The organism is Bradyrhizobium sp. 930_D9_N1_4 (genome assembly GCF_052076015.1).
GTDB lineage: Bacteria > Pseudomonadota > Alphaproteobacteria > Rhizobiales > Xanthobacteraceae > Bradyrhizobium.
In genome coordinates, this window is sequence record NZ_CP197236.1 from 2,296,014 (window position 1) to 3,212,293 (window position 916,280).

The following is a 916,280-nucleotide window of genomic DNA, read 5'->3' on the forward strand; positions in this document are numbered from 1 at the left end:
TGCTGGTGACGGATCTGAAGAACAGGACCATGGCCGTGATTTAGTAGGCAGCTTCTGCTGCTTCTTCGGGCTTTACCGCATCCATCAATCACTTCATTCGATCAGCCGAAATTCCGTAACAGAGGACTTTGCCATGACGATCTCTCGCCGCGACGTGCTGCTTGGTGCCACCGCCACTGCCGCGCTGGTGCCGCTCGCTGCACGCGCCCAGACCTCGGAAGTCGTGATCGGCGTCATCTATCCGTTCTCAGGCGGCAGTGCCCAGCAGGGCGTCGACGCGCAGAAGGCCTACGAGACCGCGCTCGAGGTCATCAACAAGGACACCGATTTCGATCTGCCGCTGGCCAAGGGCGAGGGCCTGCCGGGCCTCGGCGGCGCCAAGGTGCGTCTCGTGTTCGCCGACCACCAGGCCGACCCGCAGAAGGGGCGCGCCGAAGCCGAGCGCCTGATCACGCAGGAGAAGGTCTCCGCCGTCATCGGCACCTACCAGAGCGCGGTCGCGGTCACCGTCAGCCAGATCTGCGAACGCTACCAGATCCCGTTCGTGTCCGCCGACAACTCCTCGCCGAGCCTGCATCGCCGCGGCCTCAAATATTATTTCCGCGCCGCCCCGCACGACGAAATGTACTCGGCCGCGATGTTCGACTTCTTCGACGCGATGAAGAAGAAGGGCACCAAGATCGAGACGCTGTCGCTGTTCCACGAAGACACCATTTTCGGCACCGACTCCGGCAACGCCCAGGCCAAGATCGCCGGCGAGCGCGGCTACAAGATCGTCACCGACATCAAGTACCGCGCCAACTCGCCCTCGCTCTCGGCCGAAGTGCAGCAGCTCAAGAGCGCCAATGCCGACGTGCTGATGCCCTCGAGCTACACCACCGACGGCATTCTGCTGGTCAAGACCATGGCCGAGCTCGGCTACAAGCCGAACGCGATCGTGGCGCAGGACGCCGGCTTCTCCGAGAAGGCGCTCTATGACGCCGTCGGCGACAAGCTCGAAGGCGTGATCTCGCGCGGCACCTTCTCGCTCGACCTCGCGCAGAAGCGCCCGATGGTCGGCAAGATCAACGACATGTTCAAGGCACGCTCGGGCAAGGACTTCAACGATCTCACCTCGCGCCAGTTCATGGGCCTGATCATCCTTGCGGACGCCATCAACCGCGCCAAGTCGGCCGACGGCGAGAAGATTCGCGACGCGCTGGCCGCGACCGACATCCCGGGCGAGCAGACCATCATGCCCTGGAAGCGCGTCAAGTTCGACGAGATGGGCCAGAACAACGACGCCGACCCGGTTCTGCTGCAATATATCGGCGGCAAGTTCGTCACCATTTTCCCGCCCCAGGCCGCGATCGCGGAAGCGACCTGGCCGATGAAGTAGGCGCTGCGGGGGCAGCGGAGCAAATCGAGATCGTCGCGCGAGCCTCGTCATTGCGAGGAGCGAAGCGACGAAGCAATCCAGACTATTGCCGCGGAGGCATTCTGGATTGCTTCGCTTCGCTCGCAATGACGGAGCAAATGATGACGTTTCGAACGGGGGACTAGAGTTGACAGCCCAAGCCATTATCCAGAGTCTCGCGAGCGGCCTGCTCATGGGCCTGCTCTACGGACTGATCGCCGTCGGCCTCGCGCTGATCTTCGGCCTGATGGACGTCACGAACTTCGCCCATGGCGAGTTCCTGATGATCGCGATGTACCTGTCCTTCTTCCTGTTCGCCTTCTTCGCGATCGACCCCTTGCTGTCGGCGCCATTGGTCGCCGCGGCGCTGTTCGTGTTCGGAGCGGTCATCTATCTCTTGATTGTGCGCTTCGCCATGCGGGCCAAGGCCAATGCCGGCATGGTGCAGATCTTCTCCACCTTCGGCCTGGCCATCGTGATGCGCGGCCTCGCGCAGTACTTCTTCACGCCTGATTATCGCAGCATTCCGCAATCCTGGCTCGGTGGCAAAACCATCTCGATTGCCGGCATCTTCCTGCCGGAGCCGCAACTGGTCGGCGCGCTGGTCTCGATTCTCGCCTTTGCCGGCCTCTATTTCTTCATCCACCGCACCGACTTTGGCCGCGCGCTGGAAGCCACCCGTGAAGATCCCGGGGCGGTTGCACTCGTCGGCATCGACAAGAACCGCGTGTTCGCGTTCGGCTGGGGCCTCGGCGCCGCGCTGGTCGGTCTTGCCGGTGCGATCATGGCGAGCTTCTTCTACATCTATCCTGATGTCGGCGCGTCGTTTGCGCTGATCGCCTATGTCACCGTGGCCCTCGGCGGCTTCGGCAGCGTGTTCGGGGCGTTCGCCGGCGGCATCATCGTCGGTCTCGTCGAAGCCACCACCGCGCTGGTGTTGCCGCCGTCGCTGAAATCGGTCGGTATCTACGCGGTCTATCTGCTCGTCGTCTTCATCCGGCCGCGCGGCCTGTTCGGATCGATCTGATGGACAAGGATTTTGTAGCGCGGCGCCGCCGCGACCTCATCATCGCCGCGGTGCTCACGGTGATTGCCGCGCTTACGCCGTTGTTCGTGAAGGACGTCGTCGTCCAGAACATCCTCATCCTGACGCTGATGTATGCGGGGCTGTCACAGAGCTGGAACATCCTGTCCGGCTATTGCGGGCAGATCTCACTCGGGCACGCGCTGTATTTCGGCCTGGGTGCCTACACCACCGAGCTGCTGTTCATGAAGTTCGGCGTGCTGCCCTGGTTCGGCATGCTGGCGGGTGGCGTGGTGTCCGCGCTGATCGCCATGGGACTCGGCTATCCCTTCTTCCGCCTGCGCGGCCATTACTTCGTGATCGCAACCATCGTCATCGCCGAAATCGGCCTGCTTCTGTTCCATAACTGGGAGTGGGCCGGCGCCGCGATGGGCATCACCATTCCGGTCCGCGGCGACAGCTGGCTGAAATTTCAGTTCCTCCGTACCAAACTGCCGTACTTCTATTTCGCGCTGGCGCTCTGCTGCCTCGCCTGGTTCGTCACCTGGTGGCTGGAAAACTCCAAATGGGGCTTCTGGTGGCGCGCGGTGAAGGACAATCCGGAAGCGGCCGAAAGCCTCGGCGTCGTCGTGTTCAATTCCAAGATGGGCGCAGCCGCCGTCTCAGCCTTCCTGGTCGCGGTGGGCGGCAGCTTCTACGCCCAGTTCGTCTCCTACATCGATCCCGAAAGCGTCATGGGCTTCCAGTTTTCGCTGTTGATGGCACTGCCGGCCGTGCTCGGCGGCATCGGCACCCTTTGGGGGCCGGTGCTCGGCGCCGCCATTCTGATCCCGCTGACCGAGCTGACGCGCTTCAAGTTCGGCGGCTCGGGACGCGGCGTCGATCTCATCGTCTACGGCACGCTCATCGTCCTGATCTCACTGGCCCTGCCGCGCGGGTTGTTGAGCCTGTTTTCACGCCCGAAGAAGACGGGAGCCGCACGATGACCGCGCTCCTTGAAACCCGCGGCGTCTGGCAGCGGTTCGGCGGCCTCGTCGCCAACAGCGACGTCTCGATCTCGGTCGGCCGCGGCGAGATCGTCGGCCTGATCGGCCCCAACGGCGCCGGCAAGTCGACGCTGTTCAACCTCATCGCCGGCGTGCTGCCGCCGACGCAGGGATCGATCTGGTTCGACGGCGAGGATGTCACCCATCTGCCGGCAGCGGTGCGCTGCCAGCGCGGCGTCGGTCGCACCTTCCAGGTGGTCAAGAGTTTCGAGACCATGACCGTCATCGACAATGTCATCGTCGGCGCCCTCGTGCGCAACACCGTGATGCGGGAAGCCCGCCGCAAGGCGCATGAGGTGCTGGAATTCACCGGCCTTGCCCCGCGTGCCAACGTGCTCGCGAGCGATCTCGTGCCGGCCGAGAAGCGCCGTCTCGAAGTCGCACGTGCGCTCGCGACCGAACCCAAGCTGCTGCTGCTCGACGAAGTCCTCACCGGCCTGACGCCGACCGAGGCGCAGACGGGTGTCGCGCTCGTACGCAAGGTACGTGACGCCGGCATCACCGTGCTGATGGTCGAGCATGTCATGGAGATCGTGATGCCGCTGGTCGACCGCGCCATCGTGCTCGACCTCGGCAAGGTCCTGGTCGAGGGCAAGCCCTCCGACGTCGTCCGCGATCCCAAGGTGATCAAGGCATATCTGGGAGATCGTCATGCTGTCGGTGCATGAAGTCACGACCGCCTATCAGGGCCTGGTTGCGATCTCCGCGGTCTCGATCGAGGTCCAGAAGGGCGAGATCGTCTGCGTCGCCGGCGCCAACGGTGCGGGCAAGTCGACGCTGCTGAAATCCATCGCCGGTGCCGAGCGTCCGCGGTCGGGCACCGTGACGTTCGACGGCAAGCGCCTCGACGGCATGGCGCAACATCACATCACGGCCACCGGCATCGCCTATGTGCCGGAGAATCGCCGACTGTTCCCGCGCCTGTCGGTGCGCGACAATCTCCGCCTCGGCAGCTATCTCTATCGCGGCGAGGCGAACCGCGAAGAACCGCTCGATCTCGTCTTCAAGCTGTTCCCGCGCCTGTCCGAACGCCTCGATCAGCGCGCCGAGACGCTCTCCGGCGGCGAACAGCAGATGCTCGCCATCGGCCGCGCGCTGATGACGCGCCCGCGTCTCCTGATGCTGGACGAGCCCTCGCAGGGCATCATGCCGAAACTGGTCGACGAGATTTTTCAGGCGGTGAAGCTCATCCGAGACTCCGGCATGACCGTCTTGATCGTCGAGCAGCGCATGGCCGAGTGCCTCGAGATCGCCGACCGTGCCTACATCCTGCAAACCGGCCGCGTGCTGATGCAGGGCCCGGCGGCCGAGATCAGGGGCAATCCGGACGTCCGCAAGGCGTATCTGGGGCTGTAGTTACTACACGATCGGTGTCATCGCCCGCGAAGGCGGGCGATCCAGTATTCCAGAGACATCAGTTGGCTACGGAGAAGCCGCGGCGTACTGGATTCCCCGCCTTCGCGGGGAATGACAGCGGTGGGTGAGGCGGCGTTAATCCGTCCATGACAGTACGGGCACTAATGCTCGTGCCCATGCTCCGGCAGTGTCACCCCGAACACCTTCACCAGATCCGTCACCTGTTCCGGCGAAAGATAGCGCGGGTTCATCCCGCGCAGCAGCAGGTACAGCTTCGCCGTCTCCTCCAGCTCCTCGGTCGCGAATACCGCCGCTTCCAGCGTATCGCCGGCAACCACCGGGCCGTGATTGGCGAGCAGCACGGATGAGTATTTCCCCGCCAGTCCCTTGATCGCATCGGCGACCGCGGGATCGCCGGGGCGGTAATAGGGCACGAGCGCGGTGGCGCCGCATTTCATCAGATAATAGGCCGTCATCGGCGGCAGCGCGGCGCGCGGGTCGATCTCGGGCAGCATCGAGAGCGCGACCGAATGGGTGGAGTGCAGATGCACGATCGCGCGCGCGCTTCCGCGCGTGTCGTAGAGCGCGGTGTGCAGCGGAACCTCCTTGGTCGGCGCATCGCCCGACACCAGCCGGCCCTGATCGTCCAGCCGCGACAGCTTTGCGGGATCGAGGAAACCGAGCGAGGCGTTGGTCGGCGTCACCAGCCAGCCACCGCCATCCAGCCGGACGCTGATATTGCCGGAGGAGCCCGGCGTCAGCCCGCGCTCGAACAGGGACCGTCCGAACCGGCAGATATCCTCGCGCAGCCGGGTCTCGTTGCGCGTTTCAGTTCTCATGGCCGTCATGTCCGCTTGTCTCACGCTTTGGCAGCGCGGCCAAGCCGTGTTATTCGGTTCAGCGAGCCGCCGCAAAGGCGGCCCCTCGGGAAACGTTTGCAAGGTTAGTTGAAGGGTTAGTGCATGGCCGCCTCCAATTCACAACATCAGCGCATCGCCGTCATTGGACTCGGCTCGATGGGATACGGCATGGCGACCTCGCTGAAGCGCGCCGGCCATTCTGTCACCGGTTGCGACGTTTCGGCCGATGCGGTGGCGCGCTTTGTGAAGGACGGCGGCGCGGGCGCCAAGACGCCGTCTGAGGCGGCCAAGGGCGCGGATATCGTCGTCAGCGTCGTCGTCAATGCGGCCCAGACCGAGACCATCCTGTTCGGCAAGGACGGCGTCGCCGAGACCTTGCCGAAGGATAGCGTCTTTCTGTCGTCGGCCACGATGGACCCCGACGTGGCGCGGCGCCTCGCCAAGCAATTGGAGGCGACCGGCCGGCATTATCTGGATGCGCCGATCTCCGGCGGCGCGCAGCGCGCAGCCCAGGGTGAGCTGACGATCCTTGCCTCCGGCAGTCCGGCTGCGTTTGCAAAAGCGCGCCCGGCACTCGATGCCATGGCGGCAAAGCTCTACGAGCTCGGCGATGCCGCAGGGCAGGGCGCCGCCTTCAAGATGATCAACCAGTTGCTGGCCGGCGTGCATATCGCCGCGGCCAGCGAAGCGATCGCGTTCGCGGCCAAGCAGGGCCTCGACATCCGCAAGGTCTACGAGGTTATCACGGCCTCCGCCGGCAATTCCTGGATGTTCGAGAACCGCATGCCGCACGTGCTCGACGGCGACTACACGCCGCGCAGTGCGGTCGAGATCTTCGTCAAGGATCTCGGCATCATCCAGGACATGGCGCGCAGCGCCAGATTCCCGGTGCCGGTCTCGGCCGCAGCGCTGCAGATGTTTTTGATGACATCAGCCGCCGGCATGGGCCGCGACGACGACGCCTCGGTGGCGCGCATGTATGCGCAGGTCACCGGCGTCAAACTTCCCGGCGACAAGTAGAGCTCAGAGGATTTCCAATGCCCCGTTTCGCCGCCAACCTCTCGATGATGTTCACCGAGGTGCCGTTCCTCGACCGCTTCGATGCCGCCGCGCAAGCGGGCTTCACCGCCGTCGAGTTCCTGTTTCCCTATGAGCATCCGGCCGAGGCGATCGGCGAGCGGCTCAAGCGCAACGGCCTGACGCAAGCGCTGTTCAACCTGCCGCCGGGCGATTGGAATGCCGGCGAGAAAGGCTTTGCGGCGCTCCCCTCGCGCTTCAATGAGCTCAAGACGAGCCTGGAGACGGCGCTGCCTTACGCCAAGGCGACCGGCGTCAAGCGCCTGCACCTGATGGCCGGCATCGCCAATCGCGGCGAGCGCGTCGCGATCGAGGCGTTCTACAAATCGGTGGCATGGGCCGCGGAGTTCTTCGCGCCGCACGGCATCGACATCGTGCTCGAGCCGATCAACGCGCGCAACGTGCCCGGCTACTTCCTCAACGATTTCGGCTTCGCGCGCGACCTGATCCAGGAGCTGAGGCTTGCGAACCTGAAGCTTCAATTCGACATTTATCACTGCGGAATCATCCACGGCGACGTCACCATGCGCCTGCGCGAGATGATGCCGATCGTCGGCCACATCCAGATCGCCAGCATTCCCTCGCGCAACGAGCCCGACGGCGAGGAGCTGAACTATCCGTTCCTGTTCGAAGAGCTCGACCGGCTCGGCTATGCCGGCTTCGTGGGCTGCGAATACAATCCGCGCGGCAAGACCACCGATGGCCTTGCCTGGTTCAGGCCTTATGCCGGAGTGAAGCCGTGACGCTCGCGCTGGGTTGCATCGCCGACGACTACACCGGCGCCTCGGATCTTGCCAACACGCTGACCCGCGCGGGCCTGCGCACCGTGCAGACCATCGGCATACCTGCCGATGATCTGGCGTTGCCCGAGGTCGATGCCGTCGTGGTGTCGCTGAAGAGCCGTTCGATCGAGGCGGGGCTCGCGGTATCGCGCTCGCGTGCGGCGGAGAAATGGCTCCGCAGTCGCGGTGCGGGCCATGTGTTGTTCAAGATCTGCTCGACCTTCGATTCCACCGATGCCGGCAACATCGGCCCGGTGATGGACGCACTGCGCGTCGATGGCAGCGACGGTGCCGTTTTGGTGACGCCTGCTTTCCCGGAGACCGGCCGCACCGTCTACCAGGGCAACCTCTTCGTCGGCGCGGTGCCGCTGAACGAGAGCCCGCTGAAGGACCATCCGCTCAATCCGATGCGCGATTCCAACCTCGTGCGGGTGCTGGCGCGCCAGAGCAAGACGCAGGTGGGCCTCGTGGATCTCGCGACCGTCACCCGCGGCGCGGAGGCCGTACGGGCTCGGCTGGCCGATCTCGCGGGCAAGGGCATCGGCGCCGCCATCATCGACGCCGTGTTCGACCGCGATCTCGAGACCATCGGCCTCGTCGCCGCTCAGCATCGGCTGTCGGTCGGTGCCTCCGGCATCGGCCTCGGGCTGGCGCGGGCGCTGGTCTCGACCGGCAAGGTCAAGTCGGCCGCCGGCACCGGCGGGTGGGATTCCGCCGTCGGCGGACCGGCGGCTTGCCTCGCCGGAAGTTGCTCACAGGCAACCCTTCAGCAGATCGCCAATGCCGAACGCGTCATGCCGGTGCTCCATCTCGATCAGGACCGTATTCTTACGGGAGCGGACGAGGTGCAGCGCGCGATCGCCTGGGCGAAGCCGAGACTTGCTGACGGTCCGGTCCTGATTGCGTCGAGCGCGACGCCGGATCAGGTGGCCGCCTTGCAGGCGCGTCACGGCCGCGATGCGGCCGGTCACGCGATCGAGCAGGCGATGGCCGACATTGCGGAAAACCTAGTGAAATCAGGTGTTCGGCGGCTGGTCGTGGCCGGCGGCGAGACCTCCGGCGCGGTCGTCGACCGCCTCGGGATTCCCGGTTTTCTCGTGGGTGCGGAGATCGCTGCCGGCGTCCCGGTGCTGCGCGCGGTGGGCGCTGAAGCCGGCGACATGCTGCTCGCGCTGAAGTCCGGCAACTTCGGTGGCCCCGCGTTTTTTGCCGATGCGCTTGGGCTCATGCGCTGAGCGCAGGGCGTTTTTAGTCCCTCATTCACTTCTTTAAGGTTCCGTACTCGTACGGAGTCGTAGTTAACATTCGCACAGGTGCTCTCGTGTTGGATGTCGGTGCTGCTCCCTTTGGTTGATTCGTAAAACTTCAGGCGGCGCCGCCGCGCCAGCACAAAGAGACACGATTATGCTCGCCACCGTTTCCATCCGCGCCAAAATCATCAGTGTCGTGGCGTTCCTGCTGGTCGCAATGACCGGCATGGGCCTGCTCGCCGTCATGAAGATGCGGTCGATGAACGCCAACACCTCCGAGATCACCACAAGCTGGCTGCCCAGTGTGCGGGTGCTTGGCGAACTCCGGGCCAGCGTCATCACCTATCGCAACGTGGTGCGCCAGCACATGCTCTCCGAGACCGTCGAGGAGAAGCTCGCCAACGAGAAGACTGCCGGCACCGTGCTGGAGGCGCTTGCCAAGTCCCGCAAGGCCTACGAGCCGATGATCACCTCGCCCGAGGAGCGAAAGCTTTACAACGATTGGTCCAAGCTCTGGGACGATTACAAGAAGGGCACCGAAGAGGTTTTCGCCCTGTCGCGCAAGGAGGCCGGAAAGGTCCCGCATGACGCCCAGGAGCTGAACAGCAAGACGGTCAACAAGATCGGCCTTGCGGCGGACGAGGTCCTGACCAAGGACATCGAGCTCAACACCAAGGGTGGCGACCAGGCTGCCGCGGACGCCGCCGACAGCTACTACTACGCCTTCATGCTGGTCTCGATCATCCTCGGCGCTGCCGTCATCATCGGCATCGGCGTCAGCTTCTATCTGGTCCAGGACGTCTCCGCCGGCATCAACTCGATCATCCAGCCGATGCAGGCGCTGGGCAAGGGCGACCTCTCCGCCGAGGTCCCGCATCGCGGCGAGAAGACCGAGATCGGCGCCATGGCCGACGTGCTCCAGATCTTCAAGGAAGCGCTGATCGCCAAGAAGGCCGCTGACGAAGCTGCCGCGGCCGATGCCGAAGCCAAGATCGAGCGCGGCCGCCGCGTCGACGGCATCACCCGCGATTTCGAAACCATGATCGGCGAGATCGTCCAGACCGTGTCCTCGGCCTCGACCCAGCTCGAAGCCTCCGCCTCGACGTTGACCTCGACAGCCGACCGCTCCCAGCGGCTGGCGACCACCGTTGCCGGTGCTTCGGAGGAAGCCTCGACCAACGTGCAGTCGGTGGCCTCGGCGACCGAGGAGATGGCCTCGTCGGTGGGCGAGATCAGCCGTCAGGTGCAGGAATCGGCCCGTATGGCAGGCGATGCCGTCGGCCAGGCCCGTGCCACCACCGAGCGCGTCAGCGAGCTCTCCAAGGCGGCATCCCGCATCGGCGATGTCGTCGAGCTGATCAACACGATTGCCGGCCAGACCAACCTGCTGGCGCTGAACGCCACCATCGAGGCGGCGCGTGCCGGTGAAGCCGGCCGCGGCTTCGCGGTGGTCGCCTCCGAGGTGAAGGCGCTCGCCGAGCAGACCGCGAAAGCGACCGGCGAGATTGGCCAGCAGATCTCCGGCATCCAGGCGGCGACCAACGATTCGGTCGGCGCCATCAAGGAGATCTCTTCGACCATCGAGCGTCTGTCGGAAATTTCCTCCGCCATTGCTGCGGCGGTGGAAGAGCAGGGCGCAGCGACCCAGGAAATCGCCCGCAACGTGCAGCAGGCCGCCCAGGGTACCCAGCAGGTGTCCTCCAATATCACCGACGTGCAGCGTGGCGCGACCGAGACCGGCACGGCCTCCTCGCAGGTGCTGTCGGCAGCGCAGATGCTGTCGAACGACTCCAACCGTCTTCAGACCGAGGTCAGCAAGTTCCTGACCAACGTTCGCGCGGCCTGAGCGGGAAGCGCCAGCGGTTTTGAAAGCGGCGCCCCCGGGCGCCGCTTTTTACATGCGCCGAGCCGCCTCCCGTAACCTTGCGGGTAAAAGCTGCATATCTGGAATGCGATTCCGCGGTGCGATAGCAGGGAAGTGACCGCGGCGGCCGGCGCTGTCGTTGGCCATTTCAGCGGTGTTCGGGTAAATCAGCCTAGGGAAACCGTGGGGGCGCGTTCCCTGACCCCCGATTTGGAATTGCCTGACGAATGATTGCTCTGGTCCGTATTGCCCTGAGCCGGCCCTACACGTTTGTCGTGCTCGCGCTCCTGCTTCTGATCATCGGACCGCTGGCCGCGCTGCGGACGCCGACCGACATCTTCCCGGACATCCGCATCCCGGTGATCGGCGTGGTCTGGCAGTACACCGGCCTGCCGCCGGACCAGATGTCCGGCCGCATCACCACCCCGTTCCAGCGCGCGCTGACGACGACCGTCAACGACATCGAGCACATCACCGCCAACTCCTATAACGGCTTTGGCATCATCAAGATCTTCTTCCAGCCGAACGTCGACATCCGCACCGCCAACGCCCAGGTCACCGCGATCTCGCAGACGCTGATCAAGCAGATGCCGCCGGGCGCGACGCCGCCCTTGATCCTGAACTACTCGGCCTCGACCGTGCCGATCATCCAGGTGGCATTGTCGGGCGATGGCCTGACCGAGCAGAACCTCGCCGATATCGGCATCAACAATCTGCGCACGCCGCTGGTGACGGTGCCGGGCGCGGCGATCCCGTACCCGTTCGGCGGCAAGCAGCGCCAGGTCCAGATCGACCTCGATCCGACCGCGCTCCAGGCCCGCGGCCTGTCGGGCCAGGACGTCGCCAACGCGCTCGCCGCGCAAAACCTGATCACGCCGGTCGGTACCCAGAAGATCGGCCAGTTCGAATACAGCATCCAGCTCAACAACTCGCCGCTCAAGATCGACGAGCTCGGCAGTCTGCCGATCAAGACCGTCAACGGCGCGATGGTCTATGTGCGCGACGTCGCCACCGTGCGCGACGGCAACCCGCCGCAGACCAACATCGTCCATGTCGACGGCAACCGCTCGGTGCTGATGATGGTGCTGAAGGCGGGGGCGACCTCGACGCTCGATATCATCGCCGGCATCAAGCAGAAGGTGATCGACGTCAAGGACCAGCTGCCCGATGCGCTGAAGATCGGCTTCATCGGCGACCAGTCGGTGTTCGTGCGCGGCGCGATCGAGGGCGTTGCCTTCGAAGGCGTGATCGCGGCGCTGCTGACCAGCGTCATGATCCTGCTGTTCCTCGGCAGCTGGCGCTCGACCGTGATCATCGCGGTCTCGATCCCGCTCTCGGTGCTCGGTGCCATCATCATGCTGTCGGCGATCGGCGAGACGCTGAACATCATGACGCTCGGCGGTCTCGCGCTCGCGGTCGGCATCCTCGTCGACGACGCCACCGTGACCATCGAGAACATCAACTACCATCTGGAGCAGGGCAAGCCGGTCGAGCAGTCGATCCTCGACGGCGCCAACCAGATCGTGACGCCGGCCTTCGTGTCGCTGCTGTGTATCTGCATCGTGTTCGTGCCGATGTTCTTCCTCACCGGCGTCGCGCGCTTCCTGTTCGTGCCGATGGCGGAAGCCGTGATGTTCGCGATGATCTGGTCGTTCCTCCTGTCGCGCACGCTGGTGCCGACCATGGCGAATTACCTGCTGAAGCCGCACGTCCATCACGAGGGTGAGCCGCCGAAGTCGCGCAATCCGCTGGTCTGGTTCCAGCGCGGTTTCGAGAAGCGGTTCGAGCGCATTCGCGGCGGCTACCATGACTTTCTCGGGCTCGCACTCGCGCATCGCGCGGTATTCGTGATCGGATTCCTCTGCGTGGTCGGCGCGTCCTTCGCGCTGGTGCCGTTCCTGGGCCGCAACTTCTTTCCCGCGGTCGATGCCGGCAACATCCTGATGCATGTCCGCACCCAGGTGGGCACCCGCGTCGAGGAGACTGCCAACCAGCTTGCCGACGTGCAGAAGGCGGTCCGCAAGCTGATCCCGGGCGAGATCGAGACCATGACCGACAACATCGGCATGCCGATCTCCGGCATCAACATGACCTACAACAACACCGGTGTGATCGGTCCGCAGGACGGCGACATCCAGATCAAGCTGAAGGAAGGCCACAAGCCCACGGAAGAGCACGTGAAGGTGCTGCGCGAGCAATTGCCGCGTCTGTTCCCCGGCGTCAGCTTCGCCTTCCTGCCGGCCGACATCGTCAGCCAGATCCTGAATTTCGGTGCGCCGGCGCCGATCGATCTCCAGATCCGCGGTGCCAATCTCGGCGCGAACTTCGTCTATGCCAACAGCCTGCTGGCAAAGGTCCGCAAGATTCCGGGTGTTGCCGATGCGCGCATCCAGCAATCGCCGAACCTGCCGACATTCAACATCGATGTCGACCGTACCCGCGCGCAATATGTCGGCCTGACCGAGCGCGACGTCACCAACAGCCTTGTCGTCAATCTCGCCGGCTCCTCGCAAGTCGCGCCGACCTACTATCTCAACCCTGACAACGGCGTGTCCTACTCGATCGTGATGCAGACGCCGCAATACCAGATCGACTCGCTCAGCGCGCTGCAGACGCTGCCGATCACGGCCACCGGCAATGCGCAGTCGCCGATCCTCGGCGGCATTGCCGACATCAAGCGCTCGACCTCGAGCGCGGTAGTCTCGCAATACGACATCCAGAACCTTGTGCAGATATTCGCCACGACCTCGGGCCGGGATCTCGGCGCGGTCGCGACCGACATCCGCCAGATCATCGCCGACACTGCTGGCGAAGTCCCGAAAGGCTCCTCCGTCGTCCTGCTCGGCCAGGTGCAGACCATGAACAGCGCCTTCACCGGCCTGCTGTTCGGCCTGCTCGGCGCGGTGGTGCTGATCTACTTCCTGATCGTGGTGAACTTCCAGTCCTGGTCGGATCCGTTCGTGATCATTACGGCGCTGCCGGCCGCGCTCGCCGGCATCGTCTGGATGCTGTTCATGACGGAGACGACGCTGTCGGTGCCGGCGCTCACCGGCGCCATCATGTGCATGGGTGTCGCCACCGCCAACAGCGTGCTCGTGATCTCCTTCGCCCGCGAGCGCTACGAGGAACTGGGCGATCCCATCGCAGCCGCGCTCGAAGCCGGCTTCGTCCGGTTCCGCCCGGTGCTGATGACGGCGCTCGCCATGATCATCGGCATGGCGCCGATGGCTCTGGGACTGGGCGAGGGCGGCGAGCAGAATGCGCCGCTCGGCCGCGCCGTGATCGGCGGCCTGATCTTTGCAACTTTCGCCACGCTGATGTTTGTTCCCGTGGTGTTCAGTATGGTACACAAGAAACAAGGCGCCAAAGCCGCCGCCCCCTTGGAGACTCCGCATGTCGCCCACTGAACCCCGCTCCCCGGTGTCGCACCGGAAACTGGGCATCTTCGGCGTGGTGGCGCTGATTGCGGCAGGCCTCGTCGTCGGCACCGGCATTCGTGCCCGCGAGGAGCAGGGCTCCAAGCTGAAGGAATGGACTGATGATCAGGCCGTTCCGAGCGTCGCGGTGACCTTGCCCAACGCCAAGGCTCTCAATTCGACCATCGACCTGCCGGGCCGCCTCGAAGCCTATTATCGCGCGCCGATCTTTGCCCGCGTCCCCGGCTATCTCAAGAACTGGAGCGCCGACATCGGTGCGCGCGTCAAGGCCGGTCAGGTGATCGCCGAGATCGAGGCGCCCGACCTCGACCAGCAACTGCTCCAGGCGCGCGCCGACCTCGCCAGCCAGCAGTCCAGCGCAAGGCTGTCGGAAGCGACCCTCAATCGCCGCAAGACGCTGGTCGCCTCCAATTTCGTCTCCGCGCAGGAAATCGACGAGCGCACCGCCGATCTCTCCAACAAGAACGCAGCGGTTCGCTCGGGCCAGGCCAATGTCGAGCGGCTGGAAGCGCTGGCCGGTTACAAGAAGATCACCGCGCCGTTCGACGGTGTCGTCACGGCGCGCGACACCGACGTCGGTGCGCTGATCAATTCCGGCGGCGGCTCGGGCCCGGCGATGTTCGTGGTCTCCGACATCACCAAGCTGCGCGTCTACATCAACGTGCCCCAGAACTACGTTCCCGCGATCAAGATGGGCGCCAAGGCGACCATCGCGTTGCCGGAATATCCGAACCGGACCTTCCAGGCGACGGTGGAGGCCTCATCGCAGGCCGTCGACGTCGCCTCGGGCACCACGCGCATGCAGCTTGGTCTGGACAATTCCGCGGGCGAGCTGATGCCCGGCGGCTATGCCAGCGTGAAGTTGAACCTCCAGCGCGACTCCGCGCCGCTCAGCATTCCCGCCAGCGCGCTGATCTTCAACAGCAATGGACTGCGCATTGCGACGGTCGGTCCAGACGACAAGGTGCTGTTCAAGCCGGTGACGATCGCTCGCGATCTTGGCAAGGAGATCGAACTCGCCTCCGGGATTGCCGCGGATGACCGCGTCATCACAGCCCCGCCGGATGGTCTTTCCGACGGCGATGCGGTGCGCGTCGTCGGCGCCAAGGGCAAGCCGGCCACGGCATCCGAGAAGCAGTCGCCGAAAAGCTAGGCTCGGTCTCGTAGGGTAGGCAAAGCGAAGCGTGCCCACCACCTCATGCGATCTCGAAGATGGTGGGCACGGCGCAAGAGCGCCTTTGCCCGCCCTACGAGATCTACGCCGCCCGCCACTCCGGCACGCTGTCCGCGGCCATCTTGATCTCGCCCAGTGACCCCACCGGGGTGCGGTTCATATTCAACAGATGCGCCAGCGTCGCGCTATCGCTCGCCGGGATCCGCGCCAGCGTGCGCCGGTCGTCTTCCGTGCGCAGCATCACCACGCCGTGCTCGACATCGCCGCCACGGCCGTAGAGCACAGTAAAGCTCTCGACCTTGGCCTTGCCTGAGACCTCCGTGACGAAGTCCGGCACCGCGCGCTTGTTGCGGTCGGCCTCGGCTTGCACGCTGGTTTCCTGGGCCAGCGCTTCACGCGGCGGCGCCTTTGCCACGACCAGCGCGTGGTGCTTGGTGACGAAGCCGCCCTGGCCGTAGAGCAGGCCGAGTTTCGCGCCATCGCGCACCCGGCGCACCATCGCGCAGGCGGCGTGGGTCATGTAGGTGTTGAGCGGCGCGCCGAAGAAGGTGAGGCCGCCGGTCACGGTCGGCTGCACGTCGGCACCGAGGCCGAGCGTCCGCCGCGCCATCTTGGGCACGCAGGGGAAGCAGCTGTAGAGCTCGATCGCGTCGAACTTCTTGCCGTCGCCGCCGGCGAGATCCATCACCGCTTTCAGCACCGCATTCTGCGGATGGCTCTCGTAGAACTGGTCACGCAACAGATAGTCGCGCGGCTCTTCCGCCGAGGCACCGCCAAGTGGGTAAACCAGCTTGTCCTCGGCAATGCCGAGCGCGCGCGCCTTGGCAAGGCTCGTCAGCAGCAGCGCGCCGCCCATGTTGACGCTGGGATTGGCGACCATGAGCTTGTTGTAGGGCCATGCGATCAGCCGGTTGTCCGCGGTCGGGGTCGTGATCTCGTCCGGCGCATAGCGCCGCTTCAGCCAGGCGTTGGGATTTTGCGCGGCGGCTTCCGAATATCGCGACCAGAGCGTGCCTGATTCCGCCATCGCTTCGCGCGGCGTCTGGCCCCAATGGGCGGAGGTGGCGGCTTCGTAGAAGGGATAGACGGTGACGGGGCGGAACACACCGAGCGTCACGGCCAGCGGCTTCTGAAAGGCCGCGCCGCGCTTGGGTTCCTCGACGTCATGCGCGAACGGCGTCCATGGCAGTTTGGCGCCGGCGCGCTCTGCTTTGGTCGCGGTCGACTGGGCCTCCGCGCCGCAGACCGCGGCCACGGTGCACTCGCCACGTGCGATACGCTTGGCGGCTTCGTGGATGAAGCGAATCGGGCTCTCGCCCCCGACCGGGCCGTAATGGCTATGCGCGGGCGTAACGCCGAGCCGTTGCGCCAAAAGCTTCTCGGGATCGCGATAGCGCCAGCTCAGGAAGTTGACGACGTCGAGCGACTGCACCTCGCCAAGCAGCTTTGCGCCGGCATCCGCCTCGGCGCGCCGCAGTGCCTGCTCCAGCAGGTCGAGCGGCTCGAGGCCCGCGGTGATGTCCTTGGGGCGATCGACGATCTCGCCGACGCCGACGATGACGGGGATGCGGTCTTCGGGGATGTTGGTCTTGGTCATTTCTTCTTGCTTCACGTTTCAGATTCTCGGCACGCCGTCGCCCTTCGAGGGCCGCTGAAGAAGCGGCCACCTCAGGGTGACGGCTACGGGGACAGCGTCATCCCTGCACAATGGCGAAGCCATTGTCGCTGGAGGTGCGAGCTGAGCGGCGCATCGCGCCGCTGGGCGAGCCTCGAAGGATGGGCCGCGCGCACCATCACTCCGCCACCAGTGCATTCATGTGCTCGACGGCTTCGGCGAACTCTTCCTTGAACTCCTGGACCACGGCGCCCGCCGACTTCACGCTGTCGATCAACCCGACGCCCTGGCCGACGAAATAGCTGACGAGGTCGCGCGCCTTGGCGTTGCCGCTCGCGGCGGCGCGATCGATCGAGTTGAAGGCGTCGCGGCTGATGATGCTTTGCAGCGGCATCGGCAGCGCGCCCGGGCTTTCCGGCGCGCGGTCCCAGGCATCGGTCCAGACCGAGCGGAGCTGACGGGCCGGCTTGCCGGTGCGCCCCTTGGAGCGGATCGCGTCGCGGGACGACGCGGCGATCATCTTCTCGCGAAATATCTCCGAGGTTTCGGCCTCGACGGTGGCGAGCCACACCGAGCCGGTCCAGGCACCGGCGGCGCCCATCGCCATGCAGGCCGCCATCTGCCGTCCCGTCATGATGCCGCCGGCCGCCAGCACCGGCACGTCGCGGATCGGCTTGATCGCCTTGATCACCTCCGGCACCAGCACCATGGTCGAGACCTCGCCGCAATGGCCTCCGGCCTCGGTGCCTTGCACGACGAGAATATCCACGCCGGCCGCAACCTGGCGCAACGCATGCTCCTTGGCGCCGACGAGGGCCGCGACGGGCACGCCGTGCGTCTTGCCCATCTCGATCATCCCTTTCGGCGGTACGCCGAGCGCATTGGCGATCAACCGGATCGGATGATTGAAGGAGACTTCGAGCAGCTCCAGCGCGGTCTTCGCGTCGAAGGGCTGCGGCTGGTTGTCGGCCACGCTGGTTGTGGTCAGTTCGATGTCGTATTTCTTCAGGAGGTCGCGCGTGTAGGCGCGGTGCTCCGGCGGCACGCGCGCTTCCAGGCTCTTCCAGGTGACGTCCTTCTCGCCTGAAGTCGAGATGTTTTCGGGGATCAGCACGTCGATGCCGTAGGGCTTGCCGTCGACGTGGTCGTCGATCCATGTCAGCTCGCGTTCGAGCGTGTCAGGTGTATGTGCGGTCGCGCCGAGCACGCCAAAGCCGCCGGCGCGGCTGACGGCGGCAACGACGTCGCGGCAATGGCTGAAGGCGAGCAGCGGGAACTCGATGCCCAGCATGTCGCAGATCGGCGATTTCATGGCTCTCTCCCGGCGGCCGTTGCGACGACGCTAGCCCATTGCGATTTGCGATGCCATGCCGGATTCGGCCGTGCATCTTGCGTGCAGACGCCACGCCGCGGAGGAGCCATTCCGCTGCACAAAATAACCAAATCAGAGCCCGCCGATTTGCCTCTTGCGCTTTCGTTGATGCGAGAGAATGCTGGCTCACAACAAGAATTAACAATCAGGGAGCGCCAACCGATGTCGCCAGCGCAAGCGAGTCCGGCTCAGGGTGCGGAAGCCTACGACGTGGTCGTCGTCGGCGCGGGCTTCGCCGGCATGTATATGCTGCATCGCCTGCGCGGGCTCGGCTTCTCGGTACGGGTCTACGAGCAGGGCGATGGTGTCGGCGGCACCTGGTACTGGAATCGCTATCCCGGTGCGCGCTGTGACGTCGAGAGCATGCAGTATTCCTATTCGTTCTCGGAAGAGCTCCAGCAGGAATGGGACTGGAGCGAGCGCTACGCGCCGCAGCCGGAGATCCTGAAATACGCCAACCACGTTGCGGATCGATTTGATCTGCGCCGTGACATCCAGTTCGACACCCGCGTCGAACGCGCGGTCTTCGACGAGCGTGCCAAGCGCTGGTCGGTGACGATCTCCGGCGGCAAGACGGTTCAGGCGCAGTTCGTCGTGCTTGCGACCGGCTGCCTTTCGAACGCGCGCAGGCCCGATATCAAGGGCCTCGATAACTTCAAGGGCGCCGTCTATCACACCGGCAACTGGCCGCACGACGACGTCGACTTCACCGGCTTGCGCGTGGGGTTGATCGGTACGGGATCGTCAGGCATCCAGTCGGCGCCGGTGATTGCCCAGCAAGCAAAACATCTCACGGTGTTTCAGCGCACCGCGAATTTCTCCATTCCCGCCCGCAATGCCGCGCTGACCGACGAGGAGCGCGATATTTTCCGCAAGAAATATCCCGAGATCCGCCAGTTCGCGCGCGAGGTCGCGCGCAACGGCATCTATGCCGAACAGCCGGATCGCGGCGCGCTCGACGACAGCGATGAAACCAGAAACGGCAAGTATGCGGCGCGCTGGGAGCGCGGCGGGCTGACGTTCATGTATGTCTACAACAATCTCGGCCTCGAGCGTTCTGCGAACGATACCGCGGCGAACTTCGTGCGCGGCAAGATCGCCGAGATCGTGAAGGACCCGGAGACCGCGAAGTTGCTCCAGCCGGACAGCCATCCGATCGGCACCAAGCGCATCTGCATCGACACGGATTATTTCGCGGCCTTCAATCGGCCGAACGTCTCGCTGGTCGACATCAAGGCCAATCCGATCGAGGAGATCACGGCGGATGCCGTTCGCGTTGCGGGCAAGGACCACGAGGTCGATGCGCTGGTGATGGCGACAGGCTTCGATGCGATGACCGGGTCCGTTGTGAAGATCGACATTAGCGGCCGGGACGGCGAGCGGCTGAACCGAAAATGGGAGGAGGGGCCGAAGACCTATCTCGGACTGATGAGTGCGGGCTTTCCGAACCTCTTCATCATCACTGGTCCGGGCAGTCCCTCGGTGCTCTCCAACATGATCGTGTCGATCGAGCAGCATGTCGACTGGATCGCCGACTGTCTCGTCCACATGCGCAAAGGCGGCCTTGCCACGATGGAGGCGGGCAGGGAGGCCGAAGAGAAATGGGTGGCGCACGTCAATGAGGTCGCCCACGGCACGCTCTATCCGCAGGCCAATTCCTGGTACATGGGCGCGAACATCCCCGGCAAGCCGCGCATCTTCATGCCCTATATCGGCGGCGTCGGCGTCTACCGCCGGATCTGCGACGAGGTCGCCGCGAAGGGGTATGAGGGGTTTGTGATGGAGGCCGAGGCGCGGCCGCGCAGCCTGATCGCAGGCCAGGTTGCATGACGCCGGCCTGAGGCCCGCGCCCGACGCAGGGCCGGCGGGGCTTGCCATCGGCCGTTCGCGGGCTAATTAATGCAGGCGCATCTTTCCGCCGGAGCCCCCCGCATGACCGACGTCCCCGCCTACGTGCCGCCCAAAGTCTGGACCTGGAACAAGGAGAATGGCGGCCAGTTCGCCAGCATCAACCGTCCCATTGCCGGCGCGACCCACGACAAGGAGCTGCCGGTCGGCAAGCATCCGCTTCAGCTCTATTCGCTGGCGACGCCGAACGGCGTGAAGGTCACGGTGATGCTGGAAGAGCTTCTGGCGCTCGGCCACAAGGGCGCCGAATACGACGCCTGGCTCATCAAGATCGGCAATGGTGACCAGTTCGGCAGTGGCTTTGTCGACATCAACCCGAATTCCAAGATTCCGGCGCTGATGGATCGTTCAGGTCCGGAGCCGATCCGGGTGTTCGAATCCGCCTCGATCCTGTTCTATCTCGCCGAAAAGTTCGGCGGTGCCTTCCTGCCGAAGGAGATCAAGGCCCGCACCGACACCATGTCCTGGTTGTTCTGGCAGATGGGCAGCGCGCCCTATCTCGGCGGCGGCTTCGGCCATTTCTACGCTTACGCGCCGTTCAAGATCGAGTACGCCATCGATCGCTTCGCGATGGAGGTCAAGCGCCAGCTCGATGTGCTCGACCGGCGTCTTGCCGACAACGAGTATCTCGCCGGCAAGGAGTACACGATCGCCGACATGGCGGTGTGGCCGTGGTACGGCGCGCTCGCCAAGGGCCTGGTCTACGGCGCCGGTGAATTCCTGTCGGTGCAGGACTACAAGAACGTGCAGCGCTGGACCGACCAGATCGCGCAGCGCCCCGCCGTGAAGCGCGGCCGCATGGTCAACCGCGTCTCCGGCGATCCCTCAAGCCAGCTCCACGAGCGCCACGACGCCGGCGATTTCGAGACGAAGACGCAGGACAAAGTCGAGGCCGCGAAGACTGCGTAAGTCACAGATATCGTAGGGTGGGCAAAGCGAAGCGTGCCCACGCACTTTTCGCAACAGACAGAGATGGTGGGCACGGCGCTTCGCGCCTTTGCCCACCCTACGGCACCGCGCCCTACGGCTTCTTCGCCCCCTCCGCCGCCGGAAACACCACGCGGTCATCCGTGCGGCAGTAGCGGTCGGCGAACATGCGGCCGATCGGGTGATAGCGGTCCATGTGCACCCGCATCGCCTCGTGGTCCCACAGCTCGTCGCGGATATGGAAGTGGATGCCTTCGCCCATGATCAGGCGGCGATCGTCGTTGACGTCGATCATCTTCCAGAGCTTGCACTCCATCGCCCAGGGCGTGTCGGCAAGCCGTGGCACCGCGATCTTGCTTGAGGGCGCGAGCTTCAAGCCGAGATAGTCGGGCTCGCCGATCTCAGGCGGAAAGTCGCCGCTGCTCTCGTGCATCGCTTTCGCCAGCGGCTCGTCGGCGAGGTTGACGACGAACTCGCCGGTGCGCTGGATGTTGAGGAAGGTGTCCTTGTCCTGTCCATCAGGCTTGCGGTTGGCCGCGAACATGCAGAGCGGCGGGTCCTCGCAGAAGGCGTTGAAGAAGCTGAAGGGCGCGGCATTGACCACGCCTGATGGACCGACCGTGGTCACCCACGCGATCGGCCGCGGCAGGATGAATGACGTCAGCACCTTGTAGCGCTCGCGTGGCGTCAGGTCGCTGGCGGCGTAGTCCATGGGAAGTCACCTGGAAATGATTCTCGTAGGGTGGGCAAAGCGAAGCGTGCCCACCACGCCCTGATGGTGGGCACGGCACGCGAAGTGCGTGCCTTTGCCCACCCTACAGCATTCTCCGAGCGGGGAGAGGCAAAGCCTCACGCCATGCTCAGCTCATGCCGTCCCACCACCATCCAGTGCACCTCGTCCGGACCATCCGCAAAGCGCAGATGGCGCACGTCCTGGTACATTTCCGCGAGCGGGGTCCAGTGCGAGATGCCGGTGGCGCCGTGCATCTGGATCGACTGGTCGATGATCTTGCAGGCGCGCTCCGGCACCATGGCCTTGACCATGGAGACCCAGACGCGGGCCTCCTTGTTGCCGAGCACGTCCATGGCCTTGGCCGCCTTCAGCACCATCAGCCGCATCGCCTCGATCTCGCAACGCGCCTGCGCGATGATCTGCATGTTGCCGCCGAGATGGGCGATCTTCTTGCCGAAGGCTTCGCGGGTCAGGCCACGCTGCACCATCAGGTCGAGCGCCTTCTCGGCCTTGCCGATGGTGCGCATGCAATGATGGATGCGGCCGGGACCGAGGCGGAGCTGCGAGATCTCGAAACCGCGGCCTTCGCCGAGCAGCATGTTTTCCTTCGGCACGCGCACATTGTTGAAGCGCATGTGCATGTGGCCGCGCGGCGCGTGGTCCTGGCCGAACACGTACATGGGGCCGAGCACCTCGACGCCGGGCGTGTCGCGCGGCACCAGGATCTGCGACTGCTGCTTGCTGGGCGCCGCATCCGGATTGGTCTTCACCATCACGATGAGGATCTTGCAGCGGGGATCGCCGACGCCCGAGATGTAATATTTCTCGCCGTTGATGACCCATTCGTCGCCGACGAGCTTGGCGCTTGTCGAGATGTTCTTCGCGTCGGAGGAGGCGACGTTCGGCTCGGTCATGACATAGGCCGAGCGGATCTCGCCGTTCATCAGCGGCTTCAGCCACTTCTCCTTCTGCTCCTTGGTGCCGACGCGCTCCAGCACTTCCATGTTGCCGGTGTCGGGCGCCGAGCAGTTCATGCTCTCGGACGCCAGCGGGCTCTTGCCGAGCTCGGAGGCGATATAGGCGTAGTCGAGATTCTTGAGGCCCTGGCCGGTCTCGTCATCGGGCAGGAAGAAATTCCAGAGGCCCTCCTTCTTGGCCTTGTTCTTGGCGACCTCAAGCACTTCGAGCTGCTTCGGCGTAAAGCTCCAGCGGTCCTGCTTGCCTTCGCCGGCCTTGGCGAACTCGATCGACATCGGCTCGACGGTTTCGCGGATGAACTTCCTGACGTGATCGTAGAGCGGCCGGACCTGGTCCGACATCCTGAGGTCGTTGAGCTCGTCGCCGGGATTGAGGGTGTAATTGGTGGTGCGGGGTATGTAGGTATGTTTTGTCATTGTTCCTCCCGGAGTTGCTGAGATCGCGTTGAGCCGGAGAATAGTCGCAGCGCGATCAAAGCGCGAGCGCGTATTTTCTCACGCGAGCCATGCCATGCGATGGAATTTCGCAAAGGCGTTTGAAATGTTGTTTGAACCTGAGTGCGGGGGCGGTAGGTGCGCGCCCCACTCTCCGCTGGTCATCGCCCGACTTGATCGGGCGATCCAGTATTCCGTGACGGCAGCGATTGAGTGGAGAGGCCACGGCGTACTGGATTCCCCGCTTTCGCGGGGAATGACAGCATCCTGAGCAATCAGTTCGGCAGCCGGTGCATCGCGCAGATCTTGTTGCCGTCGAGGTCGCGCAGGTAAGCAAGGTAGAGCTTGCCGCCCGGGCCCTGGCGCACGCCGGGCGGGTCCTCGATTGACGCGCCGCCGGCTGCGAGGCCGGCCGCGTGCCATGCATCGACCTGCTCCGGCGAATTGCAGGCAAAGCCGATGGTGCCGCCATTCGCACAGGTTGCTGCCTCGCCGTTGATCGGCTTCGACACCGAGAACACGCCGGTCTTGGTGAAGTAGAAAATGCGGTGGCCGTCGACCTTGGCCGGCCGCACTTCGAGCGTGTTCAGCAGATTGTCGTAGAACGACTTGGCCTTGTCGAGGTCGTTGGTGCCAATCATAATGTGTGAGAACATTTGCCCATTCCCTCAGAGTGTGTAGCCCGGATGAAGCGCAGCGCAATCCGGATCTGTTTGCTTTTTGGTCGTCCCGGATTGCGCTACGCTCCATCCGGGTTAAGAACTTGAAAATCAAAACGCCGTATAGCCGCCGTCGATCACGAACGTATCCGCCGTGTGATATGACGACGCCTTGCTCATCAGATACACCGCGATGCCGCCGAAATCGGATGCCTCGCCGAACCGCCGCACCGGAATGCGCGGCATCACGTTGGCGACGAATTTTTCGTTGCCCATGATGCCGGCGGTCATGTCGCTCCTGATCCAGCCGGGCAGGATCGCGTTCGCCGTGACGCCGTGACGCGCCAGTTCGACGCCGAGTGCGCGCACCAGCGCGTTGATCGCGGCCTTGGTCGCCGCATAATGCTCGTTGCGTGCGGTGCCGAAGATCGAGGCGAGGCTCGAGGTCGCGACCAGCCGGCCGAAGGGGTCGCCGGCATTGGCGCGGTCGGTCATGTGTTTTGCGGCGGCCTGGAAGGCGTGGAACACGCCGTCGAGATTGGTCGCAAACATTGTGCGCCATTCCTCTTCGGTGCGCTCGATGAAGGAGCGCCGGCCGCCGCCGCCGATGCCGGCATTGGCAAAGCAGCCGTCGACCCGGCCGAAGGTGTCGAGCGTCGCCTTCATCGCGGCATTGACCGAGGCCGGATCGGTGACGTCGCAGACGCGGGCATCGACCTTGCCGGAGAGGCCCGCCATGCTCGCGGCAGCAGCCTTGTTCTTGTCGGCATTGCGGCCCCAGATCGAGACGTTGCAGCCCTGGGCGGCGAGCGCCTGCGCGATGCCGAGCCCGATACCGCCATTGCCGCCGGTGATCACCGCGACGCGGCCGGTGAGGTCGAAAATGGACATGGCGCGTTTCCTGCTTTTTTGGCACCGCCGCGCGCCAGCCTGTGCGCGCAAGATTGTGCGATATGACGACAAGGTATGTTCGCAGCACCATGGACAAGGCCGCGACAAAAATCAAATATGCGCCCGGCAAAACGAATTCCGGTCTGCGAAACATCGCTGGCTGCAACTGACGAGGAAACCATGCAGTTCAAACACGTCACGCTCGATTTCGATGGTTCGGTCGCGATCCTCCGGCTCGACCATCAGGAGGTGATGAACGCGGTCTCCATGGACATGCTCGGCGGCCTCTCCGAGGCGCTCGACGCGATCGAGGAAAAGAAGGACGAGGTACGCTGCGTGGTGCTGACCGGCGCGGGGCGGGCGTTTTGTACCGGCGCGAATCTTCAGGGCCGCAACAACCAGGCGAAGAAGACCAAGGCCGGCATGACGCTGGAGACCGGCTTTCATCCCTTCCTGCGCCGCATCCGCAATCTGCACTGTCCCATCATCACCGCGGTCAACGGCCCGGCCGCCGGCGCCGGCATGAGCTTCGCGCTGCTCGGCGATATGGTCCTGTGCGCGCGTTCCTCCTACTTCCTTCAAGCTTTCCGCCGCATCGGCCTCGTGCCGGATTGCGGCTCGACCTGGCTGCTGCCGCGCCTGATCGGCAAGGCGCGCTCGGTCGAATTGTCGCTGATGGGCGAGCGCCTGCCGGCCGAGAAGGCGCTGGAATGGGGTCTCATCAACCGCGTCTACGATGACGGCGTGCTGATGGAGGAGGCGATGAAGCTCGCGCGCGACCTCGCGAGCGGCCCGACGGTGGCGCTGTCGCTGATCCGCAAGCTCTATTGGGACAGCCCGGAAAATTCCTTCGAGGACCAGCTCAATCTCGAATTTCAGTGCCAGCTCCGCGCCGGCGACACCGATGATTTCCGCGAAGGCGTCGGCGCCTTCCTGGAGAAGCGCCCTGCCAAATTCAACGGCAAATGATCAAAGGCAAATGATCGAGGCGGAACTCTCCCGTAGCGCGCAGCGCTGGTGTCCCGGGGCGACCGGCGTCACCGGCGCGGCGAAGTTGTCGGGTGGTGCCAGTCAGGAAACCTGGCGCTTCGACATCGTGCATCCCGACGGGCCGATCGGTGCGATCCTGCGTCGCTCGCCCAAGGGCTATGGCGCGGCGCCGACGCGCGCTGCGGGCCTTGCGGCTGAGGCGCAGCTGATGCAGCTCGCCTATGAGGCCGGCGTGCCGTCGCCGCGCGTGATGCATGTGCTGACGCCGGACGAGGATCTTGGCACCGGCTTCATCATGCAGCGGGTCGAGGGCGAGACCATCGCGCGCAAGATTCTGCGCGATGACGCGTACGCGGCCGCGCGGCCGCAGCTGGCACGGCAGATCGGCGGCGTGCTCGCCGGCCTGCACAGGCTGCCGCAGGACAAATTGCCGGAGCTGCGCAGCCGGAGCGCAACCGAGGAGATCGGTGAGTTCGATCGCGATTATCGCAGCCTGAACTGGCCAAAACCGGTGTTCGAGCTGGCGCTGCGCTGGTTGCGTGACCACGATCCCGGTCCGTCGGCCGAGACGACGCTGGTGCATGGCGATTTCCGCAACGGCAATCTCATCATCGGCGCCGACGGATTGCGCGCGGTGCTCGACTGGGAGCTCGCCCATCTCGGCGATCCCATGGAGGACCTCGGCTGGGTCTGCGTCAATTCGTGGCGCTTTGGCGAGATCGACAAGCCTGTCGGCGGCTTCGGCTCACGCGAGGAACTGTTCGCGGGCTATGAGGCGGCAGGCCGCAAGGTCGACCCGGCGCGTGTGAAATTCTGGGAAGTGATGGGCACGCTGCGCTGGGGCATCATGTGCGGCGGGATGATGCAGCGGTTCCGCGAGGGGCCGGATCATTCGATGGAGCGCGCCATGATCGGGCGCCGCGCGTCCGAGACCGAGATCGATCTGTTGCGGCTGCTGGCGCCGCGCGGGAGCTGATAGATGCAGGACGAACCAACCCCGATCGAGCTGACCAAATCGGTCGCCGATTTCCTTCGCAACGACATCGCGCCGTTGATCTCCGGCCACCAGGCCTTCAAGCTGCGCGTCGCCATCAACATCCTCGATCTCGTCACGCGGCAGCTGACGCAGGAGGAGGGGAGCGATGCTGCGGAGGTGGCGCGCTTGCGGGCGCTGCTCGGCATCGATGGCTCGGTGAGCGATCTCAACGGCGCGCTCGCGGATCGCATCGCAAAGGGCGAGGTCGATCTTGCGACGCCCGGGCTCGCCGAGCATCTCTGGGCGACCACGATGGACAAGCTCGCCGTCGATCAGCCGAACTACGCGTCCTACAAGCGGGAACAGGGGCGGGCCTAGGCGACGCTCCATCAGCCGTCATTGCGAGCGCAGCGAAGCAATCCAGAGTCTTTCCACGGAGGCAGTCTGGATTGCTTCGTCGCAAGGGCTCATCGCAATGACGAGCGGAGGGACCGCCTTATTTCCCCACCCAATTCGGTGGCCGCTTCTCCGAAAACGCCTTCGGGCCCTCGACATAATCCTGCGAGGCCACCATCGCCTTCACCGCCGGATATTCGCGCTGCTCCTCGATCGCCTGCTCCAGCGAGACGCCAAGGCCCTTCTGGATGGTCTGCTTCGAGGCGCGGATCGACATCGGCGAGTTCTTGGTGATCATCTCGGCCCAGCGCAGCGCGCCCGTGAGCGCTTCGCCCTGCGGCACCACCTCGTTGACGAAGCCGATCTCAAAACCTTCCCTGGCGCCGACATGGCGAGCGGTGAGGATCATGCCCATGGCGCGCTTCAGGCCGATCTGGCGCGGCAGCCGGTGCAGGCCGCCGGCGAGTGCGGCCAGCCCAACGCGCGGCTCGGGCAGGGCGAAGGTCGCGTTCTCCGACGCGATGATCAGATCACAGGCGAGTGCGATCTCGAAGCCGCCGCCCATGGCAACGCCGTTCACCGCGGCGATGATCGGCTTGTCGCAGTCGAAGCGCGCAGTAAGGCCGGCAAAGCCGCCCCTGTCCCAGCCGCGTTTTCCGCCCGCGGCCTGCCACTTCAGATCATTGCCGGCACAGAACGCCTTGTCGCCCGCGCCCGTGACGATCGCGACCCACTGTTCGGGATCAGCGGAGAAATCGTCGAACACCTTTTGCAGCTCGAAATGCGCATCGGTGTGCAGCGCGTTGTAGACCTCGGGCCGCGACAGCGTCACGATCGTGATCGGCCCCTTGCGTTCCACCTTTGAGAATTTCAGCTCCATCGCGCGCTCCCGCATTTTCTCGTGAAGGACTATTGGCGTCATACTACCGCGCGTCAGCGCCGGAGCACCATCGAATTGCGCGGGCGCGCCTTGCGCATCTGTCACGCCTCGCATTGCTTGACTTGCGCGCGCGCTTCTCGGCTTAATCACGCCAAGCAAAAACGCGACTAGCGCCTTAACACAAAACGATAAAATCATCCGGGAGAGAACCGTGGATTTCTCATTGCCTGCCGATCTCGTCGCCTATCTCGGAGAGCTCGACCGCTTCATCGAACGCGAGATCAAGCCGCTGGAAGCGGCCGACGACAACATCCGCTTCTTCGACCATCGCCGCGAATGGGCGCGCACCGATTTCGAGAATGGCGGTCTGCCACGCCACGAGTGGGAGGCGCTGCTGCGCAAGGCAAAGGATCTCGCCGACGCCGCCGGCCATCTGCGCTTTCCGGTGTCGAAGCAATATGGCGGCAAGGACGGATCGAATCTCTGGATGGCCGTGATCCGCGAGCATTTCGCCGCAAAGGGCCTCGGCCTGCACAACGATCTCCAGAACGAGCATTCCATCGTCGGCAATTTCCCCGTCGCGACGATGCTCGATCGCTACGGCCGCGACGACCAGAAGGCGATGATCGACGGCTCGATCAAGGGCAAATACCGCATTACGTTCGGGCTCACCGAGCCCAATCACGGCTCGGACGCGACCCACATGGAGACGCGTGCGGTGCCGGCGACCCGCGACAACGTCAAGGGCTGGATCATCAACGGCGAGAAGATGTGGACCACCGGCATGCACGTCGCCACGCATTGCGCGCTGTTCGCACGCACCAGCGGCAATGACGGCGATGCGCGTGGCATCACCTGCTTCCTGGTGCCGGCCAAGAGCCACGGCGTGAAGATTGAAGAGTACATGTGGACCTTCAACATGCCGACCGACCATCCCCGCGTCAGTTTTACGGATGTGTTCGTGCCTGATGATGCGCTGTTCGGCGAGGTCGGCCGTGGCCTGTCGCTGGCGCAATGTTTTGTCCATCAGAACCGCATCCGTCAGGCGGCAAGTTCGCTCGGTGCGGCCGTCTACTGCATCAACGAGAGCGTGAAATACGCGCGCGAGCGAAAGCCGTTCGGCAAGGCGCTCGCGGAGAACCAGGCGATCCAGTTCCCGCTGGTCGAGCTTGCCACGCAGGCCGAGATGCTGCGCCTCTTGATCCGCAAGACCGCTTGGGAGATGGACCAGCTCAACGAGGAGCAGATCGAGCGCACGCTCTCCGACCGCGTCTCGATGTGCAACTATTGGGCTAACCGCCTCTGCTGCGAATCCGCCGACCGCGCCATGCAGGTCCACGGCGGCATGGGCTATTCACGCCACAAGCCGTTCGAGCACATCTACCGGCACCACCGCCGTTATCGGATCACCGAGGGCAGCGAGGAAATCCAGATGCGCAAGGTCGCGGGTTTCCTGTTCGGGTATATGGGGCCGGGGAAGCACTAATCGTCGTTGCGAGCGTAGCGAAGCAATCCAGGGTCTTTCCGCGGAGGCAGCCTGGATTGCTTCGTCGCAAGGGCTCTTCGCAATGACGGCGAAGAGAGGCGCGCTTCTGCCTCCACACCGTCATTGCGAGCGCAGCGAAGCAATCCAGAAATGTCGCCGGGGCGGGATTCTGGATTAGCTAGTTCACCCGTCGATCCTTCCCCGCCCAATACGGCTCCCGCAACTGTCGCCGTAAAATCTTGCCCGACGGGTTCCTCGGCAGCGCCGGCAAAAATTCCACACTCTTCGGCGTCTTGAACCCCGCGATGCGTTCGCGGGTGAAGTTGATGATGTCGGTGGCGGTCGCCTGCTTGCCCGGCTTCATCACCACGACGGCCTTTACCGCTTCGCCCCATTTGTCGTCGGGGATGCCGATCACGGCGGCCTCGGCGACGTCGGGGTGATCGCACAGTGCGCTCTCGACCTCGGCAGGATAAATGTTCTCGCCGCCGGAGATGATCATGTCCTTGATGCGGTCGTGGATGTAGAGGTAGCCGTCCTCGTCCATGTAGCCGGCGTCACCGGTGCGCAGCCAACCGTCACCGCGCAGCGTCGAGGCGGTCGCCTCGGGCAAATTCCAGTAGCCGGCCATGTTGGAGCCCGAGCGCGTCGCGATCTCGCCGACTTCGCGCGGTGGCAGCGGTTGGCCGTCGGCGTCGAGGATGGCGATCTCGACGCCCGGCAGTGCCTTGCCGGCCGAGCGCATTCGCTCCAGCCCCTCGACGTGGTCCTCCGGCGGCAACGCGACGATGGTGCCGGTGGTCTCGGTCATGCCGTACATCTGCACGAAGCCGCATTTGAAGATCTCGATGCACTCTTTCAGCAGCGCCGCCGGAATCGGCGAGGCGCCGTAGAGCATGTATTTCAATCGCGAGAAATCGACCGTCTTCGCGCGCGGCTGCCGCACCACGAACTGCATCGCCGCCGGCACCATGAACAGTTTTGTGATGCCCGACTGCTCGAAGAAATCCAGCACCTTGGTCGGATCGAACTCCCGCGCGATCACGCCACGGGCGCCGTGATAGAGCCCCATCACGCCCCAGCCGGAGCCGCCGATGTGGAAGATCGGCATCGCCACCAGCGAGACGTCGTCGGTCGACCATCGGTTCCACTCCGGCTTGTCAGCGGCGTTGCCGGTCTGCACGAGATTGAGGAAGTTCGCGTGGCTCAGCATCGCCCCTTTCGGCTTGCCCGTGGTGCCGGACGTATAGAGCTGGATCGCGATGTCTTTTGTGTCGATCGCGACCTTCGGATCATCGCCGCTCTGTGCATCGCGCCAGGCGTTAAAATCCTGCCATTCCGGCGCGCCGCCTTCGGTGGTGATGACGGTGCGCACGCCCGGCAGCTGCTCCTTGATCTGGCGAACCTGCGTGATGAACTCCGGCCCGACGAACAGCACAGGGGCCTTGCAATCGGAGACGATGAACGCGACCTCGGGCCCGGCCAGCCGCCAGTTCACCGGCGCCATCACGATTCCGGCCTTCATTGCGCCCATCAGCAGCTCGAAATAGAGGTCGCTGTTCTTGCCGAGATAGGCGATGCGCTCGCCCTTGTTGACGCCCATCGCGATCAGGGCATTGGCGACCTTGTTGGTCTTGACGTCGAACTCGGCGAAGCTGGTGGCGCGGCCCTCGAACTCGTAGGCAATGGCATTGCCGCGGCTCGTCGCGCGCTCGCGCACCATGTCGGCGAGATCAGTCAATGGCTGTATGGTGGACATGTCTCTCCCGTGGCGTTTTGTTTTTATGCCGGGGAGTGTGGCGTCATCCGCGGGCGAAGACAAGATGGGAAGCCCGGCTGTCGTCCCGGACAAGCGCAGCGCAGATCCGGGACCCATAGCCACAGGGAGAAGTTTTGCGAAGACTCGGAGTTACCAGCCTCGCGCCAAATTTCTCCCTGTGGTTATGGGTCCCCGCGTTCGCGGGGACGACAATTGAGGGCGGGGTGAAAGTGTCAGCCCCTTACACGTCTTCCCTCGCAGCACGAGATCACCCCCGCTTGGCCCGGTCCTTCTCGTTCTGCGCCATGATGCTTTCGCGCGCGGTCTTCCAGTCGTCGTCGCCCCAGTCGCGGAGCTGGTAGAAATTGCCGCCCATGGCGAGCGCCTGCGCGCCGTCCATGGCAATGGTCTCGCCGGTGATCCAGTCGCAGCCGCCGGAGATCAGGAACACCGCGACGTTCTGCAATTCCTCCATGGTGCCGACGCGGCCCATCGGGTTCATCGCCTTGGTGCGTGCGCCGGCCTCATCGCCGGGCTTGATGCGCTTGCTCATGCCTTCGGTCGGAATTTCGCCCGGTGCGATGGTGTTGAGGCGGATGCCGTAGCGCCCCCATTCGGTCGCGAGTGACATCGTCATGGCGTGGATCGCCGACTTGCTCATCGCCGACGGCACCACATAGGGCGAGCCGTTGCGCACCCAGGTCGTGGTGATCGAGACGACATTGCCTGGCTGCTTCAAGGCGATCCAGCGCTTGCCGACGGCTTGCGTCACGTAGAACGTGCCGTGCATGACGATGTTGGCGACCGCGTCGAAGCCGCGCGGCGACAGTTCTTCCGAACGCGAGATGAAATTCCCGGCCGCGTTGTTGATGAGGTCGGTGAGCGGCGCATCGCGGAAGATGTTCTCGATCATCTCTTCGACCGCGAGCGCATTGCGGATATCGACGCCATGGCTGGTGACGCGGCCGCCATATTCGGCCATCAGCTCGGTCGCGGTCTCGTCGCAGACGATCTTGCGCCGGCCGCAGATGTGCACCTCCGCGCCGAGCTGGAGGAAGCGCGCCGCCATCGACTTGCCGAGCCCAGTCCCGCCGCCGGTCACGAGAATGCTGCGCCCAGCCAGAAGATTTTCCTTGAACATGGCTGTTTCTCCCGTACGGATTGTCAGTTAATTGGTCGATTGACTAAATCCGGCCATCGGCTTTCTGTAAAGCGGCACCGAACAAGAACAGGCAAGAAGCAGGGGAGAATTCATCCATGGAAGAGCGCGTCTCGATCTCGATCTCGGAAGGCGTCGCCGACGTGCGGCTGGTGCGTGCGGACAAGATGAATGCGCTCGATCAGGCGATGTTCGAGGCCCTTGTCGCGGCGACGGAACGGCTTTCGAAGGACAAAAGTGTGCGCGTCGTCGTGCTGTCGGGCGAAGGCCGCGCCTTCTGCGCCGGGCTCGATATGGGGCGTTTTGCCGCCATGAAGGAAGGCGGCGGCAACGGAATTCCGGGTGGCGAAAATCGCGATCTCACCAAGCGGACGCATGGCTTGGCCAATTTTCCGCAACAGGCGGTGTGGGGCTGGCGCCAGCTTCCGGTTCCGGTGATCGCCGCGATCCAGGGCGTGGCTTTCGGCGGCGGCTTCCAGCTTGCGCTCGGTGCCGACATGCGTTTCCTCACGCCCGATGCGCGGATGTCGGTGATGGAAATCAAATGGGGTCTCGTCCCCGACATGGCGGGCACGCCGATCCTCGCCTCGCTGGTGCGCGACGACATCCTGCGCGATCTCACCTATACGGGGCGCATCTTCTCCGCGCAGGAGGCGATGACCTACGGCCTCGCGACGCGCATCTGCGACGACCCGCGCGCGGCGGCCCTCGAAGTCGCACGCGAGATCGCCGGCAAGAGTCCCGATGCGATCCGCGCGGCGAAGCGTCTGCTCAACAATCTCTCGGTCGATCCGGGGCCGGCATTGCTCGCGGAGTCCGTCGAGCAGCAGAAGCTGATTGGCAGTGCGAACCAGACCGAAGCTGTGCGCTCGAATCTGGAGAAGCGTGCGGCGAGGTATGCGGATTGATGATCGCCGTCATGGCCGGGCTTGTCCCGGCCATCCACGTTCTTGGCTCTATGCGACGAAGCAAGAACCTGGATCACCGGGACAAGCCCGGTGATGACGACTAGCTGAGACCGTCGCTAACAACAAAGAAAAAAAATGAGCGAAACGTCCCCATTCCTCGGCATCGTCTCCGGCGATCGCTCTCGCACCCATGCCGAGGTCGCAACCCGCGCCGATCGCATCGCCTCGGGCCTCGCCAAGATCGGCGTCAAGCAGGGCGATTGCGTCTGCATGCTGATGCGCAACGACATCGCCTTTCTCGAAGCCGCCTACGCTGCGATGCGGCTGGGCGCCTATGGCGTGCCCATCAACTGGCATTTCAAGCCGGAGGAGATCAACTACATCCTCGGCGACACCGGCACCTCCGTGCTGATCGGCCATGCCGACATGCTGCACGCCTTGCGCGATGCGATTCCCAAAGGCGTCACCGTGCTCAGCGTGCCGACGCCGCCGGAGATCCTATCCAGCTACAAGATCGATCCCGATCATCTGAAGACGCCGGATTTCGCGATCGATTTCGAGCCATGGCTCGCCCAGCACCAGCCCTATGACGGCCCGGTCGTGCCGCAGCCGATGAATATGATCTATACGTCGGGCACGACAGGCCATCCAAAGGGCGTGCGCCGTCATGCGCCGTCGCCGGATCAGCAGGCTGCCGGCGAACGCATGCGCGCGATGATCTATGGGCTGAAGCCCGGCGCCCGCGCGATCCTGCCGGGGCCGCTCTATCACTCCGCGCCGAACTCGTTCGGGATCCGCGCGGGGAAGCTCGGCGGCGCGCTGGTGCTGATGCCGCGCTTCGAGGCCGAAGAGTTTCTTGAACTCATCGAGCGATACAAGATCGACACCATCTTCATGGTGCCGACCATGTTTATCCGCCTGATGAAGCTGCCGGAGGCGGTGCGCAAGAAGTACGACGTCTCTTCGCTCCGCCACATCATCCATGCCGCAGCGCCGTGCCCGGCCGACGTCAAGCGCGCCATGATCGAGTGGTGGGGGCCGGTGATCTATGAATTCTACGGCTCGACGGAATCCAGCGCCGTGACTTTCGCAACCTCCGAGGACGCGCTGAAGAAGCCCGGCACCGTCGGCAAGATTTCGCCCGGCGCCGAGCTGCGTTTCATCGGCGACGACGGTCGCGTGCTTGATGTCGGTGAGATCGGCGAGATCTATTCGCGCATGGCCGAGATGGCCGACTTCACCTATCATAACAAGCCGGAGAAGCGCGCCGAGATCGACCGCGACGGTTTCATCACCTCCGGCGATGTCGGTTATATCGACGCGGACGGTTATGTCTTCATCTGCGACCGCAAGCGCGACATGGTCATCTCCGGCGGCGTCAACATCTATCCGGCGGAAATCGAGTCGGTGCTGCACGCTGTGCCCGGCGTGCATGATTGCGCGGTGTTCGGCATCCCCGACGCCGAGTTCGGCGAGGCACTGATGGCCGTGGTCGAGCCGCAAGCGGGCGTCACGCTCAATGCCTCCGATGTCCGTGCAAGGCTGAAGACCTCGCTCGCGGACTACAAGGTGCCGAAGCATGTCGAGATCCGCTTGGGCCTGCCGCGCGAAGACTCCGGAAAAATCTTCAAGCGCCGCCTGCGCGATCCCTATTGGGAGCAGGCGGGGCGGAAGATCTGACAACTCGACGAGGACCTGTAGGGTGGGCAAAGCGACTTGTCCGCCGTAGCTCGAAGAGCGAAGGCGGAAGCGTGCCCACGAGAACGGTCACAAGGTATAGATGGTGGGCACCGCGCAAACGCGCCTTTGCCCACCCTACGAGATCAGGGACCAGGAAACATTTTCATGACCGACGCCGCCAACGAAGTCCTCTACGAGGTCGCCGACCATATCGCGACCATCACGCTGAACGCGCCGGAGCGCATGAACACCATCTCCGGCCCGATGCTGAACGATCTCGCGAGCTTCCTCACCGAAGCCAATGAGGACAGGAACGTTCGCGTCGTGATCCTGACCGGCAAGGGCCGGGCGTTCTGTGCCGGCCTCGATCTGCGTAGGGAGCGCGACGGCAACGGCCTCAGCGCTGCGTCATCGCCGACCACGATCAATCTTCGTAACACACCGCCGACGGTCTTGCAGGCGATGGACAAGCCCTCCATCTGCGCCGTCAATGGCGGCGCTGCCGGCTACGGCATGGACACTGCGCTCGGTTGCGACATCCGCATCATGGCGGAATCCTCGAAGCTTGCCGCCGCCTTCGTCAAGCGCGGCGTGGTGCCGGAATCCGGCGGCACCTGGCTGTTGCCGCGCATGCTCGGCTGGGCCAAGGCCTCCGAGCTGATCTTTACCGGCCGCACGCTGAGCGCGCGCGAGTGCCTGGACTGGGGCCTCGCCAACGAGGTCGTGCCGGATGCCGAACTGATGACCCGGGCCACCGCGATCGCCCGCGAGATCGCCGCCAACGCGCCGCTCGCGGTGCAGGCCTCCAAGCGCATGATGCGGATGGGCATGAACGAAAACTTCCACGACCACGTCCACCACGTCTATCTCCAGCTCCTGCCGCTGTTCAAGACCCAGGACATGGCCGAGGGCATGAAGGCGTTCATGGAGAAGCGTGAGCCGAAGTTCGAGGGGAGGTAGCTGACCCCTACGCCAGCTCTCCGCCGACGAACAGCTGGAACGACCGGCCCGGCACCTTGTAGATGTCGTCGAACTCGAACCGGGCGCCGGATGCGCCATCGCTGGCATTCGTGTCGAGCAGCAGCGACCAGCATGGACCCGCCGTCGTCGGCGGTAGCTTGAAATCGACCTCGCCTTCGTAGCTGTTGAGGATGATCAGCACGCTGTCGTCCTCGCCATGGCGTGCGATTGCGGTCTTGCGTGCGCGGCCGTCGAGCACGACGCCAAAGCACTTCAACCAGCCGCTTTCCCAGTCGGCGCTCGACATCTCGCTGCCATTGGCATTGACCCAAACGACGTCGCGGATGTCGAGTTTGGTGTCGTGCGCGCCGGTGAGGAAGCGGCTGCGGCGCAGGATCGGATAATCGCGCCGGAGCTGGATCACGCGTTTGGTGAAGGCGAGCAGCTTTTGCGAATCCTCGCCCATGTCCCAGTCGAACCAGGAAATATCGCTATCCTGGCAATAGGCGTTGTTGTTGCCTTGCTGGGTGCGGCCGAATTCGTCGCCGCCGAGCAGCATCGGCGTGCCCTGCGAGAGCAGCAGCGTCGCCAGCATGTTGCGCTTCTGCCGCTCGCGCAAGCCGCGGATGTCCTCGTCCTCGGTCGGACCTTCGGCGCCGCAATTCCAGGACCGATTGCTGGAGCTGCCGTCGCGGTTGCCTTCGCCATTGGCCTCGTTGTGCTTGTCGTTGTAGCTCGCCCAGTCGTTCAGCGTGAAACCGTCATGGGCCGTGACGAAGTTGACACTGGCCCATGAGCGGCGGCCGCCCCAGCCGCCGAAGATGTCAGCCGAGCCAAGCAGCCGCGTTGCAAGCGCGGACGGTGGGGCCTCGCCGCGCCAATAGTCGCGCACGGTGTCGCGATATTTGTCGTTCCACTCGGCCCAGCCGGGCGGGAAGCCGCCGACCTGGTAGCCGCCGGGGCCGCAATCCCAGGGCTCTGCGATCAGCTTGATGGTCGACAGCAGCGGGTCCTGGTCCATCGCCTTGAGGAATCCGCTCTGCTCGTCGAAGCCGTAGACCTCACGTGCGAGGATGGTGCCGAGATCGAAGCGGAAGCCGTCGATATGCATGTCGTCGGCCCAATAACGCAGGCTGTCCATCACCATCTGGATCACGCGCGGATGGGACAGGTTGACGGTGTTTCCGGTGCCGGTGTCGTTGATGTAATAGCGCCGCCGGTCGGGCAGCAGGCGGTAATAGCTGGCGTTGTCGATACCCTTGAAGGACAGCGTCGGGCCGAGATGGTTGCCTTCGGCGGTGTGGTTGTAGACGACGTCGAGGATCACCTCGAGGCCGGCGCCGTGCACCTTTGAGACCATCTCCTTGAATTCGCGCAGGCTGTTCGGCACGTCGGATGCGTAGCGCGGGTCGGGCGCGAAGAAGCCGATGGTGTTATAGCCCCAGTAGTTGACGAGGTTTTTCCCGAGAAGATGGTCGTCATTGATGAACGAGTGGATCGGCAGCAGCTCGATCGAGGTCACGCCGAGCGACGCGAGATAGTCGATCAGCTTCGGGGTGGCGAAGCCGGCATAGGTGCCGCGCAGGTTTTCCGGTACATCGGGGTGCTTCTTGGTGAAGCCTTTGACGTGGGTCTCGTAGACGATGGTCTCGTCCCAATGAACATCATCCCGCGCGATCTCTTCATGCCAGTCGAAATCGGGGTCGACGACGACGCATTTGGGTACGAAAGGCGCGCTGTCGCGGTCGTCGAAGGTGAGGTCGTCACCTGTCTCCATCTTGTAGCCGAACACGGCCGGATTCCATGTCAGGGCCCCGGCGTGGGCACGGGCATAGGGATCGAGCAGGAGCTTGTTGGGATTGAACCTGTGACCGGCGTCGGGATTGTAGGGGCCGTAGACACGGTAACCGTAGAAGGTGCCGGGGCCGATGCCGGAGATGTAACCGTGGAAGACCTCGTTGGTATATTCCGGCAGCTCGAAACGGTGCGTCTCCCGGTCACCGTCGAACAGGCAGACCTCCACCTTGGTGGCATTGGCTGAAAAGATCGCAAAATTTGTGCCGTTGCCGCTCCAATGCGCACCCAGCGGATACGGCAGACCTTCCTCGATGATGAAATCGGACATTTGAACCCCCAGGCCCCATCGGCCGCGACGGCAACGCGATCACGTTCCGAATGTTTCAAACATGCGAGATATTCTGGGCGCGGCGTGCATCAATTCAATGAAGCGAAAGCAGGTGGCGCCATTTGAGGCAATCGCACCGGCGAGCCTCGATGGCTGTCTTCGCAGGGACGATTTTCGCACCTATATAGGTGGGGTCATTGACCACGGAAAAAGCCATGTCCCCCGTTTCCATTCTGCTCAACCTGCTCTGGATCTTCATCGGCGGCGCCTGGATGGCGGTCGGCTGGCTGATCGCCGCGGTGATCATGGCCGTCACCATCATTGGCCTGCCCTGGGCACGGGCGGCATTCAACATCGCCGTCTATACGCTGCTACCGTTCGGCTCGCGGGCGGTCAACCGCTACGACGTCACCGGCATGAGCGATATCGGCACCGGCCCGCTCGGGGTGATCGGCAACATCATCTGGTTCGTGCTCGCGGGCTGGTGGCTGGCGCTCGGACATCTCCTGACCGCGCTCGTCCTCGCCGTCACCATCATCGGCATCCCCTTCGCCTGGGCGCATCTGAAGCTCGCGGGAATAGCGCTGTGGCCGATCGGCAAGGTGATCGTGCCGGCGTAGCTGGTCGCTGGTAGGATGGGTAGAGCGAAGCGAAACCCATCATTCGTCCGCCGATGACGAAGCATGATGGGTTTCGCAAGGGCTCTACCCATCCTACGCGCTGCGCGGGCTTTTGACCCGAAACGGCCACAACGATGCACAAAAATCTCCCTGATGAGCCATGTTTGAACGCCTTGGGAGCAAGTCCATTGAGAGCAGCTATTTTGATCTCGCTTCTGGCATTGTCGTCACCGGCGTCGTTCGCGCAGACTCACAATGAAGAGCCAACCGTTTCCCGCTTCCGTGCTTGTGTCCGTATGCACGCACATGATGCGCAGGCAGCTGGGGTTCGGACGCTCGATGACGCTGCAAGCTACGCGATGAGAGCGTGCCTGCCATTGTTCGGGATTTTCCTGGACCCCAGCGCCTCCTCGAAGGGGGAGGTCGCGGAGGAAGCGCTGCCACCCGGAATCTTCCGCGCGGTCCTCAGGGAGGAGTGGGGCAATTTTATTGAGCAGAAAGACCGCCCATAGCGCGCTCCGGCCGATCGGCCAGGTGATCGTGCCGGCCTGCCCCCCGTTTGCCGGGCCGTAGTTCGGAGGGAGCGCAGCGAAATCCGGGAAGGTCGCGCAACGATGCAGCGGCCCCGGATTGCGCTGCGCTCCATCTGGGCTACCCAGTCGGCGTGTGCACCGCCCCCAACTTCACCTTGCGCTGCGGCAAAAAACTTGCACACTCAGTCGGCCGGGGAGCCAAGCGAGCTCGAACCAGGGAGCGAGCCGATGTCCCTCCAGACCGTACCGTCCGACGCCACAGATCTTCGCTCCAACCGGCCTGAAGACGTCCAGGCCCTGGAAGCCGACACGCGGCTGCGGGACGACATTCGCCTGCTCGGGCGCATTCTGGGCGACACCGTGCGCGACCAGGAGGGGGCGGACGTTTTCGACCTGGTCGAGCGCATCCGCCAGACCTCGATCCGGTTCCACCGTGACGAGGACCGGATCGCCCGCCGCGAGCTCGAGCAGATCCTCGACGGCATGTCGACCTCGGAGACGGTGCGGATCGTCCGCGCTTTCAGCTATTTCTCCCACCTCGCCAACATCGCCGAGGATCAGAATAACATTCGCCAGATGCGTGCCCGCAGCGCCGCCAACGGCTCCGGCGTCCTTGCGGAAACGCTGGCCCATGCCAGGAGTGCCGGGATCAGCTCCGATGCGCTGCGCAACTTCTTCAAGACTGCGCAGGTCAGCCCGGTCCTGACCGCGCACCCGACCGAAGTCCGCCGCAAGAGCACGATGGACCGCGAGATGGAGGTGGCAAGCCTGCTTGACCGCCGCGAGCGCGTCGCGCTGACCGCTGATGAGGCCGACGCCAGCGACGAGCAGCTTCGCCGCGAGGTGCTGACGCTGTGGCAGACCAATCTCTTGCGCCGGACCAAGCTCACCGTGCTCGACGAGGTCGCCAACGGCCTGTCGTTCTACGACTACACCTTCCTGCGCGAGGTGCCGCGGCTGGTCAACGTGCTGGAAGACCGGCTGGAGGAGGGCGGCGAGCAGGCCGCCAGCGAGCTCGCCTCGTTCCTGCGCATGGGCAGCTGGATCGGCGGCGACCGCGACGGCAACCCCTTCGTCACCGCCGACGTCATGCGCGGCACGCTGCGGCTGCAGTCGAGCCGTGTCATGCAGTTCTATCTCAACGAGCTGCACGTGCTCGGCTCCGAGCTGTCGATCGCAGCGCATCTCGCCGACGTCTCCGAGGAGCTGCGGACGCTCGCGGAACGCTCGCCGGATACCTCGCCACACCGGAGCGGCGAGCCTTATCGTCTGGCGGTCTCCGGCATCTATGCGCGCCTGACCGCGACGGCCGAAGCGCTTGAGGTCGAGATCACGCGCCGGCCGGTCGGCAAGGGCAGGCCGTACGAGAGCGTCAAGGAGTTGCAGGCCGACCTCGACGTGCTGCACCGCTCGCTGATCTCCAACAACGCCCGCGTCATCGCCCGCGGCCGGCTGCGGCTGCTGCGCCGCGCGGTGGACTGCTTCGGCTTCCACCTGGCGCGGCTCGACATCCGGCAGAATTCAGCCGTGCACGAGCGCACCATCGCGGAGCTGATGGACGCCGCCAATCCCGGCATGTCCTACCTCGCGCTCGGCGAGGACGCCCGCATCTCGCTGCTCACCAACGAGCTGCGCTCGACGCGCTCGCTGGTCTCGCCGTTCGTCAAATACAGCGACGAGACCATGGGCGAGCTCAACGTCTTCCACGCCGCCGCGGAGGCGCATGCGAAGTTCGGCTCGGACGCCATTCCCCAGTGCATCATCTCGATGTGCAAGGGCATGTCGGACATGCTCGAGGTCGCGGTGCTGCTCAAGGAGGTCGGCCTCGTTCATCCGTCGGGGCGGAGCGCGATCAACATCGTGCCGCTGTTCGAGACCATCGAGGATTTGCAGGCCTCCAGCAGCATCATGGACCGGATGCTGTCGCTGCACGATTACCGCCGCCTCGTCGACAGCCGCGGCAGCGTGCAGGAGGTCATGCTCGGCTATTCCGACTCGAACAAGGATGGCGGCTTCGTCACCTCGGGCTGGGAGCTCTACAAGGCCGAGATCGGCCTCGTCGACGTGTTCGAGCGGCACGGCGTGCGCCTGCGCCTGTTCCACGGCCGCGGCGGCTCGGTCGGCCGCGGCGGTGGTCCGAGCTATGATGCCATCATTGCGCAGCCCGGCGGCGCCGTGAACGGACAGATCCGCATCACCGAGCAGGGCGAGATCATCTCGTCGAAATATTCCAACGCCGAAGTCGGCCGCAACAATCTGGAGATCCTGGCCGCGGCGACGCTCGAAGCAAGTCTGCTGCATCCGCGCCAGAGCGCGCCGCGCCGCGAATACCTCACCACGATGGACGAGCTGTCGAGCCTTGCCTTCAAGGCCTATCGCGGCCTCGTCTACGAGACCGAGGGGTTTGTCGATTACTTCTGGGCGTCCACCGTCATCAACGAGATCGCGACGCTCAACATCGGCAGCCGTCCGGCCTCGCGCAAGAAGACCCGCGCGATCGAGGATCTGCGCGCCATCCCCTGGGTGTTCTCCTGGGCGCAATGCCGCCTGATGCTGCCCGGCTGGTACGGCTTCGGCAGCGCGGTCGAGCAATGGATCGCCGAGCATCCCGACAAGGGCATGCCTTTCCTCAAAGAGCTCTACAAGGAATGGCCGTTCTTCCGCATGCTGCTGTCGAACATGGACATGGTGCTCGCCAAAAGCTCGATCGCGATCGCCTCGCGCTACGCCGAGCTGGTGCCGGATGAGGCGCTCCGCGAAAAGATTTTCGGCCGCATCCGCCGCGAATGGCATTCCTGCATCGAGACGCTGCTCGACATCATGAGCCAGGACCGCTTGCTGCAAGGCAACCCGCTGCTCGAACGCTCGGTGCGCCACCGCTTCCCCTATCTCGATCCGCTCAATCATGTGCAGGTCGAGCTACTGAAGGAGCACCGCGCGCAGAACCCGGACGAGCAGGTGCTGCGCGGGATTCAATTGACGATCAACGGGATTTCGGCGGGGTTGAGGAATACGGGGTAGGGCAACCCGGTCGCCCCACATTCAGCCGTCACGGCCGGGACAAGCCCGGCCATGATGCGTGGAGAGAGTGAGGGCTCTCAGCAGAAATGCGCCCCCTGCGTCTCCACATAGACCGCATACAGCGACTGGCTCGCGGTCATGAACAGGCGGTTGCGCTTCTTGCCCCCGAAGCAGACGTTGGCGCAGGTCTCCGGCAACAGGATTTGCCCGATCCGCGCGCCGTCGGCGCCTGAAAACACCTGCACGCCGTCATAGCCCGGACCGACCCAGCCGGCGCCGACCCAGATGTTGCCCTCGGTGTCGACGCGCAAGCCGTCGGGGAAGCCTGACTTGCCGTCGAGCGTCATGTCGATCAGCTTCTTCGGATTCGACAGTTTTGGCCCGTCGATGTCGTAGGACCACACCACGTTCTTGGCGTCAGGATAATGCGTGATGCCGGTGTCGCAGACATAGAGCTTCTTGTAGTCGTGCGAGAAGGCGATGCCGTTCGGCTTGAACGGCTCGTCGGCGACCTTTGAAACCTGCCCTGTCTGCGTGTCGAGGCGATACACCGCTTCCTTCTGATAGGGCTGCAGCGAGCCGGTGTTGGCGAGCTTGCCCTCGTAGATGCTGATCGCGCCATAGCCGGGATCGGTGAACCAGATCGCCTTGTCGTTGGGATGCACGACCATGTCGTTCGGTCCGTTGAGCGGCTTACCATTGGCCTGCTCGGCCAGCGTCGTCACCGAACCGTCGTGCTCGTAGCGGACGAGACGTGTTCGTTCGGCGGAGAGCTGGCGTCCCTCGGTGTCGAACGAATTGCCGTTGGCCTCGTTGGACGGCTTGTGGAACTGCTCGGAGATGTGGCCGTCATCGTCGAGATAGCGAAGCTGCCGGTTGGCGGGGATATCGCTCCAGACCAGATATTGTCCCTGCGCATTCCACGCTGGTCCCTCCGCCCACAGGCAGCCGGTGTAGAGCCGCTTGATCGCGGTGTTGCCGACCTTGGCCTTGAAGCGCTTGGGGTCGATGGCGATGATGTCGGGGTCGGGGTAGCGCTGCGGCTCGGCATTGGCGCCAAAATCGCGGGCGTCAGCGCGCGAGGCGAGCAGGGCAGATGTGGCGATGGTCGCCGCGCCCTTGAGCAGCGTGCGGCGGCCGAGGCCGCCGGTTGCAGTCGTGTCGTCGGAGTTGGTCAGTGTTCTTGTCATGGTTTCCTCCCAAAGTTTTGTTGGGAGGACACCATCTGCCCGCAATCAGGCTTAAAGCGGGGCGATCTCTGGACAAGACAACCAGAGATCGCAGCGCAGGGATGCCAAAAATATGGCTGGACGGATCCTTAGACCGGATCCCACGGGAAGATGTCGGCGGAGCGGTCGAGCTTGTAGAACGAGCCCTTCAGTGCGGGCATGCCGTGTTCCGCGATCGTTTGCGGCGTCCAGCCCTCGCTCCGGTGCACCGAGCGCAGCGGGCGGTTCTGGCTGAACAGGAACAGCTCGTTCATGCGGGCGCCAAAGATCTGTCCGGAGACTTCCTTGGCGGCATCGGAGAGCAGATAGGCGCAGATCGGTGCGATCTTCTCCGGGCCCATCTGCTTGATCTTCTCGACGCGCGCCTTCTCGGCTTCGGTCTCGGTCGGGATGGTGCCGATCATGCGGGTCCACGCGAACGGCGAGACGCAGTTGGAGCGGACGTTGAAGCGGCCCATGTCGAGCGCGATGGATTTGGAGAGCCCGATGATGCCGAGCTTGGCGGCGGCGTAGTTGGCCTGACCGAAATTGCCGATCAGGCCCGAGGTCGAGGTGAAGTGCACGAACGAGCCCGACTCCTGCTCGCGGAAGATCCGCGCTGCGGCGTGGCTGACATAGAACGAGCCCATCAGATGGACCTTGATGACGGCCTCGAACGCTTCCACGCTCATCTTGTGGAAGATCATGTCGCGCAGGATGCCGGCATTGTTGACGACGCCGTCGAGCCGGCCGAAATGATCGGTCGCGGTCTTCACGATCTTGCTCGCGGGAACGGCTTCCGCCACCGATTCGAAGTTGGGGACCGCGATGCCGCCGCGCTTCTTGATCTCGTCGACCACTTCCTCAGCGGGGGATGCGCTCGAACCGGCGCCGTCGGCGGCACTCCCGGGATCGTTGACAACGACCTTGGCGCCTTCGGCCGCGCAGAGCAGCGCAATCTCGCGCCCGATGCCGCGGCCTGCGCCGGTGACGATGATGACCTTGTCTTGCAGTGATTTGCTCATGTGGGTTCTCCTGTTGTCTTACCTCGCCCCGCTTGCGGGGAGAGGTCGGATCGCATCGAAGATGCGATCCGGGTGAGGGGGACTCTCCGCGAGTCCGAGTGTGTGGAAGCAGCCCCTCACCCCAACCCTCTCCCCGTAAGAACGGGGAGAGGGAGAGGCGAGCAGCTCGTTACCTCTCGTTCGTAAACACGATCGTGCCTGACGCTGCGAACATGCCGCCGACGCCATGGCACACCGAAATCTTCGCGTTCGGCACCTGCGCCGGCGCGATGCCGCGCATCTGCCGCACGCTCTCCTGGAGCGCGTACATGCCGTACATGCCGGAGTGCATGTAGCTCAATCCGCCGCCATTGGTGTTGAGCGGCAGTTTTCCGCCGGGCCGCGTGTTGCCGTCCGCGATAAACTTTCCGGTTTCCTCGTGCGGCATGAAGCCGAGGTCGCCGAGGCCGAACAGCGGCAGATGCGCGAAGGCGTCGTAGATCATCAAATGATCGACGTCCTTGTGCGCGATACCGGCTTCCTTGAAGGCCAGCGGTCCCGCGGTCGTGAACGCGCGCGAGGAGTTGAACGTCTCCATCTGGCTGACCATCGGCGTTTCCACGCTCTCGCCGGTGCCCATGATGTAGACCGGCTTCCTCGGAAAATCCTTCGCACGATCGGCCGAGGTCAGGATCAGCGCGCCGCCGCCGTCGGTGACGAGGCAGCACTGCAGCAGGCGGAACGGATAGGCGATCATGCGCGAGTTGAGGACGTCGGCGACCGTGATCGGGTCCTTCATCATCGCGCGCGGATTCTTCGCCGCCCATTCGCGCTGCACCACCGCAACCGAAGCGAGCTGCTCGTGCGTGATGCCATAGGTCTTCATGAAGCGCAGCACGGGGATCGGGAACATGCTCGGCGGTCCATACACGCCGAACGGCGCCTCGAACTGGCCTTGCAAACTGTCGGCGGGGATCGAGCGCGGCGCCTTGCCGATCATCGACTTGCCGCTCTCGGCATGCGTGATCAGCACGGTCTTGCACAGACCTGCCTCGATCGCCGCCGCGGCATGGCGGACGTGGAGCATGAACGAGCAGCCGCCGACCGAGGTGCCGTCCACCCAGGTTGGCCTAATGCCGAGATAGTGGCAGACCTGCTGCGGCGTTTCGACCGCGGTGGCAAAGCCGTCGATGTCGGAGAGTTTCAGCCCGGCATCCGCGATCGCATTGAGCGCCGCATCCGCGTGCAGCTGGAGCTGCGACATGTTGGGGATGACCCCGAGCTCGGTGGTCTCGGCCGCGCCGACGACGGCAACCTGATTGCTGCGCATGGCTTACCCCTTCGCCGGACGGAACACGGGGAGGGTGATCTTGTCGTCGAGCGCCTCGAAGGCGACCTCGAGCTTCATGTCGAGCTCGAGCGCTTCCGGCGTCTGCGGGCAGTCGATGATGTTGCTCATCATCCGCGGCCCTTCGGCGAGCTCGACCACGGCGATCGCGTAAGGCGGCGTGAAGCCCGGCGCGGCGGGACGGTGATTGATCACGTAGCTGTAGAGGAAACCCTTGCCGCTCGCCTTGAAGGTGCTGACCTTGCGCGAGGCGCAGGACGGGCAGAATGGCCGCGGCGGGAAGTAGACACGCGCGCAGGCGTCGCAGCGTTGCAGCCGCAATTCGCCCGCTTTGGTGCCGTCCCAGAAATGCTGGGTTTCCGGCGTCGGTTTCGGTCGCGCGCGCTGCGGTTCGGCCATCTGGCTGGTCCTCCCGAGGACAGGCTTTAAGCCCGCCTGTTTCGATCTTGATGCGACAATCGGCTATCATGCGTCAACGGTCCAGCAATGCGCATGCATGCCATCATGCGCACAATGCTTGTGTCGAACTGAGCCGGCGCTATAGATTGCGCGCGCAATATTCCGTGAGACAGACATGCCCGATTTTCCGACACTGGCGAAGCTCGCCGAAGACCTCGAAAGTGGCCGCACCACCTCCCGCAAGCTGGTCGAGGCGTGCATCGCCAAGATCGCCGATCCCACCGGCGAGGGCCAGCGCACCTTCGTCCATGTCGACAAGGACGCCGCGCTCGCAACCGCGGACGCGATGGACGGCTTGCGCAAGGCCAAGGCCGCGCCGTCGCGCTATGCCGGTATCCCGGTCTCGATCAAGGATCTGTTCGACATCAAGGGCCAGGTGACGCGCGCCGGCTCCCGCGCGCTCGACGATTCCCCGCCTGCCGAGCAGGATGCGCCGACGGTGGCGCGGCTGCGCAAGGCCGGCTTCGTGGTCATCGGCCGCACCAACATGACCGAGTTCGCCTATTCCGGCATCGGCATCAATCCGCATTATGGCACGCCGAAGGGCGCCTGGAACCGGGCCGAGGGCCATGTGCCCGGGGGCTCGTCCTCGGGCGCGGCGGTCTCCGTGCTCGACGGCATGGCGCATGGCGCGCTGGGGACCGACACCGGCGGCTCCTGCCGCATTCCCGCCGCCTATAACGGCATCGTCGGCTACAAGCCGACGCAGCGCCGCGTGCCGCTCGACGGTGCCGTGCCGTTGTCGTTCTCGCTCGACAGCATCGGGCCGCTGGCGCGATCGGTCAGCTGCTGTGCCATTCTCGACGCCGTGCTCGCGAACGAGCCGATCACGACGCTGAGGCCGCGTCCCGTGAAAGGCATGCGGCTCGCGGTGCCGACCACGATCGCGCTCGATGATCTCGATGCGGACGTGGCCGATACGTTCGAACGTGCGCTCAAGAGCCTCGCCGATCACGGCGCCATCATCGAGCGCATCGAGATGACCGAATTCCACGACATCGGCCCGATGAACGCCAAGGGCGGCTTTGCCGCGTCCGAGAGCTACGCCTGGCATCGCTATCTCATCAATTCCAAGGGGGAGGTCTACGACCCACGGGTCTCCATCCGGATCATGCGCGGCGAGGCGCAGAGCGCGGCCGACTACATCGATCTGCTCAACGAGCGCCGCTCGCTAATCGCCCGCGTCAATGCGCGCATCGCGCCCTATGACGCGCTGGTGCTGCCGACCACCGCCAACACGCCGCCGAAGATTTCAGATTTGGCTGACGACAAGGCGTTCACCAGGGAAAACCTGCGCGCGCTGCGCAACTGCACCCTGATCAACATGATCGACGGCTGCGCCATCTCGCTGCCTGCGCACCGCGAGGGCGACATTCCCGTCGGCCTGATGCTGGCAGGGGCGGGCGGATCTGACCGCCGTATCTTTGAACTTGCTGCCGGCATGGAGGCCGTAATTCGTGTTTGACCTGACTTTCACCGTCGACGCCCAGGACACCACCACGCCGCTGACATTGGCGATCGACCAGATGGTCATTGCCGGCTGGACCGGCCGTGATCCCGTCGCGCGCGACAAGCACATCGCCGAATTGCAGGAGATGGGCATCGCTCCGCCGGCCTCGACGCCGATCTATTATCGCGGCGCGGCGCGGCGGCTGACGCAGGAGGACCGCATCGAATGCACCGGCGGCGATTCCTCCGGCGAGGTCGAGTTCGTGCTGATCGGCTGGCAGGGCCGCATCTTCGTCGGCTGCGGCTCCGACCACACCGACCGCAAGGTCGAGGCCTACAGCGTCACGGTCTCCAAGCAGATGTGCGACAAGCCGATCGCCTCGACGCTGTGGGAGCTCGAGGACGTCATCGGCCACTGGGACAAGATGATCCTGCGCTCCTGGGCCACGATCAAGGGCGAGCGCGTGCTCTACCAGGAGGGCACGCTGGATGCGATGCTGCCGGTCGCCGACCTCATCGCGCGCGGCTTCGACGGCAAGAAATTTCCCGACGGCTGCGCGATGTTCGGCGGCACCTTTGCGGCCAAGGGCGGCATCCGCTCGGCGGAGCGCTTCGATTTCGAGCTTGAGGATCCCGTGCTGAAGCGCACGATCAAGCACGGCTACGATGTGGTGACGCTGCCGGTGCGGGGCTGAGGCACGCGGTCATGGATTGACTGGATTGGCCTCAGCGCCCGGCGTGTCGTTGAGCGGCAGCGGCCGGTTCTTTGCCGTTGCCGCCTGCGTCTCACTGATCAGTCCTGCCGTCTGCATGCGATCGATGACGCGATCGCGGGACCGCGCGTCGAAGGATCGGCTCGGGTAAGGCTGTCGCGCGCGAATCATGAGAAACGCAATTTCGTCGACATCGAGATCCGGGAGCGGTTTTCCAAAGTAGGTCTCTGCGCCGGCCGCCATGCCATATGCACCGCGACCCAGATACCTCTCATTGAGATAGATCTCGAGTATCCGGTCCCGGGACAAGCTGCGGATGACACGCTGCATGAACAAAATCCCCGCGATGGGATCGATCTGACGACGGGTCTCCGGGGAGAGCGATAGCAGGCAGTGCGCAACAGGCTGCGTGATGCCGCCTGCCAGGGGTCTGCGGCCGGCGCCCATGGCAGACGCAATCTCGACGATCGGGTTCAGCGACCAGGCTTGGTAGTAGTCAGGTTGCTCATAAGCGATCACGGCGTCCCGCAGCAGGTGCGGGATATCGGCGAGAGGTACGACGGCGCGTTTGGCGTCGGTCCCGCATGCCGGACCCGTCTGCGAAATCGCCGCGAGCTGGGCTTCGGTTGGAAGTCCGATGCCGTACTCATAATGCCAGACCAGCCAACCGGAAAAGGCGAGCAGGCCTACGCCGCCGAGCGAGAGCACGGCCAGCACGGTCTCGGCGGCAACGACGAAAAATTTGCGCATCTGCTGCAGGCTTAAGAAGCGGGCGGGACAAATTCGCGATGGAACCGGACGGAATTGGGGCGGTTGGGCCTCACGGAAATCGGGTGGTCCGCCAATGCGGGGTCTGCAAGACTATCGGCCATGAAAACAGTCGCAAAACTCGCCATGCCCAATCCCGACGCGACCTTCGGCGTCGATGCGCTCCCATGGCCTGAGATCACCGCCGAGCTCGACACTCAGGGCTGCGCCATCCTCAAGGGCCTGCTGACGCCGGACCAGTGCCGCGCCATCGCGGCACTCTATCCTGATGATACAGGCTTCCGCAGCCGCATCGTCATGGGCCGCCACGGCTTCGGCCGCGGCGAGTACAAGTACTTTTCCTATCCGCTGCCCGATCTGATCGCGGAGTTGCGGCCGGCGCTCTACGCGCATCTCCAGACCGTCGCCAATCGCTGGAACGAGGCGATGGGCATCGACATCCGCTATCCGCAGGAGCATGCGGCCTTCCTGAAGCGCTGCCACGAGGCCGGACAAAATCGGCCGACGCCGCTGCTGCTGCAATATGAGGCGGGTGATTTCAACTGCCTGCACCAGGACCTCTACGGCGAGCACGTGTTCCCGCTTCAGGTCGCGATCCTGCTGTCCGAGCCGGGGCGCGATTTCACCGGCGGCGAGTTCGTGCTGACCGAGCAGCGCCCGCGCATGCAGTCGCGCGCCGAGGTGGTGCCGCTGGCGCAGGGCGACGCGGTCGCCTTCGCTGTGCATCACCGTCCGGTGCAGGGGACACGCGGCACCTATCGCGTTAATCTCCGCCATGGCGTAAGCCGGATTCGCTCCGGCCACCGCCATACGCTGGGTGTGATCTTTCATGACGCGAAGTAAACGCTGCCGCTGATGGCGGATTTGTTCGACACGGTTGCCGAAGCCCAGCCGTCGCGCGAAGAGATCGCCGACGGTGCCGTGCTGCTGCGCGGCTTCGTCAAGCCGATCGAGGGCGAGCTGATCGAAGCCGTGCGCGCCATCGTGGCGCAGTCGCCCTTCCGCCGAATGACCACGCCGGGCGGCCATCTGATGTCGGTGGCGATGACCAATTGCGGCGAGCGCGGCTGGATCACCGATCACACCGGCTATCGCTACGATCCCATCGATCCGCGCACCGGCGCGCCATGGCCCGCGATGCCGCCCGTGCTTCGCGATCTCGCCCGTGGCGCCGCGGAGCAGGGCGGTTTTACAGATTTCGCGCCCGATGCCTGCCTCGTCAATCGCTACGAGCCCGGCACCCGGCTGTCGCTGCATCAGGACAAGGACGAACTGGATTATTCGGCGCCGATCGTCTCGGTCTCGCTCGGCCTGCCCGCGACGTTCCTGTTCGGCGGCCTCGCGCGCAGCGACAAGCCGCGGCGTTTCCGGCTGGTCCATGGCGACGTCGTGGTCTGGGGCGGGCCGTCGAGGCTCGCCTATCACGGCGTCGCGCCGCTTGCGGAAGGCGAGCATGCGCTGCTCGGACGCAAGCGGATCAATCTGACGTTCCGCCGGACGCGGTGATCTTCCTGTCATTCCGGGGCGCGCGAAGCGCGAGCCCGGAATCCATAACCACGATCGGGAGTATGGATTCTCAGATGCGCAATTGCGCATCATAGCCTGCGCCTTACGGCGCATCCCGGAATGACGATAACTACGGCTTCGGCGGGTGAATGAACGCCCACGGGCTGACTTCCGAATCCCGGGTCACCTCGACCGAGATCAGATACGGCCCGCCATGCGCGAGCGCCTTCTCCATCGCCGCCTTGAACTGGTCCGGCGCTGTCACACGCGCAGCAGCCACGCCAAACGACTCAGCCAGCTTGACGAAATCCGGATTGACCAGATCGGACGCCACCACCCGGCCGTCAAAGCGTTCGCGCTGGTCGCGGCGGACATTGCCATAGGCGTTGTTGTTGAACACCACCGTCACTACGCCGATGTTGAACTGCACGGCGGTGGCAAGCTCCTGCACGCCGAACATGAAGCCGCCGTCGCCGGTGATCGCCACCACCGGCCTATCAGGATTGGCGACTTTCGCGCCGAGCGCGGTCGGGAAGCCCGAGCCGAGCGTGCCCTGATAGCCCGAGGTGATGAAGGTGCGCGGCTCGTAGATCGGGAAGCCGTACCAGGAGGCGAAGCCGAACTGCGACAATTCATCTGTCACGATCGCGTTCGCCGGCAGCACCTCGCGCAGGATGTTCAGATACGCCATCTGCGGCTGGATGCGCTGGATCTCCGCTTGCGCGGTCGCCGTCGCCTCGCGGATCGCGGCGCGGCGGCCGGCGGTCTTGCTGTAGCCGGCCTTGCTGACGGCCGCCGTGAGATCGGCCGTCGCGGTCCTGGCATCGGCAACGATGGCGGTGTCGGAGATGAAGCGCCGCATCTCGACGGGATCGATGTCGATGCGGATGCTCTTCAAGCCGTCGGGACGATACGGCCAGCGCGACATGGTCGGCAGCTCCAGCCGCGAGCCGATGCCGATCATCAGATCGGTCTTGGCCCAAAGCTTGTACGCGGCGGCCATGGTCAGCCCAAGCTCATGCGCATTGGAGACGATGCCGCGGCCGCTGCGGAAGGCAACAACGGGCGCGTCGATCATCTCGGCGAGCTCGAGAATCTCCGCGCTCGCTTCGATCGCACCGCTGCCGACGAAGATCATCGGCGCCTTGCTGCCCTTGATCAACGCGGCCGCCTGCTTGATCAAATCAGGGTCAGGCAGCGGGGCAGGCAGCGGCTCCAGCACCTGCGCGGCGGCGGTATCCGCGCGCTGGGTAAAGATATCCCAGGGCATTTCGACCGAAGCCGGACCGCGCCGCCCGGAGGTCATCTCCTGGAACGCGCGCGCCACGGTCGTCGGCGCATTGCCGGGATGCTCGATGCGGTCGGCCCATTTCACATAGGTGCGCAGGGTCGCGAGTTGGTCCGGCATCTCGTGCAGATGGCCGCGGCCCTTGCCGAGGAATTGTGTCGGCACCTGGCCTGTGACGCAGAGCACCGGTTCGTTGCAGCCGAAGGCGGTGAGCAGCGCCGCGCTGGCGTTGAGCACGCCGGGGCCAGGCACCACGCTGAACACGCCGGGCCTGCCGCTGGAGCGTGCATAGCCGAACGCCATGTAGCCGCAGGCCTGCTCGTGCCGCGCGCCGATCACCTTGAGCTGGGCCTGATGGAAAGCGTCGAACAGGCCGTAGACCTGCGCGCCGGGCAGGCCGAACACGGTGTCGACGCCGTGGGCGACAAGCCCGCTTACGATTGCTTCGCCGCCGGTGAGGGTGGTCATTGCTTCATTCCACTTCAATTCTTGTTCAAGCTTCGTCGATGACACCGTTGCGCAATGTGCCGATGCCCTCGGCCTCGACCTCGATGACATCGCCCGGCTTCAGATAGCGCGGCGGATCGAACCGCGCACCGGCGCCGGTCGGCGTGCCCGTCACGATGATGTCACCGGGAATGAGCGTTGCGAAGGTCGAGATATAGCTGATGAGATAGCGGAACGGAAACATCAGCCGGCTGGTCCGGTCGTCCTGCCTCAGCTCGCCGTTGACATGCGTGGTGAGCCTGATGTCTGCGATCTGCGCTTCCCTCGTGTAGGGCACCAGCCACGGGCCGAGGCTGCCGCTGGAATCAAAATTCTTACCCTGCGTCACGTTGAACTTGGCGTGGCGCAGCCAGTCGCGCACCGAGCCTTCGTTGCAGAGCGTCAGCGCGGCGATGTGGTCGAGCGCCGCGCTCTCCGAAATGTGCCGGCCCGGCTTGCCGATCACCAGCACGATCTCGCCCTCGTAGTCGAGTTGCGCCGACGCGCGCGGGCGCACCAGCGGCGTGTCGTGGCCGACGAACGATCTTGGCGAGCGCATGAACATGCTCGGATATTTCGGCGCGTCCTGGCCGTCCTTGTACTCGGCGTTACGATCAGGATAGTTGACGCCGATGCAGATGATCTTCTCCGGCGCGGGCACCGGCGGCAGCCAGGTGATGTCACCGAGCGCATGATCTGGTTTACGGCTGGCAGCTTCCTCGGCGAAGGCCGCGAGCTTGCCGGCTGCGATCACCTCGCGCAGCGTTGGATAGTCTTTGGCGTAGCGCGCGGAGAGATCGACGATGCCGCCCTCCAGGACGGCGCCGTAGCTGACATCACCCTTGACGGAATAGGTGGCGAGGCGAGGGAGCTTCATTGGCAATCTCTCTTGTCGTCCCTGCGAACGCAGGGACCCATACCGCGTGATCTATCGATAGGGTGCGACGGCAATCCCGAACGGCCAACCTTCGCCAAACTCCTCCCTGTGGTTATGGGTCCCTGCGTTCGCAGGGACGACAGGGGAGAAACTTGGCCGGCCACCCGCATCAATCCGCCACCAGCACATCGGCGACAAATTTCGGCTCACGCACGGCCTGCCCTGAGAACGGTGAGCCCTGCTCGAACCAGGAGCGCGGGGCCGGTGCACCCCACAGCGTCTGGCGGCGCGGATCGCGCAGCGACCAGCGCAGCGGCTCGTGGTCGTGATCGCCGGTGAAGTAGTCGCTGGTATAGAGCTCGAGGCGATGACCGTCGGGGTCGCGCACATAGAGGAAGAACGCATTCGAGATGCCGTGACGTCCGGGGCCACGCTCGATGTTTTTCACGAAACCTTGCGAGGCCATGACGTCGCAGAGATGGATGATGTTCATCGCTGTCGGCGTCCAGTAGGCGAAGTGATGCAGCCGCGGGCCTTTGCCGTTGGTGATGGCGAAATCGTGGACGTTACCCTTGCGATGCATCCAGGCCGCGGCGATGCGCCCGTTCGGGCCGTCCTCCTCGGCATATTCGGTGAGACGGAAGCCGAGCCGCGCATAGAAGTCGACGGTGTCCTGCACCTCGGCGGCAAAGACGTTGAAATGATCGAGCCGCTGCGGGTGACAGCCCCTGTAAAGGTCATAGCGGCGGAGCAGATGCGGCCGGCGGTCCATCGACGCGTAGAGCTCGATCTGGAAGCCGAAGGGGTCGGTGAACTGGAGCGTCCGGCCCTGGAACGGCTGGTCGACGAAGGCGTAGCCAAGGCCGTTCTCGGACAGGAATTTTGCGGCATTGTCGAGATCGCCGTCATTGCCGACCTTGAAGCCAAGCCTGTTGCAGGCCGGCGCTGACGCCTTGCGCAGCACCAGCGAGTGATGCTGATGCTCTTCGGCTGCGCGCAGGTATACGACGTCGTCATCGGCATCCTCGACATGAAGGCCGATTGTGGTCTCGTAGAATTCGCGGCTCAGCTTCAGATCGGTCACGTCGAGCACGACGTGGCTGGAGCGGATGATGTTGAACGGCGGCTCGAAGATGTGTTGCGGTGCGGGCATTTGCGTTTCCCCGGGGAATGACGAGCGTCAGAGTCCAAGTTTCTGGATCTTGTGCGTGCCCCGCGCCAGCGAGACATGCTTGGTTTCCATGTAGAAGTCGAACGAGTAATCGCCGCCGTCGCGGCCGATGCCTGAGGCCTTCATGCCGCCGAACGGGGTCGGCAGATGGCGGACATTCTCCGAGTTCAGCCAGATCATGCCGGCCTCCAGCGCGTCGGCGACGCGCAACGCGCGCCCCATCTCGTTGGTCCAGACATAGCCGGTCAAGCCATAGCGGATGTCGTTGGCGATCGCGATCGCATCAGCCTCGTCCTTGAAAGGGAGCACGGTGAGGAAGGGACCAAACACCTCCTCCTGTGCCACTCGCATCTTGCCGTTCGCACCTGTGACCAGCGTCGGCTCCACATAATGTCCGCCGCCGGGGCCGTCATAGGCCTTGCCGCCGACGGCGATTACAGCGCCGTCCTGGCGTGCGACGTCGAAATAGGAGCAGACTTTTGCGAGGTGACGTTCGTGGATCAGCGGCCCGATCTCGGTGGCGGGATCGAGGGGGTGGCCGACCTTCAGCGCCTTCACGCGCGCGGTCAGCTTCTCCACGAATTTGTCCGCGATGCTCTGCTGGATCAGCAGGCGGCTCGACGACGTGCAGCGCTCGCCGTTGAGAGAGTAGATCATGAACACGACGGCATCGAGCGCGCGGTCGAGATCGGCGTCGTCGAACACGATCACCGGGTTCTTGCCGCCGAGTTCGAAATGCACGCGCTTCAGGGTCGGCGCGCCCTGAACCATGATCGCCGAGCCCGTCGCGCTTTCGCCGACGAAACCGATCGCCTTGATGGCCGGGTGTTCGGTCAGCGCCTTGCCGGCCTCCTCGCCAAGACCGTGCACCGTGTTGAGCACGCCGTCGGGAACGCCGGCTTCCTTCACAAGCCTCGACAAGATGCTCGCCGTCACCGGCGACCATTCGGCCGGCTTGTGCACGACGGTGCAGCCGGCGGCCAGCGCAGGGGCGATCTTCCAGGTCGAGAGCATGAATGGCGTGTTCCACGGCGTGATCACGCCGACCGGGCCGATCGGCACGCGCGTCGAGACGTTCCAGTGCTCGTCACTCGGCGTGTTCTGGCCATCGCGGGCTTCCGCGCATTTGTCTGCGAAGAAGCGAAAATTCTCGGCGGCGCGGATCGCGGCCTTGGCCATGAAGCGATAGGCCTGGCCGGTGTCGATGCATTCGAGCACGGCGATGTCGTCGGCATTGTCCTCGATCGCGTCGGCGACGCGATGCAGCAGTTTCTTCCGCGTCGCCGGCCCCATGTCGCGCCAGGATCTGAAGGCGAGCGCAGAGGAGGTGGCGGCGGCGTCGACATCTTCGGCCTTGCCGCGTGCGACGTTTGCGAGCGTCGCACCATCGACCGGCGATTTCGTCTCGAATGTCTCGCCGGAGATCGCAGGCACGGTCTTGCCGTCGATAAAATGGCCGATGCCGTCCGCCTTCAGCTTCTTCAGCAGCGGCGCGACACGATCGCGGTTGGCCTGGTAGACGTCGGCTTTCGGCGTGGGCTTATCCATTTGCGGCCTCCACTTTCAGGGCGTCGTGGATGTTGTTGCGCTTCCAGCTGGTATCCTTGTCGTTGATCTGCATGTCGAACGACAAGGCGAACTTGCTGGCGGCGAAGACGGGATCGAGATGTTTTGACAGTGCCTGGAAGACATGCTCTCCGGCTTTCTGGCGCGTGGGCAGATCGCGGCCCTCGCCGATGCGCAGCACCATGTCGAGGAAGCCATAGTCGTTCCGCGCGTCTGCAATCGCATAATGCTCGCATTTGACGGCGCGAACGCGGATGCCGCCGAGCGGGAAGATGCCGGTCTCGACCGCGGCCTTGCGCACGACCTCGCACACCAGCGTCATGTCGAGTCGGCCGTCGAGATTGGCTGAATATTCGATCGTGAAATGCGGCATCGCGGTTTCACTCCCTGCGTTTTTATCGTTCAGGCGAAGTAGCAGCTCACCGAGCCATAGGCGCCATAATCGGCTTGAATTGTGTCGCCCTTGCGGGTCTCGATCGGACGGATGAAGGAGCCCGCGAGCACGACCTGACCCGGCTCCAGAGCTAGGCCGAGCGGCGCGATCTTGTTGGCGAGCCATGCGACAGCGGTCGCGGGATGATTTAGCACGCCGGCGGCAAGGCCGGTTTCCTCGAGCTGGCCGTTCCTGAAGCACAGCGCGCCGATCCAGCGTAAATCCGCGTCGAGCGGACGGATCGGCCGTCCCCCGAGCACGATGCCGGCGTTTGCCGCATTATCGGCGATGGTGTCGAAAATCTTTCGCGTTGCTTTTGTTTTGGGGTCGACGCGCTCGATGCGCGTGTCCAAAATCTCCAGCGCCGGCACGACGAAGTCGGTGGCATTGAGCACGTCGAACATCGTGCAATCTGGTCCCGAGAGCCGCTTGCTCATGACGAAAGCGAGCTCGGCCTCGACGCGCGTGGCGATGAAGCGCTCGGTCGGGACGAGGCCGCCGTCGGCGAAGAACATGTCGTCGAGCAGCACGCCGGAGTCGGGCTCGTTGATGTCGAGTGCGCTCTGCATCGCCTTCGAGGTCAGGCCGATCTTGTGGCCTTTGACGATGTGTCCCTCGGCGATCTTGACGTCGACCCAGGCTTTCTGAATCGCGTAGGCGTCAGCGATCGTGATGCCGGGAAATTCCTGCGAGAACTGCCGGATCTGGACGCGGGTCTTCTCCGCCTGGTGCAGACGGCGCGCGCAAGCCTGGATATCGTCGTTGGAAAGCGCCATGGGTGATCTGCCAAAATCGTGGAGCGCGAAAATACTTAACATGTTAAGTGAATGCGTCAAACACAAATTGGGCTTGCTGCACTGCAAACATTTTGCGGTCTGAACGGACGACTTGAAAGGGCGATATGTCGAAGAGACCGGCTGATCCCGCGAACGGCGAGCCCGCCGCACGGCAGGTACCGATGCGCGACTTCTCGCGCTCGCTGCCGATGTCGCTGCTGCGCGCGCGCGAAGCCGTGATGCGGCAGTTTCGCCCCAAGCTGCGCGAGCACGGCTTGACCGAGCAGCAATGGCGCATTCTTCGCGCACTTGCCGCGATCGACGCTGCGGAAGTCACGGAACTCGCGCGCACGGCGTTTCTCCTTGGGCCGAGCCTGTCGCGCATCCTGCGCGATCTCGAGGCGCGCAATCTGATCGAGCGCAAGACCGCGAAGGCCGATCAGCGCCGCAGCATGGTCTCGATCTCGAAGGAGGGCGTGAAGCTGATGGCTTCCGTCGCGCCGTCCTCGGAAGCGATCTACGCGGAGATCACGCAGCGCTTCGGTGCGCGCAAGCTCGTCGAGTTGCAGGAGATGCTCGGGCAGTTGGAGTTATGCCTTGCTTCCTCCGATGCGCGTGACGATGTCACTGACGAGATGTGACGGCAAATTTGCATGATGACTTGTCAGTTACGCATGACTGTCGTCATTGCATAGTGCGTGGGCGTCGTGATCGCGCATCAAATGCGAGAAATCCTGCAGAAAACAGCTGAGAATAGATCGTCGCCGCAGGTGTTAGTCATCTTCGAGCGCAAGTTCTCCGCACTTAGTCGATGACATCTCAATATCAATTTACTCATGCCGACAGAATCCGTAAGTAGCATCCGGCTCTGTATTCAGTGACAAAGCCAAAACAAGAAGGGCCGACAAGGACGCCCGGCCCCAGGGAGGAATGAATGAGACTGACGAGACGCGATTTCGCGGCCGGAGTTGCTGCCGGCATTGCAGCGCCCTACCTCATCAAGAGCGCGCATGCGCAAGGCGCCACCATCAAGATCGGCATGTGCGCGCCTGTCACCGGTCCCGCCGCTGAATCCGGCGGTTACGCCATCAAGGGCGCCAGGCTCGCGCTCGAAGCCGTGAACAAGGCCGGCGGTATCCTGGGAAAGCAGGGCGAGCTGATCGTCGAGGACGACCAGACCACCAATCCGGGCATCGTGCTCGCATTCTCCAAGCTCGCCGCGCAGTCCGACATCGTCGGGTTCCTCGGCTCGATCCGTTCGACCCAGGTGCACGCGATGGCGCCCGACGTGATCAAGCTCGGCAAGCCCGTGATGATCGGCGGTACCGATCCGAACCTCACCCACATGGGCAATCAATGGCTGTTCCGCTGCCGTCCCAATGACAGCTATTCCGGCCGCGTCATCGCCGAATACGGCGTCACCACGCTGGCGAAGAAGAAATGGGCCGTGCTGCACTCGACCGATGCGTTCGGCACCGCAGGCGGCAAGGCGCTGACCGAAGCGCTGGGCAAGCTGGGTGCGCCGCCTGTGCTCGACCAGGGCTACGCCAACCAGAGCCAGGACTTCACCCCGGTCGTGCTCGCGATCAAGCAATCTGGCGCGGACATTCTCGGCTCCTACTTCACCTTCGAGAATGACCTCGGCATCTTCGCGCGCCAGCTCCGTCAGCTCGGCGTGAACATTCCCTGGGTCGGCTCGCCCTCGATCGTCAACATCACCGCGCTCAAGCTTGCCGGTCCCGCGCTTTACAACACCTACGGCGTTGCCGACTATGCCGAGGACTCCAGCGAAGGCTCGAAGGCGTTCGGCAAGATCTACCGCGATGCGGTCAAGGTCGCGCCCGACAACCAGAGTTCCTGGACCTTCGATGCCATCAACGTGATGGCGCAGGCCATCAACAAGGCCGGCACGACCGAACCGGCCAAGGTTCGCGAAGCCATTCTCGCGATCAAGAAGTTCCCGGGTGCCGAGGGCGAATACAATTTCGACCAGAACGGCGACGGTCTCCACGGCTACAACATCGTGAAGAACGAAAAGGGCACCATCAAGTTCGACAAGCACATCGAGTTCAACGACTGACTTGAAATGACCTCCCCGATGCCGGTCGGGGAGGTCGTTACGTCGTTTGTCGAACGTATCCGATCTCCAACAGAAGCTTGTCATGGATCTCGCCCTACAACTGCTCTTTACCGGCATCGGTATCGGGGCCGTCTACGCGCTCGTTGCGCTCGGCTTCGTGCTGATCTTCCGTGCCACCAATGTGGTGAACTTCGCCCAAGGTGAATTCTCCATGGTCGCGGCCTATCTCATGGTCGTCGCCATCGAAGCGGGGCTGCCCTATTGGGCGGCCTTCATCGTCGCGCTGCTCGGCATGGCGCTGCTCGGTGTCGTCTTCAATCTCGGTGTCTACTATCCCTTGCGCCACCGCACTTATTTGCCCGTGATCATCGCCACCATCGGCGCCTCGATCCTGCTGGCGAACTCCGTGCTTGCGATCTACGGCCCGCAGCCCCAGGTGCTGGAAGGTTGGTTCGAAACACCGGGCATCCAGGTCGGCCCGGTCTATCTCGATAGCCAGTATCTCCTGATTATCTGCGTCACCATCTGCCTCGTGATCTTCAATTTCTGGTTCTTCGAGAAGACGCTGCTCGGCAAGAAGCTGCAGGCGACTTCGCAGGACAAGGAGATGGCCTCGCTGCTCGGGATCTCGGTCTCCACCATGATCATGATCACCTTCATCTATTCGGCCGTGCTCGGTGGTCTCGCCGGCATCCTGGTCGCGCCGGTGCTGTTCGTCTCGATCCAGATGGGCTCGACGATCGCGCTGAAGGCGTTCGCGGCCACTATCATCGGCGGCTTCGGCGACGTTACCGGCGCCATCATCGGCGGGATTTCGCTCGGCGTGATCGAAACCTTCGGTGCGGCCTACATCTCGGTGCCCTACAAGGACGGTTTTGCGTTCCTGGTGCTGATCGCCTTCCTGATTTTCCGGCCGCAGGGCATCTTCGGCGAACGCGTGGCGGAAAAAGCATGAGCGCACCCAGCGACAACATGCCGATCCCGGCGCCCGCCATCCATTCGAGGCCGCTGCTGGTCCGGCACCTGCCGTACTTCATCGGCGCGGCGATTCTGGTCGCGCTCGCCGCGACCATGCGCTTCGACGGATACGTCCACAACATCCTGCTCCAGGCCACCACGTTCTCGATCGCGGTGTTCGGCCTCTCTGTCGTGCTCGGCCTGTGCGGCCAGATCAATCTGGCGCAGGCCGCGTTCTTCGGGCTCGGCGCTTATGCGGTCGGCATGGGGACGACGGATCTGCAGCTCAGCTTCTGGCTGTGCCTTGTCGGTGGCTGCGTGATCTCGCTGCTGGCGGGCGCCTTCCTCGGCATGTCGACCTTGCGGCTCGGCGGCCACTATCTTGCGATGGTGACGATCTCGTTCCAGCAGATCGTCACGCTGGTCATGATCAACGCGATCTGGCTGACGCGCGGCCCCGACGGCGTTCCCAACATCAAGCGTCCGGAGCTGTTCCAGTCCTCGCAGAGCTATCTCGCCTTTTGCGTCGCGATGCTGGCGATCGTCGGCTATCTGGTCTGGCATCTCGCCGACACAAAACTCGGCCGCGCCATGCGCGCGGTACGCGACAACGAGCTTGCGGCCGGCGTCAACGGCATCGACGTGTTCCGCACCAAGATCTACGCCTTTGCACTTTGCGCGCTGCTCGGCGGACTTGCGGGCGGCCTGTTCGCGGGCGGCTTCGCCTATGTCAGCCCCGATCAGTTTTCGTTCGCGGAATCGATCGTGTTCCTGACCATGTCGCTGCTCGGCGGCGTGGCGTCGCCGATCGGCTCCGCGATCGGCACGGGTCTCCTGATCCTGATCCCGGAATGGCTGCGCTTCCTCAAGAGCGTGCCGGGCCTGTACCTCGCGATCTACGGCCTGTCGGTGATCCTGATCATTCGCTTCATGCCCGACGGCATCTGGGGCTTTGTCGCGGACGCCTTCACGCGCTGGCGCGCCAAGATCAAGGCGACGCCGGCGGCGGCTGCCTTGCAATTAAAGCCGGCGACGATCGGCGGCGAGACCGTGCTGGAAGTCACCGGCTTGTCGAAGCATTTCGGCGGGCTCAAGGCCGTCGACGGCGTCGACATCGCGGTGAAGCGCGGCGGCGTGCATGCGTTGATCGGGCCGAACGGCTCGGGCAAGACCACGACGCTCAACGTGCTTTCAGGGCTGTATGTGGCCACCGCAGGCAAGATCGTGCTCGACGGCACGGACATCACCCATTTGGCACCGCATCAGCGCACGGCTGCGGGCCTCGGCCGCACTTTCCAGAACATCCGCCTGTTCCGTTCGATGACGGCGCTGGAGAATGTCGAGATCGGCGCCGAGCGGCCCGGCAACACCATGGTCGGAAAGGGCGATGACGCGCTGACCGAACGTGCGATGGAGGCGTTGACCTTCGTCGGCCTCGGCAGCCGCGCCAACGAGCTGATCTCGAGCTTCTCCTACGGCCATCAGCGGCTGATAGAGATCGCGCGAGCGCTGGCGTCGAACCCGACGCTGCTGCTGCTCGACGAGCCCGCGGCCGGCCTGAACTCGACCGAGAAGCTGGAGCTGCACGAACTGCTCAAGCGCATCGCCGCGCAAGGGCTGACCATCCTGATCATCGATCACGACATGACGCTGGTGTCGGAAGCGGCCCAGCACATCACCGTGCTCAACTTCGGACGCCGCATCGCGGACGGCGAATCCATGGCCGTGCTGCGTCATCCCGACGTCGTCTCCGCCTATCTCGGGAGCGAATGATGCCGTTGCTCGAAATCCGCAATCTGGTCGTGCGCTACGGCGAGATCGAAGCGCTGCGCGGCGTCACCTGCGCCGTTGAGGAGGGGCAGGTCGTGACGCTGCTTGGCGCCAACGGTGCCGGCAAGTCGACGACTTTGCGCGCCATCTCCGGTCTCGCCAAGCCGACCTCCGGCGACATCCTGTACGACGGTAAGTCGATCGCGGGCCTCGGCCCCGAAGCCATCGTCCGCATGGGGATCAGCCACGTGCCGGAAGGGCGTCGGGTGTTTCCGGGCCTTACCGTGAAAGAGAACATCATGCTCGGCGCGTCCAATCGCCGGGCCGCGACCTCGGAGATCTCTCGCGAGGCGGATGCGATGTTCGACCTGTTCCCGGATATCCGCAAGTTCACCAACGCGCTCGGTTGGACATTGTCCGGCGGCCAGTTGCAGATGGTGGCGGTCGCGCGTGGGCTGATGGCCAAGCCGCGGCTGCTACTGCTGGACGAGCCATCGCTCGGCCTCGCGCCCGTGATCGTGCAGGCCGTGTTCAAGATCATCTCTGAGATCCGGCGCAACACGACGGTCTTGCTCGTCGAGCAGAATGCGCGCATGGGGCTGTCGGTGGCCGATTACGGCTATGTGCTGGAGACCGGCCGCATCGTGCTCGGCGGCAAGCCCGACGAGCTCTGGGGCAATGAGGCGATCCGCGCCGCCTATCTCGGCGGCCATGCCAAGGCGAGTGCATAACCGGGAGAGGATTTCCATGGTCACGATCCAGGTTCAGAACCTCATCGATTTCGTCGGCGAGGTGTTCAGCCACGCAGAATCCTCTCCGGAGGAGGCTAACCGGATTGCGACTTACCTCACCACGGCGAACCTCACCGGCCACGACAGCCACGGCGTGATCCGCGTCCCCGTCTATATCCGCTGGCAGAAGACGGGCTTTGTGGTCCCGAACCAGAATGCCGAGATCGTGCTCGATACGCCGTCGCTCGCGGTGGTCGATGGCAAGTTCGGCTATGGCCAGACCGTGACGCCGCAGGCGGTCAGGATCGGCGTCGAGAAATGCAAAAAGGCGGGGCTTGCCGCCGTCGCATTGCGCAACGCAGGCCATATCGGCCGCGTCGGCGACTGGGCCGAGATGGCTGCCGCCGAAGGCCTGATCTCGGTGCATTTCGTCAATGCCGCGGGGTCGCTGCTGGTGGCGCCGTTCGGCGGTGTCGAGAAGCGGCTCTCCACCGCGCCTTATTGCGTCGGCATCCCGCGCGAAGGCCAGGACCCGATCGTGCTGGACTTCGCCACCTCGGTCGTGGCCGAGGGCAAGGTGCTGGTCGCGAGCCGCGGCGGCAAGAAGCTGCCGAAGGGCGCGCTGGTCGATGCCGACGGCAGCCTGAGCGAGGATCCGACCGTTCTTTACGGCCCGTTCACGCCGGACGGGCCGCGCGATCACACCAGCGGCACCGGCGCGATCCGCGCCTTCGGCGAGCACAAGGGATCTGGCCTTGCCTTCATGTGCGAGCTGCTCGGCGGCGCGCTGACCGGAACCGGGGCCACCTCGGGCGGCCGCCGCTTCGCCAACGGCATGCTGGCGTTCTATATCGATCCGAAGGTGGTCGATACCTCCCATGTGTTCGACGCAGAGGTGTCGCGCTATGCCGACTTCATCCGCGCCACCAGGCCGGTGGCAGGGGTCGATCAGGTGCTGATTCCCGGCGATCCCGAGCGGAAAACCCGCTCCGAACGCAGCAAAAACGGCATCCCCTTGCCGGATGACACCTGGGCGGCGATAGTGAACACAGCCCGCGAGGTCGGCGTCAGCGAGATCAGCATCCAGAGGGCGACCGCATAGGTCTTGCGTCATTGCGAACGTAGCGCCGTGCCCCGGTTCGCGGTAACAGCGACGTCGTGCCGTCGCGGCGCTCGTCGTGGTGACGAAGGTCCAAATAACACGGTCTAAACAACGAAGAAGGAAGGCAACGTGGCGAACAAGGTCAAGGAAATCTGGAAGTCGGGCAAGGCCGTGGTCAACGCGTGGCTCGCTATACCCTCCGGCTTCTCGGCCGAGATGGTCGCGCAGTGCGGCTTCGACAGCGTCACCGTCGACATGCAGCATGGCGTGCAGGACTATCTCTCGATGGTGCAGTGCTTCCAGGCGATGGACAAGCACCCCGTCACCCCGATGGTCCGCGTGCCCTGGAACGAACCCGGCATCATCGGCAAGGTGCTCGACGGCGGCGCCTATGGCGTGATCTGCCCGATGGTCAACACGGCGCAGGAAGCGAAGAACCTCGTCTCCTATTCCAAATATCCGCCGCAGGGCGTCCGCTCCAACGGCCCGATCCGCGCCGGTATGTACGGCACTGCGGGCTCCTACCAGAAGACCGCGAACGACGACATCGTCCTGCTGCCGATGATGGAGACCAAGACCGCGGTCGAGAACATGGAAGCGATCCTCGACGTCGAAGGTCTCAACGGCGTCTATATCGGCCCGTCCGACCTCGGCTTCTCCTACGGCCTCGAGCCCAAGCTCGATCGCAGCGAGCCCGAGATCCTGGCGATCTACGACAAGATCATCAAGGAGTGCGACAAGCGTGGGCTCTTCCCGGGCATCCATTGCAGCGGCGCCGAGGGTGCCGCGCGCGCCATCAACATGGGCTTCAAGCTGGTGACGCTCTCGAACGAAGTCGGCCTGATGACGACCTACGCCAAGATGCAGGTCAACGCGACCCGCAAGGATTCGGCCGGCAAGGCGTAAGCTCTCGTGTCCCGGACGCGGCGCAGCACGAAGTGATGCGCCGCAGACCCGGGACCAAGAAGCTTGCGAACGATACGATAGATGGGCCCCGGCTCAGCAGCGCACCGTTTCACGCTGCGCTGAGTCCGGGGCACGATACTTTTGATACAGGAGACTCCCATGACCATCAGCCCCGTCATCCGCCTGCATCCCGATGATGGCGTGCTGATCGCGCGCGCGAGCCTGCCGCCGGGGACGGTGGTCGCCGACGGCGTCACCACGCTCGAGCGTATTCCCTCCGGCCACAAGGTCGCGATCAAGCCGATCGCACTGGGCGAGCCTGTCATCCGCTACGGCCAGATCATCGGTTTTGCGACCGTGCCGATCGCGCCGGGCCAGCACGTGCACGTGCAGAATTGCGGCATGGGCGATTTCTCCAAGGACTACGCCTATTGCGTCGACGTCAAGCCGACGCCGAATTTCGACCTGCCGGCAACTTTCGAAGGCATCCGCCGTCCGGACGGCCGCGTTGCCACCCGCAACTATATCGGCATCCTCACCTCGGTGAATTGCAGCGCGCATGTCGCAAGCCTCGTCGCCGACGTCTTCAAGAAGAATCCCTTCACCGGCGACAATCCGCTGGCCGAATTCCCCAATGTCGACGGCGTGGTCGCGCTGACCCACAAGACCGGCTGCGGCATGACGCAGAACGAGCCCTTGGCGCTGCTCCGCCGCACGCTCGGCGGCTATGCGCGGCACGTGAACTTCTCTCATGTCATCGTGCTTGGACTGGGCTGCGAGGTGAACCAGATCGGCGGATTGATGGAAGAGCAGAAGCTCGCCGGCCGCCTCCGCGCGATGGACATCCAGGAGGTCGGCGGCACCCGCAAGACGGTCGAGGCGGGCATCGCCTTCGTGCGCGAAGCGCTCGCCGACTCCAACAAGGTCAAGCGCGAGTCGGTGCCGGTGAGCGAACTCACCGTGGCGCTGCAATGCGGCGGCTCCGACGGCTATTCCGGCGTATCCGCCAATCCCGCACTCGGTGCGGCGAGTGATCTCATCGTGCGTCACGGCGGCACCGTGATCCTGTCGGAAACGCCCGAGACCTACGGCGCCGAGCACCTGCTGACGCGCCGCGCGGTCAGCCGCGAGGTCGGCGAGAAGCTCGTCGATCTCATGCGCTGGTGGGATGAATACACGGAGCGCGAAGGCGCCGAGATGAACGCCAATCCGAGCCCCGGCAACAAGGCCGGCGGCCTCACCACCATTCTGGAAAAATCGCTCGGCGCGATGGCGAAGGCCGGCACCACCAATCTCGTCGAGGTGCTGCGTTACGCCGAGCCGATCACCAAGAAGGGTTTCGTGTTCATGGACACGCCCGGCTACGATCCGGTCGCTGCGACCGGGCAGGTCGCCGGCGGCGCCAATCTGGTCTGCTTCACCACCGGCCGCGGCAGCGTGTTCGGCTGCAAGCCCGCACCCTCGATCAAGCTCGCCACCAACACGCCGATGTACAAGCGCATGGAAGAGGACATGGACGTCAATTGCGGCACCATCCTCGAAGGCGAGGAGAGCGTGCAGGAGTGCGGCCAGCGCATCTTCGAACTCATCCTCAAGACGGCCTCGGGCCAGCCGACCAAGAGCGAAAGCTTCGATTTCGGCGGCGCCGAGTTCGCGCCCTGGGTGCTGGGTGCGACGATGTAGTCTTTCGGCGCTTGGCACAGCGGGCGTCCTACGCCGCGGGCTCTCGTTCATGCGATAACGTCGTTCGTTACGTTCTCGCGAGAGCACGAGTCCAGTGAGGTGGTATCAGTGGCGAAGACGACCTACTGCTGGCGGTGCCGGATGGATGTGCCCATGCTTGATGAGCAGGAATGGGAGCAAGTCTTGCCCCATCTTCGGGCGGGCATTGAAGCAATCCCGAAAATTCGCCACTCCAATGGAGTGAGCCTCCATGAGGCTAAGACGCGGGTTTACGGCGAAGGCGCTTTGCAACGCTACTATGAGATAACGGGCTTTCGGGAAACGAATATCAATGCCCTCTGGCATCACCGGCTGAGCCAGTATGGACCACCTTGCTCCTCGTGCGGCAAACTGTTGCGAACGCCACGCGCCAAATTCTGCGCCGCATGTGGGACGGAAGTCGAAGGAGGGAGAGAGCGGACTAGCCATTCGCCCGTGCCGTAGGCACCCTCTGCCCGTTGTTAGTGCTTGATCGAGGTCACATCAGGTGTTCTGCTCAAAAAAGCTGCTGGAGCACCGTACCCCGTGTCGATCTACGTCGCATTACACCACGTCACGCACTATAAATACGACCGCCCGATCGATCTGGGACCGCAGACCATCCGGCTGCGGCCGGCGCCGCACACGCGCACGCCGATCCTGAGCTATTCGCTCAAGGTCACTCCGGCCAATCATTTCGTGAACTGGCAGCAGGATCCGCAGGGGAACTGGCTCGCGCGCTATGTTTTTCCGGAGAAGACGACCGAGCTGAAATTCGAGGTCGATTTCACGGCGCAGATGACCGTGGTCAACCCGTTCGACTTCTTCGTCGAGCCCTACGCCGACAGCTTTCCGTTCGAGTATTCGAAGGATTTGAAGACCGAGCTCGCGCCGTATCTCGAGACCATCAAGCCCGATCGCCTGTTCGCGAAATTTCTCGACGCGATCCCGCCTGAAGCCCCGAACACCGTCAACTTCCTGGTCGATCTCAATCGTGAGCTTCAGAAGCACGTCCGTTATATCATCCGCATGGAGCCCGGCGTGCAGACGCCGGAGGAGACGCTGTCTTCCGGCGCCGGATCGTGCCGCGATTCCGCCTGGCTCCTGATTCAGACCTTCCGTCATCTCGGTCTCGCGGCCCGTTTCGTCTCCGGTTATCTCATCCAGATCCGTCCCGACATCGATCCGATCGAGGGACCACCGGAGGTGGAGAGCGATTTCACCGATCTGCACGCCTGGGCCGAGGTCTATCTGCCGGGCGCGGGCTGGATCGGCTTCGATGCGACCTCCGGCATGCTCGCGGGCGAAGGCCACATCCCGGTTGCCGCCACGCCGCACTACCGCTCGGCGGCGCCGATCTCCGGCGGCGCCGGCTTTGCCGAAGTCGAATTCGAGTTCGACATGAGCGTGAAGCGCATCCGCGAGGCGCCGCGCATCACAAAACCGTTCTCCGATGACTCCTGGACGCGGCTCAACGATCTCGGCGAGCAGGTCGACGGCGATCTCGCCGCACAGGACGTGCGGCTCACCATGGGCGGAGAGCCGACCTTCGTCTCGGTCGACGATCTCGAAGCGGCGGAATGGAACACGGAGGCTGTCGGCCCCACCAAACGCGGACTCGCCGACGATCTGATCCGCCGCCTGCGCACGCGCTTCGCACCGGGCGGCCTGCTGCATTACGGCCAGGGCAAATGGTATCCCGGCGAAAGCCTGCCGCGCTGGGCCTTCGGTCTCTACTGGCGCAAGGACGGCGTGCCGATCTGGAAGAATGCCGATCTCATCGCCAAGATCGAAAATCCCCGGCGCGCCGAGACTGGGGATGCCGAGGCCTTCATGGAGGGCACGGTGGCACGGCTCGGGCTCGATCCCGGCTACATCATCCCGGCTTACGAGGACACGGCCTATTGGCTCCAGAAGGAAGCCGAGCTTCCCGTCAACGTCGACCCGTCCGACTCGAAATTATCCGATCCGGAAGAGCGCGCGCGCATGGCGCGGGTGTTCGATCACGGGCTCAACACGCCGCGCGGCTTCGTGCTGCCGGTGCAGCGCTGGAACGCGCCGCCGCGCTGGCGCAGCGAGCGCTGGGCTCTCCGGCGCAACCATCTGTTCTTGATGCCGGGCGATTCACCTCTCGGCCTGCGCTTGCCGCTCGGCTCGCTCGGCTACGTCCCGCCCAACCAATACCCCTACATCGTCGAACAGGACCCGATGGAGGCGCGGGGCAAATTGCCGGTGTTCACCCTCCCGGCGCGCCCTGAATCGCCGCCGCGGCTCGAGCCCGGGCATCTCAACACGTCCGTTCCGGTGCGCACTGCGCTGTCGATCGAGGCCCGCGACGGCGTGCTCTGCGCCTTCATGCCACCGGTCGAGCGCATCGAGGATTATCTCGAGATGATCGCTGCGCTCGAAGCGACCGCCGAGGAAATGCAGATTCAGGTTCATGTCGAGGGCTATCCACCGCCCTTTGATCCGCGCATCGAGACGATCAAGGTGACGCCCGACCCTGGTGTCATCGAGGTCAACATCCAGCCGGCGAAGAGCTGGCGCGAGGCGGTCGACATCACCGTCGGGCTCTATGAGGATGCCGGCAAGACACGCCTCGGCGCCAACCGCTTCCTGGTCGACGGCCGCCATACCGGCACGGGTGGCGGCAACCACGTCGTTGTCGGCGGCTCGAGTCCGCAGGACTCGCCGTTCCTGCGCCGGCCCGATCTGTTGAAGAGCCTCGTGCTGTACTGGCAGCGGCATCCCTCGCTGTCCTATTTCTTCTCCGGCCTGTTCATCGGCCCGACCAGCCAGGCGCCGCGCATCGACGAAGCGCGCCACGACAGCATCTACGAGCTCGAGATCGCGCTCTCGCACGTGCCGCCGCCGGGCTACCAGGCGCCGCTATGGCTGGTGGACAGGCTGTTCCGGCATCTGCTCGTCGACATCACCGGCAATACCCATCGCGCCGAAATCTGTATCGACAAGCTCTATTCACCCGACGGGACCACCGGGCGGCTCGGTCTCGTCGAATTCCGCGCGCTCGAAATGCCGCCCGACCCGCGCATGTCGCTGGCGCAGCAACTCCTGATCCGCGCGTTGATTGCAAAGTTCTGGCGCGAGCCGCAACAGGGCAAGTTCGTGCGCTGGGGCACGGCGCTGCACGACCGCTACATGCTGCCGCATTTCATCTGGGACGATTTCCAGGACGTGCTCTCCGAGCTCAAGAGCGCGGGCTATGCGTTCGATCCGGAATGGTATCTGGCCCAGCTCGAATTCCGCTTCCCTGCCTTCGGCCGGATCCATCATGGCGGCGTGACGCTGGAGCTGCGGCAGGCGCTGGAGCCCTGGCATGTGCTTGGCGAGGAGGGCTCGGCCGGCGGCACGGTGCGCTATGTCGACAGCTCGGTCGAACGGCTTCAGGTGAAAGCCGAAGGCTTCGTCGAGGGCCGGCACATCGTCACTTGCAATGGCCGCCGCCTGCCGATGACCTCGACCGGCCGCTCGGGCGAAGCCGTGGCCGCCGTCCGCTTCAAGGCCTGGCAGCCGGCCTCCGGCCTGCACCCGACCATCCCGGTCCACGCGCCCCTGACCTTCGATCTGATCGACACCTGGAACGGCCGCTCGCTCGGCGGCTGCGTCTACCACGTCGCCCATCCCGGCGGCCGCAGCTACGAGACCAAGCCGGTCAACACCTATGAGGCCGAGGCTCGGCGGCTGGCGCGTTTCCAGGATCACGGCCATACCCCGGGTCCAATGCAGCCGCCACCCGAGGAACGCACAAATGAGTTTCCGCTGACCCTCGACTTGCGGACCCCGCTCCTGCAATGAGTATGATGGCGGGGCAGGGAGAGGCGCATGGGCGAGGGCGCAGCCGAACAGGACGACAAGGCGGGTAAGGCGCCAGCACAGCGTGAGGGCCAGCGCCGCCTCGCGCAATGGGTCCGCGACTATCGCCGGTTGCCCGGCATTCCCGACGAATTCCTGGGGGCTGACGGCGCCCCCCGTGCGGTCTGGAGCCGGTTCTTCGACGCCTTCGGCGCGCTTGCTCCCGACGAGGTCGAGCGGCGCTTCGGCATGGCCGACCGCCATCTGCGCGAGGCCGGCGTCACCTACCGTGCGCCCGGCGACAGCGCCGACCGGCCATGGTCGATCAGCCATCTGCCGCTGCTGATCGACGAGGCCGACTGGAAGCAGCTGTCCGCCGGCATCACCCAGCGCGCCGAGCTGCTCGAGCTCGTGCTGCGCGACATCTATGGCGAAGGCAAGCTCGTCGCCGAGGGCGCGCTTCCGGCCGCGGCGATCGCGGGCAGCCCCGAATATCTCCGTCCGGTCTGCGGCGTCGAGCCGCCGGGCGGACGCTACCTCTCGCTTTATGCCGCCGACGTCGGCCGCGGGCCTGACGGCCGCTGGTGGGTGCTCGGCGACCGCACGCAGGCGCCCTCGGGCGCGGGCTATGCGCTGGAGAACCGCCTGGTGCTCTCGCGCGCCTTTTCCGATCTCTACAAGTCCATGAACGTGCCGCGCGTCGCGCCGTTCTTCGAGGCGTTCCGCGACTCATTGCGCGCGCGCGCCGATCGTGACGAGCCGCGGATCGGCGTGCTTTCCCCCGGCAGCTTCAGCGAGACCTATTTCGAGCACGCGACGCTGGCGCGCTATCTCGGCTTCCTCTTGGTCGAGGGCGACGATCTCGCCGTCAGCGACAACCGCATCCACATTCGCACCGTCGCCGGGCTGAAGCGGCTCGACGTGTTGTTGCGGCGGGTCGATTCCAATTCGCTCGATCCGCTCGAGCTCGATGCCTCATCGCGGCTGGGCGTGCCGGGCCTGATCGACGTGCTGCGCAAGGACGGCGTCGTCGTCGCCAACATGCCGGGCTCCGGCGTGTTGGAGGCGCGGGCGCTGCTCGGCTTCCTGCCGGCGCTCAGCCGTCGCCTGCTCGGCGAAGAGCTGAAGATGCCGCACATCGCGACCTGGTGGTGCGGTCAGAAATCGGCACGCGACGAGGTGCTGTCGCGGCTCGACGAGGTCGCGATCGAAGGTGCCTACCGGCGCGGCGTTCCCGGCTTCGACTCGAGCGGCCCGGTGCTCGCGAGTGAGCTCGACGCAAGCGGGCGTCAGCGCCTGATCGATTCCATCGCCGCGCGCGGCATGGACTATGTCGGCCAGGAGGTGGTGCGGCTCTCGACCATGCCGGTGTGGGAGCAGGGGCAACTGACGCCGCGTCCCTTCGTGCTGCGCGTGTTCGCAGCCGCGACGCCGGACGGCTGGGCCATCATGCCCGGCGGCTTCTGCCGGATCGCCGAGAAGACGGATGCGCGCGCAGTGTCGATGGGCGATGGCGCGCGTGCCGCCGACGTCTGGGTGGTCTCGGAGAAGAAGGTCGCGTCCGCGACATTGTTGCCGACGACCGACAAGGTCCGCATTCGCCGCATCGCCGGTGTGTTGCCGAGCCGCGCCGCCGACAATCTGTTCTGGCTCGGCCGCTATCTCGAACGCGCCGAAGCGACGCTGCGGCTGGTGCGCGCATTGGGCTCGCCGAGCGGGCCCAACAAGGGCACCGCGGCCTCGCTGCAATCGTCGGAGCGGATCCAGCGGCTGCTGGTGACGTGGGGCGCGATCTCGCAAGCCTCGCGTGCGGCTCCCGCGCGCATCGTCGCCGAAGCCTTGCAGAGCCCGGAGCGTTTCGGTTCGGCCCTGTCGCTGGTGCGCGCGGCGCAGCGCACGGCGACCTCCTTGCGGGAGCGGCTGTCGCCCGATGCCTGGCAAGTGATTACCGAGATGGCCGATCGGCTGGCCTGGGAAGTCGAAGGCGACGACAGCGTGGTGAGCGCGGCCGAGCTCACCTTGCAGGAGCTTGCGAGCTTTGCCGGTCTGGCGCAGGAGAACATGAACCGGGCCGCCGGCTGGCGCTTCCTCGACATCGGCCGCCGCACCGAGCGCGCCATCAACACCGCGCGTTTCGCGCGTCAGTTCGCCTATGACGAGGCCGGCGACGAGGACCTCGACATCCTGCTCACGCTGGTGGATTCCCAGATCACCTATCGTTCGCGCTATCTGCTGGCGCCGATCCTGGCGCCGGTGCGCGATCTCGCCGTGCTCGATCCCTACAATCCGCGCTCGGTGGCGTTCCAGGTGACGACGCTGAACGAGCACATCGCGGCCTTGCCCAGCCTGAAGGAGCATGGCCTGATCGAGCAGCCGCAGCGTCTTGCGGTGGCGGTGCAGTCGATGCTCGCCACCGCGGAGGCCGAGAAGCTGGAGGTCAAGACGCTGTTTTCGCTGGAGCAGGATCTGCTCAGCCTCGCCGAAGCGGTCAGCCTGCACTACTTCCCGCACGGCCCCAATGCCAGCCGGCCGGAAAAGTTGACGGGGCTGGCGTGATCTACGACATAAGGCACGTCACCACCTACGAATACGAGAGCCCTGTCAGCTTCGCGCGCTGCACGCTGCGGCTGGAGCCGAAGGATGGCAATGGCCAGGAACTGATCTCGCACAAGGTCGAGATCCGTCCGCGTCCGTCCGAGCGCAACGTCCGCCGCGATTTCTTCGGCACGCTGACCGAGAGCGTCGTGATCGAGGCAGCGCATCGCAATCTGCGCATCGATTCACGCTCGCGTGTCTCCGTCGAGCGGAAGCCGCCGGCGCGCGACGCCGGGAGCCCCGCCTGGGAGAGCATCCGCGATATCGCGTTCGAGGCAACGAGCCTCGGGCCGTCCTCGCCGGTCGGTTATGTCTTTGCGAGCCCGCTGGTCCCGGTGCTGCGTCCGGTGAGCGCCTATGCAGCCGAGAGCTTTGCGCCCGGCGCCGGCATCCTCGCGGGCGCCGTCGATCTCATGCATCGCATCCGCACCGAATTCCGCTACGATCCGAAGGCGACGGTGATCTCGACGCCGCTCAACGAGGTCTTCGACAAGCGCCATGGCGTCTGTCAGGACTTTGCCCATGTCATGATCGCAGGGCTGCGCGGGCTAGGTCTGCCAGCGGCCTATGTCAGCGGCTATCTCCGCACTATTCCGCCCGCCGGCCAGCCGCGCTTGCAAGGCGCCGACGCCACCCATGCCTGGGTGTCGTTGTGGTGCGGGGAGGAGCTCGGCTGGGTCGATTTCGATCCCACCAACGATCTGCTCGTCGCCAACGACCATATCGTGCTCGCGGTGGCGCGCGACTTCTCCGACGTCTCGCCGGTCGACGGCATCATCGTCGGTTCGCCGAAGCAGAAGCTCGGCGTCGCCGTAGACGTGGTGCTGGTGGAATAAAAGTGCTGTTTCCGCCCGTGCGCCCCAGGATGTGTCGCGCCCCGGCCGCAACCGTGATGTCGCAGAGCACAACGGTAACATATTTCCGGAATCGGGTTCCCGGGGGTTTGGCCACTCGACCCAAGATGGGCTATGCTGGCGTTTGCGTCGAGGACAAGAATGAGACTTCGGGAGCTGACGTGGGACATCACCGACAAGCGGGGCTGCATCCATGATGACGTTGCCGAGACTTGCGGCTGAATCCCTGGAGAAGCTGCTGGGTACGTTCATGCGGCGTCGGTACGGCGAGACCGCTGCAAGCATGGTCGAGAGCGCCACCCGCACCGCGATGGAATGCATCGGCAACAGCGACGCCCTTTACCATAACATCGAGCATACGATGCTGGTGACGCTGGCGGGCCATTCCATCCTCAGTGGCCGGAATCTGCATACCCATCTGACGGCCGAGGATTACGTCCACGTTCTGATTGCCTGCCTCGCCCACGATATCGGCTATGTCCGCGGCCTGTTCGAGGAAGACGACATCGACGGCTTCGTGATCGACGCCGCCGACACCAAGGTCTCGCTGCCGCGCGGTGCGTCGGACGCCAGCTTGATGATGTATCACGTCGACCGTTCGAAGCTCTATGTCTCGCGGCGGCTGAAGCATATTCCAGGTCTCGATCCCGAACGCATCGCCCGCGCCATCGAGGGAACGCGTTTTCCGGCCCGGCAAGGCCAGGAGTATGACGTCGACGCCTCGATCCTGCGGGCCGCGGACTTCATCGGACAGCTCGGCGATCCCAACTATCTGCGCAAGGCCAACGCGCTCTATTACGAGTTCGAGGAGGTCGGCATGAACCGGCAGCTCGGCTATGATTCCCCCGCCGACATCGTGAATCGCTATCCACAGTTCTACTGGAACAGCGTCGCACCGCACATCCAGACCGAGATCGGCTATCTCAACAAGACCGAGATCGGCCGGCAGTGGATCGCCAACCTCTACAGCAACGTCTTCCGCGCCGAGCGCGAGATATCGCTGTCAGGGCCGCAGAAATAGCGGCGGCCTCGTAGCCCGGATTACGCTACGCTCCATCCGGGCGACCGCCTCCGCATCCGTGAGCAAATCATGCAACAAAAAACCATCGCCACGGACATCCTCGACATCGCCTATCGCGACTACGGCGCGCCGGATGGCTGGCCCTGCATCCTGGGCCACGGCTTCCCCTACGACGTGAACGCTTATGCCGAAGCCGCGCCGATCCTCGCAGAGGCCGGCGCGCGGGTGCTGGTGCCGTGGCTGCGCGGTTACGGACCGACGCGTTTTCGCTCCGCGAAGACGCTGCGCTCCGGCGAGCAGGCCGCACTCGGCGCCGATCTGCTCGCCTTCATGGACGCGCTTCACATCGAACGTGCGGTCGTCGGCGGCTACGATTGGGGCGGACGTGCAGCCTGCGTCGTCTCGGTGCTGCATCCCGAGCGCGTGATCGGCCTCGTCACCGGCAACTCCTACAACATCCAGAACATCGCGCGCGCGATGGAGCCGGCCTCGCCGCCGGAGGAAGCCGCGCTCTGGTATCAATATCTCTTCCACAACGAGCGTGGCCGCCGCGCGCTGGAACGCAACCGGGCCGGCTTTGCGCGTCAGCTCTGGGCGATGTGGTCGCCGACATGGAAATTCGACGACGCGACGTTCGAGACAAGCGCCGTGTCGTTCGACAATCCTGACTTCGTCGACGTGGTGATCCACTCCTATCGCCACCGCTACGCGCTGGTCGAAGGCGATCCCGCCTATGCCGGCATCGAGGCAAAACTTGCCGCGCAACCGCCGGTCCGCGTTCCCACGATCGCGATCGACGGCGACAGCGACGGCGTCAATCCCGGCACCGCGCACCACGCGCGCAAGTTCGAGGGTGTCTTCGAGCGTCGCGTGTTCGCGGGCGCGGGCCACAATCTGCCGCAGGAACGTCCCGCCGAATGGGCGCAGGCGGTGCTCGACGTGCGAAAGGCTGCGGCGCGCGCCTGACGCATTGCGCCGTATTCGACCTTGATTTGTGTCAAGGTTGTTGCCGGCCAGCGCTGCTCTGCTGGCTGTCGCCCCGGTCCGGCGCGTGCTATCCTGAATTGTGCCTCCGGGCTTCGCATGCAGGAGTGGCGTCATGACAAGTGCCTCGGATATTTCCCATCCTTCCAGTCTCGGCTCGGGCATCGCGGCGCTGCATGCCAAATGGGGCTGGATCGTCGCGCTCGGTGTCGTCTACCTCATCGCCGGCTTCGTCGCGCTCGGCAGCGTGATGATGGCGACGGTGGCGAGCGTGATCGTGGTCGGCGCCATGATGATCGTCGCGGGCGCGGCCGAGATCATCGGCGCATTCCAGATGAAGAACTGGGGCAAGTTCCTGATCTGGGCCTTGCTCGGCGTGCTCTATGTCGTCGCGGGCTTCCTGACCTTCGAGAACCCGTTGTTCGCGGCAGTGCTGCTGACGCTGTTCCTGGGCGCATCGCTGATCGCCTCGGGCGCGGTCCGGCTGTTCCTCGCCTTCAGCATGAAGCGCGAAAGCCCGTGGGTGTGGGTGGCGCTGTCGGGCGCGATCACGCTGCTGCTCGGCTTGCTGATCGTGGCGCGCTGGCCGGTGAACAGCGTCTACATTCTCGGCCTGTTCCTCGGCATCGACCTGATCATGGCAGGCACGGGCTGGATCAGCCTCGGCTTCGCCCTGAAGCGGCGCGGTTAGCTACCAGCAACTCGACGCAAGACCATCCGGCGGAACTCCGCTGATCTGACGCGCTGGCAAAAAGTCGGCACGCCGCGCGCACGCCTCGTGCGGACGATGATCACCGGGGAGAAACCATGAAAGCCGCTTTGGCCCTCGCCGCAGCGTTGGCTGCCGCCTGCCTGTCCACATCAGTCTCCGCGCAGAAATCCTACGGTCCCGGTGTCAGCGACACCGAGATCAAGATCGGCAACACCATGCCCTATAGCGGCCCCGCTTCGCCGCTCGGCATCACCGGCCGCGTGATCTCCGCCTATTTCGACGAGGTCAACGAGAAGGGCGGCGTCAACGGCCGCAAGCTCAACCTGTTGTCGCTCGACGATGCCTTCTCGCCGCCGAAGACCATGGAGGCCGCGCGCCGTCTGGTCGAGGGCGACGGCGTCGCCTTCATCTTCGCGACCATGGGCACCGCGCCGAGTTCGGCGATCGCAAAATACCTCAACAGCAACAAGGTGCCGCAGCTGTTTCTGATCAGCTCGGCCTCGAAGTGGAACGATCCCGCCAACATGCCGTGGTCGATGGCGCTGCCCTGGGCGCCGAACTACACCAGCGAAGCCGCGATCGACGTCGCCTATGCCCGCGCCAAGAATCCGAATGCGCGCTTCGCGGTGCTCTACCAGAACGACGACGCCGGCAAGGAATATCTGCGCGGCGTCAAGGAAGCGCTTGGCGCCGATGCCGACAAGGCGATCGCGCTGGCCTCGAGCTTCGAGGTCACCGACCCCACCGTCGATTCCCAGGTGCTGACGCTCGCCAACACCAAGGCCGACGTGTTCATGATCTATTCGGTGACGCCGCGCGCCTGCGCACAGGCGATCCGCAAAGCCCATGAAGCCGGCTGGCAGCCGACGCGCTTCCTCGCCAGCGGCTGCGCCAACAAAGCGACCGTGATGGTGCCGGCCGGGCTCGAGGCCGGCAAGGGCGTGCTGTCGCTCGGCTCGCTCAAGCCGTTCGTCGAGGCGCCCAAGGACGATCCGGCGATGACGGCCTATATCGAGTTCATGAAGAAGCGCCTGCCCAACGCCGACATCAACAACGTCGCCGGGCTCTACGGCTACACCGTCGCCGAGGCGCTGGTGGTGCTGCTCAAGCAGTGCAAGGACAATCTCACGCGCGAAAACATCATGGCGCAGGCGTCCAACCTGAAGAGCGTGCCGCTGTCGCTGCTGATGCCCGGCATCACCCTTAACACCACGCCGCAGGATTTCCGCCCGATCAAGGACGGCTACATGCTCCAGTTCGACGGCAACGACTGGGTCGTTGCGAGCGAGCTGCTGCGGGGGACGTGAGGGGCGGGGCCCGGGCGTGTAGATTCTCTCCACTCGCTCGGAATCGTAGGGTGGGCAAAGGCGCCCTTGCGCCGTGCCCACCACCTCTCCATCACTGAAACAGATGCGTGGGCACGCTCCGCTTTGCCCACCCTACGAGACCGACGCGAGCTCGGCGAATCGGAGGATCAAAATGGACTTTCGACACTCCGCCCGTTCGCTGGAGCTGCAGGAGCGCGTCCGCCAGTTCATGCGCACCCATGTCGAGCCGGTCGAGGAGCTCTATTACGAACAGGTCAAGCCGGAGGCCTCGCGTTACAAGACGCCGCAAGTGCTGCAAGACCTGAAGCGGCTGGCGCGCGAGCAGGGGCTCTGGAACCTGTTTCTCTCCGGTGAACATGGCCCCGGCCTGACCAATCTCGAATACGCACCCGTGAAGGAGATCATGGGACGCATTCTCTGGGCGCCCGAGGTCTTCAACTGCTCGGCGCCCGATGTCGGCAACATGGAGGTGCTGGCGAACTACGGCACGCCGGCACAACAGGAGCGCTGGCTGAAGCCGCTGCTGGAGGGGCGCATTCGCTCCGGCTTCTCGATGACCGAGCCGCAGGTCGCCTCCAGCGATGCCACCAATATTCAGTGCCAGATCAGGCGCGACGGGAACGACTACGTCATCAACGGGCGAAAGTGGTTCACCTCAGGCGCGATGAACGAGGATTGCGAGATCCTGATCGTGATGGGCAAGACCGCCCCTGACGATCCCGACCGCCATCGCCAGCAATCCATGATCCTGGTGCCGAGAAATACGCCAGGTGTCCGCATCGTCCGAGACATGCTCACCTACGGTTATGACGACGCGCCGGTTGGCCACCCCGAGATCGTCTACGAGAATGTCCGCGTGCCCGCCGAGAACATGCTGCTGGGCGAAGGCCGCGGTTTCGAGATCGCGCAAGGCAGGCTCGGTCCCGGCCGCATCCACCATTGCATGCGGCTGATCGGCTGCGCCCAGCGCGCGCTGGAATTGATGTGCCAGCGCTCGGTCTCTCGTGTCGCCTTTGGCAAGCCGCTGGCCGAGCAGGGCTCGGTGCGCGAAGACATCGCGCATTCGTTCTGCGAGATCGCGCAGGCGCGTCTGCTGACGCTGCAAGCCGCTGACAAGATGGACCGCGAGGGCAACAAGGCCGCGCGCGACCTGATCGCGGCGGCCAAGATCGTGGTGCCGAGCATGGCCGCCCGCGTCATTGACCGCGCCATCCAGATCCACGGCGCCGCCGGCGTCTCGCAGGATACGTTCCTCGCGCGCGCCTATGTCTACGCCCGCTTCATCCGCATCGGCGACGGGCCGGACCAGGTGCACCTGGCCGCCGTCGGCAAGGAGCTGATCAAGCGCGGCGGGGTGATGGGGTAGGCGTCAGGTCTTGGGGCGCCCGCCAGGCCGTGGGCAGTCCGGACCGCCGCCTCGGCCTCCAGGGCAGGAAGCGGTATGGTTAATGGTGTTGTTTCGATCGATGACGGGATCGTTTCAGATCATTGTAGCGCAATAGTAACGACTCCCGATTGAGAGTGGCGCCTGGAGAGAGGGCCTTTGCCGGGCCTCGCAAGAGGCGATTGCGCCGTGGACCTGCCGGGAAACACTGTCAGCATGAGCCAGCGCTGGATGATCGTGGCCGCGATCCTCCTGACGGCCTTGCTCGTTCAGATTCCCGTCGTCCTCAACGCGGATCTGGGTTGCCTGCTCACGGAAGGCGAAAAGGTTCTGGACGGCGGCAAGCTCGGCGTCGATGTCTTCGAGCTGAATCCGCCGCTGTCGGTCTATCTGTACATGCCGGCAACGATGCTTGCGCGCGTCACCGGTCTTTCGCCCGAGATCATCGTGATCATCCTGGTGATGCTCGAGATATCAGGCGCGCTCCTCGTGATCGATCGCGCCGCTGCGGTGGCGGGGCTCGGCGCGCGCGAGCGACGCATGTCGACGAGCGTGCTCGCCTTCCTGTTTGCCATTCTTCCTGCTGCCGTGTTCGGACAGCGCGAGCACATCGCCGTCGTGGCCATGACTCCGTTCATTGCCATCACCGCGATCCGCTGGCGCGGCCTTCCGCCCGGGCGCGTTGCGATCCTGGCTGGATTGGGGGCGGGGCTCGCCATGAGCATCAAGCCCCAGCTTGCGCTCGTCGTCGGCCTTCCGATCATCCTTGCCGCCTTCCGCCAGCGCTCTCTCAGGCCGTTGTTCACCTCCGAGGTCTGGGCGGCCGCTGCCGTCGTCATCGGCTACGGAGCGGTTCTCGCCGCCGTCTTTCCGGACTATCTCTTCACCTATGCCCCGATGGTCACGGCCGTCTATGTGCCATTGCGGATGGATCTCGCCGGCCTGCTTCCTTTCCCGCTTGTCGTGCTGATGGCCTCGGTTGCGTTTCTGCGCCTGGTGGCTCCGCAAGAGCTGAAAATGGGAGGGCACGCCACCCCGTGGCTGGCCGCAGCGGTCGGCGGCGCCGTGAGTTTCGTTCTTCAAGGCAAGGGCTGGACGTACACCGCGCTTGCGCTTTGCATGTTCGCGGTCGCTGCACCGATGCTGCATGCCCGCGCCAGGACGTTGCGGGTGCCGGTCATGCTCGGCGGCTTTGCGGCCGTGGCCTTCATCGCGTTCTGCCTGTCGCTACCGGTCAACGCGTTTCCGCCACTGGAGGGACGCATCCTGGCGCTGGCAAAGCACCCGCGGCTGATCACGATCGGCGATCACGTCGCGCTCGGGCATCCGCTCGTCCGTCAGATCAACGGGACTTGGACGGGCAATACCTGCGTGCAATTGCTGGCGGCCGGCGCGATGGTGCGCCAGAACAGCGCGAAACTGGCCGAGGGCGAGCAGGCCAAGCTGGACAACATCATCAATTTCGAGCGGCGGCAGTTGCTGGCGGATGTGCGCAGCGGCCGGCCTAACGTGATTCTCGTCGACAGCCTTCTGCTGAGCGCGGTCCCGTTCGACTGGCTGGCCTGGGCCAATTCCGATCCCGAGCTCAAGGAAGAGCTGAGCCGCTATCGCGAAGTCGCGGAGATTGGCCGTGTCCGGATCTTCTTCGATCCATCCAGTGCGGAATGACTCCTCTTCACAATTGTTCGCGCGAGCCCCGTCATCATCTGCTCAAAGCCCGTCACTGATTGTCCGCTCGACGATTGGTTCGCCGGATGTACGTGGGCTGTATGCGTGCGGGCCGTTCAACTTGCGGGGATTTCGTCGAGCGGCCAGATGGGACGGCGGACTTTCCGGTAGGACAGCCTGGTGTGATCGTTGGTGGCAAGGCCGCCGCTATCGGCGAGGATCACATCCTTGGCCATCGGCCCGAAGGCAGCCCGGAAGTGGTGCGCGGACTTGACTGCGACGATCCGGAATTGAGCCGGTTCTGCTCCGAGAATTCGGAACATCTCCTGATCGTATGTCTGCAGCGTGTTGGTCGAAATCGCGATGGAGATGCCGTTGACCTCGAGCAACGCGGTGGGCCCGAGCGTCATCGGCTGACCGGCATTCATCGGCCCCTCGCAGACGAAGGCGCCGTCCGACAGGCCAGTCACCCGCCCGGTCAGCGTGAGCGGAGGTCCGTAGCTGGCAAGATGGCGCTTGGCACCGACAACGACCTCCAGGCTGGCCCCAAGGCCCGCTTCATGGCAACGCGCCGCGGCTTCGGGGTCGCCGAGGACGCCGAAGAGCACGCCGTGGATTTCGGCCTGCAACAGCGCCTCCAGCAGGCGTACACCATCGCCATAGGCGCCCGAACCCGGGTTGTCGCTGAAGTCGGCGATCACGAGGGGACGGGGATCCTCGACATCGGCTACGGCTGCGGCGGCAAGCTTTGTCGCGGTCGGCAAGTCGAGCGGCGTGACGGTGACTTCGGCGCGCCGGCGGACCATCTCGTCCTGGAGCGCGGCCGCGGCCTGCCGTGCGGCTGCTTCGGCGGCGTTGTGCGAGGCATCGTAGGTGACCTGAACGCTGGGTCCGACCTCGGCAATGTCCGAGCGGCTGAAGCCCGCGCAGACATCGACGGACAAAAGGCCGGGCGTTTGCGCCTGCATGTCCGCAGCGCGCGCCAGCAGGTCGCTCATCACGCCGCCCTGGGTCCGTCCGTGATTGCATCCGTCGAGCAGGGCTCCCTGCATGCGGAATACCCTCGGGCGGATCGTGCCGTCCATCGCCGACTGCAGCAGTTCGGCGGCGCGGAACGCCGTCTCATACTGGTCGATGTGCGGATAGGTGCGGTAGGGGAGCATGATGCTGGCCAGCCGACCCATGCGTTCGGTGACGTTGGCATGCAGATCGAGCGTCACCGCAATCGGGATCGTGTCGCCGAGATGCTTACGCAATCCTTCGAGCAGCGCCCCTTCGGCGTCGTCGTCGGTCTCGGTCACCATCGCGCCGTGCAAGGCGAGGATGACGCCGTCGAACGGCCCCGTTTCGCAGGCCGCGTAAACCAGGCGCTGCAATTCGGCCCAGCACGCGGCCGTCACCTTCCCGGAGGGGGTGGCCGCGGCGGCGACCGGCTGCACCAGGGTCCAGCCGTAATTTTTGGCTGCGGCCAGATGCGCGGCGATCTCCATCCGGGTCGCGGCCAGCGCCGCGGCGATCTCGCCGTCACGCAGAAATAGCCGCTTGCGATAGTCCTCGAGCGTCGTCGGAACGATCGAGAACGTGTTGGTCTCGTGGGCGACTTGGGCCGAGAGAACGCGCCGCGGCTGGCTCATGGGATTCCTTCTTGGTCTTGCTTGATACAATCTGACGAGCGGTCATATGCAATAGGCTTGCCGCTATCGGGAGCGGCTTTGCAGGCTCCGGACCAGGAGCCCGACGCGTTGGTCGATCTTATTGTTTTTGCTCATCAGGCAGCGGTTCCGTGATCGATCTCAGGTCGGCTCGCCTTGCGCGGTCATCGCATCTGCGAGCTTGCGCATCAGGCGTACCAGGTCTTCGATATCGTGATCGTCCCAACTTGCAAACATGCTGCTGACGATCCGTTCGCGCGCCCGGTCGACCGCATCCGTCATGGTCTTGCCATCGGGCGTGATGGTGGCTTCGCTGACGCGGCGGTCCGCTTCGCTGGCGTGGCGCTTGACCAGGCCCAGGCTTTCCAGTTTCGCGACCTGCCGGCTGACCGTCGTGTAGTCCCGGCCCATGCGGTCGGCGAGGTCGACGACGCCGATCGGGCCACGCCGCTCGATGCCGACCAGTAACGGAAACAGCGCGCGATCGAGCGTGATGCCGGCCTCGCGGATCATCATCTCGTCGCCCTGCCGGCGGTTGAGTACGCTGACGATGTCGATCAACGCTTCGTGAAGCGATCGCACCTGTTTTTTAATATGTGTATTTTGCACACGTCTTGACATCCCGCCGTCCTCTGCCTTATGTGTGCATAATACACATATTGAGGATCCGATGACAAACCAAATCATGACAAACCAATTCACGGCGGATGTCCTGATCTGCGGCGCCGGTGCGGCCGGCCTCACGCTCGCCATCGACCTCGCGCGGCGCGGCGTGTCCTTTCGGCTGATCGAGAAGATGGACCATCCGTTCCACGGCTCACGCGGCAAGGGCATCCAGCCGCGCACCCAGGAGATTTTCGAGGATCTCGGCATCATCGACCGCATCGTCGCGGCCGGCGGCCTCTACCCGCCGCAGCGCGTCTATCGCGCCGATGGCAGCTTCACGGCGTCGGAGATCGCCGAGCACATCGCTCCGACACCGGCCGAGCCCTACCATATGGCGCTGATGATCCCGCAATTCCTGACCGAGAACATCATGCGCGAGCGTCTGCGCGAGTTCGGCCATCGCGTGGAATTCGGCTGCGAGCTGGTCGGCTTCGAGCACGATCGGGACGGCGTGACGGCGCGTCTTTCCGGCGCGGCCGGCGAGGAGACGATGCGCGTGCGTTACCTCGTCGGTGCCGATGGCGGCCGCAGCTTCGTGCGTCACGCGCTCGATATCGGCTTTCCAGGCAAGACGCTCGGTGTGCGTGCGGTGGTGGCTGACCTTGTCCTGACGGGGCTCGACCGCGCGGCGTGGCACCGCTTCAACGATGGCGCGATGGACCGCCAGCTCGCGCTGTGCCCGCTCGCGGGAACGGAGTTTTTTCAGTTGCAGGCGCCGGTCGCGCTCGAAGGTGAGGTCGATCTGTCCGCCGAAGCGCTTTCGGCGATGATCGCGGATCGCACCGGGCGCAGCGACATCAGCGTTCAGGCCGTGCACTGGGCATCGGCCTATCAGATGAACGCGCGCCTCGCCGATCGTTACCGGGACGGCCGCGTGTTTCTGGTCGGAGATGCCGCGCACATTCATCCGCCGACGGGTGGACAAGGCCTCAATACCAGCGTGCAGGATGCCTACAATCTGGGCTGGAAGCTCGCGGCGGTGATCGGCGGCGCGTCCGCTGGCTTGCTCGACAGCTACGAGAGCGAACGCCGCCCGGTCGCTGCGAGCGTGCTCGGCCTTGCCGCCGGATTGCTGGAAGCCGCCAAACGCGGCGATATCAGGCGCGGCCGCGAAGTCCAGCAGCTCGATATCGGTTATCCCGGCTCGCCGCTGGCGCTGGAAAATTCCGGGCGGGTCGTGGGCGTCCTCGCGGGTGACCGGGCACCGGATGCGCCGCTCCGCGGTGCCGCCGGACAGCCCATGCGCCTGTTCGAGCTGCTCAAGGGTCTTCATTGGACGCTGCTCGGCTATCAGGCCGAACGCGGCGCCATGCCGGCGCGCACCGGACTGCACATCCACTGCATTGGTCCGGGTAGCGAGCTCGTCGACGACAACGGACACTTCCTCGGTGCGTACAGCGTGTCGTCAGGAGATTGGGTGCTGGTGCGTCCGGACGGCTATATCGGCGCCGTCGTGGACTCCCGGCAGACCGGCACGCTGACGCGTTTCATGGCGGCACAAGGGCTGGTGTGATGTGATACGGCGCTCAAGCTCATCATGGGATCGAAAGGTCGCAGGTCGGCTTGTGACCGCGCCCATCCATCCTCGACCAAAGCTGAATAGCGTTGTGAAATCGACGCTCCTAGATTGAATGACGGAAAGGCAGGTTGTGGCCCGGGCAGGCGTGCGCGATGTCGCGTGCCGTTGCTCTGATGGCTTTCACCCTGCTTTTTCCGATGGTTTCCTGTTGTCTGCATGTTCGCCCCTATCGTTGTCGTCGCGAGCGCCACTGGACCGGCGCGCGATGGCGCAACCAAGGAGAATGGTGATGAGCGGCTTCCCTTGGCGCCTGTGGCAGCGGCGCAAGCACAAATCTCCGGATAGTGCGCCGCCGCGTGTGGACAACGCGGAGCCTTTGTCCGAACGATCGGAAGGCAGCGATCGCAGACACCTGCTCCAGGCGCTCACCGCCCTGGCCGCCGGTAGTGCGTTGGGTGAGATCTCGCACCCCGCTCAAGCAAAGGATTCGAGTGATTTGCCGCCACCGAAGCGCGCTTTGACCGGCCGGGATGAAGCCGGCAAGTCGGTGTTCAAGTCTTTCGACGTGACGTCAAAGGTAGTGGAGATCGATGCCAATCCGGGGCTGACCTTCTACGAATTGTATATGACCGAGGGCGTGCCGGGCCTCACCGGCCTGGAGCCGGATCCGATGTTGAAGGGAACGAAGGCCTTTCCGGGTCCTGCGGGGACGATGTTCCGGTTGATCTCATATCCGCCGAAGCGCCCCGAAGGCTGGAAGCCGCCCGCCGGAGTGACGTTCGAGAGTGGACTGAAAGAAATGTCGGACAAGGTCCCCGGCATGGGAGACCATTTCGAGCGCGGCGCTCCGGGGATGCACACGTCGGACACGATCGACTACGGCGTCGTGGTTCGCGGCGAGATGACGCTGGAGCTGGACGACGGGCAGAAGATCCATCTGCGCCAGGGCGATTGCATCGTGCAAAACGGAACCCGCCATCGCTGGCGCAACCCATTGCCCGAACCCTGCCTCATGGCGTTTGTCTCGATCGGCGGGAAGCGCGGCTGACATTCAGAGAGCGGCAGGATAAGTGTCTGCGCTTTGCTCGCGGAGTGATCAGCACGTGTAGCAACCATTAGATCGCCCGATCGCCGTTGAGACTGACGCCGTGCTCGCAGCCGTCAAGGCGTGGCCTGTCGTGAGCGGAGGATGGGGTGACATTTGAGCGACGGCCATCCCTGACGGCCGCTGTGCGCGGCGTCCTTGGGATGGCAGGTCGGGACGAAGAAACGGCGCCCCGATCGAACAAAGAAACGCGTCAGGCCGCAGGAGCCGCGGGCAGCGCATCAGCTTGCCAAGGAGTGCCTCGGGCCACCACGGCGTTGATGAACACGAGCAACTTCCTGGCGCAGGCGATCAGCGCACGCTTGTGGCCTTTGCCGGCGGCGATCAATCGTTGGTAAAGGTCCATGAGCTGCGGATTCCAGCGGAAAGACGCCGCCAGCGCCGCAGCATAGAGCGCGTGGCGCAAGCGTTTGCGTCCACCATCGATGTGACGAGCGCCGATGTGTGCGCCGCTGTCGTCGTCATAAGGCGCAAGGCCCGCAAGGGCGGCGGCTTGCTCGCGAGTGAGCTGGCCGATCTCGGGCATCCGTACCAGGACGGCGACCGCAGTCGGCAGCCCGCTGCCGCCGACGCTGTAGATCAGATCGAGCCGGGCCGCGAGATCGCAATGCTCGCGGATCGCTGCCACCAGAGCCTTGAACTCGACGCGTTGGCGTTTGGCCAGGCTGGCGATCTCTTCCTTCCAGAGCCTTTGGATCCGTGCATCACGGCAACTCTCGAGCCGGTTCTTGAGACGCGCGATATCCTCTCCGATCTGATCGATCAGCGTCAGATGCTCGGCAAATGGCGATAATCTCGGATCGGGTGCAGGATGGATCTTTTCGGCCGCAGCGGTGCAAGCGGCGATCAGGGCGGCATCGATGCGGTCGTTCTTGGCGCGCTGCCCGCGGTATTTGGCATAGGCACGCACCTGCGCCGGCTGGAACACCACGACGACAAACCGCTTGCGCCGCAGCTCGGCGACGATCGGCTGCTCATAGCCGCCGCTCGCCTCAATCCCAACCCGCTTGACCTTGTGTTGTCTAAGCCATTCCGACAGCGTCTTATGACCTTCCGTCGTGTTCTCCACCTGCAGCTGCTCCGAGCCGCCGTCGAGAGCCACGTCGAGCTTCCGTTTGCCGGTATCGATCCCGGCACAGATTGTGGTACGCTTGGCCATCTTCCTCGACCCTCCCTTGTGATGCGAACCTAAAGTTCGTTCAACCATGCGGGTCCCGATGAAGTGCCGACCGCGATCCTGCTACGACGACAGCCCTCAAGGCTTCGATGGGTATCGATCCGATCGATCGGCGGCCCAGCTCGGGTGGCCGCCCGAGCTGGGCCATTCCTCACGGAACGGGGCCAGTCTAACCCAGCGCGCTAATACAAGGATGGGTAGAGCGAAGCGAAACCCATCATTCCGATCGTTGCGGCATTGCAAGGAGCGCGATGGGTTTCGCTTCGCTCTACCCATCCTACGAGCTCGAATTGAATGGATCAGTTCAACGCAACCGACCGCAGGTCAGCACATCGCCTATCGGCCCATAACTGACTTGCGCTACCCGCCGAGCGTCAGCTCTTGGCTCCAGGCGGACCCGGACGACCGATCCTGTTTCGTCTGCTTGTGACCCCACATCGGACTTTGACTTCCGGCAATTTTAACTCTTATCGGCCATCCATTTATCCTGGACGTTGAACTTGAGTGAACTCTCGCGCGACTATGCTGACGCGAGAAGCTCTGTTGGGAGACCGTTGATGGCTCAGGAAAGCTCGAGGCCGCGCATCGGCGAGGGACGCATCGGTAGTTCTCTCTGCGCCGCGATCGGCCTGCTCAGTGTCGCTGCGGTGCTATGCCTGCGCTACCCCGCCTTCCTCACGACGCCTGAGCTGCGCGTCCATTACGACGTCGAGCTGCTCCGCCTCACCCTCGCGATCGCCATGGTTGTCTGTGCCTGGCTCGGCGTCCTCGGGATCGTGCTTGGCGGCCCGCGGATGCTCGCTGCGGTCGGCCTCAGCGCGCTGTTCCTCGCCACGCTGCTTGGCGGGCCCTACGTGCCGACACCGGATTTTCTCCAGCCGCGCTTCTATCTCGGCCTCGACTGGCTGGTGCTCGATCTATTCTTCACCGGCGCAGCATTCGTGCTGCTCGAGTGGGTCTTCCCACGGGTGCGGCCGGAGCAAGGGCCGCTCAGCCCCGGCTGGAGGCTCGATCTCGCCTATTTCGGCGTCAACCACCTGCTGATCGGCATCTTCCTGGTGGTCTCGACACATTTTGCCCATGACTATTTCGCCTGGGCGATCAGCCCGTGGCTGCAGGCGCATGTCGTGGCCCTGCCGGCAATCGTCCGTTTCGTGCTGATGATCCTGGCGGCCGATGCCGTCGAATACGTCTCCCACCGCGCCTATCACGAGGTGCCGTGGTTGTGGCGAATCCATGCGGTCCATCATTCGCCCGAACACATGGATTGGCTATCGGGATCGCGCCTCCATTTCTTCGAGCCATTGGCAACGCGCGCCCTGGTGCTGGTGCCGATCGTCCTGCTCGGCTTCCCGCAGGACACGATCTTCGCCTATCTCATTTTCATCTCCGTGCAGTCGGTGCTGATCCATTCAAACATCAAGATGGATGTCGGCTGGCTGCGTTACCTGATCGTCACGCCGCAATTCCATCACTGGCACCACGCGTCGGACGCCGAGGCCATCGACAAGAACTACGCGGCACACACGCCGCTGTTCGATATGCTGGGCGGAACCTGGCACCTGCCCAAAGACCGCTGGCCGGTCAACTACGGTACGGTGAAGCCGATCCCCGGCGGCATGCTCGGCCAGTTCGTGCACCCCTTCGTCGGGCCGGTGAAGGAATTCCTCGAACATCGGGACACATGAAGCACGAGTCGAAGCACGTTTAGGATGGATAGGTCGAAGCGACGCCCATCGTTCCGATCGTTACTGCATTGCGAGGAGTGCGATGGGTTTCGCTTCGCTTTACCCATTCCTACGAGCTTTGAGTGTTGAAGGCACCACAGTGACGGTTTCCGCGATCCGGCTTGCAATTGCTGTAGCCGCTGCATCTCTATTGTTTGACGCGACAGCCGTTGTTGCGGCTCCCTTTTCCCTTTCTGATCATCCGTCGCAGGACGGCCGTTGCATTGGCGACAACGGCGTCGGCGATATTGATCGGTCGGAGAAGGCTTGTCTCGATCAGGTTGGTGAGCTGGCCCGGCGCGTCGGCGCGGGTCTCCAGTTGAACTTCAGGAACGGGAAGACGAGAATCTATCTCAACGAGGAAGCGAAGTGTCAGTCCGACCACGCCGACGGCTGCATCAAGTACCAGTTGACGGGATATTTTCCCGAACACGACCTCATTTTGATGGAGGTCGATTATTGGAAGGGTGTGAGTTGGCTCCTGGTAAGGGCCGACGCGGGTGACGACATGGAAATCGTTGCGCCCCCACACTATTCGCCGGACAGGCGCTGGCTCGTATCCGTCGCTTCGTCTGTAGGTCCTGCTGGACCTGACGACGGAATAGACATCGTTCCCACCATGCGCAGTCCTTCTTTCAAGGAGTGGCACTATCGCACTCCCGACGATGGCCAATGGCTTTATGAATTTGCTGGCTGGGAAGGAAACCGCCGCGTCAAACTTCTTGCGTCATCGCTGAGCGCGCCCGAACGCAAGTCTCCGGATCAATCGAGCGGCAGGACGGCGAATGGCGCCTGAAAGAGCCACGATGAGGAGCGGCGCCACTTCCGCTCCCGGCCCCCTGACCAGATCGTAATTTCCGTCGACCGGGGTTGAGTGTGCTTTCGCTGGTTCATCGGGTTTGCAAGGCCGCTCGTCGCGGCGGCGTCTTGCTGGGCAGGCCAAAAAAACACCGGCGGCAGCATGTCACCATACCCCTGTTTTGCCCGACGAGTCAAAGTGATTTCGTAAAATCAGCAATCGGCTTGGCCCGGTCAGTCAAGCCATTGATAGCGCTGGCCCCGGCTACTGTGCATGGGGTTGTTTTCGCATTTTTGTTTGGGCATGCCCACCGTCGGCTTTGCGGGCGATGGTCCCGCCGTCATCCCGCCTTGGCGATGCGGCTGTCGGAGCGCAGGTTCTGGAAGAACTTCTCCAATTCGCGCGACAGCGTGTCTGCCGTTGCGGTCAGGCTGCTCGCCGCCGTCAGCACCGAGGACGCCGCGGTATCGGTCTCGCCGATGGCATCGCGCAGCGAGGTGATGTTGGCGACCAGCGTCTCGTTGCCTTGCGCGGCGCTTTGCGCGTTCGACGAGATCTCGCGCGTGGCCTGGTCCTGCTGGCCGATGGCGCCGGCGATCGCCGAGGTGACCTCGTTGATCTCGCGCACCGCGCCGCCGATCTCGCGGACGGCATCGACCGCGTTGCGGGTGGACGCCTGGATCTGGCTGACGTTCTCGCCGATCTCGGCGGTCGCCTTTGCGGTCTGCCCCGCCAGCGCCTTCACCTCGTGCGCGACGACGGCAAAGCCGCGGCCGGCTTCGCCCGCGCGGGCGGCCTCGATGGTGGCGTTCAGCGCGAGCAGATTGGTCTGCTCGGCAATTGTCTGAATGAGGGTCAGCACGCCGTCGATGCGCTGCGTCGCGGCGGCGAGGCTCTCGATCTCGGAGATCGATTTCTCGGTGCGCTGGCCGGTCTGCTCGACGGCGCTGGCGCTCTGCCGCACCTGGCGGCCGATCTCTTCGACGGAGGCCGACAGCTCTTCGGCAGCACCGGCGACGGCTGTGACGTTGTGCGAGGCCTGCTCGGTGGCGTTGGCCGCCGTGCCGGCGCGGCTGTTCGCATCCGCGGTGACGCGGGTGATGGTCTGCGCGGTCTCGCGCATGACACTGGCGTTGTCGCTGAGGCCGCGCATGATCGCGCCGATCGCTTCGCGAAATTGATCGACGGATTGCTCGATATGGCGGGCGCGCTGTTCGCGCGCGGCGGAGTCCTGCGAGACCTGCGAGGCGAGGTTGCGGTTGCGGCCCATCGCGTCCTGGAAGATCTGGATGGCGCGGGCGAGCGCACCGATCTCGTCGGCGCGGTCGGAGTGCGGCACCACGACGTCTTCAGTGCCGTCGGCGACCTGCTTGATGGTCGCGGTGATGGCGGAGAGGGGCCGTGCGATCGAGCGGGCGATGATGACGATGCCGATCACGACCAGGACCAGCGCGATGCCGCCCAGACAAGTCAGCACCAGCGACAGGATGCGGTTGGTCTCGGTCTGCTGCGCGATCTGTTTGCCGCGCTCGGCGTAGACCTTGGACAGTGCCTCGAGGTCCTTGTTGAGCGCGGAGCGGACGGTGCGGTTGGCGTCGTTGTCGCCCCATTCGCGGCCGGCGGCGGCATTGATCTCGATGCCGCGACGCACCAGTTCCTTGCGGAAGTCGACGAACTGCTCGATGCGCTTCTTGAAGGTCGCGAACTGCTCGGCATCGTCGGCCTTGACGATGGTCTCCCAGCGCTTCACGACATCGAGGATCTGCGCGTTGAACTTGAGCAGGCCCTCGCCGTATTTCTTCACCACGGCGGGCTCGGTCGACATGTAGACGCCGCGCGATTCCATCACGACGGCATAGACCAGCGAGTTGACGCGCTCGACGTTGAGCGCGGCGGCGTTGGCCGTCTCGATCGCGCTGGTCAGGTCGGCGCTGCGGCGGCTGTTGGTGTCCGACAGCATCGCGATCGCCGCCGTGAGCAGGGCGAACAGCGCGAAGATCGCGTAGAGCTTGGTCGCAAGCGAGAAACGGCCTGCCAGGCTGGCGGCATTCCCAGATCGGTCAATTGTCATGGTTTTCAGGAGCCCGAATGGCCGGGAGCGGCCGGTGCGCGCAGTCGTCCAGAATTGATGCAAAACTATGCAGAATGAAGATGGACGCCGTCTTAACGCCGGGGTTCGGCTCCTTCGTCCGTGGTCGAAAGAAAGGTCAGCTATTTCAGCGCCTTGGTTCCATGGTATCGGTTTTCGGCGGACCGCCCGGGGACTCGCCCGGAATGCCCCAAAACATCGGCGTGCACGCCGGCCGCCAGGCGCGTATTCGATTTCGAGTCGGTCACTGGCCGACGAACCCCGGAGAGGCCCTTGGTCTACCGCCACACCATCGACGCCACGACCTACACATTCCCCGATTTGCGCGACCTGCTCGCCAAGGCGACGCCGCCGCGGTCCGGCGACCGGCTGGCCGGGATCGCCGCCGCCAGCGCCGAGCAGATGATCGCGGCGCGGATGGCGCTGGCCGACGTCCCGCTCACCCAGTTCCTGCAGGAAGCCGTCATCCCCTATGAGGCCGACGAGGTCACCCGTCTCATCATCGACAGCCACGATGCCAGTGCATTCGCGCAGGTCGGCTCCCTGACGGTCGGCGGCTTCCGTGACTGGCTGCTGTCGGACGCCGCGACATCGGAGGCTTTGCGCAAGCTCGCGCCCGGCATCACCCCGGAAATGGCGGCCGCGGTGTCGAAGCTGATGCGCAACCAGGACCTGATCCTGGCGGCGCGGAAATGCGAGGTCACCACCGCCTTCCGCAACACCATCGGCCTGAAGGGCCGGATGAGCACGCGGCTCCAGCCCAACCATCCCTTCGACGACGCCAGGGGCATCACCGCCTCGATCCTCGACGGCATCTTGCTCGGGGCCGGCGATGCCTGCATCGGCATCAATCCGGCCAGCGACGATCACGCCGTGATCGGACAATTGCTGCGGCTGCTCGACGAGATCATCGCGCGGCTGAAAATCCCGACGCAGGCCTGCGTGCTGACCCATGTCACGACGACGCTGTCGCTGATCGGGCAGGGCGTGCCGGTCGATCTCGTCTTCCAGTCGGTCGCCGGCACCGAGGCTGCCAACCGCAGCTTCGGCATCGACCTTGCGCTGTTGAAGGAAGGGCAGGAGGCCGGGCTGTCGCAGAAGCGCGGCACGGCCGGCCAGAACGTGATGTATTTCGAGACCGGGCAGGGCTCGGCGCTGTCGGCCAATGCCCATCACGGCGTCGACCAGCAGACCTGCGAGGCCCGCGCCTATGCGGTTGCCCGCGCCTATGCGCCGCTGTTGGTCAACAGCGTGGTCGGCTTCATTGGCCCGGAATATCTCTACGACGGCAAGGAGATCATCCGGGCCGGGCTGGAGGATCACTTTTGCGGCAAGCTGCTCGGCCTGCCGCTCGGCATCGACATCTGCTACACCAACCATGCCGAAGCGGACCAGGACGACATGGACAACCTGCTGACGCTGCTGGCGGCTGCCGGCGTTACCTTCATCATGGGGGTGCCGGGCGCCGACGACGTCATGCTGAACTATCAGTCGACGTCTTTTCACGACGCGCTCTATGTCCGCGACGTCTTCGGTCTGCGCCGCGCGCCGGAATTCGACGATTGGCTGGTGCAGGCAGGGATCGCGGGCACCGATTTCCGGCTTGCCGGCGATGCAGGCCTGCTCCCCGATTTTGCCTCCCGGCTGATTGCGTAAGGGCGCAAGGTCCCCTTGAGGAAACTATCGGTCACTCTCGGAATTATGCTCATGCCACAATATTGAGAAATTCCGGCGACAGCATTACGCTATGTGTCTGGCTGGCAATTTCCGCAGCTAAGTCGAGCGTGGCGGGGGACCTTTGATGCGAGCTGAAAGTAACGGTACGGCCCGGCGGATTCTCTGCGTGTTTCCGCGGTACACTTCCTCGTTCGGGACGTTCGAGCACTCCTACCCATTGACCGACGGCGTTCGCGCCTTCATGCCGCCACAAGGGCTCTTGCTGCTCGCGGCCTATCTGCCCGAGGACTGGGAGGTCAAATTCGTCGACGAGAACCTTCGCCGCGCGACCAGGGAAGAGTTCGCCTGGGCGGAAGCCGTGTTCGTCAGCGGCATGCACATCCAGCGCCAGCAGATGAACGACATCTGCCGCCGAGCCCATGAGCTCGATCTGCCGGTCGCGCTCGGCGGTCCCTCCGTCAGCGCCTGCCCTGATTACTATCCCTCGTTCGACTATCTCCATGTCGGCGAGCTCGGAGACGCCACCAATCAGCTGTTCGAGATTCTGTCGCGCGACGTTTCGCGCCCGGAGCGGCAGGTGGTTCTGACCACCAAGGACCGTGTGCCGATGACGGAGTTTCCGATCCCGGCCTACGAGCTCGCCGACGTGAAGAAATACTTCCTCGGCAGCATCCAGTATTCCAGCGGCTGCCCCTATCAGTGCGAGTTCTGCGACATCCCCGGCCTCTACGGTCGCAATCCGCGCATCAAGTCGCCGGAGCAGATCATCGCCGAGCTCGATCGCCTGCGCGAATGCGGCATGACCGACACGGTCTATTTCGTCGACGACAATTTCATCGGCAACCGCAAGGCGGCGATGGATCTGCTGCCGCATCTGATCGAATGGCAGAAGAAGACCGGCTACGTGGTGCGGCTCGCCTGCGAGGCGACGCTCAACATCGCCAAGCGGCCCGAGATCCTCGAGAAGATGCGCGAGGCCTATTTCATCACCATCTTCTGCGGCATCGAGACGCCCGATCCCGATGCGCTGAAGGCGATGCACAAGGACCACAACATGATGGTCCCGATCCTGGAGGGTGTGCAGACCATCAACTCCTACGGCATGGAGGTGGTATCAGGCATCATCATGGGGCTAGACACCGACAAGCCGAACACGTCGGAAGCACTGCTCTCTTTCGTCGAGGACTCCCGGATTCCGCTGCTCACGATCAATTTGCTCCAGGCGCTGCCGAAGACGCCGCTGTGGGACCGTCTGGAGCGGGAAGGGCGTCTGATCGACGACGAGGGGCGCGATTCCAACGTCGACTTCCTGCTGCCCTACGACGACGTCGTCGCTTCCTGGAAGCATGCCATGGGTGTCGCCTACGAACCCGAGAAGGTCTATGCGCGTTTCCAGTATCAGTGCGACAACGTCTATGTGCACCGTCTGAAGATGCCGACGCCGGACGAGATGAAGACCTGGCCCAATATCAGGCGCGGTCTTGTCATGCTGCGCAATATCTTCTGGAAGGTCGGCGTGCTCGGCGACTACAAGCGCGTGTTCTGGAAGTTCGCGCTCGGACGCATCAAGCGCGGCGATCTCGAAGGGCTGATCGGCTGCACCCTGATCGCGCACCATCTCATCACCTTTGCGCGCGCGGCCTCCAGCGGCAGGCAGAATGCCTCGAATTATTCGATTCGGCTGCGCGAGGCCTCCGTTCCCGCCGAATGACGCAACATGTCTGATCCGGCCGTCCCGCGCCGCCCGACCCTCGATCTCAGGTCGCTTACGCCTGCGCGCGTCGCGCTCGGGCGCAGCGGCGCGAGCGTGCCGACGAGGGCACTGCTCGATTTCACGCTCGATCATGCCCGTGCGCGGGATGCCGTGCATGCGGCGTTCGATGCGCCGCGTCTCGCCTCCGATCTCCGCACGCTTGGCCTTGCCGTAACGGAGGCGAAGAGCCAGGCGGTCGATCGCCGCGACTATCTGCGGCGTCCGGATCTGGGACGACAGCTCGATCCCAAGTCGACTGAGGCCCTGGCACGAAGTGCCTCGGCCCCATGTCAGCTCGCCATCGTGATCGGCGACGGCCTGTCGGCGGCGGCAGTCCATGCCCATGCGGTGGCGCTGGTGTCTCATCTGTTGCCGCTGCTCGCAGAAGGGAGCGATGTCGTGATCGGCCACACCGTCGTCGCCTCAGGCGCGCGCGTCGCGCTCGGCGACGAGATCGGTGCGATTCTCGGTGTGCGCATGGTCGTGACGCTGATCGGCGAGCGGCCCGGCCTCTCGGCGCCCGACAGTCTCGGCGCCTATCTGACCTTCGCGCCGAAGCCCGGCCGCACCGATGCCGAGCGCAATTGTGTCTCGAACATCCACAAGGCCGGGTTGAGCTATGACGAGGCGGCCTTCAAGATCGCCTGGCTGGTCCGCGAGGGGCTGGCGCGGGAGGCCACCGGTGTGGCGCTCAAGGACGAGAGCGCGGGCCGCGCGGCGCGTCGAATCGGCACGGCGCCGCCCGAATGATGGGCATTCCGGCAAATCGCCGCATCTTGATCGCTTCGGCCACCCTTCGCCTGCTTGCGAAAAGGCCTTTTGACCTGCTAAACCCCTCGCGGCGATTTTCCGCGCATTTTCAAAGGGCAAGCCTCCCATTGGTATGGCATTTTCGAGCCGTTCACGGGACGCCATAAGCTCACGGCTTGAGCCGATTTAGGAACTGGACAAGGCATGCTCGAAAAGCACCGCGAGAATGAGGTTCATGTCGACAAGGTCGAGCAGGGGCCTACGTCCTCGATCGCCTTCGGGCTTGAGCGCATCGGCCTGATCGCCGTCCGGGCGCCGATCGTCTCCTGCATTGTCCTGTTCTTCCTGATCGTCGGTGCCGTGTTCGGCATCCACCGGATCAAGATCGACGATTCGCTGTCGCAGCTGTTCCGCTCCGACACCCGCGAATTCAAGCAGTATGAAGAGGTGACCAAGAAGTTTCCGGCGGAGGAATTCGACGTCCTCGTCGTGGTCGAGGGCAAGACCCTTCTGGCGCGGAATAACCTCGAGAAGCTGCGCGATTTCGTCACCGACATGCAGCTGGTCGAAGGCACGCGCGGCCTCGTCTCGCTGTTCTCGGCGCGCCAGGCGCCGGCGCCGGGCAAGCTGCCGGCGGCGCTGTTCCCGGCCGAACTGCCCGAGGGCGACGCGTACAACAAGTTCATCGAAACCGTCAAAAACAACGAGATCATCCGCGGCAAACTCCTGTCGGAAGACGGCACGCTCGCGCTGATCGTGTTGTCGCTCGATCCTGAAGTGGTTGGCTCCAACAAGCTGACCAAGACGGTCGCCGACATCCGCGCGCTGATGAAGGAAGACCTCGGCGATACCGGGCTCAACGTGCAGCTTTCCGGCGTGCCGGTGATGCAGCTCGAGATCCGCAACGCGGTCGAGCGCGACGGCTTGACCTACAACATTCTCGGCATTCTCGCCGGCTGCATCATCGCCATCATCTTCTTCCGCAAGATCTCGTTCATGGTGGCCGCCGCATTCCCGCCGATGATCGCGATCCTGCTGGCGCTCGGCGCGCTCGGCTGGGCCAATTTCAACCTCAACATGTTCCTGAACGTGATGACGCCGCTCATCATGGTGATCAGCTTCTCGGACTCGATGCAGCTGACCTTCGCGGCGCGCGACCGGCTGATCGCAGGCCAGGACAAGTTCACTGCGTTCAAGAACGCCGTGCTGGTGGTGGGGCCGGCCTGCGTGCTGACGCACGGCACGGCCGGCATTTCCTTCATCGCGCTCCAGTTCTCCGACTCCGACCTGATCCGCAAGTTCGGGGAGGCGGGTCTCGCCGCCACCATCATCGCGCTGGTCGCGGTGCTGTCGCTGGTGCCGGTGTTCGGCGTGCTGCTGGTGCGCAACGAGAAGCTGTTCGCGGTCAAGTTCCAGAGCGCGGATGCCGGCGTCCAGGCGCTGCGCAATTTCTGCTACTGGATCGCGGTGCGCATGGTGGGCCGTCCCGGCCTGTTCAGCCTGATCGCCTTGTTGTTCGTCGGCGGCCTCGGCGTCATCTACGCCAATCTGGAGCCGCGCTACCGGCTTGCGGACCAGGTCCCGGACAAGCGCCAGGCCGTTGCCGCGAGCGACCGGCTCGATGCCAAGCTCACCGGCGCCAACCCGGTCAACGTGCTGATCCAGTTCCCCAAGGGTGAAACGCTCTATTCGCCGGAGACGCTCCAGACGATCGCGGACGTGCATGCGACCGTGGAGAAGGCGGCCGGTGTCGGCAATGTCTGGTCGGTCGAGACCCTGCGCCGCTGGCTCGCGGAAAAGGCCGGCAGCGCCGACGTCGCGACGCTGAAGGAATATGTCAGCGTCATTCCCGAGCATCTGGTGCGACGCTTCATCGACGCCCAGCAGGACGCCGTGCTGGTCGCTGGCCGCGTGCCCGACAAGGATTCCAGCCAGCTCCTGCCGATCGTCGACAAGCTCGACGCCGAGCTCGACGCCGTCCGCAAGAAGCATCCGGGCTACGAGGTTGCGGTGACGGGCCTCGCCGCCATCGCCGCGCGCAACTCGGCCAGCATGATCGAGAAGCTGAACCACGGGCTCACCATCGAGTTCGCGCTGGTCGCGATCTTCATCGGTCTCGCCTTCCGCTCCTGGGTGGTGATGTTCGCCTGCATCCTGCCGGGCATCTTCCCGGTGGTGATGTCGGGAACGGTGTTGTGGGCGATGGGTGAGGGGCTGCAATTTGCAAGCGTCGTCGCGCTCACGGTTTCGTTCGGCCTCGGCTTGAGCGCGACCATCCACTTCCTCAACCGCCTCAGGCTCGAGAGCAAGCCGGGTGTCGGCTCGGCGCTCGCGGTGGAACGGGCAACCGTGCTGGTTGGCCCTGCGCTGATCCTGACCACCGTGGTGCTGGCCTGCGGCCTCGTCGTCACCGTGTTCTCCGACCTGCCGTCGCTGCGGCTGTTCGGCTGGCTCGGTGCCTTCTCGATGATCATGGCCCTCGTCGCCGACCTCTTCATCCTGCGGCCGACGGCGATGTGGCTGATCAATTTGCACGGCAAATTGCAGGGCCCGGACAAGCCCGCGATCTGAGAGTTTGCGACCTCGCAGGGTCGGCAACGGAAAACCCCCGGTTCGCAAGAACCGGGGGGTTTTGTTTTGACGAGCGTATATGAAGGACGACGGAGCTTCAGCCCTTCGTCAGCGTGATGTTGACGCCGCGGATCTCGCCCTTGGAAGAGATCTGCACCGTCTGCTTGGTGCCGTTGGTGCGCAGCGACAGATTGGCGGCGAAGCCGTTGGCCTCGACGAACACCTCGATCTGGCCGCCGCCGGCGGTGCCTTGCAGATTGCCGAAGATGTTGCGGTTGGTCTCGCTCCAGTTGCCGGAGATGCGCTCGCCCTGGCTGGTCACGTCGCTGGTGAGGTCGAACTTGTAGCTGTCGGACGCGCAGTGCAGCGCCTGCTTGAGATTGAGACCGGTGCCGGCGACCTTGTAGTCGGCCTTGCAGCGGATGCGCTCGGTCGAGCCGTCGGACAGCGACACCGTGCCGGTGCCGGTCCACGCGCCGTCGAAACCTGCGAACGGTCCGGACGACTGAGCGTGGCTTGCCGAGACTGAGAAGAGCAGCGCCGCCCCGATGCCGGCCGCCTTGATTGCCTGTCCAGATCGCCCAAAGAATTGCATTTTGAATATCCCGTTTTCGAACGACGTCTGCTTCCAATGAAGAACGTCTCGCCACATCGAAAGTTTAGTGTTCCGAGCCAGTGTCAGGTTCAAAGCCCGGCTGCCAGGGGTGGCCGGTCACGACGATCTCGCGCGATGTTCGTTCCCGCGATTCCCCCTGTTTCGGTGTGTTTCTGACAGGAAAAGCAGGACTGAGAGATGCAGCTCTGCAACAGGTGCGCATCAAAACGCCGCGTGCTCGAATTATGACGTAGTATCAATCCCTTACATTTGCCAATGAAGAGCGAGGGAAGACCTGATTTGGTGGGTGTGGCGCCAATTTGGCCGCATTTGCCAGTGCTTGTGCCTTCTCCAAGGCCGCGCCTTCCGCGGCGACTTGCCATCAGAACAAGCCGTTCCCGTGGTCCGCCCTGTGCAGTCCGGAACCGGTGCGATTCTGCCGTCAGAACGAAGGAATACAATGCGTAAGCTTCTCGTCGCTCTCACCCTGTTGTCGACATCCCTTTCGACGGCGGCATTCGCCCAGGCAGGGCGCGGCACGGACTCCGAGCAGAAGGCCTGCACACGCGATGTGCAGAAGTTCTGCCGTCCGGTCATCGACCAGGGCGATTTCACGATCCTCGCCTGCCTCAAGGAGAACCGGGCCAAGATCTCGCAGGCCTGCGACCAGGTCCTGAAGAACCACAACCAGTAAGCTCGGCCACTGGCCTACAAGGGCGGCCCCGAGGCCGCCTTTTCAGGCCGGATCCGGAAGGGCAGCCATCGAGAGACAGGATTGGTTTTGCGGCCGTATTCCCCTATATGGGGGCCGCGGCGGCATCGCCGGCATGAGCCCGTGCGAGCGAAAAAGCCCTTCCTGTCCAAACGATTGTAGACCAGCCCTCGATGACCTCTGCGAGCGAATTGCGATCCGGCAAAGGTGACCGCGACGAGAATTTTCCCGTCGCGTCCTGGATCATTCATCCGCGCCATCGCGCGCTGATCCTGGCGTATTACAATTTCGTCCGCACGGCCGACGACATCGCCGATCACGCAACCCTGCCGCCCGACGAGAAGCTACGCTTGCTCGACCTGTTCGAGGCGGAGCTGCTCGGCAACGGCGACACCCAGGCCGAAGCCGTCACGCTGCGCCGTGCGCTGGCCGAGCGCGGCATGGCGCCGCGCCATGCGCTCGACGTGCTGATTGCGTTCCGCATGGACGTGACCAAGCTGCGTTACGAGAACTGGGACGAGGTCATCCATTATTGCCGCTACTCGGCGATGCCGGTCGGCCGCTTCATGCTCGACGTTCATGGCGAGAGCACCTCGACCTGGGCTGCATCGGATGCGCTCTGCGCAGCGCTTCAGATCAACAACCATCTCCAGGATTGCGGCAAGGATTTCCGTGAGCTCAACCGCGTCTATCTGCCGCGCGATGCGCTGGCGGCGAGCGGCGCTTCCGTCGAGCAGCTTGGGCTGGCGCAATCGCCGCTGGCGATGCTCGCCTGTCTCCAGGGGCTTGCCGTGCGCAACGAAGCGCTGCTCGACGAGGGCAGGTCGCTGAGCGCCGAGATCCGGGATGTCCGCCTCGGCGTCGACGTTGCAGTGATCCAGGCCTATGCCGACCGCATCGTGCGCCTGTTGAAGGTGCGCGATCCCTTGCGCGAGCGGGTGCACCTGAACAAGTTCGAGCTTCTCACTTTCAGCCTCGCCGGCATGATCGGCGAAGTCGGCCGCCGCGCGTTCGGACGCAAGGCCATTTCCAGACCGGGGACTGCACATGACGCTTGAGGCGACCTCGCCCAGCGCCAATTACGGCTCGACCGCATCGAACAGCTCCTTCTACGCTGCGATGCGGATCCTGCCGCACGACCAGCGCGAAGCCATGTTCCAGATCTACAGCTTCTGCCGTCAGGTCGACGATATCGCCGATTCCGACGGGCCGCGCGACGAGCGGCTTGCCGCGCTTCAGGAGTGGCGCAGCGACATCGACGCGCTCTACCAGGGCAATCCGCCGCCGCGGCTTGCCGACTACGTCGGCTCCGTGAAGACCTTCGGCCTGAAGCGGGAGGATTTCCTCGCGATCGTCGACGGCATGGAGATGGACGTGCCGCAGGACATCCGCGCGCCCGACATGGCGACGCTGGATCTCTATTGCGATCGCGTCGCCAGCGCCGTGGGACGATTGTCGGTGCGGGTGTTCGGCCTGCCTGAGGAAGACGGCATCGAGCTCGCCTACCATCTCGGCCGCGCGCTGCAGCTCACCAACATCCTGCGCGACATCGACGAGGATGCTGGCCTCGGCCGGCTTTATCTGCCGCGCGAGGCGCTGCTGCATGCCGGCATCACTTCCAACGATCCGAACCGTGTGATCACCGAGCGCGCACTGCCCAAGGTCTGCCTGCCGCTGACGCAGCGTGCGAAGGCGCATTTCGAGAAGTCGGACGAGATCATGAACCGCAACCGGCGCCGCGCTGTGCGCGCGCCGCGGATCATGTCGAAATATTACCATTCCATTCTGGACCTCCTGATCGCGCGCGGCTTCAACGCGCCGCGCGAGCCCGTGCGTGTGCCGAAGGTCACGCGTATCCTGATCCTGCTCCGTTACGCTTTCATCTGATGCAAAACACAGCTCACATTATCGGCGCCGGAATTTCCGGCCTTTCTGCCGCCGTGCGGCTCGCCAATGCCGGCTTCAAGATCGCCGTGCACGAGGCGACGCACCAGGCCGGCGGCCGCTGCCGTTCCTATTTCGACGGCGCCACCAATCTCACCATCGACAACGGCAATCATCTGCTGCTGTCGGGCAACAGCCATGCGCGCGCCTATGCGCGCTCGATCGGCACCGAGGCCGGCCTCGTCGGTCCCGAAAGCGCGCAGTTTCCGTTCGTCGACATCAAGACCGGGCAGCGCTGGCAGATCGATCTCGGCGCCGGCCGGATGCCGACCTGGGTGCTCGACGAGAGCCGCCGTGTTCCCGACACCGGGCTGACCGATTATCTCAAGCTGGCGCCGCTGATCTGGGCGTCGGAAGCGACGCTGGTCGGCAAGTCCATTCCCTGCGAAGGCGTGCTCTACCAGCGCCTGGTGCAGCCGCTGTTGCTTGCCGCGCTCAACGTCGATCCGCCCGAGGGCTCGGCCGGGCTTGCCGGTGCGATCGTGCGCGAGACGCTGCTCGCCGGCGGACAGGCCTGCCGCCCGCTGATCGCGCGCGACGGCCTCAGCGCCGTGCTGATCGAACCCGCGGTGAAATTCCTTCAGGAGCGCGGCCACACCGTGCAGCTCGGCCACGAGCTGCGCTCGTTTGTGACTGATGCCGGCAAGGCCAGCGCGCTGAATTTCGGCGGCGAGGATTTGATCCAGCTCGGCGACGGCGATGTCGTCGTGATGGCGGTGCCGCCGCGCTCGGCATCGAGCCTGCTGCCGGGCCTGAAGACTCCGACCGAGTTCCGCGCCATCGTGAATGCGCATTTCCGTATCGAGCCGCCGCCGGGTTCGGCGCCGATCCTCGGCGTGATCGGCGGCGTCGTGGAATGGCTGTTCGCGTTCCCGAACCGGCTCTCCGTGACCATCAGCAACGGCGATCGTCTGGTCGACATGCCGCGCGAGGAACTCGCGCAGGCGATCTGGAACGACGTCTGCAAGGCAGGCGGGGTTTTCGGCGAATTGCCGCCGTGGCAGATCGTGCGCGAGCGCCGTGCCACATTTGCGGCCACACCTGCCCAGAATGCCCTGCGTCCGGGGCCGGTCACTGCGCTGAAAAACCTGTTCCTCGCCGGCGACTGGACTGCTACGGGATTGCCTGCAACCATCGAGGGATCGGTTCGATCGGGTGATCGTGCCGCCGATCTGGTTCTGGCCGCCAAGACATCTTGAAAAGCGGCCCTGACGGGGAAACGCCCCGTCCAATTTCAATCGACTATCGGAGCAATCGAGCGACATGGATTCCGTGAACGCGACCAGCCGCGAAGCTTTGGAATCGAAGGTACTTGAATCGAGCATTGCGTCCGCGACGCAAGGCGTCATCGGCTTGCAGCAAGCCGATGGCCATTGGGTGTTCGAGCTCGAGGCCGACTGCACGATCCCGGCCGAATACGTGCTGCTGCGCCATTATCTCGCCGAGCCGGTCGACACCGTGCTCGAGGCCAAGATCGCCAACTATCTCCGCCGCATTCAGGGCGCCCATGGCGGCTGGCCGCTGGTGCATGACGGCGAGTTCGACATGAGCGCCAGCGTGAAGGCCTATTTCGCGCTGAAGATGATCGGCGATTCCGTGGACGCCCCGCACATGGTGCGTGCGCGCGAGGCGATCCATGCCCGCGGCGGCGCCGTCAACAGCAACGTTTTCACGCGCTTCCTGCTGGCGATGTACGGCGTGGTGACCTGGCGCGCGGTGCCGGTGCTGCCGATCGAGATCGTGCTGCTGCCGTTCTGGTCGCCATTTCATCTCAACAAGATTTCATACTGGGCGCGCACCACCATGGTGCCGCTGATGGTGCTCGCCGCGCTGAAGCCGCTGGCGAAGAATCCGAAGGGCGTCGGCATCGACGAGCTGTTCCTGCAGGATCCGCGCTCGCTCGGCATGACCGCGAAGGCGCCGCACCAGAGCATGGCCTGGTTCGTGCTGTTCCGCGCGCTCGACGGCATCCTGCGCGTGGTCGAGCCGATGTTCCCGAAGAGCCTGCGCAAGCGCGCAATCGATGCCGCGCTTGCCTTCACCGAGGAGCGGCTCAACGGCGAGGACGGCATGGGCGCGATCTATCCGCCGATGGCCAACATCGTCATGATGTACGACGCGCTCGGCAAGGGCGAGAGCTTCCCGCCGCGCGCGATCACGCGCCGGGGCATCGACAAGCTGCTCGTGATTCACGAGGACGAGGCTTATTGCCAGCCCTGCGTCTCGCCGGTGTGGGACACGACGCTGACCGCGCATGCGCTGCTGGAAGCCGGCGGCGACAAGGCGGTGCCGGCGGCCAAGCAGGGCCTGGACTGGCTGATCCCGAAACAGGAGCTCGAGGTGAAGGGCGACTGGGCGGTGAAGCGACCCGACGTGCGTCCGGGCGGCTGGGCCTTCCAGTACAACAACGCGCATTACCCCGATCTCGACGACACCGCCGTAGTGGTGATGTCGATGGACCGCATGCGCCGTGAGCACGGTGCGACCGGCTATGATGCCGCGATCGATCGCGGCCGGGAGTGGATCGAGGGCATGCAGAGCGACGATGGCGGCTGGGCCGCCTTCGACGTCAACAACCTCGAATATTACCTCAACAACATCCCGTTCTCGGACCATGGCGCGCTGCTCGATCCGCCGACCGAGGATGTCACCGCACGCTGCATCTCGATGCTGGCCCAGCTCGGCGAGACCGCGAAGACCAGCAAGCACGTCGCCGACGGCATTGCCTACCTCCGCAAGACCCAGCACCCTGAAGGATCCTGGTACGGCCGCTGGGGCATGAATTTCATCTATGGAACCTGGTCGGTGCTGTGTTCCCTGAACATGGCGGGCGTCAGCCACCGCGACCCCATGATGCGCAAGGCGGCGGACTGGCTGGCCTCGATCCAGAACAAGGACGGCGGCTGGGGCGAGGACGCCGTCAGCTACCGGCTGGACTACAAGGGCTGGGAAGCCGCCCCCTCGACCGCCTCGCAAACGGCATGGGCCTTGCTTGCCCTGATGGCTGCTGGCGAGGTTGATCACCCGGCCGTCGCCCGCGGGGTGGAGTACCTGATTGCAACACAGAACAAAAAAGGACTGTGGGATGAGCAGCGCTACACCGCCACAGGCTTTCCTCGTGTATTCTATCTCCGATATCATGGTTACCCGAAGTTCTTTCCGCTGTGGGCACTGGCCCGGTATCGGAACTTGCGGAACACCAACAGCAGGGTGGTAGGGGTCGGGATGTGACTTTGGGGACGGGGGACTATTTGACCGCGGGTACCGCCATCGACCCGCGGCCGATCTTGATCGTGACCGGACTGGTCCAGGAGGCCCGCATCGCGGCTGGGCCCGGAATGGCGGTCATTTGCTCGTCGAGCAGCCCCACCCAGTTGCGGGCGCTCCTGACGGTGGTCGATCCCGATACGATTCGCGGCGTCATCTCGTTCGGTGTGGCCGGCGGGCTCGACCCGACGCTGCGCTCCGGCGACGTCGTGCTGGCGACCGAAGTGCTCTCCGGCGACACCCGCTGGGCCGCCGGCCTGTCGCTGGGCGACGACCTGATCGACCGCCTGACCTCGGGCCGCCGCCGCGTGGTGCGCGGTAGCCTCGCCGGTGCCGAGGAAGTGGTCACGGGCCGCTCCTGCAAGGCGGCGCTGCATTCGGAGACCGGCGCTTCCGCCGTCGACATGGAAAGCCACATCGCAGCCGCCTACGCCGCCGAAGCCGGCTTGCCGTTCGCCGCGGTCCGCGTCATCAGCGATCCCGCCCATCGTGCACTGCCGGCGCTTGCGCGTGCCGCCATCAAGCCGAACGGCCAGATCGACGTCGCCGCCGTGCTGCGCGGCATCGTGCGCAATCCGACCACGCTCCATGCGCTGGTCTCGACCGGCATCGACTTCAACCGCGCGCTGCGCAGCTTGCGCGGCTGCCGGGATTATCTGATCGGGACGGAGCTGATCGAGAGCGAGACGCTGGTGTCGAAGGCGGCGTGAGCGGCTTCGTCGATCCGAGAAAAGAAAAGGCCCGGGTGCTGTTGGCGTCCGGGCCTTTTTTGTTGTGACCCGCATGGAGCAACTCGTCCGCCGCATTTCGTAGAGCGAAGGCGGACGCGCAGCCAAGGGCCGGGTCGATGTTGCCACCCAATGGCTTGAACGTGGGCCCATCCAAGTCTATCTTACATTTGTCTTACATTGGAAGGTCAGCCATGGCCGGCGCGGAAAAGCTCACCACCATCGTTTCCACCAAGGGACAAGTCATCCTGCCCAGCGCCATTCGCCAGCGGCGGGAATGGGGAGCCGGAACGCGGCTCACGGTCGAGGACACCCCAGAGGGGGTGTTGTTGAAGCCGGCGCCGGCCTTTGCCGAAACCCGGCCGGAGGATGTGTTCGGCGTCCTGGCCTACAAGGGCAAGCCGAAGACGGTGGAAGAGATGGACGCAAGCGTGCTTGCCGAAGCCAGGCGGCGACATGCTCGCGATTGATACCAACCTGATCGTTCGGTACCTCACCGGGGACCACGTCAAGCAGTCCGCACGTGCCCGCGCGCTGATTGACGGTGAGAAGGTCTTTGCCGCCGTCACGGTACTGCTCGAAGTGGAATGGGTGCTGCGAAGCGCCTACGCGTACCCGGCTGCGGACGTCGTGCGCGCGCTTCGCGGCTTCGCCGGACTTCCGACGGTCACGGTCGAGGATGGCGCGATGGTTGCGGCGGCACTCGACCTTGCCGCGACGGGAATGGATTTCGCGGATGCTCTGCATCTGACGAGATCCGGACATTGCGAGGCTTTTGTCACCTTCGATCGCAAGCTCGTCAGGGCGGCGAAAGCGGCAGGCCATGAGGGAGTGCGCGAAGCCCGGTAAGCGCGATGCTCTCTCGTCCTCGACGCTGAGTTGAAAAAGAAAAAGGCCCGGTCGCGATGGCGACCGGGCCTTTTCGTTCGTATCGATGCGCCGCTTACGCGGCGGTCGAAGCCTTCCGCGCCGCCTTCTCCTGCGCAGCCGCGGCCTCGTCCTTGCGGATCTCCGACAGGCGCTTCTGCACTTCCGCCGAGAAGATGTACTGCGCCGGGCGCTGCTTGGTCATGTCGATCTCGGGCGCCATCGGGCCCGTGGTCCTGATGCCGCGCAGCGACACCCACATCGCCTTCAGCGGGTTGTTGATCGCTGCGGTCGCGGCCGTCGGCTCGTAGCCGCAATGGGCCATACAGTCGGCGCACTTCTCGTACTTGCCGGTGCCGTAGGTCTCCCAGTCGGTGGTGTCCATCAGCTCCTTGAAGGTCTTGGCGTAGCCTTCACCGAGCAGATAGCAGGGCTTCTGCCAGCCGAAGATGTTGCGCGCGGGCATGCCCCACGGCGTGCACTCGTATTCCTGGTTGCCGGCAAGGAAGTCCAGGAACAGGCCGGAATGCATGAAATTCCACTTCTTGCCCTTGCCCATCGCAAAGACATCGCGGAACAGCTTCTTGGTCTTGGTGCGGTTGAGGAAGTGCTCCTGGTCCGGCGCGCGCTCATAGGCGTAGCCCGGCGACATCGAGACGCCGACGCCAAGCTCGACGGTGAGGTCGAGGAACTTTGCGATCTCCTCGGCCGGGTGGCCGTCGAAGATGGTCGCGTTGACGTTGACGGTGAAGCCGCGCGCTTTGGCCGCCTTGATCGCGGAGACGGCGCGGTCGAACACGCCCTTCTGCGACACGGCCTTGTCGTGATGGTCCTTCAGGCCGTCGAGATGCACCGAGAAGAACAGGTAGGGCGAGGGCGTGAACAGGTCGAGCTTCTTCTCGAGCAGCAGCGCGTTGGTGCAGAGCGAGACGAACTTCTTGCGCTCGACGAGGCCGCGCACGATCTCGCCGATCTCCTTGTGGATCAGCGGCTCGCCGCCGGGAATCGCCACCATCGGCGCGCCGCACTCGTCGGCCGCGTCCCAGCACTCCTGTGCGGTCATGCGGCGGTTGAGGATCGCATCCGGATAATCAATCTTGCCGCAGCCGACGCAGGCGAGGTTGCAGCGAAACAGCGGCTCCAGCATCAGAACCAGCGGATAGCGTTTGCGGCCAAGCAGCTTCTGCTTGATCAAATAGCCGCCGATACGCATTTCCTTGAAGAAGGGGATAGCCATTACAAAGTTTCTTTCTGGGCTTGGAATTCGGGTGGGTCAGCTCGCAGCCAATTGGGCCGGAAGCCTGAATTCGATGTTTTCCTCGCGGCCCGGCAGCACCGGGACCTTGACCGGTCCGATCCGCCGCATCGCTTCGATCACGTCATCCACGAGTACCTCAGGCGCCGAAGCGCCGGCCGTGACGCCGACGGTCTTGGCATCTTTCAACCACGCCGGATTGAGCTTGCTGCCGTCGGCAATCAAATAACTCGCGACGCCGGCCTCAGTGCCGATTTCGCGGAGCCGGTTCGAATTCGAGCTATTGGCAGCGCCCACCACCAAGATCACGTCGACCAGCTTGCTCAAGTCCCTTACCGCAGATTGGCGGTTCTGTGTCGCATAGCAGATATCCCGGATATCCGGACCTTGAATATCTGTAAAGCGTGCCTGTAGGGCCGAAATGATATCCTTTGTGTCGTCCACCGAAAGGGTGGTCTGGGTGATGTAGGCCACTGGCGTATCTGCCGGCAGGGGCAGGGCATTAGCCTCTTCAACGCTTTGGACCAGCAGCACGGGGGCGGGAACCTGGCCCATCGCGCCATTGACCTCGGGGTGACCGGCATGGCCGATCAGGATCAGGGTACGGCCCTTGGTGATGGTTCGCTTCCCCTGATTGTGAACCTTTGTGATCTGATGGCGCACGTCAGCGGACGGGCCGTACGTCTCCAGCGCCCGTTCCACGATCTCGATTGCACGCACCACGCCCGCGCCAAAGCCGCGCGGCTGCGCTGGATAAACTTCCATAGGACGCCCATCACGCAAGTTGCACCAATCCGCTTCTGAAGTCCCCGGCGGCACCTCAATACTGCCCCATGAGCTGCAATAACCGCACCATTGGCTGCGCTCACGCGGTAACCGCCCACCCCAACTGGGATCCGGTGCATGGAGGTACAGCACTTTGTGTCAAAAAATCGGCAAAAAGGAAAGGTCCGGCGAAGCCCAGTTCCCGAGCGATGAACTTAGAGGTATCACGATACATCGATTGCTGTGAACAAAATGGCGACATTTCTGCTCACCTCTTCGTCACTTTCCCGCCTCATCTCCCCGGCTATACCGACCGCCTCGCAATGATTTTTTCAGGGCCGCCCGCCGTTTACCTCGAACCTTGTTCCGGCGAGTGCCACTCAAAACAGCAATAGGTTTCGCCCGGGAACTCCGTTAAACAGCGGGCGTTTTCGGCAGGCTGCTCACACAGAAAGAAAAGAAGTGCTGCAAAGCGTCGTCGTTGCCATCGTCAGGGCCTGCACCCGGTTTGCCACCCTCGTCGTCGTTCTCGGGCTCCTGTTGTCGGTGGGGGCGGGCTATTACACGTCTCAGCACTTCGCCATCAACACCGACATCAATTCGCTGATTGCCCAGAACCTGGACTGGCGCCAGCGCGACCAGCAGTTCGATCGCGCCTTCGATCGTGACGCGACGATCACGGCGGTGGTCGAGGCGAAGACGCCGGAGATGGCGACCGCGGCTTCCGACGCGCTGTTTGCGAAGCTCAAGGACGACAAGACGAACTTCATGTCGATGCAGCAGCTCGGCACCGGCGAGTTCTTCGAGAAGAACGGCCTGCTGTTCCTGCCGACCGAGGAAGTCGCCAAGATCACCAGCCAGTTCGAATCCGCAGCGCCCCTGATCGAGATCCTGGCGGGCGATCCGTCGATCCGCGGCCTCACCGGCGCGCTGGAGACGGGACTTGCCGGCGTCAAGCGGGGCCAGGTGAAGCTGGACAACACCGCGCGGCCGTTCAACCAGATCGCGCAGACCGTCGAGACCGTGCTCAACAAGGGCAATGCGAGCTTCTCCTGGCGCGAGCTCGTCAGCGACGAGCCGCTGACGGATTCCGACAAGCGCGCCTTCATCGAGTTCAAGCCGATCCTCGACTACAACGCGCTGGAGCCCGGCAAGGGCGCCACCGACGCGATCCGCAAGGCCGCGGTCGATCTGGATTTCGCGACCAAGTACCAGGCGCGGGTGCGGTTGACCGGCCCGGTGCCGATCGCCAACGAGGAATACGCCACCGTGCAGGAAGGCGCCGTCGTCAACGGCGTCGGCACTGTGCTGGTCGTGCTGCTGATCCTGTGGCTGGCGCTGCACTCGTCGAAGATCATTTTCGCCGTCTTCATCAATCTCTTCGTCGGCCTTGCGCTGACGACAGCCGCCGGCCTGATGATGGTCGGCTCGTTCAATCTGCTGTCGATCGCATTCGCCGTGCTGTTCGTCGGCCTCGGCGTCGATTTCGGCATCCAGTACAGCGTCCGCTACCGCTCGGAGCGCTACAAGCACAACGATCTCTCCGGCGCGCTGGTGCTTGCCGCCAAGCGCTCCGCGGTGCCGCTGTCGCTGGCGGCCATGGCGACCGCCGCCGGCTTCCTCTGTTTCCTGCCGACCGATTACAAGGGCATCTCCGAGCTCGGCCAGATCGCCGGCGTCGGCATGCTGGTGGCGTTCCTCTCCAGCATCACCATACTGCCCGCGATGCTGAAGCTGTTGAACCCGCCCGGTGAGCAGGAGCCCGTCGGCTATGCCTTCCTGGCGCCGCTCGATCACTTCCTGGAGAAGCACCGCGTGCTGGTCGTGGGCGGCACGTTGCTGCTGGCTGTCGCCGGCCTGCCGCTGCTCTACTTCCTGAAGTTCGACTTCAACCCGATGAATCTGCGCAACCCCAAGGCCGAGTCGATCGCGACCTTCCTCGATTTGCGCAAGGATCCCAACACCGGCGCCAATGCCATCAACGTGATGGTGACCTCGGAGGAGCAGGCAAAACAGGTCGAGGCCAAATTCGAAAAGGTCCCGGAAGTGCTGCGGGTGATGTCGCTCAACAGCTTCGTGCCGGAAGACCAGCCGCCGAAGCTGAAGCTGCTCGCGCAGGGCGCCAAGGTGCTGAACCCCGCGCTCAACCCCGATCAGATCGACCCGGCGCCGACGGACAAGGAGAACGTCGATTCGCTGAAATCCTCGGTCGACAATCTGCGCCGGACCGCGGGCGATGCGAAGGGCACCGGCGCCGACGCCTCGCGCCGTCTGGCGACCGCGCTCGAGAAGCTCGCCAATGGCGACGAGGCCACGCGGAACAAGGCGCAGGACGTGTTCGTCACGCCGCTGAAGATCGCGTTCGAGCAGCTCAGGAGCGCGATGCAGGCTGAGCCGGTCACCCTGAAGTCACTGCCGCCAGACCTCGTCAACGCCTGGAAGAGCAAGGATGGCATCATCCGCGTCGAGGCGCTGCCGAAGGGCGATCCCAACGACAACGACACGCTGCGCAAATTTGCGGCGGCGGTGCTTCTTGCCGAGCCGATGGCGATCGGCGGGCCGGTCTCGATCCTGAAATCCGGCGACACCGTGGTGAAGGCCTTCATCCACGCCGGCATCTATGCGCTGCTGGTGATCGGCCTGCTGCTGTGGATCACGCTGCGGCGGTTCGTCGACGTGCTGATGACGCTGGTGCCATTGCTGGTGGCCGGTGCGGTGACGCTCGAGATCTGCGTGTTGATCGGCCTGCCGCTCAACTTCGCCAACATCGTCGCCTTCCCGCTGCTGCTCGGCGTCGGCGTCGCCTTCAAGATTTATTACGTCGTGGCATGGCGCTCGGGCAGGACAAACCTGCTCCAGACCAGCCTGACGCGTGCGATCTTTTTCAGCGCGCTGACGACGGCGACCGCGTTCGGCAGCCTGTGGCTGTCGAGCCATCCCGGAACGTCCAGCATGGGCAAGCTGCTCGCACTCTCGCTGGTAACGACGCTTGCCGCAGTGCTGTTGTTCCAGCCCGCCCTAATGGGCAAACCCCGCAATCTCAGGGAGTAGGCAGATGTCGCCGACGGGGTCGGCGGCACTCTTCTGACCAGGCTTGGCTGCGCCGGCGACTTTCGGGGCCGCGGGTGCAGGCGCGGTAGCGCCCGTGGTGGCTTGAGGAGGCGCAGCCTGAGCCTTCGGCGCCGCGCCAGCGGATTTCGGCGCGCCCTTGGCCATGGCATTGGCGGTGCTCAAGGGAATCGGTGGGCCAACGCGGGTCCAGGTCTCGCCACCGCAGAGGAAACCCATCACGCAGCCCTTGATTTCAAGCTGGTCGGTGCCCGCCGGCGTGATCGTCGCGCTGTAGAGCTGGCCATCCTTGGCGTTATAGACTTGGCCTTCCCACTGATCGACGCCGGGCTTTTTCTTCATGTCGATCAGGGTCGCCATGCCCAGCGTCGGCCTGGTCTTTTTCGAGGCGTCCGGATTGTATTCATCGCGGCCGCCGGGCTGTTTTTCCCAGGAAACCGCGCCCCACATGCTGCCATTGCACTGGGCGACACGGATATTGGCGACGCCGTCGGCGACCCGCCAGTCGCCGGTGGGATCGGCGGCGAGTGCGGGTGTCAGGCCGGCGTAACCGCCAGCCAGTATTAGTCCGGTGTAAAGGGCTAAACGCATGAGTGTTCCTTGGCGGTGCAACATGGTCTAAAGCTGTGCTTGCGAAGATGGTCCGAAAAAGGGCAAAAGGCCGCACAGACCGTTTTCAGCAACGGTCCGTTTTCAGTTGACGAAACGGCCCTCAACCGAAGTATGTAGCGGATGCACAGCCCAAATCCAGACATGTCTCAGCTTTTCGCGGACCGTCAGGCCCAGCGCAGCGCCCTGCATAACCGGCATATGAACGAGCAGTTCGTTCGTGTCCTCAAGACCATCGGCTACGATGTCGGCTTCCAGAAGGGGGAGGGGCAGTACCTCTACGACCGCGATGGCGCGCGCTATCTCGACCTGCTGTCCGGCTTCGGCGTGTTTGCGATCGGGCGCAATCATCCGGTCATGCGCGACGCGCTCAAGAGCGTGCTCGATGCCGATTTGCCCAACCTCGTCCAGTTCGACGTCTCGGTGCTCGCCGGCGTGCTCGCCGAGCGGCTCCTGAAATACGTCCCCTATCTCGACAAGGCCTTCTTCGCCAATTCCGGCGCGGAATGCGTCGAGGCCGCGATCAAGTTCGCGCGCGGCGCGACGGGGCGTCCCGGCATCGTCTACTGCGCCCACGGCTATCACGGCCTGACCTATGGCGCGCTGTCGCTGACGGGTGATTCGAACTTCCGCACCGGCTTCGAGCCGCTGCTGCCGGGCTGCACCTCGATCCCGTTCAACGACCTGGCCGCGCTCGAAAAGGCGCTCGTCTCGCGCGAGGTCGCAGCCTTCGTCGTCGAGCCGATCCAGGGCAAGGGCGTCAACATGCCCACCGACGAGTTCCTGCCCGGTGCTGCAGCGCTCTGCAAAAAATACGGCACGCTGTTCGTCGCCGACGAGATCCAGACGGGCATGGGCCGCACCGGCCGCTTCCTCGCGGTCGAGCACTGGAACGTCGAGCCCGACATGGTGCTGCTGTCGAAGTCGCTGTCCGGCGGCCACGTGCCTGTCGGCGCCGTGCTGACGCGCAAGGCCATCTTCGACAAGATCTTCAACCAGATGGACCGCGCGGTGGTGCACGGCTCCACCTTCTCCAAGAACGACCTCGCCATGGCTGCGGGCATCGCCACGCTCGACGTCATGGAGTCCGAGAAGCTGATCGAGTCCGCCGCCAAGCGCGGCGCCGAGCTGCGCCTCGCGCTGACGCGCATGGTGCCCGGCTACGAGCTGCTGAAGGAAGTGCGCGGCAAGGGCCTGATGATCGGCGTCGAGTTCGGCCCGCCGAAGTCGCTGCGGCTGCGTGCCTCCTGGAACGTGCTGGAGGCCGCCAACAAGGGCCTGTTCTGCCAGCTCATCACCGTGCCGCTGTTCAAGGATCACAAGATCCTCACGCAAGTGGCCGGTCACGGCAGCCACACCATCAAGCTGCTGCCGCCGCTCACGATCACCGAGGAAGACTGCACCTGGATCGAGAAGGCGTTCGACGACGTCATCGCCGGCAGCCATAAGGTTCCCGGCGCGATCTGGTCGCTCGGCAAGACGCTGGTGGACAACGCGGTGCGAAGGTCGGCCTAAGGCCTCCGCCGCGGCCTGATGTCGCGACGTGCGACTTGCTGAAGCAGGTCGCCTCCTGAAATTCCAGATCGGCACTTACTTTCCCGGTGTTGACCTGATCGGGAGAGGGGTGTGCGATGCCTGTGACTGGCGGCTGTCATTGCGGTGCGATCCGCTATGAAGTGAATGGCGACATGATGGTGCACGCGCTCTGCCATTGCGTGGATTGCCGTCGCCACTCCGGAGCACCGATGGTCGGCTGGGCGATGTATTCGCTCGAAGCGGTCAAGGTGGTGCGCGGCCAGCCTAAGATCTATCAATCCTCCGAGCATGGACGGCGGCACTTCTGCGCCGATTGCGGCACGGGATTGTTCTACGTCAACGAAAACCTGATGCCCGGGATCATCGACATCCAGAGCGGGACCTATGACCACCCCGATGCCGTTCCGGCGACGATGCACATTCAGGTCGCCGAGCGGATTGGCTGGATGGAGCGGGCCCACGAACTGCCGGAGTTCGAGCGGTTTCCCCTGCTTGAATGATGGCGTGGGCGGTACCGCACGATGTATCAGGCAGCCCTCGGTTTGTTCACGGTCTCGATGCGATCAAGAGCTTTGCCGAGATCGCGTTTGGCGATCTGGATGTCGTAATCATTCTGAAGATTGAGCCAAAGCTCGGCGGTCGTGCCAAGCGCTTTGCCCAGCCGAAGTGCGGTGTCGGCGGTGATCCCGGTCTGCTCGCTCGCGATCCGCTCGATACGAGTGCGCGGCAGGCCGCACGTCTTGGCAAGGGCGCCGGCGGACATGTTCAGCGAGATCAGAAATTCTTCCCGCAGAACCTCACCAGGATGCATGGGCTTGAGTTTCTTGGCCATCGTCGCGTTCTCCTAGTGATAGTCCACGATCTCGACCTCATCTGGACCATCTGTCGTCCAGACGAAGCATATCCGGAACTGATCGTTGATCCTGATCGAATGCTGCCCCTTGCGATCGGCCGTGAGGGCCTCGAGGCGGTTGCCCGGTGGGGCCCTTAAGTCGCCGAGCATGGCTGCAGCGTGCAGATAGCGCAATTTCCGGCGCGCAACCTTCACCAAGTCGGACGGAAAGCCCTTGGGAGCTTCGCCGTTAAAGACCGCCTCAGTTGTCTTGTCACGAAACGTCCTGATCACCCACCCAATGTATCAAGGTTTGATACATATGCAAGATGTCTGTATCATTGTATGATACATTTTGGGGGCCTACCCCTCTACATTCGCCTTCATCGCCGCCTCGAACTTGTCGACGAACTCGGCGAGCTCGTCGGCGCCGATGTCGCTGACGGCCCAGAAGTTCAGGCCGCGATTGCCCCAGCGGCGACAGTTGAAGCCCTGCATGGTCTCGGTCTTCGGCGCGCGATATTCCGCGTTCGATGTCTGCGATACGAACAGATTGATCACGTGCTGCCGGCGCTTGTAGACGACCGCGCCGATGGCACGTGCATCGATATAATCGAGCCGGCCGCCGACCAGCGTGAAGCCTTGCGCAGTGAGATCGATCACAGGCGGGGCGACGTCGAGCTTGCCGTTGAACCACGGCTTCACGGTGTGCTGGTCGGTCGAGACCACGTCGATGAGGTGGCCGGCCTGGAGCGAGCGCAGATGCGCGGAGACAACCTCCGACAGGATGCGCTGCTGGTCGTCCTGGCGCAGCACCAAGGCGACGACGCCGGAGGCGGCGAGTGCTGAGACCGCCGAACCCATGGCGAAGCCGCGCAGCACCGAGCGGCGGGTCGGTTGCTGGCGCTGCGGTTGCGGCAGCGAGGCTTCGATCCGGCTGCGCAGGCTTGCCGGCGCGGTGTAGCGAAGATTGGTGTCAGCGAGCACACGCTGTATCTCGCGTTGTGCAGTGAACTCGGCGGCGCAATTCGGGCAGCCGGCGATATGGGCCTCGACCTCGCGCGCGTGACCGGCATCGAGCTCGTTGTCGAGCAGCGCGTGAAGCAGGATCCTTGCTTCGTCGCAATTCATCTGGCTTGCTCCTCCTCCGCCGTCCAGGCCGCGCGCAGCATGGCGCGGGCGCGGGCGAGGCGGGACATCACGGTGCCGACGGGTGCGCCCACGGCCTCGGCGATTTCACGATAGGACAGGTTGTTGATCTCGCGCAGCACGAATGTCTCCCTGAACGGCTCGGCGAGCGCGTCGATCAGCTTGCGGATCGCGCCGGCATCGCGGCTGCGCAGAACCTCGGTTTCGGGGCTTACCTCGGTCTCCTGCCAGATCGGCGTCTGCTCGGCGGCGCCGGGCGTGTCCTCGAACGCGCTGTGCCGCCTGTGCGCACGCCGCGCATATTCTGCGTTGCAGACGTTGCGCAGGATCGCGAACAGCCAGGGCTTCATCGCCGGCCCGCGATAGCTGTCGAAATGCTTGAGCGCGCGCAGATAGCATTCCTGCACCGCGTCCTCGGCGTCGGAGGCGTCGCGCAGCAGATAGCGCGCGAGCGTGTAGACGTCGTCGAGATAGGGCAGCGCCGCCTCGCGGAAGCGTTGCGCCTTCTGCAATTCGTCGTTGGCGGGCATCGCTCCTCGCTTTGCCTCTTGTTCTCGCGGCTTCGTTTCGTCGCCGTCCGTTTGGTCGGCGTGTGTGACGGAAGGCACACGAGCCCGGCCGGCGTGGGACCACCGGCCGGGCAAGACGTTGATGCCTTGGTTCGAGCTATGACTCAACCTTGATCATCCCCGTCATGTGCGGATGCAACGAACAAAAATATTTGTAGTCGCCCGCATTGGTGAAGGTGAACGAGAACTTGTCGTCAGTGTCCAAGGTCTTGGATCTGAACTTGCCGGCCGACACCACGGTATGGGGGATGTCGTCGCGATTGGTCCAGGTCACGGTGGTGCCGGCCTTGATCTTGAGCTCGGCCGGCTGGAAAACGAAATTGTCGATATGGACTTCCATGTCGTCGGCACGGGCGCTTGTTGCGGGCAAGAGGATGGCCGCGGCAAGAGCGAGACCGAGGTCGACGCTGAAGTCGCGGCGAGTGAGTGTCTTCATTGTCAGCTTCCTGGATCAACCCTGCAGCGGCGTGTCGATGATCGCGAGCCGCTGCTCGTTCTGCTTGAAGTTGATACTGGCGACGCCAAGCATGGAGCGCAGCCTGGCATCCTCGACCTTCATCGGTCCGGGTGAGGGAGCCGCGCCCGGCGCGGGCTGCGGGAAGGCGGTCGAGCGCGCGGTGTGGAAGGTGACGTTGCCCTCGACCTTCTGCATCACCTGGTGGATGTGGCCGTTCAGCACGGTGACCGAGCCGAAGCCCTTGACGTATTCGAGCGCGCGGCCGCCGTCCTCGGTGCCCCAGCCCCATTCGGGATAGACGGTCCAGAGCGGAATGTGTGCAAAGAGCACAATGGGCGTCGATTTTGACTTGCCGCGCAAATCGTCCTCGAGCCAGGCGAGCTGCTCGGCGCCGAGATTGCCGAGGCCGCCGGCCTTGAGGTCGACGACGTTGACGAGGCCGACGAAGTGCACGCCGCCGGCGTCGAACGAATACCAGCCTGCGCCCTTGGTGCCGCGGCCATAGCGCTCGCGATAGAACTTCACCTCCTCGTCGAGGAAATCATGCTCGCCGGGCACATAGTGAACATCGAGCTTGCTCTGCGAGATGATGCGATCGGCATTGTCGAACTCGGCGGCCTTCGATAGATGGGTGATGTCGCCGGTATGGATCATGAAGGACGGCTTGGCCGGCATTGCGTTGATCTTGTTGATCGCTTCTTCCAGCGTGCCGAGCGCATTGGGATTGGCCGGCTTGTCGAAGCCGACATGGCTGTCGCTGATCTGCAGGAAGGTCATGCCCGGTGTGGCCGCAGTCGCGGCTTGCGCGGAATCGATGATGCCGAGCGAGCGCGGCACACCGCCGGTGATGGTCCAGAGCACCCCGGTGCCGGCCCACGTCATGCATTCCAGCACCTTGCGGCGACTGACGCCGTCGTCCCCGTGATCGTGTCCGCTCATCGCAAATCTCCGCTCGCCCGGAATTGGGCTTCGGGGAGGTGATTGGGGGAGGGAGGGGGTTATTCCTGGATACGATGACGATTTCGTGAGGAGGATAATCTCGTGTCCCGGACGCGGTACAGCGTGCAACGCTGCTCCGCAGAGCCGGGACCTAGAGGGCCGCGCGGCACGCGGTGAGATGGGCCCCGGCTCAGCAGCGCACCACTTCGTGCTGCGCCGCGTCCGGGGCACGAGACCTATTCTGCGAACTCCCGCACGGCCTCCACCACGCGCTCCGGCACTTCCTGCGCCACGCAATGCCCGGCGTCCTCGAACACCATCGTGCTGACACGCGGAATCAACGACACGGCGCGTCGCGACATTTCCTTGTAGATCGGTGCCGACTTCGCGGCGGTCGTGACGCGCACCGGACAGTTGATCTCGGCGAGCCCGCCAAACGGATTGCCGCGGGCGTCGCCGACATAGACTTGCTCCATCGCTTCGTAGATCGGACGCAGGATCGTGGACTCGATCTCTGGCGTGCAGCAGAGCCGCACCCGGCCATCGTCGAGCTGCACAAAGCCGTGGCTCACATACGCCCGAAGCGAGGTCTCGGTCCAATCCGCAAACGCCGGCGCGACGCGGTAGCGCGCGAAGACGGCGTCGGCACTGTCGAATTCGGCACGTCGGCGCAGCGTGCTCTGCAGGCGGGAGACGGAGTCTTCACTCAATTCCCCGGAGCGGGCCGTGCGCGGATCCATTGCGGTTGGCTCCATCACGAACAGGCGCGTGAACCGTCCGGGCAGCAATTTCGCCGCGAGCAGAAGATCGGTCGCACCGGCACTGTGGCCGATGCCGTAGACGTCGTGCAGATCGAGCGCGTCGATCACCCGGCAGATGTCGTCAGCGTAATCCAGAAAATGATGGGAGCCGGGCTTGTAGCTGGCGCCATGGCCGCGGCGATCGAGCGCGTAGACGGTGCAGGTCGATGCAAGCTCGCGCGCGACCTCGTTCCAGACGTCGGCAACGAAACCGGTGCCGTGTACGAGGAGTGCGGGCGGTTTTCCGCGCGCGCCCCATTGCAGCATGGCGATCTCGGTGTCGGCTGGGCCGATGGAAAAACGACGGGGATCGGTCATGCGGATGACGGGAGGCCGAGTTGCATCACTTGGGCCATTTGCGACGCCACTTGCCAAAGTCTGCCGCTGTTACGGGCGGCCAATCTGTTACCCAGGGAGCCACAATCGCGGGCTTGTCGGTATCCTTCAGCGCAATCATCAGCTTTTGCGATCCAATATCGACGGCAATCAAGACAGACGTGTCGTCGCAGGAATGTGCCTGGCACGCGTCTGCAATCGCGACATTGCCGTCGTACCTAATGCTGCCCGGACCGTTCAGCAGTCGCGGCAGGCTGGCGTAAGCGGCGGGGCCCAGCAGTTTGCGAAGCTGACTGGTGAACTCGGTGTGTTTGAGCAGATCGGCGGGGTGATTGATCGACCTGTTCCGCAGCATGTTCCAGCCGGTGCCGGTGGTTGTGGTGAACTTCAGGATCTCGGCCGGTCCGAAGCCATTCACGGTCCAGGTCCAGCGGGCTCCATTTATGCCGGGGCTCGCGGGGCTCTCGGCGACGATACGGTCCTTGTCGATCTTGTAGGTGACCGGGCCGCAGGTATCGAGCGGTCCGTCGATGCGGACAGGTTCTTTTTCAGGGAAACTCAGGATGAACAGCGAGCCATCGCAGGCGTTGCCTCCGGGGCTTGTGGTGCCGATCGCAAATCCGGCGGCGCCGATGGTGCCGACCTCGTTGATGTCGACGTACTGGCTCGTGACAAACTTTTTTCCGTCGACCGAGAGGGCGTCTTCATCCTCCTTGTTTTTGATGATTTCCAGCTTGTGCCCGAACGCGATCATGTTCAGCCTTTCGGCAAAAGCCAGTTGTGGCATCAGGCAGAGCAGCAGCGTTAACAGGCGTATGCCGGTCATGGACGGGCATCCTCCAAGATCATCGTCGCGCCCTTCTCGGCGATCATCGCGGTCGGCGTGTTGGTGTTGCCCGAGGTGATGGTCGGCATGATCGAGGCGTCGACGATGCGCAAGCCCGAGAGGCCGTAGAAGCGCAGCCGCTCGTCGACCACCGCCATGGGATCGCTCACCGCGCCCATCTTCGCCGTGCCGACGGGATGGAAGATGGTGGTGCCGATGTCGCCGGCGGCCTTCGCGAGCGAGGCATCGTCGTCGCCGACGGTAGGGCCGGGCAAATATTCGCTCGGGCGATATTTGGCGAGCGCCTTCTGCTGCATCAAACGCCGCGTGGTGCGGATGGCGTCGGCGCCGACCTGGCGGTCGTCGTCGGTCGAGAGGTAATTCGGCGCGATGATCGGCTTCTCATCAGGCGTCGCCGAGCGCAGCCGCACGGTGCCGCGCGAGGTCGGCTGGAGATTGCAGGCGCTGACCGTGATCGCGGGGAAGCGGTGCAGGGGATCACCGAACTTGTCGAGCGACAGCGGCTGCACGTGGAACTGGATGTTGGCACGTGCGCGCGTCGCATCGGAACGCGTGAAGATGCCGAGCTGTGACGGCGCCATGGTCAGCGGACCACGGCGGCGGAAGGCGTAATCGAGCCCCATCAGTCCGCGGCGGAACAGGTTGTAGTACGTCTCGTTCAGCGTGCGCACGCCCTCGACCTTGTAGATCGCGCGCTGCTGGAGATGGTCCTGGAGGTTGCGGCCAACGCCGGGCTTGTCCATGACGATGTCGATGCCGAGCGGCGACAGCCAGTCGGCGGGACCGATGCCGGAGCGATGCAGCACCTGCACCGAACCAATCGCACCGGCCGAGAGGATGACCTCGCGCTTCGCGCGCGCTTCGATGATCTCGCCGTTCTGCGTGAAGCGCACGCCGACGGCGCGGCCTTGCTCGATGATGAGACGGTCGACCAGCACGTGCTTCTCGAGCCGCAGGTTCGCCCGGTTCAATGCAGGCTTGAGGAAACCGCGTGCCGACGACCAGCGCCGGCCGCGCTTCTGGTTGACGTGGAAATAGCTCGTGCCTTCGTTGTCGCCGGTGTTGAAATCCGGGATGCGCTTGATGCCCATTTCTTCGGCGGCATCGCCAACGGCATCGAGCACATCCCACGACAGCCGCGGCGCCTCGATGCGCCAGCCGCCGCCGGCGCCGTGATGCTCGCCCGCGCCGAGGAAGTGATCCTCGAGCTGCTTGAACTTTGGCAACACATCGTCATAGCCCCAGCCGGTCATGCCGAGCTGGCGCCAATGATCGTAATCGGCGGCCTGTCCGCGCATCGAGATCATGGCATTGATCGCCGAGGAGCCGCCGATTACCTTGCCGCGGGGATAGGACAGCGAACGGCCGTTCAAGCCCGGCTCTGCCTCGGTCTTGAACATCCAGTCCGAGCGCGGATTGCCGATCGCGAAGAGATAGCCGACCGGAATGTGGAACCAGATCCAGTTGTCGTCGCCGCCGGCCTCGAGGATAAGGACGCGGTTCCCTGGTACGGCCGAGAGCCGGTTGGCGAGGATGCAGCCGGCCGTGCCGGCTCCCACGACAATGTAGTCAAACTCACCTTCGAGCCGCCTTGGCATTCTGCTTCCACCCGGATGGTCACTTCACGTTCCGCCCTAATAGGCAGACGCGGCCGACCGGGACAAGTCCGGCCATGCCAGGCGGGCAGGGCTAGGCCCCGATGTCTGGCAGTTGGGTGGACTGCCGCTTGCATGGTAGACAGTCCTGTATTCTCAACAAAGCTCGAGACCCTCCATGCCCATCGTGAACCGCGTCGCCGACCTTCAACCCGATATTCAGGCCTGGCGCCGGGACATCCATGAGCATCCGGAGCTGCTGTACGACGTCCACCGCACCGCAGCATTCGTGGCGGACCGGCTGCGCGAGTTCGGCTGCGATCAGGTCGTGACCGGCCTCGGCCAAACCGGTGTGGTCGGCGTGATCAAGGGCAACAAGCCGGCCGGCGAGGGGCTTAAGGTGATCGGCATGCGGGCCGACATGGATGCGCTGCCCGTCGAAGAGCAGACCAATCTGCCTTACGCTTCCAAGACTCCGGGCAAGATGCACGCCTGCGGCCATGACGGCCACACCGCGATGCTGCTCGGTGCCGCGCGCTATCTCGCCGAGACCCGCAACTTCGCCGGCGATGCCGTGGTGATCTTCCAGCCCGCTGAAGAAGGCGGCGCCGGCGGCGCAGCCATGGTCAAGGACGGCCTGATGGAGCGTTTCGGCATCGAGCAGGTCTACGGCATGCACAACGGCCCGGGCATTCCGGTGGGCTCCTTCGCGATCCGGCCGGGTCCGATCATGGCAGCGACCGACGAGGTCGACATCATGATCGAGGGCCTCGGCGGGCACGCCGCGCGTCCGCACAAATGCATCGATTCCGTGCTGGTCGGCGCGCAGGTGATCACCGCCTTGCAGTCGATCGTCGCGCGCAGCATCGATCCGCTGGAATCGGCCGTGATCTCGATCTGCGAATTCCACGCCGGCAACGCCCGCAACGTCATTCCGCAGACCGCGACGCTGAAGGGCACCATCCGCACGCTGTCGCCGGAGGTGCGCAAGCTGGTCGAGAAGCGCGTGCACGAAGTGGTGGCGGGTGTGGCGCAGATCACCGGCGCCAAGATCGACCTGCGCTACCAGCGCAACTATCCCGTCGTGAACAACCATGCCGCGGAGACCGAGGTGGCCCGGCGCATCGCAAAGCAAGTCGCGGGCGATGCCAATGTGCACGAGATGCCGCCGCTGATGGGCGGCGAGGATTTCGCCTACATGCTGGAAGCGCGTCCCGGCGCCTTCATCTTCTGCGGCAACGGCGACAGCGCGGGCCTGCACCATCCCGCCTACAATTTCGACGACGAGGCGATCGTCTACGGCACGTCCTACTGGGTCAAGCTGATCGAGGAATCGCTCGCGGCGTCGTAACGCCGAGTTCGGAGCAAATGAAAAGGGCCCGTGCATCGCACGGGCCCTTTGTTTTTGCGGGATCTGATCGGCTCAGAAGATGCGCGAGAAGATCACGTAGAGTGTGGCCGACAGCGCGATCGCGCAGGGCAGCGTCAGCACCCAGGCCATCAGCAAATTGCGGATGGTCGCCATTTGCAGGCCCGAACCGTTCGCGGCCATGGTGCCGGCGACACCTGACGACAGCACGTGGGTGGTCGAGACCGGCAGGCCGAACACGTCGGCGGCGCCGATCGTGGCGGCGGCGACCAGCTCGGCGGACGCGCCTTGCGCATAGGTCAGATGGGTCTTGCCGATCTTCTCACCGACCGTGATGACGATGCGCTTCCAGCCGATCATGGTGCCGAGGCCGAGCGCGATGGCGACCGCGATCTTCACCCAGTTCGGGATGAACTTCGTGGCGCTATCGAGCCCGCCCTTGTAGGCGTTCAAGGTCGCGACCTCTTCCTTGTTGAGGTCATTTTCCTTGTCCTTCATCAGGAAGCGGATCGCTTCCGACGTCAGGTACATGTCGTTACGGGTGTTGCCGACCACTTCCGCCGGCACCTTGTTGAGCGAGCCGTACTTCGCGACCTGGTCGCCGACATCCTTCACCAGCACCGACAGCGAGGGGTAGGTGCCTTCGCTGATGTGGTGCGAGGTGATGTACTGCGTCACCGCAGGACGGGGATCGCCGATGATCGAGTGACCGGCGCCCTTGGCGGCGATCACCTTGGAGGCGGCTTCCGAGACCTTCTGGAACTGGGCGACCTGGCTCTCCGGCAGCGCGCGATTCAGCGCGTAAGCGGTCGGCACGGTACCGATCAGGATCAGCATGATCAGGCCCATGCCCTTCTGGCCGTCGTTGGAGCCGTGGGCGAAGCTGACGCCGGTGCAGGTCGCGATCAGCAGGCCGCGGATCCAGAGCGGCGGTGCCTTGTTGCCTTCGGGCGCCGCGTACAGGGCCGGGTTGCGCACGACGAACTTGAGCAGCAGCAACAGCACGGCGGCGCAGATGAAGCCGAACAGCGGCGAGAGCAGCAGTGCGTAACCGATCTCGGTGGCCTTGGTCCAGTCCACGCCCGAGGTGCCATCGCGGCCGCGCATGACGGCGTTGGCGATGCCGACGCCGATGATCGAGCCGATCAGCGTGTGCGAGGAAGAGGCGGGCAGGCCGAAATACCAGGTGCCGAGATTCCACAGGATCGCGGCGATCAGCAGCGCGAACACCATCGCGAAGCCGGCGCTGGAGCCGACCTGGAGGATCAGCTCGACCGGCAGCAGCGAGACGATGCCGAAGGCGACAGCGCCGGAGGACATGAGCACGCCGAGGAAGTTGAAGAAGCCCGACCACATCACCGCGAATTCGGCCGGCAGCGAGTGGGTGTAGATCACGGTCGCCACCGCATTGGCGGTGTCGTGGAAGCCGTTGACGAACTCGAAGCCGAGCGCGATCAGCAGCGCAACGAACAGCAGGATGTAGGGCAGGAAGCTCGTGACCCGCGTGCCGGTCGCGTCGATGTCGGCATAGATGCTGTAGGCGACGAACAGCAGGCCCGCGGCGAGGATGCCGAAGAACAGGATCATCGTCAGCGGGTTGAAGCCCTTGTCGAGATTTGGCCGTGAGGCCGGCTGGATGGGCGTCGGATCGCCTACCGCACGGTCGAATGCAACATCGGTCATTTTTGGACGCCCCTTAACTGATTGGAAGGGCTATTGTCCGCGATGGATTTGAAGGCTGGATGACAGCTGCGGCGTAAAGTCGCTTTCCCACCGGTATTTAGGCGGCGCGCGGGGCCTTCTTCTGGAGACCAGCGGCGATCCTCAAATCTTCGACAAAGCGCTGATATTCCAGTGCCTTGGCTTCCGGATCTGGCAGTCGCAGCAGATAGGACGGGTGCACCGTCACCAGCGCCTTGCGCCCGTCGGGGAGGTCTATGAGCCGGCCGCGGGTCTTGCCGATGGGAGTGATCTTGCCGAACACGCTTTGCGCGGCGGTGGCGCCCATGGCGACGATGAGCTCGGGCTGGATTGCCGAAACTTCCCGCTCGTACCATGGCCGGCACGCCTTGATCTCCGGCGTCGCCGGTTTCTGGTGCAGGCGGATCTTTCCGCGCGGCACGAATTTGAAGTGCTTCACCGCGTTGGTGACGTAGACCTTCTGGCGGTCGACGCCGGCTTCCGCCAGCGCGCGGTCGAGCATCTGGCCGGCCGGGCCGACGAAGGGATGGCCGGCGAGGTCTTCCTTGTCGCCGGGCTGCTCGCCGACCAGCATGATGGTGGCGTCCCTCGGGCCTTCGCCGAACACGCTCTGCGTCGCGTCCTTGTAGAGCGGGCAGGCGCGGCAATGCGCGGCTTCCTCGCGAAGTGCTTCGAGATCGTCGGTAGCTAGCTTGCGTGTCATCGGAGCCTCCGGCCGCTTCTGAGGCTTGTGCGGATCGGTTGCGGCATTGGCGATCATGGCGCCGGTCATGCGCTCGGCATCCTCGATCAAGGGTTTAATGATCGAAGCCTCGGGCAGGTTCCTCCAGTATTTCTTCGGCATCTCCGTCTGCATCGCCTTCACCTTCAGCCGCGCCGGATTGAAGATGCTGGCGTAATAACGCCGCCAGGTTTCCTCGAGCCGGTCTTCACCCGGCGCCTCGTTCTTGCTGACGCCCGGCGTGAACGAGAGCGCGTGGCCGTCCCAATGCGCGCAGAGGTCCGGCGTCAGGATCGACCACGGCATATCGGCAAAACGTTTGGCGAAGAACGGCGCGGCGAGCTCGACGATGTGATGCTCCGGCTCGAACCAGGCGACGTAATGCGCTGCGCGCTCGCGGCCGATCTCGCGGAAGCGCACGAAGGCATGCATCTTGTGCTCGTCGCGATGAACCGCTCTGGCCATGGCCGTGATCTGCGCGACGTCAGGATCGGTCGCGACCTCGATGAGATCGTGATTGTCCTTCAGTCGAAACAGCAGGCGATAGAGGATCGCAAAGCGCTCGCGGTCGCGATGCAGGATCGCAGCCTTGGCGAGGTCGACGAATTTCGCCGAGACGCTGAAGGTGCCATCGTTCACTTCAAGTATCGGAGACGGCGCGGATGGCGCGAACAAATCGGCGTCGCCGCCCTGCACGGCCCATGTGACATCGGTGGGCTGCACATGATGCAGCACGAGGCTGCGCGCGGCTTTGCGCCAGCCGTCGAAATCGGTCTCGGTGTCGAGAGTGATGTACTGCATCAGAAGCCAAATCCTAGTTGCGTTGCCTTCGGCTTGAACCGCTCGATCAGCCCGGCTGCATCGAGGCGATGCGGGGTGGGACGGTGATCGCTGAGGACGATGAACGGCAGCGCCTTGTTGCGGGGCACGTGCAGCCGCGCCAGATCCGCCACGCGGATGGTGGTGGTGCGCCGCGTCGCGATGATGCGTTCAACCGCCTTGGTGCCGAAGCCCGGCACGCGCAACAGCTCCTCGCGGCTGGCGCGGTTGACGTCGAGCGGGAAGCGGTCGCGATGGCGCAGCGCCCAGGCGAGCTTTGGATCGATGTCGAGCGGCAGCATCGCGCTGTCGTCGACGATCTCACCGACGTCGAAACCGTAGAACCGCATCAGCCAGTCGGCCTGGTAGAGCCGGTGTTCGCGCAGAAGCGGCGGCTGCACCAGAGGCAAAGCGCGGCTGGCATCGGGAATCGGGCTGAAGGCGGAGTAATAGACGCGCCGCAGTTTGTACGAGCCGTAAAGATTGGAGCTGGTGTGGAGGATGGTGTGGTCGGAGGCGCTATCTGCGCCGACGATCATCTGCGTGCTTTGCCCGGCGGGCGCGAAGCGCTGCGGCTTTGCTTTCGTCTTCGCGGCGCGGCCTTCCTCGGCCTCGTCGAGCTTCAGCCGCAGCCGGCCCATGGTGCGGCGGATCGCGCGCACGTCCTTCTCCGGCGCGAATTGTTGCAGGCTCGTCTCGTCCGGCATCTCGATGTTGATGGAGAGACGGTCGGCATATTTGCCAGCCTCCGTAATCAGCGCATCGTCTGCCTCCGGAATGGTTTTCAGGTGGATGTAGCCGCGGAAGTGATGTTCCTCGCGCAGCTTGCGCGCGACGCTGACCACCTGCTCCATGGTGTAATCAGGGTTGCGGATGATGCCGGAGGAGAGGAACAGACCTTCGATGTAATTGCGCCGGTAGAAGTCGAGCGTCAGCTTGACGATCTCGTCGACGGTGAAACGGGCGCGCGGCACGTTGGACGAGGCGCGGTTGACGCAATAGAGGCAATCGTAATTGCAGGCGTTGGTCAGCAGCACCTTGAGCAGCGAGATGCAGCGTCCGTCCGGTGCGTAGGAATGGCATATGCCCATGCCCGGCGCGGTCGAGCCCATGCCCTTGCCGTCGCTGGAATCCCGCTTCTCGGTGCCGCTGGAGGCGCACGACGCGTCGTATTTGGCGGCGTCCGCGAGAATTTCCAGCTTGCGTTGCACGTCCATTGTTGAATCCCTTTGATTACGCTCATGAATCCGAAAGTCCGCCAATTCGATTGACTCACGGGTCGCCGTTAGCTTTATATTAGAACATATCATGAACAAATGAGCCAGCCGTTGGTTCTCTTTTTGAGAGCCACCGGCAATCACCCCTGAAGGAGCGGCGAGCATGAGCGGCGCACGAGCCAGCGCGCTTGCGACCTTGCGCGGCCAGATCGAGCGCATCGAGACGGCAGAGATCGTGCATCAGCAGGGTCGCGTCGCGCTCGGCCACCCCGAGGTGGACTGTGCCCTGAAGGGCGGGCTCGCCCGCGCGGTGATCCACGAGGTGTTTTGCGAAGGGCGTCAGGGCGCGGCCGCGACGGGTTTTGTCATGGGCCTCGCGGGACGCATCTCGGTGCAGCGGCCGCTATTGTGGGTGCGACAGGATTTTTCGGAAATTGAAACCGGCGCGCTGTCGATGAGCGGGCTTGCCGAGATCGGCCTCGATCCGCGCCGCGTGGTGATGGTGCGTGCGGCCGACGTCGAGAGCGCGCTGCGCAGCTCGGCCGACGCGCTCGCCTGCGATGCGCTCGGTGCCGTCGTGCTCGAGCTCTGGGGCGATGTCAGGCAGTTCGATCTCGTCGCGAGCCGCAAGCTGACGCTGGCCGCGCAATCGTCCGGCGTCACCGGCCTGATGCTGCGGATGGCCGCGCAACCTTTGCCCTCGACCGCGGAGACGCGATGGATGCTGCGCGCCGCGCATTCGCCGCCGGGCTCAGCATGGAGTGCCTGGGGCGCGCCGCGCTTCGATGCCGAGCTGTTGCGCAATCGTCATGGCCCGTGCGGCCGGTGGATCATGGAATGGAAATGTGATGAGTGCCAGTTCTCTGAACCGACGGCGTATCCTCAGCCTGTGGCTGCCGCGCCTGCCCATCGACCGGATCCAGCGTTTCTTCAACAGCGCCGGGCTGGGTAAGAATCATAATGATCCCTGCATTGTCGTCATCAAGGACACCAATGCGCTGGTGATCCATGCGCTCGACGAAACCGCCGAACGTTTAGGTCTGCATATCGGTCAGCCGCTCGCCAATGCCCGGGCGATGTGTCCGGACTTGAAGGTGTTCGACGCCGATGTCGTGGCCGATGCGAAGACGCTCAGCGACATCGCCGACTGGTGCGACCGCTTCACGCCGCTGGTGGCACTCGATGCGCCGCACGGGCTGTTTCTCGACATCACCGGCTGCGCGCATCTGTTTGGCGGCGAAGCCGCGCTGTTGCAGACGCTGGTCCGTGCGCTGGCCCGGCAAGGCTTTGCCGTCAGTGCGGCGATCGCGGGAACCTCGGTCTGCGCGCGGACGCTGACGCGGCAGACATCAGGCATCATCGTCGCCGATGGCGGAGAGGCGGCGGCCATCGACCGGTTTCCGGTGTCCGCGCTCGGTGCGGGGGAGGCCATCACCACTGGCCTCCGCCGCGCCGGGCTGAAGACCATCGGCGATGTTGCCTCGCGCGCGCCGAGCGAAATTACGGCGCGGTTCGGTGCGCGGTTCTCCACGCTGCTTGCGCATGCGCTGGGGCAGGGCGATGCGCCGATCAACCCGCGGAAACCGCTGCCGGACTACATCGTGGAGAAACGTTTCGCCGAGCCGATCGCGACCGACACCATGATCGCGATGACGCTGTCGCGGCTGGCCGATACGTTGATCGTCTCGATGGAGAAGCAGGGCAAGGGCGCGCGGCGGCTGGAGGCCGCTTTCTTCCGCACCGACGGCGCGGTGCGCGCGATCATGGTCGAGACCGGACGTCCGGTGACGCGCAGCGCCGTGATCGACCGTCTGTTCCGCGAGCGGCTCGATGCGCTCGCCGATCCCCTCGACCCCGGTTTCGGCTTCGACATGGTGCGGCTGTCGGCAAGCCGGACCGAGATCGTGGTGCAGGAGCAGCGCGACCTTGACGCCCATGTCCATGACAATGACGAGCTTTCTTTACTGATCGACCGCATTGCCGCGCGCATCGGGGGAAAGCGCGTCGTCGTGCACCTGCCTGAGGATACCCACATCCCCGAATGTGCAGTGCTGGCGGCGCCCGCGCAGCATCATCTCGCCGCCGCCATGCAGGCCGAATGGCCCGCGCGCGCCGAGAGCGAGCCGCCGCTGCGTCCCTTAAGGCTGTTCGACAAGCCGGAGCCGGTCACCGTGCCGTTTGCGACCGTACCCGACGGTCCGCCGCATCAATTCACCTGGCGCCGCGCAAAACATGCCGTGGTGCGCGTGGAAGGGCCCGAGCGCATCGCGATGGAATGGTGGCGGCAGGACGGCAAGCAATTGACGCGGGACTATTTCCGCATCGAGGATGCCGAGGGCCTGCGCTTCTGGATCTTTCGCGACGGTCTCTACGAGGGCGAGGTGTTCGACGGCGATGGCAAGCCCGCGTCTCCCGGCTGGTACGTGCACGGTCTCTTCGCATGAGCACGCCCGCTTATGCCGAGATTGGCATCACCACGAATTTCTCCTTCCTGCGCGGCGGCTCGGATCCGCGCGCTTACGTGCATCAGGCCAGCAAGCTAGGCATTCCCGTGATCGGCATCGCCGATCACAACACACTGGCCGGTGTGGTGCGGGCCTGGAATGAACTCGACAACAAGGAGGTGCTGAACAAGCCGAAACTGCTGATCGGCGCGCGCATCGTCTTCATCGACGGCACGCCCGACATTCTCGTTTATCCGCGCGACCGCGCCGCCTACGGCCGACTGTGCCAGCTTTTGACCAGAGGCAAGCGTGGCGACGACATCACGCGGATCGAGAAGGGCGAGTGCAAGCTCACTTTCGCGGACCTTCTGGAGTTTGCGGAAGGCCAGCTCCTGGTCCTGACGCTGCCGCATCGCTTCGAGCCTACGCAGGCGCTGGATATTCTGGCAAAGCTGAAAGCGAGCCGCGCGGAGGGCGTATGGCTGGCGGCGAGCCTGGTCTATCGCGGCGACGACCGCCGCCGTCTGGCGCGGCTCGACGATCTCGCCGCAACAGCCAAAGTGCCGCTGCTCGCCACCAACGAGGTGCTCTATCACGATCCCGGCCGCCGTCCGCTTCAGGACGTGCTCACCTGTATCCGGGAAAAGACCACGATCGAAGCGGTCGGACGCAAGCTGGAAGCCAATGCCGAGCGTTTCCTGAAGACGCCCCGCGAGATGTCGCGGCTGTTCCGCGATTTCCCCGAGGCGATCGCGGAGACGATGCGCTTTGTGGACAAGATTGTCTTCTCGCTCGATCAGCTCAAATACCAGTATCCAGACGAGCCGGTGCCGCCAGGCAAGACCGCGCAAGGGCATCTGGAAGATCTGACCTGGGCAGGCGTCGACAAATATTTCGGCGGCCAGATCGACGACAAGCTCCGCGCTACCCTGAAGAAGGAGCTCGCGCTGATCGCAGAGCTTAAATACGCGCACTACTTCCTCACCGTGCACGACATCGTCCACTACGCGCGCAGCCAGAACATCCTGTGCCAGGGCCGCGGTTCGGCGGCGAATTCGGCGGTCTGCTACGTGCTCGGCATCACCTCGGTCGATCCGACCCAGGTCGATCTGTTGTTCGAGCGCTTCATCTCCAAGGAACGGCTGGAGCCGCCCGACATCGACGTCGATTTCGAGCACTCGCGGCGCGAGGAGGTGATGCAATATGTCTATCGCCGCTACGGCCGCCACCGCGCCGCGATCATCGCCACCATTATTCATTATCGCCCGCGCAGCGCCATCCGCGACGTCGGCAAGGCGCTGGGTCTGACCGAGGACGTCACCGCCGCGCTCGCCGACACGGTGTGGGGCAGCTGGGGCAAGGGCCTCAACGACATGCAGGTCAGGCAGGCCGGACTCGATCCCAGCAATCCGATGATCGGCCTTGCGGTCGAGCTCGCGACAGAGCTGATCGAATTTCCGCGCCATCTTTCGCAACATGTCGGCGGCTATGTGCTGACCCAGGACCGGCTCGACACCTATGTCCCCATCGGCAATGCCGCGATGGACGACCGCACTTTTATTGAATGGGACAAGGACGACGTCGACGCGCTCAACATGATGAAGGTCGACGTGCTCGCGCTGGGCATGCTGACCTGCATCAGGAAGTGTTTTGATCTGATCGATCAGCACAAGGGTAAACGTTATGTGCTGGCGAGCGTGCCGCAGGACGATCCCAAGGTTTACGACATGCTGTGTGATGGCGAGTCGCTCGGCGTGTTCCAGGTTGAAAGCCGCGCCCAGATGAACATGCTGCCGCGGTTGAAACCGCGGACGTTCTACGATCTCGTCATTGAAGTCGCGATCGTACGCCCCGGGCCGATCCAGGGCGATATGGTTCACCCATACCTGAGGCGACGGAACGGTCTGGAGAAAGTGACCTATCCTTCGCCATCGCCCGAGCATGGTCCCGCGGACGAACTCTACAAAGTGCTGCACAAGACGAAAGGCGTGCCGCTGTTCCAGGAGCAGGCCATGCGCATCGCGATCGAGGCGGCGAAATTTACCTCTGAGGAAGCCAACGGTCTGCGCCGCTCGATGGCGACCTTCCGCAATGTCGGCACCATCGGCCAATACGAGGAGAAGCTGATCGGCAACATGGTCGCGCGCGGCTACGATCCCAATTTTGCTCGAAGCTGCTTTGACCAGATCAAGGGCTTTGGCTCCTACGGTTTCCCGGAGAGCCATGCCGCAAGCTTCGCGCAGCTCGTCTACATCTCGTCATGGCTGAAGTACCATCACCCCGATGCGTTCTGCTGCGGCCTTTTGAACTCGCAGCCGATGGGCTTTTATGCGCCTGCGCAAATCGTCAGTGATGCCCGCAAGAATGGCGTCGAGGTGCGCGACATCGACGTCTCCTACAGTGCTGCGCAGAACACGCTGGAGAATGCCGACAGCAAATACTGCGCCGTGCGTCTGGGCTTCCGCCAGATCGACGGCTTCCATTGGCTTGATCCGGATGAGGAGAATCTCAAGAAGCAGCAGACAGAGAGGCGAGGTGAAGAATATGTCAGTCCAAAAGACTGGGCCGATCGCATCATCGACGCCCGCAATCTCCGCCCTTTCACCTCGCTCGAAGACTTCGCCCGCGACACCGGCCTGCCCAAGCGCGCACTGATCCTGCTCGCCGATGCCGATGCGTTCCGCTCGCTGGGGCTCGATCGCCGCGAGGCGCTGTGGCAGGTGCGGCGGTTGCCCGACGATGTCGCACTGCCGCTGTTCGAAGCGGCGACCGCGCGCGAGCAGCCGGACGAGCACGCAAAGCCGCTGCCGTTGATGCCGCGCTCCGAGCAGGTGGTCGCGGACTACCAGACCATCCGGCTATCGCTCAAAGGCCATCCGATGGAATTCCTGCGCGAAATGTTTTCGCGCGAGCGCGTCGTGGCCTGCAAGGACATCAGCCACGAGAACGAGCGGCGCCGCGTCCGCTGCGCCGGCGTGGTGCTGGTGCGTCAGCGGCCGGGCAGCGCCAGCGGCGTCGTGTTCATGACGCTGGAGGACGAAACCGGCATCGCCAATGTCGTGGTGTGGCCCAAGGTCATGGAGCAGTACCGGAAAGAGGTGATGGGCGCGCGCCTCATCGAGGTCCAGGGCTATATCCAGAGCAGCCCCGAAAAAGTGACGCATCTCATCGCGCAGCGCATGATCGACCGCTCGCACGATCTGGTCGGCCTCGCCAACGACGCCCTGAGCCGCAAGCATCCCTTGCCGGCCGGCGCCACGGTCGTCGAGCCGCTCAACGAAGACGCCCGCGCTCTCACGGACATGCCCGCGCAGAAAATCCGCCACCCCCGCAACGCCCGCATCCTGCCGCCGTCGCGGGATTTTCATTAGGCTTGGTCAATGCGCAACTCTATCACCGTCACCCTGAGGTGGCCGCTCCTTCAGCGGCCCTCGAAGGGCGACGGCCCGGCTGCAGCAGCGGGGCCGTGCATCCTTCGAGGCTCCCCATGGGACGCCTTGCGTCCCATGCCTCGCACCTCAGGATGACGGGATTCGCAGGCGCGAGCCCCCCTCAAAAATTCACCCGATTCGAGATCGCGCCGTCCACGATGAGATTCGACCCCGTCGTGAACCCCGACACCGGGCTTGCCAGAAACACCGCCGCGCTTGCGATTTCCTGCGGCGTTGCCATGCGGCCGGTCGGATTGCGCTTCATCGCGTCGTTGTAACGCTCGGGCATGTTCTGCTCGACCATGTTCCAGACGCCTCCTTTGAAATAGACGGTGCCGGGCGAGACGACATTCACGCGGATTTTCTTCCTGGCGTATTGCCGCGCCAGACCCTTGGCCATGTGGATCAGCGCTGCCTTGATCGGACCGTAGGAGCTGGCGAGATCGGCCTGCGCCGCCGAGATCGAGGAGATGATGACGAAGGCGGCATCGCCGCTCTTTTCGCCGCCGGCCTCGAGGAACGGCCGTGCGGCGTCGAACGCGTGCACCGCGCCGAGCACGTCGAGCCGGAAGTTCTGCTCCCACGATGCTGGATCGTGGCCTTGCGACATCGCGCCGGCATTGGAGAACAGCAGATCGACGCCGCCGAGATCTTTTGCAGCGCTCTCGATCCAGGATTTCAGCGCCGCGCCGTCGGTGACGTCGACCGAACCGCCGGTGGCGTTGATGCCGCCGGCCTTCAACTCGGCAACGGTGGCCGCAACCTGATCAGCGTTGCGCGCGCACACCGCGACATTGGCGCCTTCACCGGCCAGCGTTGCCGCAATCGCCCGCCCGATGCCGCGCGTGCCGCCGAGGACGATGGCATTTTTTCCTTTGAGACCGAGATCCATTGTTGGTTTTCCTTTTTGTTGGTGACAGGGAGTGTAGCCGCTTCAAGGGAGACGCAGAAGCCTCCACATCGTCATTGCGAGCGCAGCGAAGCAATCCAGAAATGCACCCGCGGAAGCAGTCTGGATTGCTTCGTCGCAAGGGCTCCTCGCAATGACGCGGAGAGAGGCGTGCCGCCTCACTCGGGCGCAGCCCCCACCGGCGGGCCGCCGGGCGGGCGGTGCAGGAAGGTCAGCGACGCATAGGCGCCGGCCCATGAGCCGATTGCCGCGAACGCGACATAGAAGGCGTTTTCGGTATAGCTGATCACCGCGTAGGAGGAGAGCATGTACCAGACCGCGCTCCAGTTCGCCGCCGGCACGCGTTTTCGCGCGATCACGGCCGAGGTAAACATGACATAGACCGCGTCGGTGGCCGCCGTTGCGATGAACACGGCGCCTGCGGTGAGGGGATCGATGGCAGCCATTGCATTCCTTTATGTGCTAGAAGACGACCGCAGAAAAGTAAGGGAGAGAAGCGGCCATGCAAAGCCCCGCGGACATTCTCAAAGACATCTGGACCTCCGCCGGCGGCGACAAGGCCGCGCTCGAACGCGTGCGGCTGACCGGGGAGGAGCCGCAAATCCCGTCCTCGTTTCGCGTTGCGGTTGCCGGCCAAACCACGATCGCTGCCGCAGGCCTCGCCGCCGCGGAGATCTGGCGGCTGCGCAGCGGCGAGATACAGGATGTCTCCGTCGACATGCGCCACGCCGTCGCCGAATGCCGCTCCGAGCGTTATCTGCGCCTCGACGACAAGCCGCCGCCGCCAGCATGGGACGCCATCGCGGGCGTCTACAGGACCGGCGACAACCGCTTCGTCCGCTGCCACACCAACTTTCCGCATCATCGCGATGCCGTCTGCAAGGTGCTCGGCTGCGAGGCGGAGCGCGAGAAAGTCCAGGCTGCACTGACGCAATGGAAGGGCGAAGACTTCGAGACCGCGGCTTATGCAGCGGGCGGCGTCGTTGCCCTGATGCGATCCTACGACGAATGGTCCGCGTTGCCGCAGGCGCGCGGGCTCGCCGAACTCCCGCTGATCTCGATCGAGAAGATCGGCGACGCCGCGCCAAAGCCGTGGCCAAGGGGCGATCGACCGCTCGCGGGCCTGCGCGTGCTCGATCTGTCCCGCGTCATCGCAGGCCCCGTTGCCGGCCGCACGCTCGCCGCGCATGGTGCCGATGTGCTGCTGGTCTCGGGGCCCGAACTGCCGGCGATCCCATGGCTCACCATCGACACCGGCCGCGGCAAGCTCACCACCCTCATCGAGCTGAAGAGCGAGGCAGGCAAGGCGCAGATGCGCGAACTGCTGAAAGACGCCGACATCTTCTCGCAAGGCTATCGTCCGCGCGCGCTCGCCGCTCTCGGCTTTCCGCCGGAAAATGCTGCGGAGATCAATCCCGGCATCGTCTATGTCACGCTGTCGGCCTATGGCCATTCCGGTCCCTGGGCCGAACGGCGCGGTTTCGACTCGCTGGTGCAGACAACAACGGGTTTCAATCACGCCGAAGGACAGGCCGCCGGCATCGAGGGTCCCAAGGAATTGCCGGCACAGATGCTCGATCACGCCACCGGCTATCTGATGGCGTTCGGCGCGATGATGGCCAAGGCGCGCCAGGCGAGCGAAGGCGGCAGCTGGCACGTGCGCGTGTCGCTGGCTCAGACCGGGCGCTGGCTTTGGAATCTCGGCCGGCTCGACGGCGGCTTGAACACCCCGGATCTCACAGGTGAGGCCGTACATGCTGCGTTTATCGAGAGCGTGCCATCAGGCTTTGGTACGTTGAAGGCGGTGCAGCATTCTGCACTGCTGTCGTCAACGCCGGCGCAATGGAGCCGTCCGGCGATGCCCCTTGGCAGTCATCCGGCACAGTGGCCGCAGCGAAGCTGACGTGAACCTGACGCATCGCAAAATTTTAACGCAGTTCGAAAGGTGCGAAGCGTTTTTTAGGTTGTTTGAAATCCCAATTCAGCACTATTAGCGCGACCGATCAGGCAGCCACCTGCCGAGATCGTCGCAGACACGACCGGGCCCCATGGTAGTTGAAAATACCAAGCGATTGCAGGCTGTTACAAAACGACGGGTGATCGCGTCCGTAGTTTTACTAGCTCTTGCGGGTGCCGGGGCCTACGGCTTCCTCTATGCGGGCGGCAAAGAGAAGAAGCACTCCGAGATTTCCAGCCAGTCGCGCCGGAATGCGCAGAACTTCACGCCGACGGCGTCCGAATGGGCGACGCTGACGATCGAGCCGGTGAAGGCCAAGACCTTCCGGGCCGAGTATGTCACCGAGGGCAAGGTCGCAGTCGACGAGGATCGTTCGACGCCGGTGTTCTCGCCCTATGCGGGCCGCGTCACCAAGCTGCTCGCCAAGCCGGGCGAGATGCTGACCCAGGGTCAACCGCTGTTCACAATCGAGGCCGCCGACACCGTGCAGGCCCAGAACGATTTCATCGCGGCGATGACTGCGCAGAACAAGGCGAAGTCGGCGATCGATCTCGCCGACATCCAGTTCAAGCGCGCCAAGGACCTCTATGAAGGCCACGCCATTCCGCTGAAGGATTATCAGCAGGCGGAAGCGACCCAGGTCCAGGCGCAGAACGACATGCGCTCCTCGGTGACGGCGCTGGAGGCTGCGCGCAACAAGCTGCGCATCCTCGGCTTCACCGACGAGACCATCAAGGCGTTCCAGGACAAGGGCGTCATCAACCGGGAGATCACGATCAACTCGCCGATCTCCGGAACGGTCGTGCAGCGCAAGATCGGGCCCGGCCAGTTTGTCAGCGCCGGCGCCAGCGATCCGGTGTTCGTGGTCGGCGACCTCTCCACGGTCTGGCTCACCGCCTTCGTGCGCGAGAGCGACGCCGCCGCGGTCTGCATCGGGCAGGACATCACCGTCAACGTGATGGCGCTGCCGGGCCGTCCGCTCACCGCCAAGATCAACTACGTCGCCGCCGCGATCGATCCGGCCACCCGCCGTCTGCTGGTCCGCGCCACCATCGACAACAAGGACGGGCTGCTCAAGCCCGAGATGTTCGCCAACGTCACGATCTATTCGGCCGGCGACCGTGCGGCGCCCGCTGTGCCGAAGCAGTCGCTGATCTATGAAGGCGACCAGGTCCGCATCTGGGTCGCGCGCGAGGACAAGTCGGTCGAGTTGCGCCAGATCAAGATCGGCCTCATCAACGGCAATCTCGTCGAGGTCACCAGCAATTTGAAGCCCGGCGAGCAGATCGTGGTGAAGGGCAGCCTCTTCATCGACCGCGCGGCATCCGGCAGCTGATCGACGACACAAGAAACTGAAGATCTGAACTGAAGACCTGAATGGATCGCCTCGTCGCACTTGCCGTCAACCGGCGCTTCCTGATGGTCGGCATGTTCGTCGCCGTGCTCATCGGCGGCCTCATCGCGTTCAACCAGCTCAACATCGAAGCCTATCCCGATCCGACCCCGCCGATGGTCGACATCGTGACGCAAAGCCCGGGCCTGTCGGCGGAAGAGATCGAACGGTACATTACGATCCCGATCGAGACCCAGGTCGCAGGTCTGAAGAACATCACGACCATCCGCACCATCTCGCTCTATGGTCTCTCCGACGTCAAAATCCAGTTCTCCTTCGCTTACACCTATGACGAAGCGCAGCAGCAGGTCTTGAACCGCCTGGCGCAGCTCGCGCCGCTGCCGGGCAACGTGCAGCCGCAGATCTCGCCGCTGAGCCCGATCGGCGAAATCTTCCGCTATCGCCTGGTCGGCCCGCCGAACTACAGCGTGCTCGATCTCAAGACCATCCAGGACTGGATTCTCCAGCGCCGCTTCCGCGCCGTGCCTGGCGTGATCGACGTCACCGGCTGGGGCGGCAAAAGCAAGACCTACGAGCTCCAGGTCGACTTCAACAAGCTCGTCGCCAACGGCCTGACGCTGCCGCAACTGCTCCAGGCGGTCGGCAATGCGAACGTCAATGTCGGCGGCAACACGGTCAATATCGGTCAGCAATCGGCCGTGGTGCGCGGCGTCGGCCTGATCCGCTCGATCGACGATCTCGCCAACACCATGATCTCGCAGACCAACGGCAATCCGGTGCTGGTCAAGGACGTCGCCAACGTCACCGTCGGCCAGAGGCCGCGTCTCGGCATTGCCGGCCTCGACGATTCCGACGACATTGTACAGGGCATCGTCCTGATGCGCCGCGGCGAGCAGAGTTCGCCGACCATCAAGCGTGTCCACCAGCTCGTTCAGACCATCAACAATTCCAGCATCCTGCCGCCCGGCGTGCGCATCGAGCGTATCTACGACCGCGGCGACCTGATCGAGCTCACCACCCACACCGTGCTGCACAACATGGTGGTCGGCATCCTGCTGATCGTGATGTTGCAATGGATGTTCCTCGGCGATCTGCGCAGCGCGCTGATCGTCGGCGCCACGATTCCGTTCGCGCTGTTCTTCGCCGTGATCATCCTCGTGCTGCGCGGGGAATCCGCGAATTTGCTGTCGGTCGGCGCCATCGATTTCGGCCTGATCGTCGATGCCACCGTCATCATGGTGGAGGCGATCTTCCGCCGCCTGACCCAGACGACGCCGATGTCGGAATCCGAGCAGATGTCGCCGGAGACGCTGTTCGGCATGAAGAGCCATGCCATCCTCAGCGCCGCGGCCGACGTTTCGCGCTCGATCTTCTTTGCCGCGGCGATCATCATCGCAGCCTTCCTGCCGCTGTTCACGCTGTCGGGCGTCGAGGGCAACATCTTCGGGCCGATGGCGCGCACCTATGCCTACGCCCTGGCCGGCGGCCTCCTTGCGACCTTCACGGTGACGCCGGCGCTATCGGCGATCATCCTGCCTGCGCATGTCAAGGAGACCGAAACCAGGGTGATGCTGATCCTGCACCGGATCTACATGCCTGTGCTGAATTGGGCCGTCGCCAACCGCGGCATCGTGCTGGGCGCCGCGGTCGGTCTCGTGCTGACGACGGTCGCGCTCGCCCGGCTGCTCGGTCTCGAATTCCTGCCGAAGCTGGAAGAGGGCAATCTCTGGATTCGCGCCACGCTGCCGCCGACCATCTCGCTCCAGGAGGGCAACTCCTACGTCAACGAGATGCGCAAGCTGATCCGGGCCCGGCCCGAGGTGGAATCCGTGGTGTCGCAGCACGGCCGCCCCGACGACGGCACCGATGCTGCCGGCTTCTTCAATGCCGAGTTTTTCGCGCCGCTCAAGCCCGCCAGCCAATGGCCCGGCACGCGCGACAAGGAAGAGTTGACCGCGCAACTGCTCAAGCAGCTCGACGATCGCTTCCCCGGCGTCGAGTTCAACTTCTCGCAATATCTCCAGGACAACGTCTCCGAAGCCGTCTCCGGCGTGAAAGGCGAGAACTCCATCAAGCTGTTCGGCAGCGATCTCCAGGCGCTCACCGACACCGCCAACAAGATCAAGCAAGTGCTGTCGACCGTGCAGGGCGTGACCGATCTGGCGGTGTTTACCTCGCTCGGCCAGCCCACCGTTCAGATCGACATCAACCGCGCCAAGGCCGCCCGCTATGGGCTCGCGCCCGGCGACATCAACGCCACCATCAAGGTCGCGATCGGCGGCGACACCGCGGGCGATCTCTACGAGCCGGGCTCCGACCGCCACTTCCCGATCATCGTGCGCCTCGCACCGGAATATCGGCGCAGCGCCGAGGCGATCCAGAATTTGCGGATCGGCGCACCCGGCCCGAACGGCACCGTGACGCAGATCCCGCTGAGCGAGGTCGCCACCATCAGCCTCGTCTCGGGTGCCGCCTATATCTATCGCGAGCAGCAGGAACGCTATCTGCCGATCAAGTTCTCGGTGCGCGAGCGCGATCTCGGCAGCGCGATCCGCGAGGCGCAGCAGAAGATCGCCGACCAGGTGCAATTGCCGCCCGGCTCGCACATGGAATGGGTCGGCGAGTTCGGAAATCTCCAGGACGCGATCCGGCGGCTGTCGATCGTGGTGCCGATCTCGCTGGCGCTGATCGGCGTCCTGCTCTGGTTCAATTTCGGCACGATGACCGACACGCTGCTTGCGATGAGCGTGATCCCGATGGCGATCTTCGGCGGTGTGCTGGGTCTTCTGATCACCGGCACGGCGTTCAGTGTCTCGGCGGCGATCGGCTTCATCGCGCTGTTCGGCATCGCCGTGATGGACGGCATCATCATCCTGTCGCAGTTCAACCAGCTGATCGAAGAGGGCATGGATCGCATGAGTGCGGTGATACGCACCGGCGAGTTGCAGCTGCGACCCGTGCTGATGACCTGCGTCGTCGCAGGCGTCGGCCTGCTGCCGGCAGCGCTGTCGGAAGGCATCGGCTCGCAGGTGCAGAAGCCGCTCGCGGTCGTCGTCGTCACCGGCATGATGCTAGCGCCGATCGTGATTCTGGTGACCCTGCCGGTGCTGATCTCGTTCTTCTCGCGCCGCGCGCGCTGAAGCGCAGCTAGCTCAGCGCCTGTTGCGCGATCCGCACCAGCATCATGGTGCCGAGTCCAAGTAAGATCAGGCTGGCGAAGCGGCTGCTCAGTGACAGCATCCGCGGCGTCAGCCGTGACCGCGCGGTTGCAACGACCGTGCTGAGCACCATCCACCAGATCGCAGAGCCCAGGAAAACGCCCGCGATCAGCGGTGCGGCGGCGGCCTGCGTGGAGAATGCATGCAGCGCTGCCAGAAACAGGATGACCGTCAGCGGATTGGTCAATCCGAGCGCGATGGCGCTGAGATAGGCGCGCGCCAGACGCACGCTGTCGATCGTGCCGGCCTCCTGCAGCACGAGGGAGCACCGATGCGTGCGGAGCGCGAACCACAGCAGGGTGAACGCTGAGACGATGCCGAAGACCGCGGCATTCGCCTCGACCCATGGCTGCGCGAGCGAGCCTAGTCCCAGAACCGCAAGGGCGCTGTAGGTGAGATGCACGGTCGCCGCGCCGAATCCGGTTGCGAGCCCTGTGGCCACGCCCGACGCCAATGTGCGCTGGATGCACAGCATGCCCATGGGCCCGATGGGGGCGGCGACGGTGAAACCAATTCCGACGCCGGAGACAAGCGCGGCGAGATAATGCGACAAAGACATGTGACCGCACGAACAAATGAAATCTGTGCGTGCGTACCGGCGAAATTGAATCGTCGCCTCAACCGTACGGCTGAAAATCGAACGCGGATATCAACACGTTCGTGTGAATCGAGTGTGCCTGTGCTCTCGCGACAACGGTTCCATTGCGGTGTGCAACCGCGCAATGTTCCGTTGAACCTGTTTGGATTTGGCGCGACTCAGAACCCGTAAAGTTTCGCCGGGTTGTCGACCAGGATCTTCTTGCGCACGGCGGCATCCGGCGCCCACACCGGAAGCTGATTGAGCAGACGCCCGTCGTCGATCTGGTAGAGCGGTGCGACGTCGGTGGCCTTGCGTCCCTCGACGCGGCTCGAATCCGGATGCGGCCAGTCGGTGCCCCAGACGATGCGGTCCGCGTTCGCCGCGATCAGCGCCTGCGCGAACGGCACCATGTCCTGATAATCGGGTGCAAGCTTCGACGAGCGGTAGGCACCCGAAATCTTGACATAGGCCTTGCCGGACTTCACCAGCGCGACGAGATCGGAGAAGCCGGGTTGCTCCAGGCCCTTCGAGGCTTCAAGGCCGCCGAAATGGTCGAACACGACGGGCACCGGCGCGGTCTCGACCAGGTCCTTGATCGCCGTGATCATCGCAAGCGTGGTGTACAGTTGCACGTGCCAGCCGCGCGCCTTCATGCGCTCGACTGCGGCGGTGAAGCGCGGCCGGCCGACATTGGGATCGTTGACGCCGCCGGTCGCGAGATTGAGGCGGACGCCGCGGAAACCGTCCTGCTGCATCGTATCGAGCTGCGCCTCCGTCGTCTTGTCGTCGATCACGGCAACGCCGCGTGCATTCGCGCCGCGCGCTTTCATGCCGAACAAGGACGACGAATTGTCGGTGCCGTAGACGCTCGGGGTGACGATCACCACGCGTTCCATATGCAGCGCTTTGTGCAGCGCGGCCATTTCCTCCGGCGAGGCCAGCTCGGGCGTGTAGACGCGCCCGGCGAAGAACGGAAATTTCTCGGGATCGCCGTGGATATGGGTGTGGCAGTCGCAGGCGTGCGCCGGGACGTCGAAATTGACCGGCGTCGCGGGCTGCGCAGCGCGGGCGTGGGCTTTGTTGGTCATGGCTACTCCGGCGGCAAGGGAGGCCAGCAGGACACTGCGTCGGTTGAGCACGGTTTCTCTCCCTGATTGTCGTTTTCCGGGAGGATAGCATCTTCTGCCGGCCGCCAGTCAATCGATGGGGACGCGGACCGGTCGCCGGCGGGGACCGTCACCCGGTACCCGGCTGGCGGGAATTCATTGATGACGGTTGTATCATATGGTAGATACAATCGATCTATACAACTTTAAGAATTTCCTCCGCAAGGGAGCGTGGTCCTATGAAGAGAGTATTGCTCGCGCTTTTCATCCTGCTTGGACTTCAATCAGCCGCATCTGCTCAGGCATTGCCGTCATGGTCGCTTTGGCAGAACCAGCGGGGGTCGACCCTCGAAGTATATTACGCCGATCCATCGGGTCCGTTCACCGGCACGTTCACGAACAGGGCGCCAGGTTATCAGTGCCAGGGGATACCGTACCCCGCACAAGGAATCGCCAGAGGGGCGGCGGTCACCTTTGCGGTGACGTTCACCCAATGCAGCTCGCACACGACGTGGTTCGGCGCGGTCAGCGGCACCACGATGAGAACGAACTGGATCATGATCTACACGCCGCCCAGTGGGCCGCCGCAGAAATCCACGGGTACCGACATATTCAAGCGTGTTCGCTAGAGCGTTTGCGCTGAAGGGGCGGTTGACGGCGCGTCACTGCCCTGACGGCGTGCGCAGACCGTGCCAGGCATCGCGGACCTGCTGGTAATGCACCTCCGGCAGATAGTCCGGCGTGTTCAGGCTCAAGGTCTTGACGTCGAGATGGCCGACGGCGCTGAGCAGCGTGTAGGAGGCGATCACGCGGTCGCGCAGCGCGCCGATCAGGCGGGCCTTGGCCTGGATCAGATCGGCCTGCGAGTTCAGCACGTCCACCGTCGTGCGTTGTCCGCCGGCGGCCTCGCGCTGCACGCCTCCAAGCGCGACAGTCGCGGCCTTCACCTCGGACTCCGAGGCCGAGACCGCGATCTTGGCGCCTTCATTGGCGACCCAGGCGCTGGTCGCCGCCGTGCGCGCCTGGTTGCGGATCTGGTCGAGCACGAGCCGGCTCTGGGCCGTGATCTCCTTGGCCTGCCGGGTCTGCGCCGCGGCCTGGCCGCCGTCGTAGATCGGCACGGTGACATTGGCGACGATCGAGGCTTGGTCCTCGGCGAAGGTGCCGAGCGTCGGGTCGTTGTTGCGGCTTTTGCTGGCGCTGCCCTGGAGGCCGGCGCTCGGCAGCAGCGTGCCCTCGGCGATGCGGATGTTGGTCGAGGCGACGTCGACGTCGAAGCCCGCCGCCATCACCGCCGGATGCTGGCGGATCGCCATCGAGAGCGCGTCCTCGCGGCTCTTCGGCAGATAGCGGTCGACGACCTCGGCGGCGCGAAGCTGCGACGGAGCGTTGCCGATCACCTGCGCGTAGACCGCCTGGCTGACGGCGAGTGCGACTTCCGCGGCATTGAGATCGGAAAGACCGCGGTTGAGCCGTGCCTCGGCCTGGGCGCTGTCGGTCGGCGTGACGTCGCCGGCATTGAGGCGGCGCTGGGTGACGGACAGCGTCTCGCGCAGGAACGCGACGTTGGAGCGTTGTGCCTCGACCAGCGACTGGTTGGCCAGCACGTTGGTGTAGGCGGTGACCGCGTCGAGCAGAACACCCTGGCCGACATTGCGCAGCGCCTCGCGGCCGGACTGTACCTGCAGTTCAGCAGCGCGCACGCTGTTGGCGGTGCGGAACCCGTTGAACAGGGTCTGCGTCACGGTGACGCCGATGACCCACGGTTTCAGATTGGCGGTCTGGACGGTGTTGTCGGGTAGCAGATTGCGCACCGATTGCAGGCCGGCGCTGAGGCTCGCCACGATCTGCGGCCGGTAGCCCGCGAGCGCCTGCGGCACGTTCTCATCCGTGGCGCGTTGCCGCGCACGCTCGGCGTTGAGCTGCGGATTGGTCTGGTAGGCTTTTGCGAGCGCCTCCGGGAGGGCTTCGGCCCATGCGGCGGAGGGCAGGGCGCACGAGAGCATCAGCGCAGCCCATGCGACAGAAACAGGGCCCGCGCCCGATCGACGCCGCTTCCTTACGCGGCAAGTATTGGCGGTAAGCCCGTTCATGTGATCCCGTAAAATCCCGGCTGTCCGCCCCCGCCGACGACGGCCTGTTACCTGTTTAACCAGCCGTGGTCTCGCAGGCAAACTGCCGCGGATGAAACCCCCATGTATTCCGTGCTTGTTGCAGGTGCGTCACACACCAATTCGCTCCGGGATGCGGTATAGGACGCATGGCGGCTCCCGATCCGTCAGGTGCCTGTAATGTGGTCCGGACCCCACGGATGATGCCGAAATTCTTCGCCGATCCCGATGCGCTTGCGGAGGAGATCATTCGCGATGTCGGAACCGATCTGGTGGTTGGTCTGCCGCTAGGTCTCGGCAAGGCCAATCACGTGGTCAACGCGCTCTATGCGCGAGCCTGCACCGATCCTGACATCAAGCTGACGCTGCTGTCCGCCCTGACGCTGGAGAAGCCGAGGCCGAAAGGCCTGATCGAGCATCGCTTCATCGCGCCGGTGATCGATCGCCTGTTCGGCTTCTATCCCGATCTTGCCTATGCCGACGCGCTGCGCGAGGGCCGGCTGCCGCCCAATATCCGCGTTGTTGAATTCTTCTTTCTGGCAGGCCGCTGGCTGCACGTGCCGGCCGCGCAGCAGAATTACATCTCGGCCAACTATACCCATGCCGCGAGCTATTTGCTGGCGCGCGGACTCAATGTGGTGACGCAACTGGTGGCCAAGCGCGTCGTCGACGGCGTGCCGCGCTACAGCCTGTCCTGCAACACCGACACGACGCTGGACGTGCTGCGTGAACGCCGCGCCGGGCGCGCGTCGTTCAAGCTGATCGCGCAGGTGAACTCCGAACTGCCGTTCATGCCGGGCGCGGGCGATCTGGCCGCCGATGAGTTCAGCGCCGTGCTGGACAGCCCTGCAACCGATTTTCCGCTGTTCGCGCCTCCGTCGGAGCCGATCTCCGACACGAAATACGCGATCGGGTTGAATGCGGCGTCACTGGTGCGCGATGGCGGCACGCTTCAGATCGGCATCGGGCAGATCGGCGATGCACTGGCGCAGGGGCTGATCCTGCGCCATCGCGACAATGCGGCTTTTCATGACGTCATAGCCAAGCTGTCGCCCGTGCGACCAGCCGTTGCGCGGGAAGCGGGTGCTTTCGATGCGGGCCTCTATGGTGTCAGCGAAATGCTGACCGAAGCCTTCATTGGCTTGATCGATGCCGGCATCCTCAAGCGCGCCGTTGACGGCGTGGTGCTGCACGGCGCCTTCTTCCTCGGACCGAAATCCTTCTATCGCGCGCTGCGCGAGATGCCGCCCGAGGCGATCGCGCGCATCCAGATGATGCCGGTGTCGTTCACCAACGAGCTCTATGGCGAAGAGGAGCAGAAGCGCCGGGCGCGCGTCGATGCGCGCTTCATCAACAACACGATGATGGCGACGCTGCTGGGCGCGGCTGTCTCCGACGGCCTCGACGACGGCCAGGTGGTGAGCGGTGTCGGCGGACAGTACAATTTCGTGGCGCAGGCTTTTGCGCTGGAGGGAGCGCGGTCGGTGCTGACGCTCGAGGCGACGCGCCAGGCCGGGCGTTCGCCCAAATCCAACATTCTCTGGCGCTACGGGCACGAGACCATCCCGCGGCATCTGCGCGATGTCTTCGTCACCGAATACGGCATTGCCGACCTCAGGGGAAAGTCGGATGCCGATGTCATCGCGGGCATGCTGGCGATCGCGGATTCACGCTTCCAGGACGAACTGGCGCGGGTTGCGAAGGACGCCGGCAAATTGCCGCGCAGCTACGAGATCCCGGCGGCCCACCGCGAGAACCATCCCGAGCGGATCGCGCGCGCGCTCAAGCCCGCGCGTGAAGCCGGGTTGCTGCCGTCGTTTCCGTTCGGCTGCGATTTCACCGAGGTGGAGCAACGCCTCATCCCGGCACTGGAGATCCTGCAAGGCGCGCAACGTTCGCCGCGAGCGCTGGCGGGCCTGCTGTGGCAAGGGTTGACGCGGACGCCCGACGAGGCCGACGAGGCGTGCCTTGCACGCCTCGGTCTCGATCGTCCCAAAACCTGGGCGGAGCGCTTCTATCGCGCGCTGGTCAACGCGGCCCTGGCGAGGAGCCGCGCGACGTAGCCGCTTACCGGTTCTTGTTCACCGGCTTGCGCTTCTCGATGAACGCCGCCATGCCCTCGGAGCGGTCTTCCAGCGCGAAGGTCGCGTGGAACAGATTGCGCTCGACGCTCATGCCCTCGGCGAGCGTGGTCTCGAAGGCGCGGTTCACCGCCTCCTTGGCCATGGCAACGGCGGGCCGCGACATCGACGCGATCTTCTCCGCCGCGGCCATGACTTCGTCCATGAGCTTATCGGCGGGCACGATGCGGCTGACGAGGCCGGAGCGCTCGGCCTCGGCCGCATCCATCATGCGCCCGGTGAGGCAGAGGTCCATCGCCTTCGATTTGCCGATGGCGCGGGTCAGGCGCTGGGTGCCGCCGATGCCGGGGATGGTGCCGAGCGTGATCTCGGGCTGGCCGAACTTGGCGGTATCGGCGGCGATGATGAAGTCGCACATCATGGCGAGCTCGCAGCCACCGCCGAGCGCATAGCCCGCGACCGCGGCAATGGTCGGCTTGCGGCAGCGCGTGAGGCGGTCGCCGCCGATCGCGGCAAAATCCTCGGAGAACATGTCGATGAAGCCCTTCGGCTGCATCTCCTTGATGTCGGCGCCGGCGGCAAAGGCCTTCTCGCTGCCGGTCACGACGATGCAGCCGATGGCGTCATCGCCTTCGAGATCGTCGACGGCCGCGGCGATCTCGCGGAAGACGCCAAAGGAGAGCGCGTTGAGCATCTTCGGCCGGTTCAGCTTGATGATGCCGACCGCGCCTTTGCTGTCGACGATGATGTGTTCGAACGTGCTCATGCTTCACCCGGGCTTTTGATTGGGTGGGCAATGTGCCCGCTGGCGCGGATGCCTTCAAGGGGGCCAAAAGCCGCCGGAACGCGCTTGCCTGTGCGCGTTCCGGACGAGGTCCCTCGAGCCATCGATCAGGCCGGAAATCAGGCCGGAAATCAGGCCATGAACATGCGTGCGGCTGAGGCCAGCGTCAGCAGCGTGCCGACGCCGATGAAGATCTTGCCGATCAGCGAGCTCTGGTCCCAGGCCGAGCTCTGGCTGCTCGCCATGACCGGCGCCGGCCGTGGCTGCGCGTCGGTCGCGGCAATCACGGCCTTCTGCGGCGGGTTGTCCGGTTGAGCGGCGCGGTCGATGTCGTTGAGCTGGTCGGGCTCGACCACCTGGGTCTCGGCATTGGGGGCGGCATTATTGTCGGCGGCCGCCTGCAAATTGTCATTGGCGCGGCCCGTCAGCGCGGAGGCTGCCGCGGCCGCCGGCGTGTCGGCGGCAGCAAGCTGCGCATTGGCGTTGGCGACTTCCGGCGGCATCTGGCTGGAGGCGGGCACGTCGCTTTCGGCCTTGGCGTTTTCAGCCTTGGCGTTTTCGGCTTTGGCCTCGTCGGCCTTTGCCGCGGCGGTCTTGTCGTCGGATTTCTGCGCCGTCTTGGTGCTGTCCTTGCTGCTGTCACGGTTGCGCGAGGCGTGGCGCCGCTGCTTGCCCGGCTTGGCCGTGTCGGCCTGCTTGCCTGCGCTGTCCGATTTGCTGGCTGAGCTCGGCGCCGCCTGTAGGGGGCCTCCGAACAGCAGGAAAAGCCCGGCAAGAAGGATCAATGCCGCGTGTCCGCTGGCTTTCATCATGTTGACGATCTCCCCAATTCCACCCGTCCCGGAACGAACTTGAGACCCTGGCGCGTGACGACAGCGGGGCAAAAAATGGGAATCTTCGGGCCCTACCGGGCAAAAGCGGGGCAAACCGTTTCCCGCTAGCCGGTCGCCGGGTGCGAACGGGACCGATCGGTGTTATGAGCCGCCTGCGGGGTTTGCGGCCGCAACGAAGCGCGGGGCTTTAGCGTTTATCACGAATTCGTGATCACGCTGGCGCTGACGTAACAAATTGAAAGAGCGGCCGAAATGCATGGTGAGGGCGCGCGTGCGCGGACGTGAGGACGAGTGGACCGGCCTGATGCGGTCGGCCATGGCAGGCGATGATGCGGCGTATCATCGCCTGTTGAGGGCGGTCACGCCCGTGCTGCGCGCTGCCGCGAGGCGGGGTCTGGCGCGGGCCGGGCAGCCTCCCGATCAGGCCGAGGATATCGTGCAGGAGATTCTGTTGGCGGTGCATCTGAAGCGGCACACCTGGGACAGCGAAGCTCCCTTCGCCCCGTGGCTGTTCGCGATCGCCCGCAACAAGCTGATCGACACGCTGCGGCGGCGGGGCAGGCGGGTGTTCGTCAACATCGACGATTTCTCCGAGACGCTGCCGGGCGAGGTCCCGGAGGAGACGGCTTCGGCGGCCGAGGTCGCAACGCAGCTCAATACGCTGCCGCAGCGGCAGCGCGACGTGTTGCGGTCGATCGCGGTCGAGGCCGCCTCGATCAAGGACACGGCGTCGAGATATTCGATGAGCGAAGGTGCAGTGCGGGTCGCGTTGCATCGCGGACTTGCGGCACTGACTGCCAAACTGCGGGACCACTAGTCATGGATACCGATCAACTCATTCGTACGCTCGCGGCCGACAACGCCCATCGCGCGCCACGCGTCGGCGCCGTGCTGACGATGGCGCTGCTGGTGGCCGCGCCACTGTCGATCCTGATCTTCGCGACGTTCCTCGGCGTGCGCGGCGACGTGATGACGGCGATGCACAACCCGTTCTTCGACATGAAGTTCGCAGTGACGCTGTCGCTCGCGATCCCCGCGATCATCGTCAGCCTGCATCTGTCGCGGCCCGAAGCCCTGATGCGCGGCTGGGCCTGGCTGCTGCTGCTGCCCGTCGGCCTGCTCGCGGTCGCGATCGGCGGCGAGGCGATGATGGCGCCGGCGATGCCGATGACGATGCGGATGATGGGCAAGAACTCCAGGGTGTGCCTGCTCGCGATCCCCGCGATGTCGCTGCCGCTGCTTGCCGGCGCGCTGTTCGGCTTGCGTCACGGCGCGCCGTCGCATCCTGCGCTCGCCGGTGCGCTCGCCGGGCTGGTGTCGGCCGGGCTCGCGGCGACGCTTTACGCCTCGCATTGCACCGACGACTCGCCGCTGTTCGTCGCGACCTGGTACACGCTTGCGACGGCGCTCGTGACCGCGATCGGCGCCGCGGTCGGCGCGAAGGTCCTGCGCTACTGACGGCAGGTCGTGCAAATTGGCAGACGTCGCGCATCCGCGATGTCTGGTTTCGATGCCCCTCGCGCCTGTATTCATGAGTGACGCTAATAGGTTCATGCGTTCGTGAACGGCTAATCCCGGGCGCGTCGAGAAACTAACTTCGGTTGGACGACTTCTAACCAGAGCGTCGATGGACGCTGCTGTAGCGAGGAATATGCCCAACCATGCGAAAACCCAGCGCATTCGAACTGTCGCGCCGGAACCTTCTGATTGGAACCGCCACGACCGTTGCGATCGGAGCCGGCGCGCGAGCGGCCGGCGCCCAGAATTCATCCGCCGGACTTCCGCTGCCCGCCAAGGACGCCCCTGCCTTGGAAGCCCCAGCCATGGCGACGGTCTCCTTCAGCGTCAACGGCGAAGCGAGGGCATTGAAGCTGGACACCAGAACCACGCTCCTCGACGCCCTGCGCGAGCATCTTCACCTCACCGGCACGAAGAAGGGCTGCGATCACGGCCAGTGCGGCGCCTGCACCGTGATCGTCGGCGGGCAGCGCATCAATTCATGTCTGACACTGGCGGTGATGCATGAGGGCGACAGCGTCACGACCATCGAGGGCCTTGGCACGCCGGAGCAGATGCATCCGATGCAGGCGGCCTTCGTCAAGCACGACGGCTTTCAGTGCGGCTATTGCACGCCGGGACAGATCTGCTCGGCGGTGTCCGTGATCCAGGAGATCAAGGCCGGCATTCCCAGCCACGTCACCGGCGATCTCAATGCGGCGCCGCAATTGACCAACGCCGAGCTGCGCGAGCGCATGAGCGGCAACATCTGCCGCTGCGGCGCCTATTCCAACATTGCCGAGGCGATCACCGAGGTTGCCGGGAGGCCCGCATGAAGACTTTCAGCTATGAGAAGGCGAATTCGCCAGCGGCCGCGGCGTCTGCGGCGGCCGGCAACAGCAATGCCAAATTCATCGCCGGCGGTACCAATCTGCTTGATCTGATGAAGCTCGAGATCGAGACGCCGTCGCATCTGATCGACGTCAACGGCCTGGGATTCGACAAGATCGAGCCGACGCCCGATGGCCGCCTTCGCGTCGGTGCGCTGGTGCGCAACACGGCGCTGGCAGCCGATGCGCGGATCCGGCGCGACTATGCCCTGCTGTCGCGCGCGCTGCTGGCCGGCGCCTCCGGGCAATTGCGCAACAAGGCGACGACTGCCGGCAATCTGCTGCAGCGGACGCGTTGCCCTTATTTCTACGACACCAACCAGCCCTGCAACAAGCGCAGTCCCGGCAGCGGCTGTGCCGCCATCGGCGGTGTGACCCGCCAGCATGCGGTGATCGGCGCGAGCGAGGCCTGCATCGCGACGCATCCGAGCGACATGGCGATCGCCATGCGTGCGCTCGATGCGACCGTGCAGACGGTTCGTCCGGACGGCTCTGTCCGGGATATCCCGATCGCCGACCTCCACCGTCTGCCGGGCGACACCCCGCATATCGAGACGACGCTGACATCAGGCGAACTGATTACATCGGTGACGCTGCCGAAGCCTATCGGCGGAACGCACATCTATCGCAAGGTCCGCGATCGCGCCTCCTATGCGTTCGCGCTGGTCTCGGTCGGAGCCATCGTCCAGCGCGACGGCACAGGCCGCGTCGCCGTCGGCGGCGTTGCTCACAAGCCGTGGCGGGTCGAGGCGGCCGACGCCGACATGCCGCATGGCGCGAAGGCCGTCGCCGCGCGCCTGCTCGAAGGCGCGAGGCCCACGAAAGAGAACGCATTCAAGCTTTCGCTGGTGGAGCGAACCCTTGGCGCAGTCCTGACCGAAGCGAAAGGTTGAGCCATGAAGTTCGACACGCCTGCGACCACCAATCCGATCGACCAGCTCAAGATCATCGGCCATGCCACCAGCCGGATCGACGGCCCGCTGAAGACCACCGGGCGCGCCACCTACGCCTATGAGTGGCATGACGGCGCCGTGAAGCCCGCCTACGGCTACGTCGTCGGCGCGGCCATCGCCAAAGGCCGGATCGCAGCGATGGATCTGTCGCGCGCCAACGCCGCACCCGGCGTCCTCGCGATCGTCACGGCCGAGAATGCCGGCAAGCTCGGCAAGGGCACTTACAATACGGCGAAGCTGCTCGGCGGCCCCGACATCGACCATTATCACCAGGCCGTCGCGGTCGTCGTCGCCGAGACGTTCGAACAGGCCCGCGCCGCGGCTCAGCTCGTCAAGGTCGATTACACCACCGCGAAGGGATCTTACGATCTGGCGGCCGGAAGGGATGGCGCCGCCAAGCCTTCCAGTCGCGGCGAGGCTCCGCCCGACACGGCGGTCGGTGACTTCTCCGGCGCCTTCGCCTCCGCGCCTGTGCAGCTCGATGCGACCTACACCACACCGGACCAGGCTCATGCCATGATGGAGCCGCATGCGTCGATGGCGGTCTGGGACGGCGACAAGCTCACGCTGTGGACTTCCAACCAGATGATCGCCTGGACCACCGGCGACGTCGCCAAGACGCTCGGTTTGCCCAAGGAAAACGTTCGGCTGATCTCGCCGTTCATCGGCGGCGGCTTCGGCGGAAAGCTGTTCCTGCGATCGGACGCGGTTCTCGCGGCGCTCGGCGCGCGTGCGGCCAATCGCCCGGTCAAGGTGGCATTGCAGCGCCCGCTGATGTTCAACAACACGACGCATCGTCCGGCCACAATCCAGCGCGTTCGCATCGGCGCGAACAGGGATGGCAACATCACCGCGATCGGACACGAGAGCTGGTCGGGCAATTTGCCGGACGGCAGGCCGGAGACGGCGGTTCAGCAGACCCGTCTGCTCTATGCCGGCGAGAACCGGATGACGGCGATGCGGCTCGCCATGCTGGATTTGCCCGAAGGCAACGCGATGCGTGCCCCCGGCGAGGCCCCGGGCATGATGGCGCTTGAGATCGCCATGGACGAGATGGCGGAACGGTTGGGGCTTGACCCGGTCGAATTCCGCGCGCGCAACGACACCCAGGTGGATCCCGAGCATCCGAACCGCCCGTTCTCGCAGCGGCAGCTCGTCGCATGCATGCGGATCGGCGCGGAGCGTTTCGGCTGGAACAAGAGACATTCCCAGCCCGGCAAGCAGCGCGACGGTCGCTGGCTGGTCGGCACGGGCATGGCCGCCGCGTTCCGCAACAATCTTCTCATGAAGTCCGGGGCGCGCGTTCGCCTCGACGGGCAGGGTCGTGTCACGGTCGAGACCGACATGACCGATATCGGGACCGGCAGCTATACGATCATCGCCCAGACCGCAGCGGAGATGATGGGCGTGCAGCTGGACAAAGTCGTCGTGCGTCTCGGCGACTCCAGCTTCCCGGTCTCCGCCGGTTCCGGCGGGCAGTTCGGCGCCAACAATTCGACCTCGGGCGTCTATGCCGCGTGCGTCAAGCTGCGCGAAGCCGTGGCGCAGAAGCTCGGATTCAACTCTGCGGACGTTGCTTTCGCGGATGGCCAGGTGACGTCGGGCAACCGCAGCGTTCCATTGGGGCAGGCGGCGTCCGACGGCGAACTCAAGGCCGAGGATTTCATCGAGTACGGCGATCTCGCCAAGACGCATCAGCAATCGACGTTCGGCGCGCATTTCGTCGAGCTCGGCGTCGACATAGCGACGGCGGAAATCCGCGTGCGCCGCATGCTCGCTGTCTGCGCCGCGGGCCGCATCCTCAATCCCAAGACGGCGCGCAGCCAGGTCATTGGCGCCATGACCATGGGCGTTGGTGCCGCGCTCATGGAAGAACTCGTGGTGGACAAGCGCGCCGGCTTCTTCCTCAATCACGATCTTGCCGGCTACGAGGTGCCGGTCCATGCCGACATTCCGCACCAGGACACGATCTTTCTCGACGAGACCGACCCGATGTCGTCGCCGATGAAGGCAAAGGGTATCGCCGAGCTCGGGATATGCGGTGTGGCCGCAGCGCTCGCCAACGCCATCTACAACGCCACCGGCATCCGGGTCCGGGACTATCCGATCACGCTGGACAAGCTGCTGGAGCACATGCCTGACGCTTGACGCCGCCTGCGGCGGCTTCAGGCCGCCGGCGTCGTGCTCTGCATGCGGTGGAAGCGCAGCACCTGCTGCGCGGTCGATGAGCGCAGGGCTTCATAGGTATCGCGCAGCGTCAGCATGTCGGTCTGCGAGCCGCCCGAGAGCTTTTCGCGCAGGGCGATGATCGCGCGCACGCTCGACCATTGCATGCCCGCGACCTTGGCGAGGATCATCACCCCCTCGGTCCGCTTCTCGATCATCATGTTCTCGGCAGTCTCGACCGCGACGCCCGCGAGCGCCGCGAGCCCCGCATTGGTCTCGTCGAACTTGCCTTGCTCGGCGAAGGTCGTGACCTGGAACTCGTTGAGACGGCCGTCGTCATGCAGCGACCTCACCAGCGCGCGGGCCATCTCGGTCTGCCTGGTCATGGCCGCGGCGCGGACCCGCTGGGCCGCTTCCTGGACCACGCTCGACACGTCGTCCGCGAGCTCGGGATGGGCGGCCTCCAGCTTCCGGCGCACGCTCAGGGAGGCCTTTGCAACCAGCTTCAGATAGTGGTGGCGCGGCAGGTCGGGCCGCACGCCGATGCAGGCGGCGAGGTCGTCGTCGCGTTCGGCGCGGGTGACGAGGTCGGTGAGACTTCCCTCGGACAGCTGCGCGCCCGGATTGCTGACGGTCGATTGCACCACGTCTTCGTCGCCGCGCGTCACCAGCACATCGGTCAGCGCCTCCGACAGCACCCGCCGCAGCGAGATCGCCTTCAGATGCGCCTGGCCGCGCGTGCGCGCGATTTCGAGCAGGGTCGTTTCGTCCAGCCGCTCCGATTTCGACAGCACGGGACCGGCGACCTCGATCACCTCGTCGAGCGCCAGCGTGCGGATGATCTTTGGCGGCGCGGCAGCGATCGGTGCGAGGCGGTCGGCGAGCAGCGCCCGGGCCGAGGTCTCGATCTGCTCGATCAGGCACTGGAACACGTCGTCGAACACGTGGATGTGCTCGTCGGAATAATCCACCGCGTTGCCAAGGAACAGATCGGTGACGCGGCGCAGCGCCTCGACCCGACGCGCGACGGTGCCGTGGGAGAGCGCGGCCTGCAATTCTTCCAGCAGGTTCTCGGATGGTCTGGCGGATTTGGATCTCATTGCCCTGTCCTGGAGCGTTCGGCCCGGCGGCGGATTCTCACGCGCCGGGTGGAAATGGATTGGTCAGCTCGTTGCAATTCGGTTGCGCCCTTGCCCCTTGGCGGAATAGAGCGCGCTGTCGGCGCGTGCGAGAAATGTGTCGGCAGTATCGTTGTCGCGCAGCGTCACGACGCCGGCGGAAATCGTCACCCGCATGCCGGGAGAAAATGCGCTCCAGTCGAGATCGGCGACGATGCCGCGCAGCCGGTCGAGCATGTGCGCGGCCGCGCTGCCGTCGGTGCCCGGGAGCAGCAGCAGGAATTCCTCGCCGCCGTAGCGGCCGAAACAATCGGCCGGGCGGATATTCGCAAAGATGGTGATGGCAAAGGTCCGCAACACCTCGTCGCCGACGGGGTGGCCGTGGGCATCGTTGATGCGCTTGAACCAGTCGAGATCGATCAGCGCGATCGCGCAAGGTGCGGACGCCTGCCGCGCCCTTTCGATCTCTGCGTCGAGAAGCCGCATGATGCAGCGGCGGTTGTAGGAGCCGGTGAGCTCGTCGAGCTCGGCGAGTTCCTCGATGCGCCGATAGGCATCCTTCAATTCGATGCTGCGGCGGTACAGGACCTTGCGCAGGGTGGCGCCGAACAGGCCGAGGAAGGCGCACTGGCCGATCACCAGCGCGAAGCAGAGCATCGAGGCGATCCGCTGCAGCTTGGTGGCGACGGGCATGCCGATCGGCAGGTCGGAGGCGAGGAAGACGGCAGCGAGACAGGTTGTCGCGATCGCCCAGGTGAGCATCGCCTGGGTCGAGGTCATGCGCAGCGTGCCGAAAGCGAAGATCAGGAACAGCACGCTGATGAAGGCGATCCCGATGGTCGGCACCGACACCAGGAACACGAACTGGAGCGCCATATGCGCCGAGATCTGGAAGACGGTGAGATAGTGGTCGGTATGCCTGTCACCGACGCCGGCCTCCGACATCACGACGAAGATGCCGATGATCGAGAGACCGCCGATCCAGAACAGCGACGGAACGTGCATCGCAACGGCGCCGTCAAAGCCGTAGAGCAACAGGACGAAGGCGCCGAGGGAGTAGCTTGCGACCTGGCCGACATACATCTGCCGGCGCTGCCGGGCCCGGCGCGCGCGCACTTCGGGCGCAGCCGCGTCAGGCATGAGAACGAGATCCGCGACCTCAGCGGCATTCCTCTCCGGTAAGGACGTCGCGGCCGTGCTCATTGTCCCGCCAATGGTGGAGTTCAGCCCAAAAATCTACGTGGCAAGCCTTTAGGTTTGGTATCCTTTGAAACCGAATCCAGACGGTGCAGCGCAGAACAGGGTGCTATCGGCCGGCGGGCGGAATTTGCCGGCAATTGGCTATCGTTGGCGATGCGGTAAAGCCAAAGCCGGCCCAGGTGAGACATATGTCGTGCGGGACTGCTATGGTTCCATGAAAGTCGGGCCGTCTGCGCCGGACGGCATTGCCCAGGAAAGTGCTTCATTACTATGTTACCGTTCTTGAGCGAGGCGGCCAACCGCCACGGGTGGCAAAAGGAAAATTCGCGTATGTGGGGTAGATCACACAAGCCCCCGTATGACTGCGGTAGGTTGAAGAATTTCGTCCCTCCCGTCGAACCCTCCGCCGTATCGACCCGACCAACTTTGCGAGACGGGCATTGAGCGTGACACAGGCGGCTACGGACGAGGTCCTCATCGCCAGGATCGCTCAGGGTGACCGGCTCGCCATGCAGGTGCTGTACGGGCGGCACCATGTCAGGGTGTATCGGTTCGGGCTGAGGCTCGTGCGGGACGAGCAGGCGGCGGAAGACCTCATCAGTGAGGTGTTTCTCGACGTCTGGCGTCAAGCCGGCAAATTCGAGGGCCGATCCGCCGTTTCCACCTGGCTGCTGGCAATCACCCGATTCAAGGCCCTGTCTGCGCTCCGGCGCAGGAAGGATTTTGAGTTGGACGAAGACGCCGCGAACGCGATTGAGGATACGTCCGACAATCCGGAAACGGTGGTGCAGAAGAAGGATACCAGTGAAGCGTTGCGGGAGTGTCTGACGGGCCTCTCGCCGGACCATCGGGAAATCGTCGATCTCGTCTACTACCACGAGAAGTCCGTGGAAGAAGTGGCCGAAATCGTCGGCATTCCGGAGAACACCGTGAAGACGCGCCTCTTCTATGCGCGCAAGAAACTGGCCGAACTGCTGAAGGCAGCCGGCGTTGAGCGAGGCTGGCCATGATGGCATTGAGCAAGAAGATGCTGGAGCAAGAGCCCAGTGAAATTGAACTGCTGCTGCCCTGGCACGCCGCCGGCACGCTGAACGCGCGCGACGCACGCCGCGTCGAGGAAGCGCTGGCGAATGATCCCGCGCTGGCCAGGCAGTACGCTGCGATCCGCGGCGAGTACGAAGAGACCATTCACCTGAACGAGAGCCTGGGTGCTCCGTCGGCGCGCGCAATGCAGAAGCTGTTCGCCGCGATCGACGCAGAGCCTGCGCGGGCAACCAGTTCGCTGCCGCTGTCGGCGCGCATCGCGACCTTCTTCTCGACGCTGTCGCCGCGCACGCTGGCCTGGTCGGCGAGCCTCGGTGCCATCGCGTTGCTGCTCCAGGCCGGCATCATCGGCGCCGTGCTGATGAAGAGCCAGACCGCGACCTTCCAGACGGCTTCGCTGTCGGTCGGCGCCCCGATCACACGCGAGCTCGGCGCGGCTGCACCGTCGCGGGCGCTGGTGCGCTTCACACCTGAGGCGCGGGTTGCCGACATCACCGCGCTGCTCGACAGCTACCAGGCGTCGATCATCGGCGATGCCAAGGGCGGCATGTTCCGTCTCCAGTTCGACAAGGCGATGAGCCAGGACGAACTCACCTCGCTGCTCGGCAGGATGCAGCGCGAGAAGTTCGTCAACCTCGCCGTCGCGGCGCCGTAAACGCGCCGCTGCACCGATGACGCGCAAGTCCGACAGTAGGTTGCGAGCCGGGGCTTACGCTTCGTCGGTCGGAGCTGTGTTCCTGCTCGCCGCCGGGCTCGGCGTCGAGGTCGCGCAAGCGCAGGCGATCATGCGCACGCCGACGATCAGCGTCCCCACGCGCACCCCGACCATCTCGCCCAGCATCGCCGCGCGGGCCGTCGGCGTTGCCCCTGGCCCGCGCGCCATCCCCGCGATCCCGCGTACGATTACGGCGCGGAGGGTGCCGACGCCGGTGCTGCCCTATGCGCGCTACTCGCCGAACCTCTATCCGGCCTGCACGGCGCCCTATCGCGACGGCGACGGTGAATGCCTGGCGCAGCCGAACGCCGGCGGCGACGGGGCCGGCAAATCTGGCAAGAAGAGCGCTGGCAAGGGGCGGGGCAACAGCACGCCTGTTGCCGTGGATCTGCGCACCATCGCAGGCGAATTCGTCGCCGAGATCGACGGCTCCTTGTCGGCGACCGAGGCCGATGCGCTTGCGCGCCGCCATGGCCTGACGCGCGTCGCCTCCGAGAATTTCCCGCTGATCGGAGCTACGTTCGGCCTGTTCCGCATCACCGACGGCCGGCCTGCCGAAACGGTGCGTCGCGAGTTCGTATCCGACGGCAGCGTGCGTTCGGTCCAGCCGAACTTCCGCTACGTGCTGCAGGATCAGAAATCCTCGGTGCCGAGCGAAGGCGACCCCGCCCAATATGCGCTGGCCAAGCTCCGCCTGCCACAGGCGCATACGCTGGCGCATGGCGCCAACGTGACGGTGGCCGTGATCGATTCCGGCATCGACGCCAATCACCCCGAGCTGGCCCATTCCGTCGCCGACAATTTCGACGCGCTGGGCAGCACCGAGGGGCCGCATATCCACGGCACCGGCATTGCCGGCGCCATCGTGGCCCACGCCAAGCTGATGGGCAGCGCGCCCGAGGCGCGCATCATCGCCATCCGCGCCTTCGGCGGCACCACGGGCGGGGCCCAGAGCTCGTCCTACATCATCCTGCGCTCGCTGAATTACGCCGCCGAGCACGGCGCGCAGATCGTCAATATGAGCTTTGCCGGTCCGAAGGACGCGGTGATCGAGCGTGCCATCGCGGCGACCGCCGCGCGCGGGCTGGTGCTGATCGCGGCCGCCGGCAATGCCGGTGCGAAATCGCCGCCGCTCTATCCGGCCGCCAACCCCAACGTGATCGCGGTCAGCGCGACCGACCAGCGGGACCAGTTGTTCTCGGCGTCCAACCGCGGCAATTACATCGCCCTGGCGGCGCCCGGTGTCGACATCTTCGTGCCGGCGCCTGACGGCAAATATCAGATGACGTCGGGAACCTCGTTCTCGGCCGCCTATGTCTCCGGCGTCGCGGCACTGCTGCTCGAGCGCAACCACACACTGAAGCCGGAAGCGCTGCGGATGACGCTGGCGAAGACTGCGCGCGACCTCGGTTCACCCGGCCGTGATGATCTCTTCGGCGACGGCCAGGCCGACGCATTTGCCGCGGTGACGTCTGTTCCCGCCGACAGCGCGACGCCGGTGGCAGCGGTGTCCGGTACAACAAAACGTGAAGATACGCAGCCGCCGCGCAACGAGCCCGGCCTCCGCGCCATCGAACAGCATTCGTTGTCGGGCGCCGGCGATAAATCCACGGTTTCTCAGGCGGATAGACCGGCGACCCGATAGCCGCTGCGACAACTTTGCGCGTGGGCCAACGGTCAAAAAATCGAACGGCGCATTGAACGTTCAGCTCCCTGCCACGACCAAATTATGTGGGAGCGGTTATCCCTCCCCATCAGTCATATCAGGCGCGAGCGCCCATCCACCCCAAGCGCCCATATGGCTCGACCCGTCCGGTTGTCCCCCCGGACGGGTCTTTTCTTTTCGGGCATCCGATTTCTTGAAGCCGCATACGAGATCAGCTTCCGGTTGAAGGAGCGCGACCGCGTCCGTCCTGATCCCGCGGCCGGTGCTGCACACGCCGGCTATGCTTGCGTAAAGCTTGACTCCGAAACACCTTGAAACTCCGCACGACTACGGAGTTTTGTGACGAAGTCCGTGTCGTTGCTGGACAAGTCAAAACTTTTCCACAAAATATTCATGTCGCTTCTAAATTGATTCGTGTGCGTTGCGTCGCGTCCGTATTTTTCTCCCGACGGGCTGGTTCATGACACATCGCCAAGAGTCTGTTCGTGCCGTGGCCGCTGGCCGCGAGGTTGCCGCGCGCTGGTGCGCTCTCGCCGAGCAGCGGTTGGAGCATCTCTCCGAAATGTTCGAGACCGGACGTTGGCGGCGCTATCACTCCGAGATCGCATTCCTCGAAAACATCCAGGAAGCTAAGCGCGCCGTCCAGACCTGGCGCGCGCTGGCAACCGGTGGCGATGTCGCCGAAGCGGCCGCGAGCGTCTCGCCCGTATTCGGTTGGTCGCCGGCGACCATGCCCCGCGTGGCGCGTCAGGAGCAGCCGGCGCAAACCATGCAGCCGAAGGCCGTCCATATCACCCCCGAGACCGCCGTGCCGGTCAGGCTCGATCCCAAACCGGACGTTCTCGCCGAGATCACCGAAGCTCCGCTCGCGCCGCTGGCCGCGCCCGCGCCGCTGGCCGCGCCCGCGCCGCTGGCCGCGGTGGCATCGTTCACCGCGCCCGACGCGATGCCCGCGCTGAGGGCTCCCGCTGCCAAGGCGTCAGTTTCCGAGGCTCTCGCTCCGAAGGTTTTCGCTCCCAAGGCTCTCGCTCACAAGGCTCTCGCTCCCAACGCACCGCTGACCGCACCGGCCGTGAGGTCACCGCTCGCCGTGCCCGCCGCAATGGCACCGCTTGCTGCGCCTATGGTGAGGCCGCCGGTCGCCGCCCCCGCCGCAATGGCAACGCTCCTGCCGCAATTTGCTCCGCCAGCCGCCGAGATCGTCGCCGCCCCCGAGCGCGTCGTCGAATTCACTTTCAGCCTCGACGGCCTGGAAGCGAAGTACCCGCTGCTGCGGAACGCGTTCTAAGACGAACGATCAGAAGGGCTGCCGCGCCCTCTCTACAGCCCCGTCATCCTGAGGTGCGAGGCATGGGACGCAACGCGTCCCATGGGGAGCCTCGAGGGGTGCACGGCCAACTGCCAGCCGCGCAGCTACCGCCGCACCGCATTTCCGCCGATCACCACCTGGGCGAACTTCTGGGCGCCATCCGCCGACAGGTCCGACGTCACCGCGCGCGCGTGATCCAGGCCGACCACGGCGCCGCGCGGGGTTTCCGAGATCATGTTGTTGTTGACGAGCGCGGTGCCGGCACCCGGCACCACGGACACGCCGACACCGGCCAGCGCCTTGCGGATGACGTTGCCCGTGATCGCGACGTCGCGCAGATATTTGCCCCAGCCGGCGACGATGCCATAGGACGGCGCGTTCTCGACCACGTTGCCGGTCACTGATGAATCCGCCTCGATGTAGATGCCGACGCCGGCATCGTCGTCGGGCGCGGTGCCGATCGGCCGCTTCGGGATCAGATTGCGGATGATATTGCCTTGAACGACCGCAATACGTCCGCCCTCGTTGAAATTGCAGACGGAGACGCCGACCGCGGCGCCGTCCACGGTATTGTTGGCGATCACGGCGGCCTCGAACGCAAACTCGGAATACAGTGCGACCTCGCGGACGTCGCTGACGCTGTTGCCTGATATGTGGATGTTGGAGGCCGAGTTGCCGCGCACGGCCGAGTAATCGCAGTTCCTGATGCGGTTGCCGCGCACGATCACGTTGCCGGCGCGAAAGGCATTGATGGCATTGCCGTACTGGCCGGAGCCGCCAGGGCCGGCCTTGATGTCCTCGATGCGGTTGTCGGTAACAAGCGTACCGTCGTCGCCGATCGCGGTGCGCAGGATCTCGATGCCGTTGTCGTTGGTGCCGATGATGGTGTTGCGGGACACGCTGAGCCCCCTGGCGTCGAACGAGACCACCGCAGTGACAGCGATATTCGTGAAGATGTTGCCGGAGATGTCGCCGGCGACCTGCTCGAGCCAGATGCCGCTGCCGCCGGAACCGGTGATCTCGCAATCGGTGATGCGGACGTCGCGCCCGCCGAGGACATGGACCAGTCCGCGCCGCACCGGCAGCGGGATGCCGCCGCCGTCGAAGGTGATGCCGGTCAGGCCGATCGAGTTCGAGCCGTCGCTCTGGACCATCGCGGCGCCACCGGTGAAAACGAATTTCGTCGCGCCGCGCACCCCGATCAGTTGCGAACCGTTCGGCAACCGCAGCAGTCCGGTGCGATAGACACCCGGCGGCAGCGCCAGCGGCATTTGCATCCGCGCCGTCTCGTCGATGGCGCGCTGGAGCGCACGCGTCTGATCCTCGCTGCTGCCGGGCCGCACACCGTATTGCGTGGCATCGCGGCCGAGCAGCGTCGTCAGCGGCGCCGCGCGCGCGGCATCAGCCGGCATGGCGAGTGCGCCCGCGAGGCCTGCGGTGGAAGCTCCGATGAGATGTCGGCGATTGAGGTCCATGACGCGTCCTCCGGCGGACGCGGGGGTCCGCGGGCGTTAGGTAGCGCAGGGCGGCGGAGACCGTGGGGATTGTTCGCGGTAGGGTTAAATGTTTACCGCAAAGACGGTGCCGTAGGGTGGGTTAGCGACTTGTCCGCCGTAGCTCGAAGAGCGAAGGCGGAAGCGTGCCCACGATTTGACAGCAAATGGAACGAGATCGTGGGCACGGCGCTACGCGCCTTTGCCCACCCTACGAGACCGGTGTGTTCCGCCGCTTCCTCCCCAACCCCGCCATCTCCATCAGCATCGCTTCCCCCGCATCCACAAGTTCCTCCAGCGTGATCCGCGGCGCGCCCTTGCGTCGCACCGCGCCGCTGCGCGCGAGCAGCGGGATGTGGATGAATGCCGCCAGTTGCGGTCCGCCCGCCCTGACGTTCTCGATCGCGCGAAAGCTCAGATAGTTGCAGAGATAGGCGCCGGCGTCGCGCGAGGATCGCGCGTCGATGCCGGTGAGGCGTGCGGCGCGCAGCAGTCTTGCGGTATGCGGACCGAACATCATCGCGTCCGCGTTGCCGTCGATGCCGCGCTTGCTGGAGCGGGTGTTGGCGGCATCGGGCCAGAGCATGGTGACGGCGTTGCGCGCGCGGGTCTCGATGCGCAAATAGGAGGTGCGGGACGCGAGGCCGAACATCAGCAGCGCGTCCGGCTTCACCTTTGCCAGCACCTCCGGCAATTGCCGGTCGACTGCGGCATAGGTGACCGGGAAGATGTGGCTCGACAGCGCGACATCGTCGAGTGCGGGGCGGCGCAATTGCGCCAGTCGCGCCACCAGCCCCTGCGTCGGATTATGGGGTGCGCCGGGAAACGGCCCGAAGCCGGTGAGGAGAATGCGGAGCTTTTCGCTCATTGCAGCAACTCCAGAATCTTCTCGGCGGCAAGCGCCGGTGTGAGATGGCCGTCGGCCACGTCGGCTTCGATCTTCTTGACCTTGCTGCGCACCGACGCCTCGCTGCGCAGCCGCGCAAGCATCCGCTGCTCCAGCATCGACCACATCCACTTGACCTGCTGCTCGCGTCGCCGCGCGGCGAAATCGCCGGACGCGTTCATGGCCTTGCGGTGATCGAGCACCTTCTGCCACAGCTCGGCGATGCCGGTGCCGGCCAGTGCCGAATAGGTGACGACAGGCGGATGCCAGTGTTCGGATCGGGGCGTCAGGATATGCAGCGCGCCGCGATAGTCGGCGGCGGTGATGTTGGCGCGCTTGAGGTTGTCGCCGTCGGCCTTGTTGATGGCGATCATGTCGGCGAGCTCGACCAGGCCCTTCTTGATGCCCTGCAGCTCGTCGCCGCCGCCCGGCAGCATCAGCGCGAGGAAAAAATCGGTCATGTCGCAGACCGCCGTCTCGGACTGGCCGATGCCGACCGTCTCGACCAGCACGACGTCGAAGCCGGCCGCCTCGCATAGCAGCATCGCCTCGCGCGTTTTTGCAGCGACGCCGCCGAGCGTGCCGGAGGACGGCGAGGGGCGGATGAAGGCACCGTCGGATGCGGACAGCTGCGCCATCCGCGTCTTGTCGCCGAGGATCGAGCCGCCGCTGCGCGCCGAGGACGGGTCGACCGCGAGCACCGCGACCTTGTGGCCCTGTTCGATCAGATAGCTGCCGAGCACGTCGATGGTGGTGGATTTGCCGACGCCGGGCGAACCCGTGATGCCGACGCGAAACGCCTTGCCCGTATCAGGCAGCAGCATCTGCACCAGCTCGCGTGCCAGCGACTGGTGATCGCCGCGCCGGCTCTCCACCAGCGTGATCGCCCGGGCGAGAGCCGCGCGGCTGCCGGCGCGGAGCTCCCTGGCGAGGTTCTTGATGTCGAGCGAGGCCTTCTTCTCAGTCATGCCCTGCTTTACAACGCCCCGGCGGGGCAGGCGAGGGCCGCCCGCCGGATATCACCGGCCCGTTGCCACCGCCGTCTGCACAGGTTTCACCTTGCGCCAGACCCACACCATCACCGGCCACAGCAGCGCGCCGATCGCCATGGCGGCGAGGATGGCGGCGACGGGCCGCTCGAAGAACGGCAAAATGCTGCCGTCGGACTTGATCAGCGACGTCACGAAGGCCTGCTCGACCATGGTGCCCATGACGATGCCGAGCACCATCGCAGCGACGGGATAGCCGTTCGCCTCCATCACATAGCCGATGATGCCGAAGGCGGCGACGGTGACGACGCCGAACATGTTGTTGCCGATCGCGAACGAGCCGACCGCGCAGCACAGCATGATGATCGGCATGATCGCCGAGCGCGGCGCCAGCAGGATGTAGGCGGCAACCCGGATCATGGCGATGCCGAGCGGGATCATCATGATGTTCGCGATGATGAACATCAGATAGATCGCGTACATGCTCGACGCTTTCTCGGTGAACAGCGTCGGACCCGGGTTGAGGCCCTTCATGTAGAGCACGCCAATCGCGATCGCGGCGATGGTGTCGCCGGGAATGCCGAACAGCAGCGAGGGCACCCAGCCCGAGGCGATGCTGGCATTGTTGCTGGCGCCGGCCTCGACCAGGCCCTCGACATGGCCGGTGCCGAACTTCTCCGGCTCCTTGGAGAAGCGTTTCGACATCGCGTAGGAGACCCACGCGGCCATGTCGGCGCCGGCGCCGGGCAGCACGCCGATGATGATGCCGACGATGTTCCCGCGCGTCATCTGCCAGTGATACAGTTTTGTCAGCCGCCACTGGCCGGCCATGATGCTTCCGAATTTGCGCCGTGGCAGCGGTGGCGGCTCGGGCGTCAGCATCGCGCGCATCACCTGCGCCACGGCGAACACGCCGACCAGCGCCGGGATCGGCTCGATGCCGCCGAACAGGTCGGTGATCCCGAAGGTGAAGCGCGGCACGCCGCCGGGATTCTCGATGCCGATGCAGGAGACCAGCAGGCCGAGGAACATGCCGGCGATCGCCTTCACCGGCGAAGAGCGCGCCACCAAAGTGGCGCACATCAGGCCGAGCAGCGCCAGCCAGAAATATTCGTAAGTCGAGAACGACAGCGCGATCTCGGCGAGCGGCGGCGCCAGGATCATCAGCGACAGCACACCGGCGATGCCGCCGACGGCGGAGAACCAGACGCCGGCACCGAGTGCGAGCTCGGCCTGGCCCTTGCGCGTCATGGCATAGGCCTCGTCCGCATAGGCGGCCGACGCGGGCGTGCCGGGAATGCGCAGCAGCGCGCCGGGGATGTCGCCGGAGAAAATTGCCATCGAGGATGCCGCGACGATGGTCGCGATCGCCGCGATCGGCGAGAGGTAGAAGGTGACGGGCACCAGCAGCGCGGTCGCCATCGTCGCCGACAGGCCCGGCAGCGAGCCGATCACCAGCCCGTATACGGAGGCCGCGAACATCGCGATGATGACCTCCCATGTGGAGATCAGGGCAAACGCTTCAATGAGAGTCTTGAGCATGAATCACCAGGGCGTCGGCAAGAGGCCGGCGGGAAGCGGCACGCGCAGCAGCTTGCCGAAGATGAGGTGGATGGCGAAGGGCGAGAGTGCCGCGAGCGGCAGCGCCAGCTTCCACTTCGCCCCGAGCGCGGTCGAGGTGACGTAGACCATGATCGCGGCGGTGATGATGAAGCCGAGCCGGTCGGCGGCGGCCACGTAGAACAGCAGCAGCGCCGGCGGCAGCAAAGCACGCAGGCCGTAGAGCTTGCCATCGAGCTTGCCTTGCGGCGGCGGTGCGACGGCCGCCTGGCCGTCTTCGAGCGGGACCAGCTCTTCCGCCTCCTCGAAGGAATGGCCGATGCCGAACACGATCGCAAGCCCGCACAGCGCCAGCCCGACGCCGATCACGAGCGGAAACACGTTGGGGCCGACCGGCTGTCCCGGCACCGGCGGCAGGATGTAACCGCCATAGGCGGCGGCCGCGCCGAGAACGACGAGAAACGATCCCGTGACGGAGTCGGGAAGACGCATGACGAGGGGTCCTGTCAGAATTCCGGGAGGTGCGCTCCCTCGCCCCGCGTACGGGGAGAGTGTGGGGTGAGGGAGGCTCTCCGCGAGGACGGTGAAAGTTGCATTCGCGGAGACTCCCCCTCACCCGGATCGCATCTGCGATGCGATCCGACCTCTCCCCGCAGGCGGGGAGAGGTGAACAATCACGCCTTGCTCAGGCCCGCTGCCTTCATTGCGGTGCCCATCTGGGCGTCGCCCTTGTCCATGAAGCCAGCGAATTCGCCGGCATCGCCCCACACCGTGCCGAAGCCGCGATTGCTCATGAAGTCCTTGAACTCGGCGGAGTCGTAGACCTTCTTCAGCGCCGCGGTGAGCTTCGTGGCGACCTCCGGCGGCAGGTTCTTCGGCGCGCCGATGCCGCGCCAGGCGCCGGTCGCATAGTCGATGCCCATCGCCTCCTTCAGCGTCGGCACGTCCTTGAAGATCGGGTTGCGTGCGGGTGCCATGATGGCGAGGCTCCTGGCCTTGCCGGCCTCGATGATGGCGCGTGCCTCCGGCACCGAGCACGTCGTGAGATCGAGGCCGCCGGCGGCGAGGTCCTGCATCGCAGGCGCCGCGCCGTTCGACGGCACCCAGGCGACCTGGTTGGCGGGCAGGCCCATCGCCTGCATCCAGCCCACCAGCGCGAGGTGCCAGATGCCGCCCTGGCCGGTGCCCGAAGCCTTGAACTTGCCGGGAGGCGCCGCCTTGATGGCATCGGCGAGCTCCTTCACCGTCTTGTAGGGCGAGGACGATGAGACCTGGATGCCCGGCGGATCCTCGTTCATCAGCGCCAGCGGCGTGTAGCTCTTCGGCGTCAGCTCGGTGAGGCCCTGCCAGTGCATCATCGAGATTTCGACCGTGAGCATGCCGATGGTGTAGCCGTCCGGCTGCGCGGTCGCGATCGCGCTATGGCCGACCACGCCGGAGCCGCCGGTGCGGTTGACCACGTTGAACGGCTGGCCGAGATCTTTTTCCAGAAGGGCTGCGACAATGCGCGCAGTCGCGTCAGTGCCGCCACCCGCGCCCCAGGGCACGATCACGGTGACGGGGCGGGCCGGATAGGCCTGCGCGCGTGCAGGCGTGAGGCCGAATGCGGCGGATGCTGCAACGGCAGCGGACGAAGCCGCAAAGCTGCGGCGCGTAATCTTGGACATCAATGCCTCCCAGCGGCGCCCGTGACACCGGGCGCTCTTGTCAATGAAGGCATTCTAGTCGGCTTTTCGGCGCGGCCGCAAGGTAGCGCTACCAGCGCACTGTGAGCACGTTGCGCTGCTCAAGCGTTGATCACGGCTCTTCCGCGTAGCCCTTCGGCCGTGCGCCGCCGAAAATGCGCAAGCCTTCCGCCGTGAGATACGGCTTCAGTGTCTCCCACGGGACGTATGCGACATATTCGCCCTCGGCGTAGGGGCCGACGGCGTAAGGCGGGTAGTGGAAGGTAAGGCCGGAGCTCTTGCCTGCCTCGGTTGAGGGCGCGAGCGTCACCGCGCCGACCTTGAGCAGGTTCGGTGCGAGCTCCTTGAACCATTCGTCCGTCGCGGTCTCGCTGGTGCCGCGCTTCTTCTTTTCGGCCTTGAGCGAGACGATCACGGCCTTCACCATCGCCTTCATGGTCAAGCCGCCATCGGCGGTCTCGGTGAAGAACGGGCGGATCGAGATGCGCTTGCCGTCAGTCTTGTCCCAAAGGATCGTGTTCACGTCCGAATTGGGATGCGCACCGTGGGTGTCCATGTAGTCGTTGCGGAGCACGCTGACATAACGATCGGCAACGACGGAGCGGATCGCATATTTGCGCTCAAAGTCCCAGCCGCCGTCCCGGAAGAACTGTGGGTCCGCCTTGCGCGAGGCGGCAGCTTCCGCTGCGTTCTTGTCCAGCCACCTCTTGCCTTCGGCCAGGCAGTCCGCCGCCAGCGCCGCATCGGCCTTGATCTTGTCGTCGAGGAAGATTCGGGCGTCGATGTTCTTGTTCTTGACGGCGGCGTCGGGCTTGGGATCGGCTGGAGGCGTTGCTGCGGCTTTCGTGTTCGCGGCAAGTTCGCGCATCTCGGGTCGCAGCAGCGGCGCGACGTCCTCGGCGCCGAGCGACCATTTGTAGAGTTGAAAGTGGGTGCCTGCCTCTCGCCGCCGCGAGATATAGAGATCGAGCGATCGCACCTTGCCGTCGCCGTCCGTGCTGAAACCGAGGTAGGTGCTGCCTGCAAAAGACTTGATGTTGGAGCCGGGTCCGTCGCCGAAATCGTAGCTGGCGAGAACATCAGACACGGGCAGGCAGTCCTCTGAATCTCGCGTTTGAGCACAGTTGATGGCACGAGGCCCGATCGCGATATTCTGATCCCTGTCCGCCAGCCTCGCAAGCCAGGGACCTCTGCCGGTCAGATCGAGAACGTCGTTGGGCTTGAGCAGCTTGCGGTCCGCCAAACGATAGAGCGAGATCACCTCATTCGAAGAGCAGTTGAACACGCACTGCGCACCGCTCTCGAGGACAGCTGCGTAGCGGCCGGTGTCTCCGAGCAGCTCCAATTTCTCCTCGAAGTCGGAACGAGGAGATGACGTCGTATTCTCCTTGCGTGCCTCTTCGATTGTGTCCCTGGCCCACTCGTCCGAAGATCGCACCTCATTTTGCGCGTTATCGAGCCTCGTCTTTAGCAGAGGCGCAAATCGCGCATCGCCGGCGATCCTGGAATCAACGAAGAGCCGATGCTCTGAATATTGTCCCTTTACGGATTGCCACAGCGGCACCTCGGCGAGGGTGGGCGACGGCAGGAAAGCGAGCGCTGCGATGGCGGCGATGCGGAGCACGATGCTCACTCCGCGGCCTCGCTATGCCCCAATCGGGCATTCAGCTTGCGAATCAGCTCCTCGGCCGCTTCCGCGATCACGGTGCCGGGCGGGAAGATCGCCTCCGCGCCGGCAGCATAGAGCGCGTCGTAATCCTGCGGCGGCACCACGCCGCCGATGATGATCATGATGTCGTCGCGGCCTTGCTTTTTCAGCGCGGCTTTTAGCTCCGGCACCGCGGTGAGATGGGCGGCGGCGAGCGAGGAGACGCCGAGGATGTGCACGTCGTTCTCGACGGCTTGGCGGGCGGCTTCATCGGCCGTCGCAAACAGCGGCCCGATGTCGACGTCGAAGCCGATATCGGCGAACGCAGACGCGATCACCTTCTGGCCGCGGTCGTGGCCGTCCTGGCCGATCTTGGCGACCAGGATACGCGGGCGGCGGCCTTCCGCTTCCTCGAAGGCGTCGATCAGCGCCTGCACCTTCTCGACCTGGTTGCCCATGCTGGACGCCTCCCGCTTGTAGACGCCGGTGATGGATTTGATCTCGGCGCGGTGGCGGCCGAACACCTTCTCCATCGCGTCCGAAATTTCGCCGACGGTCGCCTTTGCGCGCGCAGCATCAATGGCGAGCGCGAGCAGATTGCCGTTGCCTTCACCGGCCGAGCGCGTCAGCGCGGCGAGCGCGGCTTCGACGTCCTTCTGGCTGCGCTCGGATTTCAGCCGCGTCAGCTTGTCGATCTGCAAGCGCCGGACATTGGAGTTGTCGACCTTGAGGATGTCGATCGCGGCCTCGTCGGTTGGCTTGTACTTGTTGACGCCGATCACGGCCTGCCTGCCGGCATCAATGCGCGCCTGCGTCTTGGCCGAAGCCTCCTCGATGCGCAGCTTGGGCACGCCGGCCTCGATCGCCTTGGCCATGCCGCCGAGCTCCTCGACCTCCTGGATATGGCTCCAGGCTTTCGCGGCGAGGTCGCGCGTGAGTCGTTCGACGTAATACGAACCGCCCCAGGGATCGATGATGCGGGTGGTGCCGCTTTCCTGCTGCAGGAACAGCTGGGTGTTGCGGGCGATGCGCGCCGAGAAATCGGTCGGCAGCGCCAGCGCCTCGTCGAGCGCGTTGGTGTGCAGCGATTGGGTGTGGCCTTGCGTCGCCGCCATCGCCTCGACCGTCGTGCGCATCACGTTGTTGAAGACGTCCTGTGCGGTCAGCGACCAGCCGGAGGTCTGGGAATGCGTGCGCAGCGACAGGGAGCGCGGGTCCTTCGGGTTGAAGGGTTTCAGCAGCTTCGCCCAGAGCAGGCGCGCGGCGCGCAGCTTGGCGACCTCCATGAAGAAGTTCATGCCGATCGCCCAGAAGAACGACAGGCGCGGCGCGAAGCGGTCGACGTCGAGGCCTGCGGCAAGGCCGGCACGCAGATATTCGACGCCGTCGGCGAGCGTATAGGCGAGCTCGAGATCCTGCGTCGCGCCGGCCTCCTGCATGTGGTAGCCGGAGATCGAGATCGAGTTGTATTTCGGCATCTTCGTGGAGGTGTAGGCAAAGATGTCCGAGATGATCCGCATCGAGGGCGCCGGCGGATAGATGTAGGTGTTGCGCACCATGAACTCTTTCAGAATGTCGTTCTGAATGGTGCCCGACAGCTTCTCCGGCGCAACGCCCTGTTCGCCGGCAGCCGCAACATAGAGCGCGAGGATCGGCAGCACCGCGCCGTTCATGGTCATGGACACGCTCATCTGATCGAGCGGGATGCCTGCAAACAGCGTGCGCATGTCGTAGATGGAATCGATGGCCACGCCGGCCATGCCGACATCGCCGCCGACGCGCGGATGGTCTGAGTCATAGCCGCGATGGGTGGCGAGATCGAAGGCGACCGACAGGCCCTTCTGTCCTGCGGCGAGGTTGCGGCGATAGAACGCGTTGGAATCCTCCGCCGTGGAGAAGCCGGCATATTGCCGGACGGTCCAGGGCTGGTTGACATACATGGTCGGGTAGGGGCCGCGCACGAACGGCGCGATACCCGGATAGGTCTCGAGGAAATCGAGCCCGGCGAGATCGGCCTCGCCATAAGCGGGCTTCACCAGAATGCCCTCGGGCGTCAGCCACGGCTCGGCGCTGCCTGACGGCGCGGTGGTGGCAGCGCGTGCGAAGGCGATATTTGCGAAGTCAGGTATGCGGCTCATGCGTGTAATCCTCGCCCGAAGAACGCTCCGGCGACCAGTCCAGATATCATGCCGACAGCAGAAAAGACCTGCCAGGAATGCTGTGCATTGGGCAATACGCCCAGTGCAATCCAGGCACATATGATCAGGCCGCCCCCGACAAGGCCGATCAACGGAAATGCGAGCTGAGCCAGCATCGGTCGGCTGCGCACGAACGGGTAAGCCAGAAGGAACAGCCCAAACGTAACAGGTGCGGCCAGCATCGCCGCCAGCACGAGGGCGATCAACAGGATCGGGAAGATGATGATGGCGATCAGCGAAAACGGAAAGCTCACGATGACGCCGAAAAGCGTCCCGGTCAGCGCGGCGATGATCGTCGCCATCGCGCATAGGCCCATCATCCCGTAAGTCTCTGTCGCGCCCATGCGCTCCGCAATCTCGACATCGTCGAGCTTGGCAAGGTCACCGCGCAGATTGATGCCGAGCCGCATGGACCTACCTCAATCATGATCCGGATGCTGATGGCTGACGATGGTTGCCATCTTCTCCGGTCCGTAATTCTGCTGCGTGGTTTGGCTCGGCAGGTTGGAGATGCCGACCACCCAACCGAGGCGCGACTCCGTTCCGTATTGCCGGGTCGGCACCAGCCGGTCCGGCCGGTCAAAGGAGCCGGTCATGATCTCGATCCGCTCGCCGTCGATGCGGCCGAAACTGAGCGGCGTGCCGCAGGCGGCGCAGTAGCCGCGGTCGGCGATCGAGGAGGAGCGGAACAACGCCGGCTCGCCTTTGGTCCAGGCAAAATCGGTCCGGTTGATGTCGGCAAACGAAGCGAACGGCGCGCCGCTGGCCTTCTGGCACATCCGGCAGTGGCAGATCGAAACCCGGTTCGGCGCGGCGGAGAGCGCAAAGCGCACCGCGCCGCATTGGCAGCCGCCGGTGAGAACGGGTTTGCTGGTCTCGGTCATGCCTGCTCCATCCGAAGGTATGCGTCTTGCAGAATGGCAAGCGCATCGCCGCCGGCGAAAACAAAACCCGTGACGCCGGCTGCACGGAGGGCCGCCTCGGCCTCGGCCGGGCGTCCCGCCAGATAGATATGTCGCGCGCCCGCGCTTTGCAGGGCCTTCGCCGAAGCTTCGGCGTGTTCCGCATAGACCTTGTCACTGGAACAGACGCAAGCCAACTCCGCGCCGGAGGCTTTGAACGCGGCAGCCAGCTTGGCCGGATCGGCAAAGCCCTCGCTGTCGATTGCCTCGATGCCGCCGGCCTCGAAGAAGCTCTTCGCGAAGGTCGCGCGCGCCGTGAAATCGGCCGGCGTGCCGAGATTGGCCAGAAACACTTTTGGCCGCGCGCCGCGCGCCTTCAGCGCCGCATCGGATTTGTCGCGGAGTGCCTCGAACGGCGCTGCCAGCCGGATCGGCGGCAGCGCGTCGAACTTGTACTTCTGCTCGCCATAGGGCGCGAGCGCGACCGGCGTTGCCTTCAGGACCGCCGTCTCGCGTTCATGCAGGTTCGGAAACTCGCTGGCGCCGGTCAGCACGTCGCGGCGCTTTGCGATATTGGCGTCGCGCGCCTTTCGCGCCGTCGCGACCTTGCTCTGGAACACATCCTGCTGAAGCGCGGCGAAGGCGCCGCCGGCTTTTTCGCTTTCCTGGAACAAGACCCAGGCCGCGTCGCAGAGTTGCGCTGTCAGCGTCTCGATGCCACCTGCGCCTGCGGCGGGATCGCTGACCTTGGCGAGGTTGCTTTCTTCCAGCAACAGGGTTTGCGTGTTGCGCGCCACGCGCCGCGCGAACGGATCGGGCAGGCCGAGCGCCAGCGTATGCGGCAGCACGGTGATCGCATTGGCGCCGGCAAGCCCCGCCGCGAAAGTCGCGATGGTTGCGCGCAGCATGTTCACGTAAGGGTCGCGCTGCGTCAGCATGCGCCACGCCGTATCGGCTGCGATGAAGAGGGGCTTTGGCGTTAGCCCGCATGCTGTTTCGATGCGCGCCCATAGCAGCCGCAGCGCGCGAAATTTGGCCATGGTCAGGAACTGGTCGGCATCGGCGGAAAGCCGCGCATAGATCATGCCCTGTGCCTGCTCCAGCGGAACGCCGGCACTTTCGATCGCACGCAGATAGGCCACGCCGCAGGCGAGCACGAAGGCAAGCTCCTGCACCTCCGAGCCGCCGGCATCGTGGATCACGCGTCCGTCGGCGGACGCGAACGGTCCCTTGAAGCCGAGTGCGGCGAGACCCTTGATCGCGCCGGTGACGGCTGGGACGATCTCCTCCCAGGTATAAGGGCTGTGACCCCACACGGCGCCAGCTGCGAGCGGATCGAGGCCGAAGCGGACGTTGCAGGCGGCGGGATCGAGGCCGTTGCTCTTCACATATTCCGCGACATGGATCGCGGCCATCCGCGATTGCGGTCCGATCTCGAGCTCGATGCCGATGCCGGCGTCGAGATGAATGTCCTTCAACAGCTTTGCGACGGCATCGGCCGAAGGTTCCAGGCCGAAACCGTGCGCGCCGTTGGCGCCGGCAAACACCAGCGCGAGCCCCGTTGCGCCGTTCTCCAGATCGGTCAGTGCCTGCGCATTCGCCATGGCCGCATCGGGATGGTCGATCCGCTGCATGATCTGCCACGGCGCGGCGGCCGGCCGTCCGACCACGGCCGCAACGCCGCTGGCGCGCGGATAGAGCGGGTCGATTTTGATGCCGTCATAGGTCTTGCCGACCAGCTTCTCGAACGGCGCGCCCTTCAGCACGCCGTCGACCAGCTTGCGCCAGTCGTCGACGGTCGCCTTGGGAAAATCGGCCGCCAGCTTCAGGTCGTCAGTCACGGAGGTCATACGGCCAAGGGCTCCCAAACGGCTTGTTGTTCGCAGGCGAAATTGCCACGGCGGACCGCCCCTGCAAACGGTTGTTTTTGGTTAACCGGTATCCGGAAGCCGCTCAATGCCTTGCGTCGAGACGCTGGCAAGCCCGTCGCGCACACGAATGCCTGAGATCACGCGGTCGGGCGCGATCTCGGTGAGCGGCACCAGCACGAAAGCGCGCTCGAACAGGCGCGGATGCGGCAGGGTCAGATCCGGCTTCTGAAAGCTGACATCGTCATAGGCGATCATGTCGAGATCGAGCGTGCGCGGGCCCCATTGCCGGTCCTTGTCCCGCGTGCGGCCGAATTTCTGCTCGACCTTCTGCATCACAAACAGCAGCGCGTGCGGATCGAGGTCGGTCTCGATCTCGACGCAGGCATTGATGAAAGGACTTTGGTCTTCGTCGCCCCAGGGCGGAGTGCTGTAGTCCGAGGAGCGCGCGATCACGGCGGCTTGCGCCATGCCGCAGATGTGGGCGATCGCCTTGCGGAATGTCGTTCGGACATCGCCGACATTGCCGCCGAGTGCGATCAGGACGCTCGCCATGTCAAGGGTGCCGTGAGCGCGTCAGCATGATGCCGACGTCGTCGAAGATCGCGGCGATCGGCGCATGCGGCTTGTGCACGGTGATTTTTACCGCACGGATGCGCGGGAAATGCGACAGGATGGCGTCCGCAACCGCGCCCGCCGCGCGCTCCAGCAGCTTGTAATTGGTGTTCTTGAACGCCGCCGTCGTGGTCGCCACGACGTCGGCATAGGACACCGTATCGGACAACCGGTCGCTGCGCGAAGGCTCCGACAAATCGGTATAGAGTTCGAGGTCGATGACGAAGCGCTGGCCGACTTCGGTCTCGTGCTCCATCACGCCGTGGCGGGCGTGGATCGACAGGCCGGTGACGAAGATCGTATCGGTCATGGCTTGCTCTCTGGCTTGCTCTCGATTGCGTTCGCGACCCGCAGGGCCTGCAAGGTCTCGGCGACGTCATGGGTGCGGATGATCCTGGCGCCGCGCTGCGCGGCGATCAGATGCGCGGCGATCGAGCCGGCGAGCCGCTCTTTCGGCTCCGACGGCGACACCGAGGCGATGAAGCGTTTTCGCGAGGCACCCACGAGGATCGGCAGACCGAACATGTCGAGCTCGCGCAGCCGCGCCAGTGCGATCATGCTCTGCTCGGCCGTCTTGCCGAACCCGATACCGGGATCGAGCACGATTTTTTCGCGCGCGATGCCGGCTTTGGCGGCGATATCCAGCGAGCGCAGGAAGAACGCCTTCATGTCGGCGACGATGTCGATGGCAGGGTCGACGCTGTCGCGGTTGTGCATGACGATGACGGGGACGCCTTTCGCGGCCACCATCGGCGCCATGGCTGTGTCGCGTTGCAAACCCCAGACGTCGTTGGCGATGGCCGCGCCCTGGTCGAGCGCGAAAGCCACGACGTCGGCCTTCATGCTGTCGATCGAGACGGGAACGCCGAGCGCGACGACGCCTGCCAGCACCGGTTTCAGCCGCGCCAGTTCGTCCGCCGCCGTGACCGCCTTGGCGCCGGTGTAGGGGCGGGTGGATTCGGCGCCGATATCGATGATGTCGACGCCATCAGCGATCATCGCCCGCGCCCGTTCGAGCGCCAGCCCGGGCGAGATGAACTCGCCGCCGTCCGAGAACGAGTCCGGGGTGACGTTGAGCACGCCCATCACCGCCGGGAGAGGACGTTCCAGCAGCGTCCGCAGCGCATCTGGCCCGGCCGAGCCGGCCGGCGGGACGGATGGAGAGGGCGAGGCATTCATGCGGCTCGCTTTAGCGGTCGGGGAGGGGGGATTCAAGGCCAACACTCTCGCTGTCATTGCCCGCCTTGTGCGCACTTGCGCACTGGAGCGGGGTATGACGACGGAGTTTGGGGATGCGCTGCTCTCTCACCGTCACCCTGAGGTGGCCGCTTCTTCGGCGGCCCTCGAAGGGCGACGGCCCGGCTCTTTCCGCGCGGATGTAGCGATGGCCGCTCATCCTTCGAGGCTCGCCACGGGACGCGTTGCGTCCCGTGCCTCGCACCTCAGGATGACGGGGTGAGAGCAACCATCAATACGTGATCTTCGGCGCGAGCTTCTTCGCCTTGGCGATGATGTCGCCGACCGACTTTTCCGACGGCAGGATGCGGAGCAGCTTCTTCTTCTCGTTGGCTTCCCGCATGCTCTGGGCCAGCCTTGCCGGATTCCGATAGGACAGCTCGCGCACGGTGGTGACGCCGGCGGCGCGGACGAGGCCGACCTTGGCGCGGCCCATGCCGGGGATGCGCATGTAGTCCGAGACGTTGGCCCATTCGAGCAATTGCTGCTCGCTGATGCCGGTCCTGGCGGAAAGCGCCTTGCGGCCCTTCACGGTCGAGGCCGCCTCGAGCAGCGCGTCGGTCGTGCGGATTCCTTGCGCCTTCAACTTGTTGGCGGCAAAGGCCGGCAGGCCCTCAATCTCGGAGATCGGATATGTCATGATACTCGATATGAAATACGTCGCTCAGGCGAACTGGCTGAGGCCCGGAGTGCCGGCGATGATCTTGCCCATCTGATCCGCTCCGATTTTGTCTCGGCCGTAGCGGAAAAGTTCACGCGCAATATTCTGAATCTCGGACATGCCAAGTCCCAGGCCCATCAGGCGCGTGCCGACCGCCATCAAGCCGCCGCCCATCAGCCGCGACAGTCCGCCGCCGCTCTTGGACGCCTCGATCGCGGCTTCCGCGCCGGGGATCTGGTCGATCAGGGCTTCGACGTTCTCGGGAGGACCTTCGCTACGGAGGAAGCCCAGGATAATGCCGACGGTCTTTTCGGCGACAGCATTATCTATGCTGGCGTTTGTCGCCAGCCGCCCGATCAGCTCGTCCATAAGGCCCGCCCCTCAACCGGTTCGCATCCCGGAGTATTTCTTCGAAAATGATCTTGAGCCGGTGTGATGTGAAATACAAGCGATGAACGCAGGCAACGTTCCGATTCATTCTCGAAGGCGCGAAAAGTGTTGCAGCGATGCAAGAGCGGAGATGGAATCAGCGAGAAATTGCCGCGGTGCGAACGCAACGTTCCTACTTTCGGCTGATGTCGTCCCGCATGTTTCCGACAATGTCGCATGCTCGGGGCGCGTTGAACGGTTTTAATTGGCACGCGAGATGCGTTAAACTACGGGGCCGGTGCGTTTGAATTTCAATACGCGAAACATGGCAGAGAGATCAGAGAGAACAATGACGGCACAGGACAGCAAGCTCGGCGACACCGACGACAAGATCTTCGTCGGCAAGGGAAGCGAGCAGGCATGGCTGACGCTGGCGCTTGCCAATCGCCATGGTCTCGTCACCGGTGCAACCGGAACCGGCAAGACGGTAACGCTGCAGGTGATGGCGGAAGGATTTGCGCGCGCCGGTGTTCCGGTCTTCGCCTCCGATATCAAGGGCGACCTCTCCGGCATCTCCGAGGTCGGCGAAGCCAAGGACTTCATCCTCAAGCGCGCCACCGAGATGGGGCTGAACTTTCAGCCCGACCAGTTTTCGACGGTATTTTGGGACGTTTTCGGCGAGCAGGGCCATCCGGTGCGGGCGACCGTCACGGAGATGGGACCGCTTCTGCTCGCACGCATGCTCGATCTGAACGATGTGCAGGAAGGGGTGCTCAACGTCGCCTTCCGCGTCGCCGACGACGCCGGCCTGACTCTCATCGACATGAAGGATCTGCGCGCGCTGCTCGATGCCATCGTGCCCGATGCCGGCAAGAAGGCGGCGGACGCCGAAGAAGGTCCGCTCGCCGACATCAAGAAGGCGGCGCAAGGATTCGGCAACGTCACCAAGGCCACTGTCGGCACCATCCAGCGCCAGCTTCTGGTGCTGGAGAACCAGGGCGCCACCAAATTCTTCGGCGAGCCGGCGCTGACGCTGAAGGATTTCATGAAGACCGACCGCGACGGCCGCGGCATGGTCAACATCCTCGTTGCCGACAAGCTGATGCAGAGCCCACGGCTTTACGCGACATTCCTGCTGTGGATGCTGTCGGAGTTGTTCGAGGAGCTGCCCGAGGCCGGCGATCTTCCCAAGCCGAAGCTGGTGTTCTTCTTCGACGAGGCGCATCTGTTGTTCAACGACGCGCCGAAGGCGTTGATGGACAAGATCGAGCAGGTGGTCCGCCTGATCCGCTCCAAGGGCGTCGGCGTCTATTTCGTGACGCAAAACCCGATCGACGTGCCCGACCGTGTGCTCGGGCAGCTCGGCAACCGGGTGCAGCACGCGCTGCGCGCCTTCACGCCCCGCGACCAGAAGGCGGTCGCCGCCGCGGCGCAGACCTTCCGGCCCAACCCGAAGCTCGACACCGCCAAGGTGATCATGGAGCTCGGCAAGGGCGAGGCGCTGGTGTCCTTCCTCGAAGGCAATGGCACGCCTGCGATGGTCGAGCGCGTCATGATCCGGCCGCCATCGGCCCGCATCGGACCGATCACGCCGGAAGAGCGCAAGGCGATCATGGATGCGAGCCCGGTGAAGGGCAAATACGACACCGCCGTGGACGACGAGTCCGCTTATGAGATGATCCAGAAGCGCATCGCCGGCACGGCTGCGACGGCCGATGCCGGCGCGGCCGGCGGAGGTGGCGGCGGCATCCTCGGCCAGATCGGCTCGATCGTCGGCACCATCTTCGGCACCAATGTCAAGCGCGGCCGTCTGTCGACCGGGCAAGTCATCGCGCGCGACATGACGCGATCGGTCACCAACCAGGTGATCGGCGGCATGGCGGCCAATATCGGCAAATCGGTCGCAGGCCAGCTCGGCGGCTCGATCGGCCGCACCCTGGTTCGCGGTGCGCTCGGTGGGCTGCTGCGCAGGTAGGCAGGCGGCAACTCGCTTGACTTGGGCCTGCATGGTTCGAGACGCCCGCTGCGCGGGCTCCTCACCATGAGGGTCTAAAATCTAGCCGGGAAACCAGACCTCATCCTGAGGAGCCCGCCAAAGGCGGGCGTCTCGAAGGATGGCCACAGGAAAACTGCTTGCCACTACACCACAATTTCGAGTGATAGGGGGTCTCCAAGCTCGCGCCGGTCTGCTACGTGCTAGATGTTGCCGACTGGACATAATGTGACCCCGACCGAATCCTTGCCCAAGCCTGACGCGCCGAGACGCCTGTCGCTGCGCGCGCCCCTCGACCTGCTCTTCCTGCTTTGCTGCGCCGTCCTGACCGCCGACGTCCTCGGTCCCGAGATCTTCGGTCACGGCAAGACCAAGGATTACGCGCTGTGGTACTGGGCCGGGCAGCAGGTGCTGCATGGCGGGGCGCTCTATCCCAGCGACGTCCACGCCTATTTCGAGTTCATCTACCCGCCCCTGCCGGCGATCCTGCTCGCGATCCCGAGCTGGTTCGGCAAGCTCGCGCTCTACACCGTGCTGTCGGTCCTGAATGTGTTGGCCTGGTGGTACACGGGGATGTTCTCCAACGTCATGACCGGCTCGGACCGCAAGCCCGGTCCATGGCTGGAAGCGCTGCCGGCCCTCGTCACCGTGACCTTCGTGTTCGATCAGTTCGACCTCGGCCAGCCGAACCTCGTCCTGTTGGCGATGATGCTGTGGGGCTTCTGGCTGTTGCAGCGTCAGCGCGGCTGGCTCGCCGGCTTCCTGTTCGCGCTGGCCACCGCCATCAAGGTGTTTCCGATCGCGGTGCTGCCTTATCTCGTCTGGCGGCGGAAATGGGCGGCTGCCATCGCCACGGTCGCCTTCACCGGCATCCTTCTTTATGTTGTGCCGGCGCCGATCCGCGGCTTCGAACGCAACGCCGCCGAGCTGAAGACCTGGTACCAGGGCATGGTCGGCACGAGCTCGGAAAAGGGCTTCGGCCAGCGCGACGAGCAGAACTGGTCGTGGGTCAACCAGTCCGTCATTGCCGTGACGCACCGCCTGGTCCGGCCGATCAACTACAATCAGGAAGACCCCAACAAGCCGCCGCGCACGATGAATATCGTCGACGTCGACTACAAGACGGCGAACTGGATCGTTCTGGCGGTCTCGGCGCTGCTCGGGCTCGGCTTCCTCGCGGTGATGCCGCCGCAACGATTGCGGACGGCGCGCTCGGATGCCGAGGAGCTCGGCATCCTGTTCTGCCTGATGACGGTGGCCTCGCCATTGGCGCGGCAATATTACTTCATGTGGCTGTTCTTCCCGATGACGGTGCTGATGCATCGTGCCGCCTTCGATGCGCGATGGAATGTTCGGCTCGGAACCTGGCTGGCGCTGGGCGCTGCCGGCGTCCTCATGCTGCTGTCGCTGCCGTGGTTTCCCAATGTCATCCAGGCTTGGGGAAATAACCTGGTTGCGACCGCAATCCTCGCAGGGTGTCTCGCATGGCACATCCGGCATCCGACGGTTACGGCTGGCTCTGGCGACGCGGCGGCGCTAAAACCGCAACCATCTTGAGACTCAGACGTCAGGGAATCCGACCATGGCCAATGCGCAGCTTCAATCCGTGCTCGACCACATCGACAAGGATTTCGACAACAGCCTGGATCGCCTGTTCTCGCTGTTGCGGATCAAATCGATCTCCGCGGATCCGGCCTTTGCCGATGACTGCAAGGCGGCGGCAGAGCATCTCGCCAGGGACATCGCGAGCCTCGGTGTCGCCACCGAAGTGCGGCCGACCGCCGGCCATCCCGCTATCGTCGGCAAGACCGGTGCAGGCGGACGGCCGCATGTGATCTTCTACGGCCATTACGACGTGCAGCCGGTCGATCCGGAAAATCTCTGGCACCGTCCGCCGTTCGAGCCCGTCGTCACCGACCATGCCGACGGCCGCAAGATCATCGTCGCGCGCGGCGCCGAGGACGACAAGGGCCAGGTCATGACCTTCGTCGAGGCCTGCCGCGCCTGGAAGAAGGTGACGGGCTCGCTGCCGATCGACGTCACCTTCCTGATCGAAGGCGAAGAGGAGGTCGGCTCGAAGAATTTCGTGCCATTCATCGAGGCCAACAAGAACGAGTTCAAGGCCGATTACGTGCTGGTGTGCGACACCGGCATGTGGGACCGCAACACGCCGGCGATCACGACGTCGCTGCGCGGCCTGCTCTATGAAGAGCTGAAGATCACCGCGGCGAACCGCGATTTGCACTCCGGCGTGTTCGGCGGCAGCGCGATGAACCCGATCCGGGTGCTGACGAAAATTCTCGGCGGCCTGTTCGACGACGACAACCGCATCACCATCCCCGGCTTCTATGACGGCGTGAAAGATCTGCCGCCCGACATTTTGGAGCAGTGGAAGAAGCTCAACCTCACGCCGGAGATGTTCCTGAAGCCGATCGGGCTGTCGATCCCGGCCGGCGAGAAGGGCCGGCTGCTGATCGAGCAAGCCTCCTCGCGTCCGACCTGCGACGTCAACGGCATCTGGGGCGGCTATATCGGCGAGGGCTCCAAGACGGTGATCCCGTCGCACGCCTCAGCCAAGGTCTCGTTCCGTCTGGTCGAGGGGCAGGACCCGCAGAAGATCCGCAAGGCGTTTCGCGACTATGTGACCGCGCGGCTGCCGGGCGACTGCAAGGTCGAGTTTGGCGACCACTCCGCCGCGCCCGCCGTCGCGCTCGACTGGAACATGAAGCCGCTCGCTGCCGCCAGCAAGGCGCTGACGGAAGAATGGGGCAAGGAGACGGTGCTGATGGGCTCCGGTGCCTCGATCCCGATCGTCGCCGACTTCAAGCGCACGCTTGGGCTGGACTCGCTGCTGGTCGGCTTCGGCCTCGACGACGACAACATCCACTCGCCGAACGAGAAGTACGACCTGAGGAGCTTCCAGAAGGGCATCCGCTCGTGGGCAAGGATCCTCGCGGCCTTGGCGGAAGTGAAGTAGGCACGCTGCCGTAGGGTGGGCAAAGGCGCAAAGCGCCGTGCCCACCATCTCAATGATTGCGAAAGGACGTGGGCACGCTTCGCTTTGCCCACCCTACGAGACTGGCAACAACCGCACTGCGTCTCCCGTCATCCTGAGGTGCGAGTGGCGCGATGCAAAGCATCGCGCCGGGAGCCTCGAAGGATGCGCGGCCCCCGATGCAGCCGGGCCGTCGCCCTTCGAGGCTCGCCGAAGAGGCGAGCACCTCAGGGTGACGGTGATAGCGACCACCCCCAAACAAAAACGCCGCCCGGAATTGGGCGGCGTTTCATTCCGAAACGTGTAGAGGGTGTTGGCGACGACCCTACACGAAATCTCGAAAATCTCAAGACCGGTAGCCCGGCAGCTCGCGGTCGAGCTTGCGCAGCAGCGGCGGCCACACCAAATTGGTGGCGCGCAGCTCGGCGCGGTCGCGGTTGGCGAGCAGCTCGGTGTTCTTCTCGATCGCGATCTCCTCGACCGGATAGACCGGCGTGCCCAGCGCGCGCGTGCGCACCTGCATCGAGCAGGCGCGCTCGAGATGGTACATGCGCTCGAAGGCGGAGGCGACCGAGCGGCCGACAGTCAGCGTGCCGTGATTGCGCAGCAGCATGTGGTTGTGGTCGCCGAGGTCCTTCTGGAGCCGGGGCCGCTCGTCATGATCGAGCGCGATGCCCTCATAGTCGTGATAGGCGAGGTCGTGGGTGACGAGCTGCGCGGTCTGGTTCAGCGGCAGCAGGCCCTCGGCGCTGCTCGACACTGCGGTGCCGTCGAGGGTGTGGAGATGCAGCACGCAGGCCGCGTCCTCGCGCGCCTCGTGGATCGCCGAATGGATGGTGAAGCCGGCGGGGTTGATGCTGTATTCGCTCTCGCTGAGCTGGTTGCCGTGCAAGTCGACCTTGACCAGGCTCGAGGCCGTGATCTCGTCGAACATCAGCCCGTAGGGGTTGATCAGGAAGTGATGCTCGGGGCCGGGCACGCGCGCGGAGATATGGGTGTCGACCAGATCGTCCCAGCCGTACAGCGAGACCAGGCGATAGCAGGCGGCGAGATTGACCCGTTGCTGCCACTCGGCCTCCGTCATGTTCGACGGCACTTCCTTCAGGCGGGCTTCCGCTGGCGACATGGCTGGTCTCTCCGAAACATCGTTGTTGCGGGGCGGGAGCCTAGTCTTGGTCGGGGTTCACAGCAAGGCGGTCAAATCGCAGCAGCCCAGCGTAGCCCGCATGGAGCGCAGCGCAATGCGGGGCCGCTGTCCCCGGATACGCTTCGCGCCATCCGGGCGACAGGAGAGAAGATTATTACGGCGCCGGGATCGAGAGCAGGCTGGAAATGCCGCGGCCGCGGATGTCGTAGACGCGGGCGAACACCACGTCGTCGCGCTTGATCTCGACCATCACGGGCGCGGTGAGGCCCTTGCAGTAGAACTCGCCGAGCGTCATGGCGAAATCGGCCGCGTTGGAATCCCAGCCGATGGTGAAGTCGGGCCCGAGCGCGACCTGCGCCGGACGCTGCGGACCGCACACCGCGACCTTCCATTTGCGGGTTGCCGGCGGCACTTCCTGGCGCTCGACCAGCTGCTCGCGCAAATCGTCGGAGGCCTGCTTCAGCGCGAGGCCCCAATAGTCCAGCATGAAGCGGTCGTCGGCGCCGCGCACGGTGCCGGCGATGTGGTTGAAGTGCGTATATTGATACGGATGCAGCCGGATCATCTCGGCCAGCGAAAGCGCGAGGCCGAAGCAGAAGGTGGCGAGCACGACCGGCTGCCAGGTGCGGTGATTGGCGCGCAGGCGCTCCATCGCCCAGGCGAAGGCGACGCCGCCGAGCACTGCCATCGGCGGGATCACGAACACGAAGTGACGGATGCCGTTGTAGAGCGCGGGCCGCTTCACCATCGCGATCGCAAGCGGCAGGGTCGCCGCCAGCGTCAGCATCAGCATGATGGTCTTGCGGCGCGCCGGAACCTCGTTTCGAGGCAGCATGGCGAAGGTGGAGACCACGGCGCCGCCCATCAGCACCAGCATCACCTCGGGCAGCTGGAGCGCGAACAGCGTCGGCAGATAGGACCATGGCATGTCCGGCACCGACACGATCGCGCCGTCGAACATCTCCTTCCACGGCTTCTCGAAGAAATGCGAGAAGTAGGTCAGCGCCTCGAAGGGATTGCCGGGCTCCATGATCGACCACGGCCAGATCAGGCCCATCACGAGATAGCCGAACACGAGGCCGGGCAGCAGCACGTAGACGACATGGGCGAAGCGCCGGGCCGCTTCGCGCAGACCTTCGTTGCGCAGCTCCTCCAGCAGCAGCGGCAGGAAACCGACCAGGGCATAGACCAGCGCAAGTCCGCCGAGCACGCGGCAGCCGAGCGACAGGCCCGCACCGAGGCCGACGATCAGGATCGTGCGCGGCGACGGCTTTGGATATTCCTCGGCGAGCCTGACGAGGCCGAGCATCAGGATGATCATGGCGACCGCGAAGGGCGCGTCCTTCGGGTTCATGAACATGTGGCCGTAGAAGATCGGGCACAGTGCGAGCAGCAGGAGCGAGGCAAGGCCGGCAAGCGGGCCGCCGATGCGGCGGCCGAGGCGCCATGTCACGGCAAGGCCGACCACGCCGACGATCGCGCCGAGCAGGCGTCGCGTCTCGAACAGCTCGAGCGGAATGACCTTGTGCAGGAGGGCGGCGACCATGTCGAAGCCGCCGCCATACATGTAGAGATTCGCAAAGGAGAGCGCTGCGGTGTCCTTGAAGCCGGAACCGAACATGCGCAGCAGCAGGTCGGCATATTCAGCGTGGGTGTAATCGTCCCAGCCGAGGCCGTAGTCGCGGAAGGTCAAGCCTGCGATGACGGCGACCGCAGCCAGCACCAGCATGGCGAGATCGTCGCAAGTCCGTTCAACCGAGCGCCGCAGCGGCGTGTCGATCGCCGACGTCGTGATGGATGTCATGGCTATTGGTGACCCGGAATCCCCTCTTGGCCCTGCCGGTGCGCGCGGGCCACTTCCCCGGAATCCCTATAGCGCAGTTCCATTACCAAGTAATTGGGCATTATGGCTAAATTCCTGATGCGACGCAGCAAATCCGAACAGTTGAGAGCAGCATAGAAGTACCGATCCGTAGCTGAAGGGAATGTGAATAAGTCCCTGATTTCCTTCCCATTAGGAACACCGCCCACAATTGGCCGTTGGCGAGGAACACAGTATGACGGTATCGTGGCGTAACGGGTGTCGCGGATGGATCCGCGGCCGGGGGTGAGTTCGATGACGTTGGCATTGTTGATTGCGGGGATTTTCGCCGTCGTGGCGGGCCTCCTTGCGATCCTGTTTGGCTTCACCGTCAGGGAATTCAGTCTCGGCAGCACCCTCATAATCGCCGGCACTATTGGCGTCTGCTCCGGAATGTTACTGGCCGGTCTCTACGTCGTGGTCGTGGAACTGAAGGGCATCGCCCGCAGGCTGGCCGGATCCGCCGCGCCCTCCGATGTTCGCGTCAGGCCCGTGCTGCCAGGTCTCGCGACGCCTGGCGCGCCCGAGCCTTCACCTGCTCCGGCCGCGAGGATCGAGCCGACTTCACCTCCGCCGCCGCCTGCCGCTGGCCCGCCGCCGTGGCAGAACGATGCTGTCGCGCGCGAACGTCCGCGCGTTGAAGCGCCGCTCCCGCCGCCGGAACCTGAAGCCCCCCCGCCGCCAGCGGCTCCGGACACGCCGCGCCGTCGCAACCTGATGTTCGCCTCGACCTCCCGCAAGGAGCGTGAGCGTGCTGAGGCGAAGTCGACCGACGGCGTGTCGCCTCATGATGAGCCCGCGGAGCCGGCCGCTCCGGATAGTCAGCCTGCAAGCTTCGACGACGCCTGGCCGAAGCCCGACCGCATGCGGCCACCGGAGCCGCCGGTCGCCGCGCGCCGGCCGCCGCCGCCGCGCCCGCCCTTTGCGGAAACCGCTCCGCCCCCACCGCCTGCACCCGAGCCGGCGCCGGCCATCGAGCAGGCGTCCGTGACCGTGCTGAAATCCGGTGTCGTCGACGGCATGGCCTATTCGCTCTATTCGGACGGCTCGATCGAGGCGCAGATGCCGGAGGGCATGATGCGCTTTGCCTCGATCGACGAGCTGCGCGCCCATCTCGATCAGCGGGGCGGCTGAAGCTCGCCCGGCTCAAGTCAAGCGCCGTCGTTCGCGTCGCCCCGTCAGTAACCAGTCGATATTGGTCAGTCGTCTTATTTCAGCCGAACGTATTGTTGACACGGAATACTTTGGCGTCGTCAATCCCGCGAGACGCAAGGTGAGGAAAGGTCGGGCCCATGTCGGATGCCGGGGCTAAGAATTTCATTGAGCTGACGGCGAGCATCGTCTCGGCCTATGTTGGCAACAACCCGACGCCGGCCGCCGAGATTCCGAGCCTGATCAGCCAGGTGCATGGCGCGCTCGTGCGCGTTTCCTCGGGCCGGGTTGACGCCGTGCCGCTCGAACCGGCAAAGCCCGCGGTGTCGCTGAAGAAGTCGATCGCGCCGGATTATCTGGTGTGCCTCGAAGACGGCAAGCGCTTCAAGTCGCTGAAGCGCCATCTGCGCACCCAGTACAACATGACGCCGGAGCAATATCGCGAGAAATGGGGCCTGCCGGCCGACTATCCCATGGTCGCACCGAACTACGCAGTGGCGCGCTCGCAACTGGCGAAGCAGATGGGCTTGGGACAGCAGCAGCGGAAACGGAAGTAGCGCGGGGCGAGATCCCGTAGGGTGGGCAAAGGCGCGAAGCGCCGTGCCCACGTAGTCTATCAATCACACGCAAATGGTGGCACGCTTCCACTTTGCCCATCCTACGACGCGTCCGCGAGCGCCTCTTTCGCGTCGGTCTTGATCCGCTCGACCATCGAGCGCAAGCCGTTGGAGCGCTGCGGCGAGAGATGATCGCGAAAGCCGAACTCGTTGAACACCGCGATCGCGTCGGTATCGAGGATCTGCTGCGGCGTGCGGCCCGAGTAGAGCGAGAGCACGATCGCGACCAGTCCGCGCACGATATGCGCGTCGCTGTCGCCGCGATATTTCAGGATCGGCGCGCCGCCGTCGCGGTCGACCAGTTTCTGGAGCCAGACCTGGCTGACGCAGCCATTCACCTTGTTCTCGGCGGAGTGCTCGGCCTCCGGCATCGGTTCAAGGGTCCGGCCGAGCTCGATGACGTACCGGTAGCGGTCGTCCCACTCGTCCAAAAGCTCGAAATTGTCCCTGATTTCGTCGATCGTCGTCATGTCGGCCCAAACTTCCTGTTCGGGCCAATATAGGGACGGAAAGCCGTGAAATCGATAGGTTTTGAGGGCTAATTCGCGAGGCCCGGGCCGCGCCATTCCAGCGCGAGGTCGTCCTGGCTCAATGTGTCGCGCGGCGCCTCGCTCGATGCGGCATCGCCTTCGCCGGCCAGTGCGATGGAGCCGGTGTGGTCGGGCGCTTTCTTGTCGGTCTTGTCGCTCTTCTCGAGCTGCTCTTTCTTGTCGTTGATGATCTGGTAGAGCTTCTTCGCGCCGTCCTGGGCGCGCTGGCCGATGATGGTCGCGGCCTGTCCGCCGACCTCGCAGGCCGCCGGCTGGCGCTTGCAGAACTGGGTCACGTCGGAGACGGCCGCGGTCGCAGCCTGCACCGCGTCGGCGGCACCGATCTGCGGCAGCTTCTCCGATTCGGGTGTCTTGTCCCGCGGCAGGAGCACCAGCACCAGCCCGAGCCAGAATGTGATGCGGAGCAGAAAGCGCATCTTGTCGACCTGTACGTTAGATCCCGCCGCGGCGATATCCGCAGAGCGCGTCGGACCTAGCAACTGTCGATAAATCGCAAGTGATTGCCTTCCGCTTAATTCGCGGAAAATTTACGGAAAAATCTTTGCAAAGCCCGGTCTCGTAAATTTTCGATTGACGGCAAGGGCCGTAATTCTGCCGCCATCGCAAATCCACCAATTCGAAACCATGCCGGAAATGGTGAAACCCTGTGTTCACCATCCCCGACGATGACATCGCCAAATCGCTTAAAAATCTCCGCGATGACACGGTGTCCGGCGGCCGGCGGCATCGCCTTAGCACTCGTTTAAGGTCGCTCTGACACGGTGGCTCAACGATAAGGAGGCGTTTCCGGCGCGTCTTCTAAGACGAGTGAGCCGAAGCGCGAGACCCGTGACAGTTTTGAGTATCATCCGCGATTGTCTCGATGCGCTGCTGCATCCTTCCGCGCGTTACGACGCGCTGACGCGAGCACGCCATCGTGCCTTCATGGCGCCGCGGCTGCTGGGCAGCCTGGCAGCCTTTGCCGCATTCCCGGTCTATCTCGCCATGCGTGGCGCGCCGAGCGCGATCGAGGTCGCGGCTTTCGCCTGGCTGATCGCGCCCATTCTCCTGTCCTGGTTCCTGTCGCGCACCGGCCGTTATGAAGGCGCGCATGTCCTGTCGTCGCTGGCGCTCGCCGGCCTGATCATGGCGATTGCGGGCACCACCGGCGGCATCGAATCCTTTGCCGCGATCTGGCTGGTCGTGGTTCCCCTCGAAGCCGCATTGTCGGCCTCGCGCCGTGTCGCGGCCTTTGCGTCGCTGCTCGCATTGTCCTGCGTCGGGATCCTGATCATTCTCGGCCAGCTCGGCTGGGGCTGGATGCCGGCTGGCGACGCCAGCGCAACCGAGCGCGGCGTGTTGATGGCGTTCGGCGTCGCGTCTGCGACACTCTATGCTGCGGGTCTTGCGTTCGGTGCCGAGTCGCTCGCACGCACCAGCGTGACGCTGCTGTCGCGCGAGGAAGAGCGTTATCGCCTGCTCGCGCGCAACATGAGCGACGTCATTTCGCGGCATCAGCGCAACGGTGCGGTGCAGTTCATCTCGCCGGCGGCCGAAGCCATGCTCGGAATGCCCGTCGCGCAATTGCATGGTCACGGCTTGTTCGACCGCGTCCATGTCGCCGATCGCCCGGCCTATCTCACCGCTTTGTCGGATGCCGCGCGCGGCGACGTGCGCAGCGTCGAGTTCCGGCTGCGGCGGGAGCCCGTCGGTTCCGAGCGCAGTCAGGTCGATTTCATCTGGGTCGAGATGCGCTGCCGCCCGCTCGACCAGGATATCGGCCGTGATCCCATGCGCGAGGCCGAGGTCGTCGGCGTGATGCGCGACATCACCGACCGCAAGCTGTCCGAGCAGGTGCTCGATCAGGCGCGCAGTGCCGCGGAAGCGGCCGACGCCGCCAAGACGCGTTTCCTCGCCACCATGAGCCACGAGCTTCGCACGCCGCTCAATGCCATCATCGGCTTCTCCGAGATGATCGCGCAGGAGCAGACCCTGATGCTGGGCGCGGCCCAGCGCAGGGAATACGCCCAGCTCATCAACGATTCCGGCCAGCATCTGCTCTCGGTCGTCAACGGCATCCTCGACATGTCGAAGATGGAATCGGGTAATTTCGAGATCGCGTCGGAGCCGTTCGCGCCGCGCGCCTCGCTGATGCATTGCTGCAATCTGCTCGCGCTGAAGGCGCGGGAGAACGGCATCGACCTCATCACCGACGCACCTCAGGACCTGCCGGTCATGACCGGCGATCCGCGCGCGTTCAAGCAGATCGTGCTCAACCTCGTCGCCAACGCGATCAAGTTCACCGAGCGCGGCGGCCAGGTCTCGGTGACGGCCGCGGTGACGGGCTCGCAGCTCACGTTGCGGATCGCAGATACCGGCGTCGGCATCGCGCCCGACGATCTCAAGCGCATCGGCGCGCCGTTCTTCCAGGCCGGCAAGACTTATCAACGCCGCCACGAAGGAACAGGCCTCGGACTGTCGATCGTGAAAAGTCTGGTGGCGTTGCATCTCGGCGAATTGACGGTACAAAGCAGACTGGGCGAGGGCACCGCCGTCACCGTCAAGCTGCCGCTCGTCTACACGCCGCCGCAGGCCAAACCTGCCGATAGAATGCCGGCGGAGAGCAAGATCGCGACCTTGACGCCGGTGCTGCGTCAGGAATCTCCCGTCGAACATCACGACCAACCTGCTCTGGTGAAGAAAAGTGCCTAAGAAGTCTGCCAAGGACCAAGCCGCTCCGCGCCGCCGTGGCGCCAAGGCCGCGGTCATCGATGTCGAGACCGAGCGCAACCTCGTGATGCGCGTGCTGCTGCACAGCCCGAAGGATACGCTGGCCGGCCTCGTTGCGGTTGCCGCCGTCAGTGCGATCGTTGCCAACGCGCTGTTCCTTCAGACCGGCCGTCATCCGGCGCCGATGTTCGGCACCGTGATCAATCTTCCCGCACCGTCGTCCGTGCCACTGGCCAATCCCTTGCCGCGTCCGCGCCCGGTCGGTGCCGATACCTCGCCGCTCGAGCCGAAGGCGACCGAGTTTCGCGTCGAGCCCAGGCCGGCCGAGAAGGCGCCGGAGAAGCCCGCGGAGACCACGGCGTCAACTTTGCGCTCGGGCGATCCGATGACCAATCTGGTCAAGCAAACGACGTCCACGCCGCCATCGGTTGCGGTTGCGCGTCCGCCGGCGCCGATTCCGGTCCAGCAGAGCCCGGCCGCGAAGCGCATCGCCGGCGTGCAGCGCGCGCTGTCCGAATACGGCTACGGCAATTTGAAGGTCACGGGTGCGATGGGCGCCGAGACCCAGTCCGCGATCCAGAAATTCGAGCGCGAGCACAAGATGCAGGTGACAGGGCAGGTGTCCGACCGTCTGCTCCGCGAGCTCGGCGCCGCGATCGGCCATCCGGTCGAGTAGGCGTCATCGTTTCATCAAGCCTGAAACCTGAAGGCTGGTGCTGATTGCGGCACTGGCCTATCGTATGCTCATGCGTTTGAAATCAAACATCTGGGTTTCTGCCTATCTGCGCCGGTGCCAGACCGAGGGCGTGTTCGGCGCGGTGCGCCGTCGCGGCGCCGAGGAGGCGGGGGCGGTGTTCGTGAAGGTGTCGCTGCTCGACGGCAATGCGATGCTCTACGTGCCGGCGCCGCAGACATCTTATGACGACGGCCGGCCGGTCGACCGCTTCTTCGTGCCGCTGGCGCCGCAGCCGATGCCGGAGCCTGCGGTCGAGGAGCGTCTGACCAAGGAACTCCGCTTCGATCCCGACGCCTGGATCGTCGAGACCGAGGACCGCGCCGGGCGGCATTTCCTCGAACTGGCGAAAACCTAGCCCCAACCGTCATTGCGAGCGCAGCGAAGCAATCCAGAATCTTTCCGTGGAGGGACTCTGGATTGCTTCGCTGCGCTCGCAATGACGAGTTTGGGGCGTGCTGCGTGCCAACACGCAGCGTCGCGGTCTCCGGAAGCAAGCAGATCAGTGCTCCGACGATCCGTCGGTGCCCGTCCGCACCGCGGGCGCGGAGCCGGGCTGTACGCTTGGCCGGGACTGGCTCGACGTGCTGCGCGCGCGCTGGCGTTCGCCGTCATGCAGCGACGACTGATACTTTGCGCGCGTGACCGCGAGCGTCGAGCCGCGCCAGGCCGCCAGCATGACCAGCGCGGAGCGGTCATCGAGGCGATCGTAGAGCCGCGACAGCCGGTACACCGTGTCGACCGAATTGCCGATCTCCGGCTTGAAGAACAGCAGGATGCGCTGGAAGTTCGGGCTCGGCATGTCGAGCGCGCGCGCGGCGATCGCGAGCGCTTCGCCGCCGGCATCGTCGACAATCTGGGCTGCGACGCGCGACGGCAGGATCAGGCTGTCGCCGAGCTCGTAGGTGAAGTTCTCGACATCGTTCGCGATCGCCGCCATCTCCAGGATCTGGATCGCGCGCCTGGCGCGCACGGTCGGAATTCGCGGCGCGGCCTTCAGCGGCGTCTGTGCCAGATTGTGCAGGATCAACGCGCGCTGGCTCGCATCGGCGCGGAAGAACATGTCGTGGATTTCGGCCGCTTCCTTCGGCTGCATCGCCATGTTGGCGGCCATGCGCTGCTCGGCCTCGGTCGGCTCGGGGGCCGGGGAGGACGCTTGCGGGGCGCTGCGAATTTCGCGCGCGAGCGGAACCCTGCGGCCTTCCTGGGCCGCGACCAGTCCGAGTTTCTGGAGCACCGGAACAGGCGTCTGCGGATAGATCGCAAGCTTCGCCTTGACGGAGGAACGCGTGGCATCGTCGACCTGGTCGATCAGCCGCGTGGCCAGCGCGATGAACTGGCGCTGCTCGTCGTCGCTGTGGGTGGGCGACTGGACATAGAGGTCCGTCAGCACGCGCAGCAGCGTCGGGCGAACATCGACGCCTTCGCGACGGGAGAGGCTCATCAGCCCGTCGAATCCGGGAAACAGCGACTTGGTCATGGAGAAATACGCGACCTGGAAGAGATACTCGGCCCGAGCCTAGCGCAGCTTCCTTTAAAGGCTCGTTAAGGAAAACGAGCCGTGAAGTTCCCCCTGCAATTTGAGGCGTTGTCGTGCCGCAACGGGACGCCGCATTCCGCCCGTGCGGTTACGGTCCCGAACGGGCGTTTACACCCCGTTAACCATGAACTGATCTTAATGAATGCATGTTGCACGAGCGCGCCGGGTCGCGCGGCAATTGATAGAGAGCTGATATGGGGACCATTATCGAATTTCCGGCCGGTCGCCGGGCAGGCTCGTCGGGGGACGTCACACCGCGCGCGGACATGGGAACGATTCTGATCCTCCCCGTCATCCGCATCGAGCGCGAGAGCGACGAAACCAGCGGCGATCGACCGCCGGAGCAGGGCACCGCGCCGGGACGCCGTCGTCGCCGTCGCTGACATCCGGCCTTTGCAATGCCGGAAGCCATCTGCCAGATTCGCAACCTCGTCACGGCCATCCTGCTCGCAGCCATGGGCGCGAGCCTAGGCGCCTGTAGCGGCGGCGATTTCGGCCGCACCCGCGCCGACATGCGCAGCGACGACATGCATAGCTGGCTGGGCAGGGAGGCCACCGGCAGCCTCGGCCTGAAGGCCTCGCAATTCCAGCTCACCGACGCCGAGCGCCAGCTTCGCGATCTCGCTTATCCCATGATCGAGCCGCCGCTGTCGCGGCCCGCGTGGAAGAGCGTGTTCGGCGACTACAAGACGATACCCTCGCCCTGGCACCAGAAGATCGTGTTCGACCGCACCATGTACGGCCGCACGCTGATCGACGAGCCGCACCGCTCGCATTCCTCGCGCTATGCGCAGCTGATCGAGGACGTGCGCAACGACATCACCCGTTTCGAGCCGTTCTTCGGTTCCGCGATCCGCGTCATCGATCTCGACAGGAAGCGCAATGCCAGCATGGCGCGGGTCTCCGAGCTCTCTGCGAAGGAGAGGGATGATGCGGTCGCGCGCATGCAGGAGAACTCTTTGATCGTGCAGTGGGTGCAGCAAAGCCTCGAACAGCGCGTCTCGTCCTATCGCTGGGCGCTGGAGCGTCTGGTGATCCAGGCGCCCGATCCCATGGCCGCCGATGCCGACCGCCTGATCGGCGAGCTCGCGGCACAAACCGCCAATCCGCCGGTTGCGGCACAGCCGCCCTACGGCCGCGCGGTCGTCGTCAAGGGCTGAGCGGCCGCTAGTCGCACAAGGGCGATATCGTCGCCTGCGCCGGCGCTGTGGTCTCGCCTGCCGACGCACGTCCCCAGATCACAACGGCGACGACGTGAACGACGAGGAATGCGGCGGCGACGGCGAGAAGCCAGCGCATTTCACTGCGCTCCGGCGACCGGGCCGGCAATCTTGCTTGAGCGGTCCTGTTCGCAACGATCATTTGTCTGCTCCGAAATCTTGTTCGCGTTCGTTTGTGAGCAGGTGCTCGCATTGGCGCATGATGCGGCTTGCCTGACGTCGCCGTGAGGCGTGCAGCGCCGACATGATGAAGGCGAAGATGCCCGGCGTTTCCGGTTCGGAGGTTTCAGAGGCCGTTGCGGACATGGTCGAGATGATGCTCATCCGTGGCTCCAGATTGTATGACTAGAAAAATCCGGCGCTGAGATCCAACCCGCGGGTCAGCGACAGCAGCCACACGAACAGAACGGCCGCGCAGCACAGCGCGAATTGCCTGAGAACGGCCGGGCTGAATGCGCGGGCAAAGAGTTCTGCGATGGCAGCAGCAGCGAGGGTCCGCATGATGATCTCCGGAAGTTCGACGCAAGCGATGCGCGCACGGTCAGTGTCGATGATCAGGGAATGTTGACCGCAGGCAACGGACCAGTGGGATGGATCGATATCTCGGCGGGCTGTGTCTGCGCGTACGCGGCCAGCACGATCAGTCCGACCAGAAAGCCGTAAGGCGCGAGGCGCCAGGCCCCGGACTGGTTTGAGTCACCTGACGTCGCGAGGCGGTGCGTTCCACTGGCTGCGGACATCGCAGATCTCCTGATGTCTCGATCTTCGGCCCGAAAGGTCGGCGCGGATACGAGTCGTTGCTCTGTTGAGCGCGGAAGTAATCAGTGATCCCGCATCGCCGCATCATCGGAACCGATGATGCGCGGATGCCGTTGCGCGAAATGTTTGTGTCTTTCTGCTTTCCGGGCGAGTTCCACGCGGCCGAACGCCGGGCGCTGGCGAGGAGTCAGGCGAGGGCTGGCGGATGAATCAGCTGACTGCCTGCTGCGCGGGCAGCAGCGGCGGCGACGAGCTTTGCAGCAGGCGAAGCAGATCGGCCTGCCGCGTCGTGTTCGTCTTGGCGAAGATGCGCTGCAAATGAGAGCGCACGGTCGGCTCGCCGATGCCGAGCATGTCGGCTGCCTCTTTCGCGCCCAGACCCTGTGCAAGCGACATCAGCACGCGGAGTTCGCCGCCGGTCAGCTTGTAAAGCCGGGCAAAGGCCTCGCCCGGCATCATCGGGACTTCGGCGGGATCCTTCATGAACACGGCAACGGACGCGGCGAACGGGGCGAGAATGCCGCTGCGCTGGCCGCGATCGACCGGAAGCAGCGTTGCTATATAGCCGGCGCCGTCGACATCGGGAATCGCGAGCGAGTGCCCGCTCATGTCGACATCCTCGCGCGAGGCCTGGTCGATGGCCGCGGACAGCGCGGCGCGCGCAGCCACGTCGGTCGGAAAAATTCTGTTGCCGACGACGCTGACGGCGTTGCCGGTCTTGATCTGGCGCTCGGCCGTTTCATTCATGTAGACGACCCGGCCGTCGCGCGCCGTCAGGAAAACGCCGACGGCAAGCATGTCGAATGTCCGCTCCAGCATCTCCGACCGCAAGGTCCTGAGGTCGAGCGCATCGGAGATGGTGAGAGCGCGGCAGACGTGAGGAGACAGCAGCTTGAACAGATCGATGTCGATCTGCTGATAGCGCTGCACCTTCTCCGTCCGGGAGGCGTGCATGGAAGCCATGCGGCCGCCGGTTCGCAGAGCCGGAAACCAGATGATGTCCTGCAATCCGTGAGGCTGGAGAATGTCCCGGTAGAACCGGCTTTCGAGCAGCTCGTCGAGATCATTCATCGAGAGCGCGCTGACATGACCGACCTCGGCGACGATGTCCGCGGCCGCCATCGGTGTCCTGGCGTAGTTCTCGCCGAGCTTCTCCAGGAATGTCTGCTCGTACCCGAACACGAACAGCTGGTCATTCTGGACATGCCGCATGTCGTGAACGCAGATGCCGCCCGCGGTGCTCTCGCAGAGATCGGCGATCCTGCGGCAGGTGGTCGCCCAAAGCTGCGGATTCAGTGCGCAGTCGTAGATGGCACCGATGACGTCGGACAATGCCTGGGCCGAGACTCCATCCAGACCGATCATGGCACCCTCATTCCGAGGGTGCGACCAAGTGCATGCTTGTGCGATCGCTCCCTCAATCGAAGGATAGAGCGGCGTGCGTCATTGGTGACGTTAGTCCAGCGTTACTGGCGCGTTATTTCTTGCCGAAAATCGATAATCTCGGCGTGCCGTAGCCAGAACTCCATTCCCATCCCCCGGTACATCATGGTCGCGGCGGCAAACTGCTCGCGCGCCTGATCCGGCCTGTCCGTCCGCTGGAAGATCGTCGAAAGCCCGAGGCGGGTGTGCGCAATCACGGGATTCATCGCCAGCGTCTCGGCCAGCGCGAGCGCTTCGCGGAAATGCGCTTCGCCCTTGTCGGCATCGAACCGGTCCGGGTGGATCGCGACCTCGCCGAGCAGGAGCTGCGCATGCGCCGCAAATCCAGGCTGGCGCAGTGAGGCGCCGAGCGCCCGCCGGCCCAGGCGATCGGCATCATCGACGCGTCCGAGCACCAACGCGGCCCGGCCAAGCCGCATGTACAGCCAGCCGAGAAGGCCGACATATCCGGTCTCCGCATGGTGCTGGAGCAGCAGCTCACCCTCCTGAAGCAAGCCGAGCGCCTGGCGGGTCTCTCCGAGCTGCGCCAGCACCCAGGTCAGGCAGGCGGCGAGCGAAGGATAGAGCACGCCGACATTGCCCTTCTTGCTGACCGCGGTGGAACGTTCCAGGAAGGGACGGGCCTTCGCCCATTCGCCCCTCAGGGAGTGAGCGGTGCCGATGCTGATATCGGCCCAGCCGATCGGATGCGCGCGCTCGGTTGCCGTCGCGACACGGATCGCCTCTTGCGCTGGCGCAGCCGCTTCGTCGAACCGGCCGAGCTCGGCGAGGCTCATCATCAGCCAGCCGCGGTCGTAGACGGCGGGCGGCGTCTCGATGCCGAAGGATTCGAGGGCCCATTCGTCCGGCAGCGCCGCGAGATTTCCGGTCGCGAGCGTCACCACCTCGCGGTAGTCGCCCCTGAAGTAATTGACCTGTTCCAGATAGGTCGCAGCGACGATCTGGAGACGTAAATCGCCGAGGCGATCGGCGGCCGCGCGCGCGCGCTTCCCTGATGCCAGGGCCTCGTCCAGCTCGCAGAGCAGTGTGTGAGCGTTGGTCATCAGCGCGTAGATGCGCGCGCGCCGGCGATCATCGTTCAACCGCTCAGTCAGCGCTTCGGCCTCGCGCAGACAATCGAGCGCCCGCCGCGGCTCGGCAAGCTGCGCCAGGATGGATCGCAGTTCGAGGCGGACATCGATGGCCAGCGCCAGCGTCTCGTCGCTTTCCGGCAGCTGAACCATGAGGCGCAAGGCCCGCTCGAAAAACGCGACGGCCTCGCGATTGGCCCAGTGGGCCCGCGCCAGCCGCGCCGCCTCGGTCCAGCGGTCGATCGCCTCGCGCGCAAGTCCGGCCTCGTCGAAATGATGCGCGACGATCTCGGGCTGGCTTTCCGACAGTGCCGGGAAACGTTCGAGCAGGGTGCCGGCGATGGCGGCATGCAGTTGCTGCCGCCGTTTCCTGAGCATGGTGGTGTACGCGGCGTCCTGCACCAGCGCATGCTTGAACGTGTAGCTGGAGTCAGGCGCTGTTCCGCGCCGCGAGATGAGTCCGGAGCTCAACAGCCGCTCGAGCGCTGCATCGAGTTCGCCGGCCGGCCAGCCCGACACCGCGGCCACGAGCTTGTGGGAGAACTCCCGTCCGATCGCCGAGCCGATCAAGGCGAGGTCCCGCGCTGTGCCCAGTCGATCGAGCCGCGAGGCCAGCGAGGCCTGCAGCGTCATCGGGATCGCAAGTGGTGGCAGCGGCTCGTCGCGCAGATAGCCGTCCGGCGTCTCCTGCAACTGGCCGCTTTCCAGAAGCGCGCTGGTGAGTTCCTCGATGAACAGCGGCACGCCGTCGGTACGGGAGACGACCTGGTCTACGATGCTGGCCGGCAAATGTTTTTGCTGCGCGATATTGCTGACGATGCCGGCGCTGTCGGCGCGGCCGAGGCGGCTGAGGGGCAGCATCGTGACGTGCGGCTGGCCGATCCAGGCCGGCTGAAACTCAGTCCGGAACGTCACGATCAGCATCACCGGAAGAGCGGCGATGCGCGCGACGATCCGGTCGAGCAGGTCGAGCGAGGTCGGATCGATCCAGTGAACGTCCTCGAACAGGATCGCGAGGGGGCACTGCGCGGCTGCGTGCTCGAGCTGGTGCAGCAGCACGCTGAAAATCATCTCGCGCTTTTGTTCGGGCGTGAGGTCCGGCGCCGGATCATCTGCGTCTGTTGCGACACCCAGCAGCTCCGCGACAAGCGCCACATCGCGAGCCACATGCTCGGTGAAGGGATTGAGAAGGCCGGCGAGCCGCTCCAGTTTCGCAGCGGTATCGCTGCCGGGCTCGAACCGTGCAACCTGCCTGAGCTGTTCGATGAACGGATGCAGCGGACTATGCGCATGGTGTGGCGCGCAGGCGTAGCGCGCAGGCGTATGGGGCTCGCTTGCGGTCCGGTCGAGATGACTTTCGGCAATGCGGGATTTTCCGATGCCGGGTTCGCCCGACAGAAGCACGACGCGTCCCTCGCCGTGCTTCGCCTGATCCCACCGCCGTTGCAGCAGCCCCATTTCGTCCTGTCGCCCGACAAGTGGCGATGTCACGGCTCCTCGTCGTGCCTGGAAGCGGCCGGCGGAAGCCGCTTCGCCGTCGACCTTCCACCCGGTCAGCGGCGGCAGTCCGTTGCCTTCGACGGCACCGAAGGCGCGGCATTTGAAAATGGGGCCGACCAGACGCTGCGTGCCGTCTGCGATCACGACCTCGCCGCAGGCCGCCACCGCCTGCAAGCGCGCCGCGAGGTTCGGCGCATCGCCGATGGCGATATGCTGCCTGATATCACCGGCCGTGGTCTTCTCGCCGACAATGACAAGTCCCGAAGCGATCCCGACGCTGGCCTGAAGCGTCACGCTGGGCGAGACATCCTGCGTGGCGACGGCGTCGAGGATGGCGCGTCCGGCGCGCACGGCCTGCTCGGCGTCGTGTTCGTGCGCCGCCGGATAACCAAAATACACCAGCACGCCGTTGCCCTGGTAATGCGCGACGAATCCCCCGAACTGCCTCGCCAGCTCGGCAGCTGTGCTGTGAAAGGCGGCGATGAGATCGTGGACGTCCTCCATGCCGAACCGGTCCGACAGCGAGCCGACCAGCTTGCAGACGAGGATGGTCAGGTGGCGCTGCTCGAGGCCGCCCGTATCCGGTGCCGCGGTCTGCGAAATCCGCAAGGCCGCCGGGGATGCAGCGTGCTCGGGTTGAATTGCTTCGGAATGTTGTCGCGTGCTGCGGATCTGCGCAGCGAGCAGTTTTGTGGCGGCGTCGGGCTCGGTGTTGAGCTCGCGCTTCAGCAGTGCTGTGATGTCCTGGTAGAATTTCAGCGCCTCGGCCTTGCGTCCCGTCGCGGACAGCGCCTGCACGATGAGCCGATGCGCATCTTCGCGAAAATTGTTGAGGGTATGGGCGCGCTGGCCGGCCTTCAGGGACTGCTCGATATGCCCTGCCGCAAACTCCGCCTTGCCGAGTTCGACCATGGCATTCAGGGCAAGCTCGTGAAGCCGCGTGCGCTCCGCTTCCAGCCACTCGCCCCAGCCGTCTTCCCTGATGCTGACGTCGTCGAGGAAGCGTCCCCGGTAAAGATCGGCCGCAGCGCCCAGCGCTTCGCGGTCTCCCTCGCGCATCAGGGCCTCGAATTCCGCAACGTCGCATGCGAATGTCGCGGAATTCAGCGATACGAGTTCACCCTGGCTCAGAAGCGCCTCGTGGCCCAAGAGCTGGCGGAGCTTGAACAGCGCCTGCCGCAGATTTTGCTTGGCCTGCGCATCGAAATGCGATCCCCACAGCAACGTCGCGAGCTTTTCGCGCGACTGGGGCGCCGGCGCCGAGCATGCGAGATAGGCCAGCAGGGCCGAGAGCTTCTTGTTGGGCAGGTCGACGGCACCATCCGGCCCGGTCAGCGCGAAACGCCCTAGAAGCGAGAGCGCAAAGCTTGGCCGCAACGCAAATTCCATTAACCTGTCCAAATCTTGGGCAAATACACCCGTCGGATATGCACTCTACACGTTCTGGTGGCTCTGCGAGCATTATTGATGTGGCGATAACGCTGCGCTAACGCCCGCCGGTTTTGCGAGGCTTGCGCGGCGCCCTGGTCCGGTCCGGCTTGCGTCGCTGCTTCTGAAGCTTGCCGACAAAGTCCTTCAACGCATCCGCCAGCGGCACCGAGGCGCGGTAGGCAAGGCCGACCTCGCGCTTCACCTTGACCTCGAGCTCGCGCACGGCGACGTCGGGATTGCCGCGTGCCACACCCTCGGGGACGATGGCGATGCCGATTCCGGCGGCGACCAATGCCATGGCCCAGTCCTCCGACTGCGCGATCGCCGCGGTCTGCCTTCGCTGCGCATTACGTCCGAAGAACTCGCTTTGCTCGCAATGGCAGCGGTCGATCAAGGGGACGCCGGCGAGATCGGCGGCGCGGAGCTTTTCCTTGAGCGCCAGTGGATGCGACGGCGGCAGCGCCGCGACATAGCGTTCGCTCCACAGCGCGACGAAATGCTCGTCCGCGCGCAGCATGCTCTTCGAGATGATCCGCGCATCGGCGCGCTCGTCGTGGCCGACGAGGCGCAGCGCGATGTCGCTGCGCGCGGTCAGCGGCTTGAGCAGCGCGATCGTCCGGGGCAGGTCGAGGGTGCGCATCAGGCCGAGCGTCACATTGGTCCGGGTCGCAGGTTTCTTGAACAGGCTGCGCGCGGCATCGGTCTCGTCGATGATGCGGCGGGCCAGCGCATGAAACTGTTCGGCCGAGGCCGTCGGCGCGACGCCCTTCTTGTGCCGGATGAACAGCGTGGTGCCGAGCTCGGCCTCCAGATGGGTGATCGCGGTCGAGATCGACGGCTGCGACACGAAGCAGGCGCGCGCCGCGGCGGTCAGATTGCGTTCGCGGTAGACGGCGGCGAAGTAGCGAAGCTCGCGAATGTCCATAGGATATGCCTAGAGATACTATTGATATCTAATGTTTTACCTATGGATTGCGTAATGGCAAGAACGCGTCCGTCACAACAGCAGGGACGCGCGATGAAGATTCACCATCTCAACACCGGCACGATGTGCCCGATGGGCCGCCGTCTCGTGAACGGCACCGGCGGCCTGTTCCAGCGCGCCCGGCTGGTCTGTCATTGCCTGCTGGTCGAGACCAGTGACGGACTTGCCCTGGTCGACACAGGCATCGGCCTTGGCGATATCGCCACGCCCGGCCGGCTCGGGCGCCGATGGGTGCGTCAGACTGCGCCAAGGCTCGATCCCGCGGAGACCGCGGTCGAGCAGGTGAGGGCGCTCGGCTATTCACCCCAAGACGTCCGCCATGTGCTGCTGACGCATCTCGACCGCGATCACGCCGGCGGCGTACCTGATTTTCCGCATGCGGCGATCCACGTCCACCGCGCCGAATACGACATGGCGGTGCTGCGCAAGCCCGCGCCGCCCGTGGGGCGCTATGTCACGGCGCAGTGGAGCCATGGGCCGGGCTGGTCATTCTATGGCGAGGCCGGCGAGGACTGGTTCGGCTTCAAGGGCGTGCGCGCGCTCGGCGACAAGCAAGCCGACATCCTGATGATCCCGCTCGCCGGCCATACGCTCGGCCATTGCGGCATCGCGGTGCGATCAGGTGACGGATGGCTGCTGCATGCCGGAGACAGCTATTTCCACCACGGCCAGCTCGACGCATCGCCGCGCATGCCGCTGATGCTCGGCTATTTCCAGCGCAAGGGCGACATGGACCAGAGCATGCGGATCGCCAACCAGGCGCGGCTGCGCGCGCTCAAGCTGAACCATGGCGACCGCGTGAGGATCGTCAACAGCCACGATCCCGTGGACTACGAGAGCTGCCGCTGCGGGACGCATTGAGTGCGCGCCACATTGTCAGCGCTGCCCGTCATGTACGGAAATCTCGGACGCCTTGAGGCCCCCAATGCGTGCGTGAGGGCGGCCGCCGGTCGCCATCACCAGGCCGAACGCGATCTCGTCCCGCCTTGGCGCATCCCACAGCGTCATCTCCGCGGTGCCGAAATGGCTGCGGACATAGGCGGCGTGGATATGGCCGAGCGGCACCATCAGCCGCGTCCCGGCCCCGCCGATGGTCTTCGCCGCCGGAACGATCGCTTTGGGGTTTCCGAGCACCTCGCGCATGCCGTGGCCGCCAGCCTCGTGCCAGACGGCGCCATGCTCGAGCTCGCCGTCCTCGCCCACGATGATGCCCTTGCCATAGGCCTCGATCTGCGACGCGCCGCCAAGCTGCGCGATCAGCGCGTTCGCCAGCTCGCGTCCAAGCTCGCGCAAGGACGCCTGGAACGGCATCAGATCAGGCTCATAGCGGCCCGCGAAGGGATTGCGGATCACCGCAACGGCGGTTCCGATCAGCAGTGGCTTGTCCAGCCGGGGACCGCGCTCGTGCCAGATCGTCTCGACGCTGAGCGTGGTCTTGCGGATGTCGTGGGACATGCGCGGACCTAGGCCTCGGCCACGACGGGATTACGGAGCACGCCGATATTCTCGATCTCGACCTCGACCACGTCGCCGGGCTTGAGGAAGACCGGCGGCTTGCGGGTGAAGCCAACGCCGGCCGGCGTGCCGGTGGCGATGACGTCGCCGGGGACGAGGTCGAAGATGGTCGATGAATATTCGATCAGCCGCGGGATCGAGAAGATCAGCATCGAGGTGTCGGAGGACTGCTCCACCACGCCGTTGACGCGCGTCTCGAGCTTCAGCTTGGTGGGATCGCCGATCTCGTCCGGCGTCACCAACCACGGTCCGAACGGGCCGGTGCCGACAAAATTCTTGCCGGAGGCGATCTGCTGGGCATGACGCTGCCAGTCGCGCACGCTGACGTCGTTGTAGATCGAGTAACCGGCGACGTGGCTCCAGGCATCGGCCTGGCTGATGTGGCGGCCGCCCTTGCCGATGACGACGGCGAGTTCGCCTTCCCAGTCGAAATTGTCCGAGACCTTGGGCCGGATCACCGGCGCGTTGTGCGCGACCTGGGAGCGCCAGACCCGCAGGAAGATCGGCGGAAACTCCGTGATCTCGCGCTTCATGCCGAACGCCACGGCTTCGTTGTGGTGGTCGAGATAATTGCGCACGGCGCAGACGATCTTTTCCGGCCGCGGGATCACCGGCAGATATTTGATGTCGCCGAGCGCCAGTGTGGGCTTTTGCCCGGCGACGATGGCCGTGCGGCGCGCGAAGTCGTCGCTGCCGAGGAAGTCCGCAAGCGTCGGATACTGGGGCAGGGCGCGGGCCAGATCCACCACACCGTTTTCGACAACGGCTCCCCAGCTTTCCCGGTTTCCGTCCAAGAACGACAGCAGCTTCATGGTTTCGCCCCTAGGGTCATCATTTTCGATAAACGTATTATTTTCGAAAATTTGACCGGGCGCAAGCCCCCGCAGAAAAATGCCGGCGTGGCCTATGCGGCGTCGAGCAGATGGCCGGCGTATTTGGCGACGTTGTCGGAGGTCGATCGGATATGCGTCTCGATCAGCTGCACGGCGAGATCGGCGTTGCGCGAGATCGCGGCCTGCATGATCGCCTGGTGCTCGCCGGCCTTGTCGCGCGGCCGCGGCCGGAAATTGGCCGAGAGGTGCCGGTAGCGCTCGGCGCGGTCGAACAGCTCGGCGCGAATGGAAAGCAGCGTCGCGGAGCCGCAGGCGGACACCAGTGCCTGATGGAACTGGCGATGGGCGATCTTCCATTCGGGATCGCGCAAGGGGTGCTCGGGATCGCGTTGCTCGATTCGCTTCAATCTATGCAGTGTGGAGATGACGGCGATTTCCCAGTCGTCATTGCCCTTTTCGATCGAGCGGCGGATCAATTCGACCTCGATCAGCACGCGGGCGTCGGTGATCTCCACGAGATCCTGGCGGCTGACCGGCGCGACGCGAAACCCGCGCTGCTCCTGGGCATCGACCAGCCCTTCGGCGGTGAGCGCGGTCAGCGCCTCGCGCAGCGTCGTGAAGCTCGCGCCGAACCGTTCGCGCAGGACGTCGAACCGCAGCGGCTCGCCCGGCGCCAGGCCGCAGGCGATGATCTCCTCGCGCAGTCGATGCGTGATGTCGGCGGCGATGGTCTTGCCGAATTCCTTGCGGGGGCGAATGGCGCTGTCAGGCATCGTCTCTGCCGTTGAATCGATGCCTCAACATGCCGCGCCAAGGACCATCTTGCAATAATTTTCGTAATCGGTATGATTTTCGAAAATATGGTCTGGGGAGCAGGTTAAGTCATGAGGGCAGTGCTGGTGCGTCAGCCGGGAGGGCCGGATGCACTCGAATTGGTCGAGTTTCCGGTGCCCGCGCCGGGCGCCGGGCAGGTGCAGATCCGGGCCGAGGCGTTCGGGGTGGGACAGCCCGACGTGCTGATCCGGCGCGGCGTCTACAAATGGATGCCGCCATTGCCGGCCAATCCGGGCAACGATGTTGCCGGCCGCATCTCGGCGCTCGGGCCGGGCGTCGAAGGCTTTGCCGTCGGGCAGAAGGTGCTGCTGAGCGCGCGTGATCTGTCCCAGCGCGGCGGCTGTTACGCGGATTATGTGGTCGCGCCCGCGGATGCCATCCACGTGCTGCCCGACCACGTCGATCTTCAGGCGGCCGTATGTCTCTCGAACTACCAGGTGGCCCAGGCGCTGCTGCAGGAGTGCGGCCATCCGCGCGCGCCGAAAAGCGTGCTGGTGATCGGCGCTGCCGGCGGCGTCGGCACCGCGCTGGTGCAACTGGCAAAGCTCGCCGGGATGACCGTGATCGGAACGGTCTCGACCGACGAGAAGGCCGCGTTCGCAAAGGCCAACGGCGCCGATCACACCATCTTCTACCGAAGCGAGGACGTGGTGGCGCGGACGCGCGAGCTCACGAAGGGCGAGGGCGTCGGCCTCGTGCTCGATCACGTCTGCGGGCCCGAGTTCACCGGCTATCTCGGCGCGCTCGGCAAATGGGGCACGCTGCTGTCCTACAATGCCTTCGCCGGCTTGCCGGAAGAGAATCTGATGGCGGCGATGCGCGACCATCTCGACATCTGTCCGGCGATCCGCTGCTTCTCCTTCCACATCTACGACCACGATCGCGACGGCCGCCGTGCCCTGATGCGCAGCGTGATCGATGCGCTGGGCCGCAATGCGATCAAGCCGGCGATCTCGGCGGTGCTGAAGCTCGACGAGGTCAGGAAAGCCCACACGCTGCTCGAGCAGGGCTCCGCGCTCGGCAAGATCATCATGATTCCATGAGGGGATGGACTGCACGATGACGACACAGGCACCCATCGCACGCTTCACCCGGCTGCGGCACGCGACCTTCGCCTCGCCCGATCCGGAGCGGCTGCTCGACTATTATCGCGGCGTGATCGGACTTGGTCTCATTGCCCGCGATGGAGAGCGCATCTTTCTCGCCAGTGATTGCGAGCAGCTCTCACTCGTGATCGAGCGAGGGGCTGCGGCGCTGAAGAGCATCGCCTTCGAGATATCCCCCGACGTCCAGATCGAAGCGCTGGGCGCTGCGCTCAAGCAGGCCGATTTGCGCCCCGAGCTTCAGAGCGATCCTCTGCCCGGCGTTTCGAGACTGCTCTCGTTCACCGATCCCGACGGCACGCGCTTCGAGCTGATCCAGGGCTGGACGCCGACACCCGCGCAGGAGCGGATCGGAGGGCTCGCCGTCAGCAAGCTCGGCCATGTCGCGCTTCGCACGCCCGACCCGCAGGCGGCCTCGGAGTTCTACGCCAACGTCATGGGTCTGCGGGTCTCCGACTGGATCGAGGACCGCTTCGTCTTCATGCGCAGCGGCTTCGAGCATCACACGCTGAACTTCGCCCGCGCGCTCGATCGCGGCCTGCATCATCTCGCGTTCGAGCTGCGCGGCCCCGCCCACATGCACCAGGCCTGCGACCATCTCGCGCGGCACAAGCTGCCCGTGCTCTGGGGACCGGTGCGTCACGGCCCCGGGCACAACACCGCGATCTACCATCGCAATCCCGACGGACATCTGGTCGAGCTGTTTTGCGATCTCGACCGCATGAGCGATGAGGAGCTCGGCTATTTCGAGCCCCGTCCCTGGCATCGCGATCGTCCGCAGCGGCCCAAAATCTGGGTCGGCCTGCCGCGCGACGTCTGGGGCATGGCCCCATCGCCTGAATGCACGGAGTTCGCGCGCTAGGTAGTTCGGATACGACTTGAAGAACGCCGCTCCGTTGCGGCCAAGGACATAACAAACAAAAGGGAGAAGCATCCATGCTTGGGATGAAGCGGCTTGCTGCGGCCATTTTTCTGCTTGGTGGTTGTCTCGCGACCGGCCCGGCATCGGCCGACACTTACCCGTCGCGCCCGATCCGCCTGCTGCACGGATTCGCGGCCGGCGGCGCGGCCGACACGCTGTCGCGCATCATCGCCGACGGGCTCTCGAAGAAGCTCGGGCAGCCGATCATCGTCGAGGCCAAGCCCGGTGCCGGCGGCAACATCGCCGCGGATGCCGTCGCGAAAGCCGCGCCCGACGGTTACACGCTCGGGCTCGTCACCGGGGCGCATGCGATTTCCGCGGCGACCTACAAGAGCCTTGCCTACCAGCCGGCCGAGAGCTTCGAGATGATCTCGACGCTGGTCTATTACGCGCTCGTCATCGCCGTGCGCAACGACTCTCCGGCAAAATCGCTGGCCGATCTCATCGCCATGGCCAAAGAGAAGCCCGGCGCGCTCAGCTTCGGATCGGTTGGTTTCGGCAGCACACATCACCTCGCCGGCGAACTGCTGAACGCGACCGCCGGAATCGAGATCGTGCACGTGCCGTATCGCGGCGATTCCCAATCCGTCACCGCGCTGCTCGGCGGCGAGGTGCCGGTCATCGTCGGCACGCCCGTGCTGCTCGCCCCGCAGATCCAGGCCGGAGCGATCCGCGGTCTCGCGGTGACCTCGCCGGCGCGCACCGCCCTGCTGCCGAACGTCCCCACGGTTCAGGAGGCCGGCATCCAGGGCTATGACGTGCGGACCTGGGCCGGCCTCCTGGCGCCCAAGGGCACGCCGCCCGCCATCATGGCCACGCTCAATGCAGCGACGCTCGAGGTGCTGAAGGACCCCGACATCAAGCAGCGCCTGGAAACCGCCGTTGGCGGCGAAGTCCGCGGCAGCTCGCCCGCGGAGATGAAGGCGCTGATCGAGACCGAGATCGCCAAATGGACCGGCGTGGTGGAACGGGCGAAGATTCCGAAGATCTGAGTGACGGAGGCCGCAGCGCTGACGGTGCGGCCCCCGTGAATGCGTTCCTGTTCTGCTATCCGAGCGAACCGGCGACGTGGCTCTGCAAGAGGCGTTGCCGCACCGTTCGTGCGATGGCCGCCGGTGCGTCCTCGGGGATGGCAAAACACGAACTCGCATTGATCTCGCACAACACGTAGGTGTCGGCGCCGGCCGCATCCCGCGGCCCGTACAGGAAGTCCGCGTCCCAGATCGCCGGCAGCGAGGTGTCATCGATACCGAGCGTGTCCATCATCTGCGGCGTCCATTCGTCCTCCATCGATCTCCGGAGCGTCTGGAATTGCGGGGCATCGGGTCCGTGCATGATCCGCGGGCCGGGTTGCGCTTCAGGCGTATCAGGCCCCTCCGGCGGCGGCGGAATCAACGCCTTGATCTTCTGCTGCCCAAAGCCTGCGACGTTGGCGCCGCTCATGTAGCAGCGGATCATGCCGTCGGGCAGGCGGGGTTGAAATGCCTGGTCGATGATGCAGCCGCCCCAGCCGAAATAAGGTTCGCATCGCGCGATGAAGGCTTCGAGCAGCATGTCCTCGGGCACGCTGCCGCGCTGTGCGTGGAGCACGCGAACCATGGCGTTGGGAAGCGCCTCCACCTTCCAGACGCCTTGGCCTCCATTGCCGCGATTTTGCTTCAGCACGCGCGGGCCGTTCGTCCGAAGGCGCGCGGGAAACTCGGCGCGGAGGCTGGCGTTGGTGTCATAGCGATGCGTGTCGGCGCCCCAGCCCAGATGACGCGTGCGATAGAGCACCTCCTTGACGCCCATCTTCAGGATGACATCGGGATGCGCGCTCACCCATGGTCCCTGCGCTGCCACGTCACGCAGCAGCGGATCGAGCGCCTCGCGCGTCTTTCCCTGATGGATCGGATCGACCCAGACCAGCACGCCGTCGACGGCGAGCAGTTGATCGCGGACGGTGCCGGCAAAAATTTCGTCGTAGATCACCGGCCGGGCGTCGATGCCGAGAGCCGCGAGTGCTTCGAAGACGCGGACGAAACGGCTGTTCTGCGCTGTCGCGTCCGCCCGTGCGGCAGCGTCGCCGCGTGAGAGGATAGCAATCGTCTTTGGAAGAGAGGAGTGTCGTTCGGTGGTCATGCGCAAGCTCCACGAGTGGCGTGCTGCGCAGAGCTTGGACCGGGGTCTCACGGGGAGTCTGCTTCGTCCCCACGATGTCATTCTGCCAGTGGTTTGCCCGACCTGTCAAAGCTTCCCGGTCCTGGGTCGTCGGTGCTTCGAGAGGGAATCTGCATTGTCAGTTGTCCACACCCACGACACGCAGTATCGAATTGTGGATCCGACCTACTAGCCATCGATTATTTGCCAGCGCCGTCCAGCACGGCTTTGATGGCGGCCATGGGGACGAAATCACGCGAGGTCATCTGGAGCGGCCGGATCATGGGGGCGGAGATTTCCGCCAAGCACGCCCGCGAAGAGGCGAAGAAGGCCGTTCGTGAAGCCGATCGCGCCGAGGCCGAAGCCTGGTCGGTCCGCATGGAAGGCTACGGCGGTCCCTCGCAGCCGTCGCCGACGATCGGGCAATGCATCAACGGCGGCATGGGCTGGCTCGAGGTCGAGTGCAACAGGTGCAAGACGCGCGCAAGCCTGCCGCTCGATGCGATCCGTCGTCCCCGCGATACGCCGATCTGGAAGCTGGAAGCGTCGCTGAAGTGCCGGTCATGCCGGAAGGGACGTTATGCTCCGCCTGTCCACATGATCAAGCTGACGGCCGTGCGAAGCATCACGCCGTATAAATGGGTGCATCCGACCGAGGAACGCTAGTACATGACAAACGATGCTGACTTCAGCTGGTCAATCGACAGCTGCTTCCGGAATGTCAGCTTGGCTTTCACCGCTGCTGGATTGTCTGGCTGTTCGGTACCGTCCAGGCGATAGGCCGTGATATCGATGGAACAGCTTGGAAAACGCCGCTGCTGTCTCGTAGCCCACGCGGCTGGCAATCCGTGCAATGGGTTCGTCGCTGGTTTCCAGCAGGAACGCCGCTTCGGCCATCCGGCGCTCGATCACATAGCGGTGCATCGACTGGCCGACGAGCTTGGTAAAGCGCGCCGAAAACACCGAGCGGCCGAGCCCGACGCTTTGGCCGAGATCGCTCAGGGTCCAGGGCCGCTCCGGGTTTTCGTGGATCAGCTTGAGCGCCGGTCCGATATGCGGGTCAGATATGGCCCCGAGCCAGCCGCCCTGTCCGGGACGGAGAGACGCGATCCAGTTTCGGAGCACCTCGACAAAGAGCACTTCGGTCAGCCGTGACAGCGCGACGCGTTGGCCGGGGCGCTCCAGCGCGGACTCGCTGACCATGCGGCGCAGGATTGCTTCGAGCCAGCCGCCGTCAATCGTCGGCTTCAGCAGGAGCACAGGCGGAAGCAGCTCCAGCACACCACCAAACATCGGCCGTGACACAGTGAAATTGCCGCAGATCATGGTCGAGAGCGGCTCTGCACCTTTGCCGTGACGAACGACGCCGAGAAGCGGCGACGATCGGTCGATATCTATGATCCGCAAAGGCTTGGCCCGGCGATCCGAATAAAACACATGGGGCGCGCCGTGCGTGACGACGACAAAATCGCCCTCGGTCATCTGGATGGCCTGTCCCTGTTCGACGACCAGGGTCGCGGAGCCTTTGCTCAGATAGTGAAACAGGGCGTAGGGGCGTGCCGGCAACTCGAGGTGCCAGGGATGGCCCAGCTCGAAGTGGAAGAGCAGCGTCCCGCCGAGGCGAACCCGATCGAGGACCTGAGCGAGAATATCCATGCCGCCGAGCTTAGACCGGTGGACGATTGGACACAACATCCGGACGATTGATCTCTATCGTCCGGAGGGGCTGCGGAATAGGTCATGGCGCGGCGGGCCGACGTCATGAGCGGCGACCATTCGCCAACGGCAGATGGAAGAACCGCGGCTTTATTGGAAACGCCTGTCCATTCCCCCGGACCGTATTCGTCCGACACGCCAACAGGATCGATTAATGCGAAATCTCCTCTTCTCAGCCGCCACCGTTCTTCTCGCCGGATCGACATTGGCCGCCTCCGCCAATTCCGCCGAACTGCCCAAGGGCGCCGCCCACAATATCGTGCTCGTGCACGGCGCGTTCGTGGACCAGACGAGCTGGCAGCCGGTTGCCGATATTCTCACGAAGAAGGGCTACAACGTCACGCTGGTCGAAAATCCGCTCACCTCGCTTGCCGCTGACGTCGATGCCACGAAACAGGCGCTGGCGAAGCAGAACGGCAAGACCGTCCTCGTCGGCCATTCCTGGGGTGGCGTGGTGATCACGCAGGCCGGCAACGATCCCAAGGTCTCGGCGCTGGTCTACGTCTCCGCTTTCGCACCCGACGTCGGACAATCTCTGGCGACGCTCGCCAAGAGCGGTCCGGCGACCGAAGGCACCGCTGCGATTCATCCCGACGCCAAGGGCAACCTCTACATCGATCCCAAGGTGTTTCCGTCCGCGGTTGCGGCCGACCTTCCCCCTGAGATCGCGGAATCGCTGGCAAACCACCAGCTTCCGCTGAACCACATGGCGTTCGAGGCACCGGTCGATACGGCCGCCTGGCACGACAAGCCGACATTCTACGTGATCAGCACCAAGGACAAGGTGATCGCACCCGAGGTCCAGAAGCTTTTCGCCGCCGGTATGAAGGCGCAGACGACCGAAGTCGCCGGCAGCCATGCTTCGCTCGTCGTTCATGCCAAGGACGTCGCCGCGGTGATTGAAAAGGCCGCCCTCGCGAAGTGACGGTGTTGCTCCCGGCGCTTTCGCGCCGGGAGCACGCGCGCTCCACGCATGCAGAACGCATCGGCCGCGATGACCCAAACCAGCGACGTTGGCGCCCAGCGACATCCTGGAAGAAGCATCGCGGTCAATGCCCCCCATTGTGCCAAGCATCCGGAGAACGACATGACTCTACTCGACACAGCGAGCCGGGACGCAGCAACGCTCGAAACGACACCCACGCGCTACATCGAAGGTCGCGCAGCCCGCTTCGCCTATCGCCGCCTCGGACCTTCGACCGGAACGCCGCTGGTGCTGCTACAGCACTTCTCGGGCAACATCGATGCCTGGGATCCCGCGGTCGTCAATGCCCTTGCCGCCGATCGCCCGGTGATCGCCTTCGACAATGCCGGGGTCGGTCGCTCGACGGGCCAAACGCCCGACAACGTCGAGGCGATGGCGCGGGACGCGGTCGACTTCATCAACTCGCTCGGCCTGTCCAAAGTGGATCTGTTGGGCTTTTCCCTCGGCGGCTGCGTCGCCCAGCAGATTGCCTCCGAGCACGGAGCGCTGGTGCGCAAGCTCATTCTCGTCGGCACCGCGCCGAAAGGCGGAGAGGAGCACCTGTTGATGGTTCTGCAACAGGCGTTTTCCCAAACCGATGCCCCGGACCCGCGTTTGCCGCTGTTCTTCACCACGTCCGACCCAAGCCGGTCGTCCGGCCTGGCCTTCCTGAAGCGGACGAAGGTGCGCAAGGACGATCGGGACACGGATAACGGCAATGCCGTCACCGATCCGCAAGCCAAAGCGCTGATCACCTGGTGCGCAACGCCTGATCCCGATCATGAGATTCTGCGCGCCATCCGTCAGCCCGTTCTTGTGGTCAGCGGCAGCCACGACACCATGCTGCCCGCGGACAATGCCTACGTGATGTTCAAGCATCTGAGCAACGCGCAGTTGGCGCTTTATCCCGATTCAGGGCATGGCGCCCTGTTTCAGCATCACGAGATGTTCGTCAGTCACGTCAGGACCTTCCTGGACGCAGAGGCCATCGCTGCGTGATCCCGGCGCGTTCCGATGCGGTCGGGCGCACATGTCCATGAGAGTGTTACGGAGGATGCAATGACGATCGCGAAAGTCGAAGTCGAACGCTTCAGCGTCACAAGCTCAAAATCGTTCGAGGCTGTCGTCGCTTCGCTGAAGTCGGCGGTCGGGCAGCCGGACATGAGCGAATTTTTCAAGGCGACCCGGGCGACAAACGACTTCCGGGATTTGGAGCGCATCGTGCGAAGCGGCCTCGGCCGCACCGGCCTGATGCTCTTCGCGGAATACGATTTGGGCGACATCCTGCGTCGCGAAACCGGGGCCAGTACACCCAAAGTAATGCGATTTGTCATCGGCAATCCGCTCATCATGAAAGAGATGGTCAAGCATGTGCCCGATGCCGGATCTTACGCTCCGGTCACGGTCTTGATCGATGAACGTCCCGATGGCGTACATCTCTCTTACGACCAGATGGAGAGTTATCTGCTGCGTTATGGCAACTCGCAGGCCCTTGCCGTCGCCCGGGATCTGGACGCGAAGGTAACGACCTTGCTGCGCGAATGCGCCGGTCTGAAACATTCAGATGACGCTCTCGACGATTGAATGCGTATCTCTTGCCATGCGCGCAGGGCGGCGAGATGCGCCGCCACACCAACAGTTCGAAAGCCCGAAGGGAATTCTGCGTGAATAGGTTATTTCTTGCTATTCTCATGGCATCGGCTCTCTCCTCCGGCGCTGTAGCCGCGTCGCCCGAGATCGCGCAGGAGCCGCTGGACTCTGCTACGCTGAGCACGATCAAGTCAAAATTCGGCACGCTCATGGAATTGGCCAACAGGCATGATTTCCAGGCTCTGCATGATATGTTCTGGCAATCGCCCTCGACGCTGTTGGTCGCGAAGAGCGCGATCCCATCCGAGGGAAACTGGGCCGGCTTTTGGGGCAACGAGGCGGTTGACCGGAAGCTGCATGATATCGGCAGTTCCGGTCCGGTCGTGCTCGAGCCGGACTATTCGAAACTCCGGGTTGTCGGCCTGACACGTGACGTCGCGGAGTCCTATGTGCCGATGAACATCACGGTCTCTTATGCGGGGCAAGATGGAACGGCCAGGCCGTTTCTCATGATCATCAACTGGCTTCGCGTCGGGGAGGACTGGAAGATCGCTTCCGAAATCATTCTACCGGTGCCGCCCCGACCCGCCACGAAAGGCTAGGCGCTGGGACTCTCTATCAGGTCGAGCTCTATCGCGCTTCGACCACTTCGCCGTCCTCCTTGACGAAGCGGCCGAGGGGCCTGTCGAGGAGATCGATGACGGCTTCGGAGGGGCGGCACAGCCGGGTGCCCTTCGCAGTCACAACGATCGGCCGGTTGATCAGGATGGGATGCGCGAGCATCTGGTCAATCAGCTCGTCATCGGACCATTTGGGGTCGTCGAGACCGAGGTCCTTGTAGGGCGTACCCTTCTCGCGCAGCAATGCGCGAGCGGAAATTCCCATGGCTGCGATCAGTTCTTTCAGCGTTTCGCGTGATGGCGGAAACTTGACGTATTCGATGACGACAGGCTCGACGCCGCTCTGCCGGATCATCGCCAGCGTGTTGCGCGAGGTGCCGCAGGCGGGATTGTGGTAGATCGTGACGCTCATCGCGGGGTCTCCGTAACAGCAACAGGGTGGCGGGCCTTCGGGTTTCCGAGCAGCCAATTCATCAGCAGTAACCCGGCGAATGCTCCGCAAAGCTCGGCCAGGATGAAGCCGGGCAGGTCGGTGGGACGAATGCCGGAGAACGTGTTCGTCAGTGACCGCGCAATGGCGACCGCTGGATTGGCGAATGAGGTGGACGCAGTGAACCAATACGCCGCCGTGATGTAGAGGCCGACCAGCCAGGGGATCGCTGTCCGCTGAAAGCGGATGCCGGCCAGGATCGTTGCGATCAACCCGAAAGCGGCGACCGCTTCGGCCAACCATTGCGGCCCTCCCGTTCGAACCTTGGTCGAGAGGTCGAGCAGGGGGAGTCCGAACATCAGGTGCGCAGCCATTGTCCCCGCGATGCCGCCGGCGATTTGCGCGACCACGTAAAGCACAGCCTCGTTCACCGGCAGCTCGCGTTTGCCGGTGAAGACGAGAGTGACTGCGGGGTTGAAGTGCGCGCCGGAGATCGGACCGAGCACCGTGATCAGCACAACCAGTATGGCTCCCGTTGGCAGTGTGTTGCACAGAAGCGCGAGTGCAACGTCCCTGGTCAGCGTTTCCGCCATGATGCCGGAGCCGACGACGGTGGCGACGAGAATGCCGGTGCCGAGGGCTTCGGCTGCGAGGCGTCGCGAGAGATCGAAATTGTCCATCAGCGTGCCCGCTCTTTCCGTTTTGGCGAGCAGCAGGCTTGCAGGGTCGCGACGACCGGCTCACAAACCTCAGGCCGCCCGCCGCAGCAATCCCGAAGCAGGAAGACCGCGATGTCCCGGAATTCGGCGAGGTTGGCGCGGTAGACGATCGAGCGGCTGTGCCGTTCCGACGAAACGAGACGCGCGCGGCTCAGGATCGACAGATGCGCCGAGAGCGTGTTCTGGGGCACCTCCAGCAGGCGGGCAAGGTCGCCGGCAGCAAGGCCGTCGGGCTCGTGCCTGACCAAGGTCCGGAAGGCCTCCAGACGGGTTGGTTGGGAGAGGGCGGCAAGCGCCAGGACGGCTTCTTCAGTTTCCATATATCCGGATTTATGGAATTATAGTGGGCGTGTCAATCAGGAGTTGCTCGGCGTTATTTCGAATATTCTAGAAATATAGTTGACAGCCCCCGCGAAGGGGCGCACCGTTGCTGTCATGAAGATCGCTGACGCCGCTGCACGTTTGGAAGCGCTGGGCAATCAAACCCGGCTTCAGATTTATCGGGCTTTGGTTCGGGCAGGGCACTCGGGAATGCCTGTGGGCCGTCTGCAGGAAAAGCTGAAAATCCCGGCGTCGACGCTGTCGCATCACATCAAGGCCTTGGTTGCCGTCGGCCTCGTCAATCAGGTTCGGGAATCCACAACCCTGGTTTGCCACGCGAACTTCGATGCGATGCAGGGGCTGGTCGATTTTCTCGCGGCGGAGTGCTGTGCGGACGAAGTCGGATGCAAGGGCGCGCAGACGGCGGCGTGATCTTTTCGACTTCGTTTATTCGATGATTCTAGAAGAATGGGAGAATTCGAATGCGTGAGAAGACGGTGGCCATCATCGGGGCAGGGCCGGTCGGTCTGGCAGCCGCCGCCCATGTGCTCGAACGCGGCATGTCTCCGATCGTTATCGAGGCCGGCCCCGAAGCCGCACACGCTGTCCGTCAGTGGCAGCACGTCCAGCTTTTCTCGCCGTGGGAATACAATATCGATAAAGCATCGGCGCGCCTGCTTGCGCCGACGGGCTGGAATTCACCCGACCCCCAGTCCTATCCGACCGGAGGCGAACTGATCGATCGATATCTCGTGCCGCTCGCAACACGCACACCGCTTCGCGAGGCGATCCGGACCTCAAGCCGCGTCACCGCCATCAGCCGAGCCGGGTTCGACAAGGCCAAGACAAAAGGACGCGAGCTGGCGCCTTTCGAGATCCGCTATCAGAACGGCAGGGGACCCGAGGTGCTGCGCGCGGACGCCGTCATCGATACGTCGGGCACATGGTTCTCCCCCAATCCCGCTGGCGGCAATGGCTTGCCGGCGATCGGCGAGCGTGAATGCGCTGAGCACATCGCCTACGGCATGCCGGACGTCCGGGGGGCCGGTCGTTCAAGATATGCCGGGAAGACCGTTGCGGTGCTCGGCGCCGGCCACTCCGCGGTGGGCACGCTGATCGATCTCGTCCGTCTCGCCGACGAGATGCCCGGCACGCAACCCGTCTGGCTCTTGCGCGGGGCCGATCCCGCCAAGGCTTTCGGCGGTGGCCGCAACGATAAACTCGCCGCACGTGGCGAACTCGGCAGCGCCTTCGCCGCGCTCGTTGCCTCCGGCAGGATCAGGGTCGAGACCGGGTTCGGCGTCACGCACCTCTCTGAATCCGAAGGTCGCCTCAAGATCGCGGCCGGCTCCTGTTGTGGAGCGCGAAGCGTGATCGCCGACGAACTGATCGTCTCGACGGGTTTCCGTCCCGACTTTTCGTTCCTCTCCGAGCTGCGTCTGCGACTCGATCCCGCCATCGAGGCGCCGGTCGCTCTCGCGCCGCTGATCGATCCCAACGAACATAGCTGCGGGACCGTGCGCCCGCACGGCGCCCGCGAGCTCGCGCATGACGAGCCGGGATTCTATATGGCCGGCATGAAGTCGTATGGCCGCGCGCCGACTTTCCTCATGATGACGGGCTATGAGCAGGTTCGCTCGATCGCGGCGGAGCTCGCCGGCGACAAGGAGGCGGCTGCGCGAGTCGAACTCGTACTGCCGGAGACCGGCGTTTGCACGCGCGGCGGTGTCGAATCGGCTGAAGCCGCACCGGGATGTTGCGGTGGACCGGCGAAGGAGGAATTGTCGGCTTGCTGCGCCGCCGACGAGACGGCGAAGCAGGCCGGTGCTTCGGGGTGTGGTTGTTCATGAGGCAGGTTCTTGCGGGCCAGGCTGGAGGCCCGCTCGCCGTCGTGCTCGCGCTCGGCACGGCGCAAACCATCGCGTGGGCGTCGAGTTATTATCTCCCCGCCATCCTCGCCGCGCCGATCGCGCGGGAGCTCGATCTCTCGCCGACTTACGTGTTCGGTGCGCTCTCGGGTGCGCTCATCATCTCGGGGCTCCTTGGGCCCCGCGTCGGGCACGCCATTGACAGGTTTGGCGGGCGCGGTCTGCTTGCGATCTCGAATTTTGTCTTCGCGGTCGGCTTGCTCATGCTGTCTGCGGCTCACAATGTCGCCGTGCTGGTCGCTGCGTGGGTGCTGCTCGGTATCGGCATGGGCATGGGTCTCTATGAGGCGGCATTCGCCACGCTTGCGCGCATCTATGGCACCGGTGCGCGGAAGTCCATCACGGGAATCACATTGATCGCGGGCTTCGCCAGCACGATCGGCTGGCCGCTCTCGACCTTGCTGTACGATGAGTTCGGCTGGCGGGCCACGTGCCAGATCTGGGCTCTCATCCACATCGCGATGGCGCTTCCGCTCAATTTGTTTCTGCCCCGCGTGGTGCCGTCAGGGTTGGAGGTGCCGCCCGCCGCGCAAGCGGAGGGGGTCTCCCGTCGCAGCGAAACGTTCGCGATGGTCGTGTTGGCCTACATGTTTGCCGCTGTCGGCTTTGTCAGTTCCGGTCTTTCGGCAATCCTGCCGACGATGCTGGTGTCCCTCGGTGCGACGCCGGCCGCTGCGCTGTTTGCCGCGGCGCTGGTTGGTCCCGCCCAGGTCGGTGCGCGTCTGCTGGAAGCGGGATGGCTCGCACGCTATCATCCGCTGGTCTCGGCGCGACTTGCCACCCTCATGAACCCGATTGGCGTCATCACATTGATCCTGGGCGGTCCTGTTTTCGCGCCGGTTTTCGCGATCTTCTATGGCGCGGGAAACGGCATCGTCACTATCGCTCGCGGGACCTTGCCGCTCGCGTTGTTTGGTCCTGCCGGATTTGGCAAACGCGTTGGTGTCATATCGCTTCCCGCGCGCGCCACTGGCGCGTTCGCGCCGCTCGTGATGGGGCTGATGGTGGAGCACGTGGGGAGCCAGGCGTTGTGGATCACGGTCCTTGCCTCGACCTCTGCCTTTGTTGCGCTATCGCTCTTGCCCAAGCCTCGCAACGGAGGCGCACATTCGTAACCTCAGCGGTCGGTCTCTGATTGCCGTCATGTGCCTCGGCCAGGTCGGCAATCTGCTGCCGCATGTGACCTTGTCCGCAAATCTGGCGCAGCATCTGATGCCGGCATGGGGCCTCTCCGCCGCCGAGGGCGGCTTGATGGCGAGCGGCTATGCGTTCGGATACATGCTTGCCGTGCCCGTGCTGACGACGCTGACCGACCGGATCGACGCACGGATCGTCCTTCTTTGCGGCTCAATACTGAGCGGGCTGGCGACAGCAGCGTTCGGCATCTTCGCACAAGGGTTCTGGTCGGCGACCGCGATCTGGTCTCTTGCCGGGCTTGGATTTGCCGGCGCCTACATGCCGGGATTGAAGGCGCTGACGGACCGGCTTCCCGCCGGCGACACCTCACGGGCCGTCACGCTGTACACGTCGAGCTTCTCGGTCGGCGTCGGCCTTTCATTTCTGGTGGCCCAAATCATCGCTGACAAATGGGGTTGGCGAAGCGCGTTCGTCGTCACCGGCTTTGGTCCCATCGCCATGGTCATCGCGTGCCTCCTGATGCAGGCGCAGCGGCCCGCACCGAAGGCGGGGCGCCTGTTGAACTTCGCGCCCGTTTTCGCCAACCGCGAGGCGCTTGGATATATTCTCGGCTACGGCGCCCACTGCTTCGAGCTCTACGGCATCCGCACCTGGCTGGTCGGATTCTGGACCTTCGTGATCGCGCATCAGGGCGCGCCGTCGTGGCTCAGCCCCGTCGTGCTGAGCTTCTGCTTCGCGGTGATCTCGATGCCCGCAAGCATCCTCGGCAACGAAGCCGCGCTGAAGTTCGGCCGCCATCGGGCGATCACGATGGTGATGATCGCGTCAGCTTGCGTTGCACTAGTCATCGGGCTCAACGCGACCGCTCCGGCATGGGTGCTCGCGCTGCTGCTGCTCGCCTACGGCCTGACCGTCCCGGCTGATTCAGGCGCGTTGACCGCCGGCATGTCGGCGGCCGCCGTCTCCGAACATCGTGGTGCAACTCTGGCTTTGCATTCGACCGTCGGCTTCGGTCTGTCAGCGCTCGGGGCCTGGGGAACCGGCGCAGCACTCGACGCGGCTGGCGGCCCGCAGAGCGCGAACGGCTGGCTGCTGGCGTTCGTCGTGCTCGCAGCCGGAATTGCGGTAGGTCCTTTCGCGCTGTCGTGGGCGCGGTTGGCGCAGCCGGAAAAGCAGCGAGCGTGAGCATGCTTGCTCCCAAATGCAAACACCCGCGACGGATGGCTCCGCGCGGGTGTGTGACGAACTCTCGACGATCCCAGTATGCCCCTGTTTTGCCCGACGAGTCAAACTGCTCGCTCCGCCGTCATTGCGAGGAGCCCTTGCGACGAAGCAATCCAGCGTCTTGCTCGAAGGAAAACTGGATTGCTTCGCTGCGCTCGCAATGACAGCGGAAGAGCCCAATGATTCCAGCACCATCGCTACTGTGCATGGGGTTGTTTTCGTACTTTTTGTTTTGCGCGTGCTGAAACGTTCGCGTGTCAGCGCCGTCCGCGCGGCGCTTCGGCCTTGGCGGGCGCATCCGTCTGCGGGCCGCAGGTCGCGGCTGTCAGCGTCGCCTGCGCCTGCTGCATCAGACCGGGCTCGGCGGCGAGCGCCTTCATCACGATCAGGCCGGTCGTGCTCGGGGAATCGATGATCAGGCGGTCGGCTGCGGTGATTTCTTCGTCCTCGGGCAGCTCGTTGTGCTGCGGCTCGGTCATGAGGTCGAGCTCGATCACCTTCTTGCCGGCGGAGCGATCGTTGATGGCGTAATAGGCGATCTCGTTGCGGGTGTAGAACGACACCGAGGTGTAGGCTTGGCTCACCGGCACCGTCAGCTTGATCGGCCCGTTCGTGAGGTCATAGCGGCAGATCGCCAGCGCAAAGGCCGGGTCCATGAACGGCATCGGCGATGTGTTGGGATCGGCGAGCGGCAGCTGGGTGACGCCGTTGAGCTTGGTCATCGGCGTCAGCCGCGAATAGGCGTCCTGCGTCGCGATCCGCGGCAGCGCCAGCACGCTGACGAGATGAACCACGAGGCCCAGCACCACACCCGCGACGATCGTGAACAGCAGGCGGATCATGAGCAGCCCACCGTCTTGATCGTGGGCATCGGCGCATCGCGCTGGGTGCGGGTGGCGACGCCGACCGGGGTGTCGTAGAGGCGCAGCATCAGCGCGTAGCGCTCGATGCCGCCGGTCGGCAGCCAGTTGCCGGCGCGCGAGCGCGAGGCGATGCGGATCTCGAAGGTGCCGTCGGACTGCCGCACGATCTCCTGGCTGGTGAAGCCGTAGCGCTGGAGCGAGTTGGCGACGAGGTGGCCCTTGCGGTCGTACAGCGTCAGCGTCCAGAACCGCGCCGGTGGCGTCACGCCGGAGACCACGACGTCGCAGCGGCCGTCCAGCGCCTTCTTCTTGTCGTCGGCGGTCGCGGTGAAGGCGACGCCGTCACCGGTGCCGATCGGCAGCTCGCCGTTGCGCACGATGGTGGCGCGCGAATAGGGATCGACATCGGCGGTGCCGGTGCGGGGGCGGGCGGTCCACGGGCCGATGGTCAGCGCGCCGATCTCGGTGCCGCGCGTCGTCGTCATCCAGGTCGCGCCGACGCCCACCACGCTCGCGAGCAGAAGGGCCGTCAATGTGATCAGGATCAGCCGCACGGGATCTTGTCAGTTCTTGCGCGGGGTGGATGAGTTCGCATTGTCTTCCGCCGCATAGTTCTGCGGGAAGGCGAGCGCGCTGGTGGCCGAGGCTGGCCTCGCGTTCTTGCCGTCGTCGGCCGCCGCCTTGGTCGCGGTCCTGGCGGCGTCATCGAGCAGCTTCTCGACGCGCACCAGAACGTCGGCGCCGCGCTTGGTCAGCACGGGCGGCGGGCCGGGCTTGGTCTCCAGCACTTTGGGTGCCGCATTCGCCTGCGCGGCCAGCGGCTCGCGCGGCAGCTTCTGGCCCATGCCGATGCCGGGAATTTCCCGGACCTCGATGCCCTGATGCGCAGCCAGCATGATGTCGTGCCAGGTCTGCGCCGGCAGCGAGCCGCCGGTCATGCGGTTGGTCGGCGAATAATCGTCGTTGCCGTACCAGACCGCGCAGCTGAAATTGCCGGTGTAGCCGACGAACCAGGCGTCGCGATACGCATTGGTCGTGCCGGTTTTGCCCGCGGTCGGAATGCCGTCGAGCGCCGCGCGGCGCGCGGTGCCTTCGCTGACGACGTGGCTCATCATGCCCGCCATGTCGGCGGCCACGGAGGCGGGGATGGCCTGCTTCGGCTTCGGACCGTCGCGATCCCAGCGCCAGACCGGATCGCCGGCGCCGGTGCGCACTTCCAGCACCGAATGCGGCGTGACGGACTTGCCCCTGTTCGGGAAGGTCACGTAGGCCACCGCATGCTCGAGCACGGTGACTTCGTCCGAGCCGATCGGCATCGACGGCGTGTCGGGCAGCGGCGCCTTGAGGCCGAAGCGGCGCGCGACCTCGACGATCTTGGCGCGGCCGACCTTGGCCGGGTTCTGCGCCTTGGGCTCGTTCTTCTGGCCGATCGCGATCGACAGCTTCACCGGCACGACGTTGATCGAGCGCGTGATCGCCTGCGTCAGCGTCACCGCGCCGGAATAGGAATGGCCATAGTTCTGCGGACACCAATTGCCGATGCAGACCGGGCCGTCGACCACGATCGAGTTCGGCGTGAAGCCGTTCAGGAGCGCCGTGGTGTAGACGTAAGGCTTGAACGACGAGCCGGGCTGGCGGTAGGCGTCGGAGGCGCGGTTGAACTGGCTCGCGCCGTAGTCGCGGCCGCCGACCATGGCGCGGATGCCGCCGTCGAGATCGGAGACGACGGTTGCGGCCTGTGTCGCGTGATAGTCGCGGCCGAACTGGCGCAGCTGGTTCTCGATCGCGTCTTCCGCGGCCTTCTGCACGTTGGTGTCGATCGCGAGCCGCACCACGAAGACGCGCTCGGTGTAGGATTTCGGGAAGGTGTCGACCAGCTTGCGCATCTCGTCGAAGGCATAGTCGAGATAGTAGTTCGGCGACGCCTCGTAGCGGCGGTCGACCGCGAAGGCCGGGTTGCGGCGGGCGCCGAACACCTGGCCCTCGGTCATGAAGCCGGCATCGACGAGGTTGTCGAGCACGACGTTGGCGCGGGCGCGGGCGGCGGGCAGGTTGATGTGGGGCGCGTATTTGGTCGGCGCCTTGAACAGGCCGGCGAGCATCGCCGCTTCCGACAGCGTCACGTCGCGCGCCGACTTGTTGAAATAGAAGTGGGCTGCGCCGTCGACGCCGAAGGTGCCGCCGCCCATATAGGCGCGGTCGAGATAAAGCTTGAGGATCTCGTTCTTGGTCAGGCGCCATTCCAGCCAGACCGCGAGGAAAGCCTCGTTGACCTTGCGCTCGATGGTGCGCTCGTTGCTCAGGAACAGGTTCTTGGCGAGCTGCTGCGTGATCGAGGAGCCGCCCTGGCGGACGCCGCCGGCTTGCGCGTTGGTGACGAGCGCGCGCGCGGTGCCGGCGATGTCGATGCCGAAATGCTCATAGAAGCGGCGGTCTTCGGTCGCCAGCGTCGCCTTGATCAGGACGTCCGGAAAATCTTCCAGCGGGATCGAGTCGTTGTGCTTGATGCCGCGGCTGCCGATCGGATTGCCGTAGCGGTCGAGGAAGGACACCGCCAGATCCGACTTCTTCAGCCAGTCCTCGTCCGCGGTCTCGCGGAAGGCGGGAATGGCGAGCGTCAGCATCACGACCAGGCCGCCGAGGCCCAGCGTCGCGGCTTCCGACAGCGGCTCGATGAACACCCAGCGCTTCCAGCGGCCGACATAGAACCGGTCCATGAAGGTCGAATAGCGCTCGTAGAGCTCGCGGATGCCCTTGGCCGAGGAGAACAGCGAGGAATCAATGCGCGCGTCGAGGTCCAGAAAGAAATTCCGGACACGGCTCTTCCAGTTGGATGGTGTGTTCTGGACCACCTGGAACCCTTGAGGCTCGGTTCAGCGTTCAAGCACCCGCCGGGGCGGCACCGAGACGTCTTGCGGGAATGTTACGGCAAACCCAAGGCGCCGGTTTCGCGTCCGTGGGGACTTGCTGTTTCTTCTAGCCGAGCAGGGCCTATAAACCAATGGCCAGGCTTGGGATTTTGAACAACAGGCCTAATTGACCCCGGTTCATTACGGGGCTCACAAGGGCGTTGCTTGCGGCGCCATGGCTCCGCGCCCTAGATGGCACTTTCGAACCTTTGTTGAGGCGCATGACCGCAGCTCCCAAACGACCTTCAGGCCAGGAAGGATTCTTCTGGAAAACCAAGACGTTGGAAGAGCTGTCGGCGGCCGAATGGGAAAGCCTGTGCGACGGCTGCGGTCGCTGCTGCCTGAACAAGCTCGAGGAGGAGGATACCGGCGAGATCTATTTCACCCATGTCGGCTGCAAGCTGCTCGATGCCGGGACCTGCGGCTGCAAGGACTACCCGAATCGGTCCGCCAAGGTTCCCGACTGCGTCCGCCTGACCCCTGCCAATGTCCGCACCCTGAACTGGCTGCCGCCGAGCTGTGGCTACAAGCTCGTGGCCGAGGGCCGCGACCTCTATTGGTGGCATCCGCTAGTCTCCGGCGATCCCGACACCGTTCATGACGCCGGCGTCTCCGTGCGCGGCCGGGTCGAGGGCAGCGAGGAGGAGATCCCGGACGACGAGCTTGAGGACCACATCGTGCAATGGCCGGCATTGCTGCCGAAACGGGCACGCCTGAAGCGACGTCCGAAGGACTGAGCTGCCGATTCCGATCACGTCTGCGGGATGACCCGGCGATGGGATGCACCCATGCGTCGCGGTGCCTGCCTGAGAAGAACTTTCCTCTCTACATTGCCTGCATAGAACGAATCCTTCGCGGCGTTGTGCCGCCTCACGGCTTCCGATCGAGATGAACAAGTTCGACCGGCAGAGCAGTTCTGCCGACACCCAAGTGTTGCCTGACGATATCGCCGAAGAGCTGTCCCGCCTTCCCAGCGAGGTCTTGAGCGTCGATGACGCGCCCTCGCTCGCACCGCCGGCGCCGCTCTCTCAGGATGAAGTCCGCACCATCGTCATCAGCCTGATGCTGACGATGTTCCTGGCGGCCCTCGACCAGACCATCGTCGCCACCGCGCTGCCGACCATCGGACGCCAGTTCAACGACGTCTCCAATCTCTCCTGGGTCATCACCGCCTATCTGCTCGCTTCGACCGCGGTTGCGCCGGTGTTCGGCACGCTCAGCGACATCTACGGCCGCAAGGCCATGATCATCACTTCGCTCAGCCTGTTCGTCGCGGGCTCGATCCTGTGCGCGATCGCGCCGAACATGCCGATGCTGATCCTGGCGCGCGGCCTTCAGGGTCTCGGCGGCGGCGGCATCATGCCTGTCGTGCAGACCGTGATCTCCGACGTCGTCTCGCCGCGCGAGCGCGGCCAGTACCAAGCCTATTTCTCCAGCGTCTGGATGGTCGGCGGCATCTTGGGGCCCGTCATCGGCGGCGTGTTCGCCGAGCATCTGCACTGGTCGATGATCTTCTGGATCAATCTGCCGCTCGCGGCCGCGGCCATCGTGATGCTGCTGCCGAAGATGAAGAAGATCCCGGTGTTCCACCGCAAGCGCAAGGTGGACTGGTTCGGCGGCGTGCTGCTGATGGCCTCCGCCGTGGTGTTCATGCTGGTGCTGACCTGGGGCGGCACGCGCTTCCCGTGGCTCTCGCCGACCGTGCTGTCGATGGTGGGCGGCGCCGTCGCGCTCGCGGTCACCTTCGTCTGGCACGCACGCCGCGCCGACGAGCCGTTCCTGCCGTTGAAGATGCTGACGGGAAAGGTTGCGCCGTTCGCGATGACGGCCGGTGGCTGCGGCTTAGGTGCGATCACCGGCCTCACCGTCCAGCTCCCGCTTTATTACGAGTCCGTCTATCATCTCAGCGCCAGCGAGGCCGGCCTTGCGCTGATCCCGCTCGCGGCGGTCTCGACCGTCGGCGCGGCCGTGGCCGGCCGCACCATGGCGCGGGCCAAGCACTACAAGCGCGTCGCGATCATCGGCACGTCCTGGGCTGCGTTCTGCGGCCTCGGCCTGACGCTGACGACGTTGCCGCTGTGGGGCCTGCTGACCTTGATGGCCGCGTTCGCGCTGGGTCTCGGCACGACCTTCCCGGTCTGCGTGGTCTCGCTGCAGAATTCGGTGGCGCGTCCGCAGGTCGGTACGATTACCGGCGCGATGAACTTCTTTCGCTCGCTGATGTCCTCGTTCACGGTCGCGGCCTTCGCGGCGATCCTGCTGATCGCGCTCGGCACCGACGTTCCGCTCGCCGGCGAGCATCACGTCGCGGGCGCCATCGCAATTCCCGCCGACGACATGCGGCACGCCTTCCGTTACGTCTTCGGCGCTGCGACTGCGCTGATGACCACCGCCGCACTCTGCCTGATCATGATGGAGGAGCGGCCGCTAGCCGGTCCCACCGTCACGCAGCAGGTGGAGATGGCGGAGTAGGGTTAGCCGCCGCGATCGGGATCGTCATCGGCATGATCTACGCTCGTCTGTCGCGCTTTCGCCGCAAGCTGTTCCTTGAGCTTCGCTATCGCGTCCGCGGACCAGTCACGGACATCAGTGACCGCGACCCAGGCATCGACGTAATGCTCGGGCGCGTAGACATGGCCATAACCCATCGGTGTGTTGGTCGCGACCGCCATGTCGAGGGCGAGCTGGAGCATGGTCACGACGGGATACCAGCGCAGCTCCGGTGACACATCGGGCCCGCGCGGCGCATTCATCCACGCCGGTGCCTGATAGGCGTCGCGGTAGGCGAAGAACGTGATCGCGTCGCTGGAATATTGCAGATAGACGACGCGCATCGGACCCCATGGCGCATCCGCCGGCACTGTCGGTCCATTCTGGTTCATGAAGCGCACGAAGCGGCCGTCTCGGAATTCCGGCAGCCACTCGGGTGTGCCTGGATTGCGGTTCGCGGTGATCGAACGCCAGATGCGGCTCTCGAACGGGGCTCCGCTCCAAAGCGCGCCTGCAATGGGATCACCGATCGTCTCGAACAGCTCTGCGGATTTCTCCGAGTTCATCGCGCCGAGGCTGAGCCCGTGCAGATAAAGCTTCGGCCGCTTGTCTTTCGGCAGCGTCGTCCAATAGCCGTAGATTTCCGCGAACAGCGCACGCGATGCCTCGGCACCGTATTCCGGCTGAAACAGCAGCGACAGCGGGCTGTTGAGATACGAATACTGCATCGCGATGCTCGCGACGTCGCCGTGGTGAAGATATTCGACCGTGTCCATTGCCGACGGATCGATCCAGCCGGTGCCGGTCGGCGTGATCACGACGAGAATCCTCCGCTCGAACCCGTGCTGCCGCTTGAGCTCCTCGAGCGCGAGCCTGGCGCGCGCCTGTGCCGTGTCGCGACTACCGAGGCCCACATAGACCCGCACGGGATTTTGCGCAGGCTTTCCCGTAACGGCGCTGATCTCCGTCGCGGTGGGACCGGAGGCAACGAACCGGCGCCCCATGCGTCCGAGCTCTTTCCACTTCACCAGCGATGCAGAGCTTCCTGTCCGCTCAGCGCCGGCCGGTTGCGGCCGCTCGGGCTCTTGCAAGGCGTCGAGTTCGCGGAAGGAGGAGTCGAGCGCGTTGAACGCGGTGTTGATCAGGACGTTGCTGGCGATCGACCAGAACAGCAATGCCGCAACGAGCACGCCGAGGACATTCGCGAGCTTTCGCGGAATGATGCGCCCTTTGCGCCCGGCGAGGAAACGCGAGACGAGGACAAACAGTCGTCCCAGCACTAGCAGCACTACGAATGTAAGCAGGGCAATGGCACAGACCTTGAGCGGATGCGCGGTCTCGACCGGCGCCATCTTCATCACGGTGCGGATCGAGTTCTGCCATTCGGCAGTCCGCCCGAGAGCGATGATGACGACGAGCAGGCAGCCGGCTGCCGCCAGCGCATTCGCCATCGATCTCGCTCGCGGCGACGGCTCCGGAAGTTCGAGATAGTGCCACAGCCGGCGCCACAGAACGCCCGTGAGGTAGCCGATCGCGAAGCAACCGCCGGCAAGCGCGCCCTGGGTGAGATAGCTGCGCGGGATCAGGGTCGGGGTCAGGGCTGCTGCGAAGAACAGCGCGCCCAGCATGAGGCCAATGCCGGACAGTGAGAGGAGTTGTCGCCGAATGAACCACGCGAGTCTCTTCAAGGCATCCTCCGTCCGACGCTATCCCTTGCCGCTCTCCACAAAGCTGCTCTTCCGTGGCAACAGGATCGTGAATTCCGTGAACGTGCCCGGCCCGGTCGTGACGTCGATCGTGCCGCCGTGCTGCTTCACCACGATGTCGTGGCTCATCGACAATCCCAGGCCGGTGCCTTCGCCGGCCGGCTTGGTGGTGAAGAACGGATTGAACATTTTTGCCTTCACGTCATCGGGAATGCCGGTGCCGTTGTCGCGGATGCGGATCTCGATGGTGTCGCCGCGGTCGCGGGTCGTGGCGGTCACCACCGGCTCGTAACCGGGCTCCGGCTTGCGTTTGCCGACCGCGTAAAACCCGTTCGAGATCAGGTTCAAGAGCACCCGCGTGATCTCCTGCGGAAACAATTCGGCGGAACCTGCGGCCGGATCGAATTCGCGCTTCAGCGTCACGTCGAACAGCGGCTTCTCGGCGCGGGCGCCGTGATAGGCGAGGTTGAGGCTTTCCTCGACCAGCGCGTTGATGTCGCTCGCCCGATGCTCGCCGCCGCCCTCGCGCGAATGCAGCAGCATGTTCTTGACGATGGAGTCGGCGCGCTTGCCGTGCTGCACGACCTTTTCAAGATTGTCTTTCAGAAGTCCCGTCAGCTCGTCGACCTCCGTGCGTAGATCGTCGGCGAGCGCAACAGGCGCGAGAACCTCGTTCAGCTCGTCCGTCAGTTCGGCGGAGAGCGCGGCAAAATTATTGACGAAGTTGAGCGGGTTCTTGATCTCATGCGCGATGCCGGCGGTGAGCTGGCCGAGCGAGGCCAGCTTCTCGGTCTGGATCAGCCGGTCCTGCGCCGCGCGCAAATCGTCGAGCGATTTGGCGAGCTCCCTGGTGCGGTCCTGCACTTCGTTGAACAGGCGCGTGTTCTCGATCGCAATCACGGCCTGGTCGGCGAAGGTCTTGAGCAGGCTGATCGCCTTCTCAGGGAAGGGGCCCGCCTCCGGGCGCGTCACGCCGATGGTGCCGATCGCGACGCCGTCGCGCAGCATCGGGATCACGAGGATGCTGCGGTAGCCGCGGGTCCGCGCCAGCTCCCGCATGGCCTCGGTCAGGTCAGGCTCGTTCTGCATGTCGCTGCGGAAAGCGAATGCGCCGCTGTTCGCCACCCGGCTGTGAATGCCGGATGCCGCGAGCGGTGCGGGAAACGAGCTCAGCAGCTCCGCATTGCCTGCTTCGTTGTCGGTGGTGAAGGCCGCCAGATGCAGCATGCCGTCGATGACGCGGGTCACGGTGGAGGAGTGCCCGCCGACAAGGGCCTTGGCACTGTCGGAGATCGCCTGGAACACCGGCGTGACATCCGCGGGCGAGGCCGCTATCACCTTGAGGATGTCGGCGGTCGCGGTCTGCCGCTCCAGCGCTTCCCTGGTGGCGTTGAACAGGCTGACATTCTTGATCGCGATCACGGCCTGGTCTGCGAAAGTCTGCAGCAGCCGCACATGATGTTCGCCGAAATTGCCGGTCGCGCGTCGCGTGGCGATGATGACGCCGATGGCTTCGCCTTCGCTCATCAAGGGCGTAAACAGCATGCTGCGAAAGCCGCGGGCGCGCGCGATGTCGCGTGCGGCCGGCTCGAGCTCGGTGTCGGGCAGCTGCGCCGCTGCGCCATTGGCCACGAGCTGATAGGCCGGGAATTGCGCGAACGGCACGGGGAAGGAATCCTGCAGCACGCGATCGCCGGCGGGATCTCCCGGCGTGAAGGCGGCAAGATGCGCCGCGCCGTCGATATAGCGCAGCACCGCGGTGGAGAAGCCGCCGATCAGCCGGTTGGCGTTGGCGGCGATGGCGTCGAACACGGGTTGCACGTCGGAGGGGGAGGCCGCCATCACCTTCAGGATGTCGGCCGTCGCGGTCTGCCGCTCCAGCGTCTCCCTGGTCTCGTTGAACAGCCGCGCGTTCTCGATCGCGATCACGGCCTGGTCTGCGAAGGTCTGGAGCAGCTCCACGAGATCGGGCGCGAACGCGCCGGGCTCGGCGCGCGTGACGCTGATCATGCCAACCGCGGCGCCCCGGTTCATCAGCGGCATGAACAGCACGCTGCGGAAGCCGCGCAGCCGCGCCAGGTTCCGGTTCAGCTCGGGGACACCGGCGGCTTCGCTGTCGGGAAACTGGATCGTCTCGCCGCCGCGAACCAGCGCAAAGGTCGGAAAGTCCTCGATCCGCCGCGGGAACGAGGACTTGAGCCCTTCGTCGGCTTCCGGGCTCGTCGGCGTGAACGCCACGAGATGCAATTCGTCGCCGATGAACTGGAGCACGGTCGCGGAGAAGCCGCCGAGCAGGCGTTTTGAGCTTGACGCGATCGCAGCGAACACCGGCCGGGTATCGGACGGGGATGCCGCGATGTTGCGCAAAATCTCGGCGCTGGCGTTTTGCCGGTCGCGCAGCCGCGCGTTCTCGGCTGCGGCCGACTGCAATTGCCGCTTGAGCTCCTCGATGTCGTTGGAAGGGGTGGTCATTCGCAATCCGGCTTGATGCCGCGTGCGCGGCACCGCGCCGGATTATCACATCTCCTGCGGCCGGAGCCAGCGCCCACGCCTCGTGGCGACCTCAGGTGCCCGGCCGCGACACCTCGGTTTCCTTGCTGGTGATGAACTCAAGCAGCACCGGAATGCCTTCCTGCGTCTTCTGGATGCCGCGCCTGATCGCGGGGATGATGTCATCGGGCCTGGTCACCCGCTCGCCATAGCCGCCGAAGGCGCGCGCCATCGCGGCATAGTCGCCGGAGATGTCGGTCGAGCGATATTTCTCGGTCGAGATCGGCATCACCTTCAATTCGATCGCCATCGAGAAATTGTTCAGCAGGATCGACATGATCGGAATGCGCTCGCGCACCGCGGTCTCGAAATCCATGCCGGTGAAACCAATCGCCGCATCGCCCCAGACATTGATGCAGAGCTTGTCGGGTTTTGCGAGCTTGGCACCCATCGCAAGACCCAGACCGTAGCCAAGCTGCGTCGTCTTGCCCCAGCCGAGATAGGTGAGGGGCTCGACCGATTTCCAGAACGGCGAGAGCTGGTCGCGCGGGCTGCCGGCATCGTGCGTGATGATGGTGTTGCGGATGTCGACGGTATGCTGCAAATCCCACAGCACGCGATAGGGGCTGAGCGGCGCATCGTTGCTGGTGAGCTTCGGCATCCATTTCGCCAGCCACTCCTTGTGCGAGGCCGCGATCTCGGCAGCGACGCTGGCGGCGTCGCGATCCTTCGTGACCGTCTTGCCGATCTCCTCCAGCAGCGCATCGAGCACGAGGCCGGCATCGCCGACGAGGCCGATCTTCGCCTCGACGTCCTTGTTGAGATGGTTCGGGTCGAGCGTCGAATGGATGATCGTCTTGCCCTTCGGCATCGCAATGCCGAAATTGGTCTCCGTGAAGGAGCAGCCGATGCCGAAGATGACGTCGGCTTCGGCGAGGAACTTTGGCACCGCGCGCGGCACCGCGAGGCCGCCGGAGCCGAGCGAGAGCGGATGCGTCTCCGGGAACGACGATTTGCCCCCTAAGCTGGTGGTGACGGGAATGGCGAGCCGTTCGGCCAGCCGCTTCAGCTGCGGCCAGGCCTGCGCGTAATGCACGCCCTGGCCGGCATAGATCACCGGCCGTTTTGCATTCACGAGCAGGGCGGCGGCCTCCTTCACATGCACGGGGTCGGCGCCGTAGCGCGTGCGCAGCACCGGCGTGTAGTTCAGCGGCTCCGGCACCTCCTCGTTCCACATGTCGGCGGGGATCTCGACGATCACAGGGCCGCCGCGGCCGTTCTTCAATTTCGTGAAGGCCCGGCGGAAGATGTTGGTGACTTCAGCCGCCAGAATGATCGGCTCGGACGATTTCGAGAACGGTTTCATCGCCTCGCTGGAATTGAAGTTCGGTTCGATATGCGCAAGCCTGCGCTGATAGCCCATGGGCAAGACCAGCACGGGAACGGATTCGCCGTAGCATTGCGCGACACCGCCCATCGCGTTCTCCGCGCCGGGCCCATGCTGCATGCAGAACGCGCCGATCGTGCGCCCCGACGTCACCCGCGAGATCGCATCCGCCATGTGCACGCCGACGCGCTCCTGCCGCACCATCACGGGCCGGATCTCGGCCTTCGCCGCGTGCTCGATCAGATGGTTGACGGGATAACCGCAGAGGATCTCGATCCCCTCGCGCTTCATGATTTCCGCGATGGCGGTGCCGAGCTTCATGGCGTCTCTCTCCCAGGGCAGGCCGGTTGGTCCGGCGTTGGGGAGAGAGGATCAGGAAATCGGGAGACGGTAAAGCGCGCGCGGACGACAGTCAGCTATGCAGCGAGCCGCCGTAGCCCGGATTTCGCTGCGCTCCATCTGGGCTACTAAATTTCCTATTTGCAGTTCTTGCAGATCGTCAGCTTCCGTTTCAACGCCTCGTCTTCCTGATCGAGGCCATTGGTATCCGGATTGGACCTCGAGCCACCTGCTGCGCGCGATCTCGCGGGCGGCGTTGCCTGACTTGGGGAGGGGCTGTCGTCGACGGCGCTGAAGCCATCATAGTCGGCAGCCGGATTTGGTGCCTGCGGAAGCCCGCCGATCACGGGTGGCGAAATCTCTCTGCTTGGCGCAGCCGGTGGCGTTCTGGAATTTTTGGCACTCGCGCGGGACGGTGAGGCATCAGGCGGCGCAAGCGAAACCGGCGGCGTGGCCGAAGTCTGTCCTCTCGCGCTGTCATGCGACCAGACGCCGGCCATCACGAGGCAGAGTGCCAGGCGCGTCACGCGTCTCATCCGCATCCTTCAGACAGCCGGTTCATCAGTTGACGGTATGGCTCATCGACCACGGCATGCTGAAGACTATCAGGACTGACGGGGTCGTCAAAGTTAACCTGAACGGGAAACGCGGAAGCCCGAAGCAATCCAGAGTCCCTCTGCGGAGGGATTCTGGATTGCTTCGGCTCGCTCGTAATTTCGGGGAGAGAGCATGGCCACGAGGCGGCTCGAAGCCACGCCGTCGTCAGCGTGTCTCGGACGTCGCCTCGAGCCAGGACGGATCGTTACTTCAGCGACGAGCTGATCGAGTTGAACTTGGTGTTGAGGAGCTGGCTGCCGGTGTTGTTCACGACGGTCACGATGGCCAGTGCGATGCCGGCGGCGATCAGGCCGTATTCGATGGCGGTGGCGCCGGTCTCATCGGCAAGGAAAGACTTAAGCAAACGCATTGCCAACTCCTGTTCATCCGATCCAATGTATGGCGTGTCGTTTTCGGACTCGTAAATCGATCGAATCAATTTTTCCGCGCGACAGAAGAAAGAAGCCCGTGCGGTCGCGCCTTCGTCACATACGATGGCATTCATTAAATTAAGGTTCCATCGATCTGTCCAACTGGATTCAAATCGAACGGCTCTCGCAAGGAGATGCGATTGCGCGGTGTTCTCGTCAGGGCGTGATGGTCGGACCCTGCGTGCCGGGGAGGCGGCGCTTCAGCACGGCTGCGAGGCGGCCGAACAGGTCCTTCATCGTGCCCGGCTGCGGCTGCGGCGCCGTGTCCGCCGCCTGCTCGTTCTCAGGCGCGTCGTTCACGATGCTGATGTAGTTCTTTCTGACGTCCTGCTGCACGGGGGCACGTGAACCTTGGCTCAATCGGAGCCGGGACCATGCTTCGCGCAGGGGGAACCAACGGTTAATTTTGTCTCCCGTAGGAATACCCTGTGGCACCGCAAACGAGCGTGCCGCTTAACGGTTTGTTGAGCCTGTTCGCGAGGGAGCGCCGACCATGTCGCTCATCCGCCGCGGCTGTCCGCATTTAGCGCCCGCAACATCGCGATGCGGGCGAACATCACCCAGCCGCCGCCTGTCTCGGCTGCGTTGATCAAGGTCTCGATCGCAGTCTGCCAGTGCGCGTCGTGCTGCGCGTCCTCGGGCAGCTGCATGATGTAGTCGGCCGCCTGCTGAAGCGTGAGCAGCTTGCGCTTGCCGTCCACGCGCACGGGATCGTCGAACGAATTCGACCAGGGCATGTCAGGCCGGCCGTGAGGCGAGGGGGGACATCACGGTGCGATGGCAGTGTTGCTGCGTCTATCCGGCCTTCTTCGTCCGCGCAGTCGCGCGAACCGGCTTGTCGGCCGCCTTCTTCGGAGCGGGCACAGCCTTCGCCGCTGCGCCGCCCTTGCCTGATATGGGCAACAGCATCTCGCGCTGGCCCTCGACGCGCTTCTTCGGCTTCTTGCCCTTGGCAGTCTGCTTGACGTCTTCCCGGGCGACCTTCGCCGCGGGGGCGTCCTTCTCGCCGGCGAGGCTCTTCTTCAGCGCGTCCATCAGGTTGATGACGTTGCCGCCGGTCTTCGGCGTCGCCTTGGCTGCGATCGGCGCACCCGAGCGCTTCTTGTTGATGAGATCGATCAGCGCGGTCTCGTAATGATCCTCGAACAGCTCGGGCTCGAACGCGCCGGACTTCTTTTCGACGATGTGCCTGGCGAGGTCGAGCATGTCCTTCGTCAGCTTCACGTCCTGGATATCGTCGAAATATTCCTTCTCGCCGCGGACCTCGTAGGGATAGCGCAGTAGCGTGCCCATCAGCCCGCTCTCGAGCGGCTCCAGCGCGATGATGTGCTCGCGGTTGGTCAGCACCACGCGGCCGATCGCGACCTTGTCCATGCTGCGGATGGTCTCGCGGATCACCGCAAAGGCGTCGTGGCCGACCTTGCCGTCCGGCACGAGGTAATAGGGGCGGATCAGATAGCGGCTGTCGATATCGGTCTTCGGCACGAACTCGTCGATCTCGATCGTGTGCGTGGAGTCGAGCGCGATGTCGTCGAGCTCGTCCTTGGTGACCTCGATGTAGGTGTCGGTGTCGACCTTGTAGCCCTTGACGATGTCCTCGGAGGTGACCTCGTCACCGGTCTCGGCATCGACCTTGAGATATTTGATGCGGTGGCCGGTCTTGCGGTTGATCTGGTTGAACGAGACCTTCTCGGCATCCGACGTGGCCGGATACAGCGCGACCGGGCAGGTCACGAGCGACAGACGCAGAAAACCCTTCCAATTGGCGCGGGGGGCCATGGGCTACTCCAAACGCAACGGGGACAGACTTATGAGGATACCATCGGGGAACACCGAATCATACTCGGCGGGTTGCGGAATCTTGCAACTGCGTTAACCGGCCGCCGTGCCCGTGGTTGCCACAGGCCACCGGCAAAAAGTCGGAACATCGTATCTGATCACGCGTTGCCACGGGACATCACGCCGCGAGGAGGTCTCGGCCATCCGACGCGACATCCAGAGATTGAGGTCACCATGGCAACCACGCGAGACCAACATCAGATCGTCGAGACTGCGACCGAGGCGCGCCAGGGCGAACCCGGGCCTTCGGTGCTGGCGCTGCTTGCCATCTCGACCGGACTTGCGATCCTGATCCTGGCCGTCATCTGGTTTGTGTTCTTCCGGACCTGACCGGCCGAATTGACGGGAAGGGCGGACCTTCCGATTAGCCGCGTTAAGCGGCACATTGCGCCCGCTACGCCACCGGCTCGTCCGGTGGCTTGGCGGGCGCAGTCGCGTTGGTTGCGAACCCGCCGTATAAGACCAAACCGTATATGACCAAAAAGTAACGCAGGCAGTTCCCCGCGTTCATACTCAGTTCACGCCGGAATTGCTCATCTGGCGCGGTGTTCATGCGGCCTATGTCTGGAGAGAAGCGTGCGCCTGCTCGTTGTTGAGGACGACCCCGATCTCAATCGCCAGCTCACCAAGGCATTGACCGACGCCGGTTACGTCGTCGATCGCGCCTTCGACGGCGAGGAGGGACACTATCTCGGCGACAACGAGCCGTACGATGCCGTCGTGCTCGACATCGGCCTGCCGAAGAAGGACGGCATCTCGGTGCTGGAGGCCTGGCGCCGCAACGGCCGGACCATGCCGGTCCTGATCCTCACCGCGCGCGACCGCTGGAGCGACAAGGTCCAGGGCTTCGATGCCGGCGCCGACGATTATGTCCCGAAGCCGTTCCATCTGGAGGAGGTGCTGGCGCGTATTCGCGCCCTGCTGCGCCGCTCCACCGGCCACGCCCAGAGCGAGCTCTCCTGTGGCCCGGTCACGCTCGACACAAGGACCGGCCGGGTCAGCGTCTCCGGCAATCCGGTCAAGATGACCTCGCACGAATATCGGCTTCTGGCCTACCTGATGCACCATTCGGGGCGCGTCGTGTCCCGCACCGAGCTGGTCGAGCATCTCTACGACCAGGACTTCGACCGCGACTCCAACACGATCGAGGTTTTCGTCGGCCGCATCCGCAAGAAGCTCGACGTGGACATCATCCAGACCGTCCGCGGGCTCGGCTACCTCCTGACCCCGCCGCCCGCACCGGGCGCTTGAGGCCGCAGGTCTCCGATCTTGGCTTGACGGGCGGCCGAACAGGGGCCTTGGTCCGGTGATGACGTCCGACGCCCTGCCACCCCGCGCCTCCGGGATCATTCCGATGCCCGCCAGCTCGCTTGCCAACCGCCTGTTCCTGTCGGCGACGGCGTGGCTCGTGGTGATCCTGGCCATCACCGGCGTGGTGCTGTCATCGGTCTACAAGAACGCCACCGAGCGCGCCTTTGACCGCCGGCTCAATCTCTATCTGCGCACCCTCATCGCCGAGGTCGCGACCCCCGACGAGCCGCCGGACCGCCAGTTCCAGTCGCTGGGCGAGCCGCTGTTCGATCTGCCGCTGTCGGGCTGGTACTGGCAGATCACCCGCACCGACACCGAGAAGCCGGAGGTGCGCTCCTCGCGCTCGCTCTGGGACAAGAAGCTGCCGAAACTGGAGGAGCAGGGCACCGAGCTTACCGCCGCCGGCATTCGCCTCGCCTATGTCGACGGGCCCGAGGGCCAGAATTTGCGCATGGTCGAGCGCCCGGTCGATCTCGGTGCGGACGGCAAATACCTCGTCAGCGTCGCCGGTGACGACACCGAAATCTTCGACGAGACGCGCAGCTTCGACTATTACCTCGGCGGCACCTTCACGGCGCTGGGCATCGTGCTGCTGCTGACCACGGTGTTCCAGGTCCGCTTCGGCCTCGCGCCGCTCAAGCGCATCTCGGAATCCATCGCCGACATCCGCTCCGGGCGGGCGGAGCGGCTCGAGGGCGAATTCCCGGTCGAGATCGCGCCGCTGGCGCGCGAGACCAACGCGCTGATCGATGCCAACCGCGAGATCGTCGAGCGCGCGCGCACCCATGTCGGCAATCTTGCGCACGCGATCAAGACGCCGCTCTCGGTGATCGTGAACGAGGCCGGCAGCCACGCCACCGAGCCGTTCGCCGCCAAGGTGATGGAGCAGGCGGACGTGATGCGCGACCAGCTCGCCCATCATCTGGAGCGCGCGCGCATCGCGGCGCGGGTCTCGATCGTCGCGACCGTCACGGAGGTTGCGCCCGTCATCGAGGCGCTGCGGCGGACCATGGAGAAGATCCACCGCGACCGCGGCATCGTGGTCGAGGCGGTGGCCGACCCGTCGGCGAAATTTCGCGGCGAGCGGCAGGATCTGGAGGAGATGGTCGGCAATCTCGTCGACAATGCCTGCAAATGGGCGGCCTCGAAGGTCTTCATCGAGGTTTTGGCGGAGGCACCGGCCCAGGCTGGCGCCGGTCCGCGGCTGCGGATCATCGTCGATGACGACGGCCGCGGCCTGTCGGAGGCCGAGCGTGCCCAGGTCTCGCGGCGTGGTCAACGGCTCGACGAGTCCAAGCCGGGCTCGGGGCTCGGCCTGTCCATCGTCACCGACCTCGCCGCGCTCTATGGCGGCAGCCTTTCGCTCAGCGGCGCGCCGACCGGGGGACTGCGGACCGAGCTGGTCCTCCCCGGAATATAATCCTTTGTTCCGACGCGGTTATTTCGCCCGCGTGGCGCCGACCGGTGCGAAACCGGAGGTATTTCCGGGCAACTTCCTAAACGGCTTCTTAAGTGGGGCCCACCTATGATCGGCAAGGACGGATCCCACGTCCGCCATTTTACCGTGCATTACCCGGGCGCATGAGCCAGACATCGATCGAGCGGCTGAGGGAATATCTCGCGCAGCTCCCGCCGCAGTCGCAGGCACTGCTGATGCGGGAGTTCGAGCGCGCGCTCGATCGTGGCCAGGACACGGCTGTGGCGACCCTCGTGCTCGAACAGCTCCGCAAGATCGTCCGCAAGAGCGAAGCCGACGAAGCCCCGCCGCCGCGTACGGACGATCTGTCGCGGCTGCTGTTCCAGGCTCTGGAACCATTCCTGGTCGAGGCCGGCGCCCCGCTCCGGGTCGGCCAGATCCGCCGCTCCTCGCTGCACCCGATCTGGCAATGGCTGGGTCGCGACGGCGCCCCGGACAAGGTGAACGAATTCGAGGCGGCGCTGGCACGGATGCCCATTGCCGACAGTGCAGGGCAGGTCGAGGCTCTCGCCTCGAAGCTTCAGGGGGTCGCAGCGGACGCGATCTTGACCCTGACGGGCCCCGGCGGCGGCGACAAGTCGCGCGCGCTCGCCCGCGTCGGTCCGCCCAACGTGATCGAGGATCTCTATTCGATCGGAGCCGTGCTCCAGGTCCGCGAAGCCATCGCGACGCTGAACGAGAAGCTGCCGCGCTTCCTGCGCGCCTTCGGCGATGCCCAGATCGCGTCCGTGATGGCCTCGCTCAACATTCCCGTCCTCCAGACGCCGCAGATGCTGCCCTTCGCGCTGTCGCTCGTGGTGCAGCGGATGACCGCGCGGTGGCAGATCATCCGCCTCGCCATCAAGATCGCCGCGTCCGACGACGAGCTCCGCGTCGCGGCCACGCCCTATGGCGTCGCCGTCACGATCGTGCTGCATGATCTGTCCTGCGTCGCCGCGGCGCTGCGCATGGACATCAAGCGCGGCCATTTCGAAACCGTTGCCGACAATCTCAAGGCGCTGCATGACGGGGTGCGCGGTCTGCGCACGGAACTCGACCTGCGCAACGATTCCGCCTGGGGCAAGCAGCTGACCTCGATCCGCGCCGATATCTCCAATGCGCTGCAATCGGAGATCGACAGCGTTCCCGGCCGCGTCCGCCGCATCCTGCGCCAGCGCCCCGAGAAGGACATTCCGCCGGGGGCGCGGATCGACAGCACCGAGGTCGAGGAAACCGTGGCGCTGATCGACTTCGTCGCAACCTGCCGCAACTATGCGAGCGAGCTTGCGATCAACGAGGTGACGCTGCGCACCTATTCCGACCTCCAGCAATATGTCGAGCGGTCGACCGAGCAGCTGGTGCAGTCGCTGCGCGCCGCCGATCACAAGGTCCGCACCTACCGGCAGCAGCAGGTGCAGGCCGCGATCCGGTTCTGCCAGGTGCTGTTCGGCGACGACTACGCCTCGCTGATGAGCCGCGCCGCGGAGAACGCGGCCACGGGCGAGCGCAAATCGTCGCGCGCAAGCTGATCAGGCGCATATTTTTCCACTCACAATTTTAAGTTGACGCTGCCGGTGGCGGGCCCTACGGTCGCCGTGCAAGTTCTGGAATTTCTATCTGTGGGCGCATGAAACCCATTATCAGCTCCATCGAAATTGAAAACCGCGTCATTGTTGCCAAATATCAAAGGCTGATGGTCGGCGCGAAGGTGGTGCTGGTCGCGAAGGCAAGCGGTCGGCAGCTGCCTGAAACGGTCACCAGGGTCGCATCCCCCGTTCCCGTGGGGGCGTTGCGGATCAGATTGCCTGAGGCCATCGAGCCGGGAACATACTTCCTGAGGGCCTTCAACGGGCACGGCGAGGACGCCGCTCAAAGCGCGGACTTCGAGATCGGCTAAGCCGTTGGATTTTCACCGTTTCGGGACTGTGTGCGGTCGCGCCGAATTGACAATTGTCAATTGCCGCATTGTCCGGCCGTGGTGTAAAGCCACCTACAGGCGCGGTTCGCGCGCTGCCGGAAGCTTGCCAGATGATGCTGTGGTTCGTGTTCGCGCTGATGACGGTTGCGGCGATTTTCGCCGTGCTTCTGCCGCTCGGCCGTAGCGGACGCGCGCAAAGCCAGGACAGCCAGAATCAGGGCAGCGAGGTCGCGGTCTACAAGGACCAGCTCGCCGAGATCGAACGTGATCTCGCCGCAGGGCTGATCGCCGCACCGGAAGCCGAGGCCGCGCGTGTCGAGATCAGCCGCAGGCTGCTGGCGGCGGCCGGCAATGAGACCGTGTCGGAGCCGAAATCGAGCCTCACATGGCGACGTGCGGCCGCCGTGCTGGCGCTGATCGGCCTGCCGCTGGTCGCGATCGGCGTCTACGTGCCGCTGGGTTCGCCCTTGCTCCGCGACTTTCCGCTGGCGCAGCGGGAGCGCGGGGCTGGTTCGGGCATGGCGCGGTCGCTCGAGACCCTCGTCGTGCAGGTGGAGCAACACCTGGAAAAGAATCCGACCGACGGGCGCGGCTGGAACGTGCTCGCGCCGGTGCTGGAGCGGCTCGGCCGCTTCGACGATGCGGTGCGCGCCTATCGCAACGCGCTGACCTATAATGGCGAGAGCCCGGAACGCCGATCCGATCTCGGCGAGGCGATCGCGGCCGCCGCCAACGGCGTGGTCACCGCCGAAGCCAAGACCGAATTCGACCGCGCGCGCGCGCTCGACGCCGACGATCCCAAGGCGAACTATTTCCTCGGGCTTGCCGCCGAGCAGGACGGCCGCAAGGACGAGGCCGCCAACATCTGGCGCACGCTGCTGACGAAGGCGCCCGCTGATGCGCCGTGGCGTCCGCTGGTGCAGTCTTCGCTGGCGCGGGTCGGCGGCGGCACGATGCCGGCGCTGTCGGACGAGACCATCGCAGCATCCAAGGACATGAACGAGGGCGATCGCAATGCGATGGTCCGGGGCATGGTCGAGCGCCTCGCCACGCGCCTCAAGCAGAATGGCGACGACGTCGAGGGTTGGCTTCGCCTCGTGCGCGCCTATCTCGTGATGGGCGATCGTGACAAGGCGGTGGGGGCATCGACGGATGCCCGCCAGGCGGTTGCCAACGATGCGGCGCGGCTGCGCCAGCTCAATGAGGGCCTCAAGACGCTCGGGCTGGACGGATGATGATGTTGCGACGGGACGAGCAGGGAACGGATACGCCATGACGCGCAAGCAGCGACGTATGACCATCATTGGCGGCTCGCTCGCCGTGCTCGCGCTGGCGGCGGCGCTGGTGCTCAACGCGTTGCGCGACTCCATCGTGTTCTTCTCGACCCCGACCATGGTTGCCGAGAAGCACGTCGAGCCCGGCAAGCGGTTTCGTCTCGGCGGCCTGGTGCAGCCAGGCTCGCTCCAGCGCGGTGACAATCTCGCCGTGACTTTCGAGGTCGCCGACGGCGGCGCAAAGCTGCCCGTCGCCTTCAAGGGCATTCTGCCGGATTTGTTCCGTGAAGGGCAGGGCGTCGTCGCCGAAGGCGCGCTCGATGCCAATGGCGTGTTCAAGGCCGACACCGTGCTCGCCAAGCACGACGAGACCTACATGCCCAAGGACGTCGCCGATGCCCTGAAGAAGCAGGGGCACTGGAAGGACGATTACGACAAGGCTTCGGGTGGCGCCAAGCCTTCTGATGCAAAGCCTGCGGCCACGACGGCCCAGGGCAATCCGCAAGGAGCTGTGCGGTGATCGCGGAGTCAGGACATTACGCGCTGGTGCTGGCGCTCGCCTTGGCGCTGATCCAGTCGATCGTGCCGCTGATCGGCGCGCGCTTGCGCGATGCCGCGCTGATGAACGTGGCGCGTTCCACCGCGCTCGCACAGCTGCTGTTCGTCGGCGCGTCGTTCGTCGCGCTGGTGATGCTGCACGTGGACTCGGATTTCTCCGTCGCCAACGTCTACGAGAATTCCCACTCGATGAAACCGCTGCTCTACAAGATCACCGGCGTGTGGGGAAACCATGAAGGCTCGATGCTGCTGTGGGTGTCGATCCTGGCGCTGTTCGGCGGCCTGGTCGCGGCCTTCGGCAACAATCTGCCGCTGTCGCTGCGCGCGCATGTGCTGGCCGTGCAGGCCTGGATTGCCAGCGCCTTCTATCTGTTCATCCTGATGACCTCGAACCCGTTCCTACGCATCGTCAACCCGCCGATCGAGGGACGCGATCTCAACCCGGTGCTTCAGGACATCGGCCTCGCCGTGCATCCGCCGATGCTCTATCTCGGCTATGTCGGCTTTTCGATCTCGTTCTCCTTCGCCATCGCGGCGCTGATGGAAGGGCGGATCGATGCGGCCTGGGCGCGCTGGGTGCGGCCGTGGACGCTGGTCGCCTGGATATTCCTGACGCTCGGCATCGCCATGGGCTCCTACTGGGCCTATTACGAGCTCGGCTGGGGCGGCTGGTGGTTCTGGGATCCGGTCGAGAACGCCTCGTTGATGCCGTGGCTCGCGGGCACGGCGCTGCTGCATTCGGCGCTGGTGATGGAGAAGCGCAATGCGCTGAAGGTCTGGACCATCCTCCTGTCGATCCTGACCTTCTCGCTGTCGCTGCTCGGCACCTTCCTGGTGCGCTCGGGCGTCATCACCTCCGTGCACGCCTTCGCCACCGATCCGACCCGCGGCGTGTTCATCCTGCTGATCCTCTGCCTGTTCATCGGCGGCAGCCTGTCGCTGTTCGCGGTCCGCGCGACCTCGCTGAAGCAGGGCGGCCTGTTCGCGCCGATCTCGCGCGAGGGCGCGCTGGTGCTGAACAATTTGCTGCTCAGCGTGGCCTGCGCGGTCGTGCTGTTCGGTACGCTCTATCCGCTGGTGACGGAAGCGTTCGACTTCAAGATCTCGGTCGGCGCGCCCTTCTACAATCTGACCTTCGTCCCGCTATTCGCGTTGCTGCTGCTCGCCGTGCCGCTGGGGCCGATGCTGGCGTGGAAGCGCGGTGACCTGCTCGCTGTCACCCAGCGCCTGCTCGCGGCGGGCGTGGCCAGCCTCGTGGCCGTCGCCATCGTCTGGGGCTGGGCGAGTGGCGGCAGCACGCTGGCGCCGCTTGCGATCGGGCTCGGCATCTTCGTCATCGCCGGCGCCGTCACTGATATCGTCGAACGGACCGGTCTTGTGCGGCTTCCGTTCGCGACAGCGCTGCACCGGGCCCGCGGCCTGCCGCGCTCGGCCTGGGGCTCGGTATTTGCGCATGCCGGTCTCGGCGTCGCGCTGATCGGGATCGTCTGCGAGACCACCTGGAACAGCGAATACATCGCGACCATGAAGCAGAACGACGTCGCCCATGTCGCCGGCTATGATCTCAAGCTCGATGGCCTGTTGTCGCGTCAGGGGCCGAACTTCCGCGAGATGATCGCCGAATTCAACGTGAGCCGCGACGGCGAGACCATCAGCGTCATGACGCCGTCCAAGCGCAACTTCACCACACGCGGCTCCTCGACGACCGAGGCCGCGTTGCTGACGCGCGGCGCAAGCCAGCTCTACGTTTCGCTTGGTGATGCCACCGCGGAGGGCGCCATTGCGGTCCGCATCTATCACAAGCCGCTAGTGCTTATGATCTGGTGGGGACCGGTGCTGATGGCGTTCGGCGGCATGCTGTCGCTGTCCGACCGGCGCCTGCGGGTCGGCGCGCCGAAGCCGGCGCGGGCCAAGCAGCGCCTCCAGCCGGCGGAATGATCCGATGCGGCGGATGATGGGCACGATCCTCGCGCTGATGCTGCTGGCCTTGCCGGCGGCGTACGCCGTGCAGCCCGACGAGATCATGTCCGATCCCGTGAAGGAGTCGCGCGCGCGCGACCTCTCGCGCGAGCTGCGCTGCATGGTCTGCCAGAACCAGTCGATCGACGATTCCGATGCGCCGCTGGCGCGTGATTTGCGGCTGCTGGTGCGCGAGCGCATCGCAGCCGGCGACAGCAACTCGCAGGTGCTCGACTTTCTCGTTGCGCGCTATGGCGAGTTCGTGCTGCTCAGGCCGCGCTTCGAGCGTCAGACGATGTTGTTGTGGCTGCTCGCGCCGGTGCTGCTGATTGGCGGTGGCCTGGCGTTGTGGCTGCAAATCCGCCGGCGTGCGCGAAGCGGTGCAGACCTACCGGCTCCGCTCACGCCCGAGGAAAAGGCGCGGCTCGCCGCGTTGATGTCGGACGAGCCAAAATCATCCTGACCTAAGTAATGATACTGAGGCTGCTCGTCACGACGCATTTCATGCTCTGTTGATCTTTGTCTGGAACCTTGTCGCAAGTTTCGATTCCAGACGTTGAGTCCCCAGCGATGTTCACGAACAGCAATCTGACGATCCGCTTCCTTGTCGGCGCCGTGGTCGCTGCATTATTGTTCCTGCTGGGCATCGGCGGCGGCACCGGCTTCGTCGCGGTGCTCTATCTCGACAACGAGATCACCAGCCTGTCGTCGGACTTCGTCGCGCTCAGCGGCCCAGCGCGCGACCATGCGATGCTGATCTACCAGCAGGCGCAGACGGCGTTCTCCTGGTTCCTGATCGCGTGCGGCGTCATTGCGGTCATCGCCGTCGCGATCTGCCTCACCACCTGGTTCGCCGTGCGCAACGGCATCCTCAATCCCCTGGCTGCGATCGTGCATGCCATGCGCGAGGTCGCCGACCAGAAGTTCGAGACGTCCGTTCCGGGGCTCGGCAGCACCAACGAAATCGGCCTGCTCGCCGGCGCGCTGGAAGTCTTCAAGACCAACGGCCTCGAGCGGCGGCGGCTCACTGAACAGCAACTCCACGAAGCGCAGCACCAGGCCGAGCGATCGACATTTCTGGACGCGCGGGTCAAGCGCTTCAACGATCTCGTTGCGAGCGTCGTCGACAGCGTGGCCTCGTCGGCCATGCATCTGAAGAGCAACGCCGAGAAATTGTCGCGGACGGCCAACGACACCAGCACCAAGGCCCACGCGGTCGCGAGCGCCGCGAGCCAGGCCAGCGCGAGCGTCCAAACGGTCGCGGGCTCGGCGGAGGAGATGACGAATTCGATCGGCTCTATCAGCCGCCGCGTCACCGACGCCACCCAGCGCGCCGAGGGCGCAGCGTCCCAGGCCGAGAAGAGCCGCGACACCATCCACACGCTGTCGCACGCCGCCGACAAAATCGGCGAGGTCGTGCAACTCGTGCAGGCCATCGCCTCGCAGACCAACCTGCTGGCGCTCAACGCCACCATCGAGGCGGCGCGGGCAGGAGAGGCGGGCAAAGGATTCGCGGTGGTTGCTTCCGAGGTGAAGAGCCTCGCCCACCAGACCAGCAAGGCGACCGAGGAGATCACTTCACACGTCGCCAGCATCCAGGGCATCACCGCGGAGACGCGCGGCGCGATCGACGCCATCTCGAAGACGTTGTCCGACATCTCGTCGATCATGTCGGGCATCGAGGTCGACACCGCCCAGCAGCGCAACGCCACGCAGGAGATCACCAGCAGCGCCCAGAATGCCGCCCGCGGTACGCTCGACGTCAGCGATCACATCGTCCAGATCACCTCGACGTCGGCGGAGACCGGGCGCATGGCGGCCGAGGCCCGCGATTCTGCCGTCGATTTGTCGCAGCAGGCCGCGACGCTGAAGCGCGAAGTCGATGAATTCATCGCCAGTGTCCGGGCAAGCTAAGAGGCGCAGAAATGCGTCCCGCTGACGATCACGGGAACCTGATTAAGTTCCTGCCAGGCCACGATTTTCTCTCTGCGTTAAACCGCCGCATCCGGCAGTCCCTCCATTACAAAAGTTTAACCCCGCCGCCAGCGCACGGTAAGGCGCGAGCCCCCATCTTCAGGTCCGTAAGGTGCTGCCATCCGGCACCCAAAGAAATTCAAGGCCCTGGAGATTCCCTGCATGTCCGACCGTATCGACCTCACCAACCTTTCGTCCTACCGGCAGCCCCGCCGGTCGGTCTTCTCCGCGCGCAAGATCGCGCTGATGGCGTCGGTCATCGCCGGCCTCGGCCTTGCCGTCCACGGCTTCAGCCCGTCGACCTCGCCGGCCGATCTGTTCTCCAGCCCGGCGCACGCGCAGGTCAACAACGAGGTCCGCAAGGTCGAGCGTCCGATCGGCTTCGCCGACATCGTCGAGCGCGTGAAGCCGTCGGTGATCTCGGTGAAGGTCAACATCAAGGAAAAGACCGCAAGCAACGATGATGGCGATGACGCGCAGTCGCCGTTCCAGCCGGGCTCGCCGATGGAGCGCTTCTTCCGCCGCTTCGGCGGTCCGGACGGCGTCCCGGGCCTGAAGGGTGGTGGCGGTCGTGGCCGCGTCGTTCAGGGCCAGGGCTCCGGCTTCTTCATCTCGGCTGACGGCTTTGCCGTGACCAACAACCACGTGGTCGATGGCGCCGACAAGGTCGAGGTGACCCTCGACGACGGCAAGACCTACACCGCCAAGGTGATCGGTACCGACCAGCGCACCGACCTCGCCTTGATCAAGGTCGAGGGCAGCTCGAATTTCCCGTTCGCCAAGCTCGCCGACGGCAAGCCGCGGATCGGCGACTGGGTGCTCGCGGTCGGCAATCCCTTTGGTCTTGGCGGCACCGTGACCGCCGGCATCGTCTCGGCCAGCGGCCGCGACATCGGCAACGGCCCCTATGACGATTTCATCCAGATCGACGCCCCCGTGAACAAGGGCAATTCCGGCGGTCCGGCGTTCGACACCAACGGTGAGGTGATGGGCGTCAACACCGCGATCTACTCGCCCTCCGGCGGCAGCGTCGGTATCGCGTTCTCGATCCCCGCCAGCACCGTGAAGAGCGTGGTGGCGCAGCTCAAGGACAAGGGTTCGGTCAGCCGCGGCTGGATCGGCGTTCAGATTCAGCCCGTCACCTCCGACATCGCCGACAGCCTCGGCATGAAGAAGGCCGAAGGCGCGCTGGTGGCGGAGCCGCAGGCGAACGGTCCGGCGGCCAAGGCCGGCATCGAGTCCGGCGACGTGATCACGTCGGTCAACGGCGAATCCGTCAAGGACGCCCGCGAACTCGCCCGCACCATCGGCGGCCTGTCGCCCGGTGCGACCGTGAAGCTGAACGTGCTGCACAAGGGCCAGGACAAGGTCGTGAACCTCACCCTCGGCCAGCTGCCGAACACGGTCGAGGCCAAGGCCGACACCGACAAGGACAGCGGCAAGGGTGCGAGCAAGGGCACCGACGTGCCGAAGCTCGGCATGACCGTCGCGCCTGCGAATTCCGTCGCCGGCGCCGGCAAGGACGGCGTCGTCGTCACTGAAGTCGATCCGAAGAGTGCTGCGGCCGAACGCGGCTTCAAGGAAGGCGACGTGATTCTCGAAGTCGGCGGCCAGAGCGTCAGCACCGCCGGCGAAGTCCGCGACGCCATCAACACGGCGCGGACCGACAACAAGAACAGCGTCCTGATGCGCGTGAAGAGCGGCGGCCAGTCGCGCTTCGTCGCCGTGCCCATCGCCAAGGGCTAACCAAGGGCTGAGCCTTCAGGAGGCTTACGAGATGAGGGGTGTCGGTGGCATCAGTCGCCCCCGCCGCCGGCGCCCTTCGGGGGAGCAGCGTAATGTTCGCTTCCCCAGTCTACCTTCCGGTGGAATTACGCCCCCCTCCGTCGGAAGGCCTAGGGCGGTGAGGTCCCCCCAGCTTCACCGCCCGCCTTTTTGCCGACCCTGGTTTTCGCCCAGGTTTTCGACCAAGTCCCGTTCGCTTGGCTTGCATGCGATTGCCGCCCGCGCCATGTTCAGAGAAGGTTGCCCCCCTTGACCGCCGCCGAACGCACGATGCGCCTCCTCATCATTGAAGACGACCGCGAATCCGCCGACTACCTCGTGAAGGCATTTCGCGAAGTCGGACACGTTGCCGACCACGCCGCCGACGGCGAGGAAGGCCTAGCCATGGCCGAGAGCGGCGACTACGACGTGCTGGTGGTCGATCGCATGCTGCCCAAGCGCGACGGCCTGTCGGTGATCGGCGCGCTCCGCGACAAGGACGATACGACGCCGGTGCTGATTCTCTCCGCGCTCGGCCAAGTGGACGACCGCATCAAGGGCCTGCGCGCCGGCGGCGACGACTATCTGCCAAAACCCTATTCCTTCGCCGAGCTGCTGGCCCGCGTCGAGGTGCTGTCACGCCGCCGCGGCGGACCCGCCGAGGATACGCTCTACCGCGTCGGTGATCTCGAGCTCGATCGGCTCTCCCATCGCGTCGCCCGCGGCAAGGATGAGCTGACCCTCCAGCCGCGCGAATTCCGCCTGCTTGAGTATTTGATGAAACATGCCGGCCAGGTGGTGACGCGCACCATGCTGCTGGAGAACGTCTGGGACTATCATTTCGATCCGCAGACCAACGTGATCGACGTGCACATTTCGCGGCTGCGCTCCAAGATCGACAAGGGCTTCGAGCGGCCGCTGCTGCATACGATCCGCGGCGCCGGGTACATGATCCGTGACGGCATTCGGTAAACTCGTCCGCACCACGGCATTCCGGCTGACGCTGGTCTATCTGCTGCTGTTCGCGATGTTTGCGGCGTCGCTGCTGGCCTATTTCGCCTGGAATACGCGGCGGCTGATCAACGAAGAGATCACGCAGACGGTCAACGCCGAGACCTCGGAGATCAACGAGATCTACGGCCGCCGCGGCTTGCGCGGCCTCGTGCTCGCGATCGAGTACCGCGCTCTGCGGCCGGGGGCCAACCTCTACCTCGTGACCACGCCGACCGGGCAGGCGATCGCCGGCAATGTCGGCTCGCTGGCGCCGGGCGTGATGGCGACGCGCGGATGGTCGGAGACGGCCTACAAGCGGATCGAGGATGCGGACGAACGCAACCATCGCGCGCTGGTGCGCGTCACCGAGCTCGAAAACGGTTTCCGGCTCTTGATCGGCCGTGATCTCGACGAGCGGCGTCGCCTGTTCGGCATCGTCGCCAAGGCGGCGCAATGGTCGATCCTGATCGTCGTGGTGCTGGGCCTGGGCGGCGGCATTTTCGTCGCGCGCCGCGTGCTCACGCGCATCGATGCCATGAGCGGCACCGCGCATCGCATCATGACGGGCGATCTCAGCGAAAGATTGCCGGTCGGGCGCAGCGGCGACGAGCTCGATCGCCTCGCCGAGAACCTCAATGCCATGCTGGAGCGGATCGAGGCGCTGATGGCGGGGCTGAAGGAGGTCTCCGACAACATCGCCCACGACCTCAAGACGCCGCTGACGCGCTTGCGCAACCGCGCCGAAGAGGCCTTGGCGAAATCGGGCAGCGAGGTCGATTACCGCGCCGCGCTGGAACGCACCATCGAGGAATCCGACGGCCTGATCCGTACCTTCAATGCGCTCTTGATGATCGCACGTGCCGAGTCCGGGCAGGCGCGCGGCAACATGGATGATTTCGACGCGGCCGATGTCGCGGGCGGCATTCACGAGCTCTACGAGCCGCTCGCCGAAGACGACGGCATGACCTTGAAGGTCAGGCGTGAGCCCACGCCGGTTCATGCCAACCGCGAGCTGATCAGCCAGGCGCTCGCCAATCTCGTCGAGAACGCGATCAAGTACGGCAAGCCGGTCGCGCAGACGGGCGGAACCGTGGTCAGCATGGATTCCAGGCAGATCACGATCGAGGCGAAGCGCGAGGGCGATCAGGTGCTGCTCAGCGTCACGGATCGCGGCCCCGGTATCCCCGAAGCCGACCGCAAGCATGTCGTCGAGCGATTCGTGCGGCTGGAAGCGAGCCGCACGCTGCCGGGCTCCGGCCTCGGCCTCAGCCTCGCCTCCGCAGTTGCCACATTGCATGGCGGAGAATTGCGGCTGGGTGATGCCCAGCCCGGGCTCGTCGCCACGATGGTGCTGCCGGCGCGCACAGGGGCCGGCGACAGGGTTGCTCCTCCAATACCGGATGTGCCACAGAAGGTGGCATGAACCACTCCGCGCCGGGAAACGCGGACAAGCATGGTGAGAGGCTCGCCGCACGTTTCGCGGAGGCTCCCCATATTGCCGCTTCCACACAAGACGAACGCCGCTTTGAGAATTGGCTGGCCGAGCTCGAGCCGGCGCAATTGGCCCGTCTGGAAGCGCTGCTGGCTCATCCCTTCGCGCGGGATATTTTCGCAGGCATCGCGGAATTCTCGCCCTATTTGTTCGATCTGGCGCGCGCCGATGCACTGCGGCTGATCCGCTTGCTCGAATGCGATCCGGACGCGCATCTCGTGACGTTGATCGCGGAGGCCAGGGACGCGGTGCTGGCTGCGGCGGACGAGGCCGAGGTGATGCGGCTGCTTCGCCGCATGAAGGCGGAGGCCGCGCTCCTGACCGCGCTGTGCGATATCGGCGGGGTCTGGCCGGTGATGCGGGTGACGGCGGCGCTGACCGATGTCGCGGTGTCCTCGGTGCAGGCGGCGCTCGCGTACCAGCTGCGGCAGGAAGCCGCACGTGGCAAGATCCTGCCGCCCAATCCCGACGCGCCCGAGGAGGGCTGCGGCCTGATCGTGCTCGCGATGGGCAAGATGGGTGCGGGCGAGCTGAACTACTCCAGCGATATCGATCTCATCGTGTTCTTCGACCCTGACAACACGACGCTGGCGCCCGACATCGAGCCGCAGCCGTTCTTCGTCCGGGTGACGCAGGGCATGGCGCGCATTCTCCAGCAGCGCACCTATGACGGTTATGTCTTCCGCGTCGACCTGCGCTTGCGCCCCGATCCGTCCTCGACGCAGGTGGCGATCTCGCGCGACGCTGCGCTGAACTATTACGAGCGGGAAGGGCGCACCTGGGAGCGCGCCGCGATGATCAAGGCGCGCGCCTGCGCCGGCGATCCCAAGGCGGGCGAGGCGATGCTCGCGGAAATCGCGCCCTTTGTCTGGCGCAAGCATCTCGACTTCGCCGCGCTCGCGGACGTCCACGACATGAAGCGGCAGATGCAAACCTATCGCGGCCAGAGCGAGGTCGCGGTCGAAGGCCACAATGTCAAGGTCGGCCGCGGCGGCATCCGCGAGATCGAGTTTTTCGCGCAGACGCAGCAGTTGATTGCGGGCGGCCGTCATCCCGAGCTGCGGGTGCGGCCGACGCTGGCCGCGCTGAACATTCTCACGGCAAGCAACTGGATCACCTCCGTCGCACGCGACGAGCTGACCGTGGCATACGAGTTCCTGCGCCGGGTCGAGCATCGTCTTCAGATGATCGCGGACGAGCAGACCCATGCGCTGCCCGACGACAAGGAGGCGGTCGAGCGCTTTGCGCGCTTCTTCGGCTATCCCGATCGCGAAGCCTTTGCGCGCGACCTGCTGCGGCAGCTCGGGATCGTCCAGGGGCACTATGAAAAGCTGTTCGAGGGTGATGATCCGACCGGCACGGCCAAGCTGCCGGCGCTCGACTACGGCGCGGGCCCCGACGATCCCCGCCTGATGCAATATCTGACGACGCTCGGCTTCAAGAAGCCCGCCGCCGTCGCGCAGACCGTGCGCGACTGGATCACCGGCGACTATCGCGTATTCCGCATTGAGGCGACCCGAAGCGCTTTCGTCGATTTCGTGCCAGCCCTGATCGACGGCCTCGCGCATGCCGAGGAGCCGGATCGTGCCGTGGTGTCGTTCGATCATTTCCTCCAGGCGCTTCAGCGTGGCGGGCGGTTGATCACGCTGCTTGGTCAGAACCGCGATCTCGTCGCGCTGGTGGCGCTGGTGCTGGGTGCGGCACCGCGGCTCGGTGAGATGCTGGCGCGCAAGCCGCAGCTCATGGACGGCCTGATCGATCCGCGCTTCTTCGGTGCGATGCCGGACAAGCAGGAATTGTCGGCGCGATTGGCCGCGACCGTGCGCGACGCCGATTCCTACGAGGAGTTCCTCGATCGCCTGCGCCTGTTCGGACAGGAGAGCCTGTTCCTGATCGGCACGCGCATCCTCTCGGGCACGGTCTCGGCACAGCAGGCGAGCACGGCTTTCGCCGACGTCGCGGAAGGCACCGTCCACACCGTGCACGACCTCGTCGCCGAACGCTTCGCCGCCCAGCATGGCCGTATCAGCGATCAGGAGACCGCGATCATCGCGATGGGCCGGCTCGGCAGCCGCGAGATGACCGCATCGTCCGATCTCGACCTGATCCTGCTGTACGATTTCGACAGCGAGAACCCGGACTCCGACGGGCCAAAATCACTTCAGGGGGCCCATTACTTCGCGCGCTTCACCCAGCGCCTGATCAGCGCCTTCACCACGCGCACCAATTACGGCGTGCTCTACGATATCGACATGCGTCTGCGCCCGTCGGGTCGCGCCGGTCCGGTCGCGTCCAGCCTCGTCTCGTTCGCGGACTATCAGGCCAATGAGGCCTGGACCTGGGAGCACATGGCCCTGACCCGGGCGCGCGTTGTGTCCGCTTCGCCGGAATTCCAGGCGCGCATCGAGCGCATCATCCGCGAGGTCCTGACCCGCCGCCGCGACCGGGCGATCATCGCCAACGACGTCGCCGACATGCGGCGCGCGATCGCGCAGGAGAAGGGCGAGAGCGACCATTGGGATCTCAAATATGCCGCCGGCGGCATGGTCGATATCGACTTCATCGCGCAATATCTCCAGCTGGTGCATGCGCACGACAAGCCGGAGATCCTGGACGTCGGCACGCTTCAGGTTCTGGACAACGCCGCCAGGCTCGGTGTGCTGTCGCAATCGGAGGCGGAGATTCTTCGCGCAGCGGCGCGGCTCTATCACGATCTGACGCAGATCCTGCGGCTGTGCGTCAGCGACGGCTTCAAGCCCGACACTGCCGGCACCGACCTTCAGCGCGTGATGGCGCGCGCCGGCGATGCGCCGGACTTCTCGTCGCTGGAGGCACGCGTGAAGGAAACGCAGAGCGAGGTGCGGCGCGTGTTTACGGTGTTGCTGGAAGGGACGTCGTCTGCTTCAGCGAGGTGAGAGCCTCGCGCACGTTCGGCTCCAGCCCCGCGCCACCCGCGTCGAGATGAGCGAAGATCGCGCGCTTCATCCTGGGATCCCAGAACTTCTTGATGTGGTCGGCAATGCCCGGCACGGCCTTGTCGTGGCCCTGGCTCTTGAAGAACGTGCCGATCTGGTTGGCCATGTAGACGAGGCGGTCAGGCGACGACATTGATGATCTCCTGGGCACGATGAGCCGACACGCGGCCCTGGTGCGTGAACACTTCAAACCCGTCGCTGCGGGCAATCGCAATCAGCGTGATTCCGGCGGCTTCCGCGGTGCGAACCGCGAGCGCGGTGGGGGCGGAGACCGCGACCATCACCGGCGCGCCGATGGCGGCCGTCTTTTGCACCATCTCGACCGAGACGCGGCTCGTCAGCAGCACGATGCCGCCGCTCGCGTCGGTGCGGCTGCGCGCCAGCGAACCCGCGAGCTTGTCGAGCGCGTTATGACGGCCGACGTCCTCGCGCAGGGCAACGATGCCACCCGACGGCGACCAGAAGGCGGCGGCATGGACCGCGCGGGTCTGCATGTTGATGGATTGCAGGGGCGCGATCGCCTGCATTGCGGCCATGATTTGCTGCGGCGTGAAGCTGGTCCCTTGCGGCACGATGGCGGCAGGCCTTATGGCCTCCGCGATGGAGTCGATGCCGCAGATGCCGCAGCCGGTCGGGCCGGCAATATGCCGGCGCCGCTCGCTGATGCGCGCAGCGTTCTCCGACTCCAGCCACATGCGCAGCTCGATGCCGTCGTCGAGGCGGACCACTTCGAGCGACTTGATGTCGTCGACCGATGTGATGATGCCTTCGTCCAGACTGAAGCCGACCGCAAAATCTTCCAGGTTCTGCGGCGTTCCCATCATGACGGCATAGGTGCCGCCATTGTAGGTCAGCGCCAGCGGCGTCTCCTCCGGGATCAGCCGAGCGCCCTCCGACGCGACACCGTCGCGCCAGATTTCGCGGTCGATGGCCTGGACCGGCACGTGCATGCCGTTACTCCGCGGCCTCGGCGGGTGCGATGCGGCGGGAATGCCGCGCCTGCTCGTCGTAGGACTTCTGCCAGTCGGACGGGCCGTTCGACGGCGAGATCTGCACCGCCGTGACCTTGTATTCGGGGCAGTTGGTCGCCCAGTCCGAAAAGTCGGTCGTGATCACGTTGGCCTGCGTGTCCGGATGGTGGAAGGTGGTGTAGACGACACCCGGCGACACGCGGTCGGTGATCTCCGCACGCAGCGTGGTCTCGCCGGCGCGGCTCTGCAGCCGCACCCAGTCGCCGTCGCGCACGCCGCGCTGCTCGGCATCGTGCGGATGGATCTCGAGCCGGTCCTCGGCGTGCCAGACCACGTTCTCGGTGCGCCGTGTCTGCGCACCGACATTGTACTGGCTGAGGATGCGGCCCGTGGTGAGCAGCAGCGGGAAGCGGGGGCCGGTGCGCTCGTCGGTGGCGACATATTCGGTGACGATGAACTTGCCCTTGCCGCGAACGAAGCCGCCGATGTGCATGACCGGCGTGCCCTCGGGCGCCTTCTCGTTGCAGGGCCACTGCACCGAGCCGAGCTCGTCGAGCTTGGCATAGGAAACGCCCGCAAACGTCGGCGTCAGCGCCGCGATCTCGTCCATGATCTCGGACGGATGGCTGTAGTTCATCTCGAGGCCCATCGCCTTGGCGAGCGCAATGGTGACCTCCCAGTCGGCCATGCCGTTCTTGGGCGACATCACCTTGCGAACGCGCTGGATGCGGCGCTCGGCGTTGGTGAAGGTGCCGTCCTTCTCGAGGAAGCTCGAGCCGGGCAGGAAGACGTGGGCGTAGTTCGCGGTTTCGTTCAGGAAGAGGTCGTGGACGATGACGCACTCCATCGCCGAAAGTGCTGCGACCACATGCTTGGTGTTCGGATCGGACTGGAGAATGTCCTCGCCCTGCACGTAGATGCCCATGAACGAGCCTTCGATCGCGGCGTCGAACATGTTGGGAATGCGCAGGCCCGGCTCCGGGTTGAGCTTGACGTTCCATAGCGCCTCGAACTGGTCGCGCACGGCATCGCCGGAGATGTGGCGATAGCCCGGCAGCTCGTGCGGGAACGAGCCCATGTCGCAGGAGCCCTGCACGTTGTTCTGGCCGCGCAGCGGGTTCACGCCGACGCCAGGACGGCCGATATTGCCGGTCGCCATCGCGAGGTTGGCGATCGCGATCACCGTGGTCGAACCCTGGCTGTGCTCGGTGACGCCGAGGCCGTAATAGATCGCGCCGTTGCCGCCGGTCGCGTAGATGCGAGCCGCTTCGCGCAGATCCTTCGGATCGACGCCGGTCAGGATGGCGGTGGCTTCCGGGCTGTGCTTGGGCTGCGCGACGAAGGCCGCCCATTCCTCGAACTCGCTCCAGTCGCAGCGCTCGCGCACGAAGGCTTCGTCGGCGAGGCCTTCGGTGACGATCACGTGCGCCAGCGCGGTGACGACGGCGACGTTGGTGCCGGGCATCAGCGGCAGGTGCAGCGCCTTCACATGCGGCGATTCCACCATCTCGGTCCGGCGCGGGTCGATCACGATCAGCTTGGCGCCCTGGCGCAGCCGCTTCTTCAGGCGCGAGGCGAACACGGGGTGAGCCGAGGCCGGGTTGGCACCGATGATCACGGCAACGTCGGTGTCTTCCACCGAGTCGAAATCCTGCGTGCCGGCCGACGTGCCGAAGGTCTGCGACAGGCCATAGCCGGTCGGGGAGTGGCAGACGCGGGCGCAGGTGTCGACATTGTTGTTGCCGAAGCCGGCGCGGATCAGCTTCTGCACCAGATAGGTTTCTTCGTTGGTGCAGCGGGAGGAGGTGATGCCGCCGATGGCGTCGCGGCCGTACTTCTTCTGGATGCCGCGCATCTTGGTGGCGGCAAACGAGAACGCCTCATCCCATGACACTTCGCGCCAGGGATCCTCGATCCGCTCGCGGATCATCGGATTGAGAATGCGTTCCTTGTGATTGGTGTAACCCCAGGCGAAGCGGCCCTTGACGCAGGAATGGCCGCGATTGGCCTTGCCGTCCTTGTACGGCACCATGCGCACGACTTCCTCGCCGCGCATCTCGGCCTTGAAGGTGCAGCCGACGCCGCAATAGGCGCAGGTGGTGACGACCGAATGCTCGGGCTGGCCGATCTCGATCACCGACTTCTCGGTCAGCGTCGCGGTCGGGCAGGCCTGCACGCAGGCGCCGCAGGAGACGCATTCGGAGCCCAGAAAACTCTCGCTCATGCCCGGCGAGACGCGGCTGTCGAAGCCGCGGCCGGAGATCGTCAGCGCGAAGGTGCCTTGCACCTCTTCGCAGGCGCGGACGCAGCGCGAGCAGACGATGCACTTGGAGGGATCGTAGGTGAAGTACGGATTGGACTCGTCCTTCGGCATCCAGGCGGCGTTGATCTCGCCATGGGATTTTGCGAAGACGTGGTTCTCGCCCTCATAGCCGTAGCGGACGTCGCGTAGGCCGACGGCGCCGGCCATGTCCTGCAGCTCGCAATCGCCGTTGGCGCCGCAGGTGAGGCAGTCGAGCGGGTGGTCGGAGATGTAGAGCTCCATCACGCCCTTGCGCAGCTTCTTCAGCCGTTCGCTCTGGGTGTGCACGACGAGGCCGTTCATGGCCGGCGTGGTGCAGGAGGCAGGCGTGCCGGCGCGGCCCTCGATCTCGACGACACAGAGGCGGCAGGAGCCGAACGCGTCGACCATGTCGGTTGCGCAGAGCTTCGGGATCTGATGACCCGCGTCCATCGCCGCCCGCATGATCGAGGTGCCCTCGGGCACCGTGACCTGATTGCCGTCGATGGTCAGCGTCACCATCGTTTCCGATTTGGAGCGCGGCGTGCCGTAGTCGATTTCTTCGATCAGAGACATCGTTGTTCTCCTATTCCGCGGCCTGAAGCGTGGTCGGTACGGGCGCAAAATCTTCCCGGAAGTGCTTCAATGCGCTGAGCACGGGGTAGGGCGTGAAGCCGCCGAGTGCGCAGAGCGAGCCGAATTTCATGGTGTTGCAGAGGTCTTCGACGAGCGCGAGATTTTCGGCGACCCGCTCGCCCCGAATGATCTTCTCGATGGTCTCGACGCCGCGGGTCGAGCCGATGCGGCAGGGCGTGCACTTGCCGCAGGATTCGACGGCGCAGAACTCCATGGCGAAGCGGGCTTGCCTGCGCATGTCGACGCTGTCGTCGAACACGACGATGCCGCCATGGCCGATCAGGCCGTCTCGCGCCGCGAACGCCTCGTAGTCGAACGGTGTGTCGAACAGCGCGCGCGGGAAGTAGGCGCCCAGCGGGCCACCGACCTGCACCGCGCGAACCGGGCGGCCGGTGAACGTGCCGCCGCCGATGTCGTCGACGAGCTCGCCGAGCGTGACGCCGAACGCGGTCTCGAACAGCCCGCCATGGCGGATGTTGCCGGCGAGCTGGATCGGCATCGTGCCGCGCGAGCGGCCCATGCCGAAATCGGCATAGGCCTTGGCACCTTCGGCGAGGATGAAGGGAATGGCTGCGAACGACAGCACGTTGTTGATGACGGTCGGCTTGCCGAACAGGCCGTGATGGGCGGGCAGTGGCGGCTTGGCGCGCACCAGGCCACGGCGGCCTTCGAGGCTCTCCAGCAGCGAGGTCTCCTCGCCGCAGACATAAGCGCCGGCGCCGACGCGCACTTCCATGTCGAAGCTATAGGTCGAGCCGCCGATCTTGTCGCCGAGATAGCCGCCGCGCCTCGCAGCCTTGATCGCGGCGTTCATCGCCTCGACCGCGTGCGGATATTCGCTGCGGATGTAGATGTAGCCCTTGGTGGCGCCGACCGTGATGCCTGATGTCGTCATGCCCTCGATGACGAGAAAGGGATCGCCTTCCATGATCATGCGGTCGGCAAAGGTGCCACTGTCGCCTTCGTCGGCGTTGCAGACGATGAATTTGCGATCGGCCTTGGCCTGACTGACGGTCTTCCACTTGATGCCGGTCGGGAAACCCGCACCGCCACGGCCGCGCAGGCCCGATGCCGTCACTTCATTGAGGATCGCATCCGAGCCGAGCCACAGTGCGCGCTCGAGGCCCTTGTAGCCGCCATGGGCGCGATAGTCGTCGAGCGAGCGCGGATCGATCACGCCGCAGCGGGCGAAGGTGAGGCGGGTCTGGCGCTTCAGCCAGGGAATCTCGTCGGTCGCGCCCAGTCGCAGCAGATGCGGCGTGTTGCCGGCGAGCGCGTCGAGCAGGGAGGGCACATCGGCCTCGGTCACGGGGCCGAAGGCGATCCGGCCCTGCGGCGTCGCCACTTCGACCAGCGGCTCCAGCCAGTACAGGCCGCGCGAGCCGGTCCGGATAATCTCGACAGCCACGCCACGCTTGGCCGCGGCCTGCTCCAGCGCCAGCGCAACCTCATCGGCGCCTACGGCCACCGCACCCGCGTCGCGTGAGACGAATAGACGCATGCTCATCGTTGTGCCTCCGCAACCAGTGCATCGAGGCGCTTCTCGTCGAGCCGGCCAATCAGCCGGCCGTCGAGCATCGCGGACGGTGCCGTCGCGCACAGGCCGAGACAGTAGATCGGCTCCAGCGTGACGCGATCATCCGCTGTCGTCTTGCCGAGCGGCACGCCGAGCTTTGCCTCCGCGCGCGCAGCCAATGCGTCGCCACCCGCAGCCTGACAGGCCTCGGCGCGGCACAGCTTCAGCACATGGCGGCCGGCCGGCTTGTGCCTGAAATCATGGTAGAAGGTGAAGACGCCATGCACCTCGGCGCGCGACAGATTCAACGCCTGTGCCACCATCGGAATGACCGGCTCGGGCACGTAGCCGAATGCTTCCTGAAGCGCGTGGAGGATGACGAGAGTCGCGCCTTCCTGCTTGGCATGTTCGGCGATGATCTCGGCGCCGCGCGCCTCGTTCCAAGGCTCGTAAGCAGACTCGTAAACCGCTGTCATTCTTCGTTCTCAGATTGAGCGTCCCTGGAGCGCAAACTATTTGGAATCGTTCGAAGATCAATAAAGCTGTCTCATGCTGCGATTGCGAATTCGGATCGATTTGCGAACGCAATCGACCGATACGGAAACGCGATTAAGCGCGTTCCGCTTGCCGGTTTTTCCGTGTTGGTAACGGCCTGCCGTGCTAGCTTGCATGCCACGACAAAATTCGAGGGGACGTCCGGTTGATCGACAAGCTTGAACTGCTGCTGGCGCTGGCGAAGGAGCGGCATTTTGGTCGCGCGGCAGAGGTTTGCGGCGTGACGCAACCGACCATGTCGACCGGGCTGAAGCAGCTCGAGGAGATTCTCGGCGTGATGCTGGTGCAGCGCGGATCGCGGTTCCAGGGCTTCACTCCCGAAGGCGAGCGGGCGCTGGATTGGGCGCGGCGGATCGTGGGCGACGCCCGCGCCATGCGCGACGAGATCAACGGGCTGAAGCATCAGCTCTCCGGCGAAATCCGCATCGCGGCGATCCCGACCGTGCTCGGCATGGTCGCGCAACTGACGACGCCATTCCGCGCCAAGCATCCCGAGGTGCGCTTCCGCATCCAGTCCACGACTTCATCGGAGGTGCTGGGGCTGCTCGAAAATCTCGAGGTCGATGCGGGGCTGACCTATATCGAGAACGAGCCGATCGGCAAGGTGCGCACCATTCCGCTCTACAACGAGAGCTATCGCCTGCTGACCGCGCCGGACGGAATGTTCGGCGATCGCGAGACGGTGACGTGGAAGGAAGTTGGGCAGGTGCCGCTGTGCCTCCTGACGCCCGACATGCAGAACCGCCGCATCATCGATCGCGCGCTGCGCTCGGTCGGCGCCGAGGCGACGCCGACGCTGACCTCGAACTCGCTGCTCGTGCTGTTCACGCATGTGAAGACGGGGCGCTGGGCGAGCGTGATGCCGGCCAAGCTTGCCGAGACGCTCGGCCTTTCCGACACGGTCCGCTCGATCCCGATCACCGATCCCGATGTCAATTACAGCATCGGCATGGTGATCCCGCAGCGTGATCCGATGACCCCGCTGATCGCGGCGCTGGTCAACGTCGCGCGCGAGGTTGCGCCGTCGCTGCAGCTGTAGGGTCGAGCAAGCGCCTCGTCCTTCGCGACGGCGCTACCGCGCCTCCTCAGAGCCTGACCGGAAAAGAAAATTGAGTGATTTCAGCCCGTTGTGATTCTCTCGTGTTTGCGAAGACTCGAGGGAGCACAACATGTGTTGGACCGAAATCACCCGCGAACAATATCGGCGCGATGGACTTCGTTACGCAAGTGACATGACGGATGCGGAGTGGAGTTTGCTTGAGCCGTTGATGCCTGTCTGCTGTCGGCTCGGCCGTCCGCGAAAGATCAGTCTCCGCGTGATCATGAATGCAATTCTCTACATTGGCGCTAGCGGCTGCCAGTGGCGAGCACTGCCCAAGGACTTCCCGGCGTGCTCGACGGTTCAGTATTATTTTTACAAGTGGCGCGGGTCTGGCTTGTGGCGCACGATCAATGACACGCTGGTCCAACGCGTTCGGCAACGGCAAGGACGCGAACCTACGCCAACGGCTGGGATTATCGACAGCCAGAGTGTGAAGACCACGGAAAGTGGCGGTCCAAGCGGGTTTGACATGGCCAAGCGCGTCAAAGGACGCAAGCGTCATATCGTCACCGATACCGAGGGCTCCTTGCTAGCTGTGCAGGTGCATCCCGCCAATCTTCAAGACAATCACGGCGCAGTTCCGCTGCTGCGAATCATCGGCCGCCTGTTCCCCGGCCTGCGCCACATCTTCGCCGATCGCGTCTATCGTGGTCCAAAGCTGCTCGATGCCATCGCTGACCTGGGCAAATGGACCATTGAAATCGTCACCCGCTCGCAAAGCGTTGGAACGTTCAAAGCCGAACCCCGACGATGGGTCGTTGAGCGTACGTTCGCCTGGTTCGGTCGCAATCGACGGCTTGCCAAGGACTTCGAGGCAACCATCGCCAGCGCGGAGGCATGGGTCCTCATCGCAAGCATCCGTCTGCTCTCTCGTCGACTGGCCAGAGCTTGATATCTCAATGACTTATTTTGAGTCAGGCTCTCAGGATGAGGCTCAGTTGTATCGATGTTCGTTGAAGCGGCCGCCACATACTCCGCCCTCATCCTGAGGGCCCGCCGGAGGCGGGCGTCTCGAAGGATGGCCGCAGGCGAGCTTCCCGCCAGGCTTAAGCCGCAGCCGAGATTCCGGACGCCGCCTTGACCGCGTCGCGCGGCAGGGTCACGCGGACGACGGTGCCGACTTCAAGTTTCGAGCGCAGCCGCATCGAGCCGCCGTGGAGCTGCGCCAGCGAGCGCGCGATGGCGAGCCCCAGTCCCGAGCCGTGATAGGTCTTGGTGAGCTGGCTCTCGACCTGCTCGAACGGGCGGCCGAGCCGCGCCAGCGAGTGCGGCGCGATGCCGATGCCGGTGTCGGCGATCATCAGCACGATCCTGTCCTCGAGCTGGCGGCTGCGCACCACGATGCGTCCGCCGTCGGGCGTGAACTTCACCGCGTTGGACAGCAGATTGACGATGATCTGCTTGGTGGCGCGGCGGTCGGCGACGACGGAGATCGATTTCTCGATCTCGGCATCGAGCGTCAGGTTCTTGTCCTGCGCCCGGCCGGTGACGACACGAAGCGACTCCGCGAGCGTCTGTCCGAGGTCGAGCTCTTCCATGTCGAGCTTCATGCGGCCGGCCTCGATCTTGGACATGTCGAGGATGTCGTTGATGACTTCGAGCAGATAATGGCCGCTGGTCAGGATGTCCTGGCAGTATTCCTGGTACTTCTCGGAGCCGAGCTCGCCGAACATGCCCGAGCCCATGATCTCGGAGAAGCCGATGATGGCGTTGAGCGGCGTGCGCAGCTCGTGGCTCATGTTGGCGAGGAATTTCGACTTGGTCTGGTTGGCTTCCTCGGCGCGGGTCTTCTCGCGCTGGTATTTCTCGGCGAGATCGGCGAGCTCGTTGGTCTGGCGCTCCAGCGCGGCCTGCGAGCGCTTGAGGTCGATGACGGTGGCGCGCAGGCGCAAATCGTTGTCGACCAGCTTCTGCTCGTGCTCCTTGATGCGGGTGATGTCGGTGCCGACCGAGACGTAGCCGCCGTCCTTGGTCCGGCGCTCGCTGATGTGCAGCCAGCTGCCGTCGTCGAGCTGCGCCTCGAAAGTGCGCGCGCCCGGACCCTGGATGCCGGTCTCGTTGTGGCGGGTGCGAACCTCCGGCATGCGGCCGACCTCGAGCACGGTCTCGTAGGAAGTGCCGGGGATGACGGCCGTGTCAGGCAGCTTGTGCAGGCGCTGGAAGTGCGAGTTGCAGAGCACGAGGCGGTCGCTCGCGTCCCACAGCACGAAGGCCTCCGGAATGGTCTCGATGGCGTCGCGCAGGCGAAGGTCGGCTTCGACGGTGCGCTCGGCAAGGCTCTTCTGCTCGGTGATGTCGACGGCGATGCCGATCAGATGCACGCTGGAATCCGTCGCCCCGCGCGTCTTCTCGCAGCGGACGCGCAGCCAGATCCAATGGCCGTCGACATGCTGCATGCGGAAGGTCTGGTCGATGTGGTCGATCTTCTCGGAGATCAGCTGGTCGGCGATCTCGAACAGGTCGATGTCGTCGGACTTCACCAGTGCGTTGACCTCGCCGAAGGTGAGGAGCTCGTTGCGGCCGTCGAGGCCGAGCATCGAGAACATCGACTGCGACCAGAAGATTCGGCCGCGCGACAGGTCCCAGTCCCACAGCCCGCAACGGCCGCGGTTGAGCGCGGTATCGATGCGGCCGCGCACGGCGTCGTTGATGAGGTCGCCTTCGCGGGCGCGGGTCGATTGCCAGTGGAAGGCGAAGCCGAGGATCAGGACGACGAAGCCCGTCGTCGCCGACAGCGTCACCGAGAGCGCGGCATCCGAACCCCAGATCGGCTCGTTGCGCTCTTGGATCACGGTGACGAAGCCCGGCAGCGATTTGATCTGCCGCGAGGTCGCCATCGCGGCGTTGCCGTTCGGCAGCGTCATGTCGGAGATGTTGCCGTCGCGCGGCGGCGCCGCGAGCAACTGCGCCGTCGTGATCGCATCGAGCAGGCGGTCGTTGCCGGCAGGGTCGCTGTCGATGGGAATGCGGGCGAGGATGCGGCGGTCGATGCCGGCCGAGGTGACGACGACGTGGCGACCGTTGGCCGTGCCCCAGGACGGGATCAGGTCGGGCAGCAGCGTCGGCAAATTCTCGATGTTCTTGAGCCGCTCCTGCCGCGTGGACATGAGGCGATCGATACGCTCGGCGAGCAAATCGGCCAGCGCCGAGATGTCGTGGCGGATCACCAGCCGCTTCTGACGCGTCTGATCGACGACCTGCACGAACGCGCCGAGGCAGATCGTGATCAGGAACGCGATGATGAGCGTCGGCACGGCGCGGCGCAGCGCCGGCTCCGCGATCAGGAGCCGATGATAGGCAGGTTTCGCGATCGATTGCGCCAATCCTTTGATCGAATCGGATTGGACGCATGCGTTCGCGGCGTCTGCACGCGGCATGCCTTCGGCCCCCTGGAAACCTGCTTGCGACGATGTTCGAAAGCAGCCCCACATCGCTTTCGAATCACAGCGATTTGAATCCACTTTGCGCAGGCTGTCGAGAGTCAATGAATCGTTAACGCCGAATAATTCTTATCCAACGAAGAGTTCTTGGCTCTCGCATCCGTAAATCGACGTGCGCGATGAGTCCGAAACGAGAACGTGTGATCGCTCGCACATTCTCTATCACGCGCGCGGCGGCTCGGCGTGACTGATGACGCGCTTCACGCTCGGGAACGCGCGGCGCAGCCGGCGCTCGATCGCGTCGACATGCTCGTGCACCTTGATCACGCTCATCGACGGCGCGGCGCGGCAGTGGAAGTTGACGATCTCGCCGGCGTCGGTGTTGCGGACGCGGACATTATGGATGTCGTGGATCTCCCCGCCGGCGGCATATTCGGTGAGCGCGGCGGCAATCGTCTGCACCCGTTCCGGCGCGGCATCGACCCCGAAGGGCAGCTCCGGTTCCAGCGGCTCGATATGGACGTCGACCTCGACGTCCTCGCCGAATTCCACCTGGATGTTCCGCTCCAGCGTGTTGGCGACGTCATGGGCGGCCTCGAGCTGCATGCCCGCATCGACCTCGAGGTCGATGCTGACGATCAGCTTGCCGCCGAGATCGTGCACCGTGACGTGGTGGATGGCTAGGCCGGAATTATGCGCGATCACCATGATGCGGTCGCGCACGGTCTCGTTGTCGCGGGCGACGGGGACCGGGGTGAAGGTGAGGTCGGCATCGCCGAACGCCTTGTCGACGGCTGCCTGCGCCTTGTGCTTGATCTCTTCGACGCGGTCGATCGGATAGGTCCGCGGCACATTGACGATGGTGTCGATGAAGGTGGTCGCGCCCACCATGCGCACCCGCAGCCGTTCGACGTCGATGACGCCTGGCACACCGCGGATCGCGGCCGTCGCCTTCTCATGCGCCCCCTCGGGCGCACGGTCGACCAGCGTCTGCACGGTCGAGCCGGCCATGCGCAGGCCGAGGAGCGCGATCATCACGGCGACGGCGGCGGCGGCGGCGGCATCGCCCCACCAGAAACCGAGGGCGGCGAGGATCAGGCCGATGATCACCGCGAACGAGCCCATCACGTCGGAGGCGAAATGCAGCGCGTCGGCCGCCAGCGCCTGGCTGCGTGTCTCCCGCGCGGCGCGGTGCAGGGCCCGGGCGCGCCAGAGATTGACGACGATGTCGATCACCAGCACGACGAACGGCACGGCCGAGATGGTCGGCGGCGCGGTGCCCTCGCGCAGGCGGCTATAGGACTCGACCAGGATACCGCCGGCGAGCACGTAGAGCAGGGCCGTGACGCCGAGCGCGGAGATGCTCTCCAGCTTGCCATGGCCGTAATGGTGCTCGTCGTCCGCCGGCTTGTCGGAGACCCGCACCACCGCCCAGGTGATGATGGTCGCGACCAGGTCGATCGCGGAATGCAGCGCTTCCGAGATCAGCGCGAGCGAGCCGATCGCGATCCCGACCGCGAACTTGGCGGCCGCCATGCCGCCGCTGGCGAAGATCGAGATGGCCGCGACCGAGGTCTTGTTGTGCTGGGAGGTCATGGCGGGGATTTAGCAGCCCACGGGTGAACATCAAGCGATGATCCACAGCTCTAGTCGCAAGTGAGTTGCAGGAGCGAAGCTATTGCGAATGCTTCCGAATTGAAGGCACGCTCTTTGCCACCGACTCGGTCCGGTAGGGTGGGCAAAGGCGCGATAGCGCCGTGCCCACCATTCCTTCGTGATGAATACAAATCGTGGGCACGCTGCGCTTTGCCCACCCTACGAGACCTCCGCCGCCGCTACAACGTCACCACGATCTTCCCGAGATGCTTGTTCGCCTCCATGTGCTCGAACGCCTTGTCGATGTCGTCGAACCCATAGACCTTGTCGATCGGCAACTGCAGCTTGCGCGATTCCACCGCGCCCCAGATGTCCTGCTTGACGCCCTCGAAGATCTCGCGGACCTCCTCGACGGTGCGGGTGCGGAAGGTGACGCCGACATAGTCGATGCGGCGGGCGGCATGGAGGTCGAAATTGAAGTCGCCATGGGTGCCGCCGAGCCGGCCGACATTGACGATGCGGCCCTTGACCCGCGTGGCCTTCAAATTCTGGTTCGCAACCGAACCCGAGACCTGGTCGACGATGAGGTCGACGCCTTCACCGTTGGTCGCGTTCAGGACCTCGTCGACCCATTTGGGGTCGGAGGAGTCGACCGCGAGGTCGGCGCCATATTCGGTCAGCCGGCCGCGGCGATAGGCATCGGTCGACGAGCCGATCACGAGCTTTGCGCCCTTGAGTTTTGCAATTTGCATCGCCATCAGGCCGACGCCGGAGCTGGCGCCCTGGATCAGCACGCTCTGACCGGGCTGCACGCCGCCGACCATGACGACGGCGTTGTACATGGTCGCGAGCGCGACGGGCAGGGTGGCGGCTTCCTCGAAGTTCATGTTCGAGGGCGCGCGAAACAGCCGGCCGTGATCGGCGAGCGTATACTCCGCGAACGCCGCGCCGCCCGACCCCATGATGCGGTCGCCGACCTTGACGCCCTTCGCGTCCGGTCCGAGCTCGACGACCTCGCCGGCCCATTCCATGCCGAGCACGGTGCCGACGCCGCCGGCCGCGCCATGCGCGTGGCCCTTGCGCATGCCGGTGTCGGCGCGATTGAGGCCGCAGGCGCGGACGCGCACCAGCACTTGCGTGCCTTTGGGTTTTGGTTGAGCGACGTCGGAAATCCGAGCGCCCTCAGGGCCGTAGACGTAAGCTTTCATGAATTGCTCTCGCTTCTTGCAGTGATTATTCCGCGGCTTGCGCGGTCGGATGAGCGATCATGCCTTCGAGCCGGCTGCGAATGATCGCCTCGGCTTCACGCACGATGCGCGAGATCAGCTCGGCGCAGGTCGGGATGTCCTGGATCAGGCCCTGCACCTGGCCGGCCGACCAGATGCCTTCGTCCGAATTGCCTGATGCATAGACCATCTTGCCGCGCGCGCCGGCGACAAGCTCGCGGATGTCCTCGAACTTGGCGCCTTCCTTCTCCATGGCGACGACCTTGGTCGAGATTTCGTTCTTGGCGACGCGCGAGGTGTTGCGCATGGTGCGGAAGATCAGCTCGGTCTCGCGCTCGTCATTGGCGACGATCTTCTCCTTGATGAGCTGGTGGATCGGGCTCTCTTTGGTGGCCATGAAGCGGGTGCCCATGTTGATGCCCTCGGCGCCGAGCGCCAGCGCTGCCACGAGGCCGCGGGCATCGGCGAAGCCGCCCGAGGCGATCATCGGGATCTTGATCTTGTTGGCGGCGGCCGGGATCAGGATCAGGCCGGGGGTGTCGTCCTCGCCGGGATGGCCGGCGCATTCGAACCCGTCGATCGAGATGGCGTCGACGCCCATCCGTTCGGCCGACAGGGCATGACGGACGCTGGTGCATTTGTGCACGACCTTTACGCCGTTCTTCTTGAACTCGTCGACATGCTCCTGCGGCTTGTTGCCGGCGGTCTCGACCACGGTGATGCCGCTCTCGATGATGGCGGCGCGGTATTCGGCGTAAGGCGGCGGCTTGATCGCGGGCAGGATGGTGAGGTTGACGCCGAACGGCTTGTCGGTGAGGTCGCGGCAGCGCGCGATCTCCTTCCTCAAATCCTCCGGCGTCGGCTGGGTCAGCGCCGTGATGAAGCCGAGCGCGCCGGCATTGGCGACGGCGGCCACCAGCTCGGCCCGGCCGACCCATTGCATGCCGCCCTGGACGATTGGGTGCTCGACGCCGACCAGTTTTGTAAACCGTGTTTGCAGCATGATCTGTTTCCCCCCGGGCGGCCCGCAGGCTCTGTTATCGGTTGATGGCGGGAGGATGCCGCCGGGGGTGGGAAAAGTCTATCAGCGGGGCGTGCGGTGGAGGCGGGGCGATCATGCGGGGAGTGAGGGGATTCCGCAGGGCGGATAATCAGGGTGCGCCGTTGCCCCATAGGGCAAGCTCATTCCGCACATTCCGCCGTCATACCCCGCGAAGGCGGGGTATCCAGTACGCCGCAGCTTCTCTATTCTAGCCTTGCTGTCTCTGGAATACTGGATTGCCCGCCTTCGCGGGCAATGACACCCAGTATGGAGCGAGCGACTACTCCGCCGACAGCCGCACCATCTGCCGCCCGCCGTTCATTTCCTTGAGGCGGTTGACGAAGTTTTCCGGGCGTTGCCAGCGATAGGGCACCTGCAGGCCCATGAACTCGGCGATGTCGCCGATGAAGCCGGTGCAGTTGGTGGTCTCGGCATTCCAGACCGGCGAGCTCGCCTGCAATTTCTTGATATAGGCGAACACGCGCTTGGCGTCGGCTTCGTTCAGATAGACACGATAGTTCGCGGTCAGATAGTCCGGATCGAGATCGCCGTAGCTGGCGCCGGTCTCGGCCGGCACCCAGGTGAGGTGACCGAGCACATAGGCCCAGGTGTCGCCGGCGGGCGTCAGGCCTGCGACCTCGACGGCGCGCTCGCTGGTCTTGCCGTACCAGACGAAGGCGTGGCCCCAGCTCGCGGCTGTGCGGGCACGGAAGTCGACGTAATAGGGACCTTTCTCCGCACGCGCGATCGCGCGCCGCGTCGATTGCGGCGCCGGTCTTGCGGTGTCGGTCGTGGCAAGCGCGTTTGCGTCGGCAACGCGCTTGTTCGCTTCGTGGGCCGAGGCCGAGGCCATCGTGCACGCGATCAGAGTCGCAAGCGCCAGCCCCGCGAGAATGCAGGATCGATCAGGTTTGTTCGTCACGCTGTGCCCCCTCGACTATCGGCCGCTTACGCAGAGACTGCGTATCAGTAGCGAGCTGCGACCGGGCCGGGCGCCTTGCCGATCGGGGACTTTCCAATCGGGCTCTTGCCAATCGGCATCTTGCCGATCGGAGCCTGCTCGGAATAAACAGGCACGGGCTGGCGGCGCGGCAGATCCGCGGCGTTCGCAACCGTCACCAGAGCAAGCGTAGCACCCAGTACAAATACAATCTTCTTCACGTTCATACCCCTAGCAGGTTTGGTCCAAACACGGCACCGCCGTGCCCCCAGACACGCCTCACAGAAGGGCGGCCGAATGCGACCAAGTTGCGGCGCGCACGGGACATGTTGGCGGCATCTCTCGGGCGTACGCAGATGTGATGTGTCCGGATGTTTCCGTGTGCGGCGACAGTCTCACCCGATCCGGTTCAGACTATTCCGGATCGTCGAGAAGATGCCGCCGATGTCCTTGCGCAGGGCATCGAGCGAATTGAAATTGTCGAAGATGCGGGCGAGGCGGTCTTCGACTTCGCGCTTGCTCTTGGTCAACGCGTCGACGCGCGAGGCGAGGGTGACATCGCCGTTGGCCTCGATCTCGCCGACGGTTTTCGCAAGCAGATCGCGGGTGGTACCGACCTCTGTGATCAGGGCCTCGATGCCGAACACCGGCGCCTTCAGCGGGACGAGGTCGGCCTGCGACTTCGACAGCTCGGTCTTGAAGGCGTTGAGCGTTGCCAGTGTCTCCTGCAACGCGCCGAGGCGCTGGCGCGACTGAAGGACGAAATCGTTCAGCGCGTTCTGGCGTTCCGTGAGGCTCTTGCCGTCGGGATCGATTTCGACATCGGCGATCGAGCGTTCGAGCTGCGCCTGGCGCTGGCCGAGCTCCTCGAAATCGAGCCGGATTGTCTTGAGGATGTTGAAGCTGTCGTCGATGCGGGCAAGGCGCTGCTCGATCTCGATCTTGTTCTTCGACAGCGTCTCGACGCGCGTGCCGAGCGGGGCCTCGCCGGCGGTCTCGAGCTCTTCGATGCTCTTGGCGAGGCGCTGATGGCTGAGGCCGAGCTCGTCGATCAGAGCATTGATGCCCGCATCCGCCGAGCGCAGCGGCACCAGCTCGGCGTGGGATTTCGCCAGATCTTCCTTGTACTGGTTGAGGGTCGCAAACGTGTCCTGGACCGTGTTCACCCGTGACAGCAACGCCGCGACGTCGCGCGCGATGTCCCGCTGCCGGTCGGCGAGATTGTTCTTGCGGTCGTCGGTCTCGAGGTCGTGCAGCGAACGCTCGAGCTGGTTCTGGCGATCGCGGATCTCGGTGAAGACGGGCTCGACCGCGCGGCGCTGATCGGCGACCTTGCCCACCGTCTCGCGCAGCGCCTGCTGACGGCGGCGGATTTCGGCGAGCTGGTCGTGCATGTCGGTGGATTCGTTGCGGCCCTGCTGGAGCAGCGCACGCTGCTCGGTCTCGCCCAGCTTGTCGTGGAGGGCGGAGACGGCCTCCCGCGGGTCGCTCTCGATCAGGTGCTGGACGGTGGCGTCGAGGTGGTTTTGCAGGGCGTGGGCGACGACCACGTCCTCCCGGGTCTTCTTGAGACGGTCGCGCAGGGTGTCGAGGCGCCGGTCCTGGCGCGACAGCCGCCAGGCGGAGGCGCCGATCAGCGCCAGTCCGCCCGCCAGGATCGCGCCGATCGCGATGCGCTGCGGCATGGGCAGGCCCCCGAACAGGGCGGGGAGATGGGCGACGTCATGACCAAACGCCTGCGGGGCGAGAAACGCGATGGCGGCTAGCAGGACAACCCAGGCAACCAGGAAAAACAGCCACATCGTGACGTCCTCACGCCGGCACACACTTTCGCCATGATTGCTATTGGAGAGCGGAACCGAGCGCAAGGGGCGCGCGGCCGTGTGGGATGCGTCCGGTAGCGCGATCCACGACTGGTTGCGTCGGCCGATCGGTGGAGGGCGGTGCGGGGTGCCGGGTTTTCCCGAGGAGAGGTGGGCAGCCATGCCCAGCTGTCATTCCGGGGCGGCGCAAGGCGCCGAGCCCGGAATCCATAGCCACAGACATTAGTCGTAAAGCGAGATCAGCGCGGCGGGATGTCGTGACCAAATCGGCCGTCGTGGTTATGGATTCCGGGCTCGCGCCGCGCGCGCCCCGGAATGACGGAGAGAGAGCTACAGCCGAAACTCGTTCGTCAGCTCCCCGATGCCATCGATCGCGACGGTCACTTTGTTCACCGGATCCTTCATCACGCCGACGCCAACCGAGGTGCCCACCGCGATGAGGTCGCCGGGGAGCAGGGTCATGTCATGGGAGATCTTGCTGACCAATTCCTGCGCGGTGAAGATCATGTCCGAGATCGGATAGTTCTGCCGCTCGGCACCGTTGAGGATGGTGCGGACGGTGAGCCTGGCCGGATCAAGTCCCGTCGCGATCACAGGGCCGAACGGGCCGTAATCGTCGATGCCCTTGGCGCGCGCCCATTGCGGAAAGGTGGGGTCGCTGGTCAAAATGTCGTTGGCGGTGATGTCGTTGACGCAGGTGTAGCCGAAGATGAAGCCGTCGGCTTCATCAGGCGAGACCCGGGCGCAGGTCTTGCCGATGACGATGCCGAGTTCGCCCTCATACGTGGTCTTGCCATCGTAATAAGAGGGCCGCCGGATCACGGCGCCCGGGGTCGTGATGCTGGTGGTGGCCTTCAGCAGATAAAGCGGCTCCGGCGGCTCGGGCTGGTTCAGCTTGGCCGCGAGCGCGTGAAAATTATTCCAGAGCGCGACGATCTTGCTGGGCGCGCAGGGGGCGAGCAGCTCGACCTCCGACAGCGCCAGCGTTTTGCCGGTCACGGCGTTACGGCCGAACATCTCGCCCTCATGCACGTTGATGCCTGATGGCGTCAGCGTGCCGAAGCCGGTCACGCCGGCATGGCGGAAGCGCAACCACTGTTTCATCTCGGTTGCCATCACGCCACCGCCATTGCGCGGGGATCGGCCGGTGCGGAAACGCCGTCATAGAGTCCGGCGATGCGGGCGCGTTGGGTCACCATCGCCAGCACCGAGTCCAGTGCGGGCGTGGCGATGCCTGTGAGGCGGCCCATCTCCTGCACCACGGTGACGAGCGGGTCGATCTCCATCGGGCGGCCGCGCTCGAGATCCTGGAGCATCGAGGTCTTGTGCGCGCCGACCTTGCGGGCGCCCTCGATGCGGCGCTCGACATCGACGCGGAATTTGACGCCGAACGTCTCGGCAATGCCTTGCGTCTCCATCATGATGGCGCGCGACAGCGCGCGCGTGGAGGGATCGGTGCAGATCACATCGAGCGTTGCGTGGGTCAGCGCGCTGATCGGGTTGAAGCAGACGTTGCCCCACAGCTTGAGCCAGATCTCGTCGCGGATGCGGTCGAGCACCGGCGCCTTCAACCCGGCCGCGACGAAGAGATCGGCAAGGCGCTGCACGTCGGAGGTGACCTCGCCGGAGGGTTCGCCGAGCGGGAAATTGTTGCCGTAGACGTGGCGGATCACGCCGGGCGCCTCGATCTCGGTGGCCGGATAGACGATGCAGCCGATGGCGCGCTCGGCACCGATCTCGCGCCATTGCCGGCCGCCGGGATCGATGCTCTCCAGCGTCGAATTCTCGTGCTGGCCGCCGTGCTTGTAGAAGTACCAATAGGGGATGCCGTTGACGGCGGTGACGATGCGGGTGTGCGGCCCCAGCAGCGGCTGCATCTTCTCGATCACGCCGGTGATCGAATGCGCCTTCAGCGTGATGATGATGAAGTCCTGCACGCCGAGCTCGGCGGGATCGTCGGTGCAGCGCGGATGTACGGTGTGCTTCTCCTCGCCTGCGATCAGCGTAAGGCCGCGCTCGCGCATCGCGGCGAGGTGGGCGCCGCGTGCGATCAGGCTGACGTCGGCGCCGGCGCGCGCGAGCTGAACCCCGAGATATCCGCCGATAGCGCCGGCGCCGTAGATGCAGATCTTCATGAAATCCTCGCGGGAAGCCGGAATTTTGGGACGAAAGATCCGGTCCGGCTCGGAGGGATCCGAGCCGGAGCCGGTAGTCGCAGGGGAAGTGTGTGTCGCTTTAGGCTGCCGCTTGCGGCGTGCCGTTGATGGCCTCGTCCATGGCAGCGGCGATGTCGCGCATGCTGATGACGGAGACGAGGCTGTAATCGTCGATCACGGGCAGGTGCCGGATGTGATTGCGGTTCATCAGGTGCCGGACGTGCTCGATCGTGTCAGTGGAGGTGCAGGACACCAGCTGCTGCACCGAGACGAGCTGCGAGACCTTCACGTTGACGGCGTTCGCGCCGTGCTCGGCGACCGCGCGCACCACGTCGCGCTCGGTGAACATGCCGACGGCGGTGTTGCCTTCCGAGCGGACCACGTCCTTCACCACCAGCGCGCTGATGTTGTTGGCCCGCATCAGCTTGGCGGCGATACCCACTGTTTCGTTCATTCGCACCGTAACAACGCGCGGCGTCTTCTTGCGCAGAATGTCTCCGACCAGCATTGCAACCTCCCTAGGTGAATGACAGGGGAAGTGTGGTATACATAATGCCAATCGTCAAGCATTCGATTTGGCTGATCCGAAAAATCTTGCGGCAGGAATGCTGACGTTTGTCGTCGAGACAAAAGGAAAGGGGCGCATTGCTGCGCCCCTTCCAGATCATGCGATCGAGTGTGTTCGCTACGCTGTTTCGGTCTTGGCGTTGGCCGTCGCGGTGTTCGCGCTCTCGGCTTCCTTGCCCAGGATGAAGGAACGGCGCAGCGGCTTGATCACGAACAGCGCCATCAGCGCCGCGGTCGCGTTCAGCGCCACCGCCACCACGAACACCGCCTTCCAGCCATAGGCCGTCGAGATCACGCTCGCGAGCGGGACCAGCAGGGACGCCGTGCCCTTCGCGGTGTAGAGCATGCCGTTGTTGGTGGTCGCGAATTTCGAGCCGAAAGTGTCGCCGCAAGTGGCGGGGAATAGCGAGTAGATCTCGCCGAACACGCCGAAATACACCGCGGTCGCGAGCACGAACACGATCGGAATTTGGCCGTAGGCCGACAGCGTCAGGAGCATCAGCGCGGCGGTGCCGAACGCGATGAACATGGTGTGCTCGCGGCCGATCGTGTCGGAGACGAAGCCGAAGAACGGGCGTCCGAAGCCGTCGAAGATGCGATCGAGCGAGATCGCGAACGTCAAGGCCGCCATCTGGAAGCCGGCGAGCGTGACCGGCGTGTCGGCGATCTTGAAGTCGTGCGCGATCGGCGCGATCTGCGCCGCGGTCATCAGGCCGCCGGAGGCGACCATGACGAAGACGAGATACATCACCCAGAAAATAGGGGCCCGCAGCACCTGCGGCGGGGTGAAGTCGATCTTGGTCTGCGGCAGATTGAGCTGCTTCTTCTTCGGCGGAATCGAGATCCGCGGCGGTTGGATGAAGAAGGCAAGCACGAACACGATGACGCCCTGGCCGATGCCGAAGGTGAGGAACGCGTGCTGGTAGCCGCTCGTTGCGATCATGGTCGCGATCGGCACGACGGTGAGGGCCGCGCCCGCGCCGAAGCCCGCGGCGGTCGCGCCGGCGGCGAGGCCGCGGCGATCGGGAAACCACTTCAGTGCGTTGCCGACGCAGGTGCCGTACACCGCGCCTGCGCCCATGCCGCCGATGACGGCCGCCGTGTAGAGCAGGAAAAGGCTATCGGCGTAGGAGTTGAGAATCCAGGACAGCGCGATCATGACGCCGCCGAACATGATGACGATGCGCGGGCCGTATTTGTCGACGAACCAGGCTTCGATCGGCACCAGCCAGGTCTCGGTGACCACGAAGATGGTGAAGGCGAGCTGGATCGCGGCGCGTCCCCAATGGTGCTCGTGATCGATCGGATCGACGAACAGCGTCCAGCCGTATTGCAGATTGGCGATCATCGCCATGCAGACGATGCCCATGCCGAGCTGGAGCCAACGGAAACCGGTGCGAAGCGGCGCGGCCGTGACGGCGCCATCCGGGCTGGAAATCATCTAGAATCTCCCAACGCGCCTGATTAGATGCGGCCTGGGATTACAAGATGACCCGGTGTCGCAATTGTTGTGGCTTATCGTCGCAAGCGCGGCCGGAGATTGGTATACCATATTCCAGAAGGCAAGCCCTATCTCTCGCCGCGACGCAGCAAAATGAGCGGTTCCGTTCGGATTTGCCGCAGTCGGAAAATCTTCGGGCAAACGAAAACGCCCGGCCGCAAGGCCGGGCGTCGTTATTGAAGTTGCGCTTCGTGAAACGCGTCAGATCATCGATTTGGCGACCACGATCTTGCGCCAGGGTTTCAGCACCGCGATCGCCAGCAGGGAGGCGAGGATATTGGCGCCGGCCGCAATGATGAACACGCTGTCCCAGGTGCCCGACGATTGCTGCATGTAGTTGGCGATCGGGACCAGCAGCGCGGCGGTGCCCTTTGCGGTGTAGAGCAGGCCCGCATTGGTGGTCGCGAACTTCGAGCCGAAGGTGTCGGTGCAGGTCGAGGGGAACAGCGAGTAGATCTCACCCCAGGCGAAGAACACGAAGCCCGAGAGCAGCACGAACCAGATGGGATCGTGACCCCAGAGGTAGAGCATCCAGATGCCGAACCCTTCCATGCCGAAGGCGATGAACATCGTGTTCTCGCGGCCGATCATGTCGGAGATCCAGCCGAAGAACGGACGCGTCAGGCCGTTGAGCACGCGGTCGATCGTGGCCGCGAACGTCACTGCCGTCATCGTCACCGCCATCAGCGTCACCGGAACGCTGTCGACCTTCCAGTCGACCGCGATCGGCTTCAAATTGGCTGTCACCATCAGGCCGCCGGCGCCGACGATCACGAACATGAAGTACATCAGCCAGAAGATCGGCTGACGCAGGACTTCGGTCGGCTGGTAGTTGCGGCGCGTCTGCACCAGTGCGGCATTCGCCACCACGGCCGGGACCTGGCCTGCTTTCGGCGCCAGAAGGAAGAAGGCGAGGATGCAGATGACGATGCCTTGCCCGAGGCCGAAATAGAGGAAGGTGGTCTGGAAACCACTGTCCTTGATCATGGCCTGGATCGGCGCGACCGTCAGTGCGGAGCCCGCACCGAAGCCCGCGGCCGTGATGCCCGCGGCAAGACCGCGCTTGTCCGGAAACCACTTCAGCGCGTTGCCGACGCAGGTGCCGTAGACGCCGCCGGCGCCGATGCCTGCGATGATCATGCCGAGATAGAAGCCGTTGAGCGTGGTGGCCTGGGCGTTGATCGCCCAGCCGACGGCACAGAGCACGCCGCCGACCAGCACGACGATGCGCGGACCGTATTTGTCGACGAACCATCCTTCGATCGGCACCAGCCAGGTTTCGAACAGGACGAAGAGCGTAAAGGCCCACTGGATCGACGCGCGATCCCATCCGAACTTTTTCTGGATGTCGGGGACGAAGAACGTCCAGCCGTATTGATAGTTGGCGATCATCACCATTGCGGCGACGCCCACCGCCAACTGCGTCCAGCGATAAGCATCGCTGACGCGCGCGGCACTCGGGGCCGCTGTTGACTGCACCATGTCCGTCATAAAATCCCTCCCGAAGGCGCCGATCATTTTTATGCGTGCGCTGTCCCGCATCTTGGTATTCATTATGCCAAGATTCAACTGAGGGACTGGAGGGTGCGGCGAAATATCGCGGATCAGTCCACATGCGCCTTGAGCCCTGAATTGTAAAGCCCAAATCGCTGCCCGCGCGGTGCCTTGGACGGCGATCGCGTGAACTTAACGCATTGATTTTGTGAGAGGTCTTCGGTGCCGCGAGCAGCTGCCGGCAGCCGGCGCGTCGGTCGATTTTCAGCTTTCGATCGAGCCGCGAACGGCCTGCGCACGTCGACGTGCGCTCGCCCGCTGGGTGCGCAATTCGTGGAATTCTTTATTCCAGAAGTCCGGGGTGCGGCGGATCTGACGCGACTCGCGCGGCAGCCTGACGCAGGCCGCGCGTCACGCCATCGACATGCGCAGCCGGCTGTAGCCTTCCTGGATCGCGGACCAGAACAGGGCGACGAGGCCGAGCGCCATGATCGTGCTGACGAGGCCGTTGGAGAAGAACACGCCGAGCGATCCCTGCGATCCCAGCAGCGACTGGCGGAAGGCTTCCTCCGCCTTGTCGCCGAGCACGATGGCGAGCACCAGCGGCGCGAGCGGGTAGTTGCACTTCTTCAGGAGGTAGCCGAGCACGCCGAACACCAGCATCAACATCACGTCGAAGGTGCTGTTGTGCACCGAATAGGCGCCGATCGCGCAGAGCACCAGGATCAGCGGCGCGATGATGCCGAAGGGCACGCGCAGGATCGCGGCGAAGAGCGGCACGCAGGTGAGTACGACGATGAGGCCGGCGAGATTGCCGAGATACATCGAGGCGATCAGGCCCCAGACGAATTCCTTCTGCTCGACGAACAGCATGGGACCGGGCTGCAGGCCCCAGATCAACAATCCGCCGAGCAGCACGGCAGCGGTCGGCGAGCCGGGCACGCCGAGCGACAGCATCGGCAGCAGTGCCGCGGTGCCGGCGGCATGTGCGGCCGTCTCCGGCGCGATCACGCCTTCGATCTCGCCCTTGCCGAAATTGTTGCCGCGTCGGGCCAGCCGTTTGGCGATGCCGTAGCTCATGAAGGAGGCCGGTGTTGCGCCGGCGGGCGTGACGCCCATCCAGCATCCGATCAGGCAGGAGCGCAGCGAGGTCATCCAGTAGGAGGGGAGCTCCCGCCAGGTCTGGAGCACGACACGCAGGTTGATGCTCGCATTGCCGCCGCGGAAGGCGAGGCCTTCCTCCATGGTCAGCAGGATCTCGCCGATCCCGAACAGGCCGATCACGGCGATCAGGAAGTCGAAGCCGTTGAGCATTTCGGTGATGCCGAAGGTCAGCCGCAACTGGCCCGTGATCGAATCGAGGCCAACCGCCGCGAGTGCAAAGCCCATCATCATCGCCGCGATGGTCTTGAACGGCGGCTCCTTGCTTAATCCCACGAAGCTGCAGAAGGCAAGGAAGTACACCGCGAACTTCTCCGCCGGACCAAATCTCAGCGCGAAGCCCGCGACCAGCGGCGCGACCAGCGTGATCATGATGACGGCGAACAGCGCTCCGACGAAAGAGGAGGTGAAGGCAGCCGTCAGCGCTTCGCCGGGCTTGCCCTGCTGCGCCATCGGGTAGCCGTCGAAGGTGGTCGCCACCGACCATGGTTCGCCGGGGATGTTGAACAGGATCGAGGTGATGGCGCCGCCGAACAGCGCACCCCAATAGATGCAGGACAGCATGATGATCGCCGATGTCGGCGGCATGCTGAAGGTCAGGGGAAGCAGGATGGCAACGCCGTTGGCACCGCCGAGGCCCGGCAGCACGCCGATGATGACCCCGAGCGTGATGCCGATGATCATCAGCATGATGTTGTAGGGCTGCAGGGCGACCGCGAAGCCGTGAAACAGATTGGCCAACTCTTCCATATCGAAACGTCCTGCAACAGCAATTGAATAAATGCGCGGCGCTTGGAGGCCCAAGCCTTTTACAGGCCGAGCCACTCCTCGAGCGGGCCCTTGGGAAGCGGGACCAGGAACCAGCGTTCGAAAACGAAATAGGTCACGACCGGCATGCCGACCGCGATGGCTGCGACCGTCAGCCAGCGATAGCCGCCGAGCCAGCGCATGAACCAGGCGATGAACACCATCGAGGCGACGTAGAGGCCGATGAACGGCATCGCGCCGACATAGATCGCGGTGGGCACGACGACGCTCATGACCTGGCGAAGCTGTCCCCATTCCGCGAACAGCCGGCCGTCGTCGTCGCGTTGCGCGCTCCAGAGGTTGATGGCGCTGGCGCCGACGATGGCGGCGCCGACATAGAAGGGGAAAAAGCCGGCGCGTGGCCCCTCCGCGCCCCAGTTGATGCCGGCCTTGATGCTGCCGAAGATCACGACCAGGCCGAAGACGCCGATCAGCAGCGCCATGCCGATTTCCAGCGTCTTGTGTGTCGGGCCGGATGCGGATCCGGATTGTTCAGTCATGAGACCTCCAGGAGAACTTCAGGCGGAATCGCAAAGCTTGTGCGGTCGCGGCCGACCGGAGGACGACCAGCGTCCCCGGCCTCGTCGATGTCGCGGCTCAATTCACGGACCAGTTCGCAGATCAGTTTCCTGGCGCGAGGAAGCCGGCTTCCTTCATCAGCCCCTCGTGGCGCTTCTCCTCCGCCTCGATCCATTTGGCGTAGTCGGCCCCGGCCAGGAAGGTCGTGTTGAAGGCGCCGCTCTTCATGAAGTCCTGCCATTCCGGCGTGGCACGGACCTTCTTGAACAGCTCGACGTAGTATTCGATCTGGTCCTTCGTCGCCTTGGGCGACATGAAGATGCCGCGCAGCATGAGATATTCCATCGCGAGGCCCTGCGACTTGCAGGTCGGAATATCCTTCCAGGCCTTGCCGTCGGCGATCGGTTCGTCATAGGCCATCGGCTGGGCGTCGAAGACGCAGAGCGGACGGAGCTTGCCGCCGCGCCATTGCGCAACCGCCTCGATCGGATTGTTGACGGTCGAATCGACGTGATTGCCGACGAGCTGGACCGCGACTTCGCCGCCGCCCTTGTAGGGAATGTAGGTGAACTTCGCGTCGATCGCCTTCTCGATGCCGACCGTGATGATCTGGTCTTCCTGCTTCGAGCCGGTGCCGCCCATCTTGAACGAGCCGCCCGGGGCCTTCTTCGCGGCGTCGACATATTCCTTGACGCTGGTGTACGGCTTCTCCGCGTTGACCCAGAGCACGAACTCGTCGAGCGCCAGCATCGCGACCGGGGTCAAATCCTTCCAGTTGAAGGGGATTCCCGTCGCCAGCGGTGTCGTGAACAGGTTCGACAGCGTGATGATGATCTTGTGCGGGTTGTTCGTCGACGTCTTCACGTCGAGGAAGCCTTCGCCACCCGCGCCGCCGGCCTTGTTGATGACGACCAGCGGCTGCTTCATCAGATTGTGCTTGGTGACGATGCCCTGGATGGTGCGCGCCATCTGATCGGCGCCGCCGCCGGTGCCCGCGGGCACGATGAATTCGACCGGACGAACCGGCTCCCAGGCAGCAAGGCTTGCAGTGCTGCTCGCGCACGAGATCGCGATTGCCGCCGCAGCGACATTCAGAACGAATGGCTTCATCTTGTTTCTCTCCCTGTCGAACCTCGAACGCAGCCGCTCTTTGCCGGCTTGCGTCAGCCCATCTTGATTCTGATGCGCGGGGTCACCTTGTGCGGTTGATCTCCCTGCGCAGTCCCAGACGAAACTCTATGAGCGGGGACAAGGCGAGGCATCCGCTCCTTTCGGCTAACAAGAGGATCACGGCACGTGTTCCTCGTCGTCGAACGTTCCTGTCCCCGTCATGCATCTTCGCGCGTGCAAGCGTCCTCGTTGGCGAGATGGTATGCGAGATACCAGTAGACAAACAATTGGATCGGCGCGTCATGCCGGCGGACCAATCGTCGCAGTTGTGTTCGCGCGCTTGGCGAGGCGTCAAAACGAAAATGGCCCCGCGATGCGGGGCCATTTGATCAAACGTCTGCGGGACTTCCGAATTGACGCGCCGTTTCGGCTGCGTGCGGAAACCCTTACAGGCCGAAGCGCGGCAGGTCGCCGTTGTGGTTCGAAATCTCGGCACTCGCCATCAGGAAGCGATCGACCGCGGCCATGAAGCGGGAGAACAGCGAGGCGGAGGGGGCGAGGGCGGCGGAAGCGGTCTTGGACATCGGAATTCCTTTTCCTGAGACGGTCAGTACTGCTGTCTCATTTCGAAGGGCAATCTATGTATACCAGATGCCACTGTCTACGCAGTTGTTTGCATGGCAGCATGCCTCCTCTCGCATTGCAGCATAATGACGGGTTAATGGGGCCGGCTCGACCTTAACAGCCGCAATGGTCGTGGAATCCCATCTTTTCGCGACCTCTGGACGCTGAATCGACGAGTTTCTCTGCTTGGGCGTCCGCCACACACCCAGTCCATGGGGTGAAGAACGGGTGGCAACCCAACGGCTCCGGGGTTGGCACCGCAGTGCAAAGCCGTTAGTGGTTCGCCCCCTTTTCCAGTCAACCGTCAGAGTGGTTCATGTCGAGCGCCTCGCCCGCCGTCTCGATCGGCATCGATTTTGGGACCAGCAACACGGTCGTCGCCATCGCGGCGGACGACCGCCGGGTCGAGGCCATCCGCTTCGACCATGGCGGCAAGCGCCATAGCGTTTACGTCTCGGCCCTGTGCTTCTGGGAAGACCGGCCGGGGGCGGGCGCCCAGGCCGAAGGCGGCCCATGGGCGATCGAGACGTTCCTCGAAGGCCGCCACATCTACCGCTTCCTCCAGTCGTTCAAGACGTTTGCGGCAAGCTCCAGCTTCAACACCACCCAGGTGTTCCGGCAGCGCTTCAAGTTCGAGGACATCCTGGCGGCGTTCCTGCGCACGCTGGCGCGCCATGGCGGCGACAAATTCGGGTTCGAGACGTCCACCATCACGGTCGGCCGTCCCGTGCGCTTCGCCGGCGGCAATCCCGACGAGGCGCTGGCGATGGAGCGCTACCGGGCGGCATTCGAGCGCCTGGGTGCCGGCCACGCACGCTATGTCTACGAGCCCGTCGGCGCCGCGTTCTCCTTTGCCCGCCGGCTGGAGCGCGACGCCACCGTGCTGGTCGCTGATTTCGGCGGCGGCACCAGCGATTTCTCGGTGATGCGCTTCTCGCGTGCGGGCGGCGTCTTGCGCGCCGAGCCGCTGGGGCACGCCGGCATCGGCATTGCCGGCGACACGTTCGATTACCGCATCGTCGACCACGTCGTCTCGCCACGCCTCGGCAAGGGCAGTAGCTTCCGCTCGTTCGACAAGGTGCTGCCGGTCCCCAGCGGCCACTACACCAACCTCGCGCGCTGGCATCAGCTGGCGATGATGAAGAGCAACGGCGATCTGCGCGAGCTCCGCGAGCTTGCGCGCACCGCGGTCAAGCCGAAGCTGCTCGAGGACTTCATCACCATCGTCGATCTCGACCTCGGCTTTTCGCTGTATCGCGCCGTGTCGGATGCCAAGGTCGCGCTGTCGGCGCAGGACGAGGTGGACTTCCGCTTCAAGGGCGGCGGCGTCGACATCGGCTCGACCATCACGCGGAAGAATTTTGACTCCTGGATTGCCGACGACATCGCCCGGCTGGGTGCCACGGTCGACAAGGTGCTGGGCGAAGCCGGCATCACCGCGCGGGACGTCGAGAAGGTGTTCCTGACCGGTGGCACCTCGTTCGTGCCCGCTGTGCGAAAACTGTTCGCCGACCGGTTCGGCAACGAACGGCTGATGTCGGGCGACCAGTTCGAGTCGATCGCCTACGGCCTCGCGCTGATCGGGCACAGTCCCGATCCGGATCGCTGGGCTGCCGACGGCGGGATCGCGCCAAAGGCGGGCGCGTAACGATCATTCTCCGTCATTGCGAGGAGCGAAGCGACGAAGCAATCCAGAGTCTATCCGCGGAGGGCTTCTGGATTGCTTCGCTGCGCTCGCAATGACGATTTGGGGCGATCCGCGCATCGAGTCGAACAGTGCCGTAGGGTGGGCAAAGGCGCACAGCGCCGTGCCCACGATCTTTCCCGATTGAGAGAATGGTGGGCACGCTGCGCTTTGCCCACCCTACGATACTGACGTCGTCGCTACTGATTGATCTCGGGCTCGACGAGCTTTGCAAGATTGCGCAGCGATTCCTGCCAGCCCAGATAACACGCCTCCGGCGGGATGACGTCGGGGATGCCGGCCTGCGTGATGTCGACCTCGGTGCCGACCGAGACCTTCTTCAGGATCACGGTCACCTGGATCTCGCCGGGCAGGTTGGGGTCGTCGAACTTGTCGGTGTAGCGCAGCCGCTCGCCGGGCACGAGCTCGAGATATTCGCCGCCGAACGAATGGCTGTTGCCCGTCGTGAAATTCCGGAACGACATCTTGAACGTGCCGCCGACCTTCGGCTCGAAATGATGCACGGTGCAGGTGAAGCCGTTCGGCGGCAGCCATTTCGCCAGCGCATCCGCCTCCAGGAAGGCGCGATAGACTTTCTCCGGGCTGGTGGCCAGGACGCGGTGCAGGCGGATGGTGCTCGGCATGTTCGTCTTCCTCATGAAAGGGCGGGCACGACATTGGCGTCTAATGCCCATTCATGTCCAGAGGACGACCGAGGTCGCGCCGATCCGACAGGACGTCTCAGATTTTCTTGCGACCGACCCTCTGCTCGGCCTTGTCGGCGCCGTACCAGGGCAGGAGGCGGCGCACGCCGAGCTCGAACAGGAAGTCGGCGACCACACCCATCGCGCCGAGCGTGATCAAACCGACGAACATATGGTCGACGCGAAAGACCTGCTGCGACATCTGGATGAGATAACCGACCCCGAACGCGGCCCCGGCGAGCTCCGCCGCGACGAGAACGACCAGCGCGACCGACAGGCTGATCCGCAGGCCTGCGATGATGAACGGCAACGCACCGGGAATGATGACGAAGACGAAGCTGCGCCAGCCGCGCGCGCCGAGGCTCGCCGCCGCCCGCCCGAGCAGCGGGCTGGCATCGCGCACCCCGATATAGGTGTTCACCCACACCGGGAAGAACACACCCCAGGCGATGAGGAATATCTTCGACGTCTCGCCGATCCCGAACCAGAAGATCGCCAGCGGAACGAAGGCGAGCGACGGCACGGCACGGAACATCTGGACCAGCGGATTGAGCGTCCCGTGCAGCAGCGGCAATCGCGCCATCGCGACGCCCAAGGCAATGCCGAGCAACGATCCGGTCGTGAACCCGACGGCGGCGCGCAACAGGCTGGCCGCCAAATGCCGCGGCAATTCGCCGTCAAGGATCAGCGTCCAGCCGGACTGCACGATGGTGCTCGGCGCCGGCAGCATTACGTCGTTGACGAGACCGCTGCGGCTGAGTGCCTCCCATGCGCCGAAGAAGGCGATTGTGCCGGCGAGGCCGGCGAGGGTGTGATGGCCGTTGCGGGATCCCATGCGGTTACTCGGCCGTCTCCAGCCCGATGGATTTGGCCACGTGCTCGTACAATTCGTTGAAGCGGGGCGTGGTGCGCTGGCGCGGGCGCGGCAGGTCGATCTTGATGTCCTCGACGATCCGTCCCGGATTGGGCGACATCACGATCAGGCGGGTCGCCAGCACCAGCGCCTCCGCGATGTTGTGAGTGACGAACAGGATGGTCGGCTGCTCCTGCCGGTGGATCTCGATCAGCTTGGCCTGAAGCGAGCTGCGGGTCATTGCGTCCAAGGCTGCGAAGGGTTCATCCATCAGCAGCAGGGACGGACGCGTCGCCAGCGCCCGCGCGATCGCAATGCGCTGCTTCATCCCGCCCGACAGCTCGAAGGGATATTTCGCGCCGGCGTCGGGAAGACCGACCATTGCGAGCAATTGCCGCGCAATTCCGCTTCGTTCCGCCGCGGCCATGCCGGCCATGCGGAGGCCAAACTCGACGTTGGCTTGCGCGGTCAGCCAGGGAAACAGGGAATAGTCCTGAAACACCACGCCGCGTTCCGAGCTTGGTCCGTCGATCGCGTGGCCGTCGACACGGACGTCGCCATGCGCAGGCGTGACGAAGCCCGCGAGAATGTTCAGCAGCGTGCTCTTGCCGCATCCGCTCGGCCCGAGAACGCAGACGAACTCGCCGCGTTCGATGGTCAGCGAGATGCTGCCGAGCGCGGTGGTCTGGCCGCGCCCGGAATCGTAGACGTGACCGAGGTCGACGCAATTGATCAGCGGCAGGCTGGTTGCGGCCTGCGGCTTGATCTCCACGCGTGCGTTCATGGCCTTCGGACCTATTCGCTGCGTGCCCGGTCGTACAGCGATGTCACGACCACATTGTTGAAGTCGGGAAGCTTGGCGTCCGGACGCACCAGTTTGTTGTCCACGGCCCATTTCGCCTGCTCCTCCATCGCGGAGACGAGGGACGGCTTGTCGAGCGCGAGCTTGAAATTGGTCCGTTTCCAGAACGACTTTGCAATGGTGGGGTCGAGCTTGATCCGCTCCGCGGTCAGCGTGGCCGCGGCGTCGGGATCCTTCTTGATGGTATCGTCCGCCTCGATCAACGCCTTCAGTGCCTTGACCAGCAGGTCCGGCTTGCTGTCGATGGTCGATTGCAGCGTGATGATCGATGAGTAGGTGCTGTAGAGCCCTTCCGAACGAATGACGTGGAACTTGCCTGCGCCTTGCGCGATGGCTTGCGACAGATGCGGCTCGGTCCAGATGAAGCCGTCGATCGCGCCGCCCGCGAGGCTGCTGACGAAGTCGCCGGGATTGAGGCTGACGGCGGTGATGTCAGACCAGGCGAGGCCGTCCTGCTTGAGCAGCTTCGACAGATAGAGATGCGCGTTGGTGCCTTGCGAATAGCCGATACGTCGGCCCTTGATGTCCTTCGTGGTCTTGATGTCCTTGATGGCGACGAGATCGAACGGCTCGTGCCGGTTCAGGGTGCCGATGATGCGCACCGGCAGGCCGTTCAGCGTCGCGAACACGACGGGCGTTTCCGCCGCGGTGCCGATCACCACGCCGCCGCCGACCAGCGCGTCCAGCACCAGGCGTCCGCTGGCGAAGGTCGAGACCTTCGGCGTCAGACCCTGCTTCTGCCAGGTCTTGTCGTGATCGGCGACGAAGAACTGGCCCCAGCCGAGCGCAATGCCTTCGCCGATCGTGATGTCCTGGGCGTGCGACGGCGCGGCGGCAAGCGATAGAATGGCCGCGAGTGCGGCTGCTGCGAGCCTGCCCGGTCGGAGCAATGAAGCGGCAATGGACATCACGATACGGTCTCCTTGTGTCGGTGAATGGGGTCTGGATTTGCGGCTGGCCGCACGCCACTTGCGCCGGGCCACTGCCCAACGGCCTCCCGGAAGCGTTGCGCCTGCGCGCTCACGACGGATCCTGCGGCCGCGCAAACGGCTTGGCCTGCTCGAAGGCGTGCGCGGCGCGCAGCACGGTGGTGTCGGCGAATTTCGCGCCGATGATCTGCAAGCCCACCGGCAGGCCTTCCGCGGTCAATCCCGCCGGAATCGAAGCCGCCGGCTGCTGCGTCAGGTTGAACGGGTAGGTGAAGGGCGAGCGGATCGGCCGTACCGCGAGATCGGCCTGCGATGCGCCGATGGCCGAGGCGGGATGCGCCGTCGTCGGTGTGAGCAGCAGATCCCAATCCTGATGGAAACGGTTGAAGTGCCGCCCGAGCGCTTCGCGCCGGTCCACGGCCTGGAGATAGCTGACGACATCGATCTTGCCGCCCTTCTCGGCGACGTCCTGCAAGCCCGGCTCGACCAACGCGCGGCGCGCGGGATCGAACGAGGCCAGCAGTTTCGCAGCACCGGCGAACCAGAAGGTCTGAAAGATGTCGAAGGGATCCTCGATGCCGGGATCGACCTGTTCGACGGTTGCGCCGAGCTCGGCGAAGGTCTTGGCCGCCGCCGCAATGATCGTTGCGACCTCCGGGGCAGTTTGTGCGTAACCGAGCCCCGGGCTGAATGCGATGCGCAAGCCTTTCACGCCGCGATCGAGGTCCGTTCGCCAGGAAATCGCCTGCGGCGGCAGCGCGGTCCAGTCGCGCCCGTCCGGCCGTGCGATCGCGTCCAGCAACAGCGCGGTGTCATCAACCCGCCGGGTCATCGGCGTGACGTGGAACAGCGTGCCGTTCTGCGACGTCGGATAGACGGGAACGCGGCCGAAGGTCGGCTTGAAGCCGAACACGCCGCTATGCGCCGCCGGCAGCCGGGTCGAGCCGCCGCCGTCGGTCGCGACATGCAGGGGCCCGAAGTTCAGCGCCGTCGCGGCCGCCGAACCGCCGCTGCTGCCGCCCGGCGTGTAAGCGAGATTCCAGGGATTGCGCGTGATCCCGGTGAGCAGGCTGTCGCCGAGGCCTTTCCAGCCGAATTCCGACGTCGTGGTCTTGCCCAGCAGCACCGCGCCTTGCTCGCGCAGGCGAGCCGTCGCCGGCGAGTCCTCGGTCCAATCCTGCGCGGGATCAACGGCCCGGCTGCCGCGCAGGGTCGGCCAGCCCCTGGCCAGAATGAGATCCTTGAGCGCGACAGGCACGCCGTCGACCGGACCGAGCGGCTCGCCGCGCTGCCAGCGCGCTTCCGACTGACGGGCCGATGCGATGGCGCTGGCGGCATCCAGCAATGCGAACGCATTGACGTGGCGATCGAGGCGCTCGATGCGATCGAGCACAGCCTGCGTCACCTGGACCGGCGACAGCGCCTTGGTCCGATAATGATCCACGAGCTCGGTCGCGGAGAGGAGGGCGATGTCGTCGGCGCTGGTTTGCCGCGATACCGGCTTGGTTGACAGAGCGTTCTGCGCAGACATGAGCACCACCTCGTTCTTCCCGGCGCATGGGTTCGCCGGGACGGAAATGGCTAAGCGCTTGTGCACGCAGGTAGCAGCAATTAATTGCGCGCCCATGCGGGGTCGCTCAAGAACGCAAGATCTGAAGCGCCCGTGACGGCCGCGCCGGAACGAAAATCTCTGCGGCCCAAACGTTGCAGCAGAGTTCGGCTAGGCAGGCTTGCTCATCAACGTCAGCTTTCGAGGGGTAAGCGGAAGCCGCCCGCTCGATCGGCATCGACTGCTTTTGACCCATTGCGGTCTTCAAGCCGTCTCCGTATTTAGGCCGTTTTCTGTAACTTCAATCGAGCAGGGCTGGTGCTGATGGGGGCTTAGTTGCGAACTGCGATCATGCTGTTGCTTGCATCCGTGCCTTGGTGGGCATCGGCACAAACGGGCAGTGACGAGAAGTTAAGCGAAGTTATCGCCAAGCTCAGGGCTTGCGTTCGGACACATGCATCTGCCGCTCGTTCCGCTGAGACGCAAAAATCAGGCAGCGCCGTCAATTTCTTGATTGAGGCATGCTCTCCCATGCTGAGAGCAAGTGATTTGGTCGATGTCGACGCCGTCCCTCCCGGCTTGTTTCGACACGTCGTAAGTGAGGAGTGGGCTAGCCTCTTTCACAAAATGCCACGGTGATCTGAGCCCTTCCAATCCCGCGTCCGCTTCTGACGATTGGAGACGTACTTGTGTCCATTTGGAGCTATGACAAGACCGATTTTGATCCAAAGCGGACACTGGATTGGCACACAAAGTTCATCCTAGGCTGCACGCTCATCTTTGCGAATTGATCGCCTCGTCAGGCCTCAAACATTGCGTTATCGATGATCACTTGAATGAGCTGCCGGCGATATCTCCCCTGCAAAGGAATTGCGCAATCCGAGAACGGATGGCGCTTTGGCGTCATTTCCTCAGCGGCCGAAACGCCGCTACGACCGCGTCCATGACTGCAGTGAGCGCTGATCCTGCGGGCCCCGGGGCGCGCAGCATCCACACAGCCCAGGGAGGCGGCGCGTGGGCGTCGAGCACCGTCACAAGTTCGCCGGAAGCGAGGAGCGAGGCTGTGCTCTCTGAGCCTGCCTGCGCGATCCCGGTCCCGAGCTCAGCAGCTGCGCGCATGGCGTCCGACCCGTCCACGACGAGTGCGAAATCGGGCTGAAGGCGCCGCGTGCCGCCGGGGGCACGATACAGCCAGGGCATCATGCGCCCCGTCGCCGGAAGACGCACGCCGATCAGCCGATGCCGTACGAGGTCATCGGGAGCCTGGGGCACGCCGTGTTTAGCAAGATAAGTGGGAGAGGCGAATGTGATGAGCGGCAATGGAGCAAGCCGCCGGGCGAGGATGCTGGCGTCGGCGATACGCGGTGCGATCCGAACCGCAAGATCCCACCGGCCTCCACCGAGGTCGGCGAAGTGGTCGTCGAGGGCAAGCTCCACGCGTAGCGCCGGATGACGTTCCAGAAGCGATGCAAGGGCGTGTAGCAGAGTCGGAGCAAGCGAGGCGGCGGCGGTCACGCGCACGGTGCCTGCGACTCCGACCGGGGCACCGAGCCGGCTGGCGGCCGCCGCAAGCGCGAGGGCCGGGCCGCGGACCTCGGCGAGGAAGCGCTCACCGTCGGGGGTGAGTGAGAGGGCCCTGGTCGAGCGGCGGAACAGCCGGGCACCATGCGCCTCCTCGAAGCGGCCGACGAGACGGGCGACGGCGGCCGGCGTTACGCCGAGCAGGCGCGCGGCTGCTGCGAAAGAACCGGCTTCGGCAACTCTGAGAACCACGACGGCGGCGCGCAACGTATCCATGCGGCATTCGATACATAATGTAGGCTCAGCTGCAACACCATTTGTACTACCCCCGCGCGATCCGGCGCCTCACTATTGGGGCATCGGAAATGGGAGAGCGACGATGCGCATTGGGATCGTGGGCGTTGGACCGGTGGGGCAGACCCTAGGGACGTCGTGGGCGCGCGCGGGTCACGCGGTTGCCTTCGGCTCGCGCGATCCGGCTCGCGCGGCGGAGGCGGCGACAGGCCTCGCCGATGCGCGCGCGGCATCGCAGGAAGAAGCTGCAGCATTCGGTGAGGTGGTGCTATGGACGCCCCGCGATGTGATGCCGACCGACCCCGACATTCTTGCAGGCAAGATCGTGCTCGACCCGAACAACCGCGGCCCCGGTCCTGATGGCAGCTATGCTTCGCCTCGTCCCGAAGGCCCAAGTCTCGCCGAACGTCTCCAGGCGGCAACGCCGCGCGCGCGCGTGGTGAAAGCGTTCAATACGGTAGTGATGCGGTTGCTCAAGGAAGATTCCGAGCGACTGAGGTCGTCCGGGGCACAAATATTCCTCGCTGGCGACGACGCCGAGGCAAAGACCGTGGCTGCTACCCTGGCGGCGGACGTCGGGCTCGGTGCAGTGGATCTCGGCGGGCTGGAATCGGCATGGCTGGCGGAGGCGATGGCCGACGCGTTTCGCCAAGCCATGAGAACGAGTCCGGCAGGCTGGCGTCAGGCCCTGCTGTTCGCTGACCTCGCAGGAATGAAAGGACACAAGTGATGAGTAATCTCGCATACGAACAGGCACGTTCGCCGGCACCGTCATTCGACCTCACTGGCAAGCGCGTCGTCGTTGTCGGAGGTAAACGGGCGATCGGCCTCGGGGTGGCTCAGGCCGCCCACGACATGGGCGCGGCTGTCACCGTTGCCAGCCGTCGCCGCATATCCGCGGAGGAGCGGCCGGACCTGGCTTCGTTCGACCAGATCGTTTTGGACATTCGCGACGAGGCGGCCGTGAAAGCCGCGTTCGATTCCATCGGTTTCTTTGACCATCTCGTCGTCACGGCTGGACCGGAGCTGGGATCCTGGGGATCGTTCATGGATCCCGACATGCGTGGCGTGCGCAGCTATCTGGAAGGCAAATTCCTCGGTACCTGGGCCTGCGCCCGCCACGCCGCCCCATACCTGCAGGCTGGCGGCTCGATGATTTTTCTTACGGGCGGCGCCGGGGCCCGGGCAAAATTCGGCTTGGCCGCGGTCACGCCGACCTTTGCAGCCGTCGAATCTCTATCGCGATCGCTCGCTCTGGAACTGGCCCCGATACGTGTCAACACTATCCGGCCCGGATTCGTCGACACCGACTTTTGGGATGTTCTGCCCGCGGAGACCGTGGAGGAGATCAGGGCCAAAGTCCGCGCCAACTTTCCGGCCAAGCGGATCGGAACACCCGCAGACGTCGGGCATGCGGCTGTCTTCCTCATGACCAACTCGTACGTCACTGGCACGGTGCTGGAGGTCTCCGGAGGTGAGCTGTTGGTCGATTGGATTTTCTGAACTTGGTTTTGCGAAAACGATGCGGTGTCCATCGCCGGCCATGGCAGCCAGGGATTTTCAAATCCGCCGTAGTTTTGTCTTTGTCGGCGAAGTACGTCCGCAATTGGCCCATAGCCGGCCTCGAAAGGGTCCGCCGGGAAGTACCGCTTTTGACCCGAGGTGGACATCTCGGCACTCAAGCAAACCAGAATCGCCATGCATAGGCTGCGGTCATCACGGTTCCCAAAGCGACGATCGCAGCTCTCACAGTTGCTGCCGGAAGCACACCAACCAGCTTTCCCCCCGTAAACCCGCCGACAAGAGCCCCAACGAGCATGACAAGGGTCGAGGGCCAATCGATTACGCCAGAAAGGGCAAACAGCACCACGCCCGCAAGAGCGGCGACTGTCGCGTATAAGTTTTTCAAGGCGTTGAGAGTGCGCAAAGACTCTTTGCCTGTCAGTGTAAGAAGCGCCAGGAGCATCACTCCCAAGCCTGCTCCGAAGTAACCTCCATAGATCGAGACCGGCAACAGCCAAGCGCTACGGGCTTTCGTAACATGCGTGCGCGAAGCAGTGGCTTGTTGAATGCGCGGCCCCGCCGCAAACAAGGCCGTAGCGATGGCGATCAGAGCAGGAACTAGAAGAGTAAAAAGCGCTCGGAAGTTGCCAGCAGCAGCAGGGCGCCCAAAAGACCTCCGATCGCCGCCAGGATCAGTCCGATGATGGTCGACCTTTCGCGCGGCACCATCGCTCGATCAGCGATGACCGCCATGGTGTGGCCGGGAGTGACTGCAAGGGCATTCGACGCGGTGGCAACGACGGGCGGCAGACCGGTCAAGAGCATTGCTGGGAATGTCAATAACGTCGCGCCGCCTGCGAGGGCGTTCATTATGCCGCCTAGGAAGCCCGCACCTACCAATATCGATACGTTGACGAAGTTCACTGATACCCCTGCTTCTAATCAGGATAGACATGTCATAAGCGAGAGCCCTAGCACGGATTGGAGCGGAAATTGAACGCCGCAAGCCGCCCCAGGCGAGCTTGCCCTTGGCCGACCTGAAGCCATAATTCCGCTTTCCTTCCTCGTTCACATTCTGCGCGACATTTGGGGGACTTCCGTTGCGCAGGACGCTTTGGGCTTTCGCCATACTCTGCTGTCTTGGTTCGCCTGCGGAAGCTGCGGGCATCCAGCTTCTCGATTCCGGTCCGGCGCTGTCAGGCGCGATCTGGTATCCCTGCGCGGCGGAGCCGACGCATGTGGCGCTCGGCAGTCTTTCGGTCGGTGCGGATTTCGACCTGAAAGGCGTCAAGGATTGTCCCGTCACGGGGACAAAGCTGCCGCTCGTGATCTTTTCGCACGGCCGTGGCGGGTGGTTCGGCGCGAACCACGACACCGAGGAGGCACTCGCCGACGCCGGCTTCGTCGTCGCTTCCATCAATCATGCCGGTGACACGTTCAGCGATTCCTCCCAGCGGGACAGCTTGTCGGTCTGGGCATCACGCCCGGCGGACATCGTTCGTCTGCTCGATTTCATGCTCGACAATTGGAAGGACAGGGCGGTGATCGATCCCGCCAAGGTCGGCTTCTTCGGCTTCTCGCTCGGCGGCGCGACCGGCTTCGTGCTGATGGGGACCAGGCCGGATTTCGCGAGGGTCGCCAGCTTCTGCAAGGAGACGACCGGCGCTTGCGCAGAGCTTCACAATGGCGCGGCGCCGCCCGAGCCGATCCACGATGCGCGTATCCGCACCGCCGTCATCGTCGATCCCGCGCCGGGCACCCTGACGCGAGAGAACCTCGCCGTGGTCAAGGTGCCGTTCCAGTTCTGGCGCTCGCAGTTCGGCGGTCCCGGCGTCGGCGATGGCTCCGGCACGGCGCGCGTTGCGGAGGGGTTGCCGGGCAAGCCCGACATTCACGTCGTGCCGGCCGGGCATTTTGCCTTTCTCGCACCTTGCTCGGCAGAGCTTGCGGTGGCTGTCCCGCGTATCTGCACCGATGTGCCGGCAGGGTTCGACAGGGTGGCCTTTCACCGCGAGTTCAACGCGGCGGTGGTGAAGTATTTTCGCGAACAGCTTGGGGAGCGCTGAGCGCCGTGATCGGAGGCGTTGAACCTTGAGGCCAGGCTGCGACTGCCTCTTCGGATGATGGCACCATACCCCTGTTTTGCCCGACGGGTCAAATTGATTTCGTAAAATACGAAATTCCCGTGCGGCCAATGGGTTGGCTACTGTGCATGGGGTTGTTTTTCATTTTTTTGTTTGGACCTGCACTCCCGGCGGCATGCTCATGCAAAAAGGGCCGCCCTGGAGGGCGGCCCTTTCGTCTTGGTGTTGCCGTGTCGCTTACTCGGCGGCCTGCTTCTGCGGCGGGTCGAGGGCGCCGGACTTGTGGATCTCGGCGACCTGGTGGTCGCTGAAGCCGAGCACGGCGCGCAGGATCTCGTCGGTGTGCTCGCCGAGCAGCGGCGAGCGGGTGACGTCGCTGGCGCTGTCCGACAGCTTGATCGGGTTGCCGACCGAGATGTACTTGCCGCGGGTGGGGTGATCGACCTCGACCACGGTGCCGGTGGCGCGCAGCGACTGGTCCTCGGCGATCTCCTTCATCGACAGGATCGGGCCGCAGGGGATGTCGTCCTTGTTGAGGATTTCCATCGCCTCGAACTTCGTCTTCGTCATCGTCCATTGTTCGATGCGGCCGAAGATCTCGTTCAGGCGCGGCAGGCGGACGGCCGGCTTGGCGTAGTTCGGATCCGTCTTCCAGGTCGGCTCGCCGATCACGTCGCAGATCTTCTCCCAGACCGGAGCCTGGGTGATGAAGTAGATGTAGGCGTTGGGATCGGTCTCCCAGCCCTTGCACTTGAGGATGCGGCCGGGCTGGCCGCCGCCGGAATCGTTGCCGGCGCGCGGCACGGCGTCGCCGAACGGAATGCCTTCGCCGAACTGGCTGTACTCCTTGAGCGGACCATGGGCGAGGCGCTGCTGGTCGCGCAGCTTGACGCGAAACCCCAGGTCATTATGGCCCGCTTGACAATCAACCACAAGATGTTTCAGCATTGGGTTCTATTGTGAGAAGCGTCGGCTATTCTTTAAGTGGATTGGTAGCGAGTAGCTCTCCATCGTCGTTAGGCAGCCACAGATTCCTACGACGATGGATTGATCCGGGCAGTTGGGGTTCGAACGGCTTAGCCCGATGGAAGTAGGCTATTGCGAAATTAAGTCGTTGCCGCAGCCGGCGTAGTTTGGCGGGGAAAGTAATTTGATAATGTTGTCACGTCGGGCATTCAGTAGTGTCGCATCTGTTACGCTAGCAAGCTTGGCTTTCGGTTGCTCGGCGCGAAGCGACAGACTCTCCCTACAATCTCCTTGGATAAACGACGCGGAGTTCTTGGGTTACTTCGTCGCGATCCATCTTGGATTATATCAGAAACATGGAGTGGATTTCGAATATCTGCCCGGCGGTCCCGATAAAATCGCAGATCAGGTTCTGCTCGCTGGCAAAGCGGATATTGCTTTGACGAATCCCGAGACCACCGTGGCATTGATCGTCAATGAGAGAGCGCCGTTTAAGATCATCGGGACACAGTACCAAAAGAGTCCCTTGGGCATCGTTTCCCTCGCGGAGAGCAATATTCGAAAACCTATAGATCTCATAGGAAAGAAGCTCGCCGTTCCAGCGGCCAATAGGATTACTGTCGCAGCCTTCTTAAAGGTCAATAATATTCCGATAGATGCGCTTCAGATCGTGCCGTACGCGTACGACCCGAGCATACTCATTGATGGACGATGCGATGCAACGGTAGATTTTGTTACGAATATTCCATTCGTGATAAAAACGGCAGGGAGGGACCCGAACTGGTTCCTATTCTACGATTATGGCCTCAGGTTGTTTATGGACACGGTCGTAGTTAGAGCTGAGCTGTTGGAAAAACGGCGAGATCAAATTATCGGCTTCCTCCGTGCTTCAAGAGAGGGCTGGCAGGCCGCAATCAGAGAGCCAAGAAAGTACATTGAAGAATTCGACAAAACGTTTTTCAAGGGAACCGGTCGAACCATTGAAAATGAGTTGGCCTTTCAAAGAGAGCAGACTCCCCACATCGAAGCAGCTGACGGAATATTTGGAATGAGCGAGGTAAAGATTAGAGATTGCATCGATTCGCTGAATGCCATCGGTCTCAAAGCTGATCGCGATATGTTCGATACAAGCGTACTTGCCGCAATCAAGTGAGGAGAGCGAATGCTGAGCATCGCAATTTCGATCCAGGGCCTAAAAAAGGACTTCGGGCCGAATCGAGTTATCGGCGGTGTCGATCTGTCAGTTCGCAGGGGAGAGGTTGTTGCATTTGTTGGGCCGTCGGGCTGTGGCAAGTCTACTTTCTTAAGAATTATCGCAGGACTCGAAGCGGAGTATAGCGGCTCGGTCTTCGTGGAAGGAAAGAGGCCAGATGATCTGTCGGGAGCTCGATCTGTGGGCTTCCTATCGCAAGAAGGATCGCTCCTGCCTTGGCGCAGTGCAGTAGAAAATGTCTTGTTGCCGATTGACTTGGTTCGTCGTCGGTCCGCTAACGATATCGAAGCTGCAAAAGAGATTTTGCGGCAGCTTGGCCTGCATGAATACTTGGGATTTCGTCCGAGAATGTTGTCAGGGGGCATGAGGCAGCGGGTTGCACTAGCTCAGCTGCTCGTCATGAATTTTGATCTCATACTACTTGATGAGCCGTTCACTAAGCTTGATGAGCCTCTTCGCTGGCAGCTAACGACGCTCGTTGGTTGCTATCTCCGCGGGCGCACCGCGCTTTGGGTTACTCATTCCGTTGATGAGGCGCTCGCCATCGCGGACAGAGTGTTCATTTGGTTTCGTAAATCACTGGATGCTGGCTTCTCGCTCTTAGAGGTTGAAGGCCTTCGCAACCAAGCGTTTCAGCTGGATCAGTATGGGCTGCCAAATTTGAGTCAACTGCAATCCAGATCGAGGGAGATCCTGGCGAAGCAGATTGAGTTAAATCGAAGCTCAAATGATTTTTTACCAACGCTAGCTGCAAGGCCTGAGTAGCAAGTCTGGTACGGATAGCACCCCAATCGAAAGTCAATATTAGTTAGAATAGTAGTCAATCATGACCTGCATCGCCGGCTTGTCCAATTTAAACGTGGTGGACCTCGTGCGGCAGCTCTCACTCGCTGCCGCTACTGCAATCGCAGTAGTCCTAGTTGCGGCTGCTGCGTCAGTTGTAGTTTCACCCCTCTTCGCGGCAAACAAGGCCGTATCGCGAGTTACGTCTGCAGTTATTTCTCAATTTGCGACGATCCCGATGCTCGTAACGGCCCTCGTTACGTTGTTTCTTTCGCCTCGCGGCGCACTGCCATTTGTTTTGCCTATAGTCCTAACTCTCGGTCCGATGTTCATATGCGCAATGCAGGGGGCAATAAGTGGTCGGCAGGTAGCTGCAACTGTCAACTTAGGGGCGAGGCGATCCCCCGTCAGAGAAGTGCGGTTTCTTTGGGCCCCATTTGCCGCTCTCAGCGTGGTGGAGGGTGTCGCTGTTGTCTCGCCGATTGCACTGCTAGGTGTTCTACTTGGTCAGATGATAGACGGAACATATGGATCGCTTGGGCAGCGTCTGGTTGATACATCTGTATCCGGGAGCTGTTCAAAGATTCTCTCCTCGGTCATACCGATATTTATCCTGGCGCTAGCAATGACGGCCGCCGTGCATTGCCTTCGTAACGCTCTGTTGAGAAGATTCGATATGGGCGAGATCGAGTTGCAATCGAACCAAATCTCCTCGGTGAGATCGTGGGAGCTCTTGGTAGCTGCATCACTTCCAATCGTCGTACTGCTGGCGATTTGGTATGTTGTGGCGTTTGTAGCAAACGTGAGTTTGTTTAAACTGCCTCACTTGGTATTTTGGCAGCTCCTTCAAGACCATTCACTGTTTGCAACCGTTGCCGACACAATTCGATTGACATTTGGTCGTGTCTTCATGGCGCTCTTTGTGGTTGTTGGTTTAAGTTACGTGGTCGCTATCGCTGTTCAGCAAAGTCGCCTGGTGTCATTCTCGACTTATATTGTCCTCATCTTTGTTCAGTCAGTGCCCGCCATTCTGTTTCTTCCGCTATTTTCTGTGGCGACAAATTCGCCCGAGTTTAGCACGCTGATCGTTTCGACTATATCTGGGCTATACAGCATTCTTGTAGTCCTTACGGCGAAACGTCGAGTGTGGATCAACATTCCAATAAACGCGATGTTCAGATCGCGCGCGCGCTGGTATCGCATTGAATGGCACGTTCTTCTGCCCTGGTCGTTCGAAGTTATTATTCGTGCTATGCGACTCTCTCTGCCTCAAGTTGTGTCTGCTGTTCTTATTTGCGAATACTATCTGTTAGGAAGCGGTATCGGAGACCAGCTTAAGTTCTTTGAGAGTACTGCTAGATTCTATCCGTTTTGGGCGCTTGTTCTTGGAACAGTAGGCGCGACGTCACTGTTCTTGGTGGTGTTCGCCGTGTTGGAATTTGGATTCGCTCGTCGTTATCGGACCTGACATGGCTAGCAATGGCATTAGGAGGCGGATTGTTGCGATCCTCTCTGCTCGGTATTGGCCCAACGAAGGGCATGTACCGGCCGAGAACTTGTTTGCCGACTTTTTTGCAGTGGTAACGTCGCAATATACAATTTGGACGGTGACTACTCCGTGGTTGGATATAGAATACTACCCGCGCGCAAGTCTTGCCATCGCTGCGCTAACGTTGACGCTTTACGGAATTATGTGGTCGGTAATCGTTAAGTCGCCAACTTACAAAGCGCTCAGCCCTGCTCGAAAATTCATCGAAGCGATTATTCGTCTCATAGCGATTGCGAGCATTACATTGGGATTCTTCTTCTTGAACAGAGGAAGCACCGTCATATTTGTGTTTGCCTTCGCGATCAGTTTTGCATCGGTTCTTTTGTGGAATGTCGTAGTTCCGAGCCAGTTGCGGCGAGAGCGGGGCTTGGTGTTTCATGATTGCTGCTTGTTTATCTCTGGGATTTTCTTTTGCTACTCGACTTGGACGCTTTATTCTGAGACGACAAAGATGAATCAAAGTCTTCACGCCGCTGCTGCGCAACTTGTTCAGGCAGATCAAATCAACTTCAAAAATGGAGTGATAGTCTCTCAGATGGGTTGGATCATCTTTGTCGCATGTTCAACCACCGCTGTTCTCATTGCGCTGTTGGCTGCTCTGTTTTCTCGATCCGATGATTACGGCGGCGGCCGGACGTAGAAAGTCATCAAATGACGATTGCTCCAGCGGTGAGTGTGTTCGACCCAGAGGGGCCTTTGGCCCTGCTATCTAATTACTCCGACAGTCCGTTTCTCGCGGACGGCGAGTTGTGGCGCACGGTCGAGCACTTCTTCCAAGCTAGTAAGTTCGTCTCTCCACAGAGGCGTGCGCAGATTCAGGCTGCTTCAACGCCGCAGGATGCAAAATCTATAGCCTGGGATAGCTTTGACGTTGAGAGCTTGCCGGATTGGTCAAAGCGACGAATTAAGGTGATGACGTCTGCGTTGCACGCGAAAGCGGCTTGTAACTCGATTTTCTCGCGGATGCTGTGGGAGAGTTGGCCTTGGCCGATTATCGAAGATTCGGCTACAGATCAGATTTGGGGCATCGGCGCGGCGGGTAATGGCTCTAATCTTTTGGGTGAAGCGCTTATGGCGGTGAGGCGCGAAATAGTTGGAGTGCCCGAGATCATTCAAGGATCACTTTTCGGTCGCCCTGCTCATCTAAGCCTTTCGACCTACCGGCTTTTGAGGTGGAGTTCGTATCACGTCAAGGCGAGCCATCATGGCACTGTAGGAGATTTAAAGGCGGGAAAGCTGGCATCGGTCTCGGTCGATCGAGTGATGGAGTCTAAGCTTGTCGGTGTTGGCTGTGTCGTTGGAAATACTTTTAGCCGTCGACAGATTTCGCTGAGTGATACAATAAGAGAGTTGACTCCACTGAATCCAGACTGGGAAACTCGCACTCTCGCTCATGCGGTTTACAGCGCGAGGAGCGCGGCGTTTACCGAGAAGTATGCCACCTACAGTTGGGGTGAAGATATTCGATCCGCATTCCCCGACTGGGGGGATCGGTTCCTGTCGATATTTGGGGAGAGGTTGCGTGGTGATGGAAGAGTAGCAGTGCTAGGAGGCGGAGTCGGGGACGAAGCAGCTCATCTCTGGTGCAAACTGGACGAGCGAGTGACATTTATCGATGTTAGTAGAGAGTTGGTTGACCTAGCGGTGCTGCAATCCCCGAAAGCGCAGGGTGTAGTGGGCGATGCAGAGACGTTAGCCTCCGTTCCCGACGAAAGTTTCGCGGGGTACGTCAGTCTGCGGGCATACCAGTCGTACCTTTTCGATGTCAGGTCTGCTTTGTTGACGGCGCGTCGCGTATTGAAGCCTGGAGGAGTTTTGATCCTATCCGTAGCTGACGGCTACTTGGATAGGGATGATCGTCCCGTTCGTGGAAGGATCACTCATAGCGGAGGTGTCGATCTAAGTGCTGCTGCCCTTGATTTGCTTCGCATCATATGTGCGCTTGAAGAGTATGATTTCTCAATTGATGACACGGTAAACCTTGGTGGTGAGTTGTTAATCGGTGCCTCCAAGCGTGCAAGGTAATTGATGGATCCATCTTGGGCTGGGAGATTCTTTCGGTCCAGACCATGCATCCCGTCAAGCGACGGAATGGGCGCTGAGACGGAGGGAATACCACTGCGTCGCTGCTGGGGAGAACATTCGTTTTTCATGATGGCACCATACCCCTGTTTTGCCCGACGGGTCAAATTGATTTCGTAAAATACGAAATTCCCGTGCGGCCAATGGGTTGGCTACTGTGCATGGGGTTGTTTTTCATTTTTTTTGTTTGGACCTGCACTCCCGGCGGCATGCTCATGCAAAAAGGGCCGCCCTGGAGGGCGGCCCTTTCGTCTTGGTGTTGCCGTGTCGCTTACTCGGCGGCCTGCTTCTGCGGCGGGTCGAGGGCGCCGGACTTGTGGATCTCGGCGACCTGGTGGTCGCTGAAGCCGAGCACGGCGCGCAGGATCTCGTCGGTGTGCTCGCCGAGCAGCGGCGAGCGGGTGACGTCGCTGGCGCTGTCCGACAGCTTGATCGGGTTGCCGACCGAGATGTACTTGCCGCGGGTGGGGTGATCGACCTCGACCACGGTGCCGGTGGCGCGCAGCGACTGGTCCTCGGCGATCTCCTTCATCGACAGGATCGGGCCGCAGGGGATGTCGTCCTTGTTGAGGATTTCCATCGCCTCGAACTTCGTCTTCGTCATCGTCCATTGTTCGATGCGGCCGAAGATCTCGTTCAGGCGCGGCAGGCGGACGGCCGGCTTGGAATAGTTCGGATCGGTCTTCCAGGTCGGCTCGCCGATCACGTCGCAGATCTTCTCCCAGACCGGGGCCTGGGTGATGAAGTAGATGTAGGCGTTGGGATCGGTCTCCCAGCCCTTGCACTTCAGGATGCGGCCGGGCTGGCCACCGCCGGAATCGTTGCCGGCGCGCGGCACGGCATCGCCGAACGGAATGCCTTCGCCGAACTGGCTGTATTCCTTGAGGGGACCGTGGGCGAGGCGCTGCTGGTCGCGCAGCTTGACGCGGGCAAGATTGAGCACGCCGTCCTGCATCGCGGCGGTGACCTTCTGGCCCTTGCCCGAATGCGTGCGCTGATAGAGCGCGGTGACGATGCCGAGCGCCAGATGCAGGCCGGTGCCGCTGTCGCCGATCTGCGCGCCGGTGACGAGCGGCAGGCCGTCGCGGAAGCCGGTGGTGGAGGCGGCGCCGCCGGTGCACTGCGCGACGTTCTCATAGACCTTGCAGTCCTCGTACGGCCCGGGGCCAAAGCCCTTGATCGAGGCGACGATCATCTTCGGGTTGATCGACTGGATCTTCTCCCAGGGGAAGCCCATGCGGTCGAGCACGCCGGGGCCGAAATTCTCGACCAGCACGTCGCACTTCTTGATCAGCTCGGTGAGGACTTCCTTGCCCTTGGGGTTCTTGGTGTCGAGCGTAATCGAGCGCTTGTTGTGGTTGAGCATAGTGAAATACAGGCTGTCCACATTCGGGATGTCCTGCAGCTGGCCGCGGGTGATGTCACCCACGCCCGGACGTTCCACCTTGATCACGTCGGCGCCGAACCAGGCCAGCAGCTGCGTGCAGGTCGGTCCGGACTGGACGTGGGTGAAGTCGAGAATGCGAACGCCCTCGAGCGCTTTGGTCATGGTGTTGCTCCGTACTCTGTCTGCCCCTGCGAACCACAGGGAATAAGGGTTGGGGGGTGGACTTACTTTTTCTTCTGCAGAACGCTCTGCGGATTGAGGTTGCCGATGCGGCCGCTCTCCGAGCCCGCGGCCGGGTCGATCACCGCGTTGATGAGTGTCGGCTTGCCCGAGGCCATGGCCTCGTTGACGGCGCGCTTGAGCTCGTCGGGCGAGGTGGCGTTCACGCCGACGCCGCCGAAGGCTTCCATCATCTTGTCGTAGCGCGCGCCCTTGACGAACACCGTCGTCGCGGGATCCGCATTGACGCTGTTGACGTCGGTGCCGCGATAGATGCCGTCATTGTTGAAGATGACGACGCAGATCGGAAGGTTGTAGCGGCAGATGGTCTCGATCTCCATGCCGGAGAAGCCGAACGCGCTGTCGCCTTCCACCGCGAGCACGGGGTGACCGGTCTCGAGCGCGGCCGCGATCGCCTGGCCCATGCCGATGCCCATCACGCCCCAGGTGCCCACGTCGAGACGCTTGCGCGGGCGGTACATGTCGATCACGCCGCGGGCGAGGTCGAGCGTGTTGGCGCCTTCGTTGACGAGGATCGCCTCGGGATGCTCCTTGATCACGTTCTTCAGCACGCCGAGTGCGCCGTGATAATCCATCGGCGACTTGTTGTTCATGAGCTTCGGCGCCATCTTGGCGACGTTGTCGTCGCGCTTGGTCACGATGGCCTTGGTCCATTCGGCCGGCGGGGCGGTCCAGCCCGAAGCGATCGCCTGGTTGAAGGCCGAGACGACCGAGCCGATGTCGCCGACGACGGGCGCGACGATCTCGATGTTGGAGTCCATCTCCTTCGGCTCGATATCGACCTGAATGAACTTCTTCGGCGTTTCGCCCCAGCTCTTGCCCTTGCCGTGCGAGAGCAGCCAGTTCAGCCGCGCGCCGATCAGCATGACGACGTCGGAGTCCTTCAGCACCGTCGAGCGGGCAGCGCCGGCGCATTGCGGATGCGTGTCGGGGAGGAGGCCCTTGGCCATGCTCATCGGGAGGAACGGCACGCCGCTCTTCTCGACGAAGGTTTTGATCTCTTCGTCGGCCTGCGCATAGGCCGCGCCCTTGCCGAGGATGATGAGCGGACGTTTTGCGCTCTTGAGCACGTCGAGCGCACGCTTGATCGAAGCGGGCGAGGGGATCTGCGCAGGTGCTGCGTCGATCACCTTGACCAGCGACTTCTGGCCGGCATCGGCGTTCATCACCTGGCCGAACAGCTTTGCCGGCAGGTCGAGATAGACGCCGCCCGGACGGCCTGAGACCGCGGCGCGGATGGCGCGGGCAAAGGCGATGCCGATGTCCTGGGCGTGCAGCACGCGATAGGCCGCCTTGCACAGCGGCTTTGCAATCGCGAGCTGGTCCATTTCCTCGTAGTCGCCCTGCTGAAGGTCGACGATCTCGCGCTCCGAGGAGCCCGAGATCAGGATCATCGGGTAGCAGTTGGTGGTGGCATGCGCGAGCGCGGTGAGACCATTGAGGAAGCCGGGCGCGGACACCGTGAGGCAGACGCCGGGCTTCTTGGTGAGGTAGCCGGCGATGCCTGCCGCGTAACCGGCGTTCTGCTCGTGGCGGAACGAGATCACGCGAATGCCTTCGGCTTGCGCCATGCGGCCCAAATCCGTGATCGGGATGCCCGGCACATTATAGATGGTGTTGATGCCGTTCAGCTTGAGCGCGTCGATGACGAGATGGAAGCCATCCGTCAGTTCCTGCTCGGTGCCCGGTGCTTCGGACTTGGTCGCGGTGTTCAGCATGGGCCTTGTCTCCCTGGTCTCAAGATGCGGGGCGAATTTTTCGCCCTTCTGGTGAAAATTGCTGGTTAGAAGAGTTCCTGGCCGTGCGCTTCGACGTAAGCGGCAAGGCCGAGCGTGTGGTCGCGGGCGCGCTTCTCGGCGAGCTCGGTGTCGCGTGCTTCCAGCGCTTCGATCATGCCGAGATGCTCGGGCAGCGAGGTCGCGGTGCGGTCCTTGCGTCCGATCGTGAGCTGGCGATAGCCGCGCACGTGCAGCAGCAGGTCGTTGGTGAGATCGACCAGCACCGGCGATTCCGACAGCGAGATCAGCGCCTGGTGGAAGGCGATGTTGGCGCGCGAATATTCCTCGACGTGATCCTCAGGCAAGCGGTCCTTGCTGAAGTCCTTGAAATAGTCGCGCAGCGCCGTGATGTCTTTCTTGCGCGCGGTGGTGGTGATGAGGCGCGCGGCCATGCTCTCCAGCGCCGCCCAGGCACGGATCATGTCGACGATCTCGCTCTTGGTCCTGCGCACCACCATGATGCCGCGGCGCGGAACGGTCTTCACGAAACCGTCCTGCTCGAGCATCGCGATCGCTTCGCGGATCGGTGTGCGGCTGACACCCAGACGTTCGGACAGCGCGCGCTCGTCGAGCATCACCGGCTCGGGCGTGGAGTAGATGTCCATCTTGAGGATGGCTTCCTTCAAGGCGTCATACGCCTTGTTCTTGAAGCTCGACTCCGGGGCAATACGAACGATTGAGATGTCCGCCTCGGCCATGTTCGGCAACGCCTTGGTTGGTTTCCGCAGTGACACGACGATTCTCCTCCAGTGGGAGTCGTCTTTTACAGGAATATTAACTGGAAAGTTTTTGGCATACCAAATGCCAGAATGTCAAGCTGCCTATTTTTTGCAGCGTTCTAAGCTGCGCTGCAGCTTGACAAGTTGGCTTCTGGCATACCAAATGCCATCGCCAGCCATTTTTGATCCAAAGCGGCGGAGTAATGTTGGCTTTATGCCACTCCATTCCGCGACATGGAACAGACCGCGGCGAATGGCAAGAATTACGGGCGGCCGCAACGCGCGCGCGCTTTGAGAACGCAAGAACTAAGGTCAAGGGAGAAGCCACATGTCCAATTCCAAAGATGCCGTCCGCAAGGTGCTTGACCAGGTCAAGGCGGACAACCGCACCAGCCTGACGGCGCCGGAAGGCAAGCTGGTCTGCGACGCCTATGGCATTCCGGTGCCGAAGGAGGGCGTGGCGAAGTCGGCGGGCGAGGCCGGCAAGATGGCGTCCTCGATGGGCTTCCCTGTCGTGATGAAGATCGTCTCGCCGGACATTCTCCACAAGACCGAAGCCGGCGGCGTCATCGTCGGCCTCAAGAATGCTGAAGACGCCGAGAAGGCCTACGAGACCATTCTCGGCAATGCCAAGAAGTATAAGTCCGATGCCAAGATCGAGGGCGTCCAGGTGCAGCAGATGCTGGCCGGCGGCACCGAAGTCATCGTCGGCTCGATCACCGACGGCTCGTTCGGCAAGCTGGTCGCCTTCGGCCTCGGCGGCGTGCTGGTCGAAGTGCTGAAGGACATCACCTTCCGCCTCGCGCCCGCGACCAAGGAAGACGCGCTCTCGATGCTCGACGGCATCCAGGCGCATGAGATTCTGAAGGGCGTTCGCGGCGGTGAGCCGGTGAACCGCACGGCTCTGGCCGAAATCATCGTCAAGGTCTCGCAGCTCGTCACCGATTTCCCTGAAATCGTCGAGCTCGACCTCAACCCGGTGTTCGCGACGGCAAAGAGCGCGATCGCCGCCGACGTCCGCATCGTCGTCGACTTCGCCTATGTGCCCAAGCCCAAGCCGCGTCCGACCGAAGAGATCGTCGCGGCCATGAACCGCATCATGCAGCCGAAGGCGGTTGCCGTGGTCGGTGCCTCCGCCGAAGACGGCAAGATCGGCAACTCCGTGATGAAGAACCTCATCAACGGCGGTTACAAGGGCGACATCTATCCGATCCACCCGAAGGCCGCCGAGATTCTCGGCTACAAGGCCTATAAGAGCGTCAAGGACGTGCCGGGCGTGATCGACACGGCCGTGTTCGCGATCCCCGCGAAGTTCGTGGCTGCCGCGCTCACCGAATGCGGTGAGAAGAAAATTCCCGGTGCGGTGCTGATCCCGTCGGGCTTTGCGGAGGCCGGCGCGCCGGAGCTGCAGGCCGAGATCGTCGAGGTTGGCAAGAAGTACGACATCCGTCTGATGGGGCCGAACATCTACGGCTTCTATTATACGCCCGCCAATCTCTGCGCGACCTTCTGCACCGCTTACGACGTCAAGGGCTCGGCGGCGCTGTCGTCGCAGTCCGGCGGCATCGGCATGGCCATCATCGGCTTCTCGCGCTCGGCGAAAATGGGCGTGTCGGCGATCGTTGGCCTCGGCAACAAGTCCGACATCGACGAGGACGATCTGCTCGCTTTCTTCGAGCAGGATCCGAACACGACGATCATCGCGCAGCATTGCGAAGACCTGAAGGACGGCCGCGCCTTCGCGGAAGCCGCCAAGCGCGTCTCCAAGAAGAAGCCGGTCGTCGTGCTCAAGGCCGGCCGCACCTCGGCCGGCGCAAAGGCGGCCTCGTCGCATACCGGCGCGCTCGCCGGTAACGACAAGATCTACGAGGACGTCCTGGCGCAGTCCGGCGTGATCCGCGCCCGCTCGCTGCGACAGCTGCTCGAATTCGCCCGTGGCGTGCCGGTGCTGCCGACGCCGAAGGGCGAGAACGTGCTGATCATCACCGGTGCGGGCGGCTCGGGCGTGCTGCTGTCGGACTCCTGCGTCGACAACGGCCTGTCGCTGATGTCGATGCCGCCGGATCTCGACGCGGCCTTCCGCAAGTTCATCCCGCCGTTCGGTGCTGCCGGAAATCCTGTGGATATCACCGGTGGCGAGCCGCCGATCACCTACGTCAACACGGTGAAGCTCGGCCTGACGGACGAGCGCATCCACTCGCTGATCCTCGGCTACTGGCACACCATCGTCACGCCGCCGATGGTGTTCGCCCGCAACATGGTCGAGGTGAAGAAGGAGATGGAGGCCAAGGGCTTCGTGAAGCCGATCGTGGCTTCGCTCGCCGGTGACGTCGAAGTCGAGGAAGCCGCCGAATATCTCTACCAGAACGGCATCCCGGCCTATGCCTACTCGACCGAGCTTCCGGTCGAGGTCTTGGGCGCCAAGTACAAGTGGGCGCGCGGGGCAGGGCTGCTCTAAGACGGTGACGTCCATTCACCTCTCCTTGTTCGCAGGGAGAGGTGAGAACGGTCAGGTCGCGATGAGCAAGAACGTGATCCGGCGCAAATCGCTCGAGCCCCGATCGCCATCGGAGGCCGACCACGATACGCGCGACGGCGGCGTGCAGTCCGTCGACCGCGCGTTGTCGATCCTCGAAACGCTGTCCGAGGACGACGAAGGCTATCGCCTCAGCGATCTCGCTGTCCGCACCGGCCTGTCGGCCTCCACCGTGCACCGCCTGCTGGCGACGCTGGAGAGCCGCCGCTTCGTGCAGTTCGACCGGGCCCAGTCCAAATGGCATGTCGGCGTGCGCAGTTTCACGGTCGGTGCGAGCTTTGCGCGGCGGCGCAATTTCTCCGCGCAGGCCATTCCTTACCTCCGCAAGCTGCGCGACCTCACCCGCGAGACCGCTAACCTTGCCGTGGTTGACGACGAACACATCATCGTGCTGACCCGCATGGAAAGCCGCGAGATCATGCGCTCGCTGACCCAGGTCGGCGGCCGCGTCGCCATGGTGACGTCGGGCGTCGGCAAGGCGGTGCTTGCCACCTATTCCGACGAGGACGTCGGTGCCGTCATCCGCCATCACGGCATGCCCCGCCTGACCGAGAAATCGATCGTGCGGCCGGGCGACCTGTTCAAGGAGCTCGAACGGATCCGCAAGCAGGGTTTTGCGCTCGACGATGAAGAGGCCTGCATGGGCCTGCGCTGTATTGCCGCAGTGGTCTACAACGACTGCGCCGAGCCGCTCGCCGCAATCTCCGTCTCGGGCATGACCAGCCGCCTGACCGACGACAGACTGCCGGAAATCGGCCAGATCGTACGCGAAGTCGCAGGCGAGCTGACCGTCGCGCTTGGCGGGGTCATGCCAGCGCCCCGCTAACCGGGGGAACCGGGCACTGTCGCTGGACAGCATCGGCCGTTTTGGCTGATATGCGACCAAACGACACAATGCGGCAAACGATCAACGTCCGCATGAGCCTGGAGAATGCCCCGATGTTTCGATTTTCCGCGCGCCTCGCCGGCGCAGCCGTCGCGCTGACCCTTGCGGCAGCGACGCCAACCTTCGCCCAGCAGCTCGAGCTCAAGCTGATGGCGCCAGCGGCCCCGGGCGGGGGCTGGGACCAGACCGCACGCTCAATGCAGCAGGCCCTGGTAGCTTCAGGCGTCGCGCGCAGCGTGCAGGTCACCAACGTTCCCGGCGCCGGCGGCAGCGTCGGCATCGCCCAATTCGTCAACGGCTCGAAGGGGGACGGTCACCAGTTGATGGTCAACGGCTTCGTCATGGTGGGTGCGCTCGCCATGAACAAGTCGCCCGTGACGCTCGAGCAGGTGACGCCGATCGCGCGCCTCACCGAGGAAATCCAGGTGATCGTGGTGCCCGCGAATTCGCCGATCAAGAGCGCGCAGGATCTGGCTGCAGCGGTGAAGGCCGATATCGCCAAGGTCACCTTCGCAGGCGGCTCGGCCGGCGGCGTGGACCATGTCATGGCGGCATTGTTCGCCGGTGCCGTCGGTGCCGATGCGAAGAAGATCAACTACATCCCGTTCTCCGGCGGCGGCGAGTCGCTGGCCGCTATCCTCGGCGGCAAGGTCACCGCGGGCATTTCGGGGCTGAGCGAATATGACGGGCAGATCAAGTCCGGCAAGCTGCGCGCGATCGGCGTGACCTCGGAAAAGCGCATCCCCGGCAGCGACATCCCGACCTTCAAGGAGCAAGGCATCGACCTCGTGATCGCCAACTGGCGCTCGGTTGTCGCGCCTCCCGGCATCACGCCGGAGCAGCGCAAGACGCTCAGCGATGCGGTCGAGAAGATGGTGAAGTCGGATGCCTGGAAAGACATTCTCAAGCAGAAGGGCTGGGAAGACGCCTATCTCGGCGGCGACGCTTTCGCCGACTTCCTGAAGAAGGAAACGGTACGCGTCACTGACGTGCTCAGGTCAGTCGGCCTGGTCAAGTCATGACCCAAGATCACGCGTCCGGCGCTCCCGTCCAGCCGGCGCGGCGCGTCGACCGCGCCGGCATCGTCATCGCTGCATTGCTCGCGGCCACCGCCGCGGTGCTGGTCTGGGACGCGCGCGGCCTGCAATCGACCGCGATGTACGGGATGGGGCCGGAGGCGATGCCGGTCGTGATCGCCTGTGGCCTAGCGCTGCTCGCGATCGGCAATTTCATCGACGCGCTGCGCGGCAATCTGCCGGCGCGCGAGAGCGCCGATCCCGTGCCGGTGGTCTTGATCCTCGTTGGCCTTGCGCTGCTGATCGCCATCATCGGCTTCGGCGGCGGCTTCATCCTGGCGACGTCGGCGCTGTTCGTGACGACGTCCGCGGCATTCGGGCGCCGCGCCATCCTTGCTGACAGCATCATCGCCCTCGTGATGTCCACCCTGATCTATCTCGCGTTCGACCGCCTGTTGACGCTGAGCCTTCCGACCGGACCGCTGGAGCGACTGCTGTGATGGACACATTTGCGGCGTTGGCCCACGGCATGGCCGTCGCCGTTCAGCCGATGAACCTGCTCTATGCGCTGATCGGCGTGTTCCTTGGCACGGCCGTGGGCGTGCTGCCGGGTATCGGCCCGGCGTTGACGGTGGCGCTGCTGCTGCCGGTCACCTACAAGCTCGACCCCGGCGGCTCACTGATCATGTTCGCCGGCATCTATTACGGCGGCATGTATGGCGGCTCCACCACCGCGATTCTCATCAACACGCCCGGCGAGAGCGCCTCGATGGCGACCGCGCTCGAAGGCAACAAGATGGCCAAGGCCGGCCGCGGCGGGCCGGCGCTTGCGACCTCCGCGATCGGCTCCTTCGTCGCCGGCACCATTGCCACCATCGGGCTCGCGTTCCTTGCGCCGTGGCTGGTCGATTTCGCCGTGCGCTTCGGGCCTGAGGATTACTTCGCGCTGATGTGCGTCGCCTTCGTCACGGTGTCGGCGACCTTCGGAGATTCTCCGATCCGCGGTCTGACCAGCCTGTTCATTGGCCTGACGCTCGGCCTCGTCGGCATCGACAAGCTGACCGGACAGGCGCGGCTTGCGTTCGGCGTTCCCGAGCTGCTCGACGGCGTCGAGGTGACGACGCTGGCGGTCGGCCTGTTCGCGGTGGGCGAGGCGCTCTACGTCGCATCGCGTCGCCACCACACCGAGGAAAAGCTCGAGCCGGTGCGCGGCTCGCTGTGGATGACCAAGGAAGACTGGAAGCGCTCGTGGAAGCCCTGGCTCCGCGGCACCATGTTCGGCTTCCCGATCGGTGCGTTGCCCGCGGGTGGCGCAGAGATCCCGACCTTCCTGTCCTATTCGACCGAGAAGCGGCTGACGAAACACCCCGAGGAATTCGGCAAGGGTGCGATCGAAGGCGTCGCCGGACCGGAAGCGGCCAACAACGCCTCCGCCGCTGGCACGCTGGTGCCGCTGCTGACGCTTGGACTGCCGACTTCGGCAACCGCCGCGATGATGCTGGCGGGTTTCCAGCAATATGGCCTCAACCCGGGGCCGCTGCTGTTCGCCGAGCGGCCCGATCTGGTGTGGGGCCTGATCGCGAGCCTCTTCATCGCCAATTGCATGCTGCTGGTGCTCAACCTGCCGCTGGTCGGCCTATGGGTGCGGCTGCTCGCGATCCCGCAGCCGTGGCTCTATGCCGGCATCCTTGTGTTCGCGACCATGGGCACCATCGCGGCAAAACCGTCGGTGGTCGAGCTGTCGATGCTGGCCGGCTTCGGCGTGCTCGGCTTCCTGATGCGCCGGTTCGATTTTCCGATCGCGCCCGTCGTCGTCGGCCTGATCCTCGGCCCGATCGCCGAAGCCCAGTTGCGCCGCGCGCTCGCGATCAGCCTCGGCGATCCCATGACGCTGCTCCAGAGCCCGATCTCGGCCACGCTGCTCGCGCTGGCGCTGATCGCGCTGCTGGCCCCGTTCGTGCTGAAGGGGATGGGGCGCTTCAAGGCGAACGAGGATTAGCCGTTCCCACGCGCGCATGGTCTAATGCTGTCTCCATCTCGTGGGGAAACGCCATGCCGTCGGAACTTCGCTCGCCCCGTCTCGCCGTCCTGATCGACGCCGACAATGCCTCCGCGAAGATTGCGGATGGACTGTTCGAGGAGATCGCCAAGATCGGCGAGGCCAGCGTTCGCCGCATCTACGGCGACTTCTCCAACGCGCGATCCAGGGGCTGGGCCGACATTCTGTCGAAGCACGCCATCATCCCGCAGCAGCAGTTCGCCTATACAACAGGAAAGAACGCGTCCGACATAACCCTGGTCATCGACGCGATGGACCTGCTTCACAGCGGCCGGTTCGATGGCTTTTGTCTGGTGTCATCCGATAGCGATTTCACTCGTCTCGCCGCCCGCATTCGCGAGCAGGGCGTCGATGTTTTTGGCTTCGGCGAGCAGAAGACGCCGGAAAGCTTCCGGCAGGCCTGCCGAAGGTTCGTCTACACCGAGAACCTGCTTGCCGGTACCGCGAGCAATCCGGATACAGCCTCGAGGTCGCCGCTGCTTCAACCCCCTGACGCAGCCATCCCCATGATCAAGAAGGTCATAGCCCAGATGGAAAGCGAAGATGGATGGGTTTCTCTGGGGGAAGTCGGAAAAGGGCTTACCAACCTCGCCCCTGATTTCGATTCGAGAACCTACGGCTCCCGCAAGCTGAGCGATCTCGTGCGGAAGACGAATGCGTTCGAGATCGATGAATCGAACGGCCGGTCGATCCGGATACGGGTCAAGCCCGTTGCCGCAGTACCTCCGAAGCGGCGGAACCCGCGCAGACCTGCCAGGTCGGGGGCGGCAGGCGGCTCGGCGCCTAAGGCGTAAGCAGGGCCTGCCGTTATATTTGCGCTTGCCCGGTCTGGCGCAGGGCGTAACCATCGTGCGGCCGTAACGCCACGCGAGGGTCCGATGACCAAACTTACCCGCTTCGCCGTCGCACCGCTGCATGCGATGACACGGCGTCTGGCCGATGTTGCCTCCGCGCGCGTCGAGCCTGATCTCGTCGTCACGGGCGCGCGGATGCTCTCAACCTATTCGGAGCGTATCCACGCGAACCGCGAGGTCTGGATCACCGGCGGTCGCATCGCGGCGGTGAAGCCGGCTGGTGCGGCCAAGAAGGTCTGGAACGGTGTCGCGATTTATGACGCCGCCGGCGGCATCATCGCGCCGGGGCTGGTCGATCCGCACATCCATATCGAATCCTCGATGGTGACGGCCTGCGCCTATGCCGAGGCAGCGCTGCTCAACGGCACCACCACGATCTTCTGCGACAGTCACGAGATCGGCAACGTCATGGACGTCGCCGGTGTCGAGGCGATGCTGGAGGACGCGCGCGAGGCGCCGCTCTCGATCTTCCTGACGGTGCCGTCGACTGTACCGGCCACTTCGGCCGCGCTGGAGACTGCGGGCGGGGATCTCACGCCGGACAAGATCGCCGGCCTGTTCGATCGCTGGCCGGAGGCAGTCGGGCTCGGCGAGAAGATGGATTTCGTGCCTGTCACCACGGGCGACGAGCGAAGCCATGCCATCCTGGCCTCGGCATTGAAACGTGGGCGGCCGGTATCCGGCCATGTCTACGGCCGCGAATTCGTCGCGGCCTATGCGGCCTCGGGCGTCACCGATACCCATGAGGCGATCGACCGCGACATCGCCGATGATCTGCTCGATGCCGGCGTCTGGGTTTTCCTGCGCGGCGGTCCGCCGACCACGCCCTGGCATTCGCTGCCGCAGGCGATCCGGACGATCACCGAGCTCGGGGCCTCGCACAAGCGCACCGCCGTCTGCACCGACGATCGCGACGCCGACGATTTGCTTCTGTTCGGTCTCGACTGGGTGGTGCGCGAAGCCGTGAAGGCGGGAATGTCGCCCGAGCAGGCGTGGTCGATGGGCTCGCTGCACGGCGCGACGCGCTTCGGCATGGATGGCGATATCGGTGGACTCGGCGGCGGCCGCCGCGCCGATCTCGTGCTGATGGACGATCAGCTCAAGCCGCAATGCACCTGGTATGGCGGAGAACTCGTGGTCGAGCACGGCAAGATCACGCCGCGGCTCGATCAGGCGCTGTCGCAACGCTATCAATATCCGAAGGCGGCTTATGCGACCGTCAAGCTTCCGGAGAAGGTCAAGCTGACGCCGGAGCTGCCAACGAAGGCCTGCACCGTCAATGCGATCAAGACCGCGCTGCCGGGCATCACGCTCATCCATGAGAAGGTCGCGATCGAGCCGGCCAAGGATTGGCCGTCGCTGTTCGCGCGCTATGGCCTCTGCTTCGTCACCGTTGTCGAGCGCCACGGCAAATCGGCTGGCAACGTCGCTCATGGCCTGCTGAAGGACTTCGGGCTGAAGCGCGGCGCGGTCGCCTCGAGTGTCGGGCACGACAGCCACAACATCATCGTCGCGGGCACGAACGAGGACGACATGCAGGTGGCGATCGCCGCGATCAAGGAGAAGCAGGGCGGGGTCTGTGTCGTCGCCGACGGCAAGGTGAGGGCGCTGGTCCCGCTGCCGATTGCGGGGCTCCTGTCCGACAAGCGCGTCACGGACGTGGCCGAAGAGGTCAAGGTGTTGAAGACGGAATGGGCGGAGGCCGGCTGCACCATCCCCTACATGGGCTTTAATCTGATTCCTCTATCGGTCATTCCGGAAATTCGCATCACCGACAAAGGCCTCGTGCTGGTGCCGCAGATGGAGCTGGCACCGCTGTTCGAGTGATCCGCTTTCACGGATTTCTTGGCCTAACCGATTGAGACAACCACGATTTTTCTACGGTTGCCGTATCGTGGAAAATAAAACCGATCTCGTTGAGATCGCATCTCGCACGCCTGATGATCTCGCTCGCTAACGCAATTTGAGCGAGGTCCGAAATGGCGAAGATGCGAGCTATCGATGCGGCCGTGCGAATTCTGGAGAAGGAAGGCATCTCGACCGCCTTCGGTGTTCCCGGGGCCGCGATCAACCCGCTCTACTCGGCGCTGAAGAAGCGCGGGTCGATCCGCCACATCCTGGCGCGCCATGTCGAGGGCGCTTCCCACATGGCCGAGGGGTATACGCGCGCCAAGGCCGGCAATATCGGCGTCTGTATCGGTACGTCCGGGCCGGCCGGCACCGACATGATCACCGGGCTCTATTCGGCGATCGCCGATTCCATTCCGATCCTCTGCATCACCGGGCAGGCGCCGCGCGCGCGGCTCTACAAGGAAGATTTTCAGGCCGTCGATATCGAGTCGATCGCCAAGCCCGTGACCAAATGGGCGGTGACCGTGCGCGAGCCGGCACTGGTGCCGCGCGTGTTCAGCCAGGCCTTTCATGTGATGCGCTCCGGCCGGCCGGGGCCGGTGCTGATCGACCTGCCGCTCGACGTTCAGCTCGCCGAGATCGAGTTCGACGACGAGACCTACGAACCGCTGCCGGTCTACAAGCCCACTGCGACCCGCAAGCAGGTCGAGAAGGCCCTGGAGATGCTCAACGCGGCCGAACGGCCGCTGATCGTGGCGGGCGGCGGCATCATCAACGCCGATGCATCCGATCTCCTGGTCGAATTCGCCGAGATCGCCAACGTGCCTGTTGTTCCGACACTGATGGGGTGGGGCGCGATCCCCGACGATCACGTGTTGATGGCCGGCATGGTCGGCCTCCAGACCAGCCACCGCTACGGTAACGCCACCATGCTCGAATCCGACTTCGTGCTCGGCATCGGCAACCGCTGGGCCAACCGGCACACGGGTTCAGTCGAGACCTACACCAAGGGCCGCACCTTCGTGCATGTCGACATCGAGCCGACCCAGATCGGGCGCGTGTTCAATCCCGATCTCGGCATCGTTTCCGACGCAAGGGCCGCGCTCGAACTCTTCGTTGCCGTCGCCAGGGAGTGGCGCCGGTCAGGCAGGCTTCGCGAGCGCCAGGCGTGGCCCGCGGCCTGCCGCGATCGCAAGAAGACGATGCTGCGCAAGAGCCATTTTGACAATGTTCCGATCAAGCCGCAGCGTGTCTATGAGGAGATGAACAAGGCCTTCGGCCACGACACCACCTACGTCACCGTGATCGGTCTGTCGCAGATCGCCGGCGCGCAGTTTTTGGGCGTCTACAAGCCGCGCAACTGGATCAATGCCGGTCAGGCGGGCCCGCTCGGCTGGACTTTGCCCGCTGCGCTCGGCGTGCGGGCGGCATGTCCGGATCGCGAGATCGTTGCGCTGTCGGGCGACTACGACTTCCAGTTCCTGATCGAGGAACTTGCGGTCGGCGCGCAGTTCAATCTGCCCTACATCCATGTCGTCGTGAACAATTCCTATCTCGGCCTGATCCGCCAGGCCCAGCGCGGCTTCGACATGGACTATCACGTCCAGCTCTCGTTCGAGAACGTCAACGCGCCGGAGCTCAATGGCTATGGCGTCGACCATGTCGCGGTCGCCGAAGGCCTCGGCTGCAAGGCGATCCGCGTGACCGATCCGAAGGATACGCAGGCCGCGTTCGCCACGGCGCGCGAGTTGATGGCGAAGCACCGCGTGCCCGTGGTGGTCGAGTTCATCCTGGAACGCGTCACCAACATCGCCATGGGCACCGAGATCGACAACATCGTCGAATTTGAGGAGGTGCTGGACCTCCCGCTCGACGAGGTCGGAACCAAGCGGCCCGGCGTGCTGCAGCCGGCGGAATAGGGAGCGCATCATGCCGAAATTCGCCGCCAACCTCACCATGCTCTTCAACGAGATGCCGTTCCTCGACCGCTTTGCCGCGGCGAAGGCGGCAGGCTTTGCCGGGGTCGAATATCTCTTTCCCTATGATTTCGACAAAGCGCAGCTCCGCGAGCAGCTCGACGTCCACGGCCTGACACAGGTGCTGCACAATCTGCCCGCGGGCAACTGGGCGGGGGGCGAGCGCGGCATCGCGATCCTGCCCGATCGCAGCGCCGAATTCCGCGACGGCGTATTCCGCGCCATCGACTATGCCAAGGCGCTGGATTGCGAGCAGCTCAACTGCCTCGTCGGCATCGCGCCCGCCGATGCCGACCCGCGCGAGCTTCAGGAGACTTTGGTCGGCAATCTGCGTTTCGCGGCCTCGACGCTGGCGCGTGAAAACATCAAGCTTTTGGTCGAGCCGATCAACACGCTCGACATTCCCGGCTTCTATCTCAACGGCACCGAGCAGGCGGTGCAGCTGATCGCCGAGGTGCGGTCGAACAATCTGTTCATCCAATACGACATCTATCACATGCAGATCATGGAGGGCGATCTCGCCCGCACCATGCAGGAATATCTGCCGCAGATCGCGCACATCCAGCTCGCCGACAATCCCGGCCGGCACGAGCCCGGCACCGGCGAGATCAACTATCCCTTCCTGTTCCGCCATCTCGACGCGATCGGCTATCGCGGCTGGATCGGCTGCGAATACAAGCCGCGCACCACGACGCTGGAAGGCCTGTCCTGGCACGCCGCGCAAACCTTCGAGACCTGAGACGGTGCGCTCCCTCTCCCGCTTGCGGGAGAGGGCTGGGGAGAGGGTGTCTCCGCGATGGGGTTCGCGGAAAAATTCCCCCAGTGGAGAGAACCCTCACCCGGCACTGCGTGCCGACCTCTCCCGCAAGCGGGAGAGGTGCACCGAACGCGTGGATCGACTTAGCCTAAATCTAGAGGAATGAGACATGATCGACATCGGCTTTATCGGACTTGGCACCATGGGACGGCCGATGGCCGGCCATCTTCTGGCCGCGGGCCATCGCGTTCTCCTGCACGACGTCGCGCCGGTCGCGCCGGAGCTGATCGCGGCCGGCGGCGTCGCCTGCAAGTCGGCCAGGGAAGTGGCGGAGGAGGCGGATGCGGTCATCATCATGGTGCCGGACACGCCGCATGTGGAGGCTGTACTGTTCGGCAAGGACGCTGTTGCGAGCGGCATCTCCAAAGGCAAGATCGTCGTCGACATGAGCTCGATCTCGCCGCTGGCGACCAAGGAGTTCGCAAAGAAGATCGAGGCGCTGGGGGCGGACTATCTCGATGCGCCGGTGTCGGGCGGGGAAGTCGGCGCCAAGGCGGCAAGCCTCACCATCATGGTCGGCGGTCCCGAGCGGGCCTTCAACACCATGAAGGGCGTGTTCGACAAGATGGGCAAGAACGTCACCCGCGTCGGCGCCAATGGCGACGGCCAGACGACGAAGGTTGCGAACCAGATCATCGTCGCGCTGACGATCGGCGCAGTGAGCGAAGCGTTGCTGTTTGCCTCGAAAGCAGGGGCCGATCCGGCGCTGGTACGGCAGGCGCTGATGGGCGGCTTTGCGTCCTCACGCATTCTCGAGGTGCATGGCGAGCGCATGGTGAAGCGCAATTTCGATCCCGGTTTCCGCATCGAGCTGCACCAGAAGGATCTCAACCTCGCGCTCGAAGGTGCTCGCGCGCTCGGCCTGTCGCTGCCGAACACGGCGGTGGCGCAGCAATTGTTCTCGTCCTGCACCGCGCATGGCGGCAAGGCCTGGGATCACTCCGCAATGGTGCGGGCGCTGGAACTGATGGCTGGCCACGAGATCGCCACCGCCTGAACTGTTACGCGGTAACACTTTGCGGATTTGAGGTGGGTTTCATCACAAGGGAACTGGAACAATGGTCCGGTCCCGCGGTTGAAGGCGCATCAATAAACACTGGAGAGTGTGGACATGAAGACCCGTCTTGCGATTTCGTTGGTTGCCGCGTCGCTGCTGGCGTCAAGCGCAGCCTTTGCCCAGTCGACAACCGAACAGGGCGCCAGGGATGGCGCGCGTGCGGGTGGCGACATCGGCGGACCGATCGGCGCGATGGTCGGCGGCACCGTCGGTGCGGCCGTCGGCGCGGGCCTCGAAATTCCGAATGCGGTGCTGGGCGGAATCCCGCGCAGTGAATCCGTGATCGTCGAGGAGCGTGTCGTCGTCGGTGAGCCGCTGCCCCCGGCCGTCGTGCTGCGCCCGGTGCCGAACTACACCGAGTATCGCTATGCGGTCGTGAACGATCGTCGCGTGATCGTCGAGCCGCGGACGCGCCGCGTCGTCAAGATCATCGACTGATCAGAGCGCAGGCTTTGAAGAGCTGGGCCCTGCGGAGCATCGCTCCGCGGGGCCTTAGTTTGTGAGGGCCGAATTAGCGCGGACGCGCGTCATGACCCAATCGGCGGCGGCCGCGAGCGCGAAGCCGATGCAGGCCGTGCCGGCATCGACCAGAAAATCTTCCAGCCGCGCATGCCGTCCCGGCGCCCAGAACTGCATCAGCTCGAGCACGCCGATCAGGGCCACTGCGATGGCAGCGACGGCCCAGCGGCGATCGCGGTAGGCGAGACCGAACGCCAGTCCCACCAGGATGAAGGCGAGAGCATGCTCGCCGTCCTGGCCGAGATCGGAATGGGGCCGCAGGCCGGGGGGACCGAGGGTCGCGAACGTGACGGCGGCTGCCAGCAGCCAGGCAAGAGAGCGGGTCAAAATGGACATCCGGTGCGGTTAGCACGAATTTCCAATGGCCTGTTACGGGCCCGGGATCAGATCGTCGTGTAGTTAATGACGAAACGTTAAAGTGGCTCCCGCACGCCGAGGCCGTGCATGAAGCGTTCCCGGATCTGCACGGGATCCCTGCGGGTGGCGCCGACGCCCGGTTTGTCGTCGATGCGGAGGGCGATCAGGCTCGGCTCGGACGCCGACATGGCCACGTCGACCAGCCGTTCGAAGTCCTCCTCGTCCGCGGCCCACGCACTGTTGGCGAGCCCAGAGGCCACGGCGATGCCGACGATGTCGGCCACGCTTGCCGCGGGTGTCGGCTGCGAGCCGGTGATCTGATAGATGCCGTTGTCCATCACGATCATGATCAGGTTCTTTGGCTTCAGCGCCGCAATGGTCGAGAGTGCGCCGAGCTGCATCAACAGCGAGCCGTCACCTTCGAGCGCGAAGACACGGCGATCGGGTTGCGCCAGCGCCACGCCGAGCGCAATCGGGAAGGCGAGGCCCATGCTGCCGAGCATGTAGAAATTCTGCGGACGGTGGCCCGCGGCCCAGAGGTCGAAATTGGTGTTGCCGATACCGCCGACGACAGCTTCCTCGTGCTTGAGCCTTGCGATCAGGCGCGAGGTCATATCGAACCGGTTCATCACCTTGGTGTTGCGGGTGTTCATCACTGACCTCACTTGTCGAACGTCTTGCCGCCGGTGAGCAGCGGGTTGAGGATCAGCGCGACCGGCGCCTGCGTCGTCACGGCCTGCTTGATCGAGCGGTCGGCGATGAATTCCAGCTCGTCGAGCCGGGTGATGGTGTGGTGCTCCAGTGCCAGCGAATCCAGCACCGGGCGCATGGTGCGGCAGACCAGCGACTGGCCGTAGTTGAACTCGCCGAGCGTACCGCGCTCGGAGACGAACATGATCAGCGGGATCTGGTAGGGCACCGCCAGCGAGGCCAGCACGTTGGCGAGCGTGGCAAAGCCGGACGTCTGCATCAGCACCGCAGCCTTCCGCCCCCCCATCCAGGCGCCGGAAACGATGCCGACAGCCTCTTCCTCGCGGGCGGTGGCGAAGGTGGTGAAGAAGGGATCGGCGTGGAGGTTCTTGATCAGCGGCGTCAGCACGCGATCCGGCACGTAAGGAATGAGGCTGATCTCGTTCCGCTTCAGGGTTTGCAGGACGATACTGTGCCAGCTTCTTTCGCTGGATGCCTGTCCGGCCTGAGTCTGCTGCTCCGCAATCGCCATTGCGTTCTCCCCTAGGCCGCGCATGCTTCTTGGTCTTGGCTATCGCGGCGGTCTGCCGAACTTGACGCAGGCGGCGGGATTGTCAACATGTCCGGCCGGCACCGTGATCTGCGCCAGACGGCCTGCCGCGGCCGGCACCGCCATGTCATAAGCGGCAACAACGAGAAAACGGGAGGGACGCATGGACGGAGCGCGCTTGGCGCTAACCTTGCGGGTCTCCATGAGAGAGCCGGAAGGGTCCTGATGTCCGTCAACAGCAAGCGCGTCTTCTACGTCAAATATCTGGCCAATCCGATCTATATCGACATCCTAAAGGCGCGGCCCGACGTCCGGCTCGATCGCATCGAGAACGAGAGCCCCGAAGATTTCTACGCACCGATCCTGAGCGCGGCACATGTCTACCAGATTGGTGCTGCCCGCGACGAGCTCGCCCCGCATTTCCATGTCGACGCCGCTTTGCTGAAACGCGCGCCGAACCTGCTACTCGTATCGAGTAACGGTGCCGGCTTCGATCCGGTCGATGTCGAAGCGTGCACGGATGCGGGCGTGCTGGTCGTCAACCAATCCGGCGGCAACGCCCATTCGGTCGCCGAGCACGCGCTCGCGATGATGTTGACGCTGTCGAAACGCATCATTCAGTCCGACCGTAAGCTCCGCAGGGAGTCCAACGTCAACCGCAACGAGCTCGTCGGCAACGAGGTCGAGCATAAAACCGTCGGCGTCATCGGCCTCGGCAATGTCGGCCGCCGCATCGCGGCACTCTGCAAAGGCCTGTTCGGGATGAAGGTGCTGGCCTACGATCCGAACCTCACGGCCGACGTGATGGCCGAGCGGGGCGGGGAGAAGGTCGAACTCGACGAGCTTTTGCGCCGCGCTGATTTCGTCTCGATCTCCTGTCCGCTCGACAAGCGCAGCCGCAACATGATCAGCGTGCGTGAGTTTGGCCTGATGCAGCCGCATGCGTATTTCATCACCACGGCGCGCGGCTTCATTCATGACGAGGACGCGCTGCTCCAGGCGCTGCGCGACAAGCGCATCGCCGGCGCGGGGCTCGACGTCTGGTCCAAGGAGCCGCCGCCGCCGGAGCATCCGCTGCTCCAGTTCGACAACGTGCTGGCGAGCCCGCACACCGCAGGCGTCACCATCGAGGCGCGGCAGAACATGGGCCGCATCGCGGCCGAGCAGGTGCTGGAGACGCTCGATGGCAAGCGTCCGCCGCGCATCATCAATCCCGAAGTCTGGCCGCGCTACGCGGAGCGTTTCAAGCAGGCTTTTGGCGTGACGCCGGGATAGCGGCGCGCGAAGCCTGATCGCGGCTCCGATCGTTGGTTACGAGGATGAAAACGGAAAGCCGCGGATTTTACCGATGGCGTGAGTGAACGCGTATGACTTGTCCTGTAGATCAGGGGACATGAGCATATTTTCGATTGCGACATCCGGACTGTCTGCGGCGAGCCTGCGCGTGAACGTGGCCGCGAGCAACATCGCCAACGTCAACACGACAGGTCCGCTGCCCGCGTCGGGCGGATCGGGCACACCGGCCGGTTCGGGCATTGCTCCGACGTTTCCCGCAGCTTATGTGCCGTTGCGCGTCGATCAGGTCTCCCAATCAGGCGGCTCGACGCCGGGCGGTACGGTCGCGACCGTGTCGACGGTTTCGCCGAGCTTTACCGCGCAATCCGACCCGAGCGCTCCTTTCGCCAACCAGGACGGCCTGGTCGCAGCGCCGAATGTCGATCTCGCCAACGAATTCGCTCAGCTGGCGACCGCGAAGTACAGCTTCATTGCCAATGCGAAGGTCATTCAGGCCTACGCCGAGACGCAAGACGCGCTCCTCGACATCAAGACGTAACGGCTACGCCGGGGTAGGGCGTCTACCCCAGCTTCGCGCCGAGCTGCTGGAACACAGCCTCGCAGGTCATGAGGTCGAGATGGCCTCCGCCGGCGTTCTTGAAGAACGTAATGTCGGACGCTGACATTCGTCCCTGCACGCGGCCACCGGCGAGATCGTAGAGGTCGCCGAGGACATCGGTTTCGCTGATCGCACCGTTCGCGATCGGTTGCAGGATGTCGCCGACGCCGTGAAAGGCGGATTCCCGCCGATCCACGAAGACACGCGACAGCTTTGCAGCCTCGTCGTCAGCCTCGCGCGTTTGCGGCGTGTAGCCGCCGACGAGGTCGAGATGCGTACCCGGTCGCAAGTTTCGGCCCTTGATCAGCGGTTGATGCGCGCGGGTGCAGGTGGTGATGATGTCAGCCTCACGCGTGGCGGCGTCGAGATCTGTGATCGTTTCCGTCTGGACGCCATCCGCTATCAGCCGTTTGGCAAGCCCATCGGCCCGGTCCGCGCTGCGATTCCAGACCAGCACGCGTTGCAGCGACGGTCGCACGGTGCGGTGTCCTCGGATCAGCCATTCGGACATTTCGCCGGCACCGACGCAAAGCAGCGTCTCGGGATTGGGCGGGGCGAGCAATTTCGTGCCCAAGGCGGAGTCGGCCGCGGTACGCCAATGTGTGATCTCGGTTCCGTCCATTGCTGCCAGCGGCTTCCCGTTGGTGCCGTCAAACAGCACGCACACAGCCTGTACCGCCGGCATCTTCCCCTCGGCCAGATTGGCCGGAAAGCTGGTGAACATCTTGCTGACCATGTACCGGCCGGGATCGACCGCACTGCGGATGACGTATTGCGCGCCTTCTCCGCCAAGGAAGGCGTCCAGGACTTCCATCTTCGGCCGGCGATGCGCCTCTTCCAGAGCGGCAATGAGGATCGGAAAGGTCAGAACCTTCGTGACGTCGGTGTCGGAGACAAACTGCAAGGCAAGATCCTCATCAGTGAAGGCGGCATCTCCGCTTAGCTCCAGGCGGCGGGTTCCGCAATGGATTGTCTGTGCGGCCGCGTCGACTTTGATCCGCGTCAAAATCCCCCTCCCGCATTCCGGCTAAATGGGATTAGAGTGCCGCCGGGGCAGCAGGGAGGTCCCATGTCAACTTATGTCGTCAGGTTCATGAAGGACGTGCTTGGCCAGTACGGCCGGCAGATCGAGGTGTGCCAGGGCACGCTTGAGATCGACGCCACCGACGAGGACGAGGCCAAGGAGCGGGCGAAGGCAAAGTTTTGCAAGGACCAGGCGTTGCATCACTGGTCGCTGCATGCCGACCGCATCCAGGTCAGACCGGCTGACTTTCCCTCGTAAGGCCTAACGTCCGGGTGCCGTAGGCGAAGGTGGCGCGGTGACGCCGGCGCCGAGCGAGCGCTGCACCATCACGGTGTCGGACCAGCGGCCGTGGCGATAAGCGACGCCATAGAGAAGGCCGGCGCGCGCGAAGCCGAACTTCTCGTGCAGCGCCAGCGAGGGCGCGTTGTCCGCATCGATATAGCCGATCATCTGGCGGAAGCCGGCTGCGGCGCAAGCGTCGATCATTCCCTGGAGCAGGAGCCGACCAACGCCGCGGCCGAGATGCTCGTGGTGCACGTAGATCGAGTGCTTGGCCGTGTAGCGATAAGCCGGGCGCTTGCGGAACAGCACCGCATAGGCATAGCCGACCACCTCGCCGCGCCAGGTCGCGACCAGATGCGGCAGGCGGGTCTGCTTCAAATTCTTGCGCCGGTCGCGCAAATCGTCCGGCTCTGGCGCGCCGGTTCCCTCGATGTCGCGCGGCACGCCATTGCGGACATGATGGCGGTAGATCGCCAGCATCGCCTCGACATCGCTCTCGCGTGACGGCCGCACCAGGACCGGTTCGTCGTCTGTCCGCGCGACTGCTGTTTCGTTCATCGGCACCTACTCGGCAACGACGTAAGTATAGAGGCCGATGCGGCCGTTCGCATCGATCTCCTTGTAGACCCCCTGGATTTCCACGTCGAAACCCGGGAACGTGTTGAAGCAGGTTTCAAACATCTTGAGGTAATCCACCATGGGCTTGGCGCGTTCCGTCAACCGCTCGCCCGGGACGATGGTGGCGATGCCAGGCGGATAGACCACGAAGGGCGTGGTGGCGATGCGGCCGGCGATCGCCTCGATCGGCAAATAGTCGACGTCGTTCTTGAACAGATAGCGCGCGGCATCGCGCGGGGACATCGCGATCTCCGGCATGTGCTCGGGCATGAACTGCCGGGCCTGGAGTCCGCTGACATCGGCGGTGCGGAAGAAGCGGTGCATCTCGCCACAGAGATCACGCAGCCGCACGCCGGCATAGCGCGCCTGTCGCCGCTGGTAGAACTCGGGGATGACGTCCGCCAGCAACGCATTGTCGTCGTGCAGCCGTTTGAACGCGACCAGGCCGGAGATCAGCGTGCCGGCCTTGCTCGCCTCGACGCCGGGGGTGAGCAGGAAGAGCAGCGAGTTGAGGTCGTTCTTCTCGGGGACGATGCGGTTTTCGCGCAGATATTGCGCCACGACCGGCGCGGGGATGCCGTGCTCGACATAGGCGCCGGTGGTGCGGTCGAAGCCGGGCGTGAGCAGTGTCAGCTTGTTCGGATCGGTCATGGCAAAGCCTTCGGTGAGGCCGGGGAAGCCATGCCAGTTGGTATCCGGAGAGAGTTGCCACAAGGCGGGATTGGTCGCCAGCTCGTCGGTGGATAGCGTCTCCCAGGCGACGTTGTGCGCAGCGCCCGGACGGCTGACGTCGGGAATGGCGACGCGATCGGGCACGAAGGGTTCGAAGAACCAGCGGCGATCCGGATTCTGCTCCTTCTCCTCGAACTCCCGGCGCATTGCGCGAATCTTCTTGCGCAGCTCGATGCCGAGCCGGATCGTGTCGTCCCACAGCACTTCGCCGGAGCGGCCCTTCATCATCTGCGCTCCGACGTCGAGCGAGGCGAACAGCGGATAGAACGGCGACGTCGAGGCGTGCTGCATGAAGCTTTCGTTGAAGCGTCGATGTTCGACGCGGCGCTTCTGGCCGCGGATGTGACGGTCCTTGATGTGGATTTGCGAGGCCTGTGAGAAGCTCGCGAGTTGCTTGTGGGTGGATTGCGTCGCGATGATGCCCGGCGCCTCGGGGGGAAGGTTCGCCAATCCCATGGCGAAGCGGCCGGCATAGAGCGGGTGAAATTTCATGAAGCCGGCCCAGGCCTCGTCGAACAGGATGTACTCGCAGAGATGGCCGATGCGCTTCAGGATCATCTCGGCGCTGTGGATCGTGCCGTCATAGGTGCACTGCTCGACCACGGCGACGCGGAACGGCCGCTCCTTGCGCCAGGCGTCCTTGTCCGCGACCAGCGGATGGTTGCGGATCGCTTCGCGCAGCGCTTGCTCGTCGAGCACGTCCCAGCGCATCGGACCGATCAGGCCCCAGGCGTTGCGGATGGTCGGCACATAGACCGGAACTCCGCCATTGATCATCAGCGCGCCGTGATGGGCGGCCTTGTGGTTGTTGCGATCGAACAGCACGAGGTCGCCGTCGGTGACAAGCGCACCGAGCGCAACCTTGTTCGAGGTCGAGGTGCCGTTGAGCACGAAATAGGTCTTTTCCGCGCCGAAGATTTGCGCGGCTTCCTTCTGCGCCCTCAGAGCAGGGCCTTCATGGGTGAGGAGGTCGCCGAGGTCGAGCACGGAATTGTCGAGGTCGTCGCGGAACACGGACTCGCCAAGATGTTCGACGAAGACCCGGCCGATCGGGCTGCGGTTGTAGAACACGCCGCCGTTGTGGCCGGGACAGGTCCAGAGCTGGTTGCCTTCCTCGGCATAGTCGACCAGCGCGCCGAAGAACGGCGTCTTCAGCGTCTCGGCATATTGCTTGAGCCGGCTGATCAAATTCTTGGCAATGAAGGTCGGCGTCTCCTCGGACAGGAAGACATAGCCGTCGATGAAGTCGAGCACTTCGACCGGGAGGTCCTCGAAGCGCTTGCGCCGGATCAGAAGGATGATCGGGAAATCGAGGCCCCGGCGACGCATCAAATTGATCAGCGCGGAGGTCTTGCCTTCAAGCCCTTTCTTGCCCCAATCCACCACCATGCAGCCGATGGCGGCATCGGTCTGCACCGCGATCTCGGCGTCTTCCAGCTTGCGGGCCCTGACGACCTCGAAACCGGAACGCTGGATCTCCTCGACGATCTGGTTGAAGCGGATGCCCTCAAGGTCGTCGGCGTCGAACACGGGTGCGGCGAAGAGGAAGTTAAAGCGCTTGAAATAATCCATGGCGGGTCCCGTAAGTGCAGAGACTGACACGTCTCTGCACTTTTGATGACAGTTCTATGACGGTGGCGCGGGCGGCCTTCCGGTGCGTTCGCCGGGCGAGGGAACTGCTAGCGCTTCACCTCGCCGAACACCACCGTCGGCACCGCGCGGTTGACCACCTCGCGCAGTGCGAAGCTCGATTGCACGCGCGCGACGCGGGGCAGGCGCGACAGCTCGGTGCGGTGGATTCGCTCGAAATCCTGGATGTCGCGGGCGAGCACGATCAGGATGTAATCGTCTGTGCCGGACATCAGGAAGCAGCGCACGACGGAGGGGCATTTCACCACGGCCGCCTCGAATGCTTTCAGCGCCTCATCGCTCTGGCTCTCCAGCGCGATGCGGACCAGCACGGTCGTGGTGAGCCCGAATTGGGCGAGATCAAGTGCCGCTTGGTAAGCCTGGATGTAGCCTTCGTCCTCCAGCGCCTTCTGCCGCCGTGCCAGTGCGGTGCTGGAGAGGCCGACCTTGTTGGCGAGCTCGGTGTGGCTGGCCCGCGCATTGGTGGTGAGTTCCGCGAGGATGGCGAGATCTTTCCGGTCGAGGGCCAAGGTTTCGTTTCCAGCGTGAAAGGGCATTTTCGCGCCGGAAACCGGCGCGCCAGTGTCGAAGCTAGCGGATATTTGCACGAAACCAAACTGGCCGCGTCGCTACGATCAGCAGGTGAATCAGAAGGAGACCAGGATGCGCGTCGGTGTGCCCAGGGAGATCAAGGTGCAGGAATATCGCGTCGGGCTCACCCCGGGCGCGGTTCGCGAATATGTCGCGGCCGGACACGAGGTGACGGTCGAAACCGGCGCCGGCAGCGGCATCGGCGCCTCCGACGAGGTGTACCAGCGGGCAGGGGCGACCATTGCCGAGAGCGCCCGCGACATCTTCGCCAGGTCCGACATGATCGTGAAGGTCAAGGAGCCGCAGAAAAGCGAATGGGCTCAGCTCCGCGAAGGCCAGATCCTGTTCACCTACCTCCATCTCGCGCCGGATCCCGAACAGGCCAAAGGCCTGCTTGCCTCCGGCTGCACTGCGATCGCCTATGAAACCGTCACCGACGCGGCCGGTCACCTCCCCCTGCTTGCGCCGATGAGCGAAGTCGCCGGCCGCCTCGCCATCGAGGCCGCCGGCGCCGCGCTCAAGCGATCGGCCGGCGGTCGCGGGCTGCTGCTCGGCGGTGTGCCCGGTGTGCAGCCGGCGCGGGTCGTCGTGCTCGGCGGCGGTGTGGTGGGAACGCAGGCCGCGCGGATGGCGGCGGGCCTCGGTGCGGAAGTCACCGTGATCGACCGCTCAATTCCACGCTTGCGCGACCTCGACGATCTCTTTGCCGGACGCGTGCGCACCCGTTTCTCGACGATCGAGTCGGTCGAGGAGGAGGTGTTCGCGGCCGATGTCGTGATCGGTGCGGTGCTGGTGCCGGGCGCCAGTGCGCCAAAGCTCGTGACGCGGGCGATGCTGCCATCGATGCGTCCGGGTGCGGTGCTGGTCGACGTCGCGATCGATCAGGGCGGCTGCTTCGAGACCTCGCATCCGACCACGCATAGCGACCCGACCTATGAGGTCGACGGTGTCGTGCATTACTGCGTCGCCAACATGCCGGGCGCGGTGCCGGTGACGTCCAGCCAGGCCCTGAACAACGCGACGCTGCCGTTCGGCCTGATGCTCGCGAACAAGGGCTTTGCCGCCGTGCTGGAAAACCCGCATCTGCGCAACGGGCTGAACGTGCATCGCGGCCGCGTCACCAACAAGGCGGTGGCCGAGAGTCTGGGGATGGACTTCGCTCCGGTGGAGAGCGGGCTGGCGGCGTAGACGCTATGCCGGCTTGCGGTGACGGCTGCCGAGCGCAGCCGCGACCGTCTCGGGCCTCTCGATGCGTTCGATCAGCATGTCGATGCGGTCGCCGCCCCAGAACAGTTCGCCGTTGAACACCATGGTCGGCACGCCGAACACGCCGAGCGCCTCCGCCTCGTCGATGATGCGGTCGTGCTCGGCGCGGGCAGGGCCGTTGACGTAGGCTTCGAACGCGCTCCCCGAGCCGCCGCACGAGGTGATGACATCGATGATGGCGGCGAGTTCGTCGATCTCCAGCTCATGGCCCCAGAATTTCCGGAACACCGTGTCGTGGTAGCTGCGGAAGAAGCCGTGCCGTTGGGCGAACAGCATGCCGACACTGGAATAAAAGGCGTCGTAGATCCTCCGCGGCCCCTTCATGACAAGCCCCTGCGCATTGGCGTAGCGCCGCGCATCCATATAGGCGTAGCGCACCTTACGCCAGAAATGCGGTGTGCGCGTTTCCACCGTCCCCATGAATTCCGCGACGCGCAGCGTGTACGGCAGCCATTCCAGTTCGACGCCGCACGTCTCTTCAAGCTCGAACAGACGCTTGTTCGCCACGAACGCGTAGGGGCTTTTGTAGTCAGTGTAGACGCGGACGATTGGCCTGGTCATTGGTGTTTCCCTTCATGCGCGCGGCGCTGCGCTACCTGTGAGGGGGCGAGCGGCTGCCGCAAACTCCGTCATTGCGAGCGAAGCGAAGCAATCCAGAGTGCCTCCGCGGAAAGATTCTGGATTGCTTCGCTGCGCTCGCAATGACGACGAGGCGAGAGTGCAGCGCCAACGCTACAGCTGGTCCGCGGCGGCAGCAATTACCCCTTCGTCAGCCGATACTGCCCAAGATCCGGATCATGCGTCATGCGCCAATAGTCCACGAAACGCCAGGGCATGGCCGAAAACACGCGACCGCTGCTGTTGCGGTAGTACGTGCTCATGCCCGGGTGGGTCCAGATCATGCCCTCGTGTTCGGCATCGACCTTTTGGACGTAGTCGTCGAGGACGTCCTTGCGGACATCGATGGCGGCGACATTCTGCTCAATCATGCCGGCAAGGCAGGCAGAGATATAGCGGCTCTGGCATTCGGACTGGAATATGACACTGCCGCCATGGGCAGGGCCGGAATTGGGGCCGAGCATGCAGAAGAAATTTGGAAAGTCCGGCACGGTCATGCCGAGGAATGCGGTCGGATTGTCGTGGGCCCAGGCCTCGCGCAGATCCTTGCCGTCACGGCCGCTGATGTTCAGGCGCGCGGCCATTTCCGTCACCTTGAAGCCGGTGGCGACCACGATGACGTCCGCCAACCGGTGCTCGCCGTCGGCGGTGACGATGCCGTTCTGGTCGAAATGGTCGATTGCGTCGGTGACGAGTTCGACATTGTCCCGTCTCAAGGTCTTGAACCAGTTGTTGTCGAGCAGGATACGCTTGCCGTAGGGCGGATAGCTTGGCACGCATTTTTCGATCAGGTCGGGACGGTCCTTCAGTTCCGACAGGATGAAGTCCGTCAACTCCTGGCGATGCCGGTCATTGCCCTTGTTGACGGCGCGCTCCGGATGCGGCCAGGCGGGGTCCCTGCGCAGGAACGGCAGCAGGCCGTCGCCGTAGCGCCAGAACATGTTGAAACGGTACCATTGCACATAGAATGGCAGATGCGCGAGCAGCCACCGTGCGCCTTCGCTGATCGGATCGGAATAGCCCTTCACCGGCCGCGCCCATTGCGCGCTGCGCTGATAGACCGTGACTGACGCGACACGGCCGGCGATCGTCGGCACCAGTTGCATTGACGTAGCGCCGGTGCCAATGACGGCAACATGCTTGCCGTCGAGATCGATGTCGCCGGACCACAGCGCCGAGTGGAGGATCGTGCCCTTGAAATTCTCCTCACCCTTGAAATGGGCGCGTGAGGGATCGTTGAGCTGGCCGATGGCCGAAACCAGAGCAGTGGATTCGAAGATCTCTTCGCCTTTTTCGGTCTTGAGCGTCGAGATCCAGCGCCGCTTGCCTTCGTCCCAGCGCGAAGAGGTCAGTTCGGTGTTGACGCGCAGATGCTTGCGGATGCCGTATTCCTCCGCGACCTTCTGGAGATAGCCGAGCAACTCCTCGCGCTGGCAGAAATAGCGGGCCCATGCATTGCCCGTGCCGAACGAGTAGGAATAGGAATGGTTCGGCGTGTCGACGCCGCAGCCGGGATAGCGGTTGATCCACCAGGTGCCGCCGAGTTCGTCGTTCTTCTCGACGATGGTGTAGGGGATGCCGAGATGACCGAGTGCTACGCCGAGAGCGATGGCGCAGACGCCGGCGCCGACGATCAGGACGTGCTGGTCGGCGAGCTTCTCGGCGGCGGGAGGCTTGGTCCATTGCGGCTCGCGCGCCACAAATCCCATCTCCTCGCGCATCAGGGGCGCGTATTCCGGCGCGACGTTCTCACCGAGGCAGGCGCGCATCATCCTGAGCAACAGCTCGTCGCCGGGATCGGTGATGACGGGCTTTGGCGTGCCGTCGGCAAAGAGCCTGACGACCGCTGCGCGGATCTCGTCCTGGACCTCCTTTGGCACCCCGGCCTCGGGATCGGGAATGAGGCGGATGTCGCGCTTGGGCAGGTAGGGCGGCGCGAGCCAGCGCTCGTCGCCGGTCATGTGCACCAGCACCATCAGCAGGCAGCGGATGTCGGCTTCGGCGATCGCCGAGGCAAGGTCGAGCGGTGCTTGTGGAGATGCGATGTTCATGGCGTGTCCTGATCTCCGGATGCACTGAAAAGTCCGCGCGTCATCAGCTTGCGATAGGCGGAGATGACGTGATCGGGCACGGCGGTGACGCCGCCTTTCGAATACGAGTAGCGGCGGCTGAGATAGCCGCGCGAGCCCATCAACATGTGGACGATCGCCTCGAATTCCTCGTCGCTGTAATCCTGAATCGCGCCTGCTCGTCGTGCGCGACGCAAGACGCGGACATAGGCAACCGAGATGTTGTCGAGATGCTTCAGGTAGCCGATGGGCGCGAAGAACTCGGCTTCGTTGAGGATGCGCAAGAATTCCGGGACCTCGCGGATGAAGTCGAAGAAGGCGGAGAAGCGCGCGATCTCCTGCCGCGCCGCATCCGCCGTGCCGGTGCGGGCGCGGATGAACTCGACCATGTCGAGGCCGATCTTCGGCAGCAGCTGGTCGAGCAGCTCCTGACGGTTCTCGAAATGATTGTAGAAGGTGCCTTGCGCGACGCCGGCTTCTTCGGTGATGCGGGCGACGGAGGCTTCGGCATAACCATGCTTGCCGACGATTTTGGTCGCGGCCTCGAAGATCTTCTGCTTGGTCCAGGCGTTGCGCTCGACGCGATTGAGCTTTGTGACCTTGGCGTTGGCTTGCGTCATTGCGACGTCTCCAGCTCGGCGCGCAGCACGCGCTTGAGAATCTTTCCGGACGGGTTGCGCGGCAGGTTGTCGCGAATGATCAGCTGTTTCGGCACCTTGAAGCTCGCCAGCCGCGCGCGGCAATGCTCCGCGAGGGCAGGGAGCTCGAGGCTCGCGCCTTCGGCCAGTACGATAATGGCGACGGGCCGCTCGCCCCAGCGCGCATCGCGCAGTCCAATGACCGCGACTTCGCGCACCTCGGGCAGATCGTAGATGACACGCTCGACCTCGGAGGAGGCGATGTTCTCGCCGCCGGAGATGATCATGTCCTTCTTGCGGTCGGTCAGATAAAGAAAGCCTTCCTCGTCGAGATAACCGACATCGCCGCTGCGGAACCAGTCGCCGAAGAAGGCTGACGCCGTCTTCTCCGGATCCTTCCAATAACCGCGCGTGATTTTGGGGCCGCGCAGGCAGATCTCACCGTTGACGTTCGGCGGCAGCGTCGTGCCGTCCTCGTCGCGGATTTCGATCTCGACATGGGCGATGGCGCGTCCTGTCGAGCCGATCTTCTCGATCTCGCGGCCAGCGTCCATGAAAGTGTCGCCGCCTACGGTCTCGGTGAGGCCATAAGCGTCGATGTAGCGCGCATTGCGGAAGAATTCCGAGAAGGCGCGGATGCGTAGCTCAGGCGTCTTCTCGCCGCCGCCGATCGCCCATTGCAGGCTTGAGACATCGTAGCGGTCGCGGGTGGGGCAGGTGAGCATCGCGGTGGTCATGACAGGCGCGAACCAGGCGGCGTTGAGTTCGTCCTCCGCGATTGCCGCAAGCGCCATCTCCGGCTCGAAATTGCGCTCGATGCGCATGAAGCCGCCATGCCAGAGTGCGGCGATGCCGGGCAGGTCGAGTGCGCCGACGTGATAGAGCGGGCCGACGACGAGGAGGCGCGTGTCGGCACCGAGGCCCAGTGCGATGGTCTGGTCGGCCGACTTCCAGTAGAAATTATCGTAGGTGAGCATCACGCCCTTGGGGCGGTCGGTCGTGCCTGAAGTGTACATCAGCCGCATCAGGTCGGATGGCTGGCGAACGTGCATCGGCGCGGGCGCAGCATCACCCGCGAGACGAGTGACGCTTTGCTGCGCGGCTTCGTTCAGTACGACGATCTTCGCGCCCACTGCATTCGCGGCGAGCTCTTCATCGACGATCAACAAGCGCGCGCCGGCATTGCCCGCGATATAGCCAACCTCTTCGCGGGACAGGCGGAAATTGATCGGCAGGAATACCGCACCGAGATGGCTGGTCGCGAAGACCAGCTCCAGGAATGCCGCGCTGTTCTTCATCAGTACGGCCACGACATCGCCGGCGCTGATGCCATTCAATGCGAGCCAGCCGGCGACCTGTTGGACGCGCGCGTCGAATGCCGCGTAGCAGACCTGCTCGCCGCGGTATTTCAGCGCGGGCCGCTCCGGAGACCGCCGGGCATGAAAGCCAATGAAGCTCGAAAGGTTGATCATTCTGCGGTTTCGGGCCGATTGCCGGCCTCGCTTCCTCCCGTAGTGAATGATGACTCATAATTCATATTTGTCTTGACGTCACCCCCTGCCTCTGAAATTGTTGGGAACACGGAGACGAGATGATCTCCGGCAGGGATTTGGAAACGCCGACCCGAAAGAGGGAGGGGAAAATGACGAGAACCCGCACGCCGGGCATCAGCCGCCGTTCAACACTGGCGCTGATGGGTGCCGGTGCGATGAGTGTTGCCGCGCCGTGGGTGGCGCGCGCCCAAGCCAAGACTGTCAAGATCGGCATGCCGACGATTCTGTCGGGCCGCGTCGCGCAGCTCGGCACGTCGTCGCGCAATGCGGTGATGCTCGAGGTCGACAAGGTCAACGCCGCCGGTGGTCTTGCCGGCCGCCAGATCGAAATGGTGGTCCGCGACTCCAAGGGCCAGCCGCAGGAAGCCGCCCGCGTCGCACGCGAGCTCGTCAATACCGACGGTTGCGAGCTGCTGCTCGATGGGGAAGCGTCGTCCGGATCCTTCGCGGTGCACGAGGTCGCCCGCGATCTCGGCGTGCTTTGCATCCATACCTGCTCGGAAGCCTCTTCGCTCACCGCCGATCCGAAGCAGCACATCCCGAACGCGTTCCGCTGCGTCCGCCAGGGCATCCACGATTCCATCGTCGGCGGCAGCTACGCGGCAGCGATCTCCAAGGCCAAGGGCCTGAAGAAATGGGCGACGTGCTCGCCCGACTACGCCTATGGCCGCGACACCACCGGCGAGTTCACGCTGTACCTGAAGCGCTTTGCGCCCGACGTCGAGATCATCAGCGAGTCCTGGCCAAAGCTGTTTCAGCCCGACTACACCGAGGTCGTGACGAAGATTTTGCAGGCCAAGCCGCAGGCGCTGTACTCCTGCCTCTGGGGCGGCGATCTCACCTCCTATATCGACCAGGCCAACATCTATGCGATGTTCACCCAGATGGAGGTGTTCGCGGTCAACATGGCCGACTACACCGCGCTCACCGTGGTGAAGAACCTGCCCAAGGGCATCCACTCCGGCAACCGCTACATCAAGACATTCCCGACCACGCCCGAGAACGCCGCCTGGGGCGATGCCTACAAGGCCAAATACAACGAGTATCCGACCAACTGGTCGTGGCAGAACGCGACCGCGGTGATGTTCCTCGCCGAAGCCGCCAAGAAAGCGAACTCGACCGACGGCAAGAAGATCGCGGAAGTGCTGAAGGGCCTCACCATCAAGTGCCCGTTCGGCGCCGACGGCACCGTGACGATGCGCGGCGACGACCACACGCTGGTCGGCTACGCCATCGGCTGGGGCACCACGATCCCGCAGGAGCCGTACGTGCCCGAGGTCAAGGTCGGCGACTGGAAGACCATCTTCGAGCTCGAGGCCGAGTGGAAGAAGAGCAAGGGCTACACCTGATCTGACTTGCGGCGGAGACGGGTGACTGTCTCCGCCGTTTGATTTGGTTCTCCGCGCGCTATCAGGCGCGCTGCAATGAAAGTGCTTTCCGTGGATCTCGACGCGCTCGTCGGCTGCCTCTCCAGCTCCGCCTGCCTGGTGACGCAAACCACCAGCGGCCTCATCATCGGCATGCTGCTGTTCCTGGTCGCGGTCGGTCTGACGCTGATCTTCGGCGTGTTGAAGGTCGTTAATTTCAGCCATGGCGCCTTCTATATGTTCGGCGCCTATTTCGCGATGACGGCCTATCAGCTCACCGGCAGCTTTGCGCTTGCGATGCTCGCGGGCGCAGCGGGGACTGCCCTTCTCGGCCTGATCTTCGAACGCGTCTTCATGAGCAGGGTCTATGGCGCCGACGTGCTGATGCAATTGCTCGTCTGCTACGCCTTCGTGCTGATCTTCGACGACGTGGTGCGACTGATCTGGGGACCTGAATTCAAGTCGATGGGCATGCCCGCCGCGTTCCAGGTGATGCCGCTGTTCATCGCCGGCGGCGTGGTGCCGCCTTATTATCTGCTGCTGATCGGCGTCGCGCTCGTCGCAGCGATCGTGCTCGGCATCGGATTGTCGCGCAGCCGCATCGGCAAGGTGATCCGGGCGGCGGCACATAATCCCGGCATGGTCTCGGCGCTCGGCATCAACACCGGCCTGATCTATGGCGGCGTGTTCGCGCTCGGCGGCATGCTGGCGGGACTGGCCGGCGCGCTCGCTGCGCCCGTACGGTCGCTGACGCCCGGCATGGGATTCTCGGTGCTGATCGAATCCTTCATCGTCACCGTGATCGGCGGCATGGGCTCGATTGTCGGCGCGCTGGTTGGCGCGCTGCTGCTCGGCCTGATCCGTTCGTTCGGTTCGCTCGGTTTTCCCCTGTTCACGGAAGGCCTGATGTATCTGTTTATGGTGATCGTGCTGGTCTCCAAGCCCACCGGCCTGTTCGGCAAGGAGGCGGCATGACCGAGCTGGAGGCCGGACGCGCGCAGGCGCTGGTGCCGGTGCGCGGCGGTGCGGCGCTGCAACGCTATCGTGACGTCCTGATCGCGCTGATCGCCTTTGCGGTGCTCGCGAGCCTGCCGATGTTCACGGACAGCAAGGCGCTGCTCGATTTCGTCATCCGCTGCTCGGCTTACGGCCTGTTCGCGACCTCGCTCAATCTGCTGGTCGGCTACACCGGTCTGACCTCGTTCGGCCACGGCATGTTCTTTGGCCTGGGTGCCTACAGCTTTGGCCTGATCATGCAGAAGCTCGGCGTGCCCATTCCGGTCGCCTTCGTCGCGACGCTGGCGATCACGGCAGTGATTGCGGCCGTCATCGGTGCGATCTGCGTGCGGCTGAAGGAGATCTATTTCGCCTTCGTCACGCTCGCGTTCCAAATGCTGATCCACTCGACCATTTTGTCGTGGGCGTCCTTCACCGGCGGCGACCAGGGCTTGCGCGGCGGCATTCCGCGCCCAGCGTTCTTCGGCATCAATCTCGCCAACCATGTCCATCTCTACGTCGCGAGTTGCGCGCTGCTGATCATCGGCTTGCTCGCCATGCGCCAGATCGCGCAGTCGCCGTTCGGCTATACGCTTCGCATGATCCGCGACAACGCGGCGCGCGCGAGCTTCCTCGGCATCGACGTCTGGCGCGCAAAACTCACAGTGTTCGTGCTGGCGGCGCTGTTTGCATCGATGGGCGGCATGGTGATGGCGCTGTTCGTCTCCGGCGCCTATCCGGAATTCGCGTATTGGACGATATCGGGCGAAGCCATCTTCATCAACATGCTCGGCGGCGTCTCGACCTTCCTGGGACCGATGGTCGGCACCGTGCTGCTGCTACTGCTCAACGATACCGTCACGCGGTTCACCGAATACCACGGCATCGTGCTCGGCGTGGTCATCCTATTCTTTGCGTTGGGTCTGCGTAAGGGTTTGCTCGATTTCGTCGCCGATTGGTTCTCGCACCGGCGCGATACAGGCGAGGAGCGCTAGCCATGCTCGAGATCCGCAACCTCGCAAAATCCTTCGGTGGCGTGAAGGCGACCAACGACGTCTCGCTCGACTTCCCCGACGGCTCGCTCACCGCGGTGATCGGCCCGAACGGCGCCGGCAAGAGCACCTTCTTCAACCTGATCACGGGCGCGTTGAAACCGGATGCCGGCCAGGTGCTGCTCGACGGCGTCGATCTCGCCGGCCGCTCGCCGCCGGAGATCGTGCGTCACGGCATCGGCCGGGCCTTTCAGGTCGCGAGCATCTTCAAATCACTGACCGTGCAGGAAACCATGCTCGCCGCCGTCAGCGCCGACCAGCGCTCCTCCGCGGTATTGCACAAGCGCTTTCCCTTGCCGGAGACGCGCGACCGCGCCGAGCATGTGATGGAGCTGCTCGGCCTTGCTGGCAAGCGCAACCGTACCGCGGCGACGCTCTCGCACGGCGACCAGAAACTCCTCGATATCGCGCTCGCGCTCGTGCTCGAACCAAAGGTGCTGCTGCTGGACGAGCCGACCGCCGGCATGGGGCCGGAAGAGCGCTGGCGCATGATCGACAAGGTGCGCGAGCTCTGGGAGACGCAAAAAATCACTGTCGTCTTCATCGAGCACGACATGGACATCGTGTTCAAGATCGCCCCAAAAATCGTCGTGCTCTGCTACGGCCGCATTCTTGCGACCGGCACGCCTGACGAAATCCGCAACAACAGCGCTGTCATCGACGCCTATCTCGGCACCGAGCATGCAGGAGCGGCCGCGTGAGTGCCGTCGTCATCGAAGTCGCCGATCTCGACGTCTATTACGGCACGAGCCAGATCCTGTTCGGCGTCAGCCTCTCGGTGCGGCAGGGCGAGACCATGGCGCTGCTCGGCCGCAACGGCGCCGGCAAATCGACGACCATGAAGGCGATTATGGGCTTGGCGCCGCCGCGGCGGGGCAGGGTCAGCCTGCGCGGCGCAGTGATCTCCGGCCAGAAGCCGCATACCATCGCGCGTGCCGGCCTCGGCTTCGTGCCGGAGGATCGCCAGATCTTTCCGGAGCACACGGTCGAGGACAATCTCGTCATCGGAAAGAAGAAGGGCCCGGATGGACAAGACGAATGGTCCGTCGCGCGCATTTATGAGGTTTTCCCGCTGCTAGAGCCTTTGCGGAGTCGCATTGCCGGGCGCCTCTCTGGCGGCGAGCAGCAGATGCTCGCGATCGCGCGCACGCTGATGGGCAACCCGGCGCTGCTGCTGCTCGACGAGCCGAGCGAGGGCCTCGCGCCCATCATCGTGCAGCGGATCGGCGAGCTGCTGCGGCAGCTTCGTCAACTCGGCTCGACCGTGCTGATTGCCGAGCAGAACATGCACTTCTGCCTGGGGCTGGCGAGCCACGCCACGGTCATCGACAAGGGCCAGATCGTCTATGCCGCCGGAATCGACGAGCTGAAGGCTAATGATGCGATCCGGCGGCGCTATCTGGCCCTGTAGCCGGGTTCCGGACGTCTAGACCTGTCAAAAGAACAAAACTATTGCTTCTTGGGCGCCCGACGGAAGGAGTTTCCCCTTCGGGAGGCAAATACGCTAATCGCTTCCATTGCCGTTTGGGGCCGAAACGACGACATTCCATTCAGAATTTGATGGATTGACGGCCATGGAACGCACTGGATTTGAGCCCTTCGGCGAGCAGCTGGTGTCCGCAACGGACACGCAGCCCCGGTCGGGTGCGTCAAAGATGCTGCTGCGGGTCGGCACCGGCCTGTTCTGGTCGCTGGTTGCGGGTATCGTTCTCGCGCGTGCGGCCTTCTTCGAGCCGGGCATCTATGACGGCTTCAGCCGCGTCGCCTCGCTGGCCAAGAGCCTGATCTTCTAAGGCCCATTATTCCGGATCGAGGACAGAAGTTCTCTCGGCACTGATATGCCGAAAGCTTATTCCCCAACGGAGGCGTCGTGCGTATAAATCTTTCTCTTCCGGGAGAGATTTGTGTCGCAGAATCAAGCATCCAGCCCCACCGACGCCAAACCGACCACCGCCATCAGCCGCGTCGTCGCACTGATTCCCGGCATCCTCCTCTGTATCGCCGTCGCCGGCGTCTCGGCGCTGCTCGAGCACCTGGAGCTGGGCGTCTTCGAACATCCCTATGTCGAGGCGCTGGTGATGGCGATCCTGCTCGGGATGGCGCTCCGCAGCTTCTGGAAGCCCGCGCCGCGCTGGCAGGCCGGCATCGCCTTCAGCGCCAAACAGCTGCTCGAAGTCGCGGTCATGCTATTGGGCGCCTCGATCAGCTTTGCCGCCATCGCCGCCTCGGGTATCGCGCTTCTGGCATCGATCGCCGCGGTCGTCGTGATCGCGCTCACCGCCAGCTTCGGCCTCAGCCGCCTGCTCGGTCTCTCGACGCGGTTGTCGATTCTGATCGCCTGCGGCAACTCGATCTGCGGCAATTCCGCGATCGCCGCCGTGGCGCCGATCATCGGCGCCAACAATGACGAGATCGCATCCTCGATTTCCTTCACCGCGATCCTCGGCGTGATGATGGTGCTGGGCCTGCCGCTCCTGATTCCGCTCCTGCAATTGTCGGCCACGCAATACGGTATCCTCGCGGGTCTCACCGTTTACGCGGTGCCGCAGGTGCTCGCCGCGACGGTGCCGGCCGGGCTCATCTCGACGCAGATCGGCACGCTGGTGAAGCTGATGCGCGTACTGATGCTGGGGCCCGTGGTCGTCGGCCTGTCGCTCGTCGCATCACGGTGGCAGACCGATACCAAGAAGACCAATGTCGGATTCTTCCGCCTGGTCCCCTGGTTCATCCTCGGCTTCCTCGCGCTGGCGACGCTACGCTCGCTGGAGATCGTGCCGGGCACGGTGGTGGCGCCGATCACCAAGATCACAGGCTTTCTGACCGTGGTGTCGATGGCCGCTCTCGGCCTCGGCGTCGATGTGAAGGTGCTCGCCAATGTTGGGGGCAGGGTGACGGCCGCCGTAACGCTGTCGCTGATGCTGCTGCTCGGCATCAGCATCGCGCTGGTGCACTGGTTCAAGTGATCAGGGCAAAGCTGCCGTAGGGTGGGCAAAGGCGCGAAAGCGCTGTGCCCACCATTTCTCGACATTTGCTGAAAATTTGGTGGGCACGCTGACGCTTTGCCCACCCTACGTGACCGTCATTGGGGCGAGGTTAGATCAAATCACATCCGCGAGCGAATGTCCGTGCAGCTCGATGTTCAGTCCCTGCATGCCCATGTCGTTGAGCTCGCCGCCCATCGCCTTCAGGCTTTCTTCGCGGATCAGCGACATCAGCCCGCGGCGCAGCGCCAGGAATTCCGACGACATCATCATCGATTGCTGCCGCGGCCGTTCCAGCGGAATCGGGATCTCCGCCTTGATCGAGCCGGGACGCGCGGTCATGCAGTAGACGCGGTCGGACAGGAAAATCGCTTCGTCGATGTCATGGGTGACGAACAGGACCGAGATCTTCAGCCGCTGCCACATGTTGGTGAGGATCTGCTGCATGATGACCCGGGTCTGCGCGTCGAGCGCGCCGAACGGCTCGTCCAGCAGCAGCACTTTCGGTCCCGTCGCGAGCGCCCGGACGATGCCGACGCGCTGCTTCATGCCGCCGGAAAGCTTTTCCGGATAATGTTTCTCGAACGCCTCGAGCCCTGCGAGCCCGAGCAGGGTGCGGGCGGCGCGTTCGCGCTGGGAGCGGGGCATGCCGCGCATCTTCAGGCCGAACTCGACGTTCTCCCGCACGGTCTTCCAGGGAAACAGCGAATATTGCTGGAACACCATGCCGCGCTCGGCGCTCGGGCCGTTCACGCGTTCGCCGTCGACGGTGACTATTCCAGTGGTCGGCTTGAGGAAGCCCGCGACAGCATTGAGTAGCGTGGACTTACCACAACCGGAGGGGCCGACGATGGAGACGAACTCGCCGGGCTTCACGTGAATCTGGGTATCGGTGACGGCCTGAACCGGTCCTTCGATGCTGTCGTAGCTGAGAGAGAAATTCTTGACCTCGATATGACCCTGCGGTGCCTTGATCGCAATCTCCGTCATTTCAGTCTCCACGGCATCACCAATTGTCCAACTCCCCGGATCAACATGCTCGATCCCAGGCCGAGCACGCCGATCGCGATCATGCCGAGCGCGATGTCGGCATACTGGACCAGCGAATAGGCTTCCCAGGTGAAGTAGCCGATGCCGTATTGGCCCGAGATCATTTCAGCGGCGATCAGCGACACCCATGCGACACCCATGCCGACGGTGAGGCCGGTGAAGATGTGCGGCAGCGAGGCCGGAAAATAGACTTCGCGGAAGATCGAGCGCTCGCGCGCACCAAGACATTGCGACGCGCGCACCAGCACGGGATCGACCAGCGTCATGCCGTGCAGCGTATTGACCAGGATCGGGAAGAACGAGCCGAGGAAGGTGATGAAGACGATGCTCTGTTCGTTGGTCGGCCACAGCATGATCGCCATCGGCACCCAGGCGATCGCCGGGATCGGCCGCAGGACTTCGGCGACGGGGAAGATGATCTCATGAATCAGCTTGAAGCGACCCATGATCAGGCCGAGGGGGACGCCGATGATGGCCGCAAGCGAGAAGCCGATGATGATGCGCCGGCAACTCAGTACGATGTGCAACAGGAATTTAGGGTCGTGGATCGCCTTGGTGAAGCTCGCATAGACGGCGAGCGGCGAGGGCACGTTGGTGAAGCGCACGAAAAACACAACGCGATAGGTCGTGAGCAGGTGCCAGACCAGCAGGAAGGCAAGCAGCGAAATGATGCCGATCGCTATCGCGCGCAGGCCGCCTCGGTTCAGCCGATACCAGCGCAGCGCAACGGTGCCGAAAGAGGGCGGCGTCGCGGGCGGGGTGACGGCGGGCGCGGGGCCCGCCTCTGCAATGGCCGGCATGCTGTCCTCGGGATGTCTGACGAGGGCGGGGCTGCTCACGTCTTGCCTCCGCCGACGGCGGCCTTCACTGCCTCGTCGAAACCGAGCACCTTGCCGCTGATCCTGGCCGCGTGGGCTTCCGCGTCCTTCTTCAGCAGGAACGGCGCGACCTCGCCATTGCCGACTGCGAAGAAGGCCTGGTCGGCGAACAGCTTGATGCCGCGGGTCGTATCGAAGACGTAGGCGACGTTGATCTTCTTGCCCTTTGCCTTGAAGTCGGCGTAGGCCCCTAACGTACAACTGGCCGACGAGAACGGCAGGATGCCGGCATCGTCGACCCAGACCTCGCCAGCCTTGCGCGGATCGGCAATCGGCTTCTTGCAGAAGGAATCTTCGCCGGAGATCTCGTAGTTTTTGGTGCTCGCAAGCTGTGCGTCATAGTCGAGCTTCATCTCGGCATAGGCCTTGCGGATGTAACTGTCATCGACCCATTTCCTGGGATCGAACTCCTTCATCCGGCCAAGGTTCTGCAGCACCTTGACATCCGTCGCGGCGGCGTCGATCAGCGCCGGCTTCACCGTGGGATCGGTGGTCATGTTGCCGCTGGGACCGAGGAAGATGTAGACGACTTCCTTGTTGATGCCGGTCCATTCCTGGATCTTTTCAGCCGCGAGCTTGGGATCGTCGCGCAGCCACTGATTGGCCGCGATCAGCGCCTTGAAATAGGCCACGACGACCTCCGGGTACTTCTCCGCAAAATCAGTGCGGACGACGATGCCGTGGAACGTCGGCAGATTGGTCTCGACGCCGTCAAAGATCTTTCGCGCAAAGCCGCGGAACGGCAGCAGTTCGGCGAAGGGGACGAAGTCGGCATGCGCGTCGATCTTCTTCTCCTGGAGGTTGGTCGAGCCGACTTCCGGGCTCTGGCTGACGAGCTGGAAGAAATCAGCCGCGTAGCCGCGATCCTGCATCGCCTTCAGCACCATGCCATGGGCGGCGGAGCCGAAGGGCACGCTGACGAGCTTGCCCTTGAGGTCGGCGAGATCGTAATAGGGCGAGTCCTTGTGGACGACGAGGCCGTTGCCGGAGCCGGACAGGCTGTAGGCGGCGATACCGATCAGGCGGCTCTTGCTCTCGGGGTTGCTGTCGAACGTGAAGCCGTTCACGATCAGCGGATAGTCGCCCATCATGCCGATCTGAAGCTTGTTCGCCATCATCGCATTGGTGACGGGCGGGCCGGACGTAAAATTCTGCCACTCCATCTCGAACTTGATGTTGGAATATTTGCCGTCCTTCGGCAGATATTTTTCGAGGAGATGGAGCTGGCGGATGACGACGCCTGATGTCACCGTGTTGGTCGTGGTGTCCTGCGTTCCGATGCCGAGGGTGACGGTTTCCGCCGAGACCGGCTGCGCGAGGAAAAGCGCGAGCGACGTCACCGACAACGTGATCGAGAGCGTGGGAAGATGGCGGACCATTCTCATCCTCATTCGGTTGGATGTGCTGTGGTTGCCATGATTGGGTGAGGGCACCGGCAGGGCAAATCCGGAATGTCCGCCGCAGTCGATTAGTTGCCGGGAAAAGCTGATTGCATACTCCTTGGGCAGTCCTGCACTATAAAGCCGCTTGCCTGTGCACCGACGCTAGTCGCCGCCTTGGCCGCGCATCTCCTCCAGCACGTCGGGCCGGCAGACCACGATCTGCGACCGCCTGCTGACGACGATTCCCTTTTCCTGCATGCGCTTGAGGCTGATCGTGACCCATTGCCGGGTCGCACCGACCATGTGGGCGATGTCGGCATGGGTGAACGCGGCGGCGATCACCCGGCCGTCGGCATCCTCGACGCCGTAGAGCTCGACGAGATGCAGCAGGAGATGCGCGAGGCGCTGCGTGATCGAGCGCGTTCCCAGCATCTGGGCCAGCGCCGAGTAGCATTTGCCCTTGAAGGTCAGGCCCTCAATGAGACCAATCGCGAGGTTCGGGATCTCCAAGGCAAGCGATCGCAGTTCCTTTCCGGGCAGATGAACCACGCTGCAATTGCTGGATGCGACGCCGGACCATTGGTGCACGGTCCCTTCGAAGACTTCTGGCCCGCCGACGAAATTGCCGACATGCCAATAGGCCAGCGTGATCTCGCGTCCGAGCGGGGACGTGTAGAAGACGCGGATGCGGCCGCTTTCGATCAGCCAGATGCCGTCATGCTTGCCGCCCTGGCTGAACAGCGTCTGGCCGCGGTTGAGCACCTTTCGCCGGCCCTGCCTCAGCACCAGCTCGCGCTCGCGTGGCGTCAGCTTGTCCATCAACGGCGGCGGCCCGCCGATCCATTGCTGGTTCTCGGTGAGCAGCAGCGAGGAACTTCCCGAAGGCCGGATTGCCGGGGGAATAGCCCCGCGACCCGCATTCGCCGCCTGCAACATGAGCCGCCTCCGGAACGTTGAAATCGTTCTAAAGAGGAGCAATGTCCGTGCCAGATTCACTCTGCTGTCGTCGCCCGCCTTGTGCGCACTTGCGCACTGGGGCGGGCGATCCAGTATTCCAGAGACGTCAATGGGATGCGGAGGGGCTGCGGCGTACTGGATTCCCCGCTTTCGCGGGGAATGACGGCGGAGTGTGTGGGGCGATCTAGCCCTTAACGTCCGCCAAGCTCAGCAGATACGTCGTCGGATAAATCCCTCTGTTGTGCCCATCCGAAAACGAGATGTTCAGCCCATAGCCGAGATCGCCGATGTCGGTGATCGCGATGCCCGGAAATCGCTCCGGGAAGCGGCCGTCGAAGCGGGCGCGGGTGCAGTGGGCGCATTTGCAGGAGAGGCGGAGTGTTTCGGCAGGCACGCTGAGCGCATCACCCTCGGTGGTGCGCACGAGGAGCGTCGCAAGATCGGCGCTTGTCTCATAGTCGGTCACGGTCGGCGCCACCAGGGTCAAGGTCATGACGAACCTCCGACGCCTTTCTACGTCGACGCCCGCGCCCGCGAATAGCAACTAATTGCCGGCACAAGCTTGGCACGCCTGCCTGCTCTTCGATCACCGCCGGCCAAATTTGAAACTAATCAACCAGGAATTTCACTTCCGAATTGCCGGACTCTCTTCTCTCCGAGACGTTGCGAGCCAACGATGGGAAAGGAGAGACCATGAGCGCATTCCAGAAGGAAACGGTTTTGTCGGTCAGGCACTGGACCGACAGCCTGTTCAGCTTCACCGCGACGCGCGATCCCGGCTTTCGCTTCCAGAACGGCCAGTTCGCCATGATCGGCCTCGAGGTCAACGGCAAGCCGTTGATGCGGGCCTACAGCATGGCCAGTGCCAATCACGAGGAGGCGCTCGAATTCTTCTCGATCAAGGTGCAAGACGGCCCGCTGACCTCGCAGCTCCAGAAGATCAGGGAAGGCGACATCATCCTGGTCGGCCGCAAGGCGACGGGCACGCTGATCACCGGCAATCTCATTCCGGGCAAGCGCCTGCTGCTGCTCTCGACCGGCACGGGTCTCGCGCCGTTCGCCAGCCTGATCAAGGACCCTGATGTTTACGAGAATTACGAGACCATCGTGCTTGCTCACGGATGCCGCCAGGTTTCGGAGCTGGCCTATGGCGAGCACGTCGTCGGCGGCCTGCGCAATCATGAATTCTTTGGACCGCTGATCCGCGAGAAGCTCGTCTATTATCCGACCGTCACCCGCGAGCCCTTCAGGAATCGCGGCCGCATTACCGACCTGATCGCCTCCAACCAGCTGTTCGACGACATCGGGCTGTCAGGCCTCGATATCGAGACCGACCGCATCATGCTGTGTGGCAGCCCAGCCATGCTAGAGGAACTCCCTGCCATGTTCTCTGCGCGCGGTTTTGTCGAAGGCAACCACAGCCGGCCCGGCCATTTCGTGATCGAAAAGGCCTTTGTCGAGCGTTGAGGCGCAAATCGGCCCGCGGCGACAACTAATTGCTATCGCCGGAAAGCCCCCTGAACAAATCTGATGCAAAGGCGCCGGCTATCGGCGGACCAGGAGCAAGCGATGGCACTAGATGAGATCGTCGACGGACTTTCGGAGGTTTCCTGCGATGTGCTGGTGATCGGCGGTGGCACGGCCGGCCCGATGGCAGCGCTGAAGGCGAAGCTGAAGAATCCGAAGGCCAATGTCGTCCTGCTCGAAAAGGCCAACGTCAAGCGCTCCGGTGCGATCTCGATGGGCATGGACGGACTGAACAACGCCGTCATCCCCGGCTATGCGACGCCGGAGCAGTACACCAAGGAAATCACCATCGCCAATGACGGCATCGTCGACCAGAAGGCGGTCTATAAATACGCGCAGAACTGCTACAAGATCGTCGAGGAGCTCGACAGTTTCGGCATTCGCTTCCTGAAGAACGAGAACGGTGACTACGCCGTCAAGAAGGTGCACCACATCGGCAGTTACGTTCTGCCGATGCCGAACGGCGAGACCGTGAAGAAGGCACTCTACCGCCAGCTTCGCCGTGCCCGCATCCTGATCTCCAACCGCTACATGGCGACGCGGCTGCTGAAATCCGCCGATGGCCGCATTGCCGGCGCGATCAGCGTCAACACCCGCACGGCCGAAATCCTGGTGATCAAGGCCAAGGCCGTGATCCTGTGCATGGGGGCCGCCGGCCGCCTGGGCCTGCCGACCTCGGGCTACATGTTCGGGACCTATGAGAACGCTGCCAATTCCGGCGACGGCTATGCGATGGCCTATCACGCCGGCGCCGCGCTCGCGAACCTCGAATGCTATCAGATCAATCCGCTGATCAAGGACTATAACGGGCCGGCTTGCGCCTATGTCGCCGGTCCCTTCGGCGCCTTTACCGCGAACAACGAGGGCTCGCGCTTCATCGAATGCGACTACTGGTCGGGCCAGATGATGCTGGAGTTCTACAACGAGCTGCTCTCCGGCAAGGGGCCGGTGTTCCTCCAGCTCAAGCATCTCCATCCGAACACGATCGAAGAAATCGAAACGACGCTGCACAAGGTGGAGCGGCCGACCCGCGGCCTGTTCCAGCAAGGTCGTGGCGTCGACTACCGGAAAGAGTCGATCGAGATGCATATCTCCGAGATCGGCTTCTGTTCGGGCCACAGCGCCTCAGGCGTGTTCGTGGACGACAATGCGCGCACCACCGTGCCCGGCCTCTATGCCGCCGGCGACATGGCGAGCGTGCCGCACAATTACATGCTGGGCGCCTTCACCAACGGCGCGGTTGCCGGGGTCGACGCGATGGAATTTGCCGACAATCACGACTTTGCGGAGTTCGATGCGGCCGATGTCGCGGTGGAGCGCGACCGCGTGATGGCGCCGACCAAACGCGAGGACGGCATTCCGCCAAACCAGGTCGAGTACAAGACCCGCCGCCTCGTCAACGACTATCTCCAGCCGCCGAAGGTCACGCGCAAATACGAGCTCGGCATGCGCCGCCTCGCCGAAACGCGGCAGGACATGCAGGAACACATGATCGCGCGCAACGCGCACGAGCTGCTCCGCGCCCTCGAAGTGCAGTCGATCATGGACTGCGCCGACATGGCGGCGCACGCCTCGCTCTACCGGGAGGAGAGCCGCTGGGGGCTCTATCACTGGCGCACGGATTTCCCGGAAAAGGACAACGAGAACTGGTTCTGCCACACGCTGCTGAGCAAGCAGGACGGAAAGATGACCAGCGAGAAGCGTGCCGTCGAGCCCTATGTCGTCCCGATCGCGGATGACGAGAAGGATCTCTACGACAAGCAGCGCATCCGCGCGACCGCCTGATCCACCGTACCATAACAGGAGACATCAAATGCCTCTCGCGTCCCATCAGACATCGGTTCCGGTGGTCGTCGACGACGCCAAATGCATCGCGGACAAGGGCTGCACCGTCTGCGTCGACGTCTGCCCGCTCGACGTGCTTCGCATCAGCGACATGACCAACAAGGCCTACATGGCCTATGACGAGTGCTGGTACTGCATGCCTTGCGAAGCCGATTGCCCGACCGGCGCCGTCACCGTCAACATTCCCTATCTGTTGAGGTGATCATGTCGAGCCCGTTCGAATCCTACGACGATCTTGAAGACGCCGACGAGCGGCTCCAGGCCGCCGATCCCGCCGAGCGTCGCGTCGCCATCATCGCGCTCGGGCATTCCGGCGATCCCGCAGCCGTCGGCCATCTCGCCAACATGGTGGCCGATCCCGACGCCGGCGTGCGCCAGCAGGTTGCGATGGCGCTCGGCGAGTTCGACGGGCCGGAGGCCGCGAGCGCGCTCGTGAAGCTGCTGGTCGATCCCGAAAGGATCGTTGCTTCGGCCGCGGCCGACAGCATGGCCGAGTTCAAGGATCCCGCCTGCGCCGGAATCATCCTGCCGCTGGTCAAGCACGCCCACGCCTTCGTCCGCATGGGTGCGCTGCGCGCGCTGAAGGAATTGCGCTGCAAGGACACGCTGAAGCCGGCGCTGGAAGCGCTTCAGGACTCCGATGCCGCCGTGCGCGTGCAGGCGATCGGCGTGATCGGCTTTCTCAAGCTCGAAGAGTCCATTCCCGCGCTGACGGCGCTGATCAACGATCCCGACGCGCATGTGCGTCGCGCTGCCGTGAGCGCGTTGGCCTTCTCGCACCTGAAGCCGGCGGCCGAAACGATCACGCGCGCGCTGAAGGACTCCGACTGGATGGTCCGCGAAATGGCGGCGGAAACGCTCGGCCTCAACGTCAACGGTTCGCTTGCCGCCGATCAGCTGGTTGGCTCGCTCGCCGACGAGTTCTGGCAGGTGCGGCTGAAGGCGATCCGCAGCCTCGGCAAGATGAAGATCGAGCGCGCGGTGCGCCCGATCGGCAACTGCGTCAATCATGATCAGGCCAATCTGCGGAAGGAAGCGGCGGCCGCGCTCGGCGAGATCGCCCATCCCGACGGCGAGGCGTTCCTGGCCGTCATCGCCGACGATGGCGATCCAGACGTCCGCAAGAACGCACGCTGGGCGTTGCAGCAGATCGCGGCCCGCAAGGCGCGGGCAGGCGCATAGCAGGGGCATAGCGGCTCTTCGCTGCCGGTCTGGACTTCCCTCGCCAGACGTTTATTGGTCTTCGCCAATGGGATCGGCCGCCGTGTGAACGGGGCCGGTTCGAAAAACAGCGAGGACGCCGGCCATGACGACACTGTCCGTTAAAGACCTTCTCCCCGAGGATGGAACGAAGGGGACGCTGGTCGGCCGCGTCTGGCTGCCGCAGGCGAATGGTCCGGCCGTGGTTGCCATCCGCGCCGACGGGGTCTTCGACGTCACCGCGAAATTTCCGACGGTCAGCGCACTCTGCGAAGAGGACGATCCGGCCAGGGCGATTGCCGCGGTCAAGGGCGAGCGCATCGGCGATCTCGAAGCCATCGTTGCCAACACGGCGCCCGACAAGCGCGACTCGAAAAAGCCGTGGCTGCTTGCGCCCGTCGATCTTCAGACGCTGAAGGCGGCCGGCGTCACCTTCGCGATCTCGATGCTGGAACGCGTCATCGAGGAGCGAGCCAAGGGCAATCCGGCCTCGGCCGAAGCGATCCGCAAGGAAGTGACGCGGCTGATCGGCGACGATCTGTCGAAGCTCAAGCCGGGCTCCGATCAGGCCATGCACCTGAAGCAGGTGCTGATCGACCAGAACGCCTGGAGCCAGTATCTCGAAGTCGGCATCGGCCCCGATGCGGAGGTCTTCACCAAGGCGCCGACCCTGTCCTCGGTCGGCACCGGCATGGATGCCGGCCTGCATCCGAAGTCAACCTGGAACAATCCCGAGCCCGAGCTCGTGCTGTTCGTGTCCAGCCGCGGCAAGATCGTCGGTGGCGCGCTCGGCAACGACGTGAATCTGCGCGACTTCGAGGGCCGCTCGGCGCTGCTGCTGTCGAAGGCCAAGGACAACAACGCTTCCTGCTCGATCGGCCCGCTGCTGCGCCTGTTCGACGATACTTTCACGCTCGACGATGCGCGCAAGCTGGATATCAGCCTGAACGTGAAGGGGGCCGACGGTTTCGTCCTCGACGGCCATTCCTCGATCAGCATGATCAGCCGCGACCCGACCGACCTCGTCGAGCAGACGATCGGCAAGGTGCATCAATACCCTGATGGATTCGTGCTGTTCCTCGGCACCATGTTCGCGCCGGTCAAGGATCGCGATGCGCCGGGGCAGGGGTTCACCCACAAGCGCGACGACATCGTCACGATCTCCGCGCCCCAGCTCGGCAAGCTCGTCAACCGCATGCGTACCAGCGACGAATGCGAGCCCTGGACGTTCGGCATCGGCGCGCTGATGAAGAGCCTGGCGCAGCGGAAGTTGATCTAGCGGTCGGCGCTTTCACCTCGCTTTCGTCATGGCCGGGCTTGTCCCGGCCATCCACGTCTTCAGGCGCTGTGCAAGGATCGCGGATGCCCGGGACGAGCCCGGGCATGACGCGTTGCTGGGCGAGCTATCGCCAAAAAAACTCTTTCATCTCCGCGTTGCATCTGTGGAACAAAGTCGCGCTTGGCGTGTCATCTGCGCGCGCCCCCTGCACATCTGTATCTGTGTCCAAATAGTCAGATAATATGACTATACGGAGCCGTTCTTCCGTGAAATAGTCCCTCCCGCCGCCGCAAAAGGCTGGCCTGCGGGTGCCATTCTACCAACCGGTGCCGAGATAATCACTTGGGAGACACGCCTGATGACCCTCAAAGCCCTCTTTGCGGCCAGCGCCACGTCCGCGCTGCTGCTCGCGCTGCCGGCGAATGCCGCCGAGCTCACCATCGGCTTCTCGCAGATCGGATCGGAATCCGGCTGGCGCGCGGCCGAGACGTCGGTCTCCAAGCAGGAAGCCGCCAAGCGGAAGGTCAATTTCAAGATCGCCGATGCCCAGCAGAAGCAGGAGAACCAGATCAAGGCAATCCGCTCCTTCATCGCGCAGAATGTCGATGCGATCTTCCTCGCCCCCGTCGTCTCGACCGGCTGGGATTCGGTGCTGAAGGAAGCCAAGGAGGCCAAGATCCCGGTCGTGCTGCTCGACCGCGACATCGATCCCTCCGGCAAGGAGCTCTATCTCACTGCCGTGACGTCCGACAGCGTGCATGAAGGCGCGGTCGCCGGCGACTGGCTGGCGAAGACGGTCGGGGCCAAGGCCTGCAACATCGTCGAATTGCAGGGCACGGTCGGCGCGAGCGTCGCCGCCAACCGCAAGAAAGGCTTTGACACCGCGATTGCCAAGCACGCCAACCTGAAGGTGGTGCGCAGCCAGACCGGCGACTTCACCCGCGCCAAGGGCAAGGAAGTCATGGAAAGCTTCATCAAGGCCGAAGGCGGCGGCAAAAACATCTGCGCGGTCTACGCGCACAATGACGACATGATGGTCGGCGCGATCCAGGCGATGAAGGAAGCCGGCCTCAAGCCGGGCAAGGACATCCTCACCGTCTCCATCGATGCGGTCCCCGACATCTTCAAGGCGATGGTTGCGGGCGAAGCCAATGCGACGGTCGAGCTGACGCCGAACATGGCGGGTCCGGCCTTCGACGTCGTCGCGGCGTTCAAGGAAAAGGGCACCGTCCCGCCGAAATGGATCCAGACCGAATCCAGGCTGCTCACCGCCGCCGACAATCCGCAGAAGGAATACGACAGCAAGAAGGGCCTCGGTTACTGAGGCGGCCACCTCGCCGGACCGCATCTTGTGGTCCGGCACCCCCCCTTCGAATTTGCTGTGCGAACGAATAGGCTGGGTGTCCGCCTTGGAGGCGGGCACCGGTGGGAGTGAATTTGCCATGGAGAACGGCCTTGATCCTGCTCCGCCGTTGCTGGAGGTGCGCGGGATCAGTAAGAGCTTCAGTGCAGTGCGTGCGTTGCAGGAAGTCGACTTCACGCTTCGCGCCGGCGAGATCCATGCGCTGCTCGGCGAGAACGGCGCCGGCAAATCCACGCTGATCAAGGTCGTCACCGGCGTGTTTCCGCGCGATGCGGGCATCGTCAGGCTCGGTGGCGAAGAGGTCGCGCCGCGCTCGGCCAAGGCCGCGGTTTCTGCCGGCATTGCGACCGTCTACCAGGAGGTCAATCTGCTGCCGAACCTCTCCGTGGCGCAGAACCTGTTCCTGGACCGCCAGCCGATGCGTTTCGGCATCGTGCGGGAGAGCGAGATGCGGCGCCGCGCTGGAGCGCTGCTTGCCGATTTCGGCCTCAACATCGACGTTGCCGCGCCGCTCGGCAATTATTCGGTGGCGATCCAGCACGTCACCGCGATTGCCCGCGCGGTGGATCTCTCCGCGCGCGTGGTGATCCTGGACGAGCCGACCGCGAGCCTCGACCGTCACGAGGTCGAGGTTCTCTTCGGCATCATGCGCAAGCTCGCAAAGCGCGGCATCGGCATCGTCTTCGTCAGCCATTTCCTCGACCAGGTCTACGAGATCTCCGATCGCATCACCGTCTTGCGCAACGGCCGACTGGTCGGCGAACGCGAGACGGCCTCGCTGCCGCGGCTCGAGCTGATCCGGATGATGCTGGGCCGCGAGTTGGCGAAAACCACCAGCGCCCGTGCCGCTGCCGGCGAACATCAGTCGCGCGAGGTCTGCGCCAGTTTCGAAAATTACGGCAAGGCCGGCTATGTCGCCCCGTTCAATCTCGAACTGCGCCACGGCGAGGTCGTCGGCCTTGCCGGCCTGCTTGGCTCCGGCCGCACCGAGACGGCGCGGCTGGTGTTCGGCGCCGAGCGTGCCGATGGCGGGCAGGCGAGGGTCGAAGGCACGCCTGTGCGGCTCCAGTCACCGCGCGACGGTGTACGCCACGGCTTCGGCTATTGCCCGGAGGAGCGCAAGACCGACGGCATCGTCGCCGAACTCACCGTGCGCGAGAACATCGTGCTCGCGCTCCAGGCCAAGCGCGGCTTGCATCGGCCGCTGTCCCGGCGTGAGCAGGACGAGATCGCGAGCCGTTACGTCAAAATGCTCGACATCCGTCCGCCCGATCCGGAGCGTCCGGTCGGGCTGTTGTCCGGCGGCAATCAGCAGAAGGTCTTGCTCGCGCGCTGGCTCGCGACCTCGCCGCGGCTCCTTGTGCTGGATGAACCCACGCGCGGTATCGACGTCGGCGCGCATGCCGAGATCATCCGCCTGATCCGGGAGCTCTGCGACGATGGCCTCGCGTTGCTGGTGATCTCCTCCGAGCTGGATGAAATCGTGACGTATTCCGACCGCGTCGTGGTGCTGCGCGACCGCGCCCATGTCGAGGAGCTCGCAGGCGAAGCGATCGACGTCGGCAACATTCTTGCCGCCATTGCCGCCGATAGCGTCACTGTTGCGCTTGAGGCTCACACATGACAGCGCTGCTGCCGCGCCGCGGCCTTGCCCAGATCCTGGCGCTGATCGTCATCCTTGCGGTCGACCGCGTGGTGTCGCCGCAATTCTTCGACCTTCGCCTCCAGGATGGCCGTCTCTTCGGCAGCCTGATCGACGTGCTCAATCGCGGCACGCCGGTCGCGCTGCTTTCGCTCGGCATGGTGCTGGTGATCGCCACGCGCGGCATCGATCTCTCGGTCGGCGCGATCATGGCGATCTCGGGCGCGATCGCGGCGAGCCTCGCCGATAGTCACGGCTTGCCAGTGGTGCTGGCTGCCGCGCTCGGTGCGGGCCTCGTCTGCGGATTGTGGAACGGATTTCTCGTCGCCGTACTCGGCATGCAGCCGATCGTGGCGACCCTGATCCTGATGGTGGCGGGGCGCGGCATCGCCCAGCTCATCACCGAAGGGCGGATCGTGACGTTCTCCTCGCCGGATCTGGTCTGGATGGGCAACGGCGCCATTCTCGGCCTGCCCGTGCCGGTCGCGATTGCGCTTGGCATGTTGATTTTGACCGGCGCGGTCGTGCGCGGCTCGGCGCTCGGGCTGCTGATCGAGGCAACCGGCGGCAATGCGCGGGCGAGCGAGCTTGCCGGCGTCGGCACGCGCGCGATGATCCTTTCGGTCTATGTCTGGTGCGGCATCTGCGCGGCGCTTGCCGGCGTGATCGCAGCGGCTGACATCATGGGTGCAGACGCCAATAATGCCGGCCTCTGGCTCGAGCTCGACGCGATCCTGGCGGTGGTGATCGGCGGCACCTCGCTGTTCGGCGGCCGTTTCAGTCTCGTCCTTGCGGTGCTCGGTGCACTGATCATTCAGACCATGAACACCGGAATCCTGTTATCGGGCTATCCGCCGGAGTTCAACCTGCTGGTCAAGGCGGTGGTGGTGCTCGCGGTTCTGCTGCTGCAATCGCCAAAATTCTCAGGGATTGCCGGCGTCGCCGCGCGGCTGCGGAGGACGAAACCATGAAAGGCCTGCCGCCCGTCCTCATCACGGCCATCGTGCTCGTCGCGGGCTTCGCAGCCTGCGCCATCCAATTTCCCAACATCGCCTCGACCCGTGTGGTCGGCAATCTCCTCACTGACAACGCCTTTCTCGGCATCGTCGCGACCGGAATGACCTTCGTCATCATCTCCGGCGGCATCGATCTCTCGGTCGGCTCGGTGATCGGCTTCACCACCGTGTTCATAGCGCTCGCGATCGAGCGCTGGGGCGTGCCGCCGCTGGTCGCCTTCGTCGCCATCCTCGCGCTTTCGGCGGCTTTTGGCGCGGCGATGGGTGCGGTCATCCATGTCTTCGATCTGCCGCCGTTCATCGTGACGCTCGCCGGCATGTTCCTGGCCCGTGGCGCAAGCTTCCTGCTCTCGACGGAATCGGTGCCGATCACCGCACCGGTCTATTCGACCGTGTCGGACTTTGCGTTGCGTATGCCCGGCGGCGGACGATTGACTGCGATCGCGATGATCATGCTCGTGATCGTGATCGGCGGAGCGTTGCTGCTGCGTCTCACCCGGTTCGGCGCCAATGTCTATGCGCTCGGCGGCAGCCGGGCGACGGCGAGCCTGATGGGTGTTGCCGTCGGCAAGATGACGGTGAAGATCTACATGCTGTCGAGCCTGCTGGCAGGCATCGCCGGCATCGTCTTCTCCTTCTACACCAGCGCCGGTTATTCGCTCTCCGCCGTCGGCGTCGAGCTTGACACGATCGCGGCCGTCGTGATCGGTGGCACGCTGCTCACGGGCGGGCAAGGCTCGGTGATCGGCACCTTCCTGGGTGTGTTGATTCAAGGCATGATCCAGACCTACATCAATTTCGACGGTACGCTGTCGAGCTGGTGGACGAAGATTGCGACCGGGGTTTTGCTGTTCGCCTTCATCGCCTTGCAGCAGGGGCTGGTCGCGCTGGCGCGACGACCGGTGGCGAAGCGCGCGGGAGCAGCCTCATGACTTCGCGCATCGTCGTCATCCCGACGCGACGGGCCCATTCCAACCATGCGGAAGTCGCCCGCTCGATCGGCGTCGACATCATCGCAGGCCGCTATGCCGAGGGGACGCGGCTGCCGGGTGATGCCGAGATGATCGCGATGTTCGGCGTGTCGCGGCCAGTGCTGCGCGAGAGCGTGAAGACGCTGGTCGCCAAGGGCCTGCTCACCACCAAGGCGCGGGTCGGCACCGTCGTGCGCGAGCGCGCCGCGTGGAACATGTTCGACGCCGACGTGCTGGCCTGGCACCTCGATGCCGGCATCGACAAGCGCTTCCTCAACGATCTCGCCGAGATTCGCCTTGCGGTCGAGCCTCGCGCCGCCGTGCTGGCGGCGACGCATTGCTCCGAGGACGATCTCGTCGAGCTTCGTCGCTGTATGGACCGCATGCGGCTTGAGGCTTCCGATTCCGTTGGCTTTGCCGACGCCGATCTCGCGCTCCACGTCGCGGTGGCGCACGCCTCCGGAAATCTGTTCATGCGCTCGATCGGCCACGTGATCGAGGCTGCATTACGTGCGTCGTTCCTGCTCAGCGCTCCGGTCGAGGCGGAAGATCGCGACACCGTATTGCTCTGGCACCAGAAGATCGTCGATGCCATCGCGGCCGGCGATGCCGAGGGTGCGTCAGAGGCAATGGTCTATGTCATTCACAACGGTATGAGCCGCCACGAGGGCACGGTGATCGAGATTGCACCGCCGGCCCCGGTGCCATCCGCGGATACTGGAGAGTAAGCGTGACCGAACTTCGCATCGCCATCGTCGGATTCGGCAAGATCGCGCGGGACCAGCATGTCGGCGCGATTGCCGCGGTACCCGGTGCAACGCTTGCGGCTGTCGCGAGCCGCAATGCCTCGCTGCCGGACCTGCCGCATTTTTCGACCATCGAGGAATTGCTGGAGAAGGGACCGCCGATCGATGCGGTCTCGCTCTGCACGCCACCCCAGGTCCGCCGCGCACAGGCGGCCGCGGCGCTTGCCGCCGGCAAGCATGTCATGCTGGAAAAGCCGCCCGGCACGGGTGTTGCCGAGCTCGATCCGCTCATTGCGATGGCGGCCACAGCAAAACGCACGCTGTTTGCGACCTGGCATTCGCGCTACGCACCGGCGGTCGAGCCGGCGCGCGCGTGGCTCGCTGCGCGCCGGATCAGGTCCGTGCACATCAACTGGAAGGAAGACGTCCGCGTCTGGCATCCCGGGCAGGCCTGGATCTGGGAGCCCGGCGGGCTCGGCGTGTTCGATCCCGGCATCAACGCGCTCTCGATCCTGACCCGCATCCTGCCGTCTCAGGTGTTTGTCACCGCGGCCGAGCTGGCTTTTCCGGCCAATTGCCAGGCGCCGATCGCCGCGAACCTGTCGCTGACCGACATCGGCGGCCTGCCGATTACGGCCGAATTCGATTTCCGCCGGACCGGGCCGCAGAGCTGGGATATCGTCGCGGAAACCGACGAGGGGCGGATGGCGTTGTCCCGCGGCGGCCGGATCATGGCGATTGACGGCAAAGCCGTTGCCGAAGCGCCCGATCAGGAATATCGCGAACTGTACCAGCGCTTCGTCAAGCTGGCGGCGTCAGGCGAGAGCGATGTCGATCTGACGCCGCTTCGTCTCGTCGCCGACGCCTTCCTGCTCGGCAAGCGCACAATCGTCGAACCGTTTGTGGATTGAACATGGCTGACTCGAAGAAACTGGAAAAAGACGTTTTTGGAACGCTGCCTGACGGTCGCAAGGTCGAGCGCATCGTGCTGCGCGGGGAGGGCGGGTTCGAGGCGCGCATCATCACCCATGGTGCGGTGATCCAGGCGTTGATCGCGCCTGACGCCAAGGGAAACTATGACGACGTCGCGCTCGGCCATGATGCCTTCGCCGGCTATCTGGCCGAACGAAAGTTTTTCGGCGCCACCGTCGGCCGCTACGCCAACCGCATCGCCAACGGGCAGTTCTCGCTCGACGGTGAGACCTTCCAGCTTCCCGTCAACAATGGCCCGAATGCGCTGCATGGCGGTCTTGATGGTTTCGACCGCAAGCTCTGGGAGATCGCCGAGATCGACGACGGCACCGAGCCGGCGGTCACGCTGACCTATACGAGCCCGCACGGCGAAGAAAACTATCCCGGCAAGCTCGACGTTCGCCTGACCTATCTTGTCACCGGCCCGGCGGAGCTGTCGCTGATCATGGAGGCGCGGACCGATCGGCCGACCATCGTCAACCTGACCAATCACAGCTTCTTCAATCTGGAGGGCGCGACCTCGGGTACGTCCATTCTCGATCACCGCCTGTCGGTCGCCGCCGACCATTTCCTCGCGATCGATCCCACCGCGATCCCGCTGCCGGAGCCACCGCGCAGCGTTGCCGGCACGCCGTTCGACTTTCGCGACGCGCAGGCTGTCGGTGCGCGCATCCGCGAGAGCCACGAGCAATTGCGTAACGGCAAGGGCTACGACCACACCTATTGTCTCGGGCGCGACGGCAAGCTTGCCCTCGCTGCGCGGCTGGAGGCGCCGCGCTCGGGGCGGATCATGGAGCTCTTCACCGATCAGCCCGGCCTTCAGGTCTATTCCGGCAACTATCTCGACGGCACGATCTCGGGCAAGGGCGGCAAGCTGATCCGGCAGTCGGATGCCATGTGCCTGGAGCCGCATATGTGGCCCAATTCGCCAAATCGGCCGGACTTTCCAAGCCCGCGCCTCGACCCCGGCGGGATCTATCGCCATCACACCGTCTATCGCTTTGCGGTGAGGTCGCCATGATGGAAGAGGTGCCGACGACTGTCCTTTCGGACCATCCCTGCCATCTCGGCGAGGGGCCGACCTACGATGCGGCCGCCGACACCGCCTGGTGGTTCGACATCCGCGAAGGGCGGCTGTTCGAGGCGCATCTCGGAACCGGCAGCATTCGCGTCCACGCGCTTGGGCGGACGGCGAGCGCGCTCGGCCGCATCGATGCCGAACGGCAGTTGATTGTCGCGGAGGACGGTCTCTACATTCGCGACGTTGCCGACGGCGCGATGACGCTGCTCTGTCCGCTTGAAGCGGACAATCAAGCGACGCGTTCCAACGATTGCCGCGTGCACCAGTCCGGCACGTTCTGGATCGGCACCATGGGGCGCAAGGCGGAAGTAGGGGCAGGCGCGATCTATGCGTTCCATCGCGGCAAGATCTCGACGCTGTTTCCGGGCATCAGCATTCCCAATTCGATCTGCTTCTCACCTGACGGCGCCACCGGCTATTTCACCGACACGGCGCGCGCGGTGCTCTATTCGGTGCCGCTCAATCCCGCGACGGGCCTGCCGCGCGGCGAGCCGGAGGTGCTGCTGCGCCACACCGGCGTCGGCGGCCTCGACGGCTCGGTGTGCGACGCCGACGGGCAGATCTGGAACGCCTGCTGGGGCGCCAGCCGTGTTGACGTCTATTCGCCGCAAGGCGAGCGCCTGCGCTCTCTCAGCGTGCCGGCCAAGCAGTCGAGCTGTCCCGCCTTCGTTGGCCCTGGTCTGTCGCGCCTGCTCGTCACTTCGGCCTGGCAAGACATGGACGCGACGGCGCGCAAGGCCGATCCGCAGGCCGGCTGCACGTTCTTGTTGGAGGCTTCCGCGCGCGGTCGCGCAGAGCCCGACGTCAAGCTCTCATAGGAGACCAACACCACCCACCCAAGTTCTCGACCACACCAAGAAACTGTCTGACACCCAAGGGAGTGAAACATGCTGAAACTGAAGACCACATTTTTGGCGCTGGCGCTGGCCGGCGCTGCGATGATGGCCGCAGGCGTTACCGCCTCCGCCCAGGACAAGGCGACGGTTGGCATCGCCATGCCGACCAAGTCGTCAGCGCGCTGGATCGACGATGGCAACAACATGGTCAAGGTGCTGAAGGAGCGCGGCTACAACACCGACCTGCAATATGCCGAGGACGACATCCCGAACCAGCTCTCGCAGGTCGAGAACATGGTGACCAAGGGCGCCAAGGCGCTGGTGATCGCGGCGATCGATGGCACCACGCTGTCAGACGTGCTCAAGCAGGCAAAAGCAAAAGGCATCACCATCATCGCCTATGACCGCCTGATCCGCGGCACGCCGAATGTCGATTATTACGCGACCTTCGACAATTTTCAGGTCGGCGTTTTGCAGGCGCAATCGATCGAGCAGGGCCTCGGATTGAAGGAGGGCAAAGGTCCCTTCAATATCGAGCTGTTCGGCGGATCGCCCGACGACAACAATGCCTACTTTTTCTACAACGGCGCGATGAGCGTGCTGAAGCCCTACATCGACAGCGGCAAGCTCGTCGTCGCCTCCGGCCAGATGGGCATGGACAAAGTGGCCACCCTGCGCTGGGACGGCGCCACCGCGCAGTCCCGCATGGACAATCTGCTCAGCGCCTACTACGGCAACAAGAAGGTCAACGCCGTGCTCTCGCCCTATGACGGCCTTTCGATCGGCATCATCTCCTCGCTGAAGGGCGTCGGTTACGGCAGCGCCGGTCAGCCCATGCCGATCATTTCCGGTCAGGATGCCGAGGTGCCCTCGATCAAGGCGATGCTGCGTGGCGATCAATACTCGACCATCTTCAAGGACACCCGCGATCTCGCCAAGGTGACCGCCGACATGGTCGACGCGGCGCTCGCGGGCAAGCAGGTCACGGTCAACGACAGCAAGACCTACGAGAACGGCGTCAAGACCATACCGTCCTATCTGCTCAAGCCGGTGGTGGTGTACAAGGATAATTGGGAGAAGCTTCTGGTCGACAGCGGCTACTACAAGAAGTCGCAGTTCCAGTAGGCATCTCTCTTCTCCCTCTCCCCGCTTGCGGGGAGAGGGAGGGGTGAGGCTCTCTCTGCACACGGGTGGTGGTTGCCATGTACTCCGTCATTGCGAGCGCAGCGAAGCAATCCAGTCCGCCGCCGCGGAAAGATTCTGGATTGCTTCGCTGCGCTCGCAATGACGACGTGGATGCCGCGATACCATCCGACCAATTTGAGGATTCGACGCCATGACCGCCATGCTGGAGATGCGCAACGTCAGCAAGAGCTTTTCAGGCGTGCAGGCGCTGCGTGACGTCAACTTCTCGGTCGAGACCGGGCAGATTCACGCGCTTGTCGGCGAGAACGGTGCCGGTAAGTCCACGCTGATGAAGGTGCTCAGCGGTGTCTACCCGGCAGGCAGCTACGAGGGCACCATCGTCTTCGAAGGCGAGGAGCGGCGTTTCCGCGACATCAACGATTCCGAGGCGCTCGGCATTATCATCATCCATCAGGAGCTGGCGCTGATTCCCCTGATGTCGATCGCCGAGAACATTTTCCTGTCGCATCCGCCGTCAAAGCTCGGCGTGATCGATCGCGACGAGGTCTACCGGCGCACGCGGGATCTGCTGGCACAGGTCGGCCTGAAGGAATCGCCGGATACGTTGATCACCGATCTCGGCGTCGGCAAGCAGCAGTTGGTCGAAATCGCCAAGGCACTCTCCAAGCGCGTGCGGATGCTGATCCTGGACGAACCGACCGCGAGCCTCAACGAGGCCGACAGCGCCGCGCTGCTCGAACGCCTGATGGCGTTCCGCGAGCAGGGCATCGGCTCGATCCTGATCTCGCACAAGCTTAACGAGGTCGCCAAGGTCGCCGACCACATCACCGTGCTGCGCGACGGCCGTACCGTCGACAGCATCGATTGCCTTGCCGAGCCGATCCAGGAAGACCGCATCATCCGCAGCATGGTCAACCGCGATCTTGCTCACCGCTTTCCAGAACGTAGCGCGAAGATCGGCGAGCCTGTGCTCGAGGTCGCGAACTGGTCGGTCTTTCACCCCATTCATCCCGAGCGGCAGGTCATCAAGACCATCGATTTCAGCGTCAAGCGCGGCGAGGTCGTGGGCATTGCCGGTTTGATGGGGGCAGGGCGCACCGAGTTCGCCATGAGCCTGTTCGGCCGATCCTGGGGCACCAATATCAGCGGGCGAATCGGGCTTGAGGGCCATGAGATCGCGCTGCCGAGCGTCGCGGCTGCGATCGACGCCGGCCTTGCCTATGTCACCGAGGACCGCAAGCAGCTCGGCTTGATCCTCGCCGACGACGTCCGCAAGAACATCACGCTCGCCAGCCTTCATCAGGTTGCGCCGGGCCGGGTGATCGACGACATCGCCGAGCTGAAGGTCGCCAGCGACTACCGTAACCGCATGCGCATCCGCTGCTCCGACGTCTACCAGGAGGCCGGCCAGCTCTCCGGTGGCAACCAACAGAAGGTCGTGCTGTCGAAATGGCTGATGACCGACCCCAAGGTGCTGATCCTGGACGAGCCGACAAGGGGCATCGACGTCGGTGCCAAATACGAGATTTACTGTATCATCAACGAGCTCGCGGAAGCCGGCCGCGGCGTCGTGGTCATCTCCTCCGAGATGCCCGAGCTGCTCGGCATCTGCGACCGCATCTGCGTCATGAACGACGGCGCCTTCGTCGGTGAGTTCAAAGGCCCGGACGCGACGCAGGAAAAGATCATGCGCGCCATCATGCGCAACGAAAGAAGCAACGGAAACGGCGTGCCTGAGGCCGCGGAGATGGGAGGGTCGCAGCCATGACCGACAAGACGGTTTCGCTGCCTGAGGAGCGCCGCCACGGCAGCTTCATCAAGAATAATCTGCGCAATTACGGCATGCTGCTGTCGCTGATCGCGATCATGCTGTTCTTCCAGGTCATGACCGGCGGCACGCTGCTGCAGCCGCTCAACCTCACCAATCTGGTTCTTCAAAACAGCTACATCGTCATCATGGCGCTGGGCATGCTGCTGGTGATCGTGACCGGGCATATCGACCTCTCGGTCGGCTCGGTCGCAGGCTTCGTTGGGGCCGTCGCGGCTGTTCTCATGGTGACCTACAAGGTCGACTACACGCTCGCTTTCATTATCTGTCTCGTGGTCGGTGCGGCGATCGGTGCGGCGCAGGGCTATTGGGTGGCCTATTTCAATATCCCGTCATTCATCGTGACCTTGGCCGGCATGCTCGTGTTCAAGGGCCTGGCCCTGGCGGTGTTGCAGGGACAGTCGCTCGGACCGTTCCCGCCGACCTTCCAGAAGCTGTCGTCGGGCTTCATTCCGGAATTGCTGCCCGAAGCCGGCACGCTGCATCCGACGTCGATGCTGATCGGCGCGGTGCTGGCGCTCGGCCTCGTCTATGCCAGCGCGAGGAACCGCACGCGGGAGCTGTCGCACGGCATCGAGGTCGAGCCCTACGCGTTCTTCCTCGGCAAGAGCGTCGTGCTGGCCTGTGCGGTGCTGTACTTCACCTACCTGATCGCGACCTATCGCGGCCTGCCCAACGTGCTGGTGATCATGGGCGCCTTGATCGCGCTCTATGGCTTCCTCACCCGCCGCACCGTGATAGGCCGCCAGATCTATGCGGTCGGCGGCAATGCCAAGGCGGCAGGCCTGTCGGGCATCAAGACCGAGCGGTTGACCTTCCTCACCTTCGTCAACATGGGTGTGCTCGCAGCTCTTGCCGGCCTCGTCTTCGCCGCGCGCCTCAACACCGCGACGCCCAAGGCAGGTTTGGGCTTCGAGCTCGACGTCATCGCGGCGTGCTTCATCGGCGGCGCCTCGGCCTATGGCGGGGTGGGGCGCGTCGGCGGCGCCGTGGTCGGTGCCATGATCATGGGCGTGATGAACAACGGCATGTCCATCCTCGGCATCGGCATCGACTATCAGCAGGTCATCAAGGGCCTGGTGCTGCTGGGCGCGGTATGCATCGACGTGTATAATCAGAGGCGTTGAGCAGCGAGCAGTTTCGACGCTATTGCCGGAATTCGATCACGGCATTGGCATTGCGGCCGGGCAGCAATGCCTCGGCTTCACCATGATTGAGGGTCCTAGATCGCGTCGCATCGAACAAAGCCGGGCAGGGCGGTGCCGATGGCAGTTCAGTACCGAGAGATGACGGAGCAGGAGTACGCGGACCGGCTTCGCGCCCTTGTCCGCATCGTTTCCGTCTCGACCCTGGGGCTTTGCTCCTTTGCCGTAGGCCTGCTGATCGGGGCATTTTTTCTGTTTTGAACAAGACCACGCCATGGCCCGGTGGGCCGTTGACGTGCACGCGCTACCGGGACAGTTGAGAGCGGGTGGAAGGCTCTTTGCGTCGAGCTATTGCTCAGGCTATGAGTATATGATCGAATGTTCGGATGGACCCGGGCCGGCCAGAACTGATCATCTTCGATTGTGACGGCGTGCTCGTCGACAGCGAGCTGCTCAGCTGTCGCTGTCTGTCCGAAGTGCTGGCGGAGTTCGGCTTTCACCTCGGTGTGGAGCAGGCGCTCGCACTCTTCCTTGGACGCAGCACGAAGGCGATCGATCATCACTACCGCGATCTGGGGCAGGTTCTGCCTGTCGAATTCCTTCCACGCCTCAAGGCGCGCGTGCTCGAGACGTTTGCCGGGGCACTCCAGCCGATCCGCGGCATCGGCACCGTGCTGTCCGAATTGAAGGTGCCGTGCTGTGTCGCCTCGTCGAGCGACCTCGACCGCGTCTCGCTGTCGCTTGATGTCACTGGCCTCGCGCCGCTCCTCGGCGACCGCATCTACACCGCACAAATGGTCAGGCACGGCAAGCCGGCGCCGGATCTCTTTCTCCACGCGGCGGAGAAGATGGGTGCGCAACCTGGACGCACGCTGGTGATCGAGGACAGCGTCAGCGGTGTGCAGGCGGGGAAAGCCGCCGGCATGACGGTCTGGGGATTTGTCGGCGGCAGCCATTATCGCGGGCGCGACGGGCAGGCTATATTGTCCGAAGCGGGAGCCGATCGGGTCTTCGCGCAGATGGCCAATTTCTGGAAGGACGCCTGACACCCTCATGGCCGCCGAGAACGAAAAATCGAGGCTTGACGATGCCGCGCGCGCCGGCTGGCTCTATTTCATTGCCGGCCACACCCAGGACGAGATCGCAAAGATGCTCCAGGTCTCGCGCGCCTCCGCTCAGCGGCTGGTCTCGCTGTGCCTCGCCGAGCGCCTCATCACGTTCCGGCTCGAGCATCCCATCGCGGCCTGCATGGAGCTGGCCGCGCGCCTGAAGGAGCGGTTCGACCTCAGCCATTGTGAGGTCGTGCCGGCCGATCCTGCGGCGCCGCAGGCCACCGCAGGCATTGCCGAGCGTTGCGCCAATTTGCTCGACGCGACGTTGCGTTCGGAGACGCCCGTGATCGTCGCGCTCGGTACGGGGCGGGCAGTGCGCGCCGCGGTTGAGCGCGTCACGCCGATCGACCGGCCAAATCATCAAATCGTCTCGCTGGTCGGCAACATCTCCGCCGACGGTTCGGCGAGCTTCTACGACACCGTCGGCCGGCTCGCCGACCGCACAGGTGCGCGGCATTATCCGATGCCCCTGCCGTTCCTGATGTCCTCCGAGGACGAACGCAACAAGATGGTGCGGATCGAGCCGATCGCGAAGGTCAAGGCGGTCGCGGCCAAGGCCGATCTGCGCCTCGTCGGCATCGGCCAGATGGACCAGAAGGCGCAGGTCCATGTCGACGGCTTCGTCACCCGCGACGAATTGTTCGAGATGATGCGGCAGGGCGCCATCGGCGAGATCACCGGCTGGGCCTATGATTCCAAGGGCCGCCTGCTCAAGGCCGGCACCAACAAGCGCCTCACCAGCATCCCGCCGGAAGTGCCGGTCAAGACGGCAACGATCGCCGCCGCGGTCGGCGCAGCGAAGGTGCAGGCGATTACGGCTGCGCTGAACGGGCGCCTGATCAACGGCCTGATCACGGACGAGGCCACCGCGCAGGCTATTCTGGAGCGGTAGGGGCTGGCGGTCTTCCCGCACACACCGCCGTCATCGCCCGCCTTGTGCGCATGCGCACTGGGGCGGGCGATCCAGTACGCCGCGGCCTCTCTTGAGGCAAACCAACTGATTGCACGGATTACTGGATGCCCCGCTTTCGCGGGGCATGACACCGACGTTTGGGGCACGACTTCCCGCACCGCAGCACTCATAAGTTGCGCGAACGCCTGCACGCCTGCTTGACAACCGTCCCGCCGACGTCGAACATACGCTCAACGCGTGGGCATATACTCAAAAGCGCGAATCCTAGGGAGGTCACCGTGAAACGATTCCTCGGCGCCATCTGCGGCGCGTCTGTCCTGCTGGCCGTCCCGGCTATGGCCGAAACGACCCTGACGATCGCCACCGTCAACAACGGCGACATGATCCGCATGCAGGGTCTGACCAGCGAATTCACCAAGAAGAACCCGGACATTTCAGTGAAATGGGTGACGCTGGAGGAGAACGTGCTGCGCCAGCGCGTCACCACCGACATCGCCACCAAGGGCGGTCAGTTCGACGTGCTGACCATCGGCACCTATGAGGTGCCGATCTGGGCCAAGAAGGGCTGGCTGGTGCCGCTCACCAATCTCGGCGCGGATTACGACGTCGCCGACCTGCTGCCCAAGATCAAGGACGCCGTCTCCGCCGACGGCAAGCTCTATGCCGCGCCGTTCTATGGCGAGAGCTCGATGGTGATGTACCGCACCGATCTGTTCGAGAAGGCCGGCCTGAAGATGCCGGAGAAGCCGACCTGGGATTTCGTCATCGACGCCGCCAAAAAGCTGACCGACAAGAGTGCCGGCACCTACGGCATCTGCCTGCGCGGCAAGGCCGGCTGGGGCGAGAACATGGCGTTTCTCTCCGCGATGGCAAACTCCTACGGCGCGCGCTGGTTCGACGAGAAGTGGGAGCCGCAATTCAACACGCCGGAATGGAAGGCGACGCTCACGACATATGTGAACCTCATGAAAGACGCTGGCCCTCCCGGCGCAAGCTCCAACGGCTTCAACGAGAACCTCGCCCTGTTCAACGCCGGCAAGTGCGGGATGTGGATCGATGCCACGGTGGCGGCATCCTTCGTCACCAATCCGAAGGATTCAAAGGTCGCCGACAAGGTCGGCTTTGCGCTGGCGCCCAACACCGGGCTCGGCAAGAACGCCAACTGGCTGTGGGCGTGGAATCTCGCGGTCCCCGCCGGCTCCAAGAAGACCGAGGCGGCCGAGAAGTTCATCGCCTGGGCGACGAGCAAGGACTACACCAAGCTCGTGGCCTCGAAGGAGGGCTGGGCCAATGTGCCTCCGGGCACCCGGACCTCGCTCTACCAGAACGACGAATACCTGAAGGTCGCGCCCTTCGCCAAGCTGACGCTGGCCTCGATCGACGCGGCCGATCCAAACAAACCGACGGTGAAGCCGGTGCCCTATGTCGGCGTGCAATATGCCGCGATTCCCGAATTCCAGGGCATCGGCACACAGGTCGGCCAGCAGTTCTCGGCCGCTCTTGCCGGGTCGATGACGGTCGATGCCGCGCTCACCGCGGCGCAATCGGTGACCGAGCGCGAGATGAAGCGCGCCGGCTACATCAAGTGAACCCGAGCTCTCCCTCCTGAGCTCAAACTTGCGGCCATCCACTTCTCCCTGAATGGATGGCCGCCTTCTTCCCGCAAGCGGAGAAGTGAGGAATGGCAACCCGGCAGACGCAGCTTCTCGCGCGGTCGCTTCTGACGCCTGCGGTCGGACTGCTCTTCATCTGGATGATCGTCCCGCTCGCACTGACGATCTATTTCTCGACCCTGCATTACAGCCTGCTCGATCCCGGCTCGGAATCGTTCGTGGGGCTTGAAAACTTCCGCTACTTCCTGACCGATCCCGCCTTTCTCGCCTCGCTCCAGAACACGCTGGTGCTGGTCGGCTCCGTACTGGCGCTGACGATCCTGCTCGGCATTCCGCTGGCGCTGCTGATGGACCAGCCGGTGATCGGGCGCAATTTCGTGCGGCTGATGGTGATCGCGCCGTTCTTCGTGATGCCGACGGTGAGCGCGCTGGTCTGGAAGAACCTGTTGATGCATCCGGTGTCCGGCCTGTTCGCCTGGCTCGCCTCGCTGTTCCATCTGACGCCGATCGACTGGTTCAACGACATGCCGCTGTTTGCGGTGATCCTGATCGTGACGTGGCAATGGCTGCCGTTCGCGACGCTGATCCTGCTGACCGCGTTGCAATCCCTCGACGAGGAGCAGAAGGAGGCCGCCGAGATGGACGGCGCCAGTGCGGTCTCGACCTTCATCTACATCACGCTTCCGCATCTGGCGCGCCCCATCACCGTGGTGATCCTGATCGAGACGATCTTCCTGCTCACCGTCTTTGCGGAAATTTACGTCACCACGGGCGGCGGGCCCGGACTGTCCACCACCAACATCGCCTTCCTGATCTATTCGCAGGCACTGATCCAGTACGATGTCGGCACCGCCTCGGCGGGCGGCCTGGTCGCTGTCGTGATCGCCAACATCGTCGCCTTCTTCCTTGTCCGCATCGTCGGCCGCAATCTGGAAGCCTGAATCATGGCGCGCAAGACAACGACGCAGCACGTGGTGATCTCGACGATCGGAGCATGGTTCTTCGGCTTCCTGATCTTCTTCCCGATCCTCTGGATGGTGCTGGCGAGCTTCAAGACCGAGCTCGAAGCCTTCGCGATCCCTCCGTCATTCCTGTTCTTTCACTGGACCACGGAAAACTACGCGACGGTGCAGGAACGCAGCGACTATTTCCACCACGCGCTGAACTCGATCATCATCGCCGGCGGCTCGACCTTGATTGCACTGCTGATCGCAATCCCCGCTGCGTGGTCGATGGCGTTCTCACCGACCAAGCGCACCAAGGACATCCTGCTCTGGATGCTTTCGACCAAGATGATGCCGCCGGTCGGCGTGCTGGTGCCGATCTACCTGATCTACAAGACCTTTGGCCTGCTCGATTCCCGCATCGGCCTCGTCTTCATCCTGTGCCTCGGCAATCTGCCGATCGTGATCTGGATGCTGTTCACCTACTTCAAGGAGATCCCGCGCGACATCCTTGAAGCCGCGCGCATGGACGGCGCCACCATCGGCCGCGAGCTCGTCTACGTGCTGACTCCCATGGCGATCCCGGGTCTGGCTTCGACCATGCTGCTCAATTTGATCCTCGCCTGGAACGAGGCGTTCTGGACGCTCAATCTGTCGACCGCGAACGCCGCGCCGCTCACGACGTTCATCGCCTCCTATTCGAGCCCGGAAGGGCTGTTCTGGGCAAAACTGTCGGCGGCCTCGACGCTGGCGATCGCGCCCATTCTCGTCCTCGGTTGGTTCAGCCAGAAGCAGCTCGTGCGCGGGCTCACCTTTGGCGCAGTGAAGTAGAGGGGCTGCCGGATCATGGGTCAGATCACACTTCAGGATGTACAGAAATCCTTCGGCCCCGTGCACATCATCAAGGGCGCCGATCTCGAGATTGCCGACGGCTCCTTCGTGGTGTTCGTCGGCCCCTCAGGCTGCGGCAAGACCACGCTGCTGCGGTTGATCGCAGGCCTCGAGGATGTCAGCGGCGGCAAGATCCTGATCGACGGCAAGAACGTGGTCGACACGCCGCCTGCCAAGCGCGGGCTCTCCATGGTGTTTCAGTCCTACGCGCTCTATCCGCATATGAGCGTGCGCGGCAATATCGGCTTCGGCCTGAAGATGGCGGGGCTCTCCAGGGACGAGACCAATCGCAAGGTCGAAGCGGCCGCTGCGACGCTCAACCTCACGCCGTATCTTGATCGCAAGCCGCGCGAGCTGTCCGGCGGCCAGCGTCAGCGCGTCGCGATCGGCCGCGCCATCGTCCGCGAGCCCAAGGCGTTCCTGTTCGACGAGCCGCTGTCGAATCTCGACGCGGCGCTGCGCGTGCAGATGCGGATCGAGGTGACGCGGCTTCAGAAGCAGCTCGGCACCACCGCGATCTACGTGACGCATGACCAGGTCGAGGCCATGACCATGGCCGACAAGATCGTCGTGCTCAACGGCGGCAAGATCGAGCAATACGGCTCGCCGCTGGAGCTCTACGAGCGGCCCGCTAATCTCTTCGTCGCCGGCTTCATCGGCTCGCCGAAAATGAACTTCGTGACCGGTGAACTCGCCCTGCAGCGGGGCGCGGCCACGATCGGTGTGCGGCCGGAGCATCTCAAGATCGAGCAGGGCGGCGGAAACGGCTGGCAGGGCACGATCGCGGTAGCCGAGCATCTGGGCAGCGATACTTTCCTTTATGTCGATGCCGGTCCGCTCGGCATGCTGACGGCACGCTACATCGGCGAGTTGAGCCTGCATGCCGGAGACCGTGTGTCGCTGGTGCCGGACCCCGCGCGCATCCACCGCTTCGACCAGAGCGGCAACGCACTTCGCGCCTAACAAGAAACGGAAGACCATCATGTACCTGGAAAAATTCAAGCTGAACGGCAAGACCGCGTTCATCACCGGCGGGGGACAGGGCATTGGCCTTGGTTGTGCCGAAGCGCTGGCCGAAGCCGGTGCAAGGGTCATCATCGGCGACCGCGACAGCAAGGTTGCCGATAGCGCAAAGACCGAGTTGAGAGCGAAAGGCTACGACATCGAAACCGCGATCATGGACGTCACCGACACGAAGCGCGTAGCGGAGGTTGCCAACGACCTCGTCGCCCGTTACGGCAAGGTCGACATCCTCGTCAACAATGCCGGCATCGCGCGCAGCGAGACCCCGGCCGAGACCGTGACCGACGAGCACTGGCTCAACGTCATTGACGTCAATCTCAACGGCACCTTCTGGTGCTGCCGCGAGTTTGGCAAGCACATGCTGAAGGCCAAGAGCGGCGCCATCGTCAATGTCGGCTCGATGTCCGGCTTCATCGTCAACAAGCCGCAAGAGCAGTGTTTCTACAACGCGTCCAAGGCGGGTGTGCACCATCTGACCAAATCGCTCGCCGCTGAATGGGGCGCGCGCGGCATCCGCGTCAATGCGGTGGCGCCGACCTATATCGAGACGCCGCTCAATGCCTTCGTGAAGAGCAATGCCGAGATGTACGACGCCTGGATCGGTGGAACTCCGATGGCGCGGATGGGGCAGGTGGAAGAGATCGCCTCCGTCGTGCTGTTCCTGTCCTCTGAGGCTGCGAGCCTGATGACCGGCAGCATCGTGCTGGTGGATGGCGGCTACACTTGCTGGTAGGCTTGCGTCAAAACTGACGAGAGCTTCCGGGAGCGACAATGCCGCGAGCGTATATCGGCGTCGATGTAGGGACCACGAGCACGCGGGCGGGGGTGTTTGACGAGGCGGGCATGTTGCTCGCGACCGCCAAGCATCCGATCCGGATCTGGCACGAGGCCGGCGACATCGTCGAGCAGTCGTCCCAGGACATATGGGACGCCTGTGTCAAATCCGTGCGGAGCGCGATGACGGAGGCTGCCATCGCGCCCGATAGCGTCGGCGGCATCGGTTTCGACGCCACATGTTCCCTGGTCGTCCTCGACAAGCAAGGTGAGCCGGTCACCGTCAGCAGCTGTGGCGACAAGCAGCGCAATGTGATCGTTTGGATGGATCACCGTGCTACAGCCGAGGCGCGGCTGATCAACGAGACCAACGATCCCGTGCTGCGCTATGTCGGCGGCTCGATCTCGCCCGAGATGGAGATGCCGAAACTCTTGTGGTTGAAGCGGCACATGCGTGCGAGCTTCGATGCTGCCGGTCATTTTTTCGATCTGGCAGATTATCTGACCTGGCGCGCGACCGGCTCGCTCCAGCGCTCGACCTGCACCGTTACCTGCAAATGGAACTATCTCGCGCATGACCGCGGTGGCTGGAGTGCGCCGTTCTTCCAGCGCATCGGCCTGTCCGACTTTGTCAGCGAGAACTACGCCCGCATCGGCACTGACATCGTCGCGCCCGGGACACGGCTCGGCGAAGGCCTATCCCGAGCTGCTGCGGCCGATCTCGGCCTCTCGCCCGGCACGCCAGTCGGCGCGTCACTGATCGATGCGCATGCCGGTGGCATCGGTGCAATCGGCGGCCGCGACGGCCCGGGCGGTGCAACCGATGTCAGCGACCGTCTCGCCTACATCATGGGAACGTCGGCCTGCATCATGGCGACAACGAAGGAGCCGTGCTTCGTGCCGGGCGTGTGGGGTCCTTATTACTCCGGCATGGTGCCGGATTTCTGGCTCAACGAGGGCGGGCAGTCCGCCGCCGGCGCGGCGATCGATCATCTCCTCAAGTCGCATCCGGGGCACGCCGAGGCGAACGCGGCGGCACGCAATGAGGGCGTCGATCTCATTGAATTCCTCGAGCGCCGCATCATTGCGCGCGCCGGGGACGCCAGCCGCGCCGCGCTGCTCGCCCGCGACGTGCATGTGCTTCCCGAATTCATCGGCAACCGTTCGCCCTACGCCGATCCCGACACCCGCGCGGTGATCGCGGGCCTCGATCTCGATACCGACGTTGACTCGATGGAGCGCCTGTTCGTCGCCGGTCTCTGCGGTCTCGCCTACGGGCTCGCCGAGGTGATCGCAGCCTTTGCCGCGCATGGCGTTCATTCCAGCATCATGATCATGGGCGGCGGCGCCAGCCGCAGCCCGCTGGTGCGGCAGATCATGGCCGACACCACCGGCCTCACGGTCGCGCTGCCGCAGACGAAGGAGCCGGTGCTGCTGGGCGCTGCGATGCTGGGCGCGGTTGCCGGCGGCGCCTATGCTTCGATCGGCGAAACCATGGCAAAGATGTCGGCGCTGGGACGCAAGAGCGAGCCGACCGCGCCGGATATGGCCGCGTTTCATTCCCGCAAGCGAGACGTGTACAAGCTGCTGCGCGAGGTCGATCGCGGCAGCCGGGCCGCGATGCGCGATGTTCCCGAGGACTGAAACCGATGCTGATTTCCTGCGGCGATGCGCTGATCGATTTCGTGCCGACGCGAAACGCCGACGGGCGCGAGGCGGTGATGCCCGCGGTCGGCGGCTCCTGTCTCAACGTCGCGATCGGCATGGCGCGGTTGGGTGCTCCGACCGGCTTTGTCGGCGGCATCTCGACCGACCTGTTCGGGCGCATGATCGCGGATCACGCCGCGGCGTCGAACGTCGCGCTTGATCTGGCTACCCGTAGCGATCACCAGACCACGCTCGCCTTCGTCCGCATTGTGGCGGGCGAGTCGCATTACGCATTCTACGATGCGCAGACCGCCACGCGGAGCTGGACTTACCGGCGCGGGACAATTCCCTTCGACAAGGTCGAGGCTGTTCACGTCGGCTCGACGACGCTGGTCAGCGATCAAGGCGCGGCCGAGACGACAGCGCTGGTCGCGGATGCGCAGGCGTCGTCGACGATCTCCTTCGATCCGAACTGCCGGCCCAATCTGGTCAAGGACAAGCCGGCTTATCTTGCGCGCATGGCCGAGTTCGCCCGCCGTGCCGATCTCATCAAGATGTCTGACGTCGACTTCGGCTATCTCTTCGGCGATGAGCCTTGGCAGCAGCGCGCAAGCGCACTTCTGAGACAGGGCACGAGCCTCGTCGTTATCACCCGCGGCAACAACGGCGCCACCGCATGGCACGTGGGAGCCGGGCAAATCGAAGTACAGGCGCCAAGGATCGAGGTCGCCGACACCATCGGTGCCGGCGACAGTTTCCAGGCGGCGCTGCTATTCGCCCTGCACAAGCAGGGGCGGCTCGCGCGCGAGGCGCTCAAGGAGATCGGCACAGACGAGCTCCGCCGCGCGCTGTCCTTTGCCGCCAAATGTGCCGGCCTGACCTGCACCCGTCCGGGCGCCGATCCGCCCTGGAGCCACGAGGTGACCTGGAGCTTGTAGCGCTCACAGCTTCGCGACGGCCCTCTCGGCACATTTGAGGAAGGTTCCGATCAGCGGACTTCGGGAGTCCCGCCGCCAGCAGACGGCGATGTCGATGGAATCGGTGGCGTCGCGCAGCGGTCTGAACACGATGCCGCGTGGCGCGCCGAGCTTCGCGCAGGCCGGCAGAATGGCGAGGCCTTCGCCCGCCAGAACGAGGCTCATCGCCGAATGCGCCGTCTCCACCCGGCTCGCGATCGGCATCACCACTTGCTGCCGGCGCAGCATGGCCGCGACCGCGGAGGAGGCGGGGTCTCGCTCCGGGGGCGGCAGCGCGATCAGGGGGCGGCCGTGGAGGCGCGCTATCGGCACCGCGCTCATGCGCGCGAGAGGCGAGCGGTTCGGCATCGCCAGCATGAATGGTTGCGCGCCGATCCGGGCCACCTGGATCTCGGGATGGTTGATCGCCGGCATGCACAGCGCGACCGTGACGCTGCGGTCGAGCAGCCGGGCCTCGCGCGTCGATGCGCTGAGCTCGGCGAAGTCGAGGTCGATGCCGGCAATCGCGCGGCGCAACTCGGGAATGAGCCGCGGCAGCATCGCATTCGCCAGCACGAACATGTAGCCGACCGACAGCCGCCCGCGGCGACCGGATGCGACCGCGCGCGCGGCTTCGGCGCCGTCGGCCGCCAGCGCCAGCGCTTCGCCGGCGCGCGCCAGCAGCGCCTGGCCGGCTTCGGTCAGGTCCATGCCGCGGGTGCCGCGGTGGAACAGCGGCGCGCCGATCTCGGCCTCGAGCTTGCGTATCTGGACCGAGAGCGGCGGCTGGGCCATCCGCAATCGCTCGGCGGCCTTGCCGAGGCTGCGCGCCTCGGCGACGGCAACGAAATAGCGGAGCCGGCGAAGATCCATTGGCATACCGAGAACGTATGGGTTGACCATCAAAATGGTATTGGACGGCGAGTTAACAAAACTGTCATTCTCGCTGTCAATGTCTTTGGGCCAACGGCGGCCCGCTTCGGAGCGTAATGTGACGATGAACGGCGATCCCTGTCTCTTGTCCGCGACCGAGCTGCGCAGCCTCGTCGCCGCAAGGAAGATTTCTCCCGTCGAGATCGTCAGCGCCGTGCTCGCCCGTGCCGAGGCGCGCCAAGGCGAATTGAACTGCTTCATCACCCTGTGCGGCGACGAGGCGATGGCGGAGGCCCGCGCCGCCGAGCGCAAGGTCATGGCCGGCGAGCCGCTCGGCCTGCTGCACGGCATCCCCGTCACCGTCAAGGACATCGTCAACACGAAGGGTGTCAAGACCACCTTCGGCGCCGTTCCCTACAAGGACAACGTCCCGAATGAGGATGCCGTGGCAGTCGCGCGGCTGCGCAGTGAAGGCGCAATCCTGATCGGCAAGACCACGACGCCGGAATTCGGCAGCAAGTGCCTGACCGACTCGCCGCTGTTCGGCCGCACCCGCAATGCGTGGAGCGCGGAGCGTTCCTCCGGCGGCTCCAGCGGCGGGGCGGCCGTCGCGGTTGCCAGCGGGATTGCGCCGCTTGCCATCGCGACCGACGGCGGCGGCTCGACCCGGATCCCCGCCACCTGCAATGGCGTGGTGGGCTTGAAGCAGAGCAACGGCGTGGTTCCGCACAGCCAGGCGCTGGATGTGTTCGGCAACCAGACCTACGTCACGCCGATGACGCGCACCGTCGCCGACACCGCGCTGATGATGCAGGCGATGGCCGGCGAGGACCCTGTCGATCCCTGGTCGATCGGCGTTCCCGTGGCCGATTTCATCGACGCGGCCGTACCGCGCGGCGATCTGCGCGGACAGCGGATCCTGTACTGCCTGACGCCGCCGGGCCGCCCCGTGTCCGCCGAAGTCGCCGCCAGCTTCGGGTCGAGCCTCGACCTTCTGGCCGGGCTCGGCGCCGAGCTCGAGGAATTCTCCGGCGAGGGTTTTGACATCGAGCCGATCTGGCGCGCTATCAACCACACGGTCTGGCGCACGCGCTTTGCCAAGCTCGCGGCCGAACACGGCGACGAGCTGAGCGAGGCCTTCCTCAAGCAGCTTGCGCTTGCGACCGAGGTCAGCGGCATCGATTATCAGGAGGCAATGTTCGCGCGCACCGCGCTGTTCCGTCGTGTGCAATCCCTGCTTGCGCGCGGCCATTTCCTGGCGATGCCGACCCTCACGCGCACCGCGCTGCCGATCGAGCAGGATCTGTTCGGCACCATCGAGATCGACGGCCGGCATTTCGACAGCGTCCGGCCGCACTGGTTCCCCTGGACCATGCCGTTCAACATGACCGGGCATCCGGCGGTCAGCCTGCCATCCGGCTTCGGCCGCGACGGCCTGCCGATCGGGCTTCAGCTCGTCGGCCGCTTCCGTCAAGACGCAGAATTGTTGCGCGTGAGCGCGCTGTTCGAGGCCTCGAGCGACCTCCTGTCCCGCTGGCCGGAATGACGACAATGGGTGTGCAGCAAAGCCCTTGCCTCCGGCGTCCGGACATGGTGATCGTGCCGCGGATGTGCCCCGAACCTGAACGCGCATGAGCGTATTTGTCCTCCGACGTCTGCTGACCTTGCTGGCGACCCTGGTCGGCGCATCCGTGATCATTTTCCTGGTGCTGGACGCGCTGCCGGGCAATGCCGCGCAGATGCTGATGGGCGCCGACGCCTCGACCGACGCGGTGCGCGCGCTCACCGTCAAGCTCGGGCTCGACCAGCCGCTGGCGGTTCGCTATCTGCAATGGATCAAGGGCCTGCTCGTCGGCGATCTCGGCAACTCCTATGTCTACGGCACGCCGGTCGCCGCCCTGATCGCGGAGCGGCTGGTGCTGACCATTCCGCTCGCGATCATGGCCATGACGATCACGGTGACGCTGGCGCTGTCGGCAGGGATTTACACCGCCGCCAATCACAACAAGATCGGCGATGTCGGCGTGATGTCGCTGACGCAAGTGGGCATCGCGTTGCCGAACTTCTGGTTCGCCATCCTGCTGGTGCTCTTGTTCTCGGTCAGGCTGCAATGGCTCTCCGCCGGCGGGTTCGCCGGGTGGGAGGATGGCGTCTGGCTCGGCATCAAGTCGCTGCTGCTGCCCGCGATCTCGCTCGCGGTGGTGCAGGCCGCGATCCTCGCCCGGGTCACGCGCTCGGCCGTGCTGGAAGTGTTGCGCGAGGATTTCGTCCGCACCGCGCGTGCAAAAGGGCTCGGCAAGCGCGAGGTGCTGTGGAGCCACGTGCTGCGCAACGCCATGATCCCCGTGATGACGGTGATGGGGCTGCAATTCGCCAATCTGCTCGCCGGCACCATCGTGATCGAGAACGTGTTCTACCTGCCGGGCCTCGGCCGCCTCATCTTCCAGTCAATTGCCAATCGAGATCTGATCGTGGTGCGCAATTGCGTGATGCTGCTCGCAGCGATGGTCGTCATCGTCAATTTCGTGGTCGACGTGCTCTATGCCTTCATCGATCCCCGTATCAAGGTCCACGATTTGTGAGCGCGCCCCTGACCACTTCGGTTGAGGCACCGGTTGTTACGCGCCGTCTGCCCGCCAAAACCTTCTGGGGCCGCGCGCTCCGGCATCGCAGTTTTGTGCTGGGCGGCTTGCTCAGCATCATCGTGCTCGCCTCTGCGCTGCTGTCGCTGGTGTGGACGCCCTGGTCGCCCTACGAGATCGACATCGCCTCGAAACTCCGCCCGCCCTCAACCGCGCATTGGCTCGGCACCGATTCCTTCGGCCGCGATATCGTCTCGCTGTTGCTGGCGGGCGCGCGTTCCACGATCGCGGTCGGCATCATCGCCGTGAGCATCGGTCTCACCTTCGGCGTCTGCCTCGGCCTGATCGCGTCGGCGAAGCGCGGCTGGACCGAAGAGATCATCATGCGCTTCTCCGATTTCACCTTTGCTTTTCCGGCGGTGCTGTCCGCGATCATGCTCGCCGCCGTCGTGGGGCCGGGCATGGTGACCTCGATCGTCGCGATCGGCATTTTCCAGATCCCGACACTGACGCGGCTGACGCGCGGCTCGGCCAACGCGATCTGGGCGCGCGAATTCGTGCTGGCGGCGCGCGCCTCGGGCAAGGGCAAATTTCGCATCACCATCGAGCACGTGCTGCCCAACATCCTGTCGATCCTGATCGTGCAGGTCACGATCCAGTTCGCGCTCGCGATTCTCGCCGAAGCAGCGCTCTCCTATCTCGGCCTCGGCACGCAGCCGCCGCAGCCGTCGTGGGGCCGGATGCTGAACGATGCGCAGACGCTGCTGTTCCAGTCACCGATGCTCGCGGTCTATCCGGGCGCGGCGATCGCGATTGCCGTGCTCGGCCTCAATCTGCTCGGCGATGGACTGCGCGATCTGTTCGATCCCAGACTGGCGCGGGAGCGATGAGGATGGGCGAGCGTTCCAGCATGCCGCTGATCGAGGTCGAAAATCTCGGCGTGCGCCTCAACACCAGCCGCGGACCCGCACAGGCCGTGCGCGGCGTCAGCTTTGCGCTGAAACGCGGCGAGACGCTCGGGCTCGTCGGTGAATCCGGCTGCGGCAAGTCAGTCACCGCGTTGTCGCTGATGGGGCTGCTGCCGGACAGCGCGCTCATCACCGGCAGTATCAAGCTGGACGGCAGCGAGCTCGCGGGGCTCGCGGATGCAGATTATTGTCGCCTGCGCGGCAACCGCATCAGCATGATCTTCCAGGAGCCGATGACCGCGCTCAACCCGATGCACACGATCGGCAACCAGGTTGCCGAGCCGCTGCGGCGTCACAAGAAATACTCCGCTGCACAGGCGCGGCGCGAGGCGATCGCCTTGCTCGACCGCGTCGGATTGCCTGATCCGGCAAAACGCATCGATGCCTATCCGCACCAGTTCTCCGGCGGCCAGCGCCAGCGCGTCACCATCGCGATGGCGCTCGCCTGCGAGCCGGACCTTCTGATCGCGGACGAGCCGACCACCGCGCTCGACGTCACCATCCAGGGCCAGATCCTCGATCTCATTGCCGACCTCGTCGAGGAGCGCGGCATGTCGATGATCCTGATCTCGCACGATCTCGGCGTCATCGCCGAGAACGTGCAGCGCATGTTGGTGATGTATGGCGGCACCGTCGTCGAGAGCGGGCCGACCGATGATGTCTTCCGCCGCATGGGGCATCCCTACACGCAGGGCCTGTTTCGCGCCCGCCCGAAGCTCGGCGCGCGCAAGGGCACGCGGCTGACGACGATTGCGGGCACGGTCCCCGAGCTTGCGGACCTGCCGGCCGGCTGCACGTTCGGCGACCGCTGCCCGCTGGTCGAAGACAAATGTCGCGCTGCGCTGCCGCCGATGGTCGATGTCGGTCCCGGTCACGGTGTTCGCTGCGTGCGCGCCGATGTCTCCATGGCCGCGCATGTCGGAGCGCTGTCCGCATGAGCACCGCGCCGCTTCTCGACGTCAGGGATCTCGAGCAGCGCTACACGCTGCCGCGCGAAAGCCTGTTTCGTCCGCCGGGCCAGGTGCGCGCGCTCAACGGCGTCAGCGTGCAGGTCAACGCCGGCAAGAGCCTCGGCATCGTCGGTGAGTCCGGATCGGGCAAATCCACCTTTGCGCGGGTGGTGATGGCACTGGAGCGGCCGACCTCGGGGCAGGTCGCGTTACTCGGGCGCGACCTCAACCAAATCTCCGCCGACGAACTGCGCCGCGCGCGGCGCGATTTCCAGATTGTGTTCCAGGACCCTTACGGATCGCTCGATCCGCGCCAGACCATCGCGCGCATCGTCGCCGAGCCGCTCACCGTGCTGGAAGACGCCGACCGCACCACCTTTCGCGCCCGGGTCGCCGCGGTGCTCAAGCAGGTCGGCTTGCGCGAAGCGGACATGGATAAATATCCGCACGAGTTCTCCGGCGGCCAGCGCCAGCGCATCGCGATCGCGCGCGCGCTGATCACGCAGCCGAAACTGATCGTCGCGGACGAGCCGGTCTCGGCGCTCGACGTCTCCGTGCAGGCGCAGGTGCTGAACCTGATGCAGGACCTCCAGGAGCAATTCGGTCTCAGCTACATCCTGATCAGCCACGACCTCGCCGTCGTCGACTATCTCTGCGACGAGGTCGCGGTGATGTATCTCGGCCGGATCGTCGAGCAGGGCCGGCCGGAGGATCTGTTCGAGCACTGCGCCCATCCCTATACGCGGGCTCTGCTGGATGCCGTGCCGCGGGCGCGCGCCGGCGGGGGCCGGCGGCGGCGCGGGGCCCAGGCGATCGCCTCGCAATCGGTGACTGCAACGGGGTGTCCCTATGTCGCGCGCTGCCCGCTCGCCGACCAGCATTGCCGCGACGCCTTGCCTGAGCTACGCAAGGTGGGCGAGGGCCATCTCGCCGCCTGTCACAAGGCGGAAGCGGTGATGGCGTTGCCGCAGGCGGCCATGGAAGGTTAGTGTCCGCAACCGAATTGGCTTAGGCTGGGAAGCAGAGAAGGCCGGGGAGTTACGCATGTTCAGAAAACTATCGATCGTCGCATTTGCCGCTGCGCTTGCCGCCGCACCGTTGCCGGTGCTGGCACAGAGCAAGAAGGACAGCGTCGTTATGGCGATGGCGCTGGAGCCGCCGGGGCTCGATCCCACCATCGCGGCTGCTGCTGCGATCGCGGAAGTCACGCTCTACAACATCTACGAGACGCTGACCAAGATCAACGAGGACGGTTCGGTCTCGCCGCTGCTCGCCGAGAGCTGGACGGCATCGCCCGACCTCAAGACCTATACGTTCAAGCTGCGCAAGGGCGTCAAATTCCAGAACGGCGAGGCGTTCGATTCGGCGGCGGTGAAGTTCTCGTTCGAGCGCAACGCGATTCCGACCAGCACCAACAAGGACAAGAGCCTGTTCCAGGCTTTCGAGAAGGTCGACGCGCCCGATGCCGACACCGTCGTGATCTCGGTGAAGTATTCCGAGCCGAATTTGCCGTTCCTGCTGGGACAGGCGAGCGGCTCGATCGTCGAGCCGAAGAGCGCTGCCACCAACGGCACGCAGCCGATCGGCACCGGGCCCTATCAGCTCGGTGCCTGGGCCAAGGGCTCCTCGATCACGCTGAACAAATGGGCCGACTATCGCAACGCTGCCGCGATCAAGCTGTCGAAGGTCACGATCCGCTTCATCTCCGATCCCGCCGCGCAGACCGCAGCACTGCTCTCGGGTGACGTCGATGCGTTCCCGCGCGTTGCGGCGGCACGGGCCATCGGACAGTTCAAGGCCGATCCGCGCTTCAACGTGATGATCGGCGGCTCCCGCGCCAAGACCATCGTCGCGATCAACCACCGCAAGAAGCCGCTGGACGACGTCCGTGTCCGCCGTGCCATCCTCGCCGCGATCGACCGCAAGGCGATGATCGACGGCGCGGCTGACGGCTTCGGCACACCGATCGGCAGCTTCTACGTGCCGGGCGCGCTCGGCTATGTCGACACCACAGGCGTCAATCCGTTTGATCCCGAGAAGGCGAAGAAGCTCCTGGCGGAAGCCGGCGTCACCACGCCGCTCGAGCTGTCGCTCAAGCTGCCGCCGCCGTCCTATGCGCGGCAGGGCGGCGAGATCGTCGCGGCGCAGCTCGCCAAGGTCGGCATCATCGCCAAGATCGAGAACGTCGAATGGGCGCAATGGCTGTCGCAGGTGTTCGCCGGCAACGGTCCGCACAATTTCGATCTCACCATCGTCAGCCATGTCGAGCCGTTCGATCTCGTCAAGATCACCGAGCCGGACTACTACCTCGGCTACAACAACGAGACCTTCAACGCGCTCTACAAGCAGATCGTGTCGACGCCGGACGAAGCTCCCCGCGCAAAGCTGCTCGGCGATGCCCAGCGCATGCTCGCCACCGACGCCGTCTCCGCCTACATGTATCAGCCGCAGCTGATCACCATCACAGCGAAGAAGCTGAAGGGCGTCTGGAAGGACGTGCCGCAATACGAGAACGATTTTTCGACGTGGTCCTGGGAGTAGGGACCGTTTGATCGCGTTGAGCCTGCCGCTTCAACAATGGCCTTTCTCCCTCAGAGAGAGGCCATTTTTTGTGGGTCCAAAAATAAAATCTGAAAACAACCCCATGCACAGTAGACGGGGTTAGTCATTTCAACGGCTTGCGTGGGCGGCTCTTTGGCTTGCGCAGGTCCACGGCGCCATTGACCCGTCGGGCAAAACACTGGCATGATGTCATCGTCGGTAAATCCGAAATCGACAATGGGTGGCCTTCCGATCCCGGTGAAGGACACATCGCGCCTTCACGACTGACGCCGAGATAATTCAGAAAACGGCGGAACACCGATGACTGGGAGGTGTTGGTTCCGCGGCGACAGAATCTTCGTGAGCAGCGGGACAGTCACCATCGCGGCCGAGGCGGCGTAACGCCCGCCTGGTCGCGATCTGGTCCCTCCTTTCATGGCGAAGGAACGGGTTGGCCGCGGGGCCTGGCGATCTGCGATTCCGTGTACAATCATCGCGTTCGGATACCAGCACGTGGAGGCCACCATTCGCGCTGGGCAAGCACGCGAAAGTCGGTCGAGAATAATCTCGCTAGTTGGTGAGAAGGCTGTTACACAGCCGGCATCACCGCGCGCTTGATGGCTGTTATCGGTGACTGAGAGCATCGCGCTCCCGCCTTGGCCCGAGAGGAAGGCGGTTAGATGTCAGATCCTGTCAAATTCGACATTCGTGGGTGGCTCGTACCACCGCTATTGGCGCCGTTCTTCGTTCTACTGCTGATCGCGATCGTGGCCGTCCTATAGAGGTAGGTCCGCTCGATGACGATACGCCGAAATGCAGGCTGGGCGCTCGAAGCCGAGACCCAAGCCCAGACCGGAGTTGGCTATGGCAAACACTGTCATCATCAGGGATGCGTACGGGGTTCCCGCAATTTTTGTTGGTTCGAAAACCGGCCGGGACGATGCGCCCTTTGTTTTCGTGAGGGTCGGAGATGAGGAGCGCCGGATGCGTTGGTCCGAGTGGGATGCTCTGCCGGCCTGGACCGGTGAGCGTCCGTCTTGGGCCACCAAAGGAAAATAGCGATGGGATCTTTCAGCAAGAAGATGGCTGACCAGGCACATGTTTCTCCAATTCAGAGGTCAAATGACGAAAGAGGATACCAAAGGTCGACGGGCGGTCCGCCAACGACGGCGAGCCCATCGTTTGGCCGGCGCGGCATTGGACGACAGGGCAGACAGCGCGGCGAGTTCCAGGGAGCACCAGATCCGAAAGGTGCATCTGCTCGACGGGCCTGCGGAGTTTAGAGCGGTCCGCGTCGATCGTTCAAAGAAGGCGCTGGGCGATGCTGAGTGATCAGGGTTTGTCGCTGCATACGCGTTGATTCGACACAGAGTTAACGGCGCAGGAACTGAGACAAAGCGCTCGCTATTCTGCAGATAAGAGCGCAGTGTTGCACCACCACCGAGCGGCTCTTGGCATCTATCGGTGGTGTGAACGCAAGTTGCGCTCCCGCTTGACCATGCAGCGGAGCGTCAAACATGTCGGCTCAACGATCCCCGAGACAATCACTGACATTCGAATACCGTCTCGCGGAAGAGGCGGACAATCTCCGTCTCCAAGCCAAGGGGATGCCCCTCGGCGTCCGCCGCACGGAGCTTTTGCGAAAAGCCGGTCAGATCGATGTTGCCGGAGAGCTCAACAGATGGTTGACGTCGCCGGGACTACAGCCACCATTCTAAATTTGGGCCTCGACCTGCCGACGTGATGAACTTCGGCACGCGACGTCGAGACCTACATGTATCGGGATTTTACTCTCACCCTCCCGGGGCTGGAAATCCGCCGCCCGCGCTTTATTTAAGCGGGCGGCGTTTTTTATTTGCGATGAAGCCCTTCGGCGAAACCGCACCTGCGATTAGGGGCCGCGCCTTCAGTTCGAGACTGCAAGTCGAACCTTGTCACGTCAACAATGGCCTCCGCCTTGGAGCGTGGCCATTTTTTTGTGATCCAAAATTAAAATCTGAAAATCCCGGGCACAGTAGACGGGGGTTAGTCATTTCAATGGCTTGCGCGATCTGCTCAACGGCTTGCGCGAGCGCGCGATGTCGTTGACCCCTCGGGCAAAACACTGGCAGGATAACATCATCGCGGCTGTCATGGTTCGAGACGCGCCGTCAGGCGAAGCACGCCATGAAGAAGCCATCCCGCCGCGCCGCTGGCCGCGTTACGACTGCTGCCGAAGCAGCGATCACCCTGAAGCTCGAAGACGCGGCGCTGAGCCAGATTGCTCACGCCCTCGCCAATGGGCAGGTCACGGCCACGGCACTGACCGAGGCTTACCTCGCACGCATCGAGGCCTATGACCGCAATGGGCCCGCTCTCAACTCCGTGCGCGCGCTCAATCCCGACGCGCTCGCGATTGCGGGCAAGCTCGACGGCACAAAACCGTCGACAAGGCGTCCGCTGGCCGGCATTCCGATCCTGCTGAAGGACAACATCGCGACGGGTGACAAGCAGCCGACGACGGCGGGCTCGCTGGCGCTGGAGGGGGCGCGTTCGAAGCGCGACGCGACCGTCGTCAAGCTGCTGCGCAAGGCCGGCGCGGTGATCCTGGGGAAGGCGAACCTGACGGAGTTCGCCAACATGCTCGCGGTCGACATGCCCGCGGGCTATTCCTCGCTCGGTGGTCAGGTGAAGAACCCTTACGCGCCGGCGCTGACAGACGATCGCGGCATCCCCATCGTGCTGCCGGGCGGATCGAGCGCAGGGTCGGCAGTCGCCGTGGCGGCCGGCCTGTGCGCGGCCTCGATCGGCACCGAAACCTCGGGCTCGCTACTGTTTCCCGCCAGCCAGAATGGTCTCGTCACCGTCAAGCCGACCGTCGGGCTGGTCAGTCGTGCAGGCATCGTGCCGATCGCGCACAGCCAGGACACCGCAGGTCCGATGACGCGCACGGTGCGCGACGCGGCGATGCTGCTGAACGTGCTGGCCGCCAAGGACCCGCTTGATCCGGCGACGCAACGGCAGAAGCGGCCGGCCGATTACACCGCCGACCTCGCAGGCGATGCGGTGAAGGGTGCCCGCATCGGCGTGCCGAGCGACCCCTCCGATCCGCTGAACGATTGCTATTACGGCAAGCTGCCGCCCGCATGGGTGAACGTGATGAGTGAGGCGATCAAGGTGCTGGAGGATCTAGGTGCCGTGATCGTACGCGCCAACATGCCGACGCCTGGCTGGATCGGCGGGCCGGGCACGACCATGGCCGTGCTCAATCGCAATCCGCTGAGCCGCCACGCGGGTTCTGTGGCAAGGCCGCCGGTCGTCTTCCTCTACGAACTCAAGCACGATCTCAATCGCTACCTGAAGGATTGGGCGACCAACACTGACATCAAGACCATTGCCGACATCGTAGCCTTCAACGAGGCACATGCCGAGAAGGCGCTGCGTTTCGGCCAGGACCACTTCCTCGCCGCCGACGATACCAGGGGCGATCTCAGCGAGCGCGAGTACAAATCGGCGCGGGCCATGGACCTGCTCTCCGCCAAGACGCGCGGCATGGACGCCTACATGAACCAGTACAGGCTCGATGCGGTGCTGTTTCCCGGCAGCGGAGGTTGTGTGATCGCGGCGAAGGCCGGCTATCCCAGCGTCATGGTGCCGGGCGGATTCATCTCGGGCGCCGACGACAAGGACACGCCGGATTATCCGCTCGGCATCACCTTCGCGGGCCGCGCTTGGAGCGAGCACAAGCTGCTGCGTCTCGCCTACGCCTATGAGCAGGCTTCGAACATGCGCAAATCGGCGCCTGGCTTGTCCGCGCTCTAGACTCCCTGGCAATGAACGTTTGGAACCCTGAAGCGTTACCCGGATATCCTGGCGTTGGATAAGCGATCCGGCGTGCCGGGATCATGACGGAGTTCAGTCGTTGCTCAAACTGCACAGGTGGCCGTCCGACGATTGGCAAGGCATCGGCGCGGAAATGCCTTCGGAGATCATCTGGGCCGATCTCCTGAATGCCACTGACGAGGAAAAGCAGTTCGTCGAACGGTTGCTGAAGATACGCATTCCGTCCGCGGAGTCCCTCAGCGAGATCGAGGCGTCGAGCCGCCTGATCTTCGATCATGGCACGCTTTATCTCGGCTCGCCCGCGGTCCGGCTCAGCGAGGACAACGAGGCCGAGATCACGCCGGTGGGTTTCATCATCGGCCCGCATGTACTGGTGACCGTGCGCTTTGCGGAGCTGCCGATCTTCGACCAAATCAGCAAACGTGTGGGCTCCGACGACAGCCTCGAGAACGGCATGTGCGTGTTCACCAGCCTGCTCGAAGCGATGATCGATCGCGGTGCCGATGCTTTGGAGCATCTTGCCGCGAGGGTCGACACCCTCTCCAGGGGCGTCTTCAAGGGTGGACTCGTGCGCAGCAAGCGGCCGGTCCGGTCCAGCCGCAGGATGCGTGAGGCGCTGGAGAACGTCGGCGAATTAGCCGATCGCCTCGCCAAGTCGCGAGACGTTCTGCTGGGGGTCGGGCGCATCGCGTCGTTTGCAGGCGATGTCGGCAGCGAGTGGATCACGGAGGCGTCGAAAAAACGTCTCCACGCCGTATCGAAGGACGTCGTCTCGCTTAGCGATTACGAGACGCGATTGTCCGACAAGATCCAGCTCCTGCTCGATGCGGTGCTCGGCTTCATCAACATCCAGCAGAACGAGCTGTTCAAGGTTCTGACGATCGTGTCCGTCGTCGGCGTGCCGCCCACCATCCTGGTCGGTGTCTGGGGCATGAACTTCAAGAACATGCCGGAGCTGAGCTGGACCTTCGGTTATCCCCTGGCGCTGCTTGCGATCATCGCCAGCGGGGTGTTGCCGTTGATCTGGTTCAGGCGCCGCGGCTGGTTCGAGTGAAATAGCGGCGCATCGTCTGGACACGACGCGCCGCTTGTTGGTTCATGCTGCCTTCGCGTCGACGTTGCCGATCCAACTCCGGGCCAGGGTCACGTCGGCTTGCGACAATTGATGGCCTGCGGGCAACACCTTGTGGTCGACTTGCGCGCCCGCTTGCGACAACAGCGCTGCAAGCTGCGCCGAATTGCTCGGCGGGATGATCGGATCAGCTTGCCCTGACAGCAACAGGATCGGCTTGCCGCCGAGCTCCGGCTTTGGCGGATCCGACAGCGGCACCATGGCGCGCAGCAGGATCGCGCCCGCCAGCACGTCCGGCTTCAGCAGCAACAGCGCGGCTGCGATGTTGGCGCCGTTGGAGAAGCCGACCGCAACCGGGGCGGCGATGCCGTATTGCGTCCGCGCCTCCGCGACGAAGTCGCCGAGTTCCAGCGCGCGCCGGCGCACATCGTCCTCGTCGAACACGCCCTCGGCGAGGCGGCGGAAGAAGCGCGGCATGCCGTGCTCGAGCACACGGCCACGCGGCGAGAGCAGGGCGGAGCCGGGCGAGATCATCTTGCCGAGGCCGAGCAGGTCGTTCTCGTCACCGCCGGTGCCGTGCAGCAGCAGGAGCGGAGGGGAGCCCGCGCTGGTCGCGGGCTCATAACGATGGATGAATGCAGTCTCGGTCATCACACTCTCTCTTCCAGGTTCGGCAACACGCCCTCGATCTGCTTGCGCTGCGCTTCGAGGAAGCTCGGCAGCTTCAGGTCACGTCCCAGCGTCGCGACGGGCTCGTCGACGGCGAAGCCGGGGATATCGGTCGCGATCTCGAACAGCACGCCGCCGGGCTCGCGGAAGTAGATCGAGCGGAAGTAGTTGCGGTCGCGCTGCTCGGTCGGATGCAGGCCGTGATTGCTCACTAGCTTTTGCACCATCTGGCCCTGCTCGGCATCGTCTGCCGCGCGGAAGGCGATGTGGTGCACGGAGCCGCCGCCCTGATGTCCGCGCAAAAAGCCCTTGGCCTCGTAGATGTCGACGACGCTGCCCTGGACATCGCCCGGTGCCTTGAAGCGGATCACCGAGCCTTCGCGGCCCGCCTCCTTGAAGCCGAACACGTCGGTGAGCACGGCAGCCGTCTTGGCCGCGCTGTCGAGCAGCAAGGTCACGCCATGGAAGCCACGGATCGCGTGCTCGGCCGGGACGTCGCCATTGCTCCAGCCGGACTCGTTCTCTGCGCCGGGAATGCCGACCAGCGCGAGCGCCATGCCGTCAGGGTCGGTGAACGGCAGCACGGATTCGCCGAAGCGCTTCTCCAACGCCTCGTAGGCGATGCCCTTCTCTGTGAAGCGCTGCGTCCAGTAGCCAAGCGAGCGCTGCGGCACGCGGAAGGCGGTCTGATGGGTCTCGCCGACGCCGCGGCGACCGGGACCCACGCCGGCCCAGGGGAAGAAGGTCAGGATGGTGCCGGGGCGGCCGGTCTCGTCGCCATAATAGAAATGGTAGGTGCCGGGATCGTCGAAATTGACCGTCTTCTTGACGAAGCGCAGGCCGAGATCCCTGGTGTAAAAGCCGAAATTGCGGATGGGGTCGCCGGCGATCGCGGTGACATGGTGCAGTCCAGACATTGTCGTCCTCCAGAATTCGGGGAGCGGTCTTGCTCTCTGGGGTGAAATATCGTTCCGCTTTGGATTGGAGACAATCCATGCAAATATGACGTCTATGTCTACGATTTGGAAACAATCGCCCGAGGTAGCCCTTGGATAAGGTGTCCAGCCTCCGGGCCTTCGTGAAGGTGGTCGAAAGCGGCAGTTTTGCGGAAGCCGGCCGGCAATTGCGGCTGTCGCGTTCGGCGATCAGCAAATACATCGCCGATCTCGAGGAGAGCTTGGGCGTCCAGCTGCTGAACCGCACCACCCGCCACGCCAGTCCGACCGAGAACGGCCAGCGCTATTTCGAGCGCGCGGTCGTGATCCTCTCGGAGATCGAGGCGGCCGATCAGGCGGTGACGCAGGCCCAGTCCGCGCCGCGCGGCCTGTTGCGCGTCAACGCGCCGATGTCGTTCGGCACGATGCGGCTCGGGCCTGTGCTCGCCGACTTCATGGTGCGGTACCCGGAGCTTCAGCTCCAGATCGTCCTCAGTGACGATCTGCTCGATCCCGTCCAGGACAGCTTCGACGTGACGCTGCGGATCGCGGAATTGGAATCATCGAGCCTGATCGCGCGAAAAATCATGCCGGTGGCGCGGATGATCTGCGCTTCGCCCGACTATTTCGCGCGTCATGGCACGCCCGGGCATCCGCAGGAACTGCGCGAGCACGCCGCGCTGACCTACGGCTTTCTGCTCACCGGCAATCAGTGGAAGCTCACCGGCCACGACGGCGACCACTGGATTCAGCCGGCCTGGTCGCTCTGCGTCAACAATGCCGAAGTGCTGCGCGACGTCGCGATCAAGGGTAGGGGGCTCGCACTGCTGCCGGAGTTCATCGCGGCTGATGCTTTGCGGAAGGGTGAGCTCCGAACGGTGCTGGATGGCTATTCCGCACCGCCACTCGCGCTCTACGCGGTCTATCCGCCAACGCGGCATCTGTCGGTGAAGGTGCGGCTGTTCATTGATTTTCTGGTGGAGCGGTTCGGGCGGGAGGAGGCGGTGGGCGTGCGAGCCCGAGCCCACCGCTGATTTGTCGAAATGACCCATTGTTGCCCTTGACGGAAAGGGCCATGCTTCGCGCCGATCACCGCAATGGAAGGTCTTCAATTCCGTGAACAATTCGATCCCCGCGATTCTTCCGCGCGGCAATGGTCACCAATTTGTCCTGTACGGCGACTCCTGTTCAGGCGTGCCGGGTGCATTGCACGAAAAGACCTTCGCCGCGGTCAACGCAGTCGTTCAACGGCTCAGGCCGCAGCCCGAATTCATTCTCTTTCCAGGCGATGAAATCATTGGCCTGACGCCGGGTGTGGACGCTCTGCGCGCGCAGTGGCGACATTGGTTCGACACGGAAATGGCGTGGCTCGACCGTGCGGCCATCCCGATCTGGCACACAACCGGCAATCATACGACCTACGACTTGCCAAGCGAGGCGGTGTTCCGCAGCGTGCTCGACTTGCCGAACAACGGACCGCCGGGGCAAGCGGGTCTCTCCTACTTCGTGCGGCGCGGCGACCTTCTGATGGTGTTCGCCAACACGCTCTGGAGCGGCCTCGGAGGTGAGGGCCATGTCGAGATCGACTGGCTGGAAGCAACGCTGAGAGCTCATGGCGACGCTCGACACAAGCTCGTCCTTGGCCATCATCCGGTATTTCCCGTCAACGGCTTCACCGGCACTTATCAGCGCGAGATCGGTCACGAATACGCTCGTCCGTTCTGGGATGTTCTCGTGAACGAGAACGTCCTTGCCTACCTCTGCAGCCACATCCTTGCCTTCGATGTGCAGGCGCACCGCGGTGTCCTGCAAATCTGCACCGCAGGCGCGGGAACGGCTCATAGAATGCCGGAAGGCGTCGAATATCTGCATTGCGTCCAGGCTGCGCTCGACGAGCATGGCCTGCGTTATCAGGTCCTCGATGTCGATGGTGCCTTAAGGGAGCGGATGGAATGGCCGCTGCCCAGTCCCGATCCCGCCTCGTGGAGGCAGTTGCCATCCGGAGAAGTGGAGGCCATGTTCAGCGGGCATCTGCCGAGCGGACGCAGGATTGAGCTCAGACTGTCGGGACAGAGCGCCACGACCGATGTAGCCTCGGCGCAGACGATCTTTACGGCTTTCTCGCCCGGCTCGATCGCGCCGTTCTGGCTGGGACTTCGGGGGCCGAAGCAGACCCTGACAGCCATCGTCGGTCGTGACCCCGGGCGCAGTCCATCCTATTGGTTCGGACCTGATCTTCCAGCAGGCGAGAGTTTTGATATCCACGTCCTTCTCTATCCGGATATGGGTCCCGGCGGTCTACTCTATCGCCACCACGACACTCCGTATTGGTCGTCCTTCAACTCTGCGACCGCGCGAGGATTGGAGCAGCTCCCCTGGCCTCGGCATTGGGCTATCGGCCATGGTCAGGGTGGTGGTGAAGACCGCCCGTTCAGAGGTGCCGCGCTGGATTTTCAGATCGCGCAAACAGGGGTTTGATGCTCGCGTACTGCATCCTGGATTGACTGCGCTGGTCACAAGCGGAAGCCATGTTCGGGAGATCTAGCTGACCGAACGCTGCTCTTCAGGCCGGAGCAATTCATCCAGCGTGCTCATCGACGCCTTCTGAAGTGCGGCGAGCTCGCGCGCGGCGCTCTCGCATTCGAGCGGCGACATCGAGGGCGCCCCAAGCTCAACCTCGCGGCAGCGCTCAAACAGGCGCATGAGCCCGAGTGCGCCGGCGGCGCTGCCAAGCTGATGCGTGAACCGCGAAAGCTGCTTGCGATCGCTGATCGCCGCGGCCCTGGCGATGTCATCGATCAGCCTGTCGCTAGTCTCTTGCAGCAGATGATGCAGCTTTGCGATCTGCGCCGGGCCCAACAGCTCTTTCTGGTCGTCGAGGAAGTGCCGGTCGATCAATGCACCTGCGGCGGGCTGCGCTGCGGCCGGCTCGTCCGGGGTGTCCTCGATCGCCTCGCGCAACGCATTGATCAGGATCGGCTTGCTGACGATCCTGGTGATGCCGGCGCCGGCGAGCCGCTCGCGCGCGCTGGTGGAGACGTCGGCGGTCACGGCGATGATCCGCGGCATTTTTAGCAGATCGAGCTTGCCGATCAGCGAGGCCGCCTCGACGCCGTCCATGTCGGGCATGTGCAAATCCATCAGGATGATGTCGAAGGCCTGGTCGCGGGCGAGTGCCACGGCCGAGGCGCCGTTGCCGGCGAGGGTGGGGCGATGGCCGAGCCGGTTCAGGATGGCTTCGCCGACTTCGCGATTGACGGGATCGTCGTCGACCAGCAACACGCTGAGCTGCCGCGACGGCGGCGGAAGCGCCCCTTGCGCGATGCTGGTCGCCGCGCGGCCAAGCGGCACTTCGAGCACGAAGGTGCTGCCCTTGCCGGGCGTGCTTTCGACCGTCAGCTCGCCGCGCATCAGGCGCGTCAGGCGCCGCGCGATCGCAAGACCAAGGCCGGTGCCGCCGAACCGCCGCGCGATGCTGTCGTCGGCCTGGACGAAATCCTCGAAGATGCGTTCATGCATGTCGGGCGCGATGCCGATGCCGGTGTCGCGCACGGTGATGTGCAGCAGGATGTGATCGTCGCGCTCTTCCGCGGCCGCCTTCAGGCTGATCCCGCCGCGCGGGGTGAACTTGATCGCATTGCCGATCAGATTGAGCAGGATGCGGTTGAGCCTGACAGGGTCGCCGTGCACCGAAATGCCGACCGTGGCATCGCAGACGAGGTCGAAGGTCAGGCCCTTGCCGAAGGCCTGCGGACGCATCAGGTCGGTGGCGGTCTCGATCAGCCGGTCGAGGCGGAAGTCGCGCGTCTCCAGCGCTTCGGTGCTGGCCTCCAGGCGCGCATATTCCAGGATGGCGTCCACCAGTGCGATCAGCGTTTCGCCTGATGCAGCGGCAGTGGCGAGGTGGCGGCGCTGCGCTTCGCCGAGGCTGCCGTCGTCGAGCAGCTGCAGCACGCCCATGACGCCGTTCAGCGGCGTGCGCAATTCGTGGCTGACGACGGCGAGGAAGCGCGACTTGGTCTCGTTGGCCTGCACGGCCACGCTGCGCGCGCGCTCGGCGGCGTCGTGCTCGGCAAGCGCATGGTCGCGTGTCTTCTCGAGCTCCGAGGTTCGTTCGACGACCTTGCGTTCCAGCGTCGCATAGGAGTCGCGCAAATGCGCGGCCATCCGGTTGAACTGGTCGCCGAGGGCTTCCAGCTCGTCGCCGGTCCTGATCGCAAGCCGCAGGCCGAGATCGCCGCTGCCGATCCGCCGCGCGCCCTGCGTCAGGATCTGGATCGGGACGGTCATGCGCCGGCTGAGCCAGAGCGACACCAGGACCGCAATCGCGAGCAGGATGACCAGCAGAAACGTCGAGCGTCCGATCGATGCATAGATCGGTGCGTAGGCTTCCGTGAGCGGAAGCTCGACGAACACCAGCCAGCCGAGCGAGGGGACCGTCGCGTAGGTCGACAGCACGCGCTGGCCCGACAGGTCCTCCTTGACCAGGCCGCTGGAGGGCGGCCCGACGCCGTCGAGCGCGGCGCGCACGTCCGCATGCGAGGTGAGATCGCTGCGGCGCAGCGCCGGCCACTGATCGGGATGCGCGATCAGGAGGCCCATGCGGTCGACGACATAGGCCTTGCCGGTGTTGCCGACCCTGATGCCGGCGACGAGGTCCCAGATGAAGCGCAGATTGACCTCGGCGATGACAACATTGGGCGCCGGGCCGGTCCCGCGCGTGGCGAGCGTCATGAACGGCTCGGTGTCGCCGAAGAAATAGACAGGGCCGTAATAGGCACGGCTGTCATTGGCGCCGCGGAAGGCGGGCGAGGCCGAGAGGTCGGCCTTGCTGCCGACCCTGTCCGCGATGCGGCGCGACACCCGCACCTGCTCGCGGCCCTGCGCGTCGAGCTCGGTGATCTCCGCGATGGCGGGCGACAGGCGCAGCAGGCGGATCGCGTTCAGCCGGTCGTCCTCGTTGGTCGACAGCTCCGGCGGCAGGCGCGCGAGCCATCTGATCTGGTTCTCGATCTGGCCGACGAACTGGCCGATCTGGATCGCAGCACTTGCCGCCTGCTCGCGCTGGGTCGCCGCGAGCAGCTGCTTCTGCTCGCGATAGGAGAACCAGACGTCGAAGCCGGTGTTGATGGCGAGCGCGGCAAAGGCGAGCGCGACGATCGAGTAGAGATATTTGCGGAACAGCCGGCCCGGGGGCGTTCGCAGATGTCCCTGGTCGACCTGTTCGTTCACTCGCGAATCTCGTCGGCGCGGGCGAGCAGCGTGAAGGGAATGGTCAATCCGAGCGAGCGGGCGACCGTGCGGTTGATCAGGAGCTCGTATTTCCGTGGCGACTGCACCGGCAGATCGCCGGCCTTGGTGCCGCGCAGGATGAGGTCGACATAGTCGGCCGAGCGCACTTCGAGCGTCGGTCCGTAGCTCATCAATCCGCCCGCATCCAGAAAATAGTGGAACGGATAGATCATGGGGACGCGATACTTCGCCGTCGCCGCAATGATTGCCTGGCGGTTCACCACCAGGAAGCTGTCGACCAGCGAGATCATCGCGGCCTTGGGCGGTTCGGAAAAGCGGCTGATCGCCCCCTCGATCTCCGCCGGCTTGCCGACGGGGGCGAGGACGACCTCCACCCCGCGTGTCGCGGCTTCCTGCTCGAGGGAGTCGAGATAGTAGCGCCCGGCGCGAGGCGTTGTCGCCGGATTGAACAGCACGCCGACACGCGCGATATCAGGCACGGCCTCCTTGATGAGCTGAAGCCACTTGCCGCCCATCTCGGGGGTGCTGCTGGTGAAGCCCGTGACGTTGCCGCCGGGATGGGCGAGGCTCTCGACGAAGCCGTTGCCGACGGGATCGTTGGAGGTCGCGAACACGATCGGGATCGTCCTGGTGGCCGCCAGGACGGCCGCGGTTTCCCCTGTCGAGCCGGTCAGGATGACGTCCGGCTTGAGATCGATGATCTCCTGCACGGCGATCTTCAACTTGTCGGGGCCGCCGAAGGTCGAGCGGAGTTCGAGGCGAAAGTTGACGCCTTCGACCCAGCCTCGTTGCCTCAAGCCTGCGATGAGACCGCCAAGTCGCGTGGTCGCAGCTTCGGTCAGGCTCCGTCTGGTCAGTTCGTCGTCGAGCGACAAAGCCGTCAGCGAGCCGATGATGCGGATGCGATCCGACGGCGTCGCGCCGAGCGCAAAAAATCCCGCGGTGGTTGTGCCGGCAAGGCGAAGGAAATCACGGCGGGCAAGCGCCGGCACAGTGTGGGCAGGAGCAGGCCGCTTGATCATGAAATGTTTCGCAAAACTAATTCCCGAGCGCCTGCATAACGCGAAAGGCTAATGGCCACAATTGATGAAAAAGAACGCATATGAATGTTCATTCGCAGCATTCAGCAGTCCGATACCGTATTCCTACCTGACCAAAGAGTCGCTGTTTCGGGCTTTGTCTGCTTCGTGACGATCTGTAACGCTTTGTGGCGTTGCAACATTTCCGTCTCGTTTGCGACGACGGCGCGGAGAAGTCGATTTCGTAGCTGCTGATTTTTGAAGTTTGTTTTCTGCTTTGTTTCGAAGGTTTTCGATGCGCAAAATCTATCTCGTACCGGCTCTCGTCGGTCTCCTCACATCTGTTGCAGCCGGGCCGCTCGCCGCTCAAGGCGCGGTGCCAAAGCAGAAGACCACACCCAGGGCCGCTGCGGCGGGGGCTGCGCCTGCCGCCGCCGGGGCGCCGGCCGGTGCAACGTCGACGGCCGCCGCCGAGACGCCAGCCGCCGCCGGTGAGGACAAGGCCATCAAGGCGATCGACGGCTTCCGCTCCGCCAGGTTCGGCATGAACGAGGCCGACGTGCGTGCGGCGATGACGAAGGACTTCAGCGCCAAGCCCGACACCATCAAGATCCAGGACAACGCCTCCGAGCTGACGCGCAGCCTGCTGCTCACCGCTCCGGAGTTGCTGCCGAACGGCGGTACCGCCGAGCTCTCCTACGTGTTCGGCTACAAGTCCAAGTCGCTGATCCAGGTCGGAGCGGTGTGGTCGAAGGGGACCGACACGGCGATGACGGCGGAGAAGCTGTTCTCCAACGCCAACATCCTGCGCGCCCATTTCATGGGCGAAGGCTTCAAACCCGACTCGATTGCGGTCAACATGCCGGTCGCGGGCGGCATCGTGATGTTCCGCGGCAGCGATGCCAAGGACCGCTCGGTGATCCTGCTGCTCCAGGGCACGTTCGAGAACAAGGAGAACAACCAGCGTGTGCTGACCCCCACCAGCCTGCTGCTGTTCTACGTGGCCGACGCCAAGAGCCCCGACATCTTCAAGCTGCCGCCCGGCCAATTCTGATGCCGGGCGACGTCACGACATTCTCCCACGCGGTTGTGGATCGGCGCCAATGCCGATGACGAGGATCTGAAATGCGCGGACCATCTGCGACGCGAGACGATGACGAGCCGATGACGTTGCGGGGGCTGGCGCGCTTCCGTTCGATGTCGCTGCTCTGCGCGATGCAGATGGTCTTCCTGCCGGCGTACAGCGTCCGCGTTCAGGCGCAGACGGCGAACGTGATCACGCCGGATGGGCGCACCGGGACGTCCTTGCAGACCTCAGGCGGCGTCACCAACGTCACGACGTCGACGATCTCGGGCAATAATGCCTTCAACTCGTTCTCGCAATTCAGCGTCGGGCAGGGCAACACCGTCAACCTGCAACTGCCGAACGGGACCCAGAACCTCGTCAACATCGTTCGCGACGCGCCTGTCTACGTCAACGGCACGCTCAATTCGTACATGAACGGTGCGATCGGCGGTAACGTCTATTTCGCCGATCCCAAGGGATTTGTGGTCGGCCGCAGCGGCGTCGTGAATGTCGGCAGCCTCAACGTCTCGACGCCGACGCGCGAGTTCACCGACAGCCTGGTCGGCGCGGGCGGGCAGATCAACCAGTCGGCGGTCGGCAACCTGATGGCCGGCTCCTTCCCGGTCTCGCCCGACGGCAACATCCGCATCTACGGCCGGGTCAATGCCATCGACGGCGTGCGCCTGACCGGACAGAACGTCTATGTCGGCGGCGCCACCCAGCGCGACATCGCCAATCTCGATCACGCCGCGAAGTTCGCGGCCTCGGTCAATTCCAAGGGCCTGCGCAGCGCCAGCGCGATCACCGTCAGCAACGGCTCGATCCATATCGGCGCGGTCAACAACGCCAGGGTCAACGGACGCCTGACCGCGCAGAGCAAGACCACAGCGCCGAGCAACATCACCGTTCAGGCCGGCAACAACATCGATATCGGCAAGAACGCGAAGCTGAATATCGCCAGCACCACCGGCGATACCGGCGAGATCCGCCTGAAGGCGACGCAAAATCTCACGGTGGCGGGCGGCGCCAAGTTCGACGCCAGCGCGAAGACCGGCAATGCGGGCCTGGTCGATTTCAGCGCCAACGGCGTGTTCGACATCGGCAGCGGCATCTCCATCAATCTCGGCGCGCCGAACGGCAAGGCAGGCACGCTGCTGATCGACCCGACCGACATCGTCATCGGGGATGCGAGCCAGGGCGACACCGGCGTGACGCTGTCGAATACCGCGATCGCAAACACCATCGCGGGCATCACCGGTGGCTCCAGTGCCACCTATTTGATCCAGGCAGACAACTCGGTCACGCTGGCGGCCCATGCGGTGGTCGATACCCGCCACCTCGACGGCAATGGTTTTTCGACGGGCAATGCCAACCACATCCAGATCCAGGCGCGGACGATCGACATCCAGAACGGCGCGCAAATTCTCGCGCAGGCCGTCAACTCGGCCAGCACGCATTACACCAGCGGCAATGTGACGCTCGCAGCGACCGCGAGCGACAGCAAGCTGTCGGGCCAAGCTACTGCGACCTCGGGAATTACGGTCGACGGCCGGATCACCGGCGGCGACATCACGATCGCCTCGGTCTCGACAGCGACGTCGAGCTTCACGAGCTCGGTCCCCGGCCTCTTCACGCTGGTGGGCACCACGCTTGCGGCCTCGATGCTCGGCATCAACGGCGGCTACGTGGCCGCGAGCGCCACCGCCACGGTCAATATCAACGGCAACGCCAACATCAACGGCACCGGCAACGTCTCCATCGCCGCGCACGCCTCGGAGACGGCGCAGGATCCTGCCATTGCAAGCACCTTGCTCGGTGGCTCGCCGATCGGCGCTTCGGCTGTCGTTGGCAAGATCGACGGCAACGTCACCACCAATGTCGCCTCCGGCGCCACGATCAGCGCGGGCGGCAACCTCGGCATCCACGCCATCAACGACGGTACGCTGAATGTCTCAGCGGTCGCGGCCACCTCCAGCGCGCAATTCGTCGAGACGGTTGCCTATTCCACCGGTTCGGTCTCGACCACGGCCAATGTCGCGACCGGCGCGCACCTTTCCGTCGGCAATGTGACCGCATCCGGCAACACGCTGACGGTGCGTGCGATCAACAACAATTCGTTTGCGACCAGTGCCACTTCGGTGGTGCTGAGCACACCGAATGCGAGCGGCGGCGTCGGCGGGGCGCTCGCCATCAGCGACGTCACTACGTCCGCAACCGCGAAGCTCGGTTCGTCGTTGGGCACCAACGCGTCGTCACGGATGAACGGCTCCGTCCTGGTCGAGGCGACCTCGAACACCACGAGCAACTCGACCATGGCCTCGACCATCGTCGGTACGCCGGCCATCGTCGGCGCGATCCAGGAGTTCCTGGTCTCCAGCCCCAGCATCTCGGGGATGATGGCTCAGCAGATGGTCTCGCTGATGCCGGTGAGCTTCAATTTCAAGGCCGCGGGGGCGCTGTCGCTCGCCAACAGCACCGAAAACGCGACCGCATCGATCGGCCAGAATCCGAGCGGCGGCGCGCCCAGCCTCTATGTCAGCGGCAATGTCGCGGTCGTCAGCACCCTGATCGATCGGGGCGTGCGCAGCAATGCGACGGCTTCCGCGATCACCAAGGACGCTTCGAGCGGCGAGGGGGTCGCGGTCAGCGCCGCGGTCGCCTGGGGCAATTTCAATCACAATTCGAACGCCTATATCGGCGGCGGCACCACGATCAATGCGGCCAACATCGCCGTTGACGCCAGCACCTGGATGCCGATCACCAATACCTGGCTGAAGTGGGACGGATTGAGCGAGGTTCTGAGCCACCTCAACGGCAATCTCGGTGTCGGCGGCAACATCCTGACCAGCTATGCCAACGCGACGGCGGATGCGGGCGATACGATCGCCGTCGCCGGCTCGATGAACCATTTCGTCGTGAACAACAACACGACGGCCTGGGTGGCCGGCAGTGCCAGCCTGACGGCGACATGCACGACGTCTTGCGGCAGCAGCGCGACGGTGAACAACGGCGACGTCCACACCTACGACGCCAGCATCCAGATCGCGGCGACGACGACGACGGCCTCGATCGATGCCGCCGGCAATGTCGGTACCCTCGGCTTCCTGCCCGGCAACACCTCCGGCGGTTCCTCGGTGGGCGGCTCGCTCAATTTCGTCCAGTTCAACACCAGCACGATCGCCGGCGTTTCGGACGGTGCGACGCTGCGGGCGGCGGACGATATCGCCGTCAACGCGATCACCTCGGACCAGTTCGTCGCGGTGGCGCCGTCATCCGGAAAGGCCGGCGGCGCGCTGGCGCTGAACGGCATCACCTCGCTCGGCTTCCTCAACAACACGACGCACGCCTCGATCTCCAGCCAAGCCAGCGCCTATGCTCCGACCATCAACATCCTGGCGCAGCAGGATCTGTCGGTCGTGACGATCGCGGGTGCGGTCAATGCCGGCGGCGGCTCGGCGGTCGGGTTGTCCGTTGCCTATCTCGGCGCGAACATGGATACGTCCGCCTATATCGGCGACAACCATTCCGACATCCGGCCCGGCCCGTTCAGCAGCAATGATCCGTTTGCCGGCAACAGTGGCGGAAGCGGCTTGGTCAACGTCGACAACCTCACGATCAGCGCCACCACCTCGGGGCGGATCACGTCAGCGGCCGTCGCGGCGGCGATTTCCTCGCCGCAACTGTCCAGCTTCGCCGACAAGGCGAACGCCGCCGGTACCGCCGCGACGGGCGGACCGGCCGGGATCGCGTTGGCTGCGAGCAAGATCACCTCGAGCTCGGGATCGGGCACGCAGGGCTTTACGATGGACCTGGCGGGCAGCTCGTCGGTGAGCGACGTCTCGCTCGGGACCAGCGCCTACATCAACAATGCGTCGGTCAACAAGTTCACTCCGACCAGCGCGGTGACGACGAACACGATCGTGCAGGCGCTCAACGACACGATCCTCAGCAACGGCTCCGGCTCCGCCGCGGCCAACATGTCGGGGGGGTCGTCTCAGGGCGCTGCCATCGGCGCCGCCATCGCGGCGGCGATCTCGAACAATGCCACGCTCGCCTACATCTACGGCACCACAATGCAGAACCAGAGCAATGTGACGGTGCAGGCGCTCAACGGCGGGTCGGAAACCGTCGTCGCCATCGGCGTGGCCGGCGGAACATCAGCCAATGCGGCCGCTCTGTCGGGGTCGGTCGGCATCATGACGGACAGCGCCAACGCCTATGTCGAGAGCTCGACCATCACGGGCCAGGCGACGGGGGTCAATCGCGCGATAGAGGTCGATGCCTACCAGACCACGAACATCGCGATTGGCGGTGGCTCACTTTATATGTCCGGCGGCAAGGCCGGCGTCGGTATCGGCCTGACCTATGCCTCGATCGGCGATCCCACGGGCGGCAAGGCCACCGACGCGCATGTCCGCAGCAGCTCGATCTCGAATTACGACACGCTGCTGGTGCTGGCCGACAGCGCCAGCGTGATTGCGGCCGGTGCCGCCTCCGGCGGCGGAGGCGCCAACGCCAACGGGCTTGCCGGCGCGGTCGTCGTCAGCGAGATCACGCCGACCACGACGGCCTATATCGACAGCGGCGCGACCGTGAACATCAATGTCGGGCGCGTGACGGTGCTGGCCGACAGCGGCGCCGTGTCGGACCTCGATACGGCGCTCGGAAACCTCGTCAAGAAGTCGAACAACAACCGGCTCGCAGCGGACACGTGCACGGCCGCCGGCGGCACAGGTACGCAGAACTGCATCGATTTCAGCGCGGCGGCGCTCAACGACGGCGCGGGTAACGGTCCGGGCGCCAGCATCATCTCCGTTGCCGGCACCATCCAGGCCGGCAAGAACAATGTCGGCGCCTCTCTGATATACAATACCATCGCGACGACGCATTCGGCCTATATCGCCAACGTGCTGCTGACGGCGCCCGGTGCCAACAGCAGTGTCCGCGTGAGCGCGGTCGATTCCACGAAGATCCAGTCGGTCACGATCGGATTTGGTCTCGCGACCGGTCAGTTTTCCGGCGTCGGCGGCATGACGATTAGCTCGATCGCCAATACCGTTTCGGCGTCTATCGGCAACAACTTGTCCAGCGCGACGCAATCGGCCGTCACGGCCAACAATATTACCGTCAACGCGAGCGACAATTCCAGCATCACCGGAGCAGCCGCCGTCGCGGGTGCCTCGACGCAGGGAAGCGCCGCGGGCCTGGCGCTCGTCTACAGCAGCATCGCCAACAATGTCAGCGCGGGCGTCACCGGCTCGAAGTTGAGGGCCTCGGGCAACGTCGCCGTCAATGCGAACTCGAACGCCAGCATCTCGACTGTCGCCGTCGGTATCGCGATGTCGTCGCAGATCGGGCTGGCCGGTTCGGTCGCCACCAATCTGCTGGGGACCAACGTCACATCCAGCATCACTGCTGCCGGGACCAACGGTATCAACGGCGCCGACGTGATCGCCGCAAACAACGTCGGCGTGATCGCCGGCAACAACGACAAGGCGGCGGTGTTCGCAGGCGCTGTCTCCATCAGCAAGGGCGCGGCCGGCGGCGCCGGCTCGCTCGTCACCAACAAGATCACCGGGACGACTGCGGCCTACATCAGCGGGGTGAACACCCAGGTCGATGCGCGCGGAACCAGCACCACCGATACGCTGTCGGTCAACAACGGCACGCTCGTCCATGCCTTCGATCTCGGCGCTGCCCATGCGCCGAGCGACACCACGCCCGATCTCTCCGAGAACCAGGACACCGTGCGCGGCCTTGCCGTCGTCGCAAGCTCGCACCAGGCGGTCGTGGCCAATGTCGCCTCGCTCTCCGCGAGCAGCGGCATCGCCATCATGATCAACCCGATCACCAATGTGATGAGCGGAGCGACCCGGGCCTATATCGACAGCGCAGCCATCGACACGCGCCTGACGTCTTCGACGCTGGCGCCGCAGATCGAGGTGGCCGCATCGAGCTTCTCCTATTCCGGCACGCTCGGCGCCGGCATCATCCCGCCCACCGGCAACGGCGGCGGCGGTGCCACCATCATCAGCACGACGATGTCGCGCGACACTCTGGCCTACATCACCAATGCCACCGTCGGCGGCGTCCAGTCGTCGAGCCCGACGGTCGGCGCCGTCACCGTGAAGGCCAATGCCGAGCAGGATGCGTCCTCGATCGCAATCGGCTTCAACACCGGTTCGGTCGGCCTGAACGTCTTCCAGGCGACGACGGAAGCCTATTTCGACGGCGGCTCGCTGACGGCTGCGTCACTCACGGTGAACGCCACCAACAACACCGGCATCTTCTCCGCGAACGGCTCGGGCGCCTATGGCAGCCAGGCCGCGATCGGCGCGGCGTTCCTGGTCCAGGTCTCCGCGAACCGGACCGAGGCCTATGTCGGTGACGAGTTCCACTATCAGGGCAATGGCGCCGCACACACGACCGCGCTCAATTTGAGCGGTGCGCTCGACGTCGAGGCCACCACAAAGAATCGCTTCGAGGCCTATGCGGTCGGCGGCGCGCTCTCGACCGGGACGGCGGCGATCGCCGGCATGGCGAATATCGAGATCGCCAACAACACCACCATCGCCGGCGTCTACGACACCACGCTGCAGTCGCAGACGGGCGGGGCGGCCGGTGCGGTTACCATCCTCGCCACCGAGGACGTGGCGATCAAGGAGATCGCCGGCGCGCTCGCGATCGGTGCAAGTGGCGGAGGCGTCGGTGTCGGCGCGGCGGCCAACGTCATCACGTTCAAGAGCCAGACCATTGCGGAGAGCCGCAACAGCGATCTGAACTCGTCCGGCGCGATCAACGTCAATGCGCTCAGCACCAAGGAAGTGCTGTCGTACGCAGTGACCGCGGGCATCGGCGGCAGTGTCGGCATCGGCGCGACCGTCGGCGTCATCATCATCGGTACCAACACCGCCGATCCGGATACGCAGGGCGAGCAGACCGGCCAGCTCAATCAGGGCGGCAACGGCACCATCGCGTCGGTGAATGCCGGGACGAATTCCTCTCATGGCAGCAACGCAGTCGCCAGCGGCACCTCCGGCAATCCGAACAATGCCAACGTGACCTCGACCTACAACGTCAGCAGCGTGCTGACCGGCGGCAATGACGGCGTCACCGCGCAGATCGCGGGCGGCAATGTCACGGGTTCGCAGGTCACCGTCGCCGCCACCAGCGCCAACGCGGCCAAGATGTATCTGCTCGGCGCAGGTTTTGCGAAGAATGTCGGCATCGGTGCCGGCATCGGTTACACCAGCGTCAACAGCAGCGTGCTCGCAAATCTGAGCGCGATCGTCTCGGCGCCTTCGGTCGCCGTTGCGGCGGTCGTCAAGGACGCCACCACCGGTCCCTACGCCGGCAAGACCATCGACACCGAGGCGATCGCCGGTGGCGCTGCGCTTTACTTCGGCGCGCAGGCCGCCGTAGCGGTCGGCAATGTCACGAATACGGTCACGGCGCAGATCGGCGGCCAGATCACCGGCACGGGCGGTACCGGCGTCGCCGTCATGGCGCAGGATTCTTCGACGCAGGTCGTCTTCACGGGCGGCGTCACCGGTGGCGCCGCAGCCGTCGGCGCTTCGGTCGCCACGGCAGGACGATCGAGCTCGGTCGCGGCCAAGGTTCTGGATGGCGCCACCGTCGATAGCTCGACGCTGGCGGTTGGCGCATCCGGTGCCGGCAGGTTGACGACGACGGCCACCGCACTCGGCGGCGGTATCCTCGCAGGCGTCGGTGCGGATGCCGAGGCGACCGAGAACTCGACCGTCCTGGCCGAGATCGGCACCGGTTCCTCGATCACCACGTCGGCGACCGGTATCGGGACGCTGGTGTCGGCGTCGATTACGCCCAATCTGTCGAGTACCGCGATCGGCATTTCGGTCGGCGGTGGCGCGGTCGGCGTCGCCATTGCCAAGTCGATGGTCGGAGCCCAGGTCACGGCCGATGTCGGCGACAACACGAGCTTCTCGGGCGGTGCACTCGCGGTGACCGCCATGGCGCTGGTCCCGACCGGCGGCACGACGACCTACGCCTATGCGCTCGCGGGCGGCGGCGGTTCGCTGATCGGCGCGCAGGGCAGCTACGCCAGGGCCTCCCAGAACGCGACTGTCAGCGCGTATGGAGGAACGGGGATTACGCTCCCCAACGCCGACGTGGCGATCGCGGCCGAGAACGACAGCGCCCAATACGCCGAGGCGACCGGCCTTTCGACCGGGTTCCTGGCACTGGGTGCGACCGTCGCGCAGACGTCATCGAACGCGCACACCTATGCCTATCTCGGCGCGCCCGCGGATATGGACGCGACCCATCTCAATCACACCGGTTACACGGGCATCCTTCAGATCACGGCGACCGGCACGGATGCCAACGTCTCCAACGCGACGGTCGGCGCGGGCGGCACCTATGCCGGCGCGGCCGCGGTCGCCACGACCAGCTCGACCGCCGTGACCAACGCGCGGTTCGACGGCGGCGCGACGGACGACACGCTCTATTTCGGCGGCCTCAGCGTCAAGGCCACGCACACCACCAATTATGCCGCCAGCGGCGATGCCTATCAGGCATCCACGGCCGGCGTCTCGGCGGGCAACGCGCAGAATGACGTCACCTCGATCACCACGGCCGAGATCGGAACGCATCTGATCATTAACACGGACGGCGGCAACATCGTCGTCATCTCCAACGACATCGTCAACCAGGCCGGCGGCGGTGCGCGGTCGGGCTCGGGCGGTTCGTTCTCGGGGGCTGCCGCGCTGAGCGAATCCAACGTCACCCAGAACGTCACCACCAATATCGGCACGGGCACAGTCCTGAGCCTCAACGGCGATCCGCGGGTGGCGGCGGGCGTGATCGACATCGAGGCCTACAACACGCTGAACACCCGGGACACGGCGAGCCTGGCCACGGCCAGCTTCTTCGCCGGCGGCGGCGCCGCGTCCAACATGACGGCGAACGCGACGCTCGCGGTCAACATCAATGCCCGCGAGCTGTTCAGCGTCGGCAAGATCTATATCGGCTCGGCCGCGAAGATGGCGGCCTCCAACAATGCCAACGCCAGCCTCTACGGCGCGATCGCCGGCGTCGGCGCCAGCACCAACACCTGGGTCCACGCCAACCAGGCCGTCAATGTCGGCAGCAGCACGACGATCGAAGCCTGGCGCGATATCAATATCTATGCGGGCATCTCCGGCGACGGCATCACCTTCAGCAGCGTGCAGGCGACGGCGACGACGGTCGTCTACAACAACACCGCCATTCCGATCTCCACCCTCTATCGCGGCACGGCCAACGCCGGCAACGACACCAGCCTGACGCTGGCCGACAGCTCGCGGGTCTTCGGGGTACGGGACATCTACCTGGGCGCAACGCAAGGCCAGGTCACCGCGGCCGGCAACGGCAGCAATTACAACCCGTATCTGGACATCTTCAGCGCCAAGAACAGCGACAACCACAGCCATACCAGCGGAAGCGGCGATGTCGCGCTCAACGGCATGGTGGTGGCGGGCATCAACAACGACGTGACGATCACGATCGATCTCGGTGCAAGCGCGCCGGTCTTGAGCACGTCGAGCCCGCACTCGTCGCTATCAACCACGCTCGAATACGTCGCCGACGTCGACCATTTCAGCCCGGTGAAGAGCTGGAACCACCAGACGGTCCAGTACACCATCGTCGGCGGCTTCAATCCCTACCAGAACATGGTCAACCAGCTCGTCACGTTGACCGGCCTGACCGACACGCAGATCCGGACCCAGCTCTCGACGTCGACGTCGGCACATCCCGCCACGATGGCGCCGTCCGGCGCCGATCCGACCGGCGACATCCAGCGTCAGATCAATGCGCTGATCCAGCAGGCGCCCTATACTTCCGACGCCCCCGGCAACGCCTTCGCGTTCGGCGACATCCTGGTGTCCGCCGGCAATGTCTCGATCCTGGCGCAGAAGCTGAGCGGAAACGGCGCCGCTGGTCACACGGCGCCCTCCGTCACCGCGCTGAGCTCGCCGAAGATCAAGGTCGAGAACCGCGGCCTCGACTTCATGGACTTTGCGAACCTCACGGTCACCAATGTGACCGGCGGCAATATCACCTACCGGCAGATCGACCATGTCGATCCGGATTCGCACTCCAACGTGACCTTCACCGCCACGCCGAGCGCCACGCCGATCATCGACATCTCGGCGACCTACAACCGCGTCGATCCCAGCACCGGGCTCGGCGTCGACGACAACGGCAACCAGCTGACCCGCAAGCCCGACATCTATTTCGACGGCATCGTCACCAACGAGAACGGTCTGCTCAAGATCACCAGCCAGCTCGGCAGCGTCGTGGCGTCGCAGTCGCTCAATGCCGCGACCATCCAGATGGTGGCGCCCAACGGCTCGTTCATCTTCCTCGGCGGGCTCGGCAGCTTCTACAACTCCAACCACGATGTCACTTCGCAATGGGCCGGCGTCCAGTACAAGCCGGCCGACAACGACACGCTGACGGCGGTGATGGCGGCGGCGACTTATCTCGGCGCCTATGGCGACTACGCGACCAGCCCGCATATCGGCGACGGCGGCAACCACCCGTATTTTTATTACTGCTGCGTCGACGGCCATAGCGGCGTTCAGCAGACGGCCGCCAACAGCACGATCTTCACCGCGCGCATGCTGATGACCTTTTACGACGGCGTGTCGCTCTATTCGGCGATCTTCCTGCCGATGGGATCCGGTGCGCCGGGTAACGGCAACCCCAATGCCGGCAGCGTGGGCAGCACCGCCACGCTCGCGATCATGGAAGGGCCGACGGTTCAGTCGATCAGCACCGCGCCGTGGGAGAAAACGACGTACGACGGCCAGGGCGTTTACACCGACAGCGGTCCGTACAAGACGCCGTTCAACTGCTCGGGCTGCTCGGCCTATTTCCAGGTCGTCAATATCCAGAACGACGTGATCACGCCCAGGACCGCGTCCTCGAACGCGAGCACCAACTGGAGCTCGACCACGCCATCCGGATACCAGAACCCGGCGAACGCGCCCTTCATCCTCGGTCAGGCAATCATCATCTCGGCGGGGGTCATCAACGTCAACGGCCTCATCCAGAGCGGCACGAGCAGCAATTACTCGGTCGACATCGGCGGCGGAGCGCTGACCGCCATCAACAACCTGAAGAACGACAGCGCGGCCTTTGCCCAGGCTCAGACCAACGCGCGGAACGGCAGCTATTACGACATCACGGCGGCTGCGACGCCGCTGGTCTCCAGCGATATCAAGATCGGGGTGAAGTACAACGCGCTCACTGACCAGATCCTCGTCAACGGCGTGGTGCAGGGCTCGGGCGGCTACGTCTACCTGAACGGCAAGATCATCTCGACCTCGACCGACGGCACCGCCCAGGGCACGATCGCGGTCAAAGGTGGCGCCGGCACGATCACGGTCAACAATTCGACCGGGCTGGGGCTCGTCACCAACACCATCAACACCGGCGTCAGCGCGCCGAGCGTGATCCAGATCGTCGATCAGCTCCAGCAGCAGACGACGTGGTACGTCTACAATCCGTCCGCATCGGGCGGCCAGCAGGTGTCGACGTACCGGACCAACAGCGTCAATGCGAGCGCGTACAACCCTGCGATGCTGACCGGCCTCAGCGGCACGGCCGGCATCCAGTACGCCGTGAAGCCCAACATGTACTACCAGTGGGTCGACACGGCGACGCTCGATCGTCCGACGACCAGCACGCAGTTCGACTATGGCTGGCACTACACGCCGAATTCGTCCGGAGACAACTGGACCCGCACCGTCAGCCTGGTCGAGAACGTGATGCAGGCCACGGGAGGGGGCGGCAACACCGGCCAATTGCAGACCGCCAACTTCCAGGAAGTCATCACCGCGACCGGTGGCTATCACGGTGGCGGCGGCAACACTCACCCCGAGAAGTGCTGCGGTGCGGACGCCCAGTACAACTGGTACCAGCAGATCTACGATCACCTGACCCTGACGCTGACCAACACGGTCAAGGCGTCGAACCCGATCAACATCCAGTTCAGCGGCGGTGGCGTCAGCACCGTTGCCGTAACCTCGAACTCCGGCATCGTCATCAACGGCCCGATCAACAACCTCTCGGGCGATACGACGGTCAGGGCTCTCGGCACCAATTCGGCCATCACCGCCGGGGCGAACGCCAACAACCCGATGATCTCGGGCAAGAACGTGACGCTGCAGGGCGATGGCGGCATCGGCTCGCTCGGCACGAACGGTGTTCCCGTTCAGGTGCAGGTCTATGGCGGCAGCCTCACCGCCACGTCGATCGATCGCGACATCGCGATCGCGGCGGTCGGCTCGCTTTCGATCAACCAGGTCGCGGTCAATTCGGGTGTGTCCGGCCGCGCGCCGCAGGGTAGCGTCTTCATCTCGGCGACCGGCGACATCAACTCGGCGGCTGCTTATGACGTCGCCACTCCCGTCGTGATCGGCAAGAACATCGAGATCAATTCCTCCGGCGGCGCGATCGGCGCGACCAGCAGCGTCGTCAATGGTGCGACGACGCTCACCAACATCAAGCCGCTGGTGATTCAAGCGACGGGTACGACGCAGTCCGACGGCACCGTCGATGGCGGCGTTCTCGAAAGCGCCTCGGCCACCGGCACCTACATCGTCCAGTCCAAGGGCGATCTGCGGATCGGCACGATCCAGTCGTCCGGCGGCCCAGTCTTCCTGGCGGCGGCCGGTTCCGACGGCAACCAGGCCAGCATCCTGAACGGCCGCGCGACGGTTGGTATCTCCGCGGCGGAGACCGCGCATCTCCAGGACGTCTGGAATAATCTCAATTTGCTCAACGGCAATCCGGCCACCGCCGCCGTCAACAGCTACCAGTCGATGGTGACGGCGGCCTACAACGACTACTTCCAGCTCAAGAACATCGCCTTCGCCAACGGCACTTATAATCCGACCTCGGTGGGCCAGACCGTGCTGCGGGCGCAGGTGGCGGCCAAGCTCGGCATCGACCCCGCCAACGTCACGACGACGCAGATGAAGGTCGAGGCCACGACGCGGTTCCTGAAGGATCAGTTCCTGCTCGGCAAGATCTCGACGGCTGAGCTCCAGAGCGGGCTGACGACATTGCTCGGAAGCGCACCCGCGGATGCGCTGGGGACGGTGTTCGGCAGCACGCTCTCGTCGGGTCTGTTCACGAGCCTGTTCCAGGGCGTGGCTTCTGCCGATCAGCGCCTGCCGACCAACGCCGCGCTGCAGACGGCGCTGAACAACTACAGTGCGAGCTACACCTACACGCTCGCAACGACCGAACGGGTCTACGGCATCATCACCGCGGGTTCGAACTGGACGCAGGACCAGCTCTCCTACGTGGTGTCCTCGTCCGCCGTCGGCGCGGCGCCGCCGCCGATCGACGACAACGTCATGGCCAATATCAGCGCCAGCCAGATCATGCTCTACGCGCCGCGCGGCTCGATCGGCAATTCGGCGGCGCCCCAGACGTTCACCTTCACCAGCGTCGATTCCTCGGCGCTGTCGGCGGCGCAGAAGGCATTGCTCTCGTCGGCCGGCCCCGGCCAGCTCACGGTCGGCGCGGTCACGGACCCGACGACCCACATCACGACCTATACGGTCAGCCTGTCGCAGCAGAACCTCGTGGTCGTCGACAACCCGATCGCGATCTCGGCCAAGGCGCTGACCAATATCTATCTTGGCAGCAAGAACAGCCTCACGCTCGGCGGCGTCACCGCGAGCTACGGCCCGATCACGGCGGCGCAGGCCAACGGCATCGAGGTGACCGGCCGCGGCGACGTCAAGCTCGATGCCGTGAACAGCATCACCGCCGGCATGACCGGCGTGCCCGTGATTTCGGGCGATATCGGCAACCTGACCCTGATCGCCGAGCACGGCAATATCGGCGCCGCAGGCGCCGCCGGAAGCAATCCAGCGACCAACCCGAACGCGATCCAGATCGCCTTTGCCGATCCGGCCAATGACCAGCTCGACCAGGTCTCGTCGGGGCAGGGCATCTATGTGAGGCAGACCACCGGCGATCTGGTCCTCGGCAACATCTCCGCCGGCAATGCGATCCAGCTCGCCGCGACCGGCAGCATCTATGCCGAAGCCGGCTTCACGGACCGCACCGCGATCCATATTCTGGGCACCGACCTCGATCTGCGCGCCGGCGGCAGCATCGGTTTCAACGGCGCGACGTTCCAGCCGCTGCAGGTGAATATCTCGGGCGCGGTGACCGGCTCTGCGGTCGGTGACCTCAGCATCCTCGCGGTCACCGGCGATCTCGCGGTCGGCACGAGCGGCACCTATGGGGCCTTGACGGCCGGCGGCGCACTCACGCTGAACGTGGCGCGCGGCGCACTCACCATCAATACCAGCATCACCAGCGTCGGTCTGATGCAGTTGCTCGCCAACCGCGCCATCACCATCCCGGCCGGCACCAGCGCCGCGCCGGTGGTTGCGACCAGCAGCTCGAATGGTGTGACGCTGGTGGCCGCGACACTGTCGATGGGCGCCTATTCGGCCATCAACGCGGCCGGGCTGATCTCGGTGACCACCACGGGCGATGCGACGATCGGCCAGCTGAATTCGTCGCTCACCTACGCGGCGGCCTCGAACGCGCCCTCGATCATCGTCACGGCCGGCGGCGTCGCCTCGCTCGGCGCGATCATCGACAATGGCGACGGTCAGACCAAGTTCGTCGCAGCCGGCACCGGCGCTGAAGTGTCGCTGAGCGCATCGAACGGCATCGGCAATGCAACGAGCCGGTTCACCGTCAACGCCGCGCGGCTGTCGGCGAGCGCGAGTGCCGGCAGCATCTACGTCAAGGTTCTCACCGACACCGAGGCAAGCCTGCTGTCCGCGGTGAATGGCAGCGTGGACATCATCGGCATTGGCGGGCTGACGCTCGACCAGGTGCTGGCGGGAACGGCCACCGGCGCGAGCGGCAGCTTCAGTGCCGTCGCGAACAACGGCAGCATCGTCATCGGCACTGCTGCCAGCAGCGGTTCGCAGACGGTCCACGCCACCCAGGACGTGACGTTCAACGCGCTCACGACCACCGGCAACACCGCCGACGTCGGCAACATCAACGTCACCGCAGACAACGGCTTCATTCTGGCGCAGACGGTGACGTCCGGCGGCGTGACCACGCTGGGCTCGGTCTCGGCCCATGGCTCGGCGACGCTACTGGCGGCCACGACCATCACCGGCAACACGCTCGCCGCCACGACCGGCGCGGGCCGGCTCACCGCCAGCGGCCCGATCAACTGGAACGCGCTCAATGTCGGAACGACGCTGGGTGCGACCGCGAGCCAGGGCAGCATTACCTTCCAGACCGCGCAGAGCGGCGGCACGCAGACCATCCACGCCCGTGACAACGTGACGTTCAACGCGCTGACGGCGACGGGCATCAGTGGCGACGTCGGCAACATCAACGTCAACGCGGACAACGGCTTCATCCTCGCGCAGACGGTGACGTCGGGCGGCGTGACGAGCCAGGGCTCGGTCTCGGCCAACGGCTCGGCGAGCCTCGTTGCGGCCACGACCATCACCGGCAACACGCTCGCCGCCACGACCGGCTCGGGCCTGCTGACCGCCAGCGGCCCGATCAACTGGAATGTCCTCAACGTCGGGACGACGCTGGGTGCGACCGCGAGCCGGGGCAGCATCACCTTCCAGACCGCGCAAAGCGGCGGCACGCAGACCATCCATGCCCGTGACAACGTGACATTCAACGCGCTGACGGCGACGGGCATCGGCGGCGATGCCGGCAACATCAACGTCAACGCGGATAACGGCTTCATCCTCGCGCAGACGGTGATGTCAGGCGGCGCGCCGACGCAGGGTTCGGTCTCGGCCCACGGCTCGGCCAGGCTGATCGCCGCGGGCACCAACACCGGTCATAACCTCACGGCCGCGACCGGCAACGCGGTCCTGAGTGGCACCGTCGTTCATTGGGATAATCTCAACGTGGGTGGCACGCTCGACGTCACCGCGACGGCCGGCGGGATCACCCTTGGCACCGCCATGAGCGGCGGCACGCAGACCCTGCATGCCGTCAACGACATCGTCTTCAGCCAGCTCACCACGACGGGCATTCCGGGCGATGCCGGCGACCTCAACATCAAGTCCGACACCGGCTCGCTCCGCGGCGGATCGATCTCCGCTCACGGCGGTACGAATTTCGAGGTGGCCGGTTCGGTCTCGCTCGATCGGATCAGCGGCGACGTCGTCAGGATGACCTCGTCGGGTGACCTGACGATCAACTGGGTCAGCGTCGTCAGGGAGCTCGACCTCGCGGCCGACACGATCAACGTCAGGGGCGAGCAGGTCCGCTCGAACCCGTCGGTCCCGCTGGTCATGAACATCACCGGCCATAACGGTGGCGTCGCCAAATACGCCAACATCTGGATCGATCCGGACAGCATCATCGTCAACCAGTTCAGGGTGGTGGATGCGAATTTCTGGACCGACGCGCCCGCCGTCACGATCCTGAACGGCTACGTCCCGGGCCAGCTGCTGCTGACGACGGCCACCCAGCAGGTTGCGCTCAACAACCGCACGCCGGCGCCGTCCAACTGGCCGACGCTCCAGCTCTACCAGCCGGGCGGCGTGTTCACGATGGCTCAAATCGGCAACGCCAATGTCAGCAATGCCTATGTGGTGTTCTACACCGGCGACATTTCGGCGAGCGTCACCAACTACGGCGCGGGCCACACCTGCTGCTACGGCTTCACCGGCGCCAGCATGGTGCGCAACATCCCGGTCGACGGCGACGGCCGTGAGAGCATCGAAACCTGGCTCGCGAAGAAGGACGGCGGAACGTTCTACCTGCTCGGTCTCTCCGGTCAGGCGCGGCTCGACGCACTGCTGACGCCGCGGCCGGTCGAGACCATCGGCTCCGGTCCCGCGGTCAACATCGAGGGACTGAGCGACCTGCGCAAGCTCCGCCGTAACGGGCAGCGCGCGGGTCGTCCGGGCTGGAAGGACGCTTCTGTCGAGATGGCGAAGCCGGCCGTTGGCCGTCTCGCACAGGCATGGTAACGGGATTCGGGATGCGAATCTGGGGAGCAGCGTTGGGTGTCGGGCTTGCAGCTTGCTGCATCGCGTCCGCGCGCGCCCAGTCGATCAATCCCGGCGTGATCCAGAACGACATCGACCGGCAGCGCCGCCAGCTCGAGCAGCAGAGCGCGCCGCCCAAGCTCACCGGGCCCGCGGTGATCGGCGGTGAGCGGGAGAAATCCCAGTTGCTGAAGCCGGGCGGGCCGAAATTCCGCCTGCGCAGGGTCGAGTTCGACCAGTCCAAGTTCATCACGCCGGCCGAGCTCGACGAGATCGCGAAGAAATATGTCGGCAAGAACGTCGACATCGCCTCGCTGTTGCAGCTCGTCGCCGACATCAACGCCATCTACACCGAGCGCGGCATCGTCACGGGCATCGCGACGCTGCCGGACCAGGATGCCAAGGGCGGCGTGGTCAAGATCAAGCTGACCGAAGGCCGGCTCCAGAAGACGACCATCGAGGGCAACAAGCAGACCCGCACCGACTACATCCTTCAGCGCGTGAAGGAGCCGGAAGGCGAGGTCCTCGACGTTCCAAAACTCAATCGCGACGTGACCTGGTTCAACCGCACCAACGACGTGCAGATCAAGGCGCTGCTCCAGCCCGGCACGAGCTTCGGCCTCACAGACCTCCAGTTCGCGGTGATCGAACCGCCGATCGACACCTTGCAGCTCTTCACCGACAACCAGGGCGTCGAGAACACCGGGCGCTGGGAGGGCGGTGCCTTCTACAAGCGCCACGGCCTGTTCGGCGTCGACGACCGCCTGACCTTCTACGGCATCCGCTCCGACGGCAATCTCAACGGCAACGTCGCCTACAGCATCCCGGTCAATCCCTGGGGTGGCCGCGTCGGCGTCAGCTATACCGAAGGCAAGATCAAGATCATCCAGGGACCGTTCGTCGCGCTCGACGTCACCGGACGCTCCAGCCAGGCCGCGGTCAATTTCAGCCAGCCGGTCTGGGTCACGCAGAACTGGCTGGTGCTGCTCAACGCCGCGGAGATCGAGGGCAAGACGGTCAGCCGCTTTGCCACTGTTGACGTCACCAACGACCACTACAACAAGGCGACGGCCGGCGTTTCGGTGACGAATTCCGGGAATGCCTATTCGATCACGGTTTCGCCGGCGATGAACTACATCACCTGGCACGATTATGTGCTCGGCAACAACCGCGCGTTCAACACCTTCACCGGCTCGTTGATTGCGACCAGTGCGGCGGGGCCGGCGAATTTCAGCACCAATGTGCTGGCGAGCTGGCAGTACACGCAGGAAAAATTGCTGCCGGGCGACCAGATCTTCTCGATCGGCGGCCCGACCACCGTGCGCGGCTACCCCTCCAACTCGGCGTCCGGCGACAGCGGCTACTACTTCAACGCCGAGCTGCACTACAACTGGTCGCAATGGCTCAGGGGCTTCGACACATATATCTTCGCCGACTGGGGCGGCGTGTATTCGACATTCCCCGGCGTCACGGAACTCGCCTCGGTCGGCATCGGCTTCTCCTGGACCTACGCGTCGTTCATGACGTTCGAGGCAAACTACGCGACGCCGCTGAAGATGGCGGTCTCGACCCAGAACCATTACGAGGCCTATGGCCGCGTCATCTTCCGGCCGCTGCTGATGTTCCAGAAGCCGGAGCCACCCGCGCCCGTGGCGGCAATGGCCGGCAGGAGCAAGTCGTAGCGGAGGGTTGCTTCTCTCTCCTCGTCATTGCGAGCGCAGCGAAGCAATCTAGAATCCCTCCGCGGCGGCAGTCTGGATTGCTTCGCTGCGCTCGCAATGACGGGATGGTGCGACTGCCTACCGCCTTAACGTAAACTCGTCCGCGCCGCGCCGATGCTCCCATTTCGCCTGTTCCAATTCCGGCTGGTCGCATTCGACCTCGGGATAGCCGATGCAGAGATAGGCGATGAATTTCCAGGTATCGGGCAGGTCGAGAACGGTGTGGATGCGGTCCGGGCTCAGGATCGACACCCAGCCAAGGCCAATGCCCTCGGCGCGCGCGGCGAGCCACATCGCGGTGATCGCTGCGACCACCGAATATTCAGTCGTCTCCGGCATGGTGGCGCGGCCGAGGCCGTGGCCGATGTCGCTGGCCTTGTCGGCGAATACGGCGAGATGGCCGGGAGCCTGTTCGAGGCCCGACAGTTTTAGCGACGCATAGCGCGCGGCACGGTCGCCGGAATAGCAGTTCAGCGCATCGGCATTGCAGGCCTTGAAGTCATCGATCACGGCGCGGCGGCGAGCGGCATCGTCGATGATGACGAAGCGCCACGGTTGGCTCAAACCGACCGAGGGCGACAGGCAGGCCGTCTCGATCAGGCGATCGATGGCGCCGTCCGGCAGCGGATCGCTGCGAAAGCGGCGCACGTCGCGGCGCCACACGAACAGCTCGCGCAATTGCCGGCGGAAGGCGTCGTCGAACTCGACCATGCGCTCAGCGTCCCCCCAGGAAGGCTGCGGCAACCAGCAGGATCAGGATCTCGCCGGTTTGCTCGAACGCACCGAGGATGTCGCCGGTCTGCCCGCCGATCTGGCGGATCGCAAGCCGTGCCAGCAACAGGCCAGCCAGCGACAGCAGGATCAGGCCGATCAGCGCCTTGCCCGGCCCGAGCGCGAGGGCGAGCACCAGCGTTCCGAGCGCAAACGCAATCGCGACGCTGCGGCCCGGCGGCGCTCCGGCGCTCGCCGACAATCCATCCGGCCGCGCCGGCGGGACCAGCGACATGAAGGCCGGGACCCCCGCGCGTGACGCCGCATGCGCCGCGCACAGCGCAAGCGTGACGGCCCAGGGACTGGCGATCGCCGCGAGCGCGCTCCAGCGCAGGCCGAACGACAGGATCAGCGCACAGACACCGTAGGTCCCGATCCGGCTGTCGCGCATGATTTCGAGCTTGCGCTCGCGCGTGCGGCCGCCGCCGAGCCCGTCGGCGGTGTCGGCAAGGCCGTCCTCGTGCAGTGCGCCGGTGATAAGGGCGGTCGCGGCCAGTGCGAGCAGGGCGGCAAGGTTCGGTGTCAAACCGAACCGGCTGGCGACCTTGTAGACGAAAGCGCCGGCAAGGGCGACCAGCAGTCCGGCGAGAGGCAGCGCCCAGGTCGCGCGCGCGACGGCGCCGTCGCCCGCGGGCTTCGACGATGCGACGGGCAGGATCGTCACGAACGATGCCGCCATCCTGAGATCGGCGACGACGTCTTTGAAAAGCTCGGCGCGCGGCATCATTTCAGTTATTTAAGTTTCATGGGCAGGCCGGCGACCACGAACTCGACCTCATCAGCGACATCAGCGATGACCTGGTTCATGATCCCGGCGGCGTCGCGATAGAGGCGCGCCAGCGCGTTGTCGGGCACGATGCCGAGGCCGACCTCGTTGGTGACGAGGATAACGGAGCTCCTGAGACGTGGTAGGGCAGCCGCGAGCTCGCTCACCTCGCGTTCCCAGTCGCGCTCCGCGTGGAGCAGGTTGGAGAGCCACAACGTCAGACAGTCGACCAACCGCGCGCCGCCGCCATCGCTTGCGGCCAAAACTGACACGAGATCGAGCGGCACCTCGTGCTCGACCCAACCGGTTCCGCGTCGCGCGCGATGCCGGGCAATGCGTGCTTCCATCTCGGCATCGAGCGCCTCGGCCGTCGCGATGTAGATCGGCGGCTGGTCCGGAAAGCTGCGCGCAAGCGCTTCCGCGCGGGCGCTTTTGCCCGATCGCGCTCCGCCCGTGATCAAGATGATGGCCATAAAGGTCTCCCAAGGGCCTGACTAATCACCAAACGCGGGCAAAGACAAAGCCGAAATCAGGCGGGCGAGGGGCTTGCGCTCGCCCCCCGCTTTGCGCAACAGGGGCGGGACAGGAGGCAGGTTTGGGCTTTGCGGGCGCGATGGTGGTGGCGATGGCAGTGGATGCCCTCACGGGCTGGCCGTCATGGCTGTTCGCACGGATCGGCCATCCCGTCACCTGGCTGGGTTGGCTGATCGGTAGCATCGATTCCGCCTGGAATCGCGCGTCCGACCCGCCGGCGCTGCGCCGTGCTGCCGGCGTCGCGGGAGCGCTCGTGGTGATCGCGCTCTCCGTCGCACTCGGCTGGCTGCTTCAATCCATACTCCCATGGGGCTGGGCGCAGATCGTGCTGGTGGGCATCCTTGCCTGGCCGCTGGTCGCTTTGCGCTCGCTGCATGATCATGTCGCTGCCGTCGCAAACCCGTTGCTGGCCGGCGATATCGCCGCCGCACGCGACGCAGTCTCGCGCATCGTCGGTCGCGATCCCGCCGCGCTCGACGAGGCCGGCATCGCGCGTGCAACGATCGAGAGTCTTGCGGAGAACGCGTCCGACGGCATCATCGCGCCGGTGTTCTGGGGCGCGCTGTTCGGCTTGCCCGGTATCCTCGGCTACAAGGCGATCAACACGCTGGACTCAATGATCGGCCATCGCAATGAACGACACGAAGCGTTCGGCTGGGCGGCGGCGCGGATCGACGATGTCGCCAACTTCATTCCCGCGCGCCTGACCGGCTTTCTGTTCGTGCTGCTGGCGCCGCGACGATCCGAGGCGCTGTCGTGCATGACGCGGGACGCACGCCATCACCGTTCGCCCAACGCTGGCTGGCCGGAGGCGGCAATGGCAGGCGCGCTTGGCGTGCGGCTCAGCGGCCCCCGCATCTATCATGGCCGCGTCACCGACGAGCCATGGCTCAACGAAGGCGCGCGCGATCCGCTCGCCGTCGACATCAGTGAGGGACTGACGGTGTACCGCCGCGCCATGCTGCTGCTCGCGGGCCTGCTTGCGATCCTGGCCTTCGCGTGAAAGAACGAGACATGCGCGAGCACGGTGGAAATCTTGATCTGGCCCAGCAGCGTTTTGGCGGGCGCGCGGACGACTGGATCGACCTGTCGACCGGGATCAACCGGCTGCCTTATCCCGTGGGCGAGGTGGGCGCGCGGGCGTGGAGCGCGCTGCCGTCGCGCGCTGAGATTGCGACGCTGCATCAGGCGGCCCGACACGCCTATCGCACCAGTGCGCCGATCGTCGCCACGGGCGGTGCGCAGGCCGCCATTCAATTGCTGCCGCAACTCGCTAACCCCGGTCGCGCGCGCATTCTCGCGCCGACCTATAACGAATATGCCGGGGTGCTGTCGGCCGCGGGTTGGGACGTCGAGGAGGTCGGGGAGCTCGACGCCCTCGCAGGCGCGGACCTCGCCATCGTCGTCAATCCCAACAATCCCGACGGCAGACCTCATACGCCACAGGATTTGCTCGCGCTGCTGCCGCGCGTCGGCCGTCTCGTCATCGACGAGAGCTTTGCCGATGCCGTTCCGCAGTTGTCGCTCGCGCCCGAAGCGGATCGGCCGGGGCTGCTGATCTTGCGCTCGTTCGGAAAGTTTTATGGTCTTGCGGGCCTGCGGCTTGGCTTTGCGATCGGCAATGCCGCGGATATCGGCAAGCTGGCGGCGGTGTCGGGTCCGTGGCCGGTCTCAGGCGCGGCAATCGTAATCGGCGGCCGCGCATTGCGTGACGATGCCTGGGCCGAGGTGACGTCAGCGCGACTTGCGCGCGACTGTGATCGCCTCGATGAGATGGTGCGGTCGCAAGGCTGGCGACTTGTCGGCGGTGCATCTTTGTTTCGCCTTTACAAAATGCCTGATGCGCTGGCCGCACAGGAGAAGCTCGCGCGCGGGCAGATCTGGTCGCGCGTCTTCGCGCAGAACCCGGCATGGTTGCGGCTCGGGCTTCCCGGCGGCGAATCCGAGTGGATGCGCCTTGCCGAAATCCTAGCGCGCTAGCGTGAGCAAACCCTCGACGTCGAGATGCTTTTCAATGTGATCGGCGAGCGCATCAAGCGCGCTCTCGACCCGCGCGTGATAGGGCTCTTCGCCGGCAGGAATATCCAGCCTTGCCAGATACGCCCTGCGGAAATCATCCGACGTGAACAGGCCGTGCAAATAGCTGCCTTGCACACGGCCATCCCTCGAGATCGCGCCTTCCGGCTCGCCACCCAGCTTCGCGAACGGCCGGCCACGATCGGGCCCGTCGGTGCGGCCGATGTGGATCTCGTAGGCCTCGATCGGCTGGTCCGTGGCGGCATGCACGGCCGCGACACGCGTGAGCGTCTTTTGCGGGGTCATCATCGTCTCGACATCCAGAAGCCCGAGGCCCGGCGTGTCGCCGGCGGGGCCTTCGATGCCATCGGGATCGGCGACGCTGTGTCCGAGCATCTGATAGCCGCCGCAGAGGCCGAGCACATGGCCGCCCCGGCGATGATGCGCCAGCAGGTCGATGTCCCAGCCCTGCGCGCGCAGGAAGGCGAGATCGCCTCGCGTCGATTTCGAGCCGGGGATGATGACGAGCCTGACATCGCCGGGGATCGCTTCGCCCGGACGCACCATGACGAGATCAACCGAAGGCTCGAGCTTGAGCGGGTCGAGATCGTCGAAATTGGCGATGCGCGACAGTGCGAGGCAGGCGACCTTGTGCTGGCCGGGCTTGCGCGCATCGCTCAGGCCCAGCGCGTCCTCGGCCGGCAGTTCGCCGGCGCGCGCGAACCAGGGCAGCACGCCGAGGCCGCGCCACGCGGTTTTCTCCGCGATCAGCCTGTAGCCGTCGTCGAACAGCGTGGGATCGCCACGAAACTTGTTGATGACAAAACCCTGGATCATCGCTGCATCGTCGGGGTCGATCACCGTCTTGATGCCGACGAGCTGGGCGATCACCCCGCCACGGTCGATGTCACCGACCAGCACGACGGGGACGTCGGCCTTGCGGGCAAAGCCCATATTGGCGATGTCGGCCTTGCGCAAATTCACCTCGGCCGGACTGCCGGCGCCCTCGACCAGCACCAGATCGGCGCGCGCCTTCAGCCGCTCAAAACTCTCCAGCACCGCGCCCATCAGAGATGGCTTCATCGCCGCATATTCGCGCGCACGCGCGGTCGCGATGCGTTTTCCCTGCACGATCACCTGCGCGCCGATGTCGGTCTCAGGTTTCAGCAGCACCGGGTTCATGTCGGTGTGCGGCTCGACGCCTGCCGCCAGAGCTTGCAATGCCTGCGCGCGACCGATCTCGCCGCCATCGACGGTGACGGCGGCATTGTTCGACATGTTCTGCGGCTTGAAGGGGAGCACGCGCAGGCCGCGCCGCCTGAAGGCGCGCGCGAGGCCGGCGACGATGAGCGATTTGCCCACGTCCGAGCCGGCCCCCTGGATCATCAACGCGCGCGCCATCGTGTCTCTAGAACTCGACGCCGGCCTGGGCCTTGATGCCGGAGCGGAAGGGATGCTTGACCAGCGTCATCTCGGTGACGAGATCGGCGATCTCGATCAGCTCGTCCTTGGCGTTGCGGCCGGTGAGCACGACATGCGTCATTTCCGGCTTGTGCGTCCTCAGGAAGTCGACCACCTCCGCGATGTCGAGATAGTCGTAGCGCAGCGCGATGTTGATCTCGTCGAGCACGACCATGCGCAGGTTCGAATCGAGAATCAGCTCCTTGGCTTTCTCCCAGCCGGCGCGCGCGGCGGCGATGTCGCGGGCGCGGTCCTGTGTCTCCCAGGTGAAGCCTTCGCCCATGGCGTGGAACTGGCAGAGCTCGCCGAAATGGCCGGTGAGCAGGCGCCGCTCGCCGGTATCCCAGGCGCCCTTGATGAACTGCACGACCGCGCAAGGAAAGCCGTGGGCGACGCAGCGGACGATCATGCCGAAGGCCGAGGAGGACTTGCCCTTGCCGGCGCCGGTGTGGACGATGATGAGGCCTTTTTCGCCGCTCTTGGTCGCCATGATCTTGTCGCGGGCGACCTTGATCTTCGCCATTTTCGCGGCGTGTTTGGCGTCGGTCTTGGCGTCGGTTTCTTGGGCCGTTTGGGTCTCCGGTTCAGGCGTCATCTGACAGGGTCCTTCGGCTTGACAAGAGGCGACCGGGGGCAAATGGTGGCCCGGCGTTGGTTCCTGTCCTATGACAGGCGAAGAGGGAATGCGATAGGGTCCGAATCGGCAAGATTTGGATCCAAACTGCAGCCGCCCCCGCGACCGTGACCGGAGAGATGCCCGAGGCCACTGACCCCTGACGGGATCGGGAAGGCGGGGATCGAAGGGCAAAAGCCCTGCTCCACAAGCCGGGAGACCTGCCAGCGCGGACGAGTTTTGGACCGGCGGACGGGGTGTTCTGCGACGGGGAAGCGGCCTCTCAAGTCAGGGTCCGCGCGCCTCATCGCCTCCCGCTGTTTATTCTGGAAGAGGCGATGACCGTCACACTTCACGTCTGCATCACCTGCCGCGCCGGCGAGACGCCCGGCGACGGCGAAGCGACGCCCGGCAAGCGCCTGCATGGCGCGATCCTCGAGGCCGGCGTCCCCGAGGGCGTCAGCGTGGTTCCCGTCGAATGCCTGTCTGCATGCAGCCAGGGCTGCTCGGTGGCGCTCAGCGCGCCCGGCCGCTGGTCCTATGTCTATGGCCGCCTGACGTATGCAAATGCGCAGGATGTCATTGCGGGCGCTGCGGCCTATGCGGCCGCGCCCGACGGCCTCGTGCCCTGGCGCAGCCGCCCTGAAATTTTCCGCAAGCAATCGCTTGCCCGCATTCCCCCCATGATTTCGACAACGGCCGTCGTGCCGGAGGCCGCTGAATGAACTCGCTCGCAAAAGTCCCGGTTACGGTGGTCACCGGTTTTCTCGGCTCCGGCAAGACGACGCTGATCCAGCATCTGCTCGCAAACCCCAACGGCAAGAAGCTCGCCGTGCTCGTCAACGAGTTCGGCAGTGAGGGCGTCGACGGTGAGATCCTGAAGTCCTGCGCTGACGCGAACTGTCCGGAAGAGAACATCATTGAGCTCGCCAATGGCTGCATCTGCTGCACCGTCGCCGACGACTTCATCCCGACCATGGAGAAGTTGCTGGCGCGTCCGGTGCGGCCCGATCACATCCTGATCGAGACCTCGGGCCTGGCGCTGCCGAAGCCGCTGCTGAAGGCGTTCGACTGGCCGGAGATCCGCTCGCGCATCACGGTCGACGGCGTGATCGCGCTGGCCGATGCCGAAGCCGTCGCCGCGGGTCGCTTTGCGCCGGATCCGGCTGCTGTCGAAGCGCAGCGCGCGGCGGACGAAAATCTCGATCACGAGACGCCGCTGTCGGAAGTGTTCGAGGACCAGATCGCCTGCGCCGACATCGTGCTGCTGACCAAGGCCGACCTCGCGGGGGCTGCGGGCATTGAAGCGGCCAAGGCGGTGATCACTGCCGAGATGCCGCGTCGCGTGCCGATGCTGCCCGTGACTGACGGCGCGATCGATGCACGCCTCATTCTCGGCCTCGGCGCCGCCGCCGAGAACGATCTCGCCGCGCGTCCCTCGCATCACGATGGTGAGGAGGAGCACGAGCATGATGATTTCAATTCTGTCGTGATCGATCTTCCCGAGGTGACTGACGTCGATGCGCTGGTCGCATCAGTGCAACGTCTGGCGCGCGAGCAGAACGTGCTGCGCGCCAAGGGCTATATCGCGGTCGCGGGCAAGCCGATGCGACTGTTGCTTCAGGCGGTCGGCGAGCGCGTCCGCCACCAGTTCGACAAGCCCTGGGGCGCGGGTCACAGGCAATCCAGGCTCGTCGTGATCGGCGAGCACGGCGATATCGACGAGGCCGCGATCAAGGCGGGGCTCGGTATTTAAGGACCTGAGATCTGATGCACGTCGTCTTCCGCGAGAGCCGCGGTCTGGAGGAGACCGCGACGCCAAGAGACATCGGCCAGGACCCGGCCGATCTCGTGGTGCTCTCGTATTCGGATTCCGATCTCGCCGCGTTCGCGGCCGGCTGGCGGCGCGGCCGCAACAGCCTGCCGTCGCTGCGGCTCGCCAATCTTGCGGAATTGCGTCATCCGCTGTCGGTTGACACCTATGTCGAACGCACCTTGTCGCAGGCGCGCGGCATTCTGGTGCGTCTGATCGGCGGTGAGTCCTATTGGCCATATGGCCTCGCGGCCCTGCAGCAGCTCGCCAAGGACCGCAACATCGTGCTGGCCGTCCTGCCGGCCGATGGCTGTGACGACACGCGGCTGGATGCGTACTCGACCTTGCCGGTCTCGACATTGCGCCGGCTCAAGGTGCTGTGCGACACCGGCGGTCCGGTCGCAGCGCAAGCGGCGATTGCGCAGCTCGCGCTGGCCTCGGGTCTTTATGCAGGGCCGGTTGCCGGCGAGATGACCGTGCCCGAGATGGGCTTTTACGATCCTGCGCGCGGCGTGATCGCGGCGCCGACAGCGGGCGAGGGGAAGCCGCGCGCGCTGGTGACGTTCTATCGCTCCTACCTGACTGCCGCGGACACCGGCCCGGTCGATGCCCTGATTGCCGCGCTGCGCGAGAAGGGGTTTGACGCGTATGGCGTGTTCGTCACTTCGCTGAAAGCTGGGGGTGTCGCGGATTGTCTGCGCGCACATCTTGCGCAAAATCCTCCGGCGGCGATTGTCAATGCGACGGCATTCTCGGCCCTGGGTGAGGACGGCACGACGCCGTTCGATGCTGCGTCATGTCCGGTCTTCCAGGTCGCGCTCTCGTCGGCACGGCGCGAGGACTGGGCGGAGTCGCTGCGCGGCCTGTCGCCGGGCGATCTCGCAATGCATGTGGTACTGCCGGAGGTCGATGGCCGCCTGTTCGCGGGCGTCGTGAGCTTCAAGGCGGCCGCCGAACGGGATCCAGATTTGCAGTTTTCGCACCTGGCGCACAGGCCGGATGAGGAGCGCGTGAAGGCCGTTGCCGCGCGCGTTGCGGCCTGGCGCGCCCTCGCGGAGAAGCCAGCCGCCGAGAAGCGGGCGGCGATTGTGCTCTCGAACTATCCGGGCCGGCCGCACCAGATCGCGCACGCGGTCGGTCTCGATGCGCTGGCTTCGGTCGAAGCATTGGTATCCGATCTCGCGGAGGCCGGCTTCGATGTCGCGCCGGTCGGTGCGCTCGGCGAGACGCTGCTCAAGCAGAGTTTGACCTGGAGCCTTGCCGATTATCGTGCCGCACTCGCGCGTCTCCCGCAATCGCTGCAGGACGATCTCGCGCTGGCCTGGGGTAAGCCGGAGAATGATCCGGGCTGTCGCGACGGCGCGTTTCAGTTCGCAGCGATCGCTTGTGGCCAATCGATCATCGCAGTTCAGCCCGAGCGCGGCGATGCGACCACGCGCGATGCGGACTATCACGATCTCGCCCGCACGCCGTGCCACGCCTATGTCGCGTTCTATCTCTGGCTCCGCGAGCAGGCGATTGATGCCGTCGTTCACATGGGCGCGCATGGCACGCTGGAATGGCTGCCGGGAAAATCTGTGGCGCTCTCGTCTGCGTGCTGGCCCGAAGCCCTGATCGGCGATCTCCCCATCATCTATCCCTTCATCGTCAACGATCCCGGCGAAGCGGCGCAAGCGAAACGGCGCATCGGTGCCGTCACCATTGGCCATCTGCCGCCGCCGCTGGAAGCATCCGCGGTGCCGGAGGGGCTACGCCGGCTCGAACGTCTGCTCGACGAATATTCGACCGCCGATGGCCTCGATCCCGCGCGCCGCCAGCGCCTGATCGCCGCGATCCGCGACGAGGCACGCGCCGCAGGTCTCGAAGACGATCTCGGTCTCGATGCTTCGGCAGCACCAGCGGAAGCCATCCCCCGGATCGACCGCTTCGTCTGCGATCTCAAGGAAAGCCAGTTCGGCGACGGACTGCACGTGTTCGGCCGCGGCGCCTGTGGCGAGGCGGAGCGGGATGCGCTGCGTGCCGCGCTTGCGGGCCAGCGTGTCGCGCCGGGGCCGTCGGGCTCGCCGTATCGCGGGCGCCAGGACGTGCTGCCGACCGGGCGCAATCTCTTTGCCGTCGATCCGCGCGCCGTGCCGACACCATCGGCGCATGCGCAGGGGATCAAGCTCGCGGAAGAGCTGCTGCGCCGCCATTTGCAGGATCACGGCGACTGGCCGAAAGGGCTCGTCGTCGATCTCTGGGGTTCGGCAACGATGCGCACCGCGGGCGAGGAGTTTGCGATGGCGCTGCATCTCGCCGGCCTCGCGCCGCGTTGGGACCACGCCTCCGGCCGCGTCACCGGCTACGACATCATCGCGCCGGCCGAGCTCGGGCGCCCCCGCATCGACGTCACGCTTCGCGTGTCGGGCCTGTTCCGCGATGTCTTCGCCGGTCTCGCGCAATTGTTCGAAGCCGCTGCGGAAGCGCTTGCAGAGCGCGAGGAAGAGGGCGATGAGAATCCGTATCGTCTCCGCACCTCGCGCGTGTTCGCACCGCGCCCCGGACAATATGGCGTTGGCCTGTCCGCGATCCCCGATGCCTTCACGCCCGAGACGCGCGATGCCGCCGGCGAAGCCTGGCTGTCGGCCTCGTCATGGGCGTTCTCCGCCGATGGCGAGATCAAGCCCGATCGCGCCGGCATCGAGCAGCGGCTCGCGTCGGCTGATGCGTTCGTCCACGTCCAGGATCTGCCCGAGACCGATCTCTTGCTCGCGGCCGACTATGCGGCGCATGAGGCCGGCGTCGCGGCGGCCGCCGCGCATCTCGGCACGACAGGACCTTCGCTCTATCATCTCGATACGACCCGGCCTGAGCAGCCCCACGCACGCACGCTGACGGAAGAGATTTCCCGCGTGGTCCGCGCGCGCGCGGCCAATCCGGCCTGGATCGCCGGCATGATGCGCCACGGCTTTCGCGGCGCGGCCGAGATCACCGCCACGCTGGAGCACATGGCCGCGTTCGCGCATCTGGCGAACGCCGTGCCGCCGCATCTGTTCGATCTCTATTACGATGCGACGCTCGGAAATGACGACGTTCGCGCCTTCATGGGACGCGATAACCCGGCGGCTCTCGCCGCGATGGAGACGTGCTTCACACGCCTGCACGAGGCCTCGCTCTGGCGAACGCGTCGCAATTCGATCGCGGCTGCGCTGCGGGAGGAGTCATGAGCGCATCTCTGGTCAAGGGCTGGTGTCCCGGTGCGCTGCGCCCGATGCAATCGGGCGACGGGCTCGTGGTTCGCGTCCGCCCGTTCGGCGGCCGTCTTGATGCCGCACAGGTCGCCGGCCTTGCCGAACTCGCCGAACGCTACGGCAACGGTCTGATCGATGTGACCAGCCGCGCCAACCTCCAGATCAGGGGCGTGAGCGAACAGGGCCATCGCCGGCTGCTCGATGGACTTGCGTTGCTGCGGCTGCTCGACCCCGACTCCGATATCGAAGCCCGACGCAACATTCTGGTGACGCCGTTCTGGAATCCCAATGACGAGACGCAAGCGCTTGCGGCGGAGCTTGAGGAAGCACTAGCCGACAGCGCGCTCGATCTCCCCACCAAATTCGGCTTTGCCATCGACGACGGCAAGTCGCGTGTGCTCGCCGGCGATTCCGCCGATGTCCGCATTGAGCGAGATCGCGGCGGCCGGCTCCTGGTGCGGGCCGACGGCGCAAGGCTCGGTCGCTCCGTTGCGCGCGGAGAGGTCGTGAGCACCGCGCTCGCACTCGCAGACTGGTTCATGGCATCTGGCGGCGCCAAGGATGGGCGGGGGCGCATGGCGGCCCATATCACAGCCGGTGCCGCATTGCCCGACGGATTGCGCGACGAGACCGAGCCTGCGCCCGTGATGGCGGCGTCGCGGCCCGGGCATTATCCGCATGGCGCCCTGGTCGGCGTCGCGTTCGGCCAGATGCTGCATACGACGCTGCATCAATTCTCCGGCTGCGGTCATGCGCTGCGCATGACGCCATGGCGGATGGTGCTCAGCGAGGGCAAACGCGAGATGCCGACTGGAGCGGGGCTCATCACCGAGCCCTACGATCCGGCGCTGCGCGTCATTGCCTGCAGCGGCGCGCCGCGCTGCCGCGAGGCGCATGCCGACACCCGCGCGCTGGCGGCAGCGCTCGCGCCGCGCATCGCCCTCGACACGCGGCTTCATGTGTCCGGTTGCGCCAAAGGCTGCGCCCGGTCTGGTGCATCCTCCGTGACACTGGTTGCGACCAGCATGGGCTTCGACCTCGTCCGCGGCGGCTCGACCCGCGACGAGCCGGCCCTGCGCGGACTGAACGGTGCCGACATCGTCAGCGATCCCTCCATCCTGGTCGGAGGACACTGATGCCGCACGCTTACGAGACCGATGGCGCTGCGATCTACCGGCAGTCCTTTGCGACCATCCGGGCCGAGGCTGATCTTGTGCGCTTTTCGCCGGACGAGGAGCAGGTGGTGGTGCGGATGATCCACGCCGCCGGCATGGTGGGGCTGGAGGCGCATATCCGTTTCACTGAGGGCATGGTGACCGCCGCGCGCGCAGCGTTGCAGAAGGGCGCGCCGATCCTGTGCGATGCCCGCATGGTCTCCGAAGGCATTACGCGCGCGAGATTGCCTGCGGCCAACGCCGTGATCTGCACGCTCGGCGACGAAACGGTTCCCGCGCTGGCGCAATCCATGCGCAACACGCGCTCGGCGGCCGCGCTGGAGCTGTGGCGGCCGCATCTCGATGGTGCGATCGTCGCGATCGGCAATGCGCCGACCGCGCTGTTTCACCTCCTCAACATGCTGGAGGACCAAAGCTGTCCCCGGCCAGCGGCGATCATCGGCTGTCCCGTCGGTTTCGTCGGCGCTGCCGAATCCAAGGCCGCGTTGATGGCCGATGCGCCGGTGCCGGCGTTGACGGTCGAGGGCCGCCTCGGCGGCTCCGCGATTACGGTCGCCGCCGTGAACGCGCTGGCGAGCCGGAGCGAGTAGCCATGGGACGCATCATCTGCTGCGGTCTCGGCCCCGGCGATCCCGATCTCATGAGCGTGCGCGCGGATCGCACGGTCCGCGGCGCGAAGCACGTGGCTTTTTTCCGCAAGAAGGGCCGGCCCGGCCAGGCGCGGCGCATCGTCGAGGGCATGCTGGCCGCCGACGTCACCGAATACGCCATGGAATATCCCGTGACGACGGAGATTGCCTTCGACAGCGCCGAGTACGTGCAGCTGCTCGCCGGCTTTCATGACGAGTGGGCCGAGCGGCTGGCGCGGCTGGCGCGTGCGGTCGACGTCGTCGTGCTCTGCGAGGGCGATCCCTATTTCTACGGCTCGTTCATGCATCTGCACACGCGCCTGCAAGGCCGCGTCGAGATCGAGGTGATCGCGGGCATTCCCGGCATGGTCGGCTGCTGGAACGGGGTCGGCCAGCCGATCGCACTCGGCGACGACGTGACGACGGTGCTGATGGGCACGCTTCCCGAAGCCGAGCTCGAACGGCACATGCGCGATTCCGATGCGCTCGTGATCATGAAGACCGGCCGCAACCTCGCAAAGGTGCGCCGCGCGCTCGCCTCTGCCGGCCGGCTTGACGACGCCTGGCTGGTCGAGCGCGGCACGATGCCGGGCGAGCGCGTAGCGCGGCTGGCCGAGATCGATGGCGCCGATTGTCCTTACTTTGCGATCGTGCTCGTACACGGCAAGGGACGGCTTCCGGACGCCGCCGAATGACGGGCACGCTGACCATCGCGGGCCTCGGGCCCGGCAACGATGCGCTGGTGACGCCCGAGGTCTCCGCTGCGCTTGCGTCCGCGACCGATATTTTGGGTTATGCGCCCTATGTCGCGCGCGTGCCGCCGCGCGCCGGGCTCACGCTGCATCCGTCGGACAATCGCGAAGAGTTGCAGCGCGCGAGCCAGGCCTTGCGGCTTGCGGCGGAGGGCGGGCAGGTCGTCGTCGTTTCGTCCGGAGATCCCGGCGTGTTCGCGATGGCCTCGGCCGTGTTCGAGGCGCTCGAACAGGCGCCGCAATATCAGGAGCTGCCGATCCGCGTGCTGCCGGGCATCACCGCGATGCTGGCGGCGGCTGCGCGCGCAGGCGCACCGCTCGGCCATGACTTCTGCGCGATCAATCTCTCGGACAATCTCAAGCCCTGGGCCGTGATCGAAAAGCGCCTGCGTCTCGCCGCCGAGGCCGACTTTTCGATTGCGATGTACAATCCCCGTTCGGCAAGCCGGCCGGAAGGGTTTGGCCGCACACTTGCCGTGTTGAAAGAGGCCGGCTGCGGCGAGCGGCTCGTGATCTTCGCGCGCGCGGTCAGTGCCGATGACGAGACAATCGAGACCGTCACGCTGAACGAGGCGACTCCCGAGATGGCTGACATGCGCACGCTTGTCATCGTCGGCAATTCGCAGACGCGCCGCGTTGGCCGCTGGGTCTATGCGCCGAGGCGGGTCGAATGACCGAGCCACTGCATGATCTCGGCCATACTCTCGACCCGCAACCGTTCGGGCAGTTGCGGTCGCGAGATCATGATGACGGGCAGGCCGAGCATGCGTGCGGCGTCGATCTTGGCGCGCGCGCCGTCGCCGCCGGAGTTGCGCGCGACGATGCAGGTGATGCCGCGCCCGCGCAGCATTTCCAGCTCGCCCTCGATCGTGAACGGCCCGCGCGACACGATCATGTCGGCGGTGAAGGGCAGGGGCGCCTCCGGCGGATCGACGAAACGCAGCGTGTAGGCATGCTCAGGCCTGGTCGCGAATGGCGCGATGTGCTGGCGGCCGATCGCGAGAAAAATGTTCGTCGGCGGCTCGGGGAGCACGGCAGCCGCCGCGTTGACATCAGCGACTTTGATCCAGTTGTCTCCGGGCACTCTGGTCCATGGCAAGCGTTCGAGCGCAATGAGCGGCGTACCGGTCTCCGCGCACGCTTCGACCGCGTTGCCGCTCATCTCGGCCGCGAAAGGATGCGTCGCGTCGATCACATGCGTGATGTTTTCACGTCGGATGTAGTCGGCAAGCCCGCGCACGCCACCAAAGCCGCCGATACGGATCGGCAGCGGCTGATCGGCGGGCGTACGGGTGCGGCCGCCATAGGAATAGACAGCGTCGATGCGTGCGCGCGCGATCTCCGCCGCAAGCTGGCTCGCATCGGCAATTCCGCCCAGAATAAGGGCGCGCATTATGGCTGATCCCTGGCTGACCATCATCGGTATCGGCGAAGATGGCCTTGCCGGGCTGTCGGAAGCAAGCCGAAAGGCGCTCGACGCCGCCGAAACCGTCTTTGGCGGTGAACGGCATCTCGCGCTCGCCGGCGTGACTGGGCGTGGCCGTCCGTGGCCGGTGCCGTTCGACGCAGAGGTCGTGCTGAGCCGCCGCGGCCGGCTGACGGCAGTGCTCGCCTCCGGCGATCCGTTCTGGCACGGAGCCGGCGCTGGCCTCGCCGAGAAGCTCGACGCGGGCGAGTGGATCGCGCATTCGGCGCCGTCGACATTTTCGCTTGCTGCCGCGCGGTTGGGCTGGCGCCTGGAAAATGTTGCTTGTCTCGGCCTGCACGCCGCGCCGTTCGAGCGTCTCGTGCCGCATCTGGCAAATGGTGCACGCATCATTTGCCTCGTGCGCGACGCGAAGGCGGCCGGTGATCTCGCGGCATGGCTGAGCGGGCGCGGGTGGGGCGCGTCGGCGTTCCGGACTCTCGCCGCGCTAGGCGGGCCGCGGGAAAGTATCGCGGAGCATCGCGCAGACAATTTTGCGGGCGATCGCGCTGGAAACCTGATCGCCATCGCGATCGAGGCGAAGGGTGGGCAGGGTATCTCCCGCAGCTCCGGCCTGTCGGACGATCTCTTCATCCACGACGGCCAGATCACCAAGCGGCCGGTGCGGGCGCTTGCGCTCTCGGCGCTGGCGCCGCGGGCCGGCGAGCGGCTTTGGGATATCGGCTCCGGCTCCGGCTCGATCTCGGTCGAGTGGGCACTGTGCGGTGGGTCCGCAATCGCTGTCGAGGCGCGTGAGGATCGCGCCGCGAACATTCGCAACAACGCCGCGGCGTTTGGATTGGCGCATCGGATTATCGCTGTTACAGGGCAGGCGCCGGAATCGCTCACCGGGCTGGACGCGCCGGATGCCGTCTTCATCGGCGGTGGTCTCGACAGCGCAATGTTCGATGCGATCTGGTCGCGGTTGGTGCCGGGTGCGCGGCTGGTTGCGCATTCGGTAACGCTGGAGACAGAGGCGCTGCTCGGCGAGCTGCATCAGCGCCATGGCGGCGACCTGATGCGGGTCGAGATCGCACATGCCGCCCCGCTTGGCCGCTACAGGTCATGGGAGGCCGCGCGGCCGGTTGTGCAATGGAGTGCGGTCCGATGAAGGTCGCCGGGCTCGGATTCAAGAAGGATGTCACACTAGCTTCGCTGCGCGAGGCGCTATTGGCGGTCGGCGGCCCCGCGGGCCTTGCAGCGGTGGCGACCGTCAGCGACAAGGCTGATGCAGAAGTGCTGAAGCAACTCGCGCGAGAATGCGGTGTGCCGATCAAGGCTGTTTCCGCCGACATCCTGGCCGGCATCGATACGCCGACGCAATCAGAGCGCGTCGCGGAGAAATTCGGCACCGGATCAGTCGCCGAAGCTGCTGCGCTCGCTGCCGCTGGTCCCCACGCACGATTGATCGCGACGCGCGCGGTCTCGCAGGATCGCACCGCGACCGCCGCGATCGCGGAGGGAGACGGCGCATGACGGTGCATTTCATCGGTGCCGGACCGGGCGCACCCGATTTGCTGACGTTGCGCGGGCGCGACCTGATCGCGACCTGTCCGGTCTGCCTCTATGCCGGTTCGCTTGTTCCTGCGGGCGTGCTGGCGCATTGCCCGCCCGGCGCGCGCATCGTCAACACGGCGCCGCTGTCGCTCGACGAGATCGTCGCGGAGATCGTCGCTGCGCATGCAGACGGCAAGGATGTCGCGCGGCTGCATTCCGGCGACCTCGCGATCTGGTCGGCGATGGGCGAGCAGCTCCGCCGCCTGCGGGCGCTCGGCATTCCCACCACGGTCACGCCGGGCGTTCCCTCTTTCTCGGCGGCTGCGGCCGCGCTGGAAGCCGAACTCACATTGCCCGGCCTTGCCCAGTCCGTGGTGCTGACACGCACGCCGGGCCGCGCCAGTGCGATGCCCGAAGGCGAGACGCTCGCCGCTTTCGCAGCCACCGGCGCGGTGCTCGCGATCCATCTCTCGATCCATCTGCTCGACAAGGTCGTCGCCGAGCTGACGCCGCATTATGGCGAAAGCTGCCCGGTCGCCATCGTCTGGCGCGCGAGCTGGCCGGATCAGCGCATCGTCCGTGCTACACTCGCAACGCTCGATGCGGCCGTGGGTGTCGAGATGGAGCGCACCGCAATCATCCTGGTCGGCAAGACGCTGGGGACAGCGGATTTCGACGAGAGCCGCCTCTACGCTGCCGACTACGACCGCCGCTATCGGCCCGTCGGCGCCGAGCCGCGCTTTCCGGAGGCGTCTTGATGGCGGCAGGCCTCGTCATCTCCGCACCTGCTTCGGGCGTCGGCAAGACCACGCTGACGCTGGCGCTGGCGCGCGCCTGGCGCAATCGCGGATTGAACGTGCAGTGCTTCAAGAGCGGGCCCGACTATATCGATCCTGCGTTCCATGCCGCTGCCACGGGGCGCGCGTCCGTCAATCTCGAAAGCTGGGCGATGGACCGCGAGGCGATCGCTCATCTCGTCAGCCGCGGTGCGGATGCCGATGTCGTGCTCGCGGAAGGGTCGATGGGCCTGTTCGACGGTGTCGCCGCGCGCGGTGTCTCCGGCACCGGCGCGACCGCTGACATCGCGGAGATGCTGGGCTGGCCGGTGGTGCTGGTGATCGACCCGTCCGGACAGGCGCAGACGGCAGCCGCAATCGCCGCAGGCCTTCGCGACTATCGTCCCGGCGTGCGCCTTGCGGGCGTCGTGCTCAACCGCGTCGCCAGTCCCCGCCATGAAGATCTCGTGCGCCGTGCCCTCAACGATGCCGGCATCGCGGTGTTCGGCGCGCTGCCGCGCCATGCCGAGATCAGCCTGCCGAAGCGGCATCTTGGCCTCGTGCAGGCCGAGGAGCAGGCGGAGATCGGAAAACTGATCGACGAGGCTGCGCGCTTCGTCGCCGAGCATGTCGACCTCGATGCGGTGCTGCGATCGGCCGCCAACTGGTCGCCGCAACCCGCCGCGAACGGCCTCAACGTGACGCCGCCCGGGCAGCGCATTGCACTCGCGCGCGATGCGGCTTTCTCCTTCGTCTATCCTCATATGCTGGAAGCCTGGCGCGCCGCGGGCGCCGAAATCTCGACGTTTTCGCCGCTCGCCGATGAAAGCCCCGATACCGGCGCCGATGTATGCTGGTTGCCCGGCGGCTATCCCGAGCTTCATGCCGGGACGATCGCGGCCAATGCGCGCTTTCGCAACGCTTTGCGGGCCTTCGCCGAGACGCGGCCGGTGCACGGCGAATGCGGAGGCTATATGGTGCTGGGAACTGCTTTGACTGATGCCGACGGCGTCAGCCACGAGATGACGGGCCTGCTCGGCCTGGAGACCAGCTTTGCCAAGCGCCGCATGCATCTGGGCTATCGTCTTGCCACGCTCGCCGCCCCCATGCCGGGCCATCGGGCGGGCGCGCGCCTGCGTGGCCACGAATTCCACTACTCGACCATCCTTGCCCAGCCGGACACGCCGCTGGCGGTCGTGCACGATGCAACGGGCGCGGTCATTGCCGAAACCGGCTCGCGCCGCGGCCACGCCACCGGCACGTTCTTCCATCTGATTGCGGAGGACCGGTGAGCGGTCTTGTCACCTTTATCTCGGCCGGCCCCGGCGACCCCGAGCTTCTCACGCTCAAGGGCGCCGCGCGGCTGCGCGAGGCCGACGTCGTGCTTTATGACGATCTCGCCTCCGGCGCGATCCTCGACCTCGCCCGGCCCGGCGCCAATCTCGTCGCGGTGGGGAAGCGGGCAGGTCGGGCCTCGACCAAGCAGCACCATGTCAACCGCCTGCTGGTCGACTATGCCGCAACAGGCGTGCGCGTGGTGCGTTTGAAGTCCGGTGATGCCGGAATCTTCGGCCGGCTCGAGGAGGAACTCGAGACGCTGCGTGAAGCCGGCATCGGCTACGAGATCATTCCCGGCGTCACCTCGGCCTGCGTCGCCGCCGCGCAAGCCGGCATTCCCCTGACCCGGCGCCATACCTCGCGCCGGGTGCAGTTCGTGACCGGGGCCGACGTCACCGGCGAGCTGCCGCAGAATCTGAACTGGGCGGCGCTGGCCGATCCGGAAGCGACGACCGTGGTCTATATGGGCCGGCGCACCTTTCCGGCGCTTGTCGCAAAATTGATCGAGCATGGTCTCGCGCCAACGACCCCAGCGCTGTTCGCGGAATCCCTTGGGCGCGACGACGAGCGCCTGCTCCGCACCACGATTGCCGAATTGGCCGAGCAGCTTGCACGGGGCGGGGCGGCCTCGACCGCTGCCGTGATCCTGTTCGGCGCGCTGGCAGGGGATTATCCGTCATGACGGTCCCGCCCGCCTTTCGGCCCTTGACGCCCGGCTGGCGAAAGGGGCACACAGGAGAGGCATGGTGCTTGAGGCGGCTTAAAACCGCTGGAGCATAATCGGGAATGGGGGTGGGCGGACCTGCGCCGCCCAAAACCCCAGCCGCCCCCGCGACTGTAAGCGGTGAGGGACTTCGATCAGCCACTGGGCCGCAAGGCCCGGGAAGGCCGGAGAACCCAGTGAACCGCGAGCCAGGAGACCGGCCCTGCACGTTTTGAGGCCAAGGCCGTCGGTGGGACGGCAGGAAGGATCTGAGCCATGCATATCGAACCCGGACTCGTGTCGGACGCCAAGCTCGTCTTGAGTTACGCAACAGGCATCGCCGTGGGCGGCGTTGCGCTGAAGCTTGCGGTCGAGACCGTGCGCGAGCAGGGCATCACGTCGTTTGCGGCGCGCACGCTCGCCACCACGGGCCTCGTCTTCATCTTCTTCGAGATCCTGCCGCACTTCCCGGTCGGCGTGTCGGAGGTTCACTTCATCCTCGGCTCGACGCTGTTCCTGCTGTTCGGCGCGGCACCGGCCGCTTTCGGTCTGGCATTCGGGCTGCTGTTCCAGGGCATCTTCTTCGAGCCGCCCGATCTGCCGCAATTCGGCATGAACGTCACCACGCTGCTGGTGCCGCTGTTTGCGATTCAGGCGATCTCCACGCGGATCATTCCGCGCGCCACCGCCTACGTTGATTTGCAGTACCGCCAGGCGCTGGCGCTTTCGACCACGTATCAGGCCGGTGTCATCGCCTGGGTGGCGTTCTGGGCGATCTACGGCGCCGGCTTTGGCGCGACGAATCTCGTCAATATCGCGACCTTCGCGGCCTCCTATGCGCTGGTCATCGTGATCGAGCCGTTGGCCGATCTCGCCGTGCTGGCGCTGGCGAAGTCGCTGCGTGGTGTTACCGCGCCCGGCCTCGTCACGCCGCGCCTGCACAACGCGGCCTGAAGAGACAAGGGGCGGCCGTCATGGTCGCCCCGCACACACGATGCTCACGCTCTCCCTGATAGGCATCGGTTGCGGCGATCCCGGGCAGCTCACGCGCGCCGCCATTCAAGCCATCAACGCGGCCGATCTCGTCCTGATCCCGCGCAAGGGCACGGCAAAATCCGATCTCGCCGATCTCAGGCGGACGATTTGCGCGGACGTCCTCGCCAACGACAAGACACGCATTGCCGAATTCGATCTGCCCGTGCGCGACGCCGGCGAGACGGATTACCGCAAGGGCGTGGACGATTGGCACGATGCCGTGGCAGCAAGCTGGTCGCGGACGATCGCAGATCATCTCGCAAATCATTTCGAAGGTGACGGCAAGGTCGCGCTGCTGATCTGGGGCGATCCTTCGCTCTATGATTCCTCGCTGCGCATTGCGCGGCGGCTCAATCCCCTGCCTGACATCGAAGTCATTCCCGGCATCACCTCGATCCAGGCGCTGTGTGCGGCGCATGCGTTGCCGCTCAACGACATCGGCGAGCCCTTTTTGGTCACAACGGGACGCCGCCTGCGTGAGGGCGGCTGGCCGGCCGGCGTCGATACCGTTGTAGTGATGCTCGACGGCGGCACGGCGTTTCAGTCGCTCGATCCGGAGGGCTTGCAGATCTGGTGGGGCGCCTATCTCGGTATGCCCGATCAGATCATCCTATCCGGCGCGCTGGCCGAAACCGGTCCGCGCATCGTGGCTACGCGGCAAGAAGCGCGCGAGCGGCATGGCTGGATCATGGACAGCTACATTCTCAAGCGCAGGCCGTAAGCGAGGCAGCATGCTCCCCGAATGGGTCACCCAGAAATGTCCCGACATTTCCGCGCATCATCGCGACGCCGCCGTCGCGCGGCAGACGCAACTGACAAAACCGGCCGGCGCGCTCGGGCGGCTCGAGCAGCTCGCGATCGAACTCGCGGGCCTGCAAGCAACCGAGCAGCCACGTGCCGCGCGCGTGCCCATCATCGTCTTTGCCGGCGATCACGGCATCGTCGCGCAGGGCGTCTCGGCCTATCCGCAAGCCGTGACCATCGCGATGATGGCGAATTTCGCCTCGGGCGGTGCTGCGATCTCGGTGCTGGCGCGCGAGCTCGGTTCGAGTCTGGAAGTCGTCGACGCCGGTACGCTGGCGTCGGAGGCGATGACAGGCGTCGTCACCGACAAGCCGCGCGGCGGGACGCGCGATTTCAGCGTCGAAGCGGCGCTCACGCCGGCGGAACTGGCATTTGCGTTCGAATCCGGCCAGCGCGCGGTTGTGCGCGCCGAAGCTGGCAAGCCTGATCTGCTGATCTTCGGCGAGATGGGCATCGGCAACACCACGACGTCGGCGGCCGTTGCGGCAAGCCTGCTTGGCCTCAGCGCCGAGGAGATCGCGGGCAGCGGCACCGGTGTCGATGCGGCCGGCCGCGCGCACAAGGCGCGCGTGATCGATGCCGCGATTGCGCGGCATGGCGTTGCGGGCGCTGCGCCCGAAAACATCCTGTGCGCCGTCGGCGGTCTCGAGATTGCGGCGATCTGCGGCGCCATCATTGCGGCCGCGCAGCGCCGCATTCCGGTATTGATCGACGGCTTCATCGTGTCGGTGGCGGCACTTGCGGCCGCGCGGCTCAATCCGTCGTGCCAGCCGTTCCTGTTGCCGTCGCATCAATCGGCGGAGCAGGGGCATCGCCTGGTGCTGCGTGCTTTGAACGTGCAGCCGCTGATCAGCCTCGATCTCAGGCTTGGCGAGGGATCCGGCGCCGCCATCGCGCTGCCGCTGGTGAGGCTCGCGTGCAGCCTTCACAACGGCATGGCGACCTTTGCGCAGGCCAACGTGCCCGACAGAGCTAGCTGATCCGCTGATTGACCGAGACGACGCGCCAGCCGTTCGCGAGCCGGTCGACCCGGGTCAGCGACAATGGATCGATCACGAAGCGCAGGGCGGCTTGCGGCGTGAGATCCAGCGCGATGCAGAGCGCGGCGCGGATGGTGCCGGAATGCACGACCAGCGTTGCGGAGCCGGCGCCGATCCGCGACAGACCCATCCGCACGCGGGCAACCTGGTCCTCAAAGCTCTCGCCGCCCGGCGGCCGCCCGTGTGCCGGATCACTCCAGAATCGCGCATAGGCCTCGCCACCGGTCGCGGCGAGCTCGTCATGCTTCCGGCCGGTCCAGTCGCCGAAGTTTTGCTCGCTGAATTCGGGCACCAATTCGGGTTCGAGCCCCAGCGCTCGCGCCGTCTCGAACGTGCGCCGCGACGGGCTGGCATAACTCGCAGCCTCTCGCGGCACGCGCTTGCGCAATGCCTCCAGATGCACGCGATCGCCGAGATCGGCCGGCGCGTCGGCGGCGTGGATGGTCCCTTTGACGCCGTCGACGGGCGCATGCCGTACCAGCCAGAGGAAGGTCTCGCCTTCCATGCTCATCTCCAAGGAAGTTGGTTGTTGTGGCCATAACGCCGCAGCTTGCACATTGACTCTGTCCTGATCGTAATCCTAGATGGTTTGGACGGTTTCCTCGCGAGGGGATGAAAAGGGAATGCGGTGCGAGGACGTTGTCCCCAATGCCGCGGCTGCCCCCGCAACTGTAAGCGGCGAATCTTGCGTCACGAGCCACTGGGTATCTCGGTCCCGGGAAGGCGACGCAAGGTCACGACCCGCGAGCCAGGAGACCTGCCGTCAGCCGTGGTCACACGCGAAGATGTCGGTCGGGGAGTACAGACATTTGGTGTCATCGGAGGCGCGATAAGCCGAAGATGGGACCTTGGTTCGCTGTGACGTGCCACTGACGTCATACCGAGGTCCAAGACCGTGTCTTCCATTCGTATTGTACGACCGCGAAAATTCCTGCTCGCGTCCGCCGCACTCACGTCATTTGTTGCGGCCGACATGCCTGCTGCCTTCGCGCAGCAGGCCCGCGATGCCCTGCCGCCTGTCGAAGTGTCACCCGCCCAGTCCCGCAAGCAGGCGAAGCCAGCCGGCCGGGAGGCGCAGAACGCCCGCCGTGCGTCATCGCGCAGGTCCGCGACTGCGGTGGCAGCGCCGAAGCCTGCCGTGCCCGGCACCTCAGTGCAGACGCAAGCGGCGACGCCGCTGAACAGCAATGCGGTTGCCGAAAGCGCCTCGCGCCTCGGCCTGACCGTGCGGGAGACACCCGCGACAGTCGAGGTGATCTCGGCCGAGACCATGCGCGAGCAGGGCTATCGCACCGTGTCCGAGGTTGCGGCCGGCGCGGTCGGCGTCACCTCCGGCGACAATCCGGCCGAGCCCGCGACGTTCTCGATGCGCGGCTTCACCAACAGCCAGATCAACACGCTGTATAACGGCATCAAGATCGGACCGCAGAACATGACCTCGCGGATCACGGACACCGCCAATCTCGAAGCCGTTGAGTTTCTGAAGGGTCCGGCTTCGCTGATGTCGGGCGAGGGTGCTGCCGGCGGCGCGATCAATTTCGTCACCAAGGCGCCGCATACCGGAGCCATCAGGAACGAGGCCGATTTTTCCTGGGACTCGCTGAATTCGTTCCGCGCCCATTACGGCTCGGGCGGCAGCACCAATGTGCAGGGGCTCGATTACCGCTTCGACATCAGCCGGTCCTCGCTGAACGGCTTTGCCGACGACACCAATACCAAGACGCTGGATGTCTCCGGCCAGCTCAACTACCGCATCTCCGACAGTCTCAAGATCTGGGGCGCGATCGAGTACCGCGAAGACCGCTCCAAGGCTTATTGGGGCGCGCCGCTGGTGCCGGTCGCCTTCAGCGGCTCGCATGCGACCACGGGCATCGTCTCCGGCAATTACGTCTCGAACTACAACGGAACCAATCTCGGTGCCGTCACCATCGACGACCGCACCTTCAACACCAACTACAACGTCCTCGACAATCGCAACGTTGCCCAGGAAGTGTGGCTGCGCGGCGGCTTCGAGCTGAAGCTGGCGCCTGACCTGACGCTGAAGAGCCAGGCCTATGGCTATGGCGCCGAGCGCACCTGGTTCAACAACGAAGTCGAGGCGTTCAATTCCGGTACGAACCTGGTGGATCGCGAGCGCTTCTATGTTGCGCACAGCCAGCGCCTCGTCGGCAACATCACCGATTTGATCTGGGACGCGAACATCGCCGGCTTCGACAATCGCCTGGTCACCACGCTGTCGTCGAGCTATCTCGACTTCGTCAGGCCCGGTGCTGCGAACTTCCCCGGTGACTCCGTTTCGCTGGTCGATCCCAATCGCGGATTCTACGGCCTGCTCACGACGCAGCAGCAGACTGCGCGCATCGACAACGAGGCGCTGTCGTTCGAGGACCGGTTGAGGCTGACGCGCAGCTTTTCGCTGATCGGTGGTTTGCGCGTCGAGCATATCGGCCTCGATCGCAATTCGACCGATAAGAATGGACTGGAAAAGGCCGGCTTTCCGTACACCAAGGACTGGGCACCGGTGACGGGCCGCATCGGCTACACCTGGGAAGCCGTGCCCGGCCTGACCTTCTTCAGCCAGTATGCGACCGGTGCGGACGTCGCGGCCAACAACATCTTCCTGCTTGGTCCGACCCAGAACCTGGACCTGACCACCGCGCGCACCTACGAGACCGGCGTCAAGCATCTGTTCTGGGGCAATCGGGCGGAGTGGTCGTTCTCGGCCTACGACATCGTGCGCAAGAACGTCTATGCGGCAGCCGGCGGCCAGACGCTCAACATTGCAGGGCGGCAGGAGTCCAAGGGCGTCGAGCTTGCCGCGTCGGTCCGCCCGATCGAGCCGCTGCGGCTGTGGGGCAACATCGCCTATGTCGATGCGCGCTATGCCGATTACAATTTCGCCGGCGGCTCGTTCTCCGGCAACACGCCGCCGAACGTACCGCGCATCGTCGCCAATGCCGGTGCGTCCTACCGGTTCTTCACGCCCTGGCCGGTGGAGCTCGGCATCACCGGCCGCCATGTCGGCGACCGCTACAACACCGACGCCAATGTCGTGACGATGAAGGCCTACACCGTCGCCGACGTCTATGCCTTCGTCGATATCCCCAGGACGGTATTCAATGCGGTCGACCAAGCCCGCCTGACCTTCCGGGTGCGCAACATCGCCGACAAGCGCTATGCCATCTGGGGCGATCCGTTTTATCCCGATCAGATCCTGCTCGGCGCGCCCCGCACCTACGAGCTATCGGCCGCGTTCAAATGGTAGGAAGCTGACGATATGATGGGCGCGATCGTCCTGCTGCACCGCTGGCTCGGGATCGCGTTCTGCCTGCTGTTCGCGATGTGGTTCGCGACCGGGATCGTGATGCACTTCGTTCCGTTTCCGTCATTGACGGAAGCTGAGCGTTTTGCGGGGCTTTCCCCGGTCTCTCTTGCCGAGGCGAAGATCACGGTTGCTGACGCCGTGCGGGCGAGCGGGATCGCGGACGCAACGCGCGTTCGTCTGGTCCAGCGCGGTGACGGACTGGTCTATACCGTGTCAGGGCCATCGCGGGTCGGCGCGGTCCGCGCCTTCGACGGACAGGACACGTCGGTGACGTCTGCCGACGTCGCACTCGCGATCGCGCGGGAGCACAGCCGTCAGCGCGGCCTCGACGCTGCGCGAGCCGCGATCATCGCGCGTTCGGATTATGACCAATGGAGCGTGCCGAACGGGTTTGATCGCCATCGCCCCTTGTTTCGCGTCGCGCTTGGCGATGCGGCCGGGACGGAGGTTTATGTCTCGTCACGCACCGGTGAGGTCGTTCTGGATACCACGCGAAGCGAACGCGGCTGGAACCTCGCCGGCAGCGTCTTGCACTGGATCTATCCGACGGTTCTGAGGAGCAATTGGGCACTGTGGGATCGCGTCGTCTGGACGCTGTCGCTGCTGGCCTCGATTGCCGCCTTGCTGGGGGCGACGCTTGGGATCTTGCGGATCAAAATGCGAGGGCGTGGGGTGGCAACGCCCTATCGCGGCTGGCATGCGCTGCATCACGTCATCGGTCTTGTCGCAACCGTCTTCGTGCTGACCTGGATTTTCAGCGGCTGGCTGTCGATGGATCACGGCCGGCTGTTTTCGCGCGGGCAGTTGACCGCCGCCGAGGCCGGCGTGGTGAATGCGGCGCCGGATTGGGCGACGGCCCCATGGCGTGATCGCCAATCGATATCGCCATCGGCCCGGGAGATCGAGTGGTTCGCCTTCGACGGCAATGTCTACCGACGCGATCGGGTCGCTCTCGGTTCCCAGACATTGATCACGGCAGGGGATGCGTCCCGCGACGGGCCAGCGGGATTTTTGGGCACGCGCGATGTTCAGAACCTGACGGCGCGCCTTGCCACGGACTGCGGCCGACCATCCGCTCTCGCCGATCATGACGACTATCCCGCGCGGTCCACCGTGTTGGGTGCGCCCGTCTACCGCTCCCGCTGCGGCGACCTCTGGTTCGACCTCGACGGCGCCGACGGCAGCGTGTTGCAAAGGCTCGATGCCTCGCGGCGGGCCTATCGATGGTTCTACAGCGCGCTGCACACGCTGGACTTTCCAATCCTCATGGACCATCCGACACTACGCGATAGCCTCGTCGTCGGACTCTGCACGCTCGGGCTGGTGTTCTCCGTCACGGGAATTGTCATCGGGTGGCGACGGCTTCGCCTGTCTCTCTGACGGTCCGTGCGATTGAGCCGGGGCGGGGACGCCGAAACGCATATCGGGGAGGCTTGCGGAGAGAGGCAAATTTTCCAAACATGGGTGGTCAAGCATGGAGACCCCTGTGACGCAGCTCGATCTCGCCATTCGCGGCGGCACCATCGTGACGGCCAGTGACCAGTTTCGCGCCGATATCGGCATTCGCGACGGCCGCATCGTCAGCATTGCCGATCGCATCGAGGGCGCGGCGCGCGAGATCGACGCGACGGGGCTGCTGGCGCTGCCGGGCGGGATTGACAGCCACGTCCATATCTCGCAGGCCTCCGGCCCCGACGTGGTGATGGCAGATGATTTTGCCTCGGCGACGCGCTCGGCCGCGGCCGGCGGCAACACCATGGTGCTGCCCTTCGCGCTCCAGGAGAAGGGCACCTCGCTGCGCACCTGCGTCGAGAACTACCGCAAGCTCGCGGAGGGCGAGTGCTACATCGACACCGCCTTCCACCTCATCATCTCCGACCCGACCGCGGTCGTGCTCGGACAGGAGTTGCCGGCCCTCGTCAAGGACGGCTACACCTCGTTCAAGGTGTTCATGACCTATGACGACCTCGTGCTCAGCGACAAGCAACTGCTCGAAGTATTCGACGTCGCACGCCGCGAGGAAGCGCTGGTGATGGTTCATTGCGAGGGCTATGACGCCATCCGCTTCCTCACCACCAAGCTCGAGCGCGAAGGCCACATCGCGCCCTATTATCACGGCGTCTCGCGGCCGCAGGCGGTCGAGCGCGAGGCAACGCATCGCGCCATCAGCCATGCCGAGGTGATCGGCGTTCCCATCATGATCGTGCACGTCTCCGGGCGCGAGGCGATGGAGCAGGTGCGCTGGGCGCAGCAGCGCGGCTTGCCGGTGCACGCCGAGACCTGCCCGCAATATATCACGCTGACTGCCGACGACATGAAGGGCCTGAACATGGACATCACGGGCGCGAAATATGTCTGCTCGCCGCCGCCGCGCGATGCCGAGAGCCAGCAGGCGATCTGGGAGGGCATCACGACAGGCGTGTTCCAGACCTTCTCGTCCGACCACTGTCCGTTCCGTTACGACGATCCCAAAGGCAAGCTGACGCCGAACTCCCGTACCTCGTTCCGCTGGGTGCCGAACGGCATCCCCGGCGTCGAGACGCGGCTGCCGATCCTGTTCTCGGAAGGCGTCTCGAAAGGACGCATCAGCTTGCAGAAATTCGTCGAGCTGACCGCCACCAACCATGCGCGCATCTACGGCCTCTATCCGCGCAAGGGCTCGATCGGAATCGGCTTCGACGCAGATATCGCGCTGTGGGATCCGAAGCTGAGCAGGACGATTCAGCAGGCCGATCTGCATCACGGCGCGGATTATACGCCGTGGGAGGGCTTTGACGTCACGGGCTGGCCGGTCACCACCATCGCGCGGGGGCGGGTGGTGTACGAGCAGGGCAAGATCGTCGGCGACAAGGGCGCGGGCGAAGTGCTGAGCCGCGGCAAGTCGAGCCTGGTGTGATCGCTTGCAGATGTGAGCGCGACACCTTGTCCTGACGAGGCTTAATCGAGTCCGGTCTTGCCCGGCGCCCAATACGCTTTTGCCTTGATCCGCGATGACGCAACGCCGGCAGCTTTCAACGCGCGGCTGATACGCTGGATCGAGGATGCTTTGCCTGTCAGAACAAGCCGCGCTCCGTTTGCAGCAAGGCGCAGCAATTCCGCTTCGATGGTCGCGAGATGGGCATCGTTGGCGCTGCGCGCCATCAATCGCACCTGTCCGAGGTTGACGGCATTCAGCGCGTGCTGTGACTCCTCGACATCGGTGGCTTCGTACACGTGGAGGGCACCACCGGCCTGCAAATTGCCGCGGAGAGCTGCAGCAAGGCCGAACGAGGTCTCGTCGCCGAACACGACGACAGGCGCCTCGAAGCCCGCGAGATCGAGGGATCGGCGTGGACCGAAGAACTGGCAGGTGTCGCCTTCGCGCAAACCCCTCACCCAGCGGCTGCCGGGGCCGTCGCCATGCGAGAAGGCGAGCAGTCGCGTGCTGCCTTTGCGCGTGTCCCACGACATCGGCGTGTAGGTGCGTGCACTCAGGCCCGCGCCCATCGCGACCTGAATCTTCTGGCCGGCGGTCCACGCAACGTCCTTGAGGGCATCGCCTTCAAGCTCGATGAGCCGAAGGTGCGGCGAGAGTGTCTCGACGGCGGCGACACGCGCAGGGCGCATCAGCCATCGCAGCAACATTCGTGTGACTTTGCCTTGCGGAGCATGCGTTGGTTCGGACGTTTGCAGGGCTTGGCCGGACTCGTTCAAGGCGTTGCTCCCAGATGATCAAGACTTGGTCGTGAGTTCGTTGCCATGGCCGGGATCAACATGCGCTCCCGAGGCCGTGCTTTCGAGCCTGCTTACGAAATCGCTTCTCCGTCCGCATTCCGCGGACGCGACAATCGATTGCGATTTCCGGTCACTGTGCGGCGATGCGGCGCTCGGCGAGATATCGCGCCGGCGGCTTGCCCAGCGCCTTGCGGAACATGGTGACGAAGGCGCTCGCGCCCTCATAACCGAGATCGAGCGCGACGGCTTGCACGGAAGAGCCCTGATCGAGGCGCTGTAGCGCGATCAGGATGTGGAGCTGCTGGCGCCAGCGGCCGAAGCTCATGCCGGTCTCGCGTTGCAGGATGCGGGTGAGGGTGCGCGGCGCAACGGCGATGCGACGGCCCCAATCGTCGATGGTCGCGCGATCGGAGGGATTTTCCATCATCGCACTTGCGATCCTGCGCAGCCGGACATCGGCCGGCATGGGAAAGCGCAGATCCTCGACGGGTGCGACCGAGAGCTGGTCGAGCAATACCGTCGCGATCCTGCCGTCGGCGCCGTCGATATCGTACATCACGGGCATGTGGGTGGCGTGCAACAGGAGGCTGGCCAGCAGGGGCGAGATCGACATCGCGCAGCATTGCCGCGGCAGCGTCTGGGCCGCGCCCGGTTCGACGAACAGGCAACACATCTCGACATCGCCGGCGACGCTCACGCTGTGCGGGACATGGCCGGGAATCCACACCGCACAGCGTGGCGGTACGATCCAGACGCCGTGTCCGGCCTCCAGCCTGACGATGCCGCGCAGGGTCAGGACCAACTCGTCCTTGCGATGCGTGTGCATCGCCAGCTCCATGCCCTTCGTGACCATGTGGCCGCCGAACGCGGCGAGGGCGCGCGGCACGGTCTCGGGGTCGAAGTCCCCGAGATCGTCAGGGAGAACATGGTCGTCGTTGAGTCGGAAGAAGGGCATGGTGATCGATGATCGGTCCGGATGCGATGGGCTGAGTGCAGGTCATATCTGGCCTGCGATTGCGAGTTTCAACGCAAACGGCCCCAATCTCGATCGGTTCTAACAAACGCGCTTCCGCGGTTTTCCGCGCAGCCTGTCGGACGACGCGTTTGTGCCGCCGGAGGAGGACTCCACGAACTCTTTCGCAGCGACGGCTGCTTGAGCCAGATCGTTCGACTGCTCGCGAGGATTGTCATTGATCTCACGCTCAATGTAGAGGCGACCATGCGAAGGCTGCCGACGGCCAATACCAACATCCCCGTGATCGTGGCGGCCGGAAGATCAGCGGTGCACTGCTGCGGCATCATTGATCCCTTTTCGGCGACCGCCTTTCGGTGTAGCTCTGCGCCCACTTATGAGGCGGCGGGCGGCAGTCCTGCCCGTGACGAAATCATGTGAGGAGACACCAGGGATGTACCCGAAAGTTCAAATGTTCATTGCCGGCGAGTGGACCGACGGCACGTCCGGCAAGTCGGAGGACATCCTCAATCCCGCCACCGGCCAGCCGATCGGCAAGACCCCGCACGCCGCGCGCGCGGACCTCGACCGTGCGCTGGAGGCCGCCAAGGCCGGTTTTGAGGTCTGGCGCAAGACCTCGCCGTTCGACCGCTACAAGCTGATGCGCAAGGCCGCCGACATCATCCGCTCGCGCGCCGCCGAGATCGCGCCGGTGATGACCATGGAGCAGGGCAAGCCGGTGGTGGAAGCGCAGGGCGAGACCATGCTGGCCGGCGATCTGATCGACTGGTTCGCCGAGGAAGCCCGCCGCGCCTATGGCCGCATCGTGCCGCCCAGGATGGGTAACGTGACCCAGCTCGTGATCAAGGAGCCGGTCGGCCCGGTCGCGGCGTTCACACCCTGGAATTTCCCGATCAACCAGGCCGTGCGCAAGATCTCGGCCGCGCTTGCCGCCGGCTGCTCGATCATCGTCAAGGGTCCGGAAGAAACGCCTGCGAGCTGCATGGAGCTGGTGCGTGCCTATGCTGACGCGGGCATTCCGGCCGGCGTCGTCCAACTGGTGTTCGGCGTGCCGTCGGACGTGTCGGAATATCTCATTCCGCACCCGATCATCCGCAAGATCAGCTTCACGGGCTCGACTGCGGTCGGCAAGCATCTGGCCGCGCTCGCGGGCCTGCACATGAAGCGCGTCACCATGGAGCTCGGCGGCCATGCGCCGGCGATCGTGTTCGCGGATGCTGACCTCGACAACGCCGCCAAGATTTTGTCGACCAACAAGTTCCGCAACGCCGGTCAGGTCTGCGTGTCGCCGACGCGTTTCCTGGTGCATGAAAGCGTCTACCAGCCGTTCGTCGAGAAGTTCGTCGCGGCGGCCAAGAGCCTCAAGGTCGGCAGCGGTCTCGACAAGGACACCCGCATGGGTCCGCTGGCGAACCCACGCCGCGTCGACGCCATGGAAGGTCTGGTCTCCGACGCCGTGCAGCGCGGCGCCAAGGTGCAGGCCGGCGGCAAGCGCATCGGCAATGAAGGCTTCTTCTTCGAGCCGACCGTGATCACCGACGTGCCGCGCGACGCCCGCATCATGAACGAGGAGCCGTTCGGACCGCTGGCGCCGATCACGTCGTTCCGCAGCTATGACGAGGTGGTGGCCGAGGCCAACCGTCTGCCTTATGGGCTTGCGGCCTACGCCTACACCACCTCGACCAAGACGATGCAGGCGATCGGGGCCGACATCGAGAGCGGCATGGTCTCGATCAACCATCACGGCCTCGCGTTGCCGGAAGTGCCGTTCGGCGGCACCAAGGATTCCGGCTACGGCTCCGAAGGCGGCCTCGAGGCCATCGAAGGGTATCTCAACACGAAGTTCGTGACCCAGGCGAGCTCGTAACGTCGCCTTGTAGGGTGGGTTAGCCGCACGGCGTAACCCACCATCTCTCTTCTTGCGCGGAGAGCAAAGAGGTGGGCTACGCCTTCGGCTAACCCTACGAACTTGTACGTTGGCCTGACGGGCGAGACATGGACAACAGCCGTCACCCGCACCAGCGCGTGTCCCTGGCCGGGATGCATATCGACCGGACTTCGGCCGTGCCACTGCATCTGCAGATCGCGGCCCACATCCGCGACGGCATTCTGCGCGGCGTCTTCTTGGCCGGGACGCAATTCCTGGGCTCGCGGGAGATCGCGCGCGAGCTGGGATGCTCGCGCACGGTGGTGCTGACCGCCTGGGATCTGCTCTACGCCGAAGGCTATCTCGAATCGACGCCGCGCGGCAGCGTCATGGTGGCGTCCGTGACGGCCCCGCATGTGGAGCCTCCGTCGGCCAATTCGCCTGCGGCAAGGCCCGGCCACATGTCGGAGCGCTGGCGATCGCTGCTCGCCTCCGACTACGAGACCAACTGGCCGTCGGAGTTCGCGCCGGGTGCGCCCGACATCTCGACGTTTCCGTTCAAGGAGTGGTCGCGCCTGCTGCGGCAGAGCTGGCAAAATCCGCGCGAGCAGGAGTGCCTCGATCTTCCGCCCGAGGGACATCCGCGATTACGCAGCGAGATCGCGAATTTCCTCGGCTCGGTGCGGGGGCTCGTCTGCTCGCCGGAAGAGGTCGTCGTCACATCAGGCACATCGGGCGCGCTGGATTTCTGCAGCCGGATGATCCTCGATCCCGGCGACGAGGTCTGGGTCGAGGAGCCCGGCTTCGTCGAGGCACGGTGGGCGCTCACCGCGGCCGGCGCGAAGCTCGTTCCAATTCCGGTCGATGACAAGGGCCTCGTCGTTTCCGAAGGTATCCGGCGCGCGCCGCGTGCGAAGCTGATCGTGGTGACGCCGTCGCATCAATATCCGCTCGGGGTGAGCATGGGACTGGAGCGACGGCTCGAACTGCTGGACTGGGCCAACAGGAACGACGTCTGGGTGATCGAGGACGACTACAACTCCGAGTTCAGGCATCAGGCCAGCATGATCGCGTCCTTGCGCTCGCTCGACCGCGAGGGGCGGGTGATCTATTTCGGCACCTTCTCGAAGATCATGATGCCGAATTTGCGGCTCGGCTACATGGTCGCCAACAGGCGTTTCATCGACGGTTTCTCGAAGGGCCGCGCGCGCATCGAGGTGCACACATCAGGCATCGGCCAGCTCGCGCTCGCCGAGTTCATGCGGGAAGGGCATCTGCTGCGGCATCTGCGCGGGATGCGACGGCTGTACGCGGAGCGACGCAAGGCGCTGATCGATGCAATCACGGCGCTGATGCCCGAGGATCTCACCGTATCGTCCGCCGTCACGGGCCTGCATCTGGTGGCGCTGTTCACCGACGCGATGCAGGCGCGGATGAGCGATCGCGAAGCGGCAGCATTGCTGAAGCAGACGGGTCTCCACGTGCAGCCGCTGTCGCAGAATTTCCTGGAGCAGCCGACGCGGCAGGGCCTGGTGTTCGGCTATGGACGGCTGCGTGCGGAGGATGCCGCACCGCGGCTTGCGAGAATCGCGGCTTGCCTCGGCAGTGGCTCCCGCAACGCATCATCCTGACCGCCACTTTCCTCTCGTACTGTTCGTACAATAAAGAGAGGCTGAGCCGACCGCCGTGCATAGCTCCTGAGCAGCCAACTCTCCCGCAACGCCGTTCAACCGCCTGCAAATTAGACAGACGATTTGGGACGATGGAATTGCAGTGCAGCTAGTGTCGCGATTCATACGGAAAATTCCGTGGTGCACCGCACATGCTTCGCGCGGACAATATGCACTCCGCGCAGGCAGCGCTGCACCAAAACGTGCAGCAGGTGGCGCCCCGCGCAACTCGGTCGTCCGCTGGTCTAGTGGATTGCGACAACTCTGGCCCTATCCCGAGCCCGTCGCTCTGTCGCACGCTCGAAGTCGATGGCATGACAGGGGATGATGATGATTGCTCTCGGCTCGGCATTGGACGTTGCGATGCACGGCAACGACCGGGCGTCCGGTCCGGACGTCAACCGTAACTGACCCCACACATGAGTTCTTCCGAACATCACTGGGAAGTCGGCACCGATATCGGTGGCACCTTCACCGACATCATCGCCATCAGGCGCGACTCCGCGGAGGCGCGGATCGCAAAAGTGCCGTCGCGCCCCGACGCGCCGGTGCAGGCGATGCTGGAGGCGATCGAAGCGGTGGGCCTGCGCAAGAGCGAGGTCAAGCGCTTCGTCCACGGCACCACGCGCGTCACCAACGCCATCGTCGAGAACCGGCTGCCGAAGGTGGCGCTGGTCGCGACGGAAGGATTTGCCGATGTGCTGGAGATCGCGCGCTATCGCCGTAGGGATCTCTACCGTCTCGACATTCCGCCGAAATCGGCGCCGCTGGTGCCGCCGGAGCGATGCTTTGGACTCGCTGAGCGCCTCGACCACGAAGGGCGGGTGCTGAAGGCGCTGGATGAAGCCGAGATCGACCGTCTCGTGGCTTGGCTCAAGCAGACCGGCGTGCAGAGCGTCGCGGTCGCGCTGCTTCACGCCTATGCCAATCCCATCCATGAAAAGATGCTCGGCGAGCGCCTAAAGGACGTCGTCGCCCACGTTTCACTGTCGCACGAGGTCAATCCCGAGGCGCGCGAATACGAGCGCACCTCGGCAACCGTGTTCAACGCGGCCGCGATGCCGATTGCGGTGGAATATCTCAGCGAGCTGGAGCAGCGGCTGCCGATCGGCCCGGGCCTGCAGGTGTTTCATTCCGCCGGCGCGATGATCCCGATCTCGGCCGTGAAGCGGCGGCCGCTGGTGATGGCAATGTCGGGCCCGGCGGCCGGCGTCTCGGCCTCCGTCAGCATCGCGCGCCAGCTCGGCACGTCGCGCATGCTGACCTTCGACATGGGCGGCACCACGACCGACGTCTGCCTGATCGTCGATGGCCAGGCCGAAATGGCCGACGGCCGTATGCTAGGCGACAAGCCGCTGCGCCAGCCGATGCTCGCGGTTCATTCGATCGGTGCGGGCGGCGGATCGATCGTGCGCAACGGTCCCGGCGGCCTGACGGTCGGGCCCCAGAGCGCCGGTTCCGAGCCGGGACCATCTTGCTACGGCCGCGGCGGCATCGAGCCGACCATCACCGACGCCAATGCGGTGCTCGGCTATCTCAATCCCGAAACCAAGCTCGGTGACCGCATCGGGATCGACATCGAAAGCGCGAAGCGCGTGATCGAACCGATTGCCCAGTCGCTGGGCCTGAGCCTGACCGAGACCGCACTCGGCATCATCAAGGTCGCCAACGCGACCATGGCCCGCGCGCTTCGCCGCGTCACGGTCGAGCGCGGCATCGACGGGCGTGACTGCACGCTGCTCGCTTTCGGCGGCGGTGGCCCGATGCATGCCGCGGGCCTCGCCGATCTCTACGGGATTGCGGCGGTGGTCGTGCCCAGCGCGTCGAGCGCGTTCTCGGCGCTGGGCTGTTTGACGGCCGATTTCAGTTTCCTCCAGCAGCAGACTCTGCGCGCTGCCCTCGACGGCATTGATATCGCCCGCGTCTCGGAGCGGATCGCGACGCTGATCGAGGATGCCTCGGCGCCGTTGATTGCCAACGGCGTCGCGAAGGCCGAGATCCAGGTCGAGCTGGTCGCGCTGATGCGTTATGCCGCGCAGAACGACGCCATTCCGGTGTCCTTCACGCTTCCGCTGGATGCCGCCAGGCTCAAGACGGACTTCCTGGCGCGGCACCACGAGCTGTTCGGCTATGCGACCGGCGAGCCCTGCGTGATCGAGTCCGTGCGTGTCCAGGCACGGCGGCCGTCGACGATTGTGGTGAGCCGGCCGGCAACGGCGGTGAGGGCGGTGTCGTCAGGCAAGCGCGTCTGCTCGTTCGATGGCCTGCATGAAACCGAGACGGCGATCATCGATCGCGCCTCACTGACCGACATCGTCAGCGGCCCCGCCATCATCGAAGACGCGTGGTCCACCGTGGTCGTGCCGCCCGGCTGGCAAGCAAGACCTGACGTCACAGGCAATCTATTCCTGACGCGGAGGGCGGCATGAAGCTCGATCCGTTCGTCGTCGAGGTCATCAGGCACGGGCTTTCGGCTGCGGCCGAGGAGATGAGTCTGGTGATGACGCGCTCGGCGCGCTCGCCGCTGCTGCGCGAGGCCGGCGATCTGTCGTCCGCGATCACCGATGGGCATGGCGGTCTGGTTGGGCAGGGCCGGGACATCCCGATCCATCTCGGCGCGATGGCCTACACCATCCCCGAGCTATTGAAGGTGATGCCGCGCGAGAACCTGAACGACGGCGACGTGGTGATCTACAATGTCGGCGCGCTCGGCGGCAATCACCTCAACGACGTCAAGGTCGTGCGGCCCGTGTTCGTCGACGGCGAGATCGTGGCGTTCGCAGTCAGCCTCGCGCACTGGCCCGACATCGGCGGCACCTGGCCCGGCAGCTATTTTGCAAAAGCCATCGACACCTTCCAGGAGGCGATGCGGATTCCGCCGGTGCTGATCGCAACCTCGGCCGGCGTCAACATGCCGATCGTGCAGCTGCTCAAGGCCAACATCCGTGATCCCGAGTCCGGCGAGGGCGATCTGCTCGCCCAGATCGCAGCGACCAAGGCCGGCGAGAAGCGTATCGTCGAACTCTGCCGCGAGCACGGCAAGGCGATCTTCACGGCGACACAGTCGCGTCTGCACGACCTCTCCGAAATCGAGATGCGCGAGGCGATCCGAGCCTTGCCGGACGGCGTCTATGAGGGCGAGGATCATCTCGACGACGGCAGCGTCAACAATGCGCCCGCGCGCATCCACGTCAAGATCACCATTCGCGGCGACGAAGCCACCTTCGACCTCTCCGGAAGCTGCGACCGCGTCTCGAATTTCTGCAACACCACGCCGTTCATGGCGCGCTCGGCTGTCGCCTATGCCGCGCGCATCATGAGCGGGCGCGACATGCATCAGAACGCGGGTGCGCTACGGCCTTTGACCATCATCACGCGCCCGGGATCGATCCTCGAGCCGGGCTGGAACGCATCTGTTGCTGCGGGCAATCACGAGACCTCCATGCGCATCGTCGATGCGATTTTTCGCGCGATGCAGCACACCATTCCCGAGCGCTTGTCGGCCGGCGGCGCCACCACCGCGGGTGTGCTGTTCTTTGCCGAGCCGCGGCCAAACGGCTCCTGGAAGATGCTCTACGAGGTTCACGGTGGCGGCGAAGGCGCGCGGCATGATCGCCCCGGCATGTCGGCGACGCGCGTGCATCTGTCCAACACGTCGAACACGCCGGTCGAGGTGATTGAGGCGAGCTACGCGATCCGGCTCGAGCAGCAGGCCATCCGCTGGAATTCCGGCGGCGCGGGGGCGCACCGTGGTGGTGACGGCTCCGTTCGTACCTACCGCATCCTCGCGCCCTCGATGCATCTGACCACCTGCATCGAGCGCATGGTGATTGCGCCGTTCGGCATGCAGGGCGGCGAAGACGGCAAGGCGTGCCGAATCTCGCTGATCCGGCAGGGCGAGAACGTCGCGATCGACGGCAAATCGAACCTGGTGTTGCAGCAGGACGATCTCGTCACGATCGAGATGTGCGGCGGCGGCGGTTACGGCGCCGCGGCGGCAGGGTGAGGGAATTGCGATGAGCAGATTGTTGCGAACCGGATTGAATGCGGGCGAGGCCGCGCCGATGGCCGTGGTCGGCGGCGAGGGCGTCTATTTTCACCTGTCGGACGGCCGCCGCCTCATCGACGGCAGCAACACCGGCGGCGGCCTCGGCCATCGGCATCCTGCGATGGTGGAAGCGATCCGCCGCGCGGCCGATACGCCGGTCGTGAACGAAGGCTGGACCTGGGTCGGCCGCGAGCAGGCCGCCGACGATCTGATGGCGACCGCGTTTAGGGGCGAAGACGATTGGGTCGGCGCGGTGCGCTTCTGCATCAGCGGCAGCGAAGCCAACGACATGGCGCTGTCGCTCTGCCAGGCGCTGACGCAACGCCCGGCACTGGCAACGCGCGAGCGCGCCTATCATGGCATCACCGGTCTGTCGCGCAGCATGACGGTGCAGCCGCAATGGCACGGCGGTCTCGCCGTGCACGCTGGCGGCTCAAAACTGCCGGCGCCGATGACGCCCGTGCGGATTTTGCCGGCGCCCGATGGTGCGATCTATGGCGCGCCGGCCAACAATACGCCGCCGAGCGAATATCTGGCCGACGCCACACGATTGCTGTCGGACACGGCCGCAACGATCATCGATTATACCCAGGGCGGCATCTATTACGACGGCGCCTATCAGGACGAAGTCGCGAAGTGCGCGCGGCAGGCCGGTTCGTACTGGATCGCGGACGAGGTGGTCACCGGCGCGGGCCGTGCTGGACGCTGGTTCGCGTTCCAGGGCGCGACGAGCCGGCCCGACATCGTGACGCTCGGAAAATCGCTCGGCGGCGGCGCGGCGGCGGTCGCTGCGGTCGTGGTGTCGAAGGACATTGTTGAGCGGCTCAAGGGCTCGAGCTGGCAGAATTACGGCACGCTGCGCGGCCATCCGATCAGCATGGCGGCCGTCAGCGCCTATCTGAAGGTCGTCTCCGAAGAGAAGATCCTCGAGCACGTGAAGAGCCTCGAAAAGCTGTTCACGCGCCGCCTGCTTTCGATCGCGCAAAAGCATCCGAGCGTGCAGCGGGTGGCGGGGCAGGGGCTGCACTGGACGGTGGAGCTGCACGGCCCGGATTGGCGCAACTGGCACGCCGACACGACGGAGGTGCCGATCGCTTCGCGCGTCGCGGAGCGGGCGCTGGAGGCGGGTGCGGTGATCGGGACCAGCGGCGAGCAGACCTCGCTGTTCCTCGCGCCGCCGCTGGTGATCTCCGAGCACGAGGCGGAGTGGCTGCTCGATGCACTCGACCACGGGCTCGATATTGCCGACGCGGAGCACGGGTGAGCGTAGACCACGCCACGCCTCAGCGATCGCCGGCCTGGCCGGTGGACGAACCCTGGCATCTCGCGATGCCGGAGGGGACACTTTATGACGCGCTGGCGCGTGCGGCACGTGATCGCCCCTCGCATCCGGCAACGGTGTTTTACGGCGCAAGCCTGAGCTACGCAGAACTGCGTGCACGGGTCGATGCCCTGGCCGGCTTCCTGCAGAACGCTTGCCGCGTGAAGCGCGGCGACCGCGTCATGATCGCGCTTCAGAACTCGCCGCAATATGTCATCGCCTATTACGCGGTGATGCGGGCGGACGCGGTGATCGTGCCGGTCAATCCCATGAACAAGACCGCGGAGATCGCGTATCTCGTGGAAGACAGCGGCGCCAGGGTCGCCATCATCGGCAGCGAACTGAGCGATGTCTTTGCACCGCTGGTGGGCGGGCCCTTCGCCCATGCGATCGTTGCGCAATATCGCGACGAGGTCCCCGCCGCCACGCCCTATACGTTGCCGTCATGCGTGACTGAGGCGCCGGCAAACGTGCCGTCGTCGCAGGGCTGGCATTCGTGGTCGTCTGCGATCTCACAGGGCTTGCAGCCAAATGCGATGAGCGCAGGCCCGGACGATCTCATGATCCTGCCCTACACGTCGGGGACAACAGGAAAACCCAAGGCCTGCATGCATACGCATCGCAGCGCGTTGTTCACCGCCGTCCTGCAGGCGCGCTGGTATGGCATGGGCGCCGACGACGTGATGACCGGCTTCATGCCGTTGTTCCACGTGGCGGGCATGCAGGGCTCGATGAATGCGGCGATGGTGGCGGGTGCGACGCTGCTGCTGATGGCGCGCTGGGACAAAGACCTGCTGCCGGATCTGTTCGAAACCTACGGCGTGTCATTCTGGAACGCGGCGCCGACCATGATTGTCGACGTCCTCGCCAGCGCCCGGTTCCGCGATCGCTGTTTTGCCAGGCTGAAAGTGCTGACCGGCGGCGGCGCGGCGATGCCGACCGCGGTGGCCGAGCGCCTGAAAGGCCGCTTCGGCCTCGATTTCGTCGAGGGCTACGGCATGACCGAGACGATGTCGCCGACGCACATCAATCCGATGGCGGGGCCGAAGCGGCAGTGCCTCGGCATTGCCGTACACGAGACCGATGCGCGGGTCGTCGATCCCGAGAGCCTGACCGAACTCGGCGACAATGTCACAGGCGAGATCGTCGTGCACGGGCCGCAAGTGCTGCATGGCTATTGGAACAGGCCACAGGCCAACGCGGAATCCTTCATCGAACTCTCGGGAAAGCGGTTCCTGCGCACCGGCGATCTCGGCTATCGCGATGCCGAGGGCTATTTCTTTGCGGTGGACCGCCTGAAGCGGATGATCAATGTCAGCGGCTTCAAGGTGTGGCCGGCCGAGGTCGAGGCCGCGATGTACCAGAACCGCGCCATCCGGGAATGCTGCATCGTCTCTGCGCCGGATACTTACCGCGGCGAAACTGTCAAGGCGCTGGTGGTGCTGGACGACGCCGCGCGTGCAAACACCTCGACGGACGACATCGTGAGTTGGGCGCGCGAGGCGATGGCCAGCTACAAGGCGCCCCGGGCCGTCGTCTTCGTCGATGAGCTGCCGCGGACCGCGAGCAACAAGATCAACTGGCGGCTTTTGCAGGATGCCGAATGGGGGCGGACGGCATGAAAGCTGCTTGGGTGGAAAAACCAGGCAGGGCTGCGCTATGCTGCGCATGCCGACACGCCTTTGAAGCTGCAACCCCCAGCCTCGCCCATCAATCAGGAATTTGCTGATGCGTATCGTCACTGTTGCCGCCGCCCAGATGGGCCCGATCCAGAAGGCCGACAGCCGCGAGGCCGTGGTCAAGCGCATGATCGCGCTGATGGACGAAGCCAAGGCCAAAGGTGCCGACCTGATCGTCTATCCGGAGCTGGCGCTGACGACGTTCTTCCCGCGCTGGTATGCGGAGGACCGGGCCGAATTCGACAACTGGTTCGAGCGCGAGATGCCGAACGCCGCAACGAAGCCGCTGTTCGAGCGTGCGGCGCAGCACCAGATGGCGATGAATTTCGGCTATGCCGAGCTGACGCCCGACGGCCATCACTTCAACACCGCCATCCTCACCGACAAGTCCGGCAAGATCGTCGGCAAATATCGCAAGGTCCATCTGCCGGGCCATGTGGAATACGACACCAAGCGCTCGCACCAGCATCTGGAGAAGCGCTATTTCGAGCCGGGCGATCTCGGCTTCAACGTCTGGCGTGAGCTCGGCGGCATCGTCGGCATGGCCATCTGCAATGATCGCCGCTGGCCCGAGACCTATCGTGTCATGGGACTGCAGGGCGTGGAGATGGTGCTGATCGGCTACAACACGCCATCGGTGAATGCCGAGAAGGGTGAGGAGGGCGTCGAGAAGCGCCTGTTCCACAACCGCCTCTCCGTGCAGGCCGGCGCCTACCAGAATGCGACCTGGGTGGTTGCAGTGGCCAAGGCCGGCAATGAGGACGGCCATCCGCTGTTCGGCGGCAGCCTGATCGTCGATCCCAACGGCGAGATCGTCGCCGAGGCCAAGACCGAGGATGACGAGGTTCTTGTCCACGCTTGCGACCTCGACGCCACCATTTTCGGCAAGACCACGATCTTCGATTTCGCCCGGCATCGCCGCATCGAGCATTACGGCCTGATCACCAGCCAGACCGGCGCGGTGCCGCCGCCGGAGAAGTGACGCCGATGGCGGACAAAGGCATATCCCTAAGGGAGCTCGATCCGCGCGATCGCTACAAGCTGCTCTGCGGCGTGGTGGTGCCGCGGCCGATCGCACTGGTGACGACGCTGGACGAGAACGGCGCGGTCAATGCCGCGCCGTTCAGCTTCTTCAACGTGTTCTCCGAAAGTCCCGCGCTGATCGTGCTGGGGCTCCAGCACAAGCCGGATCACTCGCCGAAGGACACCACCCGCAACATCCATCGCGACGGTGAGTTCGTGGTGCACATGGTGGACGAGGCGCTGTCGGGCGCAATGAACGACTGCGCGGTCGATTTTCCGTCCGGAGACAGCGAGGTCGCGGCGACGGGGCTTGCGACGCTTCCCTCTGTCGACGTGAAGGTGCCGCGCCTTGCCGCGGCACCTTTCGCGCTCGAATGCCGCCGCCAGATCGTGCTGAATTTTTCGCCCGATCGCGAATTGCTGGTTGGTGAGGTGCTCAGGGTTCACGCCCGCGAGGGCCTGGTCGACGAGGCCAACATGTATGTCGATCTCGATGCCTACCGGCCGATCGGCCGCATGTTCGGCAATCTCTACACGACGCAGCGGGACACGTTTGCCCTGTCGCGCGAGAGCCATGCGCAATGGCGCGCGCGGCAGGATACCCAAGAGCTGAAGGACGCCTAGTGAGCCGAGAACTGCACCGTACCCAGCGCCATGGTGACGGCCGCCTGTGTCGGGTCGATCACGGCAATTCCGAGCGCGTCTTCGAGCGGACGGCGATGCCGCGCCATGCCGGCGCAGCCCATGACGATGGCGCGCGCGCCGTCCTCGTCGCGCAGTGCGCGGCCGATCTCGATCATCTTCGCCAGCGTGCCTTCGCCGGACGCGGTTTCCGCAACGCTCATGTTGAGGGGACGCTCGCCGGCAAGGCGGTCGGTCAGTCCCATCTGCCTGAGATAGCGCATGTGACGCGGGATCGAGCGTTGCGCGATCGCGATGACGCCGAAGGTCTCGGCGCGTGCGAGCGCGGTCAGCACGCCGCACTCGGCAATGCCGAACACGGGACGGTCGGTGCCTTCGCGACATACCTGAAGCCCGGGATCGCTGTAGCAGGCGATCACGAAGGCGGCCGAGCTGTTGTCGCCTTCGACCAGTTTTCGCAGCGGTATCGCGACGCCGTCGACATCGGCCTGGCTTTCAATGCCGAACGGACCCTCGGCGAGCGACTGGCAGACCAGTTCCGGGCCGCCCTCGAAGCCGAGCGGCTTCAGAGCTTCCTCCAGCCCCTGCGTGACCGCGGGGTTGGAGTTCGGATTGATGACGAGAATGCGCGGCCGGGACATGATGGTCTTCCTGCAAAAGGGCGATCGTTGAGCTCAGGCATATCATGGAGTGCCTCATGACTGAACCAGTTTACGACTTGATCATTCGCGGCGGTCGCGTCGCTACCACCACTGATGTGTTCGAGGCCGATGTCGCGATCTCCGGCGAGACCATCGCGGCCATCGGCCGCGGCCTTCCGCCGGCCAAACGCGAGATCGATGCGCGCGGCAAGCTGGTGCTGCCCGGCGGCGTCGACAGCCACGCCCATATCGAGCAGTTGTCCGCTGCCGGCATCATGAACGCCGACACTTTTGAAAGCGCGACGGTCTCTGCCGCTTTCGGCGGCACCACCACCGTGATCCCGTTCGCGGCCCAGCATGTCGGCATGAAGCTGCCGCAGGTGGTTGAGGATTATCACGCGCTGGCGAAGAAGGGCGCGGTGATCGACTACGCCTTTCACATGATCATCGCGGATGCGACCAAGGAGACGGTCGAGGAGCATATTCCCGCGCTGGTGAAGCAAGGGCATGGCTCGATCAAGATCTTCATGACCTACGACCGGCTCAAGGTCGACGACGAGCCGCTGCTCGATATCCTGCTCGCCGCGCGCCAGTCGGGCGCGATGCTGTGCGCCCATGCCGAAAATCACGGCATCATCGCCTGGATGGTGAAGCGCCTGCTCGCGCGCGGCTACACGATGCCGAAGTACCATGCCGTCAGTCACGCCCGGGTTTCCGAAGCGGAGGCCTTCACGCGGCTGATCGGCATGGCGGCGCTGATCGACCAGCCGATCATGATCTTCCATGTCTCGACCGCCGAAGGCGCAAAAGTCATCCGCGACGCGCGCGGACAGGGGCTGAAGGTTTTTGCCGAGACCTGCCCGCAATATCTGTTCCTCACGGCTGATGATCTCGACAAGCCGGGCGCGGAAGGCGCGAAGTGGATGTGCAGCCCGCCGCCGCGGACGCATTCCGATCAGGAGGCGCTGTGGCAGGCGCTGTCGCTCGGCGATCTCCAGACCATCTCGTCGGACCACGCGCCGTATCGCTACGACGAGACCGGCAAGCTGCGCGCCGGTCCCAATCCGAATTTCAAGCAGGTCGCGAATGGCCTGCCGGGACTGGAGCTGCGGCTGCCGCTGCTGTTCGATGCGATGGTGTCGAAGGGGCGGCTGGGCCTGGAAAAATTCGTCGAGCTGACGTCGACGGCGCCGGCAAAGATCTACAATCTGCATCCGCGCAAGGGATCGATCGCGGTCGGTGCCGACGCCGATATCGCGATCTGGGATCCTGACCGCGAGACCGTGATCGCCGACGAGATGATGCACGACCTCGCCGGCTACACGCCGTTTGCCGGCCGTAAACTGAAGGGCTGGCCGGTGTCGGTGCTGTCGCGCGGCCGCGTCATCATCGACGGCGACAAGTGTCTCGCGAGCGCCGGCAGCGGAAAATTCCTCGCGCGCGGCGGCGGCGAGGCGGCAAAGCCCACCGGCCGGCTCGTTGCCGACATGGATCCGGAACGGAATTTCGGAGCGAAGCTACTGTGACGTTGGATCGCGCGCGATGAAGATCGTCATCTTCGGCGGCACCGGCTTTGTCGGCCTCAACGTTGCGGAGGTGCTGCTGGCGCGCGGGCACGAGGTGACGCTGTATGACCGCGCCGAGTTGCCGTCATCCGCGCGGCGATCTCTGGCCGACTACGGCGCACGGCTCAAAGCCGTGCAGGGTGACATCACCGACGAAGACACCATCGACGCGCTCATCGCCAGTGGCTGCGATGCGATCGTGCTCGGCGCGGCCGTCACCGCAGGCGAGGAACTCGAACGGGCCTCGACCGCGCGCGTTCTCGAAATCAACGTGATGGCGCAGATCCCGATCCTGCTCGCGGCGATCCGGCATGGTGTTCGGCGCGTCGTCAATCTGTCGTCGGCCTCGGCCTACGGCGCGTCCGGTGGGCGGGTCGACATTCTGGACGAGGACACGCCTTGCGATCCCGTCTCGTTCTACGCCATCAGCAAGTTCACCTCGGAGCGCTCGGTCGCGCGTCACGCCGAGCTCTTTAGCGGCGATTTCCTGAGCGTGCGGTTGACTGCGGTGTTCGGGCCGTGGGAGCGCCCCGGTTCAGTGCGCGATACGCCGAGCCTCCAGTACCAGATCCTGGCCGCATTCGCGCGCGGTGAGCCGGCGATCATGCCGGAGCCGGGGATGCGAGACTGGACTTACGCGCCAGACGCGGCCGAAGCTGTCGCTATTCTGGTCGAAGCCGAGCGTCCACGTCACCGGCTGTACAACATTTCCAACGGCGCGGCATGGCCCGCCTTGCAGTGGGGTGAGGCGTTTGCGGCGTTGCGTCCCGGCCTGGAGTGTCGGCTCGCGGCGCCCGGAGAGAAGACCGCCATCAAGCTGCACGGGCCCTATCGCGCGCCGTTGTCGGTGGCGCGGATGGCCGACGAATTCGGCTGGCGTGCGCGATTCGGCTGCGCCGAGTCTGCCGCCGCGATGAGCGCTTGGCTGACGCAGCACAAGGATTGGATCTGAGATGCGGCTACAGGGACGGACGGCCGTCATCACGGGAGCGGGCTCCGGCATCGGCCGCGCCAGTGCAAAGCTGTTTGCGGAGGAGGGGGCGCGTCTTGCGCTGGTCGATCGCGACGCTGCCGGTCTTCAGGAAACGCTGAGTCTTGTGGGTGAAGCCACGACGCATGTCGGTGACGTCGGTGATGCTGATTTCGCTGAAACCGTTGTCGGCGATATCGTATCGAGATACGGCCAACTCAATATCCTCATGACTGCCGCTGGCTTCTCCGTCGGCGGCACGGTGCTGACGACGAGCCTGGACGATTGGGACGCGGTGTTCCGCGCCAATGTCGGCGGCACCTGGCTGTGGGCGCGCGCGGCGGTGCCGCAGATGCAGCGGCAGAAGGGCGGTTCGATCATCACGCTGGCCTCGCAGCTTGCGCTTGCCGGCGGCAAGGGCAACAGCGCCTATATCGCCGCCAAGGGCGCGATCGTCAGCTTGACGCGAACGATGGCGGTTGATTTCGCGACCGACGGCATCCGCGTCAACGCGATCGCACCCGGCGCAATCGACACCCCGATGCTTCGCCGCAGCTTTGCCCGTCACGCCAATTCGCAAGAGGTTCGCGAAGCCTCCCGCAATCGCCACGCCATGAAGCGATTCGGCGAGGCCGTGGAGATCGCGCAGGCCGCGCTGCATCTCGCCAGCGATGCGTCGTCCTTCACGACGGGCACGGTGATGGTCGTCGACGGAGGCTGGCTCGCGGCATGAGTGACGCGCTGACACAGCTCGATGCCGACGTTCGCGCTGATCTCGCCATGATCGCGCATCCCCATGCCGCGTGGCTCGAACCGAAGATGGGACCGGACGGCAAGCCCGCGCTCGACGTGCTGATCATCGGCGCAGGCCAGTCGGGCATCGCCATCGGCTTCGGCCTGATGCGCTCCCGCGTCAGCAATATCCTGCTGCTCGACAAGGCCGAGGAGGGGAAGGAAGGGCCGTGGCTCACCTACGCCCGCATGCCGACGCTGCGCAGCCCGAAGGATTACACTGGCCCCGACCTCGACATTCCGAGCCTGACCTATCAGTCCTGGCACGAAGCCCGTTTCGGCAAGGAGAGCTGGCCGACGCTGAACCTGATCCTGCGGGAGCATTGGGCGGAGTATCTGCTCTGGCTCCGCCGCACGATCAGCTTGCCCGTGCGTAACGGCTGCGAGCTTCTGGAGATTTCGCAAGCTCCTGATGGCCTGCTTGCTGCGCGGGTGAAGCGCGCCGATGCCGTCGAGACGCTCTATGCCCGCAAGATCGTGCTGGCGACGGGGCAGGAGGGCATGGGCGACTGGATGATCCCGGAGCAGCTCGGCGATCTGCCGGCGAGCACGGTCGCAACCGTTGCCGACGATATCGATTTCGCGAGCCTGCGCGGCAAGCGCGTCGCCGTGATCGGCGCGGGCGCCTCTGCCTTCGACAACGCGGCAACGGCGCTCGAAGCAGGCGCGGCCGAAGTGCATCTGCTGTGCCGCCGTGCGCAGATCCAGGTGATCCAGCCCTATCGCTGGCTGACCTTTCGCGGTTTCCTGCGTCATCTCAGCGATCTCGACGATGCCTGGCGCTGGCGCTTCATGCGCACCATCCTCGAGATGCGCGAGGGTTTTCCGCAGCCGACATATGACCGCTGCGCGCGTCATGCCAATTTCACCTTGCATGAGGGCGCGCCGCTCGAAGCCGCGCGTCAGACAGCCAGCGGCCTCGAATTGCAGACACCGCGCGGCGCGATACCTGCGGATTTCGTGATCTGCGGCACCGGCATCGACATGAGCTTTGCCGGCCGCGGCGAGCTCGCAAAATTCGCCGGCAATATCGCGACCTGGGCCGACCGCTACGAGCCGCCTGCGAGCGAGCGCAACGCGCGGCTCGGCCGCTTTCCCTATCTCGCCGACGATTACGCCTTCACCGAGCGCGAGCCGGGGAAGACGCCGTGGATCTCGGATATCCACCTTTTCGCCATCGCCTCCACCATGAGCTTTGGCGCGTCGGGCTCGTCGATCAACGCGATGACGACCGCCGTGCCGAAATTGGTGAACGGCCTGACGCGCGGCCTGTTTCGCGCGGATGTCGCGCGGCACTGGGCCTCGCTCAGCGCCTATGACGTGCCGCAGGCCGTGGTTGCGCGGGAAGCGGGAAAAACAGGGGAACAACGATGATCATCCATGCGCCGCCGCGACGAAGCGCCTCTGCGAGACTGGCGCGCAACTTGCTTCTTTCTTGACCTGTCTTTGTCAGTGTTTCCAGTCGAAATCTTGGGGAAAACGAATGCGTTTTGTGTCTTTCAGGTGCGCGACCTCAGTGCTCGCCACCACTGCGCTATTGCTGATCGCCACCGCGCCGTCGCACGCGCAATCAAGGGCGGAGACGTTGCGCTATGTGACGGGTTCGTCGGTCAACACGCTCGATCCCAACATTCCGGGCTCGACGCGCGAATCCTTCGCGCTGAGCATGAGCACCTATGACCGGCTGGTGGCGTTCGGCCGCAAGCAGCTCAACGGCAAATGGGTGTTCGACCTCGACACCATCACCGGCGAGCTCGCCGAAAGCTACGATGTCAGCCCCGACGGTCTGAAGCTCACTTTCCGCCTGCGCAAGGACGCGAAGTTCCAGGACGGCTCGCCCGTCACGGCCGAGGACGTGAAGTGGTCGCTCGATCGCTGCGTCACCGCGCCGATCCTCGGCAAGGCGCAGCTGCTGACAGGCTCTTTGACGTCAGCCGATCAGTTCAAGGTGATCGATCCGCTCACAATCGAGGTGACACTGCCGAAGCCCGACAAACTCGCGCTGCCGAACCTTGCCACCGTCTATCCCATGATCATCAATTCGAAAGTGGCAAAAGAGCACGCGACCCCGGATGATCCCTGGGCGACCGCATGGCTGAAGGAGCACACCGCAGGCAGTGGCGCTTACATTGTCGAGACCTTCAAGCCCGGCGAGCAGGTCATCCTCAAGCGCGACGAGAGCTGGAACCGCGGCACGGCCAACAAACCGGCGTTCTTCAAGCGCGTGATCGTGCAGTCGGTGCCTGAGCCGGCCACCCGCGCCAATCTGGTCGAGCGCGGCGATGCCGACCTCGTCGTCGATCTCCAAGCCAGCGACGTGCAGTCGCTCGAAGCCAAGGGCAAGCTCAAGGTGATCTCGACCCCGCAATACAATGCGATCACCTTCGTCTCGATGAACAACCAGATGCCGCCGTTCGACAACGCCAATGTGCGCCGCGCCATCGCCTACGCGCTGCCCTATGACGACATGTTCAAGGCGGCCCTGTTCGGCCGCGGTTCGCCGCTGTTCGGCGCGAGCTGGCCGGACGGCAGGCCGCTCAACGGCATCTATCCATTCCAGCAGCCGGTGAAGCTCGATCTCGACAAGGCCAGGGAATATCTCAAGGCTGCGGGGCTGCCCGAGGGCTTCTCGACCACCTTCAGCTTCAATGTCGGCCAGGCCTCGACCGCGGAGCCGATGGCGGCGCTGGTGAAGGAATCGCTCGGCAAGATCGGGATCAAGGTCGACATCCAGAAGCTGCCGGATGCGCAGATGTCGACGCAGATCAACGAGAAGAAGCTGCCGTTCTACACCGAGGGCATCGTCGCCTGGCTGCCCTCGACCGATTATTTCTACCGCAACTTCTACACCGGCAATCAGCGCTGGAACTACAGCTCGATCAACAATCCGGATCTGTCCGAGATCGCGCAGGGCGCCCGTTTCGAGCCGGACAAGGCCAAATACGAGGAAGCCGGCCGCAAGCTCAACGCGATGCATTTCGACCTGATGCCGCAGATCATGCTGTGGCAACCGAACCAGGATGCGGTGATGGCGGCGTCGGTCGAGGGCTATACCTATGAGTTCCACCGTCAGATCGACTATCGTGACGTCAGCCGCAAGTGATAGCGTCGAACGCGGGGAGCTATGAATGGTGAAGACCGGTCTTGGTGCAACGATGGCGCGGGCGGGCAGGCGGCTGTTGTCGTCGCTGCCGGCGCTGTTCGGTGTGCTTGTCTTCACCTTTCTCCTGATGCGCGTCCTGCCTGGCGACCCCGCGGTGTTCTTCGCCTCGGGGCCCAACGCCGGCAAGGAAGAGATCGAGCAGATCCGCAAGCAGATGGGGCTCGACAAGTCGGTGCCGGAACAGCTCGTGTTCTATCTCTCCGACATCGGCCGCGGCAATCTCGGCCGTTCGATGATGACGGGACAGCCGGTGCTGAAGGACCTGCGCGAGCGGCTGCCGGCCTCGCTCGAGCTGACCTTCACCGCGCTCCTGATCGCGCTGATCTTTGCGGTGCCGCTCGGCGTCGTCGCGGCGTTGCGGCCGGGATCGGCGGTCGATCACGGCGTGCGGCTGTTTTGCGCACTCGGCGTCTGCGTGCCGACCTTCGTCTCGGGATTGCTGTTGATCTACGTGTTCTACTATCTGCTCGGGCTCGCGCCGGATCCCACCGGACGGATCGACGTCTTCACCTCGCTGCCGCCGTCGCGCACCGGCTTCCTCTCGATCGATTTCCTGCTCGCCGGCGATGTCGAGGGCTGGTGGGCGGCCTGCAAGCAACTGATCCTGCCGGCGGTCAGCATGGCGTTGTTCGTGATTGCGCCGCTGGCGCGGATCACGCGCGCCTCGATGCTGGTGTCGCTCGGCAGCGATTTCGTGCGCACCGCGCGCTCGGTCGGATTGTCCTGGCACAAGGTGGTCGTCACCTATGCGCTCCGGAACGCGATCCTGCCCGTCATCACCATCGCCGGCATCGTATTCTCGACCATGCTGGGCGCCAATGTGCTGGTGGAGAAGGTGTTCTCCTGGCCGGGCGTCGCCTCCTACGCGCTCGATGCGCTGCTGTCCTCCGACTATGCGCCGGTGCAGGGTTTCGTGCTGCTGATGGCCAGCCTGTTCGTGCTGGTCAATCTCGTGGTCGATATCTGCTACGGCATCGCCGATCCCAGGGTATCCATCGGATGACCAGCGCAACCCTCCGTCATTCGGTCTGGATCCTGCGCGGCAATCCGCTCACCGCCGTCGCCGCGGCCGGCGTGGCGCTGTTCGTCCTGATCGCGATCTTCGGGCCGTGGATCGTGCCTTACGATCCCGTCGTCTCCAACGTCTCGGAGGCGCTTTTGCCGCCGAGTGCGGCGCATCTCGCCGGCACCGACCAGCTCGGCCGCGACGTCTTCAGCCGGCTCGTCATCGCAGCGCGGCTCGATCTCGCCATCGCGGTTTCCGCGGTCGGCATCTCCTTCGTGATCGGCGCCGTCGTCGGCGCGTTCTGCGGCTATGCCGGCGGCAGGCTCGATCGCGGCGTCGGCCGCTTCGTCGACGTCATGATGGCGTTTCCGCTGTTCGTGCTGGCGATGGCGATGGTCGCGGCGCTCGGCAACCGGATCGAAAACATCGTGATCGCGACCGCGATCATCAATCTGCCGTTCTACATCCGCTTCGCGCGCGCCGAGGTGAACGTCCGCCGCAACGTCGGCTGGGTCGAAGCCGCGCGCGCCTGCGGCGAGAGCCATTTTTCGGTGGTGCTGCGCTTCCTGCTGCCGAACATCCTGCCGGCGATGGCGGTGCAGATCTCGCTCAATCTCGGCTGGGCTATCCTCAATGCGGCGGGTCTCTCCTTCATCGGTCTTGGCGTCGAGCCGCCGACGCCGGAATGGGGCATCATGGTCGCGGAGGGCGCGCGCTTCATCTCGACCGGGCGGTGGTGGCTGGTCGCCTTTCCCGGCCTTGCGCTGATGATGGCCGTGCTGTGCTTCAATCTCCTCGGTGACGGGATGCGGGACATTCTCGATCCGCGGATGCGCACATGAGCGAGGAACTGCTTGGGATCAACGACCTCCATGTCGCGTTCTCGACGCGGCGCGGCATGGTCGAGGCCGTGCGCGGGGTAAATCTCTCGGTCAAAGAGGGCGAGATGCTCGGTCTCGTCGGCGAGAGCGGCTCGGGCAAGTCGGTCACCGGCTTTGCAACGACGCGTCTGCTCGATGCCGCTGGCCGCGTCACCGGCGGCAAGATCCTGTTTCGCGGGCAGGACGTGACGAAGCTCCGGGGAGATGACCTTCGTCAGCTCCAGGGCGCGGCGATGTCGATGATCTTCCAGAACCCGCGGGCGGCGCTGAACCCGATCCGCGCGATCGGCCTCCAGATCGCGGATGCGATCCTCACCCACAAGAAGATATCGAAGGGTGCCGCGCGCGCGGAAGCGCTGGAGCTGCTGCGCGCGGTCCAGATCCGCGACCCCGAAACGCGGATGAACGCCTATCCGCACGAGCTTTCGGGCGGCATGTGCCAGCGCGTCATGATCGCGATCGCGATCTCCTGCAATCCCGCGCTCCTGATCGCGGACGAGCCGACCACCGGCCTCGACGTCACCACCCAGAAGGTGGTGATGGATTTGCTCGCGGACATCGCCGCCGCGCGCGGCATGGCGACGATTTTGATCACGCACGATCTCGGGCTCGCCGCGCGCTATTGTCGCCGCATCGCGGTGATGGAGCGCGGTCGCATCGTCGAGGAAGCGAGCCCTAAAACGCTCTTTACCGCACCACAGCACGCTTACACAAAGCGCCTGGTTGCGGCATCGCCGACCGCGACCTCCCGGATCGAGGACCTCGTGACGGAGGAGGAGCGTGAGCGCCATGCCGCCGTCGTCAGCATGCCGAGGCCGGAACTTCCGCACGGCACGCCGCCGCTGCTCGAGGTGCGCAAGCTCGCCAAGCGTTTTGATGAAAGCTCCGCCGCAGTCGCCGACTTCTCCATGACGATGGCCGGCGGCGAGAGCGTCGGTCTCGTCGGCGAATCCGGCTCCGGCAAGAGCACGACGTCGCGGATGATCTGCCGGCTGATCGACCCGAGCGAAGGCGACATCGTGTTCGACGGCCAATCGATCGGCCATGTCGCGTCGCGCGATTTTCATCGCTCTCGCTATCGCAAAGACATCCAGATGGTCTTTCAGGACCCGAACGAGAGCCTCAACCCGCGCTTCACGGCCTTCGACTGCATCGCCCATCCGCTGATGCGGCTCGACAACATGCGTGCGGGTGATGCGCTGCGCAAGCGGGTGGAGGAGTGCGCGGAGCGGGTGGGGCTGCCGCTCGATCTGCTGCCGCGCTTTCCGCATCAGCTCTCCGGGGGCCAGAAGGCCCGCGTCGGCATCGCCCGCGCCATCGCCTGCCGGCCGCGGCTCCTGGTGCTGGACGAGCCGACCGCCGCGCTCGACGTCTCCGTGCAGGCGGTGGTGCTGCAACTGCTCGATCGCCTCAGGCGCGAGAACGACATCGCGCTGCTGTTCGTCAGCCACGACCTCAACGTCGTGCGCATGCTCTGCGACCGCACCATCGTGCTGCGCAACGGCGGCATCGTGGAGCAGGGCGAAAGCCGGGCATTGTTCGATAATCCGAAGACCGACTACACCCGCAAGCTGGTCGAGGCGATCCCCCACATCGAGACCGGCCCGGCCTTGGCGGTCGCGCTTTGAGGACCGACCCGGTCGGAAAACCATCCAGATCGCGCTGGCGAAGGCCCTATTAGTGGCATACCATTTGCACGCCAACGGGTTCTGGTTTCACCTGCCTTTGGCCAACGATGGCCGGCATCACGGCATTACTGGGAGGATTTCATGGATCGCAGGACCGTATTAAAGGGACTGGCCGGCGCGGGCGGTCTTGCATTGACGGGCATCTCGGCCCCGGCGATCTCGCAAGGCGCATCGGCGCGCACCCTGCGCTTCGTGCCGCAGGCCAATCTGGCCAATTTCGATCCGATCTGGGGCACGCAATATGTCGTGCGCAATGCGGCAGCCCTGGTCTGGGACACGCTCTACGGCATCGATTCATCGCTGCAACCGCAGCGCCAGATGGTCGAGTCCGAGGAGACTTCCGACGACGGCAAGACCTGGACCTTCAAGCTGCGTCCGGGCCTCAAATTCCATGACGGCGAGCCGGTGCTGAGCAAGGACGTCGTCGCGAGCCTGTCGCGCTGGGCCGCACGCGATCCGATGGGCCTGATGATCCTTGCGATCCAGCAGGAATTGACGCCCGTCGACGACCGCACCTTCAAATGGGTTTTGAAGCAGCCCTTCCCGAAAATGCTCTACGCGCTGGCCAAGAACAATGCGCCGTGCTCCTTCATCATGCCCGAGCGCATCGCGAAGACCGACCCGTTCAAGCAGATCACCGAATATGTCGGTTCGGGACCGATGAAGTTCGCCAAGAGCGAATGGGTGCCCGGCGCCAAGTCGGTGTTCGAGAAGTTCACCGATTACGTGCCGCGGCAGGAGAAGGCGTCGTGGCTGGCCGGCGGCAAGCAGATCATGGTCGATCGCGTGGAATGGATCGTGATGCCGGACCCCGCGACCGCGGCGGCTGCGCTGCAGAACGGCGAGGTCGACTGGTGGGAGAACCCGATCGCCGACCTCGTGCCCGTGCTGAAGAAGAACAAGAACATCAGCGTCGATATCGGCGATCCCCTCGGCAATATCGGCTCGTTCCGCATGAACCATATGTTCGCGCCGTTCAACGACGTGCGGGCAAGGCGCGCGGTGCTGATGGCGCTCAGCCAGGAAGACTACATGCGCGCGATCGTCGGTGACGACGACGCGTTGTGGAAGTCGCTACCGGGCTTCTTCACGCCGGATACGCCACTCTACAGCGAGCTGGGTGGCGAAATCCTCAAGGGCAAGCGCGATCTCGACGCGGCCAAGAAGCTGCTCGCCGAGAGCGGCTATTCCGGCCAGCCGGTGACGTGCCTCGTCGCCCAGGACCAGCCGATCACCAAGGCGCAAGGCGATGTCACCGCCGACCTCCTCAAGAAGCTCGGCATGAATGTCGACTTCGTCGCCACCGATTGGGGCACGGTCGGCTCGCGCCGCGCGGCGAAGACGCCGCCGGGTCAGGGCGGCTGGAACATGTTCCACAGCTGGCATGCCGGCGCCGACTGCATCACGCCGGCAGCGTATACCGCCATTCGCGCCAACGGTGAGAAGGCCTGGTTCGGCTGGCCCAACAGCCCGACCACCGAAAATGAGATCGTGACCTGGTTCGACGCCAAGAGTCTCGATGAAGAGAAGGCGGCGATCGGGCGGGTCAACAAGGCTGCGCTCGAGGACGTCGTCTACGCCCCGACCGGCTTCTTCCTGACCTACACGGCATGGCGCAAGAACGTCTCGGGCATCACCAAGGGGCCGTTGCCGTTCTTCTGGGGCGTGACGAAGTCCGCATGATCGTGCGTTGAGGCCAGATGCTCTCCTACATCCTCCGTCGCATCGCCGCGACCCTGCCAGTGATGGCAATCGTCGCCTTGTTCGTGTTCAGCCTGCTTTACATCGCGCCGGGTGATCCCGCCGTGGTGATCGCGGGTGACCAGGCAAGCCCGGAGGATGTGGAGCGCATCCGCCAGAGCCTCGGCCTCGACCGGCCCTTCCTGATCCAGTTCGGAAGCTGGGTCTGGCGCATCCTGCACGGCGATCTCGGTACCTCGATCTTCACCAATCTGCCGGTTTCGACCATGATCGCGCAACGTCTGGGGCCGACGCTGTCGCTGATGATCATCACGCTGCTGCTCACGATCGTGGTCGCGGTGCCGCTCGGCGTCGTGGCCGCGTGGAAAGCCGGCAGCCTGATCGACCGGGCCATCATGGCGTTTGCCGTGTTCGGCTTTTCGCTGCCGGTGTTCGTGGTCGGTTACATGCTCGCCTATATCTTCGCGCTCGAGCTCGATTGGCTCCCGGTGCAGGGCTACACGCCGCTTGCGCAGGGCTTCTGGCCGTGGCTGCAAAACCTGATCCTGCCGGCGATCGCGCTCGGCTGCGTCTATATTGCGCTGGTCGCGCGCATCACGCGTGCCACCATGCTCGAAGTCTTGCAGCAGGACTATATCCGCACGGCGCGCGCCAAGGGCATGGGGCAGGGCGGCATCCTGTTCATCCACGCGCTCAAGAACGCGGCGGTGCCGATCGTGACCGTGATCGGGATCGGCATCGCGCTCCTGATCGGCGGTGCGGTCGTCACCGAGAGCGTGTTTGCGATCCCCGGTCTCGGCCGGCTCACGATCGACGCGATCCTGCGCCGCGACTATCCCGTCATCCAGGGCATCGTGCTGCTGTTCAGCTTCGTCTACGTCCTCGTCAACCTGATGATCGACGTCACCTATACGCTCGTTGACCCGAGGATCCGCTATTGACCGACATGACCGTCAATCCGCAGGCGCTGCCGGCCGGCTTCGTCCTCGCGCCGCAACTGCCCGACATCCAGCGCCCGGTCAGGATCCGGCGCGGCTTCATCGGCCTTTTGCGCAGCCATCCCACCGTCACGATCGGCGGCGGGCTGCTGCTGGCGCTGGTTCTGATCGCGATCTTTGCGCCATATCTCTGGACCGTCGATCCGACCGCGCTCGCGCCCGCCAAGCGCACGCGGGCGCCCTCGGCGCTCTACTGGTTCGGCACCGACGTGCTCGGCCGCGATATCTACTCGCGCGTGATGTTCGGGGCGCGGGTCTCGCTCACGGTCGGGCTCTCGGTCGCGATCTTCGCGTCCGTGGCGGGCCTGGCCATCGGCATCGTCTCCGGCTTCGTCCGCTGGGCCGACGGCATTCTGATGCGCTTCATGGACGGGTTGATGTCGATCCCGCCGATCCTGCTTGCCATCGCGCTGATGGCGCTGACGCGCGGCAGTGTCGGCAACGTCATTCTCGCCATTACCGTCGCCGAGATCCCGCGCGTCTCGCGGCTCGTCCGCAGCGTCGTGCTGTCGCTGCGCGAGCAGCCCTATGTGGACGCGGCGGTCGCCTGCGGCACGCGCACGCCGATGATCATCCTGCGCCACATCCTGCCCAACACGCTGGCGCCGATGCTGGTGCAGGCGACCTATATCTGCGCCAGCGCCATGATCACGGAGGCGATCCTGTCCTTCATCGGCGCCGGCACGCCGCCCACCATTCCGTCCTGGGGCAACATCATGGCCGAGGGCCGCGCGCTGTGGCAGGTCAAGCCCTACATCGTGTTCTTTCCGGCGGCGTTCCTCTCCGTCACCGTGCTCGCGGTGAACCTGCTCGGCGACGGCCTTCGCGATGCGCTCGATCCGCGCATGGCCAAAAGTCTGTGATGGCGAGAGGCTGATCGCGATGGCTTTGCTCGAAGTCGAGAACCTCCAAACCCACTTCCGTACCCCAAGCGGCATCAACCGCGCGGTCGACGGGGTGTCCTTCCATGTCAACGAGGGCGAGACGCTTGCCATCGTCGGCGAGTCCGGCTGCGGCAAGTCGGTGACCTCAATGTCGCTGATGCGCTTGATCCCGGAGCCGCCAGGCAAGATCGCGGGCGCGATCCGCTTCGCGGGCAAGGATCTGTTGCAATTGTCTGACCGCGAGATGCGCGCCATCCGCGGGAACGACATTTCGATGATCTTTCAGGAGCCGATGACGAGCCTGAATCCGGTGCTGACCGTCGGCCGTCAGATCCGCGAGACGCTGATGATCCATCAGGGCCTCGACAAGGCGGCGGCCGAGGCGCATGCGATCGAGATGCTGACCCTGGTCGGCATTCCCGAGCCGAAGCGGCGGGTGCGCGAATATCCGCATCAGCTCTCCGGCGGCATGCGTCAGCGCGTGATGATCGCGATTGCGCTGGCCTGCAATCCAAAGCTCCTGATCGCGGACGAACCGACCACGGCGCTCGACGTGACCATTCAGGCGCAGATCCTGAAGCTGATGCTGGGCCTGAAGCAGCGGGTCGGGGCCGCCATCATCCTGATCACCCACGATCTCGGCGTGGTCGCCGAGATCGCCGAGCGCGTCATGGTCATGTATGCCGGCCGCAAGGTCGAGGAGGCGCCGGTGGCCGAGCTATTCCGCTCGCCGCGTCATCCCTATACGCAAGGCCTGCTCGGCGCCGTGCCGCGGCTCGGTTCTTCGCTGACCGGCACCGCGAGGCGTCTGGCCGAAATCCCGGGGCAGGTGCCCGATCTGCGCAAGCCGATCATCGGTTGCGTCTTCGCCGGCCGCTGCGCGCTCGCGACCGATCTGTGCCGGCAATATGCGCCGGGGTTGGAGGAGAAGGCGCCTCGCCACGTTGCCGCCTGCCACTATTCCGCCAAGGGGGCCATCGCGGCATGAGTCCTCCGCTGCTCCAGGTCAACGACCTCAAGAAGCACTTCCCGGTCAACAAGGGCTTCTTCGGGCGACAAACCGAATGGGTCTATGCCGTCGACGGCGTCTCCTTCGAGATCGCGAAGGGCGAGACGCTGTCGCTGGTCGGCGAATCCGGCTGCGGCAAGTCGACGGTCGGCCGCGCAATTCTGCGCCTGTTCGATATCACCGCGGGGCAGGTAATCCTCGACGGCCAGCGCATCGACGACGCGCATCCGAGCACGATGCGGCAAATGCGCCGCCGCGTGCAGGTCGTGTTCCAGGATCCGTTCTCGAGCCTCAACCCGCGCATGCGCGTGCGCGACATCCTGGCCGAACCGATCCGCAATTTCGGCCTCGCCAAATCCGCAGCCGATCTCGAAACCCGCGTGACGGCGCTGATGGACACCGTCCGCCTGCCGCGGGAAGCGCTCAATCGCCGGCCGCACGAATTCTCCGGCGGCCAGCGCCAGCGCATCGGCATTGCGCGCGCGCTCGCAGCCGAACCCGAGCTGATCGTCTGCGACGAGGCGGTCTCCGCGCTCGACGTCTCGGTCAAGGCGCAGATCGTCAATCTCTTGCAGGATCTCCAGCGCGAGTTCGGCCTCGCGCTGCTGTTCATCAGCCATGATCTCGCGATCGTCGAACATATGACGCATCGCGTGGCGGTGATGTATCTCGGCAAGATCGTCGAAGTGGCGCCGCGTCGCGAGATCTTTGCCGCGCCCAAGCATCCGTACACCAAGGCGCTGCTCTCGGCGGTGCCGCTGCCCGAGCCCGGCGCCCAGCGTAATCCGATCATCCTCGGCGGCGACGTGCCGAGCCCGATCAATCCGCCGAAGGGCTGCCGCTTCCACACCCGCTGCCCGCTGGTGTTCGATCGCTGCCGGATCGAGGAACCGACGCTGCGCGCAGTCGGACCCGAGCAGTGGGTGGCGTGTCACCTCGAGGACGGTGCGGCGGCGATGGCGGGGTAGCCGTTGGGTGGCTTCTGCGTCTCCGCCGGGCGGGCAGAGAGGCGCAGGAGTACCAGCAGGGCGATGATGCCACTCTGCTCCTGTTTTGCCCGACGAGTCAAAACCGGTGACGGCGAAAATTCGTAAGCAAAAACAACCTCATTCTACTGTGCATGGGGTTGTTTTCGAAGTTTTTGTTTTGGTCGCGCTCAGCCCTGGCGGCGCAGGAAGCCCGTGATCGTGACTTTCTCCCAGATGCCGGCCGCCGCAAACGGATCGGCGCGGTTGAAGGCTTCGACCTCGCTGCGGCCCGGCGCCTCGATCAGGAACAGACTGCCGATCATGCTCTCGCCATCGTCGGAGACGAGTGGTCCCGACATCACGATCTTGACGCCGAAGCGCGAGGTGTCGCTCAGAAACGCTTTGTGGGCGTCGTAATTGGCCAGCCGGGTCGGCGGCGCGCCGGTGCGGTCGAGGGCGTGAATGGCGAACAGCATGATGGTCTCCGAGTCCTTTCAGTTCTTGGGACGGACGCGAGGGGCGGCCGTCCGTGTTTGTCGTGAATACGCTTACTTGCCGCCGAGCTTGCTGGCTTCCTCGAAGGTCGGGCACGCCCGCTGCTCCAGCGGCACGTCGAACGGCTGGTAATTGTCCTTGGTGATGACGGTCGGCTTCAGCACGATCTCGGCGATCACGGGCTGGTTGCGCAAGCTGCGGATCGCCATCATGGTGCCAAGGCAGCCCTGCGCAAATCCGTTGTAGTCGCCGCTCGCCAGCAGCTTGCCGGACTTGATCGCGTCGATCGCCTCCTTGGTGCCGTTGATGCCGATCACCTGGGCCTTGCGGTTGGCGCCGTCGAGCGCCTCGATCGCACCGACTGCCATGGCGTCGTTGGCGGCGAGAACGCCGTCGATCTGCGGGTTCGACTGCATCAGGTTTTCCATGACCTGGAGCGCCTGGAGCCGCTGGTAGTTGCCGGGCTGAGAGGCTAGCAGCTTGGCGCCCGCGGTTTCCTTGAGCGCGTCGTTGAAGCCGCGGACGCGATCGACATTGGTCAGCGAGCCCTTGACGCCCTCGATGATGACGATGTTGCCCTTGCCGCCCAGCGTCTTGAGCAGGAAGCGCGCGGTCTCCAGGCCGAGGCTATAATCGTCGGCGCCGACGAAGGAGAGGAACTTGCCGCCGGCCGAGCGGTCGGTGATGTTGACGACCGGGATCTTGGCGTCGTTGATCTTCTCGACGCCCGGCACCATCGCCTTGTAGTCGACCGGCGTGAACACGATCGCGCTGGGCTTCTTCACCACGACGTCCTCGATCTGGCTGAGCTGCTCGGGGATCGAATCCGGCTTGGTCGGGATGTACTGAAGCGTCTTCGCGTTCAGCACCTTCGCCATGTTATCGGCGCCGACCCGCACTGTCTGGAAGAACGGGTTGGTCTGGTTCTTGGTGAAGACGGCGATGGTCTCGCCGTCGGCCCGCGCTTGTGTGGTGAACGCGGCCGCGATCAGCAGCGGTAGTGTCAGGTAACCCAGTGTCTGTTTCATGTTGCCTCCATCCCTCGTTTTGCTTGTTGAACTTCTTGAGAACTCATTGCGCGCGGCGGCGGGTCTTCATGTCGAGCCAGACCGCGAGAATGACGATGATGCCTGTCACCAGCGGCTGCCAGTTGGCGCTGACCGAGAGCAAATTCATGCCGTTCAGCACCAGCGTTAGGATCAGCGCGCCGATGAAAGTGCCGAACACGGTGCCGACGCCGCCGAACAGCGAGGTGCCGCCGATCAGCACGGCCGCAATCGCGGGCAGCGTCAGGCTCTCCCCGATGTCGGCCTCGGCCGAATTGAGCCGCGACAGGAAGATGATCGAGGCAAGCCCCGCCATCGTGCCTGAGACCGCGTAGACCAGCAGCAGGCGCCGCGCGACCGGGATGCCGGAGAGGCGGGCCGCGACCGGATTGGCGCCGATCGCATAGATCTCCTGGCCCCAGATCGTGCGCTGCGCGAACAGCGTTCCGATCCCGAGGAACACCAGCAGCAGATAGACCGGAATGGGCAGGCCGAACAGATAGCCGCTGCCGATCTGGCGAAAGCCGGCCGGGAAGCCGTGCAGCGTCTCGCCCGCCATGTACCAATAGGTGAGGCCGTTCAGCACCCAGAGCATGCCGTAGGTGGCGATGAAGGAGGGAATGCGAAGGGCCGTGACCATGATGCCGTTGAGGAGACCGACAAGGCCGCCGCAGGCAAGGCCGGTGAGGATGCCGAGCGCCGGCGAGCCGGTCGTGTGGATCACGGTGCCGGCGATGCAGGCCGACAGCGCGACATTGGCGCCGACGGAGAGATCGAGGCCTGCGGTGAGCACCACCAGCGTCAGGCCGGACGCGATGAAGAAGGTCAGGCTCGCCTGCCGGAGCACGTTGAGGATGTTGCCGAGGCTCAGGAAGGAATCGCTGAGCACGGCGAGCACCGCACAGATCAAGAGCGCAGCGAGCAGGCGGTAGAACACCTGGATCGCATCCTGCGACAGGAATGAGCGGGGCGGCATCATCGTCTCTTTGCTGATGTCGGTCATGCGCGGCTCCTGAGGCCATCGAGGAACAGGGCGACGATGACGAGGACGCCGACGCTTGCGACCTGCACCGAGGACGGCAGCGAGATCAGGTTCAGCCCGTTACGCAGTACGCCGACCGAGAGGACGCCGAGCAGGGTGCCGAGCAGCCAGCCATTGCCGCGCTCGAACGAGGTGCCGCCGACGGCGACCGCCGCGATGGCATCGAATTCGAGGCCGAGGCCTGCAGTCGGATGGCCGGAATTCATCCGCGCGGTCATCAGCAGGCCCGCAATGCCGGCCATGGCGCCGCCGATCGCGTAGACCGCGATCAGCAGCTTGTTCGGCGAGAGACCGGCATAGCGCAGTGCCTCGCGATTTCCCCCGAGCGCGAAGATGTAGGTGCCGAAGCGGGTGTGATAGAGCAGGCCGTGGAAGGCTGCGTAGGTCACCAGCGCCATCACGATCGGCACAGGAATTCCGAGCAGCGTCGCTGAGTAGATGTCGCGCACACTGTGGGGGATGCCGACCACGCTCTGGCCGTCGCTGACGATCAGCGACAGACCCTGCGCCATGCCGAGTGTGCCCAGCGTGGCGACGAAGGGTGGAATGCCCAGGATCGCAACCAGCCAGCCATTGGCGATGCCGAAGGCGACGCCGACGAGGAGCCCGGCGCCGAGGCCCAGCAACATCGAGTGGGTTGCGAGCGAGACGATGGCGACGCAGAGCGATGTCAACGTCAGCACCGCGCCCATCGACAGGTCCAGCCCCTCGGTCATGATGATCAAGGTCATCGGCAGCGCGAGCATCGTCAGGATGGTCGACTGCACCAGCACGTTGGAGAGGTTGGCGACCGACAGGAAGCCGGGCGCGATCGCGCTGAACAGCGTGATCAGCAACACCAGCACGATGGCAACGCCGGGAATGCGCTGCAATGGGTTAGGTTGCGAGACGACCGCGGCTTCACGCATGATGCATCCCCAGTCGCACGATGTTCTCCTCGGTCAGTTCGTTGCGTGTCAGGTGTCCGGCGATGCGGCCCTCGCGCATCACATAGGCGCGGTCGCAGACATGGCAGATCTCGACTTGTTCGGACGAGATCATCAGCGCCGCTGCGCCTTCGGCGACGAGGCGGTCGATCAGGGCAAAGATCTCGGACTTGGCGCCGATGTCGATGCCCCGCGTCGGCTCGTCGAAAATGAAGAGCTTCGAGCCGGCGGCGAGCCATTTGCCGATCACGACCTTCTGCTGATTGCCGCCCGAGAGCAGGCCGACGGTCTGTCGCGCGCTTGGCGTGGCGATGCGCAACTGCCGAATGAGGGCATCGGAGGTGCGCTGCGCGCCGCGCTGATCGAACAGGCCGCTCGGGAACAGCTTTCGCAGCGCCGAGACCACGAGGTTGTCGCTGACCGATCGCAACAAGGCGAGGCCCTCGCTCTTGCGGCTCTCCGGGATCAGCGCGATGCCGCGGCGGGCGGCGAGGTCAGGCTCGCCGGACATGGACTTGCCGTCGAAAATGATCTCGCCGGCGCTTGTGGGATCGGCGCCGAAAATGGCGCGCGCGACCTCGCTGCGGCCGGAGCCGACCAGGCCGCACAGACCGACGATCTCGCCGCGACGCACTTCGATATTGATGTCGGAGATTCCACTCGACGCGCTCAGGCCCTTGACCTCGAGCAGCAGCTCGCCGGGCTTGTCGGCAAAGTTGCGCGGATAGGTCATGTCGACGTTGCGGCCGACCATCATGCGGACGAGCTGGTCCGGTGTGACGTCGGCCGGTTTGACGCCGTCGATGCGGCGGCCATCGCGCAGCACGGTGATGCGGTCGCCGAGCGCGAACACCTCCGCCATGCGGTGCGAGATGTAGACGATCGAGACGCCGTCGGCCTTCAGCCGCGCGATCAGCGCGAACAGCAGCTCGGTTTCGCGGTCGGACAGCGCCGCAGTCGGTTCGTCCATCACGAGGATGCGGGCGTTCTGGCTGATCGCTTTCGCAATCTCGACCATCTGCTGTTGCGCGACACCGAGCTTGTCGACGGTGGTGGAGGGATCGATGTCGAAGCCGATCGTGCCGAGCACGCGCTTCGCGTCGGCCAGGATCCGGCGGCGGTCGATGGTGCCCGGGATGCGACCCGTCGGCTCGCGGCCGAGGAAGATGTTCTGGGCGATGTCGAGATAGGGGACCAGCGAGAATTCCTGGAAGATCACGGCAATGCCGAGCTTCTGCGCATCCGCGGTCGAGGAGATCGCAACCTTCTCGCCCTTGTAATGGAACTCGCCGGCGTCGGCGCGGTAGGCGCCGCAGAGCACCTTCATCAGGCTCGACTTGCCGGCGCCGTTCTCGCCCAACAGCATGTGGACTTCGCCGGGGTAGACGGCAAAGGACACGTCATCCAGCGCCTTGACGCCGGGAAACTCCTTGCTGATGCCGCGCAGCTCCAGCAGCGGCACGGGTGAGGTGACCTCGATCGGGAGCGCGTCGCTCATGCTTTGGCTCCGCTCGCAAAGATTTTTCCAGGGTTCATCAATCCGTTTGGGTCAAGCGCGGTCTTGATCGACCGCATCACGTCGACGGCCTCGCCGAGCTCATCGGCGAGATAGTCGATCTTGCCGAGGCCGATGCCGTGCTCGCCGGTGCAGGTGCCATCCATGGCGATGGCGCGGGCGACCATGCGGGCCTGGAGCGCCTTGGCGGCTTCGGCCTCTTCCGGCTTGGCAGGGTCGATCAGGATCAGCATGTGAAAGTTGCCGTCGCCAACATGGCCGACGATCGGTGCCGTAAAGCCGTGCTCGTCGGCATCGCGCCGCGTCTCGGTGAGGCATTCCGCCAGCCGCGAGATCGGCACGCAGACATCGGTGATCACGGCGCGCGCGCCGGGACGCAGGCCCAGGCCGGCATAGAGCGTGTTGTCGCGGGCGTGCCAGAGCTTGCTGCGGTCCTCGGGCGCCTTCGCCCAGGCAAAGCCATGGCCGCCATGATCGGCGGCGATCGCCTGCGCGGCCTCGGCCTGTTCCGCGACGGAGCTTTCGGAGCCGTGGAATTCGAAGAACAGGGTGGGCGCCTCGCGATAGCCGAGTTTTGCGTAGGCATTGATGCCGCGCATCATGACGTCGTCGAGCAGCTCGATGCGCGCCACGGGGATCGCGGACTGGATCACGGAGATCGCGGTGTCGACGGCATCGTGCAGGGTGTCGAAGCTGCAAACCGCCGCCGAGATTGCCTGCGGCACGGGATGCACCTTCAGCGTGATCTCGGTGATGATTCCAAGCGTACCTTCCGCGCCGACGAACATGCGTGTGAGGTCGTAGCCGGCAGCCGATTTGCGGGCGCGCCTGGCGGTGCGGATCACGCGACCGTCGGCCAGTACCACCTCGAGCGCCATGACATTGTCCTTCATGGTGCCGTAGCGTACCGCCATGGTGCCGGAAGCGCGCGTGGAGGTCATACCGCCGATCGAGGCGTCCGCGCCCGGATCGATCGGGAAGAAAAGTCCGGTATTGCGCAGCTCCGCATTGAGCTGCTTGCGGGTGAGGCCGGGCTGCACCACGACGTCCATGTCGCTATCGTGCACTGCCAGCACCTTGTTCATGCGCGCGAAGTCGAAGCAGACGCCGCCGGCGACCGCGGCGGCATTGCCTTCGAGCGAGGTGCCGGCGCCGAACGGAACGATCGGCATGCCTGCGCTTGCGCACAGCTTGACGATCTCGGCGACCTCCTGCGTGGTTTCCGGGAAGACGACGATGTCGGGCGGCAAGCTCCGATAATGCGATTCGCTCTGCCCGTGCTGGTCGAGCACGCCGCGCGCAACGCTCGCGCGCGGGCCGATCATGCCGTTGAGGCGTTCGGCCAATATGCTTGTGCTGACCCGCGGTCCCATCCCTGGCTCCCGTTTGCTCCCTGTCGTCGGACTCTTGTCGGTCCGCCGCCGCCTGACCTTAGGCGGCCTTTGCGCTGCTCGCGACCTGCTTCAGGCCGAAATCGTAATTGAGGTGAAAATACTCGCTCTCCACCATGCGACCATCCGGCGCACGGCCGGCGGGATGGTGAGCGAATTCGCGGATCAGGCTGTCTTTGACGCCGAACACCACATCACTGTCGAGATATTTGTCGCCGGCGACGAACACATGCGTCACCAACTGCTCGAAGCCGGGCGCCGAGATCATGAAGTGCACATGGGCGGGACGCCAGGGATGGCGGCCCTGCACCTCCAGCATGTCGCCGACTGGGCCGTCATGCGGGATCGGGTATGCCGCAGGCTTGATCGACCAGAAATTGAAGCGGCCGTTCTGGTCGGTGTGGAAGCGCGCGCGCATCGCGAGATCACCGATCTTGTCGAGCTGCTGCACGTCGTAATAGCCGTCATCGTCGGAATGCCAGACATCGACGATCGCGCCCGCGATCGGCTGTCCATCGACGGCCGAGACCGAGCCGGTCACCAGCATCGGGTCGCCCTCCATCGGACCGGAGATGTCGTCGCCGTTCTCTTTCTCGGGGGACGCCTGAACGAAAAACGGGCCGAGCACGGTCGTCTCGGTCGCGCCTTCCGGCACCGGATGGTTGATGGCATCGACCAACATGGAGACGCCGAGCGTATCCGACAGCAGGATGAACTCCTGGCGCTTGTCGTCGCACATGTGGCCGGTCCGGGTCAGGAAGTCGATGGCGTATTCCCATTCCTTCTGGGTCGGGCGGATCTCGCGGACGAAAGCATGGAGATGGCGCACCAGCGCTTCGCTGACCTGCTTGATGCGCGGATCGGTGGCGCCTGCGATCCGCTCCAGCACCGCATCGGTAATCGTATTCTCGTTGAAGTTACGCATCTTAAGCCTCCGCGATCAGAGTTTGGGCTCGCCAAGCCCGGACAGCCGTTCCAGGTGCTTGACGGTCGCGATGAAGTCAGCCTCGCCGTCGCCCTGCGCGACCAGCGAGCCATAGGTCTCGCGCACTTGCGCGGCGAGCTGCAGCGGCACGCCGACGGCGTGGCCGGCGCCAAGGATGAGATCGAGGTCCTTGGCCATCTGCTTGCAGGAGAAGGTGGACTCGAAGTCGCGGCTGCGCAGCGGGGCTGTCTTGTACTTCACCATCGGCGAAGCCACCGCGCTCTCGTCGAGCACCTTCAGGATGTCCTGCCAGGCAATGCCGCCCTTGCGCGCCAGCGCCAGGCTCTCCGCCATCATCGCGGCCGACACCGCGATCATCAGGTTGACCGAGAGTTTTGCGTAACGCGCTTCCTCGGCGGGGCCGAGATAGGTCTGGGCGCGGGTGAAGGCGGCAAACAGCGGCTTTGCGTTTTCGAAGGCGTCCTGCGGCCCCGAGACGAAGCAGCTCAGAGCGCCGGTATGGACGATGCTGGCATTGCCGGAGACCGGCGAACGCAGATAGGCGATGCCGCGCGCTTGTGCTGCGGCCGCAACTTCGGTGGAGGCCTCGACGCTCACGGTGCTGGTTTCGATCAGGACAGTGCCGGGCGCCATCGCGGCGATGAGGCCGGCGGGACCGAGCAACGCGCCGCGCAAGGCGGCGTCATCGGGCAGGGACGTGATAACCGCGGCCTTGCCGCCCACAGCCTCGGCCGGCGAGGCGGCAATTGCAATGCCTTGTTCGCGCGCCTCGTCAATCCGTGCCGCGCTCTGGTCGAATGCGGTGACGGAATAACCGGCCCTGGCGACGAGCACCGACATCGGCAGGCCCATCTTGCCGATCCCGATGAAAGCAACATTCTTCGAAGCGTCTGTCATTGATCTTGTCCCTGGGGCGCCTAGGCGGCGCGTCCCTGTCGTTCGATGTCCTGCACAAGTCGCCGGCCGGATTGCGCCAGCAGCTCTTTCTTCGTCTCAAGCCCCTCGACCAGCAGCCGGCCGTTCCGTTTCTTCCAGGCGCCGCCGATCATGACAGCCTCGATATTGGCAAGGCTCGTCTGCATCACGACGGTGGCGACGGGATCGTGCACCGGGACGAGGTTGAGATCCGATGCGTTGATGACGACGAGGTCGGCGAGCTTGCCTGGCGTCAGTGAACCGATCTGGCTCTCGCGCCCGAGCATGCGGGCGCCTTCCGTCGTGATCCAGCGCAGCGCCTCGCGCACGGGGATCGTGGTCGTCGCGGGAATGGTGCCATTCGTATTGCGCGACTCCGCATTATCGAGTGCCCGTTGCATCGACAATGCTATGCGCGCGACGGAAAGGAGATCGCCCGCCAGTACGGATTCGAGATCAATGCCGATGGTCGGCCGAACGCCGCGCTTGAGCAGACGTCCCGTGATCGGAAAACCGTGGCCCTGGATCATCTCGTTCTCGGGCGTCACCGAGAACGACACGCCGAGATCGACCATCCGATCGAGCAGATCATCCGACAGATCGTTGCCGTGAACAATGTTGATGCCGGCGCCGACGAGCCCGGCATCGATCAGCTTCTCCCAGCCGCCGGGCGTCTTGGCCGGACCGCCGCCCTGATGCATCGATGCGATCAGCTTCAACTCCCGCGCCAGGCGGAAGTCGTGCATGGCAACGTCGAGCGTCGAATAATGCGGACCCAAGATCGCAAGCCCGAGCGTCACGAGCCCGTCGCGGTCGGCGAGGGGCCCTGCCAGCAGCCGCTCGACCTCGCGGCGGGGATGCGGGATCTCCGAGAAATGCGGCTCGCCTGGCTTCGGCTCGGGTTTGGGCGAGCCGTGGAAGAAGGCGGCGCGGATGCCGCTCTCGATCAGACCGCGTACGGCAGCGTCGGTGTGATCGGGCGTCGGATTGTTGTGGCACCAGTCGACCAGCGTGGTGGTGCCGCAATTGATCTGGTTCAACGCGCCGACGAGGGTCGCGATGTGGATGTCCTCGGGCCGGAACACAGTGGCGAGCCCGGCATGCATGCGGCGGAAATATTCCAGCAGCGTCCAGTTCGCGGCATAGCCACGCAGGCCCGTTTGCCAGGTGTGCATATGCGCGTTGATCAGGCCTGGGATGACGATGCGGCCTTGGCCGTCAATGATCTCGGTTTCCGCTGCGCCGCTGCCGAGATCGATCCATGGGCGCACGTCGGCGATGCGGCTGCCCTCGACCAGCACATCGCCGGTGCTGAAATCGCCGATCGCATCGTCCATGCTGACGATTGTCGCGGATTTGATCAGCGTGCGCCGCATCGCTTCAAGCCGCCGCTTTGATGGTAACAGGCGGCTCGCCGGCCCAGGCGCGCGCAATGAGGTCGCGGATGGCATTGCGTTCGAGCGGGCGCGGGTTCCAGTAGGCATTGGTGACGGCGAGATCGGCGGCCCTGTCGATGCCGCTTTCGGGCATGCCGACATCGCGCAGCGCTGTCTTCGCACCCAGCCGTTTGGCGAGGTCGAAAAGTCCCTGCGAGGCATCGGCAGCGCCAATCGCACGCGAGATTCGAGCCATCGCATCGGGTACCGCCGGCGCGTTGTAGGCCAGTGCATGCGGCAGCACGATGGTGTGGGTCTCGGCGTGCGGCAGATCGAACGTTCCGCCGAGTGTGTGGCAGAGCTTGTGATGCAGCGCCATGCCGACGGTGCCAAGGCAAACGCCGCACAGCCAGGCGCCGTAGAGCGCCTCGGTGCGGGCCTCGCGATCGTCGCTCTTGGCTGCGATGGCGGGCAGGGCGTGGGCCAGCGCCCGGATGCCTTCTTCCGCCATCAGCGATGTCACGGGATTGGTGTCGCGCGCATAAAGCGCCTCGACCGCATGCGCAATCGCGTTGATGCCCGAGGTCGCGGCCAGCGAAACAGGCAGCGTCAAAGTCAGATCGACGTCGTAGATCACGGTCTCCGGCAATATTGCCGCATCGCGCACCGTGGTCTTCAGGCCGTTCTCGGTCTGGCCGACGATCGGCGTCATCTCCGAGCCGGCATAGGTGGTGGGAATGCAGAGCTGGTTAATTCCGGTGCGCAAGGCGAGCGCCTTGCCGAGGCCTGTGGTCGAGCCGCCGCCGAGCGAGACGACGCAGTCGGCCTCGCACGCCTTCATCGCGGCAAGGGCGCGCTCGGTGACGTCGACCGGCGTATGCATGGTGGCGCCGGGAAAAATGCCGGCATAGAGCGTGCCGAGCGCAGCGCCAAGACTCTTGCCCTGCGCCTCTTGCTGCGGCGTGGTCAGCACCAGCGCGCGCTTGCCGCCCAGCCGCTCGACCTCGGCTCTGGCGGTATCAAGCGTTCCGCTGCCGAACACGACGCGGCAGGGCAGGTTTTCAAAGGTGAACGAACCGATCATGCGCCGGTCTCTTTGATGGGATAATCGACCTGGAAGCGCCCGATCCGCAAGTCGCCCAGCGCCTCGCGGACGCGCAAATGTTCGGGGTGGGTGGCATAGGCCGCCAGCGCAGCCTGATTGGTGAATTCGGAGAACAGGACCACGTCGCAGGCGTAGTCGACCTCGCTGACATCGACGCCGACCTCGATATGGGTGAGGCCGTCGATCCGGCCGCGCAGGCCCTCGAACAGGGTTTTGACCTTGACCCGGGCGGCGGAGCGCTCCTCGGCGGTCTCCCCGCGCAGCCGCCACATCACGATGTGCCTGATCGCGCCCGACATTTCCTGATTTCCTCGCCTGCCATTCTGCTTTGTTGGCCCCATTTTGCCTTGCAGAAATCGGAAATAAAGGCCAAAATTTGTAAGTCTCTTTTCCGATTTATGCAAAAATGGACCGGCTGCTCCAACTCGAAGTTTTCTCCAAGACCGCCGAGCTCGGCAGCCTGTCCAAGGCTGCCGAGCTCCTGCGGATGTCGAACGCGGCCGCCAGCCGTCATCTCAGCGCGTTGGAGGAGCGGCTCGCGGTCCGGCTGATCGAGCGCAACACGCGCCGGCAATGGCTGACCGAGGCGGGGCAGGAACTGCTGCAGCGTTGCAGCGTGCTTCTGAATGAATTGGCCGAAGCCGAGGACGCCGTCTCCGATCGCGCGCTGTCGCCGAAAGGCATGCTGCGCGTGACGAGTTCGCTGTCCTTCGCGATGATCTATCTCGCGCCGATGCTGCCGGCCTTCCGCGCGCTCTATCCCGATCTCAGCGTGCAGATCATCAGCGCCAACCGCTATCTGGACTTCATCGAAGCCGGCATCGACGTGGCGATCCGCACGCGCGAGCAGGAGCCGGATTCCAACATCATCGTCCGCCGCATCGGCCAGATGCATCGCGTGCTCGCGGCGGCTCCGTCCTATCTGGAGAAGCACGGGCACCCGGAGCACCCCGCCGATCTCGCCCGCCACAACATGCTGATCTACAATCTCGCCAACGATCCCTACTCGCTGCGGTTGAGCAACGATAACACGACGCAGACTGTCCGGATCGCACCGACGCTCGACAGCAATGACGGCCAGATCATCTGCGGCGCCGCACGCGCAGGGCTCGGCATTCTGATCCAGCCGCTTTACATCGTGCAAAATGATATCGCGGCCGGCCGGCTGGTGCCCGTGCTGACGGACTGGGAGCTGCCGCTGCTCACCATGAACATCGCCTATCAGAACCGGGTCCGGCTGCCGGCCAAGATCAGGGTCTTCTCCGACTTCCTCTTTGCTCACATCCGCGAGCATTCGGTGCCTGGGATCTGGATCGACGCGACGAAGTGAGCGACATTTGCGAACTCAGGCGGCATCACAGAAGGCGCATCCATTGAAAGCCAGGACATCCGGAACCGCATGGCGGCATGCCAATATCGGTCGCCTGCTCAACAACGCCGTGCGGCGCTTCGAGGGTCGTGTGCTCGAATTGATGACCGAGAAGGGCCATGACGAAACGCGGATCGCGCATGTCGGCCTCACCCGCAATCTCGATGTGGAGGGGACCAGACTCACCGAGCTCGCCCGCCGCGCGTCCATGAGCAAGCAGGCGATGGGCGAACTGGTCGATCAATGCACCGAGTTGGGTCTCGTCGATCGCATCGCCGATCCGACCGACCGGCGCGCGCGTATCGTCATGTTCACGCCGGCCGGGCGCAAATGGCTCGATGCGTTCCGCGATGCGGTCGACATCGCCGAGCAGGAGATGCGGGCCGAACTCGGCAAGACCACGATGGACGCGATCCTGAAGGGACTGGCGCTCTACGGCGCGACGTTCGACACGCTCGATGATCCGATTTAGTCAGGCTACTTGACGATATAGTCAGGCTACCTTACCATGCGGGATAATGCTGGTAGGGAGAAGCGTCTTGGAAACACGTCTGACGGCCTCGGTGCTCATCGTGGGCGGGGGCCCCTGCGGACTGATGCTGGCCAACGAGCTCGGCCGCCGCGGCGTGTCCGCGATCCTGGTCGACGAAAAGCCGGGCACGGCATTCAATCCGCAAGCCAATGCGACGCAGGCGCGCTCGATGGAGCACTATCGGCGGCTCGGTTTTGCCGACGAGATCCGGCGCGAAGGTCTGCCGGCCGATTATCCAACCGATGTCGCGTATTTTACGCGTTACACCGGCTACGAGCTGGCTCGGTTTCAACTGCCGTCTTCGTCACGCGCGGGCGAACTGATCAAGGGCATGTCGGGCTCCTGGAGCGCCGCCGAGCTGCCGCATCGGGTCTCGCAGAAATATGTCGAAGCGGTGCTGCGTCGCCACGCCGAACAACTCCCTGGCATCCATCTCAACTACGGCCACCGGCTGATCAGCTACGTCGAAAACGAGGGCGGCATCGTCGGCGAGATCGAACGTCTCGACGATGGCAGCCGCTTTCGGGTCCGCGCGGACTTCCTGGTCGGAGCGGACGGGCCGCGTTCGCAGGTCCGTCAGTCGCTCGGGATCGTCTACGGCGGGGAGACCGGGACGCAGCGTGATTTCATGGGTGGCCGCATGCTGGCCGTCTATCTCCGTTCGCCGGAGTTCTACGCGAGCATCCCGCACGCCAAGGCGTGGATGTACAATTGCTTCAACGGCGACCGCCGCGCTTTCATGGCATCGGTGAACGGCCGCGACGAATTCGCCTTTCATACGCAGATTCGGCCGGACGAAGACGAGGGCGCGATCACGATCAACGAAGCCAAGGCCGCGTTTCAGCGCGCTTGTGGCGCGCCGATCGAATGCGAGGTTCTGTCCTTCCTGACCTGGACCGCCGGTCATGCGCTGGTCGCGAACGGGATGCAGCGGGGCAGGGTGTTCCTCGGCGGCGACGCGGCACATCTGTTCACGCCGACCGGCGGGCTCGGCTACAACACGGCGATCGAGGATGCGGTCAATCTCGGCTGGAAGCTCGCAAGCGTCGTCAAGGGGGTAAGCCCCGCAGCGCTGCTCGAGAGCTACGAGGTCGAGCGGCGCCCGGTGGCGCTCCGTAACACCGACTATGCGCGGCGCTTTGCCGATTCTCTCGGTCTCTTCGCGCCGGCGCCGGAGATCGAGCACGCCACGGACGAGGGTAGCCAGGCGCGGCGGGCGGCCGGCGTCTATCTCGAACAGCACGCGCGAGCCGAATTCAACATTCCCGGTATCACTTTCGGCGGGCGCTACGACGGTTCGCCGATCATCGTCTCCGATGGCAGCGAGCCGCCGCCGGACGCCGCGAACGTCTACGTTCCCAGCGCTTGTCCGGGCGGTCGCGCACCGCATGCGTGGTTGGAAGACGGCGTGTCCCTCTACGATTTGTTCGGGTTCGAATGGACGCTGCTCCGGTTCGGCGAGACCGCGTCAGCTCACGCTGCGGTCACCGACGCCGTCCGCACGCTTGGGATCGACGTGAAGCTCGTCACGCTGCCGGAATCCCTGCGCGATCTCTACGGCGCGGACCTGGCCCTGATACGTCCCGACCAGATCGTGGCATGGCGGGGCAGCGCATCGCAGGCCGGTACGATCGGGCGCGTCCTTGCCCGCGCACTCGGGCACGGCGCGAGCGACGGCGCGCGGCTGGCAAGCTGATCGATTCCCGTCGCCGCATCCAAAATGCGGCAGCACGGCAATAACAACAAAACGACAATGACACCGGAGGAGGACGGCATGACCACAAGAGCATTCGAGGATTACGACGATCGTGCTGCTGCCGGCGGTGCCGGGCAGACCGCGAGCAGCCGCCGGCGTATTCTGATCGCCGGCACCATCGGTACCGCGATCGAATGGTACGATTTCTTCATCTACGGCCTGATCGCGCCGCTGGTATTCGACCAGCTGTTCTTTCCGAAGTTCGACCAGCTCACGGCGACGATTGCAGTGTTCGCGACGTTTTCCGTCGGATTCCTGGCGCGTCCGCTCGGCGGATTGGTGTTCGGTCATTTCGGCGATCGGTTCGGCCGCAAATCCGTCCTGCTGTGCACGCTGCTCATGATGGGACTTGCAACGATGTCGATCGGGTTGCTGCCGACCTACGCCAGCGCCGGTGCGGTCGCGACCGTCGCACTCGTCGTGCTGCGCTTCGTTCAGGGCTTTGCCCTCGGCGGCGAGTCGACCGCGGCAATGCTCATGGCCATCGAGACGGCGCCCGGTCACCGGCGTGGATTCTCGGCGGCCGTGATCCAGGCCGCGGGACCCGTCGGCGTCGTGCTCGCCTCGTTTGCGGCGCTCGCGATCTCGCGGCTGGCGGAAGCGGATCTGCTGTCATGGGGCTGGCGCGTTCCGTTCCTGATCAGCGCGGTGCTGGTCGCGCTCGGCGTCTATATGCGCCTGCGTATCGAGGAGAGCGCGACGTTCCGCGAGGCGGAGGAGACTGACGCAGTGCCGGCCGTCGAAGCGATCAAGGGACACTGGCGGCCGATCCTCATCGTGTTCTTCGCCGAGATGGCACAGACGTCCTATTTCTACCTGACCGCCATCTTCACCATCTCCTTCGCGACGCGCCAGCTCGGTGTCCAGAAGGATGTGATCACGCAGGCGGTGCTGTTCGCCAATCTCGTCGGCCTCGTTGCCATGCCGCTGATCGGTGCCTGGTCCGACCGGATCGGACGCAAACGCCTGTTCCTGGCCGGCGTTATGCTGGCGGCAGCCTCGATGTTCGCATTCTACGGCGTGGTCGCAAGCCGCGACCCGCTGCTGATAACGGGCGCCGTGATCCTCGCTGCGGGCGTGATTCATCCCCTGATGTTCGGCACTGAAGGAAGTTATTTCCCGGAGCTGTTTCCGACCCGCATCCGCTTCACCGGCGTGTCGATCGGCAAGCAGTTCGGGACGGTGTTCGGCGGCGGCATCGCGCCGCTTGTCGCCACCAGCCTGTTTGCGCAGACGGGCTCCACCTACGCGATCACCGGATACTACGTCGCGCTCGCACTCGCGGCGATGATCGCGCTCGGCTTCGCGCACGAAACCAACAAATCGCGGCTGCTCGGCTGAGCCCAGCACCGCCGCCAACATCAGGGAGGTTCTCATGGACGCCAGTCTTCTCATCAACGGCCAGGATCAGGCTGCTTCGACCGGCAAGGTGTTCGAGCGGCGCAATCCGCTGTCGCAAGAGGTCGCGAGCCGTGCCGCTGCCGCGACCATTTCGGACGCCGATGCCGCTGTGGCGGCGGCCTCCGCCGCGTTGCCCGCCTGGGCGGCACTCGGCCCGAACGCAAGGCGCGGCATGCTGCTGAAGGCCGCCGATGCGCTGGATGCCAAGCGCGACGCCTTCATCAAGATCATGATGGCCGAGATCGGCACGACGGAGGTCTGGTCGGCATTCAACGTCAAGCTTGCAGCCGGCATGCTGCGCGAGGCAGCTTCGCTGACCACGCAGATCGCAGGCGAGGTCATCCCGTCCGACAAGCCCGGATGCATTGCCATGTCCGTGCGCCAGCCGGCCGGCGTATGCCTCGGCATAGCGCCGTGGAACGCGCCGATCATTCTTGGCGTCCGGGCCGTGGCGACGCCGCTCGCCTGCGGCAACACGGTCGTGCTGAAGGCGTCGGAGATCTGCTCGGGAACGCACCGGCTTATCGGGGACGTGTTCAGGGACGCAGGCTTTCCGTCAGGCGTCGTGAACGTGCTGACCAATGCGCCCGCTGATGCGCCCGCCTTGGTCGAACGTCTCATCGCCAATCCGGCCGTGCGGCGGATCAACTTCACCGGCTCGACCCGCGTCGGCCGCGTCATCGCCGAGCTCGCCGGGCGCCACCTCAAGCCGGTGCTGCTCGAGCTCGGCGGCAAGGCGCCCCTGGTCGTGCTCGACGATGCCGACCTCGATGCCGCCGTCGCGGCCGTGGCGTTCGGCGCGTTCATCAATCAGGGCCAGGTCTGCATGTCGACCGAGCGGGTGATCGTCGACGAGGCGGTGGCCGCGTCCTTTGTCGAAAAGCTCGCGAAGAAGGCAAGCTCGCTTCCTGCCGGTGATCCGCGCTCCGGTCCGGTCGTCATCGGCTCGATGATCGACGAGGGGCCGGCCAGGCACGTGGTTGCACTCATCGACGATGCGATCGGCAAAGGGGCCGCCAAGCTCGCGGGCGGAGATCGTGCCGGCACTGTGGTGCCGGCAACCGTGCTCGACCATGTCGTGCCCGGCATGCGCATCTACACCGAAGAGAGCTTCGGTCCGGTCGTCTCTGTGATCCGCGCGCGCGGCGTAGATGACGCGGTACGGCTCGCCAACGACACCGAGTACGGCCTGTCGGCCGCCGTGTTCGGCCGCGACGTCGCACGCGCGCTGACGGTGGCGCAGCGCATCGAAAGCGGCATCTGTCATGTCAACGGCCCGACCGTGCATGACGAGGCGCAGATGCCGTTCGGCGGCGTCAAGGGCTCGGGCTACGGCCGCTTCGGCGGCCAGGCCGGGATCGCCGAGTTCACCGATCTGCGCTGGATCACCATCGAGACACAGCCTCAGCATTATCCGTTCTGATTGCGCCGAAACGCGAAGCACCCAAGGACATCTGCCTATGAACGCCAAAATCCTGACGGTTCGGGAAGCAACCCTCGGCGTGCTTCGCTCCTTCGGCGTCGATCGCGTGTTCGGCAATCCCGGTTCGACCGAGCTTGCCTTCCTGGGCGACTGGCCTGACGACATCGACTATGTCCTCGGCTTGCAGGAAGGCTGCGTCGTCGGCATGGCCGATGGCTATGCCCAGGCCACGGGGCGGCCGGCCTTCGTCAATTTGCACTCGGCAGCCGGGCTTGGGCATGCGCTCGGCAATCTCTTCACGGCGTTTCGCAACAAGACGCCGCTGGTCGTGACGGCGGGGCAGCAGGCGCGCAGCCTGCTGCGGATGCGGCCTTATCTTTTTGCCGAGGACGCAGAGCAGTTTCCGAAGCCCTATGTGAAATGGAGTGCGGAACCCGCGCGTGCCGAGGATGTCCCTGCGGCCATTGCGCAGGCTTTCCTGACCGCCATGCAGCATCCGCGCGGCCCGACATTCGTGTCCGTGCCGTCGGATGACTGGGCGCAGCCGGCAGTCGCTCCCCCGGTTCGCCACATCGCGACGGAATTTGCGCCCGACCCGGCGGCGATCGTGCGGATCGGCGCGGCCATCGCAGCGGCCAGGAGGCCTGCCTTCGTTGTCGGTCCCGAAATCGATCGCAACGGCTGTGTTGACGCGATGGTCGCGGTCGCCGAGCAGGCGAGGGCGGTGGTGTGGGCAAGCCCGATGTCGAGCCGCGCGAGCTTTCCGGAATTGCATCCGCAGTTTGCAGGCTTTCTTCCGGCGGCACCGGCAGGGCTCGCCCGTGCCTTGCGCGGCTTCGATCTGATCATCGTGGTCGGCGCGCCGGTATTCACTTTCCACGTCGAGGGACAATGCGAATTGCTCGATGATGGAACCCCCGTCTGGCAGATCACGGATGATCCGACCGAAGCCGCGTCCGCGGCCGTTGGTGACACCATCATCAGCACGCTCCCCAAGGCGCTCGTCGCGCTTCAGTCGGTGCTGCCCGACATCGCGGAGCGTGAGGTGCCGGCCGCGCGGGCGCGCCCGGCCGCTCCTGCCGCGCACGATCCAATTCCTCCGGCGTATGCGCTGAGCCGGTTGTCGGCGCTGATGCCGCGCGATGCGATCGTGGTCGAGGAGGCGCCGTCCCATCGCCCCGCCATACAGCAATTCCTGCCGCGGCCGGGTGCGGACAGTTTCTATACGATGGCGAGCGGCGGGCTTGGTTACAGCCTGCCGGCCTCGGTCGGAGTGGCGCTGGCGCGACCCGGCCGCCGCATCGTCGCCCTGATCGGCGACGGGTCGGCGATGTACTGCGTCCAGGCGATCTGGACCGCGGTGCAACGCCGGTTGCCGATCACCTTCGTGATCATGAACAATTCAGGCTATGGCGCGATGCGCGCTTTCAGCCGGCTCATGCAGGCGCATCGCCCACCCGGAATCGATTTGCCCGGGCTCGACTTCGTCGCGCTTGCCAAGGGAATGGGTTGTCCGGGCGGGCGTGTGACCGCGGCCGATGATCTCGACCGTAGGCTGAGCGAAGCCCTGGCGTCACCGGGGCCCGCGCTGATCGATCTTGCGGTCGACGACGCCACGACGGACCTTTTCAGCCATCCCCGGTAATTCACTGCGGCCGCAGTTGCGCTGCCGGGCCTGCCGCCTGGTCCGGCTCGCGAACGGGGACGAGCGTTGCGCCGCACTGCACAGTTTTGCTACAGGCCGGCACGATTTGCGGCAATTTCCGCTGCAACAACGCGCTTGACATAATATCCGATCTCAACGACCGTATTGAACAAGCGTAGGGCAGAACGGCCCATCAACGCGATGAGTTCAATCATTTCCAACGCCACGCGCTTCTCGCGTGTTCGGTTGGCGGCGAGGACGCCCTCGGCTTTGCAGCCGGTGGGCGTTTTTTGTTTTGGGATCGAGTGATGGCGCGGAAGCAGTATCGGATCGGCGTGATGTTCTCGACGACGGGCTCCTACAGCGTCGTCGCGCGCTCGATCCTCAATGGTGCGCTGCTCGCGTTTCAGGAAGTCAATGCGAGCAGCCCCGACGTCGAGCTCGAGCCGGTCGTGGTCAATCCGTCCGGCGACCTCGAGCGCTATCGTTCGCTCAGTCTCGAGCTGCTCGGCTCCGGCATCCGCCAGGTGGTCGGCTGCTACACCTCGTCGAGCCGCAAGGAGGTGATCCCGTGCTTCGAAAAGTTCGACGGGCTTTTATGGTACCCCTCGCACTACGAAGGTTTTGAGAGCTCCGACAACGTCATCTATACCGGCGCTGCGCCGAACCAGCACGTGTTGCCGCTGGTCGATTATCTGGCGTCCCGTGTCGGCTCGCGCGCCTTTTGCATCGGCTCCAATTACATCTGGGCCTGGGAGAACAACCGCATCTTCCGCGAGGCGCTGATTGCGCGCGGCGGCAGCGTGCTCGCCGAGCGCTATCTCCCGGTCGGCGATACCGAGGTCGACCAGGTCATCGCGGCGATCATCGACCAGCGGCCGGACTTCGTCTTCAACAATCTGATCGGCACCAGCGCATACGCCTTCTTCCGCGCGTTCCGCGCTGCCTGCCGGGCGCGCGGCATCGATCAGGCCGCGGAAATTCCGGTTGCGAGCTGCACGCTGTCGGAACCGGAATTGCCGGAGATCGGCTCCGACGCCGTCGACGGGCATCTGTCGTCGAGCGTCTACTTCTCGTCGCTGACTTCGCCGGAGAATGCCGCCTTCATCGACGCCTATTCGCGATCCTTTCCTGACGGACCAGTCTCGTCGGCCGATGCAGAGTCTTCCTACATCGCGGTCAAGCTGCTTGCGGCGGCGTTGTCGCAGGCCGGGACCGACGATGCGCGCAAAGTGCGCGCCGCCGTGGCGGATCAGCGGCTGCGCGCGCCGCAAGGAGAGGTCCGGATCGACCGGCAGACGTTTCATGCCTGGCTCACGCCACGGATCGGCCGCTCTTCCGCCAACGGGCAGTTCGAAGTGTTGCTGGAATCCCGCGAGCCGATCGCGCCGGATCCCTATCTCGTCCAGTCGTCGCCGCGCTTTGCCAGCGCAATGCGCTCTCCGCTGTTGAAAGTGGTGCAATCATGAGCTCTCGACTGCTTCAGAACTTCAAGGGCGGCCGCGCCATCGTCGTCACCAAGCGAGGCGGATGGGAGAGCACGCTCGAAACGACGCTCGCCAAGCTCGGCGTCTCCACCGAATATCCGGAGATCATCGACGGCCGGGCGCAGATCGACGTCGCGAGCCTCCAGGCCGACCGCGACATCCTTTTCATCGATGGCGATCTCGAAGGCGCTATCGCGATCGAGCTCAACCCGGCCTCGCACCTGCCGCCGGTGCCGGTGATCGGTCTCGTCGGCGTCGAGGCGCCGAGCCGGCTGAAGGCGCTCGTCAATCTCGGTGCGACCTCGTTCCTGCGCAAGCCGGTGCATGGCGGCGCGGTCTACACGTCTCTCTTCATGGGCATCAATCAGTTCCTGCTGCGCGCCGAGATGAGCGAGCGCTTGCAGGACCTCGAGGAGCGCCGTCGCGGCCGTCGCGCGGTGATCCGGGCCGTCATCCTGTTGATGCAGCAGGGCGGCCTCGACGAGGAAGGTGCCTATTCCCAGCTCCGTCGCGAAAGCATGCGCGCGCGGCAGAACATGGAACTCTACTGCGAGGAGTTTCTGAGCAAGCGGGCGAAGCCGCCCGATACGTCCGGCCGCACGACCGGCATCACGCTGCAAGGCGGCAACAAGCAAGCCATCTAGGAGAAGCAAAATGAGTAAGTCTGTATTGCGGGGGCTGCGTGCCGCAGCCCTCACGGGGACGCTTGTCCTCGGATCATCTCTGGCACTGGCGGCGGAAAACCCGATCAAGATGGGCGTGCTGGAGGATCAGTCCGGCGATTTCGCCGCCGCCACGATCGGCAAGGTCCACGCCATCCAGCTCGCCGCCGAGGAGATCAACAAAGCCGGCGGCATTATGGGCCGGCCGCTGGAGCTCGTCCCTTACGACACGCAGTCCGACAACACCCGCTACCAGGAGTTCATGCGCCGCGTGCTCCAGCGCGACAAGGTCGACGTGGTGTTCGCGGGCTTCTCTTCGGCCTCGCGCGAGGCCTACCGTCCGATCGTCGACCAGTTCAACGGCTTTGCCTTCTATAACAACCAGTACGAAGGCGGCGTCTGCGACGGCCACATGATCGTGACGGGCGCAGTGCCGGAGCAGCAGTTCTCCACGCTCATTCCCTACATGATGGAGAAGTACGGCAAGAACGTCTACACGCTCGCCGCCGACTACAATTTCGGCCAGATCTCGGCGGAGTGGGTGCGCAAGATCGTCAAGGAGAACGGCGGCAAGATGGCCGGCGAGGAGTTCATCCCGCTCGGCGTATCGCAGTTCTCGCAGAGCATCCAGAACATCCAGAAGGCCAAGCCGGACTTCGTGGTCACGCTGCTGGTCGGCACCGCGCAGGCTTCCTATTACGAGCAGGCGGCGTCCGCCAACGTCAACCTGCCGATGGCTTCCTCCGTCAATGTCGGCCAGGGCTACGAGCACAAGCGCTTCAAGCCGCCGAGCCTGAAGGACATGTACGTCACCACCAACTACATCGAGGAGATCGACTCGCCGAAGAGCAAGGAATTCTACGCCAAGTTCAAGGCGAAGTTCCCGAGCGAGCCCTATGTGAACCAGGAGGCGGAAAACTCCTATCTCGCCGTCTATCTCTACAAGCAGATGGTGGAGCGGGCGAAGTCGACCAAACGCGAGGACATCCGCAAGGTGATTGCGATGGGCGACGTCTGCATGGACGCGCCGGAGGGCAAGGTCTGCATCGACCCGAAGAGCCAGCACATGTCGCACACGATCTATCTCGCCAAGGTCGGCGCCGACCATTCGATCTCCTTCCCGAAGACCTGGGAGGACATCAAGCCGTACTGGCTGGGTGAAGCCGGCTGCGATCTCACCAAGAAAGATCCGATGGCGCAGTACACGCCGTCGAATCCTCCGCCGAAACCCTGACCCGGCGGCTGATCGTCCCGGCGCTCGCGGCGCGCCGGGACGGTCACGGACTTTTCTGCACTTTCTCACATATCGGTTGGTTCATGGACATCGCGACCCACGTCTTTTCGGCGCTCTATCAATTCGGCGACGCCTTCGCGTTTCTGGTGCTATCGGCCTGCGGGCTCGCGGTGATCTTCGGCATGATGGGCGTGATCAATCTCGCCCATGGCGAGTTCATCATGTGCGGTGCCTATGTCACCGCGGCGACCGTGCATGCCGGCCTGCCGTTGCCGCTGGGCATTCTGGCAGGCACGATCGTGTCGGCGCTGGTCGGCGTCCTGGTGGAGCTCGCGGTCATCCGCCATCTCTATGACCGGCCGCTCGACACCATCGTCGCCACCTGGGGCCTTAGCCTGATCGCCACGCAGGGCACGCTGATCATGGTCGGCTCGACCATGGCGGGCGTCGGCACGCCGTTCGGCAGCTTTCAGGTCGGTGACTACTCCTATTCGATCTATCGCATCGTGCTGTTCTGTTCGGCGCTCGGCGTGCTCGCCGCGCTCTATGCGCTGTTCAACTGGACGCGCTTCGGCGTGCTGGCGCGTGCCACCATCCAGGTGCCGCATATGGCGGCCGCGCTCGGTGTCGATACGCGCCTGATCTACAGCCTCACCTTCGCGTGCGGCGCGGGGCTCGCCGGGCTTGCCGGCGGGCTGTACGCGCCGACCATGACGCTGGTGCCGACCATGGGCGCGACCTTCATCATGGAGGCCTTTGTTACCGTGGTGATCGGCGGCGCCGACGTCTTCCTCGGCACGGCGCCGGCGGGTGCGGTGCTTGCGGTGGTGAAATCGGTGATGACGTCGTGGCAGGGGCAGCTGTTCGGCCAGATCGGCCTGCTGGTCGCCGTCATCATCGTGGTCCGGGTTCTGCCGAAAGGCATCTCCGGCTTCGTGCTGCGTGAGCGGACTTGACGGAGTGATGGCGTCGTGACCGGTTTCCTCTCGCTGTTTCGCCGCCTCGAAGGCCCGCAGACCGTCGGTCGCGGCCGGACCTTCTGGGGCCTGTTTGCAATCGTGCTCGCGGTCGCGATCGCGTACCCGCTGTTCAGCGACGGCTACACCGTCGGCAACACGGTCTACTTCTTCGTCTGGGTCTTCATCGCGCTCAGCCTGTGCGTGATCTGGGGCTATGGCGGCTCGCTGTCGTTCGGGCAGACCGCGTTCTTCGGGATCGCGGGCTATGGCTACGGCGTTCTCACCATCAATTTCGGCTCGGCCTACGGCTTCACGCTGGTGGCGCTGGTGATTGCGGTGGCGATCGCCGCCCTGTTCGCGGTCCTGCTCGGCTATTTCATGTTCTTCGGCCGCATCGCCGGCGTCTTCCTCGGCATCGTCACGCTTGCCGTGACCCTGATGCTGGAACGCTTCATGGCGCAGACGGCGGGACCGGAATGGCACATCGGCAGCGCGCGGCTCAACGGCTTCAACGGCATGAGCGCGATGCCGCCGCTGACCATTCCGTGGCCGGGCGAGCCGATCGTGCTGTTCGCCGATGTCGGGCTCTACTATTTCGTGCTCGGCCTTCTGGTTGTCGTCTATCTGGCCTTGCGCATCCTGATGAACTCGTCGTTCGGCAACGTCATCGTCGCGATCCGCGAAAATCCGGAAAGGGCGGAGATGCTGGGCTACGACATCCGCAAGTATCAGCTCATCACCTTCGTCATCGGTGCCGCGCTCGCGGGGCTCTCCGGCGTGCTCTACACGGTGTGGGGGCAGTACATCACGCCGTCGAGCATGGGCATGACGGCGGCGGCCCTGCCGCTGATCTGGGTCGCGGTCGGCGGCCGCAGCGACCTGACCTCGACCGTGATCGGCACGCTGGTGGTGCTCGCCGCGTTCCAGGCGCTGACGATCTACGGCAGCCAGTATGCGCTCATCTTCATGGGCGTGTTGCTCGTGCTCACGGTCCTGATCGCGCCGAACGGCCTCGTGCTCGGCGTCATGAACTGGCTCGGCCGCCTCGCGGCCCGCTTCACGCAGAGGGCCGGCTGATGTCGCTGCTCGAACTGCGCGAGCTGAACAAGCATTTTGGCGGCCTGCACGTCACCAACGCCGTGAACCTCACGCTCCAGCCCGGCGAGATCCATTGCTTGATCGGCCCGAACGGTGCCGGCAAGAGCACATTGTTTCGCCTGATCCTGGGTGAGCATCATCCCGGCAGCGGCGACATCCTCTTCGCCGGCGAGAACATCACGGCGCTGAAGTCCTTTGCGCGGATTCACCGCGGCCTGTCGGTCAAGTTCCAGGTGCCCGGCGTTTTCAAGGGCCTGTCCGTGCGCCAGAACCTCGAGATCGCCTTGCAAAGCCGGCATCGCGGCGCCGAGCTCGAAGCCGAGATCGGCCGGCTGCTCGGCTTCCTTGGCCTGGAGGCCGAGCAGGCGCAGACTGCGGGAAATCTCAGCCACGGCCAGAAGCAATGGCTGGAGATCGGCATGGCGATCAGCCTGAAGCCGCGCCTGCTGCTGCTGGACGAGCCGACCGCGGGCATGTCTCCGGAGGAAACCCACATGACCGGCGAGATGGTGCAGCGGCTCAATGCCGACGGCATGACCGTGCTCGCGATCGAGCACGACATGGCGTTCGTGCGCCAGGTCGCCCAGCGCGTCACCGTGCTGCATCTCGGCCAAGTGTTTGCGCAGGGCTCGATCGACCAGATCGTGGCGGACGAGCGGGTGGCGGCGATCTATCTGGGGCAAGCCCATGCTTGATATCGCACGCAAGGAAGTCATCCTCTCGACGCTGGGCTTGCGGGCCGGCTATGGCGGCAAGCCGGTGCTTCAAGGTCTCGAGATCGAGGTGCGGGAAGGCGAGATCGTCGCCGTGATCGGGCGCAACGGCGTCGGCAAATCGACGCTGATGAAGAGTCTGATCGGGCTCGTGCCGGCGATGAGCGGTTCGATCGTATATCGCGGCGAAGCGGTGGATGCCCTGCCGGCGCACAAGCGGGCGCGCCTCGGCATGGGTTATGTGCCGCAGGGGCGCGACGTGTTTCCGCGCTTGACCGTCGGCGAGAACGTGGCGGTCGGCGCGGCAATCAAGGGCGGCGGCATTCCCGCAGCGGGGCGGCGCAGGATCGTCGAGGCCTTTCCGATCCTTGAAGAGCGCTGGCATCAGCGCGCCGGCACGTTGTCCGGTGGCCAGCAGCAGCAGCTCGCGATCGGACGCGTGCTGATCGCCGATCCCCATCTGATCCTGCTCGATGAGCCCTCGGAAGGCATCCAGCCCAACATCGTCCAGGACATCGCTCGCAACATGGTCGAGCTCAACCGCAGGACCGGCGTGAGCATTATCCTGGTCGAGCAGAATCTCGACATGATCCGCGCCATGGCGCAGCGCTGCTACGTCATGGACAAGGGGCGCATCGTTGCAAGTCTCGACCGTTCCGCGCTCGACGACGAAGCGGAGATGCGCCGCCATCTGGCAGTCTAGAAAAAACGACGCCCAACCAAGGAGAACAGTAAATGGCCTGGCAAAACGATTCCATCATGGCACGCAAAGGCGTCGCCAAGGGCGAGCGTGGCAAGCAGTACACGATCACGGAGGCCGAGCAGGGCAAGTACCATTATGTCTACGGTCCTTACGTGGGACCGGTGCTGACGGTCGATCCCGGCGCTGTCGTCGCCGCCGAGACGCATGATGCGTTCGAAGGCGCGATCAAGCACGAGACCGACAGCCCGTCGAAGATCCTCAACTTCCCGTTCCTCAATCCGCAGAACGGCCCGATCCACGTCAACGGCGCGGAGAAGGGCGACGTGCTTGCGGTCTATATCGAGAGCATCGTGCCGCGCGGCCCGCAGCCGTGCGGTACCACCGTGGTCATGCCTGACTTTGGCGGCCTGGTCTCGACCGGCCAGACCGCGCTACTCAATCCGGCACTGCCGGAGCGCGTCAAGAAGCTCGTGATCGACCCCAAGACCGGCACGAAGTGGAACGACAAGATCACGCTCCCCTATGAGCCCTTCATCGGCACCATCGGCACCTCGCCGGAGATCGAGGCGATTTCTTCGCTCGTCCCCGATTATTATGGCGGCAACATGGACCTGCCGGATGTCGGCGTCGGCGCAGTCGTCTACCTGCCCGTCAACACCAAGGGTGGGCTGCTCTATCTCGGTGATTGCCATGCCGCGCAGGGTGACGGCGAGCTCTGTGGCGTCGCCATCGAGCACCCGACCGTGACCACGGTGCAGATCGACCTCATCAAGAACTGGACCATCGCCTGGCCGCGGCTCGAGACCAAGGACTTCATCATGACCATCGGCTCGGCGCGGCCGATGGAGGATGCGGCCCGCATCGCCTATCGCGAGCTGTGCCGCTGGATGGCGGCGGATTACGGCTTCGAGGAGATCGACGCCTACATGTTGCTGACCCAGGCTGGCCGTGTCCGCCTCGGCAACATGGTCGATCCCAAATACACGCTCGGCGCCTCCATCAAGAAATCCTATCTCGTCTGAGGCCAGCAGGATCATGTCCACCAAGCACAAGGTCGCCGCCGTCCAGTTCGAGCCTGCCATGTTCGAGAAGGAGCGCAACATCGCGCGGCTGCTCGAACTTTGCGAGCAGGCGGCGGTGGCCGGTGCAAGGCTGATCGTCACGCCGGAAATGGGAACGACGGGCTATTGCTGGTTCGACCGCGCCGAGGTCGCGCCTTTCGTCGAGACGATCCCGGGGCCGACCACGAACCGCTTTGCGGCACTGGCGGCTGCGCACGATTGCTACATCGTGGTCGGCATGCCGGAGGTCGATGAGGACGGCATCTATTTCAACTCGGCTGTCCTGATCGGGCCCGACGGTATCGTCGGCCGCCACCGCAAGACGCATCCCTACATCTCCGAGCCGAAATGGGCGGCGGCAGGCGATCTGCACAATCAGGTGTTCGAGACACCGATCGGGCGGATCGCGCTGCTGATCTGCATGGACATCCATTTCGTCGAAACCGCGCGGTTGATGGCGCTGGGCGGCGCGGATGTCATCTGCCACATCTCGAACTGGCTGGCCGAGCGCACGCCGGCGCCATACTGGATCAGCCGCGCCTTCGAGAACGGTTGCTATGTCATCGAGAGCAATCGCTGGGGGCTGGAGCGCACGGTGCAGTTCAGCGGCGGCAGCTGCGTGATCGCGCCGGACGGGCAGGTGACGGCCGTGCTCGACAAGGGCGATGGCGTGCTCATGTCCGAGATCGATCTCGATGCCGCGCGCGCGCGCCGCGTGCTCGGCGAGACCGTGTTCGCGCAGCGGCGGCCGGAGCTCTATCCGGAACTGCTCACCGACACCTTCAGCTGGAATCCGCGCGACTTTTTCAGCCTCTATGGCCACGCGCCATGGCCGGTCGGAAAGACATCGCGGATCAGCGTCGCGCAATTTGCGCCCGGCAATCAGGTCAGTCAAAATCTCGGAGAGATCGCCGCACTCGCCGGCAAGGCCAAGGCCGAAGGCGCTGAGCTCGTCGTCTTTCCGGAGCTTGCGCTGACGGGACTTGCGGATCCCGCGACATCCGCGCAACCGATACCGGGTGCCGCGACGGACAGCCTTGCCATGCTGGCAAGGGAGCTCGATCTCCACCTGGTCTGTGGCCTCGCCGAGCGCGACGGCGATCTGGTCTACAACAGCGCCTGCCTCGTCGCACCCGACGGAACCATCTCGGTCTATCGCAAGACGCATTTGACGGCCGACGAGCGCGGCTGGGCCACGGCCGGGGACGCATGGACTGTCGTCGACACGCCGATCGGTCGCATCGGGCTGTTGATCGGTCACGATGCGTCGTTTCCGGAGGCAGGTCGCGTTTTGGCGCTGCGGGGCTGCGATCTCATCGTCTGTCCCGCCGCGATCAAGCAGCGCTTCAGTTCGTCGCATGCCGGCACGGAGATCGGGCAACCGACGCCGATTCCGACTGGCCCGGATCCGCATCACTGGCATCATTTCCGCGTTCGTGCGGGCGAAAACAATCTGTTCTTCGCCTTCGCCAATGTGGTCGATCCCGAGCGCGGTTATTCCGGGCTGAGCGGCGTGTTCGGGCCTGATACGTTCGAGTTCCCGCGCCGGGAGGCGATCGCGGCCGGCGGCCCGGGCCTTGCGACCGCGCTGGTCGACACCACCAATCTCGACAGCGTCTATCCGACCAACGTCGTGCGGCGTAAGGATCTGGTGTCGATGCGCATGCCGCACAGCTATCGTGGATTGGTCAGGGCGGCGGCCAACAATTACTGAACCAGGAAAGGAGACCGGCCATGGATTTGGGGCTCAAGGGCGCAAAAGTTCTCGTCACGGGAAGCACCAAGGGAATCGGTCGCGCGATCGCCGAGACGTTTGCGACTGAAGGCGCCGATGTCGGCGTCTGCTCGCGCAACCTGGCCGAGGTCGAGAGCACGGTCACGGCACTCAAGGCCAAGGGCGTTGCGGCCTATGGCGGTGCAGTCGACGTCGCCGATGCGGCCGTGTTGAAAGCCTGGGTCGGCGACATGGCGGCGAAGCTCGGCGGCATCGACGTCGTCGTCGCCAATGTCAGCGCACTTGCGATCGGGCAGGACGACGAGAGCTGGGAGAAGGAGTTTGCGACCGACATGATGGGCACGGTCCGGCTGGTGAACGCGGCCATGCCCTATCTGGAGAAGAGCTCTGCCGGCGCGATCGTCACCATAGCGAGCGTCTCGGGGCGCGAGGTCGATTTCGCGGCCGGCCCCTACGGCACGTTCAAGGCGGCGATCATCCACTACACGCAGGGGCTGGCCAACCAGCTCGCGGCGAAAAACATCCGCGCCAACTCGGTGTCGCCGGGCAACACCTATTTCGACGGCGGGGTCTGGAACATGATCAAGGACAACAATCCCGAACTCTACAAGACCGCGTTGGCGCTCAATCCGACCGGGCGAATGGGTACTCCGCAGGAAATGGCCAATGCCGCCGTCTTCCTCGCCAGTCGCGCCGCGAGCTTCATCACCGGGACGAACCTTGTCGTCGACGGGGCCCTGACGCGCGGGGTGCAGTTCTAGGTCGTCAGGCCGCTACGACACCGTGGTGCCATCGGTCGCTGCGGTGGTTGCCCGCTGCGAGGTGCTTCCGGCCGGCCGGGCAAATCGCAGGTAGAGTGTCAGCGCCAGCAGCGAGGTGGCGGCCATGACGTCCGCCATCGAGAGCGCGGTTCGTCCATCGAACAGCAGCGCGACCACGCCGCTGGCGATGGCGCCTGACGTCAATTGAACGGTGCCGGCCACCGCGCTGACGGCACCGGCGATGTCGGGCAATGGCTGCATCGTTGCATTCATGAGGTTCGGCATGCTGAGCCCGAAAGCCAGCGCCACCACCATCAGGAGCGCGGCGACGAGGGCGGGCGGGCTCCAGCCGGCCAGGGTCGTCACGAGCATCGCACTTGAGGCGGCGAACAGGAGCACCAGTCCCACCGTCAGCACCTCCGTAGGCGCGACGCCGCGCCTGCCGAGCTGGCCGTCGAGGAATGCGCCGCACATCACAGCCGCTGAGCAGGCGCTGAAGATCAAGCCGTACTGCTTCGGTTGCAAGCCGGCGACGCTGATGAAATAGAGCGAAGAGCCCGTGACATAAGCGAACACCGCGGAGCCGGCGACGGCGCCGACCAGGATGAACGCCATCGACACCGGGTGCGTGACGATGCGCAGATAGTCCTTGACGACGCTCGATGACGCAATACGGCTGGCAGCTTCGAGCTTGGCACTCTCGGCCAATCCCCACAGCACCGTCGGTATCAGTATGAGTGCGGCCAGGGCCTGGACCGCGTAGATCAATCGCCAGTCGCCGATCGCGAGCAGTGCGGCACCGGCGCTCGGCGCAATCACCGTCACGACATTGATGGCGATCATGACACTGCCGATCTTGGCGCGCCCGGACTCTTCGTCGAACAGGTCGCGGATGATCGCAAAGGTCGTCGCCGTGCTGGCCGCGCCCACGCCCTGGACCGCGCGGCAGATCAGCAGCATCGGCAATGAGTTTGCCATCGCGCAGGCAATGCTCGCGATCACGAACAGCGCCAGGCCAAACAGGATGACGGGCTTACGGCCGATCCGGTCGGAGACCGGTCCGTAGACGAGGGGAGCGACCGCTAGGCTCAGCATGAAAGCGCTCATCGTGAGCCCGACATGCGAGGGGCTTGCGCCCAGCGCGGCGCCGGTCGCCGCCAGTGCGGGAAGGTTGATGTCGATGCCGGAGTAGGGCACGGCCGCGAGGAACCCAAGCAGAACCGTAAAGGCGACGGATGCAGGCTGGACCTTCATGGCGGAGCCATTCATTGCAATTGAGGTTGGGAAGGAGGGGAAGGGACGGTCCCCTCCTTCCCGAGGCGGGGTCGGATCGCGTCAGCTCAGGTCAGATCGTTCATCAGCTCACCTGGCGATGCGCCGACCTCCGGCCCGTCTCCGTCGCGCCGGTTTGCCGCGACCCGTCCTCGCCGACCAGGCGCTTGATGATCCGGAGGACCGCCGACCGGGTGCCGATGCTGGCGAACTCGTCGGCCATTCGCGAGGCGCGCATGCGGTAGGCCGGACGATCCAGCACGGTGCGCACCGCTTCGCGCAGCGCTTCGGGCGTCGGCTCGTTGGTCGCCAGATTGACGCCGACGCCGGACCACGCCACCCGCGCATTGACGTCGGCCTTGTCCTCCGTCATGCCCGCCGTGACCAGCGGAATGCCGAAGCTCATCGCCTGGTTGACGCTGCCATAACCGCCATTGGTGACGAGCACGTCGACGCGCGGCAGCAGCCATTCGAACGGAAGATAGCTGGCGATCCGCGCATTGGACGGGATCGGGCCGGGCACCGCGTCAACCGGGCGACCGCCGGCCGTCGCGACCACCAGCACGTCGGTCTCGTTGGCGAGCGCCTTGAGCGTCGGTTCGACCAGCAGACCGAAATTGTGATTGGCCACGGTGCCTTGCGTCACCAGCACCACCTTGCGCGAACCGTCGAGCTCGTCCGCCCATGGCGGCAGCGGGACCTGGTCACGAATGATCGGCGGCGTGCCGACGAAATGGACCGTAGACGGAAACCGCCGCGGAAATTCGAAGCTCGGCACCGAGAGCTGCAGATAGGCATCGGCCAATTCGATGACGGAATGGAAGAGCGGGATCGTCACGGGCCGGACGCCGAACGACTTCAGCACCTTGTTCAGGCTGCGTAGCACGGGCTGGTCGACATTCGCGTCGTACTCGTCCGCGATGACGGCGTATTGCTGGCGTTGCTCCTCCGTGGCCGCCGGCGGCAGGCCGACGAAGTTCGGCGCGCCGTCGTCGCGCGCCCAATGCAGGAACGACGTCCCGCACAGTACGACCGGCGGCCGTGCCTCGCGCGGGCCGAGCAGCATCGGCAGGATGCCGAAGATCATGTCGTCACCGACAACGATGTCGGCCTGGAAGTGCTCGAGCGCTTCGTGCAGTCCCTGGTTCTGCGCCGGGATGGCATCGACGAAAATGCGTTCGCAGGCCACGCGCAGCCATTCCGGTCCTGGCGCGATGGTCTTCAGCTCCGGGACCACCGAGAGAATATCCCGGAGGTCGAAATCCGCGCCCTTGGGAAGCGGGAAAAATCGCGCGCCGCTGGCCTCGACGCGGCCGCGAAACACCGTCCCTGTCAGGAAGGCGATCTCATGGCCGTCGGCAATGAGGATGTTGGCGATTGCCAGCATCGGATTGAGATGGCCGGTCGCGGGCGTCGAAGCGAAGAGAACTTTCATGGAGTCGATCCTCTGTTGTCGATCGGCGGTCTGATGCCGGCCGATGAGCAGAGGAGAAATGTCGGAACGGCGTTACGGGAGAACTTCGTCGCGGCTGCGAAACGGTTACGGCGGCAATGCATCGTGGCTTTGTCGAGACGCCGCCAGCTCGGCTCTCGCGCAATGTTACAATTGTAGTCCCCGCTTGATACGTTTTGGGAATCGGGAAATTCATGCAAGCGGGACTCACGATCCGATAGGCGTGCGATCTGAAAAGCCTGTGTCGAGCCTTTGAGGCGTCACTTCCTCTAAAGTAGTAAGTTGACAGGATCACAAGTCATCACGTCTAGGAGAGTCCGCGGAATACGACGGGAAAATGACCCAGTTTGCGGCTACACCCCGCGAACGTGTTTGTTCGTCGCTGGTACATATCAAGATGCGTCGTCGGCAAGAGGTCGTTCGTTTTGGACGGCCGGTATCGCCGCCGGCGGATATAGTGCCTGATTTTCCGCTTCAGCCGGAGCAAGCAGTTCATTGCCTGTCCAAATCACGACATTGCGCGGCAAGCTCGATTGGCTTGGGGCAAGTTTGAGAGATCAAATATGTTGGCAGACGTCGGCCATATCATCGTCGTCGATGACGACTCCACCCTACGGCAGATGGTGATCAAATATCTGGAAGAACACAACGTACCGAGCAAGGCCGCATCCAATCGGGCCGAACTGCATCGACATCTGGAAGGAGCGCAGCCCAGCCTGATCATTCTCGATCTGCGCCTCGGTCAGGACGATGGGCTCGATATGCTCAGGGAGATCCGGGCGCAGTCCGATGTGCCCGTCATCATCACGACCGGGCACAGGCCCGATGAAATCGACCGCATCGTCGGTCTCGAGCTCGGCGCCGACGACTACATCATCAAGCCCTTCAGCCTGAGGGAGCTCCTGGCGCGCGTTCGCGCCGTGCTGCGGCGTCAGGAGATGGGACGCGCCGCGCGTGCGCGTGATCCCGAACGCGGCGGCTACCGCTTCAACGGCTGGAAACTCGAACGCCGCGGCCGCAGGCTGCTCGACGCAAACAATGCGCAGGTCCCCTTGAGCAAGGGTGAATATGCGCTGTTGCTGGCCTTTCTCGAGGCACCGCAACGCCCGCTGACCCGCGAGCATCTGCTTCAGGCGACCCGCGTGCATGAAGACATCTTCGACCGGAGCATCGATGTTCAGGTGCTGCGGCTGCGGCGCAAGCTGGAGACCGATCCGAGCGCGCCGCGCATCATCCAGACCGAGCGCGGCGTTGGTTACGTCTTCACGCTTCCGGTAGAACCGTTCTAGAGGCACCTGCGATGGTGAAAAATTGGCGGCGCCAAGCTGCGGTTGTAACCCTTTCCGGTGCGACGGTGATGGTCACGTAACAGGGGAGCTTCAGGATCACTCCTGCAAACATGGTGCAGGAGAATCTTGCGATGCTGGAACAGCAGCTCCCTTCAAACGTGAACCCGATGGTCCGGCCGTCCTTTGCGCGGATCGCCGGTATCGCGCGCGGTCTCGATTCGTCGACCGATCGCGGCGGCACACGTGCCCCTGCCGCGTTTCCGGAGAGACCGGCGTATACGGTGTTGCCGGTGACCGACATGGATCAGCCGGCCACCGGCTGGTGGTGGACGGCGCTCGCGTTCTTCACGGAGGGCTTTGCGCTCTATGGCGCATCGATGTATCCGAACGCGGTCTTCTCTCTCGATGAAGCCTCGCTCCCTGCAAATGCGCACCAGGCGAGCCTTGCAGACAGCCGGCAGCCTGCGATGGCGCACGGGCAGCGAGGCGCTCGAAGCCTGGACGGCTCGAACGTCATCGCACCCGGTCTCGCTGCGTGGACAGGCCAACCCGCGCGTGACGGCGGAGACTGGCTGGCCGGTTTCGGTGAGAAAGTCGGAGCGTTTTGGACGCATTGGCGGAGAGAACAGGAGATCAGAAAGGCCGTCAGGGCCCTTGCCGAATACGACGACCGGACTTTGCGCGATCTCGGCATCCAGGGCCGGGCGGATATCGAGCGGATGGTGAGGTACTGCCGTGATTGCTGACACCATCTTCTTTGCAATCGCCGGATTCGACTTCTATCACGCCGTCGCCCGCATCCTCATCTCGCGCGGCCTCGGGGCCGGACGGATCGCGTATGGCTGGACGAGACGATCGATCGATGCGGCGGTGAGACGCCGCCGCATCGATCAAGAAGACTTGAAGGTCCCGGGCGATTTAGGCCGGGGCGATATATTGCTGAAATGTGCGATGACGCCTAGCTGATGAGCAGTGTCCGGATTTGCGCTGACCCGTTACTTGCGTAGATTGTTGCGTCGACGACCTTTCGTCGCGATCAGTGTTTTGGTGCTGAGCGGCCTTCAGCCCTCCGAGGCGCCGCCGCAATTGGCGCCCCCGGTCTCGTCAGCCTCGAGCGGTATCGACGAGCCGATCACGCCCATGCCGCCCGCGCCCGCGCTTGATCCGCGAAAGGTCAAGCTTGGCGAGCGGCTGTTCGGCGACACCCGCCTGTCGCGCGACAATGCGAGAAGCTGCACCTCGTGCCACGACATCCGCACGAACGGCGCCAGTACGAAGCGGCGCGACGTCGACCTGAACGGCGCGGAGCTGCCGCTCAACACGCTGACCGTCTTCAACGCGACACATAATTTTCGTTTCAGCTGGGAAGGAAAATATCGCAACGTGAACGCAGACGTCACGGCGTCGCTCATCAATCCGAGGATCATGGGCAGCGATCTGGACACGATCGCGCAGAAGCTCAACCGCGATCCCGCCATGCGCGGTGGCTTCTTCGCCGCCTATGGCCGCGGCGCGGATGCCGAGAATGTCGTCGACGCCATTGTCAATTTTGAAAAGACGCTGGTGACGCCGGGCAGCAGGTTCGACCGCTGGCTCGCGGGAGAGGCCAAAGCGCTGAGCCCCGAGGAATTGGAAGGATATCGCCAGTTCAAATCCCTGGGCTGCGTCTCGTGCCATCAGGGCGTGAATATCGGCGGAAATCTGTTTCAGCGTCACGGCATATTTCATCCTCTCGCCTCGCCGGATCCGGCCATTCTGCGTGTGCCGAGCCTGCGCAATGTCGCGGCGACCCCTCCTTATTTTCATGACGGCAGCGCGCCGACACTCGACGACGCGGTGCGCAAGATGGGGCAGGCACAATTGAACACGACGCTGACCGATCCTCAGGTGAAGGCCATCGTTGCCTTCCTCCACAGCCTGACCGGACAGTATCGAGGATCTCAAGTCGGAGGTGAGCCATGAAGATCGCCCCCGCGACGGTCGGCGTGGCATTCCTGCTCGCGCTGTTGACCTGGCTCGCGCTGAACGGACTGAATCTGAATTCGGACCGCTACGATCGTCAAACGCAGGCGCTGTCGGACTTCACCCGCTACGAGCGCGGCATGAGTCGCGAGGTGTTGACGTCACGCGCCGGCCTGTCACGGAACTACGACGCTCTCGTCGCGATGGTGGACGCCTACGATGCGGCGCTGGAACGGCTTCGCGAGGCCGCCGGCACGGACCGGGAGCAGATTGCCGCGATCCAGGTGCTGGCCACGCGTGCCGCCCGTCAGGAGGAACTGGTCGAACAGTTCAAGAGCAAGAACGCGCTGCTGCGCAACTCTTTCACCTATTTCAGCCTGTTCAGTGCTCGTCTGTCTTCCTCGGACGACCGGCCGCTGGTGGCTGACGTCTCGGCGCTGGCGGCCGCCATGCTGCAGCTGACGCTCGATACGTCGGATACGACGGCCGGCGAGTTGCAGTCCCGGCTCGACAATCTCGCGCGGCTCCAGATCACGTCGGAGGACAATGACCTGCTGCATGCGGCCGTTGCCCACGGCCAGCTGCTGCATGATCTGCTGCCTGACGTCGATGTCATTCTGAAGGCGCTGGTCGCCGAGGCCAGCAACCGCGAGCAGGATGCAGTCCATGCGCTGATCGTCAAGCGCCAGCTCGCCGCCCGCGTGGCGGCGCGCAAGAACCGCCTGCTGCAATATCTGACGTCGCTGCTGTTGCTCGGTGCTCTCGTGTATTTCGGCCTGCTGCTGCGCGCGCGGGCCAAGGCGCTGCGCCGCCGCGCCGCCTTCGAGCATGTGATTGCCAATATCTCGATGCGCTTCATCGAGTCGCATCGCGACGGCCTTCGCGGCCATGTCGAGAGCGCGCTCGCGGAGCTTGCCGGCTTTATCGGCGCCGACAGGGCGTATTTCGCGTGGTCCGCAGCCCCGGCGGACAACGTCTACCGGTGGGCCCGCGAAGGCGTACGCTTTGACCAGACCTGGCCGAACCGGGCGCTCGATCTGGCTCAACGGTTCGACGATGGCGAGGATGCCATCGTCTACATTCCCAAGGTCCGGCCGTCGCATCCCGAGGATCTGGCGCACCTGCTGGACGAAGCCGGTGTTCGCGGCTGGCTGTGCATCAAGGCTCTGTCCGGACATGGACGCGCGGCGATTCTCGGCTTCGACGCGGTCGAGGCCAATGCGTTGAGCAAATGGGCCGAGTTTGCGCTGTTCCGGACGGCGTTCGATGCGATCCGCAATGCCGTGGGACGCGTGGTTCTCGAACAGGAAAAGGAGAGGCTGCAGGCGAGCCTGCAACAGGCGCGGAGGATGGAGACGATCGGCACGTTCGCCAGTGGTATCGCCCACAACTTCAACAATATCGTCGGCGCGATCCTCGGCTATGTCGAGATCGCTGATACCGGGTTGAAGTCGGGGAGCCGGTCGGCGACGAGTCTCGCGGAGATTCGTCGTGCCGGCGAGCGGGCGCGTGAGCTCGTCGGTCAGATCTTGACCTTCGGCCGCCGCAGCCAGGGCGCGCAGGAACGCATCTGCATCAGGACGCTCATCGAGGAAACCAAGGCGCTGCTCGCCGCATCCTTGCCCTCGCATGTGAAGCTCATGGTCAGCCAGCGTGCCGAAACCATCACTGTGTCCGGCGAGCCGGCGCAATTGCAGCAGGTCATTCTCAATCTCTGCAACAACGCCGCGCAGGCGATGGAAGATCCCGGCTTCATCGATCTCCAGATCACCGAACGGGACGTCATCCATCCATTGTCGATCGGACGAACCGAGCTGCGGCGCGGCCGCTTCGCCGTCATCTCGGTCTCCGACCCGGGACCGGGCATGGACGACGCAACGCTGGAGCAGGTCTTCGAACCGTTCTTCACGACGCGCTCGGAAGGCAATGGTCTCGGGCTCGCGACGGTGCGGGAGATCGTCGAGCAGCATGGCGGCGCCGTAACGGTTCGCAGCAAGCCTGGTGCCGGAACACGGTTCGACATCTGGCTGCCGTGCGGATTGGCCGACGAGCCGATCTCGGTGGACCACGCGCCGTCGCTCGCGCTTCGCGGCACGGGGGAAACCGTTTTGGTGTTGGAGGCGGATCGCAAGCGACTGTTGCGTTACGAGGAAATCCTCGCTGCCCTCGGTTACGAACCGGTCGGATTCTCGGTGCTGGCTGAAGCCGAGGCCGCCTGCCGTGCCGCACGAACGCGCTTCGACGTGGCGCTGGTGTGTCACGTGCCGGGAGGCTCGTCGCTCGATCTCGCGTATTTGCTGCACGATGCTGCGCCGTGTCTGCCGATCATTCTGGCAAGTCCCTCGGTGCATCAGTTCGCCGCGCCCTTGCTCGCGACGGCGGGCGTGACCGAGCTCGTCCATCATCCGCTGTTGTCGGCCGAACTCGCCGCGGCACTGTCGCGGTGTCTTGCGGTGGTGGCGGCCGGGAAACGGATCAAGCGGATTGCAGCCGCAGGGTAGGGACATTGCCGAATAGGTCTCGCCCGTTTCACCGGTAACGCAATATCGCGTGCGCGAAGCCGTCGTGTAGTTCGTCCGTTCTATCCATTGCGTCGGGTTGCTCGCCCAAGGGCGACCCAAACTGAGCGCGATAGGAGAAGGATGATGCTCAACCGATCTGGTCTAGCCGTCGTCGCTGCCGTGATTCTGTGCTGCGCCCTCCCAAACGGAACCATGGCGGGCACTGGTGGCCGCAGGACCGCTTCCACCATCGACATCGCATCGGCCGAACGGTCTCTGGCACCTATCGGTCACCGGCAGCCGCGTCAAATCGACTTGTCGCCGACTGCGCCAACGTCGCCGGTCGATTTTGAGCTACGGCGCATGGATGCGGAGGTCGACAAGAAACTGATCATCTGCCGCGGCTGCTGATCTGTTTGGACCGTCGCCGGCAAACAGCCGGCGACGGTTCAGCAGGCGGTCGATGGACTGGTCCGTGAAGGCAAAATGGGAGATGCAAACTGACTGGCGAACGCGCGGGTCTTGGGTTGAACGCGCGATCCGTCAATCACTTCAAGCCGGCCGTAGCGGTTCAGCGTGTGCAATTTCCTGCCGGGCCACGCCGGTCCGGGCTTGAGTCGGTGGCGGATGGTCTGTTTGAACGTCGTCGGCGACAGCTCGACGATCTCCGCCAGTGCGAGCGCAGCGCCATATCCATCGGCGCAATCCTGCACCGGTCGCCACAATTTGCCGTCGAGGGTGACGAAATTCCCCGCCGGTCGTGTGGTCGCCCGATCGATCAGGACCGGATTGCTGGCATGGGGCAGCCAGGGGCCGAGCAGGTGCTCGGAATAATAGATCGCCAGCGAATCCGAATAGCCGCCGGTGCCGTCGCGCCAGGCGCCGAACAGATAGTTCAACCCGTTGTGCTGCGTGATCGTGGCATCGGCGATTTCAAGGCCCGATAGCAGCGTCGCATGCCTTTCCCATCTGTCCGGAAAGCGCACGCATTTGTAGAGCGCGACGTCGCCGTTCAGCGAGCTCTCCGGGATCATCCAGAGCTCGCTGTCGTGCTCAATCAGGAAGGGATAGGAGAGATGCCAGGGCTCCTCCAGCACCGGCACGACATCGCCGACCGGCCCGGTGTCACCGAACTCGATCGCCGAGATGATGCCCTTTCCGACGCGGTGGTCGAGGTCTTCGAAGAAGACGAATGTTCGCCCCTGCCAAATGATCGGGAAAGGATCGGCGTAAAAATGGTTTCCGGGATCGCCCAGAATATTCCATTTGGCTCCGGAGAGATCTCCGGTCTGCCAGACACCCGCGCCGTCGTTGAAGCGCCATCCGACGTGCCAATGCGGCGCGTAGCAGCACAGGCGATAGATCTCCTTGGCGATCGATACGGCAAGGCCGCGCATGACATAGGCCGCAGGATGTTTGCCGTTGCCGACAAGGGCAGGGCGCGCCAGCTCCGGCACGAGGCGCGGCCGTTCCGACAGGATGGCCGCCAGCATGGTCAGGGTTCGCGCCATGACCGTTTCGAGCCCACCGCTCAAACCGGCGGCGATTTCCGCCGAGGGATGGCCGCGATCGAGCACCGTGCCGTCGACCTCGTTGACGATCTCGATGACGGGCAGGTCGCCGGCGAGAACGGCGGCGAGCACGGCGTTCTCGCCTTTGGATCCATTGAACAGCGGGCGGAGATACAGCCGTGCAGCATCGTTCGGGTCGCGCGCTGCGCCGGTGAAATCGACGACCACGTCGGCGGTCCCGGTGTGCGTCTGTTCCGGGATGGCGTTCAGCCTGTCGGCGCCGGTTGACTTGCCCTTGTGCAACACCAGGCGCTCCAGGGAGAACAGGGCGTCGAGACCTGCGGGCCGCGGCTCCGCCGTCGCACGCCACGCGATCTGCACCGGGACGTCCCGGTCGTCGATCGACAGCGTCTGACGGTGCATCCACCGTCGCGCATAGTCAGCTTCGCAGCGAAACTCGATGATCATGTCGAGCCAACCTATTCCGGCGCATCGGGTCAGATGAGCTGGCCGAGGATCTTGACGTATTCCTCAACCATCGCATCGACCGAATAGCGCAACCTCAGGCCTCGGGCATTTTGTTGTAGTTCGTCGCTCAGTGCTTGGTCGGTCAGGAGTTGGGAGACGGCCGCCGACAGCTTCGCGTGATCTGAAGCGTCGACAAAGAGCGCCGTGGGCTTGCCCTCGAAGGAGAGCACCTCGCGCAGCACGGGAAGATCCGTGACGACGGAGGGAACGCCGGCATTGGCGGCCTCGACCGCGGCAAGGCCGAAAGTTTCGGCCTGGGTCGGAAATACGAAGATGTCGAGGCAGGCGAGAAAATCCGCGATCTGCCGCGGAGCGATTTCGCCGAGCAGATGCAATCGGTCCGACACCTGCAACTCGCCCGCGAGCTGCCGCAATCGCGCTTCGTCGGCGCCCTGGCCGGCGAGCGCAAGGTGCCAGGACGGCTCATCCGGCAGCAGGCGGATCGCCGCATCGAGCCGCTTGTGCGGATGCAGCCGCGCCGCGCAGCCGAGCAGGATGCGGTCCGCCGGCAGGTTGAATTTCTGTCGCGCGGCGTCCTTCGGCAGGATGAGCGCCTTGTCCTCGAAACCGTGCGGGACGTGGACCATGCGCGACCGGTAGGCCTGCGGGTAGCGCGAATACTCGCGCTCCATGTCCTTCGAGTTCAGCGTGATGCGGTCGAAGAAGCCGGTGCTGCCCATGAGAATGTCGGCGGTGCGCACGGGCCAGCTCATCGACAGTGCGGATGAAACCTGGTTGGCGACGACAGGCGCGCGGCTGACGAGGCGTGTCACGCCCGCGCCGATCACGTTGCCGAAGTGCTGGAACGTCAGCACGGCGTCAGGCCGTATGGTCCTGATGTGACCGCCGAGCGTCCACAGCATCCGCAGCAGCGCAACCGGATTGCCGGGCCGGCGCGAGGCGCAATAGAACGTCTCGGGCGGCTCTTCGAACGAATCGGACTTGCGGAAGAAGAACAGGTTGGAGACGCGATGACCGCGCGCGGAGAGGCCGGCGCCGAGCAGCCGGGAGATCTCCTGCGCGCCCGCGTTCTCGGCCTGGGTCTGGACGAGAAGCACGTGCAGCTTTCGCTCGCTGCCGTCCAGCGTCGCAAGCGCCGTCTCGCCCAATTCCCTGTTCGGCTGGTAGTGGAGCACGGATCCCGACCCGTTAAAAAGAAACGAATTCTTCACCTTCTTAACCCCGTACCTATCATGCAGGCGCCGGGCAGACACCGACTAGAAACAAACGGAGTTAATGCGCGGCCCGGCGACAACCTCGTTCAAGCAGGAATTCTGCTGGTTCCGGACGGTCGGTGGCGCACGCGTTAACCAATGGGGATTCGCGCAGGGCGCGGATGGACCAAGAGGACAACGCGATGGACGCCTATTCGGCGGGATCGGCGTTGCGAACCGCAAGGCGGCCGCGCTTCCACGCAGAGAGGCGCAGGAGCACGAGAATCGAGGGGTCGACCCCGGTTCGCCGGCGACACAAAATATTGAGCGCGATGGTCGTGAGGGCCAGCGAAATGGTGGCCGCAATCGCCGCGCCGAGCACGCCGAGCCAGGGGATCAGAACAAGGAAGCCGACCAGCCGCAGCGCGACGTTCGCGGCAACGACGGGCACGTAGATGCGCTCGTGGCCGGTGAGCTGGAGGATCGCTGCTGAAGGACCGCCCGCGGCCTGGATGGCCGTTCCGATCGCGAGCACGATCAGCACCGAATGCTGCGCGGTGAAATGCGGCCCGAACAGGTTGAGGAGATAGGGGCCGCCGATCCAGATCAAGGCGAGCCCGGCGACCACGCAAAGCGCGGTCACCTCGGCCATGAGCCGCAACGTCCGCTCGAACTCCTCGTGGTTCTTGCTGAAATACAGCGAGGGAAGCCGGCGCGCGCCGAACGTGTACAGCGCGGCGGACAGCATCGCGAAGATGTTGGCGAGGCGCGAGGCGGCAAAGTAGATGCCGGCCGTCGTCGGATCCATCATCCAGTAAACCAGAATGACGTCGAAATACTGGTTCGCGACTTCGAGGATCGATGCGAGCCAGAAATGCAGCGCGCTCGATCGCCAACGCGATACCTCGGAATTCGCAGCCGTCGCGCGCAGATCCGGCAGTGCCCGCGCAATCGAAATGATCTGTGCGACGAGGCCCACAGACATCGCAATCGTCATCGCAGCGATCAACTCGGCGGGATCGAGCTGCCGGTGGCCGAACAGCATGGCGAGCAGGAACACGACGACGAAAACGCGCCAGAAGAATTCGCGGTTTCCTTCGCCCATGAGAATGCTGACCAGCGAGCGCGCGATCTGGCTGCCGAGCATCAGTCCGGCGCTGACAGCCGTGTAGGCCGACACCGAGAGGATCAGCAGCCACCAGTCGCCCCGCAGATGCGCGACCGCCGCGACCGCGGCGATCGCGATCAGCATCGCGACGGAGGAAATCTTGAGGCTGGAGAGCAGCACACCTTTGGTGAGATCAGGCCGGTCCTCGACCTGATACTCGTTCAGGAACCGCACCAGCAGCGATTCCTGTCCGACCAGTCCGACCACCGCTGCGATCTGGGCGATCGAAAGCCAGGTCGCGAAGATTCCGAATCCATCGGGCGACATCGTTCGTGCCGCCAGCGAGAACACCGCAAACGCCAGCGCGCCGCTGCCAACCTTGAGAAGGATGGTCCCGACCACACCGCGCGTGACGTCACGCCGCAGAAACTGAACAATGGAATCGATCATCAACCGTACGGGGCGTCCCCCGAAGATACGCGTTACAAATGCGGCGCGAGCCTAGCATGCCGGAAAATGGCGAGTGTTAATGCGCGCTCGATTGATCCCACCGTCCGTGGTCGACGAAGGTCGTACACCGCTGCGTCATCGTGGAACAATTGCGTTCCCGATGTGCCAGATCGGGCAGACATTGGTTCAATCGAACGCCGGCGCGATGCCGCGCCGGCAGCCAGCTGGTGGCGGCTGGTCGAGCACCGGCTGGCCCCTCAGGAGTGAGTTCGAACGTCGATCTGCCGAGAGAGCGGTATTTTGAGGCTGTTCTGAGCAAGGCGCGTGCCGGGACGGATGCGCAGCCGGGTTCATTAACCTCAATCCCCGGAAATGATCGCGTTTGGCCGGTTGATGCGACATCAGGCGAGGGAATTGCTCTTCTGGAACTGTACTTGGAACCACCGTTAACCGTGGGAGCTCGAAACCATGACGACGGATAAAACCGTGACTGCGCCGATCGCTGTGGACATTGCGATCGTCGGCGGCGGCCTTGCGGGATCGCTCGCTGCCGCCGTGCTGGCGCGGGCAGGGCATCGCGTCGCGCTCGTCGACAAGCGGGCGGTCCATCCCGACGAATTCCGGGTCGAGAAGCTCGGCGGCCAGCAGCTCGAGATGTTCCGCAAGCTGGGCTTTCTGCACGCACTCGAGAACGTCGCCTGCCGGTATGACCGGGTGCTCAATATCAGGGAAAGCAAGGTCGTCGATGTCAGCGTCGGCCAGGCTTACGGGTTTTCCTATGCCAATCTCGTCGCGATGGCGCGCAGCCAATTGCCCGATCCCTCCCATCTGATCGTCGACGACGTCATCGCAATCGGCACCAGTGACGATATCCAGCATCTCGAGCTTGCCTCCGGACGGCGCCTCGACGCGCGTCTCGTCGTTCTGGCCACAGGCATGGCCGGGGCTCTCGGCTACAAGCTCGGCATCAAGCGGCGCGTTCTGGCGGAGCGCCATTCGGTATCGTTCGGCTTCACGATCGCCCGCAAGGACAGTGCGCCCTTCGATTTCGAGGCGCTGACTTGCTATGGCGAACGCACGGCTGACGGCATCGATTATCTCAGCCTGTTTCCCGCGCCCGCGGGCATGCGGGCCAATCTCTTCATGTTCCGCGACCCGGCCGATCCGATCATGCGCGAGCTGCGCCGTGAGCCGGAAGCGACCGTCCTGCGCCTATTACCGGGTTTGCGGTCCTATCTCGGCGACTTCCACGTGACCGACAAGGTGCAGAACTGGGTGATGGACCTGACCGTGGTGGAGGGACACCTTCAGCCCGGACTGGTCCTCATCGGCGATGCGTTTCAGACCAACTGTCCCGCGGCCGGCACGGGCGTCGCCCGTCTGCTGGTGGACGTCGATCGTCTCTGCACCGAATATGCGCCGCGCTGGCTCGCAACGCCGGGCATGAGCGCGGAGAAGATCGCGCAGTTCTATTCCGATCCCGACAAGCTCGCGGCCGACCAGCGTTCGCTGAAAATGGCGCACTTCCGCCAGGCCCTGACGTCGCGCGACGATCTCGGATGGGATGTACGGCGCCGCCTGCATTTCCTGCGGCGCAGCCTCACGCACCGCGTCGATCAGATGCACCCGGGCTGGCTCGGGCGCGTTCGCGGCGCGCTGCGGGCCTGAATTCGGCGCCTTCTCTGACGCTCCGGTCAGCCCGTCGGCGTCGGCGTGCGCGCCGGCAGCAGCCTGAAATCCGAAAGACGCTTGGCTGCCAGCTTGAGCCAGGGCGCCTGCCTCAGCGCGAGCAGACTGACAGCGCCTGCGGTGCTGCCGGCCTGCGACACCATCCACATCGGTGAAGGCTGGCCACCGAACAATTTCTTGTAGGGCTCGTCGCCAATGGTGAAGTCGAGCATCTGGTCGCCGCGCTCGATGCAATCGCGCGCGACCTGCTCGAACATCAGCGAGCCCAGCGACTGGCTCTTGTACCCGGCAATGTCGAAGGCGCTCATGATGACGAGGAAGCTGCCGCGATGGCACAGCCCGAGTACGGCGGCGATCACGTTGCCATCCATCTTCATGGCATAGAGCCGGACGAACGCGCCGAGACCGCGGGCCGCGATGTCGGAATAGAAGCCGTAATATTCGGGGCGCTGGAGCAGATCTCCGTCGCCCTGGGCCTGAAACCGCGGGCCCCGATATTGCTTCATCGCGTCCATCGCCTCGGCGATCGAAGCGCTGTCGTCGCAGGCATAGAAGCTCAGCGCTCCCTTCTTCTGGAGCTGGCGCGATTTCTTGGCGAGCTCCTTCTGATAGGAGCGATCCAGCGCGCTGGTGCGCCATTGCTCGAACGGGGCGACGAGAACGGTCGCGTAGGCGTTCGTCTCCATCGATACCCGGCGCGGGGCGCCCAGCAGGCTTTCGATCGGAAGCCGCCCGTCGGGCAGCTTGGTCATGCGAAGCAGGTCGAACGGGCGAACGAGGCGCCGGATCTCCGCGCAGGCCGCTTCGTCCTCCAACAGGCTGGCGAACACCTCGGGACTGCAGACCGGCGCCAGATAGTCGGACACGCGCAGATCGGCGAACTCGATGGTGCGAAGGGGACCGCGCCGGATCCGCAGCAGGGGGAGCACCATCGCCAGCGCGCCGCTCGCGCGCCGGCGCACCACGACGACCAGCGGCGTTGCGCCTGCGTGGGAGGCAAGCTTGGCATAGAGGCTGTCGAGCCAGAGCGGGTGCTGAAACGCAGTCGCGGCGGAGCTGTTGAACAGCGCCGCGTAGTCCGGAGACAGGAAGTCGAAAGCCTCCTCGACGGTGATATCGAATGTACTGCTGGGCTTATTCATGCGTGACCACGGAAACCGGATAGTCCGGAAAAGTCGATCGTGCCGGATCTCGCGCTCTTATAGCAGGGGTGCGACAAGCGAGACACCGGCGGGTTGCAAACTGCATTAACGCGAATGAAGCAGATTTGTATCGTTACCGAAGTGTTAAATGCCGCGAATGCCCGGTCGTGGCGCGCCAGGCCGGTCTTTGCAATGATTAACGGACGCTGCGGCCGATCGGGCCCGGAGGCGATAACGCAGGCTTGATCTGGATCAAGCACGCGGTGCGAGGCCGGTCGTTAGGCTGTGCGGGCATGCCTGGAGATTGGGGCAACAGGCCGTGAAGACACTTCGCCAGCTGCTGTCCACCGACGACGTCGTCCAGCTCGTGATCCGGCTTGGACTGCTTGCGCTGCTGATCATTTGGACCTTCCTGATCATCAAGCCGTTCGTGCCGATCCTGACCTGGAGCGCGGTGCTGGCGGTGGCGTTCTACCCGGCCTTCAGCTGGTTGGCCAAATGCCTCGGCGGTCGCCCGCGGACCGCGGCCACCATCCTGACCCTGATCACGCTCGGAATCGTCATTGGACCGGCGGCCTGGCTCGGCGTCAGCGCCGTCGAGGGCATCCGGGATCTCGCGGGCCAGATCGGCACCGGCGATCTCGTGCTGCAGGCCGCGCCCGAGCAGATCAAGAGCTGGCCGCTGGTCGGCCCGCAGCTCCACGATCTCTGGAATCTGGCCTACACCAACATTCGTGCGGTTTTGCGCGAGATCACGCCGTATCTGAAACCGGTGGCCGGGATCATGCTGTCACTCGTCGGCAGCGCGGGCGTCGGCACGCTCCAGTTCCTGCTGTCGCTGCTCGTCGCCGGCTTCCTGTTTCCATACGGGCCGCAGCTCGTCGGCGCGGTCCGCGGCTTCCTGCTCCGCGTCGTGCCGGAGCAGGGCGAGCATTTTCTCGAACTTGCGGGGGCGACCATACGTGCTGTGTCGCAGGGTGTGATCGGGGTTGCGATCATCCAGGCCTTGCTGGCCGGCATCGGATTCAAGCTCGCCGCCATTCCGAGCGCGGGTCTGCTCGCGGTCGTCGTCCTGCTGCTGTCGATCGTACAGCTCGGCGGCGGCATCGTGCTCTTTCCCGTCGTCATCTGGATCTGGATGGACAAGGACGTGACGATTGCACTGCTGTTCACGATGTTCTTCGTCGTCGTCGGTCTGCTCGACAACATCCTGAAGCCGCTGGTGATGGGGCGCGGGCTGACCACGCCGACGCTTGTGATCCTTGTCGGTGTGATCGGTGGAACGCTGGCACACGGGATCATCGGTCTCTTCATCGGGCCGATCATCCTCGCGGTCGCCTGGGAACTCGCGGCCGCCTGGATCCGCACCGAACGCGCGACGGACGTGCGTCACCCCGTGATTTGAAGCCTTGTTGTCAAACGGGAGCCCTCCGAGGGGAGGGTTCGCTCCAAAAGGCAGAAAGAAGCTGGTCGGTCCTTATGCTGCTTCAGTTCCTCGTCGGCACGTTGGTCAGCGTGATCAATATCGGCATTCATGCGCTGGTGACGGTCGTCGCCGTCTGGATCGCGCGGAGCGCCGGGCTGCGAAAGACCGAGTGGCCAAGGTCTCACCTGATGGGCGTGATGATGGCGACGGCGACGGCCTTGATGGTCGCGCACTTGCTGGAGCTCTTCGTGTGGGCCTGGATGTATCATATCGTCCAGGTCGCCGCTGCCGGCAGCGATCTGCTCTATTTTGCTTTCGTCAATTACACCACGCTCGGCTATGGCGACATCACGCCGGTGCAGCAGTGGCGGCTGATCGGTCCGCTCACGGCGATGAACGGTGTGCTGTTGTTCGGCTGGTCGGCGGCCGTACTGTTCGAGGTTCTGCGCAAGACACTCGACCATCTCGCCGGGTCCAAAGCTGCCGGATTCACATGGCAATAGGTCGAAGAGGGGAGCGGGCGCAGCATGCGTGATATCGCCTCATCGGGGCTTGTTGCCGATTTCCTGTTCGGCTTCGGTGCGCTGTTCGCGATCATCAATCCCTATGGCCTCGCCTTCATCTACCTGGACAAGACGCGAGGGCTGTCCGAAGAGGAGCGCGCGAGCCTTGCGCTGCGGGTTGCCGGTTACGCCTTCATTGTCCTGCTGGTGTCGCTGTTTCTCGGCAGCCAGATCCTCAATTTCTTCGGTGTGACCATCCCGGCGCTGCGGATTGCCGGCGGCCTCGTCGTCGCGGCGACCGGCTGGTCCATGCTGCATGCACCGGCGGGTCCCGCCGGACCTCACGAAACCTCATCGTCCAATCTCGCAACCATGAAGCGGATGGCGTTCTTTCCACTCACAATTCCGCTGACGACCGGACCCGGCACGATCGCGACGGCCATTGCGATCGGGATCAGCCGGACCAGCAGCCTCGACGCGATGTTCGAATCCTCGATCGTGTCGCTTGTGGTGGCCTTCGCCGTGACTGCGGCAATCTACCACGCCTATCGGAAATCGAGCGCAATGGCGCGTCTGTTCGGCGAGGAGGGCACCAGCGTGGTGACGAAACTGTCAGCATTCCTGCTGCTGTGCATCGGCGTGCAGATCATCCTCACCGGCGTAAGCGAGGTCGCGCGATCGATATTGGACGGCGTGCCGCGCGCGGTCCAATAGCTGCCGGTCAGGATCGCCGGCTAATGTTGCAAGTCGAGGCCGGCGAGCTTCGGCCGGTCGAGCAGCACGATCTGCCGCTGGGTGTTGCCGATGAAGCCGAGGACGCCGAGCTCGTGCAGCCGCGACAAGGCGCGCGATACGGTCTCCAACGTCAGGCCGAGATAATCGGCGATATCGCGCCGCGACATCGGCAGCGCCATGACGCCTGCCGCGGTCAGCCGCTTGTCCATCTCGAGCAGGAACGCCGCAACCCGCTCCAGCGAGGTCTTGCGCCCCAGCAGCAGCATGTGGTCTTCGGCGTGCTGGAGATTGGTCGTGGTCATGCTGAGCAGGTTCCTGGCGACCATGGCGTCGCTCTCGGCCACCGTTTCCAGGCTCTGTCGCCTGACCAGACGCACGGTGGTATCGACGATCGCTTCCGTCGTGAACCGGTGCTCGTTGCCGTTTTCCAGGCCGAAGATGTCGCCGCCAAGGTGAAAGGCGCCGATCTGCCGGCGGCCGTCCGACAGCAGCTTGTAGCTTCGCACTGCACCGGATTTGACCTGGTACACGTACTCGGCGGGCTCTTTCTCGCCGTAGATCTCGGTGCCTTTTCTGTAGGAAAACTCGCTTAAACTGACGAGCGCAGTTGAAGCGCTGGTCATGCCGAGGTCTCGGAGGGAATTGGGGCGCAGCGCGGCATCCCCTGTGGTGCGAGCAAACATAGGCCAACTCCTCGGGCTCATCGCCGAATTGGTCTGTCAGACACAAAGACTTCACTGCGGGAAATGCGCCGCGCTATCCCACTCCCGCCGAAGTTGATTTTCGACCAAGGCCGTATTTCATTCCATTGTCCAAAGGGTCAATGTACCAAAGGGCGACAGGGGGCGTTCGTTGCGCCGAATGAGAAGTGTCAAATGCGAGGCGAATGCTTTGATTTCCACACCGTTTGACGACATCCTCCGGGATGAGGAAACTTTGATCTTCCTGACTTGGCTCTGACGAGAGGCAAAGGGTGCCCGGACTGGTTCATGTGGTCGATGACGACAATTCTTTCCGCACGGCGATCGAACGCCGGCTGAAGCTTGCCGGCTATGACGTTGCGACCTACGCCTCCGCGCTCGACCTGCTCGATGCCTCGCCGAATGACGATCAGCCGGGATGCATCCTGCTCGACGTGCGCATTCCGGGGCTGAGCGGGCCGGACCTGCAAACGCGTCTGATCGCGCAAGGCTCGACATTGCCGATCATCTTCCTGACGGGGCACGCGGATACGCCGACCACGGTGCGCGCGATCAAGGCCGGTGCGGAAGACTTCCTGACCAAGCCGATATCGTCCGAGCAGCTCATCGACGCGATCGAGCGCGCGATGGCGCGCCAGTACGCGGCGCGCGCGCTGCGCAGCAGGCTCGACGTGTTCCGCGCGCATCTTGCCACCCTAACGCAACGCGAGCGGCAGGTGTTCGACCTCATCGTCCGCGGCCGGATCAACAAGCAGATCGCGTATCAGCTCGGCACCACCGAGCGCACCGTGAAGGCCCATCGCCACCAGGTGATGGAGAAGATGCAGGTTCATTCGCTTGCCGAGCTCGTTTCGATCGCCGAGCGGCTCGGCATGATCGATATGAACGGCGACTAATTGGCTTGTTGTCAGATCGCACGGTTCCCTAAGTGTGACTTCCCGAAGGGACAATAGGAAATTTGCCGGCGTGGTGCTGCCGTGCAAGCGCGACGGACGTGGTGTTTGCCCGACGCGCGAGTGCAAGCCGGGGCATATGGAGTTCAGTCGCGCAGCAGCATCACCGTCGATGCCGCAGGAAAGGTCGACGCCGTGCCGATGCGCCAGTCCGTTTTCATCGTCGATGACGACCCGTCCGTCCGGACGAGCCTGTACCGGCTGCTGCGCGCGCACGGTTTCGTGGCCACGCTGTTCGAATCGGCCGGTGCCCTGTGCGATCATGGCAATTTCGACAAGGCGATCTGCATCGTGCTCGACATCAATCTCGATGGAAAATCCGGCATCGATTTGCGCCGGGAACTGGCGGCGAAGGGCGTCACCGCGCCGGTGATCTACATCACCGGCAACGACTGCGCCGCGAACCGCTCCGCCGCGATTGCATCGGGCTGCGTGGCTTACCTGACCAAGCCATTTTCCGCGCAATCCCTGATCGAGTCGGTGACGCGCGCGGCTGCTGCCTAATTCGTTCTATTCCTCGACATCCTGCACCAGCGTCTTTGTCGGTGCGCCCTTGTGGACGGTCGTGAACTGCGCCAGCGGCACCGAGGTCGTCAGCGCAAGGAGGTTCGAGTCGACGAGCTCGAGCGTCAGCGTCTTGCCGGACGACATCTCCTTGATGGTCTTCAGCGGCGCCACATCGGCGGCGATACAGAGATTGGTGACGCACCAGGCATAGGGCACCCGGAACGGGGTGCCCTGATCGACGGTCAGCTTGGGGGCCTGTTGCAGATACATGCCGACAGGCACGAACAATTGCAGCCGGGCCGTCGGAGCGTCCTCACGTTCGATCAGGTCGACGCGCACCGCGGTCTGTCCGGTCGGGAATTTGCCCGTGATCGAGGTCCGGCACAGCATGGGCGCGCCGCCGGCTTTGAAGCAAAGCTTCTGCCAGTCGCCGTAGCTGATGTCTCTGGCGTCGCGCTGGCCCCGTGTTGCGGCCTCGGCGGGCTGGTCGGCCGGCGCGGCCTTCGGCGCGGTGAAGCCCGGAGATGTTGCCGCGCCGGTGATCGTGATGACCAGGAGACCTGAGAGACAATCAAGAGGGCGAGGCATGGTCGCGTCTCCGAAAATCGAGGCTACTTTTGCGCGTCGAGGAATTTCGTCACCAGCGGCGACCAGAGCGGGATCGCGTCCGGCGAGCCGATGAAGAAATGCCCCTCGTTGCCGAACGGCGGCATCAGATGATAGTCGGCCCGGCCGCCGGCGGCGGTGAAGGCGGCATGCATGCGCTTCGACAGATCGGGGCCGAAGAACGTGTCGTTCTCGATGTAGATCCACAGCATCGGCACGCGCGAGGTGCGGCCGAAATCCGCAGTCGCCTCGACCAGCTTGTCGGGTGCGCAATTGTTGTTGGGCTTGCCGCCGACGCGGCCGCCGCGGCCGGCGGCGAAGGTGATGATCGCCTTCACCGGCGGCGGATTGACGCTCGACAGGGCGATCGAGGCCCAGCCGCCGGCGGATTGCCCGACCACGATCACGTCCTTCGGGATGATACGCTTCTCGGCCGCCATGTAGTCGATGATCCAGAGATCGACCTGCGCAACCGCGCGGCCCGCATCATGGAAGTTGGGGTTGGTGCACTTGCCGACCTTGGAGAAGAACGGGCCGAACAGCGCGCGCTCGGGAGCGTCGATCGCCTGCGCGCCATAGCCGCTGCCGACCGGGGCCACCACGAGATAGCCGCGTTTGGCGAACCATTTGGCGGCATCGCGAAATTCCACCAGCGGAAAGAAACCGCGATCCCTCGGGTTGAGCGAGACGCCGTGATTCATGATGACGAGCGGGAAGGGGCCGTCGCCCACCGGACGCACCAAATAGGCGAACATCGGCAGCGGAAGCGGCAGGGCCCAGATCTCCTCCTGGATGCGGACGTCGTCCTCGGCGCGTGCGGGCGCGGCGAGAGTGAGAAGAACGAGGAGCGCGAAAGACCGGAGAATCCAGCGATCCATGGCCACCTCCATCAACCCGAATATGTTGCGGCCACCACGATCGGACCGAGCACCGTCAGCACGACGTTGCCGACGGCGTAGGGCACGGCGACGCCGAGCACCGGCGTCTTGCTCTCGGCGACGTCGCACGCGCCGGTGACTGCAGCATCGACGGTCATGGCGCCGGCCAGCGCGCCGCATGTCACGACGGGATTCATGCGCAGCAAATAATAGGCGACTAGGGTTCCGACGACGAGCGGGACCAGCGTGACGACGATGCCCATGCCGACCAGCAGCAGGCCATGAGCCTGGACCGCCGACCAGGCCGCGAGGCCGTTGCCGAGTCCGATCGCCGCGATGAAGCCGCCGAGCCCGAGGTCGCTCAGGGTCTGCTGTGCCGCCGGCGGCAGCGCGCCCAGATTGGGGTTGCGCGAACGCAGCCAGCCGCAGACGAGGCCCGCGATCAGCGCGCCGCCGCCGCCGCCGAGCGTCAGCGCGACCGTGCCGACCTTGAAGCTTGCGAGACCAGCCAGGAGACCTGCGGCAATGCCGGCGGCGAGGAAGGCGATATCGGTCCGGTCGCCCGCGTTCAGGGCGTAGCCGATCCGCGGCGTCGCGCGCGCGATATTGCCGGTGCTGCCGACCAGCGTCATGACATCGCCCATATAGACGCGCGTCTCGGGGCCGAGCGGCACCTCCCGGCCCATCCGTGTCAGGGCGCGGAGGAAGACGCCGCGGGCATCGGTGCCGACGATCTCGGCTACGTCCCTGATCGAGCGGCCGTGCAGCTTGCGGTTCTCCACGATGATCTCGGTCACGTTGCCGGGCAGGCTGCGCAGCAACTCGTCGGCGTCGACTTCCACGCCAATGACGGGCTCTGCGGCGACGATGGCGGCGGTCGGGCCGGTCAGGACGATATCGTCGCCATCCTCGAGCACGGCGTCGCGATCGGGCGCAACGTCGGTGCCGCGGCGAACGATCCGCTCCACGACGGTGCGCTGGCCGATTTCGACTTCAACGGCCTCGACCGTTCGGCCTGCCGCGGCCGAAACGCGGTAGGCGCGCGCCTGGAATTTGCGGTAGGACAAATTGTCCGTCTTTGCGGGGACACCGCCCGCGAGCTCGGCCTCGAGCTTTTTGGCTTCCGCCCTCAGGTCGACCCCCATCAAACGCGGCGCGACGAACGGCACGAACAGCAGTGTCAGGATGTAACCGAGCACATAGGTCACGGCATAGCCGGCGGCGATATTGGCTTCCTGCTGCTTCAACACGTCGGCAGGCAGGCCGAGTTGCGCCAGCGCACCCGATGCGGTGCCGATCACGGAGGACTGCGTCAGCGCGCCGGCCGTGAGGCCCGCCGCCGTTCCGGTGTCGAGCTTGAACAGTTGGGCGAAGATCAGCACGAGAACGAGGCCGCTGGCGCCGATCACCAGCGCCAGCACGACCTGAGCCAGTGTTCGCACGCTGAGCGAGGCGAAGAACTCCGGGCCCGAGCGATAGCCGATCGTGAACACGAACAGGCTGAACAGGATGGCCCGCAGGATCGGCGGAAAGGCGAAGCTGCCAAGCTGTCCGATCAGCACCGCGACGATCAGGATGCAGGCCGTGGTGCCGATCGAGAAGCCGCGAACCTTGATCCGCCCGAGGATGGTGCCGATCGCGATCGCCAGCAGCAGGAAGATTTCCGGTGCGGTGGTGATCATCCACCTGACGGTATCCATGGTCGCAATTCCCCCGGCGCTTTGCCACGATTTGATTGGTGGCGACGGCAGATTGCTTGATCCAGATCAAGCGTCGGCATGGAGGAGCCGAGGCCTATGACGCCATGATGAGTTCGCGATCCGCATCGCCGACATGAGTACCCTGGACGTCGCAGCCGGCGCGATCCGCCGCGATGAAACCGTCGAGATCGTCCTGCTGCTCGCCTTCGCGGGCGGCTTCATCGACGCCTATACCTGGATCATCCATGGCGTGCTCGCGAACGCCCAGACCGCCAATGTGATCTTCCTCTGGGTCCATGCGATGGCCGGAAACTGGACAAAGGCATTGCACTTCGTGCCCCCGATCCTGGCCTTCACCGTTGGCATCGTGATCGCCGCCTGGTTGCGCCGTAGCGCCGGGGAGCGCGCCGGGACGCTCAGCATTTTGGTCGAGATCGTGCTTCTGATCGCGATCGGCATCTTGCACAACCGCTTGCCGGATATCGCCGGTACCCTCGGTATTTCGCTCGTCGCGGCGATGCAGACCGCGATCTTCACCAAGGTCGAGGGCGTTCTTTGCAGCACCGTGATGGTCACCGGCAACATGCGCCAGATGGTCGAGAACATCTTTGCGGTCGTCTACGGAGGCGCGCCGCTCGGGACGCTGCGCAAATCGGGCATCTTCTTCGCGCTGTGTGCGGTGTTCGGCTGCGGTGCGGCCGCCGGTGCCTACGCCACCAAGGCCATTCCCGACCTCGCGCTCGGCGTGCCCGTGATCGCGCTGCTGATTGTCCTGCTGCGCTGCGAAACGAATCCACGTGAGATGACCAGATGAATTCGCCGCCCGAAGCGACCTGGATGCGCTTCTTTCCGCCGTTCGGCTGGCTCGCGGCCTATCGGCGCGAATGGCTGCCGTCCGACGCTGTCGCCGGCATCACGCTCGCCGCCTATGCCATTCCGGTCTCGCTCGCCTATGCCGCGCTCGCAGGCCTGCCGCCGCAGATCGGCGTTTACGGCTACATGCTCGGTGGCCTCGGCTATGCCCTGCTGGGAGCGTCGCGCCAGCTCGCGATCGGCCCGACCTCGGCGATCTCGCTGATGATCGCGGCGACCGTCGGCGCGCTGGCGGGCGGCGATGCGGTGCGCTATGCGCAGATCGCAAGCCTTGCGGCGTTCGCGGTGGCGGTGCTGTGCTTCATCGCCTGGCTGTTCAAGCTCAGCGTGCTCGTCCGCCTCGTCAGCGACAGCATTCTGGTCGGCTTCAAGGCCGGCGCCGGCCTCACCATCATCATGAGCCAGTTGCCGAGCCTGCTCGGGGTTGCCGGCGGCGGCCATAATTTCTTCGACCGCGCCATCAAGCTGGCCGGACAGCTCAGTGCCATCGATCCGCTGGTGCTTGCCATCGGCGCCGTCGCGCTGCTGCTGCTCCTGCTCGGCGAACGGCTGCTGCCGGGCAGACCGGTCGGCATCACCATCGTCGCGCTTGCGATCCTGATGGCGACGGTGCTCGGCCTCCCGTCGCTCGGTGTGCCCGTTACCGGGAAGATACCGGAGGGGCTGCCGGCGCTGGAGATGCCGACTTTCGGCCTGCTGGAGTTCGACGATCTGTTTCCGCTCGCCGCCGGCTGCGTGCTGCTGGCCTATATCGAAGGCGTCTCGGCCGCCCGCAGCTTTGCCGCCAAGCACGGCTATCCGCTCGACGTCCGGCAGGAGTTTCTGGGGCTGGGTGCGGCGAACCTCGCCGCCGCGCTCGGCCATGGTTATCCCGTCGCCGGCGGGCTGTCGCAATCGGCGGTCAATGACAGTGCGGGCGCACGCACGCCGCTGGCGCTGGTGATCTGCTCGGTGGCGCTCGGACTGTGTCTCTTGTTCTTCACGGGGCTGCTCACCAATCTGCCCAAGGCTGTGCTCGCGGCCATCGTCTTCGCCGCCGTCTACAAGCTGGTCGATATCCGCGCGCTCGTGCGGATGTGGCAGGTCAGCCGGATCGATTTCTACGCGGCGTCGATCGCCCTGGTCTCCGTGCTGCTGCTCGGCATCCTCCAGGGCGTTCTGCTGGCCTCGATCGCATCGATTGTCCTGCTGCTGGCGCGGGCGTCGCGGCCGAACGTCGCGTTCCTCGGCCGATTGCCGGGCAGCGGCCGCTATTCCGACAGCGCGAGGCATGCGGACGTCGAGCCGCTGGTCGGAATCATCGCCTTCCGGCCCGAGGCCTCGCTGCTCTACATCAACGCCGAGACGATTCTGGACACGGTCCTGACCGCGCTCAGGCGATCGCCTGACATCCACCTCGTCGCCTGCGACCTTTCGGCCTCGCCCTATATCGATCTCGCCGGCGCACGCATGCTGCACGATCTCCATGACGAGCTTGCGGCACGCCGGGTCACCCTCTGCATCGTTGGCGCGCATGCGCAGCTGCGCGATCTCCTGCGCGCCGAAGGGCTTGCCGAGAAGACCGACAGCGGCCAGTGGCTGCGCTCGCTCGACAGCGTTCTTGGTTCCGAGAATGCACCCGACCGTTGACTTGGATCAATGGAGCGACCGGCGCCGAAAGCACGATCCCGCATCACCTTCGACTTCAGGGATCGGGAGAGACTCATGGCCAAGGACACCAAAGCCGCGCAAAAGCGCATCGACCAGTTCTTTTCCGGCCCCGGTGCGCGGGCGGACGACTGGCGCGATCTGGTGGAGGCCGCGAAAGTCTGGGCGCGCGGCGGCGATCGCGCGACATACGATGCGGCGCTGGCAGAGCTTTCGATCACCGAGGAATTTCACGGCTATCCCGGCCTGCAATTGATGGCGGCGCTGCGGGAAGCGGCCTCGGCCGGGGATGCGCCCGGGTCGCTTTCGCTCGCGACCCGTATCACCCAGGCCCTGGCCACGCGATCGTTCCGCCAGTACGCCGGCGACTGGAGCGCGAAGGACGATGTTAATGACGATGTTCCCGAACTGGTGTCGTCCACCTTTGGCGGGCAGAAGGCGCGCCGGCCCTATTTCGAGACTCTGATCGTCACGGGGATATCACCCGGCCAATGGCCGGCACTCGCCGCCGAATGGCGCAAGCTGCGCCGGCCGGAAGATGGCTTCATCTATGAGCCCGTCATCGTCGGCAGCCTTGAGGATGCCTTCTGCGCCACGATGCTCAACCCGAATATCGGCGCGGTCATCATCAACGAGGGTTTTGGCCTGCGCTCACGCCATGATGCGCCCGCGCTGCGCGCGTTCACTGTTGCCGTCGGACTCAACGATGAAGCCGACGCCTCGGCCCTGCGGCTCGCCCACATTATCAAGCGAGTCCGCCCCGAGCTGGATATCTACATGATCTCGAACCGCGATGTCGAGGAACTGGCCGGAAACCCTGAAGCCGACGTCGTCCGCCGCATCTTCTATTCGGTGGAAGAGCTCCTGGAGCTGCATCTGTCGATCCTCGAAGGCATCCAGGACCGCTACGACACGCCGTTCTTCGACAATCTGAAGAAATACGCGCAGCGCCCGATCGGCACCTTCCACGCGCTGCCGATCGCCCGCGGCAAGTCGATCTTCAAGTCCGACTGGATCCGCGACATGGGCGAGTTCTACGGCCCCAACCTGTTCCTGGCCGAGAGCAGCGCCACCACCGGGGGCCTCGACAGCATGCTGGAGCCGACCGGCACCATCAAGAAGGCGCAGGAGAAGGCGGCGAGGGCGCTCGGCGCCGACCGCGTCTTCTTCGTCACCAACGGCACCTCGACCTCCAACAAGATGGCCGTGCAGGCGCTGCTTGCGCCCGGCGACATCGCGATCGTCGACCGCAACTGCCACAAGTCGCACCATTACGGCATGGTGCTCGCCGGTGCGCAGCCGCTCTATGTCGAAGCCTTCCCGATGACGGAATATTCGATGTACGGCGCGGTGCCGCTGAAGACGATCAAGCAGGCGCTGCTCAGCGCCAAGGCCGATGGCCGGCTCGACCGCGTCAAGCTGATCGATCTCACCAACTGCACTTTCGACGGCCACATCTACAACACCCGCCGGGTGATGGAAGAATGCCTTGCCATCAAGCCGGACCTGATCTTCCTCTGGGACGAGGCCTGGTTCGGCTTCGCACGCTTCTCGCCGTTCCTGCGCCGCCGCACGGGCCTCGGCGCCGCCAACGAGATCGAGGCGTGGATGCGCGATCCGAAGTCGGTCGAGGCCTATGAGAAGCAACAGGCTCAGCTCGGCAAGGAGCCGTCGGACGAGACGCTGCTCAACACGCGGCTGGTTCCTGATCCCAGGCAGATTCGCCTCCGCGTCTACCAGACCAATTCGACCCACAAATCGATGTCGGCAATCCGTCAGGGCTCGATGCTGTCGGTCAAGGACGTTGAATTCCACACGGTCGAGCAGCAATTCAAGGAAGCCGTGTTCACGCACGCCTCGACCAGTCCGAACCAGCAGCTCATCGCCAGCCTCGATATCTCGCGGCGGCAGATGGAACTGGAAGGCTATGGCCTCGTCGCCAACGCGATCGAGATCGCGTTCGCCATCCGTCAGGCGGTGAACAACAACCCGCTGCTCTCGAAATACTTCCGCATTCTCGGTGCCGACGCCATGGTGCCGGCGCAATACCGCCAGAGCGGTTTCACCGACTATCTTTCGGACGGCGTCAACTGGGTGAATACGCTCAAGAGTCTCGACGAGGACGAGTTCTGCCTCGATCCGACCCGCATGACACTGGTGTGCGGCACGGCCGGTTTCGACGGCACCCAGTTCAAGGGCATCCTGGCCAACGAGTACAACATCCAGGTCAACAAGACCTCGCGCAACTCTGTGCTGGTCCAGTCCAACATCAACAATACCCGCAGCGACGTCGCGCATCTCATCCGCGTCCTCGCCGAGATCGCGGGCGAGGTTGATCGCGGGCTGGCGCAGGGCGGCGAAAATGCGAGGAAGACGTTCGACGCACGGGTCAAGAGCCTGATGACCGACGTGCCTGATCTGCCGAACTTCTCGCATTTCCATCCGAGCTTCCGCGGCGATGCCGGCGCCAAGACCAACGAAGGCGATATCCGCACCGGCTTCTACGCGGCGTATGACGCTTCAGGCTGCGAGCATCTCCGCCTTGGCGATCCCGAGATCGACCGGCGGCTCAAGGCCGGTCCCGAACTCGTCTCGGCGAATTTCGTGATCCCGTATCCGCCGGGCTTCCCGATCATGGTGCCGGGCCAGGTCATCACCCAGGAGACGATCGACTTCATGCGCAAGCTCGATGTGAAGGAGATCCACGGCTACGACGCCAAGGAAGGGTTGAAGCTCGTGCGTACCGAAGCCTTGGCGAAGCTCGGCCGGCCAAAGCCGGGCGCTCCGTCGAAGCTCAAGGCCGCGTCATAACAGGGGACGAACATGCAGGGCTTTTTCACGTTCTTGCAGCAGAATCCGTATCTGCTGCTGTTCTTCGTCGTCGGGCTGGCCGTCTGGATTGGCCGGGCCAGCATCAAGGGCTATGGCCTCGGCATGGTCGCCGGCGCCATCGTGGTCGGCGCGGGGCTCGCGGTCTGGTCTTCGAGCTACGGCGTGAAGCTCGAGCTGAACAATTTCGCCAAGAGTCTGTTCTACTACCTATTCATGTATGGTGTCGGCTTGCGGGTCGGGCCGTCCTTCGTCAACAGTTTGAAGGGCGATGGCATCAAGTTCGTGTTCCTCGCGGTGGTGTCGAGCATTCTCGGCCTTGCTCTGGTCGTCATCTTCGCGAAGCTTTTCGATCTTCCGACCGGGGCCGCCGGCGGCATGTTGGCGGGCTCACAGACCATGTCGGCTGCGATCGGCTCGGCTGAACAGGCCATCACCTCGGGTGTCGTCAAGCTGCCGGAGGGCATGAAAGCCGAGGATGCGACCGGCATGATCGCGCTGTCCTACGGCATCACCTATATCTGGGGCACCGTCGGGATTATCCTGATCTGCAAATACCTGCCACGCTGGTGGGGCATCGACGCCAAGGCGGCGGCGAAAAAGTACGAGAAGGACTTTGGCGTTAAGGACCTCGAGGGCGGCGGCCTGACCGGCTATCGGCAGTTTGGCCTGCGCGCCTATCGGCTGGAAAATCCGGCGCAGGTCGGCATGAGCATCACCAAATTCCGCTCGATGCATCCGGAGTACCGCATCGTCAATGTGGCGCGCGGCGGCGAGCCGCAGGGAGCTGATCCCGATCTCGTGCTGCAAAAGGGAGACGTGGTCGCGCTCGGCGGCTCGACGGAGCATCTCACCGACAAGATGGGTTTGATCGGGCCTGAGGTTGCCGACGCCACGGCGCTGGGCATTCCCATGGATCAGGCGGATATTCTCGTCACCAATAAGGAGATGGTCGGGCGCACATTTGAGTCCTTCCGCGACACGGCGATCGCCGGCCAGTTGCAGATTACCAAGGTGGAGCGTGGTGGTGTGCCTCTCGCTGCCGGTCTTAAGACCCAGTTACAGCGGATGGACATCGTCTCGGTGGTCGGCCTCAAATCGGCTGTCAACGAGCTCGGCGAGATGTGGGGGCGCATTGCGCGGACCAATACGTCGACCGATCTGCTGACACTGGCCGCGGGCATGATCCTCGGTTTCCTGATCGGCCGGATCGAGTTCCCGGCGTTCGGCGCCAAGATAGGTCTCGGCAATGCCGGCGGCTTGTTGCTGTCCGGCGTGATCGTGTCTTCGATCGTGTCGCGACTGCGCTTCTTCGGCAATACGCCGAACGCGGCGCGCAATGTGCTGGAAGATCTCGGTCTCGTCGTCTTCGTCTCCATCGTCGGCATCAACGCCGGCGCTGGCTTGCTGGCCCAGCTCACGGGTGCCGTCGCCCTGAAGATCTTCGTCGCCGGCTTCATCGCCTGCACCATCCCGCCGTTCATCGTCTGGGCGATCGGATTCCATGTCTTCAAGATCAACCCTGCCGTGCTGATGGGCGGCGTTGCCGGTGCTAGGTCGCATTCCGGACCTTGTCGTGAAGCTGCGGTGGAAATCCAGAGCACCGTGCCTTGGATAGGATTTCCGGTCGCCTATGCGGTGTCGGGTATCCTGCTGACCGTGTTCGGCTACTTCGCGATGCTGTTGGCTCAATAGGGGGAAGAGACGTCATGAGAAAGTCGACTATCGCTGCGGTCCTGACAGCTTCGCTTGCAACAATTGCCGGTTTTAGCACGCCGTTGCGTGCCGAGACCGGCGACGTCGCCGTCGTCTTCACCAAGGGCGGCTTCATCATCGGTGTTGGGGGCGGCGAGGGGGTTCTGGTCCTTAGAGGCAAGAGATATCCCTTCACCGTCTCCGGGATGAGCGTCGGCTTCACGATCGGCGCCTCGACCAGCAAGTTCGTCGGCAAGGCGATCAACCTGAGGGGGCCCGCGTCGATCGAAGGCTCCTACGCTGTGGGCGGCGCCGGCGGTGCCATCGCCGCGGGTGCCGGCGCCGTGCAGTTGCAAAACGGCAATGGCGTGATCCTTCAGCTCACCGGTCCTCGTGTCGGCGCGGAAGTGTCGGCTGCGGTCGGTGGCGTCACCATTCGCCTGAAATAGATCCGGGAGCGGGGCTCAAGACAAACGGGCTGCGTCACCGCAGCCCGTTTTCGCTGTTCGGATGTTGTGGGTTTCAGTATCGCTCTTCGACGAATTTCAGTCCGCGCAGGCTCGCCTGGTCGTTGTAGCGGCCCTTGTGCGACCGCGGCGGCAGCTTGACCTTGTCCCGCTTGACCTTCTTGTAGGGGATCGTCCGGAGAATGTGCGAGATCACGTTGAGCCGCGCGCGCCGCTTGTCGTCCGACCTGATCAGGCGCCACGGCGCATGTTTCGTGTCGGTCGCCTCGAACATCATGTCGCGGGCGCGCGAGTAATCGTACCAGCGCCCGAACGATTCCGTGTCCATCGGGCTGAGCTTCCACTGCCGCAGCGGATCCTCGATCCGCGCCTTGAAGCGCAGCTCCTGCTCCTCCATCCCGACCTCGAGCCACAGCTTGATCAGGATGATGCCCGCGTCCACGGCGAATTTCTCGACCAGTGGACACAGTTCCAGGAAGCGTTTGTGCTCGGTCGGCGAGCAGAAGCCCATGACATATTCGACGCCGGCGCGGTTGTACCAGCTGCGGTCGAAGATCACGATCTCGCCGCCGGCCGGAAACTGCTCGATATAGCGTTGCAGGAACAGCTGGGACTTTTGCCGGTCGGACGGTGCGGGCAGGGCGCAGACGCGAAAGACGCGGGGGCTCACCTTTTCGGTCAGGGCCTTGATGGTGCCGCCCTTGCCGGCGGCATCGCGCCCCTCGAAGATGACGATCACCTTCAGCTTCTCGGCCCTGACCCATTCCTGGAGATGACACAGCTCGACCTGGAGCTTTTCGAGCTCCTTCTCATAGTCCTTCCGCTTCATCTTCTCCGCGGGCGTGTCCTTGGCCATGCCTGTCCCTTCGCTGCTGCGCTTGCTCAATCGTCCCAGGAAATGGTCACGCCGATATCCCCGGGCACGCCGCCCGGAAAATCGATGATCTGATAGGCGATGCGATAGCCGCGCGGTTTCAGATAATCGGTCCAGAGCTGGAAAATCTCCTTGGGGATGCCGGTCAACGTGTTTTCCCAGCCCTTTTCCATCTGGTTGATGGCGCGTCCCTTGTCGGTGCAGAGCGTGTTGGGGAAACGATAGACCAGAACTTCCGTCAGGCCGTTGCGCACAGCGCGCTGGATGATGGTCGAGGCGAGCTTGATCTTGTCTTCCTCGCTCTTTCCGGAGGGCTTGCTCAAGCGTTCGATCAGCGCGCGCTTCTCGGCCTCGGCGGCGGCGGCGAGGCGGACATATTCCTCGGCCTTCTCGGCCTCCTTGAGAGCAGCCTCTTTTCGAATTTGAGCGGCGTTGGGGATGAGATCGTCGAGGCCGGGCATGGCTGCGGCTCCATTTGATGGTGCAATCGGCTCTTCGGGAACGCTAGGTCCGGTGGAGGGCATTCCCTTGATTCAAATCAAGCAAAGCGGAGGCCCGCCTGAACACAGTGCCGCGCACGCCTGTTTGACCGGGAGAGACGTTTGAGCGACCAGCTTCATCCGATGGCCCCACATCACCTGCCGTTCTATCTTGCACCGGGGAGCGGGACCGATACGCTGATGGTGGTGATGGGAATCTTCCTCGTCGGTATCGTTCTCTGGGTCGGTACGCTCTATTGGAAGCTACACAGCCTGCCCGAGCGGATGGCGCACAAGTCGCAAAAGCTGCAGTTCGAGCTTGTCGCAGTGCTCGGGCTGATCTCCTTGTTCACGCATATGCACATCTTCTGGATCGCAGGCCTGCTGCTTGCGATGATCGATCTGCCCGATTTCGGCACGCCGCTGCGCAGCATTGCCGGGTCCGTCGAGAAGATCGCCGATGCGACGCCGGCTGCTGACGGCGGAGACGTCCGGACCGGTACTGTACCGCCGCCAACGGATACATCGGGACCCGCCAAGGAAAAGGAGCACAGCCATGTTTGAGCTGCTGTTCTGCTCGCTGCTGACGATCCTGCCCGACTATCTCTACCGCCGCTATGCCCAGGGCAAGCGCTTCGGCAAGGAGATCACGTTCTTCTCGGTCTGGTACGAGCTGCGCTGGGGCATCACCGGCTGCCTGATGCTGACGGTGGCGCTGATCACGATGATCTTCTACTTCCATCCGTCGACATCGAGCGCCGCGCTTTATTTTCGCACGGTGCCGATCCTGCCCGAGGGCTCAGGCCGCGTGGACGAGGTCAAGGTCGGCTTCACCCAGGCGGTGAAGAAGGGTGAGGTGTTGTTCACGCTCGATGCCTCGAGGCAGCGAGCGGCAGTCGAGACGGCGAAGCTAAAGGCCGCCGAGGTCGATGCCGCGATGCTGGGAGCGCAGGCCGACGTGGTCAAAGCCGAAGCGCAGGTCGGCGAGGCCAAGGCCAACTACCAGCAGGCCAAGGACGAGCTCGAGGTCAAGAGCGAGCTCCAGCGCCGCAATCCGGGCATCGTCCCGCAGCGCGACATCGACAAGCTCCAGGTCCTGGTTGATCAGCGCCAGTCCGGCATCGATGCCGCAAATGCCGCGAAGCAGTCGGCATTCTTGCAAGTTTCGACCTTGTTGCCGGCGCAGAAGGCCAGCGCAATGGCCGCGCTCGACCAGGCCCAGGTCGATCTTGACAAGACCGTTATCCGCGCCGGCGTCGACGGCCGCGTCGAGCAATTCCTGCTTCGTCCCGGCGACCTCGTCGCCCAGATCATGCGCCCGGCCGGCATCCTGATTCCAGCGGAAGCTGGCCGATCGGGGCTTCAGGCCGGCTTCGGCCAGATCGAGGCCCAGGTGATGAAAACAGGCATGGTGGCGGAAGCGACCTGCATCTCCAAGCCGTGGGTCATCATTCCGATGGTGATCACGACGGTGCAGGATTACATCGCCGCCGGTCAGTTCCAGGTCGGACAGCAGCTGGTCGAGGCCCAGAATGTGGTGAAGCCGGGCACGATCCTTGTATTCCTCGAGCCGCTCTACAAGGGCGGGCTCGAAGGCGTGACGCCGGGCTCGAGCTGCATCGTCAACGCCTATACCAGCAACCACGAGGAGATTTCCGCGAAGGAAACTTCCACCAGCCGCAAGATCGCGCTGCACGTCGTCGACGGCGTGGGCCTCGTCCACGCCCTGCTGCTGCGGATTCAGGCGCTGCTGCTGCCGATCCAGACCCTGGTGCTGAGCGGCCATTGAGTGATCGCCTCGCCAAGGCCTGTTGAAGCGGCGCAATTCCCGCTAGAGTTGCCGCCAATGGCCGGAAAGGCCGTCGGCGGAGGCGGATGAGTGGGCGCATGACCATCGTGTCGGTCAGGCCGTGGCCGGTTGCGGCCGCGTGGTTCTCTCTGTGCCTTTTTCTCGGCCTTCTGCTCGCCATATGGATCCCGTCGCGGCCAGCCGGCGCCGTCCAGCTTGGCGAATCCCGTTATCGTGAGCTCAAGCGCGTGCTGGTGCTGCATTCCTTCGGGCGGGAATTCCGGCCCTGGAGCGAGTATGCGCGGAGCATCAAGGCCGAACTGGAGCGGCAATCGCCGTGGCCGCTCGACGTCCAGGAGCACACGCTGCTCACCGCACGCTTCAATAATCCGGGGCCGGAAGCGCCCTTCGTCGAGTATCTCGGCTCGCTCTACCAGGGCGCACTGCCGGATATCGTCATCAGCATCGGTGCGCCGGCGGCGCGTTTCGTGCAGCGATATCGGCAAAAACTGTTTCCGGACACGCCGATGATCCTGACCGTCGTCGAGCAGCGGCTGGTCAATCGTTTCGAGCTCACCGACAACGACGTGGTGGTGGCAGTCCGCAACGATTTCACAGCCGCGTTCGAGAACATTCTCGAGGTGATGCCGGACACGAAGAACGTCGCGGTCGTCATCGGCGCCTCGCCGCTCGAAAAATTCTGGATGGACGAGGTCAGGCGCGATCTGAAACCGCTGGAAAGCCGGCTCGCTTTCAGCTGGTATTCGGACCTCTCGTTCGATGAGATCCTGAAGCGGGGCGCGAGTCTGCCGCCGCACACGGCGCTGTTCTGGGGATTGATGTCGGTCGATGCTGCCGGGATCGTCCACGAAGGCGACATCGCCTTGCGCAGCCTGCATGCGGTCGCGAATGCACCGATCTTCTCCTATCAGGAGCCATTCTTCGGCGGCAGCACCGTCGGCGGCCCGATGCACTCGGTCGCCGAGACCAGTGCCCGGACCGTCGGTGCCGCCATCCGCATCCTCGGCGGTGAGAAGCCATCAAGTATCAAATACGATCCGATCGGATTTGCCCCGCCGAAATATGACTGGCGGGAATTGCAGCGCTGGGGGATCAGCGTGAGCCGCTTGCCGCCGGGCAGTGAAATCCTGTTTCGCGAGCCTAGCATCTGGGAACGTTTCCGTTGGCAGATGGTGATGATTTCAGCCGTGTTCCTGGTTCAAGCCGGCCTGATCAGCGGGCTGCTTCACGAGCGCCGCCGCCGCCGGGTCGCCGAGGTCGAGTCGCGCCAGCGCTTTACCGAACTCGCGCACGTCACTCGCTATTCGGCCGTCGGCGAAATGACGACGTCGATTGCCCACGAGCTGAACCAGCCGCTCGGCTCGATCCTGACCAACACGGAAACGGCGGAGCTCATGCTCAAGGGTCCCTCGCCGGATCTGGGCGAAGTCAGGCAGATTCTCGCCGATATCAGGCGTGACGACCACCGCGCGAGCGAGGTCATCCGCAGGCTGCGCAGCGTCTTGAAGAAGACGCCGTTCGAGATCGAGGACATCGAGCTCAACGACACCGTACGGGAGGCGATTGGCTTGGTGAGGGCGGTTGCCGATGGGCGCCGGATCGCGCTGACCTACATGCCTGCTTTGGCCGATCTGCACGTCAAGGGCGACCCGGTCCAGCTTCAGCAGGTCGTTCTCAACCTGATCATCAACGCGATGGATGCGATCTCCGACGCGGACATCGGCAAACGCGAGGTCCGGGTCTCGACCACGCGCGCCGACAACCGGGCCGAGGTGAGGGTGACCGATACCGGCCCGGGAATAGCAGCATCCGATCTCGCCAACGTCTTCAATCCGTTCTTCACGACCAAGCCGCATGGCATGGGGATGGGGCTTGCGATCGCGAGGACGATTATCGAAGCCCACCACGGATCGATTGCCGCGAGCAGCCAGACGGGAGGCGGCGCGCTGTTCACGATTCGCCTGCCGCTGATCCGCTGGTAGCGGCGTGTTGATCTCGATCAAACCTCCCGGCCTGGCAAGGCCGTTTCCTTTCGCGGTTGCGTCAACACCGGGACGGGTGCGGACAGGCTTTGGGAGTGATGGGTGGCCATGAGACGCCGTGAGTTCATGTCGCTGGTCGGCGCAGCGGCTGCGTGTCCGGTCCTGACCCCGCTGCTGGCGAAGGCGCAGGACAGAATGCCGTCCGTGGGCGTGTTGACCGGGAATGTCGTGGGCGATCCCGGCGCGCAGATGCGGGTTGATGCGTTGCGGCAGGGGCTCGCCGATCGCGGCTGGATCGCCAACCAGAATTTCAAGCTCGATGTGCGCTGGCCGGGGCCCAGCCCGGCGCAACAGGAGGTCCAGGCGCGCGAGCTCGTGGCCGGCGCGCCTGACGTGCTGTTCTCGACCAGCACGTCGACGACGCGGGCGCTGCGCGATGCGACGCAGAGCATCCCGATCATCTTCGTCGGGCTGTCCGATCCGGTCGGAACGGGCCTCGTCGTCAATCTGGCGCGGCCCAACGGCAATCTCACCGGCTTCTCGCTCTATGAGCATTCGATGAGCGGCAAGTGGCTAAGCCTCCTGAAGGACATGGCACCCGGCATGGGCAGTGCCGCGCTGCTGTTCAATCCGGAGTCCGCCCCCTATGCGCCGTTCTACCTTCAGGCCGCGCATCAGATGGAAAACCGTCTCGGCCTCAAGGTCACTGGCGCCGGCGTTCGCACGGGCACCGAGATCGCGGCCGTGATCGAGGCGGCGGCACGCGACGGCAGCGGTCTCGTCGTGCTGCCGGACGGCGGCTTCTTCGGGACCCAGAGCCAGATGACGATCGCCTTGCTGGCGCAGCGCCGCGTGCCCGCGATCTTCGCCGTCCGCTTCTACGCGGTGAATGGCGGGCTGATGTCCTACGGCGCCGATCTCACCCAGCAGTTTCGTGACGGTGCGGTCTATGTCGACCGCGTGCTGCGCGGGGCCGAGATCAGAACCCTGCCGGTGCAGTTTGCCACGCGGTTCGAGCTCGTCATCAACACGAAGACGGCCCATGCGCTCGGGCTGACGGTGCCGAACCGGCTGCTGCTGGACGCCGAACTGATCGAATGACGCGCCGCCGCAACGGCGCGAGGGCGCCGTTTCGTTGATCTCGATCAACAAACCTCCATGCCTCGGCCCGATGGTCGCGGGCGGACGTTTTTGGGAGAATTGCGATGTTCCGTTGCGGCAAGACCCTGATGGCACTTGCGCTGGTGGTGGCGGTTCCTGCCGCCGCGATGGCGCAGTCCACCACACCGGCGGCTCCGGCTGCGCCTGCGGCTCCGAGCCCGCAGGCACAGCCTTCAGCTCCGGCGGCGCCGGCCGCCGAGGTTCTCAAGCCCGAGCAATTGGAGGCGCTGGTCGCGCCGATCGCGCTCTATCCCGACGAACTGCTGGCCAACGTGTTGGCCGCCTCGACCTATCCGCTCGAAGTGGTGCAGGCCGACCGCTGGCTGAAGGAGCACAAGAGCCTGAAGGGCGATGCGCTGAAGACCGAGGTCGACAAGCAGGGTTGGGACGACAGCGTTAAAGCGCTCAGCAGCACCGGCTCCGTCCTCACCATGATGAACGATCAGCTCGAATGGACCCAGAAACTCGGCGATGCCTTTCTCGCGCAGCAGCCCGACGTGATGGATGCGATCCAGCGCCTGCGCAACAAGGCCTATGACAACAAGAAGCTGGTCACCACCAAGCAGCAGAAGGTCAGCGTCCAGTCGCAGGAAGGCAAGCAGGCCATCGTGATCCAGCAGGCGAACCCTGCGGAGATGTACGTGCCTTATTACGATCCGGCGACGGTCTATGGCGGCTGGCCCTATGCGGAATATCCGCCGTATTACTGGGGCTATCCGTCCTATATCGGCGCCGGCGTGGTCGCGGCGGGCCTCGCCTTCGGTACGGCCTGGGCGATCGGACGCTGGGGCAATTATTGGGGCGGCGGCTGCAACTGGGGCAACCGCAACGTCTACGTCAATCATCGCACCACCAACATCAACAACGGCTGGCAGCACAATCCGGCCCATCGCGGCGGCGTGCGCTACAACAACACCAACGTTCAGAACCGCTTTGGCAACACCAACATCAAGGCCGGCGCGTCCGACCGGATGGATTTCCGCGGCCGTGACGGCAACCAGGTGCTGAAGCCGAGCCAGGGTGGCCCGGGAGATCGTGCAGGCGACCGTGCCGGTGATCGTGGTGATCGCGCAGGTGACCGTGGCGACCGTGCTGGCGATCGCGCGGGCAACCGCGGCGACCGGCCCGGCGGCGGCGATCGTGCCGGTGCATCGGACCGCGCCAAGGGCGGCGGTGACCGTGCCAAGAACGCGAACAAGGGTGGCGGCGATCGCGCCAAGGCTGCGAACCGTGCCGGCGGCGGCGCTGCCGCCAACCGCGGCGGTGGCGGCAATCGCGGCGGCGCAATGAATGTGTCCTCTGGCCGGTCGGCGGCGGCGGCATCCGCACGCGGACGCTCCAGCATGGCGAGCATGCCGCGCAGCGGCGGCGGACCGAGCATGGCTGGCCGCGGCGGCGGTGGTGGCATGTCGATGGGCGGTGGCGGCGGCTTCCGGGGGGGCGGCGGCGGAGGTGGTCGTGGGGGCGGCGGTGGCCGGCGCTCCGACATCGCGCTGAAGCACGACATCGTCCTGCTCGGCCATCTCTCCAACGGCCTCGGCTATTATCGCTTCAGCTATATCGGCAGCGAGAAGGCCTATGTCGGCGTGATGGCGCAGGAGGTCGAGCAGGTGATGCCCGACGCCGTGACCCGCGGCAGCGACGGCTATCTGCGCGTCACCTACGACAAGCTCGGACTGACATTCCGCACCTACCGCGACTGGATCGCCGGCGGCGCGAAGATCCCCGCGGAGGTCACGCCATGACTGCCCTGAAATCGCTCCGGCGCGCCATGTTGCCGGGCCTCGTGGCGCTGGCGCTGCTCGGCACCGCGTCGCAGGCGCAGCAATCCTACAAGACGCCGGAGGACGCGGCCGCCGCGCTCGCAGCCGCCGTCAAGAGCGGGCCCGACGACATCCTGAAAGTGCTGGGACGTGCCGCCGAGGACATCGTCGCCTCCGGCGACGAAGTCGCTGACAAGGACATCCGCGCACGCTTCACCTCGATGTATGACGTCAAGCACGGCATCAAGGCCGAAGGCAACAAGACCGCGACCCTGACGCTGGGGCCGGATGATTTTCCGTTCCCGATTCCGATGGTCAACACCAAGACCGGTTGGGAGTTCGACACCGACGAGGGCCGCGTCGAGGTGCTGCGCCGTCGCATCGGCCGCAACGAGCTCGACGCGATCCAGACCATGCTCGCCTACGCCGACGCGCAGAACGAATATGCCGACAAGGATCGCGGCCAGGGCGTCGGCGTCTACGCGCAGCGCATCGTCTCATCGCCCGGCAAGAAAGACGGCCTGTTCTGGCGCGACGACAAGGATCCGAGCCCGCTCGGTGAGCTGGCGGCCGAAGCCTCGAAGGAAGGCTATCGCGCCGGCGACGTCGGGCCTGCGCCCTATCACGGTTACTACTTCCACATCCTCAAGGGACAAGGCCGGGATGCGCGCGGGGGTGCGCTCAACTATGTCGTCAAGGACAAGATGATCGGCGGCTACGCGATGATCGGCTGGCCCGCGGAATACGGCAATTCCGGCATCATGACCTTCCTGGTCAATCATGACGGCACCGTCTACCAGAAGGATCTCGGCAAGCGCACGGCATTCGTTGCCGAGCGCACCACGCTGTTCGATCCGGACGAGACCTGGAAGAAGGTCGATGCCGCAAAACCCTGACCGGCGCGCGCGCATCTTGCGCCTGATGGCCATGCTGCTGCTGGCGCTCGGACTCGCGCTGCCTGCAACACCATCCCTGGCGCAAGCCGCCGGTCACGTCCGCGTCAAGATCGTCAAGGCCGGCCTGCTGGTCGGCGGCGGTGCCGGCAACGGAACGCTGGTCTATCGCGGCAAGACCTATCCGTTCAGGGTCAGCGGCCTGAGCTTCGGCATTACGATCGGCGTCACCGTCGGCCGTCTCGACGGCTGGGCCTCAGGCATCCGCGAGATCGGTGACTTCGCCGGCACCTACAGCTCCGTCGGCGGCGGCTTTGCGCTGGTCGGCGGCGTCAACGGCGTCCACCTCCGCAACGAGAAGGGCGTGACCATCGTGCTGCAGGGACCGAAGGCGGGACTGGAGCTGGCGGCGAATATCAGCCAGATCACCATTACCTTGAAGTGACGGCTAGCCGCCCTCGCGTGCCCGGCAGAACAGATCGACACCGCCGACCTGTCCACCCTTGAGCGCGATCTCGATGTTCGCATGCGCGCGATCCGAGGATGTGCGGCACAGCGGTGCGCCTTCGGTCAGCGGGGCGATCGCCGTCAGCGCGTAGATGCCCATTGCCTGCAGCGCATGGCCGGATGTGTCGCCGCCCGCGACCACGACGCGCGGGAGCCGCGCGGTCTCCAGAATGGAGTCCAGCGCCTGGCCGAGACCCGTACCGATGCGCTCGTTCACGGCGCCCGCCGTTGCACCGCTCGCTTCGATCGCCGCGTTGAGTGCACCGATGGCGGGGTCGTCGGGACCGCCTGCGGTGACCAGCAGCGCATCGCGCCCCGACGCGAGCGCGGCAAGCGCGTGCGCGACGGCGCGGCCGATTTCCTTCCGCCATTCCTCCGCGTCAACCGCGCGCGTCGCATCGAGCCGCTCGACTTCAAAACCGTTGTTTGCGGCATGGGCGATCTGCGCGGCGGTGACGGGTGAGCAGGAGCCGGAGACGCAGGCGATGCGTTTGACGCCTGTCAGGCGCAGATCGGGTTTGCTGTCGGGAATCAACCCCGCCGAGCGCCAATAGGCGACCAGCGCCTGCTCGACGCCTTGCGAGCCGGCGACAAAGAGCCGCTCGCCGCGATATTCCCAGATCAGACGCCCGGCCTCAGTCAGCGACGCCTGGTCGAGCACGTCGAGCGAGATGATCTCGGTGCCGGCGCCCCGCGCGCGCATCAGCGCCAGATCCGCGCCGCCATTGGCCATGGTGACGAAGTCGATCAGCCCGATCGATCGCGCGGTCTGCCTGGCGAGATGCCGGCCAAGATCGCTTTCGTCCATCGGCGTCACCGGATGACGCGACATGGTCGGGTGGCGGTCGAGGCGGTGGCCGACGCCGTTCACGGCCGCGAACAGATGTCCGAACATCTGATAGCGGCCCATCGCCGGTGTGCCGACGAGGAGTGGATGCCAGCTGCCTCCGAGCCTGGGCACTGCGAGATCGATCGCACGTCCGATCGAGCCGATCTGCGGCGAGGAATCGAAGGTCGAGCACACCTTGTAATGCGCGATCGGTGCGCCGATGCCGGCGAGCACGTCGAAAACCGGCGGAAGATTCTGCGCCATCCACGCCGGGTCCTTCGCCCGCGCCGTGCCGGCAATGCCGACGCCGCGGAACTGGCTGGCGGCAGCGAGACGCTCGGGCGTCGGCGTCTCCAGGAACAGGATGGTCGGCAGGCCCGCGAAGGTGAGGGCCTCCATCGCCGCGGACGAGCCGGTGTAGTCATCACCGTAGAAGGCAACGAGCGGGCCGTCCGGCAGGGCGGGCGCACTGCTCATGGCGTGCCTGCGATCGCTGCGTCGCCTCCGATCGCTGCGTCGCTTGCGATCGCCGCGTCCCACGCCGCGCGCAGATCAGCGACACCTGCGGCGGGCCCGTCGGGATGGGCGAGAATGCCGCCGCCGGCGGCGAAGATCAGATCGGTCGAGGCGAGCGCGCGCCAGGTCGGCAAGGCCTGCGCCGGCGTCTGGCCCGAGGAGAACACCGGCATCGCGATGCACGGCTTGTGCGCGAACATCGGCGTCAGCGCGGCCTTGGCGGAGGTGACCACGCTGTCATCGGTTTCGCTGAACTTGTTGCCGATGCCGTTGACATGCATGTGGTCGGCGCCGGCCAGCCGCCAGATCTTGTGCCACGCCGTATAGTCCCAGCCGAGTGCGGGATGACGGTTCAGCGCGCCCCAACCGTTGCGATGGGCATGAATGGGGAGCTGCGTGTGGCGGCCGAGCTCGACCATGCCGGTGAGCCCGACCGAGTTGATGCTCGCCATCACGCAGGTGCCGCCTTCGGCCAGCACCAGATCGTGGCGGCGGCGCATTTGATCGATCTCGCCGGTCAGGTTGAAGGCGATCATGACCTTCTTGCCGGTCCGATCAGCGTGGTCGTTGACGACGCGCATCACGGCGCGCACGCGTTCGTCAAACGGACAATAGGCGCCGTCCGATTGCAGCTCGTCGTCCTTGATGAAGTCGGTGCCGGCCTCGCACAGCTCGGAGACCAGAGTGGCCGTCTCGGCCGGGCTGAGCCCGATGCTCGGCTTGATGATGGTGCCGATCAGCGGACGGCCGCTGACGCCGGTGAGCTCGCGTGTGCCGGCGACGCCGAATTTCGGTCCGGGATAGGCGGCGGCGAAAGCGAGCGGCAGTCGCAGGTCGAGCAGCCGCAGGCCGGTGAGCTGGCGCAATTCCCAGAGATTGCCGGCGATCGCCGTGACGAGGTTGGGCAGCGACGCGCCGATATTGTCGAGTGGCCACGACAGGGTCACGCGCGCGCGTTGCCAGGGGCCGTCGGCATTGATCGGACGGGCGACCGGAAGCGACGGTGCGGAGACGGGATCAAGCAATTCGAGGCTCTCGACGCGGGCTGCCGCACGTGCCTTCAGCTCCGGCGTCTCGCCGGGCACCGCGACGAACGTTCCGCTCGACTGCTCGCCGGCCATGGTTTCCGCGGCAAGCTGGGGATCGCCTGATGTCTCGATCAGATAGTCGGCTTCGATGCGTATGGGATTTGTCGTCACGGGATCAAAGCTTGGTCAGATCGGGGAACGGTCGCACCGGGTCGCGTCCGTCCCAGTCTTTGGCGGCGGCGCGGATCAGGTCGAACATCTTGCCCTTGGGGCCTGCGACCTCGGACAATTCGATCACCGTTCCCGGATGATATTCCGTGTCGAAATAGACGAAGCGCCCGCGCGCGCCGACTTCGCCGCTCATGACCGGCTTGAAGCCCTCGGCCTCGAGGCGCGCCAGATCGGCATCGTAATCTTCGGTCCAGTAGGCGACGTGCTGCAAGCCTTTATTCCCTGCCTTCAGGAAATCGGCATACATCGACGGCGCATCGTTGCGGATCTGGATCAACTCCATCTGCAATGGCCCCGAATTGGCCAGCGCCACCGAATTATGCGGCTCATAGGCCTTGCCGCGATAATGGTAGTTCACGATCGGAACGCGCGGATTGTAGAACCACGGCCCGATGCCGAGCTCGCGGCTCCAATAGTCCATGGCCTTCTCGATGTCGTCGACGACGTAGCCGGCTTGCCGGATCTCGCCAAAAAAACGGCTCATTGCTTCATTCCCATTGTGTTCAGAATTTGAGGAAGCCGATCGACAGCCACGGCACGGCAGCGACGACGACGAGACCGATGAACAGCGCGGCGACATAGCCCCAGATGTGCTTGAGGCCTTCGTCCGGCGATATCTTGCTGATGGCGCAGGCGCCGTAATAGCCGACGCCGAAAGGCGGCGCGAACAGGCCGATGCCCATCGCGAGGATCACGACCATCGCATAATGCACTTCATGCACGCCGGCCTGCTTGGCGATCGGAAACAGCAAGGGGCCGAACAGCACGATGGCCGGAATGCCTTCGAGCACGCTGCCGAGCACGACGAAGGCCAGGATCGAGATGGCGAGGAAGCCATAGGCGCCGCCCGGGATCGCGGCCATTGCTTTCGCCAGTTGCTGCGAGAAGCCGGATTGCGTCAGGCCCCAGGCCATCGCCGTGGCGCAGCCGATGATGAAGATGATCGCGCCGGTCAGCGAGGCCGTCTCGATCAGCATGGGTTTCAGCCGCCGCCAGGGAAACTGCCGGTAGACCAGAAGGCCCATCAGCACGGCGTAGGCGATGCCGATGGTCGAGACCTCGGTGGCGGTGGCGACGCCTTCGACCACCGCGGTGCGGATCACGAAGGGCAGCAGGATCGCGGGCAGGGCGACCAGCGTGAGCTTTGCGATCTCGCGCTTCGAGGCGCGCCGCACATGGCTGAGATCCTCATGCCGGTAGCGCCGCCACACCACCACGCAGAGCGCGGTGCCCACGACCAGGGCCGGCAGCAGCCCGCCCGTGAACAGCGCGGCGATCGAAACGCCGGTCACCGAACCGATGGTGATCAGCACGATGCTCGGCGGAATGGTTTCGGTCTGCGCACCGGTGGCCGACAGCAGCGCGACAAGATCGCCGGGCTTGGCACCGCGCCGCTGCATTTCCGGCAGCAGCACCGGTGCGATCGCGGCCATGTCGGCAATCTTCGAACCGGAGATGCCGGAGACCAGGTACATGGCGCCGATCAGCACATAGGACAGTCCGCCCCTGACATGACCGAGCAGGCTCGCCAGGAACTGGATCATGGCCCGTGCCATGCCGGTCATCTCGATCAGCGCGCCGAGGAAAATGAACAGCGGCACCGCGAGCAGGATCAGGTGCGACATGCCCTCATCGAGACGGCCGACCATCACCATCATCGGCGTGCTCGTCGTCAGTGCCAGATAGCCGAAGGTCGCGAGCGCAAAGGAGAAGGCGATCGGCACACCGGCGAACACGTTGGCCGCGACCACGCCGACGAAGAAGATGATGAGGTTATAGCGCCCGAGCGGAGCGAGCAGCGGTCCCGCAAGCCAGAATGCCGCGATCAGGATCGTGGTGGTGATGAAGGCGGCGACGATCAGGGCGGGCCGGTGATGCGTCGCAAGCCGGATCGCGGCGACGATCGTCATCAGCGTCATCCCGACGGGGATTGCGGCCGCGCGCCAGGCATTGCTGATCTCCAGCGCGGGGGTGACGATGATCTGTTCCTCGCTCGCATAGTCGAAGGCGGGGTGGAGGATCAGCGCCAGCAGGGCGAGCGGGGCCACCGCCGCGATCGTGTCGAGAAAGGCGCGCGCGCCTGGGCCGACATGGCTGACGAGCCCCGTCATGCGCATGTGCTCGCCCCGGCGCAGCGCGATCACCGCGCCCAGCATCGAGAGCCAGAGAAACAGGATCGAGGCCAGCTCGTCCGACCAGATCAGCGGGCTGTGGAAGACGTAGCGCATGATGACGCCGGCGAGCATGATGCCGATCTCGGCCAGTACGAGGCCGGCGGCGGCCGTCTCGACCACTGAACCGAGCCAGCGGTCGACCGTGCCGAACGCACGCGCGGACGTGCGCGCGTTCGCATGGGAGGCGGGGTGAGATTCCGCCTCCAGATAGTCCGTCATCCGATGCTCTGCGATGGTCATCGCGCTCAGGCCAGCTTGCCGACGGCGCCTTCGAGCAGCGCCCAGGTCTCGTCGCCGAAGCGGCCCTTCCACTCGCCGTAGAAACCGCCATCGCGCAGCTTGGCGCGGAACGTATCGGGCGCGGGCCTGGTGAAGTTCATGCCCTTGCTTTGAAGATCGGTCTGTACGGTCGCATTGAACGCCCTGATGTCTTCGCGCTGCTTCAGCCCGGCGTCGTTGATGGCGTTGCTGACGATGGTCCTGAGGTCGGCGGGAAGGGCGTTGAAGGCGCGGGCGTTGGCGATGAACCAGAATCCGTCCCAGATGTGGTTGCTGATGGCGCAGTATTTCTGCACCTCGTAGAGCTTCGCCACCTGGATGATCGGCAGGGGATTTTCCTGCGCATCGACGATGCGGGTCTGGAGCGACGAATAGACCTCGCTGAATTGCAGGCTGGTCGGCGAGGAAGAGAGCGCCTTGAACATGGAGATGCTGAGCGGAGACACGGGCACGCGGATCTTGAGCCCGTCCATGTCCTTGGCGCTTTCGATCGGCTTGGCGCCGCTGGTGATCTGGCGGAAGCCGTTGTCCCACATCTTCTCGAACGTATGCAGGCCGACCTTGGCCATGGCGGCACGGACATGCGCGCCGAGCGGCCCGTCCATCGCTTTCCAGACCTGATCGTAATCGGCAAAGGCAAAGCCGACGGCGTTGATCGCGGCGACCGGCACCAGGGTCGCGACCACGAGCGCGGAGGGCGTGAAGAAGTTCAGCGCACCGCTTCGCACCTGGGCGAGCATGTCGGTGTCGCCGCCGAGCTGATTGTTCGGGAAGATGGCAATCTCGACCCGACCATTGCTTTCCTTGGCGACGCGGTCGGCGGCTTCCTGGGCGCGGATGTTGAGCGGGTGCGTCAGCGGCAGGTTGTTGCCGTATTTCAGCGAGAACTCGGCTGCCCGGGCCGGGCGCGCGAGGCCGCCGATCAGGCCCGCCGCGGGCAGGGCGGACAGGGCTTGCAGGGCACGCCGACGGGTCAGGGACATGGGCTTCTCCTCCAACGGATATTTGATGTTATTTGATGTTTCTGAGACAATATTGATGCTTAAATTGCGACATAGCGCTACGGTGTCAAATGATAAAGATGATGGTTTCTGATGTATTTGACGTTTGAGCCCTGAGATGGACGAACCGGCAGCCCCCTCGCTGAGCCGCATCGTCGATGTGGCGCGGCGCGCCGGCGTCTCGACGGCGACCGTCGACCGCGTGCTCAATCGCAGGCCGGGTGTCCGGGCGATGACGCAGCAGCGCGTGCTCGCCGCCGCGTCCGAGCTCGACTACATGCCGGCCGAGAATCTGGTCGCAGCGATGCGGCCGAAGCCGATGCGGCTGTTGTTCCTGCTGCCGTCGGGCACCAACCGTTTCTTGTCCACCCTTGGGCAGTTGATCGCGCATTCCGACGGCCGGCTCGCACCCTTCAACGTCCATTGCCAGGTCGACACCATCAAGAGCTTCAATCCGGACCTGCTGGCACGCCAGCTCTGGCGGTCCCGTGACAAGGCCGACGGCGTCGCCTTCATGGCGCTCGAGCATCCCGTCGTGAGGGAGGCTGTCGACAGACTGGCGGAGCACGGCGTGCCGACGGTGACGCTGATCTCGGATATCCTGAACGCGCGCCGCGCCGCCTATATCGGACTGGACAATCGCTCGATCGGGCGCACCGTGGGCTATCTGATCGCGCGCTTCCTGGGCGAGCGGACGGCCAAGGTGGCGATGATCGCGGGCAGCCGCAGCTACCGCGCGCATGAAGAACGCGAAATGGGATTTCTGCACGTCTTCGAGGAACTATTCCCTTCCATCAAGGTCGTGGGCCTGCGCGAAGGCCTCGACGATGCCGACCGCAATTATCGCCAGACGCGGATGCTGCTCAACCAGCATCCGGATTTGGCCGGAATTTACAACATCGGTGGCGCCGCCGATGGCGTCGCCCGCGCGCTGAAGGAAACCAACCGGGAGCGCGACGTGGTCTTCATCGGTCATGGCCTGACCTCGGATACACGGGGCTTCCTGCTTGACGGCACCATGGACGCCGTGATCACCCAAAATCAGCTCAACACGATGATGAGCTGCGTCGGCATCTTCGACAATCTACGCGCCGGCCGTAGCGCCATGCACGGCATCGAGGCGCCGCGCAGCGAGATCATTTTTCGAGAGAACATTCCGGCGCTGGGGAGTTAGCAGGGCGCGATCCAATCGTCGGGGCTTTGACCCGTCGGGCAAAACACCCTTCACCCCGTCAACCCCTCTCGATAAAAATATTCCGCTTTACCGAAATTCGGAAACGGCGTATGTGTCGCGCATCCCGGCTCCTCCTTGAGGGGCGATCTCGAGTCGTCTTGTTCGCGAGCCGGGCTTGCGGTGGACGCGGCAGCGTCGGCACGAAATGGTACGGGCAGTGCGGGTAGTCCCTGTGAGCTCGAAACCGCGTGCGGACGAACGGCGCTGTCAGGCTTCGTCTCGTTTGTAAGTTTCCGGCTCCGTCGACAGGGCTGGAAATACTGCGGCGAAAAGGCGGGCCGTGCGTACGGCAAAACCGTGTGGTCCTGGCCGTCGTTGCTACGGTCAAGCCTTTCGCGGAGATGTGCGCGAGCCCAACCGGGCAGACGGCATCGTCAATTCGCGGGGCGAGGGAGGCCAGAGGGAAAGTTCGGCTCCCGGGAGAGCACGGCATAAGCCGTCCGACCATCGCGCAGGGAAGGCCGAGTGACGGCTCCACCTGTATGCTGCTGTGCGGTTCTTCTGCGTGTGCCTATTGCGCAGCAGACCGCGGGTGCTAGCTGGCACCCGGCCTTCCCTGCGCCCTCTTGGTTATGAGGGCGAAACGACCAATCAAAGCTCGGGCGAAACGCGCCGCGAGGATGAATATGCATGTCTGCAACCCAACACTCGCTGTCATCGTCCAGCTTGACCGGGCGATCCAGTACTCCGAGACGGGAGTGATCGAATCGATACGCCGCGGCGTACTGGATTCCCCGCCTTCGCGGGGAATGACAGTGGTGCTTGGAGAATCAGGATGTCGCCTCACACTCCGTCATTGCGAGCGCAGCGAAGCAATCCAGAATCCCTCCGCGGAAAGACTCTGGATTGCTTCGCTGCGCTCGCAATGACGAGGAGAGAGCCCTGGATCTTACGCGCCGGCCGCGACACCGAGGCGACCGATGCCGGGCAGCTTGAGCGCGGGCCTTCGGATGTCGACGCCAAGCACGGCGCCGAGAAAATTGATCTCGATCCCCTCGACCCAGCCGACCGTCATGCCGAGATAGCCCGACAGCGAAGCATAGAGGCCGGTGCCGGACGCCGTGATGCCGGCCCAGCGTCCGCTATAGGGATCATCCTTGCCGACGGCGGTCGGGGGCAGGACCGCACGAAGCTCGGGAACGGCGTCCAGCGCCGCCTGCACGAAGGTGTTCGAATTCGGTCCCGGCCAGGCGCTGTAATCGCCATAGGCGCGGAACTTGTAGGTCTCGACGACGTGGCGGATTTTGGGGATCAGCTCCTCGGCCCGTACGCCGTCGACCGCCACGACGGTTTCGGGCATGGCGCCGAACCAGCGGCCATCGGGCGCAAAGCCGTTGCTGCGGATCGGGTCGCCCCAGGCCGTGTAGTCGTATCGGCTGTAGGTCGCCGCGCCCTTTTCCTTGACGACGATCCAGGTGTGGACGGCAAAGATACTGCGCCACCGCACGGTACGTGCCGCAAAGACCCGGATCAGCGCCTCCGGATTGGCCGAGGCCGGCGGCAGCAGGCCCGCACTGGAGCGATCCGCCGTCTGCCAATTGCCGCGGCCATCGCCGAACAGATAGTAGCGCCCGGCCGATAGGGTGATCGGCACGACAATCAGCAGCAGGAACAGGATCAAGAATTTCCTCAAGGGCGGGCGCGGCCAGTCGGGTTGATACGATGAATATAGTTCGCCCGGCTGGCTGCGCCAGCGCGCTTCCGCTCTTGCATTTAGGGCGTGTACCCCCATGTTCCCTTCTATGATGAAACTGTCCCTCATCGAAGACCAGGCCATCCAGGCGCGAATCGCGTTCATCGCGGGCGCCGAGACGTTTGATCGCATTTTTGCCGGTATTCGATTCGACGAAGTCGACGGCAACCTGCTGTTTGCGATTGCCAGGGACGAAGACTGCGCGTCCGAGATCGAGGACGAGTTCTCGCATCATCTCGCATTGGTTGCAACGCAGGTCCTGGGGCAGAGCGTCGACGTGGTCGTGGTGCTGCCGAAGGTCCTGCAATAGGCCTTATTTTGCCGTGCAGACTTCCCGCCGGGCCTGCTTCCGTGCTTTCCAACGCAATCGCGAAATTGTAATGACGTCACCGGGCGCCTAGGCCCGATTTGTGTGATCGACGGAGCTCTGCGGAAGGGCTCGCCGTCGCACGCCTCTGTTTACGAAACAAAGTTGGATACACATTGGCGCCCACCAGGAAAGCCCGGGCCACGACCGGCGCGAAAAAGGCAAAGAGCAAAAGCTCGAAGAGCGTAAGCTCGAAGACCAAGAGCTCGAAGACCAAGAGCTCCAAGAGCAAGGGTTCAAAGAGCAAGGACTCGAAGAGCAAGAGCTCATCGCGTTCCACGGTCTCCTCCTCTTCGCCGCTCGGCATGCTGGCGCTGCATCTGCGCGAGCAGTGGGAGAGGTCTGGCCGCGACGGTCTCGTGTTTCTCTGCGACGACGAGAGCCGGGCGGAACGGCTGGGCGGTGTGATCCATGCGCTCGATCCGTCGGTCGATGTGCTGGTGTTCCCGCGGCTGAACAATCTGCCGTTCGACGGTCTGGAGCCGTCACGCGAGATCGCCGGGCGACGCAGCGCGGTGCTCCGGCGCCTTGCAAGGACCAAGAAGCCCGTGTTCCTCGTGTCCACGGCGGAAGCGATCATGGAACGGCTGCCGCTGCCGGCGAGCTGGTCGAAGACCAGCCTCAGCCTGAAGGTCGGCGGCGCCTTTTCGGAAGCCGAGCTGGAGCCCCGCCTGGAAGCACTCGGTTACGATCTCGACGAAGAGGCGGAATATCCGGGCGGCGTCCTGTTCCATGGCAAGACGTTCGAGGTATTTCCCGCCGGCGCGCTCGGTCCGTTCAGGATCGAGCATTCCGACAATGTCTTGCGCAAAATCGTCGCCGTCGATCCGATCGAGCATGAGGTCCTCTATGAGACCAAGGAATTGCTGATCGATCCGATGTCCGAACAGATCGCGTTCGGGGGCAAGCGTGGAGCGCGGGCGACGCTGCCGGATTATTGCGATCGCGCGCGCTGGATCGTGGATGCCGGCGTGCCGGGCCATGCCGACAGCTGGATGGGCACGATCGAGGAGGCGGCCGGACGCAGGGATGCCGAGCGCGAATATCTCGGACGCGACGAGTGGAAGCGGCTGAAGAAGCGCATGAGCGTGCTGCCGCAAAAGTCGCCCTTTACGCCGACACCGGATTTCTCCAAGGCCGCCTCGCCGCGAAAGATCCTCCGCGGCTTCATCGCGGATATGCAGAGCGCGGGCTCTCAGCTGTTGTTCGTCGCAGCGGTCGAGGATGACCTTCGCGCGATGGAGCGGATGAGCGGCATCAAGGCGGAGCGCTGCGCCGATTGGAACGAGGCGACCAAGGACGGCGATCGCGATACGGCGCTGCTCGCCGACTTCGATGCCGGTTTCGTCGGAACGGGACGCAAGCCGCTGGTCGTCGTGACGGCGTCCGACGTGCTCGGCAGCAGGGCGCATCATCCGCAGCCGATGGCGCGGACGTGGACGGCTGCCTTCGAACATCCGGACGTGCCGGAGCGCGGCGCGGCGGTGGTCCATTTGCAACGCGGCCTTGCTTTGCTCGACGGCTTGCAGACCTTCGACATGGGGAAGGGATCGCGGCGCGAGATGGTCCGGCTTGCGTTCGCGCAGGACAACGCGGTGCTCGTGCCGCCGGCCGATCTTGCCCAGATCTGGCCGTATGCGGCCGAGCCGGGGAAGCTGGCGCGGGACAAGGCCGACGGCAGCACATGGTGGGCGCGTCGAACCGAGGCCGAAGCTGAAATTCAGGTCGCCGCCAAGGCGCTCGCAAAACACATCAGCCAGCGCCAGCGCCGCCGCGCGCCGAAACTGGTTGCGCCAGGGCCGCTCTATGAGAGGTTCGTCGCGCGCTTTCCGTATTTCACGACGGTGGACCAGGCGAAGGCCATTCAGGACGTGCTCGATGATCTCGCGGCAGGCCATCCCATGGACAGGGTGGTCTGTGGCGACGTCGGGTTTGGCAAGACCGAGGTGGCGCTGCGCGCGGCCGCTGCCGTGGCGCTGTCGGGGAAACAGGTTGCGATCGCGGTGCCGACGACCGTGCTGGCGCGGCAGCACGTCGAAACCTTCCGCAAGCGCTTCGGTCCGCTCGGCATCGAGGTCGGCAGCCTGTCGCGAGCGACCTCGGGGCCGGAGACGCGAGAGACCAAAGAGGGCTTGCGAAGCGGCCGGCTGAAGATCGTGGTCGGCACGCAGGCGCTGTCTGGAAAAGATGTGAAGTTCGCCGCTCTCGGACTCGTCATCATCGACGAAGAGCAGCATTTCGGGGCGGCGGAGAAGGCCAAGCTTTCAGGCATCGCGAAGAACGCGCATACGCTCTGGATGAGCGCGACGCCGATCCCGCGTACGCTCGCTGCGGGCCTTGCAGGCTTCCGCGATCTCAGCGTGATCGCGACGCCGCCCGTTCACCGGCTTCCGATCGTGACCAAGATCGCGCCGCTGTCGGATGCGGCCATTGCCGGAGCACTGCTGCGCGAGCGGCGGCGGCACGGACAGAGTTTCCTGATCTGCCCGCGCATCCAGGATCTTGAGCCGATGCTGACGCGTGTGCAAGCGCTGGCTCCCGACCTCCGCATCGTCTGTCTTCATGGCAAGATGCCTGTCGACGAGCTCGACGACCGCATGATGAGTTTCGTCGATGGCGAAGCGGATGTGCTTCTGGCGACCAATATCGTCGAAAGCGGTCTCGATATTCCGCGCGCAAACACCATCGTGGTGTGCTGGCCCGAAAAATTCGGTCTCGCGCAGCTCCATCAGCTTCGAGGACGAGTGGGGCGCGGCGGCACGCGCGCCTTCGCCTATCTCTTGACGGAATCGGCATCGGGGCAATCCGAGAAACGTCTGGCCGTGCTGGAAGAGTTCAGCAAGCCCGGCGCGGGCTTCGCCATCAGCGAGCGCGACCTCGACCTCAGAGGGGCGGGCGATCTGTTCTCGGAGCAGCAGTCCGGGCACGTGCAGGTGTTCGGACCGGTACTGTACAGTCATCTGCTGAAGCTCGCCGCGGAAAGAATCAACGACTCAGGCGCCTTCCTGTGGGTGCCCGATCTCAATCTGCCCGTCGGCGACATGTTGCCTGAAGGTTATGTGCAATCGGCCGCGATGCGGCTCGAGATCTACGGCCGCGCCGCCAGATGTCGAAGCGACGACGATCTGGAGGATCTGGAGGAGGAGATTTCGCGGCGTTTCGGCCGGCTCCCACCGGAGGCGCGCGACTTCTTTGCAGCGGCCAGACTCAGGATCGATTGCAAGCGGCGCGGCATCGTCAGGCTCGATCTCGGGCCCGAGGCCGTTGCCGCGACGTTCCTCCCGGGGCGGTTGCGAAAGAGCAAGGCGAAATCGCTCCAGCGCGATGGAGATCGCGTCGTCTATGCCGGAAACGGGCACGAGGATGCCTTCGACCGGGTCGAGGAGCTCTTCGAGCTTCTCGACGAGTGAACGCAACTCAGAACCGCTTGGCCATGCCGGCGAGACGGCGGTGCGCGGTGTCGCGGGCGGTACGGATCGGTTCGGCCGGGCCTGCGGTCGGGCCGATCGGCACGAAGCGCACGTCGCTGACGCCGATGAAGCGGAGCGCCTCGCGCAAATAGGGCGTCGCCATGTCGATGCGGCCGCGGTTCATGCCGGTGGCAAAGTCGCTGCCGGAAGCGAGGATGACAATGGTCGGACGGTCCTTCAGCAGCGGAAGATAGCCCTGGTTCGGATCGAAACGGAACGTCAGACCGGGCTGGATGACGATGTCGAACCAGTGCTTCAGCTTGTAGGGGATGCCGAAATTCCACATCGGCGTCGAAATCAGGACACGATCGGCCAGCGAGAACCGAAGCGCCATCCGTTCGGCTTCGGCAAAGCTGTTGCGCTGCGCGTCGTCGAAGGCCTGCGCTTTCATGCGCGCATATTTGGCGTCGACGATGGGACCGGCGAACTCCGGCAACCGCTCCTGCCAGAGATCGACGACGTCGATATCCCAGTCCGGTCGCGCCTGACGAAAGCCATCAAGGAATACGCCCGCGCCGGCGCTCGATTCGGAGTCGGTGCGCGGCGAGCAGGAGAGGTGCAGAAGCTTTGACACCGTTCATCCCAGCGCTCTGATCACGGCGTCCGCTCGCGTGACGATTGCGACATTCTGCATGGCAAAGTTGATCGAGGCCGAGTGCCAGTCGGCGTTCATGGTCGAGCAGCAATCCTCCGGCACGATCATGAAATAGCCCTTGTCGGCACCGGTGCGTGCGGTGTGCTCGACCGACATGTTGGTCCAGGCGCCGGTGTTGATGATCATGTCGCGGCCGGTGGCTTTCAGGATTGTTTCCAGGCGAGTGCCTTCCCAGGCGCTCATCCGCATCTTCTCGACGACGAAATCGCCGGGGCGGGGCTCGAGGCCGGACACGGGCGCCGCGCCCCAGCTGCCACGCACCATCGCCTTGCTGTCGACGAGGCCCTCGAACAGTGGTGCGTTCAGCGTCACGCCGGGCGCGCCGGGCTCGACCACGAACCAGACATGGATGATGGCAACGCCGCGGGTCCGCGCGGCTTCCGCCAAGCGCCGGACGTTCTCGACGACTTGCTGCTGCTTTGCGTGTCCGGGCGCTCCCGATTCGGCGAAGGCACCGCCATCCATGATGACGTCGTTCTGGAGATCCTGGATGATCATGGCGCAGCGGTTTGGATCGAGCCGCATCTCACCGTCGGTGAGGATCGGCGTCGCAGCCACAGGACTCGCGCTCGCGGTCCCGCCGCTGCCGGGCCTGCCACTCATATAGGGCTCGTGGCGCGGCCCTGTCTTGGTCGGGATGGCGTAGACCGAACGCGTCGAAGTCAGGTACAGCGTACGAAAATCCGGTCCGCCCCAGGTGAGGTTTGCGACCATCTCGGGCACGCGCACTTTTCCGAGCAGCTCCCCGCGTGGCGAATAGACCCAGACGCCGCCGGGCGCGGTGACCCAGACATTGCCGTGATGGTCGCACTTCATGCCGTCGGGCAGGCCGGGCTCCAGTTCCGAGCGGATGCCGCTCGCGAACACGCGTGCGTTCGACAGCGTGCCGTCGGAGTGGACGTCGAACACGCGGATCAGCGCCTGCACGGTATCGTTGACATAGAGCAGCTTTTCGTCAGGCGAAAAGCACAGCCCGTTCGGCTGGTCGAACAAATTGCGGTCCACGACGAGCTTCGGCTCACCGCCGGGGACCAAGCGATAAACGCCCTGGAAGCCGAGCTGGCGCGGCCGCTCGACGCCATAGACCGGCATGCGGCCATACCAGGGATCCGAGAAGTAGATCGTGCCGGACGAGTGCACGCAGACATCGTTGGGGCTGTTGAGCTCCCGTCCGCCAAAATGCGAGGCCAGTACCTCGCGCCGTCCGTCCGGCCGTTCACGGACCAGCGACGAGGTCGCATGCTCGCAGACGATCAGATTGAGCTCGGCATCGTAGGTCATGCCGTTGCATTGGTTCGACGGACGCTTGACCTCGGCGACGCCGCGCCGTGCATCCCAGCGCCGGCGGACGTCGCCCGGCATGTCCGAAAACAGCAGATAGTGATCGACCGGATGCCAGATCGGCCCTTCCGTGAAGTCAAAGCCCGTCCCGACCTGCGCGACCGGCGCGTAGGGGTCGATCAGCGTCTCGAATTCGGAGCGCAAGGTGACGTGGGTCATCGGTCGATATCCTCAGGTCACGTCACGCCGGGAACCAGTTGCGTGCGGGCAGGGACTGCACGATGGGTCCGGGGACCTGGTCGTGCAGCCGCCCCACGACGTTGCCGCCCTCGATCTTGGCCGGACGGTCGTGCACCGGCAGCAGATAGCGCGAATTGCTCAGCAGCTTCTTGATCGAGGCCTTCTCCGCGCGCTTGCTGGTGCCGTGGTTACCGGTGGTGCGCGGCTCCCAGTCATGGATCTCGTTGAAGGGCGTGACGATCTGGTCGTTGAAGTCGTAGATCACGTCGCCGCAGATGGTGGCGATGCCGTCGGCGGTCTCGACGATGACGTTCATCGATCCCTCGGTGTGGGCGTTGGCGGCATCGCAATAGACGCCGGGCATCAGCTCGATCGGGCCTGTGATCTCCAGGTCAAGGAGGCGCAACGCGCTCTTGGTATGCAGGCGGTCGATCAGATGCTTGATGTCGGGCGCAGGATATTGCGGATGCATCAGGCCGGAGACGGAATATTCGAGCTCCTTGCGGTTGACGACCACGGTCGTGTTCATCGGGAATAAATCGTCCTTGCCGGCGTGGTCGATGTGCAGGTGGGTGTGGCAGACGAAGCGGACGTCACCCATGCGGACGCCATGGCGCGCGAGCTGGTTCTCGATCATGTGCTCGTGGTACTGCAGGCCGCGCATGCCCAGCGTCTCCATGATCTGGTTGGAGCGATAGCCGGTGTCGACCACGACCGGGTACTTGCCGCCGAGGATCAAAAAGCCGAGCGTGAGGACGCGGCGGGTGCGGCCGCAATCACGGCCGAGAACCAGAAAGCTCGATTCCAGCTCGATATCGCCGTAGTCCAGAATCTTGATCTCCAGCGCCATTCTTTGCCCTCCCTGTTGTTTCTTGTCTGTCAAAGCCGGTAGACGCGCGTTGCCGTCATCCTGAAGATCGCGTCCTGTTGCTCTGGACTGAGCGGCGCGGCCGCCGCGCGGAACGCGGCGACGAGCTCGCGGTAGCTGGTCCATAATTTCTCGATCGGAAAGTTGGAGCCGAACAGGCAGCGATCGGCACCGAAGATTGCGACGGTGTCCATGACCAATGCGGCGATATGCGCGGGATCGTTGCGGTGAATGAAGGTGCCGAGCCCCGAGAGCTTCGAGACTACATTCGGGCACGTCGCGAGCCGGGCCATCCCGGCACGCCAGGCTGCACGTCCCGCCGATGAGAGATCCTCGAGCATGCCGGCGTGCTGAAGGATGAAGGTCACCTTCGGGCAGGACTCCGCGAGCTGCGCGGCGTCCGGCATTTGCGGCGTGAAGACCTGAAGGTCAAAACTCCAGCCGTAGTTGGCGAGATGCGCAATGTTGCGGCGGATCACGGGATCGACGCTGAGGTCGGGCCGGGCCGCGAAGCGATAGAGCGGATTCTCGTGCCAGTGCAGTTGCATCCGCACGCCGCGGACCAGCGGATAGCGCTTCAGCCGGTCGAGTTGCGGGCGCACGTCGTCCACGCCGAAATTGGCGTAGGCGACGATGGCGTGCGGCCAGCCGTGTTCGTCGGCGGTCTGCTGGACCCAGGCCGTCTCGTCCTCGAAACGGTCGTTGGCCCAGTTGGTCTGGACGTAGACCGAGCGGTTGACGCCGGTGCCCTTGAGGTCGCTGAGATATTCCTCGATCGGATAGTCGCGCCGGATCGGCTCGTAGGGTCCGAAGATGCGGGGTTGCATGGGACCGGTCAGCCAGGGCAGGTCGGCCTGCCGCCAGATATGGTGATGCCCGTCGACAATCTCGGTCACGCAACTCTCCTTCGTCCCAGTGCCAGTATATGCGTGACGATCGACGCGCTCGATCCGCCATCGACGAGATCGTCGACATGGCGCGCGATCGCCATGAGCGCTTCGGTCTGAGGACGGAAATCCGACCCGGTCGCGAGCGGCGTCAGCCAGCTCACGCGCCAGGCCCGTCGCGACAGCTTTGCCACTGCGTCGCGCAGGGCGTCAGGCTCGCCGCGCTCCAACCCGTCCGAGACGACGACCACGGCTGCCCCGCGTGCATAGCCGCCGAAGCGGGGTACCGCGAGGAAGGCTTGCAGCGCATCGCCAATGCGGGTGCCGCCGTCCCAGTCACTGACGAGATGCGCGACCGCATTCAGGGCCTGCTCGCGGCGTTTCAACCGCAGCGCGCGGGTGATGCGGGTCAGCCGCGTGCCGAAGGTGAAGACCTCGACACTGGGTGCGGCCTGCACCAGCGCATGGGCAAGTTTCATGTTCTCTTCGCTGCGGCTCTTCATCGAGCCGGAGACGTCGATCAGCAGGAGGAATTTTCGCGGGCGCTGGCGCCGCTTCATCCGCCCGATCCGCAGGATCTCGCCGTCGCTGCGGACGCTGTCGCGCAAGGTACGGCGTAGGTCCGCAAAGGGACCATTGCGGGCGCGCATGCGGCGGTGGCCACGCCGTCGCGGCAAGCGCCTTGGGGCCTCGCGCGCCAGGCGGCGCAGCGTGTCGGTCGTGGAGAGCTGCGCGAAGCGGCGCTCGACCAATGCCTCGGTGCGCGTTGCGGTGAGGCCGGACTCGTTCGCATCGTCGGAAAGCAGCGGCTCCTCGTCGCCGCGGCCTTCTTCCTGAAGCCGGATGGTCTCGTCGTCTTCGCCGTCGTCGGCATGTTCGAGCGCTTCGCTGCCGCGGAAGTGGAGATCGAACAGGCGGTCGAAAGTGGCACGGCGCTGGGGCGGTGGGGCGAGGGTCGCGAGTGCTGCCTGCCTGATATCCCCGAGGTCGCGCGGGCCTAGCAACTGGATCGCCGTAAGGAACGCGGTGGTCTGCTCCGGCGCGACGGCAAAGCTGTTGGCACGCAGCAATGCAACGAACGACACAAAGACGCGCGCGGCGCGCGGGAGCTGGGGATCAGTGCTCATGCGGTTGCCTCTGCGAGCATCGCGTCGAGCCGGGGCGAGATGAAGTGCAGATCCTCCTCGTCCTTCAACGCCGTGCCGATGGACCGCCTGAAGGCGTCGGGCCAGCGCGCACCGCCCTTGTTGAGGAGCGTTGCTGCTTCGGCCCAGTCGACGGCCTCGGCAATGCCGGGCGCCTTGCTGAGCGGCTCGCGCCGGAGCTTGCCGACGGCTGCGACGACGGCACGGGCGGTAGCTTCGGCAACGCTGGAGGCCCGCAGCATCACGATGCGCGCTTCGCGCTCTTCGGTGGGATAGTCGATCCAGTGATAGACGCAGCGGCGACGCAAAGCTTCATGCAGATCGCGTGTCCGGTTCGAGGTCAGCACAACGACGGGGCGCTCAGCGGCGCGCACCGTGCCGCGCTCGGGGATCGAGATCTGGAAGTCGGACAGGAATTCGAGCAGGAAGGCCTCGAACTCCTGATCGGCGCGGTCGATTTCGTCGATCAGGAGCACGGTGGAATCAGGCGCGCGCAGCGTCGCCAGCATGGGGCGTTCGATCAGGAACGTCTCGCCGTAGATGTCGATGCTCTCGTCGCCGGCCTGGCGGATCGCGAGCATCTGGCGCGGGTAGTTCCACTCATAGAGTGCCGCGGAGGCGTCAATGCCCTCGTAGCATTGCAGCCGGATCAAGCGCCGGCCGAGCACGGCGGCGATGGCCTTTGCCGCTTCGGTCTTGCCGACGCCCGGGGCGCCCTCGAGCAACAGCGGCTTCCCAAGCGCCAGCCCAAGATAGGCGGCCGTCGCAAGGCCCTCGTCGGCAAGGTAATAGGCTGCGCGGAGCGCCTTCTCCAGCGCCTCCGGGCTGTCGATGCCGACGATGTTGCTGCGGACCGCCATAAAAGACCTCTAGCGCCGCGCCTGGGGCCGCGCGCCGCCCTGGGCCTTTATCGCGCGCAACACCTTTTCAGGCGTGATCGGCAGATCGTCGATGCGTACGCCGACCGCGTTGAAGATCGCGTTCGCCACCGCCGGCAGCACCGGGTTCGCGCACATCTCGCCAGGACCTTTGGCACCGAACGGGCCGTCAGGAGCTGGACGCTCGAGCACCGCGATGTCATGTGGGCAGATGTCGCCCGGGCCGGGCATCAGGTATTCGACGAAGTCGCGTGGGCCGTGGATGGGCTCCGGATAATAGGGCTCCGGTGTCTCGTAAAGCGCATGGCTGACGCCCATCCAGGCACCGCCGACGAGCTGCTGTTCGACCAGACGCGGGTTGAGCGCGCGCCCGAGCTCATAGGCGGAATCCATTCGCACCATCGCGACCTCGCCGGTCTCGTCGTCGACATCGACCTCGGCCACGAGGCAGGCATGCGCATAGCAGGTCGCGGGCGACATCTCGCCGGTTTCCGGATCGACATTCGAGAGCGGCACCAGAAAGATGCCGCGGCCGGAGATGGTCTTGCCCTGCTTGAACTGTGCGGCGATCGCGACATCCTTGGTCGAGATCGAGCGGTGCGGCGCGCCCTTGACGTGGATGTTGCCGCGCCCGTCGGTATCGAGATCGGTGGCGTTGACCTCGAGTTCCTCGGCGGCGGCCTCCATCATCACGCCGCGGGCCTCGCGCGCCGCCGCCATCACGGCGTTGCCGACGCGGTGGGTGCCCCTCGAGGCGAACGAACCCATGCAATGCGGGCCGGTGTCGGAATCCGCGGTGTCGACATAGACATCCTCGACCGGCACGCCGAGCGTCTCCGCGCAAATCTGCCGCGTCACTGACTTCATGCCCTGTCCCAGGTCGATCGACGACAGTGCCACCGTGAACTTTCCGCTCGGGTTGGAGTGCACCAGCGCCTGGCTGGGGTCGCCGCCGAGATTCATGCCGATGGGATAGTTGATCGACGCGATGCCGCGTCCGCGATGCCGGGCCATCTAGCGCCTCCTGGTGCCGAAGACGGAGGAGAAACGGGTCGCGCCATGCGAGGGCGCGGTGGGACGTGGCGCAGGCGGCGGCGGAGCCGGTGGTGGGGGCTCACGCGGCGGTTCGCGGGTGACGGTCGGCGGAAGCCGGTCATAGCTGGTGCGCTGCTGCGCCGGAGCAACTGGTCGCGCGCGCCCATCAGTCGGTGTCGGCGGAATCACGGCGCGGCTGCCGCCGCCGTCCTTGCGCGAGGATGCCCGCTTGAACTCCTCGCGGAGCGGCCATTTTGCCTTTTCGGCCGCGACCTGGACGCATTCGATCAGCGCGGTGTTCTTCGCCTCGCGCCGGTGCGCCTTCATGTCGCCGTCGCGATAGGCGTTGAGGATGCGGAACTCCATCGGGTCCATGTTGACGAGATGCGCCAGCTTGTCCATCTGGCACTCGATGGCAAAATCCATCGCGGTGACGCCGAAGCCGCGCATGGCGGTGGCGGGTGTGCGGTTGGTGAAGACGCAGTAGACGTCGCCATAGACGTTCGGGATGGTGTAGGGCCCCGGCAGATGCGCGGCGCATTTCACGGCGGCGTAGCTGGACAGCCGCGTATAGGCGCCGCTGTCGAAATAGGCGCGAATCTTGCGCGCGACGACGCGGCCGTCGCGCATCACGCCGTCCTTGATGTAGATTCGCTCGGCGCCGCGCGGCGGGCCGTATTGCATCTCCTCCTCGCGACCGAACACGTAGCGCACGGGACGCCCGGTCAGCATCGCGCCGAGAATGGCGAGCGGTTCGGTCAGGGTATCCACCTTGCCGCCGAAGCCACCGCCGACGGTGCCGCCGATGAAATGGAAGGTGTTGGAGGGGACGTCCAGGATCTTGGCGCAGGTGTCGACCGAGAAGAACAGCGCCTGTGTCGAGGTGTACACGACATAGCGGCCATTGGTGTCGGGCGCCGCGATCGCGCCGTTGGTCTCGGTCGGCGCGTGCTCGATCGGCGACATCTGGTAGCGCTGCTCGAGCACATGATCGGCCGTCGCAAGCGCCGCGTCGGCATCGCCGAAGCGCAGCTTCTGGTGGTCGTAGGTCTCGTGATAGGTGAAGGTGTTCTTGGGATAGGTCTCGTTGACCACGGGCGCGCCGGGTTTCAACGCGTCCTCGACGTCGAACACGGCTGGCAGCGGCTCATAGTCGACCTTGACCTTGGCGACCGCCTCGAAGGCCTCGTGCTCGCTGTCGGCGACGATGGCGACGATCGGCTCGCCCTTGTATCGGACCTTGTCCACGGCCAGCGACGGCTCGTCGTCCTTGCCGAAATTGATCAGGCTGAGAAGTGTGTTGAGATTGACCGGCACGTCAGCGCCGCGAATGATCCGGCGCACGCCGGCCGAACGCTCGGCCTCTGATGTGTCGATGCGGCGAATCCGTGCATGCGCCTGCGTCGATCGCACGACCTTCAGATGCAGCATGCCTTGCAGTTTATGATCGTTAAAGTAGCTCGACGTGCCCGTGACATGGCCGAGCATGTCCTGGCGCTGGGTGCCCTTGCCGATTTCCTTCAGATTATCGTCGCGCTCGTCGGCGAAGATGTCCTTGCGCAGTTCCAGCATGGTCGCGATCCCTTACGCGCTGACCCTACCGCCGGCGGCGGCGAGGATGGCATTGATAATCGGCTCGTAGCCGGTGCAGCGGCAGATGTTGCCGGAAATGGCTTCGACCACGTCGTCACGGCTGGGCGATGGATTGCGGTCGAGCAGGGCCTTTGCGGCCATCAGCATGCCGGGCGTGCAGTAGCCGCACTGAGCCGCAAAATTGTCGGCGAAGGCGCGCTGGAGCGGATGCAGGTTTGGACCCTGCTTCATGCCGTCGAGTGTCTCGATGGAGCGGCCGGCAACAGTTTCCGCCAGTGTCAGGCAGGAGAGATGAAGCTCGCCGTCGATCAGCACGCTGCAGGTGCCGCAGCCGCCCTGGCCGCAGCCGAATTTGGGCGTCATGTCGCCGATCAGTTCGCGCAGCGCGACCAGCAGATTGGTGCCGCCGTCGACGAAGATCGCGACGTCGCGGCCGTTGTGACGAAATTGAAGTGGGATTTTCGACATGGGGCTCTATTCCTGTCCCGAGAGCAGGCGACGCAGATGGACACCGACGATCTCGCGGCGATACCACGCGCTGCCAAGCGCATTGTCGGAGGGCGTTGTTCCCTCAGGCGCGGCGGATGCGGCCGCTGCAATGGTCGCGGCATCCAGCGAGCGGCCCTCCAGCGCGCGTTCGGCGGCGCGGGCGCGGATCTGCGTCGGCGCCATCGAACCCAGTGCGATCCGCGCGCCTGCGATCCGGCCGCCGCTGATCGGAAGATGCGCAGCGAGCGTGATGACCGAGCCGCCCTTCGGCTTGATGCGGGCGATTTTGCGATAGCGGAAGGCTTCGCTGCTCGCCGGGCGGGTGCAGGACACCGACAGGACCAGCGTCCCCGACTGCCGCTCGCGAGCCTGCAGGAATTCCTCGATCGGGATATCGCGCGCGCCGAACCCGCCTGCGACGGCCACGGTGGCATCGAGCGCCAATAGTGCGACTGTGAAATCACCATAGGGATTTGGCGCAAAGAGATTGCCGCCGACTGTCCCCATGTTGCGCACGGCGGGGCCGCCGATCGAGCGGGCAGGGGCGTGCAGGAAGCCGAGGTCGCGCTCGGCGAGGACGCGCGCAAAGGTGACGCCGGCCCCCAGCGTGACCCGCGGGCCGGAGGCATCGATGCGGGTCAGCGCCTGGTCCTGCGCGCGGACGACGGTCGAGATCGCAACGTCGCCCTCATTCAGCGCGCGCATCACCAGCGTGCCGCCGCCGAGATAGCGCGCGCTGCGGTCCGAGGACAGGGCCCCGGCTGCCTCGCTGGCGCTGGTGAACGTCTTCACAGTGATGGCCATCTAGGCGGCCTCCTTCAGATGGCGGCGGATCGCGTCGAACCCGGCCTGGTAAATGTCTTCGGCGACCATATGGGTGATACGGGCGGTGTCGTCGGGCTTGGTCGTGAAGCGCGATTCCCAGTGCCAGAAGGTGCGATCGCCATCGGTCACCGGCAGCAGGCGGACATGGGCGACGTAGTTGAACATCGGGATCGGGGTATCGAGCAGACAATAGCTGAAGCTCTGTTCCAGGTCGGACAGCGCCAGCAATTGCTCGCGCAGCTCCGCGCCGTCCTTGAGCTTGAATCGCCTGATACAGCCGATCTTGTCAGAAGAATGCGCGCGCTCGATCGCGGAGGTCGCGACCGCCGGGTGCCAGCGATCGTGCCCGTTGAAATCGCGCAGCACCGCCCACGCCGCATCGGTCGGCGCGTCCAGGATGGTGCTTTTGACGATATGCGGCACGAGACTCAGCCTCCGAACACACGCTTGAGGGCATCGAACCCGCCCTGAAACACGCCGCCGCCGATATTGCCGACGAGCTCGGTCTCCCGCTCCGGTGCGCAGTCGAACTCGGCGGTCCATTCCACAAAGGTCTGGTCGCCGTCGGTGACGGGCGTGAGCCGCAAGGTCGCGACGTAATTCTCGACGCCCATCGGGGATTCCAGGATCGAATAGGTGCAAAACATGTCGTAGTCGGAGAGCCCCAGAAGCTTCTCGCGGATGCGGTCGCCGTTGCGCAGGCGAAAGTCGCGCACGCAGCCGATCTTGTCCGAGGGCTCGCCGCCCTCGATGCGGCTTTCGGCGATCGCGGGGTGCCAGTTCGGCAAACCGTTGAAATCGCGCACGCGTGCCCAGACGCGGTCGTTGCGTGCATTGACGACGGTGGAAACGTAGACGCGGGGCATAGGTCAGACCTCAGCTCTTTTTCCGCGGACCGCGTTCGGCCGGCGGTTCGCCGCCACCTTCGGTCGGAGGCGGGGAGGCAGCCGGCTTGTCGCCGCCACCACCGCCCTTGCGTGCGGACTCCTTGATGCCCTGCATGTCGCGGGCCTCGCGGATCAGGCCCGGCATTTTCGAGAGACTGCCGCCCTCGACGCCGATGTCGGCCAGGATGGAGTCGATCAGTGGCGCCTGCACGCGGTAGCGCAGCGCCGAGTCGATCACTTCGTCGGTGGCGCTGCGACCGCCATTGCTCCCGCCGCCGTTGCCATTGAGGCCGTCCACCTGAAGGATGCGGATGCCCTCGATCTTCTCCATCGGCTTGACGCTCTCGCGCACGATGCCCTCGATCCGGTCAAGCAGCTTCCGGCGGAACAGCGAGTAGCGGGCCTGGTCAGTGAGCACGTTCTCGGCCTCGTTGAGCATGCGCTGTGCCTCGGCCTCGACTGTGGCGCGGACGCGCTCGGCGTCGGCGGCAATCCGGGTTTCCTCGGCCTGCTTCTCGGCGATCAAAATCTCCACCGTCTTGCGGCGCTTGGCGATCTCGCTCTCGCGCGCGGTGATGACGCGCTCGGTGGCTTCTGTTGCATGCTTCCGCGCTTCCTCGGCCATGGCCTTGGCGGCGGACTCTTCCAGCGATTTCTGGTGAATGGCGATCGCCTTCTCCATCAGGACCGTCTCGACCTCCTTCTCGCGGTTGACCTCGAGCTTGCGCAGCTCGCGCTCGCGGCCGACACGGGCTTCGTCCAGCCCGCGGTCGGAGGCGATGCGCGCGCGCTCGACCTCCTCGCGGGAGGCGATCTCTGCCTCCTGGAGCGACTGGACGCGGGCGACCTCGAGTTGCTCGATCGCGCGGCGGCGTTCGAGCCGGGCGGCTTCCAGCGCCTGCTCGCGCGAAACATCCGTGGTCTCGATTTCCTTGCGGGCGACGATCTCGGCCTGCCGGACCTGGCGATCGGCGTCGATCCGCTCGGACTTTTTCGCGGAGAGGGCGATGACGCGATCCTCGTCGGCGATCTCGATCGCCTTCTTCTGCTCGATATTGAGCACCTCGCGCTTTTTGGACGAGGTGATCCGCTCGGCCTCCAGCGCGAGATCGACGACGATGCGCTGGCGCTCGATGGCATCGCGTCGTTTCAGCTCGGCCGCCTCCAGCACGCCGGTGCGTTCGATTTCGAGGGAGCGGGTATCGCGCTCGGCCTGGATGCGCTCGGCTGCAACCGCCTTCTCCTGCGCGATCCGGGCCGCCTCGATCGCCTCGCGGGAGGCGATATCGGCTTCCTCTACGGCGCGGTTGCGGGCGATCTCTAGCGACCGGACGCGCTCTTCCTGGGCGATGCGCGAGGCCTCGGTGGTCTCGCGCGCGGCGATGCCGGCGACCTCCAGCGTCTGGTTGCGCTCGATCTCCAGCTGTCGCGTGTTCTGCTCGGCAGCGATGCGCTCGGCGGCGAGCGTGCGCTCGCGGGTGATCCGAGCGGCTTCGACCGCGCGCTGCGCCTCGATCTCGGCCTCCTGGATGGTGCGGACCTGCTTGATCTCCAGCGCGCGGGTACGCTCATCGGAGGAGATGCGCTCGACATTGACGATCAGCGTCTGGGCGATGCGGGCCTTTTCGGTGGCTTCGCGCGCGGCGATTTCGGCCTCGTCGACGGCGCGGGTGCGCTCGATCTCGCGGCGGCGCGTCTCCTCTTCGTTGGCGATGCGCGCATCGGTGACGACGCGGTCCTGCTGGATCCGTGCCTTCTCGATAGCCTCGCGGGCGGCAATCTCGGCTTCCTCGATCGTGCGCATCCGCTCGATCTCGCGCTGACGGACTTCGCGTTCGCTGGCAATGCGCGTCGTGTCGATCGAGCGCTGGTTGGCGATGCGGGTCTTCTCGATCTCCTCGCGTGCCAGCAGCTCCTTCTCCTCGATGGTCCGAGTGCGCTCGATCTCCTTCTGGCGGGTCTCGCGCTCGGAGGCGATGCGGGCCTCGGCAATCGCCTGCTCATTGGCGATCCGGGAGCGTTCGATCGCCTCGCGCGCGGAAATCTGCGCCTGCTCGGCCTCGGTCTCGCGCAGCGCGCGTTCGCGGGCAACTTCGGTGCGCTGGAGCGCGCGGCGCATCTCGATGTCACGCTCCTGCTCCAGCCGCGCGGTTTCGCTCTCGCGCTCGATTTCGAGCGCCTGCCGCTCGGCTTCGAGATTGCGGGTGCGGATCTTGATCATCGAGTCCTGCTCGATGTCGTTGCGCAGCTTGCGCCGGGCCTCGATCTCCTGCATCAGCTGGGTCAGGCCCTCGGCGTCGAAGCGGTTCGAGGGGTTGAAGAATTCGAGATCGGTCTGGTCGAGATCGGTGATCGCGACGGATTCCAGCTCCAGACCGTTCTGGGCGAGGGCTTCGGCCGCATTGGTCTTGACGCGCACGACATAGTCACCGCGCCGTTCGTGCATCTCCTCCATGGTCATCTCGGAGGCGACGGAACGGATCGCGGAGATGAACTTGCCGGCCAGCAATGCGTGCAGCTGCTCCGGCTCCATCGTCCGGCGGCCGAGTGTGGCAGCCGCAATCGAGACAGCTTCCCGCGTCGCCTGCACGCGGACATAGAAGTCGGCCTCGACGTCGACGCGCATGCGGTCGCGGGTGATCACGGCATCCTGCCGCGAGCGCACGATACCCATCGGCAGCACGTTCATGTTGACCGGCGTGTAGGCGTGGATGAAGGGCAGCACGAAGGCGCCGCCGTTGATCACCACGCGTTCACCGAGGAAGCCGGTCCGGACGAACGACACCTCCTTGGAGGAGCGGTGATAGAGCCAGTTGACGATGTAGACGCCGACCACGATCACGATGATCGCGACGATCAGCCAGAGGATGAGCTCGCCGACCAGGATCCCTGACATGTTTCCCTCCCTCAATCTTGCAGGCGTTAGCGCGCGCCGATCGCCTTGAATTTGCGGACCTGATCCGTCAGTGCCCGCTCGACCGGCAGCCGCTCCATCGAGGAGGCGCCGTAGAAGCCGTGGCAGTAACGGGTGTTCTTCATGATGAACTCGGCGTCAGCCGGATCCGCGATCGGGCCGCCATGGGCGAGCACCAGAATGTCGGGATTGACGCTCAGCGCAGCCGAGGCCCAGGTGTCGATGCGCGCCGGGCAGTCCTTCAGCTTGGGCGCGGTCTGCGCCCCGATCGTGCCGCCGGTGGTGAGCCCGAGATGGCAGACGATGATGTCGGCGCCGGCGATCGCCATCGCGGCAGCTTCCTTCTCGCTGAAGACATAGGGCGTCGTCAGCAGATCCTTTTCGCGGGCCTTGGCGATCATGTCGATCTCCAGCGCGTAGGACATGCCGGTCTCTTCGAGATTGGCGCGGAACACGCCATCGATCAGGCCGACGGTCGGAAAGTTCTGCACGCCGGAAAATCCGAGCGCCTTGAGTTGATCGAGGAATACGTCCATGTCGCGGAACGGATCGGTGCCGTTGACGCCGGCTAGCACTGGGGTCTTGTTGACCACGGGGAGCACTTCGCCGGCCATCTCCAGCACGATGGCATTGGCATCGCCGTAAGCCATCAGTCCCGCGAGCGAGCCGCGGCCGGCCATGCGGTAGCGGCCGGAATTGTAGATCACGATAAGATCGACGCCGCCGGCTTCCTCGCACTTGGCCGACAGGCCCGTGCCGGCGCCACCGCCGACGATCGGCTCGCCGCGCTTCGCCATCTCGCGAAATCGCTTCAGGAGTGTTGCGCGTTCAAACCGGGCCATCGGTCACCTCGCTAGTCTCCGGCGCGCCCCGGCGCGGCCGAACAGTGTTCGGAACGCGCTTGCGATGGTGGAGGCGAACTCGGGATCGTTGATGTGTTGCTTGACGCGGATGAGCTTGCGGTTGCCAGTCTGCCGCACCGTGCGCTCCAGCGCGCGGAACAGGGCGGTATCAGCCTCAGGGTCCCAGAATGGCTGGCCGCGGGCATCGAGTGCAGAGACGCCGCCCTCGGGCAGGAAGAAACGCACCGGTCCATCCATCTGGTTGAGCCGCTCGCCGATCCAGCGGCCCATCTGCTCGTTCTCCTCCGCAGTCGTGCGCATCAGCGTCACCTGCGGATTGTGGACGTGGAATTTGCGGTCGCGGTAACGCTCGGGGATGGTGTCTGGCGCGCCGAAATTGACCATGTCGAGCGCGCCGACCGAGCCGATATAGGGCAGGCGGCTGCGAATGACCGCGCCGAAGCGATCGTCGGTCGCCGGAAACACCCCGCCCATCAGGAGGTCGCAGATCTCGGTGGTGGTGAGATCGATGACGCCGGCGAGCTGGCCGGAGTCGACCAGCTTCTCCATCGAGCGGCCGCCAACCCCGGTGGCGTGGAACACAAGGCATTCGAAGTCATCGCTCAGATCGGCCGCGATCTTCTGCACCGCTGGCGTGGTGACGCCGAACATGGTGATGCCAACCGACGGCAGGCTGGTGCTGGCAGCGCGTTCCCTGGCCTCGCGCTGATCGAGCCGAGCCTTGACCATTCCGGCGACGGCGTTGGCACCGTTCGACAGCACTGCGCGCGAGATCGAATTGAGGCCCTGCACGTCGGTGACCGAATACATCATGGTGATGTCGGCGGGGCCCACATAGGGCGCGACGTCGCCGGAGGCGACCGAGGAAATGATCAGCTTCGGGACGCCGACGGGGAGGGTGCGCATGGCGGGCGCAACCAGCGAGGCCGCGCCCGAGCCGCCCGCCGAGATCACGCCGGCGGTATTGCCCTGGCGCTTGATCCAATTGGCAAACGCATCCGCCATCGCTGTCACCGCAGCGCCACGATCCGGGCCGAACACGGCGGAGCCGCCGCGGCCGTGGTTCAGCGCGATCTCCTGTGCCGAGACATCGCAAGTCGCGTGCTTGCCGCTGGTGGAGACGTCGACCAGCCGCGTGCGCAGGCCGCTTTCGGCGATGATGTCGCGGATGAAGCGGAGTTCCGTGCCCTTGGTGTCGAGCGTGCCGACGACCAGCACGACCGGCGGCCCGGAGGTCTGTGCAGTCACCGGCTCGCGCTTGCGCCGCGCGGTCTCGTCGAGGCGTGCGACCTGGGTCGACTGCGTGCGGGCAGCTGCTTCGATCCGCCCGATCGGCACTGGCTGGGACCAGCGCGTCGGTGGGGTCGGGTTGGAGATGTAGATGCGGATCGGGCCGCTCGCGCGCGCGGGTTGAGGGGCCGGCCTGGCGTCGGCACCGGCCGCGGGCGCATCGCTGTCCGGCTCCAGCTCGGCGTGAAGGCCGACGCCGAGCAGGCGCTGCTGGAGCTCGCGGTCGGCGGCGAGCCGCACGGAGTCGATGATGCGGTTGATACGGCCGTTGACCATGATCGCGACATTGCGCGAGATCGCGGTCGCCACGCCGATGTTCTGCTCGATCACGAGCACGGCCATGTTGCCATCTTCGCCCAGCTGCTGCAGCATCTCCTCGACCTGGGCGACGATGACGGGCGCGAGCCCTTCAGTCGGCTCGTCCATGATCAGCAGCTGCGGATTGGTGAGCAGTGCGCGCGAGATCGCGAGCATCTGCTGCTCACCACCGGAGAGCTGGCCGCCGCCATGGTCCTTGCGCTCGGCGAGCCGCGGGAAGGTGTCGTAGATGCGCTCGACGGTCCAGGCGCCGGAGCGCATGCCGCCGGCAAGCCGCAAGTGCTCGTCGACGGTCAGCGAGCGCCAGAGCCGGCGGCCCTGCGGCACGTAGCCGACGCCGAGCCGCGCGATGTGAGCGGGCGGCCGCCGCGTGATGTCCTCACCGCGAAAGCGGATCGAGCCGCCGCTCACGGGCACCAGGCCCATGATGGCCTTGCACAGCGTGGTCTTGCCCATGCCGTTGCGGCCGACCACGGAGAACACGCCGGCGTCGAGGGAGAGGTCGACGCCCTGCAACGCATGGGAATGGCCGTAATAGACGTCGAGGCCCCGGACCTCGAGCGCAGCGGGCGCGCGGCGGACCTCACTCATGGCCGCCTCCGAGATAAAGCTCCTGCACCTCGGGGTCGGACTGGATTTCCTCTGGCGGGCCCTCCTTGAAGATGCGGCCGTTGTGCATCATCGTCACGCTCTCGACAACGCGCAGCGCCACGTCCATGTCGTGCTCGATGATGATGTAGCCGATATGCGCCGGCAGCGAGGTCAGGATCTCGACGAGCTCGGCCCGCTCTGTCGGCGAGAGTCCGGCGGCGGGCTCGTCGAACAGCACGAAGCGCGGCGCGCCGGCGAGCGCCAGCGCGATCTCGAGCTGGCGCTGCTGGCCATGCGCGAGCTCGGCGACGCGTTGGTCCTTGACCGCAGTCAGATGCACCGCCTGCACCAGATTATCGGCCGCGTGCATCAGCGCGTCGTTCTGACCGGGACGCAGGAACGAGAACCGGCCGCGCGAGACGCCGCGGCAGGCGAGATAGACATTGTCCTGCACGGTGAGACCGGGAAACAGCGCGGAGATCTGATAGGTCCGCCGCAGGCCGCGGCGAATTCGCTCATAGGGCGGGAAGTGCGTAACGTCCTCGCCGAAGAAGCGGATGGTTCCGGAGGAGGGCGGGAAATCGCCCGTGATGCAGTTGAACAGCGTGGTCTTGCCGGCGCCGTTGGAGCCGAGCACGGCGCGGCGCTCGCCGGGCCGCACGGTGATGGTGACGTCGGTCAGCGCAGCCAGCGCGCCGAACAGCCGCGTTACGCCGCGCAACTCTAGCGCGGCACCGGCGCCGACGGCCGAGAGCCGCTGGGCGACGCTATCCATGGCCGCGCCCTCCGCCTGGGCGATCCGTCTGGGGACGATGGCTCTTGCGCCACCGCTGCCACAGGCCGATGACGCCGTCCGACGACCAGAACACGATGGCAAGGAAGCCGAGCCCGATCAGCAGGCGGAAACGATTGCCGTCGAGCCCGATCTTGACGAGGAAATCCAGTGCGAAGGTGCGCAGCAGGACGAACACCAGCGCGCCGATATAGGGGCCGACCGGCCGGGTGATGCCGCCGACGATGGCGATGATGAGGACGTCGATGCAGGCACCGACACTAACCGTGCCCGGTGAGATCTGCCGATAGTTCCAGACCTGGAGGACGCCGGCCAGGCCCGCGATGAAGGACGCGACCGCATAGGCGGCGACGCGGTGTGCATTGACGTTGAAGCCGAGCGCGGCCATGCGGCGCGGATTGTCGCGCACGCCCTGGAGTGCCAGGCCGAACGGCGCACGGGCGATGTAGTCGACGGCGAAATAGCAGAGCGCGGCGACCGCGAGCACGATGTAATAGAAGGGAATGTCCGCGCGCCAGTTGACGCCCCAGAAATGCGGCGTCGAGACGTTGTTGATGCCGGTGTGGCCGTTGAAGATCGCCCAGTTCTGATTGGTGAAATAGTAGAACGCCGCGCCGATCGCGAGCGTAATCATGATGGTGTAGATGCCCTCGGTGCGCACCGCGAGCGCGCCGCCGAGCGTGCCGAAGATGGTCGCGAGCGTCAGTGCCATCGGCACCGCCAGCCACCACGGCCAGCCCAAGCTGATATTGGCGTTGCCGCTGGCGCCGAACACCGCGACCATGTAAGCGCAAAAGCCCGCGATGGTGAGCTGCATCAGGCTGACCATGCCGCCATAACCGGCCAGGAACATCAGGCTGAGCGCGATGGTGCCGAGGATCAGGGTGCTCGCAAAAATCTCGATCAGGAAGAAGCCGTTGGCGATCAGCGGCATGATCAGGAGGATCGCTGCCACGATCCAGGCCGCGGGATTGTTGATGTCTGGCCATCCACGCACGGCCGGACGCTGTGCCGTCGAACCGGGCTTGTGAACCTCAACGCGGGCATCGTGGGTGACGGACATATCAGCGTCTCGCCAGCAGGCCCTGCGGCCGCACGGCCAGCACCAGCACCATGATCAGGAAGGTCACGACGATGGCGTAGGTCGGGATGTAGACCGAGCCAAGCTGCTCGGCGAGGCCGATGATCAGCGCGCCGAGCGCGGCACCAGGGATCGAGCCCATGCCGCCGACGATCACGACCACGAGGGATGCAAGCAGAAAGCGGATGTCCTCGCCGGGGGAGAGCGACTGGAAGGTGCCGCCGACCACGCCGGCGACGCCGGCAAGGCCCGCGCCAAGCGCAAAGACGAGCACGAAGACGATCTGGATGCGCACGCCGGTCGCAGCAAGAATATCGCGATCGTCGACGCCGGCGCGGATGATCATGCCGATCCGGGTGCGGTTGAGCGCGAGCCACATCGCGACGCCGATGATGACGGACGCCAGGAAGATCACGAGCCGGACCATCGGATAGCGCAAATAGACCGGCTCGCCCGAGGATTTGATCGCCGTGAGCAGCGGCAGCTCGATCGGACCGATCAACCAATTCGGAGTCTGGATCTGGTAGAAATCGCCGCCGCAGGCCCACAGCATCAGATCGGCGAACACGATCGAGAGCCCGATCGTCACCATGGTCTGGCGCAGATCCTGCCCCTCCATGCGGCGGAAGACGAGGACCTGGAGCAGGACACCGACCAGCGCCGTCAGGATGAAGGCGACGATGAACGACAGAACCCAGGACCCGGTCGAGGCGCTGATGGCGTAGCCGACATAGCCGCCGAACAGATAGAGCGACCCGTGCGCGAGATTGACGTTGCGCATCAGGCCGAAGATCAGCGTGAAGCCGCTGGCGACCAGGAAATAAAGACCGCCGAGCGTGATGCCGTTGAAGAGTGCATTGAGGAAGACCCGCTTGCGGCCAATGGCCTCTTCAAGCCCTGCCGGCCACACCGCGAAGATCAACCAGAGCATCACCGCGATCGCGATGATGACGATCAGGGCCCAGGCGGGATGGCGCTCGACAAAGCGGGTCATGGCTTCACCGCGTCCCGCTTGCGGGGCGAGGTCGCACGCAGACCGTTGCCGGCCGCAAGCCATGCCATGAGATGCGCTCCCTATCGGCCGCGATCCTCTTTTCGGGATCGCGTTCCGCACATCCTAACGGGACCGACGGGGGCGCATTTGATCGTGAGTATCTTTTCGCACGCCGGTCAGGCGCGCAAAACCTTGGCCGCGCGGCGATAATCGGTCGGTGCCATCCCGACGTTGGCGGCGAAGAAACGGGTGAAGCCGCTCTGCGAGGAGAAGCCGAGATCGAAGCCGATATCGGCGATCGGCGCCTCGCTTGCCACCAGCGCCTCCAGCGCCTGCTCCATCATCAACGTGTTGAGATAGAGGTGCGGGGTGACGCCGGTCTGGGTGCGAAACAACCGGTAGAAATGCGGCCGCGACAGCCCGGATTCGCGCGCGATGGTGTCGAGCTCGATCTCGGCGCCGGGGCTCTCCGACATCATCTTGATGCATTTTCGCACGCGAAAATCGGTGACGGAGCCGTTCGCACGCGGATCGCGCGCCGCCTGGGCCTGCTGCCAGCTTTCGTCGTAGCAGACGTCGATCAGCCGTCTCAGTTCGCCATCCAGGCTGTTAAGGGAAGGCGCGCCGCACACAAGAGCCGCCGCGTGCCTGATCTGCCTGTCGAGTGCAGCTGAGCGCGTGAACTGGGTGCGGCCGAAGCGCAGGCGGTCGGCGCCGGGCGCATCGGGTGCGAACCACTCGGCGTTGACATAGAGCACGAAGAACACGGCGCCGCCGTCGAGGTCTGACGGCAGGAAATTGTGCGGCTCCCACGGGTTGACCGCAACCACGGAACCTTCGGTGAGCTCGTAGCGTCCATCGTTGACGTCGATGCATGCGGAACGCCCCCCGACATGGAAGATCAAATGACCTTCGCGATGTGCGTGGATATTGAAAGGGCGGTTCAACTGATAGACCGTCGCCCGGCCGAAGCGGCCGTGGAAGACGGCGAGCGCCCGGCTCATGCCTTCTCTCCCAGAAGCTCTTGTCCTTTTTTGATAGCGTTCAACAACCGGGGAGAGAATGCAAGGGCGCACGTGTCGCGCTCTTTGCAAATCTCTCCCCGGTCAGTCATGGCGTCGCTGATGCGACTACGTCAGTACTTCTTACATTCAGGTACTGTACGGCTTGGCAGACCGATCTTGGCGAACACCGCGGGGTCGTAGCCCAGCGTCTGGTTGACGTTCGGGATCACCTTCACGACCTTCGAGAACAACGCGCCCTTGCCGTCGTCGACGACTTCGGTGACGAAGTTGGTGCCGATCGCCTGACGGTTGGAGTCGAGCTTGATCTTGCCGTTCGGCGCATCGAGCTCGATCTTGGCGAGGGCTTCCTTGTACTTGGTCTGGTTGTTGGAGAGATCGCCATTGACCTGACGCAGTGCCAGGATCAGCGCCATCGTCGCGCCGTAATAGTTGGTGGCGAGCAGCGACGGGCTCGGGAAGCGCTTGTTCGGCGGGAATGCGTCCTGATAATCCTTCACGAACTTCTGCCAGCCCGGATTTTCCCAGGTGTCGGCCTGGCCGCTCGCGGCGAGCGTGCCGACCAGCGCGTTCTTGGCGTTGCCCTTGGATGACAGGATGGTCTGGTCGATCATGATCGAGCCGCCCATCAGATGCGCCTTGCCGCCAGCCTGCTGATACTGGTTGAGGAAGTTGACGGCGTCGGCACCGCCGAGGCCGAGATAGATCGCGTCGACGTCGTCGGGCAGGGCGGCGATGACCGAGGCAAAGTCCTTGGTGCCGAGCGGCACCCATTGCCGGTTGGTGACCTGTCCGCCGGCGCCGCAGAACTCGAGCACGAGGCCGAACACCTGGGTGTAGATGAAGGAATAGTCCTCGCCGACGGTCGCGATCTTGCGATACTTCTTCTCTTCATAGGCATATTTGCCGAGGCCGACCTGCCACTGCGCGCCGTCCATGTTGTAGCGGAAGAAGTTCGGCGCGGGATCGACATAGGTCGTTTCCTGGGCGCCGGAGGCGGCGTTGATGAAGGTCAGCTCCGGATGGGTCTTGGCGAAATTCTTGACCGCGATGCCCTCGTCGCCGGATAGCGGCGACAGCAGGATCTGCACCTTGTCCTGCTCGATCAATTTTCGTACGGCCCGGACTGCGGAGTCCGGCGTCGCGTCGGTCGAGGCGATGACGAATTCGAGCTCCTTGTCGCCGATCTTCTTGCCAAGCACGTTGAGGGCCGTCTGAAAGCCGCGGATGCCGTCCTCGCCGAGGACGGTGTAGGTGCCTTCGAGCGTCGCGGTGACGCCGACCTTGATCTTCTCTTGCGCGAAGGCCGTGCCCGACAACAACAGGCTGCTCAACGCGATCAGTCCTAGACTGCCTTTCAACATTGGTCTCCTCCCTGGGGCGTTCTTGTCGCTGTTTTTCACCGCACCCTCGCGTGTTCACCGCACGGTGCGGCGTTTTGGCAAGGCGAGCGGTTCGTCAACGGTTCTTGGGAGGGAAGCTATCCGAACTCGGATGCAGCGCACGCGTCAGAACCACGCGCGGCTTAACGGGCAGTCTCATTTTGAATGGTGCGTCGCAAATCGTTCTGCGGTGCAATAGGCGTCGGTGGATGTAACTCTCGGGGAAGTGGCGTCCTTGGTTTGTCGAGCCCCCATTGAGTTGGGCAGGAAGTTGTGGGTGCGCGTCAAGCTCGTACAGATAGAACTCAAGGCAACGACGCCGGCCGTGAATTCGGGGTGCGTCGATGGACTCGATATTGGCGATGCCACCGGGCCGTGCTTGCGAAGTCCGCAACTGGCGGAGCCTCGATGCCGTGGAGGGCTCGGCAGCAACCGGTGTGGCGGGCCCAAAGCCTCCGACAACAGCCTTGACAACCTGTGTCCCGGCAAAATATTTTATACTTAAAGTAATTTGCGGCTCGGCATTCCCAGGGGTTTGCAGGCTCGGCACACGGCGCGTCGCGCGAAAGCGAGGGATCATGCGCATAGTCTGTATCGGCGGCGGCCCGGCCGGTCTTTATCTGGGCTTGCTGATGAAGCGCCGGCATCCGGAGCACATCATTACCGTCGTCGAGCGCAACAAGCCTTATGACACGTTCGGCTGGGGCGTCGTGTTCTCCGACGCCATGATGCAGGCAATGCGCATTGCCGATCCCGAGAGTGCAGCGGAGATCGAGGACGCGTTCAACCATTGGGACGATATCGAGCTCGTCTTCAAGGGGACGCGCCAGCGCACGACCGGCCATGGTTTCATCGGCATCGGACGCAAGCACCTGCTCAACATCCTGCAACGTCGCTGCGAGGCGCTGGGTGTCGAGCTCGTCTTCGAGCGCGACGTGGAATCCGACCTCGAGTTTCCCGACGCCGACCTGATCGTCGCCTGCGATGGCGTCAATTCGAGAATCCGAGCCCGCTACGCCGAGCAGTTCCAGCCTGACATGGTGATCCGTCCCAACCGCTTCATCTGGCTCGGGACCAAAAGGGCGTTCGACGCCTTCACGTTCGATTTTCAGAAGACCGAGCATGGCTGGTTCCAGGCGCATATCTACAAGTTCGACGCCGAGACCTCGACCTTCATCGTCGAGACCACGGAAGAGGCCTACAACGCCCATGGCCTCGGCGAACTCGATCAGCAAGGGTCGATCGAGTTCTGCGAAAAGATCTTTGCCGAGACGCTCGACGGCGCAAAACTCCTGACCAATGCCCGCCATCTGCGCGGCTCGGCCTGGCTCAATTTCAGCCGTTTGATTTGCGGGAAATGGAGCGTGTTCAACGGACGCTCTCATGTCGTCCTGATGGGCGATGCCGCACACACCGCGCATTTTGCCATCGGCTCGGGCACCAAGCTCGCACTCGACGATGCCATCGAGCTCGCCAACCAGTTCGACCGTCATGGTCACGAGCGCGACGGCATCGAGACCGTGCTGGAGGCCTACGAGGAAGTGCGCCGCGTCGATGTCGCGCGCATCCAGAACGCTGCACGCAACGCGATGGAATGGTTCGAGGTGGTTGGCCACCGGTATGCCGACACGCTGGAACCGCCGCAATTCTTCTATTCGATGCTGACGCGCTCGCAGCGCATCAGCCACGAAAATCTGCGCCTGCGCGATCGCACCTGGCTGGAAGGTTTTGAGCGCTGGTTCGCCGCGCGCGCGGGGGTTTCCGTGAAGGACGGCGAGCGCGTGCCGCCGCCGATGCTGACGCCGCACCGCGTGCGGGGCCTCAGCCTGGCGAACCGGATCATGGTCTCACCGATGGCGATGTATTCGGCGCAGGAGGGGCTCATCGACGACTTCCATATCGCCCATCTCGGCGCGCGCGCCATGGGTGGCGCCGCGCTGATCTTCGCCGAAATGACCTGCGTCTCGCCGGATGCGCGGATCACGCCGGGATGCCTCGGCCTCTGGAACGACGCTCAAGCAGCGCAGTGGCGTCGGCTCGTCGAGCTGATCCACAGCCTTGGGCACGCCAAGGTCGGCATTCAGCTCGGCCATGCCGGGCGAAAGGGATCGACCAGGCTGGCATGGGAAGGCATCGATCAGCCGCTTGAGACGGGCAATTGGCCGCTGATCTCGGCCTCGGCGCTGCCCTATCTGCCGCACAGTCAGGTGCCGCGGGCGATGGACCGCAGCGATATGGACCGCGTGCGCGACGATTTCGTTGCGGCAACGCGCCGTTCGGCCGAGGCCGGTGTCGAGTGGCTCGAGCTCCATTGCGCGCACGGCTACCTGCTGTCGAGCTTCCTGTCGCCGCTGACCAACCGGCGGACCGACGAATACGGCGGCAGTCACGAGAACCGTGCGCGCTTTCCGCTGGAAGTGTTCAGGGCGGTACGCGCAGCGTGGCCGCCGGATCGGCCGATTTCGGTGCGACTGTCCTGCCACGACTGGACCGAGGGCGGCAACACGCCGGCCGATGCAGCGATCTTCGCTGCGATGTTCAAGCAGGCTGGCGCGGACGTGATCGACTGCTCCTCCGGCCAGGTCTGGAAGGAAGAGCGGCCGATCTATGGTCGCCTGTTCCAGACGCCGTTCGCCGATCGCATCCGCAACGAGGTCGGCATCGAGACCATCGCGGTCGGCGCGATCTCGGAGGCCGATCACGCCAACTCGATCCTCGCCGCCGGCCGCGCCGACCTCTGCGCCATTGCGAGGCCGCACCTTGCCGATCCCGCCTGGACGCTGCACGAGGCCGCACGCATCGGTATCACCGCGGTCAGCTGGCCGAAGCAATATCTGTCCGCCAAGGGACAGTATGAAGCCAATCTGGCGCGCGCCGCAGCGGCGACCTCCGCCCAGTGAACGGAGGAGGGGCCATATGATCGCCGGCGCGATCGCGATCTGACGAGTGGACTGAGAATCCGAAGACGCGATTTCCGCTTCTCATTCATGCCCATCCAGCCCTGGAAAGAGCCGGGCAGCGGAAGCCTCATCAATCCGATGTCCCGATCGGTCCAATCACATTAAGCCAATCGCGGTCGGAATATCTCAGTAAAATTAATAGCTTATATCTTGATGTGCCGCCGCCCCATGATGGATTGGAGCGAGCGTTCAAGTTTTTCATCGACTGAGTGCGACCTTTGCACCGGGAGATCAATAGAGGGCGTGCGCAGTCGCATGGAAGCGAACTCGTGGCGGCCCAAGATTCCTGTTGTTCATCGACTCCGGCGCTTCTAGCATCCAGTCAAAGCAAGCGTCGAAAAGGGCTGCACCGGGAGGAGATAATGCGCTTCATTCGTGCATTGCTGGCAGGTGCGTGCGTGCTCGGCTCGCTGCTCCTGCTGCAGACGCCGGGCGTCGCGCAGGGCATTCCGCAAAATATTCCGAGAAAGGATCTGCTGATCCTGGAAAATCCGGAAGGAACCGTCAAGAACGCCGGCTGGTTCAACATCTGGACGATCAATGCCGGGTCGCAGTCGAACGGCTTGCAGCAAGTCGCGCTCGATACGCTCTGGTACATCGATCCCGAGAGCGGCCTCGACGGTGTCTGGGACAATTCGCTGGCGTCCGACAAGCCGCAATACAACGCCAACTTCACCGAAATGACGGTCAGGCTGCGCAGCGGCATCTTCTGGAGTGACGGAGTCGAATTCACCGCCGACGATGTTGTCGCAACCGTGGTGACCCAGATCCGGAATCCGGCCATGCGCTTCAGTGCAGTGCTGGCGAGCAACGTGGCTTCCGTCGATGCGACGGATGCCCACACCGTCGTGTTCAAGCTCAAGAAGCCAAATTCACGCTTCCACACCAACTTCACGGTGCGCTGGGGCGCAGTGTGGATCCTGCCCAAGCATGTCTTCGACAAGGTCGAAGACCCCGTCAAATTCGATTTCAACAAGCCGGTCTCGCTCGGCGCCTACGTGCTGCACAGCTACGATCCCGACGGAAAATGGTACATCTGGCGGCTTCGCGACGACTGGCAGCGAACCACGCTGGCGCGCTTCGGCAAGCCGGGTCCAGAATATCTCGCTTATGTCGATCCCGGACCACCGGACAAGCGGGTCATTGCGCAGCTCAACCACGAGCTCGACGTGATCCATGACATCGCGCCGGAAGGGATGTTTGCTCTCGCCAGGCAGAGCAAGACGACGCGAGCCTGGTTCAAGGGTTTTCCCTACGGTCATCCGGATCCGACGCTTCCTGCGGTGATTTTCAACACCCAGAATGAGACCTTCAAGAACCCGGACGTGCGATGGGCGCTGGCGCTGTTGATCGACATCAAGGCTGTTTCGATGGCGGCCTATCGCGGCGCTGCCACCATCTCGGCGATCGGCGTGCCGCCCACTGGAACCCATCCGGCGACCTACCATGAGCCGATGGAAGACTGGCTCAGGGCCTTCGAGATCGATACCGGCAAGCGCAAGATCAAGCCGTATGAGGCGACGATCGGCAAGCAGATTGCCGACATGCTGCGGCCGTCCATGGGCGAACAGATACCGACCGATCCGGCGGAGATCGCCAAGGCGTTCGGCAGGGGCTGGTGGAAGACGGATCCGCAAGCTGCGCAGGAGCTTCTGGAGAAGGCGGGTTTCAGCAAGCGAGGCGGCGCCTGGATCACGCCAGACGGAAAACCCTTCAGCGTCCGCGTCATGGTCGAGGGCGATTTGCGTCCGGTGATGACAAGGGCCGGCACGATGATCGTGCAGTTGTGGAAGCAGGCTGGCATCGATGCCAAGATCGACGTCGCGCAAGGGACGTTGCCGACACGGCGGGCGGCGGGCGATTTCGACACCTTCATCGGCTGGAGCGTCGAGACCTGGGGCGGCCACCAGGACTTGTCCTACTTCCTCGACAGCTGGCATTCCCAATTCGTCGCCGAACCAGGCAAGCCGCAGCCGCTGCGCAACTGGCAACGCTGGTCCAATCCCGCGCTCGACAAGATCATCGAGGAGATACGCACCGTCGGTTTCGATGATCCCAGATCGATCGAGCTCGGCAAGGACTATGTCAAGCTCGCGGTGAAGGAGATGCCGACCATCCCTCTGATGGCCTACAACGTGTTCACCGCCATGGATCAAACCTACTGGACGGGTTTTCCGACCGCGGAGATTCCCTACACCAACCCGGTGCCGAACTGGGGCAATTCGCGCTACATGTTCGTCAGGCTGAAGCCGGCAAGTTAGCAAGCGATGATCCCGGAGCGCCCGCATCTGTCGCAACAACATTGTCGAGCATCTCTGGTGCTGCCATGAGCGGGTACGTCGGCTATGTCGGCCGCCGCCTTGGGCAGTTCCTGCTCGTCGTCTTCATCGGCATCAACATTGCCTATGTCGTTACGCATGCTTCGCCGATCGATCCCATCGAGCAATCGATTTCGGCGGTGACCTCCTTTGGCAATACCGCGCCGGGCGCGATCGAACAGATGCGCAACTCCCTGCGCGACCTCTATGGTCTCAGCGGCACGCCCGTCGAACAATATCTGTCGTTCTGGAAGCGAATCCTGAGCGCCGATTTCGGTCCCTCGATGTCGGCATTTCCGACGCCGGTCGGCACCCTGATTGCACGTGCGCTACCCTGGACGGCAGGACTCCTCACTGTCTCGACCCTTGTCGCCTGGGTGCTCGGAAATTTGTTGGGTGGACTTGCCGGCTATTACCGGCAGAGCCGCGGGCTGAAGCTGATGGGGGTGATTGCCATGGGCCTTCATCCGATTCCTTACTACATCCTGGCAATGCTGTTGCTGATCGTGTTCGGCTTTCTTTGGCCGGTGCTTCCGATCACCGGCGGGGCGGCGATGAATCTGCCGCAGTCCCTGACGCTTGAGTTTGTCTGGAGCGTGCTTCAGCACGCGATTTTGCCGGCGCTCTCCCTGATCCTGATCGGCGTGGGGAGCTGGTTTCTCGGCATGCGCTCGCTGGTCTCCAACGTTCTGGCCGAGGACTACGTCGTCTATGCCGAGCTTGCCGGCGTGAAGTCCCGGCGCATCCTGACATCCTATGTCATGCGCAACGCGCTGGTGCCGCAGGTGACCGGGCTTGCGATGTCGCTCGGAGGAATCTTCAACGGTGCCGTGATTACTGAAAAAGTGTTCGGCTATCCCGGCCTAGGCTCGCTCCTTGTCGATGCCGTCTACGCGGGTGATTACGGTTTGGTCCTCGGCGTCACCACCATCTCGATCCTCGGCGTATCGGTTGGCGTGCTGGCGATCGATCTTCTGTACCCGCTGCTCGATCCGAGAATAAAGGTCAGCTGATGGCCGTCTTTCTCCGCGACCTCTTGCGCTCAAGGGCCGAGTTCCGGATTGGGGCCGTGCTGGTTGCTTTCGTTCTGCTGCTGTCCGTGCTGGCGAGCTTCTCCCCATATCCGCCGGAGAGCGTCTATGTGGTGCCGCCCGACCTGCCGCCGTCGCCGACTTACTGGTTTGGCACGACATCGCGCGGCCAGGACGTGTTCTGGCAACTGTGCTTCGCCATCCGCAATACGTTGCTGTTTGGAGGCACGGTGGCCCTGGCCAGCCGCGTGGTCGCGCTCGCGGTCGGGCTGATCAGTGGCTACAAGGGGGGCTGGATCGACCGTGTCCTGATGTCCGTGAATGATACATTCATCGTGATCCCGCTGCTGCCGATCCTGGTGCTGTTCTATTTCGTGATGCGCGACCGGATCTCATGGCTGATGCTGGCTCTGATCATGGCCTGTTTCGGCTGGGCTTATGATGCACGGCTGATCCGTTCGGTGGTCATCAGTTTGAGGCAGCGCGAGTTCACCCAGACCAGCCTGTTCTCCGGAATGAGCACGCGGCAGATTCTGACTGAAGAGCATCTACCCTATGTCATGCCGATCCTGTTCTCCACGACCATGAACAACATGGTGTGGTCGATCGGGCTCGAGGTGACGCTTGCGGTGCTCGGCTTTACCGACATCAACACGCCAACGATCGGCGGCATGATCTATTGGGCCAACCAGCATACGGCAATGGTCGCGGGCATCTGGTGGTGGATTGCTTTTCCGACCATCACGGTGGTCATCGCGTTCATCGGGCTCTTCCTGCTCGCGGTCTCGGTGAACGCCCATATGGATCCGAGAAGCCGCCTCTGGAGCACGGGAGGCGCGTCGTGATGGCTGCCAACACCGAGCAGCCGCACGGGGATCAAGATGCCCAGCCGCTTCTCAGCGTTCGCGACCTGCAAGCCTGTTATCGGACCAGCCATGCCGGCGTCAGGCGCGGCGTCCGGGCGGTTGACGGTGTCAGCTTCGCTGTTCGGCGGGGCGAGATCTACGGTCTCGCCGGCGAATCGAGTTCGGGCAAGACTACGCTGATTAAGAGCATCGCAGGCGCGATCAGGCCTCCGCTCGAGATCACGAGTGGCAGCATGGAGTTTGCGTTTCTGCCAGGCTATAGCGGATTGCACCGTGCGCCGCGGGCTGAAGTGGAGCGGATTCGCTGGCGGCACCTGTCCTGTATCATGCAGGGATCAATGAATGTCCTGAACCCGGTGCGTCGGGTCCGATCCTCATTCGTCGATTTCGCTTACCCGCATATCGGCGGTGGCCGAAAGCAGTTCGAGCAGCAGGTAGTTGCTCATCTGGCGCGGGTGAGACTTGATCCTTCAGTGCTCGCCGCCTTTCCACACGAACTCTCCGGGGGAATGCGTCAACGCGCCGCGCTCGCGCTCGCGACGATTTGCCGTCCCGAATTCATCGTTGCCGACGAGCCGACCACCGCGCTCGACGTGGTGGTGCAGAAAGAGGTACTCGGCATGATCCGCGGCATTCAGCGCGAGACCGGCTCGTCGGTCCTGTTCGTCACGCACGACATGGGCGTGCACGCGCATATCACAGACCGACTTGCCATCATGTATGCCGGGCGTCTCGTAGAGGAGGCCGCGACCGCGGAGATTTTCCATCGTCCGCTGCATCCCTACACCAAGCACCTGATATCAAGTCTTCCCCGCATCGGCGATGACGCGCCGCGCCAGAGTCTTGGCGGCGCCCCGCCAAATCTGGCCGATCCCCCGCCAGGTTGCCGTTTCCATCCGCGGTGTCCGCTCGCAAGCGAGATTTGCCGCCTGGAGGTTCCGGTCATGCGTGAAGGCCCCGCCGGGCATCGGGTTGCATGCTTCGCTGTCAACCCGGACAACAGGGCATGAATGATCTGCTGCTCGACGTCATGGAGGTCAGCAGATCCTTCGTCCGCGGAAGGCTGTTGTCGAGGGAGACGATCGTTGCGGTAAACAAGGTGAGCTTCCAGCTTGCCTCCCGGCGACCGGAGATTTTGGCAATCATCGGCGAATCCGGCAGCGGCAAGACGACCCTTGCCCGGATGATCCTGAACATGGAGACGCCGACCGGCGGCAGAGTACGGCTCGATGGTGTCGACCTCGCGGCCATTCGCGGCAGTGCCAGCCGGATGGCGTTCATGCACAAGGTACAGCCGATCTTTCAGAATCCGTTTGAATCCTTCAATCCGCTAAAGCGAGTTGAGCGGTATCTGCTTATGACGCGACGTCGGTTTTCCGGCACGACAGGGGAGGGCACGGTTGCTGCGGCCGTTGATGCGGCGCTGCACAAGGTAGGGCTGTCGCTCAGGGAGGTGAGCGACCGATACCCGCACGAGCTTTCTGGTGGGCAGCTTCAGCGGGTCGCGATTGCCCGTGCGCTGCTGGCCGAGCCAAAATTGATCGTGGCGGACGAGCCGGTGTCCATGATCGATGCGTCCTTGCGGATGTCCATCGTCAATCTGTTCAAGACGCTGCGGGACGATCTTGGGATATCGATCATCTACGTTACGCATGATCTGGCTACCGCTTACTACATCAGCGATCGCATCATGATCATGCAGAAGGGCAGCGTCGTCGAAAGCGGCGATGCGAGAACGGTGTTAAACGCGCCGCGGCATCCCTATACGCACCAATTGCGTGAAGCCGTGCTATTGCCCGAGGTAGCCGGAGCCATGCAGAATGTAGCTCCCAGCTTGGACGGTCTCATCAGCCCCGGGAAACCCGAGAGAAGAGCATGAGAAAAGCCAGAGTTCTGATCGACCGCGACTTCGCCATCGGTCACACCGACCCTCGCTTGTTCGGTGCGTTTGTCGAGCATCTGGGGCGATGCGTCTACGGCGGTATCTACGAGCCCGGCCATTCGACCGCGGACGAGCGGGGCTTTCGGAAGGACGTGCTCGCGCTGGTGAAGGAGCTCGGGCCGACGCTCATTCGCTATCCCGGCGGCAATTTCGTCTCGGGCTATAATTGGGAGGACGGCGTCGGGCCGCAGGGGGCGAGGCCGGTGCGGCTCGATCTTGCCTGGTTCAGCACCGAGACGAACAGTTTTGGTACCAATGAATTCATGGACTGGTGCAAGGCCGCCGACGTCGCGCCGATGATGGCGGTCAATCTCGGCACCCGCGGCGGCGATGCGGCGCGTAATCTGGTCGAATATTGCAACCATCCGGGCGGAACGGCGTGGTCGGACCTGCGCCGTGCTCACGGCTGGGACAAGCCGCACGATATCAAGCTGTGGTGCCTCGGCAATGAGGTCGACGGGCCCTGGCAAATGGAGCACAAGAGCGCCGCCGATTATGGTGCGCTCGCGCGCGAAGCCGCCAAAATGATGCGCTGGGTGGATCCGACCATCGAATTGGCGGCATGCGGGTCGTCGGGGCGCAACATGCCGACCTTCGGCCAGTGGGAGGACACGGTCCTTGAGCATACGTTCGATCATGTCGACTACATTTCCCTTCATACCTATCTCAACAATTACAAGCAGGACACGGCATCGTTTCTCGCCAGCCCCGACCTGATGGACAGCTTCATCGACGAGGTCGTTGCGATTGCCGATGCGGTTGCGGCCAAGCGACGTTCCAACAAGCGCTTGATGCTGAGCTTCGATGAATGGAACGTCTGGTATCGAACGCGCCGTAATCGCGCCGACCGGGTCAAGGAAGGCTGGCCGGTGGCACCGCCGATCCTCGAGGAAATCTATACGATGGAGGATGCACTCGCCTTCGGCGGCGCCTGCATCTCCCTGCTCAATCACGCTGATCGGGTGAGGGTTGCCTGCCTCGCACAGCTCGTCAACGTCATCGCGCCGATCATGACCGAGACGGGGGGCGCTGCCTGGCGCCAGACTATCTTCTTTCCGTTCGCGCACATGAGCCACTTCGGCCGCGGCACGGTTTTGCGCGCGCAGACGGAGTCAGAGACCTACGATACGTCCTATTACGATCCTCGCGGTCCGCAAGATCAGGCGTTTCCGGTGCCCGGCGTACCATATCTCAAGATGGCGGCGGTTGCGGATGAAAACGGCGGCCTGTCGCTGTTTCTGCTCAATCGGGATCTGAACCAGGAGATGGAGGTGAGCGTCGAGGCCAGAAGCTTCGGCCGGCTGACGGTGAGTGAGCGGCTTGAACTCCGGCATGACGATCTCGAGGCGACGAATACCAAACATGCGCCGGGCAAGGTCAAGCCGGCGGCGTTGGAGAGTATATCCTTCGACGGCGGGCGATTGCAGGCGACGCTCAAGCCGGCGTCCTGGAATGTGATCCATCTGTCGGCAAACTGAGGATGGCAAGCGATACGGCGCGGATGCAGGCGGGGGAATGGCCGACCTTTGGTGCGTTCAATGCACGGCGCCCGGACGTTCCCGCGCGTTGAGGACCTGACGAATTGCGTGTGCCAGATCCGCCGGCCGGTATGGCTTGCTCAGCAGCGTGATGTCAGGGTCCAGCCGACCGTCATGCATCATGGCTGCTTCCGGATAGCCCGACATATAGAGCACGGGCAGGCCGGGGCGCCGTTGGAGTACGGCATCGGCGAGTTCGCGGCCGTTCATTCCGCCGGGCATGACGACGTCCGTGAAAAGCAGATCGAAGGCTATGCCCTGGTCGACGAGAGCCAGGGCCTCGGGACCATTGGCGGCCACTATCGTGCGATAGCCGAAGCTCTTGAGCTGCGCCTCTACATAATTGCGAACCAGCTCGTCGTCCTCGACCAGGAGGATGGTTTCGCTGCCGCGTTGCAGCTCTCCCTTCGCCGCCAGGTTCGAAGTTGCAGCGGCCTGGGTCGAGCGCGGCAGGTACAGGTTGAAGGTCGTTCCCAGCCCTTCCTCGCTATCGATTTTGATGTGACCACCGGATTGCTTGATGAAGCCATATACCATGCTCAATCCGAGGCCCGTTCCCTTGCCGAGCTCCTTGGTCGTGAAGAAGGGCTCGAATATCTTGTCGCGGATTCGGAGCGGAATGCCTGAGCCGGTGTCGCTCACCGTGACCAGGACGAAGTCGCCGAGAATTTCGTCCGGGCCCGAATTGTCGGAGCCATAGCTGACATTCGTGGTGCCGAAGGAGATCTTGCCTCCGCCGGCCATCGCGTCGCGCGCATTCACAGCCAGATTGATCAGGGCGGTCGAGAGCTGGCCCGGATCGATCAGTGCATGCCAGCAATCGGCCTGCAGAACGGAGCCGATCTGGACATGTTCGCCGAGCGTTGGTCGCAGGAGCTTGGCGGTATCGTCAACGAGATTGTTGACGTCGACGTTACGGGGTTGCAGCGGTTGCTTGCGCGCGAATGCGAGGAGCTGCATCGTCAGATCGGCACCGCGCGTGGCGGCATCGTCGATCATCTGCGCTATGGTGACCAGCTCGGGTTGATCCGAAAGGCCGTCGATCAGGATCTGTATGGTTCCGGTGATCACCGTCAGGATGTTGTTGAAGTCATGGGCGACACCGCCGGTGAGCTGGCCGACCGCATCCATCTTCTGCGCCTGGCGCAATTGCTGCTCGAGGCGCAGACGTTGGCTGATGTCGCGGCCGATCACGATGACCAGTTCCTGGCCGCCTGTCGAGACGTGAGCGGCCGAGAGCTCGACATCGAGGCCGTTTCCGTCGGGGCCATCCAGGCGAATCTGTAACAGACCCGCCGAGTCCGGCGCCAGCAAGGTGTCGATTTCGGTCGCGTCGGCAGGAACGAGGATGGAGCGGAACGGGAGGCCGATGATCTGCTCCCGAGGCGGTCCCAGCATGACCCCGGCCGTGCGGTTTGCTTCGATCACCAGGCCCCTTGGATCAAGAACCAGGATCGCGTCATGCGCCTGCTCCATGAGCAGGCGGTACTTCTCTTCCGCCTGCTTTCGCGCGGTGAGATCGAGGACGAACGAAATGCATTGATCGGACGATCCGGCCAGTAAGGCGGAACCGATGAGAACAGGAACGCGGCTGCCGTCCTTCCTGATGAACTCCTTCTCTCGCGAGGCGGTTTGTCCCGATGCTCTGAGTTGTTCGATCCGCTGCGTGTCTTCGTCGCGGTATTCCGCCGGGGTCATGTCCTTCCAGCGGACGGCGTTCGAGATCAGTTCCTGCCTGGAATATCCGGTCATGCTCAGGAAGGCGTCGTTGGCGTAGCTGATATCGCCGCTGCCGTCCCAGAACAGAATGCCGATAATGTTGGACTCGACGAGCCGGCGGATGCGAGCTTCGCGCTCCTGAAGATCGCGATAGAGCAGCGTGTTCTCCAGCGAGATCGCGGCTTGGGCCGCCAGCAGGTCCAGCACCGCCACGCGATCGGGCGTGAAGGCGTGCGTCGTCAACGTGTTCTCAAGGTAGAGCAATCCGATAAGCTTGGCTTGCTTCAGGAGCGGCAGGCAAAGGATGGATCTTGGGCGTCGGCGGCGCACATAGTCATCGCCGTAAAGCGGATCAGGCCGCGTCGCATCGTCGACGATGAGAGGTTTTTGCGAGCGAATGACGTAACGCAGCAGGGCTTCCGGACAATTCGGTGTTGAGAGGGAGGCTTGATGCATGGCGACCGTGAACTCGTCGCCCTTGGATTGACCCTCAGCCTCGATACGGAAGTCGTCATGCCGTGACAAGATCAGCAGGCCGCGATCGGCGCCGGCGTTCTGCAGCGCGATTTTCATCAACGTCTCGACCAGCTTCGGCAGCTCGATTTCACTCGAGACGGCCTGAGACGCCTTCACCACGGCGGTGACGTCCATCTGCTGGACGGTCAGTCTGCTTCCGGAACTGGTGTCTTCGGCGACGTGGAGCCGGGGATAGAGGCGTTCGAGCTGCCTGACCTTGGGCTCGGCTCCCCAGCGAAGAAATCCATAATGGGCATCGCGCAGATAGGCATAGGCAATCTTCTCGAACCCGCTCGTCGCGTAGAAACGCCCGGCAAGCTCGTTGGCGATTGCTTCGTTTTGAGGGAAGCCGTTCGCGTGCGCCGAGGCGATGGCCCGGTCGTAGAAGCGCATCGCATCGAGCTCGCGACCGTCGATGCGCGCGATTTCCGCTGAGACGAGAGCGGCGCGGTCGGCGAAATCTTCCGGGCTGACCTCCGCCAATTGCTGGAGCTGGCGATGGTGGACGGTCAGATTGTCGAGATGCGGTGCTCGTTCGCCTGGCGCGGCGGCCTCACAGGATGCGGCCTCGGCCAGGGCAGCATAGAAGTGAAACTCGACCCGATCGAACAGGGCTTTCGAGGTCCAGAGGAGCTTGTTGGCCTTAGCCGCGGCTGCGGTGGCGGCGGAGTCATTGGCAAGGACGCGTGCCTGGAGCTTGCGGGTCCAGTACCAAAATCCGGCCTGCTCCAGATGCGGCTCCGTCTCGAGACGACGCTCAAACTGCACCTCGCTGAATCCGGCGTCATCGAAGCAACCAAACTTCGCGGTGAGTCCGCGCAGCGACCGGACGAGCTGCAACTGTCCGGCAATCCGATCGGCCGCAAGGTCAATGCGCGCTTGGCGTGCGAAATCGATGCCGGCCTCCGCTTCGCTCTGCACCTCGGCGAGCGGATCGCCGCAGGCGAGAAGATGCGTCAGGAGGTGATGGCGGGTGAAGCTTGCATAGTTCACGTCGCCGACCTGTTGTGCTGCGTCGAAGGCCCGCTTCAGCCAGGGGCGACCCGTCCTCACATGTTGAGTCCAGCTTCCGAAGCCGAGATAGACGCGGGCCTTGAACCGGTCAAGTCCTCGGGTTTCGACCAGATCGAGGCCGAGCCGGGCGAAACGGTAGCCGGCAGCGTAGTCGCCAAAGTCGGGGCCAAGCACGGTGCCGAGCACGATGTATGCGAGGCACGATGCGTCGGAGTTACCGTATTGCAGACTGAGATTGGCCATGCGCCCAATGATGAGACGGCGCAAGCCCTCGTCGATATACCAGGCGGGCGAGACCAGGACTGTGAGAACGTCCATGGTTCCACGCGCGACCGGATCTGCCATCTGCGGCAGATCGAGCAGCGCCTCGATCGGTCGGTCGCCGATCTGTTGCCACATCCGCTCATATTCGCGCTGGACTTCATCCGGCGTCGGATGTGCCGACCAGTCGATATCGACGCGCCGCAGATAGTCGAGTGCAGTCTCGACGTCGCGATCGCTTGGCTCCATTCGCAATCGGGTCACTGCCGCGAGGTCGGGCAGGGTTGTTGCGCGCTTTGCCAGTTCGGCAAGGCGCGTGTTCGCGGTGGCGCCTTCGCCGGCCAGGAATTCGCACTCGGCCCGCTGCAGCGCCAGCGTGAAGCTGAGCGCGTAATGTTGCTCCCAGCGATCCCGGGGCAGCACGGCCTCGCCGATCGCGAAATGGGTGTGCGCCATGGCGAACGCCGTCGCGGCCTTGGCGCGGCGACCGGCCAACAGGTTGAGCTCCGCCAGCCTGACGCGCTCCTCGGGCGCAGCGATCAGGGGTATGCCGCGGTTGAGTTGGCTGACGATTTCGAAGACGTTCTCCTCGATGGCGCCCGGTGCGGTTCGTGTTGCGAACAATCGGCCAATGCGCAGATGGGCCGCAGCCCGTTCTTCTTCCGGAATCAGCGCGTAGGCCGCCTCCTGGAACCGGTCATGGACGAACCGGTAGGTGTCGCCTTGGGGCTCTACGAACTCCCGGCGAACGGCAGGCCACAAGTCAGCATCGACCCGCTCATCCGAGGTACCGAGCACGATCGAAAGCACCGCAACCTCGGCGATATTTCCGAGACAGGCCATCTGCTGGAGGGCCGTGCGCGTAGCCACGGGGAGCCGGGTGAGCTTCCCCAGCATGAGCTCGATGACGTTGTCGGTGTATCGCTTGGCGTGAATGCGATCGAGGTCCCAGGACCAGCGGCCTGAATCGTGGTCGAAGGCAAGCAGGCCTTCTTCAACCAGCGAGAACATGAATTGAATGGCGAAGAACGGATTGCCCGCGGTTTTCTCGTGGACGAGTTGGATGAGCGGCGCTGCGTCTCTGGGCTCGCAGCGAAGCGTGTCCGCAAGCAACTGGCCGAGATGCCTGCGGCCAAGCGGCACGAGCGTGAACTCCACCACCCGTCGCCCCCGCACCTTGATGGCCTCACGCATGCGCATGATGGGATGAGCGGAATCCACCTCGTTGTCGCGGTAAGCGCCGATCAGCAACAGGTGCTTCAGCTCTGACCGGCTCAAGATATCCTCGATCAGCTCGAACGTCGCCATATCGAGCCATTGCAAGTCATCGAGGAACAGCACCAGCGGGTGTTCAGCCCGCGCAAACACGCCGATGAACCGCTCGAATACGCCGTGAAAGCGGCTTTGCGCGTGCTGCAGCGGCAACTCCGGAACAGGCGGTTGTTCGCCGATGATGGCCTTCAGCTCCGGGATCAGGTCCACGACGAGCTGCCCGTTTTGACCAAGCGCGCTGAGCAGGGCCTGTCGCCACTCGCTCAGCTCGACCTCCCGTTTACCGAGAAGGGGACGGACCAGGCCCTGGAATGCCTTGGCGAGAGTGGCGTAGGGAATGTCGCGCTTGTGCTGATCGAATTTGCCGGATGCAAACAACCCATGCGAGGGCACCAGCACTTTGTGCAGCTCGTTGACAACGGAGGACTTTCCGATGCCGGAATATCCGGCGACCAGCGCCAGTTCCGGCGCGCCGCTTTTGACGATCCGTTCGAACGAGGCAAACAACATCTCGCGCTCGGATGTCCTTCCGTACAATTTCTCGGGAACGAGCAGCCGGTCGGGCGTGTCGTGCTGGCCCAGCGGGAATTCATCGATGCGGCGCCGAAGCTCCCATTCCGCAAGACAACGTTGCAGATCCCTCTCGGCGCCGCCTGCTGTCTGGTAGCGCTCCTCGGCCATCTTGGAGAGCAGCTTCATGATCAAACTGGAAACTGCGGCGGGCACGTTGGCGGTGCGCTTGGCCGGGGCCTCCGGCTCTCTTGCGACATGACAGTGAACCCATTCCATCGGATCGGACGCGGTGAATGGAAGCGAGCCCGTGACCATCTGGTAGAGGGTGATGCCGAGTGAGTACAGATCGCTTCGGGAGTCGATCGAGCGGTTCATGCGCCCCGTCTGCTCGGGGGACATGTAAGCGAATGTGCCCGCGATCGACTCGTGGGTGGCCGCCGACAGCCGTTCGCGCGGGCGACGTGTTGCAATGCCGAAGCCAGTGAGATGTACGCTGCTTTTGCCGCGGCTCACCAGGATATTTGCCGGCTTGATATCTTTGTGCACCAGACCGTGTTGATGGACCTTGCCCAGCGTGACGGCGATCTGGATTGCGAGGCGTAAAAAACTGCCCGTCTCCATGGGAGCGTCTGTCAGCCAGGTCAACGGTTCGCCGCCGCGATCCTCCAGGACGAGGATCGTGCGGCCGTGATCCTGCACGAGTTCGAGCGGCTTCGCCGCCCAAGCACTGTCCAGTTCGTCCCTCAATGCAAATTCGTGCGCCAGGCGGTCCAGGCTCTGCGGGCTTGGGTGCTCGGCTGCCGGAACAACGGCCAGCACCACTTGTCGCTCACCGTCGATGCGCTCGCGGGAGGTTCGGCACAGGAGCATCCCTTCCTCGTCGCAGAGGACCTGTGGACCGTGGGCCCAGCCGGCGCCCAGAAACGATGAAAGGTTCATGTCGGTAGACCATGCCCCAGCTGAATCCCGGTCCCAGCCGAAGCGGGCTCGCCCGGTACTCCGCTTCATCCCCCATAAATCCGCCCCCATTCGTTGAGGCGCGCAGTTACCGATTCACTGTTTCCGCGTGCGGGATGCATGAAAAGCAGGGCGCACGTGCGGCTCTTGACGCGATGGGGCTGGCCCCTCACGCGTTCATTCCAGCGCCTGGTTCAATTCGCCAGGCCAAGCCCATCCAAATCGTACCATTTGCCGCAATCTCGTCAACGTACGGCCTTGGCTAGGCAAGGCGAAGCCTATTCGAACGAATGCGCAGATTGCCGCATGCCGGGGTGCACCGCGGCAGCTCGAACGAGAAATCAAACGCAGGGATTGCAGGCCGAGCGCCTTGCGCGGTTCGGTAGGTTCGCCGCTTGTTAGCTCTTATTCCGCCGCCACCACCGGGATCGGCAGCGCCGTGATCGATTTGATCTTCTCCATCGCGAAGCGCGAGGTGACGTTCTCGAGCGGAACGGCGTGGATCAGTTTCCTGTAGAACACGCTGTTTCCTTCTAGAGCGGTTTGCCGGACCAGCCGCATCTTTCGCTGACGTTTACTGCGGTTCGATTCCAGCGGCTTTGATAATTCGTCCCCATTTGCCAATCTCGGACTTCAAGAAGGCCTCGAGGGCATCTGGCGTGGCACGCTCTTGCTCGACTGGGGTCATGCTGAGTTCGGCAAAGCGGCTGATGAGGGCCGGATCTTTCAAAGCCGTCTGGAGCGAACTCACCAGACGATCGACGACGGGCTTCGGCGTGCCGCGCGGCGCGTAGAGGCCGTACCAGGTGGTGACATTGAATTCGGGGACGCCCGCCTCGGCCGAGGTCGGCACGTCCGGCAGCGTCGCGACACGATTCTTGCTGGTGATGGCGTAGCCCTTGATCGTCTTCGACTGAATGTAAGGCGTCGGCCCCGTCGCGGGATCGCAATAGACGTCGATATGCCCGGCGATGACGTCATTCAGCGCGGGTCCGCCGCCCTTGTAGTAGATCTGCGAAAGCTTTGTATCAGTCGTGCTCATGAACATCAGGCCGCAGAGCTGCGAGGCCGAGCCGAGGCCGACATTGCCGAAGGTCATCTTGTCACCCTCGCTGCGGATCCGCGCGATCATCTCGCTTAAATCCTTGGCCGGGAAATTCGGCCGCGCCACTAGGATCATCGGCACGTCGGTGACGAGGCCGATCATGGCGAAGTCGCCGACTGGATCGAATGGCAGTTTCGCGTAGAGGGAGGGCGCGGTGGCCTGGCCGACATGCATCAGCAGCACGGTGTAGCCATCGGGCGGCGCCTTGGCGACACGATTGGTGCCGAGCGTGCCGCCGGCGCCGACGACGTTCTCGATGACGATGGACTGCTTCAGCGTCGCGCTCATGGTATTGCCGAGGATGCGCGCGATGACGTCGCCGGGGCCGCCGGCAGAGAAGGGCACGATCATCGTGACCGGACGATTGGGAAAGTCGTCGGCGATTGCCCGGCCGCAGGGACAGAGCAGAAGAAACAGGATCAGCGATCGTACAACAGACTTCATCGAGCACTCCCTGGCGGCATTTTCTTAGTCGTCGGAAGGCGCCGCCTCCTTGGCCGCCGACGATTTTTCAATCATGTCGAGCGCGGCCACGGCGGCCGCGTTGATGTGGTCGACGCAGCAGCGCTCGGCGAGGTCCGCATCGCCGCTCTGGATCGCGCGCCAGATCGCGGTGACCTCGCGCAGGCTCTTGTTGATCCGTTTCGGCTGCGACATCGACGTGATCCGCAACAGCTGGATGCGGTCGTGGAGCGGCTTGAGCATGCGCTCGATGAAGGCATTACGGCAGCCGCCGATCAGCGCGCCGTAAAAGTCGGTCTTGGCTTCGAGGCAGCCGACCAGGTCCTGCTTGGCGGCGGCGGCTTTCAGCCGCGTCAGGGCATCGCCGATCCGGCGGGCGACCTCGGGGTCGTTAATTCGGGCGCATTCGCGGCCGGCAAATCCTTCGAGGACCGCGCGGGCCGTGTAGAGCTGCCGCGCCTCCTCCAGGCTGATCGTGGAGACCACGGGGCCGCGGTGAGGAACGGTGTTGACCAGCCCATCGGCCTCCAACGCCCGCAGTGCCTCGCGGATCGAGGGGCGGCTGACGCCCATCATCTCGCAGAGCTCGCGCTCGACCAGCCGCTGCCCCGGTTTCAGCGTCCCGGACATGATCGCCTCGCGCAGCTTTTGCGCGACCATCGCCCGGACGGTCGGGACGTCCTCGATGCGGAGCGTCGACTGCAATTCGCTACGTCTTTCCATGTCCGGGTCCTGTTCGGGAAAACTCAGTACCGGTTTACAGGCAGAATCATCATTTCGGCAATTTGAACGTGGGCGGGCTGGTCGAGGGCGAAGACGATCGAGCGGGCAATATCGGCCGGTTCGAGCGCCATCCTGAACTGGTCGAAATAGTCCTTTTCCTTCTGCGTATCGCCGCGATAACGGGTCAGGATGATGTTGGTCCGGGTCAGGCCGGGCTGGAGCTCCGTGACCCGGATCGCGGTTTCCGCCAACTCACCCCGGAGCGTCTCGGTGAACATGTGCACGCCCGCCTTGCTGGTGCTGTAGGCGGCCATATCAGGGACGATACGGACGGCGTTGATCGAGCTGATATTGACGACATGGCCGGTGTTGCGCTGGACCATGCCGGGGAGGATCGCGCGGGTGACGCGCATCAGGCCGATCAGATTGGTCTGGATGATGTTGGACCAGTCGTCTGCGGAACCGATGTCGAAGCGGGTCCGTCCGCCGATGTCGTGGCCGGCGTTATTGATGAGGACATCGATTGGCTTGAAATGGCCGGGAATGGCGTCGGGCAGGCCATCCACGGCCTTGGCGTCGCTGATGTCGAGCTGGATCGGAAATACGGCATCGCCGGCTGAAGCCGCCAGTTCCTGAAGGGCCTTGGCATCGCGGTCGACCAGCACGACGCGGCGGCCGCTCTCCAGCAGCGCCTTGGTGATGGCGCGTCCCATGCCGCCGGCGGCGCCCGTCAGCACGACGGTCTGGCCCGATTGTTCAGTCATTGCAGCACTCCCATTCCAATGTCCTCATGCGACCGACCAGCCGCCATCGATGGGCAGGCTGGCGCCGGTGATGTCGTTTGCGGCGGGTCCACAGAGAAAGACGACCATGGCGGCGACGGCATCCATCTCGACGAACCGCTGCGTCGGCTGGCGCTCGCCGAGATAGTCGCGGGTGACGTCCTCGACAGGGCGGCCGTTGTTCGCGGCGATGCCGGCGATCTTGTTCAGAATCGCGGGCGTCGGTAGCGTACCGGGGCAAATCGTGTTGCAGGTGATGCCGCTGCGTGCCGTCTCGATGGCGACGGCGCGGGTGATGCCCAGGATGGCCGTCTTGGTGGTGACGTAGTCGATGCGGTCTTCGACCGCGCGGCTCGAATAGATCGAGCCCAGATTGATGATGCGGCCCCAGCCGCGCTGCTTCATTGCCGGCAACGCCAGGCGGATCAGATGGAACGGCGCCGAGAGGTTGACGGCGAGCGCCTGTTCCCACTTCTCCGGCGGAAACTGTTCGACCGCGGAGAAATGCCTGACAACGGCATTGTTGACGAGAATGTCGATGGCGCCGCAGCGATCGAGCAGATCGGCCATCATGGTCTCGATTGCCTCTCGTTGGGATAGATCAGCACCGGCCGCGATGACCTCCACGCCCAAGCGGGCGCGCAGGTGATCTGCGGCCTGCTTAGGTGCGACGAGATCGTGAAGGACGATGTTGGCGCCCGCACCGGCCAGGCCTTCCGCGATGGCTAAGCCGAGGCCCGCCGTCGCGCCGGTTACCAGTGCCCATTTGTCCTTCATCGCAGCCGGGCTCCGTTACTTTTTGTCGAGCTCGGCGAAGACTTCCTTCGCGTTGCGGAACGCATCCACGCCCGCCGGCACGCCGCAATAGATCGCGACCTGCATGAAGACCTCGCGGATCTCCTCCTTGGTGGCGCCGTTGGCGAGCGCACCGCGGACATGGGTCTTCAGCTCATGCGGGCGGTTGAGTGCACAGAGCATCGCCAGATTGAGGAAACTGCGCGTCTTGCGCGTGAGGCCTTCGCGGCCCCAGACGTAGCCCCAGCAATACTCCGTGGTCAGATCCTGCATCGGGCGATTGAACTCGTCCGCCGATGCGATCGCCTTGTCGACGAACTCGTTGCCCAGCACGCTCTTGCGGATTTCGAGGCCGCGGTCGTAAGTCGCCTTGTCCATGTTGCTCTCCGTTTCTTATTTGAGCGTTGTCAGTTCTTGGGCCAGAACGGCTTTGCCAGCGCGAGCTCCGGCGGGAACACCGTCACCGGCACGCCGGCCTGCCATTGCACGATGGTCATGCCGGCGCCGACGCGGCGGCCCTTCTCGTCGAACTTGATCTCGCCGAGCGGGTAATATTTAGAGGGACCGGCATCCATGGTGCGCAGCGCTTCGCCGACGGCAACGCGATCGGCTTTGCCGGCCTTCTCCAGCGCGTCCTTGATCACCCACATGTCGCCATAGGTGGAGATCGCGTTCTGCGTCATCCACGGCTCCTTGTAGCGGGTCTTCAGTTCGGCGATCAGCGCCTCGTGGCCCTTGGCACCCCAGCTTGCGACGCAGGTCAGCACGCCCTGAAGCAATTCGGGGCTGACGGTTTGCAGCATGTCCGGCTCGGCGATCGCGATGCCGAACGAGATGGTCGGTATCTTGCCCTGGCCGAGGCCGAACTCGTTCATCTTCTCGAGCAGCAGCTTTGCGTCCGAGATCACCGTCGGCAGGAAGAACAGCAAATCGGGTTTCGCCGAGCGGATCTTCTGTACCAGCGAGGTTGCATCCGCGAGCGGCGGCGTAAACGTCTCGTCGACGATCAACTGCAACTGGTTCTCGGCCAGCAGGCCTTCGCGCATCGCCTTTGCGGAGGCGATCGAGGCGCCGGTGTTGTCGGTCAGGATCGCGACCGTCTTCGGCCGCTTGCCGGACGCCGTCTCCGCCAGCTTGATGAGCTGGGGCAGTGCCTGCCGTGCCTGCGAACCTGCGGTGGCCGCGGTCTGAAATACGTATTTGAAGCCGCGGTCGGTGATGAGGTCGGAGTAGGAGAGGGTGAGGACGGGCAGGTTGGCGCGTTCGGTGACCTCGGTCACCGCGAGCGTGAACGAGGACAGGTACGCGCCGCTGGCCGCGACCAGATCGGTCTCCTGTGCGACCATGCGCTGGGCCGCGTTCTTGGCCTTCTCGGTGGTGTCGCCGGAATCGAGCACGACGAGCTTCAGCTTGGCGCCGCCGAGCGCCTTGACGCCGCCTTGCGCATTGATGTGATCGACCGCCATCTCGGCGCCTTCGCGCATCACGGTACCAGGGCGGGCATAGAGCCCGGAGATCGGCACCAGCAGGCCGACCTTGACTTCGGAAGGTTGCTGCGCCCAGCCGGCGCGGGATGCGATCAGCGTGCCGGAAGCGCCGGCAAGCAATGTTCGCCGCGAGATCGTGAACTTGTTCTTTGCAGTCATGACAATTCTCCTCCCTGAAAAAAGCGCGCGGCGCTTAAGGCTTCTTCGGCCAGAACGGCTCTGCCTGCGCGAGCTCGGGCGGGTAGACGGTGACAGGCACGCCCGACTGCCATTGCACGATGACGACGCCGGCGCCGACGCGGCGGCCCTTCTCGTCGAATTTGAGCTGACCGCCCGGATAATATTTGGAATCGCCGGCATCCAGCGTGCGCAAGGCCTGCGCGACCGCATTGCGGTCGGCCTTGCCGGCCTTCTCCAGCGCTTCCTTCATCACCCACATGTCGCCATAGGTCGAGATGACGTTCTGCGTCGCCCAGGGCTCCTTGTACTTGGCCTTGAGTTCGGCGATCAGGGCTTCGTGCCCCTTCGCGCCCCAGCTCGCGACGATGGTCATGATGCCCTGCACGATCTCGGGGCTCACGCTCTGGAGCATGTCGGGCTCGGCAATGGTGATGCTGAAAGACACGGTCGGGATCTTGCCCTGGCCGAGGCCAAACTCGCTGATCTTCTCCAGCCCGAGCTTCGCGTCCGAGATCGCGTTCGGCATGAACAGCAGCAGGTCGGGCTTGGCCGAGCGGACCTTTTGGATCAGCGGCGTCGCATCCGACAGCGGCGGGGTCCAGACTTCCTCGACGACGAGCTGGAGGCCCTCCTGCGCGAACAGTTTTTCCTTCAAAGCTTTGGCGGTAGCGACCGAGGTTGCGGTGTTGTCCATCAGCATCGCGACGGTCTTTGGCCGCTTGCCTGATGCCTTCTCGGCGAGCTTCATCAGGGTCGGCAGGCCGAGCTCGGACTGGCGGCTCGCGGTTGCGGCAGTCTGGAAGATATACTTGAAGCCGCGGTCGGTGAGCAGGTCTGAATAGGACAGCGTCAGCATCGGCAATTCGGCGCGCTCGGTCACCTCAGTGACGGCGAGTGTAAAGGACGAGAGATAAGAGCCGGTGGCCGCGACCAGATCCGGCTCCTGCGCGACCATGCGCTGCGCCGCGTTCTTGGCTTTCTCGGTGGTGTCGCCGCAGTCGATCACGACCAGCTTCAGCTTGGCGCCGCCGAGCGCCTTGATGCCTCCCTGCGCGTTGATGTGCTCGATGCCCATTTCAGCGCCCATTTTCATGACCTGGCCGGGGCGGGTGTAGATGCCCGATAGCGGCACGATCAGTCCGACCTTGACCTCGGCCGGTGTCTGCGCGCGTGCCACACCGGCAAGGCTGACGGCGGCGGCGCCGGACAAAACGGTCCGGCGCGAGAGACCCTTTGTTGTCTTGTTCATTGCGTTTTCTCCCTGGTCTTTGTTTCTATGTTGGTCACATCCCGAGATAGGCTTTGCGGACGCGGTCGTCGGCGCGCAGCGTGTCGTTGTTGCCTTCGAGCACGACATGTCCGGCTTCGAGGACGTAGCCATGATCGGCCGATTCCAGTGCTTCCGCGACGCGCTGCTCGACCAGCAGCATGGTCAGACCGGAATGGCGGCGGATCTCGATCAGTCGTTCGAAGATGAAGTCTGCGGTCGACGGCGCGAGCCCCATCGACGGCTCGTCCAGCATCAGCAGCTTTGGCGAGGAGGCCAGCCCACGGCCGATCGCGAGCATCTGCTGTTGGCCGCCGGACATCGTGCCGGCGAACTGATCGCGGCGTTCCTTCAGCACCGGCAACCATTCGAAAATACGCTCGATGTTGGCTTGCCAGTCGCGCCGGCCGCTCTCGGTCATCGCGCCCATTTCCAGATTTTCCATCACCGTCAGTGATGGGAATACCTGGCGTCCCTCGGGGACATGGGCGATGCCAAGATGGGCACGCTGCGGCGGTGGCACTGCGAGCAGGTCGACGCCGTCGAAGGTGATTTTTCCGCCGCTCGGCTTCACGATGCCGGAGATCGTCTTGAACAGCGTGGTCTTGCCGGCCCCGTTGGGACCGACGATCGCGACGAACTGGCCTGCGCCGACATTGATCGAGACGTCGTTCAGGACGGGTTTTGCGGAATAGCCCGCGCTCAATCCTTCAATTCGCAGCATGGGCCGCCCATTTCTTGCCGAGATAGGCCTCGATCACGCGGTTGTCGCGCGTCACAGCTTCCGGCAGGCCTTCGGTGATGACGGCACCGTGGTCGAGCACGAGGAAGCGGTCGACGAGGCGTACCATCGCCTGCATGGTGTGCTCGATGATCGCGATGGTCATGCCGTCGCGTGCGAGCTGCTGGATCACGGCAACGACCTCGTCGGCCTCGCCATGGCCGAGGCCCGCGAGCGTCTCGTCGAGCAGCAGGATGCGCGGCTGGCCGGCGATCGCGCGGGCAAGCTCCATCAGCCGCAGTTCCTTGGTCGAAAGCTCGCCGGCGACGCGATCCGCGACTGCGGATAGTCCGACGCGGGCGACTGCGTCGGCAGCGAACTGGCGCGCCTGGTCGTCAGTGCGGGCGCGCACATAGGCGCCGACCACGACGTTGTCGAGGATCGACATGCGCAGGAACGGCCGCATCACCTGGAATGTACGACCGATGCCGGCCTCGCAGATCTTGTGCGGCCGCTGGCCGGACATGTTGCGTCCGTCGATCAGGACTTCGCCCTGGCCCGGCTTCAGGAAGCCGTTGAGGAGGTTGAACAGCGTGGTCTTGCCGGCGCCATTGGGGCCGATGATGCCGAGGATCTCGTTCTGATACAGCTTGAAGCTGACATCCTGCACGGCCTTAAGACCGCCGAAGGAGCGCGAGAGATTGCGGACCTCAAGGACGACCTCGCCGGTAGCCGCACGCTGCCGCGCGGCGGGCTTCAGCGTCGCGATGTTGGCGACGGTTGCTTCTGGCGTGTCGCCAACGATCGCCTTGGTCACGGTTCGCTTGCGCAGGACATCGCGCAATTTCCAGAACAGGCCCTCGGGCGCCAGCAGGATGACGCAGACGATGGCGATGCCGAAGATGACGCCCTGAATTCCGGGGATCCGCGCACCGGCCTCGGCATGCAAAATCTCGGCGAGCGGGATCAGGATCACCGAGCCGATCACGGGACCCCAGACCGTGCCGACGCCACCGAACATCGCAACCGTCAGCGCCTGTGCGGACACCAGCATGCCGAACACCGATGCCGGAGTCACGACCAGCAGGATCTGGGCGTAGAACCCGCCGATGGCGGCGGCGATCGCGCCGCTAAGGACGATCGCGCGCAGCTTCCACGCCAGCGTGTTGATGCCGGCCGCTTCAGCCGCAGCCTCGTTCTGCTTGATGGCGAGCAGCGCCATGCCGAAGCGCGAACGCTCGATCACCTGCGTCAGCACGATTGTGGCCAGCATGAGTGCGAGCCCCAGCAGCGTGTAGAGGTGGGGATCGGTGAACTGCATGAAGGCGATCGGCGCGTCGCGCTTGATCGGAAGCGTCACCTCCTGGAAGCCGAGCCACTCGAACACGTAGAGAATGGCGAGCGGGTAGGCGAGCATCGCCAGCGCAAAGTAGTGGCCTTGCAGGCGGAAGGTTGGAAAGCCGATCAGGAGCCCGGCGATGCCGCCGAGCATGGCGGCAACCGGGATCAGCAGCCAGGGCGAGATGTTGAAATAGATCTGCCCGAGCGCGGTCGCATAGGCGCCGATCCCGAAGAAGGCGGCGTGGCCGAACGAGATCAGCCCGGTGTAGCCGCTGAGCAGATTCCAGGACAGGCCGAACACCGCCCACACCGGCACCAGCGTCAGGATCAGCTGGTAGTAGGAGTTGGTGACGCCGAGCGAGATCCCGGCATAAGCGAGCGTGAAGAGCAGGGGCGGCAGAAAGGAGCGCATCCGGAACATGGTCACGTCCTCTCGACCATGCGGCCGAAGAAACCTTGCGGGCGGAAGAAGATGATGAGGAGGAACACGGCGAAGATCGCGGCGTTCTGCAACTGCGTCGGCAGGATCAGCGTCGACATCTGTTGAACGAGGCCGATCGTCATGCCGCCCCAGAAGGCGCCGATGATGCTGCCCATGCCGCCGAGCACGACGCCGGCATACATCACGATGACGTATTCGAGGCCGACGAAGGGATGGAACGGATAATTGGTGGCGAGCAAGCCGCCGGCGATCGCGGTGATGCCGCAGCCGAGCGCAAAGGCGGTGCGGTGCGCGCGGTCGACGTCGATGCCCATATAGGTCGCGGCGGTCGGATTGTCGGCGGCGGCGCGCAGCGACTTGCCGATCCGCGTCCGCGTGATCAAGAGCGAGAGCAGGATCATCATCGCCAACGAGACCACCATATCGATGCTGCGGGCCTTGTTGAGGAAGATGCTCATGTCGAAGAAGGGCCCGAGCTCCCAGGCCGAGCTCGACAGCGGCGTGCGGATCGAGGCCAGCACCGAGCCGAACACGATCAAGCCGCCATTCTGCAGGATCAGTGCGATGCCGAGCGTGAGAATGAGCTGGGCGTAGTGGCCTTCGCCCTCAAGCGAGGCGGTGCGTGTGCCCGATACGTGCGAGATCAGCGTCCGGTGGACGAAATAGCCGAATACGGCGAGCACGGGTCCGGCCAGGATGATCGCAACGAACGGCCCGACCGTATTGCCGAATGTTGCCTGCACGCCGGCGGCGGTGAAGAGATAGAAGGCGGTGTACATGCCTAGCATCATGAAATCGCCGTGGGCGAAGTTGATGACACGCATGACGCCGAAGATCAGGCCGAGCCCGACGCACATCAGGCCGTAGACGGCGCCGATCAGCAGGCCCGCGGCGAGCGCTTGAAAGAATCCTTCCATCAGCCCGGTCTCCGCGCAACTGACGAACCTAAGCTGGTCTCCAAACCGACCATGTTTCCCCCGTACTCTCCGGCATTTCTTATGATGCCGATCGTAAAACCCGTTCCGTCGTCTCCAGACGGCACTGTGCTGCGATGGCGCCGGCATCGCCGAGCCGTTCGCAGCCGTCGATCAATTGTTCGAGCCGATGAGCGCGATCCTCACCGAGCGCGCGGCCAGCGGCAGCGCGAAACCGCGCCCGAATATCTGATGGCGTTGCGGCGATGACGTCGGGCAGGGTGTGATGGATCATCCGGCCATTGCTCAGATGCACGGTCACATCTGCGCCTTGCTTGCTGGGGAAGGCCGCGGTGAAGCCGGCATCGGCCTGGAGGTCGGTGACCGAGACGAGGCGGATGATGTCGGCATCATCGAGTTCGGCGTAATTATCTTCCTCGATCTCGCCCCGCGCCAGCGTCGCCGCGACGCTGAAAGGAATGCTCATCTTGGCCTGGAGCGCGTTGCGATAGGGCCCCATGGAGTCGCAGCCGGGATAGCGAACGGCGGCATCTGGCGCGCGAATGAAAACGCGGTCGATCTCAGCGGCATTGGCGAGCTCGTCCGAGACGCGGAGCGCGGCCTGAGCGGCAGTCTGTGCGAAATTGCAGGCGGGGACCGGCTTGTTGTAGACGGCCATGATCTCGCACTCCCCATCCGGGAAGAGCGTGATGCTGTCGGGCGCGGACTGGCGGCGATAGGCGGCGAACAGGCCGGCTTCGCCTTCGAGGATTGTTTCCGAGCCGAATGCGCCGGCCGCGGCAAGGCCGATCGCCTTGATCGCATTGCCAGCGGCAAAGCCCGGATGGAAGTACATGTCGGAACCGCCGGCATGCGGCCATTCGTTCAGACCGCTGGATGTGTTGGCGGCGAATGCGATGGCGCTGGTTGCCTGGTCTTCGGACAGGCCGAGCGCAAAGCTTCCGGCGAGTGCCGCGCCTGGAGGTGCAACCAGCCCGGTCGGACGATAAAGACGCGCCAAATCAGAAGTCAACAGCGCGCGGCCGATCCGCGCGCCGGTCTCATAGCCGATAATGGCGGAAGCGAGCAGCTTGGCGCCGTGCAGCGGCGCCTGTTCCGACAGCGCAAGCAGCGTCGGCCAGATCACCACACCGTGGTGCGCGATGCTGGCCGCGTGCATGTCTTCACGGACGAGGCCGTGCCCCATCACGGCATTGGCAAAGGCGGCGTCGGCGGGTGAGGAGAGCTGCGAGGTCCCGATGATCGTGGCGCTGCCGCCGGCCTGCGCGATCGCAACGGCCTGCCTGCTCCAAGGATGCTGGCCGGCCTCGAACGCACAGGACAGGAAGTCGAGCAGGCAGAGCTTTGCCTTGGCGACGACCTCCGGCTCGAAATCACCGAAATCGAGCGCGAGCACGCTCCGCGCCATCTGGCGCGCGAGCGAGACCTTGCCTGATCCGGTCGGGCCGATCGTCATCGCAATTGCTCTCCCTCGAGACTTGTGCGATCAGCCGCGCATCTCCACGCCGGCCCACTCCTCGAGCACCTTGGCGATCGAGGTAAAGTCGGACGAGGCGCCGTATTTGGCATTGGTGATCGCGAGCATCTGCCGCACCACCGCGCCGCAGACCATCGGTACGCCCATCGCCTCGGCCTCGTCCACGCACAGCCGGACATCCTTGTAGGAGAGGCCGGTGGTGAAGCCGAAATCGAATGTGCCGGGCAGCACCGCCCGCGGGAATTTGTCCTCGGAGGCGCTGTTGCGGCCGCTGCTGGCGTTGATGATGTCGATCAGCACCTTTGCGTTGACGCCGCCCTTGACGCCCATCGCGACCGCTTCGGAGGTAATGACCAACGCCGCGGCCGCCATCAGATTGTTGGCGAGCTTGGCGGTCTGCGCCACGCCGGGCTTGTCGCCGGTGTAGAACAGCTTGCCGAAGTTCTTCAGGATCGGCTGGATGATCTCGTAGGTTGCCTGTGGACAGGACACCATTACGGCCAGCGTACCGTTGACGGCGCCCTTGATGCCACCGCTCACGGGGGCGTCGACCAGAGTCATGCCCTTTGCTTTCAGGCCCTCCGCGACGAACTTCGCCGTGCCGGGACCCGACGTTGACAGATCAATCACGATCTTGGCGCGGTTGCCGCTGCTGATGCCTTCGTGTCCGAGCGTCACGGCCTTGACGATGTCGGGGGTGGGCAGGCTGGCAAGCACGATGTCGGCGCGGGAGGCGACGTCGGCCGGTGATTTTGCGAGTAGCGCGCCGCGCTTGACGAGGGGCTCTACCGCCTCGGCCTGCGTATCATAGATGACGAGCGAATAGCCCGCGTCGATCAATCGCCCTGCCATGGGGCCGCCCATGCGGCCCGTGCCGATTACGCCGAGGATCTCTCCCGCCATCGTCCACTCCCTGTCGCGCGATCCCGTGACGGGCGCGCCTTCTTGATCTCGTTGGTCAATAGTTATCGCCGGCCGGCCTTGTCGGCCGCCGCCGTCGGTGGCCGCGGGACTGCGCGCCAACGGGTCGGATTGTTATGATTGTCAGACAAGCTGTCAAGCATAACATTTGGGGTCGACAGTTTGCCGCGGATCGTCATATGGTCCGGGAAAACGAGGAAGACGCCCCGCGTGCCGCAAGATTCAATTCCGAGTGTGAGCAGGACGCTGGCCGATGTCGTCGCGGCGTCATCGTGGGGGGTCGTGCAGGCGCAGAGCCATGAAGCGCGGCGATCGATCCTCAATTTTTTTGCGACGGCGCTCGGCTCGGCTCGCGATCCCGTCGTCACCGCCGCGATGCGCACCCTGGCACCGTTCAGTGGTGCCGCGACATCGACGGTGATCGGTCACTCCAAGCCGATGGACGCGCTGTGCGCGTCATTTCTCAATGCCATCTCGGCCAATCTGCTCGACTTCGACGACACCCATCCCGAGACGATCATTCATCCGGCTGCGCCGGTCGCTGCTGCCATATTCGCGCTTGCGGAAACGCGAAAACTGTCGGGGCGCGAGGTGCTGGCGGCTTTCATCCTTGGCGTGGACGTGGAGTGCCGCATTGGCAATTCGGTCTCGCCGCGCCATTATGCGCGCGGCTGGCACATCACCTCCACCTGCGGGATTTTTGGTTCAGCCGCGGCGTGCGCGAGGCTCCTGGGTTTGCCTGCGGAAGGCATTGCGAACGCGATCGGAGTGGCCGCGAGCCAGTCGGCCGGCAATGTCGAGAACCTGCCGAGCGCGGCCAAGAATGTCAGCGTTGGTAATTCGGCTCGCAACGGACTGTTCGCGGCGCTGCTTGCGCAGCAGGGTTATGAGGCAGCGCCGCGCGCCATCGAGGGGCCGCTCGGCTGGGCGCGCACCATGGGCGACGAGCCCGATCTCCCTCGCTTGCTCGAAGGTCTCGGTAAGACCTGGGAGATCGCAAAGAATACTTACAAGCCGTATCCGGCGGGTATCGTGTTCCATTCGGTGATCGATGCCTGCCTGCTGCTGCGCGAACGGATCGGCCGCAAGGTCGATCAGGTCGAGTCGGTGACCGTGCAGGGCTCGGCGCTGCTGCTCGCGCGCGGCGATCGCCCTGTGCACAACGAGCGCGATGCGCGCGTCAGCATCCATCATTGCGTGGCGTGCGGGCTGTTGCTTGGCACGGCCGGCGTGACCGAGTTCGCGCACGAGACCGTGGTTCGGCCCGATATCGTGCACCTGCGGCAGAAGGTGAGGCCAGAGCTCGACGCCCGGATGCCGGACGGCGCCACGCGCGTCACCTTGCGCCTGCTGTCCGGTGAGGTGCTCACAGAGACCGTGACGTCGCCGCGCGGCAGCCAGGCTGCGCCGCTGTCGGACCGCGACATCGAAGAGAAGCTGCGCGAAGGCGTGCGAACCGGGCGAAGCGACTGGGATGCGGATCGCGTCATCGACGCGGTCTGGCGGCTCGATGCGGCGGACGACGTCGGCAATCTCCTGCGATTGCTGCGACCGCCGTTGCGTTAATCAACTTCAACTCTCTCAAGACCTGAAAGGGACGATCATGAGCAAGACCGAACTGTTCGAAAAGGGCCTCAAGGTTCGCAAAGAAGTGCTCGGCGAGGACTATGTCAACAAGTCGATTGCGGGCGCTGATGAGTTCACGCGCACCATGGCGGAATGGTCGACGGAATTCTGCTGGGGCGCTTTGTGGACGCGACCCGGTGTCGATCGTCGCACGCGCTCGATCGTCAATCTTGCCATGCTCGGTGCGCTGAACCGCCCGCACGAGCTGAAGCTGCACGTAAAAGGCGCGCTGAAGAATGGGCTGACCAAGGAGGAGATCAAGGAGATCCTGCTTCAAGTCGCCGTCTATTGCGGCGTGCCCGCCGGCATCGATGCCTTCCGCAACGCGCGCGAGGCATTTAACGAGGTCGATTCGGCGGGCTCCTGAGCGCTAGTCCCATGGCCGCCACGGAATACGAGCTCTTTGCCATTCGCTACGCAACGCGTGACGCGCAGCGGAGTGAGCACTTCATCGGCGGCGACCCGCATGATGGTCCGATGCCGATGGACTATTTCATGTGGTTGGCGAAGGGAGGTGGCTGTACCTTCGTAATCGACACCGGGTTCAACGCCGAAATCGCAAAACAGCGCAGGAGAACATTCCTGCGCTGCCCGGTGGAGACGCTGCGCGCGTTCGATATCGACGTCGCCGACGTCAAGGATGTGATCCTTACGCATCTGCACTACGACCACGCCGGCAATTTCGACCGGTTTCCGAATGCGCGGTTTCATCTCCAGGAGCGCGAGCTCGCCTACGCCACCGGGCGCTACATGCAATATCCCAGGCTGTCGCATTCCTTCGAGGTCGAGGATGTCTGCGGAATCGTGCGGTTGAACTACGCGCGGCGGGTCCTGTTCTACGACGGCGACGCCGAGATCGCGCCCGGGCTGACGGTCCACGCGGCCGGTGGGCACTCCGCCGGGCTTCAATTCGTCCGCGTCAACACGCGTCGCGGTCCTGTCGTCCTCGCTTCCGACGTCAGTCATTTCTACGAGAACATGACCAGCGAGCGTCCGTTTACGACGGCGTTCCATGTCGGCGACATGCTGGTGGGTTTTGACAAGTTGCGAGCTGCGGCGCCAGATGCGGATCACGTTGTACCCGGCCACGATCCGCTGGTGATGAAGCTCTATCCGGCGCCAAGCCCGAATTTGGATGGCGTTGCCGTTCGCCTCGACGTGCCGCCGTCCGGGCCTGCGCATTCCTAGGACGCCGAGAGAGGCATCCCGCAACCTAAGCCAGAAAAAATCGATTTTCGATTTTCTATTGACCCCCGCCCGCTGCCTTGCAATCATCCGGTGATGGGTCCGCTTCAATTCCAATTGTCCGGAAGCCCCGGAGATGGTCCGCGCAGCCTGACATCGGCGCTGCATGAGCGCCTGCGCGCGGATATCCTGGCGACGCGGCTGTTGCCGGGGCAGAAGCTGCATATCGCGGGCATCGCAAAGCAGTTTTCGGTGAGCCTTGCCGCCGTACGCGAGGCGCTGTCGCGGCTGGTCGCCGACGGGCTCGTGCAGGCCTCCGACCAGCGCGGCTTTCGCGTCAGTCCGGTGTCGCTGGCCGATCTCGCTGACGTCACGCAGACTCGGATCGACATCGAGGGACTTGCGCTCCGCCGCTCGATCGAGCGGGGTGATGATACCTGGCTCGCCTCGGTGAAATCGGCCTGGGCGGATCTGAAGGCCGTTCCCTACCGTTATCCCGACGATCCCACCGTGCACTATGAGGAATGGGTGATCCGTCACCGCATCTTCCATCGCGCGCTGGTCAATGCGTGCGGCTCGCCATGGCTGCTCGGCTTCCGCGACGTGCTGCACGAGCAGAGCGAGCGCTATCGCCGCCTCTCGATCCGCCGGGAGGTCGGTGGCAAGCCGCGCAACGTCGAGGCTGAACACAAGGCGATCGTCGCCGCCGTGATCAAACGCGATGCGGATGCGGCAGTTCGCGCATTGTCAAAGCACTTCGGCATCACCAAAGAGTTCGTCGAGCTCGCCGCCTCGCGCATTGCGGAGGTGAGCCGCGCGACCTGACGATCCCTAGAAATTCGACACATAAAAAAAAGACAGACCGGGAGGAAACAATGAAGATCAATCGCCGTCATGCGCTCATGTCGTTCGTTGCTGCCACGATTCTGGCGGGTCCAGCGAGCGCCGCCGACACCATTCGCGTCGGCCTGCCCACGAAGACCTACTGGCCGACGACGATCGCCGAGACGGCCGTGCGGCAGAAGCTGTTCGAGAAGGAAGGCATCCAGGCCGAGCTGACGATCTATCGCAGCGGCGCCGAGACGTTCGAGGGCATGGCTGCGGGTGCGGCCGACATCATCCTCGATCCGCCGTCTCTGGTCTCCGCCGGACGCAAGAAGGGCGTGATGTCGCGGCTTGTGGCCAATGCCGCCATGGGCAATTTCGGCTGGCAGTTGATGGTCCCGACCAAATCGACGCTCGACGTCAAGGATCTCAACGGCAAGAAGGTCGCCATCACCGCGGCCGGTTCCGGCTCCGATCTGCTCGCGCTCTGGACCATCCAGGACAAGAAGATCGATTTTACGCGCGTGCCCGTCGGCGGTGGCGGCTTGGTGCCGAACCTGCTGGCCGGCAATGTCGAGGCGGCCGTGGTCTATTCGCCGCTCAGCTTCCAAATCGCGAAGTCCGGCGAAGCCAAGACAATTCTCGATTACGCGACCGCCGTTCCGCCGAACCTCACCGCGGGCTGGATCGTGCTTGACAAGTTCGCCGATGCAAAGCCGCAGCTGGTGCAGAAGGCCGTGAACGCGCTCTACGGCGCGGTCGCGTTCATGCGCGCCAACCGCGACGTTACGGTCAAGCTGATCGCGGAGCTCTACGAGATGCCGGCGGAGATCGCGAGCCTCGAATACGACAACACCATCATGAAGCTCGAGACCAGCGGCGACATGGGTGCGGCAAACGTCAACGCGGCTGTACAGCTCTCGCTCGATCTCGCCAAGCTCGGCGGGCTGAAGGACATCGTGCCGGTCGAAGATGTGATCTCGACCAAGTTCAAGCCGGTTCCGACCAAGTAGCAGCGATGCCAAGCACGCTCGCCATCAACCTGGCGCGGATCGCGATCATCATCGCGGTCCTGGCGCTGTGGGAAATGCTGTCGCGCACCGGCATCGTCAATCCGCGCCTGCTGCCGTCGGCGTCCGACACCTTTGTCACTCTCGGCGATCTCCTGCAGCGCGCCGCCGTGCGGAAGGATCTGGTGGTCACGGCGACCGAGGTGCTGGCCGCGTTCGCGCTGGCCGTGCCGTTCGGCGCGGTGATCGGGTTCCTGGTCGCGGAGAACCGCTACTTCGCGGATGTCGCCAAGCCGCTGCTGTTCTTCGCCTTCAGCATCCCGAAGTCGATCTTCCTGCCGATGTTCATCCTGGTGTTCGGCGTCGGCTTTGCCCAGAAGGTCGGGTTCGGCTTCTTCTCCACGATCTTCATCGTGATCATGTCGACCACCACAGCGGTGGAGTCGGTCAAGGTCGAACATCTCACGGTGGCGCGCTCCTATGGCGCCACGCGGTGGCAGACGGCGTTCCGCGTCTATCTGCCCAGCATGCTGCCGGTGCTGCTGGAGGCGTTGCGGATCTCTATGATCTTCAATCTCACCGGCGTGATCCTCGCTGAGATGTATGCCTCGCGTGACGGCATCGGTCACCAGATTGCGACCTGGGGCGAGAATTTCCAGATGAAGCAGCTCCTCGCCGGCGTCGTGATGGTCGCCGCGATCGCCATGACCTTCAACGAACTTGTCAGATGGGTGGAAACGCGATGCAGCCATTGGCGAACGTGACCCCGTTGAAACCCGCCGCGCGAGCCGGCGCGATCGAGGTGAAGAATGTCGGCCAGGTCTTCAAGACCCGGTCGCAGGACGTCGTCGCGCTGGATGACGTCTCGCTGGAGATCAAGCCCGGCCGCTTCGTCGTGCTGGTCGGCCCGAGCGGCTGCGGCAAGTCGACCCTGTTGATGATGATGGCGGGCCTGCGCCAGCAGACCTCGGGCACCATCACCATCAGCGGCGCGCCGATTCCGCAGCCCGATCCTGACCGTGTTGGCGTGGTGTTCCAGGAGGCGAGCCTGTTTCCGTGGCTGACGGCGGAAGACAATGTCGAGTTTCCGCTGGCGCTGCGCGGCGTGCCCAAGGCCGAGCGCCGGGCCAAGGCGCAGGATGCGCTCAAACTGGTCGGGCTCGACGGCTTCGGCAAGCGACATCCGCACGAACTCTCCGGCGGTATGAAGCAGCGCGTCTCGATCGCACGCGGGCTGGTGCAGGATCCGCCGGTGCTGCTGATGGACGAGCCGTTCGCCGCCCTCGACGAGCAAACGCGCATGACCATGGGCGACGAGCTGCTGCGGATCTGGGCTGCCACCGGTAAGACCGTCGTCTTCGTCACGCATAGTCTCACCGAGGCCGTCTATCTCGCCGACGAGGTCATCGTGATGTCGGCGCGGCCCGGCCGCATCGTCGATCATCTCCAGGTCCAGCTGCCGCGGCCGCGCACCTACGAGATGCTGAGCGGTGACGCCTTCGGGAGCTTGCGTGACCGCATTTGGCGGCATATCCGCAAATCGGCGTGAGGCGGAGATGAACGCCATAATAAGTGCGAAGAGGCTGCGGCATCTGATCGTGATCGGTCTGATCGCGCTGTGGGAGCTGTTGCCGCAAACCGGTCTCATTCCCGAGCTGTTCCTGCCGTCGCTATCGTCGACGCTGATTGCCGGATGGACCGATGCTGCGGAATACAGTCATGCGCTGGCGGTGACGCTCTACGAGGTCGTGATCTCCATGGCGTTCGCCTGCGGCGGCGGCATCCTGCTCGGTGCCATCGTCGGCAGCTTGCCGCGACCGCGCGTGCTGATCATGCCGATGGTGTCGAGCCTCTACGCGGTGCCGCTGGTGATCCTCTATCCCGTCTTCACGGTCTGGCTTGGCATCGGCTCGGAATCCAAGATCGCGTTCGCCTCGATCTACGGTTTCCTGCCGACGATGCTGGCCACTGCCGCCGGCATCCAGACCATCGATCCTCAACTCCTGCTCGCGGCACGCAGCATGGGCGCGACGCTCAGCCAACGGCTGATCCGAGTCATCATTCCCGCGGCGATCCCGACGGTGCTGTCGGGTCTGCGCGTCGGCGGGGCGCTGGTCATCGTCGGCGTCGTCGTCTCGGAGATGCTGATCTCCTCGGCCGGCATCGGCTATCTGATCTCGCGCTACCGCACGATCCTCGACAGTCCGCACGTGTTCGCGGGCGTGCTGCTCGTGCTGTTCATGGCGATAGCCTTCAACGCCGCGATCCGCTGGATCGAGCGCAAGGCGGCGATCTGGCAGACCGGCACCCGCGCCGGTCAGGCCAATGACGAGATCGCGTCGGGCGCGATGCAGCCGGCGACGTGAGGTAATCCGCGTGTACGATCTGACCTTGACCTTCGACAACGGCCCCGATCCCGACGTGACGCCGCGCGTGCTCGCCATCCTCGCCGAGCGCGGTATCAAGACAACATTCTTCGTCATCGGCGAGAAGCTCGTTGATCCTGCGCGGTGCAGCCTTGCGATGCGCGCGCACGGGGAGGGGCACTGGATCGGCAATCACACCTTTACGCACAGCATTCCGCTCGGCGAGCAGCGGAATCGCAACACGGCAGAGAGCGAGATCGGCCGCACGCAAGGCCTGATCTCCGATCTCGCGCATCCGCAACGCTGGTTTCGGCCGTTTGGTGGCGGCGGCAATCTGGACACGCGGTTGCTCAAGCCGTCCGTGGTCGACTATCTCATCCGTAACAAGCACAGCTGCGTGCTCTGGAATTCCATTCCGCGCGACTGGGACGACCCTGACGGCTGGACCGAGCGCGCGCTCGACCAGTGCAGCCGGCAGCCCTGGACGCTGATGGTCCTGCACGATCTGCCGACCGGCGCGATGGATCACCTCGAGCGCTTCCTCGATCGTGCCGAAGGCGCCGGCGCTCGCTTCCGCCAGGATTTCCCGCCGGGATGCGTTCCGATCCGCAATGGCGAGATCGCACTTCCGATCGACGACTATGTATCCACCATCGAAGAGAGCGTTTGACTGATGAAAGTTGCAAGCTTCACGATAACAGGCACCTCGAGCTACGGCATCGTCACCGACAAGGGTGTGATCGATGCCGGCAAGCGGCTGAAGACCTACCCGACGTTGAAGGCGCTGCTGGCGAAGGGCTCGCTCGACGAGCTGAAGAAGTTTTCTGGCGAGAAGCCCGACTACGCGCTGCAGGACGTCGCGCTGCTGCCGACCATTCCTGATCCCGACAAGATCTTCTGCATCGGCGTCAACTACGCCACGCATCTGGCCGAGAGCGGTCATCCGACGCCGGCGCATCCGATGATCTTCACCCGCTTTGCCAACAGCCAGGTCGGCCACGGCCAGCCGATGATCCGGCCTCTGGAATCCGAGCGTTTCGACTATGAGGGCGAGATGGCCGTCATCATCGGCAGGGCCGGCCGCCGCATTTCCCGCGAGGCTGCAATGAGCCATGTCGCCGGCTATGCCTGCTACAATGACGGCAGCATCCGCGATTGGCAGCGCCACACTTCGCAATTCGCGCCGGGTAAGAACTTTGCCGGCACCGGCGGCTTCGGGCCCTGGATGGTCACGACCGACGAACTGACCGACGTCACCAAGCAGACGCTGATCACGCGTCTCAACGGTGTCGAGGTGCAGAAGGCGCCGATCTCCGATCTCGTCTTCGACGTTCAAGCCCTGATTGCCTATTGCTCGACCTTCACCGAGCTTGCGCCGGGCGATGTGATCGTCACAGGCACGACCGGCGGCGTCGGCGCCTATCGCACACCGCCGCTGTGGATGAAAGGTGGCGACACCGTCGAGATCGAGATCTCCGGCATCGGCATTTTGCGCAATCCCGTCAAGGACGAGGGACGGGCAGCCTGAACGATTGCGCCCGACAACAATAAGAAGGAGACCCCCATGCCCATACCAACGCATATCCTGCCGACTACGGTGGTCGGCAGCTACCCGCAGCCGGAATGGCTGGTGAACCGCGCGATGTTGTCGAAGGTGGTGCCGCGCACCCGCTTGCACGATATGTGGCGGTTGCCGGCGGAGCATCTGGAAGAGGCCCAGGACGATGCCACGATCGTCGCGATCCGCGACATGGAACGCGCCGGTATTGACATCGTGACCGACGGCGAGATCCGCCGCGAAAGCTACTCCAATCGCTTTGCCACCGCGCTCGACGGAATCGATGGCGACAATCCCGCGATGATCACCGCGCGCACCGGAAACACCCAGACGCCAGTGCCGCGTGTCGTCGGCCCCGTGAAGCGCAAGGGGCCGGTGGAGCTGCACGACATGCAGTTCCTGCGCAGGAACACCGACCGCGCAGCGAAGATCACGCTGCCGGGCCCGTTCACGATGAGCCAGCAAGCCAAGAACGAATTCTACAAGGACGAGGAGGAGCTTGCGATGGCGCTCGCCGAGGCCGTCAATGCCGAGGCGCTCGATCTGCAGAAGGCGGGCGCGGATGTGATCCAGCTCGACGAGCCCTGGGTGCGTAACAATCCGGAGCTTGCCAAGCGCTATGCCGTCAAGGCGATCAACCGCGCGCTGCAGGGCATCACGGTGCCGACCGTCGTGCATCTCTGCTTCGGTTATGCCGCGGTCGTGCCGGGCTCGAACAAGCCGGCCGGCTATTCCTTCCTCGCGGAACTCGACGACACCATCGCCGACCAGATCTCGATAGAGGCGGCGCAGCCGAAGCTCGACCTCGGCGTGCTCAAGGATCTCTCGTCGAAGAAGATCATGCTCGGCGTGCTCGACCTCGCTGATCCCGCGGTCGAGAGCGTGGATACCGTGGCCGATCGCATCCGCAACGGACTGAAATATGTGTCGCCTGATCGACTGGTTCCGGCACCCGATTGCGGCATGAAATACATGCCGCGCGCGACCGCCTTCGGGAAACTCAAGGCGATGTGCGATGCAGCGGCCAGGGTACGGCAGGAGATCGGTTGACGAGTTTCCAAGTGGCTGGACGTCGGATTCGGGGTTATGAACCGACGTCGGTCCTGAGCAAGGCCTCCTCCCTTGAGAGGGAGAATGCCACTTGGCGGGCAGGGGGCCTGGTTGCCGTTGTATAGCTGTGGCGGATCGTGCGGAAGATATTGATGATTGCGCAAAAAATTTGGGGTTACATCGGCTCGATGCCGATCTTCTTGATGATCCCGGCCCATTTGGTGGTCTCGGACGTCATGAAATCCGTCAGGCCCTTGGGGTCCATGATCAGCGGCTCGGCGCCCTGCTCGACGAAGAGAGCGCGAATCTTGGGATCGTTGACGGCTTCCGCCATCGCCTTGTAGAGCTTGTCGACGATGGCCGTGTCGGTATTCCCAGGCGCAAGCAGGGCGAGCCACGCCGCGCTCTCGTAATTCTTCAGGCCGGCCTCGGCCGCGGTCGGCACATCAGGCAGCGCCGTCATGCGCTTGTCGTTGGCGACCGCGAGCGGGCGCGCGTCGCCGCTCTTGATCAGGCCGAGAACGTTCGGCAACAGCTGGAAGCCGAGCGGGACCTGGCCCGCGATGAAGTCGGGCGTGTAGGCAGCGATGTTGCGGTAGGGAACATGCGTGAGCTCGGTGCCGGTGAGCTGCTCGAAATACGCTGCCGACAGATGCTGCGATGAGCCGACGCCGACTGTTCCGTAGTTCAGCTCGCGCGGACGCGCCTTGGCGTAGTCGATCAGCTCGGCCAGTGACTTCGGCGGCATCCTTGAATTGATGACGATGACATTCGGCAGCGTTGCGAACAGGCCGATCGGGGCGAGATCCTTCATGGGATCGTAGGGCAGATCCTTGTAGAGCGACTTGTTCGCGGCCAACGGACCGGAGGTGCTCATCAGCAAGGTGTAGCCATCAGGGGCTGCATGCGCCGCAGCCGCAGTGCCGATGTTGCCGCCGGCGCCGGGGCGATTGTCGACCACGAAGGCCTGTCCTGTTGACGTGGACATGCGGTTGAGCAGGATGCGTGTGATGACGTCGCTGGCGCTGCCGCCGGCAAAGGGCACGATCACCTGCACAGGGCGGGCGGGATAATCTTGCGCCCGTGCAGAACGCAGTCCGGTCGCGGCGACAGCGGCGCCGACACCGAGCGACAGTACAGTCCGCCGGTTGGGACGAAACTCCTCAGCGTACGGCGCTGCGCTGTCCGTGATCTTGCTGCGATCGAACCGTGTCATCTCGAACTGAATCTCCCAACCGTCTCTTGTTCTGCCAGACCTGGGATCGTCCGGGACAAGAGCCATCGGTATGAGCGCCAGGTCGCGATTTTCTACGACTGGATCGTAATTAGCTCTCGAATGCGACCGTCATGCCTGCTCGTCTCAAAACTTACCAACCCGTCTCATTCTGCGGAGGGCGCGACATCTTGCCTAACAGGACAAGGCCTAATCCAGTCCGCTCTTGCCCATGGCCCAATCGGCTTTCCTCTTGATCCGCGATGACGCAACGCCCGTAGCTTTCAGCGCGCGGCTGATGCGCGGGATCGAGGAAGCCGTTCCTGCCAGCCCGAACTGCGCTCCTTTTGCAGCAAGGCGCAGCATTTCCGCTTTGATAGTCGTGAGATGGTCTTTGCTTGCGCTGCGTGCGATCACGCGCGCCTCGCCGAGATTGATCGCTTCCAGCACTGCTCGTTCAAAGCGCGTCGCTCCGATCATCAGGTCTTGATCGTGAGTTCATTGCCGCGACCGAGGTCGAACGGTAACGACAGCGAGAGGTAGCCATTTCCGGGATCTCTGACGTAGTCGATATAGCCGGAGGCTTCCTCGAACGCGTTCTCGCCGACGATAAGCGCGCCTGGCTTCAGATGCGGCTCCAGCAATTTGAGGATGGGAAGATAGAGCGTGAAGGCGCCGTCGAGCATCACCATGTCGATCTCACCGACGTCAGAGGCGAGCGTCTCGCGGGCATCGCCGAACCGGAATTCAACGAGGTCCGCAAGCCCCGCTGCTTCAATATTCCCGCGGGCGCGCTCGATCTTGCCGGGCTCGAGATCAGTCCCGATCAGACAGCCGCCACCCAAGTCGCGCAGTGCCGCCGCCATGTAGATCGCGGAAATTCCCATCGACGAGCCGAACTCGACGATGCGCTTTGCCTTGCAGGCGCGGGCGCTCATGTAGAGGAAGCGTCCAAACCGCGGCGAGACGCTCAGGAAGTTGCTCGCAAATCGCTGGTAGACTTCATTGAGATCGCGGCTCTCGGCGGCGATGGCCTGGCTGATCATCTCCTCGCGGCTGGTGGCCTCATTGGCGAAGGCCTGCATCAGCGGTGCGTCGGCGATCTCTGCTTCATGGTGCAGTCGATCGAGAACGTCCGCGACGAGGCCCGTGCTGAGTGAATCCATGCTGTCGGCTCCTTGCAATGCGCCAGCGGCGCTTTGGAGCCAAAATACGAAATGGTCCCTCTTGTCGCATTCCGCGAACGGGACAATCGATTGCGATTTCCGGTCAGTGCGCGCTGCGTTCCGCCAAATATCGCGCTGGCGGCTTGCCCGGAGCTTTGCGGAACATAGTGACGAAGACGCTCGCACCCTCATAGCCGAGATCGAGCGCGACTGTTTGCACCGACGCGCGCTGGCCGAGGCGCTGGAGCGGGATAAGGATGTGGGGCTGCTGGCGCCAGCGGCCAAAGCTCATGCCGGTCTCGCGTTGCAGGGCGCGGGTGAGGGTTCTGGGCGCAACCGCGACGCGCCGGCTCCAATCGTCAATGGTTGCGCGGTCGGACGGATCTTCCATCATTACGCTGGCGATTCGACGCAATCTGGCATCCGTCGGCATGGGCAAGCGCAGTTCTTCGACCGGCGCCACCGATAATTGGTCGAGCAATACTGCCGCGATCCTTCCGTCGGCGCCGTCGACGTCGTACCCGCGATCGTGAGTTTCAACGCGAACCGCTCCAATCTCGATCAGTTCTAGCCAATCCGCTTCGGCGGCTTCCTGCGATCCTTGCGGGAGGACGCGCTTACGACTCCAGAGGAGGGGCCCACGTACTCTCGTGCTGCTTTCGCCGCCTGCGCCAGATCGTGGCTGATGATTTCGAGCACGGCCTTGGCTGCAACCGACACCGCCCGTCGTGGGTGATGCACCCAGGCAATCGACCGCACGATCCGTTGCTCGTCGAAGCGATGCGCCCGGATGGCGCCGCTGGCCAACGATTGCCGCAGCGCGATGGTCGGCAGGACGGTTGCGAAATCGGTGGTCGCGATGACGTCGCAGAGCGCGGGAAGGGTGTCGAGCTCGAGCCGCGGGCGCAGGTCGATGCCGAGGGCGGCGGCGTGTTCGTCCAGGATCAGCCGCAGGCCGTGGCGCTTCGACGGCAGCACGAGGTCAAAACTCGCGATGTTGTCGAAGCGCAGTTTGGCCGGCGGTCTGAGCGGGCTGTCCTTGCGGCAGGCGAACACCATCTCCTCGTCCATGATGTGATGCGCGGCCAGCGGCGTCTTCCGTCGCGGCACGTTGATCAGCGCGAAATCGAGCTGGCCGGTGTTGACCCAGTCGACCAGCGTCTCGGTGTAGCCCTCGCAGGCCGACAGCGTGATCTCCGGATAGCGGCTGGCGACCGTCGCCGACGAGCTCGCCATCGTGCTCTGCGCGACCGAGGTGATGAGGCCGACCGAGACCCGGCCCGATATGCGGCCGCCGAGCTGCGCCATCTCCTGCCGCGCATACTCCGCGTCGCGCACGATCGGCGCCGTCAGCCGCACCAACGCTTCGCCGGCGCTGGTCAACGTCATGCCCTGCACGCTACGGTCGAACAGCTTCTGGCCGAGCTCGGCCTCGAGCTTGGCGATCTGCATGCTCAGCGCCGGCTGCACGATGTTGAGCTGTCGCGCGGCGCGGGTGACGTTCTTCTCCTCGGCCAGGCACAGGAAATATTGCATCTGCCTGAGTTCCATGGACCCGTTCCTCGCTTACCGATCTTGCTCGCAGGCCATCATCTTTGATGATCAATATTATAATCAATCATTATTTGTCGTGATAGCTGGGATTGCCTAATCTTGCCGCTCGGGGGGCGCGGCCCCCGGGGAGCGAAATCACAAATATGCAGGACGTCACGCCCAAGCGGATGATCATTGGCATTTCCGGCGCCTCGGGCGTCACCTACGGCGTGCGCCTGCTGCAGCTCCTGCGCAATGCCGGGGTCGAGACCCATCTGGTGATGTCGAAGACGGCCGAGCTGACCTTTGCATATGAGACCGATTTGAAGATCGCGGAGGTGAGGGAGCTCGCCAATGTCTGCCATGCCATCGACGACATGGCCTCCGCCATCTCCAGCGGCTCGTTCCGCACCGCCGGCATGATCGTGGCGCCATGCTCGATGCGCTCGATGTCCGAGATCGCCTCGGGCGTCACCACGACATTGCTCACCCGCGCCGCCGACGTCGTGCTCAAGGAGCGGCGGCGCCTGGTGCTGATGGTGCGCGAGACCCCGCTGCACACCGGGCATCTCAGGACGATGACGGCGTTGTCCGAAATGGGCGCGATCATCGCGCCGCCGGTGCCGGCCTTCTACGCCAAGCCGGAAAATCTCGAAGACATGGTCGAGCACACCGTCGGCCGCGTGCTCGACCTCTACGACATCGATATCGGCGTCGTGCGCCGTTGGGGCGAGGATGAGGCGCTCAAGCGCCGTTCGCCGTCGCTGCGCAAGATCGCGCCCTGATACAAGACCAAGGACAATCACATGCAAATGGAAACTCCGGCCAGGACAGCTGCGAAGACGCCGTCCGATCTGCGCGCCTGGCTGGCTTATCTTGCCGAACGCGGCAAGCTCGCGATTGCCCGCGAGGGCGTTGGCCTGGCTGACGAGCTCGCCGCAATCGCCAAGCGGCTGGAGCGCGACAGTGCGGTGCTGTTTCCGCGCCCGGACAGGCACGAGATTCCCGTCGTCGCCAATCTCTTTGCCGGCCGCGACTGGGTTGCCCAGTCCCTCGGTGTGACCGAGGACCAGTTGTTGCCGCGGTTCCTGGCCGCCGCAAGTCATCCATTGCCGACGCACGAGGTCGCGAGCGGACCGGTGCAGGAGGTCGTTCACACGGATGTCGATCTGCTCCGCCAGCTTCCGGTGCCCAAGCACAATGAGCGCGACAGCGGGCCCTACATCACCGCGGGCCTGCTGATCGCCCGCAATCCCAAGACGGGGGTGCAGAACGTCTCGATCCACCGTTGCCAGATCAGTAGCAAAAATCGCATCGGCGTGCTGTTGCTGCCGCGACATACATTCTCTTACTATCGCTTCGCGGAGGAGATGGGCCAGGCGCTGGAGATCGCAATCGTCATCGGCGCGCATCCGGCCTTGATGCTGGCCTCGCAGGCAATTGCTGCGCTGGACGAGGACGAGATGGCGATTGCCGGCGCGCTGCTTGGTTCTCCCGTCGATGTCGTGAAATGCCGCACCAATTCGGTGCGCGTGCCCGCCCATGCCGAAATCGTCATCGAAGGTCGCATTCTGCAAGGCGTGCGCGAACCCGAAGGTCCGTTCGGCGAATTCCCTCAATATTACGGCCCGCGTGCCAACCGCGAGGTGATCGAGGTCGATGCGATCACGCATCGCAAGGCGCCGATCTTCCACACCATCGTCGGCGGCGGTTTCGAGCATCTGATCCTCGGCGGCGTGCCGCGCGAGGCGACGCTGCTCCAGCATCTGCGCCGCAGCTTTTCAAATGTGCTGGACGTCCGCCTGACGCGCGGCGGCACCTGCCGCTACCATCTCGCCATCAAGATCGACAAGGCCAATGACGGTGAGCCCAAGAACATCATGATGTGTGCGTTCGGCGCGCATTACGACATCAAGCAGGTGATCGTGGTCGACAAGGACGTCGACATCTCCTCATCCGAGGAGATCGAGTGGGCGGTGGCGACACGCTTCCAGGCCGACCGCGACCTCATGGTGGTCGCGGGCGCACTCGGCTCGAAGCTCGATCCGACCACCGACAACGGCATCAGTGCCAAGATGGGCCTGGATGCGACCGCGCCGGTCGACGCGCCGGAGCTCGCCTTCAAGCGTATCCGCGTCAAGGGCGAGGAGGAGGTCGATCTGGCCACCGCCTTGCAGGCCGACCCGAGCGAGGCGGTCGCGCGCCTGCTGGCGGAGGCGCGGCCATGAGCGGGTTTCCGCCGGCCTGCAACTTGCGTCCTTGTGCGCGCTTGGAATATGAAGCGGGTGCAGCTTATAGTGCCGCGCCAACAAGCCAATCATTTTGCGGCGCAATGCCGGGAGGAAGGAACTGATGTCGACGGCCCTGCGCATCGCTCATGGCGCTTTCGGCAGGGTCGCTCTGCTCGACATGGATCGTTCGCTGGTCCGCCACGCTCATCATCACTGCCATGTCCTGCTCAAGGTCGAGGGATCCGACACGCAGTTCATGGTCGGCGACCAGGTCACGCCGCTCACGGACAGTGCCGCCGTGCTCGTCGACGGCTGGAAGCCGCACGCTTACGTGCATGACGCCGATCGTCCGCGCACGCTGATCATGGCGCTCTATATCGAGCCGGAATGGCTGAAGGAGTTCCGCCCGGGTTGGGCGGCGAGCGGCGCGCCGGGCTTTTTCGAGCGTCCATCGGGCGAGGTGTCGCCGCGCATCCGTCAGCTCACGCTGCATTTGGCGGCCGAAATGATGGCGAATCCGGATGCGGTGCATACGCATGAGCAGACGCTGTCCGACCTCATGATCGCCGTGATCGAGCGCTTCACGCCCTGGCGCAGCTTCCCGACCTCGATCCGCGGCATGAGCGCGGTGAGCTGCGACTGGCGCATCCGCCGCGCGATGGACGCGATGCGCGTGAACGATTCCTATGCCAATGTCGATCAGTTCGTGAAGGGCGCAGGGCTCTCGCGCGCGCAGTTCTTCCGCCTGTTCGAGACCTCGCTCGGCGTCTCGCCAAAGCTTTATCTGAACGTCGTTCGCATGGAGCGCGCGCTCGATGCGGTGATGCGCGAGGACACGCCGCTCGGCGAGCTCAGCGAGCGTTTTGGGTTTCCGGAGCCCGCGCATTTCACGCGCTTCTTCCGTGATCACGCCGGCGTCAGCCCGCGCGAGTTTCGCAACGTCTCGCGTCTTGCAGGTTGATTCCAGCGGGTTGATATTGCGCTGCACGCTCTCGAATGAGACGATTTGGTAAGTCGTGAGAGCGGGCGGTATGGCCCGCGCATCCTCTGTCCTGACATCTGTCACCGTCGCGTCAAAGAACGCGTCGGGAGGTATGCCGGGACATGGTGCAGGCTGCGGCTCAATCCGCAAATTCGGTCGATCAGAGGGACGACAGACCGTGGGTCGGCCGTTCGATCGAGCGCGTCGAGGACGCCGCGCTGCTCTCTGGCCGCGGCCGCTTCATCGACGATCTCGGCGTTGCGCCGGGCACGCTGCACGCAACGATGCTGCGCTCGCCGCACGCGCATGCCGATATTCTTTCCATCGATACCAAAGCCGCGAAAAGTCTGCCGGGCGTCACCGCGGTTCTGACCGGCGAGGACGTCAAGGCGGTCACCACAACCCTTGTCGTCGGCGTGAAGGCGCCGGTTGAATGCTGGCCGATCGCGATGGATCGCGTGCGTTATGTCGGTGAGCCCGTCGCCGTGGTCGTTGCGACCGATCGTGCGCGCGCCGAGGACGCGGCCGAACTCATCAACGTCGAATATCGCCCGCGTGGTGCCGTCGTCGATCCCCTCGGTGCGATCGCGCCGGGCGCACCGGTCCTGCATGACGGCTTTCCCGGCAATCTCGCCAGCGAGCGCGCCTTCCGCTACGGCGATCCTGAAAAAGCCTTTGCGGACGCGCCGCATCGCTTCTCCATCGACATCCGCTACCCCCGTAACTCCTGCACGCCAATCGAGACCTACGGCGTCGTTGCATCGCACGACGCCGGCGAGGATGCCTATGAAGTCCTCGCCAATTTCCAGGGGCCGTTCAGCATCCACACGGTGATTGCGCGCGCGCTGAAAGTGCCGGGCAACCGGCTGCGGCTGCGCACGCCGCCGGATTCCGGCGGCAGCTTCGGCGTCAAGCAGGGCGTGTTTCCCTACATCGTGCTGATCGCCGCGGCCGCGCGCGTCACGGGACGGCCGGTCAAATGGATCGAAGATCGGCTCGAGCATCTCACCGCATCGGTGTCGGCAACGAACCGTGCGACGACGCTGTCGGCGGCGGTGGCGGCCGACGGCAAGATTCTCGCACTCGATTGGGACCAGGTCGAAGATTGCGGCGCGCATCTGCGCGCGCCCGAGCCCGCGACGCTCTATCGCATGCACGGCAACATGACCGGTGCTTACGACATCGCCCACGTCAAGATCCGCAACCGCGTCGTCGTCACCAACAAGACGCCGACCGGCCTCAATCGTGGCTTTGGCGGACCGCAGGTCTATTTCGCGCTGGAGCGATTGGTGCAGCGGATCGCGATCGGCCTCGGGCTCGATCCGCTCGACGTGATCAAGCGCAATCTGATCGGCGCCGGCGCGTTTCCCTATCGCACCGCGACCGGTGCGTTGCTCGATTCCGGCAACTATCAGGAAGCAATCGCGCGCGCAGTTGCGCAGGGCAGGCTCGCCGAATTGAAAGCGAAGCGCGACGAGGCGCGGGCACAGGGACGTCTCTACGGTATCGGCTTCACCGCGGTGGTCGAACCCAGCGTCTCCAACATGGGCTACATCACCACCGTGCTGACGGCGGCGGAGCGCCGCAAGGCAGGTCCCAAGAACGGTGCGCAGGCGACGGCAACGGTTGGCCTCGATCCGGTCGGCAGCGTCACGGTTCACGTCGCCTCCGTGCCGCAAGGGCAGGGGCATCGCACCGTGCTGTCGCAGGTGGTCGCCGACGTCTTCGGCCTCCAGCCTAGGGATATCCGCGTCAACACCGAGATCGACACCGCGAAGGATGCCTGGTCGATCGCGTCAGGCAATTACGCCAGCCGTTTTGCTGCAGCCGTGGCGGGCACGGCGAAGCTCGCCGCCGAGCGCGTTGCCGGACGACTTGCCCGCATTGCGGCCAGCCAGCTGAACGTCGAGACGGCCGACATCGTGTTCGCAAAAGGCTTCGTTGCCTGCAAGCACAATCCGGAGAACCGCATCGCGTTCTCGCGTGTCGCCGCACTGAGCCACTGGTCGCCGGGCTCGCTGCCTGACGATGCCGGCCAGACCATCCGCGAGACCGTGTTCTGGACGCCGCCGGAGCTGACGCCCCCCGACGAGGACGACCGCATCAATTCCTCGCTCTGCCACGGTTTCATCTTCGACTTCTGCGGCGTCGAGATCGATCCGACAACGCTTGAGACTCGGATCGACCGCTACGTCACGATGCACGATTGCGGCACCATCCTGCACCCCGGCATGGTCAACGGCCAGATCCGCGGCGGCTTTGCGCAGGCGATCGGTGCCGCGCTCTACGAGGAATACGCCTATGCCGACGACGGCAGCTTTCTGACGGGAACGCTCGCCGACTATCTGCTGCCGACCACGACCGAGGTGCCGGAACCCGAGATTTTCCACATGGAGACGCCGTCGCCGTTCACGCCGCTCGGCGCGAAAGGCGTTGGTGAAGGCAATTGCATGTCGACGCCGGTGTGCCTCGCCAACGCGGTCGCGGACGCGCTCGGCGTCGCCGATCTCACGCTACCGCTGGTGCCGGCGCGCCTTGCGGAATTGGTGCGCGGCGCCGAGCCGCCGCCTCCGGCAGGTGGCGCGATGGCCGCACCCGCGCGTGAAGGCGATCGGCGTCTGCGCGGCGAGGGGCAGGCATCGGTGAAGGGCGCGCCCGAGCAGGTCTGGGCGATGCTGCTCGATCCCGCGACGCTGCAATCCGTCATCCCCGGCTGCCAGCGCGTCGACAAGATCACCGACACGCATTTCCGCGCCGACGTCACGCTCGGCATCGGCCCCGTCAGCGGCCGTTATCGCGCCGACGTCGAGCTGTTCGATCTCGATCCGCCGCGTGCGGTGACCTTGCGCGGCGGGGCCACCGGTGCGCTCGGCTTCGGCAACGCCGAGGGACGTATCACGCTCGCGCCAGATGGCAGCGGCGGCACTAAGCTGACCTACAGCTATGACGCCGCGATCGGCGGCAAGGTCGCCAGTATCGGCGGTCGCCTGCTCGATGGCGCGACGCGCGTGATCATCGGCCAGTTCTTCACCGCGCTTGCGCGCAAGGCCGGCGGCGGTGGCGCAGAGGGCGGCGGCTTCTCGCTGTTCGCCCTGCTGGCGAAGATGGCCAGCCTGTTCGGGAGGCGCCGATGAAGCCGCCCGCATTCGACTATCTGCGCGCGGAGAGCGTCGGCGATGTCCTTGAGGGTCTCGCGCAGCAAGGTGGCGACGCGCGCGTCCTCGCCGGCGGCCAGTCGCTCATGGCGATGCTCAACATGCGCCTCGCCAAGCCGAAGCTGCTGATCGACATCATGCGCCTGAAGGCGCTCCGCCAGATCGAGCGGAAGGGCGACGCCGTCGTCATCGGCGCCGGCGTTCGTCAGGCCGATCTGCTGGCGTGGTCCGGTCTTGCCGAGGCGCTGCCGCTGGTGGCGCTGGCGCTGCCTTGGGTCGGGCACATGCAGACCCGCAGCCGCGGCACGATTTGTGGATCGCTTGCGCATGCCGATCCCAGCGCCGAGATGCCGCTGACGCTGGTCGCGCTCGGCGGCGAGGTGCTGTTGCGCAGCGCCAAACGGCGTCGCCGCGTCGCGGCCGGAGACTTCTTTGCCGGCATGATGCTGACCGCGCGCGCCGATGACGAATTGATCGAGGGCGTTTCGCTGCCCGTCATCAAGGGATCGCGGGTCGCTTTTCGCGAGGTCGCGCGCCGCCATGGCGATTTCGCCATCGTGGCCTGCGCCGCGACGAAAACGCCGACGGGCGTCCGCCTCGCTGTCGGCGGCGTCGCCGACGTGCCGACCGCGCGGGACTGGCCGCCTCTGGAGGGCAGCGCGCTCGACGATGCCCTCAACGGCTTTGCCTACGAGCTCGGCGCACGCGATGACGTTCACGCCACCGCGCGCTATCGCCGCGACCTCGTGCGGATGATTGGCCGGGATCTGATCGGCGAGGTGCTGCAATGACACGCCTCAAGGCAGATGCCCGCCATTCCGTCCGTTTCACACTCAACGGCAAGCCGGTCGAAGCGGAAGCAGAGCCGCGCATGCTGCTCTCCGATTTCCTGCGCCACCAGCTCGGTGCGACCGGCACCCATGTCGGCTGCGAGCACGGCGTCTGCGGTGCCTGCACCATCGTCGTCGATGGCATGCTGACGCGCTCCTGTCTCACGCTCGCGGCGCAGGTTGAGAGTTGCGAGCTGAAGACGGTCGAAGGGCTCGCGCCCTCGGCCGACCGGCTCGGCGTGCTGCAGCAGGCGTTCCGTCGCAACCACGCGCTCCAGTGCGGCTTCTGCACCGCCGGCATTCTGATGTCGCTCGACCACTACCTCGCCAGGAATTCAAATCCGACCGAGGCGGACATCCGCGATCTCCTCAGCGGGCATATCTGCCGCTGCACCGGCTACACCCCGATCATCCAGGCGGCGCTCGAAGCTGCCGCAGAGCTCACTTCATCCAAAAAAGAGACGTCCGATGCTTGATCTCGCCAGCAGCTTCATGGCCAGCGCCGCGCGCGATCCTCATGCCGTTGCACTGGTCGATGGCGATCTCCGCCTGACCTACCGGCAATGGTACGGCAAGATCTCCTCCCTCGCGACATCGTTCGATCGCCTGGGTCTCAAGCCGGGCGATCACGTCGTCACGCTGCTGCAAAACCGCTGGGAAGCCGCGACGCTGCACTGGGCCTGCCAGTTCGCAGGCCTGGTGATCACGCCGATCAACTGGCGTGCCAAGTCCGACGAACTCGATTTCTGTATCGAGAATGCCGAAGCACGCGCGATTGTCTATCAGGACATCTCCGCCGAGGCGGTGCAAGGCTCGGCCTTGGCAGGCAAGCTGTTGCGCGTGTCCGTCGATCCCGGGACCGGCGACGCGACCAGTTTTGCCGATCTGATCAAGGACGCCGCGCCGGACGCCGAGCCGCGCGTCGGCACCGACGCCTGGTCGATCATGCTCTACACCTCGGGCACGACCTCTCGCCCGAAGGGCGTGCCGCGGCGGCATCGCGCCGAACGAGCCGCCGCGATCGCTCATGTCGCGCAAAATCTCTACGGCCGCGGCGAGCGTACGCTCGGCGTGATGCCGCTCTACCACACCATGGGAGTCCGCTCGCTGCTGGCGATGTCGCTGATCGGCGGCAGCTTCATCTGCCTGCCGCGCTACGACAGCCGCCAGGCGCTGGCGCTGATCGAGAAGGAAGCGATCACCAACCTCTATCTGGTGCCGACGCTCTATCACGATCTCGTCCATCACGAGGCCTTTGCCAGAACCGACGTCTCCAGCGTGCGCAAGCTCGGCTTCGCGGGCGCGTCGATGACGGACGGCCTGCTGAAGAAGCTGAACGAGGCATTCAAGCCGGAGCTGTTCGTCAACCATTACGGCAGCTCCGAGATCTACACCTTTACGATCGACCAGAATGCCGCGGCCAAGCCTGGCTCGGCCGGCAAGGCGGGGCTGAACCAGCACATCAAGGTCGTGCGCATCGGCGCGAAATCGGTCGCAGATCTCGCCGCGGTCGGCGAGGAGGGCGAAATCATCGCGACGCTCAAGGGCGACGAGTCCTTCGAAGGCTATTGGCGTCGCCCCGAAGCCGACGCGAAGTCGCTGCGCGAGGGCTGGTACTTCACGGGCGATACCGGCTTCGTCGATCCCGACGGCGATCTCTTCGTCACCGGGCGCGTCGACGACATGATCATCACCGGCGGCGAGAACGTCTCGCCGGTCGAGATCGAGAGCTGCCTGTCGCTGCATCCCGCCGTCGACGAAGTCGCGGTGGTCGGCATCGCCGATGAGAAATGGGGCAAAATCGTCGCCGCCTTCGTCAAGCGCAACCGCGCCGTGTCCGATGTCGAGCTCGAGCAGTTCTGCCGGACCTCGGGCCTCGCCAACTTCAAGCGGCCGCGCCGCTACGTCTTCGTCGACGCGATTCCCAAATCGCCGGTCGGCAAGCTGCTGCGGCGACTGCTCGTCGCCGGAGAATACGAAGCCGAGCGCCTGCCGCCATCCGACGCCGCCTGATCATCACCCATCAACAGAAGGAAACCAACATGCCGTCAGCCTATAATTTTACCGATCCCCGACTCGCAAAACTCGACGGGTTCAAGGTCGAGATCGACGAGGCGCATGAGCGCGCCGACATCATCCTGGGCCGTCCGCCCTACAACATCGTTGCGATGCCGCAGCGCGACCAGCTTCGGCTGACCTTCGAGACGCTGGACGAGGATCCGCGCGTCCGCATCATCGTGGTGCGCAGCGAGGGCGAGCATTTCTCCAGCGGCGGTAATATCGGTGGCTTCATGGAAGCGAGCCCCGAGCACGTCTCCAAGCTCGCCTGGAATATTGCGGCGCCCGCGCGCTGTGCCAAGCCCGTGATCGTTGCCAACCGCGGTTATTGCTTCGGCGTCGGCTTCGAGCTGTCGCTGGCCTGCGACTTCCGGATTGCCTCGGAGACCACGCAATACGCGCTGCCGGAGCAGAAGCTCGGCCAGATCCCGGGCTCGGGCGGCTCGGCCCGCCTGCAGAAGATGGTCGGCATCACCCGCACCAAGGACATCGTGATGCGCTCCAAGCGTATCTCGGCCAAGCAGGCCTATGAGTGGGGCATCGCCACCGAATGCGTGCCGGATGCCGAGCTGGAGAAGGCAACCGACAAGCTCGTCGACGAGCTCCGTACCTTCTCGCCGCTGGCGCAACGCACGGCCAAGAAACTCCTCAACGACACCGAGGATTCGACGCTCGCGATCGCGATCGAGCTCGAGGGACATTGCTACAGCCGCCTGCGCCAGTCGGAAGACTTCAAGGAAGGCGTCGAGGCGTTCAACGCCAAGCGTCCGCCGAAATTCGCCGGCCGCTGAACCACGACAAAACTGCCGCGGTTCGCAATGGCGCGAACCGCGGCTCCATTCAAAACGGGGGAGGTAAAACAATATGGCTGAGATGGATATGCCGGCCGCAGGTGCGCAAGCATCGGCCGATAACAAGCAGATGGTCAACGCGATCATCGCGTCGGTGCTCGGATGGGCGCTCGATCTTTTTGATTTGTTCATTCTGCTCTACGTGGCGCCGGTCGTCGGCGCGCTGTTCTTTCCGTCGAGCAATCCCGCGCTGTCGCTCGCCGCAGTCTACGGCTCGTTCGCCGTCACGCTGCTGATGCGGCCGCTCGGCTCGGCAATCTTCGGACACTATGCCGACGTGCACGGCCGCAAGCAGGCCATGCTGATCGCCATTATCGGTGTCGGCATCAGCACGGCCGCGTTCGGCCTGCTGCCGACCATCGCGCAGGTTGGTATTCTCGCGCCGATCATCTTCCTGGTGCTGCGCCTGGTGCAGGGTATCTTCGTCGGCGGCGTCGTGGCGTCCACCCACACGATCGGCACGGAATCGGTGCCGGCGCACTGGCGCGGTGCGATGTCAGGACTGGTCGGCGGCGGTGGCGCCGGCATCGGCGCGTTGCTCGCGTCCTTCATCTTCCTGATCACGTCGTCGATCTTCCCCGGCGATGCCTTCGCGGTCTGGGGCTGGAGATGCATGTTCTTCTCGGGCCTCCTCAGTTCACTGCTCGGCTGGTTCATCTTCAGGAACCTCGAGGAGTCGCCGTACTTCAAGGAGCTCAAGCGCCAGCAGGGCAACAAGCAGGCGAAGGTCACGAAGGCGCCGGTCAGGGACGTGTTCTCCGGCGAATATCGCGGTGTCCTGCTGATCAATTTGCTCATCACTTTCGGTGGCGGTGCCGGCTACTATCTGACCTCCGGCTATCTGCCGAGCTTCCTCAAGGTCATCAACGCGATGCCGAACCAGACCTCGTCGCTGATCCTGATGGGCGCGAGCGTCTCGGCGTTCTTCTCCGCGGTGCTGGTTGGCGCGCTCAGCGATCGCATCGGCCGCAAGAAGACGTTCCTTCTGATCGGCGTCCTGGCCGCGGTGCTGCTGCCGCTGTGCTATCTCAACCTCGCGGCAACCAAGGACACGACGCAGATCACGCTCTATGCGTTTGCCATCGCCTTCATCGGCAATGCGGGCTACGCGCCAGTGCTGATCTTCCTGAACGAGCGCTTTCCGACCGCGTTGCGCGCGAGCGGCACGGGCCTGTCGTGGAACATCGGCTTTGCGCTGGGCGGCATGATGCCGACCTTCGTCTCGCTGGTGAGCGGCAGCACCGCGGAGATTCCGATGTCGCTGGCCTACTTCTCGGTCGGCGTGTTCGCGATCTATCTGATCGGCGCGGTCGTGATTCCCGAGACCAAGGGCAATTTCCGCTGAGCTCAATCGGCGCGGCCGCAACTGCGGCCGCGCCGATCCATCGCATTGCACAACGAGACCGGAATGGATGAGCTGCATTTCGATGACGTGATCGTCGGCCGCGGATCGGCGGGCTGCGTGCTCGCCAACCGTCTCTCCGCCGATGGGCACCGCCGCGTGCTTCTCATCGAGGCCGGGATCGACACGCCGCCGGACGCGACGCCGCCCGAGATGCTCGACTGCTATCCGATAACGCTGTTCTGCACTGAAAATCCGAAGATGTGATTTCCGCTTCCAATTGGCGCACATACCCCTACAAGGGCTTGGCAGAAGCCTCGTCAAACCGGATTTTTCGATCGGTCCAATTACACGCAGGACCGATTTGATGCGAAATACCTCTGTAAAATGAATGGCTTAGATCGAAAATTTTCTACGGCCCCGATGATGGATTGGACTGACCGGCATTGCCGGGTGTTCCATCGTCACCTGACGCGACGGGCGCTGCTTTATACGGAAATGCTGACGACGGGCGCCATCATTCATGGCGACCGGGAACGGCTGCTTGGGTTCGACTCGGTGGAGCATCCCGTGGCGCTTCAACTGGGCGGATCGGATCCTCGTGATCTCGCCGAGGCTGCGCGGATCGGCGAGGCGTTTGGCTATGACGAGATCAATCTCAATGTCGGCTGCCCGTCCGACCGCGTGAAGGATGGCCGCTTCGGCGCCTGCCTGATGGCGGAGCCGGAGCTCGTGGCGCGGTGTGTCGAGGCGATGAAGGCCGCGGTCTCCGTGCCGGTCACGGTGAAATGCCGCATTGGCATTGACGACCAGGATCCGGAAGTCGCGCTCGATGCGCTCGCGCGCGCGGTGGTTGCCGCAGGCTGCGATGCACTGATCGTGCATGCGCGAAAGGCCTGGCTCAATGGTCTGTCGCCGAAAGAAAATCGCGACATCCCGCCGCTCGACTACGATCGCGTTTATCGCCTCAAGTGCGCGATGCCCGGCGTGCCTGTCATCATCAACGGCGGTATCCCTGGCATCGACGAAGCCAAGGCACATCTCGAACACGTCGACGGCGTGATGCTCGGCCGCGCCGCCTATCAGGATCCCTGGAAGCTGCTCTCGGTCGATCAGGACATCTTCGGCGAGGCGCCGCCGCATGCGACCATGCAGGACGCGTTTGAGGCGATGATGCCATATATCGAGCAGCAGCTTGCGCGCGGCATGCGGCTGCACGCCATCACGCGGCATTTTGTCGGGGCATTCCATGCCGTGCCCGGTGCGCGCGCGTTCCGCCGCCATCTTGCCGAGCAAGGGGTCAAGCCGGATGCCGGGGTGAGCGTGCTGCGCGATGCCATCGCGCGTGTCGGTGCGCGCGTGCCGGCGGAGGCGGCCGCCTAGCGCGTCATACGAAGAGCCGGACCGTGACATCCGGCTCTTCGTCGATCCGCCTTAGCGGAACAGGTCGAAATGATAGTTCACGCCGACGCGGAAGCTGTGGAATTTGGCGGCGTTCCAGTCCGGCAGATCGTCGTGCTTGAACTCGGTGTAGAGATACTCGGCCTTGGCCGACCATTTCGGCAAGAACGCCCATTCGACGCCGCCGCCCGCCGTCCAGCCCATCTTCATCTTGTTGATCGGGCCGTCCTTTAGCTCGCCGGCGGCAAGGCCCGCGGTCCCGAAGAACAGCAGCCGTGAATCCATCGTCGCGATGCCGGCGCGGGCGCGGCCGGTCATGTACCAGGGCAGGCTGACCGCGGCGCTGTTGAGCGCATCGTGATTCTTGATGTCTCCGCCCTGGAAATCGTTCTCGATGCCGACCACGAACATCGGCGAGAGCTGGTAGTTGTAGCCGATCTGCACGCCGCCGACGGCGCCCTTGACCTTGCCGCCGCCGGTGCCGACGAGATTGTTGAAGGCGTCGTCGCCGCTCTCGGCATAGCCAGCGTTGAGGCCGGCATAGAGGCCGGTCCACGAATAGACCGGCTGCGGCGCCGTGTAGGCCGAGGCGGGCGCCGCGTAGCGCGGTGAGAGGTCTGCAGCGCAGGCGCTCCCTGCGGCAAATGCCGTGGCAAAGGGCAGGAGGGCGCACATCGTGCGGCGTAAGGCAGCTCTGGCGGTCATGCTAATTCGATCTCCCACTTGGCCGCCCCTTCAGGGAGCAGCGCGTGTCCAACCCCGATCCGGGAATGCCCATCGTTATAAACCGACTAGGCGGTTTGTAAATGACGGAAATGCCACATCGCCCGGTTTTCGCAGCCGCCGCTTTCGTGGATGGTTTGCGGTTAATCGATCGCGGTGCGCGAACGGCGGTGGCTGCTCTGAAGCTCCGGATAACCCGTGAGCATCAGCTTGTCGGAGCGAACACCCCAGCTTTCAAGGCGATCGAGGAAGCTCATGCCGAGCAGATTGGTCTTCATCTGCCCGCGCTGCATGACGAGCGCCGGCACCGATTTCTCGACGAGGTGGCCGACGGAGAGACGGTCGAGCGTGAGGCGGGCCGCCTTGGTGTGGCCGCCCGCGGTTTCGAGGTCGACATTGTATTCCAGCATCTCGACGGGCAGCCCGATCGCCTTCGCGGTTTCCCACGTCAGCACCACGGAGGTCGCGCCGGTGTCGATCACCATCGGCGCCGTCACGCCGTTGATCTTGGCCCGCAGCGCGAATTCGCCGCCCTGGCCCCGAGGGATCTGTACGGCGGGGGCGGGCGTTGCTGCCGGTCCGCGAAACATGTGCGAGACCTTGTTGCTCGCGCGCACGATCTGGTCGGGATCGCCATAGGCGACGACGGCACCGGCCGTGCCGGCGAGCATGACGAGGACGAGCAGGAAGCGGATCATCGGGCGCCTCCGAAGGCACGCACATCGCTCAGGCGCGCTTTGGCGTTCCCGCGATCGGCTGCAACCCGGCCTCCGACATGCGAGCCGGCAGCAATGCCATGACCGACAGCCGTTCGACGCTCTCCATGGCGTGCCAACGCGCGATCTCCGGCAAGGTGCGTCCGCAGCCGAAGCACAGCTTGGTCTTGGGATCGATCATGCAGACGGCGACGCACGGCGTTTCTTTGCTCATATGGACATAGTGAGGGATGGTCGGGCATGTCTGCAAGCATCTCGTTAAGAGCCCGTACCTGCGCTCATGATCGGCTTGTGGCGCGGCCGGCGCTTCTCGTCGGGCACCTCCGGCTGCAGCGGCGGAGAATCATCCGACAGCGGCGCCAGCGCACTCATGACGCGCTCCGGCGGGAAGGTGACGATCACCTCGGTGCCGATGCGCAGCTTCGATTTCAGCGTGAACGTGCCGCCATGCAGGTCGATCAGGTTCTTGGCGATCGGCAGGCCGAGTCCCGCGCCCTGTTCGGCCGACTTGATCGAGTTGGAGCCTTGGCCGAACGAGGCGAGCACGACCGGAATCTCGTCCTCTGGGATTCCGGAACCGGAATCCCGCACTGAAAGATATTGCCCGCCCGAGGCGGTCCATCCGGCCTTGAGCCAGATCTCGCCGCCTTGCGGGGTGAACTTGATCGAGTTGGAGAGCAAATTGAGCACGACCTGGCGGATCGCGCGCTCGTCGGCCCACAGCCGCGGCATCGCCTGCTCGAACACTTCGTGGATGGTGATGCCGCGGCTCGAGGCGCGCAGCTTCATCAGATGATGGCAGTCGGCGACGATGCCGACCAGCGACACCGCTTCCTCGTTGAGCTCGTAACGGCCGGCCTCGATCCGCGACAGATCGAGGATCTCGTTGATGAGGTTGAGCAGGTGCACGCCGGAATTATGAATGTCGCCGGAATATTCCTTGTAGACCGGAACAGCATGTGCGCCGAAAATCTCGCTCTTCATCACCTCGGAGAAGCCGAGGATCGCGTTCAGCGGCGTGCGCAGCTCGTGGCTCATCTGCGCGAGGAAGCGGGATTTGGCGACATTGGCGGATTCGGCGCGGTGGCGCGCTTCGTCGGAGATGGCCTTGGCCTGCTCGAGCTCGCCGATCAGCGCGTCCTTCTCGGCGCGGGCCTCGAGCGTGGCGAAGGTCGATGAGTGCAGGCGGTGCGCCAGCAGCACGAAATAGCCTTCGGCTGCGAGCGCGAGCGCGGCCAGAATGTAATTGTCCAGCGCGCCCGTCATCGCAAAGCTCAGCGCCATCGCGACCGCGACCGGCGCGGTGGCGGCTAGTGCCGCGATCGGCAAGTTCGCCGCAAGCATGCTCGATACCGCGATCACCAGCAGCATCAGGAACATCATCAGCGTTTCCGTGACCATGTCGAGCACGGGATGGATCAGGATCGCCATCCAGCACAGGCCATAGAGCAGGTCGAGCACGACGAAGCGGGTCCGCCAGGCGCGCGTTGCCGCGGGCGAGGCGGGCTCGGTCAGGAAGCGGTGGCAGCTTCGGATCATCGCGGCGTGGATGCAGAGCATGCCGGCGGTCCAGGCCGCGGCCGGGATCGGCTGCATCCACAGTCCGAACAGCACGCCGGTGGCAACCACCAGCAGCATCACGACATAGGAAGCCGATAGCCGCGTCTGCGCATATTGGCGCAGCATCTCGGCGTCGAAGGCGGGGCGGGTTCCACTGGTCGACGTTAACTTGTCGCGCGCCTCGCGCACCCGCTGCGACGCAGCCCGTCGGCTGCTCGCCGATGGAGCGCTGACCGGCTCGGCCGGAAGCTGGACGACTTCAGGCTTTTCAGCGGGGTTACTCATCGAACAACAACAATTCCTGCCCGCACGGAGGCGGGCCTTCTGCATTGTCTATCTCTGGCAAGAAATCCTTAAGAGGTGACTTAAGGAGCTAAAGAATTACGTTAACCGAGCGTTAATTTTCTGCTGAAGCAAGGCCGCTCAATGCAGCGCCGTATGCTGCGCGACATAGACGACGGCGCCGGCCAGATAGCCCGCGAGTGCAGGCCCTGCGATGCGGCGGGCATACCAGAGGAACTCGATCCGCTCGAGCCCCATGGCGGCAACGCCGGCGGCGGAGCCGATGATCAGGATCGACCCGCCGGTGCCGGCGCAATAGGCGATGAACTCCCAGAGGAAGCTGTCGGTCGGATAATGCGCGAGGTCGTACATGCCCATGGTCGCGGCCACCAGCGGCACGTTGTCGATGACGGCGCTGAGCAGCCCGAGGATGACGACGATGACGTCCTGTCGGCCGAAGGTGGCGTCCAGCCATTTGGCCAGCAGCGAGAGCAGGCCGGCATGTTCGAGAGCTGCGACCGCGAGCAGGATGCCGACGAAGAACACGATCGAGCCCATGTCGATCCGGGTCAGCGCATGCGCCAGCGTGAGCGGTTGGCGAACGTGCTCCTCCTTGTTGCGATGAACGATCTCGCCGACCAGCCAGACGATGCCGAGCCCGAGCAGCACGCCCATGAAGGGCGGCAGGTGGGTCAACGTCTTGAAGGCCGGCACCGCGATCAGCACGCCAAGCCCAAGATAGAACATCACATTGCGCTCGAACGGATCGACGCCCTGCAATCCGCCGTCCTTGGCCGGCGCCGCGATGGTCTTGCCACGCACCGCGAGGCTGATGAACGCCAGCGGTATCAGCAGATTGACCAGCGAGGGCAGGAACACCGAACCCATGATCTTCAGCGGCGTGATCTGACCGCCGATCCACAGCATGGTCGTGGTGACGTCGCCGATCACGGTCCAGGCGCCGCCGGCATTCGCCGCGATCACGATGAGCGAGGCAAACAACAGGCGGTCGTCGCGTCTCGCAATCAGCCGCTGGATCAGCGAGACCATCACGATGGTGGTGGTCAGATTGTCGAGGATCGCGCTCAGGAAGAAGGTCACGAAGCCGATCAGCCACATCAGCTTGACCTGGCTCGTCGTGCCAATGCGGGAGGTGATGACCTCGAAGCCGTCATGGGCGTCGATCACCTCGACGATGGTCATCGCGCCGATCAGAAAAAATACGATCTGCGCGGTGGAGGTGACGGATTGGTCGAGCTGACGGCCGACCAGCGCGTGGTCGCCCGTCGTCGTTGCGTAGATGGTCCAGAGCAGGCCCGCAGCCAGCAGCGCGGACGCGCTCTTGTTGACCCCGATCGGATGCTCGAGTGCAATCGCCGCATAGGCGAGGACGAAAATGGCGGCGATCGCGATCAGCAAGGCGGGGTCAGTCGGTCAGATGTCAGCGGTTGAGGCGCGCGAGCAGGCTCGACGTGTCCCAGCGCTTGCCGCCCATCTTCTCGACCTCGGCATAGAACTGGTCGACCAGCGCGGTCACAGGCAGATTGGCGCCGTTGCGGCGAGCTTCAGCCAGCGAGATCGAGAGGTCCTTGCGCATCCATTCGACCGCGAAGCCGAAATCGTACTTGTCGTCGTTCATGGTCTTGTAGCGGTTCTCCATCTGCCAGGACTGCGCCGCGCCCTTGGAGATGGTCTCGATCACGGCGGGGACGTCGAGGCCGCTCTTCTTGGCGAAGTGGATGCCCTCGGAGAGGCCCTGCACGAGGCCGGCGATGCAGATCTGGTTGACCATCTTGGTCAGCTGGCCGCTTCCGGCGGGGCCGAGCAGTTTGCACATCCGCGCGTAGGCGCTGTTGATGATCGGCTCGGCGCCGGCATAGGCATCCTGCGCGCCGCCGCACATCACCGTCAGCACGCCGTTCTCGGCGCCGGCCTGGCCGCCCGACACGGGGGCGTCGATGAACTTGAAGCCGGCCTTGGTGGCAGCGGCGTCGAGCTCGCGCGCGACCTCGGCGGATGCCGTGGTGTGGTCGACGAAGGTCGCCCCCTTGTTCATGCCGGCAAACGCGCCATCGGCGCCGATCGTGACCGCGCGCAAATCGTTGTCGTTACCGACGCAGCACATCACGAAATCCTGGCCCTCGGCCGCGGCCTTCGGGGTCGCCGCGGTCTTGCCGCCGAACTTGTCCGCCCATTCCTTCGCCTTGGCCGCGGTGCGGTTGTAGACGGTGACCTCATGGCCCCCTTTTTTTACGAGGTGTCCGGCCATGGGGAAGCCCATCACGCCGAGACCGAGGAAAGCGACTTTAGCCATGTGTGGTACCTTGTCCGTAGTTTGGGTTTTACGGTTGTAGCCGGGCGGAGGCGCCCAGGCGGCATTTTTTGGGGTTCCGCCTTGAAGCGGATCGGGCGCACCATAAACCCTATGGGCCGGAGGGCAACGGCTTCGTTCGGCGGCCGCCTGTGCTAGGATGGCGGGACCAAAGGACTTCAAAACAAGGGAGCGAAAGATGGGCGGCGTGAGCGTTGGCGTTCTCGATCATTTCAATATCCGGACCCGGAATCTGGCCGACACGGTCCGCTTCTACGAGGACGTGCTGGGCCTGGAAAAAGGCGCCCGGCCGAACTTCGCGTTCCCCGGGGCCTGGATGTACAGCGAGGGCAAGCCGGTGGTGCATCTCGTCGATATTTCGCCGACCCCGGAGCCGCAAAAGCCGGATTCCGGCGTCGTGCACCACGTCGCCTTCGCCAGCCGCGGGTTCGATGGCATGACGCAGCGACTGACCTCCAAGGGCATGAAATTCGACTCTCGCCAGGTGCCCGGCGGCGACCTCTGGCAGATCTTCGTCCACGACCCCAACGGGGTCATGATCGAGCTGAATTACGAGGCGGCCCTGGAGCAGGGCGCGGCCCCGGCCGAGATGGCTGGTGATATCGGCAGGCAGTAGCCTTTTGGGCGTTTCCGCTCTAATGGGGCATCCTGAAGCCTTGGGCGTGATCTCTTCAATTACGCCCCGTTTGGGAGATGCGCTTTGAGCGTAACGCAGCAACAGGTTCTCGACACCCTCGCCAGGATCAAGTCGCCCCGCGGGGTCGCGCTCGCCAATGCCAATGTGCTGAGCGCGATCAGCGCGTCCGACGGCAAGGTGTTCTTCTCGATCAATGTCGATGCCGCCGAGGCGCGGGCCTGGGAATCCGTCCGGGCCGAAGCTGAGGCCGCGGTGCGCGCCATTCCCGGCGTCACCACCGTGATGGTGGCGCTGACCGCCGAGCGCAAGGCCGGCGCAGCACCTCCGCCTCCACCAACCCCAAGCCGCGGCACGCCCGGCGTGCAGCCGGTTCATGCCCACAAGCCGCCGCCGCAGGGCGGGGCCCAATCGCCGATGGCGCGGCAGTCCGAGATCCCGGGGGTTGCCGCCGTGATCGCGGTCGCCTCCGGCAAGGGTGGCGTCGGCAAGTCCACCACGGCGCTCAACCTCGCGCTGGGCCTGCGCGACCTCGGCCTCAAGGTCGGGCTGCTCGATGCCGACATCTACGGCCCCTCGGTGCCGCGGCTGACGGGCCTGCACGACAAGCCGGAGCTCGACGGCGAGCGCAAGATGATCCCGCTCAAGCGCTTCGGCCTTGCCATCATGTCGATCGGCTTCCTGGTCGAGGAAGAGACCGCGATGATCTGGCGCGGTCCGATGGTGATGTCGGCGGTGACGCAGATGCTGCGTGACGTCGCCTGGGGCACGCTCGACGTGCTCGTCGTCGACATGCCGCCGGGCACCGGCGATGCCCAGCTTACGCTGGCGCAGAACGTGCCCTTGAAGGGCGCGGTGATCGTCTCGACCCCTCAGGACCTGTCCCTGATCGACGCCCGGCGCGGCCTTGCCATGTTCAAGAAGGTCAACGTGCCCGTGCTCGGCATCGTCGAGAACATGAGCTATTTCCAGTGCCCGCATTGCGGCACGAAATCCGACATTTTCGGCCATGGCGGCGCACGCCACGAGGCCGAGAAGCTCGCCGTCCCGTTCCTGGGCGAGATCCCGCTGCACATGGCGATTCGCGCCTCTTCGGATGCCGGTAGCCCGGTGGTCGACAGCGAGCCGGACGGGCCTCATGCGGCGATCTATCGCGCCATTGCGGGGCAGGTCCGGGACCAGCTCAAGGGCGTCATCGCCGCGGCCTGAGCCGGTCTTCTGGGGACATGCGACTTTCGTAGAGCCCCGTCATGCCAATGTCGCGTTCCGAAAGCGCTCCGTCCGTGTTAAAGGCCACGGCAGTCAAGCCCCTTCGGTTCGACGCGAGCCAAACGCGTCGCCGGAACGAGCGGCGACAACGAGGAAGTGCGGGGAAACGCCCCAACAAGGAGAGACCTGAAGATGAAGCGTCGTGATTTCCTGAAAGTGTCGGCAGCAGGCGCGGCGGCGACCGCCGCGGTGGCCTCGCCGGCGATCGCGCAGTCCTCGCCCGAGATCAAGTGGCGCATGACGTCGAGCTTCCCGAAGTCGCTCGACACCATCTATGGCGGCGGCGAGCAGGTGGCGAAGTACGTCGCCGAGATGACCGACAACAAATTCCAGATCCAGGTGTTCGCCGCCGGCGAAATCGTCCCGGGTCTCCAGGCGCTCGACGCCACCTCGAACGGCACCGTCGAGATGTGCCACACCGTCTCCTACTACTATGTCGGCAAGGACCCGACCTGGGCGATCTACGCCTCGGTGCCGTTCGGCCTCAATGCGCGCCAGCAGAACTCCTGGTGGTACCAGGGCGGCGGCGAGCAGCTCGGCAACGAGTTCTTCAAGAAGTCGAACGTGATCGGCTTCCCCTGCGGCAACACCGGCACCCAGATGGGCGGCTGGTTCCGCAAGGAGATCAAGACCGTTGCCGACCTCTCCGGCCTGAAGATGCGCATCGGCGGCATCGCCGGCCAGGTGCTCCAGAAGGTCGGCGTGGTGCCGCAGCAGCTCGCCGGCGGCGACATCTATCCGGCGCTGGAAAAGGGCACCATCGACGCGGCCGAGTGGGTCGGCCCCTACGATGACGAGAAGCTCGGCTTCGCCAAGGTTGCGAAGTACTACTACTATCCGGGTTTCTGGGAGGGCGGTCCGACCGTCCACGCCTTCACCAACCTCGACAAGTGGAATTCGCTGCCGAAGAGCTACCAGGCGATCCTCACCAACGCGATGGCCAACGCCAACAGCTGGATGGCCGCGCGCTACGACATGCAGAACCCGGCGGCGCTGAAGCGTCTGGTCGCCGGCGGCACCCAGCTTCGTCCCTTCACCAACGAAGTGCTCGAAGCCTGCCTCAAGTCGACCAACGAGCTGTGGGGCGAGATCTCGGCCAAGAACGCCGACTTCAAGAAGTCGATCGACGCCATGCAGGCCTACCGCTCCGACGAATATCTGTGGTGGCAGGTCGCCGAATACACCTACGACAGCTTCATGATCCGCTCGCGCACCCGCGGCTGATCTTCGAAGCAAGTCGGAAGACGACAGGCCCGGTCTCGTTCGCGAGGCCGGGCTTTTTGTTGGGCGGAGGGGGGCGCCGAAAACAAAAAATGAAAAACAACCCCATGCACAGTAGAAGCGGGAGGAGGGCAGGTTGGCCGGCAGATGCGGCCAACGGTTTGATGCATCGCGGCTAAACGGCGGGCAGGCGCAATTGTCGTGCGGCCAGGGCCAATGGGACGATTTTGCCGATGGCGCAGCTTTCCGGCATCGTCATCGAAGCGCGTCTGCTCCTCCATCGTCATTGCGAGCGCAGCGAAGCAATCGAGAGTCTTTCCGTGGAGGCTCGCGGCGATAGTCCGAGCCTCACGCCCCATGAGGGCTGACCGGGCAACCCGCGGCTGAGCTACGCGGTTCGTTCTCGAACCGTCCCGGATTCTTCCATCGAATAGCGGTCGGCTGCCGGAGGTTGGTGATGGGGCACCTTTGCAGCCGACCGCGAGGATCAGTTGGCGGGAGCGATGGGCATGGCTCCCGCCACCCGATCAATAGCGGGCCGAAAGGACCACGTACGCGGCGCGGCCGGGAGCCTCGAGAACAAACGGCGCGGCGCTCTGGTAGAGAGCGTCGTAGTAACGCTTGTCGAAGATGTTGTTGACGAACAGCTTCAGTTTCCAGTTCTTGTTGATCCTGGCTTCCGCGAACGCGTCGAACCGCCAGTAGCCGGGGATCGACGTGCCTACGTTGGCCGCCAGCAAGGAGCCGCCATAGATCTGCGAACGGTAGACCGCCTGTCCACCGAGCTCCCAGGTGTCGGTGAGCTGGTACTTCGACAGCAGGCTGAACGACTGATGCGCAATGTTGGCCAGCGGGCGCCCGACATTGGTGGTGTAGAGCAGCGGCGCCGGCATGTTCGCGGGCTTCACGTTCGAAGCCGTAACCTCCGACTGCATCAGGACGAGACCGCCGAACACGCTCCATTTGTCGGTGATTTTGCCGCCCACGCCGAGATCGATACCGCGGATGCGATAGGAAGAACCCGAGGTGATGCACGAGATGTTGCCGGTCGTGCCGGTGGGATAGACGCATCCCAACGCTGTGGCTGCGGCCGCATTGCCGACGTTCTGCGCTTCGCGCGCATTATCCTTGGTGGTCTGGAACAGCGCGGCCGTCAGAAGCAGGTGGCGGTCGAACAGCTCCCACTTGGTGCCGAGTTCAATCGCCTTGTTCTTCTCCGGTCCGAAGATCTGGTTGTTGCCGCCGGCCAGGGCCGGGTTGACGCCACCATAAGCGGTGCTGGTGCCGTCGAACTCGGCACCGACCGGATTCGCCGAGGTCGCGTAGGCCACGTAGACGCTGCCGTTCGGCGCCGGTTTCAAGGTCAGGCCGAGATTGAAATTCGGAATCAGAAAGCTTGCCGATTGCTGCTTGAGAGCGTTGCCCGCCCCGTATGCGGACGTATCGAGGTTGTAATTGTCGTAGCGGAAGCCCCCGTTGAGGATCACGAGGTCACGATAGTTCGCGCTATCCATGATGTAGCCGCTGACGGTGTCGATGCCAATCTTGGTCGGGAGGCCCGCCAGTGCGAGCTCTTTACCAGGCAGGAACGTGTCCTGGGGACTGAAGACGCTGACGCCCGTCGGCGAGCCTCCAGGCGTAACGGGAACTCCGTTCCCCTCCGAGGTGAGGCCGAGATATTTGTCGATCGACGATCGCTCACGGTCGACTTCGATTCCCGCCAGCGCGGTATGCCTGAACCCGACCCCGTCCTGGAATTTGTAGGTCGCCTCCGTCTGGTTGGCGATCACGTCGGTGACCTGGAGACGGCTCTGCGGATTCATCGTGAGCGTATAGGCTGTGAACGGCGCGCCGGCCGCAAGCACCGGCTGCTCAGGCAACGTTCCGACGTAGTTCTGGGTCGAGCGCGACGCGCGGAATCTGTTGCTGACCATCAGGTCAGGCGTGATCTGCACTTCCGCGTTGAGCGAACCGATGTCCTGGCCGGTCCGGTAGAAGTCGCGGTTGATCTGGCCATACCAGTTGTTGCGATTGACGCCGAAGTCCGGGAACGGACCACCGGCGGTCGTCGCCGTGCTCGGCCGGTAATAGGGCACGCCAAAATCCGGCACGCCGGTCAATTCAGTATGGATATAGTTGGCGGTGACCTTGACCGTATCGGTCGGCTTCCAGGTGGTGGCGAGGAAGGCGCCGTTGCGATTGTCCTTGACGAAATCGCGGCCGGCGACGTCGGCGTCCTGGAACAAACCTCCGGCGCGAACGGCGAGCGTCGGGTTGATCACCTGGTTGACGTCGAGCGTGATACGCTTGGTCTGGTCGGTGCCGAACGTCGTATCCATGTTGTAGAAGTTGCGGTCCGTCGTCGCCTGCTTGGTGACGATGTTGATCGCACCGCCGGCGATGCCGCGGCCGGAGAAAGTCGAGCCCGGACCGCGCAGGATCTCGACCTGCTCGGTGAAGAAGTTTTCGCGGACGCTGACACCGGAGTCGCGCACGCCGTCGATGAAGATGTCGTTTCGCGCATCGAAGCCGCGGATGAAGAAGCGATCGCCGAAGGCGTTACCGCCTTCACCCGTTCCGAGCGTCACGCCGGCCGTGCTCAGGATCGCCTGCTTCAGCGATGTCGCGTTCTTGTCCGCGAGCACTTCCTTGCTGAGGACGGTGATCGACTTCGGCGTGTCCACCAGCTTCTCGGGGAATTTGCCGCCGGCCTGAACATGATCGACCTTGTAGGGCGCGGAGGGGTCTGCATACGGATTACGATCGGCGGCACCTGAGGCAGTAACGGGGGGCGCCTGCGTCGCTTGCTGGTTGCGCTGGGCTCGCCTCAGGGCGTTGCGGGCACGAACCTGATCGGCCGTGGGCTTCGACGCCGCAGGACGCGGCCGCGCAACCGGCGCATCGACGGTGACCGGAGGAATAGTTGGCGTCTGAGCTTCCGCACCGGAGAACGACGCAACCGCGATCAGTCCTGCGACTGCCGACAGCTTACCGGGATTCTCTTCGATCGCCGCCTTGACCGCTGCCCCACCCACCCGAAGCGTTCTTGGAACTCTCGCGCCCGCCATCATACCTAGCCCCTGTTTCAATTTTTTGCCGCGTTATTTCGACGCGTGACAAATTGCATCACAGACGAACAGGGGGGCGGCAATGGATTCTCGGCAACACCGTCTTCGAAACGAACCGGTTTAAAGAGGTTCTAACTGAGGTCCCGCTTTTCAGGCGCGCTTGAATAAGTTCTAAGTTCACGATGAGCGCACGGGCGGAATAAGCAGGCCGTAACGGGGTTTTTCTTCCCCCTCTCGGCGTTCTGACCCGCAAAGGGCAGGCTATCGCATCATATGAGCGCGGTTTCCCTGCGGCGCATCCTTCGAGACGCCCGCCCTTGGCAGGCCCTCAGGATGAGGGCGGAGTGCGTGGCAGACGTTTTTGCAGCGCCGATGCCGTTTAGCCTCGTCTTGGGGAGACCGTGGAGCGGTCGTCTCGAAGGACGGGGTGTGCGCGCAGCTCTCTCAAAAAGCCCATATGCGGTAGACCACAGGATGGGTTTCGCTGTGCTCTCCCCATCCTGCGCATTCCACCGCGCACCCGTCAGTGTTGCCCGGCCTTCCAGTCGCGCTTGATCTTCTTGGCCAGCGACCATTTGTGAACTTCGGTCGGGCCGTCATAGATCCGGAATGCACGGATCTCGCGGAAAGCCTGCTCGACGATCGTTTCCGTCGAGACCCCGGTGCCGCCCATCACCTGGACGCAGCGATCGGCGACGCGCATCAGCGCTTCCGACACGGCGACCTTCGCTATGGAGCTCTCGGCCGTTCCGAGCGAGCCGGTGTCGAGCACGTCTGCGCACCAGTCGATCATCAATTCCGATTGCTTGAGATCGATCAAATTCTCCGCCAGCATGAAGCCGACGCCTTCGTGATCGACCAGCGGCTTTCCGAACGCCTGGCGGCGGCAGGCGTAATCGGTGGCGATCTCGTTGGCGCGAATGGCGAGGCCCAGCCAGCGCATGCAGTGCGACAGCCGCGCGGGGCTCAGGCGGATCTGGGCATATTTGAAACCATCGCCGGCCGCGCCGAGCATCTGGTCGGCCGGCACGCGAAGATTCTCGATGTCGATCTCGGCATGTCCGCCGGGCATCGAATTGTCGATCGTGTCCAGCACCCGCAGCGTTCGGATCGCGGGATTGGGGAGATCGACGAGGAACATGCAGGCGCCGTCGTCGGACTTCGCCATGACGATACCGACTTTCGCGCCTTCGGCCCCGGTGATGAACTTCTTTCGCCCGTTGATGACCCAATGATTGCCGTCCAGACGACAGGTGGTCTGCATCATCGACGGATCGGAGCCGGCGCCGCCCGCATCCGCGGGCTCGGTCATGAAGAACGCCGAGCGCGCCTTGCCCGACACGAGCGGCTCGAGGAAACGCGCTTTCTGCTCGTGGCTGCCGACCTTGCCCAGCAGGTACATGTTGCCTTCATCAGGCGCCATGGTGTTGCACGCCAGCGGGCCGAGCGGCGAGAGGCCGGTCTTGATCAGGGCCTTCGCGGTCTCGCGTTGGGTGAGATGAGATCCGTCCGGCAGGATGTGCGGCGTCAGGACGCCGGCCTTGCGCGCCTTGGCGCGCAGCTCCTGCACGAGCCCGTCGCTTGGGCCATGCGGACCCGTCCGCGGATCCTTCTCGTAGGGAATGACCTCGGTGCGGATGAACGCTTCGATCTTCGCGGCAAGGCTGTCGTCTTGATGGGACATTTTTGAGAAAAACTCCGGTCGATTAGCGCTCGGCGGAACGCTGGCTTCGGATCACCTGCGCTCGACCATGGCGCTCGCAGCAGATTGCGGCCATCGATCACGGTGACGGTAGCTCGTCATATAGACGGGTGGGGCAGATGTGAGCAACACCCGCGCCGGCGCCGGAACCATGTCGGATGATGAAAGCCACGATCCGCCGGCTCTGTCGCCGCTCCGCACCTGAACGCGAACATCCGGCGAAGCGGTCTTCGTTTCCGCTTAGGGGGCAAATGCGAAGAACTCAACCTGAGAAAATCTTGTCCCCCATGGTTCACTCAGGGCCGTAGGATGGGTAGAGCGAAGCGAAACCCATCATCTCATCGCGTGATGATCAAGCGCGTAATTTCGAACGGGCAGACTGCGATGGGTTTCGCTTCGCTCTACCCATCCTACTGGCGACCGAATTAAACTTGCACTTCTGCTTTTGTCTCCGGGCCTGTCTGGCCCAGTCGCGGCTCCGTCCCCGCCAACAGCCGTTGAATGTTGGCGCGATGGCGAACGATCACGTAGAGGCCGCCGGCGATCACCAGCAACCGATAGGGCAGCGGGTGTTCAAAAGCGCAGACGAGAACGATAGCTGTCAGCGCCGCGAGGATCGAGCTCAGGGACACGAGCCGGGTGCTCGCCAGCACGATGCCAAAGGTCGTCGCAGCACCCAATCCCACCGGCCACGACATCGCCAGCAGCGCACCCAGCCCGGTCGCGGCGGATTTGCCGCCGGTGAAGTTCAGCCAGATCGAACGGCCGTGGCCGAGCAGCGCGGCAATGCCGGCAAGGCAAACCGTCCATGCCACCCAGGCTTGCGTGTCGAGCGCTGCCGGCGGCATAGAGGAAAACTGCGTCGCGAACCAGGGACAGAACCAGCGGGCCGTCAGGATGGCGGCGACACCCTTCAGCACATCGATGATGAGCACCGCCAACGCGGGCCATTGGCCAAGTGTCCGCAAGACATTCGTGGCTCCCGTGGATCTGGAGCCGTGCTCTCGAATATCGATGCCCCTGAGAAGTTTGCCGGCGAGGTAGCCCGTGGGAGTAGAGCCGAGGAGATAGGCGATCACCAGGCCAAGTGCGCTCGCCGTCCAGAATGCCATCGGTCCATTTCCAGTTTCCACAATTCACTTTAGCGCCGGCTTGGCCTGATGGCCATGGCTGGCTCTTGGACCTCATCCCGGCGAGGGGCGTCTAACTCTTGATGCTTCAGGGTGCTTGCCTTGTCCCCGATTTTGATCGGCCTTTTTCACATTCCGACACTGATCCTTTGAGCAGGCTGACCGGCGGGACGCTTCCGGCGACATAGCAGGAACGGATCAACAAAACGGAAGGTGTGAGACAGCTCACAATCGTCCCGGAGAATTGGCTCTAGAACAACATCAGGAGCCGGCAGATCTTCCGCTATGTGCTAGTCGCCGAGATCACCCGCGGCGGAGCGCGCAAGCCTCATTCCGGTTCCGCGTCATTTGACGATCATTCGATTGGCTTTCAATCGGACGCGGGTGCGGCGTCCCGAACGGAAAATGGTTGGACCGGCGGGATGCCGGCGCCGGTAGATGCGGAGAACAGGGCCGGACATCGCGGGCGGCAAGCGCCGATCCCCAAGCGCGATCCCAAAACGCTTGGCGCGTTGAGTTGAGATGTGCGGCATTACAGCCCCGTTTCGCCCATTGCGCGCTTTCCTGTCCGGTATAGACTTGCAGTAGGCGTAAGTTTTTTGCGCCGGCTGTTGCGCGGCTGAGGGTTGCGTTGTGGCGAAAGTCGTTTTCAATCTGACCATTGAAGATTGCGGCGAAAATCATTGCCGCATCGTCGCGGACTATAATTCATCGAGCCGCGAGATCGAGGTCGAAAAGCTCAAGCCGATTTTTCGTCAGAACCTGAGGCCGTTGCAGGAAGCGATCCTGCAGTGCGCTGCTGCGCGCAACGCGAATGCGTCAAGTGGCGGTGCCGGAGGTCTGACCTCGGGGTCGGACGAACGGATCGTGCAGGAGATCGGATCGCAGCTCTTCGAGTTCATCTTTCAGCGCAAGATCCTCGAGCTCTATCAGGAATGTTCCCAGGCGGCGCGCAAGGACGACCAGCCCTTCCTGATGCGTCTGCGGGTAACCGACCCCACGCTCGCCTACGTGCCGTGGGAGACGATGTACGACAAGAAGAGCCGCTTCTACGTGACGACCTCGCAAAGCACGCCATTCGTGCGGGCCGTCGACGACTATGGCGAGGAGCGCCGGGTGTGCGCGGCAAGGCCGATACGGATGCTCGGCATGGCCGCGCGGGTCAAGATCCTGAACGGATTGCCACTGGACGAGATCGAGGTCGATGCCGAGCAGGTCGCGATCAAGAACGCGTTGAGCGAGCTGAATGACGGCAAGAGGCTGAAGCTGTCGTGGATTCCCTCCGCAAAGGCTCGGGACCTCAACCGCCGCTTCCTGAGAGGAGACGAAGGCAAGCGGTGGGACTTGTTTCACTTCATCGGGCATGGCGGCCATGATCCCGAGCGGCAGATGGGCTTTATCGTGGTCCAGGAGGAGGGCGGGCCGAAGGGGAAAAGGCTTTATGCCGACTCGCTGAAAGCATTCCTGACCCAGCCCGGTCAAACGCCGAGCCTGGTCGTCCTGAACTCCTGCAGCGGCGCGCAGGGCGAGCCGGGCTCCCTGTTCTCGAGCACCGCCGCCGAGCTCATTCAGGGCGGCGTGCCCGCCGTGATCGCCATGCAGTTCGAGATCAGCGACAATATGGGTCTCGCCTTCGCCGATACGTTCTACACCTATCTGGCGGAAAACGTCTCGATTCAGGCCGCGCTGGCGCATACCCGGGCCGAATTGAAGGCGCGGCAATTCGCGGAATGGATTTCGCCGGTTCTGTACATGCGCGGGCTCGACGGAGAAATTTTCGTGGACCGGGCCGGATCGGAGTGAGTTTTCATCCATGTATGGCCTTGACCCGTCGATCGTAGCTCTCGGCCTCGGTGCGATTGCGATTTGCGTCGTCAGCGCGATCGACTTCCACACACCTTACGAAACTGCGGACATCCGCTTTGCCGTGATGCGCGATCGCTATTATTTCGCGGTCGTCGCTTACGTCACGGTCGCGGTGGTGTTCTATTTCTTCGTCGCGATCCTGATGTCGCGCGGTGTCGGGCTCCTCGGTGCGATACCTGCGACGTTCGCCTTCATGGTGCTGGCGCCCCATTTGCCGGTGCTCGGCTGGGTGATCGATTTCCTGCGGCGCATGATGCAGACGCTGGCACGTTACCCGCAGGCCGTCGAGACCGTCATCGTCGCCATCGCGCGGTCACCCATCAAGGTGACGGAGCGGGCAAGGCCCGAGTTGCAGCGCGAGCTCGAAGGGTACGGCGTTCCCGCCGGGCTGATCGAGAAGGCACTCGATGACGACGACCAGGTGCTCGCACCCGGCGCGGCAACCATGATCAAGCAGGTCGCCTCCCTCCACACCAGTTTCGTCGAACTACGCAACAACAAGCGGTTCAAGAGATTCTTCCGCGCCCGGAAAGCCGCCTTCGACGAGATGGAAAGGCAATATCGGCGAATGCTGCGCCGGTCGGCCCGTGCCCTCCTGCTGACGGAAGACATCACGGTGTCGGACGTGGACGCGCTGGAGCTGGTGCTCGAGATTTCCGATTTCATCTCCGAGGAATGCGCGGATCTGCGCGTCGCCTACCAGCGTCGATTGGCTGAGGCGACGTTGTCGGTGGTCGACAGGCGCGATTCCCGGACGGAGCTGATCTCCAGCTTCGGGTACCAGACCGTTCTCCCTCAGCCGCTGCCGTTCGCGCCCCTGGTGATTATCTTCGTGCTCGACTTCGTGGTCTCCGTCTTGCCGCTGTTCTTCATGAACCTGTCGAGGAATTATGAAGTCGGCTCGCTGACCGGGGGCCTCTCCTCCGCCGCACATGCGGTCGCCCTGATGATCTCGATCTTCTTTGCGATCTATCCCAAAGCCTCGACAAATTTTGCGCGTCCCTCGCTGTATGCCTTGCCCTGGCGCTCTTACGTTGTCTTCGGCGCGCTATCCTACCTGCTCGGTAACGTCGTGCTTTGGATCACCTACAGCACGATCCCGATTGCGCCGGGCTGGCTGGCGAGCGGCCACCCGCTCGCGGCGAGTTCGCTGGTGTCCCTGGTCTTCCTGGTCAATACGCTGGTCCTGAGCATTCTTCTCGACGTGCGGCTGAGGGCCGATCGACTGGACTATCACGAGGCAAGACTTAAGGACGGCGCGACCCATGCGATGGTCATGGCGTCCCTCATGCTCTGTCTTCTCATCGGGTTCACATTGGTGAGCAGGTATTTCGGCCTGAGCATGCCGTATATCTCATGGCTGCAATACGCTTTCATCGTCGCGCTTTTCGCAGTGCTGGGATTTGTCGTGGGCTATCTCGTGCCTTCGACCGCGGAAGCCTACATCGAGGCCAACAAGCTGATCCGGAAGTCGTCGGCGCTCGACGGCAACCGGCTCGAATGGGCAGCGCCGCTGTCTCAGCCGAGCACGCAGGTCAGGTCTTGATCTCACGCAGGGCTCGCCGGGCCGTACGGCACTGAAAGACGCGAGGAGGCAAACCGTCTGGACGGGGCGACATATGGCTGACCTCGAAGTCGCGAATGGGATTGTGGTTCGCAGTCCCGACGATGTCGACATCAGAGTCGTTCAGGACGGTCCGGCCCGCCGGGGAGTTCGTCGCGGGATTGCCAGCCAGATCACCGGCGCCGATCAACGCAAGGGAGCCGGAGGGATCTGACCTGTCTCGCCTATTCCGTGTATGGCAATCCGTTCGCGCGCGCTTCGGATGCTCCCTGGTTTGGCGGGATCCCTCAGTCGCTCCCCGGTGTCCTGGGCTTTGCGCGGAACAGCTTACATGAGCCTGACAGGGCCGCGGCCCACCGGGTGCTTTTTCGCTGGCCGAAACCGAACGAATGGTGGAAACAGCAAAGGACACGGCGTGAGCCGTGCGATGACCTGAGTATCTTGCGGACATGCGATGCGCCTTCTGATCGTCGAGGACAATGCCGAGCTGTCGCGGCTCGTTGCGACCGGGCTGTCGGCCGCCGGCTATGAGAGCGACATCGTCAGCACCGCGGCCGAGGCGCGCGAGGCGGTGAGCAGTGTCAATTACGCCGCGATGATCCTCGACCTCGGCCTGCCCGACGGCGACGGCCTGGCGGTGCTGCGCGAGCTGCGGCGCCAGATGGAGCCGCTCCCGGTGCTGGTGCTGACCGCGCGCGGCGGCTTGCAGGACCGCGTCAGCGGCCTGCGCAGCGGCGCCGACGACTATCTTGCAAAACCGTTCGCCATGGAGGAGCTGGTGGCGCGGCTGGAGGCGATCCTGCGCCGGCCGGGCCAGTTGCTCGGCCGCTCGCTGCGCCTCGCCAACCTCGTCTACGACACCGAGAGCCGCCAGATCTTCGTCGACGACCAGCCGCGGGTCATTTCGTCCCGGGAGTCCTCGGTGCTGGAGATCCTGCTGCGCCGGCAGGGGCGGGTGGTGCCGAAGAAGAACGTCGAAGATCACATCTTCGGGCTCGAAGGCGAGGTCGCCTCCAACGCGGTCGAGGTCTACGTCTCGCGGCTGCGCAAGCAGCTCACGGAGCACGGCGCCAAGGTCGTGATCCACACCATCCGCGGCGTCGGCTATCTCATGGCCGAGGAGAAATAGCGTGGGCGCCGCCGGGATCTATCCGAGATCGCCGACGTTCAAATCGCTGATCTGGCGCATCGTGTTCATGCACATTGTGGCGGTCGCGGTGGTCGCGATCTTCCTGCCGCTTGTGCTGTTCTGGCTGCTCAATTCGGAAGTCGACCAGCTGCACCGCGACGCGATGCGCGCGCAGGCCGAGGTGCTGGCCGAGCGCATCGTCGCGGCGCCGGACGGCCTCCTGACGTTCAATCTGCCGGACAGTCTTCGCGGTCTCTACTCGGAAGCCTACGGCCGGTATCTGTACGACATTCGCGATGCCGACGGCCGTCTCTTGTTTTCGTCCCGACGCAAGACGGGGGCGGCCGTGCAGGCGCCGCCGCTGTCCGAGACGATTTCAGGGGCCGGCGTCACCCACACCATCGACGGCAAGACGGTGCGCATCCGCGTCGCCGAGGATCTCGCGCACCGCGACGTCATCATCGACGACATCATCTCGAACTTCTTCCGGCGGGTGGGGTGGATCACCATCCCGATCCTGCTGGTCCTGCTCGCGATCGACATCATCATCTTCCGCCGCGCCATCGCGCCGCTGTGGAAGGCCTCCGAGGAGGCCAGCAATATCGGCCCGGCGCGCACGCATATCCGGCTGCCGACTGAACAGATCCCGCGCGAGATCATGCCGCTCGTCACCGCCGTCAACCAGGCGCTCGACCGCCTGGAGGACGGCTTTCGCGTGCAGCGGCAGTTCACCGCGGATGCGGCGCATCAATTGCGCACGCCGCTCACGATCCTGCGTACGCGGATCGAGACGCTCGGCGACGGCACGGCGAAACAGGCGCTGCATGACGACATCGAAGGCATGAGCCGTATCGTCGTGCAGCTGCTGGAGATCGCCGAGCTCGACACCCTGGTGCTCGATCCCGGCGAGACCGCGGATCTGCGCGCCGTCTGTGCCGAGGTGGTCGGCGCGATTGCGCCGTTCGCGATCGCGCAGCACAAGGACATCGCGCTGAAGGGCACGGATGCGCCGGTGCTGATCCACGGCAATGCCGTGATGCTCCAGCGCGCGGTCTTCAACCTCGCCGAAAACGCCATCAAGTTCACCGCGAAGGACACCTCGGTCGATGTCGAGGTGAGCGAGGACGGCGCCGTGCGCGTGCGCGATTGCGGGCCCGGCATCGTGGAAGCCGAGCGCGAGCTGATCTTCCAGCGCTTCTGGCGTGCCGACCGCCAGCGCAGCGACGGCGCGGGCCTGGGGCTGTCGATCGTGCGCGGCGTCGCGGATGATCATGCCGCAACGATCGTGGTGGAAAATTTGCCGGGGGGCGGCGCCGAGTTCACGCTGCGGTTTCGTTTGGCGGAGCGAGCCGCCGCAGCTCTCTCCCTGGGTCCAGCCTGAATCCTCGCGCGCTGCGGGCGGCGGCTATTTCAGCTTGCCGGTGGACAGGTCCATGATCATGCGCGTGGCCAGATAAAGACGGGGCACGATGGTGTTGAGCTGCACATATTCGGCATCGTTGGAATGCGCGCCGAAGCCCGACAGGCCCATGCCTTCCACCACGGCGCCGCTGGTCTTGAGCGCGGCAAACGCGGCGTCGGTGCCGCCGCCGGTCGCCTTCTCGTCGACCTTGAGGGACAGTCCGATCTCCCCATAGATCGTCTTGCCGTAGGCGGCCACGCGGCGCGAGGCGTCATTGGCCTCTAACGGCGGGCGGCGCACCTCGAATTTCAGCTGGACCTTGGAATCGGGCAGCAGGCGATTCTTGATCCTGTCCTGAAGCGCCTTCTCCAGCTCGTCGAAATCGGCGACCTTGAGTGCGCGCGCATCGGCCTGGGCGGTGGCGTCGGCGGGAATCACGTTGCGGTTGGTGCCGGCCTTGGAGACCGTCCAGTTCAGCTTCAGCCCCTGCTCGGGCTTGGATAGGTCCTTCATCTGAAGCACCTGGTGCGAGAGCTCGTACAGCGCATTGATGCCGCCCTCGGGCCGCGCGCCCGCATGCGACGACTTGCCGATGACCGTGAGATAGGCCGAGCCGATGCCGCTGGTGGCGAGGCGCAGCGTGCCGTCGGTGCCGCCGCCCTCGAACGAGAACACGATGTCCTGATCGGCTGCGAACTTCGTGATGGTGCTGCGCCAGCCCGGCGAGGAGATTTCCTCATCGCCATTGGTGAGCACGGTGAGCGTGCCGTAATCCTTGAAGTTGAGTTTCTGGAGCAGGGCGACGGTATGGAGAATGAGCGCGACGCCCTGCTTGTCGTCGGCGATGCCGAGGCCGTAGGCCTTGTCGCCGTCGATGCGGAACGGCTGGTCCTTCAGCATGCCCTTCAGGTACACCGTGTCCATGTGGGCAATCAGCATGATCTTGCTGCTGCCGCTGCCCTTGAAGACGGCGTGCACGGCCGGGCCGATCTGCTCGGGCGTGTCGTCGAGGCGAGTGATGTCGGTCGGTTGCAGGATCTCCACCGTGCCGCCGAGCTGCTTGAGCTGGCCGGCGACGCGCTCGGCGATCCGGTTCAGGCCATCGACATCCTTGCTGCCGGATTCGATGTTGACGAGATCGCGCAACGTGTCGAGCAGCGGCTGCTGCTCCTTTTGTGCCAGCGCGTGGACGTCGGCGACCGGCTCGGCATGCGCGGCGGTCGCGGCGCAGGCGAGCCACAGCGATGCGATCAGCGGACGGGCGAACGTGAGAGCAGGATGCGATCGGGGCATGCGCGGCCATCCATGAGCGGGAGGATGGCCCGGTATGCCCGTGTTTGTGACGCTTGTCACGTGCGGGTCATGTCCCGCCGCGGCGGAACATGACGGCGAGTTCGAGCGCGCCTTACTTCTGTGGCGGGCCGAGATCCAGCGGAGGCAGGTCGATCTGCGGCACCTCGATCTTGACCTTGTCGAGATCGACGTTGAGCGGCTTGTCGAGCAGGCCCGTCACCGTGATCGGGAACGCGATCACGATCACCACCATGATCATCTGGAGGCCGATCCAGGGCATCGCGCCCCAGTAGATGTCCGAGCTCTTCACTTCCTTCGGCGCCACGCCGCGCAGATAGAACAGCGCAAATCCGAACGGCGGATGCAGGAACGAGGTCTGCATGTTCACGCAGAGCATCACGCCGAACCAGATCAGCGCCGCGCTGTCGCCGACCACGGGCCCGAGAATCTTCTGCGCGATCGGCGCGATCATCGGCAGGATGATGAAGGCGATCTCGAAGAAGTCGAGGAAGAATGCCAGGAAGAAGATGAAGAGGTTGATGAAGATCAGGAAGCCCCAGACGCCGCCCGGCAGCGAGGTCAGGAGATGCTCGAGCCAGACGCCGCCGGAGACGCCGAGGAACACCACGGAGAAGCAGGTCGATCCGATCAGGATAAAGGTGACCATGCAGGTGAGGCGCATGGTGGATTCGTAGCCCTGCTTGATGAGGTCGCGCAGGTCCGGAATGCGCGCGGCCGAAATGCAGATCCAGGCCACGGCCAGATAGGTCACGGCGAACGCGAGCTTGAAGATCAAATTCTCCGAGTACAGCATCGCGACGATGGTGCCGATGCCCGCGGCGACGATGCCGATGGCCAGTATCCTGCGGTCGCTCGAGGTGAAGTCCTTGTGGTGGATCGCGGCGAGCACGATGGCGCCGACCGCGCCCATGGCGCCGGCTTCCGTCGGGGTCGCAAGGCCCATCATCATCGTGCCGAGCACGACGAAGATCAGCACGGCGGAGGGGATGATGCCCATCAGGCACTTCTTCCACAGCGCCCAGCCGGTCAGCGTGCGCGCTTCCAGCGGCACCGGCGGCACGTGGCCCGGCTTGATCAGGCCGAGGATGAAGGTGTAGCCGGCGAACAGCATGATCTGGAACACCGAGGGGCCCCAGGCGCCGAGATACATGTCACCGACCGACTTGCCGAGCTGGTCGGCGAGCACGATCAGCACCAGCGAGGGCGGCACCAGCTGCGTGATGGTGCCGGAGGCGGCGAGCACGCCGGTGATGTAGCGGATGTTGTAGCCGTAACGCATCATCACGGGCATCGAGATCAGCGCCATGGCGATGACCTGCGCCGCCACGGTGCCGGTGATGGCGCCGAGGATAAAGCCGACGATGATCACGGAATAGCCGAGGCCGCCGCGGACCGGACCGAACAGCTGGCCCATCGAATCCAGCATGTCCTCGGCGAGGCCACATCTCTCCAATATGGCGCCCATGAAGGTGAAAAACGGGATCGCGAGCAGCAGCTCGTTGGAGAGCACGCTGCCGAACACGCGGCCGGGGATCGCCTGCAGGAAGTTGAGGTCGAAGAATCCGAGATAGATGGACAGGAACCCGAAGGAAAGGCCGACGGCCGCGAGCGTGAACGCGACGGGGAAGCCGATCAGCATCGCCAGAACCAGGCCGCCGAACATCAACGGCGGCATCATCTCCAGCGTAATCATTGGGTCGGCCTCTCGTACTTGGCGTCGATCGTCACATAGCCCTGGAGAGCCGCGATACGCTTGATGACTTCGGAAACACCCTGGAGCGCCAGCAACACGAAGCCGGCCGGGATCACGAACTTGATGGGCCAGCGGATCAGGCCGCCGGCGTTACCCGACATCTCGCCGACATGGTAGGCCTGCATGAAGAACGGCCAGGACAGATAGGCGAGCAGGAGGCAGGAGGGGATCAGGAAGAACAGCGTGCCGATCATGTCGAGCCAGAGCTGGCCGCGCTCGGACAGGGTCAGATAGAAGATCTCGACCCGCACATGCTCATTGCGTTTGAAGGTGTAGGACGCGCCGAACATCACCAGGATCGCGAACATGTACCATTGCATCTCCAGCCAGCCGTTCGACGAGTAGCTGAAGGCGTAACGGATCATGGCATTGACCGCGCTGACGAGGCACGCCAGCAGCACCAGGATATTGCAGACGTAGCCGATCTTCTCATTGAGGAGGTCGATGGCGTTGCTCATCGCCAGCAATGGACGCATCTTACTTTCTCTCCGTCGCGGCCTAACACTTCATGGGAGGCATCGGCGCGCATCGCTCCAGTCCGCATGCAAGCTGCACGCGGCCATACGGATTGTTTTCCGAAAGCGATTGCGGCGTCAGTCCTCCCCTCGTGCCCTGCCGTCTTGACCGCGACCGCCGAAGGGGCGGGCCGGCTTATTGCTGCCGGGCAAGCAAAGGCGGTCGCACCAAACCAGCGGGCTTGTGCGGCGTCAATCGGAAAATGGGCAAATTGACGTTCCGTCAAAAGCTTAGATAAGCGGCAGTGCTGCGAATCTCTCAGCCGCCGGTGACGCTCATGTGCCTGGAGACGCTGGGCCGGTTGTGGCGGCGGTCGATGATGAAATCGTGGCCCTTGGGCTTTAGCCCGATGGCGCGGTCGATCGCATCCGCAAGCAGCATGTCGTCGTCGGATGCACGCAGGGGTTTGCGCAAATCTGAAGCATCCTCGTGGCCGAGGCAGGTGTGCAGCGTGCCCGTGCAGGTGATGCGCACCCGGTTGCAGGATTCGCAGAAATTATGGGTCATCGGCGTGATGAAGCCGAGCTTGCCGCCGGTTTCGGCGACGCTGACATAGCGCGCCGGCCCGCCGGTGCTCTCGGCCAGATCGGTCAGCGTGAATTGCTGGGCGAGGCGCGCGCGCACCAGCGACAGCGGCAGGTACTGGTCGATGCGGCCCGCGCCGATTTCGCCCATCGGCATCACCTCGATCAGCGTCAGGCCCATGCCCTTGCCGTGCGCCCAGCGCATCAGCGCGGGCAACTCGTCCTCGTTGAGGTTCTTCAGCGCGACCGCGTTGATCTTGACGTAAAGCCCCGCGGCACGCGCGGCTTCGATGCCTTCCAGCACCTTGTCGATCTCGCCCCAGCGGGTGATCTCGCGGAATTTCCTGGGATCGAGCGTGTCGAGCGAGACGTTGATGCGGCGGACGCCGCAATCGGCGAGCTCGCTTGCGTGTTTCGCGAGCTGGGTGCCGTTGGTGGTCAGCGTCAGCTCGCCCAGCGCGCCGCTCTCAAGATGGCGCGACAGCGAGCGCACCAGCGTCATGACGTTGCGACGGACCAGCGGCTCGCCGCCGGTGAGGCGCAGCTTCTTGACGCCCTTGGCGATGAAGGCGGAGCAGAGGCGGTCGAGCTCCTCCAGCGTCAAGAGGTCCGCCTTGGGCAGGAACGTCATGTCTTCCGACATGCAGTAGAAGCAGCGCAGATCGCAGCGGTCGGTGACGGAGACCCGCAAATAGGAGATGGTCCGCCCGAACGGATCGGTCATCGCGCTCGATAGCGCGGCGCGGGGGCTCGCCTGGGCGAGGGGGCTCGCGGAGTGTCCGTTCATACCAACTGCCTTGCCAACTGCTTTGTCACTTACGGCGACGGGTGCACCTTTGCGTCAACGGTGCTCTGGAAGCAATCTAAGCACCGGACGCGGTCAGGACAATCGGGTGGTATACGTAAGTCAGCGCTTGCCCGCGTTCGGATCGGGGAATGGCGAGCCCGCGGCAGTGGCCGGTGCGGCTGCCGTGGGCGCTGCAGCAGGCGCAGCTGCGGCCGGTTTCGGCTTCCTCGGCCGGTGCGGCTTCCTGACAGGCTTTGGCGGGCCGGCCGGCTGAAGCTCCGCGAACACCGGGCTAGGGTCGGTGGTCACGGTCGCAGACGTGGTCAGGTCGCCAGGATTCTTGATCACATTCACGGGCACGCTGACCGGCTGGTATTTGGGCAGCGCGAAGGCGACCGTGAACGGGGCGTCGGGAGCTGGAATCGAGACGGAGCAGGGCGTCTTGCAGCCCGCACCCAGCGAGGTCGTGGCGTCAGCGCCGGGGGGATTGGATTCGAGCCGGACCTGGACGGTCGGCGGGGCCGATTTGAACATGTCCCAGGACATCGAGGAGCAGCCACCAAGGCTGGTAGCTCCCAGGAGGCTCGCCCCCGCTAACGCAATCGCGATGACACGACGCATGACCATCCACTTCTACTGCGACGAACCGCCACATCCCCGGCCGGACCATAGGAGTGTCGTTTCGGGCAGGCAACCGGCGCGCGGCGCATAGATAATAGATGGTTAACGCAGGGTTCCGATAAATAGTCCAGCTAAGTCAGAAGCTTGCGGACGCCTAGGCCGACATCAGGCTGTCGGCCGCGGCCGGCAGGTCGCGCATGTGATGGATCAGCCGGTCCGGTTTCAGATCGGCGATCGGCACGTCGGTGTAGCCGAAGCTGACCCCGATCACGGGCACACCGGCGCGGCGGGCCACGCCGACATCGGTTCCGGCATCGCCGACCATGATGCTGGCCTTCACGTCGCCGCCGGCGCGCGCCACAGTCTCGCGGAAAATGGTCGGATCGGGCTTCTGGACGCCAAATGTGTCGGCGCCGCAGATCGCGGCGAAGCGCCGGGTCAGTTCGAGCTGGTCCAGCAGCCGCTTGGACAGCCATTCCAGCTTGTTGGTGCAGACCGCCAGCCGGTGGCCCTGGGCGGCAAACAGGTCGAGCGCGTCCAGGAGCCCCTCGAAGGGCCGGGATTCGACCGCGATATGGTCGGCGTAATAGGCGATGAAATCCGCCGTCATCCGGTCCATGTCGGCCAGCGTGACGGTGCGGCCTTCGGCCTCCAGTCCCCGTTCGATCAGCTTGCGGGCGCCGGCGCCGATCATGTTGCGGGCCGAGGCCATCGGCACGGGCGGCAACCCCTCGCGGTCGAGCACGTAATTCAGCGCGGTGATCAGGTCGGGCGCCGTATCGACAAGCGTGCCGTCGAGATCGAAGACGAGGGTGTAGGGGGGCTTTTTGGCGGAGGTCATGGTCCCAGCGCTATCGGGCCGGCCGGACCGGCGCAAGGGCCGAAGCCATAAGTTCACCTTATAACATCGGCCGGGAGGTCTGTTCCGCAGAAGCCTGTTCTCCGAGGGAAAACGAGGCTACACAGGCCGCCGCAAGCAACCTATCGGCGGCACATTCTCAATTCAGGGGCGGGCGCATCGTGAACATGGACCAGTTGAAGCGGCAGGCTGCGGCGCGCGCCCTCGAGGACGTCCGTGACGGCATGCAGCTCGGGCTCGGCACCGGCTCGACCGCAAAGCATTTCGTCGAGCTGCTCGGTGAGCGCGTGGCCGCCGGGCTGAAGGTGATCGGCGTGCCGACCTCCGAGGCGACGCGTCTCGATGCGATCCGTTGCGGCGTGCCATTGACGACGCTGGACGAGATCGACCATCTCGACCTTACCGTCGACGGCGCCGACGAGATCGATCCGGACTTCAACCTGATCAAGGGCGGCGGCGGTGCGCTGCTGCGCGAGAAGATCGTAGCGGCCGCCTCGGATCGCATGATCGTGATTGCCGACGACAGCAAATGGGTGCCGACGCTCGGCAAGTTTCCGTTGCCGATCGAGGTCATCCCGTTCGGGCTTGGCGCAACGCGCCGCGCGATCGAGAAGGCGTTTGCCCAATGCAGCGTTTCAGGGCAAATGGCGGTGCGCAAGGCGAAGGGCGGGGACAAGGACGGCCACGTTTTCGTCACCGATGGCGGCCACTGGATTCTCGATGCCCAGCTCGGACGCATCCAGGATCCGCCCGGCCTCGCCAGGGCGTTGAGCACGATCCCCGGCGTGGTCGAGCATGGGTTGTTCGTCGGTTTGGCCAGCTCGGCTGTTTTGGCGGGCGGCGAGGGAATCCGCGTGATTGAACGGCGCAAGCCGAAAGGAGACTAGGAATGAAGAGCGTTTTGAAATTGTTGCCGGCCGCGACCCTCGTTGTGGGATTGGCCTTCCCGGCCGTCGCGCAGCAGCCGGCTCCGGCCCCCAAGGCCGCTGCGGCGCCGGCCCAGCCGAAAGCTTCGCCGGCTGCGGTTGCTGCGGCCAGGGAGATTCTGCAGATCAAGAACGCGACGGCGATGTATCAGGGCGCCGTGCCCGGCCTGGTCGAGAAGACCAAGATTGCGCTGATCCAGCAGAACCTCAACTACCAGAAGGACCTCAACGAGGTCGCCCAGGTCGTTGCCCAGCAGCTCAACGGCCGCCAGAACGAGATCGGCGATGGCATGGCGCAGATCTATGCCAGCGAGTTCACCGAGCAGGAGCTGAAGGATCTCGTCGTGTTCTACAAATCGCCGCTGGGCAGGAAGCTGATCGACGCCGAGCCGCGCGCGATCGGCCTGAGCATGGCCTTCATGAACTCCTGGGCCCAGAACTTCTCCGAGACCGTGATGGGCAATTTCCGCGCCGAGATGCGCAAGCGTGGCAAGGAAATCTGACAGTCCCTATCTGCCAGGGAGTTCCTGAAAGAGGTCGGAGTGGACAATGGCTGAATTCGACGTCGACCTCTTTGTCATCGGTGGTGGTTCGGGCGGTGTGCGCGCCGCCCGCATCGCGGCCGGCTACGGCGCCCGCGTGATGATCGCGGAAGAGTACCGCATGGGCGGCACCTGCGTGATCCGCGGCTGCGTGCCGAAGAAGCTGTTCGTGATCGGCTCTCACTACCGTCACGAATTCGAGGATGCCGCCGGCTTCGGCTGGACCGTTCCGCCCGCCAGCTTCGACTGGCCAACGCTGATCGCCAACAAGGACAAGGAGATCGCCCGGCTCGAGGCGATCTACACGACGAACGTCGAGAAGTCGGGCGCGCAGGTCGTCAAGAGCCGCGCGGTGATCGAGGACAAGCACACCGTCCGCCTGCTCGAGAACGACCGGAAGGTTACCGCCAAGTACATCCTCATCGCCACCGGGGGCGCGCCCAATCACGGTGCCTCCATCCCCGGCATCGAGCACGTGATCTCCTCCAACGAGGCGTTTCACCTGAAGAAGCTGCCGAAGCGGATCGTGATCCAGGGCGGCGGCTATATCGCATTGGAGTTCGCCGGCATCTTCGCGGGCTTCGGCTCCGACGTTACCGTGATCTATCGCGGCGACAACATCCTGCGCGGCTTTGACGAGGATGTCCGCGCCCATGTCCGAGCTGAGATGGAGAAGCAGGGCATCACCATTCTCACCGGCTGCACGGTGGCGAAGATCGATCGCCACGGCGAGGAGTTCACCACGCATCTGTCGAACGGATCGAGCATCGCCTCCGACCAGGTGATGTTCGCGATCGGCCGCCATCCGGCGGTGGCCAATCTCGGCCTCGAGAAGGCCGGCGTTGCCATCAATCCCAGGAATGGCGGCATCGCGGTCGACCATTTCTCGAAGAGCTCGGTCGACAGCATCTATGCGATCGGCGATGTCACCCATCGCTTCAACCTGACGCCGGTCGCGATCCGCGAGGGCCACGCCTTCGCCGACACCGTGTTCGGCAAGCGCGAGGTGCAGGTCGATCATTCGCACATTCCGACCGCGGTGTTCTCGCAGCCGGAGGTCGGCACGGTCGGTTTGACCGAAACCGAGGCGCGCGCGCAATTCAGCCACGTCGACATCTACAAGACGTCGTTCCGTCCCATCAAGGCGACGATGTCCGGCCGCGATACCCGCGTGCTGATGAAGCTCGTCGTGGACGGTTCGACCGATCGCGTGCTCGGCTGCCACATCGTCGGCGATTGCGCTGCCGAGGTCACCCAGGTGGTCGCGATCGCGGTCAAGATGAAAGCGACCAAGGCCGATTTCGACGCGACGATCGCGCTGCATCCGACCGCGGCCGAAGAGCTCGTCACCATGCGCACCCCCACCGCGCGCCACGTGCGTCAGGCGGCGGAGTAGGGACGCACTCGTCGAACTTGTTTTGCCGCAACGTGCGTTCTGCGATGGCTCTCGCCGGGCGCCTCTAGTTTAGGAACATGCGCGTGAACCGTCGCTTGGCATTCATTGGAGTGCGAAGCGATGCCGCGGTACTATTTCGACTTGCTTGACGGCGGCGTCTTGGCCGTTGATGAAGAAGGATTGGAGCTTCCGAGTTTGCAGGCCGCGCAAGCAGAAGCCGCCAAGTCCCTGGCTGATTTGGCGCGGGATGCGGTCTATGATCCCGCCGCGACCCTGGACAAGCGCGACATGGCAATTGAGGTTCGGGATGCCACCGGCGCTGTGATGCAGGTCAAGTTCGCGTTTGAGATCGAGAGATCAAAGCACTGAGAGTACGTCACCTGATATCCGTGACCTTGCCCTTGCCTTGGCAGGCCTCGCATTTGACGGGATAGATTTTGCGGCCGGGGTAAGCCGGCTCCATGGATTTGGGAAAACCCGTTCCTTTACAGGCCGGGCACGTATGCTCGTTGATCTTCGTGGTCATATTCGTTCCTTCCGACCGTCTCACACATTGTCAAATCAGTGCAGCGTTTCCGCCGCGGCCTCGTCGACCGCGGCCATCAAATCGGCGGTGTCCGATTGCTGGATCATGTGACCCGCATGGGGGACGCGACGCATTTTGCTGTGCTTGATCTCGCCATGCAGCCTGCCGGACTGTTCGTCAATGTCGATGAGGCGATCGTCCTCGCCCGCCATGATAGTGACCGGCATGGCCAGTTCGCCGTAGGTCTTCGCGGACAGCATTGCAGACGGGACCATCAACGCTGCCTCGGCCGCACCCGCACGAAGCTGCGATGGACGCACGGCCAGGGACTTGGGGAAACCGTCGAATTTTTGCGGGACGGATTTGGGTCCGAACAGCTGTCGCAGCATCGCTGGCCACATCAGGCGGCTGAGGATCGGGGAGATCGTGTGACTGAGGATGTCGCCAAACCCTGGAATCGCCGGGCCGGCCATCGCCATCATCGCGTCGGTGCGGGCTGTCGGGAAATAATAGCCGGATGCAAGTATCAAGGCCTCGACCAATGAGGGGTGCCTGCTTGCCAAGGCGACCGCAACCGAAGCACCCCAGGAATGTCCGAGCACGATCGCCTTGTCGACACCAAGATGCGCAAGGGCGTCCTTAAAGAGATCGGCCTGGGCTGCAGGCGTCCACACCACGTTGCGTGGCCTCGGGCTGTAGCCGAAGCCGGGACGGTCGAATACAATCACGCGATAGTCCTTGGCCGCGAGATCGATCAGGCCACTTGATTCGAAATCCTGGATCATGCTGCCATTGCCGTGGAGCAGGACCAGCGGGCGCCCGGAGCCGCGCTCCACGTAGTGCAGGCGAACGCCGTCGATGTCGATGAAGCGACCTTGCGGCGGATTATCGCGTTGCGCCTTGTCGGCAAGCCGCCGATTAACGACAGCAGCTGCGGCCATCAGGCCGGCAGTCGCGACGAGGGCAGAAGCGACCGGATATTCCGCGAAAGCACGGAGGGCTATAGTCGCTAGCGATGGCGAACGTTTTTTCAGTATGCGCATGTGACACTTTCGCTGACCCGAGGCAGCTGTTGAGATGAGGGAAGAGAGGCTTCCGGATTAGCGCCCTGGTCGCATCACAACCTTGATGACGCCGGCTTCCTTGTCGCGAAATTTTTGATACATCTCGGGCGCGTCTTCGAGGCTGGCCGGATGTGTCACCACAAAGCTGGGATCGATCTCGCCCGCAACGATCTTGGCGAGCAGTGGCTTGGTGTATGCCTGGACGTGGGTCTGGCCGGTTTTGATCGTCAGCCCCTTGTTCATGGCGGCGCCGAGCGGAATCTTGTCGCCCATTCCGACATAGACGCCCGGGATCGAGACGGTGCCCGCCTTGCGACACGCCATGATGGCCTGGCGCAGAACGTGGACGCGATCCGTGGCCAGGAACGTCGCGGCCTTGACCTTGTCGAGCACCGCGTCTGCCGCGCCGTGGCCCGATGCTTCGCAGCCCACCGCATCGATGCAGCTGTCCGGACCGCGCTTGTTGGTTCGTCGCATCAATTCCTCATGGACGTCGGCCTTTGAGAAATCGATGATTTCGGCACCGCCGGCTTCGGCCATTTCGAGGCGCTCCGGCACTTCGTCAATGGCGATGACGCGTCCAGCTCCCAGCATGAGCGCGGAGCGAATGGCAAACTGGCCGACGGGACCGCATCCCCAGATAGCGACGGTGTCACCCGGTTCGATCTGCGCATTGACGGCAGCCATGTAGCCGGTCGGGAAGATGTCGGACAGGAACAGTGCCTGCTCATCCGTGATGCTGTCGGGAATCTTGATCGGCCCGATATCGGCCATGGGTACGCGCAGGTACTCGGCCTGTCCGCCCGAATAGCCGCCCAGCATATGGCTGAAGCCAAAAAGCCCGGCCGGTGATTGGCCCATCGCCTTGGCCGCGATCTCCGCGTTCGGATTGGTCCGGTCGCAGCAGGAAAACAGCCCTTGCTGGCAGAACCAGCAATCGCCGCAGCTGATCGTGAAGGGAACAACCACGCGGTCGCCGATCTTCAGATTCCTGACTTCCGAGCCCAGTTCGATCACCTCGCCCATGTTCTCATGCCCGAGGATATCACCGCTCTCCATCGTCGGCTGGTAACCGTCAAAGAGATGCAGGTCCGAGCCGCAAATCGCGCAGGCGCTTATTTTAATGATTGCATCGCGCGGATGCTGGATCTTGGGGTCCGGAACCGTGTCCACCCGGACGTCGCCTTTGCCGTGCCAACAGAGTGCACGCATGGTCAAATCTCCATTTTGGGGACAACATGCGCATTCTCGAGTCATGTCGTGCGGACGCAACCGGAAGGAGGGGGCGATGTTCCTAACCCCCATCGATGCAGTCGGCAGCGCCGCCGGCCCCGTGCGGCCGTCGCGTTGTTGCTTATACCGCGAGGGGGCGGACCGGAGAGGTCGGGCACGCGTTGACATAGCCAGCCATCTTGGTGCGGTGCGCCTTGTTCAAGAGCCTCGGATCATTCGTTCCGCGAATAGGAACGAACCTCGCAGGGTCCGATTGAAACCTCATGACAATTCGACCTGAACAACGGGAGACGACCTTGCGCAAGCTTCTCATCTTGATGGCTCTGACTGCCGGGACGAGCATGTTCGCGGGCGCGGCCCCTGCGGATGCGCAGGAATATCGCTGGTGTCTGCAAGGACGGCAGACGGGCTATCCCGGCGATTGCAGCTATCAGACGCGGGCCCAATGCATGGCATCGGCATCTGGTCGCCTTGCCGGGTGCGGCATCAATCCTCGCGCTGCTTTCGCCCAGCAACGACGGCTTCGCTATCCGTCAAACTGATCTCTGGAATGCAGGACCAGGGTGATGGATAAGGACAAGAGCGGACGTATCGTTGAGACCGCGCTCGAAGCGCGGCAAGGCGAATCCGGCCCGAGCGTCTTGATACTGCTGGGCGTCAGCGTGGGACTCGTGGTTGTGATCATGGCGGTCCCGTGGATGATATTCTTCAGGACCTGAGCGACGCGCGAAACGTAGGGGCGAAAGCGCTGCTGATCGTTGCGCCTGGATGAGGTTTCGACGGCCCGCCTCGGCGGGCCGTTTTTGTGTAGCTACGCGTACAGATATCCGACCGGCCGGCCTTCGGTGCGCAGGGGACGCACGTCCTTGTGCGTGATGATCTGGCTGGCGAGGCCGTCGATCTCGTCGCGCTGTGTCGGCGTCCAGCCGCGCAGCTCGTTCATGCCCTTGAGCAGGCCGAGCCGGAGCACCTGCGTGTTCTCGCCGATTCCGATGAGGCTGATCGCGTTCTTGCCCGCCGTCACCACGTCGCCGGCCGCAAGCTCGAAGGACTCGCCGGTCGTCTTCCTGAATTCCGCCGTGCCGCGAACGACGCGATAGATCGCGACCTCGCCCTTGGCCAGGCAGGCGGGGTCTGCGGCTGTCGACGTGCTCTTCGGCAGCAATGATTGGCCACGCGGATCGGTTGCGATGATGTGGCCGGCGACGAGGTGCCCGCTCGGAATCTCGATGCCGATATCGCGCACGTAAACCGGCATCGCCGATTTGACCGGGCTGTCGGCGAGCGGCTTGAACAGCGCATCCAGCGCCAGGGGGTCCTGAAGCCAGAAGCCGGCATCGGCGGGGCGATCATGCAGCGGATGGCGCCAGGCCACGCGCGGCGTCTCGGCTTCGTTGATCTGGTCCGGACCGACGATGGTCGGGTTCGGAAAGGTGGTGGGATCGGTGATGAAGGCTTCGAGGAATTTGCCCGAATAGCCCATGGAGATCGGATCGGGCACCACCGTCTGCGGCGTCTTCAGGTTCTCTTCGGTCGACAGGCCCGACCAGGTGTAGAACAGCTGGCGATGGACGATCGCGCTTTGCAGCATCACCGCGCCGGGGCCGACATTGTAGAAGCGCCCGTCATAGTCGAACGTGAACGCGCCAGAGGTGACCAGCACGAGCTGAAAGCCGCCGGGCGGCAGATGCAGATGGAAATCGGTGGGTCCGGTGTCAGGGCGATAGATCGGCAGGTTGGTCGCGACTTCATGCAGCAGGAAGGTTTCGTTGTTGGCGTGAAAGCCCTCATTGGCACGGTTGTAGAGGGCTTGCGGCCGGTAGGTCGCTTCATACTTCGCGTTCTTGTCGCGATCGATCGCGACGAAATCCTGATCGTTGAGGCGAAGGGGCGCGCCGTTCGGACGGGTGAGGCCGGTGAATTTGAGATCGCCGGCAGCATGCACGTTCATGGCATTCTCCGATTCTCGGCCGTTGATCCCGGAGCCGGGCGCACGCAATTCGCTGCTCCAAATCATGAGAGGGCAGGGATCAGGCCTGTTTCTGTCTTGCGAATTTTGGGCCAGTTGGAACCCGGAGCGGCACACTTGCTCGCTGGCGGCACGTGGCGACAGAAAAATCGAGGTTGCCCCTGAGGTTAGATGAGCGGTTTCGCCGATCTGGCCCGCGCCCGCGCGAGTCGCGCCATGTGACGTGCACGCCGCCTCTTGTCTAATTTAGCGGCAAGCGCAGTCGGAGATGTGCAGCCGGGCTGTCAAAAGGACGCGCGGAAGTTCCCCAGGACGTCTGAAGTTCAGTCGAACGACTGAATCGCCGCGCGCTCCGGCTTGCCTGTTGGGCTGTCCGCCCACTTGGCCATGTCCATTGTCCGCACGTCGATGCTCTCGCACCAGAGGCAGGAGAGTTCCGTCGCGCCTTTGCTGGTCAGGATGGGGACCAGGCCATGGCCACAGCCGGTGCAACAATGGGTGTTGGTCATGCTCTTCCTTCCGCGCTGGGCACATTCGGCAACGCACTTATCGTTCCCGAGGCTTGTGCGGGCGCTATGACGGTGCCGGAACGCTGCGCCCGACCGGCGCGCTCGTCCCTGATATCGTGGATGTAGCAATCCATCGTGACACGGATGCGATGTCGTCGCCGTTGTCACGGTAGGCGCGGAGCTGGAATTCGGCCGAGCTGCCGCGTTCCACGATTGTGCGGCAGTGCTCGACCTCGGCGGTGCACCCCAGCGCGTCCGCATCCTCGGCGATGTCCTCGATGATCCGGGAGAGCATCTCCGAGATCGTGACCGGCCCTTCCCTGGACGCGAAGATGCAGTCGGTGCCGTAGCGCTGGGCGCGCCATTTGTTTTCGACCGCGATCGCGCGTTCGACCGCAGTGACCTCTTTCGACAGATGGGGACGCAGATAAAGGTGGCGCGTCAGGCAGCGATAGAGCGAGGCAATCGCGACGGCGTCGTCCACGAAGGTGCAGGTGTCGGGCGCGCGAAGCTCCAGCGTCGGATGCTTCATGGAGGGGCGCATCGCCCACCAGATGTGGCTTTCATCGGGGATCACGCCGGAGCGCTGCAGCGCGCCAATATATTCGTCGTAGTCGTGGCGGTTCTCGAACAGTTCGGGCATTCCGGTGCGCGGCAGCTCGGAATAGGCCGCGAGACGGTAACCCTTCAGGCCGGTCTTGTGGGAGTTCCAGAACGGCGAGGAGGCCGCCAGCGCGATGAACAGCGGCAGATGCGGCAGCATCGCGCGCATCACCGCCATCCGCTTCTCGGGATCGGGCAGCTGAACATGCACATGCATGCCGCACATCATGTTGCGATGGCCGATGCTGCGCAGATCCTCGATCATCTCCTCGTAGCGCGGCTTTGGGCTCGGCTGCGACATGCGCCAGACCGCGGTCGGATGGGTGCCGCAAGCCATGATGACGAAGCCATATTGCGCGGCGACGTTGGCGACCTCGCGGCGCAGGAAGCGAAGCTCCTCGCGCGCGTCGTTGACATCGACGTGGACGTTGGTCGCGACCTCGAGCTGGGATTGCAACATCTCGCGCATGGCCTGGCCGCCGGTGGACCAGTTCGCGGATTCGAACAACGCGTTGGGCGTTTCGATTGCGACCTCGAACGTCCGGCGATCGGCAAGAAAATATTCCTCCTCGATGCCGAATGAATATTCCGCCGCCTTGCCCCGTCCGCCGGCGGAGCGAATGACGAGGTGCTGTTTGTCCTCGGAGGAATCGAGGCGAAGCAATTTCAAAACGTCTGAAGCAAATGTCATGAGCCACCCGGCAGTGGTTACCTGCGGGCAATAATCCGTCTGACCGGAACCGGTTCCGCCTCGGACCCACCGGAAATTGCAAGGTCGAACGGAACAATTTTCACGTTTTCGGACGCGCGCGCGATCAGCGCGTGATTCGCCGGCACTTCGGTCCAGTCCGTTTCCTTGTCGAACGGCTCGGACACGACGATGACCTGACCGCCGGCCTCGCGATAGTAAAGTGTGTTGGCGGCATCGTTGAGGGCGACGCGGAAGGCATAGAGATCCCGGCCGTTGGCAATGGCGCTGGTGAAGCGCAGCCGTTCGCGGAGCTGGCCCTCGTTGACAAGGCCGACGAGCGATTGCAGCACGCGTTGCGTCGCGCCGAGCGGATCGCTGTCGAGCCCGGCGCCCATCATGGCGAGGAACACGGCCTCGGAATCGGTCGTGCCCAGCCGCGAGGGATAATAGGCGTCAGGAATCAGTGCCTCGACTTTTCGTCGCAGCCGATTCCAGCTGCCGACGAAACCGTTGTGCATGAACATCCATTGGCCGCAGGCGAAGGGATGACAGTTCTGCCGCGTCACCGCGGTGCCGGTGGCGGCGCGCACATGCGCAAAGAACAGATGCGAGCGCAGATGCCGGCAGAGATAGCGCAGATTCTCATCCGACCAGGCCGGGCGCGTCTCGCGATAGAGGCCCGGCTCCGGATGCTCGCCATACCAGCCGAGACCGAAGCCGTCGCCATTGGAGCCCGCCGTCGACTGGAGCGAGCGGATGCTCTGCGCGATCAGCGAATGTTCGGGCTCGGTGACGTAAGGTTCGAACGAGGTGGTCTCACCCCGGTATGCAATCCAGCGGCACATGAGGTTCCCGTGCGGCAAAGTGTCGTGAGGTGCACCAACGATCCTCACGGCATCAGGGTTCCAGCCGATTGCTTGCAGCAGATGCGCGCGGAAGCAGGGTTGCCTTGATCCGTTCGCCGTGTAGAACGGCACTCGGGTGCTCGCTGCATTGGGGTAGCGACAGGTCAAGCGATGGTCGGGCCGCCACGCAGGATGCGCGTGCCCATGAACGACCAGCTGCCCGGTAGGCACCTTTCGAAGTCCCCATCTCTCGCCGAGCGCGCGCTCGCGACGCTCCAGCAGTTCCTCCATGTCGAGGCGATCAGCGGCATCGTGCTGCTCGCGGCTGCGGCGGCCGCATTGCTGTGGGCCAATTCGCCTTTTGCCCATTCGTATCATGATTTCTGGAACCTGCTGATCCCGCTCCGCCTCGGCGAGTTCAGCTTCGTCAAATCCCTCCATTTCTGGATCAACGACGCGCTGATGACGGTGTTCTTCCTCGTCGTCGGCATGGAGATCCGCCGCGAGATTCACGAAGGCGCGCTCAGCAGGTTCGATCAGGCCATTCTGCCCGTGCTGGCGGCGTGCGGCGGCGTGGCCGTTCCCGCGCTGGTCTATCTGAGCCTCAACGCTGCCGCGGGGCGTGACCATGGCTGGGCGATACCGACCGCGACCGATATCGCATTCGCTGTTGGGGTCCTGGCGCTGCTCGGGAAATCGATTCCCGGCAATGTCAGGGTCTTTCTGCTAGCGCTTGCCATCATCGACGACATCATCGCGGTGCTCATCATCGCGCTATTCTACACCGGCGGGCTCGATCCCGGCGGATTCGCCGTTGCTGCAGTCGGCGTTGTCATGGCGCTCGGCCTTCAGCGCCTCGGTTTCGGCTCCGCTTATGCCTACATCGCGCCAGCCTTCATCGTCTGGGCGGGCTTTCTCGTGGCAGGGGTTCATCCGACGCTCGCAGGCGTGGTGCTTGGCCTGATCACACCGGTACGGTCGCCCCGTCCCGAGATCGAGCCGCCCGTCATCCGTGTGGAGACGGCGCTGCATCCCTGGGTCGCCTACGCCATCATGCCGCTGTTCGCGCTGGCGAATGCCGGCGTCAATTTCACCGGCACGCAACTCACCGACGGCGCGCAGTTCGTGACGCTCGGCGTCGCGCTGGCGCTGTGCGCGGGCAAGCCGGTCGGCGTGATCGGTGCGACCTGGCTCGCCGTGCGCACCGGCTGGTGCAGACTGGCGCCGGACGTCACGTGGTCCGGCGTATGTCTGATCGGGCTCCTGGCCGGCGTCGGCTTCACCATGTCGATCTTCATCGCCACGCTCGCCTTTACCGACGACAGGCTGCTGGATGCAGCGAAGCTTGGCGTGCTGTTCGGTTCGCTGATCTCCGTGACGCTGGGCCTTGGTTTCGGGGCCGAATACGCCCAGCGGCGGCGCAGGCTGGCCGACGACTAGATCGGGATCAGCGCCGCTGCTTCGCGATCGCCGTGGTTGTCGCTTGCGGCGAGACCTTGGGCGACGCCGACACGGTCGGCCTCGGGGCGGTTCTGGCTCATCTTGCGCTTGCCCTCGAACCGCACGACGGGAATGCGCACGCCGACGATCCCGCGCAATTGCGCGGCGATGAAATCGGCGGGGGCATCGGTGACGGCCCACGGCTTGGCGCGCGCGCCTTCATGCCGGTTGGTCAGCCGCGTCACCACGTCGAGCAGGCGCTCGGGCTGCTGGAAGAATTCGACCGGACCATAGGCGTGCACGGCGACGTAATTCCAGGTCGGCACGACCTTTTCGGTCTCCTGCTTGGTCGCATACCAGGACGGCGACACATAGGCGTCGGGACCATTGAAGATCGCGAGCGCATCGCCGATCGGCGGCAACGTCCATTGCGGGTTGGCTTGGGCGACATGCCCGTACAGCACGCCGTGCTCGCCTTCGCTCTCGTCGAGGAAGAGCGGCAGCGGCGTCGCGACCGGGCCTTCGGCCGTGGCCGTCACCAGACTGGCGAGGCGGGCGCCGCGGATGGTCGCGCGGATGTTCTCGATGTCGTCGTCCTTGTAGGCCGGGGGAATATACATGGCGTGTCTCCGTTGTCCGTTTCGGAGATAGCCGGAATCTGGCCTGTTAGAAACGGCCAGTTATCTACGAAATAGTCAGTCCAGTTTATCCATAGCTTGCGCGAGCAGCTTGCAGCCCCGCTCGATCTGCGCGATCTCCAGCGCCGAATAACCCATGACGAGGCCGACCATCTTTCGGCGGGATGCGGCGAACAGCGCGGAGACGGGATAGATGCCGACACCGTTGGCGCGGGCCGCCTCGACCAACGCACTTTCCCGCTTCACCGGGAGATGGTCGAACCATGCCACGACGTGCAGGCCGGCGGCGGTGCCTTCGATCCTGACGCGATCGCCGAAGCGGCGGTGAAGGGCGTCGAGCAGCGCCTGCTGACGCTCGGCGTTGCGCCGGCGAACGCGCCTGATGTGGCTTTCATAGGTGCCGCTCTCCAGCATCGCGGCGAGCGCCTCCTGTTCGATCAGCGGCGTGTGCCGGTCCATGATCTGCTTGGCGGCGGCAAACAGGGATCGCAGCGCGGCGGGTACGACCAGATACCCGATCCGCAAGGTGGGCGAGAGCGTCTTGGAGACGGTGCCGAGATAGATCACATTGTCGCTGCCTTCCAGCGCATGCAGCGGCGGAATCGGCTTGGTGTCGTAGCGATACTCGCTGTCGTAATCGTCCTCGATCACATAGGCGTCGGCTTTCCGCGCCCAGGCGAGCAATTGGTGCCGGCGTCCGATCGGCATGACGCCGCCGAGCGGATATTGATGCGACGGCGTCACATAAGCGAGGCGGGCTTCGACGCCGTCGAGCCGCGCCGTCTCCAGTCCATCCGTATCGACGGGAATCGGCACCGTGCCGGCGCCGGTCGCCGCAAAGGTGTGGCGCGCCATCTGGTAGCCGGGGTCTTCCATCACGAAACGGTCGCCGGAATCGAGCAACAGCCGCGCGCAGATGTCGAGGCCCTGCTGCGAGCCGTTCACGACCACGATCTGGTCGACGTCGCAGCGGATGCTGCGCGATCGCCACAGATAGGCCTGAAGCGCGGTCCGCAGCCGCAGCGAACCGCAGGGATCGTCATAGGCGAGACGCTCCGGCTTGCGCGCCATCGCAGCCGTCACGGCTTTCTTCCACGCCAGCACCGGGAAGTCCGACGGCGAAAGCTCGCCGTAGCGGAAATTCGCGACGAGGCCGCGCGGCGGCTCGGTCCAGCGCGGCGGATCCGACCGCAGCCGCTCACCGAAGGCCGATAGCCGAACTTTCCGCGCCGACGGCCGCGATGCGGCGCGCGTGCGTCCGCGCTCGACGACGGCGCTGGCCACGCGCGGCCGCGCGCCGTGGCGTGTCTCGATGAATCCTTCGGCGGCGAGCTGCTCATAGGCGACGGTGACGGTCGAGCGCGCCACGCCCATCTCGTTCGCAAGGGTACGCGACGACGGCAGCAGCCCGTCATTGCCGTAGACACGCGCCGTGATCTGGTCCCGGAGCGCCTCGTAAATTTCGCGCGCACCCATGCGGCCGGCGCGAGCGCCTGGGATCGTCTTCATCTGGATCATCCACACTCCAGGCAGGGATTCGCCCGACCTGGAATGTATGTCTAATCCTGTCCGCCGAGAGTTTCGACGTAAGCCTTGCCGTAGGGGTAAAAATGCTCCTTGCGGCCCTGATCCCAGAGGGCCTTCAGCCCGGGCGCGGTGATGTCCCAGTCCAGCCGGCAATTCATGCTGACGGCCCGGAGATCCTGGCGCAGCTCTTCGACGGTCGGGCGGCCAAAGAACCAGTAGCCGTTGTAGATCTTGTGAACGCGCAAGCGGGGCTCCAGCACGATGACGTGCGGGATCATCGGATTATGGACGGGATCGGTGTATTCGGCGATGTCGAGATCCTTCTGGACGATCCGCCGTGAATCCGACAGGAACGGCCAGTGCGCCCCGACGCCGCTGCGATATTCGTTGGTCTGGGTGATGTTGTCGGTGGTGATCGTCACCATCCGGCAATAGCCGACCTCCATCTCGCGATGGAGCTGCAGCAGGCCTTCGGCCTGGCGGCGATCCTTCGGACAGAACCCGCCGCGGCCGAGCACCAGCACCATGGGATCGCCGCCTTGCAGCTCGGAGAGCTTCCGGTGCTTGCCGGTGTGGTCGCTAAGTTCGTAGTCCGGGAAGGTCACTCCCGGCATGATGTCTGGTCGCATTGAACTCTCCCAAGTCCTAGAGATCGATCACGATGTCGCCTTGCGGCCGCGCGCAGCAGATCAGCACATTGCCCTCCGCCGGTGCGTCGAGCGGCTCCGGTGCATAGCTGACTGCGCCTGACACCAGCCCGCTCTCGCAATTGTGGCACACCCCGGTCCGGCACGACCAGCGCACGGGAACGTCGCATGCTTCGGCCAGCTCGAGCAGGCTGGCATAGGAAGGTCCCCAGCAGACGTTAAGGCCGCTGCGGGCGAACGACACCATCGGGCCCGGGCCGGGTGACCCGGAAGGCAAGTGCGCTTGCTTCTGCGGGGAGGGCGCTATGCCGGGCGTCAACGATGGTCCAGCGCCGAACATTTCACTGTGGATCCGATCTGGCGCGACGCCGAACGTGGCGAGCCCGCGCGTGAGATCGCTCATGAAGGCGGCTGGGCCGCAGAGGTAAAAGTCGCCGTCGCGCGGTATGCCGAGCCGCTCCAGCAGCTGCGAATCCAGATGTCCGGTGCTGTCGTAATCCAGCCCGGGACGATCGTTCGGATCGGGCGCGCTGTAGCAGACATGACGGTGAGGATGCGCAAGCCCCGTCAACAGATCGCGCGCCTCAGTGGCGAACGCATGGTCGCGGCCGTTGCGGGTGCCGTGCAGCCACCAGACCTCCCGTGTCGTTGCTTCGGCCGCGAGCGTGTGGAGCATCGCGAGCACCGGCGTGATGCCGATCCCGGCACTCAGCAAGACGACCGGATTCGCGTCTTGCCGCAGCGTAAAGTTCCCGCGTGGAGCGCTCAGTTGCACCACGTCGCCGATTTTCATCGCGTCAGCGACGTAGCTGCTGGCCGCGCCGTGCGCTTCCCGCTTGATGCTGATGCGATAGCGCGCGGCGTCAGTGCGGCTCGACAGCGAATAGCTGCGCGTCATCGCCGGGCTGCCGGATGCTCCGAGCCGCACGATGACGAACTGACCGGGCAGGGCAGCGGCCACGGGCTGTCCGTCCGCGGGGTCGAGGATCAGCGACGTCACGGTGCCGCTTTCGGCGATCTTGCGCGCGACACGAAACGGCCGGAAGCCGCGCCAGGCCGGAGGCGGGTTCGACGCCGGTCCAAGCCCGGCGTTTCCCGTGGCCGGATTGTCCTTCTGAGCGAGCAAAGCCTCGAATGAGTGACGCCAGCCGTGGCTCAGCGCCGTAATTTTCATGGCGCGTCCGAGGCGATCGCGCGGATGCGGCGGCAAATAGAGCAGGGCATTGATCTCGCGCACGCTCATGCACTCGGGCCCTCTGGCGATCTGCGTGATCTCGTCGCCGGCCTCGACATCGCCTTCCTCGATCACGCGAAAATAGAATCCGGGCCGGCCGTGCCTGACGAGCAGCGCAGCCATGTCGGGCTCCTCCATGCGGATGCCGAGGCGGTAGCAGGTGACGCGCGGCTGCGTCACCTCGAACACGGCGGAGCCGATCCTGTAACGGTCTCCGATGCACACCTCCGTGTCGGGGAGGCCGTCGACCGTGAAGTTTTCACCGAATTGACCGTGGACGAGATCAGATCGGTCCAGCTGCTTCTGCCAGTAGCGATAGGAATCGTCCTGGTAGACGAACACGGCGCGATGCTCGCCGCCGTGGCCGGCCGTATCGCCCTGGCCGTCGCCGTCGATGTTGAGCCGGCGCACCCGACGCGGGCCGTCGACGGGGGCCTTCCAGATTCCGGTATGCACGGTCCTGCCTTGCCAGGCGATATCGCGGGGCAGGCCGACATTGAGGGACAGAAGACGGGCCATGGGCTAGTCCGTGCGCGATGCGTGCGGCTCGCAAACCGGCGGATTCCGGATTGCTCCATCGTCAATCTGCATCCGGGCCGGCCATTTGGCGCGTTAGTCGTTGTTAGACGTTGCGAGGCGGCCTTGCCAGCGCCTGTGCGCGCTCCAATCTGAAGGGGAGAAGCTGCAAGGCGGGAGAGCGTGATGGACGATCAGGCGATGTTGGCGGCACTCCAGCGCCATTGGGACACATCCGACGCCAACGATTTCGAGGCCGAGCATGACATCTATCGCGAGGACGCGGTGCTCGACTATCCGCAGTCCGGCGAACGCATTCGCGGTCGCAGGACAATTCAGGAAAGCCGCGTCGTGCAGCCGAACAAGAAGCGCTTCACGGTGAAGCGGATCGTCGGCGGCGGCGATCTCTGGGTGAGCGAGTTCGTGCTGTCCTATGACGGCGTGCCGTCTTACGTCGTCAGCATCATGGAATTCCGTGATGGGTTGGTGGCGCACGAGACGCAGTATTTCGGTGACCGGTTCGATCCATCGCCGTCGCGAGCGCATCTGGTTGAGCGGGTAGGGTAGGTCGAGCGCTCTCCACTCCGCTGTCATTCCCCGCGAAAGCGGGGAGTCCAGTACGCCGGCGGCTTCTCGATGAACTACGGACGTCTCGGAGTACTGGATCGCCCGCCGCGCGGGCGATGACAGCGAGGATGTATCGCAGGTGCATAGCGCGGACAGCTGCTTAACCAAATCGCTACCACGGAACCCGCTGCGGCGGCTGGTCGCAGTCTGCTCGCCTTGATTCCGGGCCACCCATCTTTATCTCTGATGCGTACAAGAATCCGGGCCCCTCTGGCGAGGATGCCGACAATGTCGGCGCACCTCGCGATGTCGGATGACCTGTCCCGCGCGAATGCGATGGATCGGCCGATCGTCGGGCCTGCTTGAACTCCCTCCGACCCGTCGTCCCCATCGCAGCTCCGCGCGGTCATTTCGCCAGCTTGAGGAGCTATGATGTCTGACGTCGCCACTTCAAATCCGATCGAAATCGAGATCACCGAACCGTCCACCCTGAACGAGCAGGCCGCGGTGGCGCTGGTCATTGCCGGCGCGCTCGTGGCCGTGGCGGACCGCCGCGTCTCCCCGGTCGAGCGCGACGAGGTCATCAGGTTTATCCGGGATCGCGGATTGGCGCCGCACGTCAGCGACGAGCGGCTGTTCGCGATTTTCGACGAGATGGCGGAACGGTTAGAGGAGCCGGACTTTGCCAATGTCGTGATCGACACGCTGCGCCCGGTTTCGAACATGTCGCTATCGTCCCATCTGATGGAACTGTCGGAGCGCGTCGCGGCCGCGGACGAGGACGTACATCCGCATGAAGTGCAGGCGATCAAGTTGTTGCGCCTGCTGACCCTGGTGCTGCCGCGCGCGAAGCCGGTGACGCCTAACGCGGTGCGCGCCGAGTAGCGCACCGGACCCAATGGAGTGAGCATGAGCGCAGCATCGGACGAATCGACGACGGGAGCGGGAAGCACGACCGGCAAGATGGCCGGTGGTGACCCGCGTCTGGACAAGCTCGTTCGTCGTCTGCCGCCGCGCATAGGTAACACCGTCACCTATCTGCTCAAGCCCTCCAGCCGCTGGGTGAGAATTCCATCGGGCGCGCTGCTCATCGTCGGCGGCGTGCTCTCCTTCCTGCCGGTGCTTGGCGTCTGGATGCTGCCGCTGGGCCTGGCCCTGCTCGCAGAAGACGTGCCGGCGCTCCGCTCTTTGCGCGCCAAGGCCCTGGGCTGGGTCGAGCGGAAGAAGCCGCACTGGCTCGACCCCTCCGCATCGAAAAATGATCAAACATGATTGAATTCATTACCGCCGACGCGCTGTCCGCGCTGCTCCAGGTTATCCTGATCGACCTCGTGCTGGCCGGCGACAACGCCGTCGTCATCGGCCTTGCCGCCGCCGGCCTGCCGGCCGAGCAGCGCCGCCGCGCCATCATCGTCGGCATCGTCGCCGCCACCGGCCTGCGCATCGTCTTTGCCGGCGTCGCGACGCAGCTTTTGCAGGTGATCGGCCTGCTGCTCGCGGGTGGCGTGCTGCTGCTCTGGGTCTGCTGGAAAATGTGGCGCGAGCTGCGCGAGCAGTCCGCGCACGCGAACCAACTCGCGTTCAGCCATGGTGGCGGGGTGAGCACGGCAGAGGCGCCGCGAAAAACCTTCCGGCAGGCGGCGTTGCAGATCGTCGCGGCCGACGTCTCGATGTCGCTCGACAACGTGCTCGCGGTCGCGGGCGCCGCGCGCGAGCATCCCTATATCCTCGTCTTCGGTCTCGTGCTGTCAGTCGCGCTGATGGGCATTGCCGCGGACCTGCTGGGACGGGTGCTCCAGAAACAGCGCTGGATCGCCTATGTCGGCCTCGCCATCATCGTTTACGTCGCCTTTGAAATGATCTATCGGGGCTCGATGGAGCTCGCGCCGGTGATCGCGAGTCTCTGAGGCGACGCTTCTTTGCCGCAATCCGGAGTGATCCATGACGTCTGAACCCAAAGCACCTTTGGCGCACCCCGCGCCGCGCCCGCAGATCGGCCTGTTTGCCCAGCTCATCTTCGGCTCGCGCTGGCTGCAGGTGCCGCTCTATGTCGGCCTGATCGTGGCCCAGGCCGTTTATGTGTTCCTGTTCCTCAAGGAGCTCTGGCACCTGGTCCTGCACTCGTTCGACGCCAGCGAGCAGCAGATCATGCTGGTCGTGCTCGGGCTGATCGACGTCGTCATGATCTCGAACCTGCTGGTGATGGTGATCGTCGGCGGCTACGAGACCTTCGTCTCGCGCCTGAATTTGAGCGGCCATCCGGACGAGCCGGAATGGCTCAGCCACGTCAACGCCAGCGTGCTCAAGATCAAGCTGGCGATGGCGATCATCGGCATCTCCTCGATCTCGCTGCTGCGGACCTTCATCGAGGCCGGCAATCTCGGCACCACGCGCAGCAATTTCACCGAGAGCGGCGTGATGTGGCAGGTCCTGATCCATCTGACCTTCATCATCTCCGCGATCGGCATCGCCTGGGTCGACCGCCTCAGCGAGAGCGGGCACGGTCACCGCAAGGGCAACGGTCACGCCTGAAGGGCGATCTGCCCTCTCAGGCGCCGATGCCGAGGTGAAACGGGCGCCGCCCGTTCGCCAGGGTCTCGGACGGCGTTTCCCCGAACGCCAGTCTGTACCCCCGCGAGAAGTCGCCGAGATGCCAGAAGCCGTTGCCGAGCGCTGCGGCCTTCACGGTCATTCCATTGCCTCCGGTCATGAGCTGCACGCGAACGGACCATAACCGTTTGAGGCGCAGATAATGGTGCAGGCTCACGCCGTGCACCGCCTGCGTCGCGATCTGGAGCGTGCGAACGGACACGCCGAGCGCGGCGGCGAGATCGTCGCTGTAGAGCGGCTTGCTGCCGAACAGCGCAGCCACGTCGTCGAGATGCGCGATCAGCTTGCGGTGCCTGTCATACGATCCGCGCCGGGCGGTCAGGGCGTCGGCAGCAACAAGAGTGGCATCGAGGCCCGCGAGCAGCGTTTCCTGGATCGGCCTGTTGCTCGCTTCGAACTCCCGGGGATCGTTGCAGTCCGAAGCCAGCGAGAACATCTCCACGATGGCGGCGCGCAGGCGCGCCATCGGATCGTCCTGTGTGCGGAAGAACCCGAGCCCTGTGTCGTAATCCGCCCAGCCGCGATGACGCATGTCCGAGTTGAAGCGCATCATCAGGTAGGTGTTGGGTTGTCGCTCGATCGACCTGACCGGCACCTTGCCGCGCACAACGTTCACCGTCGAATTGTCGACCTCGCGGCCGTTGCTGACGGAGTGAAACGAGAACGGCACCACGAGGCCGATGCCGCGATCGGTGCCGACATCGACGTCAAGCTCACGTGCGAAGGCGCGCTGAAACACGAACAGCCCGTCCCGGAGCGGCAGGATGGCGCGTGTCAGCGAGAATTCCCGCGGGCGCAGCGGCGTAGAGGTGCCGAGACCGAGCACTTCGTTGGCGCGAAATTCGCCGAAGTCCGAGAAGCGCTCGATGCCGAGGACTCGCGAAGGCTTCAGCCGACCTAGCGGCATGTCGGTATCCCCGGGGCACATAAAGTGAGTGGGCTGAATCCACGGAAGGTATCAGACAGCCGACCTTCGGCCATATTCCGGGAAACTACTGCCAGCGAAGCGCATCGAGAGTTGGTTGCTTTTCATCACGCAACTTGCGGATACGCCGCGTTCTCTTGCCGCTCGCGCTCGCCGAGCTCGCGCACCAGCTCTTGGAGAAAGGACTCGGTGTGGGCGGGCAGGGTGCGTTCGGCGCGCACATAGATGCCGAGGTCGGACCAGACCGGGCTGCCGGCATTGTCGAGCGGCAGGAACACGAGCCGGCCGTCGCGCGACAGCCTGCTGATGCCGAGCTGGGTCTGAAAGGCGACGCCGACGCCGCGCGCGGCAAGCTCGCGCATCAGGTCGATCGAGTTGGCCTGGATCGCCGGCTCCGGCGTCTCGGAGAGCTGGGCAATCATCGGCTGGAGCAGATGATAGATCGACAGCTCCGGCAGCGCGTGGATGACGGGGAAGGCGAGGCATTGCGCCAGCGTGACCGTCTTGCGGCGCGCCAGCGGGTGCTCGCGCGCGACCACCGCGCCAAGGCGAAATCGCTTCAATGCGACCTGGCGCAGGTCCGGCGGATGGCGAAGCGCCATGGCAATGCCGATATCGGCCTCGCCGCGGCTGAGCGCTTCCAGCACGTCCGAGGATCCCTTCACCTCGGTGGTGAAGTTGACGCGGCGAGCCCGCCCGCGATGCGCGGCGATGAGGTCCGGCAGCACCGACTCGGTGAGTGACTCGATGCAGGCGATGCTGACCGTGCCGTGCCAGGCGCCGGAGAGGGAGGCGACGTCCGAGCGGAAGCGGTCGAGGTCCTGGAGCACGTTCATGACGTGCCGCGCCAGCATCTCGCCGACCGTCGTCAAGGTCAGGCCGCGTGCATTGCGCTCGAACAAGGGAGATCCAATCTCTTGTTCCAGCTTGAGAATTTGGCGGCTGACGGCCGAGGAGGCGACGTTCAGGACGCGCGCCGCGGCCCGGATCGAGCCGGTGCGGCGGACGGCGTTGAAGTACTGGATGGCAGGTGAGTGAAAGCGCATGGGACCCCCGGGTCGAACTATAGCTGTTGCCGAAACGGCATCAACCCGTGCGAAATTCTCTGCTTTTCGAGAGCGCTCCTCCCACCTAGGTTCGCCGCCGGTCTGGCCTCTCCTGCCGGGGAAGCGCCATGCCCGCGCAACGAAGCGCCGGGAGATTTGGGGTGGACGAGAACATTGCTTGCGAGCTCGAGGCCGTGCGGGACACCCGTCTGGTCGATCGGCGCCGGGCTGCGGCCTATGTTGGCGTGACCGCCGGCCGCTTCGAGCAATTGGTGCGCGACAACGTCGTACCGCCGCCTGTGATGGTGGACAACAAGCGGCGCTGGCCGCTCGCCTTGCTCGATGTGGCCAAGGACGCGGTGGTCAGCAGCATGCCGCGCCTTCCGCCAGTCCTGGCCGACATCGCACCGGAGTCGCGTCCCTGCGAACGCGATCCGGCGACGGCCTCACACGAATTGCCTGATCAAGCCTGGTTCGAGCAGCGCGCGCGGTTCGTGCAGCGCGTGCGGCGCTCGCTGCTCTCGGGCAACGAGATTCGTCTGTTGCGCGAGTTCAAGCTGCTCAAGCAGAACGAGATCAGCATGTTCGGCTATTACGGCAGCTTCGAAGCCCTGATGGTGCGCGGCTATATCGTCGAGCTCGCGCGAAAACCGCCGTCGAGCCGTCCGCTCGTGACCTATCGCCTGACTGCGCAGGGCGAACAGGTGATTTCGGCGCTGAAGGACGAGCCGGCGATCTGACCGGCTATTTGAGAATTTCGCAAACCGTCGGATTTGATCCGATGTCCGTGTGCGTGTCGCCGGCTGAAATGCCATGCCACCACGTCTCCAGCGCATCGCGCTCGCAACCAAGCTTGACGCTCATGCCGCCGGCAAATTTGATCCAGTCGGCGAAGTGGTCCTTTCCGACCGCGATCAGCACGGGAATGTCGGCGTCAAGCGCGCGCTCGATCAGCCAGGACAGGCCCTTGCCGTCGCGCTCGCGCTTTCCAAAACGGTTGATGATGACGAGATCGGCGCCGTGCGAGAGTGCGTCTGCGATGCGCTCTCCGGCATTTTGCAAACGCGCGAGATCGAGCCGGCAGCCTCGCGTAGCCGGATCGAAATCCTGCGCCAGCAGAAGTTTCTCGCCGCTGTGAAGCAGGACCGCCGATAGGCTGGAATCTGCACACTGGCCCGCCTGCACCATGCCGATGACGCGAAGGCCACGCGCATTCAGATCCGCGGCGAAGTTGCGCAAGACGGCGTCGGGATCCTGATGCGTCTCGTAGACGAGGGCGGCGAGATCGCTTTGCGCATCGAACATGGTCCGCCTCCGCTTCGTTGCAAAGAGAATGGGGCCGCGGCAATTCCGCTGCGGCCCCGATTGTCGAATCAGGCCGCCGGTGGGCCATTGATGATCTGGAGCTGGGTGAATTCGGCGAGACCTTCCTCGGCGAATTCGGTGCCGATGCCCGACTGCTTGGCGCCGCCGAACGGGATGTTCGGGGCCATGTCGAGATGCTTGTTGATCCAGACCGTGCCGGACTCGAGCTGGGTCGCGACTTCGTGCGCCCGCTTGATGTCGGATGACCACACCGATGCGCCAAGGCCATAGGTGGTGGCATTGGCGCGGCGGATCGCGTCATCCTTGTCGGAATATTTGATCAGCGGCAGCACGGGGCCGAACTGCTCCTCGTCGACCAGCTTCGATCCCTCCTGGATGTCGCGCACGATGGTCGGCTCGATGAAATAGCCGGGGCGGTCCATCGCGGCGCCGCCTGCGACCACCTTGCCGTTCTTGTGCGCGTCCTCGAGGAACGTCTTCACCTTCTCGTACTGCATCTTGTTCTGGAGGGGCCCGAGCTTGGTGCCCTGCTTGGAGCCGTCGTCGACCACCGTGGCCTTGGCGATCGCGACCAGCTCGTTGCAGAGCTCGTCATAGACGGATTCGTGCACATAGAGCCGCTTGATGGCGAGGCAGACCTGGCCGGAGTTCTGGAACGCGCCTTCGAAGATGCCGGGGGCGACCTTCTTCGGATCGACGTCGTCGAGCACGATGCCGGCGTCGTTGCCACCGAGCTCGAGCGTGATGCGCTTGAGCGTCTGCGCCGCGCTCGCCATCACCTTCTGCCCGGTGGCCGTGGAGCCGGTGAACGAGATCTTGCGGATGTCGGGGTGCTTGGTCATTTCGCCGCCGAGATCGTTGGCGTCGGTGATGAAATTGAGCACGCCTTTCGGCACGACGTCCCTGATCAGTTCGGCAAAGCGCAAGGTCGCGAGCGGCGTGGTCGGGGCCGGCTTGACCACCAGCGTGTTGCCGGCGAGCAGCGCGGAGGGCAATTTGAAGGCGAGGATCAGGAGCGGATAGTTCCAGGGGATGATGGCCCCGACGACGCCGAGCGGGCGGCGATAGGCCTCGACCTTGCGGTCGCCGGAATTCTCGATCACCTTCATCGGCAGGTCGAGCGAGCCGAGATAGCGAAAGAAGCCGGCCATGCCGAGCACTTCGCCGGTGGCGTCCGCGAGCGGCTTGCCCTGTTCGCTGGTGAGAAGGCGCGCAAGCTCGCCCGAATTGGCCTCGATCACGTCGGCCATCTTCATCACGACCTTGCGCCGATCCTCCATTGAGGTCGCGGCCCAGGCAGGGAAGGCGGCCTTCGCCGCGGCAACGGCGGTATCGAGCTGGGATTTCGAGGCGCGGGGACATTGCGCCACCACCTCTTCGGTCGCGGGATTGAGAACCGGCATGGTCATGTCGCCGGGCACCATCTTGCCGTCGATGAGAAGATTGAAGTCACTCATAGGCTTTGCGCTCCCTTGCAGAAACGGGCCGTTCGGGCCTCGTTATATCGAACTATATATCACGATATAGCCGAACCGGCCATGGCGGCTTGTTCGATCAATTCCAGAAAAGCGGGGCTGGACGCGGGTGGACTTATCGATATATCGTGATGGATATAGCGACCTGCGTTCCGGGACCGGCGATGGAAATCAAGGTGAGGCAACTCACGACCTGCGAGGTGGCGTCCGATGGCGGCGCGATCTCGCTGTGCTTCGAGGATGTCGCGGGTAACCCTGCCGCGGTCAGCGTCTCCCTCAACCAGGTCGGCGCGCTGATCATGACGCTTCCGGGGTTGCTGGAGGCGGCGCTGAAGGCCCGCTATGGCGACCAGAGCCTGCGCTACGCCTATCCGCTGGCGTCCTGGGCGATCGAGCAGTCGACCGACACGACCCAGCGCATCATCACGCTCCAGACCGAGGACGGCTTCAAGGTGCGGTTTTCGATTCCGAAGGACGAGCAGGGGCTGCTGGGCGAAGCACTGACCCAGCCGATGCCGGAAATGTCGGTGCGGCCGAACTGATCGCCGTCACGACTTCCGCGAACGGGAGATGTCGCTCTTGAGCGCTTCCAGCTCCTTGTGCACAGCGCGGGCGGCGTCGCGTTCGATCTTGCGGTAGCGTGCGACCAGTTTTTCGCCGAAGGGCGTCAGCATCGCGCCGCCGCCGTTCTTGCCGCCGGCCTGCGGCTCGACCGAGGCGCGTCCGCAGATGCGGTTGATCTCGTCGACGAGATCCCAGGCGCGTTTGTAGGACATGTCCATGGCGCGCCCGGCCGCCGAGATCGAGCCGTGCTCGCGGATCTGCTCCAGCAGCTCGATCTTGCCGGGTCCGATCCGGTCCTCGCCGTCGAGGTCGATACGAAGGCTCAGTTGGGGTAGCGATTTGGCGCTCGCGCGCGACATGGCGGGGTCTCTTGGCTCTGCCTGGAGAGATTGCCACTCTTGCCCGCCGCGGACAAGGCGAAGACGCCGTGCATCACCGCACGGCGTGCATCTCCAGAAACGCCTTCACGCCGGTGACGGTGCCCGTATCCGACGGCACATAGCCGGGCAGGGTGGCGACGGCGGCGCGGAAATCGGCGCTGCGGATGATTTCGAGGATGCGCTGCATCGGCCTGGTATCGAGAAAGGCGCGCTTGCAGACGAAGAAATAATCCTCGGTGAGGATGCGGATGAAATCGAGGCCGAAGTGGCGGGCGGCCGCCTCGACACCGAAGCTCGCATCCGCCATGCCGCTGGCGACATAGGCGGCGACCGCGGCATGGGTGAATTCGATCTGCTGCGCGCCGTTGATCCTGCTCTCGTCGATGCCGTTCGCGGCGAGCAATTGATCGAACAACAGGCGCGTGCCGGAATCATGGTCGCGGTTGACGAAGCGGACGTTTGGCCTCGTGAGGTCATCGAGCGACGCAATCCGCAGCGGATTTCCGCGCGCGACCATCAGTCCCATTTCGCGGGTGACGAAGCTGATGATGCGGTCCTCGCGCGGGTCGAGCCATTCGCGCGCGGCCTTGATGCCTTGCGCGCGCAGCGCGCCGTGCGGCAGATGCAGGCCGGAGAGATCGCACGCGCCTTGCGCCAGCGAGACCAGCGAATGCTGGTTGCTGACGTAGCGCAGATCGACGCCGATGCCGGGCTCGCGGTCGAGGAATTCGCGCAGCTTCGCCACAGCAAAGCCGTGGCTCGCGTGGACGCGGATCACCGACGGGCGCTGCTCCAGGAACGGCTTGATCTCGCTGGCGAGCTCCTGCGCGAGGTTATCGAGCTGCGGCCCGAGACGTGCCTGCATGCGCTCGCCGGCCCACACCAGCCGCTCGCCGAACGGCGTCAGTTTCGAGCCCTTGCCGCGCTGGGTCTCGACGAGGGGCGTGCCGAAGAACTCCGACCATTGCTCGATCAGATTCCAGACATGACGGTAGGAAAGGTGCGCGTCGCTGGCGGCGCTGGTGATCTTCCCGGTCTTCCTGATTTCGTTGAGGACGCCCAGCATGACGACAACGGTGCGCGGGCTTCCCTCGTGGCGAAACCGCCAGACGGTCTCGATCTCGATCTGAAGCATCCGGTATCCTTATGAACTGTGCTTCATATGTGAGGCGTCCATCTGCACATCATATCATATTTACTCCGGCCAATAGGCGCCTAGTCTGGTATACCAGAAACGGAGGAAATATGATGTCTGTTGCATATGACTTTGCGCATTCGCCGGCCACCGAATTCATGGCCCGGCCGCAGCATCTCCTGATCGACGGCCGCCGCGTCCCCGCGATCTCCGGCCGCACCTTCAAATCCCTCAATCCCGCCACCGGGCAGGTCATCGCCGTCGTCGCCGAGGGCGGCGAAGCCGATGTCGAGCACGCGGTCGCCGCCGCGCGGCGGGCGTTCGAAGGCCCGTGGCGCACGATGCGGGCGTCCGAGCGCGGCCAGATCCTGCTGCGCTGGGCGGACCTGCTCAAGCAGAACTCGGAAGAAATCATCGAGCTCGAATCGATCGATGCCGGCAAGCCGATCTCGGCGACGATGCGCCAGGATTTTCCGGCCGCCGTCGACACGCTGATCTATTACGCCGGCTGGGCCGACAAGATCAGCGGCGACGTCGTGCCGGTGCGCGACGATGCCCTGACCTACACCGTGCGCGAGCCTGTCGGCGTGGTCGCGGCGATCGTGCCGTGGAATTTCCCGCTGATGATCGGGATGTGGAAGCTCGCGCCGGCGCTGGCCTGCGGCTGCACCATTGTGATGAAGCCGGCCGAGCTGACCTCGCTATCGGCGCTGCGCATCGCCGAGCTCGCGCTCGAAGCGGGCCTGCCGGCGGGCGTCTTCAACGTCGTGACCGGGCCGGGCCGCGTCGTCGGCGACGCGCTGGTCAATCATCCTGATGTGGACAAGGTCACCTTTACCGGCTCGCCCGGCGTGGGGCGCGGAATCATGAAAGGCGCGGCCAGCAATTTCAAGCGCGTCTCGCTCGAGCTCGGCGGCAAGTCGGCCAATGTGATTTTCGACGACGCCGATCTCGAAGCCGCCAGCAAGGCGGCCGGCTCCGGCATCTTCTTCAATGCGGGCCAGGTCTGCTCGGCCGGCTCCCGCGTGCTGGTGCAGGAGAAGGTCTATGACGAGGTCGTCGAGCGGATCGCGGCGCGCGCGAAGTCGCTCAAGATCGGCGATCCGCTCGATCGCAAGACGGCGCTCGGCCCCGTCATCTCCGAGAAGCAGATGAAGTCGATCCTCGACTATGTCGATATCGGCCAGAAGGAGGGCGCGACCCTCGTCACCGGCGGCCAGCGTGTCGGCGATCGCGGCTATTTCATCAGTCCCACCGTGTTCGCCGATGTCGCACACGAGATGCGGATCTCGCAGGAGGAGATTTTTGGGCCCGTCGTCAGCGTCATCAAGTTCAGGGATGAGGCTGATGCGCTGCGGATCGCGAACGGCACGGCCTACAGTCTCGCCGCCGGCGTCTGGAGCCGCGATATCGGCAAGCTCCAGCGCTTCGCCAAGCGGGCGCGCGCGGGCACGGTCTGGATGAACACCTATGGCTACACCGACGTGCGGCTGCCCTGGGGCGGCGAGCGCGACTCCGGCCTCGGCCGCGAGCACGGCACCGCCGCGCTCGACAATTTCACCGAGCCCAAGGCTGTGTGGATGAATCTGGCCGTCTGAGTACCTCCCGATCGGCCATTCCTGGGCCCGCCTGATCCGGTCAGGCGGGCTCTCTTTTTGAGATCGATAAAATTGTCTGCATTCCGCTCAGGGGCGGCAAACCCTGCGGACAAGAAGCATGGCGCTTTAAACCTCGGCTTTGGAACCGATCTGCATGCTGCCCGCAACAGGGTGGGGTTTCAGCATGTCAATTTTCAGGGAGATCGTCGCGGCGGTTGCGGGAGTCTACGCGCTCCTGTTTGTCTGCGACGCATTGTTCGGCGTCGGCGACCAGCGCTTCGACGACAATTATTACAGCGCCAGCTTCTATGCGCCGAAGCCTAGGGAATTCCGCTTTGCCGACGGCACCACGCCGGCCAAACGCGTCAGCGATGCCTTCGCACAGTTCTCGGCGGGCGAAGCCAAGCCGAACAGGCGTTACTCGTCGCTGACGACGATCATCCGCTAAGCTTCCCCCTGGATCCATTCCGCAACGCCGCGCCAGAGCGTGTCGCGGTGCTCGGGGCGGAAGAAGCCGAAATGGCCGATCGTCCCGGCGCCGACGTCGGACGGCTTCACCGTCAGCACCTCCGGCTTGATCGCGGTGAATCCGCTCGTCAGCAGCTCGACCGCGGGCCGCGTCGCCCAGGGGTCGTCGGAGAAGCACAGCGCGCGCAGCTCGCCTTTGTACTTCGCGAAATTCTCCAGCGCCGGCAGCTTTGAATCGAAGAGATAGCGGGGGTTGGAGACCCAGTCGGCCCATTGCAGGAAGACGCCCTTGGGCAGGTCCTCGCCGATGCCGGCCCAGCCCGGCGCGTAGCCGAGCGCGTGAACCAGCGGCACGCCGACAAAATTCATGAAGGCGAACACGCGGTATTTTTCCGGCGACGTCATCAGCCGCCAGGTCGCGGCCTGCGAGGCCACGAAGGCGGCGCGCGAGATCTCGCTGTTGTTGGCGATCAGTCCGAGCGCCTGGCCGCCGAAGGAATGGCCGATATAGGCAAGCGGCAGGGTGGTGTAACGCTCGCGCATCCAGCGCACCGCGGCGGTGACGTCCTGCGCGGCCCAGTCCGACATCGAGGCCTTGAAGCCGACCAGCGATTTCGGCCGGTTGTAGCCGACCATCGCAGGCAGCCGGGAGTCGCCGATGCCGCGGTAGTCGTAGGTCATGACCGCGCAGCCGCGATGGGCGAGATAGGAGGCAAAGCCCTTGTAGATTTTTCGCGGGACGGCGGTGGCCGAATTGATCAGCACGGCATAGCGCTTGGTGCCGCGGGGCAGGAACAGGTCGCCGGTCAGCGCATACCCGTCGGTCGCCGGGAAGCTGATCTCGTCGATGAAAACGTCGTCCAGTGCGGCGTCCATGGGCGGAGGGTGTGCTGTCCGTTTCTTCTGCGGTCCCTAGCAAATGCGAATTCGGCTTTCGCTGCAAGGGTTTGCAATGCGGAATGGATTTACAACTGGCGGCCCGGGGCGAGCCTGTGTATAAGGCGGCCCTCGCAACCCACAGATCAGGTTGCACTTTTTGCTTCACGGAGAGATTGCGATGTCCGAGCGGTGGACGCCCGAGTCCTGGCGCAGCAAGCCGGTGCTACAGGTGCCCGACTATCCCGACACCAAGGTTTTGGCCGACGTGGAGGCGCAGCTTGCGACCTTCCCGCCGCTGGTGTTCGCGGGCGAGGCGCGCAATCTGAAGAAGTCGCTGGCCCGCGTTGCGGCCGGCGAGGCCTTCCTGCTCCAGGGCGGCGACTGCGCCGAGAGCTTTGCCGAGCACGGCGCCAATAATATCCGCGACTTCTTCCGCGTGCTGCTGCAGATGGCGGTGGTGCTAACCTACGCCGGCGCGGTGCCGGTGGTGAAAGTTGGACGCATTGCCGGCCAATTTGCAAAACCGCGCTCGTCGCCGACCGAGAAGATCAACGGCGTCGAGCTGCCGAGCTATCGCGGCGACATCGTCAACGACATCGCCTTCACCAAGGACGCGCGCGTGCCGGATCCGCAGCGCCAGCTGATGGCCTATCGCCAGTCGGCCGCGACGCTGAACCTGCTGCGCGCCTTCGCGACCGGCGGCTTCGCCAATCTCGGCAGCGTGCATCAATGGATGCTCGGCTTCCTGAAGGACTCGCCGCAGTCCCGCCGCTACAAGGAATTGGCTGACCGCATCTCCGACGCGCTCAACTTCATGCAGGCCTGCGGCCTCGACCTGGAGAGCCATCCGGAGCTGCGCGCCACCGATTTCTACACCAGTCACGAGGCGCTGCTGCTCGGCTACGAGCAGGCCATGACCCGCGTCGATTCCACCACCGGCGATTGGTACGCGACCTCGGGCCACATGATCTGGATCGGCGATCGTACCCGCCAGCTCGATCACGGCCATGTCGAATATTTCCGCGGCATCAAGAACCCGATCGGCCTGAAATGCGGCCCGTCGCTCAAGCCCGACGAGCTGTTGAAGCTGATCGACGTGCTAAACCCCGACAACGAGCCGGGCCGGCTGACGCTGATCAACCGCTTCGGCTCCGACAAGGTCGCCGATCATCTGCCGGGCCTCATCCGCGCCGTGAAGCGCGAGGGCAAGGTCGTGGTCTGGTCGTGCGATCCCATGCACGGCAACACCATCACGTCGACATCGGGCTACAAGACGCGCCCGTTCGACCGCGTGTTGTCGGAGGTGAAGTCGTTCTTCACGATCCACGCGGCGGAAGGGACTCATGCCGGCGGCGTGCATCTGGAAATGACCGGTCAGGACGTCACCGAGTGCATCGGCGGCGCCCGCGCCATCACCGACGAGGACCTCAACGACCGCTATCACACGGTCTGCGATCCCCGCCTCAATGCCGAGCAGTCCATCGACATGGCTTTCCTGGTCGCCGAGCTTCTCAAGCAGGAGCGCGCCGGCAAGGCCCGGCCGATGCCGGTCGCAGCGGGGCTCTAAAACCTTGCTGCGGATCTGGAAGGCCACGATCAATTCCCGGAACGGTCTCGCTTTCGCGTTCCGGTCGGAGCAGGCCGTTCGCGAGGAGATTTTTGCCCTCCTGCTGTCGCTGCCGCTGGCATGGTTCGTCGGTGCGACTGCGATGCGCGCGGTCGAGCTGGTGTGCTCGGTTGCGTTCGTGCTGACGGTCGAGCTGCTGAACACCGCGATCGAGAAGCTCGCCGACCGCCTGACCATGGATCACGACAAGCAGATCGGGCGGGTCAAGGACATGGGCTCGGCCGCGGTCGGCATTGCCCTCCTGATGGCCGTCGCGTTCTGGATCATCGCCATCGTCGAGCGACTGGGGTTTCTCTAAAGCGCGCATCGCGCTTTAGTTTTTTGTTTGAGCATGATCTTTCCGGAAACCGCTTCACACTTTTCCGGATCATGCTCTGATCGGAGCGAGGCGGCCATGACCGAACGTCTCAATGCATTCGCGGTCACGCTCGCCCAGCTCAATCCGACCATGGGCGACATCGAGGGCAATGCTGCGAAGACGCGTGCGGCGCGCGCGCAAGCCAGGTCCGACGGCGCCGATCTCGTGCTGTTTCCGGAATTGTTCATCGTCGGCTATCCGCCGGAAGATCTGGTGCAGAAGCCGGCGTTCCAGGCTGCCTGCCGAGCCGCGATCGAGAGCCTCGCGCGCGAGACGGCCGACGGCGGCCCGGCAATGCTGGTTGGCACGCCCTGGGTCGAGGACGGCAGGCTCTATAATGCCTGCGCGCTGCTCGACGGCGGTCGCATCGCGGCGCTTCGCTTCAAATGCAATCTGCCGAATTACGGTGTGTTCGACGAGAAGCGGCTGTTTTCACGCGGGCCTGCCGCGGGCCCCGTGACCGTGCGCGGCGTGCGCATCGGCGTGCCGATCTGCGAGGACATCTGGCTGGAAGAGTCCGAGGACTACGAGAATGTGGTCGAGACATTGGCCGAGACCGGTGCGGAAATCATTCTTGTGCCGAACGGCTCGCCTTACGCCCGCGACAAGAGCGACGTGCGCCTGTCGGTGGCGGTCGCGCGGGTGACGGAAAGCGGCTTGCCGCTGGTCTATCTCAACCAGGTCTGCGGCCAGGACGAACTGGTGTTCGACGGCGCCTCCTTCGTGCTCAACGGCGATCTCTCGCTCGCGGCGCAATTGCCGGCGTTCGCCGAGAGCATCACGACGCTGCGCTTCACGCGCAATGGTGACGATTGGCGCTGCACGGGGCCGATTGCGCAGCAGCCCGAGGGCGACCGCGCCGACTACGCAGCCTGCGTGCTGGGCTTGCGCGACTACGTCGCCAAGAACGGATTCCCCGGCGTGCTGCTCGGCATTTCCGGCGGCATCGACTCTGCTCTCTGCGCAGCGATCGCCGTCGATGCGCTCGGCGCCGATCAGGTGCATGGCGTGATGCTGCCTTATCGCTACACCGCAGCACACTCGATTGCCGATGCCGGCGAGCTCGCCGGCCATCTCGGCATCCGCTACGAGGTGCTGCCGATCGCGGAAGCCGTGACCGGCTTCGAGACCATCCTCTCCGGCCTCTTCAAGAATTTGCCGCCGGACATCACCGAGGAAAATCTCCAGGCCCGCACCCGCGGCACGCTGCTGATGGCGATCTCCAACAAGACCGGGCTGATGGTGGTGACCACAGGCAACAAGTCGGAAATGTCGGTCGGCTACGCCACGCTCTATGGCGACATGAACGGCGGCTTCAATCCGATCAAGGACATCTACAAGACGCAGGTGTTTCGGCTCGCGGCGTTGCGCAACGGCTGGAAGCCCGACGGTGCGCTGGGGCCGGCAGGCGAGGTCATTCCGCCCGACATCATCACGCGTCCGCCGACGGCGGAATTGCGCGAGAACCAGACCGATCAGGATTCGTTGCCGCCTTACGATGTGCTCGACGCGATTCTCCGAGCGCTCATCGAGCGCGAGGAGCCGCTCGATCAGATCATCGCTGCCGGCTTCGACCGCGAGACGGTCACCCGCATCGATCATCTCCTCAACGTCGCCGAATACAAGCGCCGCCAGGCCGCGCCCGGCGTGAAGGTGACGGCCAGGAATTTCGGCCGCGACCGCCGCTATCCCATCACCAACCGCTTTCGCGACAAGGGCGAGCCGTTGCCGGCACACGACGAGACGCTGGTGTCACGCGGGAGCAAGGCGTCGATCGACGCGTTCGAGGGGTAGCCACCCATTCCGCTGTCATCATCCGCGAAGGCGGATGATCCAGTACTCCGCGGCGGACATCGTGAAAACAAATGCCCGCCGCTGAGTACTGGATGCCCCGCTTTCGCGGAGCATGACACCGAATTTGGAGTGGCCTATTTCTGCTGCTGCGGAAGGAAGCTTGGCCCGACCGAGCGGATCGGCTTGTTCTCCGAGCCCGTCGCGGCGGTGCCGGTGTCCGCGGGCGGTGCCGCAGCTGGCGCGTTGGCCGTTGCCGGCGCGGGGGCTGCGCCCTTCTTGGTCGCGGCCGCAGGCGTGCCCTTGGTGAGCCGCTGCTGCTGCATCTTCCTGGCGCTCTCCTCGGTGACGATGATGTCACCCTGCTGCTCGACCGCTGCCTTGTCGTCGGCCGATTTCAGCGCGTCGGCCCAGGTCTGGCCGGCGGCCTTGCAGGAGCAGGACGGGTTGAACTCGCTGCGGAATTTGAACGCCGTCGGCAGCGCGGTGTAGGGCTGGCCGCTGGTCGAGACGGCCGAGTTCATGTCTTCGCCGGGATTGCGATGGGTGTAGAGCACGGCTTCCGCGGCCGGGCACAGCGCCTTGCAGGTCTTCTCGTCGTCGGGGAAGCGCGCCGGCACGGTTGCAAACGAGACCGGGAAATAGGCGCCGTCGCAGGTGCGCACGCACACGGTGCGATAGGTGCCGGATTGCGGGCCGAGATCGGAGGGCGGCACGCCTTGCGGATTGTTGGGGTTGTTGCCGCCGAACAGATTGCTCAGGAAGTTGCCGCCGCCTTGCGATTGCGCGGCGTTGGCATATTGCGGGCCGCAATTGTTCTGCGCCAGCGCTGCCAGCACCGAGCGGCGCTGGTTGTCGCGCTCCGGGCTGAAGCCGCCGGAGCCGGCCCGCAGGCGTTCGAGATTGCCGGTGATCTGATCCAGGTTGGCGCGCATCTGCTGGATCTGGGTGTTGACCGGACCGCATTGCGCCGACTGACCGTTGAACAGCGAGAAGAAGCCGGAGGAATCGCAGCCCATGCGCTTGGCCTGCATGGTGACGCGGTCGAGCTCGGCCTGCTGCTTGGCCTGGGAATCCTGATAGCGGCGGATCTGGTCTTCACGCGCGGGGTCGCCACCGCCGCCGCCACGATCGAGCCCGGCGAGCTGGCCTTCCAGCCGCGCGCACATCGGATTTGCTCCGAGCCCGTTCTGGCCGGGCTGAGGCGGCGGACCGGGCGGGCCGGCCTGCGCGAAAGCGCCGTTGGCGAGCAAGACGGTGCTCAGAAGCACGGTGCAGGCAAGGATCAAGCGGGCACGGGAGAGCGACAAAAATTCAGGCATATCCGCCATTCTAGCGAGGTCACGGCCCAATGTGACTCTGGAGGGCCGAAGCGCGCCCTCCCATAGCCGCTTCCTGCGGCATCGTCACGTCGTTTCAGGAGCCGGAGACTGGTCCTAAGGTCCGCCAGCTCCGAGCGAATTCAGCGCTGGCAGGTGATTGCAACATATTCGTCGCAATGGCCATGGGAGCAGTTTGCGCCGGTTTTGGGGACAGAGCCGGTAATTTCGTCGGGATCGACCCGGCGATAGGCCGAGGCCTGGGCAAAATCGCGTGATTGGCAATAGGTTCGCGCGACCTGGGCGCCGCATTTGTCGCCCTTGGCGAGGCACTTGTCGACGCCGTAGCCGTCCGCCTGGTTGGCGATGATGAAGACGCGGGTCTCGGCGAAAGCGCTGGATGCCGTAAGGATGGAGGCGCTGGAAATGAGCGCGAGCAAGGATCGCATGAAAAACACCGGGGCTGGGGGGACCGCCGGGTTCCAAATTGAACTCAAAAGGTTAAGGATGACGAACCATCAAGGCGAGGTGGCCGCGCTTTGCGGACATAAAGCGGCATTTTCGCGGCTCCCTTGACGCCGGGCCGCCTCATAGCCCATATGTGGCCGCATGAACGGTCTCCTCGCCATCTGCATTATTTGCCGCGAGATTACGAGCTAGCGATTCGCTGGCTGGAGCCGTCTTTTCTCAAACACATTGAGAGCACTGGACGCCCGGCCAACAGCCGACGGGTATCCCTATGGAATTGCGCCTTTACGATACGCTGAGCCGGGACAAGCGCACCTTCGCGCCGCTCGATGCGAAGGACGTCCGCATGTATGTTTGCGGACCGACCGTCTATGACTTCGCCCATATCGGCAATGCGCGGCCCGTGATCGTGTTCGACGTGCTGTTTCGGCTGCTGCGCCATCTCTACGGCGAGGCGCACGTCAAATATGTCCGCAACATCACCGACGTCGACGACAAGATCAACGACCGCGCCGCGCGTGACTTCCCCGGCCTGCCGCTAAACGAGGCGATCCGCAAGGTCACCGAGCAGACCGGCGGGCAGTTTCACGCCGACGTCGATGCGCTCGGTGCGCTGCGGCCGAGCGTCGAGCCGCGCGCGACCGAGCATATCGTCGAGATGCGCGAGATCATCGAGCGGCTGATCAAGGGCGGTTTCGCCTATGCCGCCGAGGACCACGTGCTGTTCTCGCCGCAGGCGATGAACGCGGCGAATTCCGACCTGCCGCGCTATGGCGCGCTGTCCAATCGCTCCCTGGACGAGATGGTCGCCGGCGCCCGCGTCGATGTCGCGCCCTACAAGAAGGGCAACACCGATTTCGTGCTGTGGAAGCCGTCGAAGCCGGGCGAGCCGTCATGGCCGTCGCCGGCCGGCATCAAGGCCGAGGGGCGTCCGGGCTGGCATATCGAGTGCTCGGCGATGGCCTGGAAGCATCTCGGCGAACATTTCGACATCCACGGTGGCGGCATCGATCTCGTGTTTCCGCATCACGAGAACGAGGTCGCGCAGACCTGCTGCGCCTTCCATCGCGAGCGCATGGCGAACTACTGGATGCACAATGGCTTCCTGCAGGTCGAGAGCGAGAAGATGTCGAAGTCGCTCGGCAACTTCATTACCATCCACGAGCTGCTCAAGGACTGGCCGGGCGAGGTGCTGCGCCTGAACATGCTGAAGACGCATTACCGTTCGCCGATCGACTGGACCATGAAGTCGCTCGAAGAGAGCGCCCGGACGCTCGACGACTGGTATCGCGTCGCTGCCGACGTCGAGCCCGGCGCGCCGGCTGCGTCCGTGGTCGAGCCGCTGCTCGACGACCTCAACACGTCGCTTGCGATCGCAGCGCTGCACAGCCTGCGTGGCAGCGACGTACCCGCGCTCGCGGGCTCACTGCGGCTGCTTGGCTTCCTCTCCGAGAGCGCCGCGCAATGGGAAGGCCGCAAGCAGCAGGCGAGTGGCGTCGATGCCGGAGAAGTCGAGCGCCTGATCTCGGAGCGGACGGCTGCGCGCGCGCGGAAGGATTTCGGGGAGTCGGACCGCATTCGCGACCTGCTCGCCGGGATGGGCGTTGCGATCAAGGATTCCAAGGACGGCACGACCTGGGAGGTCGCGCGATGAAGCGGCCCGACACGCCGTTCCCGCGGCACTGGCTCTATTACATCGCGCTGAAAGTCCTGCTGCTCGGGGCCGCCGTGGCGATCGTGCTCAAACTGTATGGGATGTGGTGACGACGATGGCACACGCGCACCCGAAGCCCGGCTTGCGGCCGTTCCTGCCGGATGATATGCCGGTGCTCGCTGCGATCTTCACCGCCAGCATCGAGGAGCTGACCGGCGACGACTATAGCGAAGCGCAGCAGCAGGCCTGGATGGCGGCGGCCGAGGACGACGAGTTCGGCAAGCGGTTAGCTGCCGACCTGACGCTGATCGCGACGCTGGAAGGCTCGCCGGTCGGTTTTGCTTCGCTGCGCGGCACCGACCACATCCGCATGCTCTATGTGCATCCGGCCGTCAGCAGGCAGGGCATCGCGACCATGCTGGTCGATGCGCTGGAGAAGCTTGCCGGCGGCCGTGGCGCGGCGGCCCTCACGGTCGATGCCAGCGACACCGCGCAGGGCTTTTTCGCCAAGCGCGGCTACACCGCCATGCAGCGCAACTCCGTCTCCGTCAATGACGAATGGCTTGCCAACACCACCATGAAGAAGACGCTCGGAGCATCGCAATGAGCATGGAGCGCCTCTATCTGTTCGACACCACGCTGCGCGACGGCGCGCAGACCAACGGCGTCGATTTCACGCTGACCGACAAGCAGGTCATCGCGGCGATGCTCGACGATCTCGGCATCGACTATGTCGAAGGCGGCTATCCCGGCGCCAATCCGACCGACACCGAGTTCTTCGGCACCAGGCCGAAGCTCAAGCACGCGCGCTTCACCGCCTTCGGCATGACGCGCCGGGCAGGGCGCTCGGTCTCCAACGATCCCGGTGTCGCCGGCCTCATCGAGGCGAAAGCCGATGCGATCTGCTTCGTGGCAAAATCCTCCGCCTATCAGGTGCGCGTCGCGCTGGAGACGACCAAAGAAGAAAACCTCGCCTCGATCCGGGACAGCGTCGCGGCGGCGAAGGCTGCCGGACGGGAGGTCATGCTCGACTGCGAGCATTTTTTCGACGGCTACAAGGAAGATGCGAGCTTCGCGCTCGCCTGCGCCAAGGCCGCCTATGAAGCCGGCGCGCGCTGGGTGGTGCTGTGCGACACCAATGGCGGCACCATGCCCAACGAGATCGAGGCCATCGTCACCGAGGTGACGAAGCATATCCCCGGCGACCATGTCGGCATCCACGCCCATAACGACACCGAGCAGGCGGTGGCGAATTCACTCGCCGCGGTGCGCGCCGGCGCACGGCAGATCCAGGGTACGCTGAACGGTCTCGGCGAACGCTGCGGCAACGCCAATCTCTGCTCGCTGATCCCGACCCTGAAATTGAAGAAGGAGTTTGCCGATGCCTTCGAGATCAGCATTACTGCCGAGAAGCTGGCGACACTCGTAAAAGTGTCGCGCACGCTCGACGACATGCTCAATCGCGTGCCGAACCGGCATGCGGCCTATGTCGGCGAGAGCGCTTTCGTCACCAAGACCGGCATTCACGCCTCCGCCGTGCTGAAGGATCCGCAGACCTATGAGCACGTGTTGCCGGAGATGGTCGGCAATCACCGCAAGGTGCTGGTGTCCGACCAGGCCGGCCGCTCCAACGTCATCGCCGAGCTCGACCGCGCCGGCATTGCCTACGAGAAGAGCGATCCGAAGCTGACTCGGCTGGTCGAGGAGTTGAAGGAGCGCGAGGCGCAAGGCTATGCCTATGAATCCGCCAACGCCTCGTTCGACCTGCTGGCGCGCCGCACCCTCGGCAAGGTGCCGCATTATTTCGAGGTCGAGCAGTTCGACGTCAATGTCGAGCAGCGCTACAATTCGCATGGCGAACGCGTCACGGTCGCGCTGGCGGTGGTCAAGGTCGACGTTGCCGGCGAGCATCTGATCTCGGCGGCGGAAGGCAACGGCCCCGTCAACGCGCTCGACGTCGCGCTTCGCAAGGACCTCGGCAAATACCAGAAATTCATCGAGGGCCTGACGCTGATCGACTACCGCGTCCGTATCCTCAACGGCGGCACCGGCGCGGTGACGCGCGTGCTGATTGAGAGCGAGGACGAAAACGGCGACCGCTGGACCACGGTCGGCGTGTCCCCGAACATCATCGACGCCTCGTTCCAGGCGCTGATGGACTCGGTGATCTACAAGCTCGTGAAGTCGGGCGCGCCGGCGTAGCACTTGGCACGGCTGTCATACCCCGCGAAGGCGGGGTATCCAGTACGCCGTGGCTTCTACGTAACGCCGCGGCGTCTCGGAGTACTGGATCGCCCGCCTTCGCGGGCGATGACAGCGGAGAGTGGGGAGAGGCCGGCAACGATGGATGGGGGTATTACATGATCGACCACATCTCCGTCGGCGTCAGCGACCTCGAACGCGCCGCAAGTTTCTACGAAGCCACGCTCGCAGCCCTCGGGCTCACGCGCGTCGTCACGCGGCCGCGGACGGTCGGTTTCGGCAAGGCCTATCCGGAGTTCTGGATCAATCTGCGCGACGGCATGCCGCGCGTGGCGTCTTCGAGCGGCGTGCACATCTGCCTGCGGGCAAAGACGACCAGTGAGGTCGATGCGTTCCATGCCGCAGCACTTGCCACCGGCGGTGCATCCGATGGCGCGCCGGGCATCCGCCCGCATGATCGCGTGCGCTATTACGCGGCCTTCGTCACCGATCCCGACGGTAACAGGATCGAGGCGGTGACGTTTCTGGAAGAATGATCAGAGTTTTCGTGCGACGTCCGGGGCGAGCTGCTTGTCCGCCTCGGCGATCTGGGCCACGGCCGATTTCAGCTTCGGCAGGATGTCCTCGATGCGATCGGCCTTGAGGATGTCGACCGAAAGACCGGCGCGGATGAACTCGGTCTGGCGCATATGCGACAGCAGCGAGAACAGCGGCTCCCAGAAATTGTCGATGTTGGCGAGCAGCACCGGCTTGGCGTGACGGCCGAGCTGCTTCCAGGTCAATTGCTCGACCAGCTCTTCAAGCGTGCCGACGCCGCCCGGCAGCGCCACGAAAGCGTCGGAGCGTTCGAACATCAGCCGCTTGCGCTCGTGCATGTCGGGGGTGACGATCATCTCCTGCACGCGCGTCAGCGCGTTCTCGCGCTTGCGCAGGAATTCGGGAATGATGCCGGTGACGCTGCCGCCGTGATCGAGCACGGAGGTTGCGACCGAGCCCATCAGGCCGAGCGAGCCGCCGCCATAGACCAGGCGGATGTTGTTCTCGGCGAGGGCCTTGCCGAACGCTTTTGCGCCTTCGGTGAAGCGGGGGTTGGTTCCGGGGCCGGAGCCGCAATAGACACAGACGGTTTTGATGGTGCTCATTGGTGTCATGATGCATTGCAGCGAAGGGGCGTCAAGCCCAATCGGTGATTCGGATCACCCGGAAATCTACCGGTAAATGGCGACAAACAATCAAAGATTCGCCATCTGGCGGGGTGCGTTGGCATCGGGAAGGCTTTATATGACGGGCGAAAATCGCAAATTGTGACGCTGCCCGCATCCGGCGGGCTTTCAGGCTTCTTGATGGACCAACCTCAATCGTTCGACGGCGCCGACGTTCCCGATCCTCCCGCCGGGGGACCGCTGGAGCGGGCCACGCTGATGGGCACGCTGGCGCATCTGTGGCCCTATATCTGGCCCGGCGACCGCGCCGACCTGAAGATGCGGGTGGTCTGGTCGATGGTGCTGCTGCTCGCGGCCAAGCTGATCACGCTCACCGTGCCGTTCAGCTTCAAATGGGCGACCGATGCCCTGACCGGCGCCAACACCGCGCCGGTCGCGGCCGACAACTGGCACCTCTGGGTGATCGCCTCGCCGCTGCTGCTCACCGCGAGCTACGGCGTGATGCGCATCGTGATGGCGGTGCTGACGCAATGGCGCGACGGCATCTTCGCCCGCGTCGCCATGCATGCGGTGCGCAAGCTCGCCACCATCACCTTCGTCCACATGCACGAGCTGTCGCTGCGCTTTCACCTCGAGCGCAAGACCGGCGGCCTGACCCGCGTGCTCGAGCGCGGCCGCGAGGGCATTGAGGTCATCGTGCGCATGGTGATCCTGCAACTGATCCCGACCATCGTCGAGGTGACGCTGCTGATGGCGGTGCTGCTCTGGCAGTTCGACTGGCGCTACGTGGCCGCGACCCTGATCACGGTCACGGTCTACATGTACTACACCTACATCGCGACCGAGTGGCGGATCGGCATCCGCCGCAAGATGAACGATTCCGACACCGAGGCGAACACCAAGGCGATCGACTCGCTGCTCAACTACGAGACCGTCAAATATTTCAGCGCCGAGGCGCGCGAGGCCCAGCGCTACGACAAATCGGTCGCGCGCTACGAGGAGGCGAGCGTCCACACCTACACCTCGCTCGCCGTGCTCAACACCGGACAAGCCGTGATCTTCACGCTGGGCCTGACCGCGACCATGCTGATGTGCGCGATCGGCGTGCGCAATGGCACCAACACGGTCGGCGATTTCGTGCTGGTCAACGCCATGATGATCCAGCTCTACCAGCCGCTGAATTTCATGGGCATGGTCTATCGCGAGATCAAGCAGGCGATCATCGACATCGAGAAGATGTTCGGCGTGATCGGCCGCGAGGCGGAGATCAAGGACGTCTCGGGTGCGCAGCCGCTGGTCGTGTCCGCCGGCACGGTGCGGTTCGAGGACGTTCGCTTTGCCTATGAGCCGGCGCGCCCGATCCTGAAGGGCATCAGCTTCGAAGTGCCGGCCGGCCAGACGGTTGCGATCGTCGGCCCGTCGGGTGCCGGCAAGTCGACCATCTCGCGTCTCTTGTTCCGGCTCTACGACATCTCCGGCGGCAGGATCCTGATCGACGGCCAGGACATTCGCGAGGTCACGCAGGCGAGCCTGCGTGCCTCCATCGGCATGGTGCCGCAGGACACGGTGCTGTTCAACGACACCATCCGCTACAACATCCGCTATGGCCGCTGGGACGCGACCGATGCCGAAGTCGAGGAGGCCGCGAGCCTCGCGCAGATCGACAATTTCATCCGCATGGCGCCGATGGGCTACGAGACCCAGGTCGGCGAGCGCGGCCTGAAACTGTCCGGCGGCGAGAAGCAGCGCGTCGCGATCGCGCGCACCGTCCTGAAGGCGCCGCCGATCCTGGTGCTGGACGAGGCGACCTCGGCGCTCGACACCCATACCGAGCACGAGATCCAGGGCGCACTCGACCGCGTGGCGAAGAACCGCACCTCGCTGGTGATCGCGCACCGGCTTTCCACCATCGTCGGCGCCGACGAAATCATCGTGCTGGACCAGGGCCGGATCGCCGAACGCGGCACCCACGCCCAACTGCTCGGGCAGGGCGGCCTCTATGCCAGCATGTGGAACAGGCAGCGCGAGGCCGAGGCGGCGCGCGAGAAACTGGCCCAGATGGCCGACAGCAGCGAGGCCCCCAACCGGGAGCCGCCGCCGGTCAATGACGCCCTCCCGGCACCTGCGGCGGCAGAGTGACCTTGTCTCCGGTCCCAACTCTGGCCTAAACAACCGCGCGGGGCACCCCGCGTGCCATCAACTCCTAGTCGGCAGATAGCGATGTCCATTCTCGATTCGATCCAGCGTCAGATTCCGCCGATTCACAAGGAGGGCTATCCCTTCATTGGCGGCTTTGCACTGGCAAGCCTCGTCCTGTTCTGGCTGTGGTCGCCTCTGGGCTGGATCGGCACGATCCTGACCGTGTGGTGCGCGCTGTTCTTCCGCGACCCCGTCCGGGTGACGCCGGTGCGCGAGGGGCTCGTGGTGTCGCCCGCCGACGGCCGGGTCTCGATGATCACCATGGCGCTGCCGCCGGCCGAGCTCGGGCTCGGCGACCGGCCGCTGCCGCGCATCTCGGTGTTCATGAGCGTGTTCAACTGCCATGTGAACCGCGCTCCCTTGGCGGGCAGGGTGGACCGCATCGCCTACCGGCCGGGCCTGTTCATCAATGCCGAGCTCGACAAGGCGAGCGATGACAATGAGCGCAACTCGCTGGTGATCTCGACGCCGACGGCGCGGATCGGCGTGGTGCAGATCGCAGGTCTTGTCGCCAAGCGCATCGTCTGTTTCGTCAGGGAAGGCCAGGCGATCGGCGCCGGCGAACGCTTCGGCCTGATCCGCTTCGGCTCGCGGCTTGACGTCTATCTGCCCGTCGGCACCAGGGCGCTGGTATCGGAGGGGCAGACCGCGATCGCGGGCGAGACGATTTTGGCCGATCTCGCCGGGGATGACCTCAACCGCGCCTACCGCGCCAATTAACCAAAAGCCGGTCCATGAGGGCCTTCCGCCGCAATGGCGGAGGGCAACGCGGCTTGCTATATCTCGCCCCGAGGTGAGGACCAGCAATGACGCCCTATGACTTCAAAAATCCTGACATTCGCCGCCGGCGGTTCCGCCCGATCCCGGTGCGCATGCTGGTGCCCAATGTCATCACGCTGCTGGCGATCTGCGCCGGCCTGACCTCGATCCGCCTGTCGATCGAGGGGCGGATGTCGCTCGCGGTCTATGCCATCGTGTTCGCAGCCGCGCTCGACGGCATCGATGGCCGCGTTGCGCGCATTCTCAAGGGCCAGTCCAAGTTTGGCGCCGAGCTCGACAGCCTCGCCGACTTCGTCAATTTCGGCGTCGCGCCCGGCCTGATGCTGTACTTCTGGCAGTTGCACGAACTCGGCAATGCCGGCTGGATCGCCGCCATGGTGTTCGCGATCTCCGGGGGCTTGAGGCTCGCGCGCTTCAACGCCACCATGGACGATCCGAACAAGCCCGCCTTCGCCGCCAATTTCTTCACCGGCGTGCCGGCGCCTGCCGGCGCGATCACGGTGATGCTGCCGATCTATCTGGCGTTCCTCGATCTCGGCCGGCTGCCCGCGGCGGTGACGGCCGCCTATACGCTGCTGATCGCCTTCCTGATGGTGTCGCGCCTGCCGGTGTTCTCCGGCAAGACCAAGCGCATGCGCGTGTCGCCAGAACTGGTGCTGCCGGCGTTCGTCGCGGTGATCGTCTTCATCGCGATCCTGATCGCCTATCCCTGGCATGTGCTCTCGGTCGGCACGGTGCTGTATCTGCTCGCTTTGCCGCTCGGCTACAAATCCTATCGCGATCAGGCGCGGGCGATGGCGGCCACCGCGCCGCCTGGAGACGAGGTGCCGTCGCCGCCTTCGGCGCCGACGCTCGCCAACCTGTCGGAGCCGCCGCAAGAGGACGACCGACCCGGGCGGCTGCACTAAACGGTTTTCGCGGATATCTGCCATGAAGTCGTCCGAGTTGGGTTGAAGCCCGATCTCGGCTATATCGCCCTGTGCCGGCGGCACCGCGACAACAGCGGCCGCCAATCTGGGAGAGAACGCCGTGACTGATATCGCGACCGGGCCGCTGCCCGCTTCCGTCCTCGAAGCGCTGGGCCGCTACGATACCCCGACGATCTGCAACGCCATGGAGATCGTGGCGCCCGAGCGCCGCCTGATCGGCTACACCACCAAGCAACTGGTCTGCCCGTTCCCCGATCTGCCGCCGATCGTCGGTTATGCCCGCACGGTTGCGATCCGCTCGGTGCTGAAATCCTCGCTGCCGGCCGAGGAGCAGTCGAAGCGCCGCATCGAATATTACGAATATGTCGGCACCGGTCACGGCCCGCGCATCTCGGTGATCCAAGACATCGACGGCCCCGATGTCGGCTACGGCGCGTTCTGGGGCGAGGTGCAGAGCAACGTCCACAAGGCGCTTGGCTGCCTCGGCGTCATCACCGACGGCTCGATCCGCGACATTCCGCAATGGGCCCCTGGCTTCCAGGCGCTGGCCGGCTCGATCGGTCCGTCGCATGCATGGGTGCACGCGGAGAGCTTCGGCGGTGAGGTCCGGGTTGCCGGCATGACCGTCAAGTCGGACGACCTCATCCACGCCGATCTGCACGGCGCCATCGTGATCCCGCTCGACATCGCGGCAAAGCTGCCCGAGGCCGCCGAGCTCTGCGGCCGCCGCGAGACGCCGATCCTGGAGATCGCCCGCAGTCCCGACTTCTCGCTGGAGAAGCTCAAGGCCGCGCTGAGGCGCTCGGCGGAGATTCACTGACGCTACGGCTTCGACGCCGACCGCGGGCCGCCTTGTTCCAGAAACAGGACGGCCTGATCCGGTTCGCCAAACATCGCGGCGGCGCATCCGATCAGGGTGAAGCCGCCGGCGAGATCCCACAGGGTGACGTCGTCCGCGTTGTCGCGACTGTGGATCAGGCGCGCTACGATCACGGCAAAGGCGGCCTCGACGAAGAGCAGCACGCTGAACGCCGGCAGGACGAGTTCCGGTTCGAGCAGATGGAACGCCAGCACCGCCGGCAGCGCGGTGAGAAGACTGAACAGCGTCAACATGGCAAATCGGCTCCTGCGATGGAGCGGCAGCATAGAATACTGCATCGTCTCTTGCCGCGGATGTGGCGCAGGGCCGCAGTCGAAGGCTGAACGATGACGATGGATGGCTCGACGGTTCTCGTTGCCGGCTCGACCAACGACGCGCCGCAATTATGGTTAGCGAAGTGTTGAATTTCCTGTCGGCAGGCGGCAAAGCCGGCGTTCCGTCGGCACGCTGCGCCACTCGGGCGCGTCGGCCCAACTTAACCTTTACGCGGCTTTAAGGGCGGCGCTCTAGGGTTTCCAATGCGGTTCAGGGTTGGGCTGCGCCATCGGCCAGGACGGCCGTTGTTGCGTTCGCGTTGGAGTCTCCCATGGATATTATGACGGGCGCCGGGCTTTTGGGTGGCCTGGCCGTTATTGTGGCTATGGTGTTGATGGGCGGCGATCTGCACATGTTCATCAGTGAACATGCGATGATCATCATCTTCGGCGGCTCGGCGGCGGCGACCATGATCCGCTTTCCGCTCGGCGCGCTGATGCACGGCATGCCGCTCGGCATCAAATTCGCCTTTACGATGAGCCGGCTGTCGGCGCACGATCTGGTGGACGAGCTCGCCCGCATCGCCGAGATCGCCCGCAAGCAGGGTCCGGTGGGGTTGGAAAAGGTCGAGACCGACGAGCCGTTCCTGGCCAAGGGCATCCGCTACGTCGCCGACGGCTATGACCTCGATTTCATCAGGGACAATCTGGAGCGCGACCGCGACAATTTTCTGCTGCATCTCAACGAAGGCAGCAAGATCTATCGCGCCATCGGCGACTGCGCGCCTGCGTTCGGCATGATCGGAACGCTGATCGGCATGGTGCAGATGTTCTCGAACATGTCGGATCCCTCCAAGCTCGGCCCGTTCATGGCGACCGCCCTGCTGGCAACTCTCTACGGCGCGCTCGTCGCGAATCTGATCTGTCTGCCGATCGCCGACAAGCTGCATGGCAAGCTGATCGACGAGGAAACCAATCGTACGCTGATCATCGACGGCATTCTGATGATCCGCGACTCCAAGAGCCCGACTTTGGTGCGCGAAATGCTGCTGGCCTATCTGCCCGAGAAGCACCGTCACGCCGAAGGCGAGCCGGTTCCGGCGTAATCGCGGACGCCCGGATCTGACCCATGGCCAAGAAAAAACGCGAAGAAGCACACGGCGGCCATGGCTGGTTCGTGACGTTTGCCGACCTGATGGCGCTGCTGCTGGCGTTTTTCGTGATGCTGGTCGCGTTCTCCACCCAGGACGCCAACAAGCTGAAGATCGTCGCAGGCTCGATGCGCGAGGCCTTCGGCGTCCAGAGCGAAGCCCGCTACGCTGGCATCATCGAGTCCGATGGCCTGCCGACCCGCGCGCGGCTGAAGAACGTCGATCATATCCAGCCTGAGGAATCGTCGAACACGCCGACGCCGGACCAAGAGGATCACGACAAGACGTCCGGCGCCAGACTCAAGGTCGACCGCAATTTTGCGCTCGCCGCCGCCTCGTTGCGTCAGGCATTGCAGGACATGCCGGAACTGACCGAGATGTCCAAGCACATCATGTTCGAGGAAACCAAGCAGGGCCTCAACCTGGAGATCGTCGACCAGGACGGCCGCTCGATGTTCGCCGACGGCTCCAAGGTGCCCTATGACCGCACCCGCCGCCTGATCGAAAAGCTTGCGATTCCGCTGAAAGCCACGCCGCTCCGTGTGTCCATCGCCGGCCATACTGCGGCGGGATTCGTGCCGACCCGCAGCGACTACGGTGCCTTCGACCTGTCGGCCGATCGTGCCAATGCCGTGCGCCAGATCCTCGAGCGCCAAGGCTTGCCGCCGTCGCACATCTTTGCCGTTTCCGGCAAGTCGGACACCCAGCCGCTGTTTCCGGACGATCCCTCGCTCGCCGCCAACCGGCGGGTGACCATCACCCTGATGCGCGAAGATCCGCCACTGCCGCCGAATTTGAAGCCTTAGAGCGGTTTCGAGCGATCTCGCCGCGGCGGCCGGCGCGTCAGCCCCTTGCGCTACCATCCTACCTGAGGCATGTCGTCGCGCAGGCGACGACCGTTGCTGCTCCGTCACAGCATCCGGCTTGCCGCCTGCTAAGGTGGGCTGCCGATTGACAGGCGCGCCGGAACCGTCAAAAGGCGCCGGATCAATTCTCGGGAAGAAGCGTTTCTCATCTCACATGACGGCGAGCATCACATCGACCGACGCCCAGGAAGGGCAAGGTCCGGCCACCTCGGGTTTCTGGGGCCTGACGCTCGGAAGCATTGGCGTCGTCTTCGGCGATATCGGTACCTCGCCGCTCTACGCATTCCACGAGGCGGTCAGGGGCGCGGCCCATGGCGAGCCGGTCTCGCGGGTCATGGTGCTCGGGGTGCTCTCGCTGATCCTGTGGGCGCTCTTTATCGTCGTCACCGCCAAATACGTTCTGCTGCTGCTGCGCGCCGACAATAACGGGGAGGGCGGCACGCTCTCGCTGATGGCGCTCGGCCAGCGCGCGCTCGGTCGGCGAAGCTGGTTCCTGATGGCGCTCGGCGTGGTCGGCGCCTCCATGTTCATCGGCGATTCCATGATCACGCCGGCGATCTCGGTGTTGTCGGCGGTCGAAGGCCTCAAGCTTGCGACACCCGCCTTCGAGCACTATGTCGTGCCGCTCACGGTCATCATTCTGGCACTGCTGTTCGCGGTGCAGAGCAAGGGCACGGCGCTGGTGGCCGCCGCCTTCGGACCGGTGATGGTGGTCTGGTTCACGGTTCTTGCGGTGATGGGCGCCGTCCACATCGCCGACGATCCGTCGGTGCTCGCCGCCATCAATCCCTATTACGCGCTGCAATTCCTGCTGTCGCACGGCACCATCGGCCTGGTGACGCTCGGCGCCGTGTTCCTGGCCGTGACCGGCGGCGAGGCGCTCTATGCCGATCTCGGCCATTTCGGCCGCAAGCCGATCCAGTCGGCCTGGATGTTCTTCGTTCTGCCTGCGCTGCTGATCAACTATTTCGGCCAGGGCGCGCTGGTGCTGTCCGATCCCAGCGCCATCGAACATTCCTTCTATCGCATGGTGCCCGAATATCTGGTGCTGCCGCTGGTCGGCCTTGCGACCGCAGCGACCGTGATCGCGAGCCAAGCGGTGATCACCGGTGCCTATTCGCTGGTCTATCAGGCGGTGCAGCTCGGTCTGCTGCCGCGTTTCGAGGTGCGTTTCACCTCCGAGACCCATGCCGGCCAGATCTATTTGCCGCGGGTGAACCGGCTGCTCCTGATCGGCGTGATGCTGCTGGTGCTGCTGTTCCACACCCCCAGCAATCTGGCCTCGGCCTATGGCATCGCTGTCTCCACCACCATGGTCGCCGACGGCATCATGGGCTTTGTGGTGATCTGGAAGTTGTGGAACTGGCGTGCCGCGACGGCTGCCGCGGTGATCGTGCCGTTCGTCATCGTCGACATCAGCTTCTTCAGCGCTAATCTGCTCAAGCTGCTCGAAGGCGCCTGGGTGCCGTTGTTGTTTGGCGTCGCCATGGCGGGGACGATCTGGACCTGGCGAAAGGGCTCGGGGATCCTGATCCAGAAGACGCGCCGGATCGAGGTGCCGCTGGACGATCTGATCCGGAGCCTGGAGAAGCGGCCGCCGCACATCGTCAAGGGCACCGCGGTGTTCCTGACCAGCGATCCGTCCTTTGTGCCGACCGCGCTGCTGCATAATCTCAAGCACAACAAGGTGCTGCACGAGCACAACGTGATCCTGACCATCGAGACCGCGCATACGCCGCGGGTCGATCTGTCCGAGCGGTTCAGGATGGAGAAGATCAGCGAGAAGTTCTCGAAAGTCCGGCTGCGTTTCGGCTACATGGAGCAGCCGAACGTGCCCAAGGCGCTCGCCATCGCGCGCAAGCAGGGCTGGCAGTTCGACATCATGTCGACGTCGTTCTTCGTGTCGCGGAGGTCGCTCAAGGCCTCGGCCCAGTCGGGCATGCCGCTCTGGCAGGACCATCTGTTCATCGCGCTGAGCCGGTCCGCCAATGACGCCACCGACTATTTCCAGATTCCCACCGGGCGAGTGGTTGAAGTCGGGACTCAAGTCACCATCTGAACGCAATCGGCGAAGCCATGCGAATTTCGCATGGCAAGTGCCTGAAATCGGGCTAGGCTATGCCATCAGCGCAGGACTATAAGCCGCGCGCTGTCTTCCGCCGTTGTGCAGTGAAGCATTTTTAGAGGCCATCAGGCTCTCCCATGACAAGTGACGTAGCGATTTCCGCCCCGGAAACGGCGGCGGCCAATGGGCATGGCGACGCCCACACGACCGCCCGTTTCGGTGCGCTGACGCTCGGCAGCATCGGGGTGGTCTATGGCGATATCGGCACCAGCCCGCTCTACGCGTTCCGCGAGGCGGTGATGGCCGCCTCGGGCGCGGAGGGATTGCCGACGCCGGCCGCCGTGCTCGGCGTGCTCTCCCTGATCCTGTGGGCGCTCATCGTCGTGGTGACGCTCAAATACGTCGTGATCCTGCTCCGCGCCGACAACAACGGCGAGGGCGGTACGCTGGCGCTGATGGCGCTGGCGCAGCGCGCGGTCGGCACCGGCGGGGCGACCATCGTCCTGCTCGGCATCATTTCCGGCGCCCTGTTCTATGGCGATGCCGTGATCACGCCGGCGCTCTCGGTGCTGTCGGCAATCGAAGGCATGAAGGACGTCACGCTCCGGTTCGAGCCCTACATCGTGCCGCTGACCGTGATCATCCTGGTCGGCCTGTTCGCCGTGCAATCGCGCGGCACGGCCCGCGTCGCAGCGTTCTTCGGCCCCATCATGTGCGTCTGGTTTGCGGTGATCGCGGCAGCTGCCATCCATCCGATCATCGAGCAGCCGCAGGTTCTGTATGCGTTGAACCCGCTCTACGCCGTGTCCTTCATGTTTCACCACGGCATCATCGGCTTCGTCACACTGGGCGCCGTGTTCCTGGCGGTGACCGGCGCCGAGGCGCTCTATGCCGATCTCGGCCATTTCGGCAAGCGGCCGATCCAGATCGCCTGGCTGTCGATCGTGCTGCCGTCGCTGGCGCTGAACTATCTGGGGCAGGGCGCGCTCGTGCTCGGCGATCCCGGCGCGATCGTCAGCCCGTTCTTCCAGCTCTTCCCGCAAGGCTTCTTCCGCGGCTGCATGGTCGTGCTCGCCACCATGGCGACCGTGATCGCGAGCCAGGCCGTCATCACCGGCGCCTATTCGCTGACGCGGCAGGCGATCCAGCTCGGACTGCTGCCGCGCTTCGAAATTCGCCATACGTCTGAAGCCCATTCCGGCCAGATCTTCATCCCGCGCATCAACCAGCTGCTGCTGGTCGCGGTGGTGCTGCTGGTGCTGCTGTTCCGTTCCTCCAGCGCGCTGGCCTCGGCTTACGGCATCTCCGTCACCGGCACCATGGTGGTCACGGCGATGATGGGCTTTGTCGTGATCTGGAAGGTCTGGAAGTGGTCGCCGTACGCCGCCGCGGCCCTGATCGTCCCGTTCCTGTGTCTCGACCTGACCTTCCTTGCCGCCAATCTGCTCAAGGTGTTCGAGGGCGGCTGGGTGCCGCTGGCGCTCGGCGCCCTGATGATCATCCTGATGTACACGTGGCGGCGCGGCAGCCGGCTGCTGTTCGAGAAGTCGCGCAAGCTCGAATTCCCGCTCGCCGACCTCGTGGCGATGCTGGAGAAGCGGCCGCCGCAGCGCGTGCCCGGGACCGCCGTGTTCCTGACCTCGGACCCGCTCAGCGCGCCGACCGCGCTGATGCATAGTCTGAAGCACTACAAGGTGCTCCACGAGAAGAACGTCATTCTCACCATCGAGACCGCGCAGACCCCGCGTATCGACCTGGCCGACCGGGTGAAGCTGGAACAGATCTCGCCGACCTTCTCCAAGGTGACGCTGAAGTTCGGCTTCATGGAATCGCCCAACGTGCCGAAGGCGCTGGCCATCGCCCGCAAGCTCGGCTGGCAGTTCGACATCATGTCGACGTCGTTCTTCCTGTCGCGCAGGGCGCTCAAGCCCGCCGCCCATTCAGGCATGCCGCGCTGGCAGGACCGGCTGTTCATCTCGCTGAGCCGCTCCGCCAACGACGCCACCGACTATTTCCAGATTCCCTCGGGACGCGTCGTCGAGGTCGGAACGCAGGTGACGATCTAGTCGCTTCCACCGCTGTCATCGTCCGGCTTGACCGGGCGATCCAGTATTCCAGAGACGGCGCGGCCGGAATCGAGCAGCCGCGGCGTACTGGATTCCCCGCTTTCGCGGGGAATGACCCCGAGCGCGTGGTGAGAGATGAGCCTGGAGTTTCAGGCATCCTGAAGGTCGCCCTTCAAGTCGCTGCGATTTAGCTTTAACTTGCGCAAGGCAGCTCAAGCCTTTGTAGCGCTTGATTTTCGCTGGCCGAGAGGCGAGGTTGCCGCCCGCCGGGATCGCCCCGGCAAGCGGCCCTAAGACGTTGGAGGATGATGTGGCACATCAAGTACAGGATCTGACCCCGGACGAGGTCTCCAAGGGTGTCGAGGAAGGCCGCTATCTTCTCGTCGACGTCCGCGAGCCGAACGAGGTCGACGCCGAGGCTTATCCTTACGGCGTCGTCGTTCCGCTCTCGACCTTCGATCCCAAGGCGATTCCCGATCCGCAGGGCAAAGAGGTCGTGTTCGCCTGCCGTTCGGGCAAGCGCTCGGTGACCGCCTCGCTCGCGGCGCAGGCGGCGGGGCTTCCGTACGACAAGCATCTGGCCGGCGGCATGCTGGGCTGGAAGGCGGCGGGTCTTCCCAGCAAGGTCGGCTGATCCACCCGATGTCCAAAAGCTCGTCTCTCAACAACGTCTTCGCCGACCTGCCCGTCACCATCTTCGAGGCGATGTCGCAGGCCGCGCGCGACAACGCCGCCATCAATCTCGGCCAGGGCTTCCCCGACGATCCCGGCCCGGAAGACATCCGCCGCGCTGCGGCCGAGGCCTCGCTGAACGGCTACAACCAGTATCCGTCGATGATGGGCATCCCGGAACTGCGCCAGGCGATCGCGACCCATTACAGCCACTGGCACGGCCTCAAGCTCGATCCGATGAGCGAGGTGATGGTCACCTCCGGCGGCACCGAGGCGCTGACCTCGGCCATCCTCGCCGTGGTCCAGCCCGGCGACGAGGTGGTCTGCTTCCAGCCGGTCTATGATTCCTACCTGCCGATCATCCGCCAGGCCGGCGGCATCCCGCGCCTCGTCCGCCTCGAGCCGCCGCACTGGCGATTGAATGAGGACATGCTGAAAAGCGTCTTCAATTCAAAGACCAAGGCGGTGCTGTTCAACAATCCCTTGAATCCGTCCGCGGTGGTCTATCCGCGCGAGGACCTCGAGCTGCTGGCGCGTTATTGCCAGGAGTTCGACGTCATCGCGATCACCGACGAGGTCTGGGAGCACGTCACCTTTGACGAGCACAAGCACATCCCGCTGATCACGATCCCCGGCATGCGCGACCGCACCATCAAGGTCGGCTCGGCTGGCAAGATCTTCTCGCTGACCGGCTGGAAGATCGGCTTCGTCTGCGCCGCGCCGCCGCTGCTGCGTGTCGCGGCCAAGGTGCACCAGTTCCTGACCTTCACCACCGCGCCGAACTTGCAGGCCGCCGTCGCCTACGGCCTCGGCAAGCCCGACGACTACTTCCTGTCGATGCGCAAGGACCTGACCCGGAGCAGGGACCGCCTCACCAGGGGGCTGGAGAGCCTCGGCTTCCCCGTGCTGAAATCGCAGGGCACCTACTTCCTCACCGTCGACCTGTCTCCGCTGGGGCTCAACGAGAGCGACACCGAATTCTGCTGGCGGATCGTGAAGGACTACAAGGTCGCCGCGATCCCGGTCTCGGCGTTCTACGAGCAGGACCCGGTGACCTCGGTGGTGCGCTTCTGCTTCAACAAGAAGGACGAGACCCTCGACACCGCACTGGAGCGGCTGTCGGACGCCGTGCGCGGACGCAAGAGGTAGATCGAGATGACGGACGTCAGCCGCCCCGGGCTTTGCCTTGGTTTTGCAATCGCCGCGCTGACGTTGCTCTCCGCCCCCGCAGGGGCCGAGGAGCGGGTCGTCAACTTCTACAACTGGTCCAATTACATGGCGCCGGATGTCCTCGAGGCCTTCACCAGGGAGACCGGCATCAAGGTTGTCTACGACACCTTCGATGCCAACGAGACGCTGGAGACGCGCCTGATGGCCGGCAAGTCCGGCTACGACGTCGTGGTGCCGACGGCGTATTTCCTCCAGCGCCAGATCAAGGCGAACATCTTCCAGAAGCTCGACAAGGCGAAGCTGCCGAATCTTGCCAATGCCTGGCCGATGGTGACCAAGAATCTCGCGACCTACGATCCAGGCAACGACTTTGCCGTCAACTACATGTGGGGCACGACGGGCATCGGCTACAACGTCGCCAAGCTGAAGGCGATCCTCGGGCCGGATGCGAAGATCGACAGCTGGGACATCGTCTTCAAGCCGGAGAACCTCGCCAAGTTCAAAGACTGCGGCGTCCACATGCTCGATTCCGCCGACGACATCTTTCCGGCGGCGCTGAACTATCTTGGGCTCGATCCGAACTCGACCCAGCAGGCGGACCTCGAGAAGGCCGCCGACATCGTCGCCAAGGTCCGCCCCTCCGTGCGAAAATTCCACTCGTCCGAATATCTCAGCGCGCTTGCGACCGGCGAGATCTGTTTCGTGGTCGGCTGGTCCGGCGACATCATGCAGGCCCGAGCGCACGCCGCGGAAGCCAAGGACGGCATCGAGATCGGCTACGCCATTCCGAAGGAGGGCGCGCAGATGTTCTTCGACAATCTCGCGATCCCCGCGGATGCCAAGAACGTCAAGGAGGCCCACGAGCTGATCAACTATCTCTATCGCCCCGACGTCGCCGCCAAGAACTCGGACTTCCTGTCCTACGCGAGCGGCAACCTCGCCAGCCAGAAGCTGGTCGATCCGAAGATCCTCAACGACAAGAACATCTATCCGGACGAGGCCACGCTCGCAAAGCTGTTCGTCATCACGGCGCGCGAACCGGCGACCCAGCGGGTCATCAACCGGCTGTGGACCAAGGTGAAGACGGGGCGGTAGTGTTGCCCCCGTCATTGCGAGCGAAGCGAAGCAATCCAGAATCTCTCTGCGGGACGCTCTGGATTGCTTCGTCGCGTCGCTCCTCGCAATGACGGCGTAACTACCGCCACCTTCTGTGCAGCCACAACCATTGCTCGGGATGCTCGCGCACCCAGCCTTCCACCACGCTCGTGATCGCCTGCGTCGTGCCCTGGATGTCGATCTTGCCCTCGGCGTCGCGCACCGGCGGGATCTCTTCGGTGAGCTCGGCGGCAAAACGGTTGCCGGGCAGGCGGATGACGCGGACGCCGTGGATCGGGCAATCGACCTGGCGGAGCAGGCGCGCCAGCATCGGGTTGGCGCGGGTCTTGCGGCCGAAGAAGGTGACCTCGACGCCGCCGGTCAGATACTGATCGATCAGCATGGCGACGTGCTTGCCGTTCTTGAGCGCCTGCGCGAGCCGCAGCGGTGCGTCGCGGCCCGCGGGGATCAGCGTGCCCATGTTGACCTGGCGCATCTCCTGGATGATGCGGTCGGCCGAGGCGATGTTCGGGCGGCGGTAGAGGATCGCGGTATCCAGCCCATGTGCCACGGCCGCGAGCGCCGGCAGTTCCCAGTTGGAGAGATGGGCTGCAAAGATCAGCGCCGGCTTGCCGTCGTCGCGGATGCGGTCGAACAGCTCGATGCTGCGCTGGGGCAGCTCGATCCGGCTTTTCTCCGGATTGTCGCGATTGTAGTCCCAGACGTGATCCATATGGGCGAACTCCGCGCCGACGCGGCCGAGATTGTCCCACACGCCCATCAGGATGCTTTCGATCTCGTCTGGCGATTTCTCGGGGAATGCCGCGGCGAGGTTGGCACGGCCGATGCGGTGCTCGCGCAGGCGCGGGCCGATCCGCTTGACAACGCGCGCGAAAAAATCCGAGGTCTTGGTCGGGTCGAAATAGCGCGTGGTGCGCAGCATGCCGACGGTGGCGGCGCCGATCAGGCCTCCGCCAATCGATTTGGCTGCATTCCGCGCACGAATCTTCGTGCCGATGGAAATCAGCGCCATGCGTCCGGTCAGGCCGGTTCGCGGGTCAGGATCAGCGAGGCGTTCTGGCCGCCGAAGCCGAACGAGTTCGACATCACCGCGGTGACGCGGGCGTCGCGCGCCTTGTTGCCGACCACGTCGAACAGGATCGTGGGATCCGGATTGTCGTAATTGATCGTCGGCGGAATGCGCTGATGCTCGAGCGTGAGCAGCGAGAAGATCGCCTCGACTGCGCCCGCGGCCGAGATGGTGTGGCCGACCATCGACTTGTTGGACGTCACCGGAATCTTCTGCGCGAGATCGCCGAACACGGCCGATGTCGTGTTGAACTCCATCTTGTCGTTCTCGGGCGTCGCGGTGCCGTGCGCGTTGATGTGGTCGATCTGGTCCGGCGTCATGCCGGCATCGGCCAGCGTCTTGTTCATGCAGCCGATGATCGGCTTGCCATCGGGCGAGGAGCGGGTGCGGTGGAAGGAATCGGTGAGCTCGCCGCAGCCGGCGATCACGCCGAGAATCTTTGCGCCGCGCGCAGTCGCCGCTTCATAGCTTTCCAGCACCAGTGCGCCGGCGCCTTCGGCCATGACGAAGCCGTCGCGGTTCTTGGAGAAGGGGCGGGAGGCCGCCTGCGGCGGATCGTTCTGGGTCGACAGTGCCGAGAGCAGCGAGAAGCGCACCAGCGCTTCGGGGTTGACGGTGCCGTCGGTCGCGACGCACAGCGCGGCATCGGTCTCGCCGCGGCGGATCGCCTCGACGCCGAGCTGGATCGAGGTGGCGCCGGACGCGCACGCCGTCGACAGCGAGATCGGCGAGCCCTTGGTGCCGAACGTCTCGGCGAGGTGAGCTGCGACCGAGCCGAACATGAAGCGGTGGTGATAGGCGCTGTACTTGCCGCCGCCAGAGATGCGCAGCAGATCGTCATAGGTGAAGTCAGGCGCGCCGACGGCGCGGCCGAGCTCGCGGCGTTGCGGCCATTCGACTTCGACCGGCGCAACCGCGAGGAAGAGCGGACCCGGGAAATCGGCCCTGGCGCCGATGCCGGCTTGCGCGAGCGCTTCCTCCGTGACCAGCTCCGCCATCCGTTCGGACAGGCCGGTGGAGGAGAACGGATCGACGCTGACGAAATCGACGGTGCCGGCCATCGTGGTCTTCAGGCCGTCGACCGGAAAGCGCGTGATGGTGCGGATGCCGGATTCGCCGGCGACGAGCTTGGCCCAATTGTCGGCCTTGCCGCTGCCGAGCGAGGTCATGATGCCCATGCCGGTGACGACGACGACGGGACGCCCGAGTTTGTCGCGTGGTGCAGTCATGTCGATCCCCCGATAGAGTGAGAGCCTTCAGCCGAAGCGCTGTGCGCTTCAGCCGACAGCCTCGACCAGCGCCATGCCTTCGCCGCGCCAATGTCCGGCCCCCACCACCACAATCTGGGTGGGCGCCCCCTGCATTTCAATCTCGGTCCCCGTGGAATCGTTCGGCGGGAACAGCGCGCCGCGCGAGATCGACAGCGCCGCGAGTGCGAGGCCGAGCGGGAATTGCGTTTCCATGGTGTGGCCGAACATCGTGCCGGTCGAGCGCACCGGAAAATCAGCGTGGCCCTTGAGGAAGCCGCGCTCTTCCGAGGTCGCGGGCTCCGCGCCGGTCGCACCGGTAATGATCGCGCCCTTGCCCTCGCGCTTCGGCAGCTTGTCCCAGAGCTTCTCCAGGGTCGCTGCCATGTCGCCGGGCTGCTTGCGGCGGGCGAGGTCGGCAACGACGCTCGACAGTTTCGCAAACGGCTTGGCGCCGCGCGCTTCCGCATGCGCCTTCGATTCCAGCACCAGGAACGCGCCGGCAGATCCCAGCGCGAAGCCGGCGTGGTCCTCGCGCGCCCAGACGGACGCGAACTTGTCCTTCAGATTGAAGTCGCCGAATTCGTAGAGGACCATCAGGTCCTTGCGCTCGCCATTGTGCGAGCCGCCGATCAGCGCGATGTCGCTCTCGCCCGAGGCGATGCGCGACAGCGCGATGCGCGCCGCGTCGGCGCCCGCGACTTCCTCGCCCATGAAGGTGCGCGAGGTGCCGCCGATGCCGTGCACGATGGCGATGTTGCCGGCGAGAAGATTGGACAGCTGGGCCAGAAACAGCGTCGGCCGGAGATCGCTCATCAGCCGTTCGTTGAGGAAGCCCGGCGCATTGGCGCCCTTGGCCTCGGCCGTCAGCACGCCGGTGTCGACGTTGAGATCGCGCTCGCCGCCGCCGGCGGCGACCACCATGTCGATCTTCGACAGGATATCCTTGTTGCCCTTGATCCCGGCGGAGTCGAGCGCAAGGCCGGCCGCATAGGTGCCGATGCGCTGCCAGGCTTCCATCTGGCGCTGGTCGCCCTTCTTCGGGATCTGGCTGTCGAGGGTCAGCGGCATCAGGGGATGCACGATGTAGGGCGCAAAGCCCTTCTCGTCGACATTGATGCGCTTGTCCTGAAGCGCGGCCCAGTTGGCGTCCAGGCCTTCGCCGAGCGAAGTGGCAAGACCAATGCCGGTGATCCAGACTTCCGTCTGGCCGGGCTTCGAAGCAGTGTCAGTCATGGCGATACGGCCTGTTGCGGAAAGCCGACGCGTTTGGCGACCGCGTCCATGAAGCCACGCATATCCGGATTGGGGAAGGGGATCTGCGTGAAGGTGAGCGTCGAATTCGCGCGCAGCTTGCCGCCGACCTTGATCTTGGCCTCGGTCACGGCATAGCCCGAGCCCTGGTGCGACAGGCTCGCCTCGATGCTCATGAGATCGCCGGGGAACACCGAGCCGCGAACCTTGGCCTCCTTGACGGCGGCCAGGATCGGCATGCGCTCGAACTTGAGCACGCCGAGCTGAAGCCAGCCCGAGGCCTGCGCCATCGATTCGATCAGGAGCACGCCGGGCATCAGCGGATAGCCCGGGAAGTGCCCCTCGAAGATGGTGCTTTCCTTCGGGACCGTCGCCTCGACGACAATCGTCTGCGCGTCGACGTTGAGGTCGACGACGCGATCGATCATGTGGAAGTATTCGAGTTGCATGACCGCGCGCTTAGGCGCTCGCGCCCTTGGCCGCAACCAGTTCGTCGATGCGGGCGCACAGATTCTTCAGCACGAAGTACTGTTCCGTGGTCGCCTTGCCGTCGTTGACCTCCTGGGTCCACTTTTCCAGCGGCAGCTTGATGCCGAACTGCTTGTCGATCGCGAACGCGATGTCCAGGAAATCGAGGCTGTCGATTCCGAGGTCATCGATGGCGTGGCTATCCGGCGTGATCGTGTCGCGCGGGATGTCGCAGGTTTCAGCGATGATCGTAGCGACCTGATCGAATGTGGAGGACATCACTAAGCCTTTGATATATTGCGGATATTTATCGGATGCGCCAGAGTGGAACGGTGGGTGGGCGTCGCGCCCCTGATGACGCCCTCAACCCTTCTCTGGCTGGGTCGAAAGCCCGTATATCGGAGCGCCGCCCTGAGTTCAATGGAGCCGGACGGACCTATGGACAGGGCTGGGGATGCCGTCAGCGGGCCCTCTCGCCGGTCCGGCGGGCCTAGATCTGCGGCGTCGCGATCTTGGCGCAGTCCCGGCGGCCCATCAGCACGGAATCCTGGGTCCGGCGGAGGTCGGCGATGCTCACCGCAAGCCAGATCCCGACCGCGGTCAGCGCGATGGTGAAGGCGAGCGCGGCGATATTGGCGAGCATGCGATGGCGGAAATGGTCCGGCGCGGGGCGAGGCTGCTCGTAGCGCGACAGGTCGAGCGGCTCGGGTGCGATGCGCAGCGGCTGCACGGCGCCGTTGCCCCGTGGCACCGCCGGCGAAGGCGCGTTGCGCGGCCTGAACTGGAGCACCCGGTGCTCGTCATCCGAGCTGATGGGCCGCTGGGTTTTCATGTGCGGGGATCACTCCGAAGCAGCGATTTTTGATAGCATACGTGGTGAAGGCATTGCAGAAAATCTTCTCAACGCGCACGTGCATTGCGTGTTTGCACTATCTTTCACGAGGCGATGCGAGCGCATCCGGCGGCGGCCGTCATGCCGGTGTCAGCAAGCACGGTTTGCGTTGCAGCAAGCGTAACGATGCGCGCATTGCGCGGTTGCGTGAACAGCGTCTTGTGATCACCACGTCCATGCAGAACGGATTTTGCCGCCGCGGGGCCCATGGTAGTCAAGGGAACCGGACCCGCCGGTTGTCATCCATGCGAGGGGCGTTTCGACCATGACCACCACCAACGCGCGCGAACCAAGAGTGCACCCGGTGCCGATCCTGTCGCTTCGGCCGACGCAGATGACCGTCGGCATGCGCGAGGTGAAGGAGAAGCGCAAGCGCTGGCGCGAGCGCGGCAAGAAGAAGCAATCCGATCTGCTCGGCACGCACATGATCCCGGTCGTGTACGGACCTGACGAGCGCTACTACGTCATCGACCATCATCATCTCGGCCGCGCGCTGCACGACGAAGGCGTCAAGGAGGTGCTGGTGACCGTGGTCGGCGATCTCCGCATGGTCGAGCGCGAGGCGTTCTGGGGCGTGATGGACAACAAGCGCTGGGTCTATCCCTACGATTCCAAGGGCGAGCGCCGGCCATTTCGGGACCTGCCGAAATCGGTGGTCGATCTCAAGGACGATCCGTTCCGCAGCCTTGCCGGCGAGTTGCGCCGCATGGGCGGCTTCGCCAAGGACACCACGCCGTTCTCGGAATTCCTGTGGGCCGACTTTCTGCGCCGAAAGCTGTCGCGCAAGGCGGTGGACGCGAACTTCGACAGGGCGCTGGAGAAGGCGCTGGTCGCGGCCAAGAGCAAGGATGCGATCTACCTGCCGGGCTGGTGCGGCCCGGCGGACGAGGATTAGCACTGCCCGCGCGACGAATACGAGCAGGTCATCAGTCGCGCTGGAAGATCTTGGCACCGGGGTAGATGCGCCGGGCGTAAGTCACGACCAGCGCGCGGTCCTGGGTGGCCAGGAAGGGCGTTCGGATCTGGTACGATCCGATGATCAGGTGCCATAGACCGTTGAGCTTCTGAATGACGACTTTCATCTGAGTGATCCCTAGAGACCTTGCACTCCAGCACATGTTGCCTGCTGCGGCAGTCCTGCGATTCAGGATCGTGAGCGCGTGCGTGTGACTTCCGATACGGCTCGCACCGCGCAAGACAGCGGCAACTCTTATTAGTGTCGTGCGGCTGCGCTTCCGGGACAGGAGTTCATCACAGCCTCTTGAGCGAAATCATTTTCTGGATGCACGAAGCGGTTCTGAAACAAAGCCGTCCCACCTGTTGAAGCGATCAAGCTCATACAGGAGGCGCAATGCGCCGCCTGGGTTTCGTCGCCTTCGCAGTGGGACGCGGCCAAGAGCGGGGATGCGATCCTTCTGCCGGGCCGGTGAGGGCCGGCGGACAAGGGTTGAAACGGCGCCGGCACGAGCAATACGTATGTTTTCAGCCGGCCAGCTCTCGATCAATGGCCCGCAACCGCACGAAACTTCCCCAGGCCTGCGGATACGCCTTGTCGGCGGGATCGATCGTCACCAGCGCGCAGCGCGCTTCCTTGATCTCATCGAGCAGCACACGCTTCGTCGAAGCCTCCAGTGCCTTCGACTGCTCGCGGTGGGTCTCGACGGCTTTCGCGAAAGCCAGGGCTTCCGACGCCGTCCGCTGATGGGTTGATTTCGCAAGGCACTGGCCCGAGGGGAGCGCCGGCCAGGCTGAAGGCGGCTGATCGGCGCGCCAGGTGAGTTCGTTGTCCGGTGCGGCCTTTGCCTCCGGACCTGATGGCTGCCCTGCCGGCGCCGGTCCTGCCGAGGCCGGACCTGGAAGGCGTCCCGATCCCGGCGCAACGATGGCTGTTTGCGCGGCCATCTGGCCGGTCTGCGTGGCAAGCTGGCCGAGTTGCTGCTCCATCGTCCCGCCGCCGGATGGAGGGATCATCTTTCCGACGGTCTGGATCGCTGCCATCGCGCCGGGGGAGGCCGGCGGTTGTTGCCGGGCAATCCCGTCGTTGCCCGCATTCGGGCACGACTTATAGGCGGAGTGCTGAGACGTAATCTGGCCGCCGTCGTCGACACGGGCGAAATCGATGGCGACGGTGTAGACGAAGGCAGCGTCGATCGAGTGGCCGGTCTTGTTCGCCGCTTTGACGACGCCGCAAACATATCTCGCGCTGTCTGCCTCGACCGTATGCAGACCGTTGAAGTGAGCCGAATGCGGCTCGATGAGCATCCGGGAGACCGCCGCGCGGGCCTTGCGATGCTCGGATTGAAACATGCTCCAGATTTCGTCGGGGTTGAACAGGTCGGGCTGGACGTTCCATAGGTAGCCAACCCCGAAGAACATTGCGCCAACGCATGTCGCGATGGCGAAGGCACGCAGGTTTATCAGACAGTCCCCTTTGCAGGCACGACTCATCCCCGCCTCCGCCGGCGCTCTGACGGAAACTGCGAGAGTTGTGTCGAAGTGTTTCCGCCAGTAAGGGGCGAGTCTCTTGACAAAACGTGTGCGATTGAAGAATCGTTCAAGTTCCCGCTGAACGGGAACTTCGGTCTTGTGCTGGGAGCGCCACTTCCGCGTGCGGCACTCCACCCCGTGAACCGGACGGATCACAGCCGCTTGAGCGACATCATTTTCCGCCAGGGATGAAGCCGTCCTGAAACAGAGCCGCCCCATGTTCCCTTGGGGGCATCGAGCTCACACAGGAGGCCAAGATGCGCCGTCTGGTTTTTATCGTCGCCTTGCTCGCAGTCGCTTCAGCGGGAATTTCGGCATCGTTCGCCGCGGTTCACCACGCCAAGACGCTGACCTTCTCAGAGCGCTTTGCACCGGCGCTCGAGCTGATGGCGAAGCGCTAGCGGCATCGCGTCTTGCGGCCGTAAGCAATGTAGCGGTGAAGCGGTTACTTCGGGTGTTGCGGGTCCGGCGGGAACAGTGCGCGGTCCATCTGGGCGGCCGCTTCGCCGTCGCGCACCTTTTGCAACAGCGCGTGACGCTCGGCGCCGGGCGGCAGTTTCATCGCGGCGGCGCGGGCGTCCTCGGTGAACTTGTCCAGCCGCTCCTGGAGCGACATGGCCGGGCGCGTGCGGTTGCGTTTCTTAGTCATGATCTGGCCTCTCAGGCCGGAAGACAACCATGCGCGAGCAAGCCGCGTCCTTAACTTTTGTTGGAACCCGGGAAGCCGGTCGCGGGTTTCCATCGTGACGGCGCCGCGGCGCCGACGAGTTCCACGAACAACGCGGAGTTATCTTGTGCCCAGCGACGCGATCCGCGCGGCGCTCATCAGCCGCCTGCGCATTTCCTCCGGTATCTCGGAAGACGACATCAGGGAAATCGAAGCCCTTCCAATCGTCGTGCAGCATTTCCCAGCCGAATCGTATGTCGTGCGCGACGGCGAGCGGGCGACCGATTGCTGCCTGATCGCCGATGGCTTCTGCGTGCGCTCGAAGACGATTGCGAGCGGCAACCGGCAGATCCTGTCCCTCCACATTCCCGGCGAGATTCCGGACCTGATGAGCCTGTTCCTGCACGTGATGGACCATGATCTGATGACGCTGACGCCGTGCACGCTGGGCCTCATCAATCACGAGACCCTGCGGAAACTGCATCATCGCCGGGTGACGCTGGCCGAGATGTTCTGGCGGGACACGCTGATCGACGCCGCGATGTTCCGGGAATGGATCGTCAATGTCGGCCAGCGCCCGGCACCGGCACGGCTCGCCCACGTCATGATCGAGCTGCGCGAGCGTCTCAGGCTCATCGATCGCGTGGACGGCAACGATTTCGAGATGCCGATGACGCAGGAGCAGATCGGTGAAGCGTTGGGAATTACGGCAGTGCATGCCAACCGCGTGATCAAGCAGTTGCGTCAGGAAGGTATCGTCGAGTTCCATCGCGGCCGCGTCAAGGTGCTCGATGAGGGGAAATTTTTGGAACTAGCGGATTTCGACGGCCGTTATTTGCACCAGTCGCCAACACTTTGAGCCGCCGATGCCGCGATTCCATTTCGACATCCATGAGAACGGCCGCTTCATCCCCGATGAGACCGGGCAGGATTTCGTGGATGCAGAGGGCGCGCGCAAGGAAGCGGTGCTCACCGGCGCATCCATTGCCCGCGATGCCTTCATCGCAGGCAGCGCGCATCGCGTCGTCGTCGCCGTCCGCGAGAACGGCGCGCCCCGCATGAACATATCGATCACGCTCGCCGTCGAGGACGCGTAGGCGCTGGTCGAACCTGCGGCGGAGCGGCGCAGTCCGGCTTGATGTATCGCAAATCGACGCCGGTGCAGGCCGCTAAGGTTCGCCGGCGTGATTGCCGAACAGCGTTCGATGTCGAAGCGCCAGACGGGCCGGTCATGCCGACCTGGAGACGCCACGATGAGCCTGATCCTTCGCCTTCTGTTTGTCCTCGCCGGGGCCGTTACAGCGCTGTTCGTCGCGCGGGATGCGCTGAACTTCACCATCATCCAGACCTTCGTTGCGATACTGCTCGTGACCGCCGTCCTGCTTGCCTGGAGTCTCTGGGGCCTGCGGCGCAAGACGTGAGCGCCGCGCTAGGTCGTCTGCGTCGACGGCACTGCCTGCCAGTCATTTCTTCGGCAAGCGGCCCATCAGGTAGAATTCCTCGTTCGGCCGCATCCCCGTGAAATTGGCGAGCCGGTTCGACAGCGCGAAGAAGGCGGAGATCGCGGCGATGTCCCAGATGTCGTCGTCGCTGAAGTCGTGCGGCGCGAGTGCCGCGAAATCGTCCTCCGAGAGGCGCTGCGCATCGGCCGAGACCTTCATTGCGAAATCGAGCATCGCCCTCTCGCGCGGCGTGATGTCGGCCTTGCGATAGTTCACCGCGACCTGGTCGGCGATCACAGGGTTCTTGGCGCGGATGCGCAGGATGGCGCCGTGCGCGATCACGCAATACTGGCACTGGTTGGCCGCCGAGGTCGCCACCACGATCATCTCGCGCTCGGCCTTGGTGAGCCCGCCGTCTTTCTCCATCAGCGCGTCGTGATAGGCGAAGAACGCGCGGAACTCGTCCGGCCGGTAGGCGAGCGTCAGGAACACGTTCGGCACGAAGCCGCTCTTCTCCTGCACGCCGAGCAGGCGCGAGCGGATGTCGTCAGGGAGCGTGTCGAGGGCGGGTGCGGGGAAGCGTTGTAGGGCGGGCTTGGTCATGGGCATGGATTCCGGCTAAGGGCCGGTGACCATAGTCGATGCGGGTGACGGGCTCAACGCGCCGCATACTCGCTGTCATCGCCCGATTTAATCGGGCGATCCAGTATTCCAGAGACGATCGTGATTGAATCGAGAAGCTGCGGCGTACTGGATGCCCCGGTCAAGCCGGGGCATGACAGCGGAATTTGCCGAGGCGGTGTCCGTCCCTTACCGCAGCGGCTTCTTCAGCAGCGAGAAGCGGTCGGGGTCGAGGCCCATCGAGGGTTGCAGCATCGGGGCTTCGGCGCTCGCCAGCGTCTTGGCGGGCGGCTGCAAGAAGACCGGGTCGTTCGGCACGTCGCGCTGCGAGGTCGCTCCGCGCCAGCGCTCGAGCACGGCGCCGACGAAATGCATGTCGTGACCGGAGGTGACCGACGGCACGCTCGAGATGGTGGCTTCACCGCGCGGCAATTGGTGCGGCGGCACTTCCTTGAAGCGCAGGCGCGTCGGCAGTGCGACGCCTTCGCCGAACGCCAGCACTTCGCGGGTGCCGAGCGAGGGCACGAAGGACAGCAGGTTCGCAGCCGCATCCGACACCGCGGCGCGCAGCAGCGCCTGGTCGCGCTCGTTGGCGAGGCGCATCGTGAACAGCGTGTTGCACTGGGAAATGATGGTGGCGTCGAGCTCGGCCGGTCGCTGGGTGATGAGGCCGAGATAGACGCCGTATTTACGGCCTTCCTTGGCGATGCGCGACACCGCCTTGCGGGTCGGGCCGAAGCCGATATTGCGGTCGGCGGAGGCGTAGCGATGCGCCTCTTCGCAGACGAACAGCATCGGCGACACGCCGTCGCTCCACAGGCCGAAGTCGAAGGCCATGCGGCACAGCACCGAGACGACGGAGTCGATGACCTCCGCCGGGAAGCCGGCGAGCTGCATCACGGTCATCGGCTTGCCGTTGGCCGGCAGGCGGAACAGATGGCTGATCACCTCGGCCATGGTGTCGCCGCCGACATTGGCGTTGTCGAACATGAAGGCGTAGCGCGGGTCGTTGCGGACCGCTTCGATGCGCGAGATCAGCTTGTGATAGATGATGCGCGAGGAGCGGTTCTCCAGCTTGCCCATGCGCTCGTCGATCAGCGACATCAAATCGACCAGGCGATAGGGCACCGGCGTATCGACGGTGAACCCGATCTGCTTGGGATCAACGCGCTTCAGGCCGAGGCGATCGGAGTTCTGGTACTGGGTGTAGATGCCCTTGGCGAGGGGGATCACCTCGGCCAGGACGTCGAGCTCCTCGGGCACGCCGGCGCGGCCGCCGAACAGCACGTCGACGATTTCCTCGAAATTGAACAGCCAGAACGGCAGCTTCAGGTTCCGCGGATTGAGCACCAGCGCGCGGTCGCCGAAGCAGCGGCCATATTCGTTGTGCACGTCGAGCAGGAAGATGCGCAGGTTCGGCCGCGCCTTCAGGATCTCGTTGAGCAGCAGTGACACGCCGGTCGATTTGCCGACGCCGGTCGATCCCAGCACCGCGAAATGCTTGGACAGCATTTCCTCGATATCGACATAGGCGACGACGGAACGGTCCTGCTGGAGGAAGCCGACATTGATCTGGTCGGATCCGGTCGGCGCGTAGATGGTGCGCAGCTCCTGGCTCGTGATCAGGTCGACGGAATCGCCGATGGTCGGGTAATTGGTGACGCCGCGCTGGAATTTGGCCTTGTCGGCGGCGTTGAGGATTTCGCCGAGCAGGTCGACCGACGCGATGGCAATGTAGTCGGGGCTTGCGAGGTTCTCGCAGGACACCTCGGTGATCATGGCGACGATGACCGAACTGGCGCAGCGGATGCTGACGAAACGGCCGACGGTGGCCCGCACTTCCGAGACCGGCATCTGGCTTTCCGCCAAAAGGCCGACCCGGGCGAGCGACCCGCGAACCGAAATCACGCGTCCAAATGATGTCACGATGGATGTACCTGAGAAGACATAATGTTTCCCCGACTATGCGCGGCGGTGGCTGCACAAACGGTTAAGCGGCAGGCGCGGGCGCTTTGTTAAATCCGCGACAATTCGGTCGTGAGGGTTGTCGGTAATGCATACTTGCGGGCAGGAAAGACCGGAAAATGCTGCTTTTCTGGGCCTTTGGGTTCGAAAGCACTTAAGGAAGATTTTACCATCCGGGCAGTCCGCCCCCCGTTTGGGGGAGGGACGCTGACCTTGAGCCGACCTTGGAGCTGACCTTTGGGCGCTGTTCGCCGCGGACCGACAGCCTTTGGTTTGTTGACGGGACCTAATCATTTGTACATTAGTACAAATGAGCCCGCGGCCCCGACGCTGGGCGCGCTCATCAACATTGCGCCCTGCGCCCGATTTGCGCGATTCCGTGACGAGGATCGCAAGCCTACGCTCTGGAGGACACCATGCAGCCCGAACCGATCCTCGATCTCGCTCATCTCGGCCACATGGAGCTGCTGACGCCGAAGCCCGACGAGAGCCTGAAGTTCTTCGTCGACGTCATGGGCATGACCGTGAGCGGGCAGAAGGGCGAGTCGGTCTATTTGCGCGGCTGGGACGATTACGAGCGCTATTCGCTCAAGCTCACGGCGTCGAAGACCTCAGGCATGGAGCACATGGCGCTGCGCGCGCGCAGCCAGCAGGCGCTGGAGCGCCGCGTCGCCGCACTGAAAGGCTCCGGCTTCGACATTGGCTGGATCGACGGCGACATGGGGCAGGGGCCGACCTTCCGCTGCCGCGACCCCGATGGCCACATCGTCGAGCTCTATTACGAGACCGAATGGTATCAGGCCCCGCCCGAGCTGAAGCCGGCGCTGAAGAACCAGGCGCAGCGCTTTCCCGCGCGCGGCGTCAACGTCCGCCGCCTCGACCATCTCAATTGCCTCGCCACCGACATCAAGGCCAACCGCGAGTTCTTCGAGAATTATCTCGGCTGCCGGCTCACCGAGCAGATCGTGCTCAATGACGGTCGCGAAGCTGCGATGTGGCTGACGATGTCGAACAAGAGCTACGATTTCGCCTATTCGCTCGACCACTCCGGCACGCCCGGCCGATTCCACCACGTCACCTACGCGCTCGACAGCCGCGAGGAGATTCTGCGCGCCGCCGACATCTTCCTGGAGAACGGCATCCACATTGAGACCGGCCCGCACAAGCACGCGATCCAGCAGACCTTCTTCCTCTATGTCTACGAGCCCGGCGGCAACCGCGTCGAAGTCGCCAACGCCGGCGCGCGTCTGATCCTCGCGCCCGACTGGAAGCCGATCGTGTGGACCGAGGAGGAGCGCAAGAAGGGCCAGGCCTGGGGGCTGAAGACGATCGAGTCCTTCCACACCCACGGCACGCCGCCAGTGGAGGCGAAGAAGCACGGCTGAGCAAGCGCCTCGTCCTTCGAGACGACCGCTTCGCGGTCTCCTCAGGATGAGGCTAAACGGCAGATTTGCCTGTCGAACTGCCGCCACGCACTCCGACCTCATCCTGAGGGCCCGCCGGAGGCGGGCGTCTCGAAGGATGGCCGCGGGCGAGCTTCCAGCTACGCCTTCCTTCGTATTGTCCTAGTGCGTCGACGACCGCACCCGCGCGATCGTCTCGCGGACGCTGGCCCAGGCCGGCTTGTCCGGCGCGAACTGCTTGCGCAGGAAGCTGACGAGCTCCTCGACCTGCGCGTCGCTCATGCTGTTTTTGAACGCGGGCATGTAGCCGAGATCGCTCGACACGGGATCAGTGATGCCGTGCATGATGACTTGCACGAGATTGTCCGATGTCGCGCTGTGCAGATTGCTGTTGAGCGCGAGCGAGGGGCGGCTGCCGAACAGCGGCAGGCCGCCGACCTCGTGGCAGACGGCGCAGGCGCCCTGATAGAGCCGTGCGCCGGTGGACGAGGCGGCGGTGATCTGCGTTGCGCTCTCCAGCTTCGCCGCGAGTGCGGGCGCATCGGCCGCATTGTCGTTGAATGAGTTGAGGTAGACCGCCATCGCGCGGATGTCGGAGTCGGGCAGGGCTTTGAGATCCCGGACGATCGGCGCCATCGGGCCGGCCGCGACGCCGTGATAGCGCGAATGGCCGGTGCGCAAATAAGCGAACAGCTCGTCCTCGCTCCACGGGATCGGCGCATGCGAGAGCGAGCTCAGCGGCGGCGCTTCCCAGCCCTCGGCAAAGCCGCCGGCGAGATAGGCCCCGCGCGGCTCGGCGCCGAGCGCATTGCGCGGCGAGTGACAACCGCTGCAATGGCCGAGGCTCTCGACGAGATAGGCGCCGCGATTCCAGGCCTCGGATTTGACGGGATCGGGCTTGAACTCCTTGGTGTCGTGGAACAGCGCATTCCATCCCGCGAGCAGCGGACGGAGGTTGAACGGGAAGGCGAGTTCGTTCGCCGGTGCCGTCGCGCGGACCGCAGGCTGCGCCATCAGGTAGGCGTAGAGCGCCTGCATGTCGGCATCGCTGGTTTTTGCAAAATGCGTATAAGGGAAGGCGGGATAGAGCTGGCGTCCGTCGCGATGCAAGCCCTCGCGCATCGCGCGCTCGAAGGCGGGATAAGACCAGGCGCCGATGCCGGTCTCGACGTCGGGCGTGATGTTGGTCGAGTAGATCGTGCCGAACGGCGTCTCCAGCGCGCGGCCGCCGGCGTTGAGCACGCCATTGAGGCTGGTGTGGCACTCCGCACAATTGCCGAGCGCCGCAAGCTGCTGGCCGCGCGCAATCGTTGCCGCCGAATAGACCGACGCATCGGGCCGCGCGACCGGCGCGATGGCGCGTCCGGGCAGAAGTGCGGCGCCAATGCCGATCGCGGCGGTGCAGACGGCCGCAATCGTCGCGACGATGCCGGCGCGCCTGGCGAACGGATTGTCCCAGATGCGGGACGGCTGCGAAGACGCTGGCGCGGGCAGGGCCTGCGGTACGGGAGATGTCTCCCCGTGTAACCCCTTGAGGATGCGCTCGGGCGTGAACGGCGGCTCGCGGAAGCGCACGCCGGTGGCATCGAAGATCGCGTTGGCAATTGCCGCCGCGCTCGGCACCGAGGCGGACTCACCGACGCCGAGCGGCGGCTGGTCCGGCCGCGGCAGCAGCAGCACGTCGATCTCAGGCACGTCGGGAAAGGGGATGATGGGATAGGCGCCCCATTCGCGCGCGGCCACCGCGCCACGCTCGAACGAGACCTCCTCCATCAGCGCGCGGCTGGTGGACTGGATGACGTTGCCGTGGATCTGGTGGCGCACGCCGTCCGGATTGATCATCAGGCCGGAGTCCTGCCCCGCGACGACGCGCGTGACGCTGACGTCGCCGGTGGATTTGTTCACGGCAACGTCGGTGATCCAGGCCGACCACGCGGCGCCGTAGCCGGGAAACTTGCTGTGGACGTAGAGCGCATAGGCAAAGCCGCGCCCGTGCACGATGTCGCCGTCCTGTTCCTCGCGCATCGGCCGGGGCGTCCAGCCGGCGCGTTCGGCGACCGCATGGACGAGATCGACGGCGCGCTGATCCCTCAGATAGCGCAGGCGGTATTCAATGGGATCGACGCCGGCCTCGGATGCGGCTTCGTCGATGTAGGATTCATGCGCAAAGGTGTTCGGCAGCGCCGAGACGCCGCGAAACCAGGAGGCGCGCACGATCGGCGGCATGTCGTGGGCGACCACGCGCATGTGGTCGTAATCGTAGGGCGGGATCGCGGTGCGGTCGCCCATCTGGAGCACGGCGGGCTCGGATGAGATGCGACCGGTCAGGAGCAGCGCGAGCGTCGGCGCGGCATTCGAGGGATAGCGCGTGGCGAGATCGTATCCGGCGATACCGCCGTCGGCGTCGAGTCCGCCATTAACGTCGATCAGCTGCGCGGTGCCCTTGGGTTCCCAGATGTGCTCCTGCGCGCGCGTGAGCTGCACGCGGACGGGCCGGCCGACCGCGCGCGACAGCAGCAGCGCGTCGGCGGTGACGTCATCGGCGCAGTTGCGGCCGTAGCAGCCGGCGGCCTCGAGACGGATGACCTCGATTTCGCTCTCGGGGCGCTCGACCAGCAGCGCGAGGTCGCTGCGCAGCACGTGCGGATTCTGCGTGCCCGACCAGACGCGGATATTGCCGTCCTGGACATCGGCGACCGCACAGGAGGGGCCGATCGAGGCGTGCATCTGGTAGGGCCAGACGTACGTGCGCTGCATCGGTTTGGCCGCGCCTGATATCGCCGCATCGACGTCGCCCTTGTCGATCAGCGTGCGCGGCGTCGAGGGATTGGCGCGCAGTGCTCTCTCGACGTCCGAGAGATCGGTCAGCGCCGGTGTCGGCTTCCAACTGACGGCGAGCTGCTCGGCCGCGCGGATTGCATTCTCTTCGCGCTCGGCGACCACACCGACGAAATCGCCGATGTGCACGACGGCGACGACGCCGGGAATGTTGCGCACCGAGGCCTCGTCGACCGCGATCAGGCTGGTGCCGACGAACGGGCCGGCATCGACGCCGGCATAGGGCGGACGCACCACGCGGCCGTGCAGCATCCCGGGCAGGCGGATGTCGTGCACGAAGGTCAGCTCGCCCGTGGCCTTGGCGGGCAGGTCGACGCGCGGCATCGACTGGCCGACGATGGCGTAATCGCCGACGGGCTTGGCAGCGACCTCGTCAGCAAGCTCGAGGCGGATGGTCTCGCCGCCGATCAGCTCGCCATAGCTGACGCTGCGATTGTGGCCGCGGACAAGGCCGTCCTCGATCTTCAATTCGATCGCCGGCAGCTCCAGCCGTTCGGCCGCGCGTGCGATCAGGAAATGGCGCGCCTGGGCGGCGGCCTTGCGCAGGGGCACCGCGGTGATCTGGATGGTTTCGCTGGCGATCGTCGGGCCCTGGTTCGGCACCACGGCCGTATCGCCGAGCACGACGACGACGCGCGCAAAGGAGACGTCGAGCTCTTCGGCGACGATCTGGCCGAGCGCAGTGCGGATGCCGGTGCCGAGATCGACATGACCGTTATAGGCGGTGACCGAGCCATCCGCGGTGATGCGGATGAAGGTTTCGGATGTGATCTCGTCCACGGTGCGGACGACGATGAGCGAACCGGACGGCCGCTCTGCTTCATGCGAGGGAGAGGAGGCCATCAATCCGCGGCCTCGGTGAGCTGGCCGGATGCACGCATCACGGCGCGCAGGATTTCGACATGCGTGCCGCAGCGGCAGAGATTGTAGCGCAGCGCCGCCAGCGCCTCCTGCTCGGTCGGTTGCGGGTTGATCGCGAGCAGCGCCTTGGTGGTCATGATCATGCCGTTGAGGCAGTAGCCGCATTGTGCGGCCTGCTCGTCGATGAAGGCCTGCTGCACCACATCAGGCTTGTCGCGGGTGCCGAGCCCTTCGAGCGTCACGATGTCGCGGCCGGCACAGCCGCCGATCGGAATCACGCAAGCGCGCGCCGCGGAGCCATCGATCAGAACAGTGCAGGTGCCGCATTCACCCAAGCCGCAACCGTATTTCGGACCGTTGAGCGTGAGATCGTTGCGCAGCACGTAGAGCAGCGGCGTATCGCGCGCTGCTGTGACCTCGTGGATCTCTCCGTTCACGGTGAGGCGGATCGGTGTCTGCGTCATCCTCGTTTCCAGGCCCGCGGCGAATTGCTTTCAAATCTACGTCGCGACGATACCGTTTGTACACAAACGTGCAAGCCGTGCATGCCGCACTGCAGCGCGGCTGCCTTCTTTGTGGACAGAGCCGATGGGCAAATGAGGTTTTATGCGGCAGCGGCATCTTTTGCGCTGCACCGCCGCTTGACAGCATTGGGGACCGCGCGCACCATCGTTCGTATACGAATGATAACCGCAGATCCGCTGGCTCCGGCATGGTGATGGAAACAACGAGCGCTGTCATCGACAAGATCCGCTGCGATGCCTGCCCGGTGATGTGCTACATCAAGCCGGGCGCGGCGGGCGCCTGCGACCGCTATGCCAATCACGACGGCAAGCTGGTCCGCGTCGATCCGCATGTGATCCTGGAGCGCACGGTCGAGCATGGCGGCAAGCTGGTGCCGTTCAGCCGTACCGAAGACTGGGACGGCAAGATCGTCCACGAGCCTTCCACGTTTGTGACGGCGATCGGCGCTGGCACGACTTATCCCGATTACAAGCCGGCGCCGTTCATCGTTTCCGCGGCGGTCGACGGCGTCGACATGGTGACCGTCGTCACCGAAGGCATCTTCTCCTATTGCGGCATCAAGGTGAAGATCGACACCGACCGCTATCTCGGCCCGGAAACCGCGACCGTCCGCGCGCAGGGCGAGGCCGTTGGCCACGTCACCACCAGCGAATACGGCTCGCAGATGCTGTCGCTCGGCGGCGTGCATCATCTGACCGGCGGCTCCAAGAAGGAGGGCCGCGTCACCTGCGACACGCTGATGGACCTCGCCAATTGCAAGGCGGTGGAGCTCACCATCGACGGCGGTGCGAGCGTGGTGGTGCAGGCTGGCCAGCCGCCGATCGTCAACGGCATGAAAGAAGAGCGCATGCGCGTCGGCTGCGGCTCGGCGACGATCGGCATGTTCGCCAAGCAGTGGCTCGGCAAAGTCGACGAGGTCGTCGTGGTCGACGACCACATCACCGGCGTGCTCTCGGAGCACCAGGCCGGCAAGCTGCTCGACATCGCCGACACCGGCATCAAGATGAAGGGGCGGCGTTCGACGCCCGGCCGCTATTTCCAGGTCGCCGATCCCGGCACGGGCTGGGGTGGCACCAACATTTCCGATCCGCTCGCGATTCTCGGCCCCTTCGACAAGAAGGAGGCGAAGGCCGGCCTGTCGATGCTGATGGTCTCCACGACCGGCGAGCATTCGTCCTACTACGTGCTCGACGAGGCCCTGAATCCGGTCGAGACCGAGATGCCCGCCGACCTGAAATTCTCGGTCGAGCGCATCCAGGAAAATTGCGAGCCGGCGCTCTGCACCGTGCTGTTCATGGCCGGTGCGGGCGGCTCGCTGCGCGCCGGCGTCACCGACAATCCGGTGCGGCTGACGCGCTCGGTCAAGGACGCGCTGACGCGGGTCACCAGCGGTGGCGCGCCTGTTTATGTCTGGCCGGGCGGCGGCATCACCTACATGGTCGATGTGACGCAGATGCCCGCCGGCGCGTTCGGCTATGTTCCGACACCGGCGCTGGTCGCGCCGATCGAGTTCACGATGAAGCTGACCGACTATGCCGCGCTCGGCGGCCATATGGATTACGTCAAGCCGCTGTCCGAAGTGCAGAACGGCGACGATGTCCGCCAGTTGCCCTGGCAGAACCCGATTCCGGGGCCGCGGCCATGACGCGCCGCCCGCAAATCGCATTGCTGTCCGACGGCCGGCGGCTGCATTTGCAGGATGGACCGATTGATCTGATCGTCGAGGCGAGGGGACGTGCGGGCGAGGTGCGCGCAGCCTATGAGGCTGCGGCGCGCCGTTTCACCGGGTTGCTCGACGAGCTCTGCGCGGAATTGTTGGAGCTGCGGAGGGGCGCTGAGGCGCAGACTTCGCTGAAGGGCGTAGTGGCGCGTCGCATGCACGCCGCTGTGGCGCCTTATGCTTCAGATTGCTTCATCACGCCGATGGCGGCGGTTGCGGGCAGCGTGGCGGAGGAGATTTTGAGCTCCATGCTGGGCGCGGCGACGCTGGATCGCGTCTATGTCAACAATGGCGGTGATATCGCGCTGCATCTCGGCCGCGGAGAGCATTTTTCCGTCGGCCTGATGGACCGGCCCGATCGTGACGGCGTGATGCGGGCGATGCGGATCGATGCGAATGACGCAGTGCGCGGCATCGCGACCAGTGGCCGCCACGGCCGCAGCTTTTCGCTCGGCATCGCCGACGCGGTGACGGTGCTGGCGGCGAGCGCGTCGCAAGCCGATGCGGCGGCGACGATCATTGCCAATGCCGTCGATTTGCCCGGGCATCCCGCCATCCTTCGGAAGCCTGCGAACGAGCTTCAGCCCGACAGCGATCTCGGCGCGCGTCTCGTCACCCGCGGCGTCGGTGAATTGTCGAAGGAAGAGATCGCGACTGCGCTCGAATCTGGCGCGGAATGTGCACGGCAATTGTTCGATCGCGGATTGATCGAGGGTGCTGTGCTCAGGCTTTGTGGTGATATGCTTGTCATCGGAACCAAGGATATAGAAGAGCAACGGTCGCGCCCGCTTGTGCTGGAGAGCGCGGTTGCCTGAACAGGGAAGCGAAACATGAGCGCGATCATCCGCAAGATCGTCACCGTCGTCGAAGAGACGCAGATGGAGATGGGCCGCCAGGTCTCGCCGCCGACCCGTCGCGCCGCGGCGATCGCCGTGATCGAGAACCCCTTTGCCGGACAATATGTCGAGGATCTCTCGCCGCTGATCGCGATCGGCGAGGAGCTCGGTGACCTCCTGTCGAAGCGCGCGGTGGCGGCGCTCGGCATCGACGGCGCGAAGGCGCAGAGCTACGGCAAGGCCGCCGCTGTTGGCGAGAACGGCGAGCTGGAGCATGCCGCCGCGATCCTGCACCCCAAGATGGGCGCGCCGGTGCGCAAGGTCCTGAGCAAGGGCGCGGCGCTGATCCCGTCGTCGAAGAAGCGCAGCGGCCCGGGCACGACGCTCGACATTCCGCTCGGGCACAAGGACGCGGCCTTCGTGCGCAGCCATTTCGACGGCATGGAGGTGCAGATCAACGATGCGCCGCGTGCCAACGAGATCATGGTCGCGGTCGCCGTTACCGACAGCGGCCGTCCGCTGCCGCGCGTCGGCGGATTGACGGTTGCGGAGATCAAGGGCGAAGACGGTTTGAAATAGACGGCGGGCTGAAACAATGGGTTTGGCGAGTTCAAAACTGGAGGTTGGGATGCGAGCAAGAAATTATTTCGTCGGCGCGGCCTTTGCGCTTCTGGCGGGCGGCATGGCTCATTCGGCCATCGCGCAGGACATCAAGATCGGCGAGATCAACAGCTATTCGCTGCTGCCTGCGTTCACCGAGCCCTATCGCAAGGGCTGGCAGCTCGCGGTCGAGGAGATCAATGCGGCCGGTGGCATCAACGGCAAGAAGCTCGTCGTCATCTCCAAGGACGACGGCGGCAAGCCGGCGGATGCGCAGACCGCGGCCAACGAGCTCGTGTCGAGCGAGGGCGTGGCGATGCTGACGGGCACGTTCCTGTCGAACATCGGCCTTGCCGTCAGCGACTTCGCCAACCAGAAGAAGGTGTTCTTCCTCGCGGCCGAGCCGCTGACGGATGCCGTGACCTGGTCGAAGGGCAACAAGTACACGTTCCGCCTGCGACCCTCCAACTACATGCAGGCGGCGATGCTGGTGGAAGCCGCCTCCAAGCTGCCGGCCAAGCGCTGGGCGACGATCGCTCCGAACTATGAGTACGGTCAGTCGGCGGTTGCGGTGTTCAAGAAGCTGATGTCGGAGAAGCGTCCTGACATCCAGTGGGTCGACGAGCAGTGGCCGCCGCAGGGCAAGATCGATGCGGGCCCGGTGGTGCAGGCGGTTGCCGCGGCCAATCCGGAAGCCATCCTCAACGTCACCTTCGGCGCCGATCTCGTCAAGCTCGTGCGCGAAGGCAACACCCGCGGCCTGTTCAAGGGACGCGAGGTCGTCTCGTTCCTGACCGGCGAGCCCGAATATCTCGATCCGCTCAAGGACGAGACCCCCGAGGGCTGGATCGTCACCGGCTATCCCTGGTACTCGATCAAGACGCCCGAGCACGATGCGTTCCTGAAGGCCTACCAGGCCAAGTACAACGACTATCCGCGCCTGGGTTCGATCGTCGGCTACCAGACCATCAAGGCGGCGGCCGCGATCCTGACGAAGGCCGGCGCGACCGATCCGGAGAAGCTGATCGCTGCGGCGGAGGGGCTCTCGATGCCGTCGCCGTTCGGCGAGATCACCTTCCGCAAGATCGACCATCAGTCGACGCTCGGGGCTTATGTCGGCAAGACTTCGCTGAAGGACGGCAAGGGCGTGATGGTGGACTCGGTCTACAAGAAGGGCTCGGACTATCTGCCGAGCGACGCCGAAGTCGAGAAGCTGCGTCCGAAGGATTGATGCGACGAGAGACCGGGGCCTCGTGGTTCGAGACGCGCGGCGTTGCCGCGCTCCTCACCATGAGGGTCCCGGACCTCATCCTGAGGAGGCGCGTAGCGCCGTCTCGAAGGATGAAGCCACATACTCAGACTTAACTCACCCGGACCGCCGATGGCCTTTTATGTCGTACAGTTTCTGACCGGTCTCGCCAGCGCAGCGTCGCTGTTTCTGGTGGCCTCGGGTCTGTCGATCATCTTCGGCGTGACGCGGATCGTGAATTTCGCGCATGGCGCCTTCTACATGATTGGCGCCTATGTCGCCTTCACGCTCACCGAGCGCCTGGCGGGGACTTTCGGCTTCTGGGGCGGCATCGTCATCGCCGCGTTTGCCGTGGCCATCATCGGCGTCATCGTCGAGATGGTGCTGCTGCGGCGGATCTATCACGCGCCGGAACTGTTCCAGCTGCTCGCGACCTTCGGCCTGACCCTGATGGTCGAGGATCTCGTGGTGCTGATCTGGGGGCCCGACGATCTCGTCGGCCGCCGCGCGCCGGGCTTTCGCGGCGCGATCGATTTCTTCGGACAGAACATTCCGAGCTACGATCTGTTCCTGATCGTGCTCGGGCCGGTCGTGCTCGGTATCCTCTGGCTCTTGTTCCAGCGCACGCGTTGGGGCGTGCTGGTGCGTGCGGCGACGCAGGATCGTGACATGGTCGCAGCGCTCGGCGTGAACCAGAAGTGGCTGTTCACATCCGTGTTCGCGGTCGGCGTCTTTCTCGCGGCGCTTGGCGGCGCGCTCCAGATCCCGCGCGATGCGGTGCATCACGCCATGGATCTGCGCATCATCGTCGAGGTCTTCGTCGTGGTCGTGATCGGCGGTCTCGGCAGCATCGTTGGCGCCTTCGTGGCCGCCGTGCTTGTCTCGGAGCTCAACGCCTTCGGCATTCTGATCTTTCCGAAGATCTCCATCATCCTGGTCTTCCTGGTGATGGCGGTGGTGCTGATCGTTCGGCCCTGGGGCCTGTTCGGCAAGCCGGAGGCGGCCGCGCGCAAGACGCCGGGCCTCACCGTCAATCCCTGGCGGCCGCTGACGTCCAACGAGCGGCTTGCCGCGCTTGCTGCGCTCGTCGTCGCGGCGACGCTGCCGCTGTTTGCCGGAAACTATGTCCTTACAGTCGGCTCGGAGATCGCGATCTTCGTCATCTTTGCCGTCAGCCTGCACTTCCTGATGTCGGTCGGCGGGCTGGCGTCGTTCGGCCACGCCGCCTATTTCGGCCTCGGCGCTTACGGCGTCGCCTTCCTCGCCAAGATGGCGGGGCTGCCGATGATCGTCTGCCTGCTGCTCGGGCCGCTGCTCGGCTGCATGGGGGCGGCCGTGTTCGGCTTCTTCGCGGTGCAGCTCTCCGGCGTCTACTTCGCGATGCTGACGCTCGCCTTTGCGCAGATCGTCTGGTCGATCGCGTTCCAGTGGGTGAGCGTAACCGGCGGCGACAACGGCATTCTCGGCGTGTGGCCGGAGAAATGGGCGGCAAGCCCGTCGAATTTCTATTGGCTGGCACTCGGCGTCGCAGCGCTCGTCACGATCGCGCTGCGGGCCATGGTGTTCTCGCCGTTCGGCTACGCGCTGCGGGCCACGCGCGACTCGCTGCTGCGCACGGAAGCGATCGGCATCAACGCCAAGCGCATCCAGTGGACGGCGTTCGTGATCGCGGGCACCACCGCCGGCATCGGCGGCGCGCTGTTCGCCTATCTCAAGGGCAGCGTCTTCCCTGATAATCTCGGCATCTCGCTGTCGGTCGATGCGCTGGTCATGGTGCTGCTCGGCGGCGTCGAGACGGTGTCGGGCGCTGTGATCGGCGCCATCGTCTACAAGGCGCTCAGCATCTGGCTGATCAGCCAGACCGATCTGTCGAAGCTCGTGCTCGGCGGCTTCATCATGCTGATCGTCGTCGTCTTCCCCAAGGGCGTCGTCGGCATGCTGGAGATGCTGGCGCAACGCCGCAGGAAAGCGTCGCCGCCGGGGTCGCCTCTCATTGCCAAGCCGATCGAGTCTGCCGAATGAGCGTCGCACCCCCACTGCTTGCGGTCGAAGGCCTGACCAAATCCTATGGCGGCATTCATGCCGTGCGCGGCGTCTCGTTCTCGCTGCGCGCCGGCGAAATCCTGGCGCTGATCGGCCCGAACGGCGCGGGAAAAAGCACTTGTTTCGACATGCTCAACGGCCAGAACAAGCCTGACTCCGGTCATGTCCGTCTCCTCGGTGAGGAGACGACGGGCAAGAAGCCACGCGAGATCTGGCGGATGGGCGTCGGGCGTACCTTTCAGATCACCGCGACCTTTGCCACCATGACGGTCCGGGAGAACGTGCAGGTCGCGCTGATCTCGCACGGCAAGCAATTGTTCAATCTCTACGGCTCGGCGCCGAATTTCGATCGCGGCGAGGCCGGCCGGCTGCTCGAACTGGTCGGCATGGGCGGATACGCGGATCGTCCCTGCGGTGAACTCGCCTATGGCGACCTCAAGCGGCTCGAACTCGCGGTGGCGTTGGCGAACCAACCGAAGCTCTTGCTGATGGACGAGCCGACCGCCGGCATGGCGCCGCGCGAGCGCGTCGATCTGATGCGGCTGACCGCGCAGATCGCGCGGGAAAAATCGATCGGCGTGCTCTTCACCGAACACGACATGGACGTGGTGTTCGAGCATGCCGATCGCATCATCGTGCTGAATCGGGGCTCGCTGATCGCCGAGGGCTCGCCGGCCGAGGTGCGCAGCAATCCGCAGGTGCAGGCGGTCTATCTCGGGGAAGGCCTGCTTTACGATGCCGAGCATCGCGAGGGAGCCTCGGCATGAAGCTGTCCGTCGAGGGGCTCAACAGTCATTATGGCCCGGCGCATATCCTGTTCGACATCGGCTTCGAGGTCGGCGAGGGCGAAGTGGTCGCGCTGCTCGGGCGCAATGGCGCCGGCAAGTCGACGACCTTCCGCTCGATCGTCGGGCTCGTGGCGCAACGGACCGGGCGCATCATGTTCGAGGGCAAGGACGTCTCGGTGAGTCCGACGCATGAGATCGTGCGCGGGGGGCTCGGTTACGTCCCGGAGGAGCGTCGCATCTTCACGGATTTGACGGTGGAGGAGAATCTCGAAGTCGGCCGCCAGCCGAAGCGGCCGAATGCGCCGCACTGGACCCGCGAAAAGCTGTTCGCGCTGTTTCCCAATCTCGGCGAGATGAAGGGCCGTCCCGGTGGCCGCATGAGCGGCGGCGAGCAGCAGATGCTCACCATCGCGCGCACGCTGATGGGCAATCCGTCGCTGGTGCTGCTGGACGAGCCGTCGGAGGGCCTGTCACCGAAGATCGTGGAGCAGATGGTCGATGCCATCCTGACCATGAAGAAGGAGGGCGTCAGCATCGTCGTCTCCGAGCAAAATCTGCACTTCGCGCGGCTGATCTCGGATCGCGCCTACATCATCGAGCGCGGCCGCATCTGTTTCGGCGGCACCATGGCCGAGCTCGATTCGCGTCCGGATATCCGCGACGCGCATTTGTCGTTGTGAAGGAAGGGGCTGCGAGCGGATGGCGAGAAGCGTTGCGGTGAAGAAGGGCGTCAAGCCGGCCAAATCGCCTAACAAGTCGTCCTATGTGCTCGACGAGCAGGTCGGCTTCATCCTGCGCCAGGTCTGGCAGCGCCATAGCGCGATCTTCTCCCGCGAGATCGGCACCAACATCACGCCGACGCAATGGGCGGCCCTGTCGAAGCTCGCCGAGACCGGCGCATGCTCCCAGAACCAGCTCGGGCGTCTCACCGCCATGGATGTCGCGACCATCAAGGGCGTGATCGACCGGCTGACGGCGCGCGGCCTCACCGAGACCAGCCAGGATCCCGAGGACGGGCGGCGGCTGCTGGTCAGCCTGACGCGCGCCGGTCAGCAGCTTGCGGAGAAGGTCGCGCCGAATGCGCTCGCCATCACCCGTGAGACGCTTGCGCCGCTCGAGGCCAAAGAGCGCGAGATGCTGATGGCGCTGCTGAACAAGCTGCGGTGAAGACGGTCTCGTAGGGTGGGCAAAGCGCAGCGTGCCCACGATTTTCTCAATCAGGAAAAAGATCGTGGGCACGGCGCTTCGCGCCTTTGCCCACCCTACGGCACCTGTTGAACATGCTGCAGTATCGGGCGACTAATCTCGATGAAGGTTTATCGAGGTTTTTCGTCATGAGAGCGGCGACGCGGTTTGCGATGGTTTTGAGTCTTGGCGCTGCGTTCGCGGGCGAGTGCGCTCCCGCCTTGGCCGCACAGCCCTATGAAGGTTTCTGGGCGTCGACCAAGAAGGATTGCCGCGACCAAGACAGCGCCAACCGCATGAGCATCGAAGGCGGCAACCGCCTCTATTGGTACGAGACGCGGTGCCGGGCCAGCGAGATCACCGCTGACGGCAAGCTCGGCTGGAAAATGAAGCTCGCCTGTGAAGGCGAGGGCGAGAAATTCAGGTCCAATCCCCGGGTGTCCATCGCTGCGGACGGCAAGCTCGTGATGGAGAACGGCTTGGTCGGACGTGACAAGCGTCAGACCTATGTGCGTTGTGAGATCGCGAAGAAGCGCTGATCCCTTACGTCTTGCCGAACCACTTGGCGCGGTAGCGGATTTCGCTGCCATCGCCGAGCCGCCGCCACGTGCCGAATTCCGGCGTATGCGGCGCGCGGGCGCTCAAATCGATCGGATAGATCCGGCTCGGCTGGCCCTGGATGGTGACGGCGAGCTGCCGGTGCGAGGTGCGAAACGCCAGCTCGACCTCGCCGGCGATGACGGGCTGGTCGCCGTCGCGATAGAAAGCGGCGGGCGTGACTTCGCCCGGCATGGTGTTGAGGTCGGTCTGCAATTCGATGGTGATGCTCTGCGCCGATGTCGGCACGGCTACGCCGGCCGGAAAGCGAACCTCGAAGACGAGCAGGGGAGTGGCGCCGTTCCGGTTGAGCCAGGGCGTGGCGGTCGCATAGGCGAGCGCAATGTAGATGCCGATACCGGTGACGCAGAGCAGGACGACGACGCCGAGCGACTTCAGGCTGTTGCGCGTGACGTTGCCATTGCCATTGCTTGCATCCTTGCCCGAACGCGTCACCAGCCAGCTGGCAAAGACCACGCCGGCGATCGCGCCGATGGGGCAGTAGACGAACAGCGCCAACAGACCGGACGTGATCGGGTCGGCGCGGTTGCCGAAATCGAGCAGGGAGAACAGCACAAAGGTCGCGATATAGCCCGCCACCGCGCCGGCAACGCCGGCGGCAATCCGCGACGAATTCTTCATGTCGTCCTCGATGGTCCAGCAATGAACTGCCGCCGCCGAGGGCTGCCTGCGTTAGACGCAGCAGGCAGCAGACTTGTTCAATGCTTCCAGGGAGACAGGCGGAGCCGCGAGCCGCTCCGGCTGCGTCACTTCGCCACCACCTCCGGCACCCGGCCGGCCGGCGGCGTGTTGCGGCTGCGCTGGGTGCGCACGATGCCGTCGATGATGGTCATGCCGATGCCGGGGAGGTCGCCGAGCTGGACGCTGTCCAGAATGGTCTTGCCGGCCGAGTGCTGCGCCTTGTCCATGACGACGAAATCGGCGGAGCGGCCGACCTCGATCAGGCCGCAATCGAGCTGACGCATCCGCGCGGTGTTGCCGGTGGCGAGACAAAACGCGAGCTCGGCCGGCAGATCGCCGAGCGAGGACAGCATCGAGACCATCCGCAGAATGCCGAGCGGCTGCACGCCGGAGCCGGCGGGCGCGTCGGTGCCGAGGATCACGCGATGCAGATCGTTCATCTCGCGCGCGATGCGCAGCGTGAACAGGGCCGAGCGCTCATTGCCGTTGTGCACGATCTCAAGGCCGCGCTTGCAGCCCTCGCAGATGCAGCGGATCTGGTCGTCGGGGAGCGCGGTGTGGCCGCCGTTGATGTGGCCGATCACGTCGGTGTCGGCCTCCAGCACCACGTCCTTATCGATCAGGCCGGAGCCGGGGATCGAGGGGCCGCCGGTGTGGATCGTGCTCTGGATGCCGTATTTGCGGGCCCAGCCGACCATCTTGCGCGCGGTCGGGCCGTCCTTGACGCCGCCGAGACCGACTTCGCCGAGCAGCTTGACGCCGGCCGCGGCCAGCTCCTTGAAATCCTCCTCGACCATCTCGCATTCGATGACGGGTGCGCCGGCGTGAACCTTCACGCCGCCCGGGCGCAAATTCCAGAATGCGCGCTGGGCGAAGATCGCCATCGCCTTGAGCCCGACGACGTCGCGGGGGCGGCCGGGCATGTGCACCTCGCCGGCGGAGATCATGGTGGTGACGCCGCCGTGCAGGTTGCTGTCGATCCAGCCGATCTGGTTCTGGCGGGGCGTCCAGTCGCCCGCGACCGGGTGGACGTGGCTGTCGATCAGGCCCGGCGCCACCGTGGTGCCGTTGGCCTCGACGATCGTGGTGGCGTCGTCGGTGTTGACGTCCTTGAAGCGGCCGATCGCGGTGATCTTGCCGTTCTCCGCGACGATGGTGTCGCCGTCCAGGATCGGCTTTTCCAGCGCGCCGGACAGGATCAGGCCGATATTCCGGATCACGAGCTTCGAGGGTCCGGTGGCCTGGGGTGCGTCATGCGCCATGGAATGGGTCCTTATCCTGAACTGCAACGCTCACGATCTTGGGCAGCCTTGACCCCGGGAGCAAGCGGGATTATTCATTAGTATACGAATGATCGTGTACAAACGACGCATAGCTGCCCGCCTCGGAACCGCATTGGAAGCGACAGGGAAGGTGAGATGAGCAATTTCAATCAGGAAAGCGTTTTGAGCGTCCACCACTGGACCGACACGCTGTTCTCCTTCAAGACCACCCGCAGCCCGACCTTCCGTTTCCGCAACGGCGAATTCACCATGATCGGGCTCAAGGTCGGCGAGAAACCGCTGCTGCGGGCCTACAGCGTCGCCAGCGCCAATTACGAGGACACCCTCGAATTCTTCTCGATCAAGGTGCCGGACGGTCCGCTGACCTCGCGTCTCCAGCATCTCAAGCAAGGCGACGAGATCATCGTCAGCCGCAAGGCCACCGGCACGCTGGTGATCGACAATCTCGAAGAGGGCCGCAACCTCTACCTGATCGGCACCGGCACGGGCCTGGCGCCGTTCCTGAGCGTGATCAAGGACCCCGAGACCTACGAGCGGTTCGAGAAGGTGGTGCTGCTGCACGGCTGCCGGCACGTGAAGGAGCTCGCCTATGGCGAGATGATCACCGAGCATCTGCCGAACGACGAGTTGCTCGGCGACTGCATTCGCGCTCAGCTGGTCTATTATCCGACCGTGACCCGCGATCCCTTCCGCAACCGCGGCCGCATCACCGACCTCATCACGTCCGGCAAGCTGTTTGCCGATATCGGCCTCCCAGGGCTGGAAGCGGCCCACGACCGCGTCATGATCTGCGGCAGTCCGGCGCTGGTCGCGGACACCCGCTCGCTCCTGGGCGAGCGCGGCTTCGTCGAGGGCAACCACGGCGAGCCGGCCCAGTTCGTGGTCGAAAAGGCCTTCGCGGAACGCTGATTGCGTCAGAAGACCGTATTTTCGCCGTCGGGCGGGCGTTGCGGCGCCGAATCGGCGCGCGATACACTGTGGGAGCGAATCAGCGGAGTTCCCACATGGTTGCGGACAGCGACAGCAACATCGCCTGGCACCGGGTCCAGTTGAAGAAGAACCGCGCCGAGTTGAAGGCGCTCGAGACCGCGCGCTTCACGATGGGCGAGATCGCGTCCTCGAAGCGTGACGGCCAGACCCAGAAATCGATCGGGGAACTCAAGCGCAAGATCGCGCAGTCCGAGCGCGTGATCGCCGATCACGACAAGCGCACGCGCCGTCCGCTCGGCACCGACGTGCAGAGCCTCAGCACTGGCAGCTGGAGCCACTGGGACTCCTACACGCAGCAGCAGCGCAAGACAGGCCAGCGCCCGCCGGGGCGCGGCTAGCTCTCTGACGAGAGTTCCGGCCCTTGCAGAGGCTGCGTCGCATCCCATCTGGGCGCCAGCAACCATCCCGGTGATCCCCATGGCACCGCGCCTCGATTTCACCAGCGAGGCCTTTTTTCGCGATCCGCCCAGGGCCATCGCCGCTTTGCGCGCGCAGGGCCCCGTGGTCGCGACGCGCTTTCCCCTCGTTGGCAACGTCTGGGTCACCACGACCCACGACGCCACCGTGCAGGTGCTGAAGGACGGCTCGACCTTCACGTTGCGCAAGGAGGGCGGCGAGCTCGCGAGCGTTCGCTGGTGGATGCCAAAGCTCGTCACCACCATCGCCAACAACATGCTGACCATGGACGAGCCGGATCACACGCGGCTGCGCAGCATCGTCGATGAAGCCTTTCGCCGCCGCGCCATCGTCGCGATGGAGCCGCGTATCCGCGCCATCGCGGATGATCTCGCGGCGAGGCTGTTCGAGCATGGGAACCCGGCCGACCTGGTCGAGCGCTACGCGCGCATCCTGCCGCTGTCGGTTATCTCCGAGCTTCTCGGCCTGCCCATGGCCGATCGCCCGAGATTCATCGCCTGGGCCAATGCGATGTCCTCGCTGACGAATGTCGCGAGCTTTGTCCGCCTGCTGTTCGCGCTGCGCAAGATGCGGCGTTACCTCGAAGGGCAGTTGCAGGTCGCGCGTGAGCAGGGCGGCGAAGGCCTGATCGCGGAGCTGGTCCAGGTCGAGCGCGAGGGCGGCCAGATCACGCCGGACGAGATGGTAGCGATGGTGTTCCTGTTGCTGGCGGCGGGCTCCGATACGACAACGCATCTCATCAGCGGTTCGGTCTACGAGCTGCTGAGGAATCCGGGTTTGCGCGACTGGCTGGAGGAGGACTGGAGCCGCGCCGGGCTCGCAGTGGAGGAGTTTTTGCGGTTCGTCTCGCCGGTGCAATTCTCAAAGCCGCGCTATGTGCGGCGGGACATCGAGCTGGAAGGCGTGCGGCTGAAGAAGGGCGACCGCGTCATGGTAATGCTCGCCGCGGCGAACGTGGACCCGGCGGTGCACGACCAGCCCGAGCGGCTCGATCTCGAGCGCAAGCCGAACCGCCATATGTCCTTCGGCACGGGCATCCATTTCTGCCTGGGTCATCAGCTCGCGCGCATCGAGGCGATTTGCGCGCTTCAGGCCCTGTTCACGCGCTGGCCGCGGTTGGGCCTTGCGGTCGATGCCTCGGAGATTCACTGGCGCAAGAGGCCGGGGATTCGCATGATTGCGAAATTGCCCGTTATTGACGGTCAGCCCGTCGATTTGCCCGATGCTGCAATGTCGCGCTCCCAGCCGAACACGGAGCGGCCGTCGAGATCGGGCGACGCCGCGCGCTCACCGGCGACGTAGGCCTCGACCGACGGCCCGTGCGCAGTGCGTTCCAGCCGCCGCGCCTGGTCGTCGAGGCGCTTGATCGCCTGCATCTCTTCCTCGCGCCCAAGCTTGGCGTTCTGGACCGCGTCTTTCAGGACGCGGATGGTTTCGTCATAGACCTTGATCGGGACGGGGTAGGGATGGCGGTCCTTGCCGCCATGGGCGAGCGAGAAGCGCGCGGGATCGTTGAAGCGATAGGGCGCGCCGTGCACGACCTCGGCGACCATCGCGAGCGAGCGCACGGTGCGCGCACCGACACCGGGCGTCAGCAGCAATTCCGGAAAGTCGACGGGGCCGCGTTCGGCAGCTGCGGCGAGGGTGCCGTGCAGGCGCCGCGCGAACACGTCCTTCGGCCGGACATCGTGATGCCCGGGCATGATCAGATGCGGCAGCATCGCCTGCGTCGGCTCGGCTGCGGTTCCGGTGAGCCGCTCGAATTCGGTGAGGATGCGATCGGGGCCGAGATTGGAGAGCAGCTCGAGCTGCGCATTGCGCGAGACATCGGCGCGATGGTCGGTGAGATTGACGATCTCGCCCTGCTGGGGCCCGTCGATCGCGCTGTGCGGCGTATCGACAAAACTCTTCAGTGCCTCGGAATGCCAGTGATAGCGGCGAGCCTGCCGCTTGTCGCCGTTCATGCCCTGCTGCACCACCGTCCATTTCGCGTCGGCGGTGACGAAGAAGCCGTGCAAATAGAGATCAAAACCGTCCTGCACGGCGGCGCTGTCGACCTTGGCCACGAGGCGGCTGGCGCGGGTCAGGCTGGCGCCGTCAAAACCGACGCGGTCGCCGAGCTGCAACAGCTCGTCCGGTGTCTTGCGCGAATGCTGGCCGCGGCCGCCGCAGACATAGATGCCGAGCTCGTCCTGGAGCGGGCCGAGCCCGCGCTTCAGCGCGCCGATCACGGACGTCGTGATCCCGGAGGAGTGCCAGTCCATCCCCATCACGGCGCCGAACGACTGGAACCAGAACGGATGCGAGAGCCGCTGAAGGAACGCATCACGGCCGTAATGATGCACGATCGCCTGCGTGACGATGGCGCCGAGCGAAGCCATGCGGCTCGCGAGCCAAGGCGGAACCCGGCCGGAATGCAGGGGAAGATCAGCGCTGCCGGTTCGTCGAGTCATGATTGCCCAGAAATAGCGCAGTTCGGCGCCGGTTGCACCAGAGGGATGCTGCGTTGCACTGAGCGCGGGAGCGAAGCGCGGCGGAATGCGTTGGCGAGAGGCGAATGCAACCGGGGACATGAATGAACTGGCAGGCTCTTATGGCCGACATCGAGAAGATGTTCGGATGGATACCGTCATGGATTATCGGTCTCGGCCTCGTCGCCGGAGCGATTCTACTTGCGCTGTCGTTGTATCGCCTCGCGGTCTGGCTGTTCAACCGCACCGTCGGAACCCGGCTGCCGCTCCTGAGCGTGTTCGTCGAGCGCACATCGGGCCCGGCACAGCTCGCATTGTGTCTTGCCGCCGTTGCGCTGGTGCTGCCGCTGGCGCCGCTGGACAATGCGTTCCGCACGCCGCTGACGAACCTGTTCGTCGTCGCCTTCATCGCGCTGATCGGCTGGATCTCGATCCGCATCGTCGATATGAGCGCGGCGCGCTATTTGCAGAATTTTCGTGACGTCACCGAAAATTTCGTCGCGCGCAAGCATGTCACGCAGGTGCGCGTGTTCAAGCGCGTCACCGACATCATCATCGTCATCATCACGGTCTCGACCGCCTTGATGACATTCGACTCGGTGAGGCAATACGGCGTCAGCCTGTTCGCCTCCGCCGGTGCCGCCGGTATCATCGTCGGTCTCGCCGCGCGACCGCTGCTCAGCAATCTGATCGCCGGCTTGCAGATCGCCATTACCCAGCCGATCCGGATCGAGGATGCGGTGATTATCGAGAACGAGTGGGGCTGGGTCGAGGACATCGCCGCGACTTATGTGGTGATCCGGCTGTGGGACTGGCGCCGCATGGTGGTGCCGCTGTCCTATTTCATCGAAAAGCCGTTCCAGAACTGGACCCGCGACACGGCATCACTGATTGGCGTGATTGCGTTTCATGTCGATTATCGCGCCGACGTCCCGCGCATCCGGCGCTGGCTGGCGGAGGCGGTGAAGGAGTCGGAGCTCTGGGATGGCGCGGTGGTCAATCTCCAGGTGATCGACGCGGACTCGCGCACCATCGAGCTTCGCGCGCTGGTCAGCGCGCGGAATGCGCCGCAATCCTGGGACCTGCGCTGCGAGATGCGCGAGAGGCTGATCGCCTTCATCCGCGACGAGATGCCGGAAGCCCTGCCACGCGAGCGCGCGATCCTGATCCCGCAGGGTGGCGGTGATGACAGCGAGTTTCTGCAGCGTCGCGCGCCGGAGAAGATGCGGGCGAACGCCCCCAACTGATCGAAACGGTCGTTACTGGGCCTTGGTCGTGCCGCGAAGGCCTGCCTGCTGCTGGATCTTATCCAGCGCGCCGGAGGACTGCTCTTCCGACACGAAACGGTTGAGCAGGGGCAGGGCGTCCTCGCGCCCCTTGGGGATCGCGATGGCCATGTGCTCGGCGCCCCAATTGCCGTCGAGGATCTTCGCCCCCTGCATCTGGTCGGACATCTCGAACAGCGTCGGCTTGTTGGTGGCGTAGAGATCGATCTCACCGCGGCCGAACATGGCGACGGCAAGCTTGACGCTTTCGACGGGAACGATGGTTGCGTTCTTGAATTTTGTCGGCAGCGTGCGCTCCGAGGTCGAGCCCTTGGTGACGCCGATTTTTACGCCCGGCTTGTCGATATCCTCGACCTTGCCGATCGGCGAGTTCGCCGGCACCAGAAAGCCGAGCTCGATCGCCAGCACGGGCTGGGTAAAGCTGACGTCGTTGGCGCGGGCCGGCGTGGCATTGGTCACGGTGAAGTCGACCTGGCCGTCATGGATCGCGGTGACGATGTCGGCGACGCGCTGAAACCTGACATAGTCGATGGGAACGCCGAGCCGTTTTGCCAGCTCGCCACCGAGATCATAAGCGAGGCCGTGCGGCTTGCCCGCTGCATCCGTCACCATCGAGGTCGGGCTGCCCGGATAGATGCCGACGCGCAGGGTGCCGCTCGGCGCCAGCAGCCTGGCTTCGCCATCGGCGCGCGCGGGCGCGCCGATGAGGCTGATGAGTGCAACCGCGAGCAGGGCGGTGCGCGCGAAATGTCCGGAAGAGGTTCTCATGTGAAGTGCCTCCTCACTGCGCGCGGATGTCGGCGGCCTTCAGCACCGGCTCCCATTTGGTCGCCTCGGCGCGCATATAGGCATCAAAGTCCTTGGAGGACGAGCCGAGCGGAGCAGCGCCGATCTTGCCGAGCGTCGACAGCACGTTGGCATCCTGCAACGCCGCCTTCAGATCGGTTTCGATCTTAGCGACGATCTCCGGCGGCATCTTGGCCGGACCGAGAACGCCCCACCAGACAGAGACGTCGTAGCCGGGGACGCCTGATTCCGCGACGGTCGGAACGTTCGGCAGCGCCTTGGAGCGTTCGGCCGAGGTCACCGCGAGTGCGCGCACCGGGCCGCCTTCGATCTGGCTGATCGCCTCCGCAAGCGGATTGATGCTGAGCGGGATGTCGCCCGCGATCACGGCGGTCAGCGCCGGCGCACCGCCCTTGTAGGGGATCGCGACGATCTTGGTGCCGGACATGTGCTTCAACAGCTCGCCGGCGAGATGTGCCGAGGTGCCGTTGCCCGACATGCCGTAGGAGAGCTTGTCCGGATCCTTCTTTGCGGCAGCGAGGAGATCGCCGAGCGTCTTGTAGGGGCTGTCCTTGGCCACGACGATCGCGAGCGGCGAGGAGGCGACTTCGGTGATCGCGGTGAAATCCTTGAACGTGTCGTAGGGTACGCTCGGATAGATGAACTGGTTGAGCGGGTGGCCGCTCGCGACCAGGATCAGCGTGTAGCCGTCGGGCGCGGCCTGCGTCAGCGCCTGCGAGGCGACGATGCCGCCGGCGCCGGGACGGTTGTCGATCACGGGCTGCTGGCCCCAATTCTTCGCCAGCGCCTGGGCCAACGTGCGCGCGAGGACGTCGACCGCGCCACCGGCGGCATAGGGCACGAGGATGTGAACCGGCTTGCTTGGATAATTGTCGGCGGCCTGTGCCGTGCCCCCGGCCAGCAACAGTCCGGCACCCAGCATCAAACGGCCGATTGTCTTGTTCAAACCCAGCATTCCCAGCACTCCTGTTGGGCATTCGCCTTCTAGCAGCGGTCTCTCGGCCGCCCCGGACGTCGCCCATGGTTTTTGTTGACGAGACCTGATCTTTTGTACGATAGTACAAATCACATGGTACGCAAGCCCACCAGCAAGGAAACGGTCCGCAAGCCGAACATGCGCGAGGCGATCCTCGTCGCGGCCGAGGAGCTGTTCGCCACCAACGGCTTCAATGCCGTTTCGGTCCGCGATATCGCGCAGGCGGCAGGCGCCAATCCCGGCAGCGTCACCTATCATTTCAAGACCAAGGACGGCCTGCTGCTGGAGATCTACCGGCGCCATTGCGGGCCGATGAACCTCCGCCGTTCCGAGTTGCTCGCCGCCGCCAAGCGCGTGCGCGATCTTCAGGACCGGCTGGAAGCGGTGGTGCGGGCCTATGTGGCACCGGCCTTCACGTCGGGCAGCGATCTCGCAGGCGGAGGCGCGCGTTTCACGCGGCTGCGCGCGGTGATGTCGGCGGAAGGCAACGAGGTCGCGCGAAAAATTATCGCGCAGACCTTTGACGACACCAGTCACGCCTTCATCGATGCGATCCACGAGAGCCTGCCGCATGTTCCGCGTACCGACATCGTCTGGCGCAGCCACTTCCTGCTCGGCGCACTCTATTATTCGCTGGTGACGCCGGATCGCGTCTCGCGGCTGTCGCGCGGCGAGGCCGACGGCAGCGATGCCGCCAGCGCCATCGAGCAATTGGTGCAGGCCACCGTGGCCGCGTTCCAGGCGCCGGCGCTCGATCAGGCCGCGCCGGCGAAGCGGCGGGTTGTCGTGAGCAGCAAGACTTGAAAGAAGCGGTCTCGCTCGGCGGTTCCCTGATGACGATGATGTACACGCCGACCATTCCGCCGCCCGATCCCAACACGCGCACGCCCAAGTTCAAGCTGCCAAAACTGTCCTGCGATGCGCACTGCCACATCTTCGGACCCGGCGCGAAATACCCTTATGCGCCTGACCGCTCCTATACGCCGCCGGATGCGCCGCTGGAGGACTTTCGCGCGTTGCACGCCAAGCTCGGGGTGGAGCGTGCCGTCATCGTCAATGCCAGCGTCCACGGCACCGACAACACGGTCGCGCTCGACGCGATCGCGCAGAGCCATGGCGCCTATCGTGCGGTTGCCAATATCGACGACAGCATTACCGAGCGCGGGCTTCAGGTGCTGCACGATGGCGGCTTTCGCGGCTGCCGTTTCAATTTCGTCCGCCATCTCGGCGGCGTTCCCGATAAGAGCGTGTTCAACCGCGTCATCGCCATGGTCGCGCCGCTCGGCTGGCACATCGATCTGCATTTCGACGCGATCGATCTCCCCGACTATGCCGACATGCTGGCAAGGCTGCCGCTGAGCTACACGATCGACCACATGGGCCGGGTGAAGGCTTCCGAGGGGCTCGACCAGCTGCCGTTCAAAATTCTGATCGAGCTGATGCAGCGCGATGAGAAATGCTGGGTCAAGATCTGCGGCTCCGAGCGGGTGTCATCGAATGGCCCGCCCTTCACCGACGCCGTGCCCTTCGCGCGAAAAATCGTCGAGACTGCGCCTGATCGCGTCATCTGGGGCACCGACTGGCCGCATCCCAACGTTAAGGCGATGCCGAATGACGGTGATCTCGTCGACCTGATCCCGCTGTTTGCGCCGGAGCCGGAGTTGCAGCAGAAGATCCTGGTCGACAATCCCGCGCGCCTGTTCGGGTTCGACGCATGACGGCGATGGCGATCGATCATTCTCTTACGAACGAAAAGAGGGGAGTTCTCCCATGAAAACAGGTCTCGTGGTTACGGCACATCCGGGCGATTTCGTCTGGCGTGCTGGTGGTGCCATCGCGCTGCATGCGAAGAAGGGCTATCGCATGAAGATCGTGTGCATGTCCTTCGGCGAGCGCGGCGAGAGCCAGTTTGCCTGGAAGGAAAAGGGCGCGACACTGGAATCGGTCAAGGCCGGGCGCAAGGACGAGGCGGAGCGGGCCGCCAAGCTGCTCGGCGCCGAGATCGAGTTCTTCGATTGCGGCGATTATCCGCTCAAGCTCACCGAGGCGCATTTCGACCGCATGGTCGACATTTACCGCGAGCTCAATCCGAGCTTCGTGCTGACGCATGCGCTGGAAGATCCCTATAATTTCGACCATCCCAATGCGGCGCATTTCGCCCAGGAGACCCGCGTTGTCGCGCAGGCCATGGGCCACAAGCCCGGCGCGCAATACAAATATTCCGCGCCGCCGGTGTTCCTGTTCGAGCCGCACCAGCCTGAGCAGTGCAATTACAAGCCGGACCTGCTGCTCAAGATCGACGAGGTCTGGAAGGAGAAGTACGAGGCGTTCCAGATTCTCGCCGCGCAAAAGCATCTGTGGGGCTATTACGAGCGCGTCGCACTCAACCGCGGCATCCAGGGCAGCCGCAACACCGGCGTGCCCATGACCTATGGCGAGGCCTATCAACGGCTGTTCCCGACGGTTGCGGAGGAACTGGCATGAAGCCGGTCGTCGTTCGCAATATCAAGCGAGCCGATCCCGCCGGCATGGCGGAGTACGGTGTCTCGACCGTGCACGAGGCTTACGGCCGCATCGGCCTGATGAAGCCTTATCTGCGGCCGGTCTGGGCTGGCGCCTCGATCGCCGGTCCCGCCGTCACCGTGCTGGCGCAGCCCGGCGACAACTGGATGATCCACGTCGCGGTCGAGCAGTGCAGGAGGGGCGACATTCTCGTCGTCGGCTGCACCACCGACAATACCGACGGCATGTTCGGCGAGCTGCTCGCGACCTCGCTTCAGGCGCGCGGCGTGCAGGGATTGATCATCGATGCGGGCTGCCGCGACGTCAAAGCGCTGCACGAGATGAACTTCCCGGTGTGGTCGCGCGCGGTCTCGGCCAAGGGTACGGTCAAGGCCACGCTCGGCTCGGTCAACGTCCCCGTGGTCTGCGCCGGCGTCAACGTCGATCCCGGCGACATCGTCGTCGCTGATGATGACGGCGTCGTCATGGTGCCGAAGCGCTACGCCGCTGAAGTCGCCGAGAAGGCGAAGAAGCGCAACGCGGACGAGGGCGGCAAACGCAAGCGGCTTGGCTCGGGCGAGCTCGGTCTCGACATGTACAGCATGCGCGAGACGCTGGCGAAAGCCGGGCTGGTCTATGTCGACAATCCCGAGGATGTCTGAAGACAACAAGCGGAGCGGGCGGATGGATCGTCTCAAGCTGAAGGCCGTGCTCGGCAGTCATCCTCATGTCGAGGCGGTGAAGAGCGGCGCGCTCCGCTCCGACCTGTTCGACCTCGACTTCATCGCGTACACGCCGACCAACATGGCGTTCAAGCCGATGGTGCGTGAGCAGGCGTTCGACGTCTGCGAGATGGCGATCGTCACCTATCTGATGGCGAAGGCGCACGGCAAGCCGCTGGTATTGCTGCCGGCGACCATGCTGGGCCGCTTCCAGCATTCCTACGCGCTCTATAATCCTGCGCAGGGAACGCTCGGGCCGTCCGATCTCGAAGGCAAGCGCATCGGCATCCGCTCGTTCACCACGACCACCGGCGCCTGGATCAGGGGCATCCTCGCCAACGACTACGGCGTCGCTCTCGACAAGATCAAATGGGTGACGTTCGAGGATCCGCACGTGGCCGAATATGTCGACACCACCGCGCGTGCGCCGAAAGACAAAAAAGTCTTGCAGATGTTGCTCGACGGCGAGCTCGACGCCGTGCTCGGCGAGGCCTCTGATAATCCCAGGCTGAAATCGCTATTCCCGGATCCCGCCGCGGAAGCCGCCAAATGGTACGCGCGGCGCGGCGTCGTGCCGGTCAATCATCTCGTGGTCGTGACCGAGCAGCTTGCGAAATCGCGCCCCGGCGTCGTCGCGGGAATCTATGATCTTCTGAAGCAGAGCAAGGTGCAGGCGGGTCCTGCGGCAACGCCGGACCTTCTGCCGTTCGGGATCGAGGCCAACAGAAAGCCGTTGGAGCTGATCGTCGATTATGCCTTCCAGCAGGCGCTGATCCCGCGCCGCTATGCGGTCGAGGAGCTGTTCGACGAGACGACACGAGGACTGAATTGATGGCTGATCCGAAGCGGTGGCAGATCGGGCTGGTTGGTTATGGCGAGGTCGGCCGGATCCTGGCCGAGGATCTGCGCCAGCAGGACATCAAGGTCTCAGCCTACGACATCAAGCTCGAAGGCGAGCAGGGCGTTGCTCTGAAGGAGCATGCGGCGAAGTTCGGCGTTGCGCTTGCGGCGTCTCACGCCGAGCTCACCGCGAAATCCGATTTCATCATCTCCGCGGTGACGGCGAGCCAGGCCGTACCGGTCGCGATGGCCTGTGCGGTTGCGATCAACCAGGGCACCTGGTTTCTCGATTTCAACTCGGCCTCGCCCGGCGCCAAGCAGCGCGCCGCCGCGCTGATCGACGGCGCGGCGGGGCGCTATGTCGAGGGCGCGGTGATGACCTCGGTGCCGCCGTATCGGATCAAGGTGCCGCTGCTGCTCGGCGGTCCCGGCGCGAGGGAGCTGGAGCCGCTGCTGAATACGATCGGCTTTGCGGCGAAGGTTGCCTGCGACAAGCTCGGCGTCTCCTCGGCCGTCAAAATGTGCCGCAGCATCATGATCAAGGGCCTGGAGGCCATGGTCATCGAGAGTTTTACGACCGCGCGCGCCTATGGTGTCGAGGATGCCGTGCTGGCTTCGCTCACCGAAACATTTCCAGCTATCAATTGGGAGAAGCAGGGCGCTTATTTCTTCCAGCGCGTGATCGAGCATGGCCGCCGCCGTGCCGAGGAGGTGCGGGAGGTGGCCGAGACCGTGCGCGAGGCCGGGCTGACGCCATGGTCCGCGCAGGGGACGGCCGAGCGTCAGGCCTGGGTCGCCGATCTCGCTGATGAAGGCTTGTTCGGTGCGAAGGGAACGAAGGACTTCGCGCGCAGCGCCGATTGGCGCACCGAGGCGGACCGCATTCTCGCGAGCATCAAGCGCGAGCAGTAGCGCGCGGCGTCAGGCCACGACCGTGCCGCGATAGTTCAAGACTTCACCGCGGGCCTGCTCGATCAGCTCAATCAGATACCTTGATTTGCGGACGAGCTGGTCGGTTGCCGGCTGCGCGCGAAATTCGGCGAGCACCGCGCGGATGCATTTGGCGGCGGCGTCGAGGGTCCAGAGTGCGCGAGTCATGTCGCCCTGTGTCTGGATCGCGGATAGGTCCAGATCCGACAGAACGTGACCGATGCCGTCGAGCCGCTTGGCGGCGGCGTCGGCGGGCGTGCTGGCTCGCATGGAATGATAGTCGATGCTGCTGTATGCGCTGAACATACCCATACTCCCCAATGAACGCCGGTGGTCAGTGCAGCTCCCAGTTAGGGGCAGCGGGGGGCGACTCGCAACGCGGTGAGCTACGGACCGGGATTTTACCGGACTCGCATTGGGGACGAATTGACGGTGAATCGGGCCGGAAAAGCCAAGCGATCAGCGCTGTTTCCCGACAATCGTCCCGTTAGAAGCAACGAGCATACCTGCCTTGTAGACAGCGCGGCCCTGCGGCACCGCGACGACGGCCTCGGGAACATGTTCCGCATTCAGGGTGACGAAATCGGCCTTGGCCCCGACGCGCAGGCCGTAGCCTTCGAGCCGCAGCGCTTTGGCGCCTGATGCGGTCACGACGTCGAATGCGACGCGCAGCTCTTCGTCGATGTTGAAGCCTGAGCGGTAGCCGAGCGTGGTGGCCCGGCGCAGCATGTCGCCGTCGCCATAGGGCCACCAGGAATCGCGGATGTTGTCGTTGCCGCTGAAGACGGTGACACCCGCATTGCGCAGAATAAGGATCGGCGGGAAGGGACGCGCGCCCGGGGCATTGGTCATGATCGCGACGCCGGAGCGGGCGAGGATGTCGGCGATCTTCTTGAGGTAATCCGCCGAAATATCGCCGAGCCCGTAGGCATGGCTGATGGCGACATGACCCTCCATGCCGAGCGCGCGCGTGCGCGCCGCGATCTGTTCGATCTCGAACGCGCCGAGCGTGCCCATGTCGTGCAGATGGATGTCGACATCGACGCCGTGTTTCCCGGCGACACCGAACACGACGTCGAGATGCTTCTCGACGTCGCGATCGAAGCTCGCGGGATCGAGCCCGCCGACGAGGTTGGCGCCGAGGCCGATGGCCTCATCCAGCAGTTGCGGTGTCCCCGGGCTTGCCAGAATGCCGCTTTGCGGGAAGGCGACGAGCTGGATGTCGATCAGGCCCTTGTATTCCTCGCGCACGCGCAAAATCGTCTCGAGCGATTTCAGGCCGACCGAGCCGTCGACCATGACGTGGCTGCGCATCTGCGTGGTGCCGTGGCCGATACAGAGATCGAGCTGGTTGCGTGCGCGCACATCCATCGGCGCAGCCTCGGCCATGTTCTCGGCCTGGAAGGCGACACGTTCGTGCACGTTGAACCCGTTGGGGCACGGCTTGTGAGGCTTCCAGGCGTCGCCATAGAAGCTGGTGTCGAGATGAATGTGGCCTTCGACGAAGCCGGGCACGACGAGGGCGTTGCCGAGGTCGACGGCCTCGTTTGCAGCAGGCGTCTCATCGACGGACGTGAGCGCGGCTATGCGTCCGTCCTTGACGGCGATGTGATACCGGGATCCGCCGTCGAAGCGTGCGTTGAGGAAGATTTTGTCGAAGGCCATTTGGTTCCTCCGTTGGTGGATCTAGATCCTTGGGCGGAACAGTTCGGGCCGATGCCGCACAAAAGTCTGTCGTCCATTCTTGAAGCCCATCACGATATCCGGCAGCTCGGCAATGGCAAAACGACTGTCCTGGGTGTCGAGCACGATGAGATCGGCTGGGTTGCCGATCTTGAGGCCGTAGTCGCCGAGGTTCATCAGCCGCGCCGGCAGTTCGGTGACGAGATCGAGGCAGGTGTCGAAATCGCTGACCGAGGCGTGCGCGACGTTGGCGTAGAAATTTGTCATCCGCAGCAGCGAGGCATCGCCGAAGGGCGTGAACGGGTTGAGCACGTTGTTGGTGGCGACCGAGCACAGCACGCCATCGCCGGCGAGCTTGTGGGCAAGCGTCAGCCCGCGCGGCACGTTATGGGTGGCGTCGCGGCCCATGAGGTAAAGATCGGTCGCGGGCAGCACGGTGACGGCGACGCCGGCTTTCGCCAGTTGCGCGGTGGCGGCCTTCATCCGCTCCGGCGGCAAGGCCGAGAGTTTTGTGGCGTGTCCAATCGCAACCCGTCCGCCGTAATTGCGCCGCTCGGTCTGCCGGCAGACCTCGTCGAGATGCCACCAGGACGGATCGAGGTCGAAGTCGAGATGGAGATCGACGTCGATATCAAACTCCTGCGCGAGGTCGAAGATGCGTGCGAGGTGGGCGTTCGGGTCGGTGTCCATATAGGGACAACCGCCGATCGCTTGGCCGCCATTGCGCAGCGCCTGGACCAGCAGCTCATCGCTGCCGGGATCGTTGGTCAGGCCCTCCTGCGGGAAGACGCAGAGCGAAAGATCGATTGCCCAGGCGTAGTCGTGCTTGAGCGACTTGATCGCCTCAAAGCCGCGGAGGCCGATGCGCGGATCGATCTCGACATGCGTGCGCATGCGCGTCGTGCCGTGCACGATAGCGCGTTCGAGCACGCGGGCGCCGCGCGCATAGACGTCCTCGACGGTAAAATCCTTCTTCATCCCGGCAACGGCGCGGATCGCCTCCGAGACGCTGCCGTGATTGTGCCCACAGCGGCCGAGCAGGCAGGCCTTGTCGAGATGGATGTGGGTGTCGACGAAGCCGGGCAGGGCGAGGTGCCCGCCGACATCGACCTCGACCGCCTCGCAGGCGAGCTTTGGCGCGATCGCAGCGATGCGGCCGCCCTTCACGCCGATATCGACGGGTGCGGCGGATGAGCGCAACAGCGCGTTCCGGAAGATCAGGTCGAAGGCGGTCTGGCTGGTCATGGCGTCGGATTCAACTGTGATAGCCTAGCGGAAGGTGTTGGAGCCGGCAGCTCCAGATTGTGTGCAGTTCTGCCATCAAATTGTTCAAAAAATGTGCATGCAGTTTGAGGTGTGGATTGTAGAATGCCTCCACCCCGGAGAACCCACATGTCCGCCCCCGCAAAAGCCGATCGCCCGATGACCGACGCCGAGATCGTGGAGGCCTATCTCACGGCCTCGATGATACCCGATCCCGACGCCGCCGCGGCCCATATGAAGCCGGGCACGGTGATCACGTTTACCGGCGGCCGCGAATTCGATCATCCACGCGGGCCGACCGGTTTCAACGCAAAACGCTATCGCTGGGTGAAGAAGAAGATGGACCGGTTCGACGTCTGCCCGGGGGCGGACGAGACCGTCGTCTACAGCGTCGGCACGCTCTATGGCGAGTGGATGGACGGCACGCCGTTCGAAGGCAATCGCTACGTCGACCGCTTCGTCGTCAAGGGCGGCCAGATCGTGAAAATGGACGTCTGGAACGACAGCGCCGAGCGCATCCTCGTCCAGCGCGGAATCGAGGCCTAACCTCTTCGCGCGACCTTCGGCAACTTGACGACGCGGTCGCTGGCGACGTCGTCGGCATAGGGCGCGAGGATATCGAGCAGGTCGCGGCCGCGCTGCGGGGTGGGGGCGACCAGCGCGCGGTTGGCCACGGAATCGAGGTGATGATGCATCAATTCCATCACCCTGGCCTCGTCGCCCTTGGCCAGTGCTGAAATGATCGCGCGGTGCTCGTTGATGGCGCATTCCGTCGAATGCGGCCGGCTGTAGAGCGACAGCGTCAGGCAGCAACGATAGGCGACCTCGCTGACATAACGCACCAGGATCGGACTGCTCGTCATCTGTGCGAGCAGGATGTGGAATTCGGTGGCGAGCCGGATCGACACCGCATCCGTGCCGCCGCGTGCGCGGTCCTCGGCATCGACATGGGCGTTCAATTCGGCGATCTGTGCCTTGGTCAGCTTGCCCGCGAGCTGGCGCACCACCAGGCGTTCGAGCTCGATGCGGATGTCGAAGGCATCGCGCGCTTCCTGCCAGCTCGGCGTCGCCACCACCGCGATGCGGTTGCGGCGCAGTTCGACAAGGCCTTCGGCGGCGAGCTGGCCCAGCGCGTGGCGGGCAATGGTGCGGCTCACGCCGAAACGCTCGCCGAGCGAATCCTCCGGCAGCTTGGCGCCGGGCTCCAGCGCCTGCTCGATGATCGCGCGGCGCAGCGCGCGGCAGATCACGCTGACCTTGTCGGACGATTCAGAAGTCTTGCTGGTGGGGCGCGCCGCCATCGGCGAATCCTTGCGGAGAGGGTCGAAATCTCTCTCTAGCACAGCCCCGCAGCAATCCAGCGCTCCAATTGCATGCAGTTTGATGCCCGGATTGCCTAAATCGAATCCGGTCGTTCGGCGGGCCATTTGCCCAAATCATTGATTTTGCGGGAGCTGATCACTGGCATCCAGCTTGCATACACTTTTGCTGTGATGCGCATGCAACCCAACGTCCAATTCGACGGCCAGCCCGTTCCCGCCGCGACAGCCATCGAACTGTCCGAAGCCTCCGTGACCTTCGGGCGCGGCGACCGCGCCGTGCCCGCTCTGTCGAAGACCACGCTGAAGATAGCCGATGGCGAGTTTGTCGCACTGGTCGGGCCATCAGGATGCGGCAAATCGACCATTCTGCGTCTGGTCAGCGGCCTGGTGCAGCCGACCAGCGGCGTCGTCATCGTCGGCGGCCGCGAGGTCGCGGCGCGCGCGTTGCGCGTTGGCATGGCGTTCCAGAATCCGACCATGCTGCCGTGGATGACGATCGAGCGGAACATCATGCTGCCGCTGAAGATCGTCGAGCCGTTTCGCTCCAACTTCCGCAAGCTGCGCAAGACCAAGTTTCGCGACAAGGCCAATGCGCTGCTGGATCAGGTCGGTCTCAAGGGCTTCGGCAGCCATTATCCTTGGCAGCTCTCCGGCGGCATGCTTCAGCGCGCCAATCTCTGCCGCGCGCTGATCCACGAGCCGCGCATGCTGCTGCTCGACGAGCCCTTCGGCGCGCTCGACCAGTTCACGCGCGAGGAGCTGTGGGCGATCCTGCAAAACCTCTGGATGACGCACAAGCCGACGGTGCTGTTGGTGACGCATGATCTGCGCGAGGCAGGATTCCTCGCCAGCCGCATCTGCGTGATGAGCGCGCGGCCGGGCCGCATCCTCGACGACAGCCGCGTCGAATTCGCGCGACCGCGCACCGTCGCGATGACCTTCGAGCCGGATTTCGTCGCGCTGAATCAGAAACTGCGCGCTTTCATCGAGGATGCGCGGAGCGCAGCCCAGCAGGGGACAGCCTGATGATGTTCGGGATCAATATCAGGCAGAAGGCGTGGTCGGCGGGGCTGATCGTGCTGTTCTTCGTCGCCTGGGAGCTGTTCTGCCTGATGACGGGCATGTCGGACCTGGTGCTGCCGCGGCCCTCGCAGGTGTTCGTCACGCTGTTCCAACGCTTCCCGGTGCTGTGGCCGCATATCGTGCAGACGCTGGCCACCACTATGCTCGGCTTCGTTCTCGGCGTCGCGCTCGGCGTCGCCCTGGGCGCCATCATTGGTGTGTCCAGGACCGCCTATGACACCTGCTATCCACTGCTGATCGGATTCTCCTCGATCCCCAAGGTCGCGGTGGTGCCGATCTTCGTGCTGTGGTTCGGCTCGGGCACGGTGCCGGCCGTGCTGACGGCGCTCTCGATCTGCTTCTTTCCGATCGTCGTCAACATTGCGACGGGTCTTGCGACCACCGAGCCCGAACTCGAGGACGTGCTGAAGGCACTCGGCGCCAGCAAGCTCGACATCCTCTGGAACGTCGGTCTGCCCAGGACGATGCCGTTCTTCTTCGCCTCGCTGAAGGTCGCGATCTCCTACGCCTTCGTCGGCGCGGTGCTGTCGGAGACGGTCGCCTCCAACCGCGGCATCGGCAACGTCATGATGACCGCGTCCTCCAATTTCAACGTGCCGCTGGTGTTCGCGGGCCTGTTTGTGCTCGCCGGTCTCGGCGTCGCACTCTACGCCGTGTTCTCGTTGATCGAGGGCCGCGTCACCGGCTGGGCCACGCGCAAGAACGACGTGATCGCCACCTGATTGTCTGAACCGTCATGCAACGAAGCTTGAGGAGGTCTCGATGTTGAGAAAAGCAACTGCCGCACTGCTGGGATTGGCCCTGTCGACGGGCGCCGCGATGGCCCAGGAAACCACGATCAAGTTCACGCTGGGCTGGAAGACGCAAGGCAGCGATGCCGCGTTCTTCTATGCCAAGGACAACGGCTATTTCAAAGATGAAGGCCTCAACGTCGTCATCGACCAGGGCGAGGGCTCCGGCGCCACCGTCACGCGCGTGATGTCGGGCGCCTATGACGCCGGCTTCGGCGACGTCAACGCCATCATCCAGAACGCCTCGACCAAGCCGCAGGACGCCCCCGTCATGGTCTACATGATGTGGAACCAGCCGCCCTTCGCGATCGTCGCCAAGAAGAGCAGCGGCATCAACACCATCAAGGATTTCGAGGGCCACACCCTCGGCGGTGCGCAGGGCACGCCGACGACGCGCCTGTTGCCGGTGTTCAACCGCAAGAATGGGCTCGATGGCGAGAAGATCAAGATCTCCAACATGGCCCCGAACCTTCAGGAGCCGATGCTGATCAAGGGCGACATCGACGCGGCCCTCGTGTTCAACATCACCAGCTACTTCAACCTGGTGCTCAACCGCCAGGACCCGGACAAGGATTTCAAATGGTTCTCGTTCGGTGAGTACGGCCTCGATCTTTATTCGAACGGCGTGATGGTCTCGAAGAAGCTGATCGCGTCGAACCCGAAGGCGGTGGCCGGCCTTGTGCGCGCCATCAACAAGGGGGCGATCGCGGTTGCCAAGGACCAGAACGCCGGGATGAAGGCGGCGCTGAACTACGACAATCTGATCGACGTCGCCGTCGAGAAGCGCCGGCTGCAATATTCCTTCGACAAGCTGATCGTCTCGCCCGAGATGAAGGAGATCGGCATCGGCGACATCAAGGACGACCGCATGACGCGCGCCATCGGCATCGTGGTCGAGGGCTATCAGCTCGCCCGCACGCCGACGCCAGCCGAGGTGTTCTCGCGCGAGTTCCTGCCGCCGCGTGCGGAGCGGGAGTTGGTGTATACGGCCAACTGAGTTCGGAGAGACGATCATGGCCACGGAGATTTCGGCAAGCAGCCTGTTCCGTGGCCCGGACCTCGCCATCAGCGACAACGTCGTGTTGCGGCACGATGGCGGTGTCATCACCGGCATCTCGGAGGGAGCGGGGCTTGCCCATGGCCCGCGCGCCTTCGTCATTCCGGCCTTCGTCAACGCCCATGACCACGCCCGCGCCACCGCGTCGTCCTTCGGCGCGATCGGCATGCCGCTGGAAAGCTGGATCCTGCGGAGCGCGCTCGGCACGCCGGTCGATCCCTATCTGACTGCGGCGTCCGCGCTGGCCCGTTCGGCCAGGGCCGGCTGCGCGGCCATGATGGTGCACTACACCCGACCGAGCGGGACGATGCCTTTGGTCGATGAAGCCAGGGCCATTGCGAGGGCCGCGTCCGACGTCGGCATCCGCATGGCCTTTGCGCTGGCTGTGCGCGACCAGAATCCGATCGTCTATGGCGATGCCGAGCCGGTGCTCTCCGGCCTTCACAGGGCCGATCGCAAGACCATCGAGGACCTCTTCGTCCGCGCGCCGATGTCGCCGGGAGCGTATATCGAGCTGATCGACGCGATTGCGGCGGCCATTGCGGGGCCCACGATCGACGTGCAGCTCGGGCCCGCCGGCGTGCAATGGTGCTCGAAGCCGCTGCTGGAGGCGGTTGCCGAGAATTCGGCGCAGACCGGCCGCCGCATTCACATGCATCTGCTGGAAACGGTTTATCAGCGCGCCTGGGCCGATCAGCACTTTCCGGACATGGTGCGGTGGCTGCGCGACATCGGCTTTCTCTCGGGGCGGCTGACGCTGGCGCACTGCATCCACGCAAGGCCGGATGAGCTGGAGATGATCGCGGCGTCAGGTGCGCGCATCGTCACCAATTTCAGCTCGAACATGCATCTGCGCTCGGGTCTCGCCCCGATCGCCGCCGCGCACAGGTGCGGCTGCGCCATCGCGGTCGGCGTCGACGGTCTCGCGCTCGACGAGGACGACGACATCCTGCGCGAGATGCGGCTGGTGCAGATGGTCCATGGCGGCCTCGGCTTCAAGCAGACATGGACGCCGGCCGAGATGTTCGCACTCGCGATCCGCAATGGCCGCCGCGCCACCGGCGCGCCGGGCAGCGGCGAGCTCATGGCGGGTAACCCCGCCGACTATGTCGTGATCGATCTCGACCGGCTCGACCGCGACCGGATCATGCCGGTCGATCCCATGGCGCTGCTGTTCGCGCGTGGCAATGCGTCGCTGGTGAAGGAGGTCGTCATCGCCGGCAGGACGGTTGCGCGGGACGGGGTCTGCTCCGGCGTTGATCTGCCGGCCATCGAGCAGGAATTGCGGGGTCTGTACCGCGCCAATGCCGGCAAGCTCGGAAGCTTCCAGCGGATGTGGCCGGGGCTGGCGGAACGGCTGGGCGGCTGGTTCGAGCAGCAGCTCACCTGCGAATAGGCCTGCGGCGCAACGCTCTTTTTCGGCCGATATAAAACCGCGATAGCTGATAGGCGGAACCGCGTCTGGCGGTGGGTCCGGCTCTGGGCTATCACACGCGCGGCTGCGCGCAGGCGCAACCCATGACCCCCTCGAGGAGCCCCCGATGCGTCTTCCCATTGTTCTCCTGGCCGTCACATGTCTTGCCGGTGCAGCCTCCGCCGAAGACCTCACGGGTACGCTCCAGAAGGTCAAGGAGACCAAAAAGATCACGCTGGGCTATCAGGAAGCGTCCGTTCCCTTCAGCTATCTCGACGGCAACCAGAAGCCGGTCGGCTTCGCCATGGATATCTGCCTCAAGATCGTCGACGCCGTGAAGAAGCAGCTCGGCATGCCCGACATCGCCGTCGACTATCTCGCCGTGACCTCGTCGAACCGCATTCCGTTGATGGTCAACAACACGCTCGACCTGCATTGCTCCGCGACCACCAACAATGCCGACCGCCAGAAGCAGGTCGCCTTCACCAACACGCACTTCCTGAGCGCGACCCGGTTCGCCGCCAAGAAGGCGGCCAAGATCAACACCATCGACGATCTCAAGGGCAAGGCGGTCACGGCGGTGGCGGGATCGGTCAACTTGACCCAGCTCGCCAAGGTCAACACCGAGCGCAATCTCGGCATCAGGATCATGCCGGCCGTGGACCAGGCCGAAGCCTTCCTGCTTCTGGAGACCGACCGCGCCCAGGCTTATGCGCTCGACGACGTGCAGCTCGCGGTCGCCATTGCGCGTTCGAAGGAGCCGGCGCTGTTCATGATCAGCGAGGAGACGTTTGCAAAGGCCGAGCCCTTTGGCATCATGCTGCGGCGAGAGGATGCGCCGTTCAAGGCGCTGGCCGATCGCGCGACCGCGGAGCTCTACGCAAGCCCGGAGATCGAGGTCCTCTACAGGAAGTGGCTGGAATCGCCGACGCCGCCCAACGGGATCAACTACAACGTCCCGATCTCGGCGGCCCTGCGCCAGGCCTTTAAGACGCCGAGCTCGAGCGCTGATCCTGACGTTTATCTGGTGAAGTGAGGCGAGGGCGCTCTACCGGATACGATGTGGCGTCGTCCGGGCAAGCGCCTCGTCCTTCGGGACGACCGCTTGCAGCGGTCTCCTCAAGGGGCGGGATCAGCGCCAGCGTGCTTTCGCCTGCTGTCGCCTCCCGTGCTTCGGTCGCGGAACCCGGGGCCAACTGAACTGGCCTCGTTCGCTTTTGCGTGATCGGCAGCAATCTGGGACGCTACATGGTTGTAGCCTAATAGTTCGCGTCCTATCTAATTTACATGGCACCGTCGCAGGGTCATATCCATGCCGAAATCGGCCGGCTCGTCACCCGCCTTGGCCGCATCTGGCGTCGTGAGTCGGATCAGGCGCTGTCCGATCACGGCCTGTCCTATGCGACCGCGATTCCGTTGCTGGTGCTGTCGCGCCAGGGCGAGAACGTGCGGCAGGGCGTGCTCGCCGATGAGCTCGGCATCGAGGGGCCGTCGCTGGTCCGGCTGATCGATCTGCTCCAGGCCGAGGGTCTGGTGGAGCGCCGCGAAGATCCCACCGATCGTCGTGCCAAAACGTTACATCTCACCAAGGCCGGCGAGGCCAAGCTCGAGGAGACCAACCGGATCCTGCGGCGCGTTCGGGCCAGCCTCCTCAAGGATATCGGTACAGAAGAACTTGCGATAACCTTCGAGACGCTTCAGCGCATCGAACAGCGAGCCAGCCGTCTGCAAAACAGCAAGACGGGTCCAGAGACGAAGTAGCCATGCGCGCGGATGAGCCGTTCCTGGTCCGCCATGCGGACCTCATTTTTGCTTTGAAGACGTTTGCAGCGTCGATCCTGGCGCTCGTCATCGCGCTGGCGATGGATTTGCCGCGGCCCTATTGGGCGATGGCGACGGTCTACATCACCTCGCAGCCGCTGGCCGGTGCGACCAGCTCCAAGGCCTTCTTCCGCGTCATGGGCACGCTGGCCGGCGCGATCATGACGGTGATCCTGGTGCCGAACCTGATCAATGCGCCGGAATTGCTCTGCCTTGCCATCGCACTCTGGGTTGGCCTCTGCCTCTATCTGTCGCTGCTCGACGGCACGCCGCGCAGCTACGTCTTCATGCTGGCCGGATACACGGTCGCGCTGATCGGCTTTCCCGCGGTGTCGGAACCCGGCGCGATCTTCGATACCGCCGTTGCGCGGGTGGAGGAGATTTGCCTCGGCATCATCTGCGCCAGTCTCGTCTCCACCATCGTCTTTCCCCGTAGCGTTGCACCTGCGGTGGCAAACCGCGTCGATCTCTGGCTGGCTGATGCGCGTCGTCTCAGCCAGGCCGTGTTGTTGCGGGACGGCACCAGCGAATCCCGCCGCCCCAGGCGCCTCAAGCTTGCCACCGACATCGTCGAGATCGACACGCTGTCCACCCATCTCGCCTATGACCGGCTGACCGACCGCCATGCGGCGAGCGGTCTCGGCGAGATCAGGCTGCGCATGCTGATGCTGCTGCCGGTGATCGCCTCGCTGGAGGACCGGCTGGTCGCGCTGGGGGAGGAGGCCTTGCGCCGGCAGCCGGAGTTGAAGCGGCTGCTGGACGATCTGGCGCAATGGATCGTGAGCGATGTCGGTGCGCGGCAGCCGGTCGAGCGTATCAGGGCGATGATTGCAGAGCGGCAGGCCGTGCTGGATGACGACGCCTCCTGGGAGCGGATCATCACCACCAGCCTGTTATTGCGGTTGCGCGAGCTGGTCGATCTTTCGCGGGACTGCCGCACGCTGACCGAGGCGATTGCCGAGGGCCGCGACGTTTCAACGCTCGATCTCGCTTTTCAGTCCGAGGCCGGCGCCGCGCCCGTACGTCACAGGGATCGCGGCCTCGCCTTGTGGTCGGCGGCCGGTGCGGCCACGGCCATCCTGATCTGCTGCGCGTTCTGGATTGGCACCGGCTGGCCGGATGGCGCCTCGGCGCCGATGATGGCGGCGGTCGCATGCTCGTTCTTCGCCGCACAGGACGAGCCTGCGCGCTTCATCCGCAGCTTTGGCCTGTGGTCGCTGGTCGCCATCGTCGTCGTTGCGATCTATCTGTTCGCGCTGGTGCCGGCGATCTCCCATCTCGAGGTCCTGGTCGTCGCGCTGGCGCCGACCTTCCTGCTCTATGGCTTCCTGATCGCACGGCCGGCGACGGCCGGCACCGGCCTGGCGCTGGCGGCCAACACCGCAACTTTGCTGGCGCTGCAATCGACCTACAACGCGGATTTCGCGTCTTACGCCAATTCCGCCGTCGCCTTCTTCGTCGGAGTCGTCATCGCCGAGCTCGTGACGCGGATCGCGCGCGGGGTGGGTGCGGAGTGGATCGCCAATCGGCTGGTGCTGTCGAACTGGACCACGCTCGCCATCGCCGCCGAGCGGCGCGGCAAGCGTGACCGTGCCGAGTTCGCAGGACTCATGCTGCACCGGCTCGGGCTTCTGGTTCAGCGCATCGCCTTTCTGTCCGAGAGCGATCGCCGCGACACCGACAGCCTGGTCCAGCTCCGGATCGGGATCAACATCATCGATCTGCGCCGGGCGCGCTACGGCCTCGCGGTGCCGACCATCTCCGTCATCGACGACATGCTCGACCGGCTCGCCATTGCCTGCCGCAAATTTGCCGGCGGCGGCATGCCGCTCGAATTGCTGACAAGCGTCGACAGGGCCCTCGCGCAAGCCGTGAAGGATCCCAACGAAAAGGCGCGCGAGGATGCGCTGATCGGCCTCGTCGGCATTCGCCGCGGGCTGTTTCCGGACGCACCGGCCTATCGGCCGCGTGCAGGCGAGAGTGCTGCGGCATGAGATACGTCATCGACATCTACGGCGTGCTGGTGCCGGCGCTGCTGCTGTGGATCATCGTCGCCTATGCGCTGAGCGCGGTGCTGCGCCGGCTCATGCAGCGCTTCGACCTGTACCAGCTGGTCTGGCATCGTGCGCTGTTCGATTTCGCGATCTTCGTCTGCCTGCTCGGCGTCGTCGTCTATCTCTCGGAGTTTTTGTCATGAAGGGGAATCTTGCCTGGCTTGGCCGCCTCGCGTTGACCGTGCTGGCCGTCGTGGCCGCGCTCGCCGTTGGCCGCGAGCTGTGGGTCTATTACATGGAACAGCCCTGGACCCGCGACGGCCGCGTGCGCGCCGACGTGGTGCAGGTTGCGCCCGATGTGTCGGGCTTCGTCACCGAGGTGCTGGTCAAGGACAACCAGAAGGTCCGCCGCGGCGACGTTCTGTTCAGGATCGACCGCGAACGTTTTGCGCTGGCGCTACGGCAGGCTGATGCGTCGGTCGCGGGTCATCAGGCCACGCTCGATCAGGCCAATGCCGATCTGAAGCGCTACAGCGCGCTGACGACCGACGCGGTGTCGCAGCAGAAGCAGGAGCAGGTGCTGGCCACGCAGCTCCAGGCCAAGGCGTCGTTCGATGCGGCTGTCGCCGACCGTGCGGTCGCCCAGCTCAATCTCGACCGCAGCGAGGTTCATGCCTCCGTGAATGGCGTCATCACCAATATGGATTTGCGCCCCGGTGCCTACGTTACGGCCGGGAAGGGCGTGATGGCGCTGGTAGACACCGACACGCTGCACGTCGAAGGCTATTTCGAGGAGACAAAACTCGCGCGCATCCGCGTCGGCGACAAGGTGCAAATCCGCCTGATGGGCGAGAAGGTGACGCTGTCGGGCCGCGTCGAAAGCATCGCCGCCGGCATCGAGGATCGCGACCGTGCGGAGGGCGCCAGCATGCTTGCGAACGTCAATCCGACCTTCAGCTGGGTACGTCTGGCGCAACGCGTGCCGGTCCGCATCGCGCTCGATCCGGTGCCGGCCGGGATGTCGCTGGTTGCAGGACGTTCGGCGACGGTGGAGGTGTTGAACTGAAGGGCCGCTGTGCATGACTGCGCCCTCTCCCCTTGCGGGAGAGGGCATCTCCGCTCGTAGACACAAGCTCACTTGGGTGAAAGGTATGTCTCCGCGCTTACCGGGCGGAGAGATACCCCTCATCCGGCGCTTCGCGCCACCTTCTCCCGCAAGGCGAGAAGGGAAGAGGGCACTGCCGTCGCCTCACGAGCAAGGATCAAGCGTTCGAATATTTCTTCAGCTCGAACCGCGCGATCTGGTTCCGATGCACCTCGTCCGGTCCGTCCGCCAGCCGCAGCAGCCGCGCCGTTGCATAGGCCTGCGTCAGTCCGAAATCGTTTGACGTGCCGCCGCCGCCATGGGCCTGGATCGCCCAGTCGATGACCTGGCAAGCCATGTTGGGCACGGCGACCTTGATCATCGCGATCTCGGCCTTCGCCACCTTGTTGCCGACCGTGTCCATCGCGTAGGCGGCGTTGAGCGTCAGCAGGCGCGCCTGCTCGATCATAATGCGGGCCTCCGCGATGCGCTCCTGCGTCACGGTCTGCTCGGAGACTGGCTTGCCGAAGGCGACGCGGCTGCGGACGCGGCGGCACATCTTTTCCAGCGTGCGTTCGGACAGGCCGATCAGCCGCATGCAGTGATGGATGCGGCCGGGACCGAGGCGGCCCTGCGCGATCTCGAAACCGCGGCCCTCGCCGAGCAGCATGTTCTCCTTGGGCACGCGCACATTGGTGAAGATCACCTCGGAGGCCCGATCAGGCACGCCGTAAAAGCCGAACACGGGCAGGGGGCGCTTCACCTCGATGCCCCCCGTGTCCATCGGCACCAGGATCATCGATTGCTGCTTGTGGCGGTCGGCATTGTCGGGGTCGGTCTTGCCCATGAAGATGCAGATCTTGCAGCGCGGATCGGTCGCATTGGTCGTGTACCATTTGCGGCCGTTGATGACGTAATGGTCGCCGTCGCGCACGATCGAGCTCTCGATGTTGGTCGCATCGGACGATGCGACGGCCGGCTCGGTCATCGCGAAGCAGGAGCGGATTTCGCCCGCGAGCAGCGGCTTCAGCCAGCGCTCCTTGTCCTCTCTCGTGCCGTAACGCTCCAGCACCTCCATGTTGCCGGTGTCGGGCGCCGAGCAATTGAACACTTCGGGCGCGAGATGCGAGCGGCCCATGACTTCACAGAGCGGGGCGTATTCGAGATTGGTGAGGCCGGCGCCGTGGCTGGACTCCGGCAGGAACAGATTCCAGAGGCCTTCCGCGCGCGCCAGCGGTTTCAGCTCCTCGACGATGGGAAAGACCTTCCATGGTCCGAGTTCTTCGGCCTCGCGATAGAAGCGCTCCTCGTTCGGATAGATGTGCCGGTCCATGAAACTCTCGAGCTTGCGCTTGAGCTCGACGACTTTGGGCGACATCGGGTAGAGCATCTCAGGTCTCCTGTCGGTCAATCAGCGCCCCGCGCTGTGAGCAAATTCGAATCTCATCGGCAATCGCGCCACATCGTATTTTCATCGACTCGTCGTGCGCAAATCGCGCGAGAGTTCGACTGTTGCGCCGCGATATTAACGCTCATTCACGCGTTGTCTTGCGTTTGTGCATCGAATGAGAAGCGCGCTGGAAACAATCAGCAACTGTGACTTTGACGCGACTGGCAATCCGAAAGGTCGTGCCTAAGATCGGCCTCAATCAAAAGTGGGGGCATCGGTCATGACAATACGAGGGGGCTACGGGCGCACATCCTTGCGGATCGCGTTCGTCTAGTTCGCCAATCGATCAGCCGCGGACCATGTTGTCCCAGACCGCGCTGGGGTTCTTCCATCAACCAATAGTTCTTCACGTCGATCCGCGAGCTGCGCGATCGCCGGTTTCGTTCGTTCAAAAGCAAGCAGGGCCTTGACCATGATATCGCGACTTCAAAAGCAACTTAAAATAGAGAGCCCAGACAAAGCAATCCCAAATCCAGAACCAGAAATGGACTTCAACATGCGCGCACATTCAAACTGCTCCGTAACTCGCCGCATTAGGTTCGCGGCCGCCGTTGCAACGGCGAGCGCGATCATCGCTTCCCCCGCTCTCGCAGGCGGCCCGCTGCCTTCACCCGTCGTCTCCTGGTCCGGCTTCTATGCCGGCGTTCACGGCGGATGGGGATGGGGCAAGTCGGAGTTTCGCGACGCCAGCAACAGTCCCGCGAACAATCCGTTCTTTGCCTATTACAACGGACCGCTCGCGGGCGGGCAGCTCGGCTACAATTGGCAGCTGGGCAACTATGTCCTTGGTGCCGAGGTCGACGGCTCCTGGTCCTTCGTGAAGGGCAACACCAGCACCTCGCCCTTCTCCACGTCGAGCACCACTAACGGGGTCGGCTACACCGCGCTTGCGACTGCAACGGGCCGGGTCGGCTACGCCTCGGGCCAATGGCTCGCCTACGTGAAGGGCGGTGCCGCCTATGCCCGCATGGAGCTCTCGTCGCGGTTCACCCCGGAGATCACCAACTACAACCGCGAATTGTTCGGTGCCGTCGGCGGCGTCGGCTTGGAAGTCGCCTTCCTGCGCAACGTCTCCGCCAAGGTCGAATACAACGCGATCTTTCTCCCGACCGAGACGCTCCACTGGGTGACCCCGGACACGACGTCCGAGATCAAGCACTTCGTCCAGGTGGTGAAGGCCGGCATCAACATCCGCTTCAACGGCGACGACGGCCTCCCGCGTTAAGTCCCCGGCACATTGAAACAACATTCAACAGAAAATCTCGGAGACAACATCATGTCCGCCATGTCCAGGATCGCCGCAGTCGTCACCGCCGGCCTCGCCGCCTTGATCGCCGTGCCAAGCCACGCCGCGCCGGTCGAATACGTCAAGGTCTGCTCCTTGTACGGCGCCGGCTTCTTCTACATTCCGGGCACCGACACCTGCACCAACGCCAACCAGATCGCGACCAACCAGTTCGATCTCGCGCGTGCGCAGACCCGCGCGTCGACCGGCACTGCGATGGCTGCGTCGCTCGTCGCGCCGTGGCTTCCGGGTGGCACGAACTACGCGGTCTCGACCCATTGGGCGACCTATGACGGCCAGCATGCCGCGGGTTTCTCCGGCCTGGTCCGGCTCTCCGGCAATTTCGTGTTCTCGGGCGGCTTCTCGCTCGGTCTCGACAAGGGAAGCCTCACGTCCCTCACCAATCGGACGCAGACGGAATTCGGCACGGCGATCCCGGCGCAATCGTGGAGCGACGTCCGCGGCCTCGGCCGCGCGGGCTTCATGTACGCCTGGTGAAGCACGCGACAACAGCTCCGCAAATTCATTCCGACATTTTGAAAGATCACCCCATGACAATCTCTCTCTCGCGATCGGCGCGCCGCTTCCTTTCCTGCGTTGCTGCCGCCACGCCGCTTCTCGCGGCCATGCCCCTCATTGTCACACCCGCGAGCGCAGCCGACATGACCGTGAAGGCTCCGGTCGTCGCACCGGTGCCGCTCTGGAACGGCTTCTACATCGGCGCTCATGGCGGTTATGGCATGGGCAGCAGCCGGCTCGTCGACCCGAGCTTCGTATTCGCGCAAGACCGCTTCACGATGGATACAAAGGGCGCGCTCGCAGGTGCGCAGGTTGGCGGCAACTGGCAGTTCGACAACATCGTGGTCGGCGCCGAACTCGATCTCTCCTGGGCGTCGATCAAGGGCAATCGGCCGTTCGATCCTGCGAACCCCATCGTGTCCGGCCTTTCAGTGTCGTACCAGGCACTGGCGACGGGCACCGGTCGTATCGGCTACGCGTTTGACAATGTGCTGGCTTACGCCAAAGGCGGCGTTGCATGGGCCAACGTTGCCTACCAGGCCTTTGTCGGCACGGTTGCTCCGCTCGACGTCAACCATCAGCGAACCGGTTTGACCGGCGGCGTCGGCCTTGAATACGCGCTGACGCACAATCTCTCGGCGCGACTGGAGTACGACTATCTGTATTTCGGTCCGGCCGCGATCGCGCTGAGCACACGGATCAGCCCCCAGAACGTCGACCATGACCTCCATCTCGTGAAGCTCGGCGTGAACTACCGCTTCAACGGCGATGCCATCGTTGCTCGTTACTGAGCAGCAAGACCGTCATTGATGGAGACAAAGATGTGGAAGCTCATCAACGCGGCACGATGCGTCCTCGGACGTGACCTGCGCGCGGTTTTCGCGACTGCCGCCTTGGCTCTGGCGATCCCGACGCCGGGCCATGCCGTGGTCGAATACGAAAAAGTCTGCTCGCTCTACGGGGCGGGCTTTTTCTACATCCCGGGGACCGACACCTGCGTGAACGCGGCGCAGACCGTGCAGAGCCAGTTCGACATTGCGCGCCAGGTCACGCGTGCAGCGACGGGAACCGCGATGGCGACTTCGCTCGTCAATCCGTTCCTGCCTGACGGGACCAACTACGCGATCTCGACGCACTGGGCGGTGTTCGACGGCCAGCATGCCGCCGGTGCCGTCGGCATGATCAGGATCCAGGGAAACCTGTCGCTGACCATGGGCATCGCGCTCGGTCTCGATCGCGGCAACCTGACGTCCACGTCGAACCGGACGGCGACGGAGTTCGGCGTGGCGATCCCGGCACAGTCGTGGAGCGACATCAGGGCACTTGGACGGGTCGGCCTCCAGTACTCGTGGTAGCCGGCATTGAACACGAAGGCGCCGCCCGGACGATCTTCATGACGTCCGGGCGGCGTAAAATCTCGCGAACGTGGGGAAGGGCGGCCTAGCCGATTTCGAGATAATCCGGCCCGGGCAATGTCGGGAAGGGCGCCGTCGGCAGCGTCTGGTACCAGAACGCGACCGAGGCGATGTCGTCCTGCAACGGAAGATACTTTGCTTCTTTGACGCCGGGCAGCCAACCCAGCGCCTGGATCGTCACGCGCAGATCGCTGCGGAAGCGGATGGGGTCCGGGATGTGCCAGCGGTACAGGCCGAAGCGCTGCTGCGATTTGTAGACGCCGTCGGGGCGGATCACCTGCGGCAGGCCGGCATAGGGCGTGGTGAACTCCAAATAGCGGGATTGCCCCTGGCCGGCATGCGCGACATGGGGATCGAAATTATAGGCCCCGCAAAAATAGTCCTCGGTGCCGGTGCCGCAGATCGTCGGAAACTCACCGTCGCCGTCGATGAAGAACTTGATCTCGCCTTCGCCCCACCAGCCGTTGTTGTTGACGCCCCACGCCATGTAGGTGCCGACATAGTGGCCGGCGCCCCTGACGCCATCGAGGATGGTGTAGACCGCCTTGTAGGGCAGCGGATTGGTGCGCCGGAATTGCGCGTGGAAGTAAGCGCACTCCTCGGGCACTTCAGTTAGCGTATAGTTGATCTGGTAGTAGACGGTGAGCTGCTCCTCGCTCCGGTTCTCCAGCGTGAATCGCGCGCGCTTGCGAAACGGCATTTCCCAGTAGCAGTTGAAGGCGCGGCCGGGATTGACGCAGACCGCGAGCGAGGACACCTGCGCGAACTCTTCCCAGCCGCAGGCAAAGAAATCGCCGGCCGGGCATTCCACGCTCGGCAGCGTTTGGTCATCCCAGTAGACGCGCAGGATGGAGTGGCGCAGACGGCCGCGCGCCAGCGTCATCCAGATCTGCTGGATCGCGCCCTGGCCCTCGATGTCGGCGAGCGTGAAGGTCGCGCCGGGCTCGATCACGACATAGGGCGAGACCTTCCAGCCTTGGCCGAGATCACGGGCCTGGCGCGCGGCCGGGCCGTCGACGGACATGCCGCCCTTGCCCTTTTCGCCCGAAAAGTTCTCGGGGCTGATCGAGCGCGTCTGCGCGTTCGACAGGCGCGAGAGATTGCCGAGATGCAGGCCCAATCCGGAAAACGCCATTGGGTCCTCGATACGGGATACGACGTTCCGATATATCGCTCCGAAATCTACCAAAAGATGAAGACGATCGCATACGGAATAGACCTGCGCGATCGCGCGAGTTCAGGCGACGCGATACCCCCTGAACTTCTCGCGCAGCGCGGACTTCAGCACCTTGCCGGTGCCGGTCATCGGAAACTCGTCCAGAAATTCGACGGCATCCGGCATCCACCAGCTCGCGATCTTCGGGCGCATGTGGTCGAGCAGGGTCTTGCCGTCGACGGTCGCGCCCTTCTTGCGGACGACGAGGAGCAAAGGACGCTCCTGCCATTTCTCATGGTTGATGGCGACCACGGCGGCCTGCAGCACATCGGGATGAGACAGGGCGACATCCTCGAGCTGGATCGAGGAGATCCATTCGCCGCCGGATTTGATCACGTCCTTGGAGCGGTCGGTCAGCGTGACGTGGCCTTGTGGATCGATCACGGCCATGTCGCCGGTGATCAGCCAGCCGTCGCGGTCGAGGCCTTCCTCCAACTTCATGTAGCCGGAGGCAACCCACGGACCGCGGGCGCGCAGATGACCGACGGTCTTGCCGTCGCGCGGCAGCTCGGTGCCGCCGTCATCGACAATTCGCAAGGCTGTGCCGAAGCAGGCGCGGCCCGAGACCTGGCGCCGGTCGAATTTTTCCTTGTCACCGAGATGCTCGGAGCCCGGCCGCAAGCCCGGCATCGAGCAACCCAGGGCCTCGGTCATGCCCCAGGCCTGGATATAGTCGATGTCGTAGTCGCGCTTGAGCTTCTCGACCATCGCGCGCGGCGGTGCCGAGCCCGACGACAGCGTCGCGCGGAGCGTCGTGAATTTATTCCCCGTGCGGCCGAGCCAGTCGAGCAGGATCAGCCAGAAGCTCGGCACACCCGCCGACAGCGTTACTTTCTCGCCTTCGAGCAGTTCATAGAGCTTGTCGGGCTCGTAGTTGCGGCCGGGCAGCACCAACTTCGATCCCGTATAGGGCGCGGTGAATGGCATGTTCCAGCCATTGCCGTGGAACAGCGGCGCCATCGGCATCATCACCTCGCGCACGCCTTCGACATGTCCGGGCAGGAAGTCGAAACTGCTGCAAGTCATGGTCTGCAGGATCGCGGCGCGGTGTGAATAGATCACGCCCTTGGGATTGCCCGTCGTGCCCGAGGTGTAACAGATGGTGGAGGCGGACTTTTCGTCGAACTCCGGCCAGGCGAAACCGGCGTCGTTTTCCTTCTCCAGCAAGTCCTCGTAGCAATGCACGTTGGCAAGCTTCGTCTCCGGCATCCGCTCGCGCGAGGACATCACGACGAAGGCCTCGATCGTCTTGAGCTGCGGCGCGATCGCCTCGACCAGCGGCAGCGTAGCGCGGTCGATGAACAGCAACCGGTCCTCGGCGTGGTTGACGATGTAGACCAGCTGTTCGGGAAACAGCCGCGGGTTGACGGTGTGCAGCACATAGCCCATGCCCGGCGCGGCATAGAACATCTCGAAATGCCGGTGCGTATTCCAGGCCAGCGTGCCGACTCGGTCGCCTTGCTTCATGCCGAGCCGCTTGAGCGCCAGCGCCATGCGCTTGATGCGGGGATGGGCGTCCGCATAGGTGTAACGATGGATGTCGCCCTCGATCTCGCGCGCGACGATTTCGGCTTCGCCGTGATAGTCGGCGGCATATTGGATCAGGCCGCTGATCAGCAGCGGCATGTCCATCATCAATCCCTGCATGGTCTCCTCCGCAGCCACGTCGTTGCGTGGCGTATGCTTGTGATTTGCGCGCGAGGTTAGCGGAACGTCACGCGGCATTCACGCAAAAAGCATGGGACGCGATTGCATGCGCCACTTTTTCGAGGCTAAGTGATCCGAAACAGCCGTCGCCCTGGAGGAAATCGATGTCAGCGGAAAGACACAAGACCGGTGCAGCCGGCGAACCTAAGGTCGACATTGCCGCACTCCGCGCGCGCTATCGCGACGAGCGCGATCGCCGCCTGCGCACCGAGGGCAAGGCGCAATATGTCGAGGTATCAGGCGATTTCGGCCGCTACCTCGACGATCCCTGGGCCGACCCCGGATTTGCACGCGCGCCCGTCAGCGAACAGACTGAAGTGCTCATCGTCGGCGGCGGCTTCGGCGGTCTCTTGTGTGGCGCGCGCCTGCGTGCGGCCGGCATCGACGATTTTCGCATGGTGGAAAAGGCCGCCGATTTCGGCGGCACCTGGTACTGGAATCGTTACCCTGGTGCGGCGTGCGACACCGAGAGCTACATCTACCTGCCGCTGCTGGAAGAGACGGGTTACATGCCGGTGCGCAAATATGCGCGGGCGCCCGAGATCTACGAACATTCGCGCCGCATCGGTCGGCACTTCGGCCTCTATGAGCGCGCTCTGTTCCAGACGATCATCGCGCGGATGGAATGGCAGGAGGATGAAGCCCGCTGGCTGGTCGAGACCGACCGTGGCGATCGCATCCACGCGCGCTTCGTCATTCTCGCCGGCGGCCCGCTGAGCCGTCCGAAGCTGCCGGGCATTCCCGGGATCAAGAGTTTCAAGGGCCACAGCTTCCACACCAGCCGCTGGGATTATGCCTACACCGGCGGCACCGCCGAGGGCGGCCTGACGGGGCTCGCCGACAAGCGCGTCGGCATCATCGGCACCGGCGCCACCGCCGTGCAATGCGTGCCGCATCTCGGCCGTTCTGCAAAAGAGCTCTACGTCTTCCAGCGCACGCCATCGGCGATCGGCGTGCGCGACGACCGCCCGACGGATCAGAGTTGGGCGCAGAGCCTGACACCCGGCTGGCAGCGCGAGCGCATGGACAATTTCACGGCGGTGATCTCAGGCGAGCCGTTCGAGCGGGATCTGGTGCAGGACGGCTGGACCGGGCTGCTCGGCGAGATCCTGCTGGCGCCGCGCCGTCAGCCACAGCCGGTGACCTCGATGGAGGAGGCGCTGAAGGTCATCGAACAGGCCGACTACCGCAAGATGGAGGAGATCCGTGCGCGCGTCGATGCGATCGTCGAGGACGAGGCCGCCGCGGCGGCGCTGAAGCCCTGGTACAAGGCGTTCTGCAAGCGACCGTGCTTCCACGACGAATATCTCGACACCTTCAACCGTCCCAACGTACATCTCGTCGACACCAGAGGGCAGGGCGTCGAGCGCGTTACCGAGAATGCCGTGGTGGTCGACGGCAAGGCCTACGAGCTCGACTGCCTGATCTATGCCAGCGGCTTCGAGGTCGGCACGGACTATGCGCGCCGCATGGGCTTCGAGGTCCATGGCCGCGACGGCATCAGCCTGTCCGAGCGCTGGCGCGACGGCGTCAAGACGATGCACGGCTTCTACAGCCGCGGCTTCCCGAACTGCTTCCTGATCGTCACGGTGCAGGCCGGCCAGAGCGCCAACTTCCCGCACATCATCGACGAGCAGTCGCAGCACATTGCCTACGTCATCGCCGAGGCGCGCAAGCGCAAGGCGCGAACGCTGGAGCCGACGCTTGCCGCCGAGAACGCCTGGGTCGATGAGGTGGTCAAGGCTGCGCTCGGCCGCCAGAACTATCTGGCCGAATGCACGCCCGGCTATTACAACAATGAAGGCGTGTTCGATCCGATCGCGGCGAGAAACAGCCAATATTGGCGCGGCCCGGTGGCGTTCCTGCGGCTGCTCGATAAGTGGCGCAAGGAGGGCAATCTCGACGGCTTGGAATTGACACCCGAGGTTTCGGCTTGAGCGGCATGATCCCGGCTCCATCAGGCGCGACGCGGCTTTACGTCATCGTCGGCGATCCCATCGCGCAGGTGCGTTCGCCGGCAGGCGTGAGCGCCGCCTTCGCCGCACGCGGGCATGACGGCATTCTGATGCCGGTTCAGGTCGCGCCGGCGGATCTGCCGGATTTCCTCTCGGTGGCGGCGAGGCTGAAGAACCTTGATGGAATTGTCGTGACCATCCCGCACAAATTTGCCTGTTATGAGGCTTGCACGAGCACGACGGCGCGCGCACGATTTTTGCGAACGGTGAACCTGATGTGTCGGCGCCCTGACGGCATGTGGCATGGCGACATGGTTGACGGCGTCGGTTTCGTCGGTGCCGCGCAGGCGAAGGGGGTCAGCCCGAGGGGCATGCGGGCGCTGCTCGTCGGTGCCGGCGGTGCGGGCTCGGCCATTGCGCTTGAACTGATTGAAGCGGGCATCCGCGAGCTCGCCATCCATGACAGCTCAATCGAGCGCCGTGATGCGCTGATAGGCAGGCTCAACGGGCTCCGCAAGGCGCCGGTGCGGATCGGCAGCATGGATCCCGCCGGCTTCGATTTCGTCGCCAATGCGACCCCGGCGGGGATGAAGGAGGGCGACCCGCTGCCGGTCGATGTCGCGCGGCTGGCGCCGTCGACCTATTGCGGTTGCGTCATTACAAAGCCCGAAGTCTCGCCCTTCATCGCAGCGGCGCGTAAGGTGGGTTGCGTGACCGGGACCGGCACGGACATGTACGAGCAGCACCAGGGCATCATGGTGGATTTCCTGCTTCACCGGGGCGGTTGAGAGGTCGGTGATCGACCCGGTGTCAAGGCATCTGTCGTGTCCGGTAGGGCTTGACGAGCAGGGCCGACGTAGGATCATGCACCCGCGCGAGCCGGTCGCGCACCTTCAAGTGAGAGGAACGACGAATGACCAAGGGCAGGACCGTTGCGACGGCCATGATCGGCGCCGCCGCGCTGCTTCTCTCGCTGACGGGCGTCGCGCGCGCCGCCACCTGCGGCAGCTCGCCGGCCGGCTTCGAGACCTGGAAGCGCGAGTTCGGCGCGGAGGCGCAAGGCAAGGGTGTCGGCCAGACCGCAATCGCGGCCTTGATGCAGACCAATTACGCCAGCGCCACCATCGCAGCCGACCGCGGCCAGCGCAGTTTCCAGCTGACGCTTGACCAGTTCCTCGCCAAGCGCGGCGCCACCACCATCGTCGCCAAAGGGCGGCAGCTCAAGCAGTCGCAGGCGGCGTTGTTCGCCTCGATCGAGCAGCGCTACGGCGTCCCGCCCGGACCGCTGCTCGCGATCTGGGGCATGGAGACCGGCTTCGGCAGCCAGCGCGGCAACCAGAACATGCTCTCCTCGATCGCGACGCTCGCTTATGACTGCCGCCGTCCCGAATTCTTCACCGACCAGCTCTATGCCGCGCTGAAGCTGATCGACCGCGGCACCCTGTCGGGGGCAACCCGCGGCTCCATGCATGGCGAGGTCGGCCAGACCCAGTTCATGCCCAAGAACATTCTGGCCTATGGCACCGGCAATCTCGAAGTTGCCGCCAACGCGCTGAACTCGACCGCGAATTTCCTGAAAGCCCATGGCTGGAAGGCGGGAGCCGGTTACCAGCCGGGCGAGCCGAACTTCGCGGCCATCGAAGCCTGGAACGCCGCGGGCGTCTATCAGAAGGCGATTGCGTTGATGGGCCGGCAGATCGACGAGGGCGGCAGAGCCGCATCGCGGTGAGGTGATTCGCCAGATTCAACGCGCCGGCGTAGGAGAAAGTTGTTGCGTTGAGGAACTGACGGCACGAGGTTTGCTTTGATCGGGGGCAGGGCTGGGCATGAGGAGACTCAAGATGGCAACCCAGATCGTGATGGACCAAACGGGCGACACCCGCCACGAGTTTGATCCCGACAATGCCGAAGCGCTGGCGCGAGCCGAGCAGCGCTTTTGGGAGTTGACCGGAACCGGTTTTACCGCTGCTTTCAGAACCGGGCCCGGCGAAGTCACGCGTATCAAATCATTCGATCCGACCGCGCACGAAACGCTGTTCTACCCGCGCCTGGTCGGCGGTTGATCTGAGCTGCCCATGTTCGCGGCAGTTTGGCTCCGCGCGCCGGCGCGTGCGCGTCTGCATGCGCTACGCGAACTCTATCGGCGCTTCTTCGGCGAGAACACGCCGGATGCCCGCGGCCGCAGGCTTCTGGCCGAATGGCTGTCGCCTGCGCAACGCGCGCAATTCGAGCAGCATCGCTATTTCGATGTGACCGGGTGCGATACCGGCAAGGTCTATCGCATCCACTACGGTACCGCCGCCAACGTCCACGAGATCGACGGCGAGGGTCATGCGACGATGGGATGGTGCTTCGTCCCGTCAGGATTTCTCGTGCCGGGCGACGTCATGCTGGCGCAGAAGATCGCGCTCGAGACGGACGAGAAGGGCGCATTGGCACTCGCCAACCGGTTTCCGCCGGCAACGCATTCGGAACACTTTTACCGGCGCCCATTCTAGCGCCGGCGGAGTCTGCTTCTCAGTGCGTGGTGCGATAGGCATCCAGCGCATGCGCTGCGAAGACGCCGATGCTGCAAAGGGCGAGGAGGGCGGAGATCAACTCGATCATAGCTCGTCCTCCCGGTGCAGTTGGGCGACGAGGTTCTGGCAGCAGGAATAATCGTAGATCAGTTCGAGCAAGAATTGCATGGTGGCCGTCCCTGTATTTATTTTGACAACGACTTAACCGGCCATCTGTTTCAGGCGTGTTTCGTCGCATCAGGAAAGCGGTTTCGCGGGGGAACCCTGGGCTGGTTTGTGCGGTGCGGAGCCGCTATGTGCCTTCCCACATAATCCCTTCAGCCGCGCACCTCAGGCGGGGCGGTGCATCCCATTACGAGGCAAAATCATGGCGCAGGTCGAATGGTTCGACGATCTCACCGTCGGAATGCGGTTCAAATCGCCCGAGGTCGTGGTTACCGAGGCCGACATCAAGCGCTTTGCGGCCGAGTTCGATCCGCAGCCGATGCATCTCGACCATGAGGCCGCCAAGGAGACCCTGTTCAGGGGCCTGGCTGCGTCGGGATGGCACACCGCCGCGATGGCCATGAAGCTGGCGATCCAGGCCCGCCCGTTCGGCCCGCATCCGCTAATCGGCGCGGGTGTTGACGGCCTGCGCTGGACCATCCCGGTGCGGCCTAACGACCGCCTGCATCTGGTCGGCGAGGTCATGAGCCTGACGCCGTCGAAGTCGAAGCCGCAGGGCATCGCGCTGGTGAAGTGGACGATGTTCAACCAGAACGGCGAGGAGGTTTACACCTTCACCCCGATCGCGATCGTCCCGCGGCGGGGGTAGGGCCGGCTCATACGCCGTCGGCCAGCCTTCTCGGCTCTGTTCAAACCCTTGCGAGCCGCCGACAGAGGTGGTCATCTCCAGGTGGGGAACCCGCTGGAGGCTGACATGAAACGATTCCTTCTCGCTGCTGGAATTCTCGCGGGCGCTTTGGGCGTCACCGCCTTGAGCGCAAGTCCGGCGCTCGCGCAACAGTCCAAGGTCGGCGACTGGACCATCGAGAAGCGTTCGCAGGATACGCATTGCAATGCGAGCCGCGGCTACAAGGACAAGGAGGACGAGAACCGCGACTATGTCATCGTCGTCACCTATTCCGACAAGGCCATCGTCATCGTGATGATCTATGACGGCTGGGAGTGGGACAAGGTCGGCGAGATCCTCCGGGCCGACGTCGGCACCGACGATGCCGACATCATGAAGAAGGCGAAGTGGGAGGTCATGGACAAGACCACCGTTCGCGGCATCTTCGAATTCGATCAGTCGATCATGGACCGGCTCTCGAAGGCCAAGCGCCTCACGCTCGATTTCGAGGACGATGAGGACGACAGCATCGAAATGCAGATCCCACGCGCCGGCGAAGCGCTCGCGGCGCTGAAGTTCTGCGAGGAGAACCGGAAGTAAATTGCAGGTCGCTGGCGCCGCTGCCGTAGGGTGGGCAAAGCGAAAGCGTGCCCACCACGTCTTGCATTCGGCAAGTCTTGCATTCGATATGAGATGGTGGGCACGGCGCGATGCGCCTTTGCCCACCCTACGAGAGTGATGGTGAGGCAAATAGCGTTGAACCGTTGGTCTCGGCGGGAATTGGTGGCAATAAAAGCCTGACGACAGCGCGCGAGCGCGTGACCCAAGGCACACTGTCCGCGCGCTGTTCGTAATTATCCTAGTCTTTGGCGAAAACGTCCAAGCCGCACCCTGCGGTTGACGTTACGCAAGGACGATGTTCGATATTCCAGCATCTCGTTGTAACTATTTTTCCTCGTCCAAATCGACGACTGACCGGTCCGTCGCCTCAACACATTTTTCATATGCGAGTGGACTTTGCCATCGGGGCCGCACGCCGATCGCGTCGTTGCTCCGATGACGATTCTCCAGGCAAATCGCTTCTCGTCTCTCGTTGGCGAGATCTACGATGCCGCGGTCGATCCTGCATTGCGCAGCGGTGCGCTGGAGCAGGTTTCACATTTCGTCGGCGGGTGCGCCGCGACCATCCTGTCCCGCGATGCGTCGAGGCTCTCGATCGAGATTCACCAGCACTTCGGCACCGAATCCCGCTTCCGTCAGCTCTACCGTGACAGATATGTCGAGCAGGATCCGCTGCTCGACCGCCATCTCGCTTTCGCGGCCGAGCAGGCCATCGGGGTGACCGATATCATGCCACATGCGGATTTCGTGGCGACGAGCTTCTATCGCGAGTGGGTCGAGCCGCAGGGCGCGATCGACCTTGCAACCGTTGCACTCGAAAAGTCCGGCGCGCGCACCACCGTCTTGCAAGTGTTGCGTCACCGGTCGCGCGGAACCGTCGACGATTCGATGCGCGAGCGCATGCGGCTGCTCGCGCCCCACATCCAGCGTTCCAGGATCATGGGCCGGCAGATCAGGGCGCGATCGCATACCGTGGACGACCTTGCCGACGTTCTCGACGGCCTGAGCACCGCGATTTGCCTGCTCGACGCTGACGGCCGGGTCGTGCATGCCAACGCGGCGTGCCGGCAGTTGTTCGTCGATGCCAATCTGCTCGCGATGGTTGGCGACAGGATCGTCGCCCGTAACACCCAGACGGACAAAATATTCCGCAGTCTGTTCGAAATCGTTGCGGCTGGCGAGACTCACTCGACCGGTCGACGACAAATTGAGCTGGTGACATCGGCCGACGGCCAGCATTATCTTGTCCACGCCCTTCCACTGAAGCGCGAGCAGAGCCTGCCGCGCGATGTCGCGGTCACGGTGCTGCTCGTTCAGAGGGCGGCGATGGTGCCATCGCTGGTGCCCGATGCGATCGCGTCGGCTTTTCGGCTGACACCGTCGGAATTGCGCGTACTGATGGCAATCGTCGAAATCGGCGGCGTTCCCGATATCGCTGCAAAACTCGGCATTGCCGAAACCACGGTAAAGACCCATCTCGGCCGCCTGTTCGAGAAGACAGGTGCCGGCAGGCAGGCGGATCTCGTCAAGATCGCGGCTGGATTCACCGCACCGTTTGCACAGCGTACGAGCAGCGACGACGCCGTGTGATTCATTTCACAGCGCGATCCACGGCGCGTGATGCAATCTCAATCCATTGTGATGAGCAGGATCGGCAGGTCCTCCGAACGTAGGACGCGTGTCGTTTGAGACTTTCGTATATGGCGCCACCTGGAACGAGAAGCGCAGCGTGCGCCACGGAACAATGCGCGCCGGCACCGAAATTTGGTGCGGGGAGACAACCGCGCCTGCTCGAGGGTTGGAGAGATCGCAGTGAGCGGCAACAATGAATTTTCCATTCTCAATGTTTCAACGGACCACATCCCCGAAGACGAACGCGTGCCGCTGCTGCGCGAATTCTATTGCCGCGGCGTGTTGAAGTCGGAGGTCGAGGCGACGGACGAGAAGCCGTTTGCGGCGAATCTCACGTCTCATAGCTCGCCGGACGCTCAGCTGGTGATCGGCGGGCTGATCGGCGCGCGAGTCATCAGGACCAAGCAAATGGTCGTCGACGGCAACGACAGCCTTGGCTTGATGGTCAATCGCTCCGGCATCGTCGAAATCTCTGCGCGCGGACGAGACTTGCGGCTTCATCCCGGGAACGCGGTTCTGACGAGCGCCGAGGACGTGACGATCTACGAACGCCTCTCGCTCGGCAATTGTCTGTCGATCCGTGTGCCGCGGCGGGTGCTGGCGCCCATGATCGTGGATATCGACGACGCAGTGATGCAAATCATTCCGGACCACGCCGCCGGACTTCGCCTGCTGGTCGACTATGCGACGTCGCTGGTGCGCGAACGTGCGTTCGCGGTGCCGGCATTGCGCCAGCTCTCCGTGGCGCATCTCCACGATCTGGTGGCGCGGGTTCTCGGCGCGACGGATGATGTTCATGAGCTGGCCGGGCGGCGCGGCGTCAGGGCCGCGCGGCTGCGCAAGGTGAAATCCTTCATCGTCAACAATTGCTGGCAGCAGGATTTGTCGGTCGCGACCGCGGCGCAGGAGTTCGGCGTGACCACGCGCTATCTCCAGCGGCTGTTCGAAGCCGACGGCAAGACATTCTCGTCCTTCCTGACCGAGCAGCGTCTCAAGCGCGCCCATCGCATGCTGCGCGAGCCCGATTTTGCCGGACGGCCGGTGAGTTCGATCGCCTATGACGTCGGCTTCGGCGATCTCTCTTATTTCAACCGTTGTTTCCGGCGGGCCTATGGCGCGACGCCGAGCGGCGTCAGGAGCGGCGAGGCGCTATGACCGCGGGCGACTGAATTTCAGCAAACTGTCGATTCAACCAGGACGGATGCAAGGCGGGCTGTTGCGCGGTCCTTGCGGTCAGGCCGGCGCCTACCGCAGCGCCCGTGCTTGGCCGACTACGTCTTCTGGCGCGCGGAGCAAGTCGTGAGGCCGCGTTTCGCGCGGCGAGTTGGAGTTTGGAATGCGTCGTTTCTTCTTTGATCTGCTGGTCGACAATGTCGTGAAGATCGACCCGGGCGGGATGGTGTTCGAGCAGGCCAGGGCGACCTTCGTCGTCGCCGACGAAATGGCGCGACATCTGTTCGTCTGGCGTGACGATCTGCGGGATCGCGACGCCTGGATCCGCGTCAGGGATGCTGGCGGACAGGAGATCTATCGCGCCCCGGTCTGGGCGGAGAGCGAGGAACGAATTGGCTGGGATCAGGCGTAATCCATTTGGGGGATGAAAGTGTCGCAACCGGGCATCAGTGCGGCAACGAAACGATTTCGGTGCGCTGGGGGCTCAGAGCCGGTCGCCTCCGTCCAAGTCGGAAGCGTCGGCCCTTTCTACCTTGGCGTTCAGCGAATCCAAATTCGCGTGAGTTGGTGTCCTCCGATCGGGGGGGACCGCTGAAAACGAGCCTGTGCCGAGGAATTGAGAATGATTGTGATGGGTGTGGACGATATTGCGCCGTGGCGTTTGGCGGGGCGATCGCTATGGCTCGTGCTGCCGGCCGCGCTGATCATCCCGGTGTTCACCAGCGAGCCCGCCATGGCGGCCTGTACGCCCACGGCGCCGGTCAGCAACACGACGGTGGTGTGCGCAAGCGATACCGACAACCAGCAGGGCGGCGGCACTGGCTACGGGACCCGCAACGACGACAACAACTCCTATGATATCCGTGCGGGCGTAACGGTTCGCGGACTCAATTTTGGCTTCGAGGTTGGCTTCGGCAGCGTTTTCATAAACGCCGGTACGATCAGTGGACCCAGTGCGGCCGGTATCACCGGCGGCGACATGACGGTCACCAACCTGGCTGGGGCGACGATCAGCGGCTTTAACGCCATTACGCCGTCGGCCATCGTTCTCAGCAATGCCGGCACGATCCGGGGCGAGGACAGGGCCATCGACACCAGCGGCAACGCGACCATCACGAACCTCAGCACAGGCCTGATCACCCAGACGCGCGCAACGGGCGTCGCGATCTTCTCCGACCGTCTGGCCACGGTGAACAATTCCGGCACGATTTCCGGCCACGAAGCCGGCATCAGAGCCAAGAATATCAATCTATCGAACCTTGCCTCCGGCACCGTCAGCGGCGCGAGCGCCGTGATCGCGGACGAATCCGTTGCCGTCAGCAATGCCGGACTGATCCAGTCGAGCGGCAACGCGGTCGTGGCCCGCGACGGCAATGTGAGCCTGACCAATGCTGCATCCGGTACGATTTCCGCCGCCGCTGACACCATCACGGCGAATGGCGCTGCGGCGGCCGGGAAGGGCAACATTACGATCAACAACGCGGGTCTGATTCGCACGACGACCTCGCTCGCAGGGGTGATCTCGGCCCAATATCTCGCGACGGTCACCAATTCCGGGACCATTGCCGGCGGTTCGGCTGGCGTCTCCGGCGATAGCGTCAAGCTGACGAATCTCGCCGGCGGCACGGTGATCGCACACAATCAGGCGGTGTTTGCCGGCACCTCTGCCGTCATCGACAACGCCGGGACCATTACGGCCGACGGCAGCACCGGCGATGCAATCGTCGCGGATGTCGGAGACGCAACCGTCCGCAACAGCGGCACGATCAGCGCGACCGATTTCGGTATCCATGCAAATAATGCGGCAAACGTGGTCAACAGTGGCACCATCGCCGGTGCGAGGGCCGCGATCGCTGCCGACACGGTCAACGTGACCAATACGGGATTGATTTCGTCGCCGACCGGCATCGCCGTGAGCGGTATAACGGTCAATCTCGACAATGCGGGGACCGTTACGGGAGGCCGCGGGATCGCCGCGATCCTCGGGAACGTCAGCAATTCAGGCACGATCATCGGACTCGACGAGGCCATCAACGCGAACATCGCGAACGTGACCAATACGGGCCTCGTCCAGTCGACCGCAAGCAATGGGTCCGGCGTTCTGGCGGGCAACGCCAACGTCAACAATTCCGGAACGATTGCCGGCAATGTCGGTATTACGTCGCTGAACGCGGCGACGATCACGAACTCGGGCACGATCACCGGCACCGGCGGCACCGCGATCAAGCTGTCGAATGCGGCCGATACGCTGACGCTGCTGCCGGGGTCCAGGATCAACGGCGTGGTGGATTTCGGCTTCGGCAATGACGTCGTCAACCTCAATCTCACCCCGACGAGCCGGGTGTCGTCTCTCACGACCATCGATCTGCCGACCTTCGTGAACTTCAACGGCACCATCAACGCCATCACATCGGGCGGCAAGTTCAGCGGCCCGTCGGTAGTCGCCGGCGCGACGCTCGCGACGCTCGATCCGACCGCGCTGGCGCAGACGGATCGCACGCTGATGGATTTTACCGGCGGCGTATCCTCGCTGGTGCAGGGGCGCCTGAATGGCGGCAGCGGCACGGCCGGCAGCAACATGATGGCGATGGCCTATGCGCCGGAGAGCGCCCAGGCCGGGCCCTTCACCAAGGAGCCGCGCAGCCTCTGGACCGATCCAGCGCCGATCACGGTCTGGGCCAACAGCTTTGGCGGCCAGCGCATCCAGGACGAGACGGCCTCCACACTACAAGCAACCTCGACGGCGTGGGGCGGCGCGATCGGCATCGACCGCAAGGTGCAGCCGAACTGGCTGGTCGGCGTGTTCCTCGGTGGCGGGCAGGGCGGCCTCTCGGTCGATCTCAACTCGCAATCGGTCGATACGAACTATGTGTTTGCCGGCGCCTACAGCCGGTTCGAATGGGCCGCGCAGTTCTTCGACTTCACCTTCCAGGGCGGCAATGCCGACAACAAATCGCGTCGTCTGGTGCTGAACAATGCGGCGGTTGGTGGCATGGAGACGGCGACCGCCAACTACAGCGGCTGGTACGTCAGTCCCGAGATTGCCTATGGCTACAAGCTGGAGATCGGAAACGGCTATCTGCTCACGCCGACGGCGCGGCTGCGCTACGTCGCGGGCCGGTTCGACGGCTACAGCGAAACCGGATCGGCGCAGGGATTGTCGGTCGGCGGCCGCACGCTCCAGGACTTCGAGGAGCGTGGCGAGGTCGATCTCTCGCGCGTCACGAGTCTGGCCGGTGGCGAACTCAAGGCCAACATCCATGGCGGCGTCATCGCGCTCCAGCGCGTCGGCGACACCAATATCAACGCCGTGCTGATCGGCCAAAATCTCTCCTTCGTCACGCCGGGCAGCCGCAGCACCGTCGGCGCCGTGGCCGGCTTCGGCTTCGACTATCGCACCAGCCGCAACGTGTCCGTGTTCGGCGCGGTCGAGGGCATGATGATGTCCGACCAGAGCCGCACCGGAACGGCGAAAGGCGGCGTTCGCGTCGCGTTCTGATCGCCGGATGCGCGCAGTCTTGTGGGGCGGGTTGCATCGCAGCCTGTCCACCGACCGGGGGACGCGCGCGGTGTTGGCCCGATCTAACATCAATGTGTGCACGCGCGGCATAAGCGATGCCGGGACTGGGGAATCGCGAATGAAACGGATGGCTAAGAACGGCGTCGTGCAATGGAATTCGGAACCTCGGCGGTCGCCGGGATTGCTTGCGCTGGCGCTATCGATCGCATCGCTGACGATGGCCGATAGCGCCGAGGCCGCCTGCACACCGACTGCGCCGGTTAACGGTGCGATCGTCACTTGCACCGGCGCGACCCTCAATGCCAACGGCACCGTCGGTTACGGCACCCCCAACGACATCAATAACACCTACAGGATCGATCAAGGCGCTTCCATCACGGGCGATAGCACCGGCCTGAGGCTCGGATTTGGCACCGTCGAGAACTTCGGCAGCATTCTGGGCAATGGTTTTTTCGGAATCGATGCGGGTGCGGTCTTCGTCACCAACACCGGGAGCATTCGAGCGATGGATCCCGGTGGCGTCGGAATCTCGGCCGATGCAGTCGCGATCACGAACTCGGGCACGATCGAAGCGCCGGAATACGGTATCCGGGGTGGGAATTCGGCCCGAGTGACCAATGGCGTCGGTGGGATCATTCGAGCAACCGGCCTTATTGGCGTTGCCATCGCTGGTCAGGTGACGGTCATCGTGAACTCCGGAACGATTTCCGGCACGGTCGACAGCGTGCGCGCCGACGACACGGCGACGGTCACGAATGCTGGCGTGATCGGTGGAGGCACGTATGGCATCCGGGCCGGTCTCACAGCGAGCGTCGTCAACAGCGGCACCATCTCCAGCACGAACATCGGGATCTCCGCTCCGACGATCAACTTGACCAATGCGGGACAGATTTTGGCAAGCAACGGTGTCGGCGTCGGAGCCAGCATACTCAATCTCGACAATTCGGGAACAGTGGCTGGAATCCAGGCCATCAGCGCGGCCACGGCAACCATCAACAACTCGGGAACGATTACCGGATCGAACCAAGCCATGTTCGTAAACCAGGCCAGCGTTCACAATACGGGGCTGATTCAGGCCACGGCAGCTAACGGCACCGCCATCGTGAGTACGAGTGGAAGCCTTAACGTCTCCAATGCCGGCACGATCGCCGGCAATCTCGGCATTTTCTCTGCGGGCGTGGCGACCATCACGAACTCCGGCGCGATCGCTGGCAGCGGGGGATTCGCGATCAAGCTGTCGAATGCGGCCGACACGCTGACGCTGCTGCCGGGCTCGAGGATCAACGGCGTGGTCGATTTCGGCTTCGGCAATGACGTCGTCAACCTCAATCTCGCCCCGAGTAGCCGGGTGTCGTCGCTGACGACCATCGACCTGCCGACCTTCGTCAACTTCAACGGCACCATCAACACCATCACGTCGGGCGGTAAGTTCAGCGGCCCGTCGGTCGTCTCCGGCACGACGCTCGCGACGCTCGATCCGACCGCGCTGGCGCAGACGGATCGCACGCTGATGGACTTCACCGGCGGCGTGTCCTCGCTGGTGCAAGGGCGCCTGAACGGTGGCGCGGGTCCAGCCGGCAGCAACATGATGGCGATGGCCTATGCACCGGAGACGGCGCAGGCCGGTCCCTTCACCAAGGCGCCGCGCAGCCTCTGGACCGATCCGGCGCCGATCACGGTCTGGGCCAACAGCTTTGGCGGTCAGCGCATCCAGGACGAGACGGCCGCGACTCTTCGCGCGACCTCGACGGCGTGGGGCGGGGCGATCGGTATCGATCGCAAGGTGCAACCGAACTGGCTGGTCGGCGCCTTTCTCGGCGGCGGGCAGGGCGGTCTCTCGGTCGATCTCAACTCGCAATCGGTCGATACGAACTATGTGTTTGCCGGCGTCTACAGCCGGCTCGAATGGGCCGCGCAGTTCTTCGACTTTACTCTCCAGGGCGGCAACGCCGACAACAAGTCACGCCGTCTGGTGCTGAACAATGCGGCGGCCGGCGGCATGGAGACGGCAGCAGCCAACTACAGCGGCTGGTACGTCAGTCCCGAGATTGCCTATGGCTACAAGCTGGAGATCGGAAACGGCTATCTGCTCACGCCGACGGCGCGGTTGCGCTACGTCGCTGGCCGGTTCGACGGTTACAGCGAAACCGGCTCGGCGCAGGGGCTGTCAGTCGGCGGCCGCACGCTCCAGGACTTCGAGGAGCGTGGCGAGGTCGATCTCTCGCGCGTCACGAGTCTGGCCGGTGGCGAGCTCAAGGCCAACATCCATGGCGGTGTCATCGCGCTCCAGCGCGTCGGCGACGCCAATATCAACGCGGTGCTGATCGGCCAGAATCTCTCCTTCATCACGCCCGGCGGCCGCAGCACCGTCGGCGCCGTGGCCGGCTTCGGCTTCGACTATCGCACCAGCCGCAACGTGTCCGTGTTCGGCGCGGTCGAGGGCATGATGATGTCCGACCAGAGCCGGACCGGGACGGCGAAGGGTGGCGTTCGCGTCGCGTTCTGAGCCGGCATCAGCCCCGGCGGCTTTGAGCGCGACGCCTGCCGGCCGGGCTCCATCCGCCCGGCCGGCGCCTCCTCCGATCGGAGGATGCCGCATGCTGGGGGTGTGCTATGGTTGGTGACATTGATCACTCAGGCTATGTCAAGCCATGCACGGACCTCGGAAGCTGCCCGAACTGGTCGAGTCCATCTATGACGCCGGTCTCGACCCCGCGATGTGGAACAGCGTCGTCGCCGGCATCCGCGATTTCGTCGGCGGGCAGGCCTGCGGGCTGTTTTCCAAGGACTCGATCAGCAAGTTCGGCGTCACGCATTATTATTGCGGCGCCGACCCGCATTACATCCAGCTCTATTCCGAGACCCATTCGAAGTTCGATCCGCTGACGGTGCTGCCGCCGCAAGGCGAGATCGTGAGCATCCCCGATCTCGTCAATTTCGAAGAATATCGGAGGGGCCGCTTTTACCAGGAATGGATGAAGCCGCAGGGTTGCAGCGATGCGGCCAATGTCGTGCTCGAGACGTCGAACGCGAACTGCCCCGTGATGATGACGGTGCTGTCGGGTCGCCGCATGGTCGATGCCGCGATGAAGCATCGCCTCTCGCTGATCGTGCCGCATGCGAGCCGCGCGCTGCTGATCAACCGCGCCATCGCCTCGCAACTGACGCTGGCGACCGCGCTGGCGGATGTGCTGGACAATCTGGCCTCCGGCATCTTCCTGCTCGATGGCCTCTGCCGGGTGGTGCATGCGAACTCCGCCGGCCACGCCTTGCTCGCCGCCGACGACGTGGTGCGGTCGGTCGCCGGGCAGCTCGTGACCTCCAGTGCGGAGGCCAACCAGACGCTCCGCGAGGCATTCGCGGCCCGCAGCGATGTTGCCCTGCTTGCGGCGAGGGATCGCACTATACCGCTGCTGTCGCCCGGCGGCGAGCGCTACGTCGCGCATATCCTGCCGCTGTCCTCGGTGCTGCGGAACGGCAGCGAGCGGGTGGTCGATGCCGCCGGCGCGCTGCTGCTGCGCAAGGTCGCGCTCGGCGGGACATCCTATGGCGAATTGATCGCGCGGACCTTTGATCTCACGCCGGCCGAGCTGCGCGTGTTCCTGTCGATCGTCGAGGTCGGCGGCGTGCCGGAAACGGCGGCCGCGCTCGGCATCGCGGAGACGACGGCCAAAACGCATCTGCATCGCGTGTTCGCCAAGACCGGCGTCAGCCGTCAAGCCGACCTCGTCAAGCTCGCTGCAGGATTCTCAAACCCGCTCGTCAACTAATCAATTGTTCAGCGCCGTCGGCGTTGAACCTTTTGCTTCCGTGACAGACTCACAGGAGCCGCGAGGCATGAAGAACGTTCCGCCATTTCCGTGTAGCATGATTGGCTCTTCCGATGCCCCGATCCCCAAACCAGTCCGAGTTGATCGAGAGCATCTATGATGCCGGTCTTCACCCCGAGTTGTGGGCAGATGTCGTCGTCGGGCTCAATGCGTTCATCGGCAGCCAGGCCTGCGGCTTGATCTCGAAAGACCCGGTCAGCAAATCAGGCGCCACGCACTATTACTGCGGCGTCGATCCGCACTACATCCAGCTCTATGCGGAGACCTATGCCCAGCACGATCCGCTTGCGCGGCTTCCGCGCTATGGCGAGGTGCGGAATATCCCCGATCTCGTGAATTACGACGATTATCGCCGCGGGCGCTTCTATCAGGAATGGTTGCGCCCGCAGGGTTGCGTCGACGTCGCCAACGTCGTGCTGGAACAGTCGAAGTCGCCGTGCCCGATGCTGATGACGGTGATCCCCGGCAGGAACATGCTCGATGCCGGGCAGCGCGCGCGGATGCAATCCCTGGTTCCGCATGCGAGCCGGGCGCTGCTGATCAACAAGGCGATCGAGCGGAAGCAGCAGCGGGCGATCGCGCTCGCCGACGTGGTCGACCGGCTGAACGCCGGCGTCATCCTGCTCGATGCGGCCTGCAACATCGTTCACAGCAATCCGGCCGCGGAGACTTTGCTCGCCGCCGATGATGTCCTGCGCTCCGTCGGGGGGCGGCTGACGGCACGATCGTCCGCGGCAAATTCGGCTCTGCGCGGCATCTTCCGTGACGCAGGCGAGGTGGCCATGGCGGCGGCTACGGGCCGTAAGATTCCCATGACGTCGCATGACGGTTCCTACTACGTCGCGCACGTCATCGCTTTGCCGTCGCTGCTGCGTGACGGCGCGGCGGAGCGTACGTCGGCGGTCGGTGCCTTGTTCGTCTGGAAGACGGAACTCGACGGCCGTTCGTCTGCCGGCGTGATCGATCGCACCTTCGATCTGACGCCTGCGGAGTTGCGGGTTTTGCAGTCGATTGTCGAAATCGGCGGCGTACCGGAGACGGCGGTCGCGCTCGGCATCGCCGAGACGACGGTGAAGACGCATTTGCATCGCGTGTTCGCCAAGACCGGCGTCAGCCGTCAGGCCGATCTCGTCAAGCTGGCGGCGGGATTCTCCAATCCGCTCATGCACTGACGCGCGCTTCAAGGCGCAGACGAGTCGCGCCAGCTCGCAATAGGTTCAATCAGAAGCATCATTCAAAAGTTATCGCACGTCGTTCGATCGAATGACGCGATTTTACGCGTTCGCTCTTACGAGAGATGCCACACGGTTTCTTGTTCGACACTGTCGATCTCGTGTGAAGCAACTCACAGCAAGCGGAAGTGAACCCCATCAATCTCTCGCAAAAGTTGAGAGGAGATTGTCATGCGAACGGCGTCATCTGTGTCGGCGGAAAAGTTCCGCGACATCGTCAACCGCATCGGCGCGGCATTCCGCGCGCAGCGCGAGATCGATGCGCAGCGCATGTTGCAGCGCTATCGTCATTTGCTGGAGCAGCCGCCTGAAATATCGCGCTTGAATGAAATCATTCCCGTCTCCAGTGAAGAGGACACGTCCCGAAATGCCAACCGAGTTGATCCGCTCGCGCGCGCGACCGGCCACGCCACGTTCGAACGCGCGTAATTTCAATATCGTCGCCATCGCGCTGACCGCGGCCCTGGTCGCGCTTCAGCTGGCCGGGCTGGCGATGCTGGCGCGCTCGCATGCGCAGCCGCTGTCTCCGTCCTCTGCAAAACCGTCCGAAGCGGCGAGTTGTACGGATAGCGCAGGCGTTTCCGCAACGCAGATACCTTACGATTGAGGGAGAACGCGCCGTGCCGGACATCACGACAAGCATATTGGTCAGCGTCGCCGTGTTTGCCGGCGCCTTCGTCTCCGGACTCTCGGGCTTCGCGTTCTCGGCGGTGGCGGGCGCGATCCTGCTCCGTGTGTTTCAGCCGCTGGAGGCGGTGCCGCTGATGATGGCGTGCAGCATCGGTGTGCAGGCCACAAACCTCTGGGCGCTCAGGCGCAGCATCCGCTGGGAGGGCAGTCTCCTGCTGATCGTCGGCGGCCTGATCGGTGTTCCCATCGCTGTGTCGCTGCTGCAATCCACCGACACGCATCTGCTCCGGCGCGGCTTCGGCATCATCGTCGCGCTCTATGCGGCCTACATGCTGCTGCGGCCGACGCTGGTCACGGCCAGCGTGGCCGTCGGCCGTCACTGGGTCGCGCTGATCGGATTCGGGGGAGGGCTGGTCGGCGGGCTCACGGCCATGCCCGGCGCGATCCCGACGATCTGGTGCGACATGCGCGGCATGCCCAAGAGCGAGCAGCGCGGCCTGGTGCAACCCTTCATCGCCGCGATGCAGCTGTTCGCGATCGCGCTATTGGTCGGACATCAGGACCTGTCGTCGAAAGTCTTCGTCGATCTCGCGATCAGCTTGCCGGCATTGTTCGCCGGTTCCGCGCTTGGCGTGGTCGCCTTTCACCGGGTCAACGAGACGGTCTTTCGCAAGACCGTGCTCGTTCTGTTGCTAATATCAGGGCTCTCCCTGATCTAGTGGCTCGCGGGCTGGACCGGCGCCGCGCTGGTGTCGCTGCCGTGATGCACCAGCGCCTTGTTACCGGTGACGGTCCGCAGCAGCACATAGAACACCGGCGTCAGGAACAGGCCAAAAATCGTGACGCCGATCATGCCGGAGAACACGGCGACGCCCATCGCCCGCCGCATCTCCGAGCCGGCGCCGGTCGAGAGCACCAGCGGCAGAACGCCCATGATGAAGGCCATCGACGTCATCAGGATCGGGCGAAGCCGCAACCGGCTGGCCTCGATCGCGGCGCGGATCGGCGTGCGTCCCGCGAATTCGAGCTCGCGCGCGAATTCGACGATCAGGATCGCGTTCTTCGCCGACAGGCCCACCAGCACGATCAAGCCGATCTGGGTGAAGACGTTGTTGTCGCCCTTGGAGATCCAGACGCCGAACATCGCCGCCAGCAGGCCCATCGGCACAATCATGATGATCGAGAGCGGCAGGGTCAGGCTCTCATAGAGCGCGGCCAGCACCAGGAACACCAGCAGGATCGCCAGCGGGAACACCCAGAGGCCGGAATTGCCGGCGATGAACTCCTGATAGGTCAGGTCGGTCCATTCGAAGGCAAAGCCGGGCGGCAACGTTTCCGCCGCGATCTTCGTCGCAACCTCCTGCGCCTGGCCGGATGAGAAACCGGGCGCGGCGGCCGCGTTGATGTCGGACGACAGGAATCCGTTGTAGCGGATCGCCCGCTCAGGCCCCGCGCTCTGGCGGATCGTGAGCAGCGCCGAGAGCGGCACCATGTCGCCGGACGACGAGCGCACCTTCAACTGCCTGATGTCGTCGGCGCGGGCGCGGAACGGCGCGTCGGCCTGGACGTAGACGGAATAGGTGCGGCCAAACTTGTTGAAGTCGTTGACGTAGTAGGAGCCCAGATAGATCTGGAGCGTGTTGAAGACTTCCGTCACGGGCACGCCGAGCTGGAGTGCCTTGGTGCGGTCGATATCGGCGAACAGCTGAGGCACGTTGACCTGGAAGCTCGAGAACACGCCGGCGATCTCCGGTGCCTTCTGCATCGCCGCCATGAACGCCTTGGTTGCCTCGTTCAACGCCTCATAACCGAGACCCGCACGATCCTCGATCTGCAGCTTGAAGCCGCCGATGGTGCCGAGACCATTGACCGGCGGCGGCGGGAACATGGCGATGAAAGCTTCCTGGATGCCGGCATATTTCTTGTTGAGATCGGCCGCGATGGCGTTGCCGCTCAGTTCCGGCCCCTTGCGCTCGTCGAACGGTTTCAGCGTCGAGAACACGATGCCGGCGTTCGACGAGTTGGTGAAGCCGGCGATCGACAGGCCGGGAAACGCGACCGAGCTCTCGACACCGGGCTGGGTCAGCGCGACGTCGCTCATCTTGCGGATCACCTCTTCGGTGCGATCGAGCGCTGCACCATCAGGCAGCCGCGAGAAGCCGACCAGATATTGCTTGTCCTGACCCGGCACGAAGCCGCTTGGCACCTGCTGGAACAGCAAGGCGGTCACGCCCACCAGCACAACATAGAGGCCCATCACCGCGGCCTTGCCCGAGATCACCTTGGTGACGGTGCCGCTGTAATTCTCCGACGAGCGCGTGAACGCTTTGTTGAAGCCACGGAAGAACCAGCCGAGGCTCTTCTCCATGATGATCGTCAGCCGGTCCTTCGGTTCGTTGTGGCCTTTGAGCAGCAAAGCCGACAGGGCCGGCGACAGTGTCAGCGAGTTGACGGCGGAGATCACGGTCGAGATCGCGATCGTCAGCGCGAACTGCTTGTAGAACTGCCCGGTGAGACCGGAGATGAAGGCGAGCGGCACGAATACCGCGATCAGCACCATCGCGATCGCGATGATCGGTCCCGAGACCTCGCGCATCGCCTGATAGGTGGCATCGCGTGGCGACAGCCCGCCCTCGATGTTGCGCTCGACGTTCTCGACCACGACGATGGCGTCGTCGACGACGATGCCGATCGCGAGCACCAGTCCGAACAGACTGAGCGCGTTGATAGAAAAGCCGAACAGATGCATCACCGCAAACGTGCCGACGATCGACACTGGCACGGCCAGCAGCGGGATGATCGAGGCGCGCCAGGTCTGGAGGAACAGAATCACGACCAGCACCACCAGCGCGATCGCCTCCAGCAGGGTGTGGATCACGGCCTCGATCGAGGAACGCACGAACTGGGTCGGATCGTAGACGATCTGGTAGGACACGCCCTCCGGCATGTTCTTCTTGATCTCGGCCATGGTGGCGCGGACGTGGTCGGAAATCTCCAGCGCGTTGGAGCCGGGCGCCTGGAAGATCGGGATTGCCACTGCCTGCTTGTTGTCGAGCAGCGAGCGCAGGCCGTATTCGGAGGCGCCAAGCTCGATGCGTGCGACGTCGCGCAGGCGCACGACTTCGCCGCGCGTACCGGTCTTGACCACGATGTCCCCGAACTGCTCTTCGTTGGCGAGCCGCCCTTCGGCATTGACGGACATTTGCAGGTCGATACCCCTGACGTTCGGGGAGGAGCCGACCACGCCGGCGGCAGCCTCGACGTTCTGCGCCTGGATCGATTTGACGATATCGCTTGCGGTCAGCCCGTGCTCGGCCGCCTTCTGCGGATCGACCCAGACCCGCATCGAATAGTCGCCCGCGCCATAGAGCTGGACGTCGCCGACGCCGTCGATGCGCGCCAACCGGTCCTTGACGTTGAGCACGGCGTAGTTGCGCAGATACGTCATGTCATAGCGGCCGTTCGGCGACAGCAGATGCACGACCATGGTCAGGTCGGGCGAGGACTTCTTGGTGATGATGCCGAGCTGGCGTACCACGGCGGGAAGGCGCGGTTCGGCCTGCTGCACGCGGTTCTGCACCAGCTGCGTCGCCTTGTCGGGGTCGGTGCCGAGGCGGAAGGTCACCGTCAGCGTCATCGCGCCGTCGGTCGTCGCCTGGCTCGACATGTAGAGCATGCCTTCGACGCCGTTGATCTGCTCCTCGATCGGCGTGGCCACCGTTTCCGCGATCACCTTCGGATTGGCGCCGGGATAGGTCGCGCGCACCAGCACCGAGGGCGGCACGACGTCGGGATATTCCGAGATCGGCATCGCGAACAGCGAGATCAGCCCCGCGAGGAAAATCAGGACCGACAGCACGCCGGCGAAAATCGGACGATCGATGAAGAACTTTGAGAGATTCATGGCCTTGCCCCTGCAAGCGAGACAGCTCTCCCGTTGCCCGGGACGCGAGCGATGCCCGCGCACCCGGAATCGAGATGCGATGTCTTGGTAGCTTTACGACGTCGTCATTCCGGCCCGCGTCGCGAACCGGAAAAACGTAACTAGCGTTGCACCACGTCCTGGTTGCTGTGGTTGGTTGCCTGCTGCGGCCCACGTGCGCCCATCGCGGCAACCTCCGTCTTGAGGAGGGCGCCCGGACGCACGCGCTGCAAGCCGTTGACGACGATGCGGTCGCCGCTCTTCAGCCCCGCGGTGACGATCCGCAAGCCGTCGACGGCACCACCGAGCGTGATCGGGCGATAGACCGCGCGGCTGTCGTCACCGACCGCCATCACGAACTTCTTGTCCTGGTCGGTGCCGATCGCGCGCTCGTCGATCATGACAAGCGTCTGCTGCTTCGGCTGTCCCATGCGCACGCGGGCGAACTGGCCGGGGATCAGGCGTCCGTCGTCGTTCTGGAACACGGCGCGGACCCGAATGGTGCCGCTCTGGCCGTTGACCTGGTTGTCGATGAGCTGGATGTGGCCCTTGGCCGAGAGACCGCCCGACGTCGCCATCTCCACCGGGATCTGGTCGAGCTTGCCGCGCTGGCCGGAGGTATCCGCGATCGAGTTCAGTGCTCGCAGCACGACCTCTTCGTCCGCATCGAACGAGGCGTAGATCGGATTGACCGAGACCAGCGAAGTCAAGAGGGGAGAGGCGGTGCCGGCGGCGACGAGATTGCCGACGGTGATCTCGAACTTGCCGACGCGGCCGTCCACGGGCGCGCGCACCAGGGTGTAATCGAGATTGAGCCTTGCGGTCTGGAGCGTTGCTTCGGCGGCCTTCACATTGGCGATCGCCTCGCGATTGGCGTTGTCACGCTGGTCGTAATCGCGCCGCGTGACCACGGCGTTGCCGACCAGCTGCGCGCCACGCTCGAGCTCGCTCTGCGTAAACACGACGCGCGCTTTCGCAGCTTCGAGCTGGGCGTTGGCCTTGTCGACCTCGGCCGCGTAAGGCGCCGGATCGATCTTGAAGAGCACGTCGCCGGCCTTCACCAGCGCCCCTTCGGTAAAGTTGGTCGACATGATCGCACCGGCCACGCGCGGGCGAAGCTCGACGCGCTGGATCGCTTCCAGGCGGCCGGAGAAATCATCCCACAGCACGGTCTGCTTGGGTTCGACCAGCGCGACCGTGACAGGGACAGCCTGCTCGGCTGCCGCTGCCGTTGCGGTCGCCTGCGCGGCACGAAAGTAGTGGCCGGTCGCGATCGAGCCGGCGACGGCGAGGGCGCCCACGATGGCGACGCCGCCGAGAAGGCGGCGGAGACGGCCGGTGCGGGGGGAGTTTTGCGGGGGATGCATTTGCGCGCTCCAGATATGTAGTGTTCACTACAGATGTGGAGCTGGATGTCGCAGTGCAAGATACTTATGTACCATTCACTAAGAAAATTGTAGCGGCATACCGCAAGAATTGGAAGTGGCTCAGAAAATAAAGCTAGAACAAATAGATAGGATTTGGCGTTAGCTTCCGGCAGACGGCCAATTCCGAGGAGAACAGGCACATGGGCATGGGTCGCCCCCGAGAATTCGACGCCGAAGTGGCGTTGGACCAGGCGATGGAAGTGTTTTGGCGCCACGGCTATGAGGGCGCCACCATTGCCCAGCTCACCGAGGCCATGGGCATCAATCCCCCGAGCCTCTACGCCTGTTTCGGCAACAAGGAAGGCCTGCTGAAGGCCGCGCTCGACCGCTACACCAAGCTGCGTGGCGTCTGGATGGACGAGGTGGTCGCGGCGCCCACGGCCCGCGAGGTGACATTGCGGATGTTGATGGGCATCGCCGACAAGCAGACCGATCCCGCCAATCCGCCCGGCTGCCTGCTCGTGCAGGGCGGCATCGCCTGCGGCACCGGCTCCGAGAACGTGCCCTTCGAACTCGCCGCCCGCCGCGCCGAGAACGAAGACCAGCTCCGCGACCGTTTTATTCGCGCCAAGGCTGAAGGCGATCTGAAGCCGACATCCGATCCCGCTGCGCTGGCGCGTTATGTCTCGGCGGTGTCGGTCGGCATGGGCGTGATGGCGTCGTCAGGCTCGGATCGTGAGGCGCTGCGGCAGGTGGCTGATGTCGCCGTGCAGGCGGTCGAGGCGCAGTCGGCCGAGAGAGCGTAGTCAGTTTCCATCATCTTGCGGATTGCTTTGCAGACAGCGACGGCGGCGGCACGAACCCGCCGAACTCGCGTTCGATCAGCCCCGCCAGCGCGATCGTCGTGCGATCCTCCAGATAGGGCCCGATGATCTGGACACCGACCGGCAGTCCCGACGGCGTGCGTTCGATCGGGACGGCGGTCGCCGGCAATCCGCAGGTCGAGGCGGGGTCGGCCCAGATGAAACACGCGTCCGCATAGTTGTAGAGCTTACCATCGATATCGAGCTTGCGCGCGTCGAAGGGCTCGGACTGGTCCTGTGGAAAGGCCGGCACGGCGGCGGCCGGGTAGATCACCGCATCGAACTCGCGGAAGAACTGATACCATTTTTGTTGCAGTTGCAGGCGGGCCGCGTCGGCCGCGAGCCATTCGCGATGGACCATGCCCCAGCCGCGAGCGCGCTCCGCCTCAAGACTGCGATCGTCGGGCGAAAGTGCTGCGGCAACGCCTTGGGCCTCCGCGAGCGCAGCCGGCGTCAGGCGCGGACTTCGCGCGCCGTTCAGCAGCTTCATGTAGAGCCGCGCTGAGTTCGCGAGATCGGGCAACAATGTGCTCGTGCGCGCGACCCGCGCGCCCGTTCGTTCGAGCCGTTCCGCCAGTCGTCCGATGGCGGTGCGCACGGCGTCTCCCGTCGGCATCAGCGGATGCGTATCGATCACGAGAATCCTGAAATCCTCGAGACGGTCATGGCGCGACGCGGGCAGCGCAAGGCGATAGCCGACCCCGTCGCGCGTCTCGTCGGGACCGGCAATCACGTCGAGCGACAAGGCGAGGTCCGAGGCGGTGCGCGCCATCGGCCCGACGACAGCAAGATCGCCCTGGCCGGGGACCGGCAGGGCCGGCGGCAGACTGTATCCGCGCAGCGGCACCAGGCCGAGGCTCGGCTTGTGTCCGAACACACCGCAGAAATGCGCAGGGACCCGGATCGAGCCGCCGATATCGGAGCCGATCGAGAGCGGGCCGAAGCCTGCGGCCAGTGCCGCGCCCGATCCGCCCGAGGAGCCACCGGGCGAGCGGCCGAGGTCCCACGGGTTGTTCGTCGTGCCGTAGATCTCGTTGTAGCTCTGGAAATCCCGCAGACCGATCGGAATGTTGGTCTTGCCGATGATGATGGCGCCCGCCGCCTTCAGCCGCGCGACAACGAGAGCGTCTTCCGCCGGCTGGAAATCCCTGAAATGCGGAAAGCCCCAATTCGTCGGCAGTCCCGCGACGTTGAACGGCTCTTTCAAGGTGACGGGGATGCCGAGCAACGGCAGCCGCTCGCCGCGTCCAAGCGCGGCATCGGCAGCGCGCGCGGCCACCTTTGCGCGATCGAAATCACGAACGATGATGGCGTTGATCGGCCCGTCCAGCGACTCGATGCGGGCGATCGTATGCGCGAGCAATTCCGATGCAGAGACCCTGCCGGCTTGCAGGGCGCTCGACAGCGCGCCGATCGAGCCGTAATCCAGGTCAACTGCATCTGTGGTCATGATGAACTCCACGTAATCGTATTGCTGTACCGAGGCCATCGGAGTGTAACCGATCCGTGCGTCGATGCAGGCATTATCGAAATAGCGATGCCTTCCGAACGGTCAACGGCGTCGGCGCGGCGTCGAGTTCATAATCGGGGGATGTTGCAATTCTGATCGTGTTTTGCCTTCCTGGTGCTCTATCCCGGGGTCTATCTGCTTGCTGCGCTCAATGCGGGGTCGATGGGCCTGTACGCGCTGCTGCTCGCGTGGCATTGGGGGCGGTGAAGCTTGGACACTGACGACCATGTTTGCCCTGACATTTCTTGGAACTTCGGCCAGCGTTCCCTCGGCGGAGCGCAACCATCCGGCGCTTCTGGTGGAGGCGGCAGGCCAGCGCATCCTGGTTGATTGCGGTGAGGGCACGCAGCGCCAGTTGCTGCGCAGCGGCGCCGGCTTTCGGCGGCTCGACCGCATGCTCTTGACGCACGGCCATCTGGATCACGTACTCGGCATCCCCGGTCTGTTCTCGACGCTGCGCCTGCGGCAGAACTCCGATGTGATGACCATTCATGGCGGCGTGGATACGCTCGATATCGTCATCCGCATGCTGGCGGGCATCTGGGGCGAGGGCCGGGCGCCAATACCGGTGGAATTCGTCGGGCTGACCGAAGGACAGGTCATCGACGCCGCCGACTTCACCATCGACTGCTTTCCGGTCCGTCACCGCGACACCGACAGTTTCGGTTTCGTCTTTAGGAGTCCCGCGCGCCGCCATCTGTTGTCCGACCGCCTCGGGTCGCTTGGTGTCCCCGACGGTCCCATGCGCGGAGAATTGGCCGCAGAACGGTCGATCGTGATCGGCGACCGCATGATTGATCCGGAAGACGTTTTAGGGCCGCCCAGCGGCGGTAAAAAACTCGTCGTGATCGGCGACACCGAAACCACGGATGGGCTGTCGAAGCATGTTGCCGACGCCGATCTGCTGGTGATCGAAGCGACGTTCCTCGATCGCGATGCCGCGACCGCGCGCGACTACGGCCATCTCACGGCAACCGAGGCCGCTGCATTCGCTGCCGCAAGCAACGTCAAGCAGCTCGTGCTGGTCCATATGTCCGGCCGCTATCCGGACGACGAGATCCTGGCTGAGGCGACGAGAGTCTTTCCGAGCACGCGGATCGCTGCCGACTTCGACCACCTCGTGATCTAGGCGCACTCAGCTCGTCAGAGCCGATTTGATCGCGAGATCCTGCACCTGGCTCGTCACCTGCATCAGCCGCGGCAGCGCGTGGTCACGGAAGGCCGTCATGTCCATGCGCATTGCATCGACTGTGATGCTCAAGCCGCCGATGACGACACCCTGGGCGCCGAAAATCGGCGTTGCCAGCGTGCGCAGGCCATAGGCGTTCTCGCCGTCGGAGACGGCATGCCCCTTCTTCTTGACCTGATCGAGCCGCACGAGCAGGGCATCGAGATCGGTCAGCGTCCGCTCCGACAGTTTGACGCGCGGGCGCGATTCCAGCCGCGCGATCTGCTCGTCGCGGGCCAGATGCGCCAGCATGACATGGCCGAGCGCGGCGCTGTAGGCGGGAATGCGCGTGCCGGGCCGGCGATCCATCTTGTGACGGTCGAGGCCGGCGCCGATACGCGCGAGATAAATCACGTCGCCCCCATCGAGGATGCCGAGCGAGGCCGCATCGCAGATCTCGGGCACGAGGCCGCGCAGCAGCGGCTCCACGATCGGCCGCAGCGAGCCGTGTGACAGCACGGTGTAGCCGAGGTCGAGACAGGCCACGCCGAGGCGGAACCGCCGGCTTTGCGGAACAGCCTGGAGATAGCCGAGCTCGATCAAGGTCTGGATCAGGCGGAACGCCGTTCCCCGGTCGAGATCGGCCCGTGCGGCAATCTCACTCAGGGTCAGCTCGAAGGCCTCGCTGCTGAAACTCTTGAGCACAGCGAAGGCCTTCCCGACAGAGGCGACGTGGTTTTTGGGGTTTTTCGGGATAGCTTCGGGTTTGCGCTTTGCGGCCTTCTTGTCCACCTTGGCCATGCCCGAATGCCCCGCCATGACAGCTATCACCCTTGACGTCGGGATGAGCTGATTTTACGACTGCATCAGCAAATAACAAATGTTCGCATTCCGAACAACATCGATTCCGCGATCGGAGGAAGTTTTGTCGACATCATCGCTGCACCCTCATGGCGTGTTCTCCGCCGCGCTGACGCCGCTCGACGCCGAGCTGGCGCCCGATCACGCGCGCTTCGTGGAGCATTGCCGCTACCTCCTCGACGAGGGTTGCGACGGCATCGCGCTGCTCGGCACGACGGGCGAGGCGAACTCCTTCTCCATCGCCGAGCGTACCGCGCTGCTCGAGGCTGCAATCGCCAGCGGCATCAAGCCGAACCAGTTGCTGCCGGGCACCGGCGTCGCGGCGTTCACCGACACTGTCGTGCTGACGCGTCACGCGCTCTCGGTCGGCGTCGATACCGTGGTGATGCTGCCGCCGTTCTACTACAAGAATGTCAGCGACGATGGGGTCTACGCCGCCTACAGCGAGATCGTGCAGCGCATCGGCGACGCCAGGCTCAAGGTCGTGCTCTATCACTACCCGCTGATGTCGGCGCAGCCGATCTCGCATGCGCTGATCGAGCGGTTGCGCAAGGCCTATCCGGAAACGTTCACCGGCATCAAGGATTCGTCGGGCGACTTCGCCAACATGACTGCGATGGTCGAGCGCTTCCCCGGCTTCGCGGTGTTGGGCGGCGCAGATCCGTTGATGCTGCCGCTGTTGCGCAAGGGCGGGGCGGGCTGCATCACGGCGACCTCCAATATCGTCGCGCGCAGTCTTGCCTATGTGTTCAAGCACTTTGGCGACAGCGATGACGATTCGGCGCTCAAGGCGGCGCAGGCACGCATCGTCAAGGCGCGCGAGCTGGTCTCGCAGTTCCCGCAGATGGCCTCCCTGAAGGCGCTGGTCGCCGATCGCACCAGGCATGCCGGATGGCAGCGCCTGCGGCCGCCGCTGGAATCGCTTCCGGCGGCTCAACTGAAAGAGCTGCTCGCGAATGCCGCGGCATTCGCTGCTGCCGGTTAACGCGGCGCGAAGGCGATCCGATGTCAGGCACCTTCCAGGACGTGCTTTCCGGGCTTGCCGCACGCGTCGGCGACAAGCACGTCATCGCGTCCGGAGCCGACCAGGAGCCCTATGTGGTGGACTGGCGCGGGCGCTATCACGGCCGCGCCGTCGCGGTGGTGAAGCCCGCCTCGACCTCCGAAGTCTCTTCTGTTGTCAAATTCTGCACCGATAAGCGGCTCGCGATCGTGCCGCAGGGCGGCAACACCGGCATGTGCGGGGCTGCGACGCCGGACGATCACGCGGGCAACGTCGTGATCCGGCTGGACCGGATGCGGGCCGTGCGCGACGTCAGCCCACTTGCCAATACGATCACGGTCGAGGCCGGCTGCATCCTTGCCGAGGTGCAGAATGCGGCGCGTGCCGTCGATCGCTATTTTCCCTTGAGTCTTGGTGCCGAGGGCTCGTGCCAGATCGGCGGCAATATCTCGACCAATGCCGGCGGCACGGCCGTGCTGCGTTACGGACCGACGCGCGATCTCGTGCTCGGGCTGGAGGTCGTGCGGCCCGACGGGCGCATCTTCAACGGCCTGCGCGCACTGCGCAAGGACAATACCGGCTACGCACTCAAGCAGCTCTTCATCGGTGCGGAAGGCACGCTCGGCATCGTCACCGCGGCGGTGCTGAAACTGTTCTCGCCGCCGCGCAGCTCGGCCCTGGCGCTGCTCAAATTGCAGGGCGTCGAACCGGCGATCGAGATCATGTCGCGTCTGCGTGGTGCGGTCGGTGACCGGCTCGGCAGCCTCGAGATCATGTCCCGCGCGCAGATCGAGGCGATCGCGGAGACCGTGCCTGATGTCACGATCCCGTTCGACCTGACGACGCCGTGGTATCTGATCGTCGAGCTGACCGACACGCTTCCCGGCGTCGATCTCGATGAGCCGCTCGCCACGGTGCTGGCGGATGCGATGGAAGCCGGCCTTGCCGAAGACGTCATCCTGGCCACCAACCTCGCGCAGGCCAAGGCGATCTGGGCGGTCCGGCACAGCGTGTCCGAAGGCAACAAGCGCAGCGGCTATGTGGTCTCGCACGACAGCGTGGTGCCGCTGGAGCGCCAGGCCGCCTTCGTCATCAATGTCGAAGCGCGGGTCAACGTCGCCGTGCCGCATGCCCGTGTCGTGATGCACGGCCATATCGGCGACGGCAACATCCACGTGATCGCCCTGATCGACCGTGCGCGCTGTCAGGATCCGGCCGCGACGGCGGCGCTGGTCGCGCAAATCAACGAGATCGTCGACGACGAGACCGCCGCACAGGGCGGGGCGATCAGCGCCGAACACGGCATCGGCATCACCAACCGCGGCCGGCTTGCCCGCGTCGCCGATCCCCTCGATATCGAGCTGATGCGCGGCATCAAGCAATTGCTCGATCCGAGCGGTCTGATGAATCCGGGCAAGATCTTCACCGCGGGAGGCGCATTGGGATGACCAGCGTCCGCCTGATTGCCGACGATCTCACCGGCGCGCTCGACACTGCGGCGGAGTTCGTCGGGCTGTGCGGGCCGTTCGGCGTCTCCTGGGCGGAAGCGCCCGCGAGCCCGGGCGCGCAAAGCCTCGCGATCGACAGCGGCACCCGCGAACGTTCGAAAACCGAGAGCGTCGAGATCGTCGCACGGCTGGCGCCGCAGCTTCGGGGTGGGACGATCGCCTACAAGAAAGTCGACAGCCTGCTCCGCGGCGCCTGGGCGGCCGAACTCGGCGCCTGCCTGCGCAGCGGCCATTGGGCGTCCTGCGTGGTCGCGCCGGCCTTCGACTATCAGGGACGCCGCACCGTCGGCGGCCAGCAATTTGCGCGGACGGTGCAAGGCGACTGGCATCGCGTCGGCTCCAATCTGCTGGAGCAATTGGGACAGGACGGCGTCGACGCGCGACAGGGTGGTCCCGACACGCTGTCGCAGGGCGGCGTCCAGGTGTTCGACGCGGAGAGCGACCTTGATCTCGATCGGGTCGTCGACATGGCGCGGCGCATGCCGGGGCCGTTGCTTTGGTGCGGAAGCGGAGGGTTGGCCGGCGCGCTTGCCCGCGGTCATGGCGCCGCCGCGCCGTCACAATTGAAACGGCCAGTGCTGGGATTGTTCGGCTCCGACCAGGCTGCCACCGCATCACAGCTCGCGGCGTGTGGCGAAGCCACCATCGCGCTTGCTGAGGGCGAGGAAACGGCACGACTCCAGCGCAAGCTGGTCGACGACAGTGTGGCGCTGGTGAAATTCGCGCTTGCGGATGGGCTTTCGCGTGCGGAGGCCGCTCAGCGGATCGCGCGCGAGCTGACCACGCTGATCGCGGCGCTCGATCCGCCCGGCACCTTGATCGTCGCTGGCGGCGAGACCCTGAAGGCCGTATGCGTTGCACTCGGCGCCCATGCCCTCGAGGTCACGGGGCGTATCGTGCCGGGATTGCCGCGCTCGGTGCTGCAAGGCGGCCGCTGGGCCGGGGTCGATGTCGTTTCGAAATCCGGCGCGTTCGGCCCCAGCGACCTGTGGCGCGACCTGCTCCGGGACAATCATCTGCTCAGAATGGAGAGCCCGATATGACCTCTCGTCATCTTGCCATCACCATGGGCGATCCGGCCGGGATCGGACCGGAGATCATCGTCAAGGCCTGCGTCGGGCTGAAGGACCGGATCGCGAGCGGCGATCTGCGCATCCTGATCATCGGCAGTGGCGTCGCGCTCGATGGTGCGAAGGCCGCACTCGGCGCCGACATCGCCATCCCCGAAGTGACCAACAACGATCGTGACTGGCCGAATTTGTGCTTTCTCCAGGCCGATGCCGAGGGCGATCCGATCAAGCCCGGCGTCTTGAGCGCCGACGGCGGCCGTTTTGCCTACAAGGCGATCGAGCAGGGCGTGCGCCTGACGCAAGGGGGCCGGACTGCGGCCATCGTGACCGCGCCGCTCAACAAGGAAGCCCTCAACAAGGCCGGCTATCATTTTCCGGGGCATACCGAGATGCTCGCACATCTCACCGGTGTGCGCGGCTCGGTGATGCTGCTTGCGCACGGCAACATGCGCGTGAGCCACGTCTCGACCCATGTCGCGCTCGAGGATGTGCCGAAGCGCCTGACGCCGGAACGCCTGCGCATGGTGATCGATCTCACCAACGATGCGCTGCTGCGGCTCGGTATCGCCAAACCCAAGATCGCAATCGCCGCGCTCAATCCGCATGCCGGCGAGGGCGGTCTGTTCGGACGACAGGACATCGACGTGTCGGCGCCGACGATCGCCAAGGCCGTCGCCGATGGCCTCGATGTCGTCGGTCCGGTGCCCGGCGACACCATTTTCGTCAAGCTCCGCGCCGGCCAGTATGATGCTGTGGTCGCGATGTATCACGACCAGGGGCACATTCCCGTCAAGCTGCTCGGCTTCCAGGTCGATCCCGCGACCGGCCGCTGGCAGGAGCTGTCCGGCGTCAACATCACGCTGGGCTTGCCCATCATCCGCACCTCCGTCGATCACGGCACCGCCTTCGACATCGCCGGCAAGGGCATCGCCAACGAGCATAGCCTGATCGAGGCCATCGATTATGCCGAGCGGCTGTCCGCCGGCGCTTCCTCCGCATCCAGGTAACGAGATCGCCCCGACCTATGACCAACGCGTTCATGCCTATCGAAATCCAGCGTCCCACCATTCTCGAATTCGGCTGCGGTACGATCACGGCCGCGGCGCGCTTCGCCGAGCGGATCGGCGCAAGGCGGCCGCTGGTGATCTCCGACCCGTTCAACGCGCGCCGCGTCGACACGCTCGCACTGCCGGGCGCCGTGAAGGTGTTCGGCGACGTCAAGCCCGAGCCTGATCTGCCCAATCTCGAGAAGGCGGTCGCGATGGCGCGCGAGGCCAGGCCCGATCTCGTCGTCGGGTTCGGCGGCGGCAGCGCGATGGATCTCGCCAAGCTGGTTTCCGTAATGTGCACGAGTGACGTGCCCTTTGCCGACATCGTCGGGCCGGAGAAAGTCGCCGGCCGCAGTGTTGCGCTGATGCAGATTCCGACCACGTCGGGCACCGGCAGCGAGGCCGGCACCCGCGCGCTCGTCACCGATCCCGTCAGCCAGAACAAGCAGGCGGTGCAGAGCCGCTTCATGCTGGCCGATATCGCCATCGTCGATCCCGATCTGACGATGACCGTGCCGAAGGAGGTCACTGCCGCGACTGGCGTCGATGCGCTGGCGCATTGCGTCGAGGCCTATACCAGCCGCAAGGCGCATCCGATGATCGACCTCTACGCGCTCGAGGGCGCGCGGTTGGTCGGACAGTATCTCGGGCGCGCGGTGGCCGATGGTGGCGATCGCGAGGCGCGGGCAGGGCTTGCACTGGCCTCCCTCTACGGCGGCTATTGCCTCGGGCCGGTGAACACGACGGCCGGTCATGCCGTGGCCTATCCGCTCGGCACGCGCCACCATGTCGCGCATGGCCTGGCCTGCGCCGTGATCTTCCCGCACACACTGGCGTTCAACATGCCGGCAATGGAGGCGAAGACGGTCGCGGTGCTTGCGGCGCTTGGCCTGCCGGAGCAACGCGATCCGAAGCTTGCATTCGACGCGACCTACGCATTCTGCAAAAATCTCGGCATCGAGATGCGGCTGTCGGCGCTCGGCGTACCCAAAGGCGATCTTGGCGTGATGGCCGACGAGGCGCATGGCATCCGCCGCCTGCTCGACAACAATCCGCGCGACCTCGGCCGCGATGCGATCCTGAACATGTACGAGGTCGCGTTCTAGCGGCCCGCCATAACCAATCAACAACACAGTAACTGGAGAGGAAACTTCGATGAGATCGATGTGGCTTGTTCTTGCCTCGGCCGTGCTGCTGGCGTCGTCGCCGGCACGGGCGCAGGAGGGCTATCCGTCCAAGCAGGTGACGGTGATCGTTCCCTTCGCCGCCGGCGGCACAGCCGACATCTTCGCGCGCATGGTGTCGAACCATCTGCAAGTGAAGCTGGGCAAGCCTTTCGTGGTCGAGAATGTCGGCGGCGCCGGCTCGATCCTCGGCGTGACGCGGCTGGCGAAGTCGGCGCCTGACGGCATCACGCTCGGCCTTGCCAGCACCTCGGCGCTCGCGATCAATCCCACGCTTTACGGGCCGAAGCTCAGCTATCAGCCTGACAGGGATCTGGTGCCGGTGGCGCAGATCAGCGTCGTGCCGAACGTCCTCGTCGTGAATCCCGACAAGATCAAGGCGCGGACCGTGCCGGAGCTGATCTCCTATCTGAAGGCGAACCCGGACAAGGTCTCGTTCGGCTCGGCCGGTGTCGGGACCTCGCAGCATCTCGCTGCCGAGCTGTTTCAGCAGATGACTGGCACCAAGATGGTGCACGTGCCCTACAAAGGCTCCAGCCAGATGCTGACGGATCTGCTCAGCGGTCAGATCGATCTCGCCTTCGACAACGTGCCGCTGCTGCTGCCGCAGGTGAAGACCGGCCAGCTCGCGATGCTTGCAACCGCAACGCCGAAGCGCGCAGCCTTCGATCCGGAGATTCCGGCCGTCGCCGAATTCCTGCCGGGCTTCGAGGCCGTGGCCTGGCACGGCTTCTTCGTGCCGGCAGGCACGCCGAAGCCGATCGTCGAAAAGCTCTCGGCCGAGATCCGCGCCTTCATGCAGCAGCCGGAGACGGTGCAGAAGATGGCCGAGCTCGGCGCTGGCGCTGTGGCGGTGGATTCCGAACCGTTCAAGACGTACATCGCTTCCGAGACCGAGCGCTGGAAGAAGGTGATCGACGCCGCGAACATCAAGCTGGAATAGGCGAGCGTCGCCGGCTTTCCGACACCCGCACCGATTACGGGCCGGATCACGACTTGACCGCTTCATGGCGGTCGGGGCGCAGTCCGGCCCGAATTTTTATGACGCTCGCAGCCACAAGGCTTATCAGACGCTGTCAAATGGTCAGGACTGCTGATCAATCGACATGCGACCTTGCGGCGACATGAAAAGGGCGCCTCGTTTCGAGCCGCCAGCGTGAAATGAGCGTGAATGCAGAGGCTTGGCTCGCCGATGCCGCGCACGCGACCTGGTGGGTGCAACGGCCGCTCACGCGCGGGTGCAGGCCGCGTGCTCGCGCCGGCCGATATGCCATCGTCGGTGGCAGACGGTTGGGGGGGGCAAACAGTGGCCCTGACCAAATATCTCCGGGACGAGCCCCGTGGCATCGCGACGGCGTCTTGCTCGCGCATGGAAATCACGGGCTGATCACGTTCAGTTTCGCTTCGCCCCCTATGTTGCGCCCGTGACCTAGGGGTCGCGCAACTTGGCATAGGAGGGCGCATCATGACTGTCCTGCTGAGAAACACCTTCAAGGCCTGGATCGACCGTGCACCGGGCGCGCTGCCCAGGCTGGTCATGATCGGCGACGTGCGGGTGCCGACCGATGGCTGGCAGGCCCGGCTGACCAAGCGCTCGCCGCAGGGGATCAATCCGAAGATCCTGATCCTCGACGTCAGCGCGCAGCAACCGGGCGGCGACGCGCAGGACGCGATCACCACGATCCCGCTCCGCTACGAGGAGAGCCCGCCGCAGGACGAATACGGTCAGGTGATGATCGCGACCGGCAAGGGCGAAATCGTGGTGCGCATTGGCGGCCATCATTAACCGCGTGTGCAAAGCGATCAATTCACGCTCACCTCACGGGTCAAGGCAAATCTGGTCGGTGTCAAACAGGAGTACTCGCCATGATGCCCGATAGCGCTTGGAATTGGACCATCGCGTTCGCCTTCGGCGCCGTCATGGTCTGGATGTATTCGTGGTCTCGCTTCGACGAGCCGAGCTGCGACAGCCAGTCGGAATACTTCTCTCGCTACAAGCCCCGGTTCTCGACCTCCTATGGCCGGTACGCCCGCGCGAAGTGGGCTTACGTCGGGGCGATGATGCTCATGTACGTGGTTTTCTCGGTCGTGCCGGGGCTGTTCAGTGCGGTTGTCAACATCGGCGCACGCGAGGATTCGTCAAAGACGATCGACGGACTCCCGTTGGCCGTTGCCCTGGCGCTGGTCACGCTCCAGAACGTGCCGGGCCTCAAGGAGCTGGAGAAGCGGATTCGTGGCTTCCTGCACTCCGTTGCCCGGATCCCCGACTGTGTCCGTCGAACCGTGGCACAGATGCGCAGTTCGCAGTTCAACTTCGAGCCTGGCGTCTACCAATGTCAGACCAAAAAGCTGGTGGGGCAGCCCGCAGCTGCGAACTCGCTGATCGGCGATCTCAGCAAGTTGCGGGAAGACGACGAGATTCTGCACGCCTGGTACTGTGTCGGGGGCGTGCTCGCCGCGTTGTCGGAACGAAGGCGGGACGGCGTCGGGATCGATCCGATCTTCTTTGCCAATTACAGGGACGAGCTCGACAGCATCGGCGCAAAACATGTTGCGCTCGTCGAGCTGGTGCGTGAGCACGTCGGCGAATGCCTGAAGGGCGGCAGCCCCACGGATCTCGGAACGCTCAGCGAGGTCCGCGATCTTCGCGACCGGCTGTACACGTTTGTCGCGTGCGGCGTTCACTCCACCGTCAAGAACGAGGCTGACAGCCTGGATGTCGTGGAGAAGCTTGGTTTTTGCCTCGGCGGCGTACCTGGCAACGTGCACGGGCACGCCATTGGTCCGCTTGCCGGCCTGTCATTCATCTCCCTGACGGTGTTGTCGATTTTCACGGGCTATTCGACCCTGGCTTTCAGCGACTTTGTCGTGGGCCGGATCGGCGGTGACTGGCTTCAAGGACTTGGCATCCCGACGGACACGCTTGGACTGTTTGCCTGGACGTGGCTGACGGCTGCATTCTATTTCTCCACGATTTTTGGCGCACTCGCCGTTCGAAACGCGAGAATTGCACGGCGTGAATGGTTCGATCTCAACGATTTGAATCGCGAGAGACCTCTGCTGCGCTACGTGACGCCCATCGTGGTGGGAACCGCTCTCGGTGCCATCACGCTGTCGTCGATTGCGGTGATTGGCGCCAAGCCGAACGAGGCAGGGGCTGCGATCTCCGGGACACTTCCGTGGTTTCCGCTGGCAACCGTCATGGCCGCCATCGTTGTCGTGCTGAGCGACGGGAGGCTGATGGAAGATGGATTCTGGCGCAGCACGGCTGCGCGGGCCGGACTGGGAGCGTTGATCATGGCCCTGATCGGCTTTCTGACAAGCCGGTTGAGCATCCCCATAAGCCTCAAGGGTTTTGCCCTGAGCCACAATATCGACCTCACCGAGGCCGTACGTCAGGTCGGCGTCTACACGAGCGTCTTCATCGCAGCCCAGATCGGTCTGTTTGCATTCGTCCTGTGTGTCATTGCGCAAGTTGCCGAGCGCTACATCACGCGGAGCAGGCTGCCCGCGGCTGCTGGAAAGCTCGTCGAGCTGATTACGCGGCAAGGTTCCGAGTTCTCCATTTCCCTGGAGGATGCGTGCGAAGCGTCCCTGTTTGCCGCGAACAGGACAGAGAAGAACATTGCGAGCACCGGCTGTCGCGGCCGATGGCAACTCTTCCCGGAAGGCATGGCGGTGAAATGGAGCGCGGGCTCCGGAGAAGGCTATTGCAAGGTCGGTGAGTTTGGCCTGATCCGGCGCTACGGAGACGCCGTGATCTACGAAGGCTATGTCGGCCAGTTCTCTGCCAAGAGGAAGCCCGTCTTCGAAGCCCGGGTCGATGAGCGCAGCAACGACAATCGCATCGCTCCCAAACGTCGGCGCGAGCCACGGCCACCCACAGGTGCGCAGCCCGGGCCGAAGACCGCCGCCGCTGAATCTGTCACCGAGGAGATACGGACATGACTCTGCAAGATCGATATTTCGTGCCGGTGTGCCTCTATCCGCATACCAAATATCGCACGGCGGCCGGCGTCACCGCGCTGTTCGAGAAATACATTGTGCCGTCGCGCGAGTACCTGATCGTCGTCGCCGATCGGCTCCTGGTGCTGGATCGTCTGGTCACGGGACGCTACTTCACGATCGACTCGGCAGTCATCAAGGCGAGGAGGGAGGCGGAGCAGGTCTCCAGTCTGATCGAGCGGATGGCCCGCAAGGCCGGTGCCGGCGCATCGGGACGCGTTGTCTTTTGGGACGAAGTCGCGGAGACGGCCGAATTCAGCGAGTTTGCACCGCGGCTGCGGCAGGCGGTGTCGGCAGACGCTTTTCTTGCCGAGGCCATCGAGGAGTTCATCGACCGCCGGGTCACGCGGTTCGGCTCGGGCAGCGCACCTGATCGCGAGCGCGCGCACGAGCGAGACTATCTGTTGTCGGAAGTTTGCATGAGCGTCTATTGCACGGAGGTGCTGGGGTTCTGCAACGAGGTGTGGGAGCGTCCTCCGGCGCCGGAGATTCCCGACCCGTTGAAACTTCTTTATGCGGCACCGACCCGAGCTGGTCAGCGCCGTGACGGGCAGGCCGGTCGTTCGCAAGCTTCATTTCCTCTATTCGGAAGCCGATCGCTCCGCCGATCAGATCGACGACGTGGCCCCCGCGTAGAGCCGGGCGCCTTCCAGCCATGCGCGGGGACGACTGGAGCGATCCGTTTGGGCGCGTGCGTTAGCCTTACCGGTCAAGGTTGATGCGACGTCGTGCGCACATCGGGGTGCAATCGGGATATTTTGGATATCCGAAGAGCAACCCGTGTTTGAGAGTAAGATGTCCCGTTCCGTTGAATTGATTGTCGAAGGCTATGTGCGGCTGAACGATCGCGACGCACTTCACGATATTCTCGTGCACCGGCAGGATCTGCTGCGGCAGCTGGTGTCGGTTACTGGCATCGACCCCCGGCAGGCGATCTCGCAGGTCAGCGAGGAGATCACGATCATCGAGGCCGGCCTTGCGACGCTCGCGCCGGATTAGGCGCGTCTGGGCCCGCCACCGGCTCAACAGCTCCGTGCACCGCAGCGCTTGCCAGCCTAGGGCCGAGCGGGTAGAACGCTGCCACGCCTGAGCCGTGATTTGCGCCCAAAACGCGCTTCCGGCCGCAGTCGGACAGATCAGCAAGTCATTGCATTTGTTCGACTATTCCGTTGGGGAATGGTGTAACGGTAGCACAACAGACTCTGACTCTGTTTGTCTAGGTTCGAATCCTAGTTCCCCAGCCAATTCCGGGCGTTTTTCTTCTGCAAGCGACCCGCCGCCAGCCTCGAATCCGGCTTTGCCGTGCCGCCGCTCGCGACGGTTTGCCTCATCCGAAAATCGCATGTTGGGGTCGGATCGCCGTAGGCTGCATCGTCCTTGGGATACACAACCCAAGGAGATCCGAAAATGCCCTATGTCGATGGTTTCGTGCTGGCCGTGCCCAAGGACAAGATCGAGGCCTACAAGGCCCTGGCGCAGAAGGCCTGCGCGGTGTGGATGGAGCACGGCGCGCTCGATTACGTCGAGTGCATCGGCGACGACGTGCCCTATGGCGAGCTGACCTCGTTTCCGCGCGCGGTGATCGCGAAGGAGGACGAGGTCGTGGTGTTCGCCTGGATCGTCTACCGCGACCGCGAGACTCGCGATGCCGTCAACAAGAAGGTGATGGCCGACGAACGGTTCAAGGGCGCCGACATGCCCTTCGACGGCAAGCGCATGATCTATGGCGGCTTCACGTCGCTGCTTCAGGCGAGCGACGTCGTCGGCTGAGCGCGCGCTTCGTAGGGTGGATTAGCGTAGCGTAATCCACCGCTTCAGCTCCCGCGAACATAGATATTGGTGGATTACGCCTTCGGCTAATCCACCCTACCGGAACGTCTATCGGGTTGCTTCCTTCGTACCAAACGACGCCAGATAGAACGCCGCCGGCATCGGCGCGTTCGCTGCTTCCCTATGCAGCATCGTGCAAGTCCGTTTCATCTTGCCGGTGTCCGATTGTCATGCCATCCTGAGTTCAGCCAGGCATAATCAAACGGAAGCAGGCGCTTAGCCCACAGCTTCCAAAAAACCTTGGTCGGGGAAACCCTTTGGGAGGTCTGATTTCATGAATTTGAAGCACGTCACCGGGCTGCTTTGCGCGGCCGCGATGTCTTTTGCGCTGGGCTCGGGCGCACACGCGCAGGACAAGGTCGTCAAGATCGGCGTGATCCTGCCGATGTCCGGCGGCACCGCCTCGATCGGCGCGCATGCCAAGGCGGCGCTCGAGGTCGCCACCGACATCATCAACAACGCCCATCCGGAGCTCGGCAATTTCCCGCTGGCGAAGAACGCAGGCCTTGCCGGCCTCGGCGGTGCCAAGGTCGAGGTCATCATCGCCGACAACCAGGGCAACCCCGCAACGGGCCAGAACCAGGCGCTGCGCCTGATCACCGAAGATAAGGTGGCTGCCGTGTTCGGCTCCTATCAATCCGGCGTGACGCTGACCACGAGCGCCATTGCCGAGAAATACGGCGTACCCTTCCTGAATTCCGAGTCGGTCGCCGCCAATCTCACCGAGCGCGGCTTCAAATGGTTCTTCCGGACCACGCCGATCGCCACCGACTTCGCGAAAATCTATGTCGACTTCCTCGCCGACATCAAGGCGCAGGGTGCCAAGACCGACAACGTCGCGCTGGTCCATGACAACACCGAATACGGCACCTCGGTCGCGAACACGATCGCCGGCGCCTTCAAGGACAAGGGCCAGCCGATCGCGCTCGACGTCGCCTATCCCGTCAACGCGACCGATTTGCAGGGGCAGGTGCTCCAGCTCAAGGACAAGAAGCCCGACGTCGTCATCATGATCAGCTACACGTCGGACGCGATCCTGTTCGCCAAGACCATGCAGTCGCTGGACTACAAGCCCGCCGTGCTGCTGGCCGACGACGCCGGCTATTCCGATCCGTCCTTCACCAAGGCGGTCGGCAAGATCTCGCAGGGCGTCTTCAACCGTTCGTCCTGGGTCGTTGGTCCCTCGGGCTCGGCGTCCGCGATCATCGCCGACATGTACAAGAAGAAGAGCGGCGAGGAGATGGACGACACCGTCGCCCGTCAGATGCAGGGTTTCTTCGTGCTGGCCGAGGCGATCGACCGCGCCGGCTCGACCGAGCCTGCCAAGATCCAGGCCGCGCTGAAGGCGACAGACCTGAAACCCGAGCAGCTCATGATCGGCTACAAGGGCGTGAAGTTCGACGACAAGGGCCAGAACGTGCTGGCCTCCGGGGCCATCATCCAGCTTCAGGACGGCGAGAACTACGTCTCGGTGTGGCCGAAGGCCAATGCCGAGAAGGCGCCGCAGCTGCCCTACAAGGGCTGGTGAGATTGCCTGACGGCGGGACCGTGCGTCCCGCCTTTCCCCGAATGATTTGATCAGAGCAACGCAGCTCATGTCCTTTGTCCTCGTGCAGGTGATCGTCGGCGGGCTTCTGCTTGGCGCCGTCTACGCCCTGTTTTCCTCGGGCCTCACGCTGGTGTGGGGCATGATGAACATCGTCAATTTCGCGCATGGCGACTTCGTCATGCTCGGCATGTATGTCGCCTATGTCGTCTACACGCTGATGGGGGGCGGGCCGCTCCTCGGCGCGCCGCTGGCGACGCTGGTGCTCGCGACCGTCGGTGTCGTGGTCTATTTCGCCCTGATCCGCGACATCATGAAGGGGCCGATGCTGGCCCAGATCCTCGGCACGTTCGGGCTGGCGCTGCTGTTGCGCTATTCCGTGTTCTGGTGGTTCGGGGCCAACTTCCTGTCGATGCCGCCGAACATCGTCGGCGGCACCTATGCGTTTGCCGGTTTGCGCATCGAGGCCTCGCGGTTGCTTGCCGGTGTGGTTGCGCTACTGGTGACGTTCGGCCTGCATCTGCTGCTGACGCGCACCTCGCTGGGGTCGAAGATGCTGGCGGTGGCGGAGGATCAGACCGCGGCCCAGCTCATGGGCATCCGGCCCGACACCATGCAGGCGATCGCATGGGGGATCGCCGCCGGTGCCACCGGCCTTGCCGGCGCGCTGATCGCGAACTTCTTCTACATCGTGCCGACCGTGGGTGAGACCCTCGGTATCGTCGCCTTCGTGACGGTGTCGCTCGGCGGCTTCGGCAGCGTGCCGGGCGCGCTGGTCGCAGGCCTTCTGATCGGCGTCATCGAATCTCTCTCCGGCTATCTCATTGGCGCGGTCTACAAGGACATCGTCGTCTACGTGCTGTTCCTGCTCTTCCTCTGGTTCCGGCCGCAGGGCCTGATGGGAAAGATGTGATGCGGCGCTGGATCTGGCTCTCGGTCGTCGCAGCACTTGCGATTGCCTATCCCTTGCTGCTGTCCTCGCCGTTCCAGCAGCGCCTCGGCGCGCTGGTGCTGCTCTATGCGATCGCCGCGTCCGCCTGGAATATCGTCGGCGGTTATGCCGGCCAGGTTTCGGTCGGCCATGTCGTGTTCTTCGGCTGCGGCGCCTATGCCGCGATGGGCTCCTACGCGAAATTCGGCCTATCGCCGCTGTTCGGCATTCCCGGTGGGATCGTGCTCGCGGTGGGCCTTGCCGCCATCATCGGCGTGCCGACGCTGCGTCTGTCCGGACATTATTTCAGCATGGCGACGATCGCGGTGGCCGAGACGGTGCGTCTGATCGTGACCAACACTGAATGGCTTGGCGCGGCCGTCGGTCTCTCCGGTCCGACGGTGCCGCGCAACGTCTTCGACCTCTCGTTCCTGTCGTCGCTGCCGTACTATTATCTCTTCCTGTTCGTGCTGGTGATTACGCTGGTCATCACCTGGTGGATGACCAACAGCCGGATGGGATTTTACCTGCGCGCCATCAAGGACTCCGAACGCGCCGCGCGCTCGCTTGGCGCACCCGCCGCACGCACGAAACTCTACGCCTACATGCTGAGTGCGGCGCTGACCAGTGTCGCCGGTGCGCTCTACGCCATGATGTTCGGCTTCGTCGATCCCGAGTCCGGGCTCGGCATCCTGATCTCGGTGAAAATCCTGATCATGGCGGCGCTGGGCGGGGCAGGGCTGCTGTTCGGTCCCCTGGTGGGTGCCGCGATCCTCGTCCCGCTGGAGGAGATCTCCAACAGCTGGCTCGGCGGCAAGGGCGCAGGCCTCACCTTCGTCCTCTATGGCGCGATCATCGTGCTGATCGCGCGCTTCCAGCCGGGCGGCCTGCTCAGCCTGTTCACGGGGCGACGCAAGGCCAAAACTGACAAGGGAGCCGGCCATGCTCCTTGAGGCGCGCGGGATCACCAAGGCATTCGGCAGCTTCAAGGCGGTCGATGACGCATCCGTCACGCTGGAGCAGGGCGACATTCTCGGCCTGATCGGGCCGAACGGCGCCGGCAAGTCCACCTTCTTCAACTGCCTCACCGGCGATCTCCAGACCACGTCGGGCCGTGTGCTGTTCGAGGGAGCCGACATCACCGACTTCGCGCCGGAGCAACGCGCCGGGCTCGGGCTTGCCCGCACCTTCCAGGTGCCGCAGACGTTCGAGGGCATGACGGTGCTCGAGAACGTCATGATCGGCGCCTTCCTGCGCACCTCGCATCGCAAGGAGGCCGAAGCAAAAGCACGCGCCGTGCTGGAGCGCGTCGGCATGAGCAGGCTTGCGGATGCGCCGGCGCGCTCGCTCGGCACCCCCGGCCGCAAGCGGCTGGAGATCGCCCGCGCGCTTGCGACCGAGCCGAAGGTGCTGCTGCTCGACGAGGCCATGGCCGGCCTCAACGCACATGAGGTCAATCTCGCGATTGACCTCGTCCGCGACATCCACCGTTCCGGCATCACGCTCGTCATCGTCGAGCACATCATGGAAGTGATCATGTCGCTCGCCAGCCGCGTGATGGTGTTTCACCAGGGCAAGGAGATCGCCCGCGGCTCGCCCCGCGCCGTCACCTCCAATCCGGCGGTGATCGAAGCCTATCTCGGCAAGCGCGCGGCGAAGGCGGCAGCCGGCCACACGCCGGTCGAGCTGATGGGCGGGCCCGACCTATGAGCGGGGCGCTGCTGCGGATCGAGCACCTCGAGGTGCGCTACGGCGATCTCATCGGTGTCTCCGACGTGTCGCTGGAGGTGCCCGAGGGCAGCGTCGTCGCGCTGCTCGGCTCCAATGGCGGCGGCAAGACCACGACGCTGAACGCGATCGCCGGCCTCATTCCCGTGCATTCCGGCTCGATCAGTTTTCGCGGCGAGGAGATCGCCGGTCAGAAAGCCTTTTCGATCGTCCGCAAGGGACTGGCGCTGTCACCGGAGGGCTGGCGGCTGTTCGTGCAGCAGAGCGTCGAGAACAACCTCATGCTCGGCGCGACGCCGCTGCACGACAAGTCGCGGCAGGCCACGCTGCTCGAACGCGTCTACGAGATCTTTCCGCGCCTGAAGGAGCGCCGCAACCAGCGCGCCGGCACCATGTCCGGCGGCGAGCGGCAGATGCTCGCGGTCGGCCGTGCCTTGATGAGCGACCCGAAGCTGCTGATGCTCGACGAGCCCTCGCTCGGTCTCGCGCCCGCGGTGGTCGAGTCCATGTACGATACCTTTGGACGTTTGCATCGCGAGGGCCTGACCATCCTTCTCGCCGAACAGTCGATCGAGCTCGCGCTGGAGGTCTCGGATTTCGCGACCGTGCTCCAGGTCGGCAAGAGCGTGCTGTCGGGGACGGCTGCCGCGCTCGCGGAAGACCCGCAGGTGCAGAAGGCTTATCTCGGGGTGGACTGACCGATCTCGGCCTGAAGCAGCAGCAGCAGGCAACCGGCCAGTCGTGTCTCCATCTCCTTCGACGCAAGCGACAGCGGACCGGGATCGTTGAGGATCGCGTTGACCAGCGTGCCCAGAACAACCTGAAAGCCGAAGGCGATGGCGCGGCTCTTGGTGGCCTTGCGGCCCCTGCCCATGGCCGGCAACAGGAGAGGCGTGGCGCGCATCGTGGTTGCCTGCGCGAGGGCCTTGAACGGCGACCATGTGTCCGGGCGCGTGTCGTCATGCTGGAGCGCCGCGCGCAGCACGCCCTCGTGGTTGCGCATCCAGGCGATGATGCCGCTGACGATGATGTGGCAGAGCTTGTCGAGGCCCGCATCGGCTGACGGCCGCCTGATGTCGCCCAGCCGCTGCTCGCCATCGCGTGCGGCCAGCGCCATCAGCGCGTTGAAATAGGCCTCCTTGCTCTCGAAGCGGCTGTAGAAGGCGCCGACGGTGGCGCCGACCCCGGCGCAGAGGGTCTCGATCGAGAGCTCGGCGAGGCTGCGCGTCCGCAGCATGTCGGCGCCGGCGCGCAGCAGCGCAAGCGTGGTCTCGCGGCTGCGCTTCTGGCGCGACGGGGTGACGCCCGGCAGGTCGAAATCGCGAAACCCGGGCTCTGGACTTGGCCGCATCGGTGCTTGCATCCGCCCTAAATCATAATCATAGTTCGGATTATAATTTAAACTCAGGCAGGCCACGGGTCAACCGCAACCGCCGGGGCGACGAACGGGGAGAAACAGAGATGGGCGCAGGCAGCGGCACGCCGTTCCGCGGCACCGTCGGCAAGACGGTTGCGGACTCAAAACCCTGGTGGCCGGAAGCGCCGCGGCCGCCCGAGGGCGCGCCGAACATCCTGGTCGTGCTGTTCGACGACGTCGGCTTCTCCGATTTCGGCTGCTATGGCTCGGCGATCAGGACGCCGACCATCGACAGGCTCGCAGCGGAAGGCCTGCGCTACAGCGGTTTCCACACCACGGCGATGTGTTCGACGACGCGTGCGGCGCTGCTCACCGGGCGCAATCATCATTCCGTCGGCGTCGGGTGCCTTGCCAATTTCGATTCCGGCTATCCCGGTTACCGCGGCAAGATCGCGCGCGAGGCTGGGACGCTCGCCGAGATGCTGCGCGTGCACGGTTATCGCAACTACATGGTCGGGAAATGGCACGTCACGCCGCTGACCGAAAGCGGCGCCACCGGCCCGTTCGACGGCTGGCCGATCGGCCGCGGCTTTGACCGCTTCTATGGCTTCCTCGACGCCGAGACCGATCAATATGCACCGGAACTCGTCTCGGACAACACGCATATTGATCCTCCGGGCACCTATCACGACGGCTATCATCTCACCGAGGATCTGATCGACCAGTCGATCCGCTTCATCGGCGATCACGTCGCCGATCGTCCCGACGTTCCCTGGCTGACCTGGGTCGCGCTCGGCGCCTGTCATGCGCCGCATCAGGCGCCGATGGATATCATCAGGAGCTACGACGCGGAATTCGTGCACGGCTGGGACGTCGAGCGCGAGCGGCGACTGGCGCGGCAGAAGGCGATGGGGCTGGTGCCGCAGGCGACGCGGATGCCGGCGCGCAACGACGGCGTGAAGGCCTGGGAGGATCATTCGGCCGACGAGCGCCGCGTCTTCACGCGCCTGCAGGCGGCTTTTGCCGGCATGCTGGACCATTCCGACCGGCATCTTGCGCGGCTCGTGGCGTTCCTGGAGACCGCCGGCATTCGCGACAACACCGTCATCATCGTGATGTCCGACAACGGCGCGAGCCAGGAGGGCGGACCGCTCGGCTTCGTCAACGCGATGGGACCGTTCAACTTCAAGCCGGAGCCGATCGCCGAGAAGCTCGCACGTATCGACGATATCGGCGGACCCGATACCCACAGCAATTTCCCGCACGGCTGGGCGATGGCGTCGAACACGCCGCTGCGCCGCTACAAGCAGAATACCCATGGCGGCGGCATCCGTGATCCCTTCGTCATCAACTGGCCGAACAGGATTGCAAGCAAAGGCGGATTGCGACACCAGTTCGTTCACGCCAGCGATCTGACGCCGACACTGCTCGACCTGATCGGCATCGAGTCTTCCAAGACGATTGCGGGCTGTCCGCAGATGCCCCTGGAAGGCGAGAGCTTTGCGCGCTCGATCAATGATGCAACCGCGCCGTCAAAAAGCTCGCCACAATATTTCGAGATGTTCGGCCATCGGGGCCTGTGGCAGGCCGGATGGAAGGCCGTTGCCTTCCATCCATCCGGTACGCCGTTCGAGAACGACAAATGGGAGCTGTTCCATCTCGACGAAGACTTTTCCGAGACCAACGACCTCGCGGCCAAGGAGCCGGAACGGCTGGCGCGGATGATCGCGACATGGTGGGAAGAGGCCGAGAAGCACAAGGTGTTGCCGCTCGACGATCGCTTCGGGCCGCGCTTTGCGGAGAATGCCGCGCGCTTCCACGGTGCGCGTCACCATTTCGTCTTCCATGCCGGCATGGGTCACGTGCCGACCGACGTGGCACCTGACGTGCGCAGCCGCAGCTACACGATCGAGGCGCATGTCGAGATCGACCAGCAGGGCGCCGACGGCGTGCTGATCTCGCATGGCGACGCGACGTCGGGCTACAGCCTCTACGTCAGGGACGGCCACCTCGTGCACGACCTCAACATCGGCGGCAGCCACCAGATCGTACGCTCGGATCGCATCGTGCCGTCAGGCGCGCGGCGGCTCGGCGTGCATGTCGAACGTCTCTTGCGCAAGGAGCCGCCGGCCAAGGGCTCGCGCACCGGCGTCACCGCGTACACACTGCTGATCGACGGCGAGCCGGCGGGCGCGCTCCAGACCCAACTCGGCTTCCACACGCTGATTTCGTGGTCAGGCCTCGACATCGGCCGCGACCGCGGCAGCCCCGTATCGCATTACGAGGCGCCGTTCGAATTCGCCGGGCGATTGCTCCGCGTCACCGTCACCATGCACAACGACCAGAAGCTCGACGGCGATGCCGTCGGCAACGCGCAGATGGCGAGGCAGTGAAAGAAACCGGTGTCATGCCCCGCGAAGGCGGGGCATCCAGTACTCCGAGCCAGCGCGGCTAGAGCGGAGACGCTGCGGCGTACTGGATCGCCCGCTTTCGCGGGCGATGACAGCGTGCCTTACTTGATCTTGTCGTAGGCCGCCGCGAAATCGCCCAGCGGCATCGGGATCGCGATCGTCTCCTTCGCCATGTTCTGGAAGGAGACCTTCAACTGCTTGCCGGATCGCAAGGTCGCGAGCAGGTCCGCCGCGATCGGTGTCGAGGCGTAGCAGCCGCGGTTCTCGCAGGTCTGGATCTGGAGATCGACCGTCTTGCCCTCGTCGACCTGAAGCTTGGCGCCGACGGGCAGATTGAGGCCGAGCGGCAATTGCAGCAGCGCCACCGGCGTGCGGGTGTCGGGCGCGATGCGGACGTTGATCAGGACGATGGTCTGGCCGGTCTTGGTCAGCACCGCGTTCTGCTCCATCGCACATTCGAGCGGCGCATCGCGGCTGACGCTGCTGCAGCGCACGACCCAGCCGGCCTGCTGCGCCGGAGTGCCGTCAGCCTGTGGCTGCGTCAGAGCCGGCGCGGGCTGTGCAGCCGGCGGAGCGGCGTTCTTCTTGGCGCTCTGCTGGGCATACGCGGCGCCCGTCGACAGCAGGAGAGCAGCGGCGAGGGCGGCAAGTCTGGATTGCACAAGTCGGGATTGCATGGGCATGGCGAAACCGCGTTGGCGTGAACCGGGGGCCCCCGCTGTAGCGTCGCGGGAGCCGCTGCGCAAGTTTACTCGGCGGCTTGCTTAACGGCGCCGTGCTCGGGCGTCTCGTGGCCTTCGCCGTCATCCGAACGGCCCCAGGTGGAGAACCAGTTGTTGAGCTTGTCGAGATAGAGATAGACGACCGGCGTCGTGAACAGCGTCAGCGCCTGGCTGACGATGAGGCCGCCGACCATGGCGTAGCCGAGCGGCTGGCGGATTTCGGCGCCGGTGCCGTGGCCGAGCATCAGCGGCACGCCGCCGAGCAAGGCCGCCATCGTCGTCATCATGATCGGACGGAAGCGCAGCAGCGCGGCCTGGCGAATCGATTCCTCCGGCGTCTTGTGGTGGTCGCGCTCCGCGGCGATCGCGAAGTCGACCATCATGATGCCGTTCTTCTTCACGATGCCGATCAGAAGAATAATTCCGATCAAAGCAATGAGGCTGAAGTCGAAGCCGGCGGCCATCAGGATCAGGAGTGCGCCGACGCCGGCCGAAGGCAGCGTCGAGAGAATCGTGATCGGGTGGATGTAGCTCTCGTAGAGGATGCCGAGGATCAGATAGACCACGACGAGGGCGGCGAGGATCAGCAGCGGCACGGTGCCGAGCGATTGCTGGAACGCCTGCGCGGTGCCCTGGAAGCTCGAATTCAGCGTCGGCGGCGCGCCCAGATCGGCCATCGCCTTCTGCACGGCCTCGGTGGCCTGGCCGAGCGCGACGCCTTGCGCGAGGTTGAAGCTGATCGTGATCGCCGGGAACTGGCCCTGGTGGCTGATCGAGAGCGGGCGGACCGCATCCGTGCTCCAGGTCGCGAAGGTCGACAGCGGCACCTGGTCGCCGGTCAGCGGCGACTTCACGTAAAGCTTGTTCAGGCTGTCGAGATTGCCCTGCAACTCCGGCAGGATCTCGAGGATCACCTTGTAGGTGTTGAGCTGGGTGAAATACTGCGTGACCTGCCGTTGGCCGAACGCGTCATACAGCGTGTCGTCGATCACCTGCGGCTGGATGCCGTAGCGCGAGGCGGTGTCGCGGTTGATCTTGAGCTGGACCGTGGTGCCCTGCGTCTGCTGGTCGGTCGCGACGTCGCGCAGCTGCGGCAGCGTCTGCATCTTGGCGAGGATCTTCGGCGCCCAGTCGTTGAGCTCGGCGAGATCGGCATCCTGCAAGGTGAACTCGAACTGCGTGCGCGTCGGACGGCCGCCGAGACGGACGTCCTGGGCCGCCTGCATGTAGAGGCGGGCGCCGGACACCTTGTCGAGCTTGGGACGCAGCCGCGCGATGATCTGCTGTGCCGAGGCCTCGCGCTCGTTGCGCGGCTTCAGCGTAATGAACATGTTGCCGTTGTTGCCGGCGCGGCCACTGCCGCCGATGTTCATCGCGATCGTGGCGACGTCGGGATCATCCATCACGATCTTGCCGAGCTCGACCTGGCGCCGCTGCATCTCGGCGAAGGAGATGTCCTGCGAGGCTTCGGAGGTGGCGGTGATCAGGCCGACGTCCTGCTGCGGGAAGAAGCCCTTCGGGATCAGGATGAACAAGTAGATCGACAGGCCAAGCGTGGCGAAGAAGATCGTGAGCGTGGTACGCCGCCAGGCCAGCGCGTGGTCGAGCACATATTCGTAGCCGCGCAGCATGCCGTCGAAAGCGGCCTCGCTCCACTGGTAGAACTTGCCATGGGTGACCTCGCCATGGGCGCGCAGGAAGCGCGAGGCCATCATCGGCGTCAGCGTCAGCGACACGAACATCGAGACGAAGATGGTCATCGCCAGCACGACCGCGAATTCGCGGAACAGGCGCCCGATGATGCCGCCCATCAGCAGCAGCGGGATCAGCACCGCGACCAGCGAGACGCTGATCGACACGATGGTGAAGCCGATTTCCTTGGAGCCCCGGAAGGCCGCCGCCATCGGCGATTCGCCTTCCTCGATATAGCGCGTGATATTCTCGAGCATCACGATGGCGTCGTCGACGACGAAACCGACCGCGATCGTGAGCGCCATCAGCGATAGATTGTCGAGCGAATAGCCGACGATCCACATCAGGGCGCACGCGCCCAGTAGCGCCAGCGGAACCGTGATGGTGGGAATGACGGTCGCCCAGAAGCTGCGCAGGAAGACGAAGATGACCATGACCACGAGCGCGATGGTCAGCAGCAGCGTGAACTGGACGTCCTCGACCGCGGCGCGAATCGTCGTGGTGCGGTCGCTGATGAGCTCGATCTTGATCGCGGGCGGAATCGCCGCCACGAGGCGGGGCAGGGTCGCCTTGATCCGGTCGACCGTCTCGATGACGTTGGCGCCCGGCTGCTTGAAGATCACCAGGAACACGCCGCGCTTGCCGTTGGCCCAGGCGGCCTGCTTGGCGTCTTCGGCGCCGCTGACCGCCTGGCCGATGTCGCGGATTCGCAACGGGCCGCCGTTGCGATAGGCGATGATGACGTCGTTCCAGTCCTTGGACTGGGTCAGCTGGTCGTTGGCGTAGATCGTGTAGGCGCGCTTCGGCCCGTCGATATTGCCCTTGGGGCTGTCGACCGTGGTGATCGCGATCTGGCTGCGCACGTCCTCCATCGACAGGCCCTTGGCGACGAGTTTCGCCGGGTCGATCTGGATGCGGATAGAGGGTTTCTGCTGGCCGCCGATGAAGACCTGCGCGACGCCCGAGAGCTGGCTGATCTGCTGGGCGAGCTGGGCGTCGACCGCGTCGCTGACGCTGGTCAGGGGCAGCGTCTCCGACGTCGCCGACAGCAGCAGGATCGGCGCGTCGGCCGGGTTGACCTTGCGGTAGGTCGGGGGCGAGGGCAGATTCTTCGGCAACTGGCCGCTGGCGGCGTTGATGGCGCCCTGCACGTCGTTGGCGGCGCCGTCGATGCTGCGGTTGAGGTCGAACTGGATGGTGATCGAGGCGGTGCCGAGATAACTCGTCGAGGTCATCTGGGCGATGCCGGGGATCTGGGCGAATTGCCGCTCCAGCGGCTGTGCCACCGACGAGGCCATCGTCTCGGGGCTGCCGCCCGGCAGATTGGCCGTGATCTGGATGGTGGGGAAGTCCACCTGCGGCAGCGGCGCGACCGGCAGCAGGGGATAGGCGACGAGACCGACGAAGAGAATGCCGGCCATCAGCAGCGAGGTGCCGATGGGATAACGGATGAAAGGTGCCGAAATCCCGCCCTCGGTCATTCCCGTCGTACCTTGTTCTGGCTTGGATCCGAGCTCGCCACGGCCGTCGAAACGACGCTTCCGGGCTGAACCTTGAACTGGCCGCCGGTAATCACCTGCTGGCCCGGGCTCAGCCCTTCATCGACGACCGAATGTCCGTCGATGGCGTAGCTGACCTTGATCTTGTGGACCTCGGCCTTGTTGTCCTGATTGACGGTATAGGCGTAGAGGCCGTTGGTGGAATGCTGAACCGCGTCATCGGGAACCACGGTCGCGTCCTTCAGGGTGCGGACCAGAAGCCGCGTCGACACCGACTGGCCCGGCCACAGCGTGTGTTCCTTGTTGTCGAACACCGCCTTCAGCCGAATCGTCCCGCTGGTCGTGTCGACCTGGTTGTTGATGACGGCAAGCTTGCCCTCGGCCAGCGTCTTTTTCCCGTCGGTGGTGAATGCGATCACCTTCAGCGCGCCGGCTTTCTGGCCCTCGCTGATATAGGGGAGCTGGTCCTCCGGGGCGGTGAAGATCACCGAAATCGGCTCGACCTGCGAGATCGTGACGATGCCGGTCTGGGTCGAGGCGTTGACGATGTTGCCCACATCGACCAGGCGGAGGCCGGCAACGCCGGTGATCGGCGCCTTGATCTGGGTGTAGTCGAGCTGGGTCTGGGCGTTGGAGATCGCGGCTTCGTCGGCGGCGATCTGCGCGGTGAGCTGTGCGACGGTGGAGCGCTGGGTGTCCACCCGCTGCGCGGTGGCGAATTCACCGAGCTTCATGGCGCGCTGGAGCTCGAGATTGGCGTTGGCCAGACTGGCCTCGTCCTGCGCCTTCTTGGCCTTGGCCTGGTCGAGCGTGGCCTGATAGGGGCGGGGGTCGATCGAGGCCAGAAGCTCGCCCTCTTTGGCGATCTGGCCTTCGGTGAAGGCGATCTTGTCGATCTGGCCGTCAACCCGGCTCCGAACCTGGACGGTATTGAAGCCCGCAACCGTGCCAAGACCGGTCAGATAGACCGGGAAATCGACCTTCTGCACCGGCGAAACGCTGACCTGAATGGCGGGCGCGCGGGGCGGGCCCTTTTGGGCGGTCTGGGTTTTTCCGGCCTCGGGCGAGCCGAATTTCTGCCAACCATAGTAACCCGCGGTGGCCACGGCCGCGATGATGACAATCCAGAGTATCGGCCGCGATTTTTTCATATCGGCTCGTTGGCTCGTATGCCCAAAGCTACGAATTGCGGGAAATCATAGGGTTCCAGAACGGCTTGTATATTACACGCCAAGTTCCAGTGTAAACAGCACTATCGGTAGAGAATCCTAAACAATTGGAAAGCTTTGCACTGCTTAGGCAATCCTTTGGCGAAGCGGTGTGCAGTGCTGCATTTTCCCGGCGCGAACGATCCGCGCGCAAACCTCGTGCAATGCTCGGAACCGGTGTGCGCGCACTAGGGCGCGTCGTACAGGGCCGTGCGGCCGGCAACTCGCAAGAACGGTTCTAAATCGCAAACGCCGCGTTTCGGTTGTCAGGAAAATTCGCATCGGTCATATCGGCCCCCACACATGGAGCGCAGGATGGACGAGCTGAACGGCAAGCTGATCGCGTGTCAGATTCTGATCACGGGACTGATCGCGCGCGTCGCCAACGAGCAGCGCGATCCCTTGCGCTTTCTCACCGACTTCCGCGACGAGATCAAAGCCGTCGTGGGCGGCGTCAACATCGCCGGCATGGACAACAGCGATCGCGTGCGTGCGGTCGCGCAGAAAACCGTCGACGAATTGTTCTCGCTGATGAAGCCGCCGAGCAGCGATTGACGCCGATATGCGGAGTGGAATCTCGCGTAAATTTTCGCGCGTAATTTAGAACGAGTCCAAACAATGATTTAGAACGATTTCAAACTGAAGTTTAGAATCGTTTTGAACTGGACGTATTCCGGGGTTGTCGCGGGTTGCCCGCATTGACCGGCTATTTTGTGGCCGATACCAACACCCAATCGTTCATCGAAGTGAGTGAGCGAACAAGAATATGGGGCGTTTGGTAATGGGGCAGGTGGTCGCACCGAAGTCGTTGCGTTCGGTCGCAGCGTTTAATCCGCTGGATGACAAGTCGGCGGGAATTTCCGGCAAGAGAGTTTCGGCAGTCGCGAGCTTGATCGCGGTGGCGTCGGTTTCGACTGGCGCACAGGCGCAGCAGTCGAACCTGCCGCCGGTGAATGTGGACGCTCCCGTCGAGCGCCCGCGTCCGGCTGCTTCGAAGCCGTCGGCCGAGCAGGTTCGTGCGCGCAATGCGCTTCGCCGCGCCGCGCAACGCCAGCAGCAGGCCGCAACGGCCGCGCCGACCGTGGTCGGCGAAGCAGATCGCAATCCCTATTCGGATCCGGCGGCGCCCTACAAGGTTGACCACGTCCAGGCCTCGGGCAAGTTTCCGGAGAAGATGCTGAACACGCCGAAGACCATCACGGTCCTCAGCAAAGAGGTGCTCCAGGACAAGAACGCCACCACGCTGAAGGAGATCGGGCGTTCGACGGCCGGCGTGACGCTCGGCTCGGGTGAAGGCGGCAATGCGTTCGGCGACCGCTTCTTCATCCGCGGCTTCGATGCGCGCAACGACATCTTCATCGACGGTATCCGCGATCCCGCGGTCTCCATTCGCGAGAACTTCTTCACCGAGCAGATCGAGATCCTGCGCGGCCCGGCCTCGTCCTATGCCGGCCGCGGCACCGCCGGTGGCGCCATCAACATCGTCACCAAGCAGGCGGGCGATGTCAATTTCCAGCGCATGGATACCGAGTTCGGTACCGACAGGACCAAGCGCGTCACCATCGACGTCAACCAGGTCGTCGACCCCACCTTCTCGGTGCGCACCGGCGGCCTGTTCCAGGACGCCAACGTCGCCGGCCGCGATTACGTGACCGACAACCGCTGGGGCAGCTTCATCTCGACCAAGTACACCCCGACCAGCGACATCAAGATCACCACGAACTACGTGCACACCGACCTCAGCGGTCTGCCGGACTTCGGCGTGCCCTATTACAAGCAGGGCAACGTCCCGGTGACGTCGGCGGGGATTCCGCGTGGAACCTGGTACGGCTTCCTCAACCGCGACTTCCAGGCCGCGCGGCAGGATTTCGGCACCGGCACCATCGAGTACAAGGTCAACGACGCCATCACGCTGACCAGCAAGGTGCGCGGCGAGCACTCGGAGCTCAACTATATCGGCACGCTGCCGCAGAATCCGATCACGACCAACGCCAATCCGATGCTCTGGACCACGACGGCCAGCGCGCAGAGCCGCTTCCAGCAAGTGGACGTGTGGGCCAACCAGAACGAAGCCACGTTCAAGCTCGACACCGGCGGGGTCAAGCACACCGCCGTGGTCGGCGTCGAATATACCAATGAAGATATTACGATCGACCGTTACGCGGGCCTCACGTCGGAACTGGCCGGCTCGCCCTTCACGAGCAACGGCGCCATCACGGGCGTCAATGTCTATTCCCCTCAGTACACCTATCTGTCGGGGTTCAAGTCGCCGTCGCTGACCGGCAATCCGACGCGCTATGGCGTCAACACCAGCAGCGTGTACGTGATGGACACCGCGAACTGGCAGGACACCATCATCGTCAACGGCGGTATCCGTTACGACGGCTACAGCATGAGCTCGTCGACCAATTCCGCCCGACTGAAGATGAATTCGGACCTCGTGAACTACAACGTCGGCCTGGTCTACAAGCCGGTATCGATCGGCAGCCTCTACGTCGCCTATGCAACTTCGGCCAACCCGTTCGGCTCGGAGCTTGACGCGACCGGCACCGATTACGGTGGCGTTCCCGCCAACACGACGGTCCTGCTCGGACCCGAGCGTAACAAGGCGGCCGAAGTCGGCACCAAATGGGAACTGGTGGATCGTCACCTGCTGGTGTCCGGTTCGCTGTTCCAAACCACCAAGGACAACGCACGCGAGAACAACGCAGCGGGCTTGCTCACCTCGAACGCGGCCTACCGCATCCAGGGCATCGACATCGAGGCCGAAGGCAAGATCACCGATCGCTGGAGCGTGTTCGGCGGCATCGTGCTGATGCAGTCGAAGGTCACGCAGAGCAACATCGCCTCCAACATCGGCTTGCAACTGGCCAACGTTGCCCACCAGTCGTTCAGCATGCTGACCAAGTACAAGTTCGACGGCGGCTGGGAGCTCGGCGGGCAAGCGGTCTACCGCTCGAAGGTCTATGGCGGCACGTTCGCGGCCAACACCGGCAACGAACTGCCGAGCTATTGGCGCTTCGACGCGTTTGTCGAAAAGAAGATCGACAAGAACTGGACCATGAAGTTCTACGCGCAGAACCTCACCAACAAGCTCTATTACGACACGCTCTACCGCAGTGCCGTTCCGTTCGTGTCGGTCGCACCTGGCCGAGCGTTCTATCTCGTCACGACTGCGAAGTTCTGATTATGTTGACGTGCCTGTCTGGCGTTCTCGGCAAGGATGATGTGGCGGATTTCCGCCGCATCATGGACGCCAGCGAATGGGAGGATGGCCGCTCGACCGCAGGGGCGCAGTCGGCCATGGTCAAGCGCAACGAGCAATTGCCGCCCGACAGCGATGTCGCGCGCAAGCTCGGTCACCGCATCATTTCGGCGTTGACGTCGAACCCGCGGTTCCTGGCGGCGGCGATCCCGCTCCAGATCTTCCCGCCGCTGTTCAACCGCTATGCGGCGGACAGCGGCCACCATTTCGGCCTGCACGTCGACAACGCGATCCGCGGCGACCGGCTGACCGGCCTTCGCATCCGCACCGACCTGTCGGTCACGCTGTTCCTCGCCGAGCCGGAAGAATACGACGGTGGCGAACTTGTGATCGAGGACACCTACGGTTCGCACGAAGTCAAGTTGCCAGCCGGCGACTGCGTGCTCTATCCCTCGACCAGCCTCCATCTGGTCACGCCGGTGACGAGGGGAACGCGGGTTGCGTCTTTCTTCTGGCTTCAGAGCATGATACGGGACGATCAAGCCCGTACCATGATCTTTGACCTCGACACCGCGATTCAGGCGCTGGTGGAACGGCTCGGGCGTGACGATCCCGAAACGGTCAAATTGACGGGTATCTATCACAACCTCATTCGCTACTGGGCCGAAGTATGAAGATCATGTCCTTCCAAGCAAGCCTTGCCGCAGCCGCCATGTTGGCGGCCGTCTGGCTCGCATCCCCTGTTTCCGCCCAGATACAAAACCCGGCAACGGCACCGGCCCAAACGACGGCTCAGCCGTCCGCGGCCAGCCCGGCTCCTGCAGCGCCCTCGGCATCGACGCCTGCCGGCCAGGCGCCTGCTTCGACAGTGGCGAGCCCCGCGGCTCCGACCACGCCGCCCGCGGCCATCGCTGCTGCGCCCGCGAAGCCCGATGCGCCGGCCGCCGCCGCCGCGCCGGCCAAGAAGGAACTGTCGCCCTGGTCGATGTTCTGGGAAGCGGACGTCATCGTGAAGACGGTGATGATCGGGCTCGCCTTTGCATCGCTGATGACCTGGACCGTTTTGATCGCCAAGTCGATCGAGTTGTCGGCTGCGGCCGCCAGGCTTCGGTCGTCGCTGAAGAAGATCGCGGAAGCACGGTCGCTTGCCGAAGCGCAGATGGCGCTCGGCGCGAAGGGGGGGATCCTGCCGTCCTTCCTGGCGGCTGCATTGCGCGAGGCGCGGATGTCGGCCGGGCTGTCCAGCGATGCCGGCATCAAGGAGCGCGCAGCCTCGAGCTTTTCCGAGATCACGCGCGCCGAGGCGCGGCGCATCCGCATCGGCATGGGCGTGCTCGCGACCATCGGCTCCACGTCGCCCTTCGTCGGCCTGTTCGGCACGGTCTGGGGCATCATGAACAGCTTCATCGGCATCTCGAAGTCGCAGACCACGAACCTTGCCGTCGTCGCGCCCGGCATCGCCGAGGCGCTGCTCGCGACCGCGATCGGCCTCGTCGCCGCGATCCCCGCCGTCATCATCTACAACCACTTCTCGCGCGTGACGAAGAACTATCTCGAACTCGTCAGCCGCGCCTCGGGTGCGGCCGGACGGCTGCTTTCGCGCGATCTCGACCGCAGCCACGGCAGCATGCACTCGCGCGCAGCGGAGTGAGTCATGGCCGTTTCGCTCTCAGACAACGATTCCGATGACGACGATTTCTCCGAGACGCATGACATCAACGTCACGCCGTTCATCGACGTCATCCTGGTGCTGCTGATCATCTTCATGGTCGCAGCACCGCTGTCGACGGTGGACCTTCCAATCGACATGCCGACGTCCACGACGGTGACGCAGCAGAAGAAACCGGACAAGCCGACCTTCGTCACGATCAAGTCGGATCTCGCGATCGCGATCGGCGAGAATTTCGTCAAGCGCGCCGATCTGGTTCGTTCGCTCGACAACCGGCCCGATGCTGGCAAGGAAAAGCCGATCTTCCTGCGGGTCGATCGCGGGGTGCCTTACGGCGAATTCTTCGACGTGCTCGAGATCTTGCGCGGTGGCAATTACAGAAACCTCAAGGTCGAAGCCCTTGAAGGTGTGGCCGCGCAAGCCGGAGCCGCGCAAGTCGAGCCTGCAAGCCCGGCGAAGCAGTGAGATATGAGCGAGCCTGACACCAGGAAATGGCGATCTCGCGCCCTTTGGGTGCTGGCGGCGATTGTCGCGCTGTTTCTGCATGTCGGCGGCGCGGCGCTGGCGATCGCCAATCTCGAAACCGTCGATCTCGATGAGGGGCTGGGTGCCGACGACGGTGCGATCGGTCTCGAGATGGTCGCGCTGAAGGCCGAGGAAACCGATCTTCCGCCGGGGCCGGAAAGCGACGCGTCGGTGGCCTCACCGGCGCTGGCGCAGCAGAAGGCGGTCGAAAAGGAAGTCGATCTTCCAAAGGAAAAGCCGACCGACACCGAAGAGGAAGCCGACAAGGTCGTCACCGAGAACAACGCCAAGAAGCCTCAGGAGGACGAGCCTGAGCCGGCGAAGGTCGAGACCAGCCAGTCGGTCGAATCCGTTGCTTCGGAGGCGACGGCGCCCCGCAAGCCTTCCGACGATGCGACGCTCGGCGAAAAAGCCCAGATCATCGAGAAGGGGCTGCTGGACGACAAGAAGAAGCTGGTGGCCGGCTGGGGCAAGCAGATCAGCGCCTGGTTCGAACGCCACAAGCGCTATCCGAAAGTCGACAAGGTCAAGGACGCCAAGGTGGTGGTCACCTTCGAGCTTGATCGCGCCGGCAACGTTCTTTCTGCCGAGATCCAGGAGACGTCCGGCGACAAGCGATTTGACGAGGAAGCGATCGCGATGCTCCATCGCGCGAGCCCGTTGCCCGCGCCGCCGGCGGTGCAGGCGGACGAGGGCCTCAAATTCAGCGTCCCCGTCATCTTCAACCAGAAGAAGAAGTAGCGCGGTCCACGCGCAGGGCTTCCCCCTGCGGGGTCAGCGGCTCCTCACAAGCGATCGGCGAGGCGTTCTGGCTCAACGCCAGTAGAGCCGGATCCCGGCATAGACCACGACCAGGCAGACGAAGATCAGCGCCACCGGGAGCGGCCGGTTCTGGGTTCCGCCGGCCGCGCTTGTCCCGAAGAAATTGGTCTTCGGCTTCGGCTTCGGTTCCGGGCGGCGGAAGGTGGTAACATTGTCCGCGGCCGGCTCTGCCTGTCGGGGGCGAACATCGGGCGCGGTTCCCGCGCCGCCCATCTCGGCATAGTACGCCTTGTAGATCGCGCCGATGGTGGCCTCGGTGGCCTCACCCTCGCTCATCTGCGCCAGCAGGTTCTTGTAGCTGACCAGGAATTCCTGGGCTTCAGGGGGCAGCGCGGCCGAGCCGTTGAGCTTGGTCATCATCTTCCAGGTGGCAAAATCCGCGCGGGCGCGGGTGTCGGCGCGTCGCGCGATCAGCATATCGGCAGCTTTGACCAAGTCGGCCTCGGGCCCTTCGGGGTGTGTTCGGGTGTCGCTGTTCAACTACGCATTGCCGGTCAGAAAGAGAACAGCCTGAATCACATAACCGGTCAACGTTCGCAGTATTACTGAAATAACATCAAGATTTAGACCGAGTTGCGAGCCCGCCAGCGGCAGCAGGATCAACAGGCCGATCAGGATCAGCAACCCGAACGGCTCGAGCCGGGCCAGCGGCATGGCGAGCGGCCGGGGCAGCAGCCCGACCGCGACGCGGCCGCCGTCGAGCGGCGGGATCGGCATCATGTTGAACACCGCCAGGATCGCGTTGAAAACCAGCGCATTCTTCAGATTGTCGAAGATCCATTTCGCCGAACCGGCCGGGGCAAAGGGCAGGGCGTGGAGCGCGAGCGCCGCGGCAAGCGCCAGCAGGATGTTGGTGACGGGCCCGGCCAGCGCCACCCAGACCATGTCGAGCCTGGGGTGGTTGAGGTTGCGGTAATTGACCGGGACCGGCTTGGCATACCCGAACAGAAACGGCGAATGCGTGAACAGCAGCATCGCGGGCAGAATCACGGTGCCGAACGGGTCGATATGCTTGATAGGGTTGAAGCTGACCCGGCCAAGCTGCCAGGCCGTGTTGTCACCGAGCCGATGCGCGACGAAGGCATGCGCGGCCTCATGGAAGGTGATGGCGATCAGGATCGGGAAGATCCAGACCGAAAAATCATAAAAGGAAACGTTCACGGCTCGTTGGTCCCGGTTTGCCTGCGGCCTTGCAGACGACCCGGCCAAACCGGCGGTGCAGCAACGCTTCAAGTCAACATAGGGTGGCCGGTTCCGAAATGCCACGCTGGAGATGATCGGCCAGCAGCGCGCCGGTCCGCGACAGGTTGCGCGCGCGGTGGAGACGGATGTCCGCCGCCGGCAGCGGCGGCAGGCCGTCGCGCTCGGCCAGCGCGCGCAGGCGAGAGGGCATGGTGCCGGCTTTCACGACCGTGATGGCGAGGCCCTGCGCCGCAATCGCCTCCACCGCCGCAAGCGTCCGGCTGACAAAGGCGAGGCGCCAGCGCAGGCCGGCGGCGTCGAGCGCCGCTGCAGCCCATTGCCGGAACAGGCAGCCCGGCGGGTAGAGCGCGAGGGACAGCGTGTCCTGCGCTTTGGCTGGATAGGACGCGGCCGCGGCCCAGACGGCCTGCTCGCGCCGCAAGAACTCGCCATCGCCGCGTCCTTCCGGATGCATGGCGATGACGAGGTCATAGGCTTCGCCGAGCCGCGCCGGCATCGTCGTGGTCAGCCCGGTCTCGATCTCGACGGGAATTTCGGGATGGCTTTTGGCGAAGTCCGCCAGCAATGGCGGAATGACGATCGTGCCGTAATCGTCCATCACGCCGAGGCGGACCACGGCGTCGTGCTTGCGCGCGCGGAGCGCATCGATCGCCTCTGCATTGAGCTCGAGTAAGCGCCTTGCATAGTCGAGGAGCTCTTCGCCCGCCGCGGTCAGCGCGACGCCGGCGCGTGTGCGCTGAAACAGTGTGGTGCCGAGCCGTTCCTCCAGGCGCCTGATCTGAACGCTGACGGCCGACTGGGTGCGGTTGAGCACGTGGGACGCGCGCGTGAACGAGCGATGCTCGGCAACGGCGAGGAAGGCTTTCAGCAGATCGGGATCGATTGTGGTCATGACGAAAACTTATCCCGGTATGACGGAAATTCCATTCCCTGTTTCGGCGCGTCTCGTATGCTGCTTTCAAAGCAACGGCGAGAGGAAGTGTGGGCGAAATCTCCGGCGTTCTGGCCGCAATATTGTCGAGCGGCCTTGGTGGCACCTCGATCGGCGCCACGCGTTATCTCGTGAGCAGCCTCGATCCGCTGGCCATCGGCTCGTTCCGGTTCGGCATCGGTTTTCTCCTGCTGTTGCCGCTGACGCTGCTGCGTGGTGACCGCTGGCCGGGGCGAGGGGATTTTGCCGCCGCGATCGGGCTCGGCATTCTGTTCTTCGCGCTGTTTCCGATCCTGTTCAATGCATCGCTGATCTTCACGACCGCCGCGCGCGGTGCGCTCGCCTTGTCGACGCTGCCGCTGCTGTCGCTGGTCATCGGGGCTGCGCTCGGCGCCGAAGCCCTGACCTGGCGCAAGGCGATCGGCGTCGTGATCGCGACCCTTGGCGTTGCGGTTGCTCTGCTCTCAGACCTGACCTCGGCCCCACCGGGCGCTTGGCGCGGCGATCTCCTGATGATGGCGGCGGCGCTGTGCATGGCGTTGTACGGCATCTGGTCGAAGCCGCTGATCAAACGATCCAGCCCGATCGCCTTCACCACGATGAGCATGGCGGCAGGCGCTCTCTGCCTTGTCCTGCTGTCTTGTGTCCGCGGCAGCTTTGCGCCCATAGCCGGCTTCGGTACGCCGCAATGGCTAGCCGCGCTCTATCTCGGCGCCTTCGGCGCGGCGCTGACTTTCTATCTCTGGGCCTTCGCGCTGGAGCGGACGACACCGACGCGCGTTGCAATTTCCGTGACGGTCAATCCGATCACGGCATCGCTGGTCGGTGCCTGGCTGCTGAACGAGCCGCTGCGCTGGAATCTGGCCACCGGTATCGTTGCGGTGTTCGCCGGGATCTGGATCGCGACGACGACGGGGCGGCAAGCCGCGACCGCATCACGGCAAGCCTGATATCACGCCGGGATTGTACCTTGGTATTGCACCAGACCGTCGTCGAGCTTCAGCCACGCCAGCTTTTCCGAGACCCAGATGTGCTCGGTCGGCGCGAACGCGTTGCGGTCGTCGAAGGTCGTGAGCGAAACGCCCGCCAGCGTACCGTTGCGGCGCCAGGAGAATAGCCGCGTGCCGCAGCGCTTGCAGAACACCCGGTCGATGTTCTCCGACGACGCGTAGTGCTCCGTCTCGCCCTCGACGGACAGCGCGCGCTGGTCGAACTGCGCGCGGACGAAGTAGGGCGAGCCCATCGCCTTCTGGCACATGCGGCAATGGCAGATGCGGACGTTGAGCGGCTCGCCCTCCGCCTTGAACCGCACCGCGCCGCACAGGCATCCACCTTCCCGGATCATGATGGCCTCAATAGGTTGCGCGCCCGCCGGAGATGTCGAACACGGCGCCGGTCGAGAACGCGCAGTCCTCGGACGCAAGCCAGGCCGCCATCGCGGCGAGCTCTTCCACCAGCACGAAGCGCGCCTTGGGGATTTTCGACAGCATGAAGTCGATATGCTGCTGCGTCATCTGGTCGAAGATCGCGGTCTTGGCGGCGGCCGGCGTCACCGCGTTGACGAGGATGTCGTGTGCGGCCAATTCCTTGCCGAGTGATTTCGTCAGCGCGATCAGGCCGGCCTTGGAGGCCGAATAGTGCGAGGCGTTGGGATTGCCTTCCTTGCCGGCGATCGAGGCGATGTTCACGATCCGCCCGTATTTCTGCTTCAGCATCGTGGGCACGATGGCCCTGCAGACGATGAAGGGGCCGTCGAGGTTGATGCGCAGCACCTTGCGCCATTCCTCGAGGTCGGTCTCCCAGACCGGCTTGTTGACGCCGGCGATACCGGCATTGTTGACGAGGATGTCGATCTTGCCGAACGCGGCCAGCGTCGCGTCGCGGGCCTGCTCGACGCCAGCGGTGTCGGTGACGTCGACCTTGAAGACGCGGACGTTGTCGCCGATCTCTTTTGCGGTCTTCTCGGCGAGGGCCTGGTCGAAATCCCAGATCGCGACCTTGGCGCCTGACGCCACGAAGCGCTCGGTGATGGCACGACCAAAGCCCTGCGCGCCGCCGGTGACGATGGCGACGCGGCCATTGAGATCGATCTTGTTCATCGAGAAGTCCCTTTCTCTATCCCTCGTGGTGAGGAGCGCGCACCTGGCGCGCGTCTCGAACCATAGAGCCCGTGGCCCATCCCTCGAGACGGCGCTGTCACGCCTCCGCGGGATGAGGCGTGATCAGAGCATGTAGCCGCCGTCGACGACGAGGTCGACGCCGGTGGTGAAGGCGCTCTCGTCGCTACCGAGATAGATCGCCATGTTGGCGATCTCGTCGGCGGTGCCGAGCCGGCCCATCTTCTGGCGGGAGACGAACATCTCCTTGCCCTGCGGCCCCTGGGCTGCGGCGCGGTCGAGCATCGAGGGGGTCTCGACGGTGCCGGGGCAGATCGAGTTGCAGCGGATGCCCTTGGTGATGAAGTCGAGCGCGACCGCGCGGGTCAGCAGCGACACCGCGGCCTTCGACGAGCTGTAGACGTAGCGGTTCGCCGGCGGGCGCAGCGCCGCACATGACGAGATGTTGACGATGCTGCCGCCGCCGCCCGCGAGCATGTCGGGCAGGAACGCCCGGATGGTCCGGTGCATCGACTTGACGTTGAGGTCGAACGAGAAATCGAAATCCTCTTCCGAGCACTCCAGGATGGTGCCGTGGTGCACGAAGCCGGCTGCATTGAGCAGGATGTCGATCTTGCCGACGCGTTTTGCAAAGGCGTTGACGTCGGCGGTGTTGCGGACGTCGAGCTTTGCGACCTCGGCGATGCCTTCCTTGGTCAGGCCCGCGATGCCGGCCTCGTTGATGTCGGTCGCGATGACGGTTGCGCCTTCACGCGCGAATGCGAGGGCGCATGCGCGCCCGATGCCTGCTGCCGCAGCCGTGATGACGGCGCGCTTTCCCTTGAGGCGGTCTGCCATTTTCTTGTTCTCCTTCTTGAATTGCCTATCGGATCGTCATTGCGAGCGAAGCGAAGCCATCCAGAATCTCGCCGTGGAGACAGTCTGGATTGCTTCGTCGCTTCGCTCCTCGCAAAGGTGTGCCTGCTAGTGATTATCCCGCGCCACACCAAAGGTGCCGGCGACGTTCTGGTACCGTGTGGCGAGCTCCATGCAGGCGCCGGTCGACTGCTGGCCGACGGTGTTGCGGTAGATCTCCTGCCACGGCGTCTGGTTCGCCGGATGCTTGAAGCCGCCATCGGCCATGAGGTCGGCGTGACGCTTCTTCACCTCGTCGTCCGAGATCAGGATGTTGGCGCTGCCCTTGTTGAGGTCGATGCGGACCTTGTCGCCGGTCTTCAGGATCGCAAGGCCGCCGTTGGCGGCAGCTTCCGGCGAGGCGTTCAGGATCGAGGGGGAGCCCGAGGTGCCGGACTGGCGGCCGTCGCCGATGCAGGGCAGGGCGAGGATGCCGCGCTTGATCAGCGCCGCCGGCGGCTGCATGTTCACGACTTCTGCGCCGCCGGGATAGCCGATCGGGCCGGTGCCGCGGACGAACAGCACGCAATGCTCGTCGATGTCGAGTGAGGCGTCGTCGATCCGCTCGTGATAATCCTCCGGCCCCTCGAACACGATGGCGCGGCCTTCGAATGCGTTCGGGTCCTTCGGGTTGCTGAGATAGCGGTCGCGGAATTCCTTCGAGATCACGCTGGTCTTCATGATCGCGGAATCGAACAGATTGCCCTTCAGCACCAGGAACCCGGCGTCCTTCACCAGCGGCTTGTCGTAGGCCCAGATCACGTCGTTGTCAGGAACCGGCGCGTCCTTGCAGTTCTCGCCGATGCCGCGACCGTTGACGGTGACCGCGTCCTCGTGGATGCGCTTGTGCTTCATCAGCTCGCGCACCACGGCCGGCACGCCGCCGGCGCGGTGGAATTCCTCGCCGAGATAAAAACCGGCCGGCTGCATGTTGACCAGCAGCGGCACGTCATGGCCGACCTTCTGCCAGTCGTCGATCGACAGCTCGACGCCGATGTGGCGGGCCAGCGCATTGATGTGAATCGGCGCGTTGGTCGAACCGCCGATCGCCGAATTGATGACGATGCAGTTCTCGAACGCCTTGCGGGTCAGGATGTCCGAGGGTTTCAGGTCTTCCCAGACCATCTCGACGGCGCGTTTTCCCGTCTCGTAGGCGATCTGGCCGCGCTCGCGATAGGGCGCGGGGATCGCCGAGCAGCCCGGCAGCGAGAAGCCGAGGGCTTCGGCCAGGCCGTTCATGGTCGAGGCGGTGCCCATGGTGTTGCAATGGCCGACCGAGGGCGCCGAGGACGCCACGATCTCCATGAACTCTTCGTAGCCGATCTCGCCGGCGGCGAGGCGCTCGCGCGACTTCCAGACGATGGTGCCGGAGCCGGTGCGCTCGCCATTGTGCCAGCCGTTCAGCATCGGGCCGCCCGACAGCACGATCGCGGGCAGGTTGACGGTCGCCGCCGCCATCATGCAGGCCGGCGTGGTCTTGTCGCAGCCGGTGGTCAGCACCACACCGTCGAGCGGATAGCCGTAGAGGATCTCGACCAGGCCGAGATAAGCGAGGTTGCGGTCGAGCGCTGCGGTGGGGCGCTTGCCGGTCTCCTGGATCGGATGGGTCGGGAATTCCATCGCAATGCCGCCGGCCTCGCGGATGCCTTCACGGACGCGATGGGCCAGCTCGATGTGATGGCGGTTGCAGGGGGAGAGGTCATTGCCGGTCTGGGCGATGCCGATGATCGGCTTGCCCGACTGGAGCTCGGCGCGGGTGAGGCCGTAATTCAGATAGCGCTCCAGATAGAGCGCGGTCATGCCCGGATTATGCGGGTTGTTGAACCATTCCTGCGAGCGGAGGTGGCGGCGAGCACCGTTGCCGGCGGGCGCATGCCCATTGGTTGGTTTTTTTGTCATTGGTTTCTCCTGCAATGCAAACGCACGGGCGTCGAGGGTTCAGCGGCTTGTGCGATGCCCAACGGCGCGATCGATGTTTCAAAGGCCCGTTGGCGGGTCATTTCCTCACGAGTTCGATATTAGTCACGGCTACTTGGTAACGCTATCATTTTGTTCGCTGCGCCCACGCCCGATGCGGCCGGCCTGCCGTCCGAACGCCGCGCCGACGAGCTCTGCCGCTCGACCACCTTGAAGCCGAGATCGAGCACCGGGTGCTCCGGGCGCTGTCCGTCGATCGCTTCGATCAGCATGGCGGCGGCCGTGTTGCCCATCTCGTAGCGGTTGGTGCGCACGCTGGTCAGGGTCGGGACCGCGGAGGCCATGAATTCGAGGTCGTTGAATCCGACGATCGCGATCTGCTCGGGGATCGCAATCTCGCGGCGGCGGCATTCGAACAGCACGCCGAGCGCGAGGTCGTCATTGGCGCAGAACACCGCATCGATGCCGGGCTCCCGCGCCAGCAGATCCGTGAACAGGGCGCCGCCGAGCGTCACCGAAGTCGGCGTCGCCGTCGTGACGACGAGCCGCTGCTCGAATAGGCCGGCGTCCTTCATCGCCGAGACGTATCCGTCCAACCGTCGCTGCACCCGCGGGTCCATGCGCGCACCGACGAAGCCGATCTTGCGATGACCCTGGGCAAACAGATGCGCAATCGCCGCGCGCGCTGCATCGTAGTGCGAAAAGCCGATCATCATGTCGACCGGATTGGGCCCGATCTCCATGATCTGCACGATCGGGCAATCGGCCGCCTCCAGCATCGCGCGCGATTCCGTGGTCTGGTCGATGCCTGTGACGATCAGCCCGGCCGGCTTCTGCGCGAGAAACAGGCGCAGCAGCTTCTCCTCCTGGAGAATACTGTAGCGTGTGTTGGACAACTGGATCGAGTACCGGCTGCCTTCGGAGGCGTCGTAGATGCCGCGCAGCACGTCCGAGAACACGTTGTTGGTCAGTGACGGAATCAAGACACCGATCACTTCGGTGCGTTGCGAGGCCAGCGCGCGCGCCGCCAAGTTCGGCACATAGCCGAGCTCCTTGGCCGCGCTCTCGACCCGCGTCCGCTTGGCGACCGACAGTGCCTCCGGGTTACGGAAGAATCGGGACGCCGTAATCGGACTGACGCCCGCAAGCTCGGCGACTTCCGCCAGCCGGATTTTGCCTGACTTGGTGCGCTTTCGACCCATTTGTTGCTCATAGCATAGCCATTGCCGCAAACAAAGGATCGTTGACAGCGCTACCAGCAACGACTAACCAAAGACAAATTGCCAAAACCGCACAAACTGCCGACAATGTCGCCTGGTAAGAACGGGCTTCGGTTGGTGAAGTCTGAAAGAACAAGACGGTCGCGGCGCAAGAGTCGCCGTGGACTTTCGAGGAGGGAGTGAGATGTCGTCTGTGCAAATCCGCGACGTGCGGAAATCGTTCGGCAATTTTGAAGTCCTGCACGGCGTCTCGATTCCGATCGAGGACGGCCAGTTCGTCGTTCTGGTCGGCCCCTCCGGCTGCGGCAAGTCGACGCTTCTGCGCATGCTCGCAGGCCTCGAGAACATCACCTCCGGCACGATCTCGATCGGCGACCGCGTCGTCAACAATATCCAGCCCAAGGAGCGGGATATTGCGATGGTGTTCCAGAACTACGCGCTTTATCCGCACATGACCGTCGGCGAGAACATGGGCTTCTCGATGAAGCTGCGTGGCGAGAGCACCGACGAGATCAACAAGCGCGTCAAGCGCGCCGCAGAGATCCTCGCGCTGTCGCCGCTGCTCGAACGTTATCCGCGTCAGCTCTCCGGCGGCCAGCGCCAGCGCGTCGCCATGGGCCGCGCCATCGTGCGCGATCCGCAGGTGTTCCTGTTCGACGAGCCGCTGTCGAACCTCGACGCCAAGCTGCGCGTCGCGATGCGCACCGAGATCAAGGAGCTGCATCAGCGGCTCAAGACCACCACCGTCTACGTGACCCACGACCAGATCGAGGCCATGACCATGGCCGACAAGATCGTCGTCATGCATGACGGCATCGTCGAACAGATGGGCACGCCGCTCGAGCTCTACGACAAGCCGGAAAACCAGTTCGTTGCCGGCTTCATCGGCTCCCCCTCGATGAATTTCCTGAAGGGCCATGTGCGCGTGAACGGCGTTGCGACCTTCGAGGGACCGAACGGCGTCAAGCTGCCGCTCAAGAACGCGCCGGCGGCGTCCGACGGTCGCCCTGTCGTCTATGGCGTGCGGCCCGAGCATTTCACCATCGCTGACGACGGTGCCGATGCCGAGATCATCGTGGTCGAGCCGACCGGCTCGGAGACGCAGGTGTTCGCGAAGGTCGGCGGCGAGCAGGTCGTCGCGGTCTTCCGCGAGCGTCACCAGTTCAATCCGGGCGACAAGGTCAAGCTGAAGCCTGACCCGTCGCTGGTCCATCTGTTCGACGACGCGACGGGCAAGCGCCTGTAGCGACGTCGAAGGACTGCCGAACTACCAAATAATACAAATATAAAATTCAGGGAGAGAACGATGAGCAATTTCGACAGGCGAAGTGTGCTTAAAGCTGGCCTGGGCGGCGCAGCGTTGCTGGCCGGCCCGGGCATCGTCCCGGTCCGTGCGGCCGAGTGGACCAACACGCCGGAGGCGGGCGCCTCCATCCGCGTGCTGCGCTGGAAGCAGTTCATCCAGGCCGAGTTCGACAAGTTCGCCGAGCAGACCAAGAAGTTCTCCGAGAAGACCGGCGTCAAGGTGAAGCTCGAGGCCGAGAGCTGGGAAGACATCCGGCCGAAGGCGGCGGTCGCCGCCAATGTCGGCGCCGGTCCCGACCTCATCATCGGCACGCTCGACGATCCCCACAAATTCCCCGAGAAGCTGATCGACATGACCGATGTCGCCGACTATCTCGGCAAGCAGTATGGCGGCTGGTACCCGGTCGCGGAGCGCTACGGCAAGAAGGGCAACAGCTGGATCGCCATTCCGCAGGGCGCGACCGGCGGCTGCCTGAACTACCGCGTCAGCCACGTGAAGGCCGCGGGCTTCGACGAATTCCCCAAGGACACCGCCGGCTTCCTCAAGCTCTGCCAGGCGCTGAAGAAGAACAACACGCCGGCCGGCTTCGCGCTCGGTCACGCCACCGGCGACGCCAACGGCTGGTGCCAGTGGGCGCTGTGGGCGTTCGGCGGCAAGGTCGTCAACGACAAGAACGAGGTCGTGATCGACTCGCCGGAGACGATCGCCGCGCTCGAATACGTCAAGCAGCTGTACGAGACCTTCATCCCCGGCGTGCTGTCGTGGAACGACTCGAACAACAACAAGGCGTTCCTCAACGGCGAACTCAGCCTGACCCTGAACGGCATCTCGATCTGGACCGTCGGCAAGAACTCCACCGATCCCAAGCAGCAGGAAATCGCCAAGGACATGAACCACGCGGCGATGCCGATCGGTCCTGTTGGCGTGTCGACCGAGCAGCAGAACGTGCTGGTCTATTACGGCTACAAGCACTCGAAGTATCCGAAGGCGGTCAAGGAATTCATCAAGTTCATGATGGACAAGGAGAACTACGACGCCTGGGAGGTTTCCTCGAATGGCTACGTGTCTCCGCCGCTGCCGGCCTACAACGACAACCCGGTGTGGACGTCGGATCCGAAGATCACCCCGTATCGCGACTGCCTGAAGCGCTGCCGCGACAACGGCTTTGCCGGCGATCTCGGTTATGCCTCCGCCGCCGTGATGGGCGACTTCGTGGTCGTCGACATGTTCGCGGAAGCAGCCTCGGGCTCGGCCACGCCGAAGCAGGCGGCCGCACGCGCCGCCGAGCGCGCCAAGCGCTACTACCAGGTCTGATCAAGCTCCAATCTGCGCGGCGTCCGGTTCGCCGGACGCCGTGACTGTTAGCCTTAGGGGAATCCGACATGGCAGTCATGGCCGAGTCCGCTGTCGCGCAGGTCAAGCGCAGCAGCCTGTGGACCAGAGCATTCGAGAGCCGGAACTGTCTCGGCGCGATGTTCATGGTGCCGGCGATCGCGATTCTCATCCTATTTCTGGCGTACCCGCTGGCGCTGGGCTTCTGGCTCGGCATGACCGACACCAAGATCGGCGGGGCAGGGCGCTATATCGGTTTTGCGAACTTCGTCTCGCTGTCGAAGGACTCGGTGTTCTGGCTCTCGGTGTTCAACACCATCTTCTATACGGTCGCCGCGAGCGCCGTGAAATTTGCCATCGGACTTTACCTGGCGCTGCTGCTCAACGAGCGGCTGCCGATGAAGTCGATGATCCGGGCCATCGTTCTGCTGCCCTTCGTGGTGCCGACGGTGCTCTCCGCGATCGCGTTCTGGTGGATCTATGACAGCCAGTTCTCGATCATTTCCTGGGTCCTGCTCAAGGCCGGCCTGATCACGCGCTACATCGATTTCCTCGGCGATCCCTGGAACGCGCGCTGGTCGGTCGTCGCCGCCAATATCTGGCGCGGCGTGCCCTTCGTGGCGATCACGCTGCTGGCAGGACTTCAGACCATTTCGCCCTCGCTCTACGAGGCCGCCAATCTCGACGGCGCCACCAACATGCAGCGCTTCCGCCACATCACGCTGCCGATGCTGTCGCCGATCATCGCGGTCGTGATGACGTTCTCGGTGCTGATGACGTTCACCGACTTCCAGCTGATCTACACCATCACGCGGGGCGGACCGATCAATTCCACGCATCTGATGGCGACGCTGTCGTTCCAGCGTGCCATCACCGGCGGCAATCTCGGTGAGGGCGCGGCGATCTCGAATGCGATGATCCCGTTCCTGGTGGCCGCAATCCTGCTCAGCTTCTTCGGACTTCAGCGCTCTCGCTGGCAACAGGGCGGGAGGGACTGACCATGAGCACCGCAGACGACCAAAGCGTCGGAATGGACTACCTCGAGAGCTTCCCGCGGAAGTTCCTGCGCGTCTATCTTCCGCTCGGCCTGATCATCTTCTTCCTGCTGTTCCCGTTCTATTGGATGGCGATCGCGACGTTCAAGCCGGACGCGGAGATGTACGACTACGAGAAGTACAATCCGTTCTGGATCGTGCATCCGACGCTGGAGCACATCAAGAAGCTGTTCTTCGACACCGACTATCCGCTCTGGATGTGGAACACCGTGATCGTCTCGGTGTCCTCGACCTTCATCTCGCTGTTCGCCAGCGTCTGCGCCGCCTATGCGATCGAACGCCTGCGCTACAAGGGCTCGCGCTATGTCGGGTTGGCGATCTTCCTCGGCTATCTCGTGCCGCCGTCGATCCTGTTCATTCCGCTGGCGGCGATCGTGTTCCAGCTCGGCCTGTTCGACGGCAATCTGGCGCTGATCCTGACCTATCCGACCTTCCTGATCCCGTTCTGCACCTGGCTCCTGATGGGCTATTTCCGCACCATTCCCTACGAGCTGGAGGAGTGCGCGCTGATCGACGGGGCGACGCGGCTCCAGATCCTGGTCAAGATCACGCTGCCGCTATCGCTGCCGGGGGTAATCTCGGCGGGAATCTTCGCCTTCACGTTGTCCTGGAACGAGTTCATCTATGCGCTGACCTTCATCTCCTCGTCGGAGAACAAGACCATTCCCGTCGGCGCTATCACCGAGCTCGTCAACGGCGACGTCTATCATTGGGGCGCGCTGATGGCGGCGGCCCTGACCGGCTCGGTCCCCGTAGTTATCCTTTATTCCTTCTTCGTGGAGTATTATGTGTCGGCCATGACCGGCGCCGTGAAGGAGTAATCGCGGGGCCGCAATGAGGGCGCGCTGCGGACAGCGCGCCAATAAGAAGGAGTAGGCTCTTGCACATTCTGGTTCTGGGCGCCGCCGGCATGGTCGGCCGCAAATTGTGTGAACGTCTCTTGCGCGACGGCCGGCTTGGCAAGAGCGACATCACCAAATTGACCATGCATGACGTGGTCGAGCCCAAGAAGCCGGAAAAGGCCGGTTTCCCCGTCGAGACCGTCTCGGGCGATTTCGCCGTCCCCGGCGCGGCCGAGAAGCTGATCGCCGGCCGGCCCGATGTGATCTTCCATCTCGCCGCGATCGTCTCGGGCGAGGCCGAACTCGATTTCGACAAGGGCTACCGCATCAATCTCGACGGCACGCGGATGCTCCTCGACGCTGTCCGCCTCGTCGGCGGCGGCTACAAGCCGCGCGTGGTGTTCACGTCCTCGATCGCAGTGTTCGGCGCCCCGTTCCCGGAGGCCATCGGCGACGAGTTCTTTCATACGCCGCTGCTCAGCTACGGCGCCCAGAAGGCGATCGGCGAGCTCCTGCTCGCAGATTATTCGCGCCGCGGCTTCCTCGACGGCATCGGCATCCGCCTGCCGACCATTTGCATCCGGCCCGGCCTGCCCAACAAGGCGGCATCGGGCTTCTTCTCCAACATTCTGCGTGAGCCCTTGGCCGGCAAGGAAGCGGTGCTCCCGGTGTCCGAGGACGTCCGCCACTGGCACGCCACGCCGCGCTCGGCCGTCGGCTTCCTGCTCCATGCCAGCACCATGGACCTCGCCAAGGTCGGTCCGCGCCGCAACCTGACCATGCCCGGTTTCTCGGCCACGGTCGGCGAGCAGATCGCCGCGCTCAAGCGGGTCGCCGGCGACAAGGTCGCCGCGCGCATCAAGCATGAGCTCGATCCGTTCATCGTCGGCATCGTCGGCGGCTGGCCGCGCAATTTCGAGGCGAAGCGGGCGCGCGAGCTCGGCTTCACCACCGAAGAGAAGACCTTCGACGACATCATCCGCATCCACATCGACGACGAGCTCGGCGGCAATTTCGTCGCCTGATCCAACCGATGAACAGCGTGGATATGACGATGGCGAGCGTTGCTTGCATCGGTGAGTGCATGGTCGAGCTCCGGCAGGCCCAGGGGGGACATACCTCTGGGGCTGCCGGGCAGGGCGGCGGCCTGTACGCGCGCGGCTTCGGCGGCGACACCCTCAACACGGCGGTGTACCTGGCGCGGCTCGAGGTCAAGGTCGATTATCTCACCGCGCTCGGCGACGACGCCTTGAGCGATGAGATGATCGCGGCCTGGAATGCGGAGAGCGTCGGCACACGGCGCGTCGTGCGGCTGCCGGGCCGGCTGCCCGGCCTTTACATGATCCAGCTGGATGCCAAAGGCGAGCGCCAGTTCTTCCACTGGCGCGACAGCGCGGCGGCGCGCCAGCTGATGAGCCTGCCGGAGACCGACGAGCTGCTCAACTCGCTGATGAGCTACGACATCGTCTATCTCTCCGCGATCACGCTCTCGATCTACGATGCGGCCGGACGCGAGCGCTTGTTCGCGGCGATCAAGCGCGCGCGCCTGCTCGGCACCCGCTTCGTGTTCGACACCAACTTCCGCGCGCGCGGCTGGCCCGATCGCGATGTCGCGCGCGAAGTGTTTGCGGCGGCCTTTGCAGCTGCCGACATCGTGCTGACCTCGACCGAGGATCTGCTCGCGCTCTATCCCGGCGAGAGCCAGGACCAGCTGATGGCGCGCATTCCCACGCCTGAATTGGTGTTCCGGCTCCCTGAGCCCGTCAGCCTGCTGCGCTTCCCTGGCGGCACCAGCGAGGTCCGGGCCGAACCCATGACCAAGCCGGTCGTTGACACCACGGCGGCCGGCGACAGCTTTGCTGCGGCCTACATCGCCGCCCGGCTCGCAGGCTCCGATCCGGTCGAGGCGGCCCAGGCCGGGCATCGGCTCGCGAGCCTCGTGATCTGCTATGCTGGCGCCATCATTCCGGGCTATGCCATGCCGCCGAAGAAGCGGCACCGGCCGCCGACCACGCGTCAAGCGACCAAGTGAAACGAAAGCCAAGATGACCACCGCTGCTCAACAGAACCACCTCGTCGCGCTGTTCAAGGCCGCGACCGTCATTCCCGTCCTCACCATCGAGCGCATCCAGGATGCCGTGCCGCTGGCGCGCGCGCTGGTCGCCGGCGGCGTCCGCACGCTGGAGGTGACCATGCGCACTCCCGTTGCGATTGAGGCCGCGCGGGCGATGATGGCCGAAGTCCCCGAAGCGGTGGTCGGTATCGGCACGATTCTCAATCCGGCCGACTTCACCCGCGTCGAGAAGCTCGGCGTCGCGTTCGGCATCAGCCCGGGCCTGACCCCGGATCTCCTGAAAGCCGCGGCCCACAGCTCCTTGCCGTTCGCGCCGGGCATCGCCACGGCGTCCGAGCTGATGCTGGCGCTGTCCTACGGCCTCGATGTCGCAAAATTCTTCCCCGCCGAGCAGGCCGGCGGCATCAAGGGCCTGCGCGCGCTCGCCGGACCGTTCCCGAACGTGCGGTTCTGCCCCACCGGCGGCGTCGGCGAGGCCAATGCGGCGACCTGGCTTGCCGAGCCCAATGTGGTTGCGGTCGGCGGTTCCTGGCTGTGCCCGACGGCGGAGATCAAGGCCGGGAACTGGGCCGGCATAACTGCCATCTGCCAGCGCACCCTCCAGGCACTGAAACCCGCGTGAAGTCTTGCCATCCCTGGGCTAAGACTTAGCTCAGGTAGAGACCCCAGGGAGAAGAGACCATGACCGCCAGCATCGTCGGATGGGCGCATACGCCGTTCGGCAAGTTCGACACCGAAACCGTCGAAAGCCTCGTCACCCGCGTGGCCAATGAGGCGATCGCGGATGCCGGCATATCGGCCAGCGACGTCGACGAAATCGTGCTCGGCCATTTCAATGCCGGCTTCTCGCCGCAGGATTTTACCGCCTCGCTGGTGCTCCAGGCCGACCCGAAGCTGCGCTTCAAGCCGACCACGCGCGTCGAGAACGCCTGCGCCACCGGCTCCGCCGCCGTGCACCAGGGCCTGCGTGCGATCGACGCAGGCGCTGCCAAGATCGTGCTGGTCGTCGGCGTCGAGCAGATGACCCGTACGCCGGGGCCGGAGATCGGCAAGAACCTGCTGAAGGCGTCGTATTTGCCCGAGGACGGCGACACAGTCGGCGGCTTCGCCGGCGTGTTCGGCAAGATCGCCAGCTCCTACTTCCAGAAATACGGCGACCAGTCCGATGCACTGGCAATGATCGCGGCCAAGAACCACAAGAACGGTGTCGCCAATCCCTTCGCCCAGATGCGCAAGGATTTCGGCTTCGACTTCTGCCGCGCCGAGAGCGAGAAGAACCCCTACGTCGCCGGCCCCCTGAAGCGCACCGATTGCTCGCTCGTCTCCGACGGCGCCGCGGCGCTGATCCTGGCCGATGCCGAGACCGCCAAGGGCATGACCAAGTCGATCGGCTTCCGCGCCACGGCGCATGCCCAGGACTTCTTGCCGATGTCCAAGCGCGACATCCTTCAGTTCGAAGGCTGCACGGTCGCCTGGCAGCGCGCACTGGAGAAGGCGGGCGTCGCGCTCACCGATCTCTCCTTCGTCGAGACCCATGATTGCTTCACGGTCGCCGAGCTGATCGAATACGAAGCGATGGGCCTGACGCCGAAGGGACAGGGCGCCCGCGCCATCAAGGAAGGCTGGACGCTCAAGGACGGCAAGCTGCCGGTCAATCCGTCCGGCGGCCTCAAGTCGAAGGGCCATCCGATCGGCGCCACCGGCGTCTCCATGCACGTGATGACCGCGATGCAGCTCGCGGGTCAGGCGCCCGAGGGCATGCAGCTCAAGAACGCCAAGCTTGGCGGCATCTTCAACATGGGCGGCGCCGCCGTCGCCAATTACGTCTCCATCCTGGAGCCGCTGAAGTAGGGTTGCGTAGGGTGGGTTAGACGGCGGCTGCGCGAAGCGCGGTCGCTGGCGTAACCTACCACTTCTCTCTCCTCGACGACAAAGTTGGTGGACGACGCCTGCGGCTCATCCACCCTCCGGCCCTTGAGCTACATCATGGTGGGCCCGCGTCGTTGGGCCCACCTTAGGGCTCCTGATTGCTAGGACGACATCATGAGCAACGACTACGAAGACTCCCTCTCCATCGACGCACTGAACGATCGCATCGCGATCCTCGAGGACAATATCCGCCAGCTCATCGAGCAGGCGGCCGCCGCATCCGGCGAGCAGAACGAGTCGCGGATCGCCGACCGCATCAACCAGCAGAACGACGAGCTCGACCGGCTCCTCAAGATCCGCGAATCCCGCCAGAAGAAATAGCGGATACGGCGTCGCGCATGCGGCCATACGCCGGCCGCCCTTGCGCGCGCGGTGGGAGTGCCTTTAGCTGGACCGAAATCGCAGGGCTGATCTGAGCCTGCGCAATCGGGAGCGAACGAATGGGGCCGCTGAAGGGCATCAAGGTCGTCGACATGACCACCGTGCTGATGGGGCCTTACGCGACCCAGATGCTCGGTGACTACGGTGCCGACGTGATCAAGGTGGAATCGCTCGACGGCGACGTCACCCGTCTGATCGGCCCGATGCGGCACACCGGCATGGGCCCGGTGTTCCTCAACACCAACCGCAGCAAGCGCTCGATCTGTCTCGATCTCAAGAAGCCCGCAGGCCGCGCGGCCGTGCTGCGCCTTCTCAAGGACGCCGACGTGCTCGTCTACAACGTCCGCCCGCAGGCGATGGCGCGGCTTCAGCTCGGCTACGACGTGGTCTCCGCAATCAACCCGCGCCTGGTCTATGCCGGTGTGTTCGGCTTCGGCCAGGACGGGCCCTATGCGGCGAAGCCCGCCTATGACGATCTGATCCAGGGCGCCACCGCGCTGCCCGCCTTGATGGCGCAAACCGGCGACGGCGTGCCGCGCTACGTGCCGAACGCGCTGGTCGACCGCATCGTCGGCCTCACCGCCGTCGGCGCGATCTGCGCCAGCCTCGTGCATCGCGACCGCACCGGCCGCGGCCAGCGCGTCGACATCCCGATGTTCGAGACCATGGCCGGCTTCGTCATGGGCGACCACATGGGCGGGCTGACCTACGAGCCGCCGCTCGACAAGGGCGGCTATGCCCGGCACCTCTCGCGCGACCGCAGGCCCTACAAGACCTCCGACGGCTATCTCAGCGTCATCGTCTACAACGACAAGCAGTGGGAAAATTTCTTCAAGGCGACGGGCCGCGACGATCTGCGCGCCGATCCCACATTCGCGAGCTTCGCCGGCCGCGCCGCCAATATCGACGTCGTCTATGCCGAGCTCGCCCGCATCTTCGAGACGCGTACCACGGCCGAGTGGATCGACCTGCTGACCAAGGCCGACGTGCCGGTCATGCCGATGCACGACCTTCAGGGCGTCTTGCACGACGAGCATCTCGAAGCGACGAACTTCTTCCCGGTCGTGGAGCATCCGACCGAAGGGCCGATCCGCAGCATGAAGGTGACGGCGACCTGGTCGGAGACAGAGGCCGAACCTGTGCGGCTGGCGCCGCGGCTCAACGAGCACGGCGCGGAGATCTTGCGCGAGATCGGCTATTCCCAGGATGAGATCGCGGCCATGGTCCGCGATGGCGTGACGCACTCGGCGCCGGAGTAGAGGAGGCAGTGATGGCCACGACTCTCTCATCCGTCATTCCGGGGCGCGCCCCTTGGCGCGAGCCCGGAATCCATACTCCCGATCGTGGTTATGGATTCCGGGCTCGCGACTGCGTCGCGCCCCGGAATGACAGCGGAGAGGTGGCGAGATGAGCTTCATCACCGGCGTCGGCCTCACGCCTTTTGGCAAGCACGAAGGCTCATCCTCGCTCGACCTGATGAGCAGGGCGGCGCAAGCCGCGCTCGACGATGCCGGGCTCAAGCGCAGCGAGATCGACGGCATTCTCTGCGGCTACTCCACCGTCTCGCCGCACATCATGCTGGCCACCGTCTTCGCCGAGCATTTTGGCATCCGCCCGGCTTACGCCCACGCCGTGCAGGTCGGCGGCGCCACGGGATTAGCGATGACGATGCTCGCCCATCATCTCGTCGTATCAGGTGTCTGCCGTAACGTGCTTGTCGCCGCCGGCGAGAACCGCCTCACCGGGCAGAGCCGCGATGCCTCGATCCAGGCGCTGGCGCAGGTCGGGCATCCCGATTACGAGGTGCCGTTGGGGCCGACCATTCCTGCCTATTACGGCCTCGTCGCCACCCGCTACATGCACGAATACGGCGTCACCGAAGAAGACCTCGCCGAATTCGCGGTGCTGATGCGCGCGCACGCCTGCGCCCATCCCGGCGCGCAATTCCACGATCCGATCACCGTCGCCGACGTCATGGAATCGAAGCCGGTGGCGATGCCGCTCAAGCTGCTGGACTGCTGTCCGGTGTCCGACGGCGGCGCAGCCTTCGTCATCAGTCGCGAGCGGACCGGCGAGGCCGGCGTGCGCATCCGCGGCTGCGCGCAGGCGCATACCCATCAGCACGTCACCGCTGCACCTGCGTTCAGTGAACTCGGCGCCGAAATCTCCATTGCCCGCGCCAAGGAAGCCACGGGCCTTGCGATCTCCGACGTGCGCTACGCCGCGATCTACGACAGTTTTACCATTACGCTCGCGATGCTGCTGGAAGACCTCGGCCTGGCCGGCCGCGGCGAGGCGGCTGCGCGTATCCGTGCGGGCCATTTCGGCCGCGACGGCGCGATGCCGCTCAATACCCATGGCGGCCTGCTCAGTTACGGCCATTGCGGCGTCGGAGGCGCGATGGCGCATCTGGTCGAGACGCATTTGCAGATGACGGGACGGGCGGCGAATCGGCAAGTGCGCGATGCCTCGATTGCGCTGCTGCACGGCGACGGCGGCGTGCTGTCGTCCCATGTCAGCATGTTTCTGGAGCAGGTGCGATGAGCGAACGAATCGCGGATTGGACCAGAGGCGAACAGGCCATCGTCTTTCAGACCTGCTCGTCATGTGGCCATGTGCAGTATTTCCACCGCGCCTTCTGCGCCGCGTGCGGTGCCGCCGATCCACGCGAGGCGCGCGCCAGCGGCAAGGGCAGGGTCTATGCGACCTCGCTGGTCTGCCGCGCCGCCACGCCCGAAACGCGCGCGCACGTGCCCTACAATATTTTGCTGGTCGATTGCGCCGAGGGTTTTCGGATGATGGCGCATGGCGAGAACGATCTTGCCATCGGCGATGAGGTTGCCGCGAGCTTCAAGCCATTTGCCGGGAAGCTGGTGCCGTTCTTCACGAAGGGAAAATAGTGGGATTCGTCATTCGGGGGCGGTCGAGAGACCGAGCCTGGAACGAGTATTCTGGGCCTGGCCTGTGCGAGAGCCACCCCGGAATGACGAAAACTCTCACACAACTCTTAACTAACGCCCGTAAAACAAGATGCTGGCGATAACGAGCATCGCCATCACCGCCAGCATATGCGCGAGCGCTTCCGAGGCCGCCCCCTTGGTGGCTTCCTTCATGCCTTTTCTCCCTAGACTTGGGCGTGACTCATCAATGCGCCGCAAAGCGCAAAGACGGCCAATTATTTTTACTCGGAACACCCCTTGCGAGTATTCACCGCGATTTGTCCCCACGCAGCGAATATCGACTGTGCCAAGGTCGATCAGCAATGCGGCGGCATTTTGACTCGATGTTGTTGCTCCCAAGGTCGCGCAAGAATAGAGTTTTTGGGAACTTTCGCCGATCGCGACAACAAGCATCAAAAGCCCCAAGAAAATCCGTCGGAAAAACTCAAGGAAAATCATGGCCCGTATCGGTTACAGCGACCCGTCCAAGGCATCTGATCGCACCCGCGAAATCCTCGACAAGAACCGCAATGCCAACATCTTCCGGATGATGTCGCATTCGCCCAGCTATTTTGAGCAGTACTGCCGCCTTGGCGGTGCCATCCGCCACAAGGGTGAGCTCGATCCCATCGTGCGCGAGCTCGCGATCACGCGCACCGGCATTCTGTGCGAGGCTCCATACGAGATCGTCGCGCACAAGCGCATCGGCAAGAATGTCGGCGTCACCGACGAGCAGAACGAGGCGCTCGAGAACTGGCAGGCGGCCAAATGCTTCGACGAGACGCAACGCGCCGCGCTCGCCTTCACCGACGAGATCGTGAAGCTCAACAAGCCGACGGATGCGACCTTCAAGGCGATCGCCTCGAAGCTGACGCCGGCAGCCCTGGTCGAGCTCCAGCTCTCGGTCGGATTCTACATCATGACGTCGAAGTTTCTGGAGACGTTCGAGATCGATCTTCAGCCAGTCACCGAGGTGGTGGGCTGAGGGGCGCTTTCTCCACACGCTCCGTCATTGCGAGGGGCAAGTGCCGGTCCATCACCGTCATCCTGAGGTGCTTGCGCGCTAGCGCAAGCCTCGAAGGACGACGGCCCGGCTGGATCGGGGCCGTTCATCCTTCGAGGCTCCCGACGGAGCGCGTTGCGCTCCATCGCTCGCACCTCAGGATGACGGGGACAGTTACGAAAGACTCTGGATTGCTTCGTCGCTTCGCTCCTCGCAATGACGAGGGGAAGGAGCGGTGGTCTCCCGCCAAACTCACGTCGCGCTGAGGATATCCACCTTGGCATTGGCGACGATCAGCCGATCGGCCAGCAACTGCGCCAGATTGCGCATGACCCGTTCGCTCGCGCGCGGGTGCTGCTTGCGGAAGCGCTCGAAATCCTTCAGCGAAACTTCGTAGGCGGTCGCCGACATGTCCGCGAAGACGTCGGCGGAGCGGGTCGGCTCCAGCAGCCCCATCTCGCCAAAGGCCATGCCGGCCGTCAGCGTTGCCAGCCGCACGCCGTCGGGCAGGGTGACATGCACCGCGCCGCTGCGCAGGAAGAACAGGGAATTCGCGGGATCGCCGGTCGTGATGATCTTCGCGCCGGACTGAAAGGTCCTGACCGCGCAGATCGAGGCGAGGTCGGTCAGTTCTTCCTCGCTCATGCCTGCAAGCAGCGGCTGCTCGGCAAGCTCGGTGGTCTCGTGGAAGTCGATCGAGCCGCCATAGCGATAGACGATCTGGTCTTCGGCCCATTCGATCGCGGTGTCGAGCAGGTAGAAGTCGCGGACGTTCTTCAGCTCCGCAGTCCATTCCCGCAAAGAGACCCATTCCCTGGAGGCCCGCCGGACGCCTGACAGGACCACGGTCACGCTCAGGGCAGCCAGCTCCGCGAAGGCCTCGGCCACGAGACGCGCGCCGGCGCGGGTCGTCGAGGTGACGCGGTGGAGATCGAAGATCACGATCTGCGGCCGCTGCTGTCCGGCGAGCCGGCGCGAAACGTAGTCGACCGCCGAGAGCGACAGCGTGCCGACCAGCTCGATGACCCGTACGTCCTGCTCGTGCGCGGCCAGAATCTCGCGTTCCTGCGGCCGGCGCACGCGCCGTGACGGGCTCTTGCCGATGTCGTAATCGGCGATGACGGCGTTGCGGGCGTCGTCGCTGCGATTGAGCATGTGCAGATCGTAATGCGAGGACAGCGCCTCGCAGACCTTGATGCCGCGCACGCTGTTGCCGTGCTTGTCGAGCCTCGGCGAATAGCTGCCGAGCCCGAGGCGGGCAGGGAGCGCCGCCAGAATGCCGCCGCCGACGCCGCTCTTGGCGGGGATGCCGATCCGGTAGATCCATTCGCCGGCATAGTCGTACATGCCCGACGACGTCATCACCGACAGCGTGCGCGAGATCGCGTAAGGCGTCAGCACCTGCTCGCCCGTGACCGGATTGACGCCGCGATTGGCCAGTGTTGCCGCCATCACCGCGATGTCGCGCGCGGTGACCAGCACCGCACATTGCCGGAAATAGACGTCGAGCACACCAGCGACATTGTCCGAGATCACCGCATTGGTCTTGAGCAGATAACCGATGGCGCGGTTACGGTCGCCGGTCTGGCTCTCCGAGGCGTAGACCGCCTCATCGACCGCGAGATCGCGTCCGGCAAAGCGGCTGAGCGCGAGGCGGATCTGCTCGAAGGCGTCAGCGCCCTTGCTGTCATAGATCAGCCCGGTGCAGGCGATCGCGCCGGCATTGACCATCGGATTGAACGGATGGTTGTCCGCATTGAGCCGGATCGAGTTGAAGGGATCGCCCGACGGCTCGACGCCGATCGCGCTCTCGACCTTGCCCGCGCCGAGCAGGTCCAGCGCCAGCGCGAACACGAACGGTTTCGACATCGATTGGATGGTGAACGGCACCCGGCTATCGCCGACCTCATAGACATGGCCGTCCATGGTCGCGAGGCTGATGCCAAAATAGGCAGGGTCGGCCTTGCCAAGCTCGGGAATGTAGTCAGCGACATGGCCCGAGGTCTCGGCCGAGAATTCGCTGAGGCAATCGCCCAGAAACCGCAGCAAAGGCGGCTTCGAGCGGGTCCAGGCGGAGGCGGGAGGCGGTGTCGTCATCGCCTCCCTTGTGCATCGCAATCAGGGGGCGCGCAACCCGTCCGGAAGTGGGCCCTGCCGCCGGACCAGCAGCAGGGCGAGCAAGACCGTGGGCACGAGGATGGCGAGGCCGAGCAGCGTCACCTGCAGCTGCGACAGCGGCATGATCCCGCCGCCGGGTGTGGCAATCACGAAGCCGCCGATCACCAGCAGCACGCGGATCGGCCATTCCAGCGCGCCGGCGCCGCGGAGGTCGCCGACATAGGCCTGATAGCCCTGGATGCCGCCGCAGATGAAGACGATGCCGAAACAGGCAAGCCCGGTCAGCCCGAATGCCTCGAGATAGGGATTTGGCCCCTGGAGCAGCAGCGCGGGGTTGAGCACGAAGAAGAACGGGATGAAGTAGATGATGCTGCCGACCCACATGCTTTCCCAGCCCGTCTTCATCGCGGGTGCGCCGGCAATGCCGGCCGCCGCGAAGGAGGCGATCGCGACCGGTGGCGTGATCGAGGACAGCATGCCCCAGTAGAAGATGAACATGTGCACGGCCATCTTGTTGAGCCCGAGCTTCTCCAGCGCGGGCGCGACCAGGATGGCGAGGAAGATGTAGCAGGAGGTCGTGGTCAGCCCGAGCCCGAGGATCAGGCTGGTGAAGGCGCACATGAACAGCAGCAGGAAGGCATCGCCGCCGGCGATGCTGAGCAGATCGTTGGCGAGGCTCGAGATCACGCCGGTCAGCGAGAACGCGCCGATCAGCAGGCCACAGCCGGCGAGGATCGCGATCAGCTCGACGAACGTCTTGCCGTTGAGTTCGAGGAAGTGCAGCCAGCGCGCGCCGCCCCAGTTCTTGCCGGGAAAGAATTCGTTCAGCGCTGCAAGAAGGCACATGCCCCACAGCGCGGCGTTGAGCACCCCGTACCAGAACATCGCAGCCGTTGCCGCGATCGAACCGACGAGCACGAGCGTGTTGCCGAGCTTCCAGCGGGCTGGTCCCGACCATTGGTGCAGGATCACCAGCAGCACGGAGGCATAGAACGGTGCGTGGCTCTCGCGCTTGAAGTAGAGCAGCATCACCACCAGCACGACGATCACGAACAGATAGTACCAGCCCTCCCTGAACGCGTCCCAGAAGCGTGGCAGTTCGGCGCGCGGCAGGCCCTTCAGCTTGTGACGGGCGGCGTAGGCGTCGACCTGCGCGAACAGGCCGACGTAATAGAGGATCGAGGGAATGGTCGCGGCGAGCGCGACGTCGGCATAGCCGGTGTTCATGAACTGCGCCATGACGAAGGCGGTGGCGCCGAGCACGGGCGGCGCCAGCACCGCGCCGGTCGAAGCGCAGGCCTCGATCGCGCCGGAATAGGACGGCGTGAATCCGGTCTTCTTCATCGCGGGGATCGTCATCGTGCCTGCGGTCAGAACGTTGGAGACGATGCTGCCGCCGACGGTGCCGAGCAGGCCGGAGGCGAACACGCAGACTTTTGCCGCGCCACCCCGGAACGTGCCGCACATCGCAAAGGCGATGTTGATGAAGAACTTTCCCGCACCCGTCATCATCAGCGCGGTGCCGAACACGAGGAAGCCGATCACGGTGTCGGCAAAGGCCTGAATGGGAATCCCGAGCAGGCTCTCACCGGAGAGCATGTGATAGGATGTGGTCTGTGCCAGCGTCGATTGCGTGCCGCGGAACGGCCCGAGCCAGGAAGAGTCCGCAAACAGCGGATAGAGCGTGAAGGGCAATACGCTCAGCAGCAGGCTCCAGCCGCCGGTGCGGCGCAGCGCCTCCATCAGCACGAACCACATCACGAGGCCTGCGGCGACGACGTTCGCCGGTGCACCGTCGAACTCCCAGCCGAGCTGCGCGGCCCTGCGGATGTTGAGCATCAGCAGGATCGCCGCGCCGAAGGTCGCCGCGAACAGCACGAGGTCGTACCAGGGGATGCGGTCGAGCGACGCGGTCTGCGATCCCGGAAAGATCAGGAAGGTGAACGGCAGCATCAACGCGATCAGCAGATAGAAATATTCGGTGTTGAGCTGGGTGTAGTCGACGAAGAAGCGCAGCGAGAATTGCTGGTTGACGCACAGCAGGATGGTGGCTGCGGTCGCCGTCATCAGCACCCAGCGCCACACGCCCTTCAACGTGCGGACGCGCGTGACCTCGGCTTCCTGCAACTCGGCGGCGGCGCCGAGATGCGGATCTGCGAGCTCGATTGTCTTCGCCGGCGCTGCCGCAGTCTCTGACATCGGCGCTCTCCCTCAACCTATCTGCGGCAGGCGGGCTTGACGATCAATCAAACCCGTTCGGCATGTCGGCCTTGGCCAGCGCCGTGGCGCGCGCCGTCATCCAGCCGTCGAGGAAGGCCTTTTCGTCCGAGGGCGGATTGGACTTGCCGTAATCCGTCCACGCGGCGGCGAGCACGTCCTGCCGCTTGAACAGCTTGTTGTTGTGCGCCTCCTGCGCGTCGCTCCACTGCCCGGCTTCCTTCAGCGCCTTCACTGCGCCGGGATGCACCGGCACCACCCAATTCTTGGTCTGCCGTTCGGCGCCAAGCCCACCGGCGCCCGGCGCGGAGTCCTTGTAAGCGTCGTAGTTCACGATCATCGCCTTGGTGATCGCGTAGATCTGGTCCGCCGGTTGTGCGGCATAGGCGACGAAGATCGGATAGGGATAATTGCCGAGCTCGATCGGCCTCTCCGGCGTGATGCCGGCGCCGCAGGTGGCCGTCTGCGGGAAGAAGAACGAGCCGACCTTCTGCATCCGTGCCCAGCCTTCCTTGTCCTTGGCGGGCAGCGGCGGCCAGATCAGGCCGCGCGGCGAGGTCTCGGCTTCCTTGGCGGGACCGGTGATGGTGGTGCCGAAGGCCGCATCCGTGTCGTTGTTGATCAGGCCCTTCCACATCGCGCCGTAGCTCGCGAACTCGACGATCTTGACGTCCTTCTGCGTAAGCCCTGCGAAGGCGAGCACGGCGAGCGAGTTCTGGTTCAGCGCGGGCGAGCCGACGACGAAGCCGACGCGCTTGCCCTTGAGGTCCTTCAACTCCTTCACGCCGGAATCCGCAGCGACGCCGAGCGTGCCGCAATTGCAGTCGACGGAGGAGAGCAGGATCTGAAGCGGCTGCGGCCCCCATTCCTTGCTGCCGAACTCGAACACGCCTTCCTGCGCGAAATAGGATCCCGATCCCATCGCGGATGAGGCCGCGCGCTTGGCGCGCAGCGGCGCGAGCCGCGCGACGTCGTTGCCGGCGGGGAGCACGCGCACGTCGGTGCTGTATTTGTCCTTCATCATCTTGCCGACACCGACCGCGATGTTGAAGCCGGCGGTGCCGGTGTCATAGGCGGTGAACGTCAGTGTCGCCGGCAGCTTGATGTCTTCGGCGAATGCATAGCGTGTAGACGCAACCGAAATGCCCGCAATCAAGGCAGGCGCGAGCATGATCAGCCCACGAAGCATGTTTCCCTCCAATGATCCCCGCGTTTGCCGCGAAGATTTTCGTTCTTTGTTTGAAACAGAGTTTTGTTTTAACGGATCATGTCACCACGATCATGCGATGGCAACGTCGTACCGCGCGCGTGAGAACAAGACAGACAGATTGTCGCGGAAGTTACGGATAACGCAGTCAGTTCGCGATAACAGCGACGGCCTGTCCTTCCGCAACGATTTCGTCGAGCTTCACGAGCAGCGACGTGATCGTGCCGCTCGCGGGCGAAGGCACGGGGATCTCCATCTTCATCGCTTCGACGATGACAATTTCGTCGCCATCTGCAACGGTTCCTCCAACTTGCACGGGCGTCGCGCAGATGCGACCCGCGACATCCGTGACGATCTTTATTTCTGGCATGCCATCGCCTTTTTGTTGTCGTCGCAAAATGCCTGAGGTAGCGTCGTCTGCAAGTGGAATTTAATTCCGCAGAGCGGAACAAGCGGTAGGAAGCAGATGGGACGACGTTCGGAGCGATTGAGCAGGCAAGGCGCGCTCGCTGGCGATGCCGGTGAGGGTGATGTCATCCAGGTGGTGTCGCGCGCGTTCGACGTGTTGCGATGCTTCGAGGGCCACGACAGCAGGCTCGGCAATCTCGAGATTTCAAATCGCTGCGGCCTGCCGCGCTCGACGGTGTCGCGTCTCACGCACACGCTGACGCGCATGGGGCAATTGGTGTACCTGCCGCGTGACCAGAAGTATCGCATCGGCCCGAGCGCGGTGGCGATGAGCGCTTCGATGATGAAGGGTGCGCAGCTACGCAGCATGATCCGCCAGCGGCTCCAGGAAGTCGCCGAGCAGCTGCCGGGCACGGTCGGCTTCGTCGTGCCCGATCGCTTCCATCTGGTCTACCTGCAGTTTGCGCGCTCCGCCTCTGCGCTCGGCCTGCACGAGGGCACCGGCAGCCGCATCTCGATGGCCTCGACCGCCGCCGGCGCGGCCTACACCGCGGCACTCGCGCCCGAAGTCGGCGATGCCTTCATCAACGACATGGAGCGGGAAGCGCCCGAGGCTGCAAAGATCCTGCGGCCCCGCATCGAGGCCAACCGGCAGTCGCTGCGCGACCGCGGCTATGTCACCGCCTGTGGGATCTGGAGCCCGCACATCAACGGGCTCGCGGTGCCGATCTGGTCGCCGCAGTACCAGACCTTCGTGGTCATCACCATCGGCCTGCTCTCGGCGATGTATGACGAGCAGCGTCTGCATGCCGAAGTGGCGCCGCTGATGCTCACGCTCGGTCGCTCGCTCGGCAGCCTGATGGAAGGCGCGGAAGGCGACGCCTTCAACAACCGCATCTCGCGCAAACCGGTCGCAATGGCCGTGCATAACAATAACAAGCCGATCAATTCGGAGGGAGTGGATGAACTGGAAGCCGGAACTCGACGAGCTCGCCCGGCGCGAAGCCTTCGCGCGGGAGATGGGCGGCGTTGACAAGGTCAAGCGTCAGCATGACCAGGGCCGACTGACTGTTCGGGAACGTATCGACAAGCTGATCGACAAGGGCAGCTTCCACGAGATCGGTGCCGTCTCCGGCACCGGCGAGTACGATTCCAGCGGCGAGTTGCAGAAACTGACGCCGGCGAACTGCGTGTTCGGCCGCGCCCGCGTCGATGGCCGCACCGTGGTCGTGGTCGGTGACGATTTTACGGTCCGCGGCGGCTCGGCTGATGCTTCCATCTCGGCAAAGCCGTTGATGGCCGAGGAGATGGCGCACGATTTCCGTCTGCCGATCGTCCGCCTCATCGAGGGATCCGGCGGCGGCGGCTCGGTCAAGACCATCGAGACCAAAGGCGCGGCGAATTTGCCGGGCGGCATCGGCGGCACGCGCTGGTATCGCTTTACGACCGAGAACCTGTCGCGCGTACCGGTGGTCGCGCTCGGCCTCGGCTCGGTCGCAGGGCTCGGTGCGGCGCGGCTTGCCGCCAGCCATTATTCCATCATGACGCGGAAATCCGCGATGTTCGTCGCGGGGCCGCCGGTGGTGAAGGCGCTCGGGCAGGACCTCTCGAAGGAGGAGCTCGGCGGCGCCGACATCCAGACCCGCGCCGGTGCGGTCGACCATGCGGTCGATACCGAAGAAGAGGCCTTCGCCTGCGCGCGACGCTTCCTGTCTTATCTGCCGTCGTCGGTCTACGAGCTGCCGCCGACCGTGCCCTGCACTGATCATCCCGAGCGCAGCGACGAAGCCCTGATGAACGCGGTGCCGCGCAACCGCAAGCAGGTCTACAAGATCCGGCCGATCATTGAATCGGTCGTGGACAAGGGCTCGTTCTTCGAGGTCGCCAAAAACTTCGGCAAGCCGCTCATTGTCGGTCTCGCGCGACTCGAGGGCAGGGCGGTGATGGTGCTCGCCAGCGACAGCTTCCACTATGGCGGCTCGTGGACGGCGGATGCCTGCCAGAAGGTGGTGCGCTGGGTCGACTTCGCCGAAACTTTCCACCTGCCGATCGTCTATCTCATGGACTGCCCCGGCTTCATGATCGGCCTCGATGCCGAGAAGGCAGCGACCATCCGCCACGGCGTCCGCGCCATGGCCGCGGTCAACCAGACCACCGTGCCCTGGTGCACCGTGATCCTGCGCAATGCCTTCGGTGTCGCCGGCGTCGTGCATCAGCCGGCCGATCGCTTCTCGATCCGCTACGCCTGGCCGTCGGCCTATTGGGGCTCGCTGCCGCTGGAAGGCGGTATCGAAGCGGCCTATCGCGCCGACATCGACGCGGCCGAAGACAAGGCGGAGAAGCTTAAGGAGATCCAGGAGCGGCTGAACAAGCTGCGCTCGCCGTTCCGCTCGGCCGAAAAATTCTGGGTCGAGGAGATCATCGATCCCACGAAGACACGCTCGTTGCTGTGCGAGTTCGCAAGGCTCGCCGAGCCGCTGCGGAAAGCTGGCCCGCCGGAGAACATGACGATCAGGCCTTAGGCTCTCTCTCGTCATTGCGAGGAGCAAAGCGACGAGGCAATCCAGAGTCCTTCCGCGGAAAGATTCTGGATCGTTTCGCTGCGCTCGCATAACGGTTGTTGTGCGCCCTGGTTGCGCGCGAAAGGAGATTAACCCAGGTTAAGCCCGCGCAAGCACAGCCATTTTCCGCCGCGCTTCAGGCTCATTTCAGCCAAACCAATATTGGTCTCTCCGGCCGGGGCAGGGTTCTCCAGCCGGAGTCCTGCAATGATCAAGCGAGTCGTTTCTGCGTGTCTTTTTGTTTTCGTCAGTTGCGTGGCCTCGGAAGCGCGACCCTATCGGACGCTTCAAGCCTCTGAATGCAACGTCACCATGCCCTGCGACTTCTCGTATGGGCAACCGCGCCGCGAGCGGGCTCCCAGGCCGTCATTGCAGGCCTATCGGTCAACGCAAATGACGCTGACCGACGCCGGTAACACCGCCACGACGATCAGCGTCTCCTCCGGTGATCGCGTCATCGGCGGCCGTCCGGCCGGTTGTCCCTCGTCGTTCTGCGGCTGTGGTGCGGCGATCCGCGTGTTCGGCCGCGTGGTGCCGGAATTGAATCTCGCGTCCAACTGGCTGCGCTTTCCGCGCGCGGCGCCTGCGCCGGGAATGGTTGCAGCGCGACGTGGCCATGTCTTCGTCCTGGAGCAGTCGCTCGGTGGCGACATGTGGATGGCCTACGACGCCAATTCCGGCGGCCACGCCACGCGCATGCATGCACGTTCGCTGCGGGGCTATACAATCGTCAATCCGCGCGGCTCCATGGGTTGAGGGAGCCAGCCGGCATCCATGTCGATGCACGACGCCTCACGACGCGCGCCGATCGATGCAAGGCGCGCGCTGTCGGCCTGCGCATCTATTCCGCGGCTTCCGAAGACGGAAGGATGACCACGCGCTTCGCCGAGGTTCGGCGTGATATCCAGAGAAACAGCCCGCTGCCCAGGATCACGATTGTTGCCAGATCCAGCAACGCCCAGATGATCTTGAGCGGCATCCCGCCATAATCGCCGAAATGCAGCGGGCGGGATATTTGCAGGGCGCGCAGATACCAGGGCATCGTCACGATGTGCGCGATGTTGCCGCTGCGCGCATCGACCAGCACCGGCGTGAACAGGCGCGAGGTCAGCGGCTCCTTGCCCTTGGTCCATATCAAATAGTGGCTCGGCGAGGAGAAGTTGGCGCCGGGGTAGATGATGGATGTCATGCGCATATCAGGAAGTGCGGCCTGGACGCGCTCGAAAGCGGCCTGAGGTGAACTCAGGTCGAATTGTGCCGGCACTGGCTTGCCCTGGAGCGGTCGCAAGATGGCGGCGACGTCGGTTTGCAGCCAGAGGCCGAACAGCGGCGTGGAGAGCTGGTTGATAAACCCGGTGACGCCGACGACGAGTCCCCAGGTCAGCGTGGTGATACCGATCAGATTGTGCAAATCGAGCCACTTCACGCGTGCGGAGCGATGCGCTCTGATCGTGCCGAACCCGATCCGGCGCGCATATGGTCCGTAGATTACGATGCCCGAGACGATCGCCGCGATGAACAGGATGGCCATCGAGGCCATGAACATCTCGCCGGGCAGGCCGGCAAACAGGTCCTTGTGCAGATTGACCATGATGCCGAGGAAGGAGGGACGCTCCTGTTTGATCGGTTGCGATTGCTTGAGCACGTCGGCCGTTCGTGCATCGAAACGAATCCAGTGGCCCGATTTGCGATCGGCGTTGTACGCCGCCCATGACGGCGCCATCCAGACCAAAGCATGCGGCTCGTCGTCGTCGATGTAGATCGAGACCAGGATGTCGTTTGGGTACATCTTGTGGCTGAGCTCGGCGAAGCGATCGAGGCTCGCATTCGGCACTCCCTCGGCGAGGCGCGCATAGGGCAGGCCGTCGTCGAGCAGGTCGACGATTTCCTCCCTGAAGACCAGCGGCAGTCCGCTGATGCAGATCACGAGGAGGAACAGGGTGCAGACGAGGCTCGACCATGTGTGCACCCATACCCATCTTCGAAAAGCCGCGCGGTTCATGCTCGCATTCTCGTCTGCGCTGTCGTCGGATCGCTAGGAACCGAAATGAATGGGCACGGTGAGCGTGACCGATGCCCCGCCGACATTGGGCGGCGGCGCCGGCACCGGACTGGCCCGGCGCGGCAAGGCGGTGGCCTCCTGGTCGAGCACAGGATCGCCCGACGAGCCGATCAGCCGCGCGGAGAGCACCTGACCGGTCCGGCTGATGGTGAAGGCGACGGAGGCGGTGCCGGAGCCGGCCGCGCCGGGTGGCAGGCGCTTGTAGCGATTGAGATGGGCCATCAATTCGCCTCGCCATGTCGCGGGCGATACCGACGACGAGAACGACGCGCCGGACGACGGTGCCGCTGCGCTGTCGGCCATCCGCGCCTGCGCGGTCGGGGCTGTGGTCTGTCGCTGCCTCGGCTTGTTCGGATCGACCGGCTTCTTGCGCTCGGCCTCGCTCGCCTTGGGGGGAGGCTTCTTGTCCTCTTGCTGCTTTGGCGGCGGTGATAGAACCGCCTCGGCCTTGTCCTTCTTCGGCAGGTCCGGCGGCGTCACTTCGGGCGATGCGGAGGGCTGTTCGGGCTTGTCGGCCTGCGCCATTTGCTGGGGATCGGGCGGTGTCGGATCGCGCGGCGCATCCTCGACCGGCGTCGGCGCCTCAGGCGTTGGCTCCGGCTGCGACTCCGTCATCTCGGGGCCCGGTGCGACCTCCTGCTGCGGGGTCGGAGGCGCGACGGCGAGCGGCGCCCGCTCGATCATGACCGCCGGCGGCGGCTGGCTCGGCATGGCTTCGATGGGTTGCCATTTCAAGGCGGCCCACGCGCCGGCGCCGTGTGCAGCAACGACGAAAAGCGCGGCACATCCCCAGCGCATCGCGGTCCGCGCGGTGACGCTGCGCTCCGGCCGTCCGTCAACATCGCCCCAGTCGATCATGGCCGCGCGTCTGCGCCGGCGGGCGCTGGAGGCGGTGCACCCGTGCTTGCCGAATCTTCGAGAGCGACCAGCGCCACCTTGAGGTAGCCGGCCTCGCGCAGGAGGTTCATGGCGTCCATCAGGTTCTTGTAGGAGATGGCGCCGTCGGCGCGCAGGAAGATGCGCTGGTCCCGTTCCTGGCCGGTGCGCTGGTCCAGCGTCGCCTGCAGTGCCTCGCGCGAGACCGCGCTGTCACCGAGCCATAGGGAGAGATCGCTCTTCACGGTCAGGAATACCGGCTTGTCCGGGCGCTGCTGCGGCTGCGTTGCGGACACCGGCAGGTCGACCGCGACATCGACGGTCGAGAGCGGTGCGGCCACCATGAAGATGATGAGCAGCACCAGGATCACGTCGATGAACGGCGTGACGTTGATGTCGGAGACCTCGACGAGGTCGCCATCCTGCGCGTCTTTGAGGGTGACGGCCACGCCTCAGCTCCTGCTGCTGATCAGCGTTGCGCGGGCCGGGCTGTCCGCGGTCGCGCGCGCCTGCCGTTCCAGATCGCGCGACACGTGCTGGAGGATCTCGCCTGATGCGTCCGAAAGCAGCGCGCGGTATCCCGCAATCGCGCGTACGAAGACGTTGTAGAGGATCACGGCGGGAATGGCGGCGACGAGCCCGATCGCCGTGGCGAGCAGCGCTTCGGCGATTCCAGGCGCGACCACGGCGAGGTTGGTCGTGTGCGCCTTCGAGATGCCGATGAAGGAGTTCATGATGCCCCAGACCGTGCCGAACAGGCCGACGAAAGGCGCGGTCGCGCCGATCGTCGCCAGCAGGCCGGTGCCGCGGGCCATGGCGCGGCCGGCGCGCGCCTCGATGCGTGACAAGGCGATCGCAAGCCGCTCCTTCACGCCCTCGGCCGACAGATCGGCCGATCGTCCGGTCTCGCGCAGCGCGGCTTCGAGCAGATCGGCCACCGGCCCGGTCCGGGTCCAGGCCGACTGGATCTCGCGCGTGGCCTCGGCGAGGCTGTCGGCGCGTTCGAGCTTGCGGGCAGCGCTTCGCGCCCGGCGCTTGGCGCCGATCAGTTCGATTCCCTTGGCGAGCCAGATCGTCCAGGTCACGAGCGAGGCGAGAGCGAGCCCGATCATCACCGCCTTCACGATGATGGCGGCATTGGTGAACATCGACCAGGGCGACAGATCGTCCGGCAGCGAAGCCGCGACGGGGGCCGGTGCACCGTCAGGACGCACCGGAGCAGGCGTTGCGTGAATCGGCGGAGAGGGGATCGCTGCAGGACTTCCCGGATCGATCTGCGCCGGCTGGGGGGCTGGCGGCACGTCCTGCGCATGCGCGACGATGCAGCCGGATTCGATCAATGCGATGATCGTCAACGCATGTACGGCAGCGCGACCAGAGTTTCGATTGAGCAATCTCACCACCGATAGCTGACCTTTGTCATCACGGTTCGTCCCGCGCCGTAGTAACAGGCCACCGACGCTGCGCAGCCCGACACGTAATATTTGTCGAACAGATTGGTCGCGTTGACCGATGCAACCAATCCCTTGAACTGGGGACGGGTCGCACCGAGGTCGTAACTCGCCATGGCGTCGGCGACAGTGAACGCTGCGACCTGGAAGCTGTTCGCGGCGTCGCCATAGGTCTCGCCGACATAGCGGACGCCGCCGCCGAGCTTGAACCCGGCCAGCGTTCCGTTGTCGAAGAGATAGTCGGCCCAGAGCGAGGCCGAGTTGCGAGGAATCGAAACCGGCCACAGGCCCTGCGTCAGGAAGGTGCCGCCATAGATGCCGGGCGCCGTGGTGTTGCTCTTGGTGTTCCTGACGTCGAGATAGGTGTAGGCGGCGGCGAGGTTGAATTGCCGCGTCAGATTCACCTTCGCCTCGAGCTCGAAACCTTTCGATTCGACCTCTCCGGTCTGGACCACGAAGGCGGTGTTGTTCGGGTCCTTGGTCGTGACGTTCTGCTGCTTGATGTCGAACACCGCAGCCGTGAACAAGGCGGCCATGCCGGGCGGCTGGTATTTGATGCCGCCTTCGATCTGCTGGCCCGTCGTCGGCTTGAGTGGCGATTTGTCGGCGGTCATGCCAGCCGTCGCGCCGGTCGGCTGGAACGACTCGGAATAGCTCACATACGGCGCGATGCCGTTGTCGAACAGATAGGTCAGCCCGCCGCGGAAGCTCGGATGCTGGCCGTTCGGGACGTTCTGCGGCGTCCCGGTGTCCCGCGCCCTGGTCTCGTACCAGTCTTCGCGCGCGCCAAGGGTCAGCACGAAGCGGTCGAACTTCATCTGGTCCTGGGCGTAGATGCCATACTGCTGCTGGTTGGCATCGATGCGGCCGAGCAGCGGATTGACGATGTTGACGCCGTAGACCGGCGCGAACACGTTGATGGTAGGAACGCCGAAATTGAATCCATATTGCTGGACGAGGTCGCTCACCTGGCTGTCGCCGCCGACGATGATGCGATGGGATATCGGACCAGTGCGGACATCGGCCTGCATGAGACTGTCCGTCGTCAGCGCGCTGAGACTTTCCTTGTCGCCATAGCCATAGCGGAACAGGGTCTTGCGATCGGCCAGCAATCCGCTGCCGTAGAGCCAGGCGACGTCGCTGTCGACATGCATGTAGCGGACATTCTGGCGGAACTGGAACATGTCGTTGAAGCGGTGCTCGAACTGATATCCGATCGAGGCCTGCGTGATCGCGAACTTGTTGTAGTTGGGATCGCCGGGATTGAAGCTCCTGGGAATGACACCGTTGGGATTGGGCAGCGCCGTGCCGAAGGCGGGCAGGTTGTTGTAGAAGCCGGCGTGCGGATCGTTCTGGTAATTGGCGATGATGGTCAGCGACGTCGCAGCGTTCGGCCGCCAGGTCACGATCGGCTGGATCGCGACGCGCTGCTGTTTCGCATTGTCGACCTGCGTATCGGAGGTGAAGCCGAGGCCCGTGACGCGGTACAGCCACTTCTTCTCGGGATCGGCCGGGCCGCCAAAATCGAATCCGATCTGGCCGGTGTTGAAGGTGCCGCCCTGGATATCGACCTGCCGGAAGGTCTCTTCGGTCGGCCGCTTGCTGACCATGTTGACGAGACCGCCCGGAGGGCTCTGTCCGTAGAGTGTTGCGGAAGGACCGCGCAGCACGTCGACCTGCTCGAGGAAATAGGGATCGACCTGCGGGAAGCCGAACTCGCCGGACATGACGCGCAGGCCGTCGAGATATTGGTTGCCGCTCGGGCCGAAGCCGCGCACGTAGAGATAATCCAGCCGGCTGTTGATGCCGCGCGGCTCTGCGACGACGCCCGGGGAATAGCGGATCGCCTGGCGCAGGGTCTGGACGTTCTGCACGTCCATCTGCTCGCGCGTCACGGTGGATACTGATTGCGGAATTTCCAGCACCGGCGTCTGGGTCTTTGTCGCCGACGGCGTCTGCGTTGCCACGAAGCCCGTGGTGCCGTTGCCCTGAACATTGATGGTGTCGAGCTGGATGGCGCCGGCCACGGTCGCGCCGCCGGCGGCGCTCGCCGGCTGCGAGATCGCAACCGTCGTGGCGTTGGTGAAGCTGTAGGTGAGGCCGGTGCCCTGCAGGATCCGGCTTAGCGCCTGTGCCGGCGTTGCCGCTTCACTCAATCCCGGCGAGGTTTTCCCGGCCGCAACGGACGCCAGAAAAGTCACCTGCAATCCGGCCTGGCGACCGAATGCGGTCAGCGCGCGGCTCAACGGACCTGCGGGTACGGAGAACGATATTTGAGATTGGCCTTGTGCAGCCGCCGGTGTCACGCCGCCGACAAAGCCGGTCGCAACGATCGTGCTCATCATCAACGCGATGAGCGACGTCCGTCTCTTGCGAACGTGTTTGAAAGCCCCAGTCTCGTACCCCATCGACAGCCCCGTTTATTATCATTCTAAAAGGGCTGCATGCCTGAACGACGAGGCCGCAGTCCCATGAATGATACAAACGGGCGCGCTGCTTTTTCACCGGTTGAGACAAGTTTTTAGATCGGCGAGATCACCGTCAGGAACGACGAGACCTGCCGCACTTGCGCGCCGGTCGGATGCAGCACGGCTTCGAGCGCGCGCATCGGATGGGTCAGGTCGAAGACGCCGCTGACTTTCTGTGCACCGATGAAGGGATCGGCCATCACGATCCGGCCAGGAATCCAGCGGCCGATCCGTACAACGAGCGCGGAGACGGTATCCTGCTCCGCCACGATCAATCTGTCGCGCCACACCGCGATCTGGCCGGCCTCGCGGTTGCCGCGATCCACCTTGCGAGAGGACGGATCGAACGTCAGCCATTCCTTCGCATTCATCGGACCATCAGATGTGAAGGCCGGAGCGCGCAGCTCGACTGCGCCGCGCTCGACCGAGACGCTGAGAACGCCGGCATCGTCGAAAACCTCGAAGGCGGCGTCCCGCGCCGTCGACGTCAGGTTTTGCGCCGCGACGACGAAGGGCCGCTGCGCCTCGCGCGCAACCTCGAAAAACGCCATGCCCGACAGCAGTTCGAGGCGGCGTGCCACTGCATTGAAATCGAGCGCGAGTGCACTGACCGGTCCCAGCGTCGCGATGCTGCCGTCAGGCAGCTCGACGCGGCGTGTCTCGGCTTTGGCGGTCATGACGTCGGCGCGCGACCGGACCAGGACGTCCGGCAGCACGGCATAGCCGGCCGCGGCCGCACCGGCGCTCACGAGCCCGCCGATCACGAGGTTACGCCTGGACAAACCGAGGTTTTGCCGCCGTTCGCTGCGGCGTCTGGCTTCCAGAATCTTTCCGCTGGCGCCGTGGGCGCGTGCGACGCGGCTCCAGGCCTGCTGATGCGCCGGGCTGCGGGCACGCCAGGCGCGGATCATGTCCAGCACGACCTCGTTTTCGGGATCGTTCTGCAATCGGATGACGAGGTCGATGGCCTCGTCGAGCAGCCGCTGCTGGTCTGGCTCCGCGTCGTTCATCCGATCAAAGGTCCTTGGGCGGGGCGCCGGGCGGCGACCGCAGGGTCTTGCCTCCTCTTACTACAATCGAGCGGGACGAATTTTCGGTCGAGCGGGAAAGAATTCAGAGTTCGCCGACGCGCACCAGAAGATGCTGATAAGCCTCGCGAATCAGGGCCCAACTCCGGGTGGTCGAAATCCCCAGCTCCTGGGCGACCTCGGCGAGTGTGCGTTCGCCCAGCCGGTGCATTTCGAAGGCCCGCCGCGTCCGCGCCGGCAATTCGTCCAGCGCGTGCCTCGTCTGTTGCAGGCACTGGCGGGAATAGACGATGGCTTCGGGCGAGGGGGTGGGGTCGGGCACCCGCATCGCCTCGTCGCCGTCGACATCCATCGTCTCGATCAGTCGCTCACGCCGGCGATGATTGCTGCTGAGGCTGCGCGAGACCTGAAACAGATAGGCGCGCGGATTGGAGTTTGTCGCGTTTTCGGCTGGAGGCGTTGCGAGAACGCGCAGGAACGTGTCCTGCGTGAGATCGGCGGCCGTCTCGGGCGTGTGACCACGGCGGCGCAGGAAGCGATCGATTTCCCGGGCGTGGCGCGTGAAGAGCCTCTGGATGTTCCACATCGGTCGCGCCTTGCAATGGCGTTTTGCACCGAGCGGGGCACCCGAGCGACCCCGCCAAGCCATCATCAAGGCATAGTGGTTCTGAAATTTGCCTGCAACAGCAATGATCTAGACTCGTTCCAAGCTTGTTGCGCGGCGTCCGTCACACCCGCAGCACCTTGCCGGGATTCATGATATTCTCAGGATCGAGCGCACGCTTGATGGTGCGCATGATGTCGAGCTCGGTCTTCGAGCGGTAGTGACTGAGCTCGTCGAGCTTGTCGATGCCGATGCCGTGCTCCGCCGAGATCGAGCCGCCCATCGAGGTGATGAGATCGTTCACGGCCCGCGTAATGGCGGCGGTGTATTGGTCCAGCGTCTGCTGATCCATGCCTTGCGGTCCCATGAACGAGAAATGCAGATTGCCGTCGCCGATATGCCCCAAAGGGTAGGGGCGAATGCTCGGGAGGATATCGAGCACGGCCTTGAGCCCCTTGTCGATGAACTCGGGAATTCTGGAGATCGCCACCGACACGTCAAAGCTGAGCCCCGGTCCTTCGGCCCGCGATGCCGCGGCGGCACCCTCGCGGATGCGCCACATGTTGCGGGATTGACCGACCGAGTGTCCGATCGTCGCATCGAGCACGCGACCGGCCTCGAGCTGATCGGCGAGGAATTGCTCCATCTTCTCGGACATGCCCTCGGTGCCGTCCCGGCGCGGGCGTGCGGACGACCATTCGAGCAGCAGGTACCATGGCGTGTCCGCCTTCAACGGGTCCTGGACGCCGGGAATGTGGCGCAGGATCATGTCGATGGCGCCGCGGCTCATCAGCTCGCAGGAACCGACATTGTCCTCGGACGCCGCATGTGCGTCGGACAGGATCTCCAGCGCCGCACGGGGATCGCGGATCGCCAGCCACGCGGTGCAGACATCCTTGGGCGCCGGCCACAGCTTGAGGACGGCCTTGGTGATGATGCCGAGCGTGCCCTCGGCGCCCATGAAGAGGTGTTTCAAGTCATAGCCCGTGTTGTCCTTCTTCAGCGCGCGCAAGCCGTCCCAGACATCGCCATTGGGCAATACGACCTCGAGCCCCAGCACGAGATTGCGGGCATTGCCATAGCGCAGCACCTGCACGCCGCCGGCGTTGGTCGAGAGGTTGCCGCCGATCATGCACGAGCCCTGGGCCCCGAGGCTGAGCGGCAGGAACCTGTCGTGCTGGCTCGCGGTGTCCTGAAGCGTTTGGAGCACGCAGCCGGCCTCGACTGTCATGGAATAGCCGACGGGATCGACGTCGAGCACGCGGTTCATGCGGGCCAGCGACAGCACGATGCCGGTATGCGCGGGCCACGGCGTGGCGCCACCCATCAGGCCGGTGTTGCCGCCCTGCGGCACGATCGCGACGCCGTGCTCATGGCAGAGCCGGACCACCTTTGCGACCTCGTCGGTGCTGCCGGGGCGGACGACGGCGCCGGCACCGCCAACCAGCAAGCCGCGCCAGTCGGTCACGAACGGCTGCATGCCGTGCTCGTCCTCGATCAGACCCTTCTCGCCCACGATCGCACGCAACGCATCGCGCATCGGGGCGGTCAAGGGAGCGGTCGGGATGGTGGGGACGGAGGACGGGAAGGCAGCCGGCATCTTGTTTCCCCCTGGCGCATCTTGGTGTGCACTGCGCGCGCGAAGCGCTTGAGGCCATTGTCCACGTTTGTGCCGCGAAGTCTATCGGCAACACCAGGACAATGTCCCGCAACATTTCTCAACATCTTCGCCAACATCTTGCGGCTGTCGCGGTCTAGGAGGGGCCGGATTTCCATGGAGCAGGATTGGCGGAATGCGATTGAACTCTTGGGTGGTACGCCTCGGCGCAAGCGCGGCCTGCTGGGTGCTCGCAAGCATGAATCCGGTGTGCGCAGAGCCGGTGTTCGACAGCCTGGGCGGCACATGGTCGGGCACCGGCACGATGAAACCGTCGGACGGCCCGCGTGAAAAGGTCCGTTGCAAGGTGGCCTACAACATCACCAAGCCCGGACGTTCCGTGACCCTCGATCTGCGCTGTGCGAGCGACGCGTACAAGATGGTCCTGTCCGCAAACATCGATCAGAGCGGAACGGAGCTGTCGGGCAACTGGTTCGAGAGCGAGTACCGGCAGGGCGGCAAGGTCTACGGCACCAACAAGGACGGCTTGATCGAGGCGCGCATCGAAGGCAACACCGTGGCTGCGCTGGTGACGATCCAGACCAGGAGCAATCATCAGTCGTTCCTGATGGAAGCGCCGGGATCCTGGATGTCGGAGGTCGCGATCGAACTGAACAAGGACGCGAAGTAGACGCCAGCATCCTCGCGTCCGGGCGCAAATCAGTCCACGCGTTTCAATCGGCCGACGGCAGGCGCATTGATCGGCACCCCCTCGATGTCGAACATGGAGCCATGGCAGGGACAATCCCAGCACGTCTCGAAACTGTTCCAGTGGAGATGGCAGCCGACGTGACTGCACGCCGCGGAATTGAGGTGCAGCTCGCCGCGCTCGTCGCGGTAGGCGGCGATCTTGTCGAGGCCGCGACGAAGGATGGCGCCCTGTCCGCGTTTCAAATCGTCCACGGAGGAAATCTCTCCGGGCGCAATGTATTCGGCGAAGTTCTTGACCGCCGTGCTGTTCTCCATGACGAAGTTCTTCGCAGCCTTGAGGGGGACACGACCCGGCTCGTAGAGCTCCTGCCAGGGATGCGTCTCGCCCATGATCAGCGCCGTGTTCAGCATCGCTCCCGCGACGCCATGCGTCAGGCCTTGCCCGGAATCGCCCATGGCGATGTAGATGTTCTTGCAGCCTGGATCGCGTCCGATGAAGCCCGCATAATCGACGGTGTCGAGCACCTGACCCGACCAGCGGTGGGTCTCCTCGCCGAGGGCCGGGATCAACTCTCTTGCCCAGGCTTCCAGCCGGGCGAAGCGCTCGGCTGCGTCATCGGCCTGTCCGCTCTTGTGATCCTCGCCGCCGACCAGCAAATAGTCGAGCTTGTCCGCTCCGGGCTGGAGCCGCACATAGTGATAGGGCTCTTCGGTGTCCCAGTAGAGCGCATCGGGCAAGGCGCCACGCGGGATCGCGAATGCGATGACGTAAGTGCGGTAGGGCGCGGTCTTGGTGTGAATGGCGAAACGATCCGAGATCGACGAGTTGGTTGCGACGACGGCGTGCCGGGCCACGATCCGTCCGCGCGCGGTTTTGACCAGCACGCCGCCGCCGTCCTCGATGACCTCGTCGACCGGACTGTCCCGAAAAAACTGAACGCCGCGGTCATGGCAGGCCTTGGCGACGCCTGCGAGATATTTGAGCGGGTGGAAGGTGGCCTGACGCGGATAGCGCAGGACATGGCGATGCTCGCATCCGCTGAAGGGGACGCCGACCAGACGATGGACCGCGGCGCCGACCGCGCGCACGGCGTCCATCTCCTGGTCGATCACGTCCGCCGGCATGTCCCGGCCCTGGAACAGATAGCCGTCGAGCCTGCGGAAGTCGCAGTCGATCGCTTCCTGTTTCTGCACCGCCTCGATCCGGTCGACAGCGGCGGCCTGGCTTTCGCAAAACAGCCGGGTTGCCTCAATACCCTTGATCTTCGTCATCTCGCTGACCAGGTCGTCGCAGAGCGGCGCAAGATGCGCGGAGGTCCGAGACGTCATGCCGCCTGAGATGCGCCCGCGATCGATGACCATCACCGACTTGCCGCGCTTGCAAAGCTCATAGGCCGTCGAAATGCCGGCGATGCCGGAGCCGATCACGGCCACATCGCATTGGGCGTCGCCGCCCAGCGAACCCGCCGCGGGCATCACGAGGGTATCCATCCATAGGGAATTGCTGGTCATTTGGCCGCTCTCCGATCGAGGAGAACGCCATCTTCGCGGACGAGGTTCCTACGGCCGCTTCCACCGGGTGCGACATTCTGGCGGCGACCACCTTTGGGCACGAGGGGCGGCGGCGCCCTGCATCTGCCCCTCCGGAAGCCTCATGCCCCCCGATCTCGACGACCGTGTTTAAGCGACGTTAATGATGTCCTCTCGATTTGGCACATCCCGCTCTGTTGCGATCCCTGTTTCTGGATTGCCCGTAAGTGTTGATTAAGAAGGCCATATCCATATTCAGGCCAGTGACGGGTGGCGATCGGCTGCATCTATCTCGCTGTCTCCCCCGATCAAAAATGAATTCAGGGAAGTGTTTTCTGCCGCCACGACGGCAATCAGGATGAAGGTCATGCTCCGCCGGCTAATGCTCCGTTTCGCAAGGGACCGGAAGGCCAACATCGCCGTCATCTTCGCGCTCATGATGGTTCCGATCATCTTTCTGCTCGGCATGACGCTCGACTACACGCAGGCGGTGCGCAAGCGGGAGCAGTTGAACGCCGCCGCCGACGCGGCCGCGATCGCGGCCGTGAGGCCCGCGATGCTGACCCAGACCAACACCGATACCGTCAAGGCTACCGCGGCAGCCGTCTTTGCAGCGAAGGCAAATCTCGCCGGCTTGGTTGCGACGCCCACGCCGACGATCACCGTCACGGATTCCGGGCTCGCTCGGACCATCACGGTCGCTTACGCCGCGCAGTCCATCAACAACTTCCCCAGCGTCCTCGGCAAGCAGAACTGGGACGTCGCCGGCTCTGCGACGGCGAAGGCGTCGAGCGCGCCCAACATGAATTTCTACCTGCTGCTGGACGACTCGCCGTCGATGGCGATCGCGGCAACGCAGACCGACATCACCAACATGATCGCGGCCACGAAAAACCAGCCTTCGGGTTCGAAAAATTGCGCGTTCGCGTGCCATGAGACGAACCCCCAGAAGGACAGCGGCGCCAGTGCGTCGACCAAGGACAACCTCACGATCGCACGCGCGAGCAACATCACGCTCCGCATCGATCTCGTGCAGAATGCCGTCACGCAATTGCTCAAGGGACCGTGGACGTGCCCGCAATCGGGTGTGACGGGCGGCGTCATGCAGTGCATGTCGGCGCTCAACAACACCACCTACAAGGCGGCCCTCTACACCTTCGACTATGCCCTCAACACCATCCAGACGCTGACCACCCCGGACACCGCCGCCACCAAGATCGCCAACATCCAGCTCATGACGGTCGACCACCAGAATTGCATCATTACCGCCAGCAACGGCACCTGCGTCTACTCCACCGACTACGGCACGGATATCTCGGGCGGGCTCACGGGCGTCAACACTGTGATGCCTGCGCCGGGCACCGGCACCAATCAGGCGGGCGATACGCCGCAGGAAGTGGTCTTCCTCGTCACGGACGGCGTCGAAGACAAGCTGATGCCGAAGCCCGGCACCTGCGACGCGGCTGCCACCTATCCGCTTCCGACCGGCAGCAGCACGACCGTGCGCTGCCAGCAGGCGCTCGACACGTCGATCTGCACGACGATCAAGAATCGCGGCATTCGCATCGCGGTCCTCTACACCGAGTATCTGCAACTGACGACCGACAGCTGGTACAACAGCCGCATCGCGCAGTTCAACAATCCGTCCTCGTCCACGGGCACGATCGCGACGCGGCTGCAATCCTGCGCATCGCCCGGCCTGTATGCGAGCGTGCAGACGGGTGGCGACATTTCCACGGCGCTGACCAACCTGTTCATCAAGGTTGCGTCCAGCACGGCCAGCCTCGTGCAGTAGGGAAGGGGCCATGCTCGGATCAATCGCAACAACGAAGAGGCGCCGCAGCCGCTGCGCTGTGTTCGCTCGCGACAGCAGGGGCGCCACGGCGGTCGAGTTCGCGCTCGTCGCCGCGCCGTTCCTCGCGCTCATCATTGCGCTCATGCAGACGTTTCTGGTCTTCTTTGCCCAGCAAACGCTCGAATCCGTGGCGCGCCAATCAGCGCGCCTCGTCATGACCGGGCAGATTCAATCTGCGCAAATGAATCAGGCCGCTTTCAAGCAGAAGGTCTGCGACCAGATCGTGATCCTGTTCAATTGCAGCGGCATCATGGTCGACATGCAGGTCGCGACGTCATGGAGTTCCGCGAACACGGCCACGCCCAGCCTGACCTTCGATGGCTCGGGCAAAGTCACCAATACCTGGCAGTACGATCCGGGCGATGCCGGTGACATCGTCGTTCTCCGCGTCATGTATGTCTGGCCGGTGGTTCTCGGGCCGCTCGGTTTCAATCTCTCGAACCTCTCCAACGGCAACCGGCTGATGATGTCGTCCGCCGCGTTCCAGAACGAGCCAGGAGCCACCTGATGATCTCCGCCCTGACGTCCCGCGCCCGGCACTTCCTCGCCGATGTTCGCGGTATCGCGGCGACGGAGTTCGCCATCGTGACGCCGTTCATGCTGGTGCTCTATGTCGGCGGCGTCGAGCTCGGCAACGGGCTGGCGATGAACGTCAAGGTCAGCGCGACCGCGCACAGCGTTGCCGACATGATCTCGCAGAACACGGCGGTGACGTCCACCCAGATGGACGGCATTCTTGCGGCTGCCAGCTCCATCATGGCGCCGTATCCCGTCAAGAACGGCAGCACCTCCCTGATGACGATCACGGTCTCGGAAGTCTCGACCGACTCGACGGGCAAGGCGACGGTTCAATGGAGCAAGTCGACCAGCACGTCGGGGGCGAGAGCCGTCGGCCAGCAGATGACCCTGTCGTCCTTTACCGCGCCGGCCAGCACCACCAATGCCAATATCTCGCTGATCCTGAGCGAGGTGTCCTACGACTACGCACCCAATCTCGGCTTCACGATCGCCGGCACGGTGACGCTGAGCGACAGCTACTATCTGTTTCCGCGCTGCTCGACGAACAGCCCGGCCACGTCGAGCTTTCCCTATTACGACGTGAAATATCCGGCGGCGAAGACCTGCACATGCGTGCAGCATTTGCAGCAGAAGACCTGCTGATCGCCGATCACGACTGCGGCCGGCCGCGGTCAAGGCGACGCCAGGCGGCCGCGGTTCTGTCCATGGCTCGCGGGGTGAGCCGGGGCAGGTTCGGCATGGTGACATCATGCTCCTGTTTTGCCCGACGAGTCAAATTTCCTTCGGGAAAACGTAAGTCATTGATCCGCCACGCCCCGTCTACTGTGCATGGGGTTGTTTTCGAATTTATTGTCTGGAGCGCCCCAAAAATTACGCGCTCTCGGTCTCCCGGTGCACGTCGTGCACCACCAGACCCATGCCCTCGTCCGGCATCTTGATCCAGTCGCGGCGCTTCAGCGTGCGCTTGGTGTCTTCGTAGCCGCTGGTCCAGTGCTCGCGCATCGAGGTGCCCGAGAACTCGTGGTCCTTGGCGTCGCCCTCGTAGGCCTTCTGCTGATAGATCAGATGCAGGATCGCGATCTCCGGCATGCGGCGCAGGCTCGCCTTGAGGCTGCGGTCCTCGTCGGAGAGTTGCTCGTCCGGGACTTTCGTCAGCGCCTTGTAGACCAGGACCTTGAGATTGTGCGTGCGGCGGTAGACGTCGGTGTTGTGGCGCGTGCGCGAGGAATACATGATGTCCTTGTGGCGGGCCATCACGTCCTGGATCGAGCGCGGCAGCACGCCGCGTGCGCTGAACAGGTCGACCTGGAACACCAGCGAATTGAGCGCGTCCTCCTGGTCGAGCAGGTGCTGGAGCGGCGTGTTGGAGACGATGCCGCCGTCCCAGAAATGATCGGTGCCGATCCGCACCATCGGCAACGCCGGGGGCAGGGCGCCGGAGGCCATGATGTGCTCTGGCTCGATCTCGTCGTGCGAATTGTCGAAATAGATGAAGTTGCCTGACAGCACGTTCACGGCGCCGACCGCGAAGCGGACCTTCTTCTCGTTGATGAGATCGAAGTCGACGAGCTCGAGCAGGCTCTCCTTGAGCGGCATCGTGTCGTAATAGCTGGTCGCGGTCTTCGCGCCGACCGGGCTGAACCAGGGGTTCATCTGGTGCGGGGTGAAGAAGCCGGGCTGGCCCATCGCCGACGTCATCCACGAGCTGTAGAGGTTGCGCCACTGGCGGAAGACGTCGCCGTCGGGCGTGTAGTGCCAGATCTTGCGGTTGGTGATGCGCTCCCAGAAGATGCGCAGCGCCTCCAGCCGCCTCTCCGGCTTGTTGCCGGCGATGATGGCTGAATTGATCGCACCGATCGAAACACCGCAGACCCAGTCGGGCTCGATGCCGGCCTCGTGCAGGGCCTGATAGACGCCGGCCTGGTAGGCGCCGAGCGCACCGCCGCCTTGCAGTACCAGCGCGACGCGATCGCAGCGCTCGGGCCGCCAGCCCTTGGAAGGGGGCTGATGTGTCTGATGAGCGGATTGCGGCGTGCGGGCGTCCATGGGGATGTCTCCTGCGTAAGCCGAAACGATTGCGTCACGTGGTGACGGTGTGATGACAAGACGGGTGCCGATGCGTTGCCGGCGATGCAGACCGACGCGGCGGAAAGGCAGGAGGTCGTGTGCCTGACGGAAAACCTTCACATCGCAGTCAATGACGGCCGCTAGCAATTCCGGCCGAACGGGATCACAGGAGAGCCGCGATGCGCAGTGAAGACGTGCTGAGACTTCCGTCCATGCCGGCAGCCGGGCCGAGCTATCCAGCCGGGCCGTACCGCTTCGTCAACCGCGAATTCCTCGTCATCACCTACGAGACCGATCCGGAGCTGATCCGCGCCGGCCTGCCCGAGCCGCTGGAGCCAATCGACCAGCCGATCGTGCATTACGAATGGATCAAGATGCCGGACTCCTCCGGCTTCGGCAGCTACACCGAGTCCGGCCTCGTCATCCCCGCGCGCCTGCACGGCGAGGACGTCAATTTCGTCTCGCAGATGTATCTGGACGACGATCCGCCGATCGCCGCCGGCCGCGAGATCTGGGGATTTCCCAAGAAATACGCCCATCCCAAGCTCGAGATCGTCAAGGACACCCTGACGGGCACGCTGGAATATGCGGGCCAGCAAGTCGCCATGGGCACGATGGGCTACAAGCACGAGAGCATGGCCGGCAACGGCGATCTCACCCGCGCCACGCTGTCGAAGACGCAGATCAATCTGAAGATGATTCCCGGTGTCGACGGCCGGCTCGAGATCTGCCAGCTGGTCGCGATCAACCTCGTCGACATCGTGCCGAAAGGCTCCTGGATGGGGCCGGGCCGGCTGCATCTGGTGCCGCACGTCAATGCGCCGGTCGCCGATTTCCCGGTTCGCCGCTGCCTCGGTGCGCACCATTATATCGCCGACCTGACGCTCCCGTTCGGCCGCGTCGTGCACGACTATGTCAAGGAAGCGGAAGCCGTGGCGGCGACGGGGATGGCGGCGGAGTAGGGCGCCATCATGAAACTGTAACAAAGCCGTAATTGAGTACCCGAATGGATCTGGAAGGCGCTGTCGGCCGCCTTCCGGATTGGGGATGTGTTGACGGGTGGGGTGGCCATGGCTGAAGCGGCAAAGCTTGTCAGCACGATAGCGAATGCCGAGTCCGCCATTCCCGGCCTCGTCTGGGCGTTTCGCCTGCACGCCGACGGCAGCGCCGAGCCGCTTCCGATCGACCAGCCGATCGAGTTCAGCCATGACGGCCGGCTCTGGCTGCATTTCAACCTGACCGATGCGCGCGTACGCCCGTGGATCGCGGGATCGACGTTGCCGCCGCTCGCGCGCGAGCTGCTGCTGTCGAACGACACGTTCCAGCAGCTTCACGTCATCGACCACTGCGTTTACGGCGTGTTCTCCGATCTCGTGCGCGACATCGACAGCGCGACGGAGGAGACCGCGTTTCTCAGTTTCGCCATGACCGAGCACCTCCTCGTCAGCGGCCGGCACCAGGCGCTGTGCTCGGCGGACGCGACGCGGCGCGTGCTCGAAGGCGGCTACCGCGTCGACAATGTCGCCCATCTCCTGGAAAAGATCGTCGACGAGGTCGCCGACACCTTGGATCGCATGGCCGACAATCTCGGCCAGGAGATCGACTGCATCGAGGAACGGATTTTGGCCGACGACGCCCAGCCGGAGATGCGCCGCAATCTCGGCCGTCTCCGCCGCACCTGCGTCCGGCTGCATCGCCAGCTCACAGGCCTGCGCGTGCTGTTCCATCGCCTGGACCAGAAGAACACGGACCATCTCTCATCCGCCTTGCGCATCCACGCCGGCAAGCTGGCGCAGCGGCTCGACGGGCTCGACCACGACATCGTCGAACTGCGCGAGCGCAGCCGCCTGCTTGAGGAGGAGCTGCGCTTCAAGAACGAGGAGGAGAGCAACCGCCACCTCCACACGCTCTCCATCGTGACCTCGCTGCTGCTGCCGCCGACCCTGATCACCGGCATTTTTGGTATGAACACGAAAGGCCTGCCGCTCACCGATGTGGAGAGCGGATTTCTCGTGGCAGCGCTGTTGATGGCGTCGTCAGTTGGTGCGGCCTATCTGTTCATGCGGCGTACGGGCATTTTCAAGAAATAGCGTGCGCCGATCGTGAGTTCGATTGCCCAAAAATCTCTGGCGACCGCGATCGTGCTGGCGTCCATGGTGGCGAGCACGAGCACATTCGCCGGCGCCAAGGACGAGAGCGCGGCCGAATGGCTGGCGCCAAAATGGTTCAACGAATGGCATGACGGCCTCGCCAACAAGGGCCTGAATTTCGGTGCCACCTACATCGCCGACAACATCGCCAACGTTTCCGGCGGCGTGAAGCGCGGTGCCATCCATTTCGGCCGGCTCGATCTGTCGGTCGATGCCGATCTCGACAAGCTGGTCGGCTGGACCGGCGGCCGCTTCTACGCCAATGCGTTCGTGATCTACGGCCAGGGGCTGTCCCGCAACTACGTCATGAATCTCGCCACCATCAGCGAGATCGAGGCGCTGCCGGACCAGCGGCTCTACAACGCCTATTTCGAGCAGAGCTTCTTTGGCGACCGCCTCAACATCAGGGCCGGCCAGCAGGCCGCCGACGTCGAGTTCTTCGACAGCCAGACTGACGACCTCTTCATCAACGGCACGTTCGGCTGGCCGGCGATCAAGGCGAGCAATTTGCCGGCCGGCGGCCCGGCGCCGCCGATCGCGGTGCCCGGCATTCGCATCAAGGCGGCGCTGACCGACAAGATCACCGCGTTCGGTGCGGTGTTCAATGGCGATCCCTCGGGGCCCGGCGATCAGGACCCGCAGCTCCGCGACCATCATGGTCTCGCCTTCCGTGTCAACGATCCGCCGTGGGTGATCGGGCAAGTCCGCTTCAACTACGACATCGATATCGGCGGCCGTTCGCTCGCCGGCAATTTCACGCCGGGCGCCTGGAAGCATTATGGCTCGTTCGACAGCCAGCGCTTTACGACGGACGGCCAATCGATCGCCGACCCAGGCGGCACCGGAATTCCCGCGAAGCTCAAAGGCAATTACGGCATCTTCGCCGTGATCGAGCAGGTGCTGTACCGCCCGCCGGAGGTGAAGGACAACAGCACCTCGGCCTCGATCCCGGGCATCACCGCGTTCGGCCGCATCGCCTACAGCCCGCCGGATCGCAATCTGATCGACCTCTATCTCGACGGCGGCATCGGCTTCGTCGGCTTCACGCCGGGCCGCCCGCTCGACCGCTTCGGCGTGGCGATGGCCTATATGCGGATATCGAACACCGCGCGCAGTCTCGACGTCGACACGAATGTCTACACCGGCATCCAGGGTCCGGTGCGCAGCAACGAGACGCTGATCGAGATGATCTACGAGGCGCACATCAAGCCGGGCTGGCTGATCGCGCCTTACTTCCAGTATGTGCTCCGCCCCTCAGGCGGCATTCCGACCCCGAACGATCCGACCGGTGTCTCGCGGATCGGTGACGCCGCAGTGTTCGGCGTCACCTCCACGATCAGGTATTAGGCCATTGCCGGCTTCGGCTCGGCCTTGGGCTGCCGCGACAGCGCCAGCACGATCAGCGCGGCGAACACGCAGAGCGCGCCGGCGATGAAGAACGCGGGCAGATAGCTCTCATAGACCGTCCGCGAGAAGCCGGCGCCGAACGCGGCGGTGCCGGCGCCGAGCTGATGGCCGGCAAAGATCCAGCCGAACACCAGATTGGCACGCTCGGGGCCGAACTTCTGCGCCGTGAGGCGCACCGTCGGCGGCACCGTGGCGATCCAGTCGAGCCCGTAGAACATCGCGAAGATCGAGAGCCCATAGAACGAGAAGTCGCTGAAGGGGAGGAAGATCAGCGAGAGCCCGCGCAGGCCGTAATACCAGAACAGCAGATAGCGGTTGTCGTAGCGGTCCGACAGCCAGCCCGACATGATGGTGCCGAAGAAATCGAAGATGCCCATCGCAGCGAGCAGGCTTGCGGCCTGCACTTGCGGGATGCCGAAATCGAGGCACATCGGGATCAGATGCACCTGGACGAGGCCGTTGGTCGAGGCGCCGCAGACGAAGAAGGTCGCAAACAGGATCCAGAACGCGCGCGACTTCGAGGCGTCGCGCAGCGTGCCGAGTGCTACGCCGGTGATCGAGCCGTGGCTGACCGGCGGGGCGGGCAGGGGTGTGGTGCCTTCGTCGCCGAAGGGACGTAAGCCCACATCGCTCGGGCGATCGCGCATCACGAGCAGGACGCCCAGTGCGGAGACGCAAAGCGCGATGCAGACAAAGCCGAGCGCGAGTCGCCAGCCGTAGCGTTCGGTCAGGCTTGCGAGCAGCGGCAGGAACACCAGCTGGCCCGTGGCGACGCTTGCGGTCAAAATGCCGACGACGAGGCCGCGCCGCGCGGCAAACCAGCGCGTCGCAATGGTGGCACCCAGCACCAGCGCGGTCATGCCGGTGCCCAGGCCGATCACCACGCCCCAGAGCAGGACGAGCTGCCAGACCTGCGTCATGCCGAGCGAGGCCACCAGCCCCGAGACGACGATGAGCTGCGCCAGCAGCGTGACGTTACGCAGGCCGTAGCGGTTCAGCAGCGCGGCCGCGAACGGCGCCATCAACCCGAACAGGATGAAGCGGATCGACAGTGCAGACGAGATCTCCGCCGTGCTCCAGCCGAACTCCTTCTGAAGGGGCACGATGAACACGCCCGGCGCACCGACCGTGCCGGCGCTAATCAATGCGGTGAGAAAGGTCACGCCGACCATCACCCAGCCGTAGTGGATATTGCGGCGGCCGAGCGCTGCCGCGAGCCAGTTCGAAATCATTGGGCCTCAATCTTGAAGGGCGGGTCGCAAGCGACTCTGCGCGAGTTTATAGAATGACACAGGGGATGCCTGTCGGAAATGACAGAGTTCCCTCATTTACGGACTTCCAGGTCAATGCGCGAGACGCTCCACCGCGATGGCCGTGGCTTCACCCCCGCCGATGCAGAGCGCCGCAACGCCGCGCTTGAGGTTGTTGGCCTCGAGCGCGTGTAGCAGCGTCACGATCAGGCGTGCGCCGGTGGCGCCGATGGGATGGCCGAGCGCGCAGGCACCGCCGTTGATGTTGAGCTTGTCGCGGGGAATGCCGAGATCGCGTTGCGCCGCCATTGCGACGACGGCGAAGGCTTCGTTGATCTCGAACAGGTCGACATCGCCGGCGCTCCAGCCGACCTTGTCGAGCAGCTTGCGGATCGCCGGGATCGGTGCGGTGGTGAACCATTGCGGCTCCTGGCTGTGCGTGGCGTGGCCCTTGATCTCGGCGATGGCAGCCAGGCCATTGCGATCGGCCAGCGACCGCCTGGTCAGCACCAGCGCGGCGGCGCCGTCGGCGTTGGCGGAGGAGGCGGCCGGCGTGATCGTGCCGTTGGCCCGGAACGCCGCTTTCAGGCCGGGAATCTTTGCGGGATCGACCTTCAGCGGATGCTCGTCATTGGCGATGACGCGAGGACCTGCTTTCTCGGTCAGCGTGATCGGCGCGATCTCGGCTCTGAACGCGCCGCCCTCGACCGCCTTGCGGGCGCGGCTCAGCGTTTCCATCGCGTAGGCGTCCTGGTCCTTGCGGGTGAACTGATAGGCCTCCGCGGTAGCCTCGCCGAAATCACCCATGGAGCGGCCGGTCTCGTAGGCGTCCTCCAGACCGTCCATCATCATGTGGTCGATGATGCGGTCATGGCCGACGCGATAGCCGCCACGTGCTTTGGCGAGGAGATAGGGCGCGTTGCTCATGCTCTCCATGCCGCCGGAGACGACGATCTCGGCAGAGCCCGCGCGAATGATGTCGTGGGCCAGCATGGTCGCTTTCATGCCGGAGCCGCAGACCTTGTTCACGGTGGTGGCGCCGGTCGCATCGGGCAGACCTGCCGCGCGCGCCGCCTGGCGCGCGGGTGCCTGGCCCTGGCCGGCCGGCAGCACGCAGCCCATGAAGACCTCGTCGACCTTCTCAGGCGAGAGTTTTGCGCGCTCCAGCGCAGCTCCGATCACATGCGATCCGAGCTTGTGCGCGGGGAGGGGCGAGAGCTCGCCCATGAAGCGGCCAAGCGGGGTGCGGGCGGCGGAGACGATGACGACGGGATCGGCGGCTTCGGCCATGACAAAACTCCCTGCGATGACGGTAAGATTATGGTCATCATATGATGCGCTGCAAAAAATGCAACCGCGCCAGGGATGAGATAATGTCGTGGGTCGGATGAGATTTGGTCGTTCGATCGGAGGAAGTGACGTGACGATGGGAACGAAGGTGCCTCCCCAATGACGGTGTCATGCCCCGCCTAGTGCGCAGTTGCGCACTGGGGCGGGGCATCCAGTACGCCGCGGCCTCTCCGTATCCACGCATGGCCTCTGGAATACTGGATCGCCCGCCTTCGCGGGCGATGACAGCGTCATGCGGAACGATCGCGCACCCCGTCCAGCGCCTACCGCTTCCGGTTCACAAACGCGCCCATCAGCCGCGTGGGCTCGTCCGTCAGGAACGACTCTCCGAACACCTTGACGCTGAGGTTCACCGATTCCGTCAGCGGCAGTTCCTCCCATTGCCGCAGCAGTGCCTTCTGCGAGCGCAGCGCTTCGGGGCCGCATTCGAGCAGCGCGGTCACGAGATGCTCGACGGCCGCGTCCAGGTCGCCTTCCGGCGCGACCTTGTCGACGAGTCCCCAGGCGAGCGCCGTCGGCGCATCGATGTTCTCCGCTGTCATCACCAGCCAGCGCGCGCGGGCCCAGCCGATCAGGCGCGGCAGCAATGCTGCATGGATCACCGAGGGGATGCCGACGCGCACTTCGGGCATGCCGAAATGCGCATCATGCGCGGCGATGCGGAAGTCGCAGGCGGCCGCCACTTCGAGCCCGCCGCCGAGGCACCAGCCGGGCATGCGCGCGATCACGGGGGCAGGGAACTGGCGCACGGCCTCGCAGAGATCGCGCAGGCGGCTGATGAAGGCTTCGGCCGATGTCTGGTCGAGCTTGGCCATCTCCTTGATGTCGGCGCCGCCGATCATGCTCTTCTCGCTCTGGCCGCGCAGCACCACGACGCGGATGCTGCGGTCCGAGCTCAGCTGCTGCAAGCCCTCACGCACCGCGTCGGTCACGGGCGAGCCCAGAATATTCAGCGATCCGGCATTGCAGATCGCGACATGAACGACGCCGCGGGCATCGCGGGTCACGCCGCAGTGATTGTTGAGCATTTCCATCGGGGATCTCGAAGATTTCGTGGACAGGCGCGAGGCGCGCCCGTCGTCTCACTTCCGGGCCGAAATGCTCCGCTTGTCAAGCCGACCGGCGAAGCGGAGTTGCCAGCGCGAAGTCCGCAGCATAGTATGACGAATATCATTCAAAGAGGCCGCCATGACCGACAACGATCAGCTCGACCTGTTTTCGCCCGCACAGCGGCGCGAGCGCGTGGTGGACTGGCAGGTGCCCGCGCCGGTTGCGAAAGCGGCGATGAAGCTGTCCGGGATGGACGCCATGCTCGGTATCCGCGACGGCCTCCTGCCGCCGCCGCCCTTCGCCAAGCTGATTGGCTTCACCATGGCCGTGGTCGAGCCGGGCCGGATCGTGATGGAGTTGGAGCCGCGCGAGGATCTCGAAAATACCATTGGTCTCCTGCACGGGGCGACCGCGGCGGCGCTGATCGACACCGCCATGGGCTGTGCGATTTCGACGCGGCTGGAGGCGGGGCAGTCGTCCGTGACGCTCGACCTGAAGATGACCTTCCTGCGCCCATTGTCGGTTTGTTCCGGACTGGTCTCGGCGGAGGGTAAAATCATCAAGCTGGGGCGCCAGACCAGCTACACCGAGGGTTTCGTCCGCGACGGCAAGGGCGCGCTCGCAGTCCATGCAACTGCAACCTTCTCGATGATCGGCAATGTCTTAACATGAATTAATGCAGCGCCCGGGCTGCTTCTGTGTTATGAGATGATCTCCAACATTCAATGAGACCCGCATGCGCTATTCCCGGGAACACAAGCAGGAAACCCACGACCGCATCGTGAAGAAGGCCTCGGTGCGGCTGCGCGAAAAGGGGGCCCACGGCATCGGCGTCGCCGACCTCATGAAAGAGGCGGGCCTGACCCATGGCGGCTTCTACGCGCATTTCGATTCCCGCGAGGCGCTGGTGATCGAGGCCTTTGGCTACGCCATGGACCGCTCGATGGAGCACTGGCGCAAGCAGTCCGATCAGGTCGCGCCCGAGAAGCAGCTCACCCAGATCGTCGACACCTATCTCTCGACGCTGCACCGGGACAATCCCGGCCACGGCTGCTCGATTCCCGCGCTCGGCGCCGAGATCGCCCGCGAGAGCCCGAAGACGCGAAAAGCCTTTGCCGGCAAGCTCGACGAGATGGTCGAGATGATGGCGGACATTATCCCCGACTTGCCGCGCAAGGCCGCACGCAAGCAGGCCATTGCGACGCTGGCCACGATGGCCGGCACGATGCTGCTCGCGCGTATCGCGGGGTCGAGCGAGCTTTCGGATGAGGTGCTGAAGGCGGGCAAGGACAGCGCGCTCGAGGGCACGAAGCGTGAGCCGAAAGTGACGGCGGCGAAGAAGGCCAAGCAGTAAGCCGAGGTGCCGTAGGGTGGGCGAAGGCGCGCACTCGCGCCGTGCCCACGATCCTTCTCTGTCGAAAAAAAACGCGTGGGCACGCTTCGCTTTGCCCACCCTACGAGATCTGCGCTACCGCCCCGCAAACAGCGCCCGCTCGCGCTCCACGATCTCGCCGATGTAATCCGCCACAGCCCTGATCCGCGCGAGATCCTTGCTGTCGGCGTGCATCAGCATCCAGAACGTCCGGGTGATCGAAATCTCCTCCGGCAACACCGCCACGAGCTGCGGATAGTCGCTCGCCATGAAGTGCGGCAGCACGGCGATGCCGAAGCCCGACAGCGTGGCGTTGAGCTGTGCGATCAGATTGGCGCTGCGGAATCGCGCCGAAATCCGCGGCGACACCTGCGGCAGATAATCGAGTTCGGGCGTGAACAGCAGCTCCTCGATGTAGCCAACGAAGCGATGCTGCGGCAGCACCTCGCGCGAGGTGATTTTCGGGAAGCGGTCGAGATAGGCGGGGGCGGCATACAGCCCGAGCCCGTAGTCGAGCAGCTTGCGGCCGACGATGCGGCCTTCCTTCGGCATGGTCAGGCTGATCGCGATGTCGGCCTCGCGCTTGGAGAGGCTGAACAGCCGGGCTGTCGCCACAACCTGCAGATCGAGATCGGGATAGCGGTCGGCAAAGGGCGCCAGCCGCGGCGCCAGGAAGGCGGTGCCGAACCCGTCGGGCGCGCCGATCCGCACCGTCCCCGTCAGCCGCGCCACGGAGCCGCCGACCTGCTCCTGGTTGGCGACGATGGTCGATTCCATGGCTTCGGCGCTGTCGGCGACGCGCTGGCCGGCCTCGGTGAGGAGGTAGCCGGTCTTGCGCCGGTCAAACAGCTTGGCCGAGAGGTGCTTTTCCAGCCGGTCCACGCGGCGGATCACGGTGGCATGGTCCACGCCGAGCTGTTTTGCCGCAGCCGACACCGAGCCGCCCCGCACGATGGCCAGCACGAAGCGGAAGTCGTCCCAATCGATGGTACCTTGATCCAGCATTTTCGCACATCTATGGTGCATTATCTCAGACTTGAATCCTATAAAATGCAGGTCGATAGGATTTGTCAAAGCGTTCAAGCTCGGCCTCAAGGAGATCATTCCATGCGTTCAGTCGGACATTTCATCGGTGGCAAGGAAGTAAAGGGCACCTCTGGCCGCACCGCCGACGTTTTCGAGCCGATGACCGGTGACGTCCAGGCCAAGGTCGCGCTGGCGTCGAAGGCCGAGGTTCGCGCCGCCGTCGAGAACGCGCGCGCCGCGCAGCCGGAATGGGCCGCGACCAACCCACAGCGCCGCGCCCGCGTCATGATGAAATTCGTCGAGCTGGTGCAGCGCGACTACGACAAGCTGGCCGAGCTGCTCGCCCGCGAGCACGGCAAAACGGTGCCCGATGCCAAGGGCGACATCCAGCGCGGCCTCGAAGTCGCCGAGTTCGCCTGCGGCATCCCGCATTTGATGAAGGGCGAGTACACCGAAGGCGCCGGGCCCGGCATCGACATCTATTCCATGCGTCAGGCGCTCGGCGTCGTTGCCGGCATTACGCCGTTCAACTTCCCGGCGATGATCCCGATGTGGAAGTTCGCGCCCGCGATCGCCTGCGGCAACGCCTTCATCCTCAAGCCGTCGGAGCGTGATCCCGGCGTGCCGATGATGCTGGCCGAACTGATGATCGAGGCGGGCCTGCCCGCCGGCATCCTCAATGTCGTCAACGGCGACAAGGAAGCGGTCGACGCCATCCTCGACGACCCTGATATCAAGGCCGTCGGCTTCGTCGGCTCCACGCCGATCGCGCAGTACATCTATGAGCGCGCCGCCCAGACCGGCAAGCGCTGCCAGTGCTTCGGCGGCGCCAAGAACCACGCCATCATCATGCCTGATGCCGACATGGACCAGGCCGTCGACGCGCTGATCGGTGCGGGCTACGGCTCGGCCGGCGAGCGCTGCATGGCCGTCTCGGTTGCGGTCCCCGTCGGCAAGTCCACCGCCGACCGGCTGATGGAAAAGCTGATCCCGCGCGTCGAGTCGCTCAAGATCGGCACCTCGATCGATCCGTCGGCCGATTACGGTCCGCTGGTGACGCGCGAGGCGGTCGAGAAGGTCAAGGGCTACATCGACATCGGCATCAAGGAAGGCGCGACGCTCGCCGTCGACGGCCGCGGCTTCAAGATGCAGGGCTACGAGAACGGCTTCTATCTCGGCGGTTCGCTGTTCGACAACGTCACCAAGGACATGCGGATCTACAAGGAAGAGATCTTTGGCCCGGTGCTCTCGGTCGTGCGCGCGCACGACTACAAGGAAGCGCTGGCGCTGCCGTCCGAGCATGATTACGGCAACGGCGTTGCGATCTTCACCCGCGACGGCGACGCCGCGCGTGACTTCGCGGCCAAGGTCAATGTCGGCATGGTCGGCATCAACGTGCCGATCCCGGTGCCGATCGCCTATTACACCTTCGGCGGCTGGAAGAAGTCGGGCTTCGGCGATCTCAACCAGCACGGCCCGGACTCGGTCCGTTTCTACACCAAGACCAAGACGGTGACCTCGCGCTGGCCGTCCGGCGTCAAGGAAGGTGCGGAGTTCTCGATCCCGCTGATGAAGTAAACTCCCTCAGTCGTCATTGCGAGGAGCTCTTGCGACGAAGCAATCCAGACTGTCTCTGCGGAGGGATACTGGATTGCTTCGCTGCGCTCGCAATGACGACGGAGTGAAAGGGTACGCGGCAGCATGCAGTTCGCTCTGAACGAGGATCAGGTCGCGGTTCGCGACATGGCGTTGGCGTTTGCGGCGGAAAAGATCGCGCCGCATGCGCTGCGCTGGGACGAGGAGAAGCATTTCCCCGTCGATGTGATGCGCGAAGCCGCGACCCTCGGCATGGGCGGCATCTACATCCGCGAGGACGTCGGCGGCTCCGCCATGACGCGGTTCGACGCGGCGCTGATCTTCGAGGCGCTGGCGACGGGCTGCCCGACCACCGCAGCCTTCATCTCCATCCACAACATGGCGAGCTGGATGATCGATGCCTATGGCAGCGACACCCAGCGCCACACATGGCTGCCGAAGCTCTGCACCATGGAATTGATCGCGAGCTACTGCCTGACCGAGCCGGGCGCAGGCTCGGACGCAGCAGCGCTGCGCACCCGCGCGGTGCGCGATGGCGATCACTATGTCCTCAACGGACAGAAGCAGTTCATCTCCGGCGCCGGCGGCACTGATCTACTCGTCGCAATGGTCAGGACCGGCGGCGATGGCCCCGGCGGCATCTCGACGCTCGTGATCGACGGCAAGACGCCGGGCGTCTCCTTCGGCGCCAATGAGCGCAAGATGGGCTGGAACGCGCAGCCGACCCGCGCCGTGATCTTCGAGAACGCGCGCGTGCCGGTGGCCAACCGGCTCAGCGAGGAGGGCGTCGGCTTCAAGATCGCGATGGCCGGCCTCGATGGCGGTCGCCTCAACATCACGGCGTGTTCGCTCGGCGGCGCGCAGACCGCGCTCGACAAGGCGCGTGCCTACATGAAGGAGCGCAAGGCGTTCGGGAAACGCCTCGACGAATTCCAGGCGCTGCAATTCAAGCTCGCCGACATGGCGATCGAACTCGAGGCCGCGCGCACGTTCTTGTGGCGCGCTGCTGCCTCGCTCGACCGGAAAGACCCCGACGCAACCATGTTGTGTGCCATGGCAAAACGCTTCGGCACCGATGTCGGCTTCGAGGTCGCCAATCAGGCGCTCCAGCTTCATGGCGGCTACGGCTATCTCAGTGAATACGGCATCGAGAAGATCGTGCGCGATCTGCGCGTGCACCAGATCCTCGAAGGCACTAACGAAATCATGCGGCTCATCGTGGCGCGCAAATTGATCGAGGGCGCGCGATGAGTTCAGCGGAAGAGGGCGATCTGATCGTTCGCCGCGAGGGCGCGGCCGGCGTGATCCGCCTCAACCGTCCCAAGGCGATCAACGCGATGACCTTGGAGATGTCGATCGGCATCGATGCGGCGCTGGACCAGTTCGAGACGGATCCGGACGTCGCGCTGATCGTGCTGGAGGGCGCGGGCGAACGTGGCCTCTGCGCGGGCGGTGACATCCGCGGCCTCTGGGAGAGCTCGCGCGAGGGCGGCGATCTCGGCGCGCGGTTCTGGCGGCAGGAATACGTCATGAATGCGCGGATCGCGAAGTATCCGAAGCCGTATGTCGCATTCATGGATGGTCTCGTGATGGGTGGCGGCGTCGGGCTGTCGGGCCATGCCAGCCATCGTGTCGTCACCGATCGCACCAGGCTTGCAATGCCCGAAGTTGGCCTCGGCTTCTTCCCCGATGTCGGCGGCACCTGGCTGCTATCGCGCTCGCCCGGCGAGATCGGCACTTATTTTGGCCTCACCGGGCAGACCATGAACGGCCCCGATGCGATCCACGCAAAGTTTGCCGATGCGGTGGTGCCGGCTGCCAAATGGCCGGAGCTGCGCGAGGCGCTGACCAAGGTTCAGCCGGGCGCGACTGCGGCCGATGTCAGCAAGCTCATCAACGGCTTTGCGACCGATGAGGCCGCAGGTCCGGTGGCCGCGAAGGAGCCTGTGATCGATGCATTGTTCGGCTTCGACCGCATGGAGGATATCTTCGCGGCACTCCAGCGTGACGGCTCGGAATTCGCACTCGCGACACTGAAAACGCTCAACGAAAAATCGCCGCGCGGCATGGTGGTGACGCTGAAGCTGCTGCGGCTTGCGCGAAGCGCGTCGAGCCTCGAGGAGTGCCTCGTGCGCGAATATCGCGCCGCGCTGGAAGTCTTCCGCAGCGACGATTTCCGGGAGGGCGTGCGCGCCGCCGTGATCGACAAGGACCGCAATCCGAGCTTTTCGCCACCGCGGATCGAGGATGTGACGCCGCAAATGCTTGCGCCGTATCTCGCTGAGATCGGCGCCGACGAACTCAAGTTCAACTAACAACGCTACAGCGGAGGACATCAAGATGGCCACGATCGCATTCATCGGTCTCGGCAACATGGGCGGCCCGATGGCGGCCAACCTCGTCAAGGCCGGCCACAAGGTGGTGGCCTTCGACCTCGCCGAGGCCTCGCGCGCGCAAGCAAAGGCCGACGGCGCCGGTATCGCAGGTAGCGCATCGGACGCGGTGAAGGGCGCCGATGTCGTGGTCACCATGCTCCCCGCAGGCAAGCACGTGCTCGGCGTCTGGAACGAGGTCGTTCCTGCCATGACCAAGGGGGCGCTGATCATCGACTCATCCACCATCGACGTCGAGAGCGCACGGCAGGCACATGCGCTCGCAGCCAAAAGCGGCGTGCTCTCGGTCGATGCGCCGGTCTCCGGCGGCACCGGCGGCGCCAAGGGCGCGACGCTCACCTTCATGTGCGGCGGCGAGGAGGGCGCGTTCGCGGCGGCCAAGCCGGTGCTGGAGAAGATGGGCAAGAAGATCGTCCATTGCGGCGGCGCCGGTGCAGGGCAGGCCGCCAAGATCTGCAACAACATGATCCTCGGCATTTCCATGATTGCGGTGAGCGAGGCGTTTGCGCTCGGTGAGAAGCTCGGCCTCTCGCATCAGGCGCTGTTCGACGTCGCCTCGACCTCGTCGGGCCAGTGCTGGTCGCTGACGACCTATTGCCCGGTTCCGGGCCCGGTGCCGACGTCGCCCGCGAACAATGAGTACAAGCCGGGCTTTGCCTCGGCGCTGATGGTGAAGGATCTGACGCTGGCACAGGACGCCGCAAAGGCTGCGGGTGCCGCGACGCCGCTCGGCAAGCATGCGCAGGAGATCTATCAGTCTTTCGACGCAGCCGGCCAAGGCGGGGTGGATTTTTCCGGAATTATCGAGCACGTTAGAGGACTTGCTCGATCGTCGTCATCCTGAAGCGCGAGCGAAGCGAGCCTCGAAGGATGAAAAGACGGTACTTGTGGCCATCCTTCGAGACGCCGCTTCGCGGCTCCTCAGGATGACGGCAGTGAACGTGGTGAAGCCGGATGACGACATTTCAGGACGCGCGCGCGTTTCTGCTCAAGCACCGCACGGATTACGAGACAGCGGTCAGGGATTTCCGCTGGCCCGATCCGGTTCCCTTCAACTGGGCGCTCGACTGGTTCGACGTGCTGGCGAAGGATGCGGACGCCAGGGACCGGCCCGCGCTCTGGATCGTCGATGCCGCGCAGGACAAGCAAACCAAATTGTCCTTCGCGGCGCTCTCGCAGCGCTCCAACCAGGTCGCGAACTTCCTGCGCGCGCAGGGGCTGAAGCGCGGCGATCATCTCCTGCTGCTGCTCGGCAATGTCGTTCCGCTATGGGAGACGATGCTGGCGGCGATGAAACTCGGTGTCGTCGTGATCCCCGCGACCACGCTGCTCACCGCCGAGGAACTGCGCGACCGGCTCGATCGCGGCAAGGCGAAGGCCGTCGTCGCGGCCGAGGACCAGGTTGCGAAATTCGCAAGCCTCGGTGCCGAGAATGTCGTTCGCATCGTGGTCGGTGCGGCCTCCGATGGCTGGCTCGCTTACGATGAAGCTGCGAAGGCTCCGGAGAGTTTTGCGCCCGACGGCCCGACCCACGCCGACGACCCGATGCTGCTCTATTTCACCTCGGGCACGACGGCAAAACCAAAGCTCGTGCTGCACAGCCAGCGCAGCTATCCGGTCGGTCATCTTTCCACCATGTACTGGATCGGGCTGAAGCCCGGCGACGTTCACCTCAACATTTCCTCGCCCGGCTGGGCCAAGCACGCCTGGAGCTGTTTCTTCGCGCCGTGGAACGCGGGCGCCACCGTGTTCGTGGTCAACCAGCCGCGCTTCGATGCAAAGGGCCTGCTCGCCACCATCGGCCGCTGCGGCGTCACCACACTGTGCGCGCCGCCGACGGTGTGGCGGCTGTTCATCCAGGAGAACCTTGCCGCCTTCAAGGTGAGCTTGCGCGAGGTCTGCGGCGCCGGCGAGCCGCTCAATCCTGAAGTGATCGACCAGGTGCAGGCCGCCTGGAGCCTCACCATCCGCGACGGCTATGGCCAGACCGAGACCACCGCGCTTGCCGGCAACTCGCCGGGGCAGAAGATCAAGGTCGGCTCCATGGGCCGCCCGTTGCCGGGCTATCGCGTGCAGGTCAGCGACGCCGATGGCAACCCCGCGAAGGAAGGCGAGGTGGCTCTGATGCTGGGCACCGATCGTCCCGCCGGCTTGATGCAGGGCTATCAGGGCGACGACGGCAAGCTCGCGGGTGCCGAAGGCGAGCTCTATCGCAGCGGCGACGTCGTGTTCGAGGACGAGGACGGCTATCTCACCTTCGTCGGCCGCTCCGACGACGTGTTCAAATCCTCCGACTATCGCATCAGTCCGTTCGAGCTGGAGAGCGTGCTGCTCGAGCATGAGCTGGTCGCCGAGGCCGCGGTGGTGCCGAGCCCCGATCCGATCAGGCTGGCGATCCCCAAGGCTTTCGTGCTGCTGACGTCGGGCGCCGAGCGTTCGCCGGAAACGGCGCTGTCGATCTTCAAGCATCTGCACACGAGGCTTGCGCCGTTCAAGCGCATTCGACGTCTCGAAATCGTCACCGAGCTGCCGAAGACGATCTCTGGCAAAATCCGCCGGGTGCAGCTACGCAGGCTGGAGCGCGACGATGATCGCAACGATCCGCTGCGCGGCCGGGAATTCCGCGAGGAGGATTTTCCGGAGTTGCCGAAAACACGGAGTGAGACCTAAGTGAACGAAGTCTGGAAGAAGCCGCCGATTTCCCTCGAAGCTTATCAGGCCATGGTCGGCAACGAGATCGGCGTGTCGTCATGGCACCTGGTCGATCAGCCCCGCATCGACACCTACGCCGACGTGATCGAGGATCACCAGTTCATCCACGTCGATCCGGAACGTGCGAAGAAGGAGACGGCGTTCGGCACCACCATCGCGCACGGTTTCCTCACCATGTCGCTGCTGTCGATCATGTCCTATGAGGTGATGCCTGTGATCGCGGGCACCACGATGGGCGTCAATTACGGATTCGACAAGCTGCGCTTCATCTCCCCGGTGCGCTCGGGTAAACGCGTCCGCGGCCGTTTCGTGCTGGCGGAAGCCAAGCTCCGCAAGCCGAACGAGTTGCAGTCTCGTACCAACGTCACCGTCGAGATCGAAGGCGAGGACAAGCCCGCGCTGGTCGCGGAATGGCTCGGGTTGATCTATTTTGCGTAGTTCCGGGTGGGGTTGACCCAGTCCTCCATCGCTGCTCAAAAAGCGACCCAAAGCGCGGTGTTACCCTCTTCCCTTGTGGGAGAGGGTGGCTTCGCGGAACGCGAAGCCGGGTGAGGGGTCTTTCTCCGCGAACTCGGCTGCTGCGACATACCCCTCATCCGGCGCCGTAGCCGATGCTACGCGTCGGCGTCCCTTAGTCGGTACGGCGGCCGTAGGCCGCCTACGCCACCTTCTCCCACAAGGGGAGAAGGAAGAAGAAGCAGGAAATACTCTCATGGCAATCAGGTTCGACGGACGCGTCGCCATCGTCACCGGCGCAGGCAATGGTCTCGGCAAGGCGCATGCGCTCGGGCTTGCGAGCCGCGGCGCCAAGGTCGTGGTCAACGATTTCGGTGGTGCGCGTGACGGCACGGGCGCGTCGCTCTCGCCGGCGGAAGCCGTGGTCGAGGAAATCCGCAAGGCCGGTGGCACCGCGATGGCCGACGGCGCCGACGTCTCGAATTTCGAGCAGGTCACCGCCATGGTCGAGCGCGCCACCAAGGAGTGGGGCAGCGTCGACCTGATGTGCGCCAATGCCGGCATCCTGCGCGACAAGTCGTTCGGCAAGATGGAAGCCGCCGACTTTCAGAAGGTGCTCGACGTGCATCTCGTCGGCACCTTCTATTGCTGCAAGGCGGCCTGGGCCGGGATGCGCGATCGCAATTACGGTCGTATCGTGCTGACGACGTCGTCCTCCGGCCTCTATGGCAATTTCGGCCAGGCCAATTACGGCGCGGCGAAATCGGGCATGGTCGGCCTGATGAACGTGCTGGCCGAGGAAGGCCGCAAGACCAATATCCGTGTCAACATCATCTCGCCGACGGCGGCGACCCGCATGACGGAAGAACTGCTGCCGCCGCAGGCGCTGCAATTGATGAAGCCGAACGCGATCACGCCCGCGGTCGAGTACATGCTGAGCGAGGACGCGCCGACCCGCACCATCATGGGCGCCGGTGCGGGATCGTTCGCGGTGATCAAGATCCTGGAGAGCGAAGGCATCAACCTGCCGGAATCCGAATGGACCCCGGACGCGGTCGCCGCGCATTTCGCCGAGATCAGCGACATGTCGAACGCGAGGGCATTGCAGGGCGCGTTCGAGCAGACGCAGAAATACGTGGCGCAGGCTGCGGCACGGGCGGGGATCAAGCTCTGACCGACATCGCCGTCATCGGTGCCGGTCCCGCCGGGCTGATGGCGGCGGAAGTGCTGGCGCAGGGCGGCGCGCGTGTCACCGTCTACGACGCGATGCCGTCCGCGGGCCGCAAATTCCTGATGGCGGGCCGGGGCGGCCTCAACCTCACCCACAGCGAGCCGCTGCCGCAGTTCATGGCGCGTTATCGCGAGGCGACGCCTAAACTGGGGCCGGCGATCGAAGCGTTTTCGCCTGACGCGCTGCGCGCCTGGAGCGAGGCGCTGGGCGAGCCGACCTTTGTCGGCAGCAGCGGCCGGGTGTTTCCAAAAGCGTTCAAGGCCTCGCCCTTGCTGCGTGCCTGGCTGCGGCGCCTCGATGCCGCCGGTGCACGGTTCGCGTTCCGTCATCGCTGGAGCGGCTGGGACGCGAGTGGTCGCCTGCTGTTTCGGACGATGAACAGTGATCGGTCTGTCGAAGCCGAAGCCACGGTGTTGGCGCTCGGCGGCGCAAGCTGGCCACGCCTTGGCTCGGATGGCGGCTGGGCTGATATCCTCGCCGCAAAAGGCATTGCCATCTCAAAACTCCGGCCGGCCAATTCCGGCTTCACGCTCGCGTGGTCCGACGTGTTCCGCGACCGTTTCGAGGGCCAGCCGCTCAAGGGCGTGGCGCTGACGGTCGGCGCGCATACGGTGCGCGGCGAAGCGATGATCACGCGCAGCGGCATCGAGGGCGGTGCGATCTACGCGCTATCGGCCGAGCTGCGCGAGGCCGTGCTGGGTCTCGGTCAGGCGACGTTGACGATCGCGCTCCGGCCTGATCTCGACGCGACCTCGCTGACCACGCGGTTATCGGGCACGCGCGGCAAGCAATCGCTTGCAAACTTCCTGCGCAAGGCGGCGCAAGTGTCGCCGGTCGGCATCGGCCTGATGCAGGAGGCCGCGATGGCATCCGGCCGGCCGCTGGCCGCGTTCTCGCCGGCGGATCTTGCGAAGCTGATCAACGCCATTCCGGTTCAGCTCACCGGCGTCGCCCCGATCGAGCGTGCGATCTCGACCGCGGGCGGGGTCACCTTCGACGAGCTCGATGAACACTTCATGATCCGCAAATTGCCCGGTGTGTTCGCGGTCGGCGAGATGCTCGACTGGGAGGCGCCGACCGGAGGCTATCTGCTGCAGGCGTCGTTCGCGACCGGTGCTGCCGCGGGCAGGGGCGTGTTGGGTTGGATCAAACGCTAGCCACCGTCATTGCGAGCGTAGCGAAGCAATCCAGAATCTTTCCGCGGTGACAGTCTGGATTGCTTCGTCGCAAGAGCTCCTCGCAATGACGGCGAGAGAGCAGTGCGCCCTTACCGCAGCTTCCCCCGCGCCGCCACCGGCAGCGTGCCGATGATCTCATCGCCGCGGACCATCACGACTTCGTCCATCATGTTGACGACGACGCAGACATGGTTCGGCACGATGCGGACGACGTCGCCGACATTCGGGCGCGTGTTGCTGCGGGAGAGGTCGAGGAAGCCGTGCTCCTCGGCGAAGCGCGCGATCTTGGCTTCGGGGTGCTCCAGGATCAGGCCGTGGCCGTCGAGGCCGCCGGTGTCCGAGGTCAGCGTCTTCGAGCCGGCGTCGAGAATGCCGCGCTCGGGCGCGGCGCGGCTCACCACCGTCGAATAGATGTGCAGTGCGCAGTCGTCCCAGGTGGCGACGCCGGCGGCGACCTGCATGCGGTCGTTGTAGATGTAGGTGCCGAAGCGGTGCTCGGTGCCGCCCTTGAGCTTGCCGATATTGACGAGGTTCGGCGTGCCGCCGGTCGAGACGATTTTTGCATCCAGCCCGTGCGCGCGTACGCCGGCCAGCGCCTCGTCGTAGAATTTCTGCGCATCGCCCCAGCCGGTCTCGGTCGGGTAGAGCATGAAGCCGGCAAACTGCAGCCCCTTGGATGCTGCGATCTCGCGCGCCAGCGCAATCGCTTCAGCGGGCGTCTCGACGCCCGCGCGCTTGCGGCCGGTGTCGCATTCGACCACGACCGAAAGCGGACGGCCCGACGCCGCGGCCGCCTTCGGCAGTCCGGCGACGACCGTCGAATTGTCGGCGGCCACCGTCATGTTGGATTTGGCATTCAGCGCGCCGAGACGCGCCATCTTCTCTTCGCCCAAGAGATTGTAGCTGACCAGGATGTCGTCGATGCCGGCGTTGGCCATGATCTCGGCCTCGCCGATCTTCTGGCAGGTGATGCCCTTGGCGCCGGCCGCGACCTGCATTTTTGCGATCGTCGGGTTCTTGTGCGTCTTGATGTGCGGGCGATTGGCGACCCCGGCGTCGTCGCAGGCCTTCTGGATCCGCGCGATGTTGCGCTCGACCTTGTCCATGTCGATGACGGCGCAGGGTGTGCCGTATTCGCGGGCGATCTTGGCGGCGAGAGTTGTTGTCATGGGTCAGGCCTGTTCGATTTCTTCGCGGAGCATTTCGAGTTCGAGCCAGCGTTCTTCAGAGGCGGACAGTTCTTCGTGCGCTTTGGCAATTGCGGCGGACGTATCGTCGAATTTCCTGCGATCCTTGCTGTAAAGATTGGGATCGTCCAGCACGCGCTGCAGCTTGGCGATATCGGCCTGCAATGTTTCCATCCGCTTTGGCAGCGTTTCCAGGGCGTGCTTCTCGTTGAAGCTCAATTTGCGCTTGGGAGCGGACGAGGGAGCCGCAGAGCGTTCCTCCTTCTTCTCCGTGGGCGCTTGCGCCTTGGCCGCCTCGCGCTTCAGATCCGCGCCGCGTTGCGTCAGCATGTCGCTGTAGCCGCCGGCATATTCGGTCCACTTGCCGTTGCCCTCGGGCGCGATCACGGAGGTGACGACGCGGTCGAGGAAGTCGCGGTCATGGCTGATCAGGATGACCGTGCCCTCGTAATCGCCGAGCATGTCCTCGAGCACGTCGAGGGTTTCGAGATCGAGATCGTTGGTCGGCTCGTCCAGCACCAGCAGGTTTGAAGGCTTCGCCAGCGCACGCGCGAGCATCAGGCGGCCGCGCTCACCGCCGGAGAGCACCTCCACCGGCGTGCCGCGCTGTTCCTGCGCGAACAGGAAGTCCTTCATGTAGCCGACCACGTGCTTCGGCTTGCCGCCGACCATGATCTGGTCGCCGCGGCCGCCGGTGAGCGCTTCGGCAAGCGTCGATTTGGGATCGAGGCTTTCGCGGTGCTGATCGAGCGTGGCCGTCTCCAGATTGGCGCCAAGCCGTATGGTGCCGGTGTCAGGCTCGCCGCCGCCGGTGAGCAGATTGACCAGCGTGGTCTTGCCGGCGCCGTTCGGCCCGACGATGCCGAGCCGGTCGCCGCGCTGGATCCGGGTGGAGAAATTGTCGACGATGATGCGGTCGCCAAAGGCCTTGGTGACGCCCTTGGCTTCGATCACCAGCTTGCCGGATTGGTCCGCCTCGGCGGCTGCGAGACTGGCGGTGCCGGCCGTGCCGCGATAGTTGCGGCGCTGGTCGCGCAGCGCATGCAGATTGCCGAGCCGCTTGACGTTGCGCTTGCGGCGGCCGGAGACGCCATGGCGCAGCCAGTGCTCCTCGTCGACGATCTTGCGGTCGAGCTTGTGCTGGTCGCGCTCTTCTTCCGCCAGCACCTCGTCGCGCCAGCTCTCGAATGAAGCAAAGCCGCGATCGATCTGCTTGATCCTTCCGCGATCGAGCCACGCGGTCGAGCGCGAGAGATTGGTCAGGAAGCGGCGGTCGTGGCTGATGATCACCAGCGCGCTGCGCCGGGAATCCAGCTCCTTTTCCAGCCATTCAATGGTGGAGAGATCGAGATGGTTGGTCGGCTCGTCCAGCAGCAAGATGTCGGGCGAGGGTGCCAGAACGCGCGCGAGCGCCGCACGGCGGGCCTCGCCGCCGGAGACGTTGGCCGGGTTTTCCTCGCCGGTGAGCCCGAGTTGCTCCACCAGATAGCGTGCCTGATAGGGATCGTCGCCCGGCGCGAGCCCGGCTTCGACGTAAGCAAGCGTGGTCTTGTGCTCGCCGAAATCCGGCTCCTGCGGCAGGTAGCGAACCGTGGCGCCCGGCTGCACGAAGCGCGTGCCGCCGTCGGCTTCGACGAGGCCGGCCGCGATTTTCAGCAGGGTGGATTTGCCGGAGCCGTTGCGGCCGATCAGGCAGACGCGCTCGGATGGCGCGACGTTGAGCTCGACGCCTGACAGCAGCGGCGTGCCGCCGAAGGTCAGCTTGATGTCTTTGAGTTGAATCAGCGGCGGCGCCATGATCAGCCTTGGTTCTTGGCCGGCTGGTCGGCGCGGCGGCGCTGGATCCGGCGCAGCGTCTGGTCGAGCGCCGAGAGGAAGGCGGAGCGGTCGCGCGGCGCGAAGGATCGCGGGCCGCCGGTGACTTCGCCGGCCGAGCGCAGATCCGTCATCAAATTGCGCACCGCCAGCGTCATCCCGATCGACTCCTCCGTGAACGGCTTGCCGTTCGGTGCGATCACGTCGGCGCCCGCCTTGACGCAGCGGCTCGCCAGCGGAATGTCCGAGGTCACGACGATGTCGCCGGGTCTGGCGCGTTCCGCGATCCAGTCGTCGGCGGCGTCCATGCCGGAGCCGGCCGCGATGCGCTCGATCATCGGATCATGCGGCACGCGAATGAAGTTGCCGGCAACCACGCTGACGGGCACGCCGTGGCGGCTCGCGACGCGGTAGATTTCGTCCTTCACCGGGCAGGCGTCGGCGTCGACATAGATGCGGGTGGGGGTGTCAGTCATTCGCCGCGTGGTACCCCATTCGGCTCCCAAAGGCGAGGGGATTGACCCTGGTTCCTCAGGGCCTACGATCGGCCCGAAACAACAAGAATTTGGGGAAAGCCAAGCCATGCCGAACCGGCTCGAAACCTGGCGCGTCGAGGCCTACAACACCGCCAAACAATCCGAAAACAAGATGCATGACGACAATGTGGCGCGCCGCTTCGGCTTTTCCGGCGGGCTGGTCCCAGGCGTCGACGTCTTCGCCTACATGATGCACGTGCCGGTGGCGCGCTGGGGCCGGGATTTCCTGTCGCGCGGGCTGGTCGAGGCCCGCTTCATCAAGCCGGTCTATGACGGCGAGACCGCCGATGTCGATGCGACCGAGCACAACGGCCTGCTGACGATCGAGGTGTTCAGCCGCACCGAGCTCTGCGCCACGGGCACCGCCTCGCTGCCGGCAGCGGCGCCCACCGTGTCATTGAATGATTATGTCGAAGTCCCGCCTGTTGCCGAACGCAAGCCGGTCAGCCCCGCGACCTTTGAGACCGGCAAATGGCTCGGCACGACGCCCCGCCGCTGGGCCGGGCAGGACGCGAGCGACTATCTCGCCGATATCAGGGAGACCGATCCGGTCTTCGCACGCGAGGGGCTCGGCCATCCCGGCCTGATCCAGCGCGTGATGAACCGCGTGCTGGTGGACAACACCATCCTCGGCCCGTGGATCCATGTCGGCAGCCGCATGCAGCTGTTGTCGGCCGCGCGCGTTGGCGACGAGATCACCGCGCGGGCAAACGTGACCGCGAATTACGAGAAGAAAGGCCACCGCTTCGTCGAACTCGACGCACTCGTCGTCGCCAACGGCACGACGCCGATCGCGCACTGCCAGCACACCGCGATCTACCAGCCGCGCGAGCAGGCTGCGGCGTAGGGGGCTTCGGCGTCTGCTGGGTTCGAGGCTCTCGCCCCAACAATGGTGTCATTCCCCGCGAAGGCGGGGAATCCAGTACGCCGCGGCCTATCGGTCAGATCACTATCGTCTCGGAATACTGGATCGCCCGGTCAAGCCGGGCGATGACAGCATTAGTGTGGAGGCGGAAGGGCAGCCCTTACGCCGTCCCCTTCGCGTCCTGAATGGCCCGCCACACCCGCTCCGGGGTCAGCGGCATGTCGATGTGCTTGATGCCGTAGTCTGACAGCGCATCGACCACCGCGTTCACCACCGTCGACAGGCTGCCGGCGCAGCCGGCTTCGCCGCAGCCCTTGCTGCCGAGCGGATTGGTCGTGGCGGGCACGGGGTGATCGCCGACTTCCATGTGCGGGACGTCCTCCGCGCGGGGCAGGGCGTAGTCCATCAGCGAGCCCGTGATCGGCTGGCCGCTCTCGTCGTAACGCACGTGCTCCATCAGGGCTTGTCCGATGCCCTGGACGACGCCGCCATGAAGTTGGCCCGCGACCAGCATCGGGTTGATCACCGTGCCGAAATCGTTGACGGCCGCGTAGCGCACGATCTGCACCACGCCGGTCTCGGGATCGATCTCCACTTCGGCGACGTGGCAGCCGTTCGGGAACGCCGAGGGCACCGGCTCGCTGGTGTGGTCGACGTCGAGTGAGTCGGGGACGCCGTCCGGCGTCTTGCCGTCATGCAGCTTCTTGGCGAGCTCCATGATGTCGATGCTGCGGTCGGTGCCGGCGATGGTGAAGCTTCCTTCCGCGAACTCAATGTCGGCCTCGGACGCCTCCAGCATGTGCGCGGCGGCGCGCTTGCCCTTTTCGATGACAAGCTTCGAGGCCTCGACGATGGCCTGACCGCTCGCCGTGATCGAGCGCGAGCCGCCGGTGCCGTTGCCGGTATGGACGATGTCGCTGTCGCCCTGCACCAGCTTCACGCTGTCGAAGGGTACGCCCAGCTGCGAGCACAGCACCTGAGCGAATGCGGACGCGTGGCCCTGTCCGTAATCGAGCGTGCCGGTGATCAGCTGCACGCTGCCGTCGGCATCGAACACGATCTTGCCGAGTTCGGGGCTCGGCGGTGCCGTGACCTCGAGATAGGAGCCGACCGCAATGCCGCGCAGCTTGCCGGCCTTCTTGCTCTCCTTCTTGCGCTTGGCAAAATTCTCGTGGTCGGAGATGTCGAGCGCCTTGTTGAACACGGCCTGGAAGTCGCCGCTGTCATAGGTGACGCCGGAGGACGCCGCGAACGGCATCTGGTTCTGCTTGATGAAGTTGCGCTTGCGCATCGTCAGGCGGTTGATGCCCATCTCGTCGGCGGCGCGGTCGATCAGCCGCTCCATGTAGTAGTTCGCCTCGGGCCGGCCGGCGCCGCGATAGGCGCCCATCAGCGTGGTGTTGGTCAGCACGGTCTTGATGTCGATGCCCATCAGCGGCGTGCGGTAGACGCTGGAAAAGTTCTTGCCGGTGTTGAGCGAGAGCGGTCCCGGCGCAACGCCGGTGATGTAGGCGCCGAGATTGCCGTAGCCGGACAGCTTCGCCGCGAGGAAGTGGCCCTCGGCATCGAGCGCCAGCTCGCCATGGATCTTCTGCGCACGGCCGTGGCTGTCGGAGAGGAAGCTGGTCGAGCGCTCGTCGAGCCACTTCACCGGCTTTCCCAGTTCCTTCGCCGCGTACAGGATGCACATGTATTCGGGATAGTTGACGTTCTTCATGCCGAAGGAGCCGCCGACATTGGCGGTGAGGATGCGCACCTTCTCGTTCGGCACCTTCAGGTTCTTGGCGAGGTTGGCGCGGTTGCCCGCGACGCCCTGCGTCGGCATCTGGATGGTGTAGCGTTCGGTCTTGCTGTCGTAGGAGGCGAGCCCGACGCGCGGCTCCATCGAGACCACGGCCACGCGGGTGTTCTCGATGTCGACCTTGGTGACGTGGGCGGCGCCGGCGAAGGCCGCATTCACCTTGTCCATGTCGCCATAATGGTAGTCGAGCGCGACGTTGTTCGGGATGTGGTCGTAAAGCTGCGGCGCGCCCGGCTTTGTCGCCTCTTCGGGATCGGTCACCGCCGGCAGCGGCTCGATGTCGAGCTCGACCGCCTCGGCCGCATCGCGCGCCTGGGCCAGCGTGTCGGCGACCACGAAGGCGACGGGATCGCCGACGAAGCGGACCTTGTCGGTTGCGAGCGGCTGGCGGTTGGTCTGGAGCAAAGGCGAGCCGTCGCGATTCTTCAGCGGCAGGCCGCAGGTGAACGGGCCGTAGCCGGCGGCATCGAGGTCCTTGCCGGTCCACACCCCCAGCACGCCCGGCATCGCCCTGGCGGCATCGGTGCCGATGCCGCGGATGAGTCCATGGGCGTGGGTGGAGCGGACGATCACCGCATGGGCCTGGCCGGGCAGGTTGAAATCGTCGGTATAGCGGCCCTTGCCGCGCACCAGGGTGTCGTCTTCCTTGCGGCGGACCGGCTGCCCGACGCCGTATTTTTGCAGTGCAATAGCGTTTTCGAGCGTGGATGATTTGGTGTGTTCTTGCATGGAAATGACCTGAAAAGCCGGCATTTGCGCATTTTCGCGCCAGCGGGGCACCGGACCCTGTTCAGATAACCCGCCTCCGCGTTCACGACAACGCACGAATGGGCATGGTCCTATGTGATGCGTTGTTGCGCATACCCGCCGCGCTGCTAATGTTTCAGGCGAAAAATCAATTCCAGACCGGCCCGACCGGCCGCGGAAAGACAGTTTGTATGAATGACCACACGCGGCTCCGCGACGGCCTTGTGCCGCACGGTGAGCTGGAGGGGTCGATGGCGGCGGTGGCGTTGGCCCCCGAACCGGCCGTCCCCGCGCAAGCGGGAACCGGCGTCTATGCGGCGCTGGACCTCGGTACCAACAATTGCAGGCTCCTGATCGCTTGTCCGACCAGCGACGGTTTTCGCGTGGTCGATTCCTTCTCGCGCATCATCCGGCTCGGCGAGGGTGTCTCGGCTACGGGGTGCATCAGCGAGGCCGCGATCGAGCGCGCCGTCGCCGCGCTCAGCATCTGCCGCGACAAGATCAATCTGCGCAAAGCCAGGCGGTTGCGGCTGATTGCGACCGAGGCCTGCCGCGCCGCCTCGAATGCGGAAGGTTTCCGCAGCCGCGTCGCGGCCGAAACCGGCATCGAGCTCGAGGTCATCGACCGCGAGACCGAGGCCTCGCTCGCCGTGCTCGGCTGCTCGCCGCTGGTGGACCCCAGGGGCAGGGGGGCGATCCTGTTCGACATCGGCGGCGGCTCGACCGAGCTGGTGCGGATCGAGCGCGACGCGCAAAATCCGGCGCCGCGCATCAAGGCCTGGATGTCGATCCCGCTTGGTGTCGTGACGCTGGCCGAGCAATTCGGCGGCCGCGACGTGACGCCGGAGATCTATGCCGCGATGGAGCAGGAGGTCGCCAACCACGTCGGGCCATTCGCCGAAGCGCACGGCGGCGATCTCGCCGACATGCACCTGCTCGGCACCTCGGGCACCGTGACGACGCTCGCCGGCATCCATCTCAACCTCGCGCGCTATGACCGCCGCCGCATCGACAGCATCTGGATGAACGATTCCGACCTCACCGCGACCATCCGCAGGCTGCTCGGCATGAGCTACGAGGAGCGCGCCGCGAACAACTGCATCAGCATCGAGCGTGCCGATCTCGTGCTCGCCGGCTGCGCCATCCTCGATGCGATCCGCCGCGCTTTCCCGCTGCCGCGCCTGCGCGTCGCCGACCGTGGCCTGCGCGAGGGCATGCTGGTCGAGATGATGCGCGAGGACGGCGCGCTCAGGAGCTGGTGAGATGGCTAAGGACACCACCGGCCGCTTGCACGTCCAGGTCAAGACCAAGGTCAAGACCGGCGGCAAGCGCAAATTGTCGTCGAAGCTCTGGCTGGAGCGACAGCTCAACGATCCCTATGTCGTCAAGGCCAAGGCTGCGGGCTATCGCTCGCGCGCGGCGTTCAAGCTGTTGGAGCTCGACGACAAGCATCGGTTTTTGAAGCCCGGCATGACCGTGTTCGATCTCGGCGCCGCGCCCGGCGGCTGGAGCCAGATCGCCGCCAAGCGCGTCGGATCGGTGGAAGGCAAGGGCAAGGTCGTCGCGATCGACCTGCTGGAAATGCCCGAGATTCCCGGCGTCGATTTCGCGCAGCTCGACTTCATGGACAATGACGCGCCGGCCAAGCTCACCGCGATGCTGGGCGGCGGCGCCGATGTCGTAATGTCCGACATGGCCGCCAACACCACAGGCCATCGCAAGACCGACCAGCTCCGCATCGTCGGCCTGGTCGAGACCGCGGCCGCGTTTGCCTGCGACGTGCTCAAGCCGGGCGGCACGTTTCTCGCAAAAACGTTCCAGAGCGGCGCCGACGCCGATCTGCTCGCCCAGCTCAAGCGCGACTTTGCGACGGTGCGTCACGTCAAGCCTGCCGCAAGCCGGCAGGATTCGTCGGAGCGCTACGTGCTGGCGACGGGGTTTCGCGGGCAATAGATCGCGGGCCATGGCTCTGCAGACCTGATGCACTCATGAAATGATAACATAACGTTCACATCAATAACATCTGAGGGGTGTTGATCGCCGCATCGACAATCCCAGCGGGTGATTCATGCGGTGTTTGCCTGAACGTCGGCGCTCCCTTGCTTGTGGGCGCCAACCTTTCTCTGCCTCGGTTCTGCTTCTTACGTTTCTCTTCCCCATCCTCGGTGTCCCGACGACCGCGTTGGCGGATGCGTCGATCGTCGTGAACACGCTGGCACCTTTCAACGAGGGGATCAGCGGCAATGACGATCTCGGCGACCTCAAGCGGATATACCAGGGCGCGAACAGCCCGGCCGAGCAGGCGCTCGAGCAGTTCAACCAGGTCATCGCCGACACCGGCCTGAAGCGGGCGCGGCTGCTGCAGAGCGACGTCTATTGCGATCTCGACGTGACCGGAAAGGTGTTCGGATACATCGACGCCGACCACGTGTTTCATGCCGGCGACTGCTACCCGATGCGTTGGCATCTCGACTGGGCGCTGGACCACGGCCTTACGCCGCATGTCGCCGTCGCATCCTTCATGCCGGCGAGCATGGTGACCTTCGGCCCGGGGGAGACCTGGGCTTCGCAGCCCGGCGCGGTCAAGCGCTACGAGGACTATATGAAGGCGCTTGTAGACTACGTCGCCGCGTATTCCTTCCAACGTGGCGCCTCGAATATCATCCTCGAGGTCAGCAATGAACTCGACATCGCCGATTCAGAGCCGGAAAATTTCAGCACTGGTACTCCGTCGCTCTTTTCGTTGAAGCCGCTCGGCCCGTGGGGCCGGTGGTTGTGGTGGCCGAACCCGAGCAGGTATGTCCTGGGCCAGTGGCCGCCGTTTCAGGCGCATCTGCTGTCCAACGCCGAAGACGAGACGATGGCGTATCCCTACCGCGCCGATGTCCGCCGGCTGAGCCGGCAGTTGTTGCCGGTGCAGAAGATCGTTGCGAAGGCCATCGAGGACGTGCGCAAGGACTTCACCGAAAAAGGCCTCTATGGCGGAAAGTCGCTCGAGCTCGCGGGGCCGGCCTTCGCCGGGCTGAGCTTCACCGCCTATCATCTCGATACCCCTCCGAGTCCGACCATGGAGGAGCAGTTTCTGGATCAGACGTTCAACCCGCTGGCCGTCCACTACAACTCGCAATTCAATGCGAGGATACTGAATCGCTTCTCCTTCCACTTCTACGGTTCGACCGGCGGCGCGGCCGGCTTTGCCGCATTCGACAACATCGTCGATACGGTCAGCGCCAAGCTGCAGGCCTTGAAGCAGAACGACGCGACCATGCCCGACGTCAACCTGTTCATCTCGGAGTGGGGGCCGACGATCGACGAGGGCACCGACATCAACGTCTCGCACAAGGGAGCCGCGTGGGCGGCCGCCTTCCTGCCCCACGCCGTAGGAAAAAAGATATCCTTGGGCTCCTACCTCGTCATCGGGGACGGACAGGGCTCCGGAGACGTCTGGTATGGGCAGGCGAGTCTGCTCCACAAGCATGACAACGGAAAAGATGCCAACGGGCAGACTCTGCCGCCGACTTATTATCCCAAGCCCGTGGCCAATTTGTTTGCGATGTACAACAAGATGTCCGGCCTGCGCCGGCAGGCAACCCTGAGCCCGGGCGGGTCGGGATCCAATCTCGGCACGTTCGCGACCTGGGACGCCGGCAGCATGACTGCGAACATCATGGTCTACAATTACGACCCGTCACGCGTGTTCGGCAGCAATACATCGACCGAGATCTCGGAGGGGATTTCGCTCGAAGTCGATAACCTGCCGTTCAGCGACAATTCGGTGGTGACGATCGAGCGTTACGCGATCAATGCAGATACGAGCAATCTGGCGGCCTTCTATTCCAATCCCACCCACCCCCTTCCCAACTTGCAGCGGGTCCTGCTGCAGCGAACGATCAACAACGGAAAGCTCGTCCTGACGGGTGACGAGCTCAAGTTGGGGGTTTTGCTGTACCGCGTCCTGCCACCGGGCGTCACGCCCTGACGCACAAACTGGCTGTTCCCATCCTGCGTGCTCTCCGTCGCGGCCAGGGTTGCGGCGGAGTGCTACGTTTTCGACGGCGGCACTCGCCGCGCACTTTATCGCGTGCATCCGCCAGCGCCTTGATCGAGGCCGGCATGGACGAATGGCGGGAATTGCACTGGCAAGGTCTCCAATAGTCGTTCTGCAGGGCCGCTCTTTCCACTATGGTCCTGCCTATGAATCTGCAGGACATGAAGGCTTTCGTCGCGGTCGCCGACGCCGGTTCGGTCAACCGCGCCGCGATAATGCTGCGCCTGACGCAGCCCGCGACGACGCGGCGTATCCAGAGTTTTGAGCAGCAGTTCGGCGATGCACCGCTGTTCAACCGTGCGGTGAAGCCCGCCGTCCTGACCGCGCTCGGCACGCATGTGCTCGAGCACTGCCGGCGCGTGCTCGCTGCGGTGGCGGAGCTGGAATCCTGTGCCGCCAAAGCGGCCGACCCGACCGGCGACATGAAGGCGGGGGTCGCGCATGGCCTGGGCGAGATGGTCATGACCACGCCGCTCGATGCCTTGCGGCGCAGGTTCCCGCGCGCCAGGCTCCAGGTCAGCTCGGACTGGAGCACGAACCTGATCGCGGAAGTGCGCAGCGGCGCACTGGATTGCGCGGTCGGTCTTCTCACCGAAGCTCACGCCGTTCCAGCCGGACTCGTTCGCGTTGTTCTTGGTGCCGAGCAGGTCGTCATCGTTGGTCCGAAATCGGCCGGAAAGCGCGGCGGCCGCGCCTATCGCCTGCGCGATCTGGCTGAACGAGGCTGGTTTCTCAATCCGCCCGGTTGCGGCTGCCGCGCGGCCCTCGTCAAGGCGTTCGATCGGTTGTCCTTGCCCCTCAACGTTGCGGCAGAAGTGTTCGGCGAGGATCTCCAGCTATCGCTGCTGGCCCGGAGCGGCGGCCTCGGATTGGTTCCGCGCCGGCAGTTCGAGCACAGTCCTCATCGGCGTTCGCTGCGGATATTGAACGTCGCCGACTTCACGCTGCCGGCGAGTGTGGCGCTGATCCGCCGGAGCACTCCGGGGCGTTTCGATCCGGCCATCGAGCTGCTGACGACGGAGCTAAAGGCCCGAATGGCGTGATCACAAATGCTGCATAATCATGATCAGGATTATGCATTTGATTGATATTTGCTTCCCCGCGTAACGTGTGTCCGATGCCATATCGGCTCGGCGCACCGCAGGGAAAAGACTGATGATCGTCACAATATTTCGCTCACGGCTCAATCCCGGCGTGAGGGACGAATATGATCCCATGGCGAAACAGATGAGCGAGCTGGCGCGGAAAGTTCCGGGCTATGTCGCTCACAAGGGCTTCGTGGCTGAAGATGGCGAGCGCGTCACGATCGTCGAGTTCGAAACCGAGGATGCTCTGCGCGCCTGGAGCCGCGATCCCGATCACGTCATGGCCAAGCGGCGCGGCATCCAGGATTTCTTCAGCGAGTACAGTTTTCAGATCTGCAGCCTCATTCGGAGCCGCGCCCGGACACCGCAATCCGTGACGCAGAGTCACAATGAGTGAGTGACTACCCCAGTCGCTGGTCCCGCACGTCCTGAGTATCTTCCGTCGCCGTCTTGACGGCGGCGCTCGCCGCGCTCTTCGCGGCACCCTTGCGGCTGGAAATGTCCACCGCCTTGCGGCCGGAGATCTCGTTGCCGGCATCCGCAGGCATCTGCCAGAAGAACCAGCTCGATGCTGCCGAGGTCAGCGCGATCACGAGGAACGCGGGCGCGAACACCGTGGCGTCGATCTCGCTGACATGGTTGAACCACATCGTCGTTTCCACGCAGGCCGCGCCGACCGCGACGCCGGCGGAGACCGCAAGCTGCTGGTTGACGCTGACGAGGGTGGTGGCGCGGCTCATTTGCGGCGGCTCGACGTCGGCATAAGCGACGGTGTTGATCGCGGTGAATTCGAGCGAGCGGAAGAATCCGCCGACGACCAGGATCACCATGATGATCAGCAGCGGCGTCGTCACCGTGAACAGCGCGCAGACGCCGAGGAAGAACGCGCTGACGATCGCGTTCACCGTCATCAGATTGCGGAAGCCGAAGGTGCGGATGATCCGCGCGGCCAGCGTCTTCATGCCCATGGCCCCAAGCGAGGAGGCAAAGGTGACGAGGCCGGAATGGAACGGCGTCAACCCGAAGCCGATCTGCATCAGCAGCGGCAGCAGGAACGGCAGGGCGCCGATGCCGAGCCGGAACAGGAAGCCGCCGAAAACGGCCGCGCGCAGTGTCGGCAGCTTCAGCAGCGAGAAGTCCAGCACCGGAGATCCCGTCCGCCGCGCATGCAGGACGTACAGCGTCATCGAGATCGCGCCGCCCACGATCAGGGCGGCAACCGTGCTCCAGGGCAGCAGATTGAGGCCGGCGACGGACAGGCCGAACGCGATGCCCGCAAGCCCCACGCCGGCGAGCACCATGCCGTAGAGATCGAACGGCTCGCGCGTATCGCTCTTGATCGGATCGATGAACTTCAAGGCCATGAAGATGCCGAGCAGCCCGATCGGGATGTTGATCAGGAAGATCCAGTGCCAGGATGCATAGGTGGTGATGAAGCCGCCGAGCGGCGGGCCGATCACGGGACCGATCAGGGCAGGGACCGTCACCCACGCCATCGCATTGACCAGCGCGCTCTTGTCGACCGAGCGCAGCAGCACGAGGCGCCCGACTGGCGTCATCATCGCCCCGCCCATGCCTTGCAGGATGCGCGCGAACACGAAGTCGGTGACCGAGCCCGACAGCGCGCAGCCGATCGATCCCACCATGAACACGCCGACCGCGATCGCGAACACCATCCGCGCGCCGAACCGGTCGGCGGTCCATCCACTCGCCGGAATGAATACCGCGAGCGACAGCAGATAGGAGGTGATCGCGAGCTTCAGCGTGAGCGGGCTGGTGCCGATGTCGGCCGCAATCGCCGGCAGCGAGGTGGCGATGACGGTCGAATCCATGTTCTCCATGAAGAGAGCAGTGGCGACGATCAGCGGAATGATGCGTTGCTTATCGACCATGACGGATTGGTAATGAAAATCAGAAGGACGGGTGGACTTGCGGCTTATCACCGCCATCCGCCGGGGACCATTGCGGATCAACGCATAGCACCTAAATCCTGCGTAACAACGGTGTGACTCTCCAGGGGGGGCACCGGGTGCCGGAGACCTCGCGATGATCTACCTGCTTGCCGCGCTGCTGCCGCCGATCGGGTTGCTGCTGAACGGGCAGCCCTTCTCGGCGATCCTGAACCTCGTGCTGTGCGTCGTCTGCGCGATCCTGGGCCTGGTCTTCCACGTCCTGCTTCTGGTGCCGTCGGCGCACGCCCTGATCGCGGTGCACATGAAGCGGGAAGATCGGCGGCATCGGGAGGTCGTGGACGCGATCCGCCGGCACGGGCCGCCACCCGGCTATCCCCGCTGAATTTACCTAAAAAGCCTGTGCATGGCTGGCCAGCGGGCTGAATTGCTTTGATTCGTCACGCGGGCATGCTATCGACCCGCGTCAACCCCACCGATGGGCTCCGATTCTCTGGCGATGCCGCAAGGTACGCCGAGGGCGGCGCTCATCCATAGCTATTTGCGGCAGGGCCGCGGAAGGAGTTGGCACATGGCCACGGTGCAACAAGGCATTCGCGAAGCCTTTACGTTCGACGACGTGCTGTTGAAGCCGGGCCTGTCGGACGTGATGCCGGGCGAGGTCGACATCCGCTCCCGCGTCACCCGCGCCATTCCGCTCAACATCCCGATCATGGCCTCCGCCATGGACACCGTCACCGAAGCCCGCATGGCGATCGCCATGGCGCAGGCCGGCGGCCTCGGCGTCATCCACCGCAATTTCGATCCCGAAGGGCAGGCCGCCCAGGTGCGGCAGGTGAAGCGCTACGAGTCCGGCATGGTGGTGAACCCGCTCACCATCAGCCCCGATGCGACGCTCGACGATGCGCTCAAGCTGATGAGCGACCACGGCATCTCCGGCATTCCCGTCGTTACCGGCGCGGGCAAGAACACGCCGGGCAAGCTGGTCGGCATCCTCACCAACCGCGACGTACGCTTCGCGACGAACCGTCAGCAAAGAATCTCCGAGCTGATGACGCACGAAAACCTCGTCACGGTGCGCGAGAATGTCAGCCAGGACGAAGCGCGGCGGATGCTGCACCAGCATCGCATCGAGAAGCTGCTGGTCGTTGACGAGCAATATCGCTGCGTCGGCCTCATCACCGTCAAGGACATGGAGAAGGCGGTCGCCCACCCGCTCGCCTGCAAGGACGCGCAGGGCCGCCTGCGCGTTGCCGCCGCCACCACCGTCGGCGACACCGGCTTCGAGCGCACGGAGCGGCTGATCGATGCCGGCGTCGATCTCGTCGTCGTCGACACCGCGCACGGCCATTCCCGTCACGTGCTGCACGCCGTCAACCGCATCAAGCGTCTCTCGAACTCGGTGCAGGTCGTTGCCGGCAACGTCGCCACCACCGAAGGTACGCAGGCGCTGATCGACGCGGGCGCGGACTGCATCAAGGTCGGCATCGGCCCGGGCTCGATCTGCACCACACGCATCGTCGCCGGCGTCGGCGTTCCCCAGCTCACCGCGATCATGGATGCGGTGGAAGCGGCCAAGAAGGCCGACATTCCCGTCATCGCCGACGGCGGCATCAAGTTCTCCGGCGATCTTGCGAAAGCGCTCGCCGCCGGCGCCGACATCGCGATGGTCGGCTCGCTGCTCGCCGGCACCGACGAGACACCCGGCGAAGTCTTCCTGTGGCAGGGCCGGTCCTACAAGGCCTATCGCGGCATGGGCTCGGTCGGCGCGATGGCGCGCGGCTCGGCCGACCGCTACTTCCAGCAGGACATCAAGGACACGCTCAAGCTCGTCCCCGAAGGCATCGAGGGCCAGGTGCCCTACAAGGGCCCGGTCGGCAACGTCATGCACCAGCTCGCCGGCGGCTTGCGCGCCGCCATGGGCTATGTCGGCGCAAAAGACATGAAGGAGCTGCACGAGAAGGCGAGCTTCGTCCGCATCACCGGCGCAGGCCTGCGCGAAAGCCACGTCCACGACGTGACCATCACGCGGGAAGCGCCGAACTATCCGGGCGGGGGTTAGGCGCTCCGCATTCGGCTGTGCGTCGGTTGCGGCGCGCTCGCCTCAATGACGGTGTCATTCCCCGCGAAGGCGGGGAAGCCAGTACGCCGCGGCTTCTCGCTTCAATCACACCTGCCTCTGGAATACTGGATCGCCCGCTCCAGTGCGCAAGTGCGCACAAGGCGGGCGATGACAGTGAGTGTGTGGGCGCGCCTGCCACAAACTCGTCATTGCGAGGAGCTCTTGCGACGAAGCAATCCAGTCCTTTTCTGTTGACGCGACTGGATTGCTTCGCTTCGCTCGCAATGACAGAAAAGTGGAGGAAGCCATCATGTCCCAGGCAAAACGTATCGTTCTCGCCGCGCGTCCCGTCGGCGAACCAAAACCGTCCGATTTCCGCTTGGAGGAATTCGCCGTCCCGACGCCCGGCGCGGGCGAAGTCCTGCTGCGCACGGTCTGGCTCTCGCTCGATCCCTATATGCGCGGGCGCATGAGCGATGGTCCCTCCTATGCCGCGCCGGTGCCGATCGGCGGCGTCATGGAAGGCGAGGCGGTGAGCGAGGTTGCGGCCTCCAACAATGCTGACTTCGCCAAGGGCGACATCGTGCGGGCCCGTACCGGTTGGCAGTCGCATGCGATCTCGAACGGCAAGGGCTTGATCAAGGTCGATCCGAAGCTCGGTCCGATCTCGACCTCCATCGGCGTGCTGGGCATGCCCGGCATGACGGCGTACACGGGCCTGCTCGACATCGGCAAGCCGCAGGACGGCGAGACCGTCGTCGTTGCCGGCGCCTCCGGCGCGGTCGGCTCGGCCGTGGGTCAGATCGCGAAGATCAAGGGGGCGCGCGCGGTCGGCATCGCCGGCGGCAAGGACAAGTGCGACTACGTGGTCAAGGAGCTCGGCTTCGATGCCTGCATCGATCACCGCGACCCCGATCTCGCCGCGAAGCTCAAGGATGCCTGCCCGAAAGGCATTGATGTCTATTTCGAGAATGTCGGCGGCGCCGTGTTCGAGGCGGTGTTCCCGCTGCTCAATCCGTTCGCGCGCGTGCCGGTCTGCGGCCTGATCGCCCATTACAACGACACCGAGGCCAAGCCGCCGAAATGGGCGGCCAGCATGATGCGCGCGACGCTGACCAAGCGGCTGACCTTCCGCGGTTTCATCGTCTCCGACTTCGCCTCACGCCATGGCGACTTCCTGCGCGACATGTCGGGTTGGGTCCGCGACGGCAAGGTCAAGTACAAGGAGTTCGTCACCGAGGGCCTGGAGAGCGCGCCCGGGGCCTTCATGGGGCTGCTGAAGGGCGCCAATTTCGGCAAGCAGCTGGTGCGGGTGGGACCCGACAAGGCCTAGTTGCAAGGCCTGTTACCTCCTAGTTGCACGGGCGTCACAACCCGGACATCAATGGTTAACAAAGAGTCACCGATCGGCCACACCTGCCCCTAAAAGGCGCAGAGTGTGACCGAGGGTTCATTGACGTCCGGGCGAAGGCATTGAATCATCGCGCATATTTCAGGTGCTGCGATGTTAGAGATCGGTATTTTCTGCGTAATCCTTCTGGCGGCCGGCTATTGGACGACGATGTTCGTCATGGGCCGGCGCGACGACGTCATCCATGGCAAGTTCGTGCATGCCGAGGAGGCCGGCGATTTCGCGCAGGCCGCGATGCCAGCGCCACCGCCGTTCCCAAAGCGTCCGGTCAAGGCTGTGCAGCCCGTAATCGCTGAAGCGAAGCCTGTGAACAGCGCCGCGCTGGAATCCTTGCTGGCGGCAATCCAGCAGGATCTCAAGAGCGTCGCGTAAGCACGCTCAGACGCTGCCGCGCTCGACCAGCGTCAAGTCGACTGCAAGCTGTTGTGCGGCGATCGGCGTGCCTGACAGCCGCGCCAGCAGCAGCTCGCCTGCGATCCGTCCCACCGCTGCCGCGTCGAACGAGATCGTGGTGAGGCCGGGCGTGATCTGATCGGCGACATCGTTGTCGCCGAAGCCGAGTACGGCGAGATCGCGCGGCACCGACACGCCGCGGGCGCGGGCCTCGATCAGCGCACCAGTGGCGAGCAGATCGTTGGCGCAGAACACGGCGTCGACGTCGCCGCCGCGGTCGAGCAGGGCGGTGAAGGCGGCACGGCCGTCGACGAGTCCCGTGATCTCGCCGACGCCGATCTCGTGAACGATATCGAGGCCGAGCTCTGCCGCCATCTTGCGGAAACCGTCGCGTCGGAGCGCGCCGCGGCCGCTGTTGCGGCCGATGAAGGCGACGCGGCGATGTCCAGCTTCGGCCAGCCGTCGAGCGGCCATGGCGCCGGCATCCGCATTGGGCAGGCCGACCAGCATGTCGATGGGGTCGCGCGGAAACGCCCAGGTCTCGATCACGGGAATGCCGAGCTCCTGGAGCGCGGCACGGTTCTCCTCGAGCTCGATCACGCCGGTGAACATCACCGCGGCGGGGCGGATGCCGCGCAGCGACTGGATCATCGCGACCTCCTTGGCATAGGAGTAGGAGGTCTGGCCGACCAGCACCTCGAAACCCTCAGGCTCCAGCGTGGCGGCAAAGCTGCGCACGGCGAGGCCAAACTGCTGGCTGAGGATGTTGGAGACGAAGGCCATCACCACGTTCGAGCGGCCCGAGCGCAGCGCGCGCGCATGCGGGTTGGACGCGTAGCCGGTCGCCTCGATCACTTCGAGGATGCGCTCGCGGGTTTCGCGATTGACCTTCTCGGGATGGCGCAGCACCCGCGACACCGTGATCGGTGCGACACCCGCGCGTTCCGCGACCTCCTCGATGCGCGGCGGCCGTCCGGTCGCACTGGCGCGGCCGGGCGGCGCCGGAATGCGCAACACGTCGTCATAGCTCGGCTTTGCCGGATCGGTCATCGAATCCCTGATGTCGTGCCGTGGAGGCTAGACCATGAAGAGATCAGCGCAGAGTGCAACCGCATCGGCGGTGCGCTCCCTCTCCCGCTTGCGGGGGAGGGCTGGGGTGGGGGTGTCTCCGCAGAGAGACTCCCCAAGAGGCGAGAACCCCCACCCACCGCGCTGTCGCGCGTCGACCTCCCCCGCAAGCGGGAGAGGTGCAGAAGTTCGCGGTGAGACCTAATTCAACAAATGCCACTCCGTACTCCAAAGCTCACCTCGCCATCACCTCGTCCCGCGACAGCGCACGGCCGACCTGGACCAGGCAGTCGCCGCTCTGGCTGTCGGTGTGCAGGCGTTGTGAGATCACGATGCCGTCGGCGGGGAAGCGCAGTACCTCCTCCGTTAGCTCCGGCCGCTCGAAATCATGATACCAGCCGGCGATATCGCCGGCCGCAACCCGCGCGCCGACCATGACCGCGGGCTCGAACCAGCCGCGCCGTGTCGCGAACACCGCCTGCGCATGGCTTTGCAGCGCCAGCAATTCGGTGGCGCGCTCGATCGGCGCATGCGGCCCCAGCACGGGAGCTTGGACGAGACCGAGTGCGAGCAGCAGGCGGTCGATGGCGCGTGCGGTCAGCGCCATCGTCTGCGGCGTGACGGTGCCGCCGCCGCCGAATTCACCGGACAGCCCGATCGCGCCGGCGCGTGCGGCCGCCGCCATCGAGGTCGGAGCCGTGGCGCCGTTCTCGGCGACGAAGGCGAACGGCATCCCGAGACCTTCCATCAAACGCAGCGCCTGGCCGAACATCTCGGGCGGTCCCTGCCGCTCGATCAGTGCGCAAGGCACATGCGCCATCGAGGTGCCGCCGGAATGCAGGTCGAACACGAATTCATGCCGCGGAAACAGCTCGTGCTCGAGGAAGTGCGCCATACGGAACGTCGGCGTGCCTGCTGCGTCGCCCGGGAAGGCGCGGTTGAGATTGCCTTCGTCGAGCGGCGAGCGACGGCGCGCCGCCATCACGGCGGGGAGGTTGGCAAAGGGAAGAATGGTGATCTCGCCTTTGACAGCTTTTGCATCGAGCCGCCGATACAATCGCGTCAGCGTGATCTCGCCCTCATATTCGTCGCCATGATTGCCGGCCATCAGCAGCAGTTTGGGGCCGGCGCCGTTCTTGATCCGGAAGATCGGGATCTTGAGCTGGAAATAGGGGGAGCGGTCGATCGAGAAGGGAATGCCGAGATGGCCGGACCATTTCTGGTCCTTCTCGAAGTCGATGTCGTGGAACAGTCCGGTATGCATGGGAGGCCTCGGGGCCGCATCGTTGCCGACGCCAGCCAAGGGTTGACGATGGGTGGCGCGGTTAGAGCAAGGCGACCGCGGTCATCTCGACGCGCAAATCGGGATCGGCGAGGCGGGCTTCGACGCAGGCGCGCGCCGGCGGATGGGCCGGATCGATCCAGGCATCGTAGACCGAGTTCATGGTGTCGAAGTCGGTGATGTGCGGCAGGAAGACGTTGACCGCGATCAGTTTGGAGCGGTCGGAGCCGGCCTCCTTCAGCAGCGCGTCGATCTTGGTGAGCACCTGCCGGGTTTGTGACACGATGCCGGCCTTGCGGTCATCCGCAACCTGGCCCGCGATGTGCACCATGCCGCCGGCGGCGACGGCCTGGCTCATGCGCGATCCCACGACGTAACGTTTGATCATCTCGAATTCTCCTCGTGAAGATGTGGCTCCCGCGACGCGCGCGGGAGCGATGTCGGCTTACAGCGTCGGCAGCGTCTGCTCTTCCTTGAACCACTTCAATTGCAGCGCGCCGAGCTTGCCGTTGAGCTTGTTGAAGAAGATGTCGGTGTTGATCCAGTTGAGCAGGTTCTGCTCGCCCTGGCGCACGCCGACATGG

At 64.5% G+C, this 916,280-nt stretch carries 801 protein-coding genes, 1 tRNA gene, 5 pseudogenes and 3 riboswitches (2 of these 810 cut by a window edge); of the genes and pseudogenes, 472 read left to right on the forward strand and 335 right to left on the reverse strand.

Annotated elements, in window-relative coordinates; translation table 11 throughout:
* From AB7532_RS10695 to AB7532_RS10720, 6 genes are all read left to right on the forward strand, one after another.
* A protein-coding gene (locus tag AB7532_RS10695; RefSeq protein WP_441234752.1) for a putative hydro-lyase crosses the window boundary here: on the forward strand, window positions 1-44 show its end. Its footprint begins 772 nt before the window's first position; 44 of the gene's 816 nt are visible here — the last part of the coding sequence; its start codon lies off the left edge, out of view; the stop codon is at window positions 42-44.
* An 89-nt stretch (window positions 45-133) separates the two neighbouring features.
* On the forward strand, window positions 134-1,378 hold the full coding sequence (locus AB7532_RS10700; RefSeq protein WP_441234753.1) for an ABC transporter substrate-binding protein: 1,245 nt from the start codon (window positions 134-136) through the stop codon (window positions 1,376-1,378).
* Between the two features lie 166 nt (window positions 1,379-1,544).
* Window positions 1,545-2,423, forward strand: a complete 879-nt coding sequence (locus AB7532_RS10705; protein ID WP_441234754.1) for a branched-chain amino acid ABC transporter permease — start codon at window positions 1,545-1,547, stop codon at window positions 2,421-2,423.
* Window positions 2,423-3,406 (forward strand): branched-chain amino acid ABC transporter permease, encoded by a 984-nt coding sequence (locus AB7532_RS10710; protein ID WP_441234755.1) that lies wholly within the window; start codon window positions 2,423-2,425, stop codon window positions 3,404-3,406. Before AB7532_RS10705 ends, AB7532_RS10710 begins: the two co-directional genes overlap by 1 nt.
* A complete protein-coding gene (locus AB7532_RS10715) occupies window positions 3,403-4,134 on the forward strand; it encodes an ABC transporter ATP-binding protein (protein WP_441234756.1) in 732 nt (243 codons plus the stop codon). The genes AB7532_RS10710 and AB7532_RS10715 overlap by 4 nt, the downstream gene beginning before the upstream one ends.
* Window positions 4,118-4,822 carry an ABC transporter ATP-binding protein gene (locus AB7532_RS10720; RefSeq protein ID WP_441234757.1) on the forward strand — a complete coding sequence of 235 codons (705 nt, stop codon included), beginning with the start codon at window positions 4,118-4,120 and terminating at the stop codon, window positions 4,820-4,822. The genes AB7532_RS10715 and AB7532_RS10720 overlap by 17 nt, the downstream gene beginning before the upstream one ends.
* Before the next feature lie 161 nt (window positions 4,823-4,983).
* Here AB7532_RS10720 and otnC read toward each other — a convergent pair whose 3' ends face one another.
* Window positions 4,984-5,670, reverse strand: coding sequence for a 3-oxo-tetronate 4-phosphate decarboxylase (gene otnC / locus AB7532_RS10725; RefSeq protein WP_441234758.1), 687 nt, complete (start codon window positions 5,668-5,670; stop codon window positions 4,984-4,986).
* A 114-nt stretch (window positions 5,671-5,784) separates the two neighbouring features.
* Here otnC and ltnD point away from each other — a divergent pair, with 114 nt between their 5' ends.
* From ltnD to AB7532_RS10755, 6 genes are all read left to right on the forward strand, one after another.
* A complete protein-coding gene (gene ltnD, locus AB7532_RS10730; RefSeq protein WP_441234759.1) occupies window positions 5,785-6,702 on the forward strand; it encodes an L-threonate dehydrogenase in 918 nt (305 codons plus the stop codon).
* Between the two features lie 17 nt (window positions 6,703-6,719).
* Window positions 6,720-7,502: a 2-oxo-tetronate isomerase gene (gene otnI / locus AB7532_RS10735; RefSeq protein ID WP_441234760.1), complete on the forward strand. Its 783-nt coding sequence runs from the start codon at window positions 6,720-6,722 to the stop codon at window positions 7,500-7,502.
* Window positions 7,499-8,776 (forward strand): 3-oxo-tetronate kinase, encoded by a 1,278-nt coding sequence (gene otnK, locus AB7532_RS10740; RefSeq protein ID WP_441234761.1) that lies wholly within the window; start codon window positions 7,499-7,501, stop codon window positions 8,774-8,776. The genes otnI and otnK overlap by 4 nt, the downstream gene beginning before the upstream one ends.
* Before the next feature lie 169 nt (window positions 8,777-8,945).
* Window positions 8,946-10,637, forward strand: a complete 1,692-nt coding sequence (locus AB7532_RS10745; RefSeq protein ID WP_441234762.1) for a methyl-accepting chemotaxis protein — start codon at window positions 8,946-8,948, stop codon at window positions 10,635-10,637.
* 245 nt (window positions 10,638-10,882) lie between these two features.
* Window positions 10,883-14,062, forward strand: a complete 3,180-nt coding sequence (locus tag AB7532_RS10750) for an efflux RND transporter permease subunit (RefSeq protein WP_441234763.1) — start codon at window positions 10,883-10,885, stop codon at window positions 14,060-14,062.
* A complete protein-coding gene (locus AB7532_RS10755) occupies window positions 14,049-15,245 on the forward strand; it encodes an efflux RND transporter periplasmic adaptor subunit (protein ID WP_441234764.1) in 1,197 nt (398 codons plus the stop codon). The genes AB7532_RS10750 and AB7532_RS10755 overlap by 14 nt, the downstream gene beginning before the upstream one ends.
* 103 nt (window positions 15,246-15,348) lie before the next feature.
* Here AB7532_RS10755 and AB7532_RS10760 read toward each other — a convergent pair whose 3' ends face one another.
* On the reverse strand, window positions 15,349-16,863 hold the full coding sequence (locus AB7532_RS10760) for an acetyl-CoA acetyltransferase (RefSeq protein ID WP_441234765.1): 1,515 nt from the start codon (window positions 16,861-16,863) through the stop codon (window positions 15,349-15,351).
* 196 nt (window positions 16,864-17,059) lie between these two features.
* Window positions 17,060-18,193: a nitronate monooxygenase gene (locus tag AB7532_RS10765; protein ID WP_441234766.1), complete on the reverse strand. Its 1,134-nt coding sequence runs from the start codon at window positions 18,191-18,193 to the stop codon at window positions 17,060-17,062.
* A 222-nt stretch (window positions 18,194-18,415) separates the two neighbouring features.
* Here AB7532_RS10765 and AB7532_RS10770 point away from each other — a divergent pair, with 222 nt between their 5' ends.
* Together AB7532_RS10770 and yghU are read left to right on the forward strand one after the other, a co-directional pair.
* Entirely contained in the window at window positions 18,416-20,083 is a 1,668-nt protein-coding gene (locus tag AB7532_RS10770; protein WP_441234767.1) for a flavin-containing monooxygenase, read from the forward strand.
* Between the two features lie 102 nt (window positions 20,084-20,185).
* Window positions 20,186-21,070: a glutathione-dependent disulfide-bond oxidoreductase gene (gene yghU, locus AB7532_RS10775; protein ID WP_441234768.1), complete on the forward strand. Its 885-nt coding sequence runs from the start codon at window positions 20,186-20,188 to the stop codon at window positions 21,068-21,070.
* Window positions 21,071-21,182: 112 nt separating this feature from the next.
* On the opposite strand, the gene AB7532_RS10780 is transcribed toward yghU, so the two are convergent.
* From AB7532_RS10780 to AB7532_RS10795, 4 genes are all read right to left on the reverse strand, one after another.
* Window positions 21,183-21,800 carry a flavin reductase family protein gene (locus AB7532_RS10780; RefSeq protein ID WP_441234769.1) on the reverse strand — a complete coding sequence of 206 codons (618 nt, stop codon included), beginning with the start codon at window positions 21,798-21,800 and terminating at the stop codon, window positions 21,183-21,185.
* Between the two features lie 137 nt (window positions 21,801-21,937).
* A complete protein-coding gene (locus AB7532_RS10785) occupies window positions 21,938-23,215 on the reverse strand; it encodes an acyl-CoA dehydrogenase family protein (protein ID WP_441234770.1) in 1,278 nt (425 codons plus the stop codon).
* Window positions 23,216-23,508: 293 nt separating this feature from the next.
* Window positions 23,509-23,889, reverse strand: a complete 381-nt coding sequence (locus AB7532_RS10790; protein ID WP_441234771.1) for a VOC family protein — start codon at window positions 23,887-23,889, stop codon at window positions 23,509-23,511.
* A 114-nt stretch (window positions 23,890-24,003) separates the two neighbouring features.
* Entirely contained in the window at window positions 24,004-24,783 is a 780-nt protein-coding gene (locus tag AB7532_RS10795) for an SDR family NAD(P)-dependent oxidoreductase (protein WP_441234772.1), read from the reverse strand.
* Between the two features lie 180 nt (window positions 24,784-24,963).
* On the opposite strand from AB7532_RS10795, the gene AB7532_RS10800 reads away from it, so the two are divergent.
* Genes AB7532_RS10800 through AB7532_RS10810 form a run of 3 tightly spaced genes read left to right on the forward strand, consistent with a single transcriptional unit; the run spans window position 24,964 to window position 27,127 of the window.
* A complete protein-coding gene (locus AB7532_RS10800; RefSeq protein WP_441234773.1) occupies window positions 24,964-25,752 on the forward strand; it encodes an enoyl-CoA hydratase/isomerase in 789 nt (262 codons plus the stop codon).
* Between the two features lie 10 nt (window positions 25,753-25,762).
* Window positions 25,763-26,749, forward strand: a complete 987-nt coding sequence (locus tag AB7532_RS10805) for a phosphotransferase family protein (protein WP_441234774.1) — start codon at window positions 25,763-25,765, stop codon at window positions 26,747-26,749.
* Window positions 26,750-26,752: 3 nt separating this feature from the next.
* A complete protein-coding gene (locus AB7532_RS10810) occupies window positions 26,753-27,127 on the forward strand; it encodes a DUF6285 domain-containing protein (RefSeq protein ID WP_441234775.1) in 375 nt (124 codons plus the stop codon).
* Between the two features lie 118 nt (window positions 27,128-27,245).
* On the opposite strand, the gene AB7532_RS10815 is transcribed toward AB7532_RS10810, so the two are convergent.
* Window positions 27,246-28,025: an enoyl-CoA hydratase-related protein gene (locus AB7532_RS10815; protein WP_441234776.1), complete on the reverse strand. Its 780-nt coding sequence runs from the start codon at window positions 28,023-28,025 to the stop codon at window positions 27,246-27,248.
* A gap of 211 nt (window positions 28,026-28,236) precedes the next feature.
* Between AB7532_RS10815 and AB7532_RS10820 the strand changes: the two genes are divergently transcribed.
* Window positions 28,237-29,511 (forward strand): acyl-CoA dehydrogenase family protein, encoded by a 1,275-nt coding sequence (locus tag AB7532_RS10820; RefSeq protein ID WP_441234777.1) that lies wholly within the window; start codon window positions 28,237-28,239, stop codon window positions 29,509-29,511.
* 178 nt (window positions 29,512-29,689) lie between these two features.
* Here AB7532_RS10820 and AB7532_RS10825 read toward each other — a convergent pair whose 3' ends face one another.
* Window positions 29,690-31,270 carry a fatty acid--CoA ligase gene (locus AB7532_RS10825; protein WP_441234778.1) on the reverse strand — a complete coding sequence of 527 codons (1,581 nt, stop codon included), beginning with the start codon at window positions 31,268-31,270 and terminating at the stop codon, window positions 29,690-29,692.
* Between the two features lie 268 nt (window positions 31,271-31,538).
* On the reverse strand, window positions 31,539-32,411 hold the full coding sequence (locus AB7532_RS10830) for an SDR family oxidoreductase (RefSeq protein WP_441234779.1): 873 nt from the start codon (window positions 32,409-32,411) through the stop codon (window positions 31,539-31,541).
* A gap of 116 nt (window positions 32,412-32,527) precedes the next feature.
* On the opposite strand from AB7532_RS10830, the gene AB7532_RS10835 reads away from it, so the two are divergent.
* From AB7532_RS10835 to AB7532_RS10845, 3 genes are all read left to right on the forward strand, one after another.
* Complete coding sequence (locus tag AB7532_RS10835) at window positions 32,528-33,337, forward strand: crotonase/enoyl-CoA hydratase family protein (RefSeq protein WP_441234780.1); 810 nt, start codon at window positions 32,528-32,530, stop codon at window positions 33,335-33,337.
* A 135-nt stretch (window positions 33,338-33,472) separates the two neighbouring features.
* Complete coding sequence (locus tag AB7532_RS10840; protein WP_441234781.1) at window positions 33,473-35,017, forward strand: acyl-CoA synthetase; 1,545 nt, start codon at window positions 33,473-33,475, stop codon at window positions 35,015-35,017.
* Window positions 35,018-35,182: 165 nt separating this feature from the next.
* Window positions 35,183-35,977: an enoyl-CoA hydratase/isomerase family protein gene (locus AB7532_RS10845; protein ID WP_441234782.1), complete on the forward strand. Its 795-nt coding sequence runs from the start codon at window positions 35,183-35,185 to the stop codon at window positions 35,975-35,977.
* A gap of 7 nt (window positions 35,978-35,984) precedes the next feature.
* On the opposite strand, the gene glgX is transcribed toward AB7532_RS10845, so the two are convergent.
* Window positions 35,985-38,102 carry a glycogen debranching protein GlgX gene (glgX, locus tag AB7532_RS10850; RefSeq protein WP_441234783.1) on the reverse strand — a complete coding sequence of 706 codons (2,118 nt, stop codon included), beginning with the start codon at window positions 38,100-38,102 and terminating at the stop codon, window positions 35,985-35,987.
* A gap of 215 nt (window positions 38,103-38,317) precedes the next feature.
* Between glgX and AB7532_RS10855 the strand changes: the two genes are divergently transcribed.
* Both AB7532_RS10855 and ppc read left to right on the forward strand, forming a co-directional pair.
* Window positions 38,318-38,722 (forward strand): YccF domain-containing protein, encoded by a 405-nt coding sequence (locus AB7532_RS10855; protein ID WP_441234784.1) that lies wholly within the window; start codon window positions 38,318-38,320, stop codon window positions 38,720-38,722.
* Window positions 38,723-39,483: 761 nt separating this feature from the next.
* A complete protein-coding gene (ppc, locus tag AB7532_RS10860; protein WP_441234785.1) occupies window positions 39,484-42,276 on the forward strand; it encodes a phosphoenolpyruvate carboxylase in 2,793 nt (930 codons plus the stop codon).
* Window positions 42,277-42,353: 77 nt separating this feature from the next.
* Here the strand turns inward: ppc and AB7532_RS10865 are convergent, their stop codons facing one another.
* From AB7532_RS10865 to AB7532_RS10880, 4 genes are all read right to left on the reverse strand, one after another.
* Window positions 42,354-43,466 carry an SMP-30/gluconolactonase/LRE family protein gene (locus AB7532_RS10865; protein WP_441234786.1) on the reverse strand — a complete coding sequence of 371 codons (1,113 nt, stop codon included), beginning with the start codon at window positions 43,464-43,466 and terminating at the stop codon, window positions 42,354-42,356.
* Window positions 43,467-43,594: 128 nt separating this feature from the next.
* A complete protein-coding gene (locus AB7532_RS10870; RefSeq protein ID WP_441234787.1) occupies window positions 43,595-44,509 on the reverse strand; it encodes an SDR family oxidoreductase in 915 nt (304 codons plus the stop codon).
* A 169-nt stretch (window positions 44,510-44,678) separates the two neighbouring features.
* A complete protein-coding gene (locus AB7532_RS10875; RefSeq protein ID WP_441234788.1) occupies window positions 44,679-45,818 on the reverse strand; it encodes a thiolase C-terminal domain-containing protein in 1,140 nt (379 codons plus the stop codon).
* Between the two features lie 3 nt (window positions 45,819-45,821).
* The gene (locus AB7532_RS10880; protein WP_441234789.1) at window positions 45,822-46,235 is read right to left on the reverse strand and encodes a Zn-ribbon domain-containing OB-fold protein; all 414 of its coding nucleotides are present in this window, start codon (window positions 46,233-46,235) and stop codon (window positions 45,822-45,824) included.
* 175 nt (window positions 46,236-46,410) lie between these two features.
* On the opposite strand from AB7532_RS10880, the gene AB7532_RS10885 reads away from it, so the two are divergent.
* A complete protein-coding gene (locus AB7532_RS10885) occupies window positions 46,411-47,760 on the forward strand; it encodes an amidase (protein WP_441234790.1) in 1,350 nt (449 codons plus the stop codon).
* The gene (locus AB7532_RS10890) at window positions 47,753-48,439 is read left to right on the forward strand and encodes a DUF2848 domain-containing protein (protein ID WP_441234791.1); all 687 of its coding nucleotides are present in this window, start codon (window positions 47,753-47,755) and stop codon (window positions 48,437-48,439) included. The genes AB7532_RS10885 and AB7532_RS10890 overlap by 8 nt, the downstream gene beginning before the upstream one ends.
* Before the next feature lie 9 nt (window positions 48,440-48,448).
* Here AB7532_RS10890 and AB7532_RS10895 read toward each other — a convergent pair whose 3' ends face one another.
* Window positions 48,449-49,207 (reverse strand): transglycosylase domain-containing protein, encoded by a 759-nt coding sequence (locus AB7532_RS10895; RefSeq protein WP_441234792.1) that lies wholly within the window; start codon window positions 49,205-49,207, stop codon window positions 48,449-48,451.
* Between the two features lie 120 nt (window positions 49,208-49,327).
* Between AB7532_RS10895 and AB7532_RS10900 the strand changes: the two genes are divergently transcribed.
* Window positions 49,328-50,068, forward strand: a complete 741-nt coding sequence (locus AB7532_RS10900) for a 2OG-Fe(II) oxygenase (protein WP_441234793.1) — start codon at window positions 49,328-49,330, stop codon at window positions 50,066-50,068.
* A 9-nt stretch (window positions 50,069-50,077) separates the two neighbouring features.
* On the forward strand, window positions 50,078-50,731 hold the full coding sequence (gene alkB, locus AB7532_RS10905) for a DNA oxidative demethylase AlkB (protein WP_441239239.1): 654 nt from the start codon (window positions 50,078-50,080) through the stop codon (window positions 50,729-50,731).
* A gap of 130 nt (window positions 50,732-50,861) precedes the next feature.
* On the opposite strand, the gene AB7532_RS10910 is transcribed toward alkB, so the two are convergent.
* The 6 genes from AB7532_RS10910 to hpaH form a co-directional block, all read right to left on the reverse strand.
* A complete protein-coding gene (locus AB7532_RS10910) occupies window positions 50,862-52,487 on the reverse strand; it encodes a thiamine pyrophosphate-dependent enzyme (protein WP_441234794.1) in 1,626 nt (541 codons plus the stop codon).
* 25 nt (window positions 52,488-52,512) lie between these two features.
* Window positions 52,513-53,382: a fumarylacetoacetate hydrolase family protein gene (locus AB7532_RS10915; protein ID WP_441234795.1), complete on the reverse strand. Its 870-nt coding sequence runs from the start codon at window positions 53,380-53,382 to the stop codon at window positions 52,513-52,515.
* Window positions 53,383-53,551: 169 nt separating this feature from the next.
* Window positions 53,552-54,535: a 3,4-dihydroxyphenylacetate 2,3-dioxygenase gene (gene hpaD, locus AB7532_RS10920; protein WP_441234796.1), complete on the reverse strand. Its 984-nt coding sequence runs from the start codon at window positions 54,533-54,535 to the stop codon at window positions 53,552-53,554.
* Between the two features lie 27 nt (window positions 54,536-54,562).
* On the reverse strand, window positions 54,563-56,101 hold the full coding sequence (gene hpaE / locus AB7532_RS10925) for a 5-carboxymethyl-2-hydroxymuconate semialdehyde dehydrogenase (protein ID WP_441234797.1): 1,539 nt from the start codon (window positions 56,099-56,101) through the stop codon (window positions 54,563-54,565).
* Window positions 56,094-56,492, reverse strand: a complete 399-nt coding sequence (locus AB7532_RS10930; protein WP_441234798.1) for a 5-carboxymethyl-2-hydroxymuconate Delta-isomerase — start codon at window positions 56,490-56,492, stop codon at window positions 56,094-56,096. Before AB7532_RS10930 ends, hpaE begins: the two co-directional genes overlap by 8 nt.
* A 29-nt stretch (window positions 56,493-56,521) precedes the next feature.
* Window positions 56,522-57,328 (reverse strand): 2-oxo-hept-4-ene-1,7-dioate hydratase, encoded by an 807-nt coding sequence (gene hpaH / locus AB7532_RS10935; RefSeq protein WP_441234799.1) that lies wholly within the window; start codon window positions 57,326-57,328, stop codon window positions 56,522-56,524.
* Window positions 57,329-57,453: 125 nt separating this feature from the next.
* On the opposite strand from hpaH, the gene hpaR reads away from it, so the two are divergent.
* The 17 genes from hpaR to AB7532_RS11020 all read left to right on the forward strand — a co-directional run bounded on the left by hpaR (window position 57,454) and on the right by AB7532_RS11020 (window position 80,934).
* Window positions 57,454-57,969: a homoprotocatechuate degradation operon regulator HpaR gene (gene hpaR, locus AB7532_RS10940; RefSeq protein ID WP_441234800.1), complete on the forward strand. Its 516-nt coding sequence runs from the start codon at window positions 57,454-57,456 to the stop codon at window positions 57,967-57,969.
* Window positions 57,970-58,262: 293 nt separating this feature from the next.
* Window positions 58,263-59,408 (forward strand): ABC transporter substrate-binding protein, encoded by a 1,146-nt coding sequence (locus AB7532_RS10945; protein ID WP_441234801.1) that lies wholly within the window; start codon window positions 58,263-58,265, stop codon window positions 59,406-59,408.
* Between the two features lie 82 nt (window positions 59,409-59,490).
* Window positions 59,491-60,363, forward strand: coding sequence for a branched-chain amino acid ABC transporter permease (locus AB7532_RS10950; RefSeq protein ID WP_441234802.1), 873 nt, complete (start codon window positions 59,491-59,493; stop codon window positions 60,361-60,363).
* Window positions 60,360-62,138: a branched-chain amino acid ABC transporter ATP-binding protein/permease gene (locus tag AB7532_RS10955; protein ID WP_441234803.1), complete on the forward strand. Its 1,779-nt coding sequence runs from the start codon at window positions 60,360-60,362 to the stop codon at window positions 62,136-62,138. Before AB7532_RS10950 ends, AB7532_RS10955 begins: the two co-directional genes overlap by 4 nt.
* Window positions 62,138-62,866, forward strand: coding sequence for an ABC transporter ATP-binding protein (locus AB7532_RS10960; RefSeq protein ID WP_441239240.1), 729 nt, complete (start codon window positions 62,138-62,140; stop codon window positions 62,864-62,866). Before AB7532_RS10955 ends, AB7532_RS10960 begins: the two co-directional genes overlap by 1 nt.
* A gap of 16 nt (window positions 62,867-62,882) precedes the next feature.
* The gene (locus AB7532_RS10965; protein WP_441234804.1) at window positions 62,883-63,968 is read left to right on the forward strand and encodes a malate/lactate/ureidoglycolate dehydrogenase; all 1,086 of its coding nucleotides are present in this window, start codon (window positions 62,883-62,885) and stop codon (window positions 63,966-63,968) included.
* Between the two features lie 129 nt (window positions 63,969-64,097).
* Window positions 64,098-64,874: an HpcH/HpaI aldolase family protein gene (locus AB7532_RS10970; protein WP_441234805.1), complete on the forward strand. Its 777-nt coding sequence runs from the start codon at window positions 64,098-64,100 to the stop codon at window positions 64,872-64,874.
* Window positions 64,875-65,033: 159 nt separating this feature from the next.
* A complete protein-coding gene (locus AB7532_RS10975) occupies window positions 65,034-66,557 on the forward strand; it encodes a UxaA family hydrolase (protein ID WP_441234806.1) in 1,524 nt (507 codons plus the stop codon).
* A 564-nt stretch (window positions 66,558-67,121) separates the two neighbouring features.
* Complete coding sequence (locus tag AB7532_RS10980; protein WP_441234807.1) at window positions 67,122-70,391, forward strand: DUF2126 domain-containing protein; 3,270 nt, start codon at window positions 67,122-67,124, stop codon at window positions 70,389-70,391.
* A gap of 27 nt (window positions 70,392-70,418) precedes the next feature.
* Window positions 70,419-72,944 (forward strand): circularly permuted type 2 ATP-grasp protein, encoded by a 2,526-nt coding sequence (locus AB7532_RS10985; protein WP_441234808.1) that lies wholly within the window; start codon window positions 70,419-70,421, stop codon window positions 72,942-72,944.
* Window positions 72,941-73,819 (forward strand): transglutaminase family protein, encoded by an 879-nt coding sequence (locus AB7532_RS10990; protein ID WP_441234809.1) that lies wholly within the window; start codon window positions 72,941-72,943, stop codon window positions 73,817-73,819. Before AB7532_RS10985 ends, AB7532_RS10990 begins: the two co-directional genes overlap by 4 nt.
* Before the next feature lie 211 nt (window positions 73,820-74,030).
* Window positions 74,031-74,858, forward strand: coding sequence for a metal-dependent phosphohydrolase (locus AB7532_RS10995; protein WP_441234810.1), 828 nt, complete (start codon window positions 74,031-74,033; stop codon window positions 74,856-74,858).
* 69 nt (window positions 74,859-74,927) lie between these two features.
* Complete coding sequence (locus tag AB7532_RS11000) at window positions 74,928-75,824, forward strand: alpha/beta fold hydrolase (protein WP_441234811.1); 897 nt, start codon at window positions 74,928-74,930, stop codon at window positions 75,822-75,824.
* Between the two features lie 133 nt (window positions 75,825-75,957).
* Window positions 75,958-76,533, forward strand: a complete 576-nt coding sequence (locus AB7532_RS11005) for an HdeD family acid-resistance protein (RefSeq protein WP_441234812.1) — start codon at window positions 75,958-75,960, stop codon at window positions 76,531-76,533.
* A 116-nt stretch (window positions 76,534-76,649) separates the two neighbouring features.
* Window positions 76,650-77,861: an ABC transporter substrate-binding protein gene (locus tag AB7532_RS11010; RefSeq protein ID WP_441234813.1), complete on the forward strand. Its 1,212-nt coding sequence runs from the start codon at window positions 76,650-76,652 to the stop codon at window positions 77,859-77,861.
* 172 nt (window positions 77,862-78,033) lie between these two features.
* A complete protein-coding gene (locus AB7532_RS11015; protein WP_441234814.1) occupies window positions 78,034-79,248 on the forward strand; it encodes an acyl-CoA dehydrogenase family protein in 1,215 nt (404 codons plus the stop codon).
* A gap of 234 nt (window positions 79,249-79,482) precedes the next feature.
* Window positions 79,483-80,934: a hypothetical protein gene (locus tag AB7532_RS11020; RefSeq protein WP_441234815.1), complete on the forward strand. Its 1,452-nt coding sequence runs from the start codon at window positions 79,483-79,485 to the stop codon at window positions 80,932-80,934.
* Window positions 80,935-81,050: 116 nt separating this feature from the next.
* Here the strand turns inward: AB7532_RS11020 and AB7532_RS11025 are convergent, their stop codons facing one another.
* Complete coding sequence (locus AB7532_RS11025) at window positions 81,051-82,568, reverse strand: M81 family metallopeptidase (protein WP_441234816.1); 1,518 nt, start codon at window positions 82,566-82,568, stop codon at window positions 81,051-81,053.
* A 159-nt stretch (window positions 82,569-82,727) separates the two neighbouring features.
* Window positions 82,728-83,207 (reverse strand): MarR family winged helix-turn-helix transcriptional regulator, encoded by a 480-nt coding sequence (locus AB7532_RS11030; RefSeq protein ID WP_441239241.1) that lies wholly within the window; start codon window positions 83,205-83,207, stop codon window positions 82,728-82,730.
* Between the two features lie 64 nt (window positions 83,208-83,271).
* On the opposite strand from AB7532_RS11030, the gene AB7532_RS11035 reads away from it, so the two are divergent.
* Both AB7532_RS11035 and AB7532_RS11040 read left to right on the forward strand, forming a co-directional pair.
* Window positions 83,272-84,765: an FAD-dependent oxidoreductase gene (locus AB7532_RS11035; RefSeq protein WP_441234817.1), complete on the forward strand. Its 1,494-nt coding sequence runs from the start codon at window positions 83,272-83,274 to the stop codon at window positions 84,763-84,765.
* 295 nt (window positions 84,766-85,060) lie between these two features.
* Window positions 85,061-85,819 (forward strand): cupin domain-containing protein, encoded by a 759-nt coding sequence (locus AB7532_RS11040; protein WP_441234818.1) that lies wholly within the window; start codon window positions 85,061-85,063, stop codon window positions 85,817-85,819.
* Between the two features lie 250 nt (window positions 85,820-86,069).
* On the opposite strand, the gene AB7532_RS11045 is transcribed toward AB7532_RS11040, so the two are convergent.
* Window positions 86,070-87,035: an IS110 family transposase gene (locus AB7532_RS11045; protein WP_441233770.1), complete on the reverse strand. Its 966-nt coding sequence runs from the start codon at window positions 87,033-87,035 to the stop codon at window positions 86,070-86,072.
* A gap of 575 nt (window positions 87,036-87,610) precedes the next feature.
* On the opposite strand from AB7532_RS11045, the gene AB7532_RS11050 reads away from it, so the two are divergent.
* Window positions 87,611-88,741 carry a sterol desaturase family protein gene (locus AB7532_RS11050; RefSeq protein ID WP_441234819.1) on the forward strand — a complete coding sequence of 377 codons (1,131 nt, stop codon included), beginning with the start codon at window positions 87,611-87,613 and terminating at the stop codon, window positions 88,739-88,741.
* An 82-nt stretch (window positions 88,742-88,823) separates the two neighbouring features.
* On the forward strand, window positions 88,824-89,576 hold the full coding sequence (locus tag AB7532_RS11055) for a hypothetical protein (RefSeq protein ID WP_441234820.1): 753 nt from the start codon (window positions 88,824-88,826) through the stop codon (window positions 89,574-89,576).
* 343 nt (window positions 89,577-89,919) lie between these two features.
* Here AB7532_RS11055 and AB7532_RS11060 read toward each other — a convergent pair whose 3' ends face one another.
* Window positions 89,920-91,650 (reverse strand): methyl-accepting chemotaxis protein, encoded by a 1,731-nt coding sequence (locus tag AB7532_RS11060; protein ID WP_441234821.1) that lies wholly within the window; start codon window positions 91,648-91,650, stop codon window positions 89,920-89,922.
* Between the two features lie 291 nt (window positions 91,651-91,941).
* Between AB7532_RS11060 and AB7532_RS11065 the strand changes: the two genes are divergently transcribed.
* The 4 genes from AB7532_RS11065 (at window position 91,942) to AB7532_RS11080 (ending at window position 98,419) form a co-directional block, all read left to right on the forward strand.
* On the forward strand, window positions 91,942-93,324 hold the full coding sequence (locus tag AB7532_RS11065; RefSeq protein ID WP_441234822.1) for an ethanolamine ammonia-lyase subunit EutB: 1,383 nt from the start codon (window positions 91,942-91,944) through the stop codon (window positions 93,322-93,324).
* A 145-nt stretch (window positions 93,325-93,469) separates the two neighbouring features.
* Window positions 93,470-95,056 (forward strand): B12-binding domain-containing radical SAM protein, encoded by a 1,587-nt coding sequence (locus AB7532_RS11070; protein ID WP_441234823.1) that lies wholly within the window; start codon window positions 93,470-93,472, stop codon window positions 95,054-95,056.
* Window positions 95,057-95,062: 6 nt separating this feature from the next.
* Window positions 95,063-95,848 (forward strand): ethanolamine ammonia-lyase subunit EutC, encoded by a 786-nt coding sequence (gene eutC, locus AB7532_RS11075; protein ID WP_441234824.1) that lies wholly within the window; start codon window positions 95,063-95,065, stop codon window positions 95,846-95,848.
* Between the two features lie 204 nt (window positions 95,849-96,052).
* Entirely contained in the window at window positions 96,053-98,419 is a 2,367-nt protein-coding gene (locus tag AB7532_RS11080; protein WP_441234825.1) for an efflux RND transporter permease subunit, read from the forward strand.
* Window positions 98,420-98,516: 97 nt separating this feature from the next.
* On the opposite strand, the gene AB7532_RS11085 is transcribed toward AB7532_RS11080, so the two are convergent.
* Window positions 98,517-99,014, reverse strand: a complete 498-nt coding sequence (locus AB7532_RS11085; protein ID WP_441234826.1) for a hypothetical protein — start codon at window positions 99,012-99,014, stop codon at window positions 98,517-98,519.
* A 460-nt stretch (window positions 99,015-99,474) separates the two neighbouring features.
* On the opposite strand from AB7532_RS11085, the gene AB7532_RS11090 reads away from it, so the two are divergent.
* From AB7532_RS11090 to AB7532_RS11125, 8 genes are all read left to right on the forward strand, one after another.
* Entirely contained in the window at window positions 99,475-99,708 is a 234-nt protein-coding gene (locus AB7532_RS11090; protein WP_441234827.1) for a hypothetical protein, read from the forward strand.
* Between the two features lie 191 nt (window positions 99,709-99,899).
* The gene (hpnC, locus tag AB7532_RS11095) at window positions 99,900-100,784 is read left to right on the forward strand and encodes a squalene synthase HpnC (protein WP_441234828.1); all 885 of its coding nucleotides are present in this window, start codon (window positions 99,900-99,902) and stop codon (window positions 100,782-100,784) included.
* Window positions 100,774-101,613, forward strand: a complete 840-nt coding sequence (gene hpnD, locus AB7532_RS11100; protein WP_441234829.1) for a presqualene diphosphate synthase HpnD — start codon at window positions 100,774-100,776, stop codon at window positions 101,611-101,613. The genes hpnC and hpnD overlap by 11 nt, the downstream gene beginning before the upstream one ends.
* Window positions 101,613-102,869 carry a hydroxysqualene dehydroxylase HpnE gene (gene hpnE / locus AB7532_RS11105; RefSeq protein ID WP_441234830.1) on the forward strand — a complete coding sequence of 419 codons (1,257 nt, stop codon included), beginning with the start codon at window positions 101,613-101,615 and terminating at the stop codon, window positions 102,867-102,869. The genes hpnD and hpnE overlap by 1 nt, the downstream gene beginning before the upstream one ends.
* A 64-nt stretch (window positions 102,870-102,933) precedes the next feature.
* Window positions 102,934-104,901, forward strand: coding sequence for a squalene--hopene cyclase (shc, locus tag AB7532_RS11110; RefSeq protein WP_441234831.1), 1,968 nt, complete (start codon window positions 102,934-102,936; stop codon window positions 104,899-104,901).
* The gene (locus AB7532_RS11115; RefSeq protein WP_441234832.1) at window positions 104,898-105,647 is read left to right on the forward strand and encodes a phosphorylase; all 750 of its coding nucleotides are present in this window, start codon (window positions 104,898-104,900) and stop codon (window positions 105,645-105,647) included. Before shc ends, AB7532_RS11115 begins: the two co-directional genes overlap by 4 nt.
* A gap of 212 nt (window positions 105,648-105,859) precedes the next feature.
* Window positions 105,860-106,135 (forward strand): AbrB/MazE/SpoVT family DNA-binding domain-containing protein, encoded by a 276-nt coding sequence (locus AB7532_RS11120; protein WP_441234833.1) that lies wholly within the window; start codon window positions 105,860-105,862, stop codon window positions 106,133-106,135.
* Complete coding sequence (locus tag AB7532_RS11125) at window positions 106,122-106,514, forward strand: type II toxin-antitoxin system VapC family toxin (protein ID WP_441234834.1); 393 nt, start codon at window positions 106,122-106,124, stop codon at window positions 106,512-106,514. Before AB7532_RS11120 ends, AB7532_RS11125 begins: the two co-directional genes overlap by 14 nt.
* Before the next feature lie 94 nt (window positions 106,515-106,608).
* On the opposite strand, the gene hpnH is transcribed toward AB7532_RS11125, so the two are convergent.
* Both hpnH and ispH read right to left on the reverse strand, forming a co-directional pair.
* Window positions 106,609-107,769 carry an adenosyl-hopene transferase HpnH gene (gene hpnH / locus AB7532_RS11130; protein WP_441234835.1) on the reverse strand — a complete coding sequence of 387 codons (1,161 nt, stop codon included), beginning with the start codon at window positions 107,767-107,769 and terminating at the stop codon, window positions 106,609-106,611.
* Between the two features lie 36 nt (window positions 107,770-107,805).
* On the reverse strand, window positions 107,806-108,552 hold the full coding sequence (ispH, locus tag AB7532_RS11135) for a 4-hydroxy-3-methylbut-2-enyl diphosphate reductase (protein ID WP_441234836.1): 747 nt from the start codon (window positions 108,550-108,552) through the stop codon (window positions 107,806-107,808).
* 462 nt (window positions 108,553-109,014) lie between these two features.
* Between ispH and AB7532_RS11140 the strand changes: the two genes are divergently transcribed.
* On the forward strand, window positions 109,015-111,603 hold the full coding sequence (locus AB7532_RS11140) for an MMPL family transporter (protein WP_441234837.1): 2,589 nt from the start codon (window positions 109,015-109,017) through the stop codon (window positions 111,601-111,603).
* Here the strand turns inward: AB7532_RS11140 and AB7532_RS11145 are convergent.
* Window positions 111,571-112,212, reverse strand: a complete 642-nt coding sequence (locus tag AB7532_RS11145; protein ID WP_441234838.1) for a DUF2147 domain-containing protein — start codon at window positions 112,210-112,212, stop codon at window positions 111,571-111,573. The genes AB7532_RS11140 and AB7532_RS11145 overlap by 33 nt on opposite strands.
* A gap of 141 nt (window positions 112,213-112,353) precedes the next feature.
* Between AB7532_RS11145 and hpnO the strand changes: the two genes are divergently transcribed.
* Entirely contained in the window at window positions 112,354-113,745 is a 1,392-nt protein-coding gene (hpnO, locus tag AB7532_RS11150; protein WP_441234839.1) for an aminobacteriohopanetriol synthase HpnO, read from the forward strand.
* A 116-nt stretch (window positions 113,746-113,861) separates the two neighbouring features.
* Window positions 113,862-114,266 carry a GFA family protein gene (locus AB7532_RS11155; protein WP_441234840.1) on the forward strand — a complete coding sequence of 135 codons (405 nt, stop codon included), beginning with the start codon at window positions 113,862-113,864 and terminating at the stop codon, window positions 114,264-114,266.
* Between the two features lie 26 nt (window positions 114,267-114,292).
* Here the strand turns inward: AB7532_RS11155 and AB7532_RS11160 are convergent, their stop codons facing one another.
* From AB7532_RS11160 to AB7532_RS11200, 9 genes are all read right to left on the reverse strand, one after another.
* Window positions 114,293-114,598 (reverse strand): HigA family addiction module antitoxin, encoded by a 306-nt coding sequence (locus AB7532_RS11160; protein ID WP_441234841.1) that lies wholly within the window; start codon window positions 114,596-114,598, stop codon window positions 114,293-114,295.
* A gap of 12 nt (window positions 114,599-114,610) precedes the next feature.
* Window positions 114,611-114,892 (reverse strand): type II toxin-antitoxin system RelE/ParE family toxin, encoded by a 282-nt coding sequence (locus AB7532_RS11165; RefSeq protein ID WP_441234842.1) that lies wholly within the window; start codon window positions 114,890-114,892, stop codon window positions 114,611-114,613.
* Window positions 114,893-114,961: 69 nt separating this feature from the next.
* On the reverse strand, window positions 114,962-115,729 hold the full coding sequence (locus tag AB7532_RS11170; RefSeq protein ID WP_441234843.1) for an anti-sigma factor family protein: 768 nt from the start codon (window positions 115,727-115,729) through the stop codon (window positions 114,962-114,964).
* Complete coding sequence (locus AB7532_RS11175) at window positions 115,726-116,277, reverse strand: sigma-70 family RNA polymerase sigma factor (protein WP_441234844.1); 552 nt, start codon at window positions 116,275-116,277, stop codon at window positions 115,726-115,728. Before AB7532_RS11175 ends, AB7532_RS11170 begins: the two co-directional genes overlap by 4 nt.
* Before the next feature lie 136 nt (window positions 116,278-116,413).
* Window positions 116,414-116,752 (reverse strand): cupredoxin domain-containing protein, encoded by a 339-nt coding sequence (locus AB7532_RS11180; RefSeq protein ID WP_441234845.1) that lies wholly within the window; start codon window positions 116,750-116,752, stop codon window positions 116,414-116,416.
* A 15-nt stretch (window positions 116,753-116,767) separates the two neighbouring features.
* Window positions 116,768-117,712, reverse strand: a complete 945-nt coding sequence (locus AB7532_RS11185) for a metallophosphoesterase family protein (RefSeq protein WP_441234846.1) — start codon at window positions 117,710-117,712, stop codon at window positions 116,768-116,770.
* Between the two features lie 236 nt (window positions 117,713-117,948).
* Window positions 117,949-118,830, reverse strand: a complete 882-nt coding sequence (locus tag AB7532_RS11190; RefSeq protein WP_441234847.1) for an alpha/beta fold hydrolase — start codon at window positions 118,828-118,830, stop codon at window positions 117,949-117,951.
* Window positions 118,831-118,855: 25 nt separating this feature from the next.
* Window positions 118,856-119,674: a hypothetical protein gene (locus AB7532_RS11195; RefSeq protein ID WP_441234848.1), complete on the reverse strand. Its 819-nt coding sequence runs from the start codon at window positions 119,672-119,674 to the stop codon at window positions 118,856-118,858.
* Window positions 119,671-121,293, reverse strand: coding sequence for a GMC family oxidoreductase (locus AB7532_RS11200; RefSeq protein WP_441234849.1), 1,623 nt, complete (start codon window positions 121,291-121,293; stop codon window positions 119,671-119,673). Before AB7532_RS11200 ends, AB7532_RS11195 begins: the two co-directional genes overlap by 4 nt.
* A gap of 175 nt (window positions 121,294-121,468) precedes the next feature.
* On the opposite strand from AB7532_RS11200, the gene AB7532_RS11205 reads away from it, so the two are divergent.
* The gene (locus AB7532_RS11205; protein WP_441234850.1) at window positions 121,469-122,641 is read left to right on the forward strand and encodes a M20 aminoacylase family protein; all 1,173 of its coding nucleotides are present in this window, start codon (window positions 121,469-121,471) and stop codon (window positions 122,639-122,641) included.
* 72 nt (window positions 122,642-122,713) lie between these two features.
* Here AB7532_RS11205 and AB7532_RS11210 read toward each other — a convergent pair whose 3' ends face one another.
* The 3 genes from AB7532_RS11210 to AB7532_RS11220 form a co-directional block, all read right to left on the reverse strand.
* On the reverse strand, window positions 122,714-124,342 hold the full coding sequence (locus tag AB7532_RS11210; RefSeq protein WP_441234851.1) for an inorganic phosphate transporter: 1,629 nt from the start codon (window positions 124,340-124,342) through the stop codon (window positions 122,714-122,716).
* A 97-nt stretch (window positions 124,343-124,439) separates the two neighbouring features.
* The gene (locus AB7532_RS11215) at window positions 124,440-125,882 is read right to left on the reverse strand and encodes a UdgX family uracil-DNA binding protein (RefSeq protein WP_441234852.1); all 1,443 of its coding nucleotides are present in this window, start codon (window positions 125,880-125,882) and stop codon (window positions 124,440-124,442) included.
* Window positions 125,882-127,117, reverse strand: a complete 1,236-nt coding sequence (locus AB7532_RS11220) for a putative DNA modification/repair radical SAM protein (protein WP_441234853.1) — start codon at window positions 127,115-127,117, stop codon at window positions 125,882-125,884. The genes AB7532_RS11215 and AB7532_RS11220 overlap by 1 nt, the downstream gene beginning before the upstream one ends.
* A gap of 163 nt (window positions 127,118-127,280) precedes the next feature.
* On the opposite strand from AB7532_RS11220, the gene AB7532_RS11225 reads away from it, so the two are divergent.
* The 3 genes from AB7532_RS11225 to AB7532_RS11235 are packed head-to-tail and all read left to right on the forward strand — an operon-like array spanning window position 127,281 to window position 132,932.
* Window positions 127,281-128,069 carry an ImuA family protein gene (locus AB7532_RS11225; RefSeq protein ID WP_441234854.1) on the forward strand — a complete coding sequence of 263 codons (789 nt, stop codon included), beginning with the start codon at window positions 127,281-127,283 and terminating at the stop codon, window positions 128,067-128,069.
* Window positions 127,966-129,561, forward strand: coding sequence for a Y-family DNA polymerase (locus tag AB7532_RS11230; protein ID WP_441234855.1), 1,596 nt, complete (start codon window positions 127,966-127,968; stop codon window positions 129,559-129,561). The genes AB7532_RS11225 and AB7532_RS11230 overlap by 104 nt, the downstream gene beginning before the upstream one ends.
* Window positions 129,558-132,932, forward strand: a complete 3,375-nt coding sequence (locus AB7532_RS11235) for an error-prone DNA polymerase (RefSeq protein WP_441234856.1) — start codon at window positions 129,558-129,560, stop codon at window positions 132,930-132,932. The genes AB7532_RS11230 and AB7532_RS11235 overlap by 4 nt, the downstream gene beginning before the upstream one ends.
* A gap of 181 nt (window positions 132,933-133,113) precedes the next feature.
* Here the strand turns inward: AB7532_RS11235 and AB7532_RS11240 are convergent, their stop codons facing one another.
* Window positions 133,114-133,884 carry an SDR family NAD(P)-dependent oxidoreductase gene (locus AB7532_RS11240; RefSeq protein ID WP_441234857.1) on the reverse strand — a complete coding sequence of 257 codons (771 nt, stop codon included), beginning with the start codon at window positions 133,882-133,884 and terminating at the stop codon, window positions 133,114-133,116.
* Between the two features lie 176 nt (window positions 133,885-134,060).
* Entirely contained in the window at window positions 134,061-134,348 is a 288-nt protein-coding gene (locus AB7532_RS11245) for a hypothetical protein (protein ID WP_092024185.1), read from the reverse strand.
* A gap of 56 nt (window positions 134,349-134,404) precedes the next feature.
* On the opposite strand from AB7532_RS11245, the gene AB7532_RS11250 reads away from it, so the two are divergent.
* The 3 genes from AB7532_RS11250 (at window position 134,405) to AB7532_RS11260 (ending at window position 140,353) form a co-directional block, all read left to right on the forward strand.
* A complete protein-coding gene (locus AB7532_RS11250; RefSeq protein ID WP_441234858.1) occupies window positions 134,405-135,805 on the forward strand; it encodes a CoA transferase in 1,401 nt (466 codons plus the stop codon).
* Between the two features lie 145 nt (window positions 135,806-135,950).
* Window positions 135,951-137,195, forward strand: a complete 1,245-nt coding sequence (locus tag AB7532_RS11255) for an efflux RND transporter periplasmic adaptor subunit (protein ID WP_441234859.1) — start codon at window positions 135,951-135,953, stop codon at window positions 137,193-137,195.
* Between the two features lie 41 nt (window positions 137,196-137,236).
* Window positions 137,237-140,353 carry an efflux RND transporter permease subunit gene (locus tag AB7532_RS11260; RefSeq protein ID WP_441234860.1) on the forward strand — a complete coding sequence of 1,039 codons (3,117 nt, stop codon included), beginning with the start codon at window positions 137,237-137,239 and terminating at the stop codon, window positions 140,351-140,353.
* A gap of 7 nt (window positions 140,354-140,360) precedes the next feature.
* On the opposite strand, the gene AB7532_RS11265 is transcribed toward AB7532_RS11260, so the two are convergent.
* Complete coding sequence (locus tag AB7532_RS11265; protein ID WP_441234861.1) at window positions 140,361-140,990, reverse strand: LysE family translocator; 630 nt, start codon at window positions 140,988-140,990, stop codon at window positions 140,361-140,363.
* Window positions 140,991-141,187: 197 nt separating this feature from the next.
* A complete protein-coding gene (locus tag AB7532_RS11270) occupies window positions 141,188-142,150 on the reverse strand; it encodes an amidohydrolase family protein (RefSeq protein ID WP_441234862.1) in 963 nt (320 codons plus the stop codon).
* Window positions 142,151-142,356: 206 nt separating this feature from the next.
* Here AB7532_RS11270 and AB7532_RS11275 point away from each other — a divergent pair, with 206 nt between their 5' ends.
* Window positions 142,357-142,746: an avidin/streptavidin family protein gene (locus AB7532_RS11275; protein WP_441234863.1), complete on the forward strand. Its 390-nt coding sequence runs from the start codon at window positions 142,357-142,359 to the stop codon at window positions 142,744-142,746.
* 33 nt (window positions 142,747-142,779) lie between these two features.
* On the opposite strand, the gene AB7532_RS11280 is transcribed toward AB7532_RS11275, so the two are convergent.
* Window positions 142,780-144,123 (reverse strand): TolC family outer membrane protein, encoded by a 1,344-nt coding sequence (locus tag AB7532_RS11280; protein ID WP_441234864.1) that lies wholly within the window; start codon window positions 144,121-144,123, stop codon window positions 142,780-142,782.
* Between the two features lie 308 nt (window positions 144,124-144,431).
* Between AB7532_RS11280 and AB7532_RS11285 the strand changes: the two genes are divergently transcribed.
* Window positions 144,432-146,291 (forward strand): acetyl-CoA hydrolase/transferase C-terminal domain-containing protein, encoded by a 1,860-nt coding sequence (locus tag AB7532_RS11285; protein ID WP_441239242.1) that lies wholly within the window; start codon window positions 144,432-144,434, stop codon window positions 146,289-146,291.
* A gap of 4 nt (window positions 146,292-146,295) precedes the next feature.
* Here the strand turns inward: AB7532_RS11285 and AB7532_RS11290 are convergent, their stop codons facing one another.
* Entirely contained in the window at window positions 146,296-147,075 is a 780-nt protein-coding gene (locus AB7532_RS11290) for an enoyl-CoA hydratase (protein WP_441234865.1), read from the reverse strand.
* Between the two features lie 149 nt (window positions 147,076-147,224).
* On the reverse strand, window positions 147,225-147,905 hold the full coding sequence (locus AB7532_RS11295) for a hypothetical protein (RefSeq protein ID WP_441234866.1): 681 nt from the start codon (window positions 147,903-147,905) through the stop codon (window positions 147,225-147,227).
* A gap of 292 nt (window positions 147,906-148,197) precedes the next feature.
* Here AB7532_RS11295 and AB7532_RS11300 point away from each other — a divergent pair, with 292 nt between their 5' ends.
* The 5 genes from AB7532_RS11300 (at window position 148,198) to paoC (ending at window position 153,414) form a co-directional block, all read left to right on the forward strand.
* Window positions 148,198-148,743, forward strand: a complete 546-nt coding sequence (locus AB7532_RS11300) for a sigma-70 family RNA polymerase sigma factor (protein WP_441234867.1) — start codon at window positions 148,198-148,200, stop codon at window positions 148,741-148,743.
* Between the two features lie 2 nt (window positions 148,744-148,745).
* A complete protein-coding gene (locus AB7532_RS11305; protein ID WP_441234868.1) occupies window positions 148,746-149,384 on the forward strand; it encodes an NrsF family protein in 639 nt (212 codons plus the stop codon).
* Between the two features lie 203 nt (window positions 149,385-149,587).
* Entirely contained in the window at window positions 149,588-150,259 is a 672-nt protein-coding gene (gene paoA, locus AB7532_RS11310; protein ID WP_441234869.1) for an aldehyde dehydrogenase iron-sulfur subunit PaoA, read from the forward strand.
* A complete protein-coding gene (locus AB7532_RS11315; RefSeq protein WP_441234870.1) occupies window positions 150,256-151,206 on the forward strand; it encodes an FAD binding domain-containing protein in 951 nt (316 codons plus the stop codon). Before paoA ends, AB7532_RS11315 begins: the two co-directional genes overlap by 4 nt.
* A gap of 3 nt (window positions 151,207-151,209) precedes the next feature.
* The gene (gene paoC / locus AB7532_RS11320) at window positions 151,210-153,414 is read left to right on the forward strand and encodes an aldehyde oxidoreductase molybdenum-binding subunit PaoC (protein ID WP_441234871.1); all 2,205 of its coding nucleotides are present in this window, start codon (window positions 151,210-151,212) and stop codon (window positions 153,412-153,414) included.
* Between the two features lie 17 nt (window positions 153,415-153,431).
* Here paoC and AB7532_RS11325 read toward each other — a convergent pair whose 3' ends face one another.
* Window positions 153,432-154,532, reverse strand: a complete 1,101-nt coding sequence (locus AB7532_RS11325) for a DUF2336 domain-containing protein (RefSeq protein ID WP_441234872.1) — start codon at window positions 154,530-154,532, stop codon at window positions 153,432-153,434.
* 63 nt (window positions 154,533-154,595) lie between these two features.
* On the reverse strand, window positions 154,596-155,753 hold the full coding sequence (locus AB7532_RS11330) for a GGDEF domain-containing protein (RefSeq protein WP_441234873.1): 1,158 nt from the start codon (window positions 155,751-155,753) through the stop codon (window positions 154,596-154,598).
* A gap of 437 nt (window positions 155,754-156,190) precedes the next feature.
* Here AB7532_RS11330 and AB7532_RS11335 point away from each other — a divergent pair, with 437 nt between their 5' ends.
* The 4 genes from AB7532_RS11335 (at window position 156,191) to AB7532_RS11350 (ending at window position 160,463) form a co-directional block, all read left to right on the forward strand.
* Window positions 156,191-156,760 (forward strand): sigma-70 family RNA polymerase sigma factor, encoded by a 570-nt coding sequence (locus AB7532_RS11335; protein WP_441234874.1) that lies wholly within the window; start codon window positions 156,191-156,193, stop codon window positions 156,758-156,760.
* Window positions 156,757-157,449, forward strand: a complete 693-nt coding sequence (locus tag AB7532_RS11340; RefSeq protein ID WP_441234875.1) for a hypothetical protein — start codon at window positions 156,757-156,759, stop codon at window positions 157,447-157,449. Before AB7532_RS11335 ends, AB7532_RS11340 begins: the two co-directional genes overlap by 4 nt.
* A gap of 16 nt (window positions 157,450-157,465) precedes the next feature.
* Window positions 157,466-159,154 carry a S8 family serine peptidase gene (locus AB7532_RS11345; protein WP_441234876.1) on the forward strand — a complete coding sequence of 563 codons (1,689 nt, stop codon included), beginning with the start codon at window positions 157,466-157,468 and terminating at the stop codon, window positions 159,152-159,154.
* 481 nt (window positions 159,155-159,635) lie between these two features.
* Window positions 159,636-160,463, forward strand: a complete 828-nt coding sequence (locus AB7532_RS11350; RefSeq protein WP_441234877.1) for a TIGR03809 family protein — start codon at window positions 159,636-159,638, stop codon at window positions 160,461-160,463.
* A 125-nt stretch (window positions 160,464-160,588) separates the two neighbouring features.
* Here AB7532_RS11350 and AB7532_RS11355 read toward each other — a convergent pair whose 3' ends face one another.
* The 16 genes from AB7532_RS11355 to AB7532_RS11430 all read right to left on the reverse strand — a co-directional run bounded on the left by AB7532_RS11355 (window position 160,589) and on the right by AB7532_RS11430 (window position 176,594).
* Window positions 160,589-161,959 carry a TIGR03808 family TAT-translocated repetitive protein gene (locus AB7532_RS11355; protein WP_441234878.1) on the reverse strand — a complete coding sequence of 457 codons (1,371 nt, stop codon included), beginning with the start codon at window positions 161,957-161,959 and terminating at the stop codon, window positions 160,589-160,591.
* Between the two features lie 229 nt (window positions 161,960-162,188).
* A complete protein-coding gene (locus AB7532_RS11360) occupies window positions 162,189-162,845 on the reverse strand; it encodes a pyroglutamyl-peptidase I family protein (RefSeq protein WP_441234879.1) in 657 nt (218 codons plus the stop codon).
* Window positions 162,842-163,831 carry a methylmalonyl Co-A mutase-associated GTPase MeaB gene (gene meaB / locus AB7532_RS11365; RefSeq protein WP_441234880.1) on the reverse strand — a complete coding sequence of 330 codons (990 nt, stop codon included), beginning with the start codon at window positions 163,829-163,831 and terminating at the stop codon, window positions 162,842-162,844. Before meaB ends, AB7532_RS11360 begins: the two co-directional genes overlap by 4 nt.
* A gap of 51 nt (window positions 163,832-163,882) precedes the next feature.
* Entirely contained in the window at window positions 163,883-165,394 is a 1,512-nt protein-coding gene (locus AB7532_RS11370) for a tripartite tricarboxylate transporter permease (RefSeq protein ID WP_441234881.1), read from the reverse strand.
* Between the two features lie 3 nt (window positions 165,395-165,397).
* Window positions 165,398-165,904: a tripartite tricarboxylate transporter TctB family protein gene (locus AB7532_RS11375; protein ID WP_441234882.1), complete on the reverse strand. Its 507-nt coding sequence runs from the start codon at window positions 165,902-165,904 to the stop codon at window positions 165,398-165,400.
* 182 nt (window positions 165,905-166,086) lie between these two features.
* Entirely contained in the window at window positions 166,087-167,079 is a 993-nt protein-coding gene (locus AB7532_RS11380) for a tripartite tricarboxylate transporter substrate binding protein (RefSeq protein WP_441234883.1), read from the reverse strand.
* Between the two features lie 130 nt (window positions 167,080-167,209).
* Window positions 167,210-167,965, reverse strand: a complete 756-nt coding sequence (locus AB7532_RS11385; protein ID WP_441239243.1) for an RsiV family protein — start codon at window positions 167,963-167,965, stop codon at window positions 167,210-167,212.
* 761 nt (window positions 167,966-168,726) lie between these two features.
* Window positions 168,727-170,883 (reverse strand): methylmalonyl-CoA mutase, encoded by a 2,157-nt coding sequence (gene scpA / locus AB7532_RS11390; protein WP_441234884.1) that lies wholly within the window; start codon window positions 170,881-170,883, stop codon window positions 168,727-168,729.
* Window positions 170,880-171,353 (reverse strand): hypothetical protein, encoded by a 474-nt coding sequence (locus tag AB7532_RS11395; protein ID WP_441234885.1) that lies wholly within the window; start codon window positions 171,351-171,353, stop codon window positions 170,880-170,882. Before AB7532_RS11395 ends, scpA begins: the two co-directional genes overlap by 4 nt.
* A 9-nt stretch (window positions 171,354-171,362) precedes the next feature.
* A complete protein-coding gene (locus AB7532_RS11400; RefSeq protein ID WP_441234886.1) occupies window positions 171,363-171,827 on the reverse strand; it encodes a GFA family protein in 465 nt (154 codons plus the stop codon).
* Window positions 171,824-173,695, reverse strand: a complete 1,872-nt coding sequence (locus AB7532_RS11405; RefSeq protein ID WP_441234887.1) for a methylmalonyl-CoA mutase family protein — start codon at window positions 173,693-173,695, stop codon at window positions 171,824-171,826. The genes AB7532_RS11400 and AB7532_RS11405 overlap by 4 nt, the downstream gene beginning before the upstream one ends.
* Window positions 173,696-173,776: 81 nt before the next feature.
* A complete protein-coding gene (gene folK, locus AB7532_RS11410) occupies window positions 173,777-174,268 on the reverse strand; it encodes a 2-amino-4-hydroxy-6-hydroxymethyldihydropteridine diphosphokinase (protein WP_441234888.1) in 492 nt (163 codons plus the stop codon).
* Between the two features lies 1 nt (window position 174,269).
* Window positions 174,270-174,638, reverse strand: a complete 369-nt coding sequence (gene folB / locus AB7532_RS11415) for a dihydroneopterin aldolase (RefSeq protein ID WP_441234889.1) — start codon at window positions 174,636-174,638, stop codon at window positions 174,270-174,272.
* Complete coding sequence (gene folP, locus AB7532_RS11420; RefSeq protein ID WP_441234890.1) at window positions 174,635-175,507, reverse strand: dihydropteroate synthase; 873 nt, start codon at window positions 175,505-175,507, stop codon at window positions 174,635-174,637. Before folP ends, folB begins: the two co-directional genes overlap by 4 nt.
* 289 nt (window positions 175,508-175,796) lie before the next feature.
* Window positions 175,797-176,204 carry a DUF4332 domain-containing protein gene (locus AB7532_RS11425; protein WP_441234891.1) on the reverse strand — a complete coding sequence of 136 codons (408 nt, stop codon included), beginning with the start codon at window positions 176,202-176,204 and terminating at the stop codon, window positions 175,797-175,799.
* A 24-nt stretch (window positions 176,205-176,228) separates the two neighbouring features.
* Window positions 176,229-176,594, reverse strand: coding sequence for a DUF2267 domain-containing protein (locus AB7532_RS11430; RefSeq protein WP_441234892.1), 366 nt, complete (start codon window positions 176,592-176,594; stop codon window positions 176,229-176,231).
* 349 nt (window positions 176,595-176,943) lie between these two features.
* Here AB7532_RS11430 and AB7532_RS11435 point away from each other — a divergent pair, with 349 nt between their 5' ends.
* From AB7532_RS11435 to AB7532_RS11445, 3 genes are all read left to right on the forward strand, one after another.
* Window positions 176,944-178,569: a helicase HerA-like domain-containing protein gene (locus AB7532_RS11435; protein ID WP_441234893.1), complete on the forward strand. Its 1,626-nt coding sequence runs from the start codon at window positions 176,944-176,946 to the stop codon at window positions 178,567-178,569.
* Window positions 178,570-178,794: 225 nt separating this feature from the next.
* Window positions 178,795-180,144: a glycosyltransferase family 87 protein gene (locus AB7532_RS11440; RefSeq protein WP_441234894.1), complete on the forward strand. Its 1,350-nt coding sequence runs from the start codon at window positions 178,795-178,797 to the stop codon at window positions 180,142-180,144.
* Between the two features lie 25 nt (window positions 180,145-180,169).
* Complete coding sequence (locus AB7532_RS11445) at window positions 180,170-181,564, forward strand: M20/M25/M40 family metallo-hydrolase (RefSeq protein ID WP_441234895.1); 1,395 nt, start codon at window positions 180,170-180,172, stop codon at window positions 181,562-181,564.
* Window positions 181,565-181,928: 364 nt separating this feature from the next.
* Here the strand turns inward: AB7532_RS11445 and AB7532_RS11450 are convergent, their stop codons facing one another.
* On the reverse strand, window positions 181,929-182,708 hold the full coding sequence (locus AB7532_RS11450) for a class II aldolase/adducin family protein (RefSeq protein WP_441234896.1): 780 nt from the start codon (window positions 182,706-182,708) through the stop codon (window positions 181,929-181,931).
* Window positions 182,709-182,883: 175 nt separating this feature from the next.
* Window positions 182,884-184,533 (reverse strand): glycosyltransferase family 39 protein, encoded by a 1,650-nt coding sequence (locus tag AB7532_RS11455; protein WP_441234897.1) that lies wholly within the window; start codon window positions 184,531-184,533, stop codon window positions 182,884-182,886.
* A gap of 312 nt (window positions 184,534-184,845) precedes the next feature.
* On the opposite strand from AB7532_RS11455, the gene AB7532_RS11460 reads away from it, so the two are divergent.
* Both AB7532_RS11460 and AB7532_RS11465 read left to right on the forward strand, forming a co-directional pair.
* Window positions 184,846-185,724, forward strand: a complete 879-nt coding sequence (locus AB7532_RS11460; RefSeq protein WP_441234898.1) for a DUF308 domain-containing protein — start codon at window positions 184,846-184,848, stop codon at window positions 185,722-185,724.
* Window positions 185,725-185,882: 158 nt separating this feature from the next.
* A complete protein-coding gene (locus AB7532_RS11465) occupies window positions 185,883-186,299 on the forward strand; it encodes a MucR family transcriptional regulator (protein ID WP_441234899.1) in 417 nt (138 codons plus the stop codon).
* A 101-nt stretch (window positions 186,300-186,400) separates the two neighbouring features.
* Here AB7532_RS11465 and AB7532_RS11470 read toward each other — a convergent pair whose 3' ends face one another.
* Together AB7532_RS11470 and AB7532_RS11475 are read right to left on the reverse strand one after the other, a co-directional pair.
* A complete protein-coding gene (locus AB7532_RS11470; RefSeq protein WP_441234900.1) occupies window positions 186,401-186,829 on the reverse strand; it encodes a SufE family protein in 429 nt (142 codons plus the stop codon).
* Window positions 186,830-186,897: 68 nt separating this feature from the next.
* Window positions 186,898-187,326: a DUF5330 domain-containing protein gene (locus tag AB7532_RS11475; RefSeq protein ID WP_441234901.1), complete on the reverse strand. Its 429-nt coding sequence runs from the start codon at window positions 187,324-187,326 to the stop codon at window positions 186,898-186,900.
* 412 nt (window positions 187,327-187,738) lie between these two features.
* Between AB7532_RS11475 and AB7532_RS11480 the strand changes: the two genes are divergently transcribed.
* From AB7532_RS11480 to AB7532_RS11490, 3 genes are all read left to right on the forward strand, one after another.
* A complete protein-coding gene (locus AB7532_RS11480; protein ID WP_441234902.1) occupies window positions 187,739-189,601 on the forward strand; it encodes an ATP-binding protein in 1,863 nt (620 codons plus the stop codon).
* Window positions 189,594-190,295, forward strand: a complete 702-nt coding sequence (locus tag AB7532_RS11485; RefSeq protein ID WP_441234903.1) for a peptidoglycan-binding protein — start codon at window positions 189,594-189,596, stop codon at window positions 190,293-190,295. The genes AB7532_RS11480 and AB7532_RS11485 overlap by 8 nt, the downstream gene beginning before the upstream one ends.
* Before the next feature lie 70 nt (window positions 190,296-190,365).
* On the forward strand, window positions 190,366-190,710 hold the full coding sequence (locus tag AB7532_RS11490; protein WP_441234904.1) for a DUF1491 family protein: 345 nt from the start codon (window positions 190,366-190,368) through the stop codon (window positions 190,708-190,710).
* Between the two features lie 144 nt (window positions 190,711-190,854).
* On the opposite strand, the gene AB7532_RS11495 is transcribed toward AB7532_RS11490, so the two are convergent.
* The gene (locus AB7532_RS11495) at window positions 190,855-191,832 is read right to left on the reverse strand and encodes a DUF2336 domain-containing protein (protein WP_441234905.1); all 978 of its coding nucleotides are present in this window, start codon (window positions 191,830-191,832) and stop codon (window positions 190,855-190,857) included.
* A 254-nt stretch (window positions 191,833-192,086) separates the two neighbouring features.
* Here AB7532_RS11495 and AB7532_RS11500 point away from each other — a divergent pair, with 254 nt between their 5' ends.
* Complete coding sequence (locus AB7532_RS11500) at window positions 192,087-192,275, forward strand: hypothetical protein (protein ID WP_441234906.1); 189 nt, start codon at window positions 192,087-192,089, stop codon at window positions 192,273-192,275.
* Between the two features lie 15 nt (window positions 192,276-192,290).
* The gene (locus AB7532_RS11505) at window positions 192,291-193,052 is read left to right on the forward strand and encodes a hypothetical protein (protein WP_441234907.1); all 762 of its coding nucleotides are present in this window, start codon (window positions 192,291-192,293) and stop codon (window positions 193,050-193,052) included.
* A 7-nt stretch (window positions 193,053-193,059) separates the two neighbouring features.
* Here the strand turns inward: AB7532_RS11505 and AB7532_RS11510 are convergent, their stop codons facing one another.
* The 7 genes from AB7532_RS11510 to AB7532_RS11540 all read right to left on the reverse strand — a co-directional run bounded on the left by AB7532_RS11510 (window position 193,060) and on the right by AB7532_RS11540 (window position 200,240).
* Window positions 193,060-193,191, reverse strand: coding sequence for a hypothetical protein (locus AB7532_RS11510; protein ID WP_441234908.1), 132 nt, complete (start codon window positions 193,189-193,191; stop codon window positions 193,060-193,062).
* Window positions 193,192-193,250: 59 nt separating this feature from the next.
* Window positions 193,251-193,436, reverse strand: coding sequence for a hypothetical protein (locus tag AB7532_RS11515; RefSeq protein ID WP_441234909.1), 186 nt, complete (start codon window positions 193,434-193,436; stop codon window positions 193,251-193,253).
* Between the two features lie 21 nt (window positions 193,437-193,457).
* A complete protein-coding gene (locus AB7532_RS11520; protein ID WP_441234910.1) occupies window positions 193,458-193,613 on the reverse strand; it encodes a hypothetical protein in 156 nt (51 codons plus the stop codon).
* A gap of 53 nt (window positions 193,614-193,666) precedes the next feature.
* On the reverse strand, window positions 193,667-193,852 hold the full coding sequence (locus AB7532_RS11525) for a hypothetical protein (protein ID WP_441234911.1): 186 nt from the start codon (window positions 193,850-193,852) through the stop codon (window positions 193,667-193,669).
* Between the two features lie 229 nt (window positions 193,853-194,081).
* A complete protein-coding gene (locus AB7532_RS11530) occupies window positions 194,082-195,236 on the reverse strand; it encodes a LuxR C-terminal-related transcriptional regulator (RefSeq protein ID WP_441234912.1) in 1,155 nt (384 codons plus the stop codon).
* 101 nt (window positions 195,237-195,337) lie between these two features.
* Window positions 195,338-199,273 (reverse strand): BTAD domain-containing putative transcriptional regulator, encoded by a 3,936-nt coding sequence (locus tag AB7532_RS11535; RefSeq protein WP_441234913.1) that lies wholly within the window; start codon window positions 199,271-199,273, stop codon window positions 195,338-195,340.
* A gap of 97 nt (window positions 199,274-199,370) precedes the next feature.
* Window positions 199,371-200,240 carry a LysR family transcriptional regulator gene (locus tag AB7532_RS11540; protein ID WP_441234914.1) on the reverse strand — a complete coding sequence of 290 codons (870 nt, stop codon included), beginning with the start codon at window positions 200,238-200,240 and terminating at the stop codon, window positions 199,371-199,373.
* Between the two features lie 93 nt (window positions 200,241-200,333).
* On the opposite strand from AB7532_RS11540, the gene AB7532_RS11545 reads away from it, so the two are divergent.
* Window positions 200,334-201,161, forward strand: coding sequence for an MBL fold metallo-hydrolase (locus tag AB7532_RS11545; protein WP_441239244.1), 828 nt, complete (start codon window positions 200,334-200,336; stop codon window positions 201,159-201,161).
* 15 nt (window positions 201,162-201,176) lie between these two features.
* On the opposite strand, the gene AB7532_RS11550 is transcribed toward AB7532_RS11545, so the two are convergent.
* From AB7532_RS11550 to AB7532_RS11560, 3 genes are all read right to left on the reverse strand, one after another.
* Window positions 201,177-201,755, reverse strand: a complete 579-nt coding sequence (locus AB7532_RS11550) for an amino acid synthesis family protein (protein ID WP_441234915.1) — start codon at window positions 201,753-201,755, stop codon at window positions 201,177-201,179.
* A gap of 8 nt (window positions 201,756-201,763) precedes the next feature.
* Complete coding sequence (locus tag AB7532_RS11555; RefSeq protein ID WP_441234916.1) at window positions 201,764-202,627, reverse strand: fumarylacetoacetate hydrolase family protein; 864 nt, start codon at window positions 202,625-202,627, stop codon at window positions 201,764-201,766.
* A gap of 92 nt (window positions 202,628-202,719) precedes the next feature.
* Complete coding sequence (locus AB7532_RS11560; protein WP_441234917.1) at window positions 202,720-203,421, reverse strand: FCD domain-containing protein; 702 nt, start codon at window positions 203,419-203,421, stop codon at window positions 202,720-202,722.
* 111 nt (window positions 203,422-203,532) lie between these two features.
* Here AB7532_RS11560 and AB7532_RS11565 point away from each other — a divergent pair, with 111 nt between their 5' ends.
* The 3 genes from AB7532_RS11565 to AB7532_RS11575 all read left to right on the forward strand — a co-directional run bounded on the left by AB7532_RS11565 (window position 203,533) and on the right by AB7532_RS11575 (window position 206,499).
* Window positions 203,533-204,525: a zinc-dependent alcohol dehydrogenase family protein gene (locus tag AB7532_RS11565; RefSeq protein ID WP_441234918.1), complete on the forward strand. Its 993-nt coding sequence runs from the start codon at window positions 203,533-203,535 to the stop codon at window positions 204,523-204,525.
* Window positions 204,526-204,541: 16 nt separating this feature from the next.
* Complete coding sequence (locus AB7532_RS11570) at window positions 204,542-205,447, forward strand: VOC family protein (RefSeq protein WP_441234919.1); 906 nt, start codon at window positions 204,542-204,544, stop codon at window positions 205,445-205,447.
* A gap of 74 nt (window positions 205,448-205,521) precedes the next feature.
* On the forward strand, window positions 205,522-206,499 hold the full coding sequence (locus tag AB7532_RS11575) for a tripartite tricarboxylate transporter substrate binding protein (RefSeq protein ID WP_441234920.1): 978 nt from the start codon (window positions 205,522-205,524) through the stop codon (window positions 206,497-206,499).
* Window positions 206,500-206,554: 55 nt separating this feature from the next.
* Here the strand turns inward: AB7532_RS11575 and AB7532_RS11580 are convergent, their stop codons facing one another.
* Window positions 206,555-207,628, reverse strand: a complete 1,074-nt coding sequence (locus AB7532_RS11580) for a Cj0069 family protein (protein WP_441234921.1) — start codon at window positions 207,626-207,628, stop codon at window positions 206,555-206,557.
* Window positions 207,629-207,886: 258 nt separating this feature from the next.
* On the opposite strand from AB7532_RS11580, the gene AB7532_RS11585 reads away from it, so the two are divergent.
* Window positions 207,887-208,312, forward strand: coding sequence for a hypothetical protein (locus tag AB7532_RS11585; RefSeq protein WP_441234922.1), 426 nt, complete (start codon window positions 207,887-207,889; stop codon window positions 208,310-208,312).
* 30 nt (window positions 208,313-208,342) lie between these two features.
* Here AB7532_RS11585 and AB7532_RS11590 read toward each other — a convergent pair whose 3' ends face one another.
* The gene (locus AB7532_RS11590; RefSeq protein WP_441234923.1) at window positions 208,343-209,302 is read right to left on the reverse strand and encodes a cupin domain-containing protein; all 960 of its coding nucleotides are present in this window, start codon (window positions 209,300-209,302) and stop codon (window positions 208,343-208,345) included.
* 214 nt (window positions 209,303-209,516) lie between these two features.
* On the opposite strand from AB7532_RS11590, the gene AB7532_RS11595 reads away from it, so the two are divergent.
* The 4 genes from AB7532_RS11595 (at window position 209,517) to AB7532_RS11610 (ending at window position 212,518) form a co-directional block, all read left to right on the forward strand.
* Window positions 209,517-210,287 (forward strand): alpha/beta hydrolase, encoded by a 771-nt coding sequence (locus tag AB7532_RS11595; protein WP_441234924.1) that lies wholly within the window; start codon window positions 209,517-209,519, stop codon window positions 210,285-210,287.
* A 162-nt stretch (window positions 210,288-210,449) separates the two neighbouring features.
* Complete coding sequence (locus AB7532_RS11600) at window positions 210,450-211,325, forward strand: alpha/beta fold hydrolase (RefSeq protein ID WP_441239245.1); 876 nt, start codon at window positions 210,450-210,452, stop codon at window positions 211,323-211,325.
* Between the two features lie 60 nt (window positions 211,326-211,385).
* Entirely contained in the window at window positions 211,386-211,910 is a 525-nt protein-coding gene (locus AB7532_RS11605) for a DUF302 domain-containing protein (RefSeq protein ID WP_441234925.1), read from the forward strand.
* A gap of 107 nt (window positions 211,911-212,017) precedes the next feature.
* On the forward strand, window positions 212,018-212,518 hold the full coding sequence (locus AB7532_RS11610; RefSeq protein WP_441239246.1) for a hypothetical protein: 501 nt from the start codon (window positions 212,018-212,020) through the stop codon (window positions 212,516-212,518).
* 28 nt (window positions 212,519-212,546) lie between these two features.
* On the opposite strand, the gene arsC is transcribed toward AB7532_RS11610, so the two are convergent.
* The 3 genes from arsC to AB7532_RS11625 are packed head-to-tail and all read right to left on the reverse strand — an operon-like array spanning window position 212,547 to window position 214,005.
* Window positions 212,547-212,948: an arsenate reductase (glutaredoxin) gene (gene arsC / locus AB7532_RS11615; protein WP_441234926.1), complete on the reverse strand. Its 402-nt coding sequence runs from the start codon at window positions 212,946-212,948 to the stop codon at window positions 212,547-212,549.
* Window positions 212,945-213,646 (reverse strand): aquaporin, encoded by a 702-nt coding sequence (locus AB7532_RS11620; RefSeq protein ID WP_441234927.1) that lies wholly within the window; start codon window positions 213,644-213,646, stop codon window positions 212,945-212,947. The genes arsC and AB7532_RS11620 overlap by 4 nt, the downstream gene beginning before the upstream one ends.
* Window positions 213,646-214,005: an ArsR/SmtB family transcription factor gene (locus AB7532_RS11625; RefSeq protein WP_441234928.1), complete on the reverse strand. Its 360-nt coding sequence runs from the start codon at window positions 214,003-214,005 to the stop codon at window positions 213,646-213,648. Before AB7532_RS11625 ends, AB7532_RS11620 begins: the two co-directional genes overlap by 1 nt.
* 115 nt (window positions 214,006-214,120) lie before the next feature.
* On the opposite strand from AB7532_RS11625, the gene AB7532_RS11630 reads away from it, so the two are divergent.
* The 4 genes from AB7532_RS11630 to AB7532_RS11645 are packed head-to-tail and all read left to right on the forward strand — an operon-like array spanning window position 214,121 to window position 218,256.
* Window positions 214,121-214,438 (forward strand): ArsR/SmtB family transcription factor, encoded by a 318-nt coding sequence (locus AB7532_RS11630; protein ID WP_441234929.1) that lies wholly within the window; start codon window positions 214,121-214,123, stop codon window positions 214,436-214,438.
* A 50-nt stretch (window positions 214,439-214,488) separates the two neighbouring features.
* On the forward strand, window positions 214,489-215,856 hold the full coding sequence (locus AB7532_RS11635; RefSeq protein ID WP_441234930.1) for an NAD(P)-binding domain-containing protein: 1,368 nt from the start codon (window positions 214,489-214,491) through the stop codon (window positions 215,854-215,856).
* Entirely contained in the window at window positions 215,853-217,049 is a 1,197-nt protein-coding gene (locus AB7532_RS11640) for an MFS transporter (protein WP_441239247.1), read from the forward strand. The genes AB7532_RS11635 and AB7532_RS11640 overlap by 4 nt, the downstream gene beginning before the upstream one ends.
* Before the next feature lie 28 nt (window positions 217,050-217,077).
* Window positions 217,078-218,256: an MFS transporter gene (locus AB7532_RS11645; RefSeq protein ID WP_441234931.1), complete on the forward strand. Its 1,179-nt coding sequence runs from the start codon at window positions 217,078-217,080 to the stop codon at window positions 218,254-218,256.
* A gap of 296 nt (window positions 218,257-218,552) precedes the next feature.
* Here AB7532_RS11645 and AB7532_RS11650 read toward each other — a convergent pair whose 3' ends face one another.
* Genes AB7532_RS11650 through AB7532_RS11660 form a run of 3 tightly spaced genes read right to left on the reverse strand, consistent with a single transcriptional unit; the run spans window position 218,553 to window position 222,010 of the window.
* Window positions 218,553-219,137, reverse strand: a complete 585-nt coding sequence (locus AB7532_RS11650) for a DUF1254 domain-containing protein (protein ID WP_441234932.1) — start codon at window positions 219,135-219,137, stop codon at window positions 218,553-218,555.
* Window positions 219,134-219,712 carry a DUF1214 domain-containing protein gene (locus tag AB7532_RS11655; protein WP_441234933.1) on the reverse strand — a complete coding sequence of 193 codons (579 nt, stop codon included), beginning with the start codon at window positions 219,710-219,712 and terminating at the stop codon, window positions 219,134-219,136. The genes AB7532_RS11650 and AB7532_RS11655 overlap by 4 nt, the downstream gene beginning before the upstream one ends.
* A 9-nt stretch (window positions 219,713-219,721) precedes the next feature.
* Window positions 219,722-222,010, reverse strand: a complete 2,289-nt coding sequence (locus tag AB7532_RS11660; protein WP_441234934.1) for a transglycosylase domain-containing protein — start codon at window positions 222,008-222,010, stop codon at window positions 219,722-219,724.
* A gap of 278 nt (window positions 222,011-222,288) precedes the next feature.
* Here AB7532_RS11660 and AB7532_RS11665 point away from each other — a divergent pair, with 278 nt between their 5' ends.
* Window positions 222,289-222,804 carry a YcgN family cysteine cluster protein gene (locus AB7532_RS11665; protein WP_441234935.1) on the forward strand — a complete coding sequence of 172 codons (516 nt, stop codon included), beginning with the start codon at window positions 222,289-222,291 and terminating at the stop codon, window positions 222,802-222,804.
* Between the two features lie 151 nt (window positions 222,805-222,955).
* Entirely contained in the window at window positions 222,956-224,539 is a 1,584-nt protein-coding gene (locus AB7532_RS11670; RefSeq protein ID WP_441234936.1) for an MDR family MFS transporter, read from the forward strand.
* Window positions 224,540-224,541: 2 nt separating this feature from the next.
* Here AB7532_RS11670 and AB7532_RS11675 read toward each other — a convergent pair whose 3' ends face one another.
* The 7 genes from AB7532_RS11675 to ku all read right to left on the reverse strand — a co-directional run bounded on the left by AB7532_RS11675 (window position 224,542) and on the right by ku (window position 233,286).
* On the reverse strand, window positions 224,542-226,185 hold the full coding sequence (locus AB7532_RS11675; RefSeq protein ID WP_441239248.1) for an alpha/beta hydrolase: 1,644 nt from the start codon (window positions 226,183-226,185) through the stop codon (window positions 224,542-224,544).
* 78 nt (window positions 226,186-226,263) lie between these two features.
* Window positions 226,264-228,735: a GAF domain-containing protein gene (locus tag AB7532_RS11680; protein ID WP_441234937.1), complete on the reverse strand. Its 2,472-nt coding sequence runs from the start codon at window positions 228,733-228,735 to the stop codon at window positions 226,264-226,266.
* Window positions 228,736-228,826: 91 nt separating this feature from the next.
* Window positions 228,827-230,482, reverse strand: coding sequence for a thiamine pyrophosphate-requiring protein (locus AB7532_RS11685; RefSeq protein WP_441239249.1), 1,656 nt, complete (start codon window positions 230,480-230,482; stop codon window positions 228,827-228,829).
* 799 nt (window positions 230,483-231,281) lie between these two features.
* A complete protein-coding gene (locus AB7532_RS11690) occupies window positions 231,282-231,446 on the reverse strand; it encodes a Flp family type IVb pilin (RefSeq protein ID WP_441234938.1) in 165 nt (54 codons plus the stop codon).
* A gap of 217 nt (window positions 231,447-231,663) precedes the next feature.
* Window positions 231,664-231,843 (reverse strand): hypothetical protein, encoded by a 180-nt coding sequence (locus AB7532_RS11695; RefSeq protein ID WP_441234939.1) that lies wholly within the window; start codon window positions 231,841-231,843, stop codon window positions 231,664-231,666.
* A 164-nt stretch (window positions 231,844-232,007) separates the two neighbouring features.
* Window positions 232,008-232,244 carry a hypothetical protein gene (locus tag AB7532_RS11700; protein ID WP_441234940.1) on the reverse strand — a complete coding sequence of 79 codons (237 nt, stop codon included), beginning with the start codon at window positions 232,242-232,244 and terminating at the stop codon, window positions 232,008-232,010.
* A 58-nt stretch (window positions 232,245-232,302) separates the two neighbouring features.
* Window positions 232,303-233,286, reverse strand: a complete 984-nt coding sequence (ku, locus tag AB7532_RS11705) for a non-homologous end joining protein Ku (protein ID WP_441234941.1) — start codon at window positions 233,284-233,286, stop codon at window positions 232,303-232,305.
* Between the two features lie 234 nt (window positions 233,287-233,520).
* Here ku and AB7532_RS11710 point away from each other — a divergent pair, with 234 nt between their 5' ends.
* The 14 genes from AB7532_RS11710 (at window position 233,521) to AB7532_RS11775 (ending at window position 250,960) form a co-directional block, all read left to right on the forward strand.
* Window positions 233,521-233,676: a hypothetical protein gene (locus AB7532_RS11710; RefSeq protein WP_441234942.1), complete on the forward strand. Its 156-nt coding sequence runs from the start codon at window positions 233,521-233,523 to the stop codon at window positions 233,674-233,676.
* A 246-nt stretch (window positions 233,677-233,922) separates the two neighbouring features.
* Complete coding sequence (locus tag AB7532_RS11715; RefSeq protein ID WP_014496705.1) at window positions 233,923-234,597, forward strand: response regulator transcription factor; 675 nt, start codon at window positions 233,923-233,925, stop codon at window positions 234,595-234,597.
* Between the two features lie 103 nt (window positions 234,598-234,700).
* Window positions 234,701-236,077: an ATP-binding protein gene (locus tag AB7532_RS11720; RefSeq protein ID WP_441234943.1), complete on the forward strand. Its 1,377-nt coding sequence runs from the start codon at window positions 234,701-234,703 to the stop codon at window positions 236,075-236,077.
* A gap of 161 nt (window positions 236,078-236,238) precedes the next feature.
* Window positions 236,239-237,642, forward strand: coding sequence for a hypothetical protein (locus tag AB7532_RS11725; RefSeq protein ID WP_441234944.1), 1,404 nt, complete (start codon window positions 236,239-236,241; stop codon window positions 237,640-237,642).
* 98 nt (window positions 237,643-237,740) lie between these two features.
* The gene (locus AB7532_RS11730) at window positions 237,741-238,010 is read left to right on the forward strand and encodes a hypothetical protein (protein ID WP_441234945.1); all 270 of its coding nucleotides are present in this window, start codon (window positions 237,741-237,743) and stop codon (window positions 238,008-238,010) included.
* A 131-nt stretch (window positions 238,011-238,141) separates the two neighbouring features.
* Window positions 238,142-239,266, forward strand: coding sequence for a c-type cytochrome biogenesis protein CcmI (gene ccmI, locus AB7532_RS11735; RefSeq protein WP_441234946.1), 1,125 nt, complete (start codon window positions 238,142-238,144; stop codon window positions 239,264-239,266).
* Between the two features lie 37 nt (window positions 239,267-239,303).
* Entirely contained in the window at window positions 239,304-239,825 is a 522-nt protein-coding gene (gene ccmE / locus AB7532_RS11740) for a cytochrome c maturation protein CcmE (RefSeq protein WP_441234947.1), read from the forward strand.
* Entirely contained in the window at window positions 239,822-241,801 is a 1,980-nt protein-coding gene (locus AB7532_RS11745) for a heme lyase CcmF/NrfE family subunit (protein ID WP_441234948.1), read from the forward strand. The genes ccmE and AB7532_RS11745 overlap by 4 nt, the downstream gene beginning before the upstream one ends.
* A gap of 4 nt (window positions 241,802-241,805) precedes the next feature.
* A complete protein-coding gene (locus tag AB7532_RS11750; protein WP_441234949.1) occupies window positions 241,806-242,285 on the forward strand; it encodes a cytochrome c-type biogenesis protein in 480 nt (159 codons plus the stop codon).
* Window positions 242,286-242,392: 107 nt separating this feature from the next.
* Window positions 242,393-243,736, forward strand: coding sequence for a methyl-accepting chemotaxis protein (locus AB7532_RS11755; RefSeq protein ID WP_441234950.1), 1,344 nt, complete (start codon window positions 242,393-242,395; stop codon window positions 243,734-243,736).
* Window positions 243,737-243,958: 222 nt separating this feature from the next.
* On the forward strand, window positions 243,959-245,542 hold the full coding sequence (locus AB7532_RS11760; RefSeq protein ID WP_441234951.1) for a Do family serine endopeptidase: 1,584 nt from the start codon (window positions 243,959-243,961) through the stop codon (window positions 245,540-245,542).
* A 309-nt stretch (window positions 245,543-245,851) separates the two neighbouring features.
* Window positions 245,852-246,532, forward strand: coding sequence for a response regulator transcription factor (locus AB7532_RS11765; protein ID WP_441234952.1), 681 nt, complete (start codon window positions 245,852-245,854; stop codon window positions 246,530-246,532).
* A complete protein-coding gene (locus AB7532_RS11770) occupies window positions 246,516-247,976 on the forward strand; it encodes an ATP-binding protein (protein ID WP_441234953.1) in 1,461 nt (486 codons plus the stop codon). Before AB7532_RS11765 ends, AB7532_RS11770 begins: the two co-directional genes overlap by 17 nt.
* Window positions 247,973-250,960, forward strand: a complete 2,988-nt coding sequence (locus AB7532_RS11775; RefSeq protein ID WP_441234954.1) for a bifunctional [glutamine synthetase] adenylyltransferase/[glutamine synthetase]-adenylyl-L-tyrosine phosphorylase — start codon at window positions 247,973-247,975, stop codon at window positions 250,958-250,960. The genes AB7532_RS11770 and AB7532_RS11775 overlap by 4 nt, the downstream gene beginning before the upstream one ends.
* Here AB7532_RS11775 and AB7532_RS11780 read toward each other — a convergent pair.
* From AB7532_RS11780 to AB7532_RS11800, 5 genes are read right to left on the reverse strand one after another with little or no spacing between them, the layout of a single operon-like run.
* Window positions 250,917-251,153, reverse strand: coding sequence for a formate dehydrogenase subunit delta (locus AB7532_RS11780; RefSeq protein WP_441234955.1), 237 nt, complete (start codon window positions 251,151-251,153; stop codon window positions 250,917-250,919). The genes AB7532_RS11775 and AB7532_RS11780 overlap by 44 nt on opposite strands.
* Window positions 251,140-251,970, reverse strand: a complete 831-nt coding sequence (gene fdhD / locus AB7532_RS11785; RefSeq protein WP_441234956.1) for a formate dehydrogenase accessory sulfurtransferase FdhD — start codon at window positions 251,968-251,970, stop codon at window positions 251,140-251,142. Before fdhD ends, AB7532_RS11780 begins: the two co-directional genes overlap by 14 nt.
* A gap of 4 nt (window positions 251,971-251,974) precedes the next feature.
* Window positions 251,975-254,848 (reverse strand): formate dehydrogenase subunit alpha, encoded by a 2,874-nt coding sequence (gene fdhF / locus AB7532_RS11790; RefSeq protein WP_441234957.1) that lies wholly within the window; start codon window positions 254,846-254,848, stop codon window positions 251,975-251,977.
* Window positions 254,849-254,858: 10 nt separating this feature from the next.
* A complete protein-coding gene (locus AB7532_RS11795; RefSeq protein WP_441234958.1) occupies window positions 254,859-256,415 on the reverse strand; it encodes a formate dehydrogenase beta subunit in 1,557 nt (518 codons plus the stop codon).
* Window positions 256,412-256,900, reverse strand: a complete 489-nt coding sequence (locus AB7532_RS11800) for a formate dehydrogenase subunit gamma (RefSeq protein WP_441234959.1) — start codon at window positions 256,898-256,900, stop codon at window positions 256,412-256,414. The genes AB7532_RS11795 and AB7532_RS11800 overlap by 4 nt, the downstream gene beginning before the upstream one ends.
* Window positions 256,901-257,124: 224 nt before the next feature.
* Here AB7532_RS11800 and AB7532_RS11805 point away from each other — a divergent pair, with 224 nt between their 5' ends.
* Window positions 257,125-258,018, forward strand: a complete 894-nt coding sequence (locus AB7532_RS11805; RefSeq protein ID WP_014496684.1) for a LysR family transcriptional regulator — start codon at window positions 257,125-257,127, stop codon at window positions 258,016-258,018.
* 130 nt (window positions 258,019-258,148) lie between these two features.
* Window positions 258,149-258,973, forward strand: coding sequence for an IS5 family transposase (locus tag AB7532_RS11810; protein WP_441233133.1), 825 nt, complete (start codon window positions 258,149-258,151; stop codon window positions 258,971-258,973).
* Window positions 258,974-259,127: 154 nt separating this feature from the next.
* Here AB7532_RS11810 and AB7532_RS11815 read toward each other — a convergent pair whose 3' ends face one another.
* The 16 genes from AB7532_RS11815 to AB7532_RS11890 all read right to left on the reverse strand — a co-directional run bounded on the left by AB7532_RS11815 (window position 259,128) and on the right by AB7532_RS11890 (window position 277,987).
* Window positions 259,128-261,458, reverse strand: a complete 2,331-nt coding sequence (locus AB7532_RS11815; RefSeq protein WP_441234960.1) for a PAS domain-containing sensor histidine kinase — start codon at window positions 261,456-261,458, stop codon at window positions 259,128-259,130.
* 225 nt (window positions 261,459-261,683) lie between these two features.
* On the reverse strand, window positions 261,684-263,057 hold the full coding sequence (locus AB7532_RS11820; protein ID WP_441234961.1) for a cation-efflux pump: 1,374 nt from the start codon (window positions 263,055-263,057) through the stop codon (window positions 261,684-261,686).
* Window positions 263,058-263,296: 239 nt separating this feature from the next.
* Window positions 263,297-264,265 (reverse strand): zinc-binding dehydrogenase, encoded by a 969-nt coding sequence (locus tag AB7532_RS11825; protein WP_441234962.1) that lies wholly within the window; start codon window positions 264,263-264,265, stop codon window positions 263,297-263,299.
* Window positions 264,266-264,290: 25 nt separating this feature from the next.
* A complete protein-coding gene (locus AB7532_RS11830; protein WP_441234963.1) occupies window positions 264,291-265,286 on the reverse strand; it encodes an NAD(P)H-dependent flavin oxidoreductase in 996 nt (331 codons plus the stop codon).
* A gap of 319 nt (window positions 265,287-265,605) precedes the next feature.
* Window positions 265,606-266,247 carry a hypothetical protein gene (locus tag AB7532_RS11835; RefSeq protein ID WP_441234964.1) on the reverse strand — a complete coding sequence of 214 codons (642 nt, stop codon included), beginning with the start codon at window positions 266,245-266,247 and terminating at the stop codon, window positions 265,606-265,608.
* Window positions 266,248-266,291: 44 nt separating this feature from the next.
* Window positions 266,292-266,492, reverse strand: coding sequence for a hypothetical protein (locus AB7532_RS11840; RefSeq protein WP_092023994.1), 201 nt, complete (start codon window positions 266,490-266,492; stop codon window positions 266,292-266,294).
* 168 nt (window positions 266,493-266,660) lie between these two features.
* Window positions 266,661-268,067: a hypothetical protein gene (locus tag AB7532_RS11845; protein WP_441234965.1), complete on the reverse strand. Its 1,407-nt coding sequence runs from the start codon at window positions 268,065-268,067 to the stop codon at window positions 266,661-266,663.
* 351 nt (window positions 268,068-268,418) lie between these two features.
* Window positions 268,419-269,192, reverse strand: a complete 774-nt coding sequence (locus tag AB7532_RS11850) for a fumarylacetoacetate hydrolase family protein (protein WP_441234966.1) — start codon at window positions 269,190-269,192, stop codon at window positions 268,419-268,421.
* A gap of 11 nt (window positions 269,193-269,203) precedes the next feature.
* A complete protein-coding gene (locus AB7532_RS11855) occupies window positions 269,204-270,223 on the reverse strand; it encodes a 2-dehydropantoate 2-reductase (RefSeq protein WP_441234967.1) in 1,020 nt (339 codons plus the stop codon).
* Between the two features lie 100 nt (window positions 270,224-270,323).
* Window positions 270,324-270,752: a CBS domain-containing protein gene (locus AB7532_RS11860; RefSeq protein ID WP_441234968.1), complete on the reverse strand. Its 429-nt coding sequence runs from the start codon at window positions 270,750-270,752 to the stop codon at window positions 270,324-270,326.
* A 177-nt stretch (window positions 270,753-270,929) separates the two neighbouring features.
* Window positions 270,930-272,252, reverse strand: coding sequence for an oxalate/formate MFS antiporter (gene oxlT, locus AB7532_RS11865; RefSeq protein WP_441234969.1), 1,323 nt, complete (start codon window positions 272,250-272,252; stop codon window positions 270,930-270,932).
* Between the two features lie 261 nt (window positions 272,253-272,513).
* On the reverse strand, window positions 272,514-273,803 hold the full coding sequence (gene oxlT, locus AB7532_RS11870; protein WP_441234970.1) for an oxalate/formate MFS antiporter: 1,290 nt from the start codon (window positions 273,801-273,803) through the stop codon (window positions 272,514-272,516).
* Between the two features lie 414 nt (window positions 273,804-274,217).
* Window positions 274,218-275,717, reverse strand: coding sequence for a tripartite tricarboxylate transporter permease (locus tag AB7532_RS11875; RefSeq protein ID WP_441234971.1), 1,500 nt, complete (start codon window positions 275,715-275,717; stop codon window positions 274,218-274,220).
* Window positions 275,718-275,776: 59 nt separating this feature from the next.
* Window positions 275,777-276,274, reverse strand: coding sequence for a tripartite tricarboxylate transporter TctB family protein (locus tag AB7532_RS11880; protein ID WP_441234972.1), 498 nt, complete (start codon window positions 276,272-276,274; stop codon window positions 275,777-275,779).
* A 121-nt stretch (window positions 276,275-276,395) separates the two neighbouring features.
* Entirely contained in the window at window positions 276,396-277,403 is a 1,008-nt protein-coding gene (locus AB7532_RS11885; protein WP_441234973.1) for a Bug family tripartite tricarboxylate transporter substrate binding protein, read from the reverse strand.
* Between the two features lie 446 nt (window positions 277,404-277,849).
* A complete protein-coding gene (locus AB7532_RS11890) occupies window positions 277,850-277,987 on the reverse strand; it encodes a hypothetical protein (protein ID WP_441234974.1) in 138 nt (45 codons plus the stop codon).
* 356 nt (window positions 277,988-278,343) lie between these two features.
* On the opposite strand from AB7532_RS11890, the gene AB7532_RS11895 reads away from it, so the two are divergent.
* Window positions 278,344-279,675, forward strand: coding sequence for an Hsp70 family protein (locus AB7532_RS11895; RefSeq protein ID WP_441234975.1), 1,332 nt, complete (start codon window positions 278,344-278,346; stop codon window positions 279,673-279,675).
* Window positions 279,676-279,911: 236 nt separating this feature from the next.
* On the opposite strand, the gene AB7532_RS11900 is transcribed toward AB7532_RS11895, so the two are convergent.
* From AB7532_RS11900 to AB7532_RS11925, 6 genes are all read right to left on the reverse strand, one after another.
* A complete protein-coding gene (locus AB7532_RS11900; protein WP_441234976.1) occupies window positions 279,912-280,355 on the reverse strand; it encodes an SRPBCC family protein in 444 nt (147 codons plus the stop codon).
* Between the two features lie 97 nt (window positions 280,356-280,452).
* Window positions 280,453-281,250, reverse strand: a complete 798-nt coding sequence (locus tag AB7532_RS11905) for an ABC transporter permease (protein WP_441234977.1) — start codon at window positions 281,248-281,250, stop codon at window positions 280,453-280,455.
* Window positions 281,251-281,254: 4 nt separating this feature from the next.
* Window positions 281,255-282,052, reverse strand: a complete 798-nt coding sequence (locus AB7532_RS11910) for an ABC transporter ATP-binding protein (protein ID WP_441234978.1) — start codon at window positions 282,050-282,052, stop codon at window positions 281,255-281,257.
* 11 nt (window positions 282,053-282,063) lie between these two features.
* On the reverse strand, window positions 282,064-283,038 hold the full coding sequence (locus AB7532_RS11915) for an ABC transporter substrate-binding protein (RefSeq protein ID WP_441239250.1): 975 nt from the start codon (window positions 283,036-283,038) through the stop codon (window positions 282,064-282,066).
* A 112-nt stretch (window positions 283,039-283,150) separates the two neighbouring features.
* Window positions 283,151-284,590, reverse strand: coding sequence for an amidase (locus tag AB7532_RS11920; RefSeq protein WP_441234979.1), 1,440 nt, complete (start codon window positions 284,588-284,590; stop codon window positions 283,151-283,153).
* 921 nt (window positions 284,591-285,511) lie between these two features.
* A complete protein-coding gene (locus AB7532_RS11925; protein WP_441234980.1) occupies window positions 285,512-286,405 on the reverse strand; it encodes a LysR family transcriptional regulator in 894 nt (297 codons plus the stop codon).
* Window positions 286,406-286,508: 103 nt separating this feature from the next.
* On the opposite strand from AB7532_RS11925, the gene AB7532_RS11930 reads away from it, so the two are divergent.
* Entirely contained in the window at window positions 286,509-287,153 is a 645-nt protein-coding gene (locus AB7532_RS11930) for an NADPH-dependent F420 reductase (RefSeq protein WP_441234981.1), read from the forward strand.
* Window positions 287,153-287,926 carry an SDR family NAD(P)-dependent oxidoreductase gene (locus AB7532_RS11935; protein WP_441234982.1) on the forward strand — a complete coding sequence of 258 codons (774 nt, stop codon included), beginning with the start codon at window positions 287,153-287,155 and terminating at the stop codon, window positions 287,924-287,926. Before AB7532_RS11930 ends, AB7532_RS11935 begins: the two co-directional genes overlap by 1 nt.
* A 175-nt stretch (window positions 287,927-288,101) precedes the next feature.
* Here AB7532_RS11935 and AB7532_RS11940 read toward each other — a convergent pair.
* Window positions 288,102-288,796: pseudogene (locus tag AB7532_RS11940) on the reverse strand (sulfite exporter TauE/SafE family protein).
* A gap of 230 nt (window positions 288,797-289,026) precedes the next feature.
* Here AB7532_RS11940 and AB7532_RS11945 point away from each other — a divergent pair.
* Entirely contained in the window at window positions 289,027-289,992 is a 966-nt protein-coding gene (locus AB7532_RS11945) for an alpha/beta hydrolase family protein (protein ID WP_441234983.1), read from the forward strand.
* A gap of 255 nt (window positions 289,993-290,247) precedes the next feature.
* Here AB7532_RS11945 and AB7532_RS11950 read toward each other — a convergent pair.
* Window positions 290,248-290,904: pseudogene (locus AB7532_RS11950) on the reverse strand (CoA transferase); the annotation flags it as partial.
* Window positions 290,905-291,289: 385 nt separating this feature from the next.
* On the opposite strand from AB7532_RS11950, the gene AB7532_RS11955 reads away from it, so the two are divergent.
* The 5 genes from AB7532_RS11955 to AB7532_RS11975 all read left to right on the forward strand — a co-directional run bounded on the left by AB7532_RS11955 (window position 291,290) and on the right by AB7532_RS11975 (window position 296,546).
* Window positions 291,290-292,129 (forward strand): ABC transporter substrate-binding protein, encoded by an 840-nt coding sequence (locus tag AB7532_RS11955; protein WP_441234984.1) that lies wholly within the window; start codon window positions 291,290-291,292, stop codon window positions 292,127-292,129.
* A 9-nt stretch (window positions 292,130-292,138) separates the two neighbouring features.
* Complete coding sequence (locus tag AB7532_RS11960; protein WP_441234985.1) at window positions 292,139-292,954, forward strand: ABC transporter ATP-binding protein; 816 nt, start codon at window positions 292,139-292,141, stop codon at window positions 292,952-292,954.
* 61 nt (window positions 292,955-293,015) lie between these two features.
* Window positions 293,016-294,440, forward strand: coding sequence for a hypothetical protein (locus AB7532_RS11965; protein ID WP_441234986.1), 1,425 nt, complete (start codon window positions 293,016-293,018; stop codon window positions 294,438-294,440).
* A 1-nt stretch (window position 294,441) separates the two neighbouring features.
* The gene (locus tag AB7532_RS11970; protein WP_441234987.1) at window positions 294,442-295,161 is read left to right on the forward strand and encodes a hypothetical protein; all 720 of its coding nucleotides are present in this window, start codon (window positions 294,442-294,444) and stop codon (window positions 295,159-295,161) included.
* 11 nt (window positions 295,162-295,172) lie between these two features.
* Entirely contained in the window at window positions 295,173-296,546 is a 1,374-nt protein-coding gene (locus AB7532_RS11975; protein WP_441234988.1) for an NADAR domain-containing protein, read from the forward strand.
* 328 nt (window positions 296,547-296,874) lie between these two features.
* Here AB7532_RS11975 and frc read toward each other — a convergent pair whose 3' ends face one another.
* From frc to AB7532_RS11990, 3 genes are all read right to left on the reverse strand, one after another.
* The gene (gene frc / locus AB7532_RS11980; protein WP_441234989.1) at window positions 296,875-298,152 is read right to left on the reverse strand and encodes a formyl-CoA transferase; all 1,278 of its coding nucleotides are present in this window, start codon (window positions 298,150-298,152) and stop codon (window positions 296,875-296,877) included.
* Between the two features lie 62 nt (window positions 298,153-298,214).
* Complete coding sequence (oxc, locus tag AB7532_RS11985) at window positions 298,215-299,948, reverse strand: oxalyl-CoA decarboxylase (protein WP_441234990.1); 1,734 nt, start codon at window positions 299,946-299,948, stop codon at window positions 298,215-298,217.
* A gap of 65 nt (window positions 299,949-300,013) precedes the next feature.
* Complete coding sequence (locus tag AB7532_RS11990) at window positions 300,014-300,706, reverse strand: GntR family transcriptional regulator (RefSeq protein ID WP_441239251.1); 693 nt, start codon at window positions 300,704-300,706, stop codon at window positions 300,014-300,016.
* A 349-nt stretch (window positions 300,707-301,055) separates the two neighbouring features.
* Here AB7532_RS11990 and AB7532_RS11995 point away from each other — a divergent pair, with 349 nt between their 5' ends.
* The 11 genes from AB7532_RS11995 (at window position 301,056) to AB7532_RS12045 (ending at window position 314,217) form a co-directional block, all read left to right on the forward strand.
* Window positions 301,056-303,185: an acetate--CoA ligase family protein gene (locus tag AB7532_RS11995; protein WP_441234991.1), complete on the forward strand. Its 2,130-nt coding sequence runs from the start codon at window positions 301,056-301,058 to the stop codon at window positions 303,183-303,185.
* 61 nt (window positions 303,186-303,246) lie between these two features.
* Window positions 303,247-304,089 carry an IclR family transcriptional regulator gene (locus AB7532_RS12000; RefSeq protein WP_441234992.1) on the forward strand — a complete coding sequence of 281 codons (843 nt, stop codon included), beginning with the start codon at window positions 303,247-303,249 and terminating at the stop codon, window positions 304,087-304,089.
* 113 nt (window positions 304,090-304,202) lie between these two features.
* The gene (locus AB7532_RS12005; protein ID WP_441234993.1) at window positions 304,203-305,171 is read left to right on the forward strand and encodes a Bug family tripartite tricarboxylate transporter substrate binding protein; all 969 of its coding nucleotides are present in this window, start codon (window positions 304,203-304,205) and stop codon (window positions 305,169-305,171) included.
* Window positions 305,168-305,665 (forward strand): tripartite tricarboxylate transporter TctB family protein, encoded by a 498-nt coding sequence (locus AB7532_RS12010; RefSeq protein WP_441234994.1) that lies wholly within the window; start codon window positions 305,168-305,170, stop codon window positions 305,663-305,665. Before AB7532_RS12005 ends, AB7532_RS12010 begins: the two co-directional genes overlap by 4 nt.
* The gene (locus AB7532_RS12015) at window positions 305,665-307,164 is read left to right on the forward strand and encodes a tripartite tricarboxylate transporter permease (RefSeq protein ID WP_441239252.1); all 1,500 of its coding nucleotides are present in this window, start codon (window positions 305,665-305,667) and stop codon (window positions 307,162-307,164) included. Before AB7532_RS12010 ends, AB7532_RS12015 begins: the two co-directional genes overlap by 1 nt.
* A 53-nt stretch (window positions 307,165-307,217) precedes the next feature.
* Window positions 307,218-308,018, forward strand: coding sequence for an NYN domain-containing protein (locus AB7532_RS12020; protein WP_441234995.1), 801 nt, complete (start codon window positions 307,218-307,220; stop codon window positions 308,016-308,018).
* Between the two features lie 84 nt (window positions 308,019-308,102).
* The gene (locus AB7532_RS12025; RefSeq protein WP_441234996.1) at window positions 308,103-309,905 is read left to right on the forward strand and encodes an adenine deaminase C-terminal domain-containing protein; all 1,803 of its coding nucleotides are present in this window, start codon (window positions 308,103-308,105) and stop codon (window positions 309,903-309,905) included.
* Between the two features lie 152 nt (window positions 309,906-310,057).
* Entirely contained in the window at window positions 310,058-311,848 is a 1,791-nt protein-coding gene (gene gcl / locus AB7532_RS12030; RefSeq protein WP_441234997.1) for a glyoxylate carboligase, read from the forward strand.
* Between the two features lie 10 nt (window positions 311,849-311,858).
* On the forward strand, window positions 311,859-312,644 hold the full coding sequence (gene hyi, locus AB7532_RS12035) for a hydroxypyruvate isomerase (RefSeq protein WP_441234998.1): 786 nt from the start codon (window positions 311,859-311,861) through the stop codon (window positions 312,642-312,644).
* A 187-nt stretch (window positions 312,645-312,831) separates the two neighbouring features.
* Window positions 312,832-313,719, forward strand: a complete 888-nt coding sequence (locus tag AB7532_RS12040; RefSeq protein ID WP_441234999.1) for a 2-hydroxy-3-oxopropionate reductase — start codon at window positions 312,832-312,834, stop codon at window positions 313,717-313,719.
* Window positions 313,720-313,833: 114 nt separating this feature from the next.
* Window positions 313,834-314,217 (forward strand): DUF1236 domain-containing protein, encoded by a 384-nt coding sequence (locus AB7532_RS12045; protein ID WP_441235000.1) that lies wholly within the window; start codon window positions 313,834-313,836, stop codon window positions 314,215-314,217.
* A 54-nt stretch (window positions 314,218-314,271) separates the two neighbouring features.
* On the opposite strand, the gene AB7532_RS12050 is transcribed toward AB7532_RS12045, so the two are convergent.
* From AB7532_RS12050 to AB7532_RS12060, 3 genes are all read right to left on the reverse strand, one after another.
* On the reverse strand, window positions 314,272-314,634 hold the full coding sequence (locus AB7532_RS12050; protein WP_441235001.1) for a VanZ family protein: 363 nt from the start codon (window positions 314,632-314,634) through the stop codon (window positions 314,272-314,274).
* A 77-nt stretch (window positions 314,635-314,711) separates the two neighbouring features.
* Window positions 314,712-315,308 (reverse strand): thiamine pyrophosphate-dependent enzyme, encoded by a 597-nt coding sequence (locus tag AB7532_RS12055; RefSeq protein WP_441235002.1) that lies wholly within the window; start codon window positions 315,306-315,308, stop codon window positions 314,712-314,714.
* Window positions 315,309-315,316: 8 nt separating this feature from the next.
* Window positions 315,317-315,877, reverse strand: coding sequence for a thiamine pyrophosphate-binding protein (locus AB7532_RS12060; RefSeq protein ID WP_441235003.1), 561 nt, complete (start codon window positions 315,875-315,877; stop codon window positions 315,317-315,319).
* Between the two features lie 243 nt (window positions 315,878-316,120).
* On the opposite strand from AB7532_RS12060, the gene AB7532_RS12065 reads away from it, so the two are divergent.
* Together AB7532_RS12065 and AB7532_RS12070 are read left to right on the forward strand one after the other, a co-directional pair.
* Entirely contained in the window at window positions 316,121-317,170 is a 1,050-nt protein-coding gene (locus AB7532_RS12065) for a hydroxyacid dehydrogenase (RefSeq protein WP_441235004.1), read from the forward strand.
* A gap of 118 nt (window positions 317,171-317,288) precedes the next feature.
* A complete protein-coding gene (locus tag AB7532_RS12070) occupies window positions 317,289-317,729 on the forward strand; it encodes a flagellar basal body rod protein FlgC (protein WP_441235005.1) in 441 nt (146 codons plus the stop codon).
* A gap of 22 nt (window positions 317,730-317,751) precedes the next feature.
* Here AB7532_RS12070 and AB7532_RS12075 read toward each other — a convergent pair whose 3' ends face one another.
* Entirely contained in the window at window positions 317,752-318,693 is a 942-nt protein-coding gene (locus AB7532_RS12075) for an ornithine cyclodeaminase family protein (protein ID WP_441235006.1), read from the reverse strand.
* Between the two features lie 165 nt (window positions 318,694-318,858).
* On the opposite strand from AB7532_RS12075, the gene AB7532_RS12080 reads away from it, so the two are divergent.
* On the forward strand, window positions 318,859-319,071 hold the full coding sequence (locus AB7532_RS12080) for a hypothetical protein (protein WP_441235007.1): 213 nt from the start codon (window positions 318,859-318,861) through the stop codon (window positions 319,069-319,071).
* Window positions 319,072-319,074: 3 nt separating this feature from the next.
* On the opposite strand, the gene AB7532_RS12085 is transcribed toward AB7532_RS12080, so the two are convergent.
* The 3 genes from AB7532_RS12085 to AB7532_RS12095 form a co-directional block, all read right to left on the reverse strand.
* Entirely contained in the window at window positions 319,075-319,653 is a 579-nt protein-coding gene (locus AB7532_RS12085) for an N-acetyltransferase family protein (protein WP_441235008.1), read from the reverse strand.
* 6 nt (window positions 319,654-319,659) lie between these two features.
* Window positions 319,660-322,017 (reverse strand): Orn/Lys/Arg decarboxylase N-terminal domain-containing protein, encoded by a 2,358-nt coding sequence (locus AB7532_RS12090; protein ID WP_441235009.1) that lies wholly within the window; start codon window positions 322,015-322,017, stop codon window positions 319,660-319,662.
* A gap of 107 nt (window positions 322,018-322,124) precedes the next feature.
* The gene (locus AB7532_RS12095; protein ID WP_441235010.1) at window positions 322,125-322,604 is read right to left on the reverse strand and encodes an Lrp/AsnC family transcriptional regulator; all 480 of its coding nucleotides are present in this window, start codon (window positions 322,602-322,604) and stop codon (window positions 322,125-322,127) included.
* A 133-nt stretch (window positions 322,605-322,737) separates the two neighbouring features.
* Between AB7532_RS12095 and ald the strand changes: the two genes are divergently transcribed.
* Window positions 322,738-323,853 carry an alanine dehydrogenase gene (gene ald, locus AB7532_RS12100; RefSeq protein WP_441235011.1) on the forward strand — a complete coding sequence of 372 codons (1,116 nt, stop codon included), beginning with the start codon at window positions 322,738-322,740 and terminating at the stop codon, window positions 323,851-323,853.
* Window positions 323,854-323,856: 3 nt separating this feature from the next.
* Here ald and AB7532_RS12105 read toward each other — a convergent pair whose 3' ends face one another.
* The 4 genes from AB7532_RS12105 to AB7532_RS12120 all read right to left on the reverse strand — a co-directional run bounded on the left by AB7532_RS12105 (window position 323,857) and on the right by AB7532_RS12120 (window position 328,728).
* Window positions 323,857-324,492, reverse strand: a complete 636-nt coding sequence (locus tag AB7532_RS12105; RefSeq protein WP_441235012.1) for a 2-hydroxychromene-2-carboxylate isomerase — start codon at window positions 324,490-324,492, stop codon at window positions 323,857-323,859.
* A 197-nt stretch (window positions 324,493-324,689) separates the two neighbouring features.
* Window positions 324,690-326,600, reverse strand: a complete 1,911-nt coding sequence (locus AB7532_RS12110) for a flavin-containing monooxygenase (protein WP_441235013.1) — start codon at window positions 326,598-326,600, stop codon at window positions 324,690-324,692.
* Window positions 326,597-327,238 (reverse strand): TetR/AcrR family transcriptional regulator, encoded by a 642-nt coding sequence (locus tag AB7532_RS12115; protein WP_441235014.1) that lies wholly within the window; start codon window positions 327,236-327,238, stop codon window positions 326,597-326,599. Before AB7532_RS12115 ends, AB7532_RS12110 begins: the two co-directional genes overlap by 4 nt.
* Window positions 327,235-328,728, reverse strand: coding sequence for an AMP-binding protein (locus AB7532_RS12120; RefSeq protein WP_441235015.1), 1,494 nt, complete (start codon window positions 328,726-328,728; stop codon window positions 327,235-327,237). Before AB7532_RS12120 ends, AB7532_RS12115 begins: the two co-directional genes overlap by 4 nt.
* A 170-nt stretch (window positions 328,729-328,898) precedes the next feature.
* Here AB7532_RS12120 and AB7532_RS12125 point away from each other — a divergent pair, with 170 nt between their 5' ends.
* From AB7532_RS12125 to AB7532_RS12155, 7 genes are all read left to right on the forward strand, one after another.
* Window positions 328,899-330,158, forward strand: coding sequence for an ABC transporter substrate-binding protein (locus AB7532_RS12125; protein ID WP_441235016.1), 1,260 nt, complete (start codon window positions 328,899-328,901; stop codon window positions 330,156-330,158).
* Between the two features lie 90 nt (window positions 330,159-330,248).
* Window positions 330,249-331,151 carry a branched-chain amino acid ABC transporter permease gene (locus AB7532_RS12130; protein ID WP_441239253.1) on the forward strand — a complete coding sequence of 301 codons (903 nt, stop codon included), beginning with the start codon at window positions 330,249-330,251 and terminating at the stop codon, window positions 331,149-331,151.
* A complete protein-coding gene (locus AB7532_RS12135; RefSeq protein WP_441235017.1) occupies window positions 331,148-332,167 on the forward strand; it encodes a branched-chain amino acid ABC transporter permease in 1,020 nt (339 codons plus the stop codon). Before AB7532_RS12130 ends, AB7532_RS12135 begins: the two co-directional genes overlap by 4 nt.
* 2 nt (window positions 332,168-332,169) lie before the next feature.
* A complete protein-coding gene (locus AB7532_RS12140; protein WP_441235018.1) occupies window positions 332,170-332,925 on the forward strand; it encodes an ABC transporter ATP-binding protein in 756 nt (251 codons plus the stop codon).
* Window positions 332,922-333,635, forward strand: coding sequence for an ABC transporter ATP-binding protein (locus AB7532_RS12145; RefSeq protein ID WP_441235019.1), 714 nt, complete (start codon window positions 332,922-332,924; stop codon window positions 333,633-333,635). The genes AB7532_RS12140 and AB7532_RS12145 overlap by 4 nt, the downstream gene beginning before the upstream one ends.
* Before the next feature lie 163 nt (window positions 333,636-333,798).
* Entirely contained in the window at window positions 333,799-334,017 is a 219-nt protein-coding gene (locus AB7532_RS12150; RefSeq protein ID WP_441235020.1) for a hypothetical protein, read from the forward strand.
* Between the two features lie 111 nt (window positions 334,018-334,128).
* Window positions 334,129-335,187 (forward strand): YeiH family protein, encoded by a 1,059-nt coding sequence (locus AB7532_RS12155; RefSeq protein WP_441235021.1) that lies wholly within the window; start codon window positions 334,129-334,131, stop codon window positions 335,185-335,187.
* 135 nt (window positions 335,188-335,322) lie between these two features.
* Here the strand turns inward: AB7532_RS12155 and AB7532_RS12160 are convergent, their stop codons facing one another.
* From AB7532_RS12160 to AB7532_RS12180, 5 genes are all read right to left on the reverse strand, one after another.
* On the reverse strand, window positions 335,323-336,195 hold the full coding sequence (locus AB7532_RS12160) for an ABC transporter ATP-binding protein (RefSeq protein WP_441235022.1): 873 nt from the start codon (window positions 336,193-336,195) through the stop codon (window positions 335,323-335,325).
* On the reverse strand, window positions 336,192-337,094 hold the full coding sequence (locus tag AB7532_RS12165) for an ABC transporter permease (protein ID WP_441235023.1): 903 nt from the start codon (window positions 337,092-337,094) through the stop codon (window positions 336,192-336,194). The genes AB7532_RS12160 and AB7532_RS12165 overlap by 4 nt, the downstream gene beginning before the upstream one ends.
* Window positions 337,091-338,512 (reverse strand): ABC transporter substrate-binding protein, encoded by a 1,422-nt coding sequence (locus AB7532_RS12170; RefSeq protein ID WP_441235024.1) that lies wholly within the window; start codon window positions 338,510-338,512, stop codon window positions 337,091-337,093. Before AB7532_RS12170 ends, AB7532_RS12165 begins: the two co-directional genes overlap by 4 nt.
* Before the next feature lie 165 nt (window positions 338,513-338,677).
* Entirely contained in the window at window positions 338,678-339,451 is a 774-nt protein-coding gene (locus AB7532_RS12175; protein ID WP_441235025.1) for a Crp/Fnr family transcriptional regulator, read from the reverse strand.
* Window positions 339,452-339,656: 205 nt separating this feature from the next.
* Window positions 339,657-339,965: a gamma-butyrobetaine hydroxylase-like domain-containing protein gene (locus AB7532_RS12180; RefSeq protein ID WP_441235026.1), complete on the reverse strand. Its 309-nt coding sequence runs from the start codon at window positions 339,963-339,965 to the stop codon at window positions 339,657-339,659.
* Between the two features lie 200 nt (window positions 339,966-340,165).
* On the opposite strand from AB7532_RS12180, the gene AB7532_RS12185 reads away from it, so the two are divergent.
* The 25 genes from AB7532_RS12185 to AB7532_RS12305 all read left to right on the forward strand — a co-directional run bounded on the left by AB7532_RS12185 (window position 340,166) and on the right by AB7532_RS12305 (window position 367,924).
* The gene (locus AB7532_RS12185; RefSeq protein WP_441235027.1) at window positions 340,166-340,939 is read left to right on the forward strand and encodes a ferredoxin--NADP reductase; all 774 of its coding nucleotides are present in this window, start codon (window positions 340,166-340,168) and stop codon (window positions 340,937-340,939) included.
* 102 nt (window positions 340,940-341,041) lie between these two features.
* A complete protein-coding gene (locus AB7532_RS12190; RefSeq protein WP_441235028.1) occupies window positions 341,042-342,784 on the forward strand; it encodes a fumarate reductase/succinate dehydrogenase flavoprotein subunit in 1,743 nt (580 codons plus the stop codon).
* A gap of 28 nt (window positions 342,785-342,812) precedes the next feature.
* On the forward strand, window positions 342,813-343,046 hold the full coding sequence (locus tag AB7532_RS12195) for a 4Fe-4S dicluster domain-containing protein (RefSeq protein ID WP_200454315.1): 234 nt from the start codon (window positions 342,813-342,815) through the stop codon (window positions 343,044-343,046).
* Window positions 343,047-343,048: 2 nt separating this feature from the next.
* Window positions 343,049-344,026, forward strand: coding sequence for a HEAT repeat domain-containing protein (locus AB7532_RS12200; RefSeq protein WP_441235029.1), 978 nt, complete (start codon window positions 343,049-343,051; stop codon window positions 344,024-344,026).
* 124 nt (window positions 344,027-344,150) lie between these two features.
* On the forward strand, window positions 344,151-345,323 hold the full coding sequence (locus AB7532_RS12205; RefSeq protein WP_441235030.1) for a fumarylacetoacetate hydrolase family protein: 1,173 nt from the start codon (window positions 344,151-344,153) through the stop codon (window positions 345,321-345,323).
* 358 nt (window positions 345,324-345,681) lie between these two features.
* Complete coding sequence (ytfQ, locus tag AB7532_RS12210; protein WP_441235031.1) at window positions 345,682-346,647, forward strand: galactofuranose ABC transporter, galactofuranose-binding protein YtfQ; 966 nt, start codon at window positions 345,682-345,684, stop codon at window positions 346,645-346,647.
* Between the two features lie 118 nt (window positions 346,648-346,765).
* Entirely contained in the window at window positions 346,766-348,310 is a 1,545-nt protein-coding gene (locus AB7532_RS12215; RefSeq protein ID WP_441235032.1) for a sugar ABC transporter ATP-binding protein, read from the forward strand.
* A complete protein-coding gene (locus tag AB7532_RS12220) occupies window positions 348,307-349,299 on the forward strand; it encodes an ABC transporter permease (RefSeq protein ID WP_441235033.1) in 993 nt (330 codons plus the stop codon). The genes AB7532_RS12215 and AB7532_RS12220 overlap by 4 nt, the downstream gene beginning before the upstream one ends.
* On the forward strand, window positions 349,296-350,276 hold the full coding sequence (gene yjfF / locus AB7532_RS12225; protein WP_441235034.1) for a galactofuranose ABC transporter, permease protein YjfF: 981 nt from the start codon (window positions 349,296-349,298) through the stop codon (window positions 350,274-350,276). The genes AB7532_RS12220 and yjfF overlap by 4 nt, the downstream gene beginning before the upstream one ends.
* Window positions 350,273-351,043 carry a FadR/GntR family transcriptional regulator gene (locus AB7532_RS12230; protein WP_441235035.1) on the forward strand — a complete coding sequence of 257 codons (771 nt, stop codon included), beginning with the start codon at window positions 350,273-350,275 and terminating at the stop codon, window positions 351,041-351,043. Before yjfF ends, AB7532_RS12230 begins: the two co-directional genes overlap by 4 nt.
* A 2-nt stretch (window positions 351,044-351,045) precedes the next feature.
* Window positions 351,046-351,972 (forward strand): Gfo/Idh/MocA family protein, encoded by a 927-nt coding sequence (locus AB7532_RS12235; protein WP_441235036.1) that lies wholly within the window; start codon window positions 351,046-351,048, stop codon window positions 351,970-351,972.
* A 2-nt stretch (window positions 351,973-351,974) separates the two neighbouring features.
* Window positions 351,975-353,054, forward strand: a complete 1,080-nt coding sequence (locus AB7532_RS12240; RefSeq protein WP_441235037.1) for an aldose epimerase family protein — start codon at window positions 351,975-351,977, stop codon at window positions 353,052-353,054.
* The gene (locus AB7532_RS12245) at window positions 353,054-353,932 is read left to right on the forward strand and encodes an SMP-30/gluconolactonase/LRE family protein (protein WP_441239254.1); all 879 of its coding nucleotides are present in this window, start codon (window positions 353,054-353,056) and stop codon (window positions 353,930-353,932) included. The genes AB7532_RS12240 and AB7532_RS12245 overlap by 1 nt, the downstream gene beginning before the upstream one ends.
* Window positions 353,933-354,001: 69 nt before the next feature.
* Window positions 354,002-355,075 (forward strand): multiple monosaccharide ABC transporter substrate-binding protein, encoded by a 1,074-nt coding sequence (gene chvE / locus AB7532_RS12250; protein WP_441235038.1) that lies wholly within the window; start codon window positions 354,002-354,004, stop codon window positions 355,073-355,075.
* Window positions 355,076-355,286: 211 nt separating this feature from the next.
* Window positions 355,287-356,864, forward strand: a complete 1,578-nt coding sequence (gene mmsA / locus AB7532_RS12255; protein WP_441235039.1) for a multiple monosaccharide ABC transporter ATP-binding protein — start codon at window positions 355,287-355,289, stop codon at window positions 356,862-356,864.
* Window positions 356,861-358,051 (forward strand): multiple monosaccharide ABC transporter permease, encoded by a 1,191-nt coding sequence (mmsB, locus tag AB7532_RS12260; RefSeq protein ID WP_441235040.1) that lies wholly within the window; start codon window positions 356,861-356,863, stop codon window positions 358,049-358,051. The genes mmsA and mmsB (AB7532_RS12260) overlap by 4 nt, the downstream gene beginning before the upstream one ends.
* Window positions 358,052-358,455: 404 nt before the next feature.
* The gene (locus AB7532_RS12265; protein ID WP_441235041.1) at window positions 358,456-359,115 is read left to right on the forward strand and encodes an HAD family hydrolase; all 660 of its coding nucleotides are present in this window, start codon (window positions 358,456-358,458) and stop codon (window positions 359,113-359,115) included.
* A 7-nt stretch (window positions 359,116-359,122) separates the two neighbouring features.
* On the forward strand, window positions 359,123-360,073 hold the full coding sequence (locus AB7532_RS12270) for a sugar-binding transcriptional regulator (protein WP_441235042.1): 951 nt from the start codon (window positions 359,123-359,125) through the stop codon (window positions 360,071-360,073).
* A 299-nt stretch (window positions 360,074-360,372) separates the two neighbouring features.
* Window positions 360,373-361,683, forward strand: coding sequence for an ABC transporter substrate-binding protein (locus AB7532_RS12275; RefSeq protein WP_441235043.1), 1,311 nt, complete (start codon window positions 360,373-360,375; stop codon window positions 361,681-361,683).
* A gap of 92 nt (window positions 361,684-361,775) precedes the next feature.
* Window positions 361,776-362,648, forward strand: coding sequence for a carbohydrate ABC transporter permease (locus AB7532_RS12280; RefSeq protein WP_441235044.1), 873 nt, complete (start codon window positions 361,776-361,778; stop codon window positions 362,646-362,648).
* Window positions 362,649-362,651: 3 nt separating this feature from the next.
* Complete coding sequence (locus AB7532_RS12285; RefSeq protein WP_441235045.1) at window positions 362,652-363,482, forward strand: carbohydrate ABC transporter permease; 831 nt, start codon at window positions 362,652-362,654, stop codon at window positions 363,480-363,482.
* Between the two features lie 15 nt (window positions 363,483-363,497).
* A complete protein-coding gene (locus tag AB7532_RS12290; RefSeq protein WP_441235046.1) occupies window positions 363,498-364,505 on the forward strand; it encodes an ABC transporter ATP-binding protein in 1,008 nt (335 codons plus the stop codon).
* Between the two features lie 19 nt (window positions 364,506-364,524).
* Window positions 364,525-365,298, forward strand: a complete 774-nt coding sequence (locus tag AB7532_RS12295; RefSeq protein ID WP_441235047.1) for an SDR family NAD(P)-dependent oxidoreductase — start codon at window positions 364,525-364,527, stop codon at window positions 365,296-365,298.
* Window positions 365,299-365,336: 38 nt separating this feature from the next.
* A complete protein-coding gene (locus AB7532_RS12300) occupies window positions 365,337-366,983 on the forward strand; it encodes an FGGY-family carbohydrate kinase (protein WP_441235048.1) in 1,647 nt (548 codons plus the stop codon).
* 5 nt (window positions 366,984-366,988) lie between these two features.
* A complete protein-coding gene (locus AB7532_RS12305) occupies window positions 366,989-367,924 on the forward strand; it encodes a carbohydrate kinase family protein (RefSeq protein ID WP_441235049.1) in 936 nt (311 codons plus the stop codon).
* A 3-nt stretch (window positions 367,925-367,927) separates the two neighbouring features.
* On the opposite strand, the gene AB7532_RS12310 is transcribed toward AB7532_RS12305, so the two are convergent.
* Window positions 367,928-368,815: a LysR family transcriptional regulator gene (locus AB7532_RS12310; protein ID WP_441235050.1), complete on the reverse strand. Its 888-nt coding sequence runs from the start codon at window positions 368,813-368,815 to the stop codon at window positions 367,928-367,930.
* Between the two features lie 124 nt (window positions 368,816-368,939).
* Between AB7532_RS12310 and AB7532_RS12315 the strand changes: the two genes are divergently transcribed.
* From AB7532_RS12315 to AB7532_RS12350, 8 genes are all read left to right on the forward strand, one after another.
* The gene (locus AB7532_RS12315; RefSeq protein ID WP_441239255.1) at window positions 368,940-370,361 is read left to right on the forward strand and encodes an amidase; all 1,422 of its coding nucleotides are present in this window, start codon (window positions 368,940-368,942) and stop codon (window positions 370,359-370,361) included.
* Window positions 370,362-370,446: 85 nt separating this feature from the next.
* Complete coding sequence (locus AB7532_RS12320; RefSeq protein WP_441235051.1) at window positions 370,447-371,397, forward strand: ABC transporter permease; 951 nt, start codon at window positions 370,447-370,449, stop codon at window positions 371,395-371,397.
* A complete protein-coding gene (locus AB7532_RS12325) occupies window positions 371,394-372,287 on the forward strand; it encodes an ABC transporter permease (RefSeq protein WP_441235052.1) in 894 nt (297 codons plus the stop codon). Before AB7532_RS12320 ends, AB7532_RS12325 begins: the two co-directional genes overlap by 4 nt.
* Window positions 372,288-372,289: 2 nt before the next feature.
* The gene (locus AB7532_RS12330) at window positions 372,290-373,303 is read left to right on the forward strand and encodes an ABC transporter ATP-binding protein (RefSeq protein ID WP_441235053.1); all 1,014 of its coding nucleotides are present in this window, start codon (window positions 372,290-372,292) and stop codon (window positions 373,301-373,303) included.
* Entirely contained in the window at window positions 373,300-374,304 is a 1,005-nt protein-coding gene (locus AB7532_RS12335; RefSeq protein WP_441235054.1) for an ABC transporter ATP-binding protein, read from the forward strand. The genes AB7532_RS12330 and AB7532_RS12335 overlap by 4 nt, the downstream gene beginning before the upstream one ends.
* Window positions 374,305-374,359: 55 nt before the next feature.
* On the forward strand, window positions 374,360-375,856 hold the full coding sequence (locus AB7532_RS12340; RefSeq protein WP_441235055.1) for an ABC transporter substrate-binding protein: 1,497 nt from the start codon (window positions 374,360-374,362) through the stop codon (window positions 375,854-375,856).
* A gap of 2,166 nt (window positions 375,857-378,022) precedes the next feature.
* Entirely contained in the window at window positions 378,023-379,657 is a 1,635-nt protein-coding gene (locus AB7532_RS12345; RefSeq protein WP_441235056.1) for an amidase family protein, read from the forward strand.
* A 100-nt stretch (window positions 379,658-379,757) separates the two neighbouring features.
* Complete coding sequence (locus AB7532_RS12350; RefSeq protein ID WP_441235057.1) at window positions 379,758-380,732, forward strand: magnesium transporter CorA family protein; 975 nt, start codon at window positions 379,758-379,760, stop codon at window positions 380,730-380,732.
* Between the two features lie 42 nt (window positions 380,733-380,774).
* On the opposite strand, the gene AB7532_RS12355 is transcribed toward AB7532_RS12350, so the two are convergent.
* Both AB7532_RS12355 and AB7532_RS12360 read right to left on the reverse strand, forming a co-directional pair.
* The gene (locus AB7532_RS12355; RefSeq protein WP_441235058.1) at window positions 380,775-381,401 is read right to left on the reverse strand and encodes an alpha/beta hydrolase; all 627 of its coding nucleotides are present in this window, start codon (window positions 381,399-381,401) and stop codon (window positions 380,775-380,777) included.
* A complete protein-coding gene (locus tag AB7532_RS12360; protein WP_441235059.1) occupies window positions 381,401-382,336 on the reverse strand; it encodes a ring-cleaving dioxygenase in 936 nt (311 codons plus the stop codon). The genes AB7532_RS12355 and AB7532_RS12360 overlap by 1 nt, the downstream gene beginning before the upstream one ends.
* 131 nt (window positions 382,337-382,467) lie before the next feature.
* Between AB7532_RS12360 and AB7532_RS12365 the strand changes: the two genes are divergently transcribed.
* Both AB7532_RS12365 and AB7532_RS12370 read left to right on the forward strand, forming a co-directional pair.
* Window positions 382,468-383,388, forward strand: coding sequence for a LysR substrate-binding domain-containing protein (locus tag AB7532_RS12365; protein ID WP_441235060.1), 921 nt, complete (start codon window positions 382,468-382,470; stop codon window positions 383,386-383,388).
* 82 nt (window positions 383,389-383,470) lie between these two features.
* Window positions 383,471-384,832, forward strand: a complete 1,362-nt coding sequence (locus AB7532_RS12370) for a metallophosphoesterase family protein (RefSeq protein ID WP_441235061.1) — start codon at window positions 383,471-383,473, stop codon at window positions 384,830-384,832.
* A 63-nt stretch (window positions 384,833-384,895) separates the two neighbouring features.
* Here AB7532_RS12370 and AB7532_RS12375 read toward each other — a convergent pair whose 3' ends face one another.
* Together AB7532_RS12375 and AB7532_RS12380 are read right to left on the reverse strand one after the other, a co-directional pair.
* The gene (locus AB7532_RS12375) at window positions 384,896-387,586 is read right to left on the reverse strand and encodes an ATP-binding protein (RefSeq protein ID WP_441235062.1); all 2,691 of its coding nucleotides are present in this window, start codon (window positions 387,584-387,586) and stop codon (window positions 384,896-384,898) included.
* Entirely contained in the window at window positions 387,583-388,629 is a 1,047-nt protein-coding gene (locus tag AB7532_RS12380; protein ID WP_441235063.1) for an ABC transporter substrate-binding protein, read from the reverse strand. The genes AB7532_RS12375 and AB7532_RS12380 overlap by 4 nt, the downstream gene beginning before the upstream one ends.
* A gap of 292 nt (window positions 388,630-388,921) precedes the next feature.
* On the opposite strand from AB7532_RS12380, the gene AB7532_RS12385 reads away from it, so the two are divergent.
* From AB7532_RS12385 to AB7532_RS12395, 3 genes are all read left to right on the forward strand, one after another.
* A complete protein-coding gene (locus tag AB7532_RS12385; protein WP_441235064.1) occupies window positions 388,922-389,680 on the forward strand; it encodes a hypothetical protein in 759 nt (252 codons plus the stop codon).
* A 71-nt stretch (window positions 389,681-389,751) separates the two neighbouring features.
* The gene (locus AB7532_RS12390; protein WP_441235065.1) at window positions 389,752-406,716 is read left to right on the forward strand and encodes a leukotoxin LktA family filamentous adhesin; all 16,965 of its coding nucleotides are present in this window, start codon (window positions 389,752-389,754) and stop codon (window positions 406,714-406,716) included.
* 11 nt (window positions 406,717-406,727) lie between these two features.
* Window positions 406,728-408,416: a ShlB/FhaC/HecB family hemolysin secretion/activation protein gene (locus AB7532_RS12395; RefSeq protein ID WP_441235066.1), complete on the forward strand. Its 1,689-nt coding sequence runs from the start codon at window positions 406,728-406,730 to the stop codon at window positions 408,414-408,416.
* A gap of 117 nt (window positions 408,417-408,533) precedes the next feature.
* Here AB7532_RS12395 and bluB read toward each other — a convergent pair whose 3' ends face one another.
* From bluB to cobU, 3 genes are read right to left on the reverse strand one after another with little or no spacing between them, the layout of a single operon-like run.
* Window positions 408,534-409,166 carry a 5,6-dimethylbenzimidazole synthase gene (gene bluB / locus AB7532_RS12400; protein ID WP_441235067.1) on the reverse strand — a complete coding sequence of 211 codons (633 nt, stop codon included), beginning with the start codon at window positions 409,164-409,166 and terminating at the stop codon, window positions 408,534-408,536.
* A 4-nt stretch (window positions 409,167-409,170) separates the two neighbouring features.
* Window positions 409,171-409,953 carry an adenosylcobinamide-GDP ribazoletransferase gene (cobS, locus tag AB7532_RS12405; protein ID WP_441235068.1) on the reverse strand — a complete coding sequence of 261 codons (783 nt, stop codon included), beginning with the start codon at window positions 409,951-409,953 and terminating at the stop codon, window positions 409,171-409,173.
* 5 nt (window positions 409,954-409,958) lie between these two features.
* On the reverse strand, window positions 409,959-410,465 hold the full coding sequence (gene cobU, locus AB7532_RS12410; RefSeq protein WP_441235069.1) for a bifunctional adenosylcobinamide kinase/adenosylcobinamide-phosphate guanylyltransferase: 507 nt from the start codon (window positions 410,463-410,465) through the stop codon (window positions 409,959-409,961).
* Window positions 410,466-410,605: 140 nt separating this feature from the next.
* On the opposite strand from cobU, the gene cbiB reads away from it, so the two are divergent.
* Together cbiB and cobD are read left to right on the forward strand one after the other, a co-directional pair.
* Window positions 410,606-411,529 (forward strand): adenosylcobinamide-phosphate synthase CbiB, encoded by a 924-nt coding sequence (cbiB, locus tag AB7532_RS12415; RefSeq protein ID WP_441239256.1) that lies wholly within the window; start codon window positions 410,606-410,608, stop codon window positions 411,527-411,529.
* Window positions 411,530-411,540: 11 nt separating this feature from the next.
* Window positions 411,541-412,506, forward strand: coding sequence for a threonine-phosphate decarboxylase CobD (cobD, locus tag AB7532_RS12420; RefSeq protein WP_441235070.1), 966 nt, complete (start codon window positions 411,541-411,543; stop codon window positions 412,504-412,506).
* Here cobD and AB7532_RS12425 read toward each other — a convergent pair.
* Window positions 412,495-413,943: a cobyric acid synthase gene (locus tag AB7532_RS12425; RefSeq protein ID WP_441235071.1), complete on the reverse strand. Its 1,449-nt coding sequence runs from the start codon at window positions 413,941-413,943 to the stop codon at window positions 412,495-412,497. The two genes, cobD and AB7532_RS12425, sit on opposite strands and share 12 nt — an antisense overlap.
* 7 nt (window positions 413,944-413,950) lie before the next feature.
* On the reverse strand, window positions 413,951-414,598 hold the full coding sequence (gene cobO, locus AB7532_RS12430) for a cob(I)yrinic acid a,c-diamide adenosyltransferase (protein WP_441235072.1): 648 nt from the start codon (window positions 414,596-414,598) through the stop codon (window positions 413,951-413,953).
* A gap of 40 nt (window positions 414,599-414,638) precedes the next feature.
* A riboswitch (cobalamin riboswitch) is annotated at window positions 414,639-414,859 on the forward strand.
* 95 nt (window positions 414,860-414,954) lie between these two features.
* Between cobO and AB7532_RS12435 the strand changes: the two genes are divergently transcribed.
* The 7 genes from AB7532_RS12435 to cobJ are packed head-to-tail and all read left to right on the forward strand — an operon-like array spanning window position 414,955 to window position 422,889.
* Complete coding sequence (locus tag AB7532_RS12435; protein ID WP_441235073.1) at window positions 414,955-415,341, forward strand: DUF1636 family protein; 387 nt, start codon at window positions 414,955-414,957, stop codon at window positions 415,339-415,341.
* Window positions 415,338-416,372 carry a cobalamin biosynthesis protein CobW gene (gene cobW, locus AB7532_RS12440; RefSeq protein WP_441235074.1) on the forward strand — a complete coding sequence of 345 codons (1,035 nt, stop codon included), beginning with the start codon at window positions 415,338-415,340 and terminating at the stop codon, window positions 416,370-416,372. The genes AB7532_RS12435 and cobW overlap by 4 nt, the downstream gene beginning before the upstream one ends.
* A gap of 14 nt (window positions 416,373-416,386) precedes the next feature.
* The gene (gene cobN / locus AB7532_RS12445) at window positions 416,387-419,635 is read left to right on the forward strand and encodes a cobaltochelatase subunit CobN (RefSeq protein WP_441235075.1); all 3,249 of its coding nucleotides are present in this window, start codon (window positions 416,387-416,389) and stop codon (window positions 419,633-419,635) included.
* On the forward strand, window positions 419,632-420,795 hold the full coding sequence (cobG, locus tag AB7532_RS12450; RefSeq protein WP_441235076.1) for a precorrin-3B synthase: 1,164 nt from the start codon (window positions 419,632-419,634) through the stop codon (window positions 420,793-420,795). The genes cobN and cobG overlap by 4 nt, the downstream gene beginning before the upstream one ends.
* Window positions 420,795-421,424: a precorrin-8X methylmutase gene (locus AB7532_RS12455; protein WP_441235077.1), complete on the forward strand. Its 630-nt coding sequence runs from the start codon at window positions 420,795-420,797 to the stop codon at window positions 421,422-421,424. The genes cobG and AB7532_RS12455 overlap by 1 nt, the downstream gene beginning before the upstream one ends.
* Before the next feature lie 2 nt (window positions 421,425-421,426).
* Window positions 421,427-422,158 carry a precorrin-2 C(20)-methyltransferase gene (locus AB7532_RS12460; RefSeq protein WP_441235078.1) on the forward strand — a complete coding sequence of 244 codons (732 nt, stop codon included), beginning with the start codon at window positions 421,427-421,429 and terminating at the stop codon, window positions 422,156-422,158.
* Window positions 422,155-422,889 carry a precorrin-3B C(17)-methyltransferase gene (gene cobJ, locus AB7532_RS12465; RefSeq protein WP_441235079.1) on the forward strand — a complete coding sequence of 245 codons (735 nt, stop codon included), beginning with the start codon at window positions 422,155-422,157 and terminating at the stop codon, window positions 422,887-422,889. The genes AB7532_RS12460 and cobJ overlap by 4 nt, the downstream gene beginning before the upstream one ends.
* On the opposite strand, the gene AB7532_RS12470 is transcribed toward cobJ, so the two are convergent.
* Window positions 422,865-423,611 carry a cobalt-precorrin-6A reductase gene (locus AB7532_RS12470; protein WP_441239257.1) on the reverse strand — a complete coding sequence of 249 codons (747 nt, stop codon included), beginning with the start codon at window positions 423,609-423,611 and terminating at the stop codon, window positions 422,865-422,867. The two genes, cobJ and AB7532_RS12470, sit on opposite strands and share 25 nt — an antisense overlap.
* On the opposite strand from AB7532_RS12470, the gene cbiT reads away from it, so the two are divergent.
* The 8 genes from cbiT (at window position 423,610) to cobT (ending at window position 430,813) form a co-directional block, all read left to right on the forward strand.
* Window positions 423,610-424,791 carry a precorrin-6Y C5,15-methyltransferase (decarboxylating) subunit CbiT gene (gene cbiT / locus AB7532_RS12475; RefSeq protein WP_441235080.1) on the forward strand — a complete coding sequence of 394 codons (1,182 nt, stop codon included), beginning with the start codon at window positions 423,610-423,612 and terminating at the stop codon, window positions 424,789-424,791. The two genes, AB7532_RS12470 and cbiT, sit on opposite strands and share 2 nt — an antisense overlap.
* Window positions 424,788-425,156 carry a cobalamin biosynthesis protein gene (locus tag AB7532_RS12480; protein ID WP_441235081.1) on the forward strand — a complete coding sequence of 123 codons (369 nt, stop codon included), beginning with the start codon at window positions 424,788-424,790 and terminating at the stop codon, window positions 425,154-425,156. Before cbiT ends, AB7532_RS12480 begins: the two co-directional genes overlap by 4 nt.
* Entirely contained in the window at window positions 425,153-425,935 is a 783-nt protein-coding gene (gene cobM / locus AB7532_RS12485) for a precorrin-4 C(11)-methyltransferase (RefSeq protein WP_441235082.1), read from the forward strand. The genes AB7532_RS12480 and cobM overlap by 4 nt, the downstream gene beginning before the upstream one ends.
* On the forward strand, window positions 425,935-427,245 hold the full coding sequence (locus AB7532_RS12490; RefSeq protein WP_441235083.1) for a cobyrinate a,c-diamide synthase: 1,311 nt from the start codon (window positions 425,935-425,937) through the stop codon (window positions 427,243-427,245). Before cobM ends, AB7532_RS12490 begins: the two co-directional genes overlap by 1 nt.
* Entirely contained in the window at window positions 427,242-427,973 is a 732-nt protein-coding gene (gene cobA / locus AB7532_RS12495) for a uroporphyrinogen-III C-methyltransferase (protein WP_441235084.1), read from the forward strand. The genes AB7532_RS12490 and cobA overlap by 4 nt, the downstream gene beginning before the upstream one ends.
* A gap of 45 nt (window positions 427,974-428,018) precedes the next feature.
* A riboswitch (cobalamin riboswitch) is annotated at window positions 428,019-428,234 on the forward strand.
* A 36-nt stretch (window positions 428,235-428,270) separates the two neighbouring features.
* Entirely contained in the window at window positions 428,271-428,948 is a 678-nt protein-coding gene (locus AB7532_RS12500; RefSeq protein ID WP_441235085.1) for an energy-coupling factor ABC transporter permease, read from the forward strand.
* Window positions 428,949-428,988: 40 nt separating this feature from the next.
* Window positions 428,989-429,750 carry a precorrin-6A synthase (deacetylating) gene (gene cobF / locus AB7532_RS12505; RefSeq protein WP_441235086.1) on the forward strand — a complete coding sequence of 254 codons (762 nt, stop codon included), beginning with the start codon at window positions 428,989-428,991 and terminating at the stop codon, window positions 429,748-429,750.
* A 10-nt stretch (window positions 429,751-429,760) separates the two neighbouring features.
* Window positions 429,761-430,813: a nicotinate-nucleotide--dimethylbenzimidazole phosphoribosyltransferase gene (gene cobT, locus AB7532_RS12510; protein ID WP_441235087.1), complete on the forward strand. Its 1,053-nt coding sequence runs from the start codon at window positions 429,761-429,763 to the stop codon at window positions 430,811-430,813.
* Here cobT and AB7532_RS12515 read toward each other — a convergent pair.
* A complete protein-coding gene (locus AB7532_RS12515; protein ID WP_441235088.1) occupies window positions 430,806-431,378 on the reverse strand; it encodes a histidine phosphatase family protein in 573 nt (190 codons plus the stop codon). The genes cobT and AB7532_RS12515 overlap by 8 nt on opposite strands.
* Before the next feature lie 72 nt (window positions 431,379-431,450).
* Window positions 431,451-431,652, forward strand: a riboswitch (cobalamin riboswitch).
* A 116-nt stretch (window positions 431,653-431,768) separates the two neighbouring features.
* On the opposite strand from AB7532_RS12515, the gene AB7532_RS12520 reads away from it, so the two are divergent.
* The 3 genes from AB7532_RS12520 to hydA (AB7532_RS12530) all read left to right on the forward strand — a co-directional run bounded on the left by AB7532_RS12520 (window position 431,769) and on the right by hydA (AB7532_RS12530) (window position 437,094).
* On the forward strand, window positions 431,769-434,138 hold the full coding sequence (locus AB7532_RS12520) for a TonB-dependent receptor (RefSeq protein ID WP_441235089.1): 2,370 nt from the start codon (window positions 431,769-431,771) through the stop codon (window positions 434,136-434,138).
* A gap of 12 nt (window positions 434,139-434,150) precedes the next feature.
* Window positions 434,151-435,578, forward strand: a complete 1,428-nt coding sequence (locus AB7532_RS12525; RefSeq protein ID WP_441235090.1) for a PepSY domain-containing protein — start codon at window positions 434,151-434,153, stop codon at window positions 435,576-435,578.
* A gap of 94 nt (window positions 435,579-435,672) precedes the next feature.
* Window positions 435,673-437,094, forward strand: coding sequence for a dihydropyrimidinase (hydA, locus tag AB7532_RS12530; RefSeq protein ID WP_441235091.1), 1,422 nt, complete (start codon window positions 435,673-435,675; stop codon window positions 437,092-437,094).
* Window positions 437,095-437,135: 41 nt separating this feature from the next.
* Here the strand turns inward: hydA (AB7532_RS12530) and AB7532_RS12535 are convergent, their stop codons facing one another.
* Window positions 437,136-437,804 carry a siderophore-interacting protein gene (locus AB7532_RS12535; RefSeq protein WP_441235092.1) on the reverse strand — a complete coding sequence of 223 codons (669 nt, stop codon included), beginning with the start codon at window positions 437,802-437,804 and terminating at the stop codon, window positions 437,136-437,138.
* 238 nt (window positions 437,805-438,042) lie between these two features.
* A complete protein-coding gene (locus AB7532_RS12540) occupies window positions 438,043-438,867 on the reverse strand; it encodes an AraC family transcriptional regulator (RefSeq protein ID WP_441235093.1) in 825 nt (274 codons plus the stop codon).
* Between the two features lie 198 nt (window positions 438,868-439,065).
* On the opposite strand from AB7532_RS12540, the gene AB7532_RS12545 reads away from it, so the two are divergent.
* The 9 genes from AB7532_RS12545 to AB7532_RS12585 all read left to right on the forward strand — a co-directional run bounded on the left by AB7532_RS12545 (window position 439,066) and on the right by AB7532_RS12585 (window position 451,117).
* Window positions 439,066-439,305, forward strand: a complete 240-nt coding sequence (locus AB7532_RS12545; protein WP_441235094.1) for a hypothetical protein — start codon at window positions 439,066-439,068, stop codon at window positions 439,303-439,305.
* 13 nt (window positions 439,306-439,318) lie between these two features.
* Complete coding sequence (locus tag AB7532_RS12550; protein WP_441235095.1) at window positions 439,319-440,752, forward strand: NAD-dependent succinate-semialdehyde dehydrogenase; 1,434 nt, start codon at window positions 439,319-439,321, stop codon at window positions 440,750-440,752.
* A 197-nt stretch (window positions 440,753-440,949) separates the two neighbouring features.
* Window positions 440,950-442,383, forward strand: a complete 1,434-nt coding sequence (gene pdxR, locus AB7532_RS12555) for a MocR-like pyridoxine biosynthesis transcription factor PdxR (RefSeq protein WP_441235096.1) — start codon at window positions 440,950-440,952, stop codon at window positions 442,381-442,383.
* Between the two features lie 458 nt (window positions 442,384-442,841).
* Window positions 442,842-444,851, forward strand: a complete 2,010-nt coding sequence (locus AB7532_RS12560) for a hydantoinase/oxoprolinase family protein (protein ID WP_441235097.1) — start codon at window positions 442,842-442,844, stop codon at window positions 444,849-444,851.
* Window positions 444,848-446,428, forward strand: coding sequence for a hydantoinase B/oxoprolinase family protein (locus tag AB7532_RS12565; protein WP_441235098.1), 1,581 nt, complete (start codon window positions 444,848-444,850; stop codon window positions 446,426-446,428). The genes AB7532_RS12560 and AB7532_RS12565 overlap by 4 nt, the downstream gene beginning before the upstream one ends.
* Before the next feature lie 10 nt (window positions 446,429-446,438).
* On the forward strand, window positions 446,439-447,734 hold the full coding sequence (locus AB7532_RS12570; protein ID WP_441235099.1) for an aminotransferase class III-fold pyridoxal phosphate-dependent enzyme: 1,296 nt from the start codon (window positions 446,439-446,441) through the stop codon (window positions 447,732-447,734).
* Entirely contained in the window at window positions 447,731-449,413 is a 1,683-nt protein-coding gene (locus AB7532_RS12575; RefSeq protein ID WP_441235100.1) for a long-chain-fatty-acid--CoA ligase, read from the forward strand. Before AB7532_RS12570 ends, AB7532_RS12575 begins: the two co-directional genes overlap by 4 nt.
* A 106-nt stretch (window positions 449,414-449,519) precedes the next feature.
* The gene (locus AB7532_RS12580) at window positions 449,520-450,452 is read left to right on the forward strand and encodes an N-carbamoyl-D-amino-acid hydrolase (RefSeq protein WP_441235101.1); all 933 of its coding nucleotides are present in this window, start codon (window positions 449,520-449,522) and stop codon (window positions 450,450-450,452) included.
* Between the two features lie 5 nt (window positions 450,453-450,457).
* Window positions 450,458-451,117: a flavin reductase family protein gene (locus AB7532_RS12585; RefSeq protein WP_441235102.1), complete on the forward strand. Its 660-nt coding sequence runs from the start codon at window positions 450,458-450,460 to the stop codon at window positions 451,115-451,117.
* On the opposite strand, the gene AB7532_RS12590 is transcribed toward AB7532_RS12585, so the two are convergent.
* The gene (locus AB7532_RS12590) at window positions 451,114-451,776 is read right to left on the reverse strand and encodes an aspartate/glutamate racemase family protein (RefSeq protein WP_441235103.1); all 663 of its coding nucleotides are present in this window, start codon (window positions 451,774-451,776) and stop codon (window positions 451,114-451,116) included. The two genes, AB7532_RS12585 and AB7532_RS12590, sit on opposite strands and share 4 nt — an antisense overlap.
* A 56-nt stretch (window positions 451,777-451,832) precedes the next feature.
* On the opposite strand from AB7532_RS12590, the gene hydA (AB7532_RS12595) reads away from it, so the two are divergent.
* The 13 genes from hydA (AB7532_RS12595) to AB7532_RS12655 all read left to right on the forward strand — a co-directional run bounded on the left by hydA (AB7532_RS12595) (window position 451,833) and on the right by AB7532_RS12655 (window position 467,401).
* Window positions 451,833-453,302, forward strand: a complete 1,470-nt coding sequence (gene hydA, locus AB7532_RS12595; protein WP_441235104.1) for a dihydropyrimidinase — start codon at window positions 451,833-451,835, stop codon at window positions 453,300-453,302.
* 16 nt (window positions 453,303-453,318) lie between these two features.
* Window positions 453,319-454,293, forward strand: coding sequence for an NAD-dependent epimerase/dehydratase family protein (locus AB7532_RS12600; protein WP_441235105.1), 975 nt, complete (start codon window positions 453,319-453,321; stop codon window positions 454,291-454,293).
* 1 nt (window position 454,294) lies between these two features.
* Window positions 454,295-455,044, forward strand: coding sequence for an SDR family oxidoreductase (locus AB7532_RS12605; RefSeq protein WP_441235106.1), 750 nt, complete (start codon window positions 454,295-454,297; stop codon window positions 455,042-455,044).
* The gene (locus tag AB7532_RS12610; RefSeq protein WP_441235107.1) at window positions 455,041-456,477 is read left to right on the forward strand and encodes an NAD(P)-binding domain-containing protein; all 1,437 of its coding nucleotides are present in this window, start codon (window positions 455,041-455,043) and stop codon (window positions 456,475-456,477) included. The genes AB7532_RS12605 and AB7532_RS12610 overlap by 4 nt, the downstream gene beginning before the upstream one ends.
* A 109-nt stretch (window positions 456,478-456,586) precedes the next feature.
* A complete protein-coding gene (locus AB7532_RS12615) occupies window positions 456,587-458,206 on the forward strand; it encodes an ABC transporter substrate-binding protein (protein WP_441235108.1) in 1,620 nt (539 codons plus the stop codon).
* 28 nt (window positions 458,207-458,234) lie between these two features.
* The gene (locus AB7532_RS12620; RefSeq protein WP_441239258.1) at window positions 458,235-459,269 is read left to right on the forward strand and encodes an ABC transporter permease; all 1,035 of its coding nucleotides are present in this window, start codon (window positions 458,235-458,237) and stop codon (window positions 459,267-459,269) included.
* Window positions 459,266-460,114: an ABC transporter permease gene (locus AB7532_RS12625; protein WP_441235109.1), complete on the forward strand. Its 849-nt coding sequence runs from the start codon at window positions 459,266-459,268 to the stop codon at window positions 460,112-460,114. The genes AB7532_RS12620 and AB7532_RS12625 overlap by 4 nt, the downstream gene beginning before the upstream one ends.
* Window positions 460,111-461,781 carry a nickel ABC transporter ATP-binding protein NikE gene (nikE, locus tag AB7532_RS12630; RefSeq protein WP_441235110.1) on the forward strand — a complete coding sequence of 557 codons (1,671 nt, stop codon included), beginning with the start codon at window positions 460,111-460,113 and terminating at the stop codon, window positions 461,779-461,781. The genes AB7532_RS12625 and nikE overlap by 4 nt, the downstream gene beginning before the upstream one ends.
* Window positions 461,782-461,922: 141 nt before the next feature.
* A complete protein-coding gene (locus tag AB7532_RS12635) occupies window positions 461,923-463,524 on the forward strand; it encodes an ABC transporter substrate-binding protein (protein ID WP_441235111.1) in 1,602 nt (533 codons plus the stop codon).
* Window positions 463,525-463,541: 17 nt separating this feature from the next.
* A complete protein-coding gene (locus tag AB7532_RS12640; RefSeq protein WP_441235112.1) occupies window positions 463,542-464,483 on the forward strand; it encodes an ABC transporter permease in 942 nt (313 codons plus the stop codon).
* Window positions 464,480-465,403: an ABC transporter permease gene (locus tag AB7532_RS12645; protein ID WP_441235113.1), complete on the forward strand. Its 924-nt coding sequence runs from the start codon at window positions 464,480-464,482 to the stop codon at window positions 465,401-465,403. The genes AB7532_RS12640 and AB7532_RS12645 overlap by 4 nt, the downstream gene beginning before the upstream one ends.
* Before the next feature lie 19 nt (window positions 465,404-465,422).
* Window positions 465,423-466,412 (forward strand): ABC transporter ATP-binding protein, encoded by a 990-nt coding sequence (locus tag AB7532_RS12650; protein WP_441235114.1) that lies wholly within the window; start codon window positions 465,423-465,425, stop codon window positions 466,410-466,412.
* Entirely contained in the window at window positions 466,409-467,401 is a 993-nt protein-coding gene (locus tag AB7532_RS12655; protein ID WP_441235115.1) for an ABC transporter ATP-binding protein, read from the forward strand. The genes AB7532_RS12650 and AB7532_RS12655 overlap by 4 nt, the downstream gene beginning before the upstream one ends.
* Before the next feature lie 188 nt (window positions 467,402-467,589).
* Here the strand turns inward: AB7532_RS12655 and AB7532_RS12660 are convergent, their stop codons facing one another.
* The 11 genes from AB7532_RS12660 to AB7532_RS12710 form a co-directional block, all read right to left on the reverse strand.
* On the reverse strand, window positions 467,590-467,877 hold the full coding sequence (locus AB7532_RS12660) for a YciI family protein (RefSeq protein ID WP_441235116.1): 288 nt from the start codon (window positions 467,875-467,877) through the stop codon (window positions 467,590-467,592).
* Between the two features lie 72 nt (window positions 467,878-467,949).
* Window positions 467,950-468,924 (reverse strand): sugar ABC transporter substrate-binding protein, encoded by a 975-nt coding sequence (locus tag AB7532_RS12665; RefSeq protein WP_441235117.1) that lies wholly within the window; start codon window positions 468,922-468,924, stop codon window positions 467,950-467,952.
* A 43-nt stretch (window positions 468,925-468,967) separates the two neighbouring features.
* Window positions 468,968-469,945, reverse strand: a complete 978-nt coding sequence (locus AB7532_RS12670) for an ABC transporter permease (protein ID WP_441235118.1) — start codon at window positions 469,943-469,945, stop codon at window positions 468,968-468,970.
* Window positions 469,942-470,892, reverse strand: coding sequence for an ABC transporter permease (locus tag AB7532_RS12675; RefSeq protein ID WP_441235119.1), 951 nt, complete (start codon window positions 470,890-470,892; stop codon window positions 469,942-469,944). The genes AB7532_RS12670 and AB7532_RS12675 overlap by 4 nt, the downstream gene beginning before the upstream one ends.
* Complete coding sequence (locus AB7532_RS12680; protein WP_441235120.1) at window positions 470,885-472,408, reverse strand: sugar ABC transporter ATP-binding protein; 1,524 nt, start codon at window positions 472,406-472,408, stop codon at window positions 470,885-470,887. The genes AB7532_RS12675 and AB7532_RS12680 overlap by 8 nt, the downstream gene beginning before the upstream one ends.
* Entirely contained in the window at window positions 472,405-473,799 is a 1,395-nt protein-coding gene (locus AB7532_RS12685) for an FAD-linked oxidase C-terminal domain-containing protein (RefSeq protein ID WP_441235121.1), read from the reverse strand. The genes AB7532_RS12680 and AB7532_RS12685 overlap by 4 nt, the downstream gene beginning before the upstream one ends.
* 58 nt (window positions 473,800-473,857) lie before the next feature.
* Window positions 473,858-474,742 (reverse strand): intradiol ring-cleavage dioxygenase, encoded by an 885-nt coding sequence (locus AB7532_RS12690; RefSeq protein WP_441235122.1) that lies wholly within the window; start codon window positions 474,740-474,742, stop codon window positions 473,858-473,860.
* A gap of 15 nt (window positions 474,743-474,757) precedes the next feature.
* Window positions 474,758-475,660 carry an NAD(P)-dependent oxidoreductase gene (locus AB7532_RS12695; RefSeq protein ID WP_441235123.1) on the reverse strand — a complete coding sequence of 301 codons (903 nt, stop codon included), beginning with the start codon at window positions 475,658-475,660 and terminating at the stop codon, window positions 474,758-474,760.
* A gap of 20 nt (window positions 475,661-475,680) precedes the next feature.
* Window positions 475,681-477,054, reverse strand: a complete 1,374-nt coding sequence (locus tag AB7532_RS12700) for an amidohydrolase family protein (RefSeq protein WP_441235124.1) — start codon at window positions 477,052-477,054, stop codon at window positions 475,681-475,683.
* Window positions 477,055-477,058: 4 nt separating this feature from the next.
* Window positions 477,059-478,138 carry a maleylacetate reductase gene (locus tag AB7532_RS12705; protein ID WP_441235125.1) on the reverse strand — a complete coding sequence of 360 codons (1,080 nt, stop codon included), beginning with the start codon at window positions 478,136-478,138 and terminating at the stop codon, window positions 477,059-477,061.
* Window positions 478,135-478,458: a Dabb family protein gene (locus tag AB7532_RS12710; RefSeq protein ID WP_441235126.1), complete on the reverse strand. Its 324-nt coding sequence runs from the start codon at window positions 478,456-478,458 to the stop codon at window positions 478,135-478,137. The genes AB7532_RS12705 and AB7532_RS12710 overlap by 4 nt, the downstream gene beginning before the upstream one ends.
* Window positions 478,459-478,565: 107 nt before the next feature.
* On the opposite strand from AB7532_RS12710, the gene AB7532_RS12715 reads away from it, so the two are divergent.
* The 6 genes from AB7532_RS12715 (at window position 478,566) to mdlC (ending at window position 486,285) form a co-directional block, all read left to right on the forward strand.
* Window positions 478,566-479,489, forward strand: a complete 924-nt coding sequence (locus AB7532_RS12715; protein WP_441235127.1) for a LysR substrate-binding domain-containing protein — start codon at window positions 478,566-478,568, stop codon at window positions 479,487-479,489.
* A gap of 43 nt (window positions 479,490-479,532) precedes the next feature.
* The gene (locus tag AB7532_RS12720) at window positions 479,533-480,000 is read left to right on the forward strand and encodes a MarR family winged helix-turn-helix transcriptional regulator (protein WP_441235128.1); all 468 of its coding nucleotides are present in this window, start codon (window positions 479,533-479,535) and stop codon (window positions 479,998-480,000) included.
* A 46-nt stretch (window positions 480,001-480,046) separates the two neighbouring features.
* Window positions 480,047-481,756: an FAD-dependent oxidoreductase gene (locus AB7532_RS12725; protein WP_441235129.1), complete on the forward strand. Its 1,710-nt coding sequence runs from the start codon at window positions 480,047-480,049 to the stop codon at window positions 481,754-481,756.
* 78 nt (window positions 481,757-481,834) lie between these two features.
* Complete coding sequence (locus AB7532_RS12730) at window positions 481,835-483,157, forward strand: MFS transporter (protein ID WP_441235130.1); 1,323 nt, start codon at window positions 481,835-481,837, stop codon at window positions 483,155-483,157.
* Window positions 483,158-483,191: 34 nt separating this feature from the next.
* Complete coding sequence (locus AB7532_RS12735; RefSeq protein WP_441235131.1) at window positions 483,192-484,640, forward strand: aldehyde dehydrogenase; 1,449 nt, start codon at window positions 483,192-483,194, stop codon at window positions 484,638-484,640.
* A 37-nt stretch (window positions 484,641-484,677) separates the two neighbouring features.
* Window positions 484,678-486,285, forward strand: coding sequence for a benzoylformate decarboxylase (gene mdlC, locus AB7532_RS12740; protein ID WP_441235132.1), 1,608 nt, complete (start codon window positions 484,678-484,680; stop codon window positions 486,283-486,285).
* Between the two features lie 89 nt (window positions 486,286-486,374).
* Here the strand turns inward: mdlC and AB7532_RS12745 are convergent, their stop codons facing one another.
* Complete coding sequence (locus AB7532_RS12745) at window positions 486,375-486,500, reverse strand: hypothetical protein (RefSeq protein WP_441235133.1); 126 nt, start codon at window positions 486,498-486,500, stop codon at window positions 486,375-486,377.
* A gap of 93 nt (window positions 486,501-486,593) precedes the next feature.
* On the opposite strand from AB7532_RS12745, the gene AB7532_RS12750 reads away from it, so the two are divergent.
* From AB7532_RS12750 to AB7532_RS12795, 10 genes are all read left to right on the forward strand, one after another.
* Entirely contained in the window at window positions 486,594-487,754 is a 1,161-nt protein-coding gene (locus AB7532_RS12750) for a transporter substrate-binding domain-containing protein (RefSeq protein WP_441235134.1), read from the forward strand.
* Window positions 487,751-488,416, forward strand: coding sequence for an ANTAR domain-containing response regulator (locus AB7532_RS12755; RefSeq protein ID WP_441235135.1), 666 nt, complete (start codon window positions 487,751-487,753; stop codon window positions 488,414-488,416). Before AB7532_RS12750 ends, AB7532_RS12755 begins: the two co-directional genes overlap by 4 nt.
* A gap of 10 nt (window positions 488,417-488,426) precedes the next feature.
* Window positions 488,427-489,668 (forward strand): urea ABC transporter substrate-binding protein, encoded by a 1,242-nt coding sequence (locus AB7532_RS12760; protein ID WP_441235136.1) that lies wholly within the window; start codon window positions 488,427-488,429, stop codon window positions 489,666-489,668.
* A gap of 83 nt (window positions 489,669-489,751) precedes the next feature.
* A complete protein-coding gene (locus AB7532_RS12765) occupies window positions 489,752-490,624 on the forward strand; it encodes an ABC transporter permease subunit (protein ID WP_441235137.1) in 873 nt (290 codons plus the stop codon).
* Between the two features lie 15 nt (window positions 490,625-490,639).
* The gene (locus AB7532_RS12770; RefSeq protein ID WP_441235138.1) at window positions 490,640-491,704 is read left to right on the forward strand and encodes a branched-chain amino acid ABC transporter permease; all 1,065 of its coding nucleotides are present in this window, start codon (window positions 490,640-490,642) and stop codon (window positions 491,702-491,704) included.
* Window positions 491,704-492,420 carry an ATP-binding cassette domain-containing protein gene (locus AB7532_RS12775; RefSeq protein ID WP_441235139.1) on the forward strand — a complete coding sequence of 239 codons (717 nt, stop codon included), beginning with the start codon at window positions 491,704-491,706 and terminating at the stop codon, window positions 492,418-492,420. Before AB7532_RS12770 ends, AB7532_RS12775 begins: the two co-directional genes overlap by 1 nt.
* Window positions 492,413-493,141, forward strand: a complete 729-nt coding sequence (locus AB7532_RS12780; protein WP_441235140.1) for an ABC transporter ATP-binding protein — start codon at window positions 492,413-492,415, stop codon at window positions 493,139-493,141. The genes AB7532_RS12775 and AB7532_RS12780 overlap by 8 nt, the downstream gene beginning before the upstream one ends.
* Window positions 493,142-493,173: 32 nt before the next feature.
* A complete protein-coding gene (locus AB7532_RS12785) occupies window positions 493,174-494,163 on the forward strand; it encodes an acetamidase/formamidase family protein (RefSeq protein WP_441235141.1) in 990 nt (329 codons plus the stop codon).
* Between the two features lie 13 nt (window positions 494,164-494,176).
* Complete coding sequence (locus AB7532_RS12790; RefSeq protein WP_441235142.1) at window positions 494,177-495,916, forward strand: nitrilase-related carbon-nitrogen hydrolase; 1,740 nt, start codon at window positions 494,177-494,179, stop codon at window positions 495,914-495,916.
* 20 nt (window positions 495,917-495,936) lie between these two features.
* Entirely contained in the window at window positions 495,937-496,698 is a 762-nt protein-coding gene (locus AB7532_RS12795; RefSeq protein ID WP_441235143.1) for an SDR family NAD(P)-dependent oxidoreductase, read from the forward strand.
* A 12-nt stretch (window positions 496,699-496,710) separates the two neighbouring features.
* Here AB7532_RS12795 and AB7532_RS12800 read toward each other — a convergent pair whose 3' ends face one another.
* The gene (locus AB7532_RS12800; protein WP_441235144.1) at window positions 496,711-497,952 is read right to left on the reverse strand and encodes a multidrug effflux MFS transporter; all 1,242 of its coding nucleotides are present in this window, start codon (window positions 497,950-497,952) and stop codon (window positions 496,711-496,713) included.
* A gap of 103 nt (window positions 497,953-498,055) precedes the next feature.
* Entirely contained in the window at window positions 498,056-499,405 is a 1,350-nt protein-coding gene (locus AB7532_RS12805) for a glycosyltransferase (RefSeq protein WP_441235145.1), read from the reverse strand.
* Between the two features lie 581 nt (window positions 499,406-499,986).
* Here AB7532_RS12805 and AB7532_RS12810 point away from each other — a divergent pair.
* From AB7532_RS12810 to AB7532_RS12830, 5 genes are all read left to right on the forward strand, one after another.
* Window positions 499,987-500,712, forward strand: coding sequence for a response regulator (locus AB7532_RS12810; RefSeq protein WP_441235146.1), 726 nt, complete (start codon window positions 499,987-499,989; stop codon window positions 500,710-500,712).
* Between the two features lie 131 nt (window positions 500,713-500,843).
* On the forward strand, window positions 500,844-501,458 hold the full coding sequence (locus AB7532_RS12815) for a DUF1127 domain-containing protein (RefSeq protein WP_441235147.1): 615 nt from the start codon (window positions 500,844-500,846) through the stop codon (window positions 501,456-501,458).
* A complete protein-coding gene (locus AB7532_RS12820) occupies window positions 501,448-501,678 on the forward strand; it encodes a hypothetical protein (RefSeq protein ID WP_441235148.1) in 231 nt (76 codons plus the stop codon). Before AB7532_RS12815 ends, AB7532_RS12820 begins: the two co-directional genes overlap by 11 nt.
* 6 nt (window positions 501,679-501,684) lie before the next feature.
* A complete protein-coding gene (locus AB7532_RS12825; RefSeq protein WP_441235149.1) occupies window positions 501,685-502,674 on the forward strand; it encodes a cytochrome-c peroxidase in 990 nt (329 codons plus the stop codon).
* Window positions 502,671-505,175 (forward strand): two-component system VirA-like sensor kinase, encoded by a 2,505-nt coding sequence (locus tag AB7532_RS12830; RefSeq protein WP_441235150.1) that lies wholly within the window; start codon window positions 502,671-502,673, stop codon window positions 505,173-505,175. The genes AB7532_RS12825 and AB7532_RS12830 overlap by 4 nt, the downstream gene beginning before the upstream one ends.
* Window positions 505,176-505,624: 449 nt before the next feature.
* Here the strand turns inward: AB7532_RS12830 and AB7532_RS12835 are convergent, their stop codons facing one another.
* The 3 genes from AB7532_RS12835 to AB7532_RS12845 all read right to left on the reverse strand — a co-directional run bounded on the left by AB7532_RS12835 (window position 505,625) and on the right by AB7532_RS12845 (window position 509,926).
* Window positions 505,625-507,154 carry a glucosamine inositolphosphorylceramide transferase family protein gene (locus tag AB7532_RS12835; protein WP_441235151.1) on the reverse strand — a complete coding sequence of 510 codons (1,530 nt, stop codon included), beginning with the start codon at window positions 507,152-507,154 and terminating at the stop codon, window positions 505,625-505,627.
* A gap of 29 nt (window positions 507,155-507,183) precedes the next feature.
* Entirely contained in the window at window positions 507,184-508,350 is a 1,167-nt protein-coding gene (locus AB7532_RS12840) for a glycosyltransferase family 4 protein (protein WP_441235152.1), read from the reverse strand.
* Window positions 508,351-508,579: 229 nt separating this feature from the next.
* A complete protein-coding gene (locus AB7532_RS12845) occupies window positions 508,580-509,926 on the reverse strand; it encodes a lipopolysaccharide biosynthesis protein (protein WP_441235153.1) in 1,347 nt (448 codons plus the stop codon).
* Window positions 509,927-510,394: 468 nt separating this feature from the next.
* Between AB7532_RS12845 and AB7532_RS12850 the strand changes: the two genes are divergently transcribed.
* A complete protein-coding gene (locus tag AB7532_RS12850; RefSeq protein WP_441235154.1) occupies window positions 510,395-511,594 on the forward strand; it encodes an FAD-dependent oxidoreductase in 1,200 nt (399 codons plus the stop codon).
* Between the two features lie 26 nt (window positions 511,595-511,620).
* Here AB7532_RS12850 and AB7532_RS12855 read toward each other — a convergent pair whose 3' ends face one another.
* Window positions 511,621-512,757 carry a GNAT family N-acetyltransferase gene (locus AB7532_RS12855; protein WP_441235155.1) on the reverse strand — a complete coding sequence of 379 codons (1,137 nt, stop codon included), beginning with the start codon at window positions 512,755-512,757 and terminating at the stop codon, window positions 511,621-511,623.
* Window positions 512,758-513,076: 319 nt separating this feature from the next.
* Here AB7532_RS12855 and AB7532_RS12860 point away from each other — a divergent pair, with 319 nt between their 5' ends.
* From AB7532_RS12860 to AB7532_RS12870, 3 genes are all read left to right on the forward strand, one after another.
* The gene (locus tag AB7532_RS12860; RefSeq protein ID WP_441235156.1) at window positions 513,077-514,162 is read left to right on the forward strand and encodes an AI-2E family transporter; all 1,086 of its coding nucleotides are present in this window, start codon (window positions 513,077-513,079) and stop codon (window positions 514,160-514,162) included.
* A gap of 74 nt (window positions 514,163-514,236) precedes the next feature.
* Window positions 514,237-514,686: a potassium channel family protein gene (locus AB7532_RS12865; protein ID WP_441235157.1), complete on the forward strand. Its 450-nt coding sequence runs from the start codon at window positions 514,237-514,239 to the stop codon at window positions 514,684-514,686.
* 24 nt (window positions 514,687-514,710) lie between these two features.
* A complete protein-coding gene (locus AB7532_RS12870; protein WP_441235158.1) occupies window positions 514,711-515,400 on the forward strand; it encodes a MarC family protein in 690 nt (229 codons plus the stop codon).
* 20 nt (window positions 515,401-515,420) lie between these two features.
* Here the strand turns inward: AB7532_RS12870 and AB7532_RS12875 are convergent, their stop codons facing one another.
* The gene (locus AB7532_RS12875) at window positions 515,421-516,104 is read right to left on the reverse strand and encodes a helix-turn-helix domain-containing protein (protein ID WP_441235159.1); all 684 of its coding nucleotides are present in this window, start codon (window positions 516,102-516,104) and stop codon (window positions 515,421-515,423) included.
* A 290-nt stretch (window positions 516,105-516,394) separates the two neighbouring features.
* Here AB7532_RS12875 and AB7532_RS12880 point away from each other — a divergent pair, with 290 nt between their 5' ends.
* Entirely contained in the window at window positions 516,395-517,018 is a 624-nt protein-coding gene (locus tag AB7532_RS12880) for a response regulator transcription factor (protein WP_441235160.1), read from the forward strand.
* Between the two features lie 81 nt (window positions 517,019-517,099).
* On the forward strand, window positions 517,100-517,579 hold the full coding sequence (locus AB7532_RS12885; protein ID WP_441235161.1) for a response regulator transcription factor: 480 nt from the start codon (window positions 517,100-517,102) through the stop codon (window positions 517,577-517,579).
* Window positions 517,580-517,585: 6 nt separating this feature from the next.
* Here AB7532_RS12885 and AB7532_RS12890 read toward each other — a convergent pair whose 3' ends face one another.
* The 3 genes from AB7532_RS12890 to AB7532_RS12900 are packed head-to-tail and all read right to left on the reverse strand — an operon-like array spanning window position 517,586 to window position 520,766.
* Complete coding sequence (locus AB7532_RS12890) at window positions 517,586-518,170, reverse strand: invasion associated locus B family protein (RefSeq protein ID WP_441235162.1); 585 nt, start codon at window positions 518,168-518,170, stop codon at window positions 517,586-517,588.
* Between the two features lie 23 nt (window positions 518,171-518,193).
* Window positions 518,194-519,066 (reverse strand): alpha/beta hydrolase family protein, encoded by an 873-nt coding sequence (locus AB7532_RS12895; protein ID WP_441235163.1) that lies wholly within the window; start codon window positions 519,064-519,066, stop codon window positions 518,194-518,196.
* Between the two features lie 11 nt (window positions 519,067-519,077).
* Window positions 519,078-520,766, reverse strand: a complete 1,689-nt coding sequence (locus AB7532_RS12900; protein ID WP_441235164.1) for an aspartate:alanine exchanger family transporter — start codon at window positions 520,764-520,766, stop codon at window positions 519,078-519,080.
* Window positions 520,767-520,899: 133 nt separating this feature from the next.
* Here AB7532_RS12900 and AB7532_RS12905 point away from each other — a divergent pair, with 133 nt between their 5' ends.
* The 5 genes from AB7532_RS12905 to AB7532_RS12925 all read left to right on the forward strand — a co-directional run bounded on the left by AB7532_RS12905 (window position 520,900) and on the right by AB7532_RS12925 (window position 528,259).
* Window positions 520,900-521,580 (forward strand): YoaK family protein, encoded by a 681-nt coding sequence (locus AB7532_RS12905; RefSeq protein WP_441235165.1) that lies wholly within the window; start codon window positions 520,900-520,902, stop codon window positions 521,578-521,580.
* Window positions 521,577-523,268: a SulP family inorganic anion transporter gene (locus AB7532_RS12910; protein ID WP_441235166.1), complete on the forward strand. Its 1,692-nt coding sequence runs from the start codon at window positions 521,577-521,579 to the stop codon at window positions 523,266-523,268. The genes AB7532_RS12905 and AB7532_RS12910 overlap by 4 nt, the downstream gene beginning before the upstream one ends.
* Window positions 523,269-523,343: 75 nt before the next feature.
* Window positions 523,344-526,097 (forward strand): decarboxylase, encoded by a 2,754-nt coding sequence (locus tag AB7532_RS12915; RefSeq protein WP_441235167.1) that lies wholly within the window; start codon window positions 523,344-523,346, stop codon window positions 526,095-526,097.
* Between the two features lie 12 nt (window positions 526,098-526,109).
* Window positions 526,110-527,810, forward strand: a complete 1,701-nt coding sequence (locus AB7532_RS12920) for an aspartate:alanine exchanger family transporter (protein ID WP_441235168.1) — start codon at window positions 526,110-526,112, stop codon at window positions 527,808-527,810.
* 14 nt (window positions 527,811-527,824) lie between these two features.
* A complete protein-coding gene (locus tag AB7532_RS12925) occupies window positions 527,825-528,259 on the forward strand; it encodes a hypothetical protein (RefSeq protein WP_441235169.1) in 435 nt (144 codons plus the stop codon).
* Between the two features lie 73 nt (window positions 528,260-528,332).
* On the opposite strand, the gene ppk2 is transcribed toward AB7532_RS12925, so the two are convergent.
* Window positions 528,333-529,133, reverse strand: a complete 801-nt coding sequence (gene ppk2 / locus AB7532_RS12930; protein WP_441235170.1) for a polyphosphate kinase 2 — start codon at window positions 529,131-529,133, stop codon at window positions 528,333-528,335.
* A 26-nt stretch (window positions 529,134-529,159) separates the two neighbouring features.
* On the reverse strand, window positions 529,160-529,612 hold the full coding sequence (locus AB7532_RS12935) for a hypothetical protein (RefSeq protein ID WP_441235171.1): 453 nt from the start codon (window positions 529,610-529,612) through the stop codon (window positions 529,160-529,162).
* A 162-nt stretch (window positions 529,613-529,774) separates the two neighbouring features.
* On the opposite strand from AB7532_RS12935, the gene AB7532_RS12940 reads away from it, so the two are divergent.
* From AB7532_RS12940 to AB7532_RS12970, 7 genes are all read left to right on the forward strand, one after another.
* On the forward strand, window positions 529,775-530,194 hold the full coding sequence (locus AB7532_RS12940) for a hypothetical protein (RefSeq protein ID WP_441239259.1): 420 nt from the start codon (window positions 529,775-529,777) through the stop codon (window positions 530,192-530,194).
* A complete protein-coding gene (locus AB7532_RS12945; protein ID WP_441235172.1) occupies window positions 530,187-531,419 on the forward strand; it encodes an HlyD family secretion protein in 1,233 nt (410 codons plus the stop codon). The genes AB7532_RS12940 and AB7532_RS12945 overlap by 8 nt, the downstream gene beginning before the upstream one ends.
* An 86-nt stretch (window positions 531,420-531,505) precedes the next feature.
* On the forward strand, window positions 531,506-533,422 hold the full coding sequence (locus tag AB7532_RS12950; protein WP_441235173.1) for an ATP-binding protein: 1,917 nt from the start codon (window positions 531,506-531,508) through the stop codon (window positions 533,420-533,422).
* Window positions 533,423-533,530: 108 nt separating this feature from the next.
* Complete coding sequence (locus tag AB7532_RS12955; protein WP_441235174.1) at window positions 533,531-534,523, forward strand: ABC transporter substrate-binding protein; 993 nt, start codon at window positions 533,531-533,533, stop codon at window positions 534,521-534,523.
* 104 nt (window positions 534,524-534,627) lie between these two features.
* The gene (locus AB7532_RS12960; protein WP_441235175.1) at window positions 534,628-536,328 is read left to right on the forward strand and encodes a DUF3300 domain-containing protein; all 1,701 of its coding nucleotides are present in this window, start codon (window positions 534,628-534,630) and stop codon (window positions 536,326-536,328) included.
* A complete protein-coding gene (locus AB7532_RS12965; RefSeq protein ID WP_441235176.1) occupies window positions 536,325-537,242 on the forward strand; it encodes a DUF2950 domain-containing protein in 918 nt (305 codons plus the stop codon). Before AB7532_RS12960 ends, AB7532_RS12965 begins: the two co-directional genes overlap by 4 nt.
* Window positions 537,226-537,684 (forward strand): hypothetical protein, encoded by a 459-nt coding sequence (locus tag AB7532_RS12970; RefSeq protein ID WP_441235177.1) that lies wholly within the window; start codon window positions 537,226-537,228, stop codon window positions 537,682-537,684. Before AB7532_RS12965 ends, AB7532_RS12970 begins: the two co-directional genes overlap by 17 nt.
* Window positions 537,685-537,687: 3 nt before the next feature.
* Here AB7532_RS12970 and AB7532_RS12975 read toward each other — a convergent pair whose 3' ends face one another.
* From AB7532_RS12975 to AB7532_RS12995, 5 genes are read right to left on the reverse strand one after another with little or no spacing between them, the layout of a single operon-like run.
* Window positions 537,688-539,052 (reverse strand): four-carbon acid sugar kinase family protein, encoded by a 1,365-nt coding sequence (locus tag AB7532_RS12975; protein ID WP_441235178.1) that lies wholly within the window; start codon window positions 539,050-539,052, stop codon window positions 537,688-537,690.
* The gene (locus AB7532_RS12980; RefSeq protein ID WP_441235179.1) at window positions 539,049-540,290 is read right to left on the reverse strand and encodes a ribulose-bisphosphate carboxylase large subunit family protein; all 1,242 of its coding nucleotides are present in this window, start codon (window positions 540,288-540,290) and stop codon (window positions 539,049-539,051) included. Before AB7532_RS12980 ends, AB7532_RS12975 begins: the two co-directional genes overlap by 4 nt.
* A gap of 4 nt (window positions 540,291-540,294) precedes the next feature.
* Window positions 540,295-540,834 carry a VOC family protein gene (locus tag AB7532_RS12985; protein ID WP_441235180.1) on the reverse strand — a complete coding sequence of 180 codons (540 nt, stop codon included), beginning with the start codon at window positions 540,832-540,834 and terminating at the stop codon, window positions 540,295-540,297.
* A gap of 19 nt (window positions 540,835-540,853) precedes the next feature.
* Complete coding sequence (locus AB7532_RS12990) at window positions 540,854-542,764, reverse strand: TRAP transporter large permease (RefSeq protein WP_441235181.1); 1,911 nt, start codon at window positions 542,762-542,764, stop codon at window positions 540,854-540,856.
* A gap of 5 nt (window positions 542,765-542,769) precedes the next feature.
* Complete coding sequence (locus AB7532_RS12995; protein ID WP_441235182.1) at window positions 542,770-543,786, reverse strand: TRAP transporter substrate-binding protein; 1,017 nt, start codon at window positions 543,784-543,786, stop codon at window positions 542,770-542,772.
* Between the two features lie 136 nt (window positions 543,787-543,922).
* Between AB7532_RS12995 and AB7532_RS13000 the strand changes: the two genes are divergently transcribed.
* Window positions 543,923-544,978: a LacI family DNA-binding transcriptional regulator gene (locus AB7532_RS13000; protein WP_441235183.1), complete on the forward strand. Its 1,056-nt coding sequence runs from the start codon at window positions 543,923-543,925 to the stop codon at window positions 544,976-544,978.
* Window positions 544,979-545,927: 949 nt separating this feature from the next.
* Here AB7532_RS13000 and AB7532_RS13005 read toward each other — a convergent pair.
* Window positions 545,928-546,659, reverse strand: a complete 732-nt coding sequence (locus AB7532_RS13005) for a DUF3750 domain-containing protein (RefSeq protein WP_441235184.1) — start codon at window positions 546,657-546,659, stop codon at window positions 545,928-545,930.
* 121 nt (window positions 546,660-546,780) lie between these two features.
* Here AB7532_RS13005 and AB7532_RS13010 point away from each other — a divergent pair, with 121 nt between their 5' ends.
* Together AB7532_RS13010 and AB7532_RS13015 are read left to right on the forward strand one after the other, a co-directional pair.
* Complete coding sequence (locus tag AB7532_RS13010) at window positions 546,781-547,041, forward strand: hypothetical protein (RefSeq protein ID WP_441235185.1); 261 nt, start codon at window positions 546,781-546,783, stop codon at window positions 547,039-547,041.
* 362 nt (window positions 547,042-547,403) lie between these two features.
* Window positions 547,404-550,508, forward strand: a complete 3,105-nt coding sequence (locus AB7532_RS13015; RefSeq protein WP_441239260.1) for a DEAD/DEAH box helicase — start codon at window positions 547,404-547,406, stop codon at window positions 550,506-550,508.
* Between the two features lie 7 nt (window positions 550,509-550,515).
* On the opposite strand, the gene AB7532_RS13020 is transcribed toward AB7532_RS13015, so the two are convergent.
* The 20 genes from AB7532_RS13020 to AB7532_RS13115 form a co-directional block, all read right to left on the reverse strand.
* Complete coding sequence (locus AB7532_RS13020; protein WP_441235186.1) at window positions 550,516-551,142, reverse strand: FMN-dependent NADH-azoreductase; 627 nt, start codon at window positions 551,140-551,142, stop codon at window positions 550,516-550,518.
* A 3-nt stretch (window positions 551,143-551,145) separates the two neighbouring features.
* Window positions 551,146-552,723 carry an isochorismatase family protein gene (locus tag AB7532_RS13025; protein WP_441235187.1) on the reverse strand — a complete coding sequence of 526 codons (1,578 nt, stop codon included), beginning with the start codon at window positions 552,721-552,723 and terminating at the stop codon, window positions 551,146-551,148.
* 22 nt (window positions 552,724-552,745) lie between these two features.
* Window positions 552,746-553,594, reverse strand: coding sequence for an N-acyl homoserine lactonase family protein (locus AB7532_RS13030; RefSeq protein ID WP_441235188.1), 849 nt, complete (start codon window positions 553,592-553,594; stop codon window positions 552,746-552,748).
* A 29-nt stretch (window positions 553,595-553,623) separates the two neighbouring features.
* The gene (locus AB7532_RS13035; protein WP_441235189.1) at window positions 553,624-554,508 is read right to left on the reverse strand and encodes an amidohydrolase family protein; all 885 of its coding nucleotides are present in this window, start codon (window positions 554,506-554,508) and stop codon (window positions 553,624-553,626) included.
* Entirely contained in the window at window positions 554,505-555,626 is a 1,122-nt protein-coding gene (locus AB7532_RS13040) for a vWA domain-containing protein (RefSeq protein WP_441235190.1), read from the reverse strand. Before AB7532_RS13040 ends, AB7532_RS13035 begins: the two co-directional genes overlap by 4 nt.
* Window positions 555,623-556,504: an AAA family ATPase gene (locus AB7532_RS13045; RefSeq protein ID WP_441235191.1), complete on the reverse strand. Its 882-nt coding sequence runs from the start codon at window positions 556,502-556,504 to the stop codon at window positions 555,623-555,625. The genes AB7532_RS13040 and AB7532_RS13045 overlap by 4 nt, the downstream gene beginning before the upstream one ends.
* A gap of 9 nt (window positions 556,505-556,513) precedes the next feature.
* Window positions 556,514-557,536, reverse strand: coding sequence for a xanthine dehydrogenase family protein molybdopterin-binding subunit (locus AB7532_RS13050; RefSeq protein WP_441235192.1), 1,023 nt, complete (start codon window positions 557,534-557,536; stop codon window positions 556,514-556,516).
* On the reverse strand, window positions 557,537-559,129 hold the full coding sequence (locus tag AB7532_RS13055) for a xanthine dehydrogenase family protein molybdopterin-binding subunit (protein WP_441235193.1): 1,593 nt from the start codon (window positions 559,127-559,129) through the stop codon (window positions 557,537-557,539).
* A gap of 12 nt (window positions 559,130-559,141) precedes the next feature.
* On the reverse strand, window positions 559,142-559,618 hold the full coding sequence (locus tag AB7532_RS13060; RefSeq protein WP_441235194.1) for a (2Fe-2S)-binding protein: 477 nt from the start codon (window positions 559,616-559,618) through the stop codon (window positions 559,142-559,144).
* Window positions 559,619-559,624: 6 nt separating this feature from the next.
* Window positions 559,625-560,443: an FAD binding domain-containing protein gene (locus tag AB7532_RS13065; protein WP_441235195.1), complete on the reverse strand. Its 819-nt coding sequence runs from the start codon at window positions 560,441-560,443 to the stop codon at window positions 559,625-559,627.
* A complete protein-coding gene (locus AB7532_RS13070; protein WP_441235196.1) occupies window positions 560,444-560,887 on the reverse strand; it encodes an SRPBCC family protein in 444 nt (147 codons plus the stop codon).
* Window positions 560,888-560,892: 5 nt separating this feature from the next.
* Window positions 560,893-561,330 carry an SRPBCC family protein gene (locus AB7532_RS13075; RefSeq protein ID WP_015686997.1) on the reverse strand — a complete coding sequence of 146 codons (438 nt, stop codon included), beginning with the start codon at window positions 561,328-561,330 and terminating at the stop codon, window positions 560,893-560,895.
* A 10-nt stretch (window positions 561,331-561,340) separates the two neighbouring features.
* Window positions 561,341-564,247: a flotillin domain-containing protein gene (locus AB7532_RS13080; protein ID WP_441235197.1), complete on the reverse strand. Its 2,907-nt coding sequence runs from the start codon at window positions 564,245-564,247 to the stop codon at window positions 561,341-561,343.
* 26 nt (window positions 564,248-564,273) lie between these two features.
* Complete coding sequence (locus AB7532_RS13085; protein WP_441235198.1) at window positions 564,274-565,107, reverse strand: phosphoenolpyruvate hydrolase family protein; 834 nt, start codon at window positions 565,105-565,107, stop codon at window positions 564,274-564,276.
* 3 nt (window positions 565,108-565,110) lie between these two features.
* The gene (locus AB7532_RS13090) at window positions 565,111-567,327 is read right to left on the reverse strand and encodes an ABC transporter permease (RefSeq protein ID WP_441235199.1); all 2,217 of its coding nucleotides are present in this window, start codon (window positions 567,325-567,327) and stop codon (window positions 565,111-565,113) included.
* Window positions 567,320-568,102 (reverse strand): ABC transporter ATP-binding protein, encoded by a 783-nt coding sequence (locus AB7532_RS13095; RefSeq protein ID WP_441235200.1) that lies wholly within the window; start codon window positions 568,100-568,102, stop codon window positions 567,320-567,322. Before AB7532_RS13095 ends, AB7532_RS13090 begins: the two co-directional genes overlap by 8 nt.
* Window positions 568,095-569,183 (reverse strand): branched-chain amino acid ABC transporter permease, encoded by a 1,089-nt coding sequence (locus AB7532_RS13100; protein WP_441235201.1) that lies wholly within the window; start codon window positions 569,181-569,183, stop codon window positions 568,095-568,097. Before AB7532_RS13100 ends, AB7532_RS13095 begins: the two co-directional genes overlap by 8 nt.
* Window position 569,184: 1 nt before the next feature.
* The gene (locus AB7532_RS13105; protein ID WP_441235202.1) at window positions 569,185-570,195 is read right to left on the reverse strand and encodes a branched-chain amino acid ABC transporter permease; all 1,011 of its coding nucleotides are present in this window, start codon (window positions 570,193-570,195) and stop codon (window positions 569,185-569,187) included.
* Window positions 570,196-570,371: 176 nt separating this feature from the next.
* The gene (locus AB7532_RS13110; RefSeq protein WP_441235203.1) at window positions 570,372-571,199 is read right to left on the reverse strand and encodes an AraC family transcriptional regulator; all 828 of its coding nucleotides are present in this window, start codon (window positions 571,197-571,199) and stop codon (window positions 570,372-570,374) included.
* 131 nt (window positions 571,200-571,330) lie between these two features.
* Entirely contained in the window at window positions 571,331-572,581 is a 1,251-nt protein-coding gene (locus AB7532_RS13115; protein WP_441235204.1) for an ABC transporter substrate-binding protein, read from the reverse strand.
* Window positions 572,582-573,177: 596 nt separating this feature from the next.
* Between AB7532_RS13115 and AB7532_RS13120 the strand changes: the two genes are divergently transcribed.
* The 7 genes from AB7532_RS13120 (at window position 573,178) to arfA (ending at window position 583,194) form a co-directional block, all read left to right on the forward strand.
* Window positions 573,178-575,499 (forward strand): bifunctional salicylyl-CoA 5-hydroxylase/oxidoreductase, encoded by a 2,322-nt coding sequence (locus AB7532_RS13120; RefSeq protein ID WP_441235205.1) that lies wholly within the window; start codon window positions 573,178-573,180, stop codon window positions 575,497-575,499.
* A 422-nt stretch (window positions 575,500-575,921) separates the two neighbouring features.
* Entirely contained in the window at window positions 575,922-577,820 is a 1,899-nt protein-coding gene (locus AB7532_RS13125) for an ABC transporter substrate-binding protein (protein WP_441235206.1), read from the forward strand.
* A gap of 65 nt (window positions 577,821-577,885) precedes the next feature.
* A complete protein-coding gene (locus AB7532_RS13130; RefSeq protein WP_441235207.1) occupies window positions 577,886-578,890 on the forward strand; it encodes an ABC transporter permease in 1,005 nt (334 codons plus the stop codon).
* On the forward strand, window positions 578,890-579,753 hold the full coding sequence (locus AB7532_RS13135) for an ABC transporter permease (RefSeq protein ID WP_441235208.1): 864 nt from the start codon (window positions 578,890-578,892) through the stop codon (window positions 579,751-579,753). The genes AB7532_RS13130 and AB7532_RS13135 overlap by 1 nt, the downstream gene beginning before the upstream one ends.
* A complete protein-coding gene (locus AB7532_RS13140; protein ID WP_441235209.1) occupies window positions 579,753-580,784 on the forward strand; it encodes an ABC transporter ATP-binding protein in 1,032 nt (343 codons plus the stop codon). Before AB7532_RS13135 ends, AB7532_RS13140 begins: the two co-directional genes overlap by 1 nt.
* Complete coding sequence (locus AB7532_RS13145) at window positions 580,781-581,653, forward strand: ABC transporter ATP-binding protein (protein ID WP_441235210.1); 873 nt, start codon at window positions 580,781-580,783, stop codon at window positions 581,651-581,653. Before AB7532_RS13140 ends, AB7532_RS13145 begins: the two co-directional genes overlap by 4 nt.
* On the forward strand, window positions 581,650-583,194 hold the full coding sequence (gene arfA / locus AB7532_RS13150; protein ID WP_441235211.1) for an arabinosylfuranosidase ArfA: 1,545 nt from the start codon (window positions 581,650-581,652) through the stop codon (window positions 583,192-583,194). The genes AB7532_RS13145 and arfA overlap by 4 nt, the downstream gene beginning before the upstream one ends.
* Window positions 583,195-583,251: 57 nt before the next feature.
* On the opposite strand, the gene AB7532_RS13155 is transcribed toward arfA, so the two are convergent.
* From AB7532_RS13155 to AB7532_RS13220, 14 genes and pseudogenes are all read right to left on the reverse strand, one after another.
* Window positions 583,252-589,488, reverse strand: coding sequence for an AAA family ATPase (locus AB7532_RS13155; RefSeq protein WP_441235212.1), 6,237 nt, complete (start codon window positions 589,486-589,488; stop codon window positions 583,252-583,254).
* A gap of 423 nt (window positions 589,489-589,911) precedes the next feature.
* Window positions 589,912-590,031, reverse strand: a pseudogene (locus AB7532_RS13160) (transcriptional regulator); the annotation flags it as partial.
* 49 nt (window positions 590,032-590,080) lie between these two features.
* Window positions 590,081-591,055 carry a tripartite tricarboxylate transporter substrate-binding protein gene (locus tag AB7532_RS13165; RefSeq protein WP_441235213.1) on the reverse strand — a complete coding sequence of 325 codons (975 nt, stop codon included), beginning with the start codon at window positions 591,053-591,055 and terminating at the stop codon, window positions 590,081-590,083.
* Between the two features lie 24 nt (window positions 591,056-591,079).
* Window positions 591,080-591,796, reverse strand: coding sequence for a GntR family transcriptional regulator (locus AB7532_RS13170; protein WP_441235214.1), 717 nt, complete (start codon window positions 591,794-591,796; stop codon window positions 591,080-591,082).
* 23 nt (window positions 591,797-591,819) lie between these two features.
* Entirely contained in the window at window positions 591,820-592,560 is a 741-nt protein-coding gene (locus AB7532_RS13175; RefSeq protein ID WP_441235215.1) for an SDR family oxidoreductase, read from the reverse strand.
* A 24-nt stretch (window positions 592,561-592,584) separates the two neighbouring features.
* Complete coding sequence (locus tag AB7532_RS13180) at window positions 592,585-593,355, reverse strand: SDR family oxidoreductase (protein WP_441235216.1); 771 nt, start codon at window positions 593,353-593,355, stop codon at window positions 592,585-592,587.
* Window positions 593,356-593,370: 15 nt separating this feature from the next.
* A complete protein-coding gene (locus AB7532_RS13185) occupies window positions 593,371-593,751 on the reverse strand; it encodes a carboxymuconolactone decarboxylase family protein (RefSeq protein ID WP_028137140.1) in 381 nt (126 codons plus the stop codon).
* Window positions 593,752-593,780: 29 nt separating this feature from the next.
* On the reverse strand, window positions 593,781-595,019 hold the full coding sequence (locus AB7532_RS13190; RefSeq protein ID WP_441235217.1) for an ABC transporter substrate-binding protein: 1,239 nt from the start codon (window positions 595,017-595,019) through the stop codon (window positions 593,781-593,783).
* Window positions 595,020-595,053: 34 nt separating this feature from the next.
* Window positions 595,054-596,289, reverse strand: a complete 1,236-nt coding sequence (locus AB7532_RS13195) for an ABC transporter substrate-binding protein (protein ID WP_441235218.1) — start codon at window positions 596,287-596,289, stop codon at window positions 595,054-595,056.
* A gap of 34 nt (window positions 596,290-596,323) precedes the next feature.
* Window positions 596,324-597,031, reverse strand: coding sequence for an ABC transporter ATP-binding protein (locus tag AB7532_RS13200; RefSeq protein WP_441235219.1), 708 nt, complete (start codon window positions 597,029-597,031; stop codon window positions 596,324-596,326).
* The gene (locus tag AB7532_RS13205; RefSeq protein ID WP_441235220.1) at window positions 597,018-598,790 is read right to left on the reverse strand and encodes a branched-chain amino acid ABC transporter ATP-binding protein/permease; all 1,773 of its coding nucleotides are present in this window, start codon (window positions 598,788-598,790) and stop codon (window positions 597,018-597,020) included. The genes AB7532_RS13200 and AB7532_RS13205 overlap by 14 nt, the downstream gene beginning before the upstream one ends.
* A 2-nt stretch (window positions 598,791-598,792) precedes the next feature.
* The gene (locus AB7532_RS13210; RefSeq protein WP_441235221.1) at window positions 598,793-599,728 is read right to left on the reverse strand and encodes a branched-chain amino acid ABC transporter permease; all 936 of its coding nucleotides are present in this window, start codon (window positions 599,726-599,728) and stop codon (window positions 598,793-598,795) included.
* A gap of 79 nt (window positions 599,729-599,807) precedes the next feature.
* Window positions 599,808-601,202 carry an MmgE/PrpD family protein gene (locus tag AB7532_RS13215; protein WP_441235222.1) on the reverse strand — a complete coding sequence of 465 codons (1,395 nt, stop codon included), beginning with the start codon at window positions 601,200-601,202 and terminating at the stop codon, window positions 599,808-599,810.
* Window positions 601,203-601,232: 30 nt separating this feature from the next.
* Window positions 601,233-602,186: an NAD(P)-dependent oxidoreductase gene (locus AB7532_RS13220; RefSeq protein WP_441239261.1), complete on the reverse strand. Its 954-nt coding sequence runs from the start codon at window positions 602,184-602,186 to the stop codon at window positions 601,233-601,235.
* Between the two features lie 192 nt (window positions 602,187-602,378).
* On the opposite strand from AB7532_RS13220, the gene AB7532_RS13225 reads away from it, so the two are divergent.
* From AB7532_RS13225 to AB7532_RS13275, 11 genes are all read left to right on the forward strand, one after another.
* Window positions 602,379-603,710, forward strand: coding sequence for an MmgE/PrpD family protein (locus tag AB7532_RS13225; RefSeq protein ID WP_441235223.1), 1,332 nt, complete (start codon window positions 602,379-602,381; stop codon window positions 603,708-603,710).
* Window positions 603,711-603,747: 37 nt separating this feature from the next.
* Window positions 603,748-604,137, forward strand: coding sequence for a carboxymuconolactone decarboxylase family protein (locus AB7532_RS13230; RefSeq protein WP_235543920.1), 390 nt, complete (start codon window positions 603,748-603,750; stop codon window positions 604,135-604,137).
* Between the two features lie 11 nt (window positions 604,138-604,148).
* Window positions 604,149-604,958 carry an N-acyl homoserine lactonase family protein gene (locus AB7532_RS13235; RefSeq protein ID WP_441235224.1) on the forward strand — a complete coding sequence of 270 codons (810 nt, stop codon included), beginning with the start codon at window positions 604,149-604,151 and terminating at the stop codon, window positions 604,956-604,958.
* A 93-nt stretch (window positions 604,959-605,051) separates the two neighbouring features.
* Window positions 605,052-605,780, forward strand: a complete 729-nt coding sequence (locus AB7532_RS13240) for a GntR family transcriptional regulator (protein ID WP_441239262.1) — start codon at window positions 605,052-605,054, stop codon at window positions 605,778-605,780.
* A 50-nt stretch (window positions 605,781-605,830) separates the two neighbouring features.
* Complete coding sequence (locus tag AB7532_RS13245) at window positions 605,831-606,793, forward strand: ABC transporter substrate-binding protein (protein WP_441235225.1); 963 nt, start codon at window positions 605,831-605,833, stop codon at window positions 606,791-606,793.
* Between the two features lie 5 nt (window positions 606,794-606,798).
* On the forward strand, window positions 606,799-607,554 hold the full coding sequence (locus tag AB7532_RS13250; RefSeq protein WP_441235226.1) for an ABC transporter permease: 756 nt from the start codon (window positions 606,799-606,801) through the stop codon (window positions 607,552-607,554).
* On the forward strand, window positions 607,533-608,339 hold the full coding sequence (locus AB7532_RS13255) for an ABC transporter ATP-binding protein (protein WP_441235227.1): 807 nt from the start codon (window positions 607,533-607,535) through the stop codon (window positions 608,337-608,339). Before AB7532_RS13250 ends, AB7532_RS13255 begins: the two co-directional genes overlap by 22 nt.
* A 7-nt stretch (window positions 608,340-608,346) precedes the next feature.
* Entirely contained in the window at window positions 608,347-609,156 is an 810-nt protein-coding gene (locus AB7532_RS13260) for an ABC transporter permease (protein ID WP_441235228.1), read from the forward strand.
* Between the two features lie 10 nt (window positions 609,157-609,166).
* Complete coding sequence (locus tag AB7532_RS13265) at window positions 609,167-609,826, forward strand: polysaccharide deacetylase family protein (RefSeq protein WP_441235229.1); 660 nt, start codon at window positions 609,167-609,169, stop codon at window positions 609,824-609,826.
* Window positions 609,827-609,829: 3 nt separating this feature from the next.
* Window positions 609,830-610,684 carry a fumarylacetoacetate hydrolase family protein gene (locus AB7532_RS13270; RefSeq protein ID WP_441235230.1) on the forward strand — a complete coding sequence of 285 codons (855 nt, stop codon included), beginning with the start codon at window positions 609,830-609,832 and terminating at the stop codon, window positions 610,682-610,684.
* 36 nt (window positions 610,685-610,720) lie between these two features.
* On the forward strand, window positions 610,721-611,764 hold the full coding sequence (locus AB7532_RS13275) for a uroporphyrinogen decarboxylase family protein (protein WP_441235231.1): 1,044 nt from the start codon (window positions 610,721-610,723) through the stop codon (window positions 611,762-611,764).
* 175 nt (window positions 611,765-611,939) lie between these two features.
* On the opposite strand, the gene AB7532_RS13280 is transcribed toward AB7532_RS13275, so the two are convergent.
* The 5 genes from AB7532_RS13280 to AB7532_RS13300 form a co-directional block, all read right to left on the reverse strand.
* Complete coding sequence (locus tag AB7532_RS13280; protein WP_441235232.1) at window positions 611,940-612,980, reverse strand: Bug family tripartite tricarboxylate transporter substrate binding protein; 1,041 nt, start codon at window positions 612,978-612,980, stop codon at window positions 611,940-611,942.
* A gap of 207 nt (window positions 612,981-613,187) precedes the next feature.
* A complete protein-coding gene (locus AB7532_RS13285) occupies window positions 613,188-613,457 on the reverse strand; it encodes a hypothetical protein (protein ID WP_441235233.1) in 270 nt (89 codons plus the stop codon).
* Window positions 613,457-614,143, reverse strand: a complete 687-nt coding sequence (locus AB7532_RS13290) for an O-methyltransferase (RefSeq protein WP_441235234.1) — start codon at window positions 614,141-614,143, stop codon at window positions 613,457-613,459. The genes AB7532_RS13285 and AB7532_RS13290 overlap by 1 nt, the downstream gene beginning before the upstream one ends.
* A 103-nt stretch (window positions 614,144-614,246) precedes the next feature.
* On the reverse strand, window positions 614,247-614,624 hold the full coding sequence (locus AB7532_RS13295) for a helix-turn-helix domain-containing protein (RefSeq protein ID WP_441235235.1): 378 nt from the start codon (window positions 614,622-614,624) through the stop codon (window positions 614,247-614,249).
* A gap of 86 nt (window positions 614,625-614,710) precedes the next feature.
* Entirely contained in the window at window positions 614,711-615,694 is a 984-nt protein-coding gene (locus tag AB7532_RS13300) for a LysR family transcriptional regulator (RefSeq protein WP_441235236.1), read from the reverse strand.
* Window positions 615,695-615,840: 146 nt separating this feature from the next.
* Between AB7532_RS13300 and AB7532_RS13305 the strand changes: the two genes are divergently transcribed.
* The 11 genes and pseudogenes from AB7532_RS13305 to dusA all read left to right on the forward strand — a co-directional run bounded on the left by AB7532_RS13305 (window position 615,841) and on the right by dusA (window position 628,508).
* A complete protein-coding gene (locus AB7532_RS13305; protein WP_441235237.1) occupies window positions 615,841-616,461 on the forward strand; it encodes a UbiX family flavin prenyltransferase in 621 nt (206 codons plus the stop codon).
* Between the two features lie 21 nt (window positions 616,462-616,482).
* Complete coding sequence (locus AB7532_RS13310; protein ID WP_441235238.1) at window positions 616,483-617,904, forward strand: UbiD family decarboxylase; 1,422 nt, start codon at window positions 616,483-616,485, stop codon at window positions 617,902-617,904.
* Window positions 617,905-618,028: 124 nt separating this feature from the next.
* On the forward strand, window positions 618,029-618,868 hold the full coding sequence (locus AB7532_RS13315; protein ID WP_441235239.1) for a helix-turn-helix transcriptional regulator: 840 nt from the start codon (window positions 618,029-618,031) through the stop codon (window positions 618,866-618,868).
* Between the two features lie 143 nt (window positions 618,869-619,011).
* Window positions 619,012-622,023 (forward strand): xanthine dehydrogenase family protein molybdopterin-binding subunit, encoded by a 3,012-nt coding sequence (locus tag AB7532_RS13320; protein WP_441235240.1) that lies wholly within the window; start codon window positions 619,012-619,014, stop codon window positions 622,021-622,023.
* Window positions 622,020-622,835 carry an FAD binding domain-containing protein gene (locus AB7532_RS13325; RefSeq protein WP_441235241.1) on the forward strand — a complete coding sequence of 272 codons (816 nt, stop codon included), beginning with the start codon at window positions 622,020-622,022 and terminating at the stop codon, window positions 622,833-622,835. The genes AB7532_RS13320 and AB7532_RS13325 overlap by 4 nt, the downstream gene beginning before the upstream one ends.
* Window positions 622,832-623,350 carry a (2Fe-2S)-binding protein gene (locus AB7532_RS13330; RefSeq protein ID WP_441235242.1) on the forward strand — a complete coding sequence of 173 codons (519 nt, stop codon included), beginning with the start codon at window positions 622,832-622,834 and terminating at the stop codon, window positions 623,348-623,350. Before AB7532_RS13325 ends, AB7532_RS13330 begins: the two co-directional genes overlap by 4 nt.
* On the forward strand, window positions 623,343-624,887 hold the full coding sequence (locus AB7532_RS13335) for an AMP-binding protein (protein ID WP_441235243.1): 1,545 nt from the start codon (window positions 623,343-623,345) through the stop codon (window positions 624,885-624,887). The genes AB7532_RS13330 and AB7532_RS13335 overlap by 8 nt, the downstream gene beginning before the upstream one ends.
* A gap of 29 nt (window positions 624,888-624,916) precedes the next feature.
* On the forward strand, window positions 624,917-625,723 hold the full coding sequence (locus tag AB7532_RS13340) for an enoyl-CoA hydratase/isomerase family protein (RefSeq protein WP_441235244.1): 807 nt from the start codon (window positions 624,917-624,919) through the stop codon (window positions 625,721-625,723).
* Window positions 625,724-625,796: 73 nt separating this feature from the next.
* On the forward strand, window positions 625,797-627,128 hold the full coding sequence (locus AB7532_RS13345) for an MFS transporter (protein ID WP_441235245.1): 1,332 nt from the start codon (window positions 625,797-625,799) through the stop codon (window positions 627,126-627,128).
* A 63-nt stretch (window positions 627,129-627,191) separates the two neighbouring features.
* A pseudogene (locus AB7532_RS13350) lies at window positions 627,192-627,368 on the forward strand (NAD(P)-binding protein); the annotation flags it as partial.
* A gap of 144 nt (window positions 627,369-627,512) precedes the next feature.
* Entirely contained in the window at window positions 627,513-628,508 is a 996-nt protein-coding gene (gene dusA / locus AB7532_RS13355) for a tRNA dihydrouridine(20/20a) synthase DusA (RefSeq protein WP_441235246.1), read from the forward strand.
* Window positions 628,509-628,559: 51 nt separating this feature from the next.
* On the opposite strand, the gene AB7532_RS13360 is transcribed toward dusA, so the two are convergent.
* The 6 genes from AB7532_RS13360 to AB7532_RS13385 all read right to left on the reverse strand — a co-directional run bounded on the left by AB7532_RS13360 (window position 628,560) and on the right by AB7532_RS13385 (window position 634,121).
* Window positions 628,560-629,231 carry an outer membrane protein gene (locus AB7532_RS13360; RefSeq protein WP_441235247.1) on the reverse strand — a complete coding sequence of 224 codons (672 nt, stop codon included), beginning with the start codon at window positions 629,229-629,231 and terminating at the stop codon, window positions 628,560-628,562.
* Between the two features lie 161 nt (window positions 629,232-629,392).
* Window positions 629,393-629,947, reverse strand: a complete 555-nt coding sequence (locus AB7532_RS13365; protein WP_441235248.1) for a TIGR02281 family clan AA aspartic protease — start codon at window positions 629,945-629,947, stop codon at window positions 629,393-629,395.
* A 28-nt stretch (window positions 629,948-629,975) separates the two neighbouring features.
* Window positions 629,976-630,179 carry a DUF1289 domain-containing protein gene (locus AB7532_RS13370; RefSeq protein ID WP_441235249.1) on the reverse strand — a complete coding sequence of 68 codons (204 nt, stop codon included), beginning with the start codon at window positions 630,177-630,179 and terminating at the stop codon, window positions 629,976-629,978.
* Between the two features lie 44 nt (window positions 630,180-630,223).
* Window positions 630,224-631,810 (reverse strand): sensor histidine kinase, encoded by a 1,587-nt coding sequence (locus tag AB7532_RS13375; RefSeq protein ID WP_441235250.1) that lies wholly within the window; start codon window positions 631,808-631,810, stop codon window positions 630,224-630,226.
* 138 nt (window positions 631,811-631,948) lie between these two features.
* Window positions 631,949-633,226, reverse strand: coding sequence for a sodium:proton antiporter NhaD (gene nhaD / locus AB7532_RS13380; protein ID WP_441235251.1), 1,278 nt, complete (start codon window positions 633,224-633,226; stop codon window positions 631,949-631,951).
* Between the two features lie 22 nt (window positions 633,227-633,248).
* Window positions 633,249-634,121: an NAD(P)-dependent oxidoreductase gene (locus AB7532_RS13385; RefSeq protein WP_441235252.1), complete on the reverse strand. Its 873-nt coding sequence runs from the start codon at window positions 634,119-634,121 to the stop codon at window positions 633,249-633,251.
* A 196-nt stretch (window positions 634,122-634,317) separates the two neighbouring features.
* Between AB7532_RS13385 and AB7532_RS13390 the strand changes: the two genes are divergently transcribed.
* From AB7532_RS13390 to AB7532_RS13405, 4 genes are all read left to right on the forward strand, one after another.
* Window positions 634,318-634,755: a VOC family protein gene (locus tag AB7532_RS13390; RefSeq protein ID WP_441235253.1), complete on the forward strand. Its 438-nt coding sequence runs from the start codon at window positions 634,318-634,320 to the stop codon at window positions 634,753-634,755.
* Window positions 634,756-634,839: 84 nt separating this feature from the next.
* Window positions 634,840-635,982 (forward strand): Mrp/NBP35 family ATP-binding protein, encoded by a 1,143-nt coding sequence (locus AB7532_RS13395; RefSeq protein WP_441235254.1) that lies wholly within the window; start codon window positions 634,840-634,842, stop codon window positions 635,980-635,982.
* Window positions 635,983-636,174: 192 nt separating this feature from the next.
* Window positions 636,175-637,266 carry a TRAP transporter substrate-binding protein gene (locus tag AB7532_RS13400; RefSeq protein ID WP_441235255.1) on the forward strand — a complete coding sequence of 364 codons (1,092 nt, stop codon included), beginning with the start codon at window positions 636,175-636,177 and terminating at the stop codon, window positions 637,264-637,266.
* Window positions 637,267-637,496: 230 nt separating this feature from the next.
* Window positions 637,497-637,631: a hypothetical protein gene (locus AB7532_RS13405; protein ID WP_441235256.1), complete on the forward strand. Its 135-nt coding sequence runs from the start codon at window positions 637,497-637,499 to the stop codon at window positions 637,629-637,631.
* A gap of 159 nt (window positions 637,632-637,790) precedes the next feature.
* On the opposite strand, the gene AB7532_RS13410 is transcribed toward AB7532_RS13405, so the two are convergent.
* The 3 genes from AB7532_RS13410 to plsY all read right to left on the reverse strand — a co-directional run bounded on the left by AB7532_RS13410 (window position 637,791) and on the right by plsY (window position 643,145).
* Window positions 637,791-640,331, reverse strand: a complete 2,541-nt coding sequence (locus tag AB7532_RS13410) for a TonB-dependent receptor domain-containing protein (protein WP_441239263.1) — start codon at window positions 640,329-640,331, stop codon at window positions 637,791-637,793.
* Window positions 640,332-640,854: 523 nt separating this feature from the next.
* Window positions 640,855-642,015: an acyl-CoA dehydrogenase family protein gene (locus tag AB7532_RS13415; protein ID WP_441235257.1), complete on the reverse strand. Its 1,161-nt coding sequence runs from the start codon at window positions 642,013-642,015 to the stop codon at window positions 640,855-640,857.
* Between the two features lie 443 nt (window positions 642,016-642,458).
* Complete coding sequence (gene plsY, locus AB7532_RS13420) at window positions 642,459-643,145, reverse strand: glycerol-3-phosphate 1-O-acyltransferase PlsY (RefSeq protein WP_441235258.1); 687 nt, start codon at window positions 643,143-643,145, stop codon at window positions 642,459-642,461.
* A 789-nt stretch (window positions 643,146-643,934) separates the two neighbouring features.
* On the opposite strand from plsY, the gene AB7532_RS13425 reads away from it, so the two are divergent.
* From AB7532_RS13425 to AB7532_RS13445, 5 genes are all read left to right on the forward strand, one after another.
* Window positions 643,935-644,966, forward strand: coding sequence for a CHAT domain-containing protein (locus AB7532_RS13425; RefSeq protein ID WP_441235259.1), 1,032 nt, complete (start codon window positions 643,935-643,937; stop codon window positions 644,964-644,966).
* Between the two features lie 10 nt (window positions 644,967-644,976).
* A complete protein-coding gene (locus tag AB7532_RS13430; protein ID WP_441235260.1) occupies window positions 644,977-646,575 on the forward strand; it encodes a hypothetical protein in 1,599 nt (532 codons plus the stop codon).
* Between the two features lie 73 nt (window positions 646,576-646,648).
* On the forward strand, window positions 646,649-646,807 hold the full coding sequence (locus AB7532_RS13435) for a hypothetical protein (RefSeq protein ID WP_441235261.1): 159 nt from the start codon (window positions 646,649-646,651) through the stop codon (window positions 646,805-646,807).
* A gap of 240 nt (window positions 646,808-647,047) precedes the next feature.
* Window positions 647,048-647,722 carry a response regulator gene (locus AB7532_RS13440; protein WP_441235262.1) on the forward strand — a complete coding sequence of 225 codons (675 nt, stop codon included), beginning with the start codon at window positions 647,048-647,050 and terminating at the stop codon, window positions 647,720-647,722.
* Between the two features lie 67 nt (window positions 647,723-647,789).
* Window positions 647,790-649,103: a sensor histidine kinase gene (locus tag AB7532_RS13445; protein WP_441239264.1), complete on the forward strand. Its 1,314-nt coding sequence runs from the start codon at window positions 647,790-647,792 to the stop codon at window positions 649,101-649,103.
* 24 nt (window positions 649,104-649,127) lie between these two features.
* Here AB7532_RS13445 and AB7532_RS13450 read toward each other — a convergent pair whose 3' ends face one another.
* The 6 genes from AB7532_RS13450 to AB7532_RS13475 form a co-directional block, all read right to left on the reverse strand.
* Window positions 649,128-650,417 (reverse strand): M20/M25/M40 family metallo-hydrolase, encoded by a 1,290-nt coding sequence (locus AB7532_RS13450; protein ID WP_441235263.1) that lies wholly within the window; start codon window positions 650,415-650,417, stop codon window positions 649,128-649,130.
* A 112-nt stretch (window positions 650,418-650,529) separates the two neighbouring features.
* On the reverse strand, window positions 650,530-652,131 hold the full coding sequence (locus AB7532_RS13455; RefSeq protein WP_441235264.1) for a TRAP transporter large permease: 1,602 nt from the start codon (window positions 652,129-652,131) through the stop codon (window positions 650,530-650,532).
* Entirely contained in the window at window positions 652,128-652,667 is a 540-nt protein-coding gene (locus AB7532_RS13460; RefSeq protein ID WP_441235265.1) for a TRAP transporter small permease subunit, read from the reverse strand. The genes AB7532_RS13455 and AB7532_RS13460 overlap by 4 nt, the downstream gene beginning before the upstream one ends.
* Window positions 652,668-652,965: 298 nt before the next feature.
* Window positions 652,966-654,018, reverse strand: coding sequence for a GTP 3',8-cyclase MoaA (gene moaA / locus AB7532_RS13465; RefSeq protein WP_441235266.1), 1,053 nt, complete (start codon window positions 654,016-654,018; stop codon window positions 652,966-652,968).
* A 120-nt stretch (window positions 654,019-654,138) separates the two neighbouring features.
* On the reverse strand, window positions 654,139-654,639 hold the full coding sequence (locus AB7532_RS13470) for a hypothetical protein (protein ID WP_441235267.1): 501 nt from the start codon (window positions 654,637-654,639) through the stop codon (window positions 654,139-654,141).
* Between the two features lie 154 nt (window positions 654,640-654,793).
* The gene (locus AB7532_RS13475; RefSeq protein ID WP_441235268.1) at window positions 654,794-655,480 is read right to left on the reverse strand and encodes an HAD-IA family hydrolase; all 687 of its coding nucleotides are present in this window, start codon (window positions 655,478-655,480) and stop codon (window positions 654,794-654,796) included.
* A 179-nt stretch (window positions 655,481-655,659) separates the two neighbouring features.
* Here AB7532_RS13475 and rpiA point away from each other — a divergent pair, with 179 nt between their 5' ends.
* The 4 genes from rpiA to AB7532_RS13495 all read left to right on the forward strand — a co-directional run bounded on the left by rpiA (window position 655,660) and on the right by AB7532_RS13495 (window position 658,731).
* Window positions 655,660-656,385, forward strand: coding sequence for a ribose-5-phosphate isomerase RpiA (gene rpiA / locus AB7532_RS13480; RefSeq protein WP_441235269.1), 726 nt, complete (start codon window positions 655,660-655,662; stop codon window positions 656,383-656,385).
* Window positions 656,386-656,387: 2 nt separating this feature from the next.
* Window positions 656,388-656,927, forward strand: a complete 540-nt coding sequence (locus AB7532_RS13485; protein ID WP_441235270.1) for a DUF2059 domain-containing protein — start codon at window positions 656,388-656,390, stop codon at window positions 656,925-656,927.
* A 46-nt stretch (window positions 656,928-656,973) separates the two neighbouring features.
* Window positions 656,974-658,362: a glutathione-disulfide reductase gene (gene gor, locus AB7532_RS13490; RefSeq protein ID WP_441235271.1), complete on the forward strand. Its 1,389-nt coding sequence runs from the start codon at window positions 656,974-656,976 to the stop codon at window positions 658,360-658,362.
* Between the two features lie 120 nt (window positions 658,363-658,482).
* Entirely contained in the window at window positions 658,483-658,731 is a 249-nt protein-coding gene (locus AB7532_RS13495; RefSeq protein ID WP_441235272.1) for a DUF6894 family protein, read from the forward strand.
* Window positions 658,732-658,738: 7 nt separating this feature from the next.
* On the opposite strand, the gene AB7532_RS13500 is transcribed toward AB7532_RS13495, so the two are convergent.
* Genes AB7532_RS13500 through AB7532_RS13510 form a run of 3 tightly spaced genes read right to left on the reverse strand, consistent with a single transcriptional unit; the run spans window position 658,739 to window position 661,164 of the window.
* Window positions 658,739-658,888: a hypothetical protein gene (locus AB7532_RS13500; RefSeq protein ID WP_441235273.1), complete on the reverse strand. Its 150-nt coding sequence runs from the start codon at window positions 658,886-658,888 to the stop codon at window positions 658,739-658,741.
* Window positions 658,889-658,923: 35 nt separating this feature from the next.
* Window positions 658,924-659,931: an alpha/beta fold hydrolase gene (locus AB7532_RS13505; protein WP_441235274.1), complete on the reverse strand. Its 1,008-nt coding sequence runs from the start codon at window positions 659,929-659,931 to the stop codon at window positions 658,924-658,926.
* Window positions 659,932-659,988: 57 nt separating this feature from the next.
* A complete protein-coding gene (locus AB7532_RS13510) occupies window positions 659,989-661,164 on the reverse strand; it encodes a zinc-dependent alcohol dehydrogenase (protein WP_441239265.1) in 1,176 nt (391 codons plus the stop codon).
* A 338-nt stretch (window positions 661,165-661,502) separates the two neighbouring features.
* On the opposite strand from AB7532_RS13510, the gene AB7532_RS13515 reads away from it, so the two are divergent.
* Together AB7532_RS13515 and AB7532_RS13520 are read left to right on the forward strand one after the other, a co-directional pair.
* Complete coding sequence (locus AB7532_RS13515; RefSeq protein ID WP_441239266.1) at window positions 661,503-661,727, forward strand: DUF3551 domain-containing protein; 225 nt, start codon at window positions 661,503-661,505, stop codon at window positions 661,725-661,727.
* Window positions 661,728-661,751: 24 nt separating this feature from the next.
* A complete protein-coding gene (locus tag AB7532_RS13520) occupies window positions 661,752-661,904 on the forward strand; it encodes a hypothetical protein (protein ID WP_441235275.1) in 153 nt (50 codons plus the stop codon).
* Window positions 661,905-661,996: 92 nt separating this feature from the next.
* Here the strand turns inward: AB7532_RS13520 and AB7532_RS13525 are convergent, their stop codons facing one another.
* From AB7532_RS13525 to AB7532_RS13540, 4 genes are all read right to left on the reverse strand, one after another.
* On the reverse strand, window positions 661,997-663,136 hold the full coding sequence (locus AB7532_RS13525) for a hypothetical protein (protein WP_441235276.1): 1,140 nt from the start codon (window positions 663,134-663,136) through the stop codon (window positions 661,997-661,999).
* A 341-nt stretch (window positions 663,137-663,477) separates the two neighbouring features.
* Window positions 663,478-663,663, reverse strand: coding sequence for a hypothetical protein (locus tag AB7532_RS13530; protein ID WP_441235277.1), 186 nt, complete (start codon window positions 663,661-663,663; stop codon window positions 663,478-663,480).
* 64 nt (window positions 663,664-663,727) lie between these two features.
* On the reverse strand, window positions 663,728-664,957 hold the full coding sequence (locus AB7532_RS13535) for a carboxylate-amine ligase (protein WP_441235278.1): 1,230 nt from the start codon (window positions 664,955-664,957) through the stop codon (window positions 663,728-663,730).
* 17 nt (window positions 664,958-664,974) lie between these two features.
* Window positions 664,975-665,802 (reverse strand): class II glutamine amidotransferase, encoded by an 828-nt coding sequence (locus AB7532_RS13540; protein ID WP_441235279.1) that lies wholly within the window; start codon window positions 665,800-665,802, stop codon window positions 664,975-664,977.
* 204 nt (window positions 665,803-666,006) lie between these two features.
* On the opposite strand from AB7532_RS13540, the gene nhaA reads away from it, so the two are divergent.
* Window positions 666,007-667,242 carry a Na+/H+ antiporter NhaA gene (gene nhaA, locus AB7532_RS13545; RefSeq protein ID WP_441235280.1) on the forward strand — a complete coding sequence of 412 codons (1,236 nt, stop codon included), beginning with the start codon at window positions 666,007-666,009 and terminating at the stop codon, window positions 667,240-667,242.
* On the opposite strand, the gene AB7532_RS13550 is transcribed toward nhaA, so the two are convergent.
* From AB7532_RS13550 to AB7532_RS13565, 4 genes are all read right to left on the reverse strand, one after another.
* The gene (locus AB7532_RS13550) at window positions 667,239-667,862 is read right to left on the reverse strand and encodes an FMN-binding negative transcriptional regulator (protein ID WP_441235281.1); all 624 of its coding nucleotides are present in this window, start codon (window positions 667,860-667,862) and stop codon (window positions 667,239-667,241) included. The two genes, nhaA and AB7532_RS13550, sit on opposite strands and share 4 nt — an antisense overlap.
* 75 nt (window positions 667,863-667,937) lie before the next feature.
* The gene (gene pdxR, locus AB7532_RS13555; protein WP_441235282.1) at window positions 667,938-669,398 is read right to left on the reverse strand and encodes a MocR-like pyridoxine biosynthesis transcription factor PdxR; all 1,461 of its coding nucleotides are present in this window, start codon (window positions 669,396-669,398) and stop codon (window positions 667,938-667,940) included.
* A gap of 41 nt (window positions 669,399-669,439) precedes the next feature.
* Window positions 669,440-670,036 carry a redoxin domain-containing protein gene (locus AB7532_RS13560; RefSeq protein ID WP_441235283.1) on the reverse strand — a complete coding sequence of 199 codons (597 nt, stop codon included), beginning with the start codon at window positions 670,034-670,036 and terminating at the stop codon, window positions 669,440-669,442.
* 16 nt (window positions 670,037-670,052) lie between these two features.
* Window positions 670,053-671,807 carry an MOSC domain-containing protein gene (locus AB7532_RS13565; protein ID WP_441235284.1) on the reverse strand — a complete coding sequence of 585 codons (1,755 nt, stop codon included), beginning with the start codon at window positions 671,805-671,807 and terminating at the stop codon, window positions 670,053-670,055.
* A 183-nt stretch (window positions 671,808-671,990) separates the two neighbouring features.
* Here AB7532_RS13565 and AB7532_RS13570 point away from each other — a divergent pair, with 183 nt between their 5' ends.
* The 5 genes from AB7532_RS13570 to AB7532_RS13590 all read left to right on the forward strand — a co-directional run bounded on the left by AB7532_RS13570 (window position 671,991) and on the right by AB7532_RS13590 (window position 674,903).
* A complete protein-coding gene (locus AB7532_RS13570) occupies window positions 671,991-672,371 on the forward strand; it encodes a nuclear transport factor 2 family protein (RefSeq protein ID WP_441235285.1) in 381 nt (126 codons plus the stop codon).
* Between the two features lie 432 nt (window positions 672,372-672,803).
* Window positions 672,804-673,256: a TerB family tellurite resistance protein gene (locus AB7532_RS13575; protein ID WP_441235286.1), complete on the forward strand. Its 453-nt coding sequence runs from the start codon at window positions 672,804-672,806 to the stop codon at window positions 673,254-673,256.
* A 24-nt stretch (window positions 673,257-673,280) separates the two neighbouring features.
* Window positions 673,281-673,643: a hypothetical protein gene (locus AB7532_RS13580; RefSeq protein WP_441235287.1), complete on the forward strand. Its 363-nt coding sequence runs from the start codon at window positions 673,281-673,283 to the stop codon at window positions 673,641-673,643.
* Window positions 673,640-674,278, forward strand: coding sequence for a TerC family protein (locus tag AB7532_RS13585; RefSeq protein WP_441235288.1), 639 nt, complete (start codon window positions 673,640-673,642; stop codon window positions 674,276-674,278). The genes AB7532_RS13580 and AB7532_RS13585 overlap by 4 nt, the downstream gene beginning before the upstream one ends.
* A 34-nt stretch (window positions 674,279-674,312) precedes the next feature.
* Window positions 674,313-674,903, forward strand: a complete 591-nt coding sequence (locus tag AB7532_RS13590) for a TIGR00645 family protein (protein WP_441235289.1) — start codon at window positions 674,313-674,315, stop codon at window positions 674,901-674,903.
* 16 nt (window positions 674,904-674,919) lie between these two features.
* Here the strand turns inward: AB7532_RS13590 and AB7532_RS13595 are convergent, their stop codons facing one another.
* Both AB7532_RS13595 and AB7532_RS13600 read right to left on the reverse strand, forming a co-directional pair.
* Complete coding sequence (locus tag AB7532_RS13595; RefSeq protein WP_441235290.1) at window positions 674,920-675,888, reverse strand: helix-turn-helix domain-containing protein; 969 nt, start codon at window positions 675,886-675,888, stop codon at window positions 674,920-674,922.
* A gap of 125 nt (window positions 675,889-676,013) precedes the next feature.
* Window positions 676,014-676,952, reverse strand: a complete 939-nt coding sequence (locus tag AB7532_RS13600) for a LysR family transcriptional regulator (RefSeq protein ID WP_441235291.1) — start codon at window positions 676,950-676,952, stop codon at window positions 676,014-676,016.
* A 161-nt stretch (window positions 676,953-677,113) separates the two neighbouring features.
* Here AB7532_RS13600 and AB7532_RS13605 point away from each other — a divergent pair, with 161 nt between their 5' ends.
* Complete coding sequence (locus AB7532_RS13605) at window positions 677,114-677,692, forward strand: hypothetical protein (protein WP_441235292.1); 579 nt, start codon at window positions 677,114-677,116, stop codon at window positions 677,690-677,692.
* 4 nt (window positions 677,693-677,696) lie between these two features.
* Here the strand turns inward: AB7532_RS13605 and AB7532_RS13610 are convergent, their stop codons facing one another.
* A complete protein-coding gene (locus tag AB7532_RS13610) occupies window positions 677,697-678,257 on the reverse strand; it encodes a DUF2478 domain-containing protein (RefSeq protein WP_441235293.1) in 561 nt (186 codons plus the stop codon).
* Window positions 678,258-678,325: 68 nt separating this feature from the next.
* Entirely contained in the window at window positions 678,326-679,735 is a 1,410-nt protein-coding gene (locus tag AB7532_RS13615; protein ID WP_441235294.1) for an aldehyde dehydrogenase family protein, read from the reverse strand.
* A 182-nt stretch (window positions 679,736-679,917) separates the two neighbouring features.
* Here AB7532_RS13615 and AB7532_RS13620 point away from each other — a divergent pair, with 182 nt between their 5' ends.
* On the forward strand, window positions 679,918-680,295 hold the full coding sequence (locus AB7532_RS13620; RefSeq protein WP_441239267.1) for a hypothetical protein: 378 nt from the start codon (window positions 679,918-679,920) through the stop codon (window positions 680,293-680,295).
* A gap of 6 nt (window positions 680,296-680,301) precedes the next feature.
* Here the strand turns inward: AB7532_RS13620 and AB7532_RS13625 are convergent, their stop codons facing one another.
* Both AB7532_RS13625 and AB7532_RS13630 read right to left on the reverse strand, forming a co-directional pair.
* A complete protein-coding gene (locus AB7532_RS13625; RefSeq protein WP_441235295.1) occupies window positions 680,302-680,676 on the reverse strand; it encodes a winged helix-turn-helix domain-containing protein in 375 nt (124 codons plus the stop codon).
* A gap of 73 nt (window positions 680,677-680,749) precedes the next feature.
* A complete protein-coding gene (locus tag AB7532_RS13630; protein ID WP_441235296.1) occupies window positions 680,750-681,832 on the reverse strand; it encodes a substrate-binding domain-containing protein in 1,083 nt (360 codons plus the stop codon).
* 113 nt (window positions 681,833-681,945) lie between these two features.
* On the opposite strand from AB7532_RS13630, the gene AB7532_RS13635 reads away from it, so the two are divergent.
* Together AB7532_RS13635 and AB7532_RS13640 are read left to right on the forward strand one after the other, a co-directional pair.
* Complete coding sequence (locus AB7532_RS13635; protein ID WP_441239268.1) at window positions 681,946-683,430, forward strand: aldehyde dehydrogenase family protein; 1,485 nt, start codon at window positions 681,946-681,948, stop codon at window positions 683,428-683,430.
* A gap of 184 nt (window positions 683,431-683,614) precedes the next feature.
* Window positions 683,615-683,878, forward strand: coding sequence for a hypothetical protein (locus AB7532_RS13640; protein WP_441235297.1), 264 nt, complete (start codon window positions 683,615-683,617; stop codon window positions 683,876-683,878).
* On the opposite strand, the gene AB7532_RS13645 is transcribed toward AB7532_RS13640, so the two are convergent.
* Window positions 683,875-684,774, reverse strand: a complete 900-nt coding sequence (locus AB7532_RS13645) for an alpha/beta hydrolase family protein (protein WP_441235298.1) — start codon at window positions 684,772-684,774, stop codon at window positions 683,875-683,877. The two genes, AB7532_RS13640 and AB7532_RS13645, sit on opposite strands and share 4 nt — an antisense overlap.
* Window positions 684,775-684,955: 181 nt before the next feature.
* On the opposite strand from AB7532_RS13645, the gene AB7532_RS13650 reads away from it, so the two are divergent.
* The 3 genes from AB7532_RS13650 to AB7532_RS13660 all read left to right on the forward strand — a co-directional run bounded on the left by AB7532_RS13650 (window position 684,956) and on the right by AB7532_RS13660 (window position 688,556).
* Window positions 684,956-686,344: a class II 3-deoxy-7-phosphoheptulonate synthase gene (locus AB7532_RS13650; protein ID WP_441235299.1), complete on the forward strand. Its 1,389-nt coding sequence runs from the start codon at window positions 684,956-684,958 to the stop codon at window positions 686,342-686,344.
* A 4-nt stretch (window positions 686,345-686,348) separates the two neighbouring features.
* Window positions 686,349-686,702, forward strand: a complete 354-nt coding sequence (locus AB7532_RS13655; RefSeq protein WP_441235300.1) for a diacylglycerol kinase — start codon at window positions 686,349-686,351, stop codon at window positions 686,700-686,702.
* A gap of 96 nt (window positions 686,703-686,798) precedes the next feature.
* A complete protein-coding gene (locus tag AB7532_RS13660) occupies window positions 686,799-688,556 on the forward strand; it encodes an NAD+ synthase (RefSeq protein ID WP_441235301.1) in 1,758 nt (585 codons plus the stop codon).
* 134 nt (window positions 688,557-688,690) lie between these two features.
* Here the strand turns inward: AB7532_RS13660 and AB7532_RS13665 are convergent, their stop codons facing one another.
* A complete protein-coding gene (locus tag AB7532_RS13665; protein WP_441235302.1) occupies window positions 688,691-689,884 on the reverse strand; it encodes a DUF2865 domain-containing protein in 1,194 nt (397 codons plus the stop codon).
* Between the two features lie 131 nt (window positions 689,885-690,015).
* On the reverse strand, window positions 690,016-690,321 hold the full coding sequence (locus AB7532_RS13670) for a hypothetical protein (protein ID WP_441235303.1): 306 nt from the start codon (window positions 690,319-690,321) through the stop codon (window positions 690,016-690,018).
* 290 nt (window positions 690,322-690,611) lie between these two features.
* Here AB7532_RS13670 and cysS point away from each other — a divergent pair, with 290 nt between their 5' ends.
* The 4 genes from cysS to AB7532_RS13690 all read left to right on the forward strand — a co-directional run bounded on the left by cysS (window position 690,612) and on the right by AB7532_RS13690 (window position 694,732).
* Window positions 690,612-691,994, forward strand: a complete 1,383-nt coding sequence (gene cysS, locus AB7532_RS13675; protein WP_441235304.1) for a cysteine--tRNA ligase — start codon at window positions 690,612-690,614, stop codon at window positions 691,992-691,994.
* Window positions 691,995-692,109: 115 nt separating this feature from the next.
* Window positions 692,110-692,601 (forward strand): GNAT family N-acetyltransferase, encoded by a 492-nt coding sequence (locus AB7532_RS13680; protein WP_441235305.1) that lies wholly within the window; start codon window positions 692,110-692,112, stop codon window positions 692,599-692,601.
* A complete protein-coding gene (cimA, locus tag AB7532_RS13685; protein ID WP_441235306.1) occupies window positions 692,598-694,196 on the forward strand; it encodes a citramalate synthase in 1,599 nt (532 codons plus the stop codon). The genes AB7532_RS13680 and cimA overlap by 4 nt, the downstream gene beginning before the upstream one ends.
* Window positions 694,197-694,354: 158 nt before the next feature.
* A complete protein-coding gene (locus tag AB7532_RS13690) occupies window positions 694,355-694,732 on the forward strand; it encodes a VOC family protein (protein ID WP_441235307.1) in 378 nt (125 codons plus the stop codon).
* Here AB7532_RS13690 and AB7532_RS13695 read toward each other — a convergent pair whose 3' ends face one another.
* Window positions 694,733-695,338, reverse strand: a complete 606-nt coding sequence (locus AB7532_RS13695) for a TIGR00730 family Rossman fold protein (protein ID WP_441235308.1) — start codon at window positions 695,336-695,338, stop codon at window positions 694,733-694,735.
* A 201-nt stretch (window positions 695,339-695,539) separates the two neighbouring features.
* Between AB7532_RS13695 and AB7532_RS13700 the strand changes: the two genes are divergently transcribed.
* The 4 genes from AB7532_RS13700 to AB7532_RS13715 all read left to right on the forward strand — a co-directional run bounded on the left by AB7532_RS13700 (window position 695,540) and on the right by AB7532_RS13715 (window position 700,087).
* On the forward strand, window positions 695,540-697,498 hold the full coding sequence (locus AB7532_RS13700) for an ABCB family ABC transporter ATP-binding protein/permease (RefSeq protein WP_441235309.1): 1,959 nt from the start codon (window positions 695,540-695,542) through the stop codon (window positions 697,496-697,498).
* 51 nt (window positions 697,499-697,549) lie between these two features.
* Complete coding sequence (locus AB7532_RS13705; RefSeq protein ID WP_441235310.1) at window positions 697,550-698,278, forward strand: phosphatidylserine decarboxylase; 729 nt, start codon at window positions 697,550-697,552, stop codon at window positions 698,276-698,278.
* 86 nt (window positions 698,279-698,364) lie between these two features.
* Complete coding sequence (locus tag AB7532_RS13710) at window positions 698,365-699,246, forward strand: CDP-alcohol phosphatidyltransferase family protein (protein ID WP_441235311.1); 882 nt, start codon at window positions 698,365-698,367, stop codon at window positions 699,244-699,246.
* A gap of 121 nt (window positions 699,247-699,367) precedes the next feature.
* Complete coding sequence (locus AB7532_RS13715) at window positions 699,368-700,087, forward strand: RraA family protein (RefSeq protein WP_441235312.1); 720 nt, start codon at window positions 699,368-699,370, stop codon at window positions 700,085-700,087.
* A 2-nt stretch (window positions 700,088-700,089) separates the two neighbouring features.
* On the opposite strand, the gene AB7532_RS13720 is transcribed toward AB7532_RS13715, so the two are convergent.
* A complete protein-coding gene (locus AB7532_RS13720) occupies window positions 700,090-700,380 on the reverse strand; it encodes a hypothetical protein (protein ID WP_441235313.1) in 291 nt (96 codons plus the stop codon).
* 353 nt (window positions 700,381-700,733) lie between these two features.
* On the opposite strand from AB7532_RS13720, the gene AB7532_RS13725 reads away from it, so the two are divergent.
* The 7 genes from AB7532_RS13725 (at window position 700,734) to AB7532_RS13755 (ending at window position 709,486) form a co-directional block, all read left to right on the forward strand.
* A complete protein-coding gene (locus AB7532_RS13725; protein WP_441235314.1) occupies window positions 700,734-701,507 on the forward strand; it encodes a motility protein A in 774 nt (257 codons plus the stop codon).
* A 23-nt stretch (window positions 701,508-701,530) separates the two neighbouring features.
* Window positions 701,531-702,358: a flagellar motor protein MotB gene (locus AB7532_RS13730; protein WP_441235315.1), complete on the forward strand. Its 828-nt coding sequence runs from the start codon at window positions 701,531-701,533 to the stop codon at window positions 702,356-702,358.
* 214 nt (window positions 702,359-702,572) lie between these two features.
* On the forward strand, window positions 702,573-704,477 hold the full coding sequence (locus AB7532_RS13735; protein ID WP_441235316.1) for a potassium transporter Kup: 1,905 nt from the start codon (window positions 702,573-702,575) through the stop codon (window positions 704,475-704,477).
* A 143-nt stretch (window positions 704,478-704,620) separates the two neighbouring features.
* Window positions 704,621-706,549 (forward strand): potassium transporter Kup, encoded by a 1,929-nt coding sequence (locus AB7532_RS13740; protein ID WP_441235317.1) that lies wholly within the window; start codon window positions 704,621-704,623, stop codon window positions 706,547-706,549.
* A 310-nt stretch (window positions 706,550-706,859) separates the two neighbouring features.
* Complete coding sequence (locus AB7532_RS13745) at window positions 706,860-707,183, forward strand: rhodanese-like domain-containing protein (RefSeq protein WP_441235318.1); 324 nt, start codon at window positions 706,860-706,862, stop codon at window positions 707,181-707,183.
* Window positions 707,184-707,191: 8 nt separating this feature from the next.
* Window positions 707,192-708,370 carry an aminotransferase gene (locus AB7532_RS13750; protein ID WP_441235319.1) on the forward strand — a complete coding sequence of 393 codons (1,179 nt, stop codon included), beginning with the start codon at window positions 707,192-707,194 and terminating at the stop codon, window positions 708,368-708,370.
* A 6-nt stretch (window positions 708,371-708,376) separates the two neighbouring features.
* On the forward strand, window positions 708,377-709,486 hold the full coding sequence (locus tag AB7532_RS13755) for a polyamine ABC transporter substrate-binding protein (protein ID WP_441235320.1): 1,110 nt from the start codon (window positions 708,377-708,379) through the stop codon (window positions 709,484-709,486).
* 100 nt (window positions 709,487-709,586) lie between these two features.
* On the opposite strand, the gene AB7532_RS13760 is transcribed toward AB7532_RS13755, so the two are convergent.
* The 6 genes from AB7532_RS13760 to AB7532_RS13785 all read right to left on the reverse strand — a co-directional run bounded on the left by AB7532_RS13760 (window position 709,587) and on the right by AB7532_RS13785 (window position 714,377).
* Complete coding sequence (locus tag AB7532_RS13760; protein WP_441235321.1) at window positions 709,587-710,519, reverse strand: lipid A biosynthesis lauroyl acyltransferase; 933 nt, start codon at window positions 710,517-710,519, stop codon at window positions 709,587-709,589.
* Between the two features lie 8 nt (window positions 710,520-710,527).
* On the reverse strand, window positions 710,528-711,805 hold the full coding sequence (locus AB7532_RS13765) for a beta-ketoacyl-ACP synthase (RefSeq protein ID WP_441235322.1): 1,278 nt from the start codon (window positions 711,803-711,805) through the stop codon (window positions 710,528-710,530).
* A gap of 48 nt (window positions 711,806-711,853) precedes the next feature.
* Window positions 711,854-713,059 (reverse strand): beta-ketoacyl-ACP synthase, encoded by a 1,206-nt coding sequence (locus AB7532_RS13770; protein ID WP_441235323.1) that lies wholly within the window; start codon window positions 713,057-713,059, stop codon window positions 711,854-711,856.
* Window positions 713,056-713,526, reverse strand: a complete 471-nt coding sequence (locus AB7532_RS13775; RefSeq protein WP_441235324.1) for a 3-hydroxyacyl-ACP dehydratase FabZ family protein — start codon at window positions 713,524-713,526, stop codon at window positions 713,056-713,058. Before AB7532_RS13775 ends, AB7532_RS13770 begins: the two co-directional genes overlap by 4 nt.
* A 10-nt stretch (window positions 713,527-713,536) precedes the next feature.
* Window positions 713,537-713,824, reverse strand: coding sequence for an acyl carrier protein (locus tag AB7532_RS13780; RefSeq protein ID WP_007592476.1), 288 nt, complete (start codon window positions 713,822-713,824; stop codon window positions 713,537-713,539).
* A 211-nt stretch (window positions 713,825-714,035) separates the two neighbouring features.
* Window positions 714,036-714,377 carry a hypothetical protein gene (locus tag AB7532_RS13785; protein ID WP_441235325.1) on the reverse strand — a complete coding sequence of 114 codons (342 nt, stop codon included), beginning with the start codon at window positions 714,375-714,377 and terminating at the stop codon, window positions 714,036-714,038.
* A gap of 325 nt (window positions 714,378-714,702) precedes the next feature.
* Here AB7532_RS13785 and AB7532_RS13790 point away from each other — a divergent pair, with 325 nt between their 5' ends.
* On the forward strand, window positions 714,703-715,332 hold the full coding sequence (locus tag AB7532_RS13790) for a ParB-like protein (protein ID WP_441235326.1): 630 nt from the start codon (window positions 714,703-714,705) through the stop codon (window positions 715,330-715,332).
* A 31-nt stretch (window positions 715,333-715,363) separates the two neighbouring features.
* Here the strand turns inward: AB7532_RS13790 and AB7532_RS13795 are convergent, their stop codons facing one another.
* Window positions 715,364-715,519 carry a hypothetical protein gene (locus AB7532_RS13795; RefSeq protein WP_441235327.1) on the reverse strand — a complete coding sequence of 52 codons (156 nt, stop codon included), beginning with the start codon at window positions 715,517-715,519 and terminating at the stop codon, window positions 715,364-715,366.
* Window positions 715,520-715,919: 400 nt separating this feature from the next.
* Window positions 715,920-716,885: a hypothetical protein gene (locus AB7532_RS13800; protein WP_441235328.1), complete on the reverse strand. Its 966-nt coding sequence runs from the start codon at window positions 716,883-716,885 to the stop codon at window positions 715,920-715,922.
* 296 nt (window positions 716,886-717,181) lie between these two features.
* Between AB7532_RS13800 and AB7532_RS13805 the strand changes: the two genes are divergently transcribed.
* Window positions 717,182-717,325 carry a hypothetical protein gene (locus AB7532_RS13805; RefSeq protein WP_441235329.1) on the forward strand — a complete coding sequence of 48 codons (144 nt, stop codon included), beginning with the start codon at window positions 717,182-717,184 and terminating at the stop codon, window positions 717,323-717,325.
* A 44-nt stretch (window positions 717,326-717,369) separates the two neighbouring features.
* Here the strand turns inward: AB7532_RS13805 and AB7532_RS13810 are convergent, their stop codons facing one another.
* On the reverse strand, window positions 717,370-717,573 hold the full coding sequence (locus AB7532_RS13810) for a hypothetical protein (protein WP_441235330.1): 204 nt from the start codon (window positions 717,571-717,573) through the stop codon (window positions 717,370-717,372).
* A gap of 94 nt (window positions 717,574-717,667) precedes the next feature.
* On the opposite strand from AB7532_RS13810, the gene AB7532_RS13815 reads away from it, so the two are divergent.
* The 3 genes from AB7532_RS13815 to AB7532_RS13825 all read left to right on the forward strand — a co-directional run bounded on the left by AB7532_RS13815 (window position 717,668) and on the right by AB7532_RS13825 (window position 719,012).
* Window positions 717,668-718,450, forward strand: a complete 783-nt coding sequence (locus AB7532_RS13815) for a Crp/Fnr family transcriptional regulator (RefSeq protein WP_441235331.1) — start codon at window positions 717,668-717,670, stop codon at window positions 718,448-718,450.
* Window positions 718,451-718,457: 7 nt separating this feature from the next.
* Complete coding sequence (locus AB7532_RS13820) at window positions 718,458-718,688, forward strand: DUF6894 family protein (protein WP_441235332.1); 231 nt, start codon at window positions 718,458-718,460, stop codon at window positions 718,686-718,688.
* Window positions 718,689-718,844: 156 nt separating this feature from the next.
* Window positions 718,845-719,012: a hypothetical protein gene (locus AB7532_RS13825; protein ID WP_441235333.1), complete on the forward strand. Its 168-nt coding sequence runs from the start codon at window positions 718,845-718,847 to the stop codon at window positions 719,010-719,012.
* Window positions 719,013-719,054: 42 nt separating this feature from the next.
* Here AB7532_RS13825 and AB7532_RS13830 read toward each other — a convergent pair whose 3' ends face one another.
* A complete protein-coding gene (locus AB7532_RS13830; RefSeq protein ID WP_441235334.1) occupies window positions 719,055-719,636 on the reverse strand; it encodes a peroxidase-related enzyme in 582 nt (193 codons plus the stop codon).
* Window positions 719,637-719,843: 207 nt separating this feature from the next.
* The gene (locus tag AB7532_RS13835; protein ID WP_441235335.1) at window positions 719,844-721,580 is read right to left on the reverse strand and encodes an ATP-binding protein; all 1,737 of its coding nucleotides are present in this window, start codon (window positions 721,578-721,580) and stop codon (window positions 719,844-719,846) included.
* Window positions 721,581-722,035: 455 nt separating this feature from the next.
* Here AB7532_RS13835 and AB7532_RS13840 point away from each other — a divergent pair, with 455 nt between their 5' ends.
* A complete protein-coding gene (locus tag AB7532_RS13840) occupies window positions 722,036-723,004 on the forward strand; it encodes a catechol 2,3-dioxygenase (protein ID WP_441235336.1) in 969 nt (322 codons plus the stop codon).
* 180 nt (window positions 723,005-723,184) lie between these two features.
* Here AB7532_RS13840 and AB7532_RS13845 read toward each other — a convergent pair whose 3' ends face one another.
* Both AB7532_RS13845 and AB7532_RS13850 read right to left on the reverse strand, forming a co-directional pair.
* Window positions 723,185-726,703, reverse strand: a complete 3,519-nt coding sequence (locus tag AB7532_RS13845; RefSeq protein WP_441235337.1) for a molybdopterin cofactor-binding domain-containing protein — start codon at window positions 726,701-726,703, stop codon at window positions 723,185-723,187.
* Window positions 726,703-727,185, reverse strand: coding sequence for a (2Fe-2S)-binding protein (locus AB7532_RS13850; RefSeq protein ID WP_441235338.1), 483 nt, complete (start codon window positions 727,183-727,185; stop codon window positions 726,703-726,705). Before AB7532_RS13850 ends, AB7532_RS13845 begins: the two co-directional genes overlap by 1 nt.
* Before the next feature lie 248 nt (window positions 727,186-727,433).
* On the opposite strand from AB7532_RS13850, the gene AB7532_RS13855 reads away from it, so the two are divergent.
* The 9 genes from AB7532_RS13855 (at window position 727,434) to AB7532_RS13895 (ending at window position 736,206) form a co-directional block, all read left to right on the forward strand.
* Window positions 727,434-728,891: a 6-hydroxynicotinate reductase gene (locus AB7532_RS13855; protein ID WP_441235339.1), complete on the forward strand. Its 1,458-nt coding sequence runs from the start codon at window positions 727,434-727,436 to the stop codon at window positions 728,889-728,891.
* Window positions 728,888-729,781 (forward strand): UPF0280 family protein, encoded by an 894-nt coding sequence (locus tag AB7532_RS13860; RefSeq protein WP_441235340.1) that lies wholly within the window; start codon window positions 728,888-728,890, stop codon window positions 729,779-729,781. Before AB7532_RS13855 ends, AB7532_RS13860 begins: the two co-directional genes overlap by 4 nt.
* 15 nt (window positions 729,782-729,796) lie before the next feature.
* Window positions 729,797-730,381, forward strand: coding sequence for an amino acid synthesis family protein (locus tag AB7532_RS13865; protein ID WP_441235341.1), 585 nt, complete (start codon window positions 729,797-729,799; stop codon window positions 730,379-730,381).
* Window positions 730,382-730,430: 49 nt separating this feature from the next.
* Window positions 730,431-731,633, forward strand: a complete 1,203-nt coding sequence (locus tag AB7532_RS13870; protein ID WP_441235342.1) for an ABC transporter substrate-binding protein — start codon at window positions 730,431-730,433, stop codon at window positions 731,631-731,633.
* 150 nt (window positions 731,634-731,783) lie between these two features.
* Window positions 731,784-733,673, forward strand: coding sequence for an ABC transporter permease (locus tag AB7532_RS13875; protein WP_441235343.1), 1,890 nt, complete (start codon window positions 731,784-731,786; stop codon window positions 733,671-733,673).
* Window positions 733,670-734,461, forward strand: coding sequence for an ABC transporter ATP-binding protein (locus AB7532_RS13880; protein WP_441235344.1), 792 nt, complete (start codon window positions 733,670-733,672; stop codon window positions 734,459-734,461). The genes AB7532_RS13875 and AB7532_RS13880 overlap by 4 nt, the downstream gene beginning before the upstream one ends.
* Window positions 734,458-735,162, forward strand: a complete 705-nt coding sequence (locus AB7532_RS13885) for an ABC transporter ATP-binding protein (protein ID WP_441235345.1) — start codon at window positions 734,458-734,460, stop codon at window positions 735,160-735,162. The genes AB7532_RS13880 and AB7532_RS13885 overlap by 4 nt, the downstream gene beginning before the upstream one ends.
* 19 nt (window positions 735,163-735,181) lie before the next feature.
* The gene (locus AB7532_RS13890; RefSeq protein ID WP_441235346.1) at window positions 735,182-735,649 is read left to right on the forward strand and encodes a MarR family winged helix-turn-helix transcriptional regulator; all 468 of its coding nucleotides are present in this window, start codon (window positions 735,182-735,184) and stop codon (window positions 735,647-735,649) included.
* Between the two features lie 167 nt (window positions 735,650-735,816).
* Window positions 735,817-736,206 (forward strand): hypothetical protein, encoded by a 390-nt coding sequence (locus AB7532_RS13895; protein WP_441239269.1) that lies wholly within the window; start codon window positions 735,817-735,819, stop codon window positions 736,204-736,206.
* A 4-nt stretch (window positions 736,207-736,210) separates the two neighbouring features.
* Here the strand turns inward: AB7532_RS13895 and AB7532_RS13900 are convergent, their stop codons facing one another.
* The gene (locus AB7532_RS13900; protein ID WP_441235347.1) at window positions 736,211-736,906 is read right to left on the reverse strand and encodes a hypothetical protein; all 696 of its coding nucleotides are present in this window, start codon (window positions 736,904-736,906) and stop codon (window positions 736,211-736,213) included.
* Between the two features lie 125 nt (window positions 736,907-737,031).
* Window positions 737,032-738,228, reverse strand: a complete 1,197-nt coding sequence (locus AB7532_RS13905; RefSeq protein WP_441235348.1) for an amidohydrolase family protein — start codon at window positions 738,226-738,228, stop codon at window positions 737,032-737,034.
* A gap of 156 nt (window positions 738,229-738,384) precedes the next feature.
* On the opposite strand from AB7532_RS13905, the gene AB7532_RS13910 reads away from it, so the two are divergent.
* The 3 genes from AB7532_RS13910 (at window position 738,385) to AB7532_RS13920 (ending at window position 740,958) form a co-directional block, all read left to right on the forward strand.
* A complete protein-coding gene (locus AB7532_RS13910; RefSeq protein ID WP_441235349.1) occupies window positions 738,385-739,158 on the forward strand; it encodes a ferredoxin--NADP reductase in 774 nt (257 codons plus the stop codon).
* A 95-nt stretch (window positions 739,159-739,253) separates the two neighbouring features.
* Window positions 739,254-739,577, forward strand: a complete 324-nt coding sequence (locus AB7532_RS13915; protein WP_441235350.1) for a hypothetical protein — start codon at window positions 739,254-739,256, stop codon at window positions 739,575-739,577.
* Window positions 739,578-739,656: 79 nt separating this feature from the next.
* Window positions 739,657-740,958 (forward strand): cytochrome P450, encoded by a 1,302-nt coding sequence (locus tag AB7532_RS13920; protein ID WP_441235351.1) that lies wholly within the window; start codon window positions 739,657-739,659, stop codon window positions 740,956-740,958.
* On the opposite strand, the gene AB7532_RS13925 is transcribed toward AB7532_RS13920, so the two are convergent.
* Window positions 740,859-742,109, reverse strand: a complete 1,251-nt coding sequence (locus tag AB7532_RS13925) for a DUF763 domain-containing protein (RefSeq protein WP_441235352.1) — start codon at window positions 742,107-742,109, stop codon at window positions 740,859-740,861. The genes AB7532_RS13920 and AB7532_RS13925 overlap by 100 nt on opposite strands.
* Window positions 742,110-742,231: 122 nt before the next feature.
* On the opposite strand from AB7532_RS13925, the gene AB7532_RS13930 reads away from it, so the two are divergent.
* A complete protein-coding gene (locus tag AB7532_RS13930) occupies window positions 742,232-743,374 on the forward strand; it encodes a mechanosensitive ion channel family protein (RefSeq protein ID WP_441235353.1) in 1,143 nt (380 codons plus the stop codon).
* A gap of 12 nt (window positions 743,375-743,386) precedes the next feature.
* Here AB7532_RS13930 and AB7532_RS13935 read toward each other — a convergent pair whose 3' ends face one another.
* Both AB7532_RS13935 and AB7532_RS13940 read right to left on the reverse strand, forming a co-directional pair.
* Window positions 743,387-744,181: an ABC transporter substrate-binding protein gene (locus tag AB7532_RS13935; RefSeq protein ID WP_441235354.1), complete on the reverse strand. Its 795-nt coding sequence runs from the start codon at window positions 744,179-744,181 to the stop codon at window positions 743,387-743,389.
* A gap of 13 nt (window positions 744,182-744,194) precedes the next feature.
* Window positions 744,195-745,175, reverse strand: coding sequence for a tripartite tricarboxylate transporter substrate binding protein (locus tag AB7532_RS13940; RefSeq protein ID WP_441235355.1), 981 nt, complete (start codon window positions 745,173-745,175; stop codon window positions 744,195-744,197).
* Between the two features lie 114 nt (window positions 745,176-745,289).
* Here AB7532_RS13940 and AB7532_RS13945 point away from each other — a divergent pair, with 114 nt between their 5' ends.
* Genes AB7532_RS13945 through AB7532_RS13970 form a run of 6 tightly spaced genes read left to right on the forward strand, consistent with a single transcriptional unit; the run spans window position 745,290 to window position 750,172 of the window.
* A complete protein-coding gene (locus AB7532_RS13945) occupies window positions 745,290-746,000 on the forward strand; it encodes a TetR/AcrR family transcriptional regulator (protein ID WP_441235356.1) in 711 nt (236 codons plus the stop codon).
* 29 nt (window positions 746,001-746,029) lie between these two features.
* Window positions 746,030-746,914: an amidohydrolase family protein gene (locus AB7532_RS13950; protein ID WP_441239270.1), complete on the forward strand. Its 885-nt coding sequence runs from the start codon at window positions 746,030-746,032 to the stop codon at window positions 746,912-746,914.
* Window positions 746,915-746,966: 52 nt separating this feature from the next.
* Window positions 746,967-747,680, forward strand: a complete 714-nt coding sequence (locus tag AB7532_RS13955) for a PIG-L deacetylase family protein (RefSeq protein ID WP_011086622.1) — start codon at window positions 746,967-746,969, stop codon at window positions 747,678-747,680.
* The gene (locus AB7532_RS13960) at window positions 747,677-748,360 is read left to right on the forward strand and encodes a 4-carboxy-4-hydroxy-2-oxoadipate aldolase/oxaloacetate decarboxylase (RefSeq protein WP_441235357.1); all 684 of its coding nucleotides are present in this window, start codon (window positions 747,677-747,679) and stop codon (window positions 748,358-748,360) included. The genes AB7532_RS13955 and AB7532_RS13960 overlap by 4 nt, the downstream gene beginning before the upstream one ends.
* 22 nt (window positions 748,361-748,382) lie before the next feature.
* Window positions 748,383-749,252, forward strand: a complete 870-nt coding sequence (locus AB7532_RS13965) for a hypothetical protein (protein WP_441235358.1) — start codon at window positions 748,383-748,385, stop codon at window positions 749,250-749,252.
* Complete coding sequence (locus tag AB7532_RS13970) at window positions 749,252-750,172, forward strand: DUF1932 domain-containing protein (RefSeq protein WP_441235359.1); 921 nt, start codon at window positions 749,252-749,254, stop codon at window positions 750,170-750,172. Before AB7532_RS13965 ends, AB7532_RS13970 begins: the two co-directional genes overlap by 1 nt.
* 9 nt (window positions 750,173-750,181) lie before the next feature.
* Here AB7532_RS13970 and AB7532_RS13975 read toward each other — a convergent pair whose 3' ends face one another.
* The 3 genes from AB7532_RS13975 to AB7532_RS13985 form a co-directional block, all read right to left on the reverse strand.
* Entirely contained in the window at window positions 750,182-750,496 is a 315-nt protein-coding gene (locus AB7532_RS13975; RefSeq protein WP_441239271.1) for a hypothetical protein, read from the reverse strand.
* Window positions 750,497-750,649: 153 nt separating this feature from the next.
* On the reverse strand, window positions 750,650-751,855 hold the full coding sequence (locus AB7532_RS13980; protein ID WP_441235360.1) for an amidohydrolase family protein: 1,206 nt from the start codon (window positions 751,853-751,855) through the stop codon (window positions 750,650-750,652).
* Window positions 751,856-751,876: 21 nt separating this feature from the next.
* On the reverse strand, window positions 751,877-753,118 hold the full coding sequence (locus AB7532_RS13985; RefSeq protein ID WP_441235361.1) for an amidohydrolase family protein: 1,242 nt from the start codon (window positions 753,116-753,118) through the stop codon (window positions 751,877-751,879).
* Window positions 753,119-753,265: 147 nt separating this feature from the next.
* Here AB7532_RS13985 and AB7532_RS13990 point away from each other — a divergent pair, with 147 nt between their 5' ends.
* Window positions 753,266-753,682 (forward strand): nuclear transport factor 2 family protein, encoded by a 417-nt coding sequence (locus AB7532_RS13990; RefSeq protein ID WP_441235362.1) that lies wholly within the window; start codon window positions 753,266-753,268, stop codon window positions 753,680-753,682.
* On the opposite strand, the gene AB7532_RS13995 is transcribed toward AB7532_RS13990, so the two are convergent.
* Entirely contained in the window at window positions 753,679-754,437 is a 759-nt protein-coding gene (locus AB7532_RS13995) for a GntR family transcriptional regulator (protein WP_441235363.1), read from the reverse strand. The genes AB7532_RS13990 and AB7532_RS13995 overlap by 4 nt on opposite strands.
* A 192-nt stretch (window positions 754,438-754,629) precedes the next feature.
* On the opposite strand from AB7532_RS13995, the gene AB7532_RS14000 reads away from it, so the two are divergent.
* The 9 genes from AB7532_RS14000 (at window position 754,630) to AB7532_RS14040 (ending at window position 763,684) form a co-directional block, all read left to right on the forward strand.
* Window positions 754,630-755,484, forward strand: coding sequence for an ABC transporter ATP-binding protein (locus AB7532_RS14000; RefSeq protein WP_441235364.1), 855 nt, complete (start codon window positions 754,630-754,632; stop codon window positions 755,482-755,484).
* 2 nt (window positions 755,485-755,486) lie between these two features.
* Window positions 755,487-756,263: an ABC transporter permease gene (locus AB7532_RS14005; RefSeq protein ID WP_441239272.1), complete on the forward strand. Its 777-nt coding sequence runs from the start codon at window positions 755,487-755,489 to the stop codon at window positions 756,261-756,263.
* Between the two features lie 40 nt (window positions 756,264-756,303).
* Entirely contained in the window at window positions 756,304-757,329 is a 1,026-nt protein-coding gene (locus tag AB7532_RS14010) for an ABC transporter substrate-binding protein (protein ID WP_441235365.1), read from the forward strand.
* Between the two features lie 16 nt (window positions 757,330-757,345).
* A complete protein-coding gene (locus tag AB7532_RS14015; RefSeq protein ID WP_441235366.1) occupies window positions 757,346-758,785 on the forward strand; it encodes an amidohydrolase family protein in 1,440 nt (479 codons plus the stop codon).
* A gap of 145 nt (window positions 758,786-758,930) precedes the next feature.
* Window positions 758,931-759,839 (forward strand): amino acid ABC transporter substrate-binding protein, encoded by a 909-nt coding sequence (locus AB7532_RS14020; protein ID WP_441235367.1) that lies wholly within the window; start codon window positions 758,931-758,933, stop codon window positions 759,837-759,839.
* A 251-nt stretch (window positions 759,840-760,090) separates the two neighbouring features.
* The gene (locus tag AB7532_RS14025) at window positions 760,091-760,564 is read left to right on the forward strand and encodes a MarR family winged helix-turn-helix transcriptional regulator (protein ID WP_441235368.1); all 474 of its coding nucleotides are present in this window, start codon (window positions 760,091-760,093) and stop codon (window positions 760,562-760,564) included.
* A gap of 2 nt (window positions 760,565-760,566) precedes the next feature.
* Window positions 760,567-762,618, forward strand: coding sequence for an FUSC family protein (locus tag AB7532_RS14030; protein WP_441235369.1), 2,052 nt, complete (start codon window positions 760,567-760,569; stop codon window positions 762,616-762,618).
* Complete coding sequence (locus AB7532_RS14035) at window positions 762,615-762,821, forward strand: DUF1656 domain-containing protein (RefSeq protein WP_441235370.1); 207 nt, start codon at window positions 762,615-762,617, stop codon at window positions 762,819-762,821. Before AB7532_RS14030 ends, AB7532_RS14035 begins: the two co-directional genes overlap by 4 nt.
* On the forward strand, window positions 762,818-763,684 hold the full coding sequence (locus tag AB7532_RS14040; RefSeq protein ID WP_441235371.1) for an efflux RND transporter periplasmic adaptor subunit: 867 nt from the start codon (window positions 762,818-762,820) through the stop codon (window positions 763,682-763,684). The genes AB7532_RS14035 and AB7532_RS14040 overlap by 4 nt, the downstream gene beginning before the upstream one ends.
* Window positions 763,685-763,880: 196 nt before the next feature.
* Here the strand turns inward: AB7532_RS14040 and AB7532_RS14045 are convergent, their stop codons facing one another.
* A complete protein-coding gene (locus AB7532_RS14045) occupies window positions 763,881-765,092 on the reverse strand; it encodes an acyl-CoA dehydrogenase family protein (RefSeq protein WP_441235372.1) in 1,212 nt (403 codons plus the stop codon).
* A 556-nt stretch (window positions 765,093-765,648) separates the two neighbouring features.
* Here AB7532_RS14045 and AB7532_RS14050 point away from each other — a divergent pair.
* The 4 genes and pseudogenes from AB7532_RS14050 to AB7532_RS14065 form a co-directional block, all read left to right on the forward strand.
* A complete protein-coding gene (locus AB7532_RS14050; RefSeq protein WP_441235373.1) occupies window positions 765,649-766,377 on the forward strand; it encodes an outer membrane protein in 729 nt (242 codons plus the stop codon).
* A 51-nt stretch (window positions 766,378-766,428) separates the two neighbouring features.
* Complete coding sequence (locus AB7532_RS14055) at window positions 766,429-766,935, forward strand: porin (RefSeq protein ID WP_441235374.1); 507 nt, start codon at window positions 766,429-766,431, stop codon at window positions 766,933-766,935.
* Window positions 766,936-766,988: 53 nt separating this feature from the next.
* Window positions 766,989-767,747 (forward strand): outer membrane protein, encoded by a 759-nt coding sequence (locus AB7532_RS14060; protein WP_441235375.1) that lies wholly within the window; start codon window positions 766,989-766,991, stop codon window positions 767,745-767,747.
* Window positions 767,748-767,777: 30 nt separating this feature from the next.
* Window positions 767,778-767,958, forward strand: a pseudogene (locus tag AB7532_RS14065) (porin); the annotation flags it as partial.
* 438 nt (window positions 767,959-768,396) lie between these two features.
* Here the strand turns inward: AB7532_RS14065 and AB7532_RS14070 are convergent.
* A complete protein-coding gene (locus tag AB7532_RS14070) occupies window positions 768,397-769,506 on the reverse strand; it encodes a glycoside hydrolase family 172 protein (protein ID WP_441235376.1) in 1,110 nt (369 codons plus the stop codon).
* Window positions 769,507-769,608: 102 nt separating this feature from the next.
* Window positions 769,609-771,234 carry a long-chain fatty acid--CoA ligase gene (locus AB7532_RS14075; RefSeq protein WP_441235377.1) on the reverse strand — a complete coding sequence of 542 codons (1,626 nt, stop codon included), beginning with the start codon at window positions 771,232-771,234 and terminating at the stop codon, window positions 769,609-769,611.
* Window positions 771,235-771,398: 164 nt separating this feature from the next.
* Here AB7532_RS14075 and AB7532_RS14080 point away from each other — a divergent pair, with 164 nt between their 5' ends.
* The 16 genes from AB7532_RS14080 (at window position 771,399) to AB7532_RS14155 (ending at window position 789,957) form a co-directional block, all read left to right on the forward strand.
* Window positions 771,399-773,231, forward strand: a complete 1,833-nt coding sequence (locus AB7532_RS14080) for a flavin-containing monooxygenase (RefSeq protein ID WP_441235378.1) — start codon at window positions 771,399-771,401, stop codon at window positions 773,229-773,231.
* Window positions 773,232-773,236: 5 nt separating this feature from the next.
* Complete coding sequence (locus AB7532_RS14085; protein ID WP_441239273.1) at window positions 773,237-774,037, forward strand: shikimate dehydrogenase family protein; 801 nt, start codon at window positions 773,237-773,239, stop codon at window positions 774,035-774,037.
* A 125-nt stretch (window positions 774,038-774,162) separates the two neighbouring features.
* Window positions 774,163-774,978: a lytic murein transglycosylase gene (locus AB7532_RS14090; RefSeq protein ID WP_441235379.1), complete on the forward strand. Its 816-nt coding sequence runs from the start codon at window positions 774,163-774,165 to the stop codon at window positions 774,976-774,978.
* 112 nt (window positions 774,979-775,090) lie between these two features.
* Window positions 775,091-775,312: a hypothetical protein gene (locus tag AB7532_RS14095; RefSeq protein WP_441235380.1), complete on the forward strand. Its 222-nt coding sequence runs from the start codon at window positions 775,091-775,093 to the stop codon at window positions 775,310-775,312.
* 12 nt (window positions 775,313-775,324) lie between these two features.
* The gene (locus tag AB7532_RS14100) at window positions 775,325-775,747 is read left to right on the forward strand and encodes a hypothetical protein (RefSeq protein ID WP_441235381.1); all 423 of its coding nucleotides are present in this window, start codon (window positions 775,325-775,327) and stop codon (window positions 775,745-775,747) included.
* 388 nt (window positions 775,748-776,135) lie between these two features.
* Window positions 776,136-776,582: a MaoC family dehydratase gene (locus tag AB7532_RS14105; protein WP_441235382.1), complete on the forward strand. Its 447-nt coding sequence runs from the start codon at window positions 776,136-776,138 to the stop codon at window positions 776,580-776,582.
* Between the two features lie 105 nt (window positions 776,583-776,687).
* On the forward strand, window positions 776,688-777,200 hold the full coding sequence (locus AB7532_RS14110; RefSeq protein WP_441235383.1) for a hypothetical protein: 513 nt from the start codon (window positions 776,688-776,690) through the stop codon (window positions 777,198-777,200).
* A gap of 456 nt (window positions 777,201-777,656) precedes the next feature.
* A complete protein-coding gene (locus AB7532_RS14115) occupies window positions 777,657-778,811 on the forward strand; it encodes a helix-turn-helix transcriptional regulator (RefSeq protein WP_441235384.1) in 1,155 nt (384 codons plus the stop codon).
* Window positions 778,812-779,033: 222 nt separating this feature from the next.
* Window positions 779,034-780,008 (forward strand): helix-turn-helix transcriptional regulator, encoded by a 975-nt coding sequence (locus tag AB7532_RS14120; protein WP_441235385.1) that lies wholly within the window; start codon window positions 779,034-779,036, stop codon window positions 780,006-780,008.
* A gap of 181 nt (window positions 780,009-780,189) precedes the next feature.
* Window positions 780,190-780,438 carry a DUF6894 family protein gene (locus AB7532_RS14125; RefSeq protein WP_441235386.1) on the forward strand — a complete coding sequence of 83 codons (249 nt, stop codon included), beginning with the start codon at window positions 780,190-780,192 and terminating at the stop codon, window positions 780,436-780,438.
* Between the two features lie 210 nt (window positions 780,439-780,648).
* Window positions 780,649-783,525, forward strand: a complete 2,877-nt coding sequence (locus tag AB7532_RS14130) for an autotransporter outer membrane beta-barrel domain-containing protein (protein ID WP_441235387.1) — start codon at window positions 780,649-780,651, stop codon at window positions 783,523-783,525.
* Window positions 783,526-783,664: 139 nt separating this feature from the next.
* Window positions 783,665-786,052, forward strand: coding sequence for an autotransporter domain-containing protein (locus AB7532_RS14135; RefSeq protein WP_441235388.1), 2,388 nt, complete (start codon window positions 783,665-783,667; stop codon window positions 786,050-786,052).
* A 145-nt stretch (window positions 786,053-786,197) separates the two neighbouring features.
* The gene (locus AB7532_RS14140) at window positions 786,198-787,316 is read left to right on the forward strand and encodes a helix-turn-helix transcriptional regulator (protein WP_441235389.1); all 1,119 of its coding nucleotides are present in this window, start codon (window positions 786,198-786,200) and stop codon (window positions 787,314-787,316) included.
* Window positions 787,317-787,429: 113 nt separating this feature from the next.
* Window positions 787,430-788,548 (forward strand): helix-turn-helix transcriptional regulator, encoded by a 1,119-nt coding sequence (locus tag AB7532_RS14145; RefSeq protein WP_441235390.1) that lies wholly within the window; start codon window positions 787,430-787,432, stop codon window positions 788,546-788,548.
* A gap of 231 nt (window positions 788,549-788,779) precedes the next feature.
* Window positions 788,780-789,037: a hypothetical protein gene (locus tag AB7532_RS14150; protein ID WP_441235391.1), complete on the forward strand. Its 258-nt coding sequence runs from the start codon at window positions 788,780-788,782 to the stop codon at window positions 789,035-789,037.
* A 191-nt stretch (window positions 789,038-789,228) separates the two neighbouring features.
* Entirely contained in the window at window positions 789,229-789,957 is a 729-nt protein-coding gene (locus AB7532_RS14155; RefSeq protein ID WP_441235392.1) for a sulfite exporter TauE/SafE family protein, read from the forward strand.
* Here AB7532_RS14155 and AB7532_RS14160 read toward each other — a convergent pair.
* Together AB7532_RS14160 and AB7532_RS14165 are read right to left on the reverse strand one after the other, a co-directional pair.
* Entirely contained in the window at window positions 789,954-793,142 is a 3,189-nt protein-coding gene (locus AB7532_RS14160) for an efflux RND transporter permease subunit (protein ID WP_441235393.1), read from the reverse strand. The two genes, AB7532_RS14155 and AB7532_RS14160, sit on opposite strands and share 4 nt — an antisense overlap.
* A gap of 140 nt (window positions 793,143-793,282) precedes the next feature.
* On the reverse strand, window positions 793,283-794,527 hold the full coding sequence (locus AB7532_RS14165; protein WP_441235394.1) for an efflux RND transporter periplasmic adaptor subunit: 1,245 nt from the start codon (window positions 794,525-794,527) through the stop codon (window positions 793,283-793,285).
* A gap of 200 nt (window positions 794,528-794,727) precedes the next feature.
* On the opposite strand from AB7532_RS14165, the gene AB7532_RS14170 reads away from it, so the two are divergent.
* Window positions 794,728-795,333: a TetR/AcrR family transcriptional regulator gene (locus AB7532_RS14170; RefSeq protein ID WP_441235395.1), complete on the forward strand. Its 606-nt coding sequence runs from the start codon at window positions 794,728-794,730 to the stop codon at window positions 795,331-795,333.
* A gap of 10 nt (window positions 795,334-795,343) precedes the next feature.
* Here AB7532_RS14170 and AB7532_RS14175 read toward each other — a convergent pair whose 3' ends face one another.
* Entirely contained in the window at window positions 795,344-796,840 is a 1,497-nt protein-coding gene (locus tag AB7532_RS14175; RefSeq protein ID WP_441235396.1) for an amidase, read from the reverse strand.
* 286 nt (window positions 796,841-797,126) lie between these two features.
* Between AB7532_RS14175 and AB7532_RS14180 the strand changes: the two genes are divergently transcribed.
* On the forward strand, window positions 797,127-798,029 hold the full coding sequence (locus AB7532_RS14180; RefSeq protein ID WP_441239274.1) for an MBL fold metallo-hydrolase: 903 nt from the start codon (window positions 797,127-797,129) through the stop codon (window positions 798,027-798,029).
* Window positions 798,030-798,035: 6 nt separating this feature from the next.
* Here AB7532_RS14180 and AB7532_RS14185 read toward each other — a convergent pair whose 3' ends face one another.
* Window positions 798,036-798,887: an IclR family transcriptional regulator gene (locus AB7532_RS14185; RefSeq protein WP_441235397.1), complete on the reverse strand. Its 852-nt coding sequence runs from the start codon at window positions 798,885-798,887 to the stop codon at window positions 798,036-798,038.
* Window positions 798,888-798,993: 106 nt separating this feature from the next.
* Here AB7532_RS14185 and AB7532_RS14190 point away from each other — a divergent pair, with 106 nt between their 5' ends.
* The 17 genes from AB7532_RS14190 to AB7532_RS14270 all read left to right on the forward strand — a co-directional run bounded on the left by AB7532_RS14190 (window position 798,994) and on the right by AB7532_RS14270 (window position 815,481).
* Window positions 798,994-799,914: a dihydrodipicolinate synthase family protein gene (locus AB7532_RS14190; protein WP_441235398.1), complete on the forward strand. Its 921-nt coding sequence runs from the start codon at window positions 798,994-798,996 to the stop codon at window positions 799,912-799,914.
* Window positions 799,915-799,934: 20 nt separating this feature from the next.
* Window positions 799,935-801,380 carry an FAD-binding oxidoreductase gene (locus AB7532_RS14195; RefSeq protein ID WP_441235399.1) on the forward strand — a complete coding sequence of 482 codons (1,446 nt, stop codon included), beginning with the start codon at window positions 799,935-799,937 and terminating at the stop codon, window positions 801,378-801,380.
* A complete protein-coding gene (locus AB7532_RS14200) occupies window positions 801,377-802,483 on the forward strand; it encodes a four-carbon acid sugar kinase family protein (protein WP_441235400.1) in 1,107 nt (368 codons plus the stop codon). Before AB7532_RS14195 ends, AB7532_RS14200 begins: the two co-directional genes overlap by 4 nt.
* Window positions 802,480-803,517 (forward strand): 4-hydroxythreonine-4-phosphate dehydrogenase PdxA, encoded by a 1,038-nt coding sequence (gene pdxA / locus AB7532_RS14205; RefSeq protein ID WP_441235401.1) that lies wholly within the window; start codon window positions 802,480-802,482, stop codon window positions 803,515-803,517. The genes AB7532_RS14200 and pdxA overlap by 4 nt, the downstream gene beginning before the upstream one ends.
* A gap of 17 nt (window positions 803,518-803,534) precedes the next feature.
* On the forward strand, window positions 803,535-804,665 hold the full coding sequence (locus AB7532_RS14210; protein WP_441235402.1) for an iron-containing alcohol dehydrogenase: 1,131 nt from the start codon (window positions 803,535-803,537) through the stop codon (window positions 804,663-804,665).
* 49 nt (window positions 804,666-804,714) lie between these two features.
* Complete coding sequence (locus AB7532_RS14215; RefSeq protein WP_441235403.1) at window positions 804,715-805,686, forward strand: Bug family tripartite tricarboxylate transporter substrate binding protein; 972 nt, start codon at window positions 804,715-804,717, stop codon at window positions 805,684-805,686.
* A gap of 522 nt (window positions 805,687-806,208) precedes the next feature.
* On the forward strand, window positions 806,209-806,529 hold the full coding sequence (locus AB7532_RS14220; protein ID WP_441235404.1) for a hypothetical protein: 321 nt from the start codon (window positions 806,209-806,211) through the stop codon (window positions 806,527-806,529).
* 80 nt (window positions 806,530-806,609) lie between these two features.
* Window positions 806,610-808,691 (forward strand): hypothetical protein, encoded by a 2,082-nt coding sequence (locus AB7532_RS14225; RefSeq protein ID WP_441235405.1) that lies wholly within the window; start codon window positions 806,610-806,612, stop codon window positions 808,689-808,691.
* A complete protein-coding gene (locus tag AB7532_RS14230) occupies window positions 808,688-809,467 on the forward strand; it encodes a hypothetical protein (protein WP_441235406.1) in 780 nt (259 codons plus the stop codon). Before AB7532_RS14225 ends, AB7532_RS14230 begins: the two co-directional genes overlap by 4 nt.
* Before the next feature lie 76 nt (window positions 809,468-809,543).
* Window positions 809,544-809,747 (forward strand): hypothetical protein, encoded by a 204-nt coding sequence (locus tag AB7532_RS14235; protein WP_441235407.1) that lies wholly within the window; start codon window positions 809,544-809,546, stop codon window positions 809,745-809,747.
* Between the two features lie 171 nt (window positions 809,748-809,918).
* Window positions 809,919-809,992: transfer RNA gene (locus AB7532_RS14240), tRNA-Gln, on the forward strand.
* Between the two features lie 163 nt (window positions 809,993-810,155).
* Window positions 810,156-810,518, forward strand: a complete 363-nt coding sequence (locus AB7532_RS14245) for a DUF1428 domain-containing protein (RefSeq protein WP_441235408.1) — start codon at window positions 810,156-810,158, stop codon at window positions 810,516-810,518.
* A gap of 334 nt (window positions 810,519-810,852) precedes the next feature.
* Window positions 810,853-812,106 carry an ABC transporter substrate-binding protein gene (locus AB7532_RS14250; protein ID WP_441235409.1) on the forward strand — a complete coding sequence of 418 codons (1,254 nt, stop codon included), beginning with the start codon at window positions 810,853-810,855 and terminating at the stop codon, window positions 812,104-812,106.
* 67 nt (window positions 812,107-812,173) lie between these two features.
* A complete protein-coding gene (locus AB7532_RS14255; protein WP_441235410.1) occupies window positions 812,174-813,037 on the forward strand; it encodes a branched-chain amino acid ABC transporter permease in 864 nt (287 codons plus the stop codon).
* On the forward strand, window positions 813,037-814,008 hold the full coding sequence (locus AB7532_RS14260) for a branched-chain amino acid ABC transporter permease (RefSeq protein ID WP_441235411.1): 972 nt from the start codon (window positions 813,037-813,039) through the stop codon (window positions 814,006-814,008). The genes AB7532_RS14255 and AB7532_RS14260 overlap by 1 nt, the downstream gene beginning before the upstream one ends.
* Window positions 813,998-814,765, forward strand: coding sequence for an ABC transporter ATP-binding protein (locus AB7532_RS14265; protein WP_441235412.1), 768 nt, complete (start codon window positions 813,998-814,000; stop codon window positions 814,763-814,765). The genes AB7532_RS14260 and AB7532_RS14265 overlap by 11 nt, the downstream gene beginning before the upstream one ends.
* Window positions 814,762-815,481, forward strand: a complete 720-nt coding sequence (locus AB7532_RS14270; protein WP_441235413.1) for an ABC transporter ATP-binding protein — start codon at window positions 814,762-814,764, stop codon at window positions 815,479-815,481. Before AB7532_RS14265 ends, AB7532_RS14270 begins: the two co-directional genes overlap by 4 nt.
* Here AB7532_RS14270 and AB7532_RS14275 read toward each other — a convergent pair.
* Window positions 815,463-816,134 carry a TetR/AcrR family transcriptional regulator gene (locus tag AB7532_RS14275; RefSeq protein WP_441235414.1) on the reverse strand — a complete coding sequence of 224 codons (672 nt, stop codon included), beginning with the start codon at window positions 816,132-816,134 and terminating at the stop codon, window positions 815,463-815,465. The two genes, AB7532_RS14270 and AB7532_RS14275, sit on opposite strands and share 19 nt — an antisense overlap.
* Window positions 816,135-816,244: 110 nt before the next feature.
* Between AB7532_RS14275 and AB7532_RS14280 the strand changes: the two genes are divergently transcribed.
* Window positions 816,245-818,533 (forward strand): arylsulfatase, encoded by a 2,289-nt coding sequence (locus tag AB7532_RS14280; protein ID WP_441235415.1) that lies wholly within the window; start codon window positions 816,245-816,247, stop codon window positions 818,531-818,533.
* 119 nt (window positions 818,534-818,652) lie between these two features.
* Here AB7532_RS14280 and AB7532_RS14285 read toward each other — a convergent pair whose 3' ends face one another.
* The 3 genes from AB7532_RS14285 to AB7532_RS14295 form a co-directional block, all read right to left on the reverse strand.
* Window positions 818,653-819,234 (reverse strand): invasion associated locus B family protein, encoded by a 582-nt coding sequence (locus tag AB7532_RS14285; protein ID WP_441235416.1) that lies wholly within the window; start codon window positions 819,232-819,234, stop codon window positions 818,653-818,655.
* 65 nt (window positions 819,235-819,299) lie between these two features.
* On the reverse strand, window positions 819,300-822,446 hold the full coding sequence (locus AB7532_RS14290; RefSeq protein ID WP_441235417.1) for a multidrug efflux RND transporter permease subunit: 3,147 nt from the start codon (window positions 822,444-822,446) through the stop codon (window positions 819,300-819,302).
* Window positions 822,443-823,615: an efflux RND transporter periplasmic adaptor subunit gene (locus tag AB7532_RS14295; RefSeq protein WP_441235418.1), complete on the reverse strand. Its 1,173-nt coding sequence runs from the start codon at window positions 823,613-823,615 to the stop codon at window positions 822,443-822,445. Before AB7532_RS14295 ends, AB7532_RS14290 begins: the two co-directional genes overlap by 4 nt.
* Before the next feature lie 372 nt (window positions 823,616-823,987).
* Between AB7532_RS14295 and AB7532_RS14300 the strand changes: the two genes are divergently transcribed.
* The 6 genes from AB7532_RS14300 (at window position 823,988) to AB7532_RS14325 (ending at window position 829,812) form a co-directional block, all read left to right on the forward strand.
* Window positions 823,988-824,227 (forward strand): hypothetical protein, encoded by a 240-nt coding sequence (locus AB7532_RS14300; RefSeq protein WP_063983861.1) that lies wholly within the window; start codon window positions 823,988-823,990, stop codon window positions 824,225-824,227.
* A 226-nt stretch (window positions 824,228-824,453) separates the two neighbouring features.
* Window positions 824,454-826,859 carry a TonB-dependent receptor gene (locus AB7532_RS14305; RefSeq protein WP_441239275.1) on the forward strand — a complete coding sequence of 802 codons (2,406 nt, stop codon included), beginning with the start codon at window positions 824,454-824,456 and terminating at the stop codon, window positions 826,857-826,859.
* 2 nt (window positions 826,860-826,861) lie between these two features.
* Complete coding sequence (locus AB7532_RS14310; RefSeq protein ID WP_441235419.1) at window positions 826,862-827,551, forward strand: Fe2+-dependent dioxygenase; 690 nt, start codon at window positions 826,862-826,864, stop codon at window positions 827,549-827,551.
* The gene (gene exbB / locus AB7532_RS14315) at window positions 827,548-828,528 is read left to right on the forward strand and encodes a tonB-system energizer ExbB (protein ID WP_441235420.1); all 981 of its coding nucleotides are present in this window, start codon (window positions 827,548-827,550) and stop codon (window positions 828,526-828,528) included. The genes AB7532_RS14310 and exbB (AB7532_RS14315) overlap by 4 nt, the downstream gene beginning before the upstream one ends.
* A 3-nt stretch (window positions 828,529-828,531) precedes the next feature.
* The gene (locus tag AB7532_RS14320; protein ID WP_441235421.1) at window positions 828,532-829,011 is read left to right on the forward strand and encodes a biopolymer transporter ExbD; all 480 of its coding nucleotides are present in this window, start codon (window positions 828,532-828,534) and stop codon (window positions 829,009-829,011) included.
* A gap of 3 nt (window positions 829,012-829,014) precedes the next feature.
* On the forward strand, window positions 829,015-829,812 hold the full coding sequence (locus AB7532_RS14325; protein WP_441235422.1) for a cell envelope integrity protein TolA: 798 nt from the start codon (window positions 829,015-829,017) through the stop codon (window positions 829,810-829,812).
* 72 nt (window positions 829,813-829,884) lie between these two features.
* On the opposite strand, the gene AB7532_RS14330 is transcribed toward AB7532_RS14325, so the two are convergent.
* The 3 genes from AB7532_RS14330 to AB7532_RS14340 all read right to left on the reverse strand — a co-directional run bounded on the left by AB7532_RS14330 (window position 829,885) and on the right by AB7532_RS14340 (window position 831,988).
* Window positions 829,885-830,310: a hypothetical protein gene (locus tag AB7532_RS14330; protein ID WP_441239276.1), complete on the reverse strand. Its 426-nt coding sequence runs from the start codon at window positions 830,308-830,310 to the stop codon at window positions 829,885-829,887.
* Window positions 830,311-830,373: 63 nt separating this feature from the next.
* Complete coding sequence (locus AB7532_RS14335) at window positions 830,374-831,054, reverse strand: site-2 protease family protein (RefSeq protein WP_441239277.1); 681 nt, start codon at window positions 831,052-831,054, stop codon at window positions 830,374-830,376.
* 73 nt (window positions 831,055-831,127) lie between these two features.
* Window positions 831,128-831,988, reverse strand: coding sequence for a LysR family transcriptional regulator (locus AB7532_RS14340; protein WP_441235423.1), 861 nt, complete (start codon window positions 831,986-831,988; stop codon window positions 831,128-831,130).
* A gap of 89 nt (window positions 831,989-832,077) precedes the next feature.
* On the opposite strand from AB7532_RS14340, the gene AB7532_RS14345 reads away from it, so the two are divergent.
* Window positions 832,078-832,977 carry a DMT family transporter gene (locus AB7532_RS14345; protein WP_441235424.1) on the forward strand — a complete coding sequence of 300 codons (900 nt, stop codon included), beginning with the start codon at window positions 832,078-832,080 and terminating at the stop codon, window positions 832,975-832,977.
* 2 nt (window positions 832,978-832,979) lie between these two features.
* Here AB7532_RS14345 and AB7532_RS14350 read toward each other — a convergent pair whose 3' ends face one another.
* From AB7532_RS14350 to AB7532_RS14370, 5 genes are all read right to left on the reverse strand, one after another.
* Window positions 832,980-833,372: a GFA family protein gene (locus AB7532_RS14350; RefSeq protein WP_441235425.1), complete on the reverse strand. Its 393-nt coding sequence runs from the start codon at window positions 833,370-833,372 to the stop codon at window positions 832,980-832,982.
* A gap of 7 nt (window positions 833,373-833,379) precedes the next feature.
* Window positions 833,380-834,126 carry an SDR family NAD(P)-dependent oxidoreductase gene (locus AB7532_RS14355; protein WP_441235426.1) on the reverse strand — a complete coding sequence of 249 codons (747 nt, stop codon included), beginning with the start codon at window positions 834,124-834,126 and terminating at the stop codon, window positions 833,380-833,382.
* A gap of 123 nt (window positions 834,127-834,249) precedes the next feature.
* The gene (locus tag AB7532_RS14360; RefSeq protein ID WP_200468336.1) at window positions 834,250-834,981 is read right to left on the reverse strand and encodes an SDR family oxidoreductase; all 732 of its coding nucleotides are present in this window, start codon (window positions 834,979-834,981) and stop codon (window positions 834,250-834,252) included.
* A 126-nt stretch (window positions 834,982-835,107) separates the two neighbouring features.
* Window positions 835,108-836,937 (reverse strand): IlvD/Edd family dehydratase, encoded by a 1,830-nt coding sequence (locus AB7532_RS14365; RefSeq protein WP_441235427.1) that lies wholly within the window; start codon window positions 836,935-836,937, stop codon window positions 835,108-835,110.
* Between the two features lie 119 nt (window positions 836,938-837,056).
* Complete coding sequence (locus AB7532_RS14370; RefSeq protein ID WP_441235428.1) at window positions 837,057-838,157, reverse strand: LacI family DNA-binding transcriptional regulator; 1,101 nt, start codon at window positions 838,155-838,157, stop codon at window positions 837,057-837,059.
* A 202-nt stretch (window positions 838,158-838,359) separates the two neighbouring features.
* Between AB7532_RS14370 and AB7532_RS14375 the strand changes: the two genes are divergently transcribed.
* The 12 genes from AB7532_RS14375 (at window position 838,360) to AB7532_RS14430 (ending at window position 849,994) form a co-directional block, all read left to right on the forward strand.
* Complete coding sequence (locus AB7532_RS14375; protein ID WP_441235429.1) at window positions 838,360-839,421, forward strand: ABC transporter ATP-binding protein; 1,062 nt, start codon at window positions 838,360-838,362, stop codon at window positions 839,419-839,421.
* Window positions 839,422-839,481: 60 nt separating this feature from the next.
* A complete protein-coding gene (locus tag AB7532_RS14380; protein WP_441235430.1) occupies window positions 839,482-840,795 on the forward strand; it encodes an ABC transporter substrate-binding protein in 1,314 nt (437 codons plus the stop codon).
* A gap of 68 nt (window positions 840,796-840,863) precedes the next feature.
* Entirely contained in the window at window positions 840,864-841,811 is a 948-nt protein-coding gene (locus AB7532_RS14385) for a carbohydrate ABC transporter permease (protein ID WP_441235431.1), read from the forward strand.
* Between the two features lie 2 nt (window positions 841,812-841,813).
* Complete coding sequence (locus AB7532_RS14390) at window positions 841,814-842,689, forward strand: carbohydrate ABC transporter permease (protein WP_441235432.1); 876 nt, start codon at window positions 841,814-841,816, stop codon at window positions 842,687-842,689.
* A 59-nt stretch (window positions 842,690-842,748) separates the two neighbouring features.
* Complete coding sequence (gene denD, locus AB7532_RS14395; protein ID WP_441235433.1) at window positions 842,749-843,735, forward strand: D-erythronate dehydrogenase; 987 nt, start codon at window positions 842,749-842,751, stop codon at window positions 843,733-843,735.
* A gap of 29 nt (window positions 843,736-843,764) precedes the next feature.
* The gene (locus tag AB7532_RS14400; protein WP_441235434.1) at window positions 843,765-844,742 is read left to right on the forward strand and encodes a sugar kinase; all 978 of its coding nucleotides are present in this window, start codon (window positions 843,765-843,767) and stop codon (window positions 844,740-844,742) included.
* Between the two features lie 13 nt (window positions 844,743-844,755).
* Entirely contained in the window at window positions 844,756-845,406 is a 651-nt protein-coding gene (gene eda, locus AB7532_RS14405; protein WP_441235435.1) for a bifunctional 4-hydroxy-2-oxoglutarate aldolase/2-dehydro-3-deoxy-phosphogluconate aldolase, read from the forward strand.
* A 59-nt stretch (window positions 845,407-845,465) separates the two neighbouring features.
* Window positions 845,466-846,635 carry an acetyl-CoA acetyltransferase gene (locus AB7532_RS14410; protein ID WP_441235436.1) on the forward strand — a complete coding sequence of 390 codons (1,170 nt, stop codon included), beginning with the start codon at window positions 845,466-845,468 and terminating at the stop codon, window positions 846,633-846,635.
* A gap of 192 nt (window positions 846,636-846,827) precedes the next feature.
* Window positions 846,828-847,034: a hypothetical protein gene (locus tag AB7532_RS14415; protein WP_441235437.1), complete on the forward strand. Its 207-nt coding sequence runs from the start codon at window positions 846,828-846,830 to the stop codon at window positions 847,032-847,034.
* 119 nt (window positions 847,035-847,153) lie between these two features.
* Window positions 847,154-848,353 carry a CaiB/BaiF CoA transferase family protein gene (locus tag AB7532_RS14420; protein ID WP_441235438.1) on the forward strand — a complete coding sequence of 400 codons (1,200 nt, stop codon included), beginning with the start codon at window positions 847,154-847,156 and terminating at the stop codon, window positions 848,351-848,353.
* A gap of 148 nt (window positions 848,354-848,501) precedes the next feature.
* Entirely contained in the window at window positions 848,502-849,638 is a 1,137-nt protein-coding gene (locus AB7532_RS14425) for a thiolase family protein (protein ID WP_441235439.1), read from the forward strand.
* Window positions 849,635-849,994 (forward strand): Zn-ribbon domain-containing OB-fold protein, encoded by a 360-nt coding sequence (locus AB7532_RS14430; protein ID WP_441235440.1) that lies wholly within the window; start codon window positions 849,635-849,637, stop codon window positions 849,992-849,994. The genes AB7532_RS14425 and AB7532_RS14430 overlap by 4 nt, the downstream gene beginning before the upstream one ends.
* Window positions 849,995-850,105: 111 nt before the next feature.
* Here AB7532_RS14430 and AB7532_RS14435 read toward each other — a convergent pair whose 3' ends face one another.
* A complete protein-coding gene (locus tag AB7532_RS14435; protein ID WP_441235441.1) occupies window positions 850,106-850,492 on the reverse strand; it encodes a hypothetical protein in 387 nt (128 codons plus the stop codon).
* Between AB7532_RS14435 and AB7532_RS14440 the strand changes: the two genes are divergently transcribed.
* Window positions 850,491-851,018, forward strand: coding sequence for a carboxymuconolactone decarboxylase family protein (locus tag AB7532_RS14440; RefSeq protein ID WP_441235442.1), 528 nt, complete (start codon window positions 850,491-850,493; stop codon window positions 851,016-851,018). The two genes, AB7532_RS14435 and AB7532_RS14440, sit on opposite strands and share 2 nt — an antisense overlap.
* Window positions 851,019-851,288: 270 nt before the next feature.
* Here AB7532_RS14440 and glsA read toward each other — a convergent pair whose 3' ends face one another.
* The 4 genes from glsA to AB7532_RS14460 form a co-directional block, all read right to left on the reverse strand.
* Entirely contained in the window at window positions 851,289-853,133 is a 1,845-nt protein-coding gene (gene glsA / locus AB7532_RS14445) for a glutaminase A (protein ID WP_441235443.1), read from the reverse strand.
* A 21-nt stretch (window positions 853,134-853,154) separates the two neighbouring features.
* Window positions 853,155-855,353, reverse strand: coding sequence for a TRAP transporter permease (locus tag AB7532_RS14450; RefSeq protein WP_441235444.1), 2,199 nt, complete (start codon window positions 855,351-855,353; stop codon window positions 853,155-853,157).
* A gap of 43 nt (window positions 855,354-855,396) precedes the next feature.
* On the reverse strand, window positions 855,397-856,560 hold the full coding sequence (locus AB7532_RS14455) for a TAXI family TRAP transporter solute-binding subunit (RefSeq protein WP_441235445.1): 1,164 nt from the start codon (window positions 856,558-856,560) through the stop codon (window positions 855,397-855,399).
* 166 nt (window positions 856,561-856,726) lie between these two features.
* A complete protein-coding gene (locus tag AB7532_RS14460; protein ID WP_441239278.1) occupies window positions 856,727-856,948 on the reverse strand; it encodes an acetyl-CoA carboxylase biotin carboxyl carrier protein subunit in 222 nt (73 codons plus the stop codon).
* Between the two features lie 96 nt (window positions 856,949-857,044).
* Between AB7532_RS14460 and AB7532_RS14465 the strand changes: the two genes are divergently transcribed.
* From AB7532_RS14465 to AB7532_RS14475, 3 genes are all read left to right on the forward strand, one after another.
* Complete coding sequence (locus tag AB7532_RS14465) at window positions 857,045-858,019, forward strand: IclR family transcriptional regulator (RefSeq protein ID WP_441235446.1); 975 nt, start codon at window positions 857,045-857,047, stop codon at window positions 858,017-858,019.
* Window positions 857,949-859,508, forward strand: coding sequence for an acyl-CoA carboxylase subunit beta (locus tag AB7532_RS14470; RefSeq protein ID WP_441235447.1), 1,560 nt, complete (start codon window positions 857,949-857,951; stop codon window positions 859,506-859,508). The genes AB7532_RS14465 and AB7532_RS14470 overlap by 71 nt, the downstream gene beginning before the upstream one ends.
* A 246-nt stretch (window positions 859,509-859,754) precedes the next feature.
* Window positions 859,755-860,303, forward strand: coding sequence for a hypothetical protein (locus AB7532_RS14475; protein WP_441235448.1), 549 nt, complete (start codon window positions 859,755-859,757; stop codon window positions 860,301-860,303).
* 85 nt (window positions 860,304-860,388) lie between these two features.
* Here AB7532_RS14475 and AB7532_RS14480 read toward each other — a convergent pair whose 3' ends face one another.
* The 8 genes from AB7532_RS14480 to AB7532_RS14515 all read right to left on the reverse strand — a co-directional run bounded on the left by AB7532_RS14480 (window position 860,389) and on the right by AB7532_RS14515 (window position 869,636).
* On the reverse strand, window positions 860,389-861,549 hold the full coding sequence (locus AB7532_RS14480) for a PepSY-associated TM helix domain-containing protein (RefSeq protein WP_441235449.1): 1,161 nt from the start codon (window positions 861,547-861,549) through the stop codon (window positions 860,389-860,391).
* A 33-nt stretch (window positions 861,550-861,582) separates the two neighbouring features.
* On the reverse strand, window positions 861,583-862,467 hold the full coding sequence (locus AB7532_RS14485) for a TonB family protein (RefSeq protein ID WP_441235450.1): 885 nt from the start codon (window positions 862,465-862,467) through the stop codon (window positions 861,583-861,585).
* Entirely contained in the window at window positions 862,464-862,934 is a 471-nt protein-coding gene (gene exbD / locus AB7532_RS14490) for a TonB system transport protein ExbD (RefSeq protein ID WP_441235451.1), read from the reverse strand. Before exbD ends, AB7532_RS14485 begins: the two co-directional genes overlap by 4 nt.
* A gap of 3 nt (window positions 862,935-862,937) precedes the next feature.
* Window positions 862,938-863,834 carry a tonB-system energizer ExbB gene (gene exbB, locus AB7532_RS14495; RefSeq protein WP_441239279.1) on the reverse strand — a complete coding sequence of 299 codons (897 nt, stop codon included), beginning with the start codon at window positions 863,832-863,834 and terminating at the stop codon, window positions 862,938-862,940.
* A 47-nt stretch (window positions 863,835-863,881) separates the two neighbouring features.
* Window positions 863,882-866,278: a TonB-dependent siderophore receptor gene (locus tag AB7532_RS14500; RefSeq protein WP_441235452.1), complete on the reverse strand. Its 2,397-nt coding sequence runs from the start codon at window positions 866,276-866,278 to the stop codon at window positions 863,882-863,884.
* A gap of 179 nt (window positions 866,279-866,457) precedes the next feature.
* On the reverse strand, window positions 866,458-867,414 hold the full coding sequence (locus AB7532_RS14505) for a FecR family protein (protein ID WP_441235453.1): 957 nt from the start codon (window positions 867,412-867,414) through the stop codon (window positions 866,458-866,460).
* A gap of 103 nt (window positions 867,415-867,517) precedes the next feature.
* Complete coding sequence (locus AB7532_RS14510) at window positions 867,518-868,018, reverse strand: sigma-70 family RNA polymerase sigma factor (RefSeq protein ID WP_441235454.1); 501 nt, start codon at window positions 868,016-868,018, stop codon at window positions 867,518-867,520.
* Window positions 868,019-868,160: 142 nt separating this feature from the next.
* Window positions 868,161-869,636, reverse strand: a complete 1,476-nt coding sequence (locus tag AB7532_RS14515; protein WP_441235455.1) for an FAD-binding oxidoreductase — start codon at window positions 869,634-869,636, stop codon at window positions 868,161-868,163.
* 193 nt (window positions 869,637-869,829) lie between these two features.
* On the opposite strand from AB7532_RS14515, the gene AB7532_RS14520 reads away from it, so the two are divergent.
* Entirely contained in the window at window positions 869,830-870,324 is a 495-nt protein-coding gene (locus AB7532_RS14520) for a hypothetical protein (RefSeq protein ID WP_441235456.1), read from the forward strand.
* A 29-nt stretch (window positions 870,325-870,353) separates the two neighbouring features.
* Here the strand turns inward: AB7532_RS14520 and AB7532_RS14525 are convergent, their stop codons facing one another.
* Complete coding sequence (locus tag AB7532_RS14525; RefSeq protein WP_441235457.1) at window positions 870,354-871,856, reverse strand: FAD-dependent oxidoreductase; 1,503 nt, start codon at window positions 871,854-871,856, stop codon at window positions 870,354-870,356.
* 385 nt (window positions 871,857-872,241) lie between these two features.
* Between AB7532_RS14525 and AB7532_RS14530 the strand changes: the two genes are divergently transcribed.
* From AB7532_RS14530 to AB7532_RS14540, 3 genes are read left to right on the forward strand one after another with little or no spacing between them, the layout of a single operon-like run.
* Complete coding sequence (locus AB7532_RS14530; protein ID WP_441235458.1) at window positions 872,242-873,669, forward strand: TadE/TadG family type IV pilus assembly protein; 1,428 nt, start codon at window positions 872,242-872,244, stop codon at window positions 873,667-873,669.
* Between the two features lie 10 nt (window positions 873,670-873,679).
* Complete coding sequence (locus AB7532_RS14535; RefSeq protein WP_441235459.1) at window positions 873,680-874,237, forward strand: TadE/TadG family type IV pilus assembly protein; 558 nt, start codon at window positions 873,680-873,682, stop codon at window positions 874,235-874,237.
* Window positions 874,237-874,890, forward strand: a complete 654-nt coding sequence (locus tag AB7532_RS14540) for a TadE/TadG family type IV pilus assembly protein (protein ID WP_441235460.1) — start codon at window positions 874,237-874,239, stop codon at window positions 874,888-874,890. Before AB7532_RS14535 ends, AB7532_RS14540 begins: the two co-directional genes overlap by 1 nt.
* 228 nt (window positions 874,891-875,118) lie before the next feature.
* Here the strand turns inward: AB7532_RS14540 and AB7532_RS14545 are convergent, their stop codons facing one another.
* Complete coding sequence (locus tag AB7532_RS14545) at window positions 875,119-876,294, reverse strand: patatin-like phospholipase family protein (RefSeq protein WP_441235461.1); 1,176 nt, start codon at window positions 876,292-876,294, stop codon at window positions 875,119-875,121.
* 200 nt (window positions 876,295-876,494) lie between these two features.
* Between AB7532_RS14545 and AB7532_RS14550 the strand changes: the two genes are divergently transcribed.
* From AB7532_RS14550 to AB7532_RS14560, 3 genes are all read left to right on the forward strand, one after another.
* The gene (locus tag AB7532_RS14550) at window positions 876,495-877,277 is read left to right on the forward strand and encodes an acetoacetate decarboxylase (RefSeq protein WP_441235462.1); all 783 of its coding nucleotides are present in this window, start codon (window positions 876,495-876,497) and stop codon (window positions 877,275-877,277) included.
* A 108-nt stretch (window positions 877,278-877,385) separates the two neighbouring features.
* Window positions 877,386-878,405, forward strand: a complete 1,020-nt coding sequence (locus AB7532_RS14555; protein WP_441235463.1) for a transporter — start codon at window positions 877,386-877,388, stop codon at window positions 878,403-878,405.
* Window positions 878,406-878,468: 63 nt separating this feature from the next.
* Window positions 878,469-879,812 carry a carbohydrate porin gene (locus AB7532_RS14560; protein WP_441239280.1) on the forward strand — a complete coding sequence of 448 codons (1,344 nt, stop codon included), beginning with the start codon at window positions 878,469-878,471 and terminating at the stop codon, window positions 879,810-879,812.
* Here the strand turns inward: AB7532_RS14560 and AB7532_RS14565 are convergent.
* The 3 genes from AB7532_RS14565 to AB7532_RS14575 form a co-directional block, all read right to left on the reverse strand.
* A complete protein-coding gene (locus AB7532_RS14565; protein WP_441235464.1) occupies window positions 879,809-881,104 on the reverse strand; it encodes an MFS transporter in 1,296 nt (431 codons plus the stop codon). The two genes, AB7532_RS14560 and AB7532_RS14565, sit on opposite strands and share 4 nt — an antisense overlap.
* Window positions 881,105-881,215: 111 nt before the next feature.
* Complete coding sequence (locus AB7532_RS14570; protein ID WP_441235465.1) at window positions 881,216-882,412, reverse strand: acetyl-CoA C-acyltransferase; 1,197 nt, start codon at window positions 882,410-882,412, stop codon at window positions 881,216-881,218.
* A gap of 323 nt (window positions 882,413-882,735) precedes the next feature.
* Window positions 882,736-883,506: an enoyl-CoA hydratase gene (locus AB7532_RS14575; RefSeq protein WP_441235466.1), complete on the reverse strand. Its 771-nt coding sequence runs from the start codon at window positions 883,504-883,506 to the stop codon at window positions 882,736-882,738.
* Between the two features lie 154 nt (window positions 883,507-883,660).
* Between AB7532_RS14575 and AB7532_RS14580 the strand changes: the two genes are divergently transcribed.
* A complete protein-coding gene (locus tag AB7532_RS14580; RefSeq protein WP_441235467.1) occupies window positions 883,661-884,194 on the forward strand; it encodes a PaaI family thioesterase in 534 nt (177 codons plus the stop codon).
* A 64-nt stretch (window positions 884,195-884,258) separates the two neighbouring features.
* Window positions 884,259-884,876: a TetR/AcrR family transcriptional regulator gene (locus AB7532_RS14585; RefSeq protein WP_441235468.1), complete on the forward strand. Its 618-nt coding sequence runs from the start codon at window positions 884,259-884,261 to the stop codon at window positions 884,874-884,876.
* A 114-nt stretch (window positions 884,877-884,990) separates the two neighbouring features.
* Here the strand turns inward: AB7532_RS14585 and AB7532_RS14590 are convergent, their stop codons facing one another.
* Window positions 884,991-885,899 (reverse strand): LysR family transcriptional regulator, encoded by a 909-nt coding sequence (locus tag AB7532_RS14590; protein WP_441235469.1) that lies wholly within the window; start codon window positions 885,897-885,899, stop codon window positions 884,991-884,993.
* A gap of 102 nt (window positions 885,900-886,001) precedes the next feature.
* Between AB7532_RS14590 and AB7532_RS14595 the strand changes: the two genes are divergently transcribed.
* The 8 genes from AB7532_RS14595 (at window position 886,002) to AB7532_RS14630 (ending at window position 895,465) form a co-directional block, all read left to right on the forward strand.
* On the forward strand, window positions 886,002-887,498 hold the full coding sequence (locus tag AB7532_RS14595) for a CoA-acylating methylmalonate-semialdehyde dehydrogenase (RefSeq protein ID WP_094896561.1): 1,497 nt from the start codon (window positions 886,002-886,004) through the stop codon (window positions 887,496-887,498).
* 123 nt (window positions 887,499-887,621) lie between these two features.
* Entirely contained in the window at window positions 887,622-888,767 is a 1,146-nt protein-coding gene (locus AB7532_RS14600) for an isobutyryl-CoA dehydrogenase (protein WP_441235470.1), read from the forward strand.
* A complete protein-coding gene (locus AB7532_RS14605) occupies window positions 888,764-889,831 on the forward strand; it encodes an enoyl-CoA hydratase/isomerase family protein (protein WP_441235471.1) in 1,068 nt (355 codons plus the stop codon). The genes AB7532_RS14600 and AB7532_RS14605 overlap by 4 nt, the downstream gene beginning before the upstream one ends.
* A gap of 25 nt (window positions 889,832-889,856) precedes the next feature.
* Complete coding sequence (mmsB, locus tag AB7532_RS14610) at window positions 889,857-890,753, forward strand: 3-hydroxyisobutyrate dehydrogenase (protein ID WP_441235472.1); 897 nt, start codon at window positions 889,857-889,859, stop codon at window positions 890,751-890,753.
* A gap of 110 nt (window positions 890,754-890,863) precedes the next feature.
* A complete protein-coding gene (locus AB7532_RS14615; RefSeq protein ID WP_441235473.1) occupies window positions 890,864-892,579 on the forward strand; it encodes an AMP-binding protein in 1,716 nt (571 codons plus the stop codon).
* Window positions 892,580-893,059 carry a MaoC family dehydratase gene (locus tag AB7532_RS14620; RefSeq protein WP_441235474.1) on the forward strand — a complete coding sequence of 160 codons (480 nt, stop codon included), beginning with the start codon at window positions 892,580-892,582 and terminating at the stop codon, window positions 893,057-893,059.
* A 274-nt stretch (window positions 893,060-893,333) separates the two neighbouring features.
* The gene (locus AB7532_RS14625) at window positions 893,334-894,251 is read left to right on the forward strand and encodes an SDR family NAD(P)-dependent oxidoreductase (protein WP_441235475.1); all 918 of its coding nucleotides are present in this window, start codon (window positions 893,334-893,336) and stop codon (window positions 894,249-894,251) included.
* Window positions 894,248-895,465: an NAD(P)/FAD-dependent oxidoreductase gene (locus AB7532_RS14630; RefSeq protein WP_441239281.1), complete on the forward strand. Its 1,218-nt coding sequence runs from the start codon at window positions 894,248-894,250 to the stop codon at window positions 895,463-895,465. Before AB7532_RS14625 ends, AB7532_RS14630 begins: the two co-directional genes overlap by 4 nt.
* Window positions 895,466-895,575: 110 nt before the next feature.
* Here AB7532_RS14630 and AB7532_RS14635 read toward each other — a convergent pair whose 3' ends face one another.
* Genes AB7532_RS14635 through AB7532_RS14645 form a run of 3 tightly spaced genes read right to left on the reverse strand, consistent with a single transcriptional unit; the run spans window position 895,576 to window position 898,964 of the window.
* On the reverse strand, window positions 895,576-896,655 hold the full coding sequence (locus tag AB7532_RS14635; protein WP_441235476.1) for a D-TA family PLP-dependent enzyme: 1,080 nt from the start codon (window positions 896,653-896,655) through the stop codon (window positions 895,576-895,578).
* Window positions 896,656-896,658: 3 nt separating this feature from the next.
* The gene (locus AB7532_RS14640) at window positions 896,659-898,470 is read right to left on the reverse strand and encodes an ABC-F family ATP-binding cassette domain-containing protein (RefSeq protein WP_441235477.1); all 1,812 of its coding nucleotides are present in this window, start codon (window positions 898,468-898,470) and stop codon (window positions 896,659-896,661) included.
* A 2-nt stretch (window positions 898,471-898,472) separates the two neighbouring features.
* On the reverse strand, window positions 898,473-898,964 hold the full coding sequence (locus AB7532_RS14645; protein WP_441235478.1) for a YaiI/YqxD family protein: 492 nt from the start codon (window positions 898,962-898,964) through the stop codon (window positions 898,473-898,475).
* Window positions 898,965-899,070: 106 nt separating this feature from the next.
* Between AB7532_RS14645 and AB7532_RS14650 the strand changes: the two genes are divergently transcribed.
* A complete protein-coding gene (locus tag AB7532_RS14650; protein WP_441235479.1) occupies window positions 899,071-899,871 on the forward strand; it encodes a hypothetical protein in 801 nt (266 codons plus the stop codon).
* A 178-nt stretch (window positions 899,872-900,049) separates the two neighbouring features.
* Here AB7532_RS14650 and AB7532_RS14655 read toward each other — a convergent pair whose 3' ends face one another.
* Entirely contained in the window at window positions 900,050-902,419 is a 2,370-nt protein-coding gene (locus tag AB7532_RS14655) for a xanthine dehydrogenase family protein molybdopterin-binding subunit (protein WP_441235480.1), read from the reverse strand.
* Window positions 902,420-902,628: 209 nt separating this feature from the next.
* Here AB7532_RS14655 and AB7532_RS14660 point away from each other — a divergent pair, with 209 nt between their 5' ends.
* From AB7532_RS14660 to AB7532_RS14680, 5 genes are all read left to right on the forward strand, one after another.
* On the forward strand, window positions 902,629-903,699 hold the full coding sequence (locus tag AB7532_RS14660) for a Ppx/GppA phosphatase family protein (protein WP_441235481.1): 1,071 nt from the start codon (window positions 902,629-902,631) through the stop codon (window positions 903,697-903,699).
* A gap of 1 nt (window position 903,700) precedes the next feature.
* Entirely contained in the window at window positions 903,701-904,390 is a 690-nt protein-coding gene (locus AB7532_RS14665) for an RlmE family RNA methyltransferase (protein WP_441235482.1), read from the forward strand.
* A 124-nt stretch (window positions 904,391-904,514) separates the two neighbouring features.
* Window positions 904,515-906,416: a hypothetical protein gene (locus AB7532_RS14670; protein WP_441235483.1), complete on the forward strand. Its 1,902-nt coding sequence runs from the start codon at window positions 904,515-904,517 to the stop codon at window positions 906,414-906,416.
* Window positions 906,417-906,646: 230 nt separating this feature from the next.
* Window positions 906,647-907,528, forward strand: a complete 882-nt coding sequence (locus AB7532_RS14675) for a LysR family transcriptional regulator (protein ID WP_441235484.1) — start codon at window positions 906,647-906,649, stop codon at window positions 907,526-907,528.
* A 112-nt stretch (window positions 907,529-907,640) separates the two neighbouring features.
* Window positions 907,641-907,967: an antibiotic biosynthesis monooxygenase family protein gene (locus AB7532_RS14680; RefSeq protein ID WP_441235485.1), complete on the forward strand. Its 327-nt coding sequence runs from the start codon at window positions 907,641-907,643 to the stop codon at window positions 907,965-907,967.
* A 4-nt stretch (window positions 907,968-907,971) separates the two neighbouring features.
* Here AB7532_RS14680 and AB7532_RS14685 read toward each other — a convergent pair whose 3' ends face one another.
* Window positions 907,972-909,462 carry a DHA2 family efflux MFS transporter permease subunit gene (locus tag AB7532_RS14685; protein ID WP_441235486.1) on the reverse strand — a complete coding sequence of 497 codons (1,491 nt, stop codon included), beginning with the start codon at window positions 909,460-909,462 and terminating at the stop codon, window positions 907,972-907,974.
* A gap of 154 nt (window positions 909,463-909,616) precedes the next feature.
* Here AB7532_RS14685 and AB7532_RS14690 point away from each other — a divergent pair, with 154 nt between their 5' ends.
* From AB7532_RS14690 to AB7532_RS14705, 4 genes are all read left to right on the forward strand, one after another.
* Complete coding sequence (locus tag AB7532_RS14690) at window positions 909,617-909,865, forward strand: hypothetical protein (protein WP_441235487.1); 249 nt, start codon at window positions 909,617-909,619, stop codon at window positions 909,863-909,865.
* A gap of 186 nt (window positions 909,866-910,051) precedes the next feature.
* The gene (gene guaB, locus AB7532_RS14695) at window positions 910,052-911,542 is read left to right on the forward strand and encodes an IMP dehydrogenase (RefSeq protein WP_441235488.1); all 1,491 of its coding nucleotides are present in this window, start codon (window positions 910,052-910,054) and stop codon (window positions 911,540-911,542) included.
* A gap of 310 nt (window positions 911,543-911,852) precedes the next feature.
* Window positions 911,853-912,875, forward strand: a complete 1,023-nt coding sequence (locus tag AB7532_RS14700) for an NADP-dependent oxidoreductase (RefSeq protein WP_441235489.1) — start codon at window positions 911,853-911,855, stop codon at window positions 912,873-912,875.
* A gap of 171 nt (window positions 912,876-913,046) precedes the next feature.
* A complete protein-coding gene (locus AB7532_RS14705; RefSeq protein WP_441235490.1) occupies window positions 913,047-913,325 on the forward strand; it encodes a hypothetical protein in 279 nt (92 codons plus the stop codon).
* 6 nt (window positions 913,326-913,331) lie between these two features.
* Here the strand turns inward: AB7532_RS14705 and AB7532_RS14710 are convergent, their stop codons facing one another.
* From AB7532_RS14710 to AB7532_RS14725, 4 genes are all read right to left on the reverse strand, one after another.
* On the reverse strand, window positions 913,332-914,396 hold the full coding sequence (locus AB7532_RS14710; protein WP_441235491.1) for a LacI family DNA-binding transcriptional regulator: 1,065 nt from the start codon (window positions 914,394-914,396) through the stop codon (window positions 913,332-913,334).
* A gap of 253 nt (window positions 914,397-914,649) precedes the next feature.
* Window positions 914,650-915,678 (reverse strand): succinylglutamate desuccinylase/aspartoacylase family protein, encoded by a 1,029-nt coding sequence (locus tag AB7532_RS14715; RefSeq protein WP_441235492.1) that lies wholly within the window; start codon window positions 915,676-915,678, stop codon window positions 914,650-914,652.
* A gap of 61 nt (window positions 915,679-915,739) precedes the next feature.
* Window positions 915,740-916,084: a RidA family protein gene (locus AB7532_RS14720; RefSeq protein ID WP_441235493.1), complete on the reverse strand. Its 345-nt coding sequence runs from the start codon at window positions 916,082-916,084 to the stop codon at window positions 915,740-915,742.
* A 57-nt stretch (window positions 916,085-916,141) separates the two neighbouring features.
* A protein-coding gene (locus tag AB7532_RS14725) for a transporter substrate-binding domain-containing protein (protein ID WP_441235494.1) crosses the window boundary here: on the reverse strand, window positions 916,142-916,280 show its 3' portion. Its footprint extends 659 nt past the window's final position; only the last 139 of its 798 coding nucleotides appear in the window; the start codon falls outside the window, past its right edge; it ends in the stop codon at window positions 916,142-916,144.

What these genes read in the sequence shown, in the direction of transcription:
- AB7532_RS10700 (WP_441234753.1), top strand. Translation starts at nt 134, where the DNA reads ATGACGATCTCTCGCCGCGACGTGCTGCTTGGTGCCACCGCCACTGCC.
- AB7532_RS10710 (WP_441234755.1), top strand. Translation starts at nt 2,423, where the DNA reads ATGGACAAGGATTTTGTAGCGCGGCGCCGCCGCGACCTCATCATCGCC.
- AB7532_RS10715 (WP_441234756.1), top strand. Translation starts at nt 3,403, where the DNA reads ATGACCGCGCTCCTTGAAACCCGCGGCGTCTGGCAGCGGTTCGGCGGC.
- AB7532_RS10720 (WP_441234757.1), top strand. Translation starts at nt 4,118, where the DNA reads ATGCTGTCGGTGCATGAAGTCACGACCGCCTATCAGGGCCTGGTTGCG.
- otnC (WP_441234758.1), bottom strand. Translation starts at nt 5,670, where the DNA reads ATGACGGCCATGAGAACTGAAACGCGCAACGAGACCCGGCTGCGCGAG.
- ltnD (WP_441234759.1), top strand. Translation starts at nt 5,785, where the DNA reads ATGGCCGCCTCCAATTCACAACATCAGCGCATCGCCGTCATTGGACTC.
- otnI (WP_441234760.1), top strand. Translation starts at nt 6,720, where the DNA reads ATGCCCCGTTTCGCCGCCAACCTCTCGATGATGTTCACCGAGGTGCCG.
- AB7532_RS10745 (WP_441234762.1), top strand. Translation starts at nt 8,946, where the DNA reads ATGCTCGCCACCGTTTCCATCCGCGCCAAAATCATCAGTGTCGTGGCG.
- AB7532_RS10750 (WP_441234763.1), top strand. Translation starts at nt 10,883, where the DNA reads ATGATTGCTCTGGTCCGTATTGCCCTGAGCCGGCCCTACACGTTTGTC.
- AB7532_RS10755 (WP_441234764.1), top strand. Translation starts at nt 14,049, where the DNA reads ATGTCGCCCACTGAACCCCGCTCCCCGGTGTCGCACCGGAAACTGGGC.
- AB7532_RS10760 (WP_441234765.1), bottom strand. Translation starts at nt 16,863, where the DNA reads ATGACCAAGACCAACATCCCCGAAGACCGCATCCCCGTCATCGTCGGC.
- AB7532_RS10765 (WP_441234766.1), bottom strand. Translation starts at nt 18,193, where the DNA reads ATGAAATCGCCGATCTGCGACATGCTGGGCATCGAGTTCCCGCTGCTC.
- AB7532_RS10770 (WP_441234767.1), top strand. Translation starts at nt 18,416, where the DNA reads ATGTCGCCAGCGCAAGCGAGTCCGGCTCAGGGTGCGGAAGCCTACGAC.
- yghU (WP_441234768.1), top strand. Translation starts at nt 20,186, where the DNA reads ATGACCGACGTCCCCGCCTACGTGCCGCCCAAAGTCTGGACCTGGAAC.
- AB7532_RS10780 (WP_441234769.1), bottom strand. Translation starts at nt 21,800, where the DNA reads ATGGACTACGCCGCCAGCGACCTGACGCCACGCGAGCGCTACAAGGTG.
- AB7532_RS10785 (WP_441234770.1), bottom strand. Translation starts at nt 23,215, where the DNA reads ATGACAAAACATACCTACATACCCCGCACCACCAATTACACCCTCAAT.
- AB7532_RS10790 (WP_441234771.1), bottom strand. Translation starts at nt 23,889, where the DNA reads ATGTTCTCACACATTATGATTGGCACCAACGACCTCGACAAGGCCAAG.
- AB7532_RS10795 (WP_441234772.1), bottom strand. Translation starts at nt 24,783, where the DNA reads ATGTCCATTTTCGACCTCACCGGCCGCGTCGCGGTGATCACCGGCGGC.
- AB7532_RS10800 (WP_441234773.1), top strand. Translation starts at nt 24,964, where the DNA reads ATGCAGTTCAAACACGTCACGCTCGATTTCGATGGTTCGGTCGCGATC.
- AB7532_RS10805 (WP_441234774.1), top strand. Translation starts at nt 25,763, where the DNA reads ATGATCGAGGCGGAACTCTCCCGTAGCGCGCAGCGCTGGTGTCCCGGG.
- AB7532_RS10810 (WP_441234775.1), top strand. Translation starts at nt 26,753, where the DNA reads ATGCAGGACGAACCAACCCCGATCGAGCTGACCAAATCGGTCGCCGAT.
- AB7532_RS10815 (WP_441234776.1), bottom strand. Translation starts at nt 28,025, where the DNA reads ATGGAGCTGAAATTCTCAAAGGTGGAACGCAAGGGGCCGATCACGATC.
- AB7532_RS10825 (WP_441234778.1), bottom strand. Translation starts at nt 31,270, where the DNA reads ATGTCCACCATACAGCCATTGACTGATCTCGCCGACATGGTGCGCGAG.
- AB7532_RS10830 (WP_441234779.1), bottom strand. Translation starts at nt 32,411, where the DNA reads ATGTTCAAGGAAAATCTTCTGGCTGGGCGCAGCATTCTCGTGACCGGC.
- AB7532_RS10835 (WP_441234780.1), top strand. Translation starts at nt 32,528, where the DNA reads ATGGAAGAGCGCGTCTCGATCTCGATCTCGGAAGGCGTCGCCGACGTG.
- AB7532_RS10840 (WP_441234781.1), top strand. Translation starts at nt 33,473, where the DNA reads ATGAGCGAAACGTCCCCATTCCTCGGCATCGTCTCCGGCGATCGCTCT.
- AB7532_RS10845 (WP_441234782.1), top strand. Translation starts at nt 35,183, where the DNA reads ATGACCGACGCCGCCAACGAAGTCCTCTACGAGGTCGCCGACCATATC.
- glgX (WP_441234783.1), bottom strand. Translation starts at nt 38,102, where the DNA reads ATGTCCGATTTCATCATCGAGGAAGGTCTGCCGTATCCGCTGGGTGCG.
- AB7532_RS10855 (WP_441234784.1), top strand. Translation starts at nt 38,318, where the DNA reads ATGTCCCCCGTTTCCATTCTGCTCAACCTGCTCTGGATCTTCATCGGC.
- ppc (WP_441234785.1), top strand. Translation starts at nt 39,484, where the DNA reads ATGTCCCTCCAGACCGTACCGTCCGACGCCACAGATCTTCGCTCCAAC.
- AB7532_RS10865 (WP_441234786.1), bottom strand. Translation starts at nt 43,466, where the DNA reads ATGACAAGAACACTGACCAACTCCGACGACACGACTGCAACCGGCGGC.
- AB7532_RS10870 (WP_441234787.1), bottom strand. Translation starts at nt 44,509, where the DNA reads ATGAGCAAATCACTGCAAGACAAGGTCATCATCGTCACCGGCGCAGGC.
- AB7532_RS10875 (WP_441234788.1), bottom strand. Translation starts at nt 45,818, where the DNA reads ATGCGCAGCAATCAGGTTGCCGTCGTCGGCGCGGCCGAGACCACCGAG.
- AB7532_RS10880 (WP_441234789.1), bottom strand. Translation starts at nt 46,235, where the DNA reads ATGGCCGAACCGCAGCGCGCGCGACCGAAACCGACGCCGGAAACCCAG.
- AB7532_RS10885 (WP_441234790.1), top strand. Translation starts at nt 46,411, where the DNA reads ATGCCCGATTTTCCGACACTGGCGAAGCTCGCCGAAGACCTCGAAAGT.
- AB7532_RS10895 (WP_441234792.1), bottom strand. Translation starts at nt 49,207, where the DNA reads ATGCGCAAATTTTTCGTCGTTGCCGCCGAGACCGTGCTGGCCGTGCTC.
- AB7532_RS10900 (WP_441234793.1), top strand. Translation starts at nt 49,328, where the DNA reads ATGAAAACAGTCGCAAAACTCGCCATGCCCAATCCCGACGCGACCTTC.
- AB7532_RS10910 (WP_441234794.1), bottom strand. Translation starts at nt 52,487, where the DNA reads ATGACCACCCTCACCGGCGGCGAAGCAATCGTAAGCGGGCTTGTCGCC.
- AB7532_RS10915 (WP_441234795.1), bottom strand. Translation starts at nt 53,382, where the DNA reads ATGAAGCTCCCTCGCCTCGCCACCTATTCCGTCAAGGGTGATGTCAGC.
- hpaD (WP_441234796.1), bottom strand. Translation starts at nt 54,535, where the DNA reads ATGCCCGCACCGCAACACATCTTCGAGCCGCCGTTCAACATCATCCGC.
- hpaE (WP_441234797.1), bottom strand. Translation starts at nt 56,101, where the DNA reads ATGGATAAGCCCACGCCGAAAGCCGACGTCTACCAGGCCAACCGCGAT.
- AB7532_RS10930 (WP_441234798.1), bottom strand. Translation starts at nt 56,492, where the DNA reads ATGCCGCATTTCACGATCGAATATTCAGCCAATCTCGACGGCCGACTC.
- hpaH (WP_441234799.1), bottom strand. Translation starts at nt 57,328, where the DNA reads ATGGCGCTTTCCAACGACGATATCCAGGCTTGCGCGCGCCGTCTGCAC.
- hpaR (WP_441234800.1), top strand. Translation starts at nt 57,454, where the DNA reads ATGTCGAAGAGACCGGCTGATCCCGCGAACGGCGAGCCCGCCGCACGG.
- AB7532_RS10945 (WP_441234801.1), top strand. Translation starts at nt 58,263, where the DNA reads ATGAGACTGACGAGACGCGATTTCGCGGCCGGAGTTGCTGCCGGCATT.
- AB7532_RS10950 (WP_441234802.1), top strand. Translation starts at nt 59,491, where the DNA reads ATGGATCTCGCCCTACAACTGCTCTTTACCGGCATCGGTATCGGGGCC.
- AB7532_RS10955 (WP_441234803.1), top strand. Translation starts at nt 60,360, where the DNA reads ATGAGCGCACCCAGCGACAACATGCCGATCCCGGCGCCCGCCATCCAT.
- AB7532_RS10960 (WP_441239240.1), top strand. Translation starts at nt 62,138, where the DNA reads ATGCCGTTGCTCGAAATCCGCAATCTGGTCGTGCGCTACGGCGAGATC.
- AB7532_RS10965 (WP_441234804.1), top strand. Translation starts at nt 62,883, where the DNA reads ATGGTCACGATCCAGGTTCAGAACCTCATCGATTTCGTCGGCGAGGTG.
- AB7532_RS10975 (WP_441234806.1), top strand. Translation starts at nt 65,034, where the DNA reads ATGACCATCAGCCCCGTCATCCGCCTGCATCCCGATGATGGCGTGCTG.
- AB7532_RS10985 (WP_441234808.1), top strand. Translation starts at nt 70,419, where the DNA reads ATGGGCGAGGGCGCAGCCGAACAGGACGACAAGGCGGGTAAGGCGCCA.
- AB7532_RS10995 (WP_441234810.1), top strand. Translation starts at nt 74,031, where the DNA reads ATGATGACGTTGCCGAGACTTGCGGCTGAATCCCTGGAGAAGCTGCTG.
- AB7532_RS11000 (WP_441234811.1), top strand. Translation starts at nt 74,928, where the DNA reads ATGCAACAAAAAACCATCGCCACGGACATCCTCGACATCGCCTATCGC.
- AB7532_RS11005 (WP_441234812.1), top strand. Translation starts at nt 75,958, where the DNA reads ATGACAAGTGCCTCGGATATTTCCCATCCTTCCAGTCTCGGCTCGGGC.
- AB7532_RS11010 (WP_441234813.1), top strand. Translation starts at nt 76,650, where the DNA reads ATGAAAGCCGCTTTGGCCCTCGCCGCAGCGTTGGCTGCCGCCTGCCTG.
- AB7532_RS11015 (WP_441234814.1), top strand. Translation starts at nt 78,034, where the DNA reads ATGGACTTTCGACACTCCGCCCGTTCGCTGGAGCTGCAGGAGCGCGTC.
- AB7532_RS11020 (WP_441234815.1), top strand. Translation starts at nt 79,483, where the DNA reads ATGAGCCAGCGCTGGATGATCGTGGCCGCGATCCTCCTGACGGCCTTG.
- AB7532_RS11025 (WP_441234816.1), bottom strand. Translation starts at nt 82,568, where the DNA reads ATGAGCCAGCCGCGGCGCGTTCTCTCGGCCCAAGTCGCCCACGAGACC.
- AB7532_RS11030 (WP_441239241.1), bottom strand. Translation starts at nt 83,207, where the DNA reads ATGTCAAGACGTGTGCAAAATACACATATTAAAAAACAGGTGCGATCG.
- AB7532_RS11035 (WP_441234817.1), top strand. Translation starts at nt 83,272, where the DNA reads ATGACAAACCAATTCACGGCGGATGTCCTGATCTGCGGCGCCGGTGCG.
- AB7532_RS11040 (WP_441234818.1), top strand. Translation starts at nt 85,061, where the DNA reads ATGAGCGGCTTCCCTTGGCGCCTGTGGCAGCGGCGCAAGCACAAATCT.
- AB7532_RS11045 (WP_441233770.1), bottom strand. Translation starts at nt 87,035, where the DNA reads ATGGCCAAGCGTACCACAATCTGTGCCGGGATCGATACCGGCAAACGG.
- AB7532_RS11050 (WP_441234819.1), top strand. Translation starts at nt 87,611, where the DNA reads ATGGCTCAGGAAAGCTCGAGGCCGCGCATCGGCGAGGGACGCATCGGT.
- AB7532_RS11055 (WP_441234820.1), top strand. Translation starts at nt 88,824, where the DNA reads ATGGGTTTCGCTTCGCTTTACCCATTCCTACGAGCTTTGAGTGTTGAA.
- AB7532_RS11060 (WP_441234821.1), bottom strand. Translation starts at nt 91,650, where the DNA reads ATGACAATTGACCGATCTGGGAATGCCGCCAGCCTGGCAGGCCGTTTC.
- AB7532_RS11070 (WP_441234823.1), top strand. Translation starts at nt 93,470, where the DNA reads ATGCGAGCTGAAAGTAACGGTACGGCCCGGCGGATTCTCTGCGTGTTT.
- eutC (WP_441234824.1), top strand. Translation starts at nt 95,063, where the DNA reads ATGTCTGATCCGGCCGTCCCGCGCCGCCCGACCCTCGATCTCAGGTCG.
- AB7532_RS11080 (WP_441234825.1), top strand. Translation starts at nt 96,053, where the DNA reads ATGCTCGAAAAGCACCGCGAGAATGAGGTTCATGTCGACAAGGTCGAG.
- AB7532_RS11085 (WP_441234826.1), bottom strand. Translation starts at nt 99,014, where the DNA reads ATGCAATTCTTTGGGCGATCTGGACAGGCAATCAAGGCGGCCGGCATC.
- AB7532_RS11090 (WP_441234827.1), top strand. Translation starts at nt 99,475, where the DNA reads ATGCGTAAGCTTCTCGTCGCTCTCACCCTGTTGTCGACATCCCTTTCG.
- hpnC (WP_441234828.1), top strand. Translation starts at nt 99,900, where the DNA reads ATGACCTCTGCGAGCGAATTGCGATCCGGCAAAGGTGACCGCGACGAG.
- hpnD (WP_441234829.1), top strand. Translation starts at nt 100,774, where the DNA reads ATGACGCTTGAGGCGACCTCGCCCAGCGCCAATTACGGCTCGACCGCA.
- hpnE (WP_441234830.1), top strand. Translation starts at nt 101,613, where the DNA reads ATGCAAAACACAGCTCACATTATCGGCGCCGGAATTTCCGGCCTTTCT.
- shc (WP_441234831.1), top strand. Translation starts at nt 102,934, where the DNA reads ATGGATTCCGTGAACGCGACCAGCCGCGAAGCTTTGGAATCGAAGGTA.
- AB7532_RS11120 (WP_441234833.1), top strand. Translation starts at nt 105,860, where the DNA reads ATGGCCGGCGCGGAAAAGCTCACCACCATCGTTTCCACCAAGGGACAA.
- AB7532_RS11125 (WP_441234834.1), top strand. Translation starts at nt 106,122, where the DNA reads ATGCTCGCGATTGATACCAACCTGATCGTTCGGTACCTCACCGGGGAC.
- hpnH (WP_441234835.1), bottom strand. Translation starts at nt 107,769, where the DNA reads ATGGCTATCCCCTTCTTCAAGGAAATGCGTATCGGCGGCTATTTGATC.
- ispH (WP_441234836.1), bottom strand. Translation starts at nt 108,552, where the DNA reads ATGGAAGTTTATCCAGCGCAGCCGCGCGGCTTTGGCGCGGGCGTGGTG.
- AB7532_RS11145 (WP_441234838.1), bottom strand. Translation starts at nt 112,212, where the DNA reads ATGCGTTTAGCCCTTTACACCGGACTAATACTGGCTGGCGGTTACGCC.
- hpnO (WP_441234839.1), top strand. Translation starts at nt 112,354, where the DNA reads ATGCACAGCCCAAATCCAGACATGTCTCAGCTTTTCGCGGACCGTCAG.
- AB7532_RS11155 (WP_441234840.1), top strand. Translation starts at nt 113,862, where the DNA reads ATGCCTGTGACTGGCGGCTGTCATTGCGGTGCGATCCGCTATGAAGTG.
- AB7532_RS11160 (WP_441234841.1), bottom strand. Translation starts at nt 114,598, where the DNA reads ATGGCCAAGAAACTCAAGCCCATGCATCCTGGTGAGGTTCTGCGGGAA.
- AB7532_RS11170 (WP_441234843.1), bottom strand. Translation starts at nt 115,729, where the DNA reads ATGAATTGCGACGAAGCAAGGATCCTGCTTCACGCGCTGCTCGACAAC.
- AB7532_RS11175 (WP_441234844.1), bottom strand. Translation starts at nt 116,277, where the DNA reads ATGCCCGCCAACGACGAATTGCAGAAGGCGCAACGCTTCCGCGAGGCG.
- AB7532_RS11180 (WP_441234845.1), bottom strand. Translation starts at nt 116,752, where the DNA reads ATGAAGACACTCACTCGCCGCGACTTCAGCGTCGACCTCGGTCTCGCT.
- AB7532_RS11185 (WP_441234846.1), bottom strand. Translation starts at nt 117,712, where the DNA reads ATGAGCGGACACGATCACGGGGACGACGGCGTCAGTCGCCGCAAGGTG.
- AB7532_RS11190 (WP_441234847.1), bottom strand. Translation starts at nt 118,830, where the DNA reads ATGACCGATCCCCGTCGTTTTTCCATCGGCCCAGCCGACACCGAGATC.
- AB7532_RS11195 (WP_441234848.1), bottom strand. Translation starts at nt 119,674, where the DNA reads ATGACCGGCATACGCCTGTTAACGCTGCTGCTCTGCCTGATGCCACAA.
- AB7532_RS11200 (WP_441234849.1), bottom strand. Translation starts at nt 121,293, where the DNA reads ATGCCAAGGCGGCTCGAAGGTGAGTTTGACTACATTGTCGTGGGAGCC.
- AB7532_RS11205 (WP_441234850.1), top strand. Translation starts at nt 121,469, where the DNA reads ATGCCCATCGTGAACCGCGTCGCCGACCTTCAACCCGATATTCAGGCC.
- AB7532_RS11210 (WP_441234851.1), bottom strand. Translation starts at nt 124,342, where the DNA reads ATGACCGATGTTGCATTCGACCGTGCGGTAGGCGATCCGACGCCCATC.
- AB7532_RS11215 (WP_441234852.1), bottom strand. Translation starts at nt 125,882, where the DNA reads ATGCAGTACATCACTCTCGACACCGAGACCGATTTCGACGGCTGGCGC.
- AB7532_RS11220 (WP_441234853.1), bottom strand. Translation starts at nt 127,117, where the DNA reads ATGGACGTGCAACGCAAGCTGGAAATTCTCGCGGACGCCGCCAAATAC.
- AB7532_RS11225 (WP_441234854.1), top strand. Translation starts at nt 127,281, where the DNA reads ATGAGCGGCGCACGAGCCAGCGCGCTTGCGACCTTGCGCGGCCAGATC.
- AB7532_RS11230 (WP_441234855.1), top strand. Translation starts at nt 127,966, where the DNA reads ATGAGTGCCAGTTCTCTGAACCGACGGCGTATCCTCAGCCTGTGGCTG.
- AB7532_RS11235 (WP_441234856.1), top strand. Translation starts at nt 129,558, where the DNA reads ATGAGCACGCCCGCTTATGCCGAGATTGGCATCACCACGAATTTCTCC.
- AB7532_RS11240 (WP_441234857.1), bottom strand. Translation starts at nt 133,884, where the DNA reads ATGGATCTCGGTCTCAAAGGAAAAAATGCCATCGTCCTCGGCGGCACG.
- AB7532_RS11245 (WP_092024185.1), bottom strand. Translation starts at nt 134,348, where the DNA reads ATGGCTGCCATCGATCCCCTCACCGCAGGCGCCGTGTTCATCGCAACG.
- AB7532_RS11250 (WP_441234858.1), top strand. Translation starts at nt 134,405, where the DNA reads ATGCAAAGCCCCGCGGACATTCTCAAAGACATCTGGACCTCCGCCGGC.
- AB7532_RS11255 (WP_441234859.1), top strand. Translation starts at nt 135,951, where the DNA reads ATGGTAGTTGAAAATACCAAGCGATTGCAGGCTGTTACAAAACGACGG.
- AB7532_RS11260 (WP_441234860.1), top strand. Translation starts at nt 137,237, where the DNA reads ATGGATCGCCTCGTCGCACTTGCCGTCAACCGGCGCTTCCTGATGGTC.
- AB7532_RS11265 (WP_441234861.1), bottom strand. Translation starts at nt 140,990, where the DNA reads ATGTCTTTGTCGCATTATCTCGCCGCGCTTGTCTCCGGCGTCGGAATT.
- AB7532_RS11275 (WP_441234863.1), top strand. Translation starts at nt 142,357, where the DNA reads ATGAAGAGAGTATTGCTCGCGCTTTTCATCCTGCTTGGACTTCAATCA.
- AB7532_RS11280 (WP_441234864.1), bottom strand. Translation starts at nt 144,123, where the DNA reads ATGCTCTCGTGCGCCCTGCCCTCCGCCGCATGGGCCGAAGCCCTCCCG.
- AB7532_RS11285 (WP_441239242.1), top strand. Translation starts at nt 144,432, where the DNA reads ATGCCGAAATTCTTCGCCGATCCCGATGCGCTTGCGGAGGAGATCATT.
- AB7532_RS11290 (WP_441234865.1), bottom strand. Translation starts at nt 147,075, where the DNA reads ATGAGCACGTTCGAACACATCATCGTCGACAGCAAAGGCGCGGTCGGC.
- AB7532_RS11295 (WP_441234866.1), bottom strand. Translation starts at nt 147,905, where the DNA reads ATGATGAAAGCCAGCGGACACGCGGCATTGATCCTTCTTGCCGGGCTT.
- AB7532_RS11305 (WP_441234868.1), top strand. Translation starts at nt 148,746, where the DNA reads ATGGATACCGATCAACTCATTCGTACGCTCGCGGCCGACAACGCCCAT.
- paoA (WP_441234869.1), top strand. Translation starts at nt 149,588, where the DNA reads ATGCGAAAACCCAGCGCATTCGAACTGTCGCGCCGGAACCTTCTGATT.
- AB7532_RS11315 (WP_441234870.1), top strand. Translation starts at nt 150,256, where the DNA reads ATGAAGACTTTCAGCTATGAGAAGGCGAATTCGCCAGCGGCCGCGGCG.
- paoC (WP_441234871.1), top strand. Translation starts at nt 151,210, where the DNA reads ATGAAGTTCGACACGCCTGCGACCACCAATCCGATCGACCAGCTCAAG.
- AB7532_RS11325 (WP_441234872.1), bottom strand. Translation starts at nt 154,532, where the DNA reads ATGAGATCCAAATCCGCCAGACCATCCGAGAACCTGCTGGAAGAATTG.
- AB7532_RS11330 (WP_441234873.1), bottom strand. Translation starts at nt 155,753, where the DNA reads ATGAGCACGGCCGCGACGTCCTTACCGGAGAGGAATGCCGCTGAGGTC.
- AB7532_RS11340 (WP_441234875.1), top strand. Translation starts at nt 156,757, where the DNA reads ATGATGGCATTGAGCAAGAAGATGCTGGAGCAAGAGCCCAGTGAAATT.
- AB7532_RS11345 (WP_441234876.1), top strand. Translation starts at nt 157,466, where the DNA reads ATGACGCGCAAGTCCGACAGTAGGTTGCGAGCCGGGGCTTACGCTTCG.
- AB7532_RS11350 (WP_441234877.1), top strand. Translation starts at nt 159,636, where the DNA reads ATGACACATCGCCAAGAGTCTGTTCGTGCCGTGGCCGCTGGCCGCGAG.
- AB7532_RS11355 (WP_441234878.1), bottom strand. Translation starts at nt 161,959, where the DNA reads ATGGACCTCAATCGCCGACATCTCATCGGAGCTTCCACCGCAGGCCTC.
- AB7532_RS11360 (WP_441234879.1), bottom strand. Translation starts at nt 162,845, where the DNA reads ATGAGCGAAAAGCTCCGCATTCTCCTCACCGGCTTCGGGCCGTTTCCC.
- meaB (WP_441234880.1), bottom strand. Translation starts at nt 163,831, where the DNA reads ATGACTGAGAAGAAGGCCTCGCTCGACATCAAGAACCTCGCCAGGGAG.
- AB7532_RS11370 (WP_441234881.1), bottom strand. Translation starts at nt 165,394, where the DNA reads ATGCTCAAGACTCTCATTGAAGCGTTTGCCCTGATCTCCACATGGGAG.
- AB7532_RS11375 (WP_441234882.1), bottom strand. Translation starts at nt 165,904, where the DNA reads ATGCGTCTTCCCGACTCCGTCACGGGATCGTTTCTCGTCGTTCTCGGC.
- AB7532_RS11380 (WP_441234883.1), bottom strand. Translation starts at nt 167,079, where the DNA reads ATGTCCAAGATTACGCGCCGCAGCTTTGCGGCTTCGTCCGCTGCCGTT.
- AB7532_RS11385 (WP_441239243.1), bottom strand. Translation starts at nt 167,965, where the DNA reads ATGCGCGAACTTGCCGCGAACACGAAAGCCGCAGCAACGCCTCCAGCC.
- scpA (WP_441234884.1), bottom strand. Translation starts at nt 170,883, where the DNA reads ATGAGCCGCATACCTGACTTCGCAAATATCGCCTTCGCACGCGCTGCC.
- AB7532_RS11395 (WP_441234885.1), bottom strand. Translation starts at nt 171,353, where the DNA reads ATGCGGCTCGGCATCAATCTGCGCGGTGACCTTGCCAAGCTCGACGAT.
- AB7532_RS11400 (WP_441234886.1), bottom strand. Translation starts at nt 171,827, where the DNA reads ATGACCGAGACCAGCAAACCCGTTCTCACCGGCGGCTGCCAATGCGGC.
- AB7532_RS11405 (WP_441234887.1), bottom strand. Translation starts at nt 173,695, where the DNA reads ATGACCTCCGTGACTGACGACCTGAAGCTGGCGGCCGATTTTCCCAAG.
- folK (WP_441234888.1), bottom strand. Translation starts at nt 174,268, where the DNA reads ATGGCGAGCGTCCTGATCGCACTCGGCGGCAATGTCGGCGATGTCCGA.
- folB (WP_441234889.1), bottom strand. Translation starts at nt 174,638, where the DNA reads ATGACCGATACGATCTTCGTCACCGGCCTGTCGATCCACGCCCGCCAC.
- folP (WP_441234890.1), bottom strand. Translation starts at nt 175,507, where the DNA reads ATGAATGCCTCGCCCTCTCCATCCGTCCCGCCGGCCGGCTCGGCCGGG.
- AB7532_RS11425 (WP_441234891.1), bottom strand. Translation starts at nt 176,204, where the DNA reads ATGACATATCCGATCTCCGAGATTGAGGGCCTGCCGGCCTTTGCCGCC.
- AB7532_RS11430 (WP_441234892.1), bottom strand. Translation starts at nt 176,594, where the DNA reads ATGGACGAGCTGATCGGGCGGCTGGCGACAAACGCCAGCATAGATAAT.
- AB7532_RS11435 (WP_441234893.1), top strand. Translation starts at nt 176,944, where the DNA reads ATGACGGCACAGGACAGCAAGCTCGGCGACACCGACGACAAGATCTTC.
- AB7532_RS11440 (WP_441234894.1), top strand. Translation starts at nt 178,795, where the DNA reads ATGTTGCCGACTGGACATAATGTGACCCCGACCGAATCCTTGCCCAAG.
- AB7532_RS11445 (WP_441234895.1), top strand. Translation starts at nt 180,170, where the DNA reads ATGGCCAATGCGCAGCTTCAATCCGTGCTCGACCACATCGACAAGGAT.
- AB7532_RS11450 (WP_441234896.1), bottom strand. Translation starts at nt 182,708, where the DNA reads ATGTCGCCAGCGGAAGCCCGCCTGAAGGAAGTGCCGTCGAACATGACG.
- AB7532_RS11455 (WP_441234897.1), bottom strand. Translation starts at nt 184,533, where the DNA reads ATGACATCCATCACGACGTCGGCGATCGACACGCCGCTGCGGCGCTCG.
- AB7532_RS11460 (WP_441234898.1), top strand. Translation starts at nt 184,846, where the DNA reads ATGACGTTGGCATTGTTGATTGCGGGGATTTTCGCCGTCGTGGCGGGC.
- AB7532_RS11465 (WP_441234899.1), top strand. Translation starts at nt 185,883, where the DNA reads ATGTCGGATGCCGGGGCTAAGAATTTCATTGAGCTGACGGCGAGCATC.
- AB7532_RS11470 (WP_441234900.1), bottom strand. Translation starts at nt 186,829, where the DNA reads ATGACGACGATCGACGAAATCAGGGACAATTTCGAGCTTTTGGACGAG.
- AB7532_RS11475 (WP_441234901.1), bottom strand. Translation starts at nt 187,326, where the DNA reads ATGCGCTTTCTGCTCCGCATCACATTCTGGCTCGGGCTGGTGCTGGTG.
- AB7532_RS11490 (WP_441234904.1), top strand. Translation starts at nt 190,366, where the DNA reads ATGCGTTTGAAATCAAACATCTGGGTTTCTGCCTATCTGCGCCGGTGC.
- AB7532_RS11495 (WP_441234905.1), bottom strand. Translation starts at nt 191,832, where the DNA reads ATGACCAAGTCGCTGTTTCCCGGATTCGACGGGCTGATGAGCCTCTCC.
- AB7532_RS11500 (WP_441234906.1), top strand. Translation starts at nt 192,087, where the DNA reads ATGGGGACCATTATCGAATTTCCGGCCGGTCGCCGGGCAGGCTCGTCG.
- AB7532_RS11505 (WP_441234907.1), top strand. Translation starts at nt 192,291, where the DNA reads ATGCCGGAAGCCATCTGCCAGATTCGCAACCTCGTCACGGCCATCCTG.
- AB7532_RS11510 (WP_441234908.1), bottom strand. Translation starts at nt 193,191, where the DNA reads ATGCGCTGGCTTCTCGCCGTCGCCGCCGCATTCCTCGTCGTTCACGTC.
- AB7532_RS11515 (WP_441234909.1), bottom strand. Translation starts at nt 193,436, where the DNA reads ATGAGCATCATCTCGACCATGTCCGCAACGGCCTCTGAAACCTCCGAA.
- AB7532_RS11520 (WP_441234910.1), bottom strand. Translation starts at nt 193,613, where the DNA reads ATGCGGACCCTCGCTGCTGCTGCCATCGCAGAACTCTTTGCCCGCGCA.
- AB7532_RS11525 (WP_441234911.1), bottom strand. Translation starts at nt 193,852, where the DNA reads ATGTCCGCAGCCAGTGGAACGCACCGCCTCGCGACGTCAGGTGACTCA.
- AB7532_RS11530 (WP_441234912.1), bottom strand. Translation starts at nt 195,236, where the DNA reads ATGATCGGTCTGGATGGAGTCTCGGCCCAGGCATTGTCCGACGTCATC.
- AB7532_RS11535 (WP_441234913.1), bottom strand. Translation starts at nt 199,273, where the DNA reads ATGGAATTTGCGTTGCGGCCAAGCTTTGCGCTCTCGCTTCTAGGGCGT.
- AB7532_RS11540 (WP_441234914.1), bottom strand. Translation starts at nt 200,240, where the DNA reads ATGGACATTCGCGAGCTTCGCTACTTCGCCGCCGTCTACCGCGAACGC.
- AB7532_RS11545 (WP_441239244.1), top strand. Translation starts at nt 200,334, where the DNA reads ATGAAGATTCACCATCTCAACACCGGCACGATGTGCCCGATGGGCCGC.
- AB7532_RS11550 (WP_441234915.1), bottom strand. Translation starts at nt 201,755, where the DNA reads ATGTCCCACGACATCCGCAAGACCACGCTCAGCGTCGAGACGATCTGG.
- AB7532_RS11555 (WP_441234916.1), bottom strand. Translation starts at nt 202,627, where the DNA reads ATGAAGCTGCTGTCGTTCTTGGACGGAAACCGGGAAAGCTGGGGAGCC.
- AB7532_RS11560 (WP_441234917.1), bottom strand. Translation starts at nt 203,421, where the DNA reads ATGCCTGACAGCGCCATTCGCCCCCGCAAGGAATTCGGCAAGACCATC.
- AB7532_RS11565 (WP_441234918.1), top strand. Translation starts at nt 203,533, where the DNA reads ATGAGGGCAGTGCTGGTGCGTCAGCCGGGAGGGCCGGATGCACTCGAA.
- AB7532_RS11570 (WP_441234919.1), top strand. Translation starts at nt 204,542, where the DNA reads ATGACGACACAGGCACCCATCGCACGCTTCACCCGGCTGCGGCACGCG.
- AB7532_RS11575 (WP_441234920.1), top strand. Translation starts at nt 205,522, where the DNA reads ATGCTTGGGATGAAGCGGCTTGCTGCGGCCATTTTTCTGCTTGGTGGT.
- AB7532_RS11580 (WP_441234921.1), bottom strand. Translation starts at nt 207,628, where the DNA reads ATGACCACCGAACGACACTCCTCTCTTCCAAAGACGATTGCTATCCTC.
- AB7532_RS11585 (WP_441234922.1), top strand. Translation starts at nt 207,887, where the DNA reads ATGGGGACGAAATCACGCGAGGTCATCTGGAGCGGCCGGATCATGGGG.
- AB7532_RS11590 (WP_441234923.1), bottom strand. Translation starts at nt 209,302, where the DNA reads ATGGATATTCTCGCTCAGGTCCTCGATCGGGTTCGCCTCGGCGGGACG.
- AB7532_RS11595 (WP_441234924.1), top strand. Translation starts at nt 209,517, where the DNA reads ATGCGAAATCTCCTCTTCTCAGCCGCCACCGTTCTTCTCGCCGGATCG.
- AB7532_RS11600 (WP_441239245.1), top strand. Translation starts at nt 210,450, where the DNA reads ATGACTCTACTCGACACAGCGAGCCGGGACGCAGCAACGCTCGAAACG.
- AB7532_RS11605 (WP_441234925.1), top strand. Translation starts at nt 211,386, where the DNA reads ATGACGATCGCGAAAGTCGAAGTCGAACGCTTCAGCGTCACAAGCTCA.
- AB7532_RS11610 (WP_441239246.1), top strand. Translation starts at nt 212,018, where the DNA reads ATGGCATCGGCTCTCTCCTCCGGCGCTGTAGCCGCGTCGCCCGAGATC.
- arsC (WP_441234926.1), bottom strand. Translation starts at nt 212,948, where the DNA reads ATGAGCGTCACGATCTACCACAATCCCGCCTGCGGCACCTCGCGCAAC.
- AB7532_RS11620 (WP_441234927.1), bottom strand. Translation starts at nt 213,646, where the DNA reads ATGGACAATTTCGATCTCTCGCGACGCCTCGCAGCCGAAGCCCTCGGC.
- AB7532_RS11625 (WP_441234928.1), bottom strand. Translation starts at nt 214,005, where the DNA reads ATGGAAACTGAAGAAGCCGTCCTGGCGCTTGCCGCCCTCTCCCAACCA.
- AB7532_RS11630 (WP_441234929.1), top strand. Translation starts at nt 214,121, where the DNA reads ATGAAGATCGCTGACGCCGCTGCACGTTTGGAAGCGCTGGGCAATCAA.
- AB7532_RS11635 (WP_441234930.1), top strand. Translation starts at nt 214,489, where the DNA reads ATGCGTGAGAAGACGGTGGCCATCATCGGGGCAGGGCCGGTCGGTCTG.
- AB7532_RS11640 (WP_441239247.1), top strand. Translation starts at nt 215,853, where the DNA reads ATGAGGCAGGTTCTTGCGGGCCAGGCTGGAGGCCCGCTCGCCGTCGTG.
- AB7532_RS11645 (WP_441234931.1), top strand. Translation starts at nt 217,078, where the DNA reads ATGTGCCTCGGCCAGGTCGGCAATCTGCTGCCGCATGTGACCTTGTCC.
- AB7532_RS11650 (WP_441234932.1), bottom strand. Translation starts at nt 219,137, where the DNA reads ATGATCCGCCTGCTGTTCACGATCGTCGCGGGTGTGGTGCTGGGCCTC.
- AB7532_RS11665 (WP_441234935.1), top strand. Translation starts at nt 222,289, where the DNA reads ATGACCGCAGCTCCCAAACGACCTTCAGGCCAGGAAGGATTCTTCTGG.
- AB7532_RS11670 (WP_441234936.1), top strand. Translation starts at nt 222,956, where the DNA reads ATGAACAAGTTCGACCGGCAGAGCAGTTCTGCCGACACCCAAGTGTTG.
- AB7532_RS11675 (WP_441239248.1), bottom strand. Translation starts at nt 226,185, where the DNA reads ATGCTGGGCGCGCTGTTCTTCGCAGCAGCCCTGACCCCGACCCTGATC.
- AB7532_RS11680 (WP_441234937.1), bottom strand. Translation starts at nt 228,735, where the DNA reads ATGACCACCCCTTCCAACGACATCGAGGAGCTCAAGCGGCAATTGCAG.
- AB7532_RS11690 (WP_441234938.1), bottom strand. Translation starts at nt 231,446, where the DNA reads ATGCGTTTGCTTAAGTCTTTCCTTGCCGATGAGACCGGCGCCACCGCC.
- AB7532_RS11700 (WP_441234940.1), bottom strand. Translation starts at nt 232,244, where the DNA reads ATGCCCTGGTCGAATTCGTTCGACGATCCCGTGCGCGTGGACGGCAAG.
- ku (WP_441234941.1), bottom strand. Translation starts at nt 233,286, where the DNA reads ATGGCCCCCCGCGCCAATTGGAAGGGTTTTCTGCGTCTGTCGCTCGTG.
- AB7532_RS11710 (WP_441234942.1), top strand. Translation starts at nt 233,521, where the DNA reads ATGGCAACCACGCGAGACCAACATCAGATCGTCGAGACTGCGACCGAG.
- AB7532_RS11720 (WP_441234943.1), top strand. Translation starts at nt 234,701, where the DNA reads ATGCCCGCCAGCTCGCTTGCCAACCGCCTGTTCCTGTCGGCGACGGCG.
- AB7532_RS11725 (WP_441234944.1), top strand. Translation starts at nt 236,239, where the DNA reads ATGAGCCAGACATCGATCGAGCGGCTGAGGGAATATCTCGCGCAGCTC.
- AB7532_RS11730 (WP_441234945.1), top strand. Translation starts at nt 237,741, where the DNA reads ATGAAACCCATTATCAGCTCCATCGAAATTGAAAACCGCGTCATTGTT.
- ccmI (WP_441234946.1), top strand. Translation starts at nt 238,142, where the DNA reads ATGATGCTGTGGTTCGTGTTCGCGCTGATGACGGTTGCGGCGATTTTC.
- ccmE (WP_441234947.1), top strand. Translation starts at nt 239,304, where the DNA reads ATGACGCGCAAGCAGCGACGTATGACCATCATTGGCGGCTCGCTCGCC.
- AB7532_RS11750 (WP_441234949.1), top strand. Translation starts at nt 241,806, where the DNA reads ATGCGGCGGATGATGGGCACGATCCTCGCGCTGATGCTGCTGGCCTTG.
- AB7532_RS11755 (WP_441234950.1), top strand. Translation starts at nt 242,393, where the DNA reads ATGTTCACGAACAGCAATCTGACGATCCGCTTCCTTGTCGGCGCCGTG.
- AB7532_RS11760 (WP_441234951.1), top strand. Translation starts at nt 243,959, where the DNA reads ATGTCCGACCGTATCGACCTCACCAACCTTTCGTCCTACCGGCAGCCC.
- AB7532_RS11765 (WP_441234952.1), top strand. Translation starts at nt 245,852, where the DNA reads ATGCGCCTCCTCATCATTGAAGACGACCGCGAATCCGCCGACTACCTC.
- AB7532_RS11775 (WP_441234954.1), top strand. Translation starts at nt 247,973, where the DNA reads ATGAACCACTCCGCGCCGGGAAACGCGGACAAGCATGGTGAGAGGCTC.
- AB7532_RS11780 (WP_441234955.1), bottom strand. Translation starts at nt 251,153, where the DNA reads ATGTCGTCGCCTGACCGCCTCGTCTACATGGCCAACCAGATCGGCACG.
- fdhD (WP_441234956.1), bottom strand. Translation starts at nt 251,970, where the DNA reads ATGCACGTGCCGGTCCAGGCCATCGACCGCGAAATCTGGCGCGACGGT.
- fdhF (WP_441234957.1), bottom strand. Translation starts at nt 254,848, where the DNA reads ATGTCTCTGATCGAAGAAATCGACTACGGCACGCCGCGCTCCAAATCG.
- AB7532_RS11795 (WP_441234958.1), bottom strand. Translation starts at nt 256,415, where the DNA reads ATGAGCATGCGTCTATTCGTCTCACGCGACGCGGGTGCGGTGGCCGTA.
- AB7532_RS11800 (WP_441234959.1), bottom strand. Translation starts at nt 256,900, where the DNA reads ATGACAGCGGTTTACGAGTCTGCTTACGAGCCTTGGAACGAGGCGCGC.
- AB7532_RS11810 (WP_441233133.1), top strand. Translation starts at nt 258,149, where the DNA reads ATGTGTTGGACCGAAATCACCCGCGAACAATATCGGCGCGATGGACTT.
- AB7532_RS11815 (WP_441234960.1), bottom strand. Translation starts at nt 261,458, where the DNA reads ATGCCGCGTGCAGACGCCGCGAACGCATGCGTCCAATCCGATTCGATC.
- AB7532_RS11820 (WP_441234961.1), bottom strand. Translation starts at nt 263,057, where the DNA reads ATGACCTCCCAGCACAACAAGACCTCGGTCGCGGCCATCTCGATCTTC.
- AB7532_RS11825 (WP_441234962.1), bottom strand. Translation starts at nt 264,265, where the DNA reads ATGAAAGCTTACGTCTACGGCCCTGAGGGCGCTCGGATTTCCGACGTC.
- AB7532_RS11830 (WP_441234963.1), bottom strand. Translation starts at nt 265,286, where the DNA reads ATGCTGCAAACACGGTTTACAAAACTGGTCGGCGTCGAGCACCCAATC.
- AB7532_RS11840 (WP_092023994.1), bottom strand. Translation starts at nt 266,492, where the DNA reads ATGAACGTGAAGAAGATTGTATTTGTACTGGGTGCTACGCTTGCTCTG.
- AB7532_RS11845 (WP_441234965.1), bottom strand. Translation starts at nt 268,067, where the DNA reads ATGTGGCTGTTTTTCCTGGTTGCCTGGGTTGTCCTGCTAGCCGCCATC.
- AB7532_RS11850 (WP_441234966.1), bottom strand. Translation starts at nt 269,192, where the DNA reads ATGAAACAGTGGTTGCGCTTCCGCCATGCCGGCGTGACCGGCTTCGGC.
- AB7532_RS11855 (WP_441234967.1), bottom strand. Translation starts at nt 270,223, where the DNA reads ATGAAGATCTGCATCTACGGCGCCGGCGCTATCGGCGGATATCTCGGG.
- AB7532_RS11860 (WP_441234968.1), bottom strand. Translation starts at nt 270,752, where the DNA reads ATGCTGGTCGGAGACATTCTGCGCAAGAAGACGCCGCGCGTTGTTACG.
- oxlT (WP_441234969.1), bottom strand. Translation starts at nt 272,252, where the DNA reads ATGATTTCCAGCCCGGATGGCGCCGTCACGGCCGCGCCGCTTCGCACC.
- oxlT (WP_441234970.1), bottom strand. Translation starts at nt 273,803, where the DNA reads ATGACGGACATGGTGCAGTCAACAGCGGCCCCGAGTGCCGCGCGCGTC.
- AB7532_RS11875 (WP_441234971.1), bottom strand. Translation starts at nt 275,717, where the DNA reads ATGGAAGAGTTGGCCAATCTGTTTCACGGCTTCGCGGTCGCCCTGCAG.
- AB7532_RS11880 (WP_441234972.1), bottom strand. Translation starts at nt 276,274, where the DNA reads ATGACTGAACAATCCGGATCCGCATCCGGCCCGACACACAAGACGCTG.
- AB7532_RS11885 (WP_441234973.1), bottom strand. Translation starts at nt 277,403, where the DNA reads ATGAAGCCATTCGTTCTGAATGTCGCTGCGGCGGCAATCGCGATCTCG.
- AB7532_RS11890 (WP_441234974.1), bottom strand. Translation starts at nt 277,987, where the DNA reads ATGTCCAAGACCGCTTCCGCCGCCCTCGCCCCCTCCGCCTCGCTGTTC.
- AB7532_RS11895 (WP_441234975.1), top strand. Translation starts at nt 278,344, where the DNA reads ATGTCGAGCGCCTCGCCCGCCGTCTCGATCGGCATCGATTTTGGGACC.
- AB7532_RS11900 (WP_441234976.1), bottom strand. Translation starts at nt 280,355, where the DNA reads ATGCCGAGCACCATCCGCCTGCACCGCGTCCTGGCCACCAGCCCGGAG.
- AB7532_RS11905 (WP_441234977.1), bottom strand. Translation starts at nt 281,250, where the DNA reads ATGGGATCCCGCAACGGCCATCACACCCTCGCCGGCCTCGCCGGCACA.
- AB7532_RS11910 (WP_441234978.1), bottom strand. Translation starts at nt 282,052, where the DNA reads ATGAACGCACGCGTGGAGATCAAGCCGCAGGCCGCAACCAGCCTGCCG.
- AB7532_RS11915 (WP_441239250.1), bottom strand. Translation starts at nt 283,038, where the DNA reads ATGTCCATTGCCGCTTCATTGCTCCGACCGGGCAGGCTCGCAGCAGCC.
- AB7532_RS11920 (WP_441234979.1), bottom strand. Translation starts at nt 284,590, where the DNA reads ATGTCTGCGCAGAACGCTCTGTCAACCAAGCCGGTATCGCGGCAAACC.
- AB7532_RS11925 (WP_441234980.1), bottom strand. Translation starts at nt 286,405, where the DNA reads ATGGATACGTTGCGCGCCGCCGTCGTGGTTCTCAGAGTTGCCGAAGCC.
- AB7532_RS11930 (WP_441234981.1), top strand. Translation starts at nt 286,509, where the DNA reads ATGCGCATTGGGATCGTGGGCGTTGGACCGGTGGGGCAGACCCTAGGG.
- AB7532_RS11935 (WP_441234982.1), top strand. Translation starts at nt 287,153, where the DNA reads ATGAGTAATCTCGCATACGAACAGGCACGTTCGCCGGCACCGTCATTC.
- AB7532_RS11960 (WP_441234985.1), top strand. Translation starts at nt 292,139, where the DNA reads ATGCTGAGCATCGCAATTTCGATCCAGGGCCTAAAAAAGGACTTCGGG.
- AB7532_RS11965 (WP_441234986.1), top strand. Translation starts at nt 293,016, where the DNA reads ATGACCTGCATCGCCGGCTTGTCCAATTTAAACGTGGTGGACCTCGTG.
- AB7532_RS11970 (WP_441234987.1), top strand. Translation starts at nt 294,442, where the DNA reads ATGGCTAGCAATGGCATTAGGAGGCGGATTGTTGCGATCCTCTCTGCT.
- AB7532_RS11975 (WP_441234988.1), top strand. Translation starts at nt 295,173, where the DNA reads ATGACGATTGCTCCAGCGGTGAGTGTGTTCGACCCAGAGGGGCCTTTG.
- frc (WP_441234989.1), bottom strand. Translation starts at nt 298,152, where the DNA reads ATGACCAAAGCGCTCGAGGGCGTTCGCATTCTCGACTTCACCCACGTC.
- oxc (WP_441234990.1), bottom strand. Translation starts at nt 299,948, where the DNA reads ATGCTGAACACCGCGACCAAGTCCGAAGCACCGGGCACCGAGCAGGAA.
- AB7532_RS11990 (WP_441239251.1), bottom strand. Translation starts at nt 300,706, where the DNA reads ATGGCCGAGGCGGACATCTCAATCGTTCGTATTGCCCCGGAGTCGAGC.
- AB7532_RS11995 (WP_441234991.1), top strand. Translation starts at nt 301,056, where the DNA reads ATGTCCAATTCCAAAGATGCCGTCCGCAAGGTGCTTGACCAGGTCAAG.
- AB7532_RS12000 (WP_441234992.1), top strand. Translation starts at nt 303,247, where the DNA reads ATGAGCAAGAACGTGATCCGGCGCAAATCGCTCGAGCCCCGATCGCCA.
- AB7532_RS12005 (WP_441234993.1), top strand. Translation starts at nt 304,203, where the DNA reads ATGTTTCGATTTTCCGCGCGCCTCGCCGGCGCAGCCGTCGCGCTGACC.
- AB7532_RS12010 (WP_441234994.1), top strand. Translation starts at nt 305,168, where the DNA reads ATGACCCAAGATCACGCGTCCGGCGCTCCCGTCCAGCCGGCGCGGCGC.
- AB7532_RS12015 (WP_441239252.1), top strand. Translation starts at nt 305,665, where the DNA reads ATGGACACATTTGCGGCGTTGGCCCACGGCATGGCCGTCGCCGTTCAG.
- AB7532_RS12020 (WP_441234995.1), top strand. Translation starts at nt 307,218, where the DNA reads ATGCCGTCGGAACTTCGCTCGCCCCGTCTCGCCGTCCTGATCGACGCC.
- AB7532_RS12025 (WP_441234996.1), top strand. Translation starts at nt 308,103, where the DNA reads ATGACCAAACTTACCCGCTTCGCCGTCGCACCGCTGCATGCGATGACA.
- gcl (WP_441234997.1), top strand. Translation starts at nt 310,058, where the DNA reads ATGGCGAAGATGCGAGCTATCGATGCGGCCGTGCGAATTCTGGAGAAG.
- hyi (WP_441234998.1), top strand. Translation starts at nt 311,859, where the DNA reads ATGCCGAAATTCGCCGCCAACCTCACCATGCTCTTCAACGAGATGCCG.
- AB7532_RS12040 (WP_441234999.1), top strand. Translation starts at nt 312,832, where the DNA reads ATGATCGACATCGGCTTTATCGGACTTGGCACCATGGGACGGCCGATG.
- AB7532_RS12045 (WP_441235000.1), top strand. Translation starts at nt 313,834, where the DNA reads ATGAAGACCCGTCTTGCGATTTCGTTGGTTGCCGCGTCGCTGCTGGCG.
- AB7532_RS12050 (WP_441235001.1), bottom strand. Translation starts at nt 314,634, where the DNA reads ATGTCCATTTTGACCCGCTCTCTTGCCTGGCTGCTGGCAGCCGCCGTC.
- AB7532_RS12055 (WP_441235002.1), bottom strand. Translation starts at nt 315,308, where the DNA reads ATGAACACCCGCAACACCAAGGTGATGAACCGGTTCGATATGACCTCG.
- AB7532_RS12060 (WP_441235003.1), bottom strand. Translation starts at nt 315,877, where the DNA reads ATGGCGATTGCGGAGCAGCAGACTCAGGCCGGACAGGCATCCAGCGAA.
- AB7532_RS12065 (WP_441235004.1), top strand. Translation starts at nt 316,121, where the DNA reads ATGTCCGTCAACAGCAAGCGCGTCTTCTACGTCAAATATCTGGCCAAT.
- AB7532_RS12070 (WP_441235005.1), top strand. Translation starts at nt 317,289, where the DNA reads ATGAGCATATTTTCGATTGCGACATCCGGACTGTCTGCGGCGAGCCTG.
- AB7532_RS12080 (WP_441235007.1), top strand. Translation starts at nt 318,859, where the DNA reads ATGTCAACTTATGTCGTCAGGTTCATGAAGGACGTGCTTGGCCAGTAC.
- AB7532_RS12085 (WP_441235008.1), bottom strand. Translation starts at nt 319,653, where the DNA reads ATGAACGAAACAGCAGTCGCGCGGACAGACGACGAACCGGTCCTGGTG.
- AB7532_RS12090 (WP_441235009.1), bottom strand. Translation starts at nt 322,017, where the DNA reads ATGGATTATTTCAAGCGCTTTAACTTCCTCTTCGCCGCACCCGTGTTC.
- ald (WP_441235011.1), top strand. Translation starts at nt 322,738, where the DNA reads ATGCGCGTCGGTGTGCCCAGGGAGATCAAGGTGCAGGAATATCGCGTC.
- AB7532_RS12105 (WP_441235012.1), bottom strand. Translation starts at nt 324,492, where the DNA reads ATGACCAGGCCAATCGTCCGCGTCTACACTGACTACAAAAGCCCCTAC.
- AB7532_RS12110 (WP_441235013.1), bottom strand. Translation starts at nt 326,600, where the DNA reads ATGAACATCGCATCTCCACAAGCACCGCTCGACCTTGCCTCGGCGATC.
- AB7532_RS12115 (WP_441235014.1), bottom strand. Translation starts at nt 327,238, where the DNA reads ATGACGCAAGCCAACGCCAAGGTCACAAAGCTCAATCGCGTCGAGCGC.
- AB7532_RS12120 (WP_441235015.1), bottom strand. Translation starts at nt 328,728, where the DNA reads ATGATCAACCTTTCGAGCTTCATTGGCTTTCATGCCCGGCGGTCTCCG.
- AB7532_RS12125 (WP_441235016.1), top strand. Translation starts at nt 328,899, where the DNA reads ATGACGAGAACCCGCACGCCGGGCATCAGCCGCCGTTCAACACTGGCG.
- AB7532_RS12135 (WP_441235017.1), top strand. Translation starts at nt 331,148, where the DNA reads ATGACCGAGCTGGAGGCCGGACGCGCGCAGGCGCTGGTGCCGGTGCGC.
- AB7532_RS12140 (WP_441235018.1), top strand. Translation starts at nt 332,170, where the DNA reads ATGCTCGAGATCCGCAACCTCGCAAAATCCTTCGGTGGCGTGAAGGCG.
- AB7532_RS12150 (WP_441235020.1), top strand. Translation starts at nt 333,799, where the DNA reads ATGGAACGCACTGGATTTGAGCCCTTCGGCGAGCAGCTGGTGTCCGCA.
- AB7532_RS12160 (WP_441235022.1), bottom strand. Translation starts at nt 336,195, where the DNA reads ATGACGGAGATTGCGATCAAGGCACCGCAGGGTCATATCGAGGTCAAG.
- AB7532_RS12170 (WP_441235024.1), bottom strand. Translation starts at nt 338,512, where the DNA reads ATGGTCCGCCATCTTCCCACGCTCTCGATCACGTTGTCGGTGACGTCG.
- AB7532_RS12175 (WP_441235025.1), bottom strand. Translation starts at nt 339,451, where the DNA reads ATGTTGCAGGCGGCGAATGCGGGTCGCGGGGCTATTCCCCCGGCAATC.
- AB7532_RS12180 (WP_441235026.1), bottom strand. Translation starts at nt 339,965, where the DNA reads ATGACCTTGACCCTGGTGGCGCCGACCGTGACCGACTATGAGACAAGC.
- AB7532_RS12185 (WP_441235027.1), top strand. Translation starts at nt 340,166, where the DNA reads ATGAGCGCATTCCAGAAGGAAACGGTTTTGTCGGTCAGGCACTGGACC.
- AB7532_RS12190 (WP_441235028.1), top strand. Translation starts at nt 341,042, where the DNA reads ATGGCACTAGATGAGATCGTCGACGGACTTTCGGAGGTTTCCTGCGAT.
- AB7532_RS12195 (WP_200454315.1), top strand. Translation starts at nt 342,813, where the DNA reads ATGCCTCTCGCGTCCCATCAGACATCGGTTCCGGTGGTCGTCGACGAC.
- AB7532_RS12200 (WP_441235029.1), top strand. Translation starts at nt 343,049, where the DNA reads ATGTCGAGCCCGTTCGAATCCTACGACGATCTTGAAGACGCCGACGAG.
- AB7532_RS12205 (WP_441235030.1), top strand. Translation starts at nt 344,151, where the DNA reads ATGACGACACTGTCCGTTAAAGACCTTCTCCCCGAGGATGGAACGAAG.
- ytfQ (WP_441235031.1), top strand. Translation starts at nt 345,682, where the DNA reads ATGACCCTCAAAGCCCTCTTTGCGGCCAGCGCCACGTCCGCGCTGCTG.
- AB7532_RS12215 (WP_441235032.1), top strand. Translation starts at nt 346,766, where the DNA reads ATGGAGAACGGCCTTGATCCTGCTCCGCCGTTGCTGGAGGTGCGCGGG.
- AB7532_RS12220 (WP_441235033.1), top strand. Translation starts at nt 348,307, where the DNA reads ATGACAGCGCTGCTGCCGCGCCGCGGCCTTGCCCAGATCCTGGCGCTG.
- yjfF (WP_441235034.1), top strand. Translation starts at nt 349,296, where the DNA reads ATGAAAGGCCTGCCGCCCGTCCTCATCACGGCCATCGTGCTCGTCGCG.
- AB7532_RS12230 (WP_441235035.1), top strand. Translation starts at nt 350,273, where the DNA reads ATGACTTCGCGCATCGTCGTCATCCCGACGCGACGGGCCCATTCCAAC.
- AB7532_RS12240 (WP_441235037.1), top strand. Translation starts at nt 351,975, where the DNA reads ATGGCTGACTCGAAGAAACTGGAAAAAGACGTTTTTGGAACGCTGCCT.
- AB7532_RS12245 (WP_441239254.1), top strand. Translation starts at nt 353,054, where the DNA reads ATGGAAGAGGTGCCGACGACTGTCCTTTCGGACCATCCCTGCCATCTC.
- chvE (WP_441235038.1), top strand. Translation starts at nt 354,002, where the DNA reads ATGCTGAAACTGAAGACCACATTTTTGGCGCTGGCGCTGGCCGGCGCT.
- mmsA (WP_441235039.1), top strand. Translation starts at nt 355,287, where the DNA reads ATGACCGCCATGCTGGAGATGCGCAACGTCAGCAAGAGCTTTTCAGGC.
- mmsB (WP_441235040.1), top strand. Translation starts at nt 356,861, where the DNA reads ATGACCGACAAGACGGTTTCGCTGCCTGAGGAGCGCCGCCACGGCAGC.
- AB7532_RS12265 (WP_441235041.1), top strand. Translation starts at nt 358,456, where the DNA reads ATGGACCCGGGCCGGCCAGAACTGATCATCTTCGATTGTGACGGCGTG.
- AB7532_RS12270 (WP_441235042.1), top strand. Translation starts at nt 359,123, where the DNA reads ATGGCCGCCGAGAACGAAAAATCGAGGCTTGACGATGCCGCGCGCGCC.
- AB7532_RS12280 (WP_441235044.1), top strand. Translation starts at nt 361,776, where the DNA reads ATGGCAACCCGGCAGACGCAGCTTCTCGCGCGGTCGCTTCTGACGCCT.
- AB7532_RS12285 (WP_441235045.1), top strand. Translation starts at nt 362,652, where the DNA reads ATGGCGCGCAAGACAACGACGCAGCACGTGGTGATCTCGACGATCGGA.
- AB7532_RS12290 (WP_441235046.1), top strand. Translation starts at nt 363,498, where the DNA reads ATGGGTCAGATCACACTTCAGGATGTACAGAAATCCTTCGGCCCCGTG.
- AB7532_RS12295 (WP_441235047.1), top strand. Translation starts at nt 364,525, where the DNA reads ATGTACCTGGAAAAATTCAAGCTGAACGGCAAGACCGCGTTCATCACC.
- AB7532_RS12300 (WP_441235048.1), top strand. Translation starts at nt 365,337, where the DNA reads ATGCCGCGAGCGTATATCGGCGTCGATGTAGGGACCACGAGCACGCGG.
- AB7532_RS12305 (WP_441235049.1), top strand. Translation starts at nt 366,989, where the DNA reads ATGCTGATTTCCTGCGGCGATGCGCTGATCGATTTCGTGCCGACGCGA.
- AB7532_RS12310 (WP_441235050.1), bottom strand. Translation starts at nt 368,815, where the DNA reads ATGGATCTTCGCCGGCTCCGCTATTTCGTTGCCGTCGCCGAGGCGCGC.
- AB7532_RS12315 (WP_441239255.1), top strand. Translation starts at nt 368,940, where the DNA reads ATGAACGGCGATCCCTGTCTCTTGTCCGCGACCGAGCTGCGCAGCCTC.
- AB7532_RS12320 (WP_441235051.1), top strand. Translation starts at nt 370,447, where the DNA reads ATGAGCGTATTTGTCCTCCGACGTCTGCTGACCTTGCTGGCGACCCTG.
- AB7532_RS12330 (WP_441235053.1), top strand. Translation starts at nt 372,290, where the DNA reads ATGGGCGAGCGTTCCAGCATGCCGCTGATCGAGGTCGAAAATCTCGGC.
- AB7532_RS12335 (WP_441235054.1), top strand. Translation starts at nt 373,300, where the DNA reads ATGAGCACCGCGCCGCTTCTCGACGTCAGGGATCTCGAGCAGCGCTAC.
- AB7532_RS12340 (WP_441235055.1), top strand. Translation starts at nt 374,360, where the DNA reads ATGTTCAGAAAACTATCGATCGTCGCATTTGCCGCTGCGCTTGCCGCC.
- AB7532_RS12345 (WP_441235056.1), top strand. Translation starts at nt 378,023, where the DNA reads ATGAAGAAGCCATCCCGCCGCGCCGCTGGCCGCGTTACGACTGCTGCC.
- AB7532_RS12355 (WP_441235058.1), bottom strand. Translation starts at nt 381,401, where the DNA reads ATGACCGAGACTGCATTCATCCATCGTTATGAGCCCGCGACCAGCGCG.
- AB7532_RS12360 (WP_441235059.1), bottom strand. Translation starts at nt 382,336, where the DNA reads ATGTCTGGACTGCACCATGTCACCGCGATCGCCGGCGACCCCATCCGC.
- AB7532_RS12380 (WP_441235063.1), bottom strand. Translation starts at nt 388,629, where the DNA reads ATGATCAAGCGGCCTGCTCCTGCCCACACTGTGCCGGCGCTTGCCCGC.
- AB7532_RS12385 (WP_441235064.1), top strand. Translation starts at nt 388,922, where the DNA reads ATGCGCAAAATCTATCTCGTACCGGCTCTCGTCGGTCTCCTCACATCT.
- AB7532_RS12390 (WP_441235065.1), top strand. Translation starts at nt 389,752, where the DNA reads ATGCGCGGACCATCTGCGACGCGAGACGATGACGAGCCGATGACGTTG.
- AB7532_RS12395 (WP_441235066.1), top strand. Translation starts at nt 406,728, where the DNA reads ATGCGAATCTGGGGAGCAGCGTTGGGTGTCGGGCTTGCAGCTTGCTGC.
- bluB (WP_441235067.1), bottom strand. Translation starts at nt 409,166, where the DNA reads ATGGTCGAGTTCGACGACGCCTTCCGCCGGCAATTGCGCGAGCTGTTC.
- cobS (WP_441235068.1), bottom strand. Translation starts at nt 409,953, where the DNA reads ATGATGCCGCGCGCCGAGCTTTTCAAAGACGTCGTCGCCGATCTCAGG.
- cobU (WP_441235069.1), bottom strand. Translation starts at nt 410,465, where the DNA reads ATGGCCATCATCTTGATCACGGGCGGAGCGCGATCGGGCAAAAGCGCC.
- cbiB (WP_441239256.1), top strand. Translation starts at nt 410,606, where the DNA reads ATGGTGGTGGCGATGGCAGTGGATGCCCTCACGGGCTGGCCGTCATGG.
- cobD (WP_441235070.1), top strand. Translation starts at nt 411,541, where the DNA reads ATGCGCGAGCACGGTGGAAATCTTGATCTGGCCCAGCAGCGTTTTGGC.
- AB7532_RS12425 (WP_441235071.1), bottom strand. Translation starts at nt 413,943, where the DNA reads ATGGCGCGCGCGTTGATGATCCAGGGGGCCGGCTCGGACGTGGGCAAA.
- cobO (WP_441235072.1), bottom strand. Translation starts at nt 414,598, where the DNA reads ATGACGCCTGAACCGGAGACCCAAACGGCCCAAGAAACCGACGCCAAG.
- AB7532_RS12435 (WP_441235073.1), top strand. Translation starts at nt 414,955, where the DNA reads ATGACCGTCACACTTCACGTCTGCATCACCTGCCGCGCCGGCGAGACG.
- cobW (WP_441235074.1), top strand. Translation starts at nt 415,338, where the DNA reads ATGAACTCGCTCGCAAAAGTCCCGGTTACGGTGGTCACCGGTTTTCTC.
- cobN (WP_441235075.1), top strand. Translation starts at nt 416,387, where the DNA reads ATGCACGTCGTCTTCCGCGAGAGCCGCGGTCTGGAGGAGACCGCGACG.
- cobG (WP_441235076.1), top strand. Translation starts at nt 419,632, where the DNA reads ATGAGCGCATCTCTGGTCAAGGGCTGGTGTCCCGGTGCGCTGCGCCCG.
- AB7532_RS12455 (WP_441235077.1), top strand. Translation starts at nt 420,795, where the DNA reads ATGCCGCACGCTTACGAGACCGATGGCGCTGCGATCTACCGGCAGTCC.
- AB7532_RS12460 (WP_441235078.1), top strand. Translation starts at nt 421,427, where the DNA reads ATGGGACGCATCATCTGCTGCGGTCTCGGCCCCGGCGATCCCGATCTC.
- cobJ (WP_441235079.1), top strand. Translation starts at nt 422,155, where the DNA reads ATGACGGGCACGCTGACCATCGCGGGCCTCGGGCCCGGCAACGATGCG.
- cbiT (WP_441235080.1), top strand. Translation starts at nt 423,610, where the DNA reads ATGGCTGATCCCTGGCTGACCATCATCGGTATCGGCGAAGATGGCCTT.
- AB7532_RS12480 (WP_441235081.1), top strand. Translation starts at nt 424,788, where the DNA reads ATGAAGGTCGCCGGGCTCGGATTCAAGAAGGATGTCACACTAGCTTCG.
- cobM (WP_441235082.1), top strand. Translation starts at nt 425,153, where the DNA reads ATGACGGTGCATTTCATCGGTGCCGGACCGGGCGCACCCGATTTGCTG.
- AB7532_RS12490 (WP_441235083.1), top strand. Translation starts at nt 425,935, where the DNA reads ATGGCGGCAGGCCTCGTCATCTCCGCACCTGCTTCGGGCGTCGGCAAG.
- AB7532_RS12500 (WP_441235085.1), top strand. Translation starts at nt 428,271, where the DNA reads ATGCATATCGAACCCGGACTCGTGTCGGACGCCAAGCTCGTCTTGAGT.
- cobF (WP_441235086.1), top strand. Translation starts at nt 428,989, where the DNA reads ATGCTCACGCTCTCCCTGATAGGCATCGGTTGCGGCGATCCCGGGCAG.
- cobT (WP_441235087.1), top strand. Translation starts at nt 429,761, where the DNA reads ATGCTCCCCGAATGGGTCACCCAGAAATGTCCCGACATTTCCGCGCAT.
- AB7532_RS12515 (WP_441235088.1), bottom strand. Translation starts at nt 431,378, where the DNA reads ATGGAAGGCGAGACCTTCCTCTGGCTGGTACGGCATGCGCCCGTCGAC.
- AB7532_RS12525 (WP_441235090.1), top strand. Translation starts at nt 434,151, where the DNA reads ATGATGGGCGCGATCGTCCTGCTGCACCGCTGGCTCGGGATCGCGTTC.
- hydA (WP_441235091.1), top strand. Translation starts at nt 435,673, where the DNA reads ATGGAGACCCCTGTGACGCAGCTCGATCTCGCCATTCGCGGCGGCACC.
- AB7532_RS12535 (WP_441235092.1), bottom strand. Translation starts at nt 437,804, where the DNA reads ATGCGCCCTGCGCGTGTCGCCGCCGTCGAGACACTCTCGCCGCACCTT.
- AB7532_RS12540 (WP_441235093.1), bottom strand. Translation starts at nt 438,867, where the DNA reads ATGCCCTTCTTCCGACTCAACGACGACCATGTTCTCCCTGACGATCTC.
- AB7532_RS12550 (WP_441235095.1), top strand. Translation starts at nt 439,319, where the DNA reads ATGTACCCGAAAGTTCAAATGTTCATTGCCGGCGAGTGGACCGACGGC.
- AB7532_RS12560 (WP_441235097.1), top strand. Translation starts at nt 442,842, where the DNA reads ATGAGTTCTTCCGAACATCACTGGGAAGTCGGCACCGATATCGGTGGC.
- AB7532_RS12565 (WP_441235098.1), top strand. Translation starts at nt 444,848, where the DNA reads ATGAAGCTCGATCCGTTCGTCGTCGAGGTCATCAGGCACGGGCTTTCG.
- AB7532_RS12570 (WP_441235099.1), top strand. Translation starts at nt 446,439, where the DNA reads ATGAGCAGATTGTTGCGAACCGGATTGAATGCGGGCGAGGCCGCGCCG.
- AB7532_RS12580 (WP_441235101.1), top strand. Translation starts at nt 449,520, where the DNA reads ATGCGTATCGTCACTGTTGCCGCCGCCCAGATGGGCCCGATCCAGAAG.
- AB7532_RS12585 (WP_441235102.1), top strand. Translation starts at nt 450,458, where the DNA reads ATGGCGGACAAAGGCATATCCCTAAGGGAGCTCGATCCGCGCGATCGC.
- AB7532_RS12590 (WP_441235103.1), bottom strand. Translation starts at nt 451,776, where the DNA reads ATGTCCCGGCCGCGCATTCTCGTCATCAATCCGAACTCCAACCCCGCG.
- hydA (WP_441235104.1), top strand. Translation starts at nt 451,833, where the DNA reads ATGACTGAACCAGTTTACGACTTGATCATTCGCGGCGGTCGCGTCGCT.
- AB7532_RS12600 (WP_441235105.1), top strand. Translation starts at nt 453,319, where the DNA reads ATGAAGATCGTCATCTTCGGCGGCACCGGCTTTGTCGGCCTCAACGTT.
- AB7532_RS12605 (WP_441235106.1), top strand. Translation starts at nt 454,295, where the DNA reads ATGCGGCTACAGGGACGGACGGCCGTCATCACGGGAGCGGGCTCCGGC.
- AB7532_RS12610 (WP_441235107.1), top strand. Translation starts at nt 455,041, where the DNA reads ATGAGTGACGCGCTGACACAGCTCGATGCCGACGTTCGCGCTGATCTC.
- AB7532_RS12615 (WP_441235108.1), top strand. Translation starts at nt 456,587, where the DNA reads ATGCGTTTTGTGTCTTTCAGGTGCGCGACCTCAGTGCTCGCCACCACT.
- AB7532_RS12625 (WP_441235109.1), top strand. Translation starts at nt 459,266, where the DNA reads ATGACCAGCGCAACCCTCCGTCATTCGGTCTGGATCCTGCGCGGCAAT.
- nikE (WP_441235110.1), top strand. Translation starts at nt 460,111, where the DNA reads ATGAGCGAGGAACTGCTTGGGATCAACGACCTCCATGTCGCGTTCTCG.
- AB7532_RS12635 (WP_441235111.1), top strand. Translation starts at nt 461,923, where the DNA reads ATGGATCGCAGGACCGTATTAAAGGGACTGGCCGGCGCGGGCGGTCTT.
- AB7532_RS12640 (WP_441235112.1), top strand. Translation starts at nt 463,542, where the DNA reads ATGCTCTCCTACATCCTCCGTCGCATCGCCGCGACCCTGCCAGTGATG.
- AB7532_RS12650 (WP_441235114.1), top strand. Translation starts at nt 465,423, where the DNA reads ATGGCTTTGCTCGAAGTCGAGAACCTCCAAACCCACTTCCGTACCCCA.
- AB7532_RS12655 (WP_441235115.1), top strand. Translation starts at nt 466,409, where the DNA reads ATGAGTCCTCCGCTGCTCCAGGTCAACGACCTCAAGAAGCACTTCCCG.
- AB7532_RS12660 (WP_441235116.1), bottom strand. Translation starts at nt 467,877, where the DNA reads ATGCTGTTCGCCATTCACGCCCTCGACCGCACCGGCGCGCCGCCGACC.
- AB7532_RS12665 (WP_441235117.1), bottom strand. Translation starts at nt 468,924, where the DNA reads ATGAAACAGACACTGGGTTACCTGACACTACCGCTGCTGATCGCGGCC.
- AB7532_RS12670 (WP_441235118.1), bottom strand. Translation starts at nt 469,945, where the DNA reads ATGACCGACATCAGCAAAGAGACGATGATGCCGCCCCGCTCATTCCTG.
- AB7532_RS12675 (WP_441235119.1), bottom strand. Translation starts at nt 470,892, where the DNA reads ATGCGTGAAGCCGCGGTCGTCTCGCAACCTAACCCATTGCAGCGCATT.
- AB7532_RS12680 (WP_441235120.1), bottom strand. Translation starts at nt 472,408, where the DNA reads ATGAGCGACGCGCTCCCGATCGAGGTCACCTCACCCGTGCCGCTGCTG.
- AB7532_RS12685 (WP_441235121.1), bottom strand. Translation starts at nt 473,799, where the DNA reads ATGGGACCGCGGGTCAGCACAAGCATATTGGCCGAACGCCTCAACGGC.
- AB7532_RS12690 (WP_441235122.1), bottom strand. Translation starts at nt 474,742, where the DNA reads ATGCGTAACTTCAACGAGAATACGATTACCGATGCGGTGCTGGAGCGG.
- AB7532_RS12695 (WP_441235123.1), bottom strand. Translation starts at nt 475,660, where the DNA reads ATGACAGACGCTTCGAAGAATGTTGCTTTCATCGGGATCGGCAAGATG.
- AB7532_RS12700 (WP_441235124.1), bottom strand. Translation starts at nt 477,054, where the DNA reads ATGCGGCGCACGCTGATCAAATCCGCGACAATCGTCAGCATGGACGAT.
- AB7532_RS12705 (WP_441235125.1), bottom strand. Translation starts at nt 478,138, where the DNA reads ATGATCGGTTCGTTCACCTTTGAAAACCTGCCCTGCCGCGTCGTGTTC.
- AB7532_RS12710 (WP_441235126.1), bottom strand. Translation starts at nt 478,458, where the DNA reads ATGTCGGGCGCGATCAGGCACATCGTGATGTGGCGGCTGCGCGGGGAG.
- AB7532_RS12715 (WP_441235127.1), top strand. Translation starts at nt 478,566, where the DNA reads ATGGACCGGCTGCTCCAACTCGAAGTTTTCTCCAAGACCGCCGAGCTC.
- AB7532_RS12725 (WP_441235129.1), top strand. Translation starts at nt 480,047, where the DNA reads ATGCTGGTAGGGAGAAGCGTCTTGGAAACACGTCTGACGGCCTCGGTG.
- AB7532_RS12730 (WP_441235130.1), top strand. Translation starts at nt 481,835, where the DNA reads ATGACCACAAGAGCATTCGAGGATTACGACGATCGTGCTGCTGCCGGC.
- AB7532_RS12735 (WP_441235131.1), top strand. Translation starts at nt 483,192, where the DNA reads ATGGACGCCAGTCTTCTCATCAACGGCCAGGATCAGGCTGCTTCGACC.
- mdlC (WP_441235132.1), top strand. Translation starts at nt 484,678, where the DNA reads ATGAACGCCAAAATCCTGACGGTTCGGGAAGCAACCCTCGGCGTGCTT.
- AB7532_RS12745 (WP_441235133.1), bottom strand. Translation starts at nt 486,500, where the DNA reads ATGATTGAACTCATCGCGTTGATGGGCCGTTCTGCCCTACGCTTGTTC.
- AB7532_RS12750 (WP_441235134.1), top strand. Translation starts at nt 486,594, where the DNA reads ATGGCGCGGAAGCAGTATCGGATCGGCGTGATGTTCTCGACGACGGGC.
- AB7532_RS12755 (WP_441235135.1), top strand. Translation starts at nt 487,751, where the DNA reads ATGAGCTCTCGACTGCTTCAGAACTTCAAGGGCGGCCGCGCCATCGTC.
- AB7532_RS12760 (WP_441235136.1), top strand. Translation starts at nt 488,427, where the DNA reads ATGAGTAAGTCTGTATTGCGGGGGCTGCGTGCCGCAGCCCTCACGGGG.
- AB7532_RS12765 (WP_441235137.1), top strand. Translation starts at nt 489,752, where the DNA reads ATGGACATCGCGACCCACGTCTTTTCGGCGCTCTATCAATTCGGCGAC.
- AB7532_RS12775 (WP_441235139.1), top strand. Translation starts at nt 491,704, where the DNA reads ATGTCGCTGCTCGAACTGCGCGAGCTGAACAAGCATTTTGGCGGCCTG.
- AB7532_RS12780 (WP_441235140.1), top strand. Translation starts at nt 492,413, where the DNA reads ATGCTTGATATCGCACGCAAGGAAGTCATCCTCTCGACGCTGGGCTTG.
- AB7532_RS12785 (WP_441235141.1), top strand. Translation starts at nt 493,174, where the DNA reads ATGGCCTGGCAAAACGATTCCATCATGGCACGCAAAGGCGTCGCCAAG.
- AB7532_RS12790 (WP_441235142.1), top strand. Translation starts at nt 494,177, where the DNA reads ATGTCCACCAAGCACAAGGTCGCCGCCGTCCAGTTCGAGCCTGCCATG.
- AB7532_RS12795 (WP_441235143.1), top strand. Translation starts at nt 495,937, where the DNA reads ATGGATTTGGGGCTCAAGGGCGCAAAAGTTCTCGTCACGGGAAGCACC.
- AB7532_RS12800 (WP_441235144.1), bottom strand. Translation starts at nt 497,952, where the DNA reads ATGAAGGTCCAGCCTGCATCCGTCGCCTTTACGGTTCTGCTTGGGTTC.
- AB7532_RS12805 (WP_441235145.1), bottom strand. Translation starts at nt 499,405, where the DNA reads ATGAAAGTTCTCTTCGCTTCGACGCCCGCGACCGGCCATCTCAATCCG.
- AB7532_RS12810 (WP_441235146.1), top strand. Translation starts at nt 499,987, where the DNA reads ATGTTGGCAGACGTCGGCCATATCATCGTCGTCGATGACGACTCCACC.
- AB7532_RS12815 (WP_441235147.1), top strand. Translation starts at nt 500,844, where the DNA reads ATGCTGGAACAGCAGCTCCCTTCAAACGTGAACCCGATGGTCCGGCCG.
- AB7532_RS12830 (WP_441235150.1), top strand. Translation starts at nt 502,671, where the DNA reads ATGAAGATCGCCCCCGCGACGGTCGGCGTGGCATTCCTGCTCGCGCTG.
- AB7532_RS12835 (WP_441235151.1), bottom strand. Translation starts at nt 507,154, where the DNA reads ATGATCATCGAGTTTCGCTGCGAAGCTGACTATGCGCGACGGTGGATG.
- AB7532_RS12845 (WP_441235153.1), bottom strand. Translation starts at nt 509,926, where the DNA reads ATGATCGATTCCATTGTTCAGTTTCTGCGGCGTGACGTCACGCGCGGT.
- AB7532_RS12850 (WP_441235154.1), top strand. Translation starts at nt 510,395, where the DNA reads ATGACGACGGATAAAACCGTGACTGCGCCGATCGCTGTGGACATTGCG.
- AB7532_RS12855 (WP_441235155.1), bottom strand. Translation starts at nt 512,757, where the DNA reads ATGAATAAGCCCAGCAGTACATTCGATATCACCGTCGAGGAGGCTTTC.
- AB7532_RS12865 (WP_441235157.1), top strand. Translation starts at nt 514,237, where the DNA reads ATGCTGCTTCAGTTCCTCGTCGGCACGTTGGTCAGCGTGATCAATATC.
- AB7532_RS12870 (WP_441235158.1), top strand. Translation starts at nt 514,711, where the DNA reads ATGCGTGATATCGCCTCATCGGGGCTTGTTGCCGATTTCCTGTTCGGC.
- AB7532_RS12875 (WP_441235159.1), bottom strand. Translation starts at nt 516,104, where the DNA reads ATGTTTGCTCGCACCACAGGGGATGCCGCGCTGCGCCCCAATTCCCTC.
- AB7532_RS12890 (WP_441235162.1), bottom strand. Translation starts at nt 518,170, where the DNA reads ATGCCTCGCCCTCTTGATTGTCTCTCAGGTCTCCTGGTCATCACGATC.
- AB7532_RS12895 (WP_441235163.1), bottom strand. Translation starts at nt 519,066, where the DNA reads ATGGATCGCTGGATTCTCCGGTCTTTCGCGCTCCTCGTTCTTCTCACT.
- AB7532_RS12900 (WP_441235164.1), bottom strand. Translation starts at nt 520,766, where the DNA reads ATGGATACCGTCAGGTGGATGATCACCACCGCACCGGAAATCTTCCTG.
- AB7532_RS12905 (WP_441235165.1), top strand. Translation starts at nt 520,900, where the DNA reads ATGAGTACCCTGGACGTCGCAGCCGGCGCGATCCGCCGCGATGAAACC.
- AB7532_RS12910 (WP_441235166.1), top strand. Translation starts at nt 521,577, where the DNA reads ATGAATTCGCCGCCCGAAGCGACCTGGATGCGCTTCTTTCCGCCGTTC.
- AB7532_RS12915 (WP_441235167.1), top strand. Translation starts at nt 523,344, where the DNA reads ATGGCCAAGGACACCAAAGCCGCGCAAAAGCGCATCGACCAGTTCTTT.
- AB7532_RS12920 (WP_441235168.1), top strand. Translation starts at nt 526,110, where the DNA reads ATGCAGGGCTTTTTCACGTTCTTGCAGCAGAATCCGTATCTGCTGCTG.
- AB7532_RS12925 (WP_441235169.1), top strand. Translation starts at nt 527,825, where the DNA reads ATGAGAAAGTCGACTATCGCTGCGGTCCTGACAGCTTCGCTTGCAACA.
- ppk2 (WP_441235170.1), bottom strand. Translation starts at nt 529,133, where the DNA reads ATGGCCAAGGACACGCCCGCGGAGAAGATGAAGCGGAAGGACTATGAG.
- AB7532_RS12935 (WP_441235171.1), bottom strand. Translation starts at nt 529,612, where the DNA reads ATGCCCGGCCTCGACGATCTCATCCCCAACGCCGCTCAAATTCGAAAA.
- AB7532_RS12940 (WP_441239259.1), top strand. Translation starts at nt 529,775, where the DNA reads ATGGCCCCACATCACCTGCCGTTCTATCTTGCACCGGGGAGCGGGACC.
- AB7532_RS12945 (WP_441235172.1), top strand. Translation starts at nt 530,187, where the DNA reads ATGTTTGAGCTGCTGTTCTGCTCGCTGCTGACGATCCTGCCCGACTAT.
- AB7532_RS12950 (WP_441235173.1), top strand. Translation starts at nt 531,506, where the DNA reads ATGAGTGGGCGCATGACCATCGTGTCGGTCAGGCCGTGGCCGGTTGCG.
- AB7532_RS12955 (WP_441235174.1), top strand. Translation starts at nt 533,531, where the DNA reads ATGAGACGCCGTGAGTTCATGTCGCTGGTCGGCGCAGCGGCTGCGTGT.
- AB7532_RS12960 (WP_441235175.1), top strand. Translation starts at nt 534,628, where the DNA reads ATGTTCCGTTGCGGCAAGACCCTGATGGCACTTGCGCTGGTGGTGGCG.
- AB7532_RS12965 (WP_441235176.1), top strand. Translation starts at nt 536,325, where the DNA reads ATGACTGCCCTGAAATCGCTCCGGCGCGCCATGTTGCCGGGCCTCGTG.
- AB7532_RS12970 (WP_441235177.1), top strand. Translation starts at nt 537,226, where the DNA reads ATGCCGCAAAACCCTGACCGGCGCGCGCGCATCTTGCGCCTGATGGCC.
- AB7532_RS12975 (WP_441235178.1), bottom strand. Translation starts at nt 539,052, where the DNA reads ATGAGCAGTGCGCCCGCCCTGCCGGACGGCCCGCTCGTTGCCTTCTAC.
- AB7532_RS12985 (WP_441235180.1), bottom strand. Translation starts at nt 540,834, where the DNA reads ATGAGCCGTTTTTTTGGCGAGATCCGGCAAGCCGGCTACGTCGTCGAC.
- AB7532_RS12990 (WP_441235181.1), bottom strand. Translation starts at nt 542,764, where the DNA reads ATGACCATCGCAGAGCATCGGATGACGGACTATCTGGAGGCGGAATCT.
- AB7532_RS12995 (WP_441235182.1), bottom strand. Translation starts at nt 543,786, where the DNA reads ATGTCCCTGACCCGTCGGCGTGCCCTGCAAGCCCTGTCCGCCCTGCCC.
- AB7532_RS13000 (WP_441235183.1), top strand. Translation starts at nt 543,923, where the DNA reads ATGGACGAACCGGCAGCCCCCTCGCTGAGCCGCATCGTCGATGTGGCG.
- AB7532_RS13010 (WP_441235185.1), top strand. Translation starts at nt 546,781, where the DNA reads ATGATGAAACTGTCCCTCATCGAAGACCAGGCCATCCAGGCGCGAATC.
- AB7532_RS13015 (WP_441239260.1), top strand. Translation starts at nt 547,404, where the DNA reads ATGCTGGCGCTGCATCTGCGCGAGCAGTGGGAGAGGTCTGGCCGCGAC.
- AB7532_RS13025 (WP_441235187.1), bottom strand. Translation starts at nt 552,723, where the DNA reads ATGACCCACGTCACCTTGCGCTCCGAATTCGAGACGCTGATCGACCCC.
- AB7532_RS13030 (WP_441235188.1), bottom strand. Translation starts at nt 553,594, where the DNA reads ATGGCGCTGGAGATCAAGATTCTGGACTACGGCGATATCGAGCTGGAA.
- AB7532_RS13040 (WP_441235190.1), bottom strand. Translation starts at nt 555,626, where the DNA reads ATGAGCACTGATCCCCAGCTCCCGCGCGCCGCGCGCGTCTTTGTGTCG.
- AB7532_RS13045 (WP_441235191.1), bottom strand. Translation starts at nt 556,504, where the DNA reads ATGGCGGTCCGCAGCAACATCGTCGGCATCGACAGCCCGGAGGCGCTG.
- AB7532_RS13050 (WP_441235192.1), bottom strand. Translation starts at nt 557,536, where the DNA reads ATGGCCCGGCATCGCGGACGCGGCATCGCGTCGATCAACTATCCCATC.
- AB7532_RS13055 (WP_441235193.1), bottom strand. Translation starts at nt 559,129, where the DNA reads ATGCTGGAACTGCGCAAGGACATCTTCGCCGACGAGCGCGACGATAAT.
- AB7532_RS13060 (WP_441235194.1), bottom strand. Translation starts at nt 559,618, where the DNA reads ATGTCGAAAATCCCACTTCAATTTCGTCACAACGGCCGCGACGTCGCG.
- AB7532_RS13065 (WP_441235195.1), bottom strand. Translation starts at nt 560,443, where the DNA reads ATGGCCATCACTGTGAAGACGTTCACCAGCGCCAGCGAGGCAGCCGGG.
- AB7532_RS13075 (WP_015686997.1), bottom strand. Translation starts at nt 561,330, where the DNA reads ATGCCCCGCGTCTACGTTTCCACCGTCGTCAATGCACGCAACGACCGC.
- AB7532_RS13080 (WP_441235197.1), bottom strand. Translation starts at nt 564,247, where the DNA reads ATGTCAGGGATCCTGGTCGGCGAGCTCATCCTCTGGCTGATCGTCGCG.
- AB7532_RS13085 (WP_441235198.1), bottom strand. Translation starts at nt 565,107, where the DNA reads ATGGCCCGGTTTGAACGCGCAACACTCCTGAAGCGATTTCGCGAGATG.
- AB7532_RS13090 (WP_441235199.1), bottom strand. Translation starts at nt 567,327, where the DNA reads ATGAGTGAGGTCCGCCGCGCGCCCGCTGCGCTCGAGGTCCGGGGCCTC.
- AB7532_RS13095 (WP_441235200.1), bottom strand. Translation starts at nt 568,102, where the DNA reads ATGGATAGCGTCGCCCAGCGGCTCTCGGCCGTCGGCGCCGGTGCCGCG.
- AB7532_RS13100 (WP_441235201.1), bottom strand. Translation starts at nt 569,183, where the DNA reads ATGTCCGTCACCCACGATGCCCGCGTTGAGGTTCACAAGCCCGGTTCG.
- AB7532_RS13105 (WP_441235202.1), bottom strand. Translation starts at nt 570,195, where the DNA reads ATGACCCGCTTTGTCGAGCGCCATCCCGCCTGGGCCCTGATCGTCATC.
- AB7532_RS13110 (WP_441235203.1), bottom strand. Translation starts at nt 571,199, where the DNA reads ATGAGCCGGGCGCTCGCCGTCTTCCACGGCCGCTTCGGCCGGGCGACG.
- AB7532_RS13115 (WP_441235204.1), bottom strand. Translation starts at nt 572,581, where the DNA reads ATGTTGAAAGGCAGTCTAGGACTGATCGCGTTGAGCAGCCTGTTGTTG.
- AB7532_RS13120 (WP_441235205.1), top strand. Translation starts at nt 573,178, where the DNA reads ATGCGCATAGTCTGTATCGGCGGCGGCCCGGCCGGTCTTTATCTGGGC.
- AB7532_RS13125 (WP_441235206.1), top strand. Translation starts at nt 575,922, where the DNA reads ATGCGCTTCATTCGTGCATTGCTGGCAGGTGCGTGCGTGCTCGGCTCG.
- AB7532_RS13130 (WP_441235207.1), top strand. Translation starts at nt 577,886, where the DNA reads ATGAGCGGGTACGTCGGCTATGTCGGCCGCCGCCTTGGGCAGTTCCTG.
- AB7532_RS13135 (WP_441235208.1), top strand. Translation starts at nt 578,890, where the DNA reads ATGGCCGTCTTTCTCCGCGACCTCTTGCGCTCAAGGGCCGAGTTCCGG.
- AB7532_RS13140 (WP_441235209.1), top strand. Translation starts at nt 579,753, where the DNA reads ATGGCTGCCAACACCGAGCAGCCGCACGGGGATCAAGATGCCCAGCCG.
- AB7532_RS13145 (WP_441235210.1), top strand. Translation starts at nt 580,781, where the DNA reads ATGAATGATCTGCTGCTCGACGTCATGGAGGTCAGCAGATCCTTCGTC.
- arfA (WP_441235211.1), top strand. Translation starts at nt 581,650, where the DNA reads ATGAGAAAAGCCAGAGTTCTGATCGACCGCGACTTCGCCATCGGTCAC.
- AB7532_RS13155 (WP_441235212.1), bottom strand. Translation starts at nt 589,488, where the DNA reads ATGAACCTTTCATCGTTTCTGGGCGCCGGCTGGGCCCACGGTCCACAG.
- AB7532_RS13165 (WP_441235213.1), bottom strand. Translation starts at nt 591,055, where the DNA reads ATGAAGTCTGTTGTACGATCGCTGATCCTGTTTCTTCTGCTCTGTCCC.
- AB7532_RS13170 (WP_441235214.1), bottom strand. Translation starts at nt 591,796, where the DNA reads ATGGAAAGACGTAGCGAATTGCAGTCGACGCTCCGCATCGAGGACGTC.
- AB7532_RS13175 (WP_441235215.1), bottom strand. Translation starts at nt 592,560, where the DNA reads ATGACTGAACAATCGGGCCAGACCGTCGTGCTGACGGGCGCCGCCGGC.
- AB7532_RS13180 (WP_441235216.1), bottom strand. Translation starts at nt 593,355, where the DNA reads ATGAAGGACAAATGGGCACTGGTAACCGGCGCGACGGCGGGCCTCGGC.
- AB7532_RS13185 (WP_028137140.1), bottom strand. Translation starts at nt 593,751, where the DNA reads ATGGACAAGGCGACTTACGACCGCGGCCTCGAAATCCGCAAGAGCGTG.
- AB7532_RS13190 (WP_441235217.1), bottom strand. Translation starts at nt 595,019, where the DNA reads ATGACTGCAAAGAACAAGTTCACGATCTCGCGGCGAACATTGCTTGCC.
- AB7532_RS13195 (WP_441235218.1), bottom strand. Translation starts at nt 596,289, where the DNA reads ATGAACAAGACAACAAAGGGTCTCTCGCGCCGGACCGTTTTGTCCGGC.
- AB7532_RS13200 (WP_441235219.1), bottom strand. Translation starts at nt 597,031, where the DNA reads ATGCTGCGAATTGAAGGATTGAGCGCGGGCTATTCCGCAAAACCCGTC.
- AB7532_RS13205 (WP_441235220.1), bottom strand. Translation starts at nt 598,790, where the DNA reads ATGTTCCGGATGCGCTCCTTTCTGCCGCCCCTGCTCTTCACGCTCGCT.
- AB7532_RS13210 (WP_441235221.1), bottom strand. Translation starts at nt 599,728, where the DNA reads ATGGAAGGATTCTTTCAAGCGCTCGCCGCGGGCCTGCTGATCGGCGCC.
- AB7532_RS13215 (WP_441235222.1), bottom strand. Translation starts at nt 601,202, where the DNA reads ATGACGATCGGCCCGACCGGATCAGGCAAGGTCTCGCTCGCGCGCCAG.
- AB7532_RS13230 (WP_235543920.1), top strand. Translation starts at nt 603,748, where the DNA reads ATGAGCAAGACCGAACTGTTCGAAAAGGGCCTCAAGGTTCGCAAAGAA.
- AB7532_RS13235 (WP_441235224.1), top strand. Translation starts at nt 604,149, where the DNA reads ATGGCCGCCACGGAATACGAGCTCTTTGCCATTCGCTACGCAACGCGT.
- AB7532_RS13240 (WP_441239262.1), top strand. Translation starts at nt 605,052, where the DNA reads ATGGGTCCGCTTCAATTCCAATTGTCCGGAAGCCCCGGAGATGGTCCG.
- AB7532_RS13245 (WP_441235225.1), top strand. Translation starts at nt 605,831, where the DNA reads ATGAAGATCAATCGCCGTCATGCGCTCATGTCGTTCGTTGCTGCCACG.
- AB7532_RS13250 (WP_441235226.1), top strand. Translation starts at nt 606,799, where the DNA reads ATGCCAAGCACGCTCGCCATCAACCTGGCGCGGATCGCGATCATCATC.
- AB7532_RS13255 (WP_441235227.1), top strand. Translation starts at nt 607,533, where the DNA reads ATGCAGCCATTGGCGAACGTGACCCCGTTGAAACCCGCCGCGCGAGCC.
- AB7532_RS13260 (WP_441235228.1), top strand. Translation starts at nt 608,347, where the DNA reads ATGAACGCCATAATAAGTGCGAAGAGGCTGCGGCATCTGATCGTGATC.
- AB7532_RS13270 (WP_441235230.1), top strand. Translation starts at nt 609,830, where the DNA reads ATGAAAGTTGCAAGCTTCACGATAACAGGCACCTCGAGCTACGGCATC.
- AB7532_RS13275 (WP_441235231.1), top strand. Translation starts at nt 610,721, where the DNA reads ATGCCCATACCAACGCATATCCTGCCGACTACGGTGGTCGGCAGCTAC.
- AB7532_RS13280 (WP_441235232.1), bottom strand. Translation starts at nt 612,980, where the DNA reads ATGACACGGTTCGATCGCAGCAAGATCACGGACAGCGCAGCGCCGTAC.
- AB7532_RS13285 (WP_441235233.1), bottom strand. Translation starts at nt 613,457, where the DNA reads ATGATCGGAGCGACGCGCTTTGAACGAGCAGTGCTGGAAGCGATCAAT.
- AB7532_RS13290 (WP_441235234.1), bottom strand. Translation starts at nt 614,143, where the DNA reads ATGGATTCACTCAGCACGGGCCTCGTCGCGGACGTTCTCGATCGACTG.
- AB7532_RS13300 (WP_441235236.1), bottom strand. Translation starts at nt 615,694, where the DNA reads ATGGAACTCAGGCAGATGCAATATTTCCTGTGCCTGGCCGAGGAGAAG.
- AB7532_RS13305 (WP_441235237.1), top strand. Translation starts at nt 615,841, where the DNA reads ATGCAGGACGTCACGCCCAAGCGGATGATCATTGGCATTTCCGGCGCC.
- AB7532_RS13310 (WP_441235238.1), top strand. Translation starts at nt 616,483, where the DNA reads ATGCAAATGGAAACTCCGGCCAGGACAGCTGCGAAGACGCCGTCCGAT.
- AB7532_RS13315 (WP_441235239.1), top strand. Translation starts at nt 618,029, where the DNA reads ATGTCGACGGCCCTGCGCATCGCTCATGGCGCTTTCGGCAGGGTCGCT.
- AB7532_RS13320 (WP_441235240.1), top strand. Translation starts at nt 619,012, where the DNA reads ATGGTGCAGGCTGCGGCTCAATCCGCAAATTCGGTCGATCAGAGGGAC.
- AB7532_RS13325 (WP_441235241.1), top strand. Translation starts at nt 622,020, where the DNA reads ATGAAGCCGCCCGCATTCGACTATCTGCGCGCGGAGAGCGTCGGCGAT.
- AB7532_RS13330 (WP_441235242.1), top strand. Translation starts at nt 622,832, where the DNA reads ATGACACGCCTCAAGGCAGATGCCCGCCATTCCGTCCGTTTCACACTC.
- AB7532_RS13335 (WP_441235243.1), top strand. Translation starts at nt 623,343, where the DNA reads ATGCTTGATCTCGCCAGCAGCTTCATGGCCAGCGCCGCGCGCGATCCT.
- AB7532_RS13340 (WP_441235244.1), top strand. Translation starts at nt 624,917, where the DNA reads ATGCCGTCAGCCTATAATTTTACCGATCCCCGACTCGCAAAACTCGAC.
- AB7532_RS13345 (WP_441235245.1), top strand. Translation starts at nt 625,797, where the DNA reads ATGGCTGAGATGGATATGCCGGCCGCAGGTGCGCAAGCATCGGCCGAT.
- dusA (WP_441235246.1), top strand. Translation starts at nt 627,513, where the DNA reads ATGAATGGCTTAGATCGAAAATTTTCTACGGCCCCGATGATGGATTGG.
- AB7532_RS13360 (WP_441235247.1), bottom strand. Translation starts at nt 629,231, where the DNA reads ATGACCGCCAGAGCTGCCTTACGCCGCACGATGTGCGCCCTCCTGCCC.
- AB7532_RS13365 (WP_441235248.1), bottom strand. Translation starts at nt 629,947, where the DNA reads ATGATCCGCTTCCTGCTCGTCCTCGTCATGCTCGCCGGCACGGCCGGT.
- AB7532_RS13370 (WP_441235249.1), bottom strand. Translation starts at nt 630,179, where the DNA reads ATGAGCAAAGAAACGCCGTGCGTCGCCGTCTGCATGATCGATCCCAAG.
- AB7532_RS13375 (WP_441235250.1), bottom strand. Translation starts at nt 631,810, where the DNA reads ATGAGTAACCCCGCTGAAAAGCCTGAAGTCGTCCAGCTTCCGGCCGAG.
- AB7532_RS13385 (WP_441235252.1), bottom strand. Translation starts at nt 634,121, where the DNA reads ATGGCTAAAGTCGCTTTCCTCGGTCTCGGCGTGATGGGCTTCCCCATG.
- AB7532_RS13390 (WP_441235253.1), top strand. Translation starts at nt 634,318, where the DNA reads ATGGGCGGCGTGAGCGTTGGCGTTCTCGATCATTTCAATATCCGGACC.
- AB7532_RS13400 (WP_441235255.1), top strand. Translation starts at nt 636,175, where the DNA reads ATGAAGCGTCGTGATTTCCTGAAAGTGTCGGCAGCAGGCGCGGCGGCG.
- AB7532_RS13405 (WP_441235256.1), top strand. Translation starts at nt 637,497, where the DNA reads ATGGCGCAGCTTTCCGGCATCGTCATCGAAGCGCGTCTGCTCCTCCAT.
- AB7532_RS13410 (WP_441239263.1), bottom strand. Translation starts at nt 640,331, where the DNA reads ATGGCGGGCGCGAGAGTTCCAAGAACGCTTCGGGTGGGTGGGGCAGCG.
- AB7532_RS13415 (WP_441235257.1), bottom strand. Translation starts at nt 642,015, where the DNA reads ATGTCCCATCAAGACGACAGCCTTGCCGCGAAGATCGAAGCGTTCATC.
- plsY (WP_441235258.1), bottom strand. Translation starts at nt 643,145, where the DNA reads ATGGCATTCTGGACGGCGAGCGCACTTGGCCTGGTGATCGCCTATCTC.
- AB7532_RS13430 (WP_441235260.1), top strand. Translation starts at nt 644,977, where the DNA reads ATGTATGGCCTTGACCCGTCGATCGTAGCTCTCGGCCTCGGTGCGATT.
- AB7532_RS13435 (WP_441235261.1), top strand. Translation starts at nt 646,649, where the DNA reads ATGGCTGACCTCGAAGTCGCGAATGGGATTGTGGTTCGCAGTCCCGAC.
- AB7532_RS13440 (WP_441235262.1), top strand. Translation starts at nt 647,048, where the DNA reads ATGCGCCTTCTGATCGTCGAGGACAATGCCGAGCTGTCGCGGCTCGTT.
- AB7532_RS13445 (WP_441239264.1), top strand. Translation starts at nt 647,790, where the DNA reads ATGCACATTGTGGCGGTCGCGGTGGTCGCGATCTTCCTGCCGCTTGTG.
- AB7532_RS13450 (WP_441235263.1), bottom strand. Translation starts at nt 650,417, where the DNA reads ATGCCCCGATCGCATCCTGCTCTCACGTTCGCCCGTCCGCTGATCGCA.
- AB7532_RS13455 (WP_441235264.1), bottom strand. Translation starts at nt 652,131, where the DNA reads ATGATTACGCTGGAGATGATGCCGCCGTTGATGTTCGGCGGCCTGGTT.
- AB7532_RS13460 (WP_441235265.1), bottom strand. Translation starts at nt 652,667, where the DNA reads ATGCGTCCATTGCTGGCGATGAGCAACGCCATCGACCTCCTCAATGAG.
- moaA (WP_441235266.1), bottom strand. Translation starts at nt 654,018, where the DNA reads ATGAACGGACACTCCGCGAGCCCCCTCGCCCAGGCGAGCCCCCGCGCC.
- AB7532_RS13470 (WP_441235267.1), bottom strand. Translation starts at nt 654,639, where the DNA reads ATGCGTCGTGTCATCGCGATTGCGTTAGCGGGGGCGAGCCTCCTGGGA.
- AB7532_RS13475 (WP_441235268.1), bottom strand. Translation starts at nt 655,480, where the DNA reads ATGACCTCCGCCAAAAAGCCCCCCTACACCCTCGTCTTCGATCTCGAC.
- AB7532_RS13485 (WP_441235270.1), top strand. Translation starts at nt 656,388, where the DNA reads ATGAAGAGCGTTTTGAAATTGTTGCCGGCCGCGACCCTCGTTGTGGGA.
- gor (WP_441235271.1), top strand. Translation starts at nt 656,974, where the DNA reads ATGGCTGAATTCGACGTCGACCTCTTTGTCATCGGTGGTGGTTCGGGC.
- AB7532_RS13495 (WP_441235272.1), top strand. Translation starts at nt 658,483, where the DNA reads ATGCCGCGGTACTATTTCGACTTGCTTGACGGCGGCGTCTTGGCCGTT.
- AB7532_RS13500 (WP_441235273.1), bottom strand. Translation starts at nt 658,888, where the DNA reads ATGACCACGAAGATCAACGAGCATACGTGCCCGGCCTGTAAAGGAACG.
- AB7532_RS13505 (WP_441235274.1), bottom strand. Translation starts at nt 659,931, where the DNA reads ATGCGCATACTGAAAAAACGTTCGCCATCGCTAGCGACTATAGCCCTC.
- AB7532_RS13510 (WP_441239265.1), bottom strand. Translation starts at nt 661,164, where the DNA reads ATGCGTGCACTCTGTTGGCACGGCAAAGGCGACGTCCGGGTGGACACG.
- AB7532_RS13515 (WP_441239266.1), top strand. Translation starts at nt 661,503, where the DNA reads ATGGCTCTGACTGCCGGGACGAGCATGTTCGCGGGCGCGGCCCCTGCG.
- AB7532_RS13520 (WP_441235275.1), top strand. Translation starts at nt 661,752, where the DNA reads ATGGATAAGGACAAGAGCGGACGTATCGTTGAGACCGCGCTCGAAGCG.
- AB7532_RS13525 (WP_441235276.1), bottom strand. Translation starts at nt 663,136, where the DNA reads ATGAACGTGCATGCTGCCGGCGATCTCAAATTCACCGGCCTCACCCGT.
- AB7532_RS13530 (WP_441235277.1), bottom strand. Translation starts at nt 663,663, where the DNA reads ATGACCAACACCCATTGTTGCACCGGCTGTGGCCATGGCCTGGTCCCC.
- AB7532_RS13535 (WP_441235278.1), bottom strand. Translation starts at nt 664,957, where the DNA reads ATGACATTTGCTTCAGACGTTTTGAAATTGCTTCGCCTCGATTCCTCC.
- AB7532_RS13540 (WP_441235279.1), bottom strand. Translation starts at nt 665,802, where the DNA reads ATGTGCCGCTGGATTGCATACCGGGGTGAGACCACCTCGTTCGAACCT.
- nhaA (WP_441235280.1), top strand. Translation starts at nt 666,007, where the DNA reads ATGAACGACCAGCTGCCCGGTAGGCACCTTTCGAAGTCCCCATCTCTC.
- AB7532_RS13550 (WP_441235281.1), bottom strand. Translation starts at nt 667,862, where the DNA reads ATGTATATTCCCCCGGCCTACAAGGACGACGACATCGAGAACATCCGC.
- pdxR (WP_441235282.1), bottom strand. Translation starts at nt 669,398, where the DNA reads ATGATCCAGATGAAGACGATCCCAGGCGCTCGCGCCGGCCGCATGGGT.
- AB7532_RS13560 (WP_441235283.1), bottom strand. Translation starts at nt 670,036, where the DNA reads ATGCGACCAGACATCATGCCGGGAGTGACCTTCCCGGACTACGAACTT.
- AB7532_RS13565 (WP_441235284.1), bottom strand. Translation starts at nt 671,807, where the DNA reads ATGGCCCGTCTTCTGTCCCTCAATGTCGGCCTGCCCCGCGATATCGCC.
- AB7532_RS13570 (WP_441235285.1), top strand. Translation starts at nt 671,991, where the DNA reads ATGGACGATCAGGCGATGTTGGCGGCACTCCAGCGCCATTGGGACACA.
- AB7532_RS13575 (WP_441235286.1), top strand. Translation starts at nt 672,804, where the DNA reads ATGTCTGACGTCGCCACTTCAAATCCGATCGAAATCGAGATCACCGAA.
- AB7532_RS13580 (WP_441235287.1), top strand. Translation starts at nt 673,281, where the DNA reads ATGAGCGCAGCATCGGACGAATCGACGACGGGAGCGGGAAGCACGACC.
- AB7532_RS13585 (WP_441235288.1), top strand. Translation starts at nt 673,640, where the DNA reads ATGATTGAATTCATTACCGCCGACGCGCTGTCCGCGCTGCTCCAGGTT.
- AB7532_RS13590 (WP_441235289.1), top strand. Translation starts at nt 674,313, where the DNA reads ATGACGTCTGAACCCAAAGCACCTTTGGCGCACCCCGCGCCGCGCCCG.
- AB7532_RS13595 (WP_441235290.1), bottom strand. Translation starts at nt 675,888, where the DNA reads ATGCCGCTAGGTCGGCTGAAGCCTTCGCGAGTCCTCGGCATCGAGCGC.
- AB7532_RS13600 (WP_441235291.1), bottom strand. Translation starts at nt 676,952, where the DNA reads ATGCGCTTTCACTCACCTGCCATCCAGTACTTCAACGCCGTCCGCCGC.
- AB7532_RS13610 (WP_441235293.1), bottom strand. Translation starts at nt 678,257, where the DNA reads ATGTTCGATGCGCAAAGCGATCTCGCCGCCCTCGTCTACGAGACGCAT.
- AB7532_RS13615 (WP_441235294.1), bottom strand. Translation starts at nt 679,735, where the DNA reads ATGAGTGACTTCAATCTTCTCATCGACGGCAAGATGGTGCCCGGCGAC.
- AB7532_RS13620 (WP_441239267.1), top strand. Translation starts at nt 679,918, where the DNA reads ATGGAAATCAAGGTGAGGCAACTCACGACCTGCGAGGTGGCGTCCGAT.
- AB7532_RS13625 (WP_441235295.1), bottom strand. Translation starts at nt 680,676, where the DNA reads ATGTCGCGCGCGAGCGCCAAATCGCTACCCCAACTGAGCCTTCGTATC.
- AB7532_RS13630 (WP_441235296.1), bottom strand. Translation starts at nt 681,832, where the DNA reads ATGCTTCAGATCGAGATCGAGACCGTCTGGCGGTTTCGCCACGAGGGA.
- AB7532_RS13635 (WP_441239268.1), top strand. Translation starts at nt 681,946, where the DNA reads ATGTCTGTTGCATATGACTTTGCGCATTCGCCGGCCACCGAATTCATG.
- AB7532_RS13640 (WP_441235297.1), top strand. Translation starts at nt 683,615, where the DNA reads ATGTCAATTTTCAGGGAGATCGTCGCGGCGGTTGCGGGAGTCTACGCG.
- AB7532_RS13645 (WP_441235298.1), bottom strand. Translation starts at nt 684,774, where the DNA reads ATGGACGCCGCACTGGACGACGTTTTCATCGACGAGATCAGCTTCCCG.
- AB7532_RS13650 (WP_441235299.1), top strand. Translation starts at nt 684,956, where the DNA reads ATGTCCGAGCGGTGGACGCCCGAGTCCTGGCGCAGCAAGCCGGTGCTA.
- AB7532_RS13660 (WP_441235301.1), top strand. Translation starts at nt 686,799, where the DNA reads ATGACCGAACGTCTCAATGCATTCGCGGTCACGCTCGCCCAGCTCAAT.
- AB7532_RS13665 (WP_441235302.1), bottom strand. Translation starts at nt 689,884, where the DNA reads ATGGCGGATATGCCTGAATTTTTGTCGCTCTCCCGTGCCCGCTTGATC.
- AB7532_RS13670 (WP_441235303.1), bottom strand. Translation starts at nt 690,321, where the DNA reads ATGCGATCCTTGCTCGCGCTCATTTCCAGCGCCTCCATCCTTACGGCA.
- cysS (WP_441235304.1), top strand. Translation starts at nt 690,612, where the DNA reads ATGGAATTGCGCCTTTACGATACGCTGAGCCGGGACAAGCGCACCTTC.
- AB7532_RS13680 (WP_441235305.1), top strand. Translation starts at nt 692,110, where the DNA reads ATGGCACACGCGCACCCGAAGCCCGGCTTGCGGCCGTTCCTGCCGGAT.
- cimA (WP_441235306.1), top strand. Translation starts at nt 692,598, where the DNA reads ATGAGCATGGAGCGCCTCTATCTGTTCGACACCACGCTGCGCGACGGC.
- AB7532_RS13690 (WP_441235307.1), top strand. Translation starts at nt 694,355, where the DNA reads ATGATCGACCACATCTCCGTCGGCGTCAGCGACCTCGAACGCGCCGCA.
- AB7532_RS13695 (WP_441235308.1), bottom strand. Translation starts at nt 695,338, where the DNA reads ATGAGCACCATCAAAACCGTCTGTGTCTATTGCGGCTCCGGCCCCGGA.
- AB7532_RS13700 (WP_441235309.1), top strand. Translation starts at nt 695,540, where the DNA reads ATGGACCAACCTCAATCGTTCGACGGCGCCGACGTTCCCGATCCTCCC.
- AB7532_RS13710 (WP_441235311.1), top strand. Translation starts at nt 698,365, where the DNA reads ATGACGCCCTATGACTTCAAAAATCCTGACATTCGCCGCCGGCGGTTC.
- AB7532_RS13720 (WP_441235313.1), bottom strand. Translation starts at nt 700,380, where the DNA reads ATGTTGACGCTGTTCAGTCTTCTCACCGCGCTGCCGGCGGTGCTGGCG.
- AB7532_RS13725 (WP_441235314.1), top strand. Translation starts at nt 700,734, where the DNA reads ATGGATATTATGACGGGCGCCGGGCTTTTGGGTGGCCTGGCCGTTATT.
- AB7532_RS13730 (WP_441235315.1), top strand. Translation starts at nt 701,531, where the DNA reads ATGGCCAAGAAAAAACGCGAAGAAGCACACGGCGGCCATGGCTGGTTC.
- AB7532_RS13735 (WP_441235316.1), top strand. Translation starts at nt 702,573, where the DNA reads ATGACGGCGAGCATCACATCGACCGACGCCCAGGAAGGGCAAGGTCCG.
- AB7532_RS13740 (WP_441235317.1), top strand. Translation starts at nt 704,621, where the DNA reads ATGACAAGTGACGTAGCGATTTCCGCCCCGGAAACGGCGGCGGCCAAT.
- AB7532_RS13750 (WP_441235319.1), top strand. Translation starts at nt 707,192, where the DNA reads ATGTCCAAAAGCTCGTCTCTCAACAACGTCTTCGCCGACCTGCCCGTC.
- AB7532_RS13755 (WP_441235320.1), top strand. Translation starts at nt 708,377, where the DNA reads ATGACGGACGTCAGCCGCCCCGGGCTTTGCCTTGGTTTTGCAATCGCC.
- AB7532_RS13760 (WP_441235321.1), bottom strand. Translation starts at nt 710,519, where the DNA reads ATGGCGCTGATTTCCATCGGCACGAAGATTCGTGCGCGGAATGCAGCC.
- AB7532_RS13765 (WP_441235322.1), bottom strand. Translation starts at nt 711,805, where the DNA reads ATGACTGCACCACGCGACAAACTCGGGCGTCCCGTCGTCGTCGTCACC.
- AB7532_RS13770 (WP_441235323.1), bottom strand. Translation starts at nt 713,059, where the DNA reads ATGACTGACACTGCTTCGAAGCCCGGCCAGACGGAAGTCTGGATCACC.
- AB7532_RS13775 (WP_441235324.1), bottom strand. Translation starts at nt 713,526, where the DNA reads ATGCAACTCGAATACTTCCACATGATCGATCGCGTCGTCGACCTCAAC.
- AB7532_RS13780 (WP_007592476.1), bottom strand. Translation starts at nt 713,824, where the DNA reads ATGTCCTCCACATTCGATCAGGTCGCTACGATCATCGCTGAAACCTGC.
- AB7532_RS13785 (WP_441235325.1), bottom strand. Translation starts at nt 714,377, where the DNA reads ATGAAAACCCAGCGGCCCATCAGCTCGGATGACGAGCACCGGGTGCTC.
- AB7532_RS13790 (WP_441235326.1), top strand. Translation starts at nt 714,703, where the DNA reads ATGACCACCACCAACGCGCGCGAACCAAGAGTGCACCCGGTGCCGATC.
- AB7532_RS13795 (WP_441235327.1), bottom strand. Translation starts at nt 715,519, where the DNA reads ATGAAAGTCGTCATTCAGAAGCTCAACGGTCTATGGCACCTGATCATC.
- AB7532_RS13800 (WP_441235328.1), bottom strand. Translation starts at nt 716,885, where the DNA reads ATGAGTCGTGCCTGCAAAGGGGACTGTCTGATAAACCTGCGTGCCTTC.
- AB7532_RS13805 (WP_441235329.1), top strand. Translation starts at nt 717,182, where the DNA reads ATGCGCCGTCTGGTTTTTATCGTCGCCTTGCTCGCAGTCGCTTCAGCG.
- AB7532_RS13810 (WP_441235330.1), bottom strand. Translation starts at nt 717,573, where the DNA reads ATGACTAAGAAACGCAACCGCACGCGCCCGGCCATGTCGCTCCAGGAG.
- AB7532_RS13820 (WP_441235332.1), top strand. Translation starts at nt 718,458, where the DNA reads ATGCCGCGATTCCATTTCGACATCCATGAGAACGGCCGCTTCATCCCC.
- AB7532_RS13825 (WP_441235333.1), top strand. Translation starts at nt 718,845, where the DNA reads ATGAGCCTGATCCTTCGCCTTCTGTTTGTCCTCGCCGGGGCCGTTACA.
- AB7532_RS13830 (WP_441235334.1), bottom strand. Translation starts at nt 719,636, where the DNA reads ATGACCAAGCCCGCCCTACAACGCTTCCCCGCACCCGCCCTCGACACG.
- AB7532_RS13840 (WP_441235336.1), top strand. Translation starts at nt 722,036, where the DNA reads ATGCAGCCCGAACCGATCCTCGATCTCGCTCATCTCGGCCACATGGAG.
- AB7532_RS13845 (WP_441235337.1), bottom strand. Translation starts at nt 726,703, where the DNA reads ATGGCCTCCTCTCCCTCGCATGAAGCAGAGCGGCCGTCCGGTTCGCTC.
- AB7532_RS13850 (WP_441235338.1), bottom strand. Translation starts at nt 727,185, where the DNA reads ATGACGCAGACACCGATCCGCCTCACCGTGAACGGAGAGATCCACGAG.
- AB7532_RS13855 (WP_441235339.1), top strand. Translation starts at nt 727,434, where the DNA reads ATGGTGATGGAAACAACGAGCGCTGTCATCGACAAGATCCGCTGCGAT.
- AB7532_RS13860 (WP_441235340.1), top strand. Translation starts at nt 728,888, where the DNA reads ATGACGCGCCGCCCGCAAATCGCATTGCTGTCCGACGGCCGGCGGCTG.
- AB7532_RS13865 (WP_441235341.1), top strand. Translation starts at nt 729,797, where the DNA reads ATGAGCGCGATCATCCGCAAGATCGTCACCGTCGTCGAAGAGACGCAG.
- AB7532_RS13870 (WP_441235342.1), top strand. Translation starts at nt 730,431, where the DNA reads ATGCGAGCAAGAAATTATTTCGTCGGCGCGGCCTTTGCGCTTCTGGCG.
- AB7532_RS13875 (WP_441235343.1), top strand. Translation starts at nt 731,784, where the DNA reads ATGGCCTTTTATGTCGTACAGTTTCTGACCGGTCTCGCCAGCGCAGCG.
- AB7532_RS13880 (WP_441235344.1), top strand. Translation starts at nt 733,670, where the DNA reads ATGAGCGTCGCACCCCCACTGCTTGCGGTCGAAGGCCTGACCAAATCC.
- AB7532_RS13885 (WP_441235345.1), top strand. Translation starts at nt 734,458, where the DNA reads ATGAAGCTGTCCGTCGAGGGGCTCAACAGTCATTATGGCCCGGCGCAT.
- AB7532_RS13890 (WP_441235346.1), top strand. Translation starts at nt 735,182, where the DNA reads ATGGCGAGAAGCGTTGCGGTGAAGAAGGGCGTCAAGCCGGCCAAATCG.
- AB7532_RS13895 (WP_441239269.1), top strand. Translation starts at nt 735,817, where the DNA reads ATGAGAGCGGCGACGCGGTTTGCGATGGTTTTGAGTCTTGGCGCTGCG.
- AB7532_RS13900 (WP_441235347.1), bottom strand. Translation starts at nt 736,906, where the DNA reads ATGAAGAATTCGTCGCGGATTGCCGCCGGCGTTGCCGGCGCGGTGGCG.
- AB7532_RS13905 (WP_441235348.1), bottom strand. Translation starts at nt 738,228, where the DNA reads ATGGCGCATGACGCACCCCAGGCCACCGGACCCTCGAAGCTCGTGATC.
- AB7532_RS13910 (WP_441235349.1), top strand. Translation starts at nt 738,385, where the DNA reads ATGAGCAATTTCAATCAGGAAAGCGTTTTGAGCGTCCACCACTGGACC.
- AB7532_RS13915 (WP_441235350.1), top strand. Translation starts at nt 739,254, where the DNA reads ATGGTTGCGGACAGCGACAGCAACATCGCCTGGCACCGGGTCCAGTTG.
- AB7532_RS13920 (WP_441235351.1), top strand. Translation starts at nt 739,657, where the DNA reads ATGGCACCGCGCCTCGATTTCACCAGCGAGGCCTTTTTTCGCGATCCG.
- AB7532_RS13925 (WP_441235352.1), bottom strand. Translation starts at nt 742,109, where the DNA reads ATGACTCGACGAACCGGCAGCGCTGATCTTCCCCTGCATTCCGGCCGG.
- AB7532_RS13930 (WP_441235353.1), top strand. Translation starts at nt 742,232, where the DNA reads ATGAACTGGCAGGCTCTTATGGCCGACATCGAGAAGATGTTCGGATGG.
- AB7532_RS13935 (WP_441235354.1), bottom strand. Translation starts at nt 744,181, where the DNA reads ATGAGAACCTCTTCCGGACATTTCGCGCGCACCGCCCTGCTCGCGGTT.
- AB7532_RS13940 (WP_441235355.1), bottom strand. Translation starts at nt 745,175, where the DNA reads ATGCTGGGTTTGAACAAGACAATCGGCCGTTTGATGCTGGGTGCCGGA.
- AB7532_RS13945 (WP_441235356.1), top strand. Translation starts at nt 745,290, where the DNA reads ATGGTACGCAAGCCCACCAGCAAGGAAACGGTCCGCAAGCCGAACATG.
- AB7532_RS13950 (WP_441239270.1), top strand. Translation starts at nt 746,030, where the DNA reads ATGACGATGATGTACACGCCGACCATTCCGCCGCCCGATCCCAACACG.
- AB7532_RS13955 (WP_011086622.1), top strand. Translation starts at nt 746,967, where the DNA reads ATGAAAACAGGTCTCGTGGTTACGGCACATCCGGGCGATTTCGTCTGG.
- AB7532_RS13960 (WP_441235357.1), top strand. Translation starts at nt 747,677, where the DNA reads ATGAAGCCGGTCGTCGTTCGCAATATCAAGCGAGCCGATCCCGCCGGC.
- AB7532_RS13965 (WP_441235358.1), top strand. Translation starts at nt 748,383, where the DNA reads ATGGATCGTCTCAAGCTGAAGGCCGTGCTCGGCAGTCATCCTCATGTC.
- AB7532_RS13970 (WP_441235359.1), top strand. Translation starts at nt 749,252, where the DNA reads ATGGCTGATCCGAAGCGGTGGCAGATCGGGCTGGTTGGTTATGGCGAG.
- AB7532_RS13975 (WP_441239271.1), bottom strand. Translation starts at nt 750,496, where the DNA reads ATGTTCAGCGCATACAGCAGCATCGACTATCATTCCATGCGAGCCAGC.
- AB7532_RS13980 (WP_441235360.1), bottom strand. Translation starts at nt 751,855, where the DNA reads ATGGCCTTCGACAAAATCTTCCTCAACGCACGCTTCGACGGCGGATCC.
- AB7532_RS13985 (WP_441235361.1), bottom strand. Translation starts at nt 753,118, where the DNA reads ATGACCAGCCAGACCGCCTTCGACCTGATCTTCCGGAACGCGCTGTTG.
- AB7532_RS13990 (WP_441235362.1), top strand. Translation starts at nt 753,266, where the DNA reads ATGTCCGCCCCCGCAAAAGCCGATCGCCCGATGACCGACGCCGAGATC.
- AB7532_RS13995 (WP_441235363.1), bottom strand. Translation starts at nt 754,437, where the DNA reads ATGGCGGCGCGCCCCACCAGCAAGACTTCTGAATCGTCCGACAAGGTC.
- AB7532_RS14000 (WP_441235364.1), top strand. Translation starts at nt 754,630, where the DNA reads ATGCGCATGCAACCCAACGTCCAATTCGACGGCCAGCCCGTTCCCGCC.
- AB7532_RS14005 (WP_441239272.1), top strand. Translation starts at nt 755,487, where the DNA reads ATGTTCGGGATCAATATCAGGCAGAAGGCGTGGTCGGCGGGGCTGATC.
- AB7532_RS14010 (WP_441235365.1), top strand. Translation starts at nt 756,304, where the DNA reads ATGTTGAGAAAAGCAACTGCCGCACTGCTGGGATTGGCCCTGTCGACG.
- AB7532_RS14015 (WP_441235366.1), top strand. Translation starts at nt 757,346, where the DNA reads ATGGCCACGGAGATTTCGGCAAGCAGCCTGTTCCGTGGCCCGGACCTC.
- AB7532_RS14020 (WP_441235367.1), top strand. Translation starts at nt 758,931, where the DNA reads ATGCGTCTTCCCATTGTTCTCCTGGCCGTCACATGTCTTGCCGGTGCA.
- AB7532_RS14025 (WP_441235368.1), top strand. Translation starts at nt 760,091, where the DNA reads ATGGCACCGTCGCAGGGTCATATCCATGCCGAAATCGGCCGGCTCGTC.
- AB7532_RS14030 (WP_441235369.1), top strand. Translation starts at nt 760,567, where the DNA reads ATGCGCGCGGATGAGCCGTTCCTGGTCCGCCATGCGGACCTCATTTTT.
- AB7532_RS14035 (WP_441235370.1), top strand. Translation starts at nt 762,615, where the DNA reads ATGAGATACGTCATCGACATCTACGGCGTGCTGGTGCCGGCGCTGCTG.
- AB7532_RS14040 (WP_441235371.1), top strand. Translation starts at nt 762,818, where the DNA reads ATGAAGGGGAATCTTGCCTGGCTTGGCCGCCTCGCGTTGACCGTGCTG.
- AB7532_RS14045 (WP_441235372.1), bottom strand. Translation starts at nt 765,092, where the DNA reads ATGCTCTACCCGATGTCGCCCAAAGTCGTCGAGCTCAAGCGCAAGCTC.
- AB7532_RS14050 (WP_441235373.1), top strand. Translation starts at nt 765,649, where the DNA reads ATGCGCGCACATTCAAACTGCTCCGTAACTCGCCGCATTAGGTTCGCG.
- AB7532_RS14055 (WP_441235374.1), top strand. Translation starts at nt 766,429, where the DNA reads ATGTCCGCCATGTCCAGGATCGCCGCAGTCGTCACCGCCGGCCTCGCC.
- AB7532_RS14060 (WP_441235375.1), top strand. Translation starts at nt 766,989, where the DNA reads ATGACAATCTCTCTCTCGCGATCGGCGCGCCGCTTCCTTTCCTGCGTT.
- AB7532_RS14070 (WP_441235376.1), bottom strand. Translation starts at nt 769,506, where the DNA reads ATGGCGTTTTCCGGATTGGGCCTGCATCTCGGCAATCTCTCGCGCCTG.
- AB7532_RS14075 (WP_441235377.1), bottom strand. Translation starts at nt 771,234, where the DNA reads ATGCAGGGATTGATGATGGACATGCCGCTGCTGATCAGCGGCCTGATC.
- AB7532_RS14080 (WP_441235378.1), top strand. Translation starts at nt 771,399, where the DNA reads ATGTCAGCGGAAAGACACAAGACCGGTGCAGCCGGCGAACCTAAGGTC.
- AB7532_RS14085 (WP_441239273.1), top strand. Translation starts at nt 773,237, where the DNA reads ATGATCCCGGCTCCATCAGGCGCGACGCGGCTTTACGTCATCGTCGGC.
- AB7532_RS14090 (WP_441235379.1), top strand. Translation starts at nt 774,163, where the DNA reads ATGACCAAGGGCAGGACCGTTGCGACGGCCATGATCGGCGCCGCCGCG.
- AB7532_RS14095 (WP_441235380.1), top strand. Translation starts at nt 775,091, where the DNA reads ATGGCAACCCAGATCGTGATGGACCAAACGGGCGACACCCGCCACGAG.
- AB7532_RS14100 (WP_441235381.1), top strand. Translation starts at nt 775,325, where the DNA reads ATGTTCGCGGCAGTTTGGCTCCGCGCGCCGGCGCGTGCGCGTCTGCAT.
- AB7532_RS14105 (WP_441235382.1), top strand. Translation starts at nt 776,136, where the DNA reads ATGGCGCAGGTCGAATGGTTCGACGATCTCACCGTCGGAATGCGGTTC.
- AB7532_RS14110 (WP_441235383.1), top strand. Translation starts at nt 776,688, where the DNA reads ATGAAACGATTCCTTCTCGCTGCTGGAATTCTCGCGGGCGCTTTGGGC.
- AB7532_RS14115 (WP_441235384.1), top strand. Translation starts at nt 777,657, where the DNA reads ATGACGATTCTCCAGGCAAATCGCTTCTCGTCTCTCGTTGGCGAGATC.
- AB7532_RS14125 (WP_441235386.1), top strand. Translation starts at nt 780,190, where the DNA reads ATGCGTCGTTTCTTCTTTGATCTGCTGGTCGACAATGTCGTGAAGATC.
- AB7532_RS14130 (WP_441235387.1), top strand. Translation starts at nt 780,649, where the DNA reads ATGATTGTGATGGGTGTGGACGATATTGCGCCGTGGCGTTTGGCGGGG.
- AB7532_RS14135 (WP_441235388.1), top strand. Translation starts at nt 783,665, where the DNA reads ATGAAACGGATGGCTAAGAACGGCGTCGTGCAATGGAATTCGGAACCT.
- AB7532_RS14140 (WP_441235389.1), top strand. Translation starts at nt 786,198, where the DNA reads ATGCACGGACCTCGGAAGCTGCCCGAACTGGTCGAGTCCATCTATGAC.
- AB7532_RS14145 (WP_441235390.1), top strand. Translation starts at nt 787,430, where the DNA reads ATGCCCCGATCCCCAAACCAGTCCGAGTTGATCGAGAGCATCTATGAT.
- AB7532_RS14150 (WP_441235391.1), top strand. Translation starts at nt 788,780, where the DNA reads ATGCGAACGGCGTCATCTGTGTCGGCGGAAAAGTTCCGCGACATCGTC.
- AB7532_RS14160 (WP_441235393.1), bottom strand. Translation starts at nt 793,142, where the DNA reads ATGAATCTCTCAAAGTTCTTCATCGATCGTCCGATTTTCGCCGGCGTG.
- AB7532_RS14165 (WP_441235394.1), bottom strand. Translation starts at nt 794,527, where the DNA reads ATGCATCCCCCGCAAAACTCCCCCCGCACCGGCCGTCTCCGCCGCCTT.
- AB7532_RS14170 (WP_441235395.1), top strand. Translation starts at nt 794,728, where the DNA reads ATGGGCATGGGTCGCCCCCGAGAATTCGACGCCGAAGTGGCGTTGGAC.
- AB7532_RS14175 (WP_441235396.1), bottom strand. Translation starts at nt 796,840, where the DNA reads ATGACCACAGATGCAGTTGACCTGGATTACGGCTCGATCGGCGCGCTG.
- AB7532_RS14180 (WP_441239274.1), top strand. Translation starts at nt 797,127, where the DNA reads ATGTTTGCCCTGACATTTCTTGGAACTTCGGCCAGCGTTCCCTCGGCG.
- AB7532_RS14185 (WP_441235397.1), bottom strand. Translation starts at nt 798,887, where the DNA reads ATGGCGGGGCATTCGGGCATGGCCAAGGTGGACAAGAAGGCCGCAAAG.
- AB7532_RS14195 (WP_441235399.1), top strand. Translation starts at nt 799,935, where the DNA reads ATGTCAGGCACCTTCCAGGACGTGCTTTCCGGGCTTGCCGCACGCGTC.
- AB7532_RS14200 (WP_441235400.1), top strand. Translation starts at nt 801,377, where the DNA reads ATGACCAGCGTCCGCCTGATTGCCGACGATCTCACCGGCGCGCTCGAC.
- pdxA (WP_441235401.1), top strand. Translation starts at nt 802,480, where the DNA reads ATGACCTCTCGTCATCTTGCCATCACCATGGGCGATCCGGCCGGGATC.
- AB7532_RS14210 (WP_441235402.1), top strand. Translation starts at nt 803,535, where the DNA reads ATGACCAACGCGTTCATGCCTATCGAAATCCAGCGTCCCACCATTCTC.
- AB7532_RS14215 (WP_441235403.1), top strand. Translation starts at nt 804,715, where the DNA reads ATGAGATCGATGTGGCTTGTTCTTGCCTCGGCCGTGCTGCTGGCGTCG.
- AB7532_RS14220 (WP_441235404.1), top strand. Translation starts at nt 806,209, where the DNA reads ATGACTGTCCTGCTGAGAAACACCTTCAAGGCCTGGATCGACCGTGCA.
- AB7532_RS14225 (WP_441235405.1), top strand. Translation starts at nt 806,610, where the DNA reads ATGATGCCCGATAGCGCTTGGAATTGGACCATCGCGTTCGCCTTCGGC.
- AB7532_RS14230 (WP_441235406.1), top strand. Translation starts at nt 808,688, where the DNA reads ATGACTCTGCAAGATCGATATTTCGTGCCGGTGTGCCTCTATCCGCAT.
- AB7532_RS14235 (WP_441235407.1), top strand. Translation starts at nt 809,544, where the DNA reads ATGTCCCGTTCCGTTGAATTGATTGTCGAAGGCTATGTGCGGCTGAAC.
- AB7532_RS14245 (WP_441235408.1), top strand. Translation starts at nt 810,156, where the DNA reads ATGCCCTATGTCGATGGTTTCGTGCTGGCCGTGCCCAAGGACAAGATC.
- AB7532_RS14250 (WP_441235409.1), top strand. Translation starts at nt 810,853, where the DNA reads ATGAATTTGAAGCACGTCACCGGGCTGCTTTGCGCGGCCGCGATGTCT.
- AB7532_RS14255 (WP_441235410.1), top strand. Translation starts at nt 812,174, where the DNA reads ATGTCCTTTGTCCTCGTGCAGGTGATCGTCGGCGGGCTTCTGCTTGGC.
- AB7532_RS14260 (WP_441235411.1), top strand. Translation starts at nt 813,037, where the DNA reads ATGCGGCGCTGGATCTGGCTCTCGGTCGTCGCAGCACTTGCGATTGCC.
- AB7532_RS14265 (WP_441235412.1), top strand. Translation starts at nt 813,998, where the DNA reads ATGCTCCTTGAGGCGCGCGGGATCACCAAGGCATTCGGCAGCTTCAAG.
- AB7532_RS14270 (WP_441235413.1), top strand. Translation starts at nt 814,762, where the DNA reads ATGAGCGGGGCGCTGCTGCGGATCGAGCACCTCGAGGTGCGCTACGGC.
- AB7532_RS14275 (WP_441235414.1), bottom strand. Translation starts at nt 816,134, where the DNA reads ATGCGGCCAAGTCCAGAGCCCGGGTTTCGCGATTTCGACCTGCCGGGC.
- AB7532_RS14280 (WP_441235415.1), top strand. Translation starts at nt 816,245, where the DNA reads ATGGGCGCAGGCAGCGGCACGCCGTTCCGCGGCACCGTCGGCAAGACG.
- AB7532_RS14285 (WP_441235416.1), bottom strand. Translation starts at nt 819,234, where the DNA reads ATGCCCATGCAATCCCGACTTGTGCAATCCAGACTTGCCGCCCTCGCC.
- AB7532_RS14290 (WP_441235417.1), bottom strand. Translation starts at nt 822,446, where the DNA reads ATGACCGAGGGCGGGATTTCGGCACCTTTCATCCGTTATCCCATCGGC.
- AB7532_RS14295 (WP_441235418.1), bottom strand. Translation starts at nt 823,615, where the DNA reads ATGAAAAAATCGCGGCCGATACTCTGGATTGTCATCATCGCGGCCGTG.
- AB7532_RS14300 (WP_063983861.1), top strand. Translation starts at nt 823,988, where the DNA reads ATGGACGAGCTGAACGGCAAGCTGATCGCGTGTCAGATTCTGATCACG.
- AB7532_RS14305 (WP_441239275.1), top strand. Translation starts at nt 824,454, where the DNA reads ATGGGGCAGGTGGTCGCACCGAAGTCGTTGCGTTCGGTCGCAGCGTTT.
- AB7532_RS14310 (WP_441235419.1), top strand. Translation starts at nt 826,862, where the DNA reads ATGTTGACGTGCCTGTCTGGCGTTCTCGGCAAGGATGATGTGGCGGAT.
- exbB (WP_441235420.1), top strand. Translation starts at nt 827,548, where the DNA reads ATGAAGATCATGTCCTTCCAAGCAAGCCTTGCCGCAGCCGCCATGTTG.
- AB7532_RS14320 (WP_441235421.1), top strand. Translation starts at nt 828,532, where the DNA reads ATGGCCGTTTCGCTCTCAGACAACGATTCCGATGACGACGATTTCTCC.
- AB7532_RS14325 (WP_441235422.1), top strand. Translation starts at nt 829,015, where the DNA reads ATGAGCGAGCCTGACACCAGGAAATGGCGATCTCGCGCCCTTTGGGTG.
- AB7532_RS14330 (WP_441239276.1), bottom strand. Translation starts at nt 830,310, where the DNA reads ATGCTGATCGCGCGACGCGCCGACACCCGCGCCCGCGCGGATTTTGCC.
- AB7532_RS14340 (WP_441235423.1), bottom strand. Translation starts at nt 831,988, where the DNA reads ATGACCACAATCGATCCCGATCTGCTGAAAGCCTTCCTCGCCGTTGCC.
- AB7532_RS14350 (WP_441235425.1), bottom strand. Translation starts at nt 833,372, where the DNA reads ATGATCCGGGAAGGTGGATGCCTGTGCGGCGCGGTGCGGTTCAAGGCG.
- AB7532_RS14355 (WP_441235426.1), bottom strand. Translation starts at nt 834,126, where the DNA reads ATGAACAAGATCGATCTCAATGGCCGCGTCGCCATCGTCACCGGCGGC.
- AB7532_RS14360 (WP_200468336.1), bottom strand. Translation starts at nt 834,981, where the DNA reads ATGGCAGACCGCCTCAAGGGAAAGCGCGCCGTCATCACGGCTGCGGCA.
- AB7532_RS14365 (WP_441235427.1), bottom strand. Translation starts at nt 836,937, where the DNA reads ATGACAAAAAAACCAACCAATGGGCATGCGCCCGCCGGCAACGGTGCT.
- AB7532_RS14370 (WP_441235428.1), bottom strand. Translation starts at nt 838,157, where the DNA reads ATGGGTCGAAAGCGCACCAAGTCAGGCAAAATCCGGCTGGCGGAAGTC.
- AB7532_RS14375 (WP_441235429.1), top strand. Translation starts at nt 838,360, where the DNA reads ATGTCGTCTGTGCAAATCCGCGACGTGCGGAAATCGTTCGGCAATTTT.
- AB7532_RS14380 (WP_441235430.1), top strand. Translation starts at nt 839,482, where the DNA reads ATGAGCAATTTCGACAGGCGAAGTGTGCTTAAAGCTGGCCTGGGCGGC.
- AB7532_RS14385 (WP_441235431.1), top strand. Translation starts at nt 840,864, where the DNA reads ATGGCAGTCATGGCCGAGTCCGCTGTCGCGCAGGTCAAGCGCAGCAGC.
- AB7532_RS14390 (WP_441235432.1), top strand. Translation starts at nt 841,814, where the DNA reads ATGAGCACCGCAGACGACCAAAGCGTCGGAATGGACTACCTCGAGAGC.
- AB7532_RS14400 (WP_441235434.1), top strand. Translation starts at nt 843,765, where the DNA reads ATGGCGAGCGTTGCTTGCATCGGTGAGTGCATGGTCGAGCTCCGGCAG.
- eda (WP_441235435.1), top strand. Translation starts at nt 844,756, where the DNA reads ATGACCACCGCTGCTCAACAGAACCACCTCGTCGCGCTGTTCAAGGCC.
- AB7532_RS14410 (WP_441235436.1), top strand. Translation starts at nt 845,466, where the DNA reads ATGACCGCCAGCATCGTCGGATGGGCGCATACGCCGTTCGGCAAGTTC.
- AB7532_RS14415 (WP_441235437.1), top strand. Translation starts at nt 846,828, where the DNA reads ATGAGCAACGACTACGAAGACTCCCTCTCCATCGACGCACTGAACGAT.
- AB7532_RS14420 (WP_441235438.1), top strand. Translation starts at nt 847,154, where the DNA reads ATGGGGCCGCTGAAGGGCATCAAGGTCGTCGACATGACCACCGTGCTG.
- AB7532_RS14425 (WP_441235439.1), top strand. Translation starts at nt 848,502, where the DNA reads ATGAGCTTCATCACCGGCGTCGGCCTCACGCCTTTTGGCAAGCACGAA.
- AB7532_RS14430 (WP_441235440.1), top strand. Translation starts at nt 849,635, where the DNA reads ATGAGCGAACGAATCGCGGATTGGACCAGAGGCGAACAGGCCATCGTC.
- AB7532_RS14440 (WP_441235442.1), top strand. Translation starts at nt 850,491, where the DNA reads ATGGCCCGTATCGGTTACAGCGACCCGTCCAAGGCATCTGATCGCACC.
- AB7532_RS14435 (WP_441235441.1), bottom strand. Translation starts at nt 850,492, where the DNA reads ATGATTTTCCTTGAGTTTTTCCGACGGATTTTCTTGGGGCTTTTGATG.
- glsA (WP_441235443.1), bottom strand. Translation starts at nt 853,133, where the DNA reads ATGACGACACCGCCTCCCGCCTCCGCCTGGACCCGCTCGAAGCCGCCT.
- AB7532_RS14450 (WP_441235444.1), bottom strand. Translation starts at nt 855,353, where the DNA reads ATGTCAGAGACTGCGGCAGCGCCGGCGAAGACAATCGAGCTCGCAGAT.
- AB7532_RS14455 (WP_441235445.1), bottom strand. Translation starts at nt 856,560, where the DNA reads ATGCTTCGTGGGCTGATCATGCTCGCGCCTGCCTTGATTGCGGGCATT.
- AB7532_RS14460 (WP_441239278.1), bottom strand. Translation starts at nt 856,948, where the DNA reads ATGCCAGAAATAAAGATCGTCACGGATGTCGCGGGTCGCATCTGCGCG.
- AB7532_RS14465 (WP_441235446.1), top strand. Translation starts at nt 857,045, where the DNA reads ATGGGACGACGTTCGGAGCGATTGAGCAGGCAAGGCGCGCTCGCTGGC.
- AB7532_RS14470 (WP_441235447.1), top strand. Translation starts at nt 857,949, where the DNA reads ATGAACTGGAAGCCGGAACTCGACGAGCTCGCCCGGCGCGAAGCCTTC.
- AB7532_RS14475 (WP_441235448.1), top strand. Translation starts at nt 859,755, where the DNA reads ATGATCAAGCGAGTCGTTTCTGCGTGTCTTTTTGTTTTCGTCAGTTGC.
- AB7532_RS14480 (WP_441235449.1), bottom strand. Translation starts at nt 861,549, where the DNA reads ATGAACCGCGCGGCTTTTCGAAGATGGGTATGGGTGCACACATGGTCG.
- AB7532_RS14485 (WP_441235450.1), bottom strand. Translation starts at nt 862,467, where the DNA reads ATGATCGACTGGGGCGATGTTGACGGACGGCCGGAGCGCAGCGTCACC.
- AB7532_RS14500 (WP_441235452.1), bottom strand. Translation starts at nt 866,278, where the DNA reads ATGAGCACGATCGTTGCGACCGGCTTTGTCGGCGGCGTGACACCGGCG.
- AB7532_RS14505 (WP_441235453.1), bottom strand. Translation starts at nt 867,414, where the DNA reads ATGAACGACGCGGAGCCAGACCAGCAGCGGCTGCTCGACGAGGCCATC.
- AB7532_RS14510 (WP_441235454.1), bottom strand. Translation starts at nt 868,018, where the DNA reads ATGTGGAACATCCAGAGGCTCTTCACGCGCCACGCCCGGGAAATCGAT.
- AB7532_RS14515 (WP_441235455.1), bottom strand. Translation starts at nt 869,636, where the DNA reads ATGCCGGCTGCCTTCCCGTCCTCCGTCCCCACCATCCCGACCGCTCCC.
- AB7532_RS14520 (WP_441235456.1), top strand. Translation starts at nt 869,830, where the DNA reads ATGCGATTGAACTCTTGGGTGGTACGCCTCGGCGCAAGCGCGGCCTGC.
- AB7532_RS14525 (WP_441235457.1), bottom strand. Translation starts at nt 871,856, where the DNA reads ATGACCAGCAATTCCCTATGGATGGATACCCTCGTGATGCCCGCGGCG.
- AB7532_RS14530 (WP_441235458.1), top strand. Translation starts at nt 872,242, where the DNA reads ATGCTCCGCCGGCTAATGCTCCGTTTCGCAAGGGACCGGAAGGCCAAC.
- AB7532_RS14535 (WP_441235459.1), top strand. Translation starts at nt 873,680, where the DNA reads ATGCTCGGATCAATCGCAACAACGAAGAGGCGCCGCAGCCGCTGCGCT.
- AB7532_RS14540 (WP_441235460.1), top strand. Translation starts at nt 874,237, where the DNA reads ATGATCTCCGCCCTGACGTCCCGCGCCCGGCACTTCCTCGCCGATGTT.
- AB7532_RS14545 (WP_441235461.1), bottom strand. Translation starts at nt 876,294, where the DNA reads ATGGACGCCCGCACGCCGCAATCCGCTCATCAGACACATCAGCCCCCT.
- AB7532_RS14550 (WP_441235462.1), top strand. Translation starts at nt 876,495, where the DNA reads ATGCGCAGTGAAGACGTGCTGAGACTTCCGTCCATGCCGGCAGCCGGG.
- AB7532_RS14555 (WP_441235463.1), top strand. Translation starts at nt 877,386, where the DNA reads ATGGCTGAAGCGGCAAAGCTTGTCAGCACGATAGCGAATGCCGAGTCC.
- AB7532_RS14560 (WP_441239280.1), top strand. Translation starts at nt 878,469, where the DNA reads ATGGTGGCGAGCACGAGCACATTCGCCGGCGCCAAGGACGAGAGCGCG.
- AB7532_RS14565 (WP_441235464.1), bottom strand. Translation starts at nt 881,104, where the DNA reads ATGATTTCGAACTGGCTCGCGGCAGCGCTCGGCCGCCGCAATATCCAC.
- AB7532_RS14570 (WP_441235465.1), bottom strand. Translation starts at nt 882,412, where the DNA reads ATGGCCGAAGCCGCCGATCCCGTCGTCATCGTCTCCGCCGCCCGCACC.
- AB7532_RS14575 (WP_441235466.1), bottom strand. Translation starts at nt 883,506, where the DNA reads ATGGAAATGCTCAACAATCACTGCGGCGTGACCCGCGATGCCCGCGGC.
- AB7532_RS14580 (WP_441235467.1), top strand. Translation starts at nt 883,661, where the DNA reads ATGACCGACAACGATCAGCTCGACCTGTTTTCGCCCGCACAGCGGCGC.
- AB7532_RS14585 (WP_441235468.1), top strand. Translation starts at nt 884,259, where the DNA reads ATGCGCTATTCCCGGGAACACAAGCAGGAAACCCACGACCGCATCGTG.
- AB7532_RS14590 (WP_441235469.1), bottom strand. Translation starts at nt 885,899, where the DNA reads ATGCTGGATCAAGGTACCATCGATTGGGACGACTTCCGCTTCGTGCTG.
- AB7532_RS14595 (WP_094896561.1), top strand. Translation starts at nt 886,002, where the DNA reads ATGCGTTCAGTCGGACATTTCATCGGTGGCAAGGAAGTAAAGGGCACC.
- AB7532_RS14600 (WP_441235470.1), top strand. Translation starts at nt 887,622, where the DNA reads ATGCAGTTCGCTCTGAACGAGGATCAGGTCGCGGTTCGCGACATGGCG.
- AB7532_RS14605 (WP_441235471.1), top strand. Translation starts at nt 888,764, where the DNA reads ATGAGTTCAGCGGAAGAGGGCGATCTGATCGTTCGCCGCGAGGGCGCG.
- mmsB (WP_441235472.1), top strand. Translation starts at nt 889,857, where the DNA reads ATGGCCACGATCGCATTCATCGGTCTCGGCAACATGGGCGGCCCGATG.
- AB7532_RS14615 (WP_441235473.1), top strand. Translation starts at nt 890,864, where the DNA reads ATGACGACATTTCAGGACGCGCGCGCGTTTCTGCTCAAGCACCGCACG.
- AB7532_RS14625 (WP_441235475.1), top strand. Translation starts at nt 893,334, where the DNA reads ATGGCAATCAGGTTCGACGGACGCGTCGCCATCGTCACCGGCGCAGGC.
- AB7532_RS14635 (WP_441235476.1), bottom strand. Translation starts at nt 896,655, where the DNA reads ATGACAACAACTCTCGCCGCCAAGATCGCCCGCGAATACGGCACACCC.
- AB7532_RS14640 (WP_441235477.1), bottom strand. Translation starts at nt 898,470, where the DNA reads ATGGCGCCGCCGCTGATTCAACTCAAAGACATCAAGCTGACCTTCGGC.
- AB7532_RS14645 (WP_441235478.1), bottom strand. Translation starts at nt 898,964, where the DNA reads ATGACTGACACCCCCACCCGCATCTATGTCGACGCCGACGCCTGCCCG.
- AB7532_RS14650 (WP_441235479.1), top strand. Translation starts at nt 899,071, where the DNA reads ATGCCGAACCGGCTCGAAACCTGGCGCGTCGAGGCCTACAACACCGCC.
- AB7532_RS14655 (WP_441235480.1), bottom strand. Translation starts at nt 902,419, where the DNA reads ATGCAAGAACACACCAAATCATCCACGCTCGAAAACGCTATTGCACTG.
- AB7532_RS14660 (WP_441235481.1), top strand. Translation starts at nt 902,629, where the DNA reads ATGAATGACCACACGCGGCTCCGCGACGGCCTTGTGCCGCACGGTGAG.
- AB7532_RS14665 (WP_441235482.1), top strand. Translation starts at nt 903,701, where the DNA reads ATGGCTAAGGACACCACCGGCCGCTTGCACGTCCAGGTCAAGACCAAG.
- AB7532_RS14675 (WP_441235484.1), top strand. Translation starts at nt 906,647, where the DNA reads ATGAAGGCTTTCGTCGCGGTCGCCGACGCCGGTTCGGTCAACCGCGCC.
- AB7532_RS14680 (WP_441235485.1), top strand. Translation starts at nt 907,641, where the DNA reads ATGATCGTCACAATATTTCGCTCACGGCTCAATCCCGGCGTGAGGGAC.
- AB7532_RS14685 (WP_441235486.1), bottom strand. Translation starts at nt 909,462, where the DNA reads ATGGTCGATAAGCAACGCATCATTCCGCTGATCGTCGCCACTGCTCTC.
- AB7532_RS14690 (WP_441235487.1), top strand. Translation starts at nt 909,617, where the DNA reads ATGATCTACCTGCTTGCCGCGCTGCTGCCGCCGATCGGGTTGCTGCTG.
- guaB (WP_441235488.1), top strand. Translation starts at nt 910,052, where the DNA reads ATGGCCACGGTGCAACAAGGCATTCGCGAAGCCTTTACGTTCGACGAC.
- AB7532_RS14700 (WP_441235489.1), top strand. Translation starts at nt 911,853, where the DNA reads ATGTCCCAGGCAAAACGTATCGTTCTCGCCGCGCGTCCCGTCGGCGAA.
- AB7532_RS14705 (WP_441235490.1), top strand. Translation starts at nt 913,047, where the DNA reads ATGTTAGAGATCGGTATTTTCTGCGTAATCCTTCTGGCGGCCGGCTAT.
- AB7532_RS14710 (WP_441235491.1), bottom strand. Translation starts at nt 914,396, where the DNA reads ATGACCGATCCGGCAAAGCCGAGCTATGACGACGTGTTGCGCATTCCG.
- AB7532_RS14715 (WP_441235492.1), bottom strand. Translation starts at nt 915,678, where the DNA reads ATGCATACCGGACTGTTCCACGACATCGACTTCGAGAAGGACCAGAAA.
- AB7532_RS14720 (WP_441235493.1), bottom strand. Translation starts at nt 916,084, where the DNA reads ATGATCAAACGTTACGTCGTGGGATCGCGCATGAGCCAGGCCGTCGCC.